The sequence below is a fragment of the Pseudomonas sp. Z3-8 genome (assembly GCF_051131975.1).
GTDB lineage: Bacteria > Pseudomonadota > Gammaproteobacteria > Pseudomonadales > Pseudomonadaceae > Aquipseudomonas.
This window is the reverse complement of sequence record NZ_CP071643.1, coordinates 1,160,172-2,077,441: the sequence shown is the minus strand read 5'-3', so window position 1 is coordinate 2,077,441 and position 917,270 is coordinate 1,160,172. Positions and strand designations below refer to the sequence as shown.

The window sequence follows — 917,270 nt, the reverse complement described above, 5'->3', positions numbered from 1 at the left end:
TCGATGGCCATGGAATATTCCGGCATGTCGGCATCATAGACCCGGTAGCAGTCGACGCCTTCACGCTTGGCCCACTTGCTCAGCAGCTTGAGATTTTTCTGCAGGCGATTGGCGAACATCTGCCCGCCTTCGCTCAACCGCGCCTGCTCGACCACAGGGGCTGGCGCCGGGGCCGGTTTGATCGGGTTGCCATTCTTGTTGTACTGGCGCTCTTGCGGTACTTCAGGGGTTTGATCGTAGACAGCCTGTTCACGCTCGGCCTGGCGTTGTTCCGGGGTGCGACGCTCGCCGGTGACGAACTGATCCGGGAGCACCCTGATCAGTAGCAACTTGCACGGCAAGGCGCCGTTCCAGAACGAATACTGCTTGTGGCTGCGAATACCCATGCGCTTGCCCAGGTCCGGCGCGCCAGTGAACACCGCGGCCTCCCAGTTGAGGCAGGCCTGGCGCAGGCGTTCACCGAGATTCTGGTACAGATAGAGCAGGCTCGCTTCGTCGCCCAGGCGCTCGCCGTATGGCGGGTTGCAGATCACCAGGCCCTTCTGGTTCTGGTCCGGGCGCGGCTCGAAGGTGGCGACTTCGCCCTGATAGATCTTGATCCACTCGCTCAGGCCCGCACGCTCGACGTTGTTGCGGCCCGGCTGGATCAGCCGTGGGTCAGCTTCGTAGCCGCGAATCCACAACGGTGGCTTGGCCAGCCCGGCGGCGGCGCGCTCACTGGCTTCTTCGTGGAGTTTTTTCCATAACGCCGGCACGTGGCCGAGCCAGGCGGTAAAGCCCCATTGCTGGCGACGCAGGTTCGGCGCCATGTCGGCCGCGATCATTCCGGCTTCCACCAGGAACGTGCCGACGCCGCACATCGGATCCGCCAGTGCCCCGCCTTCGGCGGCAATGCGTGGCCAACCGGCGCGAATCAGGATGGCGGCGGCGAGGTTTTCCTTCAGCGGGGCGGCGCCCTGCTGCAAGCGATAGCCACGTTGGTGCAGGCTATGGCCCGAAAGGTCGAGGGACAGGATCGCTTCGCCACGGTCCAGGCGCAGGTGGATGCGCAGGTCCGGGTTGAGCTTGTCGATGGATGGCCGCTCGCCCGACGGCGTGCGCAGCTTGTCGACAATGGCATCCTTGACCTTCAAGGCGCCGAAATGCGTGTTGTCGATGCCCGAGCCGTGACCGCTGAACTCGACCGCCAAGGTACCATCGGCGAGCATGTGGTCTTGCCAGTCGACGTCCAGCACGCCGTGGTACAGGTCTTCAGCGTCCTTCATCGCGAAGCGCTTGAGCACCAGCAATACGCGGTTCGCCAGGCGCGACCACAGGCACAGGCGATAAGCCGTTTCCATGTCGGCGATGCCGCGAACGGCCGAGGTGTGCTCGCGCGCCTCTTCAAGGCCAAGCCCGACGGCTTCCTCGAGAAGCAGGCCTTCGAGGCCCTTGGGGCAAGTGAGGAAGAGTTCGAAACGATCGGACATGGGATTCCAGAGCCTTTGGCTAAGTGGGCCGGGCAACGCATTGCCGGGCCGGGTTCAATCAGGTGCTTTTCTCAAGAGCACCCGCGTGGCACGAACGTGTGCCGTTCCGTACTCGCCGCTCAGGTTCAAAGAGCTTAGATGCGAGGACAGATAGAAAATTCTGTGCAACAAATTGTGAAAAGTTGTCCCTTTCGTCGAATAGTACCCGAGTGCAACGGGGGGACATTCTCATTCGACATCGGCGACCGCCCTTCGGCGCAGGGCTGATCATACAGGGGTCTGACGCAAAAGCGGGCGCCGAACATGATGTTACTTATCGCACTAACATCTTTCTTGTTACGTGCTTATGACAAAACGATCATTCCATCCATGTGACGCTTTGGTTAGAACTCACCACAGGTTGACGTCGCAACGGCGTCAACACCCTTGGCTCGTCACGCCGGCAACGAGCCACCAACGGCAGAATGATTCTGCCCCGGCCTCGATAGAGGTCGACGCTAAGCAACAGTCAACAAGTGAGGGCAACACCCTATGAGAAGACTTAAGCGTGATCCGTTGGAAAGAGCATTTTTACGCGGTTACCAATATGGCGTTGGTGGTAAATCCCGTGAGCTTTGCCCCTTTACTCTACCGTCGGTACGTCAAGCCTGGATCAACGGCTGGCGAGAAGGACGCGGCGACAACTGGGACGGTATGACCGGCACTGCGGGTATCCACAGACTCAACGAACTTCACGCCGTCGGCTGACACAGGGCCCTGATAATCAAAAACCCGACAATCTGACATTCAAATCGTTTTAACCACGCACGTCCCATCCGGGCGGCGGGCTACGGCCCAGAGGGCTCCCTTGAGGAGCCCTTTTTAATGGGCTTCCCAAAACCCCGTGGCGAGGGAGCTTGCTCCCGCTGGGTTGCGCAGCAGCCCCATAAAAGCTGACGGGTATCAGCCTGGCACACCGCGGTGATGGGTTTGGGACTGCTGCGCAGTCCAGCGGGAGCAAGCTCCCTCGCCACAGGGGGTCTGCTTCGCCTTCAAGAAAGGGTTAATCAACCCAACGCCGCAATCGCATCCACCGACTCGCGAATCAACGTCGGGCCCTTATAGATGAACCCGGAATAAACCTGCACCAGGCTCGCCCCTGCCGTAATTTTCTCGGCGGCATGCCGGCCTTCGGTAATACCGCCCGCCGCGATGATCGGCAAGCGTCCCGCCAATTCGCCGGCCAGCACTTTCACCGTGTGGGTGCTCTTGTCGCGCACCGGAGCGCCAGACAGGCCGCCCGCCTCGTCACCATGCTCCAGGCCTTCTACACCTTCGCGGCCCAGCGTGGTGTTGGTGGCGATCACCGCATCCATACCGGTCTCGATCAAGGCCTGGGCCACTTGGACGGTTTCTTCGTCGCTCATGTCCGGGGCAATCTTGATAGCCAGCGGCACATGCCTGCCGTGCGTCACCGCCAGTTCCGCGCGACGTCGCGCCAGGTCGGCCAGCAGTTGCTTGAGCGAATCGCCGAACTGCAGGCTGCGCAGCCCTGGTGTGTTCGGCGAACTGACGTTGACGGTCACATAACTGGCGTGAGCGTAGACCTTGTCCAGGCAGGTCAGGTAATCGTCGACGGCGCGCTCCACCGGCGTATCGAAGTTCTTGCCGATGTTGATCCCCAGCACACCCTTGTACCTGGCAGCAGCCACACGGGCCAGCAAATGATCGACGCCCAGGTTGTTGAAGCCCATGCGGTTGATGATTGCCTCGGCCTGCGGCAAACGAAACAGCCGTGGCTTGGGATTGCCCGGCTGCGGACGCGGCGTCACGGTGCCGATTTCAACGAAGCCGAACCCCAGCTGGGCGAACCCGTCGATGGCCGCGCCATTCTTGTCCAAGCCAGCGGCAAGGCCGACCGGGTTGGGAAATTCCAGGCCCATGACTGTCACCGGCAATTTTGCCGGGGCCTTGCACAGCAACCCGTTGAGCCCCAAACGTCCACCCGCGCCGATCAGGTCCAGGGACAGATCATGGGAAGTTTCCGGGGAAAGTTTGAACAGCAGTTCACGGGCCAGGGTGTACATGGGCGGCTTTGACTCGATCAGAGAAATGAGTCGGCGATTATAGCCGGGCCGGAATAGGCCAGGCGAGCAACCCTGTCAATAGAGCGCTATTTGATAGTCCAGTCCCCCGGAAGCGCTTGATGCTTGAACAGCCATAACAGCCACCCGCCCCTCAATCATGAAGGATGAAAAATGATCCCATCGACTCCAGGCTTGATTACTTCATCTTTCAACCGATCAGGCGTCAACGCGAACGGTCCGACTACCAACGCCACGAACAAGCTTCACACGACTATAGAAATGGGCGATTGCAGCAGGGCCCACAGCGAGCTGCTCGAACACTTGAATGAGCCCGATCAGCGAATAGAACGACTGCGGATGGACAACATCGTCCCGATACTGACAAGCGTCAACGATGAACTCGCCGATCTCATAGCGCAAGGCACGGAGAATGCTCCGATCAAGGTCCAGGAGCTGGTTCTTGACATACAAGCGTTGATGCAGGGCGTCCCCGACCGAATAAAAGACCGGAGCGACTACATCGTCCTGGATATCGAGAGTCCAGAGCTGTTCGATAACTCGATACATTCCGCAGAGCCCGAAACACTCATACAACGCGCCAAGATCCTCATGGATTATCTCGGCGAGCAGTTGGGCAAACTGGCCAGGAACGAATTCGAAGGCGACCTCGGACGCTGGGCCAGCAACCTGACCATTTCCACTGTGCGCACCGGGCTGGTTACCGGCACCTTGACGGTGCTCAGGCAGCTCATCGGGTTCACCGTGGAAAAAGCCTTGCAATCCAATGCCGCCTCGCCTCTGACTCGCAACGTTATCGGTGGGATAGCCCTGGCGATCGGCCCGGTACTGAACACCCTCGGCGCGATCCGGGACGAATGCAACGGAACTGCAAATGCAGAAACTCGCCTGGCTCGCCTCGCCGCATTCGCGCTGTCGATAGCCGCTTTCGCTGCCGCGATATCGGTACCAACCGTGCTGCCGGCATTGGCCTCCTTCGGTCCACAAATGGCCTTCTATACTTTTGCCCAGGACCTGGTGAACCTGTTTTGCCCGACCAAAGACAACACAACGGCCAACGCCAACGGCACGGCAGCCACCGGTGCGCTGAACGGCGCCCTTCAGTTCCTGTCCTTTACCGGCATGAACTACACCGCACCGCATTCCGGACCCGGATACGTGATGGCGCAAAGTCGCGAGCCACTACCGCCCGAGAACGAAGGCCTGGCCTTTCAACTTGCATCCTGGGCGGAACAGCAGGCGAGTATGACTCTCGATGCCAATCTATCGGTCGAGGCCCGGGCCAACCAGATCGTCGAGTCCCTGGTCCCGGTATTGGGGCACGATGTATTGCGGGGTGTTTTCAACGCCGGCGCCGAGGTCGCCGGGCAAGTGCTCGGGGGTGAAGTGACGCATTTCTTTCAGCCGAACGCTTCTGAAAAAGGCTACCGGCTTGATCCCCTCGCCCTACGAACCTCTACCACCGAGCAAGCGCTTGACCAATTGCTGTCCACCAACGCGATACGAACCTCCATGGGCCAAACGCTCAATGGCATTTTGATCTCGACGTCCCGGTACTTTTCGACCCTGCCAATCCCGAAAGAAACGGTGGACCATATCGCCAATCTGTTGATTGCTGCCTTATTTTTCGTTACGCGTGGGAGCAGCGTGTATATCAACCAACGCTCAGCGCCGTAACAACTTCTTCCAGAGGAAAAACGCCTGCGCCTAGCTTCTCGCCAAGGCGCATGGCGTTTACCACTCAGTCTTTTCCCAGGCCTCATCCCCCATCGGCTGGAACACCTGCCGCATGAAGTCCTTGGTGAACAGATCCATCGAGAACGCCAGGCCATTGGCGCCCGCGACTTCCTCATACAGGCTTGAATCCTTCAGCCCCTCGTCTACCAGTCGAACCAAGACCTTCTGAGTGACCCCCAGCAACTCCTTGGCGGTGGGATACGCACGCGTCTCTCCATCTGCACCCAGTCGCGTGCGGATGAACTCGTAGATCGCTTTCTCCCCTTCCCCCTCCATCGCCAGCAGCAATTGATACAGCTGCTCGAACTGCGGATCCGAAGACGGGCTTTCTACCGCCGGCTGGCGAGCGGCAAGCAGCCGGGATTCCAAGGCCTCGACCGGCAGGCAGGCACTTGAATCCGGCACGCCGGCCCCGGTCATTGCTTCAATTTTCACGGTGAACCTCGGCTTCTGCAGTCGGTGGCGAATCTGCGGGTTGCTCGGCAAAACTCGAGCACAAGTCGATGAGCATCTGTCTCGATGTCTGGTCCAGGGCGCGGGCTGCCTCAGGCAGATAGGCGATTTTCGCCAACAACCTTGGCTCCAGCCTTTGCCGGGCAGCTTCGACGTCAAACTCCAGCAGTTGGTCGGCGAGCCGCAGCACATAACGCTCTTGAGCGTGGTATTGCAGGCTCAACCTGCCGGGCCAGCGCTGGCGTAGATGCTCTTGCAGCTCGTTGCCTCGTGAGCGGCAATGCAACGGCAACAATAAGTGCAGTACCGCGTCCGAATCAGCTGATTGGTGTGCCTGAAGCCAACGCTCAAGCATTTCATCCAACCAGTGCGGACAACTCAAAGCTTGCGAGAGCATCTCACCCGCCGCCCGGGACAAGTCCTTGCGCAATTGGAACGCCAAGGTTTGCGCTTCAAGCAAAGCGTCGGCCAGATGCCCGGTCGCGCGCAGGATGCCCTCGGCATAGCCCTGCTGGAACGCATTAGCGTGTACCACCTCGACGTCGCGGTGTGCCTGCTCGATACATTCGCGCGCCCGGCGCCGGGCCTCACGCTGCAAGGCGTGGCGACGACGGGCGGCGACGATGTCCTCGCGCGCTAGGTACGCATCGCTGCTGGCAGGCAGGTCAGTCAGGGTTCGGATGGAGTCGAGCATGCTGCACCGCCAGGAAAAAAAGAGCTGGATCAGGTTTGGAGAGCGGCCATTGCCTGTGCAGGTGAACAACCGGCTCGGAGAATTGCAGGAGCAGGCGTTCCAGCAGCATGGGCGGAACCTGCCCGCCCCAGCTGCTTAGCGCGTTGAGACCGGCGGCATCGACCTGCTCCACTGAAATCGGTGAGCCATCGAGCATCAGCGCGCCGCCACTACCGAAACCGTAGCAGGCGAACCGGCGGACCGGTTCCGCCAGGCGCAGCAGCGCCGCGCCGCGCGCCAGGCCGGGCATCAAGCGAGCGGCCCCGATCAACCTGGCGATGTAGGGCAGTTGTTGCCAATGACGAACCCATTGTTGCGCCACAGCCGTCAGCGGCGCCGGCGGTACCGCCGACCTTTGCAGGGCCAGCCCCTCCAGCACCATCCGATTGAGCAAGCGGCGCACTTGAGGCCCATCGAACCCGGCCGGGAGAACCAGCCGTTGCCGGTGCAGGTAGGCCAAAGGTTCGTCCTGGATCGCCTGCAAGCATTCATTGAACGACATCACCGCACCCTGCGCCTGACGACTGGATAGGCCAAGGCCGCGCCGCCGATGGCCAGCGCAGCGGTTATCCCGATCAGCCACCAAGGCCAGTTCGACCGCCCTTGCGTGACCGCCACCGACGGCGCGACATGCTGGACAGGCGCGCGCCTGGACAGCACCACCGAAATGTTTTCGTAGCCGACCGCCGCAAAGCTGTTCTTGAGAAAACGCTTGATATCGGTAATCAGCAGTTGCGGTTCGACATCGCGCTCATGCAGGACCATCGCAGAAAGATGAATGGGCGGCGCGGCACGCCCGCCTTCCCCGGCATCCAGGTCGTAGCTGACGTGCACCCGGGCGGAAACCACCCCCTCAAGCACGCCCAACGATTGTTCGATACGCTGCTCCAACGCCGAATACAGCCGGGCTTTTTCCGCCCGGGGCGAGGCCACCAGAGCATCTGCGGGAAACATCTCGGCCACCTGCAGGCGTGGTCGCGACGGTAACGAATAGAGGTTGAGCAGATCGACCGCGGCCGCGAAGTCGCGCTGATCGATCTTCACTGCATAACCGGTTTTTCCGCTATCGACTTTAACCGCCACGACGTTGTTACGCTGCAGCACCGAAAGCACTTCGTTGGCCTGCTGCTGGTCCAGGCCTTCGAGCAGGCTGGGCTGTTGACACGCCGACAATGCGAGGCACAACAGGATCAGCCACACGCCTGGCTTCATGATGCACGCAAAAGGGTTTCAGCCGTGCCTACCGCTTTGCGTACCAGCACGTTGAGCAAATTGATGTCGACGTTGTACTGCCCTGTCAGTTCCTGCAACTGTGCGAGCACTTCCGGGTCGGTGACATCGGCGCGCTGGGTCAACTGGTTGATTGCCGAAACTTCCTGCCCGCTGTTGACCGCCGAGCCGGCAAACGCCTCGATCAGTCGTGATTCAAGTGAAACGACCGGGACTTCTCCGGGGCTACGCAACTCGCTGAGGGACGACGGGGTGACGAGCGAAGGGGAAAGGTTCTGAATGGACATAGGTGCACCTGTGCAGGTGGCCATTGCCGCGGGGACAACGGCCAACGAAGAAGAGAGCGCTTCAGCGCGCCGCCTGGATGATCGCCATGTCGATGTCCTTGAAGCCCTTGACCGTGTTGGTCTGGGCGTTTCGGAACACCGTGTACGATGAAAATGCCGCCTGGTATTCGGCCAGTTTGGTAGGGTCAGAGGCATCGCCTTTGAGAGCCTCCAGCGCTTTATCCAGGGTTTCTTTGAGCCTTACCGCGCCAACTTCGAAATCGGCCGCTTGCTGGCCTAGAAAATCATCGTGAAAGCCAGCAGCGCTTATGGGCAAGGTATCGTTCATTCTTCACCTACTCTGTTTGTCTGGGAAAAATGCCAGGACGAAACACTCGTCTTGACGTAGCCCTGCGGGCCGGTTTGAAACGACTTGCCCTTGAGCGCGTCGTCCTTCAGCTCGACTGTGAAATGCACATGACGATTACCCCACTGCCGGTAAAACTCATCGACGAACCCGCGCGCGGCGGCCAGCTCGTAGTCCTGCAGGTTGCCTGCGACGGCGAACGTGACGCCGCCCTCGTGCTCGGTCCGCTGGAAACCCAACGCAAGCCGTTCGAGGCCACCTTGCGCCGCGTCGGCAAGCAGCGCGTCGTCCTGCATCTGCACCACGATGTCGCGGGCATACGGCGCCGCCGCGAGCAGCACTTCAAGTAACCCTGCCTGCTTGTCCGGTGTGAGCACATTGCGTTGCGCGCTGAGCAGCAGACGCGGCACCGAGGGGTCCTTGAGATCGAGGAAATGCCAAGCCAGTTGCGGATCGTGATCGACCAACAATTGTTCCAATCGACGGCGCTCCTGATCGATCAGCAACACCTGACCGGCCGAAGTGTCGTGACGCGTCAGTACCTGCCGACTCCAGCCGGCATCGCGTTCGGAAGCGACAAAGACATAGACCGAACCATCACGGCCGCGCAACACTTGCGCCTTCGTACTGGCCCCAGCGATCAATGCGTGGATATCCGCCTCGGGCGTCGGCTCCGGCAGTCCCCAGAAACTTGTGGCGATCACCGACACAAGCAGCGCCAGCCCGCCGGCCGCCCAGCGCATCGACGGCGCAGTCCAGCTTGCGAAAGCATCCTGGTGAAGCGGCTCGCTGCCCGGCAGGGTGAAAAGTCCGGGAGCCCAGGACTGGTTTTCGGGACGCAAGGCAATTTCCAGGCCCCCCATCCAGACCCGGACCTGGAAGGCACAATGGCGTACCTCCACCGAATCGCCCAGCAGCCGCACCGGCGTTCCATCGCAAGTGGCCTGATCGGCCAATACCTCGAAATTGCATCCACCCTGTTCCAGCGGCACGTAGATCGTACTGACGGGAACGCTGGCGCAACGCATTTCATTCCCCAGCACCTGCGCAGGCCCGACCACAAACAAGGTCGAGCCTTCGCCCAGCGGGAACTCGGCACCCTGCAACGGACCGTTGAAGATCCGCAGGATATAGTGCTGTAGAACGGTGGCCGTCGGGACTGTCACTGTTGAAATTCCGGCGCAGGCAAGTGAGCAAGCAGGGTAGGAAATCCGTCCGTGGACTTCCTGATGGGATTCTGTCGATCACTGCCTGCGCAGGATCAGAATTACCGACCCGCCGGGTCATTGGCACCGTCATTCCCGGGCTTGGGTGAACACTTGATAGCGCTGCCAGACCTTGCGCGCGTAACGTATCCGCGCGGCCTGACGGTCGGGAGAGTTTCCCGCGTTGTAGGCGCCGACCGCCGTCCAGTTATAACCGTAACGCTTGATGAACCCGGCGAGCACCGATGCGCCGACCTCCACCGACAGGCATGGTTCGGCCAGCAAACGTCGCTCGGTAATACGCCGCGCACGCAATCGGTGCAGGTGGATGCTGTTGATCTGCATCAGGCCGATATCACGCGTGCCATTGCCATTGCGGTTGATTACATCGGAGCGCCAAGAGGATTCGACGTCGGCAATCGCTTGCAGCAGCTCGGGCTCGATCGCATGCGCCTCGCCCGCCTTGCTTCAGCAGAAGGCGTGCGCCTGAGGCATGCTCACTATCAGGCCCAGGTAAAGCGGCCAACGTAACCAGCGAGCCCCGCGCCGGCTCATGCCAGACACCGCTCATGGACATGACGGCTGCCTCCCGGTTGCAGGTTCCGATACGCCCAGGCGCCCACCGATTCGCCATCGCGCCCAAGCTCAATTCGAGCCTGCAAGGCTTGCGCCCGGACACACCCTGGATCATGTTGCAGGCACTTGTCGATACTCCGCGCAGCTTGATCGCTGCGCTGCCAGGACCAGTGGTGCCAGGCATGGAAATAGTGAACATCCGCCTGGTCGACCGACAACAGGCAGCGCCGGAACAACACTTGGGCCGCCTGATCGCAACCGCGCAGGCTGGTCAGCAGCGCCAGACGCGTCAATGCCGGGACGCTGTAAGGGTCCAGCGCCAACGCCTGGGAAACCGCCGAATGCGCTTCTTCGATGGCCCGCTCCGGCTCACCCAGTCCGATCATTACCTGCCCCAGCCAGACATCGGCCACACCGCACCAGGGCGGCGCATACCCGGCATCGAGCTTCAGGCAATGGCCGAACAACACCAGGGCGTCACGCAGACTTTGCGCAGTGTGTTGCTGTAAGCAGCACAGCCCATTGAGATAGGCCATCGCCACCGGATAAGACCCACAACGATCACCCACGGGGCGCAAGCCGGGCACACGCTGAGCAACCAGACAAGTCAGCGCGCCCAGCGCCTCCCCTCGGTCGAGGGCGTCCAGCGTTTGCCCATGCAGCAGCGCCTGGTCACCGCCACGAATCAATTCGACCGACCAGTGTCGCTGTTCACCCAAGCTGATATGACGCCCGCTCAGGCAATAATCTGCCGACAGTCGCCCGGCCAGCGACCGTGAATCCGCCGATACCAGGGCGGACGCGATCAGCCCCGAGGGAATGACGTGCAGCGCCTCGCCGAATGCCGTGGTCAGTTGACGGATCATCAGGTCCTGCAGATCCAGCGCCGCCATCTCATCCAGGTGACGAAAAGGCAAAACCGCCAGCGACGGCGCTATCACCCTCGCCTGGCTCGGCACATCGAGTTCAACCACGCAACCGGTGAATCGATAACCCTGGCCGTAAACCGTCGCAATGTAATCCTTGTCCTCCCTGAACAATTTGCGCAGTGCATAGATACAACGGGTCAACGACTCCTCCGCCGCATCCATTCGCGGCCAGACATGGTCTAGCAGGTAATCCTTGTGGACGACCGTACCCGCCGACCGCAACAGCTGGCGCAGCACCTGCAAATCTTTGGGTGGAACGTGAACTCCTTGTCCCTCTCGCATCAGCGTTCCATCGCTTTGCAATAACCAGCGGTCAAAAACATATGACTGAGCCGGTGTTTGATCAGTTGTACTGTCCATACACTAATATTTCTCTATAGAAAGTTACTGAAGCGCGATCGAGCCCGGGGTGTGATCAGGCTCGGGAGACGAGCTGCGTGACTATAGGAAGATGTTTGGGAGGAGTCCGTAGGCTTTGGATGCTGTAGGCGTAGGAAGCCGCGACACGAATTGTGGGACCTAAACCTACCTGAATCGCATCATCTTCACGCCTTCGGCACAACCAGCAGCACCTTGCAAAAATAATGGACGCAACATTAACCCCTTTCACAACACCATCAAGTTAGCTTCAGCGTGTACGGATTTTCCGACCTGGATTTTTCGGGTATGACTCGGATGGAATCAGCTTCATTGACCAACGTGTACAACACACCATCGTTTCTTCCTAAAACCAGCTCGTTCATCGTTCCGCCATCCTCCAGTGTTTTGATGACATCACTCAATCCAAAAGAGCGAGCCTGGTTAAGGGGATGATCGGCAACGTTGACACGTGCATGCAGGTGCAACGTCGCCGTCACATCAGCAGGCGGAAAGTGGAAATACAACTGGACCTTATCGACATTGGCGTCAACATCGTAAGTCTCGGCCAAATGACTGAGCACGTGCCGCTGCAACGCCTTCAACATTCCGATGTCTTCAGCACCCAAATCAAGAATCGAGGCCAGATACTTAACATCGGTACCTGCTTCTATGTCTGATAGGGTGCGCTTGTTATCGGTGTGATCGGCCTTGACCTGCGACTCTGCAAAACCAGTGGCGATGCCCATCTTTTCGATGAGTGACAGATTTTGATTGGGGTGAATGGCATAAGCGCCCAGGCATATACCGTTTCGCCGGTCCTTGAGCTCGGCGGGACTTGCGGAGAGAGCATTCAAATCAATATAAGGTGCATTCGGAAAAATCAGGAAGCCGTTAGAACCCGAACTTACGGGCGGCAAGTAGGAAAAATATTCAGGACGACTTAAAAATATATCCAAGTCCTTGCCTGGGATCAGATCAAGAACATTCCTCAAGAAACTGGTGACACCTGAAATCTGATGATAAGTATCCCGCAACGCGTTCAGGCTATGCTCGTCAACGTTGAGTTTAGTGCACTCCGGCACCTGATATTTTACCGTCGCAGGGCCTTCATGGAATCTGAATACCCCATACTTATCCCCCGCTTGAGGGTCCGAAATATATAAACCGGTCTTGAGATTGATCTGACCCTCTGGACTTCTATGGGCAAAAATTATCGATGATTCCTGAGCCTGGGCTTTGGCCACATGATCAAGGTTCAGATCAATTCCATATTTATCAAGGATGCTTTTGAACTCTCGCGACGAGTTCTTCACAACCACCAATTTTTCGCCGAGACTGCCCTGCTCGTTTTTTTGCGCCAATGGGCTAAGACCCATCAGGCTAGCTGATCGATTAAAATTCACGCTACCTAACGTCATCATACTTCCTTGCGATTTAACCAATTAATGAATCAGCTTTGCATCAAACAAACTGCGCGCAATGCGTGCAATTCAAAAACTCAACATCGCCTTCAACATATCCGTAAACTTATTCAGATCCGCCGACAACGTCTTGTTGAAATTATCGTGATATGAATTCGCGTTCGAATATTTCTGCGTCAAGGACTGCAGCATGTTTTTCATGCGTTCTTCCTGGGCGTTGAAGCCGGTTTGCCAGGCGTTGAACCTGGCGGTGTCCCACGTTACGGTGCCGCTGGACGGCAAACTGCCCGTCATACTCCAAAGCGGGCCTGTATCAATGACGACGCACCAGGTGCCATCGGCATTTTCCTTCAGACATTGCGGGGGCAGGCCCAGCGCCTTGAGCCACTTCTCTGCCTCTTCCTTGCTGGCTCCTTCATCACCTGGTTTCGGAAAAAGAACCGAGGCAGACTCCGGATGGGTGTACTTGGCGATAAGTTCAGTCAATGCGGCGTGCAATGCGCCCGCATTCAACTTGACCTCCTTCCCGTCGTTCGCCCCTTCGACCCAGTCCTTCATCATCGCAGTGATTTTCGAGTTGAACTCGGCGAAAAAGTCCGAGTAGGCCTTGATGATATGTTCATAGCCGGCAAGGTAGCCGTTCTTGATCAGGTCGATCAGGTCACGCAATTTCTTGAAGAAGTCCTCGGGTTCCTCGGTATTGAACGCGCCGATTTCCGGCGGGGTCCGCTGTTCATACAGGTTGTTCAGAATCTTGTCCTGCATGTCTGCCAGTTGCTGAAGCTGCCCCTCGCTCAGGGACGCCGTCTGGATGCTGTAGGTCATCACGGCGAAACACTGCTGCAACTGCTGCGCCCACATTTCGTAGCGCGCCCCGTTGGCCTGCCCGGTCGAGCCGTCGAGTGCACGATCGAGATGTCGATCGAGTTTTTTTACCGAACGTTCCAGCGAGTCCGCCAGATCAAATCCCGGCCTGACGGCGGCGGGCATCTCGGGGGGTGTCGGTGGCGAGGCTGCGGTGTTCGGTTCGGTGAGTCGGTGGTTGGTTGGGGTGAACCCTTGAATGATCATCTGATTGACTCCTAGGCCGTCAGGGCACGAATGACATCGCTGCGCGATTGAAAGAGCTGCATCACCATCTCCATCAGTTTTTGCACCAGCGCCGCTTCCGCTGCGTCTTTCTGCCCAACCTCATCGCCCAAGGTCTTTTGGCTGGTCTGGGCGCTCTGCATCAACACCTCCTTTTCCCGCGCCGCGTGCTCGGCCATGCGTACCGTGTTCGCCACGACCTGGCTCATGCTCATCGACATGGCGTTGAGTGCGCGTCCGATTTCCAGTTTCTTCTCGATGCCCTTGCTGCCCATCTGGCTCAACCAGTCGGAGGTCTGGCCGACCTTCTGGGCCTTGAGGATTTCGCCGTCGAACCAGGCCTGTTCCTGCGGCGTTAATGCCGAACCCTTGGGTTTGAAATCGACTGTCGTCGGGCGACCGAAGTCATCGAGTGTCTTGATCTTGTAAGTGGCATCCGGACTCCAGTCATTGCGCTCGCGCTCAAGCTTGAGGTCGCGCTCAACGTTGCCGGCATCCAGCGTGTTGCGCTTGTTCAGGTCGATATCCGCATGCTTGAGATTCTGGCCCTGGAAAGTCTTGACCATGGCGAAGCCTGCGATGGCGCCGGACACGACCGCGGACGTGATGGCGCTGTTGAGCGCCGCCCGGCCTGACTCGACGATAGCCGCCCCCTGGGCTTTGGCCGCCTCGGCGGCCATGACGCCGAAATGGCCGCGTAGCTGCGCGTTGGCGACCCGTGCGATGTTCAACGCGATAATCGCGGCCACCAGGACGTTGGCATGTTTCTCCCAGGCGCCCGGGTCAAACACCAGGTCGTTGCGCACGTCTTCGCCGACCATCGACAGGGCTTCATCGAAGTCCTTTCGATCGGATTCAGTAGGCTGATAGGCGGCGATCCGGTTTTCCAGTTCCGTAACCGATGGCGTCGGAAACTGGCTGTCCTGGAGTACCTGCTTCGCGGTGATCTGGTCGAGCATCGGCGAACCCGCGAGGGACTTGTCCCGCGAAGGTCCGCTCGGCCCTGTGTCGTTGGACGAGTCGTGGTGAACGGCAGCGGGAACGATCCCGACCGTGGTGGTAATGAGGGTCATGATGGGTTCCTGTCGGATGGAATGTCAGACGTGCCGGGCCATTTGCAGGCTGACGGAATGGCTTCGCTGCAGGTCGGCAAACAGCTGTTCGATCTGGCGTGTTCGGGCCTGCATCGCCTGGCCGTAGTCATCGACCACCTGAGTGAGGTAGGTGGTGATTTCCTCGCTGATGGCCATGCGCACCCGCACATCGGCGAGGTGCACGGCCGCCTGGGCCTGGTGCTGGCCGCTCTTGATCTGTAATCCGCCTTGCACCGCCACGTTGCCGAATTCGGTGATTGCCTGGGTGATCTCCAGGTTGGCGGCATAGCGCGCCAGCGTTACGGGATCGGCGCCGTTGGTTATGACGCTGCGCAGTTGCGTCAGCATCTGGGTCAGCGTATTGCCCACCGAGGTTGCCACTTGCTTCATCGCCTGCATCGCCGCGGGTGCGGCCTGGGCAACCATCGAGGCGAGTTTCGAAGCGACGGCGCTGAGCATCGGCCCGATCACCTGCGCCCCGACCACGGCTACCAGCGCGACGGCGGCCAGCGTCGCGACGATCCCCTGGATCATGCCGGCGATCTGCGCGATTTCCCGGGCCTTGTCCTCATCGACGCCCAGGCCGACCAGCAGCCTGGTGTAGAGCTCGGTGAACAGCTTGATGGCTTCCTGCATGACAATGGTCAGCGGTTTCATGACTTCGCCCATGAACGACACTCCGGTTTGGTCCTTGATCACCGAATCGGCGATCATCACGGCCGCGCCGACCACGCCCACCGCGATCAGCACCGGGTTGGCGGTCAAGACCCCGGCGGCGATAGTTGCAATGGCCAATATCGCCCCGACGATCTTGCCGATGCAGCCCATGGTTTTCTGCAACGCCTCGGCCTTGCGGACTTCCTCCAGGTATTTTTCCGACTCACGTTCCATGTGGGCCTGGAGCCTGGTCTGCAGCTCGTGGAAAAGCTCCTGGTTAAGCTCCTCCTTGTTTTGCGCCGACTCGCCGAGCAGCTCGATGATTTGCAAACGGCTCAACAACGCTTGCGCCCCACTGGAGAGGGCTTTTTCGTCGGCTTGCCGAGCGCCTGGCGTGTTGATGCCGGAGGCATGCACTTTTGCGCTTGTTTCGCTCACCGCCTTGGCACAGGCGTTGGCCACTTCGATCAATTTCAGATGAGCATCGGTTGCCACCTTGAAGGCTTGGGTGTGGCTCGCCAACTCGCCTTTGAGCTGGTCGCGACGCGCCAGCTCCCGCGTGTATTCCGGCGATTGCGGGTCGAGCTTCGTCAGCCGGGCCTCGCTTTCGTCCAGCCGTCCCTGGGCATGCGCGACCCGTTCACGCAACTGCTCGAGGTGTTCCTGGCTACTGCCGACGTCGCCCTCGGCAACCTCCATCGCCTGGACGGCGGCGGTGTACTCGGCCGACAATTTTTCATGCCCCTGCTGCCTGGCACCGGCCATGCTCTGGAGCATTGCCAGGCGACTCTTCAGCTTCTTGACGTCGACCTCCCCGATCAGCTCGTTGATCATTGCCATCAATAGCGTGAACAGATCGCCACTGGTATCCGGCTTGCCGCCGTCGACGCGCGGAGGCGGCGCTTGCAGTACGGGTTTGCCTGCGTTGGCACCAGGCTGACCGTCGCGGCCTTCATACTTCACCGACATCAGGCGTGCCAAGGCGTCCTGCCCGGCCTTCTGGTAGTCCACCGTCCGTGCGGCCTTGGCGGCGGCCTCGGCGTATTTTTCAAAGGCCTCGCCACGGCTCATGGGGCCGTGATGCCCCGGGTGGCCAGTCGTCCTTATTTCGCTCATGTGCAGTCCTCCGGACCTTGCTGTTCCATCATGTGAGCCAACGTGTCGAGATATACCCTGGCTTGCTCGTGCAGCTCGTCTTGCGTGGTTTGTTCCAGTACATACTCGAAACACAACCGGGCCTTGCCGACCTTGCCCAAGGCCAGGTGACACTGGCCGGTGTACAACATGGGCCGGTAGTCGTTCTTGCCCTGGGCGAAGGCAATCGCATACAGGTCGATGGCTTTCTGGTGGTTCTGCTTGAGTTGATGCACCGCAGCCAGTCCCATCCAGTAATGGCTGTTGTAGAAGTCGTAGATGCACAGGAAGTGGAAGAACTTCTCGGCATCGTCCAGCCGCCCCTGTTCATAGAACTGGAAGGCGAAGGCATACATACTGTCCATGTGTTCGTCGGTGATGCCTTGCACATCCTTCAACGCCGCGCCGCCGAGCACGGCGTCGACGACTTCCAGGGCTACCTGCTCGTCTTGTTTGTTGTCGCGACTCATCCGCCACACTCCTGAGAAAACGCCAGCGTCGCTGACCGATGCATTGAGCCAAAAACGCTGAAGGGCCCGCTGCCAGATTGCGCTCATGCAACAAAAACCAGACCGACGAAACTGCTCTTGTGCCAAGCCGCTTTTGTGGCGAGGGAGCTTGCTCCCGCTGGGCTGAGCAGCAGCCCCCTCCAAAAAGCGACTCAATCGGTCTGAAGCACCGCGCCGCCAGGCTTTGGGGCCGCTTCGCGCCCCAGCGGGAGCAAGCTCCCTCGCCACAAGGGCCGTGCCTGGCTTTGCTTGGTTTCAAGCCTGCTCGACCTGTTCGAGCCAGATCAGCAGGCGCAGCACTTCCTCGACTTCCTGCACCTGGAGGAAGCTGTAGCGCTGGTGGGTCTTGAAAATCCGTCGGGCCAGGGCGATGTCGTTGACCACCGGCACGCCCACTTCCTTGGCATATGCCCGCACGGCCAGGGCGCGCTGGTTGGTTTCCATCAGCGAGATGAACGGCAGCAAAGTGATTTCCGGGCGGAAATACACGCCGATGGCGATGTGGGTCGGATTGGCGATGATCATGCGCGAGCTGCGCACATCGGACTTGACCTGCTCCGACAGCAATTCCATGTGCAGGTCGCGGCGGCGCCCCTTGATCTGCGGGTCGCCATCCTGCTCCTTGTGCTCACGCTTGACCGCATCCTTGTCCATCATCTGGTCTTTCATGAACAACCAGTATTCGCTGAGGGCATCGAGCACGACGATCAGCAGGACGCAGGCCAGGAAGGCCACCACCAGCACCAGCAGCAAGTGCCCCCAGATAGCGAACAGCTCAGGCGCCTGGACGAACAGTTGGGCAAACAACAGCTGCCGTTGAGTGATCCAGACGATCCACAGCGCCATGCCAAAACTGCCCAGGTACAACAACGCCTTGAACGTGTCCTTGACGGTGCGCAGGCTGAAGAGTTTCTTGAAGCCATTGACCGGGTTCAACGCGTCCAGATTGAGCTTCAACGCTTCGCTGGCCAGGGCAAAACCGCTTTGCAGCAGCGCGGGCAGCGCACTGGTCAGCACGCACACCAGCAACAACGGCAACAGCGTCTTGAGGCCGAGCAGCACCAATGTCGCTGAATAGGCTTGCAGATCCGCCTGAAAATCACTGGCGATGATGCGCCGGTAAACCTCCATGATCTCGATCAGCGAGCTGTTGAGCACCATGTAGGCAATGCCGCACAGGGTCAGGCAGGTGATGACCAGGTCCTTGGCCTTGAACGTCTGTCCTTTGCGCGCCGCATCCCTGAGCCGCTTGGCGGTGGGCTTTTCAGTCTTCGACGCGCTGGACGACATGGCTTGCCTCTCCGCCATCCAGATAGTGCGCCAACCCATCGGCCTGCATGCCCATGCGCAGCACCTCATCCGGCAGATGCACGCCGAAATACAGCATCAGGACTACCAACGCCACCAGGCTCTTGACCGTCAACGACACGGAAAAGGCGTTCATCTGTGGCGCATAACGCGAGAGCAAGCCGAGCAAGGCCTCGCTGACCAGCAACGTCGCCACCACCGGCGCACTGATGACCAGCGTCTTGCTCACCAGCGCATCCAGCAAATCCAGGACGGCAGGCAGGATCACCTGGCAGTGATTCGCCGGCGCACAGATGCGATAGCTATGACTGACGGTCTCAAGCATCAACAACATGCCGCCACCTTCGAGATAGACCGCAGCGGCAAACAACTGGAGAAAATTCGCCAGCTCCGAAGTGTCGACACCGTTGGCCGGGTCCACCGTGCTGCTGAGCATCGCGCCGCGCTGGTTGTCGATCAGGTTGCCCATGGCATGCAACACCCAGAACGGCCAGCACAGCAGCACGCCCAGCAGCACACCGATACCCGCCTCGCGCAGCATCAGGGCGAAGAACGCCAGGCTGTCGAGGGCTGGCGCGGGCACGCCGACGTAGCGCCAGAATCCCAGCGCCACCAGCACGATCACCGCATGGCGCGCCACCCCGGTCAGCACACCGCTGTTGAGAAACGGCAACATGAAAAAAATCGGTGCCAGGCGAGCCACGCCCAGTGTTGCGGCGGCAAACCCGGCATAGAGTTCGAAGAACAGCGTCATAGACATCGCTAATCCAACGCCAGGCGGATGACTTCACGACTGAAATCGAGCAGGGTTTCGCCGTACCACCCCGAGAGCAGGAACAGGCACGCCGCGACTGCCAGCAACTTGAAGCCGAAGGGCAGCGTCTGTTCCTGCAACTGGGTCACGGTCTGGATCAACCCGATCACCAGCCCGACTACCGTGGCGACGATGATCGGCCAGGCCACCATGAGCAGGATCAAGTACAAGGTCTTGTTACCGGCATAAACCAGATCATTCATGGCCGCGCCTATGCCAGCAGCGTCAGGTATTGCTTGACCAGGCCGGTCGACAGCAGCGCCCAGCCGTCCAGTGCGACAAACAGCACCAGCTTGATCGGTACGGAAATGATCACCGGACTCATCATCATCATGCCCAACGCCAGCAGGATGCTGGAAATCACCAGGTCCACGATCACAAAGGGCAGGTACAGATAAAAACCGATCTTGAAGGCACTTTTGATCTCGCTCAGCGCATAGGCCGGCAGGAGCGAAAACAAAGACGGCGTCAGTTCTTCATCGGCCGGCGGGTCTGCATCGGTTCCATCCTGGACCGCCTGGGCTCGCTCGAAAAACAGCGCCAGTTCCGGGTCGGTGTACTTGCGCAGGTAGTCCTTGTAGCCGCCCAGGCCGTTCTCGGCGAAATTCACCACCGACTCGATATCGGTAAACGCCACCGCTTCGGTCTTGTAATAGTCGTGGCCCTGCTTGACGACCGGCGTCATGACAAGAATCGCCAGCATCAGCGCAATTGCATTGAGGGCCATGTTCGACGGCACCTGCTGCAAGCCCAGGGCGTTGCGCACGATGACAAAGACAATGGAAAACTTGATGTAGCAAGTGCCTGCCGCCACCAGGAACGGCAGCAGCGAGGCGAAGGCCAGCAAGGCGATCAGCGAAACATCATTCATCGCCACGGTCCCGATAGACGTCCAGCAGTTCAACGCCAAGTTGTCCGTCCAACTGCACCAGCTCCCCACGGGCAACAGGCTTGCCGTTGGCACGGACCTCGATGTTTCGCGCGACATCCCCGGGCAGAGGGATCAGTTGCCCGTCGCTGATCTGCGCGAGCATGGCCAGATCGGTTGCATGGGTGGCGAGGACGAATTCCAGGCGCACCGGGAGCGCCCCCAGGTCGATCTGCGCGCCGGGCCCCGACGTTTCTTCCGGGCAGGCATCAGCCAGCGTTGGTTGCATGCGTAAACCCTCCTGGGTCAAGGTGAAAGTGCCAAGGCATTGCTGTATTAACAAGCACTGCCGGGTCAGCCGGTTGATGCGCAGCACATCACCTTGAGCCAGGCGCAGGCGACTGGCGAGGCTCAGGTGGCTGATGCCCAACACGAACGTCAGTCGCAACGGCAGATCGCCCAGCCACGCATCCGCCTCCAAAGGGCCACAGGCAGTGCCGGGCGTCGGTAGCTGCTGCAACCACAGGCGTCCCCGCGGCGTCGCGATCCAGGGCAAGGGGTAAGTGGGTAATCGCGTCGGGGCGACGCATTCGATGTCGCACAGCTCCCGGTAGCCCAGCTCGTCCACGTCCGGCAACAAGGGCCGTGGCACCGCTCGAAACAAGGCGACGATACTCGGCAACGGGCATTCGGCCCTCAGCAACGGTTGCAGGGTGGGGATCGAGTGATGCAACCAGTCGTGGGCCATGATCAACCCTTGCCAGCCGCCGCCCTCGCCTTGCGCGCGAAATCGCAGATAGCCGCGACGCTGCGGCATCTGCTCCAGCCCCGCGTCCCGCCCAGCACGCCGCCAGCGTTGAATCGCTTGGGCATGAGCGTGCGCCGAAGCGTCGACGCGGCGCAGCTTCAGCGCGCTCATGCCGAATGCTCCGCCGATTCATCCTGATCCTCATCCGGCGATGGCTGCGACCCTTGGCGCTGCTGTTCGCCACCACGTTCAGCGAGTCGCCAGGCCGGCTCGCGGGCCAGCTCGAAAGGCTCTTTGAGCTGCTCGAACACCAAGGCATTGCTTGGGCTGAGCGTCAGGTTCCGAGTGGGCTCTTCAGGCCCGCGGCTGATAACCACCTGACCACTGGCCGCGCCTTTGTTGAAAGGGATCTGCAACAAGCCCCGGTCTGCCGATGGCAATGCTTCAACCAAGGCGTCGCTTGTCGAGGACGGCATGGGCGGCAGCGGGCGCTGCACGGAAACAACTGACGACGCCTGGCGCGGGGCTTGAAGACTCGTCGGCAGCTGGGGTATCTGTTCGGCGCCGATGGGGGCCGTTGGCGTATCACTGGCGAGGGGACGGTTCATCGGCTCGGGCAAAACTGCAAGCGCTGCCGGCATTACCCTGTCGACGACAGACGCCGTCGGCTCCGGACGTTGTGGCAGCGCCTGTTGTACCGGTGTAGCAGATAACAAAGGCTTTTCCGAAAAAAGCATGGCTGCCTGGAGATTCGGCTGAATGGCGTCTGGTTCGATGTCCATCGTCGTCTGGACAATCGATGCAGCGCCGTTGAATTGCACTTCCACGCTTCGCCGGGCAGCGACTGTCGTGTGCCAGGCCATTGCGCCACGGGGTTCGGCAGGTCCCGGCCGTATCAGCAAAGCCATCAGGTCAAGGACACCTTGCGGCAGCTCGTCCAGCTGCACCGGAACCAGCTCGGTCCGGTGCTCATCGCTCGAACGCCGGTCGGCGGGATCCTCGACCTGGATCGGTCGAGTGGGAACCACAGATATCTTGCTCATCGACGAACTCCGATCATCTCTTCCAGCTCCCGCTCTTCCCGGCGCGCCGCTTCAAGCCGTTGCGCGTGCACCAGTCGCTGGACTGAATCCACATATTTGTCGTGTCGGCGCTTCAATGAACGCAGCAGCTCACGTTGCCCGAGCAATTGTTGCTCGACCTGCCGGCACTGCTGCTCGACGCGGTCACGCTCAACGCGCAACACGTCGATCCGCCGGCGGATCACCGCCTGGGTGCGCAGCAGCGCCAACAGTTTTCCGTGGTCCAGCACACAATCGTTCACCCGATGGCTGACCAGCAGGCCCTGCAGCGCAGCCTCCTGTTCGTCGAAACCGGAGCGTTCTCGCAGCAGCGGCTGCAACTGACGCTGGGCGCGCACCACCGCCAGTTCGCCGCGTTGCCGGCGAAACAGACTGAAGGCCAGCAAGCGCCGTCGATCAGGCAAGGAGTTCATGCAGGCTCCGCAGTGCTTCGTCCGGCGCGCAATATTCGGCTGTCGGTTGGCGCAGCCACCGGTCAAGCGCGTCGCGACGTTGCAGCGCGTGGTCGTTGGCGGCGTCGGCACCCGGACTGTATTCGCCCATGTCGAGAAAAACCTGCAACCGTTCCAGGCGCGCCAGGATCTTGCGGGCCGCCACGGCCAACTGCCGGACCTCTGGCGAGGTGACTTGCGTCGCCACCCGACTGGCGCTGCGCAGAACATCGATTGCCGGATAGTGACCCTTGGCCGCCAGGGCACGGCTGAGGTAGACATGGCCGTCAAGAATGGAGCGAATCTCCTCGGCGATCGGGTCCGGCTCGTCGTCACTTTCCAGCAACACCGTGTACCAGGCGGTAATGCTGCCCGAGGCGGTCACGCCGGGTCGTTCCAGCAGACGCGGCAAGGCATCGAACACCGAGGCCGGATAGCCGCGCCGCGCCGGTGCTTCGCCAGCCGCCAGGGCCAGATCGCGCCGCGCGCGGGCGTAGCGCGTCAGCGAATCCAGCAGCAACACCACGCGCCGTCCCTCGTCACGAAAATATTCGGCGATGGCGGTGGCCTGCAACGCTGCGTTGCAGCGATCCACCGAGGAGAAATCCGAAGTGGCATACACCACCACGCAACAAGAGCGCTTGGGCGACTGGCGCAGGTGCTCGATGAACTCGGTCACTTCGCGCCCGCGCTCGCCAATCAGGCCGACCACGAAGACGTCTGCGTCCGTGTGCTCGATCAGCATGTCGATCAGGGTGGTCTTGCCGGAGCCGGCGGCGGCAAAAATGCCGATGCGCTGGCCCACTCCACAGGTCAGCAAACCGTCGATGACCCGAATGCCGGTTCGCAAGGGTTCCACGACTGGCCGCCGCTGCTGGTACGACGGCGGATCGGCATCCACCGGGCAGTCGCGCTGGACGGTCAACGTCGCCGGCGCCAGGCGCTCGACCACGACGCCCTGCGGATCGACCACGCTGCCAAGCAAGGCGCCGCTACAGGTCAGTTGCAGGGACGAGCCCGTCGGCACGATCATCGATTCGCGGGACAGGCCCTTCGCATCGCCAAGCAAACTGAGCAGCACCGCACCGGGCTTGAAGCCGATGACCTGGGCCCTGGCGGCGATGTCGGGCGAGCGCCAGTGCCGACGCACCTCACAGATCTCGCCAATGACCACCTCGCTCAGCGCCGCCTCGATCAGGGGACCGCTCAGGCGCAACGGATGGGCCGCCCGTCGTTCCAGCCGGGAGTTGATCAACGGAGGATTTCCAAGAGGCGTCCAAGGCCCTGCACAAAGGAATCGAGCGCCTGGGCCAGATGCTCGGCATCGCTCAGGGCCTGGGCATTGGCCAGCAAACGCAACTCCAGCCGCCCCTCGACTTCGCACAGGTGCAGTTGCCCGGTACGGGAAAACGGGTTGCCTTCGAGCAAGAACTGCAGCAGATCGAAAGCACAGTAATTCAACGACTGTGGCATCGCCTCGGCGACTGCTGCCCAGAGCCACGTATCGCCTTCGACGATAGTCAGATGCACATCGGGCAGATTGCTTAATTGCATCGTTATCGTGCCGTGGCTGTCGAAGTGCCCTATCTGACTGTCCACGCAACCGCTGTGACGCAATGCTTCGCGCAACAGGCCGGCAATATCCATCGGTATCATTTGCAGGGTTCCTTAGAGCGTCTTGATGACATTGACCGAGACGGTCTCGGAAACTTCGCCGAACGACATGACGTCCAGCTCCCGAAAACGCCCCTCGATCAGCCGCTTGATGTAGCGCCGTACGTCGACCGAACACAGCAGCACCATGTCCTTGTGGGCGATGTGCAGGCTGTCCAGGCCGACACTGAGTCGGTCCATCAGCTCTTCCGACTCGGACGGCTCCAGGTTGAGGAAATGGCCGCCCGAGGTCTGCCGGATGCCACGGCGTACCACGTCCTCGAATTCCGCCGACAACAGCAACACCGGCAACTCGTTGCCCCGGGCAAACTTGTTGCTGATATAGCGGGCCATCGCGCCGCGAACGTGCTCGACCAGCGCCAGTACGTCTTTCTCCCGGGAGGCCCAAAGGGCCAGTGCCTCCAGGATGAGCTTCATGTTGCGTACCGAAATGCGCTCGCCGACCAGCCGTTGCAGCACCTCGGCGATCTTCTGCACCGTGACGTGGCGATAGACTTCCTTGAGCAGATCGGGATACCGCGTTTCCATTTCGTCGAGCAGGTGCTTGGTTTCCTGCACGCCGAAAAATTCCTGGATGTTGCGCGCCAGCAACGTGACCAGGCAGCGGTAGCATTCTTCGTCAGCCGGTCGCAGGTGGTAGCCCAACTGTTGCACCCGCTCCCGGTCGGCGGCGCTGACCCAGACCCCGCCGAGGCGATTGCTGTCGTCGCCGCGCACCAGGGCAAAACCCAGCGGTTCGAGCTCGGGGGAATAGTCCAGCAGGCGCCAATGGTCGAAATGGATATCGAACTGTTCGGCGCGCACTTCATTGATCAGCACCGCCACTTGATGCGCCGGCAGCGCCTCGCTGGCCCGTAGCCGTGGCTCCGGAATGCGCAGCCCGTAATCGACGAAGAACTGGCTGCGAAAACGCGCCGCCCAGCGGTTCTTTTCCAGCTCCTGCAGGCGTGCAGTAGGCACCAGCAGCATCAGCGCAATGGTTTCTGTCGCGATATTCTCGACATCATCGAGCAACCCCGATTCGCCCTGGACCGAACCCTGTTCGGCGGGTTCGGCGCGGCTTTCGTCCGCACCCGCCTGGCGCAACGAGCGGCGATGGCGCACAAACACAACCAGCCCCAGCACACTGGCGATCGAGAGGAATGTCAGCAACGGAAAACCGGGCAACAGGCCCACGCCCACCGCCAGCAGTGCGGTTACGCCCAGGACGAATGGGTTGCCGAGCATCTGGGCGAGCATGTTGCGCCCCAGGTTGCTGTCGTCACCGTTGACCCGGGTGACGATGAAACCCGCGCCTATGGCGATCAGCAGCGCGGGTATCTGCGCGACCAGGCCGTCGCCGATGGTCAGCAGGGTGTAGGTCGACAGGGCCGTGGACATGTCCATGCCCATCTGCCCGACACCAATGGCCATGCCGCCGATGAAGTTGACGAAAATAATGATGATGCCGGCGATTGCGTCACCCTTGATGAATTTCATCGCTCCGTCGAAAGAACCGTACAACTGGCTTTCGCGCTCCAGCACACTGCGTTTTTCCCGCGCCTGGGTCGCATCGATGGCGCCGGCCTTGAGGTCGCCGTCGATGCTCATCTGCTTGCCGGGCATGCCGTCCAGGGAGAAACGTGCCGCCACCTCGGCGACCCGCTCCGAGCCTTTGGTGATCACGATGAACTGGACAATCGTGACGATGGAAAAAATCACGAACCCCACCACCAGGCTTTCGCCGATCACGAAGTCGCCGAACGAGGCGATGATCTCCCCGGCATCGGCCTGGCTGAGGATCAGCCGGCTGGTGCTGATCGACAGCGCCAGGCGGAACAGCGTGGTCAACAGCAGCAATGCCGGGAACGTCGAGTAGCTGAGGATGCGTTCGATGTAGAACGAGCCCATGAACACCAGCAGAGAAATGACGATGTTCAGGCCGATGAGGAAATCCACCAGCACCGTCGGTAGGGGGATGATCAGCATCGCGATGATCATCACCATCAACGTCAGGATCAGTAGCTCGGGCCGGGCACTGACATTGCGCAGAAAGACGTTGAGCAGCGAGGCCGGGGGGCGGAAGGACATCATGGTTGGGGCTCGCTGCGGTGCTGCTCGATGCACGCGTGGGCATGGACAACATCGGCCAGGCGCGTGAACTGCAAGGCCAGGCGCTGCGGCGCGGCTTCGTCGACGAACAGTGGCGCGGGCAAGCGCAGGCAGAGCCGACGCACGGCTTGCAGCAACATCGAGCGTTCACGGTGGGAACTGAGCAGCACCTGCTCGCCCACTGTGCCGAGCAACAGTTGGTCGAGATCATCGGGGCAGGTCAACACGCCGAGCAGGAACACCAGCCAATCGGCCTCGTGGGGGTTGTGCCGGCAGATGAGCCCATCGTCGAGCACAGCACCGACGAACAGCTGGTCGGCCGAGCGCAGGCGTTTGATATCGGTCACCCTGGCAAAAAGCAGGCCGAACTCGATGCGCGAGCAACTGGGGTCCTGGGCACTAATGTCGGTCAGCAATGCGGCCTCGATGAAGGCCAGCACATTCATGCGCTGTGGCGCGCCGTACTGGGCAATCCAGTCCTGGTAGCAACCGAGCGGGCCTTCGTCGGACTCGAGGAAATCGCGGTAGGTCTCGCGTAGCAGGCTGGCCCGCACCGCCATGCTCGAACCGAACATTCGCGCCTTGAGCGCCGCATTGATGCCGGCGTTCATGCGCTTGGGATCAGCCTGGGTAACCACCGTCTGCTTCAGCGCCATGAGTCGCTGCCGCGTGGAGGCTTCGAGTGTGCGGCGGCGCAACAACGCTCGCAGCACCAGCACCAGATCGCTGTCATCGGGAAACAGGCTGCGTGCCACCTGCAGCAACCAGTCGACAGGTTTGTCCGCCAGCCGGGCCAGGCTCAATACCTGGCGCGCCTTGGGCACGGTATCGTCCTCGAGCACTCGTTCGAAGGTATCGGCCTGGGTGCCTGACTTGAGCTCGAACAACCGTCGGCCACGGAACTGTGCGAGCGCCGCCGACAGCTCGTCGCTGATCTGCACGATGCGCTGCGCCACCGCGGCCGTCGCGCTGTCGTCCGGGCCCGTCTCGACGTCGACTGACGGCTGGCGTTGCTCGGCGGCCTTCTCGGCATTCAAGCGCGCCTGGGCGGCCCGTCCACCTGGGGATATCGGCGTCAGGATCATTTCTCCGACATCCGGAAGTACATTCGGCGCACCCGTTCGTGCAGCTCCGGGCTCAGCACTTCGGCGCCCTGCTCCAGCGTGGCCGACTCAAGGGCATCGACGATCTCCTTGGGCTGGATCAGGAACACCCGCACCGTGTTGGCCGAGCGGCTCTGGCGATAGCTGAACAACCTGCCGATCCAGGGAATCGAACCCAGCACCGGGATGCGTCCGATCTGCTCGCCGTGGTCATCGCGGGTGAACCCGCCGACCAGCAGGCTCTTGCCTTGTGGCACCCGCGCCACGGTGCTGATACGCGTGCGCCCGACCGTCGGCAAAGCCCCTTGCTGTTCGCCCTGGCCGGGGTTCTCCACCTCGTTGCCGTCCTCGATATTGAGCAGCATCTCGATTTCATCCGACTGGGCGAAACGCGGCAGAACGCTCACCAGCGTGCCGTAGGTCACATGCTGCAGATCGACGCTGCGCTCGCCTACCAGCGGCGCGTAGAACGTGCGGTTGTTATCGAAGATCGCCGGCACGTTCTCTTGCGTCAGGATGACCGGGCGCGAGACGACGTTGGCTCGCTGGGTACGCTCCAGCGCCATGACCTGGGTGACGAACGAAACACCGTCCAGTGTGGTGGCCGAACCGGCGTTGAGCGATGCACTGAACTGGCCGCCCGACTTCAATGCGCCTTGCCAGTTGATGCCCAGTTGATTGAGCTCATCCTTGTGCAGGTCGATGATCCACAACGACAACTCGACGTGTCGTTTCGGCGTGTCCAGGGCACTGACGAGATTTTCGATGAAGTGGACCTGCTCCGGCAGGCCCTTGACCAACAGACTGTTGGTGTCCGGATAGGCCACCACCCGGATGTTGCCGGCGGCCAGCTCCCGCGCAATGATCCGCGGTGCCAGCGGGTCCTGGTCCGACGAGGCGTTTGCCAGCCCCTCCAACGGGAACTGCGGCATCGATCCACGCGTTTGTTGGGCGGGGGCTTGCGCCACTACCGGCTCGACCCCACGCTTCTCGCCCTGCAATAACTGCTCGATCACCGTGGCCAGCCCGGGGACGGTGACCTTGTCGTCACGCAGTTCATACTTGCGGTCACCGACGAAGGTGTTGCGCACATGGATGACGCCGATCTGCTGCTTGCCCAGCAGCAGCTCCGAGCGCTGGTTGTCCATCAAGCTTGCGGCTTGCGTCACCAGGTCGACATAGATCGGCGGCCCCGACACATGGAAGGTCCGTAAACCGTCGTGGCGCAACGGATAACGCGGATCATCCAGTCCGGAACGCCCGAGGAATGCCTGGAGCCTGGCCACGGTCAGGGTTTGCAGCGACATCATCGAGCTCTTGAATTCCGCAGCGTCATACAGGTAGATCGCCTGGCCATCGCTGTACCAGATCAACCCCATCTGCGCACTGACTCGCTCGAAAGTCCGCTGCGGCGTGCGCAGGTCGAACGTCCCGCCGATCCGCTTGACCGCTGCGGCCTTGCTGACAATCACCGGCTTGCCCAAGGCTGCGGAGAGTTCACTGAAAAATGTCCGCGCGCTCTGCTCCCGGGCTTCGAACGTATAGACATCGGCCTGCGCGGCAACGGGCGCAAGCACCGCGATGCCCAGGCAATAGACGAGAAGAGCGGTAAGGGACAATCGGCGTTTCATCGGTTCACTGGCCTGGGCAAGTAGGTAATGTCAGCCAGGCTGCTGGGCGTAAAACCCACCAATTGACGAATCTCCCGAGAGAAATGCGAAGAAGAGGCAAAGCCGAACTCCAGCGCCACGTCGGTCAGGGAACCGTCCTGCAGGCTCATGTCCAGCAACGCCCGGGCCGTACGCCAACCACGCAGGGCCGGTTTGGCCGCGCTCCCCAGGGCCTGTCGGCAAAGCCGGCGAAAATGCGAAACCGAGACGCCGTAGCGCTGTGCCAGGGTGTTGAGCTTTTCGCTGTGAGTGCCCTGCTCCAACAGAAAACGCACCAGCCCGTAACTTTCCTGGTGACGCAACAGGTTGGCCACCGCGTGATAGGCCTCGGTGCCGCGCATCGCCTGCTCGATGTACCAGCGTTCAAGGCGCTGCGGCGAGCGGACGATTTCTTCGTTTACCGGCAACAGCGCCCACGGCGCAACATCAGCCTTTTGCCCGGAGAAGGCAGCGCTCATGTCGAAAAAAGCCAGTAGCTTTACCAACGGCGCTTCGTCAATCGGCGTGACGTGCAATTCGCCGCCGTGAAATTGCAGCGAATCGCTCAGCACCAGCAGCCCCTCCCACCCGGACGGCAGTGTCTGACCGAGGCCCGGCTGCCCCGCGTTCAGTTGAACCGGGCCCAGGGCAACACGCAGGTGCAGCACTCGCCCGCGCAGATCAGGCGAGGCCGGGAAGCAAAACGATTTTTCCTGCACATCCGTCTCCTTGCCAGGTGGCGATGAAAGGAGCGACAGGATGCAAGGCACGCCGTCCGCAATCCTGATGGGAAGGTGATGAGGCGCGAGCTGGCATATGCCTTGCACCCTTCGTGTTCATCGGCACCCATCCCAATGGCGGAATGAGTGCCACACTGTTTCAAGGACAACGGCGTCGTCCTCCGGCCTTGCTCTGGCATCGGTCCGGGCACGGCGCTTTTTTATGCGGAAGGTGATGCGCGATGAATGAAATTCCAGCCACCCCCCTGGCTTGGGTCAATGGCAGCGATGCCCCGGAAAAGAGCGCGATCAACCTCGGCTTCATGGCCCTGAGCGACTGCGCCCCGGTGGTCGTGGCCGCCACCCAGGGCTTCGCCCAGCCCTACGGCTTGACGCTGAACCTCAAGCGCCAGGCCTCCTGGGCCAACCTGCGGGACAAACTGGTCAGCGGTGAAATCGACGCGGCCCACAGCCTGTACGGCCTGGTTTATGCCGTGCACCTGGGCATCGGCGGCGTCGCGCCGACCGACATGGCCGTGCTGATGGGGCTGAACCAGAACGGCCAGAGCATCAACCTGTCCCATGGTTTGCAGGCGCAAGGCGTGACCAGTCCTGAGGCACTGGAGCAGCATGTGCACCAAACTCGCCCGAAACTGACCTTCGCCCAGACCTTTCCCACCGGCACCCATGCCATGTGGCTCTATTACTGGCTCGCCGCCCAGGGCATCCATCCGTTGTCGGATGTCGACAGCGTAGTGGTGCCACCGCCGCAGATGATCGCGCACCTGCAAGCCGGGCGCATCGATGGTTTCTGCGTCGGCGAGCCCTGGTGCGCCAGCGCCGTGAAGCAGAACCTCGGTTTTACCCTGGCGACTACCCAGACCATCTGGCCCGACCACCCGGAGAAAGTCCTGGGTTGTACCCGCGCGTTTGTCGAGCAATACCCCAACACTGCCCGCGCGCTGGTGATGGCCATCCTCGAAGCCAGCCGCTTCATCGAACAAAGCACTGAAAACCGCCGCAGTACCGCGCAATTGTTGAGCGCCCCGGAATACCTCGACGCTCCGCTCGATTGCATCGAGCCGCGCCTGCTCGGGATTTATTCCGATGGCCTGGGCAACAGCTGGCAGGATCCCCACGCCATGCGCTTTCATGGGGACGGCGAGGTGAACCTGCCGTACCTGTCCGACGGGATGTGGTTCATGACCCAGTTCCGGCGCTGGGGTCTGCTGCGCGAAGACCCGGACTACCTGGCCGTGGCCTGCCAGGTCCAACAGCTCAAGCTGTATCGTGAAGCCTGCGCGGCGCTGGGCGTGACGTCGCCTCGCCAGGACATGCGCAGCAGTCAACTGATCGACGGCACGACCTGGGACGGCTCGGACCCGGTCGGGTATGCCCGCAGCTTCAAACTGCACGCCTTGAGCGATGCGGCTCCCCTTCTCGCCAGCCGCTGACAGGAGCCTCGATTATGCTGCGTATCCTGCTGATCAACGACACCGCGAAAAAAGTCGGGCGTCTCAAGGCGGCCCTGATTGAAGCCGGATTCGAAGTGATCGACGAATCCGGATTGACCATCGACCTGCCGGCGCGCGTCGAAACGGTGCGTCCGGACGTGATCCTGATCGATACCGAGTCACCCGGGCGCGACGTCATGGAGCAAGTGGTGCTGGTCAGTCGTGACCAGCCACGACCGATCGTCATGTTTACCGACGAGCACGACCCGGATGTGATGCGCCAGGCGATCAAGTCAGGCGTCAGCGCCTACATCGTCGAAGGCATCCATGCCGCACGCCTGCAACCGATCCTCGACGTGGCCATGGCCCGCTTCGAAAGCGACCAGGCCCTGCGCGCGCAACTCCTGGCCCGAGACCAGCAACTGGCCGAACGCAAGCGCATCGAACTGGCCAAGGGCATGCTGATGAAGATGAAGGACTGCAACGAGGAACAGGCCTACACCCTGATGCGCCGCCAAGCCATGAGCCGCCAGCAGAAGCTGATCCAGGTGGCGGAGCAGATCATTGCCATGAACGAGTTGCTCGGCTGAAAGCCTTGTAGCGCCTGGCCAGACGCCTTCGCGAGCAGGCTCGCTCCCACAGGTTCGGAGAACACCTCTGATCCATTGTGGGAGCGAGCTTGCTCGCGATGGCATTCTAACGTTCAACATCGATATCGACTGACCCACCGTCATCGCGAGCAAGCTCGCTCCCACATGAACTCCAGGGTGAACGCAGCATCGCGAACGCCACCAATCACCTGTGGGAGCGAGCCTGCTCGCGAAGGCCTCCCCCGAACCTCGCAGGTTGGCACAGATCTCGCTTAAGCAACCCCACAGGTAACCAACGGCGGTTGCCCCACCTACGACAAAGACGTCGCACACCCTCCTCGCCTCTCTGGCGATCCGGGTTGCGGCGTTTTTTTGTTTTGGCCCCGCGGGGCCGGTGGTGCGACCACAGACGGCGCACTGCTCAAAGCACTGACTCATTTCTCGAGACTTTTACAGCTGAGGTGCGCGATGAATTCAAGCTTCTGGAAATCCGGCCACACCCCGACATTGTTCGCGGCCTTCCTCTATTTCGACCTGAGCTTCATGGTCTGGTACCTGCTCGGTCCATTGGCGGTACAGATCTCCGCCGACCTGCACCTGACCACCCAGCAACGCGGCCTGATGGTCGCGACGCCAATCCTCGCCGGCGCCGTGCTGCGCCTGTTCATGGGCCTGCTGGCCGACCGCATTTCACCGAAGACCGCCGGCATGGTCGGCCAGGTGATCGTGATCGGCGCGCTGTTCTGCGCCTGGAAACTGGGCATCCACAGCTACGAACAAGCCTTGCTGCTGGGCCTGTTTCTGGGCGTGGCCGGCGCTTCGTTCGCCGTGGCCCTGCCGCTGGCTTCCCAGTGGTATCCACCACAGCACCAGGGCAAGGCCATGGGCATCGCCGGTGCCGGTAACTCGGGCACCGTGCTTGCCGCGTTGATCGCTCCGGTGATGGCGGTGGCCTTCGGCTGGACCAACGTGTTCGGCTTCGCGGTGATCCCGCTGGTGATTACCCTGGTCTTGTTCGCCTGGCTGGCCAAGAACGCCCCGGAGCGGCCCAAGGCCAAATCCATGGCTGACTACCTCAAGGCCCTCGGTGACCGCGACAGCTGGTGGTTCATGTTCTTCTACAGCGTGACCTTCGGCGGCTTCATCGGCCTGGCCAGCGCCCTGCCCGGCTACTTCAACGACCAATATGGCCTGAGCCCGGTGACCGCCGGCTACTACACCGCGGCCTGCGTTTTCGGTGGCAGCCTGATGCGGCCCTTGGGTGGCGCGCTGGCGGACCGTTTCGGCGGCATCCGCACCTTGCTGGGCATGTACACCGTGGCGGCTGTCTGCATCGCCGCGGTCGGCTTCAACCTGCCGAGTTCCTACGCGGCGCTGGCCCTGTTCGTCTGCACCATGCTCGGCCTGGGTGCGGGCAACGGCGCGGTGTTCCAACTGGTGCCACAACGTTTCCGTCGCGAGATCGGCGTGATGACCGGGCTGATCGGCATGGCCGGCGGCATCGGCGGCTTCGCCCTGGCGGCGGGCATGGGCGCGATCAAGCAGAGCACCGGCAGCTACCAGCTGGCGCTGTGGTTGTTCGCCAGCCTCGGTGTTCTGGCCTGGTTCGGCCTGCACGGGGTCAAGCGTCGCTGGAGGACCACCTGGGGTTCGGCAGCGGTCACCGCGGCTCGGGTATAACCTGCAACCATGAGCCTGCAACTGAGTTTTGCCGAAGCCAGCGCCACGGGTCCCCGAGAGGAAAACCAGGACGCCCTGCGCCTGGTCACTCCCGCCCCGGCCCTGGCCGCCAGCAAGGGTTACCTGTTCGCCATCGCCGACGGCGTGAGCCAATGCGCCGATGGCGGATTGGCCGCGCGTTCGACCTTGCAGGCACTCGCCCTGGACTACTATTCCACGCCGCAGACCTGGGGCGTGGCCCAGGCGCTGGACCGGCTGCTGCTGGCGCAGAATCGCTGGCTGCAAGCCAACGGCGGCGGCCAACCGCTGCTGACCACGGTCAGCGCGCTGGTCCTGCGGGGGCGGCGCTTCACCCTGGCGCACGTCGGCGATTGCCGGGTCTACCGGTGGCACGCCGACCATTTGCAACGGGTCAGCGAAGATCACGTCTGGGAACAACAGGGCATGCAACATGTGCTCAAGCGTGCCTTGGGGCTGGATCAGCATTTGATACTCGACTTCCTCGACGGTGAGCTGCGTGAAGATGAAACCTTCGTGCTGCTCAGCGACGGCGTCTGGGCGGTACTGGGAGACACGGCCATTGCCGGCATCCTGCGCGACCAGCCAGACCTGGATCGCGCGGCGCAGACGCTGGTCAACGCCGCGCACCTGGCCGGTAGCCAGGACAACGCCAGCGCGCTGTTGGTGCGGGTCGATGCGGTGGGCGAAGCGAGCATCGGCGACGCGCTGATCCAACTGCAACAGTGGCCGCTGCCCCCTGCACTGAAGGCGGGCCAGGTGTTCGAAGGCTGGCAGATCGAAAGCCTGCTCGGCCAGAGCCAGCAGTCGTTGCTCTACCGGGTACACGATGGTCACGGCCAATCCTGGCTGTTGAAAACCTTGCCCGTGCAGCTACGGGACGACACCCGCGCCGGCCAGGCGCTGTTATCGGAGGAATGGTTTCTCAAGCGGGTCGCGGGTCGGCAGTTTCCGGAGGTGCATGGCGTCCCCCAGCGCCAACATCTGTACTACGTGATGCGTGAATATTCGGGCGTGACCCTGGCCGAGCTGTTCAACCAAAGCGGTCCGTTGCCCCTGGCTCAATGGCTGGAGCTGGCGCAGCGACTGGTACGCGCGGTGGGCCTGTTGCATCGAAGACAGATCTACCACCGCGACATCAAGCCGGAAAACCTGCACCAGGGCGACGATGGGGAGTTGCGCTTGCTGGATTTTGGCCTGGCGTACTGCCCCGGTTTGTCCGAAGACCAGGCCAACGTTTTGCCTGGCACCCCCAGCTACATAGCGCCGGAAGCCTTCGGCGGCGCCGCGCCGACGGCGCAACAGGATTTGTATGCGGTCGGCGTGACCTTGTATTTCCTGCTGACCGGGCAATACCCCTACGGCGAAATCGAAGCCTTCCAGCGACCGCGCTTTGGTGTGCCCGTGAGCGCCAATCGTTATCGACCGGACCTGCCCGAATGGCTCGGGCAAAGCCTGGAACGCGCCGTGGCGGCAGACCCTGCGCAGCGCTTTGAAACGGCTGAAGAATGGCTGTTGCAGCTGGAACAGGGCGAGCGGCGAAGCTTGAGCGTAAGGCCCCGGCCATTGCTTGAGCGGGAGCCGCTGAAGGTCTGGCGGACGTTGGCGCTGGTGTCGTTGGTGGTGAATGTTGTGCTGCTGTTTCTGGTGTTTCACTCATAACCACCGTGGCGAGGGAGCTTGCTCCCGCTCGAGCGCGCAGCGGTCGCCGTTTTTTTGGGTCTGCTTCGCAGCCCAGCGGGAGCAAGCTCCCTCGCCACAAAAGCCTTCTCGCCAGCCCTGCCACGCTCCATTACCGGGCAACACGCTTTGATTCGGTGCAATAAATCCCCCCGCAACGCGGCCAATCCGCGCCTCCTCCAGTAAATCCAAGCCCTCGCGCCACTTGGCACAACCACTGCATAACCTCTTCCACCATACATAAAGCAACGCTTCCAACGATGAAGGCGGTGCTTCCCGAGAGAACGGGACCAGGACAAAGGCGTCCTCGCTAGTTTGCTAGCGAGACGCCTTTTTTTGTTTTCGAAAAAATTGCCGAGCCAGCCCGACCGCCGTGATGAAACGGGCCTGAGCTTGCGGAGAACCCTGATGAAAAAACTCAAACTGGTAATGATCGGCAACGGCATGGCCGGGGTTCGCACCCTCGAGGAACTGCTCAAACTGAGCAACGAGCTCTACGACATCACGGTCTTCGGCGCCGAGCCCCACACCAACTACAACCGCATCCTGCTCTCGCCCGTGCTGGCCGGGGAACAGACATTCGAAGAAATCGTGCTCAACGACCTGAGCTGGTACCTGGACAACAACATCAAGCTGCTGCTCAACCGCAAGGTGGTGGAGATCGACCGGGTCAAGCGCCGGGTCATCGCCGAAGACGGCAGCGAAGCCAAATACGATCGCCTGCTCATCGCCACCGGCTCCACGCCGTTCATCCTGCCGATCCCTGGCAACACTCTGGATGGCGTGATCGGCTACCGCGACATCGCCGACACCCAGGCCATGATCAACACGGCCAAGACCCACAAGCACGCGGTGGTCATCGGTGGCGGCCTGCTCGGCCTGGAAGCCGCCAACGGCTTGAAACTGCGCGGCATGGACGTAACCGTGGTGCACATCGGCGAATGGCTGCTGGAACGCCAACTGGACAAGACCAGCGGCCAGCTGCTGCAAACCGCCCTGGAAAACCGTGGCCTGAAATTCCGCCTCGGCGAGCAGACCCAGGCCTTGCACGACGCCGGCAACGGCCGGGTCGGCTCGGTCCAGTTCAAGAACGGCGACATCATTCCCGCCGACCTGGTGGTGATGGCTGCCGGTATCCGGCCCAATACCGAACTGGCGGAAAAATCGGGCATTCCGTGCAATCGCGGAATCCTCGTCAACGACACGATGCAAACCTATGACCCGCGCATCTACGCCATCGGCGAGTGCGCCAACCATCGCGGCACCGCCTATGGCCTGGTGGCGCCGCTGTTCGAGCAAGCCAAGGTCTGCGCCAATCACCTCGCGCAATTGGGCTTCGCCACTTACAAGGGTTCGGTGACGTCGACCAAGTTGAAAGTCACCGGTATCGATCTGTTCTCCGCCGGGGATTTCATGGGCGGCGAAGGCACCGAGACCATCACCCTTTCCGATCCGATTGGCGGCGTCTACAAGAAACTGGTGATCAAGGATGACGTGTTGGTGGGTGCCTGCCTGTACGGCGATACCGCGGACGGCGGCTGGTATTTCCGTCAGATCCGTGAGAACCACGGCATCAGCGAGATCCGCGATCACCTGATGTTTGGGGAAAACGCTTTAGGCGACGTCGGCCACCAAGGCCAGGACAAAGCCATGAGCATGGCCGACACCGCCGAAGTCTGCGGCTGCAATGGCGTGTGCAAGGGCACCATCGTCAAGGCGATCCAGGAACACGGCCTGTTCAGCGTCGATGACGTGAAAAAGCACACCAAGGCCGCGAGCTCCTGCGGCTCCTGCGCCGGCCTGGTGGAACAGATCCTGATCAACACCGTCGGCGGCGCGGCGGACGTAAAGCCAAAAAGCGAAAAAGCCATCTGCGGTTGCAGCGACCTCAACCATGGGCAGATCCGCCAGGCGATCCGCGACCAGCACCTGCTGACCATCGCCGGGACCATGGGCTACTTGAACTGGCGCACGCCGAACGGCTGCGCCACTTGCCGTCCGGCCCTGAACTACTACCTGATTTCCACCTGGCCCGGCGAAGCCCAGGATGACCCGCAGTCGCGCCTGATCAACGAACGCGCCCACGCCAACATCCAGAAGGACGGCACCTACTCGGTGGTCCCACGGATGTGGGGCGGCGTGACCAACCCATCCGAGCTGCGCCGCATCGCCGACGTGGCCGACAAATACAACGTGCCCATGGTCAAGGTCACCGGCGGCCAGCGTATCGACCTGCTGGGCATCAGGAAGCAAGACCTGCCCGGCGTCTGGAAAGACCTCGACATGCCGTCCGGCCACGCCTATGGCAAATCCATTCGCACCGTGAAGACTTGCGTGGGCAGCGAGTTCTGCCGCTTCGGCACGCAGAATTCCACCCAATTGGGCATCGAGCTGGAGCACGACCTGTTCAACATGTGGTCGCCGCACAAGGTGAAGCTGGCGGTCTCCGGTTGCCCACGCAACTGCTCGGAAGCGGGCATCAAGGACGTCGGCATCATCGGCGTAGATTCCGGCTGGGAGATGTACATCGGTGGCAACGGCGGGATCAAGACCGAGGTCGCCGAGTTCTTCGTCAAGCTCAAGACCGCCGAAGAAGTGCGCGAATACAACGGCGCCTTCCTGCAGCTGTACCGCGAAGAAGCCTTCTACCTCGAACGCACCGTGCACTACATGCAGCGAGTCGGCATGGAACACATCAAGAAAGCCGTGCTGGAAGACCCGGAGCGGCGCAAGGCCCTGCACGAGCGCCTGAAGTTCTCCCTGTCGCTGGAGCAGGACCCCTGGAAACAACGGCTGGAACAACCGCAACTGAAAAAAGAGTTCGAGGTCATCCCCGTGAAGAACCTGGAGGTACTGGCATGAACTGGCTGGATATCTGCGCGCTGGAAGACATCAACGCCTTGGGCTCACGCATCATCAACGGGCCGAAAGGCGATATCGCGATTTTTCGCACCAGCGACGATGAAGTATTCGCACTCGACGACCGTTGCCCGCACAAGGGCGGTCCGCTGTCCCAAGGATTGATCTACGGCAAGCGCGTGGCCTGTCCGCTGCACAACTGGCAGATCGATCTGGAAACCGGTGAGGCCCAGGCCCCGGACGTGGGCTGCGCCCATCATCATTCGGCCCGCGTCGAGAACGGCCGGGTGATGCTGGCCCTGCGGGACGCAAGCTGATGAACCGCCAGACGACTGCCTCGACCTGCTGTTACTGCGGGGTCGGTTGCGGCGTGCTGATCGAACATGACGGCGAGCGCATTCTCGGCGTCAGTGGCGATCCCACCCATCCGGCCAACTTCGGCAAATTGTGCAGCAAGGGCTCGACCCTGCACTTGACCGGCGACCTCGCCGCGCGCGCCCTCTATCCCGAACTGCGGCTGGGCAAAGGCCTGGCCCGTGGCCGTACCGATTGGGACAGCGCCCTGGACCATGCCGCCAACGTCTTCGCCGACACGATTGCCGAGCACGGACCGGACAGCGTCGCCTTCTACATCTCCGGCCAACTGCTGACCGAGGATTACTACGCCTTCAACAAACTCGCCCGGGCGCTGGTCGGTACCAACAACATCGACAGCAATTCCCGGCTGTGCATGTCTTCCGCCGTGATGGGCTACAAGCGCAGCCTGGGCGCCGACGCGCCACCGTGCAGCTATGAGGATCTGGAGCTGAGCGACTGCGTGATGATCGTCGGCAGTAACATGGCCTACGCCCATCCCATCCTGTTTCGTCGGCTCGAAGAAGCCAAATCCCGCCGGCCGCAGATGAAAGTCATCGTCATCGACCCTCGGCGCACCGACACCTGCGACCTGGCAGACCTGCACCTGGCGATCCTGCCTGGCACCGATGTCGCCTTGTTCCACGGGATCTTGCATCTGCTGCTGTGGGAAGACTGGGTCGACCGCAGCTTCATCAAGGCCCACACCGAAGGCCTGGCGGACCTGAAGAACCTGGTGCGCGACTACCCCCCCGCCATGGTTGCCCAGCTGTGCGGGATCAGCGTCGAGCAACTGCACCAATGCGCCGAGTGGGTCGGCACCTCGCCAAGTTTCCTCTCGTTGTGGTGCATGGGCTTGAACCAGTCGACTGCCGGCAGCGCAAAAAACAGCGCGCTGATCAATCTGCACCTTGCCACCGGCCAGATAGGCCGACCGGGCGCGGGACCGTTCTCGCTGACCGGCCAGCCCAACGCCATGGGCGGGCGCGAAACCGGCAGCCTGTCCAACCTGCTGCCGGGCCATCGCGAAGCCGGCAATCCGGAGCATCGCGCCGAGGTCGCCAGCTATTGGGGCGTTGAGCAACTGCCAAGCACCACCGGCTTGAGCGCCATCGAATTGTTCGAGCAGGTTCGCAGCGGCAAGATCAAGGCCCTGTGGATCGCCTGCACCAACCCGGCCCAGTCGATGCCGGACCAGGCCGCCGTCCGCGAAGCCCTGCAAGCCTGCCCGTTCGTGGTGTTGCAAGAGGCCTTCCGGACTACCGAAACCGCCGCCTTTGCCGACCTGCTGCTGCCGGCGGCCAGTTGGGGCGAAAAAGAAGGCTCGGTCACCAACTCCGAACGACGCATTTCCCACGTTCGCCGAGCGATAAACGCACCGGGTGAAGCTCGGCCGGACTGGGCGATCACCGTGGATTTCGCACAACGACTGGAGAAACGCCTGCGCCCCGGCCAGCCCAGCCTGTTCGCCTTTGAAACCCCCGCCCATTTGTTCGATGAATACAAGCAACTGACCCGTGGCCGCGACCTGGACCTGTCCGGCATCAGCCATGACGTGATCGACCGCCTCGGCCCTCAGCAATGGCCCTTCCCGGAGGGCGCCACGGTCGGAACGGCGCGCTTGTACGGGGACGGGATTTTCCCGACTGACAGCGGCCGCGCCCGATTCGTGGCCGACCCTTATCGCGCCGCCAAGGAATTGCGCGACGCACGCTACCCCCTGACGCTGAACACCGGTCGGCTGCGCGACCAGTGGCACGGGATGAGCCGTACCGGTACCGCCGCGCAGTTATTCGGCCATGTGAACGAAGCGGTGCTCAGCCTGCATCCCGACGAATTGCTTCGCCATCGCCTGCAGTCTGGCGACCTGGTCAGCCTCAAGAGCCGTCGCGGCAGCGTGATCGTGGCCGTGGACAGCGACGACAGCGTGCGCCCCGGCCAGGCCTTCCTGCCCATGCACTGGGGCGACCGGTTTCTCAAGGGCGGGGTCAACACCCTGACTCAACCGGCGTTCGACCCGTTGTCGAAACAGCCGGAACTCAAGCACAGCGGCGTACGCCTGGAACCGGTGAACCTGCCCTGGCAGCTTTTCGCTCTGGTTGAAGGCAATGTTCAACAGCATCTGGAGGCGTTGCGTCCGCTGTGTGAGGCGTTTGCCTACGTCAGCCTTAGCCTGACCGGCCGCGACCGTCCAGCGTTGCTGATACGCGCTGCCAGCGCCGTGGCGCCCGAACCGCAGCTTTTGCAGGCGATCGACGAACAGCTGGGACTGATCGAAGGTCCGGTCCTGGCCTATGACGACCCGCGCCGCGCCATTGGCAAGCGGGTACGGATCGAAAACAGCCGCATCACCGCCATTCGCCTGGCCGGCGAAACCCTGGCCCGGCATTGGTTGCAAAACCTCTGGTTGGAAGGGCGCGCCGACGACCAGTTGCGGCGCTGGCTGCTGGCCCCCTTGAGCGCACCGCCGGGTAACACCGGCACCGCCACGGCTGGTGGGAAGACGCTGTGCAACTGCATGAATGTCAGCCAGCGTGCGGTTTGCGCGGGCATCGAGCGCGGCCTGGATTTGCAGGGCCTGAAAAAAGAACTGGGCTGCGGCACGCAGTGCGGTTCCTGCGTACCGGAAATCAAGCGCCTGCTGGTTGCCACCGCGCAACCGGTCGCCGCGATCTCGTGAGGAAAACACTATGAACGCAAAAGTCTGGCTGGTAGGTGCGGGTCCTGGCGACCCTGAATTGCTGACCCTCAAAGCCGTGCGCGCCCTGTGCGAGGCCGACGTGGTGTTGATCGACGACCTGGTCAACGACGCGGTGCTGGAGCATTGCCCCAGTGCGCGCATCATCGCCGTCGGCAAGCGCGGCGGCTGCCGCTCCACTCCCCAGGCGTTTATCCACCGGCTGATGTTGCGTTATGCCCGCCAAGGCAAATGCGTGGTGCGCCTCAAAGGCGGCGACCCGTGCATCTTCGGCCGGGGCGGTGAAGAAGCCCAGTGGCTGCGCGAGCACGGTGTCGAGGTGGAGCTGGTCAATGGCATCACCGCCGGTCTTGCGGGCGCGACCCAGTGCGACATCCCACTGACCCTGCGCGGGGTTGCCCGGGGCGTGACCCTGGTAACGGCTCACACCCAGGACGGCAGCAGCCTGAACTGGCAAGCCCTGGCGCAAAGTGGCACGACCCTGGTGGTGTACATGGGCGTGGCGAAACTGAGCGAGATCCGTGAGCAACTGCTGGCCGGCGGACTGGCAGCGGACACGCCGGTAGCGATGATCGAAAACGCCTCCCTGCCCCATCAACGTGACTGCCGCAGCGACCTGGCCTCGATGGAGACCGATGCCGTCGCGTTTCAACTCAAGAGCCCGGCGATCCTGGTGATTGGCGCGGTGGCCGGTGCAGCCGAACTGGCTGCCTCCCCGCCGGTCTTCGCCCAGGCATCAGCCCAGTAACAGACAACCCCTTACCCAACGTGGGAGCGAGCCTGCTCGCGATGGCAATCTATCGGCAACCTCAATGGCGACTGACACACCGCATTCGCGAGCAGGCTCGCTCCCACAGTTAGATCGGGGCAAAGCTGAAGAGACAGGCCGCCTATCAGACCGCCTCGCTCTTGATCCTGATCTTGATCTTGATCCTGATCCTGATCCTGATCTTGATCTTGATCTTGATCTTGATCTTGATCTTGATCTTGATCTTGATCTTGATCTTGATCTGAAACGCCCCGTTAACCACGCTGGCCGAACGCAGGCATTGTGCAGTGGGCATCCCGGCATGGATGCCGGGATAGCCGCGCTGGGCCAGGGACGGCCCTTCGCGGCGGGCCCACGGAGCGATGCCGAAGTGAGGGCATGCCGAGCCTTGGCGAGGCACCGAGTGGTGGGGCAAAGCCTTTTTGGTTACTTTTTTGGCGTCTGAAAAAAGTGACCCGCCGTAAGGGCGGAACCCTAAGCAGCCGTTACCGCAGCAACGGATATGTACCCCGTCAACAAACCCCAGGCCGACTGCCAGGCCGCCATCGCGAGCAAGCTCGCTCCCACAATACAATCGGAGTACGACCGGTAAAGATATGCCGGTTGAAAAGCCACATTCGCGAGCAGGCTCGCTCCCACAGTTAGATCGGGGCAAAGCTGAAGAGACAGGCCGCCTATCAGACCGCCTCGCTCTTGATCCTGATCCTGATCCTGATCCTGATCTTGATCTTGATCTTGATCTGAAACGCCCCGTTAACCACGCTGGCCGAACGCAGGCATTGCGCAGTGGGCAACCCGGCATGGATGCCGGGTTAGCCGCGCTGGGCCATGGATGGCCCTTCGCGGCGGGCCCACGGAGCAATGCCGGAGTGAGGGCACACCGAGCCTTGGCGAGGTGCCGAGTGGTGGGGCAAGCGTTTTGGGTTACTTTTTTGGCGTCTGAAAAAAGTGACCCGCCGTAAGGGCGGAACCCTAAGCCGCCGTCACCGCAGCAACGGATATGTACCCCGTCAACAAACCCCAGGCCGACTGCCAGGCCGCCATCGCGAGCAAGCTCGCTCCCACAATAGAATCGGAGTACGACCGGTAAAGATATGCCGGTTGAAAAGCCGCATTCGCGAGCAAGCTCGCTCCCACAGGTTCCAGGTTTTTCCAACCGGCCACTGATCCACCAAATCGCAGGCAAAGAAAAGCCCGGCCTGAGCCGGGCTTTCCAAAGCTTTGGGCTAATTACTTAGCTTGGGCTTCAACCTGCGCTTCTACGCGACGGTTAACTGCACGACCAGCTTCAGTGGCGTTGTCAGCAACTGGGCGGGATTCGCCGTAGCCAACAGACTGAACGCGGGACGATTCAACACCGTACTGGTTGGTCAGAACCTGCTTGACGGCGTTTGCACGACGCTCGGACAGCTTCTGGTTGTAAGCGTCAGGACCGACGGAGTCAGTGTGACCTTCAACAGTGGTGCTGGTGGATGGGTACTGCTTCATGAAATCAGCCAGGTTCTTGATGTCGCCGTAGCTGTTTTCTTTAACGACCGACTTGTCGAAGTCGAACTTGACGTCCAGCTCAACACGTACGACTTCAGCAACAGCTGGGCAGCCATCAGCGTCAACAGTTACGTTGGCTGGGGTGTCAGGGCACTTGTCGACGTTGTCGCACACGCCATCGTTGTCGCTGTCGGAGCAGACTTCAGCAGGTGCTGGAACTGGAGCAGCGGCTGGCTTGGAACCGCCACCGAAGTTCACACCGATACCAACGCTAGGCGCCCACTCGGTGTCGCCCTGGTCGATGTTGTACTGAGCTTCAACGCCGGCACGGGCGTAGAAGTTGTCAGTGAAATACAGCTTGGCGCCGCCACCAACGTTGGCGAAGGTAGAACGGTTACGACCGTTGCTGCCATTCTGGTCGATGCTCTGGTCCGAGAAACCGGCAGAGACGTAAGGACGCAGCATGTCGCCTGGGTTGTTGAAGTGGTACAGAGCGTCCAGAGCGGTGTTGGCGCCCTTGACGTTAGTGCCGTCGTCGGTACGTGCGTTGTGCACTTCGTCGTAGGCCAGACGCAGTTCAACGTCGTCGGTCAGGAAGTAACCAACCGAACCGCCAAACAGGTTGCCGTTGTTCTTGAAATCACGAGCGCTGTCGAACATTTCTTTCTTGGCGAAGCCTTCGATTTCAACTGCGCCTTGGCCTTGTGCCAGAGCGCCGAACGAAGTGGCAGCAATCAAAGAACCAATGGCAAAGCCCAAGGTGTTTTTCAGTTTCATCCGTTAAATCCCCATCTGGTGATTGTGAAGCAGTCCCGCAAACCGGGGGACAACTCGGCGGCAAGTCTATCAGAACTTGCCTACACGTAAGAGATATTTGCGCCGAACTAAGTTTCGGCAATGCCTGCAAATTTCTCACGCAGCTTATCGAGCGCGCGCTTGTAACGCATTTTTGTCGCGCTCAAACCCATATGCATTATGTCTGCGATCTCCTGGAATTCCAGTTCTGCGACAAATCGTAGCACCAGAATCTCCCGATCGATCGGGTTCACATAAACCAGCCAGCGGTCGAGCCCACCCTTTTCCTCGGGCTTGGGCGCCTTTTCTTCAGACGCTTCCTCGAGGGGGTCCAGGCTCAAAGCGTCCATCAAGCGACGCTTTCGCCGTTCCTTTCGATACTGCGTGATGCATTCGTTGTAGGTGATGCTGTACAGCCAGGTCTTGAACTTCGATTTCCCCTCGAAGTTCTTCAACCCGTAAAGCACCTTCAACATCACCTCCTGACAGACATCATCAGCATCGCGATCGTTCCCAAGATATCGTGCACAAACGTTAAATAAAGTTCTCTGGTAACGGCGCATCAACTCTTCATAGGCGCGCGTGACGTGGAACAGCTCCGTATGCGCGCGCGCGACCAACTCCTCATCAGAGAGATCACGGGGGTCGTAGCGCGTGGATAGCGATTGGGGTTTGTTCAAAACAAGTCGGGCCGACAGTCTAGGTCAATGTGCGCCGCAACCCGCCGTGGCGGGGATTTTGCGGCGGCATACATTAGCAGGATTTGCCGGGTTAGCGGCTACTCACATGCTGCTCAAGCAGGATCCGATTAGACAGCGATACCAGTTCGCCCTCCTCGGTCAGCAATGTGGTTTTCACCGTGCCGATCTCTTCGATCTGGCCTTCGACCTCGCCAACACGCACTTGTTGCCCAACCTCATACAATTCACGCACATAGATTCCCGCAAGAATCTGACCGGCGATTTCCCGGCTCCCCAAGCCCATTGCCAGCGCGACCGCCAGACCAACGGTAATCAGGACGATCACGATCACGTGGTTGAGCAGGTCCGTCTTGACCTCCAACTGGCTGATCGCAACCGAAATACTGATGATGATCACCAGGCCCTGGGCGATACGCCCAACGCCCGAGGCATAATCCAGCCCGACGCCCTCGGCCGCGCCACGCACCAGCCCGTTGGCCAGCTGCGCCAGCAGTACGCCCACCAGCAGCACCAGCGCGGCACCGAAGACCTTTGGCAGATAGAGCGCAAGCATGTCGAGCGTAGCCGAGACCCGTTCCAGCCCCAGGGACTCAGCCGCCGAAACCAGGAAAATAAGAAGGACGAACCAGTAGACGATCTTGCCGACCAGCGTCGAGATCGGAACCTGGATGCCGCCACGCGACAACAACTTGGTCAGGCCGGTGCCGCCCATCAGGCGGTCGAGGCCAAGTTTGGCGAGCAATTTGGAGAGCAGCGTGTCGAGGAGCTTGGCCACCACGAAACCCAGCAACAGCACCACCAGGGCGCCAAAGAGGTTGGGGATGAAGTTAGCCACTTTGGTCCACAACGCAGTCATTGCCGTGACGAGGCTCTGGGTCCAGAGATCAAGTTCCATATTCAGTCAGCCTTATCAGCGGTGCGAGTAACGGGTTTGCGACGGGAGACCGGCGAGACATGGGCCGACCCGTTGTTCAGGGCGATCATCAGCGCGGGCAGCCAGCGGCCCAGCAGGCTGAAAAGATCACCGGCGCCAACCTGACGGTTGGCGGTTTTGAGTACGCGTCCCAGGCATGCGTCGTCGTCCCGGCTGGACGGCGAGGCCTTGAGCATGTCGCGCAGAGACTGTTCAAACGGATCGTGCATACGCGCACCTCTCGTGATGTCTGTGGAAGACGCGATCAGATTTCGTCGGGTCACATGAAGCCTCGTCACACCCAGCGCAAACGGCGAAACAGCCACCACTGCCCCAGGGCCACGCACAGCATCAACAGGCAGGCAACGAGGAAACCGTAGGGGCTTTCCGAAAACGGAATGCCGCCGACATTGATCCCCAGCAGCCCGGTGAGAAAGCTCATCGGCAGGAAGATGCCGGTGATGATGCCGAAGCGATACATCGTACGGTTCATGCGCACCGAAAGACGCCGGTCCTCGGCCTCCAGCACAAGCCCCACGCGCTCCCGGGTCAACTCCAGCTCTTCCAGGTAACGGGTCAGGCTGTTGTTCAATTCATTCCAGTAGTCGCCGTCGTCCTCGACGAACCAGGGCAATTTGATCCGTGACATCTGGCCGAAGATATCCCGCTGCGGGGCCAGGAATCGCTTCAGTCCGGCCGCCCTTCGACGGATATGCAAAATGGCGTCGTGCTCGGGAGTGTACCGTTCGTCGGTATCGAGTTTTTCCTCCTCGCCGTCGACGATTTCCGAGAGACAGGTGACCAGGTCCTGGACTTTGTTGGTCAGGTATTGCGCCATATAAAGGATGAGTTCCGAAGCCGTCTTGGGCCCCTTGCCCTCGGCCAGTTCCGCCAGCAACTCATCGGTGGCGCGCAACGGGCGCAAACGCAGGGAAATCACCCGCTGGGCCGAGGCGAAGATGCGCACCGAGACCATGTCTTCCGGTTCCGCGCCCGGGTTGAGGTTGATCCCGCGAAGAAACAGCAGCAGCTCGGCATTGGGCAGCGGCAGCAGGCGCGGCCGGGTGTTCTCTTCCAGCAGCAGGTCGCAATTGAATTCGCTCAGGCCGCTGGATTTGCGCAACCACGTGTGGGTTTGCGGATGACTACGGTCCCAATGCAGCCACAGGCTTTCATGAGCCTGCAACTGCAAGTCGTCCAGTTCGGTCCGGGCTATCGAACGCGCGCCGCCTTTACCATCCAGCACCAGGGCATGCACCAATCCCCACTGCGCGTTTTCTTCCTCGAACATCCTCATCCCTTATGGCTGTAGCGCTTCATTCAGGCATTTTCAGCGGGCTCGGCGAAACAATCACGCCGTTGTTGTCCGCATAGACATACTCGCCCGGGCGAAACGTCACGCCAGCGAAGGTCACCGGTACATTAAGATCACCAATGCCGCGCTTGTCGGTTTTCATCGGGTGGCTGGCCAGGGCCTGGACCCCGAGGTCGGTCTGGGCAATGACGTCGACATCGCGGATGCAGCCGTAGATCACCAGCCCTTCCCAGCCATTCTTCGCCGCTTTCTCGGCCAGCATGTCACCTAACAGGGCCCGCCGCAGCGACCCGCCACCATCGACGACCAGCACTTTGCCCTTGCCTTCGAGTTCAACCTGCTCCTTGACCAGTGAATTGTCTTCGAAGCACTTGATGGTCACGATTTCACCACCAAAGGAGTCGCGGCCACCGAAATTGCTGAACATCGGTTCCAACACCTGCACCAGGTCCGGGTAGGTATCGCACAGGTCGGGCGTGAGGTAATGGTTCATCGGGCAGCTCCTGCAAGGGTTGGACGTCTGGCTGAATGAATAACCGTTTGTGACCGAAACAACGTAGCGCGTCATATCTTAGCCGCAAGCCGACCAGAGCGGAATGCCCTTGTCAGAGCCTTCCCTCAAACCGCTTCGGCCAGGCGAGGCTGTTCTGCCGACAGCGGCGCGCGCTGATCTTCCAGCCAGCGCGCCACCAGCGGCCAGACCTCGGCTTGCGCGGCTTTGCTGACAAGCATTTCGACATGGCCGAAATCCTCACCGAAGCCCTGCGCCCGGCCCAGGCAGACAAACTGCTTGCGCTCGGAACCGATCTGCTCGAAAAGTTTTCGACACGCCCAGGTCGGATCCTGCTGATCGCCGGCGGCACTCACCGCCAGTACCGGCACTTGCACGTCCGCAAGGCCGGCCCACCAGTTCTTCTCGGCATCGCCGAAACGCCCGAACAGGCCATACCAGCGCATGCTCTCCAGGGCCAGGCCGATAGGCTCGTCTTCCGGGCCGCGCTTGAGCCTTGGGCCGGACAATTGGGCAAAACGCTTGAGAATGAAGCGCCCGCTCCACTCCACCGGGGGGATTTTCAAGGGCCAGTACGTGCGGCTGACCTGGGTGCCGAAAAAAGCTGCCGACGCCACGGCGGGCTCGCCCAGGTAATGGCCGCCCAAGGCTGCCGCCAGGGTGATACCACCCAACGAATGGCCAATCCAGTGGGGCACTTGCCCGCTTTGCTCGCGCACAAAAGCGCCGATGGCTGGCAAGTCATAACGGGCATAGTCCGCGACCCGGTTATTGCGATAACCCTGGTTGCGCTGGGATAACCCATGGCCACGCATCTCGGGAATCCAGACATCGAACCCCAGGCGCACCAGGTACGCTCCCAGCCCCAGGCCCTTGGGCGAATACCAGAAGCGCCGGTTGGAAAAACTGCCGTGGAGCAGGATCACCGGAACACCACGGACCTCGCCGGCATCGGCCATGCCCAGGCGGGTAACGGCCACTTCGACGCTGTAGTCCGGGCTGTTGCCAGGTTTCAGGCGATACACATCTTCGCTCAGATCACCGCGCCGCTCGGCGCTGATCAGGGCGACAGGAAATAGGTTGCTGCTGCTTTGCATGATCTTCTTGCACAAAAAAGGGCGGCGTCCTGGTGGAGCCCGCCCTGTTTCAAATCAAAAGGGGCTGGGAGACATACAGCCATGGACCTGTGGGAGCGAGCTTGCTCGCGATTGCGGTGGGTCAGCAAAATTAATTCTGACTGACACTCAGCTATCGCGAGCAAGCTCGCTCCCACAGGGATTTCGCTTGACTGACTGGCATCAGCCTACCAGGCCCCTTCACTCAATCAGACCGCAGCCTGACCCTCAGCCAGGAAGAACCAGGTTTCCAGCACGGAGTCCGGGTTCAACGAAACGCTCTCGATGCCCTGCTCCATCAGCCACTTGGCCAGGTCCGGGTGGTCGGAAGGGCCCTGGCCGCAGATGCCGATGTATTTACCGGCCTTGTTACAGGCGGCAATCGCATTGGCGAGCAGCTTCTTGACCGCCGGGTTACGCTCGTCGAACAGGTGGGCGATGATCCCGGAATCGCGGTCCAGGCCCAGGGTCAACTGGGTCAGGTCGTTGGAACCGATGGAGAAGCCGTCGAAGAACTCAAGGAACTCTTCGGCCAGGATCGCGTTGGATGGCAGCTCGCACATCATGATCACGCGCAAGCCGTTTTCGCCACGGGCCAGGCCGTTTTCCGCCAGCAGGTCGACCACCTGGCTCGCTTCGCCGAGGGTGCGCACGAACGGCACCATGATCTCGACGTTGGTCAGGCCCATCTCGTTACGCACGCGCTTCAGAGCCCGGCATTCGAGCTCGAAGCAGTCACGGAACGACTCGCTGATGTAGCGCGAAGCCCCGCGGAAGCCCAGCATCGGGTTCTCTTCTTCCGGCTCGTAGAGCTTGCCGCCGATCAGGTTGGCGTACTCGTTGGACTTGAAGTCCGACAGGCGCACGATGACTTTTTTCGGCGAGAACGCCGCCGCCAGAGTACTGATGCCTTCCACCAGCTTCTCGACGTAGAAACCGACCGGATCGTCGTAGCCGGCAATGCGCTTGTCAACGCTATCCTTGATTTCCTGCGGCAGGCCGTCGTAGTTCAGCAGCGCCTTGGGGTGCACGCCGATCATGCGGTTGATGATGAACTCCAGGCGGGCCAGGCCCACGCCGGCATTCGGCAACTGCGCGAAGTCGAAGGCGCGATCCGGGTTGCCGACGTTCATCATGATCTTGAACGGCAGCTCCGGCATCGCGTCCACGGAGTTCTTCTTGATGTCGAAGCCCAGCTCGCCTTCGAAGATGTAGCCGGTATCGCCTTCGGCGCAGGAAACAGTGACGCCCTGGCCGTCCTTGAGCAATTGGGTGGCGTTGCCGCAACCAACAACCGCCGGGATGCCCAGCTCACGGGCGATGATTGCCGCGTGGCAGGTACGCCCGCCGCGATTGGTGACGATGGCGCTGGCGCGCTTCATGACCGGTTCCCAGTCCGGGTCGGTCATGTCGGAAACCAGTACGTCGCCGGCCTGGACCTTGTCCATCTCCGAGACGTCCTTGATGATCCGCACCTTGCCCGCGCCGATGCGCTGGCCGATGGCCCGGCCTTCCACCAGCACGGTGCCGGTTTCCTTGAGCAGGTAGCGCTCCATGACGTTGGCCTGGGTGCGGCTCTTCACGGTTTCCGGGCGGGCCTGGACGATGTACAGCTTGCCGTCGTCACCGTCCTTGGCCCACTCGATGTCCATCGGGCACTTGTAGTGTTTCTCGATGGTCATCGCCTGCTTGGCCAATTCACTGACTTCGGCGTCGGTCAGGCAGAAGCGCGCGCGATCAGCCTTGTCCACCTCGACGGTCTTGACCGAGCGACCGGCCTTGGCTTCGTCGCCGTAGACCATCTTGATCGCCTTGCTGCCGAGGTTGCGACGCAGGATGGCGGGGCGGCCGGCTTCCAGGGTGCCTTTGTGGACATAAAATTCGTCCGGGTTCACCGCGCCCTGCACCACGGTTTCACCCAGGCCGTAGGCGCCGGTGATGAACACCACGTCACGAAAGCCCGACTCGGTGTCGAGGGTGAACATCACACCGGCGGTGCCGGTTTCGGAGCGGACCATGCGCTGCACGCCGGCGGACAGGGCGACCAGCTTGTGGTCGAAGCCCTGGTGCACGCGGTAGGAAATCGCACGGTCGTTGAAGAGGGAGGCGAAGACTTCCTTGGCGGCCCGGATGACGTTTTCCACGCCACGGATGTTCAGGAAGGTCTCCTGCTGACCGGCGAACGAGGCGTCCGGCAGGTCTTCAGCGGTGGCCGAGGAGCGGACGGCGACGGCGATGTCGGGATTGCCTTCGGACAGCTTGGCGAAAGCAGTACGGATCTCGGCGTTGAGTTTCTCGGGGAACTCGGCTTCCATGATCCATTGGCGGATCTGGGCGCCGGTCCTGGCCAGGGCATTGACGTCATCGACGTCGAGGGCGTCGAGCGCATCGTGGATCTGCTGGTTCAGGCCGCTCAGTTCCAGGAAATCACGATATGCCTGGGCGGTCGTGGCGAAGCCACCTGGCACCGAGACACCGGCGCCGGCGAGGTTACTGATCATCTCGCCCAGGGATGCGTTCTTGCCCCCCACATGCTCTACATCATGGACGCCGAGCTTATCGAGGGAAACTACGTACTCTACCAAGGTGATCTCTCCACTGACTGTGTTGGAAAAGCTCAAGTACCGGCAGCTCCAGGGAGCAATCGCCGGCGATATGGCCTGGACCTGGAAAATAAGTGAGAATGCGGGCCACGGGCGGCCGGCAAATCGCGCCTATCATATCCAAGAATCGTTACTAGCTCACTAGCTTAAGGCCCAAGGCGCAAATGAAACGATCCGCTTTCTTTATCTCCGACGGCACCGGCATCACGGCCGAAACGCTGGGCCAGAGCCTGTTGGCGCAGTTCGAAAACATAACCTTCACCAAGCTGACACGGCCGTATATAGACAGCGTCGACAAGGCGCGGGCCATGGTACAGCAAATCAATAAAGCCGCCGAAACCGACGGTTTTCGCCCGATCATCTTCGATACCATCGTCAATCAGGACATCCGTGAGATTCTCGCAACGTCCAATGGTTTCATGATCGACATTTTTTCCACGTTCCTGGCGCCCCTGGAGCAGGAACTGAGCGAACACTCCTCCTACTCGGTCGGCAAGTCCCATTCCATTGGCCACAACTCCAACTACATGGAGCGGATCGAGGCGGTCAACTTCGCGCTGGACAACGACGACGGCGCCCGCACGCATTATTACGACAAGGCCGACCTGATCCTAGTGGGTGTGTCGCGCTGTGGTAAGACGCCGACGTGTCTGTACATGGCGATGCAATTTGGGATCCGCGCGGCCAACTATCCGCTGACCGAAGACGACATGGAGCGGCTGCAACTGCCCAACGCCTTGCGCGCCCATCAGCACAAGCTGTTCGGCCTGACCATCGACCCGGACCGGCTCACCGCAATCCGCAACGAGCGCAAGCCCAACAGCCGCTATTCGAGCTATGCCCAGTGCGAATTCGAAGTGCGCGAAGTGGAAAACCTGTTCCGGCGGGAGAATATTCCCCACATCAACTCCACGCATTTTTCCGTGGAGGAGATTTCGGCGAAGATCCTGGTGGAGAAAGGGGTGGAGCGGCGGTTCAAGTAGACCGCTGGCACATCGTTACACCTGTGGGAGCGAGCCTGCTCGCGAAAGCAGTCTTCCAGTCCATCAATGGCTGGCAGAGAGAATGCCTTCGCGAGCAGGCTCGCTCCCACAGAGTCTTGGTCTACTGCGCTATCGTCGCCTGCTCTTCCATCTTCTTGCGCAAGCTCAACGGGCGCATGTCGGTCCAGACCTCTTCGATGTAGGCCAGGCACTCCTTCTTGAAGCCGCTCTTGCCCACGGTCCGCCAACCTTCCGGAACGGCCTTGTAGTCCGGCCAGATCGAATACTGCTCTTCGTGGTTGACCACGACCTGGAAGAGGATGTCCTCGCGGTCGAAAACTGAAGTCATGGTGTTTCTCCGTCGTTGCTCAAGGTTCGCCGCGCCATGGGCGCAGCCAAGGTATGAAAAGGAACGTACCGGGCCGGATGAAAATTAGGCGTCGGCCACGGCAGCCTCCAGGGCGCGCCGGAACAACTCGGCCACGCGGTCGATTTCCGCCGCGGTAATGATCAGTGGCGGCAGGAAACGCACCACGCCACCCTGCCGTCCACCCAGTTCCAGGATCAGGCCGCGCTTGAGGCATTCACGCTGCAACCGCGGCGCCAGCCGTGCGTCCACCGGAGGATGGCCCAAAGCGTCCGGCTTGCCCGCCGGGTCCACCAGCTCGACGCCGAGCATCAGGCCGCGACCGCGGATGTCGCCCAATTGCGGAAAATCCCTCTGCAGGATATGCAGATGCTCACTCAAGCGCTCGCCCATGGCGGCGGCGTGGGCCGGCAGGTTGTGTTCGACCAGGTAGCGCATCACCGCGCTGCCCGCCGCCATCGCCATCTGGTTACCGCGGAAGGTCCCGGCATGGGCGCCCGGCAACCAGGTGTCGAGCCAATCGCGATACACCACCACCGCCAGTGGCAGGCTGCCGCCAATGGCCTTGGACAGCACCACCACATCCGGAATGATGCCGGCGTGCTCGAACGCGAACATCTTGCCGGTGCGACCGAAACCACTCTGGATTTCATCGACGATCAGCGCCACCCCGGCCTGCTCGGTGATTCGCCGCAAGCCGCGCAGCCAATCAAGATCGGCCGGTATGACCCCGCCCTCGCCCTGCACCACCTCGACGATCACCGCCGCCGGTAACTGCACCCCGGCCTCGGGATCGTTCAGCAGGTTTTCCAGGTAATGCAGATTGGCCTTGACCCCTTCGACGCCACCGAGCCCGAACGGGCAGCGATAATCGTAGGGGTATGGCATGAACTGCACGCCGTTGCTGAGTAATGCCCCCAAGGGCTTCTTCGGCCCCAGGCTGCCCATCAGGCTCAGCGCGCCCTGACTCATGCCGTGATATCCGCCCTGGAACGACAGTACGGTGCTACGCCCGGTGGCGGTGCGCACCAATTTGAGTGCCGCTTCCACCGCGTCGGTCCCCGTGGGGCCACAGAACTGGATCTTCGCCTCGGCGGCGAGGCTCGCCGGCAACAGGCCGAACAGGTCCTGGACAAACCGGTCCTTGACCGGCGTGGTCAGGTCCAGGGTATGCAGGGGCAACTCGTCGGCGAGCACCTGCCGGATCGCCTCGATCACGACCGGGTGGTTGTGCCCGAGGGCCAGCGTGCCGGCGCCAGCCAGGCAATCGATGAAGGTCCGGCCTTCGACATCCTCGACGTAAAGGCCCTTGGCGCGCTTGAGGGCCAGGGGAATCCGCCGTGGATAGCTGCGGGCATTGGATTCCTGCCGGCTCTGGCGGGCCAGCAACGGTGATTCGTTGAATTGATAGAGCGTCTCGCCCGACGCGGGACTGACCCGCGCTGGCGCTGCTTCGACAGAAGGATTGGCGACTGACATTTCTCGACCCCGCGATGAGTGACCAAACGGCACACCGACAGGTGCGCATTCAAGGCGCACATGCAGGTTTCCTGTTGTGGAAACGCATCAGCGAGGCAAGGATTTACTTCCGATCGCAACCCCGTGGCGAGGGAGCTTGCTCCCGCTGGGCTGCGCAGCAGCCCCCTCAAGCCAGAGCACGCGGTAGATCAGATTGACCGAGGTGAAAAGTTTGGGCCCGCTGCGCGGTCCAGCGGGAGCAAGCTCCCTCGCCACGAGATCTACTGGCCCGAAGAGACTTGCACTGGCACGGTCAGTTCAACCCGCAGCCCGTCCGGGCGGCTGTCGAAATGCAGGCCGCAGCCGCAACGCTGGACGATAGCCTGGACGATCGCCAGGCCCAGACCGCAGCCGGTGCTGTGGCCGTTGCGCCAGAAGCGTTGGGTCAGGTGCTGGATATCCTCAGCGGCGATTCCGTCGCCATGATCACGTACCAGGAAACGCACGCGCTGGCCGATCATCTCCAGGCTCAGTTCGACCTCGGCATCGGCCGGGGTGTGGCGCAGGGCGTTCTCCAGCAGGTTGCGCAACGCGGCGATGGCCAGCACCGCCGGCATTTGCACCGGCGCATCGGACAGCGGCGGCGATACGTGCAGCCTGATCCGCTGGGGCGCGCCGCCTGCCGCATCCTGGATCGCCAGTCGCGCGACCTGCTCGGCGTTGCATTGCACGCCATCATCAAACGAAAGGCTGCCCTCGACCCGCGCCAGCAGCAACAGTTGCTCAAGGGTACGGTGCAAGCGGTCGGCGCCCTCCTCTGCCCGGGCCAGGGACTGATCGCGCGCAGCCCCCTCGGTCATGCGCGCCACTTGCAGGTGGGTCTTGATGGCCGTCAGCGGGCTGCGCAATTCATGGGCAGCGTCACCGGTCAACCGGCGCTCGCGCTCGATGGTCTTGCCGATACGCTGGAACAGCTGGTTCTGGGTTTCCAGCAAGGGCCGCAGCTCGCTGGGCAGCGGATGGATCTGCAGGGGTTCGAGGGAATCGGCGTTACGGCGCATCAACGCATCACGCATGCGATTGAGCGGCGCCAGGCCCTGTCCGATGCCCAGCCACAACAGGCACAGGCAACCGAGCAACGCCACGCCGACCGGCACCGACGCTGCCAGCAGCACCGACAGGTTCAACGCTTCGCGTTCGATCTGGCGATCGGCCGTGGTAATGCGCAAATCGCCTCGAACCAGGGTAAAGCTGCGCCATGGCGCACCGTCGATAATCTGGTCATGGAAGCCTGTCTTCTCGGCTTCCAAGGCCTGTTCCGGGTTACCGTGGCTGCGCGCCAGGATCTCGCCGCGCAAGGAACTGACCTGACAGGCCATACCGCCCGGGATGCTCAACTGCTCCGAGCTCAAGTGCGTGCCTTCACCTTTGCTGGGCACCGGTGGCAACTGCTCCAGCAACCCGGCGACCATCCGCGCCGAAGCCACCAGGCGCTGGTCGAGGGAAAACATCATCTGGTTGCGCAGGTCGCTGAGCATCCAGGCCGCGGCCAGGGCCCAGATCAGGGTGAAGGCCGCGCCGAGCGTCAGGCTCAGCCGCAGTCGCAGGCTCATCACTTGGAGGATTCCCCGCCATCCGCCGGCCCCAGCCGATACCCCAGGCCACGCACCGTCTCGACAATGCCGTTGCCCAGCTTGCGGCGCAGATGGTGGATATGCACGTTCAAGGCGTTGCTTTCCAGCTCGTCACTGAACCCATAGACACTGTCCTTGAGTTGCTCGGTGGATAACACACGACCGCGACTGTGCAGCAGCGCCTGCAACAGCGACTGCTCGCGGCGCGAGAGGTCCACCGGCTGGCCGCCCAGGGTGGTTTCGCGGCTGCTGGGGTCGTACGTCAGGCGACCGTGCTCGATCAGGTTGACGCTGCGCCCCGCCACGCGCCGCAGCAAGGTATGCAGGCGTGCCGCCAGTTCCCGCAGATCGAAGGGTTTGAGCAGATAATCATCGGCCCCGGCCTGCAGGCCGTCGACCCGATCGGTCACCGAGTCACGCGCGGTGAGGATCAGCACCGGCGTCTCCAGGCCTTGCTGGCGCAATTGCTTGAGCAGCTTGAGGCCATCTTCATCGGGCAGGCCAAGATCGAGCACCATGACATCGAATTCGGCGACACCCAGCATCGCCCGCGCCGCCGAGGCGGTGGCGACGTGTTCGACGGTCAGGCCTTGAGCGGTGAGCCCGGCGACAATGCCGCTGGCGATCAACTCGTCGTCTTCGCAGACCAGTACACGCATGGTAAGCCCCGTGGAAAAAGGTACATTAGGCCGCCGGCCGATTAAGTCGACATTATGCGACGAGTACGCCAGGCATGGGTGATCTTCGCTGAAAACCGGCCGTCGCCGGGTTAATCGACGGTTAATCGCCAGCCACCAATGTGCATTCCACTTGCTTCGTTCTAAGGCTTTATCCATGCGTCGATTGTTTTTGCTGTGTCTACTGCTGATCTCGGGTCTGGCCCAGGCCGCCAATCCTTTCGAGACCAAACCCGACTTCCTGCCGGTGGAAAAGGCCTTCGTCTTTACCTCCGAACGCCTGGACTCGGGTGAGACCCAGTTGTTCTGGCAGATCGCCGACGGTTACTACCTGTATCAGCAACGGCTCAAATTCGACGGCCTGGCCGACGCGCAGAAGCCCAGGCTGCCCGAGGGCGAAGCGCACAGCGATGAGTTCTTCGGCGACCAGCAAGTCTATCGCCAGGCACTGGAGCTGAAGATTCCCGCCGGGGCCACCGGCAAGATCAAGGTCGGTTTCCAGGGTTGTGCCGACGCGGGCCTCTGCTATCCGCCCCAGACCCAGGTGGTCGACCTGGGCGGCGACGCACCGGCCACGGCCAGTGGCGAGGCGCAGGACCAGGCCCTGGCCAGCGGCCTGCAACAGCGCGCGCTGGGCTGGAGCCTGCTGGTGTTCTTCGGCCTGGGGCTGCTGCTGGCGTTTACCCCGTGCTCGCTGCCGATGCTGCCGATCCTGGCGGGGCTGGTGGTGGGCAGCGGCGCCGGGCCCCGGCGCGGCCTGGCACTGGCCGGCAGTTATGTCATCAGCATGGCGCTGGTGTACGCCGCCATGGGCGTGCTTGCTGCGCTGTTGGGCGCCAATCTTCAGGCACTGCTCCAGCAACCCTGGCTGCTGGGCACTTTCGCCGCGGTATTCGTGGTGTTGGCGCTGCCGATGTTCGGTTTCTTCGAACTGCAACTGCCAGCCGCTCTGCGTGATCGATTGGAAAATGCCGGCCGCCAGCGCCGCGGCGGCAGCCTGGTGGGCGCGGGCATTCTCGGGGCGTTGTCCGGCCTGCTGGTCGGCCCCTGCATGACCGCGCCCCTGGCCGGCGCGCTGCTGTACATCGCCCAGAGCGGCAACGCGCTGCATGGCGGGTTGATCCTGTTCACCATGGGGGTCGGCATGGGCCTGCCGCTGCTGTTGCTGGTGACCGTCGGCAATCGCTTCCTGCCCAAGCCCGGTGCCTGGATGAACCTGCTCAAGGGCGTGTTCGGCTTCCTGTTCCTGGGCACCGCGCTGCTGATGCTCCGCCCGGTCATCGATGGCTCATTGTGGATCGGACTGTGGGGCGCGTTACTGGTTGTCGCCGCCTATTGCGCCTGGCGCCAGACCCAGGGCTTCGGTCGCGCCGCCTATCTTTGGGGCAGCGTATCGCTGCTGTTCGGCCTGTGGGGTAGCGTGCTGGTGATTGGCGCGGCGGGCGGCAGCGACGATCTGTTCAGGCCGCTGCAGGTCTACAGCGGCGCCAGGGGCAGCGCCACCGTCAGCGCCCACGATGCCTTCGTCACGGTCAGCGAGCCCGCCGCCCTGCAGCGCGAACTGGACGCCGCCAAGGCGCAGGGCCAATGGGTGTTGCTCGATTACTACGCCGACTGGTGCGTGTCCTGCAAGATCATGGAAAAACAGGTGTTCGGCCGCGCCGAAGTGCTCGACGCCCTGAAAGGCGTGCGCCTGCTACGCCTGGACGTCACCGCTGACAACGCCGCCAGCCGTGAGCTGCTGGGTCGCTACAAAGTGCCGGGGCCGCCGAGCCTGTTGTGGATCGGTGCCGACGGTGAAGAGCGCCGCAGCCAGCGGATCACCGGAGAAGTGGACGCCGAGGCGTTCCTGGAACGTTGGAACATGACCCGGAACGCACGCTGATGCTGACGTTTACCCTGGGCACCTTTGCCATCGCCCTCAATCATCTGCTGCTGATCAGCGCACTGGCCTTGGCGACTTTCGTCGGCTGGCGCGTGGCCAAGCGCGGCGGCGAGAACCCCGAGTCGGTGCTGTTCGGTCTGTTTCTGCTGGGGCTGCTTGCCGCGAGAATCGGCTTCGTCGCCGCGTACTGGAACCATTACCGGGACGACCTCTGGCAGATCGTCGATTTACGCGACGGCGGATTCCTGGCCTGGCCTGGCATCATCGCCCTGCTGGTCGCCGCGCTGCTCTGGGTGCGTCGCCGACCGGCCCTGCGCAGGCCCCTGGGCTTCAGCGTCGGCAGCGGTCTGCTGTTCTGGCTGGTGGCGACGATGTCGCTGACGATCTACGAGCAAGGCACCCGGCTGCCGGAGATCGAGCTGCGCAACGCTGAAGGCGAAACCGTGAACCTCGCCGACTACCAGGGCGGCCCCTTGGTGATCAACCTGTGGGCCACCTGGTGCCCGCCTTGCCGACGGGAAATGCCGGTCCTGGAAGAGGCGCAAAAACAGCGCCCGGACCTGACGTTCCTGTTCGTCAATCAGGCCGAAAGCATGCAAAGCGTCAGCACCTACCTCGCCACCCAGGGCCTGAGCTTGACCAACGTGCTGTTCGACGGCAGTGGACGCCTCGGCCAGGCCGTCGGCTCCATGGCCTTGCCGACGACCTTGTTCTACAACGCCGAGGGTCGCCTGCTGGGCAGCCACCTGGGCGAACTGTCGGAAGCGAGCCTGGCCCGCGCCCTGGAAAATTTCGAAACGCCGGGTTCCACCACGGCGATCCACCCCGCGACAAGGAAATTGCCATGCCCCGCCTCCACCACCTGCTGACCCTGGCCTTCGCCGGCGCACTGCTACAAGCGCCGCTGCTTCAGGCCGAAGAGCTGCCCGCGGCGATCAAGAAGATCGAAGCCAAGGGCGCGAAGATCGTCGGCACCTTCGACGCACCGAACGGCTTGCGCGGCTACGCGGCGCAGTACCAGAGCCGCGGCATGACGCTCTATCTGACGCCAGACGGCCAGCATGTGCTGCTGGGCAACCTGTACGACGCCGATGGCAAGGACCTGAGCCTCGAACCCCTGAAAAAGCTGGTCTACGATCCGATGTCGAAGGAGATCTGGGCGAAGATGCAAGCCAGCAACTGGATCGCCGACGGCAGCAAGGACGCACCGCGCACCGTGTACCTGTTCAGCGACCCGAACTGCCCGTACTGCAACATGTTCTGGGAGCAGGCTCGGCCGTGGGTCAATGCCGGCAAGGTGCAGTTGCGCCACATCATGGTGGGCATCATCCGCGAAGACAGCCCGGGGAAATCAGCCGCATTGCTGGCCGCCAAAGAGCCGGAAAAAGCCCTGGCGGACCACGAAAAGGCCGGCAAGGGCAGCCCGCTGAAACCGCTGAAAGAAATACCGCCGGCGATCCAGGCCAAACTGGACGCCAACCAGCAGTTGATGGATGAACTGGAGCTGTCCGCGACCCCGGCGATTTTCTACCTGGACGACCAGGGCGACCTTCAACAGCAGCAAGGCGCGCCCTCGCCGGACAAGCTGGTGAAGATTCTCGGGCCGAAATAAACCCCGGCCACCTGTGGCGAGGGAGCTTGCTCCCGCTGGGTTGCGCAGCAGCCCCAAAAAAGCATAGGCAATCAATCTGAAGAACCGCAGCAAGAGAACCAGGGGCTGCTGCGCAGCCCAGCGGGAGCAAGCTCCCTCGCCACGGGTTTGAGCAGCAATCAATGCCTGTGTTTCAGGAACCCCAGCAACGCCTCGGTCACAAACGCCGGGTTCTCCAGGTTGGAAATATGCCCCGCCTCGGGAATCAGCACATGCTCGCAGCCGATCAATTCAGCCATCTCCAGCGCCTCGGACGGTGGCCGTGGCTTGTCCTGGTCACCACACATCACCAGCGTGCGCTCGGCGTTCAACGCGGGCAGCTGCCCCAGGATGTCGTCCCGACCAAAGATGATCCGCCCCAGCGGCACGATGCTGTCGCGCAGGCGGTCGGCTGGCAATGCCGCCAAGGTGGCGCGGAACTGCTGGTAAAGCGCTGATTGCGGGTCGATGCCGGGCCGGAAGAAAATCGGCACGACGATGTCCAGCAACGGCTCCGGGATGCTACCGCTGGCCTCGATGTTGTCGAACAGCGAAAAATAGTACAGACGGGTCGGCTCCGGTTCGACGCCCACATAGGTGTCCATCAATACCAGCGACCGCACGCGTCCGGGCGCCGCCAGCGCCAGGCGCGCGCCCCACATGCCGCCCACCGACAGCCCCACCAGGCTGAAGCAGTCGATGCCCAGCTGATCGAGCAACGCCAATGCCTGGCGAGCCAGATCGTTCAGCGAGGACGTATTCTCGGGCAAACGTCCGGACTGGCCGTGGCCCCACAGTTCAGGGACGATGACCCGATAGTGCTTCGACAAGGCGTCAATTTGCGGCGCCCACATGCTGTGGTCCCACAAATAGCTGCTGCCGAGCACCACCACCGGGCCCTGGCCCTGGTCGAGGTAATGGAGCGGTTGTCCGTCGATCGTTGCGAAGGGCATGAGTGAATTCCTTGATTGAGTCCGGAAAAACCTTCGGGAGACTGGGCCGCGATGAGCGGGTCGTCAACTTTGAGTTTTGCGTTGTTCATGCAGACGCCTTCGCGAGCAGGCTCGCTCCCACATGGATCATGTTGACCAATCCACTGTGGGAGCGAGCCTGCTCGCGAAAGGGTCCTTATAGACGCCGCAAAACTACATTCCTTCCAATTCCGCCATCAAATCATTCAGTCGATCGACTTTCTCCTCGGTGATTTCATTGGCCCCCAGCCCTGCGATGTATTCGGCCAGTTCCTGCACCGTGCTGCACTCGAACATGGCCCTGAGCGGCACGTTGCGCTGCAAGGCTTTTTGCACGCGCGAGGCGATCTGTGTGGCCAGCAATGAGTGTCCGCCCAGCTCGAAGAAGTTGTCGCTTACGCCCACCCGCTCGACCTTCAGCACCTCGGCCCAAATGTCCGCCAGGGTCTGTTGCAGCTCGTTGGCCGGGGCCTGGTAATCCTGGCTTTGCAACTGGCCGATCTCCAGGGCCGGCAAGGCCTTGCGATCGAGCTTGCCGTTGGCGTTCAGGGGCAGGCGGTCGAGCCACAGCCAGTGCAGCGGCACCATGTATTCCGGCAATTCGCTGCGCAGGCGCTGCTTGATGCGATCCAACCGCTCGGTCGGGCTCAGCGTCGCGTCGGCGGCGACCAGATAACCCACCAGATGCCTGCCATTGGCGCCCTCCTGCACGCCCACTGCCGCATCACGGACTTCGGGCTGTTCATGCAGACGCGCTTCGATTTCCCCCAGTTCGATGCGATAGCCGCGAATCTTCACCTGGTGGTCGATGCGCCCGACATATTCCAGCACCCCATCGCTGCGGCGGCGCGCCAGGTCACCGGTGCGGTACAGCCGGTCGCCCGGCGCCCCGAACGGATCGGGCACGAACACCGGCGCCGTGCGCAGCGGATCGCCGACATAACCGCGCCCGACCCCGGTGCCGGCAACGCACAACTCGCCCACCGCGCCCAGCGGCACCAGTTCCAGCGCACCGTCGAGCAGGTACAGGCGGTTATTGTCGGTCGGCGTGCCGATGGGCAGGTAGCTGCCGCGCGTCGAAGCCAGGTCGACCCGGAAGAACGCCACGTCATCGGAACATTCGGCCGGACCGTAGGCATTCACCAGGCCAATGTCCGGATAACGCAACAACCATTGATGGGCCAGTTCCGGCGGCATTGCCTCGCCGGTCGGAAGCATCCAGCGCAGGCCATCCAAGCCGATGCGTTCCTCGGCGAGCATGCCCTGGATCAACGATGGCACGCTCTCCAGCACGCTGATGCCCTGGCGTTTTACGTGTTCCAGCAGCCCTTGCGGGTCGTGGGCGATGGCATTGGGCACGATGTCCACCCGAGCACCGAACAGCGGCGCGGCAAGGAACTGCCACACCGAAATGTCGAAGCTCTGCGACGCCGTCTGGGCAATCACGTCCGTCTCGTCCAGCGCCAGGTAAGGCACCTTGCTGAGCTGGTTATTGAGCATGCCCCGCTGCTGCACCATGACGCCTTTGGGCAAGCCGGTGGAACCGGAGGTGTAGATCACGTAGGCCAGGTTGTCCGGCCCGCTGTAGAGGCGCGGATTGTCCCGCGACACATCGCTGGCCTGAACGGTTTCCCAGACCAGCAGCTTTGGCCGGCCGGCGCAGGCGAACTCTTCCAGCAAGGCCAGCGCCTGTTCATGACAGGCCTGGGTGCAGACCAGCAACGGCGTGCGGCTCAGTTCGATGATGCGGCTCAGGCGCTGGCTCGGCAGGCCCGGATCAAGCGGCAGGTAACCGCCGCCGGCCTTGAGGCTGCCGATGATCATGCCCAACAGGTCGAGATCGCGTTCGGCCAGCAGCGCCACCGGTTGATCGAGCCCGACGCCAGCGGCGACCAACGCATGGCCGAGGCGATTGCTGCGCTCGTTCAGCTCGGTGTAAGTGCAGCGGGCCTCCAGGCAACTGGCGGCGATGCGTTGCGGATGGGCCGCCACCTGGGCCTCGAACAGCTCGACGTAACTGCGCTCCAGCGGATAGGCGCGCTCGCTCTGGTTGCAGCCTTCGATCAGGAAGTCCTGTTCCGCGCTGCCAATCAGCGGCAGCTCGGCCACGTCACCGTGGAAACCTTCCATCAAGGCCAGCAACAATCGCTTGAACTCGCCCAGCAGGCCCTGGACGGTGGACTCATCGAAATAGCGCTGGTCGTAAGACAGGTGCAGCCCCAGGTCATCGCCCGGATAACAGACCGCCGTCAACGGGAAGTTGGTGTGGGTGCGGCCCGAGTCCGAGGTGGCATTGAGACTCTGGGCACGATCCAGCACCGAGACTTCCACCGGTGCGTTCTCGAACACGAAGAGGCTGTCGAACAGCGGCTGGCCCTTGGGCAGTTCGCTGACTTCCTGGATGCTCACCAGCGGCAGGTATTCGTACTCGCGCAATTGCATGTTGCTGTCCAGCAAGCCGTTGAGCCACTGACGCACGCTGCAACGCTGGTCATCGCCCGGGATCTGCACCCGCAGAGCGACGCTGTTGATGAACAAGCCCACGGTGCGTTGCATCTGCGGCAATTCCACCGGGCGCCCGGCCACGGTGACGCCGAAGAGTACGTCCCGATCGCCGCTGACCCGGCGCAATACCAGGGCCCACGCGGCCTGGGCGAACGTATTCACGGTCAATTGATGGGCCTGGGCCAGTTCTCGCAGTCGCGCGCCGTCCCGAGCGTCGAGCCGGGTGTAGCAGTCACCGACGACCATGCCGCCACTGTCACCGGCGTGTTCGCGCAGGAACGGGCGATCGGCGGGGATCGGCGTGGTCCGCTCGAAGCCTTGCAGGTTCTGCTTCCACCACTGCCGGGCTTCAGCCAGGCCCTGGCGTTGCAACCAGCCGATGTAGTCGCGATAACGCGGCGGCACGGCCAGCCGGGGCTCGCGATGTTCACCGAGGGCGGTGTAGATCTCGAAGAAATCATCCATCAGCAGTGAACGGCACCATGCATCGATCAGGATGTGGTGGTTGCTCATCATGAACCAGTAGCGCGCCGCGCCGACCCGGATCAATCGCAGGTGAAACGGTGCCTCGTTGAGCAGATCGAAACCGGCCTCGCGCTCGCGCTTGAGCAGCGCCTGGAGCTTGGGCTCCTGATCGTTCTCAGGCACGTGCAGCCAGTCGAGGTATTCCACCGGCGTGCGCCCGGGCTTGTGGATGATCTGCAGCATGTCTTCGCCGACGTTCCAGCAGAACGAAGCGCGCAAGGCTTCGTGGCGGGCAATCACCGCCTGCCAGGCCTGGGCGAAACGCTGCGGGTCCAGTTCGCTGTTGATGCGGTAGCGGTCCTGCATGTAGTACAGGCCCGTGCCCGGTTCGAGCAGGGTGTGCAGCAACATGCCTTCCTGCATCGGCGTCAGCGGGTAGACATCCTCGATCTGCCCGGCCGGCACCGGCAGGTTGTCCAACTGTGCCTGGGTCAGTTTTGCCAGCGGGAAATCCGACGGCGTCAGGCCGCCCGCCTCGTCCGCCAGGCAATGTTCGATCAGCCGCTGCAACTCGTCGAGATAGGCCTCGGCCAGCGCGACGATGCTTTCACGGTCATGCCGCTCGGCACTGAAGGTCCAGCGCAACAGCAGTTCGCCGCCGCTGACCTGACCGTCGACGCTCAGCTCGTTCGGCAGTGGCGCGTCAGGGTCATGAATGGCGCCAAGAGGCGCATCCAGCGGTTGGAACAACGCGTCCTGGCCGAGCGTATGGTCAAGCTGACCGAGGTAATTAAAAGTGATCGCCGCTTGCGGCAAACCGGCCATCGCCTGGCGTGTGCCGGCGTCCGCCAGATAACGCAGCACGCCGTAGCCGAGGCCCTTGTGGGGCACCGCGCGCAGTTGCTCCTTGATGGCTTTGATCGACGCGCCGACATCATCGGCCGCCGGGCTCAGGCGCAGCGGATAGACACTGGTGAACCAGCCCACGGTGCGCGTCAGGTCGACGTCATCAAACAGCGCCTCGCGGCCATGGCCTTCGAGCTGGATCAGCGCCGATTGCTGATTGCCTTGGCGGCACAGCACGCGGGCGAGCGCCGTGAGCAGCAGGTCGTTGACCTGGGTGCGATAGGCGCTCGGTGCCTGCTGCAACAGTTGCCGGGTACGCTCGGCGTCCAGGCGCACGCTGACGCTTGCGGCGTGTCGCTCCTGCCGCCCGCCGCCAGGGTTCGCGCAAGGCAGCGTAACGTCCGGCCCGCTCAGTTGGTCGCGCCACCAGTTCAATTCCTCGCGCAGGGATTCGCTGCCGGCGTAGGCCTGCAACCGCGCAGCCCAGTCACGCAACGGGCTGGTCTTGGCCGGTAACCGCAGCGGCTGCCCGCCGGCAGATTGGCGGTAAGCCGTCTGCAGATCGTCCATCAACACCCGCCATGAAACTCCGTCCACCACCAGGTGATGGATGGCGATCAGCAGGCGCTGCCGACCGTCCGGCAAGTCCGCCAGCACGGCGCGCAGCAACGGCCCGCTCGACAGCTGGAAGCCAAGCTGCGCCTGGGCAAACAGCGCTTCGCAGGCTTGTGTGGACTGCACCGAAATATGCTGCAGCAACGCCCCATCGAACAAGGGCTGGTGCTCGGCGCGCCAATGCCCGGTGGTATTGGCGAAGCCAAGGCGCAAGGCATCATGCTGCTGGAAAACAGCCTGCAGCGCCTGCTCCAGAAGCTGTGGTTCGAGCAGCGTGGGCGGCTCCAGTAGCAGCGCCTGGTTCCAGTGGTGACGGTTGGGTATCTCGCTGGCAAAGAACCAATGCTGGATCGGCGTAAGCCCCGACTCACCGCTCAACAGCCCCTGCTCGACACTCACCTGCTCGCTGCGGGTGGCGATGGCGGCCAAGGCCTGCACGGTCTGGTGCTGAAACAGGTCTCGCGGCGTGAAGTGGATGCCCTGCTGCCGGGCACGGCTGACAACCTGGATCGACAGGATCGAATCGCCGCCCAACTCGAAGAAGTTGTCGTTGAGGCCAACCTGTTTGACGTTCAGCACGTCGCACCAGATCGCTGCCAGCGCTTGTTCCAGGGCATTGCTCGGCGCCACGTATTGCTGGCGATTGAGCTCCGGATCGGGCATCGGCAAGGCGCGGCGATCGAGTTTGCCGTTGGCGGTCAGCGGCATGCTCGCCAGCAGGATCAGGTGAGTGGGCACCATGTACTCCGGCAGTTGCGTCTTGAGGTGCTGCTTCAGCGCTTCGCGCAGGGCCACTTGTGCCATGGCGTCCTGCTCGGCGATGTCGCTGGCCAGATAAGCGGCCAACTGCTTGCCGCCCGGCATGTCGAGGGCCAGGACCACCGCTTCGCGCACGGCGTCGTGCTCCAGCAGGCGGTTTTCGATTTCCCCGAGTTCGATGCGGAAACCGCGAATCTTCACTTGATGATCGATTCGTCCCAGGTACTCCACTTGGCCGTCGGCACGCTGGCACACCAGGTCGCCGGTGCGGTACAGCCGACCGCCATCGGCGGCAAACGGATCGGCGACGAAGCGCTCGGCGGTCATGCCCGGACGCTGGTGATAACCCTGGGCCAGGCCGGCGCCACCAACGTACAGCTCACCCGTCGCGCCTGGCGGCACCAACGCCAGGTCCGCGTCGAGAATGTAGGCCCGCCGGGCGCCGATCACGCTGCCGATCGGTACGCTGCCCGCGCCCTCCTCCAGTTGTTCCGGCGCCAGGCTCGCCAGCGGCATCACCACCGTCTCGGTCGGACCATAGGCGTTGAAAAACAGGCTCGGGCTGAACGCGGCGCGGATGCGCTGCAGGTGTTCGCCGGTCAAGGCTTCGCCACCGGTGATGCACATGCGTACCGGCAACGTTTGCCCCTGGGTCGCCAGCCATTGCGCCAATTGGCCGCCATAACTCGGGGTAAAGCCGAGAATATTGATGCGGTGCTGACGGATCAGCCCGCAAATCTCCTGAGCATCCCACTGGCCCTGGGCGCGCAGCACCACGTGAGCGCCGCTGAGCAAAGGCACCAGCAGGCGCTCGGTGGCCGCGTCGAAATTGATCGAATAGAAATGCAGCTCGCAGTCGTCCGGGCGCATGCCGAAACGGCGGATCACCGCCTGGCAATGCATGGCGATTTCACCGTGGGACACGACCACGCCCTTGGGCTTGCCGGTGGAGCCGGAGGTGTAGATCAGGTACGCCTGGTGCTGCGGCAGATTGATCAGCGACGGCGACTGGTCCGGGTACTGCGCCAACGCCTCGCTGTCGTCCTCCAGGCACCAGCGCTGCACGCCAGGCGGCAATGGGCCGAGGGCCTGGAACATGGTCCGGTCGCTGAGCAGCAGACCGACGCCACTGTCTTCGATCATGTAGTGCAAACGGTCCAGCGGGTATTCCGGATCCAGCGGCACGTAGGCGCCACCGGCCTTGAGGATCGCCAGCAGGCCGATGACCATTTCCAGCGAGCGCTCCAGCGCCAGGCCCACCCGTACCTGCGGCCCGACGCCCCGCTCGCGCAGCATCCAGGCCAGGCGATTGGCGCGGCGTTCGAGTTCGGCATAGCTCAGGGTCTGCCCGGCGAACGTCAGCGCGGCTGCGTCGGGACGCGCCCGGGCCTGTTCTTCGAACAGCACGTGGAGGCATTGATCGAGGCGATGCTCACCGGGCTCGACGCCCAGGCTGTCGAGCATTTGCTGCTGCTCGCCGACGCCAAGCAACGGCAATTCGCTCAGCCGCCGAGCCGGATCGACCAGCAGCGCCTCCAACAGGTTGCGCCAATGACCGGCCATGCGGGCGATGCGCGGCTCATCGAACAGATCGGTGCTGTAGGTCAGGCAGCAACCCAGGCGCTGGTCGAGGTCGGTGACTTCCAGGTTGAGGTCGAACTTAGTAGCGCGGGCGTCGTTGACCAAGTAGTCGACGCTCATGCCAGCCAACGTGCGGCTCTGTTGGAATTCCCAGCGCTGGACGTTGCACATCACCTGGAACAGCGGGTTGTAAGCGGCACTGCGCGGTGGCTGCAGGGCTTCGACCAGATGATCGAAGGGCAAGTCCTGGTGGGACTGGCCTTCGATCACGGTGTGGCGCACCTGCTCGAACAGTTCGCCCACCGACATTTGCCCGTCGAGCTGGCAACGCAGCACCTGGGTATTGAGGAACGCGCCGATCAGCCCTTCGCTTTCCGGGCGGATGCGGTTGGCCACCGGCGCGCCGATGCGCAGGTCGGTCTGGCCGCTGTAGCGATAGAGCAGCACGGCCAGGGCGGCGGTCATGGTCATGAACAGGGTCAGGCCACGTTCGGCATTGAAGGTGCGGACCCGCGCGGCCAACTCATCGCTGAGGTCGAAACGGAACAGTTCGCCACGATGACTTTGCACCGGCGGACGCGGGCGATCGGCGGGCAGCTCCAGCAAGGGATGTTCGCGGCCCAGTTGGGCGGTCCAATAGTCCAGCTGACGCTGGCGCTCGCCGGATTCCAGCCATTGGCGCTGCCAGACGCTGTAGTCGAGGTATTGCACCGGCAACGGCTCCAGCGGCGACTCGCGATCATCGACGAAGGCTTCATACAGCGCGCTCAGCTCACGGGCGAAAATATCCATCGCCCACCCTTCGGTGACGATGTGGTGCAAGGTCAGCACAAAGTAATGCTCATGCTCGGCGGTCTTGACCAGGCAGGCCCGCAGCAGCGGCCCGGTTTCCAGGTCGAAGGGTTCGTGGGCCTCGCTGTCGGCCAGTTGCCGGACCCGTTGCTGGCGCATGTCGGCGTCGAGCATCGAGAAATCCTTCCAGCCCATGCGCAGGCCCGTCTCGCCGTGCACCTGTTGGCGAGGCACGCCTTCGATGCTCGGGAACGTTGTGCGCAGGGTTTCATGACGCAGGATCAAGGCCTGCAACGCCGCTTCAAAGCGTCCGACATCCAGCACCCCGCGCAACCGCGCCATGCCGCCGACGTTGTAGGCCGGGCTGTCCGGCTCCATTTGCCAGAGGAACCACATACGCTGTTGGGAATAGGACAGCGGCACCGGTTGGCTGCGGTCGACTTTCTCGATCGGCGGCTGGCGGTTGGTCTGGCCGCTTAGCTGAATCAACCGCACCTGCTCAGCGAAGGCGCCCAGCTCACTGGCCTCGAACAACGCGCGCAGCGGTAGCTCGACATCGCAGGCCTGGCGGGTGCGGGAAATGATCTGGGTCGCCAGCAACGAATGGCCGCCCAAGGCGAAAAAGTCGTCGCGCAAGCCAACGCGCTCCAGCCCCAGCACGTCGCGCCAGATGCCGGCGACCCGCTGTTCAAGGGCGCTGACCGGCTCGACGTGCTCGCGCACTTGCCACTGCGGCTCGGGCAAGGCGCGACGGTCGAGCTTGCCGCTCGGACTCAGGGGCATGACGTCCAGGCGCAGCAATTGCGCAGGCACCATGTAGTCGGGCAATTCGCCGACGAGGGCGTTTTTCAGGCGAGCAGCCTGGACGGTTTCATCTTCATCGACATCGACCGCGGTGTAGTAGCCGATCAATTGCGCACCGGCCGCGGTGTCACGTACCAGCACCGCCGCTTGGGCGACGCCCTGCTGGGCGAGCAGTCGCGCTTCGATTTCCTGCGGCTCGACCCGGAAACCACGCAGCTTGACCTGCTGGTCGAGGCGACCGAGGTATTCGATGACGCCGTCAGCGCCCCAGCGCGCCCGGTCGCCGGTGCGGTACAGCCGCGCGCCGGCCGAACCCAGCGGGTCGGCGACAAACCGCTCGGCCGTCAGCCCCGGTCGTCCCAGGTAACCCCGGGCCAGGCCGAGGCCACCGATGCACAATTCACCCGGCACACCGACCGGCACCGGATTGAGGTCGCTGTCGAGGATGCGACAGAGCACATTGGCCAGCGGACGACCGATCGGCGAGCGCTCGCCATCGGCTTCGCTGCAGTGCCAGTGCGTGACGTTGATAGCGGTTTCGGTCGGGCCGTAGCGGTTGTGCAGTTGCACCGCCGGCAGTTGCGCCAGCACCCGGTTGCGCAACTCGGCCGGCAACGCTTCGCCGCCGGAAAAGATCCGCCGCAAGCTCGTGCAGCGGGCGCTCAACGGCTCCTCGAGGAACAGGCTGAGCAGCGGCGGTACAAAATGCAGCGTGGTCACGCCAAACCGCTCGACCAACTGCGCGATACGGTGCGGGTCGCGGTGCTCGCCGGGGCCGGCCAGTACCAGTTGGCAGCCGTTGATCAGCGGCCAGAAGCACTCCCACACCGACACGTCGAAACTGATCGGCGCCTTTTGCATGAGCACGTCGGTTTCATCCAGCCCATAGGCGGCCTGCATCCATTGCAGGCGCTCGGCCAGGGCGGCATGGGTGTTGCCGACGCCCTTCGGCTGACCGGTCGAACCGGAGGTGTAGATCACGTACGCCAGATGCTCGCCATGCAAATGCAGCCCCGGCGGATTGCTCGGCCATTGCTCCAGATGCAGGGCGTCCATGGCGATGACGCTGACGCCTGCGCAGGCCGGCAAGCGGTCCAGCAAGGCGGTTTGGGTCAGCAGCAGATCGACGCCGCTGTCACCCAACATGTAGGCCAGGCGCTCGGCCGGATAATCGACATCCAGCGGCACATAGGCGCCCCCCGCCTTGATGATCGCCAACACGCCGATCAGCAACTGCGGCGAACGCTCGGCGGCAATCGCCACGCAGACGTCCGGGCCGACGCCTTTGTCCCGCAGGTAATGGGCCAGGCGATTGGCCTGGGTGTGCAGCTCGGCATAGTCCAGCGCACCGCCGTCCCACTGCAACGCGGTACGTTGCGGGGTGCGGCGGGCCTGTTCGTTGAGCAGTTCCGGCAGCCACTGGCTGGCCGGCTCGCAAGGCGCCGAGCCCCATGGCACCTGTTGCGCGGATTCAGCGTCGCTCAACAGCTGCACGTCGCCGATCGCCTGTTGCGGGTTGCTGCAAACCGCCCGAAGCAGGCTGCAAAAGTGTTCGGCCAAGCGGGCGACAGTCGTCGCCTCGAACAGCTCGTCAGCGTAATCGAACGACAGCGTCAGCCGTCCGTTGCGGTCCTCTTCGCTATGCAACTGCAAGTCGAACTTGGCTTCGCGGCTGTGCCACGGCAACTCATCGGCCAACAGCCCCGGCAGGCGCCGCAACGCGCCGAGGTCGCGCTGCTGATGGTTGAACATGACCTGGAACAGACCTTGGTCCCGCGCCTGTGGGTACGCTTCCAGCAGTTGTTCGAAAGGCAGGTCCTGATGCGACTGGGCGCCCAGCGTGGCTTCCCGGGCCTGGGCCAGCAGCGCGGCGAATGGCTGGCGCGAATCGGTTTGCGCGCGCAGCACCTGGGTGTTGATGAAGAAGCCGATCAGGCCCTGGGTTTCCCGGCGCGGGCGGTTGGCGTTGGGCACGCCGATGCGGATGTCGGACTGGCCGGTGTAGCGCTGCAGCAGCGCCTGGAATGCCGCCAGCAAGAACATGAACGGCGTGGCGTCATGGGCCTGGGCCGTCCGGCGCAGGGCATCGCCGATGTCCTTGTCCAGGCGCAGGCTGTGGCGCGCGGCGCTGCGCTGATGCAGGGCGCTGCGCGGATGATCGGTGCTCAGCGCCAGGGTCGGATGCTCATCGCCCAGTTGCTGTTTCCAATAGGCCAGTTGGCGCTCGGCTTCACCTTGCCCGAGCCATTGGCGCTGCCAACTGCCGTAGTCGGCGTAGTGCAGCGGCAACGGCGCCAACTCGGCGACCTGTCCCTGGGACGCCGCGGCATAGAGCCGTGAGAATTCCTCGATCAGGACGTTCATCGACCAGCCATCGGCGATGATGTGGTGCATCGTCACCAACAGTTGGTGGTCGTCCTGATCCAGGCGCAACAAGGTGACCCACAGCAGCGGACCCTTTTCCAGATCGAACTGCGTGGCGGCTTCGTCTTCGCGGATCTGCCGCGCCCGCGCTTCGCGCTGGTCAGCGGGCATGTCGCAAAGATCGATCACCTGAAGATTGAACTCGCCGGCCGGATCGATTTGCTGCAAGGCCACCCCATCGCGTTCCAGGAACCGCGTGCGCAGGGACTCATGGCGCTCGATCAATTGCTGGAAGCTGGCGCGCAAGGCGTTTTCGTCCAGCTCGCCGCGCAGGCGGATGGCGCCGGGAATGTTGTAGGCACGGCTTGCCGGATCCAGCTGCCAGGTTAGCCACAAGCGGTTTTGCGCCAACGATTGCGGCAGCGGCTCGTGGCGTGGCAACCGGCTGATGGCGCCCTGGGCCTGGCCGCCGTCCTGCTGCAGGTTCGCCACTGCCGCGGCAAAAGCGCCGAGCGTTGGGGCTTCGAAGAGCAGGCGCAGGTTGAGCTCCAGGCCGAGGGTTTCGCTCAGCCGCGCAATGACTTGGGTGGCGGCGATGGAATTGCCACCCAGCAGGAAGAAATGATCGTCGCCCTGGACCTGGTCGACCTGTAACTGCTCGCACCAGATCTGGCCAATCAGCGTTTGCAGCTTCGATGAAGCGCCCGCCTCATGGGTTTGCACCTCGACCGAGGGAAACAGCGCATAGCTGTCGAGGCTGCCGTCAGCCAGTCGTGCCCGGCAGGCCGAACGCTGCAGCTTGCCGCTCGAAGTCTTCGGCAAGGCCCCTGGGTTGAGCAGCACCACCACGCTCGGGGCTTGCTGGCAGGCATCGGCCACGGCCTGGCGAATCGCTTTGATCAAGGCCTCGGCCGGGAGGATTTTCTGCACGCTGCGGCTGATTTCCGCGGCAATCCCGATCCCCTCTTCGCCGCCGTTGTCGACCGCGAATGCAGCGACCCGTCCCTTGCGCACCACCTCGACTTCGCGTTCTACGGCTTGCTCGATGTCCTGTGGATAAAGGTTATGCCCGCGCACGATGAGCAAATCCTTCAGGCGCCCCGTGATGAACAGCTCGCCTTCGCGCACAAAGCCAAGGTCGCCGGTGCGCAGCCAGGTGCGGCCGGCATGCTGGACGAATGTCCTGGCGCTGGCCTCGGGGTTGCGCCAGTAACCGTGGGCGATGCTCGGCCCGGCGGCCCAGACTTCGCCGACCTGATTGTCGGCCAGCGGCTGTAGCGTGGCGGGCTTCACGATCAGTATCGCGTGGTCCGGCTGGCTCACGCCGCAACTCATCACTGCGTTGCCCTGCCCCGGCTCGGCGCGGTTTTGCGCCAATGCCGCGTCATCCATTCGCATCGCGGGGATCCCTCGGCCACGCGGCGTGCCGGCGACGAACAGGGTGGCTTCGGCCAAGCCATAGGAAGCCATGAAACTGTCCGGCGTGAAGCCGCACGAGGCAAACTTTTCGGCGAAGCGCTCCAGGCTGTCGAGGCGAATCGGTTCGGAGCCGGAATAGGCCACGCGCCAATGGCTCAAGTCGAGGCGCTCCAGGGCCGACTCACTGACCCGCTCGCTGCACAGCCGGTAGGCGAAATCCGGGCCGCCGCTGATGGTGCCGCCGTACTCGCTGATCGCTTCCAGCCAACGCAACGGTCGGGCGAGGAAATACGCCGGCGACATCAGTACGCACGGCACCCCGCTGAAGATCGGTTGCAGCAAACCGCCGATCAGGCCCATGTCGTGATACAGCGGCAGCCAGCTGACAATGACGTCGTCGGGATTCACGTCAATCCCGAAGCCATGCCGGATCAGCGCTTCGTTGGCCACCAGGTTGCCGTGGCTCACCTGCACCCCCTTGGGCAACGCAGTGGAGCCGGAGGTGTATTGCAGGAAGGCGATGTCGTCGTCTTGCAGGTTCGGCGCCCGCCATTGGCCGGCGTGGGCCGGATCGAGGATATCGACACAGAGTACCGGCGGTGCCGATTCGATGGCCTGCAGCGTGTCGCGCACCTCACTGCTGGTGAGCAACAGCCGCGGCTGGGCGTCGGCGATGATCGACAGCAGACGCTCCTGATGGTGGCGGCGGGTGGACTCGGGTGGGTAGGCCGGAACGGCGATCACGCCGGCGTACAGGCAACCGAAAAACGCCGCGACGTAATCCGGGCCGCTCGGGAATAGCAGTACGGCGCGATCACCCAGTTCCGCCTCGGCCTGCAAAGCGGCGGCGATGGTCCGGGCGCGCAAGTCCAGGTCGCGATAACTCAACACGACGCCCTGCTGCGGGGTGTCGGCAAGAAAGCGCAAGGCCACCCGGTCCGGCGTCAACGCGGCGCGGCGCTGGAGGGCATGGGCCAGGGTGCTGGGGAGTTCGAACGCGTCGGTCATGTGGGGTTCCTGCCTGGATTCGGCTTGCAAGTGGTCACCCTTGGGAACGGATTACACCGGCAAATAATTAGTCGCAGGCCTTGCCTCCGCGCATCCGGATGATCATCGGTCGGCGCCACGCCGCGGCAACGGGTCGCAGTTTCCAGGCTGGACTTCCGCCTATCAATAATTCTTCTTCTCAATTGACAACGATTATCATTAAGCCTAATTTGGCGCTCGACATGTAGGACGGATCCGATGCACGGGTCGTCCCGCTAACTATTTGCAGTAAGGTGAATTCCATGACGGAACAAGTATCCACAAGCAGGTGCGACTCACCGCTACTCCAGGCCTTCGTCGACAACCGGATGATCCTGGTCAAGATCGCAGCGCGTATCACCGGCTGCCGCTCCCGCGCGGAAGACGTGGTCCAGGATGCGTTTTTCCGGTTGCAATCGGCGCCCCAGATCACCTCGTCCTTCAAGGCTCAACTCAGCTACCTGTTCCAGATCGTGCGCAATCTGGCGATCGACCACTACCGCAAACAGGCGTTGGAACAGAAATATTCGGGGCCGGAAGAAGAAGGGTTGAACGTGGTGATCCAGGGTGCTTCGCCAGAAACGTCGCATATCAACTTTTCCACCCTCGAACACATTGCCGACGCGCTGACCGAGCTGCCCAGCCGAACCCGTTACGCCTTCGAGATGTACCGCCTGCACGGCGTACCGCAGAAAGACATCGCCAAGGAACTGGGCGTCTCGCCGACACTGGTGAACTTCATGATCCGCGACGCCCTGGTGCATTGCCGCAAGGTGTCAGGGGTGCGTGGGGATACGTTCGCCCGGCGGTGAAATCTGCGCAAAGGCTTCAGGCCAATCGCGAGCAGGCTCGCTCCCACAATTTTTATCGTGAATTCTGTGGGAGCGAGCCTGCTCGCGAAGAGGGCCTACCGGTGACACAGCCTCACACCAACGAACACCGGTCAAAAAACCGCTCGCGCCCCAGGATCATCAGCGCCGCGCGCTTGTGCGGGAAATCGAATTCCTTTTCACAATGAAAACACTGGTTATGCAGATGCCCGATCATCCGCGCATTGTCGGCCCGAGGCTCGGCCACCACGCGCTGGGTACGCGGATCGTCGAGAAACAGGTAATGCACCAGCGCCGATAGCCAGCTTGCGACCTTGTGCGGACCTCGATGCTGCTCTTCGCCCACGAGCATGTGAATGCCGCGGTCATAGGCGTGAGCGTCATAAAACGGTGCGATTCGATCCTCCTTGGCCCAATAGGCTTCGAAGTAGGCGAATGGCTGCTCATCGAAACAACCGATCAAGGTCAAGACTCGAGGGTCATGCTCAAGCCTGGTCAAGTACTCGCGGTGCTGTTCCAGGCTGCCCTCCTCCTGCCAGAAGCTCGCCACCCTGGGGCTGTTCTGCCAGCGGTTGAATCGCGTCAGGTCTTGCTCGATTTCAAGCGTGCGCAAAGACACCCAGGCCCCTAGCCGCGCGTCGAAACGGCGATACACCTCGCCGCGCGGCTTGATCGGGCGACGTGGATGGCGCTTGCCATCGGTGACGATCATCTGTTGCGGATAACTGCCGCTGAACGACTCTCCCAGCCAGGGCTGCGGCAGTTGCCAGAACAGCGTGCGTTCGCAGATGTATTCGCCGCTGAGTTCCCCGCCCATCAACAAACCGCTGAGCAGGGCCTCACCGGGACGCTCATTGAGGTGCCAGACCAGGCGCTGACATTCGGGATCCCTGGCAAACAGCCAATAGCAGGCCGCCCAGAGTGCCGGGCCGACCGGCCGGTCGCTGCTTTCCTGCAAATGGACGTGCAACTGGGGACCGCGCTCCAGGCGCAGGCGGATCAGCGGCGCACCTTCGAGCATCAGGCTCAGGTGGCGTTCGGTTTCATCGGCACCCAGGCTGCGCCCGCCGGGCAAGGGCAATAGGGTCGGCTGATTGAGGTTGGACATGGGAGCTCACGTTTTCGTCGGTGGTCAACGTGTGACGTGAGCCAGGCAAATAAATTTAAGGTCCGGTTTCAATGGACGTGGGTCGGCACCAGCTCGATCCGGTAGGGCTGGAAGATTTCCAGCAACTGGCCGTCGTCCCGCAACTTCTGCAATATCTGGGCGAACGCTTGTGGGGAAATGGGCGCCTGGGGCCGAATCAGTGCGTAATGATGGTAAATCTGGTCGATGCGTTCGGATACCAGCAACTGCGAGGCCACTTGCGGATTGCGCAACACGTAATCGCTGAGGTAGGAACGGGTCACCAGGGCAATGTCCGCGCGTGTGCGCAACACCATCTGCAGGTTGCTGTCGTGGGAATAGGTCAACGTGGCGTTGTATTGGCCAATGAGGAACTTGGGATCGGCGTTGAATTCGGCAAACGCATAGTGATAACCGCTGAACAGGGCCAGGCGCTTGCCCCTGAGATCGGCGAAATAGCTCTGCTGGCGATCCGGCTGGCGTTGGGCGACGAATATCTCCGCATCCTCCAGGCCCATGTCTACCGGAGTATGGGGCACATCCTGCCAACCCCAGTCGGGGTTTTCGAAAATCGCCATGTCGACCCGGCCCTGCTTGAAATCGTTGAACCGGCGCGGAATCGAAGTGGGTACCAGCACGAATTCATAATCGGCCTGCGACCGGTTCAAGGCTTCCACCAATTGCGGTAACAGACCGGTGTCGGCGCCGTTTTCGGGACGAACGGTATAAGGCGGGAAATGCGCCGCGCCGATCCGGACCACTTGTGCAGCTTCAGCTGACACGGTCAAGAACATGGCCAGGACGGCCAGCAAGGTACGTGAGGTCATCCCCATCGGCGAACACGTCAAGATAACCACTCCCCCAAAGTCCCCATCACTCTTCACGCTAGGCGGTTTCAGCCGCTTAGCCAGCCGCACGATCAATTTAAACAGCGGCTCGATCGTTGTTCTTCTTTCATCCGGTCGCGCGGGGCAATTTAAGCTGGCCAAGGCAACCAAGCAAGCGCTCGGACAGCGAACAGCCATCTTCGATGCAGGACAACCTCCATCAGGCCGGTCTGGTCGCTCGCGCGTCATCAGGGACTAGGCGGATGCTTCGGGTTTGACTACGCTCAAACCCATCTGCACGCCGATACCGGGAACCTTGCAATGCCTTACTGGCTGGTGATTGATCTGGAAGCCACCACCGACGAAGGTGGCTGGCCGGTTACCGAAATGGAAATCATCGAAATCGGCGCCACCCTGGTGAATCGGGATGGGCGCGAGGTGGATCATTTCCAGCGCTTTGTACGGCCGCTGAGGCGCCCGTTGCTGACCTCTTTCTGTCGCACGCTGACGCATATCAGCCAGGCCAATATCGACGGCGCCGCACCGCTGACCGAGGTCTGGCCGGCATTCGAACACTGGCTGGCGCCTTATCGAGCGAACCTCGAAGGCTGGGTCAGTTGGGGAGACTATGACCGCAAGCAGTTGCTTCAGGAATGGCAAGGCCAGCACTTGCACAGCGCGCTCGGCCAGGTACCGCACATGAATCTCAAGCAGCGCTTTGCCAAGGCCCGTCGGCTGGAGCGACCGCTGGGGCTCAATGCGGCGTTGCAACTGGCCGGCCTGCAGTTCTGCGGCCAACAGCACCGTGCATTGGAGGACGCCCGCAATACGGCGCGATTGTTGCCGCTGGTGCTGACGGGCTGAGCGCCCTGCCAGGCGCAACAGATGACGGCTGTTGTGGCCTTGTGCATACTGGCCGGCCTTTTTCAGCCCTTTCTCGAGGAATCGCCCATGTTCAAAGTCAACGAGTACTTCGACGGCACCGTCAAGTCGATCGCCTTCGGCACCGCCGAAGGTCCAGCGACCATCGGCGTCATGGCACCGGGCGAATATGAGTTCGGCACTGCGCAGCGGGAAATCATGCATGTTGTTTCCGGCGCCCTGACCGTGAAACTGCCCGACAGCACCGATTGGGAAACCTTCGCCGCCGGTAGCCAGTTCAACGTCCCGGCCAACAGCAAGTTCCAGCTCAAGGTAGCCGTCGACACGGCTTACCTCTGCGAATATCGCGGCTGAGCCGTGGCGAGGGAGCTTGCTCCCTCGCCACAAAAGCGCCTGCGTGATAAATAAAAATGCCCGTCTCCAGCGACACGGGCATTTTTTATTCAGGGATCTTCTATTCCAGCACTTCAACCGGCATGCCGACCTCAAGTCGGCCATTGCCATCGTTGACCAGATTCTGGCCGAACATCGCACCATCCGGGGTAGAACGGTACTGTTGCAAAGTGGCGAAAGGCTCGCGCTGCGGATCGCGTTCGCCGGTTTGCGGATCGACCGTGGTCATGATGCAGCGTGAACACGGCTTGACCACCCGGAACTCCACCTCGCCGATACGAAGACGCTTCCAGCCGTCTTCGGCGAACGCCTCGCTGCCCTCGACCACCAGGTTGGGACGAAAGCGCAGCATTTCCAGCGAGCGGCCAACTCTGCCCGATAAATCCTCCAACGAGGCCTGGCCGATCAATAACAAGGGAAAACCGTCGGCGAAGGCCACCTTGTCGTCATCCTTGCCGTAGCCGGCTGCCGTGGTACGAGCCAACTCCACCGGCACATGGACCAGCCGGGTGCGATTGCCGATGAACTCACTGACCCAGGCAGCCGCCGCGTCACCGGCATCCGGCACACGCAGCGTATCGCGCCAGATGATCACGCCACGCCGTTGTTCTTCGAGAGAAGGCGGCAGCGGCACCTCGACGGCGCCGTAGCCCGGCGCGCTGAGTGTCAGTCCGCCCGCCGCGTTCCACAACGCCGAAAGCTGGCTCAGCTTTGCCACGGCCCGCTGGGTCAGGAAGCGCCCGCTGGCCTCATCCACCAGCATCCAGCGTCGATCACCGTCGAGCCCGAGCTTGTCCAGGCCGATGCCCTGCAGCGGCTGCCCCTTGCCGGACTTCAACGGATACCGATACAACGCGCTCAGCCGCAACATGATCAACTTTCCCTGATGACGAAAAAGCGCAACCTTATACGAGCGAGCCGGTGAAGCAAACCTCGATCAGCCTCAGCCGAGCATCAACCGCTGGCGCACCACGTCGACCAGCTTGTCCGGCTGGAACTTGGAAAGGAAGTTGTCACAGCCGACCTTCTTGACCATCGAATCGTTGAAGCTGCCGGACAGCGAGGTATGCAGCACCACGTAGAGCCCACGCAGGCGTGGATCGTTGCGGATTTCCGTGGTCAGGCGGTAGCCGTCCATCTCGGGCATTTCCGCGTCGGTGAAAATCATCAGCAACTTGTCGGTCATCACTTCGCCAGTGTCGGCCCAGGCCTTGAGCATGTTCAGTGCCTTCAAGCCGTCGCTGGCGATGTGCATCTTCACGCCCAACTGGCCCAGGGTGTCACGCAACTGCGAGAGCGCGACATTGGAATCGTCCACCAGCAGGACTTCTCGACCGCGGGCTCGTTCCAGCACCGGATCCTCGAGCTTGTCCCGTGAGACCTTGGCGTTGTAGGGGACGATTTCAGCGAGGACTTTCTCCACGTCGATGATTTCCACCAACTGGTCGTCGACCTTGCTGATAGCCGTCAGGTAATGCTCGCGACCGGCACTGGTCGGAGGCGGCAGGATGGCTTCCCAGTTCATGTTGACAATGCGGTCCACGCCCCCTACCAGGAACGCCTGTACCGAACGGTTGTACTCGGTGACGATGATGGTGCTGTTAGGTCCCGGCACGAGCGGACGCATGCCGATGGCCTGGGAAAGATCGATCACCGGAAGGGTCTGGCCACGCAGATTGACCACGCCGCAGACGAACGGGTGGCGCTGGGGCATCAAGGTCAGCTTCGGCAGTTGCAGCACTTCCTGGACCTTGAATACGTTGATGGCGAACAATTGGCGCCCCGCCAGGCGAAACATGAGAATTTCCAGGCGATTCTCACCCACCAATTGGGTTCGTTGATCTACTGTGTCGAGAATGCCGGCCATCGATGACTCCTGGGCTTGTTCGGATGAATCTGTAAAGACGCTATCGGCGGTATGCGCCGGATCTTGACCCCGACATTAAATACCGCCGCGGGCATTGATGTCACATAGACATCATGCTTTACTGGCCTTCCGTTTACATCCGTTTTTTCCGCTGCGCGACTTCCGTTGACGCAGTAAGTTCCCCCGCCTAAGGGATTCCCCTAGGCACAATCAGGTCTAACCTGATATTCCCGCTATCCAATAGCCATTAATGTGACGCCATTCTCATTGCTGAACGGAGTCAGGCGTTTGTGCGCGACTGCAGAACAACGGATTTCCAGTCTCCCAACCGATTTCAATGCAATCGTTTGCGAGGCCGAGTTTGCGATCCGCAAGGCACCTTCGTTCGTACCGGCCATGAGACCCAGCCGTTCGCCACACGCGATCTGCTTTCGCCTGACATGATGTTGTGGAGATAAGCATGCCGAACGATCGCAGCAATTGGAGCCAGCGTCTTCCCGAGTTCCTGACTGAAGCCGAGACACTCTTGGCCAAGTCGGAGGAATGCCTGAGCCATCTGGAGCTGATCAACAACGACAAGGATGCCATCGACTGCATGCTCAGCACGTTGCTGAAGCTGGCAAACAAGGCCGACGCTCTCGCATTGGAGGCCGTTTCGGAGTTTTCGCTGCATATCCATGGCTTGCTCAGTCATGCGCAACACCACATGGAGCTGCACGACCAGGCACTGGTCGCGCTGAAAGATTGCTTTACCCTGATGGCCTGGCAGTTGGAGCTCGTCGACCACACCACCGGCAAACTGAGTCTGGACAACACTGAACAGACTTCCCTGATCGAAGCATTTGCCTTCCAGGTCGGCCAGAGTCCCTGCGAGGCGGTGCCGACGCCGCGCCCGATGGCGTTGGTTCCTTACGCACAAAAACAAGCGTGAGCTGGTAGCAGCCGACCAACATCATGTGCCTGGCCCGTCGTGCTTTGCCGCCGCCAAGCCGGGCGCGACCAACGAAATCCGAAGTGGTACTATGTCTCGCGTCAGTCGCCTCGGACAGCGGCGCAAGAAGCCGCCAACCGAAGCCGTCCCCGACCTGAAACATTTACCCGACCCGGCCCGTCAGATGCGCTGACTGGCCTGCCCGCAGCGAACATTCATTGGCTCCATCCGTTATGCACGCCAGCTTCAAGTCAATCATCACCTGGCCACCGTCCCGAGAAAACGCCCGCCGGTTCACATTGCTGCTGTGTATCTGCTCGACCCTCGGTTGCCTGCTGGCCTACTTGTTGGCCCATCCGCTGCCGTTGGGCTTGCTGGTACTTAATGGCGCGGCGCTGGCCTGTGTCTGGATCCACTATCGACTATCGCGCAAGTCCATCAAGTTCCAGCCGCAGGAACTGGCCGACCGACTGCTGGAGGTCCAGGAAAACGAGCGTCACCGGCTCAGCCGCGAACTGCACGATGACATTGGCCAACTGCTGACCGCGGCAAAACTGCAAAGTGAATGGCTCAAGCGCCGCCTGCCGGAAGACTTGCAGGGCCAATGCAGCGTACTGAGCGACACGCTGGACGAAACCCTGAACAAAGTGCGTGATGTCTCGGCGATCCTCAATCCCAGGCAGCTGACCAGCCTTGGGCTCGAAGCCAGTCTCCGCGCTCATCTACTCAAGACATTGGCCAATACGCCGGTGAAATGGAGCCTCGATTGTCAGCAGCGCATGACCGGCATCCCGGACGAAATGACCGTCGCCGCCTTTCGGATCACCCAGGAGGCCGTCACCAACATGTTGCGCCACGCCCAGGCGAGCAATCTGCTGGTGCGCCTGCAGCGCCTTCCTGAAGGGCTGACGTTGCTGATCAGCGATGACGGCCAGGGATTCGTCCCGGCCAGCCACCCCGGCCGCGAAGGACAGCGCGGCATGGCCGGCATGTCGGAGCGAGTCGAACAGTTGGGCGGCACCCTCAAGGTCACCAGCGAGGCCGGGAAAGGCACGCATATCGAAGCTCGTATTCCCTGGGCACCGCGTGCCCTTGAGCGAGCCAGCAAGAATAAGGTTCTCCATTGACTTGTAATTTGCTTCTGGTAGATGACCACTCGCTGATCCGGGCCGGTGTACGCGCCCTGGTCCTGGATCTCCCTGGCTACGCCGTCGTCGGCGAAGCCAGTGACGGCGCGCAATTGCCGGAACTGGTAGAACGCCTCAACCCCGATATCGTGCTGCTGGATATTTCCATGAAGGATACCGGCGGCCTGGAAGCCCTGCAGCAACTCAGGAAGGTACGCCCCCAGAGCAAGGTGCTGATCCTGTCCATGCACACTGACCCCGCGCTGATCATGCAGGCGCTGGAGTCAGGGGCCCATGGCTACCTGCTCAAGGACACCACTGCCACCGAGCTGGCGCACGCCCTGGACGCGTTGCGCAACAACGAACGCTACCTGAGCCCGGCCATCGCCCATACCGTGATCAACCAGGCGCTGACCCGCGTTCAGAAACATCAGCCCGATCCAGCCCAGAACCACAACCTGACAGCGCGCCAGCTGGAGATCCTGCGGCTGATCGTTCGTGGCAAGTCCACCCGGGAAATCGCCAACGGCCTGAGCCTGAGCATCAAGACCGTGGAAACGCACCGGGCCCAGATCATGAAGCGCCTGCAGATCCATGACGTGGCCGGACTGGTACTGTTTGCGGTCCGCGAACAGATCATCAGCCTGGATGATTAAGCAGCGCCGCACCCTCCAGCAATGGCGAATCCGACGGCAGGTGCACCCGTAGCGCTTTCGGGCGCACGGTGAAACGTAGATCGTCGACCTGCAACGGCTCGCCATCCAGATTGATGTCCAGGCCCTGCGCCACCTTGATTTCCACCCAGGGCAAACGCGCTCGTACGAACATGTTGTCTATGCCCAGGCCACCGGCCAGCAGATCCTTGAGCGTACTGACAACCTCTTGAGGCGCCGGGAGGATGCTGATATCGAGCAAACCGTCGTCGGCGAACGCCTGCGGACAGAGCAAATGCCCCCCACCCGCCTGCCGACCATTGCCGATGCCCAGCGCCAGCAAGTCGCCGCGCCAGTGAAAATCGGGGCCCTGCAGTTCGCCATAGGCTGCGCTCAACTCACTGAAACGCGACAGGCCGGTAAACAGATAAGCGGCGCCCCCAAGGACTTTCTTCAAGTCCTCGGAGGTATTGGCGGTCACCTGGCTACCGAAGCCGCCCGTCGCCATGTTCAGGAAAATACAGCCGCCGACCTCGCCCACATCAATCGCCCTGGGCGTGACATCCAGCAGCTCCAGGGCCTGGTCCGGCTCCAACGGGACGCCGGCCGCCCGGGCAAAATCGTTAGCAGTGCCCAGGGGGAGCAGCACCAGGCTGGCATCGCCAGGCCGCTGGACCATCGCCTCGGCGATATCGCGCAGGGTTCCGTCACCGCCACCGGCGATCAATCGGGTGTAACCGGCATCCAGTGCTTCGTCGACGCATCGCCGGGCATCCCCTGCTTCCCAGGTCAACCGTACCGCCAGGTCCCAGCCCTGTTTGCGCTTGAGCATCACTGCCGCGCGAACCTCTTCGTTGAGCGCTTGCTTGCCGTGCAGGATCAGTAGCGCCTTGCCTTTGCTCATCGTTGTCTCCGTCATTGGAAGGTTCAGGAAATGGGACCGCTCATTCAGCCGAAAAAGCCCGGCGCTGCTCAATTTATACAAAATAAGACCCAGCACCTCGAAGGAGGCGGCGGACTGCCTCTTCTCGGCAACCCTTCATTCAAGGACTTTTCCTACAAGATCTGGCGAATCAGCTCAATTGACCCTCCAGCCGTATTGGAACACCTTGGCATTCTGTTGCGCTGAATCGAAAAAACACCAATAGACAAGGATGAATAACCCATGGATGGATACATCAAGGCCCGCAGGGGCAGGACCAATCATTTGAAGGCTCATGGACACAGCGGAGGAACGCCTCATGCCCGGCCATGAATTCAAATTGTCCCCCCGGCAATTTGGCCCGCTCAGGAGCGAGCGGGCCGATAAGCAAAACGAAGGCAAAAGTTGCATTAATCCCGTAGGAGGAATTGATTTGGAACCGCGCGTCGTTGAACTGGAAACTCACCTCAAATACATCCGCAGGGACATGGATGAAATCCGTACCGATGTGAAAGCGGTCCGACACCGGCTCGCCTATCTGGCCGGTGCAGCCGCAGTGGTGGTCGGCCTGCTGGGCTGGGTGGCGAATAGCCGCTTCGATCAGGTGGTGACGTTGCTGTCGCGATAAAGGCCGGCATAAGGCACGGTTACTCACTCGGGCGGACAACGTTGCCAGGATTAATCCAGCACTTCACTCAAGGGAATGAAGCTCACTTCATCACCCTCGACCAGTGTTCGCCCTTCGAGGACTTCAACCAGCCCCTCGGCCCAGGCGGCGCTGCGCAGGACACCTGAGCTCTGGTTGCGGTAGATGATCGCCTGACCGTTTTCAATGCGACCTCGCAAGTACTCTCGGCGAGAGCCCGCCTTCGGCCAGGTGAAGCCTGCAGGTATCTTGAACTTGAGGGGCGCCACTGACTGAACGCCCTGGCGCCGCAGCAGGTAAGGCCGAGCCAACAGTGCAAAAGTCACCAGCGTAGAAGCGGGATTTCCCGGCAGGCCTATTACCGGCAGGCCACGGAAGTGGCCGAACGTCAGCGGCTTTCCAGGCTTGATAGCGAGCTTCCAGAGCGTCAATTCGCCTTCTTCGCGCAATGCAACGCCGAGAAAATCTGCCTCCCCCACCGATACGCCGCCGGTGGAAAGGATCAGGTCGACATCCGACAGCCCGGCCAGACAGCGACGCGTAGCAGGCAAATCATCGGGCAGGATACCTGCGTCGACAACATCGCAACCCAGGCGCTGCAGCCAGCTACAGAGCAGGACACGATTGCTGTTATAGATCTGGCCTGGACCCAGGTTCTGGCCAGGCTCCACCAGCTCGTCACCTGTCGACAGCACCGCAACGCGTACTTTGCGCACCACTGGCAGCGATGCACACCCCAGGGATGCCGCGAGCCCGAGTTCGATCGGACCCAGGCGGGTGCCGGCGTCGAGGACTCGCTCCCCGATGGTTGTTTCCTGTCCTTGAGGTCGAATGTTCTGTCCGCTGACCATGGGCTGGGTGAATCTTACCCGCTGATCATCGTCGACAATGGCGTTTTCCTGCATTTCGACGCAATCGGCACCCGGCGGGACCGGCGCACCCGTGAAGATACGCGCGCAGGTACCCGCGGCGAGAGCGTCTGGAGCCTGCCCGGCGAAAACCCGCTGACTGACGACCAACGCCTCGCCGCTCCAGTCATTCAGGCGCAAGGCGTAGCCGTCCATCGCACTGTTGGGCCAGGGCGGCAGGTCAAGTGTCGAGACCAGGTCCTCGGCCAATACTCGCCCCTGCGCCTCAGCCAGCGGCACGCGCTCATGCTGAGTGATGGGCGTGGCTGCCGCCATCTCGAACAACCGCTCCAGCGCGACCTCGACGGCCATCAGGGCGCCGGCCTTGCCCGGTTTACCCACGGGATTCACAAGGGGCAGCCTGTTTCAGATGGGCGACGAAATTACACGGCCGATGGCGCGCGTCCAGTTGTTCGGCCAGGATCCCGTCCCATCCGGTACGCACCGCATTGGTCGAACCCGGCAAGCAACAGACCAACGTACCGTTGGCCAGGCCGGCCAGCGCCCGGGACTGAACGGTAGAAGTGCCAATGTCCGCCACGGATATCTGCCGGAACAATTCACCAAAACCATCGACCTGCTTGTCCAACAGGCACGTAACGGCCTCGGGCGTGCTGTCGCGACCGGTGAAACCGGTGCCACCGGTGATCAACACCACTTGCACCACGTCGTCGGCGATCCAGGTGGCGACTTGTGCGCGGATCTTGTAAAGATCATCTTTAAGCAGTACCCGGGCCGCAAGGTTATGCCCCGCCTCCGTGAGGCGGTCGACAAAAACCTGTCCCGACGTGTCGGTTTCCAGAGTTCGGGTATCACTGACAGTCAGCACCGCGATATTGAGCGGTACGAAAGGTACATCAGCCTTGGCTTTCATAGGCTCGTCCAGTTGTAGGGGAAACAGCCCGGTGTTATATCACAGCGCCCCATTTTTTCGCCTGTGCGGAGACACATCATGACCTCGAACGATCCCTTGCCAGCCTGCTCGATCCTGCTCCTGGCGGGTGGCCGCGGACAACGCATGGGAGGCCAGGACAAAGGCCTGCTGGAATGGCAAGGCGAACCGTTGATAGCCCACCTTCATCGGCGGACCCGGGCCCTGAGCGACGATCTGATCATCTCTTGCAACCGCAACCCGGAGCGCTACGCATTGTATGCCGATCAGTTGGTGCATGACGCCGAAGGGGATTTTCCCGGGCCATTGGCAGGCATCCGGGCGGGTCTCAAGGTGGCGCGACATGCGTATCTGCTGGTACTGCCTTGTGATGTTCCGCAAATCGACTCAAGCCTGCTCGACAGCATGCGCGAAACGGCAAGCCGCCATCCCGGCAAGCCGTTGATGGTGCGTCAGGGTGAGCATTGGGAGCCGTTGTTATGCATCATCCCACGGGGCCTGGCAGCAGACTTTGAAAGGGCCTGGGACGAAGGCGAACGCAGTCCCGGCCGCATCATGCGCACGCTACATGCCGTCGCCTTGCAATGCCCGGCCAACGATGCCCGGCTGGCGAATCTCAATACGCCGGAACTGCTGGCCCGGCATACAGGCGTGTCAGATTGACACTAGCCAGGAACTAACATGCGATGTATACGTCTTACGGTCAGTAACTTGAAGAATCCATTTCGGAGAAACACCATGACTCAACGGACCCTCGCCACTTTCATGCTCGCGCTGGGCCTCGCCACTCTCGCCGGGTGTGCATCGCCAACAGTGATTACCCTGAATGACGGTCGCGAAATCCAGGCCGTCGACACGCCAAAATACGACGAAGACAGCGGCTTCTACGAATTCGAGCAACTGGACGGCAAGCAGACTCGCGTGAACAAGGACCAGGTTCGTACCGTTAAAGACCTGTGATCTTCAGCGTTACAGCCAGATAGAAAAAAGCCCGCAAGCATTGCGGGCTTTTTAATGCCTGGCGGAAAGTGCGATGGCTACCAGCGCAGGGCAATATCACTCTCGAAGACCCGCTCCTGACCCGTGATCGGATCGATGAAACCTAATCTCTTGGCCAACAGCTTGAGCGGGTTGGCATAGTCATCCTGGGCATCCCTAATCACATCGGGATAAAACGGATCGTTGCAGATGCCAGCCCCCAAGGCACTCATATGCACCCGTAGCTGGTGCTTTTTCCCGGTAACCGGATACAGGCCGTACCGCCACAGGTCGCCGTTCCTCTCAAGCACTTTCATGGCTGTCTCGGTATTGGGCTCGCCTGGCCCCTCCTGCATCCGAAAAAAAGGCTCGCCGTCGATCATCCGGCTTCTGTGCACACACGGAAAAGCCACTCCGGGCAATGCGGGGGCAATGGCTTCATAACTTTTTTCGATTCGCCGCGTCGGAAACAACGATTGATAAGCCGAACGCGTCTGCGGATTGGCTGAGAACAAGACCAGCCCGGCCGTATGCCGATCAATACGGTGCAAGGGCACCAGATGGGGGTTGTCCAGGCGACGGATCAAACGGCGCAGCAATGTCTGCTCCACGTATTCCCCCGCCGGCGTGACAGGCAGGAAATGCGGTTTGTCCGCCACCACCAGATGCTCGTCGACGTAGAGAATCGACTCCACCACCGGGATCGGTTTTTCATCGGGCACTTCGCGAAAATAGTGGATCCGCATGCCTTCGCGATAGGGCAGGTCAACACCGATCGCCCGCCCCTCCCCGTCCAACACCCGCCCCCGGACAATCCGATCCAGCCACTGCTCGCGGCTGATCGTGCTGAAATGCTCGCAAAGACATTCCAGCACCGTCTGCCAGGAGCCAGGCGGCAAGTACAGTGTGCTGGCCTGATGGTGCGCGGCGGAAAATGATGAACCGGACATTAAAAACTCTTGAGCGTTACGGGACCGGTATTATCCGCCACTCGCACAAGCCGGCACAGTGCTGATTGGCTCATGCGCGAATTGATGTCGGTTTTTCCGCTGCCTCGGTGAACTCCTTCAACCAGCGCAGCACCTCGACTGCCTCCCAACGTCCCGGGTCGTACAACGCATACAACAACCCCTGGTAACCCACCACGTCCAATTGCTTGTGGTAACCGGCACGCTGGAACAACGCTTCGATCTCGGCAAAACAGGTGTTGAAATGCAGCTTGTTGAAGGGTGTCTTGCCTTCGGTTACCAGACCATCCAGGCGCAACTCCAGGACCGCCTCGCGCACAACGTCCGCGGACATCCTGTTCACGCTGTTTTTCAATTGTTCGACATTGACCAAGGGACGCACTCCGGATAGCTGTATGGGCATACAGTAACCGAAGAATGTCATTTCGCCAATGGCGATGCATGGACTCAGGCGATGGAAGGTATCAACGCAGAAACGCCGCAACCCGATCAGGGTCATCGAAGGGCCAATCCAGCTCCGCCCCTGTATCGATCCGACGGAGCACGGGGATGCGCAAACCATAGGCTTCGGACAAGGCCTCGCTTTCGGCGATATCCACCAGTTCTACCAAGAGGCCATGCTCGACGAAAGGCATCAGCACGCCCTCGGCAACTTCACACAGGTGGCACCCCAGGGTTCCGAACAATTGGCATTCAGGCGGCATGGCAGGTAGACCCGAAAAATAGACGGTCATTCTAGGCTCGCTCCACGTGGCCGTCGAGCGGCGTACCGTGGCTCATCATGTTTCAGTAAAACGCTGACGCAAATCATTGAGCCCAAATGTCTTTTCGGCAATGCTCGACGTATTTTCTCTCCTAAGCTGGATGTCAGCGTCTTGAAACGGAGCTCCTCTTGTTCGCCAACCTGCTGATCATCCTAGCCTCGTCCTTGGTAGTCATCGCCCTGTTCAGGCGATTACGCCTGCCACCGGTACTCGGCTATCTCTGTGTCGGGCTGGCCGTCGGCCCCACCGCCCTGGACTGGGTGAACGACAGCGAAGAATTGCCAGACCTGGCCGAGCTCGGCGTGGTCTTCCTGCTGTTCTCCCTCGGGCTGGAATTCTCGTTGTCGAAGATGCTCGAACTGCGCCGGGTCGTGTTCGGCCTCGGCAGTTTGCAGGTGGTGTGTTCGGGGGCGCTGCTGGGGGGCCTATTGGTGATCTGTGGCGCCCCGGCGCTGGCGGCACTGCTTCTGGGCGCCGGGCTGGCCTTGTCTTCCACAGCCATCGTCAGCAAGGAGTTGACCAGCCTGGGAGAAATTTTCAGCAGCCATGGCCAGAACGCTATCGGTGTGCTGCTGTTCCAGGATGTCGTCGCCGTATTGCTGTTGACCCTGGTGCCGGTCTTTGCGGGCAGCAGCGAGCACGCCTGGTATTGGGCGCTGCCCTTGACGCTGGGCAAGACACTGGTACTGTTTGGCGGTCTGCTGCTCGCCAGCCGCTGGTTGCTGCCCCGGCTATTCCATGAAGTGGCCGCGTCCCGGTCCGCCGAGCTGTTCGTGCTGCTGGCGCTGGTGATCGTACTGCTCACCGCATGGCTGACGCACCTGCTCGGCCTGTCACCTGCCCTGGGGGCGTTCCTGGCCGGCATGTTGCTGGGAGAAAGCCATTACCGACACCAGATCGAGGCCGATATACGCCCGTTCCGCGACATCCTGCTGGGGCTGTTTTTCGTCAGCATCGGCATGCTGATCGACCTTCGACTGTTCATCGACGATGGCCTGCAGATACTCGGATTGACCCTCGGCTTGATGATCATCAAGGGCTGCGTGGTCGCCGCACTGGTCAAGTGGCGCGGCAGCGACGGCGAAACCGCGTGGCGCAGCGGCTTGGCCCTGGCTCAAGGTGGCGAGTTCTGTTTTGCCCTGATGGCATTGATGCAGCAGAACCGCCTGATGCCCGCCGACATCGGCGGCCTGCTGTTGGCCGCGACATTCTGCTCGATGCTGCTGACCCCGCTTTTGCTGCGTGCAGCGCCGGCGATTGCCGCGCGCCTGCACCGCAAACCCAACCAGGAAGCACAACTGGACCAGATCAGCGAACTCAATGCAGGCTTGTCGGGTCATGTGGTGATCTGCGGGTATGGTCGGGTGGGCCAATCCATCGGGCGGTTCCTGCGCCGCGAAGGCCTGGCCTTTGTCGCCCTCGACGACGACCCGGTGATCATTCAGGAAGCCACGGTCGATGAGCGTTGCGTACATTACGGGGACTCACGCCGGGCAGACCTGCTGGCCGCCGTCGGACTGAGCCGCGCCCGGCTGCTGGTCATTGCGGTCGACAAGACGGACATCGCGCTGACCGTGCTCAGGGCAGCCCGACGCGTCAACCCGCAGGTACCGATCCTGGTGCGCACTCGGGACGACAGCCAACTGGCCGAACTGCAGGCCGCCGGAGCGACCGAAGTGGTCCCGGAACTGCTTGAATCGAGCCTGATGCTCGCCTCTCACGCGCTGGTCATGCTCGGGCTGCCGGAGCAGCGGGTCCGGCATCATGTGGATCAGGTTCGTCACGAACGCTATGGCCTGCTGCATGGGTTCTATCCCGGTAACCAGGACAAGGAACCGTAGCGCAGTGTTCAGTCCTGACTGACGGCACCGATCTTGTGGATCGACAGATCGGCGCCGTAGTACTCCTCTTCCTGGGTCAGCCGCAGGCCCAGCACAAACTTGATCGCACCATAAACCGCGAACCCGCCAACCAGGGCAATGACGACGCCCAACGCGGTGCCGACCAGTTGGCTGACCAGGCTGACGCCGCCCAGGCCACCCAAGGCTTGCTGGCCGAAAATGCCGCAGGCAATGCCACCCCAGCCGCCGCACAGTCCATGAAGGGGCCAGACCCCGAGCACGTCGTCGATTTTCCACTTGCCCTGGGCCGCGGTGAAACACCAGACAAACAGCCCGCCCGCGATGGCTCCGGTCGCCAGCGCACCCACCGGATGCATCAGGTCGGAACCGGCACAGACCGCCACCAACCCGGCCAAGGGGCCGTTATGCAGGAAGCCGGGGTCGTTGCGCCCGATGATCAAGGCCGCCACGGTCCCGCCGACCATTGCCATCAACGAGTTGACCGCCACCAACCCGCTGACTCCAGGCAACGTCTGGGCACTCATCACGTTGAAACCGAACCAGCCGACAATAAGAATCCACGAGCCCAACGCCAGGAACGGGATGCTCGAAGGCGCGAACGCCACCAGGCGCCCGTCCCGGTAGCGACCATTGCGCGGTCCGAGCAACAGTACCGCGGCCAATGCCAGCCAGCCGCCCATGGCATGCACGACCACGGAGCCGGCAAAGTCATGGAAACTGGCGCCGAAACGGGCTTGCAGCCAGGCTTGCAGGCCGTAGTTGCCATTCCAGACCAGGCCTTCGAAAAACGGGTAGATGAACGCTACGATCAGCACCGTGGCGCACAACTGCGGTACGAACCGGGCACGCTCGGCGATTCCTCCGGAAATAATCGCCGGGATCGCGGCGGCAAAGGTCAGCAGGAAGAAAAACTTCACCAGGCTGTAGCCGTGGTCGGCGCTTAGCACCGCCGCCGGCTGCAAAAATGTCACGCCGTAGGAAATCCAGTAGCCTATGAAGAAATAGGCCAAGGTCGACACTGCGAAATCGCTGAGAATCTTCGACAACGCATTGACCTGATTCTTTTGCCGGACGGTGCCTACTTCAAGGAACGCGAAGCCGGCGTGCATGGCCAGAACCATGACCGCACCGAGCAGGATGAACAGCGTGTTGGAGCTGTGGACCAGATTGTCCACGGCGCTTTGCAGATTTTCCATGGTGTTGGCAGACCTGAAGAAAGTTGAAAAGGCACCAAAGCGGTTCAATCGAGCGGCCGACGCACCAAGTTGAGACGCCTCGTTCCCCTGCGAGCCGCTTTGGTGCACGAAAACCGCTGTCACGACGTTGCGCAGCGTGGTGCTTCGCGGGTTTTGATTATTTGAGTTAAGGTTCTGCGGGCTTTTGCCCAGCTTCAGCGCACCGGCGCATGCTGACGCACCAGTACATGGCGGATGCCAGAGCAAAAGTTGTACCAGCAGTTTCACTGAACCTTCCGGCAAGGCTCATACTCGAACGCTTCAGACGTCACTCACGGAGATGCACCAATGGCCAGAACCCAGGCAAAGACTGCTCAAGAAACCTTGAAGGAAGACTTCCAGACGCTGGTCAAGGACACCGAACGGTTGCTGGACCACACGGCGACCCTGGCCGGTGATCAGGCTGACGAATTGCGCAGCCAGATCCACGAAACCCTTTTGCGCGCCCGTGAAACCCTCCAACTGACCGAAGACTCGGTACGCGAGCGCGGTCAGGCTGCAGTGATTGCCACCGAAGAATATGTGCAGGCCAATCCTTGGCAATCGGTCGGCATCGCTGCGGGCGTGGGCTTTTTGATCGGACTGCTGGCGACACGGCGCTAATGATGGGCATCGACGAATCAGGCTCGCCCGAATCGGGCACGAAGCCTACCGCGCGGCGCCTGGGCGCAGCATTCCTCGGCTTGCTGCACAGTCATGTCGAACTGTTCGGCATCGAATTGCAGGAGCAGAAGGCCCGCACCGTCAGCCTGTTGTTGTTTGCCGGGCTTGCGCTGGTTTTCGGTTTGCTGCTGCTGGTGGGGCTGTCCGCACTGGTGCTGATTCTGGTGTGGGATACCTATCGCCTCGCGGGAATCATCGGCCTCTGCCTGTTTTATCTGCTGGCGGCGTTGTTCTGCGGGCTTCGGCTCAAGGCAGCGATTTTCGATGAATCCTCGCCTTTCCATGCCACCCTCGAAGAACTCGCCAACGACCGGGAGCGCCTGTTGCCATGAGTCGGCCCGATATTCCCCAAGCCCGTACCCGGCAGGAGATGCGCAAGGCGCTGGTGCGCCTGCGCATGGAGATGCACCGCCAGGAAATTCGCCAGGAAACCCGGCAACTGCTGCACCCGCTGCAACGGGTGCGCGGCTTTACCCAAAGCTGGCATGAGGGCTTCGGCCTGAAGCATGCGTCACTCTGGGGCGTGGCCGCCGTGTCCTTGCTCGGCTTCCTCGGAGGCAAGCGGACCCGAAGCGGACGCTCAGGTGGCTTCTCGCGACTGATCCGGCTGGCAACCGCGCTGCTGCCGCTGATCAAGCTGGCCAAGACTGTACGCAAACCCTGACGGCCGTGTCCGCGGACCGACCCTGAACGGGCCTTTCCATTGGAAAGGCCCGATTGACCCGTCCGTGCAACACCCGGGTACAACAGGTCGATACCTGTGGCCCTTGCAGGACGCGTCCCGAACCGGGAAGCTAGGGCATCGACTCACCAAACGGAGCAACCGGCCTTGGATTGGCACACCCTGCTGACTCGCGAACGCCTGGGCAAACCCCTGCACAGTCCGGAAGAACTGGGCCGCAGCCCTTTCCATAAAGACCACGACCGCATCATCTTTTCCGGTGCATTCCGTCGCCTCGGACGCAAGACCCAGGTGCATCCGGTCTCCAGCAACGATCATATCCACACGCGCCTGACCCATTCGCTTGAAGTCAGTTGCGTCGGGCGCTCCCTGGGCATGCGCGTGGGAGAAACCATCCGCGGCGCCCTGCCAGACTGGTGTGAACCCAGCGACCTGGGCATGGTGGTGCAATCGGCCTGCCTGGCCCACGACATCGGCAACCCGCCGTTCGGCCACTCCGGTGAAGACGCCATCCGCTACTGGTTTCAACAGGCGGCCGGACGAGGCTGGCTGGATGCCATGAGCGAGGCCGAGCGCAATGACTTTCTCAATTTCGAGGGTAATGCCCAAGGATTCCGGGTCCTCACGCAGCTCGAATACCATCAGTTCGACGGCGGCACCCGGCTGACCTACGCGACACTTGGCACTTACCTGAAATATCCCTGGACTGCCCGCCACGCGGACTCCCTGGGCTACAAGAAGCACAAGTTCGGCTGCTATCAGAGCGAACTGCCGTTGCTCGAGCAGATTGCCCACAAGCTCGGCCTGCCGCAAATCGAGGACCAGCGCTGGGCAAGGCATCCGCTGGTCTACCTGATGGAGGCAGCCGACGATATCTGCTACGCGCTCATCGACCTGGAAGACGGCGTGGAAATGGAGCTGCTGGAATACCCGCAGGTGGAATCGCTGCTGCTGGATCTGGTCGGCGATGACCTGCCGGAGACTTACCGGCAGCTTGGCCCGCTGGATTCCCGGCGGCGCAAACTGGCGATCCTGCGTGGCAAGGCCATCGAACACCTGACCAACGCCGCCGCCCGGGCGTTCGTCGAGCAGCAGGAGGCATTGCTGGCAGGCACGTTGCAGGGAGACCTGGTGGAACACATGCATGGCCCGGCCAAACGCTGCGTCTTGAACGCCAAGGACATGGCCCGCAAGAAGATATTCCAGGACAAGCGCAAGACTCTGCACGAAATCGGTGCCTACACCACGCTGGAAATTCTGCTCAACGGGTTCTGTGGTGCCGCCCTGGAACAACACGGCGGCCGTACACCCTCGTTCAAGAATCGGCGCATCCTCGATCTGCTGGGCAACAACGCGCCAGATCCTGACGGCCCCTTGCACAGCGCGTTCCTGCGAATGATCGATTTCATCGCCGGCATGACCGACAGCTATGCCAGCGAAATGGCACAGGAAATGACCGGTCGCACTCGTCAATGAGCTCAGCGCCGCCTTTATCGGCGGCTCACTCAACAGCAGATAAACAAACTTTTCTAAAACTCGCTATCTCTACGAAATGAGCGAAACAAGCTACTGACGGACTACGCGTGCCTGATTAAAAGTTAACACCTTGCCTCGAATAGAATATAAGACGCGCTCGTCCCACTCCATTCGCCTACCAACAACCTAAATACTTCGTAGTACCTTGCCTCTTTTCTTGTAGGAAACTTCCGAAACTGGAAATGTAGCCCCGTCTCCTCGTACGACCCTGACTTAACTGGGCTAAGGTGCGCGCTTTATTCAGTTCGCAGGGGATTTATTCATGAACTCCGTTTTCATTGTCGACGATCATCCGGTCATCCGCCTCGCCGTTCGAATGCTGCTGGAGCATGAAGGCTATAAAGTTGTAGGAGAAACCGACAACGGCGTCGACGCGATGCAAATGGTCCGTGAATGTATGCCGGACCTGGTCATTCTGGACATCAGCATTCCCAAGCTTGATGGGTTGGAAATTCTTTCACGCTTCAACGCAATGACCGCCCCTATCAAGACGCTGGTGCTCACGGCGCAATCACCGACGCTGTTTGGCATCCGCTGCATGCAATCTGGTGCCTCCGGCTATGTGTGTAAACAGGAAGACCTCAGTGAACTGATCAGCGCAATTAAGGCCGTACTGTCCGGCTATAACTATTTCCCGAGCCAGGCGTTGACGCCCCTGCGTCATGATGATCCGCGCAGTATCGAGCTGGATCTTTTCAAAAGCGTCAACGATCGCGAATTGATGGTGCTGCAACTTTTCGCGCAGGGCCGTACCAACAAAGACATCGCCAAAGGCATGTTTCTCAGCAATAAAACCGTGAGCACGTATAAAAAACGCTTGATGCAGAAACTCAAGGTCAAGTCCCTGGTAGATCTGATCGAGATGGCCAAGCGCAACGCACTGGTTTGAGAAATAACAGCATGTACAGATGTCTACGCGAATTTCTTCTGCTGTCGTGCGCAGGACTCTATGCCGCGACCCTCATGGCCGCCCCGCAGTTGCCCGAGCGCTATACGCTGCTGAGTCGGGCGACGGCGGATCCCATGCAGATCAGACTCGACGCACCCCATCGCGCCTGGCTGCAAGGTCGTCAGGAGCTGGTCCTGGGTACATCCGCGCCGGATTATCCCCCGTTCGATCTTTCCACCAGTGGCCGCGATTATGAAGGCATGACTGCCGATTACGCGGGTGTCGTCGCCCAGGCGACCGGTTTGCCCATGAAGGTATTGCGCTTCAGTTCCCGTGGCGACGCGATTGCCGCGCTCGAAAGCGGGCAAATCGACTTGCTCGGCAGCGCCAACGGTTTCGAGGCCAGCAATCCGGGCATCGCCCTGTCGAAACCCTATGCAGTAGACCAGCCCGTCCTTGTTACCCGGACGGGCGACAGCCCGTCCCTGACCGAAGATCTCGAAGGGCTGCGGCTGAGCATGGCCTATCACTACCTGCCCCTGGATGAAATCAGAAAACTCTATCCCAAGGCGCAGATCACCACCTACACCTCCTACCAGAACGCCATCAATGCCGTCGCCTTCGGCCAGGCCGACGTATTTCTCGGCGACACCGTTTCTACCCACTATCTGATCAACAAGGGCTACCTGAGCAACGTCCGCATGGCCAGCTTCGGAAAACACGAAACCTACGGTTTCAGTTTCGCGGTCCGCCGGGATAATGCCCTGCTGCTGGAAATCCTGAACGCTACGCTGAGCCAGCTCCCGATTACGGAGCAGACGGCGATATCAAAACGCTGGAGCGCCGGCAGCGACCTGTACCTCACGGACCAGCGGATACAACTGACTGACCGCGAACAACGTTGGCTGACGAAGCATCCCGTCGTTCGCGTGGCGGTAAACGAAACGTTCGCGCCGTTTACGTTCTTCGATCCGGACGGTGATTTTCGCGGTATCAGCGCCGACCTGCTGGAGCTGATCAGGCTGCGTACCGGCCTGCGCCTGGAGATCCAGCGGCGCCAGACTGACGGCGAAATGATCTCCGCGGTGGTGAACGGCGAGGCCGACATGATTGCCGCGCTCCTGCCCAGCAGCGAACGGCAACAGTTCTTGAAGTTCAGCCGTCCCTACCTCGACAGCGCCTTTGTCCTGCTGACCCGCAAGCAATCCGACACGCCCGCGACCCTCGACCAGCTCGCCGGCAAGCGTCTGGCAATCGCCGCGGGCAATCCCATCATCGACTGGCTGCGCAGCGAATATCCGCATATCCAACTGGTCGAGGCCGCCGACTCCCTGCGGGCCGTCGATATGCTTGCCCAGGGTGAGGCCGATGGCAGCGTCAGTTCGCTGGTCATGGCCAATTATTTCCTGTCTTCCCACACGCTGCGCGACACATTGCAGATCAGCAGCACCGTAGGCACCCGACAAGCCCTGTTCTCGTTGGCCAGCGCAACGAACTTACCAGAGTTGAGCTCGATCCTGGACAAGGCCCTGACCAGCATCGAACCCGCCGAACTGGGGGTCATCAACAATCGCTGGCGAGGGCATATCTCGGCGGCGGAGCTTACCTGGCGCACCTATCACCGGTTATTCCTGCAGTTTGTCGCAGGCGCCGGTCTGTTATTGCTGCTGTCCCTGGCGTGGAATGCGTACATGCAGCGGCAGATCAGGCAACGCCAGAAGGCGGAACTGGCGCTCAACGACCAGCTTGAATTCATGCATGCCCTGCTCAACGGCACTCCCCATCCGATCTACGTGAGGGACCGCCATGGGCTTCTGCAAAGCTGTAACGACAGTTACCTGGAATCGTTCAACGCAACACGCGAAGAAGTAATCGGCAAGGACGTCGCGGCGGTATCCATGAGCAATGCTTTCGAAGCGCAGGAATATCGGGCGGACTACCAGCGTGTCATGGCCGAAGGCACCGCCTTGATCACCGACCGGCCGCTGCACATTGGCGCTCGGAAGCTGACGATCTATCACTGGATCCTCCCCTACCGTAACGCCGCGGGACACGTGCAAGGCATCATCGGTGGCTGGATCGACATCAGTGAACGGCGCCAGCTTGTCGAGGAACTGCATGCCGCCAAGGAACAGGCCGACGCCGCCAATCGCGCGAAAAGCACCTTCCTGGCGACCATGAGCCATGAAATCCGTACGCCTATGAACGCAGTGATCGGCATGCTGGAACTGGCCCTCAAGCATGCCGATAAGGGACAGGTCGACCGTTCGACCATAGCGGTCGCGTACGAATCGGCCTCAGGCATGCTGGAGCTGATCGGCGATATCCTGGACATTGCCCGCATCGAATCAGGCCACCTGACCCTGGCCCCTGAACGAGTGAATGTCAGCGCCTTGCTGCGCTCGGTGGTCCGGGTATTCGAGGGACTGGCCCGGCAAAAGAATCTGCTGTTGTCACTACAAGTAGAGCCCGCCGACGACAAACACGACGTCCTGATAGACCCGTCGAGATTCAAGCAGGTGATCTCGAACCTGATCAGCAATGCCTTGAAATTTACCGAACAGGGCGAGGTGAAGGTCCGCGCCAGGCTTTCCCGAACCGCTCACGAAAATACGTTGCGGATGCAGATAGAAGTCAGCGACAGCGGCATTGGCATCAGCCCGGAGGACATGCAGCGCCTGTTCGAACCGTTTGCCCAGGCCGACAACAGCAGCCGGATGGCCCGAAAAGGCGCGGGGCTTGGCCTGGTGATCAGCCGCCAGTTGTGCCAGATGATGGGCGGTGAGTTGTCCCTGGACAGCCAACCGGGCGTCGGTACCCAGGTCCGGCTTACCCTGCAGCCGAGCATCCTGTCCGAAACGACGATCGGCGTCCCGGCTGAGCCTGCGGTCGAAACGGCCACGGCCCGATTGAGCGTCCTGGTGGTGGATGATCACCCGGCCAATCGTTTGCTGATGACGCAGCAACTGGAATACCTCGGTCATCGCCACTCCCTCGCCAACGATGGCGCGCAAGGACTCGAGGCTTGGCATGAGGGTGATTTCGACCTGATCATCGCCGACTGCAACATGCCCGTCATGAGCGGTTACGAGCTTGCCAGGGCCATCCGCCGGTACGAGGCCGAACATCAATTGCCGCGCTGCACCATCCTCGGGTTCACCGCCAATGCGCAACCCGAGGAGAAGCAGCGCTGCAAGGAGGCCGGAATGGACGATTGCCTGTTCAAACCGATCAACCTGAGCACCCTGAGCCAATGGATGAACACGATCAAACCCGCGAGCCGCGCAGCCGTGTTCAATGTCCAGAGTCTGCACATGCTCACCGGCGGCGACCCGATCTCCGTCCGGCGGCTGCTGGCGGAACTGCTCAGCAGCAACCGTTCCGACCGCCAGGAGCTGCTCCAAGCCGCCCGTACCGGCCCTTCCCAAGCGCTCGCCGAAACGGCGCACAAGATAAAAGGTGTCGCCCGTATCGTGCAGGCAAATGGGCTGATCGAATTGTGCGAGGCTCTGGAAATCGCCTGTCATCAGGAGCAGGCACCCGGACAAATCGACGACTGCGCGAAAGCGCTCCACCGGGCGATGACCGAACTGGAACAGGCGCTGGAAACGGAGATCGCCAAGGCAGGATAATCCAGTGTTTACTATGCTGTTGGCTCAGCAGTGCGTATCAGGGGGCGATCTCCCCCGAACACTTGGAGTGACGGATATGCCCAGCGCACCGCGTCCGGAAAAACGCCGGTTTCCCCTGCACGTCCATATCAGCGTGATGTTTACCCTGCTCCTGCTGCTGACCGGCGTCGTGCTGGGCGTCTTCAACTACCGGCAAACCACCCAGATCATCCTGTCCAGCAGCGAAAAGCTGTTTAATCGAATTGAACAGGACGTACGCCTGGACCTGTACGACACCTACGAACCGATCCGTCATCTGCTGGGCCTGCTGGCCGATTACCCGGCGACGCGTGCGCCTGGAATGGCGCAACGGCTGGACCTGCTCGTGCCCTTCAGCCAGGCGCTGCGAGACAACCCGAACCTGGCGTCGCTGTACCTGGGTGACAGCAAGGGCGAGTTCTTCATGGTCCGGCCGTTGCGCACCGATGCCTTGAGGGCCGCGATGAAGGCACCGGTCGGCGCGCTGTATCAGGTCTGGACCGTGGAGCGCGCCGGCAACGAAGGCCTGGTTCGCTCGCAATCGCTGTTCTATGACCGGGACCTGAACCTTCTCAGCCGCCTGCAACATCCTGACGAAACCTACGATCCGCGCAGCCGGGGCTGGTTCCGTAGCGCCTTGAGCAGCCCTGAACAAATCACCACCGAACCCTACGTGTTCTTTTCCACCCGAAACATCGGCACTACCCTTGCGCGGCGCAGCGGCGCGCAGGCCGTCATCGGCGCTGACCTGACCCTCGCCGCCCTGTCACAGACGTTGGCCAAGCACAAGGTGAGCGCCGGTACCGAAATTGTCCTGATCGATCCCCAAGGCAACGCGGTGGGCTATCCGGACAGTCCCCGGTTGATCGCCGACATTCAGTCGTCCCGCCTGATCAAGGCGCGTGACCTTGCCCCGGCCATCGCCGCTGCGCTCGATGACCACACTGACACGCCACGCCTGGAAGCGGCCGGACGCCAATGGATCGTTTCCCGCAGCCACATGCAGGAGGGCGGGCCGCAGGGCCTGGAGTTGGCCTTGCTGGTGCCGGAGGACGAACTGCTCGCCGATGCCTATCGCCTGCGCTGGCAAGGCGCGCTGATCACCCTCGCCACGTTGCTGATGTGCCTGCCCCTCGGCTGGCTGACCTCGCGAATCCTGGTCAAGCCCTTGCGCGCACTGGTCAAGGAAGCCGACGCCATTCGCAGCTTCGACTTCAACTATCCGGTGTCCCGCCGTTCTCCGGTGCTGGAGGTCGATCAACTGGGTGTTTCGATGGCCCGCATGAAAGAAACCCTGGCGAGTTTTTTCGAGATCACGGCCAGCCTGCGCGCTGAAACCCGCTTTGCCCCGCTATTGGAGCGGGTGTTGTTCGAGACGGTGAAAATCGGCCAGGCCCAGGCCGGCCTGATCTATCTGCGCGAACACGACGAGGAGCAAGTCAAGCCCTACGGGCTGGTGATCGATGGGACGCCTCGGGACCTGCAAGCCTTCGCCCTGCGAGGCTACGCACTGAATGGCGCGGACAGCCCGCCGTGGTTACAGGAACTGGCCACAGCGGAAACCCTGGTGTCCTCGCTGGGCTTCGAGCAGGCTGCCGATTTGCGCAGCGTCCTGCTGGAACTGGATGCCCCGCGCGTGCACCTGATCGGTATCCGCTTGCGCAACCGCCATCAGGAAACCGTCGGCATCTTGTTGCTATTGATCACAGACAGCGGCGCCGAAGCCGACCTGGAGAAACTCCAGCCGGACCGCATTGCCTTTCTCCAGGCCGTTTCCGGCACCGCGACGGTGAGCATCGAAAGCCAGCGCCTGCAAGCCAGGCAAAAGCAGTTGCTGGATTCATTCATCCAACTGCTCGCCGGGGCGATCGATGCCAAGAGCCCTTACACCGGCGGCCATTGCCAGCGAGTGCCAGCCCTGACGCTGATGCTCGCCCAAGCCGCCGCCGCCAGCCGGGCACCGGCGTTCGACGCCTACCGGCCAACGGAAGATGAATGGGAAGCGCTGCACATCGCTGCCTGGCTGCATGACTGCGGCAAGGTCACCACACCCGAGTATGTAGTGGACAAGGCCACCAAGCTGGAAACCCTGAACGACCGGATCCATGAAATCCGTACCCGCTTCGAGGTACTCAAGCGCGACGCCTGGATCGATTACTGGCAGGCCCTGGCAACCGGTGGCGAATCGTCAGCCCTGGCCCGCCAGCGCGACGCGACGCTGGCCGCCCTCGATGATGACTTTGCCTTTGTCGCAGGCTGCAACCTGGGCTCCGAAGCCATGGCCGAGCGTGATTTGCAGCGTCTGCAACGCATCGCCCGGCGCACGTGGACGCGCACCCTGGATGACCGCCTGGGAGTTTCCTGGGAGGAAAGCCGACGCCAGGCGCGCACACCCACGCCGACGCTTCCGGTGACTGAATCGCTGCTGGCGGACAAACCCGAGCATTTGATCGAGCGGCATGCAGCCGAGCTGATTCCGGCAGACAACCCATGGGGCTTCCAGCTTGATGTACCGCGCTGGAAATACAACCGCGGCGAACTCTACAACCTCAGCATCACGCGCGGCACACTGACCCGCGAAGAACGTTATGTGATCAACCACCACATGGTGCAGACGATCCTGATGCTCAGCCAGCTGCCCTTCCCCAGCCACCTGGAAAACGTTGCGGAAATCGCCGGCGGCCATCACGAGAAAATGGATGGCACCGGTTATCCGAAGCGACTCAAGCGCGAGCAGATGAGCCTGCCGGCTCGAATGATGGCGATTGCCGATATCTTCGAAGCGCTGACCGCAGCGGATCGCCCGTATAAAAAAGCCAAGAAACTGAGTGAAGCCCTCGGCATCATGGCCACCATGTGCCGCGACGCCCACATCGATCCCGAGCTGTTCCAGCTGTTTGTCGACGAGCGAATCTACTTGCGTTATGCCGATGAGTTCCTGGACCCGAGCCAGATCGATGAGATCGACCCGGGCAGTTTGCTGGTCAAGGCTGGGCTGAAGGCGTAATCAGCAATCGGTCAGCCGCAGGAAGATTGCCGCCAGTTGCTCGATGCCGGCCTGGTCATGCTCGGTGAAGCGCGCCGGTTTCGGACTGTCCAGGTCCAGCACGCCGATCAGGCGTCCCTCTTTGACCAGCGGCACCACCAGTTCGCTGTTCGAGGCGCTGTCGCAGGCAATGTGCCCGGGAAACGCGTGGACATCTTCGACACGCTGGGTTTGGCGAGTCGCCGCCGCCGTGCCGCAGACACCACGACCGAAGGGAATGCGCACACAGGCAATCTGGCCCTGGAACGGCCCCAGCACCAGCTCCTCGCTGCGGTTGAGGTAGAAACCGGCCCAGTTCAGATCATCCAACTGACTGAACAGGAAAGCCGAGAATTGCGCGGCATTGGCGATGAAGTCGCGTTCATCCGCCAGCAACGATTGCAACTGTGCCGACAACAGGCCGTAGCCTTCGAGGCCGTCCCCGGTACGGGTCAAATCGATCATGCCTTGTGCTCCAGGAGTTTGAGGCCCACCCAATAACGGGCAAATTGATAGGCGCAACGTCCGTTGCGGTTGCCACGTCCGGTTGCCCAGCGCACCGCCTGCACATCCAGTGCTTCGTCACGCTGCCAGTCGAGCCCGGCCTTGGCCGCCAGCTCGCCGATCCAATGCTCTACCACATCGAGGAAGTGCTCCTGGGTAAATGGATAGAACGACAGCCACAACCCGAAGCGGTCGGACAAGGCGATCTTGTCTTCCACCGCCTCGCTGGGGTGCAGCTCGCCGTCGACCCGTTTCCAGTTCTCGTTGTCGCTTTCCTTTTCCGGTACCAGGTGACGGCGGTTCGAGGTGGCGTACAGCAGCACATTGTCCGGCGCCTGCTCCAGCGAACCGTCGAGCACACTCTTGAGCACGCGGTAGTCGCCTTCGCCGGACTCGAACGACAGGTCATCGCAGAACAGCACGAAACGCTGGGGCAGTTTTGCCACCTGCTCGACTACCCGGGGCAGATCGGCCAGGTGGTCACGCTCGATCTCGATCAAGCGCAGGCCCTGCCCGGCATGCTCAGCCAGCAAGGCACGTACCAGCGACGACTTGCCGGTGCCGCGCGAGCCCCAGAGCAAAGCGTGGTTGGCCGGCATGCCATCGATGAACTGAAGGGTGTTGCGGCCCAGTTGTTCAACCTGACGGTCGACACCGATCAGGTCCGACAGGCGCATGTCGAGGCTGACCGTCAACGGCATCAGGAAACCGCTGCGCCCGTCACGTTGCCAGCGCGCGGCCAGGGTCTGGTTCCAGTCGATGTCGGGCCGCGGGGCGGGCAACAAGGGCTCGATACGGGCAAGCACCGCATCGGCGCGCTCAAGAAAAGCATTCAATCGGGCGTCCACGTCTTTTCCTCGGACAAGTTCACGGTAATGATGACGCTACAGCGACGAAACGACGAGGCCAGCGGCGGGTCTGTTTCAGACAACGCAAACCGGCCGCACCGGTATTCGGAAATGATCAGCTATGCTTGACCGGCGAAGGGAAACGTAAGTGGTTCACCATCCCATGGACATCAGATTCACCCAACGGCTGTCGTACAAACAGGCTCGACTGACCGTCATGGTGGGTTTCGTGCTGGGCACCTTCCTAAGCCTGGTACAGATCGGCATCGATTATGCCAGCGAAGACGCGTCGATCAACCGTGAAATCCTCTCGTTGCTGGAAATCAGCCACAACCCGGCCTCGCGCATCGCCTATAACATCGATGCCGAGCTTGCCCAAGAACTGGCCCTGGGCCTGTTGCGCTCGCCGGCCATCGTCGGCGCCGAACTGATCGATAACAACAATACGGTGCTGGCCAGCGTCAAGCGACCCGAGCTGCAAAGCAGTTACCGATTTATCAGCGACTCGCTTTTTGGCGCCCAACGACAGTTCGAAGACCGGCTCTACCTGAATCATCTGCCGGCCGAGTCCCTCGGCGTGCTGCGACTGGATGTCGACACTTATGCGTTCGGCAGCCGCTTCCTGCGCCGGGCCGAGGTGACGCTGCTCAACGGTTTCGCCCGCAGCCTGATCCTGACTGGCCTGCTGCTGGCGCTGTTCTACGTCATGCTGACCAAACCCTTGGTGCGGGTTATCCGCGAACTCAGCAGCCGCGACCCGGGCAGCAGCGAACAGCGCCCGCTGGAGTGTCCTTCCGGCCACCAACACGATGAAATCGGCGTGCTGGTATCGGTCGCCAACCAGCAGTTCGAGAATGTCTCCACTGAAATCCAGCAACGGCGCGCGGCTGAAAATCGTCTGACCGATTACCTGGCGCAACTGGAGAATATCGTTTCGGCGCGCACGGCCGAGCTCAAGGCCATCAATGCCCGGCTCAGCCAGTCCAACGAGGAGCTGGATATTGCCCGGCGCACCGCCCTGGACATGGCTGACGCGCGCTCCGCGTTCCTGGCCAACATGAGCCATGAGATCCGCACCCCCCTCAACGGTTTGCTCGGGATGATCGCCCTGTCCCTGGATGGCCCGTTGACGGCCGAGCAACAGCAACAGCTGTCGATAGCGCATGACTCCGGCAAGGTATTGGTCGAACTGCTCAACGACATTCTCGATCTGTCCAAATTCGACGCCGGCCAACTGGAACTCGAACGTATCCCGTTCGACCTTGGCGCGCTGGTCGAAGACACCGCCAACCTGCTGTCGCAGAACGCGGCGCCAAGCGTCGAACTGGCGTGTCTGATCGACCCGCAGTTCCCGGCCCAGGTACTGGGCGACCCGACCCGCGTTCGCCAGATCGTCAGCAACCTGCTTTCCAACGCATTGAAGTTCACCCGTTTCGGTCGGGTCGATGTGCGCTTGAGTCACTATGAAGGCGGCGTGCGGGTCGAGGTCTGGGACACTGGCATCGGCATTCCCCAGGAGGACCAGGCGCGGATTCTCCAGCCGTTCACCCAGGCCGGCGCGGGTATTACCCGCCAGTTCGGCGGCACCGGGCTGGGCCTGGCACTGACCTACAACCTCTGCGAGGCGATGCAGGGACGGTTGACGATCAGTTCCGAGGCGGGCTTCGGAAGCCAGTTCTGCGCCGACCTGCCGCTGCCCGCCCACAGCCCGGCCGCGCCCGTCGAGACCTTGCGGGGCAACGTGGTCGCCATCACCACCGCCAACAGCGGGCTGGCCGAATTGCTGGGCATGTTGCTGCCGGTCTGGGGACTGGACTACATACAACGCACCGTAGACGACGGCTTGCTGGGGCTCAAGCCGGACATCCTGATCACCGATTGCCCGGAATGCCTGTTCAATTTACGCCCGACCTTCGACGCCCCGATCCTGCTCGTCACCGCCTATGGCAGTTTCATGCCCAGCGAAGAAGCCGCCGCCCTCGCGCCTTTGCTGCAGCAGGCCCGACCGCTGGCGCGCCACGCGCTTTACCAGATCCTGCGCCGGGCCCTGCAAAGCGAGGCGACGACCATCAACGACGCGCAGATCGAAGCACTGGCGCCCTCGCGGCGTGGCCGGGTGCTGCTGGTGGAGGACAACCCCGTCAACCAACTGGTGGCCAAGGGCATGCTGGTCAAGCTGGGCTGTGAGGTAGTGGTCGCGGCCCATGGCGCCGAAGCCCTGGACCAGCTCGAACAGCAAGCGTTCGACCTGGTCCTGATGGACTGCAACATGCCGGTCATGGATGGTTACGAAGCCAGCCGGCAGATTCGCCGCAGCGGCCGCTGGCCGGACCTGCCGATCGTCGCGCTGACGGCCAACGCGATGCCCGAGGAACGCGAACGCTGCCGGGCCGCCGGCATGAGTGATTACCTGTCCAAGCCGTTCCGTCGCGAGGAACTGGCGGCATTGCTGGACCAGTGGGTGCCGACTACGTCAGCCCTTTGATCTGCTTGAGCAGGTGATCCAGGCCATCGCGCAACTCGCCCACGCGATCCAGATCGATCCCGCTGTCGCATAGCAGGCGCGCCTTGAGCGGGCCGACCTGCTCGCGCAAGGCGCGGCCCGCATCCGACAGGCTCAAATGCACCTCTCGCTCATCCTGGACCGAGCGTTGGCGGCGGATCAAACTCAGTTGCTCCAGGCGCTTGAGCAACGGTGTCAGCGTGCCGGAATCCAGCAGCAAACGCTCTCCAAGCGCCTTGACCGTGGGCTGCTCCGGGGTGTTGTCCTGCCATTCCCACAGCACCAGCATCGCCAGGTACTGCGGATAGGTCAGGCCAAGCTGATCGAGCATCGGCTTGTAGCCACGAATCACCGCCCGTGATGCTGCGTACAGCTTGAAGCACAACTGACTGTCGAGCTTCAGCGAATCGACTGACAGGTCGCTCATTTGAGCAGGGCTTCGATCTCGCCGGTGAGATCCTCGGGCTTGGTGGTCGGGGCGAAGCGCTTGACCACCTGGCCGTCCTTGCCAATCAGGAACTTCGTGAAATTCCACTTGATGCCCTTGGACCCCAGCACACCGGGCGCCCGCTGCTTGAGCTGGACAAATAGCGGATGGGCGTTGGCTCCGTTGACATCAATCTTCTTGAACAGCGGAAAACTCACGCCGAAGTTGAGCTCGCAAAATTCGGAGATCGCCCCTTCGTTGCCTGGTTCCTGCTTGCCGAACTGGTTGCAAGGAAAGCCCAGCACCACCAGGCCCTGGTCCTTGTAGGATTGCCACAAAGCCTCAAGACCTTTGTACTGCGGGGTGAAGCCGCATTGGCTGGCGGTGTTGACCACCAGCACGGCCTTGCCGGGGAAATCGGCGAGCGTCTTCTGCTCGCCCTTGATGGTGGTGCAAGGAATGCTCAGCAGATTGTCGGTCATGGCACGGCTCCAGAGGGAAGTTGGATGCCGAAGATAGCGAGCAATTAAATTGTGTGCAATTTAATTGTCATTAATGCGGAATCAAGGCTCCCGTGGCGAGGGTGCTTGCTCCCTCGCCACGAAGGACTGCGCAACGCTTACTCGCGAGGCACGAGATCCAGGCACACCGAGTTGATGCAGTAACGCAGGCCAGTGGGCGGTGGGCCGTCGGGGAAGACATGGCCCAGATGCGCGTCGCATTTGGCGCAGACCACCTCGGTGCGAATCATGCCGTGGCTGACATCTCGCACCTCCACCACCGCGCTACCTTCGATCGGGGCGTAGAAACTCGGCCAGCCGCAGCCGGAATCGAATTTGGTCGTCGAATCGAACAACGGATCGTGGCAGCAGATGCAGCGGTAGATGCCGTCGGTCTTGGTCTCATTGTACTTGCCGGAAAATGGGCGTTCGGTGCCTTTGAGGCGACAGACGTTGTACTGCTCCGGGTCGAGCATCTCACGCCATTCTTCAAGGGTTTTCTGCAACTTTTCCATCGTCCTACCTCGGCAATTGAAAAAGCCCGATCCGACGCTTTTCCGCAGATCGGGCGGCACGTATGATTGCGCCTCGTCAGGCGCCAGTCTGGCAGTCACGTCATGCGCATTCAAATGGATTGTGGCGCATCTACCGCGTCCGGCCCGGGCACAGACGCAGGATCCCCAGTACGGTAGTTCATACGCCGCCTGGATCGTTCATTTTCGGGAACACATCGCCATGCAGGTCAGCAAATCGAACAAGCTCGCCAACGTCTGCTACGACATTCGCGGCCCGGTGCTCAAGCACGCCAAACGCCTGGAAGAGGAAGGCCATCGCATCCTCAAGCTGAACATCGGCAACCCGGCGCCCTTTGGTTTCGAAGCCCCCGATGAAATTCTCCAGGACGTCATCCGCAACCTGCCGACCGCGCAAGGCTACAGCGACTCCAAGGGCCTGTTCAGCGCGCGCAAGGCCGTGATGCAGTATTACCAGCAGAAGCAGGTCGAAGGCATCGGCATCGAGGACATCTACCTGGGCAATGGCGTGTCCGAGCTGATCGTGATGTCGATGCAGGCCTTGCTCAACAACGGCGACGAAGTGCTGGTGCCAGCGCCGGATTATCCGCTGTGGACCGCCGCCGTCAGCCTGTCCGGTGGCAACCCGGTGCATTACCTGTGCGACGAGCAGGCCAACTGGTTCCCTGACCTGGCGGACATCAAGGCCAAGATCACCCCGAATACCAAGGCCCTGGTGATCATCAACCCGAACAACCCGACCGGCGCGGTGTATTCCCGCGAGGTGCTGCTGGGCATGCTCGAACTGGCCCGCCAGCACAACCTGGTGGTGTTCTCCGACGAGATCTACGACAAGATCCTCTACGATGACGCCGTGCACGTCTGCACCGCCTCACTGGCACCGGACCTGCTGTGCCTGACCTTCAACGGCCTCTCCAAGTCCTATCGTGTCGCCGGCTTCCGCTCCGGCTGGATCGCCATCTCCGGCCCCAAGCACCACGCTCAGAGCTACATCGAAGGCATCGACATGCTGGCCAACATGCGTCTGTGCGCCAACGTGCCGAGCCAGCATGCGATCCAGACGGCGTTGGGTGGCTACCAGAGCATCAACGACCTGGTCCTGCCCCAGGGCCGTTTGCTGGAACAGCGCAATCGCACCTGGGAACTGCTCAATGACATCCCCGGCGTCAGCTGCGTCAAGCCGATGGGTGCGCTGTATGCCTTCCCGCGAATCGACCCGAAGGTCTGCCCGATCCACAACGACGAGAAATTCGTCCTCGACCTGCTGCTGTCGGAGAAATTGCTGGTCGTCCAGGGCACAGCGTTCAACTGGCCATGGCCGGACCATTTCCGCGTCGTGACCCTGCCGCGGGTCGACGACCTCGATCAGGCCATTGGCCGCATCGGCAATTTCCTCAAATCCTACCGTCAATGATCCAGATGGAGTGCGGGGCGTTCGCCTCGCACTCTGTTTGATTCAGCAACATATCCATTTTCCTGCCTCCGCAGGTTTCTGACGCGGGGACTCGTTGTCCGATGGACGACGAGACGCAACGTTCACGGGGCGCAGCGGCCATATTTCTTTTCCGGCGCAACTTTCAGAAAAGTCTTTCAAACAATGAGGACCGTTGTAGGACACAGTTTGAAATAGAAGGCGAGTTGAATAGCCTGCGGCAGCACCTTATATACCCCGCATAACGCTACATCTTTAGCATGAGGAGATTGCTACCACCATGATGCGCATCCTGCTGTTCTTGGCCACTAACCTGGCGGTCGTGCTGATTGCCAGCATCACCCTGAGCCTTTTCGGCTTCAACGGGTTCATGGCGGCCAACGGGGTTGATCTCAACCTCAATCAGCTGCTGATCTTCTGTGCGGTGTTCGGTTTTGCCGGTTCCCTCTTCTCGCTGTTCATCTCCAAGTGGATGGCGAAGATGAGCACCGGCACCCAGATCATCAGCCAGCCGCGCACTCGTCACGAACAATGGCTGCTGCAGACCGTCGAGCAGCTGTCCCGTGAAGCCGGGATCAAGATGCCGGAAGTCGGGATCTTCCCGGCGTACGAAGCCAACGCCTTCGCCACCGGCTGGAACAAGAACGACGCCTTGGTCGCCGTCAGCCAGGGCCTGCTGGAACGGTTTTCGCCAGATGAAGTGAAAGCTGTGCTGGCCCACGAGATCGGCCACGTCGCCAACGGCGACATGGTGACTCTGGCGTTGATCCAGGGTGTGGTGAACACCTTCGTCATGTTCTTCGCCCGAATCATCGGCAACTTTGTCGACAAGGTGATTTTCAAGAACGAAGAAGGCCAGGGTATTGCCTACTACGTGGCGACCATCTTCGCCGAGCTGGTACTAGGCATCCTCGCCAGCGCCATCGTCATGTGGTTCTCGCGCAAACGCGAGTTCCGCGCCGATGACGCCGGTGCGCGACTTGCAGGCACCAGCGCCATGATTGGCGCCCTGCAACGCCTGCGTGCCGAACAAGGCCTGCCGGTACACATGCCCGATACCTTGAATGCCTTCGGCATCAACGGCGGCATCAAGCAAGGCCTGGCTCGCATGTTCATGAGCCACCCACCGCTGGAAGAGCGAATCGACGCACTGCGTCGTCGCGGCTAACCGCCAACTGATACAAGAAAGCCCGCAGCGATGCGGGCTTTCTTTTGCCTGCTAAGTCAAAAGCGGCAGCGGGCCCGTCCGGGACGGGGTCATTGAGCGCACCCCACGACTGGACACCAGATATACCCGCTCATCCAGCCGCTTCACGCCCGCCTGCAAGAACTTCCAACTCTCGCCCAGCACATCCTGCTCCTGCAAGACTTGCAATTGCCACGCCCTGCCCAGCAACCGCTGCACCTCTTCATGTCCTACCGAAAACGGCGGCCCAGGCATCTCGTCCTGGTTGTAGTCCAGGGTAATCAGCAGCCCGACGCAGTCCGGCATTATGTTCTGCAGATGGGCCGCATAGCGCTCGCGCATCGGTGCAGGCAGGGCGATCAGTGCCGCACGGTCATACAACGTCGCGCAATCCGCGACGTCCAAAGACGTCAACGCAAAGACATCACCGCAGCGGATTTCGATGGCACCAGAACGAAATACCTTGAAGGCGCCCTCCTCACTCACGTTTGGCTCAAGCTGATGCTCCTGGAAAAAATCAGTGACGGCCTTTTCCGATAGCTCCACCCCCAGCACCGAAAAACCTTGTTGCGCCAACCACAGCAGATCCAGCGTCTTGCCGCACAAGGGCACCAATACTCGAGTTTCTTCAGGCAATCCCAACTGGGGCCAGAAACGCTGCAAGTAAGGGTTCACTTCCGGCAGATGAAAACCGATCTGGTTGGTTGACCAGCGCTTGTGCCAAAACTCGGGGTCCATGGGAATCGCTCCACAAATTCGATCAAAACGGGTTAAAACTTATATTAGATTTCGATCGTTGACCTGACCGAAGATGAACCCATCTTAACGCTCAGGAGCCCGTCCATGCTGCCCAGCCTGTTTATCTCCCATGGTTCACCGATGCTTGCCCTGGATCCCGGGGAGAGCGGCCCGGCCTTGGCTCGCCTGGCCACGCAAATGCCGACGCCCAAGGCCATCGTGATTGTGTCGGCCCATTGGGAGAGCAATGAACTGCTGGTCAGCGCCAACCCGCGACCGCGTACATGGCATGACTTCGGTGGCTTCCCGAAAGCGTTGTACGAAGTGCAATATCCGGCGCCAGGCGATCCCCTGCTGGCAACGCAGGTCGCCGAACTGCTCAATGCAGCGCAATTGCCGGCACGCCTGGAGACAGGGCGGCCATCGGACCATGGCGTCTGGGTGCCGCTGTCGTTGATGTACCCCGAGGCCGATATTCCCGTGGTACAGGTTTCCCTGCCCAGCCAGCGCGGCCCGACACTGCAGACGCAGGTCGGCCGGGCCCTGGCAGGACTGCGCGAACAGGACATCCTGCTGATCGGTTCCGGCAGCATCACGCATAACCTGGGGGATCTGGACTGGAACGCCGGCCCTGACAGCATCGAGCCCTGGGCCAAGGCATTCCGCGATTGGATAGTGGCGCAACTGGCGGCCAACGACGAGTTCGCGTTGCATGATTACCGCCGCCAGGCCCCCAATGCGGTGCGCAGCCATCCCAGCGACGAGCACCTGCTGCCGCTGTATTTTGCCCGGGGGGCGGGTGGTAAATTCAGCATTGCCCATGAAGGGTTCACGATGGGAACGTTGGGGATGGACATTTATCGGTTTGATTGACCGGCAGACCGAGTCGCTCCAATCGCGAGCAAGCTCGCTCCCACAGATTTTTTGGGTGCCGAAGATCCAGTGTGGGAACGAGCTTGCTCGCGATTGGCTTCAACACCGCGCTCCCGGCAGGAACACCAAATGACAGGCAAAAAAAATCCCCGAACCAGTCGGGGATTTTTTTCATGCTCGATCAATCAGCCTGCGGGCCGATCAATCCTCGCGGTAACGACGCAGCTTGAGCTGCTTGCCAGCCACGCGAGTGTCCTTGAGCTTGGTCAGCAACTTCTCCAGGCCTTCTTCCGGCAGTTCCACCAGGCTGAAGCTGTCACGCACCTGGATGCGACCGATCGCTTCGCGGGCCAGGCCGCCTTCGTTGAGGATCGCGCCCAGCAGGTTCTTGGCGGCAATGCCGTCACGAGCACCCAGCGCGGTACGGCAGCGGGCACGGCCTTCGCCCAGCGGGATCGGCGCGCGACGCTCGCGATCACCACGGTCCGGACGATCACCGGTACGCTCGGGACGATCGCCACGCGGCGCGCTGTTCGGCACCAGTGGACGTTCCTTCTCGATCGCCGCCAGGGTCAGCGCCTGACCGTTGGTAGCCTTGCGCAGCAGGGCAGCGGCCAGGGCACGCGGGGTGCAACCGATGTCGGCGGTCAGGCGATCGAGCAGATCACCGTGGGTCGATTCGGCGTCAGCCACCAGCGGCGACAGGCTGTTGGTCAGTTTCTTGATGCGGGCATCGAGGACGGCCTGGGCGTCCGGCAGGCGAACTTCCGCGACCTTCTGACCGGTTACACGCTCGATCACTTGCAGCATGCGGCGCTCACGCGGAGTCACCAGCAGCAGCGCGCGACCTTCCCGACCGGCACGGCCGGTACGGCCGATACGGTGGACGTAGGATTCCGGATCGTACGGCATGTCCACGTTGAACACGTGGGTGATGCGCGGAACGTCCAGACCACGGGCAGCAACGTCGGTCGCCACAACGATGTCCAGACGGCCATCCTTGAGGGAATCGATCACGCGCTCGCGCTGGTTCTGGGCAATGTCACCGTTCAGCGCAGCGGCTTTGTAGCCTTTGGCTTCCAGGGCGCTGGCCAGGTCCAGGGTTGCTTGCTTGGTGCGCACGAACATGATCAGGGCGTCGAAGTCTTCCACTTCCAGCAAGCTGAGAACGGCGGAAGTCTTCTGGTCAGCGTGAACCAGCAGGTGAGCCTGCTCGATCGCGGTAACGGTCTGGGTCTTGGTCTGGATCTTCACGTGTTGCGGATCGCGCAGGTGGCGCTCGGCAATGGCACGGATCGATTGCGGCAAGGTGGCCGAGAACAAAACAGTCTGGCGAGTCGCTGGCAGGGCCTTGAAGATAACTTCCAGGTCATCCATGAAACCCAGCTTGAGCATTTCGTCCGCTTCGTCGAGAACCAGGTGGTTCACGGTAGCGAGGACTTTCTCGTCACGACGCAGGTGGTCGCAGAGACGGCCCGGGGTGGCGACAACGATCTGCGCGCCATTACGGATTGCTTTCAGTTGTGGGCCCATCGGGGCGCCGCCGTAAACGGCCACAACGGTAACGCCAGGCATTTGCTTGGAGTAGGTTTCGAAAGCGGTTGCTACTTGCAGCGCCAACTCACGGGTTGGCGCCAGGATCAGGGCTTGCGGCTCGCGCTTGGCAGGATCGATGCGATGCAGGATCGGCAGGGCGAACGCAGCGGTTTTACCCGTACCGGTTTGCGCCTGGCCAATCATGTCGTGGCCGGCCATGATGATCGGGATCGATTGCTGCTGAATAGCCGAAGGTTCTTCGTAGCCAGTCGCAATGACGGCAGCAAGAATGTTCGGGTTGAGATTAAAAGCGGCGAAGCCGCCGGTTTCCTGGGTCATGGGTCTGCCTCTAAGTGCATCCGCAAAGACCCATGCTCCAAAGCTGCGCATGCCGTGTTGAGACTCAAGAGTCGCCCTGGCTGCTTTGTCGGCGGGGATTTGCGAAAACGAATGAATGAAAAAGAACGTCGTGGAAGCATCCGTTGTGCGGACATGCAACCGAAGCTGGCTTCGGGAAATTGCGCTACCGTGACGCGGCCCGGCTAAAGGCCGGCGCGCACTATACCGGAATTCGTTGAAAAAGGGAGATTTTTTTATCGACGAAGGGTGTGGTGGCGCGCTGTCCAGCAGGCGTTGAGGGCGTTAGCTAAAACGGTTCACCTTTGGATGGCTAAGCCCTGTGATGAGCTCCCTACGGCGAGGGAGCTTGCTCCCGCTCGGCTGCGAAGCAGACGCCTGGGTTGATATCTGGAATCGAAGGGGCCGCTTCGCGGCCCAGCGGGAGCAAGCTCCCTCGCCACGGGGGGAACCCATCCAAAGAACTCTTGCAGATCCTGATCAAGTCGCCGGGCGGATCGCCTTGATCAACGATTGCAACGAATAACCCAGCCGCGGCGCGAGCCCTTCGGCACGGGCCACCAGACCTTGCATGTCCAATGCCTGGTCCAGGTCCGCCGGCACGATCAGGATGACGTTGCCCTCCTTCACCGGCAACTCCCAGTAGTGCCGGTGATACAAGCCGCGCAAGAGCGCCGCGCCCAGCGGCTTGCCATCGTCGGTGGCCCACTGGTTGATCACCAGCCAGCCGCCGGGATTGAGGCGCTTCTGGCAGTTTTCAAGAAATCCCCAGGCCAGGTGACCGACGCCGGGACCAACATCGGTATAGAGGTCGACGAAAATCAGGTCCGCCGGCTCAGCCGTTTCAAGCAGCTCCAAGGCATCACCGACGCGGATGTACAGGCGCGGATCATCGTCCAGCCCGAGGTATTCGATGGCCAGGCGCGGCACGTCGGGGCGCAGTTCGATGGCCTCGACATCTTCCAGCGGCAGGAACTTGAGACAGGCCTGGGTCAGCGTACCGGCCCCCAGCCCGAGGAACAGCGCGCTCTCCGGTTGCTCGTGGCACAACGCACCGATGAGCATGGCGCGGGTGTAGTCATATTCGAGCCAGCTCGGATCAGCCGTGAACACGCAGCTCTGCTCGATCGCATCGCCAAATTCGAGAAACCGGTAATCGGCCACTTCGAGTACGCGGATCATGCCGAACTCGTCGTGCACCTCGGCGAGCAAATGCTCGACGCGCTCCTCTGTCATTTCCTCTCCTGATGTTGCCGTGCTGGCTCAAGCCCGCGCAAACGGGGCAAAGGCGCGATTGTCGGCGAAGCGAGCGGAACAGGTCACGCACTAATTTGCTGATAACATGAGCGCCCGAGCGTAAATCACCTAGAGATCATGATGAGCCAACCCTGGAGCCCTGACAGCTGGCGCGCCCTGCCGATCCAGCAACAACCCCGCTACCCCGACGCGGCGCATCTGCTGCAGGTGGAGCAGACCCTGGCCAGTTATCCGCCGTTGGTGTTTGCCGGTGAAGCCCGGGAATTGCGTCGTCAGTTTGCCGAAGTCACCCAGGGTCGGGCATTCCTGCTGCAGGGCGGCGATTGCGCCGAGAGCTTTGCCGAATTTTCCGCCGCCAAGATCCGCGACACCTTCAAGGTGCTGCTGCAAATGGCGATTGTCATGACCTTCGCCGCCGGTTGCCCGGTGGTCAAGGTCGGGCGCATGGCGGGGCAGTTCGCCAAACCGCGCTCGGCCAACGATGAAACGATCGATGGCGTGACACTACCGGCCTACCGGGGCGACATCGTCAACGGCATCGGCTTCGACGAGAAAAGTCGCGTGCCGGATCCGGAGCGGCTTTTGCAGTCCTATCATCAGTCCACCGCGACCCTCAACCTGCTGCGGGCGTTCGCCCAGGGCGGGTTCGCCGATCTGCACCAGGTGCACAAGTGGAACCTGGACTTCATCGCCAACTCGGCCCTGGCGGAAAAGTACAGCCACCTGGCCGACCGCATCGACGAAACCCTGGCATTCATGCGCGCCTGCGGCATGGACAGCTCGCCGCAACTGCGCGAAACCAGTTTTTTCACCGCCCACGAAGCGTTGTTGCTCAACTATGAAGAAGCCTTCGTACGCCGTGACAGCCTGACCAACGATTATTACGACTGCTCGGCCCACATGCTGTGGATCGGCGATCGTACCCGCCAGCTGGACGGAGCGCATGTGGAGTTCCTGCGGGGGGTGAACAACCCGATCGGGGTCAAGGTCGGCCCGAGCATGAACCCTGACGACCTGATCCGCCTGATCGACGTGCTCAACCCGGATAACGACCCCGGTCGACTGAACCTGATCGCGCGGATGGGCGCCAACAAGGTCGCTGATCACCTGCCGCAACTGTTGCGCGCCGTGCAGCGTGAAGGCAAGCAGGTGCTGTGGAGTTCCGACCCGATGCACGGTAATACCATCAAGGCCAGCAGCGGCTACAAGACCCGCGATTTTGCGCAGATTCTTGGCGAGGTGAAGCAGTTCTTCCAGGTGCATGAAGCCGAAGGGACCTACGCCGGCGGGATTCATATCGAGATGACCGGGCAGAACGTCACCGAATGCATCGGCGGCGCCCGACCGATCACCGAAGATGGGTTGTCGGATCGTTACCACACGCACTGCGACCCGCGGATGAATGCCGATCAGTCGCTGGAACTGGCGTTCTTGATTGCCGAGACGTTGAAGCAGGTTCGGCGGTAGATCAGCAGAGCTTTTTTCGCCTGCTCAATCGCTTCGCGAGCAGGCTCGCTCCCACAGGTGATTGGCTGCGGACACAAAAGCCGTGGTCACCGTAAATCCCTGTGGGAGCGAGCCTGCTCGCGAAGGGGCCAGCTCAGCCACCGTCACCCCGCGCCAACGCCACCGCCAACCGCCCCCCACCCTCCCGCTGGCAATTGAGCTGCACCCGCTCCAGTCCCAACCAGTCAGCCATGCGCCGCAGATTCATCGCCAGCGCCTGCATGCCCTCCTCGTCAAGCCCCGGCTCTTCCTCATGCACGGCATGCACGGCCAGCCGCCCCAAGGCCCGCTCCGCACGAAGATCGACCCGCGCCGCAATCCGCTCATTGTGCAAAAACGGCAAGACGTAATAGCCATACACGCGCTTGTGCACTGGCGTGTAGATTTCCAGCCGATAGCGGAAGTCGAACAAGCGCTCGGTGCGGCTGCGCTCCCAGACCAGCGAGTCGAACGGCGACAACAAGGCACTGGCAGCGACCTTGCGGGGGATTTTCACGGTGGGTTGGCACCAGGCCGGCTGCTTCCAGCCCTGCACCTGACATCGCAACAACTCACCCGCCTCCTCCAACTCGGCCAGTCGAGCGCGGGTGTCGGCCGGATCCAGGCGGAAGTAATCACGCAGGTCCTTCTCGGTGCCGACGCCCAAGGCCTGCGCCGCATGCAGGAGCAACGCGCGTTGGGCCTGGGCTTCGTCCGACTGCGGTTGGCGCAGGACCGACTCGGGCAGCACCCGCTCAGGCAGATCATAGAGCCGCTCGAACCCACGCCGCCCGGCTACGGTGACTTTGCCCGCGGCGAACAGCCATTCCAGCGCATGTTTCTCGGCGCTCCAGTCCCACCAGGGACCGGCCTTCTCCTGACGTGTGGACAAGCTGCCGGCGCCAAGCGCGCCCTGCTCCTGAACCGCCTGAAGGACCCGATGAATCACGTCCTGCTGCTCATGACCAAACCGCGCCAACTGCTGGTAAATGCCTTCGCCACGGGCCGCCCGCGCCATGCGCCAACGCATCAGCGGATACATCGTAACCGGCAGCAACGAAGCTTCATGCCCCCAATATTCAAACAACGTGCGGCGGCGCCCCTGGCTCCAGGCTGCCTGATCGAGCAAATCGCGATTGTAGTGACCAAGGCGGGAGAACAACGGGAGGTAATGCGAGCGCACCAGCGCATTGACTGAATCGATCTGCACGACGCCGAGGCGCTCGATCAGACGGTTGAGGCGCGCGGGTTGCACCGAAGCTGGCGATGGCCGCCCATCGAATCCTTGGGCGGCCAACGCCAGGCGTCGGGCCTGTTTGAGGGTAAAGGACACAGTCGCGGGCATGGAGATCTCCTTGTCTGCTCGCAACCTACCTCACCATTAAGCGGTTTGTGTAGGGAAGGATGGCTCATTTGTGCATCGGGTCATCCCAGAATGGCCGAACCACTTCCTTTTCAACATCGGCACGGCTGACACCTATGTCCTTGAGCGCCTCATCGCTCATCGAGGCGAGCAGTTCACGCTCGTGGTGCAATTCGTACCAGCGGCTAAACTTGTGCAACAGCGCGCTGAGCGAAAAACCGTGGGATGAGAATTTATCAATCAGCAAATAACCTTTTTGACCTTTCATCGTGATGTCCTCCGTTGGGGATGGCTCTAGTCTCGCGCCAGGGATAAGATCAATCCAACGAATGTTTCTTATGCAATACATCTCGGAGATTGATCAATTGTCGAGTTACCCGAGCATCGATACGGAAGTGCTGCGGACCTTCGTCGCCATCGCCGACCAGGGCGGCTTCACTCGCGCCGGGGAGCTGGTCAACCGTACGCAATCGGCCGTCAGCATGCAGATGAAGCGCCTGGAAGAGGACGTCTTGCAGCGCCGCCTGTTCGAGCGCGACGGGCGGCAGGTCAAGCTCACCGCCGAGGGCCAGGTGTTGCTGGGTTATGCCCGGCGGATCCTCAAGCTGCACAGTGAAGTGTTCAACACGCTGCGCGAACCGCACATGGTCGGCACGGTCCGCATCGGCACGCCGGACGATTATGTGATGCGCTTTTTGCCGGGAATCCTGCAGCGCTTCGCCCAGTTCTATCCACTGATCGAAATCGAAGTGCACTGCGAATCGTCCAAGCAACTGCTGCTGCGCCAGGATCTCGACCTGTCCATCGTCACTCGCAAACCAGGCGACGAGATCGGTCAGTTGCTGCGCAAGGAACGTTTTGTCTGGGCCGAGGCGGCCTGCTTCAACACTCATGAACAAACACCGCTGCCGCTGGCGATGTTCAACAGTGATTGTTTCTGTAGGCAATGGGCGTGCAATGCGCTGGACGCCATGGGGCGTGATTATCGCGTGGCGTACAACAGCTCAAGCCTGTCGGCGATCATGGCGGTGGTCGGCGCGGGTCTGGCGATCACCGCGCAACTGGAGAGCCTGCTGACCCCGGACATGCGCGTTCTCGGCGAGGCCGAGAACCTGCCGGAGCTGCCCGAGGCCAGCATCATGTTGATCCGCAACCTGCACAATCCGTCGCCGATCACCGAGTGCCTGGCCGAACACATCGTCGAAGGTTTCAAACTTTAAGCAGGAGCAACACCGCGCACAGCACCAGGAAACCGCAGAACAGCCCGCGCAGCAATCGCTCCGGCATCGCGTGGGCGACCTTCACCCCCCAACTGATGCTCATCAGCCCACCGACAGCCAGGGGCAGCCCGATCCACCAGTTCACCTCATGGTGAAATGCATACGTGGCAAGGGTCACGCCGGTGCTGGGCAAGGCCAGCGCCAGGGATAACCCTTGAGCGACGACCTGGGAAGTGCCGAACACGCTGGTGAGTATTGGCGTGGCGACAACCGCCCCGCCTACGCCAAACAGTCCGCCCATGGTGCCCGACGCAGCCCCCAGCACGGCTAGCCAAGGCCAGCCGTGGCGCATCTGCGCCGAAGCCGGCGCCGTCGCGGCGAACATGCGGATCAGGTTGTAGGCCGCCAGGACCACCAGGAACACCACAAAACCAATCCGCATGCTTTGCGCGTCAATGCCCACGGCCCAGATGGAGCCAAGCCACGCGAAGCAGAAGCCCATGGATGCCAGCGGCAGAACATGGCGCATTTCGATACGATTACGCTGGTGATAACGCCACAGCGCCAGCATCACGTTGGGGACGACCATCACCAATGCCGTACCTTGGGCGAGATGCTGATCCAGGCCGAACCATACACCCAGCACTGGGATCGCGATCAGCCCGCCACCAATACCGAACAATCCCCCCAAAGTGCCCAGCGCGGCGCCCAACAGCAAATACAGCATGACCTCGATCACAGACGACTCTCCCCTTAATCAGGGCGCCTATCCTACCCAGTTGGTGGTCACCAGGAAACGTAACGGCTGATCAATACGTCAGAATTATCTGGTGCATTAAAGGCTTGTTCGCTAGATTCGTAACGATCATTGATGAAAGGTTTTGCCATGACTACCCAACACGACACCCCCGATCCTTGCGAAGCCCTGCTGCTGGAAAACCAGGTCTGCTTCGCCCTGCACTCCACGTCGCTGTTGATGACCAAGGTCTACAAGCCCCTGCTCCAGGCGTTGGGCCTGACCTATCCGCAGTACCTGGCGATGATGGTGCTGTGGGAACAAGACGGGCTGACCGTCGGCGAAATCAGTAACCGCCTGCTCACCGACCCTGGCTCCCTGACCCCGCTGCTCAAGCGCCTGGAGGCCGAAGGCCTGTTGAGTCGCACCCGCAGCCGTGAAGATGAACGCGTGGTCATTGTCGAGCTGACCGAACAGGGCCGCGCCCTGCAGAAAAAGGCCCTCGACATCCCCCAATGCATCCTCGCCGCCAGCGGCCAGACGCTGGAGCAACTGAAAAAACTGCAACATGACCTGCAGGAACTGCGCGGGCATTTGCAGGACAGCCTTTGATTTTCTGACGCAGGCAATCCCTCTGGGAGCGAGCCTGCTCGTGAAGGCTCCGGCACCTCCAACATCGCCGCCAACTGAACCACCGCTTTCGCGAGCAAGCTCGCTCCCACATTGACCTTTACTGGTCACAAAAATCCGTGGCCACCACCAATCCCCCGTGGGAGCGAGCTTGCTCGCGAAGACGCCGGCACCTCAGCATCGCCGCCAGCTGAACCACCGCTTTCGCGAGCAAGCTCGCTCCCACATTGACCTTCACTGGTCACAAAATCCTTGGCCACCACCAATCCCCTGTGGGAGCGAGCTTGCTCGCGAAGACGCCGGCACCTCAGCATCGCCGCCAGCTGAACCACCGCTTTCGCGAGCAAGCTCGCTCCCACATTGACCTTCGCTGGTCACAAAAATCCGTGGCCACCACCAATCCCCTGTGGGAGCGAGCTTGTTCGCGAAGGCGCTGGCACCTCCAGCATCGCCGCCAACTGAACCACCGCTTTCGCGAGCAGGCTCGCTCCCACATTGACCTTCACTGGTCACAAAATCCTTGGCCACCACCAATCCCCTGTGGGAGCGAGCTTGCTCGCGAAGGCGCCAGCACCTCCAGCATCGCCGCCAACTGAACCACCGCTTTCGCGAGCAGGCTCGCTCCCACATTGACCTTCACTGGTCACAAAATCCGTGGCCACCACCAATCCCCTCTGGGAGCGAGCTTGCTCGCGATAGCGTTGGCCGGACTGCCAGACCTCGCACATCAAAAAAATTAAGCCCCCCTAAACCGCTCTAAACCAAGGCTTTCAGCCATCCAGGGTGGATTTGTTCAGACTCATCTCAAAAATTTATATTGCGCGCAAAACATTTGCGCATTACATTCTCTCCACACCTACTTAGCGCGCAAACATTTAGCGCAACAAACCAACCATAAAACGAGGCGTCCACCATGAAAACTCTCTACACCGCAATCGCAACCTCCACCGGCGGCCGTGACGGTCGTGCCATCTCCAGCGACAACATCCTCGACGTCAAACTTGCCACGCCCAAGGAACTCGGCGGTGCGGGCGGTGCTGCGACCAACCCAGAGCAACTGTTCGCCGCCGGCTACTCGGCCTGCTTCATCGGCGCGCTGAAATTTGTCGCCAGCCAGAACAAACGCAAGATCCCGGACGACGCCTCGATCACCGCTCACGTCGGCATCGGCCAGATCCCCGGTGGTTTCGGTCTCGACATCGACCTGCACATCAGCCTGCCAGGTCTTGACCAGGCCGACGCCCAAAGCCTTGTGGAAGCCGCTCACCAGGTTTGCCCGTACTCCAACGCCACCCGCGGCAACGTTGATGTTCGCCTGCACGTAACCGTCTAAACCCTCTACCCCGGACCGACCTTCAAGGAGATTCACATGAACACCCTCAGCAAAGCCCTGACCGGCACCCTTCTCGCCCTGAGCATCAGCAACGCCTTCGCCGACGGCATCGTCGAGCACAACACCCAGGCGTTCCTTGACGCACTGAATGCCGGCACCGGCAAACCGCTGGAGCAGCTGTCGCCAAAAGATGCCCGTGCCGTACTGGTCGGCGCGCAGGCGGGGGTTAAGTTGACGCTGCCCAAGGCCGACGTCAGCGAGAAAACCATCCAGGTCGATGGCCAGTCGATCAGTCTGACTATCGTTCGTCCGGCCGGGGTCAAGGGTGAGCTGCCCGCGTTCATGTTCTTTCACGGCGGTGGCTGGGTACTGGGCGATTTCCCCACCCATGAACGACTGGTTCGGGATCTGGTGGCGGGTTCGGGTGCCGTTGCGGTGTTCGTCAACTACACACCATCGCCCGAGGCGCATTACCCGGTAGCGATCAACCAGGCCTACGCCGCGACAAAGTGGGTGGCCGAGCATGGCAAACAGATCAACGTTGATGGCAAGCGCCTGGCCGTAGCGGGTAACAGCGTCGGCGGCAACATGGCGGCCGTCGTCGCGCTGATGGCCAAGGACAAGGGTACGCCGGCGATCCGCTTCCAGGCATTGTTGTGGCCGGTGACCGACGCCAGCTTCGAGACGGCGTCCTACAACCAGTTCGCCGAAGGGCACTTCCTCAGCAAGAACATGATGAAGTGGTTCTGGGACAACTACACCACCGATGCCGGGCAGCGTAACGAGATCTATGCCTCGCCATTGCGGGCAACTACCGCACAACTCAAGGGCCTGCCGCCGGCGCTGGTGCAGACCGCCGAGGCTGATGTGCTGCGCGACGAAGGTGAAGCCTACGCGCGCAAACTGGATGCGGCGGGTGTACCGGTTACAGCCGTGCGCTACAACGGCATGATCCACGACTATGGCTTGCTTAACGTTGTGAGCCAGGTGCCGGCGGTGCGTTCGGCGATGTTGCAGGCGTCCGAGGAACTCAAGCAACACCTGAAGTAATGGTGGAGCCACAGAGCCCGGATCGAAAATGAAGGAAATAAAAAGCCCGACTCAATGGTCGGGCTTTTCTTTCATACAGAAAGCTTCGCTTATTTAGCGCGGCCTTTGTAGGAACCGCCTTCGCGGGTATCGATCTCGATCATGTCGCCGATTTCGATGAAGTCAGCAACCGACAGTTCGGTGCCGTTCTTCAATTTGGCAGGCTTCATCACCTTGCCGGAAGTGTCACCGCGAGCGGAGCCTTCGGTGTAGTCAACCTGACGCACGATAGTGGTCGGCAGCTCCACGGAAACCAGGCGCTCTTCGAAGAATACGGCTTCGCAGACGTCGGTCATGCCTTCTTCAACGAATGGCAGGACGCTTTCGATGTCTTCGGCGTTCAGTTCGTACATGGTGTAGTCAGTGGTGTCCATGAACGTGTACGTATCGCCGCTGATGAAAGACAGGGTCGCCTCTTTACGGTCCAGGATCACGTCGTCCAGCTTGTCGTCCGCACCGTAGACGGTTTCGGTCTTGTAGCCGGTCAGCAGGTTTTTCAGCTTGGTCTTCATGATCGCGCTGTTACGACCCGACTTGGTGAATTCAGCTTTCTGAACCAGCCAAGGATCGTTGTCGATACGAATCACGGTACCGGGTTTGAGTTCTTTACCAGTTTTCATTGCGAATATCCGAATTTGGATGGGATTTACAAAAATCTAGGCCGCGTATCATATCCAATTTCGGTAAAACTTCACCAGCGCCGTGGCAAGATCGGCTCGAGAGGCCTGTTTCTGGCACCACGCCTGGGCATGTTCGGCGAGCACCTGGTGTTGCTCGCAGGCGGCGCTCCAGTGCTCTGCCACGCCTTGGCCGGCGTTCCAGGCCCGCCAGAGACCGCTGATCGCTTTTTCCGCAGCCTCCGGGAGCCCCTCGGTATACAAGCGGAGAAACGCCTCGAGTTTTTCCAGGTGGACGTCTTCTTCCTGTTGATAGATATGCCAGAGCAGCGGCCGGCCGGCCCACTGCGCGCGCACGAAGGAGTCTTCGCCACGCACGGCGTTGAAATCACAGCACCACAACAGTTGGTCGTATTCATCCTGGCGCACGAAAGGCAGCACCTGCACAGTCAGGGCGCCACGGCGATGCACGGCACCGGCTTTCAGGCCGTCGATACCAACCCAACGCTCCACATCGGCGAGGATGCGGCTTTCCGGAACCAGCACATGCGACGGACGAGCATCCGTCGCCAGCGCATCAAACCAACTGGCCAAACCTTCGTTCTCATAGGCAAACAGCGAAATCAGCCGCGCCCCGGACTCGCGCTCGACGCCCAATCCTTGCAGGAAAGCCCTTTGTGCCTCGCCATCCTGCTGAAATTCTCGACGGCGCTCCAACAAGCCGGCCTCACGCAGCAAGCCACCGGTGCCCTCCTGAAAGCCCGGAAAAAAGAAATATTTCTGCACATGTTTGTACTTCACCGACGGCAAACCGTGACAACCGATCACCCAGTCCTCGGCGCTCAGGTAATCGAGGTTCATCCACAAAGGCGCCGCCGGACGCTCGGCCATCGCGTCCATGTAGGCGCTGGGCAACTGGCAGGCAAATGCGGCGATCACTACATCGGCAGCTTCGGTGGGCTGCCAGTCCTCGGGCCAGTGACGCACTTGTACGCCTTGCTGCCATTGCTCGGTCAGCGTGACATCGATAGACGGACATAACCGCTCGAAGGCGCGCAGGTCGTCGACCCACAGCCGCACCGCGCATTGATGCTCGGCGACCAATTGCCGAGCCAGGCGCCAGGTGACGCCGATGTCGCCATAGTTATCGACGACGGTGCAAAAAATATCCCAACGCACAGTCATTCCCGACTCCCTGTGGCAAAGCCTGATTGTCCCGCATTAAAGCCGTGCAGCAGAAGGGCCGACGGCGATTAATCTTCATGCGACAATCAGCGCATCCTCCATGTTCATCGCCAGGAAGCAGACATGCCCGACCACTCGTCTCCCCGCCTCACAACGTTGCAACTGACGCTGGGCATCGCCTTGGGCCTGTGGCTGGGATTCCTTGCCATCGTGCTGACGGGATGGCTGTTGTCCAGGTTCCTGTTCGATGAGCAACTGGCCCCGGTGGCCGCCGCGGTTCATCAATTGGCGCAGCCGCCGACAGCAGCGCCAGCCCCGGAGCCGACCCCAACGCCAACCCCAATGTTCGAGCAGTATCAACAGAACCTGCAGAAGAACGAGCAACGCCAGGCCCTCGACCAGGCCCGCAGCAACCCTCGCAACCTGTCCAACCCCAAGTGTCAATTCTGGCTGCAACAGGACCAGAACGCGCCTAGCGAGAAAAGCCGCGCCAATGTCCTGCAATTCTGCGAATGAACATGAACAAACAGACCGTCCACCAATTGATTCTCGACAAGCTCAGGATTGACCTCGATATCGCCGAACGCGCCGCGCAGACCGCCTACGAAACCGCGACCCACGAGGAAAACATCGCCGAAAACAAATACGACACCCTGGGCCTGGAGGCTTCATACCTTGCCGCCGGGCAAGCCAGGCGCGTGGAGGAAATCCGCCAGGCACTGGTGCTCTGCCAGAACCTGGCGCTGAGACCGTACGATGAAGAACGCGGCATCCAGGTCGGCACATTGATCGGGCTGGAAGATGAGGAGGGTCGCCAGCAGTGGCTGTTCCTGGGACCCGACGCGGCGGGGCTGAAGGTCTCGCTGGTGGGGCAGCCGATTACCGTCATCACTCCTCGCTCACCACTGGGACGAGGCCTGTTGGGCAAATTCGAAGGGGATGAAGTGGAGATCGTCGTGGCAGGCGCCCGGCAACAGTTCGCTGTCACCGAGGCGATCTAGAGGTCTGCTTAATGCACCGGCAGTTCGACGCCGTCGAACAGTTCTTCGAGTTCCTGCTTGTTGTGGCACTGGATGGCCTTGGCCATGACTTCCCGGGTCAGGTGCGGGGCAAATTTCTCGATGAAATCGCACATGAATCCGCGCAGGAACGTACCGCGGCGGAAACCGATCTTGGTCACGCTGGATTCGAACAGCTCGCTGGCGTCCAGAACCACCAGGTCATTGTCGAGCTTGGTGTCGACCGCCATCTTCGCGACGATGCCCACGCCCAGTCCGAGGCGCACATAGGTCTTGATCACGTCGGCGTCGGCAGCGGTGAACACCACTTTCGGGGTCAGGCCGCGATGGCTGAAGGCTTCGTCGAGTTTTGAACGACCGGTGAAACCGAACACATAAGTCACGATCGGGTATTCGGCCAGCGCTTCGAGGGTCAGCTTCGGCAGCTTGGTCAGCGGGTGCCCCTGAGGCACGACCACGCAGCGGTTCCAGCGATAGCACGGCATCATCACCAGGTCCCCGAACAGCTCCAGGGCCTCCGTGGCAATGGCGAAATCGACGGTGCCGTCAGCGGCCATTTCGGCGATCTGCATCGGCGACCCCTGGTGCATGTGCAGCGCCACGTCAGGGTATTGCTTGATGAAATTGCTGATAACCGGCGGCAAGGCATAACGCGCCTGGGTGTGGGTGGTCGCGATGGACAGGGTGCCTTTTTTCTCGTTGGAGAATTCCTGGGCGATCTGCTTGATGCTTTCGACCTTGCGCAGGATCTCGCCGGCGGTGGTGATGATGCGTTCACCGGCGGGAGTGACGCGAGTCAGGTGCTTGCCGCTGCGGGCGAAGACTTCGACGCCCAGCTCGTCTTCCAGGAGGCGGATCTGCTTGCTGATGCCAGGTTGCGACGTGTAGAGGCTTTGAGCGGTTGCGGAAACGTTGAGGTCGTGGTGCGCCACTTCCCAGATGTAGCGCAGTTGTTGAAGCTTCATATGTATCCCTCAAAGCAGTTGGACGTCACGGGCATCAGCGACGGTGTATATAACTATATGAATGGTCGCACCAATAAATCTAGAACTTTTTATAAAAAGCCATCATTTAGCCTCAAGCTTCGCCCTGGCGCCTGCGCTGGACCAGCGGCACCAGGTAGACCGGCACGCGGGATAACTGCAATACCCGCGCGGCGGTCCTGCCCAACGGCGTCTCGCCGCTCGCCCCCTGACAATGACTGCCTACGATCAGCAAATCGACGGAGAGTTTCGCAGCCTGTTCAAGAATGACCTGGGAGGGGTCGCCCTGGAACACCCGAACCGACTTGATCAATTTCAGGTCCTGCTGCCCCTCGCCCAACTCTTCGCGAAAATTGTCGAGGACCCGCTGCTCGATGTTAGCCATCACCGTACTCAGACCCTGACGATGAAATTCGTTCAACGCCTGCTCGTCGAGATAGCTCTGCAACACCGATTCGGCGAACAGCCCCATCGGCTCTACCGCATGCACCACATACAACTCGGCTTCAAACGTCCGTGCCAACGCCAAGGCATGCTGCATCACATACGGGGCGTACAGCCCCAGGTCCGTGGCATACAGCATCGAACGAATCATGTGACCTCCTCGAGTGCCAGGATGGCGGAGATTGATTCAGCTTAGCAGCGCCCCGGGGAACGGGCGCTCAGGGCTTCACTTCGTTACTGATGCCGTGGGGCACATGGCCGGTGGCGACCACTTCCCGGGCAAGCTCGCAGTGCCCGGTCTGGTCGTCGAAAAACACGTCGGCGGCAAAGGCTTCGAGGAAGGCGGACTTGGTCAGGCCGCCGAGAAACAGCGACTCGTCCAGGCGGATGTCCCATTCGCGCAACGTGCGGATGACCCGCTCATGGGCCGGCGCCGAACGGGCGGTGACCAGCGCGGTCCGGATCGGGCAGGCGTCCTCCGGGAATTCGCGTTGCAGCGCATTGAGCGCCGCCAGGAACCCCTTGAACGGCCCTCCTCGCAGCGGCTCGCGCGCGGCCTGGCGTTCACTGGCCTGGAACGCTTCCAGGCCACCAGCCTGATAGACGCGCTCAGACTCGTCGGAAAACAACACCGCGTCGCCGTCAAAGGCGATGCGCAGCTCTTCGCTGGCGGCGCGGCTGGCACCGCCCGAAAGGATCGTCGCCGCGGCAAATCCGGCATCCAGGGCGCTGCGTACATCTTCGGCGTGAGTGGAGAGGAACAGATCGCAGCCGAACGCCTTGAGGTACGGGTATGGGCTGCGACCGCCGACAAACGCGGCACGGGAAATCGCCAGTCCATAGTGGTGAATCGAGTTGAATACCCGCAGGCCGGTGTCGGCGCTGTTACGCGAAACCAGGATGACCTCGACGCGGGCACGGCCCAGGTGCTCATTGAGGTTGAGCAGTTTCTGCACGAGCGCGAAGGCATCCCCCGGTTCAAGGACTTCATCCTCGTGTTCGATCTGGTATTGCCGATACGCTTCGACGCCCCCCGACAGGTACACCTTGTGGCTTTCGCTCAGGTCGAAAAGCGCTCGCGACGAAATCGCCAGCACCAGCCTGTCATCGATATTGTTTGCCATGGTTCCCCCGTTTCGTCCGATCAGCGGTTGCGTCGATCGATGAACGCCAGTGCCTGATACAAGGCTTCGATTTTCGGCAACTCGCACCCCGCCGCCCTGGCCCTCGCCAGTGGCCGAGCGTAGATCGCCTCCAGCTCCAACGGGCGCCGTTGGGAATAGTCGTGGTACATGCTGGGCCAATAGTCGGACATTTGTCCGGTCATCGTGAACAGATATTCCGCGTAGCCTGGCGCGATCTCATGACCGCAGGCTTGTGCGCCACGCACCACTTCAGCCATCAGCGCCTGGATCAGTCCACGACTGTGGTCGTCGGCCATCAACGGCGTGGTGCTCGCGCCAAGCAGAACCGAAAGGCCGTTATAGGGCACGTTCCACACCAGTTTCTGCCAGCGTGCCTGCCCAAGGTCTGGCATGGCCTGGGAATCCAGACCCGCAGCCCGGAACAGCCCCGCTCCCTCCTCGACGATCGCCATGCGTGCGGCCTGATCCGTCCCAGCACCGCTGTGGTAACCGATGTTGACTGCCCCGAGCGCCTGGTGGGCAATGACGCCCGGGCCGAGCCGATTGACGCAGATCAGGCACAAGCCGCCAAGCAGGTGCAGTGAATCGGGTAACAATGGTCGCAGTTCCTCTTCGACATCGAGGCCATTCTGCAGCAACAGGACTTTCGCGCCGTCGGCCGCGGCCTGGATGATGGCTGGGGCCAGGTCGGCATTGCTGGTGGTCTTGGCACCGACCAGCAGCCAGTCGCAAGGCGGCATGTCGGCCGCCGAGCGATAGGCCTGGGCCGGCTGAAGCGTCAGCGCGCCATGCACCGCGCTGTCGACCCGCAGGCCAGCCTCGGCCACGGCGGCAAATTCGCTGCGCAGCAGAAAGTGAACGTCGTAGCCGGCACGAGCCAGCATCACGCCATAGAACCCGCCAATCGCGCCAGTGCCGATCACCCCGATCCTCGGTTTACCGCCTGCCTGCATCACACGACTCCTCTGGTGAACAATCCCTGCACACTATCAGCGCGAGCGGCCAGGCATGCAAACGCCCTTACACCCGGTTACGTATTCCTTCGCGGGCCGACCCGATCACGGTTACCCGGAAAATAGGGGAGTAAACCCGCCCCTGCCCATTGTCGAGCCACCTCCTAACGCGCTAAGGTTCGGCTCCCCGCCGCGCTTAAATCCGCTGTGCACCGCCGCGCGGGGATCGCTGGCGGCCGGCACCCGTGACCTGACGAGTAACACGATGGCTGATTTACCGATCAATGACCTTAACGTCGCCTCCAACGAGACCCTCATCACGCCTGACCAGCTCAAGCGCGATATCCCCCTGAGCGATGCTGCGCTGCGCACCGTGACCAAGGGCCGGGAAGTCATCCGCAACATTCTCGACGGCACCGACCATCGCCTGTTCGTGGTCATCGGGCCCTGCTCGATCCATGACATCAAGGCCGCCCATGAATATGCCGAGCGCCTGAAAGTGCTCGCGGCGGAAGTCTCCGACACGTTGTACCTGGTGATGCGGGTGTATTTCGAAAAGCCCCGGACCACCGTCGGCTGGAAAGGCCTGATTAACGACCCTTACCTGGACGACTCCTTCAAGATCCAGGATGGCCTGCACATCGGTCGCCAGTTGCTGCTGGACCTGGCCGAAATGGGCTTGCCCACCGCCACCGAAGCCCTGGACCCGATCTCCCCGCAATACCTGCAGGACCTGATCAGCTGGTCGGCCATCGGCGCGCGCACCACCGAATCCCAGACCCACCGCGAAATGGCTTCCGGCCTGTCATCTGCAGTGGGCTTCAAGAACGGCACCGACGGCGGCCTCACCGTGGCGATCAACGCCTTGCAATCGGTGTCCAGTCCTCACCGTTTCCTGGGCATCAACCAGGAAGGCGGCGTTTCGATCGTCACCACCAAGGGCAACGCCTACGGCCACGTCGTGCTGCGTGGCGGCAACGGCAAGCCGAACTATGACTCGGTCAGCGTCGCGCTGTGCGAGCAGGCGCTGAACAAGGCGAACATCAAGCCGAACATCATGGTTGATTGCAGCCACGCCAACTCCAACAAGGATCCGGCATTGCAGCCGCTGGTGATGGAAAACGTCGCCAACCAGATCCTCGAGGGCAACCAGTCGATCATCGGCCTGATGGTCGAAAGCCATTTGAACTGGGGCTGCCAGGCGATTCCGAAGGATCTTGCCGATTTGCAGTACGGCGTCTCCATCACCGATGCCTGCATCGACTGGAGCGCCACCGAAAAGACCCTGCGCGGCATGCACGCCAAACTCAAGGACGTGCTGCCAAAGCGTCAGCGCAGCTGATCGGGCTTTATCCCCCAAACTTCAACACATAAAAAAACGCCGGGCTTCTCAGTCCGGCGTTTTTTTATCGGGAATCATTGCGTCAGAGCTTCGCCGCGTGCCGCTGGTGCCGCTCCATGTAGCGCTCCACATAGGAGCAGGACGGGATTACCGTGTAGCCCATTTCTTCAGCATACTTCAACGCCTCTTCGGTCAACTTCGCAGCAATCCCCCTGCCACGCAGCGCGTTAGGCACGAAGGTGCGATAGATGTCCAGCGTCTGTTTGCCCAGGTCCATGTAGGTCAGATAGGCACGATGACCGTCCACAATGGTCTCGAACTGATGACCAGCCTGGTCATGGTGGATGGAAACCGCCTCGCTCATCACTACTCCTCGCGGGTCTGAATGCCGACCCCTACCTTACCGATGTTTTTCCGGCGAAGGAACATCTACGCCACCCCGTGCCTGTCTGGTCACCGAGCGCAAAAAACCAATCGCTCAAACCCGAGCACGTCGTGAATAGTAGGCACCAATGACGCAAATGCTCAAGGCACGCCTGTCACCGAGGTGTTAAACCTCGACGGGTTTATCGATTGAGCGACACGGTCGCGCGGTAGTCGCCCAAGGCGCAATAGGTGAACATCGCCAGTTGTTGAGTCTTGGACGAGCGCCGATTGTTAAAGTCACCGTCACCGGCAATAAAAAGATGCCGGGACGATTGCACAAAAAATGAACAAAACTCTAAGGGAATCAATAAACAGCGACTTTAGCGCAGGCCTGTGAGTTGTCGCGTCAACGGAACTTTTCTTCATCGCCGTGCTCCATTCCGGGGCTTGGCGCTGGATATTTTTCAAACACCGCTCGGAAAAGTTGCTTGAAAAAGAATCACCGCCTACAATTTTTTTGCTTCTTGCGCTACGTCAGTTTACTTACTACAAGTAATGAGTAGTATGTACGCCGGCTAACTCCTCACTCTGGGGAGACAGTCACTAAATAGAAAGTCCTTTGAAGGGGAACACGATGAACAACGTTCTGAAATTCTCTGCTCTGGCCCTGGCCGCAGTTCTGGCTACCGGTTGCAGCAGCGCATCGAAAGAAACCGAAGCACGTCTGACTGCCACCGAAGACGCAGCAGCTCGCGCCCAAGCTCGTGCAGACGAAGCCTACCGCAAAGCTGATGAAGCTCTGGCTGCTGCTCAAAAAGCACAACAGACTGCTGACGAAGCTAACGAGCGTGCTCTGCGCATGCTGGAAAAAGCTAGCCGCAAGTAATAGTCCTTCGGGATTGTTATCGAGCCGACCCATTACTGGGTCGGCTTTTTTATTGCCCGGCGTTTTCCCGGCGATAAAAAACCCGCCGACATCCTCGGATGTCGGCGGGTCAGGTTGGCGCGTCGCCCTATTGCGTCAGGTCGATCGGCGCGCTCGATACCATCGGTGCCGAGGCACTCGGAACAGCGATCTCTATCGGCAGGCCGTCTTCAGCGGCCACCACGTCACGCACCACATCCCAGTTCATGCGCAAGTTGCTGGTGATGTCCTCACGCTTGAGCATCGCGTTGATGACCGCGGTGTGTTTGTCCACCACCGACGGGTTGCCCTTGTCGTCCAGCGGAGTGTGGGCTTCCAGGTAAACCTTGCCGCCACTCAGGCCCAGTTTGTACGGGTCGTTGATGATCCGGACCGAAGTCCCCACCGGCACCATGCCGGCCATCTCCAGCACGTTGTTGTTGAACATCCGGAAGCAGCCGTGGCTGGTACGCATGCCGATGCCGAATTTCTTGTTCGAGCCATGGATCAGGTAACCCGGCGTTCCCAGCGTGAACTTGAACGGGCCCAGCGGGTTATCGGGGCCGGCCGGAACCACATTTGGCAAGGGATCGCCGTCGGCGGCATGTTCAGCCTTGATCGAGGCCGGCGGGGTCCACGTCGGGTTTGGCGTCTTGGCGATGATGCTGGTGTGGGCGATGGGCGAGCCCCAACCTTCGCGACCGATTCCCAGCGGGAAGGTGTAGACCACGTTCCGCCCCTTGGGAAAATAATAGAGGCGGTATTCCGCGAGGTTGATCACGATGCCTTCGCGCGGGCCCGGTGGCAGGATGAAACGGGTCGGCAAGACGATTTCAGTGCCAGCACCCGGCAACCACGGATCAACGCCCGGGTTGGCGGCGACCATCTCGGTGTAACCCAGGTCATAGGTGGTGCCCAGGTCAGCGAAGGTGTCTTCGTATTTGGCCTTGATGACCTGCACCTGGCCGATGATGTCTTCACCCGGTGGCGGCAGAGGCAACTCCAACGCAGCAACGGGACCCGCCATACACAGGGCGGCAAGAGACAGGCAGCGGGCGACGGCAGGCAAGCGCGGCAACATCCGGGAAATCCTTCGCAGGTCGAACAGAGGGTATGAAAACGCGATTGTACACTGCGTCCCGTTATTTCGGGGAGAGCGGCGCCGAAGCGTCCGATGTGTAGCAGTCATCAAGCTGGTGAGCCCTTGTGGGAGCGAGCTTGCTCGCGATAGCGGTGGGTCTGTATGCACTGTATTGAATGTGCCGGCCAGATCGCGAGCAAGCTCGCTCCCACACTGGTCGCGCTGATCACAACTCGAACCGCAGCTCCGGCCAGATCGGCGAGGTACCGCGCTTCTGCGATTCCAGGATCGCCCGGCACAAGGAGCAGAGGCGATGGTCCTGGAAAATCCTGCGGTCGACGGCCGACCAGCGTGGCTGCGCCGGCAAAAGACTGCCGCAAAGGGTCCGGTCGGCCGAGCCGCCGAGCTCCAGCTGCCGGGTCACCAGATGCACCCGCACTTCCTGGCAGGCGAACAGATCCAGCTGTTCGTCAGGCTCGATCAGTTGGTAGGCAAACAGGGACCAGGCGGGACGCGGCATCGGGGGCTCCAAATCGGGGGCGCCACATTAGCCGAAAGACCGCCTGTAGAAAAGCGTCAAAGCAGCGGTTTCAGCGTCGGCCAGACATTTTCCAGCAACTTGCCCTGGGCCGCGACGGACGGGTGCAATCCGTCGCCCTGCATCATTCCCTGGACGCCGCCGACATCCTTGAGGAAAAACGGCACCAGCGGGACTTTTTTCTCCTCGGCCAAGGTGTTGTAGACCTTCGAGAAAGCCTCGGTGTAGCGTCGCCCATAGTTCGGCGGCAACTGCATGCCCAGCAAAAGCACCTTGGCACCGCTGGCGCGGGAGCTGTCGATCATCGCTGCAAGGTTTTGTTGCAATTGTGTTGGCGGCTGTCCACGCAGGCCATCGTTGCCTCCCAACTCCAGGACCACCAGCTCCGGCTTATGGGCTGCAAGCAGCGTCGGCAGGCGCGCCAAGCCGCCTGCGCTGGTGTCGCCGCTGATCGATGCATTGACCACTTTGTCGTCGAAACCCTCGGCCTTGAGCCGTTGTTCCAGCAACGACACCCAGCCTTGGCGGGTATCCAGGCCGAAAGCTGCGCTGATACTATCGCCAACGATCAGGACTGTACCCGCCGCTGCGTTCTGGACCATGCACATCAAGGCCAGGCCGGCACTCAAAAACCACACTCGCATCGGATTCTCCATGGGCTCAAGCATTCTCACCGCGAAGGACCTTAGCAAAGTGGTTCCCAGCGCGGAAGGTGAACTGACCATCCTGCACGAACTCAGCCTGGAACTGAACAAGGGCGACAGCCTGGCCATCGTCGGCGCGTCCGGTTCCGGCAAATCCACGCTCCTTGGGCTGCTGGCCGGCCTCGACTTGCCCAGCAGCGGTGAAGTGACCCTCGCAGGCCAAGCCCTCAGCGCACTGGACGAAGACCAGCGCGCCCGGGTTCGCGCCGAACACGTCGGTTTCGTTTTCCAGTCGTTCCAACTGCTCGACAGCCTCAACGCGCTGGAGAACGTCATGCTGCCGCTGGAACTGGATGGCCGCAAGGATGCCCGGGAGCGCGCCACGCAACTGCTGCAACGGGTCGGCCTCGGCCAACGACTGACCCACTCGCCACGCCAGCTCTCGGGCGGCGAACAACAACGCGTCGCGATTGCCCGCGCCTTTGCCGCCGAGCCGGACGTGCTGTTCGCCGATGAGCCGACCGGCAACCTCGACAGCCACACCGGCGAACGCATCAGCGATCTGCTGTTCGAGCTGAACAAGGAACGCGGCACCACCCTGGTGCTGGTGACCCACGACGAACGCCTGGCCCATCGCTGCCGGCGCCTGATCCGACTTGAAGCCGGCCTGATGGTCGCGCCCCTGGAGCCTTGATGGCACGCTTGCCCCTGTTGCGCCTGTTCAGCCTTGCCCTGCGCCAGTTGCTGCGCGATGCCCGCGCCGGCGAGTTGCGCGTGCTGTTCTTCGCCCTGCTGGTGGCCGTGGCGGCGAGCACCGCCATCGGTTACTTCGGCGCCCGCCTCAATGGCGCGATGATGATGCGCGCGACCGAATTTCTCGGCGCCGACCTGCTGCTCGAGGGCAGCTCCCCTGCCCGCCCGGAGCAGATCCGCAGCGGCACCGAACTGGGCCTGGAACATGCCCGGGTGGTGGAGTTTTCCAGCGTTGTCGCCACCGACAACGGTATCCAGCTGTCCAGCGTCAAGGCAGCCGATGACATCTATCCCTTGCGCGGGGAACTGAAAAGCGCCCCGGCGCCCTTCGCCCCGGAAGAGACCGGTGGACGACCAGCCCCCGGGGAGGCCTGGGTCGAAGCACGGCTGCTGACCGCGCTGGACCTGAAGATTGGTGACAGCATCGATGTCGGCAACAAGACCGTTCGCCTCAGCCGCGTGCTGACTTATGAGCCGGACCGAGCCGGTAACTTCTACAGCCTGACCCCGCGCGTCATGATCAACCTCAAGGACCTGGACGCCACGGGCGTGGTGCAACCCGGCAGCCGGGTCAGCTATCGCGACCTGTGGCGCGGCCCGGCGTCGGCGCTGCAAACCTATCGCGACCTGGTCAAGCCAGGTCTTGAGCCGAACCAGCGCCTGCAGGACGCTCGCGACGGCAATCGCCAGATCGGCGGCGCCCTGGGAAAGGCCGAGCGCTACCTGAACATGGCCAGCCTGGTGGCGGTGCTGCTGTCCGGCGTTGCCGTGGCCCTCTCCGCCAACCGTTTCGCCACTCGACGCTTCGATGCCAGTGCATTGCTGCGCTGCCTTGGCCTGTCGCGCCGGGAAACCATGGTGCTGTTCAGCCTGCAACTGGCCGTGCTGGGCCTGTTGGCGAGCATCAGCGGTGCGCTGCTGGGCTGGGTGGCCCAGTTGGGATTGTTTGCCTTGCTGCATGACTTGCTGCCCACCACCGTCCCCCCGGGTGGCCTGTTGCCGGCGATCGCCGGGATCGGCACCGGGCTGGTGGCACTGGCGGGTTTTGCCTTGCCGCCGCTCGCTGCACTGGGCCGGGTCCCACCGTTGCGCGTACTGCGTCGGGACATGTTGCCGATTCCCTCCAGTAGCTGGGTGGTCTACGGTGCGGCCCTCGGTGCGCTCGGGCTGATCATGTGGCGCCTGAGCCTGGACCTGGTGCTGACTTTCGCGCTGCTCGGTGGTGGGGTGGTTGCCGCACTGGTGCTCGGCGGACTGCTGTTGCTGGTGCTGCAGAGCCTGCGTCGAATGCTGGCCCGGGCCTCGCTGCCCTGGCGGTTGGGACTCGGTCAGCTGTTGCGCCATCCCTTGGCGGCAGCCGGCCAGGCCCTGGCGTTTGGCCTGATCCTGTTGTCCATGGCCTTGATTGCGCTGCTGCGCGGCGAGTTGCTGGACACCTGGCAAAACCAGTTGCCAAAAAACGCCCCGAACTATTTCGCCTTGAACATCCTGCCCAACGACAAGCAGGCCTTCACCGACAAGCTGATGGCGTTGTCGGCGCAGTCGGCCCCGCTCTACCCCGTGGTACCGGGACGGCTGATCAGCATCAACGGCGAGCCGGCCAAAGAGTTCGTCACCAAGGACTCGGCCGGTGACCGTGCGCTGCAACGCGACTTGAGCCTGACCTGGGCGGCGGAGCTGCCGGCGGGCAACGTCGTCACGGCCGGGAACTGGTGGCCGCAACAGCCACCGGACGATATTCCGGGGGTTTCGGTGGAAGGCAAGGTGGCCGAGAACCTCAAGATCAAACTGGGCGACCGCCTGGTGTTCAACGTCGGCGGCCTCAACCGGGAAGCCAAGGTCACCAGCCTGCGGGAAATCAACTGGGACAATTTCCAGCCGAACTTCTTCATGATTTTCCAGCCCGGTACGCTGAAGGACCTGCCGGCGACCTACCTCACCAGCTTTTATCTGGCTCCCGGCCATGACCAGCAGATCGTCGACCTGTCGCGCGCCTTCCCGGCCGTGACGATCCTGCAAGTCGAGGCGTTGCTCGTACAACTGCGCAGCATCCTGGCCCAGGTGACCCTGGCCGTGGAATATGTGTTGCTGTTTGTGCTCGCGGCGGGAATGGCGGTGCTGTTTTCCGGCTTGCAGGCTACCCTCGACGAAAGGATCCGCCAAGGCGCGCTGCTGCGTGCCCTGGGCGCCGAGCGGCCGCTGTTGACCAAGGCCCGGCGCATCGAATTCGGCCTGTTGGGTGCGGTCAGCGGTTTGCTCGCGGCCCTGGGTTCGGAACTGGTCAGCCTGGTGCTCTACCGTTATGCCTTCGACTTGCCGTGGCATCCGCATCCATGGCTGCTGGTATTGCCGCTGGTGGGCGCGTTGCTGATCGGTGCGGCGGGCGTATTTGGCACTCGCCGGGCGCTCAACGCCAGCCCACTGACAGTGTTGCGCGAGGGTTGATAGACTTCGGGCCTCGCCATCACCAGAAGTTGCCATGAGCCGCTATCGTCCACCCCGTACCGCCGGCACCGCGCTGATCACCCCCGAGGGAGAAGCGCGGATGCGCGCTGAACTCCATGAGCTGTGGCATGTGCGCCGCCCCCAGGTGACCCAGTCGGTCAGCGAAGCGGCGGCCCAGGGCGATCGCTCGGAAAATGCCGAATACACCTACGGCAAGAAAATGCTGAGGGAAATCGACAGTCGCGTGCGTTTCCTCACCAAACGCCTCGAAGCACTCAAGGTCGTCAGCGAAAAGCCCAGCGACCCGAACAAGGTGTATTTCGGCGCCTGGGTCACCGTTGAGGATGAGGACGGCAAGGAATCGCGTTATCGCATTGTCGGGCCTGACGAGCTGGACCTGAAGCAGAACCTGATCAGTATCGACTCGCCCCTGGCCCGCGCCCTGATTGGCAAGACGCTGGACGCTGAAGTCAGGGTCCAGGCGCCAACCGGAGAAAAGCTCGTCTACATCGTCGATATCAGCTATCCGTAGCCCGACTCGCCTCAACGGCGAGTGATCAGCCCCTGCCGTGCAACACGGGTCAAGTGCCGGATCATTTCGGCAGCGTCCGCCGCCCTCGGTGACTGGATTACCGCCAGGTCGAAACTGTCATTGGCGAAACGCGCCAGCGATTCACCGTCTTCGACAAACTGGATCAGGAAAGCCGCGGGGCCGTGGCTGCGTCGCGGCCAGCCGTCGAGATAACGCAACAGCGTAGGCTGATGGGTACCGCCCAGGAGAATTTTCGGATTGCGTTGCAGCAGGTTCGCCGTGATCGGCGCCAGGCGTACGAGGGGGCTGGGTGCGTTCATTGTGTCGTGTCTCTGCCTCAAAAGTCTGCATGGCAGGTGAGAGGCAACACCGAACCAGCGCTTTAGCGGTATTTCGAAGCCTTGTTTCATGGCTTCTGTCGATGACTGGATGAGTCACCTGGCGCCCCGCAAGTAGCTGTTTAAATCGGCGCATGAGCGGCATCCTAGAGAAGCTGACTGGCCAGTGTCAAGAATCGACGCGCACAAAAAAGGCCCGTACTTGACGGGCCTTGTTGTCTGGGGCGAGTTATCGACGGGCGATGGCGTTATCCGCCGACAGCTTGCCCGCACCTTCGATCAACACCGCGATACTGCCGGCCAGCAAGGCCAGGGCAAACTCATAACCGTTGTTGGCCATGAACAGACCGTTGCCGATGTGCACGGAGAAAATCGCCACCAGTGACAGGAAGGCCAGACCCAAAGCCGCCGGGCGCGTCAGCAGGCCGATGATCAAGGCCAGCCCGGCGAAAAACTCGGTGCCACCGGCCAGGGTTGCCATCAGGTAGCCAGGCGTCAGGCCGATGCTGTCCATCCATTGCGCCGTGCCCGCCAACCCGTAACCGCCAAACAGCCCGAACAGTTTCTGCGAGCCATGGGCGGCAAAAATGACCCCGACGACGATGCGCAGGACAGTCAGGCCGTAGCCGGCGCGGGAAAACAGAACCTTGTTGATGAAAGTGCTCATGAGGTGCATTCCTTGGGAGATGTGTGTGTTGGCCGCCATATTAATCAAATAACTATGAGTAAAAAGCGCAAAAAACCCACCAAACCAATCTATAAATTAGATTATTTGGTCGAAACCACTTTCCGCTCTTGCGGCTCCAGGGATTCACGCTCTCGATCAAACGCCAGGTAGTATTTGTTCACGCTGTTGACGTAGCTGACGGCGCCCATTCCCACCTGCTCCATGGCTATTCGCTCGACCTGGAAAAACCACTGGTCAGGGTTCAAGCCTCGCCGCCGAGCCTCGGCACGCATGCCTTGGACGCGCTCCGGTCCCATGTTGTACGCAGCCAGGACAAACGCCATGCGTTCGCGCTCGTTTAGCTTGGGGCTGGAAAAGAATTTGCGGCGGATCATGGCCAGGTATTTGGCGCCGGCCTGCACATTGGCATCCAGGTCCTGGATGTTGTTGACCCCGACCCGCTGGGCCGCGGACGGCGTGATCTGCATCAGGCCGGTGGGCCCGCTGCCGCTGCGCGCGTTGGGTTGCAAGGCTGACTCCTTGAACGCCAGGGCCGCCAGGTTGAGCCAGTCCATGCCTTGGGCCTGGGCATGTTTTTGCAGCACCGGCCGAAGTTTTTCCAGGCGTTGGCGATTGGCCCGGGCCAGCGGGTAGTGAACCTGGTACAAGCGTCGGTAGATACGCAGGAATGCAGCGTCCTGGTTGTCGGGGACTTTATAGGTAGTGAGGAATCGATCAATGCTCGCCCGCAGCATGGCGGCGTCGCGGCGGACGAACCAATACTCATCACTCGGCTCGCCGATGAGCACCTGGCGGTCGAAACGCAACTTGGGCAGGATCTTGCCCCAGCGTTCGGCGATGGGTTGTTCGACGATGGTGAGGTGGAAGATCCCACCCTGGACCATCTCCAACACATCTTCCACCGCCAGGGAGGGATCGACCCATTCGATTTTCACCGGCGGCAACTTGAGCAACGCCAGCTTCTGGTTGATCTGGCTGACCGCATCCCCCGCCGCGCTGCCGTTGGGCAGCGCCAGGGTCTTGCCAGACATTTGCTCCACGCGCGAATAACGCTTTTCGCCCTTGATCCCCACCAGCAGCAACGGCACATCCGTGCGTATCGGCTCACTGGCACTCACCGCATGGCCGGCTTGCGGCTCAAGCAATTCACCTGGCGCCACCAGATCCCCTTCCCCGCGCTGCAGTGCGCCGAGCAATTGATCCTTGGCCTTGGGAATGATTTTGAGGGTGATTTCCTGGCCATCCCGGGCATGACCATTGAGGTACTGTTCGAAGGCCCGCAAGCGATGGTATTCGACGCCGATGGGCTGGCCCTGGACTTCACCGGAGCTGTTGCGGCTCTGGTTGACCAACACCTTCAGTACCCGGCTGCTGCGGATCTGCGCCAGGTCACGCACGGTGCCCGGCGCCACCACTTGCAACGGTCCGGGCAGGCGTGCTTCGGCCGCCATTGGCAACAGCAGCGAACAACACAGCAGTAGCAATACCTGGGGACGAACCATCCACACTCCGGAAGGATGTTGCCGAGCCAACCCGGTGGCAAACCGTGGTTGATTCGGCAAAACAGAGCACCGTGGGGCGCTGAAAAGTGCGAAAGACTGGCACAGCGATGGCATTGATACCACCCCGACCTGTCTCGTGGCCTCAACAGACAGCCGCAACTCATTGTAGTTCTTGGCTTTTTTTATAAATCTACAGCTCTGGTATGCTTTCCGACCTTTGGGCCGAGGTAGCACCATGCAACTCATCGATATCGGCGTCAACCTGACCAACCCCAGTTTCGCCGAAAAACACCAGGCGGTGCTTGAGCGCGCCTATGCCGCCGGGGTCTGCCAGTTGGTGCTGACCGGCACCAGCATCGAGGGCAGCGAACAGGCCTTCGAACTGTGCCAGCAGCTCGACGAGGACGGGACGCGACTGTTTTCCACCGCCGGCATCCACCCCCACAGCGCCAGCGACTGGACAGCTGACAGCGCCAGGCATTTGCACGAGCTGCTCAAGCAGGACCGTGTGCGCGCGGTGGGTGAATGCGGGTTGGATTTCAATCGTGATTTCTCGCCCCGCCCGCAGCAGGAAAAAGTCCTCGAAGAACACCTCGCGCTTGCCGTGGAGTTGCAAATGCCGGTGTTTCTCCATGAGCGCGACGCCGACCAGCGACTGCTGGAAATTCTTCGGGATTTTCGCGACCGATTGCCCGCCGCTGTGGTGCACTGTTTTACCGGTGAGAAAAAAGCGCTGTTCAGTTACCTGGACCTGGACTTGCACATCGGCATTACCGGGTGGATCTGCGATGAGCGCCGAGGCACACATCTGCATCCGTTGGTGCGGGAAATTCCCCGCGGCCGGCTCATGCTCGAAAGCGACGCCCCGTATCTGCTGCCCCGCACCCTGCGCCCAAAGCCCAAGAACGGTCGCAATGAGCCGGCCTATCTGACAGACGTATTGCGTGAAGTGGCCTTGCATCGGGGCGAAAGCGAGGAAGACCTGGCGGCCCACAGCACGGCGTGCGCGCGGGCGTTTTTCGGCTTGCCGGTGATTTCCTGACCGGAATGGGCCCCTGTGGGAGCGAGCCTGCTCGCGAAAGCGGTCTGTCAGTCAGATTATCTGCAGTAGATCGATCGCCTTCGCGAGCAGGCTCGCTCCTACAAGGGTTCCCTGGTATCCATTGACCTACATCAAAACCTCGCCCCCTGAATAGCAGCAGAATACTGGCACCTTGCCAAAACTGTTTCCGCTATCAGAGAAGACCTTCCATGGGTGCCTGGCTTAGCAATATCTCGCTGAAGTACAAATTCTGGGCGGTCAATGCGGTCGCCTTTGTCACCACATTGCTGTTGGTGCTTTATGCCATGCACCTTGAACAGCAGGTCCGAGGGGTCAGCCTGGGCCAGGTGTTCGGCGAACGCTTCAGTCAGTATGCCGTGGCAGTATTCGTGCTGATGCTGGCGATGTTGGGAGCATCGCAGCTATTGATCCGCTTTCTCCTCAGTCAGCTCAACACGTTGAAAGACGTGATGCTGCATGTGGAGAAAAGTGGTGACCTGTCCGCCCGCGTGCCTTTGGCCTGCAAGGACGAAGTGGGCCAGATGGCCGCTGCGTTCAATGCCATGCAGGCCGGCTACCAGCGGGTGGTCGACACCGTTGCCAGCACTGCTCGACAGCTGGATAGCGGCGCGACGCGCCTGGCTTCGAGCATGAACGATGTGCGCCAGGGCATGCTCGGCCAGCAGAGCGAAACGGATCAGGCCGCCACGGCCATCAATGAGATGACCGCCACGGTCTATCACATCGCCCAGCACGCCGGCGCCACCCGCGACCTGTCGAAAACCACCGATATCCTGGCGGGTAACGGACGGCAAGTGGTCAGTCGCGTGCAGCAATCGATCACCGGGCTTTCCACTGGCGTGCAGCAGACCGCCGAGATGATCCAGCGCCTGGCCGAAGACAGCCAGAAGATCAACGGTGTGGTCAACGTGATCCACAGCATCGCCGAGCAGACCAACCTGCTGGCACTCAACGCCGCCATCGAAGCGGCGCGAGCCGGCGAGATGGGCCGGGGTTTCGCAGTCGTGGCCGATGAAGTCCGCAACCTCGCCAAGCGGGTCCAGACCTCGACCGACGAGATTACCGCCATGGTGTCGGCCTTGCAGGCAGGCACCCGCGATGCGGTGGAGTTCATGCAGGAAAGCTCGCACAAGGCTGACGACTGCGTGCAACAAGCTTGCGAGGCCGGCGACGCGTTGCTGCACATTACCGAGGCGGTGGCGCAGATGCGCGAAAGCAACACGCAGATCGCGGTCGCCGCCGAACAGCAAAGCCAGGTGGCCGAAGACATGAACCGCGCCGTAGTGAGCATCCGCGACGTGACCGAAAATACCGTGCGCCAGACCGTGGATTCGGCCACCACCAGCGATGAGCTGGCGACGCTGGCGGGTGAGTTGAACAGGGCGATTGGGCAGTTGAAGCTTTAATTCCAGATCAGCTGCACAGCTCTTGTGGCGAGGGAGCTTGCTCCCGCTGGGCTGCGCAGCGGCCCCAGGATTTTACGGTCGCTGCGCAACCGAGCGGGAGCAAGCTCCCTCGCCACAAGAGCGGGTTCTTCTCACAAAGGAAGCCTTCATCATCAGGACTGGCCCTGATCACAACAGCCTTATGCCTATGACGCCTATCGTTGCGATAGCCAACCGTGATTCGCCGCCCTGCCCGGCCCGGCCTATTCTTGGGTTATTCGGATTTCACGGACTCAAGGATAAAGCATCATGGGCAAACGTCACCCCAACCTTCCGGCCTGGCAATGGCGCGCCTACCCCGAGAATCACCGCCACCCGACCAACCTGGTGTTGCATCTGATCGCGGTGCCGCTGTTCATTGTCGCGTTCCTGTTGATCGTATCGGGCGTCTTCAGCCTGAGCCTGGGCGATGTCGCCATCGGCGTGATCGGTGTACTCGCCGCACTCGGATTGCAGCGCCATGGCCATGGTCTTGAGGCGCAGGCCTCAGAACCTTTCAGCGATCGCAAGGACGCCATGTCGCGCCTGCTGGTGGAACAATTCCTGACCTTCCCACGCTTTTTCCTCAGCGGCGGATGGTGGCGCGCCTGGCGGGATCGCCACCGTCACTGAATCGCCGTAACGCCTCAGCCGAAAATCGTCACCGTCTGCCGGCTCATGGCGATCAAGCGGCCATCGGCGCTCCAGAACTTCGCCGCGACATGGCCATACCCATCCTGGGCGTGCTCGATCTCGGCCAGGTACTGGCACCAATCCAATGTCGTGAGCTCAAGCAATGGCTGGACGAACTCGATGGTCCAGGTCAGCGTGCTGCCCGGCGCCATTTGCGTAAGATGGGGCAACAACGCTGGGGGCCAGGCGTCCACCAAAGCCAGGATATGACCTTCGTTCAGCGACTCCTCTTTCACATCACCACGCAAGCGCACCCAGCCGCCCATGCTTCGGGATTTGTTACCGGAAAACGGCAGGCCGCCGACGCTCCAGCGCATCGCCAGGTGCCGCATAAATTCCGGTGTCCCGCCTTTAATGTAGGGCAGTTCCTGGCATTGCTCGACGTCCTTGAACGGTGGCGCAGAATCAGCCTGTACCGCCACCACCGAGGTTCGCGATGCGCCAAAGCTGCCTTGCACCACGGTCACCACCTGGCCTTTCTGCACAGCGCGCCCCAGCACCTGGCTGACAGCCTTGCCCTCACGCAATATATCGACCTCGAAACTGACCGGGACATCCGGTTCGACCGGGCCAACAAAGGTGATCGCCAGCGACCGCACCGGGCGATCGGCCGGAACCCGGGCACGCATCGCCTCGTATTGCAGCGCCGCTACCAAGCCCCCAAAACTGGCCCGGCCCTGACCCCATTCAGGTGGAATGGTGACGGCGCCTGGCTGATGACGCACGGCATCGATCAAATCGGAAAAGCGCATGGCAACCTCGAAGAGATGGGAAAACGATGATGGATATTAACTATCCCGAGCGGGCAGTACAGCGCTCATTCCGGCCAAAGAGGCTGACAGAAAAGCCGTGGGCTTCGAATCCACTACCAATCCTGTTGCGAGGGCGAGCCTTTGTGGGAGCGAGCTTGCTCGCGAATTGCGGTGTGTCAGCCTGAACAAGTTGACTGATACTCCGCTATTCGCGAGCAGGCTCGCTCCCACAGGGGACCTTGCAGGTCAGGATTTATCGAAGCAGCTGACGATGAGTTTATCGAGTACCCGGTCGGACTTGGCCTCGGCCTTTTCCATGGTGATCCGCCAGACCGGTACGCAGGCCCGCAAGTCGGCTTCCTGCTCGGCACGCGCCAGCCATTGCCAGCAATCATGCCAATCGCCCAACGCGCCTTGGGCGGCCTTGAGTCGGGGCATGGCCGCTTCCGGCAAGCGGTCGAGTTCGGGATAGGCTTCGATGGCATAACGCACGCGCTTGATCAGCAGGCGCAGTCGGTGGCGGTCATGAGCCGGATCGCGCAAGGCTTCGCCGAGCTTTTTCCATTGTTTGTCGAGGCGCTTTTCGACACGTTTGCGCAACCCCGCAAGCAGACCCTGGCGCTGGGCAGCGCGGATGAAGCGTGGGAACGCATCGAGGATCATCAGCAAATGCGCCAACTCCGGACTGCTGGCCACGGCGGGATAGGCCTCCGCCATTTGCAGCTGGCGTCGCTGCGCGGCCTCGGTCTTGCCGTGCTGCTGAAGGTAAGCTGCCAGCACCTCACGGTCGCGCAAGGGGGTGGTCAGGCTGCCGACTGCCGATGCGGCTGTCTCCAACTGCTCGACACCGGGCAACCCGTGCAGCGGACGAAGCAGGCTGCGCAGACGGCGGACGGTGGTCCGCAGGTCATGCAAAGCTTCGCTGTCGGTATGGGCATCCAAGCGGGCCTGACAGGCCAGCAGGCGAACTTCCAGGCCCAGAATCCGGGCCACCAGCCGATCAATCATCGGGCGTACTCCGCACGCAGCTTCGAGTTTCGAGCCACAAGCCGCAAGAAAAAGCAGTTTCGCTTCTGCTTACAGCTTGCAGCTCGCCGCTGTGTTTATCGCCCCGCGCGGGATTCGCGAATGTAGAAACGCGCCTTCTCGGCTTTCTTGGCGCAGCCCTCGAAAGCTTCGAATTGCTGCTGGGTCTTGGCCCCGGTCAGCAATGAAAGAGCCTTGGAGTAGCTGACGGTGCCAGCGAAGCCTTCGGCCTTGGCCAGGTCAAGTTCGCGCCAGGCGCTGTCGAGCTGGCTGCCGCAGCTGTCGCGGTAAGCGGTCTTGCCGGCACAACCGGCCAAGGCCAGAACCATCAGGGACGCCACCAGGGGCAGGCAGATCCGGGCTTTCATCGATAACACCTCAAGTCAGGTCAACAGTCGTGCTGGTAAGACGGTTTCGCCGGCAAAAAGTGCCTCGGCGCGGCCGCTATATTCAAGTGGGCACGAGCATACGCAAATGCTGCTGCGACGTGTCAAAAAACGACGCCTGCGCCACAGCGATTGAGCCGGCCCGTCGATGAGTGCATTGTTGACGTCTGTTTGACAAGAGGCCTGCTCATGACAAAACGTGTCGCATTGGTATTGGGCTCGGGCGGCGCCCGGGGCTATGCCCATATCGGAGTGATCGAGGAAATCGAACGACGCGGCTATGACATCGCCTGTATCGCCGGTTGTTCCATGGGTGCGGTCGTAGGCGGGATCTACGCGGCGGGCAAACTCCAAGACTACCGCAACTGGATCGAAAGCCTCGACTACCTGGATGTGCTCCGGCTGGTGGATGTCAGCTTTCGCCTCGGGGCCATTCGCGGCGAAAAAGTCTTCGGGCAGATCCGCAAGATCGTCGGCGAGCTCAATATCGAAGACCTGCGCATTCCTTACACGGCGGTAGCCACCGACCTCACCAACCAGCAGGAAATCTGGTTCCAGGAAGGTTGCCTGCACCAGGCGATGCGCGCCTCGGCGGCGATTCCCAGCCTGTTCACCCCGGTGATGCAAGGCAACCGCATGCTGGTGGATGGCGGCTTGCTCAATCCGCTGCCGATCGTGCCGGTGGTGTCGAGCCATTGCGACCTGATCATCGCGGTCAACCTCAACGCCACCAACCAGAAGCAATACCGGTTGCCCGTGATCCAGCGCCCCGCCGCGTTCCGGCGACGCTTCGACACTCTGGTCAGTTCCCTCGGCTCAAGGCTGCCGTTTCGCCGCAAACAAGCCGAGCAACTGTTGCTGTTGGAACAGGAAGCGTTGAAGGCCGAGGCGGCCGACATCAACCCGTGGCTTGATTCGGCCGAGCCGGAAGGCCAGCAACCGGCCGCCGCGCCGGAAATCGAAGGCGCGCCGAAATCCGCCACCGGCTCTTTCATCATCGATAACGTCGGACCGGCCTCGTTGCTCGATCTGATCAACCAGAGCTTCGAGGTGATGCAGACGTCGCTGGCCCAATACAAGATCGCCGGCTACCCCCCGGACGTGCTGATCAACGTGCCAAAACGGGTGTGCCGGTTCTTCGAGTTCTACAAGGCACCGGAGCTGATCGCGCTGGGACGGGAGATAGCCAGCGATACGCTGGATCGGTATGAGAGCGAGCAGAGCTAACAATCGCAAGACTCCCGTGGCGAGGGAGCTTGCTCCCGCTGGGCTGCGAAGCGGCCCTAAAACCTGAACACTCGGTGTGTCAGGCAAAAATCATGTCTGAAGTTTTTGGGGCTGCTTCGCAACCCAGCGGGAGCAAGCTCCCTCGCCACAACAGCACTTGGCTTGAAACTCAAGCACCACCCTCCTCCAACAACCGATACCCCACGCCCGCCTCGGTCACGATAAACCGCGGCCGAGTCGGGTCGTCGGCGAGTTTCTGCCGCAGGTGACCGATGACGATGCGCAGGTAATGGCTGTCCTCGACGTGGGTCGGACCCCAGATGTCCTTGAGCAATTGTTGCTGGGTGATGACCCGCCCTGGATGCCGCGCCAGTTGCGCCAGCACCGCGTATTCCTTGCGGGTCAGGGCTACTTCGGCGCCGTCCAGCAGGACCCGGCGATAAGCCAGGTCGACCGTCAGCGGGCCGAACGTCAATGCCGCCGACGGTGCCTCGCCCGCCGGCGCCTGGCGTAGGAGCGCGCGCACGCGGGCGAGGAACTCCTGGATGCCGAAAGGCTTGGTCACGTAGTCATTCGCACCGTTGTCCAGCGCCTCGACCTTCTGTGCTTCGCTGGCGCGTACTGACAGGACCAGCACCGGCACGGCGGACCATTGGCGAAACTCGCGCAGTACCTGCTGGCCGTCCATGTCGGGCAGGCCAAGGTCGAGCACCAGCAGATCAGGCTTGTTCAACGCCGCCTGGGCCAGGCCCGCTGCGCCGGTCTCGGCTTCGAGCACCTTGTAGCCTTGCGAGGTCAGGCTGATCCGCAGGAACTTGCGGATCTGCGGTTCGTCATCGATGACCAAAAGGGTCGCGTTCTGGCTCATGGGGTCCGTTCATTTCCATCAAGTGGCGAGAGCATAACGCAGCGCCAGTCAGGCTTCATCGTCCATGCCCGGTTGTGCCTGCAAGGGCAGGTGCAAGGTGATGCAGGTGCCGCGCCCATCGAGCCCCTCGGCGACGCTGATCCGCCCGCCATGGGCGCCGACCATGCCCTGACAGATCGCCAGCCCCAGCCCGGTGCCCTGCCCCCCACGGTCGCCGCGCGCAGCGGTGTAGAACATGTCGAAAATTTTCTCACGCTCCGGCTCGGGAATTCCGGGCCCTTCATCGGCCACGGCGAAGCGTATTTCATCAGTCGTCGCTGCGGCGCTCAACAGCAACCGACCATGGGCCGGCGAAAACCGCGCGGCGTTTTCCAGCACGTTGACCAGCGCCTGCTCGATCAGCGCCGCATGGACATACAACAGCGGCAAGCCGGTTGGCACTTCGATGCTGACCGCCAGTGGCGCCAGTACCGCCCGCAACCGATTCAACGCACTGGCAACGATATCGACCGGCGATACCCAATCACGCGCCAGCTTCAGCGCACCGTGGCCGAGGCGGGTCATGTCGAGCAGGTTCTGGATATAACGATCCAGGCGCTCGGCTTCGTCGCGGGTGCCTTCGAGCAATTCGCGACGGTCTTGCAGCGGAATCGCCTCGCCCAGCGCCAGCAGGCTGTCGATGCTGCCGCGCATGGAAGTCAAGGGCGTGCGCAAATCATGGGAGACGGAGGCCAACAAGGCGCTGCGCAATTGCTCGGTTTCGCCGTGCAGCCGCGCCGCTTCCAGGTCCTGCGCCAGCTGCGCCCGGGCCAGCGCCTGGGCCAGCGGCTGGCTGAGCGCCGCCAGCAAGCGGCGACGCTGACCGCTCAACGGCTTGCCGTCTTTCAGGCAGACTCCCAACAGGCCCAGCGGGCCACCCTCGGACGACAAGGGCCACCACCACCAGCGCCCGGACGGCAGCGTCGCGGTGCCGGCGCCGGCCGGCTGATCGTGCTGCCAGGACCAGTCGGCGGCAGCGCGCTCGGCCTCGGTGAAGGTCAACGGTTCAGCCGTCTCGACGTGCCAGCCGTGCTGTGCGTCGCGCTTGAGCAGGCACAGTTGCAAATCGCCCTCGCTGTTGAGGTGCTGCACGGCGGCGCTGATCACGGCCTGGCGATCGGTCGCGGCCGTCAGCTTGCGCGACAGATCGAGCAGCTCAGCGGTTTCCTGCTGGGTGTCGCGCAGCGCCTGCAATTGCCGACGCTGGCGCGCCGCGAGGTTGCCGGTCAGGGCGGCCATCAAGAGGAAAAACACCAGCGTCAGTACGTCTTCTTCGCGCTGGATCGTCAGGGAGAAATTCGGCGGGATGAACAGAAAGTCATACGCCAGGAACGACAGCGCCGCACAGGCCAGCGCCGGGCCGAGGCTGCTGCGCACCGCCACCAGCAACACCGCCATCAGGAATACCAGGGAGATATTGGGCAACGCAAGCAACCCGGAAACCCCCCAGGCCAGGGCACTGGCGGCCAGCGTCGCCACCACCGCCAGCGCATAGTCGAACCCGGTCTGGACGGTGCCCGGACGCAGGCGCGGCGGCGGCGGTGTTTCATCGCCGGCCAGCACGTTGATCTCCAACCCACGGGCATCGCGCAGCAACCGCGAAGCCAGGCCGCCGCCGAACAGGCGCCTGCGCAAACGCTGGCGGGACTGCCCGACCAACACCAACGTGGCACGCCGTTGCATCGCGTGCTGGATCAGCGTCCTGGCGACCTCTCCCGCCCGCAGCAGCACCACCTCCCCGCCAAGGCGTTCCGCCAGTTGCTGGGCGCTCTGCAGACGCTGGCGCGAGGACTCGTCCCGTGCCGTGCCGTTGTCTACATGCACCACGCTCCAGGGCAGATGCCGGCGCTGGGCGACCCGGCTGGCGTGGCGCACCAGCCGTTCGGCCTGGTGATCAGCGTCCACGCCCACCAGCAACCGGCCCTGGACCGCCGGAGCCGACTGGCCCAGTTGCCGATAACCCTGGGCCAGGTCGTTGTCCACTTGGGCGGCAGCGGTCTGCATGGCCAGCTCACGCAGGGCGGTGAGATTGGTCTGGGTGAAAAACGCATCGATCGCCGCGCGGGCCTGTTCCGGCACATAGACCTTGCCGTCGCGCAGACGCTCCAGCAGTTCGCGCGGTGGCAGGTCGATCAGCAGCAGCTCATCGGCTTCCTGCAAGACCCAGTCCGGCAAAGTCTCACGCACCTGCACGCCGGTGATGCCACGGACCTGATCGTTGAGGCTTTCCAGATGCTGGACGTTGACCGTGGTGAAGACGTCGATACCGGCGGCAAGCAGTTCCTGGATGTCCTGCCAGCGCTTGGCATGGCGGCTGCCGGGAGCGTTGCTGTGGGCCAGCTCGTCCACCAGCGCCAGGCTCGGGCGAGCGGCAAGCAGGCCGTCGAGATCCATCTCCTCGAGCATCACGCCGCGGTATTCCGAACGCACCATCGGCTGTTGCGCCAGGCCATTCAACAAGGCTTCGGTCTCGGCGCGCCCGTGGGTCTCGACGACCGCGGCGATGACGTTCGTTCCTTGGCGCAACCGGGTATGGGCCGCTTGCAGCATGGCGTAGGTCTTGCCCACGCCTGGGGCTGCGCCAAGGAAAACCTTGAGGCGGCCACGGTCGTTGCGTGGCAGGTTGGCTAGCAGTGCATCGGCGCGGCCGGAGTCGCTCATGCTGGGTCTCTTTCAGATTTGATCAAGATACCCTGTGGGAGCGAGCCTGCTCGCGAAGGCGGTAGCTCAGCCAATATTGTTGCTGACTGACACAACGCATTCGCGAGCAGGCTCGCTCCCACAGCGGTTTACAGGTTTTCCAGGGCCATATTCAGCGCCAGCACGTTGACCACGGGCGGGCCCACCAGAGGCCGCTCGATATGGCTGTCGAGCAACTGCTGCAACGTCGACAGCGGCAAATTGCGCGCCGTGGCGACACGCGCCAGTTGATAGGCAATCGCGGCCGGAGGCAAGTGCGGATCCAGGCCGCTGCCGGAAGTGCTCAGCAGCGCCAGGGGCACCGGTCCCTGGCCGGGCACTTGCAGCTTCCCGGCGTCATCGATGACCCGGGCGGCCAGCGCCGGGTTGCTCGGGGAAAAGTTGCTCGCGCCGCTGGCGACCGTGGCGAAGGCGCCAGCCGAAGGGCGCGGATGAAACCAGGCATCGCCGGTGAAGTCCTGGGCGATCAACCGGGAACCGCGGACCTTGCCGTCGGCATCATGGATGAGACTGCCGTTGGCCTGCTCCGGAAAAGCGATTTGTGCCACGCCGGTGACGAACAGCGGGTAGGCGATGCCGGTGATCAGGGTCATCAGCAATAACAGGCTCAGGGCCGGGCGAATCATGGTGAACATTTCAAATCCTCAGTTGAAAACACATCTGTGATGGATGTCTTCAGGCTCAAACCAACCCCAACCCTGTCAGCAACAGATCAATCGCCTTGATCCCCACGAACGGCACCGCGATCCCGCCCAGGCCGTAGATCAGCAGATTGCGTCGCAGCAACGCCGCCGCACTTGCCGCCTGCACTCGCACGCCACGCAAGGCCAAGGGGATCAGCACGACGATGATCAGGGCATTGAAGACAATGGCCGAGAGGATCGCGCTCTGTGGGCTGTTCAGGTGCATGACGTTCAACACGCCGAGCTGTGGATAAATCGAAGCGAACAGCGCCGGCAGGATCGCGAAGTACTTGGCGATGTCATTGGCGATGGAAAAGGTTGTCAGCGCCCCGCGGGTTACCAGCAATTCCTTGCCGATCTGCACCACGTCCAGCAACTTGGTCGGGTCGCTGTCGAGATCGACCATGTTGGCCGCCTCCCGCGCCGCCTGGGTGCCGTCGTTCATCGCCATGCCGACATCGGCCTGGGCCAGGGCCGGGGCGTCGTTGGCGCCGTCGCCGCACATGGCGACCAGCCGGCCATCGTTCTGTTCGTGACGGATGCGCGCCAGTTTTTTCTCCGGCGTGGCCTCCGCCAGTACATCATCGACACCCGCCTCGGCGGCAATCGCGGCAGCGGTCAGCGGGTTGTCACCGGTGACCATGACGGTGCGGATGCCCAGCTTGCGCAGCTCGGCAAAGCGCTCGCGGATGCCGGGCTTGACCACGTCCTTGAGGTGAATGGCACCGAGCAATCTGCCGTCCACGCAGACCAGCAACGGTGTGCCGCCGCTCTGGGCGATCTTGTCGATTTCCCGCGCCAGTACCGGCGGCAGCTCATTGCGTGGCAGGCCGATGAAACTCAGCAAGGAATCCACCGCGCCCTTGCGATAGACGCGCCCCTGATGATCCACGCCGGACAACCGGGTTTCGGCACTGAATGGCACTGCCGTCAGCGCGTCCAAAGCCGGCTCGGACTGGGGATGCAAGCCGCGCAGATACTCGACGATGGATTTGCCCTCGGCCGTGTCATCGGCCAACGAGGCGAACAACGCGCCTTCAGCCAGTTCCCTGGCGCTCACCCCTGGAGCGGCATAAACCGCCGCACAGCGACGGTTGCCAAAGGTGATGGTGCCGGTCTTGTCCAGCATCAGCACGTGGACATCGCCCGCCGCCTCCACCGCGCGGCCGGATTTGGCGATGACGTTCAGGCGCACCAGACGGTCCATCCCGGCGATGCCGATCGCCGACAGCAGCCCGCCGATGGTGGTGGGAATCAAGGTCACCAACAGTGCTACCAGAAACACCAGCGGCAGGCTGCCATTGGCGAAATGGGCGAACGGCTGCAGCGTCACCACCACCAGCAGGAAGATCAGCGTCAGGCCGATCAGCAGGATGTCCAGCGCCACTTCGTTCGGGGTTTTCTGGCGTTTGGCGCCTTCGACCAGGGCAATCATGCGGTCCAGGGTGGATTCGCCGGGATTGCTGGTGATGCGTACCAACAACCAGTCGGAGACCAGCCGCGTATTGCCGGTGACCGCCGAGCGATCCCCGCCGGATTCGCGGATGACCGGTGCCGACTCCCCGGTGATCGCCGCTTCGTTGACCGCCGCGATGCCCTCGATCACCTCCCCGTCGCCAGGGATCATTTCCCCTGCCGCGACACGCACCACGTCACCCTTACGCAAACGGGTGGCGGGAATCACTTCAAAGCCGTCCGCCGTCTGGCGACGAGCGCTCAGGCCTTCGCTGCCGGCCTTGAGGCTGTCGGCACGGGCCTTGCCACGACCCTCGGCCAGGGCTTCGGCGAAGTTGGCAAACAACACGGTGAACCACAGCCACAGGGCGATCTGCGCAGCGACGAAAGTCGGCACGGCGTCGTCGGGAACCAGGCAGAGCACGGTGGTGAGGATCGCGGTCAGCTCCACCACCAGCATCACCGGCGCGCGGTGCAACTGGCGCGGATCGAGTTTGACGAAGGCTTGCACCAGCGCTGGCCGCCACAGCGCCGACAAACGGGTTTGCGGTTGTTCCGGCGCCTTGGCGACGACGGTTTTGCTCATTGGCATATTCATCATCTGTTCCTCAGAAACCCATGCTCAGGTGTTCGGCGATCGGCCCCAGGGCCAGGGTCGGCAAGAACGTCAGGCCACCTACCAGCAGGATGGTCACGGTCAGCAGGGTCACGAACAGCGGGCCGTGGGTTGGGAAGCTGTTCTGGCCGATCGGTGCGGTCTTCTTCAGCGCCAGGCTGCCGGCCAACGCCAGCACCGGCAGGATGTAGCCGAAACGGCCAATCAACATGCCCAGGCCCAGCATCAGGTTATGGAACGGCGTGTTGGCGCCGAACCCGGCAAACGCCGAACCGTTGTTCGCCCCCGCCGAGGTGTAGGCGTAGAGCAGCTGACTGAAACCGTGAGCACCAGGATTGCTCACCGCCGCGGCGGGACCGGGCAGGCTTGCGGCAATCGCGCCGAGCACCAGCACACTCACCGGCATCACCAGCAGCGTCACTACCAGCAACTGCACTTCCCGGGCGCCGAGTTTCTTGCCCAGGTATTCCGGCGTACGACCGATCATCAACCCGGCCAGGAACACCGCGATCAATACGTTGAGCAGCATCCCGTAGAGCCCGGCGCCAACACCGCCGAAAATCACTTCGCCCAGCATCATGTTCACCAGCGCGACCATGCCACTCAGCGGGTTGAGGCTGTCGTGCATCGCATTGACCGAGCCGTTGGACGCCGCCGTGGTGGTCACCGACCAGAGCACCGTGGCCGTGGTGCCGAAACGTGACTCCTTGCCTTCCAGCGGCGCGGCCTGTTCAACTGCCGCGTTATCAAGGGCCGGGTTGGGTTGGAATTCCGCCCACAGCGACGTCGCGCCGCCGATCAGGAACAGCGCCAGCATGCAGGCGATGATCGCCCGGCTCTGGCGCAGGTCCTTGACGTAATGGCCGAAGGTGAACACCAGTGCCGCCGGGATCAGGATGATCGATGCGACTTCAAACAGATTGCTCCAGGCCGTCGGGTTCTCGAACGGGTGCGCCGAGTTGACACCGAAAAAACCACCGCCGTTGGTGCCCAGTTGCTTGATCGCAATCTGGCTGGCGGCCGGTCCCAATGGAATCACCTGATCGACGCCCTGCATCGTCACCCCGTGCACATACTGCGCGAAGGTTTGCGGCACGCCCTGCCACACCAGAAACAGCGCCAGCAGCAGGCACAGCGGCAACAGTCCATAGAGGGTGGCACGGGTCATGTCGACCCAGAAATTGCCCAACGTCGCCGCGGACTTGCGCCCGATCCCACGACACAGCGCCACCAGCACGGCCAGGCCGGTGGCGGCGCTGACGAAGTTCTGCACCGTCAGACCGACCATCTGGCTCAAGTAACTGAGGGACGCCTCGCCGCTGTAGGACTGCCAATTGGTGTTGGTCACGAAACTGACCGCCGTATTGAAGGCCTGGGTCCATTCCATGCCGGGCAGGTTTTCCGGGTTGAGTGGCAAATGCCCCTGCAACAACAGGATCGCAAATAACAGCACAAATCCCGCCAGATTGAACGCGAGCAAGGCCAGGGTGTACTTCTGCCAACTCTGCTCGGCAGTCGGATCAACGCCGGCCACCTTGTAGCAACCGCGCTCCACCGGCCCAAGAATCGGCGACAGCCAGGTACGTTGGCCCTCCATCACCCGGTAGTAAAACCGTCCCAGAAACGGCGCCGGAATCAGCACCAGGGCAAAAAAGCCGAGGATCAGCCCGAAGTCATAACCGTGCATAACCGCTCCTAGTTCCGATCCGCGCGCAACAGCGCAACCAGCAGATAAATGAACAGCGCCACTGCCAGCAGCAATGACACCCCGTCCAGAACACTCATGGGATTTCTCCGTGGTACGGCGTCGTGCCGTGTGTGGGGGGGATTGTCGGCAGGGAGGGTGTAAAGGCGCGAGATCGAGGCTGGGGGTGGGGGATAAAGAATCTGTAAAAAATGGGTAATCGGGGTGGACTCGCAAGCCCGCCTCCGACGGCGTCAGTTATTTTCCCATCGACTAGGCTCTACAAATCCCGAATCGGGCCGACACTTCTATTGCGCTACCCGACTCATGCCGACAAGCTACGGTTCATGCGTCATCGACTTACTGGGAAAAGGCTGGACTCATATGCGTATCCTCATCACCGGCGGTGCCGGTTTCATAGGCTCTGCCCTGATTCGCGAGCTGATCGAGCACTCTGATCATGAAGCCCTCAACCTGGACAAACTGACTTACGCTGGTAACCTCGAATCGCTTGTCAGCGTTGCCAGCAACAGTCGCTACGAATTCGTGCAGGCCGATATCGTTGACCAGGCGACCGTCAGCGCGGTCCTGGCGCGTTTCCAACCCCAAGCGATCATGCATCTCGCCGCGGAATCCCATGTCGACCGATCCATTGACGGGCCATCGGATTTCATCCAGACCAACATCGTCGGCACCTACAGCCTGCTCGAGGCCACCCGCGCCTATTGGCAAAGCCTTGCCGAGCCGGAGAAAAGTGCCTTCCGCTTCCATCACATCTCGACCGACGAGGTCTATGGCGACCTGCACGGCGTTGACGATCTGTTCACGGAAACCACTCCCTACGCCCCGAGTTCGCCCTACTCCGCCAGCAAGGCAGCGTCCGATCATCTGGTCCGCGCCTGGCATCGCACCTATGGCCTTCCGGTGCTGCTGACCAATTGTTCAAACAACTATGGACCGTTCCACTTCCCGGAGAAGCTCATTCCTCTTGTCATCCTCAACGCCTTGGCTGGCAAGCCTCTGCCGGTATATGGCAACGGCCTGCAGGTGCGTGACTGGTTATTTGTCGAGGATCACGCTCGGGCGTTACTCAAAGTGGTCACCACGGGCAAGGTCGGCGAAACCTACAACATTGGCGGGCACAACGAGCAAAAGAACATCGACGTGGTTCGGGGCATCTGCCAGTTGCTGGAAGAGCTCGCACCGCAAAAGCCTGAGGGCATCGCTCACTTTGCCGACCTGATCACCTTCGTCCAGGACCGTCCGGGTCATGATCAGCGATACGCCATCGACGCCGGGAAAATCGAGCAGGAACTGGGCTGGGTACCGCAAGAAACATTCGAGTCCGGCCTGCGGAAAACGGTCAAATGGTATTTGGAGAACCTCGAATGGTGCCGTCGCGTTCAAGACGGCAGTTATCAAGGCGAACGCCTTGGATTCATCAATAAAAAGGAGCTGCTCGCATAATGAAAGGCATTGTATTGGCGGGTGGCTCGGGCACGCGTTTGCATCCCATCACTCTTGGCGTATCGAAACAGCTGTTGCCGGTTTATGACAAACCGATGATCTATTACCCGATATCGGTATTGATGTTGGCTGGCATCAGGGAAATATTGGTTATTTCCACTCCTCAGGATTTGCCGCAATACCGGAATCTACTGCAGGACGGCAGTCAGTTCGGGGTCAAGTTCAGCTATGCGATCCAACCGTCACCGGATGGCCTGGCCCAGGCCTTTCTGATTGGCGAAGAGTTCATCGGCACGGATCCGGTGTGCCTGATTCTTGGCGACAATATCTTCCATGGGGCGTACTTCGGCGCACAGCTGCAACGGGCAGCCGAACGTCCCTCTGGCGCGACAGTGTTCGGTTATTGGGTAAAAGACCCGGAGCGCTTCGGAGTGATCGATTTCGACAGCAATGGCTGTGCCTTGTCGATTGAGGAAAAACCTCAGAAGCCAAAGTCCAACTACGCGGTTACCGGCTTGTATTTCTACGACAACGACGTGATCGACATTGCCAAGGCAGTCAAGCCCTCGCCACGTGGTGAGCTGGAAATCACTGACATCAACAATGCCTATCTTCAGCGTGGTGATTTGCAGGTAGAGCGCTTCGGTCGCGGCTTCGCCTGGCTCGACACCGGGACTCATGACAGCCTCCTCGATGCCTCGCAATACGTGCAGACCATCGAACATCGCCAGGGACTGAAAGTGGCCTGTCTCGAAGAGATCGCTTATCACAATGGCTGGATCAGCCGCGAACAGCTGCTTGAGCGCGCCCGTTATTTCGGCAAGATCGGCTACGGTCAATACCTCGCCCAAGTAGCGGGAGAGGAGAGCAACTCCGTCGGTCTGCGGCCATGAAAGTGCTTATCTGCGGCCAACATGGCCAGGTATCCCGTGAGCTGCAGCGGCGGCTGCGCAACGTCGGGGAATTGATCGTCTTGGGGCGCGACCAACTCGACCTGGCACAGCCGCAGTTGATCCGCCAAACGGTCCGAAACCTCCATCCGGACCTGATCATCAACGCTGCCGGACACACAGGCGTCGACCAGGCGGAAAGCGAGCCAGAGGCAGCCTTCGCGCTGAATGCCGTAGCGCCCGGCGTCTTGGCGGAGGAAGCGTTTGCGCTCGATATACCGCTGATTCACTACTCCACTGACTATGTATTTGACGGCAATAAAACCGAGCCTTACAACGAAGATGACGCACCCAATCCGCTCGGCGTTTACGGCAAGAGCAAACTGGCAGGTGAGCAAGCCGTTTCTGTGGTCAACGGTAAGCACCTGATTCTTCGAACCAGCTGGGTGTATTCGTCCTATGGACGCAATTTTCTACTGACCATGCAGCGGCTTCTTCAGGAAAAATCCGAGTTGCGAGTCGTGGATGACCAGATAGGCGCCCCAACGTGGACGGGCTCAATTGCTGCCAGCACCCTAGCGCTTATCGAAGGGTGGCAACGCGGAACAGCGAAATGGGGGACCTATCACCTGACCGCTCAAGGCCAGGTATCCTGGTTCGGGTTCGCCCAGGCTATCGGCGATACGTTGCAACAACAGGGCAAACCTTGCGCAACTTTGCTGCCTATTTCCTCCAGTGAGTATCCAGCGGCAGCGGTACGTCCGCTTAATTCAAGACTTGATTGCAGCCGGTTGGAGCGTGATTGGGGAATCAGCCAGCCCCACTGGAAAGCGGCGCTGCTTGAATGCCTTGATGACCAGACCGAGCTATTCTCGAAGGGCGCCCGTTTATAAGAGCCAGTGGTGCCACGAGTCTGCACGAGATAACGGCAAGCCGTGGCGCCAGGGCGCTGAACTGGGGCACCGAATACCACAATTCGGTGTGGAACATCCCCGATACGACCTGATTCGACCCATTACGACCGCGATTGCCTTACTGGCACGCCCACTGCACTGCCCTCTCCCCAGCGCTTTTGCTATTTATCGAGGGGAGCCACCGATGAACACACAACTCAAACCCACCCTGGGCACCCTGCATTTATGGGGCATCGCCGTTGGCCTGGTGATTTCCGGTGAGTATTTCGGCTGGAGTTACGGTTGGGGAGTCGCCGGAACGCTGGGCTTTCTGGTGACGTCATTCATGGTCGCGGCCATGTACACCTGCTTCATCTTCAGTTTCACCGAGCTGACCACCGCCATTCCCCACGCTGGCGGCCCGTTCGCCTACAGCCGTCGAGCCTTTGGCGAAAAAGGCGGCTTGATCGCCGGCCTGGCAACCCTGATCGAATTTGTCTTCGCACCACCGGCCATTGCCTTGGCCATCGGCGCCTACCTGAATGTGCAATTCCCGGCGCTCGACCCGAAACACGCCGCCGTGGGCGCCTACATCGTGTTCATGGGCCTGAACATCCTCGGAGTGAAACTGGCCGCGACCTTCGAGCTGATCGTCTGCGTACTTGCCGTCGCCGAGTTGCTGGTCTTCATGGGCGTGGTCGCGCCTGCGTTCAGTTTCAGTAGCTTCGCCTTGAACGGCTGGGCCGGTTCCGACGTATTCGGCGCCCCGGCCATCGCCGGAATGTTCGCCGCGATTCCCTTCGCGATCTGGTTCTTCCTCGCCATCGAAGGCGCGGCCATGGCCGCTGAAGAAGCCAAGGATCCGAAACGCACGATCCCCAAGGCCTACATCAGCGGCATCCTGACGTTGGTGTTCCTGGCCATGGGCGTGATGTTCTTCGCCGGTGGCGTCGGTGACTGGCGCACCCTGTCAAACATCAACGATCCCCTGCCGCAAGCCATGAAAACCGTGGTCGGTGAAAGCTCCGGCTGGTTGCACATGCTGGTGTGGATCGGCCTGTTCGGCCTGGTAGCCAGCTTCCACGGCATCATCCTCGGCTACTCACGCCAGTTTTTCGCCCTGGCCCGCGCCGGCTACCTCCCCTCTTCCCTGGCCAAACTGTCACGCTTCCAGACGCCGCACCGGGCCATCATCGCCGGCGGCCTGATCGGCATCGCGGCAATCTACAGCGACGGCCTGATCAACCTCGGCGGCATGACCCTGACCGCGGCGATGATTACCATGGCCGTGTTCGGCGCAATCGTCATGTACATCATGAGCATGCTCAGCCTGTTCAAACTGCGCAAAACCGAACCGAATCTCGAACGCACGTTCCGCGCCCCCGGCTATCCGATCGTACCGGGGATCGCCCTGGCACTGGCGATGGTATGCCTGGTGGCGATGGCCTGGTTCAACACGCTGATCGGGCTGATCTTCCTGGGGTTCATGGCGGTGGGTTTCGTGTATTTCGTGATGACTGCCCAACTGCGCGCAGATGCGCCGGCCGATGCGATGCTGACCGGGCTATAAGGTGGCCGCGGCATAACCGGCGTAGTATGGAACCACTGCGAACAGTCTTCGCTCATAAGTGGTAGGGGCAATGGCCAGCGAATACTCGTCTGGCCATTGCCCACTCAAGGAGAACCCTATGCCCTGGTATGCCTGGTTAATCCTGATCGTCGCCATCGGCTCGATCGTTGGGGGCCTGATGATGCTGCGTGACACCGCCAACAAAGTGGAACTGACGGATGAGCAACGTAAACGTGTTGCCGAGCGTAATGCGGAAATGGATGCGAAAGAAGCCAAGGATCGCTGATTCACACCGCTTTCGTGGCGAGGGAGCTTGCTCCCGCTGGGGCGCGAAGCGGCCCTGAAAACCTGCTGGCAAGGCGCGTGAGGCTAATCGAGTTCCGGGCCTTCGGGGCCGCTGCGCAGCCCAGCGGGAGCAAGCTCCCTCGCCACAGAGGCAGCCGCAGTTACTTCTCCCAATCCGCCTTGGCAATATGCAACCCATGCAGACCCTTGTAAGCCGCCCGCTCCGGCTGACTCCAGCCCTGCAGCAACGACTCCTCCAACCGATAGATCTCCACCCCCAGCGGACGACAAACGCTTAAAGGATCCTGGGCATCCGGCCCCCACATCGCCAACGACAGGTCGCCCCCAGGACAGGTCGATAACGCGCACAACAAATCAATCTCTGCGAAGAACTCCAGGTAATCACCCTTCTGCGCCGGACAGGCCTTCATGAAATACATGTCGTCATGATTCAGCCCGGTGCATTGGAAAATATTCAACACATCGTGTACATCGAACTCGGTCAAACCATGAGGCAACACCGCCCGGGTCAGATTCGAGTGACAATGGTGGTGGAAATCCTCACCGGTCAGCATCTTGTTCACGTAAGGATCACACCGCGTCCCCAGCAAATCATGCAGGCGCCCGCCGTGCTCGTCGATGCCGTAGCCAGCCAGGCTGTCATCCGTGATCGTTACCAGAGGACGTAGAAACGGCAAGTTCGACCACAACCGATCGTGGGTGCTGATATGAGCGCCCTGAAGTTGCCGAGTACGCGCAGCCCACAGGCGCTCCCGCGGATCATGGGCATTCCAGACGTTGAAGTCCCCCACCTGTGGCCCCACTGGCGTGGTGACGCGAAACACATGCCCGGCCGGCACATGCCAAGCGCGACCGGTACGGATCGGCACTTCGAACTGTTCGATCAACGTGCGCTTGCCCTGCTCGGCGCGGATGCGCTCGTAGAAGGGTTTGTCTACTTGCAAAGCTGAGCCTTTGCTGGGTTGGTAGGCGGCTGGGTAGTTTTTGTGCATGTCATCTCCCAATCAGTGGTGTGTGGCGAAAAGCGTCAGCACCTGAATCAAAGCCTTTGTGCTTGTGTATCGCCATAGGCAGGGTTCTTTCATAAACACCGTAACACTTGTATCGACCATTTAAGCTAACATCCCTCCTATTAAGGGGCTTTTATAAGAAGCCGCTTAAACTAAGTTTTTGTGCTAAGAAGCCTCCATTGCCCCTGCTCGAAATCTAAAAGCCAGAAACAACAAAGGCAAGTACGCTATTAACAAGCCGATAACTCCTTCCAGCTTTTCATCCACTACCAGAAATGCAATCGGCAGCAACCAACAAACGTTAAGTATTCCCGTTGCCAATGTCACAGGCAGATGACGCCCATAGTACCGTGAAGCGGATTGATAGGCATGACTCCGATGAGCTTCGTAGATTTTCTCCCCCCGCAGAAAACGACGAATCAGCGTCAGGGTCGCATCTACAATGAATACGCCGAGCAGGATTAGCCACGCGAAGAAAAAATCGGACGATATCCATGCGGCCTGTAGTACAAAAATTCCGAATATAATTCCTAAAAAGCCACTTCCCGCATCCCCCATGAATATTCTAGCGGGTGGATAGTTCCAGTATAAAAATCCCAAAACAGAACAGGCAAGCAACAGCGGTCCATATATTTGGGTTTCCTCTCCCTTTACCCAATATAGGAAAGCGGCGCTAGCGCAAACAGATACCGCCTCGATAGCCGCGATACCGTCAATCCCATCCATGAAATTATAAAGATTTAGCATGTAGACCAAAAATATCGCTGATAGGAGATAACCGAAAGCCCCTAATTCAATTACCCAATTAAAAAAAGAAAGAGGGGCAAGACCACCGACCCAATACAAAACCCAGATGGACGCAAGAAAATGGCCTAAAAGTCGCCATCGCACAGCAATATGAACATGATCATCCCAAAAACCATTGATAGCTACAAATACCCCAGCGCCAAGTAGCGCAGCAAGTTGAGCCGCCGGAAGCATATTAAAATAAAACAAGGTTAAACTAGCAGCGGAAAAGCTAAAGACAATGGCAACACCTCCCCCTCTGGGAGTTGGAGCCGTATGAGAGCTACGTAAGTTTGGTAAATCGATGACACCGTGGGCTAATGCATACCGACTGAGGAGCCACGTCAGCACGAAAGAAAAAAAAGCGATAAAAGGGAACATTAACCAAAGCACTAAAAACTCCTCGATGTTGCTCCGATAAAACTCTAATAGTAATAGTAGAGTTTTTTTGCTGTTGCGGGGCACAATGCGCTCATGGAACGGCGTCTTATCACCTACCGTTCATCAGAGCTCTATAATATACAACGCCTTTTATCTTAACTTTTAGGCTAAGTGTGCAAAAGGCCGGTCACATCACCGGCCTCTTTCACTGCATCAGATCAATTGGCTTCCAGCCTGTCACGGTTCCTGTCGAGAATTGCCTTTCCGATCCCCTTAACCTCCAGTAATTCCTCTACCGTAGAGAAAGGCCCATTACCCTCCCTATACGCAACAATCGCCTCAGCTTTACTCTTGCCGATCCCTGCCAACTCGCGTTGCAGCGTAGCAGCATCCGCCCCGTTCAAGTCCACCTTGGTGCTTTGCGTTTGGGCCGGCTGTGCAACAGCTTGTGGTGCAGCCGCTGCGCCAGGCTCGACCGCTGGCGCCGCGACAGCAGCAATCGAGGCGCCGGTGAGCAAAGCGAAAATCAGAGAGTAGAAATAGCCTGTACGCATTAGTGACGCTCCATGACATCGTTAAGAGAGAAGCAGCTTTTCCGAAGCTGCTTCTTAACCTTAGGTGACGTGGACGGGTTGTCAAAAATCAGAATGTTACAGGAAGCGTAATACCGATCATGATAATAAGGCTGATTAGCTTCCGCACGACTGGTATTAGAATAAACTTTATCCACCCGTCTCGGTTTAACATTCAGCAGGAGGGGTCAGACAGGGATGCCTGATCACATTTTGCTGAAATTGACACAACAATAGCCCATTTCCCCCGTCTGCTGCGCCTGCCGAAATTCGTTTGGCACCCATTCGCAACGTGTGATCAGCCCCGGACTGTTCAACCCTTTGAGAAATGGGAGCAGCCTGCCATTTGTCAGGTCACCACCGTATCCAAACTCGGTTACGTACAGCACGTGGATCGGTTTCTTATCCTGTACGAAAGCAAAATAAGTCATGTGATCCACCACGACGCTCTCGGTGGACTTCGCGGGTATTTCGCACGATGCTCCCAGCTTCCTGATTGAGTTCAAGTGAGATTGAACCCCAAACACTGGTATAGATAATGGCTGTCCGGGCAAACTGGACTGAGCAGAAGAGGTATTACGCATAATGCTGGGGGTCACAAGCGCAAGTGATGTCATCATCGATGCTATCGAAAGCAACAGCAACAACGAATAGGCGACCAGCGTAGGGGGGTTATTTTTCTTAACTCCACGCTGGGATTGCATCAGAAGCGCGGTAATGATGATGGTTACTGGAACAAACTGAGAGCCAGCATAAAAATTCTGAATATTGTAAAAAAATGCGTTACCGACATTCGCTCCGACCAATAACAAGGCTAGCAGGACAGTTCCAGTCACTTGGCGGCGAATCAACTGCAACAGAAATATTGAAACAGCCAAAAAATGGAGACTCGCCACGAATACAAACAAGAAATAATAAATGGCCCAATTGAGGTATGGCAACGCTGCAAAACTACCGGACAACGGAGGCAGCCAGCCCGATTGATAAGCCTCGTTAAATGTAACGTGCGTCAGTAGCCGTTCAGGAAAACTTACCAGATTGTTGAACGCAGCGCTGACAAACTCATTAGGTGCGGAAAAAAGCGTCCCTGGCAACAACGTATTAGCGCCAAGCATTAACTTTATGCTCGGCGCATCCTGGCAACTCCCCAGCGCATTGAAATAAAGGAACACTTGAACACATGACCCCAAGACGAATAGGATCAAGCCATAGCGAATCACTTTATGGTAGGACGCTGTGGCCAACCAGGCCGCCACCAGCGCGAATGGCGTGTAGAACATGCTTTTTGGGTGAGCGTAGAATAGAAAAGATAACAGCAGTGCCACCCCAGCAGCTACGCTCATTTGACCCCTCGCGGATTTTGGCTTGCTCGAGAAAAGTGCCGTGAGGCAAAGCATCAGTATCGCCAATATCAACAACTGCTCCGGACGCGACAAAACCCAAAGAAAGGGCAAAATACCTAATGATCCTACTGCGACAAAACCGGCAAAACGTTGTAGAGCCACGCCCGAATCCCGCGTCTGAGCCCAACACCAATAAGCGAGCAAAACAAACCAGATCAACGATAAAACGATACCGCTCACTCTCAAGCCCAAAGGCCCCAAATCAGCATATAAGGCGGATAGCAACATACCGATCGGATAGAATATCCAGAAAACTGCTCGTCCTGTGGTGGCTTTGCACTGCGGAAAAAGAGTTACTGCATCTCCGCTCTCCAGAAAGAGCCGGGCAATCCTAAACTTCGTCACCACCTCATCGGAGTAAATCGGAAGAAACACACCACTCAAGAGCAACCCGAAGAACAAAACCAAAACAATTATAGGTATTTTTTTTATTACCACATCTCTCATCACATCACATCCAATCTAATCAAAAATCACCACCACATTTTTGTAACGGTTCTCTATTCGCCACTCATAATAACTCACTCCTAGCATCCAACCTACGCTGTGACCACAAAGACCTGTCGGCACGTCATATTCACCAGGCAATGCAATACTCCTAAGAAAATCGAAAAAAATCAGATTGCTTGGAAACGTATATCAACCGTTTATTAATGGCGGATTCCAGCTTCCTGGAAGGCGCGATGAGTGCTGGTGCACGGAAAATGGCCGCGTCCGCTCTTGCGAAACGCAACGAAACGCGGTCCATCAGGCCATGCCAAAGGCGTGCAACCACGGATAAGCATTAAAGGGCACGTGCGTGTCAGCCATAACTGCCAGCCGCCGTGACACCGTCCCCACCTTAGCTTAAAATTCGACCCTTTAGGCGGGGCAACCTGTCAGCATGCTTCGCCCGGTGTGTAGCGTACATCTGTTGAAGAACCAGGCAGGACGCTTCAGCAGCAAGCGCCAGCGTACATACCAATGGTCAGGATGAGGCTCAAGGTGATCGACAGAACCGTTTCAGTTAGCTTGGTTGTACCCGTTTATAGAAGCGCAAGCACGCTCCCGGAATTCTACGCGCGTGCACGGACGGTCTTGGATCAACTCTGCGATGACTGGGAAATTGTTCTGGTTGATGATGCGAGCCCTGATCAGACGTGGTTTGCTGCTCTGGCACTTCATGAACAAGACCCCAGGGTCAAAGCTGTTCGCTTCGCGAAGAACAAGGGGCAACAACACGCAACACTTTGCGGCATCAGCTATGCCTGCAAACGCTATGTCGTCACAATCGACGATGACCTGCAATGCTTCCCCGAGGACCTGCCTCTGTTCATCGAACAGCTCCAAGCCGGCAAGCATGTCGTCATCGGAAAAATTCCAATGACTGAAAAACGACACAGCGCCTGGCGCAATCTGGCGTCTTCCCTCAACCAGAAACTGGTCAGTAAAATCATGGGCAAACCGACCGGTTTTGGCCTATCCAGTTATAGGGCCATGAGTCAACTGGTGGCAAAACAGCTCGCCAAATATCAGGGCTCTCATCCGCACATCGCCGCGATGCTGTTTAATTCAGTGCCAGTCAGCATGATGGCGAATGTGACAATCCGCCATGCGTCACGAGCCGATGGCGGGCCCAGCACTTATACCTTGGGCAAGATGTTCAAGACGCTTTCGTTCCTGGTTATCAATTACTCGCTCCTGCCGCTACGCTACGTAGTGATCTGGGGTTTCATGGTCAGCGCATCGAGCATTCTGTTTGCCGTTTTCATTCTGCTGCGCACCCTTCTGACCGACCATATTGTGCCCGGCTGGGCTTCCCTCGCGATCCTGGTATCGTTTCTGGCTGGCAATATCCTTCTGGCACTGGGAGTCCAGGGAGAGTATCTCGGCAGACTGGTCGAGAATGCCACCCATCTTAGTCAGTTCCCCATCATCGAAGAGCATATAGAGTAAACAATGACATCCGCCTACCGCGTCGTGGATTTTTTCCCTGTCGAACACATCTTAAACAGTGGCGTCTTTGAACATCTCGACGAAACGGACGCTCGAACTCCTGGGGCATTGGTGTACTGTCAGAACATCTACTATTTACACAAAGCATTGGCCACCTCAAATGTCGCTTGCATTCTCTGCCCGGAAAATTTAAAGAACGAAGTATTAGCGACAGAAAAGACAATTGTATTCTGTGCCAACCCTCGCGCTGCGTTTTTTCAACTTTACAATCGCCTCGGTAACGAGACTACTCGCGCCGGAGCAAACGCACCGAGCATTGGTCAAAACTGCATAATTCACCCGAGCGCTGTTATTTCGCCACTAGCCAAATTGGGCAACAATATCGAAATTTCGGCAAACGTGGTCATTGAGGGCCCTGTAGAGATTGGAGATAACGTCTACATCGGCTCGAACGCAGTGATAGGCGCTGAAGGTCTCATCACACTACGCAACGACGACGGCACGCTGTTAACGGTGAAGCATCAAGGTGGCGTACGCATTGGATCAGGCTGCCAGATACTCGCTGGCGCAGTGATTGCGCGGTCTTTGTTTCAGCAACCCACGACCGTCAGTAATAATTGTCAAATTGGTATCATGACGAACATCGGTCATGGTGCTGCGATTGGCGAAAATTGTGTGGTTTCTGGCAATACTGTCGTTGCAGGACGGACTCGACTGGGAACAGGTGTATGGGTCGGAGCCTCCTGCTCCATTGCGCAGGGACTCGTGATCGGCGATGCAGTTGAGATAAAAATGGGGGCGGTTGTGATTGGCGATATCGCATCTGGGAGTGTCGTATCGGGCAACTTTGCGCTCAACCACAGGGCAAATATGACGGCACATATCAGGAAGCTGAAATGAGGCATTCTAATGCCCTTTCATTGGGATTCAAGGGCGAGCGCACCTACATACACGGTACGGATATGCTCAACGCCACGATGCAGTCCATTGGCAACCACATACCCTACGCACAGATCGAGAAGCTGGACTTCAAGATCAGTACAATGACCAATCAGATGCTCACTTGCCATTGGTGGCCAAAGTCCGCCCCTCAGACCCTGGAGGGAAAAACTACCGCATCCTTCACCGTTCAGATCGATGGCGTTGAGTATGAAGGTAAATTGATTCAAGCTGATGAATACGCTGAAACGCGACGCGCTTATGACGAGCTGCCGGTTCTGAATCAATGTGTTTACGCCTCTGCGGACCGATCAGTTAGCCTGAGGGATATGCCAGAAAATTTCACCCAAATCGAGGTGCTTGTAGCCATGAACAAGGCGCTGCTCTTGAAAGAACTGAGCATACCTGGCAGCAGTCAGTGGGTGTTTTGTCGCTGGGAAAGCAGCGAATGGCCGCTGAGCGAAAATCTAAGCGGGGTTCAACTGACGCTTGAGCAAACGCTGGGCACCCGATTGACGCGCAGCAGCGTCAAGCTTAACGCGGAGCATATTGGCACGATATACTTCAGCGCCCTTGACGTCGAATAGTCTATCGACCAGCGCCTCATGCCGACCTCGCCCGCCATCATCAGGGCATTGGTCCCAGCGGACGTGTCGATCAGGTAAGATCAAATTCAACAAAGAGATATTAAACATGTCTGAAACAAAAGTAATAATCAGAGACATCATTTCCAAAGCTGAAGTTGGCGCTGATGCCTCGACGCTGCGTGACAACATCTACCTGACCGATCAAGGCATCGATTCCATGGACATATTTACCATTATGCTAGCTGTTCAGGATCACTATGGGATTCAGATCCCTGACCAAGATATCGAAAGTCTACGCACTATTGACGACTTGGCAGAGTATGTAATTAAACTGCAACAATAACGGTCTGGCCATGTAAGGGAGCAAAAGACCGTCTACTCCCTTACACTGCGCTCAACCGTGACAGGGTCGACTCTACCTGTTTTCAACACCGCACAACGCACCCTGAACAGTTGAGCTCCGCATGCGTTTAATGTTTATCAAATTCTTTATCGCCCTATTGATTTCTTTGTTCCTGATAAAGACATTTAACCTAGACCTGGCGGCACTCACTGGCGAAATAAAGGCTTGGCACTACCTAGCGCTAGCTGTTGCCATTCCGCTCACTTTAAGCTCTTTTTTCTCCGTCAGCCGCTGGCAAGTCTTCTTGCGTCTCAACTCAATCAATGAGACGTTAACGAGCCTATGGAAAATAAGCCTGACTTCTCAGTTCCAAGGATTGATTTTTCCATCCTCGCAGGGGGGTGATGCTTTTCGAATGTTCCACATCGAACGCCGTCATCCCGATAAGCGAGGGAAGGCAGGCAGTACTGTAATAATAGAGCGAATGATTGGGTTACTGGTGTTATGTATTCTGACTCTCTCAGCTCTGCCGTTTTTGCCAGCATCAGGCAACTACGTCTTGCTCACCACCATTGTCGGCATCATCACTAGCTTAGCAGTCGGCGTTCAGCTCCTACTGACGAGCAAAAAAATCCACGCCCTTTACAGCAAACTTATTATTAAAAACTCAGTTATTTCTAGCGTGATGAGATACATAGAAAAACTCCACGCGAGCACCGCAAACTTCCCTTACCGAAAGGCACTTTCATCGTCGTTGCCCTATATATTCTGTTATCAAATCTCGCTGATAATGGTTGTATATCTCGTTTTCCGTGCCTTTGGCTACGACATTCCCTTCGCTCAACATTTCGCCCTCTACCCTGTCATCGCTATCCTGACCATGGTCCCAATAACTATAGGTGGTTTCGGTGTTCGCGAAGGTTTTTTTGTATATTTTTATGGCCTGCTCGACGTGCCTGCTAATATAGCCGTCGGCGCCTCTATCGCAAATTACACCATTATGGTACTGATCCCTGCCGCCTTCGGCGGCGTTATCTACTTTTGGGACACCGTTCAAGAAAGTCGCCTGAAAAGGTAGATATCAATATTTAGGGCCCCATCAATGAATGCAGACCGCACCCCGTTTCCCAAATCCGCTTTTGAGACTCTAGCCAAGGCTGAGGCACGCCATTGGTGGTTTCGGGCTCGTAACCGATTGATCTTATGGGTAATAAAATCTCGCATTGGTAGTATCCATAATTTTTTGGAAATCGGTTGTGGCACCGGCTTTGTATTGGAAGGCATTCAACGGGAATATCCTAAGGCAATAGTGTCTGGTACCGAGTTCTATGATGAAGGCCTTACGCATGCACGCCGACGTCTGCCCAACGCAAATTTTGAGCAGCTGGACGCACGCCTCATGACCGATAGAGAGCGATTTGATGCAATAGGTGCCTTTGACGTCATCGAGCATATCGAAGAAGATGAATTGGTATTGACCAATCTGACTCGCGCTCTGCATAAAGATGGTCATTTGCTGTTGACCGTTCCCCAGCACAAGTGGCTTTGGTCCGCCGCTGATGAGCGTGCCTGCCATGTGCGCCGCTACTCACGCCGCGAGTTAATAGATAAAGTTGAACGCGCCGGCCTCCAGATTGAGTACATCACGTCTTTTGTCAGTCTACTTGTCCCGTTGATGTGGCTGGCACGGCAACGCCCGGGCCAGAAAGAAGCTGAGCGAAACAGCGAATTTAACATCTCTGACCGAACCAATCGCATCTTAGAGTTTTTGATGAAATTGGAGCTTAACCTTCTAAAAGCAGGCGTTAGGCCCACCTTCGGCGGCTCACTCTTGCTGCTGGCTAAAAAAAGACAAACCGGAGGCACTCAGTGAGCGAAAATAAAATACCTTTCAATCGCCCTTACATGACGGGAAAGGAACTCGACTACATCGCAGAAGCCAAGCTCCTCAATAAACTTGCAGGTGATGGCCCCTTCACCCGACGTTGTCATCAATGGCTCGAAGAGCACAGCTGCAGCGAAAAGGTACTCCTGACCCACTCGTGCACGGCGGCCCTGGAAATGTCAGCTCTATTGCTCGACATTCAGCCCGGGGATGAAATCATCATGCCGTCTTATACATTCGTTTCCACTGCCAACGCCTTTGTATTACGGGGTGGAATACCCGTATTCGTTGACATCAGGCAAGACACCCTCAATTTGGACGAGAGACTGATTGAGGCTGCGATCACCTCTCGCACCAAGGCTATCGTTCCGGTTCACTACGCTGGCGTTGCATGCGAGATGGACACGATAATGGAGATTGCCCGCCGATACGGCCTCTACGTCGTCGAAGATGCTGCGCAAGGAGTCATGGCGTCGTATAAAGGAAGAGCTTTGGGGAGCATAGGTGACTTGGGTGCCTATAGCTTTCATGAGACCAAAAACGTGATTTCCGGGGAAGGCGGCGCGCTGTTAGTTAATGACTCGGCAATGTCATTGCGTGCCGAAATCATTCGAGAAAAAGGTACTGACCGAAGCCGATTCTTCAGAGGCGAAGTTGATAAATACACTTGGCAGGAGGTTGGTTCCTCTTACCTGCCAGGAGAACTGACCGCCGCGTTTCTTTGGGCACAGTTGGACGAGGCCGACTCAATTACACAAAAGCGCATCAGCATCTGGAACCGCTATCATCAGTCGCTCGAACAATTGGAAATGACAGGTGCGATACGTCGGCCGTTTATCCCAACCAATTGCACGCATAACGCCCACATGTATTATGTTCTGCTAACCCCTGATGCCGACCGTCAACGGGTGCTGGATAAACTCAAGTTCGATAACGTCATTTCGGTATTCCATTACGTGCCATTGCACTCCTCACCGGCAGGGCTGCGTTATGGTCGTACACATGGGGAGATGGCGAATACAGATGTCCTGTCGGAACGATTGATTCGCTTACCGCTTTGGGTGGGGCTGACAGAAGAACAGCAGGCGAGCATTGTAGCCTCGCTAGGGCGCGCCGTTTCCTAAATACGGAACGGGCTATGCGATGCTGCCGGGAGGGCCCCAGCAAGGCGGCCGCAAAGGGTTGATCAAGAGACAAGCAACAACCCTAAGAGCGGCAATGTTATCTCCACTATCGTTCCAGTACGTCGGCCAACAGCCTTGCGCCCTTCAGGGTTCAAGGCGTCGCTGCAGGTATATCCAATCGACAATTTCATCATTAGGAACATAACCACTGACGGTATCGCGAAGGAGCTGGCGCACCCTCGCGTAGTCATCTTGCTCCACCGCGACCAACAACTCGCCCAAGATGATTTTGAGCGAATCCCAAGTAAGATGATCCTCATGGGCACTCATAATCATTGGGTGCTGAGTAGCGACCACGTTATCTCCAATCAACAACTCTTCATATAGCTTTTCACCGGGACGCAGTCCTGTAAACTTGATTGCTATATCTCCGTTGACATTTTTCTCTGAACGCACCGTCAACCCGGATAAATGAATCATTTTTTCAGCAAGCTCAACAATTTTTACGGGCTCGCCCATATCCAAAACGAAAACATCCCCGCCCTTCCCCATGGAGCCAGCCTGTATGACCAACTGTGCAGCTTCAGGAATAGTCATGAAATAACGGGTAATCTTTGGATGAGTTACGGTAATCGGTCCACCGGATTTTATCTGTTTATGGAACAATGGAATTACCGAACCTGACGAACCCAAGACATTACCAAAACGAACCATGGTGAAGCGCGTCTTGTTAACATGAGAAACATTATTGTTGTCATTAAATAGGACCGGAGCCAATTCACGACTCAAAGCCTGCAGCGTCATTTCAGATAGGCGCTTTGTACTACCCATGATATTAGTAGGACGGACTGCCTTATCAGTGGAAATTAATACAAAGTTGGAAACAGCAGATTTTAATGCAGCCTGCGCAGTATTAAGAGTACCAATAACGTTATTCAGTATTCCTTCAGCTATATTATGCTCAACCATAGGGACATGCTTATAGGCTGCCGCATGATATACCGTGTCTACATCCCATGCTTTCATCACGTCCAGAAGTTTATGTTCATTACGGACGGAGCCCAGAATTGGCAAGACGCGTACCGACAGCGACTCGCGGGATACCCGTTGTTCCAATTCGGTAAAAACACTATATAAATTAAATTCGCTGTGTTCATACAACAAAAGAGTAGTTGGATGCAACGAAAGAATTTGGCGACACAGCTCCGAGCCAATGGACCCGCCGGCACCGGTAACCATTACAGATTGATTACGAATACAATGCTCGAGCAAGTCAGCTTGAGCGGGGACTGAATCGCGTCCTAACAGATCAGCGATGTCCACCTCTTGAATATCGTCAACTTTGACTCGACCGCTGGCCAAATCCATAAAACCTGGGACACTACGAACATGAAGGGGAAACCCCTCCAAAAAACCAAGTATCTCGCGACGGCGGCTACGCGTAGCAGAGGGTATTGCTAAAAGGATTTCCTGCGCGCCGGTTTCCTCGATCATTCGTTGTATGTGCTTTGGCTTATAAACTTGTAGTCCAGAAATAATCCTATCTGCAATACTACCGTCATCGTCAATAAAGGCGACGGGGCGCATGGCACGCCCCATTCGCAGGGCCGCCACTAGTTGATTCCCTGCGGCGCCGGCGCCAAAGACTGCGACTCTTGGCAGCCCATCGTCTCGATTAGCAAAGGGCACATGCTGTGCAGCCGTAAACCAATCGCCCAGAAAATACTGCCGCATCGCCAGTCGCAATCCACCAACCATTATCAGACTCAGCCACCAATAATTAAATATGATGGAACGCGGCACTAAATTCTGATGATTACTGTACCAATATACAATGACGCCCAATATCAGCGACGACAAACTGACCGCTTTAATAATCGCAATAAGCGCGTCATTCCCAAAGTAACGCATTACTGCACGATACATACCAAAGCGTATAAACAAGGGGATCGCAACGATCGGCGCGCTTAAAAAAAGCCAAGTATGAACGATAAGTGGATTGATCATATCATCAATACCAAGGCGGACCAAAAAGGCAATCCATAATGCCGTCCATACCAAGACAATATCCGCAGACACCTGAATGAGTCGCTTATGACGACGTGGTAGTCCAAGCAAAAGACCGCGCAACTTATCCATAACTCCGTCGTTTACCACAAACCGCTCCCCTATCGATAGCCTGCGGCGGGTACGCCTCCTGGCAACCCGCCACCTCATGAAAACTCTACAAGTGTAGTTTAGATGCGTCCTTCTCTAGGCCTTGGCAGCCCCGAGGAGAACGCTTCTGATTACCTCACAGGTTTTGTCAATTTCAGCATTAGTAAGTGTCGGATGCACCAAAAACATAAGGCTCGTCTCGCCCAGTTCCTTAGCTACCGCTAACCGTACCTCCGGCCTCCAACTCGTATTGTCAAACGCCTTCTCAAGATAGACCTCGGAACAGGAGCCAGAGTAACAAGGCACCCCCTTAGCGATAATTTCAGAAATGATACGATCACGACTCCAGTCGGGCTTCAGCTGCTGCGTTTCGACGAAAACATAACATTTGTAAGCCGCGTGAACACAATCGTCCTGAACCACAGGCACGCGCAGTGCCTTCAGCTCCCGGGAACATGACCATATACGCTCAGCATGGCTGATCCGGCAATCGTGCCAATTAGCCATCCGGCGAAGTTGGATACGGCCAACGACCCCTTGCATCTCCAACATCCGCCAATTCGTGCCAAAGCTCTCATGCAGCCAACGGAAGCCCGGTTTATGCTCGCGCTCGTAAATTGCCTCCCAGCTCTTACCGTGATCCTTGAAAGACCACATCTCCGACCAAAGGCTTCGATCATTTGTCGTGACCATGCCTCCTTCACCGCCCGTGGTCATGATTTTGTCCTGGCAGAAGGACCAGGCACCTATGTGACCTATAGAACCGACCGGACGGCCCCGATATTTGGCTCCATGTGCCTGGGCGCAATCTTCAATCACTTTTATGCCATGGCTATTTGCCAGCGCCATTATTGGGTCCATATCACATGGCCACCCGGCAAGATGCACACAGATAATTCCTCGAGTGCGAGGAGTCAGCACTCGTTGGATCGTTTCTGCGGTTATATTCTGCGAATCCCGATCCACATCAGCAAAAACAGGAATCGCACCGGCATTAACGACGCTGGATACCGAGGCGAGGAAGGTCCGCGGCGTAACGATAACCTCATCCCCAGGACCAATACGCAGAGCTCTGAGAGCAAGGTCAAGAGCAACAGTACCGTTAGCGAGAGCGACCGCATAATCCGTCCCAGCCCAAGCGGCGAACTCCTTCTCAAATTCGCGGCACTCCTGCCCGGTCCAATAATTGACTTTATTGGAAAGCATTACGTCTCGAACGGCATCGGCCTCTTCCTGGGTATACGAAGGCCAAGGAGAAAATGGGGTATTCAACACGTTTTTACCTGCTATCCATAATTAATAAAAAAACCGTCAAAAACTCGGACGCCAGTCAGTCCTTCCAGCCGGACGGATCAACCCCTAACGATTGCTCGAGCAGGGACCCCTACCACCGTCATATTATCAGAAATATCTCCGACCACTGCGGCTCCAGCTCCAACCATCACCTTGCTGCCGATACGGACATTTTGTTTGACGCAGGCTCCAATTCCGATCCAGCTTCCAGCACCTACACTTACCGCCCCTGCCAACCTAGCTCCGGGACTGATATGTACACATGAACCCAGGATGCAGTCATGATCAATACTGCAACCTGTATTCAGAATCGCACCGTCACTTACAGAGGCATAAGCATTAACCACCGCCGAGGCGAACACGACGCTTCCCGCTCCGATACTTGCATAGCGACTTACTGTCGCAGAGGGATGTACCAGCACAGGAAGCCGAGCGTCTAAGGACTTCAATACGTTTAACTTTTCTTGACGCACATCATTATTACCGATAGCAACCAACACCCCATCGAACTCTTCTATCCGCGCAAGTAATTCGAGGGTGCCTCCGAGCACCGTCCACTTACCAATGGTTGTAATGGCCGGCCAAGCATCGTCAAAGAATTCAATAGATCGCCATCCCATGCATTCGGCGGCATCAGCGACAACCTTTCCATGCCCGCTTGCACCGAGAATCGCGAGTCTGTTCATTTTTCTGAACCTTTGAATTTGCTCATTGTGACTTCCCCATCGGCGCTAATTCCCTCACGAACCAATACTTTTTTTACCGTGAGAAAAATTATCCGAAGATCTAGCCATACCGATTGATTATTCACATACCAAACATCGAGTTTAAATTTTTCGTCCCAAGATAACGCGTTCCGCCCGTTCACCTGAGCCCAACCAGTAACCCCCGGACGTACTTCATGCCTGCGGAACTGCTGATCATTGTATAGCGGTAAATATTCCATCAGCAGTGGCCGAGGACCGACCAAGCTCATATCTCCCCTGAGCACGTTCCAAAGTTCAGGTAGCTCATCCAAGCTGCTCGCCCGAAGAAACCTACCGAAATCTGTCATCCGCTCAGAGTCGGGTAGCGGATCGCCGTTGACATCCAACCCATCTCGCATGGTCCGAAACTTAACCATTTCAAAAGAAACACCACCTAGGCCCGGCCTTATTTGACGAAACAAAACCGGAGACCCTAAACGTTTTCGGATCATATATGCGACAATTGCGATTACAGGTGATAATAAAATCAGCCCGACCAGGGAAGCGACGATATCGAAAAGGCGTTTTAGCATAGGAAGTCCTTAAACCTAGGAAAGAAGGAACACAGCATTGGTAATCATTTCGAAAGACGGCTGAAATGTTCACCAAAACGTCCGACACCGACACGCAAGGACAACTTTTTTTGATAAAAATCTTTCCCTCTCTCTGCCATCTTGTTACGCTCCTCAGTTGAAAAATTCATCAGCGTAATAATAGCATCAGCCAAGGCTTGAGGATTATCTGACTCGCTAATAACGCCACAATTAGCGTCGCGCACAAGATCAGCGGCATCGCCATCTACAGCCATTATTATCGGTTTACCTGCCGCCATGTAGGCTTGAGTCTTCGAGGGAATAGTGATCGTAAATAAGGGGTCTTTCTTCAAGTGCACAAGCAATGCGTCAGCGCTGGCAAGATAAACACCAACTTCACGCATCGGAACAGCAGGAATAAAATATACATTATCCAAGCCACTGTCATTCTTTACAGCCTCAAGCCTCGAAGCTTCCACCCCACCCCCCAAGAATATAAATTCGACTTCATAACTAATTTTTTGCAGTAATTGCGCTGCGGAGATAACAGTGTCTAGTGACTGTGCCTTACCCATATTTCCGGCAAAAAGAACACAAAATTTTGAAGCGCTCGGAAAGTTATTCGGACGAGTGACGGATGCAACTTCCACCATATCCTCTGCGCACCAGTTGTATATAATATCTATTTTAGACTCAGGCACTCCCCGCTCAATCAAAAGACGCTTGAATCCCGGTGAAAGAACCACGATTTGATCTACGTGCCGGTAAACCCAGTCACACGCACGAGACACGATATTCAATAGTTTTCCGTTGGAAAACATCCCAGTGGCTCTAAGGGTATCGGGCCACATATCCTGTATATCATATACAACCGGAACACCACGAAAAAAACGAACGAGCGCCGCCGCAACACCCACGGTTAACGGTGGATGATAGGCATAGATAACATTTGGTTTTTTAGCAAAAAAAAGCCCATAGAATAAAACGCTAGCTGCAAAACTAATATAGTTCAATATACGGCCAATGCCGCTTTGTCCATGACTCGGATAAAGAGGCAGCCGGGTAATGTTTACGCCATCAATGACCTCGCGTTGCACTGCCTTTATCTTGTATCCCGGGTAGACCTTGCCGCCTGGATAGTTAGGAAACCCGGTAACAACCTCTACTTCGAAACCTTGCGCAACCAACTCCCGAGCGAAGACCAAGCCCTTGAACGTCGGTTCAGGATCAAACCATTGAGTCAACAGTAAAACACGAATAGCCATTCGTTTTAATACCTTCTCCAGACGGTACGCATGACATAATCGCGATAACTGTGAATGATTCGAACCACCTTCTCAGCTACGTTAGGCATCGCGTAGTCCGCAACCAGCCGTAACGTGCGCTCATTACCACGAGCTTGTCCATCCAGCACCTGCAGACCTTGAATTATGCGCTCGGCCTCGAGCCCCACCATCATCACAGCCGCCTCCTCCATACCTTCGGGACGCTCATGCGCTTCGCGAATATTCAACGCGGGAAAATTGAGAATGGAGGATTCTTCGTTGATCGTGCCGCTATCCGACAAAACAGCTTTCGAATCCAGCTGAAGTTTGTTGTAATCCTTGAATCCCAAAGGCTTAAGCAAACGAATGTTTGCATGAAACTTCACACCCATCGCATCCACGCGCTTTTGTGTGCGCGGGTGAGTCGATACGATGACAGGATAGCCATATTGCTCGGCCACCTTGTTGAGGGAATCGACCAACTTTCCAAAATTCTTATCGGAATCAATGTTCTCCTCTCGGTGGGCACTAACAACAAAAAACTTACCTTTCGCCAAACCTAGACGAGTAAGAACATCCGACGCTTCGATGCCCTCGCGGTAGTAATTCAGCACTTCAAACATCGGGCTACCGGTTTTGATTACCATATCCGGCGAAAGACCTTCACGTAACAGGTAGTCGCGTGCGATCGTGCTATAGGTCAGGTTGATATCTGCAGTGTGATCAACAATACGACGATTGATTTCTTCTGGCACGCGCATATCAAAACAGCGATTTCCGGCCTCCATATGGAACGTCGGTATCTTCCGACGCTTGGCGGGAATGACTGCCATACAACTATTTGTATCGCCCAACACCAATAACGCCTCGGGCTCGATCTCCGCCAACACACGATCTACGCCAATAATTACGTTGCCGATGGTTTCAGCGCCAGTGGAACCCGCCGCATTCAGGAAGTGATCCGGTTTCCGAATCCCCAAATCCTGGAAGAAAATCTCATTTAGCTCGTAATCGTAATTCTGCCCTGTATGGACCAAAATATGATCACAGTATTGATCCAGCGCAGCCATCACGCGCGATAGACGGATAATTTCCGGGCGGGTTCCCACTACAGTCACGACTTTAAGTTTATTCATCTTTTGCGCCACACTTTATAATCAGAATAATTTTATTACCACAGCCGAACCATTTCCTAAGCATCTTCGGCAATGGGTCGTACATAGGTATCTGGCAGCTCACGATTGAAAATCTCGTTAGCCCAGAGCATGACGATCATTTCATCTTCCCCTACGTTGGTAATATCATGAGTCCAACCAGGTACAGTTTCTACGATCTCAGGCTTATTGCCAGTTGTAAATAACTCGTAATATTCATCGGAAACGATGTGACGAAAGCGAAAACAAGCCTTACCCTTAATCACCAAAAATTTTTCAGTCTTGGAGTGGTGGTAATGCCCACCACGGGTAATCCCAGGATGAGCTGTGAAATATGAAAACTGCCCACTGTCCGCCGTTTTAAGCATTTCAACAAACACACCTCGATGATCTCCGTATTTCGGAACCTCGTAAGTAAAACGGTTTGGCGTCAGGTAGCTGACATAGGTAGAATAAAGAGCACGGACCAGCCCCGCCCCCACCGGCTCTGTAATAAGGTTATTACGACTATCACGAAACGCCTCCAATTGCTTTGCCAGCGCCCCCACACTTATAGCATATTGAGGTTCAACCGTAGCAAAAGGAGCGGCCGATAACTTCCCGTCCATAGCCTCAGTAAAGTGCTTAACCACATCATCTATATAAACAAGATTCACGATTGCATTTGGATCGTTAATCTGAATCGGCAATCCATTGACAATATTATGGCAGAATGTCGCAACGGCAGAATTGTAATTCGGACGCGCCCATTTGCCGAAGACATTTGGCAATCGAAAAATACAGACCTTTATTCCGTGCCTGTTAGCCAGCTCAATCAGAGCCACCTCGGCATTACGTTTGCTTGCGCCGTAAGCGTTATCTAGCTCTGCTTGACTGGATGATGTATAAAGTACTGGGATGGTACGCCCCGTCGCGCCAATAGCTTCACAGATAATCCGAGTGAGATCGGCATTACCTGTTTGAAACTCCTCAGGGTCCTGCGGTCGGTTTACGCCAGCCAAGTGAAATACAAAATCAACATCCGCTAGCAGACCAGGAAGTTGAGTGACATTATTCTCACGAGTAAAATGCACGATTTCAATGTCATTACGCTCATTCAGATGCGCAATGAGATTTTTAGCTACAAATCCTTTAGATCCAGTGATCAGAACTTTCACGCTATCACTCCTCGGGTGTAGCGTGCTCACCACGCTGGATCGCACGCATGAAATCAAGCTTCAATAGGAGCCGCTTCATTCCCTCTACGTCCAATCTTACCGTATTATGAGAATTGTAATCCTCGGCGTGTGAAATTTTCTCTTCACCCTCTTCGACAAATTTCGAATAATTTAGATCACGCAAGTCGGGTGGCACTCTAAAATAGTCACCGCGATCCTCTGCACAAGCCATTTCCTCACGGCTCAACAACGCCTCATAGAGTTTCTCACCATGGCGGGTACCGATGACTTGAATAGGATGATCGGGAAGATCGAGCAGTTGTGTCAGCGCCCTAGCAAGGATTTCCACCGTAGCAGCGGGCGCCTTCTGGACAAATAGATCACCGTTATTTCCATGCTCGAATGCGTATAATACAAGATCAACCGCATCAGCAAGCGTCATCATAAAGCGCGTCATATTCGGATCGGTAAGCGTAAGTGGTTTACCATCCCGAATCTGTTGAATAAATAAAGGAATAACTGATCCGCGCGAAGCCATTACATTGCCATACCGGGTACCGCAAATAACTGTCTTGTTATCGTCGGCACTGCGCGACTTGGCGACCATTACTTTTTCCATCATCGCCTTGGAAATACCCATGGCATTGATTGGATAAACAGCCTTGTCCGTACTAAGACACACAACCCGCTTGACGCCATTCAGTATGGCAGCCTCGAGTACGTTTTCGGTTCCGATTACGTTGGTTTTCACCGCCTCCATCGGATGAAACTCGCACGATGGAACTTGCTTTAACGCAGCCGCATGAAATATGTAATCTATTCCGCGAGTCGCATTTATGACGCTTTGATAATCGCGCACATCACCAATATAAAATTTTAGTTTTGAACTTGCATAGGATTTACGCATATCATCTTGTTTTTTTTCATCCCTGCTAAAAATCCGAATCTCTGCAATATCGGTATCCAAAAAACGCTTGAGTACGGCATTACCGAATGACCCAGTGCCACCGGTTATTAATAGTGTTTTTCCATTAAAAATGGTCACTTATGCATCTCCATAAAATTTACTATTTTTCGTCCGACAGCGGAGCTGGTCTTATTTTCCAAGACCCAAATTCTAGCACAGGCCGCTTTTTTGGACAAAATCTGCCGATCCATTGCACCAAAAGCCACCAATGCAGAGCTAATCCCCTCTGAAGACGGATCGTCTATGACATTTAGGTGCTCAAAATATTCCTCGGGAATCCCGTCGAGCCGCGTGGTGAGTATGGGTATTCCGCTTACCATGTATTCGAGTAATTTGGACGGAAACGAATAACGAGTATAACGCTCATGCGGGTTCCGATTCATAATCAAACCAGCCGCAGTAGCCTGGACACGCTCGACCTCTCGAGGGCTAAGGAAGCCCAGATATTTTATCGACGGATAGCGCTCTGACACTTCCGAAAGATACAACTCCAACTCACCGCGACCACACAACCAAAGCTCAAATTTAGTATTAGCCTTGATGAACCCCTCGACCAACTCTACTATGCCGTAGGCTTTACTTAATCCGCCTGCGTAAAAAATAAATTCTTTTGGTACGTCCGCTTCCACCGCAACGGAGGGCATCGCTACCGAGTTGGCAATACCTTCCAATACCAAGAATGGCTTGCCGGACCATTTGGCACTGTCCGTAACCATATATTTACTGGCCACGAAAACACCGGCGCCGCCGGATACAAATATATCAATAAGCCAGGAATCTATTTTTTTCAGTAACCTGGTTATCTTCCCTCTAGCCACCCCCATATCCATGAAGACTGGAAGATCAGGAATATACACAAAATATGGCAGACCCAATAACTTTGCGCCTATGTAGGCAGCCACCAGATTAGGCGTATGGGCTGCATAGACGCACACCCAATCGACGTTGGCTTTCCGCAGGCGAAACAAGTTGACACTTGATCCAAACAAGCGACTGAGCATTTTAATCAATGGAAAATTCACTAGCGGTATAACAACCCCGCCCCCCCAAGCGCCTTCCACTTTTGCCGCTGGGAAGCAAATCCTTTTGTTACGTGGGTATGTTGTCACAGCAATACTTGCAATTGTAGTAACAACATTACCATCAACGTGAAGCGCATCCAGAAACCGACCCTCAAGCTTATAGGCGGCTACTTGAGGATACGGGTCACCTTTCGAATATTTGTCAAAGTACTCATCTCCAACATAGAACCCCAACAAGACGATTTTTCTATTCATTTTGGCCTCTCGGAACCTAGACGGAGAACATACATAATAACCGACATGATCAGAGCCTATGCCTACTGAAGTCACGATTGACAGTGAGCAAGGAGCCATGGACTCTCGCTTTAACCATCATCGACTCTACGGAAATAACCGTCGACCAAGCCCTGACGTATTCGAGCACAACCATTTACTCAGTCCCTCCGAAGACATTTCACATCACTCTGCCGTCTTAAATAAAGAGAATCGTCCTAATATTTACCGCTCGCCTTACAACGCCGCAGCCGAAGCAGCTTGAGTTCTGTTCACAACGTGGTGGCGTTTAAAAATTCTCTCCATTTGACCCCCTTCCAAAATGAAACCAGGGAAACCATCGTGAAACCAGTCAACCATAAGATCGACCTCATCCACCAAATGTCTGTTTCTATAAACTGAACAATCACATTGAGGAGGTAGCCTGCAGAATAAGCAAAAAATGAGACCATAGCAGGCAGCGCAAAACTTTTATAAAAATCTAGCCGCTTTGACATGCTTCCGACGACTGCTATTAAATACAAGACCTGAGCCAGAAGAACCCCTAGAGATATGCCATAGAGCCCCCAAAGCACCCCACCAACCCAAGCAAAAAAGAACGACATTGCTGCACAGAACAATGAAAGATACGCCAGCAATCTCATTTTCCTGTGCACTTCAAGTCGTTTCTGGAAGTACACAGCTGCACTACTAATATAAACGCCAATAAATGCGAAGAAAATAACAGCGCGAGGTGCCCCTATTCCCTTGCCAGTTATCCTTTCAAAAAAATCCAAACCAACGAAATAGATAACCGACCAGAGCAACGAAAATGCCACAACCAGAAAACTGGACGAACTTTCTATTATCCCAATCGCAAATGTACCCGCCCTGAACTTATTAATAACAAAGGGATGAACCATCATTAGCAATGGCATGCTTAATAAACCAGCACCACCAATAAACAGATCTTTAAGTGACAAGTATGAATCGCCGTGCTCAATTTCATATAAGCCAATCAAAAGCCGATCAGATCCAGCCATGACCAACATACCTAACATCCACGGCGACAGGGCCGCGCCATAGGTATATATACGATGCAAGTCACCCCTGAATAGATAAGCATTCCAAAATGGTCCAGAAGGGGTGAGAAGACGTAGCGTGGAAAACAACATAAACGAAGCAGCGGCGGCGTACCCCACTGCCGACGCTAGTAATGCATACCTAAAATCAATTTTCCAAAACTGAAAAAAAATAATTATCCATCCAATTTGTAGAAACGCTTGCAGAAGCACTGCGATCAATTGTTGTTTAACCAGATAGATTCCTTGGCACACCGAAGACAGGAAGAAAAATACAATCTGACTAAAGCACAACGTCCAGACATATATGAATAAACTGCTCTCGTCGATAACAGCAACTGCAGTCGTTGCCGCCAGCAGGGAAGCAATTGGAGCGATCACCAGAACCACACCCAAACAGTTCACCAGAAATCTCGCCTTGTCCTCCACACCAGAATAATGATAAATAAATGAATTCCCAACCCAGCCGGAGCATAACTGAGCCGCCGTTAGTGCGCAAAAAATGCTAACGGAGTAGCTTACGTATTGACCCTCTGGGAAAAATTTATAAAGAAAAACAACAAAAAAAACACCCGCAACAGCTGGAACCATTTTCACCGGAATATAAAGCAGTAACTTTTTAAGGAACACATTCATAATATCTGGATTCCGCCTAGCTTTTGCGCCAACTTATATAAGTAGAGAAAACTACATTAATGATGCGCAAATCATTCCGATAATTTTCCCGCGCAGAGGATCGCATGTTTGCGAGTTCCAGGCAAGACGCTCTATTAGCGCCAAGTTGCCGGAACAGTAGACCTAAAATGTGAGAACCTAGGACACGTACTGCTGCGCATGCAAGAATCGCAGATTCTTGGGCGCGCAATCGTAACAGGATTTTAGCGCATTCACCGCCGAACACGCGTACTTGATGCCCAGATATCGGACCTACGTGCCAGAGACGGGGGTAGGTGAAAGGCACCAGGATGGAGATTTCGGGCGAAGTCTAGGGAATATTGCAACAAACGTGGACGTATCTGCCAGGTCCTGGTAGTGACGCTTCATAAGTGGCTATAGATGCACGGTTGACGATTTTATCTTCATGCTTGATATCAAAGCGCCATCCATAGTGATTAACTTCGCTCCCATGTTTTCTCGACCAGGAAATACGCGGATCGAATGGTACTCACCTGAATCTACACTCGACGCCGCTTCCTTTCGATACGCCCATAAAGAAATGTACACAATGGCCCCAACAACATTCCAATCAAGAAAGCAGAAATCACTACAACAGACAATGGCAGGTGCAGAAGAGAAAAGCCCAAGAAGCTCAAGGTTATGCCTTGTAGGTTTTCTAGTACAAACGTAGCAATGATCAAGACCAATACCAGAAAAAACACCACAACTGCTGCATTTATAAGGCTACGCATACTGACTCCTGATCCATATCAAACTTTTCAGTCCTCCTCCTCATTCACCCGATCCCTAAGCTCCTTCCCGGGCTTGAAGTGCGGAACAAACTTCCCATCCAGGCTAACCGACTGCCCGGTCTTGGGATTGCGCCCCACCCGCGGCGCGCGGTAATGCAGGGAAAAGCTGCCAAACCCGCGAATCTCAATCCGGTCCCCGGTCGCGAGGCATTGGGACATCTGTTCAAGCATGGTCTTGATGGCCAGCTCCACATCCTTGGACGAGAGCAACCCTTGATGGGTGACAATTCGTTCGATCAACTCCGACTTCGTCATGTTTTTCCCTTCTTTTTCAAGCAGCTAGGAAAATCGCTTCGAAGGTTTTAGCATGCCCGGAAGAATTTGAACAGCCCGGCTATTGACATATCTTCTGTACGTCGTAGGCGCCCTTTTTCGTGCAGAGCAAAGAGAATCTGTAAATCAGCGACACATGACCAACATGGTACGGGTCACATAACCTGCCGGGTTGAAGCCAAAGGGGTATTGATCTTGGTCTTTTGCGTCGTCAGACCGGGTTATCACCTTGTAACCCGCGCCTTTGCACTCCTTGGCGGCCCGCTTCTCGCACTTCTCCCATCCGGAGCCCAACCCAGAGCAATCGATCTCGATGCCGCTGACACCGCGCACTGCGTGGGTCTTGGCGCTGGTAGCACAACCCGCCAGTATCAAAGCCATCGCGACCAATAAGAGCTTGTTCATTCAGATCCTTAGACAGGTCGACAGAGCACTTCCCAGGATATATTTGATTTACTTCATAAAAGAGACAGCGTGACGGGTCGGTTGGTTTCGCTATGCCTCGAAAGATCGTAGCGTTGAGCCACCCATGACGCTTAGCTGTGGAGAAATCGCAGGCACAAAAAAGGGCGACCGAAGTCGCCCTTTTTCTATGGTCTGACAGAACTCAGTTCTGCTTTTCCATCTGTGCACGCAGCAGGTCGCCCAGAGTGGTAGGACCAGGAGCATCAGTAGCTGGCTTCTCGCGCAGGCTCTGGATTGCTTCTTTCTCTTCAGCATCGTCTTTCGACTTGATGGAGAGCTGGATTACGCGGCTCTTGCGGTCAACGCTGATGATCTTGGCTTCTACTTCTTCGCCTTCTTTCAGAACGTTACGCGCGTCTTCAACGCGGTCACGGCTGATTTCGGAGGCTTTCAGAGTCGCTTCGATATCGTCGGCCAGGGTGATGATGGCGCCTTTGGCGTCAACTTCTTTCACGATGCCCTTAACGATTGCGCCTTTGTCGTTCTCTTGAACGTACTCGGAGAACGGATCGCTTTCCAGTTGCTTGATACCCAGGGAGATGCGCTCGCGCTCTGGGTCAACCGACAGGATAACGGTGTCCAGCTCGTCGCCCTTCTTGAAGCGGCGTACAGCTTCTTCGCCCACTTCGTTCCAGGAGATGTCGGACAGGTGAACCAGGCCGTCGATGCCGCCGTCCAGACCAATGAAGATACCGAAATCGGTGATCGACTTGATGGTGCCGGAGATTTTATCGCCCTTGTTGAACTGGCCAGAGAAGTCTTCCCATGGGTTGGACTTGCACTGCTTGATGCCGAGGGAGATACGACGACGCTCTTCGTCGATGTCCAGAACCATGACTTCCACTTCGTCGCCGACTTGTACGACTTTCGAAGGGTGGATGTTCTTGTTGGTCCAGTCCATTTCGGAAACGTGTACCAGGCCTTCAACGCCTTCTTCCAGCTCAGCGAAGCAGCCGTAGTCGGTGAGGTTGGTAACACGAGCGGTAACGCGAGTGCCTTCTGGGTAACGGGCTTTGATAGCGACCCATGGATCTTCACCCAGTTGCTTGAGGCCCAGGGAAACACGATTGCGCTCGCGATCGTACTTCAGAACCTTGACATCGATCTCGTCGCCAACGTTGACGATTTCCGAAGGATGCTTGATACGCTTCCAGGCCATGTCGGTGATGTGCAGCAGGCCATCGACGCCACCCAGATCGACGAATGCGCCGTAATCGGTGAGGTTCTTGACGATACCCTTGACCTGCTGGCCTTCCTGCAGCGATTCCAGCAGAGCTTCACGCTCGGCGGAGTTCTCGGCTTCCAGGACACTGCGACGGGAAACGACAACGTTGTTGCGCTTCTGGTCCAGCTTGATGACCTTGAATTCCAGCTCTTTGCCTTCCAGGTGCGTGGTGTCGCGCACTGGACGGACGTCAACCAGGGAACCTGGCAGGAACGCACGGATGCCGTTAACGTCGACAGTGAAGCCGCCTTTAACCTTACCGTTGATAACGCCCTTGACCACTTCCTCAGCTGCGAAGGCCGCTTCCAGAACGATCCAGCATTCAGCACGCTTGGCTTTTTCACGGGACAGCTTGGTTTCACCAAAGCCATCTTCAACCGAGTCCAGCGCAACGTGGACTTCGTCACCGACGTTGATGTTCAGTTCGCCAGCGTCGTTGTAGAACTGCTCAAGCGGGATCAGCGCTTCAGACTTCAGACCAGCGTGAACGGTTACCCAGCGAGCCTGGTAATCGATATCAACGATAACGCCGGTGATGATGGAGCCTGCCTGAAGGTTCAGGGTTTTCAAGCTTTCTTCAAAGAGTTCCGCAAAGCTTTCGCTCATTTTAATTCCTGTTGATTAGGGCGAAGTAAACGCCCATCTCCACACCCCAGACGATGTGGGTTAGTTTCATATAAAAGAAGCGCCGCAGGACTATGACTGGTCCCCTGCGGAGCTTCCTGTCACCCGGCGATATCGCGAAGCGCGATCTCGCTCATGATGCGTTGCAACACCTGATCAATGGACAACTCCGTGGAATCCAGCTGAATCGCATCGGCCGCCGGCTTTAGCGGGGCTACTGCGCGCTGGGTATCACGCTCGTCGCGTGCACGGATCTCATCTAGCAGACTCGACAGACTAACATCCTCGCCTTTGCCCTTCAACTGCAAATATCGGCGGCGAGCCCGCTCCTCCGCGCTGGCGGTGAGGAATATCTTCAGCGGCGCATCCGGAAATACCACCGTGCCCATGTCGCGGCCATCGGCCACCAGTCCCGGCGGCTCCTGGAACGCCCGTTGACGCTGCAGCAGCGCTTCGCGCACCGCCGGCAGCGCGGCGACCTGGGACGCCCCGGCGCCAACGCTTTCGGTACGGATGACGTCGCTGACCTCGTCACCTTCCAGGATGATGCGCTGCAACTGGCCATCGGTGGCGGCGATGAACTGCACGTCCAGATGGGCGGCCAGGGCCTTGAGCAGCTCCTCGTTGGTCAAGTCGACGCCATGGTTCTTGGCGGCGAAGGCCAGCAAGCGATAGAGGGCTCCGGAATCGAGCAGATTCCAGCCCAGTTGCTTGGCCAGCATGCCGGCGATGGTGCCCTTGCCCGAGCCGCTTGGGCCATCGATGGTGATGACCGGTGCCTTGATGTTCACGACTGTGCCTCTTGTGCTACTCGAATACCGACCTGCGCGCACAACGCCAGGAAGTTCGGGAAAGACGTGGCGACGTTTGCGCAGTCATGGATGCGGATCGGCGCGCTGGCGCGCAGGGACGCAACACTGAAGGCCATGGCGATGCGGTGATCACCGTGACCATGGACTTCGCCACCGCCAATCTGGCCACCATCAATGATGATGCCGTCCGGTGTCGGTTCGCATTTGACGCCAAGGGCCAGCAGGCCGTCGGCCATCACCTGAATGCGATCCGACTCCTTGACCCGCAGCTCTTCGGCGCCGGTCAGCACTGTGCGGCCTTCTGCGCACGCCGCCGCCACGAACAGCACCGGGAACTCGTCGATCGCCAGGGGAACCAGCGCCTCGGGAATCTCGATGCCTTTGAGTTTAGCCGCTCTTACGTGTAAGTCTGCAACGGGCTCGCCACCCACTTCACGCTGGTTTTCCAGGGTGATGTCGGCGCCCATCAGGCGCAGGATGTCGATCACGCCGGTACGGGTCGGGTTGATCCCGACGTGTTCGAGTACCAGATCGGAGCCTTCGGCGATCGACGCGGCCACGAGGAAGAACGCCGACGAGGAAATATCGCCCGGCACTTCGATGTGGGTCGCGGTCAGCTTGCTGCCCGATTCGACAGACGCGGTAGCGCCGTCAACGCTGACCGGATAACCGAAACCACGCAACATGCGCTCGGTGTGGTCGCGGGTCGGCGCCGGCTCGGTGACGGTGGTCTTGCCTTCGGCATACAGGCCGGCCAGCAGCAGGCAGGACTTCACCTGGGCGCTGGCCATCGGCATGGTGTAGGTCAGGCCCTTGAGCTTGTTGCCGCCGCGAATGGTCATCGGCGGGCGACCGTCAGCGGCGGTCTCGATCACCGCACCCATTTCCCGCAGCGGGTTGGCGACGCGGTTCATCGGACGCTTGGACAGCGAGGCATCACCGGTCAGGGTACTGTCGAAGTCCTGGGCGGCCAGCAGGCCGGACAACAGGCGCATCGACGTGCCGGAGTTGCCCAGGTAGATCGGGCCCGGAGCGGGCTTCAGACCGTGCAGGCCAACACCATGGATGGTTACGCGGCCGTGGTGTGGCCCCTCGATGACCACGCCCATGTCGCGGAACGCTTGCAGCGTTGCCAGGGCGTCTTCGCCCTCGAGGAAACCTTCCACCTCGGTCACGCCCTCAGCCAGGGAGCCGAGCATGATCGAGCGGTGGGAAATCGATTTATCGCCCGGTACACGAATCCGCCCACTCAGGGAGCCACCAGGTTGTGCCAGGAAAATCAGATCGTTGGAGTTCATAGCGTCCACATAGGCCCGACGGGCCAGGATTTTACTGAAATGCTCGCGGGCCACCCTGGCGCGCGTGAAAACGCCCAGCAATTGGTGCCCGTCCCCTGCATCGACCGCGTCGCGCAAGGCGTCGAGGTCGCTGCGAAATGTATCGAGTGTGCGCAGGACAGCTTCGCGGTTGGCGAGGAAGATGTCGTGCCACATGACCGGGTCGCTACCCGCGATTCTCGTGAAATCGCGGAAACCGCCGGCAGCGTAACGGAAGATCTCAAGATTTTCATTGCGTTTGGCCAATGAATCCACCAGACCGAACGCCAACAAGTGCGGCAAATGGCTGGTAGCGGCCAATACTTCGTCGTGTCGCTCGACCTGCATGTGCTCGACATCGGCCCCCAGCTCGCGCCACAGACGGTCCACCACCGACAATGCCGCGGGATCGGTCTGGTCCAGCGGCGTCAAAATGACCTTATGACGACGGAACAGCTCGGCGTTGGATGCCTCTACCCCGCTCTGCTCGGAGCCGGCAATCGGATGACCGGGCACGAAGCGCGCCGGCATGCCGCCGAACGCCTCGGTCGCCGCCCGCACGACATTGCCCTTGGCGCTGCCGACATCGGTGAGAATCGCTTGCCCGAGGTCCATGCCGGCCAACCGGGCCAACAGTTTCTCCATAGCCAGGATCGGCACCGCCAGCTGGATCACGTCAGCCCCTTGGCAGGCGACCAGCAGGTCATCCTCGCAGCGATCCACCACGCCCAGCTCGACGGCGAGCCTGCGCGATTGCGGATCGAGGTCGACCCCCACGACTTCCCGGCACAGCCCGCTTTCACGCAGGCCCTTGGCGAACGAACCGCCGATCAACCCCAGGCCGACCACCACCAGGCGACCGATCATAGGGGTCGCAGGTTGCAGCGAGGTGACATCAACCACGGGCCAGGACCTTGCTCAGCGCCTCCAGGAAACGGCTGTTTTCCGCCGGCAGGCCGACGGTGACCCGCAGGTGATTCGGCATGCCGTAATTGGCCACCGGACGGACGATCACGCCTTCGCGCAGCAAGCCCTGGAACACCGGCGCCGCGACGCAGCCCACGTCGACACAAATGAAATTGCCCTTAGAAGGAATCCAGCTCAGCCCCAGCTCACGGAAGCCGGCTTCCAACTGCTGCATACCGGCCTCGTTCAAGCGGCGGCTTTCGGCCAGGTAGGCCTCGTCCTGCAAGGCGGCGCAGGCGGCGGCCAGGGCGAAGCTGTTGACGTTGAACGGTTGGCGCACGCGGTTCAGCACATCGGCCACCACTGCGGTGGAGAGGCCGTAACCGACCCGCAGCGACGCCAAGCCATAGGCCTTGGAGAACGTGCGCGACACCAGCAGGTTCGGGTACGCGGCGAGGAAGTCCAGGCCGTCGGGCAGGTCGCTGCCCTCGGCGTACTCGATGTAGGCCTCGTCCAGCACCACCAGCACGTGCTCGGGCACGTCCTGCAGGAAGTCGTCCAGGGCCTGGGCATCGAACCAGGTGCCGGTCGGATTGTTCGGGTTGGCGATGAAGACCACGCGGGTATTGGCGTCGATGGCGGCCAGCATGGCCGGCAGATCGTGCCCCCAATCCTTGGCCGGAACCACATGGGCATCGGCACCAACGGCTTGGGTGGCAATCGGATAGACCGCAAACGCATGCTCGCTGAACACAGCATTCAGGCCCGGCGCCAGATAGGCACGAGCGACCAATTCGAGAATGTCGTTGGAGCCGTTACCCAGGGTCACCTGGCTCAGCTCGACGCCGCAGCGCTCGGCCAGCAGGCTTTTCAAGGCAAAGCCATTACCGTCGGGGTAGCGGGTCAGATCGGCCAGTTCATCGCGGATCGCCGCCAATGCCTTGGGGCTCGCGCCCAGCGGGTTTTCGTTGCTCGCCAACTTGACGATGCTGGCCGGATCCAGATCCAGCTCGCGAGCCAGTTCGTCCACAGGCTTGCCTGGAACGTAAGGCGAAAGTTGTTGCACGCCTGGCTGCGCCAGTGCGAGGAAGTTGCCACTCATTGCTATCCGCCCTTAAAGAACTGCCTTGGGGTAGGAACCCAGCACCTTGAGTGCCACTGCTTCCTGACTGATTTTCTCCAGCACACCTTTGACCAGCGGATCGCGGTGGTGGCCGACAAAATCGATGAAGAACACGTAGGTCCATTTACCGCTGCGCGACGGACGGGTCTCGATCCGCGTCAGGTCGATCCCATTGTCGTGGAACGGCACCAGCAATTCGTGCAACGCGCCCGGCTTGTTGCTCATGGAAACGATGATCGAGGTCTTGTCGTCGCCGGTCGGTGGGACTTCCTGGCTGCCGATCATCAGGAACCGAGTGGAGTTGTCCGGACGGTCCTCGATTTTCTCGGCCAGGCGCGTCAAGCCGTAGAGGCCTGCCGCCATATCCCCGGCGATGGCCGCCGAGTTCCACTCGCCCTTGACCCGCTTGGCCGCCTCGGCGTTGCTCGACACTGCCACTCGCTCGACATTCGGGTAATGCGCGTCCAGCCATTTGCGGCACTGGGCCAGGGACTGGGCGTGGGAATAGATGCGGCTGATGCTGTCGGTCTTGGTGCTCTCGCCCACCAGCAGGTGATGGTGGATCCGCAGCTCGACTTCGCCACAGATCACCATGTCGTGTTCGAGGAAGCTGTCCAGCGTGTGGTTGACCGCGCCTTCGGTGGAGTTTTCCACTGGCACCACACCGAAATTCACCGCGCCGGCGGCCACTTCGCGGAAGACTTCGTCGATGGCCGCCATCGGCTTGCTGATCACCGCGTGACCGAAATGCTTCATGGCGGCAGCCTGGGTGAAGGTGCCTTCCGGCCCCAGGTACGCAACCTTCAGCGGCTGTTCGAGGGCCAGGCACGAGGACATGATTTCGCGAAACAGCCGCGCCATCTCTTCGTTGCCCAGCGGGCCCTTGTTGCGCTCCATGACGCGCTTGAGCACCTGGGCTTCGCGCTCCGGCCGGTAGAACACCGGCACTTCGCCTTCCGCCAGGGAAGCCATCTTCACCCGGGCGACTTCCTGGGCGCAGCGTGCACGCTCGCTGATCAGTTCCAGGACTTTTTCGTCCAGGGCGTCGATGCGCAGGCGCAGCGCCTTGAGTTCTTGCTCAGACATCAGCCGTGTTCCTTCTCGAACTCTGTCATGTAGGCGACCAGCGCATTGACGGCGTTGATGTCTACGGCGTTGTAGATGGAGGCGCGCATGCCGCCGACCGAGCGGTGGCCCTTGAGGTTCAGCAGGCCGCGCTCGTCGGCGCCGGCCAGGAACGGCTTGTCGAGACGGTCGTCCGCCAGGCGGAACGGCACGTTCATCCAAGAGCGGTCGGATTTGTTGATCGGGTTGCTGTAGAGGCCGCTGGCGTCGATGAAGTCATACAGCGTGCGCTGTTTCACTTCGTTGAGCTTGCCGATGGCTTCGACACCGCCCTGCTCTTTCAGCCACTCGAACACCAGGCCCGACAGGTACCAAGCCAAAGTCGGCGGGGTGTTGTACATCGAGCCGTTGTCGGCCGCGACCTTGTAGTTGAGCATGGTTGGGCACAGGGAACGGGCGCGACCGAGCAGGTCTTCGCGGATGATCGCGACCAGGATGCCGCTCGGGCCGATATTTTTCTGGGCGCCGGCGTAAATCATGCCGAAACGGGAGATATCCACAGGACGCGAGAGGATGTCCGAGGACATGTCGGCCACCAGCGGCACGTCACCGGTTTCCGGGATCCAGTTGAATTCCAGGCCACCGATGGTTTCGTTCGGCGCGTAGTGCACGTAGGCCGCGTCCTTGGACAGGCTCCACTCGTTCTGGCCGGGGATCGCGAAATAGTCGTAAGACTTGGCGGTGGCGGCAACGTTGACGTGGCCGTAGCGCGACGCTTCTTCGATGGCTTTCTGCGACCAGATACCGGTGTCGATGTAGTCGGCCTTGCCACTTTCCGGCAACAGGTTCAACGGAATCTGCGCGAACTGCTGGCTGGCGCCGCCCTGCAGGAACAGCACCTTGTAGTTGGACGGGATGTTCAGCAGATCACGCAGGTCCTGCTCGGCCTTGGTCGCGATGGACACGAACTCATCGCTGCGATGGCTCATTTCCATGACGGACAGGCCCTTGCCATGCCAGTCGAGAAGTTCACCCTGGGCGCGCTTCAGGACCGCTTCAGGAAGCGCCGCCGGGCCGGCACAGAAGTTATAGGCTCTCTTGCTCACATCCAATCTCGCTCTGATCTGGTGGTCACTTAAATCTTCTGATTTGCACCGTTCCCACAGGGCCTACCGCTCACTCAAGGCATGGATGAATCCGTGGCGAGGGAGCTTGCTCCCGCTGGGCTGCGCAGCGGCCCCTCTTTGTTGTGAGCGCTTCGCACTCAAGCGGGAGCAAGCTCCCTCGCCACGATAAATCAAACAAGCCTCAAGAGAGGGGCAGTCCCATAGGGAATGTGCAGTGTCGCAAATTTTCAAACGGAACAAACAACAAGGGGGCGAATCTTCATCCGCCCCCTGTGTGTCCGCTTAGTCCTGCGGTTCTTCTTCGTCTGCGGCGGCATCGAGCTGTTGATCGCCGACGGCGTCATCGACATCGGCACCGAGGGTGCCGTCGAACGCCACGCCTTCCTCGCCTTCCAGCTCCTCGCCTTCGACTTCCGACGGCTCCTGGACCCGTTCAAGCCCGACCAGCGTTTCGTCGCTGGCGAGTTTGATCAGCGTCACGCCCTGGGTGTTACGCCCCAGGCTGGAGACTTCCGCGACACGCGTGCGCACCAGGGTGCCCTGGTCGGAGATCAGCATGATCTCTTCGCCATCGAGCACCTGGACCGCGCCGACCAGACGGCCGTTACGCTCGTTGCTGACCATGGCGATCACGCCTTGGCCGCCACGCTTGTACTCGGGGAACTCACTGATGGCGGTACGCTTGCCGTAGCCCCGCGCGGAAGCGGTGAGGATCTGGCTGCCTTCTTCTGGAATCAGCATGGAAATCAGCTTCTGCCCTTCCGGCAGACGCATGCCGCGAACACCGCGAGCGGTACGGCCCATGGCGCGAACGTCGGATTCCTTGAAGCGCGTGACCTTGCCACCGTCGGAGAACAGCATGACTTCACGCTCACCGTCGGTGATGGCAGCGGAAATCAGCACGTCGCCTTCGTCCAGCTCCAGGGCGATCAGGCCGACGCTGCGCTGACGGCTGAAGGATTCCAGCGGAGTCTTCTTCACGGTGCCGTTGGCGGTTGCCATGAAGATGTAGTGGCCTTCGGTGTATTCCTCCACCGGCAGCATGGTGGTGATGTATTCACCCTCATCCAGCGGCAGCAGGTTGACCAGCGGACGACCACGGGCGGCGCGGGATGCTTCAGGGATTTCGTAGGTCTTGAGCCAGTACACCTTGCCCTTGCTGGAAAACAGCAGCAGCGTGGTGTGGCTGTTGGCGACCAGCAGGTGAGCGATGTAGTCCTCGTCCTTGACGCCAGTCGCCGACTTGCCCTTGCCGCCGCGACGCTGGGCCTGGTAGGCGGCCAGCGGCTGGGTCTTGGCGTAGCCACCGTGGGAAATCGTCACCACGCGCTCTTCTTCCGGAATCATGTCGCCCAGGGTCAGGTCGAGGCGCGCATCGAGGATCTCGGTGCGACGCACGTCGCCGTACTCGGCGCGGATCACTTCCAGTTCTTCGCGGATCACTTCCATCAGGCGCGTGGCGCTGTTGAGGATGCGGATCAGCTCGCCGATCTGGTTGAGGATCTCCTGGTACTCGGCCAGCAGCTTCTCGTGCTCCAGGCCGGTCAGGCGGTGCAGGCGCAGTTCCAGAATGGCTTGCGCCTGTTCCGGGGACAGGAAGTACTTGCCTTCGCGCAGACCGTATTGCGGGTCGAGGTTTTCCGGACGGCACGAGTCGGCGCCGGCGCGCTCGACCATCGCCACCACCGCGGTGGATTCCCAAGGGGTGCTGATCAGCGCTTCCTTGGCTTCCGACGGGGTTGGCGAGGCCTTGATCAGCGCGATGACCGGGTCGATGTTCGACAGGGCAACGGCCTGGCCTTCCAGGATGTGGCCGCGTTCGCGAGCTTTACGCAGTTCGAATACGGTCCGCCGGGTGACCACTTCGCGACGGTGACGCACGAAGGCTTCCAGCAGGTCCTTGAGGTTCAGGATCCGCGGACGGCCGTCGATCAGCGCGACGATGTTGATGCCGAACACGCTTTGCAGCTGGGTCTGGGCGTAGAGGTTGTTGAGGATCACCTCCGGCACTTCGCCACGGCGCAGCTCGATCACGACGCGCATGCCGTCCTTGTCGGACTCGTCACGCAGCTCGGTGATGCCTTCGAGTTTCTTTTCTTTCACCAGCTCGGCGATCTTCTCGATCAGGCGGGCCTTGTTCAGCTGGTACGGCAGCTCGGTGATGACGATCTGCTGGCGGCCACCGACCTTGTCGATGTCCTCGACAGTCGAGCGGGCGCGCATATAGATGCGGCCGCGACCGGTGCGATAGGCCTCGATGATACCGGCGCGACCGTTGATGATCGCCGCCGTCGGAAAATCGGGACCGGGGATGTATTGCATCAGCTCATCGACGGACAGCTCGGGGTTGTCGATGAGGGCCAGGCAACCGTCGATGACTTCACCGAGGTTGTGCGGCGGGATGTTGGTCGCCATGCCCACGGCGATACCGCTGGAGCCGTTGACGAGCAGGTTCGGGATACGCGTCGGCATGACCGCCGGGATCATCTCGGTGCCGTCGTAGTTCGGCACCCAGTCGACGGTTTCCTTGTGCAGGTCGGCCAGCAGCTCGTGGGCCAGCTTGGTCATGCGCACTTCGGTGTATCGCATGGCCGCGGCGTTGTCGCCGTCCACCGAACCGAAGTTGCCCTGGCCATCCACCAGCAGGTAGCGCAGGGAGAATGGCTGGGCCATCCGAACGATGGTGTCGTACACGGCAGTGTCGCCGTGGGGGTGATACTTACCGATCACGTCGCCGACGACACGGGCGGATTTCTTGTACGGCTTGTTGAAGTCGTTGCCCAGTTCGCTCATTGCGAACAGCACGCGCCGGTGCACGGGCTTCAAGCCATCGCGCGCATCCGGCAGCGCCCGCCCGACGATCACGCTCATCGCGTAGTCGAGGTAGGACTGTTTCAGCTCGTCTTCGATATTGACCGGGAGGATTTCTTTGGCCAGTTCGCCCATGAGAAGCCTGATTCCTTTTTCTGGTGAAACCTCGCTACATCCAGATGGGATGAACGAAGCTCGCCGCTGCAGGACAAGTGCCGTGCAGCGACTTACGACAAATCAACGAGTTATGCCATGGATCTGCGCAGTAAAGGCCACCTCGCGAGGCAGCCTTGGAAACCGCCGGATGTTATCACAAGAGCCGCCACGCACCTATCCCCCTGATGCGCATGGTGCGTAGTTAGTTGACCGATGACAGGCTGGAACGGGACGAGAGGGGCTCAGAGGCGCTGAAACGCAGATTTTGTGGCTGGGTTTGGATTTTTTCTGACTTTGCCGGCCCTATCGCGAGCAAGCTCGCTCCCACAATGGAGCCATATCGCAGTCAAATGTGGGAGCGAGCTTGCTCGCGATGGGGCCAGCTCAGGCGCCGAAAGCCTTCAATGCAACCGCTTGCGACACATCAATTGCGCCATCTTCGCCGTATCCGGCCGCTCGACGATGCCCTTCTCCGTCACGATCGCATCGATCAGGTCCGCCGGGGTCACGTCGAACACCGGGTTGAACGCATCGGCATCAGCTCCGACCCGCTTGCCGCCGACTTCCAGCAGCTCGCGCCCGTCGCGCTCTTCGATGGGGATGTCATCACCGCTGGCCAGGTTCATGTCGATGGTCGAGCTCGGCGCCACCACCATGAAACGTACGCCGTGGTGCATGGCACAGACCGCCAGCTGGTAGGTGCCGATCTTGTTCGCCACGTCGCCGTTGGCGGTGATGCGGTCGGCGCCGACGATGACCCAGGTCACGCCCTTGGTCTTCATGATGTGGGCAGCGGCGGAATCGGCGTTGAGCGTCACCGGAATGCCCTCGTTCGCCAGCTCCCATGCCGTCAACCGTGAACCCTGCAGCCATGGACGGGTTTCGTCGGCGTAGACCCGTTCGACCATGCCCTCCAGAAACGCCCCGCGAATTACCCCGAGGGCCGTTCCGAAGCCGCCGGTGGCCAGGGCCCCGGTGTTGCAATGGGTCAAGATGGCCTGGGCGTTGCCCTGATGCTTGCGGATCAGGTCGACGCCGAGCTGGGCCATGGTCAGGTTGGCTTCGCGGTCACTTTCATGGATCGCAATGGCCTCGGCCTCAAGGACCGCCAGCGGTTCGGCATGCCCCTTCAAGCGTCCCAACCGGTCGCGCATGCGATCCAGCGCCCAGAACAGATTGACCGCCGTCGGCCGGGAATCGGCCAGCAAGGCGAAATCCGCTTCCAGCGCCGCTTGCCAATCGCCGCCCTCGGCCATCCGCGCCCGCGCCGCCAGCACCACGCCATAGGCGGCGCTGATGCCGATGGCTGGCGCACCGCGCACCACCATCGAACGAATGGCCTCGGCCACACCGGCCGCGCTGGTGTAGGCGATCCAGTTTTCCTCGAACGGCAAAACACGCTGATCCAGCAGGTAAAGAGCGCCATCGCGCCAATCGATGGCCTTCACCTTCTCCGCAGCCAACAGTCGATCGCGCATCCCTCACCCCGCACTCAAGAACAAAAGCCGCCGATTATAGCGATCCCTCCGCGAAGACGCTCGGGTATACTTCGTCATCCTTTATAACCCATGGAACCGTTCCACGATGCCCAAGCCTGCCGTTGCGCTCGACTTATTATTGCTGCCGACCTGGTTGGTGCCTGTCGAACCCGCCGGTGTCGTGCTCAAGGATCATGGCCTGGGCATTCGCGACGGTTGCATCGTGTTCATCGGGCCACGGGCCGAAGCCATGCAATGCGCTGCCACGGAGGTTCGCGAACTGCCCGGCATGCTGCTCAGTCCGGGCCTGGTCAATGCCCACGGTCATGCGGCAATGACATTGTTCCGTGGCCTGGCCGACGACCTGCCGCTGATGACCTGGCTCGAACAGCACATCTGGCCCGCCGAGGGCAAATGGGTCGACGAGGCTTTCGTCCGCGACGGTACTGACCTGGCGATCGCCGAGCAGATCCAGGGCGGCATCACCTGTTTCTCCGACATGTACTTCTATCCCAAGGTGGCCAGCGAACGCGTGCATAACAGCGGCATCCGCGCGCAGATCGCCATTCCGATCCTCGACTTTCCGATCCCCGGCGCCGCCAGCGCCGACGAAGCCATTCGTCAGGGCATCGAATTGTTTGGCGACCTCAAGCACCATCCGCGGATCGAAGTCGCATTCGGCCCTCACGCCCCGTACACCGTCGGCGATGAGAACCTCGAAAAGATCCGCGTGATCGCCGAGGAACTGGACGCGGCCATTCACATGCACGTTCACGAAACCGCCTTCGAAGTGCAGCAGGCTGTGGATAACACCGGCGAGCGGCCGATGGCCCGGTTGGCGCGCGTTGGCCTGCTGGGGCCGCGCTTCCAGGCGGTGCACATGACCCAGGTCAGCGACGAGGACCAGGCGCTGCTGGTAGAACACAATTGCAGCGTGATCCATTGTCCGGAATCGAATCTGAAGCTGGCCAGCGGTTTCTGCCCGGTGGAACGCCTGTGGCAGGCCGGCGTCAACGTCGCGGTCGGCACCGATGGCGCGGCGAGCAACAACGACCTCGATCTGCTGGGCGAAACCCGCACCGCCGCCCTGCTGGCAAAGGCTGTCGCCGGTTCGGCCACGGCCCTGGACGCGCACCGGGCGTTGCGCATGGCCACGCTCAATGGCGCCCGCGCGCTGGGCATCGAGGCGATCGTCGGCTCTCTGGAAGTCGGCAAGGCCGCCGACCTGGTGGCCTTCGACCTGTCCGGCCTGGCGCAGCAGCCCATCTATGACCCGGTGTCGCAACTGATCTACGCCACCGGCCGCCATTGCGTGAAACACCTCTGGGTGGCCGGCAAGCCGTTGCTGGAGGATGGCCGCCTGACGCGCATGGACGAATCGCAGCTGATCGCCACGGCCCAGGACTGGGGCCGTCGGGTCAGCGGCCAGAACGAATAGCACACCCCTTGAGCCACGGCTCGGGGCAAATGATTTTTCAAGTTTTTCGAGGAACTGCACATGAGCAACGTCGACCACGCTGAAATTGCCAAGTTCGAGGCCCTGGCCCATCGCTGGTGGGACCGTGAAAGCGAATTCAAGCCGCTGCACGACATCAACCCGCTGCGCGTCAACTGGATCGACGAGCGCGTCGGCCTGGCCGGCAAGAAAGTCCTCGACGTCGGCTGTGGTGGCGGCATCCTCAGTGAAGCCATGGCCCTGCGCGGCGCCACCGTAATGGGCATCGACATGGGCGAGGCGCCGCTGGCGGTGGCGCAACTGCATCAGCTGGAGTCCGGCGTCAGCGTCGAATACCGGCAGATCACCGCCGAAGCCCTGGCCGAGGAAATGCCCGGCCAGTTCGACGTGGTCACCTGCCTGGAAATGCTCGAACACGTACCGGACCCGTCATCGGTGATCCGAGCCTGCTTCCAGATGGTCAAGCCTGGCGGCCAGGTGTTCTTCTCCACCATCAACCGCAACCCGAAGGCGTACCTGTTCGCGATCATCGGCGCCGAATACATCATGAAGCTGCTGCCACGCGGCACCCACGACTTCAAGAAATTCATCCGGCCTTCGGAGCTGGGCGCCTGGAGCCGCATGGCCGGGCTGACCGTCAAGGACATCATCGGCCTGACCTACAACCCGCTGACCAAGCACTACAAGCTGGCTGCCGATGTGGACGTCAACTACATGATCCAGACCCTGCGCGAGGAATAAGTCGATGCGTCTCAAAGCGGTTCTCTTCGACATGGATGGCACGCTGCTCGACACCGCGCCAGACTTCATCGCCATCTGCCAGGCCATGCGCGCCGACCGTGGCCTGCCGCCGATGAACACCCAGCACATCCGCGACGAGATTTCCGGCGGCGCCCGGGCGATGGTCGCGGTGACGTTCTCCATGGACCCGGAATCGCCGGGTTTCGAGGAGCTGCGCCAGGAGTTCCTCGACCGCTACCTCAAGGGTTGCGCGGTCCACAGCCATCTGTTCGATGGGATGGCCGAAATACTGGCCGATATCGAGGCGGCCAATCTGATCTGGGGCGTGGTCACCAACAAGCCAGTGCGTTTCGCCGAGCCGATCATGCAGCAGTTGGGCCTGGCCGAGCGGTCGAAAGTGCTGGTCTGCCCCGACCATGTGAAAAACAGCAAACCGGACCCCGAACCGCTGATTCTCGCTTGCAAGATGCTCGACCTCGATCCGGCCAGCGTGCTGTTCATCGGCGACGACCTGCGGGACATCGAGTCCGGCCGCAGCGCCGGGACCAAGACCTGTGCGGTGACCTATGGCTACATCCACCCGGACGACAACCCCAAGCACTGGGGCGCGGATGTCGTGATCGACCATCCCCTGGCACTGCGCGAAGTGCTGGATAACGCGTTGTGCAGTTGCTGACCTCGTTCGGCGAAATTGCTCTTGTGGCGAGGGAGCTTGCTCCCGCTGGACCGCAGCGGTCCCGAGTCTGGCGACGACTTCGTCGCCGAGCGGGAGCAAGCTCCCTCGCCACGAAAAGCTCATCTGCCATGACGACTCTGCGTGACAAGTACGTGCTGCCATTTGTTGAGGTTTTTTATGTTTGACTACTCCGCCCGCCCCGACCTGCTCGAAGGCCGGATCATCCTGGTCACCGGTGCCGGTCGCGGTATTGGCGCCGCTGCCGCCAAGGCCTATGCCGCCCATGGCGCCACCGTGTTGTTGCTGGGCAAGACCGAAGCCAACCTGACCCAGGTCTATGATGAAATCGAGGCGGCTGGTCATCCGCAGCCAGCGGTGATCCCCTTCAATCTCGAAACCGCCCTGCCCCATCAATACGATGAACTGGCGGCAATGATCGAGACCGAATTCGGTCATCTGGACGGCCTCCTGCACAACGCCTCGATCATCGGCCCGCGCACGCCGCTGGAACAGCTTTCCGGCGAGAACTTCATGCGGGTGATGCAAGTGAACGTCAACGCCATGTTCATGCTCACCAGCACCTTGCTGCCGTTGCTCAAACTGTCCAAGGATGCATCGGTGGTGTTCACGTCCAGCAGCGTCGGTCGCAAGGGCCGGGCCTATTGGGGCGCTTATGGCGTGTCCAAGTTCGCCACCGAGGGGCTTATGCAGACCCTGGCCGACGAAGTCGACACCGTAGCGCCGGTGCGCTCCAACAGCATCAACCCCGGCGCCACCCGCACCAGCATGCGGGCACAGGCCTATCCGGGAGAAAATCCGCTGAACAACCCGACGCCCGAAGAAATCCTGCCGGTGTACCTGTACCTCATGGGCCCGGACAGTACCGGCGTCAACGGCCAGGCTTTCAACGCGCAGTAAGCGCCAGACTCGACGTCGCGGCGGTTTGCCGTCGCGGCGCGCCTCTCTTCGATCCCCCGGCCAGGCGAAACGCCAAAGCCCTGCCGCCGTTGCTCACGCTACGAGCCTGCAACTTATTGATTCGTCGACAAGTTTTATCACTATGAACTGAATGGCACGACTTTCGCTCTAATCCATTCAAACACGCCGTGTCCGGCGAGTCGGGACATTGGGACGAGACCTCCGCCAGCACAGCGAAGCGGACTAGACTCAACTCAGTGTCCTTCGGGACTGATGGATCAGTACGACGCGCAGCCCAGAGCCGCTTCACCCCCGCCGGTCAGGACCGATTCAGTTCAGGGGCTCACGCCATATGAAAACGCCCACGCAGACCAATGCTATTGATTTCGACAGCGCCAAGTTGCAGCGCCTGGGCCTCACCCAGCCGTCGGCGCTCGTGACGCGGCCGATCAGCCTGACGCAACTGCGCCAGCAATTGGGCCAACAGTTGCAGACCAGCCTGGAGCCGCAAAGGATCCTCGGTTTGTTCTTCCGTGAAATCCAGCGGCTGGTGCCTCTGGACGCACTGGTTTACCAGCACAAACCCAGCGACCTGCGCCTGGAATTTGGCCAGCGCGGGCACCACAACCTCAGCTACAACCTCAGCCATGATGGCGAGCATCTGGGTGAGCTGGTGTTTCGGCGCAACCAGCGCTTCAGCAGCGCGGAACAGAGTGACCTGGAGTCAATCCTGTCGGCGCTGTTCTTCCCGCTGCGCAATGCACTGCTCTACCGCGCCGCCACCCAGAGCGCCCTGCGCGATCCACTGACCGGCACCGGTAACCGCATTGCCATGGACCAGACGCTGGAGCGGGAAATCGACATGGCCAGGCGGCACATGCAGCCGCTGTCGTTGCTGATGCTGGACATCGACCATTTCAAACGCATCAACGACAGCCATGGGCACGGGGTCGGCGACGAAGTACTCAAGGCCGTTGCCGACTCGATCAAGGGCCAGTTGCGCAATGTGGATATGGTGTTCAGATTCGGTGGGGAGGAATTCCTGATCCTGCTGGCCAACACCAGCCGGGAAGCGGCGGCCATGGTCGGTGAACGGCTGCGTTATGCCGCCCAGGCCCAGGATTATTTTGCCGACGGCACGAGGATCGAATTGACGGTGAGCCTGGGCTGCGCGACGTTGCTGCCGGGCGAGTCCGCTGAAAGTCTCGTGCGCCGGGCGGACAATGCGCTGTATGTAGCCAAGCGCGAGGGGCGGAACCGGTTGACGATGGCGGGCTGAACCAGGCTTCTCTGCTGGCCGACACACCGCTTTCGCGAGCAGGCTCGCTCCCACCCAGCACCACAAAACCATGTGGGAGCGAGCCTGCTCGCGAAGAGGCCGGACCAGTCAACGCAAGGTTGCCAGGCAGACCGCTATCGCGAGCAAGCTCGCTCCCACAGGGTGAAGCTATCGGGTATCAGTTACTCGCCAGCGCCAGCCGTTCACGGCCAGCCGAGGCTTTTTCGCCAGCGCCCGAGTGTTCCAGCTGCATGCACCTTTCCAGAAACAGATACATGTAGTCGTAGCTCTTGCAAACGGCCTGGCGCAGTTCCATCTGGAGCGCCTTGCTCGGGCTCATGCCCGCCAGCGTACAGATGATTTCCAGCGCTTCCCACGGGTGGGAATCGTCATACTGGGCATGCATCTTCAGCCACTTCATGGCCCGCTTGCGATCTTCCTCGGCGAACGCCGACGCATAGACACCGGTAGAGCAGACCAGTGCCGACCACTCCCCGGTCGCCCCCTCGATGGCGTAGTTGGTCGCGGCAATAGCCACGATCAGCGAGTCCGCCGAACTGGTGTGCCAGCACCAATGGCTCAACGCATGAAGCTCAGGCGGCACCTGCTGCGCCTGCAGGTCTTCGAGCGTCACGCCGTGAGCAGCGCTCCAGTTGACCCAATAATCGGCATGATTGAGCTCGACACGAATGTTTCGCATCAACCAACGACGCGCCATGTCCTCGCCGGGGTGGCGGGCGAAGCGGGTCTTGGTGAGGTTTTGTGCCATGTACAAGGCGAACTGTTCGACGACCGGCCAACCACCGATGAGGTAGTGGCGCATGGTCTTGGCGCTGAGCTTGTTGTCGCGCATGCGTTGATACAGTTCGTGTTCGACAACCCGGCGCTTGCTCTCGCTGCAGTCGGCAATGAGCTGCTGTGCCCATTGTGGATAACTGGCGGCGTCCATGAGCGGGCCTGTTCGGTTGAATGTGTCGATCACTGTCGGGCTCCTTCTGATTGTGATTTTTTTTTCGGATCAACAAGAGGTTCAGCGAAACGTGCCGGGGGCCTTGAACAACAGTGGCTGAGGCCTGGCCGGCCGGCATTGCAACGTGTCACAAGTAAACAGTTGTGGACGCTCGATGACATAACCCTGGGCGAAATCCACGCCGATTTCCAACAATGCCTGTTCGATCTGAGTCGTTTCCACGAACTCGGCAATGGTGCGCTTCCCCATGACATGGCCGATGTGATTGATCACCTCGACCATTGCCCGGTTAATCGGGTCGTCCAGCATATCCTTTACGAAACTCCCATCGATCTTCAGGAAGTCTACAGGTAAATGTTTCAAGTAAGCGAATGAAGACATTCCGGCACAAAAGTCATCCAGCGAGAAGTAACAACCCAAGCTCTTGAGTTCGTTTATAAAACGAATCGCGCTGCCCAGATTTGAAATGGCACTGGTCTCGGTGATTTCAAAACAAATCATTTCCGGGGGAATCGAGTAGGCAGCGAACTGTTTACGCAGGAAATCCAGGAACGCCTGATCGCCAATGGTGGTGCCTGACAGGTTGATCGCACACATGGCCAACGGACCTTGCCGCGACTCATTCAGGCATTGGCGAATGATCTTGAATACGTTCTCCACGACCCAACGGTCCAGCGAGGTCATCAAGCCGTAGCGCTCCGCCGCCGGAATGAAGCTGTCCGGCAGGATCATTCGCCCTGCCTCGTCATGCAGGCGCAACAGGATCTCGATATGCCCGCCATCGTGGTCACCCGGGCCCAACGCGGCGATTTCCTGGGCGTAGAGGCAGAAACGGTTTTCCTCCAGCGCCATGTGCAAGCGCTGCACCCAGGCCATTTCGCCAAAACGCAGGGACAACTCCGAGTCGTCGGCATGGTAGACCTGGACCCGGTTGCGCCCTTTCTCCTTGGCCATATAGCAGGCCATGTCCGCGGCCCGCAATGAGGCTTCCAGCGTCGTCGGGCTTTGGGCGATGTGCACCAGGCCGATGCTCACGGTGGTCACGAATGGCCGGCCTTTCCAGACAAAATGCAGGTTCTGCACAGTCTGGCGCAGGCCCTCGGCGATCTTTTCCGCCGCCTCGGGCGAGCAGTTTTCCAGCAGAATGCCGAACTCGTCCCCGCCCAGCCGGGCAAGCGTGTCGTTTTCCCGCAGCCCCGATTGCAGCAAGGCACAGATGTGTCGCAGCAACTCGTCGCCCGCTGCGTGGCCGCAGGTGTCGTTGACCAGCTTGAACTGGTCCAGGTCGAGAAACATCAACGCGTGGCGCCCGACCTGGCGCGTGAGGTTGTGCAGGGCCTGCTCGAGGCGGTATTCAAATTCCCGGCGGTTCGCCAGGCCGGTCAGGGCGTCGTGGGTAGCCTGCCATGACAGGTTGGCAATGTACTGGCGCTCCTGGGTCATGTCATGCAGCACCAGCACCGCGCCGCTGACTTTGCCGGCATGACGGATCGGCGCCCCCACCAGGGTCACCGACACCGTGCTACCGTCGAGTCGCTGGATCAACTTGGAATGCTCGCTGCCGCCGCCGAGCCGTCCGCTGAGGATGTGCTCGATCAAGGTCAGGCCTTCGGTCTGGGCATTGTCGTCGAGCAGGTTGAACAGCGCCGCCAGGGGCAGCCCGGTGGCGTGCTCGGCTTTCCAGTGGGTCATCGCTTCGGCAGCGGGATTCATATACGCAATGGCGCCTTCGACGTCGGTGGTAATCACACCATCGCCAATCGATTGCAGGGTGATCTGCGCCCGCTCCTTTTCCAGTTGCAGCGCATTGGCGAAGACCTGTCGCTGCGCCAGCAACTTGTGCGTGCGCAATAGCGCCAGCACGATCAATCCCAGCGCGGTGGCAAAATTGGTCACCAGCAACAGGCGCAGGATAAATCGCGATCCTTCGCCCAGCGCGTCGCTGAACGCCTTGGCAGCAGGGGTAACGGAATCGTTGATGGCGAAAATCTGCGCTTTCCAGCCGCGGACATCGGCCTCGGAGGCTTCTCCCGCCGTGATGCTGCGATGCATCTGCCGGGCGACGTTATCCAGTTCGGTCAGGTAACCATCGCCAACCGTCCACAGATCGATGGCTTCTTCCAGATAACTGAAATGGCGAAAGTTGAGGTACAACCAGATCAGGCTGGCCACGTCGTCCGGATGATTGCCGCCCTGGAGAATCCCGACCCGCGCCGCTTCAAGATCCGGCGGCTGGCGATCCAGGGCCACGCGTAGATCGTGTCCACCCTCCGGCACGGCGATGGCTTGCTGGTATTTGCGAAAGATCGCCTCGTCACGGCTGTCGGCGTAAAGATTGAGGTAATAGATGGCGTCTTTCTGGCCCTTGGACCAAAGGCTCTCCCCCGCCACGTAGCCGCGAACTGCGGACAGGACATAAAGGCTGACGCCTCCTAGCAATGCTTGAAATAGCACGACGGCGATAAAGGGCCAGACGATGCCCAACAACCGAGGCGTTCCGAGAGTCCGCTTTTGCTTCATGAGGTCCCTTGCACAGGCATTGCCAATAGAGCACCCGCGAGAATTCCGTTCCTGACTCAACAGCCTAGGCTAGTTTTCGACCCTTCGAAGGACTGGATGTTCGGATCGCCCGGCTCAGGATGGAGATTTGGAAGAATCGACGGATTTGGCTGATTTTTTTCCGATACTAAGCGCAGAAAAGTGCACGAAACTCAAGGTCGCTGTATTTGTTGCAAATGACCGTAGAGCCGGGCGTACAGGCCACCCTCGGCAATCAGCTGCAAATGGTCGCCGTCTTCGGCGATCTGCCCGCCGTCGAACACCAATACCCGGTCAGCCTGTTTCACCGCCGACAACCGATGGGCGATGATCAACGTGGTGCGCCCGCTCAGGAACCGCGCCAACGCCTGGTGAAGGTTGTATTCCGTAGCCGCGTCCAGCGCGGACGTGGCTTCGTCGAGAATCACCACGCGCGGATCGGCCAGGACCATGCGGGCGATCGCCAGTCGCTGGCGTTGCCCGCCCGACAGCCTTACGCCGGAACGCCCGACGATGCTCTCCAGCCCCATCGGAAGCGCCCGCACTGTTTCGTCCAGTTGGGCAATCGCCAGGGCTCGCCAGCAAGCCTCATCGCTGCGCTCGCGGCCCATGGACAAATTGGCGCGCACCGTGTCGTTGAACAGCGCAGGATGTTGCAGGACCACCGCGACATTTTCGCGGATGGTTTCCAGGCCGATCTCTTGCTGCGTTGCGCCGCCAAAGCGGATGCTGCCGGACTGTGGCGTGTAGAGCCCCAGCAGCAGTTGCACCAGGGTACTTTTACCGCCCCCGCTGGCCCCGACGATGGCGACCTTTTCCCCCGGCGAAATGGACAGGTTCAATTGGTCGAGCACCTTTTCCTCGCCATAACCGAAGCTGAGCCCCTGGATGTCGATGCCCACGGTGTCGCGCCCCTTGAAAGGATCGACGCCACCGCTGTACTGGGGCTCGTCGGCGCGCGCCAGCAGTTCGTTGATACGGTTCAATGCCCCACCCGCCGCGTAGTAGGCGTACTGCAAATTAAGCAGTTGCTCGACCGGGCCGATCATGAACCACAGGTAGCTGAACACCGCGAGCATCTGGCCGATCGACAGGTCGGAGAACAGCACGGTAAGCATGGCCGCCGCGCGAAAAATATCGATGCCGAACTGGAACAGCAAACCACTGGCGCGGTTCGAGGCGTCGGTTTTCCACTGCGAGCTCACCGCGTAGTCGCGCACTTCCCGGGCGCGCGTGCCCAGGCGTCCAAGGAAAAACCCCTGGCGATTGCCGGCGCGCACTTCCTGGATCGCATCCAGGGTTTCGGTCAGGGCCTGGGTGAAGCGCGAGGTGCTGTCATTCTCCAGCTTCTTGAGGTGCTTGACCCGTTTGCCCAACTGCACTGTGGCGTAGATCACCAGCGGGTTGAACAGCAGGATCAGCAGCGCCAGTTTCCAATGCATCCATACCAGGATGCCCGCGGTGCCTACCAGGGTCAGCATCGCCACCAGGAACCGGCTCAGGGTTTCGCCAACAAATTTGTCGAGGGTGTCCAGGTCGGTGACCAGGTGCGTCGTCACCGTACCGCTGCCCAGGCTTTCGTATTCGCCAAGGGAAATCCGCTTGAGGCGCTCGATCAACCGGATGCGGATGCGATAGACGATGTCCTTGGCGAGACTGGCGAACAGCCGTGCCTGCAACACGTTGAACAGCAATGCGCCGCAGCGCAGGGCCAAGGTCACCAGCAACATCAATCCGATGTAGCCGGCAGCGCTCTGCCAAGCGCTCGGCAGCGCCTGGTTCATGACCTTCAATGCCGCATCGCCGTGGCCCAACAGCACTTCGTCCACCAGCAGCGGCAGCAACAACGGAATCGGTACGCTGCACAGCGTCGCCAGCACGGCGACGCCGTTGGCGATCCACAGGGCTTTTTTGTGCGTAAGGGCCAGGCGACGGATTTCCGTCCAGCTCAACCGGTCGATGCGCCGCGAGGTCGATGCGTCATCTGCGGGCAGGTCAGGCACAGGCCGCACGCTCCAGCCAGCGCCCCAGCAATGGCGACAGCTGGTCCAACGGTTGGTAGCCGTTGGTCAGCAAGGCCAACTGGCCGTCCCGTTCGGCCAGCATCGTAGGGAATCCGGCGATGCCAAGGTCTTGCACCCAGGTGAAGTCGGCGGCGGTGGCGGCATGCTGGTCGGCGCGGTCGAATGCCGCGGCAAACTCGATGCGTGGCAGCCCGGCCTGTTCGGCCAGTTCCACCAGGACGCTGGCGTGGGTCACGTCGCGGCCTTGTACATAAAACGCCTGCTGGATCAGCTTCAGTAACTGCCAGGCCAGGTCCGGCGCCAGGCTGCGGGCCGTCACCAAGGCGCGGCATGCGGGTTCGGTGTCGTAGACAAAACCGTCCGGCAACGCGCCTTCAAGCTTGAACGGCTGGCCGGTGGCCTGGGTAACGGCCTGCCAGTGTTCGAGAATGTAGCGTCGGGTCGTCGGCTCGAGAGCCGAACCGCTGCCGGTGCGCAAGCCGCCCACCACCAGGTGCAACTCCACGCCCGCCGCCTGCGCCTGCTCGGCCAACGCTTCGGCCACCGGGGCGAAGCCCCAGCACCAGGAACACATCGGGTCCATCACATACAGCAGGCGCGACGCCATGGCTCAAGCCTCGGAAGATGATTGCTTGTAGTTGTAGCCGATCGGATGCGGCATGTTGCGCGCCTTGGCCAGTTCGATCTGCTTTTGCCGGTCGATGGCGCTGCGGCGGGTCTTTTCGCTCAGCTTGTCCCAGCAATGCGGGCAACTGATGCCAGGCGAATAATGCTCCGACGCACGATCCTCTGCGCTGATCGGGGTGCGACAGGCATGGCACTGATCGTAGTCGCCTTCGCTGAGATCGTGGCGCACGGTCACGCGGTTGTCGAAGACAAAGCAGTCGCCGCGCCATTTGGTCTCTTCCTGAGGCACCTCTTCGAGGTATTTGAGGATCCCGCCCTTGAGGTGGTAGACCTCTTCGAAACCCTCATTGAGCATGAAGCTCGAGGCTTTTTCACAGCGAATGCCACCGGTGCAGAACATCGCGACTTTCTTGTGCCGGGCCGGGTCGAAGTTGGCTTTGATGTACTCGGGAAACTCGCGGAAGCTGGCGGTCTTGGGATCGATCGCGCCTTCGAAGGTGCCAATGGAGACTTCATAGTCGTTGCGAGTATCGATCAGCAGCACTTCCGGATCGCTGATCAGCGCGTTCCAGTCTTGCGGTTCGACATAGGTGCCGACCCGCTTGTTCGGGTCCACGCCTTCTACGCCGAGGGTAACGATCTCTTTCTTGAGCTTGACCTTGGTGCGGTAGAACGGCTGCTCGTCGCAGTACGACTCCTTGTGGTCGATGTCGTCCATGCGCGGGTCGTTCTTGAGCCAGGCCATCAGCCCGTCGATGCCTTCGCGGGTGCCGGAAACGGTACCGTTGATGCCTTCCTCGGCAATCAGCAAGGTTCCTTTGATGCCGTTGTCGAGCATCGCCTTGAGCAGGGGCTCACGCAGCTCGACGTAATCTTCCAGGGTGACGAACTTATACAGTGCCGCCACGACAATCGGTGGTGTCATGGGTATCTCTCCAGGTGGCTACCCTCGCAAAGGGTGAACCGGATGCGAAAAAAAACGCGCCGGGGTGAGCGGCGCGTTGCGGATTCTAGCAAAAAACATGTGGCTTTAGGAGCAAGAGCCTTTGTCTCAAATATCAGTGCTTACTGCCACCGGCACAGGTCGGCGATGCCGGGGCCGCGTCGAGCTGGGCCCATTCTTCAGGCGTGTAGGTGTGCAGCGCCAGCGCATGGAATTCACCCATCAGCTCGCCCAGCGTGCCGTAGACCTTCTGGTGTCGCTTGACCCGATTGAGCCCCTCGAACTGCTGGCTGACCACCACTGCCTTGAAGTGGGTCTCAAGCCCACGGCTGTGCATGTGGCTTTCATCGAGCACTTGCAGGTGCTCGGGCTGCAGCAGCCCGAGGGTCGATTCAATGCGTTGTTGCATGCTCATGCCAGGGCTCCGCTTATGGCTTTTTCTTGGCCGGGGCGGCGGCTTTCGGCTCGAGCTCGGCGGTCATGTCGGCCAGCAGCTTGTTGACTACCGGCACCGCGCTTTCCAGCTTGGCCTGGGTCAGTTGCGCCGATTGCTGGGTCAGCTGCGGCATTTTTTCCAGGACTTTCTTACCCAGGGGAGACTGATAGAAGGACACCAGGTCCTTGAGCTCCGATTCGCTGAAATTGGAAGTGTAGAGCTTGACCATGTCCGGCTTGAGCTTGTTCCAGCCGATCGCCTGGTCCAGGGCGGCATTGGCCTTGGCCTGGTACGTTTCCAGGGTGGCTTTTTTCGACTCGGGAGCCTTGGTCTGCTCAAAGCGCTGGGCAAACATCTGCTGTACCTGCATGTACACCGGGGTACCCAGCTTGTCAGCGTGCGCCAGGGTCAGGAACGCTTCGGCACTGGCGTTGTGGCTGGCGGTATCGGCAAGAACAGGGCCGCTGGCACACACCAGAGCAACTGCGGTACAGATGGCACGAAGACGGGTCATCGAGTTTCCTTTTCTAACAGGCGAGGTAAAACCCCAAGGGCGACCATTCTGCGCCTAAAAAACGCCGGGGCTCAACCCTGTACTTGGCTCGACTGATTGACGGGCCGAACCGGCCAGCCCTAGATTGAGGGAACCGGTGACGCCCGTCAGGGCCTAAACTGCGCATTCAGCCCTACAGGAGTTTGACCCGATGAGCCGTATCGAAACCGACAGCCTTGGCCAGGTTGAAGTCCCGGATGAAGCCTATTGGGGCGCCCAGACACAGCGCTCGATGATCAACTTTGCCATTGGCAACGAACGCATGCCGCTGTCGGTGCTGCATGCCCTGGCGCTGGTCAAGAAAGCCGCCGCGCGGGTCAACGACCGCAATGGCGACTTGCCTGCCGACATCGCCCGCCTGATCGAACAGGCGGCCGACGAGGTGCTGGCCGGCCAGCATGACGATCAGTTTCCCCTGGTGGTCTGGCAGACCGGCAGCGGAACCCAGAGCAACATGAACGTCAACGAGGTGATTGCCGGGCGCGCCAACGAGCTGGCGGGCAACCCCCGTGGCGGCAAGAGCCCGGTGCATCCCAACGACCATGTCAACCGGTCCCAGAGCTCCAACGACTGCTTCCCCACCGCCATGCACATCGCCGCCGCCCAGGCCGTGTACCAGCAATTGCTGCCGGCCATCAGCGAGTTGTCCGGCGGCCTCGCGGAACTGGCGGCGCGCCATATGAAACTGGTCAAGACCGGCCGCACCCACATGATGGATGCCACGCCGATCACGTTCGGCCAGGAACTGTCCGCCTTCATTGCCCAACTCGACTACGCCGAGCGGGCGATCCGCGCTTCGTTGCCGGCGGTCTGCGAGCTGGCCCAGGGCGGCACGGCGGTGGGTACCGGGCTGAATTCGCCGCATGGTTTCGGCGAAGCGATTGCCGCTGAACTCGCGGCGCTGTCCGGGCTGCCGTTTGTCACCGCGCCGAACAAGTTCGCCGCACTGGCAGGTCATGAACCGCTGACCACGTTGTCCGGCGCTTTGAAAACCCTGGCCGTGACGCTGATGAAAATCGCCAATGACCTGCGCCTGCTGGGCTCCGGGCCGCGGGCGGGATTCGCCGAAGTGAAATTGCCGGCCAACGAACCGGGCAGCTCCATCATGCCTGGCAAGGTCAACCCGACCCAGTGTGAAGCCTTGTCGATGCTGGCGTGCCAGGTATTGGGCAATGACGTGGCGATCGGTTTTGCCGCCAGTCAGGGACACTTGCAGTTGAACGTGTTCAAGCCGGTGATCATCCACAACCTGCTGCAATCGATCCGCCTGCTGGCCGATGGCTGCAGCAACTTCCAGCAGCACTGCATCGCCGGCCTCGAACCGGATGCCGAGCAGATGGCCGCGCACCTGGAGCGTGGTCTGATGCTGGTGACGGCGCTGAATCCGCATATCGGCTACGACAAGTCAGCGGAGATCGCCAAGAAAGCCTACGGCGAAGGGCTGACGCTACGGGAGGCAGCGGTGCAGTTGGGGTACCTGACCGATGAAGAGTTCGACGCCTGGGTCAGGCCGGAGAACATGTTGGAGGCGGGTGGCCAGGGCTGAGTTTTCGTTGGGCTGAGATACCGCTTCGCGAGCAGGCTCGCTCCCACAGGATTTGGGTTGGCTGCGTTATTGTGCCGACTTGAAATCCATGTGGGAGCGAGCCTGCTCGCGAAGGCGATGTGTCAGTCAACTCGTGTGCCGGCTGATCCACCGCTTTCGCGAGCAGGCTAGCTCCCACAGAGGGCTAACGCCCCAGCGCCAGGCGTTCGCGCCGGGCCCTGAGCCCGGCGATGAGCGATGGCCCCAGCGCCACCAGCGCCGACCCCAATACCACCAGCACTGCCCCACCGTAACCCAGCAGATTGATCTGTTCGGCGTGCACGTAGTCGGGCCACCGCCAGGCAGCCATCGCCACGGCGGCGAAGGTCACCAGCGGCGTGATCGCCAGCGTCGCGCTGACCCGCGAAGCCTCCCAATGCGCCAATGCCTCGGCGAACGCGCCATAGGCAATCAGCGTGTTGAGACAGCAGGCCAGCAATAACCAGCCTTGCAGCGGGCTCAGTTGCAACGCTTCCAGTGGATGCACCCACGGCGTGAGCAACAGCGCACAGAACAGGTAGATCACCATCATCACTTGCAGTGAATTCCACACCGTCAGCAATTGCTTCTGGCCCAGGGCATAGAACGTCCAGACAGTCGAGGCCAGCAACACCAACAGAACGCCGGCGGTGTACTCGCTCAGGGATGTCAGCAATTCGACGAGGCGCTGATTGAAGAACAGCGCAAAACCGATCAGCAGCACCAGCAAACCAATGCCCTGCCCCACGCTGAAACGCTCCTTGAATACAAACAGACTGGCGACCAGCAACATGATCGGCCCCATCTGCACCACCAGTTGGGCGGTGCCGGGGCTCAGGCGGTTCAGGCCCATCAGGTACAGCACATAATTGCCCACCAGCCCCAGCACCGCCATGCCTACCAGCCAACCGCCACGGGGGCCGAGCACCTTGCGGCTGGGCAGGCGTCGGGTTGCCGCCAGGTAGATGAACAGCAGGCCACCGGACACCGTCAGCCGAAACCAGGTCACCGTTACCGGATCCATCACCTGCAGCACTTGCTTGAGCTTGATCGGCAGGATTCCCCACAACAAGGCGGTCAGCAGGGCGAGGAACAGGCCGTAGACCCAGCGACCGGACGATATGTGCATGCAACCCTCGAAGCCAATACATGAACGAGCATTCTAGGTCCGAATCGCTCGGCAACACAGGGACAGTTGGCGCTGCGACGCTGATGGAATTGTAAGGGTCGTAGCCGTCGATCGGCTGGAAAGGCGCAAAACGGCGGCACCACATATGCTCAATTGAAACGACCACGCAGCCCCCAATGGAGACCGAAATGCCTGGAACGCGCGCCGAAGATACAGATGCTCCCAAGACGATTTACCGCAGCAGCGATCGGATCGTCCGGGAAAATGGCAAGTTCTATTTCGATACGCGCGAAGGCACCCAGGAAGGTCCGTTCGAAAGCCGCGAGGCTGCGGAGCGGGAGATAGCGGCGTATATCCAGCGGATGCTGCAGCTGACCAAGGTTGCCAGCTAAGCAGAAAAACCCGTGGCGAGGGAGCTTGCTCCCGCTGGGCCGCCAAGCGGCCCCCTACGGTTTACCCCAGGAAAAAAGCGGCGACTGCTTCGCAGCCGAGCGGGAGCAAGCTCCCTCGCCACGAAAGGCTTGGGCTGCGTTTATCTGACCGCCTCGAACAACCCCGTTGCCCCCATCCCGCCGCCCACGCACATGGTCACGACGCCGTAGCGCAGGCTGCGCCGTTGCAGCTCCCGCACCAGATGCCCCACCTGCCGCGAGCCGGTCATGCCGAACGGGTGACCGATGGAAATCGAGCCGCCGTTGACGTTGTATTTCTCGTTATCGATCTCCAGCCGATTGCGGCTGTACAGGCACTGGGATGCAAACGCCTCGTTGAGCTCCCACAAATCGATATCGCCGATCTGCAAACCCTTGGCCTGGAGCAATCTGGGCACCGAGAACACCGGGCCGATGCCCATCTCGTCCGGCTCGCAGCCGGCCACGGTAAAGCCACGGAAAAATGCCTTGGGCTTGAGCCCCAATGCCAGGGCTTTTTCCAGGCTCATCACCAGGGTCATCGAGGCGCCATCGGATAACTGCGAAGAGTTGCCCGCCGTCACCGAACCGTCTTCGGCGAACACCGGTTTCAGCCCGGCCAGGCTTTCATACGTGGTATCGGGGCGGTTGCAATCATCGCGATCAACCACCCCGTCAACGATCTGCACCGCACCGGTGGTCTTGTCCTCGACCCGATACTTCACCGCCATCGGCACGATTTCATCGTCGAACAGCCCGGCTGCCTGGGCCCGGGCAGTGCGCTGCTGGCTCTGCAAGGCGTAGCGGTCCTGCTCATCGCGGCTGACCTGGTAACGGCGCGCGACGATCTCGGCGGTCTGGCCCATGGGGAAGTAGATCCCCGGCACCTGTTCCTTGAGCAAGGGGTTGATCAGGTTGTCAGTGTTGACGCTTTTCATCGTCAGGCTGATGGATTCCACGCCACCGGCGACGATGATCTCGCTGCAGCCGGAGGCGATCTGGTTGGCGGCGATGGCGATGGCTTGCAGGCCCGAGGAACAGAAGCGGTTCAGGGTCATCCCGGCCGTGCCGATGCCCAGTTGCGAGAGCACCGCCACGTTGCGCCCGATGTTGTAGCCTTGGGCGCCTTCGTTGGAACCGGCGCCGACGATGCAGTCCTCGACGCTGGCCGGGTCGATATCGTTACGCGCCAGCAACGCGTTGACGCAATGGGCCGCCATGTCGTCCGGGCGGGTCATGTTGAACTTGCCGCGAAAGGACTTGGCCAGGCCGGTCCGTACGCTGTCGACGATCACCACTTCACGCATGGCGGTTACCTCATTGTTGTTATCGGTTCAGGAGTGGATTCGAGGATAAATCCAGCCCATAACCGAACGCGACAATCATTCACCCCGCGTATGCGCCGCCATCGGCCTATTTCTTTTTGCGCGCCTGCCTGGCGGAACGTTCGAACGCGGCCTCCAGCGCGTCGTTGAGGGTACGCAATACCTTGACCCGGGCCCAACGCTTGTCGTTGGCTTCCACCAGGGTCCACGGCGATATCTCGGTGCTGGTGCGATCGACCATGTCGCAGACCGCCGACCGATAGGCATCCCACTTGTCACGGTTGCGCCAATCATCCTCGGTGATCTTGAACCGCTTGAACGGAATTTCCTCGCGTTCCTGGAAGCGCTCCAGTTGGGTCTCCTTGTCAATGGCCAGCCAGAACTTCACCACCACCACGCCGGCATCGGCCAGTTGTTCTTCGAAGTCGTTGATTTCACCGTAGGCTCGCAGCCAGTCGGCACGGCTGCAAAAACCTTCGACCCGCTCCACCAATACCCGCCCGTACCAGGAGCGGTCGAACATGGTGAACTTGCCCCGCGCCGGAATGTGTCGCCAGAAACGCCACATGTAGGGGTGGGCGCGCTCTTCCTCGGTGGGCGCGGCAATCGGCACGATGCTGTACTGACGCGGGTCGAGCGCCGCCGCGACCCGGCGGATCGCCCCGCCCTTGCCGGCCGCGTCGTTACCTTCGAACACCGCCACCAAGGCGTGCCGGCGCATGCGTTTGTCCCGCAGCAGCCCGGCGAAGCGGGCCTGCTCGGTGATCAACTGCTCCTCATAATCGGCCTTGTCCAGGCGCAGCGTCATGTCGAGGCTGTCGAGCAAGGTCACTTGGTCGTCCAGTGCCGGCAATGCTGCCACGTTGACTTTTTCCGGGCTGATCTTCGGTCGGTCCAGGGCCTGGCGCAGGCCTTCGAGCAAAATCTGCCCGACCGCGAGGCTGCGATAACAGGCATCCACGCCTTCGATCACATGCCAGGGCGCATAGTCGCGACTGGTGCGGCGCAACACGCGCTCGCCGTATTTGACGAACTTGTCGTAGGTCTGGGACTGCTGCCAGTCCAAGGGGCTGATCCGCCAACTGTGCAGCGGGTCGTCCTTGAGACTTTTCAGGCGGGCCTTCATCTGTTTCTTGGAGAGGTGGAACCAGAATTTGAAGATCAGCGCACCCTCATCGCAGAGCATCTTCTCCAGACGCTCGGCGCCGTTGATCGCCTGATCGAGCCGTGGATCCTTGAACTCGCCATGCACCCGCCCCTGGAGCATCTGGCTGTACCAGTTGCCAAAAAAGATTCCCATCCGTCCCTTCGCCGGCAGCATCCGCCAATAGCGCCAGGCCGGTGGCCGCGCCAGTTCCTCGTCGGTCTGCTGGTCGAAGGTGCGCACCTCGATCAGCCGCGGATCCATCCACTCGTTGAGCAATTTAACCGTCTCGCCCTTGCCCGCGCCTTCGATGCCGTTGATCAGGATAATGACCGGGAAGCGGCCTTGCTGATGCAACTCGTACTGAGCTTCGAGCAATGCTTCACGCAATGCCGGTACCTCGGCGTCATAGGTTTCTTTGTCGACGACGTGACCGATTTCAGCGGATTCGAACATGGACAGCTCCTTCCAGGAATGGGGCAAGACTAGCGGATTGGATACGCCGCTGCGCAGCAGATTCCCTTCAGACGTGCCCACGCTTGCCCTGGATCAGGCATTGCCGCGCTGATCGGCTAGAATGGCGACCTTGTTTTGACCGAGCCAGCCATGACGCCCATCCAGCACCACGCCCAACTCGACTGGGATGACCAGGGTCGCCCCCGCTCCCGGGTATTCGGCGACGTGTATTTCTCCGACCAGTCGGGCCTGGAGGAAACCCGCTACGTGTTCCTTGCGCAGAACAACCTGGCCGAGCGTTTCGCCGCGCTGGCGGAGCACGGACAACTGGTGATCGGCGAAACCGGATTTGGCACCGGGCTGAATTTTCTCTGCGCCTGGCAGCTGTTCGAAGAATGCGCACCGACCGGTGCGCGCTTGCATTTTGTCAGCGTCGAAAAATTTCCCCTGTGCCCCGAGGATCTGCGTCGAGCCCTTGCCCTGTGGCCGGAGCTCAAGTGCCAGGCTGATCAATTACTTGAGCAGTACGTCGCGATTCACCAGGGTTTCCAGCGCATGACCCTGGCGGGCGGGCGAGTGACATTGACCCTGTTGATTGGCGATGCACTGGAGCAACTGCCGCAGCTGGACGGACAGATCGACGCCTGGTTCCTTGACGGTTTTGCCCCGGCGAAAAACCCGGATATGTGGACCGCCGAGCTGTTCGCCGAACTGGCGCGGCTGGCAGCGCCCGGCGCCACCCTCAGCACCTTTACCAGCACCGGTTGGGTGCGCAGGCTGCTCAATGCGGCGGGCTTCAAGATGAAGCGCACCCCGGGCATCGGCCACAAGTGGGAAATTCTCCGTGGGGTATTTCTCGGCTGGCCGGACCAGGTGCCCAAACCCGCCCCAGCCAAGCCCTGGTATGCCCGCCCCGCCCCGCCGGCTGGCGAACGCCATGCGCTGGTGATCGGCGGCGGCCTGGCCGGTTGCGCCAGCGCGGCGAGTCTCGCGGCTCGCGGCTGGCGAGTGACCTTGCTGGAGCGTCACGCCGGGTTGGCCGAGGAAGCGTCCGGCAACCCCCAGGGCGTGCTGTACCTCAAGTTGTCGGCCCACGGCACGGCGTTGTCGCAGATGATCCTCAGCGGTTTCGGCTACACCCGGCGCTTGCTCGAAAACTTGCAACGGGGCCTCGACTGGGACGGATGCGGAGTCTTGCAGTTGGCCTTCAACGAGAAGGAAGGCCAACGCCAGCGCCAACTGGCCGAGGCGTTTCCAGCGGGCCTGCTGCGAATTGTCGATCGCGCCGAAGCCGCGGCGCAGTCCGGCATCGGCCTGGCCTGTGGCGGCCTGCTCTATCCCGAAGGCGGCTGGGTACACCCGCCAGCCCTGTGCCGCTGGCACGCCTCGGCTGCTGCGATTACCGTGCAGCCACATCGCGAAGTGCTTGAACTGCGACGTGTCGACGGCCAATGGCAGGCTTGGGACGGCCAACGTTGCCTGGCCAGCGCCCCGGTGGCAATCCTCGCCAGCGCTGCCGAGATCAAACACTTCGAACCGGCGGCCGAGTTACCCCTCAAGCGCATTCGCGGGCAGATCACGCGGCTGGCGCAAACCATCCGCAGCCAAAGCCTGGCGACAGTGGTCTGCGCCGAAGGCTACGTGGCGCCACCGCGAATGGGCGAGCACACCCTGGGCGCCAGTTTCGATTTTCACAGCGATGACCTGACCCCCACCGCCGCCGAGCACGCCGGCAACCTGCAGATGCTCGAAGAAATCTCCCACGATCTGGTGGACCGCCTGAACGCCGACACCCTCGATCCGCAGCGCCTGGAAGGCCGCGCGGCGTTCCGTTGCACCAGCCCGGATTACCTGCCGATTGTCGGACCGCTGGCTGACAGCCGGGCGTTCGTCGAAACCTACGCGGCCCTGGGCAAGGATGCGCGCCAAGTGCCGAACACACCGTGCCCCTGGCTCGACGGCCTGTACGTCAACAGCGGGCACGGCTCCCGAGGCCTGATCACCGCGCCGCTGTCGGGCGAACTGATCGCCGCCTGGCTGGACAACGAACCGCTGCCACTGCCGCGAAGCGTCGCCGAGGCCTGCCACCCGAACCGGTTTGCCTTGCGGGCGGTGATTCGGGGCAAGGTCTGATATCGATTGACGATGGCCATCAACCGACCAAAAAATTGGAACCCGACTGAAGATTATGTGATTGCTTGAATCACCGCGGCTCTATTCTTCAAGCCACCCAACAGACCAAACAGGAAAAAGGCCAACGCACCAGCGCTCGGAACGATCAGAATGTCCCAGGCCAACGCCATCGGGCCAAAGGCCATTAGGACGGCGGCCCAGGCAAAGAAGCGTTCCGCTGAACCTTCAGTTGCCTTGGTACCGATGACCGCTGCCCTCAGATTGAGCAGGATCATTGCAATAAACGGAATAAAGAAAATTACCCCCCCCTTCCAAAGCAGGGTCAAGTAATAGACGTGGGTGGAACTGTTCGCCTTTAGACCTTTCGATTGTTCGTTGGCCGAATCTCCATATCGCCCGTAGCTTCCAAAGCCATTGCCGATAACCGGGCTCACAGAAACTTCCTTGAGGCCAGCGACTATTAATTCGATGCGGCCGGTAGCGAATTGATCGGCCTGCTTTTCCCATTCCTTTGGTGCACTTTTACCTTCTTTTACTGCTGGAGCCTCATCACCTGAGAAGGCTTCAATGGAAGTCACCAATCGGCTTTCGCTTATGCCTCTGAAGTAACTAACAGCAAACGCCATCAAGATCGCAAGTATAGCTACGCCACAGACGCGCCGGGCACCTGCATGACGCCATGCATAAACGACTATCGTTCCCAGGATCCATGCCAGTAGAACTTGTGCGCTACGCGAATCGCTGCCAATGATAAGAAAGGAGGCACAGAACAGCGCGATCCAGAATAACGCCAGCATAGGCTTACTAGCCTTGCCGGCGATAAAAGCCCCGCAAAGCACCATTGCCTGCAAACAGATAAGGTGCGCGAGGCTCAACACGCCAAATGATGCGAATACCGGCAAGCCGAAGAATTCCGCATTCATCGCGGCGAGTCCAAGTGGACCAATATATATACGAACGGCTTGATCAAGCATAAAAATCCGAACCGTAACAACGATCAGAAATAATGCCGAAAATACCGACAACCAATAGAATGCCTTATCGACACCGTGTTTCTTGGATACGTATTTCCCAAGAAAAAGAAATGACGGGGCAAACATGATGAGGACCAGGGACAATATATGCCTGACCAACTCGCCATCAGGCAACAATGTGTTAGCTACGAAAATTGAAACAAGCCCCAGCGTCATTGCTGACATATAGGCAACCGTTGTTCGCCCAAAGCTCTTTAGAAACGCCATACCGATAAGGGGAGCCAGCAAAAACGCCGGATTTATGTCGTACCCCATGAGAGAAAATAAAACTATCGGCAGCGAAATTGCGGCTGCAACAGTAGGCACCAGCGCTTCGCCATGGCTGTTTATTCGTGTGGACTCTTGTACAGCAGACATACTAACCCTTCCTGGATCTAAAATCGTCTTGAGGAGCCGAACCGCTACCGATCAAGCTGTATCGGCACGCTTCAGCTCGCTAGCAATTGACGGAGAGTGGCAGGATACGCTAACGCGAATTGTTTCTCTAGATTTCAGCCATTGCACTGTAGCAAATCAGTCACATGTCCTATGCGCCAATCATCATGCTCCGCCCATGAATCAGTCGCGCTGGCCGAGGCGCAGCGCCTCACGGCGTCTACGGGCCATCGACGCTTACCTTCCCCACCGCAGTACGGCCCGAGGCCGCACTGTCTTGTAGCGGCCTAAACCTGGAGTGGAACCAAGGCATGCCAAGACGAAAGCATTCTGTAAGTTTTATTGAACGATCCGGGGTTAGGAGTACTCGAAAAAACCAGACCTTAACGGCGTAACGATCCGATATCGTTCGCGCCGGAATGATCGGGAGATGGCCGAAGCGATTCACCCGATCCGAAACAGGTCCCAAACGCTACTGGCTGAGCGCGCTGCGGAAGTTAGGAATTCGGCATCGCAGAATGTATGACACGCGCCATATGTACGCCACGATGTGTTTGATGTCCGGCATGGATCCATGCATTCATCGCCGCCCGGCTCGGGCACAGCGTGCAAGTACTGCTTTCCGCCTACGCCAAGTGGATCACTTCCCGAAAGTGACTGGCAGAGCTGGATAATCTGGACCGAGTGGGAAGTGGTACGAAAACGGTACGAGAGAATCACCAGTAGCGACACACATGCCGAAATACAAAGGGTTCACACCACATGTGCGGATTAGCTGGAGAGTTACGTTTCGATCAACAACCTGCGGACCTTGCGGCCGTAGAGCGCATCACCCATCACCTGGCCCCTCGCGGCCCTGACGCGTGGGGCTTTCATAGCCAGGGGCCGATCGCCCTCGGCCACCGGCGCCTGAAAATCATGGACCTGTCCGATGGTTCGGCCCAGCCGATGATCGACAATCAACTGGGCCTGTCCCTGGCATTCAACGGCGCGATCTACAACTACCCGGAACTGCGCAGCGAACTCGAAGGCCTGGGCTACACCTTCTACTCTGGCGGCGACACCGAAGTGTTGCTCAAGGGTTATCACGCCTGGGGCGAAGCCCTGCTGCCCAAACTCAATGGCATGTTCGCCTTCGCCATCTGGGAACGCGACGCCAAGCGGCTGTTCATTGCTCGCGACCGTCTCGGCGTCAAGCCGCTGTACCTGTCGCGTACCGGCCAGCGCCTGCGCTTTGCCTCGGCGTTGCCGGCCCTGCTCAAGGGTGGCGACATCAATCCGGTGCTTGACCCGATCGCCCTCAATCATTACTTGAATTTCCACGCGGTCGTCCCGGCGCCACGCACCTTGTTGGCGGGCATTGAAAAACTGCCACCGGCGACCTGGATGCGCATCGAAGCGGACGGTCGCACCGAACAGAAAACCTGGTGGACGCTGCCCTATGGCCCACGGGCCGATGAACAGAACCTCAACCTGGAAGACTGGATCGATCGCGTGCTCGACAGCACCCGCGAAGCCGTCGCCATTCGCCAGCGCGCCGCCGTCGACGTGGGCGTGCTGCTCTCGGGCGGTGTCGATTCGAGCATGCTCGTCGGCCTGTTGCGTGAAGTGGGCGTGGAAGACCTGTCCACCTTCTCCATCGGCTTCCAGGACGCCGGCGGCGAGCGCGGTGACGAGTTCCAGTATTCGGACCTGATCGCCAAGCACTACGGCACCCGCCATCATCAGTTGCGCATCGATGAGAAAGAAATCATCGAACAACTGCCGGCTGCGTTTCGCGCCATGAGCGAGCCGATGGTCAGCCACGACTGCATCGCCTTTTACCTGTTGTCGCGGGAAGTCGCCAAGCACTGCAAGGTGGTGCAAAGCGGCCAGGGTGCCGACGAACTGTTCGCCGGTTACCACTGGTATCCGCAGGTGGACGGCGCCAGCGACCCGTACGCCGCCTATCGCGCGGCATTCTTCGACCGCAGCTATGAAGAATATGCCGCGACCGTGCAGCCTGAATGGCTGACGGCCAACGACGCCGCCGGTGACTTCGTCAAGGAGCACTTCGCCCAGCCGGGCGCCGATGCGGCCGTCGACAAGGCCCTGCGCCTGGACAGCACCGTGATGCTGGTGGACGACCCGGTCAAGCGCGTCGACAACATGACCATGGCCTGGGGCCTGGAAGCGCGCACGCCATTCCTCGACTACCGGCTGGTGGAGCTTTCCGCACGGGTGCCGGCGAAATTCAAGCTGCCCGATGGCGGCAAGCAGGTGCTCAAGGAAGCGGCCCGCCGGGTTATCCCCAGCGAGGTCATCGACCGCAAGAAAGGCTACTTCCCGGTCCCAGGGCTCAAGCATCTGGAAGGCAATACCCTGGCCTGGGTTCGCGAACTGCTGCTGGACCCGAGCCAGGATCGCGGCTTGTTCAACCCGACCATGCTCGACCGTTTGCTGACCGACCCCAACGGCCAGCTCACGCCTTTGCGCGGCTCGCGGTTATGGCAATTGGCGGCGCTGAACCTGTGGCTCAGCGAGCAAGGAATCTGACTGATGAAACCCCACCCGACCCTTCACAACCAACGTCTTTTGCGCGGCCAACCACCGTCCTACGAACGCTTGCAGGCGCGCCTGGCCGAAGATGGCAGCGAACTGGGCGCCGCTCCGATCGCTGTGCATTGCGGCTGGGGCCGCTTGCTAATCGGCCATACCTTTCCGGACCCGGCGACCCTGGCCCAGGAGCTGCTCAACGAGCAACCCGGCGAGCGCGACATTGCCTTGTATGTCGCCGCGCCCCAGCAAGTGCTGGGGCTGGAACCTGCGCACCTGTTCCTGGACCCGTCGGATACCCTGCGCCTGTGGTTCAGCGATTATCGCCAAGCCACGCGAGTGTTTCGCGGCTTCCGGATCCGCCGGGCCCAGAGCGACAGCGATTGGCAAGCCATCAATCAGCTCTACCAGGCTCGCGGCATGCTGCCCATTGATCCCGAGCGCCTGACCCCGCGTCACCAGGGCGGCCCGGTGTACTGGCTGGCCGAAGACGACGACACCGGCGCGGTGATCGGCAGCGTCATGGGCCTCAACCACCAGAAAGCGTTCAACGACCCGGAAAACGGCAGCAGCCTCTGGTGCCTGGCGGTGGACCCGCAATGTTCGCGGCCTGGCGTCGGCGAAGTGCTGGTGCGCCATCTCATCGAGCATTTCATGAGCCGTGGCTTGAGCTACCTGGACCTGTCGGTGCTGCACGACAATCGCCTGGCGAAGAATCTCTACGCCAAGCTCGGCTTCCGTAACCTCTCGACCTTCGCCATCAAGCGCAAGAACGGCATCAACCAGCCGTTGTTCCTCGGGCCGGGGCCCGAGGCGCAATTCAACCCGTACGCGCGGATCATCGTCGAGGAAGCACACCGGCGCGGCATCGAAGTTCAGGTCGATGACGCCGAGGCCGGGCTGTTCACCCTGGTGCATGGCAGCCGGCGGGTTCGCTGCCGGGAATCGCTGAGCGACTTGACCAGTGCGATCAGCATGACCCTGTGCCAGAACAAGAGCCTGACCCACAAGGTGCTGAAAAACGCCGGCCTGAACCTGCCGGCGCAACAGCTGGTGGGCAATGCCGACGACAACCTGGCGTTTCTCGATGAACACGAGCGCGTGGTGGTCAAGCCGCTGGACGGCGAACAGGGCCAGGGCGTGGCGGTGGACCTGCGGACCATCGAGGAAGTCCAGAACGCCATCGAAACGGCTCGGCGCTTCGACAGCCGCGTGCTGCTGGAGAGCTTCCACGAAGGGCTCGACTTGCGAATTCTGGTGATCGGTTTTGAAGTCGTGGCGGCGGCGATCCGGCGCCCGGCAGAAGTGATCGGCGACGGCCAGCACACCATTGGCGCGCTGATCGAGGCGCAGAGCCGGCGGCGGCAGGCGGCTACCGGGGGCGAAAGCAAGATCCCGATGGATGCCGAGACCGAGCGAACGCTGAGCGCGGCCGGGTATGACTATGGCAGCGTGCTGCCGGCGGGTGAGCATCTGTTTGTCCGACGCACCGCGAACCTGCATACCGGCGGCGTGCTGGAAGACGTTACCGCGATCCTCCATCCGACCCTGGCCGATGCGGCGGTGCGCGCCGCGCGGGCGCTGGACATCCCGATGGTCGGCCTCGACCTGCTGGTACCGGCGGCCGATCAACCGGAGTACGTGTTCATCGAAGCCAACGAACGCGCCGGCCTAGCCAACCACGAACCGCAACCCACTGCCGAGCGTTTTGTGGACCTGTTGTTTCCCCATAGCCAGGCAGTGGTCTGACTCAAATTCTCTCCGTGGCGAGGGAGGTTGCTTCCTTGCCACTAGGTTCCCCTATGCAAAACTTAACGTTCCGCGAGGAGTTTCCATGATCAGCAAAATTCCCGAACCGGATCTCGCATACCTGCAGAAAGTCCTGTTGGAAATGCTCGCCATTCCCAGCCCGACCGGCTTCACCGATACCATCGTGCGGTACGTTGCCGAGCGACTCGAAGAGCTGGGCATCCCTTTCGAAATGACCCGGCGCGGCACGATCCGCGCCACCCTCAAGGGCCGCAAGAGCAGCCCCGACCGGGCCGTATCGGCTCACCTGGACACCATCGGCGCCTCGGTTCGCGCCATCAAGGACAACGGCCGCCTGACGCTGGCGCCGGTGGGTTGCTGGTCGAGCCGCTTTGCCGAGGGCAGCCGGGTCAGCCTGTTTACCGACACTGGGGTGATCCGTGGCAGCGTGCTGCCGCTGATGGCTTCCGGGCACGCGTTCAACACCGCCGTGGATGAGATGCCCATCAGTTGGGACCACATCGAACTGCGCCTGGACGCCTACTGCGCCACCCGCGCCGATTGCGAAACGTTGGGGGTGGGCATCGGCGACTATGTGGCGTTCGACCCCTTGCCGGAGTTCACCGAAAGCGGCCATATCAGCGCCCGTCACCTGGATGACAAGGCCGGGGTCGCCGCGTTGCTGGCGGCGCTCAAGGCGATTGTCGACAGTGGCGAGGAACTGTTGATCGACTGCCACCCGCTGTTCACCATCACCGAGGAAACCGGCAGCGGCGCGGCGGCCGCGCTGCCTTGGGACGTGAGCGAATTCGTCGGGATAGACATTGCACCGGTCGCGCCAGGCCAGCACTCCAGCGAACACGCCGTGAGCGTGGCGATGCAGGATTCCGGAGGCCCGTACGACTACCACTTGTCGCGACATTTGCTGAAGCTGGCCAAGGAGCACGAACTGCCGGCGCGCCGCGACCTGTTTCGCTATTACTTCAGCGACGCCCATTCGGCGATTACCGCCGGGCACGACATCCGCACCGCCCTGCTCGCCTTCGGCTGCGACGCGACCCATGGCTACGAACGCACCCATATCGACAGCCTGGCCGCGCTGAGCCGCCTGCTCGGTGCCTACATTCTAAGCCCGCCGGTATTTGCCAGCGACGCTCAACCGGCCCAGGGATCACTGGATCGCTTCAGCCATCAGATCGAGCACGATGCGCAGATGGAAAGCGACACCCGCGTGCCGTCGGTGGACAGCCTGATTGGGCAGCGCTCGGATAGCTGAACCAAGCCCTTATCGATTCTTACGATGCTTTCGCGAGCAGGCTCTCTACCGCAAGGTAATTACGCCATCCAGGTGGGAGCGAGCCTGCTCGCGATGAGCCCACATGGTTCTACAGAACTCAGGCTAGCCGCAGCAGCGCATCCACCGTAGCATCCGCTCTATTGTTTTGCGGAGCCCCACCATGCTGATCCCCTACGACCAACTCGAAGTCGATACGCTCACCCGCCTGATCGAGGATTTCGTCACCCGTGACGGTACTGACAATGGCGACGATACCCCGCTGGAAACCCGCGTCCTGCGGGTCCGGCAGGCCCTGACCAAAGGCCAGGCCATGATTGTCTTCGATCCCGAAAGCGAACAATGCCAATTGATGCTCAAGCACGATGTGCCCAGACATCTGTTCGATTAACCGACCTTGCGGTCGGACTCGGCCTTTTTTCTCTGGATCCTGTCGTAGACCTCGGAACGATGAACCTCCACGTGCCGGGGCGCTTCTACGCCAAAGCGCACGGTTCCGCCGCTGATCGACAGCACGCGGACGGAAATTTCATCACCGATGGAAATCAACTCACCTACGGTACGGCTTAATACGAGCATGGTCTTGTCCTTAAGAGTGATTGGACATTGACCATGCACGGCCTGTTTTCCGAGCACAAGATACCGACGGGAATTCAGTAACCCCCTACAAACAACTGTCCGTTGGCTGAAGGAAATGTCCTGCAAAACCACGCCGAAACGGCAGTTTACGGCCCCGAAAAACGTGGACCGAACAGAATCACGCTGGCCCCCACGACACAGAGGGCCACGCCGACCCAGTCGGAACCCAGCGGCCGCACCCGTTCCACTACGGCCAGCCAGCCGATCGAGGCGATGATGTAGATGCCACCGTAGGCGGCGTAGGCGCGACCGGCATAAGTGGCTTCGATGCGCGTCAGCAACAGGGCGAACAACGCAAGGCTTAGCAGTGCCGGCACGATCCACCAGGCACTCTTGCCCTGGCGCAACCACATCCAGAAGGCGTAGCAGCCAGCGATCTCGAACAGCGCGGCGAGAAAAAACCACAGGTAATTGAGCATTGCTATGTCCATCAGGAAGGCACGAATGGCGCCATCCTGAGGACACCCGGCAATCAGGTCAACTCAGCCCTGCCGTGCCTTGGCGCGCATCTTGTCGGCCATGGCGGTCATTTCGTCGTACAGCAGTTGTGGATTTTTCTGTTTGAGGGCCCAGGCCATGCGCCCCTGCTCGTGGGGCAGGATCATGAATTCACCCAGGGCGACATGCTGGTAGATGTAATCGGCAATGTCCGCCGCGCTGATCGGCGAGCTTTCCAGCAGTTTGCCCACTTGGGCCTTCATGGCCGGGGTCGGGCCACGGAACGAGTCCAGCAGGTTGGTCTGGAAGAACGACGGACATACCACATGCACGCCGATTTCCTGCTGGGCCAGCTCGACCAGCAGGCTTTCCGACAGCGCCACGACGCCGGCCTTGGCCACGTTGTAGTTGCTCATGGCAGGCCCCTGCATCAGCGCCGCCATGGAGGCGATGTTGATGATCTTGCCGCGGCTTTTTTCCAGCAGTGGCAGGAACGCCTTGCAGCCCTTGACCACCCCCATCAGGTTGATTGCGATCTGCCAGTCCCAATCCTCCAGCGAGAGCTCGCTGAAGAACCCGCCCGAAGCCACGCCAGCGTTATTGACGATAATATCGATGCCGCCAAGCTTCTCCTCGCAGGCCTGGGCGAATGCGGTGAGCTGGCTGTAGTCGCGCACGTCACAGCGCTGGACGAAACCCTCGCCACCGGCATCGCGCACCAGCCTGAGGGTTTCCTGAAGGCCGGGCTCGCTGACATCGGACAGGGCCAGGTGCCAGCCTTCACGGGCCCAGCGCAGCGCGATTTCGCGGCCCAGGCCGGAGCCGGCACCGGTGATCATCATGCGATTTTGCATAGGGAAACAGCCTTGTTGTTCCGGGAGAGATGCGCCGAGTGTAGCGAAGGACCCGAACAGACCCATGCACCATCAGATTGCTGAATGGCGAGGGCAAACCGTGGAGGGTTTTGATTGCCAACGCTTCCGTGGCGAGGGGATTTATCCCCGTTGTTTGCCTGAGCCAACTGGCCAAAATGGAAGGGGGCCGCTACGCGACCCAACGGGGATAAATCCCCTCGCCACCAAAGGCAGCGTCTGGCATCAATAGACTAACAACAAAAAACATTGAATTTTTTACAGGACGTTACGGTCGGACTTAATAAGCCGCCCGGATTCAACGCATGCGCGCTGGCAGTTGAAAGTTACATCACTCCAGAACTGACCAATAAGGAAATCAACAATGGGCACTATTCTTATCATCATCCTGATCCTCCTGCTGATCGGTGGCCTTCCGGTCTTCCCGCACTCCAGAAGTTGGGGTTATGGCCCGTCCGGTATCATCGGCGTTGTGCTGGTCGTGCTGTTGATCTTGTTGTTACTTGGCAAGATATAAAACACCAAGCGTAAAAAAAGAGGCCTTCGAGGCCTCTTTTTTATACGTCGCGATTATCAGTCCGGCTTGCCGTCAACAACACCGGCGGTGTTATCCAGCAGGCTCTTGGTCGCGGTTTGCAGGAACGCCTCGAGCTTGAGTTTCATCTCTGCGGTGTCAGGTGCGTCCGGGATGATCTCGGCATGCGGATTGGCCCCCAGCTGATAGCGGAACAGCTTCGCTGGCATGGCCTTTTCTTCCGGCAGCACCAGAATCGTGTCGTCGCGAATGATCGCGGTGGTCTGGTCGCTGCCCGACGGCTTGATCACGCCAAACCCGGTGTCGCCTGACGGCAGGTTCAACAGGTCACGGCCCCAGCACTGGTTACGCACCTGCCCGCCGAGCCGTCCCATGATGGTTGGAACGATATCGACCTGGGTGCCCACGGTGTGGCTGCGCTGGCCGAATTTTTCCTGGATACCCGGGCCGATCAGCAACATCGGCACGTTGAAGCGGCCAAGGTCCATTTCGGTGATCTGGCGCTCGTTGCCGAAGCCATGGTCGCCAACCACGACAAACAGGGTTTCCTTGAAGTAAGGCTCCTTGCGCGCCTTCTCGAAGAACTGCCCCAGCGCCCAATCGGAGTAACGCATGGCGGTCAAGTGTTCGTTCAGGCGACCACGGTCCGTGACCGGCTCGACCGGCAACGGCGTCGGCAGTGCGTAAGGCGTGTGGTTGGACAGGGTCTGCAGCAAGGTATAGAACGGCTTGCCGTTCTCGCGCGCCTTGAGCTCGATCAGGCCACGGTCGAACATGTCCTGGTCGGACACGCCCCAGGTCGGGTCGGAGAACACCGGGTTCACATAGTCATTGCGCCCGATGAACGTGGTCATGCCCTGGTTGCTGAAGAAACCCGACTGGTTGTCCCAGGCGAAATCGCCGTTGTAGACATACACATCGTCGTAGTTACGCGCGCTGAGCAGTTGCGGCAGGCCCGAGAGTTTGTGACTGCCTTCCGGTGTCTGCATCAGGTATTCGAAACCCGGCAGGTTCGGGAAACACGCCATGGTGGCGAACATGCCCTGGTGGGTGTGGGTGCCGTTGGAGAAGAAGCGGTCGAACAGCAGGCCTTCCTTGGACAGCTTGTCCAGGTATGGCGTGATGTTACCCGGCGCGCCCAGGGCGCCCACCGAGTGACCGGCCATGCTTTCCATCAGGATCACCACCACGTTCTTGATCGGCAGTGTCTTGTCGGCCGGCGGCGTGTAGTCGCGTCTTACCGCGGCAGTCCCGGCGTCGACGAGCTTGTCGTCGGGCATCACCAGCATGTCGCGCACGGTCTGCTGCGCCAGCGACGACTCGAGGGTGGCCTTCCAGACATTGTCACGGTGTTCGGACATCCGGCTCTTGGCCGCCGCCACCAGCGAAAGCGTACCGTTGAGGCCCAACTGGTTGGCGAAGTTCGAATCGGTGGTATAGACGTCGCCCCAACGCAGGGGCGGGCCTTGGCGCAAGGTGCCACGGGCGGCGGCGACGGCCACCACCAGGCAGACCAGGAACACCGCGACGCGGCCATACCACGGGGCGATCTGGCGGGTGCCGATGGTGCCGCCACTGAACGGCCCGCGTGGCCGGGTAGCGCGATCTGCCCCCTTGAAGGCCAGGGCCAGTATCAGCGTGCCGCCGGCCCAGGCCAGCAGGTAGCGCACCACCGGGAAACCGTACCAGAGCATGCTCATGACGGTTTTCGGGTCTTCCTGCACATATTGGAAGACCAGGCCGTTGAGGCGCTGGTGGAACTCGCGGTAGAAGTCCATTTCCATCAAGCCGAGAAACAGCGCGATGCTGGACGTGACGGTCAGCCAGAAACGAAAGAATCCACGTGCCGCCATCGCCCGTGCGCTGAACAGGGCCAGCAGCAGCGGGATGCACAGGTAGACCACCAGGCGCAGGTCGAAACGCAGGCCGTTGGCGAACGCTTCGACGAAGGTAGAGGCCGGTGTATCAAGGATCATCTCGCGGTTGTAGACCAGCAGCGCAACGCGCAGCAGGCTCAGCATGACCATCATCACCAACGCACAGAGCAACGTGTAGGCCAGGTGCGATTTGACGGTCGGTTGCAGCAGGCGATGCGTGGTGCGCTGCTGACTCAGGGCGTCCGGGATTGCCATGTCGTTTGAGGACCTATTGGAGTTGGAGTGACAAATAGAACAACGGCGCGCCCTCTGTTGGCCAGATATCAGGCCCGGGGCTTGCGCAAGTGCGCGAATGTCGCACGAACGGCGATGGCATTGCCATTAAATAACCGCTGGCGACAGAGCGCGGGGGATTGTCGACAAGACTTGGTGAAAATTTCGTTCAATGAATATCTGGAAATACAAAAGCACCCCAGCGCCCTTGTGGCGAGGGAGTTTGCTCCCGCTGGGCTGCGAAGCGGCCCCCAACACACGCTGAGGCAACTGGGTGTGTCAGGTAGATCCAGGAGGGCCGCTTCGCGCCCCAGCGGGAGCAAGCTCCCTCGCCACAGAAGCATCTCGCCTCAATTGCCGGGGCCTCAGTCGTTGCTCGGCTTGCTGATTGCCTGCAGCACATACTGCGGCATGGCGAACGCGCCCAGGTGAATCTCGGGGTTGTAGTAGCGCGTCACGATACCGCTGCCAATGAAGCGCTCGCGCAGGGTTTCGCGAGAAAGCTTGCGGTGAGCGGTATCAGTCGAGCCCCAGGCGAAGGTCATGGCGCCGCCGATGTAGGTCGGCACAGCGGCCTGGTAGAAATGCCAGTCGGCGAACAGGCCGTGCAAGCGTCCGGCGGTGGTCTGCACTTCGCCCAGTTGCATGAACGGCGTGCCGTTCTGGGTCACCAGGATCCCGCCTTCGTTCAGGCAGCGATGGCAAGCCTGGTAGAAGTTTTCCGAGAACAGCACTTCGCCCGGGCCGATCGGGTCGGTGGAATCGGAAATGATGACGTCGAATTTCTCTTGGGTGGTGGCGACGAAACGCATGCCATCGTCGATCACCAGGTTCAGCCGCGGGTCGTCGTAGGCACCCTTGGAGTGGTTGGGCAGGAACTCTTTGCACATGTCCACCACCGTGCCATCGATCTCCACCATGGTGATGTGCTCGATGCCGACGTGCTTGGTCACTTCACGGAGCATGCCGCCGTCACCGCCACCGATGATCAGCACGCGCTTGACTGCGCCATGGGCGAGGATGGGTACGTGGGTGAGCATCTCGTGATAGATGAATTCATCGGCTTCGGTGGTCTGGATGACACCATCCAGGGCCATGACCCGGCCCATGCGCGGGTTTTCGAAAATCACCAGGTGCTGGTGCTCGGTGCGCACTTCGTGCAGCAGCTTGTCCATGCGAAAACGCTGGCCATAGCCTTCGTAGAGGGTTTCCAGGTAGTCGCCGGTCGGGGTGGTCGTCATGGTCAGGTGCTCCGATCAATACGCGTTGGCCAGTGAAGGCTCGCAAAGGCGCGCATTCTACGACGCTGGGGATGACAGGTCGAACCTTCTGGTGGCGAGGGAGCAAGCTCCCTCGCCACCAGGGCCCAGGCTTCAGTGAAACTTCTGTCCGAGCCCCGCCGGTACGCCTTCGATGGTGGTCTCTTCCCACGGGCCGTTCGGGCTGACGGAGCGGCTCCAGCCGTTGTTCCAACGATAATAGGTGCGCTGGCGATAGAACGTGTTGGGCTGCTTGTCCAGCACATAGACCCCGAGCTTGGCGTCCCAGTGGCTGTTGCCGCCTGGTGGTGGAGCGAAACTGGCGGATGTGCGCGGCAGCGGCTTGGCCGGTTTGTTCGGGGTCACGGGTTTGCCGGGCGCGGTCGACGGGCCTGGTTTGGTGGTCGGCGTCGAAGGCGGAATCGGTGGCAATGGCGCCGAAGGCTCCGGTGGACGCTGGACCGCACAAGCGCTCAGGCCCAGGACGAGGGTGAGCAGGGTCATACGAGCGATGGCGGTCATGGTGCGAATTCCTGTCATTGGTCCGGACTGTCGATAATCAATTGTTGTAGCGCCGTGGTGCTGCTCGCCAGGGGCTGGCTGCGACCGATCCATTCGCCGGCGGTGGGTTGGCCGGCTCGGGAAATGCGCGCCACCAGTTGGACTTCAGGGAAGTTCGACAGTTTCAGCTGCGGCATCATCGCATCAGCGTCACCCAGCTCGACGCTGGCCGGCAGGTCGGCGACGGTCAGGCGCCTGGCCGCCAACGGCGCGGGCGGGCCGGACACGGCGCGAGCGAAAATGAACACGCTGTCGCCCGGCTGCACCTTGGCTTTGAGGCCCGGATCGAGCTCGACACGGACCTTGAGCAGCGCCGCAGGCTTGGCGACCGGCGCTTGGGCAACCTGGCCGCCATTGGCTTGCAGCTTCTCGGTGGCGCGAGTGATGCCCCCCTGCAACGCCTCCCGCGACTTGTCGCCTTCGGGCAACTGCGCCAGCAGGCGGCCCCAGTAATCGATCGCCTCCTGATAGCGCTCGCCTTCGAACGCGGCGATGCCCAACAGGCCGAGGCTGGTGACTTCCTTCGGATCGAGCTTCAGCGCCTCATCGGTGAGGGCCTGGACCTTGTCCGACCATTTCTTGCCGTCGGCAAAATACTGCGCCTGGGCCCACTGTCCGAGCAGCTCGGGCTGGCGGCCGGCCAGTGCCACGGTGCGCTCGAAGATCTTTGCCGCATCCGCCGGCCGATCCTGCGCCATGTAGGTCCGCCCGAGGAAATACAAACCTTCGGCGGAATCCGGTTGTGCCGCCACCGCGCGCTCCAGGCGCAAAGTCATTTCTTCCATGGACTTGGGCGCCTGGGCGAATTCACGGGTCAGCTCGACCTTGTCGCTTGCGCCGAAATGCAGGTACAGCGCCAGGCCCAATACCGGCACCAATACCGCCGCGAGCAGCGGCAACGGCTTGCCCAGTCGCGATTCGCGCGGCGCCTCGGCGCCCTCGGTGTCGGCGAGCAATTCACGGGCGGCCTCGGCGCGACCGGTGTCCAGTTGCGCGGTGTTGAGCACGCCCTCCTCCCGCTCGGCCTGCAGTTCGGCGACGCGCTCCTGGTACAGCGCCACGTTCAGCGCAGTACGGTCTTCTTCCAACTGGGCGCGACGGCCACGCAACACGGGGATCAACAGAAAACTCAGGGCAACCAGGAGAAGCAGACCTGCGGCGAGCCAGAAATCAATCATGCTTGGTTTTATCCAACAGTTGGTCGAGGCGCTGGCGCTCTTCGACAGAAAGCGTGTCCGGGGCGGCAGTGCGCTGGACCCGGCGGCGACGCACGATCACCGCGATGACGACGAAACCACCGAGCAGCAGCCCGGCGGGGCCGAACCAGAGCAGCGCGGTCTTGGAAGACAGCGCCGGGTTGTAGCGCACGAACTCACCGTAGCGATCGACCATGAAGTCGATGATCTGCTGGTTGTCCTTGCCCTCGCCGAGCATGCGGAAGATCTCCTTGCGCAGGTCGGCGGCAATCGGCGCGTTGGAGTCGGCGATGTCCTGGTTCTGACACTTGGGGCAGCGCAGTTCCTTGGTCAGTTCGCGAAACCGCTCGCGCTCGGCATCGTTGGCAAATTCGTAAGTGTCGATGGCGGCGTGGGCCACACCCGCCAGGCTCAAGCCGAGAACGGCAGCCGCTAACCAGCGCCTCATGGCTTGGCCTCGTCCACCAGCGCCTGATATTTGCCGGCCAGCTTCTCGCGCCAGACCTGTTCGTCGATCACCCCGATGAACTTGTCGCGAATGATGCCCTTGGCGTCGATGAAGAAAGTTTCCGGCGCCCCATAGACGCCCAGGTTCAGGCCGAGGGTGCCCTCTTCATCACGGATGTCCAGTTGATACGGGTTGTGGAATTCGGCCAGCCACTTCAAGGCATCGGCATTGACGTCCTTGTAGTTGACGCCGTAGATCACCACGCCGTTCTGGGCCAGTTTGTTCAGCACCGGATGTTCGACCCGGCAGGAGATGCACCAGGTGCCCCACACATTGACCAGCGCCGGCTTGCCCAGCAGGTCGGCGCGGGTCAGGGTCTTGTCGCCTTGTACCGATGGTAGGGAGAACTCCGGAAACGGTTTGCCGATCATCGCCGAGGGCAATTCGGACGGGTTCAGGTAAAGCCCCCGATACAGGAACACCGCCATCACCAGAAACAGCGCCAGCGGCAACACCATCAACCAACGTTTCATGCAGTGGCTCCCGTCACGCCCAGGGCTTCGCGCACCCGGGTTTTCACTTTGACCCGATAGCGTCGATCCAGCGCAGCCAATACACCGCCCAGGCCGGTGAGCAGGCCACCGAACCAGATCCAGCGTACGAACGGCTTGACGTGGACGCGTACCGCCCAGGCGCCATCACCGAGGGGTTCGCCCAGCGCCACGTAGAGGTCGCGGGTGAAACCGGCGTCGATCCCGGCTTCGGTCATGACCGAGTTCTGTACGGTGTAGAGGCGTTTTTCCGGGTGCAGCACGGTGATCTCCTGGCCGTCGCGAATGACCCGTACGGTGCCCTTGTCGGACGTGAAGTTCGGACCTTCGAAATGCCTGGCGCCCTCGAAAACGAACTGATAACCGCCCAGGTCCATGGACTCGCCCGGTGCCAGGCGCAGGTCGCGTTCGGCGCTGTTCTGGCTGGACAGCACCACACCGAGGGCGCAGACGGCGATCCCCAGGTGGGCGAGCTGCATGCCCCAGTAACTGCGAGTCAGGGTCGGCAGACCTTTGACAAGGCCTTTATGGCGAGTCTTGTCGAAAATATCCCGCACGCCCGCCAGCAATACCCACGCCGCCAGCACGAATGTCGCCAGCACCGCCCAGTTGAAGTCGCCATAAGCGATGCCCGCCACCACGGCCAGGGCGGCGGTGCCGAGCAGCACCGGCGTGAGCATGCCCAGCAGCCATTTGACCGGCGTGTCCTTCCAGCGCACCAGCACACCGATCGCCATCACCACCATCAGGATCGCCATCAGCGGAATGAACAATGCGTTGAAATACGGCGGGCCGACCGACAGCTTGGCGCCGGACAACGCATCGAGCACCAGCGGATACAGCGTCCCGAGGAGGATCATGGACGCCGCCACCACCAGTACCAGGTTATTGCCCAGCAGCAGGGTTTCCCGGGACCAGAGGTTGAAGCCTACCTGGCTTTTCACTACCGGTGCACGCAGGGCGAACAGCGTCAGCGAACCGCCGACCACGAACAGCAGGAACATCAGGATGAATACGCCACGCTCGGGGTCCGAGGCGAAGGCATGCACCGAGGTCAGCACGCCGGAGCGCACCAGGAAGGTCCCGAGCAGGCTCAGCGAGAACGCCGCGATCGCCAGCAGCACGGTCCAGCTCTTGAACACGCCGCGTTTTTCAGTGACGGCCAGGGAGTGGATCAGCGCCGTGCCGACCAGCCATGGCATGAAGGAGGCGTTCTCCACCGGGTCCCAGAACCACCAGCCGCCCCAGCCGAGTTCGTAATAGGCCCACCACGACCCGAGGGTGATGCCGATCCCGAGGAAGGCCCAGGCGACAATGGTCCATGGCCGCGACCAGCGCGCCCACGCGGCGTCGAGGCGACCACCGAGCAAAGCGGCGATGGCGAACGCGAAGGCCACGGAAAAGCCGACGTAGCCCATGTAGAGCATCGGCGGATGGACGATCAGACCGATGTCCTGAAGCAACGGGTTGAGGTCGCGGCCGTCCATCGGCACTTGCGGCAGGATGCGCTCGAACGGGTTTGACGTGAGGATGAGGAACAGCAGGAAACCGATGCTGATCATGCCCATCACCGCCAGCACCCGGGCCAGCATCACTTGCGGCAACTGTCGGGAGAACACTGACACCGCGAAGGTCCAGCCGGCAAGAATCAACGCCCAGAGCAGCAACGAACCTTCGTGGGCGCCCCACACCGCGCTGAACTTGTAGTACCAGGGCAAGGCGCTGTTGGAGTTGCTGGCGACATAGGCCACGGAAAAATCGTCGGCCATGAACGCGTAGGTCAGGCAACCGAACGCGAACAGCATGAACGCAAACTGCCCCCATGCCGCCGGCTGGGCGAGGCTCATCCACAAGCGGTCGCCACGCCAGGCGCCGAGCAACGGCACAACCGCCTGGACCAGGGAAAAACACAGGGCCAGGATCATCGCCAGATGGCCCAGCTCAGGAATAAACAGACCGGCATTCATCGATCAACCCTCCTTCACGGGAGCGGGAGCGGGCGCCGACTGGCCGCTGTCTTTCAGGGCCTTGGTCACTTCCGGCGGCATGTATTTCTCATCGTGCTTGGCCAGCACCTCGTCGGCCACCACCACGCCATCGGCGTTGAGTTTGCCCAAGGCAACGATGCCCTGCCCTTCGCGGAACAGGTCCGGGAGGATCCCGCGATAGGTGATGGTCACGGTCTTGTTGAAGTCGGTGACGTTGAACTTCACGTCCAGCGAATCACCGGAACGCACCAGCGAGCCCTGCTCCACCATGCCGCCAGCGCGGATGCGCGTATCCTTGGGCGCTTCGCCATTGGCGATCTGGGTCGGGGTGTAGAACAGGTTGATGTTCTGTTGCAAGGCGCTGAGGGCGAGGCCGACCGCCGCGCCGACGCCGACCAGGATCGCCAGGATGATGACAAGACGTTTTTTGCGCAGCGGATTCACTGACCGTTCTCCCGACGCAGACGACGCGCCTCTTGTTGCAGATACCGCTTGCGGGCCAGGATCGGCGCCGCCACGTTGAGGGCCAGCACCGCCAGGCAGATGCCATAAGCTGACCAGACATACAGGCCGTGATGGCCCATGGCGAGGAAGTCGCCGAATGACGCAAAACTCATCGAGCGGCCTCCAGGCTGTTCTGTACTTCGGCTTTCACCCAACTGGCCCGGGCTTCGCGCTTGAGCACCTCGAGGCGCATGCGCAGCAGCAGCACCGCGCCGAAGAAGCAGTAGAAACCCAGCACGGTCAGCAGCAGCGGCAGCCACATCTCGACCGGCATCGCCGGTTTTTCGGTGAGGGTGAAGGTCGCGCCCTGGTGCAGGGTGTTCCACCACTCCACCGAGTACTTGATGATCGGGATGTTGATCACGCCGACGATCGCCAGTACGGCGCAGGCCTTGGCCGCGCTGTCACGATTGCTGATGGCGTTGCCCAGCGCAATAAGACCGAAGTACAGGAACAGCAGGATCAGCATCGACGTCAGTCGTGCATCCCAGACCCACCACGAACCCCAGGTCGGCTTGCCCCAGATTGCCCCGGTGACCAGCGCCACGGCGGTCATCCAGGCACCGATGGGCGCTGCGCATTGCAGCGCGACGTCGGCCAGCTTCATCTTCCACACCAGCCCGACCACACCGCAGATCGCCAGCATCACGTAGATCGACTGGGCGAGCATCGCCGCCGGAACATGGATATAGATAATGCGAAAGCTGTTGCCCTGCTGGTAGTCCGGCGGCGCGAAGGCCAGGCCCCAGACCAGGCCGATGCCGATCAGCAACAGGGCGGCGATACTCAACCAGGGCAGCATCTTGCCGCTGATGCCGTAAAACCACTTGGGTGAGCCGAGCTTATGAAACCAGGTCCAGTTCATTGCAGTTTCCATCACGGTTGCGGCTCGTCTTCACGAGCCGCCAGGTCAGCCTTCGCTTCCAGTGGAAGTGGTCAATTCCTGACCAGGCCGCATTATTATTCGCCGACGCTGATCTTCAGGCCAGCGGCTATTGCAAAGGGTGTCAGGGTTATCGCCAGGGCGGTCAGGCTCCCAAGCCACAGCAGATAACCGGTTGCCGGCAGGCCTTGCAGCGCCGCTTGCAAGGCGCCACTGCCGAGGATCAGTACCGGTATGTACAGCGGCAGGATCAGCAGCGCCAGCAACAAGCCGCCACGCTTGAGCCCTACCGTCAGCGCAGCACCCACCGCGCCGAGCAGGCTCAGCACCGGGGTGCCGAGCAACAGTGACAACAGCAGCACCGGCATGCACGCGGCGGGCAAGCCCAGCATCATCGCAAGCAGCGGCGAGAGCAGCACCAGCGCCAGGCCGGAAAAAACCCAGTGTGCCAGTACCTTGGCCAAAACCAGAAGGGCCAGGGGGTGCGACGAAAGGACCCACTGTTCCAGGGAGCCGTCTTCGAAATCACTGCGGAAAAGCCCGTCCAGCGAGAGCAGGACCGACAAAAGCGCGGCCACCCAGACCAGCCCTGGCGACAAGGTTTGCAACAATTGAGTCTCCGGACCGACCGCCAGAGGGAACAGCGCGATGACGATCGCAAAGAACACCAGCGGATTGGCCAGTTCAGCCGGACGCCGACATAGCAGGCGCGCTTCACGGGCAAGCAACAGGCCAAAGACACTCATACCGCCCAGTTCCCCAGGTCAATGCTGCGATAGCCGGCGGGCATCCGGGTCAACGTGTGATGGGTCGTCAACAGCACCATGCCGCCGCTCTCGCAATGCCGGGCCAGGTGTTCTTCGAGCTGCGCGACGCCCTGCTTGTCCAGTGCGGTGAAGGGTTCGTCGAGAATCCACAGCGGCGGGCCGTCCAGATACAGACGGGCCAGGGCCACGCGGCGCTGCTGGCCGGCCGACAGTGTGTGGCTGGGCACATCCTCGAAACCCTTCAGACCTACCGCCGCCAGGGCCTGCCAGATCGCCTCGCGACCGGCCGGCCGGTGCAAGGCGCACAGCCAGCTGAGGTTTTCTTCCGGCGTCAGCAGGTCCTTGATACCGGCGGCATGGCCGATCCAGAGCAGGTTGCGGGCCAGTTCGCTGCGCTGGCTGTCGAGGGGCTGGCCGTTAAGCAGCACCTGGCCGGCGGTGGGTTGCATCAACCCGGCCAGCAGGCGCAACAGGCTGGTCTTGCCGCTGCCGTTGGGGCCACTGACTTGCACCATATCGCCACGCGAGAGTCTCAATTCGAGATTTTCGAAAAGCAGCCGCAGGTCTCGCTCGCAGGCGAGGCCGATGGTTTGCAAGAAAGGACTGGTCAAGGGATCGCGGGCCTTATACGGTTCAAGTCGGCAGTGCAGCGGCCGTTAAAGTGATGCAGCATAGATGCATTGACGGCCCGTTCCACAGAGCTGCGTCAAACAATTGCAAGATTTTCGCCGCTCTCTGGAAGGCGGGCGGCATTATACATGTGAAGCCTCGCTCCAAAGAGCGCTGATTTCCCCAAGGTAAGACCGCAGATGACAGGCGACATGAACATCCCGCCGCTGCCCCAGCCCACGGCAACGACACGCATGCCGGCGGTGACTGGCGAGCTGCTCAAGTTGCTGGCGCCCGCCGAGGGGCTGATCGGCCCGGGCCAGACAGCCAAGGCCGAGGTGTTGTCACTCAAGCAGGCGGACCAGGCCTTCCAGCTGTTGCTCAAGCTGACCCTGGAAAGCGGCCGGCAGGCCACGGTGCAGGCCACCAGCGCCCAGCCGTTGCCGCAAGGTACCAGCCTGGCCGTGACCCAGCCGTCCGCCAGCAACCTGGCGATCACCGTGCAACAGGCGCTCGCGTCCAGTGTCGCCACCCTGACCCGCATCGACACTGCGCAATTGCCCGTGGGCACCTTGTTGCAGGGTAAAGTCCTGACCAGCCAGGCGCTGCCGCAGTTGCCAGGGCAAGCGGCGGTATATCGCTCGCTGGTGAGTTTGCTCAACACCGTCCAGGCCGGCAGCACCCTGGACATCGACAGTCCACAGCCATTGCGCATCGGCACGTTATTGAGCGCTCAGGTGCAGGATGCGCAGACCTTGAAGTTCGTCCCCCTGAGCAACCGCCAGGAGCAATTGGCGGTCAGCCAGCAACTGGTTACGCAGGTGAGCCGCCAGGGTTCGCTGGACAGCTTGCTCACTGCCCTGCAAAACCTTCCCGCCAGCGACGACGCCGGCCCCGAGCTGCGCGCGGCGGTAACGCGCCTGTTGGCCGGTCTGCCAGACGTCCAGCAACTGAGCACACCCAAGGGCCTGGCCCAGGCCATGGTCGCCAGCGGCATGTTCCTGGAGAGCAAACTCCTCGCCGGGCAACCGCCGAGCCTCGCCCCGGACATGAAAGGCGACCTGCTGAAACTGATCGCCCAACTGACACCGGCCCTGCCCGCGTCCACCAATCTCAGCGCCATCATCGCCGCCAACACCCTGGCCCAGGCGCTACCCAGCTTCGTGCGCAGTGCCTTGGGGATGCTTGGCCAGGTCAGCGCCAAGCCGCAACCCACGAGTTTTCCGCTGCCCTCACGCCTGCTCAAAGGCCAGGACGAAGAAGGCGATCTGGAGCACCTGTTGCGTCTGGCCGCAGCCGCTGTCTCGCGCCTGCAAAGCCATCAGTTGTCGAGCCTGGAGCAGACCGGGCTGACCGACGATGGCCGGCTGATGAGCACCTGGCAGTTGGAGATCCCGATGCGCAACCTGCAGGACATCGTGCCATTGCAGGTCAAGTTCCAACGCGAGGAAACCCCTGCCCGGGAGCAGCCGGACGAGCGCCGCGAACCACGCGAAGCGAAACAGCAATTGTGGAAGGTCGAGCTGGCGTTCGACATGGAGCCGCTGGGCCCGTTGCAGATTCAGGCCCAGTTGCTCGGCGGCAGCCTGTCCAGCCAGCTGTGGGCGCAAAGGCCGTACACCGCAAGCCTGATCGAAAGCAACCTGACCGCCCTGCGTGAGCGCCTGGTGACGTGCGGGCTGAACGTCGGCGACCTGGATTGCCACCTCGGCACCCCGCCCCAGGGGCCCAAGACCCGACTGGATCAACGCTGGGTGGACGAAACCGCATGACAACCCATACCGAACCCCGCCAGGCCATCGCGCTCAAGTACGACGGCCACCACGCCCCCACTCTCACCGCCAAGGGGGACGAAGCCCTGGCCGAGGAAATCCTGCGCATCGCCCGGGAAAGCGAAGTACCGATCTATGAAAACGCCGAATTGGTGAAATTGCTGGCGCGGCTGGAGTTGGGCGACAGCATCCCCGAGGAGCTGTATCGCACGATCGCCGAGATCATTGCCTTTGCCTGGAACCTGAAGGGCAAATTCCCCCAAGGCTTCGACCCCCACGCGCAGGATGTCGAAAAGGACGTGACGGACCGCGGGGATGATTACTGACCAGCGACAACGCCACCCCGTGGCGAGGGAGCTTGCTCCCGCTCGGCTGCGCAGCGGCCGCAAAAAGCCTGGGGCCGCTGCGCGACCCAGCGGGAGCAAGCTCCCTCGCCACGGGGGCGGGGTTGGATTGATTATTTCGAACGCCAGAAAAACCTGTGGGAGCGAGCCTGCTCGCGAAGGCGTCCGGTCAGTCAACATCTCCATTGACTGTCACACCGCTTTCGCGAGCAGGCTCGCTCCCACACAGTCACGGACCGCGGGAATGATTACTGACCAGCGACAACGCTCCCTCGCCACGGGGGCGGGGTTGGATTGATTATTTCGAACGCCAGAAAAACCTGTGGGAGCGAGCCTGCTCGCGAAGGCGTCCGGTCAGTCAACATCTCCATTGACTGTTATGCCGCTTTCGCGAGCAGGCTCGCTCCCACACAGTCACGGACCGCGGGGATGATTACTGACCAGCGACAACGCTCCCTCGCCACGGGGGCGGGGTTGGATTGATTATTTCGAACGCCAGAAAAACCTGTGGGAGCGAGCCTGCTCGCGAAGGCGTCCGGTCAGTCAACATCTCCATTGACTGTCACACCGCTTTCGCGAGCAGGCTCGCTCCCACACAGACCTCACGGACCGCGGGAATGGTTACTGACCAGCGACGACGCTACCCCCGTGGCGAGGGAGCTTGCTCCCGCTCGGCTGCGCAGCGGCCGCAAAAGCCTGGGGCCGCTGCGCGACCCAGCGGGAGCGGGGTCTGGGTGGGAATGACTATTTCTGAACGCCAGAAAAACCTGTGGGAGCGAGCTTGCTAGCGAAGGCGTCCGGTCAGTCAGCATCTCTATTGACTGTCACGCCGCTTTCGCGAGCAGGCTCGCTCCCACACAGACGTCGCGGAACACGGGGATGATTACTGACCAGCCACGACGCTACCCCCGTGGCGAGGGAGCTTGCTCCCGCTCGGCTGCGCAGCGGCCGTAAAAAGCCTGGGGCCGCTGCGCGACCCAGCGGGAGCAAGCTCCCTCGCCACGGGGGCGGGGTTGGATTGATTATTTCGAACGCCAGAAAAACCTGTGGGAGCGAGCCTGCTCGCGAAGGCGTCCGGTCAGTCAACATCTCCATTGACTGTCACACCGCTTTCGCGAGCAGGCTCGCTCCCACAAAGACGTCACGGACCGCGGGAATGATTACTGACCAGCGACAACGCTCCCTCGCCACGGGGGCGGGGTTGGATTGATTATTTCGAACGCCAGAAAAACCTGTGGGAGCGAGCTTGCTCGCGAAAGCGTCCGGTCAGTCAACATCTTTATTGACTGTCACACCGCTTTCGCGAGCAGGCTCGCTCCCACAGGGTTCAGGGGGAGAAATAGCTTCAGCCGCCCTTGTGCAACTTGCTCATCAATTCCGCTTCGGCCTGGGTCAGACCACACGCCTGGGTCAGTTCGTCGACGCTGGCGCCCATGCCGACCAGGCGGGCGGCCTGGGCGAAGGACAGGCTGGAGGGGTCGCGCTGTTCCAGCTGCGCCAGTTTGTCCGGCAATGGCCCGACCACGGCACGCAGCTCATGGAGCGCTTCGCCCATGCGCACGGTGCCGTTCTGATAGTCGTCGACCCGCTTGGCCAGGTCGCGGATGCGCTGATCGCGCAGCGCATCGCCCTGGGCCTGCTGAGCGGCGATCTGCCGCTGGCCGCGTATATAGGACAAGAACATTGCCAGCGTGCCTGCCCAGAAAAGGAACAGGACAATGACTGCTACCTCAAGAATCAAATCAGATACTCTCCAGTTCCGACCACTCTTCTTCGCTCATCATCTTGTCCAGTTCAACCAGGATCAGCAACTCGTTGTTCTTGTTGCACACGCCCTGAATGAACTTGGCGGACTCTTCGTTACCGACGTTCGGCGCGGTTTCGATTTCCGACTGACGCAGGTAAACCACTTCGGCGACGCTGTCGACCATGATGCCAACCACTTGCTTGTCGGCTTCGATGATGACGATCCGAGTGTTGTCGCTGATCTCGGCGTTCATCAGGCCGAAGCGTTGACGGGTATCGATCACGGTGACCACGTTGCCACGCAGGTTGATGATCCCCAGCACATAGCTTGGCGCACCTGGAACCGGGGCGATCTCGGTGTAGCGCAGCACTTCCTGAACGCGCATCACGTTGATGCCGTAGGTTTCGTTATCGAGCTTGAAGGTCACCCATTGCAGAATCGGATCTTCAGAACCCTTTTGAGACGACGCCTTATCATTCATACCCTGACCCCTCGAAAAACCGCCTGTGGCGGTGTGTGTTCTGTCCGGCGGCGCCCTGCGCCCCCGGTTGTCTTATTTCGGTTTCTGGACCGGCTTGCTGCCGCCCAGGTGTTTTGCCCCGCCGCTGGCGATCAGCTCCGCCAGTTCGGAAACGTCCAGCAAGGCGCACATGTGTTCGATCACCGTACCGGCCAGCCATGGCCGTTGTCCTCGATGGCTGCGCCATTTGATTTCGTTCGGGTCCAGGCGCAGCGAACGGCTGACCTGATGCACCGCCAATCCCCACTCGTAGCCTTGCACTGAAATCACGTATTGCAGGCCCTGGCGAAAATCATCGCGATAACGGTCCGGCATGACCCAGCGCGCGGTGTCCAGCACCTTCAGGTTGCCGGCCTGGCTCGGCAGGATCCCGAGGAACCATTCCGGCTGGCCGAACAACGGCGTCAATTCCTGCCCCGCCAGGGAATAAATCGATCCCAGGCACACCAGCGGCACCGCCAGGGTCAACCCGGCCACATCGAACAACAGACACTCGAACGGCTCGGCGGCCCAGGCCGGACGGTCGTCGCCCTGCACCGGCGGCGGTGTGTTGCTCGGCGGCGGCAAGTGGATTTCCACTACCGGCGTCACCAGGCCCTGCAACAACGGTGCAACGGTCGAGACCGGCGCCAGGATCGGCGCGGGCGCTTCCATCACGGCTACCTTCGGCTTGACGAGCGGCGCCTCGACCGCTGCGGCAGTCATGGAAATCCGTGCATCACGGGCCTGCTCTTCGAGCACGGCCGCCTGGAACTCGTCCAGTACAGCTTCAGCTTCGGCTTCGACGACGGGCTCGGGCAACGCCTCGGCCGCGCTCGGCGGCGCTGGCAATTCTTCGGTCGCTTCCTGCAAGAGCCCGTCCAGGTAGGACTGCAAGGCCAGTTGCGGACGCGAGGTTGTCTTGATCGGGCGGTTCATGAGAACTGTGCGCCACTTGAAAAGGTTATCGGCATGGATACGTCAGGACTTGAGCGCCCGCAAGCAAGCACAACGGCTGTGGAAAACTTCGTCACTTCAAGCCACCTGCTGCGGAACGAGCTGCTGGGCCAGCAGATGCTTGAGAAGCGCGCGATAGGCCAGGACGCCACGGCTCTTGCCATCGAATTGCGAAGGGGTCACTCCGGCGCGGCTGGCATCGCGCAGACGCGTATCGACCGGGATATAACCTTGCCAGATGTCGTCCGGGTACATATCGCGCAGCACGCGCAGGGTACCGAGGGACGCCTGGGTGCGACGGTCGAACAGGGTCGGCACGATGTTGAACGCCAGGGATTGCTTGCGCGAGCGGTTGACCATCGCCAGGGTGTTGACCATGCGCTCCAGGCCTTTGACAGCCAGGTGCTCGGTCTGCACCGGAATCACCAGTTGCTGGCTCGCGGCCAGGGCGTTGACCATCAGTAGCCCGAGCAATGGCGGGCTGTCGATGATTGCGTAATCGAAATCCTGCCACAGCTGCGCCAGACTCTTGGCGATCACCAGGCCCAGACCGCCCTGCCCGGGCGACTGGCGCTCCAGGGTGGCCAGGGCCGTGCTCGATGGCAGCAGGGAAATCCGCTCGTCACTGGTAGACAGCAACAACTGGCCCGGCAAGCCCTCGGGCACGCTGCCCTTGTGCAGGAACAAGTCGTAGTTGCTGTGCTCCAGGCTATCGGGATCGTAGCCGAAATAGCTGGTCATCGAGCCGTGGGGGTCCAGATCGACGATGACCACGCGCTTGCCCGCCTCGGCCAGCAAACCGGCTAAAGCGATGGAGGATGTGGTTTTGCCCACACCACCTTTTTGATTGGCGACTGCCCAGACTCTCATTCGGATCGTTCCTCCCGGTCGAAACGGGTTCGACCGAGAAATAGCTCGGTTATAAAGCCGGTGACGGAGAATTGACGGCGTTCTGTCTTTCCGGCGACTTGACCGGGGTCGGTGCAGTTTGTGTGCCAGCCCGCTTCAATGCCGCATCGGGTTTTGCATTGGCGGTGCCGGTACCGGTCAGGCTGCGCCGGACATCAAGGTTGCGCGACACCACCAGCACTACCCGCCGGTTGCGCGCGCGCCCTTCGGCGGTGGCGTTGTTGGCCACCGGCTGGAATTCGCCATACCCCACCGAGGCCAGGCGCCCGGGATTGACGCCCTGCATGGCAAGCATGCGCACAATGCTCGCCGAACGGGCCGACGACAGCTCCCAGTTGGTCGGATACTGCGCGGTGCGGATCGGCTGGTCATCAGTGAAACCTTCGACGTGGATCGGGTTGTCGAACGGTTTCAGGATCGCCGCGACCTTATCGATGATATTGAACGCCATGTCGCTAGGCATCGCGTCGCCGCTACCGAACAGCAGGCTGGAGTTGAGCTCGATCTCGACCCACAACTCATTGCCGCGCACGGTCATCTGGTTGGAGCTGATCAGGTCGCCGAACGCCGCGCTGATGTCGTCGGCAATGCTTTTCAACGGATCGCTGCCACCGGCAATGCCAGCATCAACCTGCTCGCTGTCCTTGACCAACGGCTTGGCCGGGGTCGTCGTCTTTGGGCGTTCGTCGCCGATGGGAATCGGCTTGAGAGCACGGTCCGAATCAGTGAAAACGCCAATCAACGCTTCGGAAATGACCTTGTACTTGCCCTCGTTGACCGAGGAGATCGAATACATGACCACAAAAAAGGCAAACAGCAACGTGATGAAGTCGGCGTAGGAAACCAGCCAGCGTTCATGGTTGACGTGTTCTTCACGATGTCTGCGACGTGCCATGTTCCATGTCTCCCATCAGTCCATGAAGCCCTGGAGCTTCAATTCGATGGAGCGCGGGTTTTCACCTTCGGCGATCGACAGGATCCCTTCCAGCAGCATTTCGCGGTAGCGCGACTGGCGCATGGCGATGGACTTGAGCTTGGCCGCGATCGGCAGCAGCACCAGGTTGGCGCTCGCCACGCCATAGATGGTCGCGACGAAGGCCACCGCAATGCCGCTGCCCAGCTGCGACGGGTCGGCCAGGTTGCCCATCACATGGATCAGGCCCATCACCGCACCGATGATGCCGATGGTCGGCGCATAGCCGCCCATGCTTTCGAAGACTTTCGCCGCTTCGATGTCGCGACTTTCCTGGGTGTAGAAATCCACCTCCAGGATGCTGCGGATCGCTTCCGGCTCGGCGCCGTCGACCAGCAATTGCAGGCCCTTGCGCGAGTAGCTGTCGGGTTCGGCGTCGGCCACCCCTTCCAGACCCAGCAGACCTTCCTTGCGGGCGGTCAGGCTCCAGTTCACCACGCGGTCGATGCCGCCGGCCAGGTCGACCCGCGGCGGGAACAGAATCCACACCAATACCTGCATGGCGCGCTTGAAGGCGCTCATCGGCGACTGCAACAGCGCAGCGCCTACGGTGCCACCGATCACGATCAACGCGGCCGGGCCATTGGCCAACGCGCCGAGGTGACCGCCTTCCAGGTAATTGCCACCAATGATGGCTACGAACGCCATGATGATGCCGATCAGGCTGAGCACGTCCATTACAGGCACGCCTCGACCAGATGTTTACCTATGTCGTCCAGGCTGTAGACCGCGTCGGCCAGGTCGGCCTTGACGATTGCCATGGGCATGCCATAGATCACGCAACTGGCCTCGTCCTGGGCCCAGATGGCGCTGCCGCCCTGCTTGAGCAGGCGCGCGCCCTCGCGACCGTCAGCGCCCATGCCGGTGAGGACCACCGCCAGAACTTTGTCGCCGTAGGATTTCGCCGCGGAACCGAAGGTAATGTCCACGCAAGGCTTGTAGTTGAGACGCTCGTCACCTGGCAGGATTTTCACCGCGCCACGGCCGTCGATCATCATCTGCTTGCCACCCGGCGCCAACAGCGCCAGCCCCGGCCGCAGGATGTCGCCGTCCTCGGCTTCCTTGACGCTGATGCGGCAGAGTTTGTCCAGGCGCTCGGCAAACGCCTTGGTGAACGCCGCAGGCATGTGCTGGATCAGCACGATGGGGGCTGGGAAATTCGCCGGCAGTTGGGTCAGGACCCGCTGCAGCGCCACCGGGCCGCCGGTGGACGTACCGATGGCAACCAGTTTGTAGGCCTTGCGCTTGGGTGCCGGCGACGCTGCGCTGGCCGGTGCCGAACGCGCCGGCGCCGGTGCCGGAGCACTGCGTACCGGGGCCGGATTGAAGCTGCTCGACGAGGAAGAAGACGCGGGCGCGGACGTCGGCGCAACAACCGGCGCGGGCGCCGGTGCGCTGTAGGCACTGACCCGGCGATTGCTGCGGGAAATGCTGTGGACTTTCTCGCACAGCAACTGGCGGACCTTGTCCGGGTTGCGCGAGATGTCTTCGAAATTCTTCGGCAGGAAGTCGACCGCCCCGGCGTCCAGCGCATCGAGGGTGACACGGGCGCCTTCATGGGTCAGGGACGAGAACATCAATACCGGGGTCGGGCAGCGCTGCATGATATGCCGCACCGCCGTGATGCCATCCATCATCGGCATCTCGTAGTCCATGGTGATCACGTCCGGCTTGAGCGCCAGCGCCTGATCGATCGCCTCTTTGCCGTTGGTCGCCGTACCGACGACCTGAATGCTGGTGTCCGCCGAAAGAATTTCCGAGACGCGGCGGCGGAAGAACCCCGAATCGTCCACCACCAGGACTTTAACTACCATAAACACTCCGTTAGACGAGGCGCGGCGCCAGGCCGCACCCCTCCAGAATCAAATACGCCGGGCGGCGTAGCGCTTGAGCATGCTAGGCACATCGAGAATCAACGCGATGCGGCCGTCGCCGGTGATGGTGGCGCCGGACATGCCCGGGGTGCCCTGGAGCATCTTGCCCAACGGCTTGATGACCACTTCTTCCTGGCCCACCAGTTGGTCGACGACGAAGCCGATCCGCTGGGTGCCCACCGAAAGGATCACCACGTGGCCCTCGCCCTGCTCGACATGGGCGGCGGAGCTGACCAGCCAGCGCTTGAGGTAGAACAGCGGCAGCGCCTTGTCCCGTACGATGACCACTTCCTGGCCGTCGACCACGTTGGTGCGCGACAGGTCGAGGTGGAAGATCTCGTTGACGTTCACCAGCGGGAAGGCGAAGGCCTGGTTGCCCAGCATCACCATCAGGGTCGGCATGATCGCCAGGGTCAACGGGACCTTGATGACGATTTTCGAGCCCTGGCCCTTGGTCGAGTAGATGTTGATCGAGCCGTTGAGCTGGGAAATCTTGGTTTTCACCACGTCCATGCCCACGCCACGACCCGACACGTCGGAGATCTCGGTCTTGGTCGAGAAGCCCGGAGCGAAAATCAGGTTGTAGCACTCGGTGTCGCTCAGGCGATCGGCCGCGTCCTTGTCCATTACGCCGCGTTTCACCGCGATCGCGCGGAGTACGTGCGGGTCCATGCCCTTGCCGTCGTCGGAGATCGACAGCAGGATGTGGTCGCCCTCCTGCTCGGCGGCCAGGATCACCTTGCCGCTGCGGACCTTGCCCGAGGCCTCGCGCTCTTCCGGCGACTCGATGCCGTGGTCGACCGCGTTGCGCACCAAGTGGACCAGCGGGTCGGCCAGGGCCTCGACAAGGTTCTTGTCGAGGTCGGTCTCTTCACCCACCAGTTCCAGGTTGATCTCTTTCTTGAGCTGGCGAGCCAGGTCACGAACCAGGCGCGGGAAGCGCCCGAAGACTTTCTTGATCGGCTGCATCCGGGTCTTCATGACCGCGGTCTGCAGGTCAGCCGTGACCACGTCGAGGTTCGACACGGCCTTGGACATCGCTTCGTCCTGGCTGTTGAGGCCCAGGCGCACCAGGCGGTTACGCACCAGCACCAGTTCGCCGACCATGTTCATGATTTCGTCCAGGCGCGCGGTGTCGACCCGAACGGTGGTCTCGGCTTCGCTCGCCGGTTTCTCCGCAGGCGGCGCAGACGGCGCACGGGCTGGTGCCGGCGCTGCGGCGGCGACAGGCTTGGGTGTCTCGGCCTTCGACTCCGGTGCCTTGGCAGCGGGCTTGGGCACGGCCTTGGCGGCCGGCGCAGCAGTGGCGGCGGCAGGCGCGGCGGTGGCCGTCCCGACTTCGCTGAACTTGCCCTTGCCGTGCAATTCGTCGAGCAGTGATTCGAACTCGTGGTCGCTGATCAGGTCGCCACCGGCGGCGGCCGCGGTTGGCTTGGCCGGGGCTGGCGCAGCAGCGATGGCCGAATCCAGCGCATCGACGGCAAAGGTGCCCTTGCCGTGCAACTGGTCGAGCAACGCTTCGAATTCGTCGTCGGTGATGTCGGAGTTATCCCCCGCAGCCTTTGGCGCGGCCGGTGCCGCCGGGGCGGCAACGGCATCAGGAGCGAACTGGCCTTTGCCGTGGAGCTGGTCGAGCAACGACTCGAACTCGGCGTCGGTGATTTCATCACTGCCAGGGGCAGCAGCAGCGGCTGGCGCAGCGGGTGCGGCCGGAGCCTCGGCCTGGGCCTTGACGGCACTCAGCGAGTCCAGCAGCGACTCAAATTCGTGGTCGGTAATGTCACCCGATTCCTCGGCAACCGGCTCTTCAGCAACAGGCTCGGCGACCGGCGCGGCTTCGTCAGCCGACTGCGGCTCGGCCAGGCGCGCCAATGCAGCAAGCAGCTCAGGCGTGGCGGGGGTGATCGGCGAACGCTCGCGCACTTCGCTGAACATGCTGTTGACCGCATCCAGCGCTTCGAGCACGACGTCCATCAATTCCGAGTCAACGCGACGCTCACCCTTGCGCAGGATGTCGAACACGTTTTCGGCAATGTGGCAGCACTCCACCAGCTCATTGAGCTGGAGGAAGCCGGCGCCTCCTTTTACAGTGTGGAAACCGCGAAAAATTGCATTGAGCAGATCCGCATCATCTGGTCGGCTTTCCAGCTCGACCAGCTGTTCGGACAGTTGCTCTAGAATCTCGCCGGCCTCAACCAGGAAATCCTGAAGGATCTCTTCATCGGCGCCGAAGCTCATTAATGGCTGCTCCTAAAATAGGGCTAAAACTCAAAATCCAAGGCTGGACAACAAATCGTCCACATCGTCCTGACCGGACACAACGTCTTCTCTTTTATCGGCATGAATCTGCGGACCTTCACCCTGAGAGAGATGTTTTTGTGGATCTTTTTCAGCAAGTATCGCCGCACGGTCGTGTTCGATGCCCGCAAAGCGATCAACCTGGCTGGCCATGAGCACCAGTTTGAGCAAATTGCTTTCCACTTCGGTAACCAACTGGGTCACGCGCTTGATCACCTGGCCTGTCAGGTCCTGGTAGTCCTGGGCCAGCAGGATGTCATTGAGATTGCTCGCCACGGCGCGGTTTTCGCTGCTGCTGCGCGTCAGGAAACCGTCGACCCGACGGGCCAACTCGCGAAACTCCTCGGCACCGACTTCGCGACGCATGAAGCGCCCCCAATCGGTACTCAACGCCTGGGCTTCCTCGCTCAGGCCGTTGACCAGCGGAGTAGCGCTTTCCACCAGGTCCATGGTGCGGTTGGCCGCGGCTTCGGTCAGCTTGACCACATACCCCAGGCGCTCGGTGGCGTCGGTGATCTGCGAGACTTCCTCGGCCTGTGGCATGTTCGGATCGATCTGGAAATTGACGATCGCGCTGTGCAGTTCACGGGTGAGCTTGCCGACTTCCTGGTACAGACCGCGGTCACGGGTCTGGTTGAGCTCATGAATCATTTGAACCGCGTCACCGAAGCGGCCCTTTTCAAGGCTGTCGACCAGTTCGCGGGCATGTTTTTTCAGGGTCGATTCGAAATCGCCCATTGAAGATTCGTTGTCCATAGCTCCCCCCGTGGCGCCGTTAACCGATGCGTTCGAAGATTTTTTCGATCTTCTCTTTCAACGCCTGGGCCGTGAAGGGTTTGACCACATAGCCGTTTACACCGGCCTGGGCTGCTTCGATGATCTGCTCGCGCTTGGCTTCGGCGGTGACCATCAGCACCGGCAGGTGCTTGAGTTTTTCATCGGCGCGTACGTGGCGCAGCAAGTCGATACCGGTCATGCCGGGCATGTTCCAGTCAGTCACCAGAAAGTCGATGCTCCCGCTGTTGAGGACTGGAATGGCAGTGGTGCCATCGTCAGCCTCGACCGTGTTGGTGAACCCGAGGTCACGCAACAGGTTTTTTATGATCCGCCGCATCGTTGAGAAGTCATCAACGATGAGGATTTTCATGTTCTTGTCCAATTCGACCTCCAAGCAGTCTTAAACGCGCCCAGCACCTGGACGCGCCATTTCAATCAATCCGGCACAACACTCGACAACGGTATGGAGTCCCACGGATGGAGACTGGCCCGGCACATGCCATGCCAGCCCCGCTCGCAGCGTCCCCACACTGCCTGTCAGCGCGCTCGCCACTCCCCCAAACGCCCCCGCAAGCGGGCCGCGCACTGGCTGTGTAACTGGCTGACCCGCGATTCGCTGACCCCCAGGACCTCACCGATTTCCTTGAGGTTCAGCTCTTCGTCGTAGTACAGCGCCAAGACCAGTCGCTCACGCTCCGGCAAATTGGCAATCGCATCCGCCAGCGCGCTCTGGAAACGTTCGTCTTCCAGGTCACGCGACGGCTCCATGTGAGCACTCGCATTGTCCTCGTGCAGCCCTTCGTGCTCGCCGTCCTGCAAAAGGTCGTCGAAACTGAACAGGCGGCTGCCCAAGGTATCGTTCAAAATCCCGTAATAATCATCGAGACTCAACTGGAGTTCGGCCGCAACTTCGTGATCTTTAGCGTCACGCCCGGTTTTAGCTTCAATCGCGCGGATCGCGTCACTGACCATACGGGTATTGCGGTGCACCGAACGCGGCGCCCAGTCGCCCTTGCGGACTTCATCGAGCATCGCTCCGCGAATCCGGATACCGGCATACGTTTCGAAACTGGCGCCCTTGCTCGCGTCGTATTTGTTCGACACTTCGAGCAGGCCGATCATGCCCGCCTGGATCAAGTCTTCGACCTGGACGCTGGCCGGCAAGCGTGCCAGCAAGTGATAGGCGATGCGCTTGACCAACGGCGCATAACGCTCGATCAGTTCGTACTGGGCGTCCCGTGCCGATTTTTTGTAGAGATGGTTGTAACCGCTGGCTGTCATAACACGGGCCCTGCCGTTTGTTGCACGAGACGCTCGACGAAAAATTCCAGATGCCCGCGAGGGTTGGCCGGCAGCGGCCAGGTATCGACCTTCTGGGCGATAGCCTTGAACGCCAGCGCGCATTTGGAACGTGGAAAAGCTTCATAAACGGCACGTTGCTTCTGGACAGCCTTGCGTACGCTTTCGTCGTAAGGCACTGCGCCGACATATTGTAGGGCGACGTCCAGGAAGCGATCCGTGACCTTCGTCAACTTGGCGAACAGGTTGCGTCCTTCCTGCGGGCTCTGGGCCATGTTGGCCAGGACGCGGAAGCGGTTCATGCCATAGTCGCGGTTAAGCAGTTTGATCAGGGCGTAGGCATCGGTGATGGAGGTCGGTTCGTCGCAAACCACCAGCAGGACTTCCTGGGCGGCGCGGACAAAACTGACCACCGAGTCACCGATACCGGCGGCCGTGTCGATCACCAGCACATCGAGGTTGTCGCCGATGTCGCTGAAAGCCTGGATCAGGCCGGCGTGCTGCGCCGGCGTCAGGTGAACCATGCTTTGGGTACCGGAGGCGGCCGGCACGATGCGAATCCCGCCAGGCCCCTGGAGGAGCACGTCGCGCAGTTCGCAGCGGCCTTCGATCACGTCCGCCAGCGTGCGCTTGGGGGTGAGCCCCAGCAGCACGTCGACGTTCGCCAGGCCCAGGTCGGCGTCCAGCAGCATGACCCGTCGGCCAAGCTCTGCCAGAGCCAGGGACAAGTTCACTGACACGTTAGTCTTCCCGACGCCACCTTTGCCGCCGGTCACCGCGATCACCTGTACGGGATGCATGCTGCCCATGTTCGTTCTTTACCTTGTCTTACTTAGACGGAGGCCACATTACTGGCTGCGCGTTCGCATACGGAACAATGCATGGCAGACCATCGATGTAGGTACAAAAAATATTCATGATTACCTCAGCCGACCTGCTTGGTCGGGCTGTGGTAGATGTCAGCGAACATGTCAGCCATGGCTTCGTCGCTGGGTTCTTCCTGCATTTGCACACTCACGGCACGACTGACCAGTTGATGACGGCGCGGCAGATGCAAATCATCCGGGATCCGCGGCCCGTCGGTCAGGTAGGCCACCGGTAGTTCATGACCGATCGCCAGGCTCAACACCTCGCCCAGGCTTGCCGTTTCGTCCAGCTTGGTCAGGATGCAGCCGGCCAGCCCGCAGCGTTTGTAGCTGTGGTATGCGGCGGTTAGAACCTGTTTCTGGCTGGTGGTTGCCAACACGAGATAATTTTTTGACTTGATGCCACGCCCGGCCAGGCTTTCCAACTGCATGCGCAGGGCCGGATCGCTGGCTTGCAGGCCGGCGGTGTCGATCAGCACGACGCGCTTGCGCAGCAGTGGTTCCAGCGCCTGGGCCAGCGATTGGCCCGGATCCACATGGGTCACCGACACATTGAGGATCCGGCCCAGGGTCTTGAGTTGCTCCTGGGCGCCGATGCGGAAACTGTCCATGCTCACCAGGGCGATGCTCTGGGCGCCGTACTTGAGTACATAACGGGCGGCGAGCTTGGCCAGGGTGGTGGTCTTGCCCATGCCGGCCGGGCCGACCATGGCAATCACCCCGCCCTCTTCCAGCGGCTCGACTTCCGGCGTGGCGATCATCCGCGCCAGGTGCGCCAACAGCATGCGCCAGGCCTGGCGAGGCTCTTCGATATCGTTGATCAGTGCCAGCAGGTCGCGGGACAACGGGCCGGACAAGCCGATGCGTTGCAGGCGACGCCACAGGTTGGCCTGGGCCGGACGGCTGCCTTGCAGCTGGTTCCAGGCCAACGAGCCAAGCTGGACTTCCATCAGCTCACGCAGGCTGTTGAGTTCAAAGCGCATCGAGTCCAGGGCACGTGGGTCGACACCCGCGGCTGGCGCGGCTGGCGCCGGTACCGGACGACGCGGCTCGGCCTGGGCTGGCTCGATCAGCGGTTCGGCAGCGGTCAGCGGCAGGCCGGCCGTCAGTGGCTGGCCGGCGAACAATTGACGATTGGTCCCCGCGCTGCCTTCGCCTTCGCTGCTGCGCAGGCTCAGTTCGGCCTGGGCGCTGGCGATGCGCGACTGGGTCTTGCGCAGCTCATCCTCAAGCTCCATGTTCGGAACCCGTGGGGCCAGCGCCGACAATTTGTAATCCAGGGCAGCCGTCAGCTCGACACCGCCGGCGATCCGGCGATTACCGATGATGGCTGCTTCAGCGCCCAGCTCGTCACGTACCAGCTTCATGGCCTGACGCATATCGGCGGCAAAAAAACGCTTCACTTGCATAAACCACTACCTCAGCCGTTGGGCCCTACTGTCGCAACGATGGTCACTTGCTTGTTGTCCGGTATTTCCTGGTAAGCCAGCACATGCAGCCCCGGGACCGCGAGGCGACCGAATCGCGAGAGCATCGCGCGAATCGGACCGGCCACCAGCAGGATCACCGGTTGGCCTTGCATCTCTTGCCGCTGGGCTGCTTCGATCAACGAACGCTGCAGCTTCTCGGCCATGCTTGGCTCCAGCAGAACACCCTCTTCCGAGCCTTGTCCTGCCTTCTGCAGACTATTGAGCAATATCTGTTCCAACCTTGGCTCCAGAGTGATCACAGGCAGCTCAGACTCAGTGCCTACAATGCTTTGGACGATTGCGCGGGATACGCCGACTCGCACCGCAGCGACCAACGCGGCGGTATCTTGACTCTTCGAAGCGTTGTTGGCGATGGCTTCGGCGATACTGCGAATGTCGCGCACCGGGACCTGTTCGGCCAACAGCGCCTGCAACACCTTGAGCAACTGCGACAGCGACACCACGCCCGGCACCAGCTCCTCGGCCAGTTTTGGCGAGCCTTTGGCCAGTACTTGCAGCAATTGCTGGACTTCCTCATGGCCGATCAGCTCGCTGGAGTGCTTGTACAAAATCTGGTTCAAGTGGGTCGCCACCACGGTGCTGGCGTCTACCACGGTATAACCGAGCGATTGCGCCTGGGCCCGCTGGCTGATTTCGATCCACACCGCTTCCAGGCCGAAAGCCGGATCCTTGGCGGTAATACCGTTAAGCGAACCGTAGACCTGTCCTGGGTTGATCGCCAGCTCGCGGTCAGGATAGATCTCGGCTTCGGCCAGGATCACGCCCATGAGCGTCAGGCGATAGGCGCTCGGGGCCAGATCGAGATTGTCGCGGATATGCACGGTGGGCATCAGGAAGCCCAGGTCCTGGGACAGCTTCTTGCGCACGCCCTTGATCCGGGCCAGCAGTTGACCACCCTGGTTGCGGTCGACCAGTGGGATGAGGCGGTAGCCGACTTCCAGGCCGATCATGTCGATCGGCGTCACATCGTCCCAACCCAACTCCTTGGTTTCCATGGCCCGCGCCGGCGATGGCAGCAGTTCCTGCTGACGCTTGACCTCTTCCAGCGCCTGGACCTTTTGCCCGTTCTGCTTTTTCCAGAACAGGTAGGCGCCACCAGCAGCCAGGGCAGCCATGCTCAGGAACGACACGTGGGGCATGCCCGGCACGATACCCATCACCGCCATCAGGCCGGCCGCCACGGCCAGGGCCTTGGGCGAAGCGAACATCTGGCGATTGATCTGCTTGCCCATGTCTTCGGAGCCCGAAGCACGGGTCACCATGATCGCGGCAGCTGTGGATAACAACAGTGATGGCAATTGCGCCACCAAACCGTCACCGATGGTCAGCAAGGCGTAAACCCTGCCAGCATCACCGAACGTCATACCGTGCTGGAAGATACCGACGGCCATCCCGCCGATGAGGTTGATGAACAGAATCAGCAGGCCGGCGATGGCGTCGCCACGCACGAACTTGCTCGCACCGTCCATGGAACCGTAGAACTCGGCCTCCTGAGCCACGTCAAGACGACGAGCCTTGGCCTGGTTCTGATCGATCAGGCCGGCGTTGAGGTCGGCGTCGATCGCCATCTGCTTGCCGGGCATCGCATCGAGGGTGAAACGCGCGCTCACCTCGGAAATCCGCCCGGCACCCTTGGTCACCACGACGAAGTTGATGATCATCAGGATGGCGAAAACCACGATACCGACCACGTAGTTACCGCCGATCACCACTTCACCGAAGGCCTGGATCACCTTACCGGCGGCAGCGTGGCCGTCCTGGCCGTGGAGCATGACCACGCGAGTGGACGCCACGTTCAGCGCCAGGCGCATCAGCGTGGCGACCAGCAGGATGGTTGGAAACACCGCGAAATCCAGCGGCCGCAGAGCGTATACGCAAACCAGCAGTACCACGATGGACAGCGCAATGTTGAACGTGAAGAACACGTCGAGCAGGAACGGCGGTATCGGCAGCATCATCATGGCGAGCATGACCAGCAGCAACAGCGGCACACCCAGATTCCCCCGGCTGAGGTCGGCTACGTTGCTGCGTGCGGTGCTGAATAACTGAGAGCGATCCACCAATATTCCCCGTTCCTGTGAAGCAAACTTTTGACGCCCGGAGGGGGCGCAGACGGGGTATTGCAAGAAGCTTTCCAACTTTGCAAAAGCTTGAAATAGAAAGGCCAAGCGACTTCAACCCTGTGGGAGCGAGCCCGCTCGCGAAAGCGGTTTGTCAGTCGGCGCCTGTATCGACTGGATCGGCGCATTCGCGAGCAGGCTCGCTCCCACAGGGTAATACGGTTCACTTGAGAAGAAAGGGTACCCGTGGCGAGGGAGCTTGCTCCCGCTCGGCTGCGAAGCAGTCGCAGCCCGGCGGGTGCGGCGTGTCTGATGCCCCGCATCTGGCGGGTTTTGGGGCCGCTTCGCGGCCCAGCGGGAGCAAGCTCCCTCGCCACGGGTTTGTCGATGCCCTAAGGGAATAGCATCGGCTGAATTAGGAATCGCGCCGCAAATCCGGCGGGATCGGCAGGTCCTTGAGCGGTTCGGGACGCTTGCCCTTGCCGGCGCGGTGCTGGCGGATCTGGTAGACGTAGGCCAGCACCTGGGCCACAGCCAGGTACAGACCTCCGGGAATTTCCTGATCGAGTTCGGTGGAGTAGTAGATCGAGCGCGCCAGCGCCGGCGATTCGAGCAGCATCACTTCGTTGGCAACGGCGATTTCGCGGATCTTCAACGCCAGGAAATCACTACCCTTGGCCAGCAGCACCGGCGCATTGCCTTTTTCAGGATCGTATTTGAGCGCCACCGCATAGTGGGTCGGGTTGGTGATGACCACGTCGGCATCGGGAATCGCCGCCATCATGCGCCGCTGGGAGACCTCGCGCTGCAATTGGCGAATCCGCTGCTTGACCTCCGGCTTGCCCTCCGCGTCCTTGTGCTCGTCGCGCACTTCCTGCTTGGTCATCATCAGCTTCTGCTTGCTCTGATAGAGCTGGATCGGCACATCGATGGCAGCGATCAGGATCAGGCCGCAAGACATCCACAACGTGCTCCATCCCACCAGCTGCACGCTATGAATGATGGCCTGTTCCAGCGGTTGATGGGCGATGCGCAGCAGATCGTCGATGTCGCCCTCCAGCACCACCAACGCGACGGACAGGACCAGCAGGAACTTGCCGAAAGCCTTGAGCAGCTCCACCAGCGCCGTGGTGGAAAACATGCGCTTGATGCCGGCGGCCGGGTTCATCCGGCTGAACTTGGGTGCCAGGCTGCCGGCGGCGAAGAGCCATCCACCCAGGGAAATCGGGCCGATGAATGCCGCCAACAATAAAAAAATCAGCACGGGCTGAATCGCCAGAAGCGCGATCTTGCCCGAATGCAGCAGGTACTGCGTCATGGCGCCAGGGGTCAGCAATACTTCCCGAGGCAAGGAAAAATTCAGGCGCATGATTTCCAGCAGTTCCAGCGCCAGCCCGCCGCCATAGATCAGTAAGCCGCCAGCGCCGGCGAGCATGATCGCCAGGGTGTTGAGCTCCTTGGAGCGGGCGATTTCACCCTTCTCGCGGGACTCCCTGGTGCGTTTCTCCGTGGGGTCTTCTGTCTTGTCCTGACCGCTTTCGCTCTCAGCCATGGTTCAGCGCGCCTGTGCCATGTCGCGTAGCAGCTGCAAGGCCTGGGTGGCCAACGGCTGATACTGGTTGAGAATATCCCCCAGGCTGACCCAGAAGATCACCATGCCCAGCACCAGCGTGAGGGGGAAGCCGATGGAAAAAATGTTCAGTTGCGGCGCCGCGCGGGTCATCACGCCAAAAGCGATGTTGACCACCAGCAGCGCGGTAATGGCTGGCAATACCAGCAGCATCGCCGCCCCCAGGACCCAGCCGAGCTTGCCGGCGATGTCCCAGAAATGATTGACCAGCATCGCACTGCCCACCGGCATTGTGGTGAAGCTCTCGGTGAGCACTTCAAACACTACCAGATGCCCGTTCATGGCGAGGAACAGCAATGTCACCAGCATCGTCAGGAACTGCCCGATAACCGCGGTGTTGACGCCGTTGGTGGGGTCGATCATGGAGGCGAACGCCATGCCCATCTGGATCGAAATAATTTGCCCGGCCACCACAAACGCCTGGAAGAACAGCTGCAGTGAAAACCCCAGCAGGACACCAATGAGGATCTGCTCGGCCACCAGCATCAGCGCACTGAGGTCAAGGGCATTGACCGGCGGCATCGGCGGCAGTCCGGGCGCGATGACCACGGTGATTGCCACGGCCAGGTACAGGCGCACACGGCCTGGCACCAGGGTCGTGCCGAAGACCGGCATGCTCATCAGCACGGCGGTGACGCGAAACAGCGGCAGGATAAATGACGCCACCCAGCTGCTGATCTGGGTGTCCGTCAGTTCGAGCATCGACATCGGGTCAGCCGATCAACTGGGGAATACTGCCGTACAGCTGCAGGATGTATTCCATGAAGGTTTGCACCAGCCACGGACCGGCGACGATCAGCGTCACCAGCATCACCAGCAGGCGCGGCAGGAAGCTCAGGGTCTGTTCGTTGATCTGCGTGGCGGCCTGGAACATCGCCACCAGCAAGCCCACCAGCAGGCTCGGAATCACCAGGATGGCAACCATCATGGTGGTCAGCCAGAGTGCTTCGCGGAACAGGTCTACCGCTACTTCAGGCGTCATATCGTGCTACCCGCGCAAGTGGTCTAAACACCGCCGAAACTGCCCGCCAGCGTACCGATGATCAAGGCCCAGCCATCCACCAGCACGAACAGCATGATCTTGAACGGCAATGAAATGATCAGCGGCGACAGCATCATCATACCCATCGCCATGAGGATACTGGCGACCACCAGGTCGATGATCAGGAACGGGATGAAGATCATGAAACCGATCTGGAACGCCGTTTTCAGCTCGGACGTCACGAACGCTGGCACCAGGATGGTCAATGGGGCCTGGTCGGGGCTGGCGATGTCGGTGCGCTTGGACAGGCGCATGAACAGCTCCAGGTCGCTGCTGCGAGTCTGGGCGAGCATGAAATCCTTTATCGGCACCTGGGCCCTGGCCACCGCGTCCTGGGCGCTGAGGGTTTCGGCCAGGTAGGGTTGCAGCGCATCACGGTTCACCCGGTCGAAGACTGGCGCCATGATGAACATGGTCAGGAACAACGCCATGCCCGTGAGGATCTGGTTCGACGGCGTCTGCTGCAAACCCAGGGCCTGGCGCAGGATCGAAAAGACAATGATGATCCGGGTGAAACTGGTCATCAGCATGACGAACGCCGGGATGAAACTCAGCGCGGTCATGATCAGCAGGATCTGCAGGCTGACCGAATACTCCTGAGCCCCTTCGGCGTTGGTGCCCAACGTGATCGCCGGAATCGACAACGGGTCGGCGGCAAACGCCAACGGTGCAGCCAGCAACAGGGCCAGCGCCAACAGAATGCGCAACGGCATTACTTTTTATCCTTCTGATCTTTACCCAGCAGTTCCATGAGCCGCTGGGCAAATTCGGGGGTGGCCTGCTCGGTGGCGGGCACCTGGACCGGCTCCTTGAGAACGTGCAAAGCGGTGATCGTGCCAGGGCTCAGGCCGAGCAGGATCTGCTCGTTGCCAACTTGCACCAGCACCAGCCGATCCCGCGGGCCGAGCGCGCGGGAACTGATGATGTCGATGACCTGGCCTTTGCCGGCAGGCCCCGCCTGTTGCACGCGCCGCAGCATCCACGCGAGGAAAAAAATCAACCCGAGCACCACGAGCAGGCCCAGCACCAACTGCGCCAATTGCCCGGCCATGCTGCCGCCACTTGCCGGCGCAACCGCCGCCGTGGCCGCGGGCTCGGCCGCCAGCACGCTGAACGGCAGCATCAAGGCTGCGGCGAGAAAGCCTTTCATTCAGCGCAGCTTCTTGATGCGTTCGCTCGGGCTGATCACGTCCGTCAGGCGAATGCCGAACTTCTCGTTGACCACCACCACTTCGCCATGGGCGATCAGGGTACCGTTGACCAGTACGTCCAGCGGTTCACCGGCCAGGCGATCCAGCTCGATCACCGAGCCCTGGTTGAGCTGCAACAGGTTGCGGATGTTGATGTCGGTGCTGCCCACTTCCATGGAAATCGACACCGGGATGTCGAGAATCACGTCCAGGTTCGGCCCGTCGAGGGTGACTTGCTCATTGCTTTTCGGCACGCTGCCAAACTCTTCCATCTGCATTCGATTGGAAGCGTGGTTGCCGGTATCGGCGGCCAGCAGCGCATCGATATCGGCCTGCCCGGCGTCGCCGGTTTCTTCCAGGGCCGCAGCCCATTCGTCGGCCAGCGCCTGGTCATCCTGGGTATTCATATCGTCAGCCATCATGTTTCCTCGGCGGGCAAGAATCGGTAAAAAACTAGAAATCCGTTACAAACTTAAGCGATTGACAGCACTCAGCGGCGTTCGATCGGCTCGATCACTTGCAACGCGAGGTTGCCTTTGTGAGAGCCCATCTTGACCTTGAAGGCCGGCACGCCATTGGCGCGCATGATCATGTCTTCCGGCATCTCGACGGGGATGATGTCCCCCGGCTGCATATGCAGGATGTCCCGCAGGCGCAGCTGGCGCCGGGCAACCGTCGCGCCGATCGGCACGTCGACATCCAGCACGTCCTGGCGCAACGCATTGATCCAGCGCTCGTCCTGGTCGTCGAGGTCCGACTGGAAACCGGCGTCGAGCATTTCGCGCACCGGCTCGATCATCGAGTACGGCATGGTCACGTGCAGGTCGCCGCCGCCACCGTCGAGTTCGATGTGGAAAGTCGACACGACAATGGCTTCGCTCGGACCGACGATGTTGGCCATGGCCGGGTTCACTTCCGAGTTGATGTACTCGAAGTTGACTTCCATGATCGCTTGCCAGGCTTCCTTCAAATCGATGAAAGCCTGCTCCAGCACCATGCGCACGACGCGCAGCTCGGTCGGCGTGAATTCGCGGCCTTCGATCTTGGCGTGACGGCCGTCACCGCCGAAGAAGTTATCCACCAGCTTGAACACCAGCTTGGCGTCGAGGATGAACAGCGCAGTGCCGCGCAACGGCTTGATCTTCACCAGGTTGAGGCTGGTGGGTACGTACAGCGAGTGCACGTATTCGCCGAATTTCATCACCTGCACGCCACCGACGGCCACGTCGGCCGAACGGCGCAGCATGTTGAACATGCTGATGCGGGTGTAACGGGCAAAACGCTCGTTGATCATTTCCAGGGTCGGCATGCGTCCGCGAACGATGCGATCCTGGCTGGTCAGGTCGTAGCTTTTGACGCTGCCCGGTTCAGCAGCGTTTTCGGTCTGCACCAGGCCGTCGTCGACACCATGCAACAGCGCGTCGATTTCGTCCTGGGACAACAAGTCCTGCACGGCCATGTCGTGTTCCTACTGCAATACGAAGTTAGTGAAGAGCAACTGTTCGATCACCACTTTGCCAAGCTCTTTCTGAGCCACTTCCTGAACGCTGGCCGTGGCTTTCTGACGCAGCATTTCCTGGCCGACCGGAGTGGCCAGGGTGTCGAAACTCTGTCCGGAGAACAGCATCACCAGGTTATTGCGAATCAGCGGCATGTGCACCCGCAGCGCTTCCAGGTCAGCCTGGTTGCGGCCCAGCAGGGTGATGCTCACCTGCATGTAGCGCTGGCGACCGTTCTGGGTGTAGTTGGCCACAAATGCGGGAGCCATCGGCTCGAAAATCGCCGGTTGCTTGCCCACCGGCGCGGTTTCCACCACTTCTGCCGGCTTGCTCTGAGCGCTGTGCATGAAATACCAGGTCGCCCCCACGGAAACACCCATCGCCAGGAGCAAACCCACCACGATCATGATGATCAGCTTGAGTTTGCCTTTGGTTGCGGGGTCTTTTACAGCTGCTGCTTCACTCTTCGCCATGCCAATAATCCGTCGCTAATCGGGGGTTTCACTGTTGCACGGCTTGGCTGGAGCAAGTGTTATGCCAGAAGTGTGTCAGGGCTAAGGATGATGGTCGCTTGCGCTCTTCAGTACCGCATAAACCAATGTGGGAGCGAGCCTGCTCGCGATGGCGCCGGGTCAGCCCCGCAAGGGTGGGTGACAGTGCGCTTTCGCGAGCAGGCTCGCTCCCACAGGGGAAATACCGCGTTGGATCAGGCGTAGTAGTCGACCGCGCTGGTGCCGATGACGCTGGTGGTGTTGGCCGCCACTTCGGCAACGCTGGCCGGCAACTCTTCGTCCACCGAATCCACTCGGCCGCCAGAGGAAGAGCTCGTGCGACCAGCCTGGGCCTGCTGCTGGGCTTGCTGTTCCTGACCCTGGGAGCCACGCGACTGATCCGACACGCTGACGTCGACCTGGCCCATACCCTGCTGGGCAAAGCTGTCGCGCAGGCGATGCATCTGGCCTTCGAGGGCTTCACGGACGCCGGAATGGGCGCTCATGAACGTGACCTGGGTCTGCTGGTCGGGGACCATGTTCACGCGAATATCCAAGCGCCCGAGCTCGGCCGGCTGCAGTTGGATATCAGCCGCCTTGAGATTGACGCTCGACAGGTACATCACCCGGTTGACCACTTCTTCGGTCCAGCCGCTCTGGTTCATGGCGATGGGCTGGTTGACCGGGACCGCGTTGGCGGTTTTTGGCGTAGCCGCCTGGGTCAATGCCGCCAGGCGGTTGGCGAAATCATCTACCCGCGTGTCGCTGGAGGCTGCGGTCAGATCCTTGAGGCCTTCGTTGAGCAAGCCGCTGAACGCCTTCTCACCGCCCTGGCTGCCGGCACTGGTACTGTCCTGATCGGCCTGTACATTGAGCATGCTCGCCATGCCGGCCGTGAAGGTCTGGGCCGACGTCGATTCGCCATCGACGGACGCCGGCGCCGTTGCCTTGGGCTGCGCCTGGCTGGAAGCGGACACATGGCCGCTCTGCTCCATCGCCAGTCGCAACGCCGGCAAGGCGTCGAGCGGATCGGCCTGTGGGTCGAATTCCGGATCGGTCACCGGTGCCGGCGTAGCCGGCGTGGCCGAAGCCACCACGGGCGCCGCGACTGCCGCGACGACTGGCGCCTCGGTTGCATCAACCACAGGCGCGGGCATCGCCTCGGCAACGACTTCAGGCACGATTACCCCGGGAAGCAAGGCCGGGTCGAGTGTCGGATCGACTGGGGCGGCGTCGGCTACAGGCGTCTCGGCCGTATCGCTATCGTCCTGCATGGGCTTGTCGTCGGCCGTGGCCGGCTTGTCGGCGGGCAAGGCTTTGCCGCTATCGGCAACCGCCGGCTCAGGAGCGGCAGCCGTGTCGCTGCCTGCATCCTTTTTGACGGTGTTGTCGGAGACCTTGTCGCGCACCGGCTTAATCGCCGGTTCAAGGGCCGTCGAGGGTTTGACGGGGGCCTGCTTGGCGAAGACCTGGGCGAAACTGGAGGCTTTATTCCCGGCGTCCGGGCCAGCTGCCAACGGATTGACGGTGGCCTGCGGCTTGGCCTGGGTAACGGCCTGAAGGAGTGTATTAGGCGTAACGGGCATGAAATGGTCTCCGCTGCACTGGGATCTTTGATGCAGTCGAGACAGGACAATGCAAGGGATGGGCCAACGCGCCGAACAACAACCTTTTTAACAGTGAAAGCCTTCGCGCTCTTCCTTGCAAAGCTTTCGAACGTAGGTAAATTCGCTGTTGATCTCGCTGACCAGTTTCTCGATTCCACCCAGCGAGGGCTGCTTGGCGCGTTGCTCCAGCTCGCCGCACAGTTCAGCCAGGCGGATGGCGCCCATATTGCTGCTACTGCCCTTGAAACTGTGGGCGGTGGCGCTCAATTGCTCCGCGTCCCTGGCCTCAAGCAACACACGCAGGCGTGCCTCGGAATCGTTGAGGAACGTATCCAGCAATTCCGGATACCCTTCCTCCATGACTTCCTTCAACGTGCTGAGCACGTCCCGATCCAGATGAATCTCGCTCACTTGTTCGCTCCTTGATCAAGAATGACCCCGATTATGCCAGAGCCTCCCAGAAAAACTCCACGCGCGCACTACGACCATCGTCGGACCAACTGGCCTCGTGGCATAGCTGGCGCACCAGGCTCACACCGCGCCCGGACAACCGGTCACGATCCACAGGCCGGGCCAGCACACGGCTGACATCGAACCCCTGGCCGCTGTCCTCGACCTCAATGACCAGGCGCCCACCCTCCCCTTGGGGAGTCACGTGGAGATGCATGCGGATATGGCCGCTGTCCAGCTCATCCAGACGGATGCCGCGCTCCGTATAATAGCGGGCAAACCCCGCCGCATCACGCTTGAGACTCGAATCGAGCCCCAGTACGCCGTGTTCCAGCGCATTGGAATAAAGCTCTGTCAGGACACTGTACAAGGCGCCACTCTGACCCCTGAGCCCATGGACCTCAAGCAATAACTGCAACAGGTAAGGCATCGGGTTGAAGCGCTTGAGCGTCTGCGCACGGAACTCGAAGCTCACCGACCAATCCAGCGGACTCGACTGGCCGCTATCGGAATAGACCGGTGGTGGCGGGCTGAGTTGCGTCGGCGCGACCAGCCGCACCTCGACCATGCTGAAGTCGTCGCGGGCCTCGCCGCGAAAATCACCGAGGGCCTGCTGGATATCTTCGAACAGTCGATCGGGCTCGCGGCTGGCCGCAAACACCTGCTGCAACCTTTCCACGCCAAACGGCTGATCATCGCGGTCGCTGGCTTCGATGACGCCGTCAGACAACAGGAATACGCGGTCACCCACCGACATCGGATGCACTTCAGTGCGATCATCAAACAGTTGCGGCGTGAGCACGCCCAACGGCAAGTGCCGCGCCGGCAACGGCGTACGCACGCCACTGAGGCTGTCATGCAGGTAACCATCGGGCATCCCGCCGTTCCAGACTTCGACGGTGCAGCGCTGGAAGCTCAGGCACAGCAGCGTTGCGCAACAGAACATGTCCACTGGCAGGATGCGCTTGAGCTTGGCATTCATTTCTCGCAGGATCTGCGCCAGGCCGTAGCCTTTCGCGGTCATCCCGTAGAACACTTCAGCCAGTGGCATCGCCCCGACCGCCGCCGGCAAGCCGTGGCCGGTAAAATCCCCAAGAAGGATGTGCATGTCACCAGCCGGGTTGAAGGCGGCCAGCAGCAGATCGCCGTTGAACAAGGCATAGGGCGATTGCAGGTAACGGATATTCGGCGCGCTCAGGCAACCGGAGTGGGCGATCTTGTCGAACACCGCCTTGGCAACCCGCTGCTCGTTAAGCAGGTAGTCGTGGTGCCGGGCGATCTGGTCACGCTGCTCGACCACCGTGGCCTGCAACCGACGCAAGCGGTCCATGGCCTTGATCTTGGCGGCCAGGATCACCTGGTTATAGGGCTTGGCGAGGAAATCATCGCCACCAGCCTCCAGGCAACGGGCCAACCCTTCGCTTTCGGTCAACGAGGTGAGGAAAATGATCGGAACCAGTTGGTCCCCGGCCAGTTGCTTGATCTGCTGCGCGGCCTCGAAGCCATCCATGACGGGCATCATCGCGTCCATCAGCACCAGGTGCGGACGCTGCTCCCGGTAGACTTCGACCGCCTCGGCGCCATCCGCTGCGGTGAGCACCTGATGGCCTTGACGGCGGACGATGGTCGACAACAGCAGTCGGTCGGCGGCACTGTCTTCGGCAATCAGGATCGTCAGCGGCTCCGGCGACGATTGCATGGTAATCAACTGATATCGAACAACTTGTCGAAATTGGAAATCGCGAGGATTTTCTTGACGTCGCTGCTGCTGTTGACCACTCGGATATCCGACTCGTCGCCACCGGCATGATCGCGCAACAGCAGGAGCATGCCCAAGGCAGAGCTGTCGAGGTAGGTGGCTTCTTTCAAATCCACCACGATGGACTCAGGCTTCGTATTGAGCTTTTCGTAAGACTCACGAAACTCCTGATGCCGGCCAAAATCGAATCGACCTTTGATCGAGATCGTCAGCTTTTGTCCATCTGGGGACACTTCAGTTACGACAGACATATTCACTTCCTTGTCGTGGACATATGTGTACAAGGTGTAGCATCAGGTAGAGGTCTGAGCAAGGAATCAAACCCTCCAACCGACAGAATTCCGCTTTCATGATCAATACGGATCATGGCGCGGCAGACGCTGAGACAGTTCATCAAGCAACTTCTGCTCGCGCTTGTCTTCCAGCTGACGAGCCTCATCGATATAGCGCTGTACAAGTTTGCGTAGCCCTTCGACCCGGGCGAAGGCTTCCTGCCAGCTCTGGCGAGCCTTTTCCAGGTTGTTCTGGTGCCAGACGAGGCTTTGGCGCTGCTGATCGATCGCGGTGCCCAGCTGTGCGAGGAACCCCTGGTAGCCCAACAGCCATTGCCCGGAAACGCCATGGCTGCCGCGGGCGATCCACTGCTCCTGATATTCGAGGCGAAAATTCTCCAGGTCGGCCAGCTTGCTTTCGGCAACGGCCACTTGCCCCTGGAAATAAGCCAGCCGCTGAACGGCGGTCTTTTCGGCTTTTTCCGCCATGTCCACCACCGGCGCCAGGCGCGCCGCACGACTCGTGGCCATAGGCGGTTATCCGCCCGCGACGGGGGCGAAGATGGTTTGCAGGTGCGCTTCGCTGGCGGCCATACCGATGTTGTCGTTCAAGCCTTGGCGCAGGTAGACCGCCATGGCCGGATAAAGATTGATGGCCATGTCGGTTTCACGATCACCGCCAGGCACGTAGGCGCCCACGCTGATCAGGTCGCGACTCTGCTGGTAACGTGACCAGTATTGCTTGAATTGCTGGGCGCGCTTCATGTGCTCGGCGCTGATGACCGACGGCATGACCCGGCTGATCGATGCTTCGATATCGATGGCGGGGTAATGCCCTTCTTCGGCCAGGCGCCGGGACAGCACGATGTGGCCGTCGAGTACGCCTCGGGCCGAGTCGGCGATCGGGTCTTGCTGATCGTCACCCTCGGACAGCACGGTATAAAAAGCGGTGATGGAACCGCCGCCCTTCTCCGCGTTACCGGCCCGTTCCACCAGTTTCGGCAACTTGGCAAACACCGAAGGCGGATAACCCTTGGTGGCCGGCGGCTCGCCGATGGCCAGGGCGATTTCCCGCTGGGCCTGGGCGAAACGGGTCAGCGAATCCATCAGCAACAGGACGTTCTTGCCCTTGTCGCGAAAATACTCGGCGATGCGCGTGCAATACATCGCGGCCCGCAGGCGCATCAACGGCGCATCGTCCGCCGGCGACGCCACCACCACGGAACGCTTGAGCCCTTCTTCGCCGAGAATGTGCTCGATGAATTCCTTCACCTCGCGGCCCCGCTCGCCGATCAGCCCCACCACGATGATGTCGGCTTCGGTAAAGCGGGTCATCATGCCCAGCAACACACTCTTGCCCACACCGGTACCGGCGAACAGGCCCAGGCGCTGACCGCGACCGACCGTCAACAACCCGTTGATACAACGGATGCCCACGTCCAGCGGCACGCTGATCGGGTCACGCTTGAGCGGGTTGATTGTCGGGCCGTCCATCGGCACCCAATCCTCGGCCTTCATGCCGCCCTTGCCGTCCAGGGCCCGCCCGGCCCCGTCCAGCACTCGGCCGAGCATGCTCATGCCCATGGGCAGCCGACCGGTATCGGCCAGCGGAACCACGCGGGCACCAGGGGCTATTCCGGCGACACTGCCCACCGGCATCAGAAATACTTTGCTGCCGGAGAAGCCCATCACTTCGGCTTCGACCTGCACCGGGTGATAACTGTCATCGTTGATCACCATGCAACGGCTGCCCATGGCGGCGCGCAGGCCTTCCGCTTCGAGGGTCAGGCCGACCATACGCAACAGGCGCCCTTCCAGGATTGGCTGGCCGGCCAGTTCAGTGGCCTCGGCGTAGCTGCCCAGGCGCTTGCCGAAGCTGGTTCGGTCAAGGCGCATTACGGCCGTCCACTTCCAGAGCAGTCAGTTCGGCCGCGTCCGGATCGACGATGACGGCGGTCTCGGGTTCGTCCGGCAACTCCAGGCTCAAATCGGCCGGAGCCGGATGCAGGGCCTGCTCGTGCAATTGGTCGAACAGCTTGGCCATGACCTGGCTGATGCGTGTTTCGATTGTCGCATCTATGCGGCTGTGCTCGGTTTCCACCCGGCAACCGCCGGGCAGCAAGGTCTCGTCCTCGACGATGCGCCAGCTTTCCTCGTGACGCTCGCGCAAGGCCTTGACCAGCTCGAAGTCCTGCGGATTGATGTATAGCCGCACATTTCCGACGCCCAAGGGCAGAAGCTTGAGGGCCTCGCGCATGACATGCTCGATCTGGCTCGAATCGATGGCCAGCTCGCGCTGGATCACTTGTCGAGTGATGTGCTGCACCAGCCCGACCAGGGACTTCTCGATCTGGGTGTCCTGCTCGGCGATGGGCTCGAACAGGTTCAGCATCAGCGATTCCAGCGCCCGCAGCTTGGCCGTCAGCGCCACGTCGGCTTCCTGGCGGACCTTGATCGTGGTGCTGTGGAAGCCTTCCTTTTCGCCGATGGCGAAGCCTTCGTTGTAGGCCTCCTGGCGAATGCTCTCGACTTCTTCGAGGGTCAGCGGCTGGACTTCCTCCAGCGGCACCTCTTCCATTTCCGGCAACTCTTCCACCGGTTCTGGCTCAGGCTCGGGCACATGGGGATCGAAGCTGGGCAGCGACCAGACGTCGAAACCACCGACGTCGCGGGCGCGGATCAGGTCGCTGGGTGAATCATCGCTCTTGGCAGACATAACGTCCTTAGATCATCTCTTCGCCGCCCTTGCCACCGAGCACGATTTCTCCGGCTTCGGCCATACGGCGGGCGATGGTGAGGATTTCCTTCTGTGCGGTTTCCACATCGCTGACGCGCACCGGGCCCTTGGCCTCGAGGTCGTCGCGCAACAGTTCGGCCGCCCGTTTGGACATGTTCTTGAAGATCTTCTCCTTGACGCCTTCGTCCGAGCCCTTGAGGGCCAGCACCAGCACATCGGAGGACACTTCGCGCAACAGTGCCTGAATACCGCGGTCGTCGACATCGGCCAGGTTGTTGAACACGAACATGAGGTCTTCGATCTGACCGGACAGGTCTTCGTCGACTTCGCGGATCGAGTCCATCAGTTGACCTTCGATCGAACTGTCGAGGAAGTTCATGATGTCCGCCGCGCGCTTGATACCGCCCAGGGTGGTGCGCGAAGCATTGGAGTTGCCCGAGAACTGCTTCTCGAGAATCTGGTTCAATTCTTTCAGGGCCGCCGGCTGCACGGTGTTCAACGACGAAACCCGCAGGATGATGTCGAGGCGCACTTTGTGGTCGAAGTTGCCGAGCACCTCACCGGCCTGGTCCGGATCGAGGTATGCAACGACGATCGCCTGGATCTGCGGGTGCTCGTAACGGATCACGTCGGCGACCGCGCGCGGCTCCATCCATTTCAGGCTGTCCAGGCCGCTGGTGTTGCCACCCAGCAGGATCCGGTCGATCAGGCCGTTGGCCTTGTCCTCGCCCAGGGCCTGGGTGAGCATCTTGCGCACGTAGTCGTCGGAACCGACGCCCAGGCTGGTCTGATCGCCGACGATGTCGACGAACTCGCTCATCACCTGCTCGACCTGCTCGCGGTGCACATTGCCCATCTGCGCCATGGCCACGCCGACGCGCTGGACCTCTTTCGGTCCCATGTGGCGCAGCACCTGGGCGGCGTCCGTCGAACCCAGGGACAGCAGCAGGATCGCGGCTTTGTCGACCCGGGACAATTTGGCAACAGCGGCTCGATTATCACTCATCTGCGTTAATCCACTCTTTCACGACCTGGGCCACACGACCCGGATCCTCTGCCACCAGACTCTTGATGGCGTTCAACTGAGCGTCATAGCCTTCGCTCGGGCTTGGCAGCAGAATGCTCTGCGGCCCGCCGAGGCTGACGCGATCGTTGGCCAATTCGCCATCCAGGCCGCCCATGCCTCCCAGCTCTACATCGCCCAAGCCTGCCAGCTGCTTGTTCTTGCCGCCACCGGTGATGTTGTTGAGCACCGGACGCAGCACACCAAATACCAGTATCAGGATGAACAACACACCCAATACCTGCTTGACCACATCCCAGAACCAGGGTTGCGAATAAAACGGGATGTCGGCGATTTCTTCACCGCGCTCCAGGGAGAACGGTACGTTGATCACGCTGACGCTGTCGCCACGGCTGGCGTCGAAACCGACGGCGTCCTGCACCAGCCGAGTGAAGCGCGCCAATTCGTCGGCGCTCCATGGCGCGCGGCTGGTTTCGCCGTTGGCCGGGTTGACCTTGACCTGATCGTCCACAACCACTGCGACCGACAGGCGATTCAAACGGCCCTGCTGCTGCTTGGTGTGGCTGATGGAACGGTCGAGCTCGAAGTTCTTGGTCGATTGCTGACGCTTGTCGGCCGGGTACGGCGCGAGCATCGGCTGGCCGGTGGCCGGGTCCATGATCTGCTGGCCATTGGCGTCGATCAGCGGCTGGCCTGGCTGCACCATGCCTGCGGCGGCGGTAGCGCCACCGGTGGTTTGCGGCGCGCTGGCCGGCGCTGGTGGCTGGTTGCTCAGGGCACCCGGTACACCTTGCGGGCCATTGCTGGCGGTACGTTGTTCGTTCACCGACTGCTCGCTGCGCAACGCCGGTTGATCCGGGTTGAACTGCTCGGAAGTCGATTCGACGGCGCTGAAGTCCACGTCCGCCGAGACTTCGGCCTTGTAGCGCCCGTTGCCGAGGATCGGTTGCAGGATGTTGTGCACCCGCTGGGTAAACATGCCTTCCATGCGGCGGCTGTAATCGTATTGCTTGCCGGCCATGGTCAGCTCGGAGTTTTCCGCCTGGTCGGACAACAGGTTGCCCTTCTGGTCGACCACGGTGATCTGCGACTTGCTCAACTCAGGAACGCTGGTCGCCACCAGGTTGATAATGGCAACGACCTGGCCTGGCTCAAGCGAGCGGCCGGAATACAGTTCGACCAGTACCGAGGCACTCGGCTTGCGCTCATCGCGCACGAAGACCGAGCTTTTCGGAATCGCCAGGTGCACGCGGGCACCCTTGACGTTGTTGAGGCTGGAAATGGTCCGCGCCAATTCGCCCTCCAGGCCGCGACGATAACGAGTCGCTTCCATGAACTGGCTGGTGCCCAGGCCCTGGTCCTTGTCGAGGATCTCGAATCCGATGTTGCCATCGGTCGGTGTCACGCCAGCGGCGGCGAGCTTGAGGCGTGCGCGCGCGACGTCGTCGGCCTTGACCAGCAAGGCGCCGGAATTGGGTTCGACGGTATAAGGGATGTCGGCGGAAGCCAGGGTTTCCATGACTTGTTTGGCATCCATGCCCTCCAGGCTGCCGTACAGCGGACGGTAGTCCGGCTGCTGGGACCAGAGAACCACGGCAAAACCAATCGCCACACTGGCAGCCAGGCCGACCAACAGGCCAACCTGACGCAGCATGGTCATCTCGGAGAGGTTTTCCAGGAAAGACAGACCGAACAACGGCGGTTTGCCGTCTACCGGAGTGGTCTTGGCTGGAACGTTATCAACGGCTGCTTCTGCCATGACTCAATAGTTTCCTTAGACCGGCATCTGCATGATGTCTTGATAGGCTTGAACCAGCTTGTTGCGTACCTGGGTCAACGCCTGAAACGAGACACTGGCTTTCTGCGAAGAGATCATTACGTCCGTCAGGTCGACGCCACTTTTGCCAATCTCGAAAGCACTGGCCAACTGGTTCGAAGCCTGCTGGGTATCGTTCACTTTATTGACGGCCTGACCGAGCATGTCGGAAAAGCTGCTGCCGGCCACTTGGGGCACCGCGACCGATTTAGGCTGGGCCATGGCGTCCATCTGCATGGAGCGCATGTCCAGCATCAACCGATTAAATTCAATACCTTGGCTCATGATCTATTCTCTCTGGCGGCCCGCATTTTTTTGACACTTACTCAGCGGGTACATAGGTATTAGCAACAAGGGTGCCAGCTCCGTGGCCGTCGGAAACAAATGCGCGCGCGGATCCTTCCAGGCTCCTGTGGGAGCGAGCCTGCTCGCGATAGCGGTGTGTCAGCCGGCGCCCGCGTCGCGAGGACCATTGTCTTCGCGAGCAGGCTCGCTCCCACAGGGTTTGTTTAATGGTTTAACTGGCGAAGAGATAAGCCTCTACATCCATCCCGGCATCACGCATCTGCGCCAGTTTGTAGCGCAGGGTCCGCGGGCTGATACCGAGGCGCTCAGCCGCCTCCTTGCGTCGGCCGCGTTCGGCGCGCAAGGTGTCGATGATCATCTGGAATTCGCGACGGCGCAGGTCATCTTCCAGGGCGCCCGCGGTTTCCCCCATCACTTCCCCGGGAGGAATCTGCGCCGGGGCGGACTGCAACACCGGCAAAGGCGCGCAGGCCACCGGGCCGGCCAGGCAGAAATCTTCCGGCTGGATCAAGCCGCCCTGCTGCAGGATCAGCGCCCGCTGGATGGCGTTGTCCAGTTCACGGACATTGCCCGGCCAGGGATAGGCGATCAGACAGGCCTGCGCCTCGGCGGACAACCGCGCCGCCGCGTGCTTCATTTTATTGACGTGTTTGGCCAGCAGGCGCTCGGCCAGCGGCAGGATATCGGCGGTGCGCTCACGAAGTGGACGCCAGGCCAGCGGAAAAACCGACAGTCGGTAATAAAGGTCTTCACGAAAGCGCCCCGCCGCTACTTCCCCGGCCAGGTCACGGTTGGTCGTCGCCACCACGCGAATGTCCAGACTGATGGGCTTGCGCGCGCCAACCCGCTCCACTTCCCGCTCCTGCAATACGCGCAGCAGCTTGGCTTGCAGGCCCAGCGGCATCTCGGAAATTTCATCCAGCAGAATGGTGCCGCCATCAGCCTGCTCGAACTTGCCAGGCTGGGCCGCGATAGCGCCGGTAAACGAACCTTTCTCGTGGCCGAACAGCGTCGCCTCGAGCATGTTGTCGGGAATCGCCGCGCAGTTGATGGCAATGAACGGTTCGCTGGCGCGCCGGGATTGCTGATGGATATAGCGGGCCAGGACTTCCTTACCCGTGCCGGACTCGCCGGAAATCAGCACGGTTGAGTCGCTGCGAGCTACCCGCGCGGCCAACTCCAGCAACTGTGCACTGGCCGGCTCGATGGCCACCGGCCCCTCGCCCTCGACAGCGGGGCTGCCCAAGGCATGGCGAGCCACCAGGTCCAACAGCGCCTTGGGCTCGAACGGCTTGACCAGATAATCCGCCGCCCCTTGGCGCATGGCATCCACCGCCCGCTCGACGGCGCCGTGGGCGGTCATCAACAGGACTGGCAGTTGCGGCTGGCGTGCGCGCAGCAGGCCGAGCAATTGATGGCCGTCCATGCCCGGCATATTGACGTCGCTGACCACCAGGCTGAATGGCTCACGGGCCACTGCGAGCAATGCCTCTTCCGCCGAACCGACAGCGGCATAATCATGCCCGGCCAACAGCAACGTATCGGCGAGTGCTTCGCGTAGCGCGCGATCATCTTCAACCAGTAGAACCTTGGTCGCCATTTGCTCACTCCACCCCTTGCGCGCTGGAGAACAGCGGCAAGCACACCGTCGCGCACGTACCGCGCCCCAGCCGCGAGCGCAGCCGCAATTCGCCCTGATGGGCACGCGCCACCGCCTTGACCACGGTCAGGCCCAGGCCAGTTCCAGTGGTCTTGGTGGTAAAAAATGGCTCGCCCAGACGTGCCAGCACGGACGGCTCGATACCGCTGCCGCTGTCGCTGACACACAGGCGCAAGGTGTTGTCGCGGGTATACAGGTGCACTTTCAGACGGACATCAACGTCACTGGCCTGAATCGCGTTTTCAATAAGATTTAATACCGCGCCCACCAGCGTGTCACGGTTGCACAGCACCTCGCCCGCATGGCTGTCGCACTGCCAGCGGATCGACACGCCCTGCACATGGGTCAATGCTGCGGCCTGCAAAGACTGCAGCAGCACCTTGGGCGCGACACGGTCGGTCAGCGGCAACTCGCCACGGGCGAACACCAGCATGTCGCGCACCTGGTGTTCCAGCTCATGCAAGCGCTCCTTCAAGCGGCCGGCAAAGCGCTGCTGGGTTTCCATCGGCAGTTGCTGCTCGGTCAGATGACTGGCGTACAGCAACGCGGCAGACAGCGGCGTACGGATCTGATGGGCCAGCGACGCGACCATCCGCCCAAGGGAAGACAGACGCTCGTGGCGGGCCAATTGGTCCTGCAAGTGACGGGTTTCGGTCAGGTCGTTGAGCAGCACCAACTGTCCGGGCTCGGCATCCAGCGAACGGGTCGAAATGGACAACCGTCGACCATCCTTCAGGGAAACTTCGTGGCCGTCGTCTTCGCGGGGCGCGAAGCAGCGAGCGATGACGTGCCGCCAGAGCTGGCCTTCCAGAGGCAGGCCAAGCAGCTCGCACGCCGCCGGGTTGGCTTCGCGCACAAAGCCGTGGGCATCGATGACAATGACGCCGCCGGGCAGGAGGTCGAGCAGGTTCTGCAGCCGGTTGGCCAGGCGTTCTTTTTCCGCCAACTCCTGCATGCGTTGGGCACTGACTACCGCCAACTCACCCTTGAGCTCGGTAACCCGCGCTTCCAGCAGGCTGTAGGAGTCGGTCAACTGGCTGGACATCTGGCTGAACAGCGAAAACGCCTGCTCAAGTCCAAGCCGGCCAGCCTGTTCGGCGGACGGCATATGTCCCGGCTCGGGGACAGAAGACATCAGGGCGGCTTGGGTCATCGTGCTCTCTCGCTTGGCTGACCGTCAGTTAAACGGAACGTTGAGAGAGCTGTAGCAATACCCGTGCCGAAAAAAAACCGCCTGAAAATCAGGCGGTTGCAAAACAGGCGTCAATCATCCGCCTGTTCATCTCCTTCACGACGGCTCATGCCGTACTTGCGCATCTTTTCCACCAGGGTGGTTCGACGAATGCGCAAGCGCTCTGCCGCGCGGGCGACGATGCCATTGGCGTCGTCAAGAGCCTGCTGGATAAGCCCTTGCTCCAGGCCGCCCAGGTAATCCTTGAGGTCCAGGCCTTCCGGCGGCAGCAAAGCATTGGTGGTGAAATCCGGCGTATGGCCGTTGATCGCCACCCGCTCCTCCAGGTCGCTGCGCAGGCTGTCGACCATTTGCTCGTCTTCGTCATCGACGTAGCGGAATTTCTTCGGCAGCTCATTCACGCCGATCACACCGTAGGGGTGCATTATCGCCATGCGTTCCACCAGGTTGGCCAGCTCGCGGACGTTGCCCGGCCAGCCGTGACGGCAGAGGGACATGATCGCCGCCGAGTTGAAGCGGATCGAACCACGCTTCTCATGCTCCATGCGCGAGATCAGCTCGTTCATCAACAGCGGGATGTCTTCGACCCGCTCGCGCAGCGGCGCCATTTCGATCGGGAATACATTGAGACGGTAATAAAGGTCTTCGCGGAAGCTGCCGACCTCGATCATGGTCTCGAGATTCTTGTGAGTCGCGGCGATGATCCGCACATCGACGCTCTGGGTCTTGTTGCTGCCCACGCGCTCGAAAGTGCGCTCCTGCAAGACGCGCAGCAGCTTGACCTGCATCGGCAGCGGCATGTCGCCGATTTCATCGAGGAACAGCGTGCCGCCGTTGGCCAGTTCGAAACGCCCGGCGCGGCTGGTGATCGCGCCGGTGAACGCGCCCTTCTCATGACCGAACAATTCACTTTCGAGCAGCTCGGCGGGAATCGCCCCGCAGTTGACCGGCACGAATGGCGCTTCGCGGCGCTTGGAATGGTAATGCAGGTTGCGCGCGACCACTTCCTTGCCGGTACCGGATTCGCCCAGGATCAGCACGCTGGCGTCGGTGTCGGCGACCTGCTGCATCATCTGGCGCACGTGCTGGATGGCACGGCTGGTGCCGACGAGGCTGCGGAAAAGGTTGGGTTCGCGATGCCGGCCGCGCTCACGCGCCTGGTCGTACATTTCGCGATAAACCTGGGCGCGGTGCAACGAATCGAGCAATTTGCTGTAGCTCGGCGGCATTTCCAGGGTGGAAAGCACCCGGCGGCGCTGGTCTTCCGGCAGGTCGAGAGAAGAATTTTCGCCCATCAGCAAAACTGGAAGGAACTCATCCCAGGTCGAGAGTGTCTTTAGCAAGCCCAAAAGCGACGCAGGAGCATTTACCGTCCCGATAAGGACGCAAATGACTTCACGACTGGACGACAGAGAGCCGACAGCCTGCTGCCAATCATGGCTACCGCAGGGTAAATTTTCTTCGCCAAGAAAATTCAGGATCACCGCCAGGTCGCGGCGGCGGACGCTATCGTCATCGATCAGGAGAATTTTGGTTTCACGCCACATGCAATAGCAACTTCCCTAGTCAACTCAGTGCCCGGAATTTGGGGGCAAGCTAGACGCTTGCAGACTTGTCATGCCTGTAGACGCCTGAAATCTGTAAACAGCCACTAGTTAAGTCAAAAAATCGTGCACAGTCAAATTTATGGCGCACTTTGTTCGGATTAACTGAAAATTAAATCAGCCGAACAAGTGATAAACCTTCGCCGCGTTCTGTGCCTGATGAATCTGCGACATTTCGCTCACGATTGCCTGACGCTCGCCCGTTGCCGCTTCCAGCAATTGGCGATAAACCCCCAGCAGTTCTTCCAGATTATTACGCAACGCCGCCTCGTCCACCTCGGACTCGCTCAAGACGTCCTCCATGCAGGAACGGCATGCCAGGTCCAGTTGACCAATGGCTTCCCAATTACGCTCAGCCAAGGCACCAACCAGGGCATCACGGGTTTGTTCGATTCGCTGCAGGACAAGACTCATGAGAGCACTCCTTAGAATTGCGGACCAGGCGTGGCAATGGCATCCCAGCCTTCCTTGACCGTGCGAAGCAACTCGGCGACTTCGTCGAGGATCTTCGGATCAGTCTTTACGTTGGCTTCGGCCAGGCGTTTCATCATGTAGGTGTAGAGTGCGTCCAGCTCGGCGACTGACTCAGCCTGGTTTTCCAGATCGAGGCCTTCACGCAGACCGCCGACGATGCCGATGGCCTTGCCGATCAACACGCCCTTGCTGGCAATGTCCTTGCGCTCCATCGCACCCTTGGCCTGGGCGATACGGTCCAGGCCACCTTCCATGAGCATTTGCACAAGACGATGGGGACCTGCTTCGGAGGTTTGCGCCTGAGCACCAATTTTTTGGTATTGGCGAAGGGCTAACATCGGATTCATGTTCTACCTCATCAAAAAACATCAGTTCGTATAAACAGCGTATCGACGCCGCGTCAAAAAACTTTAGATCGAAAAAAGCCGAAAGCCCGGGAGCGCCTTGCGACGCTTCCGGGCTTTTTCGTATCAGCTGGAATCAGCTGTTTCGCTGCTGCGCGTTCATCGCTTCGAACATGGAAGTGATGTTGTTGGCGGTGGCTTTGAGCTTGCCAACCAGGGTATCCATGTCGTTGTACTTCTTGGTCAACACCGCGGTCAGGGTCGCGACCCGACGATCCAGGGCTTCCTGATCGTTCTTCAGTCGCGTCTGGGTCCTGGTCAACGCCGTGGTCCGCTGATCAAGGACGCCGCCAGGCTGACTGAACGGCAGGATCGCTTTTTCCATGCGTTCCAGCAAGCCATCAGGTCCGGTGAACATCGTCTCGACCTCACCACTGAGCTTTTTGTCAGTCATTGCTGCAGTGAATTTGGTCCCATCGAAGTTCAACGCACCGGTCTTCTGATCGGTTGTAACACCCAACTGGGCCAGCACCGTCAGCTTGTCGCCAGCGCCTGTTTCAGACAAAGGACCACGCATCGCCGCCAGGAGCGAGCGAGGCAATGCGTCACCGGTCAACTTGGCCGGCACCGTCGGGTTACCATCACTATCGAGCGACGGCTTGGTCAGCGCGGTAATGCTGTTGGCCACCGCGTTATAGGCATCGACGAATTTCTGGATCGAGGCTTTCAGGCCATCATTGTTCGGCGCCACGGTAACGGTAGAAATTGCCTCCGTCCCTCCAGTCCCTCCCGCTACCAGGTTCAAGGTCAAGCCGGAGATCGCCTGGTCGACCTTGTTGCTTTTGCTAGTCAGTTCCATGCCATCGACGGAAAACTTGGCATCGACCGCCACGGCACCGATGGCCCCCGCCGAAGTGGCCGTCATCGGGCTTCCAGGGGTACCCACGACATTGGTCCCATCGATCTCCAACCCGGCAATGCCACTGACCGAAATGTCGGAGCCGGCGCCGGTGGTACTGGACCCCAGCACCAGGCGAGAACCGAAGGAGTCGGTCACGATGTTGGCACTGATACCCGCAGCCTTGAGCGAAGAGTCAGCGTTGATCGAATCACGAACCGATTGCAGGGTCGAGCCGTCCGGCACCGCGAGGGTACGATCGACGCCGTTCTGCTTGATGGTCATGGTGCCAGTGGGAATAGCGCTGGTGGTACCGCCGGCAAAGGCTGCACTCGCGACCTTGGACGAAGTGGCGATATTTCCGACTTTGATCGTGTAAGTGCCGGATACCGCCGAGTTGGTGGCGGTGGCAGTTACGAAGTTCGTAGCAGAAGAAGTTGCGGCAAAACCGGAAAACGCCGGATTGGTCCTGCTCGACAGCTCCGTCATCGCAGTCCTGAAGGCGGCCAGCAAGGACTTCAGGCTTCCAATCCCGGAGATGTTATTGCTCGTGGTCGTCGTCGCACGGGTGATCTGGCCTTGCTTGGCCGCTTTGTCAGAATCCACCAGCGCCTTGACGATTGCACCGGTATCAAGGCCTGAGCCTAGACCCAGTCCCGGAAGAATTGGACTTGCCATGGTGATACTCCCTTCAGTGTGTCGCCGGCCTTTTGACCAATACAACGCCCAAAAGAATAGAGCAACAAAATTCGTGCCAGCTGTCAGGCTTCAGCGCTGAACAACAAGCTGTTTGCATCATTTAAACTGTGGGCCAGTTTCAGAACTTCTTCGTTCGGGATCTGACGAATCACTTCACCGGAACCACTGGCAATCACCTTGACGATTACCTTGCCAGAAGGCTCATCGATTGAGAACTCCAGGTTACGCTTGACCGACTGGACGAACTTCTCGATTTCCTGCACGGCTTTCTTCAGCTTGTCCTGCTCGGCGGCAGCGTCTTTCGGAGTTTCCTTGACCGGTGTCAAGGTAGCCACGTCAGCCTGAGGCTTCTCCACTGGCTTGTCGACCACTGAAGGCGCCGGCTTCGCCGCTGGATAAGACAAGTTCAGCTTCACGCTCATATCCATGTCCATCACCTCTTGAACGGAAAAAGCGAGAGAGCACGCAAGCGCACTCCCCCGCTAAAACTCATCCGGCTATTACTGAAGCAGCTTCAGTACAGCGGATGGCAGTTGGTTGGCCTGAGCCAGAACCGAGGTAGACGCTTGCTGCAGAGTCTGCTGCTTGGTCAGTTGTGCAGTTTCAGCAGCGAAGTCGGTATCTTGTACGCGACCCAGTGCAGCACTGGCGTTTTCGTTGATGTTCTGCAGGTTGGAGATGGTGCTGGCGAAACGGTTTTGTGCAGCACCGAGGTCGGCACGAGCACTGTTGATGGTGTCGATGGCGCTGGTGATTGCGTCCATTGCGGCCGAGAAGTTGGTCTCGGCAGTAGCGCTGTCGGAACCAACGATGGTGATCGCCGAGTCAACACCCAGGCTTGCAGCGTCGAAGCTGGCGCTCAAGGTCAGGGAGATCTGGTTGTCAGCACCGGTGTTCGAACCGACCTGGAAGGTCATGGTGCTGGCGGTACCGTCGAGCAGGTTCTTGCCGTTCAGGTTGGTGCTGTTGGCGATACGGGTCAGTTCGTCGCTCATCTGCGAGAACTCTTTGTTCAGAGCAACACGGTCATCTGCGCTGTTGCTGTCGTTACGGGACTGGATGGCCAGTTCACGCATACGTTGCAGAATGTTGGTTTGCTCTTGCATCGCGCCTTCAGCGGTCTGCGCCATGGAGATACCGTCGTTGGCGTTCTTGATCGCCATGGTCTGACCGCGGATTTGCGAGGTCATACGGGTAGCGATCTGCAGGCCGGCGGCGTCGTCTTTGGCGCTGTTGATTTTCAGGCCGGAAGACAGGCGGGTCATCGAAGTGGACAGAGCGTCGGAAGCGCGGTTCAGGTTCTTCTGAACGTTCAGCGACGTGGTGTTGGTGTTTACTGTTAAAGCCATGACGAATTCCTCGTTGGTTGGGTACTGCGGCTTCCGGCCCTTGGCAACCGCCGGGGTGTGGCCTAGAGAACCTTCGTAATAGTTATCGTCGGATTAGGAACTTGCTTGAGGGCTTTTTTCAAAAAATTTGCTAGCAGTCTGCCACCCCCGTAAAAACAAGGACTTACCGGCCAATAAAGGCCCGAAAAATGGCGTCAAGAAAACCTGCAACGAACGCCAGGCAAAAAAAAGCGCCCCAGACCAAGCCTGGAGCGCCATTCAGAGATCAGCCCGGGCTCAGTCGCGATAGAGAATCGCCGACCCCCACGACAGGCCTACACCGAAACCGCTGATCGCCACGCGCTTCCAATCTGCGTCCAGCACGTGCTTTTCCAACAGCAGCGGAATGCTCGACGACACGGTATTGCCGGTCTCGACCATGTCCTTGATGAATTTCTCGGGCTCGCCCTCGAAGCGCCGCGCCACGGCATCGACGATCGCCGCGCTGCCCTGGTGGATGCAGAACGCGTCGATGTCACTGGCTTGCAGCGAGGATTCGTTCAGCAGCTCGTGCAAATGCGCCGGCACCTTCAGCAAGGCAAAGTTGAACACCTGACGGCCGTTCATGAAAAACACCCCGTCGCTGACCTTCAGGTGCGGCGCGCCGGAACCGTCGGTGCCGAACTTGGCCTTGCCCAACTGCCAGCTGGCGCCTTCGGCCATCCAGGTGGCCGTGGCGGCATCGCCGAACAGCATGGTGGTGTTGCGATCTTCCGGGTCGACGATTTTCGAATACGGGTCGGCTGTAACCAGCAGCCCGTTCTTCAGCCCTGCAGCTTCCATGAAGCCTTTCAAGGCATAGATGCCGTAGACGTAGCCCGAGCAGCCCAGCGATATATCGAACGCCGCCACATGGGTCGGCAGGCCAAGCTTGTCCTGCACGATTGCGGCGGTGTGCGGCAACCCCTCTTCATCGCCGTTCTGGGTGACGACGATCAACGCGTCGATCGACTCGCGCGAAAGCTGCGGGTTATTGGCGAACAATGCGTTCACGGCTTCGACACAAAGGTCCGAAGTCTCCTGGTCGGCGTCTTTGCGCGGCAGGAACGCCGAACCGATCTTGCCAAGGATGAATTCTTCATCCTTCTCGAATTTGGCACCCTGAGCGTAGTTATCCACACCAGCGGTCGGCACATAACTCGCTATGCTTTTTATGCCAATCATCATGGCTTCCCGATCATGTACTGCGACTAGGTTCACCCCCGAAAGCTCAGGGGCGCTTCAAAATGGTTGATTTCCAAGGGCGGACGCCTTGTCCGGCGAACGAACAGGCCTCCACTCCGGAAATACAATACAGTGAAGATGCACTTTATGACCTATGCGTCACGCCGTTTTGTCCTGAAGGAGCATTTTTTCATGACAAACGCAGCCGCGTCACTCCTGTAATGGTGCGCGACGGCGTCGGGAAATTTTGGGGGGGTGTTGGTGCACTTCGGCGAAGGCGCCGGCAGGTTTTACCTGCCGGCGTGGCTGGGAAGCCTCGTAAGGCAGGGTTATGCGGCAGGCTCGTCCAACAGGTCGGTCCACGGCACGTTGCGCACCGGGCCCAAGGTGAAACCGGTGCCGTCCAATGCCAGGTTGCCATTGTAGAAACGATCCTGGGCAAACGCCTCGGACCACTTCTCACGCAGCGCCGCCAGAGTCTCAGGCGTACTCGCCAGCACACCGGACTGGATGACCAGCACGTGTGGCGTCCATACCGTCAGGTAGCCGGCCTGGCCGACCCTGAGGCACAGGTCGACATCACCCAGGGCCTCGTCGAACAGACCGCTGTCTACGCCGTCGGCAGCCTCGAACAACTGCTTGGAAATCATCAGGCAGGCAAACGACACCGCCGAACAGTTCTGCTCGACCACCAGCCTGTTCATGTAGCCCCTGGCGTGCTTCGGCTCGCCGACGAAGGCAGAACCCACTGCGTCGTTCAAGCCCAGGATCAGGCCGGCCTGGGTAATACGTCCATCGCGCTCGATCAGTCGGGGACCGACCACGCCGACTTCCGGACGCAACGCCTGATTGAGCAGCGATTCGATCCAGTTGACGTTGACCATTTCGCTGTCGGCCGCCAGGGTAACCAGGTAGTCACCCTTGGCCTCTTGGCTGGCAGCGTTGATCAGCGACCCGGTCGCGACGCCCGCTTCGATATCCAGCAAACGAACGCGACTGGCCTGGTGCCCCTGGCCGTCGAGCCAGGTACGCAGTACGGAATGGTTTGCCGCCCCGGTAGGGACCAATACTTCGTAGCGCTGATAGCGGGTGCGTTGCAGCACGCTGAGCAGGCAACGTTGCAATACCGGCAGGTCAGCCCTGCCATGGACGATGATCGACACCAGCGGTCGCTCGGTAAAGCGGTAGTCGATCTTGTGCGTACCGGCTATTACCGCGCTCACGTCGGCTTGATAGCCACGAACCGCCAGATGACGCAGCAGTGTCTTGCGCTCATCGACGTTGTCTTCCACCGGTGGCGCCTGGCCTATCAGCAGCGGCTCATCCAGGTGGGCAAGCCCTTCCAGGCCGTCCTGCTCGATCAGACGCAACAGCAGATCGAACTCCATCGCCTTCTTGAACTCACGGGAATAACCGCCGAGCTTCACCAGTGTCTCGCGGCGTACCAGCCAATGACGAGCCATCAACGCCGGGTAGTTTTGCAGCAGGTCAAGGTTGAAACCGGGTCGGAAGATATCGGCCAGCGTTCCATCCGGCTGGCGCTGAAACTCATCCATCGCCACGGCCTGGCACTGTGGAGCGGCGAGCAATTCCACACTCGCCCGGAACAGGCCACCCGGCGTCAGCTCATCGCCGGCCTCGGCCATGACCATCCAGTCGCAATCGCTCTGGTTGACCACTTGATTGATTTTGTCGACGTAGTTGCTCTCGTTGACTTTGACGAAATGCAGGACGTTCTGTGGCGTCGTCTCGGCCGGCAAGTCACCGCTGGTAAACACGACAATCTTGAACGCCCGGCAATAGCCATTGATTACGCTGTCGAAGGTGGCCTGCATCTTGAAGATGTCGGCGTCCAGGTCGAGGATCAAAATGCCAAACGTAGGGCCGCCGTTTCGAGCAGCCAGGTACTTGGAGACTTTTCGCGCTTCGCTGGCGCTCGGTTCGCGCGCTTCGAGCCAGCGCAGCAGTTGGCCGGAGCGCGTGGCATCGAACAACCGCGCGGTATTTTCAAACGCCGCCGCCTCGAGCCTTTGCTTCCAGGCCTGGAGCATCTGCACGTAGCGCTCGTCACCCTTGGCCTGCATGACTTCAAGCAGTTGTTTGAGGAGATCCTGGTTGAAGGCATAGCTCAGGAAGGCTCTCGCCAGCTGTTCATCAAGCGGCTCGGCGCTGGTGTTGCGCTGGGGGCGAGACAGCTCTTTCTGCTTGAGCATGACGGCTTCCAGTTCCGTCAACTGCACCAGCCCGCTCGGTGCCGCGTGAAGCAGGAATTCCAGTGCGGTGAGGACATCAAAAAAAGCCTGGTTATAAAAAGGCAACTCGACGTATTGCGTCGGTTCGAAACGACGAACCGGTTCGCCACGTCGCGAATCCCAGATCGACTCGAACAGTTTTCCGGCCTGCGGCACCGAACGCTCGTCCAGCTTCTTGACAATGGCCTTGGTGTACTCGCGCACCGACGCATCCGTGCCGAGGGCACTGGCCAGCGTCGTGGCCAAGCGCTCCTGTTCAGCGACCGTCAGCATGTCCTGGGCGCCAGGCGCCACTGCGGGGAGGCTTCGCGGCTTTGCCACGCGATTGCGTTCATGCACACCGTAGGGAATGTCCAGCAAGCGGACCCTCGCCTGAGCCAACACCGCCAGGGAGTGGCCGGCCTCTTGTAACCGCGAATCAAAACCGGCGGGCAACGAAGCGTAACTGCGGCGCAGGGTTTCAGTGCGCGTCAGGGCGTTCACCAAGGACGGGCAATCCTCGGCAAACACTGCCAGGCGGGCTTGCACTGAGGCGTCGCAATAGTCTTCACAGCCCTTGCGGTCGAGCAAGTAATAGTCGATACGGTCGGCATGGGCTTCGAACGCCAGGCTGTAGCCTTGACAGGCGCTGTAATCGGCCTGGGCTTCGAGGAAACCCAGCGCCTGCTCAAGTGCCTGGGGCAACAGGAAACTCTCGACATCGACAATCGCCAGGTAAGGCGTGGCGATTCGCTCGACGGCCTGGCGAACCTTGTCACCAAAACCCTTGGCGGCGGGCGCGTGCAGATATTGCACGGTGGGAAATGCTGCCTCGATATCAGCGTCGATCCGGCTCGACGAGTCGACAACCAGCAATGCGAACGAACTGTCGCGGTAATAGCGCAACGCTCGCCGCAGGGCAGTCGACTGGTCGTGAGCGAGCAGCACCAGGGTAATCCGTTTATTCAACGGCGCAGTCGATCCGGTTGAGACATTGCTTTGCATATTGATTCCTTAACGAGTGGGTGGCCGCATCAGCGACACCGGAGTTTCGAGCTTGCAACCCATCAATCCGGCAACCATCCATTGGCCCAGTACTGCAGGTTATCGCCGCGCAAGATAAAGTCGCGCAGCACCACTTCACGTAATTCGTCGCCCATCCGGTAACTGGCAATCGGATCCGCCAGGTGCATGCGGATGGCCGCCAGCCATTCTTCGGTGCTGTTGCTGAGGACCCGCGTGCAAGGCAGGTGACCTCGGTAAGCTTCGGTATCCGAACAGATGACCGGATAGCCGCACGCGCCGTACTCCAGCAGGCGCAGGTTGCTTTTGCAGTCGTTGAAGATATGAAATTCCAGCGGCGCCAGGGCCAGGTCGAGATTAAGACTGGCAAGCTTCGCCGGATAAGCCGCCAGGCTCACACCGGGATGGAACTCATGGATATACGGCTTGAGCAAATCCGGGCACATGCCGAAGAAAACCCACTCCACTTCATCGGCCAATTCCCGAACGACATCCGCAATGAGTTCCAGATCGCCACGGTGGCTGGTGCCGCCGCCCCAACCGATACGTGGCTTGCTGGAGGTTGCCCGGTGGGGCCTGAGTTGGTTCCACAGGCCGGCAGCCAACATGTTCGGCACGACGCGGATGTCGTGGTGCATGCTGGACAAGACGTCCGCCAATGGATGGGTGGAAACCACTACTCGATCACATAGGGCAATTCCTTTGCGCAGCAAGTCCTCGAGGTTGTCCGGCATGTTGCGACGGTGTTCGTTCTTTTCCGGAACCTTGGCGATGTAGTCATCCAACTCGTAGATGCGCATGGCCTTGGAGTAAGTCTTGACCTGGGCAATGTCCTTGAACTTACCCACGTTGTAGCGACCTTGAAGAATGATCACATCCGGCGACTGGCGCTCGATGTCGATGATCGAGGGCGTATCGTAGGCAACACGCCCGACGATTCGACCCGCTGCTTCGAGTTCGAACAACGGTTGGCTTACCCGATAATGCCCCACGGCCGAGGTATTCACCGCAAGCCCGAGGATCGAAGGTACGTTGCGGGTAACCAGCGGATTCCATCCGGTACGTGGGCCGGGCTCCAGACTGAAACTTTTCCCGGTCAGGGTCAGGTTACGGTTGTAGGCCGGATCGTTGGCGATCCTGGGCAACCAGCGCTGATAGAACGCCTCCTGTTCATGCTCCAGCCGCTGCTTCCAGGAAGCATCGCGGCTGGCTTCCACGCCGGACGCCAGGACAACGTCACAGTAAGGCGTGGTGACGATCAGGTAACCGTTTTTACTGACTTGTTGACATAACTCCAGAGCGTTGATGCGCTGCGTCGTGATCGACTCATCGAACCCACCGGCTTCCTCCAGGACCTGCTTGCGCACCAACACGCAGTGATCACCGACAGCACTCCAGTTCTGCACAGCTTGCAAGCGCTGCATATAGCCGCCAGACGTTACCGATTCGTTGACGAACGCCCTGCCCGCCAACCCACCCAGCCCCATGATCATGCCGGAGTCGATGACCCGGCCTTGCAGGTTGAGTGTGCGCGGGCCGACGATGCCGACCTCGGGACGTTGGCCATGATTGAGCAACTCGTCCAGCCAGGCGGCTTCCAGCACGACGCAATTGGGGTTGAGCAACAACAGGTATTCGCCGCGCGCCTGTTGCGCGGCGAAGTTGCGGATCAGCGCTTCGCTGGCACTTTCGGGATGGGCGAATATTCGCAGCTTTTCACTGCCCAGCTCAGCCATCGCCCGGAGCCAATGCTGCAACTCGGGATTTTCACTGGCGTTGTCGACAATGATGATTTCGTAGTGCGGATACGTGGTGGTGCTGATCAGGCTGTTGACGCAACGTTCCAGCGCGCCCAGGTCATCCTTGACGCTGATGATGATCGACACCAGCGGTCGCTCGGAGAACAGGTATTCGATGCGCGGGATCAACGCCAGGAGCGGCCCGGGATGAAGCTGGTGGGGCACGCCGATACGCTGCAGGTGGGTGGTGGTCAGCCGGGCGTTCTGCTCGATGACTTCCGGTAGCGACAGCCACTGCGCAAACGAAAACGTCGACTCGACCTGGACCTCCGGAATATGACCGATGACGTGCGGCCCGTCCGTTTCCACCAGTCGCCAGATCAGGTCGTGGGGCGCCAGTTCGCCCAGGCTCGGATCGAATCCACCCGAGGCGATGAATCGCGCCCGCTCGAAAGCCAGGGTTCGACCGACATAGGGATAACCGCGCATCAGGTCGAGATTGAAGTCGGGCTTGAAGATCGGCTCCGCCGACTTGTCATCCACCAGCGCGCCTTCATCGCTGTAGATACAGGCAGCCGCCGGCGAGCTGACAATCCGGTCGGCCAATATCAGCAGCGCCGAATCGGTCAAGCGATCGCCGGCACGCAACAAATAGAACCAGTCGGCGCCGTCCAGTTGCGGCAGCAGCCCGTTGAGCTGCTGCGCCCAGTCCGCTTGCAGGCCAAGGCGCAGCACATGGTTGTCCAGCGCCTGGCGGCCGTTGGACAGTAGCAGCACCGATTCGCAGGCATAGGTTTGGGCAGAGAGACTCTGCAACGTAACACCCAACGCACCAGGATCGTCCTGCTCGTCGATGATGACGGGCACGATCATCGGACGATAGGCCCAGCGGGCTATCTGTCGGGACAGGACCTGCTTGCGCAATGGGCTGAAACGCCGACATTCCAACCACTGCACATAGAGGTCCGCGTAGCTTTCGATGTCCGTGCCGACTTGCGAACCGATGACGCCCTGCCGAGTCGCAATGACCGAATAGACGTTGATCTCTTCCCACTCGGACGTCGCTTGCTCCTTGTCCCGCTCCAGGGCCTGGTAGCGCACCCAGCCACTGGCGGGCGCCGGCTCGCTGCTGCGCTGGGCGAGCATTTCCTTGAGCCATGTCAGCTCGACCGTGGCCGCCTCAAGCATCTTGGCCTGACGCGCAAGACGGTCCGGATGCAAGCGCTGGCCGCTGCCCTCAGCATACAGCTGGACCAGATTGCCCCGGCGCAACAGGCAGATGAACAAGGCAAAATCGAGGACCGCCTCGAAGCCTTCACCGGGCCGCGCCAACGCTGGCAGCAGGGCCTCGACATCTGTCCGACGCATCAATGCGCCGCTCAAACCGCCGAGAATGTTGCGGGTGGTTTTCTCAAAATACGCCAGCATGTCGCTGCCGTTGAACATCGCATCGAACTGCGTGATGCCGGTGTTTTCAACGCGGATCGGCAGGGCAAAGTTGTCTGCATCGATCAAATGATGCTTGTTGATCACCAGCGATACTTGCGGATGCTCCTGCAGGATGGCCGCCTGCTGGCTGACGCAAAACGCCAGCAACTGGTCGTCATCGCAAAGGAACTTGATGTACTCGCCCCGGGACTCATCAAGGCAGCGCAGCAGGTTTTGCTGGAACCCCAGCCGAGTCGGGTTGGGCAGGTAGCGCAACGCAACCTTCGAGTCGACGCTGAGCTCCTCGACGATCCGCTCGATTTCATCGGTGCGGCAATCGTCGCAGATGACGATCTCAAGGTTCTCGTAGGTCTGCTCGAGCGCGCTTTGCAAGGCGAGGCGGAAAAAGCGTGGGTGGTACGCGGGGATGGCAATGCTGACAAGAGGAGCTAGTTTCACACGCTTGGCTCTCAACCGGTGGGCGCCAACTCAGGCGAGAGCAGGACGTCCTGAATCGTATAAATGAAGGGGTAAGGGACCGCGTATAGCGTCACGGTCCCTGCCCTGGATCACATTTTGTTGAACAATCCCAATTGAGCGATCTTGCTGAACGCCAACTGCGACGCTTGAAGCATAGTCTGCTGCAAAGTGAGGCGCGTCATCACTTCCGCCGGGTCGGAGTCACGAATCGCCGACTGGGTTTGCGAGTTGGCGAGGACAAAGCTCTGGTTGGTATCGCTCTGGGTATCGAGCGACTGACCGCGTCCACCGACCGAACTCAATGCACTGGTCAAGTGGTCGGTACCGCTGGCCAGGTTACCGATGCCCGAAGCCAACGCCGCGTTCAGCTTCTGGACAGCGATGTTGTTGCCATCGGCCGGCGTGTTCAAAGCAGTCCGCAACTGGCTCACGGTGTCCAGGACGTTCTGCGTCTCGTGGGTATTGACCGCGATGCTGAACTGATCGTTGGCCGCCGGGGCTCCATTGAGTGTGAAACTCACGCCGGATGCGGTGGCGACGTTGCCCGCCAGGGTGCCACTGGACACCGGTTTGCTGTCTGCGGTCAGTGGCGCGGCGTACAGGTCGAAATCCGTGGCGCTGGTGAATTTCAATACCGCCGAGCCTGTCGGGAAGCTGGCGTGGTAGGCCACCGGGTCGGTGATCTGGCCTGCGGTGATCTGGGTCGCGGTGGCGTTGCCCGGGCTGCGGGCCGGCGTGAACGAATCGGGTTTGGCGGCCAAGGTGAAGGTATGACCGGGCAACACCGTGCCTGCAACATCGCCTGCATGAAGGTTGACGTTCAGGGTCAAGTCGACACCTCGAAAGCTCACGGTCTGGCCGGCCTGGCTGTTGGGATCAATAGCCCCGCCCTTGCTGGCTTCGGCAGTCACATCGTTGCCGCCTGAGTCAGTGATTTTCAGCTGGGTGCCGCTGGTGAACTCCACAGTGTACGGCTCGCCACTGCGGAATTGGCTGTTGTAGCTCACGCCGGAGGACACTTGGCCGTTGGTCAGCACCACGCGCCCATCATCCACCGCCGGCGCGGTCATGGTGACCTGGGTGCGGCTGGTGTTGACGGCTTGCTGGAACACTTCCCAGCCGGTGCTGTTGGTGGCCATGGTCATGGTGTCGCCGATCGGCAGGTCCAGGGTCACCTGGTCGCCGTTGTAGCTGTAGGTGCCGTCGTCGTTGCGGGTAAACGGTACGATATCGCCCTTGGAACCGGCGAAGATATATTTGCCGTTTTCGTCCTTGGTGTTCATCAGGCTCAGCAACTGATCCTCGATCGAACCCAACTCCGACGCCACTGCTTTACGGTCTGCGTCGGTGTAGGCGGCGTTACCGGCACTCACGGCCAATTCCTTGGCGCGCTGCAACACGTTGCCAATGCTGGTCATGACCGCTTCGGTCGTGCCCAGGGTCGCCTTGATGGTGGTGACGTTGGCTTCGTATTGAGAAAGCATCGACGCCTGGTTGCCTAACTGCAGCAGGCGCGAAGCCCCCACCGGATCATCAGCGGCGGTGTTCACCCGCACGAGACTGCTGGCTTCCTCGCTGCTCTTGACCACCTTGGCGAAGTTTTTCTGATAGTTCGCAGCCGTGCTTTCGTAGAACTGAGAAGTAGAAATGCGCATGGGCTACGGCTCCTTAAAGACTGTTGATCAGTGTGCTGAAGATTTGTTGCGCCGCCTTGATGATCTGCGAAGACGCGGTGTAGTACTGCTGGAACTTGACCAGGTTGCCGGTTTCTTCATCCAGGTCCACGCCCGACAGCGAGTCGCGGGCGGTCTTGGCGTTGTTCAGGATTGCACCCGTGGCGGCGCTGTCGAGCTTGCCTTGGGCGGCCTTGGCGCCGACGCCTTCCACCAGTTTGCCGTAGGCATCGTTCAGGGAAATACCCTTGCTACTGGAGCCGGTGTCGACGGTCTTGGCGGTCTGCAAGCCGGCCAGGATCGTACCGTTACGGTTGTCCAGGCTGCCGGGCTGGCTGAGGCTGATGTTGATACCTGAACCATCGGATGGCGCGCCGGCAATCGACATGTCGAACGTGACGGTACGCTGCACCGGAGGTACGGACGAGTCGAAGATCGGCGCGCCTGTGGCGTCCTTGAGCGGAACGCTCAGGCTTAGGGTGTTGTTCTGGCCGGGCGTGATCGTGCCGCTGCTGATCAAGCCGCCCTGGGCATCGAGCAGCCGGTAGGCCTGGCTGGTGCCACCGGCCGAAGTCGCCCCGAACACCACTTTGACTGGCATGGAATTCTTGATGCCGTTCTGGATGATGCTGGCGGTGGCCGCATCGTAGATGTCCAGCTTCGTCGTCATGGTTGGCTGGCCGCTGGCCGGAATGGTCAGCGTGCCGCTGCCGCCCGGCGTGATGGCGGCGCCCAACGGCGCGGCAATCGCCAGCCGCTTGGAGTCGGTCATCTCGGTCTTGATGTTGGTCGCCGCGTTGCGGGTCGGGGTGAGCTTGAACGAGTCGCCGACGGCCGCAGTGCCGTTGGCAAAGGTCATGGAAAAACCGTCGATCACTGGCGGCGGCGTGGTCGCGGTGTTGAACGCGCCCATCGAGGTGCCGTCGGGCAGGCGCTGGACGGTGTAGTCCGTGCCGCTGGTGAACGTCACCTTATAGTCGTTGGTGGTCAGCTTGCCGGAGTCTGTGATGGCGATGTTGAAGTTGCCGGAGCCCGCGCTGTTGTTCAACGAGGCAACGCTGCGCTGGCTGATCTGCGCGGCGCTGTTGATGTTGCTGAACAGGTTGGAGCCAAAGGCCCCGTTCATGTCGATGCCCGATGCCTGGATGCTGTTCATCTGGTCGGCGACCACCAGGGCCACGCGCCCCAGCTCGTTCATGGCCGGGTCGAGCACGGTACTGCGGTAGCGCATCAAGCCACCGATCTCGCCGCCAGTGAGCACCGACGTCAGGTCCATGGAACTGGAACCGCTGTTGAGCTGGATCCCCATGCGGCCTGGATCGTTCTTGTCCGGTACTGCTTCGAGTTTATTGGTGATATTGCCCATCACCAGTGGCTGGCCGGAACCCAGGTAGATGTCCAGGCTACTGCCGTTCTCGACGACCTGCGTGCCGGTGAAGGTCGAGAGCTGGCGAATGGTCTCGCTACGGGCGTCGAGCAGGTCGTTGGGGGCGCCGCCGGCGTTGGAAACCTCGGCGATTTTCTTGTTCAACTGTGCAACGGTAGCCGCCAGGTTATTGACCTGCTCGACCATGTTCGACAGGTTGCCGTTGATGTTCTCGCTCTGCGCGGTCAGCTGGCTGGCAACCGAGTTGAAGCGGTTGCTCAGGGCCTGGGCATCGCTGAGCAGCAACTGGCGGGAGGCATCGTCGCCTGGCTTGGCGTTGACGTTCTGCACCGAGGCGAAGAACTTGGTCAGTGCGCCATTGAGGCCGGTGCCGCTGTCCGACAGCAGCGAATCGAGTGGGGTGATCTGCCCCTGATAGGCCGCCGCATCGCTGTTCAGCGAGGTGGTGGTCTTCAGTTGTGCTTCAAGGTACGAGTTATAGACCCGGCGCACGTCAGCCAAGGTCGTGCCGGAGCCGATGAACACGTTGCCGTACTGGTTCGACGCCTTGGTGGTCTGCACGGTCTGCTGACGCGAATACCCAGCGGTATCGACGTTGGCGATGTTGTTACCCGTGGTCACCAGTGCGGTCTGGCTTGCGGACAGACCCGACATCCCGATATTGAGCAAACTCATGGTTCAGACCTTATAAAGTCGTGGTGGCACCAGCCGAGGCGTAGTTTTGGTAACTCGTCATCTGCCGGGCTATGTTCGAAATCTTGTTGGCGTAGTTCGGGTCGGTGGCGTAACCGGCCTTCTGCAACTCGCGTACAAACTGTTCCGGGTTATCGGCCGACTTCAGCACAGCTTGATAGCGGCTGTTGCTTTGCAGCAGATTGACCAGGTCATGAAAACTGTCGCGGTACGAGGCGTAGGAACGGAATTCGGCCGTCTCCTTGACCATCTCGCCATTGCGGAATTCGCTGGTGATGGCGCGCGCCGAATCGCCCGTCCAGGTCTTGCTGGCCTTGATGCCGAACAGGTTGTGGCTGCTGCTGCCATCGGGCTGGCGCATCACCGATTTACCCCAGCCGGTTTCCAGCGCGGCCTGGGCCACCAGGTAACGTGGGTCGACCCCGATACGGTCCGCCGCTTCCTTGGCCATTGGCAGCATGGCGTTGACGAATTCATCGGCATCGCGGAAGGCCTTGCGCGCCGGCGCCAGCGGTGGCTGGGCCACGGCGCGACCATAGACTTGCATGTCGCCTTTGGGCTCGGACGCCTTGAGCGCCGCCAGCCAGTCGCCATTGGCCAGCTCACCGGAAGCCGGCTTGACGGCGGCAACGGCGCGGTCAGGCAGGATGTTCTGAGCGGGCGCCTCGGTCGAGGCCGCAGCCGCAGGCACCAGCCCGGCGAGCAGGCGGTCGGCCAATTTCGGCGGCAGCGCCAGGCGACGCTGGTTGAGCAATTCCATATCGTTGCGGTGCATGCCCTCGCCTGCACCTTGCGGTGTGCTCACGGCCCGCGAAGCCCACAGCGGGCGCTGGCCATTGGTGCGCGACAAAGGCCCGTCGGTGGGCAGCGTTCCGGCGGCCACCGGCGTTACAACCGGCTTGGTCACCTTGTCCAGCGCCTCTTGCTGCTTGGCGGCGGACAACGTCGCCGCCTCGCCTGGCGCCGTCGGTTTGTTCTTCGACATCTGGCGCAGCAGCACGTCGGCCAGGCCGATACCGCCACCCTCGCGCGACATCGAAACGGCCAGCTGCTGGTCGTACATTTCCTGATACTGCTTGGCTTCGGCAGTATTCATCGGATTGTCCTTGCCCAGGGCCTCGGTGGCCGAACGCATGGACTTGAGCATTTCGCCGAGAAACAGCGACTCGAATTCCTGCGCCACCTTGCGCAGGTTGCCTTCGCTGTTCTTGTCGCCGACCTTGAGCTGGTTCAGGCGGTTGAGGTCCGAGTAGGACCCCGAATCGCCGCTGATCAAGGCGCCTTTGCGCATATCCACCATGACCGCTTTCCTTAAATCACGATCAGGTCGGCTTGCAACGCGCCGGCCTGCTTCAGGGCTTCAAGAATGGCCATCAAGTCGCCCGGCGCCGCGCCGACCTGGTTCACCGCCCGGACGATCTCATCCAGGGTGGTGCCCGGGCCGAACTTGAACATCGGCTTGGCTTCCTGTTCGGCATTGACCCGCGAGCGCGGAACCACGGCGGTCTGGCCGTTGGACAATGGCCCCGGCTGGCTGACGATCGGGTCTTCGGTGATGGTCACTGTCAGGCTGCCGTGGGTCACGGCGGCCGGCGAGACCTTGACGTTCTGGCCGATCACGATGGTGCCGGTACGCGAATTGATGATGACTTTCGCCACCGCCTGGCCCGGATCGACCTCGAGGTTTTCGAGGATCGACAGGTAGTCGACGCGCTGGCTCGGATCCAGTGGCGCGGTGACGCGAATCGAGCCACCGTCGATGGCCTGGGCCACGCCTGGGCCGAGCATGTCGTTGATCTTGTCGACGATGCGCTTGGCCGTGGTGAAGTCGGAACGGTTGAGGTTCAAGGTCAGGCTGTTGCCCTGGTTGAAGCCGCTCGGCACGGCACGTTCAACCGACGCACCGCCGGGAATACGGCCCGCCGACGGAACGTTGACGGTGATCTTCGAACCGTCGCGACCCTCGGCATCGAACCCGCCCACCACCAGGTTGCCCTGGGCGATGGCGTAGACGTTGCCGTCGATACCCTTGAGCGGGGTCAGCAGCAAGGTGCCGCCACGCAGGCTCTTGGAGTTACCGATGGACGAGACAGTGATATCCACTTGCTGGCCGGGCTTGGCGAACGGCGGCAGGTCGGCACTGATCGACACCGCCGCGACGTTCTTCAACTGCACGTTGCCGGAGCCGGCCGGCACCTTGATGCCGAACTGCGACAGCATGTTGTTGAAGGTCTGCAGGGTGAACGGAGTCTGGGTGGTCTGGTCACCGGTACCGTTCAGGCCCACGACCAGGCCGTAGCCGATCAACTGGTTGGAACGCACGCCGGAAATGCTGGCGATGTCCTTCAGGCGCTCGGCTTGAGCGGTGAAGGCTGCCGACATCACCAGGGCACCGATCAACAGCTGTTTAAGATTCAACTTGATCACCTAGAAAGGGAACTTCGGGCTGAGGAAGAAACGGTCGAACCAACCTGGCTGACTCGCATCGGCAAAGGCACCAGTGCCCGAATAGGTGATGCGCGCATCGGCCACGCGGGTCGACGGAACAGTGTTGTCGGTGGAAATGTCATCGGCGCGGACCATGCCAGCGATGCGCACCAGTTCGTCACCGGTATTGAGCGTCAGCCACTTCTCGCCGCGCACGGCGATGATGCCGTTGGGCAGTACATCGGCGACGGTCACGGTGATCGAACCGGTCAGGCTGTTGCTCTGGCCGGACTGGCTGTCGCCCTTGGAGGCGCGGTCGGAACCGTAGCCAGCGTTGAGGCTCAGGTCGCCGCCACCGATAGGGTTGTTGGTGGTCAGGCTGGAGCCGAACAACGACGTCAGGCCGACGCTGGTCTGGCTGCTCTTGTCGATCTGCGAGTTGGCGTTCTTGCTCGCCTGGGTCCGCTCGTTCAAGGTGATGGTGATGATGTCACCGACCCGGAAAGCCTTGCGGTCGCTGTACAGGTTCTGTTCGAAGCCAGCCTGGTAGATCGACCCGTTATTGGCGGCAGCCGGCAACGGCGTGCGTGGCAACACCGGAGCGTAATACGGGTCATTGGGCTTGGGCGTTGGCGCGACACAGCCCGCCAGCGCGGTAACCCCACTCAATGCCAGAACAGATACAAAGCGATTCATGACCCTACCTCTTGGTGTTGCAGGCGACCCTGGGGCCGCCCTATCTACGTAATGACGGATTTAGCGACGTATTACAGGTTCTGCGTGACGAACGAGAGCATCTGGTCGGCGGTGGAGATCACCTTGGAGTTCATCTCGTAGGCGCGCTGAGTGGTGATCATGTTGACCATTTCCTCGACGGTGCTCACGTTGGAGGTTTCCAGGGTGTTCTGCAGCGTGGTGCCGAAACCGTTCAGGCCTGGGGTGCCGACTTGCGGCGCGCCGCTGGCGGCGGTTTCCAGGAACAGGTTGTTACCCACCGCCTGCAGGCCGGCCGGGTTGATGAAGTCAGCGGTCTGCAGGTTACCGATCACCTGCGCAGCCGGATTGCCCGCGATGGTGATGGACACGGTGCCGTCACGGCCCACGGTGAATGTCTGCGCATCGTTCGGGATGACGATGGCCGGCTCCAGGGCGAAACCGCTGGCGTTGACGATCTGGCCGTTGGAATCGAGGTGGAAGGTACCGTCACGGGTGTAGGACGTGGTGCCGTCCGGCTGCAGGATCTGGAAGAAACCGCGACCGTCGATGGCCATGTCCAGCGGCTGCTCGGTGGTTTGCAGGCTACCGGCGTTGAAATTTTTCTGGGTGCCGACAATGCGCACACCGGTACCCACTTGCAGGCCCGACGGCAATTCGCTGTCCTGGGTCGACTGGGCGCCTGGCTGGCGTTTTACCTGGTAGAGCAGGTCCTGGAACTCGGCGCGATCACGTTTGAAACCCGTGGTCGAAACGTTCGCCAGGTTGTTGGAAATAGTGGAAAGGTTGGTGTCCTGGGCGGACAGACCTGTTTTGGCAACCCAAAGAGCCGGAAGCATTCGATTCTCCTCATACGCCTGTTTTTCGGCGCAGCGCTGTAATTAATGATTAGATCTGCAAGACCCGAGCCATGGCCTCATCGCCTTCTTTGGCGGTGGTCATCATCTTGACGTGAAGCTCGAACTGCTTGGCCAGGGCCAGCACCGAAGTCATCTCATCCACGGCATTGACGTTGCTCGCTTCCTGGAACCCCGACACCAGCTGCACGTTGCCATCGATAGGCGCCGGTTGGCCGTCCTTGGAACGGATCGAACCGTCCAGGCCCTTGGTCATGGTCTTGAGGTCCGGGTTGACCAGCTTGATGCGGTCCACCTCAGCCATTACCCGTGGGCCTTCACCCATGGCGCGGATGCTGATGGTGCCGTCCTGGCCGATTTCGATTTTCTGCTCTGGCGGCACGGCAATCGGACCGCCGTTGCCCATCACCGGCATGCCGTTGCCGGCGCGCAGCACGCCAAGGGCGTCGACGTTGAGGCTGCCGGTGCGCACGTAGCTTTCGCCACCGTCGGGGTTCTGCACGGCCATCCAGCCCGGCCCGCTGACCGCCACGTCCAGTTCACGGCCGGTTTCAATCAGCGCACCCGGGGTGAAATCGGTGGCAGGCCGTTCGGACATGGCAAACGCCCGCGCCGGAAAGCTGTCGCCGAACACCGGCATCGAACGTGCCTGCTCCAGGTCTTTCTGAAAACCGTTGGTGGAGATGTTCGCCAGGTTGTTGGCATGGGCCCGCTGCGCCAGTGCGTTCTGGCTGGCGCCGGTCATTGCCACATAAAGGTACTTGTCCACTGTCGTTCCTCTGCATGCCGGACGTTTGCCGTCCACTGCTGTGTTGCAGAGCCTTAAGCAATTAGCAGACCAACTTTTTTCTGGCGGGCCCAGCCCCTTGAAACCAAGGGCTCTGGGGTTTCAGTGGACATTGTTGAAGGGTGCCGAAGTCGAAAAACCGGCGGTGTCATGCCGCTAAGTGGCAAGCGCAGCCAAAGCATTGCCGAGTACATCCACTACCCGGTCCTGCTGCTCGTTGCTCAAACCGAGCCACATCGGCAGACGCAACAGACGCTCGGAATAACCGTCGGTGATGTCCATCGAGCCATGCACGCGCCCATAGCGCACGCCAGCGGGAGACGAGTGCAGCGGCACGTAATGGAACACTGGATAGATGGCGTGACGCTTGAGCTCATCAAGAATGGCCTGGCGATCCACCTCTGGGGCGAGGAGTACGTAGTACATATGCGCGTTGTGCTGGCAATCCTCAGGAATTATCGGGCGACGCAGCGCTCCTTGTTGCTCGAGGCCTGCCAGCGCCGCGTGGTAGTGGTCCCAGATTGCCAGGCGGCGGTCGGTGATGGCCTGGGCATCTTCCAACTGGGCCCAGAGGAAGGCTGCGGTCATTTCGCCGGGCAGGAATGAGGAGCCCACCTCCTGCCAGGTGTATTTGTCCACTTCGCCCCTGAAGAAACGACTGCGATCGGTGCCTTTTTCCCGGATGATCTCGGCTCGCACCGCCATGGCGGGATCATTGACCAGCAATGCCCCGCCCTCCCCCGAAATCACGTTCTTGGTCTCGTGAAAGCTGAAGGCCCCGAGTTCACCGATACTGCCCAGCGCCCGGCCCTTGTAGGTTGACATCACCCCTTGCGCGGCGTCTTCGACGACCGCCAGCCCATGCTTGCGCGCGATCGCCAGGATACTGTCCATTTCGCAAGCCACACCGGCGTAATGAACGGGCACGATAGCCCTGGTCCGCGAAGTGATCGCCGCCTCGATCAGGCGTTCGTCCAGGTTCAGCGTATCGGGACGTATATCGACGAAGACCGGCACCGCGCCGCGCAGCACAAAAGCGTTGGCCGTGGAGACAAAGGTAAAGGAAGGCAGGATGACTTCGTCGCCGGGCTGGATGTCCAACAGCAAGGCGGCCATCTCCAGCGCAGCGGTGCATGAATGGGTGAGCAATGCCTTGTTGCAACCCGTGTGCGATTCCAGCCAGCGGTGACAACGCTTGGTGAACGGGCCATCGCCGGCGAGCATGTTGCCGAACTTGGCCTGGGCAATGTAATCCAGTTCTTTGCCGGTCATGTACGGACGGTTGAAGAATATCGTTTCGTTGTTCATTGCAAACGTCCCCAGGTGGGCAAGGTGATGGGTGGCGCATAGCAGAAAACCTTAAACCGCACTGATCCGCCCACCTATCTGACTGCCTGTTTCAAGATTTTCGTAGAAGTATGGCGTGAACCCGGCCCTGTTCATGGCCTGCTGGGTTTCACCGATATCGTAGTCAACCCGATGCAGGTTGAACGCTTCACCGTCCCAGGTCGCGAAACCCGCACGGGGGTCGCCGTCACGGGGCTGGCCAACCGAACCGGGGTTGCAATAGACCTTGCCCTGCCCGCTCCACAAGTACTGGACATGGGTATGGCCCGAGGCGAAACACCGTCCGGGCAAGGGGCCGAAATACGCATCTGAAGGCCGCACGTATTCGTCCAGCGGATCGTGCCATCCGCCGTGGACGATGCTCAACTCGTGCTGCGTCGAGCGCTCCGGGAGCGATCCCAGCCAGGCCAGGTTCTGCGAAGTGATGACGCCCCGCTGGTAGTCCAGGCAGGCATTGGCACTGTTGGAGCGAGGGCATCGCTCGTTCCTGGCCAGGTACCAGTCATGATTGCCCATCACGGAGAAAATATTCCGCTCGCGCAAGGCCTCGCAACACTCGTTGACCTGGCTGTAATAACCGGCCGTGTCGCCCAGACAGATAACTTGCGACACACCCAACTCATCCAGCCTGGCAAGCACCGTCCGCAGGGCACTGTAATTGCCATGGACGTCAGAAATGATCCCGATCATAGACAACGAAGTCCTCTATATAACGAACAGCGAAGCCATTACGGATGGCTGGCTGGCTGGGCGTCTTGCCCTCGAGGTAATAATCCAGGCACATCGCCGCCTCGTTGTAGCCGAATGCGCGACGTATCGAACTGGTCGAGGATATTCGCGGATTGATCTCCAGCAGACTCCATGAGCCGTCACCGCCACGCCGGAACTGCAAGTTGGTCGGCCCCACCGGCTTGAACGCGCGGCACAACCTGGTCACCGTCTGAGCCAGCGAGTCATCCTGATACACCCAAGCCTTGGCGGTGGACCCGTCCGACGCCAGTCTGCGCTGGAATGCGATGATCGGACCGGCATCGCCCCGACCATCGCCAAACGCCGCCACGGTGAATTCATCAGCCGCGCTGCCAATGATCGGCTGCGCCATCAGGTGGTCACCGAGCAGTGCCGCGTGAGGCGTGAAATCGCGCTCCTGGTGAACCCAGACCAGCCCTTTGGAAGCGTAGCTCCTGCGCGGCTTGAGCAGGAACGGCAGCCCCAGGGCCGCCTTGAGCGAGTGAAAATCCCCCGACAGCAGGCTCGGAATACGGCTGACATCACCAAGTTCCCGCAACGCCTGGTCCATGGCCCATTTGTCCCTGGAGAGCTCGATCAGGTTCTGGTTGTTGAGCACCACCTGGCAGTCGAAGGTGGCCAATAACGCTCGGTTGTCCGAGAGCCAGTGGATGTCCTGTTCGATCCCCGGGATCAGCAGATCCACCTGGTGCCCGGCCAGTGTCTCGCCCAGCCATTGGCCGTACTCCGGGGCGGAGGTCAACGGGGCCTGCACGAACACATCGCTCCAGCCGCGACCAACCGCGTCGTCGTAGATATCGGTGCCGACCAGGCGCACAGAAGGGTCCGCCGCACGCAGCGACTTGAGCAGCCCGTAGCCCATGATGGCGCCTACGCCCGTCACCATGACGGTCTTCATGACAGACTCTCCCGCTGCACTTTCATCAGTTCAAAGCCACCGCGAATGTCTATTCGCGGAATAAAGCCTATTTGCTCGTAGAGCTCATCCCCACAGTCGAAGGGAGGCAGATCGGGAATATCGCTTTTTTCAGGCAGAAAGCGCACATCTATCGGCTTGCCAAACGCCTCGAATGCGGCCTGGGCAATCTCGGAGAGACGCGGAGATTCGGGATGGCCGCAGTTGTACAGGCCAGCAATGCCTTTCTCCGCCACCCGCCCGCAGACCTCGGCGAGGTCACTCAGATGCAGGTAGTTGCGCCTCGCGTCGTTCTTCCCATACAACTGGACGGTTTGCCCCGCCTGAGCCTTGTCGGCGATAGCGTATAACAACGGCTGGTGCGGCCGGCACTGCTCGCCGCTGTCGTAGACCTGGCTGATGCGCAGGATGGTCAACGCCATGCCTCTTTCCTGGCAATACAGGCTCGTCACTTCTTCAGCATGGCGTTTGGAAAGCGAATAGATGCCAAAATAGGGGTCCGTCGGCTGATGGCTGGCCCAACGCGACGACAGCAGAATGAAATGATGCGCCCCACACTGTTCGGCCAGACGACAGGCAGCCAATGCACCGGCACTGTTGACCCGTTCGGCGCGAATCAGATCATCTGGCTCGCTGCCGCCGAAATCAGCCGCTGCCAGCACAACCACGTCGAAGCGCTCGTCGCAGGCGCAGGGCTGCTGGCTATTCAAGTCAACGGCAATATCGGCGTCTCGGCGCCCCGCCAATTTGACTGGGCCATGGCGCGACAACGCCTGAGCGATTGCCTTGCCAATGACCGAAGTACTCCCTATGACCAGGCTTTTCATGATGGCGCGACTGTCGCTTCCAGCATCATTGCACAACACAGCTCTGGATAATCGATGCCCACGGTGCACATGGCCTGGATGATGTCCGGACTCAAGTTCAGCTCTTTCAATTGCCCGGTGGTGAAGGGTTTGAGAAATACGCCTTCCTTGCGCACCACCTGGAGCCCGGCGGCTTCAAGTTCCGCGGTCAGGGTCTGTAGCGAGTAGCTGCGCACATGACCCAACTCAAGATCACCACCGCCCAGGGCCGTCATGTCGCCAAGCAGCCCGGCAGCATGACCGAATCGCCGATGCAGGGACTCGCCGTTGGGAACCAGCACGAAGCAACGACCGCCGGGGGCGAGAAAACGCTTGAACCGTTGCAGTACAGTCTGTGGATCATCGACATGTTCAAGGATAAAACCCATCACGATCAGGTCGAAACGCTTGTCGGTGTCGAACGTCTCGAAATAACTTTCAACGACCTCGGCCGCATTGTCCGGGTATTGGCTCTTGAACTGGGCGATGACCGAGGCAGAACCATCGATGACCGTGTGCTCACTGAAGAACTGCGAAAATCGGTGGGTGCTGAAACCATGGCCGACACCCAGCTCCAGCAGGCTCTGCGTCTGGGTGCACAGCGCCATGATGCGTTGGGGATACCAGTTGAGAATGATGTTGTTGTCGTACGCGTAGCCAAAGCTGTCGCTGTAGGCTGCGATGAAGGTATCGAGATCGTTGCTCATGTCACATGCTCTCCGCTGAGTGACCAAGGTCATAATTAATAGAGATCAATCGGCCAACCACGCCCGCCGCCAGGTATCCAGACGCTCGCCTTCGAGCAGCCACTGCGCACGCACGCTTGACTGCAAGGCATCTCCCAGCGTCGCGGAAGCCTCACGGTCTCCCAGATGCAAGCGAATGGCGCGGATCCAGTCTTGCGCCTCGTTACTCACCCGGGACAGCGGCAACGCCTCACCGCCGACAAAACCCGGCACCCGGCTGCAAATGACCGGATGCCCGCAAGCGGCATGCTGGAGGACACGCAGGTCGCCCGAACAGGCATTGCCCAGGTTTTGCGCCATGGGTACCAATGCAAGATCAAGATTCAAGGCTGCCATGGCCGCCGCCAACTGCTGCTGCGCGACAGCTGGGTGGCGCTCCTTCAGGAACGGTTGCAGTGCCGCGGGGCAGTCACCCAACACCACGAAATCCACTTCGCCAGCGAACGCAGGTAGCACGTCGGCCAGCAACTCGGCATCCTTGCCACCCAGCCAGCCCAGGCGCGGCTTGGCGCCCATGCGTCGTTTGCTTTGTACGCGCCCCCAGGCGGCCGGCAACAGGGTTTCCAGCACGCGGATATCATCGTGCTGGCCTTGCAGCAGTTCGGCCAGCTCAGGCGTGGGCACCAGCACCCGATCAGCCTGCATCATCCCGAACCGCAGGCGCTCCAGCAGCTCATCGGCGGAGTAATCACCCTTCAATTCCATCTGCGGCAGATAACCGTCCAGGTCGTAGACGGTGAATGCCTTGGAAAACGCTCTCAGACGGCTCAGGGCCAGCAGCCCGGCATCATCCAGAGGACGCTGCAAGACCACGGTGGTCGGAGCCAGACGCTCGATTTCCACCGGCGACAGCAGACTCGAAACAGCCGCGCCTTCGACCTGCCCCGCTTCAACCAATGTGCTGAATGGCTGGACCAGTCGTGAATAGGCCCCCACCTGCTGGTCAGTCACACACACCAGCACCCTCGGCACGCTACCTTGCAGCGGATACCAGCAAAGGTCCTTGTTCTCGCGGACAAAACCTTCGCCTGCGCGCAAGGAAAAATTGGCGTTGTAGACGGGGTCGCGGGCCAGCTGCGGCAGCCAGCGGGCGAACAGCGCCTCTTCCTGCTCGCTATTGGCACGGGTAGTGTCTGGCAAAGCGTCCATCAACAGTCGTGCGTAAGGCGTCCAGACGTTCAGGTAACCGGCCTGCTGCAACTTCAGGCACAGGTCCACATGGGTCCATGGCGCCAGCAGCGGATCGGTATCGAAACCACCGGCCTCAAGAAACAGCGCTCGCCGCAGCATCAGGCATTCGCCGCCCACCGCCGAGCAGTTCTGCTCAAGCCCGAGACGGCCCATGTAACCTTCGGCCTGGCCTGACAAGCCTGCAAAAGCCCGACCGACAATGCCACCCAGCCCCAACACAAGACCTGCCTGGCGTATACGCCCCTGGCTATCCTGCAACGTGCCGCCCACCGCGCCGACTTCCGGGCGCTGGGCTTGATTGAGCAACGCCTGTAACCAACCCGGCTCAAGCACAGCGCTTTGTGCATCGAGCCAGAGCAGGTACTCGCCGCGTGCCTCTTGGGCCGCCGCATTGCACATCGCCGCACGGGACTGCCCCGGCATGAAACGCAACGCCTGGAAACGGCCTGCGCCCATTTGCTCGACCAGGCCCAGCCACTCCAGCAAGGCGGGATCGTCGTTGCCCGGTTCAATCAGCAGGACCTCGAAATCCACCGCATCGGTCTGCGTCAACAGGCTTTCCAGGCAGCGCTGGAAATTCCCCAACTGGCCTTCCAGGTAGATCAGGATGCTGACCGAAGCCTGCCGCTCGTGACCGTAATCGATACGATAACGACCCGGCGCATTGTCCAGTGCAACCGCTCGCGCCTGAGCGTAGCCACGCGCCTTGAGATGCGCATCGATGACCGCGCGCTCATCGGCGCATTCCGCCTGGCGCACCTCGTTGGCGATCAACAGGGGTTCGCTGACATGGCCAACGCTGCCCAGCCCTTGCTCGCTGATCAGGCGCAATTGGTAGGCCAGTTCAAAGGCTTCACCGCAGGCAGGGTCAAAACCGCTCAAGCGCACCAGCGCCTCACGACGGAACATCCAGTGCCGGCAAAGCCCGGCCGGAAACGCCAGGAGCAGGTCGAGGTTAAGGTCAGGCCGCAACGACAGGTCGACCACGCCGCCTATACGCAGCGCCTCGTCGGCGTACACCGCCAGGCAACTGTCAGGCGCATCCAGCAGATTCTGAGCCGTCACCAGCAGCCCCGCGGCGGTGAATTCCTCGCCCGCCTCGACCAGCAAGCACCAGTCGGTCTGGATGCCATCGAGCAAGTCATTGATGGCAGCCGCCGGTTGCCGCGGATCACAGGCCAGCCACTGGACATTGGCACGCCCCGGATCAACATCCCCCGTCACGCACACATGGATGCGTTGGTACAACTGGCGATCCAGGCTGTCGAGGGTGTGAGCCAGCGCCAACTGGTTGCCGTTATCGCGGACCAGGACCGTGAAGTCAGGCGCCGCCGCGTTTGCCAAGCGTTCATTGACCAGACGCAATTGCTGCGCCGTCGGGTAGCGTTGCCGCAACCAGTCAAGCGAGCCCAGACGGTTGCCGACCGCCTCCCGGGCGGCGGTTGCCTGGGTTTTGGTAATAAACACGTCCAACTGCTGCCAGAAAGAGGCGGTGCGTTCAACGTAGCGGTGCAAGGCCTCACCGAGGCCTGCACGGGCGTGTTCCAGGGCGTCCGGCTGATCGAACATGGCAAAGCCGACACTGCCGAAGAAACTGTTGTCGAGCAGTGGTTGGTCGACACCGTGCCCAGGAATGAAAATCACTGGGCAACCGCACAGCACGGCCATCACGCACGTCATCGACCACTCGTAGCTGTACATCACCTCGGCGCTGCGCAGAACCTTGGCCAGCTCGGGCAGGGACAAAGGATTGGCCATGCTCAGCAGGCGGATATCCGCTGGCAGCCGGGAGTAATCGATCTGATCCAGCGGGTGGCGGTTCTGGTAAAGGTAGCTGCCCTTGCGCTCGGCTCCAGCGCCGACAGACGAGAACATTTCGATATCGATCGCTGGCAGGCACAACAGGTCGCCATCAGGGTCGCCACGATGTTCGGCGAGCCTGGATGCGTAATAGAAAAACAAATCGTTGGGCGCGGCGTCCATGCCTTTTCCCGTGAGGAAGCCTTCGAAATTCAGCAGGAAACGCGCCACCACCGAACAGTTGAGCGGATTGCCCGGGAACACTTCGGGATAGACCGCGATTGGCACCTTGCCCGCTGCGATATGGCGCTGTTTGATCGCGGAAGTGATTACCGGGGTCTTGAGGTCCGGATTGACCATTTCAGTGCCGCAGATGTAGGCCTCGCGACCACTGAGGTTGAGCATATGGCAGAGGTAGTGCAGCGAGACGACGCCCGACGACGATTCCCGGTAGGCAGGTGCCAGGAAGTAGTATGGATGCTCGGGTTTGGCATACATCAGCCGTAGACGCGCCAACGCCTGTTCGAGCGAATGAGCGTCCAGCTGCGCGAGGTTCGACATCGGGTGCAATCTCCAGAATCAAATCAAAAGGGTGTCACTGGCAAAGGCACCGTCAGGCAGCGCCTTTCTCCAGAAAAGCCGAAGCATCCGCGCCGGTGTTGAACAACAGGTCGATGACACTGACTGCATGCTGGAAATCGCCGTATACCTGCGGATATTCGGGGTAGCCGGTGTAGGTCATATATGAAATCTCGATACCGCTGGCGGCAAAGGCCGCTTCGTCGAGGTAATGACTGGCTGCGGGTCCCGAGAGGTACTCGCTGGCGCCGAGGGTCTGGCACAGGTGGATCAGGCGCTCATTCTTGCCCGCCACGCCACCCAGTTCCTCGGAACGGTAAAGCGGCGTGTGAATGCCCAACAGGGGACACAGGCCGGCAATAAAAAGCTGATTGATGCGGGTCAGGTGGGTAAAGTCGGCGGCCTGCTCGTAGAGCGCGCGAATCGGCCCCTCCATCTGCGCAAAACACGCCGCGCGCCGGTAGCTTTGTTCGATGGTCTTCCAGTGCGCGGCGGCCCAGTCTGGACTGCTGACCTGGGCTTCATTGATCAACTGGCCGAGACGGCCCTTCGTCGTGACCGGGATGCTCAGCCAGTGTTCGCCTTGGGCAGTCTTGATCTTGTTGCGGTTGCGCCAGTCGTTGCGGGTGTACTGGACGTCGTCATAAAGGATGAACGCATCGACGCTGCGGATCATGTCGAAATAGCCCTTCCAGGGGATGTAATTCGACTGCACCACAGCTATTTTCTTATGCATCCTGAACCTCACGTACGCAGCGGAAACCGGGGGCTCTGCCCTGTCAAAAAATCGCCACCGAACATGAATAAGCGGGGGACAGGACGGGATACAGCAAATCTCATACCAGCTGCTGCCAGCGAGCGCGCCCCGCCCGCTGTGGTTGCACGCTAGGGCTCGGTCTTGCCCACCTCATACTCGCGCAGCTTATTGGCAATAGTCGTATGGGAAACCCCCAACCGCTTGCCCAGCTGGCGACTGCTCGGGTGTTCGGAGTACAAGCGCTCCAGCACCGCTTTCTCGAAACGCCCGACGATCTCGTCAAGCCCGCCCTCCAGGGAAAAGTCGCCAAGGGGTTGGCGCACGCCGTAGTCCGGCAGGCGGATGTGCTCGGCCTTCACCGTGCCGCCGTCGCACAGGGAAACCGCCTGGAACAGCACGTTTTCCAACTGCCGGACGTTGCCCGGCCAATGGTAATGGCTGAGGCGGTCCATCGCCGCCGGGGCAAGCCTCGGCAGCGGACAGCCAATCTGGCGGCTGGCCTGGTCGAGAAAATGTTCCACCAATGGCTCCAGCCCATCGAGGCATTCGCGCAACGGTGGGATATGCAAGGAAAGCACGTTCAAGCGATGGTACAGATCCTGACGGAATTCCCCTCGGGCGCAGAGTTCGGACAAGTCGACCTGGGTCGCGCAGATCACCCTGACATCCAGGTAGACCTCTTCGTCACTGCCGACGCGACGAAAGCATCCGTCCTGCAAAAAGCGCAGCAGCTTCACTTGCAGGCGCGGGCTCATTTCCCCAACGCCGTCGAGAAACAGCGTGCCTCCCGCGGTCAGCTCCAGCAGGCCGAGCTTGCCTTCGGCCCGGGCGCCTTCAAAGGCCCCGGGGCCGTAGCCGAACAACTCGGTCTCGGCCATGGACTCCGGCAGCCCGGCGCAGTTGAGCGCCATCAGCGGTGACTGCCCGCGCGGACTGGCCAGATGACAGGCGCGGGCCAGCAGTTCCTTGCCGGTGCCGGTTTCGCCTTCTATCAGCAGCGGCGCGTCCAGCGGGGCCATGCGCCGCGCCTCGCGGACCACTGCCGCCATCACTTTCGAACTCTGGAAAATGCTGTCGAAGCCGCGCAGCTCCTGCTTGCGCACATTGTAGATACGCTCGCCCACCCGGTCGGCGCGGTGCAGGGTCAGCACCGCGCCGGCCATGGCTTCGCTGTCGTCGTGCTCCGACTGCAGCGGGGCGATGTCCGCCAGGAACACATCGCCCTTGACCTTGACGCGCAGCCCGTTGATACGCGACTGGTTGGCGCGCACCAGTTCCGGCAAGTCGAAGTCCTCGGCGTAGCGGGACAGCGGGATGCCCGGCACTTCGTCGACCCGCACCCCGAGCAACTGCGCCGCCGCCCGATTGGCCGCGACAATAGAGCCGCCCATGTCGATGGACAGCACCGGAAACTCGAGGGCGCCGAGCAAGGCGTTGAGCTCCATGTGCCGACGCTCGCTGGGCATCAGCCCTACCCGCTTGACGCCGAATACCCCGGCGATCCCTTCGAACTTCGGACGCAACGCCTGGAACTGGATATTGATCAGGTTCGGGCAGTGCAGGTAGATCGCATTGCCGTGCTCGCCACCGACCTCGCCCCGGGCGACGTTGATGCCGTACTCCACCAAAAGGTTGAGGATGTCCCGCAGGATGCCGATGCGATTCTGGCAATGGACTTTGATGCGCATAAGAGGACCCAGGTGCATATGAGATAGAAAAGCGCGCCATTCCAGCCCCTCTGTGGCGAGAGAGCTTGCTCCCGCTGGGCTGCGCAGCAGACCCAAAACAGGGGCCGCTTCGCGCCCCAGCGGGAGCAAGCTCCCTCGCCACAAGTCTTTTCGGCGCAACAGCGCAAATAGTCGTCAAGATTATGTGACAGATGTAGGCCGTTTCCCACCTGAAAACCCCGTAAAGATCGCAGCACACGCCAACTCGTAACGAAAACTTTACGGATCAACCCATCCTTCCCACAATCCATCGTCGCCAGGCCGATGCGCACACCGCAGCTTCGGGTTATCTCTAATGCATCGCTGGACATAACAAAAAACAAGTCTTCCCTTGAGGGATAACAGCAGGAGAGCAGCATGAAGCAGACGCAATACGTGGCCCGCGAGCCCGATGCGCAAGGTTTTATCGACTACCCCGCCGAAGAACATGCGGTGTGGAATACGCTGATCACCCGCCAGTTGAAAGTCATTGAAGGCCGTGCGTGCCAGGAATACCTGGACGGCATCGACAAGCTTGGCCTGCCCCACGACCGCATTCCGCAACTGGGGGAAATCAACAAGGTGCTCGGCGAGACCACGGGCTGGCAAGTCGCCCGGGTACCGGCGCTGATCCCGTTCCAGACGTTTTTCGAACTGCTCGCCAGCAAACAGTTTCCGGTCGCGACGTTCATTCGTACCCGTGAAGAACTCGATTACCTGCAAGAGCCGGACATTTTCCACGAGATCTTCGGCCACTGCCCTTTGCTGACCAATCCCTGGTTCGCCGAATTTACCCACACCTACGGCAAACTCGGCCTACAGGCATCCAAGGAAGAACGCGTCTACCTTGCCCGCTTGTATTGGATGACCATCGAGTTCGGCCTGGTGGACACCCCGCTCGGTCGGCGCATCTACGGCGGCGGCATCCTGTCTTCCCCCAGGGAAACCGTTTATTGCCTGTCGGACGAGCCGGAGCATCAAGCCTTCGACCCGCTGGAGGCCATGCGCACGCCGTATCGCATCGACATCCTGCAGCCGGTGTATTTCGTCCTGCCCGAGCTCAAGCGCCTGTTCGACCTGGCCCACGAGGACATCATGGGCATGGTCAGGCGCGGCCGGGAACTGGGCCTGCACGCGCCGAAATTTCCACCGAAAGCCGCGTGAACCGCTACTTTTGCTTTCAATTGAGTCTGTTGCGCCACGCGGCTTTGCTTTAGCGTGGGCGCATCGACGTTTTCCAAATATTCGATCCGGGAACACACCATGAACACTCTGAACCAAGCCCATTGCGAAGCCTGCCGCGCCGATGCCCCGCAGGTCAGCGACGAAGAACTGCCGATCCTGATCAAGCAGATCCCCGACTGGAACATCGAAGTGCGCGACGGCGTGATGCAGCTGGAAAAGGTCTTCCTGTTCAAGAACTTCAAGCACGCCCTGGCGTTCACCAACGCGGTCGGTGAAATCTCCGAGGCTGAAGGACATCACCCCGGCCTGCTCACCGAGTGGGGCAAAGTCACCGTGACCTGGTGGAGCCACTCCATCAAGGGTCTGCACCGCAACGACTTCATCATGGCCGCCCGTACCGACGATGTCGCCAAGACTGCCGAGGGTCGCAAGTAATGCATTTCGATGCCATCGGCCGCGTGCCCGGCGACCCGATCCTCGGCCTGATGGAGGCCTACGGGGCGGACAGCAATCCTGGCAAGTTCGACCTGGGCGTGGGCGTCTACAAGGATGCCCAGGGCCTGACGCCGATTCTCCAGTCAGTGAAACAGGCCGAGCAGCAATTGGTGGACCACCAGTTCACCAAGACCTACATCGGGGGCCATGGTGACGCCGCGTTCGGCCGGTTGATCAATGAACTGGTGCTCGGAGCAGACTCGCCGCTGCTCGCCGAGAAACGCGCCGGCGCCACCCAGACACCAGGCGGTACCGGCGCCCTGCGCTTGAGCGCGGACTTCATCGCCCAGTGCCTGCCGGGCCGCGGCGTCTGGTTGAGCAACCCGACCTGGCCGATCCACGAAACCATCTTCGCCGCCGCCGGCGTGAGGGCCAGCCACTACCCCTACGTCGGTGCCGACAACCGCCTGGATTTCGAGGCAATGCTGGCAACCCTGAGCCAGGTGCCACAGGGTGACGTGGTGCTGCTGCACGCCTGCTGCCACAACCCCACCGGTTTCGACCTGACCCATGAGCAATGGCGCCAGGTGCTCGACGTGATGCGCAGCCGCAGTCTGCTGCCGCTGATCGACTTCGCCTACCAGGGCTTTGGCGACGGGCTGGAGCAGGACGCCTGGGCTGTGCGGTTGTTCGCCGAAGCGCTGCCCGAAGTACTGATCACCAGCTCATGCTCGAAGAACTTCGGTCTTTATCGCGACCGCACCGGTGCGCTGATCGTCTGCGCCCACGATGGCGAGAAACTGGTCGACATCCGCAGTCAACTGGCAAACATCGCTCGCAACCTGTGGTCGACGCCACCGGACCATGGTGCGGCGGTGGTTGCGACGATTCTTGGCAATCCGCAGTTGAAAGGGCTGTGGGCCGACGAAGTGGAAGCCATGCGCCTGCGCATCGCTCAGTTGCGCAGCGGCCTGCTGGAAGCGCTCGAACCCCACGGTCTGCGCGAACGCTTCGCCCATATGGGGGTGCAACGCGGTATGTTTTCCTACACCGGACTCTCGCCGGAACAGGTCGGGCAACTGCGCGAGCGCCATAGCGTCTACATGGTCGGCACCGGCCGGGCCAACGTGGCCGGCATCGACGCGACGCGCCTGGATACGCTGGCGCTGGCGATTGCGGATGTTTGCCGTTAACCGAGCAGGCTATTGCCGTTGTGGCGAGGGAGCTTGCTCCCGCTCGGCGGCGCAGCCGTCGTAAATTGGCTAACGCGTTCCGTCTGAAGGATTGCGTTGGCGCCTTTTGGGTCTGCTGTGCAGCCCAGCGGGAGCAAGCTCCCTCGCCACGAAAGCAACGCCAGGGTTCAAACCTGTGGCCCGGTCCATTCCTGCACAAACTGCCCGATATCTTCCTGCGGGGCCGTGCGCGCTTCTTTCTGCGGCGTGCCAAGGTAAAGAAAACCAATCACTTCTTCGCCTTCTTCAAGCCCCAAGCCCCTGGCCACGTGCGGCGAATACGCCAATTCCCCGGTACGCCACACCCCGCCAACGCCCTGGGCATAAGCGGCCAGTAAAATCCCATGGGCCGCGCAGCCGGCTGCCAGCAATTGCTCGGGCTTGGGAATCTTGAAATGGTCCTGCAATCGCGCGATCACCACCACGACCAAGGGCGCGCGCAATGGGCCGTTGAGGGCCTTTTCCACCACCGCTTCCGGCACCAGCGGATCATTGAAACGTGCCGCCTCGGCCAGCAGCTCACCCATGCGGTAACGTGCCTGCCCTTCGACGGTCAGGAAACGCCACGGGCGCAGTTGGCCGTGATCCGGCGCACGCATCGCCGCGGCGAACATGACCTGGCGTTGTTCGGGCGTGGGCGCAGGGTCCACCAGACGCGGAACGGAAACACGGTTGAGCAAAGCGTCGAGAGCCTGCATCGGCGACCTCCTGGAAAAATGTTCGGCTATTCTAGTGGCTTGTGCCGCCAGTTCGTTAGTGCAAATTCAGTTGCAAGCAGCGCCGGGCGCCGGTTTACATGCCGCTTGTCACAGGTAGAATGGCGCCCTTTCCCCTATCAGCCCGAGCGGACTTCATGGCGTTGCCGACCCTGCGGATCATTGGTTTCATCATCGGCATCTTCCTGATCACCCTGGCGATCTTCATGATCGTGCCGATGGCCACGTTGCTGATCTACGAACGCACCAGCGACCTGCCATCGTTCCTCTGGTCGAGCATGATTACCTTTGTCGCCGGCCTCGCGTTGATTCTTCCCGGACGCCCCGAGCACATCCATCTGCGCCCCCGGGATATGTACCTGCTGACGGTCAGCAGTTGGCTGGTGGTGTGTGTCTTTGCCGCGCTGCCGTTCTTGCTGACCCAGCACATCAGCTACACCGATTCTTTTTTCGAAAGCATGTCAGGCATCACCGCCACCGGTGCAACGGTCCTCAGCGGCCTGGACACGATGTCGCCGGGAATCCTGATGTGGCGCTCGCTGCTGCACTGGCTCGGCGGTATCGGCTTCATCGGCATGGCGGTGGCGATCCTGCCGCTGTTGCGCATCGGCGGCATGCGGCTGTTCCAGACCGAATCGTCCGATCGCTCGGAAAAAGTCATGCCGCGCTCGCACATGGTGGCGCGGCTGATCGTGGCCTCCTACGTCGGCATCACCATTCTCGGCACGCTGGCACTGTGGTGGGCCGGGATGAGTCTGTTCGATGCGATCAACCATTCGATGTCAGCCATTTCCACCGGCGGTTTTTCCACCTCCGACCTGTCCCTGGCCAAATGGACGCAACCGGCCGTGCATTGGGTCGCCATTGTCATCATGATCCTCGGCAGCCTGCCGTTCGCCCTCTACGTCTCGACCCTGCGCGGCAATCGTCGGGCACTGATCAAGGACCAGCAAGTCCAGGGGCTCATCGGCGTGCTGCTGGTCACCTGGCTGGTGCTCGGCACCTGGTATTGGGCCACCACCGACCTGCACTGGCTCGACGCCCTGCGGCACGTGGCGCTGAACGTGACGTCCATCGTCACCACCACCGGTTTTGCCTTGGGCGACTACAGCCTGTGGGGCAATTTCTCGCTAATGTTGTTCTTCTACCTGGGTTTCGTCGGCGGCTGCTCGGGTTCGACCGCCGGCGGGATCAAGATTTTCCGCTTCCAGGTTGCCTACATCCTGCTTCGGGCCAACCTTCACCAACTGATTCACCCGCGCGCGGTGATCAAGCAGAAATACAACGGTCACCGCCTCGACGAAGAAATCGTCCGGTCGATCCTGACATTCTCGTTCTTCTTCGCCATCACCATCTGCGTGATCGCGCTGCTGCTGTCGCTGCTGGGCGTCGAATGGATGACGGCACTGACCGGCGCGGCCAGTACCGTGTCCGGTGTCGGCCCGGGGCTTGGCGAGACCATCGGCCCGGCCGGCAACTTCGCGCCGTTGCCGGATGCCGCCAAGTGGATTCTTTCCGGCGGCATGCTGCTCGGCCGGCTGGAGATCATTACGGTGTTCGTGCTGTGTATTCCGGCGTTCTGGCGTCACTGACCGGCGTCGCTACAGCCCGCGCCCGGTATTCGCCGGGTGTGGTCCCGAACCAGCGCCGAAAGGCCCGGAAAAAATTGCTCGGGTCGGCAAACCCCAGCAGATAGGCCACTTCCAGCAGCGTCATGGTCGGCTGCGCCAGGTACTGCTCGGCCAGCTCGCGGCGCGTATCGTCCAGCAAGCTCTGGAAGCTCGTGCCCTCATCCTGCAAACGCCGCTGCAAGGTGCGTTGCGACAAGTGCAGGGTCTGCGCGACCACGTCCCGCTTGGGCTCGCCCCGGGGCAGCAGCCGGCAGAGCACCTGCCGCGCCTGGTGGGTCACACGGCTTCCGGAAAAACGCGCGAGGTATTCGCCGGCAAACCGATCGTGGAGCTGCGCCATGGCCTCGTTGGCCGTGGGCAGCGGCGCCTCCATGTCCTCCTGCTGGAAAATCAGCGCATCGTAGGGAGCATCGAACACCAGTGGCGCGCCAAAAGCCTGTTGATAAGGTGCCAGGTCAACGGGTTCGGAACCCTGGAACAGTACCTTTACCGGATGCAAGGTGCGTCCCGTCAACCAACTGCACAAGGACAGCGCGCAGGCCAAGGAGGCTTCGGCACTTTGCCGGGTCGGCGGAAGGTGATCGCCATGCACGGTGAGAATCAGCCCATAGCCCTCCTCCAGATGACGAAAACTCAAGTCGGCGCTTTCGGCAATGATCCGCTGGTAGCGCACCAGCCGCTCGAAGCCTTCGACCAGCGTGCGACTGGACATCAATGCGTAACCGACCACATGGAACGATGCCGGGCGCACCACCTTGCCCATGTTCAGGCCGATGGCCGGATTGCCGGAACGAGCCACCGCCAATTGCCAGAGCCGCGTCATCGAGTCCTGGGTAAAGCGCGCGTCGGGATCCTCCAGCGCAGCAAAATCCAGCGCCAGTTGCTTGAACAGCGCCCGACAGTCCAGGCCGTCCATTTCCAACGCCTTGACAATCCCCATCGCCCAGCTTGAAGAAGTCGTTCGTTCGCTCATGGCATTTGCTTGCATGACGAGCCGCAGGGTACGGCTGGATTGGCGAAGGATATCAGTGTCCTGTCTTGCAAATACGTTCCTTTTTGACGAGTGGCTGTTGTCGTCAGGCAAGGCGCCGCGACGAGTCATAGCCCGCTATGGCGAGGAGCGGCAACGCAGCATGACGGCAACAGACGCCGTCCAAAAGGAACAGTATTTGTAAGACAGGACACTAGAGTGGCGCTGATTGTCACTGGCTGTTGCGTTTGGTAGCTCTAGACTTCAAATATCAGAACAATAACCAAAGAGCCTGCATTCTTGGAAAACACCAAACGATTCAATACGTTCGCCGAGTTCTACCCGTATTACCTCAGCGAACACAGCAACAGCACCTGCCGGCGCCTGCACTTCATCGGCACCTCCCTGGTCATCCTGGTTTTCGCCCTGGCCCTCGTCGTCGGCGCCTGGTGGCTGTGGGTCGCGCTGCCGGTGGCCGGCTACGGCTTCGCCTGGGTCGGCCACTTCTTCTTCGAAAAAAACCGCCCTGCGACTTTCCAACACCCTCTCTACAGTCTGCTCGGCGACTTCGTCATGTACCGCGACATGCTGCTGGGCAAGGTGGCGTTCTAAGGAGATTGCCGATGACGTCTCACGCGCGCTTCACCCACATGCAGGACGGCAGCCGGGAAGACTGGGCGATCATCGCCGCCGACTTCAGCGCTTACGCGCGGCAGTTGCCGGGCCGGATTCTGACCCACCTGAGATTGCTCGATGGCGACTTCGGCGGTTTCCCCGTGGATCGCCTGACCCACTCCCTGCAAACCGCCACCCGTGCCTACCGCGACGGGCGAGACGAGGAGTACGTGGTCTGCGCCCTGCTCCACGATATTGGCGACACACTGGGTTCGTACAACCATCCGGACATCGCGGCGGCGATCCTCAAGCCGTTCGTCAGCGCCGAGAACCTGTGGATGGTGGAGAAGCACGGAATCTTCCAGGGCTACTACTTCTTCCATCACCTGGGCATGGACCGGCACCTGCGGGAGCAGTTTAGGGAGCACCCGCAGTACCAGGCGACGATCGATTTCTGTGCAGAATACGACGCCGCGGCGTTCGATCCCGAGTACGACACGCTGCCGCTGAGTTTCTTCGAGCCAATGCTGGAAAGGCTGTTTGCGGCACCGAAGCAATCGATCTACAAGGCGGCGATGGCTGAAACGTGAAAAACACACTTCCCTGTGGCGAGGGAGCTTGCTCCCGCTGGGCTGCGCAGCAGCCCCCGTTCAGGCGCCCGCATTTATCCAGCCACATTGCGCTGTCCAGTTGACGGCTGCTGCGCAGCCGAGCGGGAGCAAGCTCCCTCGCCACGGGGGTTTATGTGAGCTTCAGGCAGGCTCAGTCACTTTCAACTCAGCCTTGACCAGCGCTTCGCGCGCCTGGGCGTCCGCCAGGCGATAGAGCTCGATCGAGCCGTCCCAATGCTCGATCAGCGCCGTGCACGACTCGACCCAATCGCCGCAGTTGAGGTACTCCACCCCGCCCACCGTGCGAATCTCGGCATGGTGGATGTGCCCGCACACCACGCCATGCAGTTCACGCTTCACGCACTCATGGGCGATGGCTTCTTCAAAGTCGCTGATGAAGCTGACGGCGGTCTTGACCTTGTGCTTGAGGTACGCCGACAGCGACCAGTAACCGTAGCCGTAACGGGCCCGCCAATGATTGAGCCAGCGATTGAGCGTCAGGGTGAACTCGTAGGCCGAATCCCCAAGAAAGGCCAACCAACGGTGATAACGGGTAATCACATCGAACTGGTCGCCATGGATCACCAGCAGGTGCCGACCATCGGCGGTGACATGCACCGCTTCGTCCACCAGTTGAATGTTGCCCAGGATCAGCTTCGAATAGCGTCGCAGGAATTCGTCATGGTTGCCGGTGACATAGATCACCTCGGTGCCGCGCTTGCTCATGGTCAGCAGGCGACGAATGACGTTGGTATGGGCCTGGGGCCAATACATGCCACTGCGCAGTTTCCAGCCGTCGATGATATCGCCCACCAGATAGACCTTGTCGGCGTGATAGCCCTTGAGAAAGTGCGACAAGTGCTCGGCCTGGCAATCTCGCGTACCCAGGTGAACGTCGGAAATCCACAGGGTGCGGACACGCTGTTTGCGGCTGGGCCTGGCGAGCTCGGCGCTGGTCATTGGGCAACCCTCTGATCGTTTTCACCACAGTGCACCCCAGCGGTTAATGACCCATGACAATAATGAGTCGATTGCATGACAGCGCGAGGCGCCACGCCCTCGGTGTAGACTGGCCGCCTGCCACGGGAGACCGCGATGAGACCGATCCTCACGCTACGCCACTACAGCCACGATCTGATTGTCCACAGCCACGACCATGCGCAGCTGGTGTTCGGCTTGTCCGGCGCGCTGGATTTCGAAGTCGAAGGGCGTGGCAGCCAGGTGGTGCAGCAGAGTTTCGTGGTGGTACCCGCCGGCGCCCATCACGCCTGCGGCAGTCCTCGGGGCAGCCGTTGCCTGGTGCTGGATGTGCCTGATGATGACTGGGTCGGGCAATGCCTGGGCGATCACGCCGATGCCAGCCGGCGCTTGCTCGACCGCAATATCCGCCTGCCCCTGGATACGGGGCAGAGCCAGTTGGTAAGTTGGCTCGCGGGCAGTCCGGTGGACGATCCGCTGATCGCCCAGCAAGGCGCGGTGCTGCTGTTGGCCAGCCTCAACGGCGCCCGCCAGCAAACGAGCGGCAGCCGGCACCTGCCCTATGCCGCGCTGGACGCTCATATCGACCAGCACGCGGCCTATCCGCTGCAAGTGGCGGACCTGGCGCGGGTCGCCGGGCTTTCCAGCGCGCGCCTGCATGCGCGCTTCGTCGCCGAACGCGGGCAGACGCCAATGGAATACATCCGCAGCCGCCGCCTGCACAAAGCCGTGGGACTGTTGCGAGACTCAAACCTGCCCATCGGCGAAATCGCCCATCAGGTTGGCTACAGTTCGCAAAGCGCCTTTGCGGCGGCGGTGCTGCGCGAGTTCGGTGTTTCGCCGGGCAAGCTTCGGCGCTAGCTCCGCGCTAAAAATCGCTAGGTTCGCGACAGACAGAAACGGCTGGCAAAGGGTTCAATAGCCGGACGCTCAACCGCTCAACAAGGATTGCAATGACTCCCCGTACCGCCCTCGGCGCCTTGCACATCGGCGCGCTCATGTTTGGCCTGACCGGCGTGTTCGGCAAACTGGCCGCCGCCTCGCCGGCGGTCATTGTGTTTGGCCGTGCGGTGTTCGCCGTGCTGGCCCTGGCGGTGTTTGCCCGGTTCGCCAGCCGCACCCGCTGGCAAAAATTGCGCGGCCGCGACGCTCGCCGGTTGCTGCTCGGCGGGCTGTTGCTGGCCGGACACTGGGTCAGCTTTTTCATCTCGGTAAAAGTCGCCGGGGTGGCCATCGCCACGCTGGGGTTCGCCAGTTTCCCGGCCTTCACCGTATTGCTCGAGGGGCTGATTTTCCGCGAGCGGATCCGCGCCAACGAGATTCTCCTGGTGGTGCTGGTAAGCGTCGGCCTGGTGCTGGTCACACCGGACTTTGACCTGGCCAGCGGCGCCACCACCGGTTTGCTCTGGGCCGTGGCTTCGGGTCTATTGTTCTCGCTGTTGTCGCTGACCAATCGCGCCGGCTCCGCGCACGTACCGCCGGTGCAGGCCGCGCTGTGCCAGAACGTGGTCGTGGGCTTATGCCTGTTGCCGATGGCCGCGCCACAACTGAGCGACGTGCGCCCCATCGACTGGTTGTGGATCGGCCTGCTCGGGGTGTTCTGCACCGGCCTGGCCCACAGCCTGTTCGTCGCCAGCCTCGCGGTGATCAAGGCGCGCACCGCGGCGGTAGTGTTCGCCATGGAACCGGTCTACGGCATTACCATTGCCTGGCTGCTGTTCGATGAGAACCCGACGCTGCGCATGCTGCTCGGTGGGGTGCTGATCATCGTTGCGATCGTCGTGTCGAGCCAGCTCGATGGCACGAAAAAATCCAGCGCCGGCGCCCAGGCCTCGTCTCACTGAGCCAGGTTACTGAAACGAGTCACTGAACCCGGTCGTTGTGCCCCAGGTCGCGCTCCGGGTCGATCCGGTCGCGGACCCGCTGCTTGAGGACCTTGGCCTCGGGAAAACCGCCGTCAGCCTTGCGCTCCCAGACCTGCGTACCGTCACAGCTGATATGGAACACCCCGCCGGTGCCCGGCACCAGGGACACCTTGCCCAAGTCGTCGCCAAACGTGCTGAGCAACTCCTGGGCCAGCCAGGCGGCGCGCAGCAACCATTGGCACTGCGTGCAGTAAGTGATGACGACTTCCGGTTTGTGAGCGGTCATTGCGGGTGAGCTCCTGCGGTCAAAGGCGTCGTTATACTACTCGCCTTTGACCGCCTGCCCCGAGATTGACGATGCGCCGCCTGCTGCCATGCCTGCTCCTGTTACTGCTGCCCCTGTTCGCCGACGCGGTCGAAGCGCCGCGACCGAAGATCGGCCTGGTACTTTCCGGCGGCGCGGCCCGTGGGCTGGCGCATATTGGCGTGCTTAAAGCTCTGGAAGAACAAGGCATCAGGATCGACGCGATCGCCGGCACCAGCATGGGCGCGGTGATCGGCGGTTTATACGCCTCCGGGTACAAGATCGACGAGCTGGAGAAACTCGCCCTGGGCATCGACTGGCAGCAGGCGCTGTCCGATGCCCCACCGCGCAAGGACGTGCCCTTCCGGCGCAAGCAGGATGACCGGGATTTCCTGGTCAAGCAGAAGCTGAGCTTTCGCGACGACGGCAGCCTCGGCCTGCCATTGGGCGTGATCCAGGGACAGAACCTGGCCCTGCTCCTGGAAAGCCTGCTGGCCCACGCCAGCGATACCCGGGATTTCGACAAGCTGCCAATCCCCTTCCGCGCCGTGGCGACCGACATCGCTACTGGCGAAAAAGTCGTGTTCCGCAAGGGCCACCTGCCCAAGGTGATCCGTGCCAGCATGTCGATCCCGGCGGTGTTCGCCCCGGTGGAACTGGACGGGCGGCTGCTGGTGGACGGCGGCATGAGCGACAACATTCCCTTGGACGTGGCCCGGGAAATGGGCGTGGACATGGCCATCGTCGTCGATATCGGCACGCCGCTGCGCAACCGCAAGCAATTGGTCACGGTGGTGGATGTGCTGAATCAGTCGACCACCCTGATGACCCGGCGCAACTCGGAGGAACAACTGGCGACGCTGAAAAACAACGACGTGCTGATCCAGCCCGCCCTGGCGAGCTTTGGCTCCACCGATTTTGGCCGCGCCACGGAAATGATCGACGCCGGTTACCACGCCACCCGGATACTCGAGGCCCGCCTGGCACACCTGCGTCGCCCTGAACCGGCCGACGCCGAGCTGATGGCGGCGCGCACCCCCAGCGAACGCACGCCGGTCATCACCGCGATACGGGTGGAAAACGATTCGAAAGTCGGTGACGACGTGATCCGCTATTACGTTCGCCAACAAATCGGCGAGCCGTTGGACCTGGGTCGCCTGCAAACCGACATGGGCACCTTGTACGGCCTGGATTATTTCGAGCAGGTGCAATACCGCGTAGTGCACAAGGGCGCGGACAACACCTTGGTGATCAGCGCCCGGGGCCGACGCACCGGCACGGACTACCTGCGCCTGGGCCTGAGCCTGTCGGACGACATGCGCGGCGACAGCGCTTTCAACCTCGGTGCCAGCTACCGGGTCAACGGTATCAATCGCCTCGGCGCCGAATGGCTGACACGGGCGCAGATCGGCGACAAGCAGGAACTGTACAGCGAGTTCTACCAGCCGCTGGACGTCGGCTCGCGCTACTTCATCGCGCCCTACGGACAATTCGAATCGCGCAACGTCGAGTCGATCCTCGATAACGACCCGGTCGCCCAGTATCGGGTCGAGCGCTATGGCTTCGGCCTGAACCTGGGCCGGCAGATCGGCAACAGCGGGGAAATCCGCTTCGGTGTCGGCCAGGCCTGGGGCAAGGCGGACGTGCGCATCGGCGATCACGACCAGCCCAGCGAAAACTTCAACGAAGGCTTCTACGAGCTCAAGTATTCATTCGACTCGCTGGACAACGTCTACTTCCCCCACGAAGGCGAAGACATCGGCTTGTCCTGGCGCCAGTACGAACCCGGATTAGGTTCCGACCAGCGTTATCGCCAGTGGGAATTCAGGTTGGACAAGGCCCTGAGCAGCGGCCCGGATACCTTCATCCTCGGCGGCCGTTATGGCCGGACCCTGGACACCGCCGAGGTCGTCACGTCGAGCTTCGTCCTCGGCGGCGCCCGACAGCTGTCGGGCTTTCGCGAAGACGGGATATCCGGCCAGAACATGAGCCTGATGCGCGCCGTGTACTACCGCAGGCTCACGCCGCGCGCTTACCTGCCGCTGGATTTCCCGCTGTATGTCGGCGGTTCGCTGGAGCGCGGCCGGGCCTGGAACAACGACAATGAATTCGACAGCGGCTATATCAACGCCGCCAGTATTTTCCTCGGGTTCGACACGCCGCTGGGGCCACTCAACTTCAGTTATGGCTTCAACGACGATGATGAGCAGGCGGTGTATCTGAATCTGGGGCAGACGTTCTAGCGCTGTTCAAACTGTGGGAGCGAGCCTGCTCGCGAAAGCGGTCACTCAGTCAAAGATGATGTTGACCGGGGCTCCGTCATCGCGAGCAAGCTCGCTCCCACAAGATTCTCTCCAGCCTATGGATCATCTCAACGAATCCCGGCCAGCAGCACCCGGGCCGTTTCCTTGAGCGGCTCGTCGCCCTCTTCCACCAGTTCCTCCAGCAGCGTGATAGCGCTCTTGAGGTCTCCCTCATCGATACGATTCTGGGCTTCTTCGAGCTTTTCGGAATGCTGCGAGGGTTGCGCCTCAAAGGACACCGGTTCGAGCGACAGGGAGTCGAATTCCGGTTCGGCGGTCAGCGGCTCCAGCTCCAGCGACTGCTCTTCGTCGGCAAACCCGTCGAGAAAATCATCGTCCAGCGACTCGGTTTCCAGGGGCGCGCCCCATTGCAGGTCGGGCTCATCGAACCCCGAGAGCGACAAGGTGCCGGTTTCGAAGGATTCAAGGGTTTTCGGTTCAACGGAGGCCTGCGGGGTGTCGGTCAGGTCCCAGCTGTTCTCCATGGACAAGCTATCGAGCTTCAGCTCGAACTCGTCGCTGGGGGGACGGGGCGGTTCGGGCTCTGGAATGCGTGCCAGGGGTTCTGTCGGCGCAGGCGCATCACGCGGCGTATCACGCGGCGTATCAAGGGAGGTCTCAACGGGCGCGGTAACCATGGAGATCCTCGGGTAGCGCCCGCGGACTTCTTCCAGCGCCTGGCGATCGATACCCTGGGCCAGCAGGTGGTTCTCCTGGGCCTGGAAACCGATGACATCGCCCTGCTTGCCCAGCACGTCGAGCAACTTGAGGCCCAGGTCGGTACGCTCCGGCTCCGCCAGCAACGCGGCGCGCAACAAGCCCGCCGCTTCGGTGAAGCGGCCATAGGTGAGGTAGATTCCCACCCCTTCGAGCACATCGCCGAGGGGCGCATCGCCGTTATTGAACGACGCGGCGACTTCAGGGCGTTCGGTGCCGGACTGCGTGTAAGTCTCGGGTTCATCATCGTCCAGGATCAATTCGCGAGGCTCGGACATCGGCTGCGGATCCGCCAGTTCCTGCTGTTGCCGACGGCGGAGAAACAGCAACACGGCGAGCAACCCCAGCAGCCCTACCAGCCCCGCCACCCACAGCCAGTCGATGCCCGCTGCCTCGCCGGCCGGCGCCGCCTCGACCACCGGAGCGGGCTCGACGTATTCCTCTGGCGGCGGCGTCGCGACAACAGTCGATGGCGATGTCTGCGCCAGTTGCGCCTGCAACTCGCTGATCTGCTGGCGCTGGCCGGCAATTTCCGCGTCCTGGGCCTGAAGCCGGACTTGAAGTTCGTCGATGGTTTTCTGTTGTTGCTGGTTTTGCAGCACCGAGGCGGCGAGTTGCTCGGCATTGCTGTCGGGGGCGACAGAGGCCGGAGTTGAAGGGGCTGCGGCGGGAGGCGGCAATATGGCCGAGTCGGGCAGCAACAGGCGCTGACCGATGGAAAGCCGCTCGCTGCCAGGGTTCAGCGCCTGGATGCCCTGCATGAGCTCATTGACAGAGGCATTGCTGCCGGCGTCATGCAGGCGCTTGGCGATGATCCAGGGGTTGTCGCCCTGCACGACGGTGTAGCGCTTGCCTTGTGTGGCCGGTGGCGGCTTCATCGCGGGTGTCGCTTCGGCCGCAGCGGAAGGCTCGTCCACGGTCGGCACGATCCCTGGCGTGCCCGGCGGATCGATCAGCACGGTATATTCGCGCAGCACCCGGCCGTTAGGCTGGTTGAGCTGTACCAGGAAATTGAGGAAAGGTTCTTCCACCGGCTTGCTGGAAGTCACCCGGATGAAACTGCGCTCGCCGCGCAACACCGGCGTGAAACGCAGGCTGTTGAGAAAAAATACCCGCTCCACCCCGGCGCGACTGAAATCGTCCGGACTCGCCAGGCTGGCCGACAAATCCCCCTCGCCCAGGCCGGCCGCATCGACCAAGGCGATATCGGCGCGCAACGGCTGGTTCAGCGCGGAATGAAGCGTGATCTCTCCCAGCCCCAGCGCCGACGCCAGGGCCGGAAAGCCCAGGGCACCCACGACTATCAACACGTTGACCCAGTTGCGCAACGTGGACTGCAGACTTTCAAGCATGGGCATCCCTTTCGATTACCAGAACCAACCTCGGCGTAAACGCTTCCATTAGGAACGCTTACTACTGGTTATAGTTCGCTAACCGGCGAATCTCAAAAACCGGGTGTCAGGGATGTGCCTCAGGATTTTTCCAGGTTGGCCAGGATCCTGCCGTGAACCCGCATGCACACCCGCATATCCTCTTCATCAACGCCTTCAAACAACTCCCGACGCAGCTGCGTGGCAATGGTTTCGATTTGTTCAATCAGCGGCAAGGCCGGCGCGCAGAGCACGATTTTCTTGGCGCGGCGGTCCTCGGCCACGGCCTGGCGCTGCACCAGTCCCTGGGTTTCCAGACTGTCGAGCAAGCGAGCCAGGGTCGGGCCTTCAACGGCGACGCTCTGGGCCAGTTCACGCTGGGTCGGCGCCTGTTCGAAGCGCGCCAGGTGCAGCAGCACCAGCCAACGCGCCTGGGACAGGCCCAGCCCGGCGAGGCGACGGTCCAGCTCGGCTCGCCAGCCCCGGGACATTTGCGCCAACTGCATGCCAAAGCGGTGTTGATCGGTTAGAGGCATAAAAAACTCATCAGAATCTAAATAGAGAAATACTAATTATTAGTCAGCTAAGCATGAGCTTCGGATTCAAGCAAGGCTGGCACTGTAGTGAATCGTTAAAGGAGCGTAACTGTTTGATCAGACTTCAAATTCCGATTGCAGTGCAGCCCTGACGCAATACAGGACGCCTTCCGGAACGCGGCCTGCAAACAGCGCGGCAACGTCAGATACCGCGGGCAATTCACCCTCGCCGTCGAGAAACGCGTCCTGGATTTCGCCCATCAATTCTTCGGGCAAATCCAGCGCCTGTTCCAAGGAAAGCTGCTGCTGGCCGATCGCCTCGGCCAGCATCGTGTAGACATTTTTTTCCGAACACTGCAATTGCCCGGCGATCTGTAGCGGGGTCATGCCGGCACGAGCCAGCGTGATGAGTTCGTGGCGTACATCGGCCACGGCTTTCGGCGCCTCGGCTTCGCCGCCGAGCACTTGGAGGAAAGCCTCGCCGTAACGCTCCAGCTTGCGCGCACCAACGCCACTGACCCGGGCCATTTCCGCCAGGGAAGTCGGTTGGCTGCGGAGCATTTCCAGCAAAGTCGAATCGGGGAAAATGACATAGGGCGGCACGCCATGCTCCTCCGCCAGCTTGCGCCGCAAGGCGCGCAAGGCCTCCCACTGATCGCGCTCCTCGCCACGCACCAGTTGGCTGGCCTGGCTCTTGCTGCTCTTGATCGCTGTTGCGGGCTTGAGGTCGCGACGCAGTTCCAGGCTGACCTCGCCTTTGAGCAAGGGCCGGCAGGTCGCGCTCAGGCGCAGGCCGCCATAACCTTCCAAGTCGATGTCGGCCAGGCCGCGCGCCACCAGTTGCCGGAACAGCGAGCGCCACTCGCTCTCGGTGCGGGCCTTGCCCACGCCGAACACCGAAAGATGCTGATGGCCAAAGCTGCGGACCTTTTCGTTGTCCTTGCCCAGCAGCACGTCCACCAGATGTCCCACGCCGTAGCGCTGGCCCGTGCGATAGATGGCCGACAGTGCCTGGCGGGCCGGCTCGGTGGCGTCCCAGGTTTCCACTCCGTCGACGCAGTTGTCGCAATGCCCGCAAGGCTCGGGCATGTCCTCATCGAAATAGGCCAGCAAGGTCTGGCGGCGGCAACGGGTTTCTTCGCAGAGCGACAGCATCGCGTCGAGCTTGTGTTGTTCCAGGCGTTTGTGGCGCTCATCGCCCTCGGAGTTCTGCAACATCTGCTTGAGCATCACCACGTCCTGCAGGCCGTAGGCCATCCAGGCATCGGCCGGCAAACCGTCACGACCGGCACGGCCGGTTTCCTGGTAATAGGCCTCTAGCGACTTGGGCAGGTCCAAATGCGCGACGAACCGTACGTTGGGCTTGTCGATACCCATGCCGAACGCCACGGTGGCGACCATGATCAGGCCTTCCTCGTTGAGAAAGCGCTTCTGGTGATAGGCCCGCAGATCGTTGGGCAGGCCGGCATGGTAGGGCAATGCCGGGAAACCTTGCTCGCTGAGGAACGCCGCCACCTCCTCGACTTTCTTGCGCGACAGGCAATAGACGATACCCGCGTCGCTGCGACGCTCGGCGAGGAACGCCAGCAATTGCTTGCGCGGCTGCTCCTTGGGCACGATGCGGTAAAAAATGTTGGGGCGGTCGAAGCTGGAGAGGAACCGCTCGGCGTTCTGCAGGTGCAGGCGCTCGACGATTTCTTCGCGGGTACGTTTGTCGGCGGTGGCGGTCAGGGCGATGCGCGGCACGTCGGGAAACAGCTCGGCCAATTGCCCCAGCTGCAGATATTCACGACGGAAGTCATGGCCCCATTGGGATACGCAGTGGGCTTCGTCGATGGCAAACAGGGCGATTTCCAGGCTCTGGAGAAAGGCCAGCATGCGCGGCTGCACGAGACGTTCAGGCGCCAGGTACAGCATTTTCACTTCACCGCGCTGGATGCGCGCCGCCAGGTCCCGCTGCTGCTCGGCGCTCAGCGTGGAGTTCAACGCGGCAGCGGCAACGCCCAATTCCTCGAGGGTCGCGACCTGGTCGTCCATCAAGGCGATCAGCGGCGATACCACCACCGCGAGGCCGTTGCGCAGCAGCGCGGGCACCTGGAAGCACAGGGACTTGCCGCCGCCGGTAGGCATGAGCACCAAGGCATCGCCACCGCTGGCCACGCGCTCAATGATGGCACCCTGGCGGCCACGAAAACTGTCGTAGCCGAAGATGTCCTTGAGGACGCGTTGAGCCTGTTCGAGCATAAAAACTCCAAAAATCACCGAAACATCCCTGCAAGGCTGGTCCAGAAACACAAACGCTGCACCGGCGAATCGTAAGTGCGCGTTTCGAACCGCCGGGATGCGGCAGGGCATCACAAAACGCGGCAGTATACCCGAGGGCTTCGTTGCGAAGGGGGTTGCTGACGGGAGGTTTCAGGGCAAATGCCGGACGAGCCCCACCCCGTGGCGAGGGAGCTTGCTCCCGCTGGGTGGCGAAGCCGCCCCAAAAAAACAGGGCCGCTGCGCGACCCAGCGGGAGCAAGCTCCCTCGCCACAGGGACTCTGTAGGCTCGAGACCAGGTGATGCATGACCGGCAAGGAAGCAAATCCACCACGCGGCTGGCCTGAGCGCTCAAGAAAGCCTAGAATTCCCGCATTGTTTATTCCCCAAGGTAGCCTGTAATGTCCTTCGCTGAGCAACTGACCCGCCTGCAAGTCTTCCTCGACGCCGATGAGCTGCACGAAGAAGCGCTGGATTACGTGGCCGCTCATGGCTACCTGACCGCCCTGTCGATCTGCTCCGAGCAGGTGCCGGAGCGTGAATGGATCGACGCCCTGTTCGCCGAAGAACCGCACTACAGCGACGAAGCCCAACGCGCTGAAATCGAAGCGACGCTGGTCGGCCTCAAGGCTCACATTGCCCGCCAACTGGCTTCCGATGAAGAATTCGAGCTGCCGTGCGAGCTGGACCTGGGCGACGATCCGGACGATTCGGAACTGCGCGGCTGGTGCATCGGCTTCATGGAGGGTGTGTTCCTTCGCGAAGCGGCCTGGTTCGAAACCGCCGAAGAGGAAGTCAGCGAAATGCTGCTGCCGATCATGGTCGGCTCCGGGCTGTTCGACGAGCAACCGGAGTTCTCCGACATTGCCGCCGACCCGAACCTGATGGATGACATGATCGTGCAGATCCCGGAAGCCCTCACCGCCCTGTACCTGCTGTGCAACGCCCCGGACGAGAAACCGGCGATCCTCAAGCCGCGTCACCACTGAGTCAGCGGGTGCCCGCGCCCCTCGGCAATCGCCCGCTGATCCTGCGCTACGCTCTGCTCGCCATTGGCTGGCTGAGCGTGGTGCTGGGGGTCATCGGCATCTTTATTCCCGTCCTTCCCACCACCCCCTTCCTGTTATTGGCCGCGGCCTGCTTCGCCCGCAGTTCGCCGCGCTTCTACCGCTGGCTGGTGGAGCATCCGCGCCTCGGCCCCTGGATCGGCGACTACCTCAGCGGCAACGGCATACCGCTCAAGGGCAAGGTCTACGCCATCGGGTTGATGTGGGCGAGCATCCTGCTGTCGTGCTACCTGGTGCCCCTGCCGTGGGCGCGGGTGTTCATGCTGACCAGCGCAGTGCTGGTGACGGTGTATATCCTCAGGCAGAAGACGCTGCGCAAACCTGATTGAACGCCCTTGTGGCGAGGGAGCTTGCTCCCGCTGGGAGGCGAAGCCGCCCTGAAATCAGCTGATGCGATTCCCCAGGCAGACCGCGCCTGCCGATTTTACGACTGCTGCGCAGCCGAGCGGGAGCAAGCTCCCTCGCCACGGGAACAGCGGTGCCTGGGTCCGGGAAAATTTTGTGCGGGCCAAAATGAAAAACCCGCCATCTCCAGAGCGAAGATGGCGGGTTTTGTCGTTTCAGCTCATCTCACACCGTGTCGACCTTCAACGAATGGTCATTCAGCATGCCGTTGATGATGGTCGCGGTGTCCGCGCCGCCGATCATTCCGCCCGCGCCCGGCGTGACGCCGTAATGAGTGGCGAGGTTGACGCCGGCCAGGTCGATGGTCTGGTTCGGCGTGGCGCCGGCGGTGCTGCTGACGTCGATGCTGGTGATCAACGAGGCTCCACTGCCGGTCACGCTGAAGTGCAGGTAGTCATCAAGCGACGCCGCGCTGCCGTTCTCGCCCAGCAGCAGTTGCGACAGGTCGAGTTTGTCGAGGCCCGGGGTGAAATCCGTGATGACGTCGTGACCGCTGTTGCCCGCTTGCCATTGGAACGTGTCGGCGCCGTTGCCACCGGTGAGGGTGTTGTTGCCCAGGCCGCCGATCAGCAGGTCATCGCCGTCACCGCCGTTGAGCACGTCATGGCCGAGGCCGCCGTCGATGCGATTGCTCAAGCTGTCGCCGGTCAGGTGGTCGTTGAAGTTCGAACCGACCAGGTTCTCGATGCCGGCCAGGGTGTCGGTACCGGCCCCCAGGGTGTTCTGTCCGGCCAGCAGGCCGAGATTTACCGTGACGCCGCCGGTGGCATGGGCATAACTGGCGGTGTCATTGCCAGTGCCGCCGTCGAGCAGGTCGTTACCGGTACTGCTGTAGAGCAAGTCATCTCCAGCCCCGCCATGCAAGGTGTTGTTGCCCGCGCCGGTGCTGAGGATGTCGTTGCCGTCGCCGGCGTTGAGCACGTTGTTGCCATTGCCGGCCAGCAGTACATCGTCGCCCGTGGTCCCCGTCAGGGTGTGGCCCGCCTGATAGCTGATGCCCACCCCGGCGGAGTCACTGCCGCCGTGGTTGTCGCTGGCAGTGTAGCTGCCGTGATAATCGGGTGTAGTGTCCTGGGCACCGGCGTAGTTGACGGTCAGGGTCAGTTGGTAATTTTCCGAGGCATTGGCGTTGCCATTGCCGGGGTTGGGAATGTTGGTGACGTGGATCTGATAATTGCCATCCGCCGCCGCGGTGAACGATGCACCATCGTTGATCGCGATGAAGGGGCCGCCGTTAAGCGAATATTCCATGGCGATGCGACCGGCCGTGAGATTGTGATCCAGGGTCAGGGTTTCGCCTTGCTTGAGGCTGATGTTGAGCCGGTCTTCATCGTTGGCGTTGTTGTTCGACACCGCCCCCAGCGCCCCGCTGACCACCAGCACCGCGGTCATGCTCGCGGTGTTGGCGACGAAGGCACTGCGGTTGAGGCTGATCGACTGGGCGTTGTTGCCAGTGAAACTGGCGGTACCGGTGCTGCCGGTGAAATCCGCGCCCCTGGCCACCCAACCGGTGTTAAAACTGGTCGGCGATGCGGAGAGCGGGTCGCCGTTGGCGTCGCTGTCATTGCCCAGCAGCAGTTCACCCGGAACCACGATGTTGCCCGACAGCACGTTGGTGATGACGTTGTCATCGACCGCCACGGGCGCGCTGTTGGGTTGGACCTTGATCACCAGGTTGGAGCCAGCCAGGTCACCATCGTTATCGCTGAGGGTGTAGCCGATGTTCTCGGTGATCAAGGTGCTGGTGGTGGTCTGGGAGGTGTAGCTGAACGCGCCGGTATCAAGATTCACCACGAGCATGCCGTCATGCCCGGTGGCGATGCTGACGGTGTTGGTCGCGGTGTTGAAGGCGCCGTGGTTGGCCCCGCCGCTGACGGTCAGCGCCCCCTGGCCACCGTTGGCATCGGGGTTGTAGCTGTAGGTCGTGCCGTCCACCACCAGGCTTTTGATAAACCCGCCGTCGGCACCGAACGAGCCGCCTTCGCCAAACAGGCTGCCGGTAACCGGCACGCCTTGCACAGTGCCGGAAAGCACCGAATTGAGCTGGTTCAAGTCAGTCACCACCACCGCGTTGGTGTTGGTGTGGGTGCTGCCGTCGTAGGCCAGCGGGTCAAGATTGACGTTTCTGGCGCCGCTGCCCAGGCCGACGGCGTAATTCTTGATGCTGTTGGCGTCGAGGAAGGCCTTCCACGCGGCCTCGTCCGCCGGGCCGATATCGCCCTTGGTCGGCTTGCCGTCGGAGAAAAAATAGCCAACGTTCTGGGCGCCGGTCAGTTGCCCCGGTGTTGCGAACGCCGTCTTGGCCATCTCCACAGCCGCATCGTAATTGGTGTCACCGTCCGCCTTCAGCGCGGCGATCAGTGTCTTGGCGGTTGCCACGTCCACCCACACGGCACTCTGGCCGGTAGCGCTGCCGCTGAAGGTGACAAGCTGGACCTTCACGTCGCCCATGTCGTCGTATTTGTCGAGCAAGGCGCTGATTGCCTGTTTGGCCAGGTCCATTCGCGAGAGGCCCGGCACACCGGAATCGTCTTTCATGCTGCCGGACACGTCGAGCACGATCAGCAAGTTCGAATCGATCTCCACCGCCGTGACCGAACGCTCGGACGCGACAGCCTTGGGCACATCGTCGACGATGCTGACCACCAGGTTGCCGGTGGTGCTGTTGCCCAGGGAATCGGTGGCCTGATAGGTGAAGCTTTCGGTCAATACGTTCGGGCCATTGTTGGCATGCGGCGTGGTATTCGCCGGCGAGGTCAGCGTATAGGTGTAAGAGCCGTCGGCGTTGAGCAGCAACTGGCCGTGAGCGCCATTGGCGTCTCCCACCAAGGCAAATGTCACGGCGCCGGTTGCACCGCTGACCGAACCGACCAAGGTGCCGGTGGCGGTTTCGCCGGTGCTGCCCGGCTCGCTGCCGGTGGCGGTGCCGGGGGCCAGGTCCTGGCCATCCTGTTTCAGGTCCAGGGCTTTTTCGTAAACGGTGACGTCATGATCGGTTTCAGCGACCAGACAACTGTTGTGCACGTCGATGGTGATGGTCGTGGTGCTTTCATCCCCATCGGCGTCGCGCACGGTGTAGGTGAATACATCGGTGGCACCCGGTACGCCAACGGAGTCCGGATTGCTGTGATAGACCGCGTTGCCATTGGCATCCAGGGTCAGGTAGCCGTAGGTGCCGTTGATCTGGGTGTTCAGGCCGCCGTTGGCCGGACTTGACGTATCGTTGCCGGACCGCACGCCGATCACCACGCCACCATCGGCGCCGAGCACGTCGTTATCCAGCACGTTGCCGCTGACCGTCCCGCCCTCCACCACCGCCGCGGTATCACAGTGCGCCTTGGGCACGTCGTCGACGATGTTGATAACGATGGTGCTGGTGACGCTGTTACCGAGTGAGTCCGTAGCTTGATACGTGAAGCTTTCGCTCAACACGTTCGGACCATCATTGGCGGCGGGCGTTGTCGTGGCGGGCGACGTCAGGGTGTAGGTGTACGAACCGTCCGGGTTGAGGAGCAGTTGTCCATGGGCGCCAGTGGCATTGCCCATCAGGGCGAAGGTGACGGCGCCGACGGCACCGGTCACCGAGCCGACGAGGCTGCCGCTCGCGGTTTCGCTGCTGGCATTCGGCGCACTGCCGGTGACGGTGCCGGGGGCCAGGTCCTGGCCATCCTGGTTTAGATCCAGGGCTTTTTCGTAGACACGGATTTCCTGGTCAGGGGTTGCGGCCAGGCAGCTGTTATAAACGTCGATGGTGATGGTCGTGGTGCTCTCGTCGCCATCGGCGTCGCGCACGGTATAGGTGAACACATCGGTGGCGCCCGGTGCGCTGACGGCGTTCGGGTTGCTGTGGTAGACCGCGTTGCCGTTGGCGTCCAGGGTCAGGTAACCGTAGGTTCCATTGATCTGGCTGTTGAGGCCGCCTACGGCGGAGGTCGATGTATCGCTGCCGACGCGTACGCCGATCACTGCGCCGCTGGCGGCAGGCCCGTCGGCGCCGCCCTCGTCGTTGTTCAGCACGTTGCCGCTGACCGTCGCGCCCTCTTCCACCGAGGCGGAGTCGGCGTGGGCCTTGGGCAAGTCATCGACGATGTTCACGTCCAGGTTGCCGGTGGCCGTGGTGCCGTTGTCATCGGTGACCACCACGCCGAACTGCTCGCCCAGGCTATTGGCGCCGTTGGCGTTGGGATGCGCTTCGTTGTCGAGCAAGGTGTAGCTGTAGCTGACCACGCCCGTGGCGGCGTTGAAGCCGGTGACGGTCAAGGTGTTGCCCAACGCAGTGGTGATCGATTGCGGGAAACCGGCGGCGACGCCACCGCTGACCACAGTGATGCCGCCGACGCTCAGGGTTTGCACGCCGTCCAGCGCGGTGATGGTGAAAGTGCCGCTCTGGGTCAGCGCCGAGGCATCCGGGTTGCTGCCGTCGCCGAGGTTTTTCTCCTGCACCGTCAGCTCGCCGCCCTCGGTGTCGAGGCCGTTGATGATCACCGGGTCGTCGTTGTTGTGCACTTGCAACACCAGGTTGGCGGTGCTGGTATCGCCGTCGGCGTCGGTCAGGGTGTAGGTGAAGGTTTCGCTGCCGTTGCCGCCGCCGCGCAGGCCTTTGAAATCGGTGTCACCAGGGTTGAGCGTGTAGGTGTAGGAGCCGTCGGCGTTGAGCACCAGCGTGCCGTAGGTGCCGGTGAAAGTGCCGGGAGTAATCGGCCCGGACGCCACCTGATCGGCGCCTTGGCTGTCGTTGGGCAGCACGCTGCCGGTCAGGGTCAGGTTGTTTTCCGAGGCGATCCCGGCGTTGCTGTCGTCGATGGCTTGAGGCAAGTCATCGACAATGTTCACGTCCAGGTTGCCGGTGGCCGTGGTGCCGTTGTCATCGGTGACCACCACGCTGAACTGCTCGCCCAGGCTGTTGGCGCCGTTGGCATCTGGATGCGCTTCGTTGTCGAGCAAGGTGTAGCTGTAGCTGACCACGCCCGTGGCGGCGTTGAAGCCGGTGACGGTCAAGGTGTTGCCCAACGCGGTGGTGATCGATTGCGGGAAACCGGCGGCGACGCCACCGCTGACCACAGTGATGCCGCCGACGCTCAGGGCTTGCACGCCGTCCAGCGCGGTGATGGTGAAAGTGCCGCTCTGGGTCAGCGCCGAGGCGTCCGGGTTGCTGCCGTCGCCGAGGTTTTTCTCCTGCACCGTCAGCTCGCCGCCTTCGGTGTCGAGGTCGTTGATGATCACCGGGTCGTCGTTGTTGTGCACTTGCAGCACCAGGTTGGCGGTGCTGGTATCGCCGTCGGCGTCGGTCAGGGTGTAGGTGAAGGTTTCGCTGCCGTTGCCGCCGCCGTGCAACGCAACGAATTGCGGGTCGCTGGTATTCAGGGTGTAGGTGTACGTACCGTTGGGGTTGAGCACCAGCGTGCCGTAGGTACCGGTGAACGTGCCGCCGATGATCGGCCCGCTGTCGGGGCCGGTGGGTATGCGATCAGCGCCCTGGTCATCATTGGGCAATACGTTGCCAGTGAGGGTGACGAGGGTCTCCGACGCGCTGCTGGCGTGGCTGTCGTCCACGGCTTGAGGCACGTCGTCGGTGATGTTGACGTCCAGGGTTCCGTTGGCCGTATCGCCGTCGTTATCGACGGCCACGACCGGGAATTGCTCGCTGATGGTGTTGGCACCACCGCCCGCCGGATGGGTTTCGTTGTCGGTCAGGGTATAGGTGTAGCTCACCACGCCAGTGGCCGGGTCATAGCCAGTGATGGTCAGCGTGTTGCCCAGCGCCGAGGTGACGGACTGCGGGAAACCTGAAGCCACGCCGCCAGCGATCACGCTGATACCGCCGATGCTCAGGCCGTTCAAGCCGTCGGGGGCGGAAATGCTGAAGGTGCCGCTTTGCACCAGCGCGCCAGGATTGCTGGCGGTACCGTCGGCAAGGTTGGCCTCGTTGGTGCTCAGCTCTCCGCCGTCCACGGTCACGCCACCAAGGGTGACGGGGTTGTCCGGCGTTTCAGGAATGACCGGCGGCACGGTTCCATCGCCATCATCGCCATCGTTGCCGTCCGGATCAGCCGCCAGCTCCAGTTGTGGAAACTCGGGAATCCCGTTGAACCCGGCGGTTGGGAAGCCAATCAGAGGATCAACCTCCCCGGCCACCTCCTCCAGCAGCACAAAGCTGTGCCCACCGCCCACTCCGCCCGGGTTGCCGCCCTCGGCGCCCGCCGCCGTGGCCTCGCCAGTCTGGGTCGGGTCGGCGCCGGCGGCAATGGCTTGCTGCAATTGCTGCACATCGGTCAGTTGCGCATTACTTGGCACTGGCGCTTCGGGCGTGTCGACAGGCGCTGCCTGGTTGGCGAGCAGCTGCGGGGTCAGGGTCAGGTCACTTTCGCGGCCCAAGGTCAGCTCCTGGCCGTTCTGCAAATGCACGGCTACTGCGCCCTCAGCGCCGGTGATCAGGTGCTCACCGGCGTACAACCGATCACCTTCGATCAACGGGCGCCGCAGCCCACCGGCGGCCTCTGCGAAAACCTGCCCTACGACCTTACTGACGGTACCGATGAGCGCTGCCATGTGCATTTCCTCCGTTGCCAACCGTAGTCGGCACCTGTGCTGGGTGAAGAAGCGAGACTCAGGCTGGCCGTCAGAATCTGGAAAATCTGCCAGCTTTCGCGAGATCGGAAGGTAGCGGATTTTCGCCACAACGACAAAAAACCGTCACGCATACCGCCTCGCTTTTAAATCTTTTTGCCCTTCTTCACATCGTTTCGAAATTTATCTGGAACTTTTTATTGACGTCTGGAATCCGTCAAGAGCCTTAAATACAAAGGCTTTCTGGTTGAACAATGTGCCGGTTTTTTCCAAGCACATAAGATTGTTTTGGAATAATACTTATGAGAATTTCTTCTTAGGCTTTTCCTGGAATGTTCTTAGCTGTGTTGTTACAAGGTTGAAACGGTTTTGATCTTTTACACGTCAATATTCTGGCGACAACGAAGCACAACAGACCTCAGGAGATGCATCCCATGCGCGTTCTTACCCCTCTCTGCAGCGCGGTTTTGCTGGCCATGGCCTGCTCTTCTCAAGCGCAGGCCATGTCCTTGACCGAAGCGATACAGAGCACCATCGCGACCCACCCGGAACTCGCACAGCGGGTGGACAGCCGTTTGTCGGCCAATGAAGACGTCAAGGTCGCCCGGGGCGGTTTTTTCCCGTCGGTGGATTTGAACGCCGGCTACGGTCGGGGCTACAGCGACAACACCAACACCCGGGCGCTGGGCAACCATCACACCAATATCCTCACCTACACCCAGTCGGAGCTGCGCCTGCGTCAGATGATCTTTGACGGGTTCAACACCGCCAACGAAGTGGAACGCACCAAGGGTGTGGTCAACTCCCGCGCCTATTACGCCCAGGGCACCGCGCAGGACCTGGCCCTGCGGACCATCGAGGTCTACCTGGAAGTGCTCAAGCGTCGCGAGCTGGTAACCCTGGCCAAGAACAACCTGCAGGCGCACCTGCGGGTCAACGACCAGATCGGCCTGCGCACCGAGCGTGGGGTGGGCAGCACGGCCGACTCCGACCAGTCCAATGCCCGTCGGGCCCTGGCGGAAAACAACTACGACACCGCTCAGGTCGACCTGGCCGATGCCGAGGCGAACTTCTACAGCGTGGTCGGGCGCATGCCCGATGAGTTGGAAGCCCCGCCGTCGACCAAGGGCGAAATCCCGGTCGACCTGCGCGAAGCCCAGCAGAGCATGGTGGATAACAACCCGTACCTGAAATCGGCCCAGGCCGACATCCAGTCCGCCGAAAGCCAGTATGAAGTGGCGAAATCGCCGTTCTACCCGCGCTTCGATGCGGAAGCGGCGGTGGGCGCCAACAACAACCTCGGCGGCGAAGAAGGCCACGACAACAACTGGCGGCTGGGCGTGGTGATGAACTACAACCTGTTGCGCGGTGGTAGCGACAAGGCCCGGCTGGCCTCCAACGCCCACCAGATCAACCAGGCCATGGACATCCGCAACAACGCCCTGCGCCAACTCAACGAAGACACGCGCCTGGCCTGGAACGCGATGCTCAACGCCCGCAAACAGACCCCGACGGCCCGTGAGTACGCCGACACCACCGCCCGCGTGCGTGCCGCTTATCAAGACCAGTTCGGCCTCGGCCAACGGACCCTGCTTGACTTGCTCGACAGCGAAAACGAGCTGTACAACGCCAACCGTCGCTACACCGAGGTGCGCTACACCGAGGAATACTCGATGTACCGCGTGCTGGCGAATATGGGCCTGTTGTTGAGCAAACAGCGGATCGTGCTGCCGGCCGACGCCGTCGCCCAGACCGAAGTCAAGAACCAGGCACGGCTGCCGGAACTGAAGTAGTCCATGGGAGCGATCGACATGACCCGCATGGAACCGGTAATCCCCGGCGTCGACCCGCGCCTGAACTTCGATGACCCGTTGCTGGACGGCTTGTTGATCCTCTGCAAACTCCATGGCGCGACTGTCAGCCGCGCCAGCCTCAGCGCCGGGTTGCCAATGGCGCACCAACGCCTGAGCCTGGACCTGCTGCCTCGCGCAGCGGCCCGGGCCAGTCTGCAGGCGCGGCTGCTGCGTCGCGACCTGGCGGACATTTCAGCGCTCAATCTGCCGGTGATGCTGATTCTGGCCGGAGGTCGCTGCGCGATATTGCGCCGCTGGGGTGATGACGGCCAGGCGCTGATCCTGCCCAGCGAAGCCGATGGCGGCGAACAATGGGTCAGCCGCCAGGAGCTGGCCGCCGACTACAGCGGCCAGGCCTTGTTCGCCCGACCGCGCCACGAACTGGAAGATTTGCGCGCGCCGCTGGTGCCGCGAGTCGAGGCCTGGTTTCGTGACACCTTGAAACTGTCGCGCTGGCTGTACAGCGACGCGATCCTGGCGAGCTTCCTGATCAACCTGCTGGGGCTGATGGTGCCGCTGTTCGTAATGCAGACCTACGACCGCGTGGTGCCGAACCAGGCCACGTCGACATTGTGGGTGCTGGCCGTCGGGCTGCTGATCGGCACCGGGTTCGAACTGGTGTTGCGGGTCGTGCGGGCTCATCTGCTGGACAGCGCCGGTAAAAAAACCGACGTGATTCTCTCCGCCACGCTGTTCGAACGCATCACCGGCATGGCGATGAAAGCCAAACCAGTGACCATCGGCGGCTTCGCCCAGAGCATCCATGATTTCCAGGGCCTGCGGGAATTTCTCACCGCCGTGACCCTGACCAGCCTGATCGACTTGCCCTTTGCCGTGCTGATGCTGGTGGTGATAGGCCTGCTTGGCGGTTGGCTGGTGGTGATACCCGTGGTGGCGTTCCCGATAACCGTGGTTTTCGCCATGATCATCCAGGCGCGCCTGCGCGACACCGTGCAGAAAAGCCTGGCCCTCGGCGCCCAGCGCCAGGCCTTGCTGATCGAAACCCTCGGCGGCCTGGAAACCCTCAAGGCCTGCAGCGCCGAAAGCGAACGCCAGCATCAGTGGGAAAGCACTCATGGCGCCCTCACCCGCCTCGACAGCCACGCCCGCAACCTTTCGGCGCTGGCAACCAATGGCACGCTGTTCCTGCAGCAACTGGCCGGCATGGCAACCATCGTTGCCGGCGTCTACAGCATCATTGCCGGCAACCTCAGCGTCGGTGCATTGGTGGCAACCTACATGCTCGGCAGCCGGGTCCTCGCGCCGCTGGGCCAGATCGCCGGGCTGATCACTCGCTACCAGCAAGCCCAGCTCACCATGCGCAGCACCGATGCCTTGATGGCCCTGCCCCAGGAGCGCGACGCCAGGCAGCGTCCGCTGGAGCGCACCCAATTGCAGGGCGCCCTGGATGTCAGCGGCGTGACCTTCCACTACGACGGCCAGAGTACTCCGGCGTTGGCAAACGTCAGTTTCAGCCTCAAGCCTGGCGAGCGCGTCGGGATCATAGGCCGCAGCGGCTCGGGCAAAAGCACCCTGGCGCGCCTGGTGATGGGTTTTTATGCCCCGCAGGAAGGTCAGTTGCTGCTCGATGGCCTGGACCTGCGGCAACTGGATGTCGCCGACCTGCGTCAACAGATCGGCTACGTCGCCCACGACCTGCCTCTGCTGGCCGGCAGCCTGCGCGACAACCTCACCCTCGGCGCCCGCTATATCAGCGACGGCCGCATGCTGGAGGTGGCGGAATTGACCGGGGTGACCGAACTGGCGCGCCAGCACCCGCAAGGCTTCGATCGCCCGGTCGGCGAGCGCGGCCAGCTGTTGTCCGGCGGTCAGCGCCAGGCCGTGCTGCTGGCCCGGGCCCTGCTGCTCGACCCGCCGATCCTCTTGCTCGATGAACCCACCAGCGCCATGGACAACAGCAGCGAAGATACCTTGCGGCAAAAACTTCACGCCCATGTGCAGGGCAAGACCGTGCTGCTGGTCACCCACCGTACCTCGATGCTGAGCCTGGTGGATCGCCTGGTGGTGCTGGAAAACGGACGGATCGTGGCTGACGGACCGAAGGACGCGGTGATCGATGCGCTGCGCAAAGGGCGGGTGGGGTCTGCTGCAGTTTAGCTGCCGACACATATCCTGTTTGGTCCGGGGACACATGGTTGACACCTGTGGCGAGGGAGCTTGCTCCCGCTGGGCTGTGAAACAGCCCCAAGGCCATTCACCTGGTTGTGTCAGGCAGACCGCGTCGGCGGGTTTTACGACGGCTTCGCCGCCGAGCGGGAGCAAGCTCCCTCGCCACAAAAAGCAGCACTCAGTAAATCTTAATCAACCAACGGGTACTGCCCCATGCCAGCTCAAACACCTGATTCAGCCGCCCGAAGCTATTTCGGCAGTTTCAGCAAAAGCGCCGAAAGCGAGTTCATGCCGGAAACTGCCAGCGCGACGTTGCAGGACTCGCCCCGGCGTTCGCGCGTGACGGTGTGGCTGGCCGCCGGGCTGATTGTCAGCGGGTTGGTCTGGGCCAAACTGGCCGTGCTGCAGGAAGTCACCACGGGCGAAGGCAAGGCGATTCCATCAAGCAAGATCCAGGTGATCCAGAACCTGGAAGGCGGCATTGTCACCGAGATTTTCGTGCGCGAAGGCCAGATGGTGAACAAGGGCGAGACCCTGCTGCGCCTGGATGACACGCGGTTCCTGTCAAACAAGGGCGAGAGCGAGGCCGATCGTTATGCCCTCACGGCCCAGGTCGAACGCCTGTCGGCCGAGGCTGAAGGGAGGCCGTTCGCGCTGTCGGCAGAGGTGACCGCCAAGGCTCCGCAAGTGGCCGAGGACGAACGTTCGTTATATGAACAACGCCAGCGGCGCCTGGCCAGCGAGCAACGCACCCTCACCGAACAGCTGCGGCAGAAAACCCAGGAACTCGCCGAGTTTCGCTCCAAACAAGGCCAGTTCAGCTCGGCCCTGTCCTTGCTGCAGGAAGAAATGAACATGTCGGCGCCGCTGGTGCGCACCGGGGCGGTTTCACCGGTGGAAATCCTCCGGCTCAAGCGCAGCGCGGTGGAGGTGCGCGGCTCACTCAACGCCACCACCCTGGCGATCCCTCGGGCCGAGTCGGCGATCAACGAGATCAAGAGCAAGATCGACGAATCGGAGCAGTCCTTCCGCTCCGACGCGGCCAAGGAGCTCAACGAGAAACGCACTGAACTGTCGAAAATCACCGCATCGAGCATCGCCATCGATGACCGGGTGACCCGCACCACCGTGGTCTCACCGGTGCGCGGGGTGATCAAGCAGCTCAAGGTCAACACCATTGGCGGTGTGGTCCAGCCGGGCAGCGACATGGTCGAAATCGTGCCACTGGAGGACAACCTGCTGATCGAAGCCAAGGTCCGCCCGCAAGACGTGGCCTTTCTTCACCCGGGCCAGAAAGCCATGGTCAAGTTCAGCGCCTACGACTACACGATCTATGGCGGCCTGAGCGCCAAGCTCGAACTGATCGGCGCCGACACCATCACCGATGACAAGGGCAACAGCTTCTACCTGATCCAGGTGCGCACCGATAAAAACCATTTGGGCGGCGATGCCAAACCGTTGCTGATCATCCCGGGGATGGTGGCGACGGTGGACATCATCACCGGGGAGAAAAGTGTGCTGGATTACCTGCTCAAGCCGGTGCTGAAGGCGCGGACCGAGGCGATGCGTGAGCGCTGATATGTGGCGATTGTTCCGCCGCTTTCGCGAGCAGGCTCGCTCCCACAGGGGATCTTGGTTGATGCCGAATATTGTGAGCACAGAAGATCCATTGTGGGAGCGAGCCTGCTCGCGAAGAGGCCAGCACCAACAACCTACTTCCCGGAATGATTACGCCTGAAGGTTTCCTCCCCCATCGCCGCGATCTGCCCCTCGATCAGCGCCTCGAACGGCCTCAGCAACGGCTCGAAACTTGTCGGTGCTTCGAGGGTTTGCAGTGCCTGGACAATCGCCTCCACCGTCGACAACGCGCCCGGCCCGGGCGCCTTGCGCAAGCGGTAACGGGACACGCCGCCGTCGGCCAGGGTGACCCTCGGCAGCGCCGCCAGCAACGGGTTCAGGTGCAGCAGCTTGCGCGCCTTGCGCCATGTGCCGTCGGGGACGACCAATAGCAGCGGGTCATCGCTGGGACCGTAGGCTTGCATCGGCTGCGCATCGTCGGCGGGAAACAACAACCGCGCCTGATAACCCGGTTGATCGAGCAACCTGGGCAAATCCTCGAACACCTCGCCGACGATCAATTCGGCGTTGTTCAGGCCCAACGCCGCCAACCGCGCCGTGTTCAAGGCATGGTTCACCTCGCTGGGATGCTGCAACAGCAGAACGCGGGTGCGGCTGTCGAGACTGGGGATCAATGGGCACAGGCAATGGCTTTGCGGGCGGTGGCAACGCGGGCATTGAATTCTGGACATGGTCAGGCCTGGTTCAGTTGAGCTTTGAGCAGATCACGGAAGGTCTGGATCAGCGGCTCGCGACTGCGGCCACGGCGCACGATCATCGAAAACGGCGCCTGATAGCCAAAGGTCGCCGGCAGCAGCACGCGCAGATCGCCCTTGTCGACCCAGGCCTGGGCGTAGTGCTCGGGCAGATAACCGATGTAGGCACCTGACAGCACCAGAATCAGTTGCGCTTCCATACTTTCTACTGTCGCCGCGCTGTGCTTGAAGCCGTGGCGCGCCAGTTCGGCCTGGCTCCAGTAACCGCGCCCGACCATACGCTGCTGGGTAATGAGTTGCTCGGGGATGCGCCGTTCGTTGAATAACGGATGCCGGTTGCTGCAATACAACCAGTGCTGTTCGCGGTACAGCGGCATATAGACCAGCCCGCTCATGCGCGTAGAAAATGCGCCGATGGCCAGGTCCAGGCGATTGTCCTGCACGCCGAGTTGCAACTCGTAGGGGCTCATGACCGACAAGTGCAAATGCACCGCCGGGTGCTCCTGGCTGTAGGCGCCGATGGCTTCGGCGAACGGCAACGCCTTGTCGCTGACCGTCGAATCGATCACGCCCAGGTTCAGCGTACCGCGCAACTCGCCCTTGAGCGCCGCGGCGTATTGCTCGAAGCCTTCGAGCTCGCCCAACAGGCGCAGGGTTTCCTGATGGAACAGTTCGCCTTTGCTGGTCAGGCTGAACCCGCCCCGCCCGCGATGACAGAGCACCAGGCCCAGGGCCGATTCGAGTTGGCTCATGTAGGTGCTGATCGCCGACGTGGAAAGGTTGAGCTCGTGCTGGGCATTGGCAAACCCCTGGTGACGGACCACGCTGACAAAAATGCGCAGCAGTTTCAGGTCGGGTAGAGCGTTGGCCATGGGGGTATCTCCAGATCACACATATACGGAGCCTGCCGTGCTTTTGTGGCGAGGGAGCTTGCTCCCGCTGGGCTGCGAAGCGGCCCCAAAACCATTCTCCTCGATGTATCAGGCAGACCGCGTTGGCTGGTTTTGCGATGGCTGCGCCATCGAGCGGGAGCAAGCTCCCTCGCCACAGAGGTTAATCGTCTGCCCCAGGATTGCGCTGCTGCGGAGTCTATCGCCCCCACTTACCATTAGTTTAGAAAAATCTGAACTAAGTATTTGCCGCCAGCGATTCTTCACGGCGAAGGCTTTTCGCAGAATCGGCCCCTGATAAATAAAACAAACGATGAGGCCCTACCCGTGGACAAGATTCTTCACCAACCACTGGGCGGCAACGAAATGCCGCGCTTCGGCGGCATCGCCACCATGATGCGCCTGCCCCATTTGCCCACCGCCGCCGGCCTGGACGCTGCCTTTGTTGGCGTGCCACTGGACATCGGCACCTCCCTGCGCGCCGGCACCCGCTTCGGGCCCCGCGAGATCCGCGCCGAATCCGTGATGATCCGTCCCTACAACATGGCCACCGGTGCCGCGCCGTTCGACTCGCTGTCGGTGGCGGACATTGGCGACGTGGCAATCAATACCTTCAACCTGCTGGACGCGGTGCGGATCATCGAAGAGTCGTACCACAAGATCCTCGAACACAACGTCATCCCCCTGACGCTGGGCGGCGACCACACCATCACCCTGCCGATCCTGCGGGCGATCCACAAAAAGCATGGCAAGGTCGGCCTCGTGCACATCGACGCCCACGCCGATGTGAACGATCACATGTTCGGCGAGAAAATTGCCCACGGCACCACCTTCCGCCGCGCCGTGGAAGAAGGCCTGCTCGACTGCGATCGCGTGGTGCAGATCGGCCTGCGCGCCCAGGGTTATACCGCCGAGGATTTCAACTGGAGCCGTAACCAGGGCTTCCGTGTGGTCCAGGCCGAAGAATGCTGGCACAAGTCTCTGGCCCCATTGATGGCCGAAGTGCGCGAGAAAGTCGGTGGCGGCCCGGTGTACCTGAGCTTCGACATCGACGGCATCGATCCGGCCTGGGCGCCAGGCACCGGCACCCCGGAAATCGGCGGCCTGACCACCATCCAGGCGATCGAGATCGTCCGTGGCTGCCAGGGCCTCGACCTGGTCGGTTGCGATCTGGTAGAAGTTTCGCCGCCGTACGACACCACCGGCAACACCTCGCTGCTGGGCGCCAACCTGCTGTACGAGATGCTCTGCGTACTGCCCGGCGTGGTCCATCGCTGAGGCGCCGCCATGAGCCATCGAGATCAGGTTCTCAAGGCCGCCGCCGAGCTGGTATCGGCCTTCGCCCGCAATGACCGCGAGGCTTACTTCGGCGCATTCAGCGCCGATGCAAGCTTCGTGTTCTACACCCTCGAACAGCCGCTGCTGTCACGCGAGGCCTACCAGGCCATGTGGGACCGCTGGCGCGCCGAGGATGGCTTCGAGGTGCTGCGTTGCACCTCGAGCAACGCCTTCGTCAGCCTGCAAGGGGACGTGGCGATTTTCATCCATGACGTGGCCACCGAGCTGCGCATGCAAGGGGAGCTGCACTTTAGCCAGGAGCGCGAAACCATCGTGTTTCGCCAAGAACAACAAGGCCTATGGCTGGCCTGTCATGAACATTTGTCCGCAATGCCGGAAGGGCTGCCACCCCCTTAGCCAAACAGGCGACGTTCACATCCGATGAACGCGCCTCGATGATCGGAGCAGATCATGAATAACAATAACGATAAAAGCCTTACGCAAATTGAAACCAACGGGGTCGAACAGATCCCCGACCATCAACGAACCGCCGGGCCGGGGGATCTGTTTCGACTGATCTTCGGCGGCGCCAACACCTTTGCCACCGCAGTGCTCGGCAGTTTCCCCGTGCTGTTCGGGCTGTCATTCCAGGCCGGGGTCTGGGCGATCGTGCTGGGGGTACTGGTCGGTTCGATCATCCTCGCGCCGATGGGCCTGTTCGGCCCGCTCAACGGCACCAACAACGCCGTGTCCTCGGGTGCGCATTTTGGCGTCCATGGGCGAATCGTCGGCTCGTTCCTGTCGCTGCTGACCGCCATTGCGTTCTTCTCGCTGTCGGTATGGAGCTCGGGCGACGCGCTGATCGGCGGTGCCAAGCGACTGGTCGGCGTACCGGAAACCGACCTGAGCCTGGGCCTGGCCTACGGCCTGTTTGCCCTGCTGGTATTGACGGTGTGCATCTACGGCTTTCGCTTCATGCTGTGGGTCAACCGCATCGCCGTATGGGCCGCCAGCCTGTTGTTCCTGCTGGGCATCTTCGCCTTCGCGCCAAGCTTCGACAGCCAGTTCGCCGGCACGGTCAGCCTCGGCCAGCCGGGCTTCTACGCCGCCTTTATCGGCGCGGCGCTGGTGGCCATGAGCAACCCGATTTCCTTCGGCGCGTTCCTCGGCGACTGGTCGCGCTATATCCCGCGCAACACGCCCAAGCCACGCATCATGCTGGCGGTCATCGCCGCTCAGTTGGCCACATTGATACCGTTCCTGTTCGGCCTTGCCACCGCCACCATCGTCGCGATCAAGGCGCCGGACTACATCGCCTCGAACAACTACGTGGGCGGCCTGCTGGCGGTCTCGCCGGGATGGTTCTTCCTGCCGGTGTGTCTGATCGCGGTGATCGGCGGCATGTCCACCGGCACCACCTCGCTGTATGGCACCGGACTGGACATGTCCAGCGTGTTCCCTCGGCTGCTGTCGCGGGTCAAGGCGACGCTGCTGATCGGCGTGCTGTCGATTGCGTTCATCTTCATCGGGCGCTTCGCCGCGAACCTGGTGCAGAGCGTCTCGACCTTCGCCGTGCTGATCATCACCTGCACCACGCCGTGGATGGTGATCATGATCATCGGCCTGCTGGTGCGCCGCGGCTTCTACTGCCCGGACGACCTGCAAGTGTTCACCCGTGGCGAAACCGGCGGGCGCTACTGGTTCAGCCATGGCTGGAACTGGCGCGGCCTGGGGGCGTGGATTCCCAGCGCACTGGTGGGGCTGTGCTTCGTCAACCTGCCGGGGCAATTCGTCGGGCCGTTGGGAGAGTTGGCCGGTGGCATCGACATAAGCCTGCCGGTCACCCTGGGGCTGGCCTCGGTGGTGTACCTGCTGTTGCTCGGGCTGTTTCCGGAACCGGCGGCGGTGTATGGGCCGCAGGATCCGCGAAGCGCTGATCCGCTCAACCCGTCAGAACTGCGACAGGCCGCCTGACTGACCAATTCCCGTGGCGAGGGAGCTTGCTCCCGCTGGGTTGCGCAGCGACCCCAAGGTTTTCTGAATTGAAAGCGACGACTGCTGCGCAGTCGAGCGGGAGCAAGCTCCCTCGCCACGAAAGCCCGTTCGCACCGAGGCTGCGGTGTCAGCGCCAGCAGCCTCGCCCACATAAAAAATAGAACCGGAGACACGCCATCATGGCCTTGGATTTAATCGTCGTTCTCATCTACGCCACCGGCATGATCGCCCTGGGCTGGTACGGCATGCGCCGCGCCAAGACCCGCGACGACTACCTCGTCGCCGGGCGCAACCTCGGTCCGGGTTTTTATCTGGGCACCATGGCCGCCACCGTGCTGGGTGGCGCGTCGACCATCGGCACCGTGCGTCTGGGCTATGTCCACGGCATTTCCGGCTTCTGGTTGTGCGGCGCCATCGGCCTGGGCATCGTCGGGCTGAGCCTGTTCCTCGCCAAGCCGCTGCTCAAGCTGAGGATCTACACCGTGACCCAAGTGCTGGAGCGCCGCTACAACCCGGCCGCGCGCCACGCCAGCGCGGTGATCATGCTGGTCTATGCGCTGATGATCGGCGCCACCTCGACCATCGCCATCGGCACGGTCATGCAGGTGCTGTTCGGCCTGCCCTTCTGGGTTTCGATCCTGGTGGGCGGCGGCGTGGTGGTTCTTTATTCCACCATCGGCGGCATGTGGTCGCTGACCCTGACCGACATCGTCCAATTCCTGATCATGACCATCGGCCTGGTGTTCTTGCTGATGCCCATGTCGATCGTCGATGCCGGCGGTTGGGATGCAATGGTGGCGGCTTTGCCGGCGCGTTATTTCGATTTCACCGCCATCGGCTGGGACACCATCCTCACCTACTTCCTGATCTACTTCTTCGGCATCTTTATCGGCCAGGACATCTGGCAACGGGTGTTCACCGCCCGCAGCGAAGGCGTGGCGAAAGTCGCTGGCACCGCGGCCGGCCTGTATTGCGTGCTCTACGGCCTTGCCGGTGCGCTGATCGGCATGGCCGCCAAGGTCTTGCTGCCGGACCTGGAAAACGTCAACAACGCCTTCGCCAGCGTGGTACAGACCAGCCTGCCGAACGGCATTCGCGGCCTGGTGATCGCAGCCGCGTTGGCGGCATTGATGTCCACCGCCGCAGCAGGCCTGCTCGCAGCATCCACCACGGTGGTCCAGGACTTGCTGCCCCGCTTGCGCCAGGGCCGTGAAAGCGGCGACGGCGACGTTCACGAAAACCGTATCGCGACCCTGCTGCTGGGCGCGATGGTATTGGCTATCGCCTTGGTCGTCAGCGACGTGATCAGCGCCCTGACATTGGCCTACAACCTGCTGGTCGGCGGCATGCTGATCCCGCTGATCGGGGCGATCTACTGGAAACGCGCAACCACCGCCGGCGCGATCACCAGCATGTCGCTGGGCTTCGTCACCGCGCTGTTCTTCATGTTCAAGGATGGCCTGGATGCGAACACGCCGATCTACTACAGCCTGAGCGTGGCGTTGGTGAGCTTCGTGGTGGTGAGCCTGCTGTCGCCACGGTCGGAGGTGGTGGCCAAGGCGGTTTGATCGGTAATTCCTGGCGATGAAATCACTGTGGGAGCGAGCTTGCTCGCGATGACGGCGGTACGCTCAACATGGATTCATGCTGATCCACCGCTATCGCGAGCAAGCTCGCTCCCACAGGGGCCTAGGCCGCAAATAAAAGATCGCAGTCTCGGGCCGTTTCAATTGAAACGGCCCGAGACTGCGATCTCTCCAAAAAAGTGGGTTTACCGGCGGCGCGGCTGGCGGCGGCGTTGCTCGTCGTCGGTGCGGATCGGGATCGGCTGCATGGGCGGTTCGATCAGGCCGAGCGCGACACCCAAGTCGTGAAGCCAGTTCTGGATTTTCTCTTTCATCGTGGTGCCCCCTCAGGGTGGTGCGAGCGGCAGATTTCTGTGGCCCCTTCGCACTGATAATAGTCCGAAGTCCTACGCAATGCTCGTTACAGATTGCAATGATCTGTTACTGAATTGATCCAAATCCCACGCTGGGAGTTCAAGCCGATTGCGCCGTGATCATTGGCGCCCGCGGCCACGCTTGTTGCTGCAACTCGATCCAGGCGTTCAGGTTGGCGCCGACCATGCCTTTGCGCCACATCAACCACGTCGTCGCACTGGCAAACGGCTCGGCCAACGCATGCACACTTACCCGTTCCCGACCCGGCAGGCTGGCGAGCATCGACTCGGACATCAGCGCCACTCCGGAGCCGGCTATCACGCAGGCCAGCATCCCCTGGTACGACTCGATTTCCATCGCCCGGCCCATGGTCGCATGATCATGGGCGAACCAGGCTTCCAAGCGCATCCGGTACGAACAGCCACGCCGGAAGGTGAATACCGCACGGCCTTGCACGTCCAGCGCGCTGCGCACCGGTGGATGGTCGGCCTCGGTGATGAGCACCAGCCGCTCGTCGCACAACGGCACGCCATCCAGCCCGGCCAACTCCAGCGGACCGTCCACCAGCGCCGCATCGAGGCGATTGGTGAGCAGACCTTCAAGCAATTCTCCACTCGGCCCCGATTGCACTTGCAGGTTCACCGCCGGGTAGGCCCGGTGGTAAGCCGCCAGCAAGTCCGGCAGATGGGTCGCCGCCGTGCTGTACATCGTGCCCAACACAAAATCCCCGGCCGGCTGGCCCCCCTGCACCGCCGCATGGGCTTCGTCATGCAGGGCGAACAGCTTGGTCGCGTAGTCCAACAGGACTTTTCCCGCAGGCGACAATTGCAAACGCTGACGCTCGCGCAGGAAAAGATCCACGCCCAGCTGCTCTTCGAGCTGCTTGAGCCGGGTCGAGAGGTTCGATGGCACCCGGTGCAAGCGCTCGGCCGCCCGGGTGATGGAACCTTCCTCGGCCACGGCCTGGAAAATCCGTAACTGGCTGAACTCCACGACATTCTCCAAAAAAGAACAAGTTGCTCACTATTATTCATTTTTAATGAAAGTCAATCGGTTCTAGCCTGACGGTCAATCACCTCGACGCCGGAGATCGACCATGTCGCCCTTGATTCGCCTGCTCGCCAGCTTCATTGCCTTGATGATGGCCATGGGCATCGGCCGCTTCGCCCTTACACCGCAGTTACCTCATTTGATCGGCGAAGGTCAGGTCGACTTGACCGCCGCCGGTCTGATTGCCGCCGCCAACTATCTGGGTTACTTCCTCGGCGCGCTGGACGCCATGTTCGCCCGTCGCGCCGAACAGGTGCAGCGACGGCTGTTGGGCGGCCTGTGGTTATGCGTGCTGCTGACGCTCGCGTCGTTCTGGGCCTGGGGCTTCTGGCCGCACCTGGCGCTGCGCTTTGGCACCGGCGTGGCGAGCGCCTGGGTGATGGTGATGATCACCGCGTTGAGCCAACCCCTGGCGGCGGCAGCGGGACGGCCTCGGCTGGGTGCGTTGGTATTTGCCGGGCCGGGCATGGGGATTTTTCTTACGGGCTTGCTGGCCCTTGGCTCGAACCTGTTGGGCCAGACATCCGCCACCTTGTGGCTGGTGTACGCCGGCGCGGCGCTGCTGATGCTGCTGGTCATCCTGCCGGCCCTGCCGAAACCCGCGCCGGCGGCCACCCTCGCAGCGCCAGTCGTCACTTCCGGCAGCAGCGGCATCGCCCGGCTCTGCGTGGTCTACGCCTTGTATGGCGTGGGCTACATCATTCCAGCGACGTTTCTGTCGCAGATGGCTTCGGCGCAATTTCACGGGCAATGGCAGGCCGACCTGTTCTGGCCCTGCTTCGGCCTGGCCGCCGCCACCGGTGTGCTGCTGGTGAGCCTGCGCCGGCCAAACCCGAACACCACCAGTCGCTGGCTGATGGCGACGTTGTGGCTGCAAGCCGCTGGCGTGTTTGCCTGCCTGCTGGGCAGCGGCACGGGCCTGGCCCTGGGCGTGTTTCTCTGTGGCGCGCCGTTCCTCGCCTGCATGCAACTGATGGTGATGCGTGCCCGGGAACTGGCCCCCCACGCGACCCAGCGCAACATCGGCCTGCTGACCGCGTGTTTTGCCATCGGCCAGCTCAGCGGCCCCCTGCTGGCGGCGCTGAGCAGCCATTTCAGTGGCGGCCTGCAACCGGCACTGATCGTCGCCGGCAGCGGACTGCTGTTGGCCGGCGGACTGTTGCTGCGGCCCGCCAGACGTGGCGCGACGAGCCCCTGCGCGCAGACCGCCCTGCGCTGATCAGGCCTGGCCAGCCGGGTTGAGCGAGGTATTCAGTTGTAGGGCTGGCTCACGCCGCGCCAAGGCGAAATACAGCACCCCGCCGAGGAAACACCCGGTGAACCAGGCAAAGTTGGCCATCGGTTGCAGCAGCGGCGTGAAGGTGATCGCCACGCCCATCAGCGTCGCCGGAATCAACGCCTTGACCGCGGTCCAGTTGATGCCGCCGCTGTAGTAATAACGCCCGCTCGGCCCATCATTGAACAGCGCATCGACGTCGATCTGCTGCTTTTTGATCAGGTAATAATCCACCAGCAAGATGCCGAACAACGGGCCGATGAACGCCGCCAAAACGTCCAGGGTGTAGTGGATTACTTCAGGATTGTTGAACAGGTTCCACGGCGTGATGAAAATCGAGGCCACCGCCGCGATCATGCCGCCGGCGCGCCAACTGATCTTGCTCGGTGCCACGTTGGCGAAGTCGAAGGCCGGGGACACGAAGTTGGCGACAATATTAATGCCGATGGTCGCGGTCACAAAGGCAAAAGCCCCCAGCAATACCGCTACGTCGTTGTCGATGCGCGCCACGGTGGCGATCGGGTCGTGGAGCATTTCGCCGAACACTGGCAACGTCCCGGACACAATCACCACGGTGACCAGCGAGAAGGCCAGGAAATTTACCGGGAGCCCCCAGAAATTGCCGCGACGCACGTCAGACATGCTCCGGCAGTACCGGCTGAAATCACCGAAATTCAGGGTCGGGCCGGAAAAATACGAGACCACCAGGGCTGTTGCCACGATCACTTGGCCGAACGCCTGCCAGCCAGACAAGGATTTCTCGGCCAGGGTAAAGCTGATGTTGCTCCAGCCGGCCTTCCAGACGATCCAGCCGGCCAACAGGAACATCACCGCATACACCACCGGCCCAGCCCAGTCGATAAACCGACGGATCGACTCCATGCCCGTCCAGAACACCAGCGCCTGGACAAACCACAACCCGAGGAAACCGAACCAGCCCAAGTAGGACAAACCGGCAAAATGCGGTGTTGCGTAGGCTTCCATCGAAGGAAAAAACCGCAGCACCACGATGATCAGTGCGCTGGACGCCAGATAGGTCTGGATGCCATACCAGGCCACCGCGATCAGGCCGCGGATCACCGCGGGGATATTCGCTCCGAACACGCCGAACGCGAGGCGGCATATCACCGGATAAGGCACCGCCGCCTGTTGGCTCGGCTTGGCGACCAGGTTGGCGATCAACTGCACAATGCAAATCCCGCCGAGCAGCGCAATGAGTACCTGCCAACTCGCCAGGCCCAGAGCGAACAGGCTGGCGGCAAACACATAGCCGCCGACGCTGTGCACGTCGCTCATCCAGAACGCAAAGATGTTGTACCAATTCCATTTCTGCGGCAGCGGCCCCAGGTCTTCGTTATAGAGACGGGGGCTGTAGCCGTTGGGCAATTGCTCGGACATTGCGGGGCTCCTTTTGAGTACCGCCGTGCCCCCGAATTGATTGTCCACCACACTGCGCACGGGAGCCGGCATGGTTTGTATACGGGTTGCTACGCAGAATGCGTGCCACAGGTGCAAGATCCGCGACAAACCGCGGTTTGCAGAGCAAGGGAAGGCCGAGCGAGCACCGGCATGCGCCCACGAACGGGGCGCGGGTGCATGCTTAGAGTGCAGATTTTTGTATACAGGGCAAATCACCGTGGCGAGGGAGCTTGCTCCCGCTGGGGTGCGGAGCGGCCCCAAACAATGTCCTCATCGCCACGGTAGGTCAGGAAGGACGCCGGGGCCCGCTGTGCGGGCCAGCGGGAGCAAGCTCCCTCGCCACGAGATCAAGAGCCCAAAAGCCCACAGGCCACAAGCCCAGTAGTGCGATCAGGCCAACTCAATACGATCCGCATGAATGACAATCTGTCCATTCTTGTACAGCGCACCAATGGCCTTCTTGAAGTTGCCCTTGCTCACGCCAAACAGGCTGCTGATCAGCGCCGGGTCGCTCTTGTCGCTGACCGGCAGCGTGCCGTTGTTGTCGCGCAACTTGGCGAGGATCTTCGCATTGAGGCTGGTCGCCGCTTCCTGGCCCACTGGCTGCAAGCTCAGGCTGATCTTGCCGTCCGGGCGGATTTCCTTGATGAACCCCTTCTCCTGCATGCCGGCGCGCATGAACTTGAAGATTTCGTTCTTGTGGATCAAGCCCCAATGCTTGTTGTTGATGATTGCCTTGAAGCCCATGTCAGTGGCTTCGGCAACCAGCAGATCGACTTCCTGCCCAGGCGTATAGTTGGCCGGAGTCTTGTCCAGGTAACGGTCCAGGCGCGCCGTGGCAGTGATGCGGCGGGTGTGTTTGTCGAGGTAGACGTGCACCACGCAGTATTCGCCGGCGGTCATCTGGCGTTTTTCTTCGGAGTACGGCAACAGCAGATCCTTGGGCAGGCCCCAATCCAGGAACACGCCGATGCTGTTGACCTCAACCACTTTCAGGCTGGCGAACTCGCCCACCTGGACCTTCGGTTTTTCCGTGGTAGCGATCAGTTTGTCGTCGCTGTCCAGATAAATGAAAACATTGAGCCAGTCTTCATCTTCACTCGGAATATCCTTGGGGATATATCGGTTGGGCAGCAGGATTTCGCCGTCCGCGCCGCCATCCAGATATAAACCGAAGTTGGTATGTTTAACCACTTGCAAACTGTTGTAGCGCCCGACTAAAGCCATTTCCAGATACCCTCATTACGTGGGCGGCATTCTACCCGGTTTTGCCGCGTGATTCGTGGTCGCCGATGCAGCCGTTGATTTTCCTGGGTTTTCAGCGAGGGAGCGGCCATTCGTCAGACGGCGGCTAGGGCGAATCGCCACATTTCGAGCCCGAACCACGTCAAAGGTTGTTATTTAAAACAGTGGCTTAGGGCGATAAACGTACATAAATCGGTAATATTTCCGGCCTCGCTGCGCTATATTCCGGAGGGATATTTACCAAGCAATTGTCAAGTATTTCCTGTACGATGTCTGGCCCAATTAATTATCCATAGGTTAATGGCCGTCATGCGCGTAAAAGCATCCAACAGCAAAGCAAAGCCAGCTCCAGCCGTTGAAACCAGCGAGTCGATCAACGACCAGATCGCTGCGTTCCTCAAGTCCGGCGGTGAAATCCAGCAGATTGCCAAAGGTGTCAGCGGCCAGACCTTCGGTCCGTCCAAGCAGATCAGCCTGGGCAAGAAGTAATCCCCGTTTCACCTGGTCCCAAAGCGCTTTGAATCTCGAAGCGCTTGGACTGGAATCTCCCCCGCTTGACCCCCTTCACGCATAAATCGACGAACGGCCATCGCTGCCGGGTATTCGCCGGTATGCTTGCACCTCTCTAGCTCAAGCGTTTCAGCTTGGTTACGATTCCCTGCTCCTCGCTATTCATGGAGTGAAGCATGCGCATTCCTGTTGTCTTGCTGACGTTCAGCCTGCTCGCTTGCCCCGCATCTTATGGGCAGGTGTTCCAGCGCGAGCTCGGCGACTTCGATCTCAAACTCGGCACCACACCCAGCCGCAGCATGGCCCAAGGCCTGGTCACGCCGTCGAGCACCGGCTCGTTCCACGGTGGCCTGGACCTGAGTCATGACAGCGGTTGGTACGTCGGCCAGTGGTCACCCAGCGCCGGCGTATCCGCCGACCTTGAGATCGATTCCTACATGGGTTTCAAACAACCCTTCGACCAGACCCTGGGCTACGAAGTCGGCTTGATCCACTACAGCTACCCTACCGTCGATACTCTCGACAGCCAGGAATTCTACGGCGGCCTGACCCTGCTCGGCAGCCGCTTCGGCGCCGCCTTGAGCAACGATCCGGACAAACAGAACAGCACCCTGTTCGCCGACCTGGGCGGCAACGTGCCGTTCGGCATTGGCATCAGCGCCAAATACACCACCCACCAGCTCAACTCGCCTGTTTCCGTGGATAACGGCTACGTCAGCAGCTTCAGTGACTGGTCGTTGAAAATCTCCCGCCCATGGAAAGGCATCGACCTGGACCTGATCTACAGCGACTCAAGCCTCAGCGGCAGCAGTTGCTCCGCCTACTCCGGCCACAACAGCGAATGTGACAGCTTGCTGACCCTCAAGATGGCCCATCCTTTTTACTAAGCGTTACTTATTAATCGGCTGAACTGCCGCGCGCCTGCCATGCTCAAACAAAGCACCTCCGCCTTCGCAAGGACTCGCTCATGTCGCGCTGGTTAACACGCACCGCCATGTTCATCGCCCTGCTGCTGACACTCACCGCTTGCAGCCGCGTCGGCCTGGCCTACCGCAACCTCGACCTGATCATCCCCTGGACCCTCAACGATTACCTGGAGATCAACGGCGAGCAGAAAGACTGGTTCAACGACCGCCTCAAGGAACACCTGAGCTGGCATTGCACTACGCAATTGCCCGGCTACCTGGATTGGCTCGATCGCCTCAAAACCATGGTGCAGACCGACCAGGTAACCGACGAAGCCCTGCAGCAACGCACCCGCGAAGCCAAGGCCGCGATCGCCGAAACCGCCCGGGAAATCACCCCATCGGCCACCGAACTGTTACAAGGCCTGAGCGATGACCAGGTGGCCGACATGGACGCCGCCTTCATCAAGGATCAACGCAAACGCCAGCGGGACTACCTCAAGCCGACCTTGCAACAACAGATCAAGGAACGCGCCGAGCGCATGGAAAAACGCCTGAACGACTGGATCGGCCCGCTCAATGACGCCCAGCGCCAACGCGTACAAGCCTGGTCCACCGCGCTTGGCGACCAGAATCAGCAATGGATCGCCAACCGCGCCCACTGGCAGAACCAGTTCAGCGAAGCCGTCGCCCAGCGCCACAGCCCGGACTTTCCGAAACGCATCGAGCAACTACTGGTGAACCGGGAAAGTCTGTGGACGCCCGCCTACCGCGAGGCCTACAACAAAACCGAAGCCCAGGCCCGCAGTCTGTTGGTGGACCTGATGGCACAGAGCACCCCGACGCAGCGTGAACAGCTGTTGAAAAAGATTGACGGGGTGAAGAAGGATTTCAGCGATTTGAAGTGCCTGAAAGCAGCACGCCCATAAGCCCCACCACAAATCCCCCTGTGGGAGCGAGCCTGCTCGCGAAGGCGGCCTGACGGTCAAACGAAAGTTGCCTGTCAGACGGCTTTCGCGAGCAGGCTCGCTCCCACAGGAGAATGGGTGAATCCATCAGGCAATCTGCGCCTTCGAAGCCAGATCATCAAAAGTAAACTCATCCAGCGCATCTTCCTGCTCATCCAGCACTTGGCGCGGATGATCATTGCCCGGGATGCTGCTGTCGATCAGGCTCAACAACCGCGAGCCACGGGGCGTCAGCACAAAATTCTCGCCGTTGCCGCCCTCTTCCTCCGGCCGCGGCTCGATATAACCACGCTCCAGCAGCAGTTTTTCATACTCGCCTGCAACCGCTTTCAGATGATCGAGGTTCTCGATGTCCTCGCCCAGAGCCGCCTTTTCCGCCGCGTACTGCTCCGCATAGGGCCGAGGGGTAAAACTGTGGCCGGCGCCGTTTTGCACTTCGTGCAGCAACCGTTCGATCAAGTCCCAGTTATAAGTCGTCATCCTGGTCCATCCTCTAGAGAGTGAGATGCCTACTCAGTTTGTGACCGAGGCGGTGCGGCGCCGTTCAGCCGGGTTTACCGGCGGCGTCTTTCCCACGCCGACCAACGGTTTGTCGAATCCGCCGGCCGCCAAACGACTAGCCGTTGCAATCGCCGATCAATGAGTCTCTGAGGAGAAGCCCTATGAACATCGAGCACCATCAGGTCGTATCGCGGGAAGCCTGGCTCGCCGCCCGCCGCGAACACCTCGCCCACGAGAAAGCGTTCACCCGCGAACGGGACAAACTCAGCGCCGAACGCCGCGCGCTGCCCTGGGTAAAAGTCGACAAACGCTACTGCTTCCAAGGCCCCCACGGCGAACTGAGCCTGGCCGACCTGTTCGGCGGCCGCAGCCAACTGATCATCTACCACTTCATGTTCGGCCCCGGCTGGACCGAGGGCTGCCAGGGCTGCTCGTTCCTGTCCGACCACATCGACGGCGCCAACCAACACCTGGCCCACCACGACGTCGCCGTCGTCGCCGTCTCCCACGCCCCGTTCGCCGAGTTCCAGCCATTCAAACGGCGCATGGGCTGGGCCTTCGACTGGGTCTCATCGGCAGGCTGCGACTTCAACTACGATTTCGGCGTCAGCTTCAACGCACAAGACAGCGCCGCCGGAACAGCCACCTACAACTACGAAAAAACCGACAGCGCCGAAAGCGAACTCCCAGGCCTGAGCGTCTTCTATCGCAACGAAGCCGGCGATATCTTCCACACCTACTCCACCTACGCTCGCGGCCTCGACATCCTCGTCGGCACCTACAACTACCTCGACCTCACGCCAAAGGGCCGCAACGAAGCCGAAATCATGGACTGGGTGCGCCACCACGATAAATACCAGGAAGCCAAGCCCCACAGCTGCTGCCATGGCTGAAGCGCCAGCCACCCGAAGTCGAGCACCGCCCCCGTGGCGAGGGAGCTTGCTCCCGCTCGACTGCGCAGCAGTCGCCTGCTTTAAGCCGAAAGATGCCAAGCGAAACGCCCTACATGAAACTCGGAAAATGGTGTCTTGTGGCGATGGAGAAGGTCGGCCTATAGTCCCTCGTCGCCCAAAATAGCGACCGGGTTTGGCGACCCGAATCAACAGAGAGACTCATTAACCTCCGAGGCTCTTGCTATGACCAGATACATGCCCATCACCGGCGTCGACTGCACACCCGCCACCCTGCTCATCGACACCGAAGCTCCACTCGACGTTCTCTTTGAAACTGCCGACTATCGCATCCGCTGCGTAACCCAAGTCCTGGAAAATATCGCGTTCCGCTCAGAAATCAGCTCCGATACCGTCGTGCTATCCGACTTTTGCAAGCTGTTGACGATTTCTCTGCGCGATGGATGTGACGTGATGGATGTGATCGGAAGACGGTTGCGGGCGCAGGTAGCAGAGTAATGAAGGACGGGCGACTGTAGTCGCCCGGCTAACGCAACGTCGCCAACTAGCTAGCGGAGCTCTTTAAGTAACGCTTTTCTAATCTCTCAGCAGACCTTAAAACACCGTCCGCATCATCAGGAAAGAAAGCAGAGTAAACATCAGTTGCAACTCTCATCAGAGAAACGTAGTCAGCCACCGGGATACTTGAAGTCTCCACTTCGCCCAAAAAGAAACTGACCTCACTGAAATCTTCTGGATCGTCCCAGTCCTGATCAAGAGAGTAAAAAAAACCTTCACTCACAGAGAAGCCAACGCCCCGCGAAGCGTCATAGACAAACGTTGGAAAATTAATCTTCTCCATCGCCATAGAAGCCTTTATCAACTCGTAAAGGTCGTCATAATCCAGACCAGTTGCAGCAAACGACTCCTTAAGGCTCTCAAGCCAAGCAACGCTAGCCATCAGTTTGTCCTCGGCGGAATGGTGACAAAGTAAGAAAGTGGCTAGATTTATTTTCACCCACTGCAAATCAGGATCGAGATGCGGAGCACTCCGCTGGTCATCATAGAAAATAAATCCGCCACCTTTTCCCTAACGCTCAATTCTAATGAACTCCAAATACTTACCAAACTTAGGAAACACCACATAATTGGAGTAACATTTCTTACTCACGGGCACCATACTCATAGACCTCAAATTCCCAAAAACCTAATCTTGATACTTTTTTTGAAACCTCGCTCCAGCTCGCCCCCGAACAACCCAGCAAGAACTTTTCAATGACCTGAACAATTTTTTGATAGTTGTACTCACGAACAATAAGGTAATGCATTCCAATAAGAACACCCCCTTCTCCAAGGTTCTTCTCAATCCATTTCGGAGTACAAACCTCAATCTCAAAAGACTCCTCACCATCCTCACCTGCCGGCCCAATCATCGCTTGCAGGAGGAAGCCAAAATTATCCGAGCATTCAGGATGGTAACTTTCAAGATTATAAATATCTGGGCTATGAACCCGCTTTAACTCTGCATTCATAGTTCAATCCGTAATATCTAAGCGAGCATTTGACCGCCACTTCTTTGTTTCCTGGCCTGGAAACTTTTGCTCGAAATTAGCCTGGATTTCCTGCCGATGTGGTTTGTATTAGTTAGCCACTAACAAACCATTCTCGGTGAGAGCACACCTCCCTCCGGCACGCCAAAACCTAAAGTAATAATCCAAATTGATATCAAACCTGAATAATGGCCGCCCAACGTACCAAGCAAGATAATAATCCGCAGCCAACCCATAAAACGCCTCGAACAGCGCATAAATGTGCTCGGCATCAGAAACTTTGCTCCCCCTGATCGCATCCCCTATCTCATCAAACAACCAGTAATGAGGAATATCTTGTTGAAGCCGGCTGTCCATATCGTGGCTATTAACAAAAAGCACTCGGGCAGTTTTACAAATTTTCAGAATTTCGGTATCACCGAGCACCCCACAAACCCTCTCTTGCTCCTTCAACCACTCCCGACCCAGATGTATTAGTTCATCTTTTCCAACTTTAAACCTTGGCAGAAGATATAGAGACCTCTCCATATCTCCAGAGGCAAGAACGCGTTCAACTCTATCAGCTAATTCTTCTGAAAATGGAAAATAGCGGAATATACGACGAATCTCTTCGGAACTGTCGTGAGCTTTAAACAATCCCAAAAAGTGGGATTTATCGAAGACTGCTCTGCCTTCACAGAAGGCACACCAGTCGGACAATAAAGACGTCACAATTTTTTCCCCCAGCTTTTGGTAGAGACGGCAGTAAATCAGGGTCAATTTTCCACCTACGTTGAAGGGAAATCACTCCCAAATTAAACTCATCAAGGGACAAAAAGGGGACGACAAAAAGGACAAAAAGGGGACAGATTTATTTTCCGTTCTTCCCCCTTGGCCGCCCCTGACCTCGTTGTTCTACCCGAATACCAACAATTCGCTCTACCTCATCAACGAAGCGCCCTGTCCCGGTCAACTGACCTCGCTGCAATGCATCACGGATCAATCGGACCTGCTCTGTAGGTATGGCCTCATGCACGAAAGCCTTATATCTACGACGCCGCTCCACAGTCGTAGCGCCTAGAGCAACGAAGCAGGGATCGACATCCAGCCATCCGCTGTCAGGTCCCTCACCCAACCGGCTTCCGTAGCTCGACCATTGGTAATCTGCTACGTCGGCCACCATTTGAGCGCGTACAGGATTCAATTCTATGTAACGACAACAGGCAAGAAGATAAGCGTCTGATTGCACTACGCTGGATTTATAACGGCTTTCCCATAGGGTACCGGAGCGCCCTTCCAACCGGTTACGGTAACGCGTGGCACGTGCCGCTAAAGCCTTCATCATCTGCCCCAACCCAGCGATCGACTCACCCGGGGCCAGCAGCAGATGGACATGATTGGTCATCAAACAATAGGCGTAGACCCTAACTCCAAAAGCATCCTTGAGCTCGCGCAGATCCGCCAGGTAGCGTTGATAATCCTCGGGAGCCGCAAAAACCACCTGACGGTTATGGCCGCGCTGCACGATATGGTGTGGATAATTCGGCAAAACAATACGTCCCATCCTGGGCATATTTGACCTCTCCTCCGTGGAAGCTTTCAGCGTAGCAAAGGTTCAGAAAATAAATCTGTCCCCTTTTCTCCCAAATCCTGCTCCAACTGCGCTCGCGCCTCCGGAGTGTCCAAGTGCCTCAAGAGGTCAAATCGAGCGATCTGGGCTTCCGTTCGCGCGGCGGTGCAGGCTGGGCTCCTGGCAGCTCCATCACACGCCGCCCAAACGGCTTTATCACGATTCACGTCCAGTAGATTAAGCTCGTCCCTGCGAGCACAGGCCTGCATATCGCCATTGTTACAACGCTTAACGGCCTCCAAACGCTCAGCATTTTCAGTGTGATTAAGGAAATTGTTCTGCGTCGCGTTGGCGGCGATGTCTGCTGCGATGCGCGGGTCGCTGCCTGAAACCACCGCAGTGAGCACACCAAGCAACTGCGACATGGCCAGTAGGTTGGCTTCAGCCTGCTCGGCTCCTGGCTTGTTCGGATCATATCCCTCGGGTAGCGCCAGCTTCGCCAGATACCCGATAAGCGCTTCGTTGGCGCCTCCCGCCAAGGCCCCTGTCTTGAAGTCACCGCCCATGGCCATCGATTTCAAGCCACCAACCAAGGCGTGGGCAGCGATTTTGGAGGGACTGCCTTCGACCATGTGGTCGCCGACCGAATTAGCGGCAACAGCCCCGGCAATATCAATGACGGCACCGAGGAGGTTATTGACAAAGTTATCGCCCTAGAAGAAAAAGGGGACAGATTTATTTTCCGATCAGCTTTGCCCCTACACAATCAACCAGGGCCTGATCACTCCGCATCACCACAGGCTCAGAAAATAAATCTGTCCCCTTTTCTCCTGCAGCTCAGAGCTTCAAGCCCCAGCGTAGTCTTGAGGTTGCGCAGATCCAACTCCACATGCCATCGGTCCTTGAACAGTGATTTGAGGGCAGCTTTTGGCACCTGCTGTGGACAATTGAAAGTGGTGACCAGGATTTTTCCACCGGCCTTCAACTCACGTACTGTCAGCGTTTCAGGTGCCTCGTCGTAATAGGCCTGACATCCAGGACGGCTTTGCCTTGGGCTTTTTCAACTCAACCAAATGATCTTCCGACCCCAAGGGCTTTCCCAGCTGAAAGTCCGTGCTACGCCGTCGAGCGCCATATTGTTCGAACACCCCGTCCACGCCTCGATGTTGCAATTCACACAACAAAAAGTAGGTTGCGTAGTAGGCATCGCCCAGCACAATGTCACCTCGTTGCAAGGTATCGAGCATGGTTCTGAGCAGCGTCTGCTCATCACCTCCTTTACCGCGGAAACGTCCCAACGAGGCATCCAAAACAGCACCGCTGGCGAGGCAAACAATTCCCACCACCCGGCAGATGGGAAAGCCCAGTCCGGCTTTCTGCCACGAGATTGCGGATAGGCCTCTTGGTTGGCCGGCGTATCCGGCAGGGTAACTGTAGTGCCATCCACGAGGCGCACAGGTCGCCCCCTCCAACGCCACGATTACAGAGCCCGGTTGCTCATCGATGACCCCGTGGAGCGCAACAAGGTTGAAACCATCTCCACCGGCAACCGCGCTCTGGTTTTGCAGTAAGCACCGGTATGAATGCTGTTGGGCTTCAACCCCTCGCAAGAGCGCCTGACAGAAAAATCATTCACGGCATTCTGACAGGAGCGATCGGCGCTCATCGCCTGGGACAAAAACAGGGACAATGTTTCGGTCGGGGGGAATAGCCGCTGGCGAAGTTTGGGTATTGACGACTCGACACCCCGCAATAGCTCTGGATCGGTGAGCAACTTGAAGAAAGCATGAGCATTGCTGTTCGTGGCGTGCTGGCGCATACGGTGCTGTTTATGTCGGACGATTTGGCGTCTACGATTCACTCGGGCTGTGTCCTTGCTTGATCGGTGTGTGTTCGCAACTATCACCGTAGACCAAGGCCAGCCTTTTTTCATTTTTTGCAGCCGTATCAGCTAGTTAGCCGTTAAGTAAGTGCCATTCATATCCGTCCCCGTTTCTCAACTTTAAAGGTAGTAATCGATCCAGTCCTCCGAATCAATTCCGGACCTATCCATCAGACCTGGGAATTTCGCTTTAGCCAGGGCTATAAACTCCGCACTGAGATTTATAGAAACATATCTTCCAGGAATATCTTCCAACATCATCGATTCCACTTCAAAACAACCGGAACCTCTATCAAAAAAACCGACTATTTTTACTCGATGAAAAATAAAACTTTTTCCACCCCCCAAAGGGAGAACAGTGTCGCGTACCGAATAAGCTATATCACTATTCAACAAGCGAATTTTATCCCCACTCTCAAACGGCTCTGAATAATTTTCTCCCACCACATACAAGCCAAAATCAATTATGACAAGCCACCCAGAAACATTCACTGTTTCACGCTCCAATATAGATTCCTTAATGCAGTGCCGTTCAAAAACACGTTCAACATCCATAGCTATTTTCCTATCACGATAGCATTAACACCAGATGACATCGCACAGGAAAAAAGGGGACAGATTTATTTTCCGATCAGCTTTGCCCCTACACAATCAACCAGGGCCTGATCACTCCGCTTCATCACACTGCAAAGCAGATCGAGATGTGGAGCGCTCCGCTAGTCACGAGAAAAATAAAATCTGCCCTCTTTTTCCTTTTTTTTATTACTCGAATTCTTTATTCTGCAATTCAGCTTTTAGAAAAAGCTGAGCACGTTCAGATAGCTCACTCCACTGATACATGTTTAGAACTACATTTCTCTTACTCGAATAAAAGTTAAATTCAATAACCCCCTTCTCAGATATTCCAATATCCATAAACGGCTCACTCCCACCCTTAAAATACACACACAAATATGGAAAAAAAATATTTATATCACCTACCTTCTCAAACTCTAGCTGCTTCATCATTGCACTCCACGAAAGCCGATATTTTCGCAGAAGGTGGCCAAAAAAAAAGGACCACCAAAAAAGCAAAACTGTGTTAAATAAATCCGTCCTCTTTTCTCCGGTCCCCTTTTCTCCGACAGTCCCCTTTGCACCATTTTATTCGTGCTCTCGCCTAGAGTATAAAATCCACTAATCGGATCTAAATCTCGCTTAGCACCCTCCGCATGCACGCACTGGATATCAATTTTTTTGATCGCCTGCTCTTTCCCTCCCAGCGCATGTAAATTTGTAGCTACAACCTCTAGGCTCTCCAAATCAAAGTCTGTTGGCTGACGATCAAGATAGTATCGAATTAACACAGAACCACTATTATGATATCCGACGGCGATGGCTCTAATATTAGGGTATATCTCGCCAAGTAGCGCAACGCGGAAGCACGCCACGAGCCAATCCGGCAATTTTTTCGCGAATAGCATCTCAGTTCCTCGCATCTGGAACAATATGGGCACCATTTTTCCCATAGGGAAAAAAGGGGACCGGGAAAAAAGGGGACGGGAAAAAAGGAAAAAAGGGGACAGATTTATTTTCCGTTCTTCCCCCTTGGCCGCCCCTGACCTCGTTGTTCTACCCGAATACCAACAATTCGCTCTACTTCATCAACGAAGCGCCCTGTCCCGGTCAACTGACCTCGCTGCAATGCATCACGGATCAATCGGACCTGCTCTACTAGGTATGGCCTCATGCACGAAAGCCTTATATCTACGACGCCGATCCACAGTCGTAGCGCCTAGAGCAACGAAGCAGGGATCGACATCCAGCCATCCGCTGTCAGGCCCATCACCCAACCGGCTTCCGTAGCTCGACCATTGGTAATCTGCTACGTCGGCCACCATTTGAGCGCGTACAGGATTCAATTCTATGTAACGACAACAGGCAAGGAGATAAGCATCTGACTGCACGACACTGGATTTGTAACGGCTTTCCCATAGCGTACCGGAGCGCCCTTCCAGCCGATTGCGGTAACGTGTGGCACGTGCCGCTAAAGCCTTCATCATCTGCCCCAACCCAGCGATCGACTCACCCGGGGCCAGCAGCAGATGGACATGATTGGTCATCAAACAATAGGCGTAGACCCTAACTCCAAAAGCATCCTTGAGCTCGTGCAGATCCGCCAGGTAGCGTTGATAATCCTCGGGAGCCGCAAAAACCACCTGACGGTTATGGCCCCGCTGCACTATATGGTGTGGATAATCCGGCAAAACGATACGTCCCATCCTGGGCATATTTGATCTCTCCTCCGTGGAAGCTTTCAGCGTAGCAAAGGTTCAGAAAATAAATCTGTCCCCTTTTTCTCTGCTTTTTCTCTCTCCTTACTCAGGAGCTCCATCTTCATAGGCCTCAAATTCCCAAAAACCTAATCTTGATACTTTTTTTGCAACTTCGCTCCAGCTCGCTCCCGAACAACCCAACAAGAACTTTTCAATGGCCTGAACAATTTTTTTATAATTGTACTCACGAACAATAAGGTAATGCATTCCAATTAGAACACCCCCTTCTCCAAGGTTCTTTTCAATCCATTTTGGAGTGCAAACCTCAATCTCAAAAGACTCCTCACCATCCTCACCTGCCGGCCCAATCATCGCTTGCAGGAGGAAGCCAAAATTATCCGAGCATTCAGGATGGTAACTTTCAAGATTATAAATGTCGGGGCTATGAACCCGCTTTAACTCTGCATTCATAGTTTAATCCGTAATATCTAAGTGAGCATTTGACTGCCACTTCTTTGTTTCCTGACCTAGAAACCTTTGCTCAAAATTAGCCTGGGTTTCCTGCCGATTTGGTTTGTAAGTAGGTGGCCTATACTGCCTCAAACCATCTTGACTAACCAAAGTTTTTCCGTCACTAGCTACTTTATACCCATTACCAACCCAAGCTTTTCCCATAACATCTGCTTGCTCTCTGGTCCCTGAACCGATGCCGAAATTACCTTTCCCTTTCGTCGCCTCAGTGAGTTGGCCACTCAATTTTGCCCAATCGCTTGCGCCTTTTGGACCATCACCTATAACCCCAAGCTTAACCCCAGCTGTAGTACCCTTCCCCCCAGCAGTCGATGAGAACACAAAAAGGGGACAGATTTATTTTCCGTTCTTCCCCCTTGGCCGCCCCTGACCTCGTTGTTCTACCCGAATACCAACAATTCGCTCTACCTCATCAACGAAGCGCCCTGTCCCGGTCAACTGACCTCGCTGCAATGCATCACGGATCAATCGGACCTGCTCTGTAGGTATGGCCTCATGCACGAAAGCCTTATATCTACGACGCCGCTCCACAGTCGTAGCGCCTAGAGCAACGAAGCAGGGATCGACATCCAGCCATCCGCTGTCAGGTCCATCACCCAACCGGCTTCCGTAGCTCGACCATTGGTAATCTGCCACGTCGGCCACCATTTGAGCGCATACAGGATTCGCAAAGGCTCAGAAAATAAATCTGTCCCCTTTTTCCCTTCAGCTTGAGTGCAAGAGGACTACAGGATAGGTATAGGAAGGGTGCAGACAGGGTGCAAAACACCGGCGCAAGGCCGGTGCCAGATCAACTCAGGTCATTTAAAATTGGCTTACTTCAGACCTTACTTATAGAGAAAGTTCCTGACGCACTTTATCGACTATTTTATCAATAATAAACTCAGGCCCGAATATAGTAAGACCTACGAATGTTTCTGACTCAATTTTAACTTTACCACCCATCAACTCAACCTCTGCGACTTCAATTTCTTGAGAGCCTCCAACCGCCCATGACTTATCAAGTCCTACAGCACCAAGCCTGACTAAAACAATGTGTAGGGCGTTACGCAACACCGCATCGTATTCATCACCCAGTACTATTGATGTAAATTCATCACTCATATTTAAAAACCTAAATCCTTCCCGCCTGAACGACTTGCAGACTCAGTTATCTGCTCCCAGCTTTTGCCTTTAGCTCTCAGCCAATCAATGGATAGCCCAAGTTTGTCCCCGTATACTCGCAAGTTTCGCTCATAAATCTCTACAAGCTTATCAGGTGGTGTTAGATCGTTATATTGAACACCTAACTCACGGCGTGTCTGATGGAGTTGGCGAGCGACTTGCTCTGGTGTTGCACCCGCCGCGCGCATACTGAGACTAATCTCTGACAAACTATTAACTTCATCGACATATGCTTGCCGTAGAGGTGGAAGCTTATCTACCGGACCAGTTGCTTTTGCCCCCACCACCACAATATCAGCACCACCAGCCGCAGCAAGCCGCCTAGCCAGCAACGCCCTTAATACCGCAGGCGCCCCCGTAAATGCAAGCGCAGCTTCCAGATCCCAAACAAAAAAGGGGACCAACAAAAAAGGGGACAGATTTATTTTCAGCCACTGCAAATCAGGTCAAGCTGCTGAGCATTCCGCTAGTCACGAGGAAAATAAATCCGTCCCCTTTTTTGTTAACACAGATAATCAAAAAAAGAGGACAGATTTATTTTCCGATCAGCTTCGCCCCTACACAATCAATCAGGGCCTGATCACTCCGCATCATCACAGGCTCAGAAAAAAAATCTGCCCCCTTTTTTTCTTTTTTCTTTTTCCAGCCTCCTTTTTCCACCATCAATACTCAACGCAGCAAAAATAAAATGCCAGTCTTTTTAAAAACTAAATCACTATAACCTCACCAGAATCCAGACAAATCGAATAAGCCTCATAGGCACTTTCGCCATCTGCTTCAAGAACGATCAAGTCACCGGAGTTGAATGCTATTTCCAGCGTTGCGCCTTCAACCGCTTTAACCGAAACGACATCTTGGAGCAATAAATCTAATAAGGGCGCACTCGTATACGAGTCAGAAAACTCTCGACACCCCAAGACACCGTCCACTTTATATGTCAACCTTCCTTCTATACAGAACGAGACCTTATAGGGAGGTATACCGGGGACCGTCTGCGGACGTGCAAAATCTAGATTAGTGATTGCCACCCCAAAACTAACCACCTCCAAGTAACACCCTGACAATAACAAAAAATCAAAATCATCTGGCAATGCGTACATACGTCACCTAACTAAACAGGTAATTTCAACGACGAACCGGCGGCAAAGTGTTGGAGGGGAGCGGAACACGTGTGTCGCCCTGACCTTTACCAGGTTTTCCCGTCGCGGGGTTCATTGGTTGTTTGCCGGCGTTTTGCCAACGTCAGTACCCATTCTCATGCAAAAAGGGGACTGCAAAAAGGGGACAGATTTATTTTCCGATCAGCTTTGCCCCTAAACAATCAACCAGGGCCTGATCACTCCGCATCATCACAGGCTCAGAAAATAAATCTGTCCCCTTTTCTGCTTTTCCTACATTCTCGAAGGACGCATGCCACCTGACAGTCCGACACCATCCCCGTGGCGAGGGAGCTTGCTCCCGCTGGGTTGCGCAGCAGCCCCAAACCAGACACTCCAATCCGGCTGTCCCCTTTTTCTCTCCTTTTTCTACCTAGGAACGATTTTCAACTCACTCCACAGTGGCTTTAGTCCTAGACCTTCCATATAAGTCCCATAATCGACAAAGGCCTTAACTCCAATGTCTTCGTAGAAAAACCATGAGGCCTCGCACTCCTGACATACGAACAGGCAAGTGTCGTTAGCTATAATTCTGGCCTCGACAATATCTCCCTGCTCACACCTTGGACACAGCATATAAAATCTCTCTAATTAACAAGATAGGCGGTAATTATTTTATTGGTGCCAGGACGAACAATTATTCTACTCATTCTAGATCAGAAGGTGTAAACCTTATTCAGGACGGGACAGGCTCAGAAAATAAATCTGTCCCCTTTTCTCCTGTCCCCTTTTCTCCTTTTCTCCAATTGTAATCTGCTACGTCGGCCACCATTTGAGCGCGTACAGGATTCAATTCTATGTAACGACAACAGGCAAGAAGATGAGCGTCTGATTGCACTACGCTGGATTTATAACGGCTTTCCCATAGGGTACCGGAGCGCCCTTCCAGCCGATTACGGTAACGCGTGGCACGTGCCGCTAAAGCCTTCATCATCTGCCCCAACCCAGCGATAGACTCACCCGGGGCCAGCAGCAGATGGACATGATTGGTCATCAAACAATACGCGTAGACCCTAACTCCAAAAGCATCCTTGAGCTCGCGCAGATCCGCCAGGTAGCGTTGATAATCCTCGGGAGCCGCAAAAACCACCTGACGGTTATGGCCCCGCTGCACTATATGGTGTGGATAATCCGGCAAAACGATACGTCCCATCCTGGGCATATTTGATCTCTCCTCCGTGGAAGCTTTCAGCGTAGCAAAGGTTCAGAAAATAAATCTGTCCCCTTTTTCCTGAGAAAATAAATCTGTCCCCTTTTCTGCAAACGTGGCTGCCGCTGACGTTTTTGCTGAACGAAATCGGCAACTTTCTGATCCAGAGCGAGACGTGCCGCATCGGCGCGATTGCGTTTGTAGTAAGCCTGGCGGCTTATCCCCATGAACTGGCAAGCCCTGCTGATGCTCAGGTTTTGGATTCGTTTTTGGGCGAGGACTTGCCGGGACGCTTTTTTACGACAGAGAGACCGTAGTCATTTTTCAAGACATCCACGACTGCCTCAAAAAACTGCGCTTTCTGATTGGACAGCGCCAACTGCTCTTCAAGCTCTTTGATGCGTTGCTCTGGCGTTAATGGTCGGTTTTTGTCGGGCATAGACCCCATCCTCGGCGAGCCAATGTATGTGCCCGGGCTCCAATCCTGCCGACCGTGCTTGCGTAACCAGGTCAGAACGGTCGTTTTGCCTTGAATCCCGTAGCGCTCCTGAGCCTCTTTATAACTCAGCTCGCCTTTTTCGACCTGATCGACGACCGATAATTTGAAGGTCAGCGTGTAGTCTCGCTGACTGCGCCTTTTTACTGATTCCATTACGTCCTCCTGAAAAGCAGATCAGAAGGTGTAAACCTTATTCAGGACGGGACATTCCTCGAAAATAAATCCGTCCCCTTTTGCCCGTCCCCTTTTGCCCCCCTTTTGCCTTTTTTCTAACTACTTAAACGCCAAGCGTTTTCATCAAAGTCGAAGCATCCTTTAACAGTTCTGGATCTTGGCTTAAATTCTTCACTTCGGCCAAAGCGCAAGCGGCCTTTTGCGCCAAACTTTTATTTTCCTGCCAACACTCTGCACTCACACTTGCAAGAGCTGCAAGCAGCTCGCCGTCGTATCTCTCTCCTGCCAACACTTCATCATGTAGTAATATCACAGCAAAGGGTAATAGCTCATTAACAAAAAGATTTTGCCTAGTTGCGCGACATACATCTCCTATACTTAAGTTATCTAGTGGAGTATCGCATACCAAAAGATACCATTCGGTCAAAGACGAAGGGCTGTCTTCTGGTAGCCAATCAATTTGAGTAAGTCTTTCCAACTCACGAAACGTCATATCCCGGCACCATTTAAAGCTGATCGATAGTATCGGCCGCTCGCTGGTAAAAAGGGACAGGTTTATTTCACCCACTGCGAATCAGGATCACGATGCGGAGCACTCCGCCGACAATCAGAGAAATAAATCCGTCCCCTTTTTCCCCTTGACATCTACACCCATGGAAGTTTCCGCTATACTTTTATTGCGCCTCCCCCTATAGGATCAAAGCCTTCAGGCCAAACTGTCTCTTCATTAAATATGGCTTCAAAAAAAATAGCACCATCCATTCTCCTAACGCCAAAATTAACGCCACACAAATTCGCCTTGATAAAACTAGCACCACCAACATCCGAATCTTTCAGATTAGACATTGAAAGGTCAGCCTCGGAAAAATCGGCTCCAACTGCCATAACACCCGAAAGATCTGCTGCTTTTATCTGCGCACCAATTAAAGCGGCATTCATCAGTGCAGCACCACGCATGACCACTCCATTTAATAACGAATTATTAAAGGACGCATTTCGCAAATTCGCGCCTGAAAAGTCAGTCTTTATGAGATCTAGACTATCAAAAACCGCACGATGAAGCTCCAATCCTCTGAGGTTCGAACCTGCCAAACACTCCAAGGGCAACTCTAACTCCTCACCGGTTTCAAAATGAATAACTATCATCTATTCCCCCAATGTACTGAAAAAAGGGGACAGATTTATTTTCACCTGCTGCAAATCAGAGATGTGAAGCATTCCGCTAGTCACGAGAAAAATAGATCCGTCCCCTTTTTTTCCCCTTTTTTTCCTTTTATTTCCTCTCTTGCCCCCCCTTTCTCTTTCATATTCTCAGCCCCCGGCTTTCTTCTTTTTCTCTATTACTCTTCAAAAAACTTTGATCAGCCCGGCATGAACTCTAGTTCTTTCTCAATGAACCGCAGCACTTCTACAGGGTCCCGCTCAACGATACCAGCATAGTGTTTATAGTCATTCACCAGTAGAGGATAGCCCATGATATAGCTAATTTTAAACGTATCAAAAAGACAGCCGTAATCAGAATGCGCCTGAGTAATACGAAACTCCCAGTTCGCTGGAATTTTAGTATCAACCAAACGAAAAAGATTACTAGGAGCCCAAAAAGGTGGCTGTTCCGATGCCCGAACTAAAAAATCCACCCGATCGAAAATGAATAGCAGGGCATACACCACGTAACTCTCCCCGACACATAATGGGGTATAGCTAGTCTCATCAACTTCACCCAAATAGCGCTGCACTGATGGGATAGCGTTACCAAGGTTAGCCAGGCAAAAGGCAAGCATATATTCACTCACTTAAATTTAAAATCATCAATTGCTCCAGTAACGGAGTTTCTTACATAGTGAATTTCGATTCCATTGATATTTTGCGCCGTTTTCACCCAGCCATCCGTTGCCGGCCATCGGGCATCAGTCATCGGAACGGGCAACGGGCGACCTGCGGCGGGATTTGAAATAGCCTGCTCCATTGCAAGTTTTTCACTCAAATTAGCAGGCGTAGATCTGCCCGTCGAACCCAAGCCCAATGGCTTGTTAACTACAGGGAGTACTTCTACGCTTTTCGTTCCCCACGAACCGAGCTTTCCGATAAAAGCAAGCAGCCCCAGCCTTGTAGCCTCTCCGAGCATGAACTGGCCCCAGGCCTTGATGAACTCATTGGCCGGTTGGACGCCATCAAAACCTTGTCCCTGCGCGAGGTCTCGTTGAGCTTGTGAAACTTCCTCTGCAGTCGCCCCGTTGCTCAGCATGTATTCAGCTAGAGACGCCGCGGCCTGCCCATAGCCGTGGTCGCCTAAAAAATTAAACTGGGTGGCATTCGCGGCGATATTAGCTGCAATCGTCGGGTCGCTGCCTGAAACCACCGCTGTGAGCACACCAAGCAACTGCGACATGGCCAACAGGTTGGCCTCAGCCTGCTCGGCTCCGGGCTTGTTCGGATCATACCCCTCGGGTAGAGCCAGCTTCGCCAGATACCTAACGAGCGCTTCATTGGCTCCTCCCGCCAAGGCTCCGGTCTTGAAATCCCCGCCCATTGCCATCGACTTCAAACCACCGACCAAGGCGTGGGCGGCGATTTTGGTCGGACTTCCTTCAGGCAGGTTCAGGTTGCCGACTTTATTGGCGGCAACAGCTCCGGCAATATCAATAACGGCGCCGAGCAGGTTATTGACAAAATTATCGCCCAAACTGCCGCCTTGTAGGGCGGTTTGAACTGCCGAGTCCGCGGTCGTCTTCAGAACGATTTGGCCGGCACTATTCCAATCAAAGCCTAACTTAGTCGGGTCATAGCCGAGACTGCTTCCAATGCCTCCCAGCATCCCTGAAACAACATATCCCTTGAGACTTTCGCTGCTGGTGATGTCTTTTAGAACTGCGCCCAAATCACCTTGGTTGCTAATGGCGCTGTTCACTGCGCTGGTTTCCACCGCGATCAAAACCGCATTGGCAAAGCCTGCCGAGAAGGTTCCAGCGCCGGCCCCTACCAGGCCTGCTCCAGCGCCGCCCGTGACCACCGCCAGCACAATTGCCAAGACCATCTGGGCGGCGACGCCAAGGCCCGAGTTCGAATACTTGAAACTCTGGTGGATTTCTTCCACACGACGCCAATCGACATCGCCTCGCTTTTCAGCCTCCTTCAACCACGCCAATTCAGGGTCGGCCTGTACCATCGCATCGATGGTTTGGCTGACGGTCTTCTGATCAATGTGTTTGATGTCGATTTTCAAGCCGTCCACGGCTTTGATGACCAGATCGCCCTTCGCCACTAGCTCACTTTGACGCAGCGTTTCGTCAGTGTGGCCTTTGCCCTTCATGGAATTCCAGGCCATGCTCGAATTGGTTTTTGTGTGGCTTTCCTGATCGAGATCCTTGACGCCTTCAAAGGTAATGGCGCCTCCGCTTTGCAGAGTCAGATCACCACCACTGTTCAACTTGGCAACTTGATATTTCTGATCCCCCCCGCTCATCAGTTTCAAGCTACCGCCGGTGGTTATCTCGCTACCGATGTGAGTGACTTTGGTAACCTCATCCCGCTTAAGCTGCTTGCCCCAACGGCCTTTCTTTTTCCTGTCATACAGCGAGTAATCGGTGTCTTGCGCGGCCAGCAGTTCAAGTTTTTCGCCAGCTACCAGATACGCCTCGTCCCCCGCGGTGATCTGCGTCGAGACCACCGCCATGTTCTTGCCGGCGCTTAGGAAAATATCTCCCCCTGCCTTTATGCTGCTACCGACCTGTTTGACGTGGTCCTCTTGGGTCGTGACTTTCTTGGATTTGGAATAAGAGTGGCTTTCGTTGGCAGCGGAGCTCAGGAATACGTTTTCCACGGCAGTCATGCCAATGTCGCGCTTGGCTTCAATCTGGCTGCCCACTTCCGCGAGGTTTCGTCCGGCACGAACGACCAAGTCCCTGCCAACATCAAGCGTAGAGCCATATTGAGTGATGCTTGAAGTCTGTCTGCCGAGCGTTCCACTGTTACGCTGTTCGGCGGTGACAATATTGGCATCACCGACTGCATTGATAGTGGTGTCTCGCCCGCTCTGAAGGACTCCGCCATTGCTGGTGAAGTTGCCCCCAGCCTTGATGGTCAAATCGTTCGCGGCTTCGATACGTGCAGCACTGTCGACGTATTCGCGATGCAGGCGCTTATTGTCACCGCTGGCCGTGATGGAACGCTCAATGAGCACATCACCGGTGGTAGTGGTCAGGTTCACATCACGTCCTGCAAGGATACCGCCGGCCTTGTTGACGATATTCTTATCCGCCAATAGATCCAGCCGCCCACCCGCTTCGACCAGCCCACTGTTAACGATGTCGTTAGTTGCCTTGGCACTGAGGTTATTGGTCGCTCGCAAAGTCCCCGCATTCTTCAGATCCTGCCCAGCAATCAACTGAACATCAGTCCCCTGAATCAACGCCCCGTTCGGTGCCAGGCGGTTGTTGGCCTGTGCCATGTACAACACCGGCACCAAGACTTTTTCGCCGTTCACGACATGCTCTTCAAGCCAGACGATGTCGTGAGTCAGCGCCGCAACTTGTTCCGAGGTGAGGCTCACGCCCACGGCCAGGTCCAGCTCCTGCTTACTGGCGATGGCGTTGTTCATCAGGTACTTGAACATGTCCTCGTTAGAGGTCTGGCCGTCGATGAAGCGCTGGCCGGTTCGCGCAACGACGGCCTCTTGAATCAACTTTTGTTCGTAGAAACCATCGCCCAGACGCTTGGCGCTCTGGTCCGGGTCGTAGCCGAGATTTTCCAACAAATAATCCGAACTCATGAACTGCTTGAGGTCTGTGAGCACCGGGTTGGTTTCGACCAGGTATTTCTGCGGGTTGGATTTGAACGAGGTATCCGGCAAGCCTTGAACGCGCGTGATGGTCTGGCTCGTCACTGGCGTAGAAACGACGTTCGTCGTTGGGTTGGTCCCGTCGACGCCCCCCACTTGAGTGACAGCGCCAGGGCCGCTGTTGCGAGCCGGCATTGGCGTAGAGTGGCCGCTTTCGACGGGCGCACTGACATTGAGAGCGCTGGCGCTGACATTGCTGTCGGTGGTTTGACGAGTGGTCGCGGTCAGTTGTCGATCACTAGAGGCCACTGGGGCGCTGGCACCGATCTGCACGCTACGGGTCTGGATATCCGGCAAGTCTTGCTGACGCTGGGCAGTGCTGATCGAGGCGCTGCTCATGCTCCAGCTTTGTGGTCCGATGTGGGGCTGTGTCGCTTGCGGGGCCGACCCACCCTGGCCACTCAAGCGAAACAGACCGTTTTGCCCGGTAGGCAGGCTGAAACCTGGCAGGGTCAATGGGTTGAGTTGCTGTTGTGCCAGGTCAGGCGGTAGCTGTCCGTGGATCTCGACAACGGTCGGCGTCACTTGGCCGCCGAGTTTGGTCGAGCCTACTTTCGAAGGACCGCTGCTTAACGTGACGCCCTCGCGGACGACACTGTTTGTCAGGTTCTGGCTTGCGTTGATACGGACTGCACCACCTGCCTGAACGACTGCATTGGCGTAGTCTGAGGGGCCGTCGTAGGTGATGGTGTTTTCGAAGAAAGCGGCGTTCCTGACGAAGCTTGGGGCTTGGGTTCGCACTCCGTCGTCGTAATGCGCTGGAGTGAAATCGTAGAATCCACCGTCATACTCTATCCAAATCGACCCAAACCTGATGTAACGCATCGCCTCGCCACCCGCGCGACGGCCACCTATGCGGGAAAGAGACTCAACACCTTGGCTGTTCCATACGCGCAAGTTCGGGCTGATGAAATGTCCATTCAAGTAACCAGCGGCCCCCGAATCATAAGCGGGGTCGTTGGCAGCGTTGTAATCCATGATCGCTCGCCAAGCACTCAGATTTTCGCCGGGACCGTTAAAGGAACGCCTTACGCTGTAATTACCAACAGCCGCCCCTTGATTGGTAAAGTTCTGCAAGTTCAGCGTCAGGTCGTTGCCTGCGCTGATAGCGGAAGCGTTATTCGTTAGTTCTCGACCGTTGCCGATAAAATTTTGTCCTGCTGTCAAACTGGCGGATGCCGAGTCCTTGACGATCTGCGATTGATAGTTTTCAACCCAAACCAGGTACCCAGGAAAGCGAGGTTCGAACACATCAAACGTCGAACACGTAAAACACTGCAGCCCAATCGCCCCCGAAACCAACCCACCCGTAGCCTCAAACACATCCTTGCGGTTCTCGATGTGGTCACCCGCCAGGGTCAAGTCCCCTCCGCTCTCAATACTCGCCGAGACGTTGGCAATCGATGCACTCCAACCCCCATTGTCGTCACGACCAATGCTGACATTGCCCAGCCCGTAAACGTCGGCAAAACGGTTGGTAAAGTCATTGACGCGCAGCGCCATGTCGCCGCCGCTGAAGATCAAGCCGTTCTGGTTCAGCAGGCTGGACGCAGCCAGGCGAAGGTTGCCACTGCTGCCCAAGGTCCCGAAGTTGTTGATTGAGCCCGCGTTGACGGTCATTCCAGAGGCAGACGTCACCCGGCCAGAGTTGTTGAGTTGACCGGAAATTCCGATATTCGAGATGTCGCCACCGGCAACGCTGCCGGCACTGCCCAGGTTCATCGAGGCGGCCGTCAATCCCAGGCTGCCCACGCTGCTGTAGCGCCCATTGCCGCTATAAGCTCCGCCCAGCAAAAGGTTGGCCGTACCATCGCTGGCGATCAGCCCGTCGTTGCTCCAGTTGCTGCCGCTACCCACGAAGCTGTTGGACGCCAATAACTGCCCGCTGCTGGTCAGGGTCAGGTTGTTGACATTAACCGTCAGCCGTCCCGCCTGGATCACGCTGCTGTTGGTCCAGTTGTCTGCCGCGAGCGTCAGGGCTCCACGCGTGACGACGCTGCCGCCCGCTTTGGTGAGGTTGGTGGTGGAGATATCAAAGGTGCCGTTGCCGGTGTGCACTACGCTGCCGCCGAGGTTCTGGAAGTCAGCGGCGTTGAGGGTCAGCTCATCGTTGGCCGTTTCGACACTGCCGTTGCGGTTATCGAACAGGCCGCCGATTTGGAAGTCGGTTTTGCCACTGGTACCCAACGCACGTAGCTTGCCCCCCTGGTTGTTAACGCTCGCCGCGCGCAGCGCCATTGTACTGTCGCTTTCCAGGATGCCAGCGGCGTTGGTCAATACCCCGCTCAAGCCCAGCTCGATACGATTGCCGGCGATCTGGCCGGCGCTGTTATCCAGGTTGGCGCCGCTGACATTGACCAGCCCGGTGGCGTAGAGGCCACCGTTGCGGTTGTTCAAGTCGGCGCTGTTGATGATGACATCGCCGGCCTGGGCCGCGATTCGTCCGCCGTTGTTGTTCAGGCCGGCCAAGGCGCGGATGTTCAGGCGCTGGCCCTGGATAACGCCGCCCTTGTTGTTCACGTCCAGACCGTTGCGCAATACGCCCACGGTGCGCGCTTCAATCGCGCCTTTAAGTGCGGCAAGGGTGCCGCCGCGGTTGTCGATGCTGGCGGCGCCAACGCTGACGTCGCCGGTCTGGGCGATGAGTTTGCCGCCCTGGTTGTCGAGGTTGCCGCTCAGTTCGAGGTCCAGGCCGGTCTGGCCCTGCATTTCGCCCTTGCCGTTGGCAAGGCTTGCGGCATTCAGTTCGACATCAGCCGTCTGGCTGTAGATCAGGCCGTTGCTATGGTTCTGCACGGCGCCGGTGGCGGTGATCGCCAAGGCATTTTTTGCCGCGACGGTGCCGGTGTTGCTGTTGTCCAGGGTGCCGGTGAGCAGGGTCAGTTGATCCTGGCTGGCGATCTGGCCGCCCTGGTTGTTGATCGCGGTCGCGCCTTTTACGGTCAGCGGACCGGCGCTGGCAAGCTTGGCGCCGCTGTTGTCGAGCACGCCATTGAGGTTCAGGTTGACGGCTGCATTGCCGATCAGGCTGCCCTGGCGGTTATTCAACCCGGCGGTGTCGACTGTCAGCGCCTGCTGAGCATTGACCGCGCCACTGGCGTTCGCCACGGAAGTGGCCTTGATGGTCAGGTCCGCGCCGCTGTCGATCAGGCCGCCCTGGCCGTTATCCAACGCGCCGCTGAGGGTGAGGTTCTGCGCACCGCCGCTGCTGAGAATGCCCTTGGTGTTGTCCACCAAAACGGCCGTCACGTCCAGGCTGCCCTGGCTGACCAGCGCCCCGCCGTTGCCGTTGAGGAGGTTGCCCAGCAGGTTGAGGTTCACATTGCCGTTGCGGCTGGACAGTGTGCCGTTGTTGCGGTTATCCAGGCTCGCGCCGTTGACCAGCAGTCCTTGCCAGCCGGAGATCAAGCCGTTCTGGTTGACCAGCGCCTGGCCGTCGAGGCCCAGGTTCTGGCTGCTGATCAGCTTGCCGCCGCTGTTATCCAGGGTCCGGCCTTTGAGGTTGAAACTCTGGCTGCTGGAGATTTCGCCGCCCTGGTTGTTCAGGTCGCGCAAGGCATTGAACGTCAGCGGACCTTTGCCGGTGATCAGGCCGTTGCGATTGTTCAGGTCGCCGTTGCCGAGGTTCAGGGTGACGGCTTTTTCGCCGAGCAGGCGGCCGCCGTCTTGCGTCAGCGATGCCAGGGTCAGGTTGATGTCGCCCTTGGCCGACACTTCGCCACCGTTGCTGGAATCCAGGGAGTCGGCGCCGAGGGTGAGGTCGCCTTGGGCATTGATCAGGCCGTTGGCGCTGTTGTTCAGGGCCATGGCGTTGAGGACCAACGCACCGCCGGCCAACACGCTGCCGCCCTGGTTGTTCAGGTCGCCGCTGTTGAGGTTGAGCAGTTGCGCAGCGCTGATGAGGCCTTGGGCCTGGTTGTTCAGTTGTTGATCGACAGTCAGCTCAAGGCCGCCGCGGCTGGTGATCGTGCCGCCATTGTTGTTCAGGTTTTGCGCCTTCGCATCGACGCTGGCCGCGCCGATCATACCCTTGACGTTGTTCAGCGCCTGGGCGATGCGCAGGGTCAGGCTTTGGCTGCTCAGCAGCTTGCCGCTGTCGTTGGTGAGGTTTTGCGCGGCCAAGGTAAAGGCTTGCGCACTGGAGATTTCGCCGCCCTGGTTGTTCACGCCGTTGAGGTTTTTCAGCAGCAAGGTGCCCGGGGCGTTGATCAAGCCGCCCTGGTTGTTGAGCTGGCCGTTGTGCATATCCAGGCTCAGCGAAGTGTTGCTGAACAGCTGACCGCCCTGTTGGTCCAGGCCGGTAACCGACGCGGTCAACGCGCCTTGGCTGCCGATGCGGCCGCCGTCCTGGTTGGTGACCTGGGCGGCCGTCAGGTTCAGCGTGCCGCCACTGTTGAGCCGGCCCTTCTGGCTGTTGTCGAAGGCACCGGTGGTGACGTTTACCGCACCTTTACCGCTGATATTGCCCTGCTGACGATTGTCCAGCGCCGCGCTGGTGAGCAGCAACGCGCCGTCGGTGACCAGTTCGCCGCCCTGGTTGTCGACGCGCCCCAGGCTGTGCACGGTCAGGTCCGCCGCGCTGGACAGGCTGCCGCCGGTGTTCGTCAGGTGGGCGGCGGTGACGTTCAGGGTGCCTTCGCTGCTGAGCTGGCCTTGGTTGTTGAGCAGGTCGCGGCTCAGGTTGATGAGCTGGTTCTGCTGGCTGATCAGGTAGCCGCCGCTGTTGTCGAGCGAGCCGCCGTTGAGCTCCAGTTCGGTCTTGGCGCTGAGCAGGCCTTTGGTGCGGTTGAGCAGTTTATCGACCGTCAGCTTCAGCGCTTGTCCGGCGAACACCTGGCCGCCGTCACTATTATCGAGGTTCTGGCTGACCAGCGTGACGTCGGCGTTACCCGACAGCTCACCGCCACGGTTGTCCAGCTCATCCACGTCGAGATCCAGCGCTTTTGTCGCGCCGACCAGGCCGGCCTGACGGTTGTCGAGGCTGGAGGCCTTCAGCGTCAGGGCGTCGGTGCTGATCAACGTGCCTTGACGGTTATCCACCGCGCTGACGCTGGCATCGAGCTCGGTCTTGCCAGCGATGCTCCCGGCGCGGTTGTCCAGGCGATCAGCGACCAGCAACAGGGCGCCGTCGGCAATCAACGAGCCGCGCTGGTTGTCGAGCAAGGTGTCAACGGTCAGGTCGAGTCGGTCACGACTGCTGATCAAGCCGTCGCTGTTGTCCAGGCGGTTGCTGCGACTGTCCAGCGAGGCGGCGGAAATGGCGCCGCGGGCATTGTTCAGCACTTGGGCAATTCTGAGCATCAGGCCTTGGTTGCTCAGCAGTTTGCCGCCGCTGTTATCCAGGTTTTCTGCCGCCAGCGTGAACGCCTGTTTGCTGGAAATTTCCCCGCCCTGGTTATTCACGTCCTTGAGGTTGCTCAGCAGCAACGCACCCGAGGCGTTGATCAAGCCGCCCTGGTTGTTCAACTGGCCCTGGTTCATGTCCAGGCTGAGGCTGGTGTTGCTGAAGAGTTCGCCGCCCTGTTGATCCAGGCCGGTGATCGACGCGGTCAAGGCTTGGCTGCTGGCAATACGGCCGGCGGCGTTGTTCACCTGCGTGGCGTTGAGCGTGAGGGTATTGCCCGAGGTCAGGAGCCCGCCCTGGCTGTTGTCGAGGGTCCCGGTGGTGACCTGGGTCGCGCCCTTGCCCGAGATCAGGCCTTTCTGGCTGTTGTCCAGGCTGGCGCTTTTGACGGTCAGTGCGGCGTCGGTGCTGATGGAGCCGCCCTGGTTGATCAACCCTGCACCGCTGGCAATCGACAACATCGCGGCGCTGCTCAGGCTGCCCGCGGTGTTGTCGAGGCTGCCCGCCTCGACAGTCAACTCGCCTTCGCTGCTGATCAGGCCTTTGCTGTTCAACAGTGCGTTATCGAGGGTGATCACCAGTCCGTTGAGGCTGTTGAGCAGGCCCTCGCTGTTGTCCAGCGAGCTGCCGCTCAAGGTCATGTGGCCTTGGGCATGGATCAGCCCTTTGCTCTGGTTGATCAACTCGGCAACTTTCATTTCCAGGTCAGTGCCGACGATGAGCTTGCCGCCCTCGCTGTTGTCCAGCCGCTGGCCGCCTATCGTTGCGCCAAGACCGGCGGACAATTCGCCCGCGCGGTTGTCGATCTGCCCGACCTGCAGATCCAGTGCCTTTGTGGTGCCGACCAAACCGCCGTTGCGGTTATCCAGCGTGTCGGCACTCAGGCTCAGGTTGCCTTGAGCGACCAGCGCACCGCCCTGCTGTTGCAGGGCGCCGAGGTTGGCAGTGAGTTGGCCTTGGCTGGAGATGCGACCGAGGCCGTTCTGTACTTCATTGGCTTTCAAGGTCAGCGGGCCGACGCTTGTCAGCAACCCCGCGCGGTTGTCCAGGCGCGCGCCGTCGAAGGAGACGCTGCTTTTGCCGGAAATGACCCCGGCCTCCCGGTTGTCCAGTTGATCGACCGTCAACTGCAAGGCCTTGTCGGCACGCAGGTTCCCGCCACGGTTATCAACGGAATCGCTGTGCACGCTCAGCAGGTCAGAGCCGGCCAGACGACCGCCGCGGTTGTCGAGATGGCCGGTTTGCAGATCTATCGCCCCCTTGGCAACCACCTCGCCCTTCTGATTGTCCAGCACACCGCTGATGCGTGCGGTCAGGCTGCCGTCGCTTATCAACTGGCCGCCGGCGCTGTTGTTCAGGCTGGCCGCCTTGATCGTCACAGCCTTGCCCGAGCCGAGGACGCCGTTGCGGTTGTCCAGCGCACCGCCCACGTCAATGTCCAAGGCGTTATCGCCGAGCACCTGGCCGTTGCTGTTATTCAAGGCCAGCGCGTTGAGCCGGGTCAGGCCGGCGCTGGAAATTTCGCCATCGACGTTGGTCAATGTGCCGTCGACGTTTACGGTCAGGTCTGCATCGCTGCTCAGGTTGCCGCCGCTGTTGTCCAGGCTGGTGGCATTCAGGCTGAACGCCTGGTTGCTGGAGATTTCGCCGTCGCGGTTGTTCACGGCCGCCAGGTTTTTCAGCAATAGGCTGCCGGGGGCATTGATCAGCCCGCCCTGGTTGTTCAACTGCCCATGGTTGAGGTCGAGCGCAACGCTGGTGTTGCTGAACAACTGACCGCCCTGTTGATCCAGGCCGGTGACACTGGCCTCCAGCGCCTTGGCACTGGCGATGCGGCCGGCGGCGTTGTTCACCTGGCCGGCCTTCAACTGCAGCGTGTCGCTGCTGATCACGCTGCCCTGCGCGTTGAGCAGTTGCCCCGCCAGGTTCAGGTTCAGCCCTTGTTGGGTCGAAAGCGAGCCCTGGCGGTTGTCCAGCGACGCGGCGCTCAATTGGGCGTTCTTGCTCGCCGTGAGGCGCCCGCCCTGGTTGTTTATCTGGCCGCTGGCGCTGACGTCGAGCATCTGCCCCGCCGCCGCCAGACCCGCGACGTTATCCAGCGAGGCAACGCGCAACGTGACGTTGCCCAGGCTGCTGAGCTCACCGGCGTTGTTGATCAACTGCCCGACATTGGCCGTCAGGTTGCCGTTGCTGCTGACGGTGCCTTGGGTGTTGAGGAGTTTGTCGGCAGTAACGCCCAGCGCGCCGCTGCTAAGCACGCGCCCCTTGTTCTGGTTGTCCAGCGTCCCGGCTTTTACCGTGGCGGTTTGCCCGGCGCTCAGGGTGCCGGCCTGGTTGTTCAGGGTTTGCGTAACGTTGGCCGTGAGGTTACGGCTGGCGACGATGCTCTTGCCGTTGTTGTTCAGGCTCTGGGCCGTGAGGCTCACATCACCCGAAGCATTGCGCGTGGTGTCGGCATTCACTCCGGCTTCAATAATGCCGCTGTTGCTCAACTGCCCACCGGCATTCAACGTGATGCTGTCCCGCGCGGCGAGGGTTTGCTGATTGCTCAGGTCACCCTGGGTCTGCGCATTCAACGTCGTGCCGGCGTAAACCGGGCCCTTCGCGTCAAGACTCGCCGCCTTGACGTTGACCGCCCCGCTGGCCGAGGTATCAACCATGCTCAAATGCCCATTGGCATCGAGCTGGATATCGCCGCCACTGGCAATCAACTTGCCGTCCAGCTTCACCCCAACCCCAGCCTCGGTGCCGACCAGTTTGATCGCGCCGGCGTACATCCCGCCCAGCGCCGAGGAGTCGATCGCCAGTTCCGGCTTGGCGCTGCCGTCGTCGGCGCGGGCAGTAGCGTTGAGGGTGTCGGCGTTGACGTCGTTGCGCCCAGCGACAATCGTCAGGTTCCTGGCCTGAATCTCGGCATTGATCTTGGCGCTGCGGGTGATGATTTCGAAGTGATCGACATTGCTGGCGTTGAGGCCCGCGCCTTCGATGGCGACGCTGCCCTGGTCCACTTGATAACGATCCAGCCGACCGTTTTTGACGATTGGTTTGCCGGTGCTCAAGGTCACTTTCGGGCTGTTGATAAAACCGCAGCCATTGCAGCTGATGCCGTAGGGGTTGGCGACGATGACATGGGCCGATTGCCCGGCCACTTCGGTGTAGCCGCGCAACTGGCTGGGGCTGCCGCCGTTGACTTCGTTGAGGATGGTCGTGGCGGCCGCGCCGTTAAGGTTCGGGTTGCCGAGGATGATCCCGCCCAGCTGCGTGGACTGGGTGCGCGAGGTTGCGTTGTTGAGGATTACGCCGTTGCTGCCGACGTTGTAGTCCTTGAACTGGTTGTGGGACAGACCGTTGGCATTCGACTTGGCGATGTTGACGATGGGCACGCCATTGCCGGCCCGATCCAGGCCGGTGCCCGGGGCGCTGACCACGATACCGTCGGCCTGGGCCCACATCGGTTGCCAGAACATGACGTTGGCCAACAGGAACGCCAGGCCGCGCTTGGGCATCCCGAGAAACCGCTCGCGGTTTTCCAGGGCAGCAGAAGGTTGGCGGGCCAGGAAGGCGTGTTGGCGGTCGTCCATGATCAGGTCTCGTTGCAGCAGATTAGATGGATACGTCTACGCGGAAGTAGATCGGCGCTTCGCGCTCGGTCAGGGCATCCGGACGTTCCAGGGAATGGGCGAAGGTGACGCTGGCGCTCAGGTGCTGGCCACGGGCAAACAGCTCCAGCGAGTTGCTCGACATACGCCCGTGCTGATCGTCGTTGTAGCGATCGCCACGGATCACGCCCTGGTCATAACCGAGGCTGGTGCCGTATTCGGCGAACACCGGGCGCAGCCACTCCAGCGTCACCGGGCGGCTCCAGCGCAGGTCGTTGCGCCAGTAGCCGCCGCTGTCGCCGGACAACGATTGGTCCTTGTAGCCACGTATCGACGACTGCCCGCCCAGGCTCATGCGTTGCGGGCTGAACAGCACGTCTTCGCTGCGCTGGCCGGTCATCAGGCTGCTGAAGCTGAACGACTCACCCCACACCTTGAAGGGTTGCAGGTAGCTGGCGGTGGCCGTGTACTTGCGGTAACGCGCGTCGGCCTGGCCGGGGCCCGGGTCGTTATCACCCTGGGCATCGAAGGCGCCAATGCCTTGCTGCACGCCCAGGTCCAGGTTGACGAAGGCGTTGCCGATCCGGCGGCCATGGTTGATGCCAAATTGGCCTTCGCTGAGGCGATTGCTGCTGACATCGAGCTTGCTGTCTTCGATGAAGTTGTTGGTGCGCAGGTACGCCAGGCCCGTGTTGAGGGAGGTCTTGCTGACGGCGTCACGATGGATCACCCGCTCGACGCGCAGCTGATGGTTCTGGCTGTCGCCGGTCTGCTTGAAGTTGAAGCCGTTGGCCGGGATCTGCGAGCGATATTCGCTCTGGCTGTAGGTGTAGCTGAAGTTCCACCAGCCCCAGGGCAGGTTGTAATAAAGCATGGCGTTGTTGGAGGTGTGCTGGTGGTCGGTCATCGCGTCGTGACCGCCGCGCAACATCAACTGGTCGGCCAACCCCAGCGGGCTGTCCCATTCAAAGCTGGTGCCCCACTGTTGCTCGCCGGTGCTGCGCTGGCCGTCGTTGCTGCGGGACAGGCCGGCACGCCAGGGCTTTTGCGGGTCGTTGGTCACCTGTACTTCACTGCCACCGACGTTCTGACCGGGGGTCAGCTCCATTTTTGCCTGGTTCGAGGGCAGGCGATTGAGCTGGTCCACCAGTTGTTCGATTTCCCGCAGGTTGACCAACTCGCCGGTCTTGCCGGGAAACGCCATCGCCAACTCCAGCGGTGACAACCGGCTGTTCTCGGCGCCCTTCAGGCCTTCCAGACGCCCTTCCACCACCAACACACTCAAATGCCCGGCGGACAGATCCTGTTGCGGCAGGTAGGCGCGGCTGGTGACCAGGCCTTTCTCGATGTAATGGTCGGTGATGACTTTGAGCAGTTCGTTAAGCTGCGGCACGCCCAGGCATTGGCCGATGTAGGGCTTGAGCAACTGCTCGCGCTCGCTGGCGGACAGGCTGTCGGCGCCTTTGAGTTCGATGGTCTTGATCGTGAAACAGCGAGTCTCGGCGGGCGTCGTCGGCTGGGCCGGTTGCGCCTCCTTGCCGGGCAAGTCCTTGAGTTCCTCGAGACGCCGGCGTTGCTCTTCGAGCAAGCGGTTCTGGCGCTCGCGGATCAGGTCGGTGTCACCGGGCGTCGGCGCGGCGAGAGCAAGGGTAAGCGGAGAGAGGCACAGCAAAGCCAGGCACAACCTCGCCCAAGGGGCGGGTGAGAACATGTTCGATCCCTCGAAATCAGTGACATCAAAATAGTGGCGCGATATTAATGAGCCATCATTTTGACGTCAACCAACCGTTCGAGCTTTGAGCGGGGTGTCGCGACCATTCATCCGAAACCAGACGATCCTGAAAATCGGGAAACCTCGTTACCGGGAACCGCGCAAATGAACTTTCCCTGGCAGCCCGGCCTCAACCGTCTACCTGCCCAACAAAGGAATACGAGGCCCGAGCCATGAAAAACCTCATCCAACTCACCCTCGCCGCCACCCTCACCTGCGCCCTGCCCGCCTGGGCCACCTGCACACCCGAAGAGGCGACCATCAAGCGCGAGCAACTGGCGGATAAAGTGACCAAGCTCACCGAACAGGATCCGGCCAAGGCCAAGGAAATGAATGAAGAATTGCAGGCGATGAACCTGGAAACGTCCAGCAAGGACGTACCGGACAAATGCCAACTGATCGATAAGCGCCTGAAGGAGCTTGAAGAGGCGCAGAACAAGGCCGAGTGATCAGCCTGGCGCGGATAGGAAAGGACTGCCCAGGCCGGTCGGGGTCGCCGGTCAATTCGCCGCGAGGCCGAGCGCAACCTCGGGCTGGGCCAACCTCAGGAATCGTATCAAGGCCTCGCGTTGCGCCAGGGCATCCTGTCGCCCCAGCTCGATCAGTTCGCTGCAATAGCCTTTCTCGAACAACAGATAACTCAACACACTGGCACCGCTCGTCTTGGTCGCACCCGGCCCACGCAGGAATACCCGCAACGCTCGGGGCAGCTCCTGGCGATGGCGCGCGGCAATTTCGTCGATCGGCTGGCTCGGGGAAATCACCAGCACTTCCACCGGTGCCGCGCCGAGGGCGTGGGCCGGCACATCGTCTGGCAGCATGTGGCTGAATCGGTTCAGGCGCTCAAGCAGCTCGATGTCACTTTCCAGGCTGTCGATGAACGTGCTGTTGAGCATATGGCCGCCGATCTGCGCCAGGGTCGGCTGCAGGCCGGTGTAGCTGCGTTCCAGTGGATCCTGGGCCGACACGCCGCGCGGGTTGCCGCTGACGCCGATGACCAGCACGCGGTTGGCCCCCAGGTGAAGGGCCGGGCTGATGGGTGCCGATTGGCGCACCGCGCCGTCGCCGAAATATTGCGGGCCGATCTTGACCGGCGCGAACAGCAAAGGGATCGCCGAGCTGGCGAGCAGGTGTTCCACCGACAGCTGCGTGGGCACACCGATACGCCGATGACGCAGCCAGGCGTCGATGGTGCCGCGGCCCTGATAGAAGGTCACCGCCTGGCCGGATTCGTAGCCAAAGGCAGTAACCGCCACCGCGCGCAACTGGTGCTCGGCAATCGCCTGCTCGATACCCGCGCCATGGAATTGCGCCTGGAGCAGTTCGCGCAGCGGCGAACTGTCGATCAGCGCCACCGGCAGCTTGGCTCCCAGGCCGAGCAGGCTATGGCCAATGAACCTCGTCGCCTGGCCCATGACCCCGCGCCAGTCGCTGCGCATCACCTGGTGGCTGCGCACGGCTTGCCAGAAGGCCGTCAGGCGTTCGATGGCGGTCTTGAAGTCCATCGCTCCGCTCGCCAGGCTGACCGCATTGATCGCACCGGCAGAGGTGCCGACAATCACCGGAAACGGGTTGCGACCGCCCTCCGGCAGCAACTCGGCAATCGCCGCCAATACACCGACCTGATACGCCGCTCGAGCCCCACCGCCGGAAAGAATCAAACCTGTTACCGGTTCAGCTGGGGTCATCGCGATACTCCGTGTCCAGTCATAGGGCTATATGATCAACCGCGTTTATCGTACAGCTTCGGCTCGCCGGGCGGCCGGGTCTTGAATCGCCGGTGGGCCCAGAGGTATTGCTCGGGACACTGGCTTACCGAGCGCTCGACCCATTGGTTGATGCGCAGGCAATCAGCCTCTTCGGTCTCGCCGGGAAAATCCTCCAGCGGCGCCTGGATCACCAGACGATAGCCGCTGCCATCGGCCAGGCGTTCCTGAACGAACGGCACGACCAGTGCCTTGCCCAGGCGCGCGAATTTGCTGGTCGCGGTGACCGTGGCCGCCTGGATGCCGAACAGCGGCACGAACACGCTTTGCTTGGCGCCGTAGTCCTGATCCGGTGCGTACCAGATTGCCCGGCCGGCGCGCAGCAATTTGAGCATGCCGCGCACGTCATCACGTTCTACCGCCAGGGAATCGAGGTTATGCCGTTCGCGGCCCCGGCGCTGGATATAGTCGAACAACGGGTTCTTGTGCTCGCGATACATGCCGTCGATGGTGTGCTGCTGGCCGAGCAGCGCCGCGCCGATTTCCAGCGTGGTGAAATGCAGCGCCATCAGGATCACGCCCTTGCCGTCGCGCTGGGCCTGCTTGAGATGCTCCAGGCCTTCGACATGGGCCAGCTTCGCCAGCCGCGAACGCGACCACCACCAGCTCATGGCCATTTCGAAGAAGGCGATGCCGGTGGAGGCGAAGTTTTCCTTGAGCAGACGCTTGCGCTCGGCGGCGGATTTTTCGGGAAAACACAGTTCCAGGTTACGACTGGCGATGCGCCGTCGGTCGCCGGCCGCCCGATACATCAGCGCCCCCAAGGCGCGACCGATCCGCAACAGCAGCGGATAAGGCAACTGGATGATCAGCCACAACAGCCCCAGGCCGCACCACAGCAGCCAGAAACGCGGATGAAAAAAAGCAGCTCGAAAACGCGGGCGATCCATTACAGCTTCCATTAATACCTGGGCCGCGCATTCTACATCGTTCGACCCGGCTTGCGGCTCGCGGACGATCTCGTTATAAGTCTCGGCACTTTTAGTGACAAGCCGTTGTACGCCGACCATGAGCCAAACCGAACCGCTAGACCAAGATCCCGTGTTCCAGCTGAAGGGCAGCATGCTCGCCATTACGGTGCTGGAGCTGGCCCGTAACGACCTGGAAGGCCTTGACCGGCAACTCGCGGCGAAAGTCGCCCAGGCGCCGAATTTTTTCAGCAATGCCCCGCTGGTACTGGCGCTGGACAAGCTGCCGGCCGGTGAGGGCTCGGTCGACTTGCCGGGGCTGATGCGCGTTTGCCGCCAGCATGGGCTACGCACCCTGGCGATCCGCGCCAGCCGCATCGAAGACATCGCCGCCGCCATCGCCGTGGACATTCCGGTACTGCCACCCTCCGGCGCCCGTGAACGCGTACTGGAGCTGAGCCCGGCGGAACCGAAAAAACCGGAAAAACCGCCGGAGCCGACCATCAAGCCGACCCGTGTGATCACCTCGCCGGTGCGCGGCGGACAGCAGATCTACGCCCAGGGCGGCGACCTGGTCGTGGTGTCCTCGGTCAGCCCGGGTGCGGAACTTCTCGCCGATGGCAACATCCATGTATACGGCCCGATGCGCGGCCGTGCGCTGGCCGGTGTCAAGGGCGACACCAAGGCAAGGATCTTCTGTCAGCAGTTGAGCGCTGAACTGGTCTCTATCGCCGGGCAATACAAGGTTTCCGAGGACTTGCGGCGCGACCCGTTATGGGGTGCCGGGGTCCAGGTAAGCCTGTCGGGCGACGTGTTGAACATCATTCGGCTTTAACGGATACTGCCGCATTTTCCAAGCATCTCTAAAACCTAGCGAAAACGGCTTGAATGACGTAGGAAAAAGGATCAGGCAGTGTTTACCCAAGGTAGACCCCGCCCGCATCCGATTCCAGCCAAGCCTGTCCAGTTGCAGCAGTTTTTCCAGAGATGTTTTTCAGGGGCTGACAAAGTCCTTTTTCCTTAGGGGTGAAACACCTTGGCCAAGATTCTCGTGGTTACATCCGGCAAGGGTGGTGTGGGTAAGACCACCACCAGCGCCGCTATCGGTACCGGCCTCGCCTTGCGCGGCCACAAAACAGTCATCGTCGACTTCGACGTCGGCCTGCGTAACCTCGACCTGATCATGGGTTGCGAGCGTCGCGTGGTCTATGACTTCGTCAACGTGGTCAATGGCGAAGCGAACCTGCAGCAGGCCCTGATCAAGGACAAGCGCCTTGAGAACCTCTACGTACTGGCCGCCAGCCAGACCCGCGACAAAGACGCGCTGACCCAGGAAGGCGTGGAAAAAGTCCTGATGCAACTCAAGGAAGACTTCGAATTCGTGGTCTGCGACTCCCCGGCCGGTATCGAGAAAGGTGCCCACCTGGCCATGTACTTCGCTGACGAAGCGATCGTCGTGACCAACCCGGAAGTCTCGTCGGTACGCGACTCCGATCGCATGCTCGGCCTGTTGGCAAGCAAATCCCGGCGCGCCGAGAACGGCGAGGAGCCGATCAAGGAGCACCTGCTGTTGACCCGCTACAACCCGCAACGCGTCAGCGACGGCGAAATGCTCGGCGTCGAAGACGTCAAGGAAATCCTCGCGGTGACCCTGCTGGGCGTGATCCCGGAATCCCAGGCGGTACTCAAGGCTTCGAACTCCGGCGTGCCGGTCATCCTTGACGACCAGAGCGACGCCGGCCAGGCGTACAGCGATGCGGTCGATCGTCTGCTGGGCAAAACCGTCGAGCATCGATTCCTCGACGTCACGAAGAAAGGTTTCTTCGAGCGCCTGTTTGGAGGTAGGTAATGAACCTTTTTGACTTCTTTCGTGCCAACAAAAAGCCAAGTACCGCCTCGGTCGCGAAAGAGCGTCTACAGATCATCGTGGCGCACGAACGCGGCCAACGCAGTACCCCGGATTACCTGCCTGCCTTGCAGAAGGAACTGGTGGAAGTGATCCGCAAGTACGTCAATATCGGCAACGATGACGTGCATGTCGCGCTGGAAAGCCAGGGCAGCTGCTCGATCCTGGAACTCAATATCACCCTGCCGGATCGCTGATCGACCCAGCAGGTGCCACGGCGGCTCGGGCCTTTCTCCCCCTCACAGGACAAGGAGAAGGGTTCGAGCCGCCGTTGGCGTTTGTTACGAGACTGTTCAATGCCCCTGTCCAACATCCGCATCATCCACCAGGACGCCGCCGTACTGGTGGTCGACAAGCCGACCCTGCTGCTCTCCGTGCCTGGCCGGGCGGACGACAACAAAGATTGCCTGATCACCCGCCTGCAGGAAAACGGTTATCCGGAAGCGCGAATCGTGCACCGGCTGGATTGGGAAACGTCCGGCATCATCCTGCTGGCCCGTGACCCGGACACCCATCGCGAACTGTCCCGGCAATTTCATGATCGAGAAACCGAAAAAGCCTACACGGCACTGTGCTGGGGCCAACCGGAGCTGGACAGCGGCAGCATCGACCTGCCCTTGCGCTACGACCCGCCGACCAAGCCCCGCCATGTGGTCGACCACGAACAGGGCAAGCATGCCTTGACGTTCTGGCGTGTACTGGAGCGTTGCGGTGACTGGTGTCGGGTCGAATTGACGCCGATCACCGGACGCTCGCATCAATTGCGCGTGCACATGCTCTCCATCGGCCATCCGCTGCTGGGCGACGGGCTCTATGCCCACCCGCAAGCCCTGGCCGCCTGGCCACGGCTGTGCCTGCACGCGAGCATGCTCAGCTTCACACACCCGCAAAGCGGCGAGCGCCTGCGCTTCGAGTGCCCTGCACCGTTCTGAGTCACGGCATGCCCCTGTGGGAACGAGCCTGCTCGCGAAGCGGTGTGCCAGTTGATAACCAAGCCGACTGACCTGACGCTATCGCGAGCAGGCTCGCTCCCACAAGTTACGCAGCGAACAGGATGGCTCCCCATCCATCAGCAATACGGTAAACTCCCGCCCATTGCTGTCTGGAGTTCTTTATGCGTGCACAGTTGAACCAGGGCCTGATCGACTTCCTCAAGGCCTCCCCCACCCCGTTCCATGCCACCGCCAGCCTTGCCCAGCGCCTGGAAGCGGCGGGTTACCAGCGTCTTGATGAGCGCGAAACCTGGGCCACCGAGGCCAATGGTCGTTATTACGTCACGCGCAACGATTCCTCGATCATTGCCTTCAAGCTGGGCCGCAACTCACCGCTGCACGACGGCATCCGCCTGGTTGGCGCCCACACCGACAGCCCATGCCTGCGGGTCAAGCCGCAGCCGGAACTGCAACGCCACGGGTTCTGGCAACTGGGCGTGGAAGTCTACGGCGGCGCACTGCTGGCGCCGTGGTTCGACCGCGACCTGTCCCTGGCCGGGCGGGTGACCTTCCGCCGCGACGGTAAGGTCGAGAGCCAGTTGATCGATTTCAAGGCGCCGATTGCCACGATCCCGAACCTGGCTATCCACCTCAACCGTGAAGCCAACCAGGGCTGGGCGATCAACCCGCAGAACGAACTGCCGCCGATCCTCGCCCAATTCGCCGGTGACGAACGCGTTGATTTCCGTGCCGTGCTCACCGACCAGCTGGCCCGGGAACATGGCTTGAACGCCGACGTGGTGCTCGACTACGAGTTGAGCTTCTATGACACCCAAAGCGCAGCGGTCATCGGTTTGCACGGTGACTTCATCACCGGTGCGCGCCTGGACAACCTGCTGTCGTGTTATGCCGGCCTGCAGGCCTTGCTGACCGCCGACACCGAAGAAACCTGCGTGCTGGTGTGCAATGACCACGAAGAAGTCGGTTCCACCTCGGCGTGTGGCGCCGACGGTCCGATGCTCGAACAGACCCTGCGCCGCCTGCTGCCCGAAGGTGAAGAGTTCGTACGCACGATTCAGAAATCCCTGCTGGTTTCAGCGGACAATGCCCACGGCGTACACCCCAACTATGCCGACAAGCACGACGCCAACCACGGCCCCAAGCTCAATGCCGGCCCGGTGATCAAGGTCAACAGCAACCAGCGCTACGCCACCAACAGCGAAACCGCCGGGTTCTTCCGCCATCTGTGCATGGCCGAGGAAGTGCCGGTGCAGAGCTTCGTGGTGCGCAGCGACATGGGTTGCGGCTCGACCATCGGCCCGATCACCGCCAGCCAGCTGGGCGTACGCACCGTCGACATCGGCCTGCCGACTTTCGCAATGCATTCGATCCGCGAGCTCTGCGGCAGCCACGACCTGGCGCACCTGGTGAAAGTGCTGAGCGCGTTCTACGCGTCTCGCGAATTGCCGTAAGCCTTTGTGTGGCGAGGGAGCTTGCTCCCGCTCCAATGCGCAGCATTGGCAACATCTGCGTTCAGTCGCGGATTTGGGGCGGCTGCGCCACCCAGCGGGAGCAAGCTCCCTCGCCACAAGAGCATGCGTCACGGTGTGTGCATACCCGCCTTCCTCGCCAAACCCCAACTAGACTGACCTTATCCCCCCCGACAAGGCTGTCGCCATGATTTCCATGACCTCGTTCAACGCCATGCTGGTGCCCATCATCGCCGGCATGATCCTGCTCGCCATCGGCTTCAATTTCCGCGACAAGAACGTCGGGGTATTTGCCATGTGGATCGGCATGTTGCTGATTCTCGTCACGGTGCTGTTCAGGATCCTGGCCAAGCTCAACGACGTTTCCTGAACGCGCCTCAGGCCGACTGTTCCGGCACGTCCACCCCGACATGAATCGCATCGTGGCGCCAGAACTCCAGGTCGCAATCGATCAGCCGCTGATGCTGGTCGTAATTGACCCGGGCAATCCGCAGGCCGGGGCTGCCGACCGACACTTTCAGCGCCGCGGCGGCTTCCGGCTGTAGCGATGTCGGCACGATTTCGAATTTCACCCGGCCGTAGCGCAGGTCGTAGTGGCGAGCGTACAGCTCGGTCATCGACTGGTTGAGATCAAATTGGAGGATGTCCGGGAAATACGCGGGATTCAGGTAGTGCTCGACGTACAGCACCAGGCGTTCGTCGATGCGCCGGGTGCGGCAGATCTGGATGACGCTGGACAGCGCCGGCAATTGCAGCCAGGCACAGACCGCCGCCGACGCGGGTTGCAGGCGGGCCGAGATCACCTGGGTCGACGGCACTCGTCCCTGGGCACTGACCATCGCGTGGAAATGACTGCGCTGCATCAGGTTGTAGGCCAGCCGCGGTGGCGACACGAACCAGCCCCGGCGCTCTTCCCGGTAGATCTGGCCCTGGGCTTCGAGCTGCAACAGCGCCTCGCGCACGGTAATCCGGGTGGTGCCGAACAGTTCGCTGAGCTTGCGCTCGGCCGGCAACTTGCTACCAGGCGCCAGCAAGCCGTGATCGAGCTGCTCCTGCAGGACCTGTCCGATGGTTGTCACCGCTTTGGTTGTCTCAACGCGCATCAACGTTACCTATCTGGACTAGACCAGCACTGTTTCGGGGCAGGATTCGATCGCACATCAATCCACGGCTCATGCCTGCAAGCCTAGGCACTGCGCATGACTGATAGATGACACAACCGCTGAACGGTCAACACATCGGCTTGCAAATTAACGGCCAAGGCCTTGCAGATCAGTTGCTTACTCATGGTCTACGCTTATGACGCAGCGACGCTTCATGAGCCCGACGATTGCTGGCGAACCTTGCATCGACATCAAAATGTCATGGGACGCGCCTACATTGGCTCAGGTATTGCTGACCTAGACCAACACCATCGCAATCGCAGCGTTGAAAACGCCCATAGGAGCTTCGGATGAAACAGCTTTTCCTGGCATCACTGTTAGGCTCGACCATTGCCATGTGCACCGCCGCCATGGCCGCTGATACCGATCTGAAAACATTGGAAGCCGCTGCGAAAGCGGAAGGCGCCGTCAACAGCGTCGGCATGCCCGATGACTGGGCAAACTGGAAAGGCACCTGGGACGACCTGGCCAGACTCTATGGCTTGAAACACATCGACACCGACATGAGCTCGGCCCAGGAAATCGCCAAGTTCGCCGCCGAGAAGGACAACGCCAGCGCCGACATCGGCGACGTCGGTGCCGCCTTCGGCCCGATCGCGGTCAAGCAAGGCGTGGTCCAGCCCTACAAACCAAGCACCTGGGAACAAATCCCGGACTGGGCCAAGGACAAGGACGGCAACTGGGCCCTGGCCTACACCGGCACCATTGCGTTCATCGTCAACAAGAAACTGCTGCACGGCTCCGAAGTGCCGACCAAATGGGCCGACCTGAAGACCGGCAAGTACAAAGTTTCCATCGGTGACGTGAGCACCGCCGCCCAGGCCGCCAACGGCGTGCTGGCTGCGGCCCTGGCCAACGGTGGCGACGAGAAGAACATTAAACCGGCCCTGTTGTTGTTCGCCGATATCGCCAAGCAAGGCCGCCTGTCCATGGCCAACCCGACCATCGCCACGATGGAAAAAGGTGAAGTCGAAGTCGGCGTGGTCTGGGACTTCAACGGCCTGAGTTACAAGGCCAAGATGGCCAGCCCGGATGACTACGTCGTGCTGATTCCGTCCGACGGCTCGGTGATCTCCGGCTACACCACCATCATCAACAAATACGCCAAGCACCCGAACGCCGCCAAGCTGACCCGCGAATACATCTTCAGCGACGCCGGCCAGATCAACCTGGCCAAGGGCAACGCCCGGCCGATCCGCGCCGAGCACCTGAAACTGCCGGAAGAGGTCCAGGCCAAGCTGCTGCCGAACGAGCAGTACAAAGGCGTGACGCCGATCAAGGATGCCGACGCGTGGGAGAAGACCTCCAAGGCACTGCCACAGCAGTGGAATGAAGAAGTCATCGTCGAGATGAAGTGAGGCGCTAGCTCCCGCTTGGAGATCCACCTGGAAATCCAACTGTGAGAGCAAGCCTTGTGGGAGCGAGCTTGCTCGCGATGAACGATGACACGGTCCCGCAGTTGAACCGTGTCGTCTTCATCGCGAGCAAGCTCGCTCCCACAGGGCCTGCTTCCACAATGGACTTCTGTGAACCCGATATCTCAGCGACACCTGCCCGGAGTCCCGGTCCCCATGAAGCACAACGTCATCCTGGTGGTGCTCGACGGCCTCAACTACGAAGTCGCCCGGCATGCCATGGGACATTTGCAGGCGTATGTCGGCGCAGGACGCGCGGCGCTCTACACACTGGAATGTGAACTGCCCGCCCTGTCCCGCCCACTCTACGAATGCATCCTCACCGGCGTCGTGCCCATCGACAGCGGGATCGTGCACAACAATGTCTCGCGCCTGTCGAACCAGCGCAGCATTTTCCATTACGCCACCGACGCCGGCCTGAGTACGGCGGCCGCGGCCTATCACTGGGTCAGCGAGCTGTACAACGTGTCACCCTTCGTCGCCGGTCGTGATCGCCATACCGAAAACCCCGACCTGCCGATTCAATACGGACACTTCTACTGGAATGACCACTACCCCGATTCCCATCTGTTCGCCGATGCCGAACACCTGCGCCAGCGCTACCTGCCGAATTTCCTGCTGGTGCACCCGATGAACATCGACGACGCCGGTCACAAGCACGGCCTCGACACCCCGCAGTACCGCAACAGCGCCCGCTCGGCGGACATCAACCTGGCGGTATATCTGCAAGCCTGGCTCGACGCCGGTTATCAGGTGCTGGTGACTTCCGATCATGGCATGAACAACGACCGCTCCCACAACGGCCTGCTACCGGAAGAACGAGAAGTGCCGCTGTTTGTCCTCGGCGATGGCTTCAGCCTTGACGCCAACGCGGCCCCTCGGCAAACCGAACTGTGCGGCACCATTTGCCAGCTGCTCGGCGTCGCCCACGACAAACCCTATTGCCAGGAGTTGCTCAAGTGAATGCCATGACGCGCGGCAAATGGCTGGCAGTGTTGTGCCTGGTGCCCTTCGCCATTTTTTTCATTGTGTTCCAGGTCGCCCCGCTGCTCTGGGTGCTGGTCAACAGCCTGGAATCGGAAGAGTTCGGCTGGGGCCTGGCCAACTTCAGCAAGATCTTCAGCTCGAAATTCTACCGACAGGCGATCCAGCACAGCCTGGAAATCAGTTTCTGGTCCAGCGTGTTCGGCATCATCATCGCCGTGCTCGGCAGCTACTCGCTGCGCCGCGTCGATTCGCGGCTGCGCAACTTCGTCAACGCCTTCGCCAACATGACCAGCAACTTCGCCGGCGTGCCCCTGGCCTTTGCGTTCATCATCCTGCTGGGGTTCAACGGCAGCATCACGATCATGCTCAAGCAGGCGGGGATCATCGAGGATTTCAACCTGTATTCGAAAACCGGGCTGATCATTCTCTACACCTATTTCCAGATCCCCCTGGGCGTGCTGCTGCTTTACCCGGCCTTCGACGCGCTGCGCGAAGACTGGCGCGAGTCGGCGTCCCTGTTGGGCGCCAGCGGCTGGCAGTTCTGGCGGCACATCGGCTTGCCGGTGCTGACCCCGGCGCTGCTCGGCACGTTCGTGATCCTGCTGGCCAACGCCCTCGGCGCCTACGCGACGGTCTATGCGCTGACCACCGGCAATTTCAACGTCCTGCCGATCCGCATCGCGGCGATGGTCTCCGGCGACATTTCCCTCGACCCGAACATGGCCAGCGCCCTGGCCGTGGTGCTGGTGGCGTTGATGACCCTGGTGACCGTCATCCATCAGTTGCTGCTCAAGAGGAGCTACCATGTCTCGCGCTGAATCGGGCCCGGCCGGGTTCTATCATCGAGCGGTGGTGTACCTGCTGTTCGCCATCCTGCTGCTGCCGCTGGCCGGCACGCTCATCTATTCCATCGCCAGCAGTTGGTCGGCCACCGTGCTGCCCAGCGGCTTCACCTTCAAGTGGTACTTGCAGCTGTGGAGCGACCCGCGCTTTCTACACGCCTTCGGCCAATCGCTGATTGTCTGCGTGGGCGCGCTGGTGCTCTCGGTGGTGCTGATCCTGCCGCTGCTGTTCGTGGTGCATTATCACTTCCCAAAACTCGACGCGCTGATGAACATCCTCATCCTGCTGCCCTTCGCAGTGCCGCCGGTGGTGTCTTCGGTGGGGTTGTTGCAGCTCTATGGCTCCGGGCCGCTGGCGATGGTCGGCACGCCGTGGATCCTGATTGGCTGCTACTTCACCGTCGCCTTGCCGTTCATGTACCGGGCGATCACCAACAACCTGCAAGCCATCAACCTGCGCGACCTGATGGACGCCGCCCAACTGCTCGGCGCCAGCACTTTCCAGGCCGCGTTGCTGGTGGTGCTGCCGAACCTGCGCAAGGGCCTGATGGTGGCGCTGCTGCTGTCCTTCTCGTTCCTGTTCGGCGAGTTCGTGTTTGCCAACATTCTCGTCGGCACCCGCTATGAAACCCTGCAGGTGTACCTGAACAACATGCGCAACAGCAGCGGCCATTTCACCAGTGCGCTGGTGATTTCCTACTTCTTCTTTGTACTGGTCCTGACCTGGGCGGCCAACATCTTGAACAAGGACAAAAGCCAATGAGCTACGTCAGCGTCCAACATTTGCAGAAAGGCTACGCCGGCACGCCGGTGTTCAGCGACATCAACTGCGAAATCCACAAGGGCGAATTCGTCACCCTGCTCGGCCCTTCCGGGTGCGGCAAGTCCACGCTGCTGCGCTGCATTGCCGGCCTGACAGCGGTGGATGCGGGCCAGATCCTGCTGGACGGCCAGGACATCGTGCCGCTGAGTCCGCAGAAGCGCGGGATCGGCATGGTCTTCCAGAGCTATGCGCTGTTCCCCAACATGACCGTGGAGCAGAACGTCGCCTTCGGCCTGCGCATGCAAAAGGTCGACGCTTCGGACAGTCACCAGCGTGTGCTGGAGATTCTGCGACTGGTGGAGCTGCATGACTTTGCCGCCCGCTACCCGCATCAACTGTCCGGCGGCCAATGCCAGCGCGTGGCCCTGGCCCGCTCCCTGGTCACCCGGCCGCGCCTGTTGCTGCTGGACGAGCCGCTGTCGGCGCTGGACGCGCGGATTCGCAAGCACTTGCGCGAACAGATCCGTCAGATCCAGCGGGAACTGGGCCTGACCACCATCTTTGTCACACACGACCAGGAAGAAGCCCTGACCATGTCTGACCGGATCTTCCTGATGAATCAGGGAAAGATCGTACAGAGCGGCGATGCCGAGACCCTTTACACTGCGCCCGTCGATGTCTTTGCCGCCGGCTTCATCGGCAACTACAACCTGCTCGACGCCGACGCCGCGAGCAAGCTGCTGCAACGCCCGGTGAACGGTCGCATCGCCATTCGCCCGGAAGCCATCGAGCTGAGTCGCAACGGCGAACCCGACGCGCTGATCCGCAGCCACAGCCTGCTGGGCAACGTGATCCGCTACCGGGTCGAGGCCCGCGGCGTGGAATTGGTGGTGGATGTGCTCAACCGCTCGGCTGCCGACCTGCATCCCGATGGTGCACGGCTGGCAGTTTCCATCGATCCATCGGCGCTGTGTGAGGTAGCCTGAGGGTCTGGTTGATTTCGAAGATATCTTGAAAAGGGAAGCGCGTTGATGGCTCTGGCAATTTTTGATCTGGACGAAACCCTGATCCACGGCGACTGCGCCACCCTCTGGAGCGAGCAGATGGGGCGCCTGGGCTGGGTCGATCCCGAGTCGTTCATGCGCCGTAACAACGAGCTGATGGACGCCTACAGCCACGGCAAGCTGCGCATGGAAGAGTACATGGACTTCAGCCTGGAACCGATGATCGGCCGCACGCCGGAAGAGATCGAACATCTGGTGGCGCCGTGGGTGGAAGACTTCATCGAACCGATCATCTTCAGCGACGCCACCAAGGCCATCGCCGAGCACCGCAAGGCAGGTGACCGGATCCTGGTGATCTCGGCCTCGGGCACGCACCTGGTCAAGCCGATCGCCGAACGCCTGGGCATCGATGAGATCCTCGCGATCGAGCTGGACGTCGCCCATGGCGTGTACAGCGGCAAGACCGTGGGCACCCTGACCTATCGCGAAGGCAAGATCGCCCGACTGCTGGATTGGCTGGACGCCGAGGAAGAAAACCTGGAAGGTGCGAGCTTCTATTCCGACTCGCGCAATGACCTGCCGTTGCTGCTCAAGGTCGATCACCCGCACGTCGTGAACCCGGACCCGGTCCTGAAGGCCCACGCCGAATCGGCCGGCTGGCCGATTCATACCTGGAAATAAACACCGGGCGGCAAAAACACCCCAGTCCCTGTGGCGAGGGAGCTTGCTCCCGCTCGGCTGCGAAGCAGTCGTAAAGCTGGCTGACGCGATCCTTCCGAACAGTCGCGTCGTCCGGATTGGGGCGGCTTCGCCGCCCAGCGGGAGCAAGCTCCCTCGCCACAGGGGACCGATTCCCGATCAGCTCAGGCTGTCATCGACCACCAGGACCAATTTCCCGGACACCTGATTGGTCGCCAGCTCGGCAAACGCCGCCTCGGCATCGCTGATCGCAAACGTCCTGGCCAATTGCGGGCTCAGGCGCTTGTCGGCGAACAACGGCCACACCTGCTGCCCCAACTCGGCGATCAGGTCGGCCTTGAACTGATCATTGCGACTGCGCAAAGTCGAGCCCAGCAACTGGATACGCTTGCCCAACACCTGGGCCAGATCGAGTTCGGTGGTGCGCCCGCCCATGAGCCCGATCAATACCCAGCGCCCGTCAACTGACAAAAGTTTCACGTTGAGGCTGGCGTAGTTCGCGCCGACCGGATCGAGGATCACGTCGAACGGCCCGAAGTCGTTCAGGCTGTTGATATCGTCGGTGCGCACCACGCCGCCCTGGGCACCGAGCGCTTCGCAATAGGCCAGTCGTTCAGCCGAACCGACGCTGACCCAGCATGGGTTGCCGAACGCCTTGCACAGCTGGATCGCGGCCGAACCGACGCCGCTGGCGCCGGCATGCAGCAGCACTTTTTCACCCGGCCTGAGCCCGGCCAGCTGGAACAGATTCAGCCACGCGGTGGCGTAGACCTCAGGCAGCGCGGCGGCTTCGGCCAGTGACAGGCCTTCCGGCACGGGCAACACATGCCGACCATCGACCACCACTTCCTCGGCCATTGCGCCGCCTGCCAGCAAGGCGCAAACCCGGTCGCCGACCTGCCAGGAGGAACCCGGCCCGACTTCACTGATCACCCCGGAACATTCCAGCCCCAACACCTGGCTGGCGCCGGGTGGCGGTGGATAATGCCCGGCTTTCTGCAACAAATCGGCCCGATTCAGGCCAGCGGCCGCTACACGGATGCGAACTTGCCCGGCATCACACGCCGGACTTGGCTCATCTGCCCATACCACTTGGCCTTCAACGCCTTGCAATGCTTTCACGGTGCCTCCATAGTGAGTCTCGACTGGGCCCGCTGCTGTAACAACGCCGGGCTTTCTTGCATTATGCGCCCGGGCCACATGGAACCGGCGACTTCAAAGACGGCCTAATATGCGTGATCAATTGTCCCTGCGTCGAATCAGCATGAAGCACTTTTTCCCCAGCACTGCACTTGCCCTCTTTATTGGCCTTGGCGCTTCAGCGCTCTCGAACACTGCGTTCGCGGCCAACAGCTGGGACAAGCTTCAGCCCGATCGCGACGAGGTGATCGCCAGCCTCAACGTGGTTGAATTGCTCAAGCGCCATCACTACAGCAAGCCGCCACTCGATGACGCGCGCTCGGTCATCATCTATGACAGCTACCTGAAGCTGCTTGATCCGTCGCGCAGTTATTTCCTGGCCAGCGACATCGCCGAATTCGACAAGTGGAAGACCCAGTTCGACGACTTCCTCAAGAGCGGCGACCTCAACGCCGGGTTCATTATCTACAAGCGCTACCTGGACCGCGTCAAGGCGCGCCTGGACTACGCCCTTGCCGAGTTGAACAAGGGCGTCGACAAGATCGACTTCAATGCCAAGGAAACCTTGCTGGTCGACCGCAAGGACGCCGCATGGCTCAAGAGCACCGCCGACCTCGACGACCTGTGGCGCAAACGCGTCAAGGACGAAGTGTTGCGTATGAAGATCGCCGGCAAGGATCCCAAGCAGATCCAGGAAACCCTGACCAAGCGCTACAAGAATCAACTCGCGCGCCTGGACCAGACCCGCGCCGAGGACGTCTTTCAGGCCTATATCAATACCTTCGCGATGTCCTACGACCCGCACACCAATTATTTGTCGCCGGATAACGCGGAAAACTTCGACATCAACATGAGCCTGTCCCTGGAAGGCATTGGCGCGGTACTGCAGAGCGATAACGATCAGGTCAAGATCGTGCGCCTTGTGCCGGCGGGCCCTGCCGACAAGACCAAGCAGGTCGCCCCGGCGGACAAGATCATCGGCGTGGCCCAGGGCAACAAGGAAATGGTCGACGTGGTCGGCTGGCGCCTGGACGAAGTGGTCAAGCTGATCCGCGGCCCGAAAGGTTCGGTGGTCCGCCTGGAAGTCATCCCGGCCAGCAATGCGCCGAACGACCAGACCAGCAAAGTCGTGTCCATCACCCGTGAAGCAGTGAAGCTGGAAGAACAGGCCGCGAAAAAATCGGTCCTCCAGCTCAAGCAGGACGGCAAGGACTACAAGCTCGGCATCATCGAGATTCCGGCTTTCTATCTGGACTTCAAGGCTTTCCGCGCCGGGGATCCGAACTACAAGAGCACCACGCGCGACGTCAAGAAACTGCTCACCGAACTGCAGAAGGAAAAGGTCGACGGCGTGGTCATCGACTTGCGCAACAATGGCGGCGGCTCGTTGCAGGAAGCCACGGAACTGACCAGCCTGTTCATCGACAAAGGCCCGACCGTGCTCGTGCGTAACGCCGATGGTCGGGTCGATGTGCTCGAAGACGAGAACCCCGGCGCGTTCTACAAGGGACCAATGGCCCTGCTGGTCAATCGCCTGTCGGCCTCGGCCTCGGAGATTTTCGCCGGCGCCATGCAGGACTACCACCGCGCGCTGATCATCGGCGGCCAGACCTTCGGCAAAGGCACCGTGCAGACCATCCAGCCACTGAACCACGGCGAACTGAAACTGACCCTGGCGAAGTTCTACCGGGTTTCCGGGCAGAGCACCCAACATCAGGGCGTGCTGCCTGACATCGATTACCCGTCGATCATCGACACCAAGGAAATCGGTGAGAGCGCCCTGCCCGAAGCCATGCCGTGGGACACCATCCGGCCTGCAATCAAGCCGGCCGTGGACCCGTTCAAGCCGTACCTGGCCCAGCTGAAATCCGAGCATGACGCCCGCACGGCCCAAGACGCGGAGTTTGTGTTCATTCGCGACAAGCTGGCCCTGGCGCAGAAGTTGATGATGGAAAAAACCGTCACCCTCAACGAAGCCGAGCGCCGCGCGCAGCATGCCGACATCGAAGCCAAGCAACTGACCATGGAAAACCTGCGTCGCAAGGCCAAGGGCGAGGAGCCGCTCAAAGAGCTGAAGAAGGAAGACGAAGATCTGATCACCGAGCCGGAAAAAACCAAGCCGGAAGACGACGCCTATCTGAGCGAAACCGGTCGGATCCTGCTCGATTACCTCAAACTCAATACGGCGGTCGCCAAACATTGAGGTGATGGCCTTTTAATGGTGGCGCTCGTCGGAGTGTCATCAAACTGACATCAGTCTGTCGTGAAATACAGGACCGGGCGCACCCCAGCAGGGGTTGCGCCCAGTCCTTTTTTATCGCCAGAGATCGCCATGACCACGACAGAACAGCTGAGTGCCTTGAGCTCAATCCTGAGTCAAAGCGGTTTGCACAGCCTGTTCCAACCGATCATCTGTCTTTCCGAACGACGCATCCTCGGCTACGAGGCCCTGACCCGTGGCCCGTCGAACAGCCCGCTGCACTCCCCCATCGCGTTATTGTCCGTGGCGCGCCAGGCCGGACGCCTCAGCGAACTGGAGCTGGCCTGCCGACGCAGCGCCTGCCAGCGCTTCAATGAACAGAAGCTGCCGGGCAAACTGTTCCTCAACGTCTCGCCAGAATCGCTGCTCGAATCGGCCCACCAGACCGGCCGCACCCTGCAGCTGTTACAGGACTTCGGCATTCCGCCCAGCCAGGTGGTTATCGAACTGACCGAACAAACGCCTATCGATGACTTCCAGCTGCTGCAAACCGCCCTGCATCACTATCGAGCCATGGGTTTTTCCATTGCCCTGGATGACCTTGGTGCCGGGTATTCAAGCCTGCGGCTGTGGTCCGAATTGCGACCTGACTACGTGAAGATCGACCGGCATTTCATCGATGGCATTCACCAGGACGCACTCAAGCGTGAATTCGTCGGTTCCATTCTCAAGATCGCCCAGGCTTCACGGGCCCAGGTGATCGCCGAAGGGATCGAACTGCCGGAAGAGCTCGCCGTGTTGATCGAAATGGGCGTCGACCTGGTCCAGGGATACTTGCTCGCCCGGCCCCAGGAGCATCCATCCCAGGACGCCAAGGCCTTGATGCCCCGCCAGGACAGCGGCGTGGTGCCGCTGGGCGATGAAGTCAACGACCTCACTGCGCTGCTCAACGAACAACCGGCAGTCGCCCACGACACACCGACGGCAGCGGTACTGGAAGCGTTCCGGCGCCAGGCCAACCTCAATTCCCTGGCGGTGCTGGACGACCGTGGCCAACCGTGCGGCATCGTCCATCGTCATTCGCTCTCGGATGCCCTGCTCAAGCCTTTCGCCACCGACCTGTTCGCTCGCAAGCCCATCAGCCGCCTGATGAGCGATGATTTCCTCGCGGTTGAACTGAGCCAGTCACTGCAACAAGTCAGCCGCCTCATCACCAGCCGCGCCCGCCAGCGCATCGAAGAAGACTTCATCATCACCCTCAACGGCGGCTACCTGGGCCTGGGCCGGGTGATCGACGTGCTCAAGCTCATCACCGAGCTGAAGATCCAACAGGCGCGCTACGCCAACCCGCTGACTCTGCTGCCGGGCAACGTGCCCATCCAGCAGTGCCTTACGCGCCTGCTGCAGCAGCGCCAGGAGTCGGTGATCTGCTACGTCGACATCGACAGTTTCAAACCCTTCAACGACATCTACGGCTACGGTCGCGGTGACGAAGTCCTGCTGTGCCTGGCCCAATGCCTGAACGAACGCATTGACCCCAGCCGCGACTTCGTCGGCCACATCGGCGGCGACGACTTCCTGCTGGTCCTCGGCCCGGACGACTGGCGCAAGCGCCTGACCCAACTGCTAAGCGACTTCCAGAACCACTGCCGCCGCTTCTACCGGCCCGAGCATCTGGAAGCTGGATGTTTTACCGCGTTGAACCGACAGGGCATACGACAGGACTTCGCCTTGCTGTCGTTGTCGATCGGGGTGGTGCATCTGCGCGCCGAGGCCTGTGCAGAGCTGGATGCCAGCCAATTGGCGGAAATGGCTTCGCAGGCCAAGCACCATGCCAAGGAGATCGTCGGGGGGAGTTTGTATCTGATTAACGGGCTGGTTGAGCAGGCGCCCGTGGCGGAACTGGGTTTTTCGCTGTGAGCTTCAGGTGAAAACCCTGTGGGTGATAATCACGCTGTGAGTGGTGATCATCCCGTGGCGAGGGAGCTTGCTCCCGCTGGGCTGCTTAGCAGACCCTCTGGGCAGCGCCTCGGTGTGCCTGCTTGATCGAGCAGACTGGTTTGGGGCGGCTTCGCCGCCCAGCGGGAGCAAGCTCCCTCGCCACGAAAAAAACGGTTTCAGGGTTCCTTGCTCTCGAGCGCCTTGAGCTTGATCTCGGCCAGCGGATGCCCGGCCTTCAGGGCCAAGGCCCACCAACGCGCCGCTTCGTCCGGATCCGGCGCCTTGGTGGTAGAGCCTGCCAGGCTGATGACGCCAACCTGATAGGCGGCCTTGCCGTCACCGGCCAGTGCTGCCAGGCGGAGCAAGCGAATGCCTTCTTCCCGTGCGCCGAGCCCTTGGCCGCGAAACGTCAGGATATGCCCGTAGAAGCTCTGGGCGTCGACGTCGCCCAGGTTCGCCATGCGCGCAAACTGGCCTTCAAGCCAGGCCCAGCCACGGGGCTGCCGAACCATCCATGACCAATGGAACAATCGGCGCGCCAGCCAATAACCGGCCCGGGCCTTGATCCGCCAGAGCACTCAGGCCTCCGCCGACTCGGGGTACTCGTATTCGAACACCCGGACCACTTCCGACGCATGCCAGGATGCAGCGGCGACGCCGTCGGAGGGGCCGGAAAAGCGCCCGAGGCGTTCAACACATTCGAAAAAACCGGTGCGTGGCAGGCGACTGGCCCCCTGGCTGATGACCAACGAACTGCGCAATGGCTGTTCGGCCCGGGCGTCCAGCGCCGCCAGGTGTTCGAGTGCGGCGGTCAATGTCTGCATGGCCGGGCTGGGCAGCTGCAGGCGCTCCAGCAAGGCGCGGTACGTCAATAAATGGCGCTGGCGACGCGCCTGGTCCAACTCACCCAACAACCCGTCCCAATGTTGCCGACTGATGCGTACACTCACGATTCATCCCTCCAACCCGGCACCGTCAGTTCCCAGGCCAGACTGCGCTTGATCGCGGCATCGGGCTGACGCTCGCCGCTTTCGATCATGGCCAGATAAGACGGGCTGATGCCTACCGTGCGGGCCAGCGCCTCGATGGCGATGCCCTTCCCTTCGCGCAAACTGCGTAGTTGATCCAGGCCAGGGAGAACCTGGCCGGGTGCCGCCGCATGGCGGACCGTGGCTTCTTGCGGTGCTTGATTGATGCCGGCTGCCTTCAGCAGCGCCTGGTACTGATCCCACGGCAAAACCGCGTACTCGGGCTCTCCGTCGCGCGTGATTATTTGAATATCCATGATTACCCCGTAGGACAACAACACTTAGCAAGTAAGCTTTTTCTTGGAAGTGTAATCCTAATAGCGGCCAAGGTCGCGGGGCGATCAAATCTCGCAGGGAAACGGGCCAGATCAGCTTTTTTTCGGCCCTTGCAGCTGGAGTTGTTCCGGGGTGTCGGGGAGCCTTTCAACCCGCGCAAGTTTCTCCGGCGACTGCTGTTCGCGCCAGGCACGGAAGGCACCCAGCTCGTCGTCGAGGGTTTTCATGATCCAGGCCAGCACCGCGATGTCGTCGAACATGCCTAGCATGGGCAGCAAGTCAGGGATCGCATCGAGCGGGCTGAGGAAATACATGAGGCCCGCCACCACCGAGAGCATCGATTTGGCACTGACGGCGCGGTATTCGCCCCGCCAGTAAGCCAGGCATAGAGCCTGCAGCAGACGCAGGTCCTCCTTGAGCTTGCCGAGGCGCCCGCCCTCCCGGGCGCCCTTGCTGGCAACGGCGAACAGCAGCGTGGGCAGTCTGCCGCGGGCCAGGAGCCGTCCCGCCAGGGGAAGAAATCGCGCGAAATTCCACGGGGCCTTCATTTTTTCTCCCACTGAAATGTTATCCACACAAATTGTGGATAACCTTGTGAACAGAGCTGCATTTCAACGCTGCGCCCCCCGTTTCATAAGGGCCTGGCTTAGATCGGGCGTTTTTTACTCACATAAATAAACGGCAACCACCTACCCGACGGGTCGACCGCATCCAGCACAGCGCTGTACTGCCTATGACTGTAGCTTGCCCTGCGCGTTCGGTTTTTTTGCCACGTCGAATGCCAGATACAAAAACGCCCCGCATGAGCGAGGCGTTTTCATCAAGACAGGCGCAATTACTTGGCTGCGCCTTCTTTTGCCGGATCCTTGATTGCCAGCAGTTCCAGGTCGAATACCAGGACCGAGTTGGCAGGGATCGCCGGGCTCGGGCTCTGGGCGCCGTAGGCCAGGTCGCTCGGGATGTACAGCTTGTACTTCTCGCCGACATGCATCAATTGCAGGCCTTCAACCCAACCCGGGATCACACCGCTGACCGGCAGGTCAATCGGGCTGCCACGCTCCACGGAGCTGTCGAACACAGTGCCGTTAGTCAACTTGCCGGTGTAGTGAACAGTCACCACGTCGGTCGGCTTAGGCTGCGCGCCGCTGGCCTTCTTGACCACTTCGTACTGCAGGCCGGAAGCGGTGGTGGTGACGCCGGCTTTCTTGCCATTTTCTTCGAGGAATTTCTTGCCGGCGGCTGCCGACTCTTCACTCATCTTGGCCATGCGTTCTTCGGCACGCTTTTGCAGCGCGGCAAAGGCTTCGACCAGCTCTTCGTCTTTCAGCTTCTGTTCTTTCTTGCCGACGGCATCTTCGATGCCCTGGGCAACTGCTTTGGAGTCCAGGTCATCCATACCTTCCTGAGCCAGGCTTTTGCCCATGTTCAGGCCGATACCGTAGGAAGCTTTCTGCGCCGGGGTTTTCAGCTCTACGCTGGTCTGCGAGTCACAACCCGCGAGTACCAGGCCAACCAGGGCTACCGCCGCCGCCAACCGATGCTGTTTCATGCTATTTCCTTGTTCATGCGCCTAAAGGGCAATCGAGTAAAGCCGCGAGCTTATCAGGCGGCCACGACCAATGGCTACCGGCATGTGAGCCACAAAGCGATGATAAGTTCAGGTCGGCAAACGCTTTTTGATCCTCGGCAGATGAAGCATCTGTCATCTGTTATACACGGCCAGATCGGCCGCTACTCGTAGCGCGGGGTAATGGCCACTTGCCGGCCAAGCGGCGCTGAGGCATAAGGGCATATTAAAAAAACAAGGACGTAAACCGTGCGCCTCCTCTCTCGCTTTTTATTGCTGATCCTCGCACTGGTCATCGTGGTCGTGGCCGTGGTGCTTTATTACGTGGCCAACCCACGCCTGCCGGCCTACACGCCTGTCCAACAGGTGCACTACCTGGACCAATGGAGCGCCGCCGAGCGACAGACTTACTATTTCACGCCTCAGGGCACTCAGGTCAAAGGCCTGCGTTACGAGTGGTTCACCGCGCTTGAATTGCCGTTCTCGCAACAGCGCTTCGCTTCGCCGGAATACCTGGCGCGCTTCGGTTTTCTGGTCGATCCGGCGCAGAAAGCCACGCCACTGAACCCCGGCAACTTACCGGTGGGCTTCACCCGACACCAGAACGCCGGTAGTAACGAGCAATACCTCGACATTACCTGCGCCGCCTGCCACACCGGCGAATTGCATTTCAAGGGCCAGGCGATCCGGATCGATGGCGGCTCGGCCCAACACGTATTGCCATCGACTGTTCCGACATTGCGCGGCGGCAGTTTCGGACAGGCACTGGTGGCAAGCCTCGCCTCGACTTACTACAACCCATGGAAATTCGAACGCTTCGCCCGCCAGGTGCTGGGCAATGACTATGACGCTCGCCATGAAGAGTTGCGCAAGGACTTCAAGATTTCCCTGAATATGTTCCTGCGCACGGCCTGGAACGACACCCACCGCGGCCTCTACCCCACCGAGGAAGGGCCGGGCCGCACCGATGCCTTTGGCCGCATCGCCAATGCCAGCTTTGGCGATGCCATTTCGGCAGAAAACTACCGGGTCGCCAACGCACCGGTGGATTACCCACAGTTGTGGGAAATGTGGACGTTCGACTGGGTACAGTGGAACGGTTCGGCGCAGCAACCGATGGCCCGCAACGTCGGCGAGGCGCTGGGGGTTGGCGCCACGTTGAGTTTCTTCGATGCCCAGGGCAAGCCGCTGCAAGGCGATGCGCGCTACCCTTCCAGCGTGCGGGTGCGCGACCTGAACAAGATTGAAGAGACCTTGCAACTGCTCAAGCCACCCGTATGGCCGGAAGCGTTGCTGGGTTCGATTGACAAGCCCCTGGCGGCAAAGGGCAAGGCGTTGTTCGAAGAAAACTGCGCCGGCTGCCATGTGCCCAAAGTCGTCCAGGGACCTGACCGGCCGGTGCAACAGTTGCATATGCTGCCAGTGAAGGTGATCGGCACGGACCCGGGCACCGCGAATAATATTGCCGATCACCGTTTCAACCTGACCAGCCTGCAATGGGACCCGGCCGAACTGGCGAAGCTGGAAGTGCAACTGCACCCTGCCCCGACAGAGCCGCTGGACCTCAGCCAGATCTCGGTCGCCAAGGGGTTGGCCTACGTCACCGCATTCGTCGAAAACCGCGCTTACCGGGATGCTGGCGTCACGCCGGTGGAACGTCCGGCACTGGACGGTTTCGGGCTGCCCATCGGCGTCCGTGAATTACGCGCCTACAAGGCCCGGCCATTGGCCGGCGTCTGGGCAACACCGCCGTTCCTGCACAACGGCTCGGTGCCGACCATCTACCAGTTGCTCTCGCCGCAGGCCGAGCGGGCGACCACCTTTTATAAAGGCAGCTTCGAGTACGACCCGCGGCACCTGGGCTATCGCACCGAAGCGTTTGCCAATGCCTTCCTGTTCGACACCCGCATCACTGGCAACCATAACAGCGGCCATGAATTCCGCGCTGGCGAACGAGGCAATGGGGTCATTGGCCGTTTGCTGCAACCGCAGGAGCGCTGGGCGCTGCTGGAGTACTTGAAGGTGCTGGGCGGACCGCTGGAGTCGCAACTGTGATGATGAATCTTTCAGGTAAAAGGATTGCACCATGCTCATAAAGCTCTGGCTGCGCCTCGGCGCCTTTCTGGGCAAGACGCTCCTCTGGCTGCTGGGCATCGGCCTGCTCGGCTGGGCCGTGGCCACGGCCTGGTTCGCCTGGCAACACAGTGGGCCGGTCGCGGACAGGGAACAGATACCGGCCGGTGAAAGCGCCATGACCCAGGACATCATCCAGACCGCCATCCGCATCGTCGACCAGCACCGCGAAGGCACGCGCTACCTGCGCGATGCCCATGCCAAGGCCCACGGCTGCGTGATGGCCGAAGTCCAGGTGCCCGGCGATCTGCCGGCACCGTTGCGCCAGGGCGTATTCGCCGAACCGGGCAAGACCTGGCAGGCGACGATCCGCCTGTCCAACGGCAACGCCTATCCACAGTTCGACAGCCTGCGCGATGCACGTGGCATGGCCATCAAGCTGCTGGATGTGCCTGGCAAGCAATTGCTCGCTGACCGGCAATCGCAGGGCGAGCAGGACTTCGTGATGTTCAATCATCCGAACTTCTTTGTCAGCGATGTTGCCGAATACCGTCAGAACGTGGCGGCCCAGGCTGACGGAAAAAAGGCGATGGCTTTCTTTCCGAGCCTGGATCCACGCAGTTGGCAGATCCGTCATCTGTTCATCGCCCTGGCGACACTCTCCCCGCCTCCGGCGAGCCCGACCCAGACCACTTATTTCTCGGTATCGCCGTACAAGTTCGGCGCGGCCAATGCCAAGTTTCGCGTCGCGCCGGATCCGGACAGCTGCCCAGCCTACACCCTGCCCAAGCAGAACCAGGACCTGCCGAATTTCTTGCGCAGCGCACTGACTCAGCAGTTATCCACAGACCGCGTGCCAGCCTGTTTTGTGCTCCAGATCCAGCGTCAGGACCCGGGCAAATACATGCCGATCGAAGACACCAGTATCGAGTGGCAGGAAAGCGATGCGTCATTCGAGACGGTGGCGCGGATCAAGGTGCCGGCCCAGGATTTCGATACACCCAAGCTGAACCTGGCCTGCGACAACCTGTCGTTCAACCCGTGGTTTGGGCTCGAGCCGCATCGGCCTATTGGCGGTATCAACCGTTTGCGTAAAGCGGTGTATGAGGCGGTCAGCGATTATCGGCATAGTCGGAATGCCGAGCAGTAGCAAAGCGGTAAACGACAGGCAACAAAAAGCCCGCTCATTTGAGCGGGCTTTTTGTTTGGCAACTTGGCGTTCAGTATTCCAAGTGCCGAATATGGCGCAGCGGACGGGACTCGAACCCGCGACCCCCGGCGTGACAGGCCGGTATTCTAACCGACTGAACTACCGCTGCGCGTAACATTGAAAGTTTGGTGGGTGATGACGGGATCGAACCGCCGACATTCTGCTTGTAAGGCAGACGCTCTCCCGGCTGAGCTAATCACCCTGCACTTTCGATGCGGGGCGCATTCTCTCACAGTTTTTTATAACGTGCTGATTTAATTGATAAATCCAGCAAAAAAAATGTGATTCACGCGCACCACAGAAACTCCAGACAGCAAAAAGCCCGCGTTAGCGGGCTTTCTGTGGTGACCTGGCGTTCAGTGTTCCAGGTTACCGAATATGGCGCAGCGGACGGGACTCGAACCCGCGACCCCCGGCGTGACAGGCCGGTATTCTAACCGACTGAACTACCGCTGCGCATAACACTTGAAGCGAATGGTGGGTGATGACGGGATCGAACCGCCGACATTCTGCTTGTAAGGCAGACGCTCTCCCGGCTGAGCTAATCACCCTTCGCTTTCGGTGTGGCGCGCATTCTACGGAGCACTTCCTAAGCTGGCAAGCACTTTTTAATTTAATTTTTTCAGGCCTTCCAAAGGCTTAGCGAAGGGTTGGCCTATGGCGCCGCGAAGAGAATAATGCCCCCCTTTGTATAAAGGAGAGACTCACCCCATGTGGTTCAAGAACCTGCTTATCTATCGCCTGACCCAAGATCTGCCTGTTGATGCCGAGGCGTTGGAAACTGCACTGGCGAGCAAACTGGCACGCCCCTGTGCAAGCCAGGAGTTGACCACTTACGGTTTCGTCGCGCCATTTGGCAAAGGCGAAGACGCCCCCCTGGTGCATGTCAGCCAGGACTTTTTGCTGATTGCCGCACGCAAGGAAGAACGCATCCTGCCGGGCAGCGTCGTCCGTGACGCGGTCAAGGAAAAGGTCGAAGAGATCGAAGCCGAGCAGATGCGCAAGGTCTATAAAAAGGAACGGGACCAGATCAAGGATGAAATCATCCAGGCCTTCCTGCCTCGCGCTTTCATCCGCCGTTCGTCCACGTTCGCCGCGATCGCGCCGAAACAGGGCCTGATCCTGGTCAACTCGGCCAGCCCGAAACGCGCCGAAGACCTGCTTTCGACCCTGCGCGAAGTCATCGGCACGCTGCCGGTGCGCCCGCTGACAGTGAAGACGGCCCCGACCGCGATCATGACCGACTGGGTCAAGACCCAGAAAGCCGCAGACGATTTTTTCGTGCTGGACGAATGCGAACTGCGCGATACCCATGAAGATGGCGGCATCGTCCGTTGCAAGCGCCAGGACCTGACCAGCGACGAAATCCAGCTGCACCTGAACACCGGCAAGGTGGTGACGCAACTGTCGCTGGCCTGGCAAGACAAGTTGTCTTTCGTCCTCGACGACAAGATGGTGGTCAAGCGCCTGAAGTTCGAAGACCTGCTGCAAGACCAGGCGGAACAGGACGGCGGCGACGAAGCCCTCGGCCAACTGGACGCCAGCTTCACCCTGATGATGCTGACGTTCGGCGAGTTCCTGCCGGCGCTGGTCGAAGCGTTGGGTGGTGAAGAGATTCCGCAAGGGATCTAAAAGTAGCGGATAGCCCCTATGGGAGCGAGCCTGCTCGCGAAAGCGGTATGACAGCCACAGCGATGTTGACTGACACCCCGCTTTCGCGAGCAGGCTCGCTCCCACACGGGTATCCGGTGTTTTTTATAACAAGGATCAGATCATGCGTGCACTGGCTGCATTGAGCCGCTTCGTCGGCAATACGTTCGCTTACTGGGTGTTGCTGTTCGCCGTCGTGGCGTTCTTTCTGCCGACCTGGTTCATCGGTCTCAAAAGCGCCATTGTGCCGCTGCTGGGCCTGGTGATGTTCGGCATGGGCCTGGCACTGAAGCTGGAAGACTTTGCCGAAGTGGCTCGTCGCCCTGGACGGGTGGCCCTGGGGGTGATTGCCCAGTTCGTGATCATGCCGGGGACAGCATGGCTGCTTTGCCAGATATTCAGCCTGCCGCCCGAAATCGCCGTCGGCGTGATTCTGGTGGGTTGCTGCCCGAGCGGCACGTCCTCCAACGTGATGACCTGGCTCGCCCGCGGCGACCTGGCCCTGGCCGTAGCGATATCCGCCATCACAACCCTGCTTGCCCCGCTGCTGACCCCGACGCTGATATGGCTGCTGGCCTCGGCCTGGCTACCGGTATCGTTCTCGGCATTGTTCTGGTCGATACTGCAAATTGTCTTGCTGCCCATTGCACTGGGTATCGTTGCCCAACGTTTGTTGGGTGCGCGGGTCCGTCATGCCGTAGAGGTGCTGCCGCTGGTATCGGTGGTCAGTATCGTGATCATCGTTGCGGCGGTGGTGGCAGCCAGCCAAGCGAAGATCGCTGAGTCCGGCCTGCTGATCATGGCGATCGTGATCCTGCATAACAGCTTCGGCTACCTGTTGGGGTATTTCACCGGTCGCCTTTTCGGGTTGCCGTTGGCCCAACGCAAGACATTGTCGCTGGAAGTCGGCATGCAGAACTCCGGCCTCGGTGCGGCATTGGCCAGCGCACACTTTTCGCCGCTGGCGGCAGTGCCCAGCGCGCTGTTCAGCGTCTGGCACAACATTTCCGGCGCCCTGCTCTCGACCTGGTTCCGGCGCATGAGCGAAGAACAGGACCGCGAAGAGCTCGCCCGACAAACCGCGGACTGACCGAAGGACTTGACCGAATAGTCAGCATTGGGCACTCTTGCGCCCAATGCGGGGACGACCCCGCAACGCCATGAAGTTTTTATCCGGGGACGACCCCATCCATCGATGAGGTGTGTGATGTCCTGGATCATTCTGTTTTTCGCCGGCCTGTTCGAAGTCGGCTGGGCTGTCGGCCTGAAGTACACCGACGGCTTCAGCCGCCCGCTCCCTACCGCACTGACAATCGCCGCCATGGCGATCAGCCTCGGCCTGCTTGGCCTGGCGATGAAGGAGTTGCCGCTGGGCACAGCCTATGCCATCTGGACCGGGGTCGGTGCCGTCGGCACGGTGATCGCCGGGATCATCCTGTTTGGCGAGTCGATGGCGCTGATTCGCCTAGCCAGCGTTGCGCTGATCATAGCCGGGCTGGTCGGGCTCAAGGTCAGCGCTTAAGCCACTACACCTTCGCGAGCAGGCTCGCTCCCACATTAGATCAAATGCCTTTGTGGGAGCGAGCTTGCTCGCGATTGCGGTCTGTCAGCAACATCAATGTCGACAGGTATATGGCCATCGCGAGCAAGCTCGCTCCCACAGGTTTTTGGTTTATCTGACCGCCCCGCGCAACTCTCCGACCAACGCCTGCAACTTCGCCGGCTCCGCCGCCTCGACCGCCACCGCCGTCCCCGCCACCAGCGTCACCCGCGACCAGAACCGCCGAAACAGCCCCTTGCTCGGATCACGGCTGAAAAAGCTGCCCCACAAGCCCTGCAATGCCAAGGGAATCACCGGCACCGGGGTTTCCTGCAGGATGCGCGTCAGCCCGCTCTTGAACTCGTTGATCTCACCGTCGGCGGTCAACTTTCCTTCAGGGAAGATGCACACCAGCTCACCGTCCTTCAGGTACTGGGCGATGCGGCTGAAGGCCTTTTCATAGATGTGGATATCTTCCTGACGCCCGGCAATCGGAATGGTCCCGGCGGTACGGAAGATGAAGTTCAGGATCGGCAGGTTGTAGATCTTGTAGTACATCACAAAACGAATCGGCCGACGCACCGCGCCACCAATCAGCAAGGCATCGACAAACGATACGTGATTGCACACCAGCAACGCTGCGCCCTCATCCGGGATCGCTTGCAGGTTGCGATGCTCCACGCGGTACATGGAATGGCTGAGCAGCCAGATCATGAAACGCATGCTGAACTCGGGGACGATCTTGAAAATGTAGGCGTTGACGCCGATGTTCAGCAGCGACACCACCAGGAACAGCTGCGGGATCGACAGCTTGGCCAGGCTCAGCAGGACGATGGAAACGATCGCCGAGACCACCATGAACAAGGCGTTGAGAATGTTGTTGGCGGCGATCACTCGCGCCCGCTCGTTTTCAACGGTGCGCGACTGGATCAATGCATACAGCGGCACGATGTAGAAACCGCCAAAGATACCCAGCCCGAGGATATCGATCAGCACCAGCCAGGCGTGGCCGAAGCCCAGGATTTGCAGCCAGCCATGGCCGTCGACGCTGGCGGGGATTCCACCGGAATGCCACCACAACAGCAAGCCGAACACCGTCAGCCCGAACGAACCGAACGGCACCAGGCCGATCTCCACTTTGCGCCCCGAGAGCCTTTCGCAGAGCATCGAGCCCAGGGCGATCCCCACCGAAAACACCGTCAGGATCAGCGTTACGACGGTTTCGTCGCCGTGCATCCATTCCTTGGCATAGGCCGGGATCTGGGTGAGATAGATCGCGCCGACAAACCAGAACCAGGAATTGCCGACAATCGAGCGGGACACCGCCGGGGTCTGCCCGAGGCCCAGCTTCAGGGTCGCCCAGGACTGGCTGAAAATGTTCCAGTTCAAGCGCATCTGCGGCGAGGCTGCCGCCGCCCGCGGAATGCCGCGGCTGGCCAGGTAGCCGGCCACGGCGATGCCGACAATCGCCACCGACACCACGGGCGCGTAATTGGCCGAGGACATCATGATCCCGGCGCCGATGGTGCCGGCAAGGATCGCCAGGAACGTCCCCATCTCCACCAGGCCGTTGCCGCCGACCAGTTCATCCTCGCGCAGGGCTTGCGGCAGGATCGAATACTTCACCGGCCCGAACAGCGCCGAGTGCGTGCCCATGGCGAACAGCGCCACCAGCATCAGCCACAGATGATCGAACAGGAACCCCACCGCGCCGACCGCCATGATCGCGATTTCGCCAAGCTTGATCAGGCGAATCAACGCATCCTTGGCGAACTTTTCGCCGAACTGGCCCGCCAGCGCCGAGAACAGGAAGAACGGCAGGATGAACAGCAGTGCGCACAGATTGACCCAGATCGAGCGATCACCCTCGATGGTCAATTTATAGAGGATGGCAAGGATCAGCGACTGCTTGAAGATATTGTCGTTGAACGCGCCGAGGGACTGCGTGATGAAGAACGGCAGGAAACGCCGCGTGCGAAGCAAGGTGAACTGCGAGGGGTGACTCATCTTCCATGTTCCTGAGTGGCTTGGACGCTTATTGGAATGACGCTTTTTCGATCCAGGCCACACATTACCTGTCTTTGACGATTATTTCCCCAGCCCCGCAATACAAGGCGACACGAACAACTCACCGTGCCAGGCGCCCAGCACCGTGCGCCGGGCGACGATCAGCCACATCACCGCCAGCATCACCACCAATGCGCAACCCAGCAGGTTGAAAAATACCAGCCCCAGCACGCTCGCCAGTTTCAGCGTGGTCAGTGCGTACACGCCCAAGGGAAAGGTGAAACCCCACCAGCCGAGATTGAACGGGATGCCTTCGCGCAGATAGCGCCCGGTGATCAACAGCGCCATCAACATCCACCACAAACCCAAGCCCCACAGGGTGATGCCGGCCACCAGCCCCAGCCCCGAGGCAACCTCGCCCACGCCCGGCAAGCCATTGGCAGCGAAAATCATCGGGGCCTCGCCCCCCAGCAGCAACATGCCCAGGGCGCCCGTGCCGATAGGGCCCAGGGCCAGCCAGCTCGAAGCGGCCATGTTTTCATGCGGCAGTTTGTGCAGGGCCATGCGCAGCAGCAGGATGGTCAGAATGCTGAACGCCACCGGTAGCGAAAATGCCCACAACACATAGCTAATGACCAACGTGACCAGTTGCGCATGGGCGTCGCCAAGGTGTGGCGCCAACAGCCCGCCACTGGCAGCGGCAACCTCGGCGGCCACCACGGGCAGCAGCCACACGGCGGTCATCTGGTCGATGCGGTGCTCCTGGCGGGTGAACATCAGGAACGGAATCAGCACGCCGCAGGCCAGCGACATCACCACGTCGATCCACCACAACACTTCTGCCACCGCCACCGCGCCATTCCCCCAGCGCGGCAACCCGAACACCAGAAAGCCGTTGATGATCGTCGCCAGGCCCATGGGAATGGTGCCGAAAAACATCGAGACCGTTGAATGGCCGAAAACTCGCCGGGCCTCGTTGAAAAAAAGCATCCAGCGAGCGCTGTACAGCCCGGTGAACAGAGCAAACAGGAATATGTTGAACAACCACAGCCCTTCAGCAAATGCGTGCAATCCGGCATTGCCGCCTGGCACTTGCGCCAGGGCCAATGCCAGCACGCCGGTCCCCATGGTGGCGGCGAACCAGTTCGGGGTGAATTGTCGGACGACCTCCAAGGGTCCGGCCAAGTGGCTCAGCGGGCGTAAACGGTTTTTCGCAGCGCAGCAAGTCATGGTCAATCCTCGTTATCGGATGAGGTAAAGCCATGCTAGAACTGAAAAGAATATCTATATAACGGGTAATTTCTCTATATCTATTCTGTTTTACAGATAAACCCTCACGATCCCACCCCCTCCGCCAGCGGTTGCGCAGGCTGGCGCAGCAAGCCCGCCAGCGCACCGACTGCCATCACAATCAGCACGGCGCCGTAGCCATCGGTGGTCGGGATCAGCCCGAAAATACGCGTGAGGTTTCCCGCCAGCAACGAAGGCAGGCTGAAGGCCAGGTAACTGAGCACGTAGAACGCCGACATCAGGCCGGCCCGTTCGTGGGGCAAGGCCAGCGGCATGAGGCTGCGCAGGGCGCCGAGGAATCCCGCGCCAAAACCGCTGCCAGTGATCAAGGTGCCAATGAAAAACCACGGCAGACTGGCCGTGTGTACGGCCGTCAATACCAGGCCCAGGCCGAGCACCAATAGACCGGCGCCAAGCCGCAGCATCGTTCTTGCCGCCCGGTTACGCAGCGTGTAGATCGACAAGGCACCACTGAGGGTGAGCACAGCCACCAGCGCGCCGCCAATCAGGTTCGATGTCGAGCCGGTCGCGGCCCGCACCAGTGATGGCGCGAGGGACAAATAGAATCCGCCGACCGCCCAAGCCGCCAGGTCCAGAGGCAATATCAGCCACAAGGCGCGCCGGGCCTGGACAGGTACATGCAAAGTCGGGCGCAACGATCGCCAGGCCCCGGGCTGCGGGCTGACGCTTTCCGCCAGGCGCCACAGGTAAATCGCCTGGAGGAGAAACAATGCCAGCAGCAGCCAATACGTCAATTGCAGCGGCATCGGCGCGAACTCAGCCAGCAGGCCGCAGCCCATCGCGCCACACGCCATGCCGAGCAATGGCGCCACGCTGGTGATCAGCGGCCCCTGCTGACGATCGAAGTCCAGCAACGCCGCCCCCAATACACTGGTGGCCATTCCGGTGGCAAAACCCTGAATCAAACGCGCACCGATCAACCAGGCGACGCTGTCGGCGTTGATAAACAGTAGCATCGCCAGCATGTTGAGCAGCAATGCCGCAAAGATCACCGGCTTGCGGCCGAGGTAATCCGACAGCGAACCGACGACCAGCAAAGCCGCCAGCAGACTGAACGCGTACACGCCGAAGATCAGTGTCAGGATCGCCGGGGAAAACTGCATATGTTCCTGGTAGAGGTGGTACAACGGCGTCGGCGCGCTGGACGCCGCCAGGAAGCCGAGCAAGGTGAGCGCCAGAAATATCAGGCTGGCGCGGGTCGAAGCTGGACGAGACATGGGCACGCTCCACAAGGCATTCGCAAAAGCTAATTTTTTGCTTTTGCGGAGTGTGCTACCGGCATGCGCTTAAAGCAAATTCTTTGTGTTAAGGTCCGATTCATGGCTATTAAAGAAGGTTTACGCCCCGGCGGCAGAAGCGCCCGGGTCCAGGAGTCGATTCATTCGGCCGTTCGCGCGTTATTGCAGGAGCAGGATCGCGCCAGCCTGACCGTGCCGCAAATCGCCGCGCGCGCCGGGGTGACGCCGTCCACCATTTATCGGCGCTGGGGCGACTTGCAAGCGTTGCTGGCGGATGTCGCCATCGCACGCATGCGCCCGGACGGCGAGCCGGCCAATACCGGCAGCCTGCGCGGCGACTTGCGCGCCTGGGCCGAGCAGTACCTGGACGAAATGAGTTCCGAGCCCGGCCGCAACATGATGCGCGACATCCAGGCCTGCGCCACGCCGGGCTATTGCGTGGGCATCATCAGCGGTCAGTTACAGATCATCCTGGACCGCTATCCCGATGAGCCAAATCCGGGCATCGAGCGGCTGGTGAATGTGATCGTGGCGCCGACGGTGTTTCGTATCCTCTTTGCCACTGCGCCGTTGGAGGTTGAGGAGTTGTATCGGTTGGTTGACATAGCGTTGGGTCAGTGAAACCGCCATCGCGAGCAAGCTCGCTCCCACATTGGAGCTGCGGCGTACACAAATATTGCCTTCAATGGGAACCAGTGTGGGAGCGAGCTTGCTCGCGATGAGGCCGGCAACAGCGCCACAAAACAGAAGCGATCACCCCACCCGCGACACCCCGCCACGCCCCGACCTTGGTCGACACTGACGAACCCGAGCGGGCATGCGAGACTGTCGTGCCGGGCCCGAGCCCGGGGATATTTGTCCGGGAGTTTCCATGTCGCTGTCCAGCGGGCTGATTGCCGTTGTCGCCCTGGCCTATATGGCCATCATGTTTGCCATCGCCTTCTACGGCGACCGACGCAGCACGCCGTTGCCGCCGCGCGTGCGGGCCTGGGTCTACAGCCTGTCGCTGGCGGTCTATTGCACCAGCTGGACCTTCTTTGGCGCCGTGGGCCAGGCCGCCGAACAGCTCTGGTCGTTCCTGCCGATTTACCTCGGGCCGATCCTGCTGCTGGTGTTCGCACCGTGGGTCCTGCAGAAAATGGTGATGATCAGCAAGCAGGAGAACATCACCTCCATCGCCGACTTCATCGCCGCCCGCTACGGCAAGTCGCAGTCCCTGGCGATTGTGGTCGCCCTGATCTGCCTGGTCGGCGTGCTGCCCTACATCGCCTTGCAGCTCAAGGGCATCGTGCTCGGCGTGAACCTGCTGATCGGCGCCGGCGCCGACGCCATGGGCACCCGGGCCCAGGACACCGCCCTGATCGTCTCGCTGATCCTGGCGCTGTTCACCATCGTCTTCGGTACCCGCAACCTGGACGCCACCGAGCACCATCGCGGCATGGTCCTGGCGATTGCCTTCGAGTCGCTGGTCAAGCTGTTCGCCTTCCTGGCCGTCGGCGCGTTCGTCACGTTTGGCCTCTATGACGGTTTTGATGACCTGTTCAACCAGGCGATGCTGGCGCCCCGCCTGGAGCAATACTGGAAGGAAACCATCAACTGGCCGTCCATGGTCGTGCAAACCGGCGTGGCGATGATGGCGATCATCTGCCTGCCCCGGCAATTCCATGTGACCGTGGTCGAGAACATCGACCCGCAGGACCTGCGCCTGGCCAAGTGGGTGTTTCCCGCGTACCTGGCGCTGGCCGCGCTGTTCGTGGTGCCGATCGCCCTGGCCGGGCAGATGATGTTGCCCAGTTCGGTGCTGCCGGATTCGTTCGTCATCAGCCTGCCGCTGGCCCAGGCCCACCCGGCCCTGGCGGTGCTGGCGTTCATCGGCGGCGCGTCGGCCGCCACCGGCATGGTGATCGTGGCGAGTGTCGCCCTGTCGACCATGGTCTCCAACGACATGCTGCTGCCCTGGCTGTTGCGCCGCAACAACGCCGAGCGGCCCTTCGAGGTGTTCCGCCAGTGGATGCTGTCGGTACGCCGGGTGAGCATCGTCGTGATCCTGCTGCTGGCTTACGTCAGTTACCGGCTGCTGGGGTCGACGGCGAGCCTGGCGACCATCGGCCAGATCGCTTTCGCCGCCGTGACTCAGCTGGCGCCCGCGATGCTCGGCGCGCTGTACTGGAAACAGGCGAACCGACGCGGCGTGTTCGCCGGTCTCGCCACGGGAATTTTCCTCTGGTTTTATACGCTGGTGCTGCCGATCGCCGCCCACAGCCTGGGCTGGTCACTGAGCAGTTTTCCCGGCCTTGCCTGGCTGCACGGCAACCCGCTGGACCTGCCGATTACTCCGCTGACGCAAGGGGTGGTTTTGTCCCTGGCCGGCAATTTCATCCTGTTCGCCTGGGTCTCGGTGTTGTCCCGCACCCGCGTGTCGGAGCACTGGCAGGCCGGGCGCTTCATCGGCCAGGAAATCAGCGCCCGCCCCAACCCTCGTTCGATGCTCGCGGTGCAGATCGACGATCTGCTGCAACTGGCCGCCCGGTTCGTCGGCGAAGAGCGCGCGCGGCAGAGCTTCATCCGTTTCGCCTACCGCCAGGGCAAAGGTTTCAACCCGAGCCAGAACGCCGACAGCGAGTGGATCGCCCACACTGAGCGCCTGCTGGCCGGTGTGCTGGGGGCCTCTTCGACGCGGGCGGTGGTGAAGGCGGCAATTGAAGGGCGGGAGATGCAACTGGAGGACGTCGTGCGGATCGCCGACGAAGCGTCCGAGGTGCTGCAGTTCAATCGCGCGCTCCTGCAAGGCGCCATCGAAAACATCACCCAGGGCATCAGCGTGGTCGACCAGTCCCTCAGGCTGGTGGCCTGGAACCGTCGCTACCTGGAGCTGTTCAATTACCCCGACGGCCTGATCAGCGTCGGCCGGCCGATCGCCGACATCATCCGCTACAACGCCGAACGCGGCCTCTGCGGCCCCGGCGAGGCCGAGGTCCACGTTGCCCGGCGCCTGCACTGGATGCGCCAGGGCCGCGCGCATACCTCGGAACGGCTGTTCCCCAACGGCCGGGTGATCGAGCTGATCGGCAACCCGATGCCCGGCGGCGGCTTTGTCATGAGCTTCACTGACATCACCGCGTTCCGCGAAGCCGCCCAAGCCTTGACCGAGGCCAACGAAGGGCTGGAGCAACGGGTGGCCGAGCGCACCCGGGAACTGTCGCAGCTGAACCTGGCGCTGACCGAGGCCAAGAGCACCGCAGAAGCCGCCTATCAGTCCAAGACCCGCTTCCTTGCCGCCGTCAGCCATGACCTGATGCAACCCCTGAATGCCGCGCGGCTGTTCTCCGCCGCGCTGTCCCACCAGCATGACAGCCTGCCCGGCGAAGCCCGGCAACTGGTGCAGCACCTGGACAGCTCGCTGCGTTCGGCGGAGGACCTGATCACCGACCTGCTGGACATCTCCCGCCTGGAGAACGGCAAGATCAACCCCGATCGCAAGCCCTTCGTGCTCAACGACCTGTTCGATACCCTGGGCGCCGAATTCACCGTGCTGGCCCAGGAGCAAGGACTCAAGTTCCGCGTGCGTGGCTCGCGCCTGCGGGTCGACAGCGACATCAAGCTACTCCGGCGGATCTTGCAGAACTTCCTTACCAATGCCTTCCGCTACGCCAAAGGTCCCGTGCTGCTGGGCGTTCGCCGCCGCCAGGGCGAGCTGTGCCTGGAGGTCTGGGATCGCGGCCCCGGCATTGCCGAAGACAAACAGCAGGTCATTTTCGAAGAGTTCAAGCGCCTCGACAGCCATCAGACCCGCGCCGAAAAAGGTCTTGGCCTGGGCCTGGCGATCGCCGATGGCCTGTGCCGCGTGCTTGACCACCGGTTGCGCGTGCGTTCCTGGCTGGGGCGCGGCAGCGTGTTCAGTGTGAGCGTGCCGTTGGCCAGCACCCAGGCCGTTGCTCCCAGTGCCGCGCCCGAACCCAACGGCCAATTGCCGAGCGGGGCCCAGGTGCTGTGTGTGGACAATGAAGACAGCATCCTGATCGGCATGAGCAGTTTGCTGACGCGTTGGGGGTGCCAGGTCTGGACCGCGCGCAACCGCGAAGAGTGCGAGCGCTGGCTCGCCCAGGGCGGGCGGCCGCAACTGGCCCTGGTGGATTTTCATCTGGACGACGGCGAGACGGGCACCGAGCTGATGGCCTGGCTGCGCACGCGCCTGGGCGAGCCGGTGCCGGGGGTGGTGATCAGCGCCGACGGCCGGCCGGAGACGGTGGCGCAAGTGCACGCGGCGGGGTTGGACTACCTGGCCAAACCGGTGAAGCCGGCGGCGTTGCGGGCGTTGTTGAGTCGGCATTTGCCGTTGTGATCAAGAGGGCACGGTCTCCCGTGGCGAGGGAGCTTGCTCCCGCTTGAGTGCGCAGCACTCATAAAAGAGGGGCCGCTGCGCAGCCCAGCGGGAGCAAGCTCCCTCGCCACGGGGGTTCGCTTTCAGGCCTGGAGTTCAACTTCAGCCTTGGGTGTCCGTGCTGGGTTCTTCCGCCACCTCAGGCAACCCATCCACATCCGCCATCGCGCGCTCCAGCAGCTCCGTCGGCAAGCTCTTGCTCGCCCGGGCGCCGAGCAGTTTCAGTTGTTCGCTGCGGCTGACCAGGTTGCCGCGCCCTTCCGTCAGCTTGTTGCGCGCGGCGCTGTAGGCTTTGTCCAGTTGCTGCAGGCGATTGCCGATTTCATCGAGGTCCTGGATGAACAGAACGAACTTGTCGTACAGCCATCCGGCACGTTCGGCAATTTCCCGGGCGTTCTGGCTCTGGCGCTCCTGTTTCCACAAGCTGTCGATGACCCGCAATGTCGCCAGCAGCGTCGTCGGGCTGACGATCACGATGTTGCGGTCAAAGGCTTCCTGGAACAGGGTCGGCTCGGCTTGCAGCGCGGCGGAAAACGCGGCCTCGATCGGCACGAACAGCAACACGAAATCCAGGCTGTGCAAACCGTCCAGGCGCTTGTAGTCCTTGCCGGCCAAGCCCTTGACGTGGGCTCGCAACGACACGACATGCTGCTTGAGCGCGAGCTGGCCGATGGCGTCATCTTCGGCGGCGACGTATTGCTGGTAAGCCGTGAGGCTGACCTTCGAATCGACTACTACCTGTTTATCGCCGGGCAGGTAAATCAACACGTCCGGCTGGAAACGCTCACCGTCCGGGCCCTTGAGGCTGACCTGCGTCTGGTATTCGCGGCCCTTCTCCAGGCCTGCGTGTTCGAGCACCCGCTCGAGGATCAGTTCGCCCCAGTTGCCCTGGGTTTTCTGCCCCTTGAGGGCGCGGGTAAGGTTGGTGGCTTCATCGCTCAGGCGCAGGTTCAGTTGCTGCAAGCGCTCAAGCTCCTTGCCCAAGGAAAACCGCTCGCGAGCCTCGGCCTGATAGCTTTCCTCGACGCGTTTCTCGAACGACTGGATGCGCTCCTTCAGCGGATCGAGCAGTTGTCCCAGGCGCTGCTGGCTGGTTTCGGCGAAGCGCTGTTCACGTTCGTCGAAGATTTTTCCGGCCAGCTCGGCGAACTGCGCCCGCAACTCGTCGCGCGAACCTTGCAGGTCGTTGAGGCGCTGCTGATGGCTTTCCTGCTGCTCGCGCAATTCGGCGCGCAACGAAGCCGCCTGGGCATCGAGCCGCCGCAGTTCCGCTTCCTTGTTGGCCCGTTCGAGATTCCAGGCGTGGGCCGCGTCCCGAGCATTGTCGCGCTCGATCTGCAGCAATTCGACTTCGCGACTGGCCGCCGCGAGCTCGGCCTGTTTGGCGGCATTGGCCTGGCTCAGGTCACTGATTTCGTCGCGGCAGGCATCCAGCTGGGCGTTCAACCCGTCGTGGGCCATGTGCGCGGTCGCCAGGCGTTCTTCCAGCAGGGCGAGTTCGGTCTGCGCCGCGCTGGCCTGGCGTTGCAGATGCCAGGCCAGGGCCAGCAACGGCAGCGCAGCGCCCGCAAGACCAAGCAACAGGCTGGTCAAATCCATAGCCATGACAATTTCCGCGGATGAAATAAAGCCCGAAGGTTAACCAAGCAACCCGGCGTTGCCCAGCTCAGTCTTCGATTTCACCCAGCGCCTGGCGAGCGCGGTGATCGCCGGCCCGGGCAGCCTGGCGCAGCAGGTCCTGGCCGATGCGCCGGTCGCGAGCGTTACCGCATTCGCGGCACATCAGCTGGCCGAGACGGCTTTGGGCGGCCACCACGCCTTCACGGGCCGGTTGCTTGAGCAGGCGGCCGGCCAGGTGCTTGACGCTGGGGCTGTCGCCCAGGCGCGGGCTGTCGAGTAACCATTCGGCCACGCGCATCGAGATACGCTTGGGTGGGGTAACACCCTGGGGTGTGGAGGTAACAGGATTTGATACTGAGCGGAACTTCATAACGCACTACGGTGACAGGTCAGAAGGCGCGCCACTCTACTCCTTTTTTCGTACGGGTAAAGTCGAAAAAAACCGGCACGCCCGTCCTAGAGCAAGCGGTTGGGACAATCCACAGAAGCTGTGGATAACTCAGTGGACAACCTACCCGGAACTCGCCGCAAGCCCTGTGGAACGGGGCCTGCGCTCAAACTGACGATTTTTTCACCAGCTAAAAAAAGCGATGTTTTTCATTGACTTAAATTTTGGATACAGGCACCCACCTCAGAATGTTCCTACATGACAGTTCGGTGACAAGCCTCGTCGCAAGTGTGCACAAGTAACACGCGAACGGTTATATCGCCGCGCTTTTTGAGGCATTCGCAGAGGTGGCACCTGGGGATAACCCGGGAGAGTGCCTTGGCTGATCGCCCGGGCTCGCCAGCCACGTAAGGCATAGCGCGGCGTCCCACTGGTCGGATTTGAATATTTATTGATCACTGGCCTTCCCTTCGCGGATTCGATCCGTTAGTATCCGCTGCGTTAGTACCAAGCTGAAAGTCAATTCCGGGTCGAACACATCTCCACGGTCAGCCACCCTCAAGGGCAGCCCCACCGATAAAAAGAGACCGACCCCCTCGATGGTTTCCAGGTAAATCCTGCGTCAGCACTGCCTTTGATCGAATGCAAACTTGATCGAACGAAAAGAGTGCCTGCCAGGCCCGTTACTCTGACCGAACCAACCTGCAAAATTGATCAGGATCTTCACCCCGGGCCCAGAACCTTTGCCCTTGATGTGTTGCCTGCCCTCCTAAGTACCTACCTGCCAGCCCAAGCGCGCCTTTTTATAGCGCTCAAACTGGCTGCTTTGTTCCAGTCGGGTTCTTCGTTCGACCAATGGTGGTCGACGTTACTGGAACGTTTTAACGCGGCACGGTTCTTAACCGTGTCATTTGCAGGAACACCCATAACATGTCTACTCAAATCCATACCCAGGATGCCATCCGCACCCTGACCAACGCTTTTGCACCAATGAACTGCCTGATCATGGCCGCTCGCAAAGGCTGCTTCAGCTTCACGCTGGTAAACGAACACGGCATCGCCCGTCATAGCGAACGCCTGTATCCCGACCAGTACTCCAGCGCAGAACCGCTGCAGGCCGTGATCGAGCGTACCCGCCAGGCACTGGTTGCCTGAGACGCCCGGAAGCTGAAACCGAAGACCCCGCCCCGAAAAGCGGGGTTTTTTATTGCCTGGCATTTCTCGATAAAGCGCAACGGCTTAAGTACAAAGCGCTATAACCGTCATAACCGTTCGATGAAGATGGTTTAAAAACAGTCCTTTACAGCAGAGATATGACACTACACTTCAAGTCAAGCGGCCTGATCCGCTTCGGCGAAGCCTGAACCGATCCACTGCTGCCAAGGCCACATCTTCAGGCTTCGCCCCTTTTCCGTCTCGAGGGTTTTATGGGTATCGCTGCCAGCGAACTGTGTCGATACGTGATCCGTCCGACGCTCCTCTACCTGGGGAGTCACAGCAAGGCGGCGGAGACCTTGCTGCTGGGCATTGCCGCCAGCCAGTCCGGGCTTGGCGCGGCGTTGCACGATCGGCGCGGGCACGGCCTGTACCGCATCACCGAACCTCGCCACCGAGCCTTATGGGACGACTATCTGGCGCTGGACCCGGAGCGGGCCAGCCTGGTACGCGGCCTGGCGAGCCAGCATGCGTTCCTGAGCGGTCCCCATCTGGAACTGACCGTCAACCTGCGCTACGCCACGGCCATCGCCTGGCTGCTGGTGGAGGAACAGGCCACACCGCTGCCCGAGGCCGGCGACCTGTTGGGCATGGCGCGGATCTGGCGGCAGACTTTTCACCCCCAGGGACGCCTGCGAGATTTCACCTGTGCCTGGCAAAACTGTGTTTCGCCACTGAATCAGGTCGCTTGCTGAATGGAAAATCAGAAAGTTCCTACAACTTCAGTGAATTTGGTCGGATTGTCCTACAAAACCCCTCTAAATCAAGCCATACAAGCTATAGCGCTTGAAGGAAAATGTTGGTAATTTTCGCGTCGGTGATCACCTGGAGTTCTAACAATGAAAAAAATGATGCTCAAAACCACCCTTGGCCTTGCCGTTACCTTGGCATCCACCCAACTCTTTGCCAGTGGTTTTGCCCTGAACGAACAAAGCATCAGTGGCATGGGCACTGGCTTCGCGGGTCGTTCTTCTTCTGCCGATGATGCAAGCACCGTGTTTGGCAACCCTGCCGGTATGTCGCGCCTCAAGCGCGAGCAAGTGACCGGCGGCTTCGCCGTGATCGACGCGTCCACTGATATCAACGATGCCAGCGGTACCCGCTCCGGCACCAACGACGGCGACATGGTTCCGTTCACCGGCGTTCCGATGGGCTACTACGTCAAGCCTATCGATGACAAATGGGCATTCGGCCTGGGTGTCTACGCCCCGTTCGGCCTGATCACCGATTATGAAAACAGCTTTCAGGGCCGCAACTTCGGCAGCAAGAGCGAAGTGAAGGTCGTGACTTTCCAGCCAACCATCAGCTATGCCTTCAACGACAAGGTATCGATCGGTTTCGGCCCGACCATCAACCGTATCTCCGGTTCGCTGGAATCGGCACTGACCACACCGTTCTCGCCTAACGACGGCAACGTCAAGATCAAGGGCGATGACATCGGCTACGGCTACAACATCGGCTTGATGGTCCAGGCTACCGACAGCACCCGTGTCGGCCTGACCTACCACTCCAAGGTCAAGTACAAGCTCGAAGGCCACACCGAAGTGAGCCCGGGTGCCGGTACGCCGGGCTTCCTGTTGAGCCGTGCACGTTATGACGCTTCGCTGGACATCACCACGCCTGAATCGGTGGACTTCTCGGTTACCCAGGAAATCAATGACGCCTGGACCGTCTATGCAGGCAGCACCTGGACCCGCTGGAGCCGCCTGAAGGACATCACCGTCGATAACGACCTGACTGGCGGCGGTGCCCTGAACCCAGCCCTCTTCGGTACCATCACCGAAGAACAGAACTGGCACGACACCTGGGCCTACGCCATCGGTACGTCCTATCAGTTGAACAAACAGTGGGTACTGCGCACCGGCCTGACCTTCGACCAGTCGCCTGCCAACAACGAAGACCGCTCGCCACGCATCCCTACCGGCGACCGGACCATCTTCAGCCTGGGCGCCGGCTGGAGCCCGACCGACGACCTGACCATCGACGTGGCCTACTCCTACCTCAAGGAAGAAAAAGTCAACGTCAACCGCAGCAACGCGCTGGGCCAGGCCTACAACGCTGAATACGAAAACAGCGCCAACGGTTTTGGTGTCGGTGCCACTTACCGCTTCTGATGATTCACGGCGAAGCTGAACACTTCGCCAGCTGAAGCGAAAAAAAGCCCCGCGCTCTGCAAAGAGGCGGGGCTTTTTTGTGGCTGGCGGTCAGGGTTTCGAAGCGATGGCCGTTTCCACTGCCTTGATGAAGTCAGGATCGTCGGGTTTGATCCGGCTGGAAAAACTGCCGACCACCCTGCCCTGGCGATCTACAACGTACTTGTAGAAATTCCATTTCGGCGCGCTGGACTGTTCGGCCAGGTGCCTGAACAAGGGGATCGCGTCCGCGCCGCGCACTGGCTGCGGCTCGGTCATGGTGAAGGTCACGCCGTAGTTGACGTAGCAGACCTTGGCCGTCTCCGCGCCATCCTTGGACTCCTGCTTGAAATCGTCAGAGGGTACGCCCAGCACTTCCAGCCCTTGCCCCTTATAGTGCTGGTTCAGCGCTTCGAGGCCTTTGAACTGCGGTGCAAAACCACAGAAGCTGGCGGTGTTGACCACCACCAGGGGCTTGCCAGCGAAGCGCTGGCACAGGTCGATGGTTTCCTTGGCCCGCAGCTTGGGCAGCGAGCCCTCCAGCAGCGGCGGACAATCAGCCGCCCAAACTTGCCCGGCCGCAGCCAGCAACAGGGTGGGAACAGCAAGCCAGCGCATCAGCATGTCGGATTTTCCTTGAAAGCCTGTCAGACCAGGACGTTACTCCGCCCGCCCGACGCCGTCCATTGTTCAGCAGTTACCCATGCCCAATTGCATCAACGCCAACCCGCCCTGGTGCCAGCCCCACCAGGCGAAGGCCAGCAACAGCGCGGCGCCGGCCGCGACCAACCACGGGCCGACGCGGCTCATGCGGCACCGGCCTGTGCTTGCAGGCGCGCCACCGGACGCTCGCGTACCGGCCAGTTCAATGCCGCCGCCAACAGGCTGAGCAGGATCGACACTTGCCAGATCAGGTCATAGCTGCCGGTGCGGTCGTACACCACCCCGCCCAGCCAGCCCCCCAGGAACGAGCCCAACTGGTGGAACAGGAACACCATCCCACCGAGCATCGAAAGATTTCGCACACCGAACAAGGTCGCGACCGTACCGTTGGTCAACGGCACCGTCGACAGCCACAAAAAGCCCATCGCCATGCCGAAGACATAAGCCGTGGTGGTAGTCACGGGGAGCCAGAGGAACAGGCCGATCACCACCGCCCGCGCCAGATACAAGCCGGTCAGCAACCGCGGCTTGGACATGCGCCCACCCAGCCAGCCGGCCGTGTAGGTACCGAAGATATTGAATAACCCGACCAGCGCCAGCACGGTGGTGCCGACGCTGGCCGGCAGGTGCTGGTCGACCAGGTAGGCCGGCAGGTGCACACCGATGAACACCACCTGAAAACCACAGACAAAAAAGCCCACGGCCAGCAGCCAGAACCCTGAATGACTGCAGGCCTCGCGCAACGCTTCCGACAGCGTCTGCTCATGCCCGGACAGCGGCGCCGGCGCGTCCTTGAGCATGCTCACCAGAGGCACGATCAGCGCCACCAACAAGCCCAGCGCCAGCAACGCGGCGGACCAGCCGAGCCAGCCGATCAGACCCAGCGTGCCCGGCAGCATGGCGAACTGGCCGAACGAGCCGGCGGCGCTGGCGATGCCCATCCCCATGCTGCGTTTTTCCGCTGGCACGGCCCGCCCGACGACGCCAAGGATCACCGAGAACGAGGTGCCGGACAGGCCGATGCCGATCAACAGGCCGGCGCTCAACGACAGCGACCAGGGCGAGTCGGCCATACCCATCAAGACCAGCCCGAGCGCGTATAAAACGCCACCGATCAGCACCACTTTGGCCGCGCCGAAGCGGTCGGCCAGCGCGCCGGTAAACGGCTGCGCCAGGCCCCAGATCAGGTTCTGCAAGGCAATCGCGAAGGCAAACACCTCGCGACCCCAGCCGAAATCCGCGCTCATCGGCGCCAAAAACAGGCCAAAGCCATGTCGCACACCCAGCGATAACGCCAGGATCAGCGCACTGCCCACCAGGACCCAACCACAGGTACGCCACATCGATGTCATGTTGTTCTCCGGTCGCGGGTATATACCCACTTATCAGCGGACGAACCGGCATCACGCCAGTTCATCCAGCAAGGCCAACAGGGTCGCACGCTTTTCCGCGCCCAGCTTGTCGATCAGTTTCTGTTGCGCCGTTTCCCAGGCCGGCTGCGCCGCCGTCAGTCGGGCACGTCCGGCCTCGGTGAGCTCGACGATACGGTTACGCAGATCCTCGCCCTCGGCGAGCTTCACCAGGCCCTCGCCTTCCAGCACCCGCAGGTTGCGCCCCAGCGTGCTGCGGTCCAGGCCCATGGCCTCGGCCAGGGAAGAAATGCTCGGCTGGTCCAGGCGCGCCAGGTTGTTCAGCAAAGAATACTGGGCAACGTTGATCCCGAAGCCGTCGAGGGCGCCGTCGTAGTACCTGCTGACGCCACGGGCGGCACGACGCAGGTTGATGCACAAACATTGAGAGGCAAGCATGGTGCGTGTATATACCCGCGATTAAGTTAACGCAAGTTAATTCAAGGAATGTCACTGCCCCAACACACGGCAAGCAAGTCCCAGCGATATGTCCTACAAGCGGCATGGCCTCGGCCTGACAGCCTTTTCCCAGTGACCTGCTTAAAGTCCGCACCTGTCAATCCTGACAGGTTTCGCCGGGATTGAATCCAGATATAAGGAGGTATCCCCAGTCCTGCCCAGGCCTTGGGGGGCGCCGTGCAAGCGACAGCAGGACAGCACCGCGTCCACGCCATCAATGATGATGAATGGGAGATTCAATCATGTACCAAGCCAGCACTGTTTCAAGTCGTTCGCCAGCAGGCTCTACCCACCTGCGCGGCGCAGAAAGCAACGAAACCCAAGCCGTGCGCCTGACGAACCGGGAGAAAGAATTCCTGCAATGGAGCGAGATCGGCAAGTCTTCCTGGGAAATCGCCAGGATCGTCGACTGCAGCGAAGCCAACGTCAATTACCACTTCAATAACATCCGCCGGAAGTTCGGCGTCAGCTCGCGTCATCTCGCCGGGAAAATCGCCCGGGAGCAAGGCTTGATCTGATGCAGGCCGGGGTTTCGACGGCGGTGTGGATGAAGTAATCCTGTCGAGGTAACAATGCCCCTGAATGCCCTGTACCCGAGTTGCAACACGGCCAGCCCTGAAGCGTGGGGCAATGCACCCATCGCCTACAGGCCTGCGGTTGATCGATCGTTACGCATCATCCTCGCCGACGACCACCCCGTGGTACTCATGGGTATGGAAATGGCGCTGTCGAACCCGGCCTTTTCAGTAGTCGCCAGGGCCTACAACGCCGATGAGCTGATTGAGCACTTGAAATGCACGCCATGCGACCTGGTGATCAGTGACTATTCCATGCCGGACTGCCGATCTCCCGACGGTCTTACTTTGATGGGTTATCTCAAAAGACACTATCCCAACTGCCCCCTGATGGTGATCACAATGTTGCGCAACCCCTCGGTGCTAAGAGCCTTGCTCGACGCCGGCGTGGATGGGTTGTTCGACAAACGCAGCTCGCTGAGCAATCTCAAGCAAGCGGTCCTGAAAATCACCAGGGGGCACCGCCATGCATGCCCTTCGTTCAAGGCCATCCTTGAGGCGCAGCCCTCACCTGTTGCAATATCCAAAGGCCCGTCAACCAAGCTTTCCAACCGGGAGCTGGAAGTGGTGCGTTTGTTTGTCCGGGGTTTGTCGGGCAGGACAATTGCAGCGCAGCTGAACCGCAGCGAGAAAACCATCAGCCGACAAAAGCGCACCGCCATGGACAAGCTGGGGCTTGACCATGACGGTGGGCTGGTGGAGTTTGCGCGGGTCAGCGGATTGATCAACTGAGCCCTCGCTTCTACGACATGACACTGGAAACAGCCCCCGTCAGTTCGACGGGCTGGGCCCACTCACCTCGACCAAACGTGACAGAAGATCATAAGAAAGGGCTCGTCCTTCTTCATCCTTGATCAGGTTGCCGTTGGCGTCGTATTCCAAGGTGATATCCGGATAATCGACATGGGAATTCACCACCGCAGTCAATTGAGTCGGATCCTCACCGGTGTATTCAAACTGAGCCTTATTGATTTCGGTCGCCGATCCTTTGATAAAGGTCGTACGGACCTCTTCGTGATTGTCCAGCGCATCGAAAAAGAAGACTTGCTCCGAAATGACATTGCCATACGGGTCCACCGGTGATTGGGGCCCATCGCACCAATACTCCTCAAGTCGTCCACGTAGCTCGTACCGATAGTTCTCATCGCGCAACAACGTTTCGCCCGGCGCCGAGCCTTCACTCAGTTCGCGCTGTTCGACCTGGTCGAGATTGTTCCAGACCTGTTTCAACCACGATCGGGCGCCGTTGAAATCGAACGTGCGCAGCGTTTCGCGCCCCAAGGCGTCGTACTCAAGCTGGATGCTCACCTTGTTGTTCGAGCCATCAACGGTGGAAATACGCTCCGTCAGTCCCTGGACGTTATAGGTGAAGTCACTCCTCACGTAGCCGCCAGTGCCCGGCACACCCAACTCGGTGTAGGCCAGCTTGCCGGTAGTTCGATCATATTCGGACAACTGGACCTGACCGATCACATCGTAGTACCGGATGATCCTTCCGAGCCGACTGTGGACGTACGTCATGGCATAGGGATCAACCACGTCAGTGACTTTGCGTGTTTCCGTCTTGATCTCGCCGCGGACGTCGTAAGTACGTTCCAGTTGGATGTCGGTTTCAGACGAATTGAGCAGCCGGGCATCTTGGAAATCGTAGCCGTAAATGGCTTCGATCGGCGCCGGAACCTCCTGCAGGCGCTGGATGGTTGCCTCCCCCGCCACAGCCTTGCGAGTGAGCGGTTCATCTGTGAGCTCATAGGCATATTCGTAATGGATCACGTCGCCGCTGGGCTGGATGACCCGATTGGCCTTGGTGTAGCTGGTGTCGTACTCGTGTCGGGTGACTCGGCCCCCGGTCGTCGATTCAACCAAGCGCTCCAGGCTGTCGAAAGCCTGGGTGCCGAGGACCTTGTCGTTGACCTTGATCAGCGTTGGCAGATCGCCACGGCTATGGCCGGCGTATTCACGGACAACTTTGTCCTGCGTCGGCAACGTCGTTTCGAGCATACGATCGAACACATCGTAGACGTAGGACGTCTCGTAACCCGCCGCGTTTTTTTCCAGAGCCGTACGGCCCAGGCCATCGTAGGAATAGCCATGGACGCTGACGGACGCCTGCGCGAGGTCGAACCGCTCGACTTTCACCGGCTTTTCCAGGCGATTGGTGGTGGTGACGGTCTTGCCCATGCCCTGCGTCCACTCTGTGCTGGTGAACATGATAGGGTCCTGCAGAGTGTGTTGCGTAACGCCCGCTGCATCGGTACTTCTCGACTGCTCGCCCCAGTCATCGAAGGTATAGGTGGTCTTCAAAACCAAGGGTTCGAGTTCCAGCCAATCGATTTCGTGTTCTTCGGTCAACTGCCCCAAAGCGTTATGCGTCGCCCGGTAGGTCTCGCGATATTCGCCAGCGGAGAAGTCGAAATCTTGCTGCTCCTCGCTGACGGGCCGATTCAACCCGTCGAACCAGGTACGGGTCTTGACCTTCTTGACGTTTTCCATCTCCTGCCAAGCCTGCCCGGCCGCCAGCGCCTGGCCGCTGTCCGACGGGCGAACCAGCCGGTAGATGTAGGAACGCGTGGCGGCATAGACAGGATCGTCGGGGGCAACGGTTTCCATCACTACACGCAACAGGGCATCGTAGGTGTTACGAATGCGGATGTCCTTGTCCTGGCTGAGCAGGGGCTCGCCGTTGAGCAGCGAACGCTCCGTACTGACGACCTTGACCAGGCTGTCATGTCCGGTAAAGGTCTCGGTAGTGGCGAACGCGGTTTCACCCAAGAGCACCTCTGAAGCCTTGTCCGTCTTGTTCTTCCTGGCCTTTTCCTCATCCGTCTTGATGCTGTACTGATAACCCGTCGTCGAGACGTACGATTGATCTGCGCCAACCCGCTCGACAGTTTCCAGTTGAATGAGCCCATGTATCAAAGGATCCAGCGGCGTGTCGAAATACCCGGAGCGGGTGGTTTCCAGCAAGACGTCCGCCTGGTCGACTTGATAAAGGGCCTGCTCGGCGACAACTGCCCAGGGCTCCTTGATGTCGCTTTTGGCAAGCGTTGGCAGCTCGATATAACGGTAGCGGGTCCGTAGGGTTGGCGCGCCGGCCTGCACGTCGGGGACACGCAACGGATCGGTGGTCGGCGTGGTGGTTGTTTGCTCGACATGCCGGACAAACCCGTAGGGATCCTTCGGGCACTGGCCGACAACGCCCTCGGCCGGGTAGTAAGTCGTCGTCTCGGTAACGCCGCTGGCCTGGACACTCAAGGTCTGGTTGCCATGAATGTCGTACTCGCTCAGTTCGACATCCTCGCGCAATACCCGTGGGTCATCCGTCAGTTCCCAGCGTGTGGTCGCTTCCTTCAGAAGCTGACATTGGCGTGGCTGCTGGTCGAAAGGCGCCTTGGGGTCATCGTCCACATAATAACGATTGCTGAGAATCTGCTGGTGTGTGCCCTGGAGAGTCGTCTGTGATACCAGCAAATGGAAGCGGTTGAAGATGCGGGTCACGCTGCGCTTCGGATTCGCTCCGACCAGCAGCTCCTCGGTGGTTTCAGGCGATTCGTTGCCGGCCCGATCAAAGACCCGATAGGAGATCGAACGCGGCCCGTCGCCCATGTCGCGAATGAGCGCTTCGTCGAACTCCAGTTGAAACTGGAATTCTTCGTAGTCGTCTTTGGTAAGCGTCCTGGATACTTCCCGTTGCTGGCCGTTATCCTCGTTTTTCCAGGCGCAGACGATACGGTCACCGGGGGCCGGTTCGAGGTAAGTGGGAACGCTCACGGCCACGATCCCGTTGTTGTCGATGAGGTATTGTTGGGAGAGGCCATCTTCGACAATGGTCGGGTCGATCAACACAACATTGTTAAAGGCCAATTGAGGAGGCGTTTTATCAATAGTGACCTTGATCGGCACGGATCGACGAGGGGTCGAACTGTTCCAGGGATGCAACTGGTAATACACGCGGTGGATGCCCTCATCCAGCTTGGCAACTGGAACTTCCAGCCACAGATCCGCAGGCGGACTGTCAGGTTCGAGAGGCCCCTCCCAACGTTTTGTAGCCACGGGTTCGGCTTCATTTTCATCCCATATCAACTCCACCGTATCGTATTTCCCGTCCTTTGGAGCAGCGTCGCTCCAAAGGGGAAACTCGATACGCAATGGCCATTGCCAGGCATCCTTGGGCAACAGGTTCTCTTCGCCACCCGGAATCGGCGGCAGCACGCCGACAGCGGTGGGAGGCTCCAGATCGACCATGTTTTTTTCGGGCATGAAGCGTTTATTCAACGACGCGAGAAACTTGAACATACTGGCTTCCTCATCAAGAACAGGCAGAAAAAACAACTGCGGAGGTGTTCCCCGCAGATTCGTCAGTTGCTGTTTTATCGCGATGAGGCATCGGCGGCGGTATCAACCGGGAACGATGATGTTCCCGGGTACCTCTTCAGACCCTTACCAGCGATAGCGAGCACCAAAATTGAAACCCCACGGCTGCTCGATACTGTGTCCCTTGCTGTAGTCGAGATCGGCGTGAATCGACACCTTGTCGTTGAGATTCACGGCAATGCCCGCCCCCAGCTCACCACGCGAGCCGGACAGGTCGTTGTTGAACATGACCTCGTTGACCTGTACCTCGTTATTTTTTGCAAACTCATGGGCATAGGCCGCGCGCAGGTAAGGCTGCACCCGTTGGCCATCGCCCAGATCGAAGTCACGCCCGACAGTGGCGCCGGCCTTGCCGAGCAGTGAACGCGTACGGTCGCCCTCGGCTTTCAGGCCGTTGTCCAGATCGTAATCCTGGCCCTGGATGATCACCCCGGAGAGTTGGGTATAAGGCTCGATGAAGTAATCGTTCGCCAGCTTGATATGGCGGCCGAATTCGAGGGAGGCGCCGACCCCATGGTTGTCGTAACGCCCTTCGGTTTTTTTGCCATCGCTCAGTTGCACGTCGGACTTGTTCTGGAACCGGTTGAGCTTGAGGACACCGTCGAAATAATAACCGCTGGGCTCATCCAGCCAGGTGGTGTAGGCACCCACGTAATAGCTGTCGACCTTGGCGCTGGTGCCGCGACTCAAATCCAGGTCCGACTTGCTGTAGCCACCCAGCAGGCCCACCAGCCACCGGCCATCCCCGAATGGCAATGGGGCGTCGGCACCGAACGACAAGCCTTGCTGGGTTTGTGTGTAGGCCACTCCGGAGCTGGCGTCGACATCGAACTTGTTACCGTAGGCGCGCATCCAACCGCCGGCCTTGCCATTGTCCATCCGCACCTCGCCCATGCGCGTGCGCAATGTGCTGAGTTCGCCGTACCAGACGGTCGGTGCGGTGTTGAACAGGGCCAGTACGGATCGGGTGCCGGGGCTGATCACTTTTGTGGTGGTGTCCAGGTACCAGTCCTGATCGCCCTTTTTTACCAGCTCATAGGAAAACGCCCCGCGATCCACCGGCCCGTTGAGCAACGAAAATTGCGCATCGCCGGCGCCGATGTGGATCACCGGAATGGAACTTGCGCTGGTCGGCTCGGCGCCGCTGCTGCCCATCAGCACGCTGTGGCTGCCGGTGGCGGTACCGGTGACTTCAAGGGTATCGACCTGCCCTGTGACCAGGTCGGCATCCATGACAAAGAGGCCGCTGCCCGAAAGGTTGGCAACCGAGAGCTTGTAGAACTCGGTCGGGCTGCCGAACTGGACCGTACCACCATTCATGGACAGGTCGCCGATGCTGGCGTTATCGACCATGTTCCACTGCGCCTGGCTATTCACCGCAAGGCTGGCAACGTTGTCGAGCCGCCCAGTAAAAATTGCCTGGTTCTGCAAGGTGATGTTGGCGGTGGCGCCGACATCCACACTGATATCGCCGTTCACATCGCTGTTATCGATGATCATATTGGCGGTCGAGACTCCCTTGACCTCCAGGACCTTGCCGTTTCCCCCTGCCAGGGTGGAACGATTGCCCACCAGGATCTCTGCCGTGCCCATCCAGATGTCCCGGCTACTTCAAACACTTGCTCTGACACTTGCGTGGAAATATCCCGGATGGTGCATTCCTGCCCCTTGTAGAGAGGGTGCACGTTCGAGACCAACGCTTGAAAAGAACCGAATCGTTGTATCCCACCCTCCAGGGAATAGAGAAACAATGAACGTCGATCAGGTACTTTGATCACCATCGCGGCGGGCCATTTCTGCGCTGTCGCGCTGCCCGTATCGAGCATGACCGCGTAAACATGGGGTACGGGCATGCGCACCAAATCGTTTCTGGCTGCCAAGGAAGGGTGAGTGGTAATGAGGTCCAGCAGGCGATCCTCCTCAGCCCGCAGGACCCGTGCACTTCGGGTCAGCTGGGTGGCCGGCTCCTGGTCCGCTCTGTATAGATTGAGAAGATGCTGGAACCGCTGGGCAAGCAGATACGCCAAGGCCGCTTCGGCGGAGGACGGCCTTGGCGGTTCGAGCAAGTAACCCCATGTGCGGCTGTTGCGGAAGCTGGTGAGATCATCACGCAACTGACGTCTTACGGATACATTGGTTGCCGGCGGAGGGAAGTAGAAGACCGACTCCATGGTCCGTAGGACCTGCGCGTCCACCGGATCAGCAAATACGCTGTCCTCCTCCGACACGGAATCCGGGCGCCTGAAAAAACCTACCTCGCCCAATAGATAACGGGGCGGCGCATCACGCTGTAAACAGTCCTGGATTACCTCGGTGAAACTTTGCGAGGAGGTCAGCGAGCGTCCACCGCTGGAGTCAGTGACGAAGTGATTGACGTAGCAGTTGTCCGGATCGATAGGTGCTGGCAGCGAAGCGTGAAACTGGCGTACCTCAAATTTCTCACCAAGCATGCGGACCAGCAGGTTCTTGAGCGCCGAGTCGAATGTCGGCAGACCAGCAAACAGGCGGGCCAGTTTCACTTGGTTGAGGTCCAGCAATTCCATCTGCCTGAGCCGCGCTTTTTCCTGGGGCCCGAGCAGCTTGCCTTGCTCATCCACGTCGGTGATCAGAGATTGTCCGGGGCCCTGATAACCTGGTGGGACACCTTCTTGCAGTTGTCGCAGAAGCTCCGGCGCCAAGGCTCTGCCGTTGACCTGAAGTGACGAAAAGTCAACGGTCATCTGGCTGATATGCGGATAACGCCAGCCCTCGCGCGCCGAAGCGGCAGACGAGTAGAACTTGTCCTTGCTCTGGTGAGTGCTCAAAAAACCCTGGGTGACGACGTGAAGCAGCGACACCGGTGCGCTTTTTTTTGCGGAAGCCGAATCGATCGTCTCGACTTCATGGTAATCAACTCGAACCTGTGCATTGCTGCTCAGGCCTCGTTCGGACAACCACTGCCCGGCAAACTTGTGGGGACGGAACCGCAGACCGTTGGGCAACAGGCTGACAGGCTCCAGCACTTGATCATAGACAGACCTGGGCTGACGTCCAGGTCGCTTGAACGTATCGTCGGCCTCTGATCGCAGTTCCTGCTCCAACGTCCCGCAATCCATGCCGACTGCCAGGCTGGCGAATCCGTTATAGCTGCGTGGCATCCCTTGCCTGATCGCCTGCAGCAACCCGTCGTTGAGCCCCGCCAGGGCGCCGAGGACATCGGCTGGGACCGCATCTGCCAGCTGCTTGCGGTTATAGTCGCTGAAGGTTCCGGCACTCTGTTCATCGCCCCAGAATATCTTCATGTGCCAGCGATAAGGGGCCTGTGCGCTGCCCAGCAGCGTCGTCTCGAGTTCGGCGTCGTCCGGCGGCGTGGACAGGTAGGTCCTCAAGAAAGCCTTCTCACCAGATGCCAGCATCCACAGAGGCACCAGATCGATGTGTTCGGTGCCGTTCTGGTAAGTACTCAGCGTGCTCCAGTACATTACCGGTATCAGCGTATCAGGGGTGATGGGATGAGCAAGGCTACCCGGTATTTCACCCGGGTAGCAGGCAACGAGCTGGCGGATCCACTGCGTTTCAAGGCTGCTGTCCTGGCGCGTTTGCCCGGGGTTGTCCGGTTCGAGCTGGCCGGTATATTCGACGCGACTCGTCACAGCGGCGATGGAGAGCGGATCTGCGTCGGCGGCAAGCGATGCCCCAGCGTTTTCTTCAGATAGAACAGACATTGATGTCATCCGTATTGTGCTTGATAAAGCATCGAGCCTATCGAGCCATGAAGCGGCGGATGACATACATAGTTATAGGGTAAGTGGATAACTCGCAGAGACATGTAAGCCGGTATGTAAATCTGTCTCTGGTCGCGGTAATGAATGCCGACTAGCTCAATGCCCAGGCCACCAGCACCGCCATCTCCAGCAGTTCCAGCAAGGCCCCCGCCGTGTCTCCGGTGCACCCGCCCAAGCGGCGCAGCATTATCCGGCGCAAGCCGATAAAGCCCAGCGCCGCGACGATCAACCCCACCAGCCCGGCCCAGCCCGCCACCAGCACGCAGCCCAGCGCAACGGCGCACAGCACCTGCCAACCGGCGCGGCGTGGCAGGTGGTCGGCGAGCGCCTGGCCCAAGCCACCGGCGCGTACATAGGGCGTGGTGAGGAACAGCGCCAGCAACGCACCACGCCCAAGTACCGGCACGATGAGCAGCGCCAAGGTCTGCTGCTGTTCGATCAGCGCCAGCAACGCGCTGAATTTTAGCAACAGCACCAGCACCAGGGTGACCACCGCGATCGGTCCGCTGCGCGGGTCCTTCATGATCAGCAGCGTACGCTCGCGATCACCAAAGCCGCCGAGCCAGGCATCGGCGCTGTCCGCCAGGCCATCGAGGTGCAGGCCGCCACTGAGCAACACCCAGGCCGTCAGCAGCAGCGCCGCATGCAGCAGCAACGGTGCGCCTGACAACCAGGCATCGAGCCCGCAGAGCAAGCCGCCGAACACCACCCCTGCCAGCGGATAGAACAGCAGCGAACGACCCAGTTGCGCAGGTTCGGGCATGCCCGGCAAGCGCACCGGCAGGCTGCTGAGAAATTGCAGGGCGATCCAGAAAGGCAACATCTTCAGACCGCCTCTTCGAGGACTGGACCGGACGCCACCAAGAGAGAAAACAGCGCGCCGTGGGCGACTTCGACATTGAGCAATTGCTCGCGCGGCAGGCCGCGGGCGCGGGCCAGCAGCAGCCGCATCACGCCGCCATGGCTGACCAGCAGGATGCGCTGCCCGGCGTAGGCTTGATGCAAGCGTTCGAGCGCCGCCAGCACTCGCGCCGAGAATTCGAGCACTGGCTCGCCTTCCGGCGGCGTGAAGCCGTAGGGGTCGGCCCAGAACCGCCCCAGCGCCTCGGCGTGAGTCTCCATCAATGCCGCCGCGCTGCGGCCTTCCCAGGCGCCGAAATGCAATTCCTGCAGGTCCTTGTCAAAGTGCACCGGCAAGCCAAGTCGCGCACCCAACTGTTCGGTGAAACGCGCGCAGCGCTGCAAGGGCGAACTCACCAGCCGATCCCACGGCCCGCCCGCTGCGACCGCCGCGTCCATCTGTTCCCAGCCTCGTGGCGTCAGGGCGTCGTCGAGACTGCCGCGCAGCCCGCCGCCCAGTTCGGTCTCGCCATGGCGCAACAGGTCCAGGCACAAGGTCATGCCGGGCGATCCGCCACGGCCGCTTCGGCGAAGGTCGCCATCTGCCCGTGGAGGTCACAGGCCAGACGCAACAACGGCACCGCCAGCGCCGCCCCGCTGCCCTCGCCCAGGCGCAAGCCGAGGTCCAGCAGCGGTTCGGCAGCGAGGGTTTCCAGTACGTGGCGGTGTCCGGGTTCGGCGCCACGGTGGGCGAACAACAACCAGGGCCGGCACGCCGGATTGAGCCGCACCGCCACCAGGGCCGCGACGCTGCAGATAAAGCCATCCACCAGCACGGCGATGCCTTGTTGGGCACAGGCCAGATAGGCGCCGACCAACGCGGCGATTTCAAACCCGCCAAGGTTGCAAAGCGTTTGCAGCGGGTCGCCGTTCGACCCACCGTGCACGGCCAGGGCGCGTTCGATGACCTGGACCTTGCGGCTGATACCCGCCGCATCCAGCCCGGTGCCCGGCCCGACCAGATGCGCCACCGGACAATCGAGCAAGGCACAGGCCAGCGCGCTGGCCGCCGTGGTATTGCCGATGCCCATCTCGCCACCGATGAACAGTTGCGTGCCGCTGGCGGCGGCGCGCATGGCACTGTCGCGTCCGGCTTGCAGGGCCTGTTCACCCTGGGCCAGGGTCATGGCCGGGCCCAGCAGGAAATTGGCGGTGCCCGGGCCGACCCGCAAATGCCGCACGCCGGGCAAGTCCAGCGAAGGCGTCACGGTGCCCAGGTCGACGACCTCCAGGCAAGCGCCCAACCGCCGCGCGAGCACGCTGATAGCCGCGCCGCCGCTGACAAAGTTGAGCAGCATCTGCCCGGTCACTTCCTGGGGATAGGCCGAGACGCCTTCGGCCACCACACCGTGATCGCCGGCAAAAATCGCGATCCACAATTGTTCAAGGCTCGGCTTGACCTGCCCTTGCAGGCCCGCCAGCTGCACCGCCACCGACTCCAGGCGCCCGAGGGAGCCGGCCGGTTTGGTCAGTTGTTGTTGCCGCGCCGTGGCTTGCTCCAGCACTTGGCTATCAACGGGCTTGCACGGATCCAGCCACCAGCGGTGATTCATAACGCAGTACCTTTGAGAGTCAGGGGCAGGCCGGCGACGGTCAGCACAACGCGCTGGCAACGTTCGGCCAAGGCTTGATGCAGCCAACCGGCTTCATCGACGTAACGGCGAGTCAGCTCGCCCAGCGGCACGACACCCAGGCCGGTCTCGTTGCTGACAAAAATGATTTCACCGGGCAGCGCGCCGATGCAGTCCAGCAGGGCTTCGCGCTCGGCGGCCAGTCGGTCGGCATCGTCGAGCATCAACAGGTTGGTCAGCCAGAGGGTCAGGCAATCCACCAGCAGGCAGCGCTCGCTCGCGGCGGTTTCGCGCAACACCTGCGCCAGCGCCAGCGGCTCCTCCACCAGCGCCCACTCTGCCGGGCGCCGGGCGCGATGCTGGGCGACACGCTGGTTCATCTCGCCGTCCAGGGGTTGGCTGGTGGCGATGTAGGTCACCGCCAAGCCGGTGCCCGCCGCGAGTTTTTCAGCCAGGCGACTCTTGCCGGAGCGGGCGCCGCCGAGGATCAGTTGCAGCATGGGTCATTACCTTCTATCTGCCGGTGTGGCGACTGGCGCCATCGCGAGCAAGCTCGCTCCCACATTTGAAATGCATTCCAATGTGGGAGCGAGCTTGCTCGCGATGAGGTCAGCCCGGCCACCTCACATCCCACAGAGTTCACGCAACACCCCGGTATCCAGATGCCGCTCCACCAAGTCCGCCAACCGCTCGATATCCCGCTCGCGCAACCCGTGGTAATCCACCGCCTGGACATCCTGCACACCCGCCCAGCGCAGCAACGCGCTGCTCGCCGCTGGCGTTTCAAACAGCCCATGCAGATAGGTGCCGAAAATCTGCGCGTCGAGGCTTCGGGCGCCGTCGCAACGGCCGCCGTCCAACGTCACCGCAGGGTTTTCCAGGGCCGGGCCAGTGGTCACACCCGCATGGATCTCGTAGCCGCTGACCTCGGCATCCTCCAAAGCCAACCGCCCGCGCACATTGCGCAACTGCTTCTCATGCTCCAGCGTCGTCTCGAAGTCCAGCAGGCCCAGCCCGGCACTCGAACCGGCCTCGCCTTCCAGCCCGAGCGGATCGTGAACCTGCCGGCCAAGCATCTGCAAACCACCGCAGATGCCCAGCAACTTGCCGCCGTAGCGCAGGTGCCGATTGATCGCCGTCTCCCAGCCGTTGGCGCGCAGGTAGGCCAGGTCGCTGCGCACGCTTTTCGAACCGGGCAGGATGATCAGGTCAGCCGGCGGGATGGTCTGGCCGGGGCCGATGAATTGCAGGTCGACCTGCGGGTGCAGGCGCAGCGGATCGAAATCGGTATGGTTGCTGATGCGCGGCAGCACCGGCACCACAACCTTGAGTACCTGTTCGGCCTTGTCGGCCTGACGCCGATCGAGACCGTCCTCGGCTTCCAGGTGCAGGTCCAGCACATAGGGCAGCACGCCAATCACCGGTTTGCCGGTGCGCGCTTGCAGCCAATCCAGGCCGGGTTGCAGCAACGCCAGGTCGCCACGAAAACGGTTGATGATGAAACCTTTGACCCGGGCCTGCTCGCTCGGCGAAAGCAATTCCAGGGTGCCGACCAGGTGGGCGAAGACGCCGCCGCGATTGATGTCGGCGATCAGCACCACCGGGCAATCGACGGCCTCGGCAAAACCCATGTTGGCGATGTCGCCGGCACGCAGGTTGATCTCCGCCGGCGACCCCGCGCCCTCGACCATGACCACCGGATACGCCGCGCGCAAACGCTCATGGGAAGCCAGCACCGCTTGCATCGCGATGGCCTTGTAATCGTGATACGCCACGGCGTTCATGCTGGTCACGGCGCGGCCATGGATGATGACTTGGGCACCGGTGTCGCTGTTGGGCTTGAGCAGCACCGGGTTCATGTCGGTATGCGGTTCGAGGCCACAAGCCTGGGCCTGGACCGCCTGGGCCCGGCCGATTTCGCCGCCATCGGCGGTCACCGCGCTATTGAGCGCCATGTTCTGCGGCTTGAACGGCACCACGCTCACGCCCTGGCGCCTGACCCAGCGGCACAGCGCCGTGACCAGCGTGCTTTTGCCGGCATCGGAGGTGGTGCCCTGCACCATCAAGGTGGTCATTGAATGTCCTTGGCATAGGCCTCGAAAGCCTGTTCGAGACGCAGGAATTCTGCGTCATCGGCCGGCAGTCCGAAGCGCAGACTGCTGGTGTTGATGAACAGCCGCAGGAGAATGCCGCGATGAGCCATGAAGTCATAAAGGGTCCGGGCGTGCTCGGTAACCAGCCACTGGAACAATCCGCAGCCACCGTGGGGCTTGAAGCCGCGGTGTTCGAGCAGCAGCGCCAGGCGCTGACTCGTTTCCTCGCAACGCTGGCGCTGGCGAGTATGTGCCTCGGTATCCAACAGGCACGCCTGGCCCAATATCCGCGTCGGCCCGCTGACGGCCCACGGCCCGACCTGTTCGGCGAGCAGCTTGAGCAAGCGTCGCTCGGCCAGGACGAACCCGAGGCGAACTCCGGCCAGGCCGAAAAACTTGCCGAACGAGCGCAGCACGATCAAGCCGACCTGATGGGCGTAGGCGGCAAGGCTCAGGTGCGGCGTGATATCCATGAACGCCTCGTCCACCACCAGCCAGCCACCCCGCTGGGCCAGCCGCGCATGCCAATCCAGCAGGCGTCCGGGGTCCAGGCTCAGGCCGGTGGGATTGTTCGGGTTGACCACCACCAGCACGTCGAGGCTGTCGAGGAAAAAATCCACTTCCGCTTCCAGCACTTCGCGCACGATGTAGCCGCTGCGGCGCCAGGCTTCGGCGTGTTCGGCGTAACAGGGCGACAGGACCCCGACCTTGCCCGCTCGGCGTAGGCGCGGCAGCAGTTGGATGGCCATTTGCGAACCGGCCACCGGCAGCACATGCGTCGCTTCGTAATAGTCGCAAGCGGCCTGTTCCAGACCATCGTCGGTCTCGGGCAGGCGCGCCCAGGCGCGCATTGGAATCGCCGGGATCTCGAACGGCCAGGGCGCTAGGCCACTGGACAGGTCGAGCCAGTCGGCCTCGGCAATCCCGTATTGCCGGGCGGCGTTGCGCAGTCGTCCACCATGCTCAAGCATAAAACTCGGCTCCGAGGCAGAGAATCAGCAGCCATAACCATACGCCGCGCTGGACCAATTGCCAGCCTCGGTCAATCGAATCGGCACTCGCCGGCACGCCCTCGCCCAATGGCGGGCGTTGATGCAGTTCGCCGTGATACACCGCCGCGCCCCCCAGTTCCACACCCAGCGCGCCGGCACCGGCGGCCATCACCGGCCCGGCATTCGGGCTGTCCCAGGTCGGCCCCTGGCTGCGCCAGCATTTGAGTGCCAGGCGGGTCTTGCCGAGCGCAGCGTAGGTCAACGCCACCAGGCGCGCGGGAATGTAGTTGAGCAGGTCGTCGATTTTCGCCGCCGCCCAGCCGAAACGCTCGAAGCGCTCGTTGCGATAGCCCCACATCGCGTCGAGGGTATTGCTCAACCGGTACAACACCACGCCAGGCGCGCCGGCCACGGCGAACCAGAACAGCGCGGCGAACACCGCGTCGCTGCCGTTTTCCAGGACCGACTCGGTGGCGGCGCGGGCAACGGCGGTTTCGTCCAGCTCGGCGGTTTCGCGGCTGACCAGGTAACCGACGCGTCGACGCGCCTCGTCCAGCTCACCGCTGCGCAGCGCCCGGGCCACCGGCTCGACATGCTCGCCGAGACTGCGCAGGCCGAGGGCGCAGTAAAGCGCCAGAATTTCCACCAGCCAGCCAATCATCGGTGCCCAGGACAGGGCCGTGGCGAGCAAGGTCAGCGGCACCACGGCGATCACCCACGCCGTCACCCCATGGCTGCGCCAGCCACGCCCGCCGGAGTTGAAACGCTGTTCGATGCGATCGGCAAAGCCGCCGAACGCCACCAGCGGATGCCAACGCCGGGGCTCACCCAGCAGCGCATCCAGCGCCACCGCGGCGGCACTGACCAACGCTACGCTCATGGGCGCACTCCCCAGTGGTTTTCATACAGCAGTTCAGTGAGCGGACGCGGTTGCGCCCAGCCTTCAAGGGCAAGCATCGGCGCCGGGTAGAAGCCTTCGACCGGCCCCAGGCACAGGACCGCCAACGGCTTGGCCCCGGCGGGCAGGCCCAGCAGGTCAGCCAGGGCCTGGGGTTCGAACAGCGACACCCAGCCCATCCCCAGCCCTTCGACGCGGGCCGCCAGCCACAGGTTCTGGATGGCGCAGGACAGCGAGGCCAGGTCCATTTCCGGCAAGGTCCGGCGACCGAATATGTGCCGCTCGCGGTCGTCCATCAATGCCGCCACCAGTAGCTCGGCGCAGTCATTGATACCTTCGACCTTGAGCTGCATGAATTCATCGCTGCGCTCGCCCAGGGCTTCGGCGGTACGGATGCGTTCCTCTTCCACCAGTCTCTGGATCTGCCCACGCAAGGCGCGGTCGCTGATACGGATGAAGCGCCACGGTTGCATCAGCCCGACGCTGGGCGCCTGGTGCGCGGCTTCGAGCAGACGGCGCAGCAACGCTGGCTCGACGGTGCCACCGCTGAAGTGGCGCATGTCGCGGCGTTCGGCGATGGCGCGGTAGACGGCTTCGCGTTCGGCCTGGGTAAAGGCGTTGTCAGTCATGGCCTCATCGCGAGCAAGCTCGCTCCCACATTTGAATCGCGGTCCCCTGTGGGAGCGAGCCTGCTCGCGAAGACGGCCCCAGGGTCGGGCGCAAACAACGCGGCAATCGCCCCGGGATTGGACGGGAAGTAAAAATGCACATAGGAAGCCGTCATCCGCCCCAGGCGAAAAACCGCCTCAGCCCCTCGCCCACCGTTCGGGCTGTGCCCACGGGCGATCGGCTCGAGTTCAGTGCTGGTCAAGGAGTGATGATAGGTATGCCCGCGCAGGGTGCCTTCCGGCAGCTCGACTGATTGCAACGCCAAGGCCGCAAGGCGCTTTTGCATCTGCGCTTCACCGCTCAACAGGCCGAGCAGCTCGGCGCGAGTGCCCTCGACGTCGGTCAATGAATCGAGCAGGTAGAGCATGCCACCGCATTCGGCGAGCAGCGGTTTGCCGGCTGCGTGGTGGGCACGGATCGCCGTCAGCATCGGCACGTTCCGCGCCAGTGCAACGTGGTGCAGTTCCGGGTAACCGCCAGGCAGATACAGGCTGTCCGCCTCGGGGAGTTCGGTGTCATGAATAGGGGAAAAGAAGGCCAGTTGCGCGCCCATGGCCCGCAGCAGATCGAGGCTGGCGCCATAGGTGAAGGCAAACGCTTCGTCACGGGCGACGGCGATGCGCACACCGTCGAGCCACGGCTCAACGGTTGTGAGTTCGGGCGCGGCGAACTCGACCTGGGGCGGCAACGCCACTTCACAACTGCTGGCCAATGCTTCGGCCGCTGCGTCGAGGCGAACGTCCAGGTCATTCAGTTCGCTGGCCTGGACCAGTCCGAGATGGCGGCTCGGCAACTCGATGCCGGTTTCTCGCGAGAGCGCGCCGTACCAGCGCAGGCCTTCGGTCAGGCTGCCTTCGAGCAATTGCGCGTGGCGCAGGGTGCCGACCCGGTTGGCCAGTACGCCAGCGAACGGCAAGTCCGGCTGATAACGGGCCAGGCCCAGGGCCAGGGCGCCGAACGTCTGGGCCATGGCGGTGCCGTCGATCACGGCCAGCACCGGCACGCCGAAGTGGCGCGCCAGGTCGGCGCTGGACGGGGTGCCGTCGAACAGCCCCATCACCCCTTCGATCAGGATCAGGTCCGCTTCGGCGGCGGCTTCCCACAACAGTCGGCGACTTTCCTGCTCGCCGACCATCCACATATCCAGTTGATAGACCGCTGCGCCACTGGCGCGCTCAAGGATCATCGGATCAAGGAAATCAGGTCCGCATTTGAACACACGCACCTGGCGCCCCTGGTTGCGATGCAACCGTGCCAGCGCCGCAGTGACGGTGGTCTTGCCCTGGCCGGAAGCCGGCGCGGTAATCAACACCGCCGGACAGTGGCGGCTGGTCATCGAAGCATCGTTCACAGTTCAACGCCTTTCTGCGCCTTGATGCCGGCCTGGAAGGCATGTTTGATCATGCCCATTTCGGTCACGGTGTCGGCCAGCTCGATCATTTCCGGCTTGGCACCCCGGCCAGTGACCACCACATGTTGCATGGGCGGGCGGGCCTGCAAGTCGCTCAAAACCTGATCGAGATCGAGATAACCGTGCTTGAGAGCGATGTTCAGCTCATCAAGCACCACCAGGCCAATCGACGGATCGCCGAGCAGTTGCCGCGATACCGCCCAGGCGGCTTCGGCGGCGGCAATGTCGCGCTGACGATCCTGGGTTTCCCAAGTGAAGCCTTCGCCCATGACGTGAAAGCGCACCTGCTCCGGGAAGCGTCGGAAAAACAGCTCCTCGCCGGTGCTGTTGCGCCCTTTGATGAACTGCACCACGCCGCACTGCATGCCGTGGCCCATGGCACGGGCGAGCATGCCGAACGCCGAACTGCTCTTGCCCTTGCCGTTGCCGGTCAGCACCAGCAGCAGGCCACACTCGTTCGGTGAATTGGCGATGCGCTCGTCAATCACGGCTTTCTTGCGCAGCATGCGCGCCAGGTGGCGTTCGTCGCGATCGGGCGTATCGGTCATGAGGGGAGCTCTCCGTTGGGACTGGATAACGGCGGGCGGGCAGAAAAAAGGACGGCAGCGAGCCTGGCATCGCCCACCGTGATGCCGTTGGATGAATCAGGCCGGTCTCCGGGCTCATGAGCGGCGTAATGCCTGGCTGCGCGCCTTCCCATGTCTTGCGACACAGTGGTGAGTGGCCTGCGTGGCCACAAAGCACAGCGTTGACTCATTTACCGTTGCGGGGGCAGCGCCGGGTTCGCGTTCGCTCACCGGCTTCCCTGTTTCACTCTGTCGGCCGCGACCGCGCCACAGAGCACCTGAAACAAGCCGCGAAGGTTAGAGGGTTGGGGATGGAGCGTCAATTAAAGCCGCCACATGCATCGGCTCATTGAGTGGTCCTGATCAATAAACTGACATCGATCTTGTGTGAAGCTGTGGCAAGTGATATCAAATAGACACTACGACCCGCTATCACAAGAACAAGAGGGCAAACGCATGCAAGGCATGATCATCAGCAATCCGAAGCTGGAGTTTCTGCGCCCGGTGCTGGAACGCTGGTTCGACTGTATCGATCGCTACAACGCCGTGCGCGGCGATAACGACACCCCCTACTGGCATGATCAAAAAGCCAACCTCGGGTTGCTGTCTGCCGCTGCCTGGATGGCGGAGATGGTCACGCTGCAGAACGCAGCGACGCGCAAGCAGAATGAAGAAGGCGAACGCAACGTCAGCGCCGACCTGTTCATCGCCAGCACCGATGAGCGCGCCTTCATCCAGGCCACCCAGCGCTGGCCGAAGGTCAACAACCTGAACCTGACCCAACCTTTGCTCGAAGCCGCCAGCGACGCCAAGCGCATCAGCTACGCCAGCGACCTGAAACTGGGCTGCCTGTTCGTTGCCCCGCAAAAAGCCCAGCAAAGCGCCACGCCAGAAGAGTTGCAGGACATGATCGACGACCTGCAGAAGGAGAACACCTGCGCCGTGGCCTGGTACTTTCCCTACGCCTATCGCAAATTGCGCAACGAGGCGGGCCAGTACCATCCGGGTATTGCGCTGCTGCTGAAACAGGCGCACGGCTGATTCATCGACCTGTGGAAAAACATGTGGGAGCGAGCCTGCTCGCGAAGACGGCAGAACAGTCAACACTGATATCGCCGGATATAGCGCTTTCGCGAGCAGGCTCGCTCCCACAAAGGAATCTGTCTGCCTGACTGTTGTTACCCACCGTTGAACCATCCCACGTCTACGCTCCTCTATGAGTAACCACATGCACTCATAGGGAAGCCCGCATGCTCAAGCCACCTCATCTGTTAATCATTGCCCTGGCTACGGGGCTTGTCGCGTGTGGCGAGTCTTCCACATTGCAGGTTTCCGACGGCACCGGCCCGTCGCCGAAACTGCCCGAACCGAACAAGACCCTGATTCCCACCGTGAACATCGCCGAGGCGGTCGGCTGGCCGGACGGCGCCAAGCCAACCCCGGCCCAAGGCCTGCAGGTAGTCGCGTTTGCCGAAGGGCTGGATCATCCGCGCTGGCTTTACATACTGCCCAATGGCGATGTGCTGGTGGCCGAAACCAACGCCCCGCCCAAGCCCGACGATACCCAGGGCATACGTGGCTGGGTCATGAAAAAAGTCATGGGCCGGGCCGGTGCCGGCGTGCCCAGCCCCAACCGCATCACCCTGCTGCGAGACGCCAATCACGATGGCGTCGCCGAGACCCGGACGATTTTCCTGGAGAACCTCAATTCGCCGTTCGGCATGACCCTGGTCGGCAATGACCTGTACGTGGCCGACACCGACCGCCTGATCCGCTTCCCGTACAAGGAAGGCGACACACAAATCAAGGCACAGCCAACCAAGGTGGTCGACTTGCCGGGCGGCACGTTGAACCACCACTGGACCAAAAACGTCATCGCCAGCCGGGACGGCAGCAAGCTGTACGTGACCACCGGTTCGAACAGCAACGTTGGCGAGAACGGCATGGAAGCGGAAGAAGGCCGGGCGGCGATCTGGGAAGTCGACCGCGCCACAGGCACTCATCGCATCTTCGCCGCGGGCCTGCGCAATCCCAATGGCCTGGCATGGGAGCCACGCAGCGGCGCGTTGTGGACGGCGGTCAACGAACGGGACGAGATCGGCAGCGACCTGGTGCCGGACTACATCACGTCGGTCAAGGACGGCGGCTTCTATGGCTGGCCTTACAGTTATTACGGGCAAAACATCGATGTCCGGGTCGAGCCGCAAAACCCCGAGCTGGTGGCCAAGGCCATCGCCCCCGACTATGCGGTGGGCCCGCATACCGCCTCCCTGGGCCTGAGCTTCGCCGAGGGCAGCCAATTGCCCGCGCCGTTCACCGAAGGGGCTTTCATCGGGCAACACGGTTCCTGGAACCGCAAGCCCCACAGTGGCTACAAAGTGATTTTTGTTCCGTTCAGCGGCGGCAAACCGGTCGGGCAACCAGTGGATGTGTTGACCGGTTTCCTCAATGCAGACGAAAAAGCCCAGGGCCGGCCGGTGGGCGTGGTGATCGACAAGCAGGGCGGGTTGTTGGTGGCGGATGATGTCGGGAACAAAATCTGGCGGGTGTCAAAAAACTAAAGCTGAAAACCCGTGGCGAGGGAGCTTGCTCCCTCGCCACAAGAGCCTACCCGGCAGAAATCAGGGATTACGCGCCAGATGATCCGGCTGCAGTACTCGCTTGGCGCCCAGGTAGGCTTTCTGCCAATAGGCCTTTGACAGGCTGTCGAGCTTGACCGTCCCGCCCGTGGCCGGCGCATGGACGAAGCGCCCCTCCCCGACATAGATTCCGGCATGGCTGACCTGGGAGCCGCCATTGGTGGCGAAGAACACCAGATCGCCGCTCTGCAACGCATCCTTGCCGACTTCCGGCGCGCGCATGCTGATCATTTCGCGCGTGGAGCGTGGCAGCGAGATACCCGCGGCGTCACGGTACACATAGCCGATCAAGCCACTGCAATCGAAACCTGAATCCGGCGTGTTGCCGCCCCAGCGATAAGGCGTGCCCACCAGGCCCAAAGCCCGGAACAGCACGTCTTCGGCGGCGGGAGAAAAAGTCTGGGAAGGTGCGAACACCACCGGGGCCCGCACTGGCGCGGGCGGCGGGGTGCGACTGGCGCACGCGCTGAGCAGTGCGGCAAGAAACATGAGAGCGAGGCGGGCCGACGTCGACATAGGCACAACAATCCTGATCTGGATGCGGCTATTTCTGCCGTGGAGATGGAAACAAGTCCGCCCGCGTAGTACGCAGGCGGATTGCCATCAATCAATGATCATGGATTCTAGCGGCTATGGGGCAAACTTCAAGTAAGACTTTAACTTTGCCTTACAAACTGTGCGTTTACTTGCGAGCCGTCACTACGGTCGGTGCCATGGCGAGGGCACGCTTGGCTTCGATGAAGGTCTTGCTCCAGTAGCTGTCGCCCAGGCTGTCGATTCGCACCCCACCGCTACGGCGGCTGCTGGAGTGGATGAACTGGTTGTCGCCCAGGTAGATACCGGCGTGGCTGACGCGACCGCGACGACCGTTGGTGCTGAAGAACAGCAGGTCACCGGGTTCGAGCTGGTTGCGAGCGACCAGCGGGGCCTTCACGTTGATCATTTCACGCGTGGAACGCGGCAGGGTCATGCCCGCTTCTTCGCGAAACAGGTAGCCGATGAAGCCGCTGCAGTCGAAGCCGGCTTCGGAGGTCCCGCCAAAACGATAACGTGTGCCGATCAACGACATGCCGCGCTCCAGGATGCTGTCTGCCAGCACTGGAAGCTGATAAGGCTTGCTGCCGGCGAAGTCTGCCAGCTCTTTGTCGGAGGCCATTTCTTCCTGGAACGCAACGGCGGAAGACTGGGCGGTAACGGTGTTATTCACCTGTGGTTGGGGCGCTTGCTGGGTCACTGGAGAGTGGGCAGCGCAACCGAACAACAGGGTAACGAGTGCGAGAGGCACGAGGGGTGCGAAGCGATTTAGCATGGGCACGACCGTGGCTGAGGTAGTAAAGATGGCGAGACTATGCCTTCTATCAACCTCATTTGCAAATTCAATCGATGCAAATGTGACTTCTTGATTTCTCGTTTACATCTAAGCGCTTAAGCCCGTATTGAGCGGCTTGCAGGCCTCCAGCCCAGTAAAACCGCGGGCTTCGTCGGGTTAAGAAGAGGCTTTAAGCCATCATCTCGCGACCGTTTTACCAGCCCAAAGTTTCTTTCAAAAAAGGAATGGTCAGCTTGCGCTGGGCCTGGAGTGAGGCCTGATCGAGACGTTCGAGCAGTTCGAACAACGCGCTCATGCTGCGGGTGCCACGGGTGAGGATAAAATGCCCGACCTCGTCGGTCAGGTGCAGGCCGCGTCGAGATGCACGCAATTGCAACGCGCGAAGCTTGTCCTCGTCGGAAAGCGGGCGCATCTGGAAGATCAACGCCAGGGTCAGGCGGGATTTCAAGTCGGCCAGCTTCACCGGCAGCTCCCGTGGCGAGGTCGATGCGGCAATCAACAGGCGCCGGCCACTGTCGCGCAACCGGTTGAACAGATGGAACAACGCCTCTTCCCAATCGGCCTTGCCGGCCACTGCCTGGAGATCATCCAGGCAGACCAGTTCGTACTGCTCCAGGTTGTCGAGGATTTCCACCCCGCGATCCAGCAGCTCAGCCAGTGGCAGGTACACGGCAGGCTCACCCAACTGCTCGAAGCGCAAGCACGCCGCCTGTAACAGATGCGTGCGCCCTACCCCGTCCTTGCCCCACAGATAGATCAGGCTCTCGGTCCAGCCGGCGTCGGCTTCGCAAAGCCGCTCGACATAGCCGAGTGCAGCGGCATTGGCGCCTGGGTAGTAATTGATGAAGGTGGCGTCGTCACGCAGACGCACACCAAGGGGCAGCTGAATCGGTTTCATGCTGACTGAACGGTTCCAAGGGAACCATTAGTGGCCTCTGTGTAAAGTTTGCAAAGTTTATACCCGTGGCGCGGACCGCACAATGCGCCGGACCACGAGCAAAATCAAAGGTTTGCAGCAGCAAGGGCACGGAGCGTCAGTTTCCCTGACGCTGCGCCTGCCATTTGCCCTAGAGGTCGGGGTCCTCTGCGCCGCTATATATGTCGGAATCCTTGTACAGATCGTGCATATGACGCACCAGCACCATGATCACCGCCGCCACTGGCAACGCCAGCAGGATGCCGGTGAAGCCGAACAACTCGCCACCCGCCAGGATCGCGAAGATCACCGCCACCGGGTGCAAGCCGATACGATCTCCCACCAGCAACGGCGTCAGCACCATGCCCTCCAGCGCCTGCCCGACCATGAATACCGCGACGATGCCGACCATGGGATACAGGTCGCCGCCAAACTGGAACAGCCCGGCGATCAACGCCGCGCCAATCCCGATGACAAACCCCATGTAAGGCACGATGGCCGCCAACCCGGCGATCAGGCCGATCAACAGGCCCAGCTCCAACCCTACCAGCATCAGCCCCGCCGCGTAGATGAAACCCAACGCGACCATGACCAGCAACTGCCCCCTGACAAACGCCCCCAGCACCTCGTGGCATTCGCCAGTCAGCGTCATGATGCGTTCTTCGCGATGACGCGGCAGCAGGCTGCGGATCTTCGCCATCATCAGGTCCCAATCGCGCAGTAGATAAAAGGCCACCACGGGGATCAGCACCAGGTTCGCCAGCCAGCCGATCAGCGCCAGGCTCGAAGCCGTGGCCTGGCTCAATACCACGCCGACGATATCGGTGGTCTGCCCCATGTGTTCACTGATGGCGGCCTTGACCTTGTCGAACTTCCAGAAACCGTCCGACAGGCCCAGCTTCGATTGCACCCACGGCACCGCGGTGTGCTGCAGCCAATCGAGCATCTGCGGTGCCAGCTCGTACAGGCGCACCAATTGCTTGGCCAGCATGGGTATCAGCACCAGCAGCAGAGCGCTGACAATCAAGGTAAACAACGCGAACACCGCCACCACGCCCCAGGTCCGGGACAGCCCGAGTTTTTCCAAGCGATCCACCACCGGATCGAACAGATAGGCCAGTAACAGCGCAACCAGGAACGGCGTGAGGATCGGGTGAAGCAAGTAGATAAATGCAATCAGCAGGGCGACCCCACCCAACCAGAACCAACGCCGCGTATCGCCCATGAACCACTCCTGCCCCTATAAAAGAAAGAAAACTACCAGCGGAATCGCAAGTTAGCCGCCGGCGACGGTGTCGGTGTCGCGACCGGAACCGTTCCGTCGGCGGCCGGCTGCGCCGCAGGCGCTTGCGCGACGGCTTCACCCGGTGGCAATTCCTGCAGTTTGGCCAGGGCCAGTTGTGCCTTCAATTGCTCGGCGCTGCCGTTGACCTTGTAGACGATCATGTCGCCCTCGACCCGCTGCACCTGGCCAGCGAACGGTTCGAGCAGACGCCCCAGCGCTGCATAACGCTCCAGATTCACGCCTTGGACTTCCAGCAACTGCTCGGTCGCCACGCCCGGCTTGGCCACGAAACGCGGCGCCAGGCGCTGGCTCACCGCCAACATCACGGCATCGGCCAGCGCAGCGGGATCGGCGCCCTGGGCGCTGCCCTGTTCGCGCTGGTCGCCCAGCCACACGCGCCAGGTGGCCTGCCACTGGCCACCCTCTTCCTTGGCATGGACCGCCAGCAAGGCATCCGAGCCATACCGGTCCGACGCTTCACGCAACGGCGCCGGATCGTTGCCTTGCAACGTCGGCGCGGTGGCGACAATCTGCTCGCTCAAGTCCGCCATCGGCAAGTGCAACGGCAAGCCCCGGTGCTGGGCCGCGCGGCGCAGAGGCGTGGCGCTGGCCTGGCCATCGCCGACCAGGCTGGAGCCTTCCGCCGAGTCATTCAGCCACCAGCCTAGAATCGATGGACGATTCGCGCCCCAGAGCGGCAGCCCCGCCGAACGCAATGCCCGGTCGGTGCTGGCGGGATCGAAGTCCACCTGCAGGCTTTCCGGAGGACCGGCGTCGTAGCCGTACTGCAGAATGATCTGCTGCGGGTCCTTGCGGATCGCCGCCAGGCCGGGATTCTGCGCGGCCTTGGCGTCGCCGGTCAGGCGCAGCACCAGGGTGTCCAACGCTCGCAACGTTGCCTGGTTTCGCTCATCCGGCGCCTGGCTGCTGACCGGCTCACGCACCTGATAAAGGTTATTGAGGGTTTCGGCATGGCTCGCCAGGCTGATCAGCGACAGGCAGCCCATGGACAAGAGTTTGAAAAGACGCATGGAAGATTCCCGGACATAACGGCTGGCACCGGCCGTGTGGAGAAGATTGAGCATGGCTGTGACCACGGCACCGGGGAAAACATTCACCACCCAGCGCAAGTTTTCTACTGTCATAACCATAGCCGCTTAGCGCTACACCTTATACAGACGCGTCGCCCAGTACCAATACAAGAAATAACGGTTTTTTTTGGCGGATATGTCCCTGCCCGTCGGCGCGAGGATGGCCGCTGGTCCACAAGCCTGATAAAATCGCGCGCCTTCGCAGACCGGCAATGGCTGGGCACCCGGAATAATTCGTACAACGGTTATTCAATGGCCCCGGCGATCGGTCGTTACCCAGAAATCCCCCCTTTAAAGGCCTGGATCATGAGCAAGCAACCCTCCCTGAGCTACAAGGACGCCGGTGTAGACATCGACGCCGGTGAAGCATTGGTCGAACGCATCAAGAGCGTCGCCAAGCGCACCGCGCGCCCGGAAGTCATGGGCGGCCTGGGCGGTTTCGGCGCCCTCTGCGAGATCCCGGCCGGCTACAAGCAACCGGTCCTGGTCTCGGGTACCGACGGCGTCGGCACCAAGTTGCGCCTGGCCTTGAACCTGAACAAGCACGACAGCATCGGCATCGACCTGGTGGCCATGTGCGTGAATGACCTGGTGGTCTGCGGCGCCGAACCACTGTTCTTCCTCGACTACTACGCCACCGGCAAACTCAACGTCGACACCGCCGCCCAGGTCGTGACCGGCATCGGCGCCGGCTGTGAATTGTCCGGCTGCTCGCTGGTCGGCGGCGAAACCGCTGAAATGCCAGGCATGTACGAAGGCGAAGACTACGACCTGGCCGGTTTCTGCGTCGGCGTCGTGGAAAAGGCCGAGATCATCGACGGCTCGAAAGTCGCCGCCGGCGACGCCCTGCTCGCCCTGCCATCTTCCGGCCCGCACTCCAACGGCTACTCGCTGATCCGCAAGATCATCGAAGTCTCGGGCGCCGATATCGAGAACACCCAGCTCGACGGCCAGCCACTCGCCGACCTGCTGATGGCCCCGACGCGCATCTACGTCAAGCCGCTGCTCAAGCTGATCAAGGATACCGGCGCCGTCAAGGCCATGGCCCACATCACTGGTGGCGGTCTGCTGGACAACATCCCGCGCGTGCTGCCAAAAGGCGCCCAGGCCGTGGTCGACGTGGCGAGCTGGACCCGTCCGGCGGTGTTCGACTGGCTGCAGGAAAAAGGCAACGTCGATGAAACCGAAATGCACCGCGTGCTGAACTGCGGCGTGGGCATGGTCATCTGCGTGGCCCAGGAGCACGTCGAAACCGCGCTGAACGTCCTGCGCGACGCGGGCGAGCAGCCTTGGGTCATCGGCCAGATCGCCACCGCGGCCGAAGGCGCCGCACAGGTCGAGCTGAAAAACCTCAAGGCACACTGATGTCCGCAACCTGTGACGTCGTGGTGCTGTTGTCCGGCACCGGCAGTAACCTGCAGGCCCTGATCGACAGTACACGGACCGACGACAGCCCGGTCCGGATCCGCGCGGTGATTTCCAACCGCGCCGATGCCTACGGCCTGCAACGTGCCAAGGAGGCGGGTATCGATACCCGCGTCCTCGATCACCAGGCGTTCGACGGTCGCGAGGCCTTCGATGCCGCGCTTATCGAACAGATCGACGCCTTCAATCCGCAACTGGTGGTCCTGGCCGGTTTCATGCGCATCCTCAGCGCCGGTTTTGTGCGTCACTACCAAGGCCGCCTGTTCAATATCCATCCGTCGCTGTTGCCCAAACACAAAGGGTTACACACTCACCAGCGTGCGCTGGAGGCCGGTGACACGGAGCATGGCTGCTCGGTTCACTTTGTCACCGAGGAACTCGATGGCGGACCACTGGTCGTACAGGCAGTAATACCGGTAGAGTTGCACGACACGCCGCAAAGCCTGGCGCAACGGGTCCACGCCCGCGAACACCAGATCTACCCGATGGCCGTGCGTTGGTTTGCCGAAGGCCGGCTGACACTCGACGATCGCGGAGCCTCACTGGACGGCCAGTTGCTCGCCGCCAGCGGCCATTTGATTCGATACTAGGAGATTTTATGCGTCGCGCCCTGCTCTTCGCTTGCGCTCTGCTTGCCCTGCCCCTGGCACAGGCCGCAGACCTTCAACCGTTCTCCGCCAGCTATACCGCCGACTGGAAACAGCTGCCCATGAGCGGCACCGCCGAGCGCAGCCTGACCAAGGAGGCCAACGGCACCTGGAAGCTGAGCTTCAAGGCATCGATGATGATCGCCAGCCTGACCGAAGAAAGCACCCTGACCCTGGACAAGGACACCCTGCTGCCGCAGTCCTATCACTTCGAGCGCGGTGGCCTGGGCAAGGCCAAGAAGGCTGACCTGGATTTCGACTGGAATGCCAAGATGGTCACCGGCACCGATCGCGGTGACGCGGTCAAGCTTCCGTTGAATCGCGGCATGGTTGACAAATCCACGTACCAACTGGCCCTGCAGCACGACGTGGCGGCCGGTAAGAAAAGCATGAGTTATCAGGTCGTCGATGACGGTGAAATCGATACCTATGACTTCCGCGTGCTTGGTTCGGAAAAAGTCGACACCAAGGCCGGCCAGATCGACGCCATCAAGGTCGAGCGCGTGCGCGACCCGACACAAAGCAAGCGCATCACCGTGCTCTGGTTCGCCAAGGACTGGGATTACCTGCTGGTACGCTTGCAGCAAGTCGAGACCGACGGCAAGGAGTACAACATCATGCTCCAGGACGGTACGGTCAACGGCAAGGCTGTGAAAGGCAGCTGATCCATACCGGCAACAAAAAGCCTCGCACATGCGGGGCTTTTTGTTGCCCGAGTTTCAAGCCCACCACCTATACCTGTGGGAGCGAGCTTGCTCGCGATAGCGGTGAGTCAGCCTGCATCGATATTGAATGTGCGACCGCTATCGCGAGCAAGCTCGCTCCCACAGGGGTTTTGCTTTCACTCAAGGCTTGCCGCTACAACATGAAACCTTCTTCATGAACGCCACCTGCGACCGAATGCCGCGCACCGCCTGGCCTGCAGGATCACTGCGCTTTGCATGAAGACTTCTTAACGAACCGGGGCATTTACTTAGCTCGCTATCCAAATCTATAACAAAACCCTGCACACGCCTTGCTGCAGATAACAGAGATTGGAGCTTGCAAGATGACTGTGAAAGTAACTGAACGCGACGACGCCCACATGTCCCACGAAGGTATTGCCGCCGGTATCCGGATCTGGGATGTGCATCAACAGGATCTGCTGGTGGGCATGTTCCATTCCGAGACGGACGCTCATAACTACAAGGCCGAGCTGGAACGTGAGGAGCGGCAGCGTTTGCGTGACACCTCGCATTCCTGAACCACGCAAAACACCTGTGGGAGCGAGCTTGCTCGCGATAGCGGGGCATCAGCCAACATCTCTGTCACTGATAGGCCGCTATCGCGAGCAAGCTCGCTCCCACAGGGTTTGTGTTCAACTCAATAGTATTTCCCCGCTTACCACATCAAATCATCAGGAATCTGATACGCCGCGTACGGATCATCGGCATCCACTTCTTCGGTCTGGGTGTTGAGCTGGACGATGCGCTTGGGGTCGCGCTCCTGGATCTTCAGCGCCGCTTCGCGCGGGATCACTTCATAGCTCCCGGCATGATGGACGATCGCCAGGGAACCGCTGCTCAGCTTGTTACGCATCAGCGCATTGACCGAGATGCGCTTGACCTTCTTGTCGTCGACGAAGTTGTAGTAGTCATCGGTGGTCAGCTTCGGCAGGCGCGACACCTCGATCAATTGCTTGATCTGCGCGGCACGGGCCTTCTGCTCGGCCTTTTCCTGCTGCTGGCGGTTGAGCTCCTGGTCGCGCTTGACCTTCTCGGCCATGGCTTCCTGGGCCGCACGCTGCTGGGAGTCGTCCAGTTCGACCTGGCCCTTGTGGGCCAGGCGTTGCTGCTTCTGTTTCTCTTTGCCGACCTGCTTGGCTTGCTTTTGGTTGACCAGCCCTGCTTTGAGCAACTGGTCGCGAAGGGAAAGGCTCATGGTGCTTACTCACTTAGGCAACGGCCTCAGCCACAGCTGGGCAAATTCTTTTCCTGACGTTTGGCTTCGCCCCACAAGGCGTCCAACTCTTCGAGGGTGCAATCTTCCATGGGACGGTGGGTCTCGCGCAATGCCTGTTCGATAAATTGGAAACGTCTTTCAAACTTTGCATTGGCGCCACGCAGGGCCGTTTCGGGGTCGACCTTCAAGTGTCGAGCCAGGTTTACGACGCTGAACAGCAGGTCACCCACTTCGTCGCTGATGGCCGCGGTGTCATTGTCCGCCATGGCTTCGAGCACTTCGTCGAGCTCTTCACGGACCTTATCGAGCACCGGTAGCGGTCCCGGCCAATCGAAACCGACCTGGCCGGCGCGCTTCTGCAACTTCGCCGACCGCGACAAGGCCGGCAATGCCGTCGGTACATCGTCAAGCAATGACAACTGCTCGGGCACCGAGGCCTTCTCGGCGCGCTCCTCTGCCTTGATTTCCTCCCAGCGCTGCTTGACCTGCTCTTCGCTCAGGCGCGGGGTATCCTCGGCTGCGTAAAGGTCACCGGTGGGAAACACATGGGGATGGCGGCGAATCAGCTTGCGGGTGATGCTATCGACCACGCTGGCGAATTCGAAACGGTTTTCTTCCCGGGCCAGCTGGCAGTAATACACCACCTGGAACAGCAAATCGCCCAATTCGCCTTGAAGGTGATCGAAGTCGCCGCGCTCGATGGTGTCGGCCACTTCGTAGGCTTCCTCCAGGGTGTGAGGGACGATGGTTGCGTAGGTTTGCGTGATGTCCCACGGGCAGCCGTATTGCGGGTCGCGCAAGCGGTTCATCAGGTGGAGCAGGTCTTCGAGGCTGTACATCAATCATCCCACCAAAAAAATCCCTGTGGGAGCGAGCCTGCTCGCGAAAGCGGTACATCAGTCAAAACATACCAGCTGACACACCGCCTTCGCGAGCAGGCTCGCTCCCACACTTTTGGACTGTGCCTCACCTTTAACCCGGCGTCCGATTACGCCGGGTCTCGATGATGTTCGGCAACTGGGAAATCCGCCCCAGCAACCGCCCCAGTGCATCCAGCCCCGGAATCTCGATCGTCAGGGACATCAGCGCGGTGTTGTCCTCCTTGTTCGAGCGGGTGTTGACCGCCAGCACGTTGATCCGCTCGTTGAGCAGCACCTGAGACACGTCACGCAGCAGGCCGGAACGGTCGTAGGCGCGGATGATGATGTCCACCGGGTAGGTGAGCACCGGCACCGGGCCCCAACTGACCTGGATGATCCGCTCCGGTTCGCGACCGGCCAGTTGCAGCACCGAGGCGCAATCCTGGCGGTGAATGCTCACGCCACGGCCCTGAGTGATGTAGCCGACGATCGCATCCCCCGGCAGCGGCTGGCAGCAGCCCGCCATCTGGGTCATCAGGTTGCCCACGCCCTGGATCTGGATGTCGCCGCGCTTGCCAGGCTTGTAGCCGGTGGCCTTGCGCGGGATCAGTTCCAGTTGCTCGTTGCCGCGTTCCGGCTCAACCAGTTGCTGGGCGAGGTTGACCAGTTGCGCCAGGCGCAGGTCGCCGGCGCCAAGGGCGGCGAACATGTCCTCGGCGGTCTTCATGTTGGCTTTTTCAGCCAGCTTGTCGAAATCCACCTGCGGCAGGCCCAGGCGACTCAGCTCGCGCTCGAGCAGGGTCTTGCCGGCGGCAACGTTCTGGTCGCGAGCCTGCAACTTGAACCAGTGGACGATTTTCGCTCGCGCCCGCGAAGTGGTGATGTAGCCCAGGTTCGGGTTCAGCCAGTCGCGGCTCGGCGTGCCGTGCTTGCTGGTGATGATTTCGACCTGCTCGCCGGTCTGCAGGCTGTAGTTGAGCGGCACGATCCGCCCGTTGATCTTGGCGCCACGGCAGTTGTGGCCGATCTCGGTGTGCACCCGGTAGGCGAAGTCCAGCGGCGTCGCGCCCTTGGGCAGGTCGATGGCGTGGCCGTCGGGCGTGAAGATGTAGACCCGGTCCGGCTCGATGTCGACCCGCAGCTGTTCCGCCAGGCCGCCGATGTCACCCAGTTCCTCGTGCCATTCCAGCACCTGGCGCAGCCAGGAGATTTTCTCTTCGTAATGGTTGGACCCGGACTTGACGTCGGTGCCCTTGTATTTCCAGTGGGCGCAAACCCCCAGCTCGGCTTCTTCGTGCATGGCATGAGTGCGGATCTGCACTTCCAGGACCTTGCCTTCGGGGCCGATGACCGCGGTGTGCAGCGAGCGGTAGCCGTTTTCCTTGGGGTTGGCGATGTAGTCGTCGAACTCCTTCGGAATGTGCCGCCACAAGGTGTGGACGATCCCCAGCGCGGTGTAGCAATCGCGCATTTCCGGAACCAGCACGCGCACGGCGCGAACGTCGTAGATCTGGCTGAATTCGAGGCCTTTGCGCTGCATTTTGCGCCAGATCGAATAGATGTGCTTGGCCCGGCCACTGATATCGGCTTCCACGCCGGTGGCCTGCAATTCCTCACGCAACTGAGTCATGACATCGGTAATGAAGCGCTCCCGATCCAGCCGTCGTTCATGCAACAGCTTGGCGATCTGCTTGTACTGGTCAGGCTCCAGGTAGCGGAAGGACAAGTCCTCCAGCTCCCACTTGATATGACCGATACCGAGACGGTGAGCCAGCGGCGCGTAGATGTCGAACACCTCACGGGCGACACGGTTGCGCTTTTCATCGTCGGCGGATTTCACGGCGCGGATCGCGCAGGTGCGCTCGGCCAGCTTGATCAGCGCGACACGCACATCGTCGACCATGGCCACGAGCATCTTGCGCAGGTTTTCCACCTGGCCCTGGGTGCCCAGGACCATGGACTGGCGCGGGCTGAGGCTGGCGCTGATGGCCGCCATGCGCAACACGCCGTCGATCAGCTTGGCGACCACGGTGCCGAAACGCTGGTTGACCATCGGCAGCTGGATCTGCCCTTCACGCACGCCGCGGTACAGCACCGCGGCGACCAGCGAGTCCTGGTCGAGCTTGAGGTCGGCGAGGATTTCGGCGATCTCAAGGCCCGTCTGGAAACTCGAGGTGCCTTCGGACCACAGGTTCTTCGCCGCGTTGTGTTGCTGTTCTGCCTCGCGAGCGAACTCGCAGGCTTGCTTCAAGGCTTCGCGATCCAGTGCCGGATCGATACTGACCGCGTGATCGAGCCAAGCCTCGAGATTGATACTGCCGTCGGTGTTGATCGGCTGGTGTGCTCTCACCTGTACCATCTTTACTTACCTTCCCTATGACGCAGATTCAATGCGTCCACATCGCTGACCTTCGTTGCCCGTGTTTCCGCCCAGGGCTGTGGCGGGTCGGCACGAACGGGTCAGTCGGACAAGCCATCCTGGCTCGCTTCAAATAACGCCATGGCCTCGACATGCGCCGTCTGAGGAAACATATCGAGAATCCCGGCACGTTTTAACCGGTAGCCCTGCTTGATCAATTCGACCGTGTCCCGGGCCAAAGTTGCCGGGTTGCACGACACATAAACCAGCCGCCTGGCACCCAGCGAGGCCAGCTTGCGCACCACCTCGAAAGCACCATCACGGGGTGGGTCCAAGAGTACCGCAGAAAAGCCTTCGCCGATCCACTCGGCACCCGCCAAAGGCTGGGATAAATCGGCCTGAAAAAAGGCAGTGTTATGCAAATTGTTGCTGAGGGCGTTCGCCGCCGCGCGCTCGACCATGGTCTGCACGCCCTCCACCGCCACGACCTCGCGCACCTGCCTGGCCAGCGGCAAGGCAAAGTTGCCCAGGCCACAGAACAGGTCCAGCACTCGCTCATCGGGTCGAGGCGCCAGCCATTGCAGCGCCTGGGCGACCATCGCCTCGTTGACGGCGGCGTTCACCTGAATGAAATCCCCCGGCCGGTAAGCCAGTTCCAGGTCCCAGCTTTCCAGGCGATAACCCAGGGCCTGGCCCGGATCGACCGGTTGCGGCTCGCCTTCGCCATGCAGCCACAACTGGGCTTCATGGAACGCGCAGAAATCCTTGAGGATCGTCAGGTCGGCTTCCGACAACGGCGCCATATGCCGCAGCAATAACGCCAGGGACGAGCCGGCGAACAACTCGACATGACCGAGCGCCTGGGGTTTGCCCAAGCGACGGAGCATTTCCGGCAGGCGACTCATGATCGGCTGCAAGGGCTGTACCAGCACCGGACATTCACCGATGGCTACGATGCCCTGGCTGCCGACGGCACGGAAACCCACTTCAAGATTTTTTGCTTTCTGATCCCAACGCACCGCCACCCGGGCGCGACGTCGGTAGCCGAACTCCGGCCCGCTCAACGGCGCGGCCCACTCATCCGGCTCGACACCGGCCACCCGCGACAGTTGCTCGGCGAGCATGCGCTGTTTCAGGGCAAGCTGTTCGCCATGGGGCAAATGCTGGACGCTGCAACCGCCGCAGCGACCGGCATGCACGCAGGGCGCTGCACGACGCAGTTCGCTGGAGGAAAACACCCGTTCGGTGCGGGCCTCGACCACTTTGCCGTGGGCACCGAGCACCCGCGCCTCGACCTCTTCACCAGCCAGGGCGCCGATGACAAACCAGGTCCGCCCGTCGACAAACGCAATGCCCCGGCCATCGTTGGCCAGGCGTTCAATGGTCAGGCGCTGCTTCTTGCCGGTGGGCACTTGCGGGGCCCGGCTTCCGCCGCTGGGCTGGAAGCGCAAGCCTCTTTCTTGTTTGGCCATCAGTTGGGCGCGTCGAAGATGCCGGTCGACAGGTAACGGTCGCCACGGTCGCAGATGATCGCGACGATCACTGCATTTTCCACTTCCTTCGACAAACGCAGCATGCCCGCCACGGCACCGCCCGAAGACACGCCGCAGAAAATACCTTCTTCACGGGCCAGGCGACGGGTCACGTCTTCGGCTTCGCTCTGGGCCATGTCGATGATGCGATCCACGCGATCGGCCTGGTAGATCTTCGGCAGATATTCCTCGGGCCAGCGGCGAATGCCGGGGATGGCCGAGCCTTCCATCGGTTGCAGGCCGATGATCTGCACGTTCGGGTTCTGTTCTTTCAGGTAGCGAGAAGTACCCATGATGGTGCCGGTGGTGCCCATCGAGCTGACGAAATGGCTGATCGTGCCATCGGTCTGGCGCCAGATCTCCGGGCCGGTGGTGGTGTAGTGGGCTTCTGGATTGTCGCCGTTGGCGAACTGATCCAGCACCTTGCCCCGGCCCTCGGCCTGCATGCGCTCGGCCAGGTCACGGGCGCCTTCCATGCCCTCTTCCTGGGTCACCAGGATCAGCTCGGCGCCATAGGCCGTCATCGCCGCCTTGCGCTCGGCGCTGGAGTTGTCCGGCATGATCAGGATCATCTTGTAGCCCTTGATCGCCGCCGCCATCGCCAGGGCGATGCCGGTGTTCCCGGAGGTCGCCTCGATCAGCGTGTCGCCGGGGCGGATCTGGCCGCGCAATTCGCCACGGGTGATCATCGACAGCGCCGGCCGGTCCTTGACCGAACCCGCCGGGTTGTTGCCTTCGAGCTTGAGCAAAAGCGTATTGCTGGTCGCGCCAGGCAGGCGCTGCAAGCGAACCAGCGGAGTGTTGCCGACGCAATCGGCGATGGTTGGGTACTGCAAAGTCATGGCGTATTCGCAATCCGGGCTGCGGGGGCGCCTATCATACCGGCAAACCCGGCGAGGCCATATCACGCAAAGTGTGGTGGTTATGGCTTATGGGAATAAGCAGCTTTAGCCCAAACGCATTCCCGTGGCGAGGGAGCTTGCTCCCGCCGGGTGACGAAGTCGCCCCAATTCGGGTTTGGTGGTGTCAGGCAGGTTGCAGGGGGCCGCTTCGCGCCCCAGCGGGAGCAAGCTCCCTCGCCACGGGGGCGGTGGCTGCTTGAGTGGCGACCAGACGCAGGTTCAACCGCAAGCCCTTCCTGCCGTTCTGCGCCCACAGCCGCCCACCCTGGCGCGCCAGCGCATTACGGGCAATGCTCAGGCCCAGCCCGAAACCGCCGTCTCCCGGGCGAGAGCCATCGAGACGGGTGAACGGGTCGAAAATACGCTCAAGATCCTGCTCGGCCACGCCACCGCCGTCGTCTTCAAGCCACAGCAGCCAGAAACCGCCCTCACGTCGACCGTCCAGCCGCACCACGCCGCCGGGCGGCGAGTGCCGGATGGCGTTGCGCAGGATGTTTTCCAAAGCCTGCGCCAAGGTATTGAGGTTGCCTTGGACCCAGCAATCGGCATCGACCGCGCATTGCAGTTGAGCGCTGGGCCAGCCGCTTTCGTAACAGGCATTTTCCGTGAGCATTTCCCACAAGGCCTGGACCTGGATCGCCTCGACCGCCAACGGCGCGCGTTCGGTGTCGAGCCAGGCCAGTTGCAGGGTGTCCTCGACCAGTCGCTGCATGCCCTCGACTTCCCGGGCGACGCGCTCGCGCAACTGGTCCAGGTCCTGCTCGCTGTCGCTGGCGACTTGCAGGCGACTCAGCGGTGTGCGCAGCTCATGGGACAGGTCGCGGAGCAGTTGCTGTTGCAGCGCGACGGTCGATTGCAACCGCTCGGACATGTGATCGAACGCCCGCCCCAGCTCGCCCAGTTCATCGGCACGCTCGGTGGTGCGGCTGGACAGGCGCACGCCCAGCTGATCGGCCCGCCAGGCATTGGCCTGTTCGCGCAGTTGATTGAGCGGCACCACCAGCAGGCGATACAGCCCGACACAGAGCAACAGCGTGAACAGCCCGGGAATCACGCCGTTGGTCATCACGCGCCAGAACAACTGGTACTGCCCCGGCAGGAAACGCTCGGGCAGTTCGATCACCAGACTGCCGACGGACGGGTCGCCGGGGAACGGCACCCGCAGCCACGGTCGGCCCTTCTTGTGGATCGGCCAATCCAGACCACGGAGGAAGGTCAGCCGCTCGACCTCTTTCTCGGTCAACGGCTGCCCACTCAACGATTGCAGGTCGGGGCCGATCACCCCCACCCAGCTTGCCTCGCGCGGCTGCATGCCTTGCAACCAGCGGTCCACTCCCGCCTGTTGACCGGAACGCCACGCGTGCTCGGCCTCGGCGGCGTAACGCGTGAGGGTGCCGCGGGCCTGGTCCGAGAGAAACTGGTTGCGCTCCTCCATATAACGGCCCCAGGACCAGCTCAGCCAGATCATCAGCAGACAGAACGCCACCAGCAGGCATGCCAGTTTCCAGAACAACGAGTGCCGCCCAGGCAGATCAGACCACTTCATCGACGGCACTCAACAGGTAGCCCTTGCCCCACACCGTGCGCAGCTCCCGCGCGGTGTAGCCGATAGACTTGAGCTTGCGGCGGATCTGGCTGACATGCATGTCCAGGCTGCGATCATGTGGTGCATAGCCGCGCTGCAACACATGCTGATAGAGGAAGGCCTTGCTCAGGACTTCACTGTCGCTGCGGTGCAGGACGTCGAGCAAACGGTATTCGCTGCGCGTCAGCCCTGCCCATTGGCCCTGGACCTGTACATCGCTGCGTTGCTCATCAAAGTCCAGGTCCTGCGCCTGGGGCAGAGTCATCATTTGGGCCGGGCGCCGATCCAGCGCCACTCGGCGCAGGATGGCCTCGATGCGCACACGCAACTCCGCCATGCTGAACGGTTTGGGCAGGTAATCGTCGGCGCCGAGGCGAAAGCCGCTGATGCGATCCGCTTCCGCGCCCAGGGCAGACATCAGCAACACCGGGGTCGAATGGCTCCTGCGCAAACGGGTCAGCACCGCGAGGCCATCCAGCCCGGGCAGCAGGATGTCCATCAAGACCACGTCGAAAGCCTGCCGGCAGGCGATATCCAGGCCATCCTGGCCGTTCTGGCACCAGGTCACTTCGAAGCCGCTGCGGGCCAGGTGCTCATGGACATAAGCGCCCAGCACGGGGTCGTCTTCGATGGCAAGGATGCGCGGCGGCACAGCGGGGATGGGATTCATCAGTATCTGCAAACAATTCTCAGTTGAACGATTATTCAAGATCGGCTCCCGACAGGCAACCGCCGTGTATCGCCACGGCAAATGGCCAGCAGATCGGGATGCGCGAGGAGATGAATTTTACGAAGAAGGCTCGCCTGCAAATCGCTACACTGCGCAGATGTTGCGCGCCGGATGCGCGCAAAGCTCAATCGGACCGCTGGATGCAGGAGACAAGTGTGCTCAAGAAACTGGGAATCAAAGGCCGTGTGCTGCTGCTCACCCTGCTGCCGACCACCTTGATGGCGCTGGTCCTGGGCGGTTATTTCACTTGGATGCAGCAATCGGACCTGCACGCTCAGTTGCTGCAACGCGGTGAAATGATCGCCGAACAATTGGCACCGCTGGTCGCTCCGGCCATGAGCCGCCAGGACATCGAGCTGCTGGAACGCGTCGCCACCCAGTCCCTCGAGCAAGCCGACGTTCGCGCGGTGACCTTCCTCGCCCCCGACCGCACACCGCTCGCCCATGCCGGCCCGACCATGCTCAACCGGGCGCCGGAGGGCAACAGCAGCCAACTGCTGCAACGCACCGGCAACGACGCCACACGCTACCTGCTGCCGGTGTTCGGCAAGCATCGCAACCTGGCTGGCGAACTGATTCCCGAAGAAGCCGATCGCCTGCTGGGCTGGGTCGAGCTGGAGCTGTCCCACAGCGGCATGTTGCTGCGCGGTTACCGCAGCCTGTTCGCCAGCCTGTTGCTGATCGCCGCCGGCCTGGGTTGCACCGCGCTGCTGGCCCTGCGCATGGGCCGCACCATCAATCGACCGCTGAGCCAGATCAAGCAGGCCGTGGCGCAGCTCAAGGACGGGCATCTGGAAACCCGCCTGCCACCGTTGGGCAGCCAGGAGTTGGATGAGCTGGCGTCGGGTATCAATCGCATGGCCGGCACCTTGCAGAATGCCCAGGAAGAGTTGCAGCACAGCATCGACCAGGCCACCGAAGACGTACGCCAGAACCTGGAAACCATCGAGATCCAGAACATCGAACTGGACCTGGCCCGCAAGGAAGCGCTCGAAGCGAGCCGGATCAAGTCCGAATTCCTCGCGAACATGAGCCATGAAATCCGCACGCCGCTCAACGGCATCCTCGGTTTCACCCATTTATTGCAGAAAAGCGAGCTGACCCCGCGCCAGCTCGACTACCTGGGCACCATTGAAAAATCCGCCGACAGCCTGCTCGGCATCATCAACGAGATTCTCGACTTCTCGAAGATCGAGGCCGGCAAGCTGGTGCTCGACAGCATCCCCTTCAACTTGCGGGACCTGCTGCAGGACACCCTGACCATCCTCGCCCCCGCCGCCCACGCCAAACAGTTGGAGCTGGTGAGCCTGGTCTACCGCGACACGCCGTTGTCGCTGGTGGGTGACCCGCTGCGGCTCAAGCAGATCCTCACCAACCTGGTGAGCAACGCCATCAAGTTCACCCGTGAAGGCACCATCGTCGCCCGCGCCATGCTCGAAGATGAGCACGAAGACAGCGTGCAGTTGCGCATCAGCATCCAGGACACCGGCATCGGCCTGTCCAGCCAGGACGTGCGGGCGCTGTTCCAGGCCTTCAGCCAGGCCGACAACTCCTTGTCCCGGCAGCCCGGCGGGACCGGGTTGGGCCTGGTGATTTCCAAGCGACTGGTGGAACAGATGGGCGGTGAGATCGGCGTCGACAGCACGCCGGGCGAAGGCTCGGAGTTCTGGATCAGCCTGCGCCTGCCCAAGACCCGCGACGACGCCGAAGACCTGCCCGGCCCGCCGCTGCTGGGGCGCCGCGTGGCGGTTCTGGAAAATCACGAGCTGGCCCGCCAGGCCTTGCAGCACCAGTTGGAGGACTGCGGTTTGCAGGTGACGCCGTTTAATACCCTGGAAAACCTGACCAACGGCGTCACCGTCGCCCATCAGACGGACCAGGCGATTGACCTGGCCGTGCTCGGCATCACCAGCAACGACATGCCGCCGGAGCGTCTCAACCAGCACATCTGGGACCTCGAGCACCTGGGCTGCAAGGTGCTGGTGCTGTGCCCCACCACCGAACAGACGCTGTTCCATCTCTCGGTGCCCAACCCCCACAGTCAATTGCAGGCCAAGCCGGCCTGCACCCGCAAGCTGCGCCGGTCGCTTTCCGACCTGGTCAACCCGCGCCCGACCCGCACCGAACCCAATGAACCGGTGGCCAGCCGCGCGCCCAAGGTGTTGTGCGTGGACGACAACCCGGCCAACCTGCTGCTGGTGCAGACCCTGCTCGAAGACATGGGCGCCCGGGTGCTGGCGGTGGAAAGTGGTTACGCGGCGGTCAAGGCCGTGCAGAAGGAAACCTTCGACCTGGTCCTGATGGACGTACAGATGCCCGGCATGGATGGCCGCCAGAGCACCGAAGCGATCCGCCAATGGGAAAGCGAGCGGCATTGCACGCCACTGCCGATCGTCGCCCTCACCGCCCACGCCATGGCCAACGAGAAGCGGGCCCTGTTGCAAAGCGGCATGGACGACTACCTGACCAAGCCCATCAGCGAGCGGCAATTGGCCCAGGTCGTACTCAAGTGGACCGGCCTGGCGCTGCGCAACCAGACCCCGGATCGGGGCGCTGATGCCCAAGGCAGCAGCGAGCTGCTGGTGCTCGACCACGAGGAAGGCCTGCGCCTGGCCGCCGGCAAGGCCGACCTGGCGGCGGACATGCTGGCGATGTTGCTCGCTTCCCTTGAAGCCGACCGCGAAGCGATCCGCCAGGCCAGCGAGGCCAACGACCACAACGCGCTGATCGAACGGGTCCACCGCCTGCACGGGGCCACGCGCTATTGCGGCGTACCGCAACTGCGCGCCGCCTGCCAGCGCAGCGAAACCTTGCTCAAGCAGCAAGACCCGCGGGCTGCCGCGGCCCTGGACGATCTGGACCGTGCCATCCACAGGCTGGCCAGCGAGGCGCGCATCAGCGCCTGACCCAGCGCAATGGTCACCGGCACAATGGCTGTTAAGCTCGGTTCATCCCAGCGCCAGGAGGCCGCCATGCGTGCAATTCTATTCAGCAGCCAGACCTACGATCGTGACAGTTTCAGCAAGGCCGCCGTACCTGCCGGCCTTGAATTGCAGTTCCAGCCGGCACGCCTGAGCCTCGACACCGTGGCCCTGGCCGAACGGTGCGAGGTGGTGTGCGCCTTCATCAACGACGACCTGAGCGCGCCGGTGCTGGAACGGCTCGCGGCCGGCGGCACCCGGCTGATTGCCCTGCGCTCGGCCGGCTTCAACCATGTCGACCTGCCCGCCGCCAAGCGTCTGGGGTTGAGCATCGCCCGGGTGCCGGCCTACTCGCCCCATGCGGTGGCTGAACATGCGGTGGCATTGATCATGGCCTTGAACCGCTGCCTGCACCGCGCCTGCAACCGCACCCGGGACGGCAATTTCAGCCTGAATGGCCTGACCGGCTTCGACCTGGTGGGCAAGACCGTGGGCGTGGTCGGAACAGGACAGATCGGCGCGACCTTCGCCCGGATCATGGCCGGTTTCGGTTGCCAGTTGCTGGCCTACGACCCGTTCCCCAACCCTCAGGTCGAAGCCTTGGGGACCCGCTACCTGCCTTTGGCCGATCTGCTGGCGCAGGCGCAGATCATCAGCCTGCACTGCCCGCTCAACGACCAGAGCCGACACCTGATCAATGCTCATTCCCTGGCAACCCTGCAACGCGGCGCCATGCTGATCAACACAGGACGCGGCGGCCTGGTGGATACGCCGGCACTGGTCGAAGCGCTGAAAAGCGGCCAGCTGGGTTACCTGGGGCTGGATGTCTACGAGGAAGAGGCCGAATTGTTTTTCGAGGACCGCTCCGACCTGCCGTTGCAGGACGACGTGCTCGCGCGGCTGCTGACCTTCCCCAATGTCGTGGTGACCGCACACCAGGCGTTCCTGACTCGCGAAGCACTGGCCGCGATTGCCACCACCACCCTCGACAACATCGCCGCCTGGGCGGCTGGCGCTCCGCAGAATCTGGTGGATGGCTGACTCATCCCCTGTGGGAGCGAGCCTGCTCGCGAAGACGGTGTGTCAGCCACACATCGATCGACTGAGGCGCCGCTTTCGCGAGCAGGCTCGCTCCCACAGGGGGATTTCGTCGGCCCGCCCCGCTTGTAGGCGATGCCCAAGCCAGCCCCCGTGCTAGCATATCGCGCCTATCTGGAGGACCCATGGCCGAACACGATTTTCGCTACACCCTGATGAACCCGCAGCACACCTTGACCGAGGTCCGCGCCCTGGCGCCGGGCCGTTACCAGGTCACCGGCAATGGCGGCTCGATCCAGGCCAACGACGTATTGCTCGTCACCCTCAAGGGCAGCAAGGACCTTTCCATGCGCCTGACCGTCGACACCGTTCGCCATCTGCTCAAGCCGATCGGCCAATGGACCGCCATGACCACCGGTCCGGTGTTCGGTGAACTGGCGATCCACACCTGGCAGGTCAAGTGCGACCAATGCGCCAAGGAACTGAGCTTCGAGTTCGCCGTCGATGCCAAGCTCGGCACCAAGGCCCAGAAACCGGCCGCCAGCGCACGCATTGCCGAGCTGGGCTGGACGACCGACGGGGAGAAACACCGCTGCCCGAAATGCCAGGAAGCCGCCTGATGAAACATCTGGTCCTGGCCACGCTGATGGGCGTCGGCCTGATGGGTTGCGCCGCCGATCCGGTGCGACTGCAACCCAACCGCAGCTACATCCTCGAATGGATCGGCGAGCGGCCGTTGATGGATTACAGCCACCTGACCATCACCCTCGACGATGACGGTCGTGCCTACGGCAATGCCGGCTGCAACCACTGGTTTGCGCCCTACACCCTGGAAGGCGACCGCTTGAGTTTCGGCAAGATCGGCAGCACCCGCAAACTCTGCGCCCCGGCGTTGATGGAGCAAGAGACGCGTTTCTTGCAGACGCTGGAGAAGGTCGAACGCTGGGACGTGTCTCCTACGGGCCAGACGCGTTTCTGGCCGGCCCAGGGCAAGCCGCTGCGGTGGTGGCTGGAAGAGGGTTGATACCTGGGCTGACCGATGCACCAGTCCGGACTAGAGAAAAGGTTGGCTCCTGTGGCCTGGTCACCCCCCCCTGTGGCGAGGGAGCTTGCTCCCGCTGGGCTGCGAAGCGGCCCCAAAATGGATCTGCCACTGCGCTGTGTCAGATAGAAAGCAGGGGCCTGCTGCGCAGTCCAGCGGGAGCAAGCTCCCTCGCCACAAAAGCCCCTGCCACAGTTGTTCATTTCAATGCCTGCAAAGCCTCCAGCCTGGCCATTACCGCCGCCGCCGTCTGCTCTCCCAGCAATTGTTCACGCACCTTGCCCTGGGTATCGACGATGTACGTCACCGGCAGGCCTTCACTGCGCGGGACATCAAAGAACTCGGCCGGATCCCGGGCCAGTACGGTGAAGCGGATGCCCAGCTTCTCGCTGGCGCTCTTGAGTTCTTCGCCTTGCACCTGATCGAAGTTGACCCCGAAGACACCTACGTTGCGTCCCTTGAGTTGTTCGGCCAAGGCATTAAATTCGGGGATTTCAGTGCGACACGGCGCGCACCACTCGGCCCAGTAGTTGAGCACCAGCCATTGTTTGTCCAGCCGCTGCGCGGCAATCGGCTGACCGTTCTGGTCCACGCCGTAATCGTTGCCGCAGCCGCCGAGCAATAAAAAGCCGATGAATGTCAGTGCCGCCGCCAATCGCCTTGCCATGTGCCGATCCTTGTCTGAATGTGGACAGCTGCGCGACCCATCAGGTGCTAGGGGCCTCGCAGCACAGTAGAATAGCCGCCACCTTACGCAAGATGCGACCCGCTCATGACTGATCTGACGCTTTATCACAACCCGCGCTGCTCCAAATCCCGCGGTGCGCTGGAACTGTTGCAAGCCCGTGGCCTGGCGCCAACCGTGGTCCGCTACCTCGAAACCCCGCTCGACGCTGCGCAGTTGGAGCGGCTGCTGGGCAAGCTCGGCATCGATGCACGCCAGTTGTTGCGCACCGGCGAAGATGAATACAAGACCCTCAACCTGGCTGACGAAAGCCTGAGCCAGGCGCAGTTGATCGCCGCCATCGCCGCCCACCCGAAACTGATGGAACGGCCGATTCTCGAAGCAGGCGACAAAGCGGTGATCGGCCGCCCACCGGAGAAAATCCTGGAGATCCTGCCGTGAGCACGCCCTATATCCTGGTGCTGTATTACAGCCGCAGTGGCTCTACCAACGAAATGGCCCGCCAGATCGCCCGCGGCGTCGAGCAGGCCGGGCTTGAAGCCAGGTTGCGCACGGTGCCGGCGATCTCCACCGAGTGCGAGGCGGTGGCGCCGGATATCCCCGAACAGGGCCCGCTCTACGCCAGCCTCGATGATCTGAAGAACTGCGCCGGCCTGGCCCTGGGCAGTCCGACCCGCTTCGGCAACATGGCCGCGCCGCTCAAATACTTCCTCGACGGCACCAGCAACCTCTGGCTGACCGGCGCCCTGGTGGGCAAGCCGGCCGGGGTGTTCACCTCCACCGCGAGCCTGCATGGCGGCCAGGAAACCACGCTGTTGTCGATGATGCTGCCACTGCTGCACCACGGCATGCTGATCACCGGCCTGCCCTACAGCGAGTCGGCCCTGATCGACACCCAGGGCGGCGGCACGCCTTACGGCCCGAGCCACCACGCCGGCGCCGACGGTAAAAGCGGCTTGAATGAACACGAAGTCGCCCTGTGCCGCGCCTTGGGCCTGCGCCTGGCAAAAACCGCTTTGTTGCTGGAGAACGGCCGTGGCTAAGAAGCCGAAGATCCTGCCGCCGGTCGAGTGGCTGGAGCCGCGTGTGCACATCGCCCGTAACCTCAGCCTGTTGTGCTTTTTCGGCCTGGTGGGGCTGCTCAGCGGGTATTACCTGCTGATCGCCGACCTGCACGGCGCGCGCCCCTGGGTGATTCTGCTGATCGAACTGGTGCCACTGCTGATACTCGCGCCAGGCATGCTCAGCGGCAGCGCGCGCGGGCATTCATGGATGTGCTTCGTGGTGAACCTGTATTTCATCAAGGGCGCGCTGGCGGCCTACGATCCGAACCGGCAATTATTCGGCCTGCTGGAGATGGCGGCGAGCGTGGCGCTGTTCTGCTCGGCGTTGCTGTATGTGCGCTGGCGGTTCCAGTTGAATCGGCGGTTGGCCGGCGAAGGCGAGATCTCTGTCGCCTGATAGACCGCCTTCGCGAGCAGGCTCGCTCCCACAGGGGATTTGTGAACACCACAGATCCAGTGTGGGAGCGAGCCTGCTCGCGAAAGGAGCGACGCGGTCTCAATGATTCACGGTATAAGCCAGCATCATCGATATCTGGCTCAGCGGCCGCCCGCCACTCTCTTCATGCCACTGATTGAACGCATTCTGCACCGTCGCCAGGTCCCGCTGGCTGGTCGGGACTTTATCGATGATGTCCTGGGCGTTGAGCGCCGCTACGACGTCATAGCTGGGCACGAACGTGTCCTTGCCCATCATCCGCAGGAAACGCGGCGCCGACAGGCCGCCCAACTGATGGCCGTGTTTTTTCAGGTAGGTCCACAAGCCGACGATATCGGTCACCGGCCAATCGGCCATCATCGCACCGAAGCTGCCCTTTTCATGGGCCACATCCAGCACCAGCTGCGCGTTGCGCGGCACGCTCTTGAGCTTGCCCAGGTGGCGGATGATCTGTGCATCCTGCATCAGCCGCTCCAGGTGCTCGGCACTCATCAGCACGACCTTTTCCGGGTCGAACCTGAAAAACACCTCTTCGAACGCCGGCCATTTCGCATCGACCAGGCTGTGCTTGAGCCCGGCGCGAAATACTCGCAGCGCCATGGTCGAGAGGTAGCGATCATCGCTGATCTTGCGCAGTTGCGCCGGGGTCTTGGGTACAGGCAGGTGGGCTTCCAATTCAGCCGCCGAACCGAAGCGGTTCAGACAATACTCGTGCAGCCACTTGTAATCGCGCATGCCCTCTCCTGGGATTGAAATGAAAACGGCGCTTGCAAGCGCCGTGAATGCAAGCTGTCGGTAGCGTCAGAGATTCACCACATTGACGAACCGCGGCGTGGCGCTTTCGTCGATGCGCAGGCTGGCGAAATCGAACAGGTTGCGGTCCGCCAGTTGCGACGGAATGACGTTTTGCAGGCCACGGAAAATGCTCTCGGTACGGCCTGGGGTCTTGCGCTCCCATTCCTGGAGCATCTCCTTGACCACCTGGCGTTGCAGGTTTTCCTGGGAACCGCACAGGTTGCAGGGAATGATCGGGAACTGCTTGAAATCCGAATAGGCCTGGATGTCCTTCTCGCTGCAATAGGCCAGCGGACGGATCACCACGTTGCGCCCGTCGTCGGCGCGCAGCTTGGGCGGCATGGCCTTGAGCGAGCCGTTGTAGAACATGTTGAGGAAGAAGGTCTCGACGATGTCGTCGCGGTGGTGACCCAGGGCCATCTTGGTCGCGCCGATCTGGTCAGCGAAGGTATAGAGCGTTCCACGGCGCAGGCGCGAGCACAGCGAACAGGTGGTCTTGCCTTCGGGGATCAGTTCCTTGACCACCGAATAGGTGTCTTTCTCGACGATGTGATATTCAACGCCCAACGATTCGAGGTAGGCCGGCAGCACGTGCTCGGGAAAGCCCGGCTGCTTCTGGTCCATGTTCACGGCGACGATGTCGAACTTGATCGGCGCAACCTTCTGCAAATGCATCAGCACATCGAGCAAGGTGTAACTGTCCTTGCCGCCGGACAGGCAGACCATGACCTTGTCGCCATCCTCGATCATGTTGAAATCGGCGACGGCCTCACCGGCCAGGCGGCGCAGGCGCTTTTGCAGTTTGTTCTGGTTGACCGTGAGAGTGCCCATGACGCGAAATCCGTGAGGTGTGACGAAAGGCCGGCATTTTACGCAAAAAATCCCTCCCGTGGCACCGCCCTTCGTGGCGAGGGAGCTTGCTCCCGCTGGGTCGGTCCGACGCTTCGGGCGAAGCGACCCTCTGGGACTGCCCTGTTGGCGTCTGCTTCGCAGCCGAGCGGGAGCAAGCTCCCTCGCCACGGGCGGATTTGCCTGGCGTAAGGCTCAGCGCACAGATCAGGTCGCGATTAAGCCGCTTCGTTACAGCGCGATTTGCTCTAAGCCGCCCATCCCCTTGACGGTCACTCCTTTCTATACTGCGGCATAAGGTCGCACACACTTACAGACCTTTACTTACCCGGCCCTTTGGCCCGTAGGCGCTCCGTTGGGGGGCGATGGCAATAACAAAGGAGTGACTGACTATGATCCATCATGTCGTGGGGCTCTTTACCCACCCTGATCAAGAATGGAAGGAAATCCGTGGCGATCAGGAGGAAAGCATCAGCCACATGTACCTCACCCACACGCTGATCCTCGCGGCTATCCCGGCGGTGTCGGCATTCATCGGCACCACGCAGGTGGGATGGGTCATCGGCAATCGCCCACCGGTCATGCTCACCCTGGAAAGCGCGCTGTGGATGACCATCATGTCGTACCTCGCGATGTTGGGCGGCGTGGCGGTGATGGGCGCGTTCATCCACTGGATGGCCCGCACCTATGACGCCAACCCGAGCCTGGCCCGTTGTGTCGCGTTCGCCACCTACACCGCGACGCCGTTGTTCATCGGCGGGCTGGCGGCGCTCTACCCGCACATGTGGCTGGGAATGATCGTCGGCACCGCGGCGATCTGCTACACGGTCTACCTGCTGTACGTGGGTTTGCCGACATTCATGAACATCCCGCAGGACGAAGGCTTCCTGTTTTCCAGCTCGGTGCTGGCCGTCGGCCTGGTCGTGCTGGTCGCCATCATGGCGTTCACGGTCATTGTCTGGGGGTTGGGCGTGGGTCCGGTCTATACCAACTGAAGGCTTGCACAAGCCCTCCAACAAAAAAACGATCTGCCAACACAGGCCGCCGCAAGGCGGCCTTCCTGTGCCTGGGGCCGGCGAAACGACCGCTGGGCAGCTAGGCGATTCGCAACGGCCAGCGCTTGCGGCATACTCGGCTTTCTGGAGACCCGTAAAGCATGCTCGAGCAACTCAATACCCGCGTCGAAGAGTGTTACCAACAAGCCGAATCCTTTTTCAAACGTTCTTTCAAACGCCCGGTGGTCAGCCTCAAGTTGCGCGGCCAGAAGGCCGGTGTCGCGCACCTTCATGAAAACCTGCTGCGTTTCAATCCTCAGCTGTACCGGGAGAACACCGACGACTTCCTCAAGCAGACCGTTGCCCACGAAGTCGCGCACCTGATCGCCCATCAGTTGTTTGGCGACCGCATCCAGGCCCATGGCGAGGAATGGCAACTGATCATGCGCGGGGTCTACGAACTGCCGCCCAACCGTTGCCACACCTACGAGATAAAACGCCGCACCGCCACCCGCTACATCTACAAGTGCCCGTGCGACGGCAGCGACTTCCCCTTTACCGCACAGCGCCACAGCCTGGTCCGCCAGGGGCGGCGGTACTTGTGCCGCAGTTGTCGCAATACGTTGGTGTTCAGCGGGGAGACGCGGGTCGAGTAGCCTGGATTAGTCGTGTCTTGGCCGGCCTCATCGCGAGCAAGCTCGCTCCTACAGGGGATTTTGTGAGCGCCGCAGATCCAGTGTGGGAGCGAGCTTGCTCGCGATGAGGCCAGAAAGCACGCTACACAACCACCCGGTCATCCCGCAGCCGGGCAATCCGTTCATCATTGAACCCCAACTCCCGCAACACCTGCTCCGTATGCGCCCCCAGCCTCGCGCCTATATGCCGAGGCTCGGGCAAGCCTTCGGAAAACTTCAACGGGCACGCCATCTGCGCCTGGCTCGACCCGTCGCCACGGGGCACCCGGGTGACCAGATGCCTGGCCTTCAACTGCGGATGCTCAAGCGCTTCGTCCAGCTCCAGCACCGGTTCGACGCAGGCATCCACCTCGGCGAATAGCGCGCAAAGGTCAGCAAAATCGCGCTTCTCGAACTCGGAGCGCAATTGCTCTTTGAGCCGCTGCTGTTGCTCGGGCGCCAGCCCTTGGGCGGCGAGCTCCGGCCGCCCCAGGGCCGCGCACAGTGCCTGCATGAACCCTGGCTCGAGGCTGCCCACCGACATCCAGCGACCATCTCGCGTGCGGTAGTAATCATAAAAACTGCCACCGTTCAGCGCATGGTTTTCCCAACCCGGTTTCACACCGCAGGCCAGGTAACCGGCGCCGGCCAGTGCGTTCAGGCTGAAGACGCAGTCGGTCATGCTCACGTCCAGGTGCTGGCCCTGCCCGCTCTGCTGGCGGGCAATGACCGCCGCCAGCAGGCCGATCACCCCGTGCAGCGAACCGCCGGCGATGTCCGCCGCCTGGATGCCCAGCGGCAGCGGCCCGCTGTCGGCCCGACCGGTGTGGCTCGCCAGCCCGGCCAGGGCCAGGTAGTTGATGTCATGGCCGGCGCGATCCTTGAACGGGCCGGTCTGGCCATAACCGGTGATCGACACGTAGATCAGCCGGGGATTGATCGCCTTCAAGGCTTCGTAACCCAGGCCCAGCCGCTCCATCACGCCGGGGCGGAACTGTTCCAGCAGGATGTCGTGGTCGTCCAGCAACCGCTTGATGATCTCCAGTGCCGCCGGCTGCTTGAGGTCCAGGGCCAGGCTGCGCTTGTTGCGGTTGAGGTACGCATGGCTGGCCGAGGTGCCCTGGTCATGGGGCGGCAATATCCGCAGCAGGTCAGGACGCTCCGGCGATTCGATGCGCAGCACCTCGGCGCCCATGTCCGCCAGCAACAACGAGGCGAACGGGCCGGGCAGCAGGGTGGAAAAATCCAGAACCTTGAGCGATGCCAGTGGGCCTTGCATGAGTGATCTCCGCTTGAATGGTGCGTTCAAGACTAGGCAGGGCCTGGCGATGGGGCAATTACCGGGGGCGTCGTTCGGGCTGACAAATCCGCTCAGTGCGAGGGTTGTCGTGGCGAGGGAGCTTGCTCCCGCTGGGTTGCGAAGCAGCCCCAGGATCTATCTGCCACCGCATAGCTTCAGGTCATACGCAGGGGACTGCTGCGCAGTCCAGCGGGAGCAAGCTCCCTCGCCACAAAAGCGCCTCACCTGGAAAATGCGGCGCAACAAAAAACCCGCCGAAGCGGGTTTTTCGTTGCAGCCTGAAGCTTACTTCACAGCGCCTGGAGCAGCGGATTCAGCCGCGACAATCTGCGCTTGCGCGATCTGCTCGTCATCTTCACGCACGTCGGAGATACCGCGACCACCGGAAGCCAGCTCGGTCTGCAACTGGTCTTCGTCCAGTTCCTTGACCCACTTGGCAACCACGATAGTAGCAACGGCGTTACCGACCAGGTTGGTCAGCGCACGAGCTTCGGACATGAAGCGGTCGATGCCGAGGATCAGCGCCAGGCCGGCAACCGGCAGGTGGCCCACGGCCGACAGGGTGGCCGCCAGTACGATGAAGCCGCTACCGGTTACGCCGGCAGCACCTTTGGAGGACAGCAGCAGGACCAGCAACAGGGTGATCTGATGCGTGATGTCCATCGGGGTGTCGGTGGCCTGGGCAATAAACACCGCAGCCATGGTCAGGTAGATCGAAGTACCGTCGAGGTTGAACGAGTAGCCAGTCGGGATTACCAGGCCCACCACGGACTTCTTGGCACCCAGGCGCTCCATCTTGATCAGCATGCGTGGCAAGGCCGATTCCGACGAGGAGGTGCCCAGCACGATCAGCAGTTCTTCACGGATGTAGCGGATCAGCTTGATCACGCTGAAGCCGTGGGCGCGGCAGATGGCACCCAGCACCACCAGCACGAACACCACGCAGGTGATGTAGAAGCAGATCATCAGCTGGCCCAGTTGCACCAGCGAACCGACACCGTAGGCGCCGATGGTGAAGGCCATGGCACCGAACGCACCGATCGGCGCGAGCTTCATGATCATGTTGATGATAATGAACATGACGTGGGCGAAGCGGTCGATGAAGTCCAGCACCGGCTTGCCGTAGGCACCCAGGCGATGCAGGGCGAAACCGAAGAGCACCGAGAACATCAGCACTTGCAGGATGTCGCCGTTGGCGAAGGCGCCGACGATGGTGTTCGGAATCACGTTGAGGATGAAGGCAACGATGCTCTGGTCTTTACCGGCGTTGATGAAGCCGGCGATCTTGCTGGTGTCCAGGGTCGACACGTCGATGTGCATGCCGTTGCCCGGCTGCACGACGTTGACCACGACCAGGCCGATCAGCAGGGCAATGGTGGAAACGATTTCGAAATAGAGCAGTGCATAGCCGCCGGTCTTGCCGACCGATTTCATATTCTGCATGCCGCCGATGCCGCTGACGACGGTACAGAAAATGATCGGTGCGATGACCATCTTGATCAGTTTGATGAACCCGTCACCGAACGGCTTGAGGGCAACGCCGGTCTGCGGGTAGAAGTGGCCGAGCAGAATGCCGATGGCAATGGCTACGATCACCTGGAAATACAGGGATTTGTACAGTGGCTGACGAGTCGTCATGGCAAACCTTCCTCAAGAGTCTCGTGTGACAACATCCACCTGTTGTCCACGACACCTCAATTGCGAACCCTCCTGCACTGGAGGGATTTGTTTTTTGTCGGCTGCACGCGGCAGACCTGTGTATGGCATCGCAAGGCCCGTGCCATTTTTACGAAACGTCCTACAAGTGCCGGGGCAGACGGCGTTTGCTTCTTACCTGGAAATTAAACGCACGCCCAAACTTGGCGGTTTTCCGCCAACCTCCCGCGTCACGTTCCTGGATTTGGCGGATATCCGCCTTGTCGAGCCCCGACGCCCTGTTACCATTCGTCCGCTCAACGGACGGATTTGTGCCATGCGCCAACGCACCATCGCCAGCCACTTCGCCCGCGCCGCCCTGGGTGGCGCGCGTCGGCAGGGGTTCGACTACGTTCCCCTGCTGCAGCAACTGGGCATCAGCCCGGAGCTGCTGGACGAGCCGCGCGCGCGAATTGCCCCCGAGCAATTCGCCCGCCTGTTGCAGGCGCTGTGGGTCGCATTGGCGGACGAATACCTGGGATTTGGCCGGGCACCGAGTAAACCCGGGACGTTCGCCATGATGTGCCACACGTTGATCCACTGTCGGACGCTGGGCAAGGCGCTGCAGCGCGGCCTGTTGTTCTACAGCCTGTTCCCCGACGCCCCGAGCCTGACCCTCGAAGCTGAAGGCGAACGGGTAAGGCTGAGCCTGGACGAGTCGACACTGTGTGATCCCGACCACTTCCTGGCCGAAAGCCTGCTGGTCATCTGGCATCGCCTCGGCAGTTGGCTGATCGGCCAGCGGATCGGCCTGGAACAGGCGACCTTCAGCTATGCCAGGCCAGGCCACGGCGCGGAGTACGACTTGCTGTTCCCCTGCCCCTTGGTCTTCGAGGCGCGAAGCAGCAGCTTGTTATTCCATGCCCGCTACCTGGAGATGCCGTTGCTCCAGGACGAGCGAACCCTCAAGCACTTTCTCGAACGCTCCCCCGCCGACCTGCTCTCGCGCCCGGACGATGGCCACAGCCTCACCAGCCAATTGCGGCGCCTGCTCAGCCGCGACACGGCGCGCTGGCCGGACCTGGACACGGTCGCGGCGCATCTGCATATCAGCTCGCAGACCCTGCGCCGGCATCTGCGCGAGGAAGGCACCAGCTTCCAGGAGCTCAAGGATCAGTTGCGGCGGGATATCGCCATCTACCACCTGGGCCGCGCGGACCTGTCGTTGCAGCAGATCGCCGAACAGCTGGGGTTCTCCGAACCGTCGGCGTTTCATCGGGCGTTCAAGAAGTGGACGGGGGTGACGCCGGGGGCTTATCGGGAGCAGGAGAACTGAGTGGTGAGTCAGGGGCGGGTTATTGCGGCCCCCTTCGCGAGCAGGCTCGCTCCCACAAGGGATGATGAACGCTGAAAGTCCAGTGTGGGAGCGAGCCTGCTCGCGAAGAGGCCAGTGCAAACACCAAGGATCCCAGTCAAACCACCGGAAAATGAATCCGGAACGCCGCCCCGCCCAGCTCTGAATCTCCCAGCGTCAACCGGGCGCCATAGCTCTCGATGATGTCTTTTACCACCGCCAGGCCGATCCCCTGCCCCGGATGTTGGCGATCCAGCCGTTCACCCCGCTGCAGGATCCGTGCACGCTGGTCCGGTGGCACGCCCGGTCCATCGTCCTCGATGCTCAACTCCGTCCCGCCGAGCGTCTGGTGCACGCTCACTCGCACGTGCCCCAGGCACAGCCGATAGGCGTTTTCCAGCAGGTTGCCAAGCATCTCCAGCAAGGCGCCCTGCTCGATCGGCACCTGGCAATCCTCCGGCAGGTCGAATTCGACCTGCACGCGCTTGTCGCGATAGACCTTGTCGAGGGTGTCGCAGAGGCTTTGCAACACCGGGCGCAAGGGCACCTGATGGCGCACCAGGCCGCTTTTGCGCAGGCTGGCGCGCTGCAACTGGTAGCCGATCTGCTGGCTCATGCGCTCGATCTGGGTTTGCAGCACCCAGGCCTGCCCACGATCCTCGGGACGCCGGGCCATGTCCTCGCTGACGCCTTGCAGCACCGCCAGCGGAGTCTTGAGGCTGTGCGCCAAGTCATCGAGGGAGTCCCGATAACGGCTGCGCTGCTCACGCTCGCTGTGCAGCAGGCGGTTGAGCGAGCTGGTCAGGCGCAGCAGCTCGCGGGGATGCGCGGTGCTGAGGCTTTCGCGGGTGCCGGTTTCGATTTCGTCCAATTCCTGACTCAGGCGCCGCAACGCCCGCAAGCCCCAGGTCAGGCCGATCCATAACAGCGCCAGCAGCACCGCCAGCGCGGCGCCGAACCCCAGGTAAAGGTTTTCTCGCAGGCCTTGCAGCGTCATTTCGTAATCGTGCACCGGCTGCAGGGTGACGATGCTGAACGCCGCGCTCTGGCCCCCGAGCAGCTTGACCTCGACGTCGTAGACGAAAAACTCCTGGCCGTTGTCCTCGCGGATGCGTGCAAACTGGTTGCCCAGCCCGTCGTAGCGCGGCGCGTAGTTGATGTGTTCTTCCTGGGTCGCCTTCGAACGCCAGACCAACCGCCCTTCGCGATCATAGATGTAGCCCAGCAGGCGGGCATCGGCGAGGTTGAAGCGCTCATCGGGCAATTGCGCCGGCATCTTCAGGCGATTGTTTTCGACCCGGGCGGCGGAGATCAGCGTGGTCACGTCCGAAGCCAGGCGCTGCTCGATGGATTCCTGCAAGGCCAGGCTGAAGGCGCCCTGCATCGCCGGCAGCAGCGCCAGCATGAACAGCACCGCCAATGTCATGGCGGCCAGCATCAACCGCAACCGCAGCGAACGAATCACTGGCAGCGCTCGTTGAACAGGTAACCCAGGCCACGCACGGTATCGATCGGCTTGAACCCGGCCGGGGCTTCCAGTTTACGGCGCAGGCGCCCGACCAGCACTTCGATCACATTGGGATCGCGCTCGTCGTCATCGGGATAAAGCTGCTCCATCAGGCGATCCTTGGCGACCACCTGCTGGTGATGGCGCATCAGGTACTCGAGGATGCGGTATTCGTAGGCGGTCAAGGCCAGCGGCTCGTCACCGAGGGACGCCTGCTTGCGGTTGAGGTCGAGCAACAATGGACCGGCGACGATGGTTGACTGGGTGAAACCGCTGGAGCGACGCAGCAGTGCATTCAGCCGGGCTTCGAGCTCTTCGAACTGAAACGGCTTCACGACGTAGTCATCGGCCCCGGCAGCCAGGCCTTCGACCTTGTCCTGCCAGTTGCCGCGGGCGGTCAGGATCAGGATCGGAAAGGTCTTGTCCTGCGAGCGCAACCGGCGAATCAGTTCCAGGCCGCTGATACCCGGCAGGCCCAGGTCGATCACCGCCAGGTCGTGATTGAATTCGCCGACCTGGTACAAGGCTTCCTCGGCATTGGCCACGGCCTGGACCACATGGCCGCTGTCGGTGAGACGGGTTTGCAAATGGTGGCGCAACAACGCTTCGTCTTCGACAACCAGTAGTTTCATGGGCCTCTCCCAGGCGAATCAAACAATTTCCAACCAAAGGCGCCGGATCGTACGCGCCGATCCGGCTGCATTCCATCATTGCCTTGCCGCCTAGAACGTATAGTTGGCGGACAGGTAGGTCTGGGCGCTGCTGGTCAGGTCCAGCGACCCCACCTTGGCGCCATCGCGCGGGCTCATCTCGGTGCTGGCATTGCTGCGCAGGTAACGGTAACCCAGTTCCACCGAGGTGTTTTGCGAAATCTGCTGCAGCACGCCGCCTTGCAAGCCAACGGCATAGCCGATATCGCTGTCGCGGCTGAAACCCGGGGAATCCTGGGTCAACTTGGTCAGGCCCGCCGTGCCACCTCCGAACAATTTGGTGCTGGCGGTCACCGGATAGAACAGATCGTAGCTGCCCAGCAGGTTCTCCTGGCGCAGCTTGATTCCGTTGTGGGTGCCCGATACGTTGTCGTAGGTGGCGTAGTAGCGGCCCTGGTCATTCTGCCGACCCAGGCGCAGGCCGTAGGTGGTGTCCTTGCCGATGATACCGTCGGCGTTCGGGTTGTTCAGCGCGCTGTCCAGGGCATTGGATTTCTTGACCTTGTCGCTGGTCTGGCCGAGGGTCAGGCCGGCGAAGTTGTCATCGGCATGGGCCAGGGCGCTGGCGCCCAGCACGGTGAAGGCCAGCAGCAGTTTTTTCATAGCAGTCATGGTCAGGTTCCTTGTGATGCGGTGGTTGTGTGAAGTCGCAGCCACGATATCCAGGGGTCCCTGAACCCCTCTTGAACGTTCTCTGAACCTGGGCTGAATGAATCGGCTAGTCTGTTCCAACAAACTTTTAAGGAGATCGATCATGCGCAGGTTGCTTGCTGTTGTACTTCTGGCCTTGAGCGGCGCGAGCCACGCCGCCATCCAGACCCAGGAGATCCCCTACACCAGTGCCGACGGCACGAAGCTGATCGGCTATTACGCCTATGACGACGCGGTCAAAGGCCCGCGTCCCGGCGTGGTGGTCGTGCATGAGTGGTGGGGGCTGAACGACTATGCCAAGCGCCGCGCCCGTGACCTCGCCGGCCTGGGCTACAGCGCCCTGGCCATCGACATGTACGGCGACGGCAAGAACACCGAGCACCCGAAGGACGCCCTGGCCTTCATGCAGGCCGCGCTCAAGGATGGCAAGGCGGCCAGCGCGCGCTTCCAGGCCGGACTCGACCTGTTGAAGAAACAACCGCAGACCGACCCGGACAAACTCGCCGCCATCGGCTACTGCTTCGGCGGCAAGGTGGTGCTGGACGCGGCGCGCCAAGGCGTTCCACTGGCCGGCGTGGCGAGCTTCCACGGTGCGCTGGTCACTAACACGCCGGCCACCCCCGGCAGCGTCAAGGCCAAGATCCTGGTGGAACACGGCGCGCTGGACAGCATGGTCACCGAGGACAACGTCACCGCGTTCAAGAGCGAGATGGACAAGGCCGGCGCCGACTACAAGTTTGTCAGCCTGGAAGGCGCCAAGCACGGCTTCAGCAACCCCGACGCCGACCGCCTGAGTCATGGCGAACATGGAGGGCCGGACATCGCCTACAACAAGGAAGCTGACGAGAAGTCGTGGGCGGATATGCAAAAGTTCTTCAAGAAGATTTTCTGACACATACCGCGCCTGTGGCGAGGGAGCTTGCTCCCTCGCCACAAAAGCCATCCCGCTCAAGCCGCTCCCACTACCCAGGCGCAAGCCAACCCGGCAAAATGCCCGGCATGAACCCACTCCCTGCCCTGCCCGCCTGCTGTTCGCCCCTGGATGACCAATGGCTCCTGCCTGATGCCCTGCCCGATACGGTGCTGCTCAGTACTCGCTTCGATCCGTTGTTGCTTGTCGCTGACGATTTTCCCAACAGCGCCATCGAGCCTCCGCCGAGCATCCGGCGTTCGGTAGCCAAGCGTCAGGCGGAGTTTCTCGCCGGGCGGATCTGTGCCCGGGCGGCGTTGCTGCGGCTCGACGGTCAGGCCGACGTGCCGGCCATCGGCGAAGACCGCGCCCCGGCGTGGCCGGCCCATGTCAGCGGCTCGATCACCCACAGCACCGGCCGGGCCGCGGCAATCGTCGCGCAAAAGCGGGATTGGCAAGGGCTGGGCATGGATCTGGAAAACCTCCTCGACCCCGAACGCGCCGAGCGCCTGGCCGCTGAAATCCTCACCCCGGCGGAACTGCTGCGCATGGCCACCGCGCCGCAGGATGACCGCGCATTGCTGGTCACCCTGACTTTTTCGATGAAAGAAAGCCTGTTCAAAGCGCTGTACCCCATCGTCGGGCAGCGCTTCTACTTCGAGCATGCCGAAATAGTCGAGTGGTCCCACTCCGGGCACGCGCGGCTGCGCTTATTGACCGATTTGTCGACCGAGTGGCGCCATGGCAGTGAGCTGCAGGGGCAGTTTGGGGTGAAGGATGGGCAGTTGTTGAGCCTGCTGGGCGTCAAGGCCTGAGATTTCTGGTGTTTTACAGGGCCTCATCGCGAGCAAGCTCGCTCCCACAGGTGGGATGCATTTCAATGTGGGAGACTTTCGGGGACCTCTTCGCGAGCAGGCTCCCACATGGATTCGGGGTTGGGCACGGCATTGGCGTTCACCAGATCCACTGTGGGAGCGAGCTTGCTCGCGATGACGGCAGGTCGGGCACCCCATATTTCAAGACCGATCCTGATGCCTCGGCCAGCTCAAGCTGAAACACGCCCCGCCCAGGCGCTTGCTCTTGCCGATCAGCGCCCGGCCGTCGTGCCAATGGATGATCCGCCGCACAATCGACAGCCCCAGCCCATGGCCGCCCGACGCGCGTGCGCGGCTGTCGTCCAGGCGCAGGAATGGCTTGAACACCCGCTCCCAGGCCGCCTCCGGTACGCCCGGGCCGTCATCCTCGACATCGACCCGACAGCGCAACTGGCCGACCTGGTAACTGACGGTCACCTGGGATCTGGCGTGGCGCATGGCATTACCCACCAGATTCTGCAACGCCCGATGCAAAAAGCGTGGCTCGGCCTCGACCCAGGCGCCGTCGCAATCGGCGGCGGACAGGCACAGGCCGCGCTCAACGGTAATCCCCGCACGCAACGGGCCCAGTTCTTCGATAACCTGGTTGACCAACGCATCCAGGTCGACCCGTTGGAAATTCAACGCCGGCGACCCTTGCTCCAGCCGTGCATACGTCAGCATTTCATCCACCAGCCGATCCAGGTCTTCGATATCGTGATCCATGCCGGCCAGGTACTTGTCCCGGGCCTCGGGCGTGCTGGCACTGCCGAGCATTTCCAGGCCGAAGCGCAGGCGCGCCACCGGCGTACGCAGTTCATGGGACACCGCGCGCACCAACTCGCGCTGGATCGCCAGCAGTTGCTGCAGGTGCTCGGCCATGCCGTTGAACGCTGCTGCCAGGCGCCCGACCGAGTCAGCGCCCCGAGCGGGTACGCGGGTCTCCAGGCTACCCTGGGCGATCTGGGTCGCGGCCGACTCCAGGCCACGCAGACGCCGCTCCAGCTGGCGCACCAGCAGATAGACAATCAGGCCGATCAGGCTCAACCCGAGTGCGGCAATCAGCACCAGCCACTCGGGCGGGTACGGATTCATCTGGTACAGCGGGCCGATTTCCAGCACCCACGGCGTCCCCACCATGCCGGCGAACACCCGGATCGAGTCGGCACCCTTGCCCAGGGCCATTACCGTGTCGCCCTCGGCCACCCGCCGGCGCTGGTCGTCGTCCATGTCCGCCTGCTCGACAGTCATCAGGCGCAGGTCGAAACCGAAGCCTTTTTCCTGCTTGAGTTGCGCCAACCGCTCGGGTTGCTCGGCCACCGGATAGCGCACCAGTTCGTCGGCCAACAGGTAAATGGTCGCCCGGGCCAGTTGCTCGCTGATCTGGCGAACCTCCCCGACCAGGGTCAACTGCTCGCCATCGCTGACCAGCCGATAAACCTTCGCCGCATGCGGCCCGATCTGCTCCACCAGGACCTGCCCGCGCAGCACCCGGGTGCGCTGGCCCAGGTCGAGGTCGGTCTGGCTGAACGTCTGCAACGCCAGCGGAATGCCCAGCAGGCGCTCCCACACCGCCAGGGCCCGGCGCCGTTCGGTGTCGTTCATCGGCCGCAGGTTGTCGGCCATCAAGGAAAACGTGCCATGGGCCAGGCGCTCGCGGTATTGCTCGCCGCGCGTCTGGTTGAGCAGGTGCAGCGCCAGCACGCCAAGCACCGCCACCAGCACCAGTGCCGCGCACATGCCGCCATAGATGCGCAGGAAGATGGAGTTCACGGGGTCGCGTCTACGCAGGCTTCAGGGACGAACAGGTAGCCTTTGCTGCGGATGGTCTTGATCAATCGAGGATGGTCCGGGTCGTCGCCGATCTTCGGACGGATGCGCGAGATGCGCACGTCGATCGAGCGATCCTGGCCGTCGTAGCCGATACCGCGCAGGGCGGTGAAGATTTCCTCGCGAGACAGGATGCGCCCGGCGTTGGACACCAGCAGCCAGAGCAGGTCGAATTCGGCGCTGGTCAGCTCGATACCGTTGCCCTGCAGCCAGGCTTCGCGCAAGGCGTTGTCCACCACCAACGGGCCGAACTCCAGGCGCCGCTGCTTCGGCGCTGCGGACGGCTCCGGCTCGCTACGCCGCAACAGGGCCTGGATGCGGGCCAACAGGACGCGCGGGCGCACCGGCTTACAGACATAGTCGTCGGCGCCCAGGTCCAGGCCCTGGATCTGGTCGGTGTCGTCAGCCCGCGCGGTGAGCATCAGGATCGGCCCGTCGTAGTACTCGCGCGCCTTGCGGCAGATGCTCAAGCCATCTTCGCCGGGCAGCATCAGGTCGAGAATGACCAGGTCCGGCTGCTCGTCAATGATCCGCTGCGCCGCCACCGCGCCGTTGCCCTCGATGGCGACGCGCAGGCCGTTGCTTTCCAGGTATTCGCGGGTCAGCTCGGCCAGGCGCTGGTCATCCTCGACAATCAATATCTGCCAGGCTTCTTGTTCCACGGAGGGGCCTCGTCTTGTTGTAGCTATAAAAAGAAAGGATGAACGCTCACCCTGTGGCGAGGGAGCTTGCTCCCGCTCGGTTGCGCAGCGACCGTAAAATTCCGGGGCCGCTACGCAGCCCAGCGGGAGCAAGCTCCCTCGCCACAACAGTGCCCATTTGAAAACCTGCGTCCTCCCATCTTTTTGTCATATCAAAGGAGGATCATCGCGCTCATGCACCGGCCGATTGTATAAACGGCGGCGGTATGGAAAACAAGCGGACAAATGCGTTCGGTCGAGCCGGATGTGTGTGGTAACGTGCGCGCCCGCAAAAACACCAAGCTGTTTTCGGCCGGTCGAAATCGTTGAAAAAAGGCTCGCTCCAGCAAGGTCGCGGCCTACAGAGCAGTTCCACGTTTCGCACACAAATTACGCACAGGCTTATCCACAGGTAGCACGTTGATTCATCCCCCAAAACGCATTATCTTGTAGCCCGCCGCGCAAAAAACCCTACATGTAGGGTTTCAGGCCAAAAACCAAACACAAGTCGGATAGAGAATTCAAGCGCTTTTCTTGCCTCTGTCTTGCTGCAACAGCGCATTTTTCCAAACCCAGACCGCCCCTGCGGATGGCAACTGTTTCCAAGGTCGAAAACGACCGGAACGGTACGGGTGTTGCAGTCCTTTGCTGCCACCCGGCAAACCCGGTTTCGAGCCCAGGCTCGTGACCCGAGAACTTCGGATGGAAGCGGTGCCACCGGCCCGCTTCCTACTGTCCCGAAGTTGTTATACCCGGCGCCAGCCGGTTGTAGTGCTTCAGGACGGAACGGTGGGCACCGTGATGGTGCCCAAATAAACATAGAGAACGTGGAGACACCCATGCACACCGACACAACTCGCGAGAACCCGCAGGGCACCGCGCCGCTGGCCGCCGATTCGAGCCCGGATCTGTCCGCCACCGCGCCTGGCCAGCTGCGCGTGATCAAGCGTAACGGGACTGTCGTTCCTTACACAGATGACAAGATCACCGTCGCCATCACCAAAGCGTTCCTCGCAGTTGAGGGCGGCACCGCTGCCGCCTCGTCGCGAATCCACGACACCGTGGCCCGCCTGACCGAACAGGTCACCGCGACCTTCAAGCGTCGCATGCCGTCGGGCGGCACCATTCACATCGAAGAAATCCAGGACCAGGTCGAACTGGCCCTGATGCGTGCCGGCGAGCAGAAAGTCGCCCGCGACTACGTGATCTACCGTGACTCCCGGGCCAAGGAACGCGCCATCCGCACGCCGGCCGACGCACCGGTCCAGGCTCACCCTTCGATCCGCATCGCCCGCGCCGATGGCAGCCTGGCGCCACTGGACATGGGCCGCCTGAACACCATCGTCACCGAAGCCTGCGAAGGCCTGGAAGAAGTCGACGGCGACCTGATCCAGCGCGAAACCCTGAAGAACCTCTATGACGGCGTCGCGCTCAAGGACGTCAACACCGCACTGGTGATGACCGCGCGGACCCTGGTGGAACGCGAGCCGAACTACTCGTTCGTCACCGCCCGCCTGCTGATGGACACCCTGCGCGCCGAAGGCCTGAGCTTCCTGGAAGTTGCCGACAGCGCGACCCACCACGAAATGGCCGACCTGTACGCCAAGGCCCTGCCGGCCTATGTCGCCAAGGGTATCGAGTACGAATTGCTGAACCCTGTCCTGGCCGAATTCGACCTGGAGAAACTCGGCAAGGCGATCAACCACGAGCGCGACCAGCAGTTCACCTACCTGGGCCTGCAAACCCTGTACGACCGTTACTTCATCCACAAGGATGGCGTGCGTTTCGAACTGCCGCAGGTGTTCTTCATGCGCGTGGCCATGGGCCTGGCGATCGAAGAAAAGCAGCGTGAAGACCGTGCCATCGAGTTCTACAACCTGTTGTCGTCCTTCGACTACATGGCGTCGACCCCGACCCTGTTCAACGCCGGCACCCTGCGTCCACAACTGTCGAGCTGCTACCTGACCACCGTGCCGGACGACCTGTCGGGCATCTACGGCGCCATCCACGACAACGCCATGTTGTCGAAATTTGCCGGTGGCCTGGGCAACGACTGGACCCCGGTTCGCGCATTGGGCTCCTACATCAAGGGCACCAACGGCAAATCCCAGGGCGTCGTGCCGTTCCTCAAAGTGGTCAACGACACCGCCGTTGCGGTCAACCAGGGCGGCAAGCGCAAGGGCGCGGTCTGCGCCTACCTGGAAACCTGGCACATGGACATCGAAGAGTTCATCGAGCTGCGCAAGAACACCGGTGATGATCGCCGTCGTACCCACGACATGAACACCGCCAACTGGATCCCGGACCTGTTCATGAAGCGCGTCTTCGATGACGGCAAGTGGACCCTGTTCTCGCCATCCGAAGTGCCGGACCTGCACGACCTGACCGGCAAGGCCTTCGAAGAGCGCTACGAGTACTACGAAGCCCTGACCGAGTACAACAAGATCAAGCTGTTCAAAGTCGTCCAGGCCAAAGACCTGTGGCGCAAGATGCTCTCGATGCTGTTCGAGACCGGCCACCCATGGCTGACCTTCAAGGACCCGTGCAACCTGCGCAGCCCGCAGCAGCACGTGGGCGTGGTCCACAGCTCGAACCTGTGCACCGAGATCACCCTGAACACCAACAAGGATGAGATCGCAGTCTGCAACCTGGGCTCGATCAACCTGCCGAACCACATCGTCGACGGCAAGCTGGACACCGCCAAGCTGCAACGCACCGTGAACACCGCCGTGCGCATGCTCGACAACGTGATCGACATCAACTACTACTCGGTACCGCAAGCGAAGAACTCCAACTTCAAGCACCGTCCGGTCGGCCTGGGCATCATGGGCTTCCAGGACGCGCTGTACCTGCAGCACATCCCGTACGGTTCGGACGCTGCGGTCGAGTTCGCCGACAAGTCCATGGAAGCGGTCAGCTACTACGCGATCCAGGCCTCCTGCGACCTGGCCGACGAGCGCGGTTCGTACGAGACGTTCCAGGGTTCGCTGTGGTCCCAGGGCATCCTGCCGCTGGACTCGCAACAGATCCTGATCGCCCAGCGTGGCCAGAAGTACATCGATGTCGACCTGAACGAATCCCTGGACTGGGCACCGGTTCGCGCCCGTGTGCAGAAAGGCATTCGTAACTCCAACATCATGGCCATCGCACCGACCGCCACCATCGCCAACATCACCGGCGTGTCGCAGTCGATCGAACCGACCTATCAGAACCTGTATGTGAAGTCGAACCTGTCGGGCGAATTCACCGTGATCAACCCGTACCTGGTTCGCGACCTCAAGGCTCGCGGCCTGTGGGACTCGGTCATGATCAACGACCTGAAGTACTACGACGGTTCGGTACAGCAGATCGAGCGCATCCCGCAGGAACTCAAAGAGCTCTACGCGACCGCGTTCGAAGTGGACACCAAGTGGATCGTCGACGCCGCCAGCCGTCGCCAGAAGTGGATCGACCAGGCTCAATCGCTGAACCTGTACATCGCCGGCGCTTCGGGCAAGAAGCTCGACGTGACCTACCGCATGGCCTGGTACCGTGGCCTGAAAACCACCTACTACCTCCGTGCCCTGGCCGCCACCAGCACCGAGAAGTCGACCATCAACACCGGCAAGCTGAACGCGGTTTCCAGCGGCGGCAACCACGGTGACGATTCGGTCCTGGCCGCTCCAGCCGGCCCTGCGCCAGTGCCAAAAGCCTGCGCCATCGACGAGCCGGATTGCGAAGCTTGCCAATAAGCTGAGCAGGTAGGCGCTGCAAGGCGCCTGCTGAAGAAGCCCCCGATAGACCGCTGGTTTATCGGGGGCTTTTTTGTGCGTTATGGCCATCAGGAGAAAGCAGATGCCATTTGATTCGAAGGCTTACACCCTCGCGTATTACAGCAGAATAGAGAACCACGAATACCCCCGCCTCCAGGCTTGGGAGTTTCTCTGGGAATATATTTGGACCTTCGAAGGAAACTGGGGAGCCCTGACGTCTAAAAAGCAGATAGAGATGACAGCACTGCATCTGGGTTTCTATCTGGCGAACTGGGGAATGTACCGAGGTTCTTCAAGACTGCTGAAAAATAGCAATCTGGACCTAATGAAAGATCTAGCCAGAATTTTATTCAAGGGTGACGGCCCCAAGCTTTTTGAGTTGACGCTTAAAGACTTCTCTCCTTCAGTTGACCAAAAACAGTTAAGGCGCAACCAGGCATTACTCGACTCTGTCGTGGCCTCGATAAAGGCCTTCGAAGGAGCAAAGGTATCCTGGACTGACACCTTGATTACTAAAATCTTATTAGGCGTATGGGGCGAGTACCCTGCGCTAGATAGATTTTTCAAAGCTGGTCGCGTCAATCTATATCCATATCGAGCTCACGTAGGAACAGTCAGTGGCAAAGGACTTACAGCGCTAGCCAAAATCATAGAAGAAATGAAGCTGGAATTTCCGACCCTGAAAACCAAAAAGGCACAGCTGCCGTACCCAACCGGCAGACTGTTTGACATGGCTCTTTTTGAGCACGGTTTCGATATTGAAGAGAAAAAAGCACGCGAAAGAGGAAAGTCCCTTTCTACTGCGGATGATTGACCTGTCGCGCAAATCCACTGAGTCCAGCGCGTGCCGTTAAAGCCGATAGTCATCCTTTTCAAGCGGAAACTGAGAATCATGGCCGCACAAAAAAGCCCCTCTCGCGAGGGGCTCCTTGTGCAGCCTTCAAACAGCCATCGACATCAAGCCATCTGAATGATGGTCTGCATGATGGTGCTCTGGGTGGAGATGGTCTTGGCGTTCGCCTGGTAGTTGCTTTGCGCCTTGATCAGCTCGACCAGTTCGTTGGTCAGGTTGACGTTGGACTCTTCCAGGGAGTTGGAGACGATCGAACCCAGGGTGCCGGTCTGTGGCGCATCGTAGCCCGGGATGCCCGAGGCGAAGGTTTCCTTCCAGCTGGTGCCACCTACTGGCTGCAGGCCCTGCTCATTGGTGAAGCTGGCGAGGGCGAGCTGACCAATCGGCTTGGTCTGGTTGTTGCTGAAGTTGGCCAGCAAGACGCCACTGCCGTCGATGGTCAGGTTAGTGATCTGGCCAGTGGCGTAGCCGTTCTGGGTTGGGATCGAGCGCGCGGTATCGGCGTTGAACTGGGTGGTGTTGCCCATGGAAATCGTAATGGTCGGCGCACTGGCGGCACCGTTGGCGGTCCATGTTCCGTTGGTCACGGTGCCAGGAACCCAACCAGTCAATACCAGATCGCTGTTGATAGTCGGCGCAGTGGCAGGCGGTACTGGCGGCGTGCTGACCTGCGTCAACCGGCCACTGGAATCAAAGGTCATGGTCGAAGGGATCGGCGCGTTCGCACCGGTCGTGGTCGGCGCGCTGCCATTGAGGTTACGACCGTCGATCAAGGTGTAGACATTCCAGGTGTTGCCGGAAGTCTTGACCATGTACTGGTCCATTGAGTGCTGGTTGCCCTGGGTGTCATAGACCGGGGTGGTGAACTGCTTGGTGAAGGTAGCGGTGTCGGCCGGATTGAACGCGGCTGTGATCGGCGTCGCTGTCGAGTTCAGGTTGATGGTCGACGATACCAGGCTAGTGGCGGTCGGCGGCAGGTTCGAAGTGTCGATGCGCAGGTCGGTCAGGATGCCGTTCTGGATCTTGCCGTTGGCATCCACGCCATAGCCCTGCAGGCGAGCAGTGCCATCACTGTTGGTGATGAAACCTTCCTTGTCGGTCTTGAACGTACCGGCACGGGTGTAGCTCAGGGAACCGTCGTTGCTCAGGACAAAGAAGCCCTGGCCCTGGATGCCCATGTCCAGCACGTTGCCGGTGTTGTTCACGTCACCCTGGCCGAACTGCTGGGAAACGTTGGCCAGGCGCACGCCGTTGCCGACGGTCTTGCTGCCTGAACCCAGCTTGGTGGCCGAGTAGACGTCTTCGAATTCCGCGCGGGACGATTTGAAACCGGTGGTCGCCACGTTGGCGATGTTGTTGCCGGTCACATCCAGCTGTTTGTTGGCTGCATAGAGACCGCTAAGGCCGATGTTGAAAGACATGTTGACTCCTTTTGCCGGTTAGTCGGCTCTACATACCAATAGTTTGTACTTTGGACAGGGCAATGCTGCCCAGTCCGGCCAGGTTGAGCATCAGCTCACCACCCGTCTGGCTGATCGTCACGCTGCTGACCGTGGCCGGCAGGTTGGTGATCAGCGATGTGGCCTGGCCATCGATGGTGGTCGAGGCCGCGAAGGTGTACGTGCCCGACTCGACCGTCGTGCCCGCGTCGTTCTTGCCATCCCAGATGAAGGCGGAGTTGCCAGACTTCTGGCTGCCCAGGTCAATGGTGCGGACCGTCTTGCCATCCTTGTCCATGATCTTGACGGTGAGGGAGGACACTGCCGCCGGTACCACCACCGTGCCGTTGAGGCTCTTGGAGGTGTCGACCACGGCCTTGTCACCGGGCGCGATGACCGAGCGACCGACCAGGGACGAAGCCTGCAACGCCTGGGACGAGTTGTAGTTGCCAGCGATGCCGCTGACGGTGTCGTTGAGCGTGGTGATGCCTTCCAGGCTGCTGAATTGCGCCAGTTGGGCAACGAACTCGCCGTTATCCTGTGGCTCCAGCGGGTTCTGGTTTTTCAGCTGGGTCACGAGCAGTTGCAGGAACGCATCCTTGCCCAGCTCTTTATTGCCGGAGGCAGCGTTGGTTGCCGCGCCCAGGCCATCGGTCGTGGTGTTGGTCTTGACCGAGGAGTTGGCCAGAATCTCGTTGAGGCTCAAACCGCTGGTGGTGTTGGTGACGCTCATGTGACTCGCCCCTTATCACTGACCGAGGGTCAGGACCTTCTGCATCATGGCTTTGGCGGTGTTCATCATTTCGGCGTTGGTCTGGAACGAACGACTGGCGGAAATCATGTCGGCCATTTCTTCAACGACGTTGACGTTCGGGTAGTAGACGTAACCCTTGGCGTCGGCGGCCGGATGATTCGGCTCGTAACGGGCGTCGAGGTTGCTCTGGTCTTCAACCACGCCGAGCACCTGCACACCCTGCCCGGCCGCGTCCTGATTCTGGAACAGCGAGTCGCTGCCGCCGGACTGGCCACCCTGGAACATGGTGGCGAATACCGGGTGGCGGGCGCGGTAGGTCTGGTCGATGCTCGACGAGACGGTCTCGGCGTTGGCGATGTTACTGGCGACGGTGTTCAGGCGAGTGGTCTGGGCACTCATGGCACTGCCGGCGATGTTGAATACGCTCGCGATCGACATGAATTACTCTCCACGCAGGGCTGATACCAGCCCTTTGAATTTACTGTTGAGCAGGGTGAAGCTGGCCTGGAAGTTCACGGAGTTTTCCGCGTAGTTGGACTGTTCCAGTTGAGCATCCACGGTGTTCTGGTCGATCGACGGCTGCATCGGCGTGCGATACATCAACGATCCGTCGCCACTGCCAACGCCCTCGGCTTCGATATGACGGTTGTTGGTCATGTTCAAGGCGAAGTGGCCGTTCTTGGTTTTTTCGTTCTGCTCGGCGAGCACCTTGGAGAAGTCCAGGTCACGGGCCTTGTAGTTCGGGGTGTCGGCGTTGGCAATGTTGTTGGCCAGGACTTCGGCACGCTGGGCGCGGAAGCTCAGGGCCTGTTCGTGGATACCGAGCGCTTTATCGAAGCTGATGCTCATGGCGGAAACCTTTGGGTGACCAGAATGTTCGTACGATGGCTTTAGCAATCACCGTGCCACTTTCCAAAAGCCCGTAAACCGGGGCTTTGCGGGGATCGGCAAAGCGGCAATGCCAGAAAAGCGGCAATCGGTTTCCGCTGGCTGCCGCTTTTCTGCCGCTTTCATCCAGACAATGGGGGACGAATGTGGGAGCGAGCTTGCTCGCGATAGCGATCTGTCTGATACAAGGATTTTGGATGTGCCGCCGCTATCGCGAGCAAGCTCGCTCCCACAGGGATGTGTTGGATTGGAGAAACTGGAGGGCAAAAAAAACGGGAGCCCCGTAGGGCTCCCGTTTTTTATAACCCAGGCCAATCACTTCGCCTGATAGATGATCCCCGGACTGCACTGGACCATCTGGTAATGATCCGGCAAGCCGTTCAACGCCTCGGACGCGCCCAGGAACAGGTAGCCGCCCGGCTTCAGGGTGCTGTGGATACGCAGCAGGATGTCTTTCTTCACCTCGGCGGAGAAGTAGATCAGTACGTTGCGGCAGAACACGATGTCGAACTTGCCCAGGCTGGCATAGCTGTCCAGCAAGTTGAACGAGCGGAACTCCACGCGGCTCTTGATCGGCGCCTTGACCACCCACTTGCCCGGCCCTTTCGGATCGAAATAGCGTTGCAGGCGATCAGGCGACAGGCCACGGCCGATCGCCAGGCTGTCGTACTCACCGGTCTTGCAGTTGTTGAGCATGGTCCCGGACAGGTCGGTGGCGACAATTTGCACGCCCATCTTCAGCTGGCCGAGGTTGGAGCGCTCGAACTCATCGATGGACATCGACAGCGAATACGGTTCCTGTCCCGACGAGCAGGCCGCCGACCAGATGCGCAGGCGTTGCCCCGGACTGGCCTTGATGGCCGCCGGCAACACCCGGTTCTTCAATACCTCGAAGGGATAGGTATCACGAAACCACAGGGTTTCGTTGGTGGTCATCGCATCCACCACCATCTCGCGCAAACCGCTGCGTGGCTGGGTCTGGATGCGCTGCACCAGTTCGCCCAGCGACTTGAGCCCCTGTTGTTCCATCAATTTGTTGAGACGGCTCGACACCAGGTACTGCTTGTTTTCACCAAGCAAGATGCCACAGGCTTTTTCCAGGAAGACCCGGAACTGTTCGAAATCCAAATTACCCGTAGACAAGATACCGCCTCTTTTCACTGTGTTGACTTGCCGGGCGCACAACGCGCCCGACCTTTATTCTGCTGCCTTGATTCGCTCGACCACACGCGACGCCAGGTCATCGGGCCGGAACTTGGCCAGAAAATCATCGGCGCCGACTTTCTTGACCATCGCCTGGTTGAAAACCCCGGACAACGAAGTATGCAAGATGATGTGCAGCTTCTGCATGCGCGGGTCGCTGCGAATCTCCGATGTCAGCGTGTAGCCATCCATCTCCGGCATCTCGATGTCGGAAATCATCATCAGGAACTCTTCTTCCGGCTTCTTGCCCTCATCGACCAACTGGCGCAGGTAATCCAGCGCTTGCCGTCCGTCGTTCAGGGCGATCACTTCGACGCCGACCGTTTGTAGACAACGCGTGACCTGCTTGCGTGCCACCGAAGAATCGTCGACGGTCAGGACCCGCAGCGAAACCGCCTTGTGCTGCGTCTCGGCATCCACCACGCCGACGGAAATCGTCTCCGGGGTCGGCGCTACTTCGGCGAGGATCTTCTCCACGTCGATGATTTCAACCAACTGGTTGTCGACCCGGGTCACCGCCGTCAGGTAGTGATCGCGGCCGGTGCCCTTGGGTGGTGGATGGATCTCTTCCCAGTTCATGTTGACGATGCGCTCCACCGACCGCACCAGGAACCCTTGGGTCTTGGTGTTGTACTCGGTGATGATCACAAACGGATTGCTCTGATCCAGCAGCCGACCGGAACCGGTCGCCATTGCCAGGTCGAGAATCGGGATGGTCGCACCCCGGATATTCGCCACACCGCACACGACGGGACTGGATTTCGGCATCAGGGTCAGCTTAGGGCATTGCAGCACCTCGCGGACCTTGAATACGTTGATCCCATACAGTTGTTGGCCATCGAGACGGAACAACAACAGCTCCAGGCGATTCTGACCGACCAGCTGTGTGCGCTGGTTTACCGAATCCATCACTCCCGCCATGCCCTGACTCCTACCTAACGCTAATGTGTCCGACGCGCATTCATCACTAAACGGCACGGGGCTTGCTATTGAACCGGCATGAACGCACAAACGACATTTTCTCGACGCCTGACCACCCACTGCCGCCATTGGCTCGGTGCACTGTTGGCCGTCTGCCTGTTCGCGGTCGGCGGACGCGCCGTCGCTGATGTGCCGGTTACCTTGCCTGATCTCCTTATCGGCGTCACGCAGGGCTTTCTTGAATTCACCGTAGAAGACTATCTGGCAACCAGTCAAACCGAAGGTCGCTACGAGATCGAAGTCAACCAGCTCGATCCGCGCCTGCGCATGCCGACGTGCGACAAGGAATTGACTGCCTCGCTGGAAAGCCCGGCCAGGCCCCTGGGTCGGGTCACGGTGAAGGTACGTTGCGACAGCGCCGCGCCCTGGACGGTTTTTGTGCCCGCTCAAGTGCGGCTGTTCCGCGAGATCGTCACGACCACCCGTCCGCTCAAGCGCGCCGGGATTGTCGAGCCCCAGGACGTGGTGCTGCGTGAACGCGACATCAGCCAGATCAGCCAGGGTTTCCTGACGTCCGTCGATCAGGCCATCGGGCAGAAACTTGTCCGACCAATGGTCGCCGATCAGGTCGTCACCCTCGTGCACCTGGAACAGGCCGAAGTGATCCGCAAGGGCGACCAGGTCGTCATTACCGCCCGCAGCGGCACCCTGGCCGTGCGGATGCCCGGCGAGGCGCTGGCCAATGGCGGCGTACGCGAGCAGATTCGGGTGAAGAACCTCAATTCGAAACGGGTGATCAAGGCGCAGGTGATAGCGCCCGGCCACGTGGAAGTGGCCATGTAACGGGGTAGACAGGCTGGCGCTTGACCTCGGTGTTCCCTAGACTGTGCCTTACGCAAAGGCAAGCGCAGACGTGCGCACGTTCATTTGATAAATGAGCCTAAAGTTATTTTGGGAATGGCCGAAAACATGGCAAGCGTCCAAATACCCAGAGGTTTTTTACCATGGTCATCGATTTCAATCGTTTAAACAGCTCCTCGCCGCTGACAGGCACAACGCGCACTGGCGCCAGCAAGGAAACCGTCGAAACCGACAAGTCCAAGCCGGCTGACAAGGCCGCCACTGTCAACAACGGGGAGTCGGTACACCTCAGCAATGAGGCTCAGCAGTTGCAGAAGGTCACTGACAAGCTGCGCGATCAACCTGTCGTCGACGACGCCCGCGTGGCGCAGTTGAAAGCAGCAATCGCCGATGGCAGCTATAAAGTCGACAGCAACCGTGTAGCCAGCAAACTGCTCAACTTCGAAGCCCAGCGCTAGGCTGATGCCAGCGCCAGGCTTTTGGACGCTTAAGACCCAAGGCCAGCCATGCACGATACTAATTTGTTGCAATTGATCATCGACGACTTTGCCCCGGCGCAACAATTGCTGGAGCTGTTGCAGACCGAAGCCCTGGCATTGCACGGGCGGGATATGCCTCTGCTGGAAAATCTTCTGGCGCAGAAACAGGCATTGATCATTTTGCTCGATCAGCATGGCCGCAAGCGCAGCGAGATTCTCGCCAGCCTCAATCTGCCCGCTGACAACAACGGCCTCGCGCAACTGGCCAGCCAGTCGTCGGTTGGCGATCAGCTGTTGTCGCAAAGCGCGGTGCTCAATGACCTGCTCAGCCAGTGTCAGGCCGCCAACGCCCGCAACGGTCAATCCATCCAGATGCAGCAAGTCGCTACCGCCAACCAGTTGCGGATCCTCAATGGCGGCGAAATCCCTACGCTCTACGACGCTCGCGGTTCGACCGCTAAAATGGTCAAGCACCGTCCGCTCAGCCAGGCGTGAAATGAACGATGCCTGCGCACTATCAACGCGCGATACATGCTGGCAAAATGCTGGCTCTTTGTAGTCGTATTTTGCCTGGAGATTGACCCACCGTGTTCAATGCCACAAACGCGGATGATGCTCCGCAGCCGCCCATGGTCCTCACCACTCCCCTGGAAATCTCCGGCAACCTGCGGATGCTGCAAGAGAGCCACGACCCCCTGATCATTACCTTTCATGAGCGCACCCAGCGTTTCCAGAGCTACCTGGTGGATGTCGATCGCGAGACCAACACCATCGCCCTGGACGAAATGATCCCACGGGACGGCGAGCGTTTCCTGCTGGCAGGCGAGCCGTTTCGGGTCGAGGGTTTTCATGACGGCGTGCGCATCGCGTGGGAAGGCAACGGGCCCCTGACTATCCAGGACTCGAAGGACGGCCGCTGCTACCGCGGCGCCCTGCCTGAAGAAGTGGTTTACCACCAACGCCGCAACGCCTTCCGGGCCGCACTGAAACTGGCGCAACTGGTGAATGTTGAACTGGGTGGCGACAAGCTGAAGTCACCGGTGAACGGCAAACTGCTGGATATTTCCGCAACCGGCTGCAAGCTGCGCTTCGATGGCGACATTACCGAACGCCTGCAACTGGGCCAGGTCTACGAACGCTTTGTCGCCGCCCTGCCCTTCGGCAACATGACCGCGCCGGTCGAACTGCGCTACCTGCATTTTGAAGAGCGGATCAATACCACCTTCGCCGGTGTGCGCTTTCACAACATCAGCGGCCTGGTGCAGCGCCAGGTCGAACGCTTCGTGTATCAATTGCAGCGTGAAGCCCGTCGGTTCGACAAAGACGATTTCTGATTTTCGCGGGCGATAAAAAACGGGCAATCCTTGCAAGGATTGCCCGTTTTTTTTTAACGCCGCTTCAAGGCCTGGCCTGGGTGAAATCGGAGGCTGGCGGTTCGTCGTCCGCGCCTTCGGTGACCGGCTCCAATTCCGGCTCAGGCTCAGGCTCCACGTCGGGGTTGGGCGAGGTCTGCATCTGATCCTGGACAACCTGCTCGTCTACCCGAGGGTCGAGACATGCCACCAACGGTGAGCTGGTCATGTTGTCCGGCATGGCCACGTGGTGCAGCGGCGCATCATCGACCTGATGCAAGTTGGTGACCGCTTTCGGCCGGATCCGCCACACCAGCACCAAAGCGAACAAGGCGAAAAATCCGTACAACATCTGGCTACCGAACAACTTCATCAGCACCCCGGCCGCCAACGGACCGATACTGGCGCCCACGCCGTAAGTCACCAGCAACATGGCCGTAAGCGACACTCGGCGATCGCCTTCGACGTGGTCGTTGGAAAACGCCACCGCCAACGGATACAAACAGAACTGCACCAGCGAACAGCAGAATCCGGCGATGAACAGGACTTCCACCGGCACCTTCGGCAGGATGGCCAGCGGCAACGCGCACACCACCAGGATCAGCGCGAAGCAGCGGATCAGCAGCGCACGATCGTAACGATCCGACAGCCAACCCAGCGGCCACTGCACCAGCAGGCCGGCAAAGATGCAGCTACCCATGAACAGACCGACCTGCTCGGTAGTAAGCCCCTGCTGGGAAGCGTACAGCGGCGCCAGGCCGTAGAAGGAACCGACGATCAGCCCCGAACCAAGCACCGTGGTCAACGATTGCGGCACGCGCTTGATAAAGAAGCGCGGCTCCATCGGTGCCGGATGCAGCGGCGCCGGGTGAATCCGCCGGGTCAGCGCCACGGGCACCAGGCACAGGGCGAAACACAGCGCCACCAGCATCAGCAATTCCAGGCCCAGGGCCGGGTGCATGACCAGGATCAACTGGCCCAGCACCAGCCCCAGGTACGAGGCGATCATGTAGCCGCTGAACACCACCCCGCGCTGCTTGGCCTCGGCCTGCTCGTTGAGCCAGCTCTCGATAACCATGTACTGGCACATCATGCCGAGGCCGACAATCATCCGCAGCACGATCCAGGCCGGCAGCCAGTTCACCAGGCCGTGGCCCAATACCGCCGCGCCGACGATCCCGGCGCAGGCCGAATAGGCCCGAATATGCCCGACGCGGGCGATCAGCCGATGGCCGATCTTGCCGCCCAGTACCAGGCCGAAATAGTTGGCGGCCATCAGCGCACCGACCCACAGGCTGTCGACGTTGTCGGCAGCCAGACGCAAGGCCAGGTACGTACTCAGGAGGCCCGAGCCGATGAGCATCATCAGCGAGGCGAAATAAAGCGCTCGAAAAGGTTTCCAGATTTGGCGCATCGGCGTTCCGAGCGGCTCCTTGAGGTGAGTGAGGGCTACCTTCTGAAGATAGCCCGAATGCGACGGTTGGTTATGCCTGGGCCGCCAGGACGCGCCGCTCCCAAGGCGTGATCTCGTCAAAGAAACTGGTCAGTTCCAGGCTCTTCGAAGCGATGTAACCTTCGATGAACTCGCTGCCGAACAGTTCCTTCGCCAAGTGGCTACGCTTGAGACGCTCAAGGGCCGCATGCAAGGTACATGGCAGGGAGAGATTCTCCGGCACTTCGAATTCGCCCTGGATTGCGGCGCTTGGCTCCAGCCGGTTTTCGATGCCATACAGCCCGGCCGCCAGGCTCGCCGCGATCGCCAGGTACGGGTTGGCGTCAGCGCCCGGCAAGCGGTTCTCGACCCGTCGGGCCGCCGGCGAACTGGCCGGAATGCGCAACCCGGCCGAACGATTGTCATGGGACCAACAGGCGTTGTTTGGCGAAGCAAACGGGTGGCACAAGCGGTGATAGGAATTCACGTTCGGCGCGAACAGTGCGGTGAAATCCGCCATGCCGGCCTGCTGCCCACCGATGAAGTGACGGAAAACAGCCGTCGGCTCGCCCGCCTCGTCGCTGAATACATTCCGCCCACTGTCCAGCTCGACGACGCTCTGGTGAATATGCATCGAACTGCCTGGCGTCTGCGCCAGGGGCTTGGCCATGCAGACCACCGTCAGGCCGTGCTTGAGCGCCACTTCCTTGAGCAAGTGCTTGAACAGGAACGTCTGGTCGGCCAGCAACAGAGGGTCGCCATGCAGCAGATTGATTTCGAACTGGCTCACGCCCATTTCATGCATGAACGTATCGCGCGGCAAACCCAACGCCGCCATGCATTCGTAGACTTCAGTAAAGAACGGTCGCAAGCCATTATTGGAGCTGACGCTGAACGCCGACTGGCCGTCTTCGCGGCGTCCGTCCAGGCCCACCGGCGGTCGGAACGGCTGGGTCGGATCCGGATTGGCTGCGAAGACAAAAAACTCCAGTTCCGTCGCGACGACCGGCGCCAGCCCATGCGCCGCATAGCGCGCTACCACAGCCTTGAGCTGACCACGGGTTGACAGCGGCGAGCTCTCCCCGCTGAGCTCGTCGGCGTCGCAAATCGCCAGGGCACGGGGCGGATGACTCCATGGCAAGCGATGGATCTGTTTCGGATCGGCCACCAGCGCCAGGTCGCCATCATCGCTGCCATAAAAACGCGACGGCGGGTAACCGCCCATGATGCATTGCAGCAGCACGCCCCGCGCCATTTGCAACCGCCGGCCTTCGAGGAAGCCCTCGGCGGTCATCACCTTGCCTCGCGGCACGCCATTCAAATCCGGCGTGACACATTCAATCTCATCAATGCCCGTCAGTCGCTGTGCGAGTGAACGCTGGCCATCGGTCGTCATGACGCAATCCTTGTTATGTGCGAGCCGCGAACGGCAACTCGTACAAAATAGGCTCCGGCTGTTCGGAATATCAAGCAGCTACAAAAATAAACAGCTGCTACTGAAACAACTGTGGGAGCGAGCCTGCTCGCGAAGGTGGCGGATCAGCCAACTCAGTATCGAATGGGCGGACGCCTTCGCGATCGGGCTCGCTCCCACAGGTGAGGGAAATGTTGCGAGAGGTTTTGTTCAGGGCAGATAAAGCCTGAACACGCCGCCGCCCAGCACGCCGCCATTGGCAATCTCGGTACGCCCGCTCAAGCCACCCCGCTGATGCAGACCGGCGATCCTCGCGGCGAAATACAGGCCCAGGCCGGTGCTGCCGGTGCTGTGGTTGATGCCCTGCACATACTCGGCCTGACGCTCGATCATCGCAGCTGGATAGCCTTCGCCGTCGTCATTGATGGTCAATACCAACTGCCCGGCCTCGTCGCTCACACTGATCAAGAGCGTCTGCCGAGCATGGCGAATCGCGTTGTTGATCATGTTGTCGAGCACCGAGGCAATCAACTCACGATCAAAAAAGCCCAGAGGACTCAGCGGGTCGACTTCGTAGGTGGCCATGATTCCGCGGCTGCGGAACACGTCCTGATGGCCGGCCAGCTGCGCTTCGATGAAGTCATCCAGCTCATGATAGGCCGGATGCAATGGCAACTGGTTGACCCCCAGCTTGTACAGCCCCAGCAGTTGCACCAGCAGGCCGTTGAGGTGGGCGAACTCGAAGTCCATCACGCCCTGCTCCGAAGTCTGTCGCTCGGACTCCGGCAAACGCTCGAGCCATTGCGTATGAGCCTGCATGAGCAAGGTCAGGGAGTTCTTCATGTCGTGCACGGTAGATGCAATCACCGTGGAAAAATCGAGAGCCTGTTCGCTGTCATTCATCGCCAAATGCCTTGCTTCGCAGTTTCTGATAGCGCGCAAAACGCGCATCGGTATCGGGCATCATGCCCACCAGTTTCAGGCAGGCGCGACATTCCTGGAGCAGCTCCGATTCGACGCTGGTATCGGTGCCGTGTAGCAGGGATTGCGCCATGTTCAGGGCAATACTGATGTTTTTTGGTTGCAGCTTCAGGGCGCGCCGGAACAGCTCTCGCGCCTCGGGCAAGGCGCCGGTCTTGTAGACGCGCACACCTTCACGGTTCAGCTCGGCAGCGGCATTGCCCTGATTGAGAATGTTGGGGTCATCGGTGAGCTTGGCGATGCCTTGCATCACCGTCGGGTCATCGCCGTAGATTTCCGCGCAGTTCTTCAGCATCGACTCGCCGGCGCTGGTCTGCCCAAGCATCTGCAACTGCTTGGCCACCAGCAAGGCGGCTTCGGCGCTCATGAATTGCTCCATGCCGTCGAGGCGCTGCAACGCCTGCTCGGTGAGCTTCTCGGCGGTTTCGGCATCGTTGAGCAACAGGCTCGTGGCCTTCATCAGCCGCGCCCGGACTTGCAGCCCCGGATCGCTGGGGTTTTCCTTGGCCACGGCGCTGAGCGTCGTGTTGATTTCCAGGCGAGTGCGGGTATCCAGGCCTTTCTCGCTGCCCTTGCTGATCAGCGCATGGGCCAGGCCGAGGTTGGTTTCCGGGTCCTTGAAGCGCGACTGCGCGCCCTGCCCCACCGCCTGGCGGTAGGCTCTCGACGCGGTGTCGTAATCTTCGTTGGTCATTGCCAGCTTGCCCAGCAGCGCTTGCCGGCGCACCGCAAGGGGCGACAGGCGCACCGCCTCTTCCAGCACGTTTTGCGCCTGCTTCGTATCACCTTCGGCCACCAGCACATCGGCCATGCCGTCGTACAGGGCGGGCATCATTGGAAAAGCTTTCAAGGCTTTTTCATAGACAGCCTTGGCCTCGCCCACCTGCCCGCGCTTGAACAGCAACTTCCCCAGCCCCGCGTACGCCCAAGGCAACGGACGATCCGCGATGATGGAGTTGTACAAACGCTCAAGGGCCTCGTTCTGATTCAGGTCGCATAACGCATCGGCGCGATAACGCAGGCACAACGGCCCGTAGCGAGGGTCCTGCTTGCAAAGAGCGATACAGGCATTGAGCACCTCCATCGGCTTGCCACGGTCAAGGGCTTGCAGGATCGGCTTGAGCAAGGTCTTGCGCTGCTCGAGCCGCTCCAACCGCTGGGCCAGGCCGGAGCGATTGAACGGCTTGGTCAGGTACGCATCCGGCTCATGTTCCAGGGCACTGAGCACCATCGCCTGGCTGGTCTCGGCGGTCACCATGAGGAACACGCTTTCATGGCTGATCAGCTTCTCGACCATCAGGTCTTCCAGCACCTGCTGGCCATTCTTGCGCCCGTCGCCCAGGTGATAATCCTGCAGGATAAAGTCGTAGCGTTTCTGCGAGCACATGCGCAGGGCCACTTCACCGGTATCAGCGGTATCCACGTCCTTGACGCCCAGCTCCCGCAACATGGACCGGACGGAACTGCGGAAATCCGAGAAATCATCGACGATCAGAAAACTTTTTTGGTGGTACGCCAGCATCGAGGATGTCCAGGCAAATAAGAAAAAATGAACTCAATGGCGAAACAAACGAAACACCGTTCCACAACGCCGGGACGTCAGGAAAGGAGACTCATCGGGTTATCGGCAGCAGATGGCGTTCCGTTAAGGGAGAGTAGATCGGCGTTGGGGGGCTGGTGCGAAAAATGGTGTCCCAGGGCAGGTTCGAACTGCCAACCTTCCCCTTAGGAGGGGGATGCTCTATCCAATTGAGCTACTGAGACACGGGTCGACCGCGAGAAACGCGGTGCGTTGGACGGCGTGCATGTTAACGGCCGCTCTCGCGTTTGTCATGTCGTCGTTGCCTGATAAGTGTAGGCAAATGGTGCGGCTGGGCCTCTGCGCAGAGCACAGACCTGGCGAATCCAGCCACCATTCATCCATCCCCGGCTTGTCGGCCTAGTAAATCGGCATTTTGCCACTATCCTATACAAAGCAAGGACAGTCGCCATTGTGCTCCGTAGCGGTTATCCGCCAAACGGTATGGCACAACGACACGATGCAGTGGTCACAAATGCGGAACCTGTATGTTTTTTCAAACCAGTCCGCATTTTTTGACGAAGGGTGCTGGCATAACGCCTTTACCCGGATCAGAATTTGTCACAGAATTGGCGCCAATGATCTGGCAATTTTGAGGCATCATGCGGGCCTCTTAACAATTCAGGTTGAACATTTGGCTGCGGACCTTGTCCTATCGACATCCTGCGGCCAATCCCGAGAACCGCTCCCCTGAACTAACCGGTTAAATAAATATGCGCCCAATGAAACAGGCAATTTATTCCAGCCGTACGGCTGACAAGTTCGTCGTGCGTCTGCCAGACGGAATGCGGGAACGCATTGCCGAGGTGGCTCGTAATCATCACCGCAGCATGAACTCCGAAATCATCGCGCGCCTTGAGCAAAGCCTGATTCAGGAAGGGGCACTGGGTGAAGAGTTGAGCATGCGCCTGGACAGCCCTGAGCTGTCGTTGCACGAGCGCGAGTTGCTTCAACGCTTCCGACAACTTTCCCATCGTCAGCAGAACGCCCTCGTTTCGCTGATTGCCCACGACGCAGAAATGGCCGCAGACGCGTCCTGATCGCCACCCAATTGTTAAAGCCAGCCTTGTGCTGGCTTTTTTTTTGCCTGGAATCCGGCTCCTGGCAAAAACCATCGCGCACAAAAAAGCCCGCCAAACAGGCGGGCTTCTTGAGAAGCCATTCAGAGCAGGAAAATCGTCGCCAGGCCCAGGAAGATGAAGAACCCTCCGCTGTCCGTCATGGCGGTAATCATCACGCTGGCGCCCATTGCCGGGTCGCGCCCCAGGCGGGCCAGGGTCATCGGGATCAATACCCCCATCAACGCCGCCAGCAGCAGATTGAGCGTCATCGCCGCAGTCATCACCACACCCAGCGACCAACTGCCATATAGCAGGTACGCCACCACGCCGATCACGCCGCCCCAGATCACGCCATTGATCAACGCCACAGCCAGCTCCTTGCGCATCAATCGCGACGTATTGCCGGTGCTGACCTGGTCCAGCGCCATGGCGCGAACGATCATGGTGATGGTCTGGTTGCCAGAGTTGCCGCCGATACCGGCTACGATAGGCATCAACGCCGCCAGCGCTACCAGTTTCTCGATGGAGCCTTCGAACAGGCCGATGACGCGAGAAGCGACAAACGCCGTAACCAGATTGACCGCCAGCCAGGCCCAACGGTTACGCAGGGATCTCCAGACCGAAGCGAAGATGTCTTCCTCTTCTCGCAGACCGGCCATGCTGAGGACTTCGCTTTCGCTTTCCTCACGAATCAGGTCAACCATTTCGTCGATGGTGAGACGGCCGATCAGTTTGCCGTTCTTGTCCACCACCGGCGCGGAAATCAAGTCATAACGCTCGAATGCCTGGGCCGCGTCGTAGGCATTTTCGTCGGGATGGAAGCTCACAGTGTCGCTGGCCATGACCTCGGCAACCTGCTTCTCTGGATCATTGACGAGCAGCCGCTTGATCGGCAGCACGCCCTTGAGCACGCCGTCGTAATCAACCACGAAGAGTTTGTCGGTATGCCCCGGCAGCTCCTTGAGGCGACGCAGGTAACGCAAGACCACTTCAAGGCTGACGTCCTCGCGGATCGTCACCATCTCGAAGTCCATCAGCGCACCGACCTGCTCCTCATCGTAGGACAACGCCGAGCGGACACGCTCGCGCTGTTGCCCATCAAGCGCCTCCATCAGCTCATGGACAACGTCGCGCGGCAGTTCGGGGGCGAGGTCGGCGAGTTCGTCGGCGTCCATTTCCTTGGCCGCCGCCAACAGCTCGTGATCATCCATGTCGGCGATCAGGGTTTCACGAACCGAGTCGGACACTTCCAGCAGGATGTCACCGTCGCGATCGGCCTGGACCAGTTGCCAGACCGTCAGACGTTCTTCCAGTGGCAAGGCTTCAAGGATGTAGGCGACGTCGGCCGAGTGCAGGTCATCGAGCTTGCGCTGCAACTCGACGAGATTCTGCCGGTGGACCAGGTTCCCGACCCGGTCGGAATGAGGGCCTTCCTGGCGATGCGTCAGGTCTTCCACGACCCGCTGACGATGCAGCAGCTCAACGACTTGAGCGAGGCGATCCTGAAGGCTTTCCTGCGTTTTTTTTACTTCTACTTCGGTCATAGGCGAACTCCACTCCCAGCAGTGGAGCACGCCGGAAGGATCAATCAGTCAATTCATGATTGGTAAAACGCGATATTGAGTAACTACTGGGTAAGTCCATGAAGATATTCCAAAGCCCCGGCGGGGCTGACGGCCGCAATCATACACCGCTTGACGCTCTAGAACGTTAAAAAATCGTGGCAAGAACAAGCGCTTGCGAGACAAACCTGAACACAGGCTGAACCTCTGCATTTACGACGACTTATTCTGAAAAGAAAACACACGCTGCGGCGCAAATGTAGCGGCTACCCTTCTCCACCAACGGTCAAGGAGGAAGTCCGGATGCCCGCAAACCGCTGTCTGTTTCCAATCGCCGCCTTAGCCTGCCTGCCTCTCTGGAGCGCCGCACAAACCGTGCATCGCTGCGAAAACGGCGCCGGGCAGGTGACGTTCACGAGCCTGGGCTGCCCGTCCGGGGAGATCCTGTCCGTGCAGCAGATAAACTCATTCAACCCAGGCCACGTCGCACCGCTGCTGCCGGAAGCGCAGCCGCTGAAAACATCCGGCAACACAAACAGACGCAAGGCACCGACCATCGTTGGCCAGCTGGAGGACGACTGCGGGAATCTGATCGACGCCAGTCAGCGCCGGGAGGCAATCATGAATCGGCGGGTAATCGCTGGCATGAACCAGCAAGACGTGGAGAGCGCACTCGGCAGGCCCGACACGATCAAGGTGCGGAATTCAAACACGCGCTATACCTACAAAAAGAGGAACGGCCGCAGCACCGAGGTCGCGTTCGATGGGAAAGGCTGCGTGAAACGTTAAATCCCAGACAGCAAAAAGCCCGCGTTAAACGCAGGCTTTTTGGTGTTTGGTGCACTCGACAGGATTCGAACCTGTGACCGCTCGGTTCGTAGCCGAGTACTCTATCCAGCTGAGCTACGAGTGCAAGTTGTGGTTTTATACCAGATCACAACTGGTTGTAGCCAAGTTATTTGCATCGCTGCAAGCAACTCTTAAATGGTGCACTCGACAGGATTCGAACCTGTGACCGCTCGGTTCGTAGCCGAGTACTCTATCCAGCTGAGCTACGAGTGCATTTGTTGCCGCGCATTATAGGTCGCCGAATCTTTTTGTAAAGCGCTTTTTTCAGTAATTTCAAACACTTACCGATCAAGCCAGAGACAGCGCACTAAACGAATAATGGCGGAGAACGGGGGATTCGAACCCCCGACACCCTTTTGAGGTGTACTCCCTTAGCAGGGGAGCGCCTTCGGCCACTCGGCCAGCTCTCCGCAACACGGGGCGTATATTAACCACCTTCATCCCCGTTTGCAAACATAAAAATCGATAAAAATTAATGGCTTGGTTCGTCGTCCTTCTCTTTCTTGATACGCAGGTAAATTTCCTCCCGGTGCACAGCGACCTCTTTCGGCGCGTTGACGCCGATACGCACTTGGTTTCCTTTGACGCCGAGCACGGTCACGGTGATTTCGCCATCGCCAATAATCAGGCTCTCTGCGCACCGACGGGTCAGAATCAGCATACCTTTCTCCTCACGCGATTCAGTTCAGGAACAACAGTCTGCAAAATAAGGGCATGACACCTACAAGCGAAACGGTCGCAGCCCACAGGCCTAGTATTGACCAGCGGGCGCAAAAGAACAGTTTTGGGACATGCCATCCGGAAAAACAAAGGGCGCGGTCGAAACCGCGCCCTCAAGGTAACGCCTTACTCGCCCTGTCGGGCCGCAGCGTCGAGTTCAAAAGCCGTGTGCAGGGCGCGCACGGCCAGTTCCAGGTACTTCTCTTCGATTACCACCGACACCTTGATTTCCGAGGTGGAGATCATCTGGATGTTGATGCTTTCCTTGGCCAGCGATTCGAACATGCGGCTGGCCACGCCTGCGTGGGAGCGCATGCCGACGCCGACGATCGAGACCTTGGCGATCTTGGTGTCGCCCACCACTTCCCGGGCGCCAATCTCGCCAGCGGTCTTTTTCAGCACGGTTTCAGCGGCCTGGTAATCGTTGCGGTGCACGGTGAAGGTGAAGTCGGTGGTGTTATCGTGCGCGACGTTCTGCACGATCATGTCGACTTCAATGTTGGCCGCGCTGATCGGGCCGAGAATCTTGAACGCCACGCCGGGGGTGTCTGGCACGCCACGGATGGTCAGCTTGGCTTCATCGCGGTTGAAAGCGATGCCGGAAATGATCGGCTGTTCCATGGATTCCTCTTCATCGATAGTAATGAGGGTGCCCGGACCCTCCTTGAAGCTGTGCAGAACGCGCAGCGGAACGTTGTACTTGCCGGCGAACTCCACCGCGCGGATCTGCAACACCTTGGAACCGAGGCTGGCCATTTCCAGCATCTCTTCGAAGGTGATCTTGTCCAGGCGCTGAGCCACGGGCACGACCCGCGGATCGGTGGTGTAGACGCCGTCCACATCGGTGTAGATCTGGCACTCGTCAGCCTTGAGGGCTGCCGCCAGGGCCACGCCAGTGGTATCGGAACCGCCACGGCCGAGGGTGGTGATGTTGCCGTGCTCGTCCACGCCCTGGAAACCGGCGACAACCACGACGCGGCCAGCCTTCAGGTCGCCGCGAATCTTCTGGTCGTCGATCTGCAGGATACGCGCTTTGTTATGCGCACTGTCGGTCAGGATACGCACCTGGTTGCCGGTGTAGGACACCGCCGGTACGCCACGCTTGATCAGCGCCATGGCCAGCAAGGCGATGGTCACCTGCTCGCCAGTGGAAACGATTACGTCCAGCTCACGGGGGACCGGTTGCTGGTCGCCGCTGATTTGCTTGGCCAGATCGATCAGACGGTTGGTCTCGCCGCTCATTGCCGACAGCACGACCACCAGGTCATCGCCAGCGTCACGGAATTTCTTAACCTTGTCGGCGACTTGTTCGATTCTCTCGACGGTGCCGACCGAGGTGCCTCCAAATTTCTGTACGATCAAAGCCATTTCAAAGCCGCCTCTGCCCATGAAGGGCGCCCAAATAATCTCAACAGCGCCCGGGCCCGCCTTGGCGAACCCGGGGCACTGCCTTAAATGCCCTGCTCTACAAATGCAACGGTCTGGGCCAGTGCCGCGTCCAGGGCGCTGGCGTCGGTACCGCCGCCTTGCGCCATGTCCGGACGACCACCGCCCTTCCCGCCCACTGCCGCAGCGGCCTGCTTCATCAAATCACCGGCTTTGAGTTGGCCAGTCAGGTCTTTGGTCACGCCTGCGACGAGAACGACCTTTTCCTCATGGACACCGCCGAGCAGGATCACTGCGCGGCCGAGTTTGTTTTTCAGTTGATCGACCAGCGCCAGCAGCGCCTTGCCGTCCTGGCCGTCGAGACGCACAGCCAGCACCTTCACGCCCTTGACGTCCACCGCCTGGGCCGACAGATCGTCGCCCGCGGCACTGGCAGCCTTGGCCTGCAGCTGTTCGAGCTGCTTTTCCAGCAGGCGGTTGCGTTCCAGCACAGCCGACAGCTTGTCGATCAGGTTGTCACGGCTGCCCTTGATCAGGCTCGCCGCTTCCTTGAGTTGTTCCTCAGCCGCGTTGAGGTAGGCCAGCGCAGCAGCGCCAGTGACCGCCTCGATACGCCGCACACCGGAGGCCACGCCGCCTTCGCTGATGATCTTCAGCAGGCCGATATCGCCGGTACGATTGGCGTGGATGCCACCGCACAGCTCCACCGAGAAATCGCCCATGCTCAGCACGCGCACGTTGTCGCCGTACTTCTCGCCGAACAGCGCCATCGCGCCTTTGCGCTTGGCGGTCTCGATGTCGGTTTCCTCGGTCTCTACCGGGGAGTTCTTGCGGATCTCGGCGTTGACGATGTCTTCCAGCGCCTTGAGTTGCTCAGGCTTGATCGCTTCGAAATGGCTGAAGTCGAAGCGCAGGCGCTGGCTGTCCACCAACGAGCCCTTCTGCTGAACGTGTTCGCCCAGCACCTGGCGCAACGCTGCGTGCAGCAAGTGTGTCGCGGAGTGGTTCAACGCAGTCGCGTGACGGACCTCGGCGTCGACATGGGCGGCCACGGGCGCTGCGACCATCAGGCTGCCGGAGGCCAGCACGCCGTGGTGCAGGAACGCGCCGCCGGTCTTGGTGGTGTCGCGCACATCGAAGCGCGAGTTGCCGGCCTGCAAGTAGCCGCTGTCGCCGATCTGGCCGCCGGACTCGGCGTAGAAAGGTGTCGTGTCCAGCACGATCACGCCTTCCTGGCCTTCGCTCAGGATGTCGACCGATTGCCCGTCCTTGTAGATCGCCACGATCTTGGCCGAGCCGGTGGTCGCGGTGTAGCCGGTAAATTCGGTGGCCACGTCAACCTTGACCAGGCTGTTGTAGTCCATGCCGAAGGAACTGGCGGAGCGCGCGCGCACGCGCTGGGCTTCCATCTCGCGCTCGAAACCTTCCTCGTCGAGGGTCAGGTTGCGTTCGCGGGCGATGTCGCCGGTCAGGTCCATCGGGAAGCCGTAGGTGTCGTACAGCTTGAACACCACGTCACCGGGAACCACGTTGCCCTTGAGCTCGGCCAGATCCTGCTCGAGGATCTTCAGGCCCTGCTCCAGGGTCTTGGCGAACTGCTCTTCTTCACCCTTGAGGACACGTTCGATGTGCGCCTGCTGAGTCTTGAGTTCCGGGAAGGCCTCGCCCATCTCGGCCACGAGCGCCGCGACGATCTGATAGAAGAAGCTGCCCTTGGCGCCCAGCTTGTTGCCGTGACGGCAGGCGCGACGAATGATCCGGCGCAGCACATAGCCGCGACCTTCGTTGGAAGGCAGCACGCCGTCGGCGATCAGGAAGCCGCAGGAACGGATATGGTCGGCCACCACTTTCAGCGAGGCCTGGTTGTCGTTGGTGCAACCGATGGCCTTGGCCGAAGCGGCCAGCAGGCTCTGGAACAGGTCGATCTCGTAGTTGGAGTGGACGTGCTGCAACACCGCACTGATCCGTTCCAGGCCCATGCCGGTGTCTACCGACGGCGCCGGCAGCGGATGCAACACGCCGTCGGCGGTGCGGTTGAACTGCATGAACACGTTGTTCCAGATCTCGATGTAGCGGTCGCCGTCTTCTTCCGGCGAGCCGGGTGGGCCGCCCCAGATGTCGGCGCCGTGATCGTAGAAGATCTCGGTGCAAGGGCCGCACGGGCCGGTATCACCCATGGTCCAGAAGTTGTCGGAAGCGTAAGGTGCGCCTTTGTTGTCGCCGATTCGCACCATGCGTTCAGCCGGGACACCGACCTCTTTGGTCCAGATGTCGTAGGCTTCGTCGTCGGTGGCGTAGACCGTGACCCAGAGCTTTTCCTTCGGCAGGTTCAGCCACTTTTCGGAAGTCAGGAAGGTCCAGGCGAACGTGATGGCGTCGCGCTTGAAATAGTCACCGAAGCTGAAGTTACCCAGCATTTCGAAAAAGGTGTGGTGACGAGCGGTATAACCGACGTTTTCCAGGTCATTGTGCTTGCCACCGGCACGCACGCATTTCTGGCTGCTCACCGCGCGGGTGTAGGCACGTTTTTCCTGGCCCAGGAAGCAGTCCTTGAACTGGTTCATCCCCGCGTTGGTGAACAGCAGGGTCGGGTCGTTGCCCGGAATCAAAGAGCTGGAGGCTACTCGGGTGTGGCCTTGCTCTTCGAAGAAGCGAAGGAAGGCTTCACGGATTTCTGCGCTTTTCATTAGGTTCTTCCACGGAGGCTGCGGCCAAAGGCCTGTGCAAAACGTCAACAGACGAAGCAACGGCAAAGGGCCGCATTATATCGGCCCTTTGCGTGGGGTACAGTGTGTTATGCGATAGAAACCGTCAATCGGACCGCTGAAAGGATCAGTTGCGGGAAAATTCGACGAAAGTGTCGATCACCTGGTCGATTTGCCCGGCGCCGACATCCATGTGGGTGACCATGCGCAGACGGGGCGCGGCACTGAGCTGGATGCGTCGCTCGGCGGCATAGGCCTTTATCGCCTCGGCCCGCTCGCCGATCTGCACGTAGACCATGTTGGTCTGCACCGGCTCGACGGCATAACCCGCCGCACGCAAGCCCTCGGCAAGCCGCTGGGCATTGGCGTGATCGTCGGCCAGGCGTCGGACGTTATGTTCCAGGGCATACAGCCCCGCCGCCGCGAGGATCCCGGCCTGGCGCATGCCGCCACCGACCATCTTGCGCAGCCGACGGGCCTTGCCGATCAACTCGTCAGTGCCGCACAGCACCGAGCCCACCGGGGCACCGAGCCCCTTGGACAGGCACACCGACACCGAATCGAAATGTTGGGTGATCTCCCGGGCATCCACATTCAGCTTGACGGCGGCGTTGTACAGCCGCGCGCCGTCCAGGTGCAGCGCCAGGCCATGTTGCCGAGTGAAACGCCGGGCTTGCGCCAGGTATTCCAGCGGCAAGACCTTGCCCTGCATGGTGTTTTCCAGGGCCAGCAGGCGGGTGCGGGCAAAATGGAAATCGTCGGGCTTGATCGCGGCAGCCACCTGCGCCAAGTCCAGCGAGCCGTCCGCCTGCACTTCCAGGGGCTGGGGCTGGATCGAACCGAGCACCGCCGCACCGCCACCCTCGTATTTGTAGGTGTGGGCCTGCTGGCCGACGATGTATTCATCGCCGCGCTCGCAGTGGGCCATCAACCCCAGCAGGTTGCTCATGGTGCCCGTGGGCACGAACAACGCCGCCGCGAACCCCAGGCGCGCGGCCAGTTCGGCTTCGAGGCGATTGACGGTCGGGTCTTCGCCATACACATCGTCGCCGGTCGGCGCGCTGGCCATGGCATCCAGCATGCTGGCGGAGGGTTGGGTGACCGTGTCGCTGCGAAGATCGATAACGCTCATGAATCTGGCCTCGGGTTCTGGTGGGGGAATTCCCTTTCGGAGGGCAATTACTGCGGGCATGGGCAGGAATAATCAAGCCCGGTCGAAGGAAAACACCACCAGAACCTGAATTAATCAAAACACCTGTGGGAGCGAGCTTGCTCGCGATGGCGGTGGGTCAGTCAACATCAATGCTGGCGGATCTCACGCCATCGCGAGCAGGCTCGCTCCCACAAGGGGTTATGTGTTAAAAATCCTCCGCCGTCACAAAACGTGACGGCAAAACGTTCTCAGGGCGGGGTGCAACTCCCCACCGGCGGTAATTGCGCGCAATGCGCATAGCCCGCGAGCGCTTGGTGCTACACGGTCTTTACAGTGCAGCGACAAGGTCAGCAGACCCGGTGTGATTCCGGGGCCGACGGTCATAGTCCGGATGAAGAGAGAACGGGATTGACACCCAAGGGCCGCCTGCGACTGTCTTGTGCGCGGCGTACCCTCGAATCCCCTTCGATTCATGACGCCCTGTTTTTCACACAAACAGGAACCAGAACATGCAACCCACCGCAATCGACAGCAAGACCAAAACCCATCCGGGCGAGCGCGTCGCGTTCATCCAGGCCTGCTGGCACAAGGAAATCGTCGACCAGAGCCGTAAAGGCTTCGTCACTGAGATGATCAGCCAGGGTTATCAGGAAAGTGACATCGACTTCTTCGAAGTCGGCGGCGCGTTCGAAATCCCGCTGCACGCCAAGCTGCTGGCCAAGTCAGGTCGTTACGCCGGCATCGTCGCCGCCGGCCTGGTGGTGGACGGTGGCATCTATCGCCACGAGTTCGTCGCGCAATCGGTGATCAGCGGTTTGATGCAGGTCCAGCTGGAAACCGAAGTGCCGGTATTTTCGGTCGTGCTGACGCCGCATCACTTCCACGCTGGCGAAGAACATCAGAAATTCTTCTTCGAGCACTTCGTGCACAAGGGCCAGGAAGCGGCGAAGACCTGTGCCGATACGCTGCACAAGACCCGGGCGTTGCGTCGCAGTGAACAGCGGGCGGTAGCGGTCTAAAGAAACACTGAGACCCTGTGGGAGCGAGCTTGCTCGCGATAGCGGACTGTCAGTCACCTTCAACATTGACTGAAGCACCGCAATCGCGAGCAAGCTCGCTCCCACATTGGTTCTGCGTTGGCTTTAGGCCAGGTTCGCTTCAGTCGTCGGCACGATCAGGATGCCCGCGCGCAAGCCATTCTTGACCTTGGGGTTCGGGAAGATGATCCGGGCGCCCTCTTCTTCGATCACCCAGCGGGTCTGGGCGATGTCCTCGGCCAGGACGTAACCTTTTTCAAGCTCCGAGAAGTTCTCGATGTCCGCCGGCAGGTTCAGGCGGAAGCTGTCGCTGTGCTTGATGATTTCCCGCGCCACGCTGAACAGTTGCAGACCATCCAGGCTGTCTTCCAGCTCCGGCTCGTTGCCTTCGATGATCTGGTGCAGGCGGGTTTCCAGCTGGTTGACGTTGACGCCACCGTTCTGCCCGAACGGCCGGGCCTTGCCCAGTTCCAGGGTGAAGGACTCGGCGCCCAACTGATCGTAGGTGTACGCGCTGAAGACGATGGACGGTTTGTTCTGCAGCAATACCGCTTCCATGCCCGCCGCGCGCAGGCGCGCCAGCTCGCGACGTGAATGTTGGCGACCTTCCTTCCAGGGGTACAGGGCGAACTGCTCGATCTTCGAACCGCGAATGGCGGTGTGCAAGTCGTAGTGCAGACGGCTGCGGTCCGGCACGCTGAAGAAACTCGCGGCCAGCCGTTCCAGCTCACAGGCGCGCAACGCCTCGGGGCCGCCGCTCAGTTCGTGGCGGCCGTTGAACAGCCGGTTGACGTCCTGCTCGACAAAACGCTCGCCGCGACGAATCGCCTCGGGGTTGCCGAACAGAAAAAGAATGCGTGCCCGTGGTTTCAGGTCGCCACGGGCAATGTCGTGCAGCAGGCGATCGAGCAACTCGATCGGCGCGGTTTCATTGCCATGGATACCGGCCGACAGCAGCAGGTCCAGGCCGTTGTCCCGGGCTTCGGGCGGCTTGACCTCCAGGGCGCCCTCGCTCAACCAGCGCATCCGTACGCCTTCGACAGTCAGTTGAGTCTTCTCCGCCGGTTCGCGGCCGGCGAGGGTCAGTTCAAGCAGTTTGCCGAGGGCGAGCATAGTGCGGTTTCCTTAGTGATCGTGGCCGCAGTCAGGGCCATGGACGTGGTCGTCATCGCCGATGTCGGCCGGTTCCATTTCCAGTTGCAGGCTGACCAGGTTGGTCGCCAATGGACGCAGCAAGAGGTTGGCGTATTCCGCGTCCCCTTCCTCGACGTCGACGCCGATCAACAGCTGGCCGCGACCGTCCTGCTGGATCCATAGTTCCTTGCCCTGCCACATCACCGCAACGCGGGTGCAGGAGGTTTCCAGTTGCGTGCCGTCGGTGTCTTCTAGGATCAGCTGCAGGGTATCGCTCATGTCTTTACATTCTCGTCGGGGGATAAGGCAACGCGCCCTGCTTTGACTGTAGTCAGGACGCGCGCGCTTTCAATTGATCTGGAAAGGATAAACCGCGCCAAGTTTAAGGATTTGTGTCAGTTCATCCAGTGCCGACCGGCATTCAAGCAACAATTGCGGGTCCGCCAGGTCGTTTTCGGTCATGCGGTCGCGGTAATGGCGCTCGACCCATTGGGTCAACGACTCATACAGCGGCGCGGTCATGATAACCCCTGGGTTGACGGCCGCCAGTTCGGTTTCGTTAAGCGCCACGCGCAACCTCAGGCAAGCGGGGCCGCCGCCGTTCTGCATGCTTTGCTTGAGATCGAAGACCTTCACTTCGCGAATCACCCCGCCAGACCCCGTCAGGCCTTGCAGGTAGTTCCAGACGCGTTCGTTGCCACGGCATTCTTCCGGGACGATCAACAGCATCGAGCCGTCGGCACGGGACAGCAACTGGCTATTGAACAGGTAGGAACGTACCGCATCATCCACGGTGACCGCCGAACGCGGTACGCACACTGGCTGAAATTTCCCACCGACCTTGGCGATTTTATCGCCCAGCTCGGCCAGCATCCGGTCCGTGTCGAGGAACGCGTCCTCGTGATAGAACAATACTTCGCCGTTACCGACCGCGATCACGTCGTTGTGGAAGACGCCCTGGTCGATCACCGCCGGGTTCTGTTGGGCGTACACCACGCCCTCCTCGCTCAGGCCGTGCAGGCGGGCAACGGCGCGGGACGCTTCGAGGGTCTGGCGCGCCGGGTATTTCTGTGGCGACGGGTAGCGGCTGTCGAAGGCGCTGCGGCCGAAGACAAAAAACTCGACGCCGGCCTCGCCATAGGCACGGCAGAATCGCGTGTGGTTGGCCGCGCCTTCATCGCCGAACTGCGCCACCGCGGGCAACGCGGCGTGATGGGCGAAGTGCTGCTGGTCGGCGAACATCGCGCCCAACACACGGCTGGTGGTCGGGTGCTCGATGCTGCGGTGGTACTTGCAATTGAGGTTGGCGGCGGTGAAATGCACCCGGCCGTCAGCGGTGTCGGCGCTCGGGCTGACGGTAGCGGCGTTCGCCACCCACATGCTCGAGGCCGAGCAACTGGCGACCAGCAGCGGCATCGCTTCTTTCGCGGCGCGCTGGATGACCTGCGCATCGCTGCCGGCAAAGCCCAGCCGACGCAAGGCCGCCACGTCCGGACGCTCCTGCGGCGCCAGCATGCCCTGCTGGAACCCCATGTCCATCAGCGCCTTCATTTTCGCCAGGCCTTGCAGCGCCGCCTCCTTGGGGTTGGAGGATTGCTGGCTATTGCTCTGGGACGCGACGTTGCCGTACGAGAGCCCGCCGTAGTTATGGGTCGGCCCCACTAGACCGTCAAAGTTGACTTCATAGGATTTCATCAGCGAGGCTCCACGAGAATCTGTTTTTTATAGGCATCAAGTAACGACCGCGGCGCGCCGATCGTCGGATCGCCGCCCGGAGCAAGCTCGCTCCCACAGGGTCTTGCACTGTCCTTGTGGGAGCGAGCTTGCTCGCGATTGGGGCTCACACCATTGTCACGCCGGGAGTGAGGGCAGCTGGCATGACCAGGCTCGGTGTCTCCAGCGACGCAACCGGGTACGCGCAGTAATCCGCCGCGTAATAAGCACTGGCGCGGTGATTGCCCGAGGCGCCGATGCCGCCGAACGGCGCGCTGCTGGCGGCGCCGGTCAGTTGTTTGTTCCAGTTGACGATGCCGGCGCGGCTTTGCAGCCAGAACTGGTCGTAACGTTCTTGCGAGTCCGAGAGCAAACCGGCGGCCAGGCCATATTGGGTATTGTTGGCTTCGCTGATCGCGGCGGCGAAATCCTTGTAGCGGATCACCTGCAGCAGTGGCCCGAACAACTCTTCGTCGGGGCGCTCGGTCACGGCGGTGACGTCGAGGATACCCGGGGTCAGCAACGCGGCCTGGGGCTGCGGCTGGGTCATGGCGAGCAGTGGCACGGCGCCCTTGCCCAGCAAATGATTTTGCGCATCCATCAGCGCCTTCGCCGCGCCTAAGGAAACCACCGAGCCCATGAACGGCGCCGGTTGCTGGTCAAAGGCGCCGACTTCGATAGTCGAGCTGACCTGCACCAGGCGCGCCAGCAAGGCATCGCCCCAGGCACCCTCCGGCACCAACAGGCGGCGCGCGCAGGTGCAACGCTGGCCGGCGGAAATGAACGCCGACTGGATGATCGTGTAGACCGCCGCATCGACGTCGGCCACTTCATCCACCACCAGCGGGTTGTTGCCGCCCATTTCCAGCGCGAGGATCTTGTCCGGACGACCGGAGAATTGCTGATGCAACAGGTTGCCGGTGCGACTGGAACCCGTGAAGAACAGCCCGTCGATGCCCGGATCCGCCGCCAGGGCGATACCGGTTTCCCGCGCACCTTGCAGCAGGTTCAGCACGCCCGCCGGCAGTCCGGCCTCGACCCAGCACTGGACCGTCAGCTCGGCGACTTTCGGGGTCAGCTCGCTCGGTTTGAACAACACGCAGTTACCCGCCAGCAGCGCCGGCACGATGTGCCCGTTGGGCAGATGACCGGGGAAGTTGTAAGGGCCGAATACCGCCACCACACCGTGGGGCTTGTGCCGCAGCACGGCGGTGGCGTCGCCCAGGGGGCCGCTCTTTTCGCCGGTGCGCTCGCGGTAGCTCTGTACCGAAATCGCCACCTTGTTGATCATGCTGGTGACTTCGGTGGCGGCTTCCCACAGCGGCTTGCCGGTTTCCTCACCGATGCAACGGGCCAATTCGTCAGCCTGCGTCTTCAAGGTGCCGGCGAAGGCTTCGAGCACCTGGATGCGTTCATCCAGCGAGCGCCGCGCCCACTCCGGGAACGCCTGGCGCGCCGCCTGCACGGCCGACTCGACCTGCGCCGCCGTGGCGCCCTTGCCCGTCCACAACACTTGCTGGGTGACCGGGTTCAACGACTCAAAGACGTCGCCCTGGCCTTCCAGCCAGCTTCCCGCGATGTACAGCGATTTCATTATTTCGACTCCCGAGCGGCGGACAACGCCACGGCACGCACCTGGTCGCCGGCGTTGAGTTGAAGACGTTTGGCGGTCAGCGGATCGACCACCAGGGTGCCCGCGGCGAAGCGCGCAGGCGCCGCGGTGATGCGGCAGTCCTGGCACTTGCGGTTATGGATGAGGAACGGCGTGGCGTCATCGCCCGGCGTGCCGATGGCGAGTACCAGCGCCTGGCTGTCGCGAATCGCGCGGATCTTGCTGGTTTCGCATTCGACGGCGGGACCGGCGTCGAAGATGTCGACATAGCCCTGATAACTGAAGCCTTCACTCTTGAGCATCGACAGCGCCGGTTCGGTGTCAGGGTGAACCTGGCCGATCACGGCCCGGGCATCCTCGGACAGGAAGCAGGTGTACAGCGGGAACTTGGGCATCAATTCGGCGATGAAAGCCTTGTTGCCCACGCCGGTCAGGTAATCGGCCTGGCTGAATTCCATCTTGAAGAAGTGCCGGCCGAGGCTTTCCCAGAACGGCGAACGGCCGTTTTCGTCGGACATGCCGCGCATCTCGGCGATGATCTTGTTGCCGAACAGCTGGGAGAATTCGGCGATAAACAGCAGCCGCGCCTTGGCCAGCATGCGACCGTTCAGGCCGTTGCGGTAGTCGGCGTGCAGGAACAGCGAGCACAGCTCGGAGTTGCCGGTCAGGTCGTTGGCCAGGAACAGCGTCGGGATTTCCCGGTAGATGTTCAACTCCTGGGAAGCGCTGACCGTCAGGCCGACGCGGAAGTTGTACCAAGGCTCGCGCAGCCCCACGGCACCGGCAATGGCGGAAATGCCCACCACGCGACCATCGTCGTCTTCGAGCACGAACAGATAGTCCGCGTCACCACGCCCGGCTTCGCCGCGAAAGGTCTTCTCGGCCCAGCCGACCCGATGCGCCAGGCGCTCTTCGTTGGCCGGCAAGGTGGTCAGGCCGGTGCCGGTGCTGCGGGCCAGGGCGATCAGCGCGGGTAAATCGCTGCTGCGTACGGGACGAACGATCATGCTATCTCCTCAAACGGGCCGCTCAAGCCACCCGCGAAAAACTCGTCTGTAAAGCGTTATACGGCTACCAGGCGCACGCTGGCACCCTCGCCGACGCCCAGGGCTTCGGCCGCTTCCATATCCAGTGTCACGGGCTTGCCCGGCGCGTAATCGAGTTCGAGCAGCACGGCGCGGTAATCCTGCAGTTGGGCATTGGCCACCAGGTACTGGCGGCCCACGCCCTTGACCGTTTCACCGATCTTGACCGGCACCACGCGGCTCTGGGCGATCGAGCGGATCCCCGAGACACGCGCATGCAAGGTCGGACCGCCGTCGAAGATGTCAATGTAGTGATCGGTCTCGAAACCTTCGCGCATCAGGATATCGAAGGTGATCTGTGCACGCGGGTGGACCTGGCCCATGGCTTCCTGGGCGGCGTCCGGCAACAGCGGCACGTAGATCGGGTAATGCGGCATCAGCTCGGCGAGGAAGGTCCGGCTTTTCAGCCCGCACAGGCGCTCGGCGGCGGCGTAATTGAGGTCGAAGAAGTTGCGACCGATGGCGTCCCAGAACGGTGAATCGCCATTCTCGTCGCTGTAGCCGACGATCTCGGTCACCACCGAATCGGCGAAGCGCTCCGGGTGGCTGGCCACGAACAGCAGGCGTCCGCGGGAGTTGAGCTCCGCCCAGGGCGAGCCGACCAGTTCCGGGACCACGTAGAAACTGGTCAACAGGCTGTTGCCGGTCAGGTCGTGGCACTGGGACAGGACGTGAATCTTGTTGTGGATCTTCAGCTCGCGGGAGGCATGGACGAACGTCTCGTTGCGAAAGCTGTAGAACGGCTCGGAATAGCCCGCCGACGCGACGATGGCCGAACAGCCCACCAGCTTGCCGGTGGTGGTGTCTTCGAGGACGAAGAAATAGCTTTCCTCGCCGTTGAAACTGACTTCGGCGGCGAAGGAGGCTTCGCTTGCAGCGATCTTGTCGCTCAGGCGTTCCACGTCGTCCGGCAAGGAAGTGACACCGATCGGACTGTCCGCAGCCAGCCGCTGTACCTCGCCCAGGTCAGCCATTTGCGCGGGGCGCATCACCAGCATGGTGTCACTCCTTAACTTGAAATAAACGGTTCGACCATCGGGTCGATACACAGAGAAAAACTAAACGAACACCCTGACGCGTTACATCCGCGGGGGTCTTCGATTTTTCAGCCGCAACAAGCACCCTGTGGGAGCGAGCTTGCTCGCGATAGCGGTGTGTCAGTCAACATTGATGTTGGCTCATCCGACGCCATCGCGAGCAAGCTCGCTCCCACAGGGGTCAGGCTCGGCCTCAGGCTTGCGTCAGCTTCGCCGCAGCCCGCTCGAAGCGGTCCAGGCCGGCGTCGATGTCGGCGTCTTCCACCACCAGGCTCGGGGCGAAACGAATCACGTCCGGGCCGGCTTGCAGAATCATCAGGCCTTCCTGCTCGGCGGCGTTGAAAATGTCCTTGGCCTTGCCTTTCCAGGCGTCGTTCAGCACGCAGCCGATCAACAGGCCAAGACCACGCACTTGGGTAAACAGGCCGTACTTCTCGCCGATCTGCTCCAGGCGCGCCTTGAATTTCAGATGCTTGGCTTTGACGCCGCCGAGCACTTCAGGCGTGTTGACCACGTCGATCACCGCTTCGGCCACCGCGCAGGCCAGCGGGTTACCGCCATAGGTGGTGCCGTGGGTGCCGACCACCAGGTGCTTGGCCAGCGCTTCGGTGGTGAGCATCGCCGCGATCGGGAAACCGCCGCCCAGGCTCTTGGCGCTGGTGAGGATGTCCGGGACCACGCCGTAGTGCATGTAGGCGAACAATTCGCCACTGCGGCCCATGCCGGTCTGCACTTCGTCGAATACCAACAGCGCGTTGTGCGCATCGCACAGCTCGCGGGCGCCTTGCAGGTAAGCCAGATCGCCCGGCAGCACGCCGCCCTCGCCCTGGATCGGCTCCAGCACCACGGCGCAGGTCTTGTCCGAGACTGCTGCTTGCAAAGCTGCAAGGTCGTTATAAGGAACGTGGGTGATGCCGGTGATTTTAGGACCGAAACCGTCGGAGTACTTCGACTGCCCGCCAACGTTGACGGTGAACAGGGTGCGCCCGTGGAAGCTGTTGAGCGCAGCGATGATCTCGTATTTCTCGCTGCCAAACCGATCAAAGCCGACGCGACGGGCCAGCTTGAACGCGGCCTCGTTGGCTTCGGCGCCGGAGTTGCAGAAGAACGCGCGCTCGGCAAAGGTTGCGTCGACCAGCTTGTGGGCCAGGCGCAAGGCCGGCTCGTTGGTGAATACGTTCGACACATGCCACAGCTTGTTGGCCTGCTCGGTCAGGGCTCCGACCAGGGCCGGGTGGGCATGGCCCAGTACGTTGACTGCGATACCGCCAGCAAAATCGATCAGCTCGCGACCGGACTGGTCCCACACGCGGGAACCGGCACCACGCACAGGGATAAAGGCAGCAGGTGCATAGTTGGGAACCATTACCTGGTCGAAATCGGCGCGTTGGACCGCGGCTTGCTCAACGGACATCGGAGTCTCCTGAAGAGGAACACCCGCCTGGAACTGGCGAGCTTGGTGAGGATTGTAAGGACAGTTTTCGGCCCGGCCTTGCCGCCAAGCGACAACTTCTTATAGCGCCAACCCACGATTTTCGCGGGTTTACGCCAATGCGACAAATAGCATCGCAAAGGCGCAGTTTAAACGTTGCCGCCGGGTTTGAGGCAGCGGCATCTACATTTCCCTGCCCAGCCACAACTGTCGTTTGAGAGGCGTTATCTGTGGCGAGGGAGCTTGCTCCCGCTGGGGCGCGCAGCGTCCCCCAGAAAGGCCCCCAATCAATCTGACACACCGGGGTTACCGTTTGGGTCCGCTTCGCGGCCCAGCGGGAGCAAGCTCCCTCGCCACAGGTAGTTGCCTTACCACAGGAGCCTTATCTGCCCTAACCCCGTTCGGACGGCACCGACGACAATTCGAACGGGCTGCTGCTGCGCCGCTGGTTGCGATCTTCCCGCGGCGTGGCGCCGAAGAAGTTGCGGTAGGCGCTGGAGAAATGCGGCCCGGAGGAGAAACCGCAGGACAGGCCGATCTGGATGATCGATTTACTGGTCTGCATCAGCATCTGCCGGGCCTTGTTCAGGCGCAGCTCCAGGTAGTACTGACTGGGCACACGGTTGAGGTATTGCTTGAAGATTCGCTCCAGCTGCCGACGGGACACGCACACATGCTGGGCGATTTCGTCGGTGGTCAGCGGCTCTTCGATGTTGGCCTCCATCAGCAACACCGCCTGGGTGAGCTTCGGATGACTGGAGCCGAGGCGGTTCTGCAACGGGATGCGCTGGCGCTCGCCGCCTTCGCGAATGCGCTCGACCACCAGTTCCTCCGAGACCGCGCCGGCCAGCTCGGCGCCGTGATCGCGCGCCAGCACCGCCAGCAACAGGTCGAGCACCGACATGCCGCCGCAGGCGCTCAGGCGATCGCGGTCCCAGTCGAACAAATGGCTGGTGGCGATAACCTTGGGAAAACGCTCGGAGAAATCGTCCTGCCAGCGCCAGTGCACGGCGGCCCGGTAACCATCAAGCAAACCCAACTGCGCCAGCGGATAGACACCGGCGGACAAGCCGCCAATGACGCATCCGGCGCGCACCAGTTGCTTGAGCGCGCTGCTCAGCGGCGAGGCCAGCGACGTCGGCGGCTCGTCAGCCAGCAGGAACAGTTTCTGCAGGCCTTCGAGCTTGCCGGCCCAGGGTTCGCCCGGCAGCTGCCAGGCACCCTCGGCCGGCGGCTCGGCGTGCAAAAACGACAGCTCGTAGACCACGTCCGGATGCACTCGCTGCGCAACACGCAAGGCCTCCTCGGCCAGCGCCAGCGTCAACGCTTTAGTGCTGGGCCAAATCAGGAAACCTATTCGATGGGCAGTCATGGCGAGCGATCCGAAGCGAAAACAGTGTTAAAGCCAAAAGCGGCTGCAACCAAATTAGACCATCTGGCGCGCGGTGCGCAGCATGACCCAAATCAGGTGCGTACGGGAGCGATTACTTCAGGCTGCCCGACAGGAATTGTTGCAAGCGCTCCGATTGCGGATTGACCAGCACTTCGCGCGGGTTGCCGCTTTCTTCGACGATGCCTTTGTGCAGGAACACCAATTGGTTCGACACCTCGCGGGCGAAGCCCATCTCGTGAGTCACCACCACCATGGTCCGGCCTTCCAGGGCCAGGGCCTGCATCACCTTGAGCACGTCGCCGACCAGCTCCGGGTCCAGCGCCGAGGTCGGCTCGTCGAACAGCATCACTTCAGGCTCCATCGCCAGCGCCCGGGCAATCGCCACGCGCTGCTGTTCGCCGCCGGACATGTGGCCCGGGTAGGCATCCTTGCGGTGGGCCACGCCGACCTTGTTCAGGTAATGCTCGGCCTTCTCCCGTGCTTCGGCCTTGGCCACGCCCAGCACATGCACCGGCGCTTCGATGATGTTTTCCAGTGCGGTCATGTGCGACCACAGGTTGAAATGCTGGAACACCATCGACAACCGCGAACGCATGCGTTGCAGCTGCTTGGGATCCGAAGCCTTCATGGCGCCGTCCTTGCCTGCTACCAGCTTCAGCTCTTCGTTGTTGAGCAAAATCTTGCCGGCATGGGGTTGCTCAAGCAGGTTGATGCAACGCAGGAAGGTGCTCTTGCCGGAGCCACTGGAACCGATGATGCTGATCACATCACCGGCGGCGGCTTTCAGGGACACGCCCTTGAGCACTTCATGACTGCCATAGCGTTTATGCAGGTCTTGGACTTCAAGCTTGTACATGCGGTCGGTTCTCACAAAACGTCAGTCGTTGAGCAGTCGATCGGATCGATGCGTTATCAGTGCTTGCGCGGGGCCAGGTAACCCAGCCAGCGGCGCTCGGCCAGTTTGAACAGGCGCACCAGGATGAAGGTCAGGCACAGGTAGAAAACGCCGGCCGTGATGTAGGCCTCGAACGGCAAGTAATACTGAGCATTCACCGTGCGCGCCGCACCCGTGATGTCGATCAGGGTGACGATTGACGCCAGGCTGGTGGTCTGCAGCATCATGATCACTTCGTTGCTGTATTGCGGCAGTGCCCGGCGCAACGCCGACGGCAGCAGGATCCGGCGGTACAGCTTGTAGCGCGACATGCCCATCGCCTTGGCCGCCTCGATCTCGCCATTGGGCGTGGCCCGCAGGCTGCCGGCGATGATTTCGGCGGTGTAGGCGCTGGTGTTGATGGCGAACGCCAGGCACGCACAGAACGTCGCGCTGGACAGCCATGGCCAGAGGAAGCTCTCGCGCACCACCTGGAACTGCGCCAGCCCGTAGTAGATCAGAAACAGCTGCACCAGCATCGGCGTGCCGCGGATCACGTAGGTGTAGAGCCAGGCCGTCATGTTGACGATCGGCTGCTTGGACACACGCATCAGCCCCAGGGGCAACGCCGCCAACAGGCCGAAGAACAGCGACAGCGCCAGCAGCTTCAAGGTGGTCAGCAGGCCACTGAAGTACAGCGGCAAGGCTTCATAGATGACGTTGTAGTCGAAGATCATAGATCAGCCGCCCTTACGCCTACCGAGTAGCGCTTCTCAAGGTGACGCAATGCCAGCAACGAGACACTGGTGATCACCAGGTACATCGCCGCCACCGCGAGGAAGAAGGTGAAAGGCTCGCGGGTGGCATCCGCCGCCTGCTTGGCCTTGAACATCATGTCTTGCAGGCCCACGACCGAAATCAGCGCGGTGGCCTTGGTCAGTACCAGCCAGTTGTTGGTGAAGCCCGGGATCGCCAGGCGGATCATCTGCGGCACCATCACCCGGAAAAACACCTGGAACCCGTTCATGCCATACGCCATGCCCGCCTCGGCCTGCCCCTTGGGGATCGCCATGAACGCGCCGCGAAAGGTCTCGGACAGGTACGCACCGAAGATGAAACCCAGGGTGCCGATACCGGCCGCCAGCGGGTTCAGGTCGATGTAGTCGTCATAGCCGAGCATCGGCGCGACGCGGTTGAGCAAGTCCTGGCCGCCGTAGAAAATCAGCAGGATCAGCACCAGGTCGGGAATGCCGCGGATGACCGTGGAATACAGGTCGCCCAGCCACGCCAGCCAACGCACCGGCGAGAGGCGCAACGCGACACCGATCAGCCCCAGGACGATGGCCAGGACCATGGACGACAAGGCGAGCTGAAGCGTCAACCATGCGCCATCGAGGATGACAGCCCCGTAGCCTTTCAACATGATTCAGGTCCTCGAAAGTGGGATGAAAAAATGGCGCAAACCGCAGAGATCCTGTTGCTTGCGCCATTTCGCCGCAGTGGCGGGACGTAGTTACTTGCCGTAGATATCGAAGGCGAAGTATTTGTCCTGGATTTGCTTGTACTTGCCGTTCTCGCGAATGGCTGTGATCGCGCTGTTGATCTTGTCTTTCAGCGCATCGCCCTTGCGAACCGCGATACCGATGCCGTCGCCGAAGTATTTCTCGTCGGTGAAGGCCGGGCCGACGAAGGCAAAGCCCTTGCCCGCGTCAGTCTTCAGGAAGCCGTCATCCAGCAGCGTGGCGTCGGCCACGGTGCCATCGAGACGACCGGCGGAAACATCCAGGTAGATTTCGTTCTGCGAACCGTACGGCTTGATCTCGGCACCCAGCGGGGCCAAGACTTCACGGGCGAAACGCTCGTGGATCGAACCACGCTGTACGCCGATGTTCTTGCCCTTGAGCTCGGCCAGGCCGTCGCTCACCTGGGTACCGGCCTTCATCACCAGACGGGCCGGGGTGTTGTAGTACTTGTTGGTGAAGTCGACGGACTTCTTGCGATCTTCAGTGATCGACATGGACGACAGGATCGCATCGATCTTGCGTACCTTCAGCGCCGGGATCAGGCCGTCGAACTCTTGCTCGACCCACACGCACTTGACCTTCATCTCTTCGCACAGCGCATTGCCGATGTCGTAGTCGAAACCGACGATGCTGCCATCCGGGGCTTTCGAGGCGAACGGAGGGTAGGCCGCTTCGATACCGATCTTCAGGGGTTTCTCATCGGCGAAAGTCGGCAGGGACAGCACGGACAGTGCCAGGGCGCCAAGCAGCACAAGTTTCTTCATCTTGGGACTCCATCGGTAAAGGGCGAAAACGGCAGAGTGAGCAACAGCCCAATATGCGAATGGGTGAAACGAACTTGCGTCCTAGGAAGCTCACGATTTATTCAACGCGAGCCACGACGAGCGAGTGATCGGCATTCTAACGACAGGCCCGAAGCCGATATTTCTTCAATGCGACAACTAATTACAGAAGCACCGAGAAAGCTGTTCGAGCACATTGACAGCTCCGCAAATTCATGCGAGAGCAAAAGATAGGGAACCGATCCACGCTGCAAATAGCGGGCCCATTATTCGCAAACCCTTCTAATCCGGCAAGCACAGCGTGTCGGCTTGTTTTCATATACGCCTGGAACCGCCCTATGACGGGGCTTCGCGTTTCACATCGCCCCGTTATGGCGCCTTTGGTTACACATTTCGAAACGTCGGTAACGTTCAGACACCTCTTACTTTAAACGCCGATATTTATTCGAACACCCCACCAGCCACACACCCACCCTGTGGCGAGGGAGCTTGCTCCCGCTGGGCTGCGCAGCAGCCCCAAAAGCCAGGCACCGGGGTCGTTCAGTCATACCGCATTGGCCGGTTTACGACTGCTGCGCAGCCGAGCGGGAGCAAGCTCCCTCGCCACAAAGGCACCACACTTCAAGCCCTCCCAGCGCGTTCATAAAAAAAACCCGCCCGGCAAATACCGGGCGGGGCTTTCGGTGCTACACGCTACCGTCAGGCCACGTTCATAGTCTTGTGCGTCTCAATCAGGTGCGCCACCACACCCGGATCGGCCAGAGTGGAGATATCACCCAAGCCGTCGTATTCCGCCGTGGCGATCTTGCGCAGGATGCGGCGCATGATCTTGCCCGAACGGGTTTTCGGCAGCCCCGGCGCCCACTGGATCACGTCCGGCGAAGCAATCGGGCCGATCTCCTTGCGCACCCAGTTCTTCAACTCCAGGCGCAGGGCTTCGCTGGTTTCTTCGCCGGCATTCAAGGTGACGTAGACGTAGATGCCCTGCCCCTTGATGTCGTGTGGCACACCCACCACCGCCGCCTCGGCGACTTTCGGGTGAGCAACCATGGCGCTCTCGATCTCGGCGGTGCCCATGCGGTGGCCGGAAACGTTGAGCACGTCGTCCACCCGACCGGTGATCCAGTAGTAGCCGTCCTCGTCGCGACGAGCGCCGTCACCGGTGAAGTACATCCCGCTGAAGGTCTTGAAGTAAGTGTCGACAAAACGGTCATGGTCGCCGTACAGCGTACGAGCCTGGCCCGGCCACGAATCGAGGATCACCAGGTTGCCTTCGGCGGCGCCTTCGATCAGGTTGCCGAGGTTGTCCACCAGCGCCGGCACGACGCCAAAGAACGGACGCGTGGCCGAACCCGGCTTCAACGCCGTGGCGCCTGGCAGCGGGCTGATCAGCACGCCACCGGTCTCGGTCTGCCACCAGGTGTCGACGATCGGGCAACGCTCCTTGCCGACGTTCTTGTAGTACCAGTCCCAGGCTTCCGGGTTGATCGGCTCGCCCACCGAACCCAGCAGGCGCAGGCTGCTGCCATCGGCGCCTTCGACGGCGGCAGTGCCCGAGGCCATCATTGCGCGGATCGCGGTCGGCGCGGTGTAGAGAATATTGACCTTGTGCTTGTCGATCACCTTGGCCACTCGGGTGACGTCCGGGTAGTTCGGCACGCCTTCGAACAGCAGCGTGGTCGCGCCATTGGCCAATGGGCCGTAGACGATGTAGCTGTGGCCGGTAACCCAGCCCACGTCGGCGGTGCACCAGTAGATGTCACCGGGCTTGTAGTCGAATACACGTTCATGGGTCAGCGCCGCGTACAGCAAGTAACCGGCGGTCGTGTGCTGCACGCCCTTGGGCTTGCCGGTGGAACCGGAGGTGTAGAGGATGAACAGCGCTTCCTCGGCGCCCATCTCCTTCGGCGCGCAAACGGTGCCAGCCACTTTCATCAGGTCTTCGTACCAGATGTCACGATGCTGGTTCCACTTGATGTTGCCCGACGTGCGCTTGCACACGATGACTTTCTGGATGCTGCTGGTTTCCGGGTTGGTCAGCGCGTCATCGACGTTGGCCTTGAGCGGGATCTTCTTGCCGGCACGGATGCCTTCGTCGGCGGTGATCACCACTTTGGATTTGCAGTCGATGATGCGGCCAGCCAGGGCTTCCGGCGAGAAGCCGCCGAACACCACCGAGTGGATTGCACCGATCCGGGTGCAGGCCAGCATGGCGACCACGGCCTCGGGAATCATCGGCATGTAGATGGTCACCACGTCGCCGCGGTGCACGTCCTGGCCGCGCAGGGCGTTGGCAAACTTGCAGACTTCTTCATGTAGTTGGCGATAAGTGATGTTGCGGCTCTCGGACGGGTCGTCGCCCTCCCAGATGATCGCAACCTGATCCCCGCGCTCTTCCAGATGACGGTCGAGGCAGTTGTAGGAAACGTTCAAGGTGCCATCGGCAAACCACTTGATGTCGACATGGTGATCGTCGAACGAGGTCTGTTTCACCGTGGTGAAAGGCTTGATCCAGTCGAGGCGCTTGGCCTGCTCGCGCCAGAAGCCATCGGGGTTGACGACCGACTGCTGGTACATGGCCTTATAGGTCGCCTCGTCAGTCAGCGTACTGGCCGCAACCTCGGGACGAACGGGATACACAGAAGCCGCACTCATCTTTCTTACCTCGGTGACAATAGTTGTTTTTGTATGGTTCCGTTGTAGCTTGGGGCGGGCCTATAGAACCATTCGACGATGGTAGTAACAAGTCCCTACAAAATGTCGGTACTAACCTGCAAATCCACCTGAAGATATCTTCATGTGGGAGCGAGCCTGCTCGCGAAGGCGTCCTGTGAACGAACATCAATCCAACGGGTAATCAGCCGATTATTACCAGATCAACCAACAGTGTTTATCAAAACCAAGTCTGTTTACCCCTCCCCTCGCCTCCTAAAATCAACCCCGCCAACCGGCAAACCCGATTGACGCAACACAGCCCCCACGAAGGCCGTTGATCCAACTTCCAACACTTGCTCCACACGCAGCCCCAAAAAGGCTGCGTGACCCCACTCGACCTCAAGAAAGGTGAAATACAGATGAAAGCTTTATGGGTTCTGGTCCTTGGCAGCCTTTGCGCCACCGCCATGGCGGATGAGGCCCCGACCGATGTCGCACAGCAGAAACCGGCGATCGAGGAGTACACCTACTCCACCCACCTGGACATCGCCAAAGTCATTTCCATGAGCACCATCCCGAACGTTTGCGAAGTGGTCCCGGCAAAAATGGAATATGAAGATTCCAAGGGCCAGCGCCACATCATGCGCTACAGCGTCATGGGCACCGGCTGCTCCAACGGCTGATCACAACTGGCAGTTTCCATGGCCCGATTTCGATCGGGCCTGGTTGTGTCTGGAGCCACCAAAAACCGCCAGCAAACACAACATGTAGTGCAAAACGGCAAAAATCGATCACTTTCTGATCAAAAAAACCCGCCATCCGATCCATGCAAAAAAAATCTTCAACGGCCAAAGCCTTGTAAACCCTCGCTCCCATGCGGGTATGCCCCCCCGCGACCTCTTCTGTGAGCTATTTCGCCGCACCACGTAGGCAAAAAAGTCCTTATAATGCCGCCTTAAACGGGCCTGCAATATCCCCTTACAGGGATCAAAGCCAACCTGAAGCCTGCGTAACGGCCGATCATGCCGATGCGTGCAAGCCGCTTCAGTACAACCCGTACATTTTTCTGTTTATTGCCTGCGTCAGCTGCTGCAACAAACGACTTTCCAAGATCCACCGCGGCCAGTAGGCCTTTCAACGGGCATCTGGCCCTCACGCAGGAGACGACACGTCATGCTGAGCTGGGACGAATTCGACAAAGAAGACGACGGCGAAGTCGCGGTAAAAGGCGCCAACGCCGGCCACGCTTCTGAAGCCAACATGGACCGCCTCGACAGCGCCGGCGGTGCCGCCGCGCTCGAAGCCCGCGCCGTGACGGCCAGCGACTCGGCCGCGATCATTCGCGCCAAGGCCGCCCTCGACAAACTCGACGTCGCCGAAGGCCTCGCCGAACTCGAAGGCGCCTCCGCCCGTGTCGCCGTCGATGAAAAGCGCATGATCAACTGCCGCGCCGACCTCAACCAGCTCGTGCCTTTCAAATACGACTGGGCCTGGCAGAAGTACCTGGACGGCTGCGCAAACCACTGGATGCCGCAAGAAGTCAACATGACCGCCGACATCGCGCTCTGGAAAAACCCGGAAGGCCTGACCGACGACGAACGCCGCATCGTCATGCGCAACCTGGGCTTCTTCTCCACCGCCGACTCCCTGGTTGCCAACAACCTGGTCCTGGCCGTGTACCGCCTGATCACCAACCCGGAGTGCCGCCAGTACATCCTGCGCCAGGCCTTCGAAGAGGCGATCCACACCCACGCCTACCAGTACTGCATCGAATCGCTGGCCATGGATGAAGGTGAAATCTTCAACATGTACCACGAGATCCCATCGGTCGCGAAAAAAGCCGCCTGGGGCCTGAAATACACCCGCTCGATCTCCGATCCGAAGTTCGAAACCGGCACCCCGGAAACCGACAAAGAGTTGCTGCGCAACCTGATCGCCTACTACTGCGTCCTGGAAGGCATCTTCTTCTACTGCGGCTTCACCCAGATCCTCTCCATGGGCCGCCGCAACAAAATGACCGGCGTCGCCGAGCAGTTCCAGTACATCCTGCGCGACGAATCCATGCACCTGAACTTCGGCATCGACGTGATCAACCAGATCAAGATCGAAAACCCACACCTGTGGGACGCCGAAATGAAGGAAGAAGCAACCCAGATGATCCTGCAAGGGACCCAACTGGAAATCGAATACGCCCGCGACACCATGCCTCGCGGCGTGTTGGGCATGAACGCGGCGATGATGGAGGACTACCTCAAGTTCATCGCCAACCGTCGCCTGTCGCAGATTGGTCTGAAGGAAGAGTATCCAGGCACGACGAACCCGTTCCCTTGGATGAGCGAGATCATGGACTTGAAGAAAGAGAAGAATTTCTTTGAGACTCGGGTGATTGAGTATCAGACGGGTGGGGCTTTGAGCTGGGATTGATTTCTAGTCCTCGTTGCACCATCAGCATTTAATTAAAAACCCCGTGAAAACGGGGTTTTTAGTTTTCTAGGGGAGCGAAAACTGCGTTTAGCTCTGAGACTGTAACGCTGTCTTTGCCCTACGCAAAACTCAGAATCGTTCCGTATTGACGCCGTATCGCCTCGTTACCTATCTTAGTCGCAGGTGCCTAAGAAACGCCCAACGTAGTAGCTAATCGCCAAGCATAGAACCGCGTACTGTCTAAGGACATTTGCAATTCTGTGTGGAGAAGAAGCTAGTTGGGATTTCTTACATCCTCTACGTCGGGCTCGCGCCGCTAACCTTCTAACGTAGAGGTCGTCATGCCCACAAAAACGCAGCTTTGTTCTCCGTGCACCTCGGAGACCCATCATGCCTGATGCTTACACTCCGGCGGTTTTCACCCGTCATAGTCTCAATCTTCATGCCCTTCTAGTTGAAAACCAGGCCTGGTTCAGCGCATCCGATTTGGGTCGTTTGATGGGCAAGCACCTCGATGAACGCATGACACGCAAGCTTGATCCTGACCAGCGCAGGATGATGCTCATGCACGTCCATGGCTTGACCGAAGAGCGACTGATGCTGAGCGAGTCGGGCGTCTATGCCTTGCTGGTTTATCACTATTGTCCTGAATATCGGTTGCTGCGTGAGTGGATCACGCATCAGGTAGTGCCAACCCTGCGGGATGAGCGGTATTCGCATAAGGTGGAGCGGCCGATGTTGAGCGTGCTGGATTGGCCGAAGATGTCGCTCTGCATGCTGCACTGGCAGGATGAGCCATGGATTCGCTTGCGGGATATGCGGCGGTGTTGGTGGATGATCCGTTTAGCCAGCATGAATCCTGGTGGCGGAAAGCCTCTCGGATTATGCGAGGGTTTTGAGCGTTCAAGCAGAAGCCGTCGTCCGTGTTCGGGCGGCGGTTTTTTGCTTGGGTATGGAACTGGGGCCGCTTCGCAGCCCAGCGGGAGCAAGCTCCCTCGCCACAGGTGTCAGGTCATAGGTTGGTGTAGCGCTTGGTTACTGCGTTGTTTTGAAGATCGCGGGCGGGTTCCCACGACTATGGCGGTGTTTAATAGTGGTTTCGGGAAACGCCCAATTCCTGTTGGACAAAAAAGAACACATGGGGATATGTAATGACAAAAAAAATTAAAAGTGAGGCCTTCGAGTCGATTCACAGCTCGGCCGAAGCGCTGCTGAAAATCGGCGCTATCGACAAGGCCACTATGCGAGAGTTTGACGAGGCCTGCATGGCTGAGGTGCCTACTGAAATCTCAAATCAGGAAGATTCGTCTGCACTCAGAGCCGGCCCTCAAAACTATCAATGATGTCCTCGGGGATGCGTTCGAAATCCGCCGACATCCGAATCTTCCCCTTCAACCGACCAGGCTTGCGCGCCTGCGGTGTAGCGACATGGGGCAGCAGATCCAGATAAGGCTTACCGGCCTTGGTGATCACCACCTTGTCGCCCTGCCATGCACGTGCACCCAGTTGTAAGAGCTGGGACTTTGCTTCGTGCAAGGTTACTTGCACCTGTTCACTCATACACCGTCTCCACGGATTCAACTGACCCAAGCTTGAGCGCTCGATAGGTTCAAGCTGGCGCTTCGGAACATTCCTCCACCTAACCGGCCGCGCCCTTGTTGCCATCCTTGGCCTTCGTACCGAGCTGTGCTGCGATTTTGCGTTTAGGATTAACACCGCGAATGGGCATTTGGGGAGTCGCTTTTTGCGGCTTGGTCGGCGGCGTGTAAAGGGTCGTGGCAGACTTCGTCAGCCCCAGGCGCAGCCCGAATTTCCTCAAGATGGCTTCGATGGTGCTAAGGGTTGGATTACCCTTGTCCTTCTCGATCTGGTACAGGGCCTTGGTCGACATGTTGCACATGAGAGCAAAGGTTTCCTGATCCAGGCCGGTCACCTCAAGCCGTAGCCGGCGGATAGCGGTTCCCAGGGTTTCGATCCCCGTCACATGTCGCATGACAATGTCGTCAATGAGCTCCCTGCGCCGTTCGTTGATGTTCTCTTTCATCGCAGCCCCCATTCAGCCAGGCGCTTATCCAAATTGTTCAGCGGAATAGACTGAGCCCGCCTCACTTCCTCTGGAAGATCAACCAGCAGATCCGGTAAAGCTCTAAATGTCTCGGCGGCTCCAAGCAGGCGCTCGAAAAGCACGTCAGAGCTGACCAAGTCCTGAAAGTCACTGCAGACCGCTTTCCAGTCAGGACTTCCCATATGCTCGGCCTTCCATTTGGTTACCCGAGTGACACCTTCCGGATCGAGCACCATTGGTGCAAGGTCATAGATCGGCGCCAGTTCGAATTTGTCCCGATATCTGAAGATGGCCGTGTTGCGCCCATGATTATCCGAATTCCCCAGGATGCGGTTCAGCAGGTCACGGCGAAGGTATTCAAATACCAGCTCTTCAAGCTCACCTTCCTGCCCATTCGTGCGCCACAGATGGATCAGACGACTGAGCACATCCTCATGATTCATTCTCGAACCAGGCTCGGTGTTCTGACACACTGAATAAATCGACTCGACCGGAACCCTCTCCACCATGCCGTTGGCGACTCGTCGATCAAAGCGCGGCATCCACAGGCTTGGCTTTTCGGCCTCCTCAAGCAACAGTTCATTTGTAGATATCGTATTCAAACCGAGTTGGGAGATCGCTTTGTAGTAGTGGTACTCGGCCCGCAGGATGATCTTGTCGCGCTCAGTGGCTTGGTTGCGAGCAAACTTCACCAACCAATGGCGACGCGCAAGTTCGTCAGAAAGCATCGCATCGGCATAAAGCGCGCCATCCCCATCCTCAACCATGATCAACTTTGGAGCTTCCCCCTGGGCGCCCGTAGCACCGCCCAATGCAGCGCCAGATTCGTAGGCGTATTCGAGAAAGTCACTCGTTCTGTCTACCACCTCTTTGCGCGCAAAGGCCTCTTTGCGAGTCTGGTCGATATGCTCGAAAGACTCCTTCACCCTCAAGTGCCCAATGGGAGAAGGTGTGCAGCGACTCAGGAGGAAAAAACTCATGTCCATGCCGTCTGGCTTTTCCCCACCGAATCTCTTCTGCAACGATTTCCGAGCAGCTCCAGCCGGTATGATGTCGTAGACGAATGGGGGATAGCCTTTACCATCGACAGCGTTCCAGCTCAGCGGAAGGTTTACGCTGAGGGCGTGTTCAAACGCGGTATCTAGCTTATGAATGAAGTGAACCAAGTAATCTTGGTCGTAGGATAGGCTGCATCGCGACTCCTCAACCTTCTGAACGTTCGACACGCTGAAGATCACAGCGTCGCGCCAATGGCCTTCAACGTAAGTCTGAATGGTGAGATGTTCTGACATTTTCATATCAACCGGAACTATGATGCCGGTTATTCTCACCCAAAGCCCTTGTACCAGCAATATAATTCCGATTATTGGCAGAATGGAGGGAGAAATCGGTATTGTGATGCCGATTAGCTAGGCCTGGAGCTGCGGAACGAGGGCGGCTTCGCAGTCCAGCGGGAGCAAGCTCCCTCGCCACGGGTTGGTATCAGGGCGCAGGTGGGTGGCGGGATTGATGGCGGGGTCGGTTTGGGGAATCGCGAGCAAGCTCGCTCCCACAGAAGCTTTGTGGTGAGTTGAAACTTTGGGTGCAGCCCGCCGCGTCCTTCGGTATTAATACACCTCCTCTCACGGACCCGAGCCTCGATGAAATTCAACACTGCCTACTGCCTCAGCCTCGATGCCAAGCTTTCGATCTATGACGTTCGGGATCTTAATTTCGACGAGACCATGGCGTTCGACTCGGCCAAGGAGCGCTTCCAGTGCCCCAACGATGTGTGTCGGGCGGCGTTTGATGAGGAGAATCGGCTGACGACGTTCAACGCCAAGAACGTCAATTACATCCGCACGCCACATTTCAAGAATCAGCCAACTACCCGGCATATCGAGGGTTGCCCGTATGTCAGTCCGAAGACGCCGGGGTTGGAGGTGGGGAGTGGCGAGGCAGAAACGGATGACGGCCGTGAAGAGCATTTTCCGTCGGAGCTGTTGCTGACTCGGCGTGAGTACATTCGCAAGCCGCCGGATCAGCCGAAGGATGTTGTTGCGACTCGGCCCACGTCGAACCTTCCATCGTCCCACGGTGACAACGCCCATTCCGTTCAGGACTCGACGCCCGACAAGACCAGCGTCTTCGCCCACCCGGTGGAGTGTTTCGTCTCGAATTTCGACAACAAGGATCTGCTCAAGCGCATGCCGCTGAAGATTGGCGAGCACACCGCGCCTTACAGTTCCTTTTTCAAGAAGATCGACTTTCTGCTGGATAACAAGGGACTGATCTACTGGGGCAAGATCAAGCAGATCAAGGATTACACGCAAAGCTTTCGCATTGATTTCGAAGCGAAGGTCTGGTTCAAGCAGCCGGACGAGGCGAAGAAAAAGCCTTATTCAGTCAACGTCTACCTGAGCAAGAAGCTGATCGATAACTACCGCAAGCGCAAGGCGTTCCTGGCAGAGATCAAGCACGCCATCGACAGTGACGCGCCGTTGTATTGTTTCTTTTATGGCGTGACGCCGGAGTTGCAGCAAGTGCCGAGCAAGAAGAACCCCGAGCAGACGTTCAGAGTGTTCAGTGCCAATATCGAGAACCTGGATCACTTCATTATTCGGGAGGCGCCCGGACTGACTGAGTCACTTTAAAAAATCCAGGGCCTTGATTCGGGCAGCAAATTTCCGGCCTTCAGTTTCATTGCGTATCCCGGGTAAGTTCGCGTTCGTACGCCCAGATCTCCTGTTTCACTCCAATGTGCCGCTCATGTGCTGCCTGGGCCGCTGATTCATCCAGGCCGCCATAACGTCGTAACCAGTGAACAATCATCTCTTCATCCGGGTACTGATAGCCCTTGTATTCCTTACTGCCTCTGGGGACGTCGTTCATGCTGCCATCGAAGCGGCCTGCAGAGACCTCATTAGAGGGTAACGTGCCCCATTCAGCGGCGCAGTCCTCGAACGTCCAGGAAATCTCGTTGATGTGCTTTTGCGCACCGCGATGACCGCGCCTGTAAAAAACGTATTCGCGACAGCTCTCCTGGAAACGCTCCATCATCAATTCGTCGTCAACCCAGTCAAGAAGATCGTGCAGCCCCGCCTGACGCATCAGGCCATCTATCCATCGTTCGGAAAATCGCTGAACAAAACCTTCGATGTCAGCCTTTTTAGCATCGGCGAAAATCATGCAGTAGCGGGTTCGTACGTGGATGACGAACAACACGTGTTTTCGTTGCACAGTGATCGCATGAACGAGCCATTGTTCGGCAAATTCACCCAGCTCATCGTCCTCGATAACAGGCGATGGTGGTTTTTCCATCGGGTGATTTTCTTGCCTTTGCTCATACGGCTGAAAAAGTTGCTCGCCGCTTCGGTGCAGTTGAAGATCAACATTTGGGCTCTCGGAAAATGCTGGAAATACTAGGCGTCTTCGGCCCATTCAATCTCGAAGGGTGGCGATCAGCTTCAGAAATCCTTTCACGTAACTCCTCGCCCAGAACCGCCAATTCCTGATCCCTCAGCAGACCATATGCAACCAGCAATCTCAAAGAGTTTCGTCGGGTACTAGGTCACGCAACGAGCACCTGGCCGGAAACGACCGTTGGTCATTGATCAAGAAAATGAGATTGAAGCGGGATCAAAACAACTGTACAAAAACACAGTATTTTTGAATCCACAGCTTTGGAGTACCCCCATGGCCTCTCTCGCAATCAAAACCACCCTGGAACGCATCGCCGTCTATCAATTCACCCCTGCCCACAGCGCACAGGCCCGAGCCATGCTGGGGTGGAGTGTCGAGGAGCTGTCCCGTGAATCCGGGGTCTCGGTCCAGGCCATCCGACGTTTCGAGGCGGGCGGCGAGTTGCTCGATGTCACCCGCCTGGCCCTGGCGTTTCGATTCGAGGCCGAAGGCCTGGTGTTTTTCCCCGGCTTCACTCCGGGGCGTGGCATGAATATCAAGGGCGCGACGCCCAACCCGATGGAGCGGGCGGACTACGCCATGATCGAGTAGCGGCCCGCTATCAAGCCACGCCGGTCTGGTTCTGATAAACCGAGGGCTCCACGTCCAGCCACCAGGCGCGACCCCGTTGCGGTTGCGCCAGGTTGAAGGCCTCGCCCATTTGTGGCGTGGTGATGCTGACGTTGCGCTCCCAGGCCAGGGCCAGGATGCGGTCGAAAGGCTCATACCAAGCGTGCATCGCCAGGTCGAACGTGCCGTTGTGGATCGGCAGCAGCCAGCGGCCCTTCAGGTCGATATGTGCTTGCAGGGTCTGCTCCGGCTGCATGTGGACGTGGGGCCAGTCGACGTTATAGGCGCCGGTTTCCATCAGCGTCAGGTCAAAGGGGCCGTATTGCTCGCCGATGCGTTTGAAACCGTCGAAGTAACCGGTGTCGCCACTGAAGAAGATCCGCGTGGCGCCGTCGATCATGACCCAGGACGACCATAAGGTGCTGTTGCTGTCGAACAGGCCGCGCCCGGAAAAGTGCTGGGATGGCGTAGCGATGAACTCGATACCGGCCACCTCGGTGCCTTGCCACCAATCCAGCTGACGCACCTTGCTGGCATCGACGCCCCATTTGATCAGGGTGTCGCCCACGCCAAGAGGCGCCAGGAAGTGGCGAGTCTTGGCCGCCAGCTTGAGGATGGCATGATGATCGAGGTGGTCGTAATGATCGTGGGACAGGATCACCGCTTCGATCGGCGGCAATTCTTCCAAGCTGATGGGCGGCTGGTGAAAACGCTTCGGACCGGCCCACTGCACGGGTGAGGCACGCTCGGCGAACACCGGATCGGTCAGCCAGAACTTGTCTCTCAGCTTGAGCAGCACCGTGGAATGGCCAAGGCGGAAGACGCTGTGGTTCGGTGCGGCCAGCAGAGAGTCCCGGGTCAGGGGCTTGACCTCGATGGTCCCTGCGGGCCGTGTGGTTCGCGGCTTGTGAAAAATCATGTTCCAGATGACGCGCAGGGTCGTACCGAATCCTTCGCGCGGAGTGAAGGCATGATTGCGAAACTTGCCTTGCTCATGCCGTGATGAGAGGTTGTCGGTGCGAAACGAGGGAGTGGTCATGGTGCGATAACTCCAAGGGCGTCAACGCAGATGCGCTTCGCCGTCGTGGGACGCTGGATGGCCGTTGCATGCACGCTCAGCCGTTTGGCAAATAAACTACACCGCACGGTGTAGTTTCTAGATTGCATGAATCCCGGGAGCAAGTAAACTGCCGAGTGTAAGTTCTCCCTTTCCAGCCGACGAGTGCCCATGACCGTACCGCAGCGCCTTACCGAGCGAAAACGCGAAGCTATCCTCCAGGCCGCGATTGCCGAATTCCGCAGCAGCGGCTTCGAGATCACCAGCATGGACAAGATCGCGGCGACCGCGGGGGTGTCCAAGCGCACGGTGTATAACCACTTCCCAAGCAAGGAAGAGCTGTTCGCCGAGATTCTCAATCGGTTGTGGAACAGCATCACGGCGGAACAGCTCACGCCCTACAATTCGCAAACACCACTGCGCGATCAGCTGCGAACGCTGCTCCAAGCCAAACTGCAGATGCTGGCCGACGAGAATTTCCTCGACCTGGCGCGCATCGCCATCGCCGCTACGATTCATTCCCCCGAGCGGGCCCAGGACATGGTTGCGCGCATGGGCGAGCGTGAAGAAGGCCTGACCGTCTGGGTTCGCATGGCCCAGGCCGATGGCCGGCTGAAACCCGTCGACCCGGCATTTGCGGCCCAGCAGATGCACGGGCTGATCAAGACGTTCGCTTTCTGGCCGCAGATCTCCATGGGCCAACCAAGCCTGGCGCCCCATGAACAGGCGCAGGTGATCGAATCGGCACTGGACATGTTTCTCGCCTGCTACCAGCGCTGAACCTCAGTTCAGCCGCAGATTGCGCCCCAGCTCGTCAAACAGCGTCACCACCGAGCGCAACGCGCGGCAATCCGGCCGGGTCAGCAACCAGAGCGCCGTGTCATATCCGGCCAAGGGCTCGCCAATGGGCGTCAGGCCCTGGTTGCCATCGATCAGGAAATCCGGCAGCGCCGCAACGCCCAGACCGGCTCGCACCAGTTCAGTCACAGAAAGCATGCTGTTGCAGCGATAGGCAGGCACCACGCCAGGCAAGTGCTGGCGGCGCCAGGTCACGGTGGGGTGATCCGGCAGGAAATCGTCCGGCGCGATCCAGGTCATGGCGGCCAGGTCATCCGCATTGGCCGAGGACAAATACGTGGCGCCGGCACATACCCGGTAAACCACGGGGCCCAGGTTTCGACCCACCAGATGCTCCGGCGGCGTGCGGGTCAGCCGCAAGGCAATATCCGCATCGCGACGGCTCAGGTTGGCGAAGTCGTTCGTGGTGCTCAGTTCCAGGGTCAACGCCGGATAGGCGGGCATGAACCGCGCCAACGCGGGCAGGAGCAATGCCTGCAGCACCGAGTCGGTACAGGTCAGGCGTACTGTGCCGCTGACCACGCTGCCGCCCTGCTCCACCCCGACACGCGCGGCTTCCAGCGCCTGCTCAGCGCGCTCGGCCTGCTCGGCCAATGCCTGCGCGAGGCTCGTGGGTAAATATCCGGAACGGCTTTTCTCGAACAAGGGCTGGCCCAGGGCCGCTTCCAAACGGCGCACCGAGCGGAAAACCGTCGACACATCCACCTCCAGCAGCCGCCCGGCCCGGGCCAGCGAGCCGCCACGGACCAGCGCCAGGATCAGGCACAGGTCGGGATATCCCAGTCGATATTGCGTCGCTGCATTGAACACTTGGGTAAACGCCAATATTGATTGCGTGAACGCCAATCTATAGTGGCGACCAGGAATCAACAAGCGGCGAGACTCTCATGGAAAAAAAGCGTCCCATCCACATCGCCCTGGTCGGCGATCATGACCCGCAAATCACCGCTCACCAGGCGATCCCCCTCGCACTTGAGCTGGCTGGCGAGCAAACCGGCTGTGACGTCCGTTTCCAATGGCTGGCCACCGATCTCATCGTCGATGACACGCTGCTTTATGACTTCGATGGCATCTGGTGCGTGCCCGGCAGTCCTTACCGGAACGAAAGCGGTGCCTTGCGGGCCATCCGTTTTTCCCGCGAACAGCGGCGCCCTTTCCTCGGCACCTGCGGTGGTTTTCAACATGCCGTACTGGAATATGCCCGCAATGTGTTGGGTTGGGCCAACGCCGCCCATGGCGAAACCTCTCCAGAGGCGGAACGGGCGCTGCTGACGCCGCTGAGCTGCGCCTTGATCGAAACCATCGACAGCCTTCAGCTCGAAGTGGATTCGCTGATCGCCAAGGCTTATGGCTGCGCGACAGCGTTCGAGGGTTACCGTTGCCGCTTCGGGGTCAATCCGCATTTTGAAAAGGATTTGCTGAATGAACATTTGCACGCCGTGGCCCGAGATTCGGCCGGCGACCTGCGAGCGGTGGAGCTGCGTGATCATCCGTTTTTTGTCGCAACACTGTTCCAGCCGGAACGTGCCGCGTTGGAAGGCCGGGTGCCGCCGCTGGTCAAAGCGTTTGTCGAAGCCTGCGCGAGGAAAATGCCATGAACGGCCATTATTACGCAGTGATCTTTACCTCGTTGCGTACCAAGGGAGACCAAGGCTACGCCGAAGCCGCCGAACGCATGATGGCCCTTGCCCGGGAGCAGCCCGGATTTCTGGGCGTCGAATCGGCCCGTGGCGATGATGGTCTGGGAATCACCGTGTCCTACTGGCGCGATGAAGCAGCGATCCTGGCCTGGAAGCAGCATCCCGAACATAGCGCGATCCGTGAGCGCGGTCGCTCCACCTGGTACAGCCAATGCCATACGCGGGTGTGCAAGGTCGAACGGGACTATGCCTTCCAACGCCAAACCTGAGGCAGACTCAAACCCTTGTGGGAGCGAGCCTGCTCGCGAAGGCGGTATGTCAGCCACCGCGATGTTGACTGATCCAACGCCTTCACGAGCAGGCTCGCTCCCACATTGGTCCTCATTGACCCAGATATCGGGCTCGCTTCCACATTGTTCCCTGGCGTCCGCAGATTCATTGTCCAGCACAAACCTTGTGGGAGCGAGCTTGCTCGCGATAGCGGTATGTCAGTCACGGCGATGTTGACTGATCCAACGCCTTCGCGAGCAAGCTCGCTCCCACACGGTTCTCGGTTCAGTTCAGATTTGGTAGCTCAGCCTCCCACCATCTGCCGCACCGCTACGATTTCCGGCAAGTCTTGGCGGGCCATGTACACCCGCAGCGGTTCGGTAAGGTTGATCCGGTCGTCGATGTTCTGGTCAAGCAGCAGTTGGATTCGCTCGCGCCTGAGCGCCATGGCGCCATCTGCCGCAGGGGTCCAGACGAATTCGCAGGTGGGGATGATGCCGTCGGCGGCAACGTCCATGCCAAAGGAGTCTTCGCTGAAACGCACGATGTAATGGCCGGTCTTGCGATTCAGGCCAACGAAGCCCCTGAGCTGGTCCGCGGCCTGGCAGATGAGTGTCGAAGTGGTGCGCATGGTAAACCTCATGGATGCGTCCCGAGAGACGTCTGATCGATGGTTTACACGCAAGGCAGGCGAACAGTGAGGTTTCCCTCTACCGGGGAAACTGGTGTGACCAAGGGTACTTCAAAGCGGCTCGAAAATGCGTGGGAAAATTCCTCTTGCATAGGTCAATGTCGGTATGGCGATAGCGTCCGCAGCGTTCAATTGTTAAAAGAGAGGTTTTACAGAACCCACGAAAGGAACTCGAGCATGCCCGTCACCTTTACCCGTAGCGCATTGATGCTGAGCCTGATGCTCGGTTTCGGCCCGGCACACGCCGCCGAGGTGCCAAGTCCCAAGGCCCTGGCAACCCAGCAAGGCATCCCCCATCCCGCGGTCATCGCCCATCGCGGCGCCTCGTTCGATGCGCCGGAGTCCACCGCCGCGGCCTACAAGCTGGCCCGTGACCTGGGCGCTGATTACCTTGAGCTCGACCTGCAACGCAGCAAGGACGGCGTGCTGTTCGTCCTGCACGACGATAGCCTGCTGCGCACCACCGATGTCGCCACCAAGTTCCCCGAGCGCAAGGACAGCACCGCCAACGAATTCACCATGGCCGAACTCAAGACGCTGGACGCCGGCAGCTGGTTCAACGCGGCCTACCCGGAGCGTGCGCGTCCTGCCTTTGTCGGCCTGAAGATCCTGACCCTGGATGAGGTCATCAATATCGCCGAGGGCAACCCGCAACAGAAGCCGGGGCTTTACATCGAAACCAAGGAACCGAAGCTGTTCCCGGGCATCGAGCGCGACCTCAAGGACAAGCTCCAGGACCGCGGCTGGCTGAGCCCGTCCGGTTCCAAGCTGGCCAAGCGCGCCCTCGGTGTGGGCCAGGGCAAAGGCAAGGTGGTATTGCAGACCTTCGAAAAGAGCAGCCTGGAACTGCTGCACAAGGAAATGCCCAAGGTGCCGAAAATCCTGTTGCTGTGGGTCGGCGAAGGCAATATCGAGCCCAAGTCCAAGGTGCCGTTTGCCGAGTCCGGCGAGACCGACAAGGCGGTTTACTACGCGAAACAGGAGCCCAAGGACAAGGCCGAATTCGAAAAATGGGTCCAGTACGCCAAGGCCCAGGGCGCCATCGGCACCGGCCCTTCGGCAGCATTGACGCACGGCGGCAGCCAGAGTTATGCGGATCTGGTGAAACCCTGGATGAACCAGTACACCCACGATCAGGGTTTGCTGGTACATGTCTATACGGTGGATGAGCCGGTGGACTTCAAGAAAGTCATGGATGCCGGTGTGGACGGCATTTTCACCAACCGGGCCAGCGAATTGCTCAAGTACTTCAAACGTCCTGAAACAGGCAGCGTGACGCAACTTCTGCAGAAGAACGGTTACTGACGGACAGCAGCGGATCGGCGCATTCGCTGCAAGTTTTCCGAATTAAGGGTGAGTTAAGTTGCCAGAGATAATCTGAACCCACTTAAACGAATCAACCTTTAACGACACCAAGGAAAGACAATATGAAAACTTTGACTGCCCTGTTCACTGCTGCCGCCCTGACCCTCACCGCCGGCCTGGCCCAGGCTGATGTACGAATCGACCAGGTTCCTCAGTTGGTCAAGGACGGCAAGATCAAGTCGTTGGAATCGATGAATGATGAAGTGCTGAAGCTGCACCCGGGTGGCACGATCACCGACACCGACCTGGATAACCACTTCAACGGTTATGAATATGAAGTCGAAGTGCGAGACGCCAAGGGCCAGGAGTGGGATGTCGACTTTGACGCAACTACCGGTAAAGTCCTGAGCAACAAACAAGATACTTAATCAGTCGTATAAAGGAGCCGCGCAACTTCCGGGTTGCGCGGCTTTTTTGCATCCGAAGGTAAACCGCTGCTGACCCGCCAACCCAGTCCAACCGTCACAAAACCTTCAAACAACCCTGCAATGATGCCGCTCAAGTGAACCTGTCATCGCCACGACAGGCACTCCCGCCAGCGAGCCCGCATGAATCACAGCATCGATCAAAGCCACCGCGATCCGGATCTGTTCGGCCTGCTCTACGGGTTTCGCTTCCGCCCCGGCGAGCGCGGGCAAGAGATCGATTCGGCCCAGGCGCTGCGATGCCTGCAGCAACCGGAGGACGCCGACGAATTCCTCTGGCTGCATCTGAACCTGGCTCATGCCGCTTGCGAGCGCTGGATGAAAAACCATCTGGCCTTGCCCGAGGAGTTTTTCGAAGCCCTGCACGAAGGCTCGCGCTCGACCCGCATCGAGCACGTCGACTCGGCCTTGCTGGCCGTGGTCAACGATGTGGTATTCAACCTCAGCAACCTGGTGTCTTCGGACGTGTCCACGTTGTGGGTTTGCGTTCACAGTCGGCTGATAATCAGCGCACGCCTGCAGCCATTGCACTCGGTGGACAAGCTGCGTTCGTCGGTCAAGGCTGGCGAGTGCTTCCGTTCGCCGCTGGAACTGCTCGTGCACTTGCTGCGCGACCAGGGCGAAGTGCTGACCCAGATCGTGCGCAAGACCAGCCTCAGCGTTGACCAGATCGAAGACCAGTTATTGTCTTCGCGCGTGTCCAACAACCGCGCCGAACTGGGTAGCCAACGGCGGATACTGGTGCGCCTGCAACGCCTGCTGGCAATGGAGCCGGGTTCGTTGCTGCGGCTGCTCAATCGCCCGCCACAGTGGTTGCAGAAAGAAGACGTCAAGGAGCTGCGCAAATCCACTGAGGAATTCGCCCTGATCATCAACGACCTCACCGCGTTGGGCGAGCGGATCAAATTGCTGCAGGAAGAAATCGCCGCCAACCTCAATGAACAGAGCAACCGTACGCTGTTCACCCTGACCGTGGTCACGGTGCTGGCCTTGCCCATCAACATTATTGCCGGTTTTTTTGGCATGAATGTCGGCGGCGTGCCGCTGGCCGATGATGCCCATGGTTTCTGGATTCTCGTCGCACTGGTGGCGACGTTCACGCTGATCGCCGGACGCTGGGCGTTCCGCAAGCGCCGTGATTATTGAATCGATCCCTGTTTGCCGCTCGTATGAGCTTTTGTGGCGAGGGAGCTTGCTCCCGCTCGGCTGCGCAGCAGTCGTAAGTTTTTTCCTGATGCACCGCATTGAATGGCTAAGGGGCTGCTACGCAGCCCAGCGGGAGCAAGCTCCCTCGCCACAGGTGTCAATCAGGCCCTATTTTAAACGGTCAATGCACTCAAGCACTCAACCGTGCCGTCACTTCATTCAACTGCCCGGACAACCCGTGCAGATCCCGACTCGCCGCTTCGGTGCGCTGCACGTTGTCCAGGTTGGTGCTGGCGATGCAGGTGATTTCCGTCAGGTTGCGCGAGATGTCCTCGGCCACCGAGGTCTGCTCTTCCGCCGCCGTGGCGATTTGGCGGTTCATGTCGCGAATCGCTTCGACTGCCTGGGTGATGCGTTCGAGCATCTCGCCGGCCTGGGTCACCTGCTCGACACTTTCCTCACTGCGCGACTGCCCGCTTTCGATGGCCTGGGCCGCGTCCACCGCCCCGGTCTGGACGGTCTGGATGATCTGATTGATCTCGATGATCGACGACGCCGTGCGTTGAGCCAGGCTGCGCACCTCATCGGCCACTACTGCAAAACCACGCCCCGCCTCACCGGCCCGTGCGGCTTCGATAGCGGCGTTTAGGGCCAGCAGGTTGGTCTGTTCGGCGATCCCGCGGATCACTTCCAATACCTTGCCGATGCGCCCGCTATCAGCTTCCAGACGACGAATCACCGTGGCCGTGTTGGCAATTTCGCCACGCATCTGCGTGATGGTGTGGATAGTACCTTGCATCACTTTCTCGCCCTGCTGCGCCGAATGATCGGCGTCATCGGCAGCGCGCGCCGCATCGGCGGCATGGCGGGCAACTTCCTGGGCGGTGGCGGACATCTCGTTCATCGCCGTCGCCACCTGATCGGTACGCTCGAACTGCTCGCTGGTGCCCTGGCTCATCAGGCTGGCAATGGCGTTCAACTCGCCGCTGGCACTGTCCAGCTCGGTGGCGCTGCGTTGCAGGCGGGTGAAGGTTTCGGCAAGGAAATCGCGCAACGTGTTGGCCGCCAGGGCCAGGTCGCCCAGTTCATCCTGGCGCGTGCTGGTGACACGCTCGGCGAAACGTCCGCGGCTCAGTTGAGTCACGTACTCGATCAGCTTACGGATCGGCTGCACCAGGTTGCGGTTGACCAGCCACACACTCAGCAACCCGATCAACACGCCCGAGACGAGCATGATCACCGTCCCCAGTAGGATCGTGCGATCGGCACCGGCACTGATCAGCGCCGACTGCTCATCGCCCAGTTTATGCAGCTCGACCACCAGCTCGCTCATCTGCTCGCTGGTCGCGCGGTCCACGCCCTTGACCGCGGCATCACCTGCCGCCGCGTCGCCGCCGGCCGTTACAAACGCATCACGACCCTTTTGATAGGCCGCGCCCAGTTGGGCATGTTCGCCTCGCAGGCGTTCGATGCGCGTCTTGATCTGCGCCGGAACACCCTCATGTTTGATCAGGTCGCCAAGGATGCCCTGGACATCGCGCTGACGGTCTTCAAATTGCTTCCAGTATTTCTCCAGGTCCGCCGGCTGCTTGCCACGCAGCAGCACGTTTTTCCATTCCTGGACCTGGACCTTGAATTGCAGGTTCGCCTCGTCGATCAATTGCGACGCACGCAACGGGCCATCGATCAGGTTGCGATAATTCTGGATGCCGTCGGAAAGGAAATGGAAGGACGCCAGGGCGATCAGCAGCATTGCCAGCAAGCTGCCGCTCAGCAACGCCAGAATCTGGGCTTTCAGGGATTTTTGTAAAAACATGGAGTCGATCTCTCGGCAAAAAGGACCGTCCATGTCCAGGGTCCACTGTCGCAACTGAGCGTGCGGGATATAGCATGCCATCGGCACGCATACCTTGTTCTTGAGCCTCGGCGACCACCGGTAATGGCATCGTTTTCGGCGACTGAACATGACCTGTCCGGACAACTCCTTTTGTCGCTCCGCCTGGATTAAAAAGTCTTTTTGTCATTTCTTCTGGGGTATCCTGCCCACGCTTTGTAAAAGCGCGGATCTACCCGATCGATCAACAGACTTTGCGAGGAGCGCGAAATGCACGAGATTCCGAATCTCCCCTTCCCAAGCCTGCACGAACCTGAGCAGACGCCCACGCTACAAGCCGGGGGGCAACCCGACGCCCAGCAACCCGAGCCGCCGCAAGCCACTGAACGCCGCCAGGCCGACAGCGAAGACTGATACACCCGCACCAACAGACTGTGTGGAAAGCGCTAAGATGCGCTTTCCACACCGCCTGAATCCGAGCCCTGCACCATGACCGATGACACCTCCTCCTTCAGCCCGGCCCAGGCCAGCGTACTGATCGACACCGCCGAGAAAATGGTCGACATCTGGACCCGTCTCTCCCCCGAGAAACAAGCCGCCCTGCTGGCCCGCTTCGGCACGGAAGAAAATGCCCTGGCCGCTCTCGTCACCACGCATCTGGTCGCTGGCAAAACCCCTGGCGAAACGCCGTCCGGCAAATAGTTCTACTTTTCCAAGCTTCGCCCGCACGGTCGCCGTTATCATAAGCAGCCTATCTATCCAGCTGCCCCGTGGACCTTTTACCCATGCCAGATTCCCAGCGCCCCTTGGCGGTCACGCTGCAAGTCGTCTCCATCGTCCTGTTCACCTTTATCGGTTATCTGAACATCGGTATTCCCTTGGCCGTACTGCCCGGCTTCGTTCATGGCGAGCTGGGCTTCGGCGCGGTGATCGCCGGGCTGGTCATCAGCGTGCAGTATCTGGCCACCCTCCTCAGCCGGCCTTATGCGGGGCGCATCATCGACAACCTGGGCAGCAAACGGGCGGTCATGTTCGGCCTGGCCGGATGTGGCCTGAGCGGCGTGTTCATGCTGGTCTCGGCCTGGACCGCGGGCATGCCGGCCCTGAGCCTGAGCAGCCTGTTGATCGGACGCCTGGTGCTGGGCAGTGCGGAAAGCCTGGTGGGTTCAGGCTCGATTGGCTGGGGAATCGGCCGGGTCGGCGCGGCCAATACCGCCAAGGTGATTTCCTGGAACGGTATCGCCAGTTACGGCGCGCTGGCGATCGGCGCGCCGCTGGGGGTCTGGCTGGTCAAGTCCCTGGGGCTGTGGAGCATGGGCGTCAGTATCATCCTGCTGGCGGTGCTCGGGCTGGCACTGGCCTGGCCGAAAACCGCCGCGCCGATCGTCACCGGCGAGCGCCTGCCATTCATGCATGTGCTCGGGCGCGTGCTGCCCCATGGTTGCGGCCTGGCCCTGGGCTCCATCGGTTTTGGCACCATCGCCACCTTCATCACCCTGTATTACGCAACACAGCACTGGGATAACGCCGTGCTCTGCCTGAGCCTGTTCGGTGCGAGTTTCATCGGTGCGCGTTTGCTGTTCGGCAACCTGATCAACCGTCTCGGTGGCTTCCGGGTGGCGATCGCCTGCCTCTCGGTGGAAACCCTGGGCCTGCTGCTGTTGTGGCTGGCGCCGGATGCGCAGTGGGCCCTGGCAGGGGCGGCATTGAGTGGTTTCGGGTTTTCGCTGGTATTCCCGGCGCTGGGGGTGGAAGCAGTCAACCTGGTACCGGCCTCCAGCCGTGGGGCAGCAGTGGGCGCATATTCACTGTTCATCGATTTGTCGCTGGGCATCACCGGTCCGTTGGCCGGCGCGATTGCCGCGGGTTTCGGCTTTGCCTCGATCTTTCTGTTCGCCGCGCTGGCAGCCCTGGGTGGGCTGGCATTGAGCGTCTACCTGTATCGCCAGGCCCCTCGCTATCGCGAGGAGCGGGACAGGCACTAGAAGTCCACCTTGCCGCGCCCGGCCTTGATCGAGCCGCGCTTGGTCTTGGATTCGAGACGACGTTTTTTTGAACCCAGGGTCGGCTTGGTCGGACGGCGTTTCTTTTCGACCTTGGTGGCGCTGAGGATCAGCTCGACCAGGCGCTCCAGCGCATCGGCCCGGTTCTGTTCCTGCGTGCGGTATTGCTGGGCCTTGATGATCAATACGCCGTCGCTGGTGATGCGACTGTCGCGCAGGGCCAGCAGCCGCTCCTTGTAGAACTCGGGCAGCGACGAAGCCGGGATATCGAAGCGCAAGTGCACGGCGCTGGAAACCTTGTTGACGTTCTGCCCGCCGGCGCCCTGGGCGCGGATGGCCGTCAGCTCGATCTCGGCGTCCGGGATGTGCACGGTGTTGGAAATGACCAGCATGGAAAGCGTCCGGTGTCAGGCTCCACAGGATACCGCGAATTCTCAAGACCGCACCTGCTCCCCATGGGAGTGATGGTGACCACACACACTCTGTGAACACTGAAGATCAATGTGGGAGCGAGCTTGCTCGCGATGGCGGTGGATCAGCAGCATAGATGTGACTGACACGCCGCTATCGCGAGCAAGCTCGCTCCCACAGGGATTTCCCACAGAAGGTGTGTGTGCCCTTGAAACAACAAACCCGGCACTTGGCCGGGTCTGTTTTACTGGCGAAAAACTTACTTGGCGGCAGCCGTCACAGCCAGTTCATGTCGGGCACTGCGCTTGTTCTTGATCACGTAGCAGCCCCACATGAACACCACCCACACCGGAATCGCGTAGACCGAAACCTGGATGCCCGGGATCAGCAGCATCACGCCGAGGATGAACACCACGAACGCCAGGCAGACGTAGTTGCCGTACGGGTACCACAACGCCTTGAACAGCGGCGTCTGGCGAGTCTGGTTCATGTGCTGGCGGAACTTGAAGTGCGAGTAGCTGATCATCGCCCAGTTGATCACCAGAGTGGCAACCACCAACGACATCAGTAACTCCAGCGCATGCTGGGGGATCAGGTAGTTCAGCAGCACCGCCACCAGGGTGATCGCCGCCGAAGCGAGGATCGACCGCACCGGCACGCCACGCTTGTCGATTTTCGCCAGCGCCTTGGGCGCATCGCCCTGCTCGGCCATACCCAGCAACATGCGGCTGTTGCAGTAGGTGCCGCTGTTGTACACCGACAACGCGGCGGTCAGCACCACGAAGTTGAGGATGTGCGCCGCGGTGTTGCTGCCGAGCATCGAAAACACCTGCACGAACGGGCTGCCGCTATAGGCATCGCCAGAGGCGTTGAGGGTGGTCAACAGGCTGTCCCATGGTGTCAGCGAGAGCAGCACCACCAGCGCACCGATGTAGAAAATCAGGATCCGGTAGATCACCTGGTTGATGGCCTTGGGGATCACGGTTTTCGGCTTGTCGGCTTCGGCAGCGGTGAAACCGAGCATCTCCAGGCCGCCGAAGGAGAACATGATGATCGCCATGGCCATCACCAGGCCGCTGACGCCGTTGGGGAAGAACCCACCGTGGGACCACAGGTTGGTAACCGAGGCCTGTGGGCCGCCGTGTCCGCTGACCAGCAGGTAACTGCCCAGGGCGATCATGCCGACGATCGCTACCACCTTGATGATCGCGAACCAGAACTCAGCCTCGCCAAACACTTTGACGTTGGCCAGGTTGATCGCATTGATGAGGATGAAAAACGCTGCCGCCGAGGCCCAGGTCGGGATTTCCGGCGCCCAGTAATGGATGTATTTGCCGACGGCGGTCAGCTCGGACATGCCCACCAGGATATAGAGGATCCAGCAGTTCCAGCCCGACAGGAACCCGGCGAAACCGCCCCAGTATTTGTGCGCAAAATGACTGAAGGAACCGGCCACCGGCTCTTCGACAATCATTTCGCCCAACTGGCGCATGATCATGAAGGCGATGAAGCCGCAGATTGCGTAGCCGAGGATCATCGACGGGCCGGCTGATTTCAGCACCCCCGCCGAGCCGAGGAACAGGCCGGTACCGATCGCGCCACCGAGGGCGATCAGTTGGATGTGGCGATTTTTCAGGCCGCGCTTCAGCTCGCCTGAATGCGTATTTTCTACAACGGTCATGCGTCACCTATTTGTTTTTATCTGTGACGAAATCGGACCCGACACGCTTGTGGCGTGGCGGAGTGAACAAGGCGGATAACCTTGAAAGTGCGTGGGTACGCGAAGGGTCACAGTAAAACGCGGCGCATTGTACACTGCAGTACCCTCGCTGCCAGACACCAGCAGACCAGCGTCTCACCCCGCACTTGAGGTCTGGCGCGCATCTGACCCTTCCCGCGGCCTTGAAACAAGCGCTGCGAAGTATCAAGAAACGCGTCAAGCCAAGCCACTCGGCAGTTTTTTCTTACAGCCCTTTCAAATGCCTATACCGGTTCGCTAGACCGGTCAAAACCGTCAGCATTCCTTTACAAGCCGTAACGCAAAATTTCCATGCAGGAAGTTTCCGAAGGATGACTGCAAATTGACGGTAGCTAGCTACCTAATAAAAAACCAACGCCAGCCGGCTGTTTTTCAATAGCTAATTTGTCGCGAAAAAATAGAACAAAAAGTTCAAACGAAAAAAATAAAATTTTTTTTTGCATTCCAAAAAACCCTCGACTAGGTTTTCAGCCACTTGCCCAGGCATCGTGCCGGCGAGTTTTTGCGGTGCCGATTCAGTTGGGTCCTGCCCGCCGGATCGGCCCGCGTTTTCCGCAAAAGTCATCTAGGAGATTCACTATGCAAGCACTGGACAAAGACTTGGAAACCGAACTGCAACTGGATGAATGGTTCGAAGCACCGACCCATGAAGCCGCCGTTGAAATGATGCAAGCCGACGCCGTTGTGCCGTTCGGCACGGCAATGTGGCCCCTGTAAGCGCTACCCGGCGGAGCTGATCCGGCCGGTCGGCTCCGTCATTTGCCGCGAGGGACGCCACATCAATCGCCAAGGAAGAATAAGCATGGACACCCAACGAGCCATCTCTCATTTCCTTTACTACCTCGAACATCATCCCGCCCTGGTCGGCATCCAGCCCGCCAAGGTTCTGCTCGGCCACACGGCCGATTACGAAGCCCTGACCGGCGCGATTGCCGAACAGGCCGGCAGCGGCTCACCGTTCAGTTTCAGCGCCATGCGCCTGGACCTTGAACCCACGGAGCGCCTGTCCCAGGCAATTGCCGACAGCGACCTGTACATCTTTTTCTATGACTCTTCGACCCTGCCCAACCCCCGCCCCGACGGCCCGGAATTTGTCCGTGCGCTGCAAGGCGTGATGGCGGAAAACTGGAAGAAATCGCTGCTGTTCAAGGATTACGGTGAATATTTCTACGACACCTTCAGCGTCATTCCGCAACGCATCGCCGGGCTCAACAGCCACCTCATCCGCCGCATGTCCCAGGCTACGACGTTGAGCTTCGAGGATGAGCACGGCTCGTATTTCGACACGGCGCTGAACAGCGTCAAGAAGTGGACCGATATCAATGGCGTCGGCAACTACGACCTGGCCCCAGGCGAAATCGCCACTCACAGCGACACCATCAATGGCCGGGTGAAATTTGTCGGCACGTTTCTCAGTACGATTCCCTTCGCGCGCAAGTACGGCGTGTTGCAATCGCCGCTGGAGCTGTGGATTGAAGACTCCACCATCCAGAAAATCGCCACCGACGTACCGGGCCTGGAACACGACTTCAACAAGTACCTGGACGCCAACCCGTCCAACCGCCGCATCGAGGAACTGGGCATCGGCACCAACGAAGGGGTCAAGGGCCTGTACGCTCGCAATGCCGGTTTCGAAGAGCGCCATTGCGGCTTGCACCTGGGGCTCGGTGGCGGGGCCAAGGGCAGCCATCACCTGGATCTGATTTTCCAAGGGGGTGTGCTGGCGCTGGACAAGGAGCCGGTGTTTGATGGGCGGTTTGTGCTTTAGGCTGGATCTTTTGTGAAGCTGATGGCGCCATCGCGAGCAAGCTCGCTCCCACAATTGAACTGCGGTGAATAACCGATTGTATTCGACGCGATTCCTGTGGGAGCGAGCTTGCTCGCGATGGCGGACTCGACTGCACTGCATCACTAAAGCCAGACCCAAAAAAAACGCCAACCCAACGGTTGGCGTTTTTTCTTGCAGCTAGAAGCTTGTAGCTCGCAGCTGTATTACTCCGGCTTACGACGCCCAAACCCCGGACGCTGCCCCGAACCTGCCGGCGCGCCACGGCGCTTGCCCGACGGTGCGTCACGGTCAGCCAGGATGATACCCGGGCGTTTTTTTGGCGCCGGCTTGGCCGGACGCTTGGTGTCGGCCGGACGATCGGCGACCGGCGTGCCACGGCCCGCCGGAGCACCGCGACCTTCGCCGCGCTCGGTACGACCGTTGGCCGGACGTGGTGTACGCGGGCCGCGCTCGCCGTCCTGACGTGGCGCAGGCTTGCGGGCCGGACGCTCGCCTTCGATCTGCGGTTCACGGGAAGGACGCGGGCCAGTCGCTGCGCCATCGGCCGCCGGACGCAGCGTACGCACGCGCTCGGTCTTGCCCATCGGACGCGAGGACTTGCGCTGCATCCGCTCCAGCTTGTCCTTGCTCTTGGCGGTCATCTGCGGCATGGAGACAGGCTTGAGGCCGACTTCGGCTGCGAGGATGTCGACTTCCTGCTGGGTCATTTCACGCCAGCGGCCCATCGGCAGGTCGGAGTTAAGGAACACCGGGCCGAAACGCACGCGCTTCAGGCGGCTGACCACCAGGCCCTGGGATTCCCACAAGCGCCGCACTTCACGGTTACGGCCTTCCATCACCACGCAGTGGTACCAGTGGTTGAAACCTTCACCACCCGGCGCCTGCTTGATATCGGTGAAACGCGCCGGGCCGTCTTCCAGCACGACGCCGGCCTTGAGGCGCTCGATCATCTCGTCATCGACTTCGCCACGCACGCGCACGGCGTATTCGCGGTCCATCTCGTAGGACGGGTGCATCAGGCGGTTGGCCAACTCACCGTCAGTGGTGAACATCAGCAAACCGGTGGTATTGATGTCCAGGCGACCGATGTTGATCCAGCGGCCTTCTTTCGGACGCGGCATCTTGTCGAACACGGTCGGACGGCCTTCCGGGTCGTCACGGGTGCAGATTTCGCCGTCGGGCTTGTTGTACATGATCACGCGGCGCACCGTTTCGGCGGCCTCTTCGCGCTTGATCACCTTGCCATCGATGGTAATGGCGTCGTGCATGTCGACACGCAGGCCCAAGGTGGCGTCTTTGCCGTTGACCTTGATGCGGCCCTGGGTGATCCAGGCTTCCACGTCACGGCGCGAACCGACGCCGATACGGGCGAGGACTTTTTGCAGTTTCTCGCCTGCTGGGCCGATTTCCTGGCTGTCGTTCTGGTCTAGGTCTTTCATTTCTGGGCACCTCCCGGTGTGGTCGAGTCAGGCTTGGCCTGACGCTTTGAAAACGGGTCTTTCGGCGAAGGGATCGCCAAAGGGTCGCGAATCATACGCTCGTTGAAGGATTCGCGCATCAGAGACTAGCTGATGGAAACGCGCTCAGCGTTTTTTCCGCCGACCGGTGGCACCCAGCTTGATCAGGCGTAGCGCCGCTTCGGCCAGCACGGCGCGCTTGTCGTCCTTGTCGAGTTTTTTCCAGGCTTTGATCTCGCGCTTGCTGCGCCCGCAACCGATGCAAATATCTTCGTCGAACTTGCAGAGGCTGATGCAGGGGTCTTTGGTGGAGCTCATGATTCACCCAAGAATAATGTGGGAGCGAGCCTGCTCGCGAAGGCGGTGTATCAGTCAAAATCATGTTGACTGAGCTGACGCTTTCGCGAGCAGGCTCGCTCCCACAAGGGAAGGAGGTGTGTCAGTCGTCGAGCTGGCGCCGTTCGTTTTCGATCGCCTCGGCCAGGGCGCGGGCCTCGGCTTCTTCGTCGCTCAGCTCGGGTTCTGGCGGCTCAAGGGCGGCGACGGCGGCCAGCAGTTTTGCCCGGGCTTGGGCAACGCCGAGGATGTCTTCTTCAGGTTCCGATTCCGGTTCCGTTTCAGGCTCGGGCTCGGGCTCGGGCTCGGGCTCAGGTTCCGCCGCGCTATCGGGCTCCGCCAGGTCACCCTCAGGACCAGGAGCGTCACGCAGCAGGTCATCGAAGTCGGTCTTCAAGCCCTCCTCCATGGTGTCCAGCTCCAGCAGCAACGAGTGGAAACTGGTCTCTTCCTTCGGCTCTTCGGGCTCGGCGCTGGCGTCGGCCAATTCCTGCAAGGCCTGGGGCACCGGGGCGTCGTCGAATTCGAGCATCGGCTCGGGCTCCAGTTCCCGCAGTTCGGCTAGCGGCGGCAGGTCGTCGAGGTTCTTCAGGTTGAAGTGATCGAGAAACGCCTTGGTGGTGGCGAACATCGCCGGCTTGCCCGGCACATCGCGATAGCCGACGACGCGGATCCACTCACGTTCCAGCAAGGTCTTGACGATGTGGCTGTTGACCGCCACGCCACGCACGTCCTCGATCTCGCCCCGGGTGATCGGTTGGCGATAGGCGATCAGCGCCATGGTTTCGAGCATCGCGCGGGAATAACGCTGCGGCCGCTCCTCCCACAGGCGCCCGACCCAGGGGGCGAATTTTTCGCGGATCTGCAAACGGTAGCCGGACGCTACCTCCTTGAGTTCGAAAGCCCTGCCTTCGCAGGATTTACCCAGCAGCGTCAGGGCTTTCTTGAACACGGCAGGCTCAGGCCGCTCGCCTTCTTCGAAAAGCTCGAACAGACGCTCCATCGACTGTGGCTTTCCAGAGGCCAGCAGGAAAGCTTCAAGCAAGGGCGCCAGTTCACGGGGTTCGGTCAGATTCATCGGTTTGCTCGTTATTCGGCTCGGGCCCGCACATGGATCGCTGCGAACGGCTCATTCTGCACCAGCTCGACCAAGGATTCCTTGACCAATTCCAGGACCGCCATAAACGTCACCACCACGCCCAGCCGCCCTTCCTCGGCGGTGAACAGCTCGACAAAGGGCACAAAACTGCCGCCCTTGAGCCGTTCCAGCACATCGCTCATGCGCTCGCGGGTGGACAATGCCTCACGGCTGACCTGGTGACTTTCAAACATGTCGCCCCGGCGCAGGACCTCGGCCATGGACATCAGCAGCTCTTCCAGGCTCACGTCCGGCAGCAACTTGCGCGCCCGCGCCTCGGGGGCGTCGAGCCTGGGCACCAGCACATCGCGCCCGACCCGACTCAAGCCGTCGATGCCTTCGGCCGCGGCCTTGAAGCGCTCGTACTCTTGCAGGCGACGGATCAGCTCGGCCCGAGGATCGTCCTCTTCCGCCTCCACCTCGGCCGAGCGCGGCAGCAGCATGCGCGACTTGATCTCGGCCAGCATGGCCGCCATCACCAGGTATTCCGCCGCCAGTTCCAGGCGCACCGACTGCATCAGCTCGACGTAGCCCATGTATTGGCGGGTGATTTCCGCCACCGGGATGTCGAGGATGTTGATGTTCTGTTTGCGGATCAGGTACAGCAACAGGTCGAGCGGCCCTTCGAAGGCTTCGAGGAAAACCTCCAGCGCATCCGGCGGGATGTACAGGTCCAGGGGCATTTCCATGACCGCCTGGCCATAGACCATGGCGAACGGCAGCTCCTGTTGCGCGCCGGCCTGGCTGTCGACATTTTCGACCGCGGTTTCCACAACCGACATTCAGGCCTCGACCATGAACGGCGTCGGATCGCCGCAGCCGACGCGTACCACTTGCGGTTCGCCGTCGGCCAGGTTGATCACCGTGGACGCCTTCATGCCGCCGTAACCGCCGTCGATGATCAGGTCGACCTGATGCTCCAGCAGTTGGCGCATTTCATAGGGGTCGGTCAGCGGATCGGTCTCGCCGGGCATGATCAGCGTCACGCTCATCAACGGCTCACCGAGTTCCGCCAGCAGCGCCAGGGCAATGGGATGGCTCGGCACCCGCAGCCCGATGGTGCGCTTCTTTGGGTGCAGCAACAGCCGCGGGACTTCCCGGGTGGCATTCAGGATAAAGGTATAGGGGCCCGGCAGATGGGCCTTGAGCAGGCGGAAAGTGCCGGTGTCGATCTTGGCGAACAAGCCCAACTGCGAGAGGTCGCTGCAAATGAGCGCGAAGTTGTGCTTGTCATCCAGCTGACGCAAGCGTCTTACCCGCTCGACCGCGTTTTTATCGCCGATCTGGCAACCAATGGCGTAGGACGAGTCGGTGGGATAGACCACGACGCCACCGCCACGGATGATTTCCACAGCCTGTTTGATCAGGCGCGCTTGCGGGTTTTCCGGATGAATCTGGAAAAATTGACTCACGTGTTCTACCTGTTCAGACGGCGGCGATAACGGGATCATGTTTGAATCTACACCATAGTGGTGGCAGATCTTCCGGCAACGGGCGGTATTCGCCAATCTCGGACCAGCCTCCCGGGCCGTGGAAATCACTCCCGGCGGTCACCAGCAGGCCAAACTCCCGGGCGAGGATCGCCAGGCTGCCGACCTGCTCGGCCGGCTGATGGCCATTGACCACTTCGATGGCATGGCCCCCTGCTTGAATATAGTCGGCTATCAGGCGGCGGCGCTTGCTGCGGGTGAATTCATAATGCCAGGGATGCGCCAGGCTGACCCAAGCCCCGGCGGCCCGCAGAGTCTCGACCGTTTCTTCCAGGGTGGGCCAGTGCTGCTTGACGTCCCCCAGCTTGCCGGCCCCCAGCCATTTTCGGAAGGCTTCGGCGCGGTCCTTGACGAAGCCCTCGCGCACCATCCAGTCGGCAAAGTGCGGCCGGGCCGGGGCGTTGCCGCTGTCACCCAGTTCCTGCTGGACCTGCCGGGCGCCTTCCAGCGCGCCGGGCATGCCCTTGAGGGCCAGTTTGCGGCTGATCTCCTCGGAGCGCAGCCAGCGACCGTCACGCAACTCGGCAATGGCCTGGACCAGTGACGGTGCATTCACATCGAAGCCATAGCCCAGCACGTGGATGGTCGCCCCGCCCCAAGTGCAGGACAGTTCGACGCCGTTGACCAGTTGCATGCCCAGCGCGGTGGCGGCGCTACGCGCTTCGTCGAGACCTTCGAGGGTGTCGTGATCGGTCAGGGCCAGGACTCGCACGCCGTGCTCGAACGCCCGCGCCACCAGAACCGCAGGCGCCAGGGCGCCATCGGAGGCCGTGCTATGGCAGTGCAAATCAACATTCACGAGACTTTGTTACCTCAAATCAGCTGGCCCTATCGCGGCCAAGGATGTTTGTTATTATGCCGCCACATCCTGCTTCTGGCTGCCACTGTGAAACAATTCATCGATTTCATCCCGCTCCTGCTGTTTTTCATCGTCTACAAACTTGATCCACGGACCGTCGACATCGCCGGCCACTCCTTGACTGTAGGCGGTATCTACAGCGCCACCGCGGTGCTGATCATCAGCTCCCTGGTGGTCTACGGCGCGCTGTTCGTGTCCCAGCGCAAGCTGGAGAAGAGCCAGTGGCTGACGCTGATCGCCTGCCTGGTGTTCGGCAGCCTGACCCTGGCCTTCCACAGCGAGACCTTCCTCAAATGGAAAGCCCCGGTGGTCAACTGGCTGTTCGCCCTGGCCTTCATCGGCAGCCACTTCGTCGGCGATCGCCTGCTGATCAAACGCATCATGGGCCACGCGCTGAGCCTGCCGGACGCGATCTGGACCCGATTGAACATCGCCTGGATCGCCTTCTTCCTGTTCTGCGGGGCCGCCAACCTGTTCGTTGCGTTCACGTTCCAGCAATACTGGGTCGACTTCAAGGTCTTCGGCAGCCTGGGCATGACCTTGCTGTTCCTGATCGGCCAGGGCATCTACCTGTCCCGTCACCTGCACGATGCCGAACCCACCACGCCAAAAACCGAGGACTGACATGCTCTACGCAATCATTGCCACCGACGTCGCCGACTCCCTGGAAAAACGCCTGGCCGCGCGCCCGGAGCATCTTGAGCGCCTGCAGCAGCTAAAGGCCGAAGGCCGCATCGTGCTGGCCGGCCCGCACCCGGCGGTGGACAGTAATGATCCGGGCGCCGCGGGTTTTACCGGCAGTCTGATCGTGGCCGAGTTCGACTCCCTGGCCGCCGCACAGGCGTGGGCCAAGGCCGACCCGTTCGTGGCGGCCGGCGTCTACGCCGATGTCGTGGTCAAGCCGTTCAAGCAAGTCCTGCCATAACCCCCGGACGCGATGAGTCTTCCTGGCTCATTGCGCTCAATTGCTCATTGTTCTCGTCAGCCTGCCGACAACCTGTCTAATCTGCTCAATCTCGATTGGAATTCAGGAGTTGCAATGCGCAAAGGTCGGTTGTGCCTGTTGTTGGTCTCGTTGGCGATTGGAGCCCCCGCCCACGGCGAGGAGAGCACCGAGGCTGCTCATTCGGCGCCCTTGTCCCTGAGCGCGGGCGGCCAGATCGCCGAATTGCAGCAGCGCCTGAAAGACAGCGAGCGCATGCGTGAAGCACTCACCCAGCAACTGCAGAACACCAACGGCGAACGCGAGAGCGCGCTGGTGGGACGGCTGCGCCAGGAGAACCAGCGCCTGAAGTTGCAACTCAAGGAAGCCCAGTCCAGCCCGCTGCCGCGCCTGCTGACCGAACAGCAACAGTGGTTCGTCGTCGGCGCCGGGGTAGCGCTATTGGCCCTGCTCTGCGGTATCTTTGCCAGCGGTGGACGTAGACAACGTCGGCAATGGCTAAATTGAGTGAGTCATGAGCGAGCTGTTACTGATTGATGATGACCAGGAGCTGTGTGAGCTCCTCGGCAGTTGGCTGGGCCAGGAAGGTTTCCAGGTCCGCGCTTGCCACGATGGCCAGAGCGCCCGCAAGGCCCTGGCCGAAACCGCCCCGGCGGCGGTGGTGCTGGATGTGATGCTGCCCGACGGCAGCGGCCTGGAACTGCTCAAGCAGTTGCGCAACGATCACCCGGAATTGCCGGTGCTGATGCTCTCGGCCCGCGGCGAACCGCTGGATCGCATCCTTGGCCTGGAGCTGGGGGCTGACGATTACCTGGCCAAGCCTTGCGATCCACGAGAGCTGACCGCCCGCCTGCGCGCCGTGTTGCGCCGCAGCCATCCCGCCGCGGTTTCCAGCCAGATCGAACTGGGTGACCTGACCTTCAGTCCGGTGCGTGGCGTGGTCAGCATCGATGAACAGGAACAGACCCTCACCGTCTCCGAAAGCCGCCTGCTCGAAGCACTGCTCAAGCAGCCCGGTGAGCCGCTGGACAAGCAGGAACTGGCGCAGATTGCCTTGGGCCGCAAGCTGACCTTGTACGATCGCAGCCTCGACATGCACGTTAGCAACCTGCGCAAGAAGATCGGTCCCCACCCCGACGGCCGCCCGCGCATCGTCGCCCTGCGTAGCCGGGGCTACTACTACAGCCTCTGAAGAGTGCGGCTTCTCTCAGCCTCTAGAGGCTTTTGTGGCGAGGGAGCTTGCTCCCGCTGGGCTACGAAGTAGCCCCAAGATTCTGCGGTTGCTGCGCAACCGAGCGGGAGCAAGCTCCCTCGCCACAAAGGCGCCCTCGCCACAGCAAGTACCCCCATCACAGGGCTTCGTGTTCGACCCTGCAAATTTGTCAGGTTCGCACCAAACCGTCTTTACCCAAGCTTTACCCACCCCTGACCGCCGCTGACCTTGATCTTTGTAATCTGCACACATCCGGAACTGACCGGGAACGAGACAAGGAGAGACACCATGCGCAAGACCCTTACCGCTCTGATGTTCGCCGCCGCCCTGCCGACCGTGGCCATGGCCATGCCCGAAGGCCCGGGGCCTATGGGCCCGATGGACGGTCCGCGTCACGGTGGCCAGATGCACGATAAAGGCCCCTACAGCCAACTGGACCTGACCCGCGAACAACGCGAGCAGATTCGCCGGATCATGGGTGAACAGCGCCATGAGCAACGCGAACTGGTCGGCAAGTACCTGGCCAAGCTGTCGCCAGCCGACCAGAAAGCCATGCAGGACGAAATGGAAGCGCGGCATCAGAAAGTCGATGCCCAGATCCGTGGCTTGCTGAAGCCCGAGCAGCAGAAAGAGTTTGACGCCATCCAGAAAAAACGCGCCGAACGTCGGGCCGAGTGGGCCGAATTCAAAGCCTGGAAAGCGCAACAACCGCAAAAAGCGCAATAATGCGCTGAAGCACCCCCAGCCCAACGGCATGCCGCCGTTGGGCTTTCCTGGTTTTCGAGGATAAATCCGTGCGTTCACTGTTCTGGCGCATCCTGGCCAGTTTCTGGCTGGCCATCGCCCTGGTCGCGGGGCTTTCGATCCTCATGGGCCACATGCTGAACCAGGACGCCTGGATCCTCAGCCGCCATCCAGGGCTCAACACCCTGGCCGAAGAATGGACACAATCCTACGAAAGCCAGGGCGAAGAGGCTGCGCAAGACATCCTGCAACAGCGCAAGCGCAAGTATCACATCGACGTCCAGGTGCTCAACGAGAGCGGCGACCCGGTGGTGCGCGGCACCTTTCCCCATCGCGCCGCGGCTTTCGAGGCGCGCCAGAACAACGACGACCGACGCCTCCCCTGGCGGCGCTTGACTGACGAGTTCACCAGCGCCAAGACCGGCGACACCTACCTGTTCATCTACCGCATCCCCCATCCCGAACTGGACGCCTGGCACCGCGACAGCCTGCTCTGGCCCCTTAGCGCCCTGGCCATTGCGCTGGTGGTACTGACCTTGTTCAGCCTGTTGGTGACCCTCTCCATCACCCGCCCGCTGAGCCGCCTGCGCGGCGCGGTGCATGACCTCGGCCAAGCCACGTACCAGCAGAACAGCCTCGCCAAACTGGCCAACCGCCGGGACGAATTCGGCGTACTGGCCACTGACTTCAATCGCATGGGTGCGCGCCTGCAAAGCCTGATCGCCAGCCAGCGCCAATTGCTGCGCGATGTTTCCCATGAGCTGCGCTCGCCCCTGGCCCGGCTGCGCATCGCCCTGGCGCTGGCGGAGCGGGCGAGCCCCGCCGAGCGTGAAAAACTCTGGCCGCGCCTGACACGCGAATGTGACCGCCTGGAAGCATTGATCAGCGAAATCCTGGTGTTGGCCCGGGTCGACGCCGACAACGCCAGCGCCGAGGAAGTCGACCTCAACGGTTTGCTGGAGAACCTGCAAAAAGACGCCCAGCTGGCTTCACCGGAGCAACACGTGCGCCTGGAAGCCGAGCCGCAACTGACACTCAAGGGCTGGCCCACCATGATCGAACGGGCGGTGGACAATCTCCTGCGCAATGCCCAGCGCTTCAACCCTGCCGGGCAGCCCATCGAGATGCGTGCCGCGCGCCAAGGGGAGTGGATAATGATCAGCGTTCACGACCACGGCCCCGGCGTAGAGGCGGAACACCTGGGCCAGTTGAGCGAACCGTTTTATCGCGCTCCCGGCCAGACCGCCCCCGGGCATGGTCTCGGCCTGGCGATCGCGCGCCGTGCGGCGGAACGGCATGGCGGAACCCTGGGATTGGCGAACCACCCCGACGGCGGATTCATCGCCACCCTGGAATTACCGCTGGTGCCGGGCGCGGTGGTGCAACCTTGAGCACCAAATGAAGGCTTGACCTTTCGAGTAGATGATAAGCATTATCATCTACTCGAACCGGACCGAGCCCTATCGTGAGCCAATCACGCTTCCATCAGGTTTTCCTCGCCCAGCGCCTGCCGCTGCTGCGCACCCTCGAACGCATGGTCAACAACCCCAGCACCGCCGAAGACCTGCTTCAGGAAACCTACCTGCGCGTCACCCGCGCCCTGAACGAGCGCACGGTCGAGCATCTCGAACCCTTCGTCTTCCAGACCGCCCGCAACCTGGCGCTCGACCATTTGCGCGCGCGACGCATCCAGTCACGCACGCTGCTGGACGACGTGCCGATGGATGTGGTGAACAACGTCATCGCCCCGCAAAGCAGCGCCGAGGATGCCGCCCATGCCGGCCGGTTACTCGAACAACTCAACCTCAGCCTGCAGTCGCTGAGCCCGCGCCAACAGCAGATCTTCATCCTCAACCGCCTGCATGGCCACAGTTACCAGGACATCGCCGAACGCTTGGGCGTGTCGCTGAGCACCGTGCAGAAAGAACTGAAATTGATCATGGCGATTTGCGTGGGCGTGGCCGAACGGCTGGGCGCCGATTGAGTCTGAAGGACACTGGCGGCCAACGACCGCGCCGATTGCGTTGGCCGACGAGCCTGCTAGTCTTGGTCGCCTGATTACAAGCAGCCGTGCACAGACACTGCCGAGGAACCACCGTGACGGACAACCATCGCTCCCCTGAAGCCGCTGCGGCACAGGACACCGCCCACGCCATTGACCAGGCGCTGGATTGGCTGGTCCTGCTCGACAGCCCCAGCGATGAACAGACCCGACAGTTCCAGGCCTGGCTGGCGGCAGATCCGCGTCATGGCGAAGCGTTTTCCAGAGCCCAGGCGATCTGGAACGGCCCGCAGATCATCGAAAGCGCCCGGCAGCTCCAGGCCCGCCCCAAGGCCACCGCGCTGTCGCGTCTTCGAGCCCATTGGAAACCCCTGGCCACCGCCGCCGTACTGTTGCTCGGGTTGTTCAATTTCAGCGACCTGCCCCTGCAATTGCAGGCCGATCACCTGACCGTGGTCGGTGAGCGCCAGCGGCTGCAACTGGAAGATGGTTCCAAGGTCCTGCTGAATACCGACTCGGCGTTTTCCAGTTCCTTCGACGAACAGCGGCACGTGGCCCGCCTCTACAAGGGCGAGGCTTTTTTCGAGGTGCCGGCCAGTCGCAATGTGCCGTTGGAGATCGACGCCGGGCCGGTCACCGCCAGTGTCAGCGACACCACGTTTGCGGTGCGTTACCTGGACGGCGTCGCTCAGGTCCAGGTGCAGCGCGGCGATGTCGACCTGCGTGCGACCCGCTACGATGCCCATGTCCGCTTGTCGGCAGGAGAAAGCATCCGCATTGGTCCCAACGGCTTCGACCGCCCGGCACGCCTCGATGTCGGCACGGACCTGGCGTGGGTCCAGGGTCGGCTGGTGTTTGAGAATCGGCCGCTGGGCCAGGTACTGGCGGAGTTGCGACGCTACTACCCGGGCTGGATCATCAACAACAACCAGCAGTTGGCCGGCGTGGCAGTGACAGGTAACTATCGCCTCGACCAGCCGCTGGACGTGGTGCGTTCCCTGGCCCATATCACCTCTGCCCGCCTCCAGGAATTCCCGGCGCTGGTAATCCTGAACTGAATGAGAATTATTTTTACTCGATAGCTTCCGCTGGTTCGTCTCGTTATAGCCAATGCAACTGATTCGCATCTCGCGATGCAATCTGCACCTATAACAGATGCGACACGGAGCGCTATCGATGTCCTCTCGCCTTACTTGCCGGTTTCTTGCCCCTTCTTGCACGCTGTCACTGCTGACCGCCGCCATCCTGATGGCCGGCACCGCGTCGGCGGCCCTGGCTGCCATCGCCGAGCAACCGCCAGCGCGCAACATGGGCGACTACACCTTCAGCATCGCCCGGCAACCACTGGTTTCCGCCCTGAACGCATTTACCGCCGTCACCGGCTGGCAGGTGGGGCTGCCGGCAGAGCTGGCCGAAGGCGTCGCCTCGCCGGGGGTGAACGGCTCGCTGCCGCCGGAAAAAGCCCTGGAGCGCCTGTTGGTGGGGACCAACCTGAGCTACCGCAAACTGGGCAATAACAACATCGTCCTGGAAAAGCGCAGCGCCGGCAGCGCGCTGGAGTTGCAACAGGTGACCATCAGCGCCACCCGCCAGGAACAAGACATCGCCAGCGTACCGAGCACCGTTTCGATTCATGATCGCCAGGAGCTGGACCGCAACAACGTCAACACCATCAAGGACCTGGTGCGCTATGAGCCCGGCGTGTCGGTGGGCGGCGCGGGCCAGCGCGGCGGCATCAGCGGTTACAACATCCGCGGCATCGACGGCAACCGGATCCTGACCCAGGTCGACGGCGTGGAAATCCCCGGCGGTTTCTTCAACGGCCCGTACGCCAAGACCCAACGCAACTACGTCGACCCGGAAATCATCAAGCGCGTGGAGATTCTGCGCGGCCCGGCCTCGGTGCTGTACGGCAGCAACGCGATCGGTGGTGTCGTCAGTTATTTCACCCTCGATCCGGACGACATCATCAAGCCCGGCAAGGACGTCGGCGCGCGTCTCAAGACCGGCTACAGCTCCGTCGATGAGAGCTGGCTCAAATCCGCCACCGTCGCCGGCCGCAGCGGGCCGTTCGACGGGTTGTTGCATTACAGCCAGCGCGACGGCCACGAGACCGAATCCTACGGCAGCAACAACGGCACCGGCCTGGACCGCACCGCCGCCAACCCAGAAGACGTGTGCGCCAACAACGTGCTGGCCAAACTCGGCCGGGACTACAGCGATGACGCACGCCTGAGCCTTGTGTACGAGAAGTACAAGAACGATCGCGACGTCGACCTGAAAAGCGCCTACGGCGGGCCCTATGCCAACGGCCAACCAGCCATTCCCGGCTCCATCCTGCCCGGCGGCATGTACCAGTGGCGCACCGGTAACGATACGATTACCCGCGAGCGTTTCGGCCTGGAGCACAGCTTCGCCCTCGACAGCCTGCTGGCCGACAACATCAAGTGGAGCCTCAACCACCAGATCGCCAAGACCGACCAGCCCACCGCCGAGTTCTATTTCCCGATCACCCGCCGGGTGTTGCGCACCCGTGAAACGCTCTATGAAGAAAAACAGTGGGTCTTCGACGCGCAGGCGGACAAGTCATTCGGCTTGGGCGACACCGATCACACACTGACCTACGGCACCACGCTCAAGCATCAGAAAGTCACCGGCTCACGCAGCGGCAACGGCGTGTGCCTGGCGATCGGCGTGGGCTGCCCCGCCATCGGCGCCATCAGCACCCGGGACGTATTGGCAAAAGCCAGCGACTTCCCGGACCCGACCATCAACACCTACAGCGTTTTCGCCCAGGACCAGATCAGCTGGGACAAATGGACCTTCACGCCGGCGCTGCGCTACGACTACACCCGGCTCAAGCCACGCCTGACCGAGGAGTTTCTGCGCACCGTGGACCCCACCAACGGCGGTACGGTGAGTGGCGAGGACAAGAACTGGCATCGCGTCTCGCCGAAGTTCGGCCTGACCTATGCCCTGACCGACCAGTACACCTGGTACGGCCAGTACGCCGAAGGGTTCCGCACCCCGACCGCCAAGGCCTTGTACGGACGTTTCGATAACGCCGGCGTGGGCTACAGCGTGGAACCCAATCCCGACCTGGAACCGGAAAAAAGCAAAAGCTACGAAACCGGCCTGCGCGGTCGTTTCGACTCCGGATCGTTCGACGTGGCGGTGTTCTACAACAAGTACCGCGACTTCATCAACGAAGACGCCATCACCCCCGGCGCCGACCAGTTGACCTTCCAGAGCAACAACATCAAGCACGCCACCATCAAGGGCATCGAAGCCAAGGGACGCCTGGACCTGGACGTGTTCGGTGCGCCAAAAGGCCTCTACACCCAAGGCTCGGTGGCCTACCTGTATGGCCGCAACAACGACACGGGCGAGCCGCTCAACAGCATCAACCCGCTTACCGGTGTGTTCGGCCTGGGCTACGACCAGGAGCAGTTCGGCACCTTGCTCAGCTGGACCCTGGTCCAGAAGAAAAACCGCGTCGACGACAGCAACTTCAATTCGCCCGACGGCGTCAGCGGCCAGTTCAAGACGCCGGGCTTCGGCATTCTCGACCTGAGCGGCTACTACAAGGTGACTCACGACGTCACCGTCAGCGGCGGCCTCTACAACCTCACCGACAAGAAGTACTGGCTGTGGGATGACGTGCGCGGCTACGACAGCGTCGGCGAAGCGGCGGTGCTGAGCCCGGCCAACCTCGATCGCCTGACGGCGCCGGGGCGCAACTTCGCGGTCAACCTGGTCTGGGATATCTGATTCGGTTCCAGGCAAAAAGCCATCCGTGGCGAGGGAGCTTGCTCCCGCTGGGGTGCGAAGCGCCCCCAAGATCTAACGGTCGCTGCGCACTGGAGCGCCAGCCCGGCCGAGCGGGAGCAAGCTCCCTCGCCACGATGTATTCACTTCAAGGAATTTTTCATGACCACCCCACGCCCCGTCCTACGCTCCCAGCGCCTGAACCAGATCACCCACGAGCCCCACGGCAAGCTCGACGCCCTGGTCAAGGCCCACGCCCCATTCGAAACCCAGGCCAGCTACGCGCGCTTCGTCGTCGCCCAGTACCTGTTCCAGTCAGAACTGGTGGCGCTGTACAACGACGCGCAACTGGCTGCCCTGATACCCGACCTGCCGGCCCGCTGCCGCGCCGAAGCGGCCAAGGCGGATCTCGCGGACCTGGACACCGAAGTGCCCGCGCCGGTGGCCGGTGCGGTAAAAAACCCTAGCCAGGCCGAAGCGCTGGGCTGGCTGTTCGTTTCCGAGGGCTCGAAGCTCGGCGCCGCGTTCCTGATCAAGCGTGCCGTGGCCCTGGGAATGAACGAAACCTTCGGCGCCCGGCACCTGGCAGAGCCGGCGGGCGGCCGTGCCGAAGGCTGGAAAACCTTCACCCGGACCCTCGACGGCCTGGCCTTCACCGAACAGCAGGAAGCCGAGGCGGACAAAGGCGCGCTGGAGGCCTTCAACCGGTTTACCGTGTTGCTGGAACACGCCTATGCGGCCGAGTTGGCCTGAAAACTCTTCTCTGGGCCTTGGTGGGAGCGAGCCTGCTCGCGAAGACAGCAGATCATCCGCCGCAACTGTCGGCTGACACACCGCCTTCGCGAGCAGGCTCGCTCCCACAGGGATTTTGCACATGATCAGAAAATCCCCATGAACCGTCCCCAAAAACCCAGCCAACTGCTCTTCGCCCTGCTCGCCTACACCAGCCTGGCCATCGGCCTCATCGCCTTGGTCGTGCCCGGCCTGCCGACCACCGAGTTCATCCTGCTCGCCGCCTGGGCCGCGACCCGCAGTTCACCGCGTCTGAGCGCCTGGCTGGAGCACCATCGGTTGTTCGGGCCGATGCTGCACAACTGGCGCAACGGCAAGGTCATCCCGCGCCGGGCCAAGGTCGGCGCCACGATCAGCATGCTCGGTTGTGCCGCAATGATGTGGCTGATGCTTGCCCACGGCTGGCCGATGTACCTGGCCATGGCCGGCATGGGCCTGGGCAACCTGTGGATCTGGTCACGCCCGGAAACTCGTGGCGAGGGAGCTTGCTCCCGCTGGGGCGCGAAGCGGCCCCCTACGCAATTTTGAACTATGATCGCTCTCTCGCCTGGAGGGCTTTCGATGTCAGATCTGCTCACATCCATGCAAACCGCCCTCGGTTTGCCCACGACTCCGATCCCCTTCACTGGCGAAGGCGCTCTACCCTCTGCCTTCGGGGTTACCGAGTTGGCCTGCGCCAGCATCGCCACGGCCGGTCAAGCCGCCGCCGAACTCATTCATCAGCAGACCGGCCGCCTGCCGACGCTTGAAGTCGACCGGCGCCTGGCCTCGTTCTGGTTCGCCACGTCCCTGCGGCCCGTCGGCTGGAGCGTACCGCCGCTGTGGGACCCGGTGGCTGGCGACTACGCCACCGCCGACGGCTGGATCCGCCTGCATACCAACGCACCGCATCATCGTCTTGCCGCGGACAAGGTCCTCGGTACCTGCACCGACCGCGCCGACATGGCGAGCAAAGTTGTCCGTTGGAACAAGGCCGAACTGGAACAGGCCGTGGTCGACGCCGGTGGTTGCGCCGCACAGATGCGTTCCTGGCAGGCGTGGCAGGCCCATCCGCAAGGTTTGGCGGTGAACGCCGAACCGCTTGTTCACTTCGATGACATGAGTGCAGTTCCGCTTGAACCCTGGCTCGGCTCCGTCGCCCAGCCGCTGGCGGGCTTGAAGGTGCTTGACCTGACCCGCGTGCTGGCCGGTCCGATTGCCAGCCGCTTTTTGGCCGGGCTGGGCGCCGATGTGCTGCGTATCGACCCGCCGACCTGGAACGAACCCGGCGCGGTTCCGGAAGTTACCCTCGGCAAACGCTGCGCCCGCCTCGATCTGCATCAGCCCGCCGACCGCGCGACGTTCGAAGCATTGCTCAAGGACGCCGACATCCTCCTGCACGGCTATCGCGCCGACGCGCTCGAAGGCCTGGGCTACGGCGCCGCACAACGCCGCCAACTGGCGCCAGGGCTGATCGACGTCAGCCTCAACGCCTACGGCTGGAGCGGCTCCTGGCAACACCGGCGCGGCTTCGACAGCCTGGTGCAGATGAGCAGCGGCATCGCCGAGGCCGGCATGGCCTGGAAACAGACAGACAAACCGACGCCGTTGCCCGTTCAAGCGCTGGACCACGGCACCGGCTACCTGATGGCGGCCAGCGCGATCGTACTGCTGGCTGGGCGCTTGGCCGATGGCCGTGGCGGTTCGGCACGCTTGTCGCTGGCCCGCACGGCGAAACTTTTGATCGAGGGTGGCGCCGGCGATGGGGCTGCGTTGCGCCCCGAAGACGAGGCCGACCAGGGACTGCTGGTGGAACAAACGCCCTGGGGCCCGGCTCACCGCTTGCAGGTGCCGCTGAAAATCACCGGCACGCCGTTGCAGTGGGCCCTGCCGGCCACCGAACTGGGCGCACATCGCCCTCAGTGGTGATCGTTCGATCGCCTTCGCGAGCAGGCTCGCTCCCACATTGGATTTTTGACAAAGGCAAATCCCACGACCTACAAAGAATCACTGTGGGAGCGAGCCTGCTCGCGAAGAGGCCGGCAATCCAACATCTCAATCGACTGACACACCGCCTTCGCGAGCAGGCTCGCTCCCACATTGGATTTTTGACAAAGGCAAATCCCACGACCTACAAAGAATCACTGTGGGAGCGAGCCTGCTCGCGAAGAGGCCGGCACATCCGACATCTCAATCGACTGACACACCGCCTTCGCGAGCAAGCTCGCTCCCACAGGTTTTGCATCCAGCCCTTTCAGCTCATGCTTCGCGGTTGAACTGACCCAGATCAGCTGTCGCCCCCTTGAATCGACTTAGGCTGTTGACTCTCCTTCGCATGAGAGTCCTGCAATGTCCGATACCCCCGGAAAACTTCGACTGGGCGCGCTGGTTGCGCTGGTAGTGGGTTCGATGATTGGCGGCGGGATCTTTTCCCTGCCGCAGAACATGGCCGCCAGCGCCGATGTCGGCGCCGTATTGATCGGCTGGGCAATCACCGCAGTCGGCATGTTGACCCTAGCATTCGTGTTCCAGACCCTGACCAATCGCAAACCCGATCTGGACGGCGGCGTGTACGCCTACGCCAAGGCCGGGTTTGGCGACTACATGGGGTTTTCCTCGGCCTGGGGTTACTGGATCAGCGCCTGGCTCGGCAACGTCGGCTATTTCGTCTTGTTGTTCAGCACCCTGGGCTATTTCTTCCCGGTGTTTGGCGAAGGCAACACCGTGGCGGCAGTGATTGGCGCATCGCTGTTGCTGTGGGCCGTGCACTTCCTGGTACTGCGGGGCATCAAGGAAGCGGCGTTCGTCAACCTGGTGACCACCGTCGCCAAGGTCGTGCCGCTGCTGCTGTTCGTGCTGATCGCGGTGTTCGCCTTCAAGCTGGATATTTTTACCGCCGATATCTGGGGCTGGAAAAACCCGGACCTGGGCAGCGTGATGGATCAGGTGCGACACATGATGCTGGTCACCGTGTGGGTGTTCATCGGCATCGAAGGCGCGAGCATTTTCTCGGCCCGCGCCGAAAAACGCAGCGACGTCGGCAAGGCCACGGTCATCGGCTTCATCACGGTGCTGTTGTTGCTGGTACTGGTGAACGTGCTCTCGCTGGGCATCATGACCCAACCTGAACTGGCGAAGCTGCAGAATCCGTCCATGGCCGCCGTACTCGAGCACGTGGTCGGTCACTGGGGCGCTGTGCTGATCAGCGTCGGCCTGGTTATCTCGCTGCTCGGTGCCCTGCTGTCCTGGGTCTTGCTGTGCGCCGAGATCATGTTTGCCGCCGCCAAGGATCACACCATGCCGGCCTTCCTGCGCTGGGAAAACGCCAATCATGTCCCGGCCAACGCGCTGTGGCTGACCAACGCGATGGTCCAGCTGTTCCTGATCGTCACGTTGTTTTCCGCCAGCACCTACTTGTCGCTGATCTACCTCGCCACTTCGATGATCCTGGTGCCGTATTTGTGGTCGGCCGCCTACGCGGTGCTGTTGGCGGTACGCGGCGAGACCTATCAGAACGCCCTGGCCGAACGCCGCAAGGACCTGGTCATCGGGGCCATCGCGCTGATCTACGCGATGTGGCTGCTGTATGCCGGCGGGATCAAGTACCTGCTGCTCTCCGCCCTGCTCTACGCCCCCGGCGCGATCCTGTTCGCCAAGGCCAAGCGCGAACTGGGCAAACCGGTTTTCACCTCGGTCGAGAAGCTGATTTTTACCGCCGTGGTGGTCGGTGCCCTGGTGGCTGCCTACGGCCTTTATGACGGCTTCCTGAGCCTGTAGCCGGCTGACCGTTTCATCTGGAGGATTTGTAATGACCACGGAAAAAGTGAAATACGGCGTCCATTCCGAAGCCGGCAAACTGCGCAAAGTCATGGTCTGCTCACCAGGCCTCGCCCACCAGCGGCTGACGCCGAACAACTGCGACGAACTGCTGTTCGATGACGTGCTGTGGGTCAACCAGGCCAAGCGCGATCACTTCGATTTCGTCACCAAGATGCGTGAACGCGGTATCGACGTGCTGGAGATGCACAACCTGCTGACCGACATCGTCGCCATCCCCGAAGCGCTCGACTGGATCCTGCATCGCAAGATCACCGCCAACTCCGTGGGCCTGGGCCTGGTGCATGAAGTGGGCGCCTGGTTGCGCAGCCTGGAGCCACGCAAGATCGCCGAATACCTGATCGGCGGCGTCTCGGCCGATGACCTGCCGGACAGCTTCGGCGGCAAGACCATCCAGATGTTCCGCGACTTTCTCGGGCACTCCAGCTTCATCCTGCCGCCGCTGCCCAACACCCAGTTCACTCGCGACACCACCTGCTGGATCTACGGCGGCGTGACGCTGAACCCGATGTATTGGCCGGCCCGCCGCCAGGAAACCTTGCTCACCACCGCCATCTACCGATTTCATCCCGAGTTTACCCAAGCCGATTTCCAGATCTGGTACGGCGACCCGGACCTGGACCACGGCAACGCCACCCTCGAAGGCGGCGACGTAATGCCCATCGGCAATGGCGTGGTATTGATCGGCATGGGTGAACGCTCGTCGCGCCAGGCCATCGGTCAACTGGCACTGAACCTGTTCAAGCACAACGCCGTCGAGCGGGTGATTGTCGCGGGGCTGCCACGTTCCCGCGCAGCGATGCACCTGGACACCGTGTTCAGTTTCTGTGACCGCGACCTGGTGACGATTTTCCCTGAAGTCGTCAGCCAGATCGTCGCGTTTTCGCTGCGCCCGGACGAGAGCAAACCCGGCGGCATCGACGTGCGGCGCGAGGAAGGCAGCTTCCTCAGTACCGTCGCCAGCGCCCTCAAGCTGCCCGCGCTGCGGATCGTGGAAACCGGTGGCAACAGCTTCGCCGCCGAACGCGAGCAATGGGACGACGGCAACAACGTGGTCGCCCTCGAGCCGGGCGTGGTCATTGGCTACGACCGCAATACCTACACCAATACCCTGCTGCGCAAGGCCGGGGTGGAGGTCATCACCATCAGCGCCGGCGAACTCGGTCGTGGCCGTGGCGGCGGCCATTGCATGACCTGCCCGATCGTCCGCGACCCTATCGACTACTGACCTCTGAGCCTGGGTCGTTTTATCGAAAACGGCCCAGGGGATAACCGACACCCAAGGAGATCCATCATGGCTTTTAATATGCGCAACCGCAGCCTGCTGAGCTTGATGCACCACACCCACCGCGAGCTGCACTTTTTGCTCGACCTGTCCCGCGACCTCAAGCGCGCCAAGTACACCGGCACCGAGCAACCGCACCTCAAAGGCAAGAACATCGCGCTGATCTTCGAGAAAACCTCGACCCGCACGCGTTGCGCCTTCGAAGTCGCGGCCCATGACCAGGGCGCCCACGTCACCTACATCGACCCGGTTTCGTCACAGATCGGCCACAAGGAAAGCATGAAGGACACCGCCCGCGTGCTGGGGCGGATGTTCGACGCCATCGAATACCGGGGCTTCGAGCAGGAGATCGTCGAGGAACTCGCCAAGTTCGCCGGCGTGCCGGTGTTCAACGGCCTGACCGCCGAATTCCACCCCACGCAAATGATCGCCGACACCCTGACCATGCGCGAGCACAGCGACAAGCCGCTGCATGACATCAGCTACGCCTACCTGGGCGATGCGCGCTACAACATGGGCAACTCGCTGCTGATGATCGGCGCCAAGCTGGGCATGGACGTGCGCATCGGCGCGCCGAAAGCCCTGTGGCCGCATCAGGACTTCATCGACCAGTGCCAGGCCTTCGCCGCCCAAAGCGGTGCACGGATCACCATCACCGAAGACCCGGAAGAAGCGGTCAAGGGCGTGGACTTCATCCATACCGATATCTGGGTCTCCATGGGCGAGCCGGTGGAGGCCTGGGACGAGCGCATCCAGCAGCTGCTGCCCTATCAGGTCAACGCGCAAATGATGAAAGCCTCGGGCAATCCGCGGGTGAAATTCATGCACTGCCTGCCGGCCTTTCATAACAGTGAAACCAAGGTCGGCAAGGACATCGCCGCGCGTTATCCGAACCTGGCCAACGGCGTGGAAGTGACCGAGGACGTCTTCGAATCCCCGGCCAACATCGCCTTCGAACAGGCGGAGAACCGCATGCACACCATCAAGGCGATCCTGGTGGCGGCGTTGGCGGATATCTAAAACAAACGATACATCCCTTGTGGGAGCGAGCCTGCTCGCGAAAGCGATAGGTCAGACAAGTCAACGCTGACTGATACCCCGCCTTCGCGAGCAGGCTCGCTCCCACACGGGCTGACTTGAAAGGACAGCACCATGCGCATCGTCGTTGCCCTGGGCGGAAATGCCCTCCTGCGTCGGGGTGAACCCATGACCGCCGACAATCAACGCAGCAACATCCGCACCGCGACCGAACAGATCGCCAGGATCCATCCCGGCAACCAGTTGGTCATCGCCCACGGCAACGGCCCGCAGGTCGGCCTGTTGTCGTTGCAGGCGGCGGCCTACACCTCGGTCACGCCGTATCCGCTGGACGTGCTGGGCGCCGAAACCGAAGGCATGATCGGCTACATCATCGAACAGGAACTGGGCAACCTGCTGGACTTCGAAGTGCCCTTCGCCACGCTTTTGACCCAAGTCGAAGTGGACGCCAACGACCCGGCTTTCCAGAACCCGACCAAGCCCATCGGTCCGGTCTACAGCCGGGAAGAGGCGCAGCAACTGGCCGCAGAAAAAGGCTGGGCGATTGCCGCCGACGGCGACAAGTTCCGCCGGGTGGTCGCCAGCCCACGGCCCCGGCGCATCTTTGAAATCCGTCCGATCAAGTGGCTGCTGGAAAAAGGCAGCATCGTGATCTGTGCCGGCGGTGGCGGCATCCCGACGATGTACGACGCCGACGGCAACCTGCAAGGCGTCGAAGCGGTGATCGACAAGGACCTGTGTTCGGCACTCTTGGCCGAACAGCTGGAAAGCGATCTGCTGGTCATCGCCACGGACGTCAACGCCGCTTTCATCGACTTTGGCAAGCCGACCCAGAAAGCCATCGCCCAGGCTCACCCCGACGAGATGGAAAAACTGGGCTTCGCCGCCGGGTCCATGGGGCCCAAGGTGCAAGCCGCCTGCGAATTCGCCCGCCACAACGGCAAGGTCGCGGTGATCGGGTCGCTGTCGGACATCGAGGCTATCGTCCAGGGCACCGCCGGCACGCGCATCAGCACGGCAACGCCGGGGATTGTTTATCGGTAACCACAAAACTTATACGGCAGGCGCGGTGTCTGCCGTTCTCCACGCCTTCGAAGGAGAGACCCTTATGGCCACGTTCCAACCCGGTCACCTGCACATGGAACGCCATGCGCTGAACAAGGACGACTACAGCTACAACCTGTGCATCGATTACGAGGTGACCCAGGATCCCGAGGAAGGAACGGGCATGTCGTTCCGGCTACACGGCACGGTGGAAGACAAGAGCGTGGACGAGACGTTTTTCCTGGCCAAGGACCAGGCCTTCGACTTCGCCCGCCACGCCACGCGCATCGCCCAGCAGTACGGCATGCCGAAGACCGCCAGCATCGGCTCGATGCACAAGTATTACGACGAGATGTTCGAAGACGTGCGGCACCAGCTCGACGTCAAGCCGGGTGATCCGATGAAGCCTGAGCATTTGGAATAGCTGCCCGAAAGCCCCCTTATCTCCTGTGGGAGCGAGCTTGCTCGCGATGGCGGCGTATCAGCTTGCATGGATGCTGGATGTACCGCCCTCATCGCGAGCAAGCTCGCTCCCACAGGGAATCTATAAGCATTCTGAATACCGCGCTACACACAGGACCCGCCCGACTGGCAACTCGCTATGGCTGACCTATGCTGAAAACAGTACCCCCGGGTATTCGTTCAGAGGTCATCGCCATGAACATCAAAACAAGAAGACGCCTCGCCATTTTTGTCACCTGCACGGCCACGCTAGCGCTGTATGGCACCGCGGCTTATCGGGTCGAACAGGCCAGGCAGTTGCCCCGTGAATACGCCAGCTGCAACTTCGAACGCTGCATACCGCACAACGCATCCCTGAACGCTCTGCGCTGAAGCGGTTTCAGTCGTCCTGCTGATCGGTCTTGAGCCGGTCGCGGAAGGCCTTGGGCGAAATGCCGACACGCCGGCGAAACAGCCGGGTGAAGTTGGTCGGGTCGGAAAAGCCGAGCAGTTCGGAGATCTCGTAGATGGTCATGCCGGTGTAGGTCAGCAGCCGCTTGGCCTCCAGCAGCTGACGCTCGTGCATGATCTGCAACGCCGGTTGCCCGGCCAGCTCGCGACAGGTGCCGTTGAGGTGCGATACCGAGATGCCCAGGCGATGCGCCAGGTCTTCGACCTTGACGTGCTGGCGATAGGTTTCCTCCACCAGTTGGATGAACCCGTTGAGATATTCCCGGGCCCGTTGCGGGCGCTGCGACGAGGTACGCCTGTCCATTACCTGGCGACTGACCCAGACCATGATCACGCTGACCAGTGCATGCATCAGCATCTCCCGGGCCGGTTCGTGGCCAACATATTCCGCCTGCAAGGCGCTGAAAAGGCTGTTGAGGTAGTCGGCGTTTTCGCCGGCCGGGTAGGCTTCGGCCTGGGCCAGGACATTCACCGAATGCCCGAGCTGCCCTTGCAGATGCGTCACCAGCGGCGCCGCCAGGGTAACCACGTAACCTTGCACATCCTCGGAAAAGCGAAAGCCGTGCACTGACAAGGGCGGCAGGATCTGCACGGCCGGCTCGTCGAGCCGGGTGCGCTGGCCTTCTATTTCCAGTTCGGCCTGGCCTTTGTAGATAAACAGCAACTGACACAGGTCCGCATGCCGATGGGGTTTGATTTCCCACTGGTGTTCGCTGCTGCGCGTGGAAATGGTTTCGCAATGCAGCAGGTCCGGCGTCGGCCAATCCTGGCTCTCGCCGTAGAGCTTGAACACCGGTATCGAAGGCAGCTCGGTTTTCTTCATACGAGGGTTGGCCTCGGGTTACGGGCGGTAATCGCACCGATTGGCAGAAAGTACAGGTTTCAGCGCAGTTTTCCCCTTCAATTGACAGGTTCGCAAGCGAAAAATGCAGGCCAGGATTACTAATAATAAACACCGACCCTGGTCGCGTGCTCTTGCGAGTCATAACAACAATGAAAACCCTCAAGACCCAAGTCGCCATTATCGGCGCCGGCCCCTCTGGACTGCTGCTCGGCCAGTTGTTGCACAACGCGGGCATCGATACCCTGATCCTGGAACGCCAGACACCCGACTACGTCCTCAGCCGCATCCGCGCCGGCGTGCTTGAGCAAGGCATGGTGCAGTTGCTGCGCCAGGCCGGGGTCGGCCAGCGCATGGATGCCGAAGGCCTGCCCCATGATGGCTTCGAGCTGGTCCTCAATGGCCGGCGCGTGCACATTGACCTGAAGGGACTGACCGGCGGCCAGAACGTCATGGTCTACGGCCAGACCGAAGTCACCCGCGACCTGATGGCTGCCCGCCAGGCCTGCGGCGCGCAGACCCTGTACCAGGTCGATAACGCCCAGCCCCACGACCTGCAGACCGACCAGCCCTTCGTGACCTTCGAGCATGCGGGCGAAACCTGGCGTCTGGACTGCGATTACGTGGCCGGCTGCGACGGCTTCCACGGCGTCGCGCGGCAATCGATCCCGGCGGAAAAACTCAAGGTCTTCGAGCGCGTCTACCCGTTCGGCTGGCTCGGCATCCTGGCCGACACCCCGCCGGTCCATGAGGAGCTGATCTACGCCCGCCATGAGCGCGGCTTTGCCCTGTGCAGCATGCGCTCGAGAACTCGCACCCGCTATTACCTGCAAGTACCCGCCGAGGAGCAAATAGCCGACTGGCCGGACGAGCGTTTCTGGAGCGAGCTGAAAAACCGCCTGCCCGCCGACCTGGCCGAAGCGCTGGTGACCGGCCCGTCCATCGAAAAAAGCATCGCGCCGTTGCGCAGTTTTGTCGTCGAACCGATGCAGTACGGGCGGATGTTTTTGGTCGGCGACGCCGCCCACATCGTCCCGCCCACCGGTGCCAAGGGACTGAACCTGGCCGCCAGCGACGTCAGTACGTTGTTCAACATCTTGCTCAAGGTCTATCGCGACGGTCGCGTGGACCTCCTGGAACGCTATTCGGCCATTTGCCTGCGGCGGGTCTGGAAGGCCGAACGGTTCTCCTGGTGGATGACTTCGATGCTGCATCGCTTCGACGACGATGCGTTCAACCAGCGCATCAGCGAAGCGGAGCTGGAGTATTTCGTCGACTCCGAGGCCGGTCGAAAAACCATTGCGGAAAACTATGTCGGCCTTCCTTATGAGGCTATCGAATAGCCAACTATCGATTTAAACTGCGGGCTCCCGTCTATTCGCCTCCCTGGCGCGATGCCCGCAGGTCCAGCCTTGAATCAGCTCGATACGCCTCATGTCCCGCAACCCGCCATTCGCAGCGTGCTGGTGGCGCTGATGCTGGCGATTTTCCTCGGTGCGTTGGACCAGACCATCGTCGCCGTCTCGATGCCGGCGATTTCCGCGCAATTCAAGGATGTCAGCCTGCTGGCCTGGGTGATCTCCGGCTACATGGTCGCGATGACCGTTGCGGTGCCGATCTACGGCAAGCTGGGCGACCTGTACGGCAGGCGGCCATTGATGCTGTTCGGCATGGGCCTGTTCACGCTCGCCTCGCTGTTCTGCGGCCTGGCGCAGGACATGCAACAACTGGTACTGGCGCGGATTTTCCAGGGCATCGGCGCTGGCGGGATGATTTCCGTGAGCCAGGCGATCATCGGCGACATCATCCCGCCCAGGGAACGTGGCCGTTACCAGGGCTACTTCAGCAGCATGTATGCGGTGGCCAGCGTCGCCGGGCCGGTGCTGGGCGGTTACATGACCGAATACCTGTCCTGGCGCTGGGTGTTCTGGATCAACCTGCCGCTGGGCCTGGGCGCCTGGCTGGTGGCCCGGCGCACACTGGTGGGGCTGCCGGTGCCGCAACGCACGCCCATCATCGACTACCTGGGCACCGTGTTGCTGATCATCGGCCTGACTGCCTTGCTGCTGGGCATCACCCAGGTGGGCCAGGGTCACGCCTGGCACAGCCGCGAAGTGCTCGGGCTGCTCGGTGGCGCCGTGGTCGTGCTGGGGGTATTCGCCTGGCATGAGCGCCGCGCCCGGGAGCCGTTGCTGCCCATGCACCTGTTCGTCAACCGCAGCGCGGTGCTGTGCTGGTGCACGGTGTTCTTCACCAGTTTCCAGGCGATCTCGCTGACGGTGCTGGTGCCGTTGCGCTTCCAGAGCGTGACCGGCGCCGGGGCCGACAGTGCCGCGCTGCACCTGCTGCCACTGGCGATGGGCCTGCCGATGGGCGCCTATTTCGCCGGACGGCGCACCTCGATCACCGGTCGCTACAAACCGATGATCCTCAGTGGCGCCCTGCTCTTCCCGTTCGCCATCCTCGGCATGGCCTTCACCCCGCCCGCGGCATTCTGGCTTAGCAGCCTGTTCATGCTGCTTGGCGGCATCGCGTCCGGCATGCAATTTCCCACCTCGCTGGTGGGTTCGCAGAATTCGGTGCAGCAACGGGACATCGGCGTGGCCACCAGCACCACCAACCTGTTCCGCTCACTGGGCGGCGCGGTCGGCGTGGCATTGATGTCGGCGCTGCTGCTGGCGCTATTGCAGGATTCAGGTTTTGCCCAGCTCGCCGGTTCGTCAGTGACCGGCGAAGGGCATTCCGGCAACGTGCTGCTCGACGGCCTGAACGCCGCGCCGGGCGCGGCACGGGATGCCTTGTGCGAGGAACTGCAAGCGACGTTCCGGCATTTGCTGATGATCAGCGCGGCGGTGTCGTTGCTGGGGTTGGCGGCGGCGCTGGCAATGCCCGATTGCCTGTTGCGCGGGCGAGAAGAAAAAACTCGCTAGTGCGGATGGCACTGACCTATGTGGCGAGGGAGCTTGCTCCCGCTGGACTGCGCAGCAGGCCCAAAATCCTGAGTGAGCAGGGGAATTTTTGGGGCCGCTTCGCGGCCCAGCGGGAGCAAGCTCCCTCGCCACAAAATCCAGTTAGGCCGCCCCCACGACACCTTCGGGCACCACCACCGCGCTCATCCCTTCCTTCATCCGCTTGGCATCGCGCACGAAGCAGCGAGAGGCCAGGAACAGGAACACCATGGTCAACAGCAGCGCCACCGGGATCAGGTACATCGCGTCATGCAGGCCGATCGCCTTGAACGCTTCGGTCATTTGCGGGGCGCCTGCGACCGCCATGGCCGTGTGGGCGAAGTAGTCGGACAAGCCGCCGACCACCACCGGCCCAAGGCCGCCGCCGAGCAGATACAGCCCGGCGAAATACAACGCCATCGCCGTGGCCCGCAGGCGCGGCTCCACCACGTCCTGGATCGCGGTGTAGACGCAGGTGTAGAAGTTATAGGCAAACAGCCAGCCGACACTGAACACCGCGACGAACACGCCGATCTCGATGCGCCCGGCATGCAACGCCCACGCTGTAGTCACCGTGGAGATGGCCAGGCTGAATGCCGCGAACAGCAGCCGGCCGTTGGGCACGCGCTGGTGGATCTTGTCGGCCACCCAGCCGCCGAGGGTCAGCCCGAACAACCCGGTCACGCCGACCATGATCCCGGTCGCCACGGCCGCCTCGTGCAGCGGCATCCCGAAATAACGCTGCAGCATCGGCACCAGGAAGGAGTTGCAGGCATAGGTGGCGAAGTTGAAGCACAACCCCGCCAGGATCAGCCAGAGAAAGGTTGGAATCGCCAGCACCCGGCGAATCGGCTTGTCGACCTTTTCCTGGGACACCGCCACGGTTTCCGCCGCGCCGCGCTTGGGTTCCTTGATGAAAAACATGAACACCGCCAGCACCAGGCCCGGCACCGCCGCAATGAAGAACGGCGCGCGCCAGCTGTCGAACGCCTTGACCATCGCGCCAATGGTAAAAAACGCCAGCAGCAGGCCCAGCGGCAGTCCCAGCATGAAAATGCCCATCGCCCGAGCCCGACGGTGCGCCGGGAACAGATCGCCGATCAACGAGTTGGCCGCCGGCGCATAACTGGCTTCACCGATGCCCACGCCCATGCGCACCACCAGGAACGCCCAGAAACTGCCCACCAGGCCGTTTACCGCCGTCAGCCCGCTCCAGGCCGCCAGGCCCCAGCCCATCAGTTTGCTGCGCGAACCGGTATCGGCCATGCGTCCCAATGGCAGGCCCGCGATGGCATAGACGATGGTGAAGGCGGTACCGATGATGCCGATCTGGAAGTCGCTGAGGCTCCACTCCATGCGGATCGGTTCGATGATGATCGCCGGGATGGTGCGGTCGAAAAAATTGAACAGGTTGGCCAGGAACAGCAGGAACAGAATGCGCCAGGCATTCGCCGCTTGGGTCGAGTTCTGCATGGGTCCGTCTCTTTTTATTGTCTTGGGCTTCATTGCCAACGCGTTCGAGCCCGGAACCAACAATCTAGTCATGGCCGCCAATGCTGTCTGTAACTATTCGTAGGGCTGATACCCGCCCATGGGAGCCGTTATCTGCAAAGAAGGTTTTTTCAAAGCTCCAACCGCTCCACCTAACCCTGAAACCAAAATGCTACTACGCTACGTTGGATGCTATGCAACGCCGCCGACATTACCAGGGTTCGCCAGTACCCACCGCGCAGGCCAGGATTACCAAGGGACGAAACGTGCTATGGAGTGGCTTGGTTTACATTTCATGACCGAACTGCCCGGAACTGGGCAGGTCATACTCGATTGCAGCCATAACCCTTTCCTGGTGTTGCTGGCCTATCTAGTGGCCTGCACGGCCAGTTTCGCTACGCTGGATATGACCGAACGGGTCGGGAACGTGGAAAAAACCGCGTCCCGACGTCTCTGGCGCTGGGTCGGCGCTGGCTGTTTGGCGGGCGGTATCTGGTCCATGCATTTCATCAGCATGTTGGCGTTCCAGGTGCCGATTGAAATCCATTATCACCTGCCCACCACCCTGCTCTCGCTGTTATTTGCCCTGACCGCCTCATGGCTGGCCATGCATACCCTCAGCCACCCTGATCTGAGTTTCCGGCAGTACCTGCAGGCGGCGGTGTGGATCGGCCTCGGCATCGCGATCATGCATTACGTGGGCATGGCCGCCCTGCGATCGAATGCAACTATCTATTACCAACCGGCCCTCTTCGCGCTCTCCATCCTGATCGCCATCGGTGCCAGTCTGGCCGCCCTATTGATTGCCAGTCACCTGCGCGATGGCACCGGCATCGTCCACAAACAGCTTAAATATATTGCCAGCCTGGTGCTCGGGGCCGGTATTGTCAGCATGCATTTCACCGGCATGGCGGCGCTCAGCCTGGTACTTCCCGAGGGCAACTTTCAATCGCTGTCCGGCGGCAACGATCACCAGCGACTCGGGCTGACGGTGGCGCTTATGACACTGCTGATCATCGGCAGCAGTATCGGTGCGGCACTGGCGGACAAGAAGCTGCAGCACAAGGAGCACGATCTGCAGCGGGTCAACACGCTGGTCAGCGAACTGGACCAGGCACGTCTGTCGCTTCAACAGGTAGCCCACTACGACCCCTTGACCAATCTGCTCAACCGCCGCGGCTTCAACCAGATCTTTGCTGAAAAACTCATCGAGAAAACCCAGAAAGGCGGAATGCTGGCCGTGATGTTCCTCGACATCGATCACTTCAAACGGATCAATGACAGCCTTGGCCATGATGCCGGCGACGAACTTCTCAAAGTTCTGGCGAGCTATATCAAGGCCTCGGTGCGCGGCCATGATGACGTGGTGGCACGTTTCGGAGGCGACGAGTTCTGCCTCCTCACCAGCTTGCACGACCGTGAAGAAGCGCGACTGATGGCCCAGCGCATCATGTCGAAAATGAAAGAGCCCATCGATTTGTCCGGACGGCGCGTAGTCATGACCACCAGCATCGGCATCAGCCTGTTTCCGGAAGACGGCAGAACCAGCGAAGAACTGCTGAAGAACGCCGACCTGGCGCTGTATCAGTCAAAGGACGGCGGCCGTAACGGGTTGCATTTTTTCAGCTCACACCTTACGACCCGCGCCACCCTGGAGTTGCAACTTGAAGAAGAGCTGCGCTACGCCCTGCGCAAAGACACCGGGTTGATGCTGCACTACCAGCCGATCTATGACCTTAAAATCGGTCGTGTTACCAAACTTGAAGCACTGGTTCGCTGGCAACATCCGGCACACGGATTGCTGACGCCGGATCGATTTATTGCCATCGCGGAAGCCAACGACCTGATTGCCGAACTGGACAACTGGGTGCTGCGCAAAGCCTGCGAGGACTTGGGCGCATTGTCCTGCGACGATTGTGAAACGCTTGGAATTGCAGTGAACTGCTCGCCCCTGACCCTGGCGCGAGAGGAACTGGCTGGCGAAATCGAACACGCCCTTCGCGCCAGCGGGGTGGCGCCACAGCGACTGGAATTGGAAGTGACCGAAAATGCGCTGATGGGGGACCTTCCCAAGACCCTCGTATTGCTGCGGCAGATTCGCGCCCTCGGAGTCTCATTGTCGATAGACGACTTCGGCACCGGCTATTCGTCCCTGTCTTACCTCAGGCGCCTGCCACTCGATACGCTGAAGATCGACCGTTCATTCATCCAGGACATTCCCAGGACGCCCCAGGACATGGAAATCGTCCAGGCCATTATCGTCATGGCCCATGCCCTGCATTTACAGGTCGTCACCGAAGGCGTCGAAACCGTCGAGCAGTATGATTTTCTCAAGCGCCATGACTGCGATTTCATTCAAGGCTACCTGCTCAGCCGTCCGGTGCCGCTGGCTGAACTGCAAGCGGTGGTGGCTGAAATCAATCAACGCACCCACACGCATACCGGCACTGCCATCATTTAGCCTCCTTTGATTAAAGATCAACGAATGTTGGCCGATTCAACATGAAGGATTTCCCAGCGAACGTTCAGGCCAGCGCCTGACGCTGGGGCCATATTCGCGCAGCAGGAAGACGCGATCCCATTCCGTGATGACTCGATGACAGCTTGTCGCCGAGCCGACCACTACAGGCATACGGCGCACAATGACCTCCAAAAAATCAGCCACTGCGGTTTCCGATCTGACCCTGAGCCCAGCCGCCAACGGCCCTGAAGCCTCGACGCTGTCGAGCAGCTCGCGATCGCTGGCGACCCAGCAATACCTGTATTTCACCGAGACCAACACCGACCGCATCCTCGACAACCTCGACGGCCTGCGCGATGCCGTGTTCCCGCGCCCGCCACACCTGGTGGATGACGAGAGCGAACGTGGCCAGCAGGAATTCCCCTCGGTGTGCCTTATCGGCCTCGGACGCTGCGGCTCCAACATCGCCCTGGACGTCGCGGAACTGGTCTACAACGCGCGCAAGTTCTATCTCAACGAATTCAACGCCGAAGACAAGCACTACGGTGACAAGGGCTATCGCCCCGCGCAGTGGATGCGCAACCTGCGCCTGGGGACCAGCAAGGCCAGCAAACCGGTGTTCCTGGTGGAACCGCTGGTCATGCTCGGCGACCTGGACAAAGACATCGCCGGGCGTATCCGTTTTTCCCGCAAGGGCGAAAAAAGCGGGTTCTTGCGCGACTACAGCAAAATGAAAATCATGGACCTCTCCGAAGTCCATGCGGGTGGTGCCGGTAACGCGCCGATCCTCGGCCAGTACCTGGCGAAGATCATCCTGAACAAGGACACCCAGCGCTTCTCCAGCCCCGACTGGAAAATGATCCACTCGTACCTGATCGATAGCTGCGGCATCAAGGCCAACCAGTCGCGGCTGTACTTCTCGATCTTCAGCGCCGGTGGCGGTACCGGTTCGGGCATGGCTTCGGAGTTCGGCCTGGCCCAGCAGTACTCGTACATGAACAAGACGTTCGACACCAAGCCGATGGACGAACACGACAGCAAGAGCGGCCACTCCTTCGTCTTCGAACCGATTTTCACCAGCGGCATCTGCGTGCTGCCGAACATTTCCGATCATCGCAGTGAAATGTCCGAGGCGCTGCACATCAACGCCGGACGGCTGCTGTGCAAATACCTCTCGGAAGAATGGGATTTCTCGTACAACTTCGCCAACGAAGACAGCAGCGAAGCCAGCGTCATGGGCCGTATCCGGCCATGGAACGCGATGATGCTGATCTCCAACGACATCATGCGCTACGCCGAAGAAAGCGATGACGGCAACATCCAGAACATTGATGTCAATGCCATGGAAAAGCACGCCAACCAGTATATTTCCCAGCAGATCTTCAACATCCTGACGGCCCAGGCCGTGACCACCGACTACGACCAGAACTACTTCCGGCGCGCCGGCATCGACATCGGCGAGACCATCCGCCTCGACGCAAACGACCTGTTCATGAGCCTGGCCGGCCCGGTAGCGATTGCCTACGCTGAATCCGTCGTTCCGGAAACCCCGGCGCCGAGCGGCGACAAGTTCAAGGTGTTCGAAAAAGAGCCGCCGCGCCTGAACATCGACGACCTGTTCTTCCGCTCCATCGACCTGCCGCACTTCAACAAGGTCACCCAGGCCATCGAAGGCATCAGCCTGCTGCCCATCGAATCCAAGCGCTACCGGGCCTCGCTGGAGCAATACAAGAATTCCGGCTACGACGCCGCCGCCCTGCACGACCTGCACTTCTTCAAGAATTGCTCGTCGGTGGTGTCGATCGTCTCGCTGCCCAAGGACTACAAGCTGTCCTACATGGACCTGAACCGGCTCAAGACCCACCTCAACAGCCTGTTCCCGAACACCACGCTCAAGCGCTATGCGCTGGTGATCGGCGCCTCGGCCAACTTGTCGCTGACTACCCTGATCGCCAAGAGCCCGTGCCTGTCGGATGACTTCCTGACCCTGATCGTGGCGTTCATCAAGCGCTGCTTTGCCCGCACGCCGTATCGCTTCGACGAGACCCTGGACAACTCGATCCTGGACTTCATCATCAATGAAGAATTCGACGAAGCACGCATCGATGAGTTGCTCAACGAATTCGAGAACCCGGCGAAGATCCTCGACACCAACTGGTACGCGATCAAGCCGATGTACGAGAAGAAGTACCGCGAGCTGATCAGTGACAAGGACAAGTTTGTCTCGATCAATGACATCCGCCTGTCCCGCGACTGCGTGAAGAAGTCGATCAAGTACCTGCGCGAGATCTACCGTCACCGGATCGGCAAGACCAAGGTTATTTCGCTGAATAACCATACTGGCAAGAGTTATTGAGGCTGGCGTGACACCGCTTCGCGAGCAGGCTCGCTCCCACAGGATTTGTGAACACATATCCCTTGTGGGAGCGAGCCTGCTCGCGAAGGGGCCATGAGCGGCACTACAAAACAACATCCAGAAACAATTAGGCAGCCCACCGGCCGCGCCAAAAACTGTTCCCGTTACGTATACGTCACCCTGCCCTGTGGCGTTTCGCCACGGCAGGCTGTCATCACGCTACTCACCTACACACTTTCCGAGATGCCGAAACACGAACCAACTTGGTGCACCGATCAATTCGACGCCCTTTCCTGGATCATGATCCACGGCGAAACCACCACGGCCCACAGCAGCGGATCACGCTCGAGAAAATCCAGCGCCCGCGTTTCAGACAGCTTGGCGAGCTGCCCGCCGGCCAGCCAGGCGGCGACTTTGGTACCTTCGTCCTCGGCAATGGCCTCGGCGGCGGCGATCAGATCCAGTGCCGGATCGACCCACAATAGGGCACCCTTGGCAAAGAACGGTTCCAGCTCCTTCCAGGAAATGGATGCGGTTTCACCGAGCAATTTGGCATAGAGGGTGCTAGGTTCTTGATTCATGGGAGCTGTCCGGAAAAGAAATCGGCGCGAATGATAACGTCGGTGGTCTGGCAGAAAAACCCGGTTGCAATTGCAGCACCGATTGAAAAGCGCAGGAAAGCCAAGGATTGCCGATTTGACCGGACAAACCCCGCCGCGAATCTGTCTTTTTCTTTCAATAAAGCGACACCCCCAGGCTTTGCCCCCAAGCGCCAGCTTCCCTTGCCAACAATCGGCGCTCTACACTGTACCGGTACAGTTGCCGGGGGCATTTTCCGCGTGGGTATCCAAGATATCTGACCCGGTTCTGCTGCTACGGCGCCAGGACTATAAAAACTACAACAGCATGAGTGGAGCACTATGACTAAGGCTACTAAGCAGATTTCCAAACTGTTTGCCGCTATGGTTCTGGCCGGGGTTGCCAGCCATTCGTTCGCCGCCGACACCATCAAGATCGGCATCGCCGGCCCGAAAACCGGCCCTGTAGCCCAATACGGCGACATGCAGTTCAGTGGCGCGAAAATGGCCATCGAGCAGATCAACGCCAAGGGTGGCGTCGACGGCAAGCAACTGGTCGCCGTTGAATACGACGACGCCTGTGATCCAAAACAAGCGGTCGCGGTTGCGAACAAGGTCGTCAACGACGGCGTCAAGTTCGTGGTGGGCCACCTGTGCTCCAGCTCCACCCAGCCGGCTTCGGATATCTACGAAGACGAAGGCGTGATCATGATCACTCCGGCCGCCACCAGCCCGGACATCACCGCGCGCGGCTACAAGATGATCTTCCGCACCATCGGCCTGGACAGCGCTCAAGGCCCTGCGGCCGGCAACTACATCGCCGACCACGTCAAGCCGAAGATCGTTGCGGTCCTGCACGACAAGCAACAGTACGGCGAAGGCATCGCCAGCGCGGTGAAAGCCACCCTCGAGAAGAAAGGCACCAAGGTTGCCGTGTTCGAAGGCGTCAACGCCGGCGACAAGGACTTCTCCTCGATGATCGCCAAGCTCAAGCAAGCCAACGTCGACTTCGTCTACTACGGCGGCTACCACCCGGAGCTGGGCCTGATCTTGCGTCAAGCCCAGGAAAAAGGCCTGAAAGCCAAGTTCATGGGTCCGGAAGGCGTGGGCAACGACTCCATCTCGCAAATCGCCAAGGAATCCTCCGAAGGCCTGCTGGTGACCCTGCCGAAATCGTTCGACCAGGATCCGGCCAACGTCGCCCTGGCTGACGCGTTCAAGGCCAAGAAAGAAGACCCGAGCGGTCCGTTCGTGTTCCCGTCCTACTCGGCTGTGCAAGTGATCGCCCAGGCCATCACTTCCACCAAGAGCGAAGATCCGGAAAAAGTGGCTGAAGCCATCCACGCCGGCACCTTCAAGACCCCAACCGGTGACCTGAGCTTCGACGCGAAGGGCGACCTGAAGGACTTCAAGTTCGTGGTTTACGAGTGGCATTTCGGCAAACCTAAAACCGAAGCTTCGCCTCAGTAAGGCCTGGCCTGACTGACTGCCAATAAAGCCCACGGCGTGCCGTGGGCTTTGTTTTAAATGTATTGGGCCGCGCTGGCGTGATCCGCCAGTCTCCCCACCTGAAAATCTCAAAACCGTCATCAGCGGTTCGCTGGCAAACCTCGTGTTCGAAGTGGATGCAGATCCACGGGACCCGGGCGGGAAAATGACTCCACCAGTGAAATGCGTATCAGGTTTTTAGGAGCGCTGTAATGCCTGACATCTATCACTTCTTCCAGCAGCTGGTTAACGGCCTGACCGTTGGCAGCACGTATGCCCTGATCGCCATCGGCTATACGATGGTCTACGGCATCATTGGAATGATCAACTTCGCCCACGGCGAGGTGTACATGATCGGCTCCTACGTGGCGTTCATCGCCATCGCCGGGCTGGCCATGATGGGACTCGACAGTGTCCCGCTGTTGATGACCGCAGCTTTCATCGCGAGCATCGTGGTTACCAGTTCTTATGGCTACAGCATCGAACGGATCGCCTACCGCCCGCTGCGCGGCAGCAACCGTCTGATCCCGCTGATTTCCGCCATCGGTATGTCGATCTTCCTGCAGAACACGGTACTGCTTTCGCAAGACTCCAAGGACAAATCCATTCCCAACCTGATTCCGGGCAACTTCGCCATCGGGCCAGGCGGGGCACATGAAGTGCTGATTTCCTACATGCAAATCGTGGTGTTCGTGGTGACCCTGGTCGCCATGCTCGGCCTTACGCTGTTCATCTCCCGTTCCCGCCTGGGCCGCGCCTGCCGCGCCTGCGCCGAGGACATCAAGATGGCCAACCTGCTGGGCATCAACACCAACAACATCATCGCCCTGACCTTCGTCATCGGTGCGGCCCTGGCGGCCATCGCCGCGGTGCTGTTGAGCATGCAATATGGCGTCATCAACCCCAACGCCGGTTTCCTCGTGGGCCTGAAAGCCTTTACCGCCGCGGTGCTCGGCGGCATCGGCAGCATCCCCGGCGCGATGCTCGGCGGATTGGTGCTGGGCGTGGCGGAAGCCTTTGGTGCCGACATTTTCGGCGACCAGTACAAGGACGTCGTGGCGTTCGGCTTGTTGGTTCTGGTTCTGTTATTCCGGCCGACCGGCATCCTGGGCCGTCCGGAGGTTGAGAAAGTATGACTAGGCATCTCAAATCGGCGCTCTTCAGCGCCCTGCTGGTCTGGGCCGTGGCCTATCCGGTACTCGGTCTCAAACTGACCATCGTTGGTATCAACCTGGAAGTGCACGGCACCAGCCCGACCATCCTGGCGACCATCGCCGTATGTTCCGTCCTGATGTTCCTGCGGGTGCTGTTCAGCACGCAGATCAGTGCGGCGTGGAAAGCGTCGCCCGGCGTGCCGGTGATCCCGGCCAAGGCCAGCAACTTCCTGACCCTGCCGTCGACCCAGCGCTGGATCGTGCTGGGCCTGATCGTCGTGGCCCTGGTATGGCCGTTCTTCGGCTCTCGCGGCGCGGTGGACATCGCCACGCTGATCCTGATCTACGTGATGCTCGGCCTCGGCCTGAACATCGTCGTGGGCCTGGCCGGCCTGCTGGACCTGGGTTATGTCGGCTTCTACGCCGTCGGGGCCTACAGCTACGCGCTGCTGTCGCACTACTTCGGCCTGAGCTTCTGGATCTGCCTGCCGATCGCCGGAATGATGGCCGCCACCTTCGGTTTTCTGCTGGGGTTCCCGGTCCTGCGCTTGCGCGGCGACTACCTGGCGATCGTGACCCTGGGTTTTGGCGAGATCATCCGTCTGTTCCTGCGCAACCTGACCGACATCACCGGCGGCCCGAACGGCATCAGCAACATCGAGAAGCCGACGTTCTTCGGCCTGACCTTCGAACGTAAAGCCGCCGAAGGCCTGCAGACCTTCCACGAGTACTTCGGCCTGCAATACAACTCGATCAACAAGGTGATCTTCCTCTACCTGGTCGCCCTGCTGCTGGCCCTGGCCGCGTTGTTCGTCATCAACCGCCTGCTGCGCATGCCGATCGGCCGTGCGTGGGAAGCCTTGCGCGAAGACGAAATCGCCTGCCGTGCGCTGGGTCTCAACCCGACCGTGATCAAGCTTTCGGCCTTTACCCTGGGTGCTGCGTTCGCCGGTTTCGCCGGTAGCTTCTTCGCCGCTCGCCAAGGCCTGGTGACGCCCGAGTCCTTCACCTTCATCGAGTCGGCGATCATCCTCGCCATCGTCGTGCTGGGCGGGATGGGCTCGCAATTGGGTGTGATCCTGGCGGCGATCGTGATGATCCTGCTGCCCGAAATGATGCGTGAATTCAGCGAATACCGCATGTTGATGTTCGGCGCCTTGATGGTGCTGATGATGATCTGGCGTCCTCAAGGTCTGCTGCCTATGCAACGCCCGCACATGGAGCTGCGCAAATGAGCCGCGAGATCCTGAAAGTCGAAAATCTGAGCATGCGCTTCGGCGGACTGCTGGCGGTCAACGGCGTGGCCCTGACTGTGCAAGAGAAACAAGTGGTTGCCTTGATCGGGCCGAACGGCGCGGGCAAGACCACCGTGTTCAACTGCCTGACCGGTTTCTACCAGCCTACCGGCGGCACCATCCTGCTGGACGGCGAACCGATCCAGGGCCTGCCCGGTCATCACATTGCCCGCAAGGGCGTGGTGCGGACCTTCCAGAACGTGCGGCTGTTCAAGGACATGACGGCGGTCGAAAACCTGCTGATTGCCCAGCATCGTCACCTGAACACCAACTTCTTTGCCGGCCTGTTCAAGACCCCGGCGTTCCGCAAGAGCGAACGCGAGGCCATGGAGTACGCCGAGTACTGGCTGGACAAGGTCAACCTTACCGAGTTCGCCAACCGTACCGCCGGGACCCTGGCCTACGGTCAGCAACGGCGCCTGGAAATCGCCCGCTGCATGATGACCCGTCCGCGGATCCTCATGCTCGACGAACCGGCCGCCGGCCTGAACCCGAAGGAAACCGAAGACCTGAAGGCGCTGATCAGCGTGCTGCGCGAGGAGCACAACGTGACCGTGCTGCTGATCGAGCATGACATGAAGCTGGTCATGAGCATTTCCGACCACATCGTCGTGATCAACCAGGGCACGCCCCTGGCCGATGGTACGCCGGAACAGATCCGCGACAATCCTGAAGTGATCAAAGCCTACCTGGGGGAAGCGTAAATGCTGCAGTTCGAAAACGTTTCCACCTTCTACGGCAAGATCCAGGCGCTGCACAGCGTCAACGTCGAGGTCCGCCAGGGCGAAATCGTCACGCTGATCGGTGCCAACGGCGCCGGCAAGTCCACCCTGCTGATGACACTCTGCGGTTCGCCGCAGGCCCACAGCGGCAGCATCCGCTACATGGGTGAGGATCTGGTGGGCCAGGACTCGGCGCAAATCATGCGCAAGAGCATCGCCGTGGTGCCTGAAGGCCGTCGGGTATTTGCCCGGCTGACCGTGGAAGAAAACCTCGCAATGGGCGGTTTTTTTACCGACAAGGGCGACTTTCAGGAGCAGATGGACAAGGTGCTGCACCTTTTCCCACGCCTGAAAGAGCGTTTTACCCAGCGCGGCGGCACCATGTCCGGCGGCGAACAGCAGATGCTCGCCATCGGTCGTGCACTGATGAGCAAGCCCAAGCTGCTGCTGCTCGACGAGCCGTCGCTGGGCCTGGCGCCGATCATCATCCAGCAGATCTTCGACATCATCGAACAGCTGCGCAAGGATGGCGTGACGGTGTTCCTGGTGGAGCAGAATGCCAACCAGGCGCTGAAGATCGCTGACCGGGCGTACGTGCTGGAGAACGGTCGCGTGGTGATGCAAGGCACCGGTGAAGCACTGCTGACCGACCCGAAAGTGCGCGAGGCGTACCTGGGCGGTTGAATCTGTCGCGATAGAAAAAACGGCCTTCGGGCCGTTTTTTTTCATCTAGATGCGCACGCCCCCGTGGCGAGGGAGCTTGCTCCCGCTGGGCTGCGTAGCGGCCCTAAGATTTTGCGGTCGCTGCGCAACCGAGCGGGAGCAAGCTCCCTCGCCACAGGGACCGATTACAACCGATCCAGCGCCTCCCCGCTGCGTTTGAACCATTCAATCAGATAATCAGCCAGCACCTGCGTACGCTTGGGCAACCCTCCCTGATATGGATGCACCAGATACATCGGCATGCGACGGGTCTGAAAGTCCCGCAGCAACCAGCGCAGGCGGCCGTCGGCCAGTTCCTGGTCAAGCAGATACGACGGCAGACGGGCGATTCCAGCGCCGGCCAGGGCGGCTTTTTTCAACAGGCTGTAATGGTTGCTGGCAAACGGCCCGGACACCCGCACCCGCAGCAATTCATGTTGCTGGTGGTACAACCATTCCTCACGACCGCTGTAGTGACTGTTGAGCAGGCATTTGTGCTCCGCCAGGGCCTGGGGAACCGCGGGCTCACCGAAGCGTTCCAGATAGGCCGGGCTGGCGCAGGTCAGTTCATGCCAGGCCAGCAGCGGGCGCGCCACGAGCCGCTCGTCGATCGCCGCATCCGAGCGGATCGCCAGATCAAACCCATCGCGCGATAAATCGCGGTAACCGTTATTGAGCTCCAACTCGATCTGCACGTCGGGGTAGGCGAGAGCGAACTCGGTCAGCAGGCCTTCAAAAAAGGTTTCGCCCAACGAAACCGGCACCGTCATCCGCACCGGCCCGGAAATTTCACCCTTCAAGCGGGCCAACGCCTGACGCGCCCTTTCCACTTGCACCAACAAGGCCTGGGCCTGGGGCAACAGCGCCGCACCCGCCGCCGTCAGGCTCAGGCGTCGCGTCGTGCGCTGGAGCAGGATCACTGAAAACCGCTCCTCCAGCAGGCTGATGCGCTTGGACAACTGCCCCTTGCTGCATCCCAACCGCTGCGCCGCCAGGGTAAAACTACCGGCCTCGACCAGCACGGCAAACGCTGCCAGATCATCGATCTCGCTCATTGGATTGTTTCCAAATGAAAACCAAAGGTTTCCTATTAGCACGCTTATCCCCAGGAAAATCCACTCTAGACTGCAACCTCGTCCACCCCATTTGAGGATCAGTCCATGAAAATCCTGTTGATCGGCGCCAACGGAACCATCGGTTCGGCCATCGCTAACGAGTTGTCGCCCCGTCATGAAATTGTCCGTATCGGCCGCCACAGCGGTGATGTGCAAGTGGATATCAGCGACAGCGCCTCGATCCGCGCCCTGTTCGAAAAAACCGGCCGCTTCGATGCCTTGGTTTGTGCGGCGGGCAACGTCACTTTCGCGCCGCTGGGCGACATGACCGAAGAAAGCTTCGCCCTCGGTTTGAAAGACAAGTTGATGGGTCAGGTCAATCTTGTATTGATCGGCCGCGAATTCGCCAATGACGGCGCATCCTTTACCCTCACCACCGGCGTACTCAGCCACGACCCGATCAAGAGCGGCGCCTCGGCGGCCCTGGTGAACGGCGCCCTCGACAGTTTTGTGCGCGCTGCGGCAATCGAGCTGCCCCGGGGCCTCAGGCTCAACTCGGTAAGCCCGAACGTATTGCTGGAAGCGATGGACAAATATGCGCCGTACTTCCGCGGCTACAAGCCGGTTCCTGCGGCTGAAGTGGCATTGGCCTACGCCAAGAGCGTCGAAGGCCTGCAAACCGGACAGACTTTTCACGTCGGCTGACCCCTTGTGATGAAGGATCAGTCTGAGTAACGTGGCGGCACTTGTCTGGAGACCCAATGATGCGTGCCGCCCGTTCCCTGTTGTGTATTGCCTCGCTTGCGCTTTTCGCCGGCTGCCAGTTGCTCGACGCCCCGCGCCAGAGCGCCTCCCATGCCGGCCAGACGCGCATGCAGGGCGAACTCACGGCGGCCGATGGCAAGCTGGTGTTCCAGCCGTGCCAGGAACAGCGCCGCTACATCGTCAACGACACCGGCGGCACCAGTGTGCTGCAACAAGCCGCCACCCTGGCGGATGATCGCGGCAAACTGTTCGCCGATCTGCGCGGGCGTATCGTTTCCAGCGCAGCGGCCGGCACCGACAGCCAACTGGACGTCGAGCAGCTGTATCGCCTGGAACGCTCCGGGACCGCTTGCGATGATGTTGACTTCAAACGGGTGATTCTGCGGGCAGCGGGACATGCCCCTGAATGGACACTTAAGGCCAGCGGCAAGGGCCTGGTCCTGGATCGCGAAGGGCAGCCGCCGCTGGCGGTGCCGTACGTCGAGGAGCAGTTGGGCGATGGCCGCTTCAACCTCGGCACCGAGGCCAACGGCCAGAAGGTCGAGTTGTGGGTCACGCCGCAACGCTGCGTCGACAGCACCAGTGGCAGCGTGCAGCACATGAGCGCCGAGTTGCGGGTCAACGGTCAAGTCCAGCGCGGTTGCGCCTACTTTGGTGGCGCGCGCGACGACTGATTCGACGCATGACGGGTTTTAACCTCACGGAAAACCGGGATTGCGGCTTATAATCGCCGGTTTGAAGAACGCCTTGGCGCAGTTGTGCGCCCCGCGAACCGGACCCCGTCATGTTACGAATCACCGAACTCAAGCTGCCGATCGACCATCCCGAAGAAGACTTGCGCCCTGCCATCGTGCAGCGGCTGGGCATCGCCAAAGATGACCTGCTCGACTTCACCCTGTTCAAGCGCAGCTACGACGCCCGCAAGAAATCCTCCGAACTGTGCTTCATCTACACCATCGACCTGTCGGTGCGCGATGAAGCCGGTGTGCTGCGCAAGTTCGCCGATGACCGTAATGTCAACGAAGCGCCGGACATCAGCTACAAGGTGGTTGGCCAGGCACCGGCGGACTTGAGCGAGCGGCCGATCGTGGTCGGCTTCGGGCCGTGCGGCATCTTCGCCGCCATGCTGCTCGCGCAGATGGGCTTCAAGCCGATCATCCTTGAGCGCGGCCCGGAAGTACGCCAGCGCACCAAGGACACCTGGGGCCTGTGGCGTAAAAGCGTGCTCAACCCCGAGTCCAACGTGCAGTTCGGCGAAGGCGGCGCGGGGACATTCTCCGACGGCAAGCTCTACAGCCAGATCAAGGATCCGAAGTTCCTTGGGCGCAAGGTCCTGCATGAGTTCGTCAAGGCCGGGGCCCCCGAAGAAATCCTCTATGTCAGCAAGCCGCATATCGGTACGTTCCGCCTGACCGGCGTCGTCGAAAACATGCGTGAGCAGATTCGCGCCCTGGGCGGTGAAGTGCGCTTCGGCGAGCGAGTTACCGACGTTTTGATCGAGGACGGCCAACTGGTTGGCGTCGAGCTGGCCAGCGGTGAGCAGATCCGTTCGAAACACGTGATCCTTGCCCTGGGCCATAGCGCCCGGGATACCTTCCGCATGCTCCACAGCCGTGGCGTGTACATGGAAGCCAAGCCGTTCTCGGTGGGTTTTCGTATTGAGCATCCGCAATCGCTGATCGACAGCGCACGCCTGGGCAAGTATGCCGGCCACCCGAAACTCGGCGCCGCCGACTACAAACTGGTGCACCACGCGAAAAATGGTCGCTCGGTGTACAGCTTCTGCATGTGCCCGGGCGGCACCGTGGTGGCGGCGACCTCCGAGCCGAACCGCGTCGTGACCAATGGCATGAGCCAATACTCGCGCAACGAGCGCAACGCCAACTCCGGCATCGTCGTCGGCATCACGCCGGAAGTGGATTACCCGGGTGGCCCGCTGGCGGGCATCGAGTTGCAGGAGCGCCTGGAGTCCCACGCCTTCGTGCTCGGTGGCAGCAACTATGAAGCCCCCGCGCAACTGGTGGGTGATTTCATCGCCGGCAAGCCGTCCACGGCGCTGGGCAGCGTCGAACCGTCCTACAAGCCTGGGGTTGCCCTGGGCGACCTGGCCCTGGCTCTGCCGGATTTCGCCATCGAGGCCATCCGTGAAGCGCTGCCGGCGTTCGAAAAACAGATCCGGGGTTATTCGCTGCATGATGCGGTACTCACCGGCATCGAGACTCGGACTTCATCGCCGCTGCGCATCACCCGCAACGAAACGCTGCAGAGCCTGAACGTGAAGGGCCTGTTCCCGGCGGGTGAAGGCGCCGGTTATGCCGGCGGGATCTTGTCGGCGGGTGTGGACGGGATCCGGATCGCCGAAGCGGTGGCGCGGGATATTCTTGGCTTGAACGACTGACATCCATCCACTGTGAAATGCTGTTCATCTGGATTGAATGAACAGCAGGCCCCTGTGGGAGCGAGCTTGCTCGCGATGACGGCTTGGCCTCCAACTCATCCGTTGGCTGATCCACCGCTATCGCGAGCAAGCTCGCTCCCACAGGGGATCCCAGTGATTCAGATATTGGCCCGCAACACGCCCTCCGGCAGCGCTTCTCCGCGCTCCGCACATCCCGCCACCGCATCGATCAATGGGTCCAACTCATACCCCTGGGCCTTGAGCCACGCCGGATCGTAATAAGTCGTGGCATAACGCTCCCCGCCATCACACAGAATCGCCACGATCGACCCCGACTCACCGCCTTGCACCATTCGCTTCGCGGCGATCAGCGCGCCGATCAGGTTGGTGCCGCTGGATCCGCCGACCCGCCGTCCCAGTCGCTGGGCCAGGTAGTGCATGGCCGCGAGGGACAGGGCGTCCGGCACCTTGACCATCGCATCGATCACCTTGGGCAGGAACGAGGCTTCGACCCGTGGCCGACCGATCCCTTCGATCCGCGACCCGCAATCCAGGCGCAGGCTGGCATCGCCGCTGCGGTAGTAGTCGAAAAATACCGAACGCTCGGCGTCGGCACACAGCACACGGGTACTGTGCTGGCGATAACGTACGTAGCGCCCCAAGGTGGCCGTTGTACCGCCCGTGCCAGGGCTGGAGATCAGCCAGGTGGGCTCTGGATGCCGCTCGAAGCGCATCTGCTGGAAAATCGACTCGGCGATGTTGTTGTTCGCCCGCCAGTCTGTGGCCCGCTCGGCGTAGGTGAACTGGTCGATGAAATGCCCGTCATGCTCGCGGGCCAGACGTTCGGATTCGGCGTAGATCTGCGTAGGGTCATCCACCAGATGGCTTTGGCCACCATAGAAGGCGATCTGGGCGATTTTTTCCCGGGAGGTAGTGGCAGGCATCACCGCGATGAAAGGCAGGCCCAGCAATCGCGCAAAATACGCCTCGGAAATCGCCGTCGAGCCGCTGGAGGCCTCGATCACCGGTGCACCGGGCTTGAGCCAGCCATTGCACAACGCATACAGGAACAGCGAGCGGGCCAGTCGGTGCTTGAGGCTGCCGGTGGGATGGCTGGACTCATCCTTGAAATACAGCTCGATGCCCGGCAGTCCGGCCAGCGGCAATGGGATCAGATGCGTATCGGCACTGCGTTGGAAATCCGCCTCGATGATACGGATGGCTTCACGCGCCCATTGGCGGGGATTGTTCATGGTGTTTTCTCGCAGGGCCGGTAGGACTTTCAGGCAGACCGATGGCCGGGGGCACGATCTATTCAGGAAATACGAGACACCAGCTTAGGAAAAAACCGACATCCCGCACAGGTACAGCTAAGGTCCAATGTGCCCGGCAACTGCCAGAATGCCCGGCCCAAGCGCTGTAACGACATATAACAAAAAAGAATATAACTTTTGTTTTAACAACAATCAGTACGGGTTAGGGTGTGCCATCTTTTTGATTTGATGAATGGAGAGCAACCTTGGCTCTACGTAACTCACTGACGCGGTTTTTCCAGCTGGAAGCTGCCAGCGGCCTGCTCTTGATTGCCGCCGCCGTGCTGGCCCTGGTCATCAACAACTCTCCGCTGTCCTGGCTGTATGGCGGCCTGCTGGACACGCCCGTGGTCGTCCAGGTCGGTGCGTTGAAGATCGCCAAGCCGTTGCTGCTATGGATCAATGACGGCCTGATGGCGCTGTTCTTCCTGCTTATTGGCCTGGAGGTCAAACGCGAGGTGCTCGACGGGCAACTGTCGAAACCTTCGCAGATCGTCCTGCCGGGGGCCGCGGCAATAGGCGGCATGCTGGTGCCGGCGCTGATCTACTGGTTTCTCAATCGCGACAACCCTGCCGCGCTTGCTGGCTGGGCGATTCCTACGGCTACCGATATTGCTTTTGCCCTCGGCGTGCTGGCCTTGCTTGGCAAGCGCGTACCGGTATCGCTCAAGCTGTTCCTGATGACGCTGGCGATCATTGATGACCTGGGCGCCATCGTCATCATCGCGATGTTCTACTCCGGCGAGCTGTCGACCCTGTCGTTGGGGCTGGCCGCGGCCTGCATCGCGGCCCTGGTGGCAATGAATCGGCTGGGCGTGGTCAAGCTCGGACCGTACATGGTGGTCGGCTTGATTCTCTGGGTCTGTGTGCTCAAGAGCGGCGTGCATGCCACGCTGGCGGGGGTGACGCTGGCATTCTGCATCCCACTGCGCACGAGAAACGCTGAAACCTCTCCCCTGCTAACGCTTGAGCATGCGCTGCATCCTTGGGTGGCCTACATTATCTTGCCGCTGTTCGCATTCGCCAACGCTGGCCTTTCGCTGAGCGGTGTCACGGTCGAGAGCTTTACCCATCATGTCCCGATGGGCATCGCAATCGGCCTGTTGCTGGGCAAGACTGTCGGCGTGTTCAGCCTGACCTGGCTGGCGGTGAAAATCGGCATCGCCAGTCTGCCTGCCGGGGCCAATTGGGGGCAGATACTGGGCGTGGCGATTCTTTGTGGCATTGGTTTTACCATGAGCCTGTTCGTCGGCTCCCTGGCGTTCGTGCCGGAGGTCAGTGAGTATGCGGGGATGGATCGGATGGGGATTCTCACCGGGTCGATCCTGGCGGCGCTGATTGGATATGGGGTGACGGCGATGGCTAGTCGTAAGCCTTCGGAGCTGAGTTCCTGAGTGTTCAGCGGGCTTTGCTTCTTGTCATGAGATGGGGTGTATATCCGTTGCTGCGGTCACGGCTGCTTAGGGTTTCGCCCTTACGGCGAGTCACTTTTGGAAGAGCCCCAAAAGTAACCAAAAACGCTCTGCCCCACCACTCGGCACCTCGCTTGGGCTCGGTGTGCCCTCACTCCGGCATTGCTCCGTGGGCCCGCCGCGAAGGGCCATCCATGGCCCAGCGCGGCTATCCCGGCATCCATGCCGGGATGCCCACTGCGCAATGCCTGCGTTCGGCCAGCGTGGTTAACGGGGCGCCGAGATCAAAGTCAAAAGCAGAGCAACAGCAACAGCAACAGCAACAGCGCGACAAGCGCTTGGCATCTCCGTAGCTGAGCCACCGCTATCGCGAGCAGGCTCGCTCCCACATTAGATCTCCGGCAGATACAGGTTGCACCGCACACATGGAATCCCTGTGGGAGCGAGCCTGCTCGCGAAGGGGCCAGCCCTACCAATATATTCATTGGCTGACACACCGTCTTCGCAAGCAAGCCCGCCCCTACTGCGAAAACGCAAACCTATCAAACCAGGTCGGTTTTATATTTTTGCGCTCTTCAAAAATGACCCGCTGTAAGAGCGGAACCTCCAGCAGCCATTACCGCAGCAACGGATACATACCGATAGCCTTTAGTGCGATACGCGACTCGTGCCATCGACAGTCGAAATCCGCACCCGCTCACCTACACGGAACACTTCGTTCTCCTGAACCTGCTGGACATAGGCACGCATGCTGCCGTCATCCTCACGCACAGTGATCTCTACACCCTGGGTACGGGTCAGGCCTTCTTCAGTAGCGGAGCCGATCAGGCCACCGGCCACGGCGCCGATCACGGCTGCCACGATGCTGCCACGACCACCACCGATAGCGCTGCCGCCAACACCGCCCACCACCGCACCGGCTGCGCCGCCGATCGGGGTCTTGGTACCTTCGATCTTGACCGGGCGCAGGGACTCGATGGTGCCCATGCGAATCGTCTGCACGCGACGCGCTTCGTCACGGGAATAGGAGTCACCGGTCAGGCTTGACTGGCAGCCTGTGAGTAACATCGCCATCGTCGAAAAGGAAGCAACCAGCAAAACAGACTTGCGCATAGCATCAAACTCCAAAAGACAGTGATCCATTAAACTCCCCCGGCTTGATGCCTGTCACGGCCTTGCCGGGGAAAAATTGTTTTCATTCAGGTGGGATACAGGCGCACCCCGAAAAATTCACCCAACAGTAGCGCCAATTTCGAAAGTTCGCGTCATCGACCCCGGGATTTTCCATGGATTACTTCATCATAGTCGCCACCACCGTCGCCGGTCTGTACTTTCACGGATGGCTCTACGTACGTATCAAACGCTGGATGGACCGCGACCTGGCCTTGTCGTTGGCGGGGCAGGATGGACGGAAGCGAGACTACATGCTGCAACAACTGGCCCTCGCCCGCGAACAAGGGATCAAGCGTCGGGACCTGCCGCACTGGCTCCAGGCCGCTGCGGCAGGTTACTCCGACGTCAGGGCGCCAGACGCTCGCGAATCCAGTCCGCGCCTTGCAGGCGATAGTTGAGGCGATCGTGCAGGCGGCTCGGGCGGCCTTGCCAGAATTCGATGCGCTCGGGCAACAGGCGATAGCCGCCCCAATGCTCGGGGCAATGGGGTTGGCTGTCGCTGAAGCGTTGCTCAGTGGCCTTGAGCAAGTCTTCCAGCTCATCCCGCCCGGCGATCACCCGGCTCTGGGGTGAGGCCCAGGCACCGAGACGGCTACCCAGCGGCCGTACCTGGTAATAAGCGTCCGACTCTTGTGGGGTGACCTTCACGACCTTGCCTTCGATGCGCACCTGGCGCTCCAGCGTCGGCCAGAAAAACGTCATGGCTGCGAACGGATTCGCGGCCAGTTGCTGGCCCTTGGCGCTGTCGTAGTTGGTGAAGAACGTGAAGCCCTCGGTATCGAGCCCCTTGAGCAGCAGGATCCGGCAGTGAGGCCTGCCGTCTGCGTCCACTGTCGCCAGGGTCATGGCGTTGGCTTCCACCGGTGCCTGTTCGGTTTTCACCGCCTCGGCAAACCATTGGTGAAACAAGGCGAACGGCTCGGCCGGGGCTTGCGCTTCGGTCAGGCCATCGCGGGTGTAGTCACGGCGCATATCAGCCAGGGTTTGGGTCATGGCGCGTTCCTTGTGGTCAGCCAATCACTGTTTGGCGGTATCGGCGGCAGCGACTTTCTTGCCGTCGGCAGCGGCCTTGGCCGGCTCGGGCTTCTTCGCGGGCGTAGCCTTCTTGGCAGGGGTCTTCTTCGCGGGTGCCTTCGCCGGAGCCTTCTTGGCCGCTGCTTTCTTGGCAGCCGGAGCGGCAGCCTTTTTCGTCGCCGGGGCCGGGGCCGGCGCGGCAGGTTTCACGTCCTGGGCAGCTACCATGGTTACTGGCGCAGGGGCTGGCATGTTGTACTTGCTCAGCAATGCAACCATGGTGTTCGCTGGCGTAACCAGCAACTCGACGCGACGGTTCAAGGCCCGGCCTTCAACGCTGTCGTTGGCCGCACGCGGAGCCACCGAGCCCATGCCACGCAGCATCAGGCGATCACGCTGCAAACCGCTGAGACGGAATATCGCCGCCACCGATTGAGCACGTTCCTGGCTGAGCTTCAGGTTGGCCGGCGCCGCGCCCGATGTATCGGCGTGACCAAGGATCAGTACGGCGGTTTTCGGATCGGCTTCAAGAATCTTGGCCACGCGAGTGAACGGACCGAGTGTCACCGGCAGCAGCATGGCCGGACGATCAGGGTTGAACGAACCGTCCGCGGGAGCGGTAACCACCAGCACGTTATCGCGACGTTCGAGTTCGAGCTTGCTGTCCTTGATCGCCGTACGCAGCTTCGGCTCATAGTCGTCGAGCCAGGCCTGGGTGACTTTCGGGTCGGGCATCGGCACCGCCTTGGCGGTCTCCTGTTCCTTGCCGCCGAACGGCCACCACCATTTGCCGTTGCTTTCGGCTTCGGCCTTGGCCACGGCTGGCGCCTTGGCTTCAGGTTTGGCTTCAGGTTTCAGCGGTTCTTTTTTGGCGACATCATCCGCGGCGGATTCATCCGAAGAGAACGGCCACCACCAGTGTGTGGCTCCCTCGGCCTTGGCCTGCGGCGCCTGGGCGGCGGGTTTCAAAGGAGCCGATGGCGCCCCGTCCTTGCTCGCAACCTTGTCGGACGAGCCGAACGGCCACCAGCCACCGCCGCCCTCGGCATCATTTTGTGGGTTTTGTGCGCAACCGGTAATAGCGAAGCACAGCGCCAGAGCGAGGGTTTTATTCGATGACATTGGATATCCACAAAATGATCAGGATGAAAAAACAGAGGCCATGTTCCGGCCGCATAAACAGACGCTTGGAAACCGCAAAGGAGCCGAGGTTCCTGTGTGCATTACCGACAACCACTATTTACAGACAAGTGGCGAGCACCCGTGCGAGATTCTGCGCGCGCGGGTCCATCAGGACGTAAGGTCCCAATGTGTTGGTCACGAAACCGAACGCAACGTCATGCTCGGGATCGGCAAAACCGATGGAGCCCCCTGCCCCAGGGTGACCGAACGCCCGCGGCCCGAGGCCATAGGTCGCGTTGGGCACATCCGCCTGGTCGAGCATGCAACCCAGGCCGAAACGGGTCTGGGTCAATAAAGTCTTGTCCTCGCCGAAGCTGTGCTGGCGGGTCAGTTCGTCAAGCATTTCGCCTTCCAGCAGGCTGCCATCGAGCAGACCGGCGTAGAACCCGGCGATGCTCCGGGCATTGCCGTGGCCGTTGGCGGCCGGTTGCTGCATGCGGCGCCACTCGGGTTTGTTGGTGCTGGTCATGATCGATGGCGGGTTGGTGAAGGCCCGGGTGGTCATGGCCGAAGGTTCACGCATCGTCACCTGCAACAGGCGCTGTGCCGCCGCATCTCCGGCGTTACCTTTGCCGCGGGCGATATGCGCCACGCGATGAAATTCTTCGTCCGCCAGGCCGACATGAAAATCCAGCCCCAGCGGTCTGGCGACCCGAGCCACGATGGACTCACCCGGCCCTCGGCCATCAGCCCTGCGTAGCAACTCGCCGATCAACCAGCCGTAGGTGATCGCGGCATAACCGTGGCCCTCGCCAGGCGTCCACCAAGGCGTTTCAGCCGCCAGGGCATCGGTCATGGCCTGCCAGTCATAAAGTGCTTCAGGCGCCATCAACTCTCTCAGCGCCGGTAGTCCGGCCTGATGGCAGAGCAATTGCCGCAGGGTGACGGACTCCTTGCCGGCAGCCGCGAACTCGGGCCAGTAGCGGGCAACCGGCGCATCGAGCTGCAGCTTGCCCTCGGCTACCAGTTGCAGGGCAGTGACGGCGGCGAATGTCTTGGTGCAGGAAAACAGATTGGCGATGGTGTCGCTGTGCCAGGCTTCATGACCATCCTTATCGGCCGTGCCGGCCCAGATGTCGACGACGGTGCGGCCGCTCACCTGAATGCATAACGCCGCGCCGCGCTCCTGGGAATTGTCGAACAGCGCCGCAAACGCTTCACGCACGGCCTCGAACTGAAGCTCGTAATGACCTTGAATTTGCACCCGTAACTCCCTTGGAACAAAAGCTTTTTTGTCAATGGCTGGCATTGTTTCAGCGATTGGGGCTTTTGGGAACCGCCGCAAGACGGCTGGTTGAACGCAGCCCCCTGTGGCGAGGGAGCTTGCTCCCGCTGGACTGCGTAGCAGGCCTTGGAAAATTTAACGCGTTTGGCCTGATACACCACCGCGTCAGGTTTTGGGGCTGCTGCGCAACCCAGCGGGAGCAAGCTCCCTCGCCACGCAAGCCCCCTCGCCAGACGTCTAGGAAATCTCCCGCCGAAACGGCGGCAGCGCGTTGAGGATCGCCTTGCCGTAGCGTTGGGTCACCAGCCGGCGATCGAGCAGGGTGATGGTGCCGCGGTCTTCCTCGGTACGCAGCAAGCGGCCACAGGCCTGGACCAGCTTCAGCGAGGCATCCGGCACGGAAATCTCCATGAAGGGGTTGCCGCCACGGGCTTCGATCCATTCGGCCAACGCGGCTTCCACCGGATCGTCCGGCACCGAGAATGGAATCTTGGCGATTACCACGTGTTCGCAATAGGCCCCCGGCAAATCGACGCCTTCGGCAAAGCTCGCCAGGCCGAACAGCACGCTGGAATCGCCGCCATCGACCCGGGCCTTGTGCTTGTTCAAGGTTTCCTGCTTCGACAGGTTGCCCTGGATAAATACCTGCTTGCGCCAGTCACGATCGAGACCGTCAAAGACGTCCTGCATCTGTTTGCGCGAGGAAAACAGCACCAGGGTGCCGCGCGAACCTTCCACCAGCGCAGGCAGCTCGCGAATGATCGCGGCAGTGTGGGCGGCGGCATCGCGCGGATCGGCCTTGAGGTCCGGCACTCGCAGCACGCCGGCGTCGGCGTGGTGGAAGGGGCTCGGGACCACGGCGGTCACGGCTTTTTTCGGCAGGCCGGCGCGCATGCGGAAACGGTCGAAAGTGCCCAGGGCCGTCAGCGTGGCGGAGGTTACCAGCGCGCCGTAGGCGACGTTCCACAGGTTGCGCCGCAGCATGTCCGCCGCCAGGATCGGACTGGCATTGACCTCGATGTCGAACAGCGAGCCGCTCTCGGCCAGCGTCAGCCAACGCGCCATCGGCGGATTGTCTTCCGGGTCTTCGGTGGTGAACGCGGTCCACAGCTCCCAGTTACCCTGGGAGCGGGACAGCAGGCTGCCGAACAATGGATACCACTCCTCGGCCTGGTTGCTGGCGATGCCGATATTGACCTCGCCATCCATGCCTTCCTTGAGCAGATCGGTCAGGCGCGTGAACAGGTCGGTCAGGCGCGCGAAGCCCTTCTTGAGTTCGATGCCCATCTCGCGCATATGCTCGGGGATCACCCCGCCGACAAACCGATGGCGTGGCCGCTCGCGGCCCTCGACATCTTCGCCAGGCTTGAAGTCGGCCACCTGCTCGCAGGCGGTGAACATGAACTGCTGGTTCGTCTTGATCTCCCGCGCCAGCTCCGGCACCTGCTCGATGAACTTGCCCAGGTCGCCGGGCAACGGATGCTGGGCGAGCAGTTTGGTGAGATTCTTGGCAGTGGTTTCCAACCAGTCGGCGGTTGAGCGCAGCCGGGTGTAATGGGCGAAATGGCCGATGGCCTTGTCCGGCAGGTGATGACCTTCGTCAAACACATAGATCGTGTCGCGCGGGTCCGGCAGCACGGCGCCGCCGCCCAGGGCCAGGTCGGCCAGGACCATATCGTGGTTGGTGACGATCACGTCGACCTTGCCCATGCCTTCGCGAGCCTTGTAGAAAGCGCACTGGCCGAAGTTCGGGCAATGGCGATTGGTGCATTGGCTGTGGTCGGTGGTCAGGCGCGACCAGTCAGCGTCTTCCAGAGCCGTGGACCAGCTGTCGCGGTCGCCGTCCCACTTATTGCCGGCGAGCTTTTCGATCATGCTGGTGAACAGCTTCTGGCTGGCCTCGTCGACCTCGATCTTGAAACCTTCTTCTTCGAACAGCTGGGCCGTGGCGGTCTGCGCGTGGCCTTCCTGCAACAGCACGTCGAGTTTGGACAGGCACATGTAGCGCCCACGACCCTTGGCCAGCGCAAAGCTGAAGTTCAGCCCGCTGTTGCGCATCAGGTCGGGCAGGTCCTTGTAGACGATCTGCTCCTGCAGGGCGACGGTGGCCGTGGCGATCACCAGGCGCTTGCCGGCGGCCTTGGCGGTAGGGATCGCCGCCAGGCTGTAGGCCACGGTCTTGCCGGTACCGGTGCCGGCCTCCACCGCGACGACGGCAGGCTCGCCGCTGCGCCGGCCTTCGTCGTCGGTGTCGATGTCACCCAGGACTTTTGCCACTTCGGCAATCATCAGGCGCTGGCCATATCGCGGCTTGAGGCTCTTGGCTTCGAGAAAACGCGAATAGGCGCCCTGGATCGTGGTTTTGAGTTCGGTGCTGATCATGAATGGTCGGGCGCAAAAAACGCTGGATAAATTTTCAGTGGTTCGGATCGGCGGCTATCATACCCCGCTAATTAATCCTGCGCAGAACGGAGTGACCCAATGACACCCTTTGCCCTCGTCTACACCCTGCATTTGCTGGCGGCCCTGGTCTGGGTTGGCGGTATGTTTTTCGCCTGGATGATCCTGCGACCCGCCGCAATCACGGCGCTTGAGGGCCCTGCCCGGCTCAAGTTGTGGGTAGAAGTGTTTCAGCGTTTTTTCGTCTGGGTCTGGGTGGCCGTGGTGCTTTTGCCGATCAGCGGCGTGGGCCTGATCCACATGCGCTTCGCCGGTTTCGAAACCGCGCCGCGTTACGTGCAGGTAATGATGGGGTTGTATGTGGTGATGGCGGCGTTGTTCATCCGTATCCAGGGCCTGCAACTGCCAGCATTGCGTAACGCTGTGACGGCGCAGGATTGGCCGACGGGTGCGGCGGTGCTGGGGAAGATTCGCAGGCTGGTGGGGATCAATCTGTTGATCGGGTTGCTGGTGGTGGCGATCGGCGCGGCTCGGCCGATGTTCTGAAACAGTTATCCAACCCTGTGGGAGCGAGCTTGCTCGCGATGGCGTTTTGTCAGTCAGTGGAATATTGACTGATACACCGTCATCGCGAGCAAGCTCGCTCCCACAGGTTCAGGGCAAGTTTTCTTCAGAACCGCTGCACCGTCACCGCACCCGCCGCGCCGGCAGGCCCTGGCTGGCCATCGGCACCGGGACGGCCGCTCTTGCCGCCATCGGCGGTGTAGACCAGGCAGCCCTTGGCCTTGCCTCCCGTGCCAGGCTTGCCGCCAGGCCCGGCCGCGCCACCGGCGCCGCCCTCTACCATTACCTTGATCTGTTCGTCGGGATAAGCGCGGGGCAATTGCAGCCGAACCAGCGCGCCGGCCGCGCCCGGCTGGCCATCCGCGCCGTTGCTGCCGTCGGCTCCGCGACCGGCCGAGCCCCAGGTGCAACCCGGTGCCTGGCCGTTGGCGCCGTCAAGCCCCACGTAACCTGGCGCACCGGTACCGCCACGGGCATCCACCGACAGCAGCGGCGCGTTCAACGCCTCGAAGCGCAGATTGAGGTTACGCCCCGGGCGCGCCGCCTTGGTATAGGTTCCCGGCGCGCCACGGGCGGTGATCTGGCTGCCTTCAGCCAGTTCGGCCTGGGTGACTTTCATCTCCAGCGCCTGTTGTGCCGGTACGATCGCGATCCTTGCCTCCCGCCCCAGGTGCAATTGGCCGATCGACAGCTCAGTGACGTTCGAAGGCACCAGCAGCGTGCCGTAGTCGGCCACGTCCAATCGCTCCAGGGCGAGCGTGCTGGTGGTGTTGGGCAAGCGCATCAACGAGTGGCTTTCCACCTGGACCACTTGAGCGCTGGCCCACGGGCATACGAGTAATGCGAGCAAACACAGTTTACGCATGGGAGGCCTCTGGCGCGGTCGGGAGGGTTTGCAGATGAAAGATGCCGAACAGCAGCACCCTGAGGCGATCACGGCCAGGAGCGGGACGACCACGAAACCGAGCCCTGAACAATAAAAGTTCGAGCAGATGGATCGCCAGTAACGACACCCCGGCCAGATTGACCAACAGATGCAGCGGATGGACGAACGGCATGACCAGATTGACCAGCACCACCACCCAGAACAGCAGGGTCAGCAAGCGCCCCAGCCACCAAAACACCTTCATACGCCCCCCGTTCGAGAATTATTCTTTGCGCGCACAGTAACGGCTTGCGCGCAGGATATGCCAGAGGGCCCGGCAAATTTAATCCAGGCCCAGCGGACCGCCCTCCTGGCGATCCGACGGCTCTGGCCCGCTTGGGCGATGATGTTTAACGCTGGATATGCAATTCGACCCGACGGTTCTGGGCCCGCCCCTCATCAGTCTCGTTGTCGGCCACCGGTTGGCTTTCGCCCTTGCCTTCACTCGTGAGTTTTGCCGGGGCCACGCCCTGGGTCAGCAAATACTCCACCACGCTGCCGGCCCGACGTTCCGAGAGGCGCTGGTTATACGCCTCGGTACCGACACTGTCGGTGTGGCCCACCACGCGGATACTGGCGACGTTGGCGTGACTCAGTTTTGCCGTCAGCTCATCGAGCTGGCTCCTGGCCGCGGCGGTGAGGTCGGATTTGTCAAAATCGAACAGCACCTTGCCAGCGTCGTTCAGGGTAATGACTTCGCTGGTGGGCATGTCCGGCTCGGCCGGTGGCGTGCTGGCCGGGTATTGCGGCAGCGGGCAGCCGTGATGTTCGACGGGGGTATTGGCCGGTGTATCGGGACAACGGTCGCGACGATCGAATACACCATCGTCGTCTTCGTCGCCGTCTTGGGCGTAGCAGATCAACCCACCGCCCAGCAGCCCCAACGCAGCGCCACCGGCGGCCCAGCCACCGCTTTCGATGGCCCCGAGACCACCGCCGACAAGCCCGCCGATCAAGCTGCAGATCGGCCAGGTACGCTGATTGAGCGAGGCACTGCCATCACTGTGAGTGGCGCATCCGGACAGCAGGCTGCTTGCCAGCAGTAGCGGTAAGGCGGCCTTGATTAGAACGTTCATGGTGAATGCTCCTGTGTCACCGGCCCATACCGGTCACACAGGAGTAAAGACCCGCATCCGCGACTGTACAAGCCGCGGAGAACGAGGGGCTCAGCGGTTTATCTTGATTTCGGTGCGACGGTTCATTGCGCGACCATCGGCGGTTTTGTTATCCGCCACCGGCTGGCTTTCCCCGGCGCCGGCCACCGAGACGAAACTGGCGCGAGGCACGCCGCTTTCGACCAGGTATTGAACCACCGAGTTGGCACGTTTTTCCGACAGTTTCTGGTTATAGGCATCGCTGCCGACGCTGTCGGTGTGCCCGGTCACTCGCAGTTGTGCGGTGGAGGTTTCCTGCTTCAGCCGGGTCGCGATGGTGCTCAGCACTTCTCTGTCCGTCGGCGTGAGGGTGGCCTTGTTGAATTCGAAATGCACGTCGCGGACCACGATCGTTTCTTCCTGGACCATCACGGGCGCTTCAGCCACCGGTGTCGGTGCGGGTGCCGGTGGTGGGCAGCCGTCGGCATCGACCTGCACGCCCTTCGGCGTGCCCGGGCACTTGTCACGACTGTCCGGCACGCCATCGCCGTCCTCGTCGCCATCGCCATGGGCCCAGCACCAGCCTGCCGCCACCGTACCGGCGACCAGTGCGCCCGGGCCGATCCAGGAACTGCTTTCGATGGCGCCCAATCCTGCGCCGACCACACCACCGGTGGCCGCACAGATCGGCCAGTCGGTTTTTTGCAAACCTGCGCAACCAGTCAACACACTGGTTAGCAGAACCAGGGGTAACGCTGTCCGAACTATGCTCATCGGTTTTTCTCCTTGAAGGATCGGCTTCGCGCCGATTCAGGGGAGTAAAGACCCGACTCGGGTTCTGCGCCAGCGTGACGCAACCACAGCTTTGGCCGCCTGTTTACGGCGGATCGCGGCGTTCGAAGACAAACCGCTCTAGGCCCGTGCGTCCACGCGCGCTATCGTGGCGGTTCTGACTGAGGAACTTCGATGACCGTTGCCATTTCTTCGCGCACGCCCCAGCAGGCGCTGGCCGCCGTGCTTGACCGCTATGCCCCGCAAAAGCTGCTGCTGATCGGCGCCGGGAGCTTCCCCGCGCTCGAGGCATTCCAGCAGGCGCATCCCGACACCGAGGTGGTCCATGCTGCCCCCGGCCCCTTGCCGGCGGATCTGGCTGCGCGGCGTTTCGACCTGGCCCTGGCGCTCGATTGCCTGGAGCATTTGCCCAAGCGCGACGGTCTGAACCTGTTGGGCGGCATTCGCAACCTCAACGCCAGCCGGATTGCCGTGCTGGCCGACCTCAACGCGTGCGGCTGGCAGGAAACCGACTTCTTTTGCTTGGCCCTGCAGGCCAGCGAACGCTTCCAGCGCGAAGATCAGGTGCTGACCCTGTTTACCTACGATCTGCTTGAATACAAGCAGGTACCCGACTGGCTCAACTCACGTTTCTGGGCCAACCCGGAAAACTTTGGAAAATATTGGTGGTAGCTGTGGACACTAGCCTGCATACAACCATTTGCCCCTGCGGCAGCGGCAACCCGTCGGACGCCTGCTGCGGCCATTATCACGACGGTCATCCGGCGCCCTGCGCCGAAGCCTTGATGCGCTCGCGCTACAGCGCTTATGTGCTGGGCCTGGTGGATTACCTGGTGAGCACCACCCTGCCCGCCCAGCAGGACGGCCTCGACCGCCAGGCCATCAGCGAATGGAGCGCCGGCAGCACCTGGCTGGGCTTGGAGGTGGAGAGCAGCGAGGTATTCGGCGGCCAGCCGGAACATGCCTTCGTCACTTTCACCGCACGCTGGCACGACGGCCAGGGCGAACACAGCCACCGCGAACAATCTTCGTTTGTGCAGAACGGCGGACGCTGGTACTTCATCGACCCGACCGTGCCGGTCAAGACGGGACGCAACGACAGCTGCCCGTGCGGTAGCGGGCAGAAATTCAAGAAGTGCTGCGCCAGTTACTTCATTCGTTGATTTTCGGAAACGTCCGACGCTCGTCCACCGACCAAGGGGGGCTAGACTGGAAACAAACCAGAGGCACGGACATGACCCATACATCTCGATTGCTGCGCATCACTTGCCTGCTGCTGTTCGTCGGGCTAGGGGGGTGTGCGTCCTGGCGAGGTGAAGAGGCACCCGAACCACAGGTGCATCTGGTCAAGGTGGAGGTGGTGCGGGCCCGGTTGCTGGAGCAGAAGTTCATGTTGCACTTTCGCGTCGACAACCCCGGCGAAGACGACCTCACCGTACGCGGCCTGACCTACCGGATCCACCTGGACGACTTGCTGCTGACCGAAGGAGAACATGAGCACTGGTTTACGGTGCGCCCTGGACACAGCGCCTATTTCAAGGTGCCGATCCGCACCAACCTGTGGCCGCAGGTGCGCGAACTGGTGAAAATGCTGAAGAAACCCCGGCAACAGATTCCCTATCGTCTGGAGGGGGAGCTGGAAACCGGTTTATTCATCGCCGACTACGTGCACCTGGAACGCAATGGCGTGATAATCGCCGCCGATCTAATTGCGGAGTAACCCCGATGACCCAACAACCCCACGTCCATGGCCCTGATTGCGACCACGACCATGATCATCACCACGATCATGATCACGGCCATGTCCACGGCCCGAACTGCGGCCACGCCCATCAGGAACCCGTGCGCAACGCCCTGAAGGACGTCGGTCGCAACGACCCTTGCCCGTGCGGCAATGGCAAGAAATTCAAGAAGTGCCACGGGGCTTGATCAGTCCAGGCTGATGGTTTTTTGACTGTTAGACCGTCATCGCGAGCAAGCTCGCTCCCACACGGGTTTTGCGGTGCACGCATATCCCTGTGGGAGCGAGCTTGCTCGCGATGAGGCCAGTAAATTCAAAACCTGTCTATCAGCCCGCCGCCAGAATCCGCTCCACGCTGATCACCGTCGCGTACTCCTCATGCAGGTTCCCCAGGGACATCGCATGCACCTCGGCAGCCGAACGGGCATAACCGAAGAAGTCGGGCTTGTCGAAGGTATAACAGGCGTCCTCGGCTACCCACGTATCGAACCCCAGGTTGCCAGCCGTGCGCGCGGTGGACTCCACCGAATTGTTCGTGGCCACGCCGACAATCACCAGTTGCCCGATACCCGCACTGCGCAGATCCGCCTCCAGGGTCGTGCCGCAAAACGCATCGGGCACCTGCTTCTGGACCAGCCCTTCCCCAGCCATGGGCCTGAACCGCTCCTGAACCTCCACGCCTGATTGTCCAGGCCAGAAGACTGACGCCTCGGACCGGGACAGATGATGGACATGGATGATTGGCCGCGCCGACTCTCGCCAGCATCCGAGCAATTCCAGCATGCGCAGTTCCGCCTCGGGATTGTTGCGCGGGCCAAGCCTGGGATGGAGGATGCCTTTCTGCTGATCGATAAGGATCAGCGCCGCGTTTTTCTGTAGGTCCATTCCGGATCTCTCGGTCGTCGGTTTTTCCCACACTTGAGCACCACCTTCTCTTACAAGCAAGTCTCTGGTGGCCCGGGCTTTCATCGCAAAACATCAAATAACCCCAAAGCCCGCTTGCGCGCCCTTCTCCTGCTCACTAACGTAGCGCCTTTATTGGTGCCACCCCCTCCCGCAGGAGCTTTGCCATGGCCTCGCCAGCCTCGATTTCTTTCTTTCCCAAGCTCGGCGTTGCCGCAGCAGTGGCCAGCCTGCTCGGTTTGAGCGGTTGCCAGGCCTGGAATACCCAGGACACGGTCGCGCCCACCACCGGCGTACAACCGCTCAAGGGGCTGGCGCAGAATGTCTCGGTCCGGCGTAATGCCTTGGGCATGCCGCTGATCGAAAGCAACAGCTTTCATGACGCCCTGTTTGCCCTCGGCTATGTGCATGCCAGCGACCGGATCACGCAGATGACCACCCTGCGCCTGCTCGCCCAGGGCCGCCTGGCGGAAATGTCCGGCGCCGAACGGCTGGACGTCGACCGCTACATGCGCGCCGTCAACCTGAAGAAAAGCGCAGATGAGCTGTACAAGGCATCTTCGCCACGCCTGAAGCGCTTTTTCGAAGTCTATGCGCGAGGCGTCAACGCCTACCTGTTCCGCTACCGCGACAAGCTGCCGGCGGACCTGGCCGCCACCGGCTACAAACCCGAATACTGGAAACCGGAAGATTCGGCGCTGCTGTTCTGCCTGCTTAACTTCACCCAATCGGCGAACCTGCCGGAAGAAGTCGCCGCCCTGGTGCTGGCCCAGAGCGTAACCAACGATAAACTGGCCTGGCTGAGCCCGTCCTACCCGGACGAGCCATTGCCCTTGACCGAAGCCGAAAAGCTGCAGGGCGTCCGGCTCAATGGGCAGATTCCCGGTTTGAACGAAATCAGCAAGGCCAGCGCCGAGTTGGCCAACCTGAACCTGCTGGGCGCAGCGTCTTCGAGCAACTGGGCCATCGGCCCGCAGCGCAGCCGCAACGGCAAGAGCCTGTTGGCCGGCGACAGCCATGGCCCGCTGGGCGTGCCGTCGCTCTGGAGCCCGGTGCAGATTCGCGCGCCCAAATATCAGGCGGCCGGGCTTTCCGTGGCGGGCATCCCGATGATCCTCGCGGGCTTCAACGGTAACGTCGCGTGGAGCATGACCAGTGTTCTCGGCGACAACCAGGACCTGTATCTGGAAAAGATCCGACGCCAGGGCAACGGGCTGTCCTACGAAGCCAACGGCAAGTGGCAGCAGGCGACCGTGCGCAACGAGACCTACTTCATCAAGGGCCAACGGTCGATCAGAGAAGCGGTGTACGAAACCCGCCACGGTCCGTTGCTCAACAGCGCCCAAGGCCCGGCCATGGCCAACGGTCTGGGCCTGGCCCTGCAATTGCCGAGCTTCAGCGACGACAAGACCCTGGACGCGCTCTTCGATCTGTCACGCGCGCAGAACGTCGAAAAAGCCTCCGACGCGAGCCGGGAGATCCGCGCCCTGGCAGTGAACATGGTGTTCGCCGACGCCCGCAATATCGGCTGGCAGGTCACCGGTCGCTACCCGAACCGCCGCGAGGGCGAAGGCCTGTTGCCATCGCCGGGCTGGGACGGCCGTTACGATTGGGACGGCTACGCCGATCCGATGCTGCACCCCTACGACCAGGATCCGGCCCAGGGGTGGCTCGGCACCGCCAACCAGCGCGTCATTCCCCATGGCTACGGCATGCAACTGTCCAACTCCTGGGCGGCGCCGGAACGTGGCGAGCGCCTGGCCGAACTGGCCGGCGCCGGCAAGCACGACGCGCGTAGCCTGATCGCCATGCAATACGACCAGACCACGACATTCGCCGCCAAGCTCAAGAAAGTCTTCGAAGCCCCGGGCATGGCCCAGCCACTCAAGCAAGCCATCGAAGCCCTGCCGGTGGCGGACCGCGCCAAGGCACGCGAGGCCTATACCCGCCTGATGGCGTTCGATGGCCGGCTCAGTCCGGTTTCTGCCGACGCAGCGATCTATGAGTTGTTCCTGCAAGAAAGCATGGAGCAGACGTTCCTGGATGAACTGGGCCCCGAGGGTAATCCGGCGTGGAAAGCGCTGGTCGCCAACGGCCAGCTGTCTTATTCGGCCCAGGCCGATCATTTGCTTGGTCGTGAGGACAGTCCGTTCTGGGACGATGTGCGCACGCCGCAAAAAGAAGACAAGGCCGTTATCCTGGCGCGCAGCCTCGCGGCGGCCGTTAGCGCCGGTGACAGTCTGCTCGGCACTGACCACAGCGCCTGGCAGTGGGGCAAGCTGCACCGCCAGGAATGGAAAAACGCCAGCGGCCAGACCGTACGCGGCCCGCTGGCAGCCGGCGGCGATGGCAGCACGCTCAATACCGCCGCGTTCGCCTGGGGCCAGGATTTCAACACGACCCTGGCGCCGGCCACGCGCTTTATCGTTGATTTCAGCCAGCCTGAGCCATTGACGATCCAGGGCGGCGCCGGCCAGTCGGGCAACCCGGCCAGCCCGAACTATCTTAACGGCCTCGACCCGTGGCTCAAGGGTCAATACCAAAGCCTGCCTTTGCAACCGCAGAATTTTGACCGGGCGTATGGCAAGACTCGTTTGACCTTGGTTCCGGGTAAATAGGCCGATCTGCCTCTAACGCTGTTCAGTTAAGGCAGTCAACAATTCCGTGGCGAGGGAGCTTGCTCCCGCTGGGCCGCGAAGCGGCCCCAAAAACTGCCATGTGCGGAGCATCAGGCACACCGCTCCCGACGGTTCACGACTGCTTCGCAGCCGAGCGGGAGCAAGCTCCCTCGCCACAAGTGCAGCCTTTCTCAAGTGAGCCGCATTACCTGTGGGAGCGAGCTTGCTCTCGATGGCGTCAGCCCACCCCACCAGGAAAACCGATCGAACTTCTCCCCCCGTCCCCGCCTCTACCGGACAAGCCCATCGCCCCGGTAACCGCATGGATCTGGTCATTGCCCGCCCCGAAGGCCTGTATTGTCCGCAGGGAGATTTCTACATCGACCCATGGCGTCCGGTGAACCGCTCGGTCATCACCCACGCCCACGGCGACCATGCCCGCGGCGGCAACCAGCACTACCTGGCAGCGGCACCCGGCGAAGGCATCCTGCGCTCCCGGCTGGGCCAGGACATCAACCTGCAAACCCTGCCCTACGGTGAACGGCTGGTGCACCATGGCGTGGCCTTGAGCTTTCATCCCGCCGGCCATGTATTGGGTTCTGCCCAGGTGCGGCTGGAATACCAAGGCGAGGTGTGGGTCGCGTCCGGCGATTACAAAGTCGAGCCCGACGGCACCTGCGCACCGTTCGAGCCGGTGAAATGTCATACGTTCATCACCGAATCCACCTTCGGCCTGCCGATCTATCGCTGGCAGCCCCAGGCGCAGGTGTTCGATGAGATCAACCAATGGTGGCGCGGGAACATCGCCGCCGGCCGGGCCAGCGTGTTGTTCTGTTATTCCTTTGGCAAGGCCCAGCGAATCCTGCACGGCATCGACGCGAGCCTGGGACCGATACTCGCCCATGGCGCGGTGGAGCCGCTGAACCGGGTCTATCGCGAAGCCGGCGTGCACCTGCCGCCGACGATCTATGCCGGCGATGTGAAAAAGACTGATCCGATCATGAGCCAGGCACTGGTCATCGCCCCGCCCTCCGCCGGCGGTAGCACCTGGATGCGGCGTTTCGGTGATTACAGCGACGCCTTCGCCAGCGGCTGGATGCGCTTGCGCGGCACCCGTCGGCGACGGGGCGTGGATCGGGGCTTCGTGCTTTCCGATCACGCCGACTGGCCGGGCCTGCTCTGGGCCATCGAACAGACCGGCGCCGAACGGGTCATGGTCACTCATGGATCGGTGGCCGTACTGGTGCGTCATCTCTGTGAACAAGGCCTCGACGCCCAGGGCTTCACCACGGAATACGGCGATGACGAAGAGGACGTCGCCGGGGCGAGCGACAGCGGCGAGGACGCGTCATGAAAGCCTTTGCCGAGCTGTACGCCGAACTCGACGCCACCACCTCAAGCAACGCCAAGCTCGCGGCCATGCAGGATTATTTCAGCAAGGCGCCACCCGAGGACGCCGCCTGGGCGGTGTATTTTCTCTCGGGCGGGCGTCCCAGGCAGTTGGTACCGGTGAAAATCCTCCGCGAGCTGGCGGTCCAGGTGTCCGGCCTGTCTCTCTGGCTGTTCGAAGAAAGTTACCAGGCAGTGGGCGATCTGGCCGAAACCATCTCGCTGGTACTGCCCGAATCGCCCCACAGTTCCGATGAAGGCCTGGCGGTGTGGATCGAGGAAAAACTCCTGCCGTTGCGCGGTGAGTCGCCAGAGGTACTGGCACAGCGGCTTCCGGCACTGTGGGCAGAACTTGACCGATCCAGCCTGATGCTCTGCATCAAGCTCATCACCGGCAGTTTCCGCGTCGGGGTGTCCAAGCTGTTGGTCACCCGGGCGCTGGCTACGATGTCCGGGCTCGACAGCAAACGGGTGGCCCAACGGCTGGTGGGCTACACCGATCTGTCCCATCGCCCGACTGCGGCCAGTTACCTCAAGCTGATCGCCGGCGAATCTGCCGATGAACATGCCCAGCGCGGCGGCCAGCCTTATCCGTTTTTCCTGGCCCATGCCTTGTCACAACCGATTGAGCAATTCGACACCTTGTTGGGGCCGGCCAGTGACTGGCAGGTGGAGTGGAAATGGGACGGAATCCGCGCCCAGGTGATCAAGCGTGACGGCCATTTGTGGGTCTGGTCCCGTGGCGAGGACCTGGTGACCGAGCGCTTTCCTGAATTGCATTCTCTGGCGCAGGCGTTGCCCGACGGCACGGTAATCGATGGCGAGATCGTGGTCTGGAAAGCGCCGCAGGCGGTCACCGAGGATGCCTTTGATCCGGAAGCGCCGCTGCAGCCGACGGTGCAGCCCTTCGCCCTGTTGCAACAGCGCATCGGTCGCAAGACCTTGAGCAAGAAAGTGCTGGAAGACGCTCCCGTGGTGGTGATGGCCTACGACCTGCTGGAATGGCAGGACGAGGACTGGCGCAGCCGGCCCCAGGCCGAGCGTCGCGAGCAACTGGAGGCCCTGATTGCCCGCTGCCACAGTCCGGTGCTGTTGCCGTCGCCCATCGTCACTGGCCAGGATTGGTTCGACCTCGCCCGCCAGCGCGAAGCGTCCCGCAGCCTCGGCGTCGAAGGCATGATGCTCAAGGCGCGCGACGCGCTGTACGGCGTCGGCCGGACCAAGGACATGGGCGTATGGTGGAAATGGAAGATCGACCCGTTCAGTGTCGACGCGGTGCTGATCTATGCCCAGCGCGGCCATGGCCGGCGCGCCAGCCTCTACAGCGACTACACCTTCGCCGTGTGGGACAACCCGCCCGGCAGCCGCGAACGCACGCTGGTGCCTTTCGCCAAGGCTTACTCAGGGCTGACCGATGCAGAAATGCGCCAGGTCGACAGCATCGTGCGCAAGACCACGGTGGAAAAGTTCGGCCCGGTGAGCAGCGTCACGCCGACCCTGGTTTTTGAGCTGGGCTTCGAAGGCATTGCCTTGTCCAAGCGCCACAAGAGCGGGATCGCGGTACGTTTCCCACGGATGCTGCGCTGGCGCCAGGACAAGACCGTCGAAGAGGCGGACACGCTGACGACGCTTCAGGATCTTCTCAAGTAAACGCCGCTCTCGTGGCGAGGGAGCTTGCTCCCGCTGGGCGCGAAGCGCCCCCTGATTCTGAAGGACGCACCGCAGAGGGAGGCTGCGCCTCCAGCGGGAGCAAGCTCCCTCGCCACGAAGAGCTAAAACGGACAAACGCACGCTCCATCCCGGTGCGCTTTTTGATGTACGCTCACCCCCGCGCACCATTGCGTTCCGTCTCCCGCCGCCAGTGCTTTTAAAACACTTGTTCGGCACTATGGTTCGGAAATTGCTACCTTTATGCCGTCATACCGTTCAGACCTTCACCGGTAACAATCTTACGCGCCACAAGCGCTCAAATTGGTTTTAGGGACTCAATAATGAAAAAAGCACTGCTGACCCTTTCTGCACTGGCGTTGTGCATGGCCGCCGGCGTCGCCACGGCCAAGGAATACAAGGAACTGCGTTTTGGTGTCGACCCGTCCTACGCCCCGTTCGAATCCAAGGCCGCCGATGGCAGCCTGGTGGGTTTCGACATCGACCTGGGCAATGCGATCTGTGAAGAACTGAAGGTCAAATGCAAATGGGTCGAAAGCGATTTCGACGGAATGATTCCGGGCCTCAAGGCCAACAAATTCGACGGCGTGATCTCGTCCATGACCGTTACCCCGGCCCGTGAAAAGGCTATCGACTTCTCCAGCGAGTTGTTCTCCGGCCCAACGGCCTATGTATTCAAGAAGGGCTCGGGCCTGAGCGCAGACGTTGCCTCGCTCAAGGGCAAGACCGTCGGCTACGAGCAAGGCACCATCCAGGAAGCCTACGCCAAGGCCGTGCTGGACAAGGCCGGCGTCAAGACCCAGGCCTACCAGAACCAGGACCAGGTCTATGCCGACCTGACCTCGGGCCGCCTCGATGCCGCGATCCAGGACATGCTCCAGGCCGAACTGGGCTTCCTGAAGTCGCCAAAAGGCGAAGGCTATGAAGTCAGCCAGCCGGTGGACAGCGAACTGCTGCCATCCAAGACCGCCATCGGTATCAAAAAGGGTAACAAAGAGCTGAAGGCCCTTTTGGATAAAGGTATCAAAGCGTTACACGACGACGGCAAATACGCCGAGATCCAGAAAAAACACTTTGGCGATCTGAATCTGTACAGCGGCAAATAATGCGCGGCGCCCACCCTGAACCGGGTGGGCGCTTTTTTCCTGCCAAAGGCAATGTCCATGTTCGAACAATTCCTACAAAGTCTGGGGCTCTCGGCCTTCAGCCTGCAGGGCTTTGGCCCGCTGCTGATGCAAGGCACCTGGATGACCATCAAGCTGTCGGCCCTGTCCTTGCTGCTTAGCGTCCTGCTCGGGTTGCTCGGCGCCAGCGCCAAATTGTCCAGCGTCAAACTGCTGCGTATTCCGGCCCAGCTCTACACCACGCTGATTCGCGGCGTGCCCGACCTGGTGCTGATGCTGCTGATCTTCTACAGCCTGCAAACCTGGCTGACGTCTTTTACCGATTTCATGGAATGGGAATACATCGAGATCAACCCGTTCGGCGCCGGGGTCATCACCCTGGGCTTCATTTACGGTGCGTACTTCACCGAAACCTTTCGCGGCGCGATCCTCGCGGTGCCTCGCGGGCAGGTCGAAGCGGCCACGGCCTACGGTCTCAAGCGGGGCCAGCGTTTCCGTTATGTCGTGTTCCCGCAAATGATGCGCTTTGCCCTGCCGGGCATCGGCAACAACTGGATGGTCATGCTCAAGGCCACCGCCCTGGTGTCGATCATCGGCCTGGCCGACCTGGTCAAGGCCGCCCAGGATGCGGGCAAGAGCACCTACCAGTTGTTTTATTTCCTGGTGCTGGCGGCGCTCATCTATCTGCTGATCACTAGTGCATCCAACTTTATCCTGCGCTGGCTTGAACGCCGCTACGCCGCCGGAGCCCGGGAGGCCGTGCGATGATCGAACTCCTGCAGGAATACTGGCGACCTTTCCTTTACAGCGACGGCGTCCACATCACCGGCCTGGCGATGACCCTGTGGCTGCTCAGTGCTTCGTTGCTAATCGGCTTCGTAGTGTCGATTCCGCTGTCCATCGCCCGGGTTTCGCCCAGGTTCTACGTCCGCTGGCCCGTGCAGTTCTATACCTACCTGTTCCGTGGCACGCCGCTCTATATCCAATTGCTGATCTGCTACACCGGCATCTACAGCATCGAGGCGGTGCGCGCCCAACCCGTGCTCGACAGTTTCTTTCGCGACGCGATGAACTGCACGATCCTGGCGTTCGCGTTGAACACCTGCGCCTACACCACGGAGATCTTTGCCGGGGCGATTCGCAGCATGAACCACGGCGAAGTCGAAGCGGCCAAGGCTTACGGATTGACCGGCTGGAAGCTCTACACGTACGTGATCATGCCTTCGGCGCTGCGTCGTTCGCTGCCGTACTACAGCAACGAAGTGATATTGATGCTGCACTCGACGACCGTGGCGTTCACCGCTACCGTTCCAGACGTGCTGAAAGTCGCCCGGGACGCCAACTCGGCCACCTTCCTGACGTTCCAGTCGTTCGGGATCGCCGCGTTGATCTACCTGACCGTCACGTTTGCACTGGTGGGCCTCTTCCGTCTCGCCGAACGCCGCTGGCTGGCCTTTCTCGGGCCGACCCACTAAGGCTTCCGTTCCCAGGACATACATGTAAATGCGCCACCAGATCCATGACCTGCTGGCCCCGCTGCCGGGGACCGCACGCAAGATCCACAGCTTTCATTTCGGCCCGGAAAAAGCCGCCGGCAAAATCTATATCCAGTCGTCCCTGCATGCCGATGAACTGCCCGGCATGCTGGTCGCCTGGCACCTCAAGCAGCGCCTGGCCGAACTCGAGGCTTCGGGCCACCTGCGGCACGAAATCGTGCTGGTGCCGGTCGCCAACCCGATCGGCCTCGAACAGGTACTGATGGACGTGCCCCTGGGCCGTTACGAATTGGAGAGCGGGCAGAATTTCAACCGCCGGTTCGTCGACCTGAGCGAAGAGATCGGCAACGAAATCGAAGGCCTGCTGACCGACGACCCGCAGCACAACCTGATGCTGATCCGCACCAGCCTGCGCGACGCCCTGAGTCGGCAGACCGCCAGCACCCAACTGCAATCCCAGCGCCTGGTCCTGCAACGCCTGGCGTGTGATGCCGACATGGTGCTTGACCTGCATTGCGATTTCGAAGCCGTCGCCCATCTCTACACCACGCCCGAGGCCTGGCCGCGGGTCGAGCCGCTGGCGCGCTACATCGGCGCCGAGGCCAGCCTGTTGGCGACCGACTCGGGCGGCCAATCGTTCGACGAATGCTTCACGCTGCTCTGGTGGCAGCTCAAGGAGCGTTTCGGTGAGCGCTTCGAAATTCCCCTGGGCAGCTTTTCGGTAACTGTCGAATTGCGCGGCCAGGGTGACGTCAACCATGGCCTGGCGAGTCTCGACTGCCAGGCCCTGATCGAATACCTGATCCACTTCGGTGCCATCGACGGTGAGCCGGTGCCGTTGCCCGACCTGCCCTACCCGGCCACGCCGCTGGCCGGCGTCGAACCGGTGGCGACACCGGTCGGCGGCCTGCTGGTCTACAGCGCCCTACCCGGTGAGTACCTGGAGGCGGGACAGCTGATCGCCGAAATCATCGACCCGGTCAACGACACCGTCACCCCCGTTCATTGCCGTAATGCCGGGCTGCTGTACGCCCGCTCGCTGCGTCGCATGGCCACCGCCGGCATGGTCATCGCCCATGTCGCCGGGACCGAAGCCTACCGCAGCGGCTACCTACTTTCGCCTTGAGGATGCCTGTTCCATGTACAAACTGACCATCGAAGGCCTGCACAAAAGTTATGGCCACCATGAGGTGCTCAAAGGGGTTTCGCTCAAGGCCAGGACCGGCGACGTGATCAGCCTGATCGGCGCGAGCGGCTCGGGCAAAAGCACCTTCCTGCGCTGCATCAATTTCCTTGAACAACCCAACGACGGCGCCATGAGCCTGGACGGCCAATCGATCCAGATGATCAAGGATCACCACGGCATGCGCGTGGCCGACGCCGACGAGCTGCAACGCATCCGCACGCGCCTGGCCATGGTGTTCCAGCACTTCAACCTGTGGAGCCACATGACCGTGCTGGAAAACATCACCATGGCGCCGCGCCGGGTGCTGGGCGTCAGCAAGCAGGAAGCCGAGGATCGCGCCCGCCGTTATCTCGACAAGGTCGGCCTGCCGGCACGTGTTGCCGAGCAATACCCGGCGTTCCTGTCCGGTGGCCAGCAACAACGCGTGGCGATTGCCCGCGCCTTGGCCATGGAGCCTGAGGTCATGCTGTTTGACGAACCGACCTCGGCCTTGGACCCGGAACTGGTAGGTGAAGTATTAAAAGTGATCCAAGGCCTGGCCGAAGAAGGCCGGACCATGATCATGGTGACCCACGAAATGAGCTTCGCCCGCAAGGTATCCAATCAGGTGCTGTTCCTGCACCAGGGCCTGGTGGAAGAAGAAGGCGCGCCGGAAGACGTGCTGGGCAGCCCGAAGAGCGAACGGCTCAAGCAGTTCCTCAGTGGCAACCTGAAATAAACCTCGACACACCTGAGAGCCTGTTTTTGTGACGAACCGCTTTTTGTGGCGAGGGAGCTTGCTCCCGCTGGAGGCGCAGCCTCCCCTGCAGTGTGCCATCCAGATCCAGAGGGCCGCTTCGCAGCCCAGCGGGAGCAAGCTCCCTCGCCACAGAAGCGCGCTCGCCACAATGTCCTGCATAAAACCTTTCATACCCCACCGTGGTCTTTGAAGAAGGACTTTCAGGGCGCATACCGCACGCATGGGGACATCCAGCAATTTCGCGAAACAGTGGTTCGATGCCCGCGGCTGGAAGCCGTTCGCCTTTCAAAAACAGGTATGGGCTGCGGTCAAGCGTGGCGAGTCGGGGCTGTTGCATGCCAATACCGGCGCCGGCAAGACCTACGCCGTCTGGTTTGCCGCACTCAACCGTTTCGCCCGCAGCGTGCCGCCACCGGACAAGCCTCGTAAACGCAAGCCGCCGAGCGAACCGCTGACGGTCTTGTGGATAACGCCGATGCGTGCGCTGGCCGCCGACACCGGCAAGGCTCTAGAAGCGCCCCTCGATCCGCTGCAGATTCCCTGGAGCGTAGGCCTGCGCACCGGTGACACCAGCGCCAGCGAACGCGCCCGGCAAGGCCGGCGCTTGCCCACGGCGCTGATCACCACGCCCGAAAGCCTGACCCTGATGCTCGCCCGCGCTGATGCGCAAACGGCCGTGTCGACCCTGCGCATGGTCGTGGTGGACGAGTGGCACGAATTGCTCGGCAACAAGCGCGGCGTGCAATTGCAGCTGGCCCTGGCCCGCTTGCGCTACTGGCACCCCGAGCTGATTGTCTGGGGCGTATCCGCGACCCTGGGCAACCAGGCCCACGCCGAGCAGGTATTGATCCCACAAGGCAGCGGAATAAGTGTGCAGGGCGCCGATGCCAAGGCGTTGCAGGTCGATACGCTGTTGCCGCCAACCCTCGAACGGTTTCCATGGGCGGGGCATATCGGCCTGAAAATGTTGCCCCAGGTGGTCACTGAAATCGACACCAGCAGCAGTTGCCTGGTCTTTACCAATACTCGCGCGCAAGCGGAAATCTGGTACCAGGCCATTCTTGAGGCGCGCCCGGATTGGGCCGGGCTCATCGCGTTGCACCATAGTTCTCTGTCCCGCGACACCCGCGACTGGGTGGAACGGGCGTTGAAGGACGGCCAGCTCAAGGCAGTCGTGTGTACGTCCAGCCTCGACCTGGGGGTGGATTTCCTGCCCGTGGAACGCGTGCTGCAGATTGGCTCGGCGAAAGGCGTCGCCCGCTTGATGCAACGCGCCGGACGCTCCGGCCATGCACCGGGGCGGACCTCGCGAATAACCCTGGTGCCAACCCACAGCCTGGAGCTGATCGAGGCCGCCGCCGCCCAGGACGCCGTGGCGCAGCGGCGAATCGAGCCGCGTGAATCGCCCCACAAGCCTTTGGATGTACTGGTCCAACATCTTGTCAGCATGGCTCTGGGTGGCGGTTTTGTTCCAGATGAGCTGTTTGATGAGGTACGCGGCGCCTGGGCCTACCGCGACCTGAACCCGGCCGAGTGGGCCTGGGCGCTGGCTTTCGTACGCCATGGCGGCCTGTCGCTGACCGCCTACCCTGATTATCGGCGGGTCGAACCGGATGAACACGGGATCTGGCGCGTGCCTGACGCCCGTCTGGCACGGCGCCACCGCATGAGCATCGGCACTATCGTCAGTGACGCCAGCCTGCAGTTGAAATTCTGGAGCAAGGGCGGCGGCGGCAAGACCCTGGGCAGCGTGGAAGAAGGCTTCATCGCACGCCTGCGCCCCGGCGACGGATTCCTCTTTGCCGGGCGGTTGCTGGAGTTGGTCCGGGTCGAGGACATGACCGCTTACGTACGCCGCAGCCAGGCGAAAAAAGCCGCCGTGCCGCGCTGGAATGGTGGACGCATGCCGCTTTCCAGCGAGCTCGCTGCCGCGGTCGTCGCGCGCTTGAGCGAAGCCGCCAAGGGCCGTTTCGACGGACCGGAAATGCAAGCCGTACAGCCGCTGCTGTCAACGCAGCTGCGTTGGTCCGGCCTGCCGACGCAGGGAACGCTGCTGGCCGAAGCGCTCAAATCCCGGGAGGGTTGGCACCTGTTCCTGTATCCGTTCGCCGGGCGCCAGGTACATCTGGGCCTGGCCAGCCTGTTGGCCTGGCGCGTCAGCCAGCGCCAACCGGTGACGTTCTCGATTGCGGTCAATGACTACGGCCTGGAATTGCTCAGCGCCACCGAGCTGGATTGGTCAACGCATCTGAACCCGGCGCTGTTGCGCACCGATGGCTTGCTGGCCGACGTTCTCGCCAGCCTGAACGCCGGAGAACTGGCCCTGCGCCGCTTCCGCGAAATCGCCCGGATCGCCGGGCTGGTGTTCGCCGGCTACCCCGGTGCCCCCAAGAGCACCCGCCAAGTGCAGGCTTCCAGCGGGTTGTTCTATCAAGTATTCAAGCAGTATGACGCCGATAACCTGCTGCTGGCCCAGGCCGGCGAGGAAGTTTTGCGCGAAGAATTGGATATACGCCGACTGGAGCAGACCTTGGAACGCCTCGATACCTTGAAACTCGACCTGCACCTGATCAAACGCCCTACTCCGCTGGGCTTCCCCTTGCTGGTAGAGCGATTCCGCGAAAGCATGAGCTCGGAAAAGCTCGCCGATCGCATCCGGCGCATGGTCAGCGAACTGGAAAAAACCGCTGATCGAGGAAGCGCCTGATGCCCGCGCCGTATCCCGTCAACCTCGCGGGCGAAGAGCTCTGGCTGTTGCCGCAAAAAGCCCTGTACTGGCCGGCCCAGGAAACCCTGATGGTGGCCGATGTGCATTTCGGCAAGGCGGCGGCCTACCGTAGCCTCGGCCAACCGGTACCCCACGGCACCACGGCGAACAACATCGCCATGCTTGACGAGTTGCTGGCGAGCCTGCCGTGCCGACTGCTGATATTCCTCGGGGACTTCCTGCATGGGCCTGGCTCTCATGCCCCAGGCACTTTGAAGGCCCTTGCCGACTGGCGTGAACGGCATCGCAAACTAGCCATCACGCTGATCCGCGGCAATCACGACAAGCGCGCCGGCGATCCGCCAACGGCGCTCAATATCCGCGTCGTCCCCGAGCCATTGCTGTTGGGCCCTTTCGCCGTGCAACACGAGCCTACCCCGCATCCAAGTCGACACGTGCTCGCCGGTCACGTACACCCGGTCTACCACCTGAGCGGTAAAGGCCGGCAACGCCTGCGCCTGCCTTGCTTCCGCCTCGGTAGCGAGATCAGCCTGCTACCGGCCTTCGGCGCCTTCACGGGAGGCTACCGGGTCGATCAGGACAACGACTGCAAGATCTTCGTAGTGGGCGACAACGAAATATGGCCCGTCAGTTGAAGCGATCAGGCTTCAACAATTGAAGGGCCATTGGCTGATCAGGCTACGGGCGCGGGAGGCGGTTCGTCCGGAAGAGTCGGTTCGCCGGGTTCGGTAGGCTGTTCGTTAGGGGTATCGGGATCGGGCTGGCCAGGGATGCCGCCCGCCGCTTCAGCAGGGTGGGCCAGTAATGACCAAGCCAGGACGCCGATCTGATTGGGCTCAAGCCTTGCCAGTTCGGCACTGATTCGCGGATCGATCTTCATAGAGCAACTCCTGAGCGAAGGCCCGTTGCGCAGACGCAAAAACGGGCAGTACACCCAATAGAGTGCCTGCCCGCTCAGGAATTCCAACAGCTCGTCAGAATCAGGTACGCGGCAGTGTCACACCGCGCTGACCCTGGTATTTACCGCCACGGTCCTTGTAGGAAACTTCACATTCCTCATCGGACTCAAGGAACAACATCTGCGCCACGCCCTCGTTGGCGTAGATCTTCGCCGGCAGGGTCGTGGTGTTGGAGAACTCCAGGGTCACGTGGCCTTCCCATTCAGGTTCCAGCGGTGTCACGTTAACGATGATGCCGCAGCGGGCGTAGGTGCTTTTACCCAGGCAGATGGTCAGCACGTTGCGCGGGATGCGGAAGTACTCGACGGTGCGGGCCAGGGCGAAAGAGTTCGGCGGGATGATGCAAACGTCGCTCTTTACATCGACGAAGCTCTTTTCATCGAAATTCTTCGGGTCGACGGTGGCCGAGTTGATGTTGGTGAACACCTTGAATTCGTCGGCGCAGCGCACGTCGTAGCCGTAGCTGGAAACGCCGAAGGAAATCAGCCGGTCGGCGCCTTCGCCACGCATCTGGCGCTCTACGAAGGGCTCGATCATGCCGTGCTCTTGCGCCATGCGGCGAATCCACTTGTCCGATTTGATGCTCATGGCGGGTTTCCTGAAATAGCGAGGTGGAAAAAAACTGTCCGGCATCTTACCGGGCCGCGGGGCGGGTTCAAAGTGCGAGACGCAACTCTCGCCGATCCGCCTTGATTTCCGGGCTCTGACGGCTATCGCCATTGCCGTCAGTCATTAAAACCGAGAAACCTTCGCAAAGACCATTGGCACGTTTCGGAAAAAGGGGTAAGGTGGCGTCACTGTGTTGCTTGTGTCACTGAGAATCTCTACACGATATGTTGAATTTCGATCCAACCATCTACAAGAATTTTTCCTGCTCTTTGCACTCAGTCTCGGCCAGGGTTCTTCCTGAGTCGCAGTTATCTTTGTTCAAGGAGTTACACCATGTCTAATCGCCAAACCGGTACCGTTAAGTGGTTCAACGATGAAAAAGGCTTCGGCTTCATCACCCCACAGTCCGGTGACGATCTGTTCGTTCACTTCAAAGCTATCCAATCCGACGGCTTCAAAAGCCTGAAAGAAGGCCAACAGGTTTCTTTCATCGCTACCCGCGGTCAGAAAGGCATGCAAGCTGAAGAAGTTCAAGTTATCTAACTTGTCCTTGCTTTAGTAAGAAGCCCCGCCCTCAAAAGCGGGGCTTTTTTGTGCCTGAGTGTTTTTTGGGTAGCACACAAAAAACTGTGGGAGCGAGCTTGCTCGCGATAGCGGTGGATCAGCAACATCAATGTTGACTGACAGACCGCTATCGCGAGCAAGCTCGCTCCCACATTGGTTTGGTGGTTACGCGGGTTACCAGGTCACGCCAAACCCGGCGGTGTAGCGCGTCTTGCTCAGGTCGCTGTCTTCGGTCCCTTCGATGACGTCCTTCTCGGCCTTGAGGTTGAGCGACGCCCAGTCAGTGACCTTGTAGCGCAACCCGATCTCCGCGTCATAGGCGTATTCGGCCACGCCGGACAGCGGTTTGCCCACTTCGCCGTTGGTAAACAGCTCGACGCGCTTGCCGATCAGGTAACGGTTGTAGTCCCACTTCATCGCCACGGAATAGAAGTTGTCCTTGCCGCCGTCGCGGTATTCATAATCGGTGCGGTTGAGCAGCGAACCCAGGGAGAAAGCGCCCAGTTCGTCGTCCCAGAACTGATAACCCGGACCAGTACCGACCACGCGCTGGCGTGCCAGGTCTTCGACCTTGTCACGCTTGTAGTTCAGGCGACCTTGCCAGAACCATTTTTCCGTGAGGAAGCGGTCGAGAGAATACTCCAGCCGCCAGTTGTCAGCCGACACCACATCATCCTGGAATTCGCGGTTGTATTCGCCTTCGGCGGTGTGCCGCCATCTGCCGTGGCGCGCCGAGGTCTTGAAGTCGATGTCGTAATCGTCGGTATCGGCTTCCGCGCGCTGGTAATCCAGTGCAGCGTCGATGTTGCCCTTCCACACGAGGTCCTCGACCACCGGCTTGGGTTTGAGGATCTGCTGGATGCTTGCCAGCTCGACGGTCTTGGGCGCATCACCATTGGCCAGGGTCACCTTGCCATCCTCGGCCGCCTGTAACGCCTTGGCTTTTTCGCCGGTGTAGGCATCCTGCTTGACCAGCAGTTGCTGGTCGCTTTCAAGCGTCTTGACCTGCTTCCAATCAATCGGGATCGCGCCCGCGTAATCGGTCTGGATCAACAATTTGCCGCCGTCGAAAACGGTTATCTTGCCACTGAGCTTGTCGCCGTTCTTCAACCAGACGGTATCGGCAAGCAAAGGCATGGAGGCACTGGTAACAGCTAGGCACAACAGGGTTCTGGACAACATAAGCGATAATAGGCTCAAGTTTGCGAGGAAAAGGCGGCATTATCCCCCAGGATGACACCTCAGCAACGACTGACCTGCATAAGGATGATGAGTTCATTTATCAATTGGCCCTGTGGGCACTAATCTACAGACGGACATTTCCAGGAATCCTCTACGTGACCGACACCCCAGCGGCCCCCGAGAACGCCGCCCAGATCCGCCGCACCACGCTTTACCTGACCCTGGCCCAAGTGCCGGCCGGCCAGGTCGTCACCTATGGTCAGCTCGCCGAAATGGCGGGTCTGGGCCGCGCCGCGCGCTGGGTCGGACGAACGCTCAGCCAGCTGCCGAACGACACGAAGCTGCCGTGGCATCGAGTCCTCGGTGCCGGTGGTCGGATCAGCCTGCCGGCGGGCAGCGCCTCGGGGGACGAACAGCGCGCTCGCCTGCGCATGGAAGGGATCAGTGTCCTGAATAATCGTGTTGATATTCAGCGTCATGGCTGGCGCCCGGTAGAGCACAGCGGTTAGAGTGCGCGCTTTGTTTTCGCAATTTTTGAGGCAGACTCCAGCCCATGCCCCGTAAAACCTGGCGCGCCGCCCTTGCCGCCTATGCCAGTCCTTCGACGCTCGTGCTGTTGCTGCTTGGCTTCGCCGCCGGCCTGCCTTACATGCTGGTGTTTTCCACGCTGTCGGTCTGGTTGCGCGAGGCCGGCGTGGCCCGCGAAACCATTGGTTACGCAAGCCTGATCGGCCTGGCCTATGCCTTCAAATGGGTCTGGTCGCCCCTTCTCGACCAATGGCGCCTGCCATTGCTCGGCAAACTGGGACGTCGACGCTCGTGGCTGGTGCTCTCCCAGGCCCTGGTGATCCTCGGCCTGGTCGGCATGGGCTTCTGTGACCCACAAAAACATTTGTCCTGGCTGATCGCGATTGCCGTCATCGTGGCCTTCGCCTCGGCCACCCAGGACATCGCCGTCGATGCCTACCGACTGGAAATCGCCGACGACACCCGCCAGGCCGCCCTGGCTGCCAGTTATATGTCCGGCTACCGCGTCGCCGCGTTGCTGGCGACCGCCGGCGCGCTGTTTTTCGCCGAAGGGTTCGGCTCCACCGGGTTCAGCTACAAGCATTCGGCCTGGGCCGGTACGTACCTGCTGTTTGGCGTACTGATGGTCCCGGCGCTGCTGACCTCGCTGTTCATGCGCGAGCCGCCAGTACCGTTGCGTACTCAATTGCAAGCCGGGCGCTATACCTTCGTCCACCAGTTGGCCTCGGTATTCGTATTGATCGTGCTGCTGGTATCGGTCCCGGCGATGTTCACCCAGCTCTACAACACCGACTTTGCCAGCGTGCTGTTCGAAGGCGTCAGCCTGCTCGACCTGCTGCTCCAGGACCGCGCCTTCCTGCGCGCCATCCTCTATATCATCCTGACCGCCCTGTGCCTGTCGTCCATGGGGCGTCGCGGCCTGGCGCCAGTGCTGACGCCGGTCAACGATTTCATCCTGCGCTACCGCTGGCAGGCCCTGCTGCTGCTCGGCCTGATCGCGACCTATCGGATGTCCGACACGGTCATGGGCGTCATGGCCAACGTTTTTTATATCGACCAGGGTTTCACCAAGGACCAGATCGCCAGCGTCAGCAAGATCTTCGGGCTAATCATGACCCTGGTGGGCGCCGGCATGGGCGGCCTGCTGATCGTGCGTTTCGGCATCCTGCCGATCCTGTTCATCGGCGGCGTGTCGTCGGCCGCCACCAACATCCTGTTCCTGATGCTCACGGACATGGGCGCCAACCTGAAGATGCTGATCGTCACGATCTCCCTCGACAACTTCAGCTCCGGCCTGGCCACCTCGGCGTTCGTCGCCTATCTGTCGAGCCTGACCAACCTGAAATTCTCCGCGACCCAATACGCCCTGCTCAGCTCGATCATGCTCTTGTTGCCGCGCCTGATCGGCGGGTACTCAGGGGTCATGGTGGAAAAATTCGGCTATCACGATTTCTTCCTGATCACCGCGTTGCTCGGCGTTCCGACCTTGCTGCTGATCGCCTTGCACTGGTATCAGGAGAATCGCCGAGAGGGCTCGACACCTGAATCGGCGCCAGAGTCGGAATCGCCGCCGACCCGGCCCGCTCAAGAGTTGTAGGAAATCTCAACAGGTGCCGACGAAAGCGGCGCCTGAATCCGGCGACCGGCCACGCGCCTGTACGCCAGGGCATCTCGCCCGTACAATGCTGCGTCACTTCTCGTCATCAGCAACCGACAACGGCCAACCATGCGCACCAGTCAATTTTTGCTCGCCACACAGAAAGAAACGCCTTCCGACGCCGTCGTGATCAGCCACCAGCTGATGCTGCGCGCAGGCATGATCCGCAAGCTCGCCTCCGGCCTGTACACCTGGCTGCCGATGGGCCTGCGAGTGATGCGCAAGGTCGAAGCCATCGTCCGCGAAGAAATGGACGCCGCCGGTTCTCTGGAAGTGTTGATGCCGAGCACCCAGCCGGCCGAGCTGTGGCAGGAGTCGGGGCGCTGGGAGGAATACGGCCCGGAGCTGCTGCGCATCAAGGACCGCCATGGTCGCGATTTCTGCGCGGGCCCGACTCACGAAGAAGTGATCACCGACCTGATGCGCAACGAGTTGAGCAGCTACAAGCAACTGCCAATCAACCTGTATCAGATCCAGACCAAGTTCCGTGACGAGATCCGTCCACGCTTCGGCCTGATGCGCGGTCGCGAATTCATCATGAAGGATTCTTATTCGTTCCACGCCGACCTGGCCTCGCTGCAAGTCACTTACGACCGCATGCACCAGGCGTACTGCAACGTGTTCACCCGCCTGGGCCTGAAGTTCCGCCCGGTTGAAGCCGACAACGGCTCCATCGGCGGTGCCGGCTCCCACGAATTCCACGTACTGGCCGAGTCCGGCGAAGACGACATCGTCTTCAGCAACGGCTCCGACTACGCCGCGAACATCGAGAAAGCCGAAGCCGTGCCACGGGAAACCTCCCGCGCCGCACCGGCCGAAGAATTGCGTCTGGTAGACACGCCGAACGCCAAGACCATTGCCCAATTGGTGGAAGGCTACAACCTGCCCATCGAACGCACCATCAAGACCCTGATCGTGCGCGCGGAAGAAGAAGGCAAGCTGATTGCCCTGATCATCCGTGGCGACCACGAGCTGAACGAAATCAAGGCCGCCAACCAGCCTGGCGTCGCCAGCCCGCTGGTCATGGCCACCGATGCCGAGCTGCGCGATGCCATTGGTGCCGGTGCCGGCTCCCTCGGCCCGTTGAACCTGCCGTTGCCGATCATCATCGACCGCTCGGTGGAAATGATGAGCGACTTCGCCATCGGTGCCAACATCGATGACAAGCACTATTTCGGCGTGAACTGGGAACGCGACCTGCCGGTCCCAACCGTCGCCGATCTGCGCAACGTCGTGGCCGGCGACCCGAGCCCGGACGGCAAAGGCACGCTGGAAATCAAGCGCGGCATCGAAGTCGGGCATATCTTCCAGCTGGGCGACAAGTACAGCAAGGCGATGAAGTGCGAAGTGCTCGGCGAGAACGGTAAGCCCGTCACGCTGCAGATGGGCTGCTACGGCATCGGCGTGTCCCGCGTGGTGGCTGCGGCCATCGAGCAGAACAACGACGAGAACGGCATCATCTGGAGCGACACGCTGGCGCCGTTCCAGGTTGCCCTCGTGCCGCTGCGCTACGAAACCGAACAGGTTCGCGAAGCGACCGACAAGCTCTACGCCGAACTGACGGCCGCCGGCTTCGAAGTACTGTTGGACGACCGCGACAAGAAAACCAGCCCCGGCATCAAGTTCGCGGACATGGAGCTGATCGGCATCCCGCACCGGATCGTCGTCAGTGACCGTGGCCTGGCCGATGGCAACCTGGAATACAAGAGCCGTACCGAGGCCGAGGCGCAAGCGCTGCCGGTCGCCGACGTGCTGTCCTTCCTTCAGGCCCGTATCCGCCGCTGAGACCAGATAGAGACGTCATGTTCAAGCGAAACACCTTAGGCCTCGGGGGCGCCGCACTGTGCGGCGCCCTGCTGGTCAGCGGCTGCGCCAACCAGATGTCGCAACGCAACGAGCACGAAGAACGGATCGAGCGCAAATTGCTCGACCATAGCCTGCAGATCGATGTGGGCGAACCCAAGGTGCTCGACCTGCCGCAGCGTCGGGTGCGGATCAACGAGCAGAAGACCTTCGAGGTCACCGAGTTCGAGGTCACTCGCCATTACGATCGCTACACGCCGTACCAGCCTTGGCGGGAGGTCTACGAGATCCCGCTGGGCGCGGTGGCGGTAGTGGCCGGCGTCGGCGCGAACGTGGTCAATGTGTTCGCCCTCGGCAGCTTGCCGGACAGTGCGACCCGCGACTGGATCAGCTACGGTTTTGCCGGACTCAATCCGTTCATGAACGTGCCTTCCAATGGCCGTGCCCAGCAGAACCTGGCGGGTATCGATGAAGTCCAGCGCGACAAACGCACGGAGCATTCGAGCCTGCCCTGGAGCGAGCGTCCGGTACAGGTGAAAGCCGCCCGGCAGACATTCGAGCTGAGCACCGACCGTAACGGCGTGTTGCGCTTGAACCTGCTGGAAAGCCCGTTCGCCGAGCATGACCTGAGCCAGTTCGGCAAACTGCAGATCAGTGTGACGGACGCCCAGGACGAGGTGCACACCGACTCATCCCTGAGCGTCAGCAGTACGTTGCGCAGCAAACTGGTCGAAGCCCACGCCTTGATCTACGACGACCTGGAAGACGACGAAGTGAGCCAGTGGGTTCATCGGGTCAAGCGTCTCTCGGAACTGGGGCTTGAAGAAGAGGCCAGCGAACTCGAGCAGAGCCTGATCGAACTGACCCGCAACGATCCGGAACTGCAAGCCGAATTCATCAAGGCCCTGACCAAGGATGGCGGGCGGTTGGTGGCGGACCCAGGCGCGAGCTGACTCTGGAGTGCACCCAGTGGTGAGGGACTTGCTCCCTCACCACTGGGTGTCATGTATTTTCCGAGGCCAGCGGCGTCACCGCTCAAACAACTCCAACTGCTCAAACCCGCCCCGCAAATCCTCCAACCTCACCCCTATCCCTAACAATCGCACCGGCTTGCCGCCGCGGTTGAACGCCTGGGTCAACAGTAGCTGGTAACTGCCCAGGTCCCGCCCTGCCCCGGCCTGCTCAAGGGTGGTCTGGGTGAAATCATGGAATTTCACCTTGACGAACGGCTTGCCCGGCCGATAGCTGCTGTCGATCCGCGCCATGCGCCCGCCCAGGGTTTCCATCAGTTCGGGCAGTTTGTCGAGGCAGCTCTGCAGATCAGGCAAATCGACGTCGTAGGTGTTTTCCACGCTGATGGATTGCCGCCGGCTGTCGTTGTGCACCAGGCGCTCGTCAATTCCACGGGCGAGACTCCAGAGTCGCTCGCCGAAACTGCCGAATTCACGCACCAGTGCCAACTTGTCCCACTCGCGCAAGTGCTGGCAGTCAATAATCCCGAGCCTGTTCAACTTGTCGGCGGTGACCTTGCCGACGCCGTGCAGCTTGCTCACCGGCAGCGCCGAGACGAAATCTTCCACTTGGTCAGGAGTGATGACGAACAGGCCGTTGGGCTTTTTCCAGTCACTGGCGATCTTGGCGAGAAACTTGTTCGGCGCCACGCCTGCGGAAACGGTGATGTGCAACTGGTTGGAAACACGCCGGCGAATATCCTGGGCGATGCGCGTGGCACTGCCGCCGAAATGCGGACTGGCGGAGACGTCCAGATAAGCCTCGTCCAGCGACAGCGGTTCGATCAGGTCGGTGTAATCGCTGAAAATCGTCTGAATTTCCCTGGAGGCCTCCCGATAGGCGTCCATCCGCGGCTTGACGATGGTCAGGTCGGGGCAGAGCTTCAGCGCGTGGCCGGAAGACATGGCTGAGCGCACACCGTAGGCCCGCGCCTCGTAATTGCAGGTCGCGATGACCCCACGCCGGTCCGCCGAGCCACCGACCGCCAGGGGTATGCCGGCCAGCCGCGGATCATCGCGCATTTCGATCGCGGCGTAGAAGCAGTCGCAGTCGACGTGGATGATTTTGCGTTGCGTCATATAAGCAGCGGTACATGCGATGGATCGGAGCGCCAGTATCTCACTCGAACCTGTACATAGCACCAGTAGTTTGAAAGATCCTTCGACAGATCTGGAAAATGCCTACATGAATGTGTTTCTTCAATCGCAGCGAACCGCTCAATAGAGCGCTAGGCCTTGCCAGGCCTGCGTCACAGCGCTGTCACATTGCCTTGGCGCAGGCTAACCGATTGAAGCTGAACAGTTTTTTCCAGCAAAGGGGTTGACAGTCAGGCGATTCGCTGTAGAATGCCGCCACACAGACGCGGGATGGAGCAGTCTGGTAGCTCGTCGGGCTCATAACCCGAAGGTCGTCGGTTCAAATCCGGCTCCCGCAACCAAACATCAGAAAAGGCTACTCGAAAGAGTGGCCTTTTTTGTGCGCGCCTGTTTTCCCCTGCCGGTGGATTCCATGTCGCTACGGCCATCGCAAAACGTGGAAGTTGTAGGACGATTTCCGTTTGTTTTCCCGCATTTAGGTGAACCGGCCGTTTATTTCATCCGTCGCCCCATTAACGGTTGACAGTCCGGCGTTCGCCTGTAGAATGCCGCCACACAGACGCGGGATGGAGCAGTCTGGTAGCTCGTCGGGCTCATAACCCGAAGGTCGTCGGTTCAAATCCGGCTCCCGCAACCAAATATCAAGAAAGGCTGCTCGAAAGAGTGGCCTTTTTTGTGTGTGCCGAAAAAGCCCCATTACAAATATTTTGTAATTATTTTCCGCCGCAGGGATTGGTAACTTGGCTGGATACCCCCATCCTGTCGCGCATAGCTCAAGAGGTGATTGATGCGCGCCCACTCGTCTGACCCACAAGACACTGTCAATGCGACACAACCGATCAAGGCCGAGCGATTGCGCTGGCTGGACCGGATCAGCCAGTACCGGCAACCGATCGGCCTCGCCGTCACGCTGCTGCTGTTTGCGATTGCCTTGATCGCCTGCCGTCACCTCCTGAGCGAACTCGACCTCTACGCCCTTCACGACTCGATCCTCGAGGTGCCGAGGCCGGCGCTGCTCGGTGCGATAGCCGCCACCGTGGCCGGCTTCATCACTCTGCTGGGCTATGAATGGTCCGCCACTCGCTACGCCGGCGTGAAGCTGCCCACCCAAACCCTGATTCTCGGCGGCTTCAGCGCGTTTGCCATCGGCAATGCGATCGGCCTGTCGCTGCTGTCGGGCGGTTCGGTTCGCTACCGCCTGTATGCCCGCCACGGCCTGGGGGCGGCGGATGTCGCCCACATGACATTGTTCGCCAGCCTGTCACTGGGTTGCGCGCTGCCGCCACTGGCGGCCCTGGCGACGTTGAGCAATCTGCCTGCCGCCTCTGCCGCCCTGCACCTTCCCGCCACTTTGCTGGGGGTGATCGCCGTCGCCGTGCTGCTGCTGACCAGTGCACTGGCCATCGGCATCTATCGCCGTCGCCTGCCGGAACAACCCTATCGGGATGCCCTGCTGGTCAAGGCCGGTCGCCGCACGCTGCGTCTGCCGGGCCGCCGCCTGACATTCCTGCAACTGATCATCACCGCGCTGGATGTCGCCGCCGCTGCAACGGTGCTCTATCTGTTGCTGCCGGAGGCGCCACCGTTCGGCCCCTTCCTGCTGGTTTACCTGCTGGCGCTGGCCGCCGGCGTCCTCAGTCATGTGCCGGGCGGCGTCGGGGTGTTCGAAGCGATCCTGCTGGCCGCGTTCGCCGACAAACTCGGGGCTGCGCCGCTGGCGGCCGCCCTGCTGCTGTATCGCCTGATCTACGTGCTGTTGCCGATGCTGGTGGCGTGCGTATTGTTGTTGATCAATGAGGCGCAACGGCTGTTCCAGACCCGCCAGACCCTGCGGGCGGCGTCCGGTTTCGCGGCACCGATCCTTGCGGTGCTGGTGTTCCTGTCTGGCGTGGTGCTGCTGTTTTCCGGCGTGACGCCGGAGATCGACACGCGCCTGGAGCACATCGGTTTCCTGATCCCGCATCGCCTGGTGGACGCCTCGCACTTTGGCGCCAGCCTGGTGGGCGTGTTGTGCCTGTTGCTCGCCCAGGGCCTGCGCCGCCGCTTGTCCGCAGCCTGGATGCTGACCACTGTCCTGTTGCTGGTGGGCGCCCTGCTCTCGCTGCTCAAGGGTTTCGACTGGGAAGAGGCCACCCTGCTGACGCTGACCGCAGCCCTGCTGGCGGTCTTCCGGCGTTCCTTTTACCGTCCAAGTCGCCTGACCGAGCTGCCGTTCTCGCCGTTGTTCCTGATTGCCAGCCTGTGCGTGCTGGGTGCGTCGATCTGGCTGCTGCTGTTTGCCTATCAGGATGTGCCCTATAGCCATCAACTGTGGTGGCAGTTCACCCTGGACGCCGACGCGCCGCGTGGCCTGCGCTCGCTGCTGGGTGCCGCGGTGCTGCTGGTGGTGGTGTCCCTGACCTGGCTGCTGCGCACCGCTCGGCCGGTGATTCATCTGCCTACGGCTGAAGAACTGGAGCGCGCCAGGACGATTCTCATGGCGTCTTCGCAACCCGACGGCGGCCTGGCCCTGACCGGCGACAAGGCGCTGCTGTTTCATCCCAACGATGAAGCCTTCCTGATGTATGCCCGCCGTGGCCGCAGCCTGGTCGCGTTGTACGACCCGATCGGGCCGACCCAGCAACGGGCGGAAATGATCTGGCAGTTTCGTGACCTGTGCGACATCTACCACGCCAGGCCAGTGTTCTATCAGGTGCGCGCGGAGAACCTGCCCTATTACATGGACATCGGCCTGACCGCGATCAAGCTGGGCGAAGAAGCGCGGGTCGATCTCAAGCGTTTTGATCTCGAAGCCAAGGGCAAGGAGATGAAGGACCTGCGCTACACCTGGAACCGCGGCACCCGTGACGGCCTGTCACTGGAGATCCATGAACCGGGCCAGGCGCCGATGGACGAACTCAAGGTTATTTCCGATGCCTGGCTGACCGGCAAGAATGTACGCGAGAAAGGTTTCTCCCTGGGGCGATTCAGCCATGATTACCTCAAGCACTTCCGCATCGCGGTGATTCGTTTCGAGGGGCGTCCGGTGGCGTTCGCCAACCTGCTGGAAACCCATAGCCATGAGCTGGCCAGCCTTGACCTGATGCGTGCTCATCCCGAAGCCCCGAAGCTGACCATGGAGTTCATGATGGTCGGCCTCATCCAGCATTACAAAAACCATGACTACGCCCGCTTCAGCCTCGGCATGGTCCCGCTCTCGGGCCTGCAACCGCGTCGCGGCGCTCCATTGACCCAGCGCCTGGGTTCGATGGTGTTTCGCCGTGGCGAGCAGCTCTACAATTTCCAGGGCCTGCGCCGCTTCAAAGACAAATTCCAGCCTGACTGGGAACCTCGTTACATGGCCGTGCCCGCCGGACTCGATCCGCTGGTGGCGCTGGCCGATACCGCCGCCCTGATTGCGGGCGGCCTGACTGGATTGGTGAAACGCTGATGATGCAACGCTCCTGGCGATACGTAGTGGCCGCCCTGCTGGTGCTGGCGGTGATTCTCGGTGGCGGCTACTGGTACTGGAACCGCCCGGCCCCGCAACCGACCCTGGAACAACTGGAGCCGGCCGATGGCGTGCCGATGACCCGAGTCATCCCCGGCACCAAGGCACGCGCCCAGGTGCTGGTGGCGGTCAACGAGGACCAGAAGCTCAGCGACACCCAATTGACGACCCTCAGCCGCAGCGGCTCGGCGCAGATCGTCCAGGTGATCCTGCCCAAGGACTGCATGCTTCAAGGGCGCGCCTTGCAAGCCGGCCTGCGGCAGCTGCACGGCCCGGCCACGCTGGTCAGCGGCATCGGTCCCGGCGCGGTGCTGGCCTGGCGCTGGCTGGCTGAACAGAAGGACGACAAGGCCCAGGCCGTCTCGGTCGACCTGGCCCTGGAAAAACCCGGCTGCACCCACCTGCTGCCCAAAAGCGCCGCCCATGGTCGCTGGCTGGTGGCCTGGAACGATAACCCCGACGATACCAGCGCCGCTTTCGTGCGCGACCAGAAGAATGCCGAAACCAGCATCAGCGACTACGACATCAACCTGGCGCAGGTACTCAACAACGAGCTGCGCAAGATCCTGGTGGGCGCCGACAAGGGCAAGGGCGGCCTGAGCATCCCGGTGGTGGAAGTCCCCGCCAGCCAGGCCCGGGACACCGTGACGCTGTTTCTCTCCGGCGACGGTGGCTGGCGTGACCTGGACCGCGACGTGGCCGATGAAATGGCCAAGGTCGGTTACCCGGTGGTCGGCATCGACACCCTGCGCTATTACTGGCAGCACAAGAGCCCCGAACAGAGCGCGACCGACCTGACCGAGCTGATGCAACACTATCGCCAGATCTGGGGCACCAAACGCTTCATCCTGACCGGCTATTCCTTCGGCGCCGATGTCCTGCCGGCAATCTACAACCGCCTGCCGGCGACAGAACAGCAACGGGTCGATGCGATTATCCTGCTCGCCTTTGCCCGCACCGGCAGCTTCGAAATCGAAGTCGAGGGCTGGCTCGGCAACGCCGGCACCGAAGCCGCCACCGGCCCGGAAATGGCCAAGCTGCCGGCGGAAAAAGTGGTTTGCATCTATGGCGCGGAAGAAGCCAACGAAAGTGGCTGCACCGACAAGACCGCCGTAGGCGAAGCCATAAAGCTGCCCGGCGGCCATCACTTCGATGAAAACTACCCGGCCCTGGCCAAGCGGTTGATCGATGAGATCAACAAGCGGCAGACCACACCTGCCGCGCAGTGAGCTGATACACAGCTGACAAAAAGCCCCTGCCACCTCACGGTGCAGGGGCTTTTTGTTGCCCGCTTGGTATCTCCCTGTGGGAGCGAGCTTGCTCGCGATAGCGTCCGGTCAGCATACCTTGATGTTGGATGTCCCTGAGCCATCGCGAGCAAGCTCGCTCCCACAAGGGGCAAGGAGCAGGGAGCCCGCCTTGCTATCGGGCTTTGGGCCTACATCTCCACCTGCGTACCCAGCTCGATCACTCGGTTCAACGGCAGATTGAAGAAGCGCAGGTTGCCGTTGGCGTTCTTCAGCATGAAGGCGAACAGCGACTCGCGCCAGCGGGCCATGCCTTCGAGCTTGGAGGCGATGACGGTCTCGCGGCTGAGGAAGTACGTCGTGCGCATCGGGCTGAAATCCAGTTCATCCAGATGGCAGAGCTTGAGCGCCTGGGGCACGTCCGGTTCGTCGGTGAAGCCGAAGTGCAGGATGACCCGGAAGAATCCGTCGCCGTAGGCATCGACCTCGAAACGCCGCTGCGGCGGTACGCGGGGAATGTCCTCGTAGACCACGGTCAACAACACCACTTGCTCGTGCAGCACCTGGTTGTGCAACAGGTTATGCAACAGCGCGTGGGGCACCGCATCCGAGCGCGCGGTCAGGAACACCGCGGTGCCCTGCACACGATGAGGAGGTTGCACGCGGATGCTGCTGATGAAAACCGGCAACGGCAACGCACCTTCGTCCAGGCGCTCCACCAGCAGTTGTTTGCCGCGCTTCCAGGTGGTCATCAGCACGAACAAGGCGATACCGGCAATGACCGGGAACGCGCCGCCCTGGATGATCTTCGGCACGTTGGCGGCGAAGTACAGCCCATCTACCAACAGGAAACCGAACAGCACCGGCACCGCTAGCAATGGCGGCCATTTCCACAACAACAGGATCACGGCAGAGACCAGGATCGTGGTCATCAACATCGTACCGGTCACCGCCACGCCGTAGGCTGAAGCCAGCGCTCCGGACGACTCGAAGCCCAGCACCAGCAGCACCACGCCGACCATCAACGACCAATTCACCGCACCGATGTAGATCTGGCCCTGTTCGGCACTGGAGGTGTGCTGGATGTACATGCGCGGGATGTAGCCGAGCTGGATTGCCTGGCGCGTCAGCGAGAACGCGCCGGAAATCACCGCTTGCGAAGCGATCACCGTCGCCAGGGTCGACAGGCCCACCAATGGCAGTAATGCCCAGCTCGGCGCCAGCAGATAGAACGGGTTGCGCGCCGCTTCAGGGTCGCCGAGCAGCAAGGCGCCCTGGCCGAAATAGTTGAGCATAAGGCCCGGCAGCACGAGGATAAACCAGGCGCGAGCGATCGGCTTGCGACCGAAATGCCCCATGTCGGCATACAGCGCTTCAGCCCCGGTCAGCGCCAGCACCACCGCGCCAAGGATCGCCACGCCCATGCCCGGGTGGACGACAAAAAAACGCACGGCCCAGGCCGGGTTCACTGCGTTTAATACTTCCGGATGCTGGCTGATGCCATACACGCCAAGAGCGCCGAGCACGAGGAACCAGGTCACCATGATCGGGCCGAACAGGATGCCGATCCGCGCGGTGCCGTGACGCTGGATCAGGAACAACGCGACCAGCACCACCACCGAAAGCGGCACTACCCAGTGATCGATGCCTTCAAATGCCAGGCCGAGGCCTTCCACCGCCGACAGTACCGAGATCGCCGGGGTGATCATGCTATCGCCATAGAACAGCGCCGCACCGATCAGGCCGCAGATCACCAGCAACGTGCGCAACCGCGCCCTGCCGGCCGCCGCCCGCCGCGCCAGGGCGGTCAGGGCCATGATCCCGCCCTCGCCCTGGTTGTCGGCGCGCAGGACGAACATCATGTATTTGATCGACACGACCCAGATCAGCGACCAGAAAATCAGCGACAGAATCCCCAGCACCCCGTCATGGTTGACCGGCACGCCATAGCCGCCGGAAAACACTTCCTTCAGGGTATACAGGGGGCTTGTGCCGATGTCGCCATATACCACTCCGACCGCCGCGACCAGCATGCTCAGCGGCTTGGTTGCCGAATGCTCGGCAGTCGCCGCCTGACTACTTGCATGACCCATCCAACACTCCTGATTCCCAGACCTGTCTTCTTTTAAAAGAAGCCTTACGCTTTGTGCCGCAGCATGCGCTGTTTTACGCTTTGTTACAGACGTTTTGTTGACTGTAGCAATCGCCAGAAGGCAAAGGCGCGAAGCATAGCGCAGCACTCGTCGTTTTTCCCTGCATAAAGCTGGTCAAGTGCGCCCGCCATGGATAGAATTGCGCACTTTTTGATCAGAGGCGCGTCAGGCGCCCTGTCTCGCACGAGACGATCCCCCTTATACCGAGGTTAGACATGTCCACCACTCCCGCGCCAGCCAACCCGAAGGTTGGCTTCGTATCCCTGGGTTGCCCGAAGGCTCTGGTCGACTCCGAGCGCATCCTGACCCAACTGCGCATGGAAGGTTATGACGTGGTGTCCACCTACCAGGACGCCGACGTGGTAGTGGTCAACACCTGCGGCTTCATCGACTCCGCCAAGGCCGAATCCCTCGAAGTCATCGGCGAAGCCATCAAGGAAAACGGCAAGGTCATCGTGACCGGCTGCATGGGCGTGGAAGAAGGCAACATCCGCAACGTGCACCCGAGCGTGTTGTCGGTGACCGGTCCGCAGCAGTACGAGCAAGTGGTCAACGCCGTGCACGAAGTCGTGCCGCCGCGCCAGGACCACAACCCGCTGATCGACCTGGTGCCGCCGCAAGGCATCAAGCTGACCCCGCGTCACTACGCCTACCTGAAGATTTCCGAAGGCTGCAACCACAGTTGCAGCTTCTGCATCATCCCGTCGATGCGCGGAAAACTGGTGAGCCGTCCGGTCGGCGATGTACTCGACGAGGCCCAGCGCCTGGTCAAGTCTGGCGTCAAGGAGCTGCTGGTGATTTCCCAGGACACCAGTGCCTATGGTGTCGACGTGAAATACCGCACCGGTTTCTGGAACGGCGCGCCGGTGAAAACCCGCATGACCGAGCTGTGCGAAGCCCTCAGCAGCCTCGGCGTCTGGGTCCGCCTGCATTACGTCTACCCGTATCCGCATGTCGACGAGCTGATCCCGCTGATGGCCGCCGGCAAGATCCTGCCGTACCTCGACATCCCGTTCCAGCACGCCAGCCCGAAAGTGCTCAAGGCGATGAAGCGCCCGGCCTTTGAAGACAAGACCCTGGCACGTATCAAGAACTGGCGCGAAATCTGCCCGGACCTGATCATCCGCTCGACCTTCATCGTCGGCTTCCCCGGCGAAACCGAGGAAGACTTCCAATACCTGCTGAATTGGCTGACCGAAGCCCAGCTCGACCGCGTCGGTTGCTTCCAGTACTCGCCGGTCGAAGGCGCACCGGCCAACGACCTGGACCTGGACGTGGTCCCGGACGACGTCAAGCAGGAGCGTTGGGAACGCTTCATGGCGCACCAGCAGGCGATCAGCTCGGCCCGCCTGCAAATGCGCATCGGCCGTGAAATCGAAGTGCTCGTGGACGAAGTCGACGAGCAAGGCGCCGTCGGCCGCTGCTTCTTCGACGCCCCGGAAATCGACGGCAACGTCTTCATCGACAACGGCAGCAACCTCAAGCCGGGCGACAAGGTCTGGTGCAAAGTCACCGATGCCGATGAGTATGATTTGTGGGCTGAGCAGATCGGTTGATCCAGGCCTGGACTCAAGGGGTAATGCGGTTCACTCAGGGAAAATGCTGTACCCGTGGCGAGGGAGCTTGCTCCCGCTCGGCTGCGAAGCAGTCGTAAACCGGCGGGTGCGGTGTGACTGACGCTCCGCATGCGACAGTTTTTGGGGCCGCTTCGCGGCCCAGCGGGAGCAAGCTCCCTCGCCACGGGAATGGGCATATTTTTCCGGCTGCCCTGGACTTAAAAAATCATGAAGCCCTGCTCTGTAACAAGATGCGGGGCTTTTTTACGGCTATCGTATGCAGACATAACATTTCCACCATAAGGAACAGGCGGACATGCGTCAGCATTCGGTCATCCACACACCGAAACCGAGCGATTACGAGGAATTGACCCGGGTCTGGGAAGCGTCGGTACGCGCTACCCATGACTTCCTGCCGGACAGCTACATCGAGCTGCTGAAGAACCTGGTACTCACCCGTTACCTGGACGCGGTGATGCTGATCTGTACTCGCGACCACCGTCAACGCATCACCGGGTTTGCCGGTGTGGCGGCCGGCAAGATCGAAATGCTGTTCATCGACCCGCAACACCGGGGCCAAGGCCTGGGCAAACAACTGCTGCGCTATGCCATGGAGCACCTGAACGCCAACGAGCTGGACGTCAACGAACAGAACCCGCAAGCCCTGGGCTTTTATCTCAAGCAAGGCTTTGAAGTGGTCGGGCGTTCCGCACGGGATGGCATGAACCAGCCCTACCCGTTGCTGCACATGCGCTACAAGCAACCCGACCTGAAGGCCGGACGCGGCTAAAAGCTGCCTGAGGCAAATGGACCCGCGATTAACCGGCGCCAGACAGGTACAATGCCCACCCTCTTTTTGTTACGGCCCCGTCATGACTGACCCGATTCGTCTCTCCAAACGCCTCATCGAACTCGTCGGCTGCTCCCGTCGGGAGGCTGAGCTGTTCATTGAGGGCGGCTGGGTCACCGTGGACGGCGAAGTGGTCGACGAGCCGCAGTTCAAGGTCACCGGCCAGAAGGTCGAACTCGACCCGCAAGCCAAGGCCACTGCGCCGGAGCCGGTGACGATCCTGCTCAACGTCCCGGCGGGCATGGACGTCGACACCGCCATGGCAACCCTCGGACCGGAGACCCTGAGCGACGAACATCGCTTCGGCAAGCGCCCGCTCAAGGGCCATTTCCTGCGCCTTACCGCCAGCGCCGACTTGCAGGCCAATGCCAGCGGCCTGCTGGTGTTCACCCAGGACTGGAAGATCCTGCGCAAGCTCACCGCCGACGCGGCCAAGATCGAGCAGGAATACGTGGTCGAAGTCGAGGGTGAAATGGTCGCCCACGGTCTTAATCGCCTGAACCACGGCCTGACCTACAAAGGCAAGGAGTTGCCTGCGGTCAAGGCCAGCTGGCAGAACGAAAACCGCCTGCGCTTCGCCATGAAGAACCCGCAACCGGGCGTCATTGCATTGTTTTGCCAGGCGGTCGGCCTGAAGGTCGTCGCTATCCGCCGCATCCGCATCGGCGGCGTGTCCATTGGCAAGGTGCCGTTGGGCCAATGGCGCTATCTATCCGCCAAAGAAAAATTCTAGATACGACTCTACTGGCGCCACACCGATCTGGGGCGCCCACTGCCGATTGATCAGGACTGCATTTATGATTCACAACGACGTACTGCGCAGCGTGCGCTACATGCTCGACATCAGCGACAAAAAAGTCATCGAGATTATCAAGCTGGGCGGCCTGGACGTTTCCCTGGAAGACCTGACTGGCTACCTCAAGAAAGACGAGGAAGAAGGCTTCGTGTTCTGCCCGGACCTGGTCATGGCGCATTTTCTCGATGGCCTGGTGATCTTCAAGCGCGGCAAGGACGAAAGCCGTCCGCCGCAGCCGATCGAAGTGCCGGTGACCAACAACATCATCCTGAAGAAACTGCGCGTGGCGTTCGAGCTGAAGGAAGACGACATGCACGCCATTCTCAAGGCCGCCGAATTCCCGGTGTCAAAGCCGGAGTTGAGCGCGCTGTTCCGCAAATTCGGCCACACCAACTATCGCCCATGCGGCGACCAGTTGCTGCGCAACTTCCTCAAGGGCCTGACGCTGCGCGTACGCGGCTGACTTTCCAGACCTCCTGGGCCTTTGTGGCGAGGGAGCTTGCTCCCGCTGGACGCGCAGCGTCCCCTTGCAGTGTGTCAGACAAACCAGGGGGGCTGCTTCGCAGCCCAGCGGGAGCAAGCTCCCTCGCCACAGAGAACAGTGCCAACCTGGCCCCTCGCGTTATGATGTCTTTTCAACCTCGCTCCGATTCCAACCCATGACCTACAACGTTTCCCCCATCGGCTTCGTCCGCTCCTGCTTCAAGGAGAAGTTCGCCATTCCGCGCCAGCCACACCTGGCCCCGGCCGCGCGTGGCGTGCTGGAGCTGGTGGCGCCGTTCGACCAGGGCGAAGCGGTGCAGGGCCTGGAGCAGGTCAGTCATGTCTGGCTGCTGTTCCTGTTCCACCAGGCCCTGGAGGAAAAACCACGATTGAAGGTGCGTCCGCCCCGACTGGGCGGCAACAAGTCCATGGGCGTATTCGCCACCCGCGCCACCCATCGCCCCAACGGCATCGGTCAGTCAGTGGTGAAGCTGGAACGGGTCGAAGCGGGCCGGCTGTGGATTTCGGGCATCGACCTGCTGGACGCGACGCCAGTGCTGGACATCAAGCCCTACGTGCCCTACGCCGACATCATCGGCTCGGCGACGAACAGCATCGCCAGCGCAGCGCCTGCATTGATTCCGGTGCAATGGGCGGACTCAGCCCTGCTTCAAGCCCGCGAGCATGCCCTGCGCCTCGAAGAGCCGTTGGTGGAGTTGATCGAACAATGCCTGGCCCAGGATCCACGTCCGGCGTATCAGGTCCCCGCAGCCGAACGGGAATACGGCGCGCAGTTCTGGGACCTGGATGTGCGCTGGCATTATCCGCAGCCGGGATTGATTCGGGTACTGGAAGTGATCCCGGCGCAGGAATAATCGCCGGAAACGAAAAAGCCCGCGCCGCCTGGATCAGGCGGCGCGGGCTTTTTTCGTGATCTGTCAGTAGGACCGAGTCGCTGCTATCGCGAGCAAGCTCGCTCCCACAGTTGATTTGTGTTGTTCCAGAGATTTGATTCAACACAAAACCCTGTGGGAGCGAGCTTGCTCCGGGCGGCGATCCGACGATGGCGATCTATCAGCCACCACAAATTCAACTTACTTTTCTACAAACGCCCGCTCGATCAGGTAATCACCCGGCTCACGCATACGCGGCGAAACGGTCAGGCCGAAGCTGTTGAGCACTTCGCTGGTCTCGTCGAGCATGCTTGGGCTGCCGCACAACATGGCGCGGTCGTCCTGCGGGTTGATCGGTGGCAGGCCGATGTCGCGGAACAGCTTGCCGCTGCGCATCAGGTCGGTCAGGCGGCCTTCGTTCTCGAAGGGCTCGCGGGTCACGGTCGGGTAGTAGATCAGCTTTTCGCGGAGCGCCTCGCCGAAGAATTCGTTCTGTGGCAGATGCTCGGTAATGAATTCGCGGTACGCGACTTCATTGACGTAACGCACGCCGTGGCACAGGATCACTTTCTCGAAACGCTCGTAGGTTTCCGGATCCTGGATCACGCTCATGAATGGCGCCAGCCCGGTGCCGGTGCTGAGCAGATACAGATGCTTGCCAGGCTTTAGGTCGTCGAGCACCAGCGTGCCGGTAGGCTTCTTGCTGATGATGATCTCGTCGCCTTCCTTCAGGTGCTGCAGCTGGGAAGTCAGCGGACCGTCGGGAACCTTGATGCTGAAAAACTCGAGATGCTCTTCCCAATTCGGGCTGGCAATTGAGTAAGCGCGCATAAGCGGGCGGCCGTTGGGCTGCTGCAGGCCGATCATCACGAACTGACCGTTCTCAAAGCGCAGGCCCGGATCGCGGGTGCACTTGAAGCTGAACAGAGTGTCGTTCCAGTGATGAACACTGAGGACACGCTCGTGGTTCATGTTGCTCATGTACGGGGGACTCCTGGAAATGATGCCTGCGCCGATAATCTGCGCAATTGCATCGCATTCTAATGGCGGCGACAATATCTGTTAAATGGATTATTAAGATAAGGGTTATCGGTTATATCGATATGCGATTTACTCTACGTCAACTTCAAGTCTTCGTCGCCGTCGCCCAGCAGGAAAGCGTGTCCCGTGCTGCGGGCCTGCTCAACCTGTCGCAGTCGGCCGCCAGCACTTCCATCACCGAATTGGAGCGCCAGTCCAGCTGCCAACTCTTCGACCGCGCCGGCAAACGCCTGAGCCTCAACGCCCTCGGCAAGCAACTGCTACCCCAAGCGGTGGCGTTGCTGGACCAGGCCAAGGAGATCGAAGACCTGCTCAACGGCAAGTCCGGCTTCGGTTCACTGGCGGTCGGCGCCACCCTGACCATTGGCAATTACCTGGCGACCCTGTTGATCGGCGGCTTCATGCAGCGCCATCCGGAAAGCCAGGTGAAGCTGCATGTGCAAAACACTGCCAACATCGTGCACCAGGTTGCTCACTATGAAATTGATCTGGGTCTGATCGAAGGCGACTGCAGCCACCCGGACATCGAGGTGCAGAGCTGGGTCGAGGATGAATTGGTGGTGTTCTGCGCGCCCCAGCATCCGTTGGCCAAACGCGGCCAGGCGACTATGGAGGAGTTGACCCGCGAAGCCTGGATCCTGCGTGAACAGGGTTCCGGCACTCGCCTGACCTTCGACCAGGCCATGCGTCACCACCGTAGCGCGTTGAATATCCGCCTGGAGCTGGAACACACCGAAGCGATCAAGCGCGCCGTGGAGTCCGGCCTGGGGATAGGCTGTATCTCGCGCCTGGCCCTGCGTGACGCTTTTCGCCGCGGCAGCCTGGTGGCCGTGGAAACCCCGGACATGGATCTGGCGCGGCAATTTTATTTCATCTGGCACAAACAGAAATACCAGACGTCGGCCATGCGTGAGTTTCTTGATCTGTGCCGGGCGTTCACCGCCGGGGTGCAGCGTAGCGACGAGATCGTCCTGCCCGCCATCGCCTGAAACTCAGAGCAGTATCAGGCCCCACACCAGGGCAATCATCGTCAGGGCGACCAACTGGGCGGCGCTGCCCATGTCCTTGGCGTTTTTCGACAGTGGGTGCAGCTCCAGGGAAATGCGGTCGATGGCCGCTTCTACCGCCGAGTTCAGCAACTCCACGATCAGAGCCAGCAGGCACACCGCAATCAGCAAGGCCTGCTCGACGCGGCTGACGTTAAGGAAGAACGACAGCGGAATCAGGATGACATTGAGCAGCACCAATTGACGGAAAGCGGCTTCGCCAACGAACGCCGCACGCAGGCCGTCCAGGGAATAGCCGGAGGCATTGAGGATGCGTTTCAGGCCGGTTTGGCCTTTAAAAGGTGACATAAGGTAGGCACTGATCGAAAGGAATGGAGAAGCTAATGGAACCGCAGTCAAAAAAGCGTGAATTCAGACACTACGACTGCGGCGAAATTGACTCGAGTTGTTGCAGCAACAAGGCCGCCTGCGTTCGGGTGCGCACGTTGAGTTTACGAAAGATCGCCGTAACGTGGGCCTTGATAGTCGCCTCGGACACATTCAGCTCATAGGCAATCTGCTTGTTCAGCAGGCCTTCGCAGACCATGGTCAGCACCCGGAATTGCTGCGGCGTGAGGCTGGCCAGCCCTTCGCTGGCGGCCTTGGCTTCCGCGGAAACACTCACCGCTTCGAACGCCTGGGGCGGCCAGGATACATCGCCATCGAGGACGGCCTTCACCGCTCTTTGAATCATTTCCATGGAGCTGGATTTGGGAATGAACCCGCTGGCGCCGAACTCGCGGGCCTTGACCATCACCGAGGCCTCTTCCTGGGCCGAGACCATCACCACCGGAATCTGCGGGTATTGCCCACGCAACAGCACCAGGCCAGAAAACCCATACGCACCGGGCATGTTCAGATCCAGCAGCACCAGGTCCCAGTCGGCCTTTTCAGCCAATCGGGTTTCCAGTTCCGCGATGCTGGCCACCTCCGTCAATCGGACAGCCGGGCCAAGGCCCAGGGTCACTGCCTGATGCAACGCGCTGCGAAAGAGCGGGTGGTCATCGGCAATCAGGATTTCGTATGTGGCCATTTTTCCAATGATCCTGTTTTTAGTGGCAGGCCCGATGCATTCGCGCCTCGCCGAACAACTCAAGACACCGCCATGCAGCGGTATCAACAGGGGGCACGTTCAACGCCAATCACAGCGTTCAAACTCCAGCCGCACCCTGGTCGGCGCCAAGCATGCCCAGCGAAGCCGGGGTGGTCAAGCAGCACGGTCACGGCCTTATCCAGTATGGGCCACTACTCGGCCAACAGCGCAGGAGCCGCGCGAACGAAGGGCTGCAGCTCGGCATGGGCCGGCGTGGACTCGTTCACCTCCTGCTGGCGCTTGGCGCCGAGGTAATGCTGGCTGAACACATCGAAATAGGCGTCAAGGGCCGACGCCGCGTCGCTGTCCCCCGCCAGTTCCAGGCACAGCGCCGCCACTTCGGCGGTACACAGGTGTTCGCTGCGGGTCGAGCGACGCAAGCGATAGCGAGACAACTTGTCGGGCAACAGGCTCAGGATGGGCAATCGGTCGAAATACGGGCTTTTGCGAAACATCTTGCGCGCTTCCGTCCAGGTCGCGTCCAGCAGAATGAACAACGGACGCTTGCCCTGATCGAGCGCCACCGTGTGGGTGACACGGGACGGTTCGACATACTCGCCTGGAAACACCAGATAAGGCTGCCATTGCGGGTCATTCAGCAAAGCCAGCAATTGCCCGTCGACATCGGTACGCGACCAGATGAAGGCATGGTTGTCGCGCACCACATCGGCGATCAGCCAACCGGTATTGCTAGGCTTGAAGACTTCTTTGTTGGTCATGATCAGGCAGACCCCGGAACGGGTCTCGACGCTCGGGCGCCAGGCACACAGGCAATGGGTTTCAATCACCCGACACGCGCTACAACGAGGCGCGCGCCAGCCACGGGCCTGGAGCGGCTTGATGCCTTCGTCGACGCGCTGGTCGCGCAGGCGGGCTACGGCGTTGGGGGCATGGATCATAGCGGGCGACGCCCACGGACAAGAGAACTCGACACGAACAACACTCGGCAGGACAACAAAGCCCGGCAGTCTACCAGAGCGCGCAAGCCTGTACCGTCTACCCGGGCTCCCCTATAATCGCCGCCACTGAACGCACAGTCACGTGACCGGTCGAACCCCCTGTCACTGAACCAGGAGAGTTTCATGCTGCGCCTTATCGTCCCTACCGTTGCCGTTCTGCTGGCGACGTCCATCAGCGCTCAGGCCGCGTCGCTGAAAGAACTCGAACTGAACAAGATGCTGCAGAACGTGGCCACGCAAAGCAGCGTCGGCACTCCGCGCGCCATCAACGAAGACATTCTCGACCAGGGTTATACCGTCGAAGGCACCGAGCTGATCAACCATCTCAGCGTGCAAAGCAGCCACGCCCAGAAAATGCGCGCCGACCCCAAGGCGGTCTACTTCCAGCTGGGCTCCACGGTGTGCACCAATCCAGGCTTTCGCAAGCTGATGGCCAAGGGCGCAACCATGCGTTACGAATTCACCGAAGTTAAGACCAATCGTCCGGTCGCCACCGAACGCTTCCAGGAATCGGACTGCCCGAAACCGGCCAAGACCAAGAAATAATCAACCCGAGCTGGCGCGCCGCTGCTCATCGTCGGCGCGCAGTTCCGCCACCAGCGCCTGCAAATAGCGCGAGCGCCATTCCCTGCCCTCCAGCCGACGGCAGCACTCCTCTTCAAGGCTCACCTGATTGGCCTGAGCCGCTTCCAACAGCATCAGGTACAACTGCTTGTCGAGCTCCAGAGTTACCCTGGTCATTTGTCCCGCCTCCCTGCCCCGAAATGCTTAACTCCCCAGCGTGGACGCCCAACCCTGAACGTCGAATAACGTCGGCACGCTTGTTATTGAGTAAATCAGAGCGGGACGTAGCCAGTCGGTGAACTGACGAGCGGCGCATTAACCACTATCAGAGCTGGAGCGCCGGACGGCTTCGCGAGCAGGCTCGCTCCCACAGGAATTTTGGCGAACGCATACCTGATGTTCACTGAAGATAAATTGTGGGAGCGAGCCTGCTCGCGATGACGGGTTCCAACAAGGCCAGGTGACGGTTGCAAACCGTCATCTGCGAGCGCCATGATCAACAAGAGGCTAGATTCAAAATATCGCCTGTTATCGGGCAGAACGAGGCTGCCCTTGCCAATACCCTGACGCTTGATTTTTTTCATCCAAGGGAAACAGCAGAATCCGTTGGCTGGCTTGATCGCCTTGCTGCAATTTGCGTCGAGCCAGGTTGAATGCCCGGGCATACGCCGGGCTGACGACGGCACAGGAAGTGCCGTGGCCCTGACGAATCTCTCGTTCGGGCCAGGTTCTGTTCAGAAGGAGAAGCTGAATGCCTTACAAACCGAATGACCTGCTCAGTCGGCATTTTGAGAACCATGGCCACGACCTCACCCGCAAGGTCGAAGAGCAACTCAACCTGGTATCACCCAACAGTCCCAATCTCCCCATTTACCGTGACATGATCCTGACCGTGCTGCGCATGGCCCAGGAAGATCACAACCGCTGGAACGCCAAAATCACGCTGCAGGCACTGCGCGAACTGGAACATGCCTTCCGCACGCTCGAACAGTTCAAGGGCCGTCGCAAAGTCACGGTCTTTGGCTCGGCCCGAACGCCCATCGAGCATCCGCTGTATGGCTTGGCGCGAGAACTGGGGGCGGCGCTGGCCCGGTCGGACATGATGGTCATCACCGGCGCAGGCGGAGGCATCATGGCCGCCGCCCATGAAGGCGCAGGCCGCGAGCACAGCCTGGGTTTCAACATCACCCTACCCTTCGAACAACATGCGAACCCGACCGTCGAAGGCACGCAGAACCTCCTCCCGTTCCATTTCTTTTTCACCCGCAAGCTGTTCTTCGTCAAGGAAGCAGACGCGTTAGTGCTCTGCCCAGGTGGTTTCGGCACCCTTGATGAAGCATTGGAAGTCTTGACGCTGGTGCAGACGGGCAAGAGCCCATTGGTACCGATAGTGCTGCTGGATGTGCCGGGAGGTAAATTCTGGCAGAGCGCCCTGGATTTCATCCATGAACAATTGGGAGAAAACCGCTACATCCTGCCCACCGACATGAAGTTGATGCGCCTGGTGTACACCGCCGAGGATGCGGTGGAAGAAATCAATCAGTTCTATCGCAACTTCCATTCCAGCCGCTGGCTCAAGCATCAGTTCGTGATCCGCATGAATCATGCGCTCGCCGAACAGGCGATGCAGCAGATGCAGGTCCAATTTGCCGATCTATGCCTGAACGACTGCTTCCATCAGCATGCCTACAGCGGCGAGGAGCCGGAGGAGGCGCCTTTCAGCCACCTGACGCGCCTGGCGTTCACCTTCAACGCCCGCGATCACGGTCGACTTAGAGAACTGGTGGACTATATCAACCTGCCGGAAAACTGGGCCCAGCCTGCCGCCCAGCCCCACCCGCTGACCTGGGAACCAATCGAGGTGACTTGAGCCCAAAAAAACGGCCCGCTATCGAAATAGCGGGCCGTTTCATCTAGTCATCCATGCTACGACCGCTGAACAGCCGATTGATCATTTCCATGGAGTATCCTCGATACGCCAGGAAACGCCCTTGCCTGGCCCGTTCCTTCGCATCAATGGGCAGATGCCCTGAGAACTTGCGACGCCAGGTATCGATTAACTGTTCCTGCCAATCGATACCGCTTTCACGCAAGGCAAGTTCGATATCCGGTCGTTGCAAGCCACGCTGGCCAAGTTCTTCGCGAATACGCATCGGGCCATAACCAGAGCGGGCGCGATAGGAAACAAAGCTTTCAAGGTAGCGCGACTCCGACAACAGCCCCTCTTCCGTCAAACGGTCGAGGGCCGTGTCGATCAATTCGTCAGGAGCGCCGCGCTGGCGCAGTTTACGCGTCAGCTCGACTCGACCGTGCTCGCGTCTTGCGAGCAGGTCCATCGCGGTTCGCCGCACTGCGACGAGGGTATCGAGTACGGCGGTCATCGGATCGATCAGATATCAGCGTCAGCCAGATCGTCTGCAGTCTCGCGGTTGGCCACGGCCTTGACGTCTGCAACCGGGCTCAACAGTTTGTCGCGCAGTTGCTTCTCGAGAGCTGCCGCGACTTCCGGGTTGTCCGCCAGGAACTTGGCCGAGTTGGCCTTGCCCTGACCGATCTTGGTACCGTTGTAGGCATACCAGGCGCCGGATTTCTCGACGAAACCGTGCAGCACACCCAGGTCGATCATTTCACCGTTGAGGTAGATGCCCTTGCCGTACAGGATCTGGAATTCGGCCTGACGGAACGGCGATGCCACCTTGTTTTTCACGACCTTGACGCGGGTTTCACTGCCGACAACCTCATCACCTTCTTTCACCGCGCCGGTACGACGGATGTCCAGGCGAACCGAGGCGTAGAACTTCAGCGCGTTACCACCGGTGGTGGTTTCAGGACTGCCGAACATCACGCCAATTTTCATGCGGATCTGGTTGATGAAAATCACCAGGCAGTTGGCATTCTTGATGTTACCGGTGATCTTGCGCAGGGCCTGGGACATCAGGCGAGCCTGGAGGCCCACGTGCATGTCACCCATTTCACCTTCGATTTCCGCTTTGGGTACCAGTGCCGCTACGGAGTCGACGATGATCACGTCAACCGCGTTGGAGCGCACCAGCATGTCGGTGATTTCCAGGGCCTGTTCGCCAGTGTCCGGCTGGGAAACCAGCAGGTCATCGACGTTGACGCCCAGCTTGCCGGCGTATTCCGGGTCCAGAGCGTGTTCGGCGTCGACGAAGGCGCAGGTCGCACCGGCTTTTTGAGCCTGGGCGATCACGGACAGGGTCAGCGTGGTTTTACCGGAGGATTCAGGACCGTAGATTTCAACAATACGACCTTTTGGCAAGCCGCCGATGCCAAGCGCGATGTCCAGGCCCAGGGAGCCGGTGGAGATGGAAGGAATAGCCTGGCGGTCCTGATCGCCCATACGCATTACGGCACCCTTGCCGAATTGACGTTCGATCTGACCCAAGGCCGCAGCCAAGGCTTTCTTCTTGTTGTCGTCCATTAAAGTCCTCACGTAATCAATAAGGCCTGACGGCCAACACCTGTATAAGTAGCCAGTATTATTCCACAGCGATTCAGGATCGCCTACCCCTGATTTGAGATTTCTGTGGCGGCATGTTGTAACAGCCCGTCTAGCGCGGCCTTCACCGTTTGTCGGCGGACCTCGTCGCGGTTGCCTGGAAAGAAGCGCTGCTCGCTGAACACCGCCTCGCCAACGCCCCAGGCGAACCATACGGTGCCCACCGGCTTGCTCGGCGAGCCGCCGTCCGGCCCGGCCACGCCGCTGACCGCCACGGCGAAACGCGCCAGGCTTTTCTGCTGGGCGCCCCGCGCCATCGCCTCCACCACCTCGCGGCTGACCGCGCCGACCTTGTCGAACAATTCGGGGGGCACACCCAACTGCTGGGTTTTCTGGCGATTGGAATAGGTGACGTAACCGGCTTCGAACCAGGCCGAACTCCCCGGGATCCGCGTGATCGCCTCGGCAATCCCGCCACCGGTACAGGATTCAGCGGTGGTGACATGGGCATTGAGCACCTGCAAGCGCCTGCCCAACTCAGCGGCCAGTCCGGTAATGTCATCCATGCTGCTCTCCTGATTCGACGCGGTTGGCGCCTACCGTACACCAGCAGCCACAGCTTGCAAGGTCCGGCAGATTACCGGGCCAACGCTCTTACATAGGCCTGGCAGGCCTGCAAGGCGATCAGTCCACGGTCGCCCTCGTCGGTGATGGCGATAATTCGTTGAGCATGCGTCGGGTCAAGTCGGGCGCGTGGGGCGCCATGATCCATGCCGCCGGCGGCGGTGGCGGCATGCACTGCACAACCGGCGGCAACATCGTCGGCGTCGAGGAGGACTGACAGCCGGACATCGGCAGTAGCAAGGCGATCGCGCAGACGATCCTGGTCACGTTGGGCATCGCTCAAGGCTCGGTAGTGGGTTTGTTCGCTGGCGGAGAGTTGTTGTTCCAGGGCGAGGCGTTTGTCCTGCTCGGCCTTTTGCTGCATCGCTGCCGCCTGGGTCATTCGATTGAGCGTCTCGGACTGCGACTGCGCCAGTTGCGCCAGTTGCCTGCCGTACCGCCACTCCTGGAGCCGCCACGCCAACATGGCCGGACCACCGATCAGCAGCGCCACCAATACAACGACACCTAGCGTCCGGCAGGAAAACGGCATCAGGCCGAAGGTTGGCATAACACTTCCCTCGCCCGCGCCCAGAGTTGCAAGCGATCCTGCAAGCCATTCAGGCCACCATTGATGCGGCGGGTAATACGGTTGAACTGGTCACGATCAGCCAGCTCATTCAAACCGTTCTGCGCCCAGAACCAGGCGGCGGATTGCGCCGCCCATTGCGGTTGTTCGAGCAGTTCGGGTAAGGCCAGCAAACGTTCGTCGCCGAACAGCCCCAGGCTGCAACGAAGGTAATTGTCGTGGCCGGTAATCTGGATCAAGCCCCGGCCGCGATACTTTTGTCCGTCACCGTCGGGCTGGGTCGAGTTGCCCAGGCGAACGGCCAGGGCTCCGGTGTCGTATTTGCTCAGGTATTGCTCGCTGCCCAGCTCTCGTACATAACGCAACTGCCCCGATTCGTGACCGACCTGGGCCAGGAATGCGGCGATGCGCTTGGGAGTGTCAATGCGGTAACGAGCCATCGCGGTGTTCAACGCTGGAATAAAAACGCCCGCTTGGGCGCGGGCGTCGGGCATGATCTTGATGAGTTGCTGTTGCGTAAGGTCCATGTTCGGGTCATCGCACATACATGATCAAAGCTGCCCGGCCAGCCAGGACGGCGCGGCCGGACGGTGTTCGGCGGCTGGAAAGTACTCGTCCTGTGGCCATTCCCTCAGGGCCCGGCGATAAGCCTGCAACTGCGTGTACTGCGCCTGGTCCAGCGTCGTGCCGCCGCCATCGTCCATCTCGTCGCGATCGCGCGCTATGAGGCGGTCGGTTGCGGTGAGTTGATCATCGCGCCATTTTTTTTCACTGGCCATTCGCACCGTGGGTTCATCGATGGACAGCTCCAAGAGCACCGGACGGCCTTTGGCGTCCGACTCGATACGTTTGTTCAGGAAAGGAGCGGAAAATAACGCTCCATATTCTTCATCGCTGATCTTGATTGCATCTTCAGGAAGCCTGCCGGAATGATCGATGGAGTTGTAGAACCCGCCAGTGGATTGAGCGTAATAGATCATCATTTAATCATCTCCTGTTCAATAACCTATCGCGCGCCACATCCCGGTCCAACTTGAATAAGCGCCATTATAATCGCGCCCATAAAGCCTGAACTGGCTCAGCGAGCCGGTGGAAACTCCAAAACATGCGCAAGTGGGACCGCCATCCGTCACCACGATGTTTCTAACGGCATTAGGAAAGGACATGGGGAATGTCACAAGAACGCCGTTGGCATCCGCTCCGCTGGAGGCAACGCCCCATTGTTCGATAACATATCCCGTCGGACTTGTTGCATCAGGCGTTCGTTTCCAACCATTGGGTTGCAATGACGAAGCGGACATAGCCGAATATTTCAACGCCACATTACCGCCAACGAGACGCCATTGATTATTTAACTTGATGAATTCCGCCGTTTCGCCGAGGCCGATACTGATGGTTCCTTGAGCACCATTCGAAGCGCACAGCACATCGATAGCGGATGCCGTCGAAACCGTAACGATGCCCGATCCTGCATTGACAATCTTTACAGTCGCGCCCTGTATGATTTCCGCGGTCGCCGGCAGTCTGGCGGTTACCGGTGTATTGCTGGCGAAACTGGCAACTCCGCCAACATCCGATGCTGTTAAAGTGGCACTGCTATTGTAGACATCGAATCTGGAATACTGCACCCCTGTACGGTTTACGTATCCAGTCGTCGCGGCGGCTCTGCTGTTATCGAATTGCGCCGCAGTCAGAAACAGCCCGCTCCCCCGTAAGGCTGTCAGCAGCTGGTTATAGACGACCTCCGACGGAGCTATGCCCGCAGCTTGAATAACATTAAGCAACTCCAGCGTTACACCATTGCCCCAACTGGCGGGAATCAAGGATCCCGGCGTTCCCGCCAAAGGATCCTCATCCACGAACCTGCCGTTCGATAGACCTGCGCTGGGCACACTTTTTGGGTAGTCCACTTTTCACTCCTGATGAGCCAAAGATAAAAACAGGCGAGACAGAGCCTCACCGGCAATATGTGATGGCGCGATTGATTGGGAAAGTTTGAGGGCCTGCTTCCAGGCTGCTTAAAGGGCAGGCTCGGGCAGGACAGGCCAAGTGATAGCGGTTGGAAAACCAGCTTGATGCTGGATGCGATTCAACTCGACGCTATAAAGCTTCCATTCCATCAGGGCCAGTTGTTCCTGATCGCTGGCGTCGCCGATGTCTTCGGCGTACTGAAGCGGGGCTATACGCAACATTGCGTCGCGCAGAAGCGCATCCCGTTGGGCCAGAACCTGGCCAGTGATGTCGCTCAACTGCAAGTCAACGTCGAACTCCCAAGTGTGATTTTTCCAAGTATGGTAATTACCTGGCCATGGCTCAGTTGTGAACGCTTCCGGCAATTCCCCCAGTTCGTTCCAAATCTGCTGGCCGCCGTCTTTCTTGCGGTAGACCAAGCCGCGACGGTCAATAACCTCTCGGGGCACATTGTTCACCAGCGCCCATGTGCGGCCACCTTCCGGAGGGGGTAGCTCAAAGGAAATTGCCACCGCATTACTGGGGATCTGAACGCCAATACCTGGCGTTACGGGAAATTCCACGGGTCCGGACAACGCGCCGGCTTTATCGAAATGATAATAAAACACAGACACCTCAGATGAGTTTGATCCGCGCCGGATAAGCGACATTGCGCGGGCGCGATTTGAATGAGTAGAGCAACGTGTTGGCCGTATCTACCTGGAAACTGGTCCCGGTAGGAAATATCGGACCACCGTTTACAAGGTCTCCGATGATTTTGATTTCCTCACGGGTGTTGGCACCGAATCCGGTAAGGCTATCGGACCATCTTGATCCAACCGCACCAGCCCCTTGACCCCCCAACGCATAGGAGTGAACAGTGCCGGGTTGAAAGCCCCCCATTGCCCGTCCCGGATCCACGGAGCGCCCTTCGTCCAGGATCCGCAAGAATTCACCTCGTCCTTCCGGGGCACGAAAAGTGAGAACGCCATCACCGGAGCTCCATTTGCCTTCACTGCCTTCCCGAGTGGCCTCGGTGCCGAGCATTCCGGACTGTTGGGCGTGATCCCACAGCCAGGGCCACTCAGCACGTTTCATCACCGTGCCGTTTAGCGCACCGTAACCACCCGGGCTGAGTTGGATAGTCGTTTCAAAAAACGGCCGCCCCAAAGCTGTGCTGTCAAACCTTCCCATGGGCCACCAACTGCCGGCACCGTCACTACGTAGATGCCACCAGTCACCACTGCCCATCAGCACGAGAAATGGATAACCGGCGGCCGAAAGATGAGTGTGAAACCTGATCCGATCAGCCCCACCGGCCTGAACCACGAGACGATTGCCACTGTTGTCCAGGCGCCGAATAACCACATCTCGAACACCCAGCGCAGCGTTGGACGAAGGCAACCCGATGGTCGTAGCGCCAGCGTTGGCGTCAATCAATACAAGGCCAAGCTCATTTGCCGTCAGCGTTTTCGACAGGGCCAACCGCGTGATTACCGAACGCATGGGGTTGGTGATACCGATGATCTTCTGAATAGCTTTGAAAAGCTGATTGGTGTCCGCTTCGGAGGGCGCGATATCGGCGCCAGAAATCACACCGAGGATTTCCTGGGTAACGCTGTTTCCCCACACCGCAGGAATCAAGGATCCCGGCGAGCCTTCGACGGGATTTTCATCCACGAACCGACCGTTCACCAGCCCGACGCTGGGAACACTTTTTGGATAATCCATGTCTTGTTTCTCTCTATGAGATGAGGATCACGCCCGAAGGCGTAGCGCGCGGATGGCCGCGAGCGCGTCATCGGCGGCTTGAGTGGCAAGATCCGCTTTGCCCTTGGCTACGTGCGCGCGAATCTGCGCCTTGGCCTTGAGGCGCAACTCGCGAAGCGCCAGCAGGTTCGCTTCGAATTCGGCGGCCTTGGCGAGAATCTGGTCCGCCGCTTGCCTGGCTGTGCGGCCCTTGACGACCCAGGCAGAAACGGAAAGAGGAACGGCTTTTTTTGGATAGCCCTGACCTTGGAACGCCTGCGCCTCACGGGCGGCTTGCTGGTGCTCCAATGCACGTAGCGGATCGCCAGCCAAAGCGCGACGTGCAACGTCGGCGGCGGCATCGATGTTGTCGCACAGGCGTTCGCCTTCCTGCTGTACAAGCACCCCCGCTTTCTCAACATCCCGCACCCAGCTGTCACCGTTCCAGTCATGGGCTGGAGAAGGCCGCGCGGGACGCAGCCCTTCCTCGAACAGATGCAATTCTTGAATGACGTTCATCGAATCAACTCCCAGGAAAAATTAACGTTCACCGCAGCGGAAAAGTTGACTGCAATGCCGTTGGAATAGTCCGATTGCGCAAAGGTCTTGATCCCCATGCTGAATAGCAACTCGTCACTGGCAGCATTTACGGCCCCAAGGGTATGTTCGGCTTGGTATACCTGCCACAGCGAACGCAGCTCTGAGTGGTCGAAACTGGCCGTCAAAGTCGAAACGGTAGTGTCGCCAGCGACGTTGCTGGAAAAAATCAAGGCCGGCGCGCCGGCGGCGGACCAGCCATCCCAATTACTCGACGTCCCCACCGTGGGATTCAACGAGCAGTAGTTACCGCCGAGCCATCCGCCCGGAGCGAAACCAACACTTGTAAGACCAGTGGGATGTGGCGTCGGATTACCCACTATCAAACGTGCCGCCCGGGCGTGAGGATCAAGCGGTAGTGAAACCACGCCGCTGCCGTTGACGGTCTGCGTCCACAGTAACCGGCTGCGGTTGTAGATCAGCCTGACGACAGGTACCGATCCGGGTCCAGCAGTCACTATCCAGGCAATGCAAATGTCTAGCGGTGTCGACTGAAAGCCCCCACCCGCAGCCCCGTTGACGATACCCTTCAGCCCCTCGGGGGCCGAGTCATGAACGGCTCCGCGCTGCGTGTAGAAGGTCAGCGCTCCACCGCTCACCTGCCCTCGCAAGAAGTAGCTAGAGGTCGGCAACAGATCGCCGCTGCTCCATGCCTGAGTAGTAAAGGTATGCACTCTGCCCAGCTGTCCCGGCACCACTTCCTGTCCCAGGCCAATCAATACGCCCGCAGGAATCGAAACGCGTCCGCCACTGGTTGAAACCGCAGAGGGAGTCACCACCAGACGTCCGTCGGTACTGGCCACGGTCGGCATCGGCAGCGAACTGATCGGCAAAGCAGAATCAAGCGTCCACCCCCTGGCCGACACACTGCGAATAGCTTGCAGCAATTGATCATATTTCTGCTCGTCCGGAACCAGCTCGCCCGCCTTGATCACGTTAAGAATTTCTTCCGTCACCCCATTCCCCCAATCCGCCGGAATCAATGATCCCGGCGTCCCGGTCAACGGGTTTTCATCGACGAACTTCCCATTCACCAAGCCGGCGCTGGGTACACTTTTCGGATAATCCATCCGTCTACTCCCTAGTCATAGTTGATGTGAACCTTGGTATGCGCCGGCGCACTGCGGTGAATCAGGCACTCCAGCGCCGACCCCGGATTGACGCCAAAACGTTCGCCCCAATAGCTCGCACCAAAGCGCCGTCCCAGCAGCAGCCGGCCGCCGGTGTTGAGGGTCCACATGAATTGCGCCTGCCACGTCCCGAAGTGCGCTTCGCCGAACCGTGAACGGCCCATGCGCGGCGCCTTGAGTTCGGTAATCGTTGCGTTGGGGTAGCCCTGGCTCTTGGCGATTTCCACGTAATAGGCGATGGCCTGGCTGCCCACCGCCAGCAACCGCCGTCGCACTGCCAGACGGCGATCGTCATACAGCGGCGTGGCGCCAAGGCACGGATCCGGCAGCTCCATCACCCGTTCCCAATCCGGCACCAGCTCGCTGACTCCCGCCGGGTCCATCTCGTTGAGCAGGTCGGCGGCGCGGGCGTCCAGGCGAGCCAGCTCCTGGGCGATGCCTTGCAGCACTTCGTCCAGCTCCGGCACGCGCTCCGGGTCCCACGCCGGGCCGCTGGGCAGCAGGCTGCGCAGTTGGGCCTGGTATTGTTCGGCGGTTCTTATCCCAGCCATGTGCAGCCTCCGAAGGTCAGCAACTGGTTGCTGGCGGCGACGACATCGGCGGCGGGTGCGCTGAGCTTGTGGTCGGTTTCGCCGGTGGCGCTGCTGATCGCTTCGGCGATATGACTCAGCAACAGTGTTTCGCCGAGGCCGGCTTCGCGGTTATGCAGGTCGCGCAGTTGGGCCTCGATGGCGGCGCGCACGGCGCTGGTGTCCGGGGTGATGCGCAGCTTGTAGTTCACCGGCACCTGCGTCGGGGCCAGCACATGCAGTTCGGCGGTCACCGGGCGCAAGGGCTCGATGTAGGCCCGCACTTCCTCCAGTTGCTCGGCGTTGGGGATCGGTTGCGGATCGTCGTCGCGCATCACGAACAGGCCAACGGTCCCCGGCCCCAGGTAACTGCCGCGACACCATGCGCGGGTAACGCCGGGACATTCCAGGGCCCAAGTCTCATAGTCCTGGGCCGAACCGCCGTGAGGGATGACCCGATAGGAACGGATCACCCTCGACCGCAGGGATTCAAGGCTTTCCCGGGCGACACCGCCGGTCAGCCCTGGCGCCAGCACGGTAAAGCTGTTGCCGATGCCCAACAGCGGCTGCACCGGCGTGAGCGCCAGGCCGACATCGGCATTGCCCAGGCTACCGGCCTCCAGCGCCGCAATAGCGACGGTGTTCAGGCCATTGCTGGTGGTTCGCGCGGTGATCACTTTATACGTTCGGCCATCGGGCGCTTGCAGCAGCGTGTCGGCATCCAGCACGGCACCCGCCGTGGCGGTGAAGCTGACGCTGCCGGTGGCCACTTGGGCGGCCTTGCGCGCCTGGTTCAGGCGCAGGGCGGCGATGCGTTCCAGGGTCGATTCATCGGCCTTGTCCGGGAGGATCTGCTCGGCGATCCAATCCAGATAGCCATACAGGCCATAGGCGGCGCCGCCGAGGGTACGCGCCAGGACCTGGGCGTCGGACTGGCGCAGCGAATCGCTGGCCAGGTCGCTTTGGGCGCGCTTGATCAGCACCGGCAGCGAAGGGGTTTCAAACGGCATAGGTCACCTGCCAGCTGTGGTCGGGGTTGATGTCCAGGCGCTCGCCATTGGCCAGGGTCAGGACCGTGCGCAGGTTCAGACGCTGGGCGTCGAGGCGTTCGCTGATAATGTCGATGGCGCTGCAATGACCGTCATCAATGAGCCATTGCAGCGCCTCGCGGGCATAGAATTCGGCGTCGAGTTGGGTCTGGCGGGTCAGCTTAACCCGCCGCAACAGCCACAGCCGTGAGCCGATGCGATCGTCGGCGACCGTGGGAAAGGTGTCGCCCCACCAGCCGAAACGCTCGTCGTCATCGACCGCATCGCCAGCGGCGGCGCGGCGCCAGGTGAACAGGCTGATCAACACCGAGCGTGTCAGCGCGGCGTGCAGGTTCTGGCTGATGAACATCACTGGCCTCCCGCCGGCGCACCGGTCTGGCCGTTGCCGGCCTGTACACCGACGTGCACGTGCTTGATCTGGCTGATGCCGCCGGCGATCTGGTCGCCCTGGGAAACGATCCTGCCGGTGTGGTTGATGACGGGGCTGTCGATGTTCACCGCGCTGCTGGCGCGGATGTTCAGCGTCGCGGTCTCGATGTCGATGACCCGGCCGCGCTTGAAGTGGAGCTTGTCACCTTCATCGGTGTAGAGCGCGACTTCGCCCGGGGCCAGGGCCTTGAGACGAAAGCGTCGATCTGCGACCACCAGCACCACCGCGTGGGAGCGGTCGCCGCCGAGAAAAGTGGCGATGCCCTCGGCGCCGGCCAGCGGGTTGCTGGTGAAGCCATAGGGCTCGAAATGCTCCATGTCGTCGCTCACTTCGCCAGCGGTGAGGCGCATTTGCAGTGATTGCAATTTATTCGCCGAATGGGCGAGCACGACAGTGCCGCGCGCCAGGAGGCGGGTCAGTAGGCTCATTGGGTTTTCCTTCGGAATCGGGTTAACAGCCCCGGGACACTGTGGGAGCGAGCTTGCTCGCGATAGCGGTCTGACATTCGAAACGGATGTTGACTGACACAACGCCATCGCGAGCAAGCTCGCTCCCACAAGGGATTGGTGATCGGGCGGTATCGATGTCGGGCTCAGGCCTTGGGCGGCACCGGGTTGGCGTCGAAGGTATGCGGCGGAGCGACTTGCAAGGTGGTGATCGAACCCTGGGCGGACAGCGAATAGGTCACCTTGGAGATCAGCATGTCGGCGTCAAACCCCAGCACCGGATCGATCACCCGCACCAAGGTGTTGTGCCGCCAGAGATCGCCGTTGGCCTGGCGCCAGCCCTGCACGCGGTAGGTGGTGGTCAGGGCGCGGCCGCTGCGAATCGCGCTTTCCCAGTCGGCTCGTTGCTGGGCCAGCGCCGGGGTCAACTGAGCGCTTTCGCTGATGACGGTCACCCGCTTGCGCTTGAAGCCCAGGTCAGTGGCGGTGCCCGAAACCTCGCTCACCGCCGCCCCGCTCTGCTGGTCATTGCCTTTGTGCTGGCCGATGACCCGGTATTCGGAAAATACCTGGCTGTAGTCCATCGGCGCGTTGCCCGAAAGAATGTTCTTGCCCAGTTCCAACACATCGCTGGCCCGCCCACCACTGCCGGGCTTGGCCAGCAGCACGCGACCCTGCGGGTCATCGGTGGAGAACACTCGGAACAATGTCAGCAAACGGTCGATGGATTGAAACACCGTTTCTCCAGGCACGATGCTGTGCTCGCTCAGGCGCGCGGTTTCCGGGATCTCGCTGACCACCCCCACGGCATAGGGCGATGCCAGCGCCTGGACGATGCTCAGCAATGTTTGCCCGCGCCATTGCGTCGGGCGGTTGATCGCCGCGCAGTCCACCAGGTCCTGGGTCTTGGAGCCGCCTTCGATGCTCAGGCTGATCTGCCGGCCGTCGTAGCTGATGGGCGCCTTGAACACGTAGCCGCTAAGCAGCAGGTCGGCGCCGATGCGCACCTGGCATTCGTCACCGGGACGAATCGGCACCGCCTGGGTCTGCCCCGGCCATTGCCAGGTGATGTCGAGTTTGAAGGTGCGGAACTGGCGCTCCAGGTCCGCACTGATTTCCACGCTTTTCCAGCCGCCGTAATCCAGCCCGCCGACGGTGAGCGTGACAGCGTTGTCGAGCTCTTTCATGGCTCACTCCCCGGAGACTTTCAGGTCGTTGGGCGGCAGGAAGCCAGGATGCGCCACGCCGTTGCGCTGGGTCACCTCGGTCACCCGGGTAGCGTCAGCAAATTGCTGATACGCCACCACCAGCGCCGGCAGGCTTTGCTTGAACGACAGGTTGATCAGCCGGACACCGGACGACGCCACGGCCGTCAAGTGCGCGGCCATTTGCTGACGCAGGTTGTTCATTGCCTGGTAGTGATCCGGAGCGGCCTTGAGGGAAGCCTGCCAGATGGCTTCGTTGAGGGCATCGCGCAAGGCGAGCACGTCATCGGCCACCGGCACGTCTCGGCGCTGGACCGGTTGCACCGCCTGTTGCGCCACCGACGGGGTGGCGTCCAGCTTGACCACCGGCGCCGCCACCGGCATCGCCGCAATCCATTGCGCCGCTTGCACCAGCAAGGTGTCCTGGACCAGATCGGCAACCGCCTGGGCCGCCGCCGTGGTGTCCTTGCCGGTGGTGAGTTTGGGCGCGTCCGCCTGACGGATGGCTTCCACCTGTTGCGACACGCTGGCAATCACGCCGCGATAGCCGTCACGGGCAAAATCCTTCAGCTCCCGGATGTCACCCAGCAATCCCTTGAATTCCGCCGCCACTTCCTTGGGCAGCTCCTTCACCGCCTTGACCAGATCGCTGAGTTGCCGATAGGTCTCGATCAATGGTTTGAGCTCCTGCTCGATGACGCCATAAACCTCCTTGAGGCTGTTGCGCAGATCCGCGATGCCGATCCGCGCCGCCTTGATCAGGCTCATGGCGTCTTCGAAACGCCGCACCGCCGAGCCGAGGAAACTGTCGGCCGAGACCAGCAGCAGTTTCTGGCTGTTGACCGCCGCCGAAGGAAACTGCAGCGGCTGGTCGGGGTAGAACTTCAGGGCAAACGTGACCAGCCCGCCGTCCTGGCGGGTCTGGGTCATGTCGCATTCGCCCACTTTGACCTGCAGGCGCCCCAACCATGGATGCACCAGTTCACCGCTGCCCTGCTCCAAGGCTGCGAGCAGTTTGTCGCGCTGCTCCAGGCAATCGGGGCCGACGATGAACGCCGTCAACTCGTGGATGCGTGCCTGCCGGCCGAGCCCCTCGAAATACGGCAGGTCACGCTGCGGGTACTCATGCAACTGGCCTTTATGACCGATCGGGGTTTTCGCCTGGTCGACCCAGAACCCGACGCCACGAAACGACGCCGGCAACAAACGATCACGCCAGCTCATTGGAACCTCCTGCGGAAAGTGAGCGATAACCGATGCGCGAACTCACCGCCAGGCCCGGTTGATTGGTCTGGGGCGGGTCGGCGCGCAACCCCGCCGGCGCGTTTTCGAAGCGCACCGTCAGGCCGCCTTCCAGTTGCGTGCGGTTGTTGGCGGCGCTTTGTTGCACCAGGGCGCTGGAAGTCTGCGGCAATGCGCCGGGCGTCAAGGACGCTCTGGGCGACGCAGTGGCGGGTGTCGGCGCAAGGCTTGAAGACAGCCCCGAAGGCTGCTCGCTGGCCCCGCCAAAAAACGCCGGTGCCAGCTCACCCTTGCCTTCGGCATTGGTGGCGCGCTGCGCCTCGGCCAATCCCTCGACCTTGCCGGTGAACGAGGCAATCACCTCGCCGAAGCCGCCATTGAAGAACGCCTTGATTGGCGCGATCACGCCCTGCAGCTCGTCCCACCATTGGCTGAACCATTCGCCCACCGGTCCCCACTGCCGGGTCAGGCCCTCGATGGGCGACCAGTCGAACAGGCCGCTGAACACCGCCAGCATGATCGAAACCTGATTGCGAATGCCCTCCCAGATCCCGGCGAAGACTTCGCCGATCGTGCCCCAGTTGGCCATGATCAGCCCCAACGGTGTCCAGTCGAACAGGCCTTTCAGCGCGTCCATCACCGGCACGGTCAAGGCCTTGAGCAAATCCCAGATCGCCGCGAACAACCCGCTCAGGGGCGTCCAGTTGGCAATGATCAACCCCAGGGGCGACCAGGCGAACAGCGTCTGCATGAAACCGATGATCGGCGTCGCCGCCGCCACGATCACATTCCAGAGTGCGCCAAAAAAGCTGCTGATCGGCCCCCAATTGCTGATCACCTGCCCCATCGGGGTAAAGGCGAACAGCGTCTTGAAGAACTCGACCATTGGCAGGACGATCGGCGCCAACCGTTGCCAGAGCCCGGCAAAAAATGCCGAGATCGGTGTCCAGTGGGCAATGATCATCCCTGCCGCCAAGGCGATGCCCATGGCAATCAAGCCGATGGGGTTCATCTTCAAGGCCAGGTTGATCACTTCCATTGCCTGGCTCGCGCCGCTGACTGCCGTCTGGATCGCGTTGAACGCGACGACGCCATTCGCCAGGCCTTGTACCAATTGCGGGTTGTCCTGCAGCACCTGGGCCACGCCGCTGACCATCGGCTGCAAACCGACCGCCACCGCGTTGACCGCAGGCCCCAGCGCCGAGCCGAACTGCACCGACACGTTGCTGATGGAAGTCTTCAATCCCTCCAGGTTCTGTGCCGCTACGCGAGGCGCTTCCGGCGCCTGGACGGCACTGGCCGCCGCGCTCGCTGCGCCAGCTTCGTCCTTGAAGGCCAGCGCCGACTTGAGCCCGTCCATGAACGGTTGGGCCAGACCACCGCTGGGCAGCAGCCCGGACATATCCAGGCTGCCCAGGCCCGTGGCGTCGAGGTTCTGCTTGAAACTCGCGACCTTCGCTCGCAGGCTGGCGAGCTTGGGAGACAGCTCGTCGATACCGGTCAGCAGTAGCGCTTTTTTCTCTACCGTTTGTGTGTCCATCACTGCACCTGCTGCATCGCATTGATCCGTTGCGCGTGCTCCAGGGATTCGCGGAGCACATCCAGTGGCCTGGCCATCATCTGTTCGGGGTCAACCTTCCAGAACCAGGCCAGGTCATAGGTGGCGGTGATCAGGTCGCCGATGGCTGCGACGCCGCACTCATGAAAAAACTCGCGACGGCCCAGCTCAGCGCGTTGAGGTCAGCCAGGTCCAACTGGTTGACCGACGATGGTGGAATACCGGCGCAGACCGCGATGTATCTGGCCGCGACATCCATGTCCAGGCTGACCTCCTCGCTCTTGTCGATCTTGTACGGCAGCGCCTTGATCGCACGGACTTCCTGCACCGTCGGACGGCGCAAGGTCAGTTCGCTCAACGGCTCGCCGTGGGCCTCGATGGCCACGCGCAACGCCACGACATCAGTCATTGCCAGGTCCCCTTGATGCCCTCGAATTTCAGCTCGATGGTGGCGTCGTCACCTTTGGATACCGGCTCTTCCACCAGATACGCGCCAGCCAGCACGTAGACCTTGCCGTTGCTGAACTCGCAGGTGACGGTCATGTCAGTGCCGGCGACCAGCTGCTTGAGCGGGAAGTCGGCGGTGTGCAGCGCGGTGACCTTGAACGACGGCGCGATGTCGGTTTCCTTGTAGAAACCCGGTACGACGGTTTCGCGTTTGGTAAACATCAGTGGCGCTTCGCAGCCGCCGTTGATGGTCAGTTGAGCGCCGTCCACTTTGACGTAGCAGGTGCCCGCAATCAGTTGACCCATGGTGTTTCTCCCTTCAATAAAAAGCCCACGCGAGGTGGGCTGAATTCATGCAACTGAGTGCCACTGTCAGGCAGCGGCGTCGTATTGCAGGCGGAATTGGTTGAGCAGCGCGAACACGCGCAGACCGTTGATGTAGTCCGGCGGGAACAGCACGTTGACCCGGCTCGGGTCCTGGCTGTCGCGTTCGACGATCAAGTGTTCGGCAAACAGCTCGGCATTTTCCACATGGCCTTCCAACTCAAGCTTGGCGTACTGGGCGATCAACTCACCGCGAATGGTGCTCGGGGTGACGATGGGCTGGCCGGCGCCGAAACGGGTGCCGTCGGAGGCCAGTTTGTGGCGACCGTATTTGCTGGTGATCACGCTTTGCAGGCGCCGCACGATGAACGCCGACTGGTGCATGGTTTCGCTGTCCAGGTAGGAGTTGTCCGCCTGGCCGAAGGCATTCTTCTGATAGGTGGTGATGGAACGCTGGATACGAACGTAGCCGCCTTCGTAGTAAGCGGTCGCGATGCCGTAGTTGAGCAACGACTGTCGCTCGGTCAGGGTGAAGCGCTCGCTGGCCGATGCCGGATCGAGCCCCGGCAGGCTGCCGCTTTGGGTCGGGCGGCTGGCGTCGGCGGAAATGAACACCGCAGTGCGCGCGGCCAGCGCAGCGGCCTGTACCCAGAACGGTTGCGGCACGCCCGGCTCCAGGGCCTGGATGGTCATGTGCTGATCGTTGCGGGCCTGGCCGGCGGCGACAAGAGTGCCGAGGGTGCCGCGCTTGGCACTGTAGACGTGACCGAACAACTGCTTGGCCCAAGACCAGCGGCCGGTGCTGTCATCCATGACCGCTTGCCAGGTGTCGAGGCTCGACACATCGGACCAAGGCATGGCAATGAACTCGAACGGCTCATCGCCCAGGGCGGCGACGGCGGCAGTCTGGTCCGGCACACCGGCGCCGCCGGCCATGGCAGTGATGGCCGTGGTCAAGCCGGCCGGGGTGTCTTCGCCGTTGCTCTTGCCCAGGCGATTGAATTGCAGGCTGATGTCATTGCCGCTGGCGCCGGTCCATTTGGCACTGAGGGTCACCACGCCTTCGGCGGCCGCGGCGGTCACCGGCAGGTCGGCGGATGCGTTGATCTTGAGGGTCAGCGCCGTGGCCGCCTGGGCTGCGCTGGCACCTTTGACGACAGCGGCCTGGACACGCACGCCACCTACGTACAGGTTGAGCACGCCGCTCTCCGCAGCGCTGCCGGTCAGCGTCAGCGTACCTTGGGCAATCGCCCCTTCGACGTTATGCAGCGGCAGGCACCAGATCTCACCGATCGGGTCGGTCTTGCGCCAGGTTTCGTACATCGACGCCAGCATCGAGCCTTGCCCGCCAATGCTCTTGGCCAGCGCGACGCTGGACACCAGCACCAGCTTGCCGGCTTCGGCCGGGGCGACGTTGTCGTTGACCTGGGCGACGATCAACCGGCGCATGGCCGACGACGCGCTATTGGCGGCCGAATTGTCCATCTCGGCGTAGAACAGCGGAACACGAATGTCCGCGGGAATGTTGCTAAATCCAATCGCCATTATTTGGCTCCCTTTGGTTTTACCGCTTGCACGGCTTTGGTAGTGATATCGCCATCGGCCAGACGTCGACGCCACCAGGCGTTGTCCGGCACTTCACGGCCTTCGAGGGGCAACAGGTCGCCCGCTTCCGGGTCCGGTACGGCGCGGCCAGGGGCCGGCAGCACGGTGATGCGTTTGCTCATGGGGTTACGTCTCCAGAGAAAGTCAGTTCCAGGCGCCCGTCGGGGCCGGGACGTTTCAGGTTGGGGTCCGCCGGGTCGATGGCATCGACGCGCACGGTGGCCCCGGTAAAGGACGACAAGCCGTCCAGTTCACGCTCATGCCAGCTTTCGGCAGGCTGGCCCGGCAGATTGCGGCCCAGTTGGAATTCGGCGAAAAAGCGCAGCCGGTACAACACGCGACTGCTATTGATGGAAACCAGCTCGCTGCCGTCGTACTCGACGCCGGTGTACTCAGCGCCCGGCTTGAACCCCACCAGCGCGCGCCACACTTCAGCCCGCATGTCGTGCAATAGATCCAGCGCTTTTGTCGCGTCAGTCGCGTCGAGCACCAGCACGGCATCGAAACGATCACGCACCGCTTGCAGCGTGACGTTCTGCGCCGCGTTCTTGCTGGCAACGTCGGCGGTTGCCAGGACATAGGCGCAGGGGGTTTGCAGCGGGGCCTGGGCTTGCAGCGTGGCAAGGTCAAAGCCTGCCGCCACGCGTTGGGCGAGCGTGGGGCATTGCTCACGCAGTTGCGTGAGGATCGGGGTGATCTTCATGGGAGAATTCCAGTGGTATGGAAGGTAGCGTCAGGGAAACCTGTGGGAGCGAGCCTGCTCGGGAAAGCGGTGTATCAGTCGATGGAGATGTTGGATGTCAGAGTGCAATCGCGAGCAAGCTCGCTCCCACAGGGGATAAGTGTCAGGCCCTGGCATCCAGGCAAGTCGCATCGATCTTGCAGCGGCGGCGGGAAATCAGTCGGAACGGGAATCGCGCGGCGGTAGCTCACTGATGCCCATCCGCTTGGCGGCCCAACGCTCGTAAAGCCCGATGGCCACGTCAGCCCCGGCCATCGCGGTCAGGCAACCGAAGGCACCGGCGGCCCAGATCGACAGGCCCATGGCGTACAACAGCATGATCGCCGAGACGCCACAGATCATGCAGGCGCCGGAGCGCAGGGCCAGGCGCCGCAGCAGTGACCAGCCACGGGCGCCCTCCTTGTCGGCACGCCACATCTCGCCAGTCACCCCGCCCACCAGGGCGAGCACGATGACCAGCCAGATCGGCATGTCCAGCAACGCTTGTTGCTCGTTTGTCATGTCTCGTTTCCTGGGGAGATGGATGAAAGAACGGGGGTCAGGCCTGGACAGCCAGATAACGTTCTACAGTCGCTCAACGATTACGTTGTCGATAAAGGCATAGTTGGCATACGGATTCTGCTCATTGGAAAAAGCCAGGGTTGTCTGAGGCGAGGTCGCGATGAAGTCATACGTAATGGTGCTCCACTCAACAGCTCTACCTTTTGCTGAAGGGGTGTTGAAAGTGACACTTTGGCCCGCCACTTTTATTTGGATAACACCTTCACCGGAACGACTTGCGTAACGCGAATTACCTGCGCTGAAGGTCAAGCGGTACTTGGCGCCAACGGAGGTTGCAAAGTTCTGCTGAATGCCGCCGCCGTTGCTATAGATATAGTTAGCCAAGTCGACAATTACGACGCCATCCGCCGCCAGGGAACCGCCAATCGAAGCGGGCAGGTTGAAATACTCGGCTCCAGACAGGAACGTCGTCCAACCCGTAATGAAGTTGGCTTGCGCTGGAGTATTCAATATGCAACTTGCGCTGCAGCCTGGCTGTTCGAAGCTACCGTTGACCAGAAGGTTGGCAGCAACAGCGTTGCCTCCGACACCGAACAGGACGCCGCAGAGCATCAGCGGGGTAGCGTATTTCTTGAAACTATTCATGATCCACCTGTTGAGTTAGTGATTGATTGCACGGTTGATACATTGCTCGCCGGCGTTCACTCGAGGCTCAACGGCCTTCACATGATTCAATGTCCCGCAACGGGGACACTTGATCTGGAGTTCGGTGTTCTCGCCCATGCGGGCAAGAAGTCTTTTGCAGTGACCGCATCTGAAGTCCTTCAGCATTTAAAGCCCTCCCACGGCGGCGGTTTGAAGTACCTCGCGGCACAGGCATTCCAAAAAGCCCGGTCGCCCAGGCTTTTCAGTAATGCGCTTGATCTTTCGGCGCGACTGGCGCGGTACGGATCCATTCAAATTGTTCCTCCGACCGCGGTCCCTGCCCGCCGGATAACTGCTTGTGGTGCTTTACGCTGCACACCCGGGTCAGTTGCCAACCCTCTGAACCGTTAAGGCCGGTTCATCGCTGCCTGTTGGTGGAACTAAAGAGCTTTGTTGCCAGCCGCTTTGTCGAGCGGCTTGGACACAGAATATGCATGGATGCATATACAGTCAATGCGTAAATGCATTTATTTATGCTCAAGGAATGCGCAAATGCATGGAGCCCGCGTAAGTACCGGGTTTGAAGGTTTCCAGGAGGCGAAAAAAAACCCGCACGACGGCGGGTTCTATCTGACAGCGGAAGCGTTAACGGGCGTACATGCCCCACCAGAAGACGTGACCGAGGATGACGATCTGCTCGTCCTGCATTTCTTGGAACGTGTAGTCCTCGTCCGGATGCTCATCGCGGTTGAAGCTGCGCAGGCGAATGCCGGTGGGCAGGCGATAAAGCTGCTTCACCCGCAGTTGGCCGTTGTGATTGATGGCGTAGAGGTCACCGTCAACGATGTCGCCGATCCCGCATTTGCCCGCGTTCACCCCGACCGTGGCGCCGTCGCGCAGCACCGGCAACATGCTGTTGCCGCGCACCGTCACGCACTTGGCCTGGTCGAACTGCACGCCGTTGTGGCGCAGGCTGCGCTTGCCGAAACGCAGGCTTGAGCGCTCGCTTTCCTCGATGACGAATCTTCCTGATCCAGCAGCCAATTCAACCTCACGCAGAAAAGGAACGGACACCTCGTCTTCCTCGACGGGCGTGTCATCGTCCCACAGGCTTATGTCCTTGAGTTCGGAATGCGGCTCTTCGCGGCGGCTGTTGCCGACATGCGCAACGTCGACGCGCCCACGCAGCTGGTCGGTGCTCACGGCGAAATATTCGGCGATCTTCGAGATGTGTTTATCCGAAGGGTCGACGATTTTGCCGCTGAGGATCCGCGAGAGGGTGGACTGAGGCACGCCGGTACGCCGGTGAAGCTCCGTGGGGGAGATCCCGTGCTGATCGAGCAATGCTCTTAATACGGTAGAAACGTTGCGTTTTTGCATAACGCGCATAATGCTTGTTCTTTTCGCGGAAGACAAATGCTGTTTTGCATAAATACGCAAACACTGTGCTTAAGCTCTGCCAGATGCTTTTGTGGCGAGGGAGCTTGCTCCCGCTTGAGTGCGCAGCGCTCACAAAAGGGGCTGCTGCGCAGCCCAGCGGGAGCAAGCTCCCTCGCCACGGGATTTGCCCTACACAGTTCTAGGAAGAACCTCCCTCCCCGTCCTTCAAATGCGCATCGCGAGACTACGTTGCCTTGCGCCTCTGCCTACAACTACGCCAGAATCCGCCGGCTTGTGCGCCTTGGGCCCCACCGGTACTTTTGATCTTGTCACTGCCTATCAGTGATCGGGTTTAGTCGCTCGGCATTCCAAGGCGCTCATTGCTCCATTCAGTCAGGAACTCATATCCCTGCACTTGATGGTAGCTGTGCGCAGGGCGCCCTCGGGCGCGCCGGTTCCTTGGATCCCCGGTCGACTAACCTGCGTACAGCTGCCACCCCTCGTTTAGTCGCGAGTGAGTGGTGGCTCAACCTCAAGGATCCGAAAACATGCCCCAGCACATACCCAACTCCCCGGACGATGACCTCAAGCCAAAAGCCGACGGGGAAAGATCCGATACCCTCTACCTTATTGCTCCCAACATCGACGCCGAATGCCTGCTCGCCAACCTCAGCGAAACCCTGGCCTCGGCCAACGCCATGGTGAGCGATCTCGCGTTTGACCTGGAAGGCTCGCGACGACATATCGCACTAGGGATCCTCCAGATGATCGAGCTGAGCCAGTTGCTGGCGAATCGGGCATTGGATATGGTGGATCCCAGGTAGCCGCTGTTGAAGCGAACCCAAGCGATGCGTCACCAACAGAGGTGTTGAATTCGCTGCCGTCATCGCGAGCAAGCTCGCTCCCACAGTTGGAACGAGTACAGCCGGAGAAGCAGGCCGGCTGTCAGGGCGTCTTCGCGAGCAGGCCCGCTGCCACAATCTTATTACTTGTAAATGTTTTGAACGGCTCATGCGCACTTGTGGCGAGGGAGCTTGCTCCCGCTGGGCTGCGCAGCAGCCCCAAATCCACTCAACGCGGTGCGCCAGGAAAAACAATTGGCTGGTTTACGACTGCTGCGCAGCCGAGCGGGAGCAAGCTCCCTCGCCACGGATCGCATAGACCTTCAGGTCGAGAAAGGCGTGGGTTCAGTTGTGAATACGCTGCTGCCTTCGCGAGCAGGCTCGCTCCCACAGGAGAAACGCGATCCACATACAGCCAGGTCGACTTTAAGCCGCCTCGCGGTGGACGTTGATTTCGGGCGCCTGTTAAAGGCGGAACCATAGGCAGCCGTTACCGCAGAAACGGATATACACCCAATCCCAAAACCACTCACATATGGGTCGCACCAGACCGCCCATGTTAACCTTGCGCCCATCGCGGAAAAGCCGGGCCAATGCCCCACTTTTGCCCCACACCTTTCAACGAGCTTTGCCTGACACCCATGAATACAGCCGTGAACGACCTGTCCTCCCACACGCCGATGATGCAGCAATACTGGCGCCTGAAGAACCAGCACCCCGATCAGCTGATGTTCTATCGCATGGGCGACTTCTACGAGATCTTCTACGAGGACGCGAAGAAGGCCGCCAAGCTGTTGGACATCACCCTGACGGCGCGTGGGCAATCGGCGGGCATGGCGATTCCGATGTGTGGGATTCCTTACCACGCGGCGGAAGGCTACCTGGCGAAACTGGTCAAGCTGGGCGAGTCCGTGGTGATTTGCGAACAGGTCGGCGATCCGGCCACCAGCAAGGGCCCGGTGGAGCGCCAGGTCGTGCGGATCATCACCCCGGGCACTGTCAGTGACGAGGCATTGCTGGATGAACGTCGGGACAACCTGATCGCCGCCGTCCTCGGCGATGAGCGCCTGTTCGGCCTGGCCGTGCTGGACATCACCAGCGGCAACTTCTCGGTATTGGAAATCAAAGGCTGGGAAAACCTGCTGGCGGAACTAGAGCGGGTCAATCCGGTGGAGTTGTTGATCCCGGATGACTGGCCCAAAGACCTGCCAGCGGAAAAACGCCGTGGCGTACGTCGCCGGGCGCCGTGGGATTTCGAGCGCGACTCGGCGTTGAAAAGTCTCTGCCAGCAGTTTTCCACCCAGGACCTCAAGGGCTTCGGCTGCGAGAACCTGACCCTGGCCATCGGCGCCGCCGGTTGCCTGCTGGCTTACGCCAAGGAAACCCAGCGCACCGCCCTGCCCCATCTGCGCAGCCTGCGTCACGAACGCCTGGATGACACGGTCGTGCTGGACGGCGCGAGCCGACGCAACCTGGAACTGGACACCAACCTGGCCGGTGGCCGCGATAACACCCTGCAATCGGTAGTCGATCGCTGCCAGACTGCCATGGGCAGCCGCCTGCTGACCCGCTGGCTGAACCGACCGCTGCGGGACCTGACGGTACTGCAAGCACGCCAGTCTTCCATTACTTGCCTGCTGGACCGCTATCGTTTCGAGCAGTTGCAACCGCAGCTCAAGGAAATCGGCGATATCGAGCGGATCCTCGCGCGGATCGGCCTGCGCAACGCCCGTCCTCGCGACTTGGCGCGCCTGCGCGACGCCCTCGGCGCGCTGCCCGAACTTCAGGTGGCGATGACCGACCTTGAAGCACCTCACCTGCAGCAACTGGCGCGCACCACCAGCACCTACCCGGAACTGGCCGCGCTGCTGGAAAAGGCCATTATCGACAATCCGCCAGCGGTAATTCGGGACGGCGGCGTGCTGAAAACCGGTTACGACGCCGAACTCGACGAGCTGCAATCGCTGAGCGAAAACGCCGGCCAGTTCCTGATCGACCTCGAAGCCCGGGAAAAGGCCCGTACCGGCCTTGCCAACCTCAAGGTCGGCTACAACCGCATCCATGGCTACTTCATCGAGCTGCCGAGCAAGCAGGCCGAGCAAGCCCCGGCCGATTACATTCGCCGCCAGACCCTCAAGGGCGCCGAGCGTTTCATCACGCCGGAACTCAAGGCTTTCGAGGACAAGGCGCTGTCAGCCAAGAGTCGCGCCCTCGCCCGGGAAAAGATGCTCTACGAAGCGCTGCTCGAAGATTTGATCAGCCAGCTCCCACCGTTGCAGGACACCGCTGCCGCCCTGGCGGAACTGGACGTGTTGAGCAACCTGGCCGAGCGCGCGCTGAACCTGGACCTCAATTGCCCACGCTTCGTCAGCGAGCCGTGCATGCGCATCAGCCAGGGTCGTCATCCGGTGGTCGAGCAGGTATTGACCACGCCGTTCGTGGCCAACGACCTGAGCCTGGACGACAATACCCGCATGCTGGTAATCACCGGTCCGAACATGGGCGGTAAATCCACCTACATGCGCCAGACCGCGCTGATCGTATTGCTGGCTCACATCGGCAGCTTTGTCCCGGCGGCCAGTTGCGAACTGTCCCTGGTGGACCGGATCTTCACCCGGATCGGCTCCAGCGATGACCTGGCCGGTGGGCGTTCGACCTTCATGGTGGAAATGAGCGAAACCGCGAACATCCTGCACAATGCCACCGAGCGCAGCCTGGTGCTGATGGACGAAGTCGGTCGCGGCACCAGCACCTTCGACGGCCTGTCCCTGGCCTGGGCGGCCGCTGAACGTCTGGCCCAGTTGCGCGCCTATACCCTGTTCGCCACGCACTATTTCGAATTGACGGTGTTGCCGGAGAGCCAGCCGCTGGTGGCCAACGTCCACCTCAACGCCACCGAGCACAACGAACGCATCGTGTTCCTTCACCACGTACTGCCCGGCCCGGCCAGCCAGAGCTACGGCCTGGCGGTGGCACAACTGGCCGGTGTGCCGAGCGACGTCATCACCCGCGCTCGCGAGCACCTCAGCCGCCTGGAGACCACCAGCTTGCCGCACGAGGTACCGCGCCCGACCAAAGGCAAACCGGCCGCGCCGCAGCAAAGCGACCTGTTCGCCAGCCTGCCGCATCCGGTGCTCGACGAACTGGCCAAGCTCGACCTCGACGACATGACCCCGCGCCGGGCGCTGGATTTACTCTATACATTGAAGACACGGGTCTAACGCACAGGCTTTCAAGCTGTTAGAATCTCGCGCGGTTTGGGATGCTGCGGCCTATTAGCCTGGGTTTGCAGACAATCGCTCCCAAACCTCGCGACCCCTACCGTGATGGGGCTTCGCCGCAGCCGCCTGAGGAGAGAATTAGAAATGACCTTCGTCGTCACCGACAACTGCATCAAGTGCAAGTACACCGACTGCGTAGAAGTCTGTCCGGTGGACTGCTTTTACGAAGGCCCGAACTTCCTGGTCATTCACCCGGACGAGTGCATCGACTGCGCCCTGTGTGAACCGGAATGCCCGGCGAACGCCATTTTCTCGGAAGACGAAGTGCCGGCCGGTATGGAGAACTTCATCGCGCTGAACGCCGAACTGGCGGATATCTGGCCGAACATCACCGAGAAGAAAGACGCCCTGCCCGACGCCGAAGAATGGGATGGCAAGCCTGGCAAGATTGCAGACCTGGAACGCTGATTACCCAGCGTTCGCTGAAAAGGCCCCTTGCGGGCCTTTTTGCTGCCTGGAACAAAATCGCGGGCAAAAAAAAGGGGCGGTTTGACCCGCCCACATTTTTTCCATAATCCCTTTAATCCTTTTCATCGTCCTGATGAATCGCGTCCTGCGATGTCCTTCCTTCCCATCGTCCTTGACGGGTGTGTCTGTCCGTCGACACAGGATTGATATTAGTGTTTTTCCAAACGAGTGCAATGCCTCGGCGGCGCTCCGCCGGCATTGTCACGAGCCAGTCACACTTATAAAAATCTTTTAAAAACAGTTAGTTGCAAGCTTATAAAACGCTTTATTAGCAATCTATCCCATCGTCGTGGAACCGAACGCTTACGTAACACTAGGCAAAAGCTTACAAACTGAAGCTACAAAAAATGGGCTGATGAGAAATTGTCTCTGCCGACAAAAGCAAAAGCCCCGAACTCAGTCGGGGCTTTCTCTGCTGCGCTTGCCTGGTTTACTGGAACAACGACTCGCTAGACAGGCCGTTCTTCTCCAGGATCTCCCGGAGGCGCTTGAGGCCTTCGACCTGGATCTGCCGGACCCGCTCACGGGTCAAACCAATCTCCAGACCCACGTCTTCAAGGGTGCTGCTTTCATGACCACGCAAGCCGAAGCGGCGGATCACCACTTCCCTTTGCTTGTCCGTGAGCTCCGAGAGCCATTGGTCGATGCTTTGGGACAAGTCATCATCCTGGAGCAACTCGCATGGATCGGTCGGACGATCGTCGGTAAGGGTGTCGAGCAGCGTCTTGTCCGAGTCTGGCCCCAGTGAAACGTCGACCGATGAGACCCGCTCGTTGAGACCGAGCATGCGCTTGACCTCGCCCACCGGTTTTTCCAGCAGGTTGGCGATTTCCTCGGGTGAAGGTTCGTGGTCGAGCTTCTGGGTCAACTCGCGGGCGGCCCGCAGGTAGACGTTGAGCTCCTTGACCACGTGGATCGGCAGCCGGATGGTCCGGGTCTGATTCATGATCGCCCGTTCGATGGTCTGGCGGATCCACCAGGTCGCATAGGTCGAGAAACGGAAGCCGCGCTCGGGGTCGAACTTCTCGACGGCGCGAATCAGGCCCAGGTTGCCCTCTTCGATCAGGTCCAGCAGCGAAAGCCCACGATTGACGTAGCGTCGGGCGATTTTCACCACCAGGCGCAGGTTGCTTTCAATCATGCGTTTTCGACCCGCCGGGTCGCCACTTTGCGACAAGCGCGCAAAATGAACTTCTTCCTCGGGGGAGAGCAGTGGTGAGAAGCCGATTTCGTTGAGGTACAGCTGAGTGGCGTCCAGCGCCCGGGTGTAATCGATGTACTTATGTTGTTTAAGTGAAGCGGAGTGTTTGGATTTGGCACGAACGGAAGGTGGAGTCGCCCCTTCATCATTCGACATCGAATCCATAGCGATGCCGGTCTCCATAAGGAGGACCTCATCGTCGATGTCAAACTCCGGCACTTCTTTACTGAGAGCCATTGTTATAGTCCTTTGGTGAGTTCGACCTCAAGCTCAAGCGACGCCTTTATCCTTGGCAACGCTGGAGCCTGTTCCCTCTACGCGACGGAACAGGCTGACAAGCAAATCAACGACGTGGCAGGAATTGCAGCGGATCCACAGGTTTACCTTGTCGGCGAATCTCAAAATGCAGTTTCACTCGATCCGTACCCGTTGAGCCCATTTCGGCAATTGTCTGTCCGACCTTGACCTGCTGCCCCTCCCGAACCAACAGCCTGCGGTTGTGACCGTAGGCACTGACGTAGGTATCGCTGTGTTTGATGATCACGAGTTCGCCGTAGCCCCTTAAACCACTCCCGGCGTACACGACCGTGCCATCAGACGCTGCCAAAACAGGCTGTCCCAAATCCCCGGCGATATCAATTCCTTTATTCAAACTACCGTTTGAAGAGAATTTTCCAATGAGAACGCCATTAGAAGGCCATCCCCAGCCGGTCGGGGCGGGGCCCGCCGGAGGCATCGGAGCGGGTGCCGGCTTGTTCGCGACGGACGGTACAGTCGCCGTTGCGGCACCGGCCGGACGACGGATAACCGTGGTTTTGCTTGAGGATGACGGGGTCGAACCCGACTGCGTCACGACCGCGGTAGGCGTTGAGGCACTGCGACCGTCAAAGCGAATTGTCTGACCCGGATGGATAGTATAAGGCGCAGGAATGTTATTGCGAGCCGCGAGGGCTTTGTAGTCCCAGCCGTAGCGAAACGCGATGGAAAACAGCGTATCGCCGCGACGGACTACATACTGGCCGGTCGTCACTGTAGGCCGCTGCGGTGTCGCATTGTTGCGATCGACCACCCGGACATTACCCGACGGAGTACTGGAACAACCGACCAGCAAGGTACTCAAGAGAAGGCCAGTCACCAGGCGCTTGAAGCTCGTGATACCCATACGCTGCGCAATGACTGTGAGACTCACCCGCCGCTCCCTTTGTGGTGGCTGAAAAAATTGCACACTGCCTGTCCAGGCAGAAATATTGCCCCGTGGCGAGCCGACACCACGCTTCCATAAAGGAAGCGCGAAAAGCTGCCGCACACGTTTGCTCGATGCTGTTGAACGCTGTTTGGCAAACCAGCGCTTGTCGAACAGCTGCTGCCGTAAGACACATGTCGTGCCCCGGAATTCAGCGTCTGTCTATAAATGCTCAGGCCAGTGGCCCGTTGAGCAACGGCACGAAACGCACCGCCCCGAGGACGTGTCGTGAAAAACCGTGTTCTTCACGCACAATCAACATCAGTTGCTGGACTTCGCCCGCACCCACCGGAATCACCAGTCGCCCGCCGGGAGCGAGTTGGTCCAGCAGGGCCTGGGGAACATCGGTGGCAACGGCCGTGACGATGATGCCGTTATAAGGCGCCAGTGCCGGCCAGCCTTCCCAACCGTCGCCCCAGCGAAACACCACGTTGCGCAGGTTCAGCTCCACCAGGCGCTCCTTGGCGCGATCCTGAAGGACCTTGATTCGCTCCACGGAAAACACCCGCTCCACCAACTGCGACAATACCGCGGTCTGGTAACCCGAGCCTGTGCCGATCTCCAGCACCTTGTCCAGCGGCCCCGCCTCCAGCAGCAACTCGCTCATGCGAGCCACCATGTAGGGCTGGGAAATGGTCTGGTTGTGGCCGATCGGCAACGCCGTGTCTTCATAGGCGCGATGAGCCAACGCTTCATCGACGAAAAGATGACGCGGCGTACGGCGAATCACCTCGAGCACCTGGGCGTTGGACAAGCCTTCTTCGTACAGCCGCTGGATCAACCGTTCCCGGGTCCGCTGGGAGGTCATGCCAATTCCGCGGCGCAGCATATCGTCTTGTTCACGACCCATCAGCGCAGCCCCTCCAGCCAGCCATCGAGACTTCGAAAGGCATCGTTGAAAGTGCGATCGAGCTGCAAGGGTGTGATCGAGACATAGCCCTGCATCACTGCATGGAAGTCGGTGCCAGGCCCGCCATCTTCGGCATCACCAGCAGCGGCGATCCAGTAGCCGGCCTTGCCGCGCGGGTCGACAACATGCATCGGCCTGGCGGCACGGGCGCGGTGGCCCAGGCGAGTGAGCTGGATGCCACGGATATGATCAAGCGGCAGATTCGGGATATTCACGTTCAGCACCGTACGCGGCGGCAGGTCCAGTTCGCCGTGGGCCTGCACCAGTTTGCGGGCGAAGTAGGCGGCAGTGGGCAAATTGTCGACCTGCCGTGAAACAAACGAAAAGGCAAACGACGTATGGTTGAGGAAACGACCTTCCAGGGCGGCGGCGACCGTTCCGGAATACAGTACGTCATCGCCCAGGTTGGCCCCCAGATTTATCCCGGAGACCACCATGTCGGGCTCGCGCTCCAGCAGGCCGTTCAGGCCCAGATGCACGCAATCGGTCGGCGTGCCGTTGAGGCTGATGAAACCGTTGTCCAGGTAGCAGGGATGCAGCGGACGGTCGAGCGTCAGCGAGCTGCTCGCGCCGCTTTTGTCCTGGTCCGGGGCGATGACCACGCACTCGGCAAAATCCGCCAGCGCAGCATAAAGCGCGGCAAGACCGGGTGCTGTCACCCCGTCGTCGTTAGAAATCAGAATACGCATGGGCTGTCCGTCTGCCCCACCGGCACCAGATCGACGAGTTCGCGCACCAAGACAGTGGCGAAACATCCGGCCGGCAGGACGAATTCCAATTGCAGAATGTCAGGCGAGGGATAATGCCACGACAGCCCGCCAATGGGCAGTCGCAGGATGCGACGTTCGTGACTCATTCCCGCGTTTATCAACCAGTCCCGCAGATCGGCCTCGTCCGCGGCGATGGCCTGCTCCAATTCGAAGGTTGCCCCGGCGGCGGGCGAAGGTCCTTCGCCCCACTGCGGCCCGGTCGGGTGCAGATCGAGAATGGCCAGGCGCGGATCGCTGCACTCAGCCTCACCGGCAGGGAAAAAACTACGGCTGTCGGTAAAGGCGAGCAAGTCGCCCACCTGGGCTTGCCGCCAGGTACCGTCGGCGACTCGCGCCGCCAGCACCCGGTTGAACAGAAAGCTGCGCGCGGTGGACAACAGCCGAGAACGCACGTTGCGCTGCTCCGGCAAAGCCTTGCGCGCCGCCCAGGCACGGGCATCGACGACATTGCCACCGTCATGGCCAAAGCGCTGGGCACCAAAATAATTCGGAATGCCTTGAAGGGCGATGTGTTGCAGACGTGTCTCGATAGCCTCTTTGTCGCCCGAGAATTGGGTCAGGCGCAAGGTAAAGCCATTGGCCGAGTGCGCGCCGCGCTGCAGTTTGCGTCTGTGGCGTGCGGTCTTGAGAATCTTCAGCGTATCGTTTTCCGCCGTCGACAGGTCCGGGTCGGCCTTGCCGGGCAATTGCACGCTGAACCATTGCCGGGTCAGGGCCTGACGATCCTTGAGCCCGGCGTAGCTGACCGTGCGCAAAGGCACGCCGGCGGCCTTGGCGATTCGCCGGGCAGCCTCCTCGGTATTCAAGCCGCGTTTTTCCACCCAGATCCACAGATGCTCGCCATCACCGGACAACGGGATATCAAGCACTTCGTCGACCTGGAAGTCCTCGGCGGTAGCCTTCAGTACCGCACGGCCCAATGTCTCACCGTAGGCCCGCGGGCCCAAGAGTTCCAGTTCGGTCATGGGCGCTGCAACAAGGCGACGGAATGGACGGCGATGCCTTCTTCGCGACCAACGAAACCAAGCTTCTCGGTCGTGGTGGCCTTGACGTTCACCTGGTCCAGCTCAACTTGGAGATCCTCGGCAATCCGCTGGCGCATCGCTTCGATGTGCGGCGCCATCTTGGGGGCCTGGGCAATAATGGTGTTGTCGACATTGGCGACGACCCAGCCCTTGGCGTGGATCAACGCGACCACGTGGCGCAGCAGTACGCGGCTGTCGGCGCCCTTGAATTGCGGGTCGGTGTCCGGGAAATGCTTGCCGATGTCGCCCAGGGCAGCCGCGCCGAGCAGAGCGTCGCTCAAGGCGTGCAGCAACACGTCACCGTCAGAATGCGCAAGCAGCCCGAAGCCGTGTGCGATACGCACGCCGCCCAGAGTAATGAAGTCGCCTTCAGCGAAACGGTGAACATCGTAGCCGTGGCCAATACGCATAAAAAAACGCCCCGATTTTTGTCAGGGCGTGATTCTACCTGCATTAGGCGTTCAGAGCGCGCGCATGATGCTGCAAGTGTTCATCAATAAAGCTGGCGATGAAGAAATAGCTGTGGTCGTAGCCTGCTTGCAGGCGCAACTCCAGCGGATGACCGGCCGCTTTGGCCGCCTGCTGCAGCGCTTCGGGCTTGAGCTGATTGGCCAGGAAATCATCGCGATCACCCTGATCCACCAGCAGTGGCAGCTTTTCCTGCGCCTCGGCGATCAATGCACAGGCATCCCACTCACGCCATTTCGAGCGGTCTTCCCCCAGGTAGCGGGAAAAAGCCTTCTGCCCCCACGGGCAATCCATCGGGTTGTTGATTGGCGAAAAAGCCGACAACGAACGGTAGCGCCCAGGGTTGCGCAAGGCGCAGACCAGTGCGCCATGGCCGCCCATGGAATGACCGCTGATGCCGCGTTTATCCGAGGCAGGGAAATGTGCTTCGACCAGCGTCGGCAATTCCTGCACCACATAATCATGCATCCGATAGTGCCGCGCCCAAGGATCCTGCGTGGCGTTCACATAAAAACCCGCGCCCAGGCCGAAATCCCACGCGCCGTCCGGATCGCCCGGCACGTCGGCGCCACGGGGGCTGGTGTCCGGCGCAACGATGATCAGCCCCAACTCGGCGGCCATGCGCTGGGCACCGGCCTTGTGCATGAAGTTTTCATCGGTGCAGGTCAGTCCGGACAACCAGTACAGCACCGGCAGCTTGCCGCCCTGCTCGGCTTGCGGCGGCAGGTAGACGGCAAAGACCATGTCACAACCGAGCACTTCGGAACGGTGGCGGTAACGTTTGTGCCAGCCGCCGAAGCTTTTCTGGCAGGAGATGTTTTCCAGGCTCATGACCGACCTCAGAAATGAATAACGGTACGGATGCTCTTGCCTTCGTGCATCAGGTCGAATGCCTTGTTGATATCTTCCAGGCCCATGGTGTGGGTGATGAAAGTATCCAGCGGGATCTCGCCCTTTTCGGCCATTTCCACATAGCTTGGCAACTCGCTGCGACCACGCACGCCGCCAAAGGCCGAACCGCGCCAGACGCGGCCGGTCACCAGCTGGAATGGACGGGTGGCAATTTCCTGGCCGGCCCCGGCCACGCCGATGATCACCGACTCGCCCCAGCCCTTGTGGCAGCATTCCAGCGCGGCGCGCATCAACTGGACATTGCCGATGCATTCAAAGGAGAAGTCCACGCCGCCATCGGTCATGTCGACGATGACTTCCTGGATCGGGCGGTCGAAGTCTTTCGGGTTGACACAATCGGTCGCGCCGAGCTGCCTGGCGATTTCGAACTTGGCCGGGTTGATGTCGATAGCGATGATGCGCGAGGCCTTGGCTTTCACCGCGCCGATCACTGCCGACAGGCCGATGCCGCCCAGGCCGAAGATTGCCACGGTGTCCCCTGGCTTGACCTTGGCGGTATTGAGCACCGCGCCGATGCCGGTGGTGACGCCGCAGCCCAGCAGGCAGACTTTTTCCAGCGGCGCTTCTTTTGGAATCTTCGCTACGGAGATTTCCGGCAGCACGGTGTATTCAGAGAACGTCGAAGTGCCCATGTAGTGGAAAATCGTCTCGCCCTTATAGGAAAAGCGCGAAGTGCCGTCCGGCATCAGGCCTTTGCCCTGGGTGGCGCGAATCGCCTGACACAGGTTGGTCTTGCCCGACTTGCAGAATTTGCACTGGCCGCACTCCGGTGTGTACAGCGGAATCACATGGTCACCCACTGCCACCGAAGTCACGCCTTCGCCAATGGCCTCGACGATCGCGCCGCCTTCATGTCCGAGTATCGACGGGAAGATCCCCTCCGGGTCGGCGCCCGACAACGTGTAGGCGTCGGTATGGCAAACGCCCGAAGCCACCACGCGCAACAGCACCTCGCCGGCTTTCGGCATGGCGACGTCGACTTCAACGATTTCCAGGGGTTTCTTGGCCTCGAAGGCAACGGCGGCGCGCGACTTGATCATTCGGATTCTCCGGCAAATAAAAACAAGACCGGAGTGTAATCCTTCGCCGAACGATGAATAATCCAACCAAAAGCAAAACATTATTGCCGTATAGGGACAATCCTTGATGTCTGACAATCGCTGGGAAGGCATCGACGAGTTCGTCGCCGTGGCCGAATGCAGCCAGTTCACCGCGGCGGCCGAGCGCCTGGGGGTTTCGTCTTCTCACATCAGTCGACAAATCGTACGGCTGGAAGAGCGTCTGCAGACACGATTGCTCTATCGCAGTACCCGACGTGTGACCCTCACCGAGGCTGGTCAGACTTTTCTGCAGCATTGCCAACGCCTGCAGGACGGACGCGAGGAAGCACTGCGGGCGGTGGGTGATCTCACCAGCGAACCTAAGGGCATGCTGCGGATGACCTGCGCCGTGGCCTACGGCGAGCGCTTTATCGTGCCGCTGGTGACGCGGTTCATGGGGCTGTACCCGCAACTGCGAGTAGACATCGAACTGAGCAATCGCCCACTGGACCTGGTTCACGAAAGCCTTGACCTGGCGATTCGCCTCGGCCGCCTGCAGGACTCGCGCCTGGTCGCGACACGCCTGGCGCCGCGGCGCATGTACCTCTGTGCTTCACCGTCCTACCTGGAACGCTACGGTCGGCCCCACAGTGTGTCGGAACTGAGCCGTCACAACTGCCTCATCGGCAGCTCCGACATTTGGCAACTGGAGCAGAACGGGCGGGAATTTTCTCAACGGGTGCAGGGAAACTGGCGTTGTAACAGTGGGCAAGCGGTGCTTGATGCGGCGCTTCAAGGCGTGGGTTTGTGCCAGTTGCCGGATTATTACGTGCTTGAACATCTGCACAGCGGTGCGCTGATCTCTTTGCTGGAGGCTCATCAGCCGCCGAACACAGCGGTTTGGGCACTGTACCCGCAGCAGCGACATCTGTCGCCCAAGGTGCGCAAGTTGGTGGATTACTTGAAGGAGGGGTTGGCTGAGCGGCCGGAGTATCGGGGGTGACAGTGGTTTTTGTGTTGCCTTGGATGACGCCATCGCGAGCAAGCTCGCTCCCACAGGGAATTTTAGTTGTACTCAAAATTTGTATCCGCTGAAGATCCAATGTGGGAGCGAGCTTGCTCGCGATAGCGTCGGCCCAGATGATGGCGATCTAAAGAGGAAACAGACTCAGCTCAATGCCGATTCGCCCAGCGCTGGCGCAACCACTCCAGGTCTTCCGGCCGGGTGACCTTGATGTTGTCCGATCGCCCTTCGATCAACCGAGGCGCCTGCCCCGCCCATTCCATGGCCGAAGCTTCGTCGGTGATCAGTGCATCCGCCACCAGGCTGTCGGCCAGGGCCCGATGCAAGGCGCCGAGGCGGAACATCTGTGGCGTGTAGGCTTGCCAGATCACGCTGCGATCGATCGTTTCCAACACACGGCCATGCTTGTCGACGCGCTTGAGCGTATCGCGGGCGGGCACTGCCAAGAGTCCTCCGACCGGATCGTTCGCCAGCTCATGGAGCAATGTGTCGAGATCGCCCCGCGCCAGATTGGGCCGCGCGGCGTCATGCACCAGGACCCAATCGAAATCGTCGGCGCCGTGTTCATGAAGGTGCAACAAGGCATTGAGCACCGAATCGGAACGCTGCTCACCGCCGTCCACACGCTGGATTCGAGGATCGCTGGCGCAGGCCAGTGTCGGCCAGTAAGGATCATCCTGTGCAACGCTGACCACCACGCCCTTGACGGTTGGGTGGTCGAGAAAGCAGCCAAGGCTGTGTTCGAGAATGGTACGTCCGCCCAGCTGCAGATATTGCTTGGGACGGTCCGCGGCCATGCGGGCACCAACGCCCGCGGCAGGAATCACGGCCCAGAAGGCCGGCAAACGAATACTCATTGGGCCAACTGGTAGAGGGTTTCGCCCTCCTTGACCATGCCCAGCTCATGTCGAGCCCGCTCTTCAACGGTCTCCATGCCTTTTTTCAGCTCTGTCACTTCGGCGTCCATTACCCGGTTACGCTCCAGCAGCGCCTCGTTTTCAGCGTGCTGGTCGGCAATTTGCTGAGTCAGGTCGGCCACTTGCGCCAGGCTGCCATTACCCACCCACAGGCGGTACTGCAAGCCGGCCAGCAAGAGAAGCAAGACAAGAAACAACCAATTGGGACTGCGCATCGAATATCAGTATCCAGTGAAAAAAGACCGCCATGCCAAACTTGAAGGTCTGATAGCACGAAGCCTGGAAAATCCAGGCTTGTGCTTGATAAGGCATCAGATTAGAGGCAAAACCGTCGCCTTGGCGACCTTTGCGACACAATCCGCTGTCTTTTTACCATTTACCGCTTAGCCGCGAAACTCGGCACGGCCGTTGTACTTGGCCTTGCCGTTCAACTGCTCTTCGATACGCAGCAGTTGGTTGTACTTGGAAACGCGGTCGGAACGGCACAGGGAACCGGTCTTGATCTGGCCTGCCGCAGTACCCACGGCCAGGTCGGCAATGGTCGAGTCTTCGGTTTCACCGGAACGGTGGGAGATGACCGCGGTGTAGCCGGCAGCCTTGGCCATCTGGATGGCTTCCAGGGTTTCGGTCAGGGTACCGATCTGGTTGAACTTGATCAGGATCGAGTTGGCGATCTTCTTGTCGATGCCCTCTTTCAGGATCTTGGTGTTGGTCACGAACAGGTCGTCACCCACCAGCTGGGTTTTCTCGCCGATCTTGTCGGTGAGGATTTTCCAGCCAGCCCAGTCGGACTCGTCCAGGCCATCTTCGATGGAGATGATCGGGTAGCGCTCGGTCAGGCCCTTGAGGTAGTCGGCAAAACCTTCGGCGGTGAACACCTGGCCTTCGCCGGACAGGTTGTATTTACCGTCTTCGAAGAACTCGCTGGCCGCGCAGTCCAGGGCCAGGGTCACGTCGGTGCCCAGCTTGTAGCCAGCGTTGGCCACGGCTTCGGAGATCACTTTCAGCGCGTCTTCGTTGGACGCCAGGTTCGGCGCGAAGCCGCCCTCGTCGCCAACCGCAGTGCTCAGGCCACGAGCCTTCAGCACAGCTTTGAGGTGATGGAAAATCTCGGTGCCCATACGCAGGCCTTCGGAGAAGGACTTGGCGCCGACCGGCTGGACCATGAACTCCTGAATGTCGACGTTGTTATCGGCATGCTCGCCGCCGTTGATGATATTCATCATCGGCACCGGCATCGAGTAGACGCCCGGGGTACCGTTCAGGTTGGCGATGTGCGCGTACAGCGGCAGGTCCTGGTCCTGGGCGGCAGCCTTGGCGGCGGCCAGGGAAACGGCGAGGATCGCGTTCGCGCCCAGGGTCGCTTTGTTTTCGGTACCGTCGAGTTTGATCATGGCCTGGTCGAGGGCTTTCTGGTCGGCGGGGTCCTTGCCCAGCAACAGGTCACGGATCGGACCGTTGATGTTGGCGACGGCCTTCAGCACGCCCTTGCCCAGGTAACGGCTCTTGTCGCCATCACGCAGCTCCAGCGCTTCGCGCGAGCCAGTGGAAGCACCGGACGGCGCGCAGGCGCTGCCGATGATGCCGTTGTCGAGAAGCACGTCCGCTTCGACAGTGGGGTTGCCACGGGAGTCGAGAACTTCACGACCTTTGATGTCGACGATTTTTGCCATTGTTGTGAACACTCCAAAGTTGACGAAAACGACGCAGCGAGAGGAAATCTTTTACCGTCGGCGGGTACAGAGCAGCGGGCAGGCTCGCCGACGATAACGCCCGGCCCGCAGGCCAGAGCGTTTATCGAGCGGTACTTTACCGGAGAAAGCCGTGTTACGCGGTTTCTATCGTCGGAAAACCCTTGACCAGCTCGTCCAGCGCCTTGAGCTGAGACAGGAAAGGTTCCAGCTTGTTCAAGCGCAGGGCACAAGGTCCGTCGCACTTGGCGTTGTCCGGATCAGGGTGGGCTTCGAGGAACAGGCCCGCCAGGGACTGGCTCATGCCGGCCTTGGCCAGGTCGGTTACCTGGGCGCGACGACCGCCGGCGGAATCGGACCGACCACCGGGCATCTGCAGCGCATGAGTAACGTCGAAGAACACCGGGTACTCGAACTGCTTCATGATGCCGAAGCCGAGCATGTCCACCACCAGGTTGTTGTAGCCGAAGCTCGAACCGCGCTCGCAGAGGATCAGTTGATCATTGCCGGCCTCTTCGCACTTGCTCAGGATGTGTTTCATTTCCTGGGGCGCGAGGAACTGGGCTTTCTTGATGTTGATCACCGCGCCGGTCTTGGCCATCGCGACCACCAGATCGGTCTGGCGCGACAGGAAGGCCGGCAGTTGGATGATGTCGCAGACCTCGGCGACAACCGCGGCCTGGTCAGGCTCATGCACGTCCGTGATGATCGGCACGCCGAACGCTTGCTTGATGTCCTGGAAGATCCGCATGCCCTCTTCCAGGCCCGGACCACGGTAGGACGTCACGGATGAACGGTTGGCCTTGTCGAAGCTGGCCTTGAACACGTAAGGGATGCCCAGCTTCTGGGTGACCTTGACGTATTCCTCACAGACCTGCATTGCCATGTCGCGGCTTTCCAGCACGTTCATGCCGCCGAACAGCACCATGGGTTTGTCGTTGGCAATCTCGATGTCGCCGACGCGAATGATCTTCTGGGCCATGGTCTTATGCCTTCTTCTGGTGTTGAGCCAAAGCGGCTTTGACGAAACCGCTGAACAACGGATGACCGTCACGCGGTGTCGAGGTGAACTCCGGGTGGAACTGGCAAGCGACGAACCACGGGTGATCCGCGGCCTCGACCACTTCAACCAACGCACCGTCACCGGAGCGGCCGGAGATTTTCAGGCCGGCTTCGATCAGTTGTGGCAGCAGGTTGTTGTTGACTTCATAGCGGTGGCGGTGACGCTCGACGATCACGTCCTTGGCGTAGCAATCATGCACCTTGGAGCCAGCTTCAAGCAGGCATTCCTGGGCACCGAGGCGCATGGTACCGCCCAGATCGGAAGTTTCGGTACGCACTTCGACCGAGCCGGTGGCGTCTTCCCACTCGGTGATCAGGCCCACGACCGGGTGGCCGCTGGCGCGATCGAATTCGGTGGAGTTGGCGTCCTTCCAGCCCATCACATTACGCGCGAACTCGATGACGGCCACTTGCATGCCCAGGCAGATACCCAGGTAAGGCACCTTGTTCTCGCGAGCGTATTGCACCGCGGTGATCTTGCCTTCCACGCCCCGCAGGCCAAAGCCGCCCGGCACGAGGATCGCATCGGCGCCTTCGAGCAGGCCGGTGCCCTGGTTCTCGATATCTTCGGAATCGATGTAGCGCAGGTTGACCTTGGTGCGGTTGCTGATGCCGGCATGACTCATCGCCTCGATCAGCGACTTGTAAGCGTCCAGCAGCTCCATGTACTTGCCGACCATGGCGATGGTGACTTCGTGCTCCGGGTTCAGCTTGGCATCGACCACCGCGTCCCATTCGGACAGGTCGGCACTGGCGCATTGCAGGCCGAAGCGCTCGACGACGAAGTCATCCAGGCCCTGGGAATGCAGGATGCCGGGGATCTTGTAGATGGTGTCGGCGTCTTCCAGGCCGATCACCGCACGCTCTTCGACGTTGGTGAACTGGGCAATCTTGCGGCGCGAGGAAATATCGATCGGGTGGTCGGAGCGGCAGATCAGCACGTCCGGCTGCAGGCCGATGGAGCGCAGCTCCTTGACCGAGTGCTGGGTCGGCTTGGTCTTGGTTTCACCGGCGGTAGCGATGTACGGGACCAGCGTCAGGTGCATCAGCATCGCGCGCTTGGCGCCGATTTCGAAACGCAGCTGGCGGATGGCCTCGAGGAACGGCTGGGATTCGATATCGCCCACGGTACCGCCGATCTCGACCATCGCCACGTCGGCGTCGCCGGCACCCTTGATGATGCGGCGCTTGATTTCGTCGGTAATGTGCGGAATGACCTGGATGGTCGCGCCCAGGTAGTCACCCCGACGCTCCTTGCGCAACACGTGCTCGTAGACACGGCCGGTGGTGAAGTTGTTGTTCTGGGTCATGGTCGTGCGGATGAACCGCTCGTAGTGGCCCAGGTCCAGGTCGGTCTCGGCGCCGTCGTGGGTGACGAACACTTCACCGTGCTGGAACGGGCTCATGGTGCCCGGGTCGACGTTGATGTACGGGTCCAGCTTGAGCATGGTGACCTTAAGTCCCCGCGCCTCCAGGATGGCCGCCAATGAAGCCGAGGCAATGCCTTTCCCCAATGAAGAAACAACACCGCCCGTGACGAATATGTAGCGCGTCATGAAAAACCCTAGAAGTCTGCGTTAAAGCGGTCCGAGCCGCCGGGGAGAGCGAAGGAAGGCCGAAGCCCCCGATCACCTGCATTAATCACAGTGCACCTTTCAAAAAAACCGCCGCGTCGGGACAGACCGGAGGTGAAATCACCGGTACGTTGCTCGCTACACATTTTTTGGAATCGCCCAGCAAAGACTGCTTGGTAATCGGCAACTCCTGCAATTCAGGCGAATCCACAGAAGTTGTATCAAGAAGGGAGCGTAGTCTACCGGAAAGCCCCTTTCAGCTCAAACCCAGATCTTGGCTTCCTGGCGTCCAGATCAATTGCCAACCGCCATCAACCTGCGCGTCGAGCCCGGCGAGATTGGCCACCGCCAATAATTGTTCACCCTGATAAAGCAGCGGCAATCGACCGCGGACGAACGCCGGTAGGCCGCTTTCATTGAGCAGGCGCTTGAGATCACGGTGACCACGGCCGGGAACGTCCAGCACTTCGCCGCCTTGGCGATAACGAATACAGAGGGGGCCGACGGGGCCCTTGCCGCGCAGGATCACCCTGCCGTTATCGGGCAATGACAAGGGCTGATCAACCCGTGCCCAGGCTACGGAGCCCGAGACCGGGCGCAGCCAGTGGTCGGATAACCACCAGACTCTTGCGCCGGCCCTGTGCAATTCGCCGCCGGCCAGTCGCCAGATCGGGCGGGCGTCCTCTTGCGCGTCACGCAGTGAGTCCCAGCCGACCCAATGATCGCTGTCGGGAAGGGTTGTCAGCAACGCCAGCCAATGACTCAGCGCATTGCGCTGTCGGGCGGGTGACAAGGCTCGCAACGGGGCCAGTTCCAGTGACTGCAGCCCGAGCCAGTCGAATGCGCCCGGGATGCGGGCGCGGTGCAGATCGAGCTGCGCCAACTCGTCCAGCAAGCCCTGGGCCTCGCTCAAATGCGCGGCGCTGCGGGCCAGGGTCAACGACGCTTGGGGCCACTGCGCGGACAACACCGGGAAGACCCGCTGGCGCAGATAATTGCGCGCGTACCGGAGATCGTTGTTGGAGGGATCCTCGATCCAGTCCAGGCCTTGCTCCGCCGCGTAGTTTTCCAACTCTGCCCGGGACACGTCGAGCAATGGCCGCAACAAATGCCCCTGGCCCAAGGGACGCTGCCGGGGCATCGCCGCCAAGCCCCTCGCCCCTGCCCCGCGCAGCAAACGAAACAACAGGGTTTCTGCCTGATCATCACGATGCTGGCCAGTGAGCAAGACTTCGTTGCCCTGCGTCGCGGCAATGAACGCCGCATACCGCGCGTCACGGGCGGCTCGTTCAATGCTGGCGCCGGGGCGGACCTGCACACTGACCACCTCCAGAGGCACGCCAAGGGCTGCGCAAACCCGATGACAATGTTCAGGCCAGGCATCGGCCACAGCCTGGAGGCCATGATGGACGTGGATGGCGCTCAGCGCAGGCAACGAATGGTTTTTCGAAAGGGTCGCGAGCAGATGCAAAAGGACAGTGGAATCGAGGCCACCGGAGAAAGCGATGCGCCAGGTGGCGGCGTTGCGCCAAGGGGATAGTTGGGTGAGGAGCCGGGTTGGCAGATCCGCGCTGGAGTTCATAGGAGTCAGCCTGGGCACAAACAATTGTGGGAGCGAGCTTGCTCGCGATGGCGGCGTATCAGTCAACTCACTTGCTGAATGTTAAACCGCCATCGCGAGCAAGCTCGCTCCCACACAGGGCACAGCGCTTGAGTCAGAGACCGTAGCTCATCAACCGCTCGTAGCGACGCGCCAGCAGCGCGTCGTTATCGAAGTTCTTGAGCATCGACAGCTGGGAACTCAGCTCCGCACGAATCAGCGCTGCGGCCGCGGCCGGGTCGCGATGGGCGCCGCCCACTGGCTCGCTGATTACCTTGTCGACGATACCCAGGCCCTTCAGGCGTTCGGCGGTGATGCCCATGGCTTCTGCGGCGTCGGGCGCCTTCTCGGCGGTTTTCCACAGGATCGAGGCGCAGCCTTCCGGCGAGATCACCGCGTAAGTGGAATATTGCAGCATGTTCAACTGGTCGCAGACGCCGATGGCCAACGCCCCGCCGGAACCGCCTTCGCCGATCACGGTAGCGATGATCGGGGTCTTCAGGCGAGCCATCACGCGCAGGTTCCAGGCGATCGCCTCGCTCTGGTTGCGCTCTTCGGCGTCGATCCCCGGGTAAGCGCCCGGCGTGTCGATGAAGGTCAGGATCGGCATCTTGAAGCGCTCGGCCATTTCCATCAGGCGGCAGGCCTTGCGGTAGCCTTCCGGACGCGGCATGCCGAAGTTGCGGCGTACTTTCTCGCGCACTTCGCGGCCTTTCTGGTGGCCGATGATCATTACCGGCTGGTCATCCAGACGGGCGACACCGCCGACGATCGCGGCGTCATCGGAGAAGTGACGGTCGCCGTGAAGCTCATCGAACTCGGTAAAGATGTGTTCAATGTAGTCCAGGGTGTAGGGACGACGCGGATGCCGCGCCAGACGCGCGATCTGCCAGCTGGTCAGCTTGCCGAAGATGTCTTCGGTCAGCGTGCGGCTCTTGTCCTGCAGCCGAGAGATTTCATCGCCGATATTCAGCGAATTGTCGTTACCGACCAAGCGCAACTCTTCGATCTTGGCTTGAAGGTCGGCGATCGGCTGTTCGAAATCTAGAAAATTCGGGTTCATAGGCGTCCGTCTTGGGTCGACGTCCAAGTGAGCTTGGGCCGGCCGGTTGTCTATTCGCGCCTACCTTAAGGGAGAGGCGCGTTCAGGTCGAGATTAAAAATTCGAGTCGAGGTCAGGGGCGCTCCAGGTTCAGGAGTGGCCCCTGGCCGTCAACGGTATTGGAGGAAGACGTTGTCTTTGCCGAACTGGTCACGCAAGGCTTGAATCAACGCATCCGCCGGGTCGATCCGCCAGCCCTCGCCGAACTGCAGCACGGCCTTGGCATCGGGGCGCACGTATTCCATGGTGATCGGGCACGCACCACGGTGGCGCTTGAACAACTCGCCCAACCAGCGTAGCTGATCGCCCTTGAGGTCCTGGGTCTGCAACTTCAGGCGCAGGCTCTCGGCCAGGTTGGTACGGGCATCCTCCATGCTCATCACCCGCTTGACCCGCAGCCGCAGGCCACCGGAGAAGTCGTCGTTGCTGACCTCGCCTTCCACCACAACCATTGCATCCGTCTGCAACAGCGACTGCGCCGAATGGAACGCATCGGCAAACAACGACGCTTCGATACGCCCGGAGCGGTCGTCGAGGGTGATGAAGCCCATCTTGTCGCCCTTTTTGTTTTTCATTACCCGCAGGGCGATGATCATGCCGGCGACGGTTTGCGTATCGCGAGCGGGCTTCAGGTCGATGATGCGCTGGCGAGCGAAGCGGCGGATTTCGCCCTCGTATTCGTCGATCGGATGGCCGGTCAGGTACAGGCCCAAGGTATCTTTCTCGCCCTTGAGGCGCTCCTTGAGGGTCAGCTCCTTGGCCTTGCGATGGTTGGCATACACATCGGCGTCTTCCTCGACAAACAGCCCGCCAAACAGGTCGGCGTGGCCGCTGTCGTGGGTACGGGCGGTCTGTTCAGCAGCCTTGATCGCCTCCTCCATCGCCGCCAGCAACACCGCGCGGTTGCGGTCGATGTTGGCCTGGTAGGCCTTGGGCTCATCCTGGAAGTACGGGCCCAAGCGGTCCAGCGCGCCACTGCGGATCAGCCCGTCGAGGGTGCGCTTGTTGATGCGCTTGAGGTCGACCCTCGCGCAAAAATCGAACAGGTCCTTGAACGGCCCGTCCTGGCGCGCTTCGGTGATCGCCTCCACCGGACCCTCGCCCACGCCCTTGATCGCGCCAAGACCGTAGATGATGCGGCCTTCGTCGTTGACCGTGAATTTGAACTCCGAAGCGTTCACATCCGGCGCGTCGAGGCGCAGCTTCATGGTCCGCACTTCTTCGATCAAGGTCACGACCTTGTCGGTGTTGTGCATGTCCGCCGAGAGTACCGCGGCCATGAACGGCGCCGGGTAGTGCGCCTTCAGCCACGCGGTCTGGTACGAAACCAGGCCATAGGCGGCGGAGTGGGATTTGTTGAAGCCGTAGCCGGCGAACTTTTCCACCAGGTCGAAGATGTTGCCCGCCAGGTCCGCATCGATGCCGTTGTTCGCACAACCCTCGATGAAACCACCGCGTTGCTTGGCCATCTCCTCGGGCTTTTTCTTACCCATGGCTCGACGCAGCATGTCCGCGCCGCCGAGGGTATAACCGGCCATGACCTGGGCGATCTGCATCACCTGTTCCTGATACAGGATGATGCCGTAGGTCGGCGCCAGTACCGGCTTGAGGCCGTCGTACTGGTAGTCGGGGTGCGGGTACGCCAGCTCGGCGCGCCCGTGCTTGCGGTTGATGAAGTCATCGACCATGCCCGATTGCAGAGGGCCCGGACGGAACAGGGCCACCAGTGCGATCAGGTCTTCGAGGCAGTCGGGCTTGAGCTTCTTGATCAGCTCCTTCATGCCGCGCGATTCAAGCTGGAACACCGCGGTGGTTTCGGCTTTTTGCAACAGGCTGTAGGTCGGCTTGTCGTCCAGCGGAATAAACGCGATGTCCAGCGGCTCTTCGCCGACCTTGGCCCGGTCGCGGTTGATGGTCTTGAGCGCCCAATCGATGATCGTCAGGGTCCGCAGGCCGAGGAAGTCGAACTTCACCAGGCCGGCCGCCTCGACGTCATCCTTGTCGAACTGGGTCACCAGGCCGTCACCCTCTTCGTCGCAATAGATCGGCGAAAAGTCAGTCAGTTTGGTCGGCGCGATCACCACGCCACCGGCGTGCTTGCCGACGTTACGCACCACGCCTTCGAGCTTGCGCGCCATTTCCCAGATTTCCGCCGCTTCCTCATCGACCTTGATGAAATCGCGCAGGATCTCTTCCTGCTCGTAGGCTTTTTCCAGGGTCATGCCGACTTCGAAGGGGATCATCTTCGACAGGCGATCCGCCAGGCCGTAGGACTTGCCCTGCACCCGAGCCACGTCACGCACCACCGCCTTAGCGGCCATGGAACCGAAGGTGATGATCTGGCTTACCGCGTTGCGGCCGTACTTCTCGGCGACGTAATCGATCACCCGGTCGCGACCGTCCATGCAGAAGTCGACGTCGAAGTCGGGCATGGAGACCCGTTCCGGGTTCAGGAAACGTTCGAACAGCAGGTCATATTCCAGCGGGTCGAGGTCGGTGATCTTCTGCACATAGGCCACCAGCGACCCGGCACCCGACCCCCGCCCTGGGCCGACGGGCACGCCGTTGCTCTTGGCCCACTGGATAAAATCCATCACGATCAGGAAGTAACCGGGGAAGCCCATCTGGATGATGATATCCAGCTCGAAATTCAGCCGGTCGACATAGACCTGGCGCTTGGCTTCGTAATCTTCGGTGGTGTCCTTGGGCAGCAGGACCTTGAGGCGCTCGTCCAGGCCGTCGAACGACACCTTGCGAAAATACTCATCGATGGTCATGCCATCGGGAATCGGGAAGTTGGGCAGGAAGTGTTTGCCCAGCTTCACTTCGATGTTGCAGCGCTTGGCAATCTCGACGGTGTTTTCCAGCGCTTCGGGCAGGTCGCTGAACAGCTCCGCCATCTCCTCGGCGCTCTTGAGGTACTGCTGGTCGCTGTAGTTCTTTGACCGACGAGGATCATCAAGGGCCCGCCCCTCACCGATGCAGACGCGGGTTTCGTGGGCTTCGAAATCTTCCTGCTTGATGAACCGCACGTCGTTGGTCGCCACCAGCGGCGCGCCCAGCTTGTCGGCCAGGGCCACGGCGGCGTGCAGGTGCTCTTCGTCATTCGGACGGTTGGTGCGTTGCACCTCGATATAGAAGCGGTCCGGGAACACCGTCATCCAGTCGCGAGCCAGTTGCTCGGCTTCCTCGGTGTTGCCGCTGAGCAGGGCCAGGCCGATCTCACCTTCCTTGGCCGCCGACAGCATGATCAGGCCTTCGCTCGCCTCGGCCACCCACTCGCGCTCGATGATGATCGAGCCATTGCGCTGGCCCTCGATAAAGCCGCGGGAAATCAGCTCGGTGAGGTTGCGGTAGCCGACGGCGTTCATCACCAGCAGGCTGATACGGCTCAGCGGCGCATCCGGGTCCTTGTTCGCCAGCCACAGGTCGGCACCGCAGATCGGCTTGATCCCGGCGCCCATGGCGTTCTTGTAGAACTTGACCAGCGAACACATGTTGTTCTGGTCGGTAACGGCCACGGCAGGCATGTTCATGCCGACCAGGGTCTTGACCAATGGCTTGATCCGCACCAGGCCGTCGACCAGGGAATATTCAGTGTGCAGGCGTAGATGAACGAATGAAGCCGGCATAGTGATCCTGCGTTAAGTCATGAAAACAACAAGGCCCGGATTGTACCGGGCCTTGGGTAAAACATCAGCCATGAGCGGTCAGCCTGACAAAGGCCTGCATCAGGAAACCAGAGCCTGACTACTCACAATCAAGCCTTCGCGAGCTTCATAGGCCAGCCGCACCGGGGCGAACGAGCGCCGGTGGATGGGCGTCGGCCCGAGGCGCGCCAAGGCTTCCAGATGAACGGGGGTCGGATAGCCCTTGTGGCTGCCGATGCCATAGCCCGGGTAGATTAATTCGAACGCGGCCATTTCCCGGTCGCGGCTGACCTTGGCCAGGATCGAGGCCGCTGCGATAGCCGGCACCTTGCCGTCGCCCTGGATGACCGCTTCAGCGCGCATCGACAGCTGGGGGCAACGGTTGCCGTCGATCATCGCCAGCTTCGGCGTGATGTGCAGGCCGTGCACCGCCCGCTGCATCGCCAGCATGGTGGCATGCAGGATGTTCAACTCGTCGATCTCTTCGACCTCGGCCCGGGCAATGCACCAGCTCAAGGCTTTTTCGCAGATCTCGTCGTAGAGTTTTTCACGCCGGGCCTCGGTGAGCTTCTTGGAGTCATCAAGCCCCAGGATTGGCCGCTTCGGATCGAGGATCACCGCCGCCGTCACCACCGCACCGCACAACGGGCCACGGCCCACCTCATCGACACCCGCAACCAACTCTTCGACTTCGGCGACCAGGTTGAAATCCAGGCCCATCTGCAGCTTCACGTTGCTCATCGTCTGGCGCCGATCAAGGTCAGTACCGCGTCTGCTGCCTGGTTGGAGGCATCGCGACGCAAGGTACGGTGGATTTCGTCAAAGCCCCGGGTCTGTTCCTCGCCGCCATCGATCAACGGCAAAAGCGTGCTGGCCAGGGACTCGGCGGTCGCGTCATCCTGCAGCAGTTCAGGCACCAGCAGGCGCTGGGCCAGCAGGTTCGGCAGGGAAACGTAAGGGCTCTTGACCATGCGCTTGAGAATCCAGAACGTCAACGGCGCCAGGCGATAGGCAACCACCATCGGGCGCTTGTACAACAATGCCTCAAGGGTAGCAGTGCCGGAAGCAATCAACACGGCATCGCAGGCCGCCAGCGCTTGATGCGATTGGCCGTCAAGCAGCGTGACCGGCAAATCGCGATCGGCCAGGAGCGCTTCGAGCTGGACCCGCCGCTGTGGACTGGCGCACGGCAAGATGAATCGTACGTCCGGACGCATCGCCCGCAGACGCTCGGCGGCGTCGAAGAACAGCCCGCCCAGGCGACTCACTTCGCCGCCTCGGCTACCGGGCATCAACGCCACCAGCGGGCCCGCGGCCAGGCCCAGCGCCTGGCGAGCCGCCTCGCGGTCCGCCTCCAGGGGAATGGTGTCGGCCAGGGTGTGACCGACAAATCGCACGGGCACGCCTTTTTCTTCGTAGAACCGGGCTTCGAACGGCAGCAGCGTGAGCATCAGGTCGCAGCCCTCGCGGATCTTCAACACGCGCTTCTGTCGCCAGGCCCAGACCGACGGGCTGACGTAATGCACGGTCTTGATCCCGGCCTGGCGCAGCTTGAGTTCGATATTGAGGGTGAAATCCGGCGCATCGATACCGATGAACACATCCGGTTTTTCTTCGATCAGCGTCTGGATCAGCTTCTTGCGCCGGGCCAGCAGCTCACGCAAGCGGCCGAGCACTTCCACCAGTCCCATCACCGACAGGCGCTCCATCGGGAAGTAGGACACCAGTCCCTCGGCTTCCATCAATGGCCCACCCACCCCGATGAACTCGACCGCCGGGTGCTGCGCCTTGAGCGCGCGCATCAGCCCGGCGCCCAGGATGTCACCGGAAGCTTCGCCCGCCACCAGTGCGATACGCAGGTTCGCCATGATCAGCGGGTGATGCCGCGGGTCGAAGACAGGATGGAATCGCGGAATATTGCGACTTCCGGAAACTGTGCCGCTGCCTCGGCCAGTTCGGCGAGCGCCTGCTCGACCGTCAGGCCCTGGCGATACACAACCTTGTAGGCGCGACGCAGGGCAGTTATGGCCTCTTCGCTGAAACCACGCCGACGCATGCCTTCGAAGTTCATGCTGCGAGCCTCGGCCGGATTGCCGAACACCGTGACATAGGCAGGGACGTCCTTGCCGATGGCAGTGCCCATGCCGGAGAAGCTATGGGCGCCAATGTGGCAATACTGGTGGACCAGGGTGAAACCGGACAGGATCGCCCAGTCGTCCACGTGCACATGTCCAGCCAACGCGGTGTTGTTGACCAGGATGCAATGGTTGCCGATGACACTGTCGTGGCCGATGTGGGCATAGGCCATGATCAGGTTATGGTCGCCCAGCGTCGTTTCGGAACGGTCCTGGACGGTGCCACGGTGAATCGTCACGCCTTCGCGGATCACGTTGTGATCGCCAATCACCAGGCGGGTTTCTTCACCTTTGTACTTGAGGTCGGGCGTGTCCTCGCCTACCGATGAGAACTGGTAGATGCGGTTGTGCCGGCCGATCCGGGTCGGCCCCTTGAGGATCACATGGGGCCCGATCACCGTGCCCTCGCCGATTTCCACACCTGCACCGATGATCGACCAAGGGCCAACCTCGACATCGGCGGCCAGTACGGCCGTCGGATCGATGATTGCGCGAGGGTCAATCAAACTCATAGCTTGCGTTCCGCGCAGATGATTTCAGCGGAGCAGACCGGCTTGCCATCGACCGAAGCCTGGCATTCGAATTTCCAGATCTGGCGCTTGCAACTGATAAACCTGGCTTCGAGGATCAACTGATCGCCCGGAGTGACCGGCTGGCGGAAGCGCAGCTTGTCGGAGCCAACAAAGTAGTAAAGCGTACCGTCGGCAGGCTTCACGTCGAGCATTTTGAAACCAAGGATCCCGGCAGCCTGAGCCATCGCCTCGATGATCAATACGCCCGGCATGATTGGATGCGCGGGGAAGTGACCATTGAAGAAGGGTTCGTTGATGCTGACATTCTTGTAGGCGCGAATGCGCTTGCCTTCAACATCCAGGTCCACGACCCGATCCACCAGCAGGAACGGGTAACGGTGAGGCAGGTATTCGCGAATCTCGTTGATGTCCATCATTTCGGGGGGAAGCCTATGTAAAGATTGGGAGCGCACGATTGACGCGCACCCCGCTAGCAAATCAAGGAGGCCAGGGCCTAGCGGCTGTGCACACTTGATATGGAAATGGTATCAGCCATCTGATGAAGCATTACCGCCAGGGGTCACGTCCCCTACACGCTTTTCCACCTGCTTGAGGCGCCGCGCGATGTCGTCGAGCTGGCGGATACGCGCCGCGCTCTTGCGCCACTCGGATGCCGGTTGCATGGCTGTGCCGGAAGAATAGGCACCCGGCTCGGTAATCGAGTGGGTCACCATGGTCATCCCGGTCAGGAACACGTTGTCACAGATATCGATATGGCCCACCAGGCCCACGCCACCGGCGAGCATGCAGTGCTTGCCGATTTTGGTACTGCCGGAGATGCCCACGCAGGCGGCCATGGCGGTGTGGTCACCGACCTGGACGTTGTGGGCGATCTGGATCTGGTTGTCGAGCTTGACGCCATTACCAATGACGGTATCGGCCAGCGCGCCACGGTCGATGGCGGTGTTGACGCCGATCTCCACGTCATCGCCGACGGTTACGCCACCGATCTGGGCAATCTTTTGCCAGACGCCTTTCTCATTGGCAAAACCGAAGCCTTCGCCACCGAGCACTGCGCCAGACTGGATCACTACACGCTTGCCGATGCGCACATCGTGATACAGCGTCACCCGGGGCGCCAGCCAGCCACCTTCGCCGATCTCGCAGCGCGCGCCGACGAAGCAATGGGCGCCCAGCGTCACACCGGCGCCAATCCGGGCCGCGCCTTCAATCACGACAAACGGGCCAACGCTGGCCGAAGGATCCACCACGGCGTCCGCCGCGATCACTGCAGTCGGGTGAATACCGGCAGCCGACTTGGGCTTGGGATCGAACAGATGGGAAATCCGCGCATACGCAAGGTAGGGGTCGGCCACGATCAGCGAATCACCGGCATACCCTTCGGCATCACCGGCCTTGAGCAACAGCGCGGCAGCCCGGCTATCAGCCAGGTATTTGCGATATTGAGGATTTGCCAGGAAGCTCAACTGAGCTGGGCCAGCCTCTTGCAAAGTGGCTAGCCCAGTGATGACCTTCTCCGGGTCGCCACGCAGGGTGGCGCCGAGGAACTCGGCCAACTGGCCGAGCTTGATAGTCGCTGTCATGGATTACTTCAGCTGATTCATGCGCTCGATAACCTGGCGCGTGATGTCGTACTGAGGCTTGACATCAATCACTGCACCACGCTCGAACACCAGGTCAAAACCACCCTTCTTGATGACTTCTTCCACAGCGCTGTCGAGTTTCGGCTTGAGCTGCTTGAGCATTTCGCGGTCGGCAACGGCTTTCGCTTCGTTCAGTTCCTTGGACTGGAACTGGAAGTCACGGGCCTTTTGCTTGAATTCAAGCTCCAGACGCTCGCGCTCACCCTGCGCCATTTTGTCGCCACCGGCCACCAGACGATCCTGGATACCCTTGGCGCTGCTTTCCAGGCCTTTGAGCTTGGTCAGTTGCGGGCCGAATTTTTTCTCCGCGTCCACAGCGTATTTCTTCGCCGCGTCGGATTCCAGCAGAGCCATCTGATAGTTCAGGACGGCGATCTTCATGTCGGCAAAAGCCGGACCTGCGACCAGTACGGTCGCCAGGAGAACCAATTGAGTCAACTTACGCACGATGTACTCCTACAAAATCCATTGTCGTTATCTTGGGTCAGACACTTAGAACGTCTGACCGAGGGAGAATTGGAAAACCTGGGTTTCAGCGTCATCCGGTTTCTTGATCGGCATCGCCAACGCGAAGCTCAACGGGCCCAGCGCGGTGACCCAGGTCACGCCGACGCCAACGGAGCTGGCGAGGTTGCTCAGGCTGATGTCGTTGCACTCGGTGTTGGACCGGGTGCCGTTGGCATTGGTGGTGTCGTCGCAGCTGGAGTCGAATACGTTACCCACGTCCCAGAATACCGAGGTACGCAGGGAGCGCTGATCCTTGACGAACGGCATCGGGAACAGGAGTTCAGCACCGCCCTGGATCAGCACGTTGCCACCGAATGGCAGCGGATCCTGGTCCGGATCACGGATGGTGCCCGGGTTACTGCCCGTACTCGGGGTACTGCGCGGACCCAGGGTACTGTCCTTGAAGCCACGCACCGAGTTGAAACCACCGGCGTAGTAGTTCTCGTAGAAAGGCAGGCCGTCGGTCGAACCGTAGCCATCGCCATAACCCAGCTCGGTGTGCAGGCGCATGGTGTAGTTGTCAGACAGCGGCTGGAACAGCTGGCCGCGGTAGTCGAGCTTGAAGAACGACAGGTCGCTGCCAGGCGTAGTGGTTTCCAGGACCAAGCTCTGGGAGCGGCCACGGGTCGCCAGCACACCCTTGTTCAGGGTCGACTCGGACCAACCAACAGATGCCTTGAAGTTCAGGTACTTGTCGCCCTCTTTCTCGACGAAATCGAAAATTTCGTCAACGGTATAGCGGCCAGTGCTGATCTCGTCCTGCTGGGCGGTGAGGCCGAAGGTCAGGCGCGAAGTCTCGCTGATCGGATAGCCGATGTTGACGCCGGCACCCAGGCTGTCCACCGCATAGCTGGAGATGTCAGAGTCGAGTTCGTCGTAGTCGGTGGTGCGATAGAAGGCGTTGTAGCCCAGGCTCACACCGTCGGCAGTCCAGTAGGGGTCCACGTAACCGAAGTTGTAGCGGGTCTGGTATTCGCTGCGGGTCAGGCCCACGCTGACGCGGTTACCGGTACCGAGGAAGTTGTTCTGGGTGATCGAACCACCCAGGATCAGGCCCGCGCTCTGGGCGAAACCGACGCTGGCGGTGATCGAACCGGAGGCTTGTTCCTCGACGCTGTAGTTCACATCCACCTGGTCATCGACGCCCGGTACGGCCGGGGTCTCGACGTTGACTTCCTTGAAGAAGCCCAGGCGCTCCAGGCGGGTCTTGGACTGGTCGATCAGGTAGGTCGACGCCCAGCCACCTTCCATCTGGCGCATTTCGCGACGCAGCACTTCGTCCTCAGACTTGGTGTTGCCACGGAAGTTGATGCGGTTGACGTAGGCACGCTTGCCGGGGTCCACGGCGAACGTGATGTCGACGGTATGGTCTTCATCGTGCGGTTGTGGCACGCCGTTCACGTTGGCGAAGGTGTAACCTTCGTTACCCAGGCGGCGAGTGATCAGCTCGGACGTGGTGGTCATCAGCTTGCGCGAGAACACCTGGCCCTTCTGCACCAGCAACAGCGATTTGACCTGGTCTTCCGGAACCTTCAGGTCACCACTGAGCTTGACGTCACGAACGGTGTACTTCTCGCCTTCGTTGACGTTGACAGTGATATAGACATGCTTCTTGTCCGGGGTGATGGACACCTGGGTCGAAGCAATGTCCATGTTGATGTAGCCACGGTCCAGGTAGTAGGAGCGCAGGCGCTCCAGGTCACCGGAGAGCTTTTCACGAGCGTACTTGTCGTCGTTCTTGAAGAACGACAGCCAGTTGGTGGTCTTGAGTTCGAACAGGTCGATCAGGTCTTCATCCGGGAACACCGTGTTGCCGACCACGTTGATGTGCTGGATGGCGGCGACGGTGCCTTCGTTGATGTTGACCTTCAGGCCGACGCGGTTGCGCGGCTGCGGCACGACTTCGGTGTCGACAGTCGCCGAATAACGGCCCTGGGCGACGTATTGGCGTTGCAGCTCGTTACGGACGCCTTCGAGGGTCGCGCGCTGGAAGATCTCGCCTTCGGCCAGGCCGGATTGCTTGAGGCCTTTCATCAGGTCTTCAGTGGAGATCGCCTTGTTGCCTTCGATCTCGATACTGGCAACCGATGGGCGCTCGACGACCGTGATGACCAGGACATTGCCGTCGCGGCCCAGCTGGATATCTTGAAAGAAGCCGGTCTTGAACAGCGCACGAGTGGATTCCACCAGGCGCCGATCATCCGCCTGCTCGCCGACGTTCAACGGCAAGGCACCAAAGACGCTACCCGCGGAAACCCGCTGGAGGCCGTTGACGCGAATATCAGAGATAGTGAAGGACTCGGCGTGAACTTCGGCGATCATCAATACGGTGAGAACCGCAGTTAGCAGCAGACGTTTCATGAAGTCCTTTCTTATTCCAACTGGCAATAAACAAACTGCCGCAAAATGCGGCAGATTCGCAATTCAGCGAAGCGTTACAGACGACCCAGATCGTTGACCAGAGCAAGCAACATCACCCCGACCACCAAGCTGATACCGATCTGTATCCCCCAACCTTGCACCCGATCCGACAAGGGACGACCACGCGCCCACTCGATCAGATAAAACAGCAAATGCCCCCCATCCAGTACCGGAATGGGCAGCAAATTCAGAACCCCCAGGCTAATGCTCAGATAAGCAAGGAAATTCAGGAAATCAGCGACGCCCGACTGGGCAGAAGCGCCCGCCACTTTAGCAATGGTTATCGGTCCACTCAAGTTTTTTACCGAGAGCTCGCCGAACAACATTTTCTTCAGCGAGTCCAGGGTCAGGACACTCATGGTCCAGGTACGACGCGCACCCTCGCCAATCGCCTCAAGAGGGCCGAAGCTGACCTCGCGGATCATTTCCGGCGGCCACTCGACAGCCTTGACGCCCGCCCCCAGGTAACCGGTCGGCGCCTTGCTTTCGCCACGGGCGGCCAGAGTCACCGGGACGTCGATTGAAGCACCGTCGCGTTCGACGCGCAGCAGGATTTTGGTATCAGGACGTACACGAACCGAATCAACCACCTGTTGCCAGTCATTCACCGACTGGCCATCGAATGCCAGCAATCGGTCGCCGGTTTTCAGACCTGCGGCGTGAGCCGGGCCTTTCGGATCGAGCTCGGCCAGCACAGGCGGCAGCGCCGGACGCCATGGGCGGATCCCCAGGGAACGGATCGGATCCGGCTCGTCGGCGCCCTTGAGCCAGTTGTCGAGAATCAGCTCTCGCGGCGAATCCGCCGTCGAGCCCTGCTCGCGCACCAGCAATTGCAGCGAGCCACTTTCGCCGAGGCGGCGCACCAACTGCAGGTTGACCGCCGCCCAGCCCGAGGTGGGTTCACCATCGATGGCGACAATTTCCTGGCCTGCGCCCAACCCGGCCCGAGCCGCCACGCTGCCGGCCTCTACCGCACCGATGACCGGACGCACCTGCTCGCTGCCGAGCATTGCCAAAGCCCAGAAAAACACCAGAGCCAACAGGAAATTGGCGATCGGGCCCGCCGCCACGATAGCGATACGCTGACGAACGGTCTTGCGATTGAAAGATTGGTCAAGCTGATCGACAGGCACTTCGCCTTCGCGCTCATCGAGCATCTTGACGTAGCCGCCCAGGGGGATGGCCGCGACGACGAACTCGGTGCCCTGCTTGTCGTGCCAGCGCAGCAAAGGCATGCCGAAGCCAACGGAAAAACGCAGAACCTTGACGCCACAGCGACGCGCGACCCAGAAATGGCCGAATTCGTGAAAAGTGACCAGCACCCCCAGCGCAACCAGGGTGCCGACAATCATATAGAGCGCGCTCATCTGTTTTCTCCACAATCCTGCCCGGGACAACCCTGGCTAAGGTACCGCAGTCTCAACGCCCGTGGCGCTTCAACCAATGGCCCGCCAGCTCACGAGCCCTGGCGTCAACGGTAAATACCGCATCGAGATCATCAAGCGAAACCACGGCCTCGAGATTCAAGACCTCCTCGATGATACTCGCGATCTCGAGGTAACGGACACGCCCATCGAGAAACGCTGCGACCGCCACTTCGTTGGCCGCGTTAAGCATGGCCGGGGCACTGTTGCCGGCCTCGGCCGCCTGGCGCGCCAGGCGCAGGCAAGGAAACCGCTGTTCATCGGGCGCCTGGAAATCCAGACGGGCGATGGCAAACAGGTCCAGCGGCGCCACCCCCGAATCGATCCGCTCCGGCCAGGCCAGCGCATTGGCGATCGGCGTGCGCATGTCCGGGTTCCCCAACTGGGCGAGGACCGAACCATCGACATAATCCACCAGGGAGTGGATCACGCTTTGTGGATGGATCACCACCTCGACCTGGGACGGCCGGGCATCGAACAGCCAGCAGGCCTCGATCAGCTCCAGCCCCTTGTTCATCATGCTGGCGGAGTCCACGGAGATCTTGCGTCCCATGGACCAGTTCGGATGGGCGCAAGCCTGCTCGGGCGAAACATGCACCAATTCTTCCAGGGGTGTCTGCCGGAATGGGCCGCCAGACGCTGTCAGAAGGATCCGCCGAACGCCGACCGCCCCCAGGCCGCGGGAAAAATCCTGCGGCATGCATTGGAAAATCGCATTGTGTTCGCTGTCGATGGGCAGCAGTACCGAGCCGCTTTTGCGCACCGCCTGCATGAACAGTGCACCGGACATCACCAGCGCTTCCTTGTTCGCCAGCAGGATTTTCTTGCCAGCCTCCACCGCCGCCAGCGTCGGACGCAAGCCCGCCGCCCCGACGATTGCCGCCATCACGGCGTCGACTTCAGGGTCGGAAGCCACCTGGCAAAGGCCCTCCTCGCCCACCAGCACATGAGTTTGCAGGCCAGCGGCGCGCAGGTCGTCCTGCAGCGCCCGCGCCACATCGGCATGTGGCACCACGGCAAAATGCGGCGTGTGGCGGATGCACAGCGCCAGCAGCTCGCTCAGGCGGGTGAAGCCACTGAGAGCGAATACCTGATAGCGCTCCGGATGGCGACCGATGACATCAAGGGTACTCAGTCCGATGGAGCCCGTGGCCCCCAGAACGGTAATCTGCTGAGGACGACTCACGGTGCAGCCATCCACAACAGCACGGCGAAGATCGGGATTGCGGCGGTCAGGCTGTCGATACGGTCCAGTACACCACCGTGGCCCGGCAGCAGGTTACTGCTGTCCTTGACCCCGGACTGACGCTTGAACATGCTTTCGGTCAGGTCGCCGACGACCGATACGAAAACCACCAGGGCCGCGCCGAACAGGCCCATCAGCAATTGCGCGACGGTCCAGTCCCGCACAAAACCGACCACAGCGGTAATGACCAGGCTCAGGGCCAGGCCACCGTAGACACCTTCCCAGCTTTTGCCCGGACTGACTTTCGGCGCCAGCTTGCGCTTGCCAAAGGCACGACCGGAGAAATAGGCGCCAACGTCAGCCCCCCAGACCAGCACCATCACCGCCATGATCTGCCAGTTGCCCAGTGCGCCCTGCTTGATCCAGATCAGCCCTTGCCAGGCCGGCAGCAGGATCAACAGGCCGATCATCAGCTTGGTCGCGGCATTGGCCCAGTGGTGCGTAGTGCGTGGATAGGTCAGCACCAGGAAGGTTGCCGTCGCCCACCACAGCACTGCCGCCCCCAGCACCCACGGCGCGATGCCAGGCACGAGGTACATGATGAACAGCATGGCGGCGACCACTGCCGCGTAGATCATGCGCGCCGACTGCGCAGCAAAACCTGCCAGTCGCGCCCATTCCCAGGCGCCCAGCGTCACGACCAGGCCGATGAACAGGGCGAAGCCGGCTCCTTCAAGCAGGAAAAAGCCAGCCAAGGCGATGGGCAACAGGATCAGGGCGGTGATGATTCGTTGTTTGAGCATTAAACCCGGGCTCCAGCTTCGATCTGCTCGCTCGTTTTACCGAAACGACGCTGACGGGAAGCGAAATCGGCCAGCGCAGTGCGCATGGCTTCGTGTTTGAAGTCCGGCCAGAACAGGTCGGAGAAGTACAGCTCGGCGTAAGCCAGCTGCCAGAGCAGGAAATTGCTGATGCGATGTTCGCCACCGGTGCGGATGCACAGATCCGGCAACGGCAGGTCGCCGGTTGCCAGGCAGGTTTGCAACAGCTCGGGCGTGATGTCTTCGGGCCGCAGGTGACCGGCCTGGACTTCCCGCGCCAGGCGCTGCGCCGCCTGGGCGATATCCCACTGACCGCCGTAATTGGCGGCAATCTGCAGCACGAACCGATCGGCGCCAGCCGTGGCCGTCTCGGCTTCGCGCATCGCAGCCTGCAGTTCCGGATGAAAGCGCGAGCGATCACCGATGATCCGCAGACTGATCCGGTTCTCGTCGAGGCGCTTGGCTTCACGCCGCAACGCCTTGAGGAAGAGGTCCATCAAGGCGCTGACCTCGTCGGCCGGACGCTGCCAGTTTTCGCTGGAAAACGCGAACAGGGTGAGCACCTCGACCCCGGCCTCGGCGCACACTTCAATGACCGCCCGAACCGCGTCGACCCCGGCTTTATGCCCGGCGACACCGGGCATAAAGCGCTTCTTGGCCCAGCGGTTATTGCCGTCCATGATGATTGCCACATGGCGCGGTACCGCGAACGGCACGGCCTGCTTGGTCTTATCCATGAAAACGAGACCCTTATACGGCCATCAGGTCTTTTTCTTTCTCGTCCGTTGCCTTGCTGATCTGGGCCTCGGATTCTTTGGTCAGCTTATCGATATCAGCGATGGCACGACGCTCTTCGTCTTCACTGATTTCCTTGTCCTTGACCAGCTTCTTCAGCTCACCCAACGCGTCACGACGGATATTGCGCACGGCAACACGCGCGTCTTCCGCGGCGCTACGGGCCTGTTTCGTGAAGCCTTTGCGCGTTTCCTCGGTGAGGGCCGGCATCGGGATCAGCAGCAGCTCGCCCAGGTTGGTTGGGTTGAGGTTCAGACCGGCGCTCTGGATCGCCTTGTCTACCGCGGCGAGCATGTTGCGCTCGAAAGCCACGACCTGCAGGGTGCGCGAGTCTTTTACAGTGACGTTGGCGACGCTGCTCAGCGGCGTGTCAGTGCCGTAGTAAGGCACCATGACGCTGCCGAGGATGCTCGGGTGAGCCTTGCCGGTACGAATCTGGCCGAATGCATGGCTCAGAGACTCCAGCGATTTCTGCATGCGCTCTTGAGCGTCTTTCTTGATGTCGTTGATCATTGCTTGCCTTCCTCGATCAGTGTTCCTTCGGCGCCACCGTGCACGATGTTGAGCAGGGCCCCGGGTTTGTTCATGTTGAAAACGCGCAGCGGCATCTTGTGGTCGCGGCACAGGCAGATAGCGGTCAGGTCCATGACACCCAGCTTGCGATCCAGCACTTCATCGTAGGTCAGATGATCGAACTTCTCGGCATGCGGGTCTTTGAACGGGTCAGCGGTGTACACGCCATCCACCTTGGTAGCCTTGAGCACGACATCGGCGTCGATCTCGATCGCTCGCAGGCACGCGGCCGAATCCGTGGTGAAGAACGGATTGCCGGTACCCGCGGCAAAAATCACCACCTCCTTGGAATTGAGGTGGCGCATGGCTTTGCGGCGATCGTAGTGATCGGTCACGCCAACCATGGAAATCGCCGACATCACGATCGCGGAGATATTGGCACGCTCCAGCGCGTCGCGCATAGCCAGGGCGTTCATCACAGTGGCCAGCATGCCCATGTGGTCGCCCGTGACCCGATCCATGCCCGCCGCGCTCAGCGCCGCGCCACGGAACAGGTTGCCGCCGCCGATGACCAGGCCGACCTGAACGCCGATCCCGACCAACTGGCCCACTTCCAGGGCCATGCGGTCCAGCACTTTCGGGTCGATCCCGAACTCTTCCGAGCCCATCAGGGCCTCGCCGCTAAGCTTGAGTAGAATGCGTTTATAGCGAGCCTGATAACCACTGCCCTGCTGAGCCATTGCGAATCTCTCCTGCGGCGTATTTTTCAAAAAATTCTGTGCAGGCTGTTTTCAGCCTGCGTTCACTCCAGCCTTTGCACGAAAAGTGCCTGCGCGACGATCATACTGCGTTGAAAACTGGCTCGGAATGCTCATTTACAACCAGTAAACTCCGCTTCCTCGCCAGTTTTCGCCTTGCCTGATCGCCGCTCGGCGACTTTTCGTACAAAGCCAAGCTTGACGCTGACACAGCGCCATCGGAACACGGCTTTGTAAGCCAGTTCCGACAGGAAACCAATATAAATCGGCATCCTTATCCGAAAAGAGGCTGCGCGCGTAAGCGGGCAGCCTCTTCAGGGCGACAGTTATACAAACTGTCTTATTGCTTGCTGGCAGCCAGCTGAGCAGCCACTTCTTCAGCGAAGTTGTCTACTGGTTTCTCGATGCCTTCGCCCACTTTGAAGTAGGTGAAGGAAACGATTTCAGCGCCGCCCTTCTTGGCCAGTTCACCGACCTTGATTTCAGGGTTCTTGACGAACGCCTGCTCAACCAGGCTGGCTTCAGCCAGGAACTTGGTGATACGACCGGCAACCATTTTTTCAACGATCTCGGCTGGCTTGCCTTTGATCTTGTCTTCGTTGAGCTGCATGAACACAGCTTTTTCACGCTCGATGGCGTCAGCGGAAACTTCCGACGGCAGCAGGAACTCAGGGTTGCTGGCAGCGACGTGCATTGCGATGTCTTTGGCCAGCTCGACGTTGCCGCCTTTGAGGGCCACAACAACACCGATCTTGTTGCCGTGCAGGTAAGAACCGACAACATCGCCTTCGACGCGAACCAGACGACGGATGTTGACGTTTTCGCCTACTTTGGCAACCAGGGCTTCACGAGCCGATTCCTGAGCGGCGATCAGCGGAGCTGCGTCGGTCAGTTTGTCGGCGAATGCTTTTTCGACGCTGGCGGCAACGAATGCCTTGAAGTCGTCTTGCAGGGCCAGGAAGTCGGTCTGCGAGTTGACTTCGATGATAACGGCAGCTTTACCGTCATCCTTGATGCCGATCGCGCCTTCAGCGGCAATGTTGCCGGCTTTCTTGGCAGCCTTGATGGCGCCCGAAGCGCGCATGTCATCAATGGCTTTCTCGATGTCGCCGCCAGCCTTGGTCAAGGCTTTCTTGCAGTCCATCATGCCTTCGCCGGTACGCTCGCGCAGTTCTTTGACCAACGCTGCAGTAATCTCTGCCATTTCAAAATCCTCTTGGATAGGTTTTCAACCATTCCACCCGACCGAACGGGCGATCAATTCTTCCTGAAAAACCACTGCTTATAGACTGCGGCAGGTTACAAACAGGTAGCTGCGCTGGCGACAAGTGGTTTTCGAGGTGGCAAAAAGGGGGCCAAGCCCCCTTTTTGCTTACTGAGTCAACGCCAGGGCGTCAATTACTCAGCGGCTGCTGCCGGAGCTTCTTCAGCGAAGACTTCGGTGCCGCCATTTACATTGTTGCGACCACGGATGACAGCGTCAGCCATCGAACCCATGTACAGCTGGATGGCGCGGATGGCGTCATCGTTGCCTGGGATGATGTAGTCAACGCCTTCCGGGCTGCTGTTGGTATCGACAACGCCGATGACCGGGATACCCAGCTTGTTGGCTTCGGTGATCGCGATGCGCTCGTGGTCAACGTCGATCACGAACAGCGCGTCAGGCAGACCGCCCATGTCCTTGATACCGCCCAGGGAGCGGTCCAGCTTCTCAAGATCACGAGTGCGCATCAGCGCTTCTTTCTTGGTCAGCTTGGCGAAAGTACCGTCTTCGGACTGGACTTCAAGGTCACGCAGACGCTTGATGGAAGCGCGAATGGTCTTGAAGTTGGTCAGCATGCCGCCCAACCAGCGGTGATCGACGTACGGCGAACCGCAACGTGCTGCTTCTTCAGCAACGATCTTGCCAGCGGAACGCTTGGTGCCGACGAACAGAATCTTGTTTTTGCCCTGGGCCAGGCGCTCTACGAAGGTCAGTGCTTCGTTGAACATCGGCAGGGTTTTTTCAAGGTTGATGATGTGGATCTTGTTGCGCGCGCCGAAAATGTACTTGCCCATTTTCGGGTTCCAGTAACGGGTCTGGTGGCCGAAGTGCACACCGGCCTTCAGCATATCGCGCATGTTGACTTGGGACATGATAGTTCCTTGGTAAGTCGGGTTTGGCCTCCACGTATCCCAATGACCAACCAGCGACTGTAAAAGCCGAAGGCACCCAGGTCATCGTGTCGACACGTGTGTGGATTTAAGCTTACGGGGTCATCCCCGGAAAGCGGCGCATTTTATACCACAGCAAGGATTAAAACGAAACCCGGATTCTGAAAACCTGGCGAAGCGCTTGCACGCCGCCCGTTCATTGCCCAGGAATACGCACCCTTATAGAGAGAAGCGATGCACGCGGGCGCGGATTTGCGATGATCGTCTGGTAGAATCGCCTTTTTCAGGGCCGCAACGACATCATCCGCCGCCCATTTCGTTTTGAACAGCGCCGTCGGGCGCAGAGAGAGCCTGTATGACCGTCACCCTCAAGACTCCCGAGGACATCGCCAAAATGCGTGTCGCCGGCAAACTCGCCGCCGAAGTGCTGGAAATGATCGCCGACTACGTCAAGCCGGGCGTCACCACCGAAGAGCTGGACCGCATCTGCCACGATTACATCGTCAACGAGCAGAAGGCCATCCCGGCTCCGCTCAACTATAAAGGCTTCCCGAAGTCGATCTGCACCTCGATCAACCACGTGGTCTGCCACGGCATCCCCAACGAGAAACCGTTGAAGGATGGCGACACCCTGAACATCGACGTCACCGTCATCAAGGACGGCTACCACGGCGATACCAGCCGCATGTTCCACGTCGGCAACGTACCGGAGTGGGCCGAGCGCCTGTCCAAGGTCACCCAGGAATGCATGTACATGGCCATCGAACTGGTGAAGCCGGGCTGCCGCCTGGGTGACATCGGCGAAGTGATCCAGAAGCACGCGCAGAAAAACGGTTTTTCGGTGGTGCGTGAGTTCTGCGGCCACGGCATCGGCAAGGTGTTCCACGAAGAACCGCAGATCCTCCACTACGGCCGCGCCGGTACCGGCATGGAACTGCAGGCGGGCATGACCTTCACCATCGAACCGATGATTAACCAGGGCCGCGCCGACACCAAGGTGCTGGGCGATGGCTGGACCGCCATCACCAAGGACCGCAAGCTGTCGGCGCAGTGGGAGCACACGCTGCTGGTCACCGAGACTGGCTACGAGATCTTCACCCTGCGCAGCGATGACACCATTCCCCGTGTTTCCGCCTGATCAGAACCCAGCCTGACCGATCCGATAGATATAGATAGAAAGGAAAGCCATTCAATGCCGCAGGTGGATCCCGAACTCTTCGACCGCGGCCAGTTCCAGGCTGAACTGGCCCTGAAGGCAAGCCCCATCTCGGCATTCAAGAAGGCGATCCGCCAGGCCCACGAAGTGCTCGACCAGCGCTTTCGCAGTGGCCGCGATATTCGTCGACTGATCGAGGACCGCGCCTGGTTCGTCGACAACATCCTGCAAAAGGCCTGGGAGCAGTTCAACTGGAGCGAGGACGCCGACATCGCCCTGGTGGCCGTGGGCGGCTACGGGCGCGGCGAACTGCACCCCTACTCCGATATCGATCTGCTGATCCTGCTGGAGAGCGCCGACCACGAGATTTTTCGTGATTCCATCGAGCGTTTCCTCACGCTGCTGTGGGACATCGGCCTGGAAGTCGGCCAGAGCGTGCGTTCGGTGCAGGAATGCGCCGACGAGGCCCGCGCCGACCTCACGGTGATCACCAACCTGATGGAAAGCCGCACCATCGCCGGCCCCGAGCGCTTGCGCCAGCGCATGCTCGACGTCACCAGCACGGCGCACATGTGGCCGAGCAAGGACTTCTTCCTGGCCAAGCGCGCCGAGCAGAAGGCTCGCCATCACAAGTACAACGATACCGAGTACAACCTGGAACCCAACGTCAAAGGCTCGCCAGGCGGGCTGCGGGACATCCAGACCATCCTGTGGGTCGCCCGTCGCCAGTACGGCACGCTGAACCTGCGCGCACTGGCCGGCGAAGGCTTCCTGGTAGAAAGCGAGAACGCCCTGCTGGCCTCGTCCCAGGAATTCCTCTGGAAGGTCCGCTACGCGTTGCACATGCTCGCCGGGCGCTCCGAGGATCGCCTGCTGTTCGATCACCAGCGCTCCATCGCCGGCCTGCTGGGTTTCGAAGGCCAGGACGCCAAGCAGTCCATCGAAAACTTCATGCAGCAGTACTACCGCGTGGTGATGAGCATCGCCCAGCTCAGCGAACTGATCATCCAGCACTTCGAGGAAGTCATCCTCGCGCCGGAAGACGAGGCGCCGCCGCAGCCGATCAATTCCCGGTTCCAGTTGCACGACGGCTACATCGAGGCGCGCCACGCCAACGTGTTTCGCCGCACGCCGTTCGCCATGCTCGAGATTTTCGTGCTCATGGCCCAGCAGCCGGAAATCAAGGGCGTGCGCGCCGACACCATCCGCCTGCTGCGGGAAAACCGTCACCTGATCGATGACGACTTCCGCCACGATATTCGCAACACCAGCCTGTTCATCGAACTGTTCAAGTGCAAGATCGGCGTGCACCGCAACCTGCGGCGCATGAACCGCTATGGGATCCTCGGGCGTTACCTGCCGGAGTTCGGCTACATCGTCGGGCAGATGCAGCACGACCTGTTCCACATCTATACGGTCGATGCGCACACGCTGAACCTGATCAAACACCTGCGCAAGTTGCAGTACACCCAGGTGTCGGAGAAATTCCCGCTGGCCAGCAAGCTCATGGCCAAGCTGCCCAAGCCTGAGCTGATCTACATGGCGGGGCTGTATCACGACATCGGCAAGGGCCGCCAAGGCGACCATTCGGAGATTGGCGCGGTGGATGCCGAGGCGTTCTGCCAGCGGCACCAGTTGCCGGTGTGGGACAGCCGGCTGATCGTCTGGCTGGTGCAGAACCACCTGGTGATGTCGACCACCGCCCAGCGCAAGGACTTGTCCGACCCGCAGGTGATCCACGACTTTGCCCAGGCGGTGGGCGATGAAACCCGCCTGGATTATCTCTACGTGCTGACCGTGGCCGACATCAACGCCACCAACCCGACCCTGTGGAATTCCTGGCGCGCCAGCCTGTTGCGCCAGTTGTACACCGAGACCAAGCGTGCCCTGCGCCGTGGTCTGGAAAACCCGGTGGATCGCGAAGAACAGATCCGCCGCACCCAGAGCGCGGCCCTGGACATCCTGGTACGCGGCGGCACCGATCCGGATGATGTCGAGCAACTCTGGTCGCAACTGGGCGATGACTACTTCCTGCGCCATACTGCCGGCGATGTGGCCTGGCACACCGATGCGATCCTCCAGCAGCCGGCCGATGGCGGTCCGCTGGTATTGATCAAGGAAACCACCCAGCGCGAATTCGAGGGCGGTACGCAGATCTTCATCTACGCCCCGGACCAGCACGATTTCTTCGCCGTGACCGTGGCGGCGATGGACCAGCTCAACCTCAACATCCATGACGCCCGAGTCATCACGTCCAGCAGCCAGTTCACCCTCGACACCTACATCGTGCTCGACACTGACGGCGACTCGATCGGCGACAACCCGGCGCGGGTCAAGCAGATTCGCGATGGACTCACCGAAGCCCTGCGCAACCCCGCGGACTACCCGACCATCATCCAGCGCCGGGTGCCGCGCCAGCTCAAGCATTTCGCCTTTGCGCCGCAGGTAACGATCCACAACGACGCACAGCGCCAGGTCACCGTGCTGGAACTCAGCGCGCCGGACCGCCCGGGCCTGCTGGCGCGGGTCGGCCATATTTTCCTGGAATTCGACCTGTCGCTGCAGAACGCCAAGATCGCGACCCTCGGCGAGCGGGTGGAAGACGTATTCTTCATCACCGACGCCCATAACCAGCCGCTGTCCGACCCGCAGCTGTGTAGCCGTTTGCAGGAAGCGATCGTGCGGCACCTGAGCGTCAACCAGGAACCCGACATCAACCTGACGCGCATCAGCATCTGAACGAACATATTCCCCCTGTGGGAGCGAGCCTGCTCGCGAAAGCCGCGGATCAGTCAAGGATTTTGTCGACTGACACAGCGTATTCGCGAGCAGGCTCGCTCCCACAAGGGGCAGTGCCCACATTGAACGAGGCCCCCGATGAACAACGCCCTGTCCCAGCTCCAGCCCTACCCGTTCGAGAAGCTTCGCGCCTTGCTCGGCAGCGTCACGCCCAATCCGGACAAGCGCCCGATCGCGTTGTCCATCGGCGAACCCAAGCATCGCTCGCCCGCTTTTGTGGCTGAAGCCCTGGCCGGCAATCTGGAAAAAATGGCCGTGTACCCGACCACCCTTGGCATCCCCGAGCTGCGCGAAGCCATCACCGGTTGGTGCGAGCGGCGCTTCAACGTGCCAGACGGCTGGCTCGATCCGGCGCGCCATGTGCTGCCGGTCAACGGTACCCGTGAAGCCTTGTTCGCCTTCACCCAGACCGTGGTCAACCGTGGCGATGACGCCCTGGTCGTCAGCCCGAACCCTTTCTATCAGATCTACGAAGGCGCAGCGTTCCTGGCCGGGGCCAAGCCACACTACCTGCCATGCCTGGACACGAACGGCTTCAACCCGGATTTCGATGCCGTCTCGCCGGATATCTGGAAACGCTGCCAGATCCTGTTCCTCTGCTCGCCGGGCAATCCGACCGGCGCCTTGATTCCGGTGGACGTGTTGAAGAAGCTCATCGCCCTGGCTGACGAGCACAACTTCGTCATCGCCGCGGACGAGTGCTACAGCGAGCTCTACTTCGACGAACAGACCCCGCCGCCAGGCCTGCTCAGCGCCTGCGTCGAACTGGGTCGCAAGGACTTCAAGCGCTGCGTGGTGTTCCACAGCCTGTCCAAGCGCTCCAACCTGCCGGGCCTGCGCTCCGGTTTCGTTGCTGGCGACGCCGACATCCTCAAGGGCTTTTTGCTCTACCGCACCTATCACGGTTGCGCGATGCCGGTTCAGACCCAATTGGCGAGCATTGCCGCGTGGAACGACGAAGTGCACGTCCGGGCCAACCGCGCGCTGTACCGGGAAAAATTCGACGCGGTGCTGGAAATCCTCAACCCGGTGCTCGACGTGCAACGCCCCGACGGCAGCTTCTACCTGTGGCCGAACGTGGCCGGCGACGACGCGGCATTCTGCCGTGACCTGTTCGAACAGGAACACGTGACGGTCGTCCCAGGCTCGTACCTGTCGCGCGATGTGGATGGCGTCAACCCCGGCGCCGGTCGCGTGCGCATGGCCCTGGTCGCGCCATTGGCCGAATGCGTGGAAGCGGCGGAACGAATCCGCGCATTCATCCAGCGCCGGGGTTGATGGCTCTATCGAGCCGAAACGGACCGCTGTCGTGGCGAGGGAGCTTGCTCCCGTTGGGCTGCGCAGCGGCCCTAAAAGCAGACAACTCAATCTGTCTGATGCATTCGATCCATACAACACGCTGCCCGTACAGCAAATTGCGGTCATGGGCTGCTGCTTGTGAATGCTTGCAAAAGTCCCACCCTGGGACTACATTCTCACCCATGAGAATTATCGCCCTCAGTCATCTGAAAGCCTTTTGGGAGAAATACCCAGATTCCGAACAGCAACTTAAGGCTTGGCTTGACGATGCCAAAAAAGCCACTTGGACCAACCCAAACGACATCAAGGCGCAATACGGTAACGCAAGCATTCTCAAGAGTCGCCGCGTGGTGTTCAACATCAAGGGTAACGACTACCGCCTGGTGGTCGCCATTGCCTACCGCTTCGGCGCTGTGTACATCAAGTTTGTCGGCACTCATCGCCGATACGATGAGATCGACGCAAACACCGTGGAAATGGAGTAATCATCATGAACATTCGCCCAATCCGCACCGATGAAGAATACCGGGTAGCTCTCAAAGAGATCTCTCCCCTGTTTGAGAATGAGCCTGAACCTGGCACCCCGGAAGGCGATGCTTTCGAAGTCATGGTCACTCTGATCGAGGCATATGAAGCCAAGCATTTCCCGGTGGATCTGCCCGACCCAATTGAAGCCATCAAGTTTCGCATGGAGCAATCCGGACTCACCGCGGCCGATCTTGCTCCGGCTATCGGAAAAACGAACCGCGTATACGAGGTGCTCAACCGTAAGCGCTCGTTAACTCTGCCAATGATCTGGAAGCTTCACGATATGTTCGGCATCCCAGCAGAAAGCCTGATAAAGCCAATAAAAGCTGCCTGATACTAGCCCGGCCCGCCGGGCTTTTTCAAACCAGCAAGGACAAGAAATGGCCTCAACCGAAGAGAAAGACATACCAGAGGAGTATTTATTTACCCAACCCCAAATTCGCCTCCGCCAGATCCAACTCCGCCAGCACCTCACGCAACACATCATCGCCAATCTGGTGCTGGCGACTGAGGCGATACAGCTCCAACCGCTGCGCTCGGTACGCCTTCAAACGCAGCCGGCGCTCCAGCAGGTCCATTTCGAACGCCAGCGCCTGGGCTTCGGCCGAGTCGTTGAATACCTCAAGCTGATGACGATACTCGGACATCAGCCGCGCCTTGAGCTCCGTCGCCAGAGCCGCCGTGGCCGCGTCAGGCGCGGCTGTCTCGGCCGGTTCCTCCACTTCCAAGGCATGAATCGCCGCTTCAGCGGTTTTACGCCAGGCCTCACGGACTTCGTTGCGGCGTTTGTCGTCCGGCCCCTTCTCGACGCCGCGCAACAGCAGGGGCAAAGCGATGCAAGCGGCGACCAGTGACAGCAGAATCACCCCCGCAGCGATGAAGATCAGCAAGTCGCGCTCAGGAAACGCCTCCCCCGCCTCCAACAGCAACGGCACCGACATCACGCCCGCCAGCGTTACCGCCCCGCGCACGCCGCCAAACGTCAGCAACCAGCAAGAGCGCGCGGTCGGCACCAGGGTCAACTCGCCCTTGCCGCGCCAGCGGCGCAACAGCCCGGACAAGCGCCAGATGCTTTGCACCCAGACAAAACGCAACACCAGCAGCACCAGGAAAATCGCCACCACATCCAGGCAGCGGTAGAACAACATCGGCCACAACGTGGTCTCGTGGCTGGTCACGGCTTTGATGATGTCCGGCAGTTGCAAGCCCAGCAGCAAGAAAATCAAGCCATTGAAGGCAAATTCCAACAGCGCCCAGACGCTGCGATTGAGCAACCGCGTGCCGGTCTGGCGCGGCAGCAGGTCAAGCCAGCTCTGCATCATCCCAGCCGCCACCGCCGAGAGAATGCCCGAGGCACCCAGGCGTTCAGCCAGCACATAAGCGGCAAACGGCAGCAACAACATGAACACCACATGAGTAGCGGGGTCGTCCCAGCCCCGGGCAATCATCCATGCCCGCAAACGGCCCACCAGCCAACTCAGGGCCACGCCTACCAGCAGGCCACCGACAGCGACCAGGACAAAAGTCAGGCTGGCACTGGCCAGGGAGAACACCCCGGTGATGGCCGCTGCCACAGCGAACTTGAAAGTCACCAGGCCCGACGCATCGTTCATCAATGCCTCGCCCTGGAGCATGTGCATCAACGGCGCGGGCAAGCGGTCCCGGGCAATTGCCGACACGGCCACCGCGTCGGTCGGCGACAGCACCGCCGCCAGGGCGAAGGCCACCGGCAACGGGATGCTCGGCAATAACCAATGAATGAAATAACCCGCGCCGACCACCGTGAACAACACCAGCCCGACCGCCAGCGTCAGGACCGGCCCGCGCAGGCGCCACAGCTCGCGCTTGGGCATGCGCCAGCCGTCGGAGAATAACAACGGCGGGAGGAACAGAAACAGGAACAACTCGGGATCGAGCGCCACATGCAGCCCCAGCGATGGCCAGGCCAGCACGGCGCCGGCAGCGATCTGCACCAGGGGCAACGGCAGCGGGATCAATCGTCCGACCAGGCGCGAGACGCCCACCAGCATCAACAGGATCAGGACGGTATAGGCGCTTTGCATAACAACTTTCCAGTGACAGCCACACACATCCGGCAACAGCTTGCCGTTGAAGTGCCATATTAACCGCTTAGCATTGGCCTGGCCGTTACACCTATGTCGCAATCCACCTCCTGTGGGAGCGAGCCTGCTCGCGAAGGCGCTCGGTCAGTCATATTGCCGTCGACGGAATAACCGCTATCGCGAGCAGGCTCGCTCCCACAGGTTCGAAAATGCATGACGATCTGGGCCGCCGCGAAACCGTCCGGTCATGGCATAATCCTTCACCTTTTATTTCCAGCACCTGCAAAGGGGGCAGTTCCTTGACCGATTCAAGCAAAACGTTGCACCTTTTCGGCATCAAAGCCTGCGACACGATGAAAAAGGCCCGCACCTGGCTCGATGAACACGCGGTGCATTATGACTTTCACGATTACAAGACTGCCGGCATCGACCGTGAGCACCTGGCCCAATGGTGCAACGAGCATGGCTGGCAAGTGGTGTTGAACCGTGCCGGTACGACCTTTCGCAAACTCGACGACGAACGCAAAGCCGATCTCGACCAGACGAAAGCCATCGAACTGATGCTCGCCCAACCCTCGATGATCAAGCGCCCGGTGCTCGATCTCGGTGACCGAACCCTGATTGGCTTCAAGCCAGATATCTATGCGGCAGAGATCAAGTAAGCCTGCCCAGTCCATTTTGTTGAGGTAATTTTCATGTCCACTACCCTGTTCAGCCTGGCCTTCGGTGTCGGCACTCAAAACCGTGAAGGCGCCTGGCTGGAAGTCTTCTACGCCCAACCGCTGCTCAACCCGTCGGCCGAGATCGTTGCCGCCATCGCGCCGATCCTTGGCTACAGCGAAGGCAACCAGGCCATCACGTTCACCACGGCCCAGGCCTCGCAACTGGCTGAAGCGCTGCGCAACGTCGACGCCGCGCAAGCCAAGCTGCTGACCCGCCTGGCTGAAAGCCACAAGCCGCTGGTCGCCACGCTGCTGGCCGAAGATGCGCAACTGACCTCCACGCCCGAGGCGTACCTCAAACTGCACCTGCTGTCCCATCGCCTGGTCAAGCCCCACGGCTTGAACCTGGCCGGCATTTTCCCACTGCTGCCGAACGTGGCCTGGACCAGCCAGGGCGCGATCGACCTGGCCGAACTGGCCGAGCACCAGCTCGAAGCCCGTCTGCGTGGCGAGTTGCTGGAAGTGTTCTCGGTGGACAAATTCCCGAAGATGACCGACTACGTGGTTCCGGCCGGCGTGCGTATCGCCGACGCCGCGCGCCTGCGCCTGGGCGCCTATGTGGGCGAAGGCACCACGGTGATGCACGAAGGTTTCGTCAACTTCAACGCCGGTACCGAAGGGCCGGGGATGATCGAAGGCCGGGTCTCGGCGGGTGTGTTCGTCGGCAAGGGCTCGGACCTGGGCGGCGGTTGCTCGACCATGGGCACCCTGTCGGGTGGTGGCAACATCGTGATCAAGGTTGGCGAAGGTTGCCTGATCGGCGCCAACGCCGGCATCGGCATTCCGCTGGGCGATCGCAACACCGTGGAGTCGGGCCTGTACGTGACGGCCGGCACCAAGGTTGCGCTGCTGGATGAGAACAACCAATTGGTCAAAGTGGTCAAGGCTCGCGACCTGGCCGGCCAGCCGGACCTGCTGTTCCGTCGCAACTCCGAGACCGGCGCAGTGGAATGCAAGACCCACAAGTCGGCCATCGAGCTGAACGAAGCACTGCACGCGCATAACTGAACCGCTTCACACCTCACCTGTGGGAGCAATCTTGCTCCCGCAGGGTCCGGCGTAACTCCAGCAGGGCCCGAAAGCATGTTGATTCCATCCCCCTGGCGTACCGATTTTCCGGCCCTCGCCGCCCTGCAACGGCAAGGCCAGACCTATCTGGACAATGCCGCCACCACACAGAAACCCCAAGCCCTGCTGGACGCCCTGGCGCATTACTACGCCAACGGCGCGGCCAACGTGCACCGGGCGCAGCATCTGCCCGGCGCACTGGCCACCCAGGCGTTCGAGGACAGCCGACTCAAGGTTTCCCAGTGGCTCAATGCGGGAAATTGCGGACAGATCGTTTTTACCCACGGCGCCACGTCGGCGCTGAACCTGCTGGCCTATGGGCTGGAACACCTGTTCAACCCGGGCGATGAGATTGTCATCAGTGCCCTCGAACATCACGCCAACCTGCTGCCGTGGCAGCAACTGGCCGAGCGCCGCTCGCTGGCGCTGGTGGTGCTGCCCCTGGATGCCGACGGGGTGATCGATACAGAGGCCGCCACCAGGCTGATCGGTCCGCGCACCCGCCTGCTGGCGGTGAGCCAGTTGTCCAACGTGCTTGGCACCTGGCAACCGGTGCCGGCGTTGCTGGCGATGGCCAAGGCGCAAGGTGCGCTGACGGTGGTCGATGGCGCACAGGGCGTGGTCCACGGTCGCCATGATGTGGAGGCGCTGGGCTGCGACTTCTATGTTTTTTCCAGCCACAAGCTTTACGGTCCCGAAGGCCTGGGCGTGCTGTTCGGCCGTACCGACGCCCTCGCTCGACTGCGTCATTGGCAGTTCGGCGGCGAAATGGTGCAAACGGCTGATTACCACAGCGCCACGTTCCGCCCGGCGCCGTTGGGTTTCGAAGCCGGCACGCCGCCCACCGCCAGCGTGATCGGCCTGGGAGCGACGCTCGACTATCTGTCCAATCTCGACGGGCAGGCGGTTATCGACCATGAAACCGCGCTGCACGATTATCTGCTTCACGGCCTGCTGGCGCGCAACGGCGTGCGGCTGGTGGGCAACCCACAACTGGCGCTGGTCAGCTTCGGCGTCGAAGGCGTTCATAACGCTGATCTGGCGCATCTGTTGACCGAGCAAGGCATTGCCGTGCGCGCCGGGCATCACTGTGCAATGCCGCTGTTCAAGCAATTGAAGCTTTCCGGGGCGATTCGTGTGTCGCTGGCGCTGTACAACGACTCCGCCGATATCGAACGGTTCTTCGAGGCGCTGGATCAGGCCCTGGAGATGCTGCGATGAGCCTGCCTGCCGATGCCGCTGCGGCATTGCGGATTTTCCAGGACGCCTCCGGCTGGGAGCAACGCGCCCGGCTGCTGATGCAGTGGGGGGATCGCTCGCCACCGCTGAGCGATGCAGACAAGTGCGAGGCCAACCTCGTCAACGGCTGTGAAAGCCAGGTATGGCTGGTGGGTCGGCTGCATGATGGGCACTGGCAGTTTTCCGCCAGCAGCGATGCGCGCTTGATACGCGGGTTGGTGGCGTTGTTGCTGGCGCGGGTCAACGGGTTGTCGGCTGAGGATTTGCGCCAGGTCGACTTGCCGGACTGGTTCAATCAGTTGGGGTTGTCACGGCAGTTGTCGCCTTCGCGCAGCAATGGCTTGAATGCGGTGTTGAAGCGGATGTTCGAGTTGGCTGGATAACCGCCAAGAGCATCGCGAGCAAGCTCGCTCCCACAGGGGATCAGGATATACGCAAATACCGCATTCAGCCCGATCCAATGTGGGAGCGAGCTTGCTCGCGATGAGGCCATCAGCCCCACCTTCAAACCTTGGGCTTAAGCCGGTCCGCCGGCCGCCGCACACCCGCGACGATCTTGTCCACAGCTTTGGTCGCCGCGACCATGCCGAACGTCGCGGTGACCATCATCACCGCGCCAAACCCGCCAGCGCAGTCGAGCTTGACGCCGTCGCCGACAAAACTCTTCTGCAGGCAGATGCTGCCGTCCGGTTTCGGATAGCGCAATTGCTCGGTGGAGAACACGCAGGGCACGCTGTAATGACGGGTCACGGTGCGCGAGAAACCGTAGTCGCGGCGCAAGGTGGAGCGCACCTTGGAGGCCAGCGGATCGTTGAACGTACGGTTGAGGTCACAGACCTGGATCAGCGTCGGGTCGATCTGCCCGCCTGCGCCGCCGGTGGTGATGATCTGAATCTTGCGGCGCTTGCACCACGCGATCAACGCAGCCTTGGCGTTGACGCTGTCGATGCAGTCGATCACGCAGTCGATGTTCGGCGTGATGTACTCGGCCATGGTGTCGCGGGTGACAAAGTCGGCCACCGCGTGCACGGTGCAATCGGGGTTGATCCCCCGCAGCCGCTCGGCCATCACTTCGACCTTGGGCTTGCCGACGGTGCTGTCCAGGGCATGTAATTGACGATTGGCGTTGCTGACGCAGACGTCATCCAGGTCGAATAGCGAAATCTCGCCCACGCCACAACGGGCAATGGCTTCCGCCGCCCAGGAACCAACGCCGCCGACGCCGACAATCGCCACATGCGCCGCCCGCAGGCGCTCCAGGCCTTCGATGCCATACAAACGGGCGATGCCGGCGAACCGTGGATCTTCTGTACTCATGACCATTACCCCAAAAACCGGCGCGCATTATAGGGCTTTGCCGTGGTAATTCGAGCCTCAGGCGACCGATCGCGAAATGTTCTCACCCAATAATTTCTTGTGGGAGCGAGCCTGCTCGCGAAGGCGTCAAATCAGTAGCAACAATGTTGACTGACAAATCGCTTTCGCGAGCAGGCTCGCTCCCACAGGTTTTGAGTTCCAACTGAGGGGAGCGGCGGCCCATGGCGATCGTTTTGCTATAAGATAACCGCCATTTTGCGCGAACCAGCCCGCGCCAGCACTAGCCTTGCGTCCACACTATATTCCGGAGTTTCCATGACGGCCCACGCCGACCTCTCGCCGACCCTGCAACTCGCCTGCGACCTGATCCGCCGTCCGTCCGTGACGCCGGTGGATGCCGATTGCCAGAAACTGATGATGCAGCGCCTGGGCGACGCCGGTTTCAAGCTCGAACCCATGCGTATCGAGGATGTGGATAACTTCTGGGCCAGCCATGGCAAGCATGACGGTCCGGTTTTGTGCTTCGCCGGTCACACCGATGTGGTCCCGACCGGTCCGGTACAGGCCTGGCAGCTCGACCCGTTCGATGCGGTCATCGACGAACAGGGCATGCTCTGCGGCCGTGGCGCGGCGGACATGAAAGGCAGCCTGGCGGCGATGGTAGTGGCGGCCGAACGGTTCGTCGCCGACTACCCGGATCACCAGGGCTCGATCACCTTCCTGATCACCAGCGACGAAGAGGGCCCGGCCCACCATGGCACCAAAGCCGTGGTCGAGCGCCTCAAGGCCCGCCAGGAACGCCTGGACTGGTGCATCGTCGGCGAACCATCGAGCACCACGCTGGTGGGTGATGTGGTGAAGAATGGCCGTCGCGGCTCCCTCGGCGCAAAACTGACCGTGCGCGGCAAGCAAGGCCACGTGGCTTATCCACACTTGGCGAAGAACCCGATCCACCTGGCCGCGCCTGCCCTGGCCGAATTGGCCGCCGAGCACTGGGATCACGGCAACGACTTCTTCCCGCCGACCAGTTTCCAGATCTCCAACCTCAACTCCGGCACCGGCGCGACCAACGTGATCCCCGGTGACCTGGAAGCCGTGTTCAATTTCCGCTTCTCCACCGAATCCACCGTCGAAGGTCTGCAGCAACGGGTCGCCGACATCCTCGACAAGCATCAATTGGACTGGCACATCGACTGGGCGTTGTCCGGCCTGCCATTCCTCACCGAGCCAGGCGCACTGCTCGACGCCGTGTCGTCGAGCATCAAGGACGTCACCGGCCGCGAGACCAAGGCCTCCACCAGCGGCGGCACCTCCGACGGTCGCTTCATCGCGACCATGGGCACTCAAGTGGTTGAGCTGGGGCCGGTCAACGCGACGATCCACCAGGTCAACGAACGCGTGCTGGCCGCCGATCTCGACGTGCTGACCGAGATCTACTACAAGACGCTCATCAAGTTGCTCGCCTGATGCTCGCCTGCCCGATCTGCAATGAACCCTTGAATGCGGTGGACAACGGCGTGGCATGCCCCGCCGGGCATCGTTTCGACCGCGCGCGGCAGGGTTACCTGAACCTGCTGCCGGTGCAGCACAAGAACAGCCGCGACCCTGGCGACAATCAGGCGATGGTCGAGGCCCGCCGCGATTTCCTCAACGCTGGCCATTACGCCCCGGTCGCCCGGCGCCTGGCTGAACTGGCCGCCGAACGTGCGCCCGGACGCTGGCTGGACATTGGCTGTGGCGAAGGTTATTACACCGCGCAACTCGCCGACGCCCTGCCCGACGCCGATGGCTACGCCCTGGATATTTCCCGCGAAGCCGTCAAGCGCGCCTGCAAACGCAACCCCCAACTGACCTGGTTGATCGCCAGCATGGCGCGGGTGCCGCTGGCGGACGGCTGCTGCCAGTTCCTCGCCAGCGTGTTCAGCCCGTTGGACTGGCAGGAGGCCAAGCGCCTGCTCAGCCCCGGCGGCGGCTTGATGAAAGTCGGGCCTACCAGCGGCCACCTGATGGAGCTGCGCGAGCGGCTGTATGACGAGGTTCGCGAATACACCGATGACAAACACCTGGCCCTGGTGCCGTCGGGGATGGCGCTGGATCACAGTGAAACCCTTGAGTTCAAGCTCACGCTCGACAACAGCCAGGATCGCGCCAATCTGCTGGCGATGACGCCCCACGGCTGGCGCGCCAGCGCCGAACGCCGCGCCAGCGTGATCGAGCAGGCCGAGCCGTTCGAGGTGAGCGTGTCGATGCGCTACGATTATTTCGTTCTTCAATGACCTTTTTATTCCGGGCCTCGGACAACTGTCCGGGGCCAGTTAAATCCGCGAATGGATTTTTCGAGACCGCAGTGAGGACATCCATGCGCCAACCCGATATCGAGATTTACCTCAAGGACGCCGACGTCGACCACAAGGCGATCGCCGCCTGGCTCGGCCAGGCCCTCGGCCCGTGCAGCGACTGGGTGCAAAAAGGTCAGACGTACAAGTGCAAGGCCGCCGACATCCCGGTGACCTGGTTGCCCAAGGCTGTAGGCAAATGGAACAGCCTGTACCTGGAAAGTGACCAGACCCCGTGGGAAGACGACATCGCCTGCGCCCGCGCCGCCTTCGCCGCGCTGAACGTCGAAGTGCGCTGCGCGCCGGGGTCGTGGGTGGAGGAAGAAGGTGAGGATTCGGCGGATCGCTGGATTCGCATCAGCGCCGATGGAGAAGAAGAGATTACCTGGAAGACGGCGTAAGGCTGGCTTCTGATCAACGGTGATCCCTTGTGGGAGCGAGCCTGCTCGCGAAAGCGGTGTGACAGACAATGCTACATTGACTGTCACACCGCTTTCGCGAGCAGGCTCGCTCCCACATTGGTTTCTGTGTAGCCAGTAAATGCGGCTTACAACCCCACCACATCCTCAGCCTGCAAGCCCTTCTGCCCTTCCACCACCGCGTATTCGACCTGCTGGCCTTCGGTCAGTGAACGGTGGCCTTCGCCACGGATCGCGCGGTAGTGGACGAACACATCCGCCCCGCCTTCGCGCTGGATGAAGCCATAACCCTTGGCGTCGTTGAACCACTTCACACTGCCAGTTTCGCGTGCTGCCATGATGCTCACTCCCGTTCTTGTTTTCTGAGCCGGCTTTTCGAGGGAAAGCCGTACGCGTTTCAGCCGCCGTCCCACCGTCCGTCGGAAGGCCGGGGCAGTAACTGGCCGAGTATATGACACCCGGAAAAACTCTCAACTGACTTTACTTCGCCGCTTTTTTGCCGATTTTCGGTGAATCCGGCACACTAGTACCGCTTGCTCTTATCCACTCACGCAGAAGCCGTATGACCCGTTCCCCGTTCCGCCGTCTTGTGTTTGGCACCCTGCGCCGGCTGTTGTACCTCTGGGTTCGCTCCGAGACCATCAACCAGTCGTCCTTCACCCTCAACCTCGACCGCAGTCGTCCGGTGTTCTACGTCCTGCAAGATCCTTCGCTCACTGATCTGGCGGTGCTCGACACCGAGTGCACCAAGGCCGGCCTGCCACGTCCGGTGCTGCCCGTCTCGGTGGGCGGCCTGCTGGAGCCGGCGGCGTTTTTCTATCTGACGCCGGCGCCGGACTGGCTCGGGCGCCAGGACAAACGCGGTGCGCCGCCGACCCTGACGCGGCTGGTCGACGAACTGACCCACAACGCCGCCGAGGACGCCCAGATCATTCCGGTCAGCGTCTTCTGGGGCCAGTCGCCCGACAGCGAATCCAGCCCCTGGAAGCTCCTGTTCGCCGACAGTTGGGCGGTCACCGGGCGCCTGCGTCGCTTGCTGAGCATCATGATTCTCGGGCGCAAGACACGGGTGCAGTTCTCCGCGCCAATTCATCTGCGCGAACTGATCGAGCACGACAAAGGCCATGAACGCACCGTGCGTATGGCCCAGCGGATCCTGCGGGTGCACTTTCGCAATCTGAAAGCAGCGGTTATCGGCCCGGACATTTCCCACCGGCGCAACCTGGTCAAGGGTCTGTTGAACCAGCCACTGGTCAAGCAGGCCATCCTCGAAGAGGCCGAACGGGAAAAGATCCCGGCTGAAAAAGCCAAGGCCCAGGCCCTGCGTTATGGCAATGAGATTGCCTCGGACTACACCTACACCGCGATCCGTTTCCTGGAAGTGGTGCTGAGCTGGTTCTGGAACAAGATCTACGATGGCATCAAGGTCAACCACATCGAAGGCGTGCAGAACGTTGCCCAAGGCCACGAAGTCATCTACGTACCCTGCCATCGTAGCCATATCGACTACCTGCTGCTGTCGTACCTGCTGTTTCGCAATGGCCTGACACCCCCGCATATTGCCGCCGGCATCAACCTCAACATGCCGGTGATCGGCGGCCTGCTGCGCCGTGGCGGCGCGTTTTTCATGCGTCGCACGTTCAAGGGCAACCCGCTTTACACCGCCGTGTTCAACGAATACCTGCACACGCTGTTCACCAAGGGCTTCCCGGTGGAGTATTTCGTCGAAGGCGGCCGTTCGCGCACCGGGCGCATGCTGCAGCCGAAGACCGGCATGCTCGCCATTACCCTGCGTAGCTTTTTGCGCTCCTCGCGCATGCCGATCGTCTTCGTGCCGGTGTACATCGGTTATGAGCGCGTACTGGAAGGCCGCACCTACCTCGGTGAACTGCGGGGCGCGAGCAAAAAGAAGGAGTCGATCTTCGACATCTTCAAGGTCATCGGCGCCCTCAAGCAACGCTTTGGCCAGGTCGCGGTTAACTTTGGCGAGCCAATCAAGCTGGCGGAGTTCCTCGACGGCGAACAACCCGGCTGGCGCCAGCAGGAGCTCGGTCCGCAGTTCAAACCCGACTGGCTCAACGCGACCACCAACCGCCTCGGCGAACGTGTCGCCCGCCATCTGAACGAAGCCGCGGCCATCAACCCGGTCAACCTGGTCGCGCTCGCGCTGCTGTCCACCAGCCGTCTGGCCCTGGACGATCATGCCATGGCCCGCGTGCTGGACCTGTACCTCGCGTTGCTGCGCAAAGTGCCATATTCACCGCACACCACCTTGCCCGAAGGCGATGGCCAGGCGCTGATCGCGCACGTCAAAGGCATGGACCTGCTGTCGGAACAGAAGGACGCCCTGGGCAAGATTCTGTATCTGGATGAGCAGAACGCGGTGCTGATGACCTACTACCGCAACAATGTCCTGCACATCTTCGCCCTGCCGGCGCTGCTCGCCAGTTTCTTCCAGAGCAGCTCGCGCATGAGCCGCGAACAGATCCTGCGCTACACCCGGGCCTTGTATCCGTACCTGCAGTCGGAGCTGTTCATTCGCTGGTCGCTGGAGGAACTGGACGCGGTGGTAGACCAGTGGCTCGAAGCATTCGTTGAACAAGGCCTGCTGCGTTTCGAAAAAGACCTCTACCTGCGCCCGGCGCCGAGTTCGCGGCATTTCGTGCTGCTGACGCTGCTGTCGAAAAGCATCGCCCAGACCTTGCAGCGTTTCTACATGACCGTCTCGCTGCTGCTCAACAGCGGGCAGAACAGCATCAGCGCCGAAGAACTGGAGGACCTCTGCACCGTCATGGCCCAGCGCCTGTCGATCCTGCATGGGCTGAACGCACCGGAGTTCTTCGACAAAAGCCTGTTCCGCCACTTCATCCAGACAATGCTCGATCTCGATGTCCTGCGGCGCGACGAAGCAGGCAAGCTGAGCTATCACGATCTGCTCGGCGAGCTGGCTGAAGGCGCGGCCAAGCGGGTGCTGCCGGCGGAAATTCGTCTGTCGATCCGCCAGGTAGCGTTGCATCGCAGCGAAGATGCGGCGGATCAGGGCGTTCCGACGGCTGCGGACTGAACCCTGGGCGCCTGGTTGCATTCGGGCGCCCTGAATATGAAGATCCCTGGCAATGCCGTACGCTGATTCTTTTCCAAACGTTCAAGGAAAGTGCCCATGCTCCGCCCTACCCTCCGTTTCACCGGCCTCTGCGCCGGCCTGTTGATCTGCGCCAACGCCATGGCCCTGTCGCTCGGTGATCTCTCGCAGAAGGACGCCACGGGCGGCCTGAAGGATGCCCTCACCCAAGGCGCCCAGATCGCGGTCAAGCAACTGGGTAAGCCTGGCGGTTTCAGCAACAACCCCGAGGTGAAGATCGAGCTGCCGGGCAAGCTCGGTAAAGTCGCCAGCAAGATGAAGGCCTTCGGCATGGGCGCTCAGGTCGACCAATTGGAAACCAGCATGAACCAGGCTGCCGAAGCCGCCGTGGTGCAGGCCCAGCCGATCCTGGTGGATGCGGTGAAGAACATGAGCGTGACGGATGCCAAGGGCATTCTGAGCGGCGGCAACGACTCGGCCACGCAATACTTGAACAAGAGCAGCCGCGAGCAGATTCGCGCGAAGTTCCTGCCGATCGTCAAGCAAGCCACCGACAAGGTCGGCCTGGTCCAGAAGTACAACGCCTTCGCCGGCCAGGCTGCGACACTCGGCGTGGTGGACACCAAGAGCGCCAACGTCGAGAACTACGTGACCGAGCAGGCGCTGGACGGTCTGTTCGAAATGATCGCCAAGCAGGAAGCAACGATCCGCCAGAACCCGGCGGCCGCGGCGACCAGTCTGGCCAAGAAAGTGTTTGGCACCCTCTGAGCCCTATCCGACAAATACAATACCTGTGGCGAGGGAGCTTGCTCCCGCTGGGGCGCGTAGCGCCCCCAGGTCTTTTGCGGTCGCTGCGCAACCGAGCGGGAGCAAGCTCCCTCGCCACAGGTTCGATGTGCGCCTGTGGGTCAGGTTTTCCTGACCCTGAACCACGCCGCATACAACGCCGGCAGGAACAACAGCGTCAACGCCGTCGCCACGATCAAGCCGCCCATGATAGCCACCGCCATTGGCCCGAAGAACAGGCTGCGCGACAGTGGGATCATCGCCAGGACCGCCGCCAGTGCAGTCAGTACAATCGGCCGGAAACGGCGTACCGTCGCTTCGATGATCGCCTGCCAGGGGGCGAGCCCCGCCTTGATGTCCTGTTCGATCTGGTCCACCAGGATCACCGAATTGCGCATGATCATCCCGGACAACGCGATAGTGCCGAGCATGGCGACAAAACCGAACGGCTGGCGGAACACCAGCAGGAACAGCGTGACGCCGATCAGTCCCAGCGGCGCGGTGAGAAACACCATCGCCGTGCGCGAGAAGCTGCGCAGTTGCAGCATCAGCAACGTCAGCACCACCACGATGAACAGCGGCACGCCCGCATTCACCGATTTCTGCCCGCGGGTTGAATCCTCCACCGTGCCCCCGACTTCCAGCAGATAGCCGTCCGGCAACTCTGCGCGAATCGGGTCCAGGGTCGGGAAAATCTGTTGCACCAGCGTCGCCGGTTGCTCCTTGCCATAGATGTCGGCACGTACGGTCACACTGGGCAAACGGTTGCGGTGCCAGATCACTCCTTCTTCAAAGCCGTATTCCAGCGTCGCGATCTGCGACAGGGCAACGCTCGTGCCGTTGTCGGTAGGCACCGCCAGGCTTGGCAACAGTGAAAGCTCGGTGCGCTCATGCACGGTGCCACGCAGCAGGATCTCGATCAGCTCGTTGTCTTCGCGGTACTGGCTGACACTGGAGCCGGTGAGGGAGCTTTGCAGGAAACTCGACAAGTTGGCGGTGGTGACGCCCAACGCGCGGGCGCGATCCTGATCGATGTTGAGGTACACCACCTTGCTCGGTTCTTCCCAGTCCAGGTGGACATTCGCGACGTAGGGGTTTTCGCGAACCTTTGTCGCGACTTTCCGGGCAAGCGCGCGGACTTCTTCGATGTGCTCACCCGTCACCCGAAACTGCACCGGATACCCCACGGGCGGGCCGTTTTCCAGGCGTGTGACCCGCGAGCGCAGGGTCGGGAACTGCTCGTTCAGTGTGCTGATCAGCCAACTGCGCAGGGGCTCGCGGTCTTCGATGGTCTTGGCCAGCACGACGAATTGGGCAAAGCTCGGCGCCGGCAGTTGTTGATCCAGCGGCAAGTAGAAGCGTGGTGAGCCGGTGCCGACGTACGCCACGTAATTGTCGATGCCAGCGTGGTCCTTGAGCAGCGCTTCAAGGCGCTTGACCTGCTCCGCGGTGTTGACCAGCGAAGCGCCTTCGGCCAGCTTCAGGTCGACCATCAGCTCCAGTCGTCCCGACGCCGGGAAAAACTGCTGCGGGACAAAACGGAACAGCACCACCGAGCCAACGAACAACAACACGGTCAAGGTGATCACCGTCTTGCGTCGACGCACGCACCACTCCACCGTTTGCCGGACTCGCTGATAGAACGGCGTGCCGTAAGGGTCCGGCTGGCCGTCAGCGGTGCCATGCCTGGCCGCGTGAATCTTCGCCAGGTCCGGCAGAAGTTTTTCCCCAAGATACGGCACGAACACCACCGCGGCCACCCAGGAAGCGAGCAGCGCGAGGGTCACCACCTGGAAAATCGAACGGGTGTACTCACCGGTGCCCGATTGCGCGGTGGCGATCGGCAGGAACCCCGCCGCGGTGATCAGGGTACCGGTGAGCATCGGGAACGCTGTGCTGGTCCAGGCAAAGCTGGCCGCCTTGATCCGGTCGTAGCCCTGCTCCATCTTGATGGCCATCATCTCCACCGCGATGATCGCATCGTCCACCAACAGCCCCAGCGCCAACACCAACGCGCCAAGGGAAATCTTGTGCAAACCGATGCCCAGGTAATACATCGCGGCGAAGGTCATCGCCAAGACCAGCGGAATCGCCAGCCCCACCACCATTCCGGTACGTAGCCCCAGGGAAAAGAAGCTCACCAGCAACACGATCGTCAGTGCTTCCACCAGTACCTGGACAAACTCGCCGACGCCAGTCTTCACCGCAGCCGGCTGGTCGGAAACCTTGCGCAGTTGCATGCCCGCCGGCAGGGTGTTCTGGATGCGGGCAAACTCGGCTTCGAGGGCCTTGCCGAGGATCAGGATGTCGCCGCCCTCCTTCATCGCCACGGCCAGGCCGATGGCGTCTTCAGCCATGAAGCGCATGCGCGGGGCCGGTGGGTCATTGAAGCCGCGCCGGACATCGGCCACGTCACCGATGCGGAAGGTCCGGTCGGCCACGCGGATCGGAAAGTCACGGATCTCTTCCACGGTCTGGAAATTCCCCGAGACCCGGAGCTGCAATCGCTCGCTGCCGGTCTCGAAGAAGCCGGCGGTCGATACCGCGTTCTGCGCCTGCAGAGCCTGCTGGACAGCCGCCAGGGGCAAGCCGAGGGTCGCCAGCTTCACGTTCGACAGCTCGACCCAGATTTTCTCGTCCTGCAGGCCGACCAACTCGACCTTGCCCACGTCCTTGACCCGCTGCAGCTGGATCTGGATACGGTCGGCGTAATCCTTGAGCACGCCATAATCGAAGCCGTCACCGGTGAGCGCGTAGATATTGCCGAAGGTAGTGCCGAACTCATCGTTGAAGAACGGCCCCTGGATACCGGGCGGCAAGGTCTGCCGGATATCGCCGATCTTCTTGCGGATCTGGTACCACAGCTCGGGAATCTGCTTGGAATGCATGGAGTCGCGAGCCGCAAAAGTCACCTGGGATTCTCCCGGGCGGGAAAACGAGACGATCTTTTCGTAGTCGCCGGTTTCCATGAGCTTCTTTTCGATACGCTCGGTGACCTGGCGCGACACTTCCTCCGCCGTGGCCCCTGGCCAGACGGTACGGATGACCATGGCCTTGAAGGTGAATGGAGGATCTTCGCTCTGACCCAGCTTGGTGTAGGAAAGCGCGCCGACGATCGCCAGCAAGAGCATCAGGAATAGTACGATCTGGCGGTTACGCAACGCCCATTCGGAGAGATTGAAGCCCATCGGGGATTACTCCTTGGCCGCCAGGTTGACCACGCGATTGGAGCGATCCACCGGCCGAACCTGCTGGCCGTCCAGAAGCACATGCACGCCAGCGGCCACCACCCAGTCATTGGCACTCAGGCCTTCGAGCACCGGCACGGTCTTTTCACCGAAGGCGCCAACGCGCACCGGGACTTTCCTGAGCGTGTTGTCGGGCTTGACCACCCAGACGAAGGTGGCGCCGTTCTCGGCGGTGAGGGCCGACAATGGCACCGACAGCGGCGCCTTCTCAGTGGTCTGGATAAACACCCGGGCGCTCTGGCCCAGTTCCGCCGGGACGCTGCCAGCGGTAAAGGCGACGCGCGCGGCGAAGGTACGGGATTTCGGATCGGCGGCCGGCGAGAGTTCGCGGATGCGTCCGCTGAAGCGCTGATCGGGCTGGCTCCACAACTCTACCGACACTGGCTGGCCGATCTTGAACCGACCAAATCCCTGCTCCGGCAGGCTGATCAACACTTCACGCTCGCCGTCGGTGGCCAGGGTGAAGACGGTCTGTCCAGCCGACACCACCTGGCCGACTTCCACCGCCCGCCGGGCCACCACGCCGTCCTGGGGTGCACGCAACACCGAATAGCTGGCCTGGTTGCTGGCAACGTCGAATTCGGCCTTGATCTGCTTGAGCCGCGCGGCACCGGAGCGATAGAGATTTTCGGCGTTGTCGTATTGGGAGCGGCTGACCATCTGCCGCTCCATCAAGGTCTTGTAGCGGTCACGCTCGGCTTTCACCAGGCTCAGGTTGGCCTCGGCGGCGGCGACCTGGGCCCGACTGGCTTCCAGTTGCAGGCGCACATCCTCGGGGTCGAGTTCGGCCAGCGCCTGGTTGGCCTTGACCCGCTGGCCCTCTTCCACCAGCCGGCGGCTCACCTTGCCGCCTATGCGAAACGCCAGGTCCGGCTCGAACCGCGCCCGTACTTCGCCGGGATAACTGTCCATTGCCTGGGCCGAAGGCTCCGGCTTGACGACCATCGCAGGGCGCACGGCGACCGGCGTCGGCTCCTCATGACCGCACGCAGACAATAAAAAAGCCAGGCTGACTGGCACGGCGAGGGGCAGGACATAGCGGAACATGGTGGATGACCTTTCGCTAATGGTGCTTGGAATAATTATACTGGCGAGTATGTTATTAATAGCAAACTCACCAGTCCAGTATTAAAAGCGAATAATGTCGAACAATCCTCCCTCCTCCAGCGGCCCTGGTCGTCCCAAGGATCTGGCCAAGCGCCAGGCCATTCTCGACGCCGCGAAACGCCTGTTCCTGAGCCTGGGCTACGCCAGCACCAGCATGGACGCCGTGGCCACCGAGGCCGGCGTCTCGAAGCTGACCGTCTACAGCCACTTCAATGACAAGGAAACGCTGTTTTCCGCCGCCGTGATTGCCAAGTGCGAGGAACAGGTGCCGCCGCTTTTCTTCGAATGGGCCGACGGTGTTCCGATTGAACACGTGCTGCTTAACATCGCCCGCGGCTTCAACCAACTGATCAACAGCGACGAATCGGTGAACCTGCATCGGCTGATGGTGGCGCTGGGTAGCCAGGATCCGAAGCTCTCGACCATCTTCTACCAGGCCGGCCCGCAGCGAATGCTCTCAGGGATGGAAAGGTTGCTGACCAAGATCGACCAGAGCGGCGCCCTGAGCATCGACAAGCCGCGCAACGCCGCCGAGCATTTTTTCTGCCTGATCAAGGGCGCGGCGAACTTCAGGTTGTTGTATGGCTGCGACGGGCCGCAGGACGCCGAAGCGGCCGAAGCGCATGTGCAAGAAGTGGTGGGGTTGTTTGTGCGGGCTTATCGGCCCTAGTTCAACCGGTCACTTTCGCTGGCTGGGAGGGCCTCTTCGCGAGCAGGCTCGCTCCCACAGGAGGACTGTGGTGAATATGGATTGTGCCGAACAGCTCCCTCCCAAGACCCTATGTGGGAGCGAGCCGGCTCGCGAATGAAGTCACCCCGGTCTCAAGCCTTGAGCGCTTTCTTCGGATAGATATCGTACCGACTGGACTTGCCTTCCAGCCCATGGCTCGGCTTCGGCCCTTCAATGCAGGGGGCCTTGCGCGGGCGCTTGACCACCACCCGGTGGGTCGCCAACGCCAGCGCGGCGGCAAGCAGCGCCGGGGCGTCGGTATCATCGCCCACCAGCGGGCGGAACAGGCGCATCTCTTTTTTCACCAGCGCGGTTTTCTCCCGATGGGGAAACATCGGGTCCAGGTAGATCACCTGGGGCGGCTCGCCTTGCCAACTGCGCATCACTTCGATGGAATTGCCCTTGAGCAAGCGCATCCGCGCCACAATCGGCGCCACATCGAAATCTTCCGCACCGCGAGCCAGGCCATCCTCCAGCAAAGCACCGATCAAGGGTTGACGCTCGATCAGGCTCATCTCGCAGCCGAGACTCGCCAGCACGAACGCATCCTTGCCCAACCCCGCCGTGGCATCCAGCACTCGCGGACGCACACCCTGGGCGACACCGACTGCCTTGGCGATCATCTGGCCACTGCCGCCCCCGTACAAACGACGATGGGCTGCGCCGCCTTCAACGAAATCCACCCGCACCGGTCCCGGCGCATCGGGACCCAGCTGCTGCAATTGCAACCCGTGCTCGCCGACCTGCAAGGCGAACTCGCCGTCATCCATCTGCAACGGCAGGCCGAGCTGCTCGGCCCACTGCTCGGCGCGGGGTTGGAATGCCGGGGCCAGGGCCTCGACGTGGATGCGGCAAGCCGTGAGTTGCTCAGTCATGAAAACATGCTCAAAAAATTAAGGATCGGCAAAAACGGCCGATAACAACGGTGAACGGCATTTTGCCAGAGCTGAGCGTCGACCGAGAAAAATGTCAGACATTCAATCCACATCGATAGGCGTTATCTCCCCTTACGGCGATTACAGCCTGCGTAACACCCAAGCGCTGAGCGGCGTCAGTCACCTGTGGCAGGATTTTTTTGCCCGGGCCCTGGCCGACCAGTTGGGTGAAAACGCACCGGCGCCCGGCAGCTACCAGCCAGTCGCCCTCGATGAAGCGGTTGAACCGACCCTGGGCGCCGAGCTGCTGGAGCATATCGTCAGCCAGCGCACCTGCGACGTGACGGAAACCCAGGTCAAGCCACCCGAGCCGTTGTTCCTGCCGATCGCCGAGTTCGAACTCGATTTGCTCGACAAGCCGTTCCCGCCCTTCCCGCCAGAAGAAATCGTCGCACAGCAAAAGCAGCAGACCTTCGAGAGCAACTGGGTTCGCCCGATCGTCCTCGCCGCCGGTCAACCGTTGCCAGAACCGGGCCCGGCACCACAGCCACGTCGACTGCCCCTGCCGATTGCCGAATTCGAACTCGACCTGTTGGACAAGCCATTCCCTCCATTCCCGGAAGAGGAACTGGTGGCGCAGCAGAAACAACTGGACTTCGACACTCGCTGGGCGCGTCCGATCGTATTGCAGAACCTGCGCATCGCTGCCTGATTCCTCAACGACAAATCCACCAGGGCCCCACATCCAGATGAAAATGGTTGCGGTGCGCCGCGTTGTAATCCGGACTCAAGACCACACTGAACATGTCGCAGGCGCCATCGCGCACCTGCCGTAGAAACTGCGCATCGGTGTTGTCCTTCGGCCAATCCCTGAGCACGCTGACGGCTCGTCCATCAGCCAGGCGAAACCCGGCGATGTCCAATGCGCTGGCAGTGGCGTGCTGGCTGCGCGCGCCGCTTTCACGACCGTACATGTTGCGACAGGCAAAACTGCCCAGGTGATCGACCCGCGTGACTTGCTTGCCATAGGCGGCCATTGCCGCCGGCTGCAATGCATGGCGCTCGAACAGCGCGAAGGCCACCGCCAGTGGGCAACTGGCGAGGAAGCTGCTGCTCAGCGCCACCTCACCGCCCTGCACCCGCAGCACATTGGTCAGCGGGCACGAGGTATTGGCGCCGCTGTCGGCCTGGCGAGCGGTGCGCAGCCCCGACGTGGCGAGCGCCTGGTCACACAGTTGCGGATCGTTGCGCAGCGCCATGAGTTTGTAGCGGGTTAGCAGATTTGGCGGCGCTTTCACGTCCAGCGGCGCCCAGGGGTTCCATTGCGGCGGTACGGTCAGCCAACCGCGCCATACCGCCACCACCGCGACGCCAGCGATCAGCGTCAATACCATCAGTCCTTTCAAAAACCGCACGACAACGCCTCGGGATTCAACCCTTGAATAATTGATTGGCCTGGTTGAAAGGCATTGAGCGACGGGTGAAGGTGAAGGTCCCCTGCCGTTGGATTTCTTCGGCGGCGCGGAAAAACTCGCCATACGCCGCCAGCGCGAGGGCCGATCCGACACTGATGCGCTTGACGCCCAGTTCACTCAACTGGGCTACCGTCAGATCCAGCGCGCCGGACATCAGTACGTTAACGGGCTTGGGCGCCACGGCCCGGACCACCGCCAGCACTTGCTCGGCGCTGCTCAGCCCCGGCGCGTACAGCACATCGGCGCCGGCGTCGGCGAAGGCCTTCAGGCGTCGGATCGTGTCGTCCAGATCCGGCCTGCCATGCAGGAAGTTTTCTGCCCGCGCGGTCAGCAGGAAAGGGAAAGGCAGACTGCGCACCGCCTCGGCGGCGGCCTTGACCCGCGCCACGGCGTGCTCGAAATCGTAGATCGGGCTGTCTTCGCGGCCCGTGGCATCTTCGATGGAGCCCCCTACCGCGCCGGCTTGTGCCGCGCGGAGCAAGCTGCGGGCGCAGTCTTCGGGCGCATCGGCAAAGCCGTTTTCCAGGTCGACGGCGACTGGCAGGTCCGTGGCCGCAACAATCGCTCGCACATTCGCCAGCGTGTCATCCAGGCCCAGGGCGCCGTCCGGTCGTGCCAGGGAAAAAGCGTGACCGGCACTGGTCGTCGCCAATGCTTCAAATCCGAGGCTGGCAAGCATCTTTGCCGAACCGGCATCCCATGGATTGGGAATGACAAACGCCCCATCGCGTTCGTGCAAGGCCCTGAACGCCTGGGCTCGGCGGGTTTGTGCATCCATGAAAGTCGCTCCTGAGCAATTTTGCGGAGTTCGCCTCAGAGCAGACCGAGTTGCTCGGCGGCGGGTTCTCTATATAGCTCAGGCAGCGCCGGCAAGCCAGGCAAACGCTTCATCAGGCGGCTGTGAAAATGCATCGCGAGTTTCGCCGCCAGCAGATTGTCGGCGGTGTGCAGGAACATATACGGCGTGCGCCCCTCTTCGATCCACACGGCGATTTTTTCTACCCATGGTGTCAGGAACGGCTCGTTGGCCTCCACTACCGGATGACCGACGAAGCGCACCTGCGGGTATTGAGTGAACGCCGCCGGCCGCGTCGGCACCCGTGGCTTCTTGTATTGCGCGTGTATGACTTCAGGGGCGGTCGACGCGCAGCTGAACAGGCCGCGGGGGTCGAGACAGATGCGTTCGACACCACGATCCAGCAGCAAACGGTTGAGCTGTCGTTCAGCGTCGCCTTTGGCAAAAAACTCATCGTGACGCACCTCTACGGCCAACGATCGTGGGAACGCGTCGATGAATGCCGCCAGCTCCTGCAATCGATTGGGCGTGAACGCCTTGGACAGTTGCAGCCAGAACGGCGAGACGCGCTCGCCCAACGGGCTCAGCAACTGGACAAAGGTTTCGGTGGCGGTCAGGTGTTCGCGCAGGTCGCCGCCGTGGCTGATGTCGCCGGGGATCTTGGCGGTGAAGCGAAAGTGCTCGGGCATGATCTCGGCCCAGCGCTGAACGGTGGACGCGGCCGGGCTCGCGTAGAAGGTCGTGTTGCCTTCCACGGCGTTGAATACTTGAGAGTAGAGACTGAGAAAATCGGAGCTTTTGGCGTCCTGGGGATAAAGATAATCGCGCCAGGCGTTTTCGCTCCAGGACGGGCAACCCAGATAGTAGGGCAACTGCATCAGATGTAGAGGTCGAGGCCCAGCACTTCCATATCCCAATCAACGAAACCGGCGGTGCTCAGGTAGCTGGCCAGCGCCGTGGCGACACTGCGGCTCATGGCGCGGTGATACAGCATGTCCTGCTGACGGGCGGGAAGATTGCTCAGGCGTTGCGCGGAGGCTTTGGCGGTGCGGGCGGCCAGTTGCTCTTCGGACGGAAATTCCAGCTCACCATCGATGTCATCGAAGTTTTCCGGCTCAGCGGCTTTACCCGCACGAGGCCGACGCTTGATGGGGTAGGACTGGGATGAAACGCCGTCTATACGCATAACAGAATGCTCGGTATCAATGATGGCAATTTAGCGGCACATTCGTATCCGCGCAAATGCGCAAGTGATAACTAGAACACATAAAGGCAAAAAGGTTTAAAAACCGGCGAAAAAAGTGACGACTGGCAATTTTGGGTGTGACTTTTGGGCCTTGGGATGACTTGGGCGGGTTTTGAGCCGGAGCAACGCCTTCGTGGCGAGGGAGCTTGCTCCCGCTGGGTTGCGAAGCAACCCCAAGACTTGATTTCAGCCCGACCAGTAAGGATACCAAGGAGATTTCAGGGCCGCTTCGCGCCCCAGCGGGAGCAAGCTCCCTCGCCACAATTGTGCTCGCTTGCGAGTGTGATCAAGTTCGGGTTTACCGTTCGGACTTGGGCGTCGCGACCTTGTCCCGCAGGTAAACCGGCTGCGCATTGTCGGCCGGGATGGCTTCGCCGCGTTCCCAGGCAAAACGTGCCAGGGCCAGCAGGTCTTCGGCATGGGGCAACATCGAGGCATCCTGGCCGACAAGGCTTACGCCGATTCGCTCGCCGTAGCCCCAACCGGTACCGGCGCCGAACCAGTCACCGCAGATATCAGCCGGCAACGCCGCCGCTTCGGGTGGCAACACCGCCTCGGCACCGACCAGGCGCATCTCGCCAGCGGTTTCGCGATAGCAGCCCCAGTACACCTCGTCCATGCGCGCATCGATGGCGGCCGCTACCTGATGCGCGCCGTGCTCGCGCAAGGCGCGCTGGGCCAGTACGGCCAGGTTCGAGATCGGCAATACCGGGCGTTTCAAGGCGAAGGCCAGGCCCTGCACGACGCCAATGGCGATGCGCACGCCGGTGAACGCCCCTGGGCCGCGCCCAAAGGCGATCGCATCCACGGCTTGCAAGGTGATCCCGGCATCGCTGAGCAATTGCTGAATCATAGGCAGCAATTTTTGCGCATGCAGGCGCGGGATCACCTCGTAGTGGCTCGTGACCTGGCCGTCATGCAGCAAGGCAACGGAGCAAGCTTCAGTCGCGGTGTCCAGGGCCAGCAAGGTGCTCATCGATATGTCCGTAAATCAGGTGGGAAAAAGTGCGCCAGTATAAACAACTACGGCCCGCAAGCGGGCCGTAGTTGAGGCTGCAATCAGCGTTTTCAGCTCAGTGCTTCAAGCACCTTGCCGGTGATCGCGTCGACCGAGCCGACGCCCGGGATGTGGCTGTACTTCGGCTTGCCATGAGCAGCAGACAACTTCTGATAGAAGTCCACCAGTGGCTTGGTCTGCGAGTGGTAGACCGACAGGCGATGACGCACGGTTTCTTCAGTGTCGTCCTTGCGCTGCACCAGTTCTTCGCCAGTAAGGTCGTCTTTGCCAGCAGTCTTCGGCGGGTTGTAGACCGTGTGATAGACACGCCCCGACGCTTCGTGAACGCGACGCCCGGCAATACGCTGGACGATTTCCTCGTCATCGACCGCGATCTCGACAACATGGTCGAGCTCCACGCCAGCGCTCACCAGGGCTTCAGCCTGAGGGATCGTGCGTGGGAAGCCATCGAATAGGAAGCCGTTGGCGCAGTCGGCTTGAGCAATGCGGTCCTTGACCAGCGCGATGATCAGGTCATCCGACACCAGGCCGCCGGCATCCATGATGCTCTTGGCCTGAACACCCAGTGGGGTGCCAGCCTTGACCGCGGCGCGAAGCATGTCGCCAGTGGAGATTTGCGGGATACCGAATTTTTCGGTGATGAACTTTGCCTGAGTACCTTTACCGGCCCCGGGAGCTCCCAGCAGAATGACGCGCATCGATGTGCTCCTCAATTTTTTTATGTAAAACGCTCGGATTCGCCTCGTGGGGCCAATCTTCGAAAAACTTGATCGTGACCGCCCAAACGGCCAAAGGCTGATCAAGATACACAGCGGGCCCGACCCACACAAGCCGCCGAAAGTCGGAGTAACCCGCGCCGCACGCGACCTTCGTAGGGGGTAGTGAGAGTCGCAAGCGGGCAACAAACTGTCGCCTGGTCGACCTCCCTGCCCCTGCAAACAGCTACGCCCGGACAGGCCGGGCGTGCTGTTTTTTAACCCTCCGGGAGATTAGCCGGTGTTGCGCAAACCGGCGGCAATCCCTGCCACAGACACCAGCAACGCCTGTTCCACAGGGCTGCCCTGGGCCACGTCCTGCTGCCGCGAACGTGCCAGCAGCTCGGCCTGCAACAGGTGCAGCGGGTCGAGGTAGGTATTGCGCAGGCGGATGAATTCCAGCGTGTCTGGGCTATGTGCCAGTAGCTGCGACTGGCCGGTCAGGCCCAGGACCACCGAACAGGCCTGCGACAATAGGTCGCGTAAATGCTCGCCCAAAGGCAGCAACGCTGGTTCCACCAAACGCTCGTCATAGGACTGGGCAATATCGGCGTCGGCCTTGGCCAGGACCATCTCCAACATGTCGATGCGGGTGCGGAAGAACGGCCATTGCTCACGCATCTGCCCGAGCAGTTCGCCCTCGCCGCGCTCCAGCGCCTTGCCCAGGGCGGTTTCCCAACCGAGCCAGGCCGGCAGCATCAACCGGGTCTGGGTCCAGCCGAAAATCCACGGGATCGCCCGCAGGCTTTCGATACCGCCGGCCCGACGTTTGGCCGGACGGCTGCCCAAGGGCAGGCGGCCCAGTTCCTGTTCCGGCGTGGACTGGCGGAAATACTCGACGAATTGCGGATTTTCGCGCACTACGGCCCGGTAGGCATTGACCCCGTCGGCAGCCAGTTCATCCATCAGATGCCGCCATTGCGGGGTTGGCGGCGGTGGTGGCAGCAAGGTCGCTTCGAGCACTGCGGCGAGGTACAGATTGAGGTTCTGTTCGGCGATGTCCGGCAGGCCGAATTTGAAACGAATCATTTCGCCCTGTTCGGTAGTGCGGAAACGTCCGGCCACCGAACCCGGCGGCTGGGACAGGATCGCCGCGTGCGCCGGGCCGCCGCCACGGCCGACGGTGCCACCGCGGCCATGGAACAACAGCAATTCGACTTGCTGCTCGCGGCAGATGTCCACCAGACGCTCCTGGGCGCGGTATTGCGCCCAGGCTGCCGCCGTGGTCCCGGCGTCCTTGGCCGAGTCGGAATAGCCGATCATCACTTCCTGGGGACCTTGCAGGCGCGAGCGATAACCCGGCAGCAACAGCAGGCGTTCGATCACCGGCCCGGCGTTGTCCAGGTCGGCGAGGGTTTCGAACAGCGGCACTACGCGCATCGGCCGCAATACGCCGGCCTCCTTGAGCAGCAACTGCACCGCCAGCACATCGGAAGCCGCGCCGGCCATGGAAATCACATAAGAGCCCAGGGACGCTGCCGGTGCCGCCGCAACCTCGCGGCACGTGGCCAGGACTTCCGCCGTATCGGCCGACGGCTTGAAGTAAGGCGGCAACAAGGGCCGGCGATTATTCAGTTCGCCCAAGAGGAAACCGATGCGCTGCTCTTCGTCCCATTCCTCGTAACGCCCCAGCCCGAGGTATTCGGTGATCTCGGTCATCGCCGCCGTGTGCCGCGTCGAGTCCTGGCGCACGTCGAGTCGCACCAGGAACAGGCCGAAAGTCACCGCGCGGCGCAGGCAATCGAGCAACGGCCCGTCGGCAATCACGCCCATGCCGCACTCATGCAGGGACTGGTAGCACAACTCCAACGGATCAAGCAGTTCACGGTTGTCCTGCAACACCTCGGCGGTCGCCGGCGTCGCGCCCGTCAAGGAGGCCTGGGCCCAGTTGCGCGTGGCTCGCAGGCGTTCGCGCAATTGCTTGAGCACCGCGCGATAGGGCTCGGCGCTGTCACCGGCCTGGGCGCGCAAGGCCTCGCTGGCTTTCTGCATGGACAAGTCGGCGGCCAGATGATCGACGTCGCGCAAATACAGGTCCGCCGCCATCCAGCGCGCCAGCAGCAACACCTCGCGAGTGACCGCGGCGGTGACGTTCGGGTTGCCGTCCCGGTCGCCGCCCATCCACGAGGCAAAGCGGATCGGCGCGGCCTCCAGCGGCAGGCGCAACCCGGTGGCGGCATGCAGGGCCTGGTCAGCCTTGCGCAGGTAATTGGGGATGGCGTGCCACAGTGAATGCTCGATCACCGCGAAGCCCCACTTGGCCTCGTCCACGGGCGTCGGGCGGGTCCGGCGAATCTCTTCGGTGTGCCAGGCTTCGGCGATCAACCGTTGCAAGCGTTCGTGGATCTGCGCGCGCTCGGCACTGGTGAGGTCGCGATGGTCCTGGGCGGCCAGTTGCGCGGCGATCGCGTCGTATTTCTGGATCAGCGTACGCCGGGCGACTTCCGTGGGGTGCGCAGTGAGCACCAGTTCGATTTCCAGCCGGCCCAACTGCCGGGCCAACGCTTCGGCGCCATGGCCTTCGGCTCGCAGGCGCGCCAGCAGCTCGGGCAGCACGCGTGCTTCGAACGGCGCCGGCCTGGATTCTTCGCGGCGGTGAATCAGCTGGTATTGCTCGGCGATATTGGCCAGGTTGAGGAACTGGTTGAACGCCCGCGCTACCGGCAGCAACTCGTCCTCGCTCAACTGGTTGAGGCTGGCGCTCAGTTCCGCATCCATCGAACCGCGTCGGTCAGCCTTGGCGCCTTTGCGAATCTGCTCGATCTTGTCGAGAAAGGCGTCTCCGTACTGGTCGCGAATGGTGTTGCCCAGCAGCTCGCCGAGCAGGTGGACGTCCTCGCGCAAGCGGGCATCAATATCGGTCATCAGCAGGTCTCCAGCAAAAAAGGTCCGGACAGCTTTGTAGGAGAGAGTGCCGATGCCGGTCGCTTATGACAAGCGACGAAGGGACTTTAAACCTTGTCAGCCAAAGCTAGTCTCATGGGTAAGCCACACAACGGCTTGTCACTGTCGCGCCCGCCACGAGCGGGTCCATTGAGGCGCCATCATGAAAATCCGTGAACTTGCTCAGCACTGGGAAGAAAACGCCAAGGGTCACCTGACCCAGACCGGTTATACGATTCATCTGGATGTAGAAGCCGCCGCACGCCTGGCGGCGATCTGCGACATGTACCCCAAGCGCCAGCCCGAAGAACTGCTCGGCGAATTGATCGGCGCGGCGCTGGAGGAGCTGGAAGCCAGCTTCCCCTACATCAAGGGCGCGCAGGTCGTGGCCACCGATGAAGAAGGCGACCCGCTGTACGAAGACGTCGGTCCGACCCCGCGATTTCTCGCCTTGTCCCGTCGTCATCTGCGCCAACTCTCCTCGCAAAACGACAAGTCCAAGCACTGATACCCTCTCCCCGCATCGCGCTATCCCGGCACCGCTACCGAGTTTGTGGTGCCGGAATACCGCTGCCCGCCTTGAAAGTTCAGCTTTTTGGCAGCTGACCGATCAGTCAGCATTTCTTTTGGCGATTGGCCATCCTTACCTGAACTTTTGAAAAACGCCTCGGGTCACACCGAGTAACCATACTGGAACGGTCGTTTAAATAAACGCGCCCTGGCGCCAGCGCCAAAACAGACGTCACGGCTTCGGTCCCAGCATGGATTAGTGTTTTTTCAGGAGTTTTCCAATGGAGTTGAAGCCTATGAATACCTGCACTGCCAAACCCTCATCCACTGGCTTGCGCGGCCTGAAGTTGGCTGCCCTGGCTATCGGTAGCAGCTTCATCCTGGCCGGTTGCGCCGGCAATCCACCTTCGGAGCAATACGCGGTCACGCAATCGGCGGTCAACAGCGCCGTCAGCGCGGGCGGCACCGAGTTTGCCGCGGTGGAAATGAAATCGGCCCAGGACAAACTCAAGCAGGCCGAGATCGCCATGCACGACGAGAACTACGAAGAGGCCAAGCGTCTGGCCGAACAGGCCGAATGGGATGCGCGCGTTGCCGAACGCAAGGCCCAGGCAGCCAAGGCCGAACAGGCCCTCAAGGATTCCCAGAAAGGGGTTCAGGAACTGCGTCAGGAAGGCATGAACAAGGTTCAGTAACCCTGTTCGAGCCACGACGTATTTCTCATTGATAAAAGGACGACAGACTATGACGCACAAACATTTCATGATGCCCGCCCTGCTTGCCGCCTGCGTAGCCCTGGCCGCTTGCTCCCACGACCCGAACGCGAACCTGGAACAGGCCCGTACCAACTACAACGGCCTGCAGGCCGACCCGGCGGCCACCAAGGTCGCGGCCCTGGAAACCAAAGAGGCCTCCGACTTCCTGGCCAAGGCCGACAAGGCCTACCTGGACAACGAAGACGAAGCCAAGGTTGACCAACTGGCCTACCTGACCAATCAGCGCGTCGAAGTGGCCAAGCAGACCATCGCCCTGCGCAACGCTGAAGCCGAGCTGAAAAACGCCGGTGACGAACGCGCCCGCGCGCTGCTCGACGCCCGCAACGCGCAGATCAAGCAGTTGCAGGACAGCCTCAACGCCAAGCAGACCGAGCGCGGCACGCTGGTGACCTTCGGTGACGTGCTGTTCGCCACCAACAAATCCGACCTGCGCGCCAGCGGCATGACCAATGTGAGCAAACTGGCGCAGTTCCTCCAGGAAAACCCGGATCGCAAGGTGATCATCGAAGGTTATACCGATAGCACCGGTTCGGATTCCTACAACCAGTCGCTGTCCGAACGCCGCGCCAGCTCCGTGCGCACCGCCTTGGTAAAAATGGGCGTCGACCCGGCCCGCATCGTGACCCAGGGTTACGGCAAGGAATTTCCGGTCGCCGACAACACCAGCGTTTCGGGCCGTGCCATGAACCGTCGCGTGGAAGTCACTATTTCCAACGACAACCAGCCAGTCGCCCCGCGCTCGACCATGAGCGCCAACTGATCGGCTGACTGCAACGCAAAAGCCCCGCCTGACTTCAATCAGGCGGGGCTTTTTATTGGCTGAATATAGTTGGCAGTACCCCTTCCCTGTGGGAGCGAGCTTGCTCGCGATAGCGGAGTGTCAGCCAATCACAATGCTGCTGAACCACCGCCATCGCGAGCAAGCTCGCTCCCACAGAGGTCTTGCTTATGGCTGAAGCTTCTGCGGCGTCTCCTGCCCCATGCACCGCACCGCGCGTTTCTTCTCGTTGATCAGCACACCGGTCAGGCCTTTCTGCTCGGTGTCGAACAGCACCAGTACGCCATCAATGCATTGGGCGACCTGGGGCGCCGGCTCCAGGGCGACTTTATAGTCTTCGCCCGGCACGGTCTTGAGCATGGTGAACTGGTTGAGCAGCAACGCATCCTCGGGCTTGGCGAAATGCAGATAGCCGTAGTACCAGAGCGCCGCGACGGTGCCGAGAATGCTGCAGATACCGGTGATGATCAGGGGGATGGCGTTGCGTTCTTCGCTCATTGCGGGTTCTCGGATGATTCAACGGAAGATTTCGGGTAGTTCGGCACCTCGCCCAGGCGGCGCAAGCCATCGAAGTGCTGGGGATCGTCGAGGTAGCGCAGCATCACGGTTCGCCAGGTCGGGTCGGCGAAAGTCTGAACGTGGCCGCCCCGGGTCAGTTGCAGGACCCGGGGCGGCGGCGCAGCTTGATACAAGCGGATGCCGTTGGAAAGGGGCACGATGGGGTCGTCAAGGCTGTGGTAGATCAGTTTCGGCACGCCGTTCAATTGTGCGATCGAGCCAATGGCGCTGTCGCCGTCCGGCACCAGCCACGACAGCGGCACCTGCAACGCCCAGGTCAGCCATGAAGTGCTCAGGGCAAAACGTCCGACGTCGCGATAGCTGGCGGGCACGCCATCAAGCACCAACGCCTTGAGCTGCTGTTGACGCTGAGGATGCTCTACCAGGTAATGCACCGCCAGCGCGCCACCCAGGCTCTGGCCGAGCAGCACCAGCGGCTTGCCTTGGACCTCGGGCGATTGGTCGAGCCATTTGAACGCAGCGTCGATGTCCCGGTAGATCGCCGGCAGGCTCGGCTCGCCCTCGGACACCCCATAACCCCGGTAATCGACCATCAGCACTTGATAACCCTGCTCCGGCAACCACCAGCTCCCGCCGAGGTGCCAGGACAGGTTGCCGCCGTTGCCGTGCAAATGCAGCACCGTGCCCTTGACCTCGACACCCGGCTTCACCGGCAGCCACCAGCCACGCAGCTTCAGGCCATCAGCCGTGGTCAGGGTGACGTCGCGGTATTCGAGCTTGGCCCGCTGCGGCGTGAACGGCAGTCCGCGTTCGGGGTAGAACAGCAGGGAGCTACAGCCACTCAGGGCCAGCAGCAGGCAAATGATGCCGAGGGTTCGCATCCGGTGAAGCCTCGCAAAAATCAGAAGTTATACGCAGCCCCCCTGTGGGAGCGAGCCTGCTCGCGAATGCGGTTGAACATTCAACATCAATGTTGACTGCAATACCGCTTTCGCGAGCAGGCTCGCTCCCACAGGGATAGGGTGTGCTCAAAGAATGTTCGAATAATCCGCTTCGATCCGGTCCAGGCTCAGGTGGTTCAAGAAGTTGGAGAAGCACATCCAGGCCGACAAGGCGTTCATGTCGCGGAACTGCTCGGGCAGGTATTTGGGCGGCACGACCAGGCCCTCATCCACCAGTTGGCGCAGGGTGCGCATATCCTCCAGGGTGGTCTTGCCACAGAACAGCAGCGGCACCTGCTCCAGCTTGCCTTTGCGCACGGCCAGCTGAATGTAGTTGTAAACCATGATGAAGCCCTTGAGGTAGGACAAGTCCTTGGTAAATGGCAGACCGGTCGGCACCGAGCCACGGAAAACGCGGCTGGCGTTGCCGTAGCTTTCGGCCATTTCGAAGCCCTGTTCGCGGAAAAACTCGAAGACCTGCAGGAAGTCGGCCCCCTCCTCCACCATATGGATGGCGCGGGTGCGGTTGGTGAGTTTGCGCAGGCGACTCGGGTAGGAGGCGAAGGTGATGATTTCCATCAGGATCGCCAGGCCTTCCTGGGTCACCGTCGACGAGGGCGGGCCCTTGGACAGGAAGGTGCAAATCGGCTGGTTCAAGCCGTTGAGGGTGGTGCCGACGTGCACCAGCCCTTCATGGACCTCCAGCGCCCGGACGTCGCGCTCGTTGAACATCGCGTCGGTGCGGATCTTGATGTAGTCGGCACCCGCCGCCGCGTCGGCGACGATACCGTCGGACTCGAATACGCGAATGGTTTCCTCGGCCTCGCCAAACACCCGGTTGAGGCGATGCTGCAACAGGCTGACGGCCTCCTTGGCACTGAGCACCTTGGGCTCGTCCTTGAGGTCGCCACGGCCATCGATGTTGTTCAGGTAGTCGGAGAGCATCAGGCCCAGGTCGGCCAGGGTCGGGTCACCGGCGTGGAAGGCATCGGAAGCGGCGCCGTACAGTTCCTGGGAAATCAGCCCGAAGTCCTCGGTGCCGCGCGCTTCGAGCATGCGCACCACCATGCGGTATTCCTTACACATGCGCCGCATGATCTGGCCAACCGGGTTGAACTGCCCAAGCTGGCGAGTGATGTCGCGCTCGATGTTCTGGAACTCCAGCTTCACTTTGCTCGAATCGAAGGACAATGGCCGGTTGAGGTAATAATCACGATCCACCGCAGGCATTTCCTTGCCCTTGGCCTTGAGAAACCCCTTGCGGATGCTCTCGTCCCACTTCACCGCGTCGAGAATGCGAATCGGCGTTTGCGCCAGCACAATGCGATCGGACAAGGTGCGTATCGTCTGCTGGTAATCGTCCACCCGAAACTCCTGTGAAAAAACGTCCGCTTGTAGCCGTTATTGGGATTTGCTCAGTCGCTGGTAGCGCACGGCTTCCGAGAACACATCGGAGTTGGCCGGGTCGTCGAGGTAGCTGAAAACCTTGTTCATGTCGCTGTCCACCAGCACGCCATCACCCTCCTCGCTCTGGTTTGGCTGGCCGCTGAGGAGTTTCTGGCCGATGGCCTGGTTGATCTGTTCCATGTCCAGGTTGTAGACCACCAGTTCCTGCTTGTCGGTCAGTTCGAAACCGGCGATGACGAAATGGCCGCCGAAGCGCGCCGGCACCTTGGCCGACAAATACCAGCGACTGCCGTGGCGGGAGACGGTCAGGGGAATGGCTTCGCGCTCCTGAGGCCTGGCTCGGAAATAACTGACGGCCTGGTAGCGATGCTTGCCGACCTCCGTCAGCTCCAGGTTCACCGGCTCGCCCCAGGCGTTGGTGCTGGTCCAGTGGCCGAGCAGGCCCTTGGGCGCGGCTTCGCTGTCGGGCAACGGCGCCTTGAACGACACCAGGCAGCCACTGAGCAGCAGCAACGACACGGCCAGTGCAACGGCACGCCAGGCTTTCATTGGAACTCCCTATGGTCATCGACGCCTTGTCTTCCGTGGCGAGGGAGCTTGCTCCCGCTTGAGTGCGCAGCGCTCATAAAAGAGGGGCCGCTGCGCAGCCCAGCGGGAGCAAGCTCCCTCGCCACAGGGGACTTTTGTCACCCTTAAGGGTCACACCGACGCCAGTACCAAGTGCATGTAACGGGTCAGGATGCCGAGCATGTCTTCTTCAGCTACCGGCTCGGCGCCATTGAGCAAGCCCTGATATTCCATCCGTCCGATAATCGCCGTCAACACTTTGGCATCCTGTTGTGGCTCGCGGGAGCCCAGGACCTGGAAAAACTGACAGGTGCCGTGCAACAAAATCTGCTGGTGAGAACGCACCAACACCGCCAGGCGCGGGTTGAGCAGCGCTTCCTGGCGGAAGGCCTGTTCGGCCATCAGGTAGTCGCGACGACTATGCAATTGATGCTGCACGTAGTCCGCCGTCATCCGCGCGATGTCGTCCGCCAGTTGCGAGCGCGACGCGGCGCTGCCATCCCCGTAGGCGACCATCTCGCGCAGCAGGCCTTCATTGTTGGTCCACAGCTTGGCCATGAACGCCGCGCTGCGTTCCACGTACTGGGCGAAGGTGTCGGTGAGCAGGTCGTCGATGTCCTTGAAATAATAAGTGGTGGCCGACAGCGGCACGCCCGCTTCGGCGGCCACCGCGCGGTGGCGCACCGCACGCACGCCATCGCGCACGACAATGCGCATGGCCGCGTCGAGAATCTCCTGGCGACGCTGTTCACTGCCCTGTCGGCTGGCCTTGCGACCCTGGTACTGAACACTTTCAGCGACAGCAGTGGCGACGCCCGCTGCACCTTCTGGAGCCATTGCACGATTCACGACAGGTCTTTCCTCGCTATTTCAGAAGTAACCAATTGATACGTTTGTACCAGACAGGCATTAAAAAGCCGCCCATCGAGGCGGCTTTTTAATTGAAACACTTACGCTTGGGGCCGCATGTGCGGGAACAGGATGACATCCCGGATCGACGGTGAGTTGGTCAGCAACATCACCAGGCGATCGATACCAATGCCTTCGCCAGCCGTCGGTGGCATGCCGTACTCCAGGGCGCGAACGAAGTCGGCGTCGTAGTGCATGGCTTCGTCGTCACCGGCGTCCTTGTCGGCCACCTGGGCCATGAAGCGCTCGGCCTGGTCTTCCGCGTCGTTGAGCTCGGAGTAGGCGTTGGCGATTTCACGGCCGCCGATGAACAGTTCGAAACGGTCGGTCACGCTCGGGTTCTCGTCGTTGCGACGGGCCAGCGGCGACACTTCGAACGGGTATTGGGTAATGAAGTGCGGCTGCTCCAGCTTGTGCTCGACCAGCTCTTCGAAAATCATCACCTGCAGCTTGCCCAGGCCTTCGAAGCCGAGCACCTTGGCGCCGGCCTTCTTGGCGATGGCACGCGCCTTGTCGATGTCCTGCAGGTCGGCCGCAGTAATTTCCGGGTTGTACTTTAGGATCGAATCGAACACCGACAGGCGCACGAACGGCTCGCCAAAGTGGAACACCTTGTCGCCGTACGGCACGTCGGTGCTGCCCAAAATCAACTGTGCCAGCTCGCGGAACAGTTCTTCGGTCAGGTCCATGTTGTCGTTGTAATCGGCGTAGGCCTGGTAGAACTCGAGCATGGTGAACTCGGGGTTGTGCCGGGTCGAAACGCCTTCGTTACGGAAGTTGCGGTTGATCTCGAAGACCTTCTCGAAACCACCGACCACCAAGCGCTTGAGGTACAGCTCCGGCGCGATGCGCAGGAACATTTCCATGTCCAGGGCGTTGTGATGGGTTTCGAACGGCTTGGCCGCCGCGCCACCCGGAATGGTCTGCAGCATCGGCGTCTCGACTTCCAGGAAGTCACGCTTCATCAGGAAGCTGCGGATGTGCGCGATGACCTGCGAGCGCACGCGGAACGTGTGGCGCACGTCTTCGTTGACGATCAGGTCGACGTAGCGCTGGCGGTAACGCTGCTCGGTGTCGGTCAGGCCGTGGTGCTTGTCCGGCAGCGGGCGCAGGGACTTGGTCAGCAGGCGCACGCTGGTCATTTCGACGTACAGGTCGCCCTTGCCGGAGCGGGCCAGGGTGCCTTCGGCGGCAATGATGTCGCCCAGGTCCCAGGTCTTGACGGCGGCCAGGGTTTCTTCCGGCAGGGTCTTGCGGTTGACGTAGACCTGGATGCGACCGGTCATGTCCTGGATCACCAGGAACGAACCACGGTCGAGCATGATGCGACCGGCAACCTTGACCGGAATCGCCGCCTCGGCCAGCTCTTCCTTGGTCTTGTCCGCGTACTTCTTCTGCAGGGCATCGCAGTACGAATCGCGGCGGAAGTCGTTGGGGAAGGCCTGGCCCTTGGCGCGCTCGGCAGCAAGCTTTTCCTTGCGCAGGGCGATCAGGGAGTTTTCTTCCTGTTGCAGGGCTTGCGGGTCGAGTTCTTGGTCGCTCATGTCTTTAAGGTTTCCATCACAGGTTCGTTGCCCCCGGCCCGGGCCGGAGTCTGCCGGCGAGCCGCGCTTCGAAAGCGTGCCCGCCCGCCACGTGGGTGTCGCGTTACAGTCCTTGCTTGAGGCTGGCGATCAAATATTCATCGATGTCGCCGTCGAGCACCTTGTCGCAGTCGCTGCGTTCAATGCTGGTGCGCAGGTCCTTGATCCGCGAAGCGTCGAGGACGTACGAGCGGATCTGGTGACCCCAGCCGATATCGGACTTGGTGTCTTCCAGGGCCTGGGACGCCGCGTTGCGCTTCTGCACTTCCTGCTCGTACAAACGCGCCCGCAGCATCTTCATCGCGGTGTCTTTGTTCGCGTGCTGGGACCGTTCGTTCTGGCAACTGACCACGGTGTTGGTCGGTACGTGGGTGATCCGTACGGCCGAGTCGGTGGTGTTTACGTGCTGACCACCGGCCCCGGAGGAACGGTAGGTGTCGATACGCAGGTCGGCCGGGTTGATCTCGATCTCGATGTTGTCATCGATTTCCGGCGAGACGAATACCGCCGAGAACGAGGTGTGGCGACGGTTGCCGGAGTCGAACGGGCTCTTGCGCACCAGGCGGTGCACACCGATCTCGGTACGCAGCCAGCCAAAGGCGTACTCGCCCTTGATGTGCACGGTAGCGCCCTTGATTCCGGCGACTTCACCGGCGGACAGCTCCATGATGGTCGCGTCGAAACCGCGTTTGTCGGCCCAGCGCAGGTACATGCGCAGCAGGATGTTGGCCCAGTCCTGGGCCTCGGTGCCGCCGGAGCCGGCCTGGATGTCCAGGTAGGCGTTGTTCATGTCCATCTCGCCGCTGAACATGCGGCGGAACTCCAGCTTGGCCAGGTTCTCGTCCAGGCGCGTCAGTTCGGCGACCACATCGCCGACCGCGCCTTCGTCGTTTTCCTCTACGGCCATGTCCAGCAGGTCGCGGCAATCGGCCAGGCCGCTGGACAACTCGTCCAGGGTCTCGACGATCTGCGCCAGCGCAGAACGCTCGCGGCCCAGTTCCTGGGCGTAGGAAGGGTTGTTCCAGACATTCGGATCTTCAAGCTCGCGATTGACTTCGGTCAGACGCTCATGCTTTTGATCGTAGTCAAAGATACCCCCGAATAGTTTCGGAGCGCTCGGACAGGTCCTTGATGGTGTTCAGGATCGGGTTGATTTCCATGGCGGGCAGCACTCGTTGGCGAACTTTTGAAAGCCGGCGAGTATAACGTAATCAAGCGTCGGCGGCAGCCCGCCTGGCGGCTTTAGGGGGAATGAGATTGAGCGTACGGCCCCTGTGGCGAGGGAGCTTGCTCCCGCTGGGTTGCGCAGCAGCGCCAAAACGGCCCCCTCAATCGACCTGGCACACCGAGCCAACTGGTTTCAGGGCCGCTGCGCGCCCCAGCGGGAGCAAGCTCCCTCGCCACAAAAGCAATCTCGCCAGGCAGGTTTATTCAACCCCCACCCGATTGCGTCCATTGTGCTTGGCCAGGTACAGCCCCTTGTCCGCTGCCGAGATCAGTTGGCGGCACTCGCCGCCCTGTTGCGGGGTGAAGGTCGCGACCCCGATGCTGATGGTCAGGTTTTCGCCGCCGTCGGGCGTGGCATGCGGGATTTTCAGGGCAACGACGCTCTGGCGCAGCTTTTCGGCCATCAGCCGTGCACCGCCAGGCGAGGTGCCGGGCAGGACCAGGGCGAACTCCTCGCCGCCATAACGGGCCGGCAGGTCGGACGGACGACTGCAAGCATCGCGAATCGCCGTGGCAACCTTGCGCAGGGCTTCGTCGCCTTCAAGGTGACCGTAGTTGTCGTTGAACGACTTGAAATAATCCACATCGATCATCAACAGCGACAGCTGGGACTGGTCCCGCAGCGCCCTTCGCCACTCCAGCTCCAGGTATTCGTCGAAGTGCCGGCGATTGGACAGCCCGGTCAGGCCATCGGAGTTCATCAGCCGTTGCAGCACCAGATTGGTGTCGAGCAACTGCTGCTGGCTGACCCGCAACGCACGGTAGGCCGCGTCGCGCTGCAACAGCATCATGTAGGAGCGCGAGTGATAGCGGATCCGCGCTACCAGTTCGATATTGTCCGGCAACTTGACCAGGTAATCGTTGGCTCCGGCGCCAAACGCCGCGCTTTTGATCAGCGGGTCCTCCTTGGTCGACAGGACGATGATCGGGATGTCGCGAGTGGCCGGATGGTTGCGGTATTCGCGCACCAGGCTCAAGCCGTCGAGACCGGGCATCACCAGGTCCTGGAGAATCACCGTCGGCTTGATGCGCACGGCGTGGGCGATGGCCTGGTGAGGGTCGGAGCAGAAGTGGAAGTCGATGTTCTGCTCGTTCGACAACCCGCGTCGCACTGCCTCGCCGATCATCGCCTGGTCATCGACCAGCAAGACCATGGCGGCGTTCTCATCGCGCTTGAAGTCGTCGAGCTGTAAATCAGTCATGGGGGCTCACCTGAATACTGCTTGGGGTGCAAGAGGGCATCATTGGCTGAAAATTTCCACCAGGCGTGGCGCTATCCGGTCCAGCGCGAGTATCTGCGCCGCCGCGTCGATAGCGGCGGCCGCCTTGGGCATGCCATAGACCGCGCTGCTCTGCTGGTCCTGGGCGATGGTCACACAGCCCTGCTGGCGCATCAGTTTAAGCCCTTGCGCACCGTCGCGACCCATGCCGGTGAGCAACACGCCTACCGCCTCACCACTCCAGAAATTGGCGACACTCTCGAAAAACACATCGATGGAGGGCCGATAGATTTCGTTGACGGGCTCCGCCGTGTACGCCAGCGTGCCATTTTTCAACAGGCGCAAATGATGATTGGTTCCGGCCAACAGCACCACCCCGCCTCGCGGTGTCTCGCCCTCGCGGGCCAGCCGGACCTCAAGGCCCGACACGCCACCAAGCCACTCGGCCATGCCTGCGGCAAACACTTCGTCCACATGCTGGACCAGCACGATGGCCGGGGCGAAATCGCGGGGTAGCGCCTTGAGCAGCACTTCCAACGCGGCGGGGCCGCCGGCAGACGAGCCGATCGCCACCAGGCTGTTGCGTGACATCGAGGCCCGCTGCGCAGCCGGCGCGGCGCGCTCACGGTTGCCCCGCTCGCCGATCAGCCAGCCGATGTTGGCGATCTTGCGCAGCAAGGGGGCAGCGGCGTCCTCCGGCCTGCCGACGCCCAGCGCCGGGGTATCCACTACGTCCAGGGCGCCATGGCCCATGGCTTCGAACACCCGATGGACGTTCTGCTGGCTGTCGCCAGTGACGATCACGATGGCGCACGGCGTGTCGGCCATGATTCGCCGGGTCGCCTCGACACCGTCCATGATCGGCATGAACAGGTCCATCAGGATCAGGTCCGGCGTGTATTCATGGCAACGCTGCACCGCCTCGGCGCCGTTGGCGGCCACCCAGACCAACTGATACGCGGGCTCGAATGCCAGCGCGCGGCGCAGGGCCTCGACCGCCAGGGGCATGTCATTGACGATGGCGATCTTCAAGCGCGCGCTCCTCCGATCAATTCGACCACGGCATCGAGCAAGGCGTCATCATGAAAACTCGCCTTGGCTAGATAATAGTCGGCCCCGGCATCCAGGCCACGGCGGCGATCTTCCTCGCGATCCTTATAGGAAACCACCATCACCGGCAGCGATTGCAGGCGGTTGTCGCGGCGCAGCAGCGACACCAGTTCGATACCGTCCATGCGCGGCATGTCGATGTCCGTGATGAGCAAGTCGAAATCCTCCGAACGCAACGCGTTCCAGCCATCCATGCCGTCTACCGCCACTGCCACGTCATAACCACGATTGAGTAACAGCTTGCGTTCCAGTTCCCGCACGGTCAGCGAGTCGTCCACCACCAGGATCCGCTTGCGTGGGGCCTGGGCCTCGTTCTGCCGGGCGATGCGTTCCAGGCGCCCGGTGTCGAGCAACTTTTCTACCGAACGCAGCAGGTCTTCGACATCGACGATCAACACCACCGAGCCGTCGTCGAGCAAGGCACCGGCGGAAATGTCCTGGACCTTGCCCAGGCGCTCATCCAGGGGCAGCACCACCAGGGTTCGCTCGCCGATGAAGCGTTCCACCGCCACGCCATAGATCACTTCACGCTCGCGGATCACCACGACCTTGAGACTCTGGCCGTTGTTGGGCGCTACCGGGCGGTTGAGCAATTGCGTGGCGGCGACCAACCCCACATGGCGGCCTTCATGCCAGAAATGCTGGCGACCTTCGACCTGGACGATGTCCTCGGGCGACAGGTCGCACATGCGTTCGATATGGGCCAAGGGAAACGCATAGGCCTCGCCGCCGACTTCCACCACCAGGCTGCGCACCACCGAAAGCGTCAGCGGCACCTCAAGATGGAAGCGACTGCCCGCGCCCGCCGTCTGCTCCAGCACCACTGCGCCACGCAACTGCCGGACCATGTGCTGGACAGCGTCCAGGCCGACACCGCGCCCGGACACCTCGGTGACCTTGTCCCGCAGGCTGAAGCCGGGCAGGAACAGGAAAGTCAGCAATTCTTCTTCGCTCAGGCTGGCGGCGGTGTGCTCGGGAGAAAGGCCACGCTCCACGACGCTGCGGCGCACCCGTTCCAGATCCACGCCGGCACCGTCGTCCGCCAATTCCAGCACCAGCAGGCCGGCCTGGTGCGAGGCACGCAAGCGGATCAGCCCTTCGGCGGGTTTGCCGGCCAACAGCCGTTGCTCCGGCGTCTCGATGCCATGGTCGACGGCGTTGCGCAGCAGGTGAGTCAGGGGCGCTTCGAGTTTTTCCAGTACGTCGCGATCGACCTGGGTTTTCTCGCCTTCGATTTCCAGGCGTACCTGTTTGCCCAGGCTGCGTCCCAGGTCACGAACCATGCGCGCCTGGCCCGCAAGCACATCGGCAAACGGGCGCATGCGGCAAGCCAGCGCCGTGTCGTACAACACTTGTGCGCGCTGGCCAGCCTGCCAGGCAAACTCATCCAGCTCAGCGGTTTTTTGCGCCAGGATCTGCTGGGTTTCCGCCAACAGGCGCCGGGCATCGTTGAGCGCCTCCTGGGCCTGGAGACTCAAGGCATGGTCCTTGAGATGCACATTCAGGTCTTCAAGAGCACGCAGGCCATTGCCTTGCTGGCGCTTGAGCCGCAGCAGGGTCGCCAGCCAAGGCTTGAGACGCTGGGTTTCGACCAGCGACTTGCTCGACAGGTCCAACAGGCTGTTGAGGCGCCCGGCAGTGACCCGCAAGACCCGTTCGCCCTCCTCGGTGACATGCTTTTTCCTTGCCGCCGGTTCTACAGGCTCCATGGGCATGGGCACAGGCTCAGGCATCTCGACCCGCACGGGCTCGAGGGGTATCTCGCTGGTCGGCGACATGGCGCTTGAAGCCGCCGCAGCGGCAGGATCCAGCAGGCGCCCCAATAACGCGACATAGGCCTCGATGTCCTCGGCGCCGACGCTGTTGCCTGGGGTCGCGATGCGCGTCAGCAGGTCGGTGCCTTGCAGCAAGGCGTCGATATGCTCGGCACGCAATACCAGGCGGCGTTCCTGGGCGCTGACCAGGCAATCTTCCATGACGTGGGCCACGCTGACCCCGGCGGGGATCCCGACGATTCGCGCGGCGCCCTTGAGCGAGTGGGCCGCGCGCATGCATGACTCAAGGTGGTCAGCCTGGGTCGGGTCACGCTCCAGGGCCAGCAGGCCGGCGCTGAGTACCTGGGTCTGAGCCTCGGCTTCCAGGCTGAACAGTTCGAGCAACGAGGCGTCGCGCATCTGATCGGGGGTCATGACAGGCTCCGGGACACGGCGGACAACAACTGCTCTTCATCCAGCCAACGCAGGCTGCGGCCTTTGTACTGCAACACGCCACGGGTGTACTTGCCCGCCGATTGCGAAGCACCCGCCAGGATGCGTTCGTCAATCGCATGAATGCCGTCCACCTCATCCACCGGCACCAATACCGGTCCGCCCTGGGCGGCGATAATCAGCATGCGCGGCATGATCCGCCCACCGGAAGGCGCAGCCGAACCAGGCTCCAGCCCCAACAACTCGACTAGCGACAGGCAGGCCACCAGGGCGCCGCGCACATTCGCAACGCCGAGCAAGGCACGCGAACGCTGGTGCGGCAGCGAATGGATCGGCTGCAACGGCGCCACTTCCACCAGGCTGCGAGTACTCAAGCCCAACCATTCTTCTCCCAGGCGGAACATCAATACCGAGCGCGTGACGATGTCACTGTCGACCGGCGCAAGAGCCAGCTCTCGATCATCCTGGCGCAGGGCATAACGGTCGAGCAAACGGGTGGCCGCCGCCGAGTACACCGAACAGTTGCGGCAATGGATATGTTCGACCAGCAATGGGCAGGACTTGTCGCCGTGAACCCCGATGCGGTTCCAGCAGTCATCGATGGCCTGGGCATCGTCATGAGTCACGTTATAGGAAGCCGAACCACTCATCGTTTGCGCTCACTCTCAGCCGGGCGCCCACTGCGGGCCGCACGTTCCTGCAATCGACGGGCACCGGCCACGTCTCCCTGGGATGCCAGCAGCGCCGCTAGATGCACCAGGGCCTCGGCGTGTTGCGGTTCAAGATACAGCGCCTTGCGATAAAAACCCTGGGCCTCGAGCGCGTTGCCGGCCATGTCGCTGAGCAGACCCAGCCAATAGAACACCTGCGCGCTGGGCGCATGGTTGCGCAAATACTCTTCGCAAGCCGCACGGGCCTCAGCGCTTTTGCCGCCGTTGGCCAGGGCGGCGATATTGGCCAGCAAGGTCACCGCGTCGCTGCTCCTGGGTGGGGCGATCGGCGTCACGCTGGCTGCAAACGGTCGAGGCTGAAGCGGCGACGCAGCGACTCGGGGTGGCGGCTGGCGAATCGGCAGCGGACTTGGCAACAGCGTTGGCAGCGGTTGCGGCTCGGGCGCGCCTTGGCGGCTGAAGGCGAACGATTGGGGGATGCCGATCGAGCGCATGCCTAGCCGCCCCAGCAAACTGCCCTCGGCGGGACCGATGAACAAGACGCCGTCCTGATGGGTCAGGCGCTTGAGCACCTCGAATACCTGTTGCTGGGTCGGCTGGTCGAAATAGATCAGCAGGTTGCGACAGAACACGAAATCATACGGCGCCTCATTCACCAGCAAGGCCGGATCCAAGAGGTTGCCCACTTGCAGGCGCACCTGTTCACGTATGCGCTCATCGAGGTAATAGCCGTCCTCCTCGGCACTGAAATACCGTTCGCGAAAACCAAGGTCCGCGCCACGGAAGGAGTTCCTGCCGTAACGCGCTTGCCGGGCTTTATCAACGGACAGCGGGCTGACGTCCATCGCATCGACTTTGAACTGATGCGGCCCGAGGCCTGCGTCGAACAGGGCCATGGCGATCGAATACGGCTCTTCGCCAGTGGAGCATGGCAGGCTGAGGATGCGCAGGGCGCGCAGGTGCTTGATCGCGGCGAGGCGCTGGGAGGCCAGTCGCCCCAGCGTCGCGAAGGATTCGGGATAACGGAAGAACCAGGTCTCCGGGACGATCACCGCTTCGATCAGCGCCTGCTGCTCCTGGGCAGAATGTTGCAGGCTTTGCCAATAGTCATCGGTGGTCCGGCCGGGCACGGCAAGGACGCGCTGGCGCACGGCCCGCTCGATAATCGCGGTGCCGACGGACGTCACGTCCAGGCCGATGCGCTCCTTGAGGAAATCGAAAAAACGCTGGTCGTTGTTCATCGCCGATCCTCGAAACCATCAAGGTCCAGCGGCGGCGTGGGGAACAGCACCGCACGCACCGACTCGTCGAGCAAATCGTTGACTCGTACCCACTGCAACATTCCTTGGGCATCCTCCCGCACCGGGCCCAGGTAAGGCGCCTGGGGATTGTCCAGGCCATAAGGCTTGAAGTCGGCCGGATCACAACGCAGGGTGTCGGTGGCCTGTTCCAGGATCAAACCCAGCACGTGCGCTGCGTGCTGCGCCTGGGGCCGATAATTGACCAGCACCAGCCGGGTGCTGGTGCGCGCCTCGGCGGCCTGGCCGAAGGTCAAGGCGCACAGATCGAGCACCGGCACCACCCGGCCACGCCAGGCGAATACCCCGGCCACCCAGGACGGCGTCCGGGCAATCGGCTTGAGCGGCAGGCGCGGTAGCACCTCCACCACATCGATGGCTTGCAGGGCGTAGCGCTCGTTACCGATGCAAAACACCAGGAACAACGCCTGCCGGGCCGCCGGCCCGGTACCGCGTCGGGCATCGAAATCGCTCATCAGACTTTGAAACGCGAGACGCCGCTGCGCAGGCCCACGGCTACCTGGCTGAGCTCGTCGATGGCGGAACTGGCCTGGCGCAGGGACTCCACGGTCTGGCTGCTGGCATCGCCCAGTTGCACCAGGGCGTGATTGATCTGCTCGGCGCCGGTGGCCTGGGCCTGCATGCCTTCGTTGACCATCAACACCCGCGGCGCCAGCGCCTGGACCTGATGGATGATCTGCGACAATTGCTCGCCGATCTGCTGTACCTCGGCCATGCCACGGCGCACTTCCTCGGAAAATTTGTCCATGCCCATCACACCCGCCGAGACAGCGGACTGGATCTCGCGAACCATCTGCTCGATGTCGTAGGTGGCGACAGCGGTCTGATCGGCCAGACGCCGTACCTCTGTGGCGACCACGGCGAAACCGCGTCCGTACTCACCGGCCTTCTCGGCCTCGATGGCGGCGTTGAGCGACAACAGGTTGGTCTGGTCGGCGACCTTGACGATGGTCACCACCACCTGGTTGATGTTACCGGCCTTCTCGTTGAGGATCGCCAGCTTGGCGTTCACCAGGTCAGCGGCGCCCATCACCGAATGCATGGTCTCTTCCATGCGCGCCAGGCCTTGCTGACCTGAGCCGGCGGCGACAGAGGCCTGGTCGGCGGCGCTGGAGACTTCGGTCATGGTGCGCACCAGGTCGCGAGAGGTGGCGGCGATTTCACGGGACGTCGCGCCGATCTCGGTGGTGGTGGCGGCGGTTTCGGTGGCCGTGGCCTGTTGCTGCCGTGAGGTCGCGGCGATCTCGGTCACCGAGGTGGTGACCTGCACCGAGGAACGCTGGGCCTGGGAGACCAGCGACGTCAACTCGGCCATCATGTCGTTGAAGCCGGTCTCCACAGCGCCGAACTCGTCTTTGCGCGCCAGGTTCAGGCGTCCGCTCAAATCGCCGCTGCGCATGACATCGAGTATCTCGACGATGCGGCTCATCGGCGCCATGATCGCGCGCATCAGCAACAGGCCGCAAAGAACAGCCACCAGCACCGCAACGACAAACGACAGGCCCATGGCGACCTCGGCGGCTGTCACCGCACGGCCGATGGTCAGGGCGGCCTGCTCAGCCAACTCACGATTGCGCTCGATAATCTGGTTCAAGTGTCCGCGACCCTCGAGCCATGCCGGCGTCAGGTCTTTTTCCACCGCCAGCCGAGCGCCTTCGTAGTCCTTGCGCTGGTACAGATCCAGTACCTTCGCCAGGGCTTTGTTGAAGTCCTGGTGATTGACTTCGAATTCATCGAATGAGGCCTGGTCGGCCGGGTCCTGGATCAGCTTCTGATATTGCTGCATTTCATCGCGCAGATGCTGCTCGTACCGCTGGTAGAGCGCTTTGTCTTCGTCGTTGATTTCCCGCTGATCGGACAGACCCACGAGCTGCTGGGTCTTGACGTAACTGTCGACCCAGCCCCCACGGATCATGGAACTGTAATACACCCCTGGAACGGCGTCGGTACGTACTTCCTGTTCACTGGCCTCGATCTTCAACAAGCGCGAGTAAGTGACCACCACCATCAGCAACATGATGGCAATGATCACCGCAAAACTCGCCAGAATGCGTTGGCGCAACGTCCAGTTCTTCACAGGAAAACCTCGGGTACTTTGAATTGCCGGGAGTATAGCCGAGGGTGGTGGTGCGTCTGTATGGCGGTCTGGGGGAATTTGACGAAGCCGAGGATTGCGATTTTTCAGGTTGAGCGATGCTCCTGTGGGAGCGAGCTTGCTCGCGATGCCGGTGGGTCAGTGAATAAAATACTGACTGACCGGACGCCATCGCGAGCAAGCTCGCTCCCACAGGGAAAGTGGTGGGCAATTATTGTTCAAACATCACAAAATTATTTCCTGAGACAGGATCATGCAGCCGCCTGACGCACCTGCTTCTCCAGCTCCGCCTTCAGTCCCGGTTCCAGCTTGAGTTGTCGCGCCAGTTCGTCGAGGTAGGATTTCTCCATGAAGTTTTCCTCATCCACCAGCATCACGCTGGCGATGTACATTTCGGCGGCGATTTCCGGTGTGCTGGCCGCCCGGGCGACGTCGCTGGGATCCAGCGGTTTGTTGAGCTCGGCGTGCAGCCAGTGTTGCAGTTCCTGGTCGTTGTCGAGCTTGGTGAATTCGCCTTCGATCAGTTGACGCTCGCGTTCGTCCACATGGCCGTCGGCCTTGGCCGCCGCGACCAGGGCCTTGAGGATCGCCTGGCTGTGCTGTTCGACCTGCGCCGGTGGGACGCGGTCGAGGGTCTGCGGTTCGGTTTTCGGCGCATTGCCCTGCTGGGCCTGCCAGTTGCCATAAGCCTTGTAGGCAATCACGCCCAATGCAGCCAGGCCGCCATAAGTCAGGGCCTTGCCGCCAAAGCTACGGGCTTTCTTGTTGCCCAGCAGCAACCCCATGGCGCTGGCCGCCAGCGCCCCGCCCCCTGCGCCGGAGAGCATTCCGCCGAGGTTGCCGGAGCCGCCGAGCAAACCACCCAGACCGCCGGACGACTTGCCCTGGGAGCCGCCGGCCTTGTTCTGCAACATTTCCTGACCGGACTTGAGTAACTGATCGAGCAATCCACGGGTGTTCATTTGCTGCCTCCACGCATTCGGGTTAACCGGATCATAAGGCCCCCAGCGTAGATCGAAAGTGCCCCACCACCCTCGGCCAGATTGCTTCGAGATGTTGCCTACGGACTTGCCGGTGATTGGAAGGCAGCCGCAGCCATTCGATAAAAACGATATACACTCCAAGACATCGATAAATACGTTTCCTGGGTATCCAACAATGATGACCCTGCGCCAGATCCGTCATTTCATCGCGGTAGCCGAAACCGGTTCGATTTCCGCCGCCGCGCAAACCGCGTTCATCTCCCAATCCACCCTGACCCTGGCCATCCAGCAACTGGAAGAGGAAATCGGCGTCAGTCTGTTCAACCGTCACGCCAAGGGCATGACGCTGACCCACCAGGGGCATCAGTTCCTGCGTCAGGCGCACCTGATACTCGCCACCGTCGACAACGCCAAGCGCAGCCTGCAACAAAGCACCGACCAGGTTGCCGGACAGGTAACCGTCGGCGTGACCAGCCTGGTCGCCGGGTACTATCTGGCGGACCTCTTGACCCGCTTCCAGCGCGCCTACCCCAATGTGGCCATCCGCGTGATGGAGGACGAACGCCCCTATATCGAACATCTGCTGGTCAGCGGCGAGATCGACGTCGGTGTGCTGATCCTGTCCAACCTGGAAGACCGCCACGCCCTGCAAACCGAAGTACTGACCCACTCGCCCCATCGTTTGTGGCTGCCGGCCCAGCATCCGTTGCTCGAACACGACAGCATCAGCCTTGCGGATGTGGCTCGCGAGCCGTTGATCCAACTGAACGTCGACGAGATGGATCGCAACGCGCAACGCCTGTGGCGCGGTGCGGGCCTGCAACCGCAGATCACTCTGCGTACCGCCTCGACCGAAGCGGTGCGCAGCCTGGTGGCGGCCGGGCTGGGGGTTTCGATCCAACCGGACATGACTTACCGCCCATGGTCGCTGGAAGGCGACATCATCGAGGCACGACCCATCGCCGACCTCAACCAGACGCTGGATGTCGGACTCGCCTGGCGCCGAGGCACGGCACGCCCGGCCTCGGTCGACCCGTTCCTGGCTGTTGCCCGCGAACAGCCCCACGGACGCAAGCCATCTATTTAATCGAATGCTGCCTTGAGTATTTCGAATTTGTCGGCTTGGTGGCTGGGCACTAGTCTTGCTGCAGCCCCCACAATCCAATGTGGGAGCGAGCCATTGTGGGAGCGAGCTTGCTCGCGATAGCGGTCTTTCAGTCAATTTAATGCTGCCTGTCATACCGCTATCGCGAGCAAGCTCGCTCCCACAGGGTCTGTGTTCACCGTTATAAAAAAGAGAAGGCGAATATGGCCGGCACGCAAACCCCGTTATGTACAGCGTTGTTGATCGACGGCGAAAGCGTACCCGGCGAGGGCTTTGTCGAGCCGATCCTCAACCCGGCCACCGGTGAAGTGCTCGCCCACATCGCCGAGGCCAGTACCGAACAGGTCGAAGCCGCGATCCTCGCGGCTCATCAGGCCTTTGACGGCTGGTCGCGCACCACGCCGCAACAACGCTCGAACCTGCTGTTGGAGATCGCCGGCGCTGTCGAAAAAAACGCCGATTACCTGGCCCGTCTCGAATCCCTGAACTGTGGCAAGCCACTGCACCTGGCGCGTCAGGACGACCTGAGCGCCACGGTGGATGTGTTCCGTTTTTTTGCCGGCGCCGTACGCTGCCAGACCGGCCAGCTCAGCGGCGAATACTTGCCGGGCTACACCAGCATGGTGCGTCGCGACCCGATTGGCGTGGTGGCGTCCATTGCGCCCTGGAACTACCCGATCATGATGGCGGCCTGGAAAATCGCCCCGGCCCTCGCCGCCGGCAATACCTTGGTGTTCAAGCCTTCGGAACACACGCCGCTGTCGATCCTGGCCCTTGCACCGATCCTGGCCGAGATCCTGCCGCGCGGCGTCATCAACGTCATCTGCGGTGGCGGCGAAGGTGTCGGCAGCCATCTGGTCAGCCACCCCAAGGTGCGCATGGTCTCGTTGACGGGCGATATCGTCACCGGCCAGAAAATCCTCCAGGCCGCGGCAAAAACCCTCAAGCGCACGCACCTGGAACTGGGCGGCAAAGCCCCGGTGATCGTCTGTGACGACGCCGACCTGCAGGCAGTGGTCGAGGGTGTACGCACCTATGGTTACTACAACGCTGGCCAGGATTGCACCGCTGCGTGCCGGATCTACGCCCAGGCCGGGATTCACGACCGGCTGGTGGCTGAACTCGGCGCGGCGGTCAGCAGCCTGCGCTTTGCCGGCAAGCGCGACGCCGACAACGAAATCGGCCCGCTGATCAGCACCCGCCAGCGCGACCGCGTCGCCAGTTTCGTCGAGCGTGCCCTCGGCCAGCCGCATATCGAGCGCATCACCGGCGCGGCGGTGCATTCCGGCGCCGGTTTCTATTACCAGCCCACGCTGTTGGCAGGCTGCAAGCAAAGCGACGAGATCGTCCAGCGCGAAGTATTTGGCCCGGTGGTCACCGTGACCCGTTTCGATGAACTCAGCCAGGCGGTGGACTGGGCCAACGATTCGGAATACGGCCTGGCCTCCTCGGTCTGGACCCACAACCTCGACAAGGCGATGCAGGTGGCGGCGCGGCTGCAATACGGCTGCACCTGGATCAACAGTCATTTCATGCTGGTCAGCGAAATGCCCCACGGCGGCCTGAAACGCTCAGGCTATGGGAAGGACCTGTCCAGCGATTCGCTTCAGGACTACAGCGTGGTGCGCCACATCATGGCCCACCACGGCCAGCATCTGTAGGGAACAGCACTACTCTAATAACAGGCCAGCCATGGCGCTTCACCCCGTTCGAAAACTGCCCCGACCATAATTAAAGCAAGAGGGATTTCCATGTACGCGCACAAGACCGCATTGCTCAGCGCAATCACCACGGCGCTGCTGGCCAGCGCCAGCCTCCAGGCCGCCGAACCGCTCAAGGCCATTGGCGCTGGCGAAGGCCAACTGGATATCGTCGCCTGGCCGGGCTACATCGAACGCGGCGAAAGCGACAAGGCCTATGACTGGGTCAGCGGTTTCGAGAAAGAAACCGGCTGCAAGGTCAACGTCAAGACCGCCGCCACCTCCGACGAAATGGTCAGCCTGATGACCAAGGGCGGCTACGACCTGGTCACCGCGTCGGGCGATGCCTCGCTACGGCTGATTGCCGGCAAACGCGTGCAGCCGATCAATACCGCGTTGATCGCCAACTGGAAAAACCTCGACCCGCGCCTCAAGGACGCGCCGTGGTACGTGGTCAGCCAACAGACCTACGGGACGCCGTACCAGTGGGGGCCGAACGTACTGATGTACAACACCGAAGTATTCAAGCAAGCGCCGACCAGCTGGAGCGTCCTGTTCGAGGCGCAGAACCTGCCCGACGGCAAGCCGAACAAGGGCCGGGTGCAAGCCTACGATGGGCCGATCTACATCGCCGACGCGGCGCTTTACCTCAAGACCGCCAAGCCCGAGCTGGGCATCAAGGATCCGTATCAACTCGACGAAGCCCAGTACAAGGCCGTGCTGGAATTACTGCGTGCCCAGCAGCCGTTGATCCACCGCTACTGGCATGACACGACCGTGCAGATGAGCGATTTCAAGAACGAAGGCGTGGTCGCATCCGGCGCCTGGCCATACCAGGTCAACGGCCTGATCAACGAAAAACAGCCAATCGCCTCGACGATCCCCAAGGAGGGCGCCACCGGCTGGGCTGACACGACGATGCTGCACGCCGAGGCCAAGCACCCCAACTGCGCCTATAAATGGATGGACTGGTCGCTGCAGCCGAAAGTCCAGGGCGACGTAGCCGCCTGGTTCGGCTCGTTGCCGGCCGTGCCCGAGGCGTGCAAGGCAAGCGAACTGCTGGGCGCCGAGGGTTGCAAGACCAACGGGTTCGACCAGTTCGACAAGATCGCCTTCTGGAAAACCCCACAAGCCGAAGGCGGCAAGTTCGTGCCGTACAGCCGCTGGACGCAGGATTACATTGCGATCATGGGTGGACGCTAATCCCCTGCACATCAATGGGAGTAGCCCCTGTGGCGAGGGAGCTTGCTCCCGCTGGCGCGCGAAGCGCGCCCAACATGGACCGACGCGGTATTAGCTGACCCACCGCATCGGCTGGTTTTGGGGTGGCTACGCCACCCAGCGGGAGCAAGCTCCCTCGCCACGGGACCGCGTTCCAACCGTTGAGATTTCATACCCGCCCCGCTTTCTGGAGCACCGCACCATGACGCTTGCAGTCCAGTTCACTCACGTTTCCCGTCAGTTCGGCGAGGTGAAGGCCGTTGACCGGGTCTCCATCGACATCCAGGACGGCGAGTTCTTTTCCATGCTCGGCCCGTCCGGCTCGGGCAAGACCACTTGCCTGCGGCTGATTGCCGGGTTCGAGCAGCCCAGCGCCGGTTCGATTCGCATCCATGGAGAGGAAGCCGTCGGGCTCGCGCCGTATCAGCGGGACGTCAACACGGTGTTCCAGGACTACGCCCTGTTCCCACACATGAACGTACGCGACAACGTCGCCTACGGCCTGAAAGTCAAAGGCGTCGCCAAGGCCGAGCGCATCAGGCGCGCCGATGAAGCGCTGGAGATGGTTGCCCTGGGCGGCTATGGCGAACGCAAGCCGGTGCAACTGTCCGGTGGCCAGCGCCAGCGCGTTGCCCTGGCCCGCGCGCTGGTCAATCGCCCGCGTGTGTTGCTGCTGGATGAGCCCTTGGGCGCGCTCGACCTGAAGCTGCGCGAACAGATGCAAAGCGAGTTGAAAAAACTGCAACGCCAGTTGGGTATCACCTTCATCTTCGTTACCCACGACCAGACCGAGGCCCTGTCGATGTCCGATCGCGTGGCGGTGTTCAACAAGGGCCGGATCGAACAGGTCGATACCCCACGCAACCTGTACATGAAGCCGGCCACCACCTTCGTCGCCGAATTCGTCGGCACTTCCAACGTGATTCGCGGTGAGTTGGCCAGGCAACTGAGCGGTTATCCACAGCCGTTCTCGATCCGCCCGGAACACGTGCGCTTTGCCGAAGGTCTGCTGGCAGGCGATGAAATCGAAGTCAGCGGCCTGCTTCACGACATCCAGTACCAGGGCAGCGCCACGCGCTACGAGTTGAAGCTGGAAAACGGCCAGACCCTGAGCCTCAGCCAGGCCAACAGCCAATGGGACGACAACGGCGCCCAGCACCAGACCGGCCAGCGCCTCGCCGTGCGCTGGGCCCGCGAGGCGATGGTTGCCCTGCACGATACCGCCGGCAGCGAGGCCTGAAATGAGTACCCTGGCCATGACTCGAACCGAGACACACGGTTCGCCGTTGCGACGCTTTTCGAACCTGCTGTACCGGCGACCCAACCTGTACCTGTCGCTGTTGCTGGTGCCACCGCTGATCTGGTTCGGCGCGATCTACCTGGGCTCGCTGCTGACCTTGCTGTGGCAAGGCTTTTATACCTTCGACGACTTCACCATGGCGGTCACGCCGGACCTGACCCTGGCTAATTTCTCGGCGCTGTTCCAGCCGTCGAATTTCGACATCATTGCGCGGACATTGACCATGGCGATCGCGGTGTCCATCGCCAGCGCCATTGTCGCCTTCCCGATCGCCTACTACATGGCGCGCTACACCAGCGGCAAGACCAAGGCGTTTTTCTACATCGCGGTGATGCTGCCGATGTGGGCCAGCTACATCGTCAAGGCCTACGCCTGGACACTGCTGCTGGCCAAGGGCGGCGTGGCGCAGTGGTTCATCCAGCACCTGGGGCTGGGGCCGGTGTTGCAGTTCGTGCTGGGCATTCCCGGCGTCGGTGGCAGCACGCTGTCTACTTCGCACCTGGGGCGCTTCCTGGTGTTCGTCTACATCTGGCTGCCGTTCATGATCCTGCCGATCCAGGCCTCCCTGGAACGGCTGCCGCCATCGCTGCTGCAAGCTTCGGCGGACCTCGGCGCCAGGCCACGCCAGACCTTCATGCAGGTAATCCTGCCGCTGTCGATCCCGGGCATTGCCGCCGGCTCGATCTTCACCTTTTCGCTGACCCTGGGGGATTTCATCGTGCCCCAGTTGGTGGGCCCGCCGGGCTACTTCGTTGGCAGCATGGTCTACGCCCAGCAAGGCGCCATCGGCAACATGCCCATGGCCGCGGCGTTCACGCTGGTGCCCATCGTGCTGATCGCCATCTATCTGTCTGTCGTCAAGCGACTGGGGGCTTTCGATGCGCTCTGACTCCAAGGCCTCGTGGGGCTTGCGGATCGCGGCATGGGGCGGGCTGGTGTTCCTGCATTTCCCGATCCTGATCATTTTCCTCTATGCCTTCAACACTGAAGACGCTGCGTTCAGCTTCCCGCCCAAGGGCCTGACCCTGAAGTGGTTCAGCGTCGCCTTCTCGCGCCCGGACGTGCTGGAGGCGATCAGGTTGTCATTGCAGATCGCAGCCGTCGCCACCCTGATCGCCATGGTGCTCGGCACACTCGCGTCGGCGGCACTGTACCGCCGTGATTTTTTCGGCAAGCAGGGTATCTCGCTGATGCTGATCCTGCCAATTGCACTGCCGGGGATCATCACCGGCATCGCGCTGTTGGCGACGTTCAAGACCCTGGGCATCGAACCCGGCATGTTCACCATCATCGTCGGTCATGCGACTTTCTGCGTGGTGATCGTCTACAACAACGTCATCGCCCGTCTGCGCCGCACCTCCCACAGCCTGATCGAAGCGTCGATGGACCTGGGCGCCGACGGCTGGCAGACCTTTCGCTACATCATCCTGCCTAATCTGGGGTCGGCCCTGCTGGCCGGCGGGATGCTGGCTTTTGCCTTGTCGTTCGATGAAATCATCGTCACCACGTTCACCGCCGGTCATGAGCGCACGCTGCCGCTCTGGCTGCTCAACCAGCTCAGCCGCCCTCGCGACGTGCCAGTGACCAATGTGGTGGCGATGCTGGTGATGTTGGTGACGATGCTGCCGATACTCGGCGCGTATTACCTGACGCGCGGCGGGGAGAGCGTGGCGGGGAGTGGCGGGAAGTAACCCAGGCCCCAATGAAAACTATGCCATGTGGGAGCGAGCCTGCTCGCGATGACAGATCAGCATTCAGCAGCGATGTCGACTGTTGCATCGCCATCGCGAGCAGGCTCGCTCCCACAGGAAAACAACAGCGTTCAAGAGGACACGGACATGCAAACCAAACTGTTGATCAACGGCCATCTGGTGAACGGCGACGGCCCTGGCCAGGCCGTCTTCAATCCGGCGCTGGGCCGGGTCCTGGTGGAAATCAATGAAGCCAGCGAGGCCCAGGTCGACGCCGCCGTGCGCGCCGCCGACAGCGCTTTCGATGCCTGGTCGCAAGTGCCGCCCAAGGACCGCTCCCTGCTGCTGCTCAAGCTGGCCGATGCCATCGAGGCCAATGGTGAAGAACTGGCCAGGCTCGAATCGGACAACTGCGGCAAGCCATTGAGCGCCGCCCTGAACGATGAAATCCCGGCGATCGCCGATGTGTTCCGTTTCTTCGCCGGCGCCAGCCGTTGCATGAACGGCTCGGCGGGCGGCGAGTACCTGCCGGGGCACACCTCGATGATCCGTCGCGACCCGGTGGGCGTGATCGCTTCCATCGCCCCGTGGAACTACCCGTTGATGATGGTCGCCTGGAAAATCGCCCCGGCCCTGGCCGCTGGTAATACGGTGGTGCTCAAGCCGTCGGAACAGACACCACTGACCGCGTTGCGCCTGGCGGAACTAGCGTCGGAAATTTTCCCGGCAGGTGTGCTCAACGTCGTCTTCGGTCGCGGGCAAACCGTCGGCCAGCCGCTCGTCACGCACCCGAAAGTCCGCATGGTCTCCCTGACCGGCTCCATCGCCACCGGCTCGAACATCATTTCCAGCACCGCCGAGAGCGTCAAGCGCACGCACATGGAACTGGGCGGCAAGGCCCCGGTGATCATCTTCGATGACGCCGACATTGATGCTGCGGTGGAAGGCATCCGCACCTTCGGCTTCTACAACGCCGGCCAGGACTGCACGGCCGCTTGCCGCATCTATGCCCAGCAAGGCATCTACGACAAATTTGTCGAAAAACTCGGCGCCGCCGTCGCCAGCATCAAGTACGGCCTGCAGAGCGAACCCGATACCGAGATGGGACCGTTGATCACCGCTCAACACCGCGACCGAGTGGCCGGCTTCGTCGAGCGGGCCATCGCCCAGCCCCACATCCGCCTGGTCACTGGTGGCAAGGCCGTGGACGGCAACGGTTTCTTCTTCGAGCCGACGGTGCTGGCCGACGTCCAGCAGGACGACGAAATCGTCCGCCGCGAGGTGTTCGGTCCGGTGGTGTCCGTCACGCCATTTCTCGATGAAGCACAAGTTCTGGCTTGGGCCAACGATTCGGACTACGGCCTGGCCTCATCGGTGTGGACCGCCGACATCGGCCGCGCCCATCGCTTGTCGGCACGCCTGCAATACGGCTGCACCTGGGTGAATACGCACTTCATGCTCGTCAGCGAAATGCCCCATGGCGGTCAGAAACGTTCCGGCTATGGCAAAGACATGTCGATGTATGGGCTGGAGGATTACACGGTGGTGCGGCATGTGATGTTCAAGCATTGAGCCTAAGCCAACGGCAGGCACTCCACGATCAAGGTGATTGGTCGTGGTGATGCGCCATTCAGGATGGCGCTACCAACTCGACCGAGGGGAAATAATTCCGGTAACGCTTCGCATCACGGGTGAGCAAAGGGAGGCGCTTCACAGCCGCATGTGCACCGATAAAAAAATCTGCAAGGACGTTACTTTTTCCACCGCCCACTTTTCGATACCGCACAAAAGCCTTCCCTGCCAGAAACAATGCTGGTCTGGGTATTTCCTGCAGCACCAGCCCCAGCTTCTCGACCACCTCATCCAAGGCTTCGAAGGTGGAAAAAGTCTGGGACAGCTCTGCGTAAATAATTGGATTGATGACCAAGTCATGAGCTCTGGATTGGGCACGCAGCTGCTGGATAGACCAGTCAGCCCAAACCGGATCATCCTCCAGCACATCGATCAGAACGTTGGTATCAACTAATATCATCAGTCGTCACCGCGCAGCAGCGCCATAAGATCGTCCGTACGCCATTTGATATCCGCCTTGCCACGTACCGCTTCGAAACGATCGCTGATGGCTGCGGCCGTTGTTTCTGGCCTGCCGGCATGCAGCACCACTTCACCGCGCGCATTGATGCTGAACTCAACTGCACTACCAGGCATCAAGTGCAATGCATCGCGGATGGGTTTGGGAATGGTGACCTGCCCTTTACTTGTCATAGTCGTCGGCATTGTATTCTCCTTAAGGTATTACTTTTATGAAAAAGTAATACTTCGCGCTCAGACCTGCAACTGTCGTTTACGGTGGGAGATGTGCTGTGGCTTTTGTGACCCGAATTACCCAACAGGAAAGCTGGATTCGAACTGCTGCGATTCCCGCTCAAAACCGCGAAGCACGGCCCATCGCATCCATCAGATAACGCATGGCGATCCGGTCGCTTTCCGACAACTCTCGATAACGCTCGACCAGCCTCATTTCCTCCAGGCTGAGCGGGCGTTTGCTCCGTGTTCTGGTCAGGCCAGGAAAGATCCCCAGCATTTCGGTAATGCTCTGTATTTTGGTCATGGGTTGTCCTTCGTTACGTCGATTCAAAGCGTAAAGACAGTCATAAAGTAATTGATCAAAAAATTCCCGAATCCTCACAAAAACAGAAATAACTGTAAGAATTTTTAACCAAGCCACGCTTTGCCATCTCTCCAAGCGGGCATTTCCCCTATGATTTTGCGTTTCGGTGAACCGATCCAGCTCTCAGGCATCTGTTCTAACGTTCGTCGCGTTTGGCCAAAGGCATGTCCGAACTCCTTTACCAGTCTCTGTTGCCAGGATCGGCTCGGGATTGTCTTCAGATAAGGTTGTATTTATGCACCGCAGGAATCTGCTCAAGGCCTCCATGGCCTTCGCCGCCTACACCGGACTGTCGGCCTCCGGGCTCATGGCCGCACGTGCCTGGGCTGCCGATCAGACCGCCGACGGCGAAGCCCGTCCCTTCGATTTCAACCAATTGAAAGACCAGGCCCTGCGACTGGCCGCAAGCCGCTACGTCGACACCAAGCAAGTCCTGCCGCCGACGCTGGCCCAGATGTCCCCCTTGCAGTTCAATGCCATCCAGTACGACGCCAATCATTCGCTATGGAATGAACTGGACGGCAAGCTGGACGTGCAATTTTTCCATGTCGGCATGGGCTTCAAGCAGCCGGTGCGCATGTACAGCGTCGACCCGAAGACCCGCATGGCGCGTGAAGTACACTTTCGCCCGGAACTGTTCAACTACGAGAAGACCACGGTCAATACCTCGCAGCTCACCGGCGACCTCGGGTTCGCAGGGTTCCGGGTGTTCAAGGCACCGGAGCTGGACCGGCACGACATCGTTTCGTTTCTCGGCGCCAGCTACTTCCGCGCGGTGGACGCCACCGGCCAGTACGGCTTGTCTGCCCGCGGCCTGGCCATCGACACGTACGCAAAAAAACGCGAGGAATTCCCCGACTTCACCAAGTTCTGGTTCGAAACGCCGGACAAGAACAGCACCCGCTTTGTGGTCTATGCCCTGCTCGACTCACCGAGCGCCACCGGTGCCTACCGCTTTGACATCGACTGCCAGCCTACCCGGGTGGTGATGGAAGTCGACGCGCACGTCAACGCCCGTACCGCCATCGAGCAATTGGGCATCGCGCCGATGACCAGCATGTTCAGTTGCGGCACCGTCGAGCGACGCATGTGCGACACCATTCACCCGCAGATACACGACTCCGATCGCCTGGCCATGTGGCGCGGCAACGGCGAGTGGGTCTGCCGTCCGCTGAACAACCCCGCCACCTTGCAGTTCAATGCATTCGCCGACAACAACCCGAAAGGTTTCGGCCTGGTGCAAACCGACCACGACTTCGAGAGTTACCAGGACACCGTGGATTGGTACAGCAAACGGCCAAGCCTGTGGGTCGAACCTACGACCGCTTGGGGCGAAGGCTCGGTCGACCTGCTGGAAATTCCTACCACCGGCGAGACCCTGGATAACATCGTTGCGTTCTGGACGCCGAAAAAACCGGTCGCTGCCGGCGATTCGTTGAACTATGGCTACAAACTCTACTGGAGCGCCCTGCCACCGGTCAGCACGGACCTGGCCCGCGTCGACGCCACCCGTTCCGGCATGGGCGGCTTCATCGAAGGCTGGGCTCCCGGCGAACACTACCCCACCGTCTGGGCACGGCGCTTCGCGGTGGACTTTACCGGTGGCGGTCTCGATCAGTTGCCATCGGGCACCGGCATCGAGCCGGTGGTGACCTGCTCCCACGGCGAGGTCAAGGATTTCAACGTGCTGGTGCTGGACGCGATCAAGGGTTATCGCATCACCTTCGACTGGTACCCAACTGACGACCGCGTGGACCCGGTGGAGATGCGCCTGTTCATTCGCTCCAAGGACCGGACGTTGAGCGAGACCTGGTTGTACCAGTACTTCCCGCCGGCGCCGGATAAGCGTAAGTATCCCTGAGCCCTGCTGCGTCAGGAATGACGCCTTCGCGAGCAGGCTCGCTCCCACAGTGGACAGCCCTTTGTGATCCTTTTGTGGGAGCGAGCCTGCTCCGGGCGGCGATCCGACGATGAGGCCGGTACAAGCACCAAATTTTTTCAATCAGATAAACAAAAAGCCTCGGCCAATGAGACCGGGGCTTTTTGTTTCAGCGGCCGCTCAGTCGCGCAAATCCGACTCATGGATCGGCTGGTCCCGATGCGTCGCCCGCTGGTACTGCGCCGGCCAGGTGGCCTTGCGTCCGCCCAGGTCATCATCGGCATGCAGCGCCCAGTACGGATCACGCAACAGCTCGCGAGCGAGGAAGATGATATCGGCCTGGCAGGTGCGCAGGATGTGTTCGGCCTGGGCCGGCTCGGTGATCATCCCGACCGTGCCAGTGGCGATTTCCGACTCCTTGCGCACCCGCTCGGCGAAGCGCGTCTGGTAGCCCGGGCCGGTGGGAATCTCGGCGTTGGCGGCGGTACCGCCCGACGACACATCAATCAAGTCCACCCCCAGCGCCCGGAATCGCCGCGCCAGTTCCACCGTTTCATCGGGGTTCCAGCCGTCTTCGACCCAGTCGGTGGCGGATACCCGAACAAAAACCGGCAGCTCCTCTGGCCATACGGCCCGGACCGCTTCGGTCACTTGCAGTACCAGGCGGATACGATTTTCAAACGACCCACCGTATTGATCCCGACGCTGATTGCTCAACGGCGACAGGAACTGGTGCAGCAGATAGCCATGGGCTGCATGGACCTCGACGACCTTGAAACCAGCCGTCAGGGCACGTTTGGCCGCATCGACGAATGCCTGGATGACATCGGCGATCTGTCCTTCATCGAGCTGCTTCGGTTGAGTGTGCTGGGGATCAAAGGCAATCGGCGAAGGGCCGACCGGAACCCAGCCACCCTCTTCCGGTTTGACGCTGCCATGCTTGCCCAGCCAGGGCCTCCAGGTGCTTGCCTTGCGCCCGGCGTGGGCCAGCTGGATGCCGGGCACGGCGCCTTGGGCGGTTATGAACCGGGTGATGCGTTGCAAAGGCTCGATCTGTTCATCGTTCCACAACCCGAGGTCCTCGGCGGTAATCCGGCCATCGGCCGTGACGGCGGTGGCTTCGGTGAAAACCAGGCCGGCACCGCCCACGGCACGACTGCCGAGGTGCACCAGATGCCAGTCGTTGGCCAGGCCATCGGCGCTCGAATACTGGCACATCGGCGAAACCGCAATGCGATTGGGCAGGGTCAGTTGACGAAGGGTATAAGGTTCCAGCAGCAGACTCATGGGGCACCTCTCGAATCAGTGGGCAGGCTCCAGGGTTCTGTTTGAAAAGTCGACGAGTGACAAACGGTGCAACACCCGCCCCCGCGGGCAAAACAATCGACAAGACGTCACAAGGCCTATCAAGCAGTGCTTAGAGACTAGTCGACAACCGGGGAGGAGGAAGGGTTCAGAAGTCAAAAACCGCCCTTTCGAAGCCAAGCTGTGTCTTCAAGGCTTGTGTGAACTCCCTAGCCACGGGGGCGGTAAGGCTACCGCGGCTCGATATGAGCAATCATCAACTGCACCGTTTCCTGGCCACGGAACTCGTTGAGGTCAAGCTTGTAGGCCAGCTCCACCCAGCGCACGGTGGGGTTGGGCCAGATTTCCCGGTCAATGCCGAAGGCTATGCCATCGAGTTTCACCGAACCGCACTCAGTCTTGAGAATGACCTTCAGGTGCCGTTCACCCACCACTCGCTGCTCGACCAGCTGGAACACGCCGTGGAACACCGGCTCCGGAAAATGCTGTCCCCACGGCCCCGCATGGCGCAATGCCCGGGCCAGTTCCAGGTGGAACTCTTCCACCGCCAGAGAGCCATCCGACAACAGCCGCCCCGTCAGGTCTTCTTCACGTAGTTGCCGGCGCACCTCCGCGTCAAAAGCCTCGGCAAACAAGGCAAAGTTCGCCTCCGGCAACGTCAGCCCCGCCGCCATGGCGTGACCGCCGTATTTGCTGATCAGGGTCGGATGCTGCGCTGCGACAACGCTCAACGCATCGCGGATATGAAAACCCGGCACCGAGCGGCCCGACCCTTTGAGCAGGCCGTCCCCGGCATCGGCGAAAGCAATGGTCGGACGGAAATAGCGCTCTTTCATGCGTGACGCCAGGATCCCGATGACGCCCTGGTGCCATTGTGGATCGAACAGGCACAAGCCGAACGGCATCGACTCCACCGGCAGATCCTTGAGCTGGGCCATGGCTTCACGTTGCATGCCCTGTTCGATGGATTTGCGGTCCTGGTTCATGCCATCCAGCTGCGCCGCCATGTCCCTAGCCAGCGCCGGGTCGTTGGTGAGCAGGCATTCGATGCCCAGGCTCATGTCGTCCAGCCGCCCCGCCGCATTCAGGCGCGGCCCGAGGATGAAACCGAGGTCGGTGGACGTGATGCGCGAGTGATCGCGCTTGGCTACTTCGAGGATGGCCTTGATGCCGGGCCGGGCGCGTCCGGCGCGAATACGCTCCAGCCCCTGGTGCACCAGGATCCGGTTGTTGGCATCCAGCGGCACCACGTCGGCGACGCTGCCCAGCGCCACCAGGTCGAGCAGTTCGCCGATGTTCGGCTGCGGCTTGCTGGCATACCAACCGAGGCTGCGCAGACGGGCCCGCAGGGCCATCAGCACATAAAAAATCACCCCGACGCCTGCCAGTGCCTTGCTCGGGAACTCACAACCGGGCTGGTTCGGGTTGACGATGGCATCGGCCGCCGGCAATTCGAGCCCCGGCAAGTGGTGGTCGGTGACCAGCACCTTGAGGCCGGCCGCTTTCGCCGCTGCCACGCCCTCCACGCTGGAGATGCCGTTGTCCACGGTGACCAACAATTGCGGCGCGCGTGTCAGGGCGACTTCGACGATTTCCGGCGTGAGGCCATAGCCATATTCAAAGCGATTGGGCACCAGGTAGTCGACATGGGCCGCACCGAGCAGGCGCAGACCAAGCATGCCCACGGTACTGGCGGTCGCGCCATCGGCATCAAAATCGCCGACGATGAGGATGCGCTGGCGTTGCTCCAGTGCCACCACCAGCAGGTCCACCGCGGCATCGATCCCCTTGAGTTGCTGATAAGGAATCAGGCGCGCCAGGCTCTTGTCCAGCTCCGCTTCGGACTGCACGCCACGTGCTGCGTAAAGACGGGTCAACAACGGCGGCAGGTCACCGAGAAACGGCAGGGTGGCGGGTAACTGGCGGGGTTCTATGCGCATGGGGTAACGATCATTTCTCTATTTTTGTAGATCCTGTGGCGAGGGAGCTTGCTCCCGCTGGGCTGCGTAGCGGCCCCTTTCTGTGGGCGCTGCGCACCCAAGCGGGAGCAAGCTCCCTCGCCACAAAGCGTTCACTTGATACAGGTTCAACGGCTCAACCACGCTCGCCCAGCAGCCATTGCAACTGAACCTCATGCTGGCCACGGTCGTCGGTCACGAAAATCGTCCCTTCGCTGATCATCACGTCCCACTTGATCACCCGTGGCATGTCCTTGGCCAGGGTTTCGAGCACTTCCTGGGGGACGGCGGCGATGTTGACGTTCTTCAGGTTCTTCACCGCGGGGATCACCTTGCCCTCCCACACCCGCAGGCTGCCGTAGGCCAGCAGGCTGGTGCGCTCGGTGCGGCGCGAGCACCAGGTCAGGCGATCGGCATCCGGCTGGCCGACTTCGATCCAGTGCAGCACACGGTCGTCCAGACTTTTTTCCCACAGCGCGGGTTCGTCGACATCCGACAGCCCACGACCAAACGCCAGCAGCTCGTTGTACCAGAACGCGTAGGCCAAGAGGCGCACGGTCATGCGCTCTTCGGTTTCCGAAGGATGGCGGGCAATGGTCTGCTTCACATTCTCGTACACGCTGCGGTCGAGGTCAGTGAGGTTCAGTTCAAACTTGTAGGTCGTGGACGGCTGGGCCATGAACGGGCTTCTTGATACGAGGAAAGGCGGCAAGTCTAACCGATGCGACGGCTAATCCACGAATTGCCGACCATCAACCTGCGGCGGCGGTGGTCGGCCTATGATAAAACGCTCTATTCGTTCTGCCTTTGTCCCTACAGGATCCGTCATGTCGCTTACTGCCAAACCTCTTGCCGGCGTCAAGGTCATCGAACTCGGCACGCTGATCGCCGGCCCTTTTGCCTCGCGTATCTGCGGTGAATTCGGTGCCGAGGTCATCAAGGTCGAATCGCCGGACGGCGGCGATCCGCTGCGCAAGTGGCGCAAATTGTATGAGGGTACGTCGTTGTGGTGGTTCGTCCAGGCACGCAACAAAAAGTCCGTGACGCTGAACCTCAAGCACCCCGAAGGCCTGGCGATCCTGAAAAAACTGCTTGGCGAAGCCGACATCCTGATCGAGAACTTTCGTCCCGGCGTGCTGGAAAAGCTCGGCCTGGGCTGGGACGTGTTGCACGCACTGAATCCGAAGCTGGTCATGGTCCGGCTATCAGGCTTCGGCCAGACCGGGCCGATGAAGGATCAGCCCGGGTTCGGCGCCGTCGGTGAGTCGATGGGCGGCCTGCGCTACATCACCGGCTTCGAGGATCGCCCACCGGTGCGCACCGGCATCTCCGTCGGCGACTCGATCGCCGCGCTCTGGGGGGTGATCGGCGCGCTGATGGCCTTGCGTCACCGGGAGGTCAACGGCGGGACCGGCCAGGTGGTGGACGTGGCGCTATACGAAGCGATTTTCGCCATGATGGAAAGCATGGTGCCGGAGTTCGACGTGTTCGGTTTCATCCGCGAACGCACCGGCAACATCATGCCTGGTATCACGCCGTCGTCCATCCACACCAGCGCCGACGGCAAGCATGTACAGATCGGCGCCAACGGTGACGCCATCTTCAAGCGTTTCATGCAGGTCATTGGCCGGGACGACCTGGCGAACGACCCCCAGCTGGCCAGCAATGATGGCCGTGACGAACGCCGCGACGAGTTGTATGGGGTCATTGATCGCTGGGTCAACTCGCTGCCGTTGGATGCCGTCATCGACCAATTGAACCAGGCCGGCGTGCCGGCGAGCCGGATCTTCAGTGCCGAGGACATGTTCAGCGACCCGCAATTTCTCGCCCGCGAGATGTTCCTGCAAGCCAGACTACCGGATGGCAAGGCGTTCAAGATGCCTGGGATCGTACCGAAGCTTTCCGACACACCGGGAACAGCCGAATGGGTCGGGCCAGCATTGGGCGAGCACACGGCAGAGGTGCTCGGTGAGCTTGGCTACGATGCGCAGCAGGTCGCCAAGCTGCGCACCGACGGCGCCGTCTGAGGCAAATTCTTCGGATAGCTGAAGATCCACGGTGGGAGCGAGCCTGCTCGCGAAGGCATCGGACCAGTCAACCTGCTATTGACTGACAAACCGCTTTCGCGAGCAGGCTCGCTCCCACAAGGGTTCTGTTTTGCCTGACGCAGAGCACCGTGGCCATAAATACCAGGCAAAAAGAAACCCCGAGAAGTGGGGAGACAACTCGGGGTTAAACGTGACCCTTAAAGGTCCGTACAACAAGCTACAGGCACCGGAGCACAATGCTTGCTCTTGTTGGTAAAAAGTCTGACTCGCTAGAACGTAGGAAGGTTCCCGCGGAATGTCACTCAATTGGCAGCAAGCATGACCTTGTCGCGCGCCACGTTACGTAACGCCGCGATGACACACGGCTCCAGCCGCCCCTCGGCAATCAGCACATCGCGATGCAGGCCGTCGACCACGTCGGTCAATTGGCGCTTGTCGGTCAGCTGGGCCTGGTTGAACAGCCGTTCGACCATGATGGCCCCCGAGGAATTCTTCAGCGTTACCAGGCATTCGCCTTTGGTACCGGAGGGCGTGAGCGTGACCTGATACGGGCTCAAGGCTTCATTGAGCAACAGGCTGATACTTTCCATTCGATCACCCTTCAATAGTCCGAAAAAAAACAACTGCACATTAAGTGACCCCGCGGCCCGGCAGAAAGTTCGCCAGCGCAACGAACCGGCACGACGGCGACCTGTTCAACCGAGCATGCGCGTTCAATATGACAGCTGGATATCAGCCTCAGCGGATGCAATCGATCAAGCCGGCAGCCGCTTGGAACGATCCCTCCGGCGTCCAACCTCGATCCAACCGCCCAGGACACCGCGCAACCGGCCATCGGCGGCATAAAAGGGCACCGACCAGTGATAGATGTCCTGCAATCCATTGCGCAACATCAGCTGGCGGTCGACAAACCGAGGCTGACGGGTTCGCAGCTGCTCCATCAGCTCCCCGTGCAACAGTTCGGCGGTCGCCGCCGGCATTGCCGCAGACTCCGTCAGACACGTGCCTCGCAGCTTCTCGAAGCGAGTCGCGAACCGCTCCTCATAACTTTTGTTGCACATGATCAGCCGCCCTTCGAGATCTCGGATGAAGATCGGATCGGGAATGGCATCCATCAAGGCGCGCTGGAACGTCAATTGGTCGTTGAGCACGGTCTCGGCCTTGAGGCGCTGTCCGATCTGGCCCTGCAAGCGGCGGTTCCAGAGCAGCGACAACAGGCCGAACACCCCTGCCGCGATCACACACCAATAACCTTGCAGGGGGATGCGCGACCAGAACGACGGTTCTTGATCAGGTGTTTTCTCGGCGAACCACTTGAAACGTAGCGCGCGCATGTCTTCGGCGGGAAACGCTTCCAGCGCCTTGTTGAGGATCTCCAGCAATATGTGAGAATCCTGCCGTACAGTGAGATAGTCTGGTTCCCACATGCCTTCGAGACTGCCTCCTACCTGCAGCTGCCCTGAAGGATAGAGGTGCACGGCGGTTTCGCTTTCGATGGTGGCATGGGCTTCGCGATTTTCCACTAACGCCCTTGCCTCGGCACGGGTCATCACCGTGCGCAGCGCTATGGTCGGATGCTCGCGGCGGATTTGCGCTTCGAGGGCATGCCGTGCCGGCAACGCCAGCACCTTGCCCGCCAACTGATCCAGCGAACGAAGCGCGGGCTCCCCCTCACGGCCAACGAATACCCAGTCGAAACCGCCGAACGCATGGCTGAAATTCAGCACAGCCCGGCGCTCGTCATTCATCGCCAGGACACTAGACATGTCGGCTTCGCCGTTTTCCAGCATCTCGATCAATTGATCGGCAGAGAACGACTCCCGATGGATGAATTCAAGTCCGGTCATTTGCTCAATGGCATGGAGCATGTCAGCGTTCAGGCCGCTCCATTCTCCCTGTGCATTCTTGAACAGGTACAGCGGGATTTGCATCGACGCCACAACGACACGCGGGTTCTGCCTGATCCAGTCCAGCTCACGGGCGTCGAGCACCAGTCTCTCGCCCGCTTCGAGCGGTGACTGTCCGGGAGTCGTCGACGGGTCAGCGCCGCCCCATTGGCTCCAGTACATCAGGGCCAGGCCCATGATCCAGCTCAACGCCGGTTTGCATCGGTTTACGAACAGCATCTGCACTTCCTTCGAGATAACTCACCCGTTCTTCCTTGGGCGAAACCCGGAGAGTTTGGCATGCAGAAACAAAGAAGCCCGTCAGGAGACGGGCTTCAAGATGTGACAGCTTCCAGCGATCAGAGCGGTTTGCCGCGGTTGCCATGCTGGCTGACAAAGGCCTGCACGGCCTTCAGATCATTAGGCAATACGGTGCAACGCTCATCTCGCTCAAACAAATCAGAAAGATGTGCAGGCAGCTCAAGCGCTTTTCCTACGCCAGCCTTCTCCACTGCTTCCGGAAACTTCACCGGGTGAGCGGTGCCCAGGATGACCATCGGGATATCCAGGCTGCGGCGGCATTCGCGCGCCGCTCGCACCCCGATGGCGGTGTGCGGATCGAGCAACTCACCGCTCTGCTCGAACACCTCGGCGATGGTTTCGCAGGTCTGCGCGTCATCCACCGCCAGGGAGTCGAACAGCTTGCGGGCTTCGGTCCAGCGCTCGGCCTCGACGCTGAAACCACCGCCCTGACGGAAGCTGTCCATCAGGCCCGCAATCGCCGCGCCATTACGACCGTGCAGGTCGAACAGCAAACGCTCGAAGTTCGACGACACCATGATGTCCATCGACGGCGACAACGTCGCGTGCAGGGTTTCCTTTACGTACTGGTTACCGCTCATGAAGCGGTGCAGGATGTCGTTGCGATTGGTGGCGACGATCAACTGGTTGATCGGCAGCCCCATGTTGCGTGCCAGGTAACCGGCGAAGATATCGCCGAAATTGCCGGTGGGTACCGAGAACGCCACCGAACGGGCCGGGCCGCCCAACTGCAGGGCCGCGTGGAAGTAATAGACGATCTGGGCCATGATCCGCGCCCAGTTGATCGAGTTCACCGCCACCAGCCGGGTGCCCTTGAGGAAGCTCTGGTCGGCGAAGCTGGCCTTGACCATTTCCTGGCAGTCATCGAAGTTGCCTTCGATGGCGATGTTATGGATGTTATCGCCGAAAATCGTCGTCATCTGCCGACGCTGCACTTCCGAGACGCGGTTGTGCGGGTGCAGGATGAAAATATCAACGTTCTCGCAATGCTTGCAGCCTTCGATGGCGGCCGAACCGGTGTCGCCGGAAGTGGCACCGACAATCACCACCCGCTCGCCACGCTTTTGCAGCACATAGTCCAGCAGGCGGCCGAGCAACTGCAGGGCGAAATCCTTGAAGGCCAGGGTCGGGCCGTGGAACAGCTCCATCACCCATTCGTTACCGTTGAGCTGACGCAACGGCGCGATAGCGTTGTGGGAAAAGACGCCGTATGTCTCTTCCAGAATCTTCTTGAAATCAGCGTCCGGAATGCTGCCGGTGACGAACGGGCGCATCACTCGGAAGGCCAGCTCGTGATACGGCAGGCCGGCCCAGGAAGCGATTTCTTCCTGGGTGAAGCGCGGCAGGTTCTCCGGCACATAGAGGCCGCCGTCCGTGGCCAGGCCGGCCAGCAGGACATCTTCGAAATTCAGGGCCGGTGCCTGGCCGCGGGTACTGATATAGCGCATAGGGGCAAACCTTCGGTTTGAGCTGCGAGCTGTAAGCTACAAGCTGCAAGTAAAAGCGGATCTGCTTTTACTTGCAGCTTGTAGCTTGAAGCTTGTAGCTGCTTAGTTCAAATGCTCGACGCGGATACGGACCACCGGGCCAACGACTCCCTGAAGCGCCTCCAACGCTGCGATCGCATCGTTGATGCGTTGCTCGACCACGCGGTGGGTCAGCAGGATCATCGGCACCAGGCCGTCGTGTTCCTCGACTTCCTTCTGCATGATCGACTCGATGTTGATGCCGCGTTCCGAAAGAATGCTGGCAACCTGGGCCAACACCCCTGGATGGTCCTTCGCCTGGATACGCAGGTAGTAGGCACTTTCGCACGCTTCGATCGGAAGAATCGGATGGTCCGACAGCGAGTCCGGCTGGAACGCCAGGTGCGGCACGCGATTTTCCGGGTCGGATGTCATGGCGCGAACCACGTCCACCAGGTCGGCCACCACCGAAGAAGCGGTCGGCTCCATGCCGGCGCCGGCGCCGTAGAACAAGGTCGAGCCCGCGGCGTCACCGTTGACCATTACCGCGTTCATCACGCCGTTGACGTTGGCGATCAGGCGATCGGCCGGGATCAGCGTCGGATGCACACGCAACTCGATGCCGCTGGCGGTGCTGCGCGCCACGCCCAGGTGCTTGATGCGATAGCCCAGGGCCTCGGCGTAGTTCACGTCGGCGGTGGTCAGCTTGGTGATGCCTTCGGTGTAGGCCTTGTCGAACTGCAGCGGAATACCGAAGGCGATCGACGCCAGGATCGTCAGCTTGTGCGCCGCATCGATGCCTTCGACGTCGAACGTCGGGTCCGCCTCGGCGTAGCCCAGCGCCTGGGCTTCGGCCAGCACGTCTTCAAAAGTGCGGCCCTTCTCGCGCATCTCGGTGAGGATGAAGTTGCCGGTGCCGTTGATGATCCCGGCCACCCAGTTGATCCGGTTGGCCGACAGCCCTTCGCGAATCGCCTTGATCACCGGGATACCACCGGCTACGGCGGCCTCGAAGGCCACGATCACACCCTTCTCGCGGGCCTTGGCGAAAATTTCATTGCCGTGAACGGCGATAAGCGCCTTGTTCGCGGTGACCACATGCTTGCCATTCTCGATGGCCTTGAGTACCAGCTCGCGGGCAACGGTATAGCCGCCCATCAGCTCTATCACGATGTCGATCTCAGGGTTCGTGGCCACTTCGAAGACATCGTTGGTAATCGCAATACCGGTCGTCTGGAACTGAGGCTTTGGCGTGCGCATGGCAATTTGTGCCACTTCGATTCCACGCCCGGCACGACGAGCAATTTCCTCGGCGTTGCGCTGAAGTACGTTGAAGGTGCCGCCACCGACGGTACCTAACCCACAGATGCCTACTTTGACCGGATTCACTCTTGACTCCCCATGAAACGGCCGACACAAGGTCGGCCGTGAATACAGCCGCGCAGCAACGCGACTTTGTGTTTAACGGTCCGGCGAAGGTTTTCGCCAGGCCGTGATCTTCTGCAGCCCATTGGCCACGATCATTTCGCCCCAAGGGCCAGTTTGGCGACTTGCGGCGCCGGCTGGTAGCCCGGAATCACCTGGCCATCGGCCAAAACGATGGCCGGCGTGCCGTTCACACCAATGGACTGGCCGAGGGCGAATTGCTTGGAGACCGGGTTCTCGCACTTGGCGGCTTTGATTTCCTTGCCGTCGACCATTTTGTCCATGGCCGCTTTCTTGTCCTTGGAGCACCAGACTGCCTGCAATTGCTCATCACCCGGCGAGCCGAGGCCCTGACGCGGGAAGGCCACATAGCGCACCTCAATGCCGCGCTTGTTCAGCTCTGGCACTTCGGCGTGCAGTTTGTGGCAGTACGGGCAGGTGGTGTCGGTGAACACGGTAATGTGCGACTTGGTTTCGCCGACCGCCGGGTAGACCACGGTTTCGGCGACCGGGATACCGTTGATCAATTTGGAGATGCCTTGGCGCTCGGTGATCTCGGTGAGATTCACCGGCTTGCCGTCCTTGAGCGCGAACAGGTTGCCCTGGACGATGTACTGACCGTCGGCGCTGGCATACAGCACACGGCTGCCCTGCAGCTTGACCTCATACAGGCCGGACATCGGGCTGGCGGAGATGGCCTCGATCGGCACTTCAAGCTCGAGGTTGGCGAGGCTTTTGCGGATCGCCTGGTCGGCCGCGTCATCGGCGATGGCAAAGGTACTGGCCAACGCAATGGCGGCGGCGGTGAACATCTGGATCAAACGCATGAGGACTCCTGAGGCAAACAAATAGGCGGGGACACCGAGGCAGAGATTCGGGTTCCAGCCGCCCACTGTGCAAACCGGGAAAGCCTACCACATAAGGCCCGTATGGCCGAATTCACCTGTCGCAAGACAACACACGATGTCGGTGTGCCAGGTCCCCTGTGGCGAGGGAGCTTGCTCCCGCTCGGCTGCGCAGCAGTCGCAAATGGAGTCACTCCGCTCTCAGGGAAGATCGCGGCTGCTGCGTTGGGGCGCTTCGCGCCCAGCGGGAGCAAGCTCCCTCGCCACAAAAGCGGGTGTTCAATCAGCCGCGCGGATGGTGCCTGGCATGCAACTCCTGCAACCGCGCCCGGGCCACATGGGTATAGATCTGGGTGGTGGACAGGTCGCTATGCCCCAGCAGCATCTGCACCACCCGCAGGTCGGCGCCGTGATTGAGCAGGTGCGTGGCGAAGGCATGGCGCAGCGTGTGGGGCGAGAGCGATTTGTTGATCCCGGCCACCTTGGCCTGGTGCTTGATGCGGTGCCAGAAGGTCTGGCGGGTCATCTGCTCGCCGCGCAGGCTGGGAAACAGCACGTCGCTGGGGCGTCCGCCTAGCAGGTCATGACGGGCGTCGCGCATGTAGCGCTCGACCCAGACGATCGCTTCTTCGCCCATCGGCACCAGGCGCTCCTTGCTGCCCTTGCCCATCACCCGCAACACGCCCTGGCGCAGGTTCACTTGCTCCAGCGTCAGGCTGATCAGCTCGGTGACGCGCAAGCCACAGGCATACAACACTTCCAGCATGGCCCGGTCGCGCTGACCGATGGGGTCGCTGAGGTCCGGTGCCGCCAGCAGCGCCTCGACGTCCGCTTCCGACAAGGATTTGGGCAGCGGACGCCCCAGTTGCGGCATTTCCACGCGCAAGGTCGGGTCCACCGCGATCAGCTTTTCCCGCAACAAATAACGATAGAACCCACGCAAGCCAGAGAGAAACCGGGCAGTAGAGCGTGGCTTGTAGTTCTGCTCCAGGCGCCACGCCAAGTGATCGAGGATCAGCTCCCGCCCGGCATTGGCCAGCTCCAGGTTGTTTTCCTGGAGCCAGCCGTTGAATAGGGCGAGGTCGCTGCGATAAGCATCGCGGGTGTTATCGGACAACCCCTTCTCCAGCCACAGGGCATCGAGAAACTGGTCTATCAGCGGGTGATCGATGGCAGGCATAAAGACTCTTGAAGGATACGGGCGTACACGGATTCAACGGGAATGAAGCCATGCAGGGTGCGCAAAGACCAAATCGCAGGCAACAAAAAAGCAGCCCGCAGGCTGCTTTTTTTGCATCGGAAGCTGGACTTAAGCCAGTTTTTCCTTGATGCGAGCTGCTTTACCGGACAGGTCACGCAGGTAGTACAGCTTGGCTTTACGCACGTCACCGCGACGCTTCACAGCCATGCTGTCGATCTGCGGGCTGTAGGTCTGGAAAGTACGCTCTACGCCAACACCGTTGGAGATTTTACGAACGGTGAATGCACTGTTTACGCCGCGGTTACGCTTGGCGATAACAACGCCTTCGAACGCTTGCAGACGTGCACGGTCGCCTTCCTTCACTTTCACCTGAACGACAATGGTGTCGCCCGGGGCAAAGGGAGGGATTTCTTTGGTCATCTGCTCTGCTTCGAGTGCAAGGATGATTTTGTTAGTCATGCTGTGCTCCTAAGGCAAGTCATCGGACTTACCATCGATACGTTGTTAACTATCGTCCCGCTCGCGGATGTATTCCTCGAGCAGCTTCTTCTCTTCTCCAGAAAGCGAGCGGCTTTCCAGAAGATCGGCGCGTCGTTCATAGGTCCGACCAAGGGACTGCTGTAAACGCCAACGCCGGATGTGCGCGTGGTTGCCACTTAGCAACACGTCGGGAACACGCTGATCCGCATACACCTCCGGTCGGGTGTAATGCGGGCAATCCAGCAGACCATCCGTAAAGGAATCTTCCTCGGCGGAATCCGCATGCCCTAAAGCTCCAGGCAGCAGTCGTGTAACCGCATCGATCAGGACCATCGCCGGCAGCTCGCCGCCAGACAGTACATAGTCGCCAATCGACCACTCTTCATCGACATGAGCTTCAATGAAACGCTCGTCAATGCCTTCGTAACGGCCGGCAATCAGGATCAATGCATCCGATTTCGCCAGCTCGCGTACCGCCGACTGAGTCAGCTGACGGCCTTGGGGCGACAGGTAGATCACCTTCGCACCCTCCCCGGCTGCCGTCCTGGCCTGAACCAGCGCATCTTCCAGGGGCTTGATCTTCATCACCATGCCCGGACCACCGCCAAACGGGCGATCGTCCACAGTGTGATGTCGATCCGTGGTGTAGTCCCGCGGATTCCAACAAGTGAGCTGCAACAGCTCCTGTTTCACCGCGCGGCTGGTTATGCCGTACTCGCTGATGGCGGAAAACATCTCGGGAAACAACGTGATGACTTCAACGCGCAAATTAGCCACGTCTAGAAATCCGCATCCCATTCCACCTTCATCTCGCCTGCTGCCAGGTCAACGGCCAACACGCATTGCTCGGTATAGGGCAACAGGCGTTCGCGATCATCCAGGCTACCGACGCAAGGCTTTACCACCATGACATCGTTCGAACCGGTCTCGAGCAGGTGATCGATCTTCCCGAGCAGTTGCCCGAGGTGGTCGATGACCTTCAGACCTACAAGCTGGTACCAGTAGTACTCGCCGTCGGTCAGTTCAGGGAACAGGTTGCGCGGCACGCAGATCTCATAACCGGCCAGAAGACGCGCTTCTTCACGATCATCGAGACCCTTGAGCTTTGCGACCAGGAACTTGTCGTTCCCACGTCCGCTGACCAGCTCAACCTGTTTCACGCTACCTTCGCGCTTGAGCGTCCAGGTTTTGTAGTCCAACAGGTTTTTGATCGGATCAGTAAAGGAGTAAACCTTCACTTCGCCGCGAACGCCATGAACAGAATAAATCTTGCCGACAACGATCAGATCATCAGCATCTTTTGGCGTCGCGTTCATATTGCTCAGGCCGCAGCCTTAGCCGATTCCTTCAACAACTGAGCAACACGCTCAGAAGGCTGTGCACCAACGCTCAGCCAGTAGGCTACGCGCTCTTGGTTCACGGACAAACGGATTTCCTGACCACGGGCAACAGGGTTGAAGAAACCAACCTGTTCCTTGTGGGAACCGTCACGCGGATTGCGGCTGTCGGTTACGGTCAGGTGGTAAAACGGGCGCTTTTTGGAGCCGCCAAGGGCAAGACGGATTGTTAGCATGTGAACATCGTTCCTGTAGTCGGTGCTGCAAATCTAAATGCACAGCGGGCATAGGTGCCCGAAAGGCCGCATATTCTAAGGAATATCCGGACTTTTGCAAATGACTTTTTCCGGCGCATGGCGCCGTGCGATCAAGATTTGCCGTAGAGCCGTCATGAAAAACGGCAGGTAGCTCCCGCATAGCACGGGTTTGCTGGAGATCCCCGCATCCGTGCGGGGCAACGCCGACATGACAGCCGGCGCAGATTCTTTACATTTTCGGCATACCGCCGCCGGGCAACATACCGCCCATGCCGCGCATCATCTTGGCCATCCCGCCCTTGGCGGAGAACTTCTTCATCATCTTCTGCATCTGTTTGTGTTGCTTGATCAAGCGGCCGATGTCCTGCACCTGCGTGCCGGAACCCATGGCGATACGGCGTTTGCGCGAACCGCTGATCAGGTCAGGGTCGCGGCGCTCGGCCGGGGTCATGGAGTTGATGATGGCTTCCATCTGCTTGAACTGCTTCTCGGCCGCGCCCTGTGCATTGCCCATTTGCGCCAGGTTCACGCCACCAATGTTCGGCAGTTTGTCCATGAGGCCGCCGAGGCCGCCCATGTTCTTCATCTGTTGCAACTGGTCGCGGAAGTCTTCGAGGTCGAAGCCCTTGCCCTTCTTCAGCTTCTTGGCCAGTTTGTCGGCCTTGTCCTTGTCGAGGGTCTGTTCGGCCTGCTCGATCAGGCTGAGCACGTCGCCCATGCCGAGGATACGCGAGGCGATACGCTCGGGGTGGAACGGCTCGAGCGCCTCGCTCTTCTCGCCCATACCGATAAACTTGATCGGCTTGCCGGTAATCGCGCGGACGGACAGCGCGGCACCGCCACGGGCGTCGCCGTCGACCTTGGTCAGGATCACGCCGGTCAGCGGCAACGCGTCGCCGAAGGCCTTGGCCGTGTTGGCCGCGTCCTGGCCGGTCATGGCGTCGACCACGAACAGGGTTTCCACCGGGTTGATCGCGGCGTGCAGTGCCTTGATCTCGCCCATCATCTCTTCATCGATGTGCAGGCGACCGGCGGTGTCGACGATAACCACGTCGATGAACTTGAGCTTCGCTTCCTTTATAGCAGCCTGGGCGATGTCCACCGGCTTCTGGCTCAGGTCGGACGGAAAGAACGTCACGCCGATGTCGTTGGCCAGGGTTTCCAGCTGCTTGATCGCCGCCGGACGATAGATGTCCGCGGACACCACCATCACCGACTTCTTCTTGCGCTCTTTAAGGAAGCGCGCCAGCTTGCCGGCAGTGGTGGTCTTGCCCGCGCCCTGCAGGCCGGCCATCAGCACGACCGCCGGAGGCACGGCGCTCAGGTTCAGGTCTTCGTTGGCGGCGCCCATCAGGCTTTCGAGTTCGGCCTGGACAATCTTCACGAAGGCCTGGCCCGGCGTCAGGCTGCGCGACACTTCGGTGCCGACAGCGCGTTCCTTCACCGAATTGACGAAGTCCTTGACCACCGGCAGGGCGACGTCGGCTTCGAGCAACGCCATGCGCACTTCGCGCAGGGTGTCTTTGATGTTGTCTTCGGTCAGTTTCGCCTTGCCGGTGACATGGCGCAGCGTCTGCGAGAGACGGTCGGTTAGGTTTTCAAACATGCGCGATCCTTTCAGGCCCAGATAAGACCGGGATAATGGCGGCCCAGACCGTGAAATATGTGCTCGGCGAGCCTGCGGCGTGGGCAGGTCGCGGATTATAGCGAAGAAGCGTGCGACGTACACCTCGCCGTCGGTTGCGGTGGTCTTTCGTGCGGTGGGGGTTCTATGCCAAACTCAGCGCCTTTCGGGCTTGCCTAACAGGATTTATGCTCCCCTTGTCACCCAGCTTGCTTGCTTCCCTCGCCGCCGCTTGTCTTTATGCCGCTGCGACCTTCTATCAGGGCACCCGCCTGGCCTCCGGCGCCAAGGCGAACAAGCGCCTGCTGGTCACGCTCGGCGTGCTGGCGGTGCTTGTCCACGCGGCCAGTCTTGTCACCCACCTGATGACGCCGATCGGCCTGGGCCTGGACTTCTTCAATGCCGCCAGCCTGATTGCCCTGGCCGTGATTGCCCTGACGCTGCTGGCCTGCTCGCGCATCCCCGTGGAAAACCTGCTGGTGCTGCTGTTCCCGCTGGGACTGGCCACGGTGCTGCTGGCGCAGTTCGCGCCGTCGGGCACCGTGCAGATCATCGACGAAGAGCCAGGCATTCTCGCCCATATCCTGTTGTCGATCCTCGCCTACGGCCTGTTCACTATCGCGGTATTCCAGGCACTGCTGCTGCTGGTGCAGGACCATCAGCTCAAGCACAAGCACCCGTCCGGGCTGATCCGCAACTTTCCGCCGCTGCAAACCATGGAAAGCCTGCTGTTCGGTTTCCTCTGGGCCGGCTGGACGCTGCTGTCGCTGTCGCTGATTTCCGGCTGGCTGTTCGTCGAAAACCTGTTCGCACAACACCTGGTGCACAAGACATTGTTGGCGTGCCTGGCGTGGATCGTGTTCAGCGTGCTGCTGTGGGGGCGTAATCGTCTCGGCTGGCGGGGCCACAAGGCAATTCGCTGGACCCTGGCCGGATTCTGCCTGCTGATGCTCGCCTACTTCGGCAGCAAGCTGGTCCGCGAATACATCCTGCATGTCTGACGGACGACACTGATGGATAGGCTGCCCTTGGGGCCATTGTTTGCGGTAATGGTCGTGCTGATCCTCTGGTCGGCGCTGTTCACGGCCATCGAAGCGGCCCAACAGTATCTGCTCGCGCAACGCAAAGCGTCGCGTTCTGGCGACAAGCCACTGGCGAAGCTGAACTTCCCTATCGCCAGCCTGATCCTGGGCAACACCCTCTGTCGTGCGCTGGCCGTGGTAATCGGCACCTGGCTGGCGATTTTTGCCTGGCTGGAAAACGGCCCGTGGCTGGCCTGGCTCGGCACCAGCGCGGCCTTGCTGGTTTTTGCCGATTACCTGCCTCGCACCCTGGCGACCCGCTACCCCGACGCGGTGCTGGGCCTGGGCAACAGCTTGCTTGCCCTGCCGCTGAAAATTGTCTATCCGGCCGCCTGGCTGCTCAACGGTTTCAGTCAGTTGCTGCTGCGCCCGTTTGCCCGCAAGACCGGCGCTGTCCAGCACAGCGACGATGAGATGCCCGCACCGCCACGCGCTGAGCATGAACAGGAACACAGCGGCCGGGTCCATCCGGTATCCGGCATCCACGCGCTGGACAACATCACCGTCAACGACATCCTCGTGCCCCGCAGCGAGGTGGACGGGATCAACCTCGACGACCCTATCGGCGAAATCATCGAACAGCTGCGCCTGAACCGTCGGACCCGCCTGCCGGTGTTCCACAGCGATATCAACCAGGTCGAAGCGGTGCTCAACACTCGCCAGATCCGCCACCTGCTGGCGGACGCGAGCCTGACCAAGGAAGCGCTGCTGGCCGCCTGCCACGAGCCTTACTTCGTCCCTGAGAGCACGCCGCTGCAGCTGCAGTTGCTCAACTTCCACAAGCAGCAGCGACGCCTGGGCATGGTGGTGGATGAATACGGCGAAGTGCTGGGCATCGTGACCCTGGAAGACATCCTCGAGGAAATCGTCGGCGAGTTCGAAAGCGAGCACAGCCTCGACAATCCTCATGTCCATCCCCAGCCCGATGGCCGCCTGATGATCGAGGGCGCGGCGTCGATCCGCGAGTTGAACAAGACCCTCGGCTGGCACTTGCCTTGCGATGGCCCCAAGACGCTCAACGGCCTGGTCACCGAAGCGCTGGAAACCATCCCCGAAAGTCCGGTCTGCCTGAAAATCGGCCGCTACCGGCTGGAGATCATCGAGACCGTCGACAACCGCGTCAGCCAGGTGCTGGTGTGGCATAACAGCTCGGTGCCGGTGGTTATCTAACCGCCGTACCCGTGGCGAGGGAGCAAGCTCCTTCGCCGCAAAAGCTCAGCACACGCTTCAATATTGTGCGCAGGCTCTCTTGTCGATTCGTTAGCCCCCTTCCTATACTCAACCCGCTTACCCAGCCCCGCCCGAACCCAGTGCTTACCCGGCACTCAGACCGTTCCGGGCAGCCCACCGGCAATATCCGCTGTAACCCTGCGACTGTTCCTACCCGAAACAGCGACAGCGCCCCAACCCACATCCCTGGGTGTTCGACCATAATAATTCGCTCCAACGGAGCACATGACTGTCAGGGATAACCGCATGACCACCACCACTTGCAATGACGCCGTGGCGAACCAACCGACCAACTCGGCCACCCGCGTGGCAACCGCGAGTTTCATCGGCACCGCCATCGAGTTCTACGATTTCTACGTCTACGCGACCGCTGCCGCCCTGGTGATCGGGCCAGTATTCTTTCCGCAAACCTCGGGCACGGCACAGATGCTGTCGTCCTTCCTGACGTTCGGCATCGCCTTCCTCGCCCGGCCGCTGGGCTCGGCGCTGTTCGGCCATTTCGGCGACCGGATCGGGCGCAAGTCCACCCTGGTGGCGTCGCTGCTGCTGATGGGCGTGTGCACCACCCTCATCGGCGTGCTGCCCGGCTACGCCAGCATTGGCGCGTGGGCGCCGATTCTCCTGTGCCTGCTGCGTTTCGGCCAGGGCCTGGGGCTGGGCGGTGAATGGGGCGGCGCGGCGCTGCTCGCCACCGAGAACGCCCCGAAAGGCAAGCGCGCCTGGTTTGGCATGTTTCCCCAACTGGGCCCCTCCATCGGCTTCCTGGCGGCCAACGGATTGTTCCTGACCCTGGCCATGACCCTCGACGACGAGCAGTTCCGCTCCTGGGGCTGGCGGATTCCGTTCCTGCTGAGCGCCGCCCTGGTCATCGTTGGCCTTTATGTGCGTCTCAAGCTCCATGAAACGCCGGTCTTCGCCAACGCGGTGGCCCGTCAGGAACGGGTGAAAATCCCCTTGGTCGAGCTGTTCAGCCAGTATTGGGCGCCAACATTGCTCGGCGCGGCCGCGATGGTGGTGTGTTACGCCCTGTTCTACATCTCGACGGTATTTTCCCTGAGCTATGGCGTGTCCACCCTCGGTTACAGCCGCGAGACCTTCCTCGGCCTGCTGTGCTTTGCCGTGCTGTTCATGGCCGCCGCCACGCCGCTATCGGCCTGGGCCAGCGACCGCTACGGGCGCAAGCCGGTACTGGTTATCGGCGGCGTCCTGGCGATTGCCTCGGGTTTCCTCATGGAACCATTGCTGACCCACGGTTCTACCGCTGGCGTGGCATTGTTCCTGTGCATCGAACTGTTCCTGATGGGCGTGACTTTCGCCCCCATGGGCGCGTTGCTGCCGGAGCTGTTTCCCACACACGTGCGCTACACCGGCGCGTCGGCGGCCTACAACCTGGGCGGTATCGTCGGTGCGTCGGCGGCACCGTTCTTCGCCCAGAAACTGGTGGCGATGGGCGGCCTGAGCTACGTCGGCGGATACGTTTCCGCAGCGGCGGTGCTCAGCGTTATCGCGGTGCTGTGTCTGAAGGAAACCCGCCATAACGACTTGAATCGCATCGGTTGAAGCGGTGGCGAGGGATCACTCCCTCGCCACCTCAACCTGTCGCCAGCCTGAACGCAGACCATTGAAATACCCCCTGACAATTATCCAGCATTGAAACAACCCCTCACCTGCCCCATCTAAGACCCATACTCCATTGCGCAGGTGCCCCATGAGCGACCAGCACTCGACTGAAGCAAACGACGAATACGCAGACGCCGAACAGATCGAACACACCGTTTCCGGTACGGGCCTGGCCCTGCCCGGCCAGAGCCTGCCGGACAAGGTCTACATCATCCCGATCCACAATCGTCCGTTCTTCCCGGCCCAGGTACTGCCGGTCATCGTCAACGAAGAACCGTGGGCCGAGACCCTGGAGCTGGTGGCCAAGTCCGATCACCATTCCCTGGCGTTGTTCTTCATGGACACGCCCCAGGAAGACCCGCGCCACTTCGACACCTCGAAACTGCCGCTGTACGGCACGCTGGTGAAGGTCCACCACGCCAGCCGTGAGGCCGGCAAATTGCAGTTCGTTGCCCAGGGCCTGACCCGAGTGCGCATTCGCACCTGGCTCAAGCACCATCGCCCGCCGTACCTGGTGGAAATCGAATACCCGCATCAGCCAAGCGAGCCGACCGACGAGGTCAAGGCCTACGGCATGGCGCTGATCAATGCGATCAAGGAACTGCTGCCGCTCAACCCGCTGTACAGCGAAGAGCTGAAGAACTACCTCAACCGCTTCAGCCCCAACGACCCTTCGCCGCTGACCGACTTTGCCGCCGCGCTCACCTCCGCCACCGGCAGCGAATTGCAGGAAGTGCTCGATTGCGTGCCGATGCTCAAGCGCATGGAAAAAGTCCTGCCGATGCTGCGCAAGGAAGTCGAAGTGGCGCGGCTGCAGAAAGAGATTTCCGCCGAGGTCAACAGCAAGATCGGCGAACATCAGCGCCAGTTCTTTCTAAAGGAGCAACTCAAGGTCATCCAGCAGGAGCTGGGCTTGACCAAGGACGATCGCAGCGCCGACCTGGAACAATTCGAGCAGCGCCTGGAGGGCAAGGTGCTGCCGGCCCAGGCACAGAAACGCATCGAAGAGGAAATGAACAAGCTCTCGATCCTGGAAACCGGCTCGCCGGAATACGCTGTCACGCGTAACTACCTCGATTGGGCAACATCGGTGCCGTGGGGCGTGTATGGCCAGGACAAGCTTGACCTCAAGCACGCCCGCAAGATTCTCGACCAGCACCACGCCGGCCTGGACGACATCAAGGACCGCATCCTGGAATTCCTCGCGGTGGGGGCCTACAAAGGCGAGATCAGCGGTTCGATCGTCTTGCTGGTTGGCCCTCCGGGTGTGGGCAAGACCAGCGTCGGCAAGTCCATTGCCGAATCCCTCGGGCGGCCGTTCTATCGTTTCAGTGTCGGCGGCATGCGCGACGAGGCCGAAATCAAGGGCCACCGGCGCACCTACATCGGCGCCCAGCCGGGCAAGCTGGTGCAGGCGCTCAAGGACGTCGAAGTGATGAACCCGGTGATCATGCTCGACGAAATCGACAAGATGGGCCAGAGCTACCAGGGCGACCCGGCTTCCGCGCTGCTGGAAACCCTCGACCCGGAACAGAATGTCGAATTCCTCGACCACTACCTGGACATGCGCCTGGACCTGTCGAAAGTGCTCTTTGTGTGCACAGCGAACACCTTGGACTCGATTCCCGGGCCGCTGCTGGATCGGATGGAAGTGATTCGCCTGTCGGGCTATATCACCGAAGAAAAGGTCGCCATCGCCAAGCGCCACTTATGGCCCAAGCAACTCGCCAAGGCCGGCGTTTCCAAGGGCAGCCTGAGCATCAACGACAGTGCTCTCAAGGCACTGATCGACGGTTATGCCCGGGAGGCCGGCGTCCGTCAGCTGGAAAAACAGCTGGGCAAACTGGTGCGCAAGGCGGTCATGAAGCTGATCGACGAGCCGAAAGCCGTGATCAAACTCGGGCCGAAGGATCTCGAGGCGTCCCTGGGTAAACCGGTATTTCGCAATGAGCAGGTGCTGTCCGGCGTGGGTGTGATCACCGGACTGGCCTGGACCAGCATGGGCGGCGCGACCCTGCCGATCGAGGCAACGCGTATCCACACGCTCAATCGCGGCTTCAAGCTCACCGGGCAACTGGGCGAAGTCATGAAGGAATCGGCTGAAATTGCCCACAGCTACGTCAGTTCGCACCTGAAGCAATTCGGCGGTGATCCGAAGTTTTTCGATGAGGCTTTTGTTCACCTGCACGTACCGGAAGGCGCCACGCCCAAGGACGGCCCGAGTGCCGGCGTGACCATGGCCAGCGCCCTGCTGTCCCTGGCACGTAACCAGCCGCCGAAAAAAGGCGTGGCCATGACCGGTGAACTGACCCTTACCGGGCATGTCCTGCCGATTGGCGGCGTGCGCGAAAAAGTCATCGCGGCGCGTCGGCAGAAGATCAATGAATTGATCCTGCCGGACGCCAACCGGGGCAATTTCGAAGAGTTGCCGGATTACCTCAAGGAAGGTGTCACGGTGCACTTTGCCAAGCGGTTTGCGGATGTGGCGAAGGTGTTGTTCTGAGGGTCCTGTAGCGCCTGTGCTGGCGCCTTCGCGAGCAGGCTCGCTCCCACATTGGATAAGTGTCGTTCACAGCGTTTGTGATCCACACCGAACCCTGTGGGAGCGAGCCTGCTCGCGAATAGCCTTCAGCATCAACACACCCTCATCTGACACACCCGGTAGCATCTTCGGTTATGCTCGCCGTTCGTCGTGAACGCCGGAGCCCTTATGTCTCTCACCCGCCTGCTCGTACCTGTCAGCCTCGCCTTGTTGAGTGCCTGTGCCATGCAACCGAAACACAACGTGACGGTCGAGAAGCTTAGCCAATGCCCGGTGCAGCTCAATAACGGCCAGAACCTGATACTGAGCCTTCCGACCAACCCCAGCACCGGCTACCGATGGACGGTTCAGGATTCAGCCGGCGGCGTGTTGAAGGCGTTGGGCCCGGAGGTCTATCGCAACCCGGAAGACGCCGGCATCGTCGGCGCCGCCGGGGTGTCAACCTGGCGCTTCCAGGCGTTCAACGCCGGCACCGGGCGCTTGCGCCTGACGTATCAACAACCCTGGGCGCCTGAAGTACCGCCCGTGGAAACCTTCGACTGCGCCATTTCGGTGAATTGAACGTGGGTTGGCTGATACTCGTGCTGATGGGTGCGGCCACCTTTCCACCAAAAACATCACTAAACAGAGATCAAATGTGCGAGCGAGCCTGCTCGCGATATCAATCTGTCAGCCAACCGAACGACTGGCTGAACCATCGCCATCGCGAGCAAGCTCGCTCCCACAGGTTTTTTGGTTAAAATGCCGGCCTTTTCACTATCCCTGCCGCCGGAACCGTCGTGAGCAAAGAACCCGATCGCCTATTCGCCCAGCCGCTGGCCCAGGTGCCTGACTTCGCCTTCAATGAAGACGTGGTTCGAGTGTTCCCGGACATGATCAAGCGCTCGGTGCCAGGCTACCCGACCATCGTCGAGAACCTCGGCGTGCTCGCCGCACAGTTCGCCCAGCCCAACAGCGCGCTGTATGACCTCGGTTCATCCCTGGGCGCGGTGACCCAGGCGCTGCGCCGTCATGTGCGCACCGACGGTTGCCGGGTGATCGCGGTGGATAACTCGGCGGCCATGGTCGAGCGCTGCCGCGAGTACCTCAACGGCCAGGACTCGATGTTCCAGGAGCTGTTGCCGGTGGAAGTGATCGAAGGCGACATCCTTGCGCTGGCGTTCCAGCCGGCCTCGGTGGTGGCGTTGAACTTCACCCTGCAATTCATCGCACCCGAACAACGCACCGCGTTGTTGGCCCGTATCCGCCAGTCCCTGCTGCCCGGCGGCGCCTTGATCCTCTCGGAAAAACTGCGCTTCAACGATGCCGAGGAACATGCCCTGCTGACCGACCTGCACGTGGCGTTCAAGCGCGCCAACGGCTACAGCGAACTGGAAATTGCCCAGAAACGCAGCGCCATCGAAAACGTCATGAAGCCCGACAGCCTCGAAGAACACCGCGAGCGCCTGCTGGCGGCCGGCTTTTCGAAAGTCGTGCCGTGGTTCCAGTGTCTTAACTTCGCCTCGTTGATTGCCTTGCCATGATTGATCTGTCCCCCCTCGCCCGCCATCTGGCCGGTACGCCCCTGGCCGACTGGGCCGCGACACTGCAAACGCAGCTCGATATCAAAATGGAAAAGGGCCACGGCGACCTGGAGCGTTGGCAAAGTGCCCTCGATGCGCTGCCGGTCTTGCAGCCCACCACCGTGGATCTGCTGAACGGGCTGACGCTGGACGCAGATTGCTCTGACGAAACCCGCGCCCAGATGCGTACCGCGCTGATGGGTCTTTCTCCGTGGCGCAAGGGCCCGTTCGATCTGTTTGGCGTGCACGTGGACACCGAATGGCGCTCGGACTGGAAATGGTCACGCGTCGCCCCGCACCTGGACCTCAAGGGCAAGCGCATCCTCGATGTCGGCTGCGGCAACGGCTACTACATGTGGCGGATGCTCGGTGCCGGCGCGGACACGGTGATTGGCGTCGACCCGAACTGGCTGTTCTTCTGCCAGTTCCAGGCGGTGCAGCGCTACCTGTCACAGCCCAACGCCTGGCACCTGCCGTTCCCATTCGAAGCCCTGCCGCCGGAGCTGGAAGGTTTTGACACGGTCTTCTCCATGGGCGTCTTCTACCACCGCCGCTCGCCGATCGAGCACCTGTTGGCCTTGAAGGACTGCCTGGTAAAAGGCGGTGAGCTGGTGCTCGAAACCCTGGTGATCGAAGGCGACGAACACCAGGTGCTGGTGCCCGAGGACCGCTACGCGCAGATGCGCAACGTCTGGTTCCTGCCGTCGGTCCCGGCCCTTGAGCGCTGGCTGCGCCGCGCCGGGTTCAGCGATGTGCGCTGCGTGGACGTCAGCCTGACGACCGTGGAGGAACAGCGCAGCACCGAGTGGATGAAGTACCAGTCACTGAGTGATTTCCTTGATCCTGCGGACCACAGTAAAACCATCGAAGGACTGCCGGCGCCGATGCGGGCGGTGATTGTGGCGCGTAAGTAACCCCAAATCTTTCAAGCACCGGAAATCCTTGTGGGAGCGAGCTTGCTCGCTCCCACAGGGGCAGTGTTCAGTCTGAAGGCTTTGCTCGCCTGGCCTTGAAAAACTCGCTCAACACCGCGCTGCACTCCTCTGCCAACACCCCGCCCTCGAACATCACTCGATGATTCAAGAATCCCTGGCTGAAAAACTGCCCCTGGCTCTGCACGATCCCAGCCTTGGGTTCCAGCGCCCCGTAGACGACCCGGGCGATGCGTGAGTGGACGATGAGGCCGGCGCACATGCTGCACGGTTCCAGCGTCACATACAGCGTGCTGCCAGGCAGGCGATAGTTGCTCACTGCCTGGGCAGCGGCGCGGATGGCGACCATCTCCGCGTGGGCGCTGGGGTCGTGGCCACTGATCGGGCAGTTGAAGCCACGCCCGATGATCTCACCATCCTGCACCAGCACTGCGCCCACCGGCACTTCGCCCAGCGCGGCGCCTTGGGCGGCGAGAGCCAGGGCTTCGCGCATGAAGTCCTGGTCACGGCTGCGGTCGATGATCTTGGCGGGACGAATCTGGCGCATCACGCCACCTCGATGGCGGCCATCAGGCCGGTTTCCATGTGATCGATCACATGGCAGTGGAACATCCACACGCCGGGGTTATCCGCCACCAGCGCCACCTGTGCCCGCTCGTTCTTGCCCAGCAGGTAGGTGTCGGTGAAATACGGAATGACCTTGTGCCGGTTCGACGCAATGACCTTGAAGCTCATGCCGTGCAAATGGATCGGATGCTGGTACTGGGTCATATTCTTCAATTCGAATATATAGCTCTGGCCTTTCTTCAGCGTGGCAATCGGCCGATCGGCGCAGGTCTTGTCGGTGATGTCCCAGGCCTTGCCGTTGATCTGCCACAGGCTCGGCGGCTTGCCGTTGTCGACATTGACCGAGACCGAACCGACCCATTCGAAATTGAAGTTGAGTTTCTCCGCATTGGCCAGGTCCGGCTCGGCCACCGGGTTAGCCGGCAGTGCCGGCGGCCACTGGCTCGGTGCGTCGTTGTTGGGCACCGAACGCAGCGTCCCCAAGCGCACCGGGCCATTGCGCAACGACAACTCTTCACCGGCCGACGGCGCCTTGATCGCCAGGCAGATGCGCATGCCCGGGCCCAGCCAGTACTCCTTGCCCAACGGGCGCGGCTCGATGGGGTTACCGTCCAGCGCATAGATCTGCGCTTCAACGCCGGGGATATTGATGCGGTAAGTCAGCGTGTTGTCGAGGTTCAGCAAACGCACCCGGGTAATCTGCCCGGCCGGCAAATCAATCACCGCCTGGGGCACGCCGTTGATCGTCGACAGCCGCCCGGCCGTGCCGCCACGCGCCGCCTCGCGAGGGATGCTGAACGCGACGAACTCGCCCTGCTCGTCCACATGCCAGCTCTTGAGGCTCAACGTCTGCTCGTATTTGAAGCCGGTAGGCTCGCGTTCTTCGATGATCAGCGGCCCCACCAGCCCGCGCCCGAGTTCTTCGCTGCTGTTGACGTGCGGGTGATACCAATAACTGCCAGCGTCCGGCACGCGGAATTTGTAATCGAAGTACTCGCCTGGCAACACCGGCAGTTGCGAGACATACGGTACGCCGTCCATCTCCAGCGGCAAGCGGATGCCGTGCCAGTGAATGGTCGTCGCGACCGGCAAATGGTTGATGAATCGCACCCGCAACCACTCACCCTGGCGCACCCGCAACTCGGTGCCCGGCGCCGACGGACCAAAGGCCCAGGCCTGGGTCTTGTGCCCGGCCACCAGTTCCACATCCAGCGGCGCCGCGATCAGTTCATAGTCGTGACCGGCCTCGGCATCGGCCATCTTGCCCAACCAGTACCGCGACGCGCCTCCCGCACCTACGCCAACGACAACAAGACCGGCCAGGCCACCGAGTATTTGGCGACGGGTAAAGGACATGAACGCGACTACCTCTTGAATCTGCGACGGGCCGGTGGGGCCCGGAAAAGGCGAATACGATACACCTGCAATTGAGAAAGATTAAGTGAAGGATTGTCGCGGGGCGCGCTCGGACGAAGACCGCTGTCACCCAACCAGCGCTTCCAACTCCTTGGAATCCACCTCAGCTAGCCGTCGGCCTTCTTTCGTAATGTTGACCTGCAAGGCCACCCAGGCTACATCCAACACACCCGAGGCAAACGAATAGCTGCCCCGGGCCTGCAGCCAGGTGAGAATGTCCGCCAGATGCCAGATGGACGCACTGCCCTCGTGCACCGGCGTCGGAAAGCTGCCCGGATGAGTCAACATCAGCTTGCGCATGTTCTGCCGAGAGACCCCTATGATATCGGCTACGTCGGTCAGCCCGACCAGATCAGGCGCAACCTCGATCAGTCTGGCCGACGGCACCGCGCGACGAACGTCCTCTAGCGCACTAAGCACCGCCTCAGCGGCATCAGGCGCATCGCGAGTGAACTCGAGCGCCAGCCGCCCTGGCTGCCCGGTGCCTACCAAGGCATCGTCGCAGCCAGCTTCACCCAACCGCTCAACCAGTTCCTCCATGGCACAGCCGTCGTTGGCAAGCTGATATTTCAAGGTAAAGATGAATTCCATTGTTCTATTCCTTAGCATCGTGATCCGCATCACGCCGATTGCGATGCGTCGAGCAGTTGTCCACGACGCGTCGCAATGCTCGCGCGTGGTTGCCAGGGTTCTTCGGCGTGCTCCATATCGACGTGATGCAGAACTCACCGCAGCGACACTCCTGGTCGTTGTAAGGACAATAAGCCCGTCCCCAGGCGTGACTGCCACCAACTTCAATGCGCCAGCCGTGCCCTTCGGCATGCCTGAGCGCTTCTTCGACCTCTTTCTTCGGGTGCGAGGGACGAATCATCCGTGATCTCCAGTATTCGCGTGGCCGGAAAGGTTGTCAATCGACAACCTCGTTCACTTCGAGTGGCTGCGATACACGCATGGCCATAACGCCCGATGATAAGCGCGTCTCGGCGCTCGCTGAGACGGCAATCGTAGCGAAACGTGACGGGGAAACTGCATGGCTGGGACCTTCGACGGGCTTTCCCGGGGCGATATCGATCAATCACACCAACACCCACGCCCGCGAGAAGCATCAATGATGCTGTGCCTGATCCCGGCAGCTAACGATTAGGAAGGGATAAAAACGATTAGATAACAAGATCTGTGCGCAAAAACGATTATCTCAACAACCGGCTCGTCAGAGCAAAGAAAGAGGCTGACCCCGCCCCTTTCTCCCTCCGATCAAAAAATCGACGTTGCATCGATTGCAGGACAACAGGGGGGTTACCCCTGTTGAGGTTCCGTTATTCCCACTCGATCGTCGCCGGCGGCTTGCTCGACACGTCATAAGTCACGCGAGAAATGCCTTCGATTTCGTTGATGATCCGCCCGGACACGGTTTCCAGCAGCTCGTACGGCAGGTGTGCCCAGCGAGCGGTCATGAAGTCGATGGTTTCCACGGCGCGCAGGGCCACGACCCAGGCGTAGCGACGGCCATCGCCGACCACGCCGACCGATTTCACCGGCTGGAATACCACGAATGCCTGGCTGACCTTGTGGTACCAGTCGGCCTTGCGCAGTTCTTCGATGAAGATGTGGTCGGCGCGACGCAGCAGGTCGGCGTATTCCTTCTTCACTTCACCGAGGATCCGCACGCCCAGTCCCGGACCGGGGAATGGGTGGCGGTAGACCATGTCGTAGGGCAGGCCCAGTTCCAGGCCGAGGCGACGTACTTCGTCCTTGAACAGTTCGCGCAGCGGCTCGACCAGTTTCAGGTTCATCTCTTCCGGCAGGCCACCGACGTTGTGGTGGGACTTGATCACGTGGGCCTTGCCGCTCTTGGCGCCGGCCGACTCGATCACGTCGGGGTAGATGGTGCCCTGGGCCAGGTACTTGATGTTGTCCAGCTTGCAGGATTCGGCATCGAACACGTCGATGAAGGTGCGACCGATGATCTTGCGCTTCTTCTCCGGGTCGGACTCGCCGGCCAGGTTGTTCAGGAACTGCTCTTCAGCGTTGGCGCGGATCACCTTGACGCCCATGTTCTCGGCGAACATGGCCATCACTTGCTCGCCTTCGTGCAGGCGCAGCAGACCGTTGTCGACAAAGACGCAGGTCAGCTGGTCGCCAATGGCCTTGTGCAGCAGCGCGGCAACCACCGAGGAATCGACACCGCCGGACAGGCCGAGCAATACGTTGTCGGTGCCGACCTGGGCGCGAACCTGGGCGATGGCATCTTCAGCAATCTTGGAAGGCGTCCACAGGGCTTCGCATTCGCAGATGTCGAGGATGAAGCGCGACAGGATGCGGCCGCCCTGCTTGGTGTGGGTCACTTCCGGGTGGAACTGTACGCCGTAGTAGCGGCGATCGTCGTTGAACATGCCGGCGATCGGGCAGTTCGGGGTGCTCGCGAGGATGTGGAAGTCTTCCGGCATCTTCGTGACCTTGTCACCGTGGCTCATCCACACGTCGAGGCCGAACAGGCCGTCGGCATCGATGTGGTCTTCGATGCCGTCCAGCAGGCGGCTCTTGCCGACCACGTCGACACGGGCATAACCGAACTCACGCAGGTCGGAACCTTCGACCTTGCCGCCCAATTGCTCAGCCATGGTCTGCATGCCGTAGCAGATGCCGAACACCGGTACGCCGAGGTCGAACACCGCTTGCGGGCAGCGCGGGCTGTCGGCTTCGTGCACGGACTCGGGGCCGCCGGCGAGGATGACGCCTTTGGGAGCGAACTCGCGAATCGCTTCTTCATCCATGTCGAACGGATGCAGCTCGCAGTACACGCCGATCTCACGCACGCGGCGGGCGATCAGTTGGGTGTACTGGGAACCGAAGTCGAGGATCAGGATGCGGTGAGCGTGAATGTCGAGGGCCATGACTCATTCTCATGTAGTGAATCAGAAACAACTCGGGGCTGAATGAACAGCCCCGGTGATTAACGTTTTGCTGGAAGCCTTAACCTACACGGTAGTTCGGCGCTTCCTTGGTGATCTGTACGTCGTGGACATGGGACTCGGCCATGCCGGCGCCGGTGATGCGCACGAATTCCGGCTTGGTGCGCATCTCTTCGATGTCCGCGCTGCCGGTGTAGCCCATGGAAGAACGCAGGCCGCCCATCAGTTGATGGATGATCGCGCTCAGGGTGCCCTTGTACGGCACGCGACCTTCGATGCCTTCCGGCACCAGCTTCTCGGCACCCGCGGAGGAGTCCTGGAAGTAACGGTCGGAAGAGCCCTGGGCCTGGGACATGGCGCCCAGCGAACCCATGCCGCGATAGGCCTTGTAGCTACGGCCCTGGAACAGTTCGATCTCGCCCGGCGCCTCTTCGGTACCGGCGAACATCGAACCCATCATCACGCAGTAGGCACCGGCGACGATGGCCTTGGACAGGTCACCGGAGAAGCGGATACCGCCGTCGGCGATCAGCGGCACGCCAGTGCCTTCAAGGGCGGCGGCGACGTTGGCGATGGCGCTGATCTGCGGCACGCCGACACCGGCAACGATGCGGGTGGTGCAGATCGAGCCAGGGCCGATACCGACCTTGACCGCGTCGGCGCCAGCTTCGGCCAGCGCCTTGGCGGCTTCGCCGGTGGCGATGTTGCCGCCGATCACCTGTACGTCAGGGAAGTTCTGCTTGACCCAGCGAACGCGGTCGATCACGCCTTTGGAATGACCGTGGGCAGTGTCGACCACCACCACGTCAACGCCGGCATTGACCAGGGCGGCGACGCGATCGCCGGTGTCCTTGCCGGTGCCGACCGCCGCGCCAACGCGCAGACGACCCTGGTCGTCCTTGCTTGCCAGCGGATACGCCTTGGCTTTTTCGATGTCGTTGACGGTCATCATGCCCTTGAGGGCGAACTTGTCGTCGACGATCAGCACGCGCTCGATGCGGTGCTTGTGCAGCAATTCGCGGACTTCGTCCTTGCTGGTGCCTTCCTTGACCGTGACCAGACGCTCTTTCGGCGTCATCACCTGGCGAACGCTGGCGTCCAGGCGATTCTCGAAACGCACGTCACGGGAGGTGACGATGCCGACCAGGTCGCCATCGTGCAGCACCGGGACGCCGGAGATGTTGTGCATGCGGGTCAGTTCGAACAGATCCCGGACCGTGGCGTCAGCCTCGATGGTGATCGGATCCTTGACTACGCCAGCCTCGAACCGCTTGACCTTGCGCACTTCGGCGGCCTGCTGTTCGATGGTCATGTTCTTGTGAATGATACCGATACCGCCTTCCTGGGCCATGGCAATGGCCAGACGGGCTTCGGTCACGGTGTCCATGGCGGCGGAAACCAGCGGGATATTCAGTTCGATGCCACGGGTGAGACGGGTTTTGAGACTGACTTCGTTAGGCAGTACCTCGGAATAACCGGGCACTAGGAGAATGTCGTCGAAGGTCAGAGCTTCTTGGCTGATACGCAGCATCGCGGGGGCTCCCGAGCGGGAAAATGGAAGCGCGCCATTATACTCATGGACCCCGTCTGGCTCAATGTAAAACTCTGTCTATTATTGGCGGGGTGATTGAGGGGCTGAATCACGGCCTGATCATCGACACATTCCCCTGTGGGAGCGAGCTTGCTCGCGATAGCGGTGTGTCAGCAACATATAAGTGAATGGCACCCCGCCATCGCGAGCAAGCTCGCTCCCACATTGGCTCACCAGTGCCCTTACAACTCCACCCTCACCCAACTCACCGGCTGGTCCAGCCAATCGGCGAACTCATCGATGAACTCCTGCTTGAACCCCGCCTCCAGCCAGTTATTGAAGATGAATCCCAGATTGGAGAAGGCGCAGGGTTGCAGGAACAGGAACCCGTTGATGTCATCTTCATGACCGCATTCAGGACAGGTGAAGTTGTCGGTACGACCTGGCATCCACTCCTCCAGGCTTTCGAACAGCGCTTCGCCAATTTCCTTGCGGCACTCGGCGCAGCCGGCCTCTTCGAGAAAGCCCTTGGCCGGCGTGTAGATGCAGCGCTTGGTGATGATCTCCAGGCCGTTGACCGGTTCGCCGAACGGCAACGCGTCGGGATGCAGGACAACCTGGCGCGCGCCGGGGGCGATGGCGTGGGCCATGCGATTGCCAGTGCGACCGCAAGTGGTCAATTGCTCTTCGACGATGTTCTTTCGCACCAGCCAGCGCACGATCGCCCGAGCCCGGGGCTCGTGAACCGGCAAGGTGGAAATTTTCGGGACGATGATGCTTTGCGAATTCATGGCGAGGCCTGGCTGTTTCCCTGGCGGGTCTTATAAAAGGCCGGCAGCTTAATCCCTGGCCCGGCCAGGTCAAGCATTCATATAGCGCCCGATCAATGCCAGGCCGCTGGCGAGCACCAGCCAGGTGACCAGTCGCACAAACGCCTCTCGCGACATCTTCATGGTCAAGCGGCGCCCAACCCACAGCCCTAGCGCCATGGCCGGCAACAAACACAGCGCCAGTACCAGCAAGGGTAGCTCGGCATACACCCCGGCGACGATGAACAGACTCAAGCGCACCACCGTGCTGCAACTGATCAGCGCACTCTGGGTCGCCCGGGCCGCCTCCTTGGATAACCGGCTATTCAAATAAATGGCATATAAAAAGCCACCGCTGCCAAACAGCGCGCCAAACATTCCGCCGACCGTGCCCATCGGCAGCGCCCACAGCGCCGACAGCTGCGTCGGCCGGGTCTTTATCCACAGGCTGTAGATTGCATAGGCGCTGATGAACAGGCCCATCAACAACAGCAACAGGTCGGATTTGAGGTTGAGCAGGAAAATCACCCCGAGGGTGCAACCCACCGCCATGCACGGCAACAACCGCAGCAACTCGGGCCGGGCGACATCCCGACGCGACGGCAACAGGTTGCCGAATGCCGCGACAAAATCCAGTAGCACCAGCAGCGGGATGATTTTCGCCAGCGGCATGTACAGCAGCAGGATCGGCGCGGCCACCAGCGCCGTGCCGAACCCGGCGATGCCGAACACGATGTAGGCCAGGGTAATGGCCAGCCCGATCACCAGCCATTGCGTGGGGGCGAACGCCCACTCACCCAACCACGAGAAAAGATCCATCCGGCACGTCCTTGTTGAGAGCACCGGCGACTTTAGCCAGATTTATTGCGGCATATCCACTATTACCGTGGTGCGCCATCGCGAACACATGGCTTGCCGCAGGCGCCCGCGTGCCAGATGCCCCCTGCGCTCAATGCGCCAACATGTTGTGATGCACGCTGTACATGATCCACAGCGACAGCCCCACCAACAGCGCAATCACCACGGTCGAGAACACCAGGGCCGTCAGGTTCCAGCGTTGTTGCGGTGAGAAGTTCAGGTGCAGGAAATAGATCAGGTGCACAACGATCTGGATCACCGCAAAGATCGCCACGATCCCGGCCGTCATGGGCTTGGGCAATGTGGGATACATCACCAGGGCGAACGGGATAACGGTGAGGATGACCGACAGAACGAACCCGGTGAGGTAGGATTTTGCGCTGCCGTGGCTGGCATCGACGCTGCTCTGATGACTGCTCATTTACATCACTCCAAACAGATAGACCACGGTAAACACACAGATCCAGACCACGTCGAGGAAGTGCCAGAACAGGCTCAGGCAGCCCAGGCGGGTGGCGTTGACGGTGGTCAGGCCGTTGCGTTGCACCTGGAACATCAGCACGGCCATCCACAGCAGCCCCGTGGCGACGTGCAGGCCGTGAGTACCCACCAGTGTGAAGAAGCCGGTGAGAAAGGCGCTGCGGTTGGGGCCGTAGCCTTCGGCGATGAGTTTCTGGAACTCATGGATTTCCATGCCGATGAACGCCAACCCCAGGACGAAGGTCAGGCCCAGCCAGGCCAATACCTTCTGCTTGTTCCCGGCGCTCAGCGCGAGCATGGCGAAGCCGTAGGTGATGCTGCTGAACAGCAGGATGAAAGTTTCCGTGAGGACGTAGGGCAATTCGAAGATATCGGCGGCGCCGGGCCCGCCGGCGACGCTCTGACCGAGTACCGCATAGGTCGCAAATAGCGTTGCGAACAGAATGCAGTCGGTCATCAGGTAGATCCAGAACCCGAACAGGGTCATGGAGCTTGCGTCCGAGTGACCGTGTTCGGATTCCGGCGCGGTGGCGTGTGGCTGAACGAGATTGGACATGGATCAAGCCTCCGCCAGTGCCTTGATACGTTGGTTTTCGATGCGCGCTACCTCTTCGGCGGGCACGTAGTAATCGATGTCGTCATCGGCGCTGCGCCAGATCACCCCACCGATGGTCGCAACCAGCCCGACGATGGCCAGCCACCAGATATGCCAGACCAGGGCGAAGCACATGATCAGGCTGAACAGGCTGATGACCAGGCCCATCGCGGTGTTGCGCGGCATGTGGATGGCTTGGAAGTCGGCTTCGACGGCGGTCTTCTGGCCGCGCTCCTTCATGCCCCAGTAGGCGTCGATGCCCTCCACCACCGGTTGTTGGGCGAAGTTGTAGAACGGCGGCGGCGAGGCGGTGGACCATTCCAGGGTGCGACCGTCCCACGGATCGCCTGTCAGGTCACGGTTCTGGTGACGCTGGCGAATGCTGAAATAGAACTGCAGGATCTGGCAGACCACGCCGCAGAGGATGATGCCGACGCCGAGCAACTCCAGCTCCAGCCAGGGCCGCCATTCGGGTACGTCGAAATGGTTGAGGCGCCGAGTCATGCCCATGAAGCCTAGGAAGTAGGACGGCATGAAGGCGAAATAGAAACCGACAATCCAGCACCAGAACGCCGCCCGGCCCAGGCGATCGTGAAGCTTGAAGCCGAACGCCTTGGGGAACCAGTAGGTCAGTCCACACAGGTAGCCGAACACGGCGCCGCCGATGATCACGTTATGAAAGTGCGCGATCAGAAACAGGCTGTTGTGCAGCAGGAAATCCGCCCCGGGCACCGCCAGCAGCACCCCGGTCATGCCGCCGATGCTGAAAGTGACGATGAAGCCGACGGTCCACAGCATCGGCGTTTCGAAGCGCACGCGCCCGCGATACATGGTGAACAGCCAGGTGAATATCTTCACCCCGGTGGGCACGGCGATGATCATGGTCATGATGCCGAAGAACGCGTTGACGCTCGCCCCCGAACCCATGGTGAAGAAGTGGTGCACCCAGACGATGAACGACAGGATGGTAATGACAATCGTCGCCCACACCAGCGAGTGATAACCGAACAGACGCTTGCGGCTGAAAGTGGAAGCCACCTCGGAGAAAATACCGAACGCCGGCAGGATCAGGATGTACACCTCCGGGTGGCCCCAGGCCCAGATGAGGTTGACGTACATCATCGGGTTGCCGCCCAGCTCGTTGGTGAAAAAGTGCATGTCCAGATAGCGGTCGAGGCTGAGCATGAACAGCGTCGCGGTGAGGATCGGGAATGACGCCAGGATCAGCACAGCCGTGCACAGTACCGTCCAGGTAAACACCGGCATGCGGAAAAGGGTCATGCCCGGCGTACGCATTTTCAGGATGGTGACGAAGAAATTTACCCCGGTGAGCAACGTCCCGACGCCCGATATCTGCAATGACCATATGTAGTAGTCCACCCCGACCCCGGGACTGTAGGACAACCCGGATAACGGCGGATAGGCGACCCAACCGGTGCGCGCAAACTCGCCGACCGCCAGGGAAACATTCACCAGCATCGCGCCGGCCACGAACAGCCAGAAACTCAACGCGTTGAGGAACGGGAACGCCACGTCCCGGGCGCCGATCTGCAACGGCACGACGATGTTCATCAAGCCCACCACCAGCGGCATCGCCATGAAAAAAATCATGATCACGCCGTGGGCAGTGAAAATCTGGTCGTAGTGTTCCGGCGGCAGGTAACCGGGCGAACCGTCGGACGCCATGGCCTGTTGCGTGCGCATCATGATCGCGTCGGAGAAACCGCGCAGCAGCATCACCAGCGCCACGACGATGTACATCACGCCGATGCGCTTATGGTCCACCGAGGTAAACCACTCTTTCCACAGATAGGTCCATTTGCGGTAGTAGGTGATGGCACCCATGCCGGCCAAGGCGACCAGTCCCACCACCGCCAGCGTCCACATGATGATTGGCTCATCCGTCGGGATCGCCTCAAGCGTCAGTTTTCCAAACATGTCCTACTCCTGCGCTGATCTTTGAGTCCCGACGGGAGACCCGATGCTGCCCTGCATGTCGTGCATGCGATGCTCGACTTCACGGGAACGATTCATGCCTTCGTATTTGTCGATGATGCTCTGGAACAAGTCCGGCTGGACCGATGCGTAATGCTCAACCGGGTGCTTGAACGTCGGCTTGGCGAGTCGGGCATAACTGTCTTTGTCCAACCGTCCTTGCCCCGCCCGCACGTCGGCGACCCACTTGTCGAAGCCCGCCGCATCGGTGGCGAGGGTCCGGAAATGCATGTCGGAGAAACCCGGGCCGTTGTAGTTGGCGGCGATGCCCCGGTACTCCCCGGCCTTGTTGGCGATCAGGTGCAGTTGGGTCTGCATGCCGGCCATGGCGTAGATCTGCCCGCCCAGCGCCGGAATGAAAAACGAAGTCATGGCGCCGTCCGAGGTCACGCGAAAATTCACCGGTGTGTCCAGTGGCATGGCCAGTTCGTTGACCGAGGCAATACCCAGCTCCGGATAGATGAACAGCCATTTCCAGTCGGTCGCGATGACCTGCACCACCAGCGGCTTGACGTCCGAATCCAGCGGTCGGTACGGATCCAGCGCATGGGTCGACTTCCAGGTAACCACGCCGAGAATGATGATGATCACCAACGGGACGCCCCAGACCACCGCTTCGATCTTGCGTGAATGGGCCCACTCCGGCGTGTACCTGGCCTTGGTGTTGGAGGCGCGGTACTTCACGGAAAAGACCAACGCCATGACGATGACCGGCACCACCACCAGCAACATCAACAGCGTCGAGAGAATGATCAAGTTGCGTTGGTCAACGCCGACCTGTCCCTTGGGATTGAACAACACCATGTCGCAACCGCCGAGCAACAGCATCCCGCCGACCAGCAACAACCTTGATAGATGCCAAGGCAGTCGAGTTCGCATGTCTTACACTTCGCTTATTGAGTGTTAGCCAGTTGCCGAGCGATCCTGTCTTTGATCGACAGGCGCTGTTCCTTGAGTCTGCGGATGTCATCATCCTCGACGTTGCCCGCCGATATCGATTCGGCGGCCAGGACCTGGTTATCCACGTCCGTGTATTCGTCCAGCAGTCGATCAAGTTCCGGGTCTTGCTGGCGACGCTGTTGGACCGCCTCTTTGCTGCAATTCAAATCCTGATAGAGATCATGAGAAGCAGGCATGGCCTTCTCCTTTAGCAGTGTTGTTGGGTACACGATTTTTAGAATTGGCCCCTGCGGCTTAGTTGAGAGAAACATCCGGAAACGGTGACGAACGGCACTGCCGACAAAAAAAAAGCCCACGAGACGTGGGCAAAAGGGAAAGCTGTTTTTTCGCCTGGGCGGCTCAGGAAGATTGTCGGCCGGCGGCCGGCGACATGGCGGTGGAATCCACCCGCACCGTGTGCGCCTGGTTTACGGCCCGCTCCCATTCCCTGGCATCGTGACTGCAGAAAATCTCGACGTGCCCGTTCTGGACTTGCGCCAACTCGCGAAGGCGATCCTGATTGCGCATCCGTGCCGAACGGTAGGTGTCCATCATGTATTGGTAGAACCTCAGCCCCGGCGGGCAATGGCGCTCGGGTTGATGGACCTCGTCATGGAAAAAATAGGCGTCACCGGCGTGCAGCAGCCAACCGTCCGGAGTGCGCAGGGCAATCCCGGCATGTCCGGCGGTGTGTCCCTGAAGCGGCACCAGGAAAATGTCCTCTTCCTCGGCGCCGATCAGTGCGCGCACCGAATCGAAGCCGAACCAGGTATCGCCTTCGGGGGCATAGAACTCCCAGCTATCGACGCCCTGCCACTGCCGCGCCTGGAACCGTCGCCGACTTATCCAGGTATCGGCGCTGCGGGCCGTCGCCATCTCGTCGCGCATCACATGCACCCGGGCCTGGGGAAAATCCTGGAGCCCGCCGGCGTGATCGAAATCCAGGTGCGTCAGCAGGATGTGCCGCACATCGTTGGCCTCGAAACCCAAGCGCCGCACCTGCTCCAAAGCCGTGAGGCGATGCTCGAACTGGATGTTGTTGAACACTCGAAAGAATCGGCTCAGCCGTTGCGGCGTCTGCACATCCCGCTGGCCAAACCCGGTGTCCACCAGGACCAGGCCGTTGGTGTCGGTTTCAATCAGCAGACAATGACACACCAGGCACGCCGTCAGCCCCCGGCTGTAACCATCGAACAGCGCCCCGCCTACCGGGCACATGCATCCGCAGTTCAGGTGATGGATACGCATGGATGGCCTCCTTTCGCGGGGATATTTGTCTCTTGAAATCGACTGGAAGCAGGCGCGGTGAATTCCGCGCAGGCGACGGGCGGCGCAACACACAAGCGGTGGAAACGGGCTCGCTGGAAGCAGGCGACTCCGCTTGACTGGAGGTACGCAGGAGGAAATTTCTACATACATGGAGATTCGCAAGCGAATCCCCTTATCATGCCGCCCATGATTAAAGATCCCTTTGCCCGACTGGGCCTGGACCGCGAGGTCCTGACTGTCAGCCAGCTCAACGGCCGTGCGCGGGTGTTGCTCGAAGACGTGTTCAGCAACATCTGGGTCGAGGGCGAGATCTCCAACCTCGCCCGCCCCGCCTCCGGCCACGTGTATTTCACGCTCAAGGACAGCGGCGCCCAGGTGCGTTGCGCGCTGTTCCGACAGAACGCCGCGCGGGTGCGCCAGGCACTGAAAGACGGGCTGGCGGTGAAGGTCCGCGGCAAGGTCTCGCTGTTCGAGGGCCGTGGCGACTATCAACTGATCCTCGACACCGTGGAGCCGGCCGGCGATGGCGCCCTGCGCCTGGCCTTCGACGCCCTGAAGGAAAAGCTCAGCGCCGAAGGCCTGTTCAGTGCCGAGCGCAAGGTACCGCTGCCGGCCCATCCGCAACGCATCGGCATCATCAGTTCGCCCACCGGCGCGGTGATCCGCGACATCATCAGCGTGTTCCGTCGCCGCGCGCCGCAGATTTCCCTGACCTTGATTCCGACAGCCGTGCAGGGCCGTGAAGCCACCGCACAGATCGTCCGCGCGCTGAAACTGGCCGATGCCCGAGGCTTCGATGCGCTGATCCTGGCCCGGGGCGGCGGTTCGCTGGAAGACTTGTGGTGCTTCAACGAAGAAGCCGTGGCTCGTGCGGTAGACGCCTGCGTCACGCCCATTGTCAGCGCGGTAGGCCATGAGACCGACGTCTCCATAAGCGATTTCGTCGCCGATGTGCGCGCGCCGACTCCGTCCGCCGCCGCCGAACTGCTCGCACCGGACGCCGGCGACCTGGTGCGCCGGGTCGAAAGCCTGCACCGGCGCCTGGTGATGCGCATGCGCGACCGCCTGATGCGCGACCAGTTGCGCCTCGAAGGCCTCACCCGCCGCCTGCGCCATCCTGGCGAACGCCTGCGCCAGCAAGCCCAGCGCCTCGACGACCTGGACATGCGCATGGGCCGGGCCTTCGAACGCAGCCTCAACACTCGCCGCGAACGCCTGATTCGCCTGGAAACCCGCCTGGCCGGGCAACATCCGGGCCGTCAGCTGGCCATGTTGCGCCATCGCCTCGACAGCCTCGCCGAACGCCTGCCCCGAGCCATGCGCGAAGGCCTGAAAACCCGTCGCGTACAGTTGCACAACCAGATGCAGACGCTGCATATCGTCAGCCCACTGGCGACCCTTGGCCGCGGCTACAGCATCCTGCTCGACGAACGCGGCCATGCAATCCGCAACGCCGGGCAAACCCGCACCGGCCAACGCCTGACCGCCAGGCTCGGCGAAGGCGAACTGCTGGTGCGGGTCGAAGACAATCACCTGACACCGGTCACCCTTTCTCTACTGGATTGATTCATGCCGCGATTTCTCGCTCCACTGCTCTTGCTGTGCCTGGCCGCCAACGCCCACGCTGACAGCTACATCACTCGCCTGCTGAACAAGCCGGTGCCCGGCGGCGTGGCCGTGGTGGATCTGGGCAGCGCGGCCCAGGCGCCGAAAGCCACGTACCAGGGCAAACCCGTGCTGGTGGTCAAGGAACAGCAGAACTGGCTGGCGATTGTCGGCATTCCGCTGACCGTCCAACCCGGCACCCAGCAGATCAGCAGTGGCGGCGCCACCCAACCCTTCGTGGTTGGCTACAAGAAATACCCCGAGCAGCACATCACCCTGAAAAACAAGCGCCAGGTCAATCCGGACCCGGCGGATCTGAAGCGTATCGAGGGCGAGCTTGCGGTGCAGTTGAAGGCCTACCGCAGCTTCAGCCCCAATATCCCCAGCAACCTGCTGCTGGACAAACCGGTGAACGGCCCGCTGTCGAGCAAGTTCGGGGTGCGCCGCTTTTTCAACGGCGAAGAGCGCAACCCTCATTCCGGCCTGGACTTCGCCGTGCCCGCCGGCACGCCGATCAAGACCCCGGCCGCCGGCAAGGTGATCCTCACCGGCAACTACTTTTTCAATGGCAACACCGTGTTCGTCGACCATGGCCAAGGCTTCATCAGCATGTTCTGCCACATGTCGAAGATCGACGTGAAGGTCGGCCAGCAACTGGCGCGCGGCACCGTGGTCGGCAAGGTCGGCGCCACCGGCCGCGCGACCGGGCCGCACATGCACTGGAACATCAGCCTGAATGATGCGCGAGTGGATCCGGCGATCTTTATCGGGGCGTTTCAGCCCTGAGTGTTTGTGGTGAGGCTACTGGCCTCATCGCGAGCAAGCTCGCTCCCACATGGGGATCTCAGCGAACATAACATTTGCAATCAACACAGATCCCCTGGGAGCGAGCTTGCTCGCGATGACGGCAGTCGCATCACCACTATCCTGGGAATTGCCAAGCCTTAAATATCGACGCAATCCTTAGGATACAAAATGTCTATATGCGCGATTAAATCTCGCAAACCCACCCAAAAACAGAACTTCTCCCAATTTTTCCCGACTGCTTGCAACCCCCCGGCCACGCGGTTAGGGTTGAGGGCATGAAAACCTCTCACACCCTCATTCAGCTTCGCCAGCACCGCAGCCTGTGCCTCGTCAGCGCACGACTGCCGGGCTGAATCGCGGCACCTCGTCCAGGCGTGAAGCCAACCCGTTCGAACCACCGGCAGGCCGCCTTTTCCCGGCCACGACAATAAGGATTTCCCCATGAGCATGCTCAAAGACCCGTCTTCGAAGTACCGCGCCTTCCCGACCATCAACCTGCCGGATCGCACCTGGCCGTCGAAGACCATCACCGCCGCGCCGATCTGGTGCAGTTCCGACCTGCGTGACGGCAACCAGTCGCTGATCGAGCCGATGGATGCGGCCAAGAAGCTGCGCTTCTGGAAAACCCTCGTTGCAGTGGGCGTGAAGGAAATCGAAGCATCGTTCCCGGCCGCTTCGCAGACTGACTTCGACTTTGTGCGCACCCTCATCGAAGAAGGCCACATCCCGGACGACACCACCATCCAGGTGCTGACCCAGGCCCGTGAAGACCTGATCGCTCGCACCTTCGAGTCCCTGCGTGGCGCCAAGAAAGCCATCGTCCACCTGTATAACGCCACCTGCCCGTCGTTTCGCCGCATCGTGTTCAACCAGGACAAGGAAGGCGTGAAGGAAATCGCCGTGAACGCGGCCAAGCTGTTCGTCAAATACGCCGCCCAGCAGCCGGAAACCCAATGGCAGTTCGAGTACTCGCCAGAAACCTTCAGCGCGACCGAACTGGAGTTCGCCAAGGAAGTCTGCGACGCGGTGATCGAAGTGTGGAACCCGACGCCTGAGCGCAAGGTGATCCTCAACCTGCCGGCCACCGTCGAAGTCGCCACCCCGAACATCTACGCCGACCAGATCGAGTGGTTCCACCGCAACATCACCCGGCGTGACAGCGTGCTCATCAGCCTGCACACCCACAACGACCGTGGCACCGGCGTGGCCGCCACCGAGCTGGGCCTGATGGCCGGGGCCGACCGTGTCGAAGGCTGCCTGTTCGGCAACGGCGAGCGCACCGGCAACGTCGACCTGGTGACCGTGGCGCTGAACCTCTACACCCAGGGCATCGACCCTGAGCTGGACTTCTCCGACATCGACGGCGTGCGCAAAGTCGTCGAGGAATGCAACCAGATCCCGGTCCATCCACGTCACCCGTATGTCGGCGACCTGGTCCACACCGCGTTCTCCGGCTCGCACCAGGATGCAATCCGCAAGGGCTTCGCCCAGCAGAAACCGGACACCCTGTGGGAAGTACCGTACCTGCCGATCGACCCGGCCGACATCGGTCGCAGCTACGAAGCGGTAATCCGCGTGAACAGCCAGTCGGGCAAGGGCGGCATCGCCTACCTCCTGGAACAGGAATACGGCATCAGCCTGCCGCGTCGCATGCAGATCGAGTTCAGCCAAGTGGTACAGCGTGAAACCGATCGCCTGGGCCTGGAAATGACTGCCCAGCAGATCCACGCCCTGCTCCAGCGCGAATACCTGCAAGCCAACACTCCGTACGCACTGGTCAGCCATCGCCTGCAGGAAGAGAACGGCAACAGCGCCGTGGAAGTGGAAGTCGCCAGCAAGGGCCAGGGCGAGACCAACCTGCACTGGCGTGGCAGAGGCAACGGCGCGCTGGAAGCGCTGGTGGCCGGGCTGCCGATTCCGGTGGAAATCATGGACTACAACGAACACGCCATCGGCGCCGGCACCAACGCGAAGGCTGCGGCGTACATCGAACTGCGCGTCAACGGCGAACGTGCGGTGCATGGCGTGGGCATCGATGAAAACATCACCACGGCGAGCTTCAAGGCGCTGTTCAGTGCGCTGAACCGCTCGCTGAGCCAGCCGGAAGCCAAGGCGGCTTGATCGGTCGCTGAAAAACAAAAGGCCCCGGGGTGTGAACCTCGGGGCCTTTTGTTTGGCTGGTGGTTTGTGCTGTCTGTCAGGGCCTCATCGAGAGCAAGCTCGCTCCCACAATAGTCGGCGTTATGCAAAACAATGTGGGAGCGAGCTTGCTCGCGATAGCGGCCTAACAGGCAACACAAATATCAGGCATGGGTATCGATCGAAACCGTCATCGCCTGCAGCAGCGCGGCCTGAAGGGTCTGCAATGTGGCCTGGGTCCCCATGATCTGGGTCTGGATCGCCATGGCCTGCTGGGCTTTCTGCTCCTCGTCGGCCCGGCTTTTCTGCACGCGGGCCAATTGGGCCTGCTGGTCGGCCAGCAACTTTTCGGTCCGCTCGATCTGCTTCTTCAACTGCTCAATGATATTGCTGCCATTGCTGCCGCCAACACCGGCGATATTCGCCCCGCTGGTGTCGACTTTCAGTTCCTTGTCCTTGTCTTCGCCGGTGTCAGGCGATACCACCGGACTGACGGCTTTCTCTTCCTCGGCGCCCCTGATGGAGACTTTGGGGGCCGACAGCGGATATGGGTTTACGGTCGTTGCGCTGATACTGGTCATGGGGACTCCTCCTTGGCTGACCTGTTATCGGCGTGCAATACCGTTCCTTGAGGGCTGAATCGTTTCAATATACGAATTCGAAGCGATCAGCGTCCAGGTTCGCCGGAAAGCGTGTGCGATACGCTGCCAGGTCCGCCGCGCTCAGGCACACCGTGAACACGCCGTCGGCCTCGCCGGCACTGAGCAGCGTCTCGCCCTGGAAGTCCAGCACCTGACTGTCACCGGTATAAGCGAAGCCCTTGCCGTCGGTGCCGATCCGGTTCACCGCCGCCACATAGCAGAGATTTTCAATGGCCCGTGCCGGCAGCAGCCGGTTCCAGTGCTGACGCCGGGCGCCCGGCCAGTTGGCGGTATACAGCAACAGGTCGGTGTCCTCGGCATCGCGACTCCACGCCGGGAAGCGCAGGTCGTAGCAGATCAGCGGCCGAATCCGCCAGCCCTTGAGCTCGAACAACACCTGCTGGTCACCCGGTGTGTAATGGTTGTGCTCGCCGGCCATGCGAAACAGATGACGCTTGTCGTAATGCAGCACCTCGCCATCCGGACGCGCCCACAGCAAGCGATTGCGATGGCTGCCGTCGGCGGCCTGGATGATCACGCTGCCGGTGATCACGGCGTCCAGCTTTGCCGCCTGGGCCTTGAGCCACTGGCTGGCGGGGCCGTTCTCCGGCTCGGCCAGGGCCTCGGATTCCATGGAAAAACCGGTGGTGAACATTTCCGGCAGGATGATCAGGTCCGCCCCGCGCGCCTGTTCGAGCAGCGCGTCGAAATGTTCCAAGTTGGCCCGGCGGTCATGCCAGGCCAGCGTAGTCTGGATCAAGGCGATGTTCAGATTGGGCAACGCGCTCAGATCACGCATAGTTTTTCCGCCGCTTCGCGCAGCGTCTCCTCGCGTTTGGCAAAACACAGGCGCACCAGGCGCTGGCCCTGCGGCGGGTCCTGGTAGAACACCGAGATCGGAATGGTCGCCACGCCGTGTTCGCGGGTCATCCAGAGCGCCATGTCGACGTCATTGAGGTCCGGGCGGATCTGCGAATAATCCACCAACTGGAAATACGTGCCGGCGACACGCTGGAAAGTGAAGCGCGACGGCGCCAGCAGATCGCAGAACAGGTCGCGCTTGGCCTGATAGAAATCCGGCAGTTCATCGACATGCTCCGGATGCTCGGCCATGTAGTCGGCCAACGCGTACTGCAACGGTGTCACGCCGCAGAAACTGACGTACTGGTGCACCTTGCGCAGCTCCGCCGTCAGGGCCGCTGGCGCGACGACGTAGCCGGTTTTCCAGCCCGTGACGTGGTAGGTCTTGCCGAACGAACTGACGACGAAGGCACGGCGGTAGAGTTCTTCGTGGGCAAGGACGCTGACATGGGGCACGTCGTCGAATACCAGGTGCTCATAAACCTCATCGCTGATCAGGTAGATGTCGCGATCGCGAATCAACGCCGCCAACTGGTCCAGCTCGGCGCGGCTGATCAATGCGCCGCTGGGGTTGTGCGGCGTGTTGAGGATGATCATTCGCGTGCGCGGGCTCAGGGCTTCGCCAAGCTTCTGGAAGTCGATGGCAAAATCATCCAGGCCCAATTGCACATGTACGCAACGCCCGCCGGCCAGTTGCACGGCAGGTTCGTAGCTGTCGTACGCTGGGTCGAAGACGATCACTTCGTCGCCGCTGTGTACCACCGCCGCGATGGCGCAGAAAATCGCCTGGGTCGCGCCGGGGGTCACGGTGACTTCCTGATCGGCGTCGACGCTGGCGCCATAGCTGCGGGCGATCTTTGCCGCGATCTGCTGGCGCAGGGCTGGCAGGCCGGTCATCGGCGAATATTGATTGTGGCCTTGGGCGATATGCCGGCCCACTGCATCGCGCAGGGCCTGCGGGCCATCGAAATCGGGAAACCCCTGGGACAGGTTCAGCGCACCGGTCTGCGCGGCAAGCTGGGACATCTGGGTAAAAATGGTGATGCCGACATTCGGCAACTTGCTGGTGATCATCGAGGGTTCCCTGGGTCTGCACCCGGCTCTGGCGCGGCGCGGGAGAGGTCGAGGATAGCCCAATCGCCGGGCATGAAAAAGGGTGCCCCGTAGGCACCCTCTTCAATTGTTGCCGAACACCGTGGCGAGGGAGCTTGCTCCCGCTGGGTTGCGAAGCAGCCCCAAGATGTATCCACCACAGCGGTGCATCAGACAAAACGCAGGGGGCTGCTGCGCAGCCCAGCGGGAGCAAGCTCCCTCGCCACAAAAGCGGTCCTGAGAAGCCAGGATCAGCGCTTGTCGCGGCGCTTCTTGTCGGCCTTCTTGTGGTGCGACATCAAGCGGCGCTTCTTGTTGACCTGGCGGTCGGTGAGCGTGTTCTTATTGCCTTCGTACGGGTTCTCGCCGCCCTTGAACTCGATGCGGATCGGCGTACCGACCAGCTTCAGGACGCGACGATAAGTGTTTTCCAGATAACGAACGTAGGACTTGGGCACCTTCTCGATCTGGTTACCGTGGATCACGATGATCGGTGGGTTGGCACCGCCCAAGTGGGCGTAGCGCAGCTTGATCCGTCGGTTGTTGACCATCGGTGGCGCATGCTCGCCGACCGCGTCTTCGAGGATCTGGGTCAGGCGGTTGGTCGGCCAGCGGGTAACCGCCGACTTGAACGAGTTCTGCACCGAGGCGTAGAGGTTGCCCACGCCGGTACCGTGCAGGGCCGAGATGAAGTGGATGTCGGCAAAGTCGACGAAGAACAGCCGACGCTGCAGTTCGACCTTGACGTAATCGCGCTCGCTCGGCGTCATGCCGTCCCACTTGTTGATCGCGATGACCAGTGCACGACCGGCTTCCAGGGCGAAGCCCAGCAGGTTCAAGTCGTGATCGACCACGCCTTCGCGGGCGTCCATCACGAAGATGACCACGTTGGCGTCTTTGATCGCCTGCAGCGTTTTGACCACGGAGAATTTTTCGACTTCTTCGTGGATCTTGCCGCGCTTGCGCACACCGGCCGTGTCGATCAGCGTGTACTTCTCTTCGTTACGCTCGAAGGGAATGTAGATGCTGTCACGGGTGGTGCCGGGCTGGTCGTAGACGATGACCCGGTCTTCACCGAGCATGCGGTTGACCAGCGTCGACTTGCCGACGTTCGGGCGGCCGATGATAGCGATCTTGATGCCGTCCTTTTCGCTCGGACCCGGAATGCGCTTGGCTTCCTCGCCCTCGGCAACGACTTCTTCCTCGCCCTCTTCCGGCTCGTCTTCATCGTCCTTGGGGAAATCAGCCAGGGCGATTTCAAGCATCTGAGTGATGCCGCGACCGTGGGCACCGGCGATCGGAATCGCCTGGCCCATGCCCAAAGGTGCGAACTCGGCACGAGCCATGTCGGGGTCGATATTGTCGACCTTGTTGGCAACGACGTATGAACGCTTGTTACGTTTGCGCAAATGCTCGGCGATCATCTGGTCGGCGGCGGTAAAACCAGCCTTGGCGTCTACCAGGAACAGCACCACATCGGCTTCTTCGATGGCGAGCAGCGACTGCTCGGCCATTTTTTCGTCCATGCCGTGTTCATCACCGGAGATGCCGCCGGTGTCGACCAGAATATAGGTACGCCCTTGCCACTTGGCCTCACCGTATTGGCGATCACGGGTCAGACCGGACAAGTCGCCGACGATAGCGTCGCGAGTCCTGGTCAGGCGGTTGAACAAGGTGGACTTGCCGACGTTCGGTCGGCCCACCAGGGCGATTACGGGAACCATGCGGCTCTCCACTTCGTTATTTCAGAAAATACAAAAGCCGCTGCGAGGCAGCGGCTGGTGCTCGGGGGCCATTCTGTAGGAGTGAGCTTGCTCGCGATAGCGGTAGTCCAGTGACATGGATATCGACTGATCCAACGCTTTCGCGAGCAAGCTCGCTTCCACATGAATGAAGCCGCTTGGGAATTAACCCAAGCATAGTCTTACTTGATGGTCAGGGCTTCCAGTTTGCCGCTGTTGCCATATACATAAATCATGTTTCCCACCACCAGCGGACGGGCACGCAGGCCGTCGCTGTCGATGCGCTCGCGACCGACGAAACGACCGTCGACCTGGCTGAGCAGGTGCAGGTAACCTTCCAGGTCACCCACTGCAACGTAGCTGGAGAACACTTCCGGGGCCGACAATTGGCGACGGGCCAGGGAGTCGTTGCTCCACAATGCGGTAGTGGAACGCTCGTCAACGCCTTCGACGGTGCCCGAGGACAGGCTCACGTAGACGCTGCCGAAACCTTGGGCGACACCGGCGTAGCTCGACGCATCGCGCTGCCACAACGGACGACCGCTTTCCAGGTCCAGCGCCGCAACGCGGCCCTGATAACTGGCGACGTACAGCGTACCGCCGGACAGCAGCAGGCCGCCGTCGATGTCGACCACACGCTCCAGCTCCGAACGACCTTGCGGGATCGCTACGCGCTGCTCCCAGACCGGTACGCCGTTGGAAATATCCAGGGCCACGACTTTACCGGTCGACAAGCCAGCCACCGCGAGGCGGTTGGTGACGATCGGCGCGCTGGTGCCACGCAGGGTCAGTACCGCCGGAGTGCTGTCGTACAACCAGCGCTGGTTGCCGGTAGCGGCATCCAGGCCGATCAGGCGGTCATCCTGGGTCTGTACCACGACCACATCACCGTTGGTGGCAGGCGGCGCGAGGACTTCGCTGGTCACGCGGGCGCGCCATCTCTCTTCACCGCTGCTCGCGTCCAGGGCGACGATCTCGCCCTTGAGCGTGCCGATCATGACCAGCCCGTAACCCACGCCAACGGCGCCGGACACAGGCAGCTCAAGATCCTTTTCCCATTTGACGTCGCCGCTCATGCGATCCATGGCCATGACGACGCCAGTCACGTCGCCGGCATAGAGGGTGTCGCCGTCGATGGCCGGCACCAGCATGTTGTAGGTCTCACCCTGGCCGTCGCCGATGGAGCGGCTCCATTGCTTCTGCAGCACGACTTCTTCTTTGAAATCGGTCAGTTCGGCCGGAGGCAGTTCTTTCTTGCTGTTGCTGCTGCAACCCGCGGCCAGAATGGCCAGGGCCAGCAATGCTGCATGTTTCCAACGGATCACGTCACGCATCCCCTTTGGCCAGGTCGTCCAGCTTGATTTGCAGGCCACCGACTGCGGCTTCATCCGACAGCGCAGCCTTGGCTTTTTGGTAGGCCGCATGGGCCTCATTGGCACGGCCCAGCTGTACCAGCAGGTCGCCCTTGAGTTCTTCGCGGGTCGCCAGGAACGCCTTGTCGGCGTCGCCGTCGAGCAGCTTCAGCGCGTCTTCGGCCTTGTTCTGTGCCGCCAGCACCTGCGCCAGGCGCTGACGCGCAACTTCGCCCAGGGTCGGGTTGGCCGGTTTGTCGACGATGGCTTTCAGCTCGGTGACCGCGTCGTCCAGCTTGCCGCTGTCGACCGCGACCTTGGCCACGAACAGGCTGCCGTACTGGGCGTAGGCGGTGCCGCCGAACTCTTTGTTGAGCTTGCCGGCCAGGTCCGCCACGCGCGCCGCGTCAGGCTTGCCGTCGGGGGTCAGGGTGGTTTCCAGCAGTTGCTGGTAAAGCACCGAGGCACCTTGCGACTGGTTGCTCTGGTATTTCTGGTAGGCCTGCCAGCCGAACACGATGACCAGCGCCAACAGGCCGCCAGTGACCAGCGGCTTGCCGTTGCGCGTCCACCAGTCCTTCAAATCCGCCAGCTGTTCATCTTCGGTACTCGACACCCCAATACTCCTTAATCGCTAAATCGGCTGTTTGACAGCTTCAACCCTGCACGACGCAGGTGGCCAGGTGTGCAGCAAGCGCATCCCAGGCAATGCTTTGTTGTTCGCCCTGGCCACGCAGGGGTTTGAAACCTACCACTTGTTGAGCCAGTTCGTCGTCACCAAGAATCAGTGCGTACAGTGCACCGCTCTTGTCGGCCTTCTTGAATTGGCTCTTGAAGCTGCCAGCGCCGGCGTTGATCTGCAGACGCAGGTTGGGCAACTGATCGCGCACTCGCTCGCTCAGGGCCAGGGCGGCCAGTTCGGCGGCCTCGCCAAAGGCGCAGAGGTACACATCGACCTGGCGGGCCAGTTCTTCCGGCACCTTGTCCAGCGCTTCAAGCATCAGCACCAGGCGCTCGATACCCATGGCAAAACCCACGCCCGGGGTCGGCTTGCCGCCCATCTGCTCCACCAGCCCGTCGTAGCGGCCACCGGCGCACACGGTGCCCTGGGCGCCGAGCTTGTCGGTGACCCATTCGAAGACGGTCTTGCTGTAGTAATCCAGGCCACGGACCAACTTGGGGTTGATCACGTAAGGGATGCCGACGGCGTCCAGACGTGCCTTCAGCCCTTCGAAATGCGCGCGGGATTCGTCGTCGAGGTAGTCGGCCATTTTCGGCGCGTCCACCAGGATCGCCTGGGTCTCCGGGTGCTTGGTATCAAGCACGCGCAGCGGGTTGGTCTTCAGGCGGCGCTGGCTGTCTTCGTCGAGCTTGTCGACATGGGCGGACAAAAATTCCACCAACGCCTCGCGGTAGCGGCCACGGGATTCGCTGGTGCCCAGGCTGTTGAGCTCAAGCTTGACCGCATCGCGCAGGCCCAGCTCGCCCCACAGGCGCCAGGTCATCACGATCAGCTCGGCATCGATGTCCGGACCTTCCAGGTTGAATACTTCAAGGCCGATCTGGTGAAACTGGCGATAACGACCTTTCTGCGGACGCTCGTGGCGGAACATCGGCCCGATGTACCAGAGTTTCTGCACCTGGCCGCCGCCGGTGATGCCGTGCTCAAGCACTGCACGCACGCATGCTGCCGTGCCTTCGGGGCGCAGGGTCAGGGAATCGCCGTTGCGATCGTCGAAGGTGTACATTTCTTTTTCGACGATGTCGGTCACTTCACCGATGGAGCGCTTGAACAGCTCGGTGAACTCGACGATGGGCATGCGGATCTGCCGGTAACCGTAGTTATCCAGCAGGCGCGCGACGGTGCCCTCGAAATAGCGCCACAGCGGCGTCTGCTCGGGCAGGATGTCGTTCATGCCACGAATGGCTTGCAGAGACTTGCTCACGTGTATTCCTTAATCTTGCGACTTAACCGCGCGCGATGACCGCTGCGTCGGCTTCGACCTTTTCGGCCGCTTTCTGGCGGATCAGCTTTTCCAGCTCATCCACCAGATTGTCATTCGTCAGTTTCTGCGACGGCTTGCCGTCGATGTAAATCAGGTTCGGCGTGCCACCCGTCAGGCCGATATGGGCCTCCTTGGCTTCGCCGGGCCCGTTGACCACGCAACCGATCACCGCGACATCCAGCGGCACCAGCAGGTCTTCAAGGCGCCCTTCCAGCTCGTTCATGGTCTTGACCACATCGAAGTTCTGCCGCGAGCAGCTCGGGCAGGCGATGAAGTTGATTCCACGGGAACGCAGGTGCAGGGACTTGAGGATGTCGTAGCCGACTTTCACTTCCTCGACCGGGTCCGCCGCCAACGAGATGCGGATGGTATCGCCAATCCCTTCGGCGAGCAGCATACCGAGGCCGACGGCAGATTTCACCGTACCCGAGCGCAACCCACCGGCTTCGGTGATGCCCAGGTGCAACGGCTGGACGATTTCCTTGGCCAGCAGGCGGTAGGCTTCGACGGCCATGAACACGTCGGAGGCCTTCACGCTGACCTTGAAGTCCGGGAAATTCAGGCGTTCGAGGTGCTCGACATGGCGCAGCGCCGATTCCACCAGCGCGGCCGGAGTCGGTTCGCCGTACTTCTTCTGCAGGTCTTTTTCCAGGGAACCGGCATTGACGCCGATACGGATCGGAATGCCGCGATCACGGGCGGCATCCACCACCGCGCGCACGCGATCTTCGCGACCGATGTTGCCCGGGTTGATGCGCAGGCAGTCGACGCCCAGCTCGGCCACGCGCAAGGCAATGCGGTAGTCGAAGTGAATATCGGCCACCAACGGCACCTTGACCAGCTGCTTGATCTTGCCGAACGCCTCGGCGGCGTCCATGTCCGGCACGGATACGCGGACGATATCGACGCCGGCGGCTTCAAGACGATTGATTTGCGCGACCGTGGCGGCCACGTCATTGGTGTCGCTGTTGGTCATGCTCTGCACAGCGATTGGCGCATCGCCGCCCACGGGCACGTTACCGACCCAGATCTTCCGGGATTCGCGACGCTTGATAGGAGATTCGCCGTGCATGACTTATTGACCCAACTTCAGGCGAGCGGTCTCGCCACTGGTGAACGGAGCCACATCGACCGACTGGCCGTTGTAGCTGACCTGCGCGCCACGGGCATAGCCCAGGCGTACGGCAAACGGCGGCCTGCCGTTGACGGACGTGCTGTCGCCCTTGCGCTTGAGGCCGCTGAACAGGACCTTGCCGTTGCCGTCGGTAATCTGCGTCCAGCAATCGGCGGTGAACTGGATCTGTACCTGGCCATCGCCGGGCGCAGGAGCCGGGGCCGCCGGGGTTGCTGGCGCTGCTGGCACGGCCGGAGCGGCCACGGTTGGCGCTGGCGTGACGGGGGCTGGAGCCGTGGGGGTGGTCGGCGCGCTGCCGGCATGGGCCGGAGCCGTGGGGGCGGCAGGCGTTGGGGCTGGCGCGGGAACGGATGGCACGACAGGCTCGGCACCCGCGGCGGCATCGGTCTCGCCGCTGTCCTGGCCTTGAGGCAATGCCAGGGCGGTTTCACCCTCGGTCTGCCCCTCGACAACAGCCTGGTCTTCCGGCTCATCCAGCGGATGAATCTGGGTGGTGCCGTCGGCGCCTTCGACTTCGACATGCTCAGGGTTCATCGCAACCGGCTCCTTGCTGCGCAAGGAAGCCTGATCCTGCCACCAGACGAAACCGCCACCGATCACCGCGATCAGCAGCAGCAGGCTGACGATACGCAAAATGGTGTGGGAAACACGCACTGGCTCCTCGATACGACCCAGGCTGTGCACACTGCTGCCCTGGGCGTCGGAACCGGTGTATTGATCGAATTGCTGGACCAGCACGGTCTGGTCCATGCCAAGCAACTTGGCATAGGCGCGGATGTAGCCCCGGGCGAAGGTATGCCCTGGCAATTTGTCGAACGCGCCGGCTTCCAGGTTGCTCAGGGAAGTCACGGTGAGATTGAGCTTGAGGGCCACTTCGGCCAGCGACCAACCATTGCTTTCGCGGGCTTGACGCAGGGTCTCACCGGGATTTACGCGAGTCGCTGCTACAACTTCGGGATGCGCCGCTTTCATCATTGCTCCGACAGGTATTGCTGATATTCCGGCGTACCGGGATAGAGTCTTTTGAGTTGCAGGCCATAACTGGCGGCCTTGTCACGATCTTCAAACACATGCGCCAGCCGAACGCCGAGCAATAGACTACGTGCATTTTGCTCGCTGAGCAGGCTAAACCGCTCGTAATAGTCGCGAGCGGGCACATAATGCCTGTCTTCGTAAGACAACTCAGCCATTTCCAGCAACGCGCGCGGTTGCTGGCGGTTGAGCCGCAGCGCCTTTTCGAGCTGCTGGCGGGCCAGGTCACGCTGGCCGAGTTTCGCGGCGGTCATGCCGAGGTTCTCGAACACCCGCGAACGCTCAGGGTAAAGGGTATCGGCGGCCGCTTGCTCGAAGCGCTCGTAGGCTTCTTTGTAGCGTGCCTGCTCGTAGAGGAAGCTGCCGTAGTTGTTGAGGATCCGGGCGTCTTGCGGGCGGGCGGACAACGCCTTGCGAAAGTGTTCGTCGGCCAGTTCCGGCTCCATCTCGGCCTGGAACACCAAGGCCAGCGCCGCATTGGCATCGGCGTCCGAGCTGTCCAGCTCAAGGGCCTTCTTGAGCGGCACCTTGGCCCGTTCGGTCATGCCCTGTTGCAAATAGCCGATGCCCAGCTGCACATAGGCCTCGCGCGCTTCGTCACGGCCCTTGCTGGTTTTCATCGGGTTATAGTCGCCCGACAGAACACAACCGGAACAAAGGCCGGCCAACAGCAACAGCAGCGCAAAGCGCAGGGACATAGAGTTCCTCTCTTAGTGACTGTTCGCAGCGTTCTGTACTGCATCGTCCGCGGCGTTCAATTCGCGCACGGCAATGTAGCGTTCGCTGCGACGGGTGCGATCCAGCACCTGTCCTACCAATTGGCCACACGCGGCATCGATGTCTTCGCCACGGGTGGTGCGCACGGTGACGTTGAAGCCAGCGTGGTGAAGCTGATCCTGGAACCGACGAATTGCATTGTTGCTCGGACGCTCGTAGCCGGAATGCGGGAACGGGTTGAACGGGATCAGGTTGATCTTGCACGGGATGTTCTTGAGCAGCTCGATCATCTCGACCGCGTGTTCAACCTTGTCATTTACGTCCTTGAGCAAGGTGTACTCGATGGTCAGCACGCGTTTTTCGCCCAGGGACGACATGTAGCGCTGGCACGACTCGAGCAGCATCTTAAGCGGATATTTCTTGTTGATCGGCACCAATTGGTTACGCAATGCGTCATTCGGTGCGTGCAGCGACAACGCCAGGGAGACGTCGATGTGCTTGGCCAGCTCATCGATCATCGGCACCACGCCGGAGGTGGACAGGGTCACGCGGCGCTTGGAGATGCCGTAGCCCAGGTCGTCCATCATCAGGTGCATGGCGGAGACGACGTTGTCGAAGTTCAGCAGCGGCTCACCCATGCCCATCATCACCACGTTGGTGATGGCACGGTCGACGGTTGCCGGGACGCTGCCAAAGGATTTGTTGGCAATCCACACCTGGCCGATCACTTCGGCGGCGGTGAGGTTGCTATTGAAGCCTTGCTTGCCGGTGGAGCAGAAACTGCAATCCAGGGCACAGCCTGCCTGGGACGAAACGCACAAGGTGCCGCGCTTGCCCTGGGGAATGTAGACGGTCTCGACGCAGCTGCCGGACGCCACGCGCACCACCCACTTGCGGGTGCCGTCGCTGGAAATGTCCTGGCTGACCACTTCGGGGCCGCGAATCTCGGCAACGGCCTTGAGCTTTTCGCGCAGGGCCTTGCCGACATTCGTCATGGCGTCGAAATCGTCGACGCCAAAGTGGTGAATCCATTTCATCACCTGACCGGCACGGAAACGCTTCTCCCCGATCGAGTCGAAGAATTTCTCCATTTCCGGCTGGGTCAGGCCCAACAGGTTGGTTTTGCCGTTCGATGTAGTCATGGATTCACCTTCACTCAAAAGCCTGGGCTTAGCGAGTGGTTACTTCAGTAGCGGAGAAAAAGTAAGCGATTTCGCGAGCAGCGGCGGCTTCGGAGTCCGAACCGTGGACGGCGTTGGCGTCGATGGATTCAGCGAAGTCAGCACGGATGGTGCCGGCAGCAGCTTCTTTAGGGTTGGTAGCGCCCATCAGCTCACGGTTGCGAGCGATGGCGTTTTCGCCTTCCAGCACCTGAACGACAACCGGACCGGAAGTCATGAAGGCAACCAGTTCACCGAAGAAACCGCGCTCGCTGTGCTCAGCGTAGAAGCCTTCGGCTTCGGCTTTGGACAGTTGCTTCATTTTCGAAGCTACAACGCGCAGGCCAGCGTCTTCGAAGCGGGTAACGATCTTGCCGATCACGTTTTTAGCAACGGCGTCAGGCTTGATGATGGAGAAAGTACGTTGAACAGCCATGGTGTAACTCCAGAAACGGTAATTTACGAAAAATTAAACCCGCGAATTATACGCGGGTTCTTGGGTATTGCCTAACCTGCGAGGCGATCAGTCCAATTCTGCGGCCCAGAGCTCCTGAACCGCTTCCAACACCTTCTCGCCGACTCGGCCAGAGGTGGCATCGAAGTCAGGCAGCTCAAGGATCATCTGCTGCAGACGGACGAAACCTACAGAGTACGGATCGAGACCCTCGTGGGCTTCGGCCAATTCTTCCGCGATGCGTTGTACATCATTCCAACCATAGCTCATGACAGTGTCACCATCAGTGCGGCGCTTCGGCCGCATGGTTAAGTGAGTATCTCGGGATTTCGACGGTCAGGTCTTCAGTGCCGACGATGGCCTGGCAACCCAGACGCGATTGCGGCTCAAGCCCCCAGGCGCGGTCAAGAAAGTCTTCTTCCAGCTCGTCCGCCTCTTCCAGCGACTCGAAACCTTCACGAATGATGCAGTGGCAGGTCGTGCAAGCGCAAACGCCGCCACAGGCACTTTCCATCTCGATGTGGTGTTCGTGGGCCAGGTCAAGAATGGACGTTCCGGGCTCGGCTTCCACGACCATGCCGTCCGGGCAGAACTTCTCGTGGGGCAGAAAAATCACCTGCGGCATCAGTTATTCCTCGATTTCATTCAGGTTGCGCCCCGCCAGGGCGGCTTTCACCGTCGAGTCCAGGCGGCGGGCAGCAAAGGCATCGGTGACTTGCGACAGACGCTTGGTCTGCTGTTCGATGGCATAACCATCCGTGCCCTTGATCAATTCGGAGAGTTCTTGCATCTGCATTTCGATGACCATGCGCTCCTCGGCGTCGAGCAAGCGCTCGCCGTCGGCTTCGAGGGCGGCTTGCACGGCTTCAACCAGGCGCTGGGCATCGACCTGCTGCTCGCGCAGCACACGTGCGACTTTGTCGTCGCTGGCGTGCTGGAACGAATCCTTGAGCATCTTGGCGATTTCGCCGTCGGTCAGGCCGTAGGACGGCTTGACCTGGATGCTAGCCTCGACGCCCGAACCAAGCTCGCGGGCGGAGACATTGAGCAGGCCATCGGCGTCGACCTGGAAGGTCACGCGAATCTTCGCCGCGCCAGCGACCATCGCCGGGATGCCGCGCAATTCGAAACGCGCCAGGGAGCGGCAGTCGCTGATCAATTCACGCTCGCCTTGCAGCACATGAATCATCATGGCCGACTGGCCGTCTTTATAAGTGGTGAAATCCTGGGCGCGGGCGACGGGGATGGTGGTGTTGCGCGGGATCACCTTCTCCATCAGCCCGCCCATGGTTTCCAGGCCCAGGGACAACGGAATCACGTCGAGCAGCAGCAATTCGCCGCCGTCGCGCTTGTTGCCAGCCAGGGTATCGGCCTGGATCGCGGCACCGATGGCGACCACCTGGTCCGGGTCGATTTCAGTCAGCGGCTGACGGCCAAAGGCTTCGGCAACGGCTTCGCGAACCCGAGGCACGCGGGTCGAACCACCGACCATGACCACGGCCTTGACATCTTCCAGCTCGACGCCGGAATCACGCACGGCACGGCGGCAGGCCTTGAGGCTGCGGGCGACCATGGGTTCGATCAGGGCATTGAAGGCTTCGCGGGTCAGCGTGGCTGTCCATTCGCCGTAAGCGACTTCAACGCTGGCGGCGTCGGTCAAGGCTTCCTTGGCGGCGCAGGCGGTTTGCAGCAGATGGCGCTGGGTCCCCGGATCGAGATCAGCGGACAAGCCCGCCTGCTCGATGATCCAGCCGGCAATAGCGTGATCGAAATCGTCGCCGCCCAGGGCGCTGTCGCCACCGGTGGCGAGGACTTCGAAGACCCCGCCGGTCAGGCGCAGGATCGAAATATCAAACGTGCCGCCGCCCAGGTCGTAAATGGCGACGAGGCCCTCGGCATGCTGGTCCAGGCCGTACGCCACCGCAGCCGCCGTCGGCTCGTTGAGCAGACGCAGCACGTTGAGACCGGCGAGCTTGGCCGCGTCCTTGGTGGCTTGGCGCTGGGCGTCATCGAAATAGGCCGGGACGGTGATCACCGCGCCCACCAGTTCACCACCCAACGCGGCTTCGGCGCGCTGACGCAGGACCTTGAGGATATCGGCGGAGACTTCTACCGGGCTTTTCGGGCCCTGCACGGTTTCGATGAACGGCATGTGGGATTCGCCGCCGACGAAACGGTACGGCAGTTGATCGCCCAATTGCTTGACGTCGGACAGACCACGACCCATCAAGCGCTTGACCGACACGACGGTATTGAGTGGATCGGTGGCGGCGGCCAGCTTGGCCGACTCGCCAACTTCGACGCGATCGGCGTGGTAGCGCACGGCAGACGGCAGGATCACCCGCCCCTGCTCGTCGGCCAGCGGCTCGGAAAGACCGCTGCGCAAAGCAGCGACCAGGGAATTGGTGGTACCCAAGTCGATCCCGACAGCCAGGCGACGCTGGTGCGGTTGTGGACTTTGGCCGGGTTCGGCGATCTGCAGTAGGGCCATCGTAATCAGGACTTATCTGTAATCAGGCGTGCGACCGGAGCGGCACTGGGTTAATCGTCGAGGCGCTCTTCCAGCTGGCGCACTTCGTAGGTCAGCTTGTCGAGGAACTGCATGCGCCGCATCAGGCGTTCGGCCTGTTCGCGTTGCGCAGCGTCGTTCCAGCAGGCGGCGAAGCTCTCGTTGAGTTCTTGCTGGGCGTCTTTCAGGCGACGCTTGAAGACCGCGACCCCCGCCAGGTCGGCGCTGTCCTGCAGGTCTTCGAGCTCCTCGCGCCATTGCATCTGCTGCAACAGGAACTCGGGATCGTGCACCGTGACTTCCAAGGGCAGCTCATGACCGCTGATGGCGAGCAGATAACGCGCGCGCTTGGCCGGACTCTTGAGCGTCTGGTAGGCCTCGTTGAGGTTCGCCGACTGCTCGAGCGCCCGCCGCTGCTCAGCCTCGGAGGCATCGGCAAAGCGGTCGGGGTGGACACCACGGGCCAGTTCCAGATAACGCGCGGACAACTGATCGAGGTCCAGCTGGAAAGCAGGCTGCAACTGGAACAACGCAAAATGACAAGGAGTACCCACGAGCAGCCTCAGATGTTGAAGCTTTCGCCGCAGCCACATTCACCGCGCACGTTGGGGTTGTTGAACTTGAAGCCTTCGTTCAACCCTTCCTTGACGAAATCCAGCTCGGTGCCGTCCAGGTACGTCAGGCTCTTGGGGTCGATGATCACTTTCTGACCATGACTCTCGAACACCTGATCGTCTTCACCGACTTCGTCGACGAATTCCAGTACATAGGCGAGGCCGGAACAACCCGTGGTGCGAACACCCAGGCGGATACCCTCGCCCTTGCCGCGCCCCGCAAGTGAGCGCTGGATATGGTTAGCTGCCGCTTCTGTCATCTGGATAGCCATGGAAACTCCTTACCGTAACGCGGATCAGATCAAGCCTTTCTTCTGCTTGTAGTCGCGAACGGCGGCCTTGATGGCGTCTTCAGCGAGTACCGAGCAGTGGATTTTCACTGGCGGCAAGGCCAGTTCTTCGGCCAACTGAGTGTTCTTGATGGTTTCGGCTTCGTCGAGGGTCTTGCCCTTCATCCACTCGGTGGCCAGGGAGCTGGACGCGATGGCGGAGCCGCAGCCGTAGGTCTTGAACTTGGCATCTTCGATGATGCCTTGCTCGTTGACCTTGATCTGCAGACGCATCACGTCGCCGCACGCCGGGGCGCCGACCATGCCGGTGCCGACGTCAGGATCCTGCGCGTCCATCTTGCCGACGTTGCGCGGGTTCTCGTAGTGGTCGATGACCTTTTCGCTATATGCCATTTGCTTCAATCCTCATCAGTGGAGCCGCTCTGGTGGCGACTTCTCAGTGCGCCGCCCATTCGATTTTCGAAATGTCGACGCCGTCTTTGTACATGTCCCACAGCGGCGAAAGAGCACGCAGCTTGGTAACGGCCTCGCAGACTTTCTGCGCGGCATAATCGATTTCTTCTTCGGTGGTGAAGCGGCCGAAGGTGAAGCGGATCGAGCTGTGAGCCAGTTCGTCGTTGCGGCCCAGGGCGCGCAATACATAGGAAGGCTCCAGCGACGCCGAGGTGCACGCCGAACCGGACGACACGGCCAGATCCTTGAGCGCCATGATCAGCGACTCGCCTTCAACGTAGTTGAAGCTCAGGTTCAGGTTGTGTGGAACGCGGGCGGTCATGCTGCCGTTGACGTAGAGCTCTTCGAGGTGCTCGACCTGCTTGAAGAAACGGTCGCTCAAGGCTTTGATGCGGACGTTCTCGGCGGCCATGTCTTCCTTGGCCACGCGGAAGGCTTCGCCCATGCCGACGATCTGGTGCGTCGCCAGGGTACCGGAACGCATGCCACGCTCGTGACCGCCGCCGTGCATGGTCGCTTCGAGGCGAACACGCGGCTTGCGGCTGACGTACAGGGCGCCGATGCCTTTAGGGCCATAAGTCTTGTGGGCCGAGAAGGACATCAGGTCGACTTTCAGCTTGGACAGGTCGATGTCGACCTTGCCAGTAGACTGCGCGCCGTCGACGTGGAACAGGACGCCCTTGGAACGGGTCAGTTCGCCGATGGCCGCGATGTCGTTGACGGTGCCGATTTCGTTGTTCACGTGCATGATCGAAACCAGGATGGTGTCGTCGCGCAGTACGGCTTCGACCATGGCCGGGGTGATGATGCCGTCTTCACCGGGCTCGATGTAGGTGACTTCGAAGCCTTCACGCTCCAATTGGCGCATGGTGTCCAGGACAGCCTTGTGCTCGATCTTGGAGGTGATCAGGTGCTTGCCCTTGGTGTGGTAGAAATGCGCGACACCCTTGATTGCCAGGTTGTCGGACTCGGTGGCACCGGAGGTCCAGACGATCTCGCGGGGGTCGGCATTGACCAGGTCAGCGACTTGGCGACGGGCGTTTTCGACCGACTCTTCGGCTTTCCAGCCGAACACGTGGGAACGCGAGGCCGGGTTGCCGAAGTTTCCGTCGACCAGCAGGCATTCACTCATCTTTTGCGCGACACGCGGATCAACCGGGGTGGTCGCAGAGTAATCAAGGTAAATCGGCAATTTCATGGACTCTCTCCTAAATCAGGCTGGCTGGCGTTCCGCGTGCTCTGCGGCAGTCATTCGACGGCGGACGCTTCAATCTTGTCCAGGTGCGGCGCCTTGCCATTGCAACGGCGCTGGTCCTGACGCTGGGCTACTTCTTGCACCTCACGGCGAGTCACAAGGTCGGCCAAGCTGATACCACTCAGAAACTCGTGAATCTGCAGGCTCAAGTCGCACCACAGATGATGGGTCAGGCAAGTATCGCCGCCGTGGCAGTCGCCCAGCCCTTGGCATTTGGTCGCATCGACCGATTCGTTCACGGCATCGATCACCTGGGCGACCTGGATGCCTTGCATCTCGCGCGACAGCTGGTAGCCGCCACCGGGGCCACGAACGCTGGAGACCAGGTTGCTGCGGCGCAGCTTGGCGAACAGCTGTTCGAGGTAGGACAGGGAGATGCCCTGGCGTTCGGAGATATCGGCCAGGGACACCGGCCCGTGCTGCGCATGCAATGCCAGATCGAGCATTGCGGTCACGGCGTATCGGCCTTTTGTAGTCAGTCGCATGGACAATTACCACGAAGTTCGGAATGGGGGCGAGTATGCAATTCCCGAGTATTTAAGTCAAGTATAAGACCTAGTGCTTTACTCGGGTTTACCCGCAAAAGAGCGCGCGCATGATAGCAAAGGCAGGCGGCTAACGACCAGCTGTACCGCGTTATCGTTCTTCGCGAGCAGGCTCGCTCCCACAGGGGCTGGCGGTCCAGTGTGGGAGCGAGCCTGCTCGCGAAGAGGCCTGCCAGGTTTCAGCTAGCCTGGCTTTGGTCCTTGTCCTTCACACACGCAAAGTCTTCCTCGCGCAGTTCCGGCAGATCCTTGGCACAATAATCACTCCCCAGTTCCTTCAGGGCGCCGCACATCCCCTCCAGGCGCCCGTCCACCGCTTGCAGGTGATCGAGCAACTGGTTGATGGCGCGCGCCACCGGGTCGGGCATGTCTTCGCCGACACCGTAGGCGTCGAAGCCGATCTTCTCGGCCATGGCCTTGCGCCGGGCGTCCTGCTCTTCGTCCGACTTGACGATGATCCGCCCCGGAATACCCACCACGGTCGCGCCGGGCGGCACGGCCTTGGTGACCACGGCGTTGGAGCCGACTTTCGCTCCCGCGCCCACGGTGAACGGGCCGAGCACCTTGGCGCCAGCACCGACGACAACGCCGTTTTCCAGGGTCGGGTGGCGCTTGCCTTTGTTCCAGCTGGTGCCGCCGAGGGTCACGCCCTGATAGAGCGTCACGTCGTCGCCGATCTCGGCGGTCTCGCCGATGACGATGCCCATGCCGTGGTCGATGAAAAACCGCCGGCCGACCTTGGCGCCCGGATGGATCTCGATGCCGGTCAGCCAGCGGCCGAAGTTCGAGACCAGCCGCGCCAGCCATTTCCAACCCATGCTCCACAAGGCGCCGGACAGGCGATGGATCCAGATGGCGTGCATGCCGGGGTAGCAGGTCAGCACTTCAAAGGCATTGCGCGCCGCCGGGTCACGATGGAAGACGCTCTGGATATCTTCACGCAAACGTTCGAACATTTTATTCCTTCCGCTTAATCAGCTCGCCACGGGCCGCTTTCTGGGTTTCCGTGAGGATGCCGCGCAATATATTCATTTCCGCCCGGCTCACCGAGCTTCGTCCGTACAACCGACGCAGGCGCGCCATCAAGTGCCGAGGCTTGTCCGGGTCGAGGAATTCGATGTCCACCAGGGTCTGTTCCAGGTGTTCATAGAATCGCTCCAGCTCGTCCATGGTCGCCAGTGTCTCACTGCGCGGCGACGTCGCCTCGAATTTTTCCACCTTGCTGGGCTGGCCTTCGGCTTGCAGCCAGGCCATGCGCACTTCATAGCTCAATACCTGCACCGCCGCCCCGAGGTTCAGCGAGCTGAAGCCGGGGTCGGAGGAGATATGCACGTGAAAATGACATCGCTGCAGCTCTTCATTGGTGAGGCCGGAATCTTCACGGCCGAACACCAAGGCGATTTCCGCCCCCTGCCCCGCTTCCTCGACCACCTTGGTGCCGCATTCGCGAGGATCGAGCAGCGGCCAGGGGATACGGCGGTCGCGGGCGCTGGTGCCGAGCACCAGGTTGCAACCCACCAAGGCGTCTTCCAGGGTGGCGACGACCTGGGCATTGGCGAGGATGTCACCGGCGCCGGATGCCCGCGCATCGGCTTCGTGATGGGGAAACGAGCGCGGCTCGACCAGCACCAGCCGCGACAGGCCCATGTTCTTCATGGCCCGCGCAGCTCCGCCGATGTTACCCGGATGGCTGGTATTGACCAGGACGACACGAATGTTCTGCAACAAGGGAGGCGCTCTCGAACATATAAAAGGGAGCAAATCTTACCTAAGCACCTACCGTTAAGCTATGAAAGCGAACACCAACCTTCTCCTGAGAAAACTTTCTGATAGAATGCGCGGCTTTCTTTAACAACCTTAGGTGACACATCCATGCAGCCCATGCTGAATATCGCGCTGCGCGCCGCCCGCAGCGCCAGTGAACTGATCTTCCGCTCCATCGAGCGCCTGGATACCATCAAGGTCGATGAAAAAGACGCCAAGGACTACGTGTCCGAGGTTGATCGCGCCGCCGAACAGAAGATCGTCGACGCCCTGCGCAAGGCTTACCCGAACCACTCCATCCTCGGTGAAGAGACCGGCATGCACGCCGGTACCGGCATCGAAGGCGAAGAGTACCTGTGGATCATCGATCCGCTGGACGGCACCACCAACTTCCTGCGCGGCATTCCTCACTTCGCTGTCAGCATCGCCTGCAAATACCGTGGCCGCCTGGAACACGCCGTCGTGCTGGACCCGGTTCGCCAGGAAGAATTCACCGCCAGCCGTGGCCGTGGCGCCCAACTGAACGGTCGCCGCCTGCGCGTCAGCGGCCGCACCAGCCTGGACGGCGCCCTGCTGGGCACCGGTTTCCCGTTCCGGGATGACCAGATGGACAACCTCGACAACTACCTGGGCATGTTCCGCGCCCTGGTCGGCCAGACCGCCGGCATCCGCCGCGCCGGCGCCGCGAGCCTGGACCTGGCTTATGTAGCTGCCGGTCGTTTCGATGCGTTCTGGGAATCGGGCCTGTCCGAGTGGGACATGGCGGCAGGCGCCCTGTTGATCCAGGAAGCGGGTGGCTTGGTGAGCGACTTCACCGGCGGCCACGATTTCCTTGAAAAAGGCCACATCGTTGCCGGCAACACCAAATGCTTCAAGGCTGTGCTGACGGCGATCCAGCCGCACCTGCCGGCCTCGCTGAAGCGCTAAGCCGCTCGGCTCAGGAAAAGCACCCTTCGGGGTGCTTTTTTTATGCCTGTCACTTTACCCGGATACAGGTAATCCGTGGCGAGGGAGCTTGCTCCCGCTCGGTTGCGCAGCGACCGCAAGATCTTGGGTCTGCTGCGCATCCCAGCGGGAGCAAGCTCCCTCGCCACGATGGGTTACACCTTGAACATGGAGCCAAGCTGAACCACCGCTATCGCGAGCGAGCTCGCTCCCACAAGGAGATTTGGGGTAGGCATAAGATTTGTGCCCACCACAGATCCAATGTGGGAGCGAGCTTGCTCGCGAAGAGGCCGGCACATTCAATATCGATGCAAGCTGAGCCACCGATTTCGCGAGCAGGCTCGCTCCCACCGGGGATTGGTGGTGGAGCGTGGAAATGCGAGCGTAAAAAAAGCACCCCGAAGGGTGCTTTTTTCATAGCGGTTGGATTACTGGGCCGGTTCGTTCTGGCCCAGGATCAGTTGGCCTTCCTTGCTGACCGGAATCTGGTTGCCCGGGTCGCGGTCCATGCGGACTTTGCCTTCCTTGCCGTCGAGCATGTAGCGAACGTCGTAGCCTACAACCTTGTCGCTGATGTCATTGACGGTGTTGCAGCGAGTCTGGGTGGTGGTGTACGTGTCGCGTTCCTGCATGCCTTCCTGAATTTTGTTACCGGCATAACCGCCGCCAGCCGCACCCGCCACGGTGGCGATCTTCTTGCCGGTGCCGCCGCCGATCTGGTTGCCCAACAGGCCACCGGCCACGGCGCCGAGCACGGTGCCGGCGATCTGGTGTTGATCCTGAACCGGCTTCTGCCGGGTCACTGTCACGTCCTTGCACACTTCACGCGGGGTCTTGATCTGGGTCTTGACCGGTTCCACGGCCAGTACTTGCGCATACTCAGGGCCACTTTTTACCAAGCTGTAGGTGGCGACCGCACCACCGGCTGTTACACCGACAGCACCCAATACCGCACCAACCAGCATCGATTTGTTCACTTGAACCTCCAGGCCATTACAAGCGGAATAATCCGCGCTTCTCCCAGCCTTGGAGCACAAAAAAAGGCGCGAGTTCAACTCGCGCCTTTTGAGCGGTGACGGACGGAAAACCGAGCCTTACGGGCGGTCGTCCACCTCGGTCTCGGTGGCCGCCGGAGGAATCAGGTCCTCGGAGCTCAGGTTCAGCCAAATCAGCACCACGTTGGCGATATAGATCGACGAGTAGGTACCCGCCATCACACCGATGAACAGCGCGATGGAGAAGCCGAACAGGTTGTCGCCGCCAAACACCAGCAGCGCGACAATCGCCAGCAAGGTCGAGATCGACGTCGCCATGGTCCGCAGCAGGGTCTGGGTGGTCGAGATGTTGATGTTCTCGATCAACGAGGCCTTGCGCAGCACTCGGAAGTTTTCGCGCACCCGGTCGAACACGACGATGGTGTCGTTGAGCGAGTAACCGATGATCGCCAGCACCGCCGCCAGCACCGTCAGGTCGAAGGTGATCTGGAAGAACGACAGGATACCCACGGTCACGATCACGTCGTGGATCAGCGAGACAATCGCACCGACCGCGAACTTCCACTGGAAGCGGAAAGCCAGGTAGAGCATCACGCCGCCCAGCGCCAACAGCATGCCGAGGCCGCCCTGGTCGCGCAGCTCCTCACCCACCTGCGGGCCGACGAACTCGACGCGCTTGACCTGGGCCGGGTTATCGCCACCGGCCTTCTGCAAGGCTTCGGCGACCTGGTGGCCCAGTTGCGGGTCTTCACCCGGCATACGCACGAGCAAATCGGTGGTGGCGCCAAAGCTCTGCACCACGGCATCGCTGTAGCCCGAGCTCGCCAGTTGCTCACGCACCTTGGTGACGTCGGCCGGACGCTCGTAGGTCAGCTCGATGAGCGTACCGCCGGTGAAGTCCAGGCCGTAGTTCAGGCCCTTGGTGGCCCAGCTGAACAACGCCAGTGCCGTGAGGAACAATGTGACGCCGAACGCAATGTTGCGAACGCCCATGAAGTTGATTGTACGTAACATGGCAGCCCCTTAAATCCACAACTTCTTGAAGTCACGACCGCCAAAGATCAGGTTGACCATTGCGCGGGTCACCATGATGGCTGTGAACATCGAGGTAAAGATCCCGAGGGACATGGTCACTGCGAAGCCCTTGACCGGGCCGGTGCCCATGGCAAAGAGAATCCCGCCGACCAGCAACGTGGTCAGGTTGGAGTCGAGGATCGCGGTGAATGCCCGGCCGAAGCCTTCGTTGATTGCCCGTTGGATCGACATGCCCGCGGCGATCTCTTCACGTATCCGCGAGAAGATCAGCACGTTGGCGTCCACCGCCATACCCATCGTCAAGACGATACCGGCGATACCCGGCAGGGTCAGCGTGGCGCCCAGCAACGACATCAGGGCCAGCAACAGCACCATGTTCACCGCCAGCGCAACCGTGGCGATCAGGCCGAAGAAGCGGTAGATGGCGATGATGAACAGCGACACGAACAGCATGCCCCACAGGGAGGCATCGACGCCCTTGGTGATGTTGTCGGCACCCAGGCTCGGGCCGATGGTGCGTTCTTCAGCGAAGTACATCGGCGCGGCCAGGCCACCGGCACGCAGCAGCAGGGCCAGCTCCGAGGATTCGCCCTGGCCGTTCAGGCCGGTGATGCGGAACTGGCTGCCCAGTGGCGACTGGATGGTCGCCAGGCTGATGATCTTCTTCTCTTCCTTGAAGGTCTGGACCGGTACGTCTTTCTCGACGCCGTTGACTACCTGTTTGGTGTAGGTGGTGGTCGGCTTCTGCTCGATGAAGATCACCGCCATGCTGCGACCGACGTTGCTGCGCGTGGCGCGGCTCATGAGTTCGCCGCCGTGGCCGTCGAGACGGATGTTCACCTGTGGACGACCTTGCTCGTCGAAGCCCGCCTGGGCGTCGGTCACCTGGTCACCGGTGATGATCAGGCCGCGCTCGATCTGCGCCGCCGGACGACCGCCCTCACGGAACTCGAAGCTCTCGGAAGTCGCCTTGGAAGCACCCGGCTCAGCGGCCAGGCGGAATTCCAGGTTGGCAGTCTTGCCGAGGATACGCTTGGCTTCGGCAGTGTCCTGCACACCCGGCAACTCAACCACGATGCGGTTGGCGCCCTGGCGCTGGACAATCGGCTCGGCCACACCCAGCTCGTTGACGCGGTTACGCACCGTGGTCAAGTTCTGCTTGATGGAGTATTCGCGGATTTCCGCCAGCTTGGCCGGGGTCATCGCCAGACGCAGCACCGCCTGACCATTGAGGTCGGCCGGCACAATGTCGAAATCGTTGAAATTCTTGCGGATCAGGGCACGGGCCTGTTCGCGGGCATCTTCATCGCTGAAGCCCAGCTGAATGGCACCTTCGAACTGCGGCAGGCTGCGATAACGCACGCGCTCTTTACGCAGCAGGCTCTTGACGTCGCCTTCGTAGACTTTCAGTCGCGCGTCGAGGGCTTTTTCCATGTCCACTTCCAGCAGGAAGTGCACACCACCGGACAAGTCCAGGCCCAGCTTCATCGGGTGGGCGCCAAGATTGCGCAGCCACTGCGGGGTGGTCTGGGCCAGGTTCAGGGCCACAACGTAATCGTCGCCCAACGCCTTGCGTACCACATCCTTGGCCGGCAACTGGTCTTCAGACTTGACCAGGCGCAACAGGCCGCCCTTGCCGTTTTCGGCGATGGACGCAGCCTTGACCTCGATATTGGAGGCCTTGAGCGCAGCGCTCGCGCGGTCCAGATCGGCCTGGGTGACCTGCAACGCCGTGCTGGCGCCGCTGACCTGAATGGCCGGGTCATCCGGGTAGAGATTGGGAGCGGAATAAATCACACCGACCGCCAGCACCGCCAGGATCAGTAGGTATTTCCACAGAGGGTATTTGTTCAGCATCACGCCGCCCGCTTATGACGCGGGGCGCCTTGCGCGCCCCGTCGATTGAAGAGAAGTTGTTACTTAGATCGCTTTCAGCGTGCCTTTTGGCAGCGTGGCCGCGATGGCGCCCTTCTGAAACTTCATTTCAACAGTGTCGGACACTTCCAGAACCACGAAGTCATCCGCCACTTTGGTGATCTTGCCGGCGATGCCGCCGGTGGTGACCACTTCATCACCTTTCTGCAGGCTGCTGAGCAGGTTCTTCTGCTCTTTGGCGCGCTTGGCCTGTGGACGCCAGATCATCAGGTAGAAGATGACCAGGAAGCCGACCAGGAAAATCCACTCGAAACCGCCACCCATAGGGCTGGCAGCAGCAGGTGCAGCCGCGTCAGCCATGGCATTAGAGATAAAAAAGCTCATTTAGCACTCCAGTTGCAAATATTGAATCTAGGGATCGGAAAACTCAGTCCAAAGGCGGAACAGGCAACCCGCGCTTGGCATAGAAGGCCTCGACAAAGGCGGCCAATGTACCCTGTTGGATAGCCTCGCGCAAACCAGCCATAAGCACCTGATAATGGCGCAAATTGTGGATGGTATTGAGCATGCTGCCGAGCATTTCGCCGCACTTGTCCAAATGATGCAGATAAGCGCGGGAGAAGTTCTGGCAGGTATAGCAATCGCACGTCGGATCGAGCGGCGAATCATCATGGCGATGGAACGCGTTACGGATCTTCAGCACACCAGTGTCGATGAACAGATGCCCATTGCGGGCATTACGGGTTGGCATCACGCAATCGAACATGTCCACCCCGCGGCGCACACCCTCAACCAGATCTTCCGGTTTGCCAACGCCCATAAGGTAACGAGGTTTGTCAGCGGGCATCTGGCCCGGCAGGTAATCGAGCACCTTGATCATCTCGTGCTTCGGTTCGCCCACCGACAGGCCGCCAATCGCCAGGCCGTCGAAGCCGATCTTGTCGAGGCCTTCGAGCGAGCGCATGCGCAAATCCTGGTGCATGCCGCCCTGCACGATGCCGAACAGCGCCGCGGTGTTTTCGCCATGGGCATTCTTCGAGCGCTGGGCCCAGCGCAACGACAGCTCCATCGACACCCGCGCCACGTCTTCATCGGCCGGGTACGGCGTGCATTCGTCGAAAATCATCACGATGTCCGAGCCCAGGTCGCGCTGCACCTGCATCGACTCTTCCGGGCCCATGAACACCTTGGAGCCATCGACCGGCGAGGCGAAGGTCACGCCCTCCTCCTTGATCTTGCGCATGGCGCCGAGGCTGAACACCTGGAAACCGCCGGAGTCGGTCAGAATCGGGCCTTTCCACTGCATGAAATCGTGCAGGTCGCCGTGGGCCTTGATCACTTCCATGCCCGGACGCAGCCACAGGTGGAAGGTGTTTCCGAGAATGATCTCTGCGCCCGTGGCAACGATGTCACGCGGCAGCATGCCCTTGACCGTGCCGTAGGTGCCCACCGGCATGAACGCGGGGGTTTCCACCGTACCGCGGGGGAAGGTCAGACGACCGCGACGAGCCTTGCCATCGGTAGCAAGCAACTCGAAGGACATGCGACAGGTGCGACTCATACGGTTTCCTCGGGCCCGCGTGGCGCGGGGTTACGGGTGATGAACATCGCATCACCGTAGCTGAAAAAGCGGTACCCATGCTCGACGGCGGCCTGGTAGGCGGCCATGGTCTCGGGATAACCGGCGAACGCCGAAACCAGCATCAACAGCGTGGATTCGGGCAAATGAAAGTTGGTGACCAAGGCATCGACCACATGAAACGGCCGGCCCGGGTAGATAAAGATGTCGGTGTCGCCACTGAACGGCTTAAGCACGCCATCACGCGCGGCGCTTTCCAGGGAACGCACGCTGGTGGTCCCCACCGCCACCACCCGCCCACCGCGGGCGCGACACGCCGCCACGGCATCGACGACTTCCTGGCTGACTTCCAGCCATTCGTTGTGCATGTGGTGATCTTCGATGCGCTCCACGCGCACCGGCTGGAACGTGCCGGCGCCGACATGCAGCGTCACGAACGCCGTCTCCACGCCCTTGGCGGCAATCGCCTCCAGCAACGGCTGATCAAAATGCAGCCCCGCCGTCGGCGCCGCCACCGCCCCCAGGCGCTCGGCGTACACGGTCTGATAACGCTCGCGGTCCGAACCTTCGTCCGGGCGGTCTATATAAGGAGGCAACGGCATGTGCCCGACACGGTCGAGCAGCGGCAACACCTCCTCGGCAAACTCCAGCTCGAACAACGCATCATGCCGCGCCACCATCCGCGCCTCACCGCCGCCGTCGATCAAAATCGACGAGCCCGGCTTGGGCGACTTGCTCGACCGCACATGGGCCAGCACCCGATGCCCGTCCAGCACCCGCTCCACCAGAATCTCCAGCTTGCCGCCGGAGGCCTTCTGGCCAAACAACCGCGCCGGAATGACTCGGGTATTGTTGAACACCATCAAATCGCCCGGGCGCAAATGCTCAAGCAAATCAGTGAATTGACGGTGAGCCATGGCACCGCTGACCCCGTCCAGGGTCAACAGTCGACTGGCGCGACGCTCGGCCAGAGGGTGGCGAGCGATCAGCGAATCCGGGAGTTCGAAGGTAAAGTCAGCAACACGCATGATGGGGTTCGTCTAGCAGGGCCGGAAAGTCTAGCGGAATTATCAAAAATTCACCATGAAACGTGATTGACCAACGGTAGGCACCTCTCTATACTTCGCCGCCATTGAGCCCTGATGGCGGAATTGGTAGACGCGGCGGATTCAAAATCCGTTTTCGAAAGGAGTGGGAGTTCGAGTCTCCCTCGGGGCACCATCTTAAAGAAAGACCTTGAAATTCAAGGTCTTTTTTTTCGTCTGCAGGAAAGTGGCTTTGCTGTGATCAGCGCAAATCCCACCCCAGGGCGTGGCGAGGGGATTGATCCCCGCTGGGCTGCAAAGCAGCCCCAAATACCAAACCCCTAATGGGAAAGGATCTGTGGCAAGGAAGAACGGGTGGTAGGAAAAAACCCGTGGCGAGGGAGCTTGCTCCCGCTTGAGCGCAAAGCGCTCACAAAAAAGTCACTGCCTACACCGATACTCCGAGTTGCCACCGCCAAGGCATAAACCACCACCCCACCCTCTTCACCCGGTCACCAAGGATTTCACCTCATGGAATTGCTGTTGGAAACGGTCGCTCTTTACTCGCTCAAGCTGGCTTATGAGACGGAGGGTCACAGCCCGATTCTGCGGGATGATCCGTTGATGGGGGGTTGTGATCGGGAGGTTTTTGGGTTGTTGGTGAGGCGGGGGGATTTGGTTGGGATTCAGGGGGAGATTGGGCGGTGTTTGGGTTTGGCGTTGGGGGCGGTTGGTGGGGTGGATTCGGTGCTGGGGCGGGAGTTGGGGCGGTTGGCCGACGACTTCTGGGCTTCGCAAACCGTAAATGAGCTATGTACCCCGCTGAACGCGCTCAATGTCTATCTGAAAAATATCCAGTAAATGAAGTCCTACCCAAGAGCAGGTATTAGCTGGAAAAAATTAGGGTTAGGATGAGGCGAGCCAGTCTTTGAGATCAGTGGCAAACTCTGGCTGGTACGAATGACAGTGGTCTGAGATGCGACAGGCGACCCTGCTTAAGGAATCAGGCGACAATGAGCAAGAAAAAACCCATCAGCCGGTTGACGATCAAAGGTTTCAAATCCATCAAAGATCTGGATGGTCTGCACCTCGGCAGCCTGAACGTACTATTGGGTGCAAACGGTGCCGGTAAAAGCAGCTTTGTCTCCTTCTTTCGTATGCTCGGCGAGATGATGGAGTTGCGATTGAAAAAATGGACAACTCAGCAAGGCTCCGCTGATCGTATTGTCAGTTTCGGAGTGAAAGAAACTCAGAAAGTCGAGTCCTTCGTGAAGTTTGGCTTGAATGGCTATCGGTTCGAGCTGGAGCCCACGGTAGAAGGCGACTTTCTATTTTCGAATGAATGGCTTTTTTTCGATGGACCTCTGTACGGAGAACAATGGATTCCGCTTGGCTCAGGACATAAAGAAGCAAAACTCAAGGACGCATTCGACTCCAAAAGATTTATAGCGCCCTATAAAAATGACGCGGTAGTTTACTGTTACGAATCGATCTCCAGCTGGAAAGTATTCCATTTCCACGACACCAGTGACATGGCCAGCGTCAAGCGCTTTGGCCCCGCGCACCTCAACGATTATCTGCGGTCCGACGCCTCGAATCTCGCGGCTTATCTGTATCGTCTAGCCGTAGAAACGCCGGATGTCTATGAGCAGATTCGCAAGACTGTTCAGTTGGCTATACCATTTTTTGATGATTTCGTGCTCAAACCTCGACGATTGGATACGGAAGAAGAGCTGATTAATCTACAGTGGCGTCAAAATGACAGCGACTACGTCTTTTGGCCTAGTCAGCTATCGGACGGCTCAATCCGCTTTATGTGCCTAGTTACTGCACTACTGCAACCCGATCCTCCGTCGACCATAATCATTGATGAACCTGAACTAGGCCTACACCCGTACGCCATTACATTATTGGGATCTTTGCTACGGTCGGCCTCGACGAGGATGCAGGTAATTGTCTCAACCCAGTCTGTTCCCTTGGTGAATGAGTTCCCCATCAGCGATCTGATCATAGTCGAACGCGAAAAAGGGGCGACGGTATTCAAACGACTCGACGAGGGCGAATTTGATATCTGGTTAGAAGATTATTCAGTGGGTGAACTCTGGGAAAAAAACATCCTTGGCGGGAGGCCGCGTAGATGATTCGAATACATGTCATCTGCGAGGGTCAGACTGAGGAAATGTTCATTAATGAAGTGCTTGCCCCAGCCTTTCACCATATGAACATTTATCTTGTGCCAGCTTTGATAGGAAAACCGGGACACAAGGGCGGTAACTTCCGCTTTGAGCGCTTGCTTACTGATGTTGAAAAACGGCTGCTCGGTGACCGCCAGGCCTATTGCACTACTTTCTTCGATTTCTATGGCTTGCCCGAGGCGTTTCCCGGCAAGAAGGAAGCGAGCAACAAAGAAACCATGGATGCCAAGGCCGATTGTTTGCTGGAGGCCATGACAGACAAGCTGCGACAAAAGCTCGGTGACGAGGTAATGCGCCGATTCATTCCCTATGTCCAGATGTACGAATTCGAGGGGTTACTGTTTAGCTGCCCCACGCGACTCGCTCAAGGAATTAATCAACCAGCCCTCGAAGCAAAGCTTCTGCGTATCCGAAACGATTTCGATACTCCGGAAGCCATAAACAATAGTCCGTTGACAGCTCCGAGCAAACGACTTCAGAACCTATACGAAGGCTATGACAAACCTTTGCATGGCTCGCTGGCCGCTATTGAGATTGGGTTACCCGTGATTCGGTCGCAATGCAGCAGATTTAATACTTGGATCAAATGCATGGAATCCTTGCTACCCATCACATAAACGAATGCCAGAGCGTTATAGACCAAGAATCTGAGGCCTTGCCGAGCAAAGAAAAAGAGAGCACAAAAAAGGCCTTGCTGAGCAAGACCTTTTTCCAATCCAAGCGGCACGTAGGGCTGCTGTTCTACCTCCCCTCAACAATATCCAAAGCCCTATTCGCCAACAGCTCACTCAACTCAATCACCTGCAAAATCCCCAACGCAACATGCCGCCTTGACCCTTCCAGATCAAACGCCAAATCACTGATCATCGCGTTCGCCGAAGCCAAGCTCTCGCTCAAATTCGCAAGCAAACACTCCGTATCCACATCAGGATCAATACGAAACAGCGCGCTGGAATTCCCGGGCGTTTCGCCCTCGGGCTTGGGTTTCAGATAGAAATTCAACGCGCGGTTGGTGGCGTCTTCGAGTTTCTTGTTGCGGGCGGATTGGGCGCGGGATACGGATTCGTCTGCCGCAGGTGGGTTTGGAGTTACTTTTGCCATCGTCTTGCTTCCTCTCATTGGAGCCATCACCCGCTCGCTGCTAAACGATGGGAGGCAGCTGTACGCAGGTTAGCAGACCGGGGAAACAAGAAACCGGCGCGTCCGGGGACGCCCTGCGCACAGCCACCATCGAGTGCAGGATGGAATCCCGACTGGATGACGCCTTGCACAACCTGTTTCACCACGAGCTGCTAAACCCGATCACTGATGAGCAGTGACAGGACTCAAACTACCGACGCGGCCCGGGGCGCACAAGCCGGCGGATTCTGGCGTAGTTGTAGGTAAAGGCGCAAGGTGATGTGGGCTTACGGGCGAGGGGCGTCCGGTGTCTGACAGCCCCGGCTGACGCAATGGCCATCCATCGCTCCTGATCCATGAGGCAGCACTCCGGCTCGCCTGGGCGGTTATTGTTTCAGGTCTTCAATCAGCTTGCCGACTGCCAGATCGGACACGCGGGAAAACGCCGCGCGCAGTGCTTCGGGATCGGTGGCGTACTGTTCAGGGGTGTAAGCGAGGGTGTTGCTCTCATTGAATGGCGAGATGGTATTGATGTTGCGCCAAACCGATGTACCGCCGCGCTTCATGAATCCGTTCACGCCAATGACCGGGTAAAGCACGGTGCTGTAGTTTTTCAGGCTCAGCCCCCACTGCATGACCATGATTTCAACGTCGGCGTCCGCTTTCTCGCCTTCGGCGACAATGGTGAACAGCCCTTCTTGCTTGATGCGCCTTTCGAAGCTTTCATGCACCAGCTTGCCCACATCGATACCGTGGGCCTGCATGTTGTTCAGAATCGCTTGGGAAATATCCACCGTCGCGCCGTCTGCCGCCTTGGTGCCCGCGACCGAGCCGGCGCCGGTCAATGCGCTGGTGGCGGCGCTGGATGCTCCGGCCGCCATGCCGGTTGCGGCACCTGCTCCGGCACCCAAGCCTGCTCCCCAGGCCTGGGTCATGCTGGTGTACTTGAAGTTCTGCACGGCAAAGTACACCGGAAGGATCCTGATGGTTTTGATCTGGTGACGGTCTTCGACACTCAACGACTTGGTGACACACCCGGAAAGCAGGGCGACGGAAAGCAAGGCGAGAAACAGCTTTTTCATGGGAGGGAAAACCGATTACATGGATGAATGAAAGCCCTGGGGTGCAAGACCTACCAGTCTTTCAATAGAGGCGGTCTTCTTCCTTCATCCGATAAATCTGACCGAACGTCATGAAAGAGATCCCGAGAAACACTAACGTCAGCAACACCCCGCCAGCCATGATGATGAAGCCAGAGCGATACGTATGAAGCTCGGTGGCGATGCTGCTGATTCGAGGAAACCAGCGTGAGTAAAGCAGCGGAACGTCCCCGCCTACTTCGAACTGATGGTGTTCGTTATAGCGTTGGTCCGCGTAATCGTCTTCGTGGACTTGCTGGCCACTGTCGGTATACCGGTAGTGAATGATCATGCCGTTTTCATTCATGGGAATGCTTTCAAGTTGCGTCACGGTGCCTTTCACCTCGACAGCACTCCATTGAATGGCCCCATAGATGGTCCCGGAGTGTTTTGCCAAGGAGGCCAGGAGCAGCAGCACACAGCAAGCCACGGTCAGCAGAACTATTCGGTTATAGAGATGATCTTTTTCAGCTTCACGTGGGTAGAACATGCTCGATCCTTCGTTTGATGTTTCTTGCGCAACACTATCGGCGTCCTATCCGACTACTTGAATTTTTGAGTCCGTGCTTCGCCCCTTTTGTCAGGGCGCCGGGGATGGGAGATCAGGAGGACTGGTGCTCTTCGGATAAGAAAGATCCCGCTGTACACGCAATGCGGTTCACTTGAGAGAATGATGTACCTGTGGCGAGGGAGCTTGGTCCCGCTCGGCTGCGAACCAGTCGCAACCGGCGGGGGCGTCGTGCCTGATGCTCAGCATTTGGCAGGTTTTGGGCCCGCTTCGCGGCCCAGCGGGAGCAAGCTCCCTCGCCACGGGGTCCGGCGTTTACTCAACTGAGCAGGTAGTAATAAATAGATCTGGTCCCTTTTGGACAGTTTCTGTCAGGCGTTACTGACAGGGCTTCATTTGGCTGGCGTGAGCGGTTGCCCGATGGAGGAAGAGGGGCTGCTGCGCAGCCCAGCGGGAGCAAGCTCTCTCGCCACGGGGTTCAGCGTTTACTCAACTGAGCAGCGTAGTAATAAATAGGTCTGTCCCTTTCTGGACACAGCACCTACCCCGGGCAGCTCAAATGTTCAGGACGAAGCTCAATGGAAAAGAGTGTGGTATTCCTGGCCAGATAGAAATGCTCCTGGTGAAACTTGAACCGACCCATCATCGCCAGGAGCTGCGGTTCCTTGCAGACCAGTTGCTCCAGACCACGCCGTATTCCCGCCTCCATGCTGGCCTTGCGTTCCTCGGAGAGGCTGCTTGCTGCCAAGTCGATCCTGTAGCGGTAGAAGATCGTGTCGCCGTAGATGAAACCGACGTATTCAAGTGTGGTTATCGCATCCACTTGCTTTGGGAGGGTCGCGTCAAACTGGGCGAGGTGCTGGACCAGCTGCGCCTGTTGAGCCACCTTCTCCCGCTCGGCCTTGAGCGCGAAATAGCGTCCAACCCCGGCAATCAGTACCACCGCAGCGATACCCAGATAGAAATTACGCGGGTTGCGCCGCTTCTTCGGCGCTAACTTCATCAACATACTAATGACTCGTCCTGAGCATGAAAAAGTCCCTAGCGAAACCAGGGAACGGCATAGCCTGACACAATCCTCCGACAGCCTATAGCCGTTGCCGCGACAGAATGGTTTTCAAGGCGTCACAAAATATCTCTCCACTCCATCCCCTCCCGCAAAGCCCCCATCCCCTCCAGCAAACGCCCCTCCACTCCCCCACCCCGATAATGCCCACATCCACTCACCCCCAACCGCTGCAACCCGAGCACCGTGTACCTCCCATGAACCTACGCACCTTCATTCGCGGCTATTGCCTCAATTCCAGGCTCGCTACGAATGCGCTGACCCGCCTGCATAAATCCCTTTCTTCCCTGGCCGCCTATCTGGCGCAGCAGGGTTTTGATTCCAGGACTTGGCCCGCGCCCCGTGACGAAGGCGCGCTGGACCGTTACCTCAGCGACGTTTGCCCGGAGCTGGCCGCGACGGTGTTCAGCCATGCCCGCGACGGGGTGATCATGGTCGATGCGTTCGGTCGGATCATCGGCGTGAACGAGGCGTTTACACGGCTTACTGGTTATGGGCAGGACGAGGTGCTGGGGCGGGAGTTGAATTCTCATCGCATGGTGCGGCGGCTCGCGGCGTTTTATGCGCCGATGAAAAATGCGCTGGATTTCCATGGGCATTGGTCCGGTGAGATTCAAAGCAGCCACAAGGATGGCCGGGAGATGACGTCGCGGATCAGCATCAGTGCGGTGCATGACCGTCACGGCAACGTTCAGCACTACGTGGCGCTGTGCAGCGACATGACGCAGATGAAGCAGCGCTTGCAGTTGCTGGAGCGGGATGCGCGGTATGACGCGCTTACGCAATTGCCCAATCGCTTGTTGCTGGCCGAGCGGATGCGCCAGGCGTTGGGAAAGGCGCGCCTGCATCAGCAGAAGGTGGCGATCGCGTTTATTGACCTGGATGGGTTCAAGGCGCTGAACGACAGCTATGGCCATGACTGGGGTGATCGGGTGTTGCAGATTGTCGCGGCGCGGATCAACGCGACGTTGCGTGAGGGCGATACGTTGGCACGCCTCGGCGGTGACGAGTTTGTCGCCGGGCTGGTGGGTTTGCAGGAGGTGGCGGACAGCGAGCCGTTGCTCAAGCGGATGCTGGCGGCGGCGAATGCGCCGATCCTGATTGGTGCGCAGACGGTAGAGATCGCCGCGAGCATCGGCGTGGCGTTTTACCCGGAGCATGGGCTGGAGGTCGATGCGCTGATCAGCAAGGCGGATCAGGCGATGTACCTGTCGAAGAAGGCCGGCGGCAATCGTCTGGCGTTCTGCCCGACGCGGTTCATTTCGGTCAATAGCGAAGTCTGACGGTGGTGCCGAGGGTGCGTTCGCTGCCGGTCATGACGCCGTAGTCACCGGCGCCGAGCAGTGAATACACGGCGGTGATGTAGTTGCGGTCGAAGACGTTGCGCACCCAGCCTTCTACTTCCCAGGCGCGGTCCTGACTGCGCAGGCCGAGGCGCAGGTTGGTCAGGCCGTAGCTCGGTTGATAGCTGCCTTCGCCACCTTCGAGGGTGCCGTAGTAGCCGGTGCGAAAGCTGTAGTCGATGCCGCTGAAAGCTTCCAACCCGTAGGGCAGCGGATGGCTGTGGTCGAGGCCGCTGCTGAGGTTCCATTCCGGCGCGTTGTAGAGCCGGTCGCCGCTGAGGTCGCAGGTCCACTGGCCCGAGGCCGGCGGACACGGCGCGTTGGGGAAGCTGCGGTAGCGCGCATCGCTCCAGGCCAGGCCGAGGCGCCCGGTCACTTGCGAGGTGAGTTGCCAGGCGGAATCCAGTTCGATGCCGCGCAGGCGGACTTTGCCGACGTTGATCAGGTTGTCCCGCAGCGGCGGCGCGAACAGCGAGGTCGGCGGGCTGTAGGTAAGCGCCTGGTAGTTGTCGACGTCGGTCTGGTAGACGGCGAGGTCGAGCAATGCGCGCTCGTCCCAGAAACGCGTTTTCACGCCCAGTTCCAGGGACGTGGCGCGCTCCGGCTCGAAGGTCGGCGCGGTGAACGGGCCGACCACGTCGAAGTTGATGCCGCCGGCCTTGTAGCCCCGCGACCAGCTGACGTAGCCCATGACCGCTTCGCTGAAACGGTAGCTGGCGCTGGCGAGGCTGGAGACGTTGTGTTCTTCGATCGAGTCCTCGCGGTAATAACCACGGCCGAGGGCGATGTCGCGCAGCAATTGTCCACCGGCCTGGAACAGCGGGGGCAAGCCGGTCAGCGGGGCGAGGTTGCTAACGTCGCGGGAGATCAAGCCGTCCTTGCGCTCATGGCTGTAGCGCAGGCCGCCGGTGAGTTCCAGCGGGTCGATCGGGCGCCAGGAGAGCTGGCCGAAAATCGCTCGGCTGTCGCCCTTCTGCTCGCCGTCGAAATGTTGTTGGGCGCCATTGAGCAGCATCGACGGCACCTGCCTTGGATTGGTGAAATTGATGCCGAAGAGTTTTTTCAGTTGGTCGAGTTGATCGCCGACGAACCAGGGCGCGGCGTCCTTGCCGAATTCGGCATCGATCTCACGGTCGAGCTGCTGGCGCAGATAGTAGAGGCCGGCGACATATTCGACGGACGAACCGGCCGTGCCGGACAGGCGCCATTCCTGGCTGAACTGTCGATGGCCGAGCTCGGTTTCGGACTGGGCCACCGCCAGCGCGGTGCTGTCGCCGTCGCGGGTGGCGCGGTAGTCCCAGTCGCGATAAGCGGTGATGCTGGTGAAGCGCATCGCCTCGTCGAGGTCCCAGTTCAATTCCAGTGACACGCCGTTCTGCAGGGTTCGTGGACGGCCCGGCGCGTCGATGCGGGTCTCGCGTTTGTAAGGGTCGGGCTCCGCCAGCGGATAACCGACGAACTGGTCGCGCTTGCGGGTTTGCTGGCTGTAGTGATTGGCCAACAGGACGTTGCCGGCTTCGTTTTGCTCGGCGTAGTCGGCGATCAGGCGAGCACTGAAATCGGTGTTCGGCGTCCACAACAGTTGGCCGCGCAGGCCTTGGCTGTCGGCATCGCCGAGGCGGCTGCCGTCTTGCAGGTTTTCGACGCTGCCCTCGGAGGCGCTGTCGAAAACGTTGATTCGGCCGGCCAGCACGTCGTCCTGCAGCGGCCCGGAAATCGTCCCGCGAAACTCACGCAAACCGCGCTCGCCATAGCTGGCTTCCAGGTTGGCTTCAGGCTGGAAGGTCGGCTGGCGGGTGATGATGTTCAGGGCGCCGGCGGTGGTGTTCTTGCCGAACAAAGTGCCTTGCGGCCCGCGCAGGACTTCGATGCGCTCGATGTCCATCAGCTCGGTGAAGGCCATACCCTGGCGCGCCTGATAGACGCCATCGACATAGGTGCCGACGCTGCCTTCCAGGCCATCGTTGTAGGCGGTGGCGCCGAAGCCGCGCAGGCCGAAACCGGCGTAACGGGCGTCATGGCCGGAGACGATCAGGCCGGGCACGCGCTGTTGAATGTCTCGAAGCGAGTGCAGGCCGGCCTCGTCCAGCTGTTCGCCGTAGAGGACGTTGATCGGAATCGGCACGTCCTGCGGGTCTTCTTCGCGGCGTCGGGCGGTCACCGTGGTTTCGTCGAGCGTGAGGGCGCCGGGCGCCTCTTGGCCGGCAGTCGCCACCGTCCAGGGCCATGCCGAAAGACTGCCGATCAGGAGCAACCGGTAACTCAAACCCGGCATCCTAGAACTCCCGAGCCAACGCACGACGCGCCGTGTCCGGGCAGGCCAGTGCCTTGACCCACGCCAGCAGTTCGCGGCTGTCGGCGGGTTTGAGCAATACCGCATTGAACTCCAGATCCTCTGGATAATCCTGCGGCCTGCGTGGCGGCACCGCCGAATAAAGCATCACGGGCAGAGGGTGCCGGCGCTTGCGCACTTGTCGCAGCAGTTCCCAACCGTCCATGCCGGGCATCATCTGGTCGCTGATCAGCAGGTCGACCGGTTGTTCCGCCAGGCAGGCCAAGGCCGCTTCGCCGTTGGTCGCGATGCTCACGTCAAAGCCGTAGCCGGCCAGCAGATCGTAGAGCCACTCGCTGTTCTGCTCGATGTCGTCCACCAGCAGCACATGCTTGCCATGGCCATCAAACGGCGCGGCGTTGTTGTCGACGATGCCGTTTTCGAGCTCGTGTTCCTCGGCGCATTTGAGTTGCAAGCGAAAACTGAAGTGACTGCCCTGCCCGGTGGCCAGGGGTTCGAGGCGGCTGTCCATGCGTTCGAGCAATTGCGTGACGATGGACAGACCAAGCCCGCTGCCTTCGTAGCGCTGCGCATTGCGGCCGCGGCGGAACGGTTGCAGCAGTTGTTCGAATTCTTGCGGGTCGATGCCGATGCCGCTGTCGATCACGTTGAAGTGCAGTTCCACGGTGCCGGCGCTGGCGCCTGGACCTGCGCTCACTTCGAAGCGGATCTGGCCATCGCGGGTGAATTTCGCCGCGTTCGCCAGCAGGTTCATCAGCACCTGCCGAAGGCGTTTGAAGTCGGCTTCCACCAGCGGCGGCAGGTCATCGGCCAAGTTCGCCTCGAAAGTATTGCCCTGGCGCGCGGCGAGGAAACCCGCCTCATCTGCGATCTCGTGGAGGAAGCCGTACAGGTAGCCCGGTGCGAGGGTCAGTTGCATCTGCTCCAGCTCGCCACGGGAAAACTCGAGCATTTCGTCGATCAGCTCCAGTTGCTGGCGGGCGTTGCGCTCGATCGTCGCTTGATAGTCGCGGTTGGGCCCGGCGTGCAGCAGGCGTGCGTAGTCGATGATGCGCACCAGCGGCGAACGCAGGTCGTGGCTGATCCGCGCCATCAACGCGCTGCGGGCGGCCAGCGATTCACGCAGTTGCGAGGTGCGCAGCGCCACGGTGCTTTCCAGCCGTTCGTGTTCGGCCTGGCGTTGTTGTTCGAGGGTGGACAGGGCGTGCTTCTCGCGGTTGCGGCTGCGGGCAACTTCCATGAGCAACGTACACACCAGCAGGACCACGCCGGCCAAGGTCGACGACAAGCTGTACTTGCTTTGCGGCGACTGCCAGGGCAATTGTTCCTGAGGGAAAAAGATCCGCATCAGCAGTTGCCCAAGCAATAGCGCCGGCACCAGCCAGGCCATCCAGCTGTAGCTCAGGCGCGCGCGCCAGGCCATGAACAGCGTGACGAGCAGCACGCCATAAAAACTGAACAGGGCCACCTGAACCATCTGCGCGCCCTGGACCGCATCGACCTTGAGCCACCAGAGCCGGCCGAAGATGCAGCCCAGCAGCGGAACCCAATAGCTCCAAGCGATGATCCTGGGCAGTTGGGATACCTGCAACAACACGCGGAAGTAGGCCAGAAACAGGACGAAAGAGATCGCGCTGGCGCAGGTCAGCAGCTCACGCGTCCAACCCAGCGCGCTCGGCCAGTAGATCAAATATCCGTTGAGGATGCAGGTCAGCAGGATATAACTGAGGACCGCGCCGGCGTTCACGCTGAGCAGTCGCGAACGGAGGATCCAGCCGACGATCAGGCCGAACGGGACGACCAGCAGGACGATGCCGAGGGTGAGCCCGTCGCTCAGGTACGTCTGTTGCTGACTGCGCAGCAGCGCCGCTTCGGACCACAGTTCCGGCTCCAGCAGCATCTGGAAGTTGCTCTTCACCCGGACGAACACCGTGGTGCTCTGCCCTGCCGCCAACGTTACCGGAAATGCCGGCTGACGCGCCGCTGGCTGCGGCCATTCGGCCAAGGGATAGGCGCCGCCGGCATGGGCGTCATGCCCCGGCTGGTAGACGCGAATGTCTTCCAGGCGCGGCGCCCCGACGACCAGCATGCGCGAGCAGGCCTCAGCGCTCGAATTGGTGAACTGCCATTTCAACCAGAACGCGGACCGGCTATAGCCCTGGGTCGGCCAGTGCGCGGTTGCAGAGTTGAAATCATTTTCGGGCAGCTGGGCGACTTGTTCCAGGCTCAGGCTGGCCTGGGCGTCTTCGAAAATCTGCGCCGAGGGCATCAGGTCCAGTTGGTCAGCGCGGCAGATATCCACAGGCGCCGCGCGCAGCAGGCCTGTGGATAACAACGTTATTGTCAGCAAGAAAAACTGTAGTAGCCGCATCAGGCGCGCCCGGCCGACTCGATTTCGCTGGTGCCCAGGGTCTGCTGGCGAAACTGACTGGGCGTCATGCCGATTCGCTGGCGGAACGCCGTGGTGAAATTGCAGGCGTTGCGAAAACCCACCAGTTCGGCGACGTCTTGCACGCTCATGGCGCTTTCGGCGAGCAGATCCTGGCCGCGCCGCAAGCGGGCGTCGCGGATATAGGCAAACACGGTCATCCCCAGGTGTTCGCGAAAAATCGCCGAGAGGCGTTTTTCATGGGTGCCGACTTTTTGCGCGAGGATGCCGAGGGACGGCATGTCGTCCAATTGGTTTTCGATCAGGCGCATCGCCGCGCGCAGCACGATTTCATCGCCTTGCGGTTCCGGATCCGCCGGCCTTTCGTGGAGAGCCGGTGGTGCTCGCCAGGTCAGTTGCAGGTGGATCTTGATCCGCGCCAGCACTTCTTCGGGAGCGCAGGATTTGGGGATGTAATCGACCGCGCCGACCGTCAGCCCTTCGAGGCGCTCCAATGAAGTATTGGCCGATGACAGGAACAGGATCGGCGTCTGCCGTGTGGCCGGTGCCTCGCGCAACAGCCGGCACAGGCTGAAGCCATCCATTTGCGGCATGTGCACATCCAGCACGATCAGGTCCGGGCGCAGGGCGAGTGCCCTTTGATAGCCTTGGTAGGCATCGCTGGCCAGGGAGATGCGCCAGGGCTGGGTCTTCAACAGGATGAGCGTGGCGCGGATGTCTTCAGGGACATCGTCGATCAGCAGAATATGCGGCAACGCGTCGGACACCGCCGAGCCCCCCGCCGCCGCTGCCGGCCTTTCGTATCGTCCGTTGTCCATTCGCCAGGTCTCTTGTTGTGTTCAGCCAGGTCACTGTCGCGAATTGCCAAGCGAGGAATTATGTACCGGGCCGGCAACAAATCGATATAGCGGCAGGTTAAGCGAGAACTGAAGCTATCAAATTTTTGAGGGGCGATAAACGGTCGTACGATTTGGGCGTTCACTGATGCGGGGGATGCCGTTCGCTAAACCCCGTGGCGAGGGAGCTTGCTCCCGCTGGGCTGCACAGCAGCCCCAAAGCAGCAAACCCAATTTACCTGACACACCGAGGTGCTGGTTCAGGGGCCGCTGCGCAGCCCAGCGGGAGCAAGCTCCCTCGCCACGGGGTTAGTGTGAATCCTTGAATGAACAGTGTTGCCACCGCCGATTCGCGGGCAGGCCCGCTCCCACAGGGATTCGGTTTCTTTTTCAAATCCGGTGGAGGGATGGCAAGCACGATTGGCTGCGCCTGGACATCAGCCCAGGCGAGTTTTGATTGAAACCAACAGGCGAGATGGCCGACGCAGTTAATGCCGTTCACTCAACCCGTGGCGAGGGAGCTTGCTCCCGCTGGGCTGCACAGCAGCCCCAAAGCAGCAAACCCAATTTACCTGACACACCGAGGTGCTGGTTCAGGGGCCGCTGCGCAGCCCAACGGGAGCAAGCTCCCTCGCCACGGGGTTAGTGTGAATCCTTGAATGAACGGTGTTACCACCGCCGATTCGCGGGCAGGCCCGCTCCCACAGGGATTCGGTTTCTATTTCAAATCCGGTGCAGGGATGGCAAGCACGATTGGCTGCGCCTGGACATCAGCCCAGGCGAGTTTTGGTTGAAGCCAACAGGCGAGATGGCCGACGCAGTTGATGCCGTTCACTCAACCCGTGGCGAGGGAGCTTGCTCCCGCTGGGCAGCGCAGCAGCCCCAAAGCAGCAAACCCAATTTACCTGACACACCGAGGTGCCTGGTTCAGGGGCCGCTTCGCAGCCCAGCGGGAGCAAGCTCCCTCGCCACGGGGTTAGTGTGAATCCTTGAATGAACGGTGTTACCACCGCCGATTCGCGGGCAGGCCCGCTCCCACAGGGATTCGGTTTCTATTTCAAATCCGGTGCAGGGATGGCAAGCAAGATTGGCTGCGCCTGGACATCAGCCCAGGCGAGTTTTGATTGAAACCAACAGGCGAGATGGCCGACGCAGTTGATGCCGTTCACTCAACCCGTGGCGAGGGAGCTTGCTCCCTCGCCACGGGGGCTTTATGCAATCAGAAGGAGTAGCCGATCTGAGCGAGCAGTTGCGGGTTTTCCTGGCGTGTATCGCTTTGCGCTTCGCCGCCGGAGTGGCGCCACGCGACCGTTGCGTCGAACGACAGCTGGCCGTATTGAGCGCGCAAGCCGACACCGCCGCCGGAGATGCTGCGGGTGTTTTCCTCATCGGCCCACTCGTTGTGGTTGATGCGCACCTTGCCGGCGTCCCAGAACAGGTAAGGCGTGAGCTTGTCGATCGGGTAGCGAAGCTCGATCTGGGTCAGCATGCCTTCGTCGCCCGAGCCTTCGCTTTGTGGATAAGCGCGTACGCCATCGATACCGCCGAGGCTGAAATCTTCTGAGGAGTCGAGGTTGTCGTTGCTCCACTGGCCGAGGAAACGGGCGAAGAGCGTGAAGTTGGCTGGCAGCGCTTGCAGGCGGGCGAGGTCGACATTCACTTTGCTGAAATCGCCTTCGGTCTGGGCAGTCTGACGGTCGCCTTCGCGCAGGGCCGAATCCAGCTTCAGGTCACCGTAGGTCAGCGTTGCGCCGCCGTAGGTGATGCCGCCGCCGAACAAAGTGTCCCTGACGTCAAACTGCAAGCTGATGGGCAGCGAGTTGCTGCTTTTTTCAAAGCTCAGGCCGAGCACTTCGTATTTGTCTTCAAGGTCCTTGTGCTGGTACTGCCCGGCCAGCATGAGGTTCGCCTGGTTGCTGCGCAGCAGTGGATAGCTCAGGCCGATGCTGCTGACTTCGGCAGTACCGGTCGCACCCAGGTCGGCGAATTCGGCGCCCAGGTCATAAGAGCTCTGGGCGTAACCGACGTTGCCACGCAGGCCAGAGGTGCCCAGTGGCATCGAGTAGCCGAGACTGCCGAAATACAGGTCTTCATCGGTGGCCATCACCGCGGCGCTGAGGCGATCGCCCAACATCAGCGGGCTGTTCCAATCGCCTTGTACCGTCAGGCGGTTGCGCCCCGAATAGCGGTTGCCGTGGTTGTCCAGCGTGGCCTTGCCCTCGAAGGCCTCGGTTTTGCTCACCTGGGCATTGAGGTCACCGGTGCCGAGCGCTTCACCCGGACGGATGACCGGGCGCACCGCCACGCCCGGCAAGTCGGAGAGCACCAATATGCTGCGCTCCAGGCGCTCACGCTCGATCACGTCGCCCGGCTGCAAGTCATCCAGGAACGGCTGCGCCTGGGCGGCCAGTTTTGCATCGTCGTTGACGGCGGTGACTTTGCCATAGCGGCCTTCGATGACGGCGATGGTCAGCTCGCCTTTTTCCATGCGTTGTGCCGGCAGGTAGGCGCGTGCGAAGGGGTAGCCTTGCTCGCGGTAGTAAAGCGTGACCTGCCGGGCCACTTCGCGCAGCGCATCCAGATCAAGGGCCTGACCGATGGCCGGGGCAACGACGCGTTGCAGGCTGGCCTCGTCGATGCGGGTGTTGTCGGTGAAGCGCACGGCGTTGAGCTGGACTTTGGCGCCGCCGACTTTTTCCTGTGCCGGCTGTGGTGCCTCGACATCCAGGCGAATGCTTTGCGGCAGCTCCTGCTGCGGAATCGGCAGTTCCTGCAGGATTCGGCCGGCGTCGGGAATCGGGCGTGCCGGCAGGGTCGCCGCCCAGGCCGGAGAAGTGGACAACAACGCCAGACCGGCGGCGCAGGACATCAGTTTGTTATGCATTGGATCAATCTCGAAAAATTCGGCTTGCCTGAGCCCATGACCACGTCCGCGGACGTGGCCAGGGGGCTCCTTCAAATGAAAAGGTGGATTTCAGGGTTCAGGGACGCATGGCCAGGCTTGGCAAGCGCACACCGCCACGCACGACGAACACGGTCTGCGGCGGATAGGCCGCACACGCGCCGCCGGCGGATACCCCGCCGTCGGAGCAGACGTTCCCGGCCAGTTCCCGCTCGCTGGCGGTGTCCTCGGCCTGGGCGGCCGAACCGCTATCGCCCGCATTGCCCTTCGCCCGAGTACCGCCCTGGTCCACCAGCAGGAGACCGCCGTCCTCGACGCCGTAGTCAGACCAGTCAGCCGGTTTCGGCTGGGCCGGATCGAGCTCCGGGGCATGCGGCGAATTCTGCTGCGCGCCAACGCGGGTTGCATCGGCGACGCTCTGCCGGACGGCCTCGTAGTCAATGGAGGAGGTCACGGTGAGGTTGGCGTTGGCCGGATTGCTGACGATCAGGTAACCCAGGTCAGCCAGCCCACCGATGTTGATCAGGTGCGAGCCCGGGCCGGAAGTCCCCACCGAGTACAGCGGGTTGCCGAGCATCTGCTTGGTGTCGCCGTTCCACAGACCGTTGGCGTCATAACCGCCGATACCGCCGCCGTCGAAGGTGGTGCTGCCGTCGAACACCTTGGTCTGGGTGGTCGTACCGTTGGTTGAAACCACCAGGGCCGGTTGCTCGCGGTACACGGCATGCACGCCGCTGTTGCCCAACGCCCTGCCGAAGTTGCTCTGCTGCTCGTCGCTGTTGTAGCGGAAATTGCCGCTGCCACTGCCGACCACATCGACCATCCGGATGCTACCGGCAAGGCTGCCGGTGTAGATCACCGCCCGACCACCAACGCCGGTGGACACCGTCACGCCGGCATCAGCCTTTACATCACCGCCCGCGGCCACGCCCGCCGAAGCCGATTGACCGGCGTTGAGCACGATCGCATCGGAAGCGTTACTGGTGGTGCTGACGTTCTCGGCCAGGGTGATGTTGCCGGTCGTCGTTACGACCCGGACCTTGCCGGAGTTGCCGATGCCGACGATCTGGTCCAGCTGGGTGCCGTCCAGTGCCGTCTCGGTCAACCTGCCGACGGTGACGTCGCTGCGGTTGACGAAGTTGACGTCCTTCGCTCGGCTGGCGATATCGCCGACCCAGTTGCTGGCATTGCGCAGGTCGAAATCACCACCCTTGAGCGCCAGGCCATCGGCGGTGATATTGCCGTTCGCATCCTGGGTGGTCTTGCCGCCGATGTTCAGGAACACGTTGCCGCTGGTCACCAGCCCTTCGTTAATCGCCAGATCACCTTGGGTGCCGATGCTCACGTCGCCGCTGTTGTTCACGCCAGTCGTGGTCTTGACCACGTTGCCGCTGCCATCGGTTTCAGTCAGCGTGCCGACCTTCAGGTTGCCGGTGTTGTTGAACGCAACCTTGCCCGCCTCGCTGGCGATATCACCGACCACGTTGCCGTTGTTGCGCAACTCGAAATCGCCGCCGTTAAGCGCCAGGCCATCGGCAGTGATATTGCCGTTGCCGTCCTGGGTGGTCTTGCCGCCGATGTTCAGGAACACGTTGCCGCTGGTCACCAGCCCTTCGTTAATCGCCAGATCACCTTGGGTGCCGATGCTCACGTCGCCGCTGTTGTTCACGCCAGTCGTGGTCTTGACCACGTTGCCGCTGCCATCGGTTTCAGTCAGCGTGCCGACCTTCAGGTTGCCGGTGTTGTTGAACGCAACCTTGCCCGCCTCGCTGGCGATATCACCCACTACGTTGCCGTTGTTGCGCAACTCGAAGTCACCGCCGTTGAGGGCGAGGCCGTCGGCAGTGATGTTGCCGTTGCTGTCCTGCGTGGTCTTTCCGTCGACGTTGAGGAACACGTTGCCGCTGGTGGCGAGCCCTTCGTTGATTGCCAGATTGCCTTGGGTGCCGATGCTGACATCACCCGTGTTGTTCACGCCGGTGAGGCTGGTCTGCGTGCCGTCGGCATGGGTCGCGGTCAGCGTGCCCACCTTGAGGTCGCCGGTGTTGTTGAAGCGGACCTTGCCCGCCTCGCTGGCGATATCGCCAATCACGTTGCCCGAATGGTTCAACTCGTAGTTGCCGCCCAGCAGCACCAGGCCACTGGCATCCAGCTTGGCCCCGACGTCGCTGGACTGGGTGGTGTTGCCCCCTACTTCCAGGGTGATGATGTCATCGGCACGGGTTTCGCCATTGTTGGCGTCATCCCGTGGGCCGTTATCAATGGTGATGCCTTTGGCCAGCGTCAGGTCGTGATCGGTTTTCAGGGTGACCGCCTCATCGGAGGTGATCCCCACGGTACCGTCCACGACGCCCACGGTCAGGTCGCCGTTGCCGGCGAATTTCAGGCTGCCGACATCCGCGGCGATGACACTCACGTCATGCCCGCCCTTGCCCAGGTTGAAGTCACCTTCACCGCGCAAGGCCAGTTCGTCCGCAGTGATGGTCGCGCCAGTTGCCTGGGTCGCGCCTTTTCCTGCGTCGACGCTAAGGGTCAGGCCCTTGCCGGTGGTGCCGTCCTCATCGCTGCCTTCGGGGTCCTTGAGCGCCAGATTGCCCAGCAGGTCCAGGACGCCGTTTGCGACCAGGGCCAGGTCGTCCTTGAAGGTCGCGCCCTCGTCGTCGACGGTGATGTTGCGCGTCTTATCGTTACCGATGACGACCTTGTCGAAGCCATCCTGGATATTGGCCAGGTCGGCGTCAGACAGCACCAGCGGATCGTTAGGCCCGGTGACTTCCGGATCGTCGCTGCCGCCCAGGTGGATATCCAGCCCATCGGTCTTCTGCTGGAGGGTGAGGCTGCCGCCACCGGCGACGCTCGCGGCGAGATCGATTTCGTCGGCGGTCAGGCTTGTATCGCCCTGGGTGACCAAGGCCTGGCCGACGGTGAGGGTGTCGGAGACAAGGTTCAGGTCACCGGTCTGGGTCATGCCGGCAACCGGTACGCCTTGCGGGTTTGCCGGAGTCTGGCTGTCGGGAATGGTCACAACGCCAACGGTCAGGTCATCGACATCGGCAAAGCTGACCGTGCCGGTGTTGCTGGCGATGGTATTGACGTCGTTGCCGGCGTTGTCCAGGTCATGGACGGCACCGTTACCCAACAGCACCAGGCCATCGGCAATAATGGCGCCGCCAGCGGTCTGGTCGATCTTGCCGCCATTGCTTTGCAACGCCAGCACCGGAGCCGGTTTGTTGTCGTCGTTACCGGTGCCCGGTGCGTCCGCCAGGGTCAGTTGGTCATTGATGTGGATATTGCCGGTACCGGCATCGAGGACCAGGCTGTCGTTGAAGCGCGTCTGCTCGATGACATTGATGTCACCGGTCATGTCCGCGCCACCGATCTTGACGGAGGTGAACCCGTCGCTCAGTGCGCCGATGTCGGTGCCGGTCAGCTCCAACGCTCCGGGGGCATCGCCGGTGCTGCCGCCCACGGCAATGTTCTTGCTCGGGGTGTTGGTTTCAAGGGCGATGCTGCCGTTGCCGGTAACGCTGCCAACGCCACCGTTGAAGTTGATATCGTCCGCCTTGATGGCCAGGTTGTTATCGGTGCTGTTGAGGCTGCCGTTGAATGTGATCGAACTGCCCTGCAGGCCCTTGCTGCCCGAGGTGTTGGTCTTGATGTTGTCGACGTACAGCGAGCCACCGACCTGCTTGCCGGCGGTCTGGTCGAAGCTGCCAGAAACGAAGACGAACTTGTATGTGCCAGCCCTATCAGCCGTTGCCGTGCGGGTTTGCCAATTCACCGCGTCGGTACCGTTACCCGTTTCGTTCAGGATGATCTGGTATTCGCCGGTGTTGACGTTCAACAGATAGCCGAAGACATCGTAGGTGTCGCCGCCCGCGACCGGTTTGTAATCAAAACTGACCGCTTCCCCTGCCGCCAGCGAAACCGTGCCCTCGCTCACGACCGAAGGGCCGCGCATGATGCAACCGGCGGGCGCGTTGAGGCAGTTGGAATTGTTCTCGGTACCCAGCAGCAGCGCAGCGCCGCCGTCCTTGCCCTGGCCAGCGGCGGCAACCGGGGTGAGCGGTTTGTAGTTCATGTCGCCCTGGTCGCCAGGCGAAACACTCGGCGCATTGCCGTTGGTTGGCGAGGTGGTCGGGAGCGTCGGGTCATCCGGCGATACCACGCCGTCGACCACGGTGACGCCGGTGAAGAACTGGGCGATGGACGTCTGCCAGCCGACCAGGCCGTTTTCGAAGTCGGCGTTCAGGAACTGCGAAGTGCCCAGCTCGACGGCGCCGGTGTAGACCTGCTCGCCGCTGGTGAAGACTTTCGCGCCGTTGATATAGGTTTTGCCGGCGCCACTGGTGGTCGCGTACAGCGAGCCCAGCGCGCTGTTACCGCCAAACATGTCGCTGAAGATGATTGAACCTGAACCGGCATCGACGCGCAGTTGGCGGTTGTTGGCTACCGCGTCGGAGTCCACCACGCCGGCAAACACGACGTTGCCGCCGTTGCTTTTCAAGCTCACATCGGTGTTGAGCGCGACTTTGCCGTTGAGAATCAACGCGAGGCTGTTGCCATTGCCGGCGCCACTGGCGTCGATATCACCGTTGAGGAAAATATTGCCGAAGACGTAGCGGCCGGTTCCGCCGTCGTTGTGCCCGGACTGCAAGGTCAGCGTCCGCTCGCCGCTGATGCTCGACGGGGTGTAGTCGCCATTCCAGTGGATGCTGTTGTCAGCCTTGATCGCGACGTCGGTGCCGCCGGCCAGGGCCGTATCGATCGCGTTGAAGCCAACCGTGGCTTCTGTCCCGTTGGCGCCGCCGGTCAACCCTCCGTTACCCGGCCCCACCGTGACGCTGTCCGGGTCTAGCAACCACAAGCCGCCCTTGCCGTTTTTAGCCGAAGCATCGGCCGCCTTGCTCACCGCCAGCTTGGCACCGCTGGTCTCGATCTTGCCGCCGTCGCCGCCCTTGGCGCCGCCGGTGGCTTTCAGGGTGCCGTCCACGCGGGTCACGCTGCCCGGCTTCTTGACATCCGACCAGGCCACCACGGTACCGCCCTTGCCGTTGTCGGTGGCCGATGCGTCGAGCACGGCACCTGCGGCGATGGTGGTCTGGCTGGCCTGTTTGATCGACGGGTCCTTGCCTTGCCAGCTGCCGCCCACATTGATTTCGCCGCCACCCTTGGCGCCGGTGGCGTCGAGCACGGCGCCTGTCTTGATCGCCACGCGCTCGCCAGTCACGACGATCTTGCCGCCCTTGGCGGTGTCGGAGGACACATCGATACGCCCAGCGACTTGCACATCGCCATGGTCACCCATCAGCGTGACCAGGCCGTTTTCACCGATGTCCAGAGAACGCGCTTCGATCAACCCGGTGTTGTTGATGACGGTGCTTGCGAGGGTTTCCGCCGCACGGGCGGTCAGCAGGATGCGGCCGGCATCGGCACGAATGGCGCCGCCGTTTTCGATCAACGCTTGAAGCGCGCCTTCTTTCACTTCCAGTTGCACCGGCCCGCCCAGGTCGAGCGTCACGACACTGCCGGCGCCGAGCAGCACATTGCCCTTGTGCGCGGTGATATTGCCTTCGTTGACGATTTTTGCGGCGATCAAGGCAACGGTGCCGCCTTGCGCTGCATTGATGTTGCCCTGGTTCACCACCGAGGCGGCACTGTTGCCACTGAAACGGTAGTTGCCAGCGAGGAAATCTTCGGTGCTCAAGTTGAGCGTGGAGGCCACCAGGCCGCCCACATCAACCTGTGCGCCGGGGGTAAACAGTACGCCGTTGGGGTTGACCAGGAACACCTGGCCGTTGGCTTTCAGCGCGCCCTGGATCGCCGATACATCCGAGCCCAGCACACGATTCAAGGCGACCGACGCCTTGCCAGGCTGGACGAATTCGACGGTGTTGCCTTTGCCGATGGAAAAGCCCTGCCAGTCAATCGCGAGCTTGTCGCTGCCCTGGTGAATGGCCATGTTGTTGCCATTCTGCTGAATGCTGCCGTTACCCGCGACGATGTTCCCGCCGGTGGGCAACGCTCCCGCCGCCGCTACCGAGGCGAAAAGTCCGCCGCCCACGCCGATGACGAGGCTGAGCGAGGTACGGCTTTTATCCTTGCCGTGGCTCTTGACCAACTCGGATGCCACCTGCCATGCGCCCATCACGGCATTCCAGACGACTCGGTAAACTCTGTTCATTTTTGTTCACTCATCCTTAATACGGCGGGCCGTGCCATGACGACCAGGCGGTTCGCTGTCGACAAATCAAATGGAAAAACCGCCTCCGGACGGATGACGGCTCGAAAATCCCACAGTGCTCCGCGCCATCATCTCTGCCGCCTGCGGAGCGCACCTTTGCTTGAGCGCCCGCGGCTTTTGATTGAAGGGATCGAGTGAACTTTTTTTCACAAAGGGTGGGTAAAGTGCGGTGGAAGGAGGCTGGTCGCCTCGTCGTGGGCGACCTATGCTGAGGCGGTCCCACTTCGACAGGCAGACGTTGATGATCCGATGCAAGCGCGCCTACGAAACCGCCAGCGCCGAGGACGGCGTGCGGGTTCTGGTTGATCGCCTATGGCCGCGTAATTGCCGCAAGGATGCGCTGGCGATCGATACATGGCTGCCAGAAGTTGGGCCTTCTCATGAGTTGCGCAAGGCGTTCAAGGCGGGGGCGGTTTCGTTTGCCGAGTTCGATGTGGCGTATCGACGAGAGCTGGCGGCCCGGCCGGAACATTGGTGGAAGTTGGTGGATATCGCCAGGGACGGGAAGCTGACGTTGATCTATGCGGCCAAGTCGCCGGTTGAGAATAATGCAGTGGTGCTGGCGCGGTGGCTGGAGGACGAGGTTGAGAAGCGGGCGGATTCGAGTTCGCCGGTTTGTTATCTGGGGGAGTTTCCGGGGCTTTGAGTCACTGAACTACCTGTGGGAGCGAGCCTGCTCGCGAAGGCGGCGGTACACCCAACACCTTTGCAAGCTGACCCACCGCTTTCGCGAGCAGGCTCGCTCCCACAGTAGTCTGTGCTCGACCAATCAACCAAATCGGCTTATTGGTTTGCTTGAGGTTGGTGCTGTGCAGCTAGGATACGCAGAGAAACCACAAGGAAACAGCCGTGATGGCAGCTCGTTTTGATCCATTGGTTCATATCGATTGGAAAACACCGGGCAGCGACTTGCTCGGACTGTTGCAGCATTACTATCCCGACGTCGGTGTGTTCGCCGGCCCGGAATTCGAGGCGTTGTTGGATGAGCTGTCCAACGAGATGCCCGAGGTCTGCTTCGAGGCGTTGGCACCAGTGTTGGCGGGTCAGGGTTATGACTTGTGGAACCTGGATGCCGGTGGCGACGATTATCGGCCGGTGATTTTTCCTTCCGATCAGCGTGAGGCGTTTGCCCAGCATTGGCAAAGTCCTCGCGGGGAGCCCAGGTTCACGGCGACGTTGATCGAGCCACCTGCGGTAAAAGCGCTCAAACCGGCCAAACCCAAGCGCGGCAAAGTCAAGTGGTTGCAGGAAGTCCATGACTATCCAGGCCCCACCTATGTGCATGAATACAACTACCGCAACGGCTGGGCCGCGATTACCGAGCAGGACGAAGACCGTTGGCTGTGCTTTCTGATCGACTACAACCAATGGCCGCCCGCCGAGCAGGACATGCTCGATCAGCGCACCGATGGCGTGGACGGCGCCGATCTGCGGCTGATCGACGCCAACGCCCAGCGCAGCCTGTGGAGGCGCCAGATCAAACACGGCGATTACAGTGCGGATGATCGGTTCAAATACGAGGTCCTCCGGGGCGATGCCATCAAGGATTTCGGCCCTGCCGAAATGCAATGGCAGGCATTCGAAGAGCCTTGTGTCGTGATGGATGAGGAGATTTTCGAACGTCAGCGCATTTATCAGCCCGAGCATCTGACGCGAATCTGGCGGATCACGGGGGACAGCAGCGAGGTGATCTTCGAGGATTCGGAGGAGCTGACAATCCTGCCCATCGGCCCCCGCCGCTTGCTGTTCATGCAGCACAACGGCAAGCGCTGCTGGGTCTGGAACCTGGACCCGCCGCACCGGGCCATCGCCGCCAAACCGATGCCAGCCGAGGCCTATAAGTTGCGGCCAGCCACGGCGTATCTGGGCGGTGACGAGATTCTGCTGTTCAGCGAAGGCGCGCGGCAGAACCTGGAGCACGCGGGGTATCAAGAGACAGTGTTGCTGGCGTGGCGCTTCAACTTCATCACCGGCGCCAAGACCCAGGCGACGCTGGACGGCTTCGGCAGTGAGCTGCGCCAGGACACCCGCCTGCTGGTCACCCAGCCCAAGCAGGTGATCACGTTGCGCACGTTTCATGGCCAACTTCACGTCGCGCGTGGGCATGGCGACTGGTGGGTTTGGAGCTATCGCGCCAACACTTTCGGCAAACACACGCTGGCGTGGTTCTGGAACCAACGGAGCAACCAGGTGCTGAAGCTGACGTCCAAGGACCTGCCGCGGATCAAACCGGAGATTCGTTATGTGCCGGCGCAGGATCGGTATCTGGCGTTCGAGACGGAGTTTGTGGCGCGCTTGCCGGAATTCAGCGACATGGTCGAGGCCAAGGGCTGTGAAGTATTGAGCTTTGAGTGAGCCACCGCTGCCGCACCGCGATCCGTTGAACCACATTATTCCCGTGGCGAGGGAGCTTGCTCCCGCTCGGCTGCGCAGCAGTCGCAAACCTGCCGACGTTTTTTTCCTGACACACCGCCAGGGGGCTGCTGCGCACCCCAGCGGGAGCAAGCTCCCTCGCCACGGGGGATAATGTGCTGCCTAGCAACCTGCGAAACCCGCGCGCCGGTGCGACCGGCCAGACATATGCCGCAACGGTCCTTGCATTGCCGGTCATGGAGCGCCTCACCAGAATGGCCCGCCTACTTGAAACGCAAAGGAACGCAATGCGCTTGATAAGGTGGGGGGAAAAAGGCTTTGAGTCGACCGTGGCTGCCGATGTTGCCGCGCTTACGGTCGAGAGCGCGCTGATGAACGGCCTCACCGTCTATGGGCCGGATCAGTTTCGAATACACTCGAGACTCCACGGAGGCATCGATATCGTCAAGGCCGTCAGGAACGGCGACTTGTTATTGGTGAGCATGGCGTTCGTCGGCTCGGGCGCTGGTTCGATGCCGCGCCAGAAACCGGAGCCTGAACCGGTTCGCCGGCCCCCGGAACGATGGCCGCAGCCCAAGCCACGCGAAGACCTGGTGTTTGCCAAATCCTGCAGCGCGGAAAACTGGTGCAACACAGGCGCCGGCACCACCCGCGAACCGGCCTCGAATTTCGGCCGGATCATGGTGGCGGGCGCCATGCTCATGCCCTCGGCGAGTACCGCCATTGCCTCGGCCCTCGGCGCTGACCTGGCGCTGGGCCGCATCGCTGGCGGCGGGATCATGCAACAGCGCCTGACCTGGGCGCTACGCGGTGCCGGCGGCCCAGCCAGCGTCTTCGTCCTGGGCATGCTCCCGGCCAAAATGGCCGATGGCACGCTGTACACCGATGACCAGCTACGCCGCCTGAGCCACGCCACCACCCGCGTGCGCTTCCAATTGCGCCGCGATGCCGAAGGCGTGCTACAGGTATACGGTATCCACAGCGGCCCGTCCGGCGACGACTCGGTGCGCACCGCGCAGGTGACCTGGAACGCCGACCAGACCGCCATGGAAGCCAAGCTCAACGACATCACCCTTATCTGGACGCCCCAGGAGACCCCGCATGGCTCGCTTCCACCGCTGAGCTATCCGGAGGATATTGGCAAACAGCTGGACACGATCTTCGTCCATCCGATAGAGGAGGATGTCGACAGCCAGATTGATGGACTGCCGGGGGAAGACATCACGGCCGAAGACTGGATTCTGGTGTTTCCGGCAGATACGGGGCTGAAGTCGCTTTATGTGGTGTTTACCCGGCCTTTTGGTGGGGATCATAGTTATCATCCTGCTCCGAAATTGCTGGCTGCGTTTCCTGATGCACGTCATGTCCGGTTCAAATCACGGGTGCAAGGTGGCGGCAGCTCTCGCAGGCGTTGGAAAGATAAGAAGGGGCGTATCTACGAATGGGATTCTGAAAACGGGAGAGTGGAACTGTACAACAAGCAGGGCGAGCATTTGGGGGAGTACAACGCCGATACCGGCGCGCAAACCAAACCGGCCAAACCCGGCCGCAAAGTAGAGAAATAGGAGCTCTTATGTACCTATCTATCAGTGGATTCTTACCGGACGAGGAAGAAGATGATTCGCTTCAATTCGATCTCGATTTGGACGAATCCTTCAACGGTCAAATCGTGCAGCTTTTAGGCCATGGAAGTCTTAACGCAATGGCTGAAGGGGAATGGCTGCTGACGAATGAACAGGTCACAGAAATTTCTAAAATTATCGGCGTACCTCTCCCAACAAATCTGGATTTGTTTATTGGTGTCCTAGCCTAGCTGGCGTCCAGCTACCGCACCGCCTCCCCCTGTGGATAAACATCACTGACATTCAGCGATAACTGCGCAGCCACTTCGTAGCCATCGGCCTTGGTGAAGTTCAACTGGAATTCCTGGTACGCGGGGCCCTTGGTCCAGCGGTTGACTTGCAGGTCCTGATACCGGGAGCTTTCTCCCGGCGCAAGCTGGCCGAACTGTGGATAACCCGCGTCGGCAAAAATCCTGTCTGCGTCGAACCAGTCCAGTTCTTTTCCGAGACTCACCGCGGGTCCCACCGCCGCCCACGCCTCTGGCGTGACTTTCTGGCCAACGTCGAGGAAGAGCACTTTGCTTTCTTTCGCGGCGATCAGGAATGGCAAGGTCATCGGCATTCCCGTGGAATCGAGCAGCTTGGATTTCATGCCGATGTACTGCCCGCCGCCCTCTTCCTGGCGCTCCCATATTCGCCAGTCAATGACGCTTTCCGGGTTGAAGCTGTTGTTGGTGAGGATGATCTTGTAACGCTGTTTGAAGAGTACCGGGAAGTCGGCGTGGGGCTTGAAGAACGAGACTTTGTCGTGTTCAGCACCGACACGGACGATGATCGGCGTCTTTCGACTGGCGATGCCGTCCTGGTATTGCTGGTAGCTGAAGAACGCGGACGCGATGGAGACGACCAAGGCGAGTGTTGCAATGACATCCGTTCGGGTGAGGGTCTTGAACCATTTGATCATGGGTGGCTTATCCGGCACTGAGTGAAGTCCATCGCCTATTTCCCCCGACCACTGCTGCGCGCCGCTGTGGCCGCGCGCTCCAACGCTTCGCTGAAGACTCGCTGCTGGTCGTCGTCGAACTGCGCCAGGAACAATTCGTCCACCGCCTCTTCGTAGATTTTCCACATTTTCTTGCGCAGCACTTTCCCGCTCTCGGTGATGGCGGCATATGCACCTCGGCCGTCATCACTGGCGCGGCTGCGGGTGACCAGGCCTTCCGCCTCCAGGCGGTCCACCAGGCGGGTGAGGTTGTAGCGCTCGATGGCCATGACATCGGCCAGTTCGCTCATCCGCCGGGCGCCGTCGGGGCCGCTTTCCAGGCCCCATAACGCGTCGTACCAGGCGTAGGCCGGCAGCCCGGCGGCCGCCAGCCGACGCTCGATTTCGCGGATCAGGCAACGGTGGGCTCTGACGAATCTGAACCAGGTATCCGGCTCGCTGGATGACATGCAGCACCTTTCTCAAGAAATCGATTTAGTTGCAATTGTAGCGCGCGGCAGGCTAAGTTCTCGCACGTAGTTGCAAGTGCAACTACAAAATTCTCGAAGGTTGGCGTCGACCCACGCCCCTTAGTCAGGCACCAAACGACTCGGTGCTGCTGCACTGTCCAGGAGACGACAACGATGGCACAACAATCCATGTTTCTCGACGAGGATCCACAAGAGACTCGCGAATGGCTCGAATCCATTGAATCGGTGGCGAGTGTCGAAGGGCGCTCTCGTGCCCACTACCTGATCGATCAGATGCTTGATTTCGACGCCAACCGCCACGGTGATTTCTACGGGCGCGTGACGACGCCCTACGTCAATACCATCCCGGCCGACCGCCAGCAGCCCTACCCCGGCGACCTGGCCGTGGAGCGCCGGATCAATGCCTATATCCGCTGGAACGCGCTGGCCATGGTGCTGCGCGCCGGCAAACATTCGAACGTCGGCGGGCACATCGCGTCCTACGCGTCGGCGGCGGTTTTGTATGACGTTGGCTTCGAGCATTTTTTCCGTGGCCGCACCGAGCAGTTCGCCGGTGACATGGTGTACATCCAGGGCCACTCGTCACCGGGCATCTATGCACGCGCCTATCTGGAAGGGCGCCTGAGCGAAGAACAGTTGGATAACTTTCGCCGCGAGACCGACCGCGACGGCGTTTCGTCCTATCCGCATCCACGGCTGATGCCTGACTTCTGGCAGTTCCCGACGGTGTCCATGGGGCTGGGCCCTATCACGGCCGCGTATCAGGCCCGGTTCATGCGCTACCTGGAAGATCGCGGCCTGAAGGAACACCAGGGCCGCAAGGTCTGGGCGTTTCTCGGTGATGGTGAAATGGACCAGCCGGAATCCCTGGCGGCGATTTCCCTGGCGGGCCGGGAGAAGCTCGACAACATCATCTTTGTCGTCAACTGCAACCTGCAACGCCTGGACGGCCCGGTGCGTGGCAACAGCAAGGTGATCCAGGAATTCGAGAGCCTGTACCGGGCGGCCGGCTGGAATGTGATCAAGGTGATCTGGGGCAGCGGCTGGGATGCCCTGCTCGAGGAGGACAAGAGCGGCCTGCTGCGCCAGCGGATGATGGAATGCGTGGACGGCGATTATCAGAACTATAAATCCCAGAACGGCGCCTATGTGCGCGAGCACTTCTTCGGCAAGTATCCAGAGCTGCTGGAGCTGGTCAGCGACCTGAGCGACGACGATATCTGGAAGCTGTCTCGCGGCGGCCACGACCCGGAAAAAGTCCACAACGCCTATGCCGCCGCCATGCGCCACACCGGCGGGCCGACCGTGATCCTGGCCAAGACCGTGAAGGGTTTCGGCATGGGCGAAGCCGGTGAAGGCCAGAACATCAACCACCAGCTCAAGAAAATGGGCGACGACGCGGTCAAGGCGTTCCGTGATCGGTTCGGTCTGGAACTCAGCGATGACCAGCTGGGCGACATGCCTTACCTCAAGCCGGCCGCGGACAGCGTCGAGGCGCTGTACCTGCAAGCCAGGCGCAGCCAGTTGGGCGGCTATATCCCGGCCCGTTTTAATGCCGTGGCGCCGTTGCAGGTCCCGCCTTTGTCGTCGCTGGATACACAACTCAAAGGCACTGGCGAACGGGCGATCTCTACCACCATGGCGTTCGTGCGCATCCTCGGCACGCTGCTCAAGGATCCGAACATCGGCAAGCTGATCGTGCCCATTGTCCCGGACGAATCACGGACCTTCGGCATGGAAAGCCTGTTCCGCCAGATCGGTATCCATTCCCACGTCGGCCAGTTGTATACGCCGCAAGACGCCGGCCAGTTGAGCTATTACAAGGAAGCCCGGGACGGCCAGATCATGCAGGAGGGGCTAAACGAGTCCGGCGGGATTTCTTCATGGATCGCCGCGAGTACGTCCTACAGCACCCACGGCGTGATGACGGTGCCCTTCTACATCTTTTATTCGATGTTCGGCTTCCAGCGCGTCGGCGACCTCGCCTGGGCCGCCGGTGACGCCCGGGCTCGCGGCTTCCTGCTCGGCGCCACCTCCGGCAGGACCACGCTGATGGGCGAAGGCCTGCAACATGACGACGGCCACAGCCATGTGCTGTCCTCGACCATCCCCTGCTGCGTGTCCTACGACCCGACCTACGCCTATGAATTGGCTGTGATCATCCAGGACGGCATGCGGCGGATGTATGCCGAAAACGAAGACATCTTCTATTACATCACCGTACTCAACGAAAACTACGCCCACCCGGCAATGCCCGAAGGTGTCGAGCAAGGCATTCTCAAGGGCATGTATCGGCTCTCGGCGCCTGAAAAGCCTGTCGAAGGCAAGCATGTCCAACTGATGGGCTGCGGTTCGATTCTTCAGGAAGTGGTCGCGGCGGCGCAGTTGCTGGAGCAGGACTTCGGCGTCAGCAGCGAAGTCTGGAGCGTAACCAGCCTGACCGAACTGCGTCGCGACGGCCAGGAAGCCGAACGCTGGAACCTGCTGCATCCCGAGCACGCGCCGCGTATCGGTTATGTGGAAAGTTGCCTGCAGGACAAACAGGGGCCGGTGGTGGTCGCGACTGACTATATGAAGATATTCGCCGACCAGATCCGCCCGTTCGCACCCAATCGACGCTTCGTAGCCCTCGGCACCGACGGTTTCGGCCAATCGGATACCCGTGAGTCATTGCGCAGATTTTTCGAAGTGGATCGTCACTTCATCTCACTGGCGGCGTTGAAGGCCTTGGCCGATGACGGAAAAATTCCCCGGGAAAAAGTAGCGGAGGCAATCAGGCTCTACGGTATCGATCCGCAAAAGCAGAACCCTGCGAAGGTTTGATTCTCAGCCGCATAGCGGTGACCGTCGGGCACAACCATGCACATTGACTAACGTCGTGGGAGCGAGCCTGCTCGCGAAATCGGTCTGTTGGTCAGCGCAGAGGTTGATGTGGATTCCGTGGCGAGGGAGCTTGCTCCCGCTCGGCTGCGCAGCAGTCGCAAAAAAAGCGGGGGCCGCTTCGCAGCCCAGCGGGAGCAAGCTCCCTCGCCACATCAGCCCCCCGCCGCTGCAGAGGAGCACTCCTTGGCAATGTGGTTTTTTTCGCGAGCAGGCTCGCTCCCACAGTGGTGCGCGGTTACGGCGCCTTCGACTCCACCACACCCCGGACCCGCTGCTGCATGTTGATCAGATGCAACCGCATCGACGCCCGCGCCGCTTCGCCGTCCCGTCGCGCCAATGCCGCGTAGATCTGCTCGCGTTCACGCACCACCAATGCTCGATTTTCAGTTGCCATCGCTGGCAGCGCCTGCTGGACCACGGCGATCAGGGTATTGCCGACGTGCGCCATCGCGTCGATAAAAAAGCTGTTGCCGGTGCATTGGGCAATCTGCCGATGAAATTCGAAATCCATCCGGGCGCTGTTGTCGTCCGTTGCGTCGGCGGCATTCGCCGCATCCAGCGCTTCGCGCATTGCCAGCAACTGCTCCGGCGTGGCGCGTTGCGCAGCGATGCCGGCCGCTTCCACTTCCAGGCTCAGGCGCAGTTCGATGACGGCCAGCGCGTCATGGGCGCCGCCCTTGATGTGCTTGCCGCCCTGGAAATCACCCGGGCGCGCGGTGTCGACGACGAAGGTGCCGATGCCATGGCGCGTCTCGACCAAGCCTTCGGCCTGCAGCCGCGACATGGCTTCGCGGACCACGGTCCGACTGACGCCGCGCTCTTTGATGATCACCTGTTCGGTTGGCAGTTTGCTGCCCGCCGGCAGCTCGCCTGCGAGTATCTGCTGCGTCAGGTCGACCACCAGTTGCTGAGTCATGCTCAGGCGTCGATCGGTTGTGACACGCTCCATTGCACCTATCCATCAAGCCAGACGATCGCGGCATTATAGCCGCGACCTTGGGCCAAAACTCACTATAATGCCCGCTGATCACACTAGAGCACGCCGATGACGGACCAAGCGTTATCTCCATTGAACAAGCCGCGCCGCCTGGCCGAAACACTGGTCGACCGTTTTGCCCAGCGCATGCGCGACGGCATTCTGAAATGCGGCGAAAAGCTCCCTACCGAAGTGCACATCATGGAAGCCGAGGGCGTCAGCCGTTCGGTGGTGCGCGAGGCGCTGTCGCGCCTGCAGGCGGCGGGGTTGGTCGAGACCCGCCATGGGGTCGGTACGTTTGTCCTGGATATGCCGGCGCCGGAGGGGTTCACCCTCGGGCCGGCGACGATTGCGACGTTGTCGGACGTACTCAATTTGCTGGAGTTTCGCCTGAGCCTGGAAGTGCAGGCCGCCGGCATGGCCGCCGAACGCGCCACGCCCGAAGCCCTGGCCGAACTGGCCCAGGCGCTGGAGGCGTTGCTGCAAGGGCCGGAAAAATCCGGCACCACGATCAACGCCGATTTCCAGTTCCATCTGAAAATCGCCAAGGCGGCCGGCAATTACTACCTGATCGACATCATGAAGCACCTGGGTACAAAGCTGATCCCGCGTACCCGGATGAACTCCGCCTACTCCGGGCAAAGTGATCGCAGCGCCTACCTGCAGGGGATCAACGCCGAACACCAGCAGATTTTCGATGCCATCGCCAGCCGCAATGCCGACGCGGCGCGGGCGGCCATGTACCTGCACTTGAGCAACAGCCGCATGCGCCTGTGTGAAACCCAACAACGCCAGGCGTTCTACAACGAATAACCTTTGTTCCCTGTGGGAGCGAGCTTGCTCGCGAAGACGGTGGCACATTCAATGCTGATGCAAGCGGGCCCACCGCTTTCGCGAGCAGGCTCGCTCCCACCCTGATCTCCAGTGTTCATTGCATTTACATACACAACAAAGCCCCTGTGGGAGCGAGCTTGCTCGCGAAGGCGGCAGCACATCCAACATCACCGCCCCAGACAGACAGCTATCGCGAGCAAGCTCGCTCCCACAAGTTGATCCCGGTGATCTCGCGACTCAGAAGAAGTTGTATTGAATACCCACCCGCAAGCGCAACTGCCGATCACTGTCCACCGAGTTGACCTTGATGTCACCGACCTCAAAGAACGGTGCCCACCGCTTATCCCACTTGTACTTGACCACGGCATTCTGCTCATAGTCGTCAGTACCGCCGTTGTAACGAATGTAATCGGCATCGAAGTAAGTCAGTTGGTATTCATAGGCCCACGGCCCCTGGTTCGCATAGTTGATGTAGACGTCATAGCGATGGATCGTCTGGTCGTCCTGGCCATTGTCCGGCACGTCGTGATCCACCTTGTCGCGGTCCAGTTTGCTGGCGTCGTAACGGTAACGCCCGGCGATGCTCAGTTCCTTGGTGATCTTGTAGCCCAGGCGCAAGCCCATCTTGTAGGTGGTGGACTCCTCGTCGCTTTCCATGGCGAACGAAGGCGTCAGCGTCCAGCGGTCGTCGATCTTGTGCTGGTAGTTGACGGTGAATTCATGGCCGCTGCCGACAGTGTTGTCGAAGGCGACATCTTCCCGATCCCCGGCGGTCTTGTATTTGAGTTCGCCTTCCAGGCCCACACCGTTATCCAGCCTGATGCCGAACTTGGCACGGTCGGCGTGCATGCGGGTCTTTTCGGCGTACTGATGGCGAACGTTGATATAACCGGTATCGGCCTGAGCGACTACCGAAGTGAACAATGAAGCGATCGACAAAACGGTGAATATCTTTTTCATGTTTTTTATTCTTGTTGGTTGAAATCAATAGTTGGGGTTAACGTCAAATCGCAGGCGAGCGCGTGCGCGCATTGAAACTTGCGGTTCAACGTGTGCGGCGGTTTAAAACAGTTACAGCGGCTTGGTTACTTCATACGGCGATGGGTATTCGCTGTAAGTCGCGACTGGCTTGCACCAGCAAACGGGTGTACTCGTGGGCGGCGCCATCGCTCGCCAGCAGCTGGCTGTCGAGGGTTTCCACCACCCGGCCCTGTTGCATCACCGCCAGCCGATCACACAAGTGCGCAACGACGGCCAGGTCGTGGGTCACCATCAGGTAGGTCAGACCTTCCTGACGACGCAGATCAGCCAGCAGATTGAGAATTTCCGCCTGCACCGAGACGTCCAGCGCCGAGGTTGGCTCGTCCAGCAGCAATACCCGCGGCCGCAGGATCAGCGCCCGGGCAATCGCCACGCGCTGGCGCTGGCCACCGGACAACTGATGCGGATAACGAAAGCGGAAGCTGTCGTTCAAACCGACCTTGCGCAAAATCTCGCTGACCTTTTGCCCGCGCCCGTCGATGCCGTGGATGCGCAGCGGTTCCTGCAACGCGGCGTCGATGGTGTAGCGCGGATGCAACGAAGCGTAGGGGTCCTGGAAAACCATCTGCACGGTGCGGTAGTGGTCCAGCGGCAGCTTGCGCGTCACCGCCCTCCCGGCGATTTGCAACCGTCCCGTCCAGTGCTGGTACTGTCCGGCCAGGCAACGCAGCACGGTGGTCTTGCCCGAACCGGACTCCCCCACCAGGCCGAATGCCTCGCCTTCGCCAACGCTCAGGTCGACGTCGTGCAATACCGCGTTCAGTGCCGCGCCGGTGCCAAAACTGAGGTTCAGGCCGGCGATTTCGATCATGTTCATGACAGGCTCCTCAAGCGTTCAACCAACGTGGGTCGCGCTGCAGCACCGGCAGCGTGGCGCGCGGGTGGTCCAGGCTTGGCAACGCGGCCAACAGGCCTCGGGTATAGGGATGGATGGCGTTATCCAGGTCAGCGGCGGCAATCGACTCGACCACCCGGCCGGCATACATCACCAGCACGCGATCACAGAAATGCCGCACCAGGTTCAGGTCGTGGCTGATGAAGATCAGTCCCAGGTCACGCTCGCTGACCAGCTCCTCCAATACGTTGAGCACCTGCCGGCGCACCGACACGTCCAGCGCCGAGGTCGGCTCGTCGGCGATGATCACCTGGGGATCGGTGATCACCATCATGGCGATCATGATCCGCTGGCCCATGCCGCCCGAAACTTCATGGGGGTACAGGTCATAGACCCTTCGAGGATCACGGATGTGCACCTTGCCGAGCATGTCCAGCGCCCGTTCGCGGGCTTCGCGATGGGGCACCTTGTGATGGGCGAGATAGGCTTCGGCGATTTGCTCGCCGACTCGCACCACCGGGTTCAGCGAGTACTTCGGATCTTGCATGATCATCGACATGCGCGCGCCACGAATCGCCTGGATCTGCTTTTCGCTGGCCTTCAGCAAATCGATGTCGGCAAAACGCAGGGTCTTGGCGGTGACCCGCGCCGTCGGCGGATGCAGGCGCAACAAGCTGCGGCCGACGGTGGATTTGCCCGAGCCGGATTCACCGACGATGGCGAGTTTTTCCCGCCCCAGGTTGAACGACACATCACGCACCGCCAGGGAGGTTTTGCCCGCGTTGCGAAACTCCACGCACAAATCCTGCACAGCCAGTTTTATCTCAGTCATGGGAGGTTCCTCAGGATTGGCTGCGGGGGTCGAGGACGTCGCGCAAGCCGTCGCCCAACAGGTTGAAGGCCAGGCTGACCAGCATGATCGCCGCACCCGGCGCCGCCACCAGCCACCAGCTTTCGAGCATGTAGCGCCGGCCGGTAGAGATCATCGCGCCCCACTCCGGCAGCGGGGCCTGGGCGCCGAGGCCGAGAAAACCCAGGGCGGCGGCGGTGAGGATGATGCTTGCCATGTTCATGGTCAGGCGGATGATCACCGACGACAGGCACATCGGGATGATATGGCGCAGGATGATCCGGGTACTCGACGCGCCCTGGAGCTGTACCGCGACGACAAAGTCGGCGTTGCGCAGCGGCAAGGTTTCCGCGCGAGCCAATCGGGCGATTGGCGGCCAGGCCGTCAGCGCGATGGCAATCACCGCGTGCTCCAGGCCCGGGCCAAGCGCCGCGATGAAGGCCAGCGCCAGCACCAGGCTCGGAAACGAGATGAAGATGTCGGTGATGCGCATGAACAGGCTGTCGACCCAGCCGCCGAAGTAACCGGAGATGGTCCCGACCAACAGGCCGATGGGACCGACGATCACCGTCACCAGCAAGACGATGTACAAGGTGATGCGCGAGCCGTACACCAACCGGGCGAACACATCGCGACCGTATTCATCGGTGCCGAACCAGTGCGCGCTGCTGGGCGCTTGCAACGCACCGGCGAGGTTCTGCAGCAACGGGTCGTGACCGGCGATCCATGGCGCGAACGCCGCGACCACCATCAAGGTCGCGACGACAACCAGGCCGGCGAACGTCATCGGGTTGCGCAGCAGAAAGCGCAGCAGCCGGGCGGCGCTGGCAACCAGCGCTGCCGTACTCGAAGCGGGCAGCGCGGTTCCGCCGGCTGTGCTGGAAGCAAGGGGCAGATTCATTAGCGGGTCCTCGGGTCGAAGAGCTTGTACAGCGCATCGCTGATCAGGTTCAGCGTCACGAAGATGAGGCCGATCAGCAGCACGCAAGCCATCACTGCGTTCATGTCGCCGAGCAACAGACTGCTCGTCAGGTATTGGCCGAAACCTGGCCAGGCGAACACGGTTTCGATCAGCACAGCGCCCTCCAGCAGCCCGCCGTAGGCCAGCGCGACGATGGTCAACAGCTGCACGCGGATGTTGCCGAAGGCGTGGCCCCAGACAATCTTGCGTTGGGACAGACCCTTGACCCGGGCAGTGATGATGTATTCCTGGGACAGCTGCTCGAGCATGAAGCTGCGCGTCATGCGGCTGATGTAGGCGACCGAGTTGAAACTGAGGATCACCGCCGGCAGCAGGATATGCCGCAGCGCACTGCGAAAGGCTTCCCAATCGCCGGACCAGGCGGTGTCGATCAACAGCAGCCCGGTGTGCCTCGGAATCAGCCCGTCGTAGGCCAGGCCGATTCGCCCGACGCCACCGGCCCAGCCCAACCAGGCGTAGAACACCAGGAAGGCCATCATGCCGATCCAGAAGATTGGCGTGGAATAGCCGAACAGTGTGATCAACCGCGCGACATGGTCACCGGCGCGGCCCTGATGAGTCGCCGCGTAGACACCCAGCGGCAGGCCCGCCAGCACGCCGAACAGAATGGCCAGGGTCGCCAGTTCCAAGGTGGCCGGAAACACCCGGGCGATGTCGCTGATGACCGGGTTGCCGGTCAGCAAGGCCATGCCGAAGTCGCCGTGGAGCAGGTCGCCGAGGTAGATCGCGAACTGGGTCCACAGTGGCTTGTCCAGGCCCAGCTCCTGATAGACCTGGGCGTAGGCCGAAGCGTCGGCGTCCGGGCCAACGATTGCCAGCACCGGGTCCAGCGGCATCACCCGGCCGATAAAAAAGGTCAGCAGCAGCAACCCCAGCAGCGTCACCGCCACCGAACCGCCGCGCCGGGTCGCCGAAGCGGCCCGGGTTGTCCAGATTGAAAAGGATGCAGTCGACATGTTCATTTCCTGCCTTGGCCTTGAGGCCGTCGATTTCAGCGCTGCTTGTAGACGTCGCGAAGACGCGTGGTGGCGGCGGTGTGGCCGATGTAGTTGCGCACGTCGGCGTGAATCACCACCTCGTCGACCATCTGCGAGACCGGCATGATTGCCCCTGCCTGTTGGTCATAGAGGGTCTGGACCTGGGCGTACATCTGCCGCTGCCGTTCGGGGTCGCGCTCGCGCTCGGCCTGTTCGATCAACTGGTTGAGCTGCGGGTCGAAGAACGAAGTGCGCCAGCCCTGGAAATTGCTCAACTTGGCTTCGCTGCGGTTGTCCGGGTTGTACACCAGGGCCCGCAGGCTCGAATGCGGATGACGCTCCGCCCCGCCGCCGCCACGCCCGACGAGGATGTCGAACTGACGGTCGCGCATCGCCCCGTAGATCTGGTTGCCGGTGCCGGTGATGATCGTCGCCTGGATGCCCGCCTGGGCCAGCGTCGCTTGCAGGCTGGTGGCGATGTTGATGAAGGGCGGGTCGGTCAGCGAACGGATGCTCACCTTGAAGCCTTCGGCGTGGCCGGCTTCTGCCAGCAGGCGGCGAGCCTCGGCCACGTCCAGGCGATAACCCGGATCGTCCAGGCGTGCCGGCAAGCCCAGTTGCATCGGGCGCTGGTTGATCACGCCGTAGTGCGGCATCACCACGTCGTTGATGCCTTGGTAGTCGATCAGCAGACGGATCGCCTGGCGCACCCGGATGTCCTGGAACAGCGGCTGCTGCATGCTCATCGCCACGTAGTACAGCGTGCCGCGGGCGATGCTCTGGATGCGCACCGCATCCACCTTGCCCAGCGCCTTGATATCGGTGGCCGCCATGCCGCGGGCGACATCCAGGTCACCGCGCTCGACCATCAGGCGCAGGGCCTGGGACTCGGTCATGTTGCGCATGATCACCCGGCGCAACTTCGGCGCGCCGCGCCAGTAGTCCTCGTTGCGGCTCATCAGGATCACATCGTTGGCGCGCCAGATATCCAGCTTGAACGCGCCGGAGCCGGCCGTATGCGTAGCCAGCCACGCCGCGCCCTGATCGTCACCCACCTGATGTTGCAAGGCCACCGAGCGATCGATGATGAACGCGCTCGGCGAGGTGGCCAGGGTATTGAGTACCAACAGCGGGTCGGTGACGCGTGGCAGTTCCATGACGAAGGTGTGCGGCCCTTCGGCGCGCATCAGTTTGACAACGTTTTCGGCGGTGAAACCGTAGGCCTTCCAGGTCGACGCCAGGGCGCGATTGAGGATGACCACGCGCTGCAAGGACCAGGCGACATCCTGTGCAGTGAGCGGCGCGCCGGAGTGAAAGCGGACGTCGTCGCGCAATTGAAAGGTCAGGCGCATACGGTCCGGGCTGACTTCCCAGCTTTTCGCCAGGGCCGGCACCAGCGTGTCCGGCTGCGCCGCGTCCTGCTCCAGGAGCATGTCGTAGACATTGGCGTTGACCTCGGCCACTTCCAGGCCGGTCGCGGCCGCCGGGTCCAGGGACAGCAGGTTGATCATGCTCATGCCCACCACCAATTGGTCGGCGGGCGTTTCGCCTTGGGCCAGGCTGACGGGCACCTGCACTGCGCACAGGGCCACGATGACACACAGCAGCCTGGTGAGGCGCTTGGGCCAGAGTTTCATGGTTCAGTCCTTTCTTATATTTATAAAGACTTGTCGCCCGGGCCGCTCAGCCTCGGACGTGGTGCGCCATCAGTGTCGAGACAAGGTGTTGGCTTCGATATATGCGAAGTTGATGTCCTCGCCCAACCCCGGCCGATCAGACAGATGCACGTAACCGTCGGCATCCATCGGGTCGACAATACTGTTGAGGTGCGCCGGCACTTCCTCGTAATCGAGGAACGGGTGCAGCAGCCCGCGCTCGTACCACCGGCAGTTGCTGATCGCGCCCACCACCGCCAGGTTCGCCGCGCCGTTGCCGTGGACCTCGCAATCCATGCCGAACGACTCGGCCAGGTGCGCCACTTTCAGGCAAGGGCCGATACCGCCGACGCCAGCCACGCCGGCGCGCAGGATGTCACAGGACTTCTGCGTCACCCAACTGGCGCGGCTGTGGAACTTTCCGGCAATGCTTTCCGGGCCCAGCACCGGGATGTCCAGGTTGGCGGCCAGCCAGGCGTACGACTCGGCGGAGTCTTCCATCATCGGTTCTTCGAACCAGGCGAAATTGAGTTTTTCCAGGGCCTTGCCAATGGTCAGCGCATCCATGCGGCTGTACCAGTGGTAGCCATCGAGCATCAGTGCGATGTCCGGGCCTACCGCCTCGCGCACGGCGGCGCAGGCCTGGATGTCCATTTGCGGATTCGGCGCGAAGGAGATCGGCGGCATCCAGGTGTGCAGCTTGATTGCCTTGTAGCCGCGCTTGACGAGCTTTTCGGCGAACTGGCCGTACTCATCCGGCGTCGACAGACCGCCCGGCAAATCATCGCCGCACATGGTCGAGCCGTAGGCCAGGACTTTGTCACGGTAACCGCCGATGAGCTTGTGCACCGGCAACTTCAGCTTGCGCCCGGCCAGATCCCACAAGGCTTGCTCAACCAGCGCCAGCGCGCGGTCGGTGAACTGGCCGGCGCTGCCGCGCTGCCAGTGCGCCAGGTCTTGCCAGATGCTCTCACGGTCCATCGGGTCGCGGCCGATCAGCACCTTGCGCACGAACGATTCGATGATGTGTGGACGAATCAACTCGGGCGTACCGAAGGCGTAACCCTCCGAGCCATCGTCGCAGCTAATGCGCAGCAGGGCCATTTTGATCATGACTTCGTCGCCTGGATGGGCGTGGCCGGCGCTGTCCTGGGCGCGGCGCGACGGGGTGGAAAAGATTTCGACGTGAACGCCTGTGATTCTCATAAGAAGGAGCCACCGTGTGGTTATTTTTATTTGTATGTCGTCATACAACGTGGCGGATTATTTGTACGTTTACTCGGAGCTGTCAAGCCTGCACATCAGCTAAATATGAGGTTTTTCGGATCAGCTCTATTTTTGAAAAGATGACGACTTGAAATGTCGTCATACCACGACCTGATGATCAGCTCGTTTCCCTTGGGAAATTCTGGCTACAGTGACGTGGCCCATTTGTGCCCGCCTTGTGGAGACCGGTATGAAAAATTTCACCATCGAGCGCATCGACCACGTCGTACTGCGCGTGACGAACATCGAGCGCAGCCTCGCCTTCTACACCTCGGTGCTCGGTTGCGAACTGAAGAAGCGGCGGGACGATCTGGGGTTGGTCCACCTCGGCGCCGGGGCGTCGATGATCGATCTGGTGGATGTCGAAGGACCGCTCGGCCGTCAGGGTGGCGCGGCGTCGGGCAGGCAGGGGCACAACGTCGATCACTTCTGCCTGCGCGTCGAACCGTTTGACGAACAAGCCCTGCTCGCTCATCTGGGGGCAGCCGGGCTGGATGTCGAGAAGGCACAGATGCGCTATGGCGCGGAGGGGCAAGGCTGGTCGATCTATTGCTTGGACCCGGATGGCAACCAGATCGAGTTGAAGGGACCGGCGCTGGAGCCTTGAGCTCCAGCGGGACTTACGCTGCCGGGGTGCGCTTGTATCGACTCAGACCAAAAGATGCCTGGAAATGACCTTGGAGATTTCGACGATGCCGGTCTTGCCGGTGAATTCGAACTTCACCTTGCCCAAGGACGAAAAATAAATCTCCAGTTCGGAATCCAGGTCGAAGGTGCCGGAGGTTTCCACCGAGTACGCAACGATATTCTTGTAGGGCAGCGAGGTGAAATCCTTCTTGCTGCCGGTAATGCCCTGCACGTTTACCGCGATGATGCGTTTGTTGGTGAACACCACGCCATCACGCATCGACTTGTAGGCGTCGATCACCTGTTCACCGTCCAGCAACAGATCCGAGACGCGTTCGGCGTATTCGTTGTTTTGCTTGAGCTTGAAGAAGCCTTTGTTGTTGAAGTCGATCATTGTCAAATCCATGAAATAAAAAGACGCGCGAATAACGTGTACGACTCGGTCAGATCCTGCTCCTGCGCCGTCGACGCCAGATGATGCCCACCACTACCGCCGTGATCGCCACCCCGATGTTTCCAAACAGCCAGATCGCGAAGTTGCGGCTCTGGTCCGCCTCGCTTTCGTATAACGGTCCAAAGTAGCTTCCGATCAGTATGAAAAACAGATTGAAGGCACCCACGGCCAACGCGACGAACAATAAGACAAACAGGACGCCCTTGATCACGTTCATATGACCTTCCAGAACCAGATGTCCTTGGACTCATGGTAATCGGAGAATGTACCTTCGATGGAGAAGCCCATTTGTATCCGTGGGTAACTCAACCAATCTGTCAGTCGACGGCCATTCCACAGATCGATATGGTCACCACTGCGGTTGGCAGGGGTTTCATTCGCACGGCGCCAGAAATCCTTGAAAAAAATAATGCCTTGCTGCCCTTCAAGGCTGCTCTCGAAGTCCTCGCTCTTGACGATTTTCATGCCTTGCAAGCCGGGAATCCTGGCTCGACTCAAGGCTTTGGCCAGTTCTTCGGCAGCCAGTATGTGCCCTTCGCTCTTGGGGTGTTGCCAACAATGACGCACACCTCTGAGCTGGCCCATGTCGACACCTGCGCGCCGCAGGGCGACGCCGAGGTTGATTGCGCATTGGTCGCTGAAGTTCTTCGAGCCATTGGTTCGGCAGGGGGCGGCATCGCCGAATATTTCCGGATGACTTTTCCACAACTTGTCGAACGTGAACATCCTGCCTCTCCTGAGATTTCTGATCCTGAGGGGCCTAGCCTAGCAGATGACAAGAGCCCCCCATTTGCTCGGTTTTCTTTTCACCAGCGTTTTTTCTCCTAGACTTGCATTGATTCATTTTCGAATCAGTGCGCATGCCAAGCGGTAATGCAAAAGGAATAAACGCAAATGCTCAACCCCTTATGGAAAGCGCTCATCTGCACCCTGGTTTTCAGCGCACTGGGCAGCGCCTACGCAGCCGACCCCATCGTGATCAGGTTTTCCCATGTGGTGGGCGAACAGACGCCCAAGGGCCAGGGCGCCCTGATGTTCAAGAAGCTGGTGGAGGAGCGGTTGCCGGGCAAGGTCACGGTGGAGGTGTATCCCAACTCCACACTGTATGGCGACGACAAGGAAATGGAAGCGTTGCTGCTGGGAGACGTGCAGATCATCGCGCGGTCACTGGCCAAGTTCGAGCAGTACACCCGCAAGGTGCAGTTGTTCGACTTGCCGTTCCTGTTCGATGACATTGCCGCGGTGGACCGTTTCCAACAGAGCCCCGAGGGCCAGCTGCTGCTCAAGTCCATGGAGAGCAAGAACGTCACCGGCCTGGCCTATTGGCACAACGGCATGAAGCAGCTGTCGGCGAACAAACCCCTGCGCACGCCCGAAGATGCGCGCGGCCTGGTCTTCCGCGTGCAGACTTCCGCGGTGCTGGAGGAACAGTTCAAGGCGGTGAGCGCCAAAGGCCAGCCGATGATTTTTTCGGTGGTGTATCAGGGCTTGCGAACGGGGCTGGTCAATGGCACGGAAAATACCTATTCGAATTTCTACAATCAGAAACTGCATGAGGTACAGAAATACGTTACCGAGTCCAACCACGGCATCCTCGACTACATGCTGATCACCACATCGGATTTCTGGAACGGCCTGCCGCCGGATATCCGCGGTGAGCTGGAAAAGATCGTGGTCGAATCCACCGCTCATGCCAACAAGGAAGCGGAGCGATTCAACCAGCTGGACAAACAGCACGTCCTGGATGCCAAGACCACCGAGATCATGACCCTCACGCCGCAAGAGCGGAATGCCTGGCGAGAGAAAATGAAACCGGTATGGGCGAAGTTCGAAAAGGATATCGGCCCGGAGCTGATCAAAGCCGCCGAAGCATCCAACAAGACGCAGTAAAGCCCTGCACTTGATGTCACAATGCCCCGGCAAGCTGTTTTTCTGCCTAGACTTGCAAGTGTCCCACCGTGCGTCGTGTTTTGAATGAGCCCGCACGCGAAAAACTAAAAATAAAAGGAACCCCTATGTTTAAACCTATGTGGAAAGCACTCGTCTGCACACTGGCCCTCAGCGCGTTGAGCAGCGCCATGGCGGCTGATCCGGTGGTTATCAAATTCTCGCACGTGGTGGCCGAACAAACCCCCAAAGGCCAAGGCGCGTTGCTCTTCAAAAAGTTGGTGGAAGAGCGATTGCCGGGCAAAGTGAAGGTCGAGGTGTACCCCAACTCGTCGTTATTCGGCGATGGCAAGGAAATGGAAGCCCTGCTCCTGGGTGACGTGCAAATGATCGCGCCATCGCTCGCCAAGTTCGAGCAATACACCAAGACGGTGCAGTTGTTCGACCTGCCGTTCCTGTTTGATGACATCTCTGCCGTGGACCGTTTCCAACTGAGCCCTGAAGGTCAGAAACTGCTCAAGTCCATGGAAAGCAAGAACATCACCGGCCTGGCCTATTGGCACAACGGCATGAAGCAACTCTCTGCCAACAAACCCCTGCGCGAACCCAAGGACGCACGCGGCCTGAAGTTTCGCGTACAGGCATCGGCAGTGCTGGAAGAACAGTTCAAGGCCGTCAATGCCAACCCACGCAAGATGAGCTTCGCCGAGGTGTACCAAGGCCTGCAGACCGGCGTGGTCAACGGTGCGGAAAACCCCTACTCGAACATCTACAGCCAGAAAATGCATGAAGTGCAGAAGTACATCACCGAGTCCAACCATGGCTTGCTCGACTACATGCTGATCACCAACACCAAGTTCTGGAATGGCCTGCAGCCGGACGTACGCAGCGAACTGGACAAGATCCTTGTGGAAGTCACCGCCCATGTGAACAAGGAAGCGGCGCAACTGAACCAGAACGACAAGCAGCGCATCCTCGACGCCAAGACCACCGAGATCATTACCCTCACGCCTGAAGAACGCAACGCATGGCGCGACAAGATGAAACCGGTCTGGAAGAAGTTCGAAGGTGACATCGGCGCTGACCTGATCCAAGCCGCCGAAGCCTCCAACAAGGCTCAGTAATGGGTTGGTCGGCGCTGCCGCCGTGGCAGCGCCGGCCTGTCGTCCTCCCTGCAGGAGATGCCATCCATGAACGCCCTTCGGCGCACCTGGGAACATTTCGAGGAAGGTTTCATTGCCTTCCTTCTGGCCGCCATGACGTTGGTCACTTTCGTCTACGTGGTCCTCAACAACCTTTATGCAGTGTTCTACAGCCTTGGCGATAACTGGCCAGCCGCCAGCGAACCGATGTTCGCCATTGGCGACGGCATCATGGGCATGGCCCAGGCCATGACCTGGAGCAGCGCGCTGACCAAGGCGCTGTTTGGCTGGCTGATTTTTTTTGGCCTGTCGTATGGCGTGCGCACGGCCGGCCACATCGGCGTCGACGCGTTGGTGAAACTGGCGAGCAAACCGGTGCAGCGCATTATCGGCGTGATCGCCTGCCTGTGCTGCCTGGCCTACGCCGGGTTGCTGGCCGTGGCGAGTTACGAATGGATCAATACCTTGATGATTGCCCAGATCGGCGCGGAAGACCTCGGCCATTTCGGCATCATGCAATGGCACGTAGGGTTGATCGTGCCGGTAGGATTCGCCCTGGTGTTTATCCGTTTCGCGGAAATCCTGGTGCGCATCCTGATGAACCGTCAGACGGGCCTGGGGCTGGCCGATGAAGCGGCCGAAGCGATCAAACTGACCGAGATCGAGGAAGACAAGCCATGACCATTGCCTTCCTCTTCCTCGCGCTGTTCGTGCTGATGTTCATTGGCGTGCCTATCGCCATTTCCCTCGGGCTGGCCGGTTCGCTGACGATCATTTTCTTCAGCCCCGACTCCGTACGCTCCCTGGCGATCAAGCTGTTCGAGACATCCGAGCACTACACCCTACTGGCGATTCCATTCTTCCTGCTGGCCGGTGCGTTCATGACCACGGGTGGCGTGGCGCGACGGTTGATCGACTTTGCCAACGCCTGCGTCGGACACATCCGCGGTGGCCTGGCGATTGCGGCAGTGCTGGCGTGCATGCTGTTTGCCGCACTGTCCGGTTCCAGTCCCGCGACGGTGGCAGCGGTGGGTTCGATTGCCATCGCCGGCATGGTGCGCTCAGGTTATCCCCAGGCGTTTGGTGCCGGTATCGTCTGCAACGCCGGGACCCTGGGCATCCTGATTCCGCCGTCGATCGTCATGGTGGTCTATGCCGCCGCGACCGAAACCTCGGTAGGCAAACTGTTCATGGCCGGTGTGATACCAGGCCTGTTGCTCGGCACAGCGTTGATGGTGGCGATCTACATCGTCGCCGTGAAGAAAAACCTGCCGGCAATGCCCCGAGCCACGTTTCGCGAATGGCTGACCACAGCCCGCAAAGCCATTTGGGGCTTGCTGCTGATGGTCATTATCCTCGGCGGGATCTATTCCGGGATGTTCACCCCGACAGAAGCAGCGGCGGTGGCGGCAGTGTATTCGGCGTTTATTGCGTTGTTCGTCTACAAGGACCTGACGTTCCGCGAAACCCCCAAGGTGCTGCTGGAGTCGGCCAAGCTGAGCATCATGCTGATGTTCATCATCGCCAACGCCATGCTCTTCGCCCACGTGCTGACCACCGAGCAACTGCCGCAGCAGATCACTGCGTGGGTGATCGAGGCCGGGCTGACGCCAGTAACCTTCCTGCTGGTGGTCAACATCGTGCTGCTGATTGCCGGTGCGTTCATGGAACCGTCGGCGATCATCCTGATTCTGGCGCCGATCCTGTTCCCTATCGCCATGAAGCTGGGCATCGACCCGATCCACTTGGGCATCATCATGGTGGTGAACCTGGAAATCGGCCTGATCACGCCGCCGGTGGGCTTGAATCTGTTCGTCACCTCGGCGGTGACCGGCATGTCGCTGACGGCGACCATCCGCGCGGCCATGCCGTGGCTGATGATTCTGCTGGCGTTCCTGGTGCTGATTACCTATGTACCGTGGATCTCGCTCGCGCTGCCTAACTGGTTAGGGATGAGCTGATTATTCCGAGCTGAACATACCGCCCTGTGGTGAGGGAGCAATGCTCCATTGCCGCAGGCGCGCATGCCCCCTCCCCGCGTACGCATGCGTTATGATCCCTGCTTTATTCCGAAGCAGAGCTTTTCCCACGCATGTTGCCGGCCCCTTCCGATACCCCGATCACCCTCCCCCCCGTCCTTGTCGGCCCGCTCTTGCGACGACTGGAGCCGACGCGGCTGGTGATGTGGCTGGTGGGGACACGAGCGTTGACGCTGACGCTGAGTATCGACGGCGTCGGCGACTTGGCGTTGGATGCGTCGCGCTGCACCGTGGTACCGGTGGGGCAACGAGCGTTTGTGCATTTGATCGATGTGACACTCGATACGCCCCTGTCCCAGGACGTGGTGATTGACTACGACCTGCTGGTGGACGGCGCCCCCATTGCCGAATGGGCGCCGCATCTGTTGTACGGCGACGCAAAGCGTCCGAATTTCATGCTGCATTCGCGCATAGAACAGCTGGTCCACGGCTCTTGTCGTAAACCCCATTTCCCGGCCAACGACGGCCTGCTCTGTGTCGACCGCTTGTTGGCGCAGTCGCCCGAGCAGCGTCCGGCTTTGCTGATGATGAGCGGCGACCAGGTGTACGCCGACGATGTCGCCGGGCCGATGTTGCGGGCGATTCATGCCCTGATCGAGCGCTTGGGCCTGTTCGAGGAGTGCCTGGAAGGTGCGGTGGTGGAAGACAGCGCCAAACTCTACCAACACCCGGCCAGTTATTATCACCGCGCGGATCTGTTACCGGCGCTTGAGAGCAACAAAACCCTGCGCGAACGTTTTTTCGGCGGGGCGCGCAAGCCGATCTTCACCAGCAGCAGCGCCGACAATCATCTGGTGACCTTCGCCGAGGTCATGGCGATGTATCTGCTGGTGTGGTCGTCCGTACCGTGGACGCTGATCAATCCGCAACCGCCTGAATTGACCGCCGAACGGCGCCAGCGCTACGACCTCGAACAACAGCGCATCGAGGCATTCAAGACCGGGCTGGATGGCGTGGCACGGGTGTTCGCCCATCTGTCGTGCCTGATGATTTTCGATGATCACGACATCACCGATGACTGGAACCTGTCCGCGCAATGGGAGGAAACGGCCTACGGCCATCCCTTCTCCAAACGCATCATCGGCAACGCGCTGATCGCCTATCTGCTCTGCCAGGGCTGGGGCAACAACCCGGATGCCTTTGGCGAAGTGATCGAGCAGACCGTGGCCTTGAGCGACACCGCCCGGGACCGCTACATCGACAGCGGGCCCCAGGATGCGTTGATCGACACCCTGCTCGGTTTCCAGCAATGGCATTACGTGTTGCCGAGCACGCCGGCGCTCGTGGTGCTCGACACCCGCACCCGCCGCTGGCGCAGCGAGAATAGCCTCAAGCAGCCGTCGGGCCTGCTGGACTGGGAAGCCCTGAGCGAACTGCAGCAGGAACTGCTGGACCATCCCTCGGCGATCATCGTCTCGCCGGCGCCGATCTTTGGCGTCAAGCTGATCGAGACCGTGCAGCGGCTGTTCAGCTGGTGCGGCTACCCGCTGTTGGTGGATGCGGAGAACTGGATGGCCCACCGTGGCGCGGCCCAGGTGATCCTGAATATTTTCCGCCACTCGCGCACGCCGGGAAGCTACGTGGTGTTGTCCGGCGATGTGCATTATTCCTTCGTCTACGAGGTGCTGATCCCGCACCGCAAGGGCGGCCCACGTGTCTGGCAGATCACCAGCAGCGGTATCAAGAACGAGTTCCCGCCGGCGCTGCTGGAATGGTTCGATCGGCTGAACCGCTGGCTCTATTCACCACGCTCGCCCTTGAACTGGTTCACCAAGCGCCGCAGCATGCGCATCGTCCCCCATGTCCCGGAACATGCCGAAGCCGGGGAACGGCTGTGGAACTCGGCGGGGATCGGCCAGGTGTTTTTCAACGAACAGGGGCAACCGGCGCAGATCTATCAGCACAACGCCAACGGCAAGCCGCCCACGCGCATGCTGGCGCCGAAGTCGCCCTTGAGCTGACCGGCTATTTTTTCGAGCAGGCTCGCTCCCACAGGGATTGGGCAGGGTCAGGGCTCAGAACGCCAGTTGCAGGCTCTGTTGGCCTTCGAGGCTCAACAGGAACTGTTTGGCGGCAAGGCCGCCGGCGAAACCGGTGAGGCTGCCGGAGGTGCCGATGACCCGATGGCAGGGCGCGATGATCGAGATCGGGTTGCGTCCGTTGGCGGCACCGACCGCGCGCGTCGCGGTCGGTTGGCCGATCTGGATGGCTATGTCGCGATAGCTGCGGGTTTCGCCGAACGGGATAGTCAGCAGAGCCTGCCAGACCCGCACCTGAAAGTCGGTGCCGGCGAAATCCAGTTCAAGCTCGAAACGGCGGCGTTGGCCAGAAAAATATTCCAGCAGTTGACGCTCGGTTTCCTTGAGGGTCGGATGATCACTGTCCTGCTCCAACGGTCCGAGGCGCACCCGATTGAGCCGCTCGTTCTCCCACAGGATGGCCGCCAGCTTGGTGCCACGGGCGACAAGGATCAGCTCGCCTACGGGGGATTGGATGGTTTGGTAAAGGGGCGGCATTCAAGTGGTTCCTTGGCTCACGCTCATTGGCTTTTGTGGCGAGGGGATTTATCCCCGCTGAGTTGCGGAGCAACTCATAGCTTGCCACACCGCGCTGTCAGATCTTAGGGTCGCTTCGCAGCCCAGCGGGAGTAAAGAACTCAGCCCAACAACCCCAAAGCCTTCGCCCGCGCTACGGCCTGGGTGCGGCGTTCGACGCCAAGTTTGCTGTTGATGTGGCTGGCATGGGTTTTTACCGTGTGCAGCGAGATGAACAACTGCTCGCTTATTTCCTGATTGGAACATCCCTGGGCGATCAGTTGCAGCACTGCCCTCTCGCGGCTGCTGAGGGTTTCGACCGGGACCGAGGGTTCGATCGCTGGCGTCGCGGCCGACGGCAAGCATTCGAGCAAGTGCTGGCGCACGTCACTGGGCGGCGCGTGCAGCAACTGTTCGCGCAGCCATTCACGATGCTCTCCCAACAACCATTCGAAAGGCTGCAACACGCCGCCGATGGAGGCATCGAACGCCTGGGCCAGGGTGCTGCGGGCCTCGGGCTCGCGGCCCAGGCGCAGCAGCAAGGCCACCTTCTGGTTGAGCACCATCACACTGAGCATCTGCCGCCCGGTTTGCTGTGCGTGTTCAAGCAAGGCATCGAGGCGCCCCTCGGCCTGCATCGGTTGGCCCTTTATGGATTCCAGCAACGCCTGCTGCAGCTCGACATGCAACGGCAACTGCGGGTGGAATTCCGGTGGCGCGGCGGCCCGCTCGCCGGTGTAGGTCTGGCCCAGCCGCGCCAGCCAGGCTTCGGCCAGCTCGGTACGGCCCTGCGCCAGCCAGAGCTCGCATTTGACCAGGGTAATCATCGCCAGGTAGTAAACCGGTGGCACATCCCAGATGTGCATCAGGCGCTCGGCCTCGGCCAGCTCGGCGAAGGCCCGGGCGAATTCGCCGTTATAGCCTTCGACCCGGGCAATCACGCAATGGCCGATCAACACGCTGATATCGCGGCAGGCCCGGGCTTCGGTCAGCCCCGCCTGCAATCGCGTCAGTCCGGCCGGGGACTGCATGCGCAGCGTCAACAGGAAACCTTCGTACAGCACCAATCGCGCGCGCACCGCATACAGCCGTTGCGGCGACAATCCATGCAGCCGCTGCAGCCCCTGCTTCACTTCATCGAGCGCACGCAGGATCTCCCCTCGCGCCTGCAACACTCGCGCACGATCGTAATGGGCCAGCGCCTCGAACAACGGATTGCCGACCCGCTGCGCCAGTTCGAGGGAGTCACGATTCAGCGCGCGGGCGCGCCACAGGTCACCGTCGGCAATCGCCAGGTTCGACAGGGTGGACAAGCACATCAGGCGCTGGCCATAGCGTTTCTGCGGCAGGCTTTCCAGGGCTTCGGTGCAATAGCGCAGTGTGGCCTCCCGGTCGCCACGCCCGCGGGCGACGATGCCGCTCAGGGCCAGCCACTGGGCGAGCATGGATTTTTGCGCGGTGGCCGACGGCGCCGGCAGGAAGCGACTCAAGTGGGCGGCCAGTTCCTCGGCCGCATCCAGTTGGCTGGCCAGGCCCAACGCCCAGCTGTAGAGCACGATCAGCCGTGGAGTGCTGATGAGCAGGCTGTCAGGCAGGTCCATTTTCCAGCGCAGCAACATGCCGACGTTCTGCTCGGCCAGCAGTTGTTCTTCCGAAAGGTTCTGCACCAGGTTCGCCGCCACGTCCAGGTGCCCGGCACGCAACGCCTGCTCCACGGCTTCGTCGATGAGACCCTGGGCGTTGAACCAGCGACAGGCGCGCAAGTGCAGAGTCGCGGCCGGCACCATGGCCGGTGCGCTGGGGCGGCTGCGCAACAGGTCGGAAAACAGGTGGTGGTAGCGGTACCAGTGGCCGTGCTCGTCCAGCGGCACCAGAAAAACCTGATGGGCGGCCAGGTACTGAAGAATTTCGTGACTGTCATGGGCGTCGCGCACCGCATCGCACAGTTCGCTGCAAAAGCGCTCCTGTGGCGCGGTGTCGTAGAGAAACGCCTGCACCTCGGGGGGCAGGCAATCGATGACTTCTTCGAGCAGATAATCGCGAATCAGCCCTTCACCACCATGCAGGGCCTGGGGCAGCCGGCCTTCGCTACCGGCCTCGGAAGCGGCCAGCAGCCAGAAACGCAGCCCGGCGACCCAGCCTTCGCTGCGCTGGATCAGGCTCTCCAGTGCCTCGCCACGCAGCGAGCTGCTGTGGTGCTGGAGCAAGGTCAACGCTTCGTCATGGGTCAGGCGCAGGTCCTGCTCGTTGAGTTCGAGCAATTGCCGCGACAGGCGCAGGCGCGCCAGGTGCCAGTCCGGGCGCTGGCGGCTGGTGACCAGCACCAGCAAGCCCTCGGGCAGGTGATTGAGGAAAAACTGCAAGCAACGATCCAGCACCGGGCTCTGGGCCAGGTGGTAATCGTCGAGTACCAGCAACAGCGGGGCGCGGGAGGAAAGGTGGCTGGACAGTTCATCCAGCAAGCCGTCGAGCCACTCCTCGAAAGCAAAGGGCTGGTGCCGCTGGCGCATCTTCAGCAGGCCCAACGCCCGTCCGCCCAACTGCGCATAAAAGGCCTGGAGCCCTTCGAGCAGCCGCTCCAGGAAGCGGCCCGGATCGTTGTCCCGGGCACTGAGCCCCAACCAGAGACTCCGCCAATGGGCCGGCAGGCTCTGGCAGAATTCCACCGCCAGGGAGCTTTTGCCGAACCCCGCCGGTGCACTCACCAGCAGCAGGCGACCGCCGAGCCCAGCGCTCAGACGCTCGCACAACCGCGGCCGCGGGACGTGACCGTCGGGCAAGGGCGGGCGGTAGAAACGCCCGTCCTGTACCGCGATGGCTGCGCGGGCAGAATCCGCAGGTGAAGACAAATCAGTCATGGCCGGCTCTTGTTGGAATGCGGGTGGCGGCGTTGCAGATGTCCGCAGACTAGCGGTAAACGAGGAGGTATTGAAGGGAGTGCTACAAATGGCTACAAAAAGGCTACAAGCGGTTGGCCGCTATGGTGGCCAGGGAGCTTTTTTCAGGCAAAAAAAACGCCCCGAACCAGCCGGGGCGTTTTTTCGAGGATGCGGCCTCGGGTGGAGCGTTTAGCGGATGCCGTCCTGACGCAGGGCGTTAGGCGTGAAGTCGGCGGTGCTGGCGGTGAAGCCGAAGTCATAGGCCGATTTTTCTTCGTTCTTCATGCCCAAGGCCAGGTAGCGACCGGACTGCAGGTCGTAGATGGTTTCCAGGGCATACCACGGCACTTGCTTGTCGTAGTAGTTCTCGGCATGGGCCTCGGCTACGCGCCACAGTTGGCCACGGCCGTCGTAGTGGTCGATGACCGCGGCTTGCCAGGTGTCTTCGTCGATGTAGAAGTCACGCTTGGCGTAGATGTGGCGCTGGCCTTCCTTCAGGGTCGCGGTCACGTGCCAGACACGACGCAGCTCGTAGCGCGTCAGGTCCTGGTTGATGTGGCCGGCCTTGATGATGTCCGCGTACTTGAGCTGCGGAGAATCGATCTTGTGGCTGTTGGAGGCGATATACAGCTCTTTTTTGCCTTCAAGTTTCCAGTCGTAGCGGTCCGGCGCACCGTTGTACATGTCCAGGTTGTCGGAGGTACGCAAGCCATCGGCGGCGGTACCTGGGCCGTCATAGGACACTTGCGGGGCGCGACGCACACGGCGCTGGCCGGCGTTGTAGACCCACGCCGAACGCGGTTCCTTCACCTGGTCGAGTGTTTCGTGGACGAGCAACACGCCGCCGGCCAGACGCGCCGGAGCGGTCACTTGCTGCTTGAAGTAGAACAAGATGTTGCCAGGGTTGGCCGGATCGAAATCCTTCATCTTGTCGCGGAACACGAACTGGTCACGGAAGTACACCAGGCTGTAGGAGCCGTTGGGCTGCGGCGTGGCCTGGGTCACCAGGCGCGTCACGCTGCCGCCGCGATAGCGGGTGATGTGGTTCCAGATCACCTCGACGCCACTCTGGGGAATCGGGAACGGCACAGCCGTCTCGAAATTCTCCAGACCGTTGCCGCCGGAGACCAGTTTGGTGTTGACCGCGTTTTTCTTGATGGAGGCAAACACTTCGTCCGGCACGGTAGCGCCGCGATGGGTCGGGTAGACCGGCATTTTGAAGGTTTCGGGGTAACGCTTGAACATCGCGTACTGGCCGGGCGCAAGCTTGGCCTTGTACTGCTCGACGTTCTGCGCGGTGATGGTGAACAGCGGCTTCTCACTGGCGTACGGGTCGGAGAGGAAGCCTTTGCCGTCGACGCTGCCGGCGTTCTTGGCCATGGGTTTCCAGGCGGAAATCGAACCATCGGCGTTGCCGGCCATTTCGGCGCCCATCGGCGTCAGGCTCTTGCCCAGTTTGTCGGCTTCGGCGGCAGGCACGGCGGCCATGACGCTGGCCGCCAAAAGCGACAGCCCCAGCACACCGACTTGCAACAGATTCTTGGTTATTTTCATAGTGTGTCGTCCTGAAATACGGTGCTTAGAAGTTCACGCCGACGCTGAGCGCCAGGAAGTCGCGATCATCCACGGTGCTGAAGTCGCCACCAAAGAAGTTGGTGTAGGCCAGGCTCGCGTTGTAAGTGTTCTGGTACTCGGCATCCAGCCCGAGGCTGACGGCTTTGCGGCCTTCCTCGAAGTTGGCGCCAGGACCTGGCGAGTAACCCTTGACGTCATGGGACCAGGCCACGTTGGGCTTGAGGTTCACACCGGCGAAGACATCCGGGTATTCCCAGATGGCGCGAGCACGGTAGCCCCACGAGGTCGACGTGGTGAAGCCGTCGTTGTTGCAGTTGCTGTTCACCCCGCTGATGGTCTGGCCGCCACCTGCCGCAGTCGAGGCGTTGAGGGTATTGCAGAAGCCGTTGGGCAATTCGCCCGGGCCGAACACCGGATCACGGCCGTAGCGCGCTTCGGAGCGGCTTTCCAGGCCGCCAACGTGGGTCACGCCCAACTCACCGACGAGGGTCAGGCGGCTGGCGCCCATGACCTGGTCGAGAAAGTGGGTGAAGGTGGTCTGGAACTGGGTGATTTCCTTGCGGCGATAGCCATGCAGGTCCTGGCCCGGCGCGCCATCCAGTACGGAGGCGTTACCAAAGCCCGGAATTGGCGTGACACCGGCGAACAGGATATCGGTGGTGCTCAGTTGTACCGGAGCGTTCGGCCGGTAGCTCAGCTCACCGCTCCACGCGGTGCCGGTGGGCAGCGTGGTGGAAAAGCTCAGGCCATAGAGCCGGATGTCTTCCGGGTACTCGACGAAGTAGTTCGAGTTACCCGCCACGATTACCGGACGCAATGCGGCCAACGGCCCCAGCGGCTGGGTATAGAACCGTGACGCGGCGCCCGTGGCGCTGAAGATTGGCGCCCGGCTGTGGTAGTTCATGAAGTAGGCGCCGAACTCGGTGTCCAGCGGCTCGAAGTTGTATTTGAACGACAGGCCCCACTGGCCGCTGTCACGGGCATCACGGTCGGGACCACGGCGAACCAGCACGCCCTCCTCGTTCACGTTGACGCCCAACGCCGTCAGGGTCGGCAAGGCTGCGCCCGGAATCCGCGAACGTTTGTTCAAGACGCGCAGGTTGTCGTCACAACCGTCGGCGATGACGTCCGGCTGCGAAAAGAACGTGCCGCAGTTGTCGACGACAGTCTGGTCCCATTCCAGTTGGTAGAACGCTTCGGCCGACAGATTGTCGGTCAGGCTCTGGGACACGTAGAACATGTTGACCGGGATCAGCCCTTCCTTGACCTCGGCACCGGGGCGACGGAACGCGGACACGTCGACCGGGTTGATGGCGTTGATACCGCCCTGGATAAAGGTACTTTCACCCCAGCTGACCACTTGCTTGCCGAGGCGGACCGAGCCCGGCTGATCGGCGATATCGTAGTTGTGGTAGACGAACGCATCGAGGATCTGCCCGCCGGAGGACTTGGCGCCTTCCTTGCGGTTGCTGTCGCTGATGTCCTTGTACAGGCGGTTTTCGTCCTTGAGTTCGAAGTCGTACCAGTACTTGCCACGTACAAACACACCGGTGTCGCCGTACTTCAGCTCCAGGTCATGGATACCCTTGAAGATCTTCGAGAAGGTCTCCCCGCGCTTGAAGTTCAAGTGACCGTCGTCGGAGGTCTGGGACAGGCCCTTGCCACCGTTGTTGACGCCGATCAGGTCGCGGTTGGCCTTGGCCGTGGACCAGCTTGCGCCGACCGACAGGGCCGAGTCGAACTGGCCTTCGATTTCACCGATGTTGAAGCTGACGCCGAATGCCGGGCCGGCGAGCGAAGAGGCAAGACTGACGGCCAGAGGCAGTTTTGCCCGGCGCCAGAAAGTGTTTGCTGAGGTCATCGACGCAACTCCATGTGTTTTATTGTTATGGCAGTGGGCATTTCCGGAAACCCTGCGCCGTGCTGGCACGCGCGTCCCATTCCGAAAATCCTTGAGCGGACTATAGCCAGCAGGTAGTACGGCTTGATCCCTCTAAAGTGTGATTTGCAGCCTTCGACCACTCTGGAACAGTCCTTCGCCAGGCCGACGGATGTCGGCACGGCAAGGATGGCTGAATTTTCCGGTTTGACAAGACAAGCGCTTGCCGGGTGGGCCTGCCGTGCCCTTTTCAGGCACGGCGGGTACGCTCAGAGCGTCGAGAGGAAGGTGCTGTTGTTGCTCTGCCATTCGCTGATGTCGACGCGGATGCGCTTCTTGTCGAGCTTGCCGACGCTGGTCTTGGGAATTTCCGTAACAAGGGCGATCTGGCTCGGGATTGCCCACTTGCTCAAGTGCCCCAGCTCGACAAATGGCTTGAGGTGTTCCTTGAGCTCGCGAGCCCCGAGCTGGTGCCCTTCGCGAATGACCAGCAAGGCGAACGGGCGCTCGCCCCACTGCGGATCGGGGATGCCGACCACTGCTACTTCGCGTACCGCCGCATGACGGCTGATGAGGTCTTCCAGGTCCAGGGACGAGATCCATTCGCCGCCGGTCTTGATCACGTCCTTGATCCGGTCGCGGATGTCGATGAAGCCCATGCCGTCGAGCGTGGCGACGTCGCCGGTGTGCAGCCAGCCGCCCTTCCAGAGCTCGGCGCCTTTCTGCGGTTCGTTGAAATAACCTTCGGTGAGCCACGGCGCGCGCAGCACCAGTTCGCCCTGGGTCTCGCCATCCGCGGGCAGGAAACAGCCCTCGCCGTCGACGATCGCCGCTTCCACCAGCGGCCCCGGCACACCGGCCTTGATCCGGTAGGTGATGCGTTCGTCTTCACCGCCGGCCATCAGCTCGTCGTTGAGGTGCGCGCAGGATACCAGCGGCCCGGTTTCGGACATGCCGTAGGCCGCGGTGAGCTGGATGCCCTTGGCCTTGGCCGCCTCGTACAGGCTGCGGTTGAGGGCGCTGCCGCCGATGACGATTTTCCAGCCGCCGAAATCGGTTTGCTGGGCGCCCTTGGCGTTGAGGACCATCTGCAAAATGGTCGGCACGCAATGGGAAAAGGTGACCTTTTCCTTGCGCCACAGCTCGACCAGGAACTCCGGATCGTAACGCCCGGGATAGACCTGCTTGAGCCCGAGCATGGTCGCCACGTACGGCAGGCCCCAGGCATGTACGTGAAACATCGGCGTGATCGGCATGTACACATCGTTGGTGCCCAACAGCCGCACGCTGTCGATGGAGCCCATGATGGTCGACACGCCCAGGGTGTGCAGCACCAGTTGCCGATGGGTGAAGTACACGCCCTTGGGATTGCCCGTGGTGCCGGTGGTGTAGAACGTGGTGGCGACGGAGTTCTCGTCGAAATCCTGGAAATCATGGGTCGGGCTGGCGGCGGCCAGCAGTTGCTCATACTCGCCCACGAGGTCCGGCAGGTCGGCGGTCTTGTCCGCCAGGTCGGTCAGCAGCAGCGTCTTCTTTACCGTGGTCAGCTGGCCGGCGATCGCCTGGTACAAACCGACGAATTCGCTGTTGACCAGCACGAAGCGGTCCTCGGCGTGGTTCATGGTGTAGAGGATCTGCTCCGGTGACAGGCGCACGTTGATGGTGTGGATCACCGCGCCGATCATCGGGATCGCGAACATGCATTCCAGGTAGCGATGGCTGTCCCAGTCCATCACCGCAACGGTGTCACCGGCCTTCACCCCGGCCTCGGTCAGCACGTTGGCCAGCCGCGCGACGCGCTCGATCAGCGTCGGATAGCTGTAGCGCAACTGGTCGCGGTAGACGATCTCGCGGGTTTTCTCGTAACGCGCACCGGACATCAGCAGCCGTTTGATCAGCAACGGGTATTGGTAGGCGCCTTCGGCTGGAGGGATAACGCGAGTCTGCAACATAAGGGTCCCTTTTCTGACTGCACGGTCTTGGCTGGAAGGTAAGCACTCTAAAGTGCCTGCCCGCGGATCAAATCAGCCGAAGGAATGATTTGATCCGCCCGCAAATACTAGCCTTGAGCCATCTCAGGGACATGTTCAGGCGCGGTCAGTGCGCCTCGGTGAAGGCCAGTTTCACGCCAATGGCCACCAGCACGGCGCCCATGGTCCGGTCGAACCAGTGGCCCATGCGGGCGAAACCGGCACGCACCCGCGCCTGGCTGAACAGCATCGCCACCATGCAGAACCACGCCGCCGTGGCGATCGCCAGGTACACGCCGTAGCCGGCCTGGATCGCCAGCGGCGTATGGGGATTGATCACCACGGTGAACAATGACAGGAAGAACAGCGTTGCCTTGGGGTTCAGGCCATTCGTGACAAAGCCTGCGGTGAACGCACCGCGAGCGGTACGCTCGCCAGCCTCCTTGTGCAGGTTCTCTCCAGAGGCCTTGGCCGGTTGCGCGCGCAAGGCCTTGATGCCGATGTACAGCAGGTACGCGGCCGCGGCCCACTTCAGCGCGTTGAACAGCACGATCGATTGGGACACGATCAGGCCGATGCCCAGCAACGAATACCCCACATGCAGGAAAATCGCCGTGCCGACGCCCAGCGCCGTCCAGGTCCCGGCACGTCGGCCATGGGTCACGCTTTCGCGCACCACCACGGCAAAGTCCGGACCGGGGCTGGCGACCGCCAGCAGGTGGATCAGGGCGACGGTGAGAAATTCGGTGAGGTACATGGTGGGCTCCTTGCGACATCTCTTGGTGAATGAAATCCCGTGGCCAGGGAGCTTGCTCCCTGGCCACGATTCATCTGATAGGCTCGCCACATTACGCCTTCGGTTCTTTACATGACAGGTACAGCTGATGACGAACACCGCCCGCGCCGTTTTTCTCGACCACCCTTCCCTGGACCTCGGCGACCTGGACCTGGGCCCGTTGCGCGATTGCTTCAGCGAACTGCAATTGTTCGCCGGGACCCGCCAGGACGAGGTGACCGAGCGACTCAAGGGGGCGACGGTGGCGATCACCAACAAGGTAGTGATCGACGCGGCAGCCATGGCCGCCAGCCCCGAATTGAAGCTGATCCTGATCAGCGCTACCGGCACCAATAATGTCGACCTCGCCGCTGCCCGCCACCACGACATCACCGTGTGCAATTGCCAGGGCTACGGCACGCCGTCGGTGGCCCAGCATACGATCATGCTGTTGCTGAACCTGGCGACGCGCCTCGCCGACTACCAGAAAGCCGTGGCTGATGGTCGCTGGCAACAGGCTTCGCAGTTCTGCCTGCTGGACTATCCGATTGTCGAGCTGCAAGGCAAGACCCTGGGTTTGCTCGGCCATGGCGAACTGGGCGGCGCCGTCGCCCGGCTGGCGCAAGCCTTTGGCATGCGTGTGCTGCTGGGGCAGATTCCGGGGCGTCCGGCACGGCCGGATCGCTTGCCGCTGGATGAGCTGTTACCGCAGATCGATGCCCTGACCCTGCACTGCCCGCTCAACGAGCACACCCGCCACTTCATCGGCGCGCGCGAACTGGCGCTGCTCAAGCCCGGCACGTTCGTGGTCAACACCGCCCGTGGCGGCCTGATTGACGAACAGGCCCTGGCCGACGCCTTGCGCAGCGGTCACCTGGGCGGCGCGGCCAGCGACGTGCTGAGCGTGGAGCCGCCGACCCAAGGCAATCCCTTGCTGGCCGGCGACATTGCGCGACTGATCATCACCCCGCACAACGCCTGGGGCAGCCGCGAGGCGCGGCAGCGGATCGTCGGCCAACTGACGGAAAACGCCCAAGGCTTTTTCAGCGGTACAGCGCGCCGGGTCGTCAGTTGATAAACTGCCGCACTTTTTTACAAGGAGCAGACCATGGATCCGCGCAGTGAAGTACTGCTTCGTCAGCCCGAATTATTCCAGGGCCCGGTCCTGCTGGCTGGCCTGCCCGCCGACGATCTGCTCGGCCGTTTGCCCGAGGCCCATGGCTGGTGCTGGCATGCCGGCGACCAGGCCGCGCTGGATGCGCGCTTTGCGCAACGTAGCCACTTTGGCGTGAACGTACCCGAGCGGGAATTCGAAACGGCCGTGGTGTTCCTGCCCAAGGCCAAGGACCTGACCGACTACATTCTCAACGCCGTGGCCGCGCGCCTGGCCGGTCGCGAGGTGTACCTGGTGGGGGAAAAGCGCAGCGGCATCGAAGGCGCTTCCAAGCAGCTCAACCCGTTCGGCAAGCCACGCAAGCTCGACAGCGCGCGGCATTGCCAACTGTGGCAAGTCACCGTCGCCAACGCCCCGCAGGCCAAGCCGCTGGAAAGCCTGGCGCAAACCTACGAGCTGCCCTTGGCCGAAGGCCCGTTGAAAGTGATCAGCCTGCCGGGGGTGTTCAGCCATGGTCGGCTGGATCGCGGCAGTGCGTTGCTGCTGGAGCACCTGGACAAGCTGCCCAGCGGCCATCTGCTGGATTTCGGTTGTGGTGCCGGTGTACTGGGCGCGGCGGTCAAGCGCCGCTACCCGCACAATACCGTCACCCTGTTGGACGTGGACGCCTTTGCCGCCGCCAGCAGCCGCCTGACCCTGGCCGCCAACGGGCTGGAAGCCGAGGTGTTGACCGGTGATGGAATCGATGCCGCGCCCATGGGCCTGAACGCAATCCTGAGCAATCCACCCTTCCATGTCGGCGTGCACACCGATTATCACGCCACAGAAAACCTGCTGCGAAAAGCGGCCAAACATCTGAAAAACGGCGGCGAACTGCGCTTGGTCGCGAACAGTTTCCTCAAGTACCAGCCGCTGATCGAGGAGCATCTGGGCACGTGCACGATCAAGGCCGAAGGCCAGGGTTTTCGCATCTACCGAGCCAAGCGTGGCTAAGGCGTTTTTGAAAAACAGCGCTTGCCCAAACGGATTTGCCTAGGCAGAATCCGCTCCGTCCTAGGGGAGTAGTCTCCCGCGAGCGCCATGCTCGCCCGGCATACGTCAACATACTTGGTCAGCAGACCATGGCGTATGCGGCCCAAGCGTCCACGCAGATGGTCGCTGGGTTTGACAAGACCTATGACACGCACACCTTACCCGGGGCGGGAAGGCTGTACGTGTCATAGCCGTGTCGACCCGCCCCTCTTAGGAACCACCTGATGCTGGACTCTTTCCTGGTACCCACCGCCATCGTTGCGCTGGCCGAAATCGGCGACAAGACGCAATTGCTCGCGCTCATCCTCGCCGCACGCTTTCGCAAACCCTGGCCGATCATTGCCGGCATCGTCGCCGCAACCCTGGCCAACCATGCGGCGGCCGGCGCGGTAGGTGCCTGGGTCAGCGGGTTCTTCTCCGACTCGGTGTTGCACTGGATCCTCGCGGCGAGCTTTGCCGCCACCGCGCTGTGGACCCTGGTGCCGGACAAGCTGGACGACGAGGAAGCCAATACGGCTCGCAGGTTCGGACCTTTCCTGACCACGCTGATCGCGTTTTTCCTGGCGGAAATCGGTGACAAGACCCAGATCGCCACGGTGATGCTTGCCGCGCAGTACCCGGAGTTGTGGCTGGTGATCATCGGCACCACCGTGGGTATGTTGATCGCTAACGTGCCGGTGGTATTGGCGGGCAATTTCGCCGCCGAGAAACTGCCGCTCGCCCTCATCCGCCGCCTGGCCGCCTCGGCGTTTTTCATCCTGGCGATCGTCGCGGTGTACAAGGCAATGCAGAGTAGTGGGTGGGTTTGATCCGATTCCAGAGCTACCGCGTTATCGCTCTTCGCGAGCAGGCTCGCTCCCACAGTTAACCGCTTTGTCTTTGTGGGAGCGAGCCTGCTCGCGAAGAGGCCGGCAGGTTCGCCCTTACTTCCTGGCCTGCTGGTAAAGCGGCATCACCTTCGGAATCGCCGCCTGCAACGAGGCGATCCGGCTCGTCGACGAGGGGTGGGTGCTCATGAATTCCGGTGGAGCCCCTTCCGAAGCCTTGGCCATCTTGTTCCACAGGGTGATCGCCGCGTTCGGGTCGTAACCGGCCCGGGCGGCCAGCTCGAGGCCGATCAGGTCGGCTTCGTTCTCGTTGCCACGGCTGTTGGGCAAGGTCATGCCGTAGTTGGCCACGGTGTCGGCCAGCGCCAGGCTGTCCTGGCCCAGGCCGAATATGGCACCGGCGCCCTGCTTGGCCATTTCGATGCCGTAGGCCTTGGACATCGCTTCACGGCCGTGCTCGCGCAAGGCGTGGGCGATTTCATGGCCCATGATCGCGGCGATCTCAGCGTCGGTCAGCTTCAACTGATCGATCAGGCCGGTATAGAACATGATCTTGCCGCCAGGACCGCAGTTGGCGTTGAGCTCATCACTCTTGATCAGGTTCACTTCCCAGTTCCACTGCGCCGAATCCGGGCGGAACACTGGCGCCTGGGCAATCAGACGGTCGGCAATGACCTGGAGGCGCTTGGCATCGCTGCTAGTCTTGTCCAGGGCACCTTGGGAGCTCGCCTCACCCAACGTCTTCTGATAGGACTGCGCATACATCTGGTTGACCTCAGCGGTCGACAGCATGCTGAACATGTACTGCTTGCGCTCCACCCCCACGGCTCCGCCGCTGGTGGTATTGACCGATTGGCAACCGGCGAGCAGCAGAGCCGCGCCCAGAGCGCTCACCATCAAAGTCTTGTTCATACAAAAGAAGCTCCATGGAATCGTGGGCGTATCCTAGGCCCTGATTGGTATCGGCGCCAGATACGAAGCGAGGGATTACCGATTTTCGGACAAGTCCCCCTTGGCCCGATTGCGACACCGGTCTAGCCAAAACAGTCATCCGACGAACAGTGCCTCATGCCACGCCCCGGAAACGCCGATAAAAAGTCCAGACGTCACTTCCGCGTCCGGAGCCTTTATGAAATTCAGATCGATCCAGTTTTCCGTTGCCGCCCTGGCTGGTGCCATCGTGCTCAGCGTGGTCGGCGCCCTGGTGCTGTACGCTTTGTTCGCCGGCGCCCGCACCCAGGACATGGTGCAACAGCGGACCAAGGCGCAGTTCGAGCAACTCATCGAGCAACGCCTCAGTGCGCTGGCCCGCACCCAGGCCAGCCTGATCCAGCGCGAACTCGAAGCGCCGCTGCTGCTCGCTCGTGGGCTTGCCACCAGCAACGCCTTGATGGGCATGAACGGAACGGACGGCAACCCGCAACTGAAGATCCCGCGCGAGCAGATGATCAGCCTGCTGCGTGAAACCGTGGTGCGCAATCCGAAGATTCTCGGTGCCTACATCGCCTGGGAACCGAACGCCATCGACCACGACGACGCCCGCTATGTAGACAACCAGGTGCTGGGCATGGAAACCAACGGGCGCTTCCTGCCATGGTGGTTTCGCAATCAGGACGGCACCCTGGGCCTGGAAAAACTCGCCGATGTGACGGACCAGAAACTGCTGTCCACCGGCATTCGTGCCAGTGAATATTACCTGTGCTCCCAGGACAGCAAAAAAGCCTGCGTGATCGATCCCGCGCCGTACCGCGTCGGTGACACCATGACCATGCTCGCCTCGTTCATCGAGCCGATCCTGATCGATGGCAAGTTCCAGGGCATCGTCGGCGCCGATCTGTCGGTGAACTTCATCCAGGACATGCTCGTCGCCGCCGACGCCAAGCTGTACGACGGCGCCGGGGAAATGGCCCTGCTTGCCAGCAACAACCGGCTGGTGGCCTTCACCAAGGACCCAGGCAAACTCGGCGAGAAAGCCAGCGACCTGCTGGACGCCAACGAACTGGATAACCTGACCCGGCTCGGCATCGGTGAAGTGCGTTACGACATCGACGAAGAACACGGCCATCTGGAGGTGTACATGCCTTTCGGTATCGGCCAGACCGAGGCGCGCTGGACGTTGATGTTGCAGTTGCCGCTGAATGCCGTGATGGCGGATCTGCAAGCCTTGCAGAAAGACCTCGATGATCAGCGCGAAACCGACATCTTCGGCATGGCCATGGTCGGCCTGGCGATTGCCGCGATCGGCCTGCTGGTGATCTGGCTGGTGGGCCACGGTATCGCCCGGCCGCTCAAGCAAATGGTGGCGATGCTCGACGACATTGCCCAGGGCGAAGGCGACCTGACCCGCCGGCTGACCAGCGACCGCGCCGATGAATTGGGGGCCATCGCCAAGGGCTTCAACACATTCCTGAGCAAATTGCAGGGGATGATCACTCAGGTAGTGACCTCGGTGCAGAGCGTCAGCGATTCGTCGGAACACACCGCCGACATCGCGATCCGCACCAACCAGGGCGTGCACAAGCAATTGTCGGAAATCGATCAGGTCGCCACCGCCGTGCACGAAATGACCGCCACTGCCCAGGACGTGGCGCGGAATGCGAGCCAGGCAGCCCAAGCCGCCAGCCACGCCGACCAGGCCGCCAGCCAGGGCATGCAAATCGTGCGCGACACTTCCAGTTCCATCGGAGCCCTTGCCCTGGAGATTGGCAAGGCCGTGGGCGTGGTGCAGACGCTCGCCAAGGACAGTGAGAACATCAACGCGATTCTCACCGCCATCCGCGGGATCGCCGAGCAGACCAACCTGCTGGCGCTCAACGCGGCCATCGAGGCTGCACGGGCCGGTGAGCAGGGTCGCGGTTTTGCCGTGGTCGCCGATGAAGTGCGCAACCTGGCGCAGAAGACCCAGCAGGCCACCGAAGAAATCCAGTCGATGATCCAACAGCTGCAGCAGGGGACGCGGGACGTGGTGCGGGTCATGGAAGACAGCCAGCAGCGTACCGATGAAAGTGTGCAACACGCGGCAAAAGCGGCTCAGGCCCTGGAGACGATCACCCAGGCCGTGTCGGTGATCAGCGACATGAACACCCAGATCGCCAGCGCTGCCGAGGAACAAAGCGCGGTGGCCGATGACATCAACCGTAACGTGATCAACATCGGCCAGGTGGCAAACGAAGTGGCAAGCGGCGCCGACGAGTCCAGCGCGGCCAGTGCCGGGCTGACCAGGCTGGCGGAGCAGCAACGGCGGTTGATCAATCAGTTCAGGGTCTGAGCCGAACCCTGTGGGAGCGAGCTTGCTCGCGAAGGGGCCAGTGCTGTCGCCAAAGAACTCAGGCCGGGGTCAGGCATTCCGGCCCATTGAGTTTCGGGTCGTTGACCATGTTCGCCAGCACCCGCTCGCGCAGTTGCCCCGGCTCGCTCGCCAGCAACCCTTGCAAGGCATGCAAGGGTGTCTCGGGGTCGAGCCACAGGCGCTGGCCCTCTTCATCCAGAATCAACGGTCGGCGCTGACCGGCCGCCGGTTGGGTGATGACCGCCGTGCTCAGCCACACCTGCTCCTGCACCGGGTACGCTTCCCAGATCGCCGCAAAGAACAGCGATGAGCCCTCCCCCGGCGTCAGCCAGTACGGGCGCTTGCGCGTGCCGCCGCGCCACTCGTAAAAACCATTGGCGGGCAGCAGGCAACGACGCAAACGCAGGGCTTCGCGGAACATTGGTTGCTCGGCCACGGTTTCGGCGCGGGCGTGCGCCGGGGTGCGGGACAGATCGGTCAGCCACGGCGGCGTCAGGCCCCAACGCGCCCGTGCCAGTTCGCGCTGGCCATCGGCGCCGGCGCGCAGCATCAGCACCGAGTCATTGGGCGAGATATTCCATTGGGCCTTCTGGTCGGCAGGGAAGCCGGGCAAGGCCGCGAAAGCGGGGTTCCAGCGAAACAGGGCATAACGTCCACACATGGGGCAACACGACTCTTGTATCAAACGGCCGCCAGCCTAACAGACCAGCGTACCCGGGTAACTGTCAGGCTCATCGCCCGGCACCGGCATCGCGGCATTGTAGGCGGCGATCAGCTCCCGGGCGTATTGCGCCTGCTCGTCCTCCACCGCCAGCCCCAGCAGGCCGTACATCGGCAGCTCACCCGCGCCGCCCACCAGATCGCGGCCCACCAGATGCGCCGTGATGCCTTCGCTGGCGAGCATGCCCTGGAGCAATTCGCCTTCCATCAGGTTTTCCAGCTCGTAGATTCGCTGCATGGCCGCCCCATCATTCGTTTTCGCTGAAGACCTCAAGGTGCCATTCGTCTTCGTGGACCTGCAGGACGAAAGTAATCGGTCGGCAACAGACCTGGCAGTCTTCGATGTAGGTCTGGTCGCCGCCGGACAAATCCACGGAAGTCTCTACCTCCTCCCCACAATACGGACATTCATAAAGAGCAGCTTCCAGCATCGCGGTCTCCCAAGTGACTTGTGCGTATAATCGCCGGTCTATTTGCAGGGCTATTTTTGCCTGGACTATCTTCCAGGTCGTGCCCCGTCGGTTTTTCGATCGAACCTTTACTTACCCTAGCCGTTTCCAACAAGAGAGCATGATGGGCGAATTCGATGCCATCCGACCTTACAACGACAGCGAAGTCCCAGCGGTGCTGGCACGGCTGCTCAGCGACAAGGCGTTTCTAGATATCCTCACCCACTTCCGCTTCCCGCGCCTGGCCGGCGCTTTCGGCTGGATGCTCAAACCTCTTATAGCGCAGAAGTTGCGTCGAGAGTTCGCCGGTGTGACCTCCGTTGCCACGTTGCAGGACAAAGTCGAGTTCTACGTCGACCACACCATCGAGCGTGCCACCGATGGCGTGACCTACACCGGGGTCGAGCAATTCAAGTCCGGCAATGCCTACCTGTTCATCGCCAACCACCGCGACATCGTGATGGACCCGGCCTTCGTCAACTATGCCGTGTACCACGCCGGCCTGCCGACGCCACGCATCGCGATTGGCGACAACCTGCTGCAAAAGCCCTTCGTCAGCGACCTGATGCGCCTGAACAAGAGCTTCATCGTGCACCGCTCCATCACCGGTCGCCGGGAAAAAATGGCGGCGTACCAGTTGCTGTCGGCCTACATCAACCACTCGATCCGCAACGATTGCGCCTCGATCTGGATCGCCCAGGCCGAGGGCCGGGCGAAGGACGGTGATGACCGGACCGAGTCGGCGATCCTGAAGATGTTCCACATGAGCCGCAAGGACGAGCCGTTCGGCGAGGTCATCCGCTCGTTGAACCTGACGCCGGTGTCGATCAGCTACGAATATGACCCGTGCGACCAGGCCAAGGCCCGCGAGCTGTACATCCGCGCCACCACCGGCACGTACACCAAGGCGCCCGGCGAGGACGACGTCAGCATTGCCAAGGGCATCACCGGCTACAAGGGCCGGGTCCACGTGAACTTTGCCGCGCCGATTACCGAACTGTTCGAGGACACCAAACAACTGGCCATGGAGATGGACCGGCAGATACTCGGCGGCTATCGCCTGTTCCCGGTGCATTACCTGGCCTACGCGCAATGGGCCGATGCCGACCCGCAGTTGCAGGTTCCGACGGCGGCCGAGGTGTTCGGTGCCGAAGAACTGGCCAAGGCTGAAGAAGAATGGCAGCGCCGGCTGGAAGCCTGCCCGGAGGAACACCGACCGTTCCTGGTGCTGCAATATGCGACGCCGGTGCGTAACCAGTACCGGGTCAGGGCGGGGCTGGCGCTTTGAGCGAAAGCCCTGAGCGCGAGTGACCTGTGGCGAGGGGATTTATCCCCTCGCCACAAAAGCCGCGGCCGATTTGTTTTTTGTCAGAACTGCGTGCTGATCCACGACATCAGCAGCGCCAACCCCAGGCAAGCGAAGCCGAAACGGTAGAAAAACCGGTTCATGCGTTGCGTCGCCAAGTCCAGCAGCGCTTCGAATCGTTCATTGCCTTCGCTGCTGCGCTCCGCAAGACAGGCCCGCGCCCGCAGTTCGCGGCGACGCGTCGCGTGCAGCACCCAGCCACCCGGACAGGCAAACAGCAGCGCGAGCAGGTTGATCAGTTTGGCGGGGTGGGCAGCGAACAGCGAGAACAGTTGCAACGACATCACAAACCTCAAGCGAAAACGGACGCGCTGCGCCCGGAGCCTACGAACAGGGCGCGGATTCTACCGAAAGCTCGTCACACTGAGGCGTTTTTTCCGACCGGTAACGATTCCAATGCCCGCAACGCGGTTCACTTAAGAAAAATGATGGACCCGTGGCGAGGGAGCTTGCTCCCGCTCGGCTGCGAAGCAGTCGTAAGCCGGCGGGTGCGGTGTGTCTGATGCTCCGCATTTGGCAGGTTTTGGGGCCACTTCGCGGCCCAGCGGGAGCAAGCTCCCTCGCCACAAGACCAAGTGCAAACCTTCTAATTCTTCACGTCACGGTTTCGTCATATGGATAGGCCACCCTGTCGCCCTCCAAAACTGTACGGAATCCGTCATGCTGCACGCCGAAAACCAGGATCGTCTCTACCTGATCAGCCCGAGCGATGAACAACAGAACCTTGTCGGCAGTCTGTCCTTCAATGTGCAGGATCGTCATTGGCTGGTGTACTGCGCCCTCGGCGGCCATCAACATGCGGACCTCCCGGAGACAGACCTGCTGACCGGGATCAGCGTGCTGGAACTCTATTCCCAGGCTGCGTGAATCACGCCCATAAAAAAACCTGTGGGAGCGAGCTTGCTCGCGATGACGGTGGATCAGTCAACATTGAGTTGGCTGAAATGCCGCTATCGCGAGCAAGCTCGCTCCCACAGGGATATCAGACTTGCTGCTTACTCCGCCAACACCTGACCAATGGTCGGGTCCTTGAACAGACGGGTCAGGGCATCGCTCAACACGTCGCTGACCAGCTTGGTGTTGGTGTCCTGGTTCGGCGCCATGCCGAAGCGCTGGTCCAGTGAAGCGCCATAACGACCGCTGTAGCGGCGGTTGGCGTTCTGCACGTCGGAACGGAACGTCGCGCCGATGGTGGCTTCGGTCACGTACATGCCTTCCTTGGGCGACTGGTATTTCAGTTCGGCCAGGGTCACGGTCAGTTGCGGGGCGTTCATTGCGTTCTGCGTCGGGGTGAAGCCCAGCAGGCGCACGGCCGCTTCAGCCTGGGCCTGCAATTTTGGCAGGACCTGCGCACCCTGCACCGTGATCACGCTGGTTTCAGGGTACAGACCGCCACGCGTGCCGAGGGTTGGCGACGGGCGACCGTCGACGACCCGTACCACCACCGGCTGGCCGCGACCCACCGGCGCCAGCTGGGCGTTGAGCTTGGGCTCCGGGTTAAGTTGTTGCGGGCTGTGGGCACAGCCGACAAGGGTCAGACTGGTCACGGCGATCAAACCGAACAACAGGCGTTGCAACATGCTCTTCTCTCCAGAATCGGGCACAAACAGGCCGGCAGTATAGCGGTGCGCCATCGCGGCGAACTAGCGTCGCCGCATGAATACTGAAATGTCTGACAGGGGCCGCGGTGGCCGGTTCCTGTCACCGTGCTGTCATGGTCCTTACACCGGGGTGTCATGCCGGGCTGTCAGGCTGGCCTCAAGTTCCTCGGACACGGTATCTGACCATGCGTTTTCTCATCTCCCTGTTTACCCCGCGCCCGCATCACCGCTGCTTCGCCCTGCTCGACCGCAGCGGTCGTTGCCAGGCATTCAAGCAATGCAGCCTGCAGCCCATGGGCGATGGCTGGGTCGAAATCGAAGAGATCCGTCTCAATTGGCTGCATCAGCCGTTGCCCGCCAGCGCCCTGGTACAAGCGCCCCGCGCTCGTGCACGCAGCCGCCAGTTGTTGGCCGTCTGACCGCAAGGCTAATAAAAGTCATAAAACACGACCATTTCCGCGCGTTTCTTCGCTACAATCTCCCCCCGATTATAAGGACGTCTCCTGATCGGGCCCCGCAACGCCGCTGATGCGCTTGTATTGGCACCCCGCACCGCCCACAGAGAGCCGCCCACACAGATCGAGTGAAGCTGGCGCGCTTGCTGTTTCCCTGGCAAATCACTGCTTTTCGCGAATCTGCAGAGCTGTCATTACGCTCGGTCACTGAGCTGTCTGCCCGTTTTGCCTGTCATGTATTACATGAGGGGCATCCAGATCGGGCGCGGTGCCAGGCTGGGACAGCCCTTTTTGAGGTTCACGTCTTCAAAAGAGCGTGAAAAAACGGGTTTTCACAACTTCACAAGAGTGTGGCGAGCAAATGAAGAGTTTTGCGTCTGAACAAGCACCATTGGCGTCTGGAACAGCCCAACGAGACAGGACCGGATATCGCTCAAGAACCGGCGCCTGAAGCCTGTCCGCTACGGATTTGGTTGCACGAACGGATGTCTCGGCCATAAGTCGAATTGCCCGCCCGGCGCTTAAATGAGTTCATGGGACTCTTGAGGCCAGGCTGCATGCATCCGCAGTGTTGCGAAAAATTGCGAAGATTCGGACATGGCGATCCTGGCCATGGATACCTGGGGCGCAACTGACCTGCCCCGCTTCCTGGCCGCTATGCCGACAATTTGGTGCTGCAGATTTTGGAGACGCGTTAAATGGCGCATAACGAAGCAGTCGACGTAGTTCTGGTAGGGGCCGGCATCATGAGTGCCACCCTGGCCGTGCTGCTCAAGGAGCTCGACCCGGCGATTTCGCTGGAAGTCGTCGAGCTGATGGATTCGGGTGCCGCGGAGAGTTCCAATCCCTGGAACAACGCCGGTACCGGCCACGCCGGGCTGTGTGAGCTGAACTACACACCCCAGGCCGCCGATGGCAGTGTCGACATCAAGAAAGCCGTGCACATCAACACCCAGTTCGAGGTGTCGAAGCAGTTCTGGACGTACCTGACCAAAAAAGGCACGTTCGGCTCGTCGAAATCCTTCATCGCCCCGGTGCCGCACCTGAGCTTCGTGCAAGGCGAGAAAGGCGTTGAGTTCCTCAGGAAGCGCTTCGAACTGATGCGCCAGCACCATGCGTTCGCCGACATGGAATACACCGAAGACCGCGACCAGATGGCCGAGTGGATGCCGCTGATGATGCCAGGCCGCCCGGCAGACGAAGTCATCGCCGCGACCCGCGTCATGAACGGTACCGACGTCAACTTCGGCGCCCTGACCAACCAGTTGCTCAAGCACCTGGGCAGCGCGCCGGACACCCAGATCAAATATTGCAAGCGCGTCACCGGCCTTAAGCGCAAGGGCGATGGCTGGACCGTGAGCATCAAGGACGTCAATTCCGGCAGCACCCGTGAAGTCGACGCCAGGTTCGTTTTCCTCGGTGCCGGCGGCGCCGCGTTGCCGCTGCTGCAAGCTTCGGGCATTGAAGAGAGCAAGGGCTTCGGCGGTTTCCCGGTCAGCGGCCAGTGGCTGCGTTGCGACAACCCGGAAGTGGTCAAGCATCACCAGGCCAAGGTCTACAGCCAGGCCGCGGTGGGCTCGCCGCCGATGTCGGTGCCGCACCTCGATACCCGCGTGGTCGATGGCAAGA

828 protein-coding genes, 11 tRNA genes, 12 pseudogenes and 3 riboswitches (2 of these 854 cut by a window edge) are annotated in these 917,270 nt (G+C 60.9%); of the genes and pseudogenes, 309 read left to right on the top strand and 542 right to left on the bottom strand.

The genetic code is table 11. The features are described 5' to 3' along the window. On the bottom strand, window positions 1-1,469 hold the 5' portion of the coding sequence (gene rlmKL, locus J3P94_RS09680) for a bifunctional 23S rRNA (guanine(2069)-N(7))-methyltransferase RlmK/23S rRNA (guanine(2445)-N(2))-methyltransferase RlmL (RefSeq protein WP_434572942.1). 802 nt of this gene lie to the left of the window's left edge; only the first 1,469 of its 2,271 coding nucleotides appear in the window; it begins with the start codon at window positions 1,467-1,469; the stop codon falls past the left edge of the window. Window positions 1,470-2,000: 531 nt separating this feature from the next. On the opposite strand from rlmKL, the gene rmf reads away from it, so the two are divergent. Next, window positions 2,001-2,216, top strand: coding sequence for a ribosome modulation factor (rmf, locus tag J3P94_RS09675; protein WP_003223300.1), 216 nt, complete (start codon window positions 2,001-2,003; stop codon window positions 2,214-2,216). 299 nt (window positions 2,217-2,515) lie between these two features. Here the strand turns inward: rmf and J3P94_RS09670 are convergent, their stop codons facing one another. Beyond that, the gene (locus J3P94_RS09670; RefSeq protein WP_434572940.1) at window positions 2,516-3,535 is read right to left on the bottom strand and encodes a quinone-dependent dihydroorotate dehydrogenase; all 1,020 of its coding nucleotides are present in this window, start codon (window positions 3,533-3,535) and stop codon (window positions 2,516-2,518) included. Window positions 3,536-3,706: 171 nt separating this feature from the next. On the opposite strand from J3P94_RS09670, the gene J3P94_RS09665 reads away from it, so the two are divergent. Then, entirely contained in the window at window positions 3,707-5,230 is a 1,524-nt protein-coding gene (locus J3P94_RS09665) for a hypothetical protein (RefSeq protein WP_434572938.1), read from the top strand. A 57-nt stretch (window positions 5,231-5,287) separates the two neighbouring features. Here the strand turns inward: J3P94_RS09665 and J3P94_RS09660 are convergent, their stop codons facing one another. The 27 genes and pseudogenes from J3P94_RS09660 to J3P94_RS09530 all read right to left on the bottom strand — a co-directional run bounded on the left by J3P94_RS09660 (window position 5,288) and on the right by J3P94_RS09530 (window position 29,800). Beyond that, window positions 5,288-5,725, bottom strand: a complete 438-nt coding sequence (locus tag J3P94_RS09660) for a hypothetical protein (protein ID WP_434572936.1) — start codon at window positions 5,723-5,725, stop codon at window positions 5,288-5,290. Further along, complete coding sequence (locus J3P94_RS09655; RefSeq protein ID WP_434572934.1) at window positions 5,715-6,437, bottom strand: oxygen-regulated invasion protein OrgB; 723 nt, start codon at window positions 6,435-6,437, stop codon at window positions 5,715-5,717. The genes J3P94_RS09660 and J3P94_RS09655 overlap by 11 nt, the downstream gene beginning before the upstream one ends. Further along, window positions 6,409-6,978: a secretion system protein gene (locus J3P94_RS09650; protein WP_434572933.1), complete on the bottom strand. Its 570-nt coding sequence runs from the start codon at window positions 6,976-6,978 to the stop codon at window positions 6,409-6,411. The genes J3P94_RS09655 and J3P94_RS09650 overlap by 29 nt, the downstream gene beginning before the upstream one ends. Further along, the gene (locus J3P94_RS09645; protein WP_434572931.1) at window positions 6,978-7,688 is read right to left on the bottom strand and encodes an EscJ/YscJ/HrcJ family type III secretion inner membrane ring protein; all 711 of its coding nucleotides are present in this window, start codon (window positions 7,686-7,688) and stop codon (window positions 6,978-6,980) included. Before J3P94_RS09645 ends, J3P94_RS09650 begins: the two co-directional genes overlap by 1 nt. After that, window positions 7,685-7,993: a type III secretion system inner rod subunit SctI gene (gene sctI / locus J3P94_RS09640; RefSeq protein WP_434572929.1), complete on the bottom strand. Its 309-nt coding sequence runs from the start codon at window positions 7,991-7,993 to the stop codon at window positions 7,685-7,687. The genes J3P94_RS09645 and sctI overlap by 4 nt, the downstream gene beginning before the upstream one ends. Window positions 7,994-8,054: 61 nt before the next feature. After that, window positions 8,055-8,321: a type III secretion system needle filament subunit SctF gene (gene sctF, locus J3P94_RS09635; protein WP_434572927.1), complete on the bottom strand. Its 267-nt coding sequence runs from the start codon at window positions 8,319-8,321 to the stop codon at window positions 8,055-8,057. After that, the gene (locus J3P94_RS09630; protein ID WP_434572925.1) at window positions 8,318-9,505 is read right to left on the bottom strand and encodes a PrgH/EprH family type III secretion apparatus protein; all 1,188 of its coding nucleotides are present in this window, start codon (window positions 9,503-9,505) and stop codon (window positions 8,318-8,320) included. The genes sctF and J3P94_RS09630 overlap by 4 nt, the downstream gene beginning before the upstream one ends. Before the next feature lie 129 nt (window positions 9,506-9,634). Further along, window positions 9,635-10,039: pseudogene (locus J3P94_RS09625) on the bottom strand (transglycosylase SLT domain-containing protein). A gap of 56 nt (window positions 10,040-10,095) precedes the next feature. Further along, window positions 10,096-11,331: a winged helix-turn-helix domain-containing protein gene (locus J3P94_RS09620; protein ID WP_434572924.1), complete on the bottom strand. Its 1,236-nt coding sequence runs from the start codon at window positions 11,329-11,331 to the stop codon at window positions 10,096-10,098. 335 nt (window positions 11,332-11,666) lie between these two features. Beyond that, complete coding sequence (locus tag J3P94_RS09615) at window positions 11,667-12,827, bottom strand: hypothetical protein (RefSeq protein WP_434572922.1); 1,161 nt, start codon at window positions 12,825-12,827, stop codon at window positions 11,667-11,669. Window positions 12,828-12,899: 72 nt separating this feature from the next. Then, window positions 12,900-13,901: an IpaD/SipD/SspD family type III secretion system needle tip protein gene (locus tag J3P94_RS09610; protein ID WP_434572920.1), complete on the bottom strand. Its 1,002-nt coding sequence runs from the start codon at window positions 13,899-13,901 to the stop codon at window positions 12,900-12,902. An 11-nt stretch (window positions 13,902-13,912) separates the two neighbouring features. Continuing rightward, complete coding sequence (locus tag J3P94_RS09605; protein ID WP_434572918.1) at window positions 13,913-14,992, bottom strand: IpaC/SipC family type III secretion system effector; 1,080 nt, start codon at window positions 14,990-14,992, stop codon at window positions 13,913-13,915. A gap of 24 nt (window positions 14,993-15,016) precedes the next feature. Then, the gene (sctE, locus tag J3P94_RS09600; protein WP_434572916.1) at window positions 15,017-16,786 is read right to left on the bottom strand and encodes a type III secretion system translocon subunit SctE; all 1,770 of its coding nucleotides are present in this window, start codon (window positions 16,784-16,786) and stop codon (window positions 15,017-15,019) included. Next, window positions 16,783-17,274, bottom strand: a complete 492-nt coding sequence (gene sicA / locus J3P94_RS09595) for a type III secretion system translocator chaperone SicA (protein ID WP_434572914.1) — start codon at window positions 17,272-17,274, stop codon at window positions 16,783-16,785. Before sicA ends, sctE begins: the two co-directional genes overlap by 4 nt. Before the next feature lie 294 nt (window positions 17,275-17,568). Continuing rightward, a complete protein-coding gene (locus tag J3P94_RS09590) occupies window positions 17,569-18,603 on the bottom strand; it encodes an EscU/YscU/HrcU family type III secretion system export apparatus switch protein (RefSeq protein WP_434572913.1) in 1,035 nt (344 codons plus the stop codon). Next, window positions 18,578-19,381 carry a type III secretion system export apparatus subunit SctT gene (gene sctT / locus J3P94_RS09585; RefSeq protein WP_434572911.1) on the bottom strand — a complete coding sequence of 268 codons (804 nt, stop codon included), beginning with the start codon at window positions 19,379-19,381 and terminating at the stop codon, window positions 18,578-18,580. The genes J3P94_RS09590 and sctT overlap by 26 nt, the downstream gene beginning before the upstream one ends. Before the next feature lie 2 nt (window positions 19,382-19,383). Next, complete coding sequence (locus J3P94_RS09580) at window positions 19,384-19,638, bottom strand: EscS/YscS/HrcS family type III secretion system export apparatus protein (RefSeq protein WP_434572909.1); 255 nt, start codon at window positions 19,636-19,638, stop codon at window positions 19,384-19,386. An 8-nt stretch (window positions 19,639-19,646) separates the two neighbouring features. After that, a complete protein-coding gene (locus J3P94_RS09575) occupies window positions 19,647-20,306 on the bottom strand; it encodes an EscR/YscR/HrcR family type III secretion system export apparatus protein (protein ID WP_434572908.1) in 660 nt (219 codons plus the stop codon). Continuing rightward, window positions 20,299-21,222, bottom strand: coding sequence for a FliM/FliN family flagellar motor switch protein (locus J3P94_RS09570; protein WP_434572907.1), 924 nt, complete (start codon window positions 21,220-21,222; stop codon window positions 20,299-20,301). The genes J3P94_RS09575 and J3P94_RS09570 overlap by 8 nt, the downstream gene beginning before the upstream one ends. Then, a complete protein-coding gene (locus J3P94_RS09565; protein ID WP_434572906.1) occupies window positions 21,219-22,094 on the bottom strand; it encodes a SpaN/EivJ family type III secretion system needle length determinant in 876 nt (291 codons plus the stop codon). Before J3P94_RS09565 ends, J3P94_RS09570 begins: the two co-directional genes overlap by 4 nt. After that, window positions 22,091-22,546, bottom strand: coding sequence for a type III secretion protein (locus tag J3P94_RS09560; RefSeq protein ID WP_434572904.1), 456 nt, complete (start codon window positions 22,544-22,546; stop codon window positions 22,091-22,093). Before J3P94_RS09560 ends, J3P94_RS09565 begins: the two co-directional genes overlap by 4 nt. Next, window positions 22,530-23,816, bottom strand: a complete 1,287-nt coding sequence (gene sctN / locus J3P94_RS09555; RefSeq protein ID WP_434574148.1) for a type III secretion system ATPase SctN — start codon at window positions 23,814-23,816, stop codon at window positions 22,530-22,532. The genes J3P94_RS09560 and sctN overlap by 17 nt, the downstream gene beginning before the upstream one ends. After that, a complete protein-coding gene (locus J3P94_RS09550; protein WP_434572902.1) occupies window positions 23,816-24,220 on the bottom strand; it encodes an Invasion protein B family in 405 nt (134 codons plus the stop codon). Before J3P94_RS09550 ends, sctN begins: the two co-directional genes overlap by 1 nt. A 12-nt stretch (window positions 24,221-24,232) precedes the next feature. Continuing rightward, complete coding sequence (locus J3P94_RS09545) at window positions 24,233-26,284, bottom strand: EscV/YscV/HrcV family type III secretion system export apparatus protein (protein WP_434574146.1); 2,052 nt, start codon at window positions 26,282-26,284, stop codon at window positions 24,233-24,235. 23 nt (window positions 26,285-26,307) lie between these two features. Then, a complete protein-coding gene (sctW, locus tag J3P94_RS09540; protein WP_434572901.1) occupies window positions 26,308-27,414 on the bottom strand; it encodes a type III secretion system gatekeeper subunit SctW in 1,107 nt (368 codons plus the stop codon). After that, window positions 27,411-29,063: a type III secretion system outer membrane ring subunit SctC gene (sctC, locus tag J3P94_RS09535; RefSeq protein WP_434572899.1), complete on the bottom strand. Its 1,653-nt coding sequence runs from the start codon at window positions 29,061-29,063 to the stop codon at window positions 27,411-27,413. The genes sctW and sctC overlap by 4 nt, the downstream gene beginning before the upstream one ends. Then, the gene (locus J3P94_RS09530) at window positions 29,060-29,800 is read right to left on the bottom strand and encodes a helix-turn-helix domain-containing protein (RefSeq protein ID WP_434572898.1); all 741 of its coding nucleotides are present in this window, start codon (window positions 29,798-29,800) and stop codon (window positions 29,060-29,062) included. Before J3P94_RS09530 ends, sctC begins: the two co-directional genes overlap by 4 nt. A 242-nt stretch (window positions 29,801-30,042) precedes the next feature. Between J3P94_RS09530 and J3P94_RS09525 the strand changes: the two genes are divergently transcribed. The 8 genes from J3P94_RS09525 to cobA all read left to right on the top strand — a co-directional run bounded on the left by J3P94_RS09525 (window position 30,043) and on the right by cobA (window position 41,881). Further along, entirely contained in the window at window positions 30,043-31,254 is a 1,212-nt protein-coding gene (locus J3P94_RS09525; RefSeq protein WP_434572897.1) for a CmpA/NrtA family ABC transporter substrate-binding protein, read from the top strand. Between the two features lie 14 nt (window positions 31,255-31,268). Continuing rightward, window positions 31,269-31,844: an ANTAR domain-containing response regulator gene (locus tag J3P94_RS09520; protein ID WP_047737436.1), complete on the top strand. Its 576-nt coding sequence runs from the start codon at window positions 31,269-31,271 to the stop codon at window positions 31,842-31,844. Window positions 31,845-32,312: 468 nt separating this feature from the next. Then, window positions 32,313-33,524, top strand: a complete 1,212-nt coding sequence (locus J3P94_RS09515; RefSeq protein WP_305499861.1) for a nitrate/nitrite transporter — start codon at window positions 32,313-32,315, stop codon at window positions 33,522-33,524. 9 nt (window positions 33,525-33,533) lie between these two features. Beyond that, entirely contained in the window at window positions 33,534-35,204 is a 1,671-nt protein-coding gene (locus J3P94_RS09510; protein WP_434572894.1) for a protein kinase domain-containing protein, read from the top strand. A gap of 426 nt (window positions 35,205-35,630) precedes the next feature. Further along, the gene (gene nirB / locus J3P94_RS09505) at window positions 35,631-38,084 is read left to right on the top strand and encodes a nitrite reductase large subunit NirB (RefSeq protein WP_434572892.1); all 2,454 of its coding nucleotides are present in this window, start codon (window positions 35,631-35,633) and stop codon (window positions 38,082-38,084) included. Further along, entirely contained in the window at window positions 38,081-38,398 is a 318-nt protein-coding gene (gene nirD, locus J3P94_RS09500; protein WP_434572891.1) for a nitrite reductase small subunit NirD, read from the top strand. The genes nirB and nirD overlap by 4 nt, the downstream gene beginning before the upstream one ends. After that, window positions 38,398-41,115 carry a nitrate reductase gene (locus J3P94_RS09495; protein ID WP_434572889.1) on the top strand — a complete coding sequence of 906 codons (2,718 nt, stop codon included), beginning with the start codon at window positions 38,398-38,400 and terminating at the stop codon, window positions 41,113-41,115. Before nirD ends, J3P94_RS09495 begins: the two co-directional genes overlap by 1 nt. A 10-nt stretch (window positions 41,116-41,125) precedes the next feature. Next, window positions 41,126-41,881 carry a uroporphyrinogen-III C-methyltransferase gene (gene cobA, locus J3P94_RS09490; protein ID WP_434572887.1) on the top strand — a complete coding sequence of 252 codons (756 nt, stop codon included), beginning with the start codon at window positions 41,126-41,128 and terminating at the stop codon, window positions 41,879-41,881. A gap of 145 nt (window positions 41,882-42,026) precedes the next feature. On the opposite strand, the gene J3P94_RS09485 is transcribed toward cobA, so the two are convergent. The 9 genes from J3P94_RS09485 to ppsA all read right to left on the bottom strand — a co-directional run bounded on the left by J3P94_RS09485 (window position 42,027) and on the right by ppsA (window position 51,325). After that, a complete protein-coding gene (locus J3P94_RS09485) occupies window positions 42,027-42,317 on the bottom strand; it encodes a hypothetical protein (protein ID WP_434574344.1) in 291 nt (96 codons plus the stop codon). An 815-nt stretch (window positions 42,318-43,132) separates the two neighbouring features. Then, window positions 43,133-44,167 carry an OmpA family protein gene (locus tag J3P94_RS09480; RefSeq protein WP_058542369.1) on the bottom strand — a complete coding sequence of 345 codons (1,035 nt, stop codon included), beginning with the start codon at window positions 44,165-44,167 and terminating at the stop codon, window positions 43,133-43,135. Window positions 44,168-44,274: 107 nt separating this feature from the next. Next, a complete protein-coding gene (gene sigX, locus J3P94_RS09475; protein WP_025212681.1) occupies window positions 44,275-44,865 on the bottom strand; it encodes an RNA polymerase sigma factor SigX in 591 nt (196 codons plus the stop codon). Between the two features lie 91 nt (window positions 44,866-44,956). Beyond that, entirely contained in the window at window positions 44,957-45,781 is an 825-nt protein-coding gene (locus J3P94_RS09470) for a mechanosensitive ion channel family protein (RefSeq protein WP_305499852.1), read from the bottom strand. Between the two features lie 2 nt (window positions 45,782-45,783). Then, a complete protein-coding gene (locus tag J3P94_RS09465; RefSeq protein ID WP_014337331.1) occupies window positions 45,784-46,029 on the bottom strand; it encodes a hypothetical protein in 246 nt (81 codons plus the stop codon). Window positions 46,030-46,094: 65 nt separating this feature from the next. Continuing rightward, on the bottom strand, window positions 46,095-47,090 hold the full coding sequence (locus J3P94_RS09460; protein WP_434572885.1) for a zinc transporter ZntB: 996 nt from the start codon (window positions 47,088-47,090) through the stop codon (window positions 46,095-46,097). A gap of 25 nt (window positions 47,091-47,115) precedes the next feature. After that, window positions 47,116-47,607, bottom strand: a complete 492-nt coding sequence (gene rraA / locus J3P94_RS09455) for a ribonuclease E activity regulator RraA (protein WP_305499847.1) — start codon at window positions 47,605-47,607, stop codon at window positions 47,116-47,118. Between the two features lie 125 nt (window positions 47,608-47,732). Then, window positions 47,733-48,722, bottom strand: coding sequence for an alpha/beta fold hydrolase (locus J3P94_RS09450; RefSeq protein WP_434572883.1), 990 nt, complete (start codon window positions 48,720-48,722; stop codon window positions 47,733-47,735). A gap of 227 nt (window positions 48,723-48,949) precedes the next feature. Further along, on the bottom strand, window positions 48,950-51,325 hold the full coding sequence (gene ppsA / locus J3P94_RS09445; RefSeq protein WP_434572881.1) for a phosphoenolpyruvate synthase: 2,376 nt from the start codon (window positions 51,323-51,325) through the stop codon (window positions 48,950-48,952). 182 nt (window positions 51,326-51,507) lie between these two features. On the opposite strand from ppsA, the gene ppsR reads away from it, so the two are divergent. Continuing rightward, complete coding sequence (gene ppsR, locus J3P94_RS09440; RefSeq protein WP_434572879.1) at window positions 51,508-52,326, top strand: posphoenolpyruvate synthetase regulatory kinase/phosphorylase PpsR; 819 nt, start codon at window positions 51,508-51,510, stop codon at window positions 52,324-52,326. A gap of 121 nt (window positions 52,327-52,447) precedes the next feature. On the opposite strand, the gene J3P94_RS09435 is transcribed toward ppsR, so the two are convergent. The 4 genes from J3P94_RS09435 to J3P94_RS09420 all read right to left on the bottom strand — a co-directional run bounded on the left by J3P94_RS09435 (window position 52,448) and on the right by J3P94_RS09420 (window position 56,444). Continuing rightward, window positions 52,448-52,675, bottom strand: a complete 228-nt coding sequence (locus J3P94_RS09435) for an MbtH family protein (protein WP_434572877.1) — start codon at window positions 52,673-52,675, stop codon at window positions 52,448-52,450. A gap of 84 nt (window positions 52,676-52,759) precedes the next feature. Further along, on the bottom strand, window positions 52,760-54,172 hold the full coding sequence (locus J3P94_RS09430) for an aspartate aminotransferase family protein (protein WP_434572875.1): 1,413 nt from the start codon (window positions 54,170-54,172) through the stop codon (window positions 52,760-52,762). Between the two features lie 260 nt (window positions 54,173-54,432). Then, on the bottom strand, window positions 54,433-55,767 hold the full coding sequence (locus tag J3P94_RS09425; protein WP_434572873.1) for an ATP-binding protein: 1,335 nt from the start codon (window positions 55,765-55,767) through the stop codon (window positions 54,433-54,435). Continuing rightward, window positions 55,764-56,444, bottom strand: coding sequence for a response regulator (locus J3P94_RS09420; protein ID WP_305499838.1), 681 nt, complete (start codon window positions 56,442-56,444; stop codon window positions 55,764-55,766). The genes J3P94_RS09425 and J3P94_RS09420 overlap by 4 nt, the downstream gene beginning before the upstream one ends. A gap of 175 nt (window positions 56,445-56,619) precedes the next feature. Between J3P94_RS09420 and dsbD the strand changes: the two genes are divergently transcribed. Genes dsbD through dsbG form a run of 3 tightly spaced genes read left to right on the top strand, consistent with a single transcriptional unit; the run spans window position 56,620 to window position 59,959 of the window. Further along, entirely contained in the window at window positions 56,620-58,347 is a 1,728-nt protein-coding gene (gene dsbD, locus J3P94_RS09415; protein WP_434572870.1) for a protein-disulfide reductase DsbD, read from the top strand. Beyond that, window positions 58,347-59,216 (top strand): prolipoprotein diacylglyceryl transferase family protein, encoded by an 870-nt coding sequence (locus tag J3P94_RS09410; RefSeq protein ID WP_434572868.1) that lies wholly within the window; start codon window positions 58,347-58,349, stop codon window positions 59,214-59,216. Before dsbD ends, J3P94_RS09410 begins: the two co-directional genes overlap by 1 nt. Continuing rightward, window positions 59,192-59,959, top strand: coding sequence for a thiol:disulfide interchange protein DsbG (gene dsbG / locus J3P94_RS09405; RefSeq protein ID WP_434572866.1), 768 nt, complete (start codon window positions 59,192-59,194; stop codon window positions 59,957-59,959). The genes J3P94_RS09410 and dsbG overlap by 25 nt, the downstream gene beginning before the upstream one ends. A gap of 158 nt (window positions 59,960-60,117) precedes the next feature. Here dsbG and J3P94_RS09400 read toward each other — a convergent pair whose 3' ends face one another. Together J3P94_RS09400 and J3P94_RS09395 are read right to left on the bottom strand one after the other, a co-directional pair. Beyond that, entirely contained in the window at window positions 60,118-60,930 is an 813-nt protein-coding gene (locus J3P94_RS09400; protein ID WP_434572864.1) for an alpha/beta fold hydrolase, read from the bottom strand. 192 nt (window positions 60,931-61,122) lie between these two features. Continuing rightward, window positions 61,123-74,106, bottom strand: a complete 12,984-nt coding sequence (locus J3P94_RS09395) for a non-ribosomal peptide synthetase (protein ID WP_434572862.1) — start codon at window positions 74,104-74,106, stop codon at window positions 61,123-61,125. A 281-nt stretch (window positions 74,107-74,387) separates the two neighbouring features. On the opposite strand from J3P94_RS09395, the gene J3P94_RS09390 reads away from it, so the two are divergent. Then, window positions 74,388-74,936 carry an RNA polymerase factor sigma-70 gene (locus J3P94_RS09390; protein ID WP_025212663.1) on the top strand — a complete coding sequence of 183 codons (549 nt, stop codon included), beginning with the start codon at window positions 74,388-74,390 and terminating at the stop codon, window positions 74,934-74,936. A gap of 112 nt (window positions 74,937-75,048) precedes the next feature. Here the strand turns inward: J3P94_RS09390 and J3P94_RS09385 are convergent, their stop codons facing one another. Both J3P94_RS09385 and J3P94_RS09380 read right to left on the bottom strand, forming a co-directional pair. After that, window positions 75,049-76,062: a GNAT family N-acetyltransferase gene (locus J3P94_RS09385; RefSeq protein ID WP_434572860.1), complete on the bottom strand. Its 1,014-nt coding sequence runs from the start codon at window positions 76,060-76,062 to the stop codon at window positions 75,049-75,051. A 68-nt stretch (window positions 76,063-76,130) separates the two neighbouring features. Next, window positions 76,131-76,907, bottom strand: coding sequence for a substrate-binding periplasmic protein (locus J3P94_RS09380; protein WP_434572858.1), 777 nt, complete (start codon window positions 76,905-76,907; stop codon window positions 76,131-76,133). Between the two features lie 321 nt (window positions 76,908-77,228). On the opposite strand from J3P94_RS09380, the gene J3P94_RS09375 reads away from it, so the two are divergent. Together J3P94_RS09375 and J3P94_RS09370 are read left to right on the top strand one after the other, a co-directional pair. Further along, window positions 77,229-77,771 (top strand): exonuclease domain-containing protein, encoded by a 543-nt coding sequence (locus tag J3P94_RS09375; RefSeq protein ID WP_305499825.1) that lies wholly within the window; start codon window positions 77,229-77,231, stop codon window positions 77,769-77,771. 87 nt (window positions 77,772-77,858) lie between these two features. After that, complete coding sequence (locus tag J3P94_RS09370) at window positions 77,859-78,143, top strand: pyrimidine/purine nucleoside phosphorylase (protein WP_003183665.1); 285 nt, start codon at window positions 77,859-77,861, stop codon at window positions 78,141-78,143. A 100-nt stretch (window positions 78,144-78,243) separates the two neighbouring features. Here the strand turns inward: J3P94_RS09370 and J3P94_RS09365 are convergent, their stop codons facing one another. Both J3P94_RS09365 and J3P94_RS09360 read right to left on the bottom strand, forming a co-directional pair. Then, window positions 78,244-79,053, bottom strand: coding sequence for an MOSC domain-containing protein (locus J3P94_RS09365; protein WP_434572855.1), 810 nt, complete (start codon window positions 79,051-79,053; stop codon window positions 78,244-78,246). A 72-nt stretch (window positions 79,054-79,125) separates the two neighbouring features. Then, a complete protein-coding gene (locus J3P94_RS09360) occupies window positions 79,126-80,049 on the bottom strand; it encodes a chemotaxis protein CheV (protein WP_214999118.1) in 924 nt (307 codons plus the stop codon). A 460-nt stretch (window positions 80,050-80,509) separates the two neighbouring features. On the opposite strand from J3P94_RS09360, the gene J3P94_RS09355 reads away from it, so the two are divergent. The 3 genes from J3P94_RS09355 (at window position 80,510) to J3P94_RS09345 (ending at window position 82,763) form a co-directional block, all read left to right on the top strand. After that, a complete protein-coding gene (locus J3P94_RS09355; RefSeq protein ID WP_434572853.1) occupies window positions 80,510-80,980 on the top strand; it encodes a hypothetical protein in 471 nt (156 codons plus the stop codon). Window positions 80,981-81,213: 233 nt separating this feature from the next. After that, window positions 81,214-82,107 (top strand): sensor histidine kinase, encoded by an 894-nt coding sequence (locus J3P94_RS09350; RefSeq protein ID WP_434574144.1) that lies wholly within the window; start codon window positions 81,214-81,216, stop codon window positions 82,105-82,107. Beyond that, the gene (locus tag J3P94_RS09345) at window positions 82,104-82,763 is read left to right on the top strand and encodes a response regulator (protein WP_305499816.1); all 660 of its coding nucleotides are present in this window, start codon (window positions 82,104-82,106) and stop codon (window positions 82,761-82,763) included. The genes J3P94_RS09350 and J3P94_RS09345 overlap by 4 nt, the downstream gene beginning before the upstream one ends. Here J3P94_RS09345 and yegS read toward each other — a convergent pair. Beyond that, window positions 82,747-83,664: a lipid kinase YegS gene (gene yegS, locus J3P94_RS09340; protein ID WP_305499814.1), complete on the bottom strand. Its 918-nt coding sequence runs from the start codon at window positions 83,662-83,664 to the stop codon at window positions 82,747-82,749. The genes J3P94_RS09345 and yegS overlap by 17 nt on opposite strands. Window positions 83,665-84,001: 337 nt before the next feature. Here yegS and J3P94_RS09335 point away from each other — a divergent pair, with 337 nt between their 5' ends. Next, a complete protein-coding gene (locus tag J3P94_RS09335; RefSeq protein ID WP_305499812.1) occupies window positions 84,002-84,310 on the top strand; it encodes a hypothetical protein in 309 nt (102 codons plus the stop codon). 50 nt (window positions 84,311-84,360) lie between these two features. Here the strand turns inward: J3P94_RS09335 and J3P94_RS09330 are convergent, their stop codons facing one another. Together J3P94_RS09330 and moaB are read right to left on the bottom strand one after the other, a co-directional pair. After that, window positions 84,361-85,548 (bottom strand): molybdopterin molybdotransferase MoeA, encoded by a 1,188-nt coding sequence (locus tag J3P94_RS09330; protein ID WP_434574143.1) that lies wholly within the window; start codon window positions 85,546-85,548, stop codon window positions 84,361-84,363. 22 nt (window positions 85,549-85,570) lie between these two features. Beyond that, window positions 85,571-86,110 carry a molybdenum cofactor biosynthesis protein B gene (gene moaB / locus J3P94_RS09325; RefSeq protein ID WP_434572850.1) on the bottom strand — a complete coding sequence of 180 codons (540 nt, stop codon included), beginning with the start codon at window positions 86,108-86,110 and terminating at the stop codon, window positions 85,571-85,573. A gap of 78 nt (window positions 86,111-86,188) precedes the next feature. Here moaB and mobA point away from each other — a divergent pair, with 78 nt between their 5' ends. Beyond that, window positions 86,189-86,791, top strand: a complete 603-nt coding sequence (mobA, locus tag J3P94_RS09320; protein WP_434572848.1) for a molybdenum cofactor guanylyltransferase MobA — start codon at window positions 86,189-86,191, stop codon at window positions 86,789-86,791. A gap of 75 nt (window positions 86,792-86,866) precedes the next feature. Continuing rightward, window positions 86,867-87,088 carry a YgdI/YgdR family lipoprotein gene (locus J3P94_RS09315; protein WP_025212647.1) on the top strand — a complete coding sequence of 74 codons (222 nt, stop codon included), beginning with the start codon at window positions 86,867-86,869 and terminating at the stop codon, window positions 87,086-87,088. Window positions 87,089-87,165: 77 nt separating this feature from the next. On the opposite strand, the gene J3P94_RS09310 is transcribed toward J3P94_RS09315, so the two are convergent. The 3 genes from J3P94_RS09310 to J3P94_RS09300 all read right to left on the bottom strand — a co-directional run bounded on the left by J3P94_RS09310 (window position 87,166) and on the right by J3P94_RS09300 (window position 88,778). Next, window positions 87,166-88,056, bottom strand: a complete 891-nt coding sequence (locus J3P94_RS09310) for a pseudouridine synthase (protein WP_434572846.1) — start codon at window positions 88,054-88,056, stop codon at window positions 87,166-87,168. Window positions 88,057-88,126: 70 nt separating this feature from the next. Beyond that, window positions 88,127-88,447, bottom strand: coding sequence for a transcriptional regulator (locus tag J3P94_RS09305; protein ID WP_434572844.1), 321 nt, complete (start codon window positions 88,445-88,447; stop codon window positions 88,127-88,129). 91 nt (window positions 88,448-88,538) lie between these two features. After that, window positions 88,539-88,778, bottom strand: coding sequence for a glutaredoxin family protein (locus tag J3P94_RS09300; protein ID WP_434574141.1), 240 nt, complete (start codon window positions 88,776-88,778; stop codon window positions 88,539-88,541). A gap of 188 nt (window positions 88,779-88,966) precedes the next feature. Between J3P94_RS09300 and J3P94_RS09295 the strand changes: the two genes are divergently transcribed. Further along, a complete protein-coding gene (locus J3P94_RS09295; protein WP_434572842.1) occupies window positions 88,967-90,679 on the top strand; it encodes a cation:proton antiporter in 1,713 nt (570 codons plus the stop codon). An 8-nt stretch (window positions 90,680-90,687) separates the two neighbouring features. On the opposite strand, the gene J3P94_RS09290 is transcribed toward J3P94_RS09295, so the two are convergent. Further along, window positions 90,688-91,896, bottom strand: coding sequence for an ammonium transporter (locus J3P94_RS09290; RefSeq protein ID WP_434572840.1), 1,209 nt, complete (start codon window positions 91,894-91,896; stop codon window positions 90,688-90,690). Between the two features lie 327 nt (window positions 91,897-92,223). On the opposite strand from J3P94_RS09290, the gene J3P94_RS09285 reads away from it, so the two are divergent. The 7 genes from J3P94_RS09285 to J3P94_RS09255 all read left to right on the top strand — a co-directional run bounded on the left by J3P94_RS09285 (window position 92,224) and on the right by J3P94_RS09255 (window position 102,362). Continuing rightward, the gene (locus tag J3P94_RS09285) at window positions 92,224-92,538 is read left to right on the top strand and encodes a DUF883 family protein (protein WP_434572838.1); all 315 of its coding nucleotides are present in this window, start codon (window positions 92,224-92,226) and stop codon (window positions 92,536-92,538) included. Between the two features lie 2 nt (window positions 92,539-92,540). Continuing rightward, window positions 92,541-92,930 (top strand): phage holin family protein, encoded by a 390-nt coding sequence (locus tag J3P94_RS09280; RefSeq protein ID WP_305499799.1) that lies wholly within the window; start codon window positions 92,541-92,543, stop codon window positions 92,928-92,930. After that, window positions 92,927-93,262, top strand: a complete 336-nt coding sequence (locus tag J3P94_RS09275) for a hypothetical protein (protein ID WP_434572837.1) — start codon at window positions 92,927-92,929, stop codon at window positions 93,260-93,262. Before J3P94_RS09280 ends, J3P94_RS09275 begins: the two co-directional genes overlap by 4 nt. Before the next feature lie 165 nt (window positions 93,263-93,427). Continuing rightward, a complete protein-coding gene (locus J3P94_RS09270) occupies window positions 93,428-94,756 on the top strand; it encodes a deoxyguanosinetriphosphate triphosphohydrolase (RefSeq protein WP_305499797.1) in 1,329 nt (442 codons plus the stop codon). Window positions 94,757-95,078: 322 nt separating this feature from the next. Further along, window positions 95,079-95,705, top strand: a complete 627-nt coding sequence (locus J3P94_RS09265; RefSeq protein WP_305499795.1) for a response regulator transcription factor — start codon at window positions 95,079-95,081, stop codon at window positions 95,703-95,705. Window positions 95,706-95,716: 11 nt separating this feature from the next. After that, window positions 95,717-99,337, top strand: a complete 3,621-nt coding sequence (locus J3P94_RS09260; RefSeq protein ID WP_434572834.1) for a transporter substrate-binding domain-containing protein — start codon at window positions 95,717-95,719, stop codon at window positions 99,335-99,337. A 76-nt stretch (window positions 99,338-99,413) separates the two neighbouring features. Continuing rightward, window positions 99,414-102,362, top strand: coding sequence for an HD domain-containing phosphohydrolase (locus J3P94_RS09255; protein ID WP_434572832.1), 2,949 nt, complete (start codon window positions 99,414-99,416; stop codon window positions 102,360-102,362). On the opposite strand, the gene J3P94_RS09250 is transcribed toward J3P94_RS09255, so the two are convergent. Both J3P94_RS09250 and J3P94_RS09245 read right to left on the bottom strand, forming a co-directional pair. Then, window positions 102,363-102,845, bottom strand: coding sequence for a GAF domain-containing protein (locus tag J3P94_RS09250; RefSeq protein WP_434572830.1), 483 nt, complete (start codon window positions 102,843-102,845; stop codon window positions 102,363-102,365). After that, window positions 102,842-103,732, bottom strand: a complete 891-nt coding sequence (locus J3P94_RS09245) for an ATP-binding protein (protein ID WP_434572828.1) — start codon at window positions 103,730-103,732, stop codon at window positions 102,842-102,844. Before J3P94_RS09245 ends, J3P94_RS09250 begins: the two co-directional genes overlap by 4 nt. A gap of 163 nt (window positions 103,733-103,895) precedes the next feature. Between J3P94_RS09245 and J3P94_RS09240 the strand changes: the two genes are divergently transcribed. Beyond that, complete coding sequence (locus tag J3P94_RS09240) at window positions 103,896-106,217, top strand: response regulator (RefSeq protein ID WP_434572826.1); 2,322 nt, start codon at window positions 103,896-103,898, stop codon at window positions 106,215-106,217. On the opposite strand, the gene J3P94_RS09235 is transcribed toward J3P94_RS09240, so the two are convergent. The 3 genes from J3P94_RS09235 to msrB form a co-directional block, all read right to left on the bottom strand. Then, window positions 106,201-106,662: a MarR family winged helix-turn-helix transcriptional regulator gene (locus J3P94_RS09235; protein ID WP_434572825.1), complete on the bottom strand. Its 462-nt coding sequence runs from the start codon at window positions 106,660-106,662 to the stop codon at window positions 106,201-106,203. The two genes, J3P94_RS09240 and J3P94_RS09235, sit on opposite strands and share 17 nt — an antisense overlap. Further along, window positions 106,659-107,144, bottom strand: coding sequence for a glutathione peroxidase (locus J3P94_RS09230; RefSeq protein WP_434572823.1), 486 nt, complete (start codon window positions 107,142-107,144; stop codon window positions 106,659-106,661). The genes J3P94_RS09235 and J3P94_RS09230 overlap by 4 nt, the downstream gene beginning before the upstream one ends. Before the next feature lie 137 nt (window positions 107,145-107,281). Continuing rightward, a complete protein-coding gene (gene msrB / locus J3P94_RS09225) occupies window positions 107,282-107,677 on the bottom strand; it encodes a peptide-methionine (R)-S-oxide reductase MsrB (protein ID WP_434572821.1) in 396 nt (131 codons plus the stop codon). Between the two features lie 220 nt (window positions 107,678-107,897). Between msrB and J3P94_RS09220 the strand changes: the two genes are divergently transcribed. Then, on the top strand, window positions 107,898-109,109 hold the full coding sequence (locus tag J3P94_RS09220) for a pyridoxal phosphate-dependent aminotransferase (RefSeq protein ID WP_018603142.1): 1,212 nt from the start codon (window positions 107,898-107,900) through the stop codon (window positions 109,107-109,109). 298 nt (window positions 109,110-109,407) lie between these two features. Beyond that, complete coding sequence (htpX, locus tag J3P94_RS09215; protein ID WP_003183732.1) at window positions 109,408-110,295, top strand: protease HtpX; 888 nt, start codon at window positions 109,408-109,410, stop codon at window positions 110,293-110,295. A gap of 51 nt (window positions 110,296-110,346) precedes the next feature. Here htpX and J3P94_RS09210 read toward each other — a convergent pair whose 3' ends face one another. Further along, entirely contained in the window at window positions 110,347-111,051 is a 705-nt protein-coding gene (locus tag J3P94_RS09210) for a thiopurine S-methyltransferase (protein WP_434572819.1), read from the bottom strand. A 105-nt stretch (window positions 111,052-111,156) separates the two neighbouring features. On the opposite strand from J3P94_RS09210, the gene J3P94_RS09205 reads away from it, so the two are divergent. Then, on the top strand, window positions 111,157-111,924 hold the full coding sequence (locus J3P94_RS09205) for a DODA-type extradiol aromatic ring-opening family dioxygenase (protein ID WP_434572818.1): 768 nt from the start codon (window positions 111,157-111,159) through the stop codon (window positions 111,922-111,924). Between the two features lie 201 nt (window positions 111,925-112,125). Here J3P94_RS09205 and J3P94_RS09200 read toward each other — a convergent pair whose 3' ends face one another. Together J3P94_RS09200 and J3P94_RS09195 are read right to left on the bottom strand one after the other, a co-directional pair. After that, window positions 112,126-113,799 (bottom strand): DEAD/DEAH box helicase, encoded by a 1,674-nt coding sequence (locus J3P94_RS09200; RefSeq protein ID WP_305499776.1) that lies wholly within the window; start codon window positions 113,797-113,799, stop codon window positions 112,126-112,128. A gap of 498 nt (window positions 113,800-114,297) precedes the next feature. Further along, window positions 114,298-115,053, bottom strand: a complete 756-nt coding sequence (locus tag J3P94_RS09195) for a spermidine synthase (protein WP_305499774.1) — start codon at window positions 115,051-115,053, stop codon at window positions 114,298-114,300. 141 nt (window positions 115,054-115,194) lie between these two features. On the opposite strand from J3P94_RS09195, the gene J3P94_RS09190 reads away from it, so the two are divergent. Next, window positions 115,195-116,541: a class II 3-deoxy-7-phosphoheptulonate synthase gene (locus J3P94_RS09190; RefSeq protein WP_305499772.1), complete on the top strand. Its 1,347-nt coding sequence runs from the start codon at window positions 115,195-115,197 to the stop codon at window positions 116,539-116,541. 133 nt (window positions 116,542-116,674) lie between these two features. On the opposite strand, the gene J3P94_RS09185 is transcribed toward J3P94_RS09190, so the two are convergent. Together J3P94_RS09185 and J3P94_RS09180 are read right to left on the bottom strand one after the other, a co-directional pair. Then, on the bottom strand, window positions 116,675-117,904 hold the full coding sequence (locus J3P94_RS09185; protein WP_434572816.1) for a winged helix-turn-helix domain-containing protein: 1,230 nt from the start codon (window positions 117,902-117,904) through the stop codon (window positions 116,675-116,677). A gap of 64 nt (window positions 117,905-117,968) precedes the next feature. Then, window positions 117,969-118,190, bottom strand: coding sequence for a DUF1127 domain-containing protein (locus J3P94_RS09180; RefSeq protein ID WP_305499769.1), 222 nt, complete (start codon window positions 118,188-118,190; stop codon window positions 117,969-117,971). Between the two features lie 97 nt (window positions 118,191-118,287). Here J3P94_RS09180 and J3P94_RS09175 point away from each other — a divergent pair, with 97 nt between their 5' ends. Next, window positions 118,288-119,142 carry a LysR substrate-binding domain-containing protein gene (locus tag J3P94_RS09175; protein ID WP_420764840.1) on the top strand — a complete coding sequence of 285 codons (855 nt, stop codon included), beginning with the start codon at window positions 118,288-118,290 and terminating at the stop codon, window positions 119,140-119,142. Here J3P94_RS09175 and J3P94_RS09170 read toward each other — a convergent pair. Further along, on the bottom strand, window positions 119,132-119,881 hold the full coding sequence (locus tag J3P94_RS09170) for a sulfite exporter TauE/SafE family protein (RefSeq protein WP_434572813.1): 750 nt from the start codon (window positions 119,879-119,881) through the stop codon (window positions 119,132-119,134). The genes J3P94_RS09175 and J3P94_RS09170 overlap by 11 nt on opposite strands. A 147-nt stretch (window positions 119,882-120,028) precedes the next feature. On the opposite strand from J3P94_RS09170, the gene J3P94_RS09165 reads away from it, so the two are divergent. After that, on the top strand, window positions 120,029-120,490 hold the full coding sequence (locus J3P94_RS09165; protein ID WP_434572811.1) for a MarR family winged helix-turn-helix transcriptional regulator: 462 nt from the start codon (window positions 120,029-120,031) through the stop codon (window positions 120,488-120,490). Between the two features lie 14 nt (window positions 120,491-120,504). Here J3P94_RS09165 and J3P94_RS09160 read toward each other — a convergent pair. Beyond that, window positions 120,505-121,137: pseudogene (locus tag J3P94_RS09160) on the bottom strand (hypothetical protein); the annotation flags it as partial. Window positions 121,138-121,421: 284 nt separating this feature from the next. Here J3P94_RS09160 and J3P94_RS09155 point away from each other — a divergent pair. Then, window positions 121,422-121,841, top strand: coding sequence for an organic hydroperoxide resistance protein (locus J3P94_RS09155; RefSeq protein ID WP_434572810.1), 420 nt, complete (start codon window positions 121,422-121,424; stop codon window positions 121,839-121,841). 36 nt (window positions 121,842-121,877) lie between these two features. Beyond that, window positions 121,878-122,891 (top strand): alpha/beta hydrolase, encoded by a 1,014-nt coding sequence (locus J3P94_RS09150; RefSeq protein ID WP_434572808.1) that lies wholly within the window; start codon window positions 121,878-121,880, stop codon window positions 122,889-122,891. Window positions 122,892-122,980: 89 nt separating this feature from the next. Here J3P94_RS09150 and J3P94_RS09145 read toward each other — a convergent pair whose 3' ends face one another. Then, window positions 122,981-123,550 (bottom strand): elongation factor P, encoded by a 570-nt coding sequence (locus J3P94_RS09145; protein ID WP_003226785.1) that lies wholly within the window; start codon window positions 123,548-123,550, stop codon window positions 122,981-122,983. 48 nt (window positions 123,551-123,598) lie between these two features. Continuing rightward, window positions 123,599-124,732 (bottom strand): elongation factor P maturation arginine rhamnosyltransferase EarP, encoded by a 1,134-nt coding sequence (gene earP, locus J3P94_RS09140; RefSeq protein WP_434572806.1) that lies wholly within the window; start codon window positions 124,730-124,732, stop codon window positions 123,599-123,601. A 123-nt stretch (window positions 124,733-124,855) separates the two neighbouring features. Here earP and J3P94_RS09135 point away from each other — a divergent pair, with 123 nt between their 5' ends. Together J3P94_RS09135 and J3P94_RS09130 are read left to right on the top strand one after the other, a co-directional pair. Beyond that, window positions 124,856-125,248 (top strand): hypothetical protein, encoded by a 393-nt coding sequence (locus J3P94_RS09135; RefSeq protein WP_434572804.1) that lies wholly within the window; start codon window positions 124,856-124,858, stop codon window positions 125,246-125,248. A 2-nt stretch (window positions 125,249-125,250) separates the two neighbouring features. After that, window positions 125,251-125,733 carry a GreA/GreB family elongation factor gene (locus J3P94_RS09130; protein WP_305499756.1) on the top strand — a complete coding sequence of 161 codons (483 nt, stop codon included), beginning with the start codon at window positions 125,251-125,253 and terminating at the stop codon, window positions 125,731-125,733. Window positions 125,734-125,741: 8 nt separating this feature from the next. Here the strand turns inward: J3P94_RS09130 and cysB are convergent, their stop codons facing one another. From cysB to J3P94_RS09110, 4 genes are all read right to left on the bottom strand, one after another. Further along, the gene (cysB, locus tag J3P94_RS09125; protein ID WP_003183769.1) at window positions 125,742-126,716 is read right to left on the bottom strand and encodes an HTH-type transcriptional regulator CysB; all 975 of its coding nucleotides are present in this window, start codon (window positions 126,714-126,716) and stop codon (window positions 125,742-125,744) included. 112 nt (window positions 126,717-126,828) lie between these two features. Further along, window positions 126,829-127,329, bottom strand: coding sequence for a universal stress protein (locus tag J3P94_RS09120; protein ID WP_305499752.1), 501 nt, complete (start codon window positions 127,327-127,329; stop codon window positions 126,829-126,831). Between the two features lie 67 nt (window positions 127,330-127,396). Beyond that, window positions 127,397-128,302: a 5'-nucleotidase gene (locus tag J3P94_RS09115; protein ID WP_434572801.1), complete on the bottom strand. Its 906-nt coding sequence runs from the start codon at window positions 128,300-128,302 to the stop codon at window positions 127,397-127,399. A 20-nt stretch (window positions 128,303-128,322) separates the two neighbouring features. Then, entirely contained in the window at window positions 128,323-129,276 is a 954-nt protein-coding gene (locus J3P94_RS09110) for a putative 2-dehydropantoate 2-reductase (protein WP_434572800.1), read from the bottom strand. A 265-nt stretch (window positions 129,277-129,541) separates the two neighbouring features. Between J3P94_RS09110 and J3P94_RS09105 the strand changes: the two genes are divergently transcribed. After that, the gene (locus tag J3P94_RS09105; protein WP_305499748.1) at window positions 129,542-130,618 is read left to right on the top strand and encodes a 3-deoxy-7-phosphoheptulonate synthase; all 1,077 of its coding nucleotides are present in this window, start codon (window positions 129,542-129,544) and stop codon (window positions 130,616-130,618) included. A gap of 82 nt (window positions 130,619-130,700) precedes the next feature. Here the strand turns inward: J3P94_RS09105 and J3P94_RS09100 are convergent, their stop codons facing one another. Continuing rightward, window positions 130,701-130,982 (bottom strand): GNAT family N-acetyltransferase, encoded by a 282-nt coding sequence (locus J3P94_RS09100; protein ID WP_186610534.1) that lies wholly within the window; start codon window positions 130,980-130,982, stop codon window positions 130,701-130,703. Between the two features lie 636 nt (window positions 130,983-131,618). Between J3P94_RS09100 and oprI the strand changes: the two genes are divergently transcribed. Continuing rightward, window positions 131,619-131,870 carry an outer membrane lipoprotei OprI gene (gene oprI, locus J3P94_RS09095; RefSeq protein WP_011335311.1) on the top strand — a complete coding sequence of 84 codons (252 nt, stop codon included), beginning with the start codon at window positions 131,619-131,621 and terminating at the stop codon, window positions 131,868-131,870. Between the two features lie 127 nt (window positions 131,871-131,997). Here oprI and J3P94_RS09090 read toward each other — a convergent pair whose 3' ends face one another. The 3 genes from J3P94_RS09090 to J3P94_RS09080 form a co-directional block, all read right to left on the bottom strand. Then, window positions 131,998-132,969, bottom strand: coding sequence for a L,D-transpeptidase family protein (locus J3P94_RS09090; protein WP_305499745.1), 972 nt, complete (start codon window positions 132,967-132,969; stop codon window positions 131,998-132,000). Window positions 132,970-133,195: 226 nt separating this feature from the next. Next, window positions 133,196-133,489: a hypothetical protein gene (locus J3P94_RS09085; RefSeq protein WP_024776677.1), complete on the bottom strand. Its 294-nt coding sequence runs from the start codon at window positions 133,487-133,489 to the stop codon at window positions 133,196-133,198. 56 nt (window positions 133,490-133,545) lie between these two features. Further along, entirely contained in the window at window positions 133,546-134,151 is a 606-nt protein-coding gene (locus J3P94_RS09080) for an arylesterase (RefSeq protein ID WP_434572796.1), read from the bottom strand. Between the two features lie 10 nt (window positions 134,152-134,161). On the opposite strand from J3P94_RS09080, the gene J3P94_RS09075 reads away from it, so the two are divergent. Genes J3P94_RS09075 through greB form a run of 3 tightly spaced genes read left to right on the top strand, consistent with a single transcriptional unit; the run spans window position 134,162 to window position 137,881 of the window. Next, on the top strand, window positions 134,162-134,845 hold the full coding sequence (locus J3P94_RS09075) for an ABC transporter ATP-binding protein (RefSeq protein WP_305499741.1): 684 nt from the start codon (window positions 134,162-134,164) through the stop codon (window positions 134,843-134,845). Then, on the top strand, window positions 134,845-137,349 hold the full coding sequence (locus tag J3P94_RS09070) for an ABC transporter permease (protein WP_434572794.1): 2,505 nt from the start codon (window positions 134,845-134,847) through the stop codon (window positions 137,347-137,349). The genes J3P94_RS09075 and J3P94_RS09070 overlap by 1 nt, the downstream gene beginning before the upstream one ends. 34 nt (window positions 137,350-137,383) lie before the next feature. Then, window positions 137,384-137,881 (top strand): transcription elongation factor GreB, encoded by a 498-nt coding sequence (greB, locus tag J3P94_RS09065; protein ID WP_434572793.1) that lies wholly within the window; start codon window positions 137,384-137,386, stop codon window positions 137,879-137,881. An 11-nt stretch (window positions 137,882-137,892) separates the two neighbouring features. Here the strand turns inward: greB and J3P94_RS09060 are convergent, their stop codons facing one another. The 3 genes from J3P94_RS09060 to J3P94_RS09050 all read right to left on the bottom strand — a co-directional run bounded on the left by J3P94_RS09060 (window position 137,893) and on the right by J3P94_RS09050 (window position 140,409). Then, window positions 137,893-138,201 carry a class I SAM-dependent methyltransferase gene (locus J3P94_RS09060; protein ID WP_434572791.1) on the bottom strand — a complete coding sequence of 103 codons (309 nt, stop codon included), beginning with the start codon at window positions 138,199-138,201 and terminating at the stop codon, window positions 137,893-137,895. Between the two features lie 247 nt (window positions 138,202-138,448). Beyond that, window positions 138,449-138,886 carry a DoxX family protein gene (locus J3P94_RS09055; RefSeq protein WP_434572789.1) on the bottom strand — a complete coding sequence of 146 codons (438 nt, stop codon included), beginning with the start codon at window positions 138,884-138,886 and terminating at the stop codon, window positions 138,449-138,451. Window positions 138,887-138,987: 101 nt separating this feature from the next. After that, window positions 138,988-140,409 (bottom strand): transglycosylase SLT domain-containing protein, encoded by a 1,422-nt coding sequence (locus tag J3P94_RS09050; protein ID WP_434572788.1) that lies wholly within the window; start codon window positions 140,407-140,409, stop codon window positions 138,988-138,990. A gap of 235 nt (window positions 140,410-140,644) precedes the next feature. Here J3P94_RS09050 and J3P94_RS09045 point away from each other — a divergent pair, with 235 nt between their 5' ends. The 3 genes from J3P94_RS09045 to J3P94_RS09035 all read left to right on the top strand — a co-directional run bounded on the left by J3P94_RS09045 (window position 140,645) and on the right by J3P94_RS09035 (window position 143,529). Beyond that, on the top strand, window positions 140,645-141,451 hold the full coding sequence (locus tag J3P94_RS09045; protein ID WP_434572786.1) for a TatD family hydrolase: 807 nt from the start codon (window positions 140,645-140,647) through the stop codon (window positions 141,449-141,451). A 209-nt stretch (window positions 141,452-141,660) separates the two neighbouring features. Further along, window positions 141,661-142,878 carry a methyl-accepting chemotaxis protein gene (locus tag J3P94_RS09040; protein ID WP_434572784.1) on the top strand — a complete coding sequence of 406 codons (1,218 nt, stop codon included), beginning with the start codon at window positions 141,661-141,663 and terminating at the stop codon, window positions 142,876-142,878. A 288-nt stretch (window positions 142,879-143,166) separates the two neighbouring features. Next, window positions 143,167-143,529, top strand: a complete 363-nt coding sequence (locus tag J3P94_RS09035; RefSeq protein WP_305499732.1) for an Mpo1-like protein — start codon at window positions 143,167-143,169, stop codon at window positions 143,527-143,529. 14 nt (window positions 143,530-143,543) lie between these two features. Here J3P94_RS09035 and J3P94_RS09030 read toward each other — a convergent pair whose 3' ends face one another. From J3P94_RS09030 to J3P94_RS09020, 3 genes are all read right to left on the bottom strand, one after another. Further along, entirely contained in the window at window positions 143,544-144,341 is a 798-nt protein-coding gene (locus J3P94_RS09030; RefSeq protein ID WP_434572781.1) for an acyl-CoA thioesterase, read from the bottom strand. Window positions 144,342-144,587: 246 nt separating this feature from the next. After that, window positions 144,588-145,349 (bottom strand): CHAD domain-containing protein, encoded by a 762-nt coding sequence (locus J3P94_RS09025; protein ID WP_434572779.1) that lies wholly within the window; start codon window positions 145,347-145,349, stop codon window positions 144,588-144,590. Window positions 145,350-145,444: 95 nt separating this feature from the next. After that, entirely contained in the window at window positions 145,445-145,735 is a 291-nt protein-coding gene (locus J3P94_RS09020) for a hypothetical protein (RefSeq protein ID WP_014337256.1), read from the bottom strand. A gap of 207 nt (window positions 145,736-145,942) precedes the next feature. Here J3P94_RS09020 and J3P94_RS09015 point away from each other — a divergent pair, with 207 nt between their 5' ends. Beyond that, window positions 145,943-146,980, top strand: a complete 1,038-nt coding sequence (locus J3P94_RS09015) for a patatin-like phospholipase family protein (RefSeq protein WP_434572777.1) — start codon at window positions 145,943-145,945, stop codon at window positions 146,978-146,980. Between the two features lie 169 nt (window positions 146,981-147,149). Here J3P94_RS09015 and J3P94_RS09010 read toward each other — a convergent pair whose 3' ends face one another. From J3P94_RS09010 to kdpF, 6 genes are all read right to left on the bottom strand, one after another. Next, entirely contained in the window at window positions 147,150-147,848 is a 699-nt protein-coding gene (locus tag J3P94_RS09010) for a response regulator (RefSeq protein ID WP_305499726.1), read from the bottom strand. Window positions 147,849-147,896: 48 nt separating this feature from the next. Next, on the bottom strand, window positions 147,897-150,548 hold the full coding sequence (locus J3P94_RS09005; protein WP_434572776.1) for a DUF4118 domain-containing protein: 2,652 nt from the start codon (window positions 150,546-150,548) through the stop codon (window positions 147,897-147,899). 128 nt (window positions 150,549-150,676) lie between these two features. Beyond that, a complete protein-coding gene (kdpC, locus tag J3P94_RS09000; RefSeq protein WP_434572774.1) occupies window positions 150,677-151,222 on the bottom strand; it encodes a potassium-transporting ATPase subunit KdpC in 546 nt (181 codons plus the stop codon). A gap of 46 nt (window positions 151,223-151,268) precedes the next feature. After that, entirely contained in the window at window positions 151,269-153,323 is a 2,055-nt protein-coding gene (gene kdpB, locus J3P94_RS08995) for a potassium-transporting ATPase subunit KdpB (RefSeq protein WP_434572773.1), read from the bottom strand. Window positions 153,324-153,333: 10 nt separating this feature from the next. Continuing rightward, window positions 153,334-155,028: a potassium-transporting ATPase subunit KdpA gene (kdpA, locus tag J3P94_RS08990; RefSeq protein ID WP_434572771.1), complete on the bottom strand. Its 1,695-nt coding sequence runs from the start codon at window positions 155,026-155,028 to the stop codon at window positions 153,334-153,336. Window positions 155,029-155,036: 8 nt separating this feature from the next. Further along, window positions 155,037-155,126 carry a K(+)-transporting ATPase subunit F gene (gene kdpF / locus J3P94_RS08985; RefSeq protein ID WP_003218754.1) on the bottom strand — a complete coding sequence of 30 codons (90 nt, stop codon included), beginning with the start codon at window positions 155,124-155,126 and terminating at the stop codon, window positions 155,037-155,039. Between the two features lie 283 nt (window positions 155,127-155,409). Here kdpF and rfbB point away from each other — a divergent pair, with 283 nt between their 5' ends. The 5 genes from rfbB to J3P94_RS08960 all read left to right on the top strand — a co-directional run bounded on the left by rfbB (window position 155,410) and on the right by J3P94_RS08960 (window position 160,131). After that, the gene (gene rfbB / locus J3P94_RS08980) at window positions 155,410-156,492 is read left to right on the top strand and encodes a dTDP-glucose 4,6-dehydratase (RefSeq protein WP_434572769.1); all 1,083 of its coding nucleotides are present in this window, start codon (window positions 155,410-155,412) and stop codon (window positions 156,490-156,492) included. After that, window positions 156,489-157,385 carry a glucose-1-phosphate thymidylyltransferase RfbA gene (gene rfbA, locus J3P94_RS08975; RefSeq protein ID WP_434574140.1) on the top strand — a complete coding sequence of 299 codons (897 nt, stop codon included), beginning with the start codon at window positions 156,489-156,491 and terminating at the stop codon, window positions 157,383-157,385. Before rfbB ends, rfbA begins: the two co-directional genes overlap by 4 nt. Next, window positions 157,382-158,275, top strand: a complete 894-nt coding sequence (gene rfbD / locus J3P94_RS08970) for a dTDP-4-dehydrorhamnose reductase (protein WP_434572767.1) — start codon at window positions 157,382-157,384, stop codon at window positions 158,273-158,275. Before rfbA ends, rfbD begins: the two co-directional genes overlap by 4 nt. Before the next feature lie 205 nt (window positions 158,276-158,480). Beyond that, the gene (eat, locus tag J3P94_RS08965) at window positions 158,481-159,845 is read left to right on the top strand and encodes an ethanolamine permease (RefSeq protein WP_434572766.1); all 1,365 of its coding nucleotides are present in this window, start codon (window positions 158,481-158,483) and stop codon (window positions 159,843-159,845) included. A gap of 118 nt (window positions 159,846-159,963) precedes the next feature. Beyond that, window positions 159,964-160,131 (top strand): DUF2897 family protein, encoded by a 168-nt coding sequence (locus J3P94_RS08960; protein WP_003183831.1) that lies wholly within the window; start codon window positions 159,964-159,966, stop codon window positions 160,129-160,131. A gap of 160 nt (window positions 160,132-160,291) precedes the next feature. Here J3P94_RS08960 and J3P94_RS08955 read toward each other — a convergent pair whose 3' ends face one another. From J3P94_RS08955 to J3P94_RS08940, 4 genes are all read right to left on the bottom strand, one after another. Then, the gene (locus tag J3P94_RS08955) at window positions 160,292-161,143 is read right to left on the bottom strand and encodes an urea carboxylase-associated family protein (protein ID WP_434572765.1); all 852 of its coding nucleotides are present in this window, start codon (window positions 161,141-161,143) and stop codon (window positions 160,292-160,294) included. A gap of 183 nt (window positions 161,144-161,326) precedes the next feature. Beyond that, entirely contained in the window at window positions 161,327-162,328 is a 1,002-nt protein-coding gene (locus tag J3P94_RS08950) for an MraY family glycosyltransferase (RefSeq protein WP_434574139.1), read from the bottom strand. Between the two features lie 218 nt (window positions 162,329-162,546). Continuing rightward, window positions 162,547-162,882 (bottom strand): ComEA family DNA-binding protein, encoded by a 336-nt coding sequence (locus J3P94_RS08945; RefSeq protein WP_434572763.1) that lies wholly within the window; start codon window positions 162,880-162,882, stop codon window positions 162,547-162,549. A 224-nt stretch (window positions 162,883-163,106) separates the two neighbouring features. Next, entirely contained in the window at window positions 163,107-164,750 is a 1,644-nt protein-coding gene (locus J3P94_RS08940) for a hypothetical protein (protein WP_434572761.1), read from the bottom strand. A gap of 537 nt (window positions 164,751-165,287) precedes the next feature. On the opposite strand from J3P94_RS08940, the gene J3P94_RS08935 reads away from it, so the two are divergent. The 7 genes from J3P94_RS08935 to rffA (J3P94_RS08905) all read left to right on the top strand — a co-directional run bounded on the left by J3P94_RS08935 (window position 165,288) and on the right by rffA (J3P94_RS08905) (window position 171,116). Beyond that, the gene (locus J3P94_RS08935) at window positions 165,288-166,238 is read left to right on the top strand and encodes a glycosyltransferase family 2 protein (protein ID WP_434572760.1); all 951 of its coding nucleotides are present in this window, start codon (window positions 165,288-165,290) and stop codon (window positions 166,236-166,238) included. Window positions 166,239-166,241: 3 nt separating this feature from the next. Then, on the top strand, window positions 166,242-167,138 hold the full coding sequence (locus tag J3P94_RS08930) for a DapH/DapD/GlmU-related protein (protein WP_434572758.1): 897 nt from the start codon (window positions 166,242-166,244) through the stop codon (window positions 167,136-167,138). Further along, on the top strand, window positions 167,135-167,764 hold the full coding sequence (locus J3P94_RS08925; RefSeq protein WP_434572757.1) for a hypothetical protein: 630 nt from the start codon (window positions 167,135-167,137) through the stop codon (window positions 167,762-167,764). The genes J3P94_RS08930 and J3P94_RS08925 overlap by 4 nt, the downstream gene beginning before the upstream one ends. Window positions 167,765-167,870: 106 nt before the next feature. Continuing rightward, window positions 167,871-168,107 carry an acyl carrier protein gene (locus J3P94_RS08920; RefSeq protein WP_434572755.1) on the top strand — a complete coding sequence of 79 codons (237 nt, stop codon included), beginning with the start codon at window positions 167,871-167,873 and terminating at the stop codon, window positions 168,105-168,107. Between the two features lie 121 nt (window positions 168,108-168,228). After that, a complete protein-coding gene (locus tag J3P94_RS08915) occupies window positions 168,229-169,185 on the top strand; it encodes a lysylphosphatidylglycerol synthase transmembrane domain-containing protein (RefSeq protein ID WP_434572753.1) in 957 nt (318 codons plus the stop codon). Window positions 169,186-169,209: 24 nt separating this feature from the next. Continuing rightward, window positions 169,210-169,980 (top strand): class I SAM-dependent methyltransferase, encoded by a 771-nt coding sequence (locus J3P94_RS08910; protein WP_434572751.1) that lies wholly within the window; start codon window positions 169,210-169,212, stop codon window positions 169,978-169,980. After that, window positions 169,977-171,116 carry a dTDP-4-amino-4,6-dideoxygalactose transaminase gene (gene rffA / locus J3P94_RS08905; RefSeq protein WP_434572749.1) on the top strand — a complete coding sequence of 380 codons (1,140 nt, stop codon included), beginning with the start codon at window positions 169,977-169,979 and terminating at the stop codon, window positions 171,114-171,116. The genes J3P94_RS08910 and rffA (J3P94_RS08905) overlap by 4 nt, the downstream gene beginning before the upstream one ends. 144 nt (window positions 171,117-171,260) lie before the next feature. On the opposite strand, the gene J3P94_RS08900 is transcribed toward rffA (J3P94_RS08905), so the two are convergent. The 21 genes from J3P94_RS08900 to mtnA form a co-directional block, all read right to left on the bottom strand. Further along, window positions 171,261-173,255, bottom strand: a complete 1,995-nt coding sequence (locus J3P94_RS08900; protein WP_434572747.1) for a polysaccharide biosynthesis protein — start codon at window positions 173,253-173,255, stop codon at window positions 171,261-171,263. A 114-nt stretch (window positions 173,256-173,369) separates the two neighbouring features. Next, window positions 173,370-174,548 (bottom strand): DegT/DnrJ/EryC1/StrS family aminotransferase, encoded by a 1,179-nt coding sequence (locus tag J3P94_RS08895; RefSeq protein WP_434572746.1) that lies wholly within the window; start codon window positions 174,546-174,548, stop codon window positions 173,370-173,372. A 77-nt stretch (window positions 174,549-174,625) separates the two neighbouring features. Further along, entirely contained in the window at window positions 174,626-175,252 is a 627-nt protein-coding gene (locus tag J3P94_RS08890; RefSeq protein WP_434572744.1) for an acetyltransferase, read from the bottom strand. Continuing rightward, window positions 175,249-175,845 (bottom strand): sugar transferase, encoded by a 597-nt coding sequence (locus tag J3P94_RS08885; RefSeq protein ID WP_434572743.1) that lies wholly within the window; start codon window positions 175,843-175,845, stop codon window positions 175,249-175,251. Before J3P94_RS08885 ends, J3P94_RS08890 begins: the two co-directional genes overlap by 4 nt. Window positions 175,846-175,889: 44 nt before the next feature. Then, window positions 175,890-177,110 carry a glycosyltransferase family 4 protein gene (locus J3P94_RS08880; protein WP_434572741.1) on the bottom strand — a complete coding sequence of 407 codons (1,221 nt, stop codon included), beginning with the start codon at window positions 177,108-177,110 and terminating at the stop codon, window positions 175,890-175,892. A gap of 5 nt (window positions 177,111-177,115) precedes the next feature. Continuing rightward, complete coding sequence (gene wecB, locus J3P94_RS08875) at window positions 177,116-178,246, bottom strand: non-hydrolyzing UDP-N-acetylglucosamine 2-epimerase (RefSeq protein WP_434572739.1); 1,131 nt, start codon at window positions 178,244-178,246, stop codon at window positions 177,116-177,118. 56 nt (window positions 178,247-178,302) lie between these two features. Next, window positions 178,303-179,421: a UDP-2-acetamido-2,6-beta-L-arabino-hexul-4-ose reductase gene (gene wbjC / locus J3P94_RS08870; RefSeq protein WP_434572738.1), complete on the bottom strand. Its 1,119-nt coding sequence runs from the start codon at window positions 179,419-179,421 to the stop codon at window positions 178,303-178,305. Between the two features lie 4 nt (window positions 179,422-179,425). After that, on the bottom strand, window positions 179,426-180,460 hold the full coding sequence (locus J3P94_RS08865; protein ID WP_434574137.1) for a polysaccharide biosynthesis protein: 1,035 nt from the start codon (window positions 180,458-180,460) through the stop codon (window positions 179,426-179,428). 2 nt (window positions 180,461-180,462) lie between these two features. Further along, window positions 180,463-181,665 (bottom strand): glycosyltransferase, encoded by a 1,203-nt coding sequence (locus J3P94_RS08860; RefSeq protein WP_434572737.1) that lies wholly within the window; start codon window positions 181,663-181,665, stop codon window positions 180,463-180,465. 290 nt (window positions 181,666-181,955) lie between these two features. After that, window positions 181,956-183,380 (bottom strand): sugar transporter, encoded by a 1,425-nt coding sequence (locus tag J3P94_RS08855; RefSeq protein ID WP_434572736.1) that lies wholly within the window; start codon window positions 183,378-183,380, stop codon window positions 181,956-181,958. A 539-nt stretch (window positions 183,381-183,919) separates the two neighbouring features. Next, on the bottom strand, window positions 183,920-184,153 hold the full coding sequence (locus J3P94_RS08850; protein WP_434572735.1) for a lipopolysaccharide assembly protein LapA domain-containing protein: 234 nt from the start codon (window positions 184,151-184,153) through the stop codon (window positions 183,920-183,922). Between the two features lie 27 nt (window positions 184,154-184,180). Beyond that, a complete protein-coding gene (ihfB, locus tag J3P94_RS08845) occupies window positions 184,181-184,468 on the bottom strand; it encodes an integration host factor subunit beta (RefSeq protein WP_434572733.1) in 288 nt (95 codons plus the stop codon). Window positions 184,469-184,612: 144 nt separating this feature from the next. Continuing rightward, window positions 184,613-184,891, bottom strand: coding sequence for a hypothetical protein (locus J3P94_RS08840; protein WP_434572731.1), 279 nt, complete (start codon window positions 184,889-184,891; stop codon window positions 184,613-184,615). 202 nt (window positions 184,892-185,093) lie between these two features. Then, window positions 185,094-186,782 carry a 30S ribosomal protein S1 gene (gene rpsA / locus J3P94_RS08835; RefSeq protein ID WP_186704721.1) on the bottom strand — a complete coding sequence of 563 codons (1,689 nt, stop codon included), beginning with the start codon at window positions 186,780-186,782 and terminating at the stop codon, window positions 185,094-185,096. Between the two features lie 119 nt (window positions 186,783-186,901). After that, entirely contained in the window at window positions 186,902-187,591 is a 690-nt protein-coding gene (gene cmk, locus J3P94_RS08830) for a (d)CMP kinase (protein ID WP_434572729.1), read from the bottom strand. Then, entirely contained in the window at window positions 187,588-189,795 is a 2,208-nt protein-coding gene (locus J3P94_RS08825) for a bifunctional prephenate dehydrogenase/3-phosphoshikimate 1-carboxyvinyltransferase (protein WP_305501208.1), read from the bottom strand. Before J3P94_RS08825 ends, cmk begins: the two co-directional genes overlap by 4 nt. 28 nt (window positions 189,796-189,823) lie before the next feature. Then, window positions 189,824-190,936 (bottom strand): histidinol-phosphate transaminase, encoded by a 1,113-nt coding sequence (gene hisC, locus J3P94_RS08820; protein ID WP_434572727.1) that lies wholly within the window; start codon window positions 190,934-190,936, stop codon window positions 189,824-189,826. A gap of 12 nt (window positions 190,937-190,948) precedes the next feature. Then, window positions 190,949-192,043 carry a prephenate dehydratase gene (gene pheA, locus J3P94_RS08815; RefSeq protein WP_305499689.1) on the bottom strand — a complete coding sequence of 365 codons (1,095 nt, stop codon included), beginning with the start codon at window positions 192,041-192,043 and terminating at the stop codon, window positions 190,949-190,951. Beyond that, complete coding sequence (serC, locus tag J3P94_RS08810; RefSeq protein ID WP_434572725.1) at window positions 192,043-193,128, bottom strand: 3-phosphoserine/phosphohydroxythreonine transaminase; 1,086 nt, start codon at window positions 193,126-193,128, stop codon at window positions 192,043-192,045. The genes pheA and serC overlap by 1 nt, the downstream gene beginning before the upstream one ends. A 303-nt stretch (window positions 193,129-193,431) precedes the next feature. After that, the gene (gene gyrA, locus J3P94_RS08805) at window positions 193,432-196,095 is read right to left on the bottom strand and encodes a DNA gyrase subunit A (RefSeq protein WP_434572723.1); all 2,664 of its coding nucleotides are present in this window, start codon (window positions 196,093-196,095) and stop codon (window positions 193,432-193,434) included. A gap of 422 nt (window positions 196,096-196,517) precedes the next feature. After that, a complete protein-coding gene (gene mtnA / locus J3P94_RS08800; RefSeq protein WP_434572721.1) occupies window positions 196,518-197,594 on the bottom strand; it encodes an S-methyl-5-thioribose-1-phosphate isomerase in 1,077 nt (358 codons plus the stop codon). Between the two features lie 106 nt (window positions 197,595-197,700). Here mtnA and J3P94_RS08795 point away from each other — a divergent pair, with 106 nt between their 5' ends. From J3P94_RS08795 to J3P94_RS08775, 5 genes are all read left to right on the top strand, one after another. After that, complete coding sequence (locus tag J3P94_RS08795; RefSeq protein WP_434572720.1) at window positions 197,701-199,032, top strand: TRZ/ATZ family hydrolase; 1,332 nt, start codon at window positions 197,701-197,703, stop codon at window positions 199,030-199,032. Window positions 199,033-199,092: 60 nt separating this feature from the next. Next, window positions 199,093-199,791 (top strand): bifunctional 2-polyprenyl-6-hydroxyphenol methylase/3-demethylubiquinol 3-O-methyltransferase UbiG, encoded by a 699-nt coding sequence (ubiG, locus tag J3P94_RS08790; RefSeq protein ID WP_305499685.1) that lies wholly within the window; start codon window positions 199,093-199,095, stop codon window positions 199,789-199,791. Between the two features lie 4 nt (window positions 199,792-199,795). Next, entirely contained in the window at window positions 199,796-200,467 is a 672-nt protein-coding gene (mupP, locus tag J3P94_RS08785; protein ID WP_434572718.1) for an N-acetylmuramic acid 6-phosphate phosphatase MupP, read from the top strand. A 177-nt stretch (window positions 200,468-200,644) separates the two neighbouring features. Then, window positions 200,645-201,385: a YciK family oxidoreductase gene (locus tag J3P94_RS08780; RefSeq protein ID WP_434572716.1), complete on the top strand. Its 741-nt coding sequence runs from the start codon at window positions 200,645-200,647 to the stop codon at window positions 201,383-201,385. A 352-nt stretch (window positions 201,386-201,737) separates the two neighbouring features. Next, window positions 201,738-202,664: a GGDEF domain-containing protein gene (locus J3P94_RS08775; RefSeq protein ID WP_434572715.1), complete on the top strand. Its 927-nt coding sequence runs from the start codon at window positions 201,738-201,740 to the stop codon at window positions 202,662-202,664. Between the two features lie 178 nt (window positions 202,665-202,842). Here the strand turns inward: J3P94_RS08775 and J3P94_RS08770 are convergent, their stop codons facing one another. The 7 genes from J3P94_RS08770 to J3P94_RS08740 all read right to left on the bottom strand — a co-directional run bounded on the left by J3P94_RS08770 (window position 202,843) and on the right by J3P94_RS08740 (window position 210,716). Then, entirely contained in the window at window positions 202,843-203,646 is an 804-nt protein-coding gene (locus tag J3P94_RS08770; RefSeq protein ID WP_434572713.1) for a TenA family transcriptional regulator, read from the bottom strand. Window positions 203,647-203,694: 48 nt separating this feature from the next. Further along, window positions 203,695-206,154 carry an EAL domain-containing protein gene (locus tag J3P94_RS08765; RefSeq protein ID WP_434572712.1) on the bottom strand — a complete coding sequence of 820 codons (2,460 nt, stop codon included), beginning with the start codon at window positions 206,152-206,154 and terminating at the stop codon, window positions 203,695-203,697. Window positions 206,155-206,345: 191 nt separating this feature from the next. Further along, window positions 206,346-208,175, bottom strand: coding sequence for an ABC transporter ATP-binding protein (locus J3P94_RS08760; RefSeq protein WP_434572710.1), 1,830 nt, complete (start codon window positions 208,173-208,175; stop codon window positions 206,346-206,348). Continuing rightward, window positions 208,168-208,803: a DsbA family protein gene (locus J3P94_RS08755; RefSeq protein WP_434572708.1), complete on the bottom strand. Its 636-nt coding sequence runs from the start codon at window positions 208,801-208,803 to the stop codon at window positions 208,168-208,170. The genes J3P94_RS08760 and J3P94_RS08755 overlap by 8 nt, the downstream gene beginning before the upstream one ends. Window positions 208,804-208,806: 3 nt before the next feature. Then, window positions 208,807-209,748, bottom strand: a complete 942-nt coding sequence (locus J3P94_RS08750; RefSeq protein WP_434572706.1) for a rhodanese-related sulfurtransferase — start codon at window positions 209,746-209,748, stop codon at window positions 208,807-208,809. Between the two features lie 133 nt (window positions 209,749-209,881). Then, entirely contained in the window at window positions 209,882-210,181 is a 300-nt protein-coding gene (locus J3P94_RS08745; protein ID WP_434572705.1) for a BolA family protein, read from the bottom strand. A gap of 13 nt (window positions 210,182-210,194) precedes the next feature. Beyond that, window positions 210,195-210,716, bottom strand: a complete 522-nt coding sequence (locus tag J3P94_RS08740; protein ID WP_030141033.1) for a DUF2059 domain-containing protein — start codon at window positions 210,714-210,716, stop codon at window positions 210,195-210,197. Between the two features lie 190 nt (window positions 210,717-210,906). Here J3P94_RS08740 and J3P94_RS08735 point away from each other — a divergent pair, with 190 nt between their 5' ends. Continuing rightward, window positions 210,907-212,301, top strand: a complete 1,395-nt coding sequence (locus J3P94_RS08735) for a class II fumarate hydratase (protein WP_305499673.1) — start codon at window positions 210,907-210,909, stop codon at window positions 212,299-212,301. Between the two features lie 184 nt (window positions 212,302-212,485). Here the strand turns inward: J3P94_RS08735 and J3P94_RS08730 are convergent, their stop codons facing one another. Beyond that, window positions 212,486-213,448: a DMT family transporter gene (locus tag J3P94_RS08730; protein WP_434572703.1), complete on the bottom strand. Its 963-nt coding sequence runs from the start codon at window positions 213,446-213,448 to the stop codon at window positions 212,486-212,488. A 188-nt stretch (window positions 213,449-213,636) separates the two neighbouring features. On the opposite strand from J3P94_RS08730, the gene J3P94_RS08725 reads away from it, so the two are divergent. Then, window positions 213,637-213,840, top strand: coding sequence for a DUF6316 family protein (locus J3P94_RS08725; protein ID WP_305499671.1), 204 nt, complete (start codon window positions 213,637-213,639; stop codon window positions 213,838-213,840). Between the two features lie 140 nt (window positions 213,841-213,980). On the opposite strand, the gene J3P94_RS08720 is transcribed toward J3P94_RS08725, so the two are convergent. Beyond that, window positions 213,981-215,165 carry a thiolase family protein gene (locus J3P94_RS08720; RefSeq protein WP_434572700.1) on the bottom strand — a complete coding sequence of 395 codons (1,185 nt, stop codon included), beginning with the start codon at window positions 215,163-215,165 and terminating at the stop codon, window positions 213,981-213,983. Window positions 215,166-215,271: 106 nt separating this feature from the next. Next, entirely contained in the window at window positions 215,272-216,783 is a 1,512-nt protein-coding gene (gene pap, locus J3P94_RS08715; protein WP_434572699.1) for a polyphosphate:AMP phosphotransferase, read from the bottom strand. A 150-nt stretch (window positions 216,784-216,933) separates the two neighbouring features. Between pap and mnmC the strand changes: the two genes are divergently transcribed. Next, window positions 216,934-218,916 carry a bifunctional tRNA (5-methylaminomethyl-2-thiouridine)(34)-methyltransferase MnmD/FAD-dependent 5-carboxymethylaminomethyl-2-thiouridine(34) oxidoreductase MnmC gene (gene mnmC / locus J3P94_RS08710; RefSeq protein WP_434572697.1) on the top strand — a complete coding sequence of 661 codons (1,983 nt, stop codon included), beginning with the start codon at window positions 216,934-216,936 and terminating at the stop codon, window positions 218,914-218,916. 53 nt (window positions 218,917-218,969) lie between these two features. Here the strand turns inward: mnmC and J3P94_RS08705 are convergent, their stop codons facing one another. Next, window positions 218,970-220,307, bottom strand: a complete 1,338-nt coding sequence (locus tag J3P94_RS08705; protein WP_434572695.1) for an O-antigen ligase family protein — start codon at window positions 220,305-220,307, stop codon at window positions 218,970-218,972. Window positions 220,308-220,661: 354 nt separating this feature from the next. Between J3P94_RS08705 and J3P94_RS08700 the strand changes: the two are divergent. The 5 genes and pseudogenes from J3P94_RS08700 to J3P94_RS08680 all read left to right on the top strand — a co-directional run. After that, window positions 220,662-221,051 (top strand): annotated as a pseudogene (locus J3P94_RS08700) (site-specific integrase); the annotation flags it as partial. Window positions 221,052-221,087: 36 nt separating this feature from the next. Then, window positions 221,088-222,860 (top strand): N-acetylglutaminylglutamine amidotransferase, encoded by a 1,773-nt coding sequence (locus tag J3P94_RS08695; RefSeq protein ID WP_434572693.1) that lies wholly within the window; start codon window positions 221,088-221,090, stop codon window positions 222,858-222,860. A 3-nt stretch (window positions 222,861-222,863) separates the two neighbouring features. After that, on the top strand, window positions 222,864-224,609 hold the full coding sequence (gene ngg / locus J3P94_RS08690) for an N-acetylglutaminylglutamine synthetase (protein ID WP_434572691.1): 1,746 nt from the start codon (window positions 222,864-222,866) through the stop codon (window positions 224,607-224,609). Between the two features lie 85 nt (window positions 224,610-224,694). Continuing rightward, window positions 224,695-225,885, top strand: a complete 1,191-nt coding sequence (locus J3P94_RS08685) for an osmoprotectant NAGGN system M42 family peptidase (RefSeq protein WP_434572690.1) — start codon at window positions 224,695-224,697, stop codon at window positions 225,883-225,885. 181 nt (window positions 225,886-226,066) lie between these two features. Further along, complete coding sequence (locus tag J3P94_RS08680) at window positions 226,067-226,294, top strand: YheU family protein (RefSeq protein ID WP_305499664.1); 228 nt, start codon at window positions 226,067-226,069, stop codon at window positions 226,292-226,294. Here the strand turns inward: J3P94_RS08680 and csrA (J3P94_RS08675) are convergent. The 3 genes from csrA (J3P94_RS08675) to J3P94_RS08665 all read right to left on the bottom strand — a co-directional run bounded on the left by csrA (J3P94_RS08675) (window position 226,291) and on the right by J3P94_RS08665 (window position 227,834). Next, complete coding sequence (csrA, locus tag J3P94_RS08675) at window positions 226,291-226,482, bottom strand: carbon storage regulator CsrA (protein ID WP_434572688.1); 192 nt, start codon at window positions 226,480-226,482, stop codon at window positions 226,291-226,293. The genes J3P94_RS08680 and csrA (J3P94_RS08675) overlap by 4 nt on opposite strands. A gap of 146 nt (window positions 226,483-226,628) precedes the next feature. Further along, a complete protein-coding gene (locus tag J3P94_RS08670; RefSeq protein ID WP_434572686.1) occupies window positions 226,629-226,961 on the bottom strand; it encodes a YnfA family protein in 333 nt (110 codons plus the stop codon). 63 nt (window positions 226,962-227,024) lie between these two features. Further along, window positions 227,025-227,834 carry an SDR family oxidoreductase gene (locus J3P94_RS08665; RefSeq protein ID WP_434572684.1) on the bottom strand — a complete coding sequence of 270 codons (810 nt, stop codon included), beginning with the start codon at window positions 227,832-227,834 and terminating at the stop codon, window positions 227,025-227,027. 382 nt (window positions 227,835-228,216) lie between these two features. Between J3P94_RS08665 and J3P94_RS08660 the strand changes: the two genes are divergently transcribed. Beyond that, complete coding sequence (locus J3P94_RS08660) at window positions 228,217-228,369, top strand: DUF3309 family protein (protein WP_018606531.1); 153 nt, start codon at window positions 228,217-228,219, stop codon at window positions 228,367-228,369. A 56-nt stretch (window positions 228,370-228,425) separates the two neighbouring features. On the opposite strand, the gene J3P94_RS08655 is transcribed toward J3P94_RS08660, so the two are convergent. From J3P94_RS08655 to ccmA, 12 genes are all read right to left on the bottom strand, one after another. Beyond that, on the bottom strand, window positions 228,426-230,519 hold the full coding sequence (locus tag J3P94_RS08655; RefSeq protein WP_434572682.1) for an LTA synthase family protein: 2,094 nt from the start codon (window positions 230,517-230,519) through the stop codon (window positions 228,426-228,428). Window positions 230,520-230,902: 383 nt separating this feature from the next. Then, complete coding sequence (gene speE, locus J3P94_RS08650) at window positions 230,903-231,778, bottom strand: polyamine aminopropyltransferase (RefSeq protein ID WP_434572681.1); 876 nt, start codon at window positions 231,776-231,778, stop codon at window positions 230,903-230,905. Between the two features lie 132 nt (window positions 231,779-231,910). Then, a complete protein-coding gene (locus J3P94_RS08645; RefSeq protein WP_305499657.1) occupies window positions 231,911-232,318 on the bottom strand; it encodes a hypothetical protein in 408 nt (135 codons plus the stop codon). A 14-nt stretch (window positions 232,319-232,332) separates the two neighbouring features. Further along, the gene (gene ccmI, locus J3P94_RS08640) at window positions 232,333-233,535 is read right to left on the bottom strand and encodes a c-type cytochrome biogenesis protein CcmI (protein WP_434572679.1); all 1,203 of its coding nucleotides are present in this window, start codon (window positions 233,533-233,535) and stop codon (window positions 232,333-232,335) included. After that, window positions 233,528-234,001, bottom strand: a complete 474-nt coding sequence (locus J3P94_RS08635; RefSeq protein ID WP_434572677.1) for a cytochrome c-type biogenesis protein — start codon at window positions 233,999-234,001, stop codon at window positions 233,528-233,530. Before J3P94_RS08635 ends, ccmI begins: the two co-directional genes overlap by 8 nt. Beyond that, the gene (locus J3P94_RS08630; protein WP_095963989.1) at window positions 233,998-234,534 is read right to left on the bottom strand and encodes a DsbE family thiol:disulfide interchange protein; all 537 of its coding nucleotides are present in this window, start codon (window positions 234,532-234,534) and stop codon (window positions 233,998-234,000) included. Before J3P94_RS08630 ends, J3P94_RS08635 begins: the two co-directional genes overlap by 4 nt. Continuing rightward, on the bottom strand, window positions 234,531-236,519 hold the full coding sequence (locus J3P94_RS08625) for a heme lyase CcmF/NrfE family subunit (protein ID WP_305499652.1): 1,989 nt from the start codon (window positions 236,517-236,519) through the stop codon (window positions 234,531-234,533). Before J3P94_RS08625 ends, J3P94_RS08630 begins: the two co-directional genes overlap by 4 nt. A gap of 3 nt (window positions 236,520-236,522) precedes the next feature. After that, window positions 236,523-236,984 carry a cytochrome c maturation protein CcmE gene (gene ccmE / locus J3P94_RS08620; RefSeq protein ID WP_434572675.1) on the bottom strand — a complete coding sequence of 154 codons (462 nt, stop codon included), beginning with the start codon at window positions 236,982-236,984 and terminating at the stop codon, window positions 236,523-236,525. Continuing rightward, complete coding sequence (ccmD, locus tag J3P94_RS08615) at window positions 236,981-237,157, bottom strand: heme exporter protein CcmD (RefSeq protein WP_007939192.1); 177 nt, start codon at window positions 237,155-237,157, stop codon at window positions 236,981-236,983. Before ccmD ends, ccmE begins: the two co-directional genes overlap by 4 nt. Further along, window positions 237,154-237,909 carry a heme ABC transporter permease gene (locus J3P94_RS08610; protein ID WP_434572673.1) on the bottom strand — a complete coding sequence of 252 codons (756 nt, stop codon included), beginning with the start codon at window positions 237,907-237,909 and terminating at the stop codon, window positions 237,154-237,156. Before J3P94_RS08610 ends, ccmD begins: the two co-directional genes overlap by 4 nt. A 95-nt stretch (window positions 237,910-238,004) precedes the next feature. Then, window positions 238,005-238,673, bottom strand: coding sequence for a heme exporter protein CcmB (ccmB, locus tag J3P94_RS08605; protein WP_434572671.1), 669 nt, complete (start codon window positions 238,671-238,673; stop codon window positions 238,005-238,007). Continuing rightward, window positions 238,670-239,305 (bottom strand): cytochrome c biogenesis heme-transporting ATPase CcmA, encoded by a 636-nt coding sequence (ccmA, locus tag J3P94_RS08600; protein WP_434572669.1) that lies wholly within the window; start codon window positions 239,303-239,305, stop codon window positions 238,670-238,672. Before ccmA ends, ccmB begins: the two co-directional genes overlap by 4 nt. Before the next feature lie 198 nt (window positions 239,306-239,503). On the opposite strand from ccmA, the gene J3P94_RS08595 reads away from it, so the two are divergent. Further along, window positions 239,504-241,075 (top strand): flagellar hook-length control protein FliK, encoded by a 1,572-nt coding sequence (locus tag J3P94_RS08595; RefSeq protein WP_434572667.1) that lies wholly within the window; start codon window positions 239,504-239,506, stop codon window positions 241,073-241,075. Continuing rightward, the gene (locus J3P94_RS08590) at window positions 241,072-241,401 is read left to right on the top strand and encodes an EscU/YscU/HrcU family type III secretion system export apparatus switch protein (protein WP_434572665.1); all 330 of its coding nucleotides are present in this window, start codon (window positions 241,072-241,074) and stop codon (window positions 241,399-241,401) included. Before J3P94_RS08595 ends, J3P94_RS08590 begins: the two co-directional genes overlap by 4 nt. Before the next feature lie 1,363 nt (window positions 241,402-242,764). Here the strand turns inward: J3P94_RS08590 and J3P94_RS08585 are convergent. The 58 genes from J3P94_RS08585 to J3P94_RS08300 form a co-directional block, all read right to left on the bottom strand. After that, a complete protein-coding gene (locus tag J3P94_RS08585) occupies window positions 242,765-243,160 on the bottom strand; it encodes a DUF2802 domain-containing protein (protein WP_305499641.1) in 396 nt (131 codons plus the stop codon). 1 nt (window position 243,161) lies between these two features. Next, on the bottom strand, window positions 243,162-243,647 hold the full coding sequence (locus J3P94_RS08580) for a chemotaxis protein CheW (protein ID WP_003199144.1): 486 nt from the start codon (window positions 243,645-243,647) through the stop codon (window positions 243,162-243,164). A gap of 72 nt (window positions 243,648-243,719) precedes the next feature. Continuing rightward, a complete protein-coding gene (locus J3P94_RS08575; protein ID WP_434572663.1) occupies window positions 243,720-244,604 on the bottom strand; it encodes a chemotaxis protein CheW in 885 nt (294 codons plus the stop codon). Window positions 244,605-244,700: 96 nt separating this feature from the next. Then, window positions 244,701-245,492 (bottom strand): ParA family protein, encoded by a 792-nt coding sequence (locus J3P94_RS08570; RefSeq protein ID WP_434572661.1) that lies wholly within the window; start codon window positions 245,490-245,492, stop codon window positions 244,701-244,703. 49 nt (window positions 245,493-245,541) lie between these two features. Next, complete coding sequence (gene motD, locus J3P94_RS08565; protein ID WP_434572659.1) at window positions 245,542-246,426, bottom strand: flagellar motor protein MotD; 885 nt, start codon at window positions 246,424-246,426, stop codon at window positions 245,542-245,544. Between the two features lie 15 nt (window positions 246,427-246,441). After that, the gene (locus J3P94_RS08560) at window positions 246,442-247,182 is read right to left on the bottom strand and encodes a flagellar motor protein (protein WP_434572657.1); all 741 of its coding nucleotides are present in this window, start codon (window positions 247,180-247,182) and stop codon (window positions 246,442-246,444) included. Beyond that, window positions 247,182-248,318: a protein-glutamate methylesterase/protein-glutamine glutaminase gene (locus J3P94_RS08555; RefSeq protein ID WP_434572655.1), complete on the bottom strand. Its 1,137-nt coding sequence runs from the start codon at window positions 248,316-248,318 to the stop codon at window positions 247,182-247,184. Before J3P94_RS08555 ends, J3P94_RS08560 begins: the two co-directional genes overlap by 1 nt. 48 nt (window positions 248,319-248,366) lie before the next feature. Beyond that, on the bottom strand, window positions 248,367-250,616 hold the full coding sequence (locus tag J3P94_RS08550) for a chemotaxis protein CheA (protein WP_434572653.1): 2,250 nt from the start codon (window positions 250,614-250,616) through the stop codon (window positions 248,367-248,369). A gap of 30 nt (window positions 250,617-250,646) precedes the next feature. After that, the gene (locus tag J3P94_RS08545; RefSeq protein ID WP_305499630.1) at window positions 250,647-251,432 is read right to left on the bottom strand and encodes a protein phosphatase CheZ; all 786 of its coding nucleotides are present in this window, start codon (window positions 251,430-251,432) and stop codon (window positions 250,647-250,649) included. A 19-nt stretch (window positions 251,433-251,451) separates the two neighbouring features. Beyond that, complete coding sequence (locus J3P94_RS08540) at window positions 251,452-251,823, bottom strand: chemotaxis response regulator CheY (protein WP_003183998.1); 372 nt, start codon at window positions 251,821-251,823, stop codon at window positions 251,452-251,454. Window positions 251,824-251,990: 167 nt separating this feature from the next. Continuing rightward, the gene (gene fliA / locus J3P94_RS08535; protein ID WP_014337177.1) at window positions 251,991-252,734 is read right to left on the bottom strand and encodes an RNA polymerase sigma factor FliA; all 744 of its coding nucleotides are present in this window, start codon (window positions 252,732-252,734) and stop codon (window positions 251,991-251,993) included. Next, window positions 252,731-253,561 (bottom strand): flagellar synthesis regulator FleN, encoded by an 831-nt coding sequence (fleN, locus tag J3P94_RS08530; RefSeq protein ID WP_003184001.1) that lies wholly within the window; start codon window positions 253,559-253,561, stop codon window positions 252,731-252,733. The genes fliA and fleN overlap by 4 nt, the downstream gene beginning before the upstream one ends. 116 nt (window positions 253,562-253,677) lie before the next feature. Beyond that, window positions 253,678-255,027, bottom strand: a complete 1,350-nt coding sequence (gene flhF / locus J3P94_RS08525; RefSeq protein ID WP_434572648.1) for a flagellar biosynthesis protein FlhF — start codon at window positions 255,025-255,027, stop codon at window positions 253,678-253,680. An 11-nt stretch (window positions 255,028-255,038) separates the two neighbouring features. Further along, entirely contained in the window at window positions 255,039-257,168 is a 2,130-nt protein-coding gene (flhA, locus tag J3P94_RS08520) for a flagellar biosynthesis protein FlhA (RefSeq protein ID WP_434572646.1), read from the bottom strand. Between the two features lie 415 nt (window positions 257,169-257,583). Continuing rightward, window positions 257,584-258,720 (bottom strand): flagellar biosynthesis protein FlhB, encoded by a 1,137-nt coding sequence (gene flhB / locus J3P94_RS08515; protein ID WP_434572644.1) that lies wholly within the window; start codon window positions 258,718-258,720, stop codon window positions 257,584-257,586. A gap of 3 nt (window positions 258,721-258,723) precedes the next feature. Beyond that, window positions 258,724-259,500, bottom strand: a complete 777-nt coding sequence (fliR, locus tag J3P94_RS08510) for a flagellar biosynthetic protein FliR (RefSeq protein ID WP_370871115.1) — start codon at window positions 259,498-259,500, stop codon at window positions 258,724-258,726. A gap of 10 nt (window positions 259,501-259,510) precedes the next feature. After that, entirely contained in the window at window positions 259,511-259,780 is a 270-nt protein-coding gene (gene fliQ, locus J3P94_RS08505; protein ID WP_003184009.1) for a flagellar biosynthesis protein FliQ, read from the bottom strand. 23 nt (window positions 259,781-259,803) lie between these two features. Beyond that, window positions 259,804-260,553, bottom strand: coding sequence for a flagellar type III secretion system pore protein FliP (fliP, locus tag J3P94_RS08500; RefSeq protein WP_434572641.1), 750 nt, complete (start codon window positions 260,551-260,553; stop codon window positions 259,804-259,806). Further along, window positions 260,553-260,990 carry a flagellar biosynthetic protein FliO gene (gene fliO / locus J3P94_RS08495; RefSeq protein WP_305499621.1) on the bottom strand — a complete coding sequence of 146 codons (438 nt, stop codon included), beginning with the start codon at window positions 260,988-260,990 and terminating at the stop codon, window positions 260,553-260,555. The genes fliP and fliO overlap by 1 nt, the downstream gene beginning before the upstream one ends. Next, window positions 260,991-261,449: a flagellar motor switch protein FliN gene (gene fliN / locus J3P94_RS08490; RefSeq protein WP_305499620.1), complete on the bottom strand. Its 459-nt coding sequence runs from the start codon at window positions 261,447-261,449 to the stop codon at window positions 260,991-260,993. A 71-nt stretch (window positions 261,450-261,520) separates the two neighbouring features. Further along, a complete protein-coding gene (gene fliM / locus J3P94_RS08485; RefSeq protein ID WP_053120288.1) occupies window positions 261,521-262,489 on the bottom strand; it encodes a flagellar motor switch protein FliM in 969 nt (322 codons plus the stop codon). A gap of 9 nt (window positions 262,490-262,498) precedes the next feature. Next, window positions 262,499-263,002 (bottom strand): flagellar basal body-associated protein FliL, encoded by a 504-nt coding sequence (gene fliL, locus J3P94_RS08480; protein ID WP_434572638.1) that lies wholly within the window; start codon window positions 263,000-263,002, stop codon window positions 262,499-262,501. Window positions 263,003-263,235: 233 nt separating this feature from the next. Then, window positions 263,236-264,606 (bottom strand): flagellar hook-length control protein FliK, encoded by a 1,371-nt coding sequence (locus J3P94_RS08475; protein ID WP_434572636.1) that lies wholly within the window; start codon window positions 264,604-264,606, stop codon window positions 263,236-263,238. Window positions 264,607-264,693: 87 nt separating this feature from the next. After that, window positions 264,694-265,038, bottom strand: a complete 345-nt coding sequence (locus J3P94_RS08470) for an Hpt domain-containing protein (protein ID WP_434572634.1) — start codon at window positions 265,036-265,038, stop codon at window positions 264,694-264,696. A 31-nt stretch (window positions 265,039-265,069) separates the two neighbouring features. Continuing rightward, the gene (locus tag J3P94_RS08465; protein WP_434572632.1) at window positions 265,070-266,776 is read right to left on the bottom strand and encodes an ATP-binding SpoIIE family protein phosphatase; all 1,707 of its coding nucleotides are present in this window, start codon (window positions 266,774-266,776) and stop codon (window positions 265,070-265,072) included. A 5-nt stretch (window positions 266,777-266,781) separates the two neighbouring features. Then, complete coding sequence (locus tag J3P94_RS08460) at window positions 266,782-267,087, bottom strand: STAS domain-containing protein (protein WP_258648063.1); 306 nt, start codon at window positions 267,085-267,087, stop codon at window positions 266,782-266,784. A gap of 102 nt (window positions 267,088-267,189) precedes the next feature. After that, a complete protein-coding gene (gene fliJ, locus J3P94_RS08455; protein WP_198797723.1) occupies window positions 267,190-267,639 on the bottom strand; it encodes a flagellar export protein FliJ in 450 nt (149 codons plus the stop codon). A 6-nt stretch (window positions 267,640-267,645) separates the two neighbouring features. Continuing rightward, window positions 267,646-269,004: a flagellar protein export ATPase FliI gene (gene fliI / locus J3P94_RS08450; protein ID WP_434572630.1), complete on the bottom strand. Its 1,359-nt coding sequence runs from the start codon at window positions 269,002-269,004 to the stop codon at window positions 267,646-267,648. Further along, window positions 268,994-269,824, bottom strand: a complete 831-nt coding sequence (fliH, locus tag J3P94_RS08445; protein WP_434572628.1) for a flagellar assembly protein FliH — start codon at window positions 269,822-269,824, stop codon at window positions 268,994-268,996. The genes fliI and fliH overlap by 11 nt, the downstream gene beginning before the upstream one ends. Before the next feature lie 7 nt (window positions 269,825-269,831). Further along, window positions 269,832-270,851 carry a flagellar motor switch protein FliG gene (gene fliG / locus J3P94_RS08440; protein WP_007958288.1) on the bottom strand — a complete coding sequence of 340 codons (1,020 nt, stop codon included), beginning with the start codon at window positions 270,849-270,851 and terminating at the stop codon, window positions 269,832-269,834. Beyond that, window positions 270,844-272,628, bottom strand: coding sequence for a flagellar basal-body MS-ring/collar protein FliF (gene fliF, locus J3P94_RS08435; RefSeq protein ID WP_434572626.1), 1,785 nt, complete (start codon window positions 272,626-272,628; stop codon window positions 270,844-270,846). The genes fliG and fliF overlap by 8 nt, the downstream gene beginning before the upstream one ends. Window positions 272,629-272,643: 15 nt before the next feature. Further along, on the bottom strand, window positions 272,644-272,970 hold the full coding sequence (gene fliE, locus J3P94_RS08430) for a flagellar hook-basal body complex protein FliE (RefSeq protein WP_305499603.1): 327 nt from the start codon (window positions 272,968-272,970) through the stop codon (window positions 272,644-272,646). A 232-nt stretch (window positions 272,971-273,202) separates the two neighbouring features. After that, window positions 273,203-274,591 carry a sigma-54-dependent response regulator transcription factor FleR gene (fleR, locus tag J3P94_RS08425; RefSeq protein ID WP_305499601.1) on the bottom strand — a complete coding sequence of 463 codons (1,389 nt, stop codon included), beginning with the start codon at window positions 274,589-274,591 and terminating at the stop codon, window positions 273,203-273,205. Between the two features lie 4 nt (window positions 274,592-274,595). After that, a complete protein-coding gene (locus J3P94_RS08420) occupies window positions 274,596-275,804 on the bottom strand; it encodes a sensor histidine kinase (protein ID WP_434572625.1) in 1,209 nt (402 codons plus the stop codon). A gap of 110 nt (window positions 275,805-275,914) precedes the next feature. Beyond that, the gene (locus tag J3P94_RS08415) at window positions 275,915-277,390 is read right to left on the bottom strand and encodes a sigma-54 dependent transcriptional regulator (RefSeq protein WP_305499600.1); all 1,476 of its coding nucleotides are present in this window, start codon (window positions 277,388-277,390) and stop codon (window positions 275,915-275,917) included. Between the two features lie 174 nt (window positions 277,391-277,564). Continuing rightward, window positions 277,565-277,861 (bottom strand): flagellar protein FliT, encoded by a 297-nt coding sequence (locus J3P94_RS08410; protein ID WP_305499599.1) that lies wholly within the window; start codon window positions 277,859-277,861, stop codon window positions 277,565-277,567. A gap of 11 nt (window positions 277,862-277,872) precedes the next feature. Then, entirely contained in the window at window positions 277,873-278,268 is a 396-nt protein-coding gene (gene fliS / locus J3P94_RS08405) for a flagellar export chaperone FliS (RefSeq protein ID WP_434572623.1), read from the bottom strand. A gap of 133 nt (window positions 278,269-278,401) precedes the next feature. Next, complete coding sequence (gene fliD / locus J3P94_RS08400; RefSeq protein ID WP_434572621.1) at window positions 278,402-279,841, bottom strand: flagellar filament capping protein FliD; 1,440 nt, start codon at window positions 279,839-279,841, stop codon at window positions 278,402-278,404. Between the two features lie 83 nt (window positions 279,842-279,924). Beyond that, window positions 279,925-280,290 carry a flagellar protein FlaG gene (locus J3P94_RS08395; RefSeq protein ID WP_434572620.1) on the bottom strand — a complete coding sequence of 122 codons (366 nt, stop codon included), beginning with the start codon at window positions 280,288-280,290 and terminating at the stop codon, window positions 279,925-279,927. 72 nt (window positions 280,291-280,362) lie between these two features. Next, window positions 280,363-281,211, bottom strand: a complete 849-nt coding sequence (locus J3P94_RS08390) for a flagellin domain-containing protein (RefSeq protein ID WP_434572618.1) — start codon at window positions 281,209-281,211, stop codon at window positions 280,363-280,365. A gap of 276 nt (window positions 281,212-281,487) precedes the next feature. Next, the gene (locus J3P94_RS08385) at window positions 281,488-282,414 is read right to left on the bottom strand and encodes a ketoacyl-ACP synthase III (protein ID WP_163006878.1); all 927 of its coding nucleotides are present in this window, start codon (window positions 282,412-282,414) and stop codon (window positions 281,488-281,490) included. 329 nt (window positions 282,415-282,743) lie between these two features. Further along, window positions 282,744-285,650, bottom strand: coding sequence for a TIGR00180 family glycosyltransferase (locus J3P94_RS08380; protein WP_434572616.1), 2,907 nt, complete (start codon window positions 285,648-285,650; stop codon window positions 282,744-282,746). Window positions 285,651-285,712: 62 nt separating this feature from the next. Continuing rightward, window positions 285,713-289,294 (bottom strand): glycosyltransferase, encoded by a 3,582-nt coding sequence (locus J3P94_RS08375; RefSeq protein WP_434572614.1) that lies wholly within the window; start codon window positions 289,292-289,294, stop codon window positions 285,713-285,715. A 110-nt stretch (window positions 289,295-289,404) separates the two neighbouring features. Next, window positions 289,405-290,970, bottom strand: coding sequence for a flagellar hook-associated protein 3 (locus J3P94_RS08370; RefSeq protein ID WP_434572613.1), 1,566 nt, complete (start codon window positions 290,968-290,970; stop codon window positions 289,405-289,407). Between the two features lie 13 nt (window positions 290,971-290,983). Continuing rightward, a complete protein-coding gene (gene flgK, locus J3P94_RS08365; RefSeq protein ID WP_434572611.1) occupies window positions 290,984-293,050 on the bottom strand; it encodes a flagellar hook-associated protein FlgK in 2,067 nt (688 codons plus the stop codon). A 10-nt stretch (window positions 293,051-293,060) separates the two neighbouring features. Further along, on the bottom strand, window positions 293,061-294,368 hold the full coding sequence (gene flgJ / locus J3P94_RS08360) for a flagellar assembly peptidoglycan hydrolase FlgJ (RefSeq protein WP_434572609.1): 1,308 nt from the start codon (window positions 294,366-294,368) through the stop codon (window positions 293,061-293,063). 11 nt (window positions 294,369-294,379) lie between these two features. Then, window positions 294,380-295,450, bottom strand: coding sequence for a flagellar basal body P-ring protein FlgI (locus J3P94_RS08355; protein ID WP_434574135.1), 1,071 nt, complete (start codon window positions 295,448-295,450; stop codon window positions 294,380-294,382). 45 nt (window positions 295,451-295,495) lie between these two features. Beyond that, the gene (gene flgH / locus J3P94_RS08350) at window positions 295,496-296,191 is read right to left on the bottom strand and encodes a flagellar basal body L-ring protein FlgH (protein WP_434572607.1); all 696 of its coding nucleotides are present in this window, start codon (window positions 296,189-296,191) and stop codon (window positions 295,496-295,498) included. Window positions 296,192-296,262: 71 nt separating this feature from the next. Then, on the bottom strand, window positions 296,263-297,048 hold the full coding sequence (gene flgG, locus J3P94_RS08345) for a flagellar basal-body rod protein FlgG (RefSeq protein WP_434572605.1): 786 nt from the start codon (window positions 297,046-297,048) through the stop codon (window positions 296,263-296,265). Window positions 297,049-297,097: 49 nt separating this feature from the next. After that, window positions 297,098-297,835 (bottom strand): flagellar basal body rod protein FlgF, encoded by a 738-nt coding sequence (locus tag J3P94_RS08340; protein WP_305499560.1) that lies wholly within the window; start codon window positions 297,833-297,835, stop codon window positions 297,098-297,100. A gap of 174 nt (window positions 297,836-298,009) precedes the next feature. Then, window positions 298,010-299,161 (bottom strand): dTDP-4-amino-4,6-dideoxygalactose transaminase, encoded by a 1,152-nt coding sequence (gene rffA, locus J3P94_RS08335; protein ID WP_434572603.1) that lies wholly within the window; start codon window positions 299,159-299,161, stop codon window positions 298,010-298,012. 51 nt (window positions 299,162-299,212) lie between these two features. After that, window positions 299,213-299,890, bottom strand: coding sequence for a metallophosphoesterase family protein (locus tag J3P94_RS08330; RefSeq protein ID WP_434572601.1), 678 nt, complete (start codon window positions 299,888-299,890; stop codon window positions 299,213-299,215). Then, window positions 299,871-300,848, bottom strand: coding sequence for an ATP-grasp domain-containing protein (locus J3P94_RS08325; protein ID WP_434572600.1), 978 nt, complete (start codon window positions 300,846-300,848; stop codon window positions 299,871-299,873). Before J3P94_RS08325 ends, J3P94_RS08330 begins: the two co-directional genes overlap by 20 nt. Next, complete coding sequence (locus tag J3P94_RS08320) at window positions 300,845-301,693, bottom strand: NAD-dependent epimerase/dehydratase family protein (RefSeq protein ID WP_434572598.1); 849 nt, start codon at window positions 301,691-301,693, stop codon at window positions 300,845-300,847. Before J3P94_RS08320 ends, J3P94_RS08325 begins: the two co-directional genes overlap by 4 nt. Beyond that, entirely contained in the window at window positions 301,690-302,418 is a 729-nt protein-coding gene (locus J3P94_RS08315) for a class I SAM-dependent methyltransferase (RefSeq protein ID WP_434572596.1), read from the bottom strand. The genes J3P94_RS08320 and J3P94_RS08315 overlap by 4 nt, the downstream gene beginning before the upstream one ends. 45 nt (window positions 302,419-302,463) lie before the next feature. After that, window positions 302,464-306,009, bottom strand: coding sequence for a glycosyltransferase family 2 protein (locus tag J3P94_RS08310; protein WP_434572595.1), 3,546 nt, complete (start codon window positions 306,007-306,009; stop codon window positions 302,464-302,466). Between the two features lie 52 nt (window positions 306,010-306,061). After that, a complete protein-coding gene (locus tag J3P94_RS08305) occupies window positions 306,062-306,763 on the bottom strand; it encodes a WbqC family protein (RefSeq protein WP_434572593.1) in 702 nt (233 codons plus the stop codon). A gap of 149 nt (window positions 306,764-306,912) precedes the next feature. Continuing rightward, complete coding sequence (locus J3P94_RS08300) at window positions 306,913-308,472, bottom strand: sigma-54-dependent transcriptional regulator (RefSeq protein ID WP_434572591.1); 1,560 nt, start codon at window positions 308,470-308,472, stop codon at window positions 306,913-306,915. Between the two features lie 396 nt (window positions 308,473-308,868). Between J3P94_RS08300 and phhA the strand changes: the two genes are divergently transcribed. From phhA to J3P94_RS08285, 3 genes are all read left to right on the top strand, one after another. Further along, window positions 308,869-309,654 carry a phenylalanine 4-monooxygenase gene (phhA, locus tag J3P94_RS08295; RefSeq protein ID WP_434572589.1) on the top strand — a complete coding sequence of 262 codons (786 nt, stop codon included), beginning with the start codon at window positions 308,869-308,871 and terminating at the stop codon, window positions 309,652-309,654. Between the two features lie 99 nt (window positions 309,655-309,753). Next, window positions 309,754-310,110: a 4a-hydroxytetrahydrobiopterin dehydratase gene (locus tag J3P94_RS08290; protein WP_055101412.1), complete on the top strand. Its 357-nt coding sequence runs from the start codon at window positions 309,754-309,756 to the stop codon at window positions 310,108-310,110. Continuing rightward, window positions 310,110-311,303 carry an amino acid aminotransferase gene (locus J3P94_RS08285; protein ID WP_434572587.1) on the top strand — a complete coding sequence of 398 codons (1,194 nt, stop codon included), beginning with the start codon at window positions 310,110-310,112 and terminating at the stop codon, window positions 311,301-311,303. The genes J3P94_RS08290 and J3P94_RS08285 overlap by 1 nt, the downstream gene beginning before the upstream one ends. A 167-nt stretch (window positions 311,304-311,470) precedes the next feature. On the opposite strand, the gene J3P94_RS08280 is transcribed toward J3P94_RS08285, so the two are convergent. Then, entirely contained in the window at window positions 311,471-312,040 is a 570-nt protein-coding gene (locus tag J3P94_RS08280) for an NAD(P)H nitroreductase (protein WP_434572585.1), read from the bottom strand. Between the two features lie 155 nt (window positions 312,041-312,195). On the opposite strand from J3P94_RS08280, the gene J3P94_RS08275 reads away from it, so the two are divergent. After that, complete coding sequence (locus J3P94_RS08275; RefSeq protein ID WP_434572583.1) at window positions 312,196-313,650, top strand: TrkH family potassium uptake protein; 1,455 nt, start codon at window positions 312,196-312,198, stop codon at window positions 313,648-313,650. Here the strand turns inward: J3P94_RS08275 and J3P94_RS08270 are convergent. After that, complete coding sequence (locus J3P94_RS08270) at window positions 313,607-314,662, bottom strand: AraC family transcriptional regulator (RefSeq protein ID WP_434572581.1); 1,056 nt, start codon at window positions 314,660-314,662, stop codon at window positions 313,607-313,609. The genes J3P94_RS08275 and J3P94_RS08270 overlap by 44 nt on opposite strands. Window positions 314,663-314,959: 297 nt before the next feature. Between J3P94_RS08270 and J3P94_RS08265 the strand changes: the two genes are divergently transcribed. Both J3P94_RS08265 and J3P94_RS08260 read left to right on the top strand, forming a co-directional pair. Continuing rightward, window positions 314,960-315,271 (top strand): Mpo1-like protein, encoded by a 312-nt coding sequence (locus J3P94_RS08265; protein WP_434572579.1) that lies wholly within the window; start codon window positions 314,960-314,962, stop codon window positions 315,269-315,271. An 11-nt stretch (window positions 315,272-315,282) separates the two neighbouring features. Beyond that, a complete protein-coding gene (locus tag J3P94_RS08260) occupies window positions 315,283-315,864 on the top strand; it encodes an HD domain-containing protein (RefSeq protein ID WP_434572577.1) in 582 nt (193 codons plus the stop codon). A gap of 162 nt (window positions 315,865-316,026) precedes the next feature. Here the strand turns inward: J3P94_RS08260 and J3P94_RS08255 are convergent, their stop codons facing one another. After that, window positions 316,027-316,845, bottom strand: a complete 819-nt coding sequence (locus J3P94_RS08255) for a UDP-2,3-diacylglucosamine diphosphatase (RefSeq protein WP_434572576.1) — start codon at window positions 316,843-316,845, stop codon at window positions 316,027-316,029. Window positions 316,846-316,980: 135 nt separating this feature from the next. Here J3P94_RS08255 and J3P94_RS08250 point away from each other — a divergent pair, with 135 nt between their 5' ends. Beyond that, window positions 316,981-317,724, top strand: a complete 744-nt coding sequence (locus J3P94_RS08250; RefSeq protein ID WP_434572574.1) for an AraC family transcriptional regulator — start codon at window positions 316,981-316,983, stop codon at window positions 317,722-317,724. Between the two features lie 92 nt (window positions 317,725-317,816). Then, window positions 317,817-318,707: a DMT family transporter gene (locus J3P94_RS08245; protein WP_305499541.1), complete on the top strand. Its 891-nt coding sequence runs from the start codon at window positions 317,817-317,819 to the stop codon at window positions 318,705-318,707. A gap of 19 nt (window positions 318,708-318,726) precedes the next feature. Here J3P94_RS08245 and J3P94_RS08240 read toward each other — a convergent pair whose 3' ends face one another. After that, window positions 318,727-319,014: a SelT/SelW/SelH family protein gene (locus tag J3P94_RS08240; RefSeq protein ID WP_434572572.1), complete on the bottom strand. Its 288-nt coding sequence runs from the start codon at window positions 319,012-319,014 to the stop codon at window positions 318,727-318,729. 71 nt (window positions 319,015-319,085) lie between these two features. Here J3P94_RS08240 and J3P94_RS08235 point away from each other — a divergent pair, with 71 nt between their 5' ends. Further along, window positions 319,086-321,275, top strand: coding sequence for a patatin-like phospholipase family protein (locus J3P94_RS08235; protein WP_434572570.1), 2,190 nt, complete (start codon window positions 319,086-319,088; stop codon window positions 321,273-321,275). A gap of 128 nt (window positions 321,276-321,403) precedes the next feature. Here the strand turns inward: J3P94_RS08235 and J3P94_RS08230 are convergent, their stop codons facing one another. From J3P94_RS08230 to recQ, 3 genes are all read right to left on the bottom strand, one after another. Next, window positions 321,404-323,404 (bottom strand): FimV/HubP family polar landmark protein, encoded by a 2,001-nt coding sequence (locus J3P94_RS08230; RefSeq protein WP_434572568.1) that lies wholly within the window; start codon window positions 323,402-323,404, stop codon window positions 321,404-321,406. Window positions 323,405-323,523: 119 nt separating this feature from the next. Further along, window positions 323,524-323,958, bottom strand: a complete 435-nt coding sequence (locus tag J3P94_RS08225; protein ID WP_305499533.1) for a MarR family transcriptional regulator — start codon at window positions 323,956-323,958, stop codon at window positions 323,524-323,526. 117 nt (window positions 323,959-324,075) lie between these two features. Further along, window positions 324,076-326,202 (bottom strand): DNA helicase RecQ, encoded by a 2,127-nt coding sequence (gene recQ, locus J3P94_RS08220; protein ID WP_305499531.1) that lies wholly within the window; start codon window positions 326,200-326,202, stop codon window positions 324,076-324,078. 420 nt (window positions 326,203-326,622) lie between these two features. On the opposite strand from recQ, the gene J3P94_RS08215 reads away from it, so the two are divergent. Both J3P94_RS08215 and J3P94_RS08210 read left to right on the top strand, forming a co-directional pair. Further along, window positions 326,623-327,210, top strand: a complete 588-nt coding sequence (locus J3P94_RS08215; RefSeq protein WP_305499530.1) for a YecA family protein — start codon at window positions 326,623-326,625, stop codon at window positions 327,208-327,210. 8 nt (window positions 327,211-327,218) lie between these two features. Beyond that, window positions 327,219-327,617 (top strand): YbaN family protein, encoded by a 399-nt coding sequence (locus J3P94_RS08210; RefSeq protein WP_434572566.1) that lies wholly within the window; start codon window positions 327,219-327,221, stop codon window positions 327,615-327,617. A 241-nt stretch (window positions 327,618-327,858) separates the two neighbouring features. Here the strand turns inward: J3P94_RS08210 and J3P94_RS08205 are convergent, their stop codons facing one another. Next, window positions 327,859-334,242, bottom strand: a complete 6,384-nt coding sequence (locus J3P94_RS08205; RefSeq protein WP_434572564.1) for a retention module-containing protein — start codon at window positions 334,240-334,242, stop codon at window positions 327,859-327,861. Window positions 334,243-334,694: 452 nt separating this feature from the next. Between J3P94_RS08205 and J3P94_RS08200 the strand changes: the two genes are divergently transcribed. From J3P94_RS08200 to J3P94_RS08190, 3 genes are all read left to right on the top strand, one after another. Beyond that, the gene (locus tag J3P94_RS08200) at window positions 334,695-336,053 is read left to right on the top strand and encodes a TolC family outer membrane protein (RefSeq protein ID WP_305499524.1); all 1,359 of its coding nucleotides are present in this window, start codon (window positions 334,695-334,697) and stop codon (window positions 336,051-336,053) included. An 18-nt stretch (window positions 336,054-336,071) separates the two neighbouring features. After that, window positions 336,072-338,231, top strand: coding sequence for a type I secretion system permease/ATPase (locus tag J3P94_RS08195; protein ID WP_434572562.1), 2,160 nt, complete (start codon window positions 336,072-336,074; stop codon window positions 338,229-338,231). A gap of 225 nt (window positions 338,232-338,456) precedes the next feature. Then, window positions 338,457-339,821 carry an HlyD family type I secretion periplasmic adaptor subunit gene (locus J3P94_RS08190; RefSeq protein WP_434572560.1) on the top strand — a complete coding sequence of 455 codons (1,365 nt, stop codon included), beginning with the start codon at window positions 338,457-338,459 and terminating at the stop codon, window positions 339,819-339,821. A 134-nt stretch (window positions 339,822-339,955) separates the two neighbouring features. Here the strand turns inward: J3P94_RS08190 and J3P94_RS08185 are convergent, their stop codons facing one another. Beyond that, a complete protein-coding gene (locus J3P94_RS08185) occupies window positions 339,956-340,552 on the bottom strand; it encodes a tRNA-uridine aminocarboxypropyltransferase (RefSeq protein ID WP_434572559.1) in 597 nt (198 codons plus the stop codon). A 2-nt stretch (window positions 340,553-340,554) separates the two neighbouring features. Further along, a complete protein-coding gene (locus J3P94_RS08180) occupies window positions 340,555-341,448 on the bottom strand; it encodes a LysR family transcriptional regulator (protein WP_434572557.1) in 894 nt (297 codons plus the stop codon). A gap of 345 nt (window positions 341,449-341,793) precedes the next feature. Here J3P94_RS08180 and speB point away from each other — a divergent pair, with 345 nt between their 5' ends. The 4 genes from speB (at window position 341,794) to J3P94_RS08160 (ending at window position 346,307) form a co-directional block, all read left to right on the top strand. Next, window positions 341,794-342,744 carry an agmatinase gene (gene speB / locus J3P94_RS08175; RefSeq protein ID WP_045155351.1) on the top strand — a complete coding sequence of 317 codons (951 nt, stop codon included), beginning with the start codon at window positions 341,794-341,796 and terminating at the stop codon, window positions 342,742-342,744. A 9-nt stretch (window positions 342,745-342,753) separates the two neighbouring features. After that, window positions 342,754-343,161 carry a YybH family protein gene (locus tag J3P94_RS08170; RefSeq protein ID WP_434572554.1) on the top strand — a complete coding sequence of 136 codons (408 nt, stop codon included), beginning with the start codon at window positions 342,754-342,756 and terminating at the stop codon, window positions 343,159-343,161. Window positions 343,162-343,212: 51 nt separating this feature from the next. Then, window positions 343,213-344,718 (top strand): purine-cytosine permease family protein, encoded by a 1,506-nt coding sequence (locus J3P94_RS08165; RefSeq protein ID WP_434574133.1) that lies wholly within the window; start codon window positions 343,213-343,215, stop codon window positions 344,716-344,718. 200 nt (window positions 344,719-344,918) lie between these two features. Next, complete coding sequence (locus tag J3P94_RS08160) at window positions 344,919-346,307, top strand: sodium:solute symporter (RefSeq protein ID WP_434572553.1); 1,389 nt, start codon at window positions 344,919-344,921, stop codon at window positions 346,305-346,307. A gap of 203 nt (window positions 346,308-346,510) precedes the next feature. Here the strand turns inward: J3P94_RS08160 and J3P94_RS08155 are convergent, their stop codons facing one another. Together J3P94_RS08155 and ptrR are read right to left on the bottom strand one after the other, a co-directional pair. Beyond that, window positions 346,511-346,639, bottom strand: coding sequence for a PA1414 family protein (locus tag J3P94_RS08155; protein ID WP_256222727.1), 129 nt, complete (start codon window positions 346,637-346,639; stop codon window positions 346,511-346,513). 139 nt (window positions 346,640-346,778) lie between these two features. After that, on the bottom strand, window positions 346,779-347,672 hold the full coding sequence (gene ptrR / locus J3P94_RS08150) for a putrescine utilization regulator PtrR (RefSeq protein ID WP_434572552.1): 894 nt from the start codon (window positions 347,670-347,672) through the stop codon (window positions 346,779-346,781). A 103-nt stretch (window positions 347,673-347,775) separates the two neighbouring features. Here ptrR and J3P94_RS08145 point away from each other — a divergent pair, with 103 nt between their 5' ends. Continuing rightward, on the top strand, window positions 347,776-348,948 hold the full coding sequence (locus tag J3P94_RS08145; protein ID WP_434572550.1) for a YbfB/YjiJ family MFS transporter: 1,173 nt from the start codon (window positions 347,776-347,778) through the stop codon (window positions 348,946-348,948). Here the strand turns inward: J3P94_RS08145 and J3P94_RS08140 are convergent, their stop codons facing one another. After that, window positions 348,949-350,403, bottom strand: a complete 1,455-nt coding sequence (locus J3P94_RS08140; protein ID WP_434572548.1) for an NCS1 family nucleobase:cation symporter-1 — start codon at window positions 350,401-350,403, stop codon at window positions 348,949-348,951. It lies immediately after the preceding gene. A 411-nt stretch (window positions 350,404-350,814) separates the two neighbouring features. Then, window positions 350,815-351,651 carry a CvfB family protein gene (locus J3P94_RS08135; RefSeq protein ID WP_434572546.1) on the bottom strand — a complete coding sequence of 279 codons (837 nt, stop codon included), beginning with the start codon at window positions 351,649-351,651 and terminating at the stop codon, window positions 350,815-350,817. 318 nt (window positions 351,652-351,969) lie between these two features. Between J3P94_RS08135 and J3P94_RS08130 the strand changes: the two genes are divergently transcribed. The 3 genes from J3P94_RS08130 (at window position 351,970) to J3P94_RS08120 (ending at window position 354,013) form a co-directional block, all read left to right on the top strand. Beyond that, complete coding sequence (locus J3P94_RS08130; protein WP_018607615.1) at window positions 351,970-352,158, top strand: hypothetical protein; 189 nt, start codon at window positions 351,970-351,972, stop codon at window positions 352,156-352,158. 197 nt (window positions 352,159-352,355) lie between these two features. Further along, window positions 352,356-353,066 carry a TorF family putative porin gene (locus J3P94_RS08125; protein WP_434572544.1) on the top strand — a complete coding sequence of 237 codons (711 nt, stop codon included), beginning with the start codon at window positions 352,356-352,358 and terminating at the stop codon, window positions 353,064-353,066. 80 nt (window positions 353,067-353,146) lie between these two features. Further along, window positions 353,147-354,013 carry a DUF6279 family lipoprotein gene (locus J3P94_RS08120; protein WP_434572542.1) on the top strand — a complete coding sequence of 289 codons (867 nt, stop codon included), beginning with the start codon at window positions 353,147-353,149 and terminating at the stop codon, window positions 354,011-354,013. A gap of 126 nt (window positions 354,014-354,139) precedes the next feature. Here J3P94_RS08120 and J3P94_RS08115 read toward each other — a convergent pair whose 3' ends face one another. Next, on the bottom strand, window positions 354,140-354,532 hold the full coding sequence (locus tag J3P94_RS08115) for a transcriptional regulator (RefSeq protein WP_305499510.1): 393 nt from the start codon (window positions 354,530-354,532) through the stop codon (window positions 354,140-354,142). Window positions 354,533-354,557: 25 nt separating this feature from the next. Between J3P94_RS08115 and J3P94_RS08110 the strand changes: the two genes are divergently transcribed. The 3 genes from J3P94_RS08110 (at window position 354,558) to J3P94_RS08100 (ending at window position 355,962) form a co-directional block, all read left to right on the top strand. Then, window positions 354,558-354,695 (top strand): hypothetical protein, encoded by a 138-nt coding sequence (locus tag J3P94_RS08110; protein ID WP_434572540.1) that lies wholly within the window; start codon window positions 354,558-354,560, stop codon window positions 354,693-354,695. A 19-nt stretch (window positions 354,696-354,714) separates the two neighbouring features. After that, window positions 354,715-355,446: a DUF899 domain-containing protein gene (locus tag J3P94_RS08105; protein ID WP_434572538.1), complete on the top strand. Its 732-nt coding sequence runs from the start codon at window positions 354,715-354,717 to the stop codon at window positions 355,444-355,446. Window positions 355,447-355,689: 243 nt separating this feature from the next. Further along, window positions 355,690-355,962 (top strand): hypothetical protein, encoded by a 273-nt coding sequence (locus tag J3P94_RS08100; protein WP_434572536.1) that lies wholly within the window; start codon window positions 355,690-355,692, stop codon window positions 355,960-355,962. A gap of 46 nt (window positions 355,963-356,008) precedes the next feature. Here the strand turns inward: J3P94_RS08100 and J3P94_RS08095 are convergent, their stop codons facing one another. The 21 genes and pseudogenes from J3P94_RS08095 to J3P94_RS07995 form a co-directional block, all read right to left on the bottom strand. Beyond that, entirely contained in the window at window positions 356,009-356,404 is a 396-nt protein-coding gene (locus tag J3P94_RS08095; RefSeq protein WP_434572534.1) for a hypothetical protein, read from the bottom strand. A gap of 202 nt (window positions 356,405-356,606) precedes the next feature. Continuing rightward, window positions 356,607-356,975, bottom strand: coding sequence for an immunity 8 family protein (locus tag J3P94_RS08090; RefSeq protein ID WP_434572532.1), 369 nt, complete (start codon window positions 356,973-356,975; stop codon window positions 356,607-356,609). A gap of 108 nt (window positions 356,976-357,083) precedes the next feature. Further along, window positions 357,084-357,752, bottom strand: coding sequence for a hypothetical protein (locus J3P94_RS08085; RefSeq protein ID WP_434572530.1), 669 nt, complete (start codon window positions 357,750-357,752; stop codon window positions 357,084-357,086). A gap of 91 nt (window positions 357,753-357,843) precedes the next feature. Then, window positions 357,844-358,545, bottom strand: a complete 702-nt coding sequence (locus J3P94_RS08080) for a transposase (RefSeq protein WP_434572528.1) — start codon at window positions 358,543-358,545, stop codon at window positions 357,844-357,846. A 26-nt stretch (window positions 358,546-358,571) separates the two neighbouring features. Beyond that, window positions 358,572-359,213, bottom strand: coding sequence for a DUF6862 domain-containing protein (locus J3P94_RS08075; protein ID WP_434574132.1), 642 nt, complete (start codon window positions 359,211-359,213; stop codon window positions 358,572-358,574). 149 nt (window positions 359,214-359,362) lie between these two features. Further along, window positions 359,363-360,403, bottom strand: a pseudogene (locus J3P94_RS08070) (IS4 family transposase); the annotation flags it as partial. 141 nt (window positions 360,404-360,544) lie between these two features. After that, window positions 360,545-360,979, bottom strand: coding sequence for a hypothetical protein (locus tag J3P94_RS08065; RefSeq protein WP_434572526.1), 435 nt, complete (start codon window positions 360,977-360,979; stop codon window positions 360,545-360,547). Window positions 360,980-361,428: 449 nt separating this feature from the next. Then, window positions 361,429-361,887, bottom strand: coding sequence for a hypothetical protein (locus J3P94_RS08060; RefSeq protein WP_434572524.1), 459 nt, complete (start codon window positions 361,885-361,887; stop codon window positions 361,429-361,431). 104 nt (window positions 361,888-361,991) lie between these two features. Continuing rightward, window positions 361,992-362,694, bottom strand: a pseudogene (locus tag J3P94_RS08055) (transposase). Between the two features lie 87 nt (window positions 362,695-362,781). Next, complete coding sequence (locus J3P94_RS08050; RefSeq protein ID WP_434572522.1) at window positions 362,782-363,150, bottom strand: immunity 8 family protein; 369 nt, start codon at window positions 363,148-363,150, stop codon at window positions 362,782-362,784. Between the two features lie 396 nt (window positions 363,151-363,546). After that, window positions 363,547-363,876 (bottom strand): annotated as a pseudogene (locus J3P94_RS08045) (transposase); the annotation flags it as partial. Between the two features lie 165 nt (window positions 363,877-364,041). Beyond that, window positions 364,042-364,314: a hypothetical protein gene (locus tag J3P94_RS08040; RefSeq protein ID WP_434572520.1), complete on the bottom strand. Its 273-nt coding sequence runs from the start codon at window positions 364,312-364,314 to the stop codon at window positions 364,042-364,044. A gap of 2 nt (window positions 364,315-364,316) precedes the next feature. Further along, window positions 364,317-364,814: a hypothetical protein gene (locus J3P94_RS08035; protein ID WP_434572518.1), complete on the bottom strand. Its 498-nt coding sequence runs from the start codon at window positions 364,812-364,814 to the stop codon at window positions 364,317-364,319. Between the two features lie 267 nt (window positions 364,815-365,081). Then, window positions 365,082-365,474, bottom strand: coding sequence for a hypothetical protein (locus tag J3P94_RS08030; RefSeq protein WP_434572516.1), 393 nt, complete (start codon window positions 365,472-365,474; stop codon window positions 365,082-365,084). A 799-nt stretch (window positions 365,475-366,273) separates the two neighbouring features. Beyond that, window positions 366,274-366,693, bottom strand: a pseudogene (locus tag J3P94_RS08025) (transposase); the annotation flags it as partial. Between the two features lie 71 nt (window positions 366,694-366,764). After that, a pseudogene (locus tag J3P94_RS08020) lies at window positions 366,765-367,333 on the bottom strand (IS3 family transposase); the annotation flags it as partial. A 124-nt stretch (window positions 367,334-367,457) separates the two neighbouring features. Next, a complete protein-coding gene (locus tag J3P94_RS08015; RefSeq protein WP_434572514.1) occupies window positions 367,458-367,847 on the bottom strand; it encodes a contact-dependent growth inhibition system immunity protein in 390 nt (129 codons plus the stop codon). A gap of 173 nt (window positions 367,848-368,020) precedes the next feature. Continuing rightward, entirely contained in the window at window positions 368,021-368,500 is a 480-nt protein-coding gene (locus J3P94_RS08010) for a pentapeptide repeat-containing protein (protein ID WP_434572512.1), read from the bottom strand. A 215-nt stretch (window positions 368,501-368,715) separates the two neighbouring features. Next, complete coding sequence (locus J3P94_RS08005; protein ID WP_434572510.1) at window positions 368,716-369,147, bottom strand: hypothetical protein; 432 nt, start codon at window positions 369,145-369,147, stop codon at window positions 368,716-368,718. After that, window positions 369,144-381,116 (bottom strand): filamentous hemagglutinin N-terminal domain-containing protein, encoded by an 11,973-nt coding sequence (locus J3P94_RS08000; RefSeq protein WP_434572508.1) that lies wholly within the window; start codon window positions 381,114-381,116, stop codon window positions 369,144-369,146. The genes J3P94_RS08005 and J3P94_RS08000 overlap by 4 nt, the downstream gene beginning before the upstream one ends. A 22-nt stretch (window positions 381,117-381,138) precedes the next feature. Next, a complete protein-coding gene (locus tag J3P94_RS07995; RefSeq protein ID WP_434572506.1) occupies window positions 381,139-382,845 on the bottom strand; it encodes a ShlB/FhaC/HecB family hemolysin secretion/activation protein in 1,707 nt (568 codons plus the stop codon). Between the two features lie 233 nt (window positions 382,846-383,078). Between J3P94_RS07995 and J3P94_RS07990 the strand changes: the two genes are divergently transcribed. Further along, the gene (locus tag J3P94_RS07990) at window positions 383,079-383,354 is read left to right on the top strand and encodes a hypothetical protein (protein ID WP_305499507.1); all 276 of its coding nucleotides are present in this window, start codon (window positions 383,079-383,081) and stop codon (window positions 383,352-383,354) included. A 51-nt stretch (window positions 383,355-383,405) separates the two neighbouring features. Here the strand turns inward: J3P94_RS07990 and J3P94_RS07985 are convergent, their stop codons facing one another. Both J3P94_RS07985 and J3P94_RS07980 read right to left on the bottom strand, forming a co-directional pair. After that, window positions 383,406-384,593: a patatin-like phospholipase family protein gene (locus tag J3P94_RS07985; protein WP_434572504.1), complete on the bottom strand. Its 1,188-nt coding sequence runs from the start codon at window positions 384,591-384,593 to the stop codon at window positions 383,406-383,408. Between the two features lie 35 nt (window positions 384,594-384,628). Beyond that, on the bottom strand, window positions 384,629-385,561 hold the full coding sequence (locus J3P94_RS07980; protein ID WP_434572502.1) for a lipid A biosynthesis lauroyl acyltransferase: 933 nt from the start codon (window positions 385,559-385,561) through the stop codon (window positions 384,629-384,631). Between the two features lie 118 nt (window positions 385,562-385,679). Here J3P94_RS07980 and minC point away from each other — a divergent pair, with 118 nt between their 5' ends. From minC to J3P94_RS07950, 6 genes are all read left to right on the top strand, one after another. Then, a complete protein-coding gene (gene minC / locus J3P94_RS07975; protein WP_030142350.1) occupies window positions 385,680-386,414 on the top strand; it encodes a septum site-determining protein MinC in 735 nt (244 codons plus the stop codon). Between the two features lie 201 nt (window positions 386,415-386,615). Then, window positions 386,616-387,428, top strand: a complete 813-nt coding sequence (gene minD, locus J3P94_RS07970; RefSeq protein ID WP_042728954.1) for a septum site-determining protein MinD — start codon at window positions 386,616-386,618, stop codon at window positions 387,426-387,428. Continuing rightward, complete coding sequence (minE, locus tag J3P94_RS07965) at window positions 387,428-387,682, top strand: cell division topological specificity factor MinE (RefSeq protein ID WP_039594520.1); 255 nt, start codon at window positions 387,428-387,430, stop codon at window positions 387,680-387,682. Before minD ends, minE begins: the two co-directional genes overlap by 1 nt. A 99-nt stretch (window positions 387,683-387,781) precedes the next feature. After that, complete coding sequence (locus tag J3P94_RS07960) at window positions 387,782-388,417, top strand: RluA family pseudouridine synthase (RefSeq protein ID WP_018612476.1); 636 nt, start codon at window positions 387,782-387,784, stop codon at window positions 388,415-388,417. A gap of 182 nt (window positions 388,418-388,599) precedes the next feature. After that, a complete protein-coding gene (locus J3P94_RS07955; RefSeq protein WP_434572499.1) occupies window positions 388,600-389,889 on the top strand; it encodes a M18 family aminopeptidase in 1,290 nt (429 codons plus the stop codon). A gap of 205 nt (window positions 389,890-390,094) precedes the next feature. Then, window positions 390,095-390,277: a hypothetical protein gene (locus J3P94_RS07950; protein WP_305499501.1), complete on the top strand. Its 183-nt coding sequence runs from the start codon at window positions 390,095-390,097 to the stop codon at window positions 390,275-390,277. A 7-nt stretch (window positions 390,278-390,284) separates the two neighbouring features. Here the strand turns inward: J3P94_RS07950 and J3P94_RS07945 are convergent, their stop codons facing one another. Next, window positions 390,285-391,010, bottom strand: a complete 726-nt coding sequence (locus J3P94_RS07945; RefSeq protein ID WP_434572497.1) for a UTRA domain-containing protein — start codon at window positions 391,008-391,010, stop codon at window positions 390,285-390,287. A gap of 350 nt (window positions 391,011-391,360) precedes the next feature. Between J3P94_RS07945 and J3P94_RS07940 the strand changes: the two genes are divergently transcribed. From J3P94_RS07940 to J3P94_RS07915, 6 genes are all read left to right on the top strand, one after another. Then, window positions 391,361-392,428, top strand: a complete 1,068-nt coding sequence (locus J3P94_RS07940; protein WP_434572496.1) for an ABC transporter substrate-binding protein — start codon at window positions 391,361-391,363, stop codon at window positions 392,426-392,428. Between the two features lie 213 nt (window positions 392,429-392,641). Further along, window positions 392,642-393,448, top strand: coding sequence for an alkaline phosphatase family protein (locus J3P94_RS07935; protein WP_434572495.1), 807 nt, complete (start codon window positions 392,642-392,644; stop codon window positions 393,446-393,448). Window positions 393,449-393,453: 5 nt separating this feature from the next. Further along, entirely contained in the window at window positions 393,454-394,290 is an 837-nt protein-coding gene (locus tag J3P94_RS07930; protein WP_434574130.1) for an ABC transporter permease, read from the top strand. Continuing rightward, window positions 394,277-395,077 carry an ABC transporter permease gene (locus tag J3P94_RS07925; protein ID WP_434572493.1) on the top strand — a complete coding sequence of 267 codons (801 nt, stop codon included), beginning with the start codon at window positions 394,277-394,279 and terminating at the stop codon, window positions 395,075-395,077. Before J3P94_RS07930 ends, J3P94_RS07925 begins: the two co-directional genes overlap by 14 nt. Continuing rightward, window positions 395,074-396,063, top strand: coding sequence for an ABC transporter ATP-binding protein (locus J3P94_RS07920; protein ID WP_434572492.1), 990 nt, complete (start codon window positions 395,074-395,076; stop codon window positions 396,061-396,063). The genes J3P94_RS07925 and J3P94_RS07920 overlap by 4 nt, the downstream gene beginning before the upstream one ends. Before the next feature lie 45 nt (window positions 396,064-396,108). After that, window positions 396,109-396,762 (top strand): HAD family hydrolase, encoded by a 654-nt coding sequence (locus J3P94_RS07915; RefSeq protein WP_434572490.1) that lies wholly within the window; start codon window positions 396,109-396,111, stop codon window positions 396,760-396,762. Between the two features lie 177 nt (window positions 396,763-396,939). On the opposite strand, the gene J3P94_RS07910 is transcribed toward J3P94_RS07915, so the two are convergent. Beyond that, entirely contained in the window at window positions 396,940-397,902 is a 963-nt protein-coding gene (locus tag J3P94_RS07910; protein ID WP_305499489.1) for a zinc-binding dehydrogenase, read from the bottom strand. Window positions 397,903-398,044: 142 nt separating this feature from the next. On the opposite strand from J3P94_RS07910, the gene J3P94_RS07905 reads away from it, so the two are divergent. Both J3P94_RS07905 and J3P94_RS07900 read left to right on the top strand, forming a co-directional pair. Next, window positions 398,045-400,123, top strand: coding sequence for a carboxy terminal-processing peptidase (locus J3P94_RS07905; RefSeq protein ID WP_434574129.1), 2,079 nt, complete (start codon window positions 398,045-398,047; stop codon window positions 400,121-400,123). A 129-nt stretch (window positions 400,124-400,252) separates the two neighbouring features. Continuing rightward, entirely contained in the window at window positions 400,253-402,040 is a 1,788-nt protein-coding gene (locus J3P94_RS07900) for a bifunctional diguanylate cyclase/phosphodiesterase (RefSeq protein WP_434572488.1), read from the top strand. Between the two features lie 197 nt (window positions 402,041-402,237). Here the strand turns inward: J3P94_RS07900 and J3P94_RS07895 are convergent, their stop codons facing one another. The 5 genes from J3P94_RS07895 to J3P94_RS07875 all read right to left on the bottom strand — a co-directional run bounded on the left by J3P94_RS07895 (window position 402,238) and on the right by J3P94_RS07875 (window position 404,914). Then, window positions 402,238-402,639, bottom strand: coding sequence for a sel1 repeat family protein (locus J3P94_RS07895; RefSeq protein WP_434572486.1), 402 nt, complete (start codon window positions 402,637-402,639; stop codon window positions 402,238-402,240). Then, complete coding sequence (locus J3P94_RS07890; protein WP_003179080.1) at window positions 402,640-403,011, bottom strand: hypothetical protein; 372 nt, start codon at window positions 403,009-403,011, stop codon at window positions 402,640-402,642. Further along, a complete protein-coding gene (locus J3P94_RS07885; protein ID WP_305499486.1) occupies window positions 403,008-403,346 on the bottom strand; it encodes a helix-turn-helix domain-containing protein in 339 nt (112 codons plus the stop codon). Before J3P94_RS07885 ends, J3P94_RS07890 begins: the two co-directional genes overlap by 4 nt. 111 nt (window positions 403,347-403,457) lie before the next feature. Continuing rightward, window positions 403,458-403,913, bottom strand: coding sequence for a YkvA family protein (locus tag J3P94_RS07880; protein ID WP_434572484.1), 456 nt, complete (start codon window positions 403,911-403,913; stop codon window positions 403,458-403,460). A 287-nt stretch (window positions 403,914-404,200) separates the two neighbouring features. Beyond that, entirely contained in the window at window positions 404,201-404,914 is a 714-nt protein-coding gene (locus J3P94_RS07875; protein ID WP_305499483.1) for an FKBP-type peptidyl-prolyl cis-trans isomerase, read from the bottom strand. Window positions 404,915-405,181: 267 nt separating this feature from the next. Here J3P94_RS07875 and J3P94_RS07870 point away from each other — a divergent pair, with 267 nt between their 5' ends. After that, entirely contained in the window at window positions 405,182-406,987 is a 1,806-nt protein-coding gene (locus tag J3P94_RS07870; RefSeq protein WP_434572482.1) for a di-heme-cytochrome C peroxidase, read from the top strand. Between the two features lie 31 nt (window positions 406,988-407,018). Then, a complete protein-coding gene (locus tag J3P94_RS07865) occupies window positions 407,019-408,155 on the top strand; it encodes a catalase family protein (protein WP_434572480.1) in 1,137 nt (378 codons plus the stop codon). Between the two features lie 92 nt (window positions 408,156-408,247). On the opposite strand, the gene J3P94_RS07860 is transcribed toward J3P94_RS07865, so the two are convergent. The 4 genes from J3P94_RS07860 to J3P94_RS07845 form a co-directional block, all read right to left on the bottom strand. After that, window positions 408,248-408,324, bottom strand: a tRNA-Asp gene (locus tag J3P94_RS07860). Window positions 408,325-408,341: 17 nt separating this feature from the next. Next, window positions 408,342-408,417, bottom strand: a tRNA-Val gene (locus J3P94_RS07855). Window positions 408,418-408,594: 177 nt separating this feature from the next. Continuing rightward, a tRNA-Asp gene (locus J3P94_RS07850) sits at window positions 408,595-408,671 on the bottom strand. A gap of 19 nt (window positions 408,672-408,690) precedes the next feature. Continuing rightward, window positions 408,691-408,766 (bottom strand) — tRNA-Val (locus J3P94_RS07845). Window positions 408,767-408,926: 160 nt separating this feature from the next. On the opposite strand from J3P94_RS07845, the gene rdgC reads away from it, so the two are divergent. The 3 genes from rdgC to sugE all read left to right on the top strand — a co-directional run bounded on the left by rdgC (window position 408,927) and on the right by sugE (window position 411,387). Beyond that, on the top strand, window positions 408,927-409,847 hold the full coding sequence (gene rdgC / locus J3P94_RS07840) for a recombination-associated protein RdgC (RefSeq protein WP_305499478.1): 921 nt from the start codon (window positions 408,927-408,929) through the stop codon (window positions 409,845-409,847). Window positions 409,848-409,989: 142 nt separating this feature from the next. Then, window positions 409,990-410,955: a bile acid:sodium symporter family protein gene (locus J3P94_RS07835; protein ID WP_434572477.1), complete on the top strand. Its 966-nt coding sequence runs from the start codon at window positions 409,990-409,992 to the stop codon at window positions 410,953-410,955. Between the two features lie 117 nt (window positions 410,956-411,072). Then, a complete protein-coding gene (sugE, locus tag J3P94_RS07830) occupies window positions 411,073-411,387 on the top strand; it encodes a quaternary ammonium compound efflux SMR transporter SugE (RefSeq protein ID WP_305499474.1) in 315 nt (104 codons plus the stop codon). A 150-nt stretch (window positions 411,388-411,537) separates the two neighbouring features. Here the strand turns inward: sugE and J3P94_RS07825 are convergent, their stop codons facing one another. The 3 genes from J3P94_RS07825 to J3P94_RS07815 form a co-directional block, all read right to left on the bottom strand. Beyond that, window positions 411,538-413,412, bottom strand: a complete 1,875-nt coding sequence (locus J3P94_RS07825; RefSeq protein ID WP_434572475.1) for an MFS transporter — start codon at window positions 413,410-413,412, stop codon at window positions 411,538-411,540. Between the two features lie 81 nt (window positions 413,413-413,493). Continuing rightward, window positions 413,494-414,642: a TDT family transporter gene (locus tag J3P94_RS07820; protein WP_434572473.1), complete on the bottom strand. Its 1,149-nt coding sequence runs from the start codon at window positions 414,640-414,642 to the stop codon at window positions 413,494-413,496. A 104-nt stretch (window positions 414,643-414,746) separates the two neighbouring features. After that, the gene (locus tag J3P94_RS07815; RefSeq protein ID WP_434572471.1) at window positions 414,747-415,940 is read right to left on the bottom strand and encodes an MFS transporter; all 1,194 of its coding nucleotides are present in this window, start codon (window positions 415,938-415,940) and stop codon (window positions 414,747-414,749) included. A gap of 102 nt (window positions 415,941-416,042) precedes the next feature. On the opposite strand from J3P94_RS07815, the gene J3P94_RS07810 reads away from it, so the two are divergent. Then, complete coding sequence (locus tag J3P94_RS07810; RefSeq protein ID WP_305499468.1) at window positions 416,043-416,582, top strand: TetR/AcrR family transcriptional regulator; 540 nt, start codon at window positions 416,043-416,045, stop codon at window positions 416,580-416,582. 250 nt (window positions 416,583-416,832) lie between these two features. Next, the gene (locus tag J3P94_RS07805) at window positions 416,833-420,303 is read left to right on the top strand and encodes a hybrid sensor histidine kinase/response regulator (RefSeq protein WP_434572468.1); all 3,471 of its coding nucleotides are present in this window, start codon (window positions 416,833-416,835) and stop codon (window positions 420,301-420,303) included. A gap of 141 nt (window positions 420,304-420,444) precedes the next feature. Here the strand turns inward: J3P94_RS07805 and rmuC are convergent, their stop codons facing one another. Together rmuC and J3P94_RS07795 are read right to left on the bottom strand one after the other, a co-directional pair. Further along, window positions 420,445-421,833: a DNA recombination protein RmuC gene (gene rmuC, locus J3P94_RS07800; protein ID WP_434574127.1), complete on the bottom strand. Its 1,389-nt coding sequence runs from the start codon at window positions 421,831-421,833 to the stop codon at window positions 420,445-420,447. A 175-nt stretch (window positions 421,834-422,008) separates the two neighbouring features. Then, window positions 422,009-422,332: a sel1 repeat family protein gene (locus J3P94_RS07795; RefSeq protein ID WP_434572466.1), complete on the bottom strand. Its 324-nt coding sequence runs from the start codon at window positions 422,330-422,332 to the stop codon at window positions 422,009-422,011. A gap of 948 nt (window positions 422,333-423,280) precedes the next feature. On the opposite strand from J3P94_RS07795, the gene J3P94_RS07790 reads away from it, so the two are divergent. The 3 genes from J3P94_RS07790 (at window position 423,281) to J3P94_RS07780 (ending at window position 425,679) form a co-directional block, all read left to right on the top strand. Then, entirely contained in the window at window positions 423,281-423,505 is a 225-nt protein-coding gene (locus J3P94_RS07790) for a hypothetical protein (RefSeq protein ID WP_007898912.1), read from the top strand. Between the two features lie 272 nt (window positions 423,506-423,777). Beyond that, window positions 423,778-424,260, top strand: a complete 483-nt coding sequence (locus J3P94_RS07785; protein WP_434572464.1) for a hypothetical protein — start codon at window positions 423,778-423,780, stop codon at window positions 424,258-424,260. 144 nt (window positions 424,261-424,404) lie between these two features. Then, window positions 424,405-425,679, top strand: coding sequence for an OmpP1/FadL family transporter (locus J3P94_RS07780; RefSeq protein ID WP_305499461.1), 1,275 nt, complete (start codon window positions 424,405-424,407; stop codon window positions 425,677-425,679). Between the two features lie 90 nt (window positions 425,680-425,769). Here the strand turns inward: J3P94_RS07780 and J3P94_RS07775 are convergent, their stop codons facing one another. The 3 genes from J3P94_RS07775 to J3P94_RS07765 form a co-directional block, all read right to left on the bottom strand. Beyond that, window positions 425,770-426,321, bottom strand: coding sequence for a glutathione peroxidase (locus J3P94_RS07775; protein WP_434572462.1), 552 nt, complete (start codon window positions 426,319-426,321; stop codon window positions 425,770-425,772). A gap of 182 nt (window positions 426,322-426,503) precedes the next feature. Beyond that, window positions 426,504-427,703 (bottom strand): MFS transporter, encoded by a 1,200-nt coding sequence (locus J3P94_RS07770; protein WP_434574125.1) that lies wholly within the window; start codon window positions 427,701-427,703, stop codon window positions 426,504-426,506. Between the two features lie 60 nt (window positions 427,704-427,763). After that, window positions 427,764-428,168: a MarR family winged helix-turn-helix transcriptional regulator gene (locus J3P94_RS07765; protein WP_434572461.1), complete on the bottom strand. Its 405-nt coding sequence runs from the start codon at window positions 428,166-428,168 to the stop codon at window positions 427,764-427,766. 302 nt (window positions 428,169-428,470) lie between these two features. Between J3P94_RS07765 and J3P94_RS07760 the strand changes: the two genes are divergently transcribed. Together J3P94_RS07760 and J3P94_RS07755 are read left to right on the top strand one after the other, a co-directional pair. After that, window positions 428,471-428,746 carry a response regulator transcription factor gene (locus J3P94_RS07760; RefSeq protein ID WP_434572460.1) on the top strand — a complete coding sequence of 92 codons (276 nt, stop codon included), beginning with the start codon at window positions 428,471-428,473 and terminating at the stop codon, window positions 428,744-428,746. Between the two features lie 54 nt (window positions 428,747-428,800). Next, window positions 428,801-429,535 (top strand): response regulator, encoded by a 735-nt coding sequence (locus J3P94_RS07755; RefSeq protein WP_434572458.1) that lies wholly within the window; start codon window positions 428,801-428,803, stop codon window positions 429,533-429,535. Between the two features lie 39 nt (window positions 429,536-429,574). Here the strand turns inward: J3P94_RS07755 and J3P94_RS07750 are convergent, their stop codons facing one another. From J3P94_RS07750 to cobO, 13 genes and pseudogenes are all read right to left on the bottom strand, one after another. After that, complete coding sequence (locus J3P94_RS07750; protein ID WP_434572456.1) at window positions 429,575-433,099, bottom strand: RHS repeat domain-containing protein; 3,525 nt, start codon at window positions 433,097-433,099, stop codon at window positions 429,575-429,577. A 144-nt stretch (window positions 433,100-433,243) separates the two neighbouring features. Further along, window positions 433,244-434,761: pseudogene (locus tag J3P94_RS07745) on the bottom strand (autotransporter outer membrane beta-barrel domain-containing protein); the annotation flags it as partial. Beyond that, window positions 434,674-436,881, bottom strand: a complete 2,208-nt coding sequence (locus tag J3P94_RS07740; protein ID WP_434572454.1) for a hypothetical protein — start codon at window positions 436,879-436,881, stop codon at window positions 434,674-434,676. The gene J3P94_RS07740 and the pseudogene J3P94_RS07745, both read right to left, overlap by 88 nt. 151 nt (window positions 436,882-437,032) lie before the next feature. Beyond that, a complete protein-coding gene (locus J3P94_RS07735; RefSeq protein ID WP_434572452.1) occupies window positions 437,033-437,764 on the bottom strand; it encodes an adenosylcobinamide-GDP ribazoletransferase in 732 nt (243 codons plus the stop codon). Window positions 437,765-437,766: 2 nt separating this feature from the next. After that, complete coding sequence (gene cobC / locus J3P94_RS07730; RefSeq protein WP_434572450.1) at window positions 437,767-438,342, bottom strand: alpha-ribazole phosphatase family protein; 576 nt, start codon at window positions 438,340-438,342, stop codon at window positions 437,767-437,769. Continuing rightward, window positions 438,339-439,394: a nicotinate-nucleotide--dimethylbenzimidazole phosphoribosyltransferase gene (gene cobT / locus J3P94_RS07725; RefSeq protein ID WP_434572448.1), complete on the bottom strand. Its 1,056-nt coding sequence runs from the start codon at window positions 439,392-439,394 to the stop codon at window positions 438,339-438,341. Before cobT ends, cobC begins: the two co-directional genes overlap by 4 nt. Continuing rightward, window positions 439,391-439,912, bottom strand: a complete 522-nt coding sequence (cobU, locus tag J3P94_RS07720) for a bifunctional adenosylcobinamide kinase/adenosylcobinamide-phosphate guanylyltransferase (RefSeq protein WP_434572446.1) — start codon at window positions 439,910-439,912, stop codon at window positions 439,391-439,393. Before cobU ends, cobT begins: the two co-directional genes overlap by 4 nt. Window positions 439,913-440,035: 123 nt before the next feature. Beyond that, window positions 440,036-441,487: a cobyric acid synthase gene (locus tag J3P94_RS07715; RefSeq protein WP_434572445.1), complete on the bottom strand. Its 1,452-nt coding sequence runs from the start codon at window positions 441,485-441,487 to the stop codon at window positions 440,036-440,038. After that, window positions 441,484-442,476 carry a threonine-phosphate decarboxylase CobD gene (gene cobD / locus J3P94_RS07710; protein ID WP_434572443.1) on the bottom strand — a complete coding sequence of 331 codons (993 nt, stop codon included), beginning with the start codon at window positions 442,474-442,476 and terminating at the stop codon, window positions 441,484-441,486. The genes J3P94_RS07715 and cobD overlap by 4 nt, the downstream gene beginning before the upstream one ends. Further along, window positions 442,469-443,377, bottom strand: coding sequence for an adenosylcobinamide-phosphate synthase CbiB (gene cbiB, locus J3P94_RS07705; protein ID WP_434572441.1), 909 nt, complete (start codon window positions 443,375-443,377; stop codon window positions 442,469-442,471). The genes cobD and cbiB overlap by 8 nt, the downstream gene beginning before the upstream one ends. Then, window positions 443,374-444,024, bottom strand: coding sequence for a 5,6-dimethylbenzimidazole synthase (gene bluB, locus J3P94_RS07700; protein ID WP_434572439.1), 651 nt, complete (start codon window positions 444,022-444,024; stop codon window positions 443,374-443,376). Before bluB ends, cbiB begins: the two co-directional genes overlap by 4 nt. Beyond that, window positions 444,021-445,400 carry a cobyrinate a,c-diamide synthase gene (locus J3P94_RS07695; protein WP_434572437.1) on the bottom strand — a complete coding sequence of 460 codons (1,380 nt, stop codon included), beginning with the start codon at window positions 445,398-445,400 and terminating at the stop codon, window positions 444,021-444,023. The genes bluB and J3P94_RS07695 overlap by 4 nt, the downstream gene beginning before the upstream one ends. Window positions 445,401-445,411: 11 nt before the next feature. After that, window positions 445,412-446,023, bottom strand: coding sequence for a cob(I)yrinic acid a,c-diamide adenosyltransferase (gene cobO / locus J3P94_RS07690; RefSeq protein WP_305499435.1), 612 nt, complete (start codon window positions 446,021-446,023; stop codon window positions 445,412-445,414). Window positions 446,024-446,105: 82 nt separating this feature from the next. Next, window positions 446,106-446,338, bottom strand: a riboswitch (cobalamin riboswitch). Window positions 446,339-446,497: 159 nt separating this feature from the next. Between cobO and J3P94_RS07685 the strand changes: the two genes are divergently transcribed. Together J3P94_RS07685 and J3P94_RS07680 are read left to right on the top strand one after the other, a co-directional pair. After that, the gene (locus J3P94_RS07685; RefSeq protein WP_434572435.1) at window positions 446,498-447,082 is read left to right on the top strand and encodes a hypothetical protein; all 585 of its coding nucleotides are present in this window, start codon (window positions 446,498-446,500) and stop codon (window positions 447,080-447,082) included. Between the two features lie 209 nt (window positions 447,083-447,291). After that, a complete protein-coding gene (locus J3P94_RS07680; protein ID WP_434572433.1) occupies window positions 447,292-448,602 on the top strand; it encodes a PQQ-dependent sugar dehydrogenase in 1,311 nt (436 codons plus the stop codon). Between the two features lie 60 nt (window positions 448,603-448,662). Here J3P94_RS07680 and J3P94_RS07675 read toward each other — a convergent pair whose 3' ends face one another. The 5 genes from J3P94_RS07675 to J3P94_RS07655 all read right to left on the bottom strand — a co-directional run bounded on the left by J3P94_RS07675 (window position 448,663) and on the right by J3P94_RS07655 (window position 453,242). Next, a complete protein-coding gene (locus J3P94_RS07675) occupies window positions 448,663-449,196 on the bottom strand; it encodes a C40 family peptidase (protein ID WP_434572431.1) in 534 nt (177 codons plus the stop codon). Window positions 449,197-449,362: 166 nt separating this feature from the next. After that, window positions 449,363-449,989, bottom strand: coding sequence for a C40 family peptidase (locus J3P94_RS07670; RefSeq protein ID WP_434572429.1), 627 nt, complete (start codon window positions 449,987-449,989; stop codon window positions 449,363-449,365). Window positions 449,990-450,203: 214 nt separating this feature from the next. Then, a complete protein-coding gene (gene hda / locus J3P94_RS07665) occupies window positions 450,204-450,908 on the bottom strand; it encodes a DnaA regulatory inactivator Hda (protein WP_003178999.1) in 705 nt (234 codons plus the stop codon). Between the two features lie 169 nt (window positions 450,909-451,077). Next, complete coding sequence (locus tag J3P94_RS07660; protein ID WP_305499429.1) at window positions 451,078-452,151, bottom strand: AI-2E family transporter; 1,074 nt, start codon at window positions 452,149-452,151, stop codon at window positions 451,078-451,080. Between the two features lie 32 nt (window positions 452,152-452,183). After that, window positions 452,184-453,242, bottom strand: coding sequence for a DUF2066 domain-containing protein (locus J3P94_RS07655; RefSeq protein WP_434574123.1), 1,059 nt, complete (start codon window positions 453,240-453,242; stop codon window positions 452,184-452,186). Between the two features lie 366 nt (window positions 453,243-453,608). On the opposite strand from J3P94_RS07655, the gene purM reads away from it, so the two are divergent. The 4 genes from purM (at window position 453,609) to J3P94_RS07635 (ending at window position 456,617) form a co-directional block, all read left to right on the top strand. Next, window positions 453,609-454,667: a phosphoribosylformylglycinamidine cyclo-ligase gene (gene purM / locus J3P94_RS07650; protein ID WP_434572426.1), complete on the top strand. Its 1,059-nt coding sequence runs from the start codon at window positions 453,609-453,611 to the stop codon at window positions 454,665-454,667. Then, window positions 454,667-455,317 (top strand): phosphoribosylglycinamide formyltransferase, encoded by a 651-nt coding sequence (gene purN, locus J3P94_RS07645; protein WP_434572425.1) that lies wholly within the window; start codon window positions 454,667-454,669, stop codon window positions 455,315-455,317. The genes purM and purN overlap by 1 nt, the downstream gene beginning before the upstream one ends. Window positions 455,318-455,325: 8 nt before the next feature. Next, window positions 455,326-456,039 carry a DUF3108 domain-containing protein gene (locus tag J3P94_RS07640; protein WP_305499421.1) on the top strand — a complete coding sequence of 238 codons (714 nt, stop codon included), beginning with the start codon at window positions 455,326-455,328 and terminating at the stop codon, window positions 456,037-456,039. 383 nt (window positions 456,040-456,422) lie between these two features. Next, window positions 456,423-456,617: a hypothetical protein gene (locus J3P94_RS07635; RefSeq protein WP_434572423.1), complete on the top strand. Its 195-nt coding sequence runs from the start codon at window positions 456,423-456,425 to the stop codon at window positions 456,615-456,617. Between the two features lie 137 nt (window positions 456,618-456,754). Here J3P94_RS07635 and J3P94_RS07630 read toward each other — a convergent pair whose 3' ends face one another. The 7 genes from J3P94_RS07630 to J3P94_RS07600 form a co-directional block, all read right to left on the bottom strand. Continuing rightward, the gene (locus J3P94_RS07630) at window positions 456,755-457,294 is read right to left on the bottom strand and encodes a DUF2058 domain-containing protein (protein ID WP_305499418.1); all 540 of its coding nucleotides are present in this window, start codon (window positions 457,292-457,294) and stop codon (window positions 456,755-456,757) included. Window positions 457,295-457,320: 26 nt separating this feature from the next. Further along, window positions 457,321-458,154, bottom strand: coding sequence for a nucleoside triphosphate pyrophosphohydrolase (mazG, locus tag J3P94_RS07625; RefSeq protein WP_434572421.1), 834 nt, complete (start codon window positions 458,152-458,154; stop codon window positions 457,321-457,323). A 133-nt stretch (window positions 458,155-458,287) separates the two neighbouring features. Further along, complete coding sequence (relA, locus tag J3P94_RS07620; RefSeq protein ID WP_305499415.1) at window positions 458,288-460,534, bottom strand: GTP diphosphokinase; 2,247 nt, start codon at window positions 460,532-460,534, stop codon at window positions 458,288-458,290. A gap of 101 nt (window positions 460,535-460,635) precedes the next feature. Further along, window positions 460,636-462,006, bottom strand: coding sequence for a 23S rRNA (uracil(1939)-C(5))-methyltransferase RlmD (gene rlmD, locus J3P94_RS07615; protein ID WP_434572419.1), 1,371 nt, complete (start codon window positions 462,004-462,006; stop codon window positions 460,636-460,638). After that, window positions 462,006-462,908, bottom strand: coding sequence for a cysteine synthase CysM (gene cysM / locus J3P94_RS07610; protein WP_305499413.1), 903 nt, complete (start codon window positions 462,906-462,908; stop codon window positions 462,006-462,008). The genes rlmD and cysM overlap by 1 nt, the downstream gene beginning before the upstream one ends. A gap of 184 nt (window positions 462,909-463,092) precedes the next feature. Beyond that, entirely contained in the window at window positions 463,093-464,514 is a 1,422-nt protein-coding gene (locus tag J3P94_RS07605) for a histidine kinase sensor domain-containing protein (protein WP_434572418.1), read from the bottom strand. Then, the gene (locus J3P94_RS07600) at window positions 464,501-465,223 is read right to left on the bottom strand and encodes a response regulator transcription factor (protein ID WP_434572417.1); all 723 of its coding nucleotides are present in this window, start codon (window positions 465,221-465,223) and stop codon (window positions 464,501-464,503) included. Before J3P94_RS07600 ends, J3P94_RS07605 begins: the two co-directional genes overlap by 14 nt. Before the next feature lie 215 nt (window positions 465,224-465,438). On the opposite strand from J3P94_RS07600, the gene J3P94_RS07595 reads away from it, so the two are divergent. The 4 genes from J3P94_RS07595 (at window position 465,439) to J3P94_RS07580 (ending at window position 470,266) form a co-directional block, all read left to right on the top strand. After that, window positions 465,439-468,189, top strand: coding sequence for a response regulator (locus J3P94_RS07595; RefSeq protein WP_434572415.1), 2,751 nt, complete (start codon window positions 465,439-465,441; stop codon window positions 468,187-468,189). A gap of 66 nt (window positions 468,190-468,255) precedes the next feature. Beyond that, the gene (locus tag J3P94_RS07590; protein WP_434572414.1) at window positions 468,256-469,245 is read left to right on the top strand and encodes a 2-hydroxyacid dehydrogenase; all 990 of its coding nucleotides are present in this window, start codon (window positions 468,256-468,258) and stop codon (window positions 469,243-469,245) included. Between the two features lie 182 nt (window positions 469,246-469,427). Next, window positions 469,428-469,862 carry a hypothetical protein gene (locus tag J3P94_RS07585; RefSeq protein ID WP_434572413.1) on the top strand — a complete coding sequence of 145 codons (435 nt, stop codon included), beginning with the start codon at window positions 469,428-469,430 and terminating at the stop codon, window positions 469,860-469,862. Further along, window positions 469,862-470,266 carry an META domain-containing protein gene (locus tag J3P94_RS07580; RefSeq protein WP_434572412.1) on the top strand — a complete coding sequence of 135 codons (405 nt, stop codon included), beginning with the start codon at window positions 469,862-469,864 and terminating at the stop codon, window positions 470,264-470,266. Before J3P94_RS07585 ends, J3P94_RS07580 begins: the two co-directional genes overlap by 1 nt. A gap of 217 nt (window positions 470,267-470,483) precedes the next feature. Here the strand turns inward: J3P94_RS07580 and J3P94_RS07575 are convergent, their stop codons facing one another. Then, window positions 470,484-470,951 carry a TlpA family protein disulfide reductase gene (locus J3P94_RS07575; RefSeq protein WP_434572411.1) on the bottom strand — a complete coding sequence of 156 codons (468 nt, stop codon included), beginning with the start codon at window positions 470,949-470,951 and terminating at the stop codon, window positions 470,484-470,486. 105 nt (window positions 470,952-471,056) lie between these two features. Here J3P94_RS07575 and arsC point away from each other — a divergent pair, with 105 nt between their 5' ends. From arsC to J3P94_RS07560, 3 genes are read left to right on the top strand one after another with little or no spacing between them, the layout of a single operon-like run. Next, on the top strand, window positions 471,057-471,410 hold the full coding sequence (arsC, locus tag J3P94_RS07570) for an arsenate reductase (glutaredoxin) (protein WP_305499404.1): 354 nt from the start codon (window positions 471,057-471,059) through the stop codon (window positions 471,408-471,410). Next, the gene (gene wrbA / locus J3P94_RS07565) at window positions 471,407-472,012 is read left to right on the top strand and encodes an NAD(P)H:quinone oxidoreductase (RefSeq protein ID WP_434572410.1); all 606 of its coding nucleotides are present in this window, start codon (window positions 471,407-471,409) and stop codon (window positions 472,010-472,012) included. The genes arsC and wrbA overlap by 4 nt, the downstream gene beginning before the upstream one ends. Further along, window positions 472,005-472,430, top strand: a complete 426-nt coding sequence (locus tag J3P94_RS07560) for a DUF2069 domain-containing protein (protein ID WP_305499401.1) — start codon at window positions 472,005-472,007, stop codon at window positions 472,428-472,430. The genes wrbA and J3P94_RS07560 overlap by 8 nt, the downstream gene beginning before the upstream one ends. Before the next feature lie 99 nt (window positions 472,431-472,529). Here the strand turns inward: J3P94_RS07560 and J3P94_RS07555 are convergent, their stop codons facing one another. Next, window positions 472,530-473,204, bottom strand: a complete 675-nt coding sequence (locus J3P94_RS07555) for a DNA-3-methyladenine glycosylase I (RefSeq protein WP_434572409.1) — start codon at window positions 473,202-473,204, stop codon at window positions 472,530-472,532. Between the two features lie 66 nt (window positions 473,205-473,270). After that, entirely contained in the window at window positions 473,271-474,095 is an 825-nt protein-coding gene (gene ttcA, locus J3P94_RS07550; RefSeq protein WP_434572407.1) for a tRNA 2-thiocytidine(32) synthetase TtcA, read from the bottom strand. Window positions 474,096-474,505: 410 nt separating this feature from the next. Here ttcA and J3P94_RS07545 point away from each other — a divergent pair, with 410 nt between their 5' ends. Continuing rightward, window positions 474,506-475,108: a Yip1 family protein gene (locus J3P94_RS07545; RefSeq protein ID WP_305499396.1), complete on the top strand. Its 603-nt coding sequence runs from the start codon at window positions 474,506-474,508 to the stop codon at window positions 475,106-475,108. 161 nt (window positions 475,109-475,269) lie between these two features. Then, on the top strand, window positions 475,270-475,764 hold the full coding sequence (locus J3P94_RS07540) for a SprT family zinc-dependent metalloprotease (RefSeq protein ID WP_434572405.1): 495 nt from the start codon (window positions 475,270-475,272) through the stop codon (window positions 475,762-475,764). A 121-nt stretch (window positions 475,765-475,885) separates the two neighbouring features. Here J3P94_RS07540 and J3P94_RS07535 read toward each other — a convergent pair whose 3' ends face one another. After that, window positions 475,886-477,061, bottom strand: a complete 1,176-nt coding sequence (locus tag J3P94_RS07535; RefSeq protein WP_434572403.1) for a CaiB/BaiF CoA transferase family protein — start codon at window positions 477,059-477,061, stop codon at window positions 475,886-475,888. Between the two features lie 306 nt (window positions 477,062-477,367). Beyond that, window positions 477,368-478,720 (bottom strand): dicarboxylate/amino acid:cation symporter, encoded by a 1,353-nt coding sequence (locus tag J3P94_RS07530; RefSeq protein WP_305499392.1) that lies wholly within the window; start codon window positions 478,718-478,720, stop codon window positions 477,368-477,370. A gap of 334 nt (window positions 478,721-479,054) precedes the next feature. On the opposite strand from J3P94_RS07530, the gene J3P94_RS07525 reads away from it, so the two are divergent. After that, window positions 479,055-480,053 (top strand): AraC family transcriptional regulator, encoded by a 999-nt coding sequence (locus tag J3P94_RS07525; RefSeq protein WP_434572402.1) that lies wholly within the window; start codon window positions 479,055-479,057, stop codon window positions 480,051-480,053. A gap of 136 nt (window positions 480,054-480,189) precedes the next feature. Here the strand turns inward: J3P94_RS07525 and J3P94_RS07520 are convergent, their stop codons facing one another. The 3 genes from J3P94_RS07520 to J3P94_RS07510 form a co-directional block, all read right to left on the bottom strand. Continuing rightward, window positions 480,190-481,536, bottom strand: a complete 1,347-nt coding sequence (locus J3P94_RS07520) for an ATP-binding protein (RefSeq protein WP_434572400.1) — start codon at window positions 481,534-481,536, stop codon at window positions 480,190-480,192. Further along, window positions 481,533-482,210: a response regulator gene (locus J3P94_RS07515; RefSeq protein WP_434572398.1), complete on the bottom strand. Its 678-nt coding sequence runs from the start codon at window positions 482,208-482,210 to the stop codon at window positions 481,533-481,535. The genes J3P94_RS07520 and J3P94_RS07515 overlap by 4 nt, the downstream gene beginning before the upstream one ends. A 90-nt stretch (window positions 482,211-482,300) precedes the next feature. Next, window positions 482,301-482,900 carry a hypothetical protein gene (locus J3P94_RS07510; protein ID WP_434572396.1) on the bottom strand — a complete coding sequence of 200 codons (600 nt, stop codon included), beginning with the start codon at window positions 482,898-482,900 and terminating at the stop codon, window positions 482,301-482,303. A gap of 142 nt (window positions 482,901-483,042) precedes the next feature. Here J3P94_RS07510 and J3P94_RS07505 point away from each other — a divergent pair, with 142 nt between their 5' ends. Both J3P94_RS07505 and J3P94_RS07500 read left to right on the top strand, forming a co-directional pair. Beyond that, complete coding sequence (locus J3P94_RS07505; RefSeq protein WP_434572394.1) at window positions 483,043-483,831, top strand: dienelactone hydrolase family protein; 789 nt, start codon at window positions 483,043-483,045, stop codon at window positions 483,829-483,831. 107 nt (window positions 483,832-483,938) lie between these two features. Then, complete coding sequence (locus J3P94_RS07500) at window positions 483,939-484,664, top strand: 4'-phosphopantetheinyl transferase family protein (RefSeq protein WP_434572392.1); 726 nt, start codon at window positions 483,939-483,941, stop codon at window positions 484,662-484,664. Window positions 484,665-484,865: 201 nt separating this feature from the next. On the opposite strand, the gene J3P94_RS07495 is transcribed toward J3P94_RS07500, so the two are convergent. Then, window positions 484,866-486,476, bottom strand: coding sequence for an ATP-binding protein (locus J3P94_RS07495; protein ID WP_305499381.1), 1,611 nt, complete (start codon window positions 486,474-486,476; stop codon window positions 484,866-484,868). Then, window positions 486,473-487,195, bottom strand: a complete 723-nt coding sequence (locus J3P94_RS07490; protein WP_434572389.1) for a response regulator — start codon at window positions 487,193-487,195, stop codon at window positions 486,473-486,475. The genes J3P94_RS07495 and J3P94_RS07490 overlap by 4 nt, the downstream gene beginning before the upstream one ends. A gap of 857 nt (window positions 487,196-488,052) precedes the next feature. Between J3P94_RS07490 and J3P94_RS07485 the strand changes: the two genes are divergently transcribed. Both J3P94_RS07485 and J3P94_RS07480 read left to right on the top strand, forming a co-directional pair. Continuing rightward, window positions 488,053-490,944, top strand: coding sequence for a ribonucleoside-diphosphate reductase subunit alpha (locus tag J3P94_RS07485; RefSeq protein ID WP_434572388.1), 2,892 nt, complete (start codon window positions 488,053-488,055; stop codon window positions 490,942-490,944). 103 nt (window positions 490,945-491,047) lie between these two features. Continuing rightward, complete coding sequence (locus J3P94_RS07480; protein ID WP_434572386.1) at window positions 491,048-491,779, top strand: hypothetical protein; 732 nt, start codon at window positions 491,048-491,050, stop codon at window positions 491,777-491,779. A 143-nt stretch (window positions 491,780-491,922) separates the two neighbouring features. Here J3P94_RS07480 and flgE read toward each other — a convergent pair whose 3' ends face one another. From flgE to J3P94_RS07450, 6 genes are all read right to left on the bottom strand, one after another. After that, complete coding sequence (flgE, locus tag J3P94_RS07475) at window positions 491,923-493,239, bottom strand: flagellar hook protein FlgE (protein ID WP_434572384.1); 1,317 nt, start codon at window positions 493,237-493,239, stop codon at window positions 491,923-491,925. Between the two features lie 28 nt (window positions 493,240-493,267). Next, the gene (gene flgD, locus J3P94_RS07470) at window positions 493,268-493,990 is read right to left on the bottom strand and encodes a flagellar hook assembly protein FlgD (protein ID WP_434572382.1); all 723 of its coding nucleotides are present in this window, start codon (window positions 493,988-493,990) and stop codon (window positions 493,268-493,270) included. Window positions 493,991-494,005: 15 nt separating this feature from the next. Beyond that, window positions 494,006-494,449, bottom strand: coding sequence for a flagellar basal body rod protein FlgC (gene flgC / locus J3P94_RS07465; protein ID WP_434572380.1), 444 nt, complete (start codon window positions 494,447-494,449; stop codon window positions 494,006-494,008). A 3-nt stretch (window positions 494,450-494,452) separates the two neighbouring features. Further along, window positions 494,453-494,860 (bottom strand): flagellar basal body rod protein FlgB, encoded by a 408-nt coding sequence (gene flgB / locus J3P94_RS07460; RefSeq protein WP_434572378.1) that lies wholly within the window; start codon window positions 494,858-494,860, stop codon window positions 494,453-494,455. Between the two features lie 354 nt (window positions 494,861-495,214). Then, window positions 495,215-496,042, bottom strand: a complete 828-nt coding sequence (gene cheR, locus J3P94_RS07455) for a protein-glutamate O-methyltransferase CheR (RefSeq protein ID WP_305499372.1) — start codon at window positions 496,040-496,042, stop codon at window positions 495,215-495,217. Between the two features lie 54 nt (window positions 496,043-496,096). Continuing rightward, a complete protein-coding gene (locus J3P94_RS07450) occupies window positions 496,097-497,023 on the bottom strand; it encodes a chemotaxis protein CheV (RefSeq protein WP_434572376.1) in 927 nt (308 codons plus the stop codon). A 78-nt stretch (window positions 497,024-497,101) separates the two neighbouring features. On the opposite strand from J3P94_RS07450, the gene flgA reads away from it, so the two are divergent. From flgA to J3P94_RS07430, 4 genes are all read left to right on the top strand, one after another. Next, window positions 497,102-497,866 carry a flagellar basal body P-ring formation chaperone FlgA gene (flgA, locus tag J3P94_RS07445; RefSeq protein ID WP_434572374.1) on the top strand — a complete coding sequence of 255 codons (765 nt, stop codon included), beginning with the start codon at window positions 497,102-497,104 and terminating at the stop codon, window positions 497,864-497,866. Window positions 497,867-498,027: 161 nt separating this feature from the next. Next, the gene (gene flgM, locus J3P94_RS07440) at window positions 498,028-498,342 is read left to right on the top strand and encodes a flagellar biosynthesis anti-sigma factor FlgM (protein ID WP_305499366.1); all 315 of its coding nucleotides are present in this window, start codon (window positions 498,028-498,030) and stop codon (window positions 498,340-498,342) included. 48 nt (window positions 498,343-498,390) lie between these two features. Beyond that, entirely contained in the window at window positions 498,391-498,858 is a 468-nt protein-coding gene (locus J3P94_RS07435) for a flagella synthesis protein FlgN (RefSeq protein ID WP_434572372.1), read from the top strand. Window positions 498,859-498,950: 92 nt separating this feature from the next. Beyond that, on the top strand, window positions 498,951-499,697 hold the full coding sequence (locus J3P94_RS07430) for a flagellar brake protein (protein ID WP_434572370.1): 747 nt from the start codon (window positions 498,951-498,953) through the stop codon (window positions 499,695-499,697). Window positions 499,698-499,761: 64 nt separating this feature from the next. On the opposite strand, the gene J3P94_RS07425 is transcribed toward J3P94_RS07430, so the two are convergent. From J3P94_RS07425 to J3P94_RS07405, 5 genes are all read right to left on the bottom strand, one after another. Further along, on the bottom strand, window positions 499,762-501,129 hold the full coding sequence (locus J3P94_RS07425; RefSeq protein WP_434572368.1) for an MFS transporter: 1,368 nt from the start codon (window positions 501,127-501,129) through the stop codon (window positions 499,762-499,764). 70 nt (window positions 501,130-501,199) lie between these two features. After that, on the bottom strand, window positions 501,200-502,441 hold the full coding sequence (locus tag J3P94_RS07420; RefSeq protein WP_434574122.1) for a glutamine synthetase family protein: 1,242 nt from the start codon (window positions 502,439-502,441) through the stop codon (window positions 501,200-501,202). A gap of 330 nt (window positions 502,442-502,771) precedes the next feature. Continuing rightward, entirely contained in the window at window positions 502,772-503,464 is a 693-nt protein-coding gene (locus J3P94_RS07415) for a sensor histidine kinase (RefSeq protein WP_434572366.1), read from the bottom strand. Then, window positions 503,457-505,064, bottom strand: coding sequence for a response regulator (locus tag J3P94_RS07410; protein ID WP_434572365.1), 1,608 nt, complete (start codon window positions 505,062-505,064; stop codon window positions 503,457-503,459). The genes J3P94_RS07415 and J3P94_RS07410 overlap by 8 nt, the downstream gene beginning before the upstream one ends. A 165-nt stretch (window positions 505,065-505,229) precedes the next feature. Then, a tRNA-Arg gene (locus tag J3P94_RS07405) sits at window positions 505,230-505,306 on the bottom strand. A 528-nt stretch (window positions 505,307-505,834) separates the two neighbouring features. Between J3P94_RS07405 and J3P94_RS07400 the strand changes: the two genes are divergently transcribed. Further along, the gene (locus tag J3P94_RS07400) at window positions 505,835-506,161 is read left to right on the top strand and encodes an Arc family DNA-binding protein (RefSeq protein ID WP_010226671.1); all 327 of its coding nucleotides are present in this window, start codon (window positions 505,835-505,837) and stop codon (window positions 506,159-506,161) included. Between the two features lie 122 nt (window positions 506,162-506,283). On the opposite strand, the gene mgtE is transcribed toward J3P94_RS07400, so the two are convergent. Next, window positions 506,284-507,726, bottom strand: a complete 1,443-nt coding sequence (mgtE, locus tag J3P94_RS07395; RefSeq protein ID WP_434572363.1) for a magnesium transporter — start codon at window positions 507,724-507,726, stop codon at window positions 506,284-506,286. A gap of 321 nt (window positions 507,727-508,047) precedes the next feature. Between mgtE and J3P94_RS07390 the strand changes: the two genes are divergently transcribed. Then, entirely contained in the window at window positions 508,048-508,533 is a 486-nt protein-coding gene (locus J3P94_RS07390; RefSeq protein WP_434572361.1) for a cell envelope protein SmpA, read from the top strand. 47 nt (window positions 508,534-508,580) lie between these two features. Here J3P94_RS07390 and J3P94_RS07385 read toward each other — a convergent pair. The 7 genes from J3P94_RS07385 to ltaE form a co-directional block, all read right to left on the bottom strand. After that, a tRNA-Arg gene (locus J3P94_RS07385) sits at window positions 508,581-508,657 on the bottom strand. Between the two features lie 72 nt (window positions 508,658-508,729). Continuing rightward, a tRNA-Arg gene (locus J3P94_RS07380) sits at window positions 508,730-508,806 on the bottom strand. A 106-nt stretch (window positions 508,807-508,912) separates the two neighbouring features. Further along, window positions 508,913-509,003 (bottom strand) — tRNA-Ser (locus J3P94_RS07375). A 62-nt stretch (window positions 509,004-509,065) separates the two neighbouring features. After that, window positions 509,066-509,254 carry a carbon storage regulator CsrA gene (gene csrA / locus J3P94_RS07370; protein ID WP_003178872.1) on the bottom strand — a complete coding sequence of 63 codons (189 nt, stop codon included), beginning with the start codon at window positions 509,252-509,254 and terminating at the stop codon, window positions 509,066-509,068. A gap of 185 nt (window positions 509,255-509,439) precedes the next feature. Then, on the bottom strand, window positions 509,440-510,681 hold the full coding sequence (locus tag J3P94_RS07365; RefSeq protein WP_305499355.1) for an aspartate kinase: 1,242 nt from the start codon (window positions 510,679-510,681) through the stop codon (window positions 509,440-509,442). Between the two features lie 83 nt (window positions 510,682-510,764). Next, window positions 510,765-513,386, bottom strand: a complete 2,622-nt coding sequence (gene alaS / locus J3P94_RS07360; protein WP_434572359.1) for an alanine--tRNA ligase — start codon at window positions 513,384-513,386, stop codon at window positions 510,765-510,767. Window positions 513,387-513,531: 145 nt separating this feature from the next. After that, window positions 513,532-514,536, bottom strand: coding sequence for a low-specificity L-threonine aldolase (gene ltaE, locus J3P94_RS07355; protein WP_434572357.1), 1,005 nt, complete (start codon window positions 514,534-514,536; stop codon window positions 513,532-513,534). Window positions 514,537-514,797: 261 nt separating this feature from the next. Beyond that, window positions 514,798-514,965, top strand: a riboswitch (FMN riboswitch). A gap of 101 nt (window positions 514,966-515,066) precedes the next feature. On the opposite strand from ltaE, the gene J3P94_RS07350 reads away from it, so the two are divergent. Beyond that, window positions 515,067-515,576: a 6,7-dimethyl-8-ribityllumazine synthase gene (locus tag J3P94_RS07350; RefSeq protein WP_305499349.1), complete on the top strand. Its 510-nt coding sequence runs from the start codon at window positions 515,067-515,069 to the stop codon at window positions 515,574-515,576. Between the two features lie 123 nt (window positions 515,577-515,699). Here the strand turns inward: J3P94_RS07350 and astE are convergent, their stop codons facing one another. From astE to acs, 13 genes are all read right to left on the bottom strand, one after another. Next, window positions 515,700-516,707 carry a succinylglutamate desuccinylase gene (gene astE, locus J3P94_RS07345; protein WP_434572354.1) on the bottom strand — a complete coding sequence of 336 codons (1,008 nt, stop codon included), beginning with the start codon at window positions 516,705-516,707 and terminating at the stop codon, window positions 515,700-515,702. 12 nt (window positions 516,708-516,719) lie between these two features. After that, window positions 516,720-517,007 (bottom strand): topoisomerase II, encoded by a 288-nt coding sequence (locus J3P94_RS07340; protein WP_305499345.1) that lies wholly within the window; start codon window positions 517,005-517,007, stop codon window positions 516,720-516,722. 69 nt (window positions 517,008-517,076) lie between these two features. Continuing rightward, window positions 517,077-518,423 (bottom strand): N-succinylarginine dihydrolase, encoded by a 1,347-nt coding sequence (gene astB / locus J3P94_RS07335; RefSeq protein WP_434572352.1) that lies wholly within the window; start codon window positions 518,421-518,423, stop codon window positions 517,077-517,079. A 145-nt stretch (window positions 518,424-518,568) separates the two neighbouring features. After that, a complete protein-coding gene (gene astD, locus J3P94_RS07330; RefSeq protein WP_434574120.1) occupies window positions 518,569-520,038 on the bottom strand; it encodes a succinylglutamate-semialdehyde dehydrogenase in 1,470 nt (489 codons plus the stop codon). Further along, entirely contained in the window at window positions 520,035-521,060 is a 1,026-nt protein-coding gene (gene astA / locus J3P94_RS07325) for an arginine N-succinyltransferase (protein ID WP_434572350.1), read from the bottom strand. Before astA ends, astD begins: the two co-directional genes overlap by 4 nt. A gap of 56 nt (window positions 521,061-521,116) precedes the next feature. Beyond that, entirely contained in the window at window positions 521,117-522,136 is a 1,020-nt protein-coding gene (gene aruF / locus J3P94_RS07320; protein ID WP_434572348.1) for an arginine/ornithine succinyltransferase subunit alpha, read from the bottom strand. A 232-nt stretch (window positions 522,137-522,368) separates the two neighbouring features. Further along, window positions 522,369-523,589 carry an aspartate aminotransferase family protein gene (locus tag J3P94_RS07315; protein WP_434572346.1) on the bottom strand — a complete coding sequence of 407 codons (1,221 nt, stop codon included), beginning with the start codon at window positions 523,587-523,589 and terminating at the stop codon, window positions 522,369-522,371. Between the two features lie 409 nt (window positions 523,590-523,998). Then, complete coding sequence (locus J3P94_RS07310; RefSeq protein ID WP_305499333.1) at window positions 523,999-524,979, bottom strand: GlxA family transcriptional regulator; 981 nt, start codon at window positions 524,977-524,979, stop codon at window positions 523,999-524,001. Window positions 524,980-525,091: 112 nt separating this feature from the next. Continuing rightward, the gene (locus tag J3P94_RS07305) at window positions 525,092-525,856 is read right to left on the bottom strand and encodes an ABC transporter ATP-binding protein (protein ID WP_434572344.1); all 765 of its coding nucleotides are present in this window, start codon (window positions 525,854-525,856) and stop codon (window positions 525,092-525,094) included. A gap of 56 nt (window positions 525,857-525,912) precedes the next feature. After that, window positions 525,913-526,611, bottom strand: a complete 699-nt coding sequence (locus J3P94_RS07300) for an ABC transporter permease (protein WP_434572342.1) — start codon at window positions 526,609-526,611, stop codon at window positions 525,913-525,915. Further along, window positions 526,608-527,297, bottom strand: coding sequence for an ABC transporter permease (locus tag J3P94_RS07295; protein ID WP_434572340.1), 690 nt, complete (start codon window positions 527,295-527,297; stop codon window positions 526,608-526,610). Before J3P94_RS07295 ends, J3P94_RS07300 begins: the two co-directional genes overlap by 4 nt. A 90-nt stretch (window positions 527,298-527,387) precedes the next feature. Further along, on the bottom strand, window positions 527,388-528,161 hold the full coding sequence (locus J3P94_RS07290; protein ID WP_305499327.1) for an ABC transporter substrate-binding protein: 774 nt from the start codon (window positions 528,159-528,161) through the stop codon (window positions 527,388-527,390). Between the two features lie 717 nt (window positions 528,162-528,878). Then, window positions 528,879-530,834 carry an acetate--CoA ligase gene (gene acs, locus J3P94_RS07285; protein ID WP_434572338.1) on the bottom strand — a complete coding sequence of 652 codons (1,956 nt, stop codon included), beginning with the start codon at window positions 530,832-530,834 and terminating at the stop codon, window positions 528,879-528,881. A 419-nt stretch (window positions 530,835-531,253) separates the two neighbouring features. Between acs and J3P94_RS07280 the strand changes: the two genes are divergently transcribed. The 3 genes and pseudogenes from J3P94_RS07280 to J3P94_RS07270 all read left to right on the top strand — a co-directional run bounded on the left by J3P94_RS07280 (window position 531,254) and on the right by J3P94_RS07270 (window position 534,157). Beyond that, complete coding sequence (locus tag J3P94_RS07280) at window positions 531,254-531,517, top strand: DUF2790 domain-containing protein (protein WP_305499325.1); 264 nt, start codon at window positions 531,254-531,256, stop codon at window positions 531,515-531,517. 490 nt (window positions 531,518-532,007) lie between these two features. Then, a complete protein-coding gene (locus J3P94_RS07275; protein ID WP_305499322.1) occupies window positions 532,008-533,258 on the top strand; it encodes a ribonucleotide-diphosphate reductase subunit beta in 1,251 nt (416 codons plus the stop codon). A 390-nt stretch (window positions 533,259-533,648) separates the two neighbouring features. Beyond that, window positions 533,649-534,157, top strand: a pseudogene (locus tag J3P94_RS07270) (BRO-N domain-containing protein). Between the two features lie 415 nt (window positions 534,158-534,572). On the opposite strand, the gene J3P94_RS07265 reads toward J3P94_RS07270, so the two are convergent. From J3P94_RS07265 to J3P94_RS07255, 3 genes are all read right to left on the bottom strand, one after another. After that, entirely contained in the window at window positions 534,573-534,818 is a 246-nt protein-coding gene (locus J3P94_RS07265) for a type II toxin-antitoxin system Phd/YefM family antitoxin (RefSeq protein WP_434572336.1), read from the bottom strand. A gap of 79 nt (window positions 534,819-534,897) precedes the next feature. Continuing rightward, complete coding sequence (locus J3P94_RS07260; RefSeq protein ID WP_434572334.1) at window positions 534,898-535,302, bottom strand: helix-turn-helix domain-containing protein; 405 nt, start codon at window positions 535,300-535,302, stop codon at window positions 534,898-534,900. Then, complete coding sequence (locus J3P94_RS07255; protein WP_434574118.1) at window positions 535,299-536,615, bottom strand: type II toxin-antitoxin system HipA family toxin; 1,317 nt, start codon at window positions 536,613-536,615, stop codon at window positions 535,299-535,301. Before J3P94_RS07255 ends, J3P94_RS07260 begins: the two co-directional genes overlap by 4 nt. Window positions 536,616-536,963: 348 nt before the next feature. Here J3P94_RS07255 and J3P94_RS07250 point away from each other — a divergent pair, with 348 nt between their 5' ends. After that, window positions 536,964-537,956, top strand: a complete 993-nt coding sequence (locus tag J3P94_RS07250; protein ID WP_434572333.1) for a hypothetical protein — start codon at window positions 536,964-536,966, stop codon at window positions 537,954-537,956. A gap of 46 nt (window positions 537,957-538,002) precedes the next feature. Here J3P94_RS07250 and J3P94_RS07245 read toward each other — a convergent pair. Further along, window positions 538,003-538,697, bottom strand: a pseudogene (locus J3P94_RS07245) (DUF6933 domain-containing protein). 301 nt (window positions 538,698-538,998) lie between these two features. On the opposite strand from J3P94_RS07245, the gene J3P94_RS07240 reads away from it, so the two are divergent. Continuing rightward, window positions 538,999-539,316: a helix-turn-helix domain-containing protein gene (locus J3P94_RS07240; protein ID WP_305499305.1), complete on the top strand. Its 318-nt coding sequence runs from the start codon at window positions 538,999-539,001 to the stop codon at window positions 539,314-539,316. A 10-nt stretch (window positions 539,317-539,326) separates the two neighbouring features. On the opposite strand, the gene J3P94_RS07235 is transcribed toward J3P94_RS07240, so the two are convergent. Beyond that, on the bottom strand, window positions 539,327-540,373 hold the full coding sequence (locus tag J3P94_RS07235; RefSeq protein WP_434572332.1) for an MBL fold metallo-hydrolase: 1,047 nt from the start codon (window positions 540,371-540,373) through the stop codon (window positions 539,327-539,329). Between the two features lie 189 nt (window positions 540,374-540,562). Here J3P94_RS07235 and J3P94_RS07230 point away from each other — a divergent pair, with 189 nt between their 5' ends. Continuing rightward, a complete protein-coding gene (locus tag J3P94_RS07230; protein ID WP_434572330.1) occupies window positions 540,563-541,171 on the top strand; it encodes a TetR/AcrR family transcriptional regulator in 609 nt (202 codons plus the stop codon). A gap of 3 nt (window positions 541,172-541,174) precedes the next feature. Here the strand turns inward: J3P94_RS07230 and J3P94_RS07225 are convergent, their stop codons facing one another. Further along, on the bottom strand, window positions 541,175-542,122 hold the full coding sequence (locus tag J3P94_RS07225; protein ID WP_434572328.1) for a LysR family transcriptional regulator: 948 nt from the start codon (window positions 542,120-542,122) through the stop codon (window positions 541,175-541,177). 14 nt (window positions 542,123-542,136) lie between these two features. On the opposite strand from J3P94_RS07225, the gene J3P94_RS07220 reads away from it, so the two are divergent. Together J3P94_RS07220 and J3P94_RS07215 are read left to right on the top strand one after the other, a co-directional pair. Then, entirely contained in the window at window positions 542,137-542,847 is a 711-nt protein-coding gene (locus J3P94_RS07220; RefSeq protein WP_434572327.1) for a CTP synthase C-terminal region-related (seleno)protein, read from the top strand. Next, complete coding sequence (locus J3P94_RS07215; protein ID WP_434572325.1) at window positions 542,844-543,158, top strand: antibiotic biosynthesis monooxygenase family protein; 315 nt, start codon at window positions 542,844-542,846, stop codon at window positions 543,156-543,158. Before J3P94_RS07220 ends, J3P94_RS07215 begins: the two co-directional genes overlap by 4 nt. 305 nt (window positions 543,159-543,463) lie before the next feature. Here J3P94_RS07215 and J3P94_RS07210 read toward each other — a convergent pair whose 3' ends face one another. Next, the gene (locus J3P94_RS07210; RefSeq protein ID WP_434572323.1) at window positions 543,464-543,790 is read right to left on the bottom strand and encodes a DUF2025 family protein; all 327 of its coding nucleotides are present in this window, start codon (window positions 543,788-543,790) and stop codon (window positions 543,464-543,466) included. Window positions 543,791-544,027: 237 nt separating this feature from the next. Here J3P94_RS07210 and J3P94_RS07205 point away from each other — a divergent pair, with 237 nt between their 5' ends. The 3 genes from J3P94_RS07205 (at window position 544,028) to J3P94_RS07195 (ending at window position 546,786) form a co-directional block, all read left to right on the top strand. Beyond that, on the top strand, window positions 544,028-545,155 hold the full coding sequence (locus tag J3P94_RS07205) for a glycerophosphodiester phosphodiesterase (protein ID WP_434572321.1): 1,128 nt from the start codon (window positions 544,028-544,030) through the stop codon (window positions 545,153-545,155). Between the two features lie 122 nt (window positions 545,156-545,277). Continuing rightward, window positions 545,278-545,583: a PepSY domain-containing protein gene (locus J3P94_RS07200; protein WP_434572319.1), complete on the top strand. Its 306-nt coding sequence runs from the start codon at window positions 545,278-545,280 to the stop codon at window positions 545,581-545,583. A 180-nt stretch (window positions 545,584-545,763) separates the two neighbouring features. After that, window positions 545,764-546,786 carry a transporter gene (locus tag J3P94_RS07195; RefSeq protein WP_434572317.1) on the top strand — a complete coding sequence of 341 codons (1,023 nt, stop codon included), beginning with the start codon at window positions 545,764-545,766 and terminating at the stop codon, window positions 546,784-546,786. A 190-nt stretch (window positions 546,787-546,976) separates the two neighbouring features. Here J3P94_RS07195 and J3P94_RS07190 read toward each other — a convergent pair whose 3' ends face one another. Beyond that, the gene (locus J3P94_RS07190; RefSeq protein WP_434572315.1) at window positions 546,977-548,602 is read right to left on the bottom strand and encodes a methyl-accepting chemotaxis protein; all 1,626 of its coding nucleotides are present in this window, start codon (window positions 548,600-548,602) and stop codon (window positions 546,977-546,979) included. 288 nt (window positions 548,603-548,890) lie between these two features. Between J3P94_RS07190 and J3P94_RS07185 the strand changes: the two genes are divergently transcribed. From J3P94_RS07185 to J3P94_RS07175, 3 genes are all read left to right on the top strand, one after another. Then, window positions 548,891-549,034 (top strand): hypothetical protein, encoded by a 144-nt coding sequence (locus J3P94_RS07185; protein ID WP_305499286.1) that lies wholly within the window; start codon window positions 548,891-548,893, stop codon window positions 549,032-549,034. 75 nt (window positions 549,035-549,109) lie between these two features. Next, window positions 549,110-549,322 (top strand): hypothetical protein, encoded by a 213-nt coding sequence (locus J3P94_RS07180; RefSeq protein ID WP_305499285.1) that lies wholly within the window; start codon window positions 549,110-549,112, stop codon window positions 549,320-549,322. Window positions 549,323-549,405: 83 nt separating this feature from the next. Continuing rightward, on the top strand, window positions 549,406-550,605 hold the full coding sequence (locus J3P94_RS07175) for an MFS transporter (protein ID WP_434572313.1): 1,200 nt from the start codon (window positions 549,406-549,408) through the stop codon (window positions 550,603-550,605). On the opposite strand, the gene arfB is transcribed toward J3P94_RS07175, so the two are convergent. After that, window positions 550,602-551,015, bottom strand: a complete 414-nt coding sequence (gene arfB, locus J3P94_RS07170) for an alternative ribosome rescue aminoacyl-tRNA hydrolase ArfB (protein WP_045156713.1) — start codon at window positions 551,013-551,015, stop codon at window positions 550,602-550,604. The two genes, J3P94_RS07175 and arfB, sit on opposite strands and share 4 nt — an antisense overlap. 278 nt (window positions 551,016-551,293) lie before the next feature. Next, window positions 551,294-552,715: an amino acid permease gene (locus tag J3P94_RS07165; protein WP_434572311.1), complete on the bottom strand. Its 1,422-nt coding sequence runs from the start codon at window positions 552,713-552,715 to the stop codon at window positions 551,294-551,296. 657 nt (window positions 552,716-553,372) lie between these two features. On the opposite strand from J3P94_RS07165, the gene J3P94_RS07160 reads away from it, so the two are divergent. Further along, the gene (locus tag J3P94_RS07160; protein WP_003178782.1) at window positions 553,373-553,510 is read left to right on the top strand and encodes a hypothetical protein; all 138 of its coding nucleotides are present in this window, start codon (window positions 553,373-553,375) and stop codon (window positions 553,508-553,510) included. Window positions 553,511-553,595: 85 nt separating this feature from the next. Further along, window positions 553,596-554,561 (top strand): leucyl aminopeptidase, encoded by a 966-nt coding sequence (locus tag J3P94_RS07155; RefSeq protein ID WP_434572309.1) that lies wholly within the window; start codon window positions 553,596-553,598, stop codon window positions 554,559-554,561. 224 nt (window positions 554,562-554,785) lie between these two features. Here J3P94_RS07155 and rluB read toward each other — a convergent pair whose 3' ends face one another. The 6 genes from rluB to J3P94_RS07125 all read right to left on the bottom strand — a co-directional run bounded on the left by rluB (window position 554,786) and on the right by J3P94_RS07125 (window position 559,802). Beyond that, entirely contained in the window at window positions 554,786-556,021 is a 1,236-nt protein-coding gene (rluB, locus tag J3P94_RS07150) for a 23S rRNA pseudouridine(2605) synthase RluB (protein ID WP_305499278.1), read from the bottom strand. Between the two features lie 144 nt (window positions 556,022-556,165). Then, window positions 556,166-556,357: a DUF1289 domain-containing protein gene (locus J3P94_RS07145; protein WP_305499277.1), complete on the bottom strand. Its 192-nt coding sequence runs from the start codon at window positions 556,355-556,357 to the stop codon at window positions 556,166-556,168. Window positions 556,358-556,478: 121 nt separating this feature from the next. Next, window positions 556,479-557,453, bottom strand: a complete 975-nt coding sequence (scpB, locus tag J3P94_RS07140) for an SMC-Scp complex subunit ScpB (RefSeq protein WP_434572307.1) — start codon at window positions 557,451-557,453, stop codon at window positions 556,479-556,481. A gap of 11 nt (window positions 557,454-557,464) precedes the next feature. Continuing rightward, a complete protein-coding gene (locus J3P94_RS07135; RefSeq protein WP_434574116.1) occupies window positions 557,465-558,163 on the bottom strand; it encodes a segregation and condensation protein A in 699 nt (232 codons plus the stop codon). Between the two features lie 132 nt (window positions 558,164-558,295). After that, window positions 558,296-558,925 carry an L-threonylcarbamoyladenylate synthase gene (locus J3P94_RS07130; protein ID WP_305499273.1) on the bottom strand — a complete coding sequence of 210 codons (630 nt, stop codon included), beginning with the start codon at window positions 558,923-558,925 and terminating at the stop codon, window positions 558,296-558,298. Window positions 558,926-558,938: 13 nt separating this feature from the next. Further along, complete coding sequence (locus J3P94_RS07125; RefSeq protein WP_434572306.1) at window positions 558,939-559,802, bottom strand: PHP domain-containing protein; 864 nt, start codon at window positions 559,800-559,802, stop codon at window positions 558,939-558,941. 87 nt (window positions 559,803-559,889) lie between these two features. Between J3P94_RS07125 and J3P94_RS07120 the strand changes: the two genes are divergently transcribed. The 18 genes from J3P94_RS07120 to J3P94_RS07035 all read left to right on the top strand — a co-directional run bounded on the left by J3P94_RS07120 (window position 559,890) and on the right by J3P94_RS07035 (window position 577,341). Further along, window positions 559,890-560,486: a septation protein A gene (locus tag J3P94_RS07120; protein WP_434572305.1), complete on the top strand. Its 597-nt coding sequence runs from the start codon at window positions 559,890-559,892 to the stop codon at window positions 560,484-560,486. A gap of 1 nt (window position 560,487) precedes the next feature. Continuing rightward, on the top strand, window positions 560,488-560,787 hold the full coding sequence (locus J3P94_RS07115) for a YciI family protein (protein ID WP_434572304.1): 300 nt from the start codon (window positions 560,488-560,490) through the stop codon (window positions 560,785-560,787). A gap of 114 nt (window positions 560,788-560,901) precedes the next feature. After that, a complete protein-coding gene (locus J3P94_RS07110) occupies window positions 560,902-561,312 on the top strand; it encodes a translation initiation factor 2 (protein ID WP_434572302.1) in 411 nt (136 codons plus the stop codon). 7 nt (window positions 561,313-561,319) lie between these two features. Further along, complete coding sequence (locus J3P94_RS07105; RefSeq protein ID WP_025215146.1) at window positions 561,320-561,997, top strand: response regulator transcription factor; 678 nt, start codon at window positions 561,320-561,322, stop codon at window positions 561,995-561,997. Window positions 561,998-562,306: 309 nt separating this feature from the next. Then, on the top strand, window positions 562,307-562,744 hold the full coding sequence (locus tag J3P94_RS07100) for a Spy/CpxP family protein refolding chaperone (RefSeq protein ID WP_434572300.1): 438 nt from the start codon (window positions 562,307-562,309) through the stop codon (window positions 562,742-562,744). Window positions 562,745-562,812: 68 nt separating this feature from the next. Then, window positions 562,813-564,153: an ATP-binding protein gene (locus J3P94_RS07095; protein WP_434572299.1), complete on the top strand. Its 1,341-nt coding sequence runs from the start codon at window positions 562,813-562,815 to the stop codon at window positions 564,151-564,153. Window positions 564,154-564,227: 74 nt separating this feature from the next. Continuing rightward, a complete protein-coding gene (locus J3P94_RS07090; protein WP_434572297.1) occupies window positions 564,228-564,746 on the top strand; it encodes an RNA polymerase sigma factor in 519 nt (172 codons plus the stop codon). A 113-nt stretch (window positions 564,747-564,859) separates the two neighbouring features. After that, window positions 564,860-565,822: a FecR family protein gene (locus J3P94_RS07085; protein WP_434572296.1), complete on the top strand. Its 963-nt coding sequence runs from the start codon at window positions 564,860-564,862 to the stop codon at window positions 565,820-565,822. A gap of 118 nt (window positions 565,823-565,940) precedes the next feature. Then, on the top strand, window positions 565,941-568,535 hold the full coding sequence (locus tag J3P94_RS07080) for a TonB-dependent receptor (protein ID WP_434572294.1): 2,595 nt from the start codon (window positions 565,941-565,943) through the stop codon (window positions 568,533-568,535). 159 nt (window positions 568,536-568,694) lie between these two features. Next, window positions 568,695-569,285 carry a biliverdin-producing heme oxygenase gene (locus J3P94_RS07075; protein WP_434572292.1) on the top strand — a complete coding sequence of 197 codons (591 nt, stop codon included), beginning with the start codon at window positions 568,695-568,697 and terminating at the stop codon, window positions 569,283-569,285. Window positions 569,286-569,423: 138 nt separating this feature from the next. Continuing rightward, window positions 569,424-569,852 (top strand): YbaN family protein, encoded by a 429-nt coding sequence (locus J3P94_RS07070; protein WP_434572290.1) that lies wholly within the window; start codon window positions 569,424-569,426, stop codon window positions 569,850-569,852. Window positions 569,853-569,885: 33 nt separating this feature from the next. Next, window positions 569,886-571,232 (top strand): CoA transferase, encoded by a 1,347-nt coding sequence (locus tag J3P94_RS07065; protein ID WP_434572288.1) that lies wholly within the window; start codon window positions 569,886-569,888, stop codon window positions 571,230-571,232. 420 nt (window positions 571,233-571,652) lie between these two features. After that, window positions 571,653-573,080 carry an arginine-ornithine antiporter gene (arcD, locus tag J3P94_RS07060; protein WP_434572286.1) on the top strand — a complete coding sequence of 476 codons (1,428 nt, stop codon included), beginning with the start codon at window positions 571,653-571,655 and terminating at the stop codon, window positions 573,078-573,080. A 31-nt stretch (window positions 573,081-573,111) separates the two neighbouring features. Then, window positions 573,112-574,368, top strand: coding sequence for an arginine deiminase (arcA, locus tag J3P94_RS07055; protein ID WP_434572284.1), 1,257 nt, complete (start codon window positions 573,112-573,114; stop codon window positions 574,366-574,368). A gap of 66 nt (window positions 574,369-574,434) precedes the next feature. Next, entirely contained in the window at window positions 574,435-575,445 is a 1,011-nt protein-coding gene (locus J3P94_RS07050; protein WP_434572282.1) for an ornithine carbamoyltransferase, read from the top strand. A gap of 132 nt (window positions 575,446-575,577) precedes the next feature. Further along, window positions 575,578-576,507: a carbamate kinase gene (gene arcC / locus J3P94_RS07045; protein WP_434572281.1), complete on the top strand. Its 930-nt coding sequence runs from the start codon at window positions 575,578-575,580 to the stop codon at window positions 576,505-576,507. Between the two features lie 64 nt (window positions 576,508-576,571). Beyond that, window positions 576,572-576,931: a DUF5064 family protein gene (locus tag J3P94_RS07040; RefSeq protein WP_434572279.1), complete on the top strand. Its 360-nt coding sequence runs from the start codon at window positions 576,572-576,574 to the stop codon at window positions 576,929-576,931. Between the two features lie 233 nt (window positions 576,932-577,164). After that, window positions 577,165-577,341: a hypothetical protein gene (locus tag J3P94_RS07035; RefSeq protein WP_305499247.1), complete on the top strand. Its 177-nt coding sequence runs from the start codon at window positions 577,165-577,167 to the stop codon at window positions 577,339-577,341. Window positions 577,342-577,348: 7 nt separating this feature from the next. On the opposite strand, the gene J3P94_RS07030 is transcribed toward J3P94_RS07035, so the two are convergent. After that, window positions 577,349-578,242 carry a helix-turn-helix domain-containing protein gene (locus tag J3P94_RS07030; RefSeq protein ID WP_434572277.1) on the bottom strand — a complete coding sequence of 298 codons (894 nt, stop codon included), beginning with the start codon at window positions 578,240-578,242 and terminating at the stop codon, window positions 577,349-577,351. A 170-nt stretch (window positions 578,243-578,412) separates the two neighbouring features. On the opposite strand from J3P94_RS07030, the gene pobA reads away from it, so the two are divergent. Together pobA and J3P94_RS07020 are read left to right on the top strand one after the other, a co-directional pair. Next, the gene (gene pobA / locus J3P94_RS07025; protein ID WP_434572275.1) at window positions 578,413-579,603 is read left to right on the top strand and encodes a 4-hydroxybenzoate 3-monooxygenase; all 1,191 of its coding nucleotides are present in this window, start codon (window positions 578,413-578,415) and stop codon (window positions 579,601-579,603) included. 51 nt (window positions 579,604-579,654) lie between these two features. After that, window positions 579,655-581,190 (top strand): MDR family MFS transporter, encoded by a 1,536-nt coding sequence (locus J3P94_RS07020; RefSeq protein ID WP_434572273.1) that lies wholly within the window; start codon window positions 579,655-579,657, stop codon window positions 581,188-581,190. 141 nt (window positions 581,191-581,331) lie between these two features. On the opposite strand, the gene J3P94_RS07015 is transcribed toward J3P94_RS07020, so the two are convergent. Beyond that, entirely contained in the window at window positions 581,332-582,681 is a 1,350-nt protein-coding gene (locus J3P94_RS07015; protein ID WP_434572271.1) for a spinster family MFS transporter, read from the bottom strand. A 289-nt stretch (window positions 582,682-582,970) separates the two neighbouring features. On the opposite strand from J3P94_RS07015, the gene J3P94_RS07010 reads away from it, so the two are divergent. Further along, a complete protein-coding gene (locus tag J3P94_RS07010) occupies window positions 582,971-585,160 on the top strand; it encodes a putative bifunctional diguanylate cyclase/phosphodiesterase (RefSeq protein ID WP_434572269.1) in 2,190 nt (729 codons plus the stop codon). A 181-nt stretch (window positions 585,161-585,341) separates the two neighbouring features. Continuing rightward, entirely contained in the window at window positions 585,342-587,516 is a 2,175-nt protein-coding gene (locus J3P94_RS07005; protein WP_434572267.1) for a hypothetical protein, read from the top strand. A gap of 275 nt (window positions 587,517-587,791) precedes the next feature. Here the strand turns inward: J3P94_RS07005 and J3P94_RS07000 are convergent, their stop codons facing one another. Beyond that, window positions 587,792-588,097 (bottom strand): DUF2288 domain-containing protein, encoded by a 306-nt coding sequence (locus tag J3P94_RS07000; RefSeq protein ID WP_434572265.1) that lies wholly within the window; start codon window positions 588,095-588,097, stop codon window positions 587,792-587,794. A gap of 30 nt (window positions 588,098-588,127) precedes the next feature. Between J3P94_RS07000 and J3P94_RS06995 the strand changes: the two genes are divergently transcribed. The 6 genes from J3P94_RS06995 to J3P94_RS06970 all read left to right on the top strand — a co-directional run bounded on the left by J3P94_RS06995 (window position 588,128) and on the right by J3P94_RS06970 (window position 593,437). Continuing rightward, window positions 588,128-588,376 carry a hypothetical protein gene (locus tag J3P94_RS06995; RefSeq protein ID WP_434572263.1) on the top strand — a complete coding sequence of 83 codons (249 nt, stop codon included), beginning with the start codon at window positions 588,128-588,130 and terminating at the stop codon, window positions 588,374-588,376. Window positions 588,377-588,436: 60 nt separating this feature from the next. Beyond that, a complete protein-coding gene (locus tag J3P94_RS06990) occupies window positions 588,437-589,564 on the top strand; it encodes a branched-chain amino acid ABC transporter substrate-binding protein (protein WP_434572261.1) in 1,128 nt (375 codons plus the stop codon). A 230-nt stretch (window positions 589,565-589,794) separates the two neighbouring features. After that, window positions 589,795-590,718 (top strand): high-affinity branched-chain amino acid ABC transporter permease LivH, encoded by a 924-nt coding sequence (livH, locus tag J3P94_RS06985; protein WP_014336891.1) that lies wholly within the window; start codon window positions 589,795-589,797, stop codon window positions 590,716-590,718. Then, window positions 590,715-591,971: a high-affinity branched-chain amino acid ABC transporter permease LivM gene (locus J3P94_RS06980; RefSeq protein WP_434572259.1), complete on the top strand. Its 1,257-nt coding sequence runs from the start codon at window positions 590,715-590,717 to the stop codon at window positions 591,969-591,971. Before livH ends, J3P94_RS06980 begins: the two co-directional genes overlap by 4 nt. Next, window positions 591,968-592,735, top strand: a complete 768-nt coding sequence (gene livG, locus J3P94_RS06975; protein WP_434558356.1) for a high-affinity branched-chain amino acid ABC transporter ATP-binding protein LivG — start codon at window positions 591,968-591,970, stop codon at window positions 592,733-592,735. The genes J3P94_RS06980 and livG overlap by 4 nt, the downstream gene beginning before the upstream one ends. Continuing rightward, window positions 592,736-593,437 carry an ABC transporter ATP-binding protein gene (locus J3P94_RS06970; RefSeq protein WP_434572257.1) on the top strand — a complete coding sequence of 234 codons (702 nt, stop codon included), beginning with the start codon at window positions 592,736-592,738 and terminating at the stop codon, window positions 593,435-593,437. A gap of 164 nt (window positions 593,438-593,601) precedes the next feature. Here J3P94_RS06970 and J3P94_RS06965 read toward each other — a convergent pair whose 3' ends face one another. Then, window positions 593,602-594,510: a LysR family transcriptional regulator gene (locus J3P94_RS06965; protein ID WP_434572255.1), complete on the bottom strand. Its 909-nt coding sequence runs from the start codon at window positions 594,508-594,510 to the stop codon at window positions 593,602-593,604. A gap of 105 nt (window positions 594,511-594,615) precedes the next feature. Here J3P94_RS06965 and J3P94_RS06960 point away from each other — a divergent pair, with 105 nt between their 5' ends. The 3 genes from J3P94_RS06960 (at window position 594,616) to J3P94_RS06950 (ending at window position 597,673) form a co-directional block, all read left to right on the top strand. Continuing rightward, complete coding sequence (locus J3P94_RS06960; RefSeq protein WP_434572253.1) at window positions 594,616-595,215, top strand: short chain dehydrogenase; 600 nt, start codon at window positions 594,616-594,618, stop codon at window positions 595,213-595,215. A gap of 59 nt (window positions 595,216-595,274) precedes the next feature. After that, a complete protein-coding gene (locus J3P94_RS06955; protein ID WP_434574114.1) occupies window positions 595,275-595,949 on the top strand; it encodes a COG3650 family protein in 675 nt (224 codons plus the stop codon). A gap of 110 nt (window positions 595,950-596,059) precedes the next feature. Beyond that, window positions 596,060-597,673, top strand: coding sequence for an NAD(P)/FAD-dependent oxidoreductase (locus J3P94_RS06950; RefSeq protein WP_434572251.1), 1,614 nt, complete (start codon window positions 596,060-596,062; stop codon window positions 597,671-597,673). A gap of 158 nt (window positions 597,674-597,831) precedes the next feature. On the opposite strand, the gene J3P94_RS06945 is transcribed toward J3P94_RS06950, so the two are convergent. Beyond that, window positions 597,832-598,926, bottom strand: a complete 1,095-nt coding sequence (locus J3P94_RS06945; protein ID WP_434572249.1) for a PLP-dependent cysteine synthase family protein — start codon at window positions 598,924-598,926, stop codon at window positions 597,832-597,834. Between the two features lie 266 nt (window positions 598,927-599,192). On the opposite strand from J3P94_RS06945, the gene nhaA reads away from it, so the two are divergent. Continuing rightward, window positions 599,193-600,380, top strand: a complete 1,188-nt coding sequence (gene nhaA, locus J3P94_RS06940) for a Na+/H+ antiporter NhaA (protein WP_434572247.1) — start codon at window positions 599,193-599,195, stop codon at window positions 600,378-600,380. Between the two features lie 666 nt (window positions 600,381-601,046). Here the strand turns inward: nhaA and J3P94_RS06935 are convergent. After that, window positions 601,047-601,511, bottom strand: a complete 465-nt coding sequence (locus J3P94_RS06935; protein ID WP_003184697.1) for a glycine zipper 2TM domain-containing protein — start codon at window positions 601,509-601,511, stop codon at window positions 601,047-601,049. Between the two features lie 173 nt (window positions 601,512-601,684). Here J3P94_RS06935 and J3P94_RS06930 point away from each other — a divergent pair, with 173 nt between their 5' ends. Then, on the top strand, window positions 601,685-601,969 hold the full coding sequence (locus J3P94_RS06930) for a hypothetical protein (protein WP_434572245.1): 285 nt from the start codon (window positions 601,685-601,687) through the stop codon (window positions 601,967-601,969). On the opposite strand, the gene pdxH is transcribed toward J3P94_RS06930, so the two are convergent. The 4 genes from pdxH to dinG all read right to left on the bottom strand — a co-directional run bounded on the left by pdxH (window position 601,917) and on the right by dinG (window position 607,374). Continuing rightward, entirely contained in the window at window positions 601,917-602,564 is a 648-nt protein-coding gene (gene pdxH, locus J3P94_RS06925; RefSeq protein WP_434572243.1) for a pyridoxamine 5'-phosphate oxidase, read from the bottom strand. The two genes, J3P94_RS06930 and pdxH, sit on opposite strands and share 53 nt — an antisense overlap. A 24-nt stretch (window positions 602,565-602,588) precedes the next feature. Then, a complete protein-coding gene (locus tag J3P94_RS06920; protein WP_434572241.1) occupies window positions 602,589-603,707 on the bottom strand; it encodes an OmpA family protein in 1,119 nt (372 codons plus the stop codon). Between the two features lie 118 nt (window positions 603,708-603,825). Further along, a complete protein-coding gene (locus J3P94_RS06915; protein WP_434572239.1) occupies window positions 603,826-604,971 on the bottom strand; it encodes a serine hydrolase domain-containing protein in 1,146 nt (381 codons plus the stop codon). Between the two features lie 258 nt (window positions 604,972-605,229). Further along, window positions 605,230-607,374 (bottom strand): ATP-dependent DNA helicase DinG, encoded by a 2,145-nt coding sequence (gene dinG, locus J3P94_RS06910; protein WP_434572237.1) that lies wholly within the window; start codon window positions 607,372-607,374, stop codon window positions 605,230-605,232. A 99-nt stretch (window positions 607,375-607,473) separates the two neighbouring features. Here dinG and J3P94_RS06905 point away from each other — a divergent pair, with 99 nt between their 5' ends. Next, on the top strand, window positions 607,474-607,938 hold the full coding sequence (locus J3P94_RS06905; RefSeq protein WP_305499219.1) for a CopD family protein: 465 nt from the start codon (window positions 607,474-607,476) through the stop codon (window positions 607,936-607,938). A gap of 124 nt (window positions 607,939-608,062) precedes the next feature. On the opposite strand, the gene J3P94_RS06900 is transcribed toward J3P94_RS06905, so the two are convergent. From J3P94_RS06900 to J3P94_RS06885, 4 genes are all read right to left on the bottom strand, one after another. Next, window positions 608,063-608,821 carry a collagen-like protein gene (locus tag J3P94_RS06900; protein ID WP_434572235.1) on the bottom strand — a complete coding sequence of 253 codons (759 nt, stop codon included), beginning with the start codon at window positions 608,819-608,821 and terminating at the stop codon, window positions 608,063-608,065. After that, on the bottom strand, window positions 608,814-609,086 hold the full coding sequence (locus tag J3P94_RS06895; protein WP_434572233.1) for a DUF1145 domain-containing protein: 273 nt from the start codon (window positions 609,084-609,086) through the stop codon (window positions 608,814-608,816). Before J3P94_RS06895 ends, J3P94_RS06900 begins: the two co-directional genes overlap by 8 nt. A 145-nt stretch (window positions 609,087-609,231) precedes the next feature. Then, window positions 609,232-609,957 (bottom strand): OmpA family protein, encoded by a 726-nt coding sequence (locus tag J3P94_RS06890; protein ID WP_434572231.1) that lies wholly within the window; start codon window positions 609,955-609,957, stop codon window positions 609,232-609,234. Window positions 609,958-610,047: 90 nt separating this feature from the next. Continuing rightward, window positions 610,048-610,749 carry an OmpA family protein gene (locus J3P94_RS06885; protein ID WP_434572229.1) on the bottom strand — a complete coding sequence of 234 codons (702 nt, stop codon included), beginning with the start codon at window positions 610,747-610,749 and terminating at the stop codon, window positions 610,048-610,050. Between the two features lie 192 nt (window positions 610,750-610,941). Between J3P94_RS06885 and J3P94_RS06880 the strand changes: the two genes are divergently transcribed. The 4 genes from J3P94_RS06880 (at window position 610,942) to J3P94_RS06865 (ending at window position 612,696) form a co-directional block, all read left to right on the top strand. Then, entirely contained in the window at window positions 610,942-611,439 is a 498-nt protein-coding gene (locus J3P94_RS06880; RefSeq protein WP_434572227.1) for a DUF6231 family protein, read from the top strand. Between the two features lie 14 nt (window positions 611,440-611,453). Continuing rightward, window positions 611,454-611,930 carry a YchJ family protein gene (locus J3P94_RS06875; RefSeq protein ID WP_434574112.1) on the top strand — a complete coding sequence of 159 codons (477 nt, stop codon included), beginning with the start codon at window positions 611,454-611,456 and terminating at the stop codon, window positions 611,928-611,930. Window positions 611,931-612,001: 71 nt separating this feature from the next. Further along, window positions 612,002-612,487 (top strand): LEA type 2 family protein, encoded by a 486-nt coding sequence (locus tag J3P94_RS06870; RefSeq protein WP_434572225.1) that lies wholly within the window; start codon window positions 612,002-612,004, stop codon window positions 612,485-612,487. Window positions 612,488-612,492: 5 nt separating this feature from the next. Further along, window positions 612,493-612,696, top strand: coding sequence for an SEC-C metal-binding domain-containing protein (locus tag J3P94_RS06865; RefSeq protein ID WP_186615305.1), 204 nt, complete (start codon window positions 612,493-612,495; stop codon window positions 612,694-612,696). Between the two features lie 139 nt (window positions 612,697-612,835). On the opposite strand, the gene J3P94_RS06860 is transcribed toward J3P94_RS06865, so the two are convergent. Next, on the bottom strand, window positions 612,836-613,393 hold the full coding sequence (locus tag J3P94_RS06860; protein ID WP_434572223.1) for a cysteine hydrolase family protein: 558 nt from the start codon (window positions 613,391-613,393) through the stop codon (window positions 612,836-612,838). 185 nt (window positions 613,394-613,578) lie between these two features. Between J3P94_RS06860 and J3P94_RS06855 the strand changes: the two genes are divergently transcribed. From J3P94_RS06855 to pdeM, 10 genes are all read left to right on the top strand, one after another. Further along, the gene (locus J3P94_RS06855; RefSeq protein ID WP_434572221.1) at window positions 613,579-616,029 is read left to right on the top strand and encodes a penicillin acylase family protein; all 2,451 of its coding nucleotides are present in this window, start codon (window positions 613,579-613,581) and stop codon (window positions 616,027-616,029) included. Window positions 616,030-616,351: 322 nt separating this feature from the next. Then, entirely contained in the window at window positions 616,352-617,383 is a 1,032-nt protein-coding gene (locus J3P94_RS06850) for a ligase-associated DNA damage response exonuclease (RefSeq protein WP_434572219.1), read from the top strand. Further along, window positions 617,380-619,068: an ATP-dependent DNA ligase gene (locus tag J3P94_RS06845; protein WP_434572217.1), complete on the top strand. Its 1,689-nt coding sequence runs from the start codon at window positions 617,380-617,382 to the stop codon at window positions 619,066-619,068. The genes J3P94_RS06850 and J3P94_RS06845 overlap by 4 nt, the downstream gene beginning before the upstream one ends. 341 nt (window positions 619,069-619,409) lie before the next feature. Then, window positions 619,410-620,192, top strand: a complete 783-nt coding sequence (locus J3P94_RS06840) for a transporter substrate-binding domain-containing protein (RefSeq protein ID WP_305499201.1) — start codon at window positions 619,410-619,412, stop codon at window positions 620,190-620,192. A gap of 57 nt (window positions 620,193-620,249) precedes the next feature. Then, on the top strand, window positions 620,250-620,978 hold the full coding sequence (locus tag J3P94_RS06835; RefSeq protein ID WP_434572215.1) for an ABC transporter permease: 729 nt from the start codon (window positions 620,250-620,252) through the stop codon (window positions 620,976-620,978). Further along, window positions 620,975-621,685 carry an ABC transporter permease gene (locus J3P94_RS06830; RefSeq protein WP_305499199.1) on the top strand — a complete coding sequence of 237 codons (711 nt, stop codon included), beginning with the start codon at window positions 620,975-620,977 and terminating at the stop codon, window positions 621,683-621,685. The genes J3P94_RS06835 and J3P94_RS06830 overlap by 4 nt, the downstream gene beginning before the upstream one ends. Before the next feature lie 28 nt (window positions 621,686-621,713). Next, entirely contained in the window at window positions 621,714-622,832 is a 1,119-nt protein-coding gene (locus J3P94_RS06825) for a succinylglutamate desuccinylase/aspartoacylase family protein (RefSeq protein ID WP_434572214.1), read from the top strand. Between the two features lie 13 nt (window positions 622,833-622,845). Then, on the top strand, window positions 622,846-623,610 hold the full coding sequence (locus tag J3P94_RS06820; protein ID WP_434572213.1) for an ABC transporter ATP-binding protein: 765 nt from the start codon (window positions 622,846-622,848) through the stop codon (window positions 623,608-623,610). 241 nt (window positions 623,611-623,851) lie between these two features. Next, the gene (locus J3P94_RS06815) at window positions 623,852-626,338 is read left to right on the top strand and encodes a ligase-associated DNA damage response DEXH box helicase (RefSeq protein ID WP_434572211.1); all 2,487 of its coding nucleotides are present in this window, start codon (window positions 623,852-623,854) and stop codon (window positions 626,336-626,338) included. Further along, window positions 626,338-626,994, top strand: coding sequence for a ligase-associated DNA damage response endonuclease PdeM (gene pdeM / locus J3P94_RS06810; RefSeq protein WP_434572210.1), 657 nt, complete (start codon window positions 626,338-626,340; stop codon window positions 626,992-626,994). The genes J3P94_RS06815 and pdeM overlap by 1 nt, the downstream gene beginning before the upstream one ends. A gap of 38 nt (window positions 626,995-627,032) precedes the next feature. Here pdeM and J3P94_RS06805 read toward each other — a convergent pair whose 3' ends face one another. Both J3P94_RS06805 and dcd read right to left on the bottom strand, forming a co-directional pair. After that, complete coding sequence (locus tag J3P94_RS06805) at window positions 627,033-627,239, bottom strand: hypothetical protein (protein ID WP_305499193.1); 207 nt, start codon at window positions 627,237-627,239, stop codon at window positions 627,033-627,035. A gap of 100 nt (window positions 627,240-627,339) precedes the next feature. Beyond that, the gene (gene dcd, locus J3P94_RS06800) at window positions 627,340-627,906 is read right to left on the bottom strand and encodes a dCTP deaminase (RefSeq protein ID WP_003184751.1); all 567 of its coding nucleotides are present in this window, start codon (window positions 627,904-627,906) and stop codon (window positions 627,340-627,342) included. Between the two features lie 354 nt (window positions 627,907-628,260). Between dcd and J3P94_RS06795 the strand changes: the two genes are divergently transcribed. Next, complete coding sequence (locus tag J3P94_RS06795) at window positions 628,261-628,470, top strand: cold-shock protein (RefSeq protein WP_002554837.1); 210 nt, start codon at window positions 628,261-628,263, stop codon at window positions 628,468-628,470. A 195-nt stretch (window positions 628,471-628,665) separates the two neighbouring features. Here the strand turns inward: J3P94_RS06795 and J3P94_RS06790 are convergent, their stop codons facing one another. Continuing rightward, complete coding sequence (locus J3P94_RS06790) at window positions 628,666-629,673, bottom strand: DUF481 domain-containing protein (protein ID WP_305499191.1); 1,008 nt, start codon at window positions 629,671-629,673, stop codon at window positions 628,666-628,668. Between the two features lie 146 nt (window positions 629,674-629,819). Between J3P94_RS06790 and J3P94_RS06785 the strand changes: the two genes are divergently transcribed. The 4 genes from J3P94_RS06785 (at window position 629,820) to J3P94_RS06770 (ending at window position 634,614) form a co-directional block, all read left to right on the top strand. Beyond that, on the top strand, window positions 629,820-630,182 hold the full coding sequence (locus J3P94_RS06785; RefSeq protein WP_434574110.1) for an MGMT family protein: 363 nt from the start codon (window positions 629,820-629,822) through the stop codon (window positions 630,180-630,182). A gap of 44 nt (window positions 630,183-630,226) precedes the next feature. Beyond that, the gene (locus J3P94_RS06780) at window positions 630,227-631,798 is read left to right on the top strand and encodes an AmpG family muropeptide MFS transporter (RefSeq protein ID WP_434572208.1); all 1,572 of its coding nucleotides are present in this window, start codon (window positions 630,227-630,229) and stop codon (window positions 631,796-631,798) included. A gap of 129 nt (window positions 631,799-631,927) precedes the next feature. After that, the gene (locus tag J3P94_RS06775; RefSeq protein WP_305499189.1) at window positions 631,928-633,643 is read left to right on the top strand and encodes a proline--tRNA ligase; all 1,716 of its coding nucleotides are present in this window, start codon (window positions 631,928-631,930) and stop codon (window positions 633,641-633,643) included. A gap of 17 nt (window positions 633,644-633,660) precedes the next feature. Beyond that, the gene (locus J3P94_RS06770) at window positions 633,661-634,614 is read left to right on the top strand and encodes a hypothetical protein (RefSeq protein ID WP_434572207.1); all 954 of its coding nucleotides are present in this window, start codon (window positions 633,661-633,663) and stop codon (window positions 634,612-634,614) included. 75 nt (window positions 634,615-634,689) lie between these two features. Here J3P94_RS06770 and dinB read toward each other — a convergent pair whose 3' ends face one another. After that, window positions 634,690-635,751, bottom strand: coding sequence for a DNA polymerase IV (gene dinB, locus J3P94_RS06765; protein ID WP_434572205.1), 1,062 nt, complete (start codon window positions 635,749-635,751; stop codon window positions 634,690-634,692). Between the two features lie 282 nt (window positions 635,752-636,033). Between dinB and J3P94_RS06760 the strand changes: the two genes are divergently transcribed. The 4 genes from J3P94_RS06760 to J3P94_RS06745 all read left to right on the top strand — a co-directional run bounded on the left by J3P94_RS06760 (window position 636,034) and on the right by J3P94_RS06745 (window position 640,488). After that, window positions 636,034-636,110 (top strand) — tRNA-Met (locus J3P94_RS06760). Between the two features lie 219 nt (window positions 636,111-636,329). Next, window positions 636,330-636,406: transfer RNA gene (locus J3P94_RS06755), tRNA-Met, on the top strand. Window positions 636,407-636,556: 150 nt separating this feature from the next. After that, window positions 636,557-639,199 (top strand): bifunctional lysylphosphatidylglycerol flippase/synthetase MprF, encoded by a 2,643-nt coding sequence (gene mprF / locus J3P94_RS06750; protein WP_434572204.1) that lies wholly within the window; start codon window positions 636,557-636,559, stop codon window positions 639,197-639,199. Then, complete coding sequence (locus J3P94_RS06745; protein ID WP_434572203.1) at window positions 639,199-640,488, top strand: virulence factor family protein; 1,290 nt, start codon at window positions 639,199-639,201, stop codon at window positions 640,486-640,488. Before mprF ends, J3P94_RS06745 begins: the two co-directional genes overlap by 1 nt. A gap of 209 nt (window positions 640,489-640,697) precedes the next feature. Here the strand turns inward: J3P94_RS06745 and J3P94_RS06740 are convergent, their stop codons facing one another. Next, window positions 640,698-642,539, bottom strand: a complete 1,842-nt coding sequence (locus J3P94_RS06740) for a potassium transporter Kup (RefSeq protein WP_434574108.1) — start codon at window positions 642,537-642,539, stop codon at window positions 640,698-640,700. Between the two features lie 335 nt (window positions 642,540-642,874). Here J3P94_RS06740 and rimO point away from each other — a divergent pair, with 335 nt between their 5' ends. The 5 genes from rimO to tsaA all read left to right on the top strand — a co-directional run bounded on the left by rimO (window position 642,875) and on the right by tsaA (window position 647,219). Beyond that, window positions 642,875-644,215: a 30S ribosomal protein S12 methylthiotransferase RimO gene (gene rimO / locus J3P94_RS06735; RefSeq protein ID WP_434572201.1), complete on the top strand. Its 1,341-nt coding sequence runs from the start codon at window positions 642,875-642,877 to the stop codon at window positions 644,213-644,215. A 316-nt stretch (window positions 644,216-644,531) separates the two neighbouring features. Further along, window positions 644,532-645,005, top strand: a complete 474-nt coding sequence (locus J3P94_RS06730; RefSeq protein WP_434572200.1) for a GNAT family N-acetyltransferase — start codon at window positions 644,532-644,534, stop codon at window positions 645,003-645,005. A gap of 82 nt (window positions 645,006-645,087) precedes the next feature. Next, the gene (locus tag J3P94_RS06725; RefSeq protein ID WP_434572198.1) at window positions 645,088-645,798 is read left to right on the top strand and encodes an rRNA pseudouridine synthase; all 711 of its coding nucleotides are present in this window, start codon (window positions 645,088-645,090) and stop codon (window positions 645,796-645,798) included. Between the two features lie 64 nt (window positions 645,799-645,862). Further along, entirely contained in the window at window positions 645,863-646,324 is a 462-nt protein-coding gene (locus J3P94_RS06720; protein WP_305499176.1) for a DUF1456 family protein, read from the top strand. 196 nt (window positions 646,325-646,520) lie between these two features. Then, window positions 646,521-647,219 carry a tRNA (N6-threonylcarbamoyladenosine(37)-N6)-methyltransferase TrmO gene (tsaA, locus tag J3P94_RS06715; protein WP_434572196.1) on the top strand — a complete coding sequence of 233 codons (699 nt, stop codon included), beginning with the start codon at window positions 646,521-646,523 and terminating at the stop codon, window positions 647,217-647,219. A gap of 219 nt (window positions 647,220-647,438) precedes the next feature. Here tsaA and fpr read toward each other — a convergent pair whose 3' ends face one another. Continuing rightward, window positions 647,439-648,218, bottom strand: a complete 780-nt coding sequence (gene fpr, locus J3P94_RS06710) for a ferredoxin-NADP reductase (protein WP_003198368.1) — start codon at window positions 648,216-648,218, stop codon at window positions 647,439-647,441. Window positions 648,219-648,340: 122 nt separating this feature from the next. Between fpr and J3P94_RS06705 the strand changes: the two genes are divergently transcribed. Then, window positions 648,341-649,267 (top strand): LysR family transcriptional regulator, encoded by a 927-nt coding sequence (locus J3P94_RS06705; RefSeq protein ID WP_181289263.1) that lies wholly within the window; start codon window positions 648,341-648,343, stop codon window positions 649,265-649,267. Between the two features lie 3 nt (window positions 649,268-649,270). Here J3P94_RS06705 and J3P94_RS06700 read toward each other — a convergent pair whose 3' ends face one another. From J3P94_RS06700 to J3P94_RS06690, 3 genes are all read right to left on the bottom strand, one after another. After that, window positions 649,271-649,633 (bottom strand): diacylglycerol kinase, encoded by a 363-nt coding sequence (locus J3P94_RS06700; protein ID WP_305499171.1) that lies wholly within the window; start codon window positions 649,631-649,633, stop codon window positions 649,271-649,273. Window positions 649,634-649,703: 70 nt separating this feature from the next. Beyond that, complete coding sequence (erdR, locus tag J3P94_RS06695) at window positions 649,704-650,357, bottom strand: response regulator transcription factor ErdR (RefSeq protein ID WP_434572193.1); 654 nt, start codon at window positions 650,355-650,357, stop codon at window positions 649,704-649,706. A gap of 212 nt (window positions 650,358-650,569) precedes the next feature. Further along, window positions 650,570-651,316: a tRNA-uridine aminocarboxypropyltransferase gene (locus J3P94_RS06690; protein ID WP_434572191.1), complete on the bottom strand. Its 747-nt coding sequence runs from the start codon at window positions 651,314-651,316 to the stop codon at window positions 650,570-650,572. A 183-nt stretch (window positions 651,317-651,499) separates the two neighbouring features. On the opposite strand from J3P94_RS06690, the gene J3P94_RS06685 reads away from it, so the two are divergent. Next, window positions 651,500-651,922: a quorum-sensing-regulated virulence factor family protein gene (locus tag J3P94_RS06685; RefSeq protein ID WP_305499165.1), complete on the top strand. Its 423-nt coding sequence runs from the start codon at window positions 651,500-651,502 to the stop codon at window positions 651,920-651,922. Here the strand turns inward: J3P94_RS06685 and J3P94_RS06680 are convergent, their stop codons facing one another. Continuing rightward, window positions 651,923-652,117, bottom strand: a complete 195-nt coding sequence (locus tag J3P94_RS06680) for a hypothetical protein (RefSeq protein ID WP_305499163.1) — start codon at window positions 652,115-652,117, stop codon at window positions 651,923-651,925. Between the two features lie 290 nt (window positions 652,118-652,407). On the opposite strand from J3P94_RS06680, the gene J3P94_RS06675 reads away from it, so the two are divergent. After that, window positions 652,408-652,593, top strand: a complete 186-nt coding sequence (locus J3P94_RS06675; protein ID WP_434572189.1) for a hypothetical protein — start codon at window positions 652,408-652,410, stop codon at window positions 652,591-652,593. Window positions 652,594-652,691: 98 nt separating this feature from the next. Beyond that, complete coding sequence (locus J3P94_RS06670; RefSeq protein ID WP_434572187.1) at window positions 652,692-653,810, top strand: TIGR00730 family Rossman fold protein; 1,119 nt, start codon at window positions 652,692-652,694, stop codon at window positions 653,808-653,810. A gap of 43 nt (window positions 653,811-653,853) precedes the next feature. Here J3P94_RS06670 and recX read toward each other — a convergent pair whose 3' ends face one another. The 27 genes from recX to J3P94_RS06535 form a co-directional block, all read right to left on the bottom strand. Continuing rightward, window positions 653,854-654,321, bottom strand: coding sequence for a recombination regulator RecX (gene recX / locus J3P94_RS06665; RefSeq protein WP_434572185.1), 468 nt, complete (start codon window positions 654,319-654,321; stop codon window positions 653,854-653,856). An 8-nt stretch (window positions 654,322-654,329) separates the two neighbouring features. After that, window positions 654,330-655,382 carry a recombinase RecA gene (gene recA, locus J3P94_RS06660; protein ID WP_079303629.1) on the bottom strand — a complete coding sequence of 351 codons (1,053 nt, stop codon included), beginning with the start codon at window positions 655,380-655,382 and terminating at the stop codon, window positions 654,330-654,332. 83 nt (window positions 655,383-655,465) lie between these two features. Next, complete coding sequence (locus J3P94_RS06655; protein WP_434572183.1) at window positions 655,466-655,966, bottom strand: CinA family protein; 501 nt, start codon at window positions 655,964-655,966, stop codon at window positions 655,466-655,468. A gap of 71 nt (window positions 655,967-656,037) precedes the next feature. Next, complete coding sequence (locus J3P94_RS06650) at window positions 656,038-656,574, bottom strand: lysis protein (protein WP_434572182.1); 537 nt, start codon at window positions 656,572-656,574, stop codon at window positions 656,038-656,040. Next, window positions 656,556-657,119, bottom strand: coding sequence for a glycoside hydrolase family 19 protein (locus tag J3P94_RS06645; protein ID WP_434572180.1), 564 nt, complete (start codon window positions 657,117-657,119; stop codon window positions 656,556-656,558). Before J3P94_RS06645 ends, J3P94_RS06650 begins: the two co-directional genes overlap by 19 nt. Window positions 657,120-657,143: 24 nt before the next feature. Continuing rightward, entirely contained in the window at window positions 657,144-657,575 is a 432-nt protein-coding gene (locus J3P94_RS06640) for a phage tail assembly chaperone (protein WP_434572179.1), read from the bottom strand. Window positions 657,576-657,590: 15 nt separating this feature from the next. After that, window positions 657,591-658,502 carry a gp53-like domain-containing protein gene (locus J3P94_RS06635; RefSeq protein ID WP_434572177.1) on the bottom strand — a complete coding sequence of 304 codons (912 nt, stop codon included), beginning with the start codon at window positions 658,500-658,502 and terminating at the stop codon, window positions 657,591-657,593. Window positions 658,503-658,610: 108 nt separating this feature from the next. After that, window positions 658,611-659,171 carry a tail fiber assembly protein gene (locus J3P94_RS06630; RefSeq protein WP_434572175.1) on the bottom strand — a complete coding sequence of 187 codons (561 nt, stop codon included), beginning with the start codon at window positions 659,169-659,171 and terminating at the stop codon, window positions 658,611-658,613. Window positions 659,172-659,178: 7 nt separating this feature from the next. Next, complete coding sequence (locus tag J3P94_RS06625) at window positions 659,179-660,273, bottom strand: phage tail protein (protein WP_434572173.1); 1,095 nt, start codon at window positions 660,271-660,273, stop codon at window positions 659,179-659,181. Window positions 660,274-660,300: 27 nt separating this feature from the next. Further along, window positions 660,301-660,810 carry a phage tail protein gene (locus J3P94_RS06620; RefSeq protein WP_434572172.1) on the bottom strand — a complete coding sequence of 170 codons (510 nt, stop codon included), beginning with the start codon at window positions 660,808-660,810 and terminating at the stop codon, window positions 660,301-660,303. Next, window positions 660,807-661,958, bottom strand: a complete 1,152-nt coding sequence (locus J3P94_RS06615) for a phage tail protein (RefSeq protein ID WP_434572171.1) — start codon at window positions 661,956-661,958, stop codon at window positions 660,807-660,809. The genes J3P94_RS06620 and J3P94_RS06615 overlap by 4 nt, the downstream gene beginning before the upstream one ends. Before the next feature lie 11 nt (window positions 661,959-661,969). Then, window positions 661,970-662,569 (bottom strand): YmfQ family protein, encoded by a 600-nt coding sequence (locus J3P94_RS06610; RefSeq protein WP_434572170.1) that lies wholly within the window; start codon window positions 662,567-662,569, stop codon window positions 661,970-661,972. Further along, entirely contained in the window at window positions 662,557-663,597 is a 1,041-nt protein-coding gene (locus J3P94_RS06605; protein WP_434572169.1) for a baseplate J/gp47 family protein, read from the bottom strand. Before J3P94_RS06605 ends, J3P94_RS06610 begins: the two co-directional genes overlap by 13 nt. Beyond that, window positions 663,587-663,985 carry a phage GP46 family protein gene (locus J3P94_RS06600; protein WP_434572167.1) on the bottom strand — a complete coding sequence of 133 codons (399 nt, stop codon included), beginning with the start codon at window positions 663,983-663,985 and terminating at the stop codon, window positions 663,587-663,589. The genes J3P94_RS06605 and J3P94_RS06600 overlap by 11 nt, the downstream gene beginning before the upstream one ends. Then, complete coding sequence (locus tag J3P94_RS06595; RefSeq protein ID WP_434572165.1) at window positions 663,985-664,494, bottom strand: phage baseplate assembly protein V; 510 nt, start codon at window positions 664,492-664,494, stop codon at window positions 663,985-663,987. The genes J3P94_RS06600 and J3P94_RS06595 overlap by 1 nt, the downstream gene beginning before the upstream one ends. A 164-nt stretch (window positions 664,495-664,658) precedes the next feature. Further along, window positions 664,659-665,699 carry a phage baseplate assembly protein gene (locus tag J3P94_RS06590; protein ID WP_434572164.1) on the bottom strand — a complete coding sequence of 347 codons (1,041 nt, stop codon included), beginning with the start codon at window positions 665,697-665,699 and terminating at the stop codon, window positions 664,659-664,661. A 3-nt stretch (window positions 665,700-665,702) separates the two neighbouring features. Then, window positions 665,703-666,941, bottom strand: a complete 1,239-nt coding sequence (locus J3P94_RS06585) for a DNA circularization protein (RefSeq protein WP_434572163.1) — start codon at window positions 666,939-666,941, stop codon at window positions 665,703-665,705. After that, the gene (locus J3P94_RS06580) at window positions 666,928-668,502 is read right to left on the bottom strand and encodes a phage tail protein (RefSeq protein WP_434572161.1); all 1,575 of its coding nucleotides are present in this window, start codon (window positions 668,500-668,502) and stop codon (window positions 666,928-666,930) included. The genes J3P94_RS06585 and J3P94_RS06580 overlap by 14 nt, the downstream gene beginning before the upstream one ends. Before the next feature lie 127 nt (window positions 668,503-668,629). Continuing rightward, the gene (locus tag J3P94_RS06575; RefSeq protein ID WP_434572159.1) at window positions 668,630-668,926 is read right to left on the bottom strand and encodes a phage tail assembly protein; all 297 of its coding nucleotides are present in this window, start codon (window positions 668,924-668,926) and stop codon (window positions 668,630-668,632) included. Beyond that, window positions 668,923-669,270, bottom strand: a complete 348-nt coding sequence (locus J3P94_RS06570) for a phage tail tube protein (protein WP_024780162.1) — start codon at window positions 669,268-669,270, stop codon at window positions 668,923-668,925. The genes J3P94_RS06575 and J3P94_RS06570 overlap by 4 nt, the downstream gene beginning before the upstream one ends. A 66-nt stretch (window positions 669,271-669,336) precedes the next feature. Next, window positions 669,337-670,833, bottom strand: coding sequence for a phage tail sheath subtilisin-like domain-containing protein (locus J3P94_RS06565; protein WP_434572157.1), 1,497 nt, complete (start codon window positions 670,831-670,833; stop codon window positions 669,337-669,339). Further along, complete coding sequence (locus J3P94_RS06560) at window positions 670,833-671,015, bottom strand: DUF2635 domain-containing protein (RefSeq protein ID WP_434572155.1); 183 nt, start codon at window positions 671,013-671,015, stop codon at window positions 670,833-670,835. Before J3P94_RS06560 ends, J3P94_RS06565 begins: the two co-directional genes overlap by 1 nt. Next, window positions 671,012-671,596, bottom strand: a complete 585-nt coding sequence (locus tag J3P94_RS06555) for a phage tail terminator protein (RefSeq protein ID WP_434572154.1) — start codon at window positions 671,594-671,596, stop codon at window positions 671,012-671,014. The genes J3P94_RS06560 and J3P94_RS06555 overlap by 4 nt, the downstream gene beginning before the upstream one ends. A 195-nt stretch (window positions 671,597-671,791) precedes the next feature. Further along, entirely contained in the window at window positions 671,792-672,136 is a 345-nt protein-coding gene (locus tag J3P94_RS06550; RefSeq protein ID WP_434572152.1) for a phage holin family protein, read from the bottom strand. Between the two features lie 63 nt (window positions 672,137-672,199). Then, window positions 672,200-672,781 (bottom strand): DUF642 domain-containing protein, encoded by a 582-nt coding sequence (locus J3P94_RS06545; RefSeq protein WP_434572150.1) that lies wholly within the window; start codon window positions 672,779-672,781, stop codon window positions 672,200-672,202. A gap of 15 nt (window positions 672,782-672,796) precedes the next feature. Next, window positions 672,797-672,967 carry a Com family DNA-binding transcriptional regulator gene (locus tag J3P94_RS06540; RefSeq protein ID WP_434572148.1) on the bottom strand — a complete coding sequence of 57 codons (171 nt, stop codon included), beginning with the start codon at window positions 672,965-672,967 and terminating at the stop codon, window positions 672,797-672,799. Between the two features lie 459 nt (window positions 672,968-673,426). Next, window positions 673,427-674,161, bottom strand: coding sequence for a LexA family transcriptional regulator (locus tag J3P94_RS06535; RefSeq protein WP_434574106.1), 735 nt, complete (start codon window positions 674,159-674,161; stop codon window positions 673,427-673,429). 548 nt (window positions 674,162-674,709) lie between these two features. Between J3P94_RS06535 and J3P94_RS06530 the strand changes: the two genes are divergently transcribed. From J3P94_RS06530 to fdxA, 3 genes are all read left to right on the top strand, one after another. Then, window positions 674,710-674,985, top strand: coding sequence for a DUF6124 family protein (locus tag J3P94_RS06530; protein ID WP_434572146.1), 276 nt, complete (start codon window positions 674,710-674,712; stop codon window positions 674,983-674,985). 671 nt (window positions 674,986-675,656) lie between these two features. Next, a complete protein-coding gene (gene mutS, locus J3P94_RS06525) occupies window positions 675,657-678,224 on the top strand; it encodes a DNA mismatch repair protein MutS (RefSeq protein WP_434572145.1) in 2,568 nt (855 codons plus the stop codon). A gap of 144 nt (window positions 678,225-678,368) precedes the next feature. Beyond that, window positions 678,369-678,692: a ferredoxin FdxA gene (fdxA, locus tag J3P94_RS06520; protein ID WP_434572143.1), complete on the top strand. Its 324-nt coding sequence runs from the start codon at window positions 678,369-678,371 to the stop codon at window positions 678,690-678,692. A gap of 490 nt (window positions 678,693-679,182) precedes the next feature. On the opposite strand, the gene rpoS is transcribed toward fdxA, so the two are convergent. The 8 genes from rpoS to J3P94_RS06480 all read right to left on the bottom strand — a co-directional run bounded on the left by rpoS (window position 679,183) and on the right by J3P94_RS06480 (window position 686,321). Next, a complete protein-coding gene (rpoS, locus tag J3P94_RS06515; RefSeq protein ID WP_003198289.1) occupies window positions 679,183-680,190 on the bottom strand; it encodes an RNA polymerase sigma factor RpoS in 1,008 nt (335 codons plus the stop codon). A 106-nt stretch (window positions 680,191-680,296) separates the two neighbouring features. Beyond that, window positions 680,297-681,142, bottom strand: coding sequence for a peptidoglycan DD-metalloendopeptidase family protein (locus tag J3P94_RS06510; RefSeq protein WP_305499117.1), 846 nt, complete (start codon window positions 681,140-681,142; stop codon window positions 680,297-680,299). A 226-nt stretch (window positions 681,143-681,368) separates the two neighbouring features. Continuing rightward, complete coding sequence (locus J3P94_RS06505; protein WP_161796107.1) at window positions 681,369-682,004, bottom strand: protein-L-isoaspartate(D-aspartate) O-methyltransferase; 636 nt, start codon at window positions 682,002-682,004, stop codon at window positions 681,369-681,371. Between the two features lie 41 nt (window positions 682,005-682,045). Then, the gene (surE, locus tag J3P94_RS06500; RefSeq protein ID WP_305499115.1) at window positions 682,046-682,795 is read right to left on the bottom strand and encodes a 5'/3'-nucleotidase SurE; all 750 of its coding nucleotides are present in this window, start codon (window positions 682,793-682,795) and stop codon (window positions 682,046-682,048) included. Next, window positions 682,783-683,841: a tRNA pseudouridine(13) synthase TruD gene (gene truD / locus J3P94_RS06495; protein ID WP_434572140.1), complete on the bottom strand. Its 1,059-nt coding sequence runs from the start codon at window positions 683,839-683,841 to the stop codon at window positions 682,783-682,785. The genes surE and truD overlap by 13 nt, the downstream gene beginning before the upstream one ends. After that, the gene (gene ispF / locus J3P94_RS06490; RefSeq protein ID WP_305499111.1) at window positions 683,838-684,311 is read right to left on the bottom strand and encodes a 2-C-methyl-D-erythritol 2,4-cyclodiphosphate synthase; all 474 of its coding nucleotides are present in this window, start codon (window positions 684,309-684,311) and stop codon (window positions 683,838-683,840) included. The genes truD and ispF overlap by 4 nt, the downstream gene beginning before the upstream one ends. Before the next feature lie 43 nt (window positions 684,312-684,354). After that, entirely contained in the window at window positions 684,355-685,200 is an 846-nt protein-coding gene (gene fghA / locus J3P94_RS06485) for an S-formylglutathione hydrolase (RefSeq protein ID WP_434572137.1), read from the bottom strand. Between the two features lie 8 nt (window positions 685,201-685,208). Further along, window positions 685,209-686,321 (bottom strand): S-(hydroxymethyl)glutathione dehydrogenase/class III alcohol dehydrogenase, encoded by a 1,113-nt coding sequence (locus J3P94_RS06480; RefSeq protein WP_214915574.1) that lies wholly within the window; start codon window positions 686,319-686,321, stop codon window positions 685,209-685,211. A 106-nt stretch (window positions 686,322-686,427) separates the two neighbouring features. Between J3P94_RS06480 and J3P94_RS06475 the strand changes: the two genes are divergently transcribed. Further along, window positions 686,428-687,324, top strand: coding sequence for a LysR substrate-binding domain-containing protein (locus tag J3P94_RS06475; protein ID WP_092330626.1), 897 nt, complete (start codon window positions 686,428-686,430; stop codon window positions 687,322-687,324). 170 nt (window positions 687,325-687,494) lie between these two features. Here the strand turns inward: J3P94_RS06475 and ispD are convergent, their stop codons facing one another. The 23 genes from ispD to rpsB all read right to left on the bottom strand — a co-directional run bounded on the left by ispD (window position 687,495) and on the right by rpsB (window position 713,813). Continuing rightward, window positions 687,495-688,202: a 2-C-methyl-D-erythritol 4-phosphate cytidylyltransferase gene (ispD, locus tag J3P94_RS06470; RefSeq protein WP_434572134.1), complete on the bottom strand. Its 708-nt coding sequence runs from the start codon at window positions 688,200-688,202 to the stop codon at window positions 687,495-687,497. Further along, window positions 688,199-688,477, bottom strand: a complete 279-nt coding sequence (gene ftsB, locus J3P94_RS06465) for a cell division protein FtsB (RefSeq protein ID WP_003184873.1) — start codon at window positions 688,475-688,477, stop codon at window positions 688,199-688,201. The genes ispD and ftsB overlap by 4 nt, the downstream gene beginning before the upstream one ends. A 168-nt stretch (window positions 688,478-688,645) precedes the next feature. Beyond that, window positions 688,646-689,935, bottom strand: a complete 1,290-nt coding sequence (gene eno, locus J3P94_RS06460) for a phosphopyruvate hydratase (RefSeq protein WP_258631378.1) — start codon at window positions 689,933-689,935, stop codon at window positions 688,646-688,648. Between the two features lie 154 nt (window positions 689,936-690,089). Next, on the bottom strand, window positions 690,090-690,935 hold the full coding sequence (kdsA, locus tag J3P94_RS06455; protein WP_041022908.1) for a 3-deoxy-8-phosphooctulonate synthase: 846 nt from the start codon (window positions 690,933-690,935) through the stop codon (window positions 690,090-690,092). A 4-nt stretch (window positions 690,936-690,939) separates the two neighbouring features. Next, window positions 690,940-692,571 (bottom strand): CTP synthase, encoded by a 1,632-nt coding sequence (locus J3P94_RS06450; RefSeq protein ID WP_434572132.1) that lies wholly within the window; start codon window positions 692,569-692,571, stop codon window positions 690,940-690,942. A gap of 274 nt (window positions 692,572-692,845) precedes the next feature. Beyond that, window positions 692,846-694,171, bottom strand: coding sequence for a tRNA lysidine(34) synthetase TilS (gene tilS, locus J3P94_RS06445; protein ID WP_434572130.1), 1,326 nt, complete (start codon window positions 694,169-694,171; stop codon window positions 692,846-692,848). Window positions 694,172-694,304: 133 nt separating this feature from the next. After that, window positions 694,305-695,252, bottom strand: a complete 948-nt coding sequence (locus J3P94_RS06440; RefSeq protein WP_434572128.1) for an acetyl-CoA carboxylase carboxyltransferase subunit alpha — start codon at window positions 695,250-695,252, stop codon at window positions 694,305-694,307. Window positions 695,253-695,401: 149 nt separating this feature from the next. Next, a complete protein-coding gene (gene dnaE / locus J3P94_RS06435; protein ID WP_434572127.1) occupies window positions 695,402-698,923 on the bottom strand; it encodes a DNA polymerase III subunit alpha in 3,522 nt (1,173 codons plus the stop codon). A 99-nt stretch (window positions 698,924-699,022) separates the two neighbouring features. After that, window positions 699,023-699,667 carry a ribonuclease HII gene (gene rnhB, locus J3P94_RS06430; RefSeq protein ID WP_305501184.1) on the bottom strand — a complete coding sequence of 215 codons (645 nt, stop codon included), beginning with the start codon at window positions 699,665-699,667 and terminating at the stop codon, window positions 699,023-699,025. Between the two features lie 11 nt (window positions 699,668-699,678). Further along, window positions 699,679-700,809, bottom strand: a complete 1,131-nt coding sequence (lpxB, locus tag J3P94_RS06425) for a lipid-A-disaccharide synthase (RefSeq protein ID WP_434572125.1) — start codon at window positions 700,807-700,809, stop codon at window positions 699,679-699,681. Window positions 700,810-700,811: 2 nt separating this feature from the next. Further along, window positions 700,812-701,588: an acyl-ACP--UDP-N-acetylglucosamine O-acyltransferase gene (gene lpxA, locus J3P94_RS06420; protein ID WP_434572124.1), complete on the bottom strand. Its 777-nt coding sequence runs from the start codon at window positions 701,586-701,588 to the stop codon at window positions 700,812-700,814. Then, window positions 701,585-702,025, bottom strand: a complete 441-nt coding sequence (gene fabZ / locus J3P94_RS06415; protein WP_008154051.1) for a 3-hydroxyacyl-ACP dehydratase FabZ — start codon at window positions 702,023-702,025, stop codon at window positions 701,585-701,587. Before fabZ ends, lpxA begins: the two co-directional genes overlap by 4 nt. Before the next feature lie 111 nt (window positions 702,026-702,136). Next, a complete protein-coding gene (gene lpxD / locus J3P94_RS06410; protein WP_434572121.1) occupies window positions 702,137-703,192 on the bottom strand; it encodes a UDP-3-O-(3-hydroxymyristoyl)glucosamine N-acyltransferase in 1,056 nt (351 codons plus the stop codon). 3 nt (window positions 703,193-703,195) lie between these two features. Next, window positions 703,196-703,699: an OmpH family outer membrane protein gene (locus J3P94_RS06405; protein WP_003184901.1), complete on the bottom strand. Its 504-nt coding sequence runs from the start codon at window positions 703,697-703,699 to the stop codon at window positions 703,196-703,198. 45 nt (window positions 703,700-703,744) lie between these two features. Continuing rightward, on the bottom strand, window positions 703,745-706,120 hold the full coding sequence (gene bamA, locus J3P94_RS06400; RefSeq protein WP_434572119.1) for an outer membrane protein assembly factor BamA: 2,376 nt from the start codon (window positions 706,118-706,120) through the stop codon (window positions 703,745-703,747). A 74-nt stretch (window positions 706,121-706,194) separates the two neighbouring features. Next, the gene (gene rseP, locus J3P94_RS06395) at window positions 706,195-707,547 is read right to left on the bottom strand and encodes an RIP metalloprotease RseP (protein WP_434572117.1); all 1,353 of its coding nucleotides are present in this window, start codon (window positions 707,545-707,547) and stop codon (window positions 706,195-706,197) included. Between the two features lie 52 nt (window positions 707,548-707,599). Continuing rightward, entirely contained in the window at window positions 707,600-708,790 is a 1,191-nt protein-coding gene (gene ispC, locus J3P94_RS06390; protein WP_434572115.1) for a 1-deoxy-D-xylulose-5-phosphate reductoisomerase, read from the bottom strand. Then, complete coding sequence (locus J3P94_RS06385; RefSeq protein ID WP_434572113.1) at window positions 708,787-709,593, bottom strand: phosphatidate cytidylyltransferase; 807 nt, start codon at window positions 709,591-709,593, stop codon at window positions 708,787-708,789. Before J3P94_RS06385 ends, ispC begins: the two co-directional genes overlap by 4 nt. Next, complete coding sequence (uppS, locus tag J3P94_RS06380; protein WP_305499090.1) at window positions 709,593-710,348, bottom strand: polyprenyl diphosphate synthase; 756 nt, start codon at window positions 710,346-710,348, stop codon at window positions 709,593-709,595. Before uppS ends, J3P94_RS06385 begins: the two co-directional genes overlap by 1 nt. A 13-nt stretch (window positions 710,349-710,361) precedes the next feature. Then, a complete protein-coding gene (frr, locus tag J3P94_RS06375; protein ID WP_305499089.1) occupies window positions 710,362-710,919 on the bottom strand; it encodes a ribosome recycling factor in 558 nt (185 codons plus the stop codon). Beyond that, window positions 710,916-711,659 carry a UMP kinase gene (gene pyrH, locus J3P94_RS06370; protein WP_039591983.1) on the bottom strand — a complete coding sequence of 248 codons (744 nt, stop codon included), beginning with the start codon at window positions 711,657-711,659 and terminating at the stop codon, window positions 710,916-710,918. Before pyrH ends, frr begins: the two co-directional genes overlap by 4 nt. Before the next feature lie 358 nt (window positions 711,660-712,017). Then, window positions 712,018-712,881 (bottom strand): translation elongation factor Ts, encoded by an 864-nt coding sequence (tsf, locus tag J3P94_RS06365; RefSeq protein WP_024619613.1) that lies wholly within the window; start codon window positions 712,879-712,881, stop codon window positions 712,018-712,020. A 194-nt stretch (window positions 712,882-713,075) separates the two neighbouring features. Then, complete coding sequence (gene rpsB, locus J3P94_RS06360; protein WP_003198231.1) at window positions 713,076-713,813, bottom strand: 30S ribosomal protein S2; 738 nt, start codon at window positions 713,811-713,813, stop codon at window positions 713,076-713,078. 373 nt (window positions 713,814-714,186) lie between these two features. On the opposite strand from rpsB, the gene map reads away from it, so the two are divergent. From map to J3P94_RS06335, 5 genes are all read left to right on the top strand, one after another. Next, window positions 714,187-714,969, top strand: a complete 783-nt coding sequence (gene map / locus J3P94_RS06355) for a type I methionyl aminopeptidase (protein ID WP_030139491.1) — start codon at window positions 714,187-714,189, stop codon at window positions 714,967-714,969. Between the two features lie 54 nt (window positions 714,970-715,023). Continuing rightward, on the top strand, window positions 715,024-717,726 hold the full coding sequence (locus tag J3P94_RS06350; RefSeq protein WP_305499088.1) for a [protein-PII] uridylyltransferase: 2,703 nt from the start codon (window positions 715,024-715,026) through the stop codon (window positions 717,724-717,726). Window positions 717,727-717,864: 138 nt separating this feature from the next. Continuing rightward, window positions 717,865-719,064: a succinyldiaminopimelate transaminase gene (dapC, locus tag J3P94_RS06345; protein ID WP_434572109.1), complete on the top strand. Its 1,200-nt coding sequence runs from the start codon at window positions 717,865-717,867 to the stop codon at window positions 719,062-719,064. Between the two features lie 203 nt (window positions 719,065-719,267). Further along, entirely contained in the window at window positions 719,268-719,570 is a 303-nt protein-coding gene (locus tag J3P94_RS06340) for a type II toxin-antitoxin system HigB family toxin (RefSeq protein ID WP_434572107.1), read from the top strand. Between the two features lie 5 nt (window positions 719,571-719,575). Next, entirely contained in the window at window positions 719,576-719,947 is a 372-nt protein-coding gene (locus J3P94_RS06335) for a helix-turn-helix domain-containing protein (RefSeq protein WP_434572106.1), read from the top strand. Window positions 719,948-720,032: 85 nt separating this feature from the next. Here J3P94_RS06335 and J3P94_RS06330 read toward each other — a convergent pair whose 3' ends face one another. Next, a complete protein-coding gene (locus tag J3P94_RS06330) occupies window positions 720,033-721,676 on the bottom strand; it encodes a Na+/H+ antiporter (protein WP_434572104.1) in 1,644 nt (547 codons plus the stop codon). Between the two features lie 299 nt (window positions 721,677-721,975). On the opposite strand from J3P94_RS06330, the gene J3P94_RS06325 reads away from it, so the two are divergent. The 4 genes from J3P94_RS06325 (at window position 721,976) to J3P94_RS06310 (ending at window position 725,088) form a co-directional block, all read left to right on the top strand. Continuing rightward, the gene (locus J3P94_RS06325; RefSeq protein WP_434572103.1) at window positions 721,976-722,338 is read left to right on the top strand and encodes an ArsC family reductase; all 363 of its coding nucleotides are present in this window, start codon (window positions 721,976-721,978) and stop codon (window positions 722,336-722,338) included. A 33-nt stretch (window positions 722,339-722,371) separates the two neighbouring features. After that, a complete protein-coding gene (gene dapD / locus J3P94_RS06320) occupies window positions 722,372-723,406 on the top strand; it encodes a 2,3,4,5-tetrahydropyridine-2,6-dicarboxylate N-succinyltransferase (protein WP_434572101.1) in 1,035 nt (344 codons plus the stop codon). A gap of 75 nt (window positions 723,407-723,481) precedes the next feature. Next, on the top strand, window positions 723,482-724,687 hold the full coding sequence (locus tag J3P94_RS06315) for an aminotransferase class V-fold PLP-dependent enzyme (protein WP_434572099.1): 1,206 nt from the start codon (window positions 723,482-723,484) through the stop codon (window positions 724,685-724,687). Further along, entirely contained in the window at window positions 724,684-725,088 is a 405-nt protein-coding gene (locus tag J3P94_RS06310; RefSeq protein ID WP_434572097.1) for a SufE family protein, read from the top strand. The genes J3P94_RS06315 and J3P94_RS06310 overlap by 4 nt, the downstream gene beginning before the upstream one ends. Before the next feature lie 121 nt (window positions 725,089-725,209). On the opposite strand, the gene tcdA is transcribed toward J3P94_RS06310, so the two are convergent. Then, on the bottom strand, window positions 725,210-726,022 hold the full coding sequence (gene tcdA / locus J3P94_RS06305) for a tRNA cyclic N6-threonylcarbamoyladenosine(37) synthase TcdA (RefSeq protein ID WP_434572095.1): 813 nt from the start codon (window positions 726,020-726,022) through the stop codon (window positions 725,210-725,212). A 315-nt stretch (window positions 726,023-726,337) separates the two neighbouring features. Here tcdA and dapE point away from each other — a divergent pair, with 315 nt between their 5' ends. The 3 genes from dapE to J3P94_RS06290 all read left to right on the top strand — a co-directional run bounded on the left by dapE (window position 726,338) and on the right by J3P94_RS06290 (window position 728,759). Next, window positions 726,338-727,489, top strand: a complete 1,152-nt coding sequence (gene dapE, locus J3P94_RS06300) for a succinyl-diaminopimelate desuccinylase (protein WP_434572093.1) — start codon at window positions 726,338-726,340, stop codon at window positions 727,487-727,489. Beyond that, window positions 727,489-728,298 (top strand): putative RNA methyltransferase, encoded by an 810-nt coding sequence (locus tag J3P94_RS06295; RefSeq protein WP_434572092.1) that lies wholly within the window; start codon window positions 727,489-727,491, stop codon window positions 728,296-728,298. The genes dapE and J3P94_RS06295 overlap by 1 nt, the downstream gene beginning before the upstream one ends. Before the next feature lie 83 nt (window positions 728,299-728,381). After that, window positions 728,382-728,759: a hypothetical protein gene (locus J3P94_RS06290; protein WP_434572090.1), complete on the top strand. Its 378-nt coding sequence runs from the start codon at window positions 728,382-728,384 to the stop codon at window positions 728,757-728,759. Between the two features lie 146 nt (window positions 728,760-728,905). Here J3P94_RS06290 and J3P94_RS06285 read toward each other — a convergent pair whose 3' ends face one another. After that, window positions 728,906-729,115 (bottom strand): cold shock domain-containing protein, encoded by a 210-nt coding sequence (locus tag J3P94_RS06285; protein ID WP_003198198.1) that lies wholly within the window; start codon window positions 729,113-729,115, stop codon window positions 728,906-728,908. A 224-nt stretch (window positions 729,116-729,339) separates the two neighbouring features. Here J3P94_RS06285 and plsB point away from each other — a divergent pair, with 224 nt between their 5' ends. Further along, window positions 729,340-731,841, top strand: a complete 2,502-nt coding sequence (gene plsB, locus J3P94_RS06280; protein WP_434572089.1) for a glycerol-3-phosphate 1-O-acyltransferase PlsB — start codon at window positions 729,340-729,342, stop codon at window positions 731,839-731,841. 96 nt (window positions 731,842-731,937) lie between these two features. Continuing rightward, window positions 731,938-732,627, top strand: a complete 690-nt coding sequence (locus tag J3P94_RS06275) for a DUF4197 domain-containing protein (protein WP_434572087.1) — start codon at window positions 731,938-731,940, stop codon at window positions 732,625-732,627. A 140-nt stretch (window positions 732,628-732,767) separates the two neighbouring features. Here the strand turns inward: J3P94_RS06275 and J3P94_RS06270 are convergent, their stop codons facing one another. Continuing rightward, window positions 732,768-735,833, bottom strand: a complete 3,066-nt coding sequence (locus J3P94_RS06270; RefSeq protein ID WP_434572086.1) for an efflux RND transporter permease subunit — start codon at window positions 735,831-735,833, stop codon at window positions 732,768-732,770. A gap of 6 nt (window positions 735,834-735,839) precedes the next feature. After that, the gene (locus J3P94_RS06265; RefSeq protein ID WP_434572084.1) at window positions 735,840-736,940 is read right to left on the bottom strand and encodes an efflux RND transporter periplasmic adaptor subunit; all 1,101 of its coding nucleotides are present in this window, start codon (window positions 736,938-736,940) and stop codon (window positions 735,840-735,842) included. A gap of 94 nt (window positions 736,941-737,034) precedes the next feature. Here J3P94_RS06265 and J3P94_RS06260 point away from each other — a divergent pair, with 94 nt between their 5' ends. Next, on the top strand, window positions 737,035-737,670 hold the full coding sequence (locus tag J3P94_RS06260) for a TetR/AcrR family transcriptional regulator (RefSeq protein ID WP_434572083.1): 636 nt from the start codon (window positions 737,035-737,037) through the stop codon (window positions 737,668-737,670). Window positions 737,671-737,822: 152 nt separating this feature from the next. Here J3P94_RS06260 and J3P94_RS06255 read toward each other — a convergent pair whose 3' ends face one another. Beyond that, complete coding sequence (locus J3P94_RS06255; RefSeq protein WP_434572081.1) at window positions 737,823-738,605, bottom strand: class I SAM-dependent methyltransferase; 783 nt, start codon at window positions 738,603-738,605, stop codon at window positions 737,823-737,825. Between the two features lie 91 nt (window positions 738,606-738,696). Between J3P94_RS06255 and J3P94_RS06250 the strand changes: the two genes are divergently transcribed. Next, window positions 738,697-739,317, top strand: coding sequence for an energy transducer TonB (locus J3P94_RS06250; RefSeq protein WP_305499072.1), 621 nt, complete (start codon window positions 738,697-738,699; stop codon window positions 739,315-739,317). A gap of 4 nt (window positions 739,318-739,321) precedes the next feature. On the opposite strand, the gene J3P94_RS06245 is transcribed toward J3P94_RS06250, so the two are convergent. From J3P94_RS06245 to ppc, 7 genes are all read right to left on the bottom strand, one after another. Continuing rightward, a complete protein-coding gene (locus J3P94_RS06245) occupies window positions 739,322-739,999 on the bottom strand; it encodes an extensin-like domain-containing protein (RefSeq protein ID WP_434574103.1) in 678 nt (225 codons plus the stop codon). Between the two features lie 37 nt (window positions 740,000-740,036). Further along, window positions 740,037-740,858, bottom strand: coding sequence for an isocitrate lyase/PEP mutase family protein (locus J3P94_RS06240; RefSeq protein WP_434572079.1), 822 nt, complete (start codon window positions 740,856-740,858; stop codon window positions 740,037-740,039). A 35-nt stretch (window positions 740,859-740,893) separates the two neighbouring features. Beyond that, complete coding sequence (locus tag J3P94_RS06235; RefSeq protein WP_434572077.1) at window positions 740,894-741,754, bottom strand: DUF72 domain-containing protein; 861 nt, start codon at window positions 741,752-741,754, stop codon at window positions 740,894-740,896. Continuing rightward, a complete protein-coding gene (locus J3P94_RS06230) occupies window positions 741,754-742,062 on the bottom strand; it encodes a hypothetical protein (RefSeq protein WP_434572076.1) in 309 nt (102 codons plus the stop codon). The genes J3P94_RS06235 and J3P94_RS06230 overlap by 1 nt, the downstream gene beginning before the upstream one ends. A 358-nt stretch (window positions 742,063-742,420) precedes the next feature. Continuing rightward, the gene (tsaB, locus tag J3P94_RS06225; RefSeq protein WP_434572074.1) at window positions 742,421-743,098 is read right to left on the bottom strand and encodes a tRNA (adenosine(37)-N6)-threonylcarbamoyltransferase complex dimerization subunit type 1 TsaB; all 678 of its coding nucleotides are present in this window, start codon (window positions 743,096-743,098) and stop codon (window positions 742,421-742,423) included. A gap of 92 nt (window positions 743,099-743,190) precedes the next feature. Continuing rightward, complete coding sequence (gene adk / locus J3P94_RS06220; protein WP_434572073.1) at window positions 743,191-743,838, bottom strand: adenylate kinase; 648 nt, start codon at window positions 743,836-743,838, stop codon at window positions 743,191-743,193. A gap of 291 nt (window positions 743,839-744,129) precedes the next feature. Continuing rightward, window positions 744,130-746,760 (bottom strand): phosphoenolpyruvate carboxylase, encoded by a 2,631-nt coding sequence (ppc, locus tag J3P94_RS06215; RefSeq protein ID WP_434572072.1) that lies wholly within the window; start codon window positions 746,758-746,760, stop codon window positions 744,130-744,132. A gap of 181 nt (window positions 746,761-746,941) precedes the next feature. On the opposite strand from ppc, the gene J3P94_RS06210 reads away from it, so the two are divergent. The 3 genes from J3P94_RS06210 (at window position 746,942) to J3P94_RS06200 (ending at window position 748,824) form a co-directional block, all read left to right on the top strand. Further along, a complete protein-coding gene (locus J3P94_RS06210; protein ID WP_434572070.1) occupies window positions 746,942-747,286 on the top strand; it encodes a pilin assembly protein in 345 nt (114 codons plus the stop codon). Between the two features lie 283 nt (window positions 747,287-747,569). Next, entirely contained in the window at window positions 747,570-747,983 is a 414-nt protein-coding gene (locus tag J3P94_RS06205) for a DUF4398 domain-containing protein (protein ID WP_014336761.1), read from the top strand. Between the two features lie 49 nt (window positions 747,984-748,032). Further along, window positions 748,033-748,824: an OmpA family protein gene (locus tag J3P94_RS06200; protein ID WP_305499061.1), complete on the top strand. Its 792-nt coding sequence runs from the start codon at window positions 748,033-748,035 to the stop codon at window positions 748,822-748,824. 186 nt (window positions 748,825-749,010) lie between these two features. On the opposite strand, the gene J3P94_RS06195 is transcribed toward J3P94_RS06200, so the two are convergent. From J3P94_RS06195 to J3P94_RS06125, 15 genes are all read right to left on the bottom strand, one after another. Continuing rightward, entirely contained in the window at window positions 749,011-749,340 is a 330-nt protein-coding gene (locus tag J3P94_RS06195) for a hypothetical protein (protein WP_305499060.1), read from the bottom strand. Beyond that, window positions 749,337-750,242 carry an alpha/beta hydrolase gene (locus J3P94_RS06190; RefSeq protein ID WP_434572068.1) on the bottom strand — a complete coding sequence of 302 codons (906 nt, stop codon included), beginning with the start codon at window positions 750,240-750,242 and terminating at the stop codon, window positions 749,337-749,339. Before J3P94_RS06190 ends, J3P94_RS06195 begins: the two co-directional genes overlap by 4 nt. Window positions 750,243-750,389: 147 nt before the next feature. Continuing rightward, on the bottom strand, window positions 750,390-751,667 hold the full coding sequence (locus tag J3P94_RS06185; RefSeq protein WP_014336757.1) for a flavohemoglobin expression-modulating QEGLA motif protein: 1,278 nt from the start codon (window positions 751,665-751,667) through the stop codon (window positions 750,390-750,392). Between the two features lie 36 nt (window positions 751,668-751,703). Then, window positions 751,704-752,258 (bottom strand): hypothetical protein, encoded by a 555-nt coding sequence (locus tag J3P94_RS06180; protein WP_305499058.1) that lies wholly within the window; start codon window positions 752,256-752,258, stop codon window positions 751,704-751,706. 150 nt (window positions 752,259-752,408) lie between these two features. Then, entirely contained in the window at window positions 752,409-753,125 is a 717-nt protein-coding gene (locus tag J3P94_RS06175) for a TetR/AcrR family transcriptional regulator (RefSeq protein ID WP_434572066.1), read from the bottom strand. Window positions 753,126-753,226: 101 nt separating this feature from the next. Next, window positions 753,227-754,729 (bottom strand): lysine--tRNA ligase, encoded by a 1,503-nt coding sequence (gene lysS / locus J3P94_RS06170; protein WP_305499056.1) that lies wholly within the window; start codon window positions 754,727-754,729, stop codon window positions 753,227-753,229. A gap of 103 nt (window positions 754,730-754,832) precedes the next feature. Continuing rightward, a protein-coding gene (gene prfB / locus J3P94_RS06165) for a peptide chain release factor 2 (RefSeq protein WP_095963568.1) occupies window positions 754,833-755,928 on the bottom strand; the annotation gives its coding sequence in 2 pieces (ribosomal slippage) (window positions 754,833-755,855 and window positions 755,857-755,928; 1,095 coding nt in all). A 267-nt stretch (window positions 755,929-756,195) separates the two neighbouring features. Further along, window positions 756,196-757,197 carry a diguanylate cyclase domain-containing protein gene (locus tag J3P94_RS06160; protein ID WP_434572065.1) on the bottom strand — a complete coding sequence of 334 codons (1,002 nt, stop codon included), beginning with the start codon at window positions 757,195-757,197 and terminating at the stop codon, window positions 756,196-756,198. A 39-nt stretch (window positions 757,198-757,236) separates the two neighbouring features. Next, complete coding sequence (locus J3P94_RS06155) at window positions 757,237-758,247, bottom strand: chemotaxis response regulator protein-glutamate methylesterase (RefSeq protein WP_434572063.1); 1,011 nt, start codon at window positions 758,245-758,247, stop codon at window positions 757,237-757,239. After that, window positions 758,244-760,514 (bottom strand): hybrid sensor histidine kinase/response regulator, encoded by a 2,271-nt coding sequence (locus J3P94_RS06150; RefSeq protein ID WP_434572062.1) that lies wholly within the window; start codon window positions 760,512-760,514, stop codon window positions 758,244-758,246. Before J3P94_RS06150 ends, J3P94_RS06155 begins: the two co-directional genes overlap by 4 nt. Further along, window positions 760,511-761,182: a chemotaxis protein CheW gene (locus J3P94_RS06145; protein WP_434572060.1), complete on the bottom strand. Its 672-nt coding sequence runs from the start codon at window positions 761,180-761,182 to the stop codon at window positions 760,511-760,513. The genes J3P94_RS06150 and J3P94_RS06145 overlap by 4 nt, the downstream gene beginning before the upstream one ends. Continuing rightward, a complete protein-coding gene (locus J3P94_RS06140) occupies window positions 761,179-762,444 on the bottom strand; it encodes a CheR family methyltransferase (RefSeq protein ID WP_434572059.1) in 1,266 nt (421 codons plus the stop codon). Before J3P94_RS06140 ends, J3P94_RS06145 begins: the two co-directional genes overlap by 4 nt. Further along, the gene (locus J3P94_RS06135) at window positions 762,441-762,977 is read right to left on the bottom strand and encodes a chemotaxis protein CheW (RefSeq protein WP_434572057.1); all 537 of its coding nucleotides are present in this window, start codon (window positions 762,975-762,977) and stop codon (window positions 762,441-762,443) included. Before J3P94_RS06135 ends, J3P94_RS06140 begins: the two co-directional genes overlap by 4 nt. Then, complete coding sequence (locus J3P94_RS06130; protein ID WP_434572055.1) at window positions 762,977-764,599, bottom strand: methyl-accepting chemotaxis protein; 1,623 nt, start codon at window positions 764,597-764,599, stop codon at window positions 762,977-762,979. Before J3P94_RS06130 ends, J3P94_RS06135 begins: the two co-directional genes overlap by 1 nt. A gap of 269 nt (window positions 764,600-764,868) precedes the next feature. Continuing rightward, window positions 764,869-765,579, bottom strand: a complete 711-nt coding sequence (locus J3P94_RS06125; RefSeq protein ID WP_434572053.1) for a tellurite resistance TerB family protein — start codon at window positions 765,577-765,579, stop codon at window positions 764,869-764,871. Between the two features lie 196 nt (window positions 765,580-765,775). Here J3P94_RS06125 and J3P94_RS06120 point away from each other — a divergent pair, with 196 nt between their 5' ends. From J3P94_RS06120 to J3P94_RS06090, 7 genes are all read left to right on the top strand, one after another. Next, window positions 765,776-766,687 carry a LysR family transcriptional regulator gene (locus J3P94_RS06120; protein ID WP_434572052.1) on the top strand — a complete coding sequence of 304 codons (912 nt, stop codon included), beginning with the start codon at window positions 765,776-765,778 and terminating at the stop codon, window positions 766,685-766,687. A gap of 221 nt (window positions 766,688-766,908) precedes the next feature. Then, complete coding sequence (locus J3P94_RS06115) at window positions 766,909-768,366, top strand: gamma-aminobutyraldehyde dehydrogenase (RefSeq protein ID WP_434572050.1); 1,458 nt, start codon at window positions 766,909-766,911, stop codon at window positions 768,364-768,366. Window positions 768,367-768,456: 90 nt separating this feature from the next. Continuing rightward, window positions 768,457-769,608 (top strand): putative ABC transporter substrate-binding protein YdcS, encoded by a 1,152-nt coding sequence (gene ydcS / locus J3P94_RS06110; RefSeq protein WP_434572048.1) that lies wholly within the window; start codon window positions 768,457-768,459, stop codon window positions 769,606-769,608. A gap of 220 nt (window positions 769,609-769,828) precedes the next feature. Further along, a complete protein-coding gene (locus J3P94_RS06105; RefSeq protein ID WP_434572046.1) occupies window positions 769,829-770,866 on the top strand; it encodes an ABC transporter ATP-binding protein in 1,038 nt (345 codons plus the stop codon). A 1-nt stretch (window position 770,867) separates the two neighbouring features. After that, complete coding sequence (locus J3P94_RS06100) at window positions 770,868-771,815, top strand: ABC transporter permease (protein WP_434572044.1); 948 nt, start codon at window positions 770,868-770,870, stop codon at window positions 771,813-771,815. Next, window positions 771,805-772,617, top strand: a complete 813-nt coding sequence (locus tag J3P94_RS06095; protein WP_434572042.1) for an ABC transporter permease — start codon at window positions 771,805-771,807, stop codon at window positions 772,615-772,617. The genes J3P94_RS06100 and J3P94_RS06095 overlap by 11 nt, the downstream gene beginning before the upstream one ends. Window positions 772,618-772,764: 147 nt before the next feature. Next, complete coding sequence (locus tag J3P94_RS06090; RefSeq protein ID WP_434572040.1) at window positions 772,765-774,189, top strand: gamma-aminobutyraldehyde dehydrogenase; 1,425 nt, start codon at window positions 772,765-772,767, stop codon at window positions 774,187-774,189. A 58-nt stretch (window positions 774,190-774,247) separates the two neighbouring features. On the opposite strand, the gene J3P94_RS06085 is transcribed toward J3P94_RS06090, so the two are convergent. The 3 genes from J3P94_RS06085 to J3P94_RS06075 form a co-directional block, all read right to left on the bottom strand. After that, entirely contained in the window at window positions 774,248-774,649 is a 402-nt protein-coding gene (locus tag J3P94_RS06085; RefSeq protein WP_434572038.1) for a type II toxin-antitoxin system VapC family toxin, read from the bottom strand. Further along, on the bottom strand, window positions 774,649-774,894 hold the full coding sequence (locus tag J3P94_RS06080; RefSeq protein WP_434572036.1) for an AbrB/MazE/SpoVT family DNA-binding domain-containing protein: 246 nt from the start codon (window positions 774,892-774,894) through the stop codon (window positions 774,649-774,651). The genes J3P94_RS06085 and J3P94_RS06080 overlap by 1 nt, the downstream gene beginning before the upstream one ends. A gap of 148 nt (window positions 774,895-775,042) precedes the next feature. Then, window positions 775,043-775,228 (bottom strand): hypothetical protein, encoded by a 186-nt coding sequence (locus J3P94_RS06075; RefSeq protein ID WP_434572035.1) that lies wholly within the window; start codon window positions 775,226-775,228, stop codon window positions 775,043-775,045. A gap of 295 nt (window positions 775,229-775,523) precedes the next feature. Here J3P94_RS06075 and J3P94_RS06070 point away from each other — a divergent pair, with 295 nt between their 5' ends. Then, window positions 775,524-777,149, top strand: coding sequence for a glucan biosynthesis protein D (locus J3P94_RS06070; RefSeq protein ID WP_434572033.1), 1,626 nt, complete (start codon window positions 775,524-775,526; stop codon window positions 777,147-777,149). 198 nt (window positions 777,150-777,347) lie between these two features. Here the strand turns inward: J3P94_RS06070 and J3P94_RS06065 are convergent, their stop codons facing one another. The 3 genes from J3P94_RS06065 to J3P94_RS06055 form a co-directional block, all read right to left on the bottom strand. Continuing rightward, window positions 777,348-778,454: an NADH:flavin oxidoreductase/NADH oxidase gene (locus J3P94_RS06065; RefSeq protein WP_305499036.1), complete on the bottom strand. Its 1,107-nt coding sequence runs from the start codon at window positions 778,452-778,454 to the stop codon at window positions 777,348-777,350. Window positions 778,455-778,702: 248 nt separating this feature from the next. Continuing rightward, window positions 778,703-780,412 carry a single-stranded-DNA-specific exonuclease RecJ gene (recJ, locus tag J3P94_RS06060; protein ID WP_434572032.1) on the bottom strand — a complete coding sequence of 570 codons (1,710 nt, stop codon included), beginning with the start codon at window positions 780,410-780,412 and terminating at the stop codon, window positions 778,703-778,705. 154 nt (window positions 780,413-780,566) lie between these two features. Continuing rightward, the gene (locus J3P94_RS06055; protein ID WP_047227511.1) at window positions 780,567-781,109 is read right to left on the bottom strand and encodes a YaeQ family protein; all 543 of its coding nucleotides are present in this window, start codon (window positions 781,107-781,109) and stop codon (window positions 780,567-780,569) included. Between the two features lie 148 nt (window positions 781,110-781,257). Between J3P94_RS06055 and J3P94_RS06050 the strand changes: the two genes are divergently transcribed. Next, window positions 781,258-782,457 (top strand): CaiB/BaiF CoA transferase family protein, encoded by a 1,200-nt coding sequence (locus tag J3P94_RS06050; RefSeq protein WP_434572030.1) that lies wholly within the window; start codon window positions 781,258-781,260, stop codon window positions 782,455-782,457. 323 nt (window positions 782,458-782,780) lie between these two features. Here the strand turns inward: J3P94_RS06050 and J3P94_RS06045 are convergent, their stop codons facing one another. From J3P94_RS06045 to ffh, 11 genes are all read right to left on the bottom strand, one after another. Next, entirely contained in the window at window positions 782,781-783,068 is a 288-nt protein-coding gene (locus J3P94_RS06045) for a DUF3509 domain-containing protein (RefSeq protein ID WP_305499033.1), read from the bottom strand. 165 nt (window positions 783,069-783,233) lie between these two features. Beyond that, the gene (locus J3P94_RS06040; protein ID WP_434574101.1) at window positions 783,234-784,604 is read right to left on the bottom strand and encodes a transporter substrate-binding domain-containing protein; all 1,371 of its coding nucleotides are present in this window, start codon (window positions 784,602-784,604) and stop codon (window positions 783,234-783,236) included. Between the two features lie 119 nt (window positions 784,605-784,723). After that, the gene (gene thrC, locus J3P94_RS06035) at window positions 784,724-786,133 is read right to left on the bottom strand and encodes a threonine synthase (protein ID WP_305499032.1); all 1,410 of its coding nucleotides are present in this window, start codon (window positions 786,131-786,133) and stop codon (window positions 784,724-784,726) included. A 102-nt stretch (window positions 786,134-786,235) separates the two neighbouring features. Further along, window positions 786,236-787,540 carry a homoserine dehydrogenase gene (locus J3P94_RS06030; RefSeq protein WP_305499031.1) on the bottom strand — a complete coding sequence of 435 codons (1,305 nt, stop codon included), beginning with the start codon at window positions 787,538-787,540 and terminating at the stop codon, window positions 786,236-786,238. Between the two features lie 131 nt (window positions 787,541-787,671). Beyond that, window positions 787,672-788,403 (bottom strand): DsbC family protein, encoded by a 732-nt coding sequence (locus J3P94_RS06025; RefSeq protein WP_305499030.1) that lies wholly within the window; start codon window positions 788,401-788,403, stop codon window positions 787,672-787,674. Between the two features lie 301 nt (window positions 788,404-788,704). Beyond that, entirely contained in the window at window positions 788,705-789,601 is an 897-nt protein-coding gene (gene xerD, locus J3P94_RS06020; RefSeq protein ID WP_434572028.1) for a site-specific tyrosine recombinase XerD, read from the bottom strand. 129 nt (window positions 789,602-789,730) lie between these two features. Next, window positions 789,731-790,081: a 50S ribosomal protein L19 gene (gene rplS / locus J3P94_RS06015; protein ID WP_305499028.1), complete on the bottom strand. Its 351-nt coding sequence runs from the start codon at window positions 790,079-790,081 to the stop codon at window positions 789,731-789,733. A gap of 45 nt (window positions 790,082-790,126) precedes the next feature. Continuing rightward, window positions 790,127-790,900, bottom strand: a complete 774-nt coding sequence (trmD, locus tag J3P94_RS06010) for a tRNA (guanosine(37)-N1)-methyltransferase TrmD (protein WP_434572025.1) — start codon at window positions 790,898-790,900, stop codon at window positions 790,127-790,129. Continuing rightward, a complete protein-coding gene (gene rimM, locus J3P94_RS06005) occupies window positions 790,882-791,418 on the bottom strand; it encodes a ribosome maturation factor RimM (RefSeq protein WP_058544503.1) in 537 nt (178 codons plus the stop codon). The genes trmD and rimM overlap by 19 nt, the downstream gene beginning before the upstream one ends. Before the next feature lie 5 nt (window positions 791,419-791,423). Next, window positions 791,424-791,675, bottom strand: coding sequence for a 30S ribosomal protein S16 (gene rpsP, locus J3P94_RS06000; protein ID WP_003185073.1), 252 nt, complete (start codon window positions 791,673-791,675; stop codon window positions 791,424-791,426). Between the two features lie 250 nt (window positions 791,676-791,925). Beyond that, complete coding sequence (ffh, locus tag J3P94_RS05995) at window positions 791,926-793,302, bottom strand: signal recognition particle protein (RefSeq protein WP_135843856.1); 1,377 nt, start codon at window positions 793,300-793,302, stop codon at window positions 791,926-791,928. Window positions 793,303-793,508: 206 nt separating this feature from the next. Between ffh and J3P94_RS05990 the strand changes: the two genes are divergently transcribed. From J3P94_RS05990 to cmoB, 7 genes are all read left to right on the top strand, one after another. After that, entirely contained in the window at window positions 793,509-794,321 is an 813-nt protein-coding gene (locus J3P94_RS05990) for a cytochrome C assembly family protein (protein WP_434572022.1), read from the top strand. 12 nt (window positions 794,322-794,333) lie between these two features. After that, window positions 794,334-795,572 (top strand): HlyC/CorC family transporter, encoded by a 1,239-nt coding sequence (locus J3P94_RS05985; RefSeq protein WP_434572020.1) that lies wholly within the window; start codon window positions 794,334-794,336, stop codon window positions 795,570-795,572. Between the two features lie 306 nt (window positions 795,573-795,878). Further along, the gene (locus J3P94_RS05980) at window positions 795,879-797,192 is read left to right on the top strand and encodes an MFS transporter (protein ID WP_434572018.1); all 1,314 of its coding nucleotides are present in this window, start codon (window positions 795,879-795,881) and stop codon (window positions 797,190-797,192) included. A gap of 148 nt (window positions 797,193-797,340) precedes the next feature. Next, window positions 797,341-799,755 (top strand): endopeptidase La, encoded by a 2,415-nt coding sequence (gene lon / locus J3P94_RS05975; protein ID WP_434572016.1) that lies wholly within the window; start codon window positions 797,341-797,343, stop codon window positions 799,753-799,755. A gap of 207 nt (window positions 799,756-799,962) precedes the next feature. After that, the gene (locus tag J3P94_RS05970; RefSeq protein ID WP_434572015.1) at window positions 799,963-800,355 is read left to right on the top strand and encodes a protease inhibitor I42 family protein; all 393 of its coding nucleotides are present in this window, start codon (window positions 799,963-799,965) and stop codon (window positions 800,353-800,355) included. A 218-nt stretch (window positions 800,356-800,573) separates the two neighbouring features. Beyond that, on the top strand, window positions 800,574-801,317 hold the full coding sequence (gene cmoA / locus J3P94_RS05965) for a carboxy-S-adenosyl-L-methionine synthase CmoA (protein ID WP_434572013.1): 744 nt from the start codon (window positions 800,574-800,576) through the stop codon (window positions 801,315-801,317). Beyond that, entirely contained in the window at window positions 801,314-802,270 is a 957-nt protein-coding gene (gene cmoB / locus J3P94_RS05960) for a tRNA 5-methoxyuridine(34)/uridine 5-oxyacetic acid(34) synthase CmoB (protein WP_434572012.1), read from the top strand. Before cmoA ends, cmoB begins: the two co-directional genes overlap by 4 nt. Window positions 802,271-802,337: 67 nt before the next feature. On the opposite strand, the gene tadA is transcribed toward cmoB, so the two are convergent. The 14 genes from tadA to J3P94_RS05890 form a co-directional block, all read right to left on the bottom strand. Further along, a complete protein-coding gene (tadA, locus tag J3P94_RS05955; RefSeq protein ID WP_434572011.1) occupies window positions 802,338-802,835 on the bottom strand; it encodes a tRNA adenosine(34) deaminase TadA in 498 nt (165 codons plus the stop codon). Continuing rightward, window positions 802,835-804,211 carry a multicopper oxidase family protein gene (locus tag J3P94_RS05950; RefSeq protein ID WP_434572009.1) on the bottom strand — a complete coding sequence of 459 codons (1,377 nt, stop codon included), beginning with the start codon at window positions 804,209-804,211 and terminating at the stop codon, window positions 802,835-802,837. Before J3P94_RS05950 ends, tadA begins: the two co-directional genes overlap by 1 nt. Before the next feature lie 126 nt (window positions 804,212-804,337). Continuing rightward, window positions 804,338-804,862, bottom strand: coding sequence for a helix-turn-helix transcriptional regulator (locus tag J3P94_RS05945; RefSeq protein WP_434572007.1), 525 nt, complete (start codon window positions 804,860-804,862; stop codon window positions 804,338-804,340). 4 nt (window positions 804,863-804,866) lie between these two features. After that, window positions 804,867-805,142: a hypothetical protein gene (locus tag J3P94_RS05940; protein ID WP_434572006.1), complete on the bottom strand. Its 276-nt coding sequence runs from the start codon at window positions 805,140-805,142 to the stop codon at window positions 804,867-804,869. 445 nt (window positions 805,143-805,587) lie between these two features. Then, window positions 805,588-807,165 (bottom strand): glutamine-hydrolyzing GMP synthase, encoded by a 1,578-nt coding sequence (gene guaA, locus J3P94_RS05935; RefSeq protein ID WP_434572004.1) that lies wholly within the window; start codon window positions 807,163-807,165, stop codon window positions 805,588-805,590. A gap of 79 nt (window positions 807,166-807,244) precedes the next feature. Continuing rightward, a complete protein-coding gene (gene guaB, locus J3P94_RS05930; protein ID WP_305499015.1) occupies window positions 807,245-808,714 on the bottom strand; it encodes an IMP dehydrogenase in 1,470 nt (489 codons plus the stop codon). Window positions 808,715-808,956: 242 nt separating this feature from the next. After that, entirely contained in the window at window positions 808,957-809,505 is a 549-nt protein-coding gene (locus J3P94_RS05925) for a sugar ABC transporter ATPase (protein WP_434572002.1), read from the bottom strand. A gap of 69 nt (window positions 809,506-809,574) precedes the next feature. Continuing rightward, window positions 809,575-810,342: a sulfite exporter TauE/SafE family protein gene (locus J3P94_RS05920; RefSeq protein ID WP_434572000.1), complete on the bottom strand. Its 768-nt coding sequence runs from the start codon at window positions 810,340-810,342 to the stop codon at window positions 809,575-809,577. 130 nt (window positions 810,343-810,472) lie between these two features. Then, a complete protein-coding gene (gene cyoD / locus J3P94_RS05915) occupies window positions 810,473-810,802 on the bottom strand; it encodes a cytochrome o ubiquinol oxidase subunit IV (RefSeq protein WP_434571998.1) in 330 nt (109 codons plus the stop codon). Then, window positions 810,803-811,417 (bottom strand): cytochrome o ubiquinol oxidase subunit III, encoded by a 615-nt coding sequence (cyoC, locus tag J3P94_RS05910; protein WP_434571996.1) that lies wholly within the window; start codon window positions 811,415-811,417, stop codon window positions 810,803-810,805. Window positions 811,418-811,420: 3 nt separating this feature from the next. Next, a complete protein-coding gene (gene cyoB / locus J3P94_RS05905; protein ID WP_434571994.1) occupies window positions 811,421-813,394 on the bottom strand; it encodes a cytochrome o ubiquinol oxidase subunit I in 1,974 nt (657 codons plus the stop codon). Window positions 813,395-813,397: 3 nt separating this feature from the next. After that, window positions 813,398-814,330, bottom strand: a complete 933-nt coding sequence (gene cyoA / locus J3P94_RS05900) for a ubiquinol oxidase subunit II (RefSeq protein WP_434571992.1) — start codon at window positions 814,328-814,330, stop codon at window positions 813,398-813,400. 14 nt (window positions 814,331-814,344) lie between these two features. Then, window positions 814,345-814,587, bottom strand: coding sequence for a YdcH family protein (locus J3P94_RS05895; protein WP_434571991.1), 243 nt, complete (start codon window positions 814,585-814,587; stop codon window positions 814,345-814,347). Window positions 814,588-814,750: 163 nt separating this feature from the next. Next, the gene (locus J3P94_RS05890; RefSeq protein ID WP_434571990.1) at window positions 814,751-815,638 is read right to left on the bottom strand and encodes an MBL fold metallo-hydrolase; all 888 of its coding nucleotides are present in this window, start codon (window positions 815,636-815,638) and stop codon (window positions 814,751-814,753) included. Between the two features lie 207 nt (window positions 815,639-815,845). Here J3P94_RS05890 and xseA point away from each other — a divergent pair, with 207 nt between their 5' ends. From xseA to leuA, 3 genes are all read left to right on the top strand, one after another. Continuing rightward, window positions 815,846-817,225: an exodeoxyribonuclease VII large subunit gene (xseA, locus tag J3P94_RS05885; RefSeq protein ID WP_434571988.1), complete on the top strand. Its 1,380-nt coding sequence runs from the start codon at window positions 815,846-815,848 to the stop codon at window positions 817,223-817,225. Between the two features lie 3 nt (window positions 817,226-817,228). Continuing rightward, entirely contained in the window at window positions 817,229-818,050 is an 822-nt protein-coding gene (locus tag J3P94_RS05880; RefSeq protein WP_434571986.1) for a peptidoglycan DD-metalloendopeptidase family protein, read from the top strand. Window positions 818,051-818,512: 462 nt separating this feature from the next. Continuing rightward, entirely contained in the window at window positions 818,513-820,192 is a 1,680-nt protein-coding gene (gene leuA, locus J3P94_RS05875; RefSeq protein ID WP_305499003.1) for a 2-isopropylmalate synthase, read from the top strand. A 182-nt stretch (window positions 820,193-820,374) separates the two neighbouring features. Here the strand turns inward: leuA and J3P94_RS05870 are convergent, their stop codons facing one another. The 22 genes from J3P94_RS05870 to trmJ all read right to left on the bottom strand — a co-directional run bounded on the left by J3P94_RS05870 (window position 820,375) and on the right by trmJ (window position 839,796). Continuing rightward, window positions 820,375-820,791 carry a hypothetical protein gene (locus J3P94_RS05870; RefSeq protein ID WP_434571984.1) on the bottom strand — a complete coding sequence of 139 codons (417 nt, stop codon included), beginning with the start codon at window positions 820,789-820,791 and terminating at the stop codon, window positions 820,375-820,377. A 64-nt stretch (window positions 820,792-820,855) separates the two neighbouring features. Beyond that, complete coding sequence (locus J3P94_RS05865) at window positions 820,856-821,650, bottom strand: amidohydrolase (protein ID WP_434571983.1); 795 nt, start codon at window positions 821,648-821,650, stop codon at window positions 820,856-820,858. After that, complete coding sequence (locus tag J3P94_RS05860) at window positions 821,638-822,786, bottom strand: pyridoxal phosphate-dependent aminotransferase (RefSeq protein WP_434571981.1); 1,149 nt, start codon at window positions 822,784-822,786, stop codon at window positions 821,638-821,640. Before J3P94_RS05860 ends, J3P94_RS05865 begins: the two co-directional genes overlap by 13 nt. A gap of 269 nt (window positions 822,787-823,055) precedes the next feature. After that, on the bottom strand, window positions 823,056-824,528 hold the full coding sequence (gene der, locus J3P94_RS05855; protein WP_434571979.1) for a ribosome biogenesis GTPase Der: 1,473 nt from the start codon (window positions 824,526-824,528) through the stop codon (window positions 823,056-823,058). 200 nt (window positions 824,529-824,728) lie between these two features. Continuing rightward, window positions 824,729-825,880, bottom strand: coding sequence for an outer membrane protein assembly factor BamB (bamB, locus tag J3P94_RS05850; RefSeq protein ID WP_434571977.1), 1,152 nt, complete (start codon window positions 825,878-825,880; stop codon window positions 824,729-824,731). Continuing rightward, the gene (locus J3P94_RS05845) at window positions 825,873-826,514 is read right to left on the bottom strand and encodes a YfgM family protein (protein ID WP_434571975.1); all 642 of its coding nucleotides are present in this window, start codon (window positions 826,512-826,514) and stop codon (window positions 825,873-825,875) included. The genes bamB and J3P94_RS05845 overlap by 8 nt, the downstream gene beginning before the upstream one ends. A 40-nt stretch (window positions 826,515-826,554) precedes the next feature. After that, a complete protein-coding gene (hisS, locus tag J3P94_RS05840) occupies window positions 826,555-827,844 on the bottom strand; it encodes a histidine--tRNA ligase (RefSeq protein WP_305498998.1) in 1,290 nt (429 codons plus the stop codon). Window positions 827,845-827,866: 22 nt separating this feature from the next. After that, window positions 827,867-828,976 (bottom strand): flavodoxin-dependent (E)-4-hydroxy-3-methylbut-2-enyl-diphosphate synthase, encoded by a 1,110-nt coding sequence (gene ispG, locus J3P94_RS05835; RefSeq protein ID WP_305498996.1) that lies wholly within the window; start codon window positions 828,974-828,976, stop codon window positions 827,867-827,869. 3 nt (window positions 828,977-828,979) lie between these two features. Beyond that, on the bottom strand, window positions 828,980-830,011 hold the full coding sequence (locus J3P94_RS05830) for a RodZ domain-containing protein (protein ID WP_434571973.1): 1,032 nt from the start codon (window positions 830,009-830,011) through the stop codon (window positions 828,980-828,982). Then, entirely contained in the window at window positions 830,011-830,769 is a 759-nt protein-coding gene (gene pilW / locus J3P94_RS05825) for a type IV pilus biogenesis/stability protein PilW (protein WP_305498992.1), read from the bottom strand. The genes J3P94_RS05830 and pilW overlap by 1 nt, the downstream gene beginning before the upstream one ends. A gap of 12 nt (window positions 830,770-830,781) precedes the next feature. Continuing rightward, window positions 830,782-831,930 carry a 23S rRNA (adenine(2503)-C(2))-methyltransferase RlmN gene (gene rlmN / locus J3P94_RS05820; RefSeq protein ID WP_053118626.1) on the bottom strand — a complete coding sequence of 383 codons (1,149 nt, stop codon included), beginning with the start codon at window positions 831,928-831,930 and terminating at the stop codon, window positions 830,782-830,784. A 28-nt stretch (window positions 831,931-831,958) separates the two neighbouring features. Further along, window positions 831,959-832,384, bottom strand: a complete 426-nt coding sequence (gene ndk / locus J3P94_RS05815; RefSeq protein ID WP_042727994.1) for a nucleoside-diphosphate kinase — start codon at window positions 832,382-832,384, stop codon at window positions 831,959-831,961. A gap of 87 nt (window positions 832,385-832,471) precedes the next feature. After that, window positions 832,472-832,672: a Fe-S cluster assembly protein IscX gene (gene iscX, locus J3P94_RS05810; RefSeq protein ID WP_016773328.1), complete on the bottom strand. Its 201-nt coding sequence runs from the start codon at window positions 832,670-832,672 to the stop codon at window positions 832,472-832,474. A gap of 13 nt (window positions 832,673-832,685) precedes the next feature. Next, complete coding sequence (gene fdx / locus J3P94_RS05805; protein WP_434571971.1) at window positions 832,686-833,027, bottom strand: ISC system 2Fe-2S type ferredoxin; 342 nt, start codon at window positions 833,025-833,027, stop codon at window positions 832,686-832,688. A 3-nt stretch (window positions 833,028-833,030) separates the two neighbouring features. Further along, on the bottom strand, window positions 833,031-834,893 hold the full coding sequence (gene hscA / locus J3P94_RS05800) for a Fe-S protein assembly chaperone HscA (RefSeq protein ID WP_434571970.1): 1,863 nt from the start codon (window positions 834,891-834,893) through the stop codon (window positions 833,031-833,033). Between the two features lie 50 nt (window positions 834,894-834,943). After that, on the bottom strand, window positions 834,944-835,465 hold the full coding sequence (hscB, locus tag J3P94_RS05795) for a co-chaperone HscB (RefSeq protein ID WP_305498984.1): 522 nt from the start codon (window positions 835,463-835,465) through the stop codon (window positions 834,944-834,946). A gap of 8 nt (window positions 835,466-835,473) precedes the next feature. After that, window positions 835,474-835,797 carry an iron-sulfur cluster assembly protein IscA gene (gene iscA / locus J3P94_RS05790; protein WP_003185155.1) on the bottom strand — a complete coding sequence of 108 codons (324 nt, stop codon included), beginning with the start codon at window positions 835,795-835,797 and terminating at the stop codon, window positions 835,474-835,476. Window positions 835,798-835,821: 24 nt separating this feature from the next. Next, window positions 835,822-836,208 carry a Fe-S cluster assembly scaffold IscU gene (gene iscU / locus J3P94_RS05785; protein ID WP_003185157.1) on the bottom strand — a complete coding sequence of 129 codons (387 nt, stop codon included), beginning with the start codon at window positions 836,206-836,208 and terminating at the stop codon, window positions 835,822-835,824. Window positions 836,209-836,251: 43 nt separating this feature from the next. Next, window positions 836,252-837,466: an IscS subfamily cysteine desulfurase gene (locus tag J3P94_RS05780; protein WP_434571968.1), complete on the bottom strand. Its 1,215-nt coding sequence runs from the start codon at window positions 837,464-837,466 to the stop codon at window positions 836,252-836,254. A gap of 50 nt (window positions 837,467-837,516) precedes the next feature. Then, window positions 837,517-838,008, bottom strand: a complete 492-nt coding sequence (gene iscR, locus J3P94_RS05775; RefSeq protein ID WP_030139599.1) for a Fe-S cluster assembly transcriptional regulator IscR — start codon at window positions 838,006-838,008, stop codon at window positions 837,517-837,519. 239 nt (window positions 838,009-838,247) lie between these two features. After that, window positions 838,248-839,024, bottom strand: a complete 777-nt coding sequence (cysE, locus tag J3P94_RS05770; protein ID WP_434571967.1) for a serine O-acetyltransferase — start codon at window positions 839,022-839,024, stop codon at window positions 838,248-838,250. A 1-nt stretch (window position 839,025) separates the two neighbouring features. Beyond that, window positions 839,026-839,796, bottom strand: a complete 771-nt coding sequence (gene trmJ / locus J3P94_RS05765; protein ID WP_434571965.1) for a tRNA (cytosine(32)/uridine(32)-2'-O)-methyltransferase TrmJ — start codon at window positions 839,794-839,796, stop codon at window positions 839,026-839,028. A 144-nt stretch (window positions 839,797-839,940) separates the two neighbouring features. On the opposite strand from trmJ, the gene suhB reads away from it, so the two are divergent. Beyond that, window positions 839,941-840,759 carry a type III secretion system regulator SuhB gene (gene suhB / locus J3P94_RS05760; RefSeq protein ID WP_003185165.1) on the top strand — a complete coding sequence of 273 codons (819 nt, stop codon included), beginning with the start codon at window positions 839,941-839,943 and terminating at the stop codon, window positions 840,757-840,759. Window positions 840,760-841,205: 446 nt separating this feature from the next. Here the strand turns inward: suhB and J3P94_RS05755 are convergent, their stop codons facing one another. From J3P94_RS05755 to queA, 6 genes are all read right to left on the bottom strand, one after another. Beyond that, window positions 841,206-841,754: a glycine zipper 2TM domain-containing protein gene (locus J3P94_RS05755; protein WP_014336691.1), complete on the bottom strand. Its 549-nt coding sequence runs from the start codon at window positions 841,752-841,754 to the stop codon at window positions 841,206-841,208. Between the two features lie 117 nt (window positions 841,755-841,871). Further along, window positions 841,872-842,786, bottom strand: coding sequence for a protein translocase subunit SecF (gene secF, locus J3P94_RS05750; RefSeq protein WP_434571964.1), 915 nt, complete (start codon window positions 842,784-842,786; stop codon window positions 841,872-841,874). Window positions 842,787-842,795: 9 nt separating this feature from the next. Next, window positions 842,796-844,664 (bottom strand): protein translocase subunit SecD, encoded by a 1,869-nt coding sequence (gene secD / locus J3P94_RS05745; RefSeq protein ID WP_305498976.1) that lies wholly within the window; start codon window positions 844,662-844,664, stop codon window positions 842,796-842,798. Between the two features lie 63 nt (window positions 844,665-844,727). After that, window positions 844,728-845,066 carry a preprotein translocase subunit YajC gene (gene yajC / locus J3P94_RS05740; protein ID WP_016773317.1) on the bottom strand — a complete coding sequence of 113 codons (339 nt, stop codon included), beginning with the start codon at window positions 845,064-845,066 and terminating at the stop codon, window positions 844,728-844,730. A gap of 43 nt (window positions 845,067-845,109) precedes the next feature. Then, on the bottom strand, window positions 845,110-846,225 hold the full coding sequence (gene tgt / locus J3P94_RS05735; RefSeq protein WP_305501181.1) for a tRNA guanosine(34) transglycosylase Tgt: 1,116 nt from the start codon (window positions 846,223-846,225) through the stop codon (window positions 845,110-845,112). Between the two features lie 14 nt (window positions 846,226-846,239). Continuing rightward, complete coding sequence (gene queA / locus J3P94_RS05730; RefSeq protein WP_305498973.1) at window positions 846,240-847,289, bottom strand: tRNA preQ1(34) S-adenosylmethionine ribosyltransferase-isomerase QueA; 1,050 nt, start codon at window positions 847,287-847,289, stop codon at window positions 846,240-846,242. A gap of 108 nt (window positions 847,290-847,397) precedes the next feature. Between queA and J3P94_RS05725 the strand changes: the two genes are divergently transcribed. From J3P94_RS05725 to J3P94_RS05710, 4 genes are all read left to right on the top strand, one after another. Next, window positions 847,398-847,482 (top strand) — tRNA-Leu (locus tag J3P94_RS05725). 335 nt (window positions 847,483-847,817) lie between these two features. Further along, window positions 847,818-848,147, top strand: coding sequence for a hypothetical protein (locus J3P94_RS05720; protein WP_434571961.1), 330 nt, complete (start codon window positions 847,818-847,820; stop codon window positions 848,145-848,147). 152 nt (window positions 848,148-848,299) lie between these two features. Further along, window positions 848,300-849,427: an AAA family ATPase gene (locus J3P94_RS05715; protein WP_434571960.1), complete on the top strand. Its 1,128-nt coding sequence runs from the start codon at window positions 848,300-848,302 to the stop codon at window positions 849,425-849,427. Continuing rightward, on the top strand, window positions 849,424-850,098 hold the full coding sequence (locus J3P94_RS05710; protein WP_434571958.1) for a DUF4276 family protein: 675 nt from the start codon (window positions 849,424-849,426) through the stop codon (window positions 850,096-850,098). The genes J3P94_RS05715 and J3P94_RS05710 overlap by 4 nt, the downstream gene beginning before the upstream one ends. Window positions 850,099-850,222: 124 nt before the next feature. Here the strand turns inward: J3P94_RS05710 and J3P94_RS05705 are convergent, their stop codons facing one another. The 4 genes from J3P94_RS05705 to J3P94_RS05690 form a co-directional block, all read right to left on the bottom strand. Continuing rightward, window positions 850,223-850,582, bottom strand: a complete 360-nt coding sequence (locus J3P94_RS05705) for a DUF6124 family protein (protein ID WP_434571956.1) — start codon at window positions 850,580-850,582, stop codon at window positions 850,223-850,225. A 404-nt stretch (window positions 850,583-850,986) separates the two neighbouring features. Then, entirely contained in the window at window positions 850,987-851,682 is a 696-nt protein-coding gene (locus tag J3P94_RS05700) for a hypothetical protein (protein ID WP_434571954.1), read from the bottom strand. A 61-nt stretch (window positions 851,683-851,743) separates the two neighbouring features. Next, window positions 851,744-852,229 carry a hypothetical protein gene (locus tag J3P94_RS05695; RefSeq protein WP_434571952.1) on the bottom strand — a complete coding sequence of 162 codons (486 nt, stop codon included), beginning with the start codon at window positions 852,227-852,229 and terminating at the stop codon, window positions 851,744-851,746. A 559-nt stretch (window positions 852,230-852,788) separates the two neighbouring features. Then, window positions 852,789-853,256 carry a hypothetical protein gene (locus J3P94_RS05690; RefSeq protein ID WP_434571950.1) on the bottom strand — a complete coding sequence of 156 codons (468 nt, stop codon included), beginning with the start codon at window positions 853,254-853,256 and terminating at the stop codon, window positions 852,789-852,791. Between the two features lie 254 nt (window positions 853,257-853,510). Between J3P94_RS05690 and J3P94_RS05685 the strand changes: the two genes are divergently transcribed. Then, a complete protein-coding gene (locus J3P94_RS05685; protein ID WP_434571949.1) occupies window positions 853,511-854,596 on the top strand; it encodes a diguanylate cyclase domain-containing protein in 1,086 nt (361 codons plus the stop codon). Here J3P94_RS05685 and J3P94_RS05680 read toward each other — a convergent pair. The 5 genes from J3P94_RS05680 to J3P94_RS05660 form a co-directional block, all read right to left on the bottom strand. Further along, the gene (locus tag J3P94_RS05680) at window positions 854,580-856,931 is read right to left on the bottom strand and encodes a TonB-dependent receptor (protein WP_434571947.1); all 2,352 of its coding nucleotides are present in this window, start codon (window positions 856,929-856,931) and stop codon (window positions 854,580-854,582) included. The two genes, J3P94_RS05685 and J3P94_RS05680, sit on opposite strands and share 17 nt — an antisense overlap. Before the next feature lies 1 nt (window position 856,932). Next, a complete protein-coding gene (locus tag J3P94_RS05675) occupies window positions 856,933-859,320 on the bottom strand; it encodes a 7TM-DISM domain-containing protein (RefSeq protein WP_434571945.1) in 2,388 nt (795 codons plus the stop codon). Continuing rightward, window positions 859,320-860,156, bottom strand: coding sequence for a response regulator transcription factor (locus tag J3P94_RS05670; RefSeq protein ID WP_434571944.1), 837 nt, complete (start codon window positions 860,154-860,156; stop codon window positions 859,320-859,322). The genes J3P94_RS05675 and J3P94_RS05670 overlap by 1 nt, the downstream gene beginning before the upstream one ends. 1,237 nt (window positions 860,157-861,393) lie before the next feature. Next, window positions 861,394-863,058 carry a ShlB/FhaC/HecB family hemolysin secretion/activation protein gene (locus J3P94_RS05665; protein ID WP_434571943.1) on the bottom strand — a complete coding sequence of 555 codons (1,665 nt, stop codon included), beginning with the start codon at window positions 863,056-863,058 and terminating at the stop codon, window positions 861,394-861,396. A gap of 97 nt (window positions 863,059-863,155) precedes the next feature. Further along, entirely contained in the window at window positions 863,156-869,260 is a 6,105-nt protein-coding gene (locus J3P94_RS05660; RefSeq protein ID WP_434571942.1) for a filamentous hemagglutinin N-terminal domain-containing protein, read from the bottom strand. Between the two features lie 301 nt (window positions 869,261-869,561). Here J3P94_RS05660 and J3P94_RS05655 point away from each other — a divergent pair, with 301 nt between their 5' ends. From J3P94_RS05655 to J3P94_RS05640, 4 genes are all read left to right on the top strand, one after another. Then, window positions 869,562-869,966: a DUF488 domain-containing protein gene (locus J3P94_RS05655; protein ID WP_434571941.1), complete on the top strand. Its 405-nt coding sequence runs from the start codon at window positions 869,562-869,564 to the stop codon at window positions 869,964-869,966. A 206-nt stretch (window positions 869,967-870,172) separates the two neighbouring features. Beyond that, window positions 870,173-871,675 carry a hypothetical protein gene (locus J3P94_RS05650; RefSeq protein ID WP_434571939.1) on the top strand — a complete coding sequence of 501 codons (1,503 nt, stop codon included), beginning with the start codon at window positions 870,173-870,175 and terminating at the stop codon, window positions 871,673-871,675. A 272-nt stretch (window positions 871,676-871,947) separates the two neighbouring features. Continuing rightward, window positions 871,948-873,258: a colicin E3/pyocin S6 family cytotoxin gene (locus J3P94_RS05645; protein WP_434571938.1), complete on the top strand. Its 1,311-nt coding sequence runs from the start codon at window positions 871,948-871,950 to the stop codon at window positions 873,256-873,258. A gap of 8 nt (window positions 873,259-873,266) precedes the next feature. Beyond that, window positions 873,267-873,506, top strand: a complete 240-nt coding sequence (locus J3P94_RS05640) for a pyocin S6 family toxin immunity protein (RefSeq protein ID WP_434571936.1) — start codon at window positions 873,267-873,269, stop codon at window positions 873,504-873,506. Between the two features lie 11 nt (window positions 873,507-873,517). Here the strand turns inward: J3P94_RS05640 and J3P94_RS05635 are convergent, their stop codons facing one another. Continuing rightward, entirely contained in the window at window positions 873,518-874,219 is a 702-nt protein-coding gene (locus J3P94_RS05635; protein WP_434571935.1) for a hypothetical protein, read from the bottom strand. 35 nt (window positions 874,220-874,254) lie between these two features. Further along, window positions 874,255-874,707: a MarR family winged helix-turn-helix transcriptional regulator gene (locus J3P94_RS05630; protein WP_434571933.1), complete on the bottom strand. Its 453-nt coding sequence runs from the start codon at window positions 874,705-874,707 to the stop codon at window positions 874,255-874,257. A 174-nt stretch (window positions 874,708-874,881) separates the two neighbouring features. Here J3P94_RS05630 and aceE point away from each other — a divergent pair, with 174 nt between their 5' ends. Beyond that, entirely contained in the window at window positions 874,882-877,551 is a 2,670-nt protein-coding gene (gene aceE / locus J3P94_RS05625) for a pyruvate dehydrogenase (acetyl-transferring), homodimeric type (RefSeq protein ID WP_434571932.1), read from the top strand. A gap of 295 nt (window positions 877,552-877,846) precedes the next feature. On the opposite strand, the gene J3P94_RS05620 is transcribed toward aceE, so the two are convergent. Then, entirely contained in the window at window positions 877,847-878,560 is a 714-nt protein-coding gene (locus J3P94_RS05620) for a FadR/GntR family transcriptional regulator (RefSeq protein WP_434571931.1), read from the bottom strand. A gap of 96 nt (window positions 878,561-878,656) precedes the next feature. Here J3P94_RS05620 and J3P94_RS05615 point away from each other — a divergent pair, with 96 nt between their 5' ends. Further along, on the top strand, window positions 878,657-879,400 hold the full coding sequence (locus J3P94_RS05615; protein ID WP_434571929.1) for a FadR/GntR family transcriptional regulator: 744 nt from the start codon (window positions 878,657-878,659) through the stop codon (window positions 879,398-879,400). Window positions 879,401-879,658: 258 nt separating this feature from the next. Here the strand turns inward: J3P94_RS05615 and J3P94_RS05610 are convergent, their stop codons facing one another. The 7 genes from J3P94_RS05610 to J3P94_RS05580 all read right to left on the bottom strand — a co-directional run bounded on the left by J3P94_RS05610 (window position 879,659) and on the right by J3P94_RS05580 (window position 886,967). After that, window positions 879,659-880,381, bottom strand: coding sequence for an oligogalacturonate-specific porin KdgM family protein (locus J3P94_RS05610; RefSeq protein ID WP_434571927.1), 723 nt, complete (start codon window positions 880,379-880,381; stop codon window positions 879,659-879,661). Between the two features lie 130 nt (window positions 880,382-880,511). Beyond that, window positions 880,512-881,279, bottom strand: a complete 768-nt coding sequence (locus J3P94_RS05605; RefSeq protein WP_434571925.1) for an ABC transporter ATP-binding protein — start codon at window positions 881,277-881,279, stop codon at window positions 880,512-880,514. Window positions 881,280-881,289: 10 nt separating this feature from the next. Beyond that, a complete protein-coding gene (locus J3P94_RS05600) occupies window positions 881,290-882,129 on the bottom strand; it encodes an ABC transporter ATP-binding protein (RefSeq protein WP_434571923.1) in 840 nt (279 codons plus the stop codon). Window positions 882,130-882,139: 10 nt separating this feature from the next. Next, window positions 882,140-883,048, bottom strand: a complete 909-nt coding sequence (locus J3P94_RS05595; protein WP_434571922.1) for an ABC transporter permease — start codon at window positions 883,046-883,048, stop codon at window positions 882,140-882,142. Beyond that, window positions 883,048-884,085, bottom strand: coding sequence for an ABC transporter permease (locus tag J3P94_RS05590; protein ID WP_434571920.1), 1,038 nt, complete (start codon window positions 884,083-884,085; stop codon window positions 883,048-883,050). The genes J3P94_RS05595 and J3P94_RS05590 overlap by 1 nt, the downstream gene beginning before the upstream one ends. Before the next feature lie 35 nt (window positions 884,086-884,120). Beyond that, on the bottom strand, window positions 884,121-885,743 hold the full coding sequence (locus J3P94_RS05585) for an ABC transporter substrate-binding protein (RefSeq protein ID WP_434571918.1): 1,623 nt from the start codon (window positions 885,741-885,743) through the stop codon (window positions 884,121-884,123). Window positions 885,744-885,812: 69 nt separating this feature from the next. Next, window positions 885,813-886,967 carry a mandelate racemase family protein gene (locus tag J3P94_RS05580; RefSeq protein ID WP_434571916.1) on the bottom strand — a complete coding sequence of 385 codons (1,155 nt, stop codon included), beginning with the start codon at window positions 886,965-886,967 and terminating at the stop codon, window positions 885,813-885,815. A 250-nt stretch (window positions 886,968-887,217) separates the two neighbouring features. On the opposite strand from J3P94_RS05580, the gene J3P94_RS05575 reads away from it, so the two are divergent. Beyond that, window positions 887,218-887,634 (top strand): VOC family protein, encoded by a 417-nt coding sequence (locus J3P94_RS05575; RefSeq protein WP_434571914.1) that lies wholly within the window; start codon window positions 887,218-887,220, stop codon window positions 887,632-887,634. 42 nt (window positions 887,635-887,676) lie between these two features. Here J3P94_RS05575 and J3P94_RS05570 read toward each other — a convergent pair whose 3' ends face one another. The 3 genes from J3P94_RS05570 to J3P94_RS05560 are packed head-to-tail and all read right to left on the bottom strand — an operon-like array spanning window position 887,677 to window position 888,834. Continuing rightward, window positions 887,677-888,048: a PH domain-containing protein gene (locus J3P94_RS05570; RefSeq protein ID WP_305498907.1), complete on the bottom strand. Its 372-nt coding sequence runs from the start codon at window positions 888,046-888,048 to the stop codon at window positions 887,677-887,679. 49 nt (window positions 888,049-888,097) lie between these two features. Continuing rightward, window positions 888,098-888,325, bottom strand: coding sequence for a hypothetical protein (locus J3P94_RS05565; RefSeq protein ID WP_434571912.1), 228 nt, complete (start codon window positions 888,323-888,325; stop codon window positions 888,098-888,100). Beyond that, window positions 888,322-888,834, bottom strand: coding sequence for a type VI secretion system amidase effector protein Tae4 (locus J3P94_RS05560; RefSeq protein WP_434571910.1), 513 nt, complete (start codon window positions 888,832-888,834; stop codon window positions 888,322-888,324). The genes J3P94_RS05565 and J3P94_RS05560 overlap by 4 nt, the downstream gene beginning before the upstream one ends. A gap of 168 nt (window positions 888,835-889,002) precedes the next feature. On the opposite strand from J3P94_RS05560, the gene J3P94_RS05555 reads away from it, so the two are divergent. The 5 genes from J3P94_RS05555 to J3P94_RS05535 all read left to right on the top strand — a co-directional run bounded on the left by J3P94_RS05555 (window position 889,003) and on the right by J3P94_RS05535 (window position 895,137). Then, window positions 889,003-889,998, top strand: a complete 996-nt coding sequence (locus J3P94_RS05555) for a TRAP transporter substrate-binding protein (RefSeq protein ID WP_434571908.1) — start codon at window positions 889,003-889,005, stop codon at window positions 889,996-889,998. 125 nt (window positions 889,999-890,123) lie between these two features. Further along, complete coding sequence (gene dctP, locus J3P94_RS05550) at window positions 890,124-891,119, top strand: C4-dicarboxylate TRAP substrate-binding protein DctP (RefSeq protein WP_434571906.1); 996 nt, start codon at window positions 890,124-890,126, stop codon at window positions 891,117-891,119. Between the two features lie 66 nt (window positions 891,120-891,185). Further along, window positions 891,186-891,818: a TRAP transporter small permease gene (locus tag J3P94_RS05545; protein ID WP_434571904.1), complete on the top strand. Its 633-nt coding sequence runs from the start codon at window positions 891,186-891,188 to the stop codon at window positions 891,816-891,818. Further along, window positions 891,815-893,098, top strand: coding sequence for a C4-dicarboxylate TRAP transporter large permease protein DctM (gene dctM / locus J3P94_RS05540; RefSeq protein ID WP_434571903.1), 1,284 nt, complete (start codon window positions 891,815-891,817; stop codon window positions 893,096-893,098). Before J3P94_RS05545 ends, dctM begins: the two co-directional genes overlap by 4 nt. Before the next feature lie 131 nt (window positions 893,099-893,229). Further along, a complete protein-coding gene (locus J3P94_RS05535) occupies window positions 893,230-895,137 on the top strand; it encodes an alkaline phosphatase D family protein (RefSeq protein WP_434571901.1) in 1,908 nt (635 codons plus the stop codon). A gap of 54 nt (window positions 895,138-895,191) precedes the next feature. Here J3P94_RS05535 and J3P94_RS05530 read toward each other — a convergent pair whose 3' ends face one another. From J3P94_RS05530 to J3P94_RS05505, 6 genes are all read right to left on the bottom strand, one after another. Then, on the bottom strand, window positions 895,192-895,692 hold the full coding sequence (locus tag J3P94_RS05530) for a methylated-DNA--[protein]-cysteine S-methyltransferase (RefSeq protein WP_434571899.1): 501 nt from the start codon (window positions 895,690-895,692) through the stop codon (window positions 895,192-895,194). 140 nt (window positions 895,693-895,832) lie between these two features. Then, the gene (locus J3P94_RS05525; protein ID WP_434571898.1) at window positions 895,833-898,568 is read right to left on the bottom strand and encodes a LuxR C-terminal-related transcriptional regulator; all 2,736 of its coding nucleotides are present in this window, start codon (window positions 898,566-898,568) and stop codon (window positions 895,833-895,835) included. Between the two features lie 210 nt (window positions 898,569-898,778). Continuing rightward, on the bottom strand, window positions 898,779-900,143 hold the full coding sequence (locus tag J3P94_RS05520; RefSeq protein WP_434571896.1) for a DUF1329 domain-containing protein: 1,365 nt from the start codon (window positions 900,141-900,143) through the stop codon (window positions 898,779-898,781). A 25-nt stretch (window positions 900,144-900,168) separates the two neighbouring features. Then, window positions 900,169-902,025, bottom strand: coding sequence for a DUF1302 domain-containing protein (locus J3P94_RS05515; RefSeq protein WP_434571894.1), 1,857 nt, complete (start codon window positions 902,023-902,025; stop codon window positions 900,169-900,171). 287 nt (window positions 902,026-902,312) lie between these two features. Continuing rightward, a complete protein-coding gene (locus J3P94_RS05510) occupies window positions 902,313-903,995 on the bottom strand; it encodes a fatty acid--CoA ligase (RefSeq protein WP_434571892.1) in 1,683 nt (560 codons plus the stop codon). A gap of 145 nt (window positions 903,996-904,140) precedes the next feature. Then, window positions 904,141-904,770 carry a LysE family transporter gene (locus tag J3P94_RS05505; RefSeq protein ID WP_434571891.1) on the bottom strand — a complete coding sequence of 210 codons (630 nt, stop codon included), beginning with the start codon at window positions 904,768-904,770 and terminating at the stop codon, window positions 904,141-904,143. A 127-nt stretch (window positions 904,771-904,897) separates the two neighbouring features. Here J3P94_RS05505 and J3P94_RS05500 point away from each other — a divergent pair, with 127 nt between their 5' ends. The 3 genes from J3P94_RS05500 (at window position 904,898) to J3P94_RS05490 (ending at window position 907,743) form a co-directional block, all read left to right on the top strand. Then, complete coding sequence (locus J3P94_RS05500; protein ID WP_434571889.1) at window positions 904,898-905,863, top strand: 2-hydroxyacid dehydrogenase; 966 nt, start codon at window positions 904,898-904,900, stop codon at window positions 905,861-905,863. 33 nt (window positions 905,864-905,896) lie between these two features. Further along, window positions 905,897-906,895 carry a methyltransferase gene (locus tag J3P94_RS05495; protein WP_434571887.1) on the top strand — a complete coding sequence of 333 codons (999 nt, stop codon included), beginning with the start codon at window positions 905,897-905,899 and terminating at the stop codon, window positions 906,893-906,895. A 50-nt stretch (window positions 906,896-906,945) separates the two neighbouring features. After that, window positions 906,946-907,068: riboswitch (yybP-ykoY riboswitch) on the top strand. A gap of 90 nt (window positions 907,069-907,158) precedes the next feature. Continuing rightward, the gene (locus tag J3P94_RS05490; RefSeq protein WP_305498893.1) at window positions 907,159-907,743 is read left to right on the top strand and encodes a TMEM165/GDT1 family protein; all 585 of its coding nucleotides are present in this window, start codon (window positions 907,159-907,161) and stop codon (window positions 907,741-907,743) included. Window positions 907,744-907,857: 114 nt separating this feature from the next. On the opposite strand, the gene J3P94_RS05485 is transcribed toward J3P94_RS05490, so the two are convergent. Continuing rightward, entirely contained in the window at window positions 907,858-908,673 is an 816-nt protein-coding gene (locus tag J3P94_RS05485; protein ID WP_434571884.1) for a M48 family metallopeptidase, read from the bottom strand. Between the two features lie 217 nt (window positions 908,674-908,890). Between J3P94_RS05485 and J3P94_RS05480 the strand changes: the two are divergent. Continuing rightward, window positions 908,891-910,171, top strand: a pseudogene (locus J3P94_RS05480) (HAMP domain-containing protein); the annotation flags it as partial. Between the two features lie 15 nt (window positions 910,172-910,186). Beyond that, complete coding sequence (locus J3P94_RS05475; protein ID WP_434574099.1) at window positions 910,187-911,029, top strand: methyl-accepting chemotaxis protein; 843 nt, start codon at window positions 910,187-910,189, stop codon at window positions 911,027-911,029. Between the two features lie 58 nt (window positions 911,030-911,087). On the opposite strand, the gene J3P94_RS05470 is transcribed toward J3P94_RS05475, so the two are convergent. From J3P94_RS05470 to J3P94_RS05460, 3 genes are read right to left on the bottom strand one after another with little or no spacing between them, the layout of a single operon-like run. Continuing rightward, window positions 911,088-911,711, bottom strand: a complete 624-nt coding sequence (locus J3P94_RS05470; RefSeq protein ID WP_305498889.1) for an SOS response-associated peptidase — start codon at window positions 911,709-911,711, stop codon at window positions 911,088-911,090. Between the two features lie 36 nt (window positions 911,712-911,747). Beyond that, complete coding sequence (locus J3P94_RS05465) at window positions 911,748-912,008, bottom strand: putative signal transducing protein (protein ID WP_305498888.1); 261 nt, start codon at window positions 912,006-912,008, stop codon at window positions 911,748-911,750. Between the two features lie 10 nt (window positions 912,009-912,018). Next, a complete protein-coding gene (locus J3P94_RS05460; RefSeq protein ID WP_186634586.1) occupies window positions 912,019-912,201 on the bottom strand; it encodes a CPXCG motif-containing cysteine-rich protein in 183 nt (60 codons plus the stop codon). Between the two features lie 139 nt (window positions 912,202-912,340). On the opposite strand from J3P94_RS05460, the gene J3P94_RS05455 reads away from it, so the two are divergent. Continuing rightward, entirely contained in the window at window positions 912,341-913,507 is a 1,167-nt protein-coding gene (locus tag J3P94_RS05455; protein ID WP_305498886.1) for a 1-acyl-sn-glycerol-3-phosphate acyltransferase, read from the top strand. Window positions 913,508-913,587: 80 nt separating this feature from the next. On the opposite strand, the gene J3P94_RS05450 is transcribed toward J3P94_RS05455, so the two are convergent. Beyond that, window positions 913,588-913,869 carry a hypothetical protein gene (locus tag J3P94_RS05450; RefSeq protein ID WP_434571881.1) on the bottom strand — a complete coding sequence of 94 codons (282 nt, stop codon included), beginning with the start codon at window positions 913,867-913,869 and terminating at the stop codon, window positions 913,588-913,590. A 376-nt stretch (window positions 913,870-914,245) separates the two neighbouring features. Here J3P94_RS05450 and J3P94_RS05445 point away from each other — a divergent pair, with 376 nt between their 5' ends. Beyond that, a complete protein-coding gene (locus J3P94_RS05445; RefSeq protein ID WP_047229420.1) occupies window positions 914,246-914,452 on the top strand; it encodes a hypothetical protein in 207 nt (68 codons plus the stop codon). Window positions 914,453-914,580: 128 nt separating this feature from the next. On the opposite strand, the gene J3P94_RS05440 is transcribed toward J3P94_RS05445, so the two are convergent. Next, window positions 914,581-915,165, bottom strand: coding sequence for a YajG family lipoprotein (locus J3P94_RS05440; protein ID WP_305498883.1), 585 nt, complete (start codon window positions 915,163-915,165; stop codon window positions 914,581-914,583). Between the two features lie 206 nt (window positions 915,166-915,371). On the opposite strand from J3P94_RS05440, the gene J3P94_RS05435 reads away from it, so the two are divergent. Together J3P94_RS05435 and mqo are read left to right on the top strand one after the other, a co-directional pair. Further along, complete coding sequence (locus tag J3P94_RS05435; protein WP_305498881.1) at window positions 915,372-915,605, top strand: hypothetical protein; 234 nt, start codon at window positions 915,372-915,374, stop codon at window positions 915,603-915,605. A gap of 734 nt (window positions 915,606-916,339) precedes the next feature. Next, window positions 916,340-917,270: the 5' portion of a malate dehydrogenase (quinone) gene (gene mqo, locus J3P94_RS05430; protein ID WP_434571879.1), read on the top strand. The gene runs 578 nt beyond the window's last position; only the first 931 of its 1,509 coding nucleotides appear in the window; it begins with the start codon at window positions 916,340-916,342; its stop codon lies off the right edge, out of view.

Excerpts from the sequence above, each read along its gene's own strand:
- rmf (WP_003223300.1), top strand. The coding sequence starts at position 2,001 with ATGAGAAGACTTAAGCGTGATCCGTTGGAAAGAGCATTTTTACGCGGT.
- J3P94_RS09670 (WP_434572940.1), bottom strand. The coding sequence starts at position 3,535 with ATGTACACCCTGGCCCGTGAACTGCTGTTCAAACTTTCCCCGGAAACT.
- J3P94_RS09665 (WP_434572938.1), top strand. The coding sequence starts at position 3,707 with ATGATCCCATCGACTCCAGGCTTGATTACTTCATCTTTCAACCGATCA.
- J3P94_RS09655 (WP_434572934.1), bottom strand. The coding sequence starts at position 6,437 with ATGCTCGACTCCATCCGAACCCTGACTGACCTGCCTGCCAGCAGCGAT.
- J3P94_RS09650 (WP_434572933.1), bottom strand. The coding sequence starts at position 6,978 with ATGTCGTTCAATGAATGCTTGCAGGCGATCCAGGACGAACCTTTGGCC.
- J3P94_RS09645 (WP_434572931.1), bottom strand. The coding sequence starts at position 7,688 with ATGAAGCCAGGCGTGTGGCTGATCCTGTTGTGCCTCGCATTGTCGGCG.
- sctI (WP_434572929.1), bottom strand. The coding sequence starts at position 7,993 with ATGTCCATTCAGAACCTTTCCCCTTCGCTCGTCACCCCGTCGTCCCTC.
- sctF (WP_434572927.1), bottom strand. The coding sequence starts at position 8,321 with ATGAACGATACCTTGCCCATAAGCGCTGCTGGCTTTCACGATGATTTT.
- J3P94_RS09620 (WP_434572924.1), bottom strand. The coding sequence starts at position 11,331 with ATGCGAGAGGGACAAGGAGTTCACGTTCCACCCAAAGATTTGCAGGTG.
- J3P94_RS09615 (WP_434572922.1), bottom strand. The coding sequence starts at position 12,827 with ATGACGTTAGGTAGCGTGAATTTTAATCGATCAGCTAGCCTGATGGGT.
- J3P94_RS09610 (WP_434572920.1), bottom strand. The coding sequence starts at position 13,901 with ATGATCATTCAAGGGTTCACCCCAACCAACCACCGACTCACCGAACCG.
- J3P94_RS09605 (WP_434572918.1), bottom strand. The coding sequence starts at position 14,992 with ATGACCCTCATTACCACCACGGTCGGGATCGTTCCCGCTGCCGTTCAC.
- sctE (WP_434572916.1), bottom strand. The coding sequence starts at position 16,786 with ATGAGCGAAATAAGGACGACTGGCCACCCGGGGCATCACGGCCCCATG.
- sicA (WP_434572914.1), bottom strand. The coding sequence starts at position 17,274 with ATGAGTCGCGACAACAAACAAGACGAGCAGGTAGCCCTGGAAGTCGTC.
- J3P94_RS09590 (WP_434572913.1), bottom strand. The coding sequence starts at position 18,603 with ATGTCGTCCAGCGCGTCGAAGACTGAAAAGCCCACCGCCAAGCGGCTC.
- sctT (WP_434572911.1), bottom strand. The coding sequence starts at position 19,381 with ATGTCTATGACGCTGTTCTTCGAACTCTATGCCGGGTTTGCCGCCGCA.
- J3P94_RS09580 (WP_434572909.1), bottom strand. The coding sequence starts at position 19,638 with ATGAATGATCTGGTTTATGCCGGTAACAAGACCTTGTACTTGATCCTG.
- J3P94_RS09575 (WP_434572908.1), bottom strand. The coding sequence starts at position 20,306 with ATGAATGATGTTTCGCTGATCGCCTTGCTGGCCTTCGCCTCGCTGCTG.
- J3P94_RS09570 (WP_434572907.1), bottom strand. The coding sequence starts at position 21,222 with ATGAGCGCGCTGAAGCTGCGCCGCGTCGACGCTTCGGCGCACGCTCAT.
- J3P94_RS09565 (WP_434572906.1), bottom strand. The coding sequence starts at position 22,094 with ATGAGCAAGATATCTGTGGTTCCCACTCGACCGATCCAGGTCGAGGAT.
- J3P94_RS09560 (WP_434572904.1), bottom strand. The coding sequence starts at position 22,546 with ATGAACTCCTTGCCTGATCGACGGCGCTTGCTGGCCTTCAGTCTGTTT.
- J3P94_RS09550 (WP_434572902.1), bottom strand. The coding sequence starts at position 24,220 with ATGATACCGATGGATATTGCCGGCCTGTTGCGCGAAGCATTGCGTCAC.
- sctW (WP_434572901.1), bottom strand. The coding sequence starts at position 27,414 with ATGATCCTGACGCCGATATCCCCAGGTGGACGGGCCGCCCAGGCGCGC.
- sctC (WP_434572899.1), bottom strand. The coding sequence starts at position 29,063 with ATGAAACGCCGATTGTCCCTTACCGCTCTTCTCGTCTATTGCCTGGGC.
- J3P94_RS09525 (WP_434572897.1), top strand. The coding sequence starts at position 30,043 with ATGAATGAAATTCCAGCCACCCCCCTGGCTTGGGTCAATGGCAGCGAT.
- J3P94_RS09520 (WP_047737436.1), top strand. The coding sequence starts at position 31,269 with ATGCTGCGTATCCTGCTGATCAACGACACCGCGAAAAAAGTCGGGCGT.
- J3P94_RS09515 (WP_305499861.1), top strand. The coding sequence starts at position 32,313 with ATGAATTCAAGCTTCTGGAAATCCGGCCACACCCCGACATTGTTCGCG.
- J3P94_RS09510 (WP_434572894.1), top strand. The coding sequence starts at position 33,534 with ATGAGCCTGCAACTGAGTTTTGCCGAAGCCAGCGCCACGGGTCCCCGA.
- nirB (WP_434572892.1), top strand. The coding sequence starts at position 35,631 with ATGAAAAAACTCAAACTGGTAATGATCGGCAACGGCATGGCCGGGGTT.
- nirD (WP_434572891.1), top strand. The coding sequence starts at position 38,081 with ATGAACTGGCTGGATATCTGCGCGCTGGAAGACATCAACGCCTTGGGC.
- J3P94_RS09495 (WP_434572889.1), top strand. The coding sequence starts at position 38,398 with ATGAACCGCCAGACGACTGCCTCGACCTGCTGTTACTGCGGGGTCGGT.
- cobA (WP_434572887.1), top strand. The coding sequence starts at position 41,126 with ATGAACGCAAAAGTCTGGCTGGTAGGTGCGGGTCCTGGCGACCCTGAA.
- J3P94_RS09480 (WP_058542369.1), bottom strand. The coding sequence starts at position 44,167 with ATGAAACTGAAAAACACCTTGGGCTTTGCCATTGGTTCTTTGATTGCT.
- J3P94_RS09470 (WP_305499852.1), bottom strand. The coding sequence starts at position 45,781 with ATGGAACTTGATCTCTGGACCCAGAGCCTCGTCACGGCAATGACTGCG.
- J3P94_RS09465 (WP_014337331.1), bottom strand. The coding sequence starts at position 46,029 with ATGCACGATCCGTTTGAACAGTCTCTGCGCGACATGCTCAAGGCCTCG.
- J3P94_RS09460 (WP_434572885.1), bottom strand. The coding sequence starts at position 47,090 with ATGTTCGAGGAAGAAAACGCGCAGTGGGGATTGGTGCATGCCCTGGTG.
- rraA (WP_305499847.1), bottom strand. The coding sequence starts at position 47,607 with ATGAACCATTACCTCACGCCCGACCTGTGCGATACCTACCCGGACCTG.
- J3P94_RS09450 (WP_434572883.1), bottom strand. The coding sequence starts at position 48,722 with ATGCAAAGCAGCAGCAACCTATTTCCTGTCGCCCTGATCAGCGCCGAG.
- ppsR (WP_434572879.1), top strand. The coding sequence starts at position 51,508 with ATGAAACGATCCGCTTTCTTTATCTCCGACGGCACCGGCATCACGGCC.
- J3P94_RS09435 (WP_434572877.1), bottom strand. The coding sequence starts at position 52,675 with ATGACTTCAGTTTTCGACCGCGAGGACATCCTCTTCCAGGTCGTGGTC.
- J3P94_RS09430 (WP_434572875.1), bottom strand. The coding sequence starts at position 54,172 with ATGTCAGTCGCCAATCCTTCTGTCGAAGCAGCGCCAGCGCGGGTCAGT.
- J3P94_RS09420 (WP_305499838.1), bottom strand. The coding sequence starts at position 56,444 with ATGCGTGTACTGGTCTGCGAAGACGACGAGTTGATCGCCAGCGGCATT.
- dsbD (WP_434572870.1), top strand. The coding sequence starts at position 56,620 with ATGCGTCGATTGTTTTTGCTGTGTCTACTGCTGATCTCGGGTCTGGCC.
- J3P94_RS09410 (WP_434572868.1), top strand. The coding sequence starts at position 58,347 with ATGCTGACGTTTACCCTGGGCACCTTTGCCATCGCCCTCAATCATCTG.
- dsbG (WP_434572866.1), top strand. The coding sequence starts at position 59,192 with ATGCCCCGCCTCCACCACCTGCTGACCCTGGCCTTCGCCGGCGCACTG.
- J3P94_RS09400 (WP_434572864.1), bottom strand. The coding sequence starts at position 60,930 with ATGCCCTTCGCAACGATCGACGGACAACCGCTCCATTACCTCGACCAG.
- J3P94_RS09395 (WP_434572862.1), bottom strand. The coding sequence starts at position 74,106 with ATGACCGACGCGTTCGAACTCCCCAGCACCCTGGCCCATGCCCTCCAG.
- J3P94_RS09390 (WP_025212663.1), top strand. The coding sequence starts at position 74,388 with ATGACGGAACAAGTATCCACAAGCAGGTGCGACTCACCGCTACTCCAG.
- J3P94_RS09385 (WP_434572860.1), bottom strand. The coding sequence starts at position 76,062 with ATGTCCAACCTCAATCAGCCGACCCTATTGCCCTTGCCCGGCGGGCGC.
- J3P94_RS09380 (WP_434572858.1), bottom strand. The coding sequence starts at position 76,907 with ATGACCTCACGTACCTTGCTGGCCGTCCTGGCCATGTTCTTGACCGTG.
- J3P94_RS09375 (WP_305499825.1), top strand. The coding sequence starts at position 77,229 with ATGCCTTACTGGCTGGTGATTGATCTGGAAGCCACCACCGACGAAGGT.
- J3P94_RS09370 (WP_003183665.1), top strand. The coding sequence starts at position 77,859 with ATGTTCAAAGTCAACGAGTACTTCGACGGCACCGTCAAGTCGATCGCC.
- J3P94_RS09365 (WP_434572855.1), bottom strand. The coding sequence starts at position 79,053 with ATGTTGCGGCTGAGCGCGTTGTATCGGTATCCGTTGAAGTCCGGCAAG.
- J3P94_RS09360 (WP_214999118.1), bottom strand. The coding sequence starts at position 80,049 with ATGGCCGGCATTCTCGACACAGTAGATCAACGAACCCAATTGGTGGGT.
- J3P94_RS09355 (WP_434572853.1), top strand. The coding sequence starts at position 80,510 with ATGCCGAACGATCGCAGCAATTGGAGCCAGCGTCTTCCCGAGTTCCTG.
- J3P94_RS09350 (WP_434574144.1), top strand. The coding sequence starts at position 81,214 with ATGCACGCCAGCTTCAAGTCAATCATCACCTGGCCACCGTCCCGAGAA.
- yegS (WP_305499814.1), bottom strand. The coding sequence starts at position 83,664 with ATGAGCAAAGGCAAGGCGCTACTGATCCTGCACGGCAAGCAAGCGCTC.
- J3P94_RS09335 (WP_305499812.1), top strand. The coding sequence starts at position 84,002 with ATGCCCGGCCATGAATTCAAATTGTCCCCCCGGCAATTTGGCCCGCTC.
- J3P94_RS09330 (WP_434574143.1), bottom strand. The coding sequence starts at position 85,548 with ATGGCCGTCGAGGTCGCGCTGGAGCGGTTGTTCGAGATGGCGGCAGCC.
- moaB (WP_434572850.1), bottom strand. The coding sequence starts at position 86,110 with ATGAAAGCCAAGGCTGATGTACCTTTCGTACCGCTCAATATCGCGGTG.
- mobA (WP_434572848.1), top strand. The coding sequence starts at position 86,189 with ATGACCTCGAACGATCCCTTGCCAGCCTGCTCGATCCTGCTCCTGGCG.
- J3P94_RS09315 (WP_025212647.1), top strand. The coding sequence starts at position 86,867 with ATGACTCAACGGACCCTCGCCACTTTCATGCTCGCGCTGGGCCTCGCC.
- J3P94_RS09310 (WP_434572846.1), bottom strand. The coding sequence starts at position 88,056 with ATGTCCGGTTCATCATTTTCCGCCGCGCACCATCAGGCCAGCACACTG.
- J3P94_RS09300 (WP_434574141.1), bottom strand. The coding sequence starts at position 88,778 with ATGCCGCCTGAATGCCAATTGTTCGGAACCCTGGGGTGCCACCTGTGT.
- J3P94_RS09290 (WP_434572840.1), bottom strand. The coding sequence starts at position 91,896 with ATGGAAAATCTGCAAAGCGCCGTGGACAATCTGGTCCACAGCTCCAAC.
- J3P94_RS09285 (WP_434572838.1), top strand. The coding sequence starts at position 92,224 with ATGGCCAGAACCCAGGCAAAGACTGCTCAAGAAACCTTGAAGGAAGAC.
- J3P94_RS09280 (WP_305499799.1), top strand. The coding sequence starts at position 92,541 with ATGGGCATCGACGAATCAGGCTCGCCCGAATCGGGCACGAAGCCTACC.
- J3P94_RS09275 (WP_434572837.1), top strand. The coding sequence starts at position 92,927 with ATGAGTCGGCCCGATATTCCCCAAGCCCGTACCCGGCAGGAGATGCGC.
- J3P94_RS09265 (WP_305499795.1), top strand. The coding sequence starts at position 95,079 with ATGAACTCCGTTTTCATTGTCGACGATCATCCGGTCATCCGCCTCGCC.
- J3P94_RS09260 (WP_434572834.1), top strand. The coding sequence starts at position 95,717 with ATGTACAGATGTCTACGCGAATTTCTTCTGCTGTCGTGCGCAGGACTC.
- J3P94_RS09255 (WP_434572832.1), top strand. The coding sequence starts at position 99,414 with ATGCCCAGCGCACCGCGTCCGGAAAAACGCCGGTTTCCCCTGCACGTC.
- J3P94_RS09250 (WP_434572830.1), bottom strand. The coding sequence starts at position 102,845 with ATGATCGATTTGACCCGTACCGGGGACGGCCTCGAAGGCTACGGCCTG.
- J3P94_RS09240 (WP_434572826.1), top strand. The coding sequence starts at position 103,896 with ATGGACATCAGATTCACCCAACGGCTGTCGTACAAACAGGCTCGACTG.
- J3P94_RS09235 (WP_434572825.1), bottom strand. The coding sequence starts at position 106,662 with ATGAGCGACCTGTCAGTCGATTCGCTGAAGCTCGACAGTCAGTTGTGC.
- J3P94_RS09230 (WP_434572823.1), bottom strand. The coding sequence starts at position 107,144 with ATGACCGACAATCTGCTGAGCATTCCTTGCACCACCATCAAGGGCGAG.
- msrB (WP_434572821.1), bottom strand. The coding sequence starts at position 107,677 with ATGGAAAAGTTGCAGAAAACCCTTGAAGAATGGCGTGAGATGCTCGAC.
- J3P94_RS09220 (WP_018603142.1), top strand. The coding sequence starts at position 107,898 with ATGCAGGTCAGCAAATCGAACAAGCTCGCCAACGTCTGCTACGACATT.
- htpX (WP_003183732.1), top strand. The coding sequence starts at position 109,408 with ATGATGCGCATCCTGCTGTTCTTGGCCACTAACCTGGCGGTCGTGCTG.
- J3P94_RS09210 (WP_434572819.1), bottom strand. The coding sequence starts at position 111,051 with ATGGACCCCGAGTTTTGGCACAAGCGCTGGTCAACCAACCAGATCGGT.
- J3P94_RS09205 (WP_434572818.1), top strand. The coding sequence starts at position 111,157 with ATGCTGCCCAGCCTGTTTATCTCCCATGGTTCACCGATGCTTGCCCTG.
- J3P94_RS09200 (WP_305499776.1), bottom strand. The coding sequence starts at position 113,799 with ATGACCCAGGAAACCGGCGGCTTCGCCGCTTTTAATCTCAACCCGAAC.
- J3P94_RS09195 (WP_305499774.1), bottom strand. The coding sequence starts at position 115,053 with ATGACAGAGGAGCGCGTCGAGCATTTGCTCGCCGAGGTGCACGACGAG.
- J3P94_RS09190 (WP_305499772.1), top strand. The coding sequence starts at position 115,195 with ATGAGCCAACCCTGGAGCCCTGACAGCTGGCGCGCCCTGCCGATCCAG.
- J3P94_RS09185 (WP_434572816.1), bottom strand. The coding sequence starts at position 117,904 with ATGCCCGCGACTGTGTCCTTTACCCTCAAACAGGCCCGACGCCTGGCG.
- J3P94_RS09180 (WP_305499769.1), bottom strand. The coding sequence starts at position 118,190 with ATGAAAGGTCAAAAAGGTTATTTGCTGATTGATAAATTCTCATCCCAC.
- J3P94_RS09165 (WP_434572811.1), top strand. The coding sequence starts at position 120,029 with ATGACTACCCAACACGACACCCCCGATCCTTGCGAAGCCCTGCTGCTG.
- J3P94_RS09155 (WP_434572810.1), top strand. The coding sequence starts at position 121,422 with ATGAAAACTCTCTACACCGCAATCGCAACCTCCACCGGCGGCCGTGAC.
- J3P94_RS09150 (WP_434572808.1), top strand. The coding sequence starts at position 121,878 with ATGAACACCCTCAGCAAAGCCCTGACCGGCACCCTTCTCGCCCTGAGC.
- J3P94_RS09145 (WP_003226785.1), bottom strand. The coding sequence starts at position 123,550 with ATGAAAACTGGTAAAGAACTCAAACCCGGTACCGTGATTCGTATCGAC.
- earP (WP_434572806.1), bottom strand. The coding sequence starts at position 124,732 with ATGACTGTGCGTTGGGATATTTTTTGCACCGTCGTCGATAACTATGGC.
- J3P94_RS09135 (WP_434572804.1), top strand. The coding sequence starts at position 124,856 with ATGCCCGACCACTCGTCTCCCCGCCTCACAACGTTGCAACTGACGCTG.
- J3P94_RS09130 (WP_305499756.1), top strand. The coding sequence starts at position 125,251 with ATGAACAAACAGACCGTCCACCAATTGATTCTCGACAAGCTCAGGATT.
- cysB (WP_003183769.1), bottom strand. The coding sequence starts at position 126,716 with ATGAAGCTTCAACAACTGCGCTACATCTGGGAAGTGGCGCACCACGAC.
- J3P94_RS09120 (WP_305499752.1), bottom strand. The coding sequence starts at position 127,329 with ATGATTCGTTCGATGCTGTATGCCACGGACCTGGGGCTGTACGCCCCG.
- J3P94_RS09115 (WP_434572801.1), bottom strand. The coding sequence starts at position 128,302 with ATGGCAAACAATATCGATGACAGGCTGGTGCTGGCGATTTCGTCGCGA.
- J3P94_RS09110 (WP_434572800.1), bottom strand. The coding sequence starts at position 129,276 with ATGCAGGCAGGCGGTAAACCGAGGATCGGGGTGATCGGCACTGGCGCG.
- J3P94_RS09105 (WP_305499748.1), top strand. The coding sequence starts at position 129,542 with ATGGCTGATTTACCGATCAATGACCTTAACGTCGCCTCCAACGAGACC.
- J3P94_RS09100 (WP_186610534.1), bottom strand. The coding sequence starts at position 130,982 with ATGAGCGAGGCGGTTTCCATCCACCATGACCAGGCTGGTCATCAGTTC.
- oprI (WP_011335311.1), top strand. The coding sequence starts at position 131,619 with ATGAACAACGTTCTGAAATTCTCTGCTCTGGCCCTGGCCGCAGTTCTG.
- J3P94_RS09090 (WP_305499745.1), bottom strand. The coding sequence starts at position 132,969 with ATGTTGCCGCGCTTGCCTGCCGTCGCCCGCTGCCTGTCTCTTGCCGCC.
- J3P94_RS09085 (WP_024776677.1), bottom strand. The coding sequence starts at position 133,489 with ATGCCGCGTCCCGCCTGGTCCCTGTTTGCCTACCAACTGATCGAGCCT.
- J3P94_RS09080 (WP_434572796.1), bottom strand. The coding sequence starts at position 134,151 with ATGCGAGTGTGGTTTTTGAGTGCCGGCCTGGCCTTGATGTGCATGGTC.
- J3P94_RS09075 (WP_305499741.1), top strand. The coding sequence starts at position 134,162 with ATGGGCTCAAGCATTCTCACCGCGAAGGACCTTAGCAAAGTGGTTCCC.
- J3P94_RS09070 (WP_434572794.1), top strand. The coding sequence starts at position 134,845 with ATGGCACGCTTGCCCCTGTTGCGCCTGTTCAGCCTTGCCCTGCGCCAG.
- greB (WP_434572793.1), top strand. The coding sequence starts at position 137,384 with ATGAGCCGCTATCGTCCACCCCGTACCGCCGGCACCGCGCTGATCACC.
- J3P94_RS09060 (WP_434572791.1), bottom strand. The coding sequence starts at position 138,201 with ATGAACGCACCCAGCCCCCTCGTACGCCTGGCGCCGATCACGGCGAAC.
- J3P94_RS09055 (WP_434572789.1), bottom strand. The coding sequence starts at position 138,886 with ATGAGCACTTTCATCAACAAGGTTCTGTTTTCCCGCGCCGGCTACGGC.
- J3P94_RS09050 (WP_434572788.1), bottom strand. The coding sequence starts at position 140,409 with ATGGTTCGTCCCCAGGTATTGCTACTGCTGTGTTGTTCGCTGCTGTTG.
- J3P94_RS09045 (WP_434572786.1), top strand. The coding sequence starts at position 140,645 with ATGCAACTCATCGATATCGGCGTCAACCTGACCAACCCCAGTTTCGCC.
- J3P94_RS09040 (WP_434572784.1), top strand. The coding sequence starts at position 141,661 with ATGGGTGCCTGGCTTAGCAATATCTCGCTGAAGTACAAATTCTGGGCG.
- J3P94_RS09035 (WP_305499732.1), top strand. The coding sequence starts at position 143,167 with ATGGGCAAACGTCACCCCAACCTTCCGGCCTGGCAATGGCGCGCCTAC.
- J3P94_RS09030 (WP_434572781.1), bottom strand. The coding sequence starts at position 144,341 with ATGCGCTTTTCCGATTTGATCGATGCCGTGCGTCATCAGCCAGGCGCC.
- J3P94_RS09025 (WP_434572779.1), bottom strand. The coding sequence starts at position 145,349 with ATGATTGATCGGCTGGTGGCCCGGATTCTGGGCCTGGAAGTTCGCCTG.
- J3P94_RS09020 (WP_014337256.1), bottom strand. The coding sequence starts at position 145,735 with ATGAAAGCCCGGATCTGCCTGCCCCTGGTGGCGTCCCTGATGGTTCTG.
- J3P94_RS09015 (WP_434572777.1), top strand. The coding sequence starts at position 145,943 with ATGACAAAACGTGTCGCATTGGTATTGGGCTCGGGCGGCGCCCGGGGC.
- J3P94_RS09010 (WP_305499726.1), bottom strand. The coding sequence starts at position 147,848 with ATGAGCCAGAACGCGACCCTTTTGGTCATCGATGACGAACCGCAGATC.
- J3P94_RS09005 (WP_434572776.1), bottom strand. The coding sequence starts at position 150,548 with ATGAGCGACTCCGGCCGCGCCGATGCACTGCTAGCCAACCTGCCACGC.
- kdpC (WP_434572774.1), bottom strand. The coding sequence starts at position 151,222 with ATGTTCACCATGATTCGCCCGGCCCTGAGCCTGTTATTGCTGATGACC.
- kdpB (WP_434572773.1), bottom strand. The coding sequence starts at position 153,323 with ATGAATATGCCAATGAGCAAAACCGTCGTCGCCAAGGCGCCGGAACAA.
- kdpA (WP_434572771.1), bottom strand. The coding sequence starts at position 155,028 with ATGCACGGTTATGACTTCGGGCTGATCCTCGGCTTTTTTGCCCTGGTG.
- kdpF (WP_003218754.1), bottom strand. The coding sequence starts at position 155,126 with ATGAGTGTTCTGGACGGGGTGTCATTGCTGCTGGCAGTGGCGCTGTTC.
- rfbB (WP_434572769.1), top strand. The coding sequence starts at position 155,410 with ATGCGTATCCTCATCACCGGCGGTGCCGGTTTCATAGGCTCTGCCCTG.
- rfbD (WP_434572767.1), top strand. The coding sequence starts at position 157,382 with ATGAAAGTGCTTATCTGCGGCCAACATGGCCAGGTATCCCGTGAGCTG.
- eat (WP_434572766.1), top strand. The coding sequence starts at position 158,481 with ATGAACACACAACTCAAACCCACCCTGGGCACCCTGCATTTATGGGGC.
- J3P94_RS08960 (WP_003183831.1), top strand. The coding sequence starts at position 159,964 with ATGCCCTGGTATGCCTGGTTAATCCTGATCGTCGCCATCGGCTCGATC.
- J3P94_RS08955 (WP_434572765.1), bottom strand. The coding sequence starts at position 161,143 with ATGCACAAAAACTACCCAGCCGCCTACCAACCCAGCAAAGGCTCAGCT.
- J3P94_RS08950 (WP_434574139.1), bottom strand. The coding sequence starts at position 162,328 with ATGTTCCCTTTTATCGCTTTTTTTTCTTTCGTGCTGACGTGGCTCCTC.
- J3P94_RS08945 (WP_434572763.1), bottom strand. The coding sequence starts at position 162,882 with ATGCGTACAGGCTATTTCTACTCTCTGATTTTCGCTTTGCTCACCGGC.
- J3P94_RS08940 (WP_434572761.1), bottom strand. The coding sequence starts at position 164,750 with ATGAGAGATGTGGTAATAAAAAAAATACCTATAATTGTTTTGGTTTTG.
- J3P94_RS08930 (WP_434572758.1), top strand. The coding sequence starts at position 166,242 with ATGACATCCGCCTACCGCGTCGTGGATTTTTTCCCTGTCGAACACATC.
- J3P94_RS08925 (WP_434572757.1), top strand. The coding sequence starts at position 167,135 with ATGAGGCATTCTAATGCCCTTTCATTGGGATTCAAGGGCGAGCGCACC.
- J3P94_RS08920 (WP_434572755.1), top strand. The coding sequence starts at position 167,871 with ATGTCTGAAACAAAAGTAATAATCAGAGACATCATTTCCAAAGCTGAA.
- J3P94_RS08915 (WP_434572753.1), top strand. The coding sequence starts at position 168,229 with ATGCGTTTAATGTTTATCAAATTCTTTATCGCCCTATTGATTTCTTTG.
- J3P94_RS08910 (WP_434572751.1), top strand. The coding sequence starts at position 169,210 with ATGAATGCAGACCGCACCCCGTTTCCCAAATCCGCTTTTGAGACTCTA.
- J3P94_RS08900 (WP_434572747.1), bottom strand. The coding sequence starts at position 173,255 with ATGGATAAGTTGCGCGGTCTTTTGCTTGGACTACCACGTCGTCATAAG.
- J3P94_RS08890 (WP_434572744.1), bottom strand. The coding sequence starts at position 175,252 with ATGAACAGACTCGCGATTCTCGGTGCAAGCGGGCATGGAAAGGTTGTC.
- J3P94_RS08885 (WP_434572743.1), bottom strand. The coding sequence starts at position 175,845 with ATGCTAAAACGCCTTTTCGATATCGTCGCTTCCCTGGTCGGGCTGATT.
- J3P94_RS08880 (WP_434572741.1), bottom strand. The coding sequence starts at position 177,110 with ATGGCTATTCGTGTTTTACTGTTGACTCAATGGTTTGATCCTGAACCG.
- wecB (WP_434572739.1), bottom strand. The coding sequence starts at position 178,246 with ATGAATAAACTTAAAGTCGTGACTGTAGTGGGAACCCGCCCGGAAATT.
- J3P94_RS08860 (WP_434572737.1), bottom strand. The coding sequence starts at position 181,665 with ATGAATAGAAAAATCGTCTTGTTGGGGTTCTATGTTGGAGATGAGTAC.
- J3P94_RS08855 (WP_434572736.1), bottom strand. The coding sequence starts at position 183,380 with ATGAATGTGTTCCTTAAAAAGTTACTGCTTTATATTCCGGTGAAAATG.
- J3P94_RS08850 (WP_434572735.1), bottom strand. The coding sequence starts at position 184,153 with ATGCGTAGCCTTATAAATGCAGCAGTTGTGGTGTTTTTTCTGGTATTG.
- ihfB (WP_434572733.1), bottom strand. The coding sequence starts at position 184,468 with ATGACGAAGTCGGAGTTGATCGAACGAATTGTCACCCATCAAGGGTTG.
- J3P94_RS08840 (WP_434572731.1), bottom strand. The coding sequence starts at position 184,891 with ATGAACAAGCTCTTATTGGTCGCGATGGCTTTGATACTGGCGGGTTGT.
- rpsA (WP_186704721.1), bottom strand. The coding sequence starts at position 186,782 with ATGAGCGAAAGCTTTGCGGAACTCTTTGAAGAAAGCTTGAAAACCCTG.
- J3P94_RS08825 (WP_305501208.1), bottom strand. The coding sequence starts at position 189,795 with ATGATCGGTCGCCTGGTGGTGGTCGGCCTGGGGTTGATCGGCGGTTCG.
- hisC (WP_434572727.1), bottom strand. The coding sequence starts at position 190,936 with ATGAGTGGCAACTTCCTCGCACTGGCGCAGCCAGGCGTGCAACAACTT.
- pheA (WP_305499689.1), bottom strand. The coding sequence starts at position 192,043 with ATGTCTGAGCAAGAACTCAAGGCGCTGCGCCTGCGCATCGACGCCCTG.
- gyrA (WP_434572723.1), bottom strand. The coding sequence starts at position 196,095 with ATGGGCGAACTGGCCAAAGAAATCCTCCCGGTCAATATCGAAGACGAG.
- mtnA (WP_434572721.1), bottom strand. The coding sequence starts at position 197,594 with ATGCGCGATCGACTGTTGGCTGCGGAGAAGGTGAAGGCCATCGATTGG.
- J3P94_RS08795 (WP_434572720.1), top strand. The coding sequence starts at position 197,701 with ATGCCCAAGCCTGCCGTTGCGCTCGACTTATTATTGCTGCCGACCTGG.
- ubiG (WP_305499685.1), top strand. The coding sequence starts at position 199,093 with ATGAGCAACGTCGACCACGCTGAAATTGCCAAGTTCGAGGCCCTGGCC.
- mupP (WP_434572718.1), top strand. The coding sequence starts at position 199,796 with ATGCGTCTCAAAGCGGTTCTCTTCGACATGGATGGCACGCTGCTCGAC.
- J3P94_RS08780 (WP_434572716.1), top strand. The coding sequence starts at position 200,645 with ATGTTTGACTACTCCGCCCGCCCCGACCTGCTCGAAGGCCGGATCATC.
- J3P94_RS08775 (WP_434572715.1), top strand. The coding sequence starts at position 201,738 with ATGAAAACGCCCACGCAGACCAATGCTATTGATTTCGACAGCGCCAAG.
- J3P94_RS08765 (WP_434572712.1), bottom strand. The coding sequence starts at position 206,154 with ATGAAGCAAAAGCGGACTCTCGGAACGCCTCGGTTGTTGGGCATCGTC.
- J3P94_RS08755 (WP_434572708.1), bottom strand. The coding sequence starts at position 208,803 with ATGGCGTCGCGCCTGCTGTATGTGATGGACCCGATGTGTTCCTGGTGC.
- J3P94_RS08750 (WP_434572706.1), bottom strand. The coding sequence starts at position 209,748 with ATGACACCACCGATTGTCGTGGCGGCACTGTATAAGTTCGTCACCCTG.
- J3P94_RS08745 (WP_434572705.1), bottom strand. The coding sequence starts at position 210,181 with ATGAGCATGCAACAACGCATTGAATCGACCCTCGGGCTGCTGCAGCCC.
- J3P94_RS08740 (WP_030141033.1), bottom strand. The coding sequence starts at position 210,716 with ATGACCCGTCTTCGTGCCATCTGTACCGCAGTTGCTCTGGTGTGTGCC.
- J3P94_RS08735 (WP_305499673.1), top strand. The coding sequence starts at position 210,907 with ATGAGCCGTATCGAAACCGACAGCCTTGGCCAGGTTGAAGTCCCGGAT.
- J3P94_RS08730 (WP_434572703.1), bottom strand. The coding sequence starts at position 213,448 with ATGCACATATCGTCCGGTCGCTGGGTCTACGGCCTGTTCCTCGCCCTG.
- J3P94_RS08725 (WP_305499671.1), top strand. The coding sequence starts at position 213,637 with ATGCCTGGAACGCGCGCCGAAGATACAGATGCTCCCAAGACGATTTAC.
- J3P94_RS08720 (WP_434572700.1), bottom strand. The coding sequence starts at position 215,165 with ATGCGTGAAGTGGTGATCGTCGACAGCGTACGGACCGGCCTGGCCAAG.
- pap (WP_434572699.1), bottom strand. The coding sequence starts at position 216,783 with ATGTTCGAATCCGCTGAAATCGGTCACGTCGTCGACAAAGAAACCTAT.
- mnmC (WP_434572697.1), top strand. The coding sequence starts at position 216,934 with ATGACGCCCATCCAGCACCACGCCCAACTCGACTGGGATGACCAGGGT.
- J3P94_RS08705 (WP_434572695.1), bottom strand. The coding sequence starts at position 220,307 with ATGTCTGCTGTACAAGAGTCCACACGAATAAACAGCCATGGCGAAGCG.
- J3P94_RS08695 (WP_434572693.1), top strand. The coding sequence starts at position 221,088 with ATGTGCGGATTAGCTGGAGAGTTACGTTTCGATCAACAACCTGCGGAC.
- ngg (WP_434572691.1), top strand. The coding sequence starts at position 222,864 with ATGAAACCCCACCCGACCCTTCACAACCAACGTCTTTTGCGCGGCCAA.
- J3P94_RS08685 (WP_434572690.1), top strand. The coding sequence starts at position 224,695 with ATGATCAGCAAAATTCCCGAACCGGATCTCGCATACCTGCAGAAAGTC.
- J3P94_RS08680 (WP_305499664.1), top strand. The coding sequence starts at position 226,067 with ATGCTGATCCCCTACGACCAACTCGAAGTCGATACGCTCACCCGCCTG.
- csrA (WP_434572688.1), bottom strand. The coding sequence starts at position 226,482 with ATGCTCGTATTAAGCCGTACCGTAGGTGAGTTGATTTCCATCGGTGAT.
- J3P94_RS08670 (WP_434572686.1), bottom strand. The coding sequence starts at position 226,961 with ATGCTCAATTACCTGTGGTTTTTTCTCGCCGCGCTGTTCGAGATCGCT.
- J3P94_RS08665 (WP_434572684.1), bottom strand. The coding sequence starts at position 227,834 with ATGCAAAATCGCATGATGATCACCGGTGCCGGCTCCGGCCTGGGCCGC.
- J3P94_RS08660 (WP_018606531.1), top strand. The coding sequence starts at position 228,217 with ATGGGCACTATTCTTATCATCATCCTGATCCTCCTGCTGATCGGTGGC.
- J3P94_RS08655 (WP_434572682.1), bottom strand. The coding sequence starts at position 230,519 with ATGGCAATCCCGGACGCCCTGAGTCAGCAGCGCACCACGCATCGCCTG.
- speE (WP_434572681.1), bottom strand. The coding sequence starts at position 231,778 with ATGACGACCACCCCGACCGGCGACTACCTGGAAACCCTCTACGAAGGC.
- J3P94_RS08645 (WP_305499657.1), bottom strand. The coding sequence starts at position 232,318 with ATGACCGCCATCGCTCGTATGACCCTGCTCACCCTCGTCCTGGGCCTG.
- ccmI (WP_434572679.1), bottom strand. The coding sequence starts at position 233,535 with ATGATTGATTTCTGGCTCGCCGCAGGTCTGCTTCTCCTGGTTGCCCTG.
- J3P94_RS08635 (WP_434572677.1), bottom strand. The coding sequence starts at position 234,001 with ATGAGGCGCTGGTTAGCGGCTGCCGTTCTCGGCTTGAGCCTGGCGGGT.
- J3P94_RS08630 (WP_095963989.1), bottom strand. The coding sequence starts at position 234,534 with ATGAAACGTTGGTTGATGGTGTTGCCGCTGGCGCTGTTTCTGGTGATG.
- J3P94_RS08625 (WP_305499652.1), bottom strand. The coding sequence starts at position 236,519 with ATGAATGCCGGTCTGTTTATTCCTGAGCTGGGCCATCTGGCGATGATC.
- ccmD (WP_007939192.1), bottom strand. The coding sequence starts at position 237,157 with ATGAGTTTTGCGTCATTCGGCGACTTCCTCGCCATGGGCCATCACGGC.
- J3P94_RS08610 (WP_434572673.1), bottom strand. The coding sequence starts at position 237,909 with ATGAACTGGACCTGGTTTCATAAGCTCGGCTCACCCAAGTGGTTTTAC.
- ccmB (WP_434572671.1), bottom strand. The coding sequence starts at position 238,673 with ATGAGTGTCTTTGGCCTGTTGCTTGCCCGTGAAGCGCGCCTGCTATGT.
- J3P94_RS08595 (WP_434572667.1), top strand. The coding sequence starts at position 239,504 with ATGACAGGCGACATGAACATCCCGCCGCTGCCCCAGCCCACGGCAACG.
- J3P94_RS08590 (WP_434572665.1), top strand. The coding sequence starts at position 241,072 with ATGACAACCCATACCGAACCCCGCCAGGCCATCGCGCTCAAGTACGAC.
- J3P94_RS08580 (WP_003199144.1), bottom strand. The coding sequence starts at position 243,647 with ATGAATGATAAGGCGTCGTCTCAAAAGGGTTCTGAAGATCCGATTCTG.
- J3P94_RS08575 (WP_434572663.1), bottom strand. The coding sequence starts at position 244,604 with ATGAACCGCCCGATCAAGACAACCTCGCGTCCGCAACTGGCCTTGCAG.
- J3P94_RS08570 (WP_434572661.1), bottom strand. The coding sequence starts at position 245,492 with ATGAGAGTCTGGGCAGTCGCCAATCAAAAAGGTGGTGTGGGCAAAACC.
- motD (WP_434572659.1), bottom strand. The coding sequence starts at position 246,426 with ATGGCACGTCGCAGACATCGTGAAGAACACGTCAACCATGAACGCTGG.
- J3P94_RS08560 (WP_434572657.1), bottom strand. The coding sequence starts at position 247,182 with ATGGACGTGCTCAGCCTGATCGGCATCATCATGGCGTTCGTAGCCATC.
- J3P94_RS08555 (WP_434572655.1), bottom strand. The coding sequence starts at position 248,318 with ATGGTAGTTAAAGTCCTGGTGGTGGACGATTCGGGGTTCTTCCGCCGC.
- J3P94_RS08550 (WP_434572653.1), bottom strand. The coding sequence starts at position 250,616 with ATGAGCTTCGGCGCCGATGAAGAGATCCTTCAGGATTTCCTGGTTGAG.
- J3P94_RS08545 (WP_305499630.1), bottom strand. The coding sequence starts at position 251,432 with ATGGACAACGAATCTTCAATGGGCGATTTCGAATCGACCCTGAAAAAA.
- J3P94_RS08540 (WP_003183998.1), bottom strand. The coding sequence starts at position 251,823 with ATGAAAATCCTCATCGTTGATGACTTCTCAACGATGCGGCGGATCATA.
- fliA (WP_014337177.1), bottom strand. The coding sequence starts at position 252,734 with ATGACAGCCAGCGGTTACAACCATCTCTACAAAAAATCGGCACGGGAC.
- fleN (WP_003184001.1), bottom strand. The coding sequence starts at position 253,561 with ATGGGCAGCATGCATCCCGTACAGGTGATCGCGGTGACCGGCGGCAAA.
- flhF (WP_434572648.1), bottom strand. The coding sequence starts at position 255,027 with ATGCAAGTGAAGCGTTTTTTTGCCGCCGATATGCGTCAGGCCATGAAG.
- flhB (WP_434572644.1), bottom strand. The coding sequence starts at position 258,720 with ATGGCTGAGAGCGAAAGCGGTCAGGACAAGACAGAAGACCCCACGGAG.
- fliR (WP_370871115.1), bottom strand. The coding sequence starts at position 259,500 with ATGCTCGAACTGACGGACACCCAGATCAGCAGCTGGGTGGCGTCATTT.
- fliQ (WP_003184009.1), bottom strand. The coding sequence starts at position 259,780 with ATGACGCCTGAAGTAGCGGTAGACCTGTTCCGCGAAGCACTCTGGCTG.
- fliP (WP_434572641.1), bottom strand. The coding sequence starts at position 260,553 with ATGCCGTTGCGCATTCTGTTGGCGCTGGCCCTGTTGCTGGCTGCACCG.
- fliO (WP_305499621.1), bottom strand. The coding sequence starts at position 260,990 with ATGAAAGGCTTTCTCGCCGCAGCCTTGATGCTGCCGTTCAGCGTGCTG.
- fliN (WP_305499620.1), bottom strand. The coding sequence starts at position 261,449 with ATGGCTGACGATATGAATACCCAGGATGACCAGGCGCTGGCCGACGAA.
- fliM (WP_053120288.1), bottom strand. The coding sequence starts at position 262,489 with ATGGCCGTGCAGGACTTGTTGTCCCAGGACGAAATCGACGCGCTGTTG.
- fliL (WP_434572638.1), bottom strand. The coding sequence starts at position 263,002 with ATGGCGAAGAGTGAAGCAGCAGCTGTAAAAGACCCCGCAACCAAAGGC.
- J3P94_RS08475 (WP_434572636.1), bottom strand. The coding sequence starts at position 264,606 with ATGCCCGTTACGCCTAATACACTCCTTCAGGCCGTTACCCAGGCCAAG.
- J3P94_RS08465 (WP_434572632.1), bottom strand. The coding sequence starts at position 266,776 with ATGCAATCGTCGCCGGAGCCGCTGACGATCCTGATTGCCGAAGACAGT.
- J3P94_RS08460 (WP_258648063.1), bottom strand. The coding sequence starts at position 267,087 with ATGTCTGTCGTAACTGAAGTGTCCCCAGATGGACAAAAGCTGACGATC.
- fliJ (WP_198797723.1), bottom strand. The coding sequence starts at position 267,639 with ATGGCCACGAGTCGTGCGGCGCGCCTGGCGCCGGTGGTGGACATGGCG.
- fliI (WP_434572630.1), bottom strand. The coding sequence starts at position 269,004 with ATGCGCCTTGACCGAACCAGCTTCGGCAAGCGCCTGGGCAGCTACGCC.
- fliH (WP_434572628.1), bottom strand. The coding sequence starts at position 269,824 with ATGTCTGCCAAGAGCGATGATTCACCCAGCGACCTGATCCGCGCCCGC.
- fliG (WP_007958288.1), bottom strand. The coding sequence starts at position 270,851 with ATGAGTGATAATCGAGCCGCTGTTGCCAAATTGTCCCGGGTCGACAAA.
- fliF (WP_434572626.1), bottom strand. The coding sequence starts at position 272,628 with ATGGCAGAAGCAGCCGTTGATAACGTTCCAGCCAAGACCACTCCGGTA.
- fliE (WP_305499603.1), bottom strand. The coding sequence starts at position 272,970 with ATGAGCCAAGGTATTGAATTTAATCGGTTGATGCTGGACATGCGCTCC.
- fleR (WP_305499601.1), bottom strand. The coding sequence starts at position 274,591 with ATGGCGACCAAGGTTCTACTGGTTGAAGATGATCGCGCGCTACGCGAA.
- J3P94_RS08420 (WP_434572625.1), bottom strand. The coding sequence starts at position 275,804 with ATGACCCAAGCCGCCCTGATGTCTTCTGTCCCCGAGCCGGGACATATG.
- J3P94_RS08415 (WP_305499600.1), bottom strand. The coding sequence starts at position 277,390 with ATGTGGCGTGAAACCAAAATTCTCCTGATCGATGACGATAGCGTCCGC.
- J3P94_RS08410 (WP_305499599.1), bottom strand. The coding sequence starts at position 277,861 with ATGAGTCTTGTCCTGCAGCGAATCGAACAAACCCGTGATGCCCTGGTT.
- fliS (WP_434572623.1), bottom strand. The coding sequence starts at position 278,268 with ATGAATCCGATGTTAGCCCTTCGCCAATACCAAAAAATTGGTGCTCAG.
- fliD (WP_434572621.1), bottom strand. The coding sequence starts at position 279,841 with ATGGCAAGTCCAATTCTTCCGGGACTGGGTCTAGGCTCAGGCCTTGAT.
- J3P94_RS08395 (WP_434572620.1), bottom strand. The coding sequence starts at position 280,290 with ATGGATATGAGCGTGAAGCTGAACTTGTCTTATCCAGCGGCGAAGCCG.
- J3P94_RS08390 (WP_434572618.1), bottom strand. The coding sequence starts at position 281,211 with ATGGCTTTAACAGTAAACACCAACACCACGTCGCTGAACGTTCAGAAG.
- J3P94_RS08385 (WP_163006878.1), bottom strand. The coding sequence starts at position 282,414 with ATGATTGGCATAAAAAGCATAGCGAGTTATGTGCCGACCGCTGGTGTG.
- J3P94_RS08380 (WP_434572616.1), bottom strand. The coding sequence starts at position 285,650 with ATGCAAAGCAATGTCTCAACCGGATCGACTGCGCCGTTGAATAAACGG.
- J3P94_RS08370 (WP_434572613.1), bottom strand. The coding sequence starts at position 290,970 with ATGCGCATTTCTACTTCTCAGTTCTACGAAAGCACGGCTGCGAACTAT.
- flgK (WP_434572611.1), bottom strand. The coding sequence starts at position 293,050 with ATGAGTTTGCTCAATATCGGGATGTCGGGTCTGTCCGCAAGCCAGACC.
- flgJ (WP_434572609.1), bottom strand. The coding sequence starts at position 294,368 with ATGGTGGATATGCGCAAAGGCGCCTTGATCAGCGGCGATTCGGGGTCC.
- J3P94_RS08355 (WP_434574135.1), bottom strand. The coding sequence starts at position 295,450 with ATGTCGGCAGCCTTCACCGCTCAAGCCGAGCGCCTGAAGGACATCGCC.
- flgH (WP_434572607.1), bottom strand. The coding sequence starts at position 296,191 with ATGAATCGCTTTGTATCTGTTCTGGCATTGAGTGGGGTTACCGCGCTG.
- flgG (WP_434572605.1), bottom strand. The coding sequence starts at position 297,048 with ATGCTTCCGGCTCTTTGGGTTGCCAAAACAGGTCTGTCCGCCCAGGAC.
- rffA (WP_434572603.1), bottom strand. The coding sequence starts at position 299,161 with ATGAACAACGAAACGATATTCTTCAACCGTCCGTACATGACCGGCAAA.
- J3P94_RS08330 (WP_434572601.1), bottom strand. The coding sequence starts at position 299,890 with ATGATCGGGATCATTTCTGACGTCCATGGCAATTACAGTGCCCTGCGG.
- J3P94_RS08325 (WP_434572600.1), bottom strand. The coding sequence starts at position 300,848 with ATGAAGACCGTCATGGTGACGGGCGTAGGCGCCATCATGGGCTACGGG.
- J3P94_RS08320 (WP_434572598.1), bottom strand. The coding sequence starts at position 301,693 with ATGAAAAGCCTGGTCATAGGGAGTACTTCGGTCATTGGCAAGGCAATC.
- J3P94_RS08315 (WP_434572596.1), bottom strand. The coding sequence starts at position 302,418 with ATGAGCAACGATCTCGATACCTTCATCGCAGCCTACAGCGACAGCTTT.
- J3P94_RS08310 (WP_434572595.1), bottom strand. The coding sequence starts at position 306,009 with ATGTCGAACCTCGCGCAGCTGGACGCTCATTCGCTCGAACAGGCGTTG.
- J3P94_RS08305 (WP_434572593.1), bottom strand. The coding sequence starts at position 306,763 with ATGCATAAGAAAATAGCTGTGGTGCAGTCGAATTACATCCCCTGGAAG.
- J3P94_RS08300 (WP_434572591.1), bottom strand. The coding sequence starts at position 308,472 with ATGCGCATCAAAGTCCATTGCCAGAATCGCATCGGCATCCTGCGGGAC.
- phhA (WP_434572589.1), top strand. The coding sequence starts at position 308,869 with ATGAAGCAGACGCAATACGTGGCCCGCGAGCCCGATGCGCAAGGTTTT.
- J3P94_RS08290 (WP_055101412.1), top strand. The coding sequence starts at position 309,754 with ATGAACACTCTGAACCAAGCCCATTGCGAAGCCTGCCGCGCCGATGCC.
- J3P94_RS08285 (WP_434572587.1), top strand. The coding sequence starts at position 310,110 with ATGCATTTCGATGCCATCGGCCGCGTGCCCGGCGACCCGATCCTCGGC.
- J3P94_RS08280 (WP_434572585.1), bottom strand. The coding sequence starts at position 312,040 with ATGCAGGCTCTCGACGCTTTGCTCAACCGTGTTTCCGTTCCGCGTCTG.
- J3P94_RS08275 (WP_434572583.1), top strand. The coding sequence starts at position 312,196 with ATGGCGTTGCCGACCCTGCGGATCATTGGTTTCATCATCGGCATCTTC.
- J3P94_RS08270 (WP_434572581.1), bottom strand. The coding sequence starts at position 314,662 with ATGAGCGAACGAACGACTTCTTCAAGCTGGGCGATGGGGATTGTCAAG.
- J3P94_RS08260 (WP_434572577.1), top strand. The coding sequence starts at position 315,283 with ATGACGTCTCACGCGCGCTTCACCCACATGCAGGACGGCAGCCGGGAA.
- J3P94_RS08255 (WP_434572576.1), bottom strand. The coding sequence starts at position 316,845 with ATGACCAGCGCCGAGCTCGCCAGGCCCAGCCGCAAACAGCGTGTCCGC.
- J3P94_RS08250 (WP_434572574.1), top strand. The coding sequence starts at position 316,981 with ATGAGACCGATCCTCACGCTACGCCACTACAGCCACGATCTGATTGTC.
- J3P94_RS08245 (WP_305499541.1), top strand. The coding sequence starts at position 317,817 with ATGACTCCCCGTACCGCCCTCGGCGCCTTGCACATCGGCGCGCTCATG.
- J3P94_RS08240 (WP_434572572.1), bottom strand. The coding sequence starts at position 319,014 with ATGACCGCTCACAAACCGGAAGTCGTCATCACTTACTGCACGCAGTGC.
- J3P94_RS08235 (WP_434572570.1), top strand. The coding sequence starts at position 319,086 with ATGCGCCGCCTGCTGCCATGCCTGCTCCTGTTACTGCTGCCCCTGTTC.
- J3P94_RS08230 (WP_434572568.1), bottom strand. The coding sequence starts at position 323,404 with ATGCTTGAAAGTCTGCAGTCCACGTTGCGCAACTGGGTCAACGTGTTG.
- J3P94_RS08225 (WP_305499533.1), bottom strand. The coding sequence starts at position 323,958 with ATGCCTCTAACCGATCAACACCGCTTTGGCATGCAGTTGGCGCAAATG.
- recQ (WP_305499531.1), bottom strand. The coding sequence starts at position 326,202 with ATGCTCGAACAGGCTCAACGCGTCCTCAAGGACATCTTCGGCTACGAC.
- J3P94_RS08215 (WP_305499530.1), top strand. The coding sequence starts at position 326,623 with ATGTCCTTCGCTGAGCAACTGACCCGCCTGCAAGTCTTCCTCGACGCC.
- J3P94_RS08205 (WP_434572564.1), bottom strand. The coding sequence starts at position 334,242 with ATGGCAGCGCTCATCGGTACCGTCAGTAAGGTCGTAGGGCAGGTTTTC.
- J3P94_RS08200 (WP_305499524.1), top strand. The coding sequence starts at position 334,695 with ATGCGCGTTCTTACCCCTCTCTGCAGCGCGGTTTTGCTGGCCATGGCC.
- J3P94_RS08195 (WP_434572562.1), top strand. The coding sequence starts at position 336,072 with ATGACCCGCATGGAACCGGTAATCCCCGGCGTCGACCCGCGCCTGAAC.
- J3P94_RS08190 (WP_434572560.1), top strand. The coding sequence starts at position 338,457 with ATGCCAGCTCAAACACCTGATTCAGCCGCCCGAAGCTATTTCGGCAGT.
- J3P94_RS08185 (WP_434572559.1), bottom strand. The coding sequence starts at position 340,552 with ATGTCCAGAATTCAATGCCCGCGTTGCCACCGCCCGCAAAGCCATTGC.
- J3P94_RS08180 (WP_434572557.1), bottom strand. The coding sequence starts at position 341,448 with ATGGCCAACGCTCTACCCGACCTGAAACTGCTGCGCATTTTTGTCAGC.
- J3P94_RS08170 (WP_434572554.1), top strand. The coding sequence starts at position 342,754 with ATGAGCCATCGAGATCAGGTTCTCAAGGCCGCCGCCGAGCTGGTATCG.
- J3P94_RS08160 (WP_434572553.1), top strand. The coding sequence starts at position 344,919 with ATGGCCTTGGATTTAATCGTCGTTCTCATCTACGCCACCGGCATGATC.
- J3P94_RS08155 (WP_256222727.1), bottom strand. The coding sequence starts at position 346,639 with ATGAAAGAGAAAATCCAGAACTGGCTTCACGACTTGGGTGTCGCGCTC.
- J3P94_RS08145 (WP_434572550.1), top strand. The coding sequence starts at position 347,776 with ATGTCGCCCTTGATTCGCCTGCTCGCCAGCTTCATTGCCTTGATGATG.
- J3P94_RS08140 (WP_434572548.1), bottom strand. The coding sequence starts at position 350,403 with ATGTCCGAGCAATTGCCCAACGGCTACAGCCCCCGTCTCTATAACGAA.
- J3P94_RS08135 (WP_434572546.1), bottom strand. The coding sequence starts at position 351,651 with ATGGCTTTAGTCGGGCGCTACAACAGTTTGCAAGTGGTTAAACATACC.
- J3P94_RS08130 (WP_018607615.1), top strand. The coding sequence starts at position 351,970 with ATGGCCGTCATGCGCGTAAAAGCATCCAACAGCAAAGCAAAGCCAGCT.
- J3P94_RS08125 (WP_434572544.1), top strand. The coding sequence starts at position 352,356 with ATGCGCATTCCTGTTGTCTTGCTGACGTTCAGCCTGCTCGCTTGCCCC.
- J3P94_RS08120 (WP_434572542.1), top strand. The coding sequence starts at position 353,147 with ATGTCGCGCTGGTTAACACGCACCGCCATGTTCATCGCCCTGCTGCTG.
- J3P94_RS08115 (WP_305499510.1), bottom strand. The coding sequence starts at position 354,532 with ATGACGACTTATAACTGGGACTTGATCGAACGGTTGCTGCACGAAGTG.
- J3P94_RS08110 (WP_434572540.1), top strand. The coding sequence starts at position 354,558 with ATGCCTACTCAGTTTGTGACCGAGGCGGTGCGGCGCCGTTCAGCCGGG.
- J3P94_RS08105 (WP_434572538.1), top strand. The coding sequence starts at position 354,715 with ATGAACATCGAGCACCATCAGGTCGTATCGCGGGAAGCCTGGCTCGCC.
- J3P94_RS08100 (WP_434572536.1), top strand. The coding sequence starts at position 355,690 with ATGACCAGATACATGCCCATCACCGGCGTCGACTGCACACCCGCCACC.
- J3P94_RS08095 (WP_434572534.1), bottom strand. The coding sequence starts at position 356,404 with ATGGCTAGCGTTGCTTGGCTTGAGAGCCTTAAGGAGTCGTTTGCTGCA.
- J3P94_RS08090 (WP_434572532.1), bottom strand. The coding sequence starts at position 356,975 with ATGAATGCAGAGTTAAAGCGGGTTCATAGCCCAGATATTTATAATCTT.
- J3P94_RS08080 (WP_434572528.1), bottom strand. The coding sequence starts at position 358,545 with ATGCCCAGGATGGGACGTATTGTTTTGCCGAATTATCCACACCATATC.
- J3P94_RS08065 (WP_434572526.1), bottom strand. The coding sequence starts at position 360,979 with ATGGATGTTGAACGTGTTTTTGAACGGCACTGCATTAAGGAATCTATA.
- J3P94_RS08060 (WP_434572524.1), bottom strand. The coding sequence starts at position 361,887 with ATGCTATTCGCGAAAAAATTGCCGGATTGGCTCGTGGCGTGCTTCCGC.
- J3P94_RS08050 (WP_434572522.1), bottom strand. The coding sequence starts at position 363,150 with ATGAATGCAGAGTTAAAGCGGGTTCATAGCCCCGACATTTATAATCTT.
- J3P94_RS08040 (WP_434572520.1), bottom strand. The coding sequence starts at position 364,314 with ATGAGTGATGAATTTACATCAATAGTACTGGGTGATGAATACGATGCG.
- J3P94_RS08030 (WP_434572516.1), bottom strand. The coding sequence starts at position 365,474 with ATGTACGCATTGCCAGATGATTTTGATTTTTTGTTATTGTCAGGGTGT.
- J3P94_RS08015 (WP_434572514.1), bottom strand. The coding sequence starts at position 367,847 with ATGACGTTTCGTGAGTTGGAAAGACTTACTCAAATTGATTGGCTACCA.
- J3P94_RS08010 (WP_434572512.1), bottom strand. The coding sequence starts at position 368,500 with ATGATAGTTATTCATTTTGAAACCGGTGAGGAGTTAGAGTTGCCCTTG.
- J3P94_RS08000 (WP_434572508.1), bottom strand. The coding sequence starts at position 381,116 with ATGGACGACCGCCAACACGCCTTCCTGGCCCGCCAACCTTCTGCTGCC.
- J3P94_RS07995 (WP_434572506.1), bottom strand. The coding sequence starts at position 382,845 with ATGTTCTCACCCGCCCCTTGGGCGAGGTTGTGCCTGGCTTTGCTGTGC.
- J3P94_RS07990 (WP_305499507.1), top strand. The coding sequence starts at position 383,079 with ATGAAAAACCTCATCCAACTCACCCTCGCCGCCACCCTCACCTGCGCC.
- J3P94_RS07985 (WP_434572504.1), bottom strand. The coding sequence starts at position 384,593 with ATGACCCCAGCTGAACCGGTAACAGGTTTGATTCTTTCCGGCGGTGGG.
- J3P94_RS07980 (WP_434572502.1), bottom strand. The coding sequence starts at position 385,561 with ATGGATCGCCCGCGTTTTCGAGCTGCTTTTTTTCATCCGCGTTTCTGG.
- minC (WP_030142350.1), top strand. The coding sequence starts at position 385,680 with ATGAGCCAAACCGAACCGCTAGACCAAGATCCCGTGTTCCAGCTGAAG.
- minE (WP_039594520.1), top strand. The coding sequence starts at position 387,428 with ATGAACCTTTTTGACTTCTTTCGTGCCAACAAAAAGCCAAGTACCGCC.
- J3P94_RS07960 (WP_018612476.1), top strand. The coding sequence starts at position 387,782 with ATGCCCCTGTCCAACATCCGCATCATCCACCAGGACGCCGCCGTACTG.
- J3P94_RS07955 (WP_434572499.1), top strand. The coding sequence starts at position 388,600 with ATGCGTGCACAGTTGAACCAGGGCCTGATCGACTTCCTCAAGGCCTCC.
- J3P94_RS07950 (WP_305499501.1), top strand. The coding sequence starts at position 390,095 with ATGATTTCCATGACCTCGTTCAACGCCATGCTGGTGCCCATCATCGCC.
- J3P94_RS07945 (WP_434572497.1), bottom strand. The coding sequence starts at position 391,010 with ATGCGCGTTGAGACAACCAAAGCGGTGACAACCATCGGACAGGTCCTG.
- J3P94_RS07940 (WP_434572496.1), top strand. The coding sequence starts at position 391,361 with ATGAAACAGCTTTTCCTGGCATCACTGTTAGGCTCGACCATTGCCATG.
- J3P94_RS07935 (WP_434572495.1), top strand. The coding sequence starts at position 392,642 with ATGAAGCACAACGTCATCCTGGTGGTGCTCGACGGCCTCAACTACGAA.
- J3P94_RS07930 (WP_434574130.1), top strand. The coding sequence starts at position 393,454 with ATGACGCGCGGCAAATGGCTGGCAGTGTTGTGCCTGGTGCCCTTCGCC.
- J3P94_RS07925 (WP_434572493.1), top strand. The coding sequence starts at position 394,277 with ATGTCTCGCGCTGAATCGGGCCCGGCCGGGTTCTATCATCGAGCGGTG.
- J3P94_RS07920 (WP_434572492.1), top strand. The coding sequence starts at position 395,074 with ATGAGCTACGTCAGCGTCCAACATTTGCAGAAAGGCTACGCCGGCACG.
- J3P94_RS07915 (WP_434572490.1), top strand. The coding sequence starts at position 396,109 with ATGGCTCTGGCAATTTTTGATCTGGACGAAACCCTGATCCACGGCGAC.
- J3P94_RS07905 (WP_434574129.1), top strand. The coding sequence starts at position 398,045 with ATGAAGCACTTTTTCCCCAGCACTGCACTTGCCCTCTTTATTGGCCTT.
- J3P94_RS07900 (WP_434572488.1), top strand. The coding sequence starts at position 400,253 with ATGACCACGACAGAACAGCTGAGTGCCTTGAGCTCAATCCTGAGTCAA.
- J3P94_RS07885 (WP_305499486.1), bottom strand. The coding sequence starts at position 403,346 with ATGGATATTCAAATAATCACGCGCGACGGAGAGCCCGAGTACGCGGTT.
- J3P94_RS07880 (WP_434572484.1), bottom strand. The coding sequence starts at position 403,913 with ATGAAGGCCCCGTGGAATTTCGCGCGATTTCTTCCCCTGGCGGGACGG.
- J3P94_RS07875 (WP_305499483.1), bottom strand. The coding sequence starts at position 404,914 with ATGAAACAGCATCGGTTGGCGGCGGCGGTAGCCCTGGTTGGCCTGGTA.
- J3P94_RS07865 (WP_434572480.1), top strand. The coding sequence starts at position 407,019 with ATGCTCATAAAGCTCTGGCTGCGCCTCGGCGCCTTTCTGGGCAAGACG.
- rdgC (WP_305499478.1), top strand. The coding sequence starts at position 408,927 with ATGTGGTTCAAGAACCTGCTTATCTATCGCCTGACCCAAGATCTGCCT.
- J3P94_RS07835 (WP_434572477.1), top strand. The coding sequence starts at position 409,990 with ATGCGTGCACTGGCTGCATTGAGCCGCTTCGTCGGCAATACGTTCGCT.
- sugE (WP_305499474.1), top strand. The coding sequence starts at position 411,073 with ATGTCCTGGATCATTCTGTTTTTCGCCGGCCTGTTCGAAGTCGGCTGG.
- J3P94_RS07825 (WP_434572475.1), bottom strand. The coding sequence starts at position 413,412 with ATGAGTCACCCCTCGCAGTTCACCTTGCTTCGCACGCGGCGTTTCCTG.
- J3P94_RS07820 (WP_434572473.1), bottom strand. The coding sequence starts at position 414,642 with ATGACTTGCTGCGCTGCGAAAAACCGTTTACGCCCGCTGAGCCACTTG.
- J3P94_RS07815 (WP_434572471.1), bottom strand. The coding sequence starts at position 415,940 with ATGTCTCGTCCAGCTTCGACCCGCGCCAGCCTGATATTTCTGGCGCTC.
- J3P94_RS07810 (WP_305499468.1), top strand. The coding sequence starts at position 416,043 with ATGGCTATTAAAGAAGGTTTACGCCCCGGCGGCAGAAGCGCCCGGGTC.
- J3P94_RS07805 (WP_434572468.1), top strand. The coding sequence starts at position 416,833 with ATGTCGCTGTCCAGCGGGCTGATTGCCGTTGTCGCCCTGGCCTATATG.
- J3P94_RS07795 (WP_434572466.1), bottom strand. The coding sequence starts at position 422,332 with ATGAAGTTCCGCTCAGTATCAAATCCTGTTACCTCCACACCCCAGGGT.
- J3P94_RS07790 (WP_007898912.1), top strand. The coding sequence starts at position 423,281 with ATGTCTACTCAAATCCATACCCAGGATGCCATCCGCACCCTGACCAAC.
- J3P94_RS07785 (WP_434572464.1), top strand. The coding sequence starts at position 423,778 with ATGGGTATCGCTGCCAGCGAACTGTGTCGATACGTGATCCGTCCGACG.
- J3P94_RS07780 (WP_305499461.1), top strand. The coding sequence starts at position 424,405 with ATGAAAAAAATGATGCTCAAAACCACCCTTGGCCTTGCCGTTACCTTG.
- J3P94_RS07775 (WP_434572462.1), bottom strand. The coding sequence starts at position 426,321 with ATGCTGATGCGCTGGCTTGCTGTTCCCACCCTGTTGCTGGCTGCGGCC.
- J3P94_RS07770 (WP_434574125.1), bottom strand. The coding sequence starts at position 427,703 with ATGTGGCGTACCTGTGGTTGGGTCCTGGTGGGCAGTGCGCTGATCCTG.
- J3P94_RS07765 (WP_434572461.1), bottom strand. The coding sequence starts at position 428,168 with ATGCTTGCCTCTCAATGTTTGTGCATCAACCTGCGTCGTGCCGCCCGT.
- J3P94_RS07760 (WP_434572460.1), top strand. The coding sequence starts at position 428,471 with ATGTACCAAGCCAGCACTGTTTCAAGTCGTTCGCCAGCAGGCTCTACC.
- J3P94_RS07755 (WP_434572458.1), top strand. The coding sequence starts at position 428,801 with ATGCCCCTGAATGCCCTGTACCCGAGTTGCAACACGGCCAGCCCTGAA.
- J3P94_RS07750 (WP_434572456.1), bottom strand. The coding sequence starts at position 433,099 with ATGTTCAAGTTTCTCGCGTCGTTGAATAAACGCTTCATGCCCGAAAAA.
- J3P94_RS07740 (WP_434572454.1), bottom strand. The coding sequence starts at position 436,881 with ATGTCTGTTCTATCTGAAGAAAACGCTGGGGCATCGCTTGCCGCCGAC.
- J3P94_RS07735 (WP_434572452.1), bottom strand. The coding sequence starts at position 437,764 with ATGTTGCCTTTCTGGATCGCCCTGCAATTTCTCAGCAGCCTGCCGGTG.
- cobC (WP_434572450.1), bottom strand. The coding sequence starts at position 438,342 with ATGACCTTGTGCCTGGACCTGTTGCGCCATGGCGAGACCGAACTGGGC.
- cobT (WP_434572448.1), bottom strand. The coding sequence starts at position 439,394 with ATGAATCACCGCTGGTGGCTGGATCCGTGCAAGCCCGTTGATAGCCAA.
- cobU (WP_434572446.1), bottom strand. The coding sequence starts at position 439,912 with ATGCTGCAACTGATCCTCGGCGGCGCCCGCTCCGGCAAGAGTCGCCTG.
- J3P94_RS07715 (WP_434572445.1), bottom strand. The coding sequence starts at position 441,487 with ATGACCACCTTGATGGTGCAGGGCACCACCTCCGATGCCGGCAAAAGC.
- cobD (WP_434572443.1), bottom strand. The coding sequence starts at position 442,476 with ATGCTTGAGCATGGTGGACGACTGCGCAACGCCGCCCGGCAATACGGG.
- cbiB (WP_434572441.1), bottom strand. The coding sequence starts at position 443,377 with ATGAGCGTAGCGTTGGTCAGTGCCGCCGCGGTGGCGCTGGATGCGCTG.
- bluB (WP_434572439.1), bottom strand. The coding sequence starts at position 444,024 with ATGACTGACAACGCCTTTACCCAGGCCGAACGCGAAGCCGTCTACCGC.
- J3P94_RS07695 (WP_434572437.1), bottom strand. The coding sequence starts at position 445,400 with ATGACCAGCCGCCACTGTCCGGCGGTGTTGATTACCGCGCCGGCTTCC.
- cobO (WP_305499435.1), bottom strand. The coding sequence starts at position 446,023 with ATGACCGATACGCCCGATCGCGACGAACGCCACCTGGCGCGCATGCTG.
- J3P94_RS07685 (WP_434572435.1), top strand. The coding sequence starts at position 446,498 with ATGCAAGGCATGATCATCAGCAATCCGAAGCTGGAGTTTCTGCGCCCG.
- J3P94_RS07680 (WP_434572433.1), top strand. The coding sequence starts at position 447,292 with ATGCTCAAGCCACCTCATCTGTTAATCATTGCCCTGGCTACGGGGCTT.
- J3P94_RS07675 (WP_434572431.1), bottom strand. The coding sequence starts at position 449,196 with ATGTCGACGTCGGCCCGCCTCGCTCTCATGTTTCTTGCCGCACTGCTC.
- J3P94_RS07670 (WP_434572429.1), bottom strand. The coding sequence starts at position 449,989 with ATGCTAAATCGCTTCGCACCCCTCGTGCCTCTCGCACTCGTTACCCTG.
- hda (WP_003178999.1), bottom strand. The coding sequence starts at position 450,908 with ATGAAACCGATTCAGCTGCCCCTTGGTGTGCGTCTGCGTGACGACGCC.
- J3P94_RS07660 (WP_305499429.1), bottom strand. The coding sequence starts at position 452,151 with ATGGGCGATACGCGGCGTTGGTTCTGGTTGGGTGGGGTCGCCCTGCTG.
- J3P94_RS07655 (WP_434574123.1), bottom strand. The coding sequence starts at position 453,242 with ATGCGTCTTTTCAAACTCTTGTCCATGGGCTGCCTGTCGCTGATCAGC.
- purM (WP_434572426.1), top strand. The coding sequence starts at position 453,609 with ATGAGCAAGCAACCCTCCCTGAGCTACAAGGACGCCGGTGTAGACATC.
- purN (WP_434572425.1), top strand. The coding sequence starts at position 454,667 with ATGTCCGCAACCTGTGACGTCGTGGTGCTGTTGTCCGGCACCGGCAGT.
- J3P94_RS07640 (WP_305499421.1), top strand. The coding sequence starts at position 455,326 with ATGCGTCGCGCCCTGCTCTTCGCTTGCGCTCTGCTTGCCCTGCCCCTG.
- J3P94_RS07635 (WP_434572423.1), top strand. The coding sequence starts at position 456,423 with ATGACTGTGAAAGTAACTGAACGCGACGACGCCCACATGTCCCACGAA.
- J3P94_RS07630 (WP_305499418.1), bottom strand. The coding sequence starts at position 457,294 with ATGAGCCTTTCCCTTCGCGACCAGTTGCTCAAAGCAGGGCTGGTCAAC.
- mazG (WP_434572421.1), bottom strand. The coding sequence starts at position 458,154 with ATGTACAGCCTCGAAGACCTGCTCCACCTGATGAACCGCTTGCGCGAC.
- relA (WP_305499415.1), bottom strand. The coding sequence starts at position 460,534 with ATGGTACAGGTGAGAGCACACCAGCCGATCAACACCGACGGCAGTATC.
- rlmD (WP_434572419.1), bottom strand. The coding sequence starts at position 462,006 with ATGGCCAAACAAGAAAGAGGCTTGCGCTTCCAGCCCAGCGGCGGAAGC.
- cysM (WP_305499413.1), bottom strand. The coding sequence starts at position 462,908 with ATGACTTTGCAGTACCCAACCATCGCCGATTGCGTCGGCAACACTCCG.
- J3P94_RS07605 (WP_434572418.1), bottom strand. The coding sequence starts at position 464,514 with ATGAAGTGGTCTGATCTGCCTGGGCGGCACTCGTTGTTCTGGAAACTG.
- J3P94_RS07600 (WP_434572417.1), bottom strand. The coding sequence starts at position 465,223 with ATGAATCCCATCCCCGCTGTGCCGCCGCGCATCCTTGCCATCGAAGAC.
- J3P94_RS07590 (WP_434572414.1), top strand. The coding sequence starts at position 468,256 with ATGCGTGCAATTCTATTCAGCAGCCAGACCTACGATCGTGACAGTTTC.
- J3P94_RS07585 (WP_434572413.1), top strand. The coding sequence starts at position 469,428 with ATGGCCGAACACGATTTTCGCTACACCCTGATGAACCCGCAGCACACC.
- J3P94_RS07580 (WP_434572412.1), top strand. The coding sequence starts at position 469,862 with ATGAAACATCTGGTCCTGGCCACGCTGATGGGCGTCGGCCTGATGGGT.
- J3P94_RS07575 (WP_434572411.1), bottom strand. The coding sequence starts at position 470,951 with ATGGCAAGGCGATTGGCGGCGGCACTGACATTCATCGGCTTTTTATTG.
- arsC (WP_305499404.1), top strand. The coding sequence starts at position 471,057 with ATGACTGATCTGACGCTTTATCACAACCCGCGCTGCTCCAAATCCCGC.
- J3P94_RS07555 (WP_434572409.1), bottom strand. The coding sequence starts at position 473,204 with ATGCGCGATTACAAGTGGCTGCACGAGTATTGTCTGAACCGCTTCGGT.
- ttcA (WP_434572407.1), bottom strand. The coding sequence starts at position 474,095 with ATGGGCACTCTCACGGTCAACCAGAACAAACTGCAAAAGCGCCTGCGC.
- J3P94_RS07545 (WP_305499396.1), top strand. The coding sequence starts at position 474,506 with ATGATCCATCATGTCGTGGGGCTCTTTACCCACCCTGATCAAGAATGG.
- J3P94_RS07540 (WP_434572405.1), top strand. The coding sequence starts at position 475,270 with ATGCTCGAGCAACTCAATACCCGCGTCGAAGAGTGTTACCAACAAGCC.
- J3P94_RS07535 (WP_434572403.1), bottom strand. The coding sequence starts at position 477,061 with ATGCAAGGCCCACTGGCATCGCTCAAGGTTCTGGATTTTTCCACCCTG.
- J3P94_RS07530 (WP_305499392.1), bottom strand. The coding sequence starts at position 478,720 with ATGACGACTCGTCAGCCACTGTACAAATCCCTGTATTTCCAGGTGATC.
- J3P94_RS07525 (WP_434572402.1), top strand. The coding sequence starts at position 479,055 with ATGCGCCAACGCACCATCGCCAGCCACTTCGCCCGCGCCGCCCTGGGT.
- J3P94_RS07515 (WP_434572398.1), bottom strand. The coding sequence starts at position 482,210 with ATGAAACTACTGGTTGTCGAAGACGAAGCGTTGTTGCGCCACCATTTG.
- J3P94_RS07510 (WP_434572396.1), bottom strand. The coding sequence starts at position 482,900 with ATGACTGCTATGAAAAAACTGCTGCTGGCCTTCACCGTGCTGGGCGCC.
- J3P94_RS07505 (WP_434572394.1), top strand. The coding sequence starts at position 483,043 with ATGCGCAGGTTGCTTGCTGTTGTACTTCTGGCCTTGAGCGGCGCGAGC.
- J3P94_RS07500 (WP_434572392.1), top strand. The coding sequence starts at position 483,939 with ATGAACCCACTCCCTGCCCTGCCCGCCTGCTGTTCGCCCCTGGATGAC.
- J3P94_RS07485 (WP_434572388.1), top strand. The coding sequence starts at position 488,053 with ATGCACACCGACACAACTCGCGAGAACCCGCAGGGCACCGCGCCGCTG.
- J3P94_RS07480 (WP_434572386.1), top strand. The coding sequence starts at position 491,048 with ATGCCATTTGATTCGAAGGCTTACACCCTCGCGTATTACAGCAGAATA.
- flgE (WP_434572384.1), bottom strand. The coding sequence starts at position 493,239 with ATGTCTTTCAACATCGGCCTTAGCGGTCTCTATGCAGCCAACAAACAG.
- flgD (WP_434572382.1), bottom strand. The coding sequence starts at position 493,990 with ATGAGCGTCACCAACACCACCAGCGGTTTGAGCCTCAACGAGATTCTG.
- flgC (WP_434572380.1), bottom strand. The coding sequence starts at position 494,449 with ATGTCGATCGCGAGCGTATTCAACATCGCCGGCAGTGCCATGAGTGCC.
- flgB (WP_434572378.1), bottom strand. The coding sequence starts at position 494,860 with ATGAGCATCAGCTTCGATAAAGCGCTCGGTATCCACGAACAGGCCCTG.
- J3P94_RS07450 (WP_434572376.1), bottom strand. The coding sequence starts at position 497,023 with ATGGCGGGAGTGATGGATTCGGTAAACCAGCGCACACAGCTGGTCGGT.
- flgA (WP_434572374.1), top strand. The coding sequence starts at position 497,102 with ATGAACGCACAAACGACATTTTCTCGACGCCTGACCACCCACTGCCGC.
- flgM (WP_305499366.1), top strand. The coding sequence starts at position 498,028 with ATGGTCATCGATTTCAATCGTTTAAACAGCTCCTCGCCGCTGACAGGC.
- J3P94_RS07435 (WP_434572372.1), top strand. The coding sequence starts at position 498,391 with ATGCACGATACTAATTTGTTGCAATTGATCATCGACGACTTTGCCCCG.
- J3P94_RS07425 (WP_434572368.1), bottom strand. The coding sequence starts at position 501,129 with ATGCGCCAAATCTGGAAACCTTTTCGAGCGCTTTATTTCGCCTCGCTG.
- J3P94_RS07420 (WP_434574122.1), bottom strand. The coding sequence starts at position 502,441 with ATGACCGCCGAGGGCTTCCTCGAAGGCCGGCGGTTGCAAATGGCGCGG.
- J3P94_RS07415 (WP_434572366.1), bottom strand. The coding sequence starts at position 503,464 with ATGAATGACAGCGAACAGGCTCTCGATTTTTCCACGGTGATTGCATCT.
- J3P94_RS07410 (WP_434572365.1), bottom strand. The coding sequence starts at position 505,064 with ATGCTGGCGTACCACCAAAAAAGTTTTCTGATCGTCGATGATTTCTCG.
- J3P94_RS07400 (WP_010226671.1), top strand. The coding sequence starts at position 505,835 with ATGCGCCCAATGAAACAGGCAATTTATTCCAGCCGTACGGCTGACAAG.
- mgtE (WP_434572363.1), bottom strand. The coding sequence starts at position 507,726 with ATGACCGAAGTAGAAGTAAAAAAAACGCAGGAAAGCCTTCAGGATCGC.
- J3P94_RS07390 (WP_434572361.1), top strand. The coding sequence starts at position 508,048 with ATGCCCGCAAACCGCTGTCTGTTTCCAATCGCCGCCTTAGCCTGCCTG.
- csrA (WP_003178872.1), bottom strand. The coding sequence starts at position 509,254 with ATGCTGATTCTGACCCGTCGGTGCGCAGAGAGCCTGATTATTGGCGAT.
- J3P94_RS07365 (WP_305499355.1), bottom strand. The coding sequence starts at position 510,681 with ATGGCTTTGATCGTACAGAAATTTGGAGGCACCTCGGTCGGCACCGTC.
- alaS (WP_434572359.1), bottom strand. The coding sequence starts at position 513,386 with ATGAAAAGCGCAGAAATCCGTGAAGCCTTCCTTCGCTTCTTCGAAGAG.
- ltaE (WP_434572357.1), bottom strand. The coding sequence starts at position 514,536 with ATGAGCGTTATCGATCTTCGCAGCGACACGGTCACCCAACCCTCCGCC.
- J3P94_RS07350 (WP_305499349.1), top strand. The coding sequence starts at position 515,067 with ATGCAACCCACCGCAATCGACAGCAAGACCAAAACCCATCCGGGCGAG.
- astE (WP_434572354.1), bottom strand. The coding sequence starts at position 516,707 with ATGCTCGCCCTCGGCAAACTGCTTGAACTGACCCTCGCCGGCCGCGAA.
- J3P94_RS07340 (WP_305499345.1), bottom strand. The coding sequence starts at position 517,007 with ATGAGCGATACCCTGCAGCTGATCCTAGAAGACACCGACGGCACGCAA.
- astB (WP_434572352.1), bottom strand. The coding sequence starts at position 518,423 with ATGAAATCCTATGAAGTCAACTTTGACGGTCTAGTGGGGCCGACCCAT.
- astA (WP_434572350.1), bottom strand. The coding sequence starts at position 521,060 with ATGATCGTTCGTCCCGTACGCAGCAGCGATTTACCCGCGCTGATCGCC.
- aruF (WP_434572348.1), bottom strand. The coding sequence starts at position 522,136 with ATGCTGGTGATGCGCCCCGCGCAAATGGCTGACCTGGGCGAGGTACAG.
- J3P94_RS07315 (WP_434572346.1), bottom strand. The coding sequence starts at position 523,589 with ATGTCCGTTGAGCAAGCCGCGGTCCAACGCGCCGATTTCGACCAGGTA.
- J3P94_RS07310 (WP_305499333.1), bottom strand. The coding sequence starts at position 524,979 with ATGACTGCCCATCGAATAGGTTTCCTGATTTGGCCCAGCACTAAAGCG.
- J3P94_RS07305 (WP_434572344.1), bottom strand. The coding sequence starts at position 525,856 with ATGTACAAGCTTGAAGTCCAAGACCTGCATAAACGCTATGGCAGTCAT.
- J3P94_RS07300 (WP_434572342.1), bottom strand. The coding sequence starts at position 526,611 with ATGATCTTCGACTACAACGTCATCTATGAAGCCTTGCCGCTGTACTTC.
- J3P94_RS07295 (WP_434572340.1), bottom strand. The coding sequence starts at position 527,297 with ATGTTGAAAGGCTACGGGGCTGTCATCCTCGATGGCGCATGGTTGACG.
- J3P94_RS07290 (WP_305499327.1), bottom strand. The coding sequence starts at position 528,161 with ATGAAGAAACTTGTGCTGCTTGGCGCCCTGGCACTGTCCGTGCTGTCC.
- acs (WP_434572338.1), bottom strand. The coding sequence starts at position 530,834 with ATGAGTGCGGCTTCTGTGTATCCCGTTCGTCCCGAGGTTGCGGCCAGT.
- J3P94_RS07280 (WP_305499325.1), top strand. The coding sequence starts at position 531,254 with ATGAAAGCTTTATGGGTTCTGGTCCTTGGCAGCCTTTGCGCCACCGCC.
- J3P94_RS07275 (WP_305499322.1), top strand. The coding sequence starts at position 532,008 with ATGCTGAGCTGGGACGAATTCGACAAAGAAGACGACGGCGAAGTCGCG.
- J3P94_RS07265 (WP_434572336.1), bottom strand. The coding sequence starts at position 534,818 with ATGAGTGAACAGGTGCAAGTAACCTTGCACGAAGCAAAGTCCCAGCTC.
- J3P94_RS07260 (WP_434572334.1), bottom strand. The coding sequence starts at position 535,302 with ATGAAAGAGAACATCAACGAACGGCGCAGGGAGCTCATTGACGACATT.
- J3P94_RS07255 (WP_434574118.1), bottom strand. The coding sequence starts at position 536,615 with ATGTCAGAACATCTCACCATTCAGACTTACGTTGAAGGCCATTGGCGC.
- J3P94_RS07250 (WP_434572333.1), top strand. The coding sequence starts at position 536,964 with ATGAAATTCAACACTGCCTACTGCCTCAGCCTCGATGCCAAGCTTTCG.
- J3P94_RS07240 (WP_305499305.1), top strand. The coding sequence starts at position 538,999 with ATGGCCTCTCTCGCAATCAAAACCACCCTGGAACGCATCGCCGTCTAT.
- J3P94_RS07235 (WP_434572332.1), bottom strand. The coding sequence starts at position 540,373 with ATGACCACTCCCTCGTTTCGCACCGACAACCTCTCATCACGGCATGAG.
- J3P94_RS07230 (WP_434572330.1), top strand. The coding sequence starts at position 540,563 with ATGACCGTACCGCAGCGCCTTACCGAGCGAAAACGCGAAGCTATCCTC.
- J3P94_RS07220 (WP_434572327.1), top strand. The coding sequence starts at position 542,137 with ATGGAAAAAAAGCGTCCCATCCACATCGCCCTGGTCGGCGATCATGAC.
- J3P94_RS07215 (WP_434572325.1), top strand. The coding sequence starts at position 542,844 with ATGAACGGCCATTATTACGCAGTGATCTTTACCTCGTTGCGTACCAAG.
- J3P94_RS07210 (WP_434572323.1), bottom strand. The coding sequence starts at position 543,790 with ATGCGCACCACTTCGACACTCATCTGCCAGGCCGCGGACCAGCTCAGG.
- J3P94_RS07205 (WP_434572321.1), top strand. The coding sequence starts at position 544,028 with ATGCCCGTCACCTTTACCCGTAGCGCATTGATGCTGAGCCTGATGCTC.
- J3P94_RS07200 (WP_434572319.1), top strand. The coding sequence starts at position 545,278 with ATGAAAACTTTGACTGCCCTGTTCACTGCTGCCGCCCTGACCCTCACC.
- J3P94_RS07195 (WP_434572317.1), top strand. The coding sequence starts at position 545,764 with ATGAATCACAGCATCGATCAAAGCCACCGCGATCCGGATCTGTTCGGC.
- J3P94_RS07190 (WP_434572315.1), bottom strand. The coding sequence starts at position 548,602 with ATGTTTTTACAAAAATCCCTGAAAGCCCAGATTCTGGCGTTGCTGAGC.
- J3P94_RS07185 (WP_305499286.1), top strand. The coding sequence starts at position 548,891 with ATGCACGAGATTCCGAATCTCCCCTTCCCAAGCCTGCACGAACCTGAG.
- J3P94_RS07180 (WP_305499285.1), top strand. The coding sequence starts at position 549,110 with ATGACCGATGACACCTCCTCCTTCAGCCCGGCCCAGGCCAGCGTACTG.
- J3P94_RS07175 (WP_434572313.1), top strand. The coding sequence starts at position 549,406 with ATGCCAGATTCCCAGCGCCCCTTGGCGGTCACGCTGCAAGTCGTCTCC.
- arfB (WP_045156713.1), bottom strand. The coding sequence starts at position 551,015 with ATGCTGGTCATTTCCAACACCGTGCACATCCCGGACGCCGAGATCGAG.
- J3P94_RS07165 (WP_434572311.1), bottom strand. The coding sequence starts at position 552,715 with ATGACCGTTGTAGAAAATACGCATTCAGGCGAGCTGAAGCGCGGCCTG.
- J3P94_RS07160 (WP_003178782.1), top strand. The coding sequence starts at position 553,373 with ATGCAAGCACTGGACAAAGACTTGGAAACCGAACTGCAACTGGATGAA.
- J3P94_RS07155 (WP_434572309.1), top strand. The coding sequence starts at position 553,596 with ATGGACACCCAACGAGCCATCTCTCATTTCCTTTACTACCTCGAACAT.
- rluB (WP_305499278.1), bottom strand. The coding sequence starts at position 556,021 with ATGAAAGACCTAGACCAGAACGACAGCCAGGAAATCGGCCCAGCAGGC.
- J3P94_RS07145 (WP_305499277.1), bottom strand. The coding sequence starts at position 556,357 with ATGAGCTCCACCAAAGACCCCTGCATCAGCCTCTGCAAGTTCGACGAA.
- scpB (WP_434572307.1), bottom strand. The coding sequence starts at position 557,453 with ATGAATCTGACCGAACCCCGTGAACTGGCGCCCTTGCTTGAAGCTTTC.
- J3P94_RS07115 (WP_434572304.1), top strand. The coding sequence starts at position 560,488 with ATGCTCTACGCAATCATTGCCACCGACGTCGCCGACTCCCTGGAAAAA.
- J3P94_RS07110 (WP_434572302.1), top strand. The coding sequence starts at position 560,902 with ATGCGCAAAGGTCGGTTGTGCCTGTTGTTGGTCTCGTTGGCGATTGGA.
- J3P94_RS07105 (WP_025215146.1), top strand. The coding sequence starts at position 561,320 with ATGAGCGAGCTGTTACTGATTGATGATGACCAGGAGCTGTGTGAGCTC.
- J3P94_RS07100 (WP_434572300.1), top strand. The coding sequence starts at position 562,307 with ATGCGCAAGACCCTTACCGCTCTGATGTTCGCCGCCGCCCTGCCGACC.
- J3P94_RS07080 (WP_434572294.1), top strand. The coding sequence starts at position 565,941 with ATGTCCTCTCGCCTTACTTGCCGGTTTCTTGCCCCTTCTTGCACGCTG.
- J3P94_RS07075 (WP_434572292.1), top strand. The coding sequence starts at position 568,695 with ATGACCACCCCACGCCCCGTCCTACGCTCCCAGCGCCTGAACCAGATC.
- J3P94_RS07070 (WP_434572290.1), top strand. The coding sequence starts at position 569,424 with ATGAACCGTCCCCAAAAACCCAGCCAACTGCTCTTCGCCCTGCTCGCC.
- J3P94_RS07065 (WP_434572288.1), top strand. The coding sequence starts at position 569,886 with ATGTCAGATCTGCTCACATCCATGCAAACCGCCCTCGGTTTGCCCACG.
- arcD (WP_434572286.1), top strand. The coding sequence starts at position 571,653 with ATGTCCGATACCCCCGGAAAACTTCGACTGGGCGCGCTGGTTGCGCTG.
- arcA (WP_434572284.1), top strand. The coding sequence starts at position 573,112 with ATGACCACGGAAAAAGTGAAATACGGCGTCCATTCCGAAGCCGGCAAA.
- J3P94_RS07050 (WP_434572282.1), top strand. The coding sequence starts at position 574,435 with ATGGCTTTTAATATGCGCAACCGCAGCCTGCTGAGCTTGATGCACCAC.
- arcC (WP_434572281.1), top strand. The coding sequence starts at position 575,578 with ATGCGCATCGTCGTTGCCCTGGGCGGAAATGCCCTCCTGCGTCGGGGT.
- J3P94_RS07040 (WP_434572279.1), top strand. The coding sequence starts at position 576,572 with ATGGCCACGTTCCAACCCGGTCACCTGCACATGGAACGCCATGCGCTG.
- J3P94_RS07035 (WP_305499247.1), top strand. The coding sequence starts at position 577,165 with ATGAACATCAAAACAAGAAGACGCCTCGCCATTTTTGTCACCTGCACG.
- J3P94_RS07030 (WP_434572277.1), bottom strand. The coding sequence starts at position 578,242 with ATGAAGAAAACCGAGCTGCCTTCGATACCGGTGTTCAAGCTCTACGGC.
- pobA (WP_434572275.1), top strand. The coding sequence starts at position 578,413 with ATGAAAACCCTCAAGACCCAAGTCGCCATTATCGGCGCCGGCCCCTCT.
- J3P94_RS07020 (WP_434572273.1), top strand. The coding sequence starts at position 579,655 with ATGCCCGCAGGTCCAGCCTTGAATCAGCTCGATACGCCTCATGTCCCG.
- J3P94_RS07015 (WP_434572271.1), bottom strand. The coding sequence starts at position 582,681 with ATGCAGAACTCGACCCAAGCGGCGAATGCCTGGCGCATTCTGTTCCTG.
- J3P94_RS07010 (WP_434572269.1), top strand. The coding sequence starts at position 582,971 with ATGGAGTGGCTTGGTTTACATTTCATGACCGAACTGCCCGGAACTGGG.
- J3P94_RS07005 (WP_434572267.1), top strand. The coding sequence starts at position 585,342 with ATGACCTCCAAAAAATCAGCCACTGCGGTTTCCGATCTGACCCTGAGC.
- J3P94_RS07000 (WP_434572265.1), bottom strand. The coding sequence starts at position 588,097 with ATGAATCAAGAACCTAGCACCCTCTATGCCAAATTGCTCGGTGAAACC.
- J3P94_RS06995 (WP_434572263.1), top strand. The coding sequence starts at position 588,128 with ATGATAACGTCGGTGGTCTGGCAGAAAAACCCGGTTGCAATTGCAGCA.
- J3P94_RS06990 (WP_434572261.1), top strand. The coding sequence starts at position 588,437 with ATGACTAAGGCTACTAAGCAGATTTCCAAACTGTTTGCCGCTATGGTT.
- livH (WP_014336891.1), top strand. The coding sequence starts at position 589,795 with ATGCCTGACATCTATCACTTCTTCCAGCAGCTGGTTAACGGCCTGACC.
- J3P94_RS06980 (WP_434572259.1), top strand. The coding sequence starts at position 590,715 with ATGACTAGGCATCTCAAATCGGCGCTCTTCAGCGCCCTGCTGGTCTGG.
- livG (WP_434558356.1), top strand. The coding sequence starts at position 591,968 with ATGAGCCGCGAGATCCTGAAAGTCGAAAATCTGAGCATGCGCTTCGGC.
- J3P94_RS06970 (WP_434572257.1), top strand. The coding sequence starts at position 592,736 with ATGCTGCAGTTCGAAAACGTTTCCACCTTCTACGGCAAGATCCAGGCG.
- J3P94_RS06965 (WP_434572255.1), bottom strand. The coding sequence starts at position 594,510 with ATGAGCGAGATCGATGATCTGGCAGCGTTTGCCGTGCTGGTCGAGGCC.
- J3P94_RS06960 (WP_434572253.1), top strand. The coding sequence starts at position 594,616 with ATGAAAATCCTGTTGATCGGCGCCAACGGAACCATCGGTTCGGCCATC.
- J3P94_RS06955 (WP_434574114.1), top strand. The coding sequence starts at position 595,275 with ATGCGTGCCGCCCGTTCCCTGTTGTGTATTGCCTCGCTTGCGCTTTTC.
- J3P94_RS06950 (WP_434572251.1), top strand. The coding sequence starts at position 596,060 with ATGTTACGAATCACCGAACTCAAGCTGCCGATCGACCATCCCGAAGAA.
- J3P94_RS06945 (WP_434572249.1), bottom strand. The coding sequence starts at position 598,926 with ATGAACAATCCCCGCCAATGGGCGCGTGAAGCCATCCGTATCATCGAG.
- J3P94_RS06935 (WP_003184697.1), bottom strand. The coding sequence starts at position 601,511 with ATGCGCAAGTCTGTTTTGCTGGTTGCTTCCTTTTCGACGATGGCGATG.
- J3P94_RS06930 (WP_434572245.1), top strand. The coding sequence starts at position 601,685 with ATGGATTACTTCATCATAGTCGCCACCACCGTCGCCGGTCTGTACTTT.
- pdxH (WP_434572243.1), bottom strand. The coding sequence starts at position 602,564 with ATGACCCAAACCCTGGCTGATATGCGCCGTGACTACACCCGCGATGGC.
- J3P94_RS06920 (WP_434572241.1), bottom strand. The coding sequence starts at position 603,707 with ATGTCATCGAATAAAACCCTCGCTCTGGCGCTGTGCTTCGCTATTACC.
- dinG (WP_434572237.1), bottom strand. The coding sequence starts at position 607,374 with ATGATCAGCACCGAACTCAAAACCACGATCCAGGGCGCCTATTCGCGT.
- J3P94_RS06905 (WP_305499219.1), top strand. The coding sequence starts at position 607,474 with ATGACACCCTTTGCCCTCGTCTACACCCTGCATTTGCTGGCGGCCCTG.
- J3P94_RS06900 (WP_434572235.1), bottom strand. The coding sequence starts at position 608,821 with ATGCGTAAACTGTGTTTGCTCGCATTACTCGTATGCCCGTGGGCCAGC.
- J3P94_RS06895 (WP_434572233.1), bottom strand. The coding sequence starts at position 609,086 with ATGAAGGTGTTTTGGTGGCTGGGGCGCTTGCTGACCCTGCTGTTCTGG.
- J3P94_RS06890 (WP_434572231.1), bottom strand. The coding sequence starts at position 609,957 with ATGAACGTTCTAATCAAGGCCGCCTTACCGCTACTGCTGGCAAGCAGC.
- J3P94_RS06885 (WP_434572229.1), bottom strand. The coding sequence starts at position 610,749 with ATGAGCATAGTTCGGACAGCGTTACCCCTGGTTCTGCTAACCAGTGTG.
- J3P94_RS06880 (WP_434572227.1), top strand. The coding sequence starts at position 610,942 with ATGACCGTTGCCATTTCTTCGCGCACGCCCCAGCAGGCGCTGGCCGCC.
- J3P94_RS06870 (WP_434572225.1), top strand. The coding sequence starts at position 612,002 with ATGACCCATACATCTCGATTGCTGCGCATCACTTGCCTGCTGCTGTTC.
- J3P94_RS06865 (WP_186615305.1), top strand. The coding sequence starts at position 612,493 with ATGACCCAACAACCCCACGTCCATGGCCCTGATTGCGACCACGACCAT.
- J3P94_RS06860 (WP_434572223.1), bottom strand. The coding sequence starts at position 613,393 with ATGGACCTACAGAAAAACGCGGCGCTGATCCTTATCGATCAGCAGAAA.
- J3P94_RS06855 (WP_434572221.1), top strand. The coding sequence starts at position 613,579 with ATGGCCTCGCCAGCCTCGATTTCTTTCTTTCCCAAGCTCGGCGTTGCC.
- J3P94_RS06850 (WP_434572219.1), top strand. The coding sequence starts at position 616,352 with ATGGATCTGGTCATTGCCCGCCCCGAAGGCCTGTATTGTCCGCAGGGA.
- J3P94_RS06845 (WP_434572217.1), top strand. The coding sequence starts at position 617,380 with ATGAAAGCCTTTGCCGAGCTGTACGCCGAACTCGACGCCACCACCTCA.
- J3P94_RS06840 (WP_305499201.1), top strand. The coding sequence starts at position 619,410 with ATGAAAAAAGCACTGCTGACCCTTTCTGCACTGGCGTTGTGCATGGCC.
- J3P94_RS06835 (WP_434572215.1), top strand. The coding sequence starts at position 620,250 with ATGTTCGAACAATTCCTACAAAGTCTGGGGCTCTCGGCCTTCAGCCTG.
- J3P94_RS06830 (WP_305499199.1), top strand. The coding sequence starts at position 620,975 with ATGATCGAACTCCTGCAGGAATACTGGCGACCTTTCCTTTACAGCGAC.
- J3P94_RS06825 (WP_434572214.1), top strand. The coding sequence starts at position 621,714 with ATGCGCCACCAGATCCATGACCTGCTGGCCCCGCTGCCGGGGACCGCA.
- J3P94_RS06820 (WP_434572213.1), top strand. The coding sequence starts at position 622,846 with ATGTACAAACTGACCATCGAAGGCCTGCACAAAAGTTATGGCCACCAT.
- J3P94_RS06815 (WP_434572211.1), top strand. The coding sequence starts at position 623,852 with ATGGGGACATCCAGCAATTTCGCGAAACAGTGGTTCGATGCCCGCGGC.
- pdeM (WP_434572210.1), top strand. The coding sequence starts at position 626,338 with ATGCCCGCGCCGTATCCCGTCAACCTCGCGGGCGAAGAGCTCTGGCTG.
- J3P94_RS06805 (WP_305499193.1), bottom strand. The coding sequence starts at position 627,239 with ATGAAGATCGATCCGCGAATCAGTGCCGAACTGGCAAGGCTTGAGCCC.
- dcd (WP_003184751.1), bottom strand. The coding sequence starts at position 627,906 with ATGAGCATCAAATCGGACAAGTGGATTCGCCGCATGGCGCAAGAGCAC.
- J3P94_RS06795 (WP_002554837.1), top strand. The coding sequence starts at position 628,261 with ATGTCTAATCGCCAAACCGGTACCGTTAAGTGGTTCAACGATGAAAAA.
- J3P94_RS06790 (WP_305499191.1), bottom strand. The coding sequence starts at position 629,673 with ATGTTGTCCAGAACCCTGTTGTGCCTAGCTGTTACCAGTGCCTCCATG.
- J3P94_RS06780 (WP_434572208.1), top strand. The coding sequence starts at position 630,227 with ATGCCCCGTAAAACCTGGCGCGCCGCCCTTGCCGCCTATGCCAGTCCT.
- J3P94_RS06775 (WP_305499189.1), top strand. The coding sequence starts at position 631,928 with ATGCGCACCAGTCAATTTTTGCTCGCCACACAGAAAGAAACGCCTTCC.
- J3P94_RS06770 (WP_434572207.1), top strand. The coding sequence starts at position 633,661 with ATGTTCAAGCGAAACACCTTAGGCCTCGGGGGCGCCGCACTGTGCGGC.
- dinB (WP_434572205.1), bottom strand. The coding sequence starts at position 635,751 with ATGACGCAACGCAAAATCATCCACGTCGACTGCGACTGCTTCTACGCC.
- mprF (WP_434572204.1), top strand. The coding sequence starts at position 636,557 with ATGCGCGCCCACTCGTCTGACCCACAAGACACTGTCAATGCGACACAA.
- J3P94_RS06745 (WP_434572203.1), top strand. The coding sequence starts at position 639,199 with ATGATGCAACGCTCCTGGCGATACGTAGTGGCCGCCCTGCTGGTGCTG.
- J3P94_RS06740 (WP_434574108.1), bottom strand. The coding sequence starts at position 642,539 with ATGCTGGTCGCGGCGGTCGGAGTGGTATATGGCGACATCGGCACAAGC.
- rimO (WP_434572201.1), top strand. The coding sequence starts at position 642,875 with ATGTCCACCACTCCCGCGCCAGCCAACCCGAAGGTTGGCTTCGTATCC.
- J3P94_RS06730 (WP_434572200.1), top strand. The coding sequence starts at position 644,532 with ATGCGTCAGCATTCGGTCATCCACACACCGAAACCGAGCGATTACGAG.
- J3P94_RS06725 (WP_434572198.1), top strand. The coding sequence starts at position 645,088 with ATGACTGACCCGATTCGTCTCTCCAAACGCCTCATCGAACTCGTCGGC.
- J3P94_RS06720 (WP_305499176.1), top strand. The coding sequence starts at position 645,863 with ATGATTCACAACGACGTACTGCGCAGCGTGCGCTACATGCTCGACATC.
- tsaA (WP_434572196.1), top strand. The coding sequence starts at position 646,521 with ATGACCTACAACGTTTCCCCCATCGGCTTCGTCCGCTCCTGCTTCAAG.
- fpr (WP_003198368.1), bottom strand. The coding sequence starts at position 648,218 with ATGAGCAACATGAACCACGAGCGTGTCCTCAGTGTTCATCACTGGAAC.
- J3P94_RS06705 (WP_181289263.1), top strand. The coding sequence starts at position 648,341 with ATGCGATTTACTCTACGTCAACTTCAAGTCTTCGTCGCCGTCGCCCAG.
- J3P94_RS06700 (WP_305499171.1), bottom strand. The coding sequence starts at position 649,633 with ATGTCACCTTTTAAAGGCCAAACCGGCCTGAAACGCATCCTCAATGCC.
- erdR (WP_434572193.1), bottom strand. The coding sequence starts at position 650,357 with ATGGCCACATACGAAATCCTGATTGCCGATGACCACCCGCTCTTTCGC.
- J3P94_RS06690 (WP_434572191.1), bottom strand. The coding sequence starts at position 651,316 with ATGATCCATGCCCCCAACGCCGTAGCCCGCCTGCGCGACCAGCGCGTC.
- J3P94_RS06685 (WP_305499165.1), top strand. The coding sequence starts at position 651,500 with ATGCTGCGCCTTATCGTCCCTACCGTTGCCGTTCTGCTGGCGACGTCC.
- J3P94_RS06680 (WP_305499163.1), bottom strand. The coding sequence starts at position 652,117 with ATGACCAGGGTAACTCTGGAGCTCGACAAGCAGTTGTACCTGATGCTG.
- J3P94_RS06670 (WP_434572187.1), top strand. The coding sequence starts at position 652,692 with ATGCCTTACAAACCGAATGACCTGCTCAGTCGGCATTTTGAGAACCAT.
- recX (WP_434572185.1), bottom strand. The coding sequence starts at position 654,321 with ATGACCGCCGTACTCGATACCCTCGTCGCAGTGCGGCGAACCGCGATG.
- recA (WP_079303629.1), bottom strand. The coding sequence starts at position 655,382 with ATGGACGACAACAAGAAGAAAGCCTTGGCTGCGGCCTTGGGTCAGATC.
- J3P94_RS06655 (WP_434572183.1), bottom strand. The coding sequence starts at position 655,966 with ATGGATGACATTACCGGACTGGCCGCTGAGTTGGGCAGGCGCTTGCAG.
- J3P94_RS06650 (WP_434572182.1), bottom strand. The coding sequence starts at position 656,574 with ATGCCAACCTTCGGCCTGATGCCGTTTTCCTGCCGGACGCTAGGTGTC.
- J3P94_RS06645 (WP_434572180.1), bottom strand. The coding sequence starts at position 657,119 with ATGGACCTTACGCAACAGCAACTCATCAAGATCATGCCCGACGCCCGC.
- J3P94_RS06640 (WP_434572179.1), bottom strand. The coding sequence starts at position 657,575 with ATGATGATCTATTACGCTCAATCCACTGGCGGGTTCTACAACTCCATC.
- J3P94_RS06625 (WP_434572173.1), bottom strand. The coding sequence starts at position 660,273 with ATGGATTATCCAAAAAGTGTTCCCAGCGTCGGGCTGGTGAACGGTCGG.
- J3P94_RS06620 (WP_434572172.1), bottom strand. The coding sequence starts at position 660,810 with ATGAACGTCATTCAAGAATTGCATCTGTTCGAGGAAGGGCTGCGTCCC.
- J3P94_RS06615 (WP_434572171.1), bottom strand. The coding sequence starts at position 661,958 with ATGGATTATCCGAAAAGTGTACCCAGCGCCGGCTTGGTGAATGGGAAG.
- J3P94_RS06610 (WP_434572170.1), bottom strand. The coding sequence starts at position 662,569 with ATGGCTGGGATAAGAACCGCCGAACAATACCAGGCCCAACTGCGCAGC.
- J3P94_RS06605 (WP_434572169.1), bottom strand. The coding sequence starts at position 663,597 with ATGCCGTTTGAAACCCCTTCGCTGCCGGTGCTGATCAAGCGCGCCCAA.
- J3P94_RS06600 (WP_434572167.1), bottom strand. The coding sequence starts at position 663,985 with ATGTTCATCAGCCAGAACCTGCACGCCGCGCTGACACGCTCGGTGTTG.
- J3P94_RS06595 (WP_434572165.1), bottom strand. The coding sequence starts at position 664,494 with ATGAGCCTACTGACCCGCCTCCTGGCGCGCGGCACTGTCGTGCTCGCC.
- J3P94_RS06590 (WP_434572164.1), bottom strand. The coding sequence starts at position 665,699 with ATGAAAGAGCTCGACAACGCTGTCACGCTCACCGTCGGCGGGCTGGAT.
- J3P94_RS06585 (WP_434572163.1), bottom strand. The coding sequence starts at position 666,941 with ATGAGCTGGCGTGATCGTTTGTTGCCGGCGTCGTTTCGTGGCGTCGGG.
- J3P94_RS06575 (WP_434572159.1), bottom strand. The coding sequence starts at position 668,926 with ATGACTGATGTCGTGGCGTTGCGCGTGGCCATCGAGGCCCACGGCGAG.
- J3P94_RS06570 (WP_024780162.1), bottom strand. The coding sequence starts at position 669,270 with ATGGGTCAACTGATTGCGGGCACCTGCTACGTCAAAGTGGACGGCGCT.
- J3P94_RS06565 (WP_434572157.1), bottom strand. The coding sequence starts at position 670,833 with ATGGCGATTGGATTTAGCAACATTCCCGCGGACATTCGTGTTCCGCTG.
- J3P94_RS06560 (WP_434572155.1), bottom strand. The coding sequence starts at position 671,015 with ATGAGCAAACGCATCACCGTGCTGCCGGCCCCTGGCCGCGCCGTACCG.
- J3P94_RS06555 (WP_434572154.1), bottom strand. The coding sequence starts at position 671,596 with ATGAAGATCACCCCGATCCTCACGCAACTGCGTGAGCAATGCCCCACG.
- J3P94_RS06550 (WP_434572152.1), bottom strand. The coding sequence starts at position 672,136 with ATGACAAACGAGCAACAAGCGTTGCTGGACATGCCGATCTGGCTGGTC.
- J3P94_RS06545 (WP_434572150.1), bottom strand. The coding sequence starts at position 672,781 with ATGAATAGTTTCAAGAAATACGCTACCCCGCTGATGCTCTGCGGCGTC.
- J3P94_RS06540 (WP_434572148.1), bottom strand. The coding sequence starts at position 672,967 with ATGCTGAAGGACTTCAGATGCGGTCACTGCAAAAGACTTCTTGCCCGC.
- J3P94_RS06535 (WP_434574106.1), bottom strand. The coding sequence starts at position 674,161 with ATGCAAAAACGCAACGTTTCTACCGTATTAAGAGCATTGCTCGATCAG.
- J3P94_RS06530 (WP_434572146.1), top strand. The coding sequence starts at position 674,710 with ATGCCCCAGCACATACCCAACTCCCCGGACGATGACCTCAAGCCAAAA.
- fdxA (WP_434572143.1), top strand. The coding sequence starts at position 678,369 with ATGACCTTCGTCGTCACCGACAACTGCATCAAGTGCAAGTACACCGAC.
- rpoS (WP_003198289.1), bottom strand. The coding sequence starts at position 680,190 with ATGGCTCTCAGTAAAGAAGTGCCGGAGTTTGACATCGACGATGAGGTC.
- J3P94_RS06505 (WP_161796107.1), bottom strand. The coding sequence starts at position 682,004 with ATGACCTCCCAGCGGACCCGGGAACGGTTGATCCAGCGGCTGTACGAA.
- surE (WP_305499115.1), bottom strand. The coding sequence starts at position 682,795 with ATGCGTATTCTGATTTCTAACGACGACGGGGTGACAGCACCCGGTCTT.
- truD (WP_434572140.1), bottom strand. The coding sequence starts at position 683,841 with ATGACCGAACTGGAACTCTTGGGCCCGCGGGCCTACGGTGAGACATTG.
- ispF (WP_305499111.1), bottom strand. The coding sequence starts at position 684,311 with ATGCGTATTGGCCACGGCTACGATGTTCACCGTTTCGCTGAAGGCGAC.
- fghA (WP_434572137.1), bottom strand. The coding sequence starts at position 685,200 with ATGAGCCTGGAAAACATCTCCTGCCAGAAAAGCTTCGGCGGCTGGCAC.
- J3P94_RS06480 (WP_214915574.1), bottom strand. The coding sequence starts at position 686,321 with ATGATCAAGTCGCGCGCCGCCGTTGCCTTCGAGGCCAAGAAACCCCTG.
- J3P94_RS06475 (WP_092330626.1), top strand. The coding sequence starts at position 686,428 with ATGTCTGACAATCGCTGGGAAGGCATCGACGAGTTCGTCGCCGTGGCC.
- ispD (WP_434572134.1), bottom strand. The coding sequence starts at position 688,202 with ATGAGTATTCGTTTGCCGGCCTTCTGGGCCGTGATTCCTGCCGCGGGC.
- ftsB (WP_003184873.1), bottom strand. The coding sequence starts at position 688,477 with ATGCGCAGTCCCAATTGGTTGTTTCTTGTCTTGCTTCTCTTGCTGGCC.
- eno (WP_258631378.1), bottom strand. The coding sequence starts at position 689,935 with ATGGCAAAAATCGTCGACATCAAAGGTCGTGAAGTTCTCGACTCCCGT.
- kdsA (WP_041022908.1), bottom strand. The coding sequence starts at position 690,935 with ATGGCCCAGAAGATCATTCGCGTCGGCGACATCGAGATTGCCAACGAC.
- J3P94_RS06450 (WP_434572132.1), bottom strand. The coding sequence starts at position 692,571 with ATGACGCGCTACATATTCGTCACGGGCGGTGTTGTTTCTTCATTGGGG.
- tilS (WP_434572130.1), bottom strand. The coding sequence starts at position 694,171 with ATGAACTCCAGCGCGGATCTGCCAACCCGGCTCCTCACCCAACTATCC.
- J3P94_RS06440 (WP_434572128.1), bottom strand. The coding sequence starts at position 695,252 with ATGAACCCGAATTTTCTAGATTTCGAACAGCCGATCGCCGACCTTCAA.
- dnaE (WP_434572127.1), bottom strand. The coding sequence starts at position 698,923 with ATGCCGGCTTCATTCGTTCATCTACGCCTGCACACTGAATATTCCCTG.
- lpxB (WP_434572125.1), bottom strand. The coding sequence starts at position 700,809 with ATGGCGAACCTGCGTATCGCACTGGTGGCGGGCGAAGCTTCCGGTGAC.
- lpxA (WP_434572124.1), bottom strand. The coding sequence starts at position 701,588 with ATGAGTTTGATTGACCCTCGCGCAATCATCGATCCGACGGCCGTACTG.
- fabZ (WP_008154051.1), bottom strand. The coding sequence starts at position 702,025 with ATGATGGACATCAACGAGATTCGCGAATACCTGCCTCACCGTTACCCG.
- lpxD (WP_434572121.1), bottom strand. The coding sequence starts at position 703,192 with ATGACAGCGACTATCAAGCTCGGCCAGTTGGCCGAGTTCCTCGGCGCC.
- bamA (WP_434572119.1), bottom strand. The coding sequence starts at position 706,120 with ATGAAACGTCTGCTGCTAACTGCGGTTCTCACCGTATTGATGATCGCC.
- rseP (WP_434572117.1), bottom strand. The coding sequence starts at position 707,547 with ATGAGCGCGCTCTATATGATTGTCGGCACCCTGGTTGCGCTGGGGGTG.
- J3P94_RS06385 (WP_434572113.1), bottom strand. The coding sequence starts at position 709,593 with ATGCTCAAACAACGAATCATCACCGCCCTGATCCTGTTGCCCATCGCC.
- uppS (WP_305499090.1), bottom strand. The coding sequence starts at position 710,348 with ATGGATAAGACCAAGCAGGCCGTGCCGTTCGCGGTACCGCGCCATGTG.
- frr (WP_305499089.1), bottom strand. The coding sequence starts at position 710,919 with ATGATCAACGACATCAAGAAAGACGCTCAAGAGCGCATGCAGAAATCG.
- pyrH (WP_039591983.1), bottom strand. The coding sequence starts at position 711,659 with ATGGCTCAGCAGGGCAGTGGTTATCAGGCTCGCTATAAACGCATTCTA.
- tsf (WP_024619613.1), bottom strand. The coding sequence starts at position 712,881 with ATGGCAGAGATTACTGCAGCGTTGGTCAAAGAACTGCGCGAGCGTACC.
- rpsB (WP_003198231.1), bottom strand. The coding sequence starts at position 713,813 with ATGTCCCAAGTCAACATGCGCGATATGCTGAAGGCCGGTGTGCACTTC.
- map (WP_030139491.1), top strand. The coding sequence starts at position 714,187 with ATGACCGTCACCCTCAAGACTCCCGAGGACATCGCCAAAATGCGTGTC.
- J3P94_RS06350 (WP_305499088.1), top strand. The coding sequence starts at position 715,024 with ATGCCGCAGGTGGATCCCGAACTCTTCGACCGCGGCCAGTTCCAGGCT.
- dapC (WP_434572109.1), top strand. The coding sequence starts at position 717,865 with ATGAACAACGCCCTGTCCCAGCTCCAGCCCTACCCGTTCGAGAAGCTT.
- J3P94_RS06340 (WP_434572107.1), top strand. The coding sequence starts at position 719,268 with ATGAGAATTATCGCCCTCAGTCATCTGAAAGCCTTTTGGGAGAAATAC.
- J3P94_RS06335 (WP_434572106.1), top strand. The coding sequence starts at position 719,576 with ATGAACATTCGCCCAATCCGCACCGATGAAGAATACCGGGTAGCTCTC.
- J3P94_RS06330 (WP_434572104.1), bottom strand. The coding sequence starts at position 721,676 with ATGCAAAGCGCCTATACCGTCCTGATCCTGTTGATGCTGGTGGGCGTC.
- dapD (WP_434572101.1), top strand. The coding sequence starts at position 722,372 with ATGTCCACTACCCTGTTCAGCCTGGCCTTCGGTGTCGGCACTCAAAAC.
- J3P94_RS06315 (WP_434572099.1), top strand. The coding sequence starts at position 723,482 with ATGTTGATTCCATCCCCCTGGCGTACCGATTTTCCGGCCCTCGCCGCC.
- J3P94_RS06310 (WP_434572097.1), top strand. The coding sequence starts at position 724,684 with ATGAGCCTGCCTGCCGATGCCGCTGCGGCATTGCGGATTTTCCAGGAC.
- tcdA (WP_434572095.1), bottom strand. The coding sequence starts at position 726,022 with ATGAGTACAGAAGATCCACGGTTCGCCGGCATCGCCCGTTTGTATGGC.
- dapE (WP_434572093.1), top strand. The coding sequence starts at position 726,338 with ATGACGGCCCACGCCGACCTCTCGCCGACCCTGCAACTCGCCTGCGAC.
- J3P94_RS06295 (WP_434572092.1), top strand. The coding sequence starts at position 727,489 with ATGCTCGCCTGCCCGATCTGCAATGAACCCTTGAATGCGGTGGACAAC.
- J3P94_RS06290 (WP_434572090.1), top strand. The coding sequence starts at position 728,382 with ATGCGCCAACCCGATATCGAGATTTACCTCAAGGACGCCGACGTCGAC.
- J3P94_RS06285 (WP_003198198.1), bottom strand. The coding sequence starts at position 729,115 with ATGGCAGCACGCGAAACTGGCAGTGTGAAGTGGTTCAACGACGCCAAG.
- plsB (WP_434572089.1), top strand. The coding sequence starts at position 729,340 with ATGACCCGTTCCCCGTTCCGCCGTCTTGTGTTTGGCACCCTGCGCCGG.
- J3P94_RS06275 (WP_434572087.1), top strand. The coding sequence starts at position 731,938 with ATGCTCCGCCCTACCCTCCGTTTCACCGGCCTCTGCGCCGGCCTGTTG.
- J3P94_RS06270 (WP_434572086.1), bottom strand. The coding sequence starts at position 735,833 with ATGGGCTTCAATCTCTCCGAATGGGCGTTGCGTAACCGCCAGATCGTA.
- J3P94_RS06265 (WP_434572084.1), bottom strand. The coding sequence starts at position 736,940 with ATGTTCCGCTATGTCCTGCCCCTCGCCGTGCCAGTCAGCCTGGCTTTT.
- J3P94_RS06260 (WP_434572083.1), top strand. The coding sequence starts at position 737,035 with ATGTCGAACAATCCTCCCTCCTCCAGCGGCCCTGGTCGTCCCAAGGAT.
- J3P94_RS06255 (WP_434572081.1), bottom strand. The coding sequence starts at position 738,605 with ATGACTGAGCAACTCACGGCTTGCCGCATCCACGTCGAGGCCCTGGCC.
- J3P94_RS06250 (WP_305499072.1), top strand. The coding sequence starts at position 738,697 with ATGTCAGACATTCAATCCACATCGATAGGCGTTATCTCCCCTTACGGC.
- J3P94_RS06245 (WP_434574103.1), bottom strand. The coding sequence starts at position 739,999 with ATGGTATTGACGCTGATCGCTGGCGTCGCGGTGGTGGCGGTATGGCGC.
- J3P94_RS06240 (WP_434572079.1), bottom strand. The coding sequence starts at position 740,858 with ATGGATGCACAAACCCGCCGAGCCCAGGCGTTCAGGGCCTTGCACGAA.
- J3P94_RS06235 (WP_434572077.1), bottom strand. The coding sequence starts at position 741,754 with ATGCAGTTGCCCTACTATCTGGGTTGCCCGTCCTGGAGCGAAAACGCC.
- J3P94_RS06230 (WP_434572076.1), bottom strand. The coding sequence starts at position 742,062 with ATGCGTATAGACGGCGTTTCATCCCAGTCCTACCCCATCAAGCGTCGG.
- tsaB (WP_434572074.1), bottom strand. The coding sequence starts at position 743,098 with ATGAGCACCTTGCTGGCCCTGGACACCGCGACTGAAGCTTGCTCCGTT.
- adk (WP_434572073.1), bottom strand. The coding sequence starts at position 743,838 with ATGCGCGTCATTCTGCTGGGAGCTCCCGGGGCCGGTAAAGGTACTCAG.
- ppc (WP_434572072.1), bottom strand. The coding sequence starts at position 746,760 with ATGACCGATATTGATGCCCGCTTGCGCGAGGACGTCCACCTGCTCGGC.
- J3P94_RS06210 (WP_434572070.1), top strand. The coding sequence starts at position 746,942 with ATGAAAATCCGTGAACTTGCTCAGCACTGGGAAGAAAACGCCAAGGGT.
- J3P94_RS06205 (WP_014336761.1), top strand. The coding sequence starts at position 747,570 with ATGGAGTTGAAGCCTATGAATACCTGCACTGCCAAACCCTCATCCACT.
- J3P94_RS06200 (WP_305499061.1), top strand. The coding sequence starts at position 748,033 with ATGACGCACAAACATTTCATGATGCCCGCCCTGCTTGCCGCCTGCGTA.
- J3P94_RS06195 (WP_305499060.1), bottom strand. The coding sequence starts at position 749,340 with ATGAGCGAAGAACGCAACGCCATCCCCCTGATCATCACCGGTATCTGC.
- J3P94_RS06190 (WP_434572068.1), bottom strand. The coding sequence starts at position 750,242 with ATGCGAACCCTCGGCATCATTTGCCTGCTGCTGGCCCTGAGTGGCTGT.
- J3P94_RS06180 (WP_305499058.1), bottom strand. The coding sequence starts at position 752,258 with ATGAAAGCCTGGCGTGCCGTTGCACTGGCCGTGTCGTTGCTGCTGCTC.
- lysS (WP_305499056.1), bottom strand. The coding sequence starts at position 754,729 with ATGAGCGACCAAGAACTCGACCCGCAAGCCCTGCAACAGGAAGAAAAC.
- J3P94_RS06160 (WP_434572065.1), bottom strand. The coding sequence starts at position 757,197 with ATGACTGATTTACAGCTCGACGACTTCAAGCGCGATGAGAACGCCGCC.
- J3P94_RS06150 (WP_434572062.1), bottom strand. The coding sequence starts at position 760,514 with ATGACCCCCGATCAGATGCGCGACGCCTCGTTGCTCGAACTGTTCAGC.
- J3P94_RS06145 (WP_434572060.1), bottom strand. The coding sequence starts at position 761,182 with ATGAGTGGTTCGGCTTCCTATAACGTGACTCATGACGATGCCCAGGCC.
- J3P94_RS06140 (WP_434572059.1), bottom strand. The coding sequence starts at position 762,444 with ATGAACAACGACCAGCGTTTTTTCGATTTCCTCAAGGAGCGCATCGGC.
- J3P94_RS06135 (WP_434572057.1), bottom strand. The coding sequence starts at position 762,977 with ATGAGCGATTTCGATGCCCGACGCGGTACCGGGCCGGCGGCCCGGCAG.
- J3P94_RS06125 (WP_434572053.1), bottom strand. The coding sequence starts at position 765,579 with ATGAACACCCGTGGATTGCTCGATCAGTTACTCAAGTCCGGTCAGGAA.
- J3P94_RS06120 (WP_434572052.1), top strand. The coding sequence starts at position 765,776 with ATGATGACCCTGCGCCAGATCCGTCATTTCATCGCGGTAGCCGAAACC.
- J3P94_RS06115 (WP_434572050.1), top strand. The coding sequence starts at position 766,909 with ATGGCCGGCACGCAAACCCCGTTATGTACAGCGTTGTTGATCGACGGC.
- ydcS (WP_434572048.1), top strand. The coding sequence starts at position 768,457 with ATGTACGCGCACAAGACCGCATTGCTCAGCGCAATCACCACGGCGCTG.
- J3P94_RS06105 (WP_434572046.1), top strand. The coding sequence starts at position 769,829 with ATGACGCTTGCAGTCCAGTTCACTCACGTTTCCCGTCAGTTCGGCGAG.
- J3P94_RS06100 (WP_434572044.1), top strand. The coding sequence starts at position 770,868 with ATGAGTACCCTGGCCATGACTCGAACCGAGACACACGGTTCGCCGTTG.
- J3P94_RS06095 (WP_434572042.1), top strand. The coding sequence starts at position 771,805 with ATGCGCTCTGACTCCAAGGCCTCGTGGGGCTTGCGGATCGCGGCATGG.
- J3P94_RS06090 (WP_434572040.1), top strand. The coding sequence starts at position 772,765 with ATGCAAACCAAACTGTTGATCAACGGCCATCTGGTGAACGGCGACGGC.
- J3P94_RS06085 (WP_434572038.1), bottom strand. The coding sequence starts at position 774,649 with ATGATATTAGTTGATACCAACGTTCTGATCGATGTGCTGGAGGATGAT.
- J3P94_RS06080 (WP_434572036.1), bottom strand. The coding sequence starts at position 774,894 with ATGCCGACGACTATGACAAGTAAAGGGCAGGTCACCATTCCCAAACCC.
- J3P94_RS06075 (WP_434572035.1), bottom strand. The coding sequence starts at position 775,228 with ATGACCAAAATACAGAGCATTACCGAAATGCTGGGGATCTTTCCTGGC.
- J3P94_RS06070 (WP_434572033.1), top strand. The coding sequence starts at position 775,524 with ATGCACCGCAGGAATCTGCTCAAGGCCTCCATGGCCTTCGCCGCCTAC.
- J3P94_RS06065 (WP_305499036.1), bottom strand. The coding sequence starts at position 778,454 with ATGAGTCTGCTGCTGGAACCTTATACCCTTCGTCAACTGACCCTGCCC.
- recJ (WP_434572032.1), bottom strand. The coding sequence starts at position 780,412 with ATGCGCATAGAACCCCGCCAGTTACCCGCCACCCTGCCGTTTCTCGGT.
- J3P94_RS06055 (WP_047227511.1), bottom strand. The coding sequence starts at position 781,109 with ATGGCCCAGCCGTCCACGACCTACAAGTTTGAACTGAACCTCACTGAC.
- J3P94_RS06050 (WP_434572030.1), top strand. The coding sequence starts at position 781,258 with ATGTCGCTTACTGCCAAACCTCTTGCCGGCGTCAAGGTCATCGAACTC.
- J3P94_RS06045 (WP_305499033.1), bottom strand. The coding sequence starts at position 783,068 with ATGGAAAGTATCAGCCTGTTGCTCAATGAAGCCTTGAGCCCGTATCAG.
- J3P94_RS06040 (WP_434574101.1), bottom strand. The coding sequence starts at position 784,604 with ATGCTGTTCGTAAACCGATGCAAACCGGCGTTGAGCTGGATCATGGGC.
- thrC (WP_305499032.1), bottom strand. The coding sequence starts at position 786,133 with ATGCGCTATATCAGTACCCGCGGCCAGGCACCGGCCCTGAATTTCGAA.
- J3P94_RS06025 (WP_305499030.1), bottom strand. The coding sequence starts at position 788,403 with ATGCGTTTGATCCAGATGTTCACCGCCGCCGCCATTGCGTTGGCCAGT.
- xerD (WP_434572028.1), bottom strand. The coding sequence starts at position 789,601 with ATGCCTGCCATCGATCACCCGCTGATAGACCAGTTTCTCGATGCCCTG.
- rplS (WP_305499028.1), bottom strand. The coding sequence starts at position 790,081 with ATGACTAACAAAATCATCCTTGCACTCGAAGCAGAGCAGATGACCAAA.
- trmD (WP_434572025.1), bottom strand. The coding sequence starts at position 790,900 with ATGGGATGCGGATTTCTAGACGTGGCTAATTTGCGCGTTGAAGTCATC.
- rimM (WP_058544503.1), bottom strand. The coding sequence starts at position 791,418 with ATGAACGCGACGCCAAAAGATGCTGATGATCTGATCGTTGTCGGCAAG.
- rpsP (WP_003185073.1), bottom strand. The coding sequence starts at position 791,675 with ATGCTAACAATCCGTCTTGCCCTTGGCGGCTCCAAAAAGCGCCCGTTT.
- ffh (WP_135843856.1), bottom strand. The coding sequence starts at position 793,302 with ATGTTTGAAAACCTAACCGACCGTCTCTCGCAGACGCTGCGCCATGTC.
- J3P94_RS05990 (WP_434572022.1), top strand. The coding sequence starts at position 793,509 with ATGCTCCCCTTGTCACCCAGCTTGCTTGCTTCCCTCGCCGCCGCTTGT.
- J3P94_RS05985 (WP_434572020.1), top strand. The coding sequence starts at position 794,334 with ATGGATAGGCTGCCCTTGGGGCCATTGTTTGCGGTAATGGTCGTGCTG.
- J3P94_RS05980 (WP_434572018.1), top strand. The coding sequence starts at position 795,879 with ATGACCACCACCACTTGCAATGACGCCGTGGCGAACCAACCGACCAAC.
- lon (WP_434572016.1), top strand. The coding sequence starts at position 797,341 with ATGAGCGACCAGCACTCGACTGAAGCAAACGACGAATACGCAGACGCC.
- J3P94_RS05970 (WP_434572015.1), top strand. The coding sequence starts at position 799,963 with ATGTCTCTCACCCGCCTGCTCGTACCTGTCAGCCTCGCCTTGTTGAGT.
- cmoB (WP_434572012.1), top strand. The coding sequence starts at position 801,314 with ATGATTGATCTGTCCCCCCTCGCCCGCCATCTGGCCGGTACGCCCCTG.
- tadA (WP_434572011.1), bottom strand. The coding sequence starts at position 802,835 with ATGCGCCAGATTCGTCCCGCCAAGATCATCGACCGCAGCCGTGACCAG.
- J3P94_RS05950 (WP_434572009.1), bottom strand. The coding sequence starts at position 804,211 with ATGTCCTTTACCCGTCGCCAAATACTCGGTGGCCTGGCCGGTCTTGTT.
- J3P94_RS05945 (WP_434572007.1), bottom strand. The coding sequence starts at position 804,862 with ATGGAATTCATCTTTACCTTGAAATATCAGCTTGCCAACGACGGCTGT.
- J3P94_RS05940 (WP_434572006.1), bottom strand. The coding sequence starts at position 805,142 with ATGATTCGTCCCTCGCACCCGAAGAAAGAGGTCGAAGAAGCGCTCAGG.
- guaA (WP_434572004.1), bottom strand. The coding sequence starts at position 807,165 with ATGGCCCTCGACATTCACGCTCACCGCATCCTGATCCTCGACTTCGGT.
- guaB (WP_305499015.1), bottom strand. The coding sequence starts at position 808,714 with ATGCTGCGTATCAGCCAAGAAGCTCTGACCTTCGACGACATTCTCCTA.
- J3P94_RS05925 (WP_434572002.1), bottom strand. The coding sequence starts at position 809,505 with ATGAATTCGCAAAGCATCATCGTCCCGAAAATTTCCACCTTGCCGGTT.
- J3P94_RS05920 (WP_434572000.1), bottom strand. The coding sequence starts at position 810,342 with ATGGATCTTTTCTCGTGGTTGGGTGAGTGGGCGTTCGCCCCCACGCAA.
- cyoD (WP_434571998.1), bottom strand. The coding sequence starts at position 810,802 with ATGAGCAGTCATCAGAGCAGCGTCGATGCCAGCCACGGCAGCGCAAAA.
- cyoC (WP_434571996.1), bottom strand. The coding sequence starts at position 811,417 with ATGTCCAATCTCGTTCAGCCACACGCCACCGCGCCGGAATCCGAACAC.
- cyoB (WP_434571994.1), bottom strand. The coding sequence starts at position 813,394 with ATGTTTGGAAAACTGACGCTTGAGGCGATCCCGACGGATGAGCCAATC.
- cyoA (WP_434571992.1), bottom strand. The coding sequence starts at position 814,330 with ATGCGAACTCGACTGCCTTGGCATCTATCAAGGTTGTTGCTGGTCGGC.
- J3P94_RS05895 (WP_434571991.1), bottom strand. The coding sequence starts at position 814,587 with ATGCCTGCTTCTCATGATCTCTATCAGGATTTGAATTGCAGCAAAGAG.
- J3P94_RS05890 (WP_434571990.1), bottom strand. The coding sequence starts at position 815,638 with ATGCGTATCCATCACCTGAACTGCGGATGCATGTGCCCGGTAGGCGGG.
- xseA (WP_434571988.1), top strand. The coding sequence starts at position 815,846 with ATGATTAAAGATCCCTTTGCCCGACTGGGCCTGGACCGCGAGGTCCTG.
- J3P94_RS05880 (WP_434571986.1), top strand. The coding sequence starts at position 817,229 with ATGCCGCGATTTCTCGCTCCACTGCTCTTGCTGTGCCTGGCCGCCAAC.
- leuA (WP_305499003.1), top strand. The coding sequence starts at position 818,513 with ATGAGCATGCTCAAAGACCCGTCTTCGAAGTACCGCGCCTTCCCGACC.
- J3P94_RS05870 (WP_434571984.1), bottom strand. The coding sequence starts at position 820,791 with ATGACCAGTATCAGCGCAACGACCGTAAACCCATATCCGCTGTCGGCC.
- J3P94_RS05865 (WP_434571983.1), bottom strand. The coding sequence starts at position 821,650 with ATGCGTGATCTGAGCGCGTTGCCCAATCTGAACATCGCCTTGATCCAG.
- J3P94_RS05860 (WP_434571981.1), bottom strand. The coding sequence starts at position 822,786 with ATGATCACCAGCAAGTTGCCGAATGTCGGCATCACCATTTTTACCCAG.
- der (WP_434571979.1), bottom strand. The coding sequence starts at position 824,528 with ATGGTTCCCGTAATCGCCCTGGTGGGCCGACCGAACGTCGGCAAGTCC.
- bamB (WP_434571977.1), bottom strand. The coding sequence starts at position 825,880 with ATGCGTGACGTGATCCGTTGGAAACATGCAGCATTGCTGGCCCTGGCC.
- ispG (WP_305498996.1), bottom strand. The coding sequence starts at position 828,976 with ATGCACGGCGAATCTCCTATCAAGCGTCGCGAATCCCGGAAGATCTGG.
- J3P94_RS05830 (WP_434571973.1), bottom strand. The coding sequence starts at position 830,011 with ATGAAAGCGGCGCATCCCGAAGTTGTAGCAGCGACTCGCGTAAATCCC.
- pilW (WP_305498992.1), bottom strand. The coding sequence starts at position 830,769 with ATGTCCCTGCGCTTTGCGCTGCTGTTGCTGTTGGCCGGCCTTTGTTCC.
- rlmN (WP_053118626.1), bottom strand. The coding sequence starts at position 831,930 with ATGACTACATCGAACGGCAAAACCAACCTGTTGGGCCTGACCCAGCCG.
- ndk (WP_042727994.1), bottom strand. The coding sequence starts at position 832,384 with ATGGCTGTTCAACGTACTTTCTCCATCATCAAGCCTGACGCCGTTGCT.
- iscX (WP_016773328.1), bottom strand. The coding sequence starts at position 832,672 with ATGAGCTATGGTTGGAATGATGTACAACGCATCGCGGAAGAATTGGCC.
- fdx (WP_434571971.1), bottom strand. The coding sequence starts at position 833,027 with ATGCCGCAGGTGATTTTTCTGCCCCACGAGAAGTTCTGCCCGGACGGC.
- hscA (WP_434571970.1), bottom strand. The coding sequence starts at position 834,893 with ATGGCCCTACTGCAGATCGCCGAACCCGGCCAAAGTCCACAACCGCAC.
- iscA (WP_003185155.1), bottom strand. The coding sequence starts at position 835,797 with ATGGCTATCCAGATGACAGAAGCGGCAGCTAACCATATCCAGCGCTCA.
- iscU (WP_003185157.1), bottom strand. The coding sequence starts at position 836,208 with ATGGCATATAGCGAAAAGGTCATCGACCACTACGAGAACCCGCGCAAC.
- J3P94_RS05780 (WP_434571968.1), bottom strand. The coding sequence starts at position 837,466 with ATGAAATTGCCGATTTACCTTGATTACTCTGCGACCACCCCGGTTGAT.
- iscR (WP_030139599.1), bottom strand. The coding sequence starts at position 838,008 with ATGCGACTGACTACAAAAGGCCGATACGCCGTGACCGCAATGCTCGAT.
- cysE (WP_434571967.1), bottom strand. The coding sequence starts at position 839,024 with ATGTTCGAACGTTTGCGTGAAGATATCCAGAGCGTCTTCCATCGTGAC.
- suhB (WP_003185165.1), top strand. The coding sequence starts at position 839,941 with ATGCAGCCCATGCTGAATATCGCGCTGCGCGCCGCCCGCAGCGCCAGT.
- secF (WP_434571964.1), bottom strand. The coding sequence starts at position 842,786 with ATGTTACGTACAATCAACTTCATGGGCGTTCGCAACATTGCGTTCGGC.
- secD (WP_305498976.1), bottom strand. The coding sequence starts at position 844,664 with ATGCTGAACAAATACCCTCTGTGGAAATACCTACTGATCCTGGCGGTG.
- yajC (WP_016773317.1), bottom strand. The coding sequence starts at position 845,066 with ATGAGCTTTTTTATCTCTAATGCCATGGCTGACGCGGCTGCACCTGCT.
- tgt (WP_305501181.1), bottom strand. The coding sequence starts at position 846,225 with ATGTCCTTCGAGTTGCTTGCTACCGATGGCAAGGCTCGTCGCGGTCGT.
- queA (WP_305498973.1), bottom strand. The coding sequence starts at position 847,289 with ATGCGTGTTGCTGACTTTACCTTCGAACTCCCGGATTCGCTGATCGCT.
- J3P94_RS05720 (WP_434571961.1), top strand. The coding sequence starts at position 847,818 with ATGGAATTGCTGTTGGAAACGGTCGCTCTTTACTCGCTCAAGCTGGCT.
- J3P94_RS05715 (WP_434571960.1), top strand. The coding sequence starts at position 848,300 with ATGAGCAAGAAAAAACCCATCAGCCGGTTGACGATCAAAGGTTTCAAA.
- J3P94_RS05710 (WP_434571958.1), top strand. The coding sequence starts at position 849,424 with ATGATTCGAATACATGTCATCTGCGAGGGTCAGACTGAGGAAATGTTC.
- J3P94_RS05705 (WP_434571956.1), bottom strand. The coding sequence starts at position 850,582 with ATGGCAAAAGTAACTCCAAACCCACCTGCGGCAGACGAATCCGTATCC.
- J3P94_RS05700 (WP_434571954.1), bottom strand. The coding sequence starts at position 851,682 with ATGAAAAAGCTGTTTCTCGCCTTGCTTTCCGTCGCCCTGCTTTCCGGG.
- J3P94_RS05695 (WP_434571952.1), bottom strand. The coding sequence starts at position 852,229 with ATGTTCTACCCACGTGAAGCTGAAAAAGATCATCTCTATAACCGAATA.
- J3P94_RS05690 (WP_434571950.1), bottom strand. The coding sequence starts at position 853,256 with ATGTTGATGAAGTTAGCGCCGAAGAAGCGGCGCAACCCGCGTAATTTC.
- J3P94_RS05685 (WP_434571949.1), top strand. The coding sequence starts at position 853,511 with ATGAACCTACGCACCTTCATTCGCGGCTATTGCCTCAATTCCAGGCTC.
- J3P94_RS05680 (WP_434571947.1), bottom strand. The coding sequence starts at position 856,931 with ATGCCGGGTTTGAGTTACCGGTTGCTCCTGATCGGCAGTCTTTCGGCA.
- J3P94_RS05675 (WP_434571945.1), bottom strand. The coding sequence starts at position 859,320 with ATGCGGCTACTACAGTTTTTCTTGCTGACAATAACGTTGTTATCCACA.
- J3P94_RS05670 (WP_434571944.1), bottom strand. The coding sequence starts at position 860,156 with ATGGACAACGGACGATACGAAAGGCCGGCAGCGGCGGCGGGGGGCTCG.
- J3P94_RS05665 (WP_434571943.1), bottom strand. The coding sequence starts at position 863,058 with ATGCATAACAAACTGATGTCCTGCGCCGCCGGTCTGGCGTTGTTGTCC.
- J3P94_RS05660 (WP_434571942.1), bottom strand. The coding sequence starts at position 869,260 with ATGAACAGAGTTTACCGAGTCGTCTGGAATGCCGTGATGGGCGCATGG.
- J3P94_RS05655 (WP_434571941.1), top strand. The coding sequence starts at position 869,562 with ATGATCCGATGCAAGCGCGCCTACGAAACCGCCAGCGCCGAGGACGGC.
- J3P94_RS05650 (WP_434571939.1), top strand. The coding sequence starts at position 870,173 with ATGGCAGCTCGTTTTGATCCATTGGTTCATATCGATTGGAAAACACCG.
- J3P94_RS05645 (WP_434571938.1), top strand. The coding sequence starts at position 871,948 with ATGGCCCGCCTACTTGAAACGCAAAGGAACGCAATGCGCTTGATAAGG.
- J3P94_RS05640 (WP_434571936.1), top strand. The coding sequence starts at position 873,267 with ATGTACCTATCTATCAGTGGATTCTTACCGGACGAGGAAGAAGATGAT.
- J3P94_RS05635 (WP_434571935.1), bottom strand. The coding sequence starts at position 874,219 with ATGATCAAATGGTTCAAGACCCTCACCCGAACGGATGTCATTGCAACA.
- J3P94_RS05630 (WP_434571933.1), bottom strand. The coding sequence starts at position 874,707 with ATGTCATCCAGCGAGCCGGATACCTGGTTCAGATTCGTCAGAGCCCAC.
- aceE (WP_434571932.1), top strand. The coding sequence starts at position 874,882 with ATGGCACAACAATCCATGTTTCTCGACGAGGATCCACAAGAGACTCGC.
- J3P94_RS05620 (WP_434571931.1), bottom strand. The coding sequence starts at position 878,560 with ATGGAGCGTGTCACAACCGATCGACGCCTGAGCATGACTCAGCAACTG.
- J3P94_RS05615 (WP_434571929.1), top strand. The coding sequence starts at position 878,657 with ATGACGGACCAAGCGTTATCTCCATTGAACAAGCCGCGCCGCCTGGCC.
- J3P94_RS05610 (WP_434571927.1), bottom strand. The coding sequence starts at position 880,381 with ATGAAAAAGATATTCACCGTTTTGTCGATCGCTTCATTGTTCACTTCG.
- J3P94_RS05605 (WP_434571925.1), bottom strand. The coding sequence starts at position 881,279 with ATGAACATGATCGAAATCGCCGGCCTGAACCTCAGTTTTGGCACCGGC.
- J3P94_RS05600 (WP_434571923.1), bottom strand. The coding sequence starts at position 882,129 with ATGACTGAGATAAAACTGGCTGTGCAGGATTTGTGCGTGGAGTTTCGC.
- J3P94_RS05595 (WP_434571922.1), bottom strand. The coding sequence starts at position 883,048 with ATGAATCTGCCCCTTGCTTCCAGCACAGCCGGCGGAACCGCGCTGCCC.
- J3P94_RS05590 (WP_434571920.1), bottom strand. The coding sequence starts at position 884,085 with ATGTCGACTGCATCCTTTTCAATCTGGACAACCCGGGCCGCTTCGGCG.
- J3P94_RS05585 (WP_434571918.1), bottom strand. The coding sequence starts at position 885,743 with ATGAAACTCTGGCCCAAGCGCCTCACCAGGCTGCTGTGTGTCATCGTG.
- J3P94_RS05580 (WP_434571916.1), bottom strand. The coding sequence starts at position 886,967 with ATGAGAATCACAGGCGTTCACGTCGAAATCTTTTCCACCCCGTCGCGC.
- J3P94_RS05575 (WP_434571914.1), top strand. The coding sequence starts at position 887,218 with ATGAAAAATTTCACCATCGAGCGCATCGACCACGTCGTACTGCGCGTG.
- J3P94_RS05570 (WP_305498907.1), bottom strand. The coding sequence starts at position 888,048 with ATGATCGACTTCAACAACAAAGGCTTCTTCAAGCTCAAGCAAAACAAC.
- J3P94_RS05565 (WP_434571912.1), bottom strand. The coding sequence starts at position 888,325 with ATGAACGTGATCAAGGGCGTCCTGTTTGTCTTATTGTTCGTCGCGTTG.
- J3P94_RS05560 (WP_434571910.1), bottom strand. The coding sequence starts at position 888,834 with ATGTTCACGTTCGACAAGTTGTGGAAAAGTCATCCGGAAATATTCGGC.
- J3P94_RS05555 (WP_434571908.1), top strand. The coding sequence starts at position 889,003 with ATGCTCAACCCCTTATGGAAAGCGCTCATCTGCACCCTGGTTTTCAGC.
- dctP (WP_434571906.1), top strand. The coding sequence starts at position 890,124 with ATGTTTAAACCTATGTGGAAAGCACTCGTCTGCACACTGGCCCTCAGC.
- J3P94_RS05545 (WP_434571904.1), top strand. The coding sequence starts at position 891,186 with ATGAACGCCCTTCGGCGCACCTGGGAACATTTCGAGGAAGGTTTCATT.
- dctM (WP_434571903.1), top strand. The coding sequence starts at position 891,815 with ATGACCATTGCCTTCCTCTTCCTCGCGCTGTTCGTGCTGATGTTCATT.
- J3P94_RS05535 (WP_434571901.1), top strand. The coding sequence starts at position 893,230 with ATGTTGCCGGCCCCTTCCGATACCCCGATCACCCTCCCCCCCGTCCTT.
- J3P94_RS05530 (WP_434571899.1), bottom strand. The coding sequence starts at position 895,692 with ATGCCGCCCCTTTACCAAACCATCCAATCCCCCGTAGGCGAGCTGATC.
- J3P94_RS05525 (WP_434571898.1), bottom strand. The coding sequence starts at position 898,568 with ATGACTGATTTGTCTTCACCTGCGGATTCTGCCCGCGCAGCCATCGCG.
- J3P94_RS05520 (WP_434571896.1), bottom strand. The coding sequence starts at position 900,143 with ATGAAAATAACCAAGAATCTGTTGCAAGTCGGTGTGCTGGGGCTGTCG.
- J3P94_RS05515 (WP_434571894.1), bottom strand. The coding sequence starts at position 902,025 with ATGACCTCAGCAAACACTTTCTGGCGCCGGGCAAAACTGCCTCTGGCC.
- J3P94_RS05510 (WP_434571892.1), bottom strand. The coding sequence starts at position 903,995 with ATGTTGCAGACTCGCGTTATCCCTCCAGCCGAAGGCGCCTACCAATAC.
- J3P94_RS05505 (WP_434571891.1), bottom strand. The coding sequence starts at position 904,770 with ATGTACCTCACCGAATTTCTCACCGTCGCCCTGATCCACCTGCTGGCG.
- J3P94_RS05500 (WP_434571889.1), top strand. The coding sequence starts at position 904,898 with ATGACGAACACCGCCCGCGCCGTTTTTCTCGACCACCCTTCCCTGGAC.
- J3P94_RS05495 (WP_434571887.1), top strand. The coding sequence starts at position 905,897 with ATGGATCCGCGCAGTGAAGTACTGCTTCGTCAGCCCGAATTATTCCAG.
- J3P94_RS05490 (WP_305498893.1), top strand. The coding sequence starts at position 907,159 with ATGCTGGACTCTTTCCTGGTACCCACCGCCATCGTTGCGCTGGCCGAA.
- J3P94_RS05485 (WP_434571884.1), bottom strand. The coding sequence starts at position 908,673 with ATGAACAAGACTTTGATGGTGAGCGCTCTGGGCGCGGCTCTGCTGCTC.
- J3P94_RS05475 (WP_434574099.1), top strand. The coding sequence starts at position 910,187 with ATGATCACTCAGGTAGTGACCTCGGTGCAGAGCGTCAGCGATTCGTCG.
- J3P94_RS05470 (WP_305498889.1), bottom strand. The coding sequence starts at position 911,711 with ATGTGTGGACGTTATGCCCTGTTTCGCTGGAACCCCGCTTTCGCGGCC.
- J3P94_RS05465 (WP_305498888.1), bottom strand. The coding sequence starts at position 912,008 with ATGCAGCGAATCTACGAGCTGGAAAACCTGATGGAAGGCGAATTGCTC.
- J3P94_RS05460 (WP_186634586.1), bottom strand. The coding sequence starts at position 912,201 with ATGCTGGAAGCTGCTCTTTATGAATGTCCGTATTGTGGGGAGGAGGTA.
- J3P94_RS05455 (WP_305498886.1), top strand. The coding sequence starts at position 912,341 with ATGATGGGCGAATTCGATGCCATCCGACCTTACAACGACAGCGAAGTC.
- J3P94_RS05450 (WP_434571881.1), bottom strand. The coding sequence starts at position 913,869 with ATGTCGTTGCAACTGTTCTCGCTGTTCGCTGCCCACCCCGCCAAACTG.
- J3P94_RS05445 (WP_047229420.1), top strand. The coding sequence starts at position 914,246 with ATGCTGCACGCCGAAAACCAGGATCGTCTCTACCTGATCAGCCCGAGC.
- J3P94_RS05440 (WP_305498883.1), bottom strand. The coding sequence starts at position 915,165 with ATGTTGCAACGCCTGTTGTTCGGTTTGATCGCCGTGACCAGTCTGACC.
- J3P94_RS05435 (WP_305498881.1), top strand. The coding sequence starts at position 915,372 with ATGCGTTTTCTCATCTCCCTGTTTACCCCGCGCCCGCATCACCGCTGC.